Genomic DNA, 922,746 nt, shown 5'->3' on the forward strand with positions numbered 1-922,746 from the left:
GATCGTCCTTAATATCCAGCTTCATGAAGGTATGTACAGGAAAGAGGTTTTGGCTCATGTATTCGTCATCAATTCCTTCTGCGGGATACATATCCAGAAAATGATTGTCGCCGATTTTGGCCAGTTTGGATTTGAACTTGAGCGTGTCATCGCTTTCGATGATTTCCAGTAAGTAGCCTTTATCTGTCAGTACAGCCAGCTCTGGTGCCAATGACGTTTCCATCTCCTTTTCCCAATAAGCGGCCACTTGCTCTTTGTCTCGGATGGTATCCCCTTCTACTACGATAAATTCGTCATCTCCAGGTGTTACCGTGATGGACAGGTTTCCACCCAGTGCACCAAACTTAATCAGTGCACCTTCTCCATTTTCCCAGGAGCCTTCCAGGTCTTTTAGGTAAACCAGTGATTCTTTGGTGTAAATTGGAAAGAGTGAGTACACACATGACGACATGCCAAGGCACAAGGCCAGCAACAGGAGGTAATTTGTCTTTTTCATTTTCTTGTGGTTTTTAGATTCATTATTGAATCAAAACTGTAAGAAACACTCCAACCAAAATAGTTTAATCTTTGAACAAAAGATATTTCCGGGTGAACGAATGAAAATCTCGGGTTTCCCTAATCGGCAAAACGCAAGGTGAATTCGGTGCCATCGTTGATCACTGAACGCACAGCAATGTTGCCCCGGTGGTTGCGCATGATTTGTTTGGAGAGGCTGAGTCCGATACCCGAACCGCTTTTTTTGGTGGTAAAAAATGGGATAAAGATTTTTTTGAGAGCCTCTTCATCAATGCCCGGACCATTGTCGCGGATGGAGATGTAAGCTCCACCTTCAGGCTTGATGTGCGCTTTCAGCCACAGTTTTTTGTCTCCTTCATGCTCATCGTGCTCTGCCAGTGCCTGGATGGCATTCTTTACAATATTGATGATCACCTGCTCAATCTGCTGCTCATCTATTTGAATGCACATATCAGCCGGTATATCCTGCTCTACACTGATGTCGTTTTCTTGCACGTCATTCTTCAGCAGTACCATCACGTGATCCATTAGCTCCTTCACATTCACTGTGGAGATGTTGGGCAGTGTGATGCGCGTCATGTTACGGAAGTCACTCACAAACTTGATCAGGCTATCACTGCGGCGATGGATAGTATGCAGTGCCATGTGGAAATCTTCGATGGAGTCATTAGCAATCCGATTCACATCCTGACCATTACTGAGCCATTCTTCCATTTCGGATTCGAGCGTCCGTGCTAATGAGGAAATTGGCGTTACACTATTCATGATTTCATGGGTCAGCACCCTAATGAGGTTCTGCCAGGCTTCCATTTCTTTTTCTTCCAGCTCGCTTTGGATGTTTTGCAGTGATATCAGCTTAAACTCCTTACCTCTAAGTGATAACTCTATGGCATAAATGGCTAGTTGAATTTCACCTTCGTCATTGCTTCGTGAGATCTTTACAAGGTCACGTCCTCCTGTACGTAGGTTTTTCAGTGCACCAATCAGATCTTCACTGACCACTTTCAATTGACGGACATTTTTGATTTGCTTGATGCCTAAAAGTGTCTTGGCCGCTGAATTAATGATTTGAATTTCACCTTCCTTGTCAAATGTTATGATGCCTATAGCTACATGTTGCACAATGGTTTTTAAGTACTGATAGTGCGCTTCTTTCTCTGCTCGGATATCCCTGAATTTGCGCATCACGGCGTTGAATTCCATGTAAAGATTATCCATGCTACTACCGGTTTTCTTTTCCGGATAGGTATGCGAGAAGTCATCCCATTGGATACTTTGTAGGAAGCTGATGACCTCCCGATTGGATTTTTCCAGAAAGTAATACAGGTAAAAACTCTGAATGACTGCCAACGTGAAAATCAGCAGTTTAGTGAATGTATAACTCTCCGTGTAATACAAACTGGCCAATAAGAAAATGGTCAGTCCAAGAAGTATGATTCGGCCTGCTAGCTGATATTTGAACTTCTTATAGACCATACTTCTCCAGTCTTCTGTAAAGCGATGCACGTGTCAGTCCCAGTTCCTTGGCAGCCTGAGAGATGTTGCCGTTGTGCTTGTTGATAGCACGCTGGATCACATTTTTCTCTACTTCATCCAGGTTAAAGTTGTTGGCTTCCACTGAGACATTTCCTTCTGGTTTTTGCGACAAAAAGAAAAAATCATCAGGCTGCAATGACGAAGAATCACTCATGATGATAGCGCGTTCGATGGCGTGCTGCAGCTCGCGAATATTGCCAGGCCAGTTGTACTTCTGCAGTTTTTTGATAGTAGCTGCAGACATTCCGTCGATGTGCTTACGGTACTTTTGGTTGTACATTTTCACGAAATGATCGGCGAGTAGCGGTATGTCTGACAAGCGATCTCTCAGTGGAGGAAGGTGTATTTCTACGGTATTGATTCGATAAAGTAGATCCTGCCGAAAGGTGTTCTCATGCACCATTTCATCAATTGGCAAATTGGTCGCGCATATCAGCCGAATGTCTATCGGAGTGGATTGATTAGACCCAATACGGGTGACTTCTCGCTTTTGCAATGCTGTCAACAGTTTGGATTGCAATGGCATGCTCAGATTGCCAATTTCGTCAAGGAAAAGGGTGCCACTATTGGCTACTTCAAAGCGCCCTGGTCGGTCCTCCTTAGCATCAGTAAAGGATCCTTTTTTATGCCCAAATAATTCACTTTCAAACAGTGACTCAGTTATGGCTCCCATGTCCACACCGATGAACACATTGTCCTTTCTTAGGGACTTCTGATGCACGGCACGAGCGATTAATTCTTTACCCGTACCGTTCTCACCCAGTATCAGGATGTTGGCATCCGTACCCGCCACTTTATCAATGATTTTAAAGACTTCCTTGATTTCATCACTGTCACCAATGATGTTTTTGAAGGCCAGATTGCTGTCTTCCTGTAATTGCTTACTGGTTTGCTTAAGCTGTGTTACCTCTTTGTAGGATTCTTTGAGTTTGGCAGCACTGTTTAGCGTCGCGATGAGTTTTTCATTTTGCCATGGTTTCAAGACAAAGTCCGTAGCACCTGCTTTCAGCGCTTTTACCGCCATCTCCACATCTCCAAAAGCAGTGATTAGTATGACAACAGCCTGTGGATCTTTGTCAAGAATTTGCTCCAGCCAGTAAAATCCTTCCTTTCCGGAAGTAATGTCCTTGCTGAAGTTCATGTCCAGGAGTATCAGATCGTAGGTGTCATTGTTGAGTAGAAAGGGGATTTTCTTTGGATTCTTTTCGATGATGACTTCTTTGGCGTGCTTTTTCAGCAGCATCTTAGCTGCGAGCAACACATCTTCATCATCGTCTATTATGAGTATTTTTCCTAGTTCTTTGTCCACGGTGTTATTGTTTTGAGGTGTTGTGTCCATAATAATGCCAAATCCTAAAAACCGCCATTTAGGTAAGTTATGGTCTGTTTTAGGAAAGTAAAGTGTACGTAAATGTACACCTTTAGCTGGAAAGGTGTGCTTATTCGTACATATTTAAATAGGACAAATAGGGGAGTCCTGCCACATAGGGGAGTTCTGCTTTTAGTTTCTGATACGTAATCAGGACTTTCAAGTATTTGATTTGTGACTCGATAAACTTATCCTGCTGGATGTTTAGTTTGAACAGGTCACTTTCACCATTTTCAATATTGAAAATCTCCGCATCCAAAAGTCGCTGGTAGTTAGCAGCCAGGTCAGCATATTGGCTGGTTAGCTGCTGGCTTGCGGTAAGCTCTGCATGTACTGACTTGATTTGCGCTCCTATTTGCTGCTGGGTTTGTAGTAGCTCATATCCGAGGCTTTCTATTTGCAGCTTTGATTTTTGTAGCTTTCCACGTTCCTTTCTCAATAAAATAGGGAATGAAAAATCCACACCAAGCTTATAATTCTCTCCTAAATCTATTGGCTCAAGTCCGGATGTACTGAATGGCGCATCGATAAAACTGTAACTCAGATCAATCTGTGGTTTCAAACTCTCCCGATTCCACTGTTGTTCAATCTCATACTGTCCTTGTTTGGCGCTGACCTTTTGGATTTCTGGGTGATTCTCAAAAGCCCAGATCACCACTTTATCCAGCGTACTGTCTTCTGGGATGATCCATAGGGAGCTTTCGGGTGAAGGAGTCATGTTTTCGGGAAGTTCTAGAGGCAAGCCTTCTTCGGACCAAAGATGAATTGACATAGCCAGTCGCGAATTGTTGAGTTGAACACCTGCATTGATATAGTCTGCTCTTCTGTTTTGATAAGTAATCTTGGCCTGTACGGTGTCTACCACGGCAGCTTCACCATATTCATAATCCAGCTTTACCCGACGGAATATCTCATCAGCGATCTGCATGCTTTGCTCCATGAGTACAAATTGCTCATAAGCAAAGTACCATTCCCAGTAGGATTTCACTATGGTGAAAAGCATTTTATTGCTCAACTTAATTTTTTCGGCTTCAGCTATGTCACTATACAATTTTGCCTGCTTGATCAGTGCTCTACGTTCGTCTATGAACAGTCCCTTGCCTATGGGAACGCTCACTCCAGCGCTCACCTGCCAGTAATCCTCACCAGGTGCTATATAGTCTTCTCTATTCAGGTATTCTCCAGAGCTTCTGGCTGCTTCGATCTTTGGATCGATGGGAAACCAAACGGGAATTTTCAGCGCACTGTAGAATTTGTTCCAGTACTCAGTGTCTTTGTAGTCTTTGAGGTTGTACGTAGAGGTAATTTTAGGATCCAATGTCCCCTTAGCCGTTCGTATTTCAGCTTCGGCGAATTGATCCTGCAATCCAGCCTGTTTAATGATCGGATGGTTTTTTCGGGCGAGTTCTAACACGTCATTCAGGTTGATCAGCAATGAATCCTGAGCATGACTTGATATACCCAACAACACAAGTGCTACAATGATCAGTTTCCTCATTTTTTTTGCGATTGCATTTTCACCTCACCATTCTCATAAATACTTGGCGGGAACCCATTGAGTTGTCGCCATAGCTCATACCAGATTGGCACGTCATTCAGCATCACCCAGCCTTTGATGCCGGATCCCATTCGTAGCTGTTCTGGCCAGTCTTCCTGATCTGGGTCTGGGGTCACCAGTATTCTGAAATAACCTGGCTTGCTCTCCACTCGATCGATGACTGAGACAATGCCACCAAACGTTCCCACAGAAACATTGGGCCAACCAGAAAACTGTAATGCCGGCCATCCGTCAAACTGGATTCTTACTGGCCTACCTTGGCTGATAAAAGGCAGGTCCATCGCCTTTACGTACATCTCCGCAGCCTTATCATTGGTTTCAGGCATGATGGTAGCCACAGCTTCTCCTTCTTTGATTGTCTGGCCAATACCAGCTTTTAGGGCTTTGACCATATAGCCACTTTGTGGAGCAATGATCTGGTATTGCTGATTCCGTATTTCCATGTTGGAATACTCATTGCGCATTTTGGTTAGGTTGGCTTCAGAGTCGTAGATGTCTGCTATGGTGGCTGATAAGTCTGATTGGGATTTGCTGATTTTATCCTGATACTCGGCTTCAATAGCGGATAGGTTCACCCGTGCATTGATCAGCTCTGCCTGACTTTGTAGCCATTTGTTTTCTGCAGATATGACCTTGGCATTGTCTGCCTGATACTTGGACTCCATCTCCTGAAACTTGGTCAGGGAGATGTTGCCAGCTTCATATCGTTTTTTGTTCCGTTCAAAGATGTTGGTGGCATTTCGGTAGTTGACCTGCTCTGCTTCAAAGCCGATGCTATCACTTTGCAGTTTGAGAGTGGCTTGTTTGAGTTTGTTCTCTGCTTGCCGCAACTTCATGATCCTGCCTTGTTTCAAGGCGGCTACCTGATTTTCCAACGCTTCCTGTTTTGCTCGCTTGGCTTCCAGTCCACTTTCTTTTGCGGCAATCTGTGCTGCCAGGCGCTCCAGCAATTTCGGATCAAAGAATTTTTCTTTGACTTCTGCCAGAGTGAGTACGGTATCACCGAAGTTGACAAATTCACCTTCACGTTTATTCCAATTGATTATTCTTCCAGCGATGGCTGTTTCCACGGTCTGAGGTCTGTTCTTAGGATGAAAAGCGGTCAGGCTGCCTGTTCCTCTAATGTTTTGCTGCCATGGTAAAAACATGGCTAGAAATGAGATTCCACCAATGACCAAAAGCACTCTCGCCAGGAGCCTGCCCATTCCGGGCGTTTTCAAAGTACGCAATGAATAGAAGTCTCCTTCTTTCAGGAAATCTGCGTCTTTATTGTTAGAAATATTCAACATATCAATAAATCTTTTGGACAATAGATTCGTTTTTAATCACATTCTCGAAGCTGTCATCTGCTATTATTTCTCCCTCTTCCATATAAATGACACGATCTACCGCTGACATCACCAGTGGATCATTGGAAACAACAATCAAGGTCCATTTATTGGCAGGGTCAGTTAGCATCTTTATGAGATGTAAACGATCGAATTTTTGAAAATTCCCAAAGAAATCATTCAATATTAGGAGAGCTGGGTCCTTGGCCAGACATCTGGCTAAGATCATTTTGTTGATAAAAGAGCTGCTGAAACCTTTACCTCCACTGAGGATTTCGCTATTAAATCCATTTGGTAATTGATAGAGTTGATCAGTTAACCCTACTTTTTCAATGGCGGTGATCGCATCATCCATGCTGGCAAAAGGTTTTCCAACCAGGATATTATCTATTACCGAACCTTCAAAAATATCCTCTTGAGAGACATTTTTTCCAATTCGATCACGCAAATAGGTCATGTCCAGATCCCGAAGATTGTACCTGTTGTATTTCATGATCCCCTCGTATTCTGTGTGAATACCTGCTATGGCATTGGTCAGCGTGGTTTTACCTGAACCAATTCCTCCTGCAATGCAGATTCTCTCACCGGCCTCCATTTTTAAGTTAATGTTCTTCAGAGAGGGACGTGTGTTACCTGGATACTTATAACTAAGGTCTTTAATCTCAACAGATATTCCCGATTCTTTAATCTGGGATTTTGGAATGTCGATTCCTCCTGATGGCTCTAGCGGTAAGTCGGTGACATGCGCAATTTTATCTACTGCAGTCAGCATATCATACACTACATCCATGTACATGATGATTTTTTCGACGGAGTTCAGTATTAGAATGATGATGACCTCAGCTGCTACGAACTGTCCAAGGGTTATCTCTCTATTTACCACTAGAATAGTACCTATTATCAGCAAACCGCCAGTGACAACTGCTTTAAACAGGAGTACATAACTGTATTGTGTGATCAGTACTTTGAAGTGTTGGCTTCTGTTCTTTAGGTAGTTGTTGACATTGTAGTCCGTCTTCTTAATAGGTAAAGTAGTATTACCAGATAGTTTAAATGAGTAAAGTGTCCGCGCCATTTCTTCCAGCCAATACACCACCTTGTATTTGTATTTAGACTCTATGATGGAGGACCTTAAGCCCTTTGGGCCTGTCAGGTAAAAAATACCAAAGAGAATGGATAAGAGTACTATTCCAAAGAAAACGAAGAATGGGTGATAGAATGAAAGAAGAAGTAATCCAAAGAGAATCTGAATGGCACCGGTTGATAAATCAATAAGGAGTTTTGGCAGACCTTTTTGCAAGGTCAATACATCAAAGAACCTGTTCATCAATTCGGGTACATGGAGGTTCAAAACGGATTCCATTTTGATTCTGGGTACACGAAAAGCAAACTCGAAAGCTGCTTTGGTGAAGACTCTTCTTTGCAAATACTCGACAATGGTAATCTGAAATACCTGCAAAACACCAGTGCCAAGTACCGCCAGAATAACGAAGGCAATGAGAACATAGACTGAGCTGAATACAACTCCCCCACTAATCAGCTCTACTGCTGCCTGAATACCCAAAGGTAAGCTTAGACTCAGCAAGCCGATTAATGCAGCATAAACATAGACGTAGAAAATGTCTCTCTTTTCAGCTGAGAGTAATCTATAAAGTCTTTTCAGTGGGGAAATGTATTTGGCATATTCTTTAGTCGAATCCTGATCACTGACTAAAGATTGATAGTCAAACACAGATAAGAATATAACTTCCAGTTGATCAGTACACGCCAGGTCTAGCTCCTCCAGATTAGTTGCCAGCCAGCTCTCTGTTTCCTTGGTCCTGATTCGTCGGAGATCATATTTATTTCCTTTCCTGCTAATTAGAACTGGGGCTAGCTCGTCATCTTTTGCGAAAACAATGATAGGGGAGGCATGTACTTTCATGAACTCTTTGAAAGACTTTTCTGGCAAGTGTTTTTCCAGCATAATCATACCAGATTCACTACCTGCTTCTACCAAGTCTCGAATGAACTCCACCAATTCTTCATTTTCATAAATGCGATCGAGAGAATCAGTTCCAGTAAGAATAGCACTATCCGCATCTATATTCAGAACGGCGGAACACTCTTGAATAGTTTTGAGGATTTGTAGGTTATTCATGCTTCAATGGTTTTGAAGATTAAGTTCTTTAGAAAATGATAATTCGCTGAGTAGGGGTCCTCTAGCTCACTTAATTCGGTGAGTGATGGTAAGTGTTCGCCAAAGAAGATTTGTTGGTTGGATGCCTCCAGGGCTGTAGATGCCAACGCATGAGAAAAGTTAAAGTTGGGGTTGATTTTTAGAATCAATCCCGCTATTTGTTCACAGAGCGCCTTATAGCCTCTGAACAGCCCTCTTTGATTGTCTTTATCCACTTGTTTGGTCAAATAGGTCTTGTCAGATTCTGCGATCACAATTTTATTTAATGCCTCTTCATCTATATCAGGAAATGTGTCGTCAGGCACTTTTTTCTCGGTGATCAGGTGAATGATTTTGTCAAGTTTCTGATGTGCATCATGCAGGTGGTGAGTTTCATATTGGATTTTATACTCCAGCCAGGCCCAGTACCAGGAGATCAGGTAGACAAGTAAACGGTGCTTGTTATCAAAGTACCTATAGATAGATGCTTCAGTAGATTCAATGCGCTTGGATAACTTTTTGAAGGTGAATGCTTCAAAACCAAGCTCACTGATCATCTTGATGCTTTCCAGCACAATCTTCTTACCTAGTTCAGTTGATTGCGGATCTTTGCAGTACAAATTACCGCTCAGCTGAATTTGAATGGTTGACATGATACTATTACTTTCATTGATGATAGTAAAGCTATCAACTTTTTTCGGCAAAGAATGTTTGTTCGCTTTTATTTTTCATAAAAAAGGTTAATTTTGATATTCTATTAGTCCTTTTATTTTGAGTTTTTGATCTTTAGGTTCAATCCGGGAGCGGGTTGGACCTTTTTTTATGTCCGCTTGCGTACACATCCTGTTCCATTCTGTACAAACTCTATCTCAAAAGGTATACCCATAATTTTTTAAATAGCTGATAATCAGATCGATAACTTTATTGGCATTCAAATTGGCATAGGGTGGACAGACTTTACAAAAATTATGGACCGAAAGATTCAAAAGAAAAAATGGACGCTTAAGCGTATCGCGGCCTGGGGTGGAGCAGGCTTATTTGTAGCATTTGTTTTATACAGTTTCATCTTTGCAGAAGGTGGATCTCGCCTCAACGTGGAAAAGGAGAAGGTAAACATCGCCACAGTAGTGGAGGGAGAATTCCGCGAATTCATTCCCGTGGATGGAACAGTGCTACCAATCAAAACGATCCGACTAGATGCCATTGAAGGTGGTGTGGTTGAAAAAAAGTACTATGAAGGTGGTATCGTTGTAGATAAAGGAGATACCATACTCAAGTTGTCCAATAATGATTTACTTCAAAACTTCGTAAGGGAGGAAACACAAGCGTTTAGACTAGTAAACGAACTGGAGAATACAAAACTTAGCCTCAAACGAAATCAGTTTGATCTGAGAAGAAATCTCAATGAGCTGAAATACCAGATAGATGCCGCTAAAGATGCTTATGAGCGTGGTAAGAAACTTTATGATGAAGATAAAATCATCTCGGAGCAAGAATTCTTAAACCTGAAGAGAGAATATCAACGTCTGGTGGACAATCGTGAAATCCAGATCGAGTCGGCACGTTTTGATTCGCTAAACGCCCGATTGCAAATTGCTCAGGCAGAAGCTACGCTACAGCGTACTCGGGATAACCTTCAAATGATTAAGAAGAACCTGGATAATCTGTACATCAAAGCTCCAATCTCTGGTCGACTGAGTACGGTAAATGCCGAGGTAGGGGAGTCAATCTCCTCCGGTCAAAACATTGGACAGATAGATGATCTTAACGGTTTCAAGGTGCGCGCTTCTATTGATGAGCATTACATCGCTAGAATTTACGAAGGACTGAGAGGTTCCTTTCCATTTGCTGGGAATGACTATGCACTGGAAATTACTAAAGTGTACCCAGAGGTAGCCAACGGCTTATTTGCTGTGGATATGGCACTGACAGATACGATACCTCAGGGAATCAGACGTGGACAAACCCTCCAAATAAGGCTGCAGCTAAGTGAGAACATTACCGCTGTACAAATACCTAGAGGCAGCTTCTATCAAACTACAGGCGGTAACTGGATCTTCGTGCTAGACGATGGAGAAAGTGAAGCCGTGAGAAGAGATATTCGATTGGGCAGGCAGAACCCTCGTTTCTATGAAGTAATAGAAGGGTTGCAACCTGGGGAGAAAGTAGTAGTCTCTTCCTACGAAGGTTATGAAGATAAAGACAAACTGATATTAAAATAAACTCAAGTAATAGGATCATATACAACAACTAAACTTTAAACTAATGGAAAACGCAAAAGCTTTAATCAAAACAGTCGGACTGAAAAAGTTCTACTACACGGACGAAATAGAAACTACCGCACTAGCTGGTGTGAATCTGGAAGTGAAAACCGGTGAGTTTGTGGCCATCATGGGACCATCAGGTTGTGGTAAGTCTACCTTGCTAAACATCATCGGTCTTCTTGATAATCCATCTGAAGGTGAATTTCATTTTACCGACCAGGAAATCTCAACCTACTCTGAGAGAAAGCGCGCAGAATTAAGAAAAGCCAATATTGGTTTCGTATTCCAGAGCTTTAACCTGATCGATGAACTCACAGTTTATGAAAACATCGAATTGCCATTGATCTATTTAAAGTACTCTTCTTCGGAGAGAAAGAAACGAGTAGAGGAGGTAATGGAGCAGATGAAAATCATGCACAGAAGAAATCACTTCCCACAGCAGCTCTCAGGTGGTCAGCAGCAGCGTGTGGCGATCTCCAGAGCAGTAGTAGCTAAGCCTAAGCTAATCCTTGCCGATGAGCCTACTGGTAACCTGGATTCAGCCAATGGACAGGAAGTGATGAACCTGTTGACTGAGCTGAACGAGAATGGAACAACCGTGGTAATGGTAACGCACTCACCAATTGATGCAGAATATGCTCATAGAGTGATTCACTTGTTTGACGGACAGATTGTGTCTGAGAACATGAATGCAAAAGACAACGCATTAGTTTAATTACTGTTGTATGCTAGGGCCGACCGCTCCCGGGAGGCCCTTTTTTTACTTTCTTAAAAATCAAAAACTCGCGATGAGGACTTTCTTATTTGCCCTATGTACGGTCATTGCTGGTGCAGCATATTCTCAGGAGCAAGATGTAGTTGAACTGGGTCTGGATGACTGTATCAACACTGCTTTGGAGCGCAACATCACCCTGAAACAAACCCGAAATAATCAGTTGATAGCCGAATCAAACCGATTTCAATCAATCATGAATTTTTTTCCTACGCTATCTGCCGGCATTAATTATGATTATTTCTTTGGTAACTTTTTTGATACCAATGCAGCCCGGCAGGTTTCAGAGACCACCAATAGTTCCAACCCGAATCTTTCCTCCAGAGTGGTACTTTTCAATGGGTTCTCCAACCACTTCTTACTGAAACAAAGAAAGAATGAACTGGATGCCGCCATTCAAACTACTGAGAGTACTAAAAGAAATATTGAGAGTTTAATCCTAGGTTCTTATTTGACTGTCATTCTTGACAAGGAAAACATCAAGATTGCCAGAGAGCGAGTGGATCTTCTAGAGGCTCAGTTGGATCGTGAAAAGAAACGAGAGTCAGTTGGTGTGGGTAGTCTTGAGTCAGTGTACAACTTCCAAGGGCAACTAGCTAACCAAAAATTGACACTTAACAACTTGGAAAACACGCTCCAAAGAGACTTATTGACCCTATTTCAGGCGATGGCTTTGGATCCGAATGAAGAGTACGAAGTGCTCGCCTACCAGGTCAATGAGGAGGACCTATTATTGGATGTAGCCAGCTTTGATGAGGTGCTGGAGGAGTCACTTTCAAATAGCCCAGCTCTAATGGCGGCCCGATCCAGTTTCAATGCCTCCAAATACAGACTAAAGTCTGCCAGGGCACAGCGATTGCCTACCATTTCAGCTACTGGTGTTATAGGATCTAATTATTCATCAAATGGAGCTAGAAATCCATCTACAGGTGAAGTTGAAGCCAATGCAACATTCTTTGATCAAATGGATTACAACTCGTTCGAGTACCTCAATTTTTCCATGAATATTCCAATCTTTACAAGGTTCCAGACGACCAATGCGGTTCAAACTGCTAAGGTGAATATGATCAATGCTGAATTGGATGTAGCTCAGGCGCTTGTTAATGTGACCAATACGGTACAGTCAGTTTATCTGGATTTGGTAACTGCCCAACAAACTTACCGATCAGCTAAAGAAAACCTTGAAGCTACTTCTCAAACCTTCGAGTTTATGAAGAAGCGATTTGAAACGGGTAACACCGATTTTTATACCTATCTGGAAAGTCTTAACAATAAGAACAGAGCTGAGCTAGAGCTGGTCAACGCCAAATACAGTATTGTGTTCAGACAAAAAATATTAGAGCTCTACCGGAGCTCACAGTCTTCTGAAAACTAATATCTGACTTTTTTTGAAGAAATAGTAAGAACTATCACCTTTGACTAACCCATCAAAAGCTCCATCTGGAGCTTTTGTTGTTTCCGCATCATTGGGGTTAAACGGGTCCAATTTTATAATGCCTTCATCGCAGTGAAACAGCAGCTTTCCAGCATCAATTTGGAAATGGTTTACATTGGTGTATTCCAGCTCCGTTAGCAAGTTGCCAAACTGATCAAAAATGTAGATACCTTCCTCTCGATCACTGATGATCACCAGGTTCTGATAGGCACGGATATGTGTCACATTTTCCACATCAATATCAAGTGGGTTGGCAAATAATAGCCGCTTTGTTTGGAGGTTGTATTTACGCAACTCGTTATAACTGCTCGTTAGTACCCACAGACTGTTGTCTATTCCTGGTGTGCACTCGTAGACCAGCTCATCAGAGTACTCAGAAAGATCATACGAATTAGACACGGTATTGAAGCGGTCCAGATAATAGAATTCTTGAGGATTGCGATAGAATAAAAACACCTTCATTCTGTTCCAGGCTTCTACTGAAGTTAGTTTGAAGTTGGCTATTGCTGAGTAAAATTCGCTCTGGTCTTTTCCCTCATATCGGTACAGGTTACCCGAGATGGTACCTACGTACAGTTGATTTTGATTGTCGATGGAGTAGCTCGTCATACGTTCTTTCAGCGAAATAGTGTCCACCGCCTGCCATTCCTGGGCATTTGCATTAAATGCTAGAACTAAAATCACTAAGAAACCATATGCTTTATTCGTCATAGATTTTTGGAGTTACATCTGTGGCGCTGATTTCAATATAACGAGAATTTTGGAACCACTCTCCCAGATTGTAGTAGGTGGCATGTTCGCCGATAAGCATGTCAAGAATTAAATGCCGATGACCAAAGAGGTAATAGTCGTGATGATGATCTGACTCCACCTGCTTGCAATGGATAACCAATGGCTCATTTTCCCCTAAAAAGGGGTCTTCATACTGCTTGCTATGTCCAGACCATGCCTTGGCCAGTCGAATACCGATATCAGGATGAAGCCATCTAAAGGCCCATTGGGCCAGGGTGTTATTGAATATACTTTTAAAGAATTTGAATTTTCGGTCTCCTGGTCCTAGACCATCACCATGTCCAATTTGAATTTTGTTAGCACCAATCTCGAACGACACAGGCTCTTTATAGATAAGGATATCGAGTTCTTTTTCGAAGTAGTCAAACATCCATAGATCATGATTGCCAATGAAGAAAATGATGTCGATATCTAGTTGGCGCAGTTCTGCTAGCTTACCCATGAACCGGAGAAAACCTTTTGGAACCACTTCTTTGTATTCGAACCAAAAGTCAAAAATGTCACCAGCAAAGATGAATGCTTCGGCATCTCCTTTCACCGAATCGATCCAACGATTGATTTTCTCTTCACGTGATTGGCTAGCTTTCAAGTTGGGGCTGCCCAGGTGAAAATCACTTGCCACATAGATGCGTTTCTCCGGGCTTAGGTTTCTGTAGGTTTGATTCATAAAAAAAGGGAGCTGAATCCAGCTCCCCAATATAATCAATGTTAAGAATCGTATTACTTGTTATCCTCTTCTAGTTCTTCTTCTATTGAATCTTCACTAGCATCGGACTTGCGAGGTTTATCTTGTTGCTCGTCCTCTACTTCCGATCGGATATTTGCCTTGATCTTTTCGATATTATCCGCCTTCTTTTTGGCTTCTTTGGCTTCTTCCTCTTCACGCTCATCATTGATGTTTTTATTCTGCGTGAATTGCTCGTAAGTCGTTTGGTGTGCAAAAGGTCGCTTACCGATCAATTCTTCCAAATCCGCTTGGAAGATGATTTCTTTTTCGAGAAGCTTTTGAGCCACAACTTCCAACTCATTGCTTCTTTCTTTTAGCAACTTCTTGGTGTGGTCATATGCTTCATCTATCAGTTTTTTGACTTCCTTGTCGATCAGTTCAGCTGTAGCTTCAGAATACGGCTTCTGGAAGTTGTACTCCGACTGCTTACTGTCATAATAAGATACATTTCCAATCTTATCATTCATACCATAGATAGTCACAATGCTGTAAGCAACTTTCGTGATTCTTTCCAAATCACTTAGAGCTCCTGTGGAGATTTTTCCGAAGATCAACTCCTCTGCTGCTCTACCTCCCAGTGCCATGCACATCTCGTCAAACAACTGTTCCGTTTGATAAAGAAACTGCTCTTTTGGTAGATATTGGGCATATCCCAACGCAGCCACACCTCTGGGTACAATACTTACCTTCACCAATGGATCAGCATGCTCCAGGAACCAGCCAGCTACTGCGTGACCAGCTTCGTGGTAGGCTACAATCTTTTTCTCTTCTGGAGAGATGATTTTGTTTTTCTTTTCAAGACCACCTATTACCCGGTCGATAGCGTCTTGAAAATCCTGCATGTCCACGTGTTTCTTGTCTCTTCGTGCGGCAATCAATGCTGCCTCGTTACACACGTTGGCAATTTCTGCACCGGCGAATCCTGGCGTTTGAGCTGCCAATTTCTTAGCATCTACAGCTTCCTGAATTTTGATCGGTTTCAGGTGTACTTTGAAGATTGCTTCCCTACCTATGATATCCGGTTTGTCAATACTTATTTGTCTATCAAAGCGTCCAGGTCTCAAAAGAGCAGAATCCAGAACATCTGGTCGGTTAGTTGCTGCGAGGATGATAACTCCCGAATCGGTGGAGAATCCATCCATTTCTACCAGCAGCGAGTTCAATGTGTTTTCGCGTTCGTCGTTAGATCCAGGCATCTGACCTTTTCCTCTGGATCTACCAATGGCATCAATTTCATCGATGAAGACGATACATGGTGCTTTCTCCTTAGCTTGCTTGAATAAGTCTCTTACTCTGGCAGCACCCACACCCACAAACATCTCCACAAAGTCAGAACCAGATAGGGTGAAGAATGGAACCCCAGCTTCTCCAGCTACCGCTTTGGCAAGTAAGGTCTTACCTGTTCCCGGAGGGCCTACAAGCAAGGCGCCTTTAGGAATTTTACCACCCAGGTTCGTGAATTTGCCTGGGTTTTTCAAAAACTCCACGATCTCACGAATCTCTTCCTTAGCTTCCTCCAAACCTGCAGCGTCATTGAAAGTGATTTTCACTTTGTTTTCCGCATCAAACAGAGCCGCACGAGACTTGCCAATATTGAAGATTTGCCCACCTGGGCCACCACCTCCGGTCATTCTTCGCATAAGGAACCAGAATCCAAAGATGATTAGGAAGATGAATCCCCAATTCAAAAAGATGGAGGTAAAGTCCTGACGTTCGTCTGATTCAAGGCTAATCTGTTGGTCCTCAGGCAGCTGAGCCATGAGCTCTTCAAATTTCTTATCGAAAATCTCTGGACTAATCACTTTGAATTGATAATGAGGCCCCGTATTTCCAGATGAAAAAGGAGACTGCTCCTCCAGATCAATTTTGTATTTGGTGTTTTGCAGTGCCTCAGGTTTGAGAGTAACCTCTACCACATCCTGATTTTTGATTAGCACTACTCGCTTCACATCATTGGCCAATACCATGTCCTCAAATCGCTTCATTGGAATGGTCTTGGCAGAATTGCTTCTTGTGAAATATGAAAATCCAAACACGACCGTGATTAGTACTACGATAATCAGTAGCTGATAATTAGGTCTGTTTGGCTTACCGCCCATCATTGGCTTTTGTTGTCTCGGTTTATCCGCCATTACTTATATATCCTCAAATGTTTATTCCTACAACGCTCATCAGATAATTTAGTTCTCTGATTCAATATTAGTGATTTTAGCATCACCCCACAGCTCTTCCAAGCCGTAGAACGCACGCTTTTCTTTGTTGAATACGTGAGCCACTACATCCACGTAATCAATGATGATCCATTCATTGTTTTGTTTTCCTTCTCTTTTCCAGGGATTCTGTTTGGAGTTTTTGTGTACTTGTTCTTCCACAGAGTCGGAGATGGCATCAATCTGGGTGTCAGAATTACCAGAACAAAGTACAAAATAGTCGGCGATTGAATTTTTAACTTCTCTCAGGTCCATCACCACCACATCTGAAGCTTTCTTTTCTAACATCCCCTGCACTATCAACTCACTCAATTCATTAGAACTTATTGCTTCTTTCGTCTTTGCCTGCATTCATTAATAGTTTAAACTAATTTTAATCTCAAAAATACGAATATAAGTTGCATAAATACTTTGCCAAACCCTTATTTCTGGGCAAAAAGATTGAATTCCTGCCAGAATGTCACAGTACTAACGAAGAGCTCTTGACCAGGGTTAGAAATGGAGACGATCAAGAAGGGTTTATATTGTACACTGATCATCAAACCAAAGGAAAAGGTCAGCGTGGAAATGTTTGGCTCAGTGAGTCTGGACAGAATCTATTGTTTTCAGTGCTCCTGAGACCGAAAAAACTGCAAGTCAAACAATCTCATTTTCTGAACCTCATCGCTGGATTAGCGGTTTGTCATGTCTTGGAACAGCATTTTGATCTTCATGCCGAGCTCAAATGGCCTAATGATGTCTATGTGAATGATTTGAAAATTGCTGGTATTCTGGTGGAAACCATTCTGGAAGGTTCTTCGGTTGATGACGCCATAATTGGAATTGGACTCAATGTCAATCAAAGTCATTTTGCCCTGCCCACCGCCACTTCTATCAAACAACTGGTAGGAAAGCCTACCGACCGAGAGGAGTTATTGGAAACAATCATTTCTACTTTAGAGGCACAATACCTCTTTTTAAAATCCGAGGCATTTGATAAAATTCTTTCGGCCTACTACGGCAGAATGAGATGGAGAGGCGAAATACACCAATTTAGGGACTCTGAAGGGGTATTTGATGGTGAAATAATCGGGATTGATGATACGGGAAGATTGCTGGTAAAAACATCCCATGCACTCAAACGTTTTGATGTGAAACAAATCGAATTCTTACATTAAAACTTGAAATAGAATAATTGACTAATTTTGCGCTCCGAATAATTACAAAGACATGATCGAGGAAAAAGTAAACTACAAAGTAAAAGACATTAATCTGGCCGAATATGGTCGCAACGAGATCAGACTGGCAGAAGCAGAAATGCCTGGTTTGATGTCGCTTAGAGAGGAATTTGGACAAAGTAAACCGCTCAAAGGAGCTAGAATTGCTGGTTGCTTGCACATGACTATCCAGACTGCAGTGTTGATAGAAACTCTTGTGGAATTAGGTGCTGAAGTGACCTGGTCATCTTGTAATATTTTCTCCACTCAAGACCATGCAGCTGCAGCTATCGCTAAGGCGGGTATTCCTGTTTTCGCATGGAAGGGAATGAACGCGGAAGAGTTTGACTGGTGTATCGAGCAAACATTGCATGCATTCGAAGGTGGACAACCACTTAATATGATTTTGGACGATGGTGGAGACCTCACCAACATGGTTTTGGACAACTACCCTGAATTGGTTCCGAATATCAAAGGATTATCCGAGGAGACAACCACGGGCGTACATAGATTGTATGAGCGCATGAGAAAGGGAACGCTTCCAATGCCTGCTATCAACGTTAACGACTCGGTAACTAAGTCTAAATTCGATAACAAATACGGTTGTAAAGAATCTCTGGTGGATGCGATTAGAAGGGCTACGGATATCATGCTAGCGGGAAAAGTAGCTGTAGTAGCTGGATATGGTGATGTGGGTAAAGGATCCGCGGCATCATTGAGAGGAGCAGGTGTACGTGTCATCGTGACGGAAATTGACCCGATCTGTGCTTTGCAAGCAGCCATGGACGGATACGAAGTAAAGAAAATGGTCGATGCAGTGCCTAGGGCGGATATTATCGTAACCGCTACTGGAAACAAAGACATCATCAAAGGCGAGCATTTCAAATTGATGCATGACAAAACGATCGTTTGTAACATCGGACACTTTGACAATGAAATAGATGTAGCCTGGTTGAATACCAACTATGGCAACTCCAAAGTGGAAATCAAACCACAAGTGGATCTTTACAATGTGGATGGCAATGAGATCATTCTGCTGGCGGAAGGACGTTTGGTAAACCTTGGCTGTGCGACAGGTCACCCATCATTCGTGATGTCCAATTCATTTACCAATCAAACATTGGCGCAAATTGAACTGTGGACAAATTCTGGTAACTACGAGAATGCGGTGTATACTTTACCAAAGCATTTGGATGAGAAGGTAGCTGCACTTCACTTGGCTAAAATCGGTGTGGAGTTAGATACGCTGACTTCTGATCAAGCTGAATACATCGGAGTTACAGTAGAAGGTCCATTCAAACCTGAGCATTACAGATATTAATTCCATAATTGAATGCATAAGATCAAAGCTGCATCTGACTGGATGCGGCTTTTTTTATATCCTTGAGTTATGAACCTACTCTTTACCACGCATCAGGGAGAGCTTGCAGGATCTACCTTATCCATTTACTATCTGGCAAAAGGTCTGGCAGGAAAAGGACATCAGGTTCATGTGGCATGTAGGCAGGGGTGTTTGCTTTGGCAAAAACTCCAAGGAAGGAAAAATCTATCATTGCATCATTTAGATATTCGAAGCTATCTCGACTTAAGGGTCTGCACAGAATTAATGAGAATAGTTCGAGACCATGGCATCCAGTTAATCAATGCACAGGGAGGAAAAGATCGGAATCTCAGCATATTGGCAAAATGGCTTTTTAGACTGAATGTCAAATTGGTCTTTACCCGCAGGCAAAGGCCAAGAGATGAACCTTGGATTAAAAGATGGTTTCATACTGCAGGGACCGATAGGATGGTGATGATTAGTCATGGACTCAAGAAAATTTTTGAGGAAAAAGGATACACTGCCTCACATCTTCTGGTGATTCATAATGGCGTCTCAAAGGAGATTGCTCGAAAAGTAGATCCGGTTAAGGTAGAAGAATTGAGAAATCGGCTGAATCTCCATGGGAAAAAAGTAATCGGATGTGTCTCACGAAAGAAAAGTCAGGAGCAATTACTCGAAGCTTTGGCACTGTTGCCAGCTGACTATGTCGGCCTGATGGTTGGTATCAGAAAAGATGAAATAGACCGTAAGTACTTAGTCGGACTCCATGATCGTGTGCATTTCATTGGCATGGTCAATCACGATGAAGCACTGCATTATTTGAAACTAATGGCTATTAATGTGCTTCCCTCTTATTTGGATGGATTTGGTTTGGCTCTGGTAGAGTCCATGTTGCTAGAGGTGCCTGTCATCGGGTCGGATTTTGGAGGTATTTCAGATGTCATCAGGCATGGAAACAATGGGTATCTCTTTCAAAATGGAAATATCAATCAGTTAAAAGAGCAAATTGAAGAATTAACCACCAACCTGGAGTTGAGAAATGTATTTATCCAAAATGGTAGACAGATTGCATTACAAGAGTTTTCTGTTGATCGCATGGTCGAGGCATATGAGCATTTTTTTAAGAATTTGCTCCAATGATTCTATTATAAAGTTCTAGAGTTGCTTCAATTCCTTTGTTCGCATCTAGCTGTTGTGCTCTTTTCTTCCCCCCATTAATCACTCTTTCTCGGAGGTCAGCATCTTGAAGCAAACGTTCGGCGCCAACAGCCAGATCTTGAGGGCTTCTGTTGACCAAAAGTCCACTCTTTTCATCCTTTATCAATTCAGGAATCCCCCCCACATTCACCGCCAAAACAGGAACCTGGCAAACAAATGCTTCCAAAATCACATTGGGGATACCTTCATTTCTAGAGGTAAGAACCAACAAGTCCAAACTACTTATCGCAGAGATTGAATCAGATGTAAAGCCGACTAAAGTGACTGCACCTTCCAGCTCATATTTTCTGATCTCATTTTCCAAGACATCCACCAATGGCCCATTGCCAATTATGACAAATGAAAGATCATCCATGCTCTTATGAAGTGTTTTAACCATTTCCATAAACAAAAGAGGATCCTTCACTTCAGTGAGACGTCCCACAAATCCGATAACTTTTTTCGAATTCAAGTGAGGATATTTATCTGTTAAAAAATTCTGATCAATTTTCATCTCCGTGTCTGCAATAGAAATCCCACCATAAATAGATTGTAGCTTTTCCTTCGGTATGGCTAGAGAAAGGGTGGTCTTAACTCTGTCAGACACACAGATGATTTTTTGAATAGCAGGATGGTTGTATTTATGGCGACTAAACCAATTACCACTCACCCGATTATTCATGCGGCGTGTCAAGACTAGAGGAGGCATTCTAGAAAAAACGCTGGCCACAATAGCCAGGGTGTGTGCTTTGGAAGTATGGAGATGAATTAAATCAGGCTGGTATTGATTGATGAGCTTAATGAAGTGATAACAAGTGATTAATGAAATTCCTGAATCAATTCTCAGCGGTGATTTGTTAATTTTTTCTTGATCGCACTGCCTTTCCAACATTGACCCTTTTGGACAGATGAGGAGTTGCTCTACACCATGCTCTTTTAACCCCAGCACAAGCTGTAGCAGCTGTTTCTCTCCACCACCCCAATTTTTTTCAGAATGTAGATGGAGTATTCTCACTTAAGTTGCTTTTGAAGTTGGAGCAAGTACTTATACTTCAGGTATTTCGAGATGGCAGACAGCCTGGCAATGTGAAATCCCGTGATCCCATCTAAAAAACCGGCTTTTAAAAAATAGTCTCTCACAAACTTCCAAATTGCAGCGATTGGAGGATGAAGTGCTGTAGCTTGCTGACCAGACTCCAGTGAGGATTGCGCTCCTATTTTGGCATACTCTGGAATACGACGATCGTGATCTGCCATTGTGTCAAAAGCATAATGTAAAATGTGCCCTTTGAGTTTAATTGGTTTTTCGTTGGCTAGAAGTCTGACTAGATCATGCGGATTTTGTCCACCCCATATGGCACGATCCTTCTTCCATAACCTAAGCTTCCAGTCTGGATACCAGCCACCATGTTTCACCCATTTGCCTGCGTAGTTTGTCAGTCGGTTCATTAAAAATCCAGATTGATCAAAACCACTTGATTTTAATTCGTTGATTGACTCAATTAGTTCATCTGATAACTCTTCATCACCGTCTAGAGCTAGTATGATTTCATGTTTTGTCAAGCTGAGTGCGTAGTTTTTCTGCTCAATTTGACCAACATATTCGTGCTGTACCACTTTTACGCCCATGCTTTTGCAAATAGTAAGAGTGTCATCAGTTGAGTAGGAGTCTACCACAATGACCTCATCAGCTACTTTGAGCAGTGACCTCAGGCAACCCTCGATGTGCATCGATTCATTGTAAGTTATGACAAGGCCAGAGATTAGCATAATTTTTGATACAATCTAGTTAACTAGATGAGTCGTAGATAGATTTAGTACAAGTTTTAACGTTTCGGGAACTCCCTTTTGTTAAGGAGTTAAAATCTTAGTCGGTTAAGATAAACTATTGGATTGAACAAACGTAATATCATGTACATACATCAATTATGAACCAAACAATAAGGTGTTCATATGACTTTAAATAATAGCATGCAGGAGGTGAGTAAACATAAGATGACTAGCGAAACAAAACATAGGCGTGAGTACAGTGATCTGGAGCGGAAGACCATTTTTGATAATGAATTCCTTCCACATCTAGATGCTATGTACAATTTTGCCTACCGTCTGACATTCGATCAGGATGACGCAAAAGACCTTGTTCAGGATACCTTTATGAAGGCATACCGTTTTATCAATTCTTTTGAAAAAGGGACCAATGCCAAAGCATGGCTGTACCGCATTCTCAAGAATAGTTTCATTAATGACTTCAGGAAAAAAAGTAAAGAGCCAGGTAAGGTAGATTATCAGGAGGTAGAGAACTTCTACAACTCAGATAATGTTGATGAAAGCAAGACAGTTGACTTGCGAATCGACACAGTCAAAGATATGATGGGAGATGAAGTCACTAATGCACTCAATGCCTTGGCTGTAGACTTCAGAACCGTTATCATCTTGTGTGATCTGGAAGGATTTACCTACGAAGAGATGGCTAAAATCCTGGATATTCCTATCGGAACAGTCAGATCTAGATTGCACAGAGCAAGAAACCTGTTGAAGGAAAAACTAAAGTCCTACGCCGAATCAATGGGCTATAAATAACTTTTTATTTAGTTTGTGGAATAATTTAATCACCATGTCAGATAACCCTGAGAATAAAGGCAACAGCGGTTGTGCAGAGTTTAATAAATGTTTAGAAATCCTACATCTAATGTTGGATAATGAAGCTTCTGATGATCAGGAACAATACCTTCATGCGCACATTGAAAATTGCATGTTTTGTTTCGAGCAGTACGAAGTTGAAAAACAAATAAGAGAGCTCCTCAAAACCAAGTTAGCTAACCAGGTCGTTCCTTCTGGTTTGGCACAATCTATTCGTACCAAAGTTTTCCAATCAGCGTAATCCATGTCTCAGGGCAAGGCAGTTATTTTTTGTGCTCCCTCTGGAGCAGGCAAGACCACTATTGTAAAAGAGTTAGTTCAACGCATCCCAGAGCTTCGGTTTTCTATTTCGGCGACTACCAGATCCCCAAGAGAGGGAGAAGTGAATGGCCAAGACTATTATTTTCTGACTTTGGACCAGTTTAGCCAAAAGCGATCCGATGAGGAGTTGTTCGAATGGCAAGAAGTCTACCAGGGTACATTTTATGGTACGTTAACTTCCGAAGTAGAGCGAATCTGGCAATCTGGTAATCATGTGATTTTTGATATTGATGTGGTGGGAGGTGTTAACCTTAAGAAGAAATTGGGCAATCGGGCTCTGGCCATTTTTGTCAATGCTGAAAGTGTGGAGGTGCTCAAAGAGAGATTGACCAAAAGGAATACTGAGACACCTGCTTCACTTGCTAAGCGAATGGGTAAGGCCGTGCAAGAAATGGCATATGAACCCAATTTTGATTACACCTTGATCAATCGCGTCTTAGAAGATGCAGTTGATGAGGCTGAGAGAATTGTAAAGGAGTTTCTGAAATGAAAGTAGGGTTATTTTTTGGTTCGTTTAATCCCATCCACATTGGGCATTTGATTATTGCCAACATTGCCCAGCAGAATACCGACCTCAATGAGATTTGGTTCATAGTTTCCCCCCAAAACCCTTTTAAGCAGAATAAGAATCTTCTGCACGAATTTGACCGACTCGATCTGGTTCAGCTGGCCATCGCCGATGACTTTCATTTCAAAGTAAGTGATATAGAATTCGGCATGAACAGACCTAGTTACACTATTGATACACTAGCTGTGCTTAGAGAAAAGTATGATCATGACTTTAAGTTGATAATAGGGGAGGATAATCTGAAGTCATTTAAGAAATGGAAAAACCATCAAATCATTCTCGATGACTTTGGACTCGTGGTTTATCCAAGACCGCATGCAGAGGAGAGTGATTTGGTCAATCACCCACAGGTGGAAATGATAGAGGCACCAAAAATTGATATTTCTGCTACGTTGATTCGTAAGATGGTTCGAGCAGGAAAATCGATCAAATACTTGGTGCCTTTAGCTGTTGAGCAGCAGATAGCTGCCAGGAAATATTTTCTTGACTAGATGGTCATAATATCCTTCTCTTTGGCCACTAGCAGGTCATCAATTTTGTGAGTGTGGGTATCGGTGATTTTCTGAACTTCATCTTCAGCCCCTTTAATCGAATCCTCAGGAGCACCATCTTTTAGAAGTTTTTTCAGTCCATCCATGATCTCTTTTCTTGCATTTCGAATGCTGATTTTTCCGTTTTCTGTTTCAGACTTAGCTTGCTTTACCAGGGACAGCCTTCTTTCCTCTGTCAGAGGTGGTATATTGATTCGAATCAACTCACCATCATTTTGCGGATTGAAACCGAGGTTTGAATTGATGATCGCTTTCTCTATTTCCGGGATCATTTTCTTCTCCCAGGGCTTCACACTAATAGTTCTGGCATCAGGAGTTGTCACAGAAGCTACCTGATTTAGTGGAGTCATAGTGCCGTAGTAGTCCAGACTGATTCCATCAAGCATACTTGGCATTGCTTTTCCTGCTCTGATTTTGGTCAATTCATCATGAGTATGCTTGACAGCTTTGTCCATCATCTCATTCGCTTGCTCTAAATAAAAATCTATTTCTTCCATGATTCTATTATTGTGCTATTAGCTAATTAATGTTCCAACTTCCTTGCCATCTACTATGTTGAGGAGATTTCCAGATTTGTTCATATCAAAAACAATGATCGGGAGGTTATTTTCCATACACAGTGTAAAGGCCGTCATGTCCATTATGTTTAGTCCCTTTTCATAGGCTTCCTGGAAAGAAACCTCATTGTATTTTGTGGCAGTTGGATCTTTTTCAGGATCAGCAGTGTATACGCCATCTACTCGCGTTCCTTTTAGTACCACATCTGCTTCTATTTCAATTGCTCGCAAACTGGCCGTTGAATCTGTAGTAAAATAAGGATTTCCAATACCAGCACCAAAGATCACAATTCTTCCTTTTTCCAGATGTCGAATCGCCCGCCTTCTGATAAATGGCTCACACACCTGTTCCATTTTTAGTCCTGACATCAACCGGGTGTACATGCCGTGTTTTTCCAATGCGCTTTGCAATGCCATGGCATTAATAACTGTAGCAAGCATACCCATGTAGTCACCTTGTACTCTGTCTATACCAGATTTTTCTCCGTCTACACCTCTGAAGATATTACCGCCACCGATTACAATGGCTACTTCCAAACCTTTGTCATGTGCAGTTTTGATTTCTTGAGCATATTGTTCGAGCCTGTTGGAGTCGATTCCATGGTTTTTTTCACCCATCAGGGCCTCACCACTCAATTTGAGGAGTATCCGTTTGTATTTCATGAAAGGGATTTATCTGTTTCTTTTTCGGTTAAAATTTCACAAAAATATAAAGATTATGATACCTGAAACTTAGTGTGATCAAAAAGATATAAGAACTTGATTTTTTTCCACATTGGTGCCTTTTTGAACATGAAGCTTTTGAATGATACCATCGGTAGGGGATTTGATGATATTCTCCATTTTCATCGCCTCCAGGATAAGCAATGTATCTCCCTGCTTCACTTCAGCACCTTCCTTCACAGCGATCTCGATAATGGATCCAGGCATTGGCGCTACCAACTCATTAATTTCCTCTGATAAATCCATGTCCATGCCTAATTGCTCTAGAATTTGAGCAATATGATCCTTGACATTAACACTCACCTGATAACCATTGATATCTAAGGTCATATGATTACCATCCCGGTCCACAACAAATAAGATGTAGTTTCGATTGTCCACCTGAAGCAGGTATTGGTTCGATTTGATTCTGTTTAATAAATAGGCCTGTGGCTCACCATTAAATAACAAAGTGTCATTTTTGGTCTCCAGTTCGAATTCTGATGCTTCGTCGATCTCTATTTTTAATTTCATGGTGGGGTATTTTTTTATTGGTGCTATTATAATTAAAATCGCGCTTCCAAAGTTGGAAACATGGTTTTATTCAGAGAAAACGAACTGATTTTCCGAGGATTGAAAATGATTTTTAGATTTAGTTCTAAAAATTTGATAAAAATAAAAAAGCGTATAATTTTGCATTCCCTTTTTCGGGGACATCCTGAAGAAGAGAGTACTTTGATAGTTTAAAAAATCTAGTTGGGGGGATACCAAAGCGGCCAACTGGGACGGACTGTAAATCCGTTGACTTATGTCTTCGCAGGTTCGAATCCTGCTCCCCCCACAAGTTTTTAAAAGCGGGTGTAGCTCAGTTGGTAGAGCGACAGCCTTCCAAGCTGTAGGTCGCGGGTTCGAGCCTCGTCACCCGCTCAATAAACTATCAAATCTCTTTGATTCCCAGAAGCCGATGTAGCTCAGGGGTAGAGTGCTTCCTTGGTAAGGAAGAGGTCACGGGTTCAAATCCCGTCATTGGCTCAGATTCAATGACGGCCTTCCAGTCTCAAGTAGTCTGAGAGGTCACAGGGTTCTGCCGATAGGCATCCCTTTGGGAAAGTCCCGTCATTGGCTCTAATATTTATCAAAGGGAATCCATCAGTGATGGTGGAGTGTTTTTGTATTTATTTAGACACAACTTATACAATAATTTATTTTAGGAATTAAACCGAGGATTATCAGACATGGCTAAAGAAACCTTTGATCGTTCAAAACCGCACGTTAATATCGGTACTATTGGTCACGTTGACCATGGTAAGACCACATTAACTGCTGCAATCTCTTCTGTACTAGCTGCAAAAGGATTTGCTGAAATAAAAGACTTTTCTTCTATTGACAACGCTCCAGAAGAAAAAGAAAGAGGTATTACAATTAATACTTCTCACATTGAGTACCAAACTGAGAACAGACACTACGCTCACGTTGACTGTCCAGGTCACGCCGATTACGTTAAAAACATGGTAACTGGTGCTGCACAAATGGACGGAGCTATCATCGTAGTAGCTGCAACTGACGGACCAATGCCTCAAACAAGAGAGCACATCCTTCTTTCTCGTCAGGTAGGTGTTCCTGCTCTAGTAGTATTCATGAACAAAGTTGACTTGGTTGATGATCCAGAACTTCTTGAGCTAGTTGAAATGGAAATCAGAGAGCTTCTTTCTGATTACGATTTCCCAGGTGATGATATCCCTGTGATTCAAGGATCTGCTCTTGGTGCTCTTAACGGAGAAGCTAAGTGGGTAGAGAAAGTTGACGAGTTGATGGCTGCAGTGGATGAGTACATTCCTCTTCCAGAAAGAGCTGTTGATAAAGACTTCTTGATGCCAGTTGAGGACGTATTCTCAATCACAGGTCGTGGTACTGTTGCTACAGGTAGAATCGAAAGAGGTGTAATCAACTCTGGAGATCCTGTTGATATCATCGGTATGGGAGCTGAAGGTCTTAAGTCTACAATTACTGGAGTAGAGATGTTCCGTAAGATTTTGGACAGAGGTGAAGCTGGTGATAACGTAGGTCTTCTTCTTAGAGGTATCGAGAAATCTGAGATCAGAAGAGGTATGATCATCTGTAAGCCTGGATCTGTGAAGCCACATGCTCACTTTAAAGCTGAGGTTTACGTGTTGTCAAAAGAAGAAGGTGGACGTCACACTCCATTCTTCAACAAATACCGTCCACAGTTCTACCTTAGAACTACAGATGTAACTGGTGAGATCATGCTACCTGAAAACGTAGAAATGGTAATGCCAGGTGATAACGTGACAATCGAAGTTAAATTGATCAACCCAGTCGCTCTTGAGAAAGGACTTAGATTCGCGATCAGAGAGGGTGGTAGAACAGTAGGTTCAGGTCAGGTAACTGAGATTCTTGACTAAGATTTCATAAAAATGCGGCTTAAATTAATTTTTTAGTCGCATTTGTTTATAATAAATCATTCATCTAACTTTGCAGTCCTTTTTGGGCTGCTTGGTTTTTATACGGGTGTAGCTCAATTGGCAGAGTAGTGGTCTCCAAAACCATTGGTTGGGGGTTCGAGTCCCTCCTCCCGTGCAACTTGAATTAACGATGGATAAAGTAATTTCTTTCTTTAAGGAAGCGTACGATGAACTGTTACACAAAGTAACATGGCCGAAATATTCTGAGCTGCAAAACAGTAGTATTCTAGTGTTGGTGGCATCATTGATTTTCGCTCTAATGATTGGTCTTTTCGACTTAGGTTTCGAAAATGCCATGAAATGGTTTTATAACGAATTTTAAGAATGTCGGACTTCAAGTGGTATGTAGTGCGTGCCATAAGTGGGCGCGAAAAGAAGGTGAAGAATTACCTGGAGCAGGAGATATCCAGAAATGGTATCGATGAGCTTGTGCCTCAGGTACTTATTCCGTCAGAAAAAGTTTACGAAATGAGAAACGGTAAGAAGCGTGTACGTGAGCGCAACTTCTTTCCGGGTTACATTCTTATACAAGCTGATTTGAGCAATGGCGAAACTCAGCACATCATTACCAACACACCAGATGTGATTGGTTTCCTTGGTGAAGGCTCTACCAGTGCTTCCAAAGATCCCGTTCCGCTTCGACAAAATGAGGTGAATCGTATCTTAGGTAGAGTGGATGAAGCTGAGGAATACGAAGAAAAGTTGGATACTCCTTTTATCGTCGGAGAAACAATCAAAGTAATGGATGGTCCATTCTCTGGTTTCACTGGCACTGTAGAAGAGGTGTTCGAGGATCGTAAAAAGTTAAACGTTACAGTTAAAATTTTCGGAAGAAATACTCCTGTAGAGTTGAATTATATACAGGTAGAAAAACAAGAATAATCTAATGGCTAAAGAGATTACAGGTTATTTGAAACTCCAGGTGAGGGGTGGAGCGGCTAACCCGTCTCCTCCTGTAGGACCGGCACTTGGTGCTAAAGGTCTTAATATCATGGAGTTTTGTAAGCAGTTCAACGCTAGAACTCAGGAAAAGCAGGGTCAATTACTTCCAGTGGTAGTTACTATCTACTCTGATAAGTCTTTTGATTTTGTGATCAAAACACCACCAGCTCCTGTTTTAATTATGGAAGCTGCAAAGCTCAAGAAAGGCTCAGCTGAGCCTAATAGAGTGAAGGTGGGATCAATCTCCTGGGATCAAGTGAAGGCTATTGCAGAAACTAAAATGCCAGATCTTAACGCATTCAAAATTGAATCAGCGATGAGACAGGTAGCAGGTACTGCAAGAAGCATGGGCGTAAAGATTTCTGGAAAAGCACCTTGGGCTAACTAATATCAGTACAATGGGAAAGTTGACAAAAAATCAAAAGAAAACGAACGAACTGGTAGAGGCTAATAAGGAATACTCTATTGAAGAGGCGGCAGATCTGGTGAAGAAAATTACCTTCACAAAGTTCGATGCTTCTGTTGATATTGATATCCGATTAGGGGTTGACCCAAGAAAAGCAGACCAGATGGTTAGAGGTGTTGTAGCATTGCCAAACGGAATTGGTAAGGAAGTACGAGTACTTGTACTATGCACACCGGATAAAGAAGAAGAAGCGAAAGCAGCTGGCGCTGATCACGTAGGACTCGATGACTACATCACCAAAATTGAGGGTGGTTGGACTGATATCGATGTGATCATTACTATGCCAACTGTGATGGCAAAAGTAGGTAGACTAGGTAGAGTTTTAGGACCAAGAGGTTTGATGCCAAATCCTAAGTCTGGTACAGTAACAATGGATATCGCTCAGGCGGTCACTGATGTGAAGGCTGGTAAAATTGACTTTAAAGTTGATAAAACTGGCATCATTCACACCAGTATCGGTAAAGTTTCTTTTGATCCTAATAAGATCAAGGAGAACGCTGTGGAGATGATTCTTACAGTTGCTAAGCTGAAACCTGCTTCTGCAAAAGGAACATACTTTAAGTCAATCACTATCTCAAGTACAATGAGTAAGGGGATTGCAATTGATAAAAATAGCATAGCTGGACTATAATACGTTATGACTAGAGAAGAAAAAGCACAAGTAATAGCTGGTTTAACTGAAAAGTTCCAGCAAAATAGCCACTTCTATATCACTGATACTTCTGGACTTTCAGTAGCTCAGATTAATACATTCAGAGAGATGTGCTTCAACAAAGGCATCGAATACAAAGTGGTAAAAAATACTTTGATCAAGAAAGCACTTGACGGTTTGGAAGCAGATTTTTCTGCTTTGGATGACGTTTTAAAAGGGTTTTCGGGAATTATGTTCGTTCAGGAAAATGCGAACGTCCCTGCAAAAGTCATTAAAGACTTCAAAAAGCAGGATGCAGATCAAAGACCTAAGTTTAAGGCTGCTTCCATAGATACAGATATATTCATTGGTGAGGATCAATTAGACGCATTGAGCAATCTTAAGTCTAAAAATGAACTTATCGGTGAGGTTATCACATTACTTCAGTCACCTGCTAAAAACGTTATTTCTGCTCTTCAGAGCGGAGGCGATACTTTGGCCGGTCTGGTTAAAACACTTCAAGAGAGAGAATAAGATTATTAACAAAATTAATTGACGATTAAAATGGCAGATTTAAAAGAATTCGCTGAACAACTAGTAAACCTTTCAGTAAAAGAGGTAAACGAACTAGCTACAATCCTTAAGGATGAGTATGGTATCGAGCCTGCAGCTGCAGCAGCACCTGTAATGGTAGCTGGTGGTGGAGCCGAAGGTGGAGACGCTGCTGAAGAGAAATCTTCATTCGACGTAGTACTTAAGTCAGCTGGTTCAGCTAAGCTAGCAGTAGTTAAACTTGTAAAAGAACTTACTGGCCTTGGTCTGAAAGAAGCTAAAGAAATGGTAGATGGTGCTCCTAGCAATGTAAAAGAAGGAGTAGCAAAAGATGAAGCTGAAGCACTTAAAAAGCAGCTTGAAGAAGCTGGCGCTGAAGTAGAATTAAAATAATTCCTTCATCATATTAAGGTTTTAGGCCTGGCTCCCGATTTTTCGGGATCAGGTCTTTTGCTGTTTGTATCTACTACACATCGTTCTTGATACTTATTTTGAACTAAAACAAACAAAGCTTTGGCTAATAATACACCAGAGAGAATTAACTTCTCATCCATCAAATCTGTAATCGATTATCCTGATTTTCTGGACCTACAGCTTAAGTCATTTGTGGATTTTTTCCAATTGGATACTCCCTCTGAAAAAAGAAACTCAGAAGGTTTGTACAAGGTGTTCATGGAGAATTTTCCGATTTCCGACTCGAGAGAGAATTTCGTACTAGAATTTGTTGATTACACTGTTGATCCGCCAAAATACTCAGTAGATGAGAGTATCGAACGTGGATTGACTTATTCAGTGCCGCTCAAAGCCAAGCTTCGTCTTCTTTGCAATGATGAAGAAAATGAAGATTTTGAGACCATCGAGCAAGAGGTATTCTTAGGGAATATCCCTTACATGACCGAAAAAGGGTCATTCGTCATTAATGGTGCGGAGCGAGTAATCGTTTCTCAGCTCCATAGATCACCAGGTGTATTCTTCGCACAAAGTAAACACACTAACGGTACGCTACTTTATTCTGCACGGATCATCCCATTCAAAGGTTCTTGGATAGAGTTCGCTACGGATGTAAATAACGTAATGTATGCTTACATCGACCGTAAAAAGAAATTTCCAATCACTACTCTTCTCCGATCAATAGGCTATGGATCTGATAAGCAGATTCTTGATCTTTTTGGTCTGTCTGAAGAAGTAGATGCTACTGAGAAAGAACTTAAAAAAGTCGTAGGTAGAAGATTGGCAGCCAGGGTATTAAGAACCTGGACAGAAGATTTTGTGGATGAAGATACTGGAGAAGTCGTTTCCATTGACAGAAATGAAGTAATCTTAGAGCGAGATAGCATCGTATCTGAAGATGATATCGAGACAATTCTTGACTCAGGATCTAAGTCCATCATTCTTCATAGGAAAGATGTAAACATCACGGATTATAGCATCATTTATAACACGCTTCAAAAAGATAACTCTAACTCAGAGAAAGAAGCCGTGGAGCAAATCTATCGTCAATTAAGAAATACGGATGCTCCTGATGAACAAACAGCACGTGATATTATCCAAAATCTGTTCTTCTCAGATAAAAGATATGATCTGGGAGAAGTAGGTAGATATAGAATCAACAAGAAGTTAGGATTGGAACTTGGCTATGACAAGAGAACCTTAACTACTGAAGATATCATTCTTATCGTTAAATACTTGATTGGTCTCATCAACAGTAAAGCTGTGGTGGATGATATTGACCACTTAAGCAATAGACGTGTAAGAACTGTAGGAGAGCAATTATACTCACAGTTTGGTGTAGGACTTGCGAGAATGGCAAGAACTATTCGTGAAAGAATGAACGTAAGAGATAATGAGGATTTCAAGCCAGTAGATCTAATTAACGCTAGAACGCTTTCCTCTGTAATCAATTCGTTCTTTGGTACCAACCAGCTTTCACAGTTCATGGATCAGACAAACCCACTTGCTGAGATTACTCACAAGCGAAGAATGTCTGCGTTAGGACCTGGTGGACTTTCTCGTGAAAGAGCTGGGTTTGAGGTTCGTGATGTTCACTACACGCACTACGGAAGACTTTGTACTATTGAGACACCTGAAGGACCGAATATCGGTTTGATTTCATCGCTATGTGTTCATGCCAAAGTGAACCAAATGGGTTTCATTGAAACACCGTATAGAGATGTGGTTGAAGGAAAAGTAGACATGTCTCCTGATGTAAATTACTTAACGGCTGAGGAAGAAGATACACACAACATCGCTCAGGCTAATGCGCCGTTGGATGATGAAGGTAATTTCTTGAACGATAAGGTTAAAGCGCGTTTCGAAGGTGACTTCCCTGTGGTTGATCCAAAGGAATTGAAATACATGGATGTTGCTCCAAACCAGATTGTATCGGTGGCTGCCTCAATGATTCCTTTCCTGGAGCATGATGATGCGAACCGTGCGTTGATGGGATCAAACATGCAGCGACAGGCCGTGCCATTGTTAAGACCACAGGCGCCTATCGTAGGAACAGGTCTTGAAAAGCGAGTGGCAATTGACTCTCGCGCCTTGGTTGTAGCTGAAGGTCCAGGAGAGATCGAATACGTTGATGCTAAGAAAATTGTCGTTCGCTACGATCGTTCTGAAGAAGATCTATTGATTTCATTCAACAGTCCATCGGTTACTTATGAGCTTACTAAGTTTAGAAGAACCAACCAGGACACTTGTGTGAACCTTAGCCCGATCGTTAAGAAAGGCGATAAGGTCGAAAAAGGACAACCACTTTGCGAAGGATTTGCTACGGAAAAAGGAGAGCTTGCTCTGGGTAGAAACCTAATGGTGGCTTACATGCCGTGGCAAGGATACAACTTTGAGGATGCGATCGTCATCTCTGAGAAGGTGGTAAGAGAAGATATCTTTACTTCTATTCACATTGATGAGTATGACCTTGAAGTAAGAGATACCAAGCGAGGAGAAGAGGAACTGACTTCTGAAATTCCAAACGTAAGTGAGGAAGCTGTTAAGAACCTTGATGAAAATGGTATCATCAGAATTGGTGCTGAAATCAAAGAAGGTGACATCCTGATTGGTAAAATCACTCCAAAAGGTGAAACAGATCCTACGCCAGAAGAAAAACTTCTTAGGGCGATCTTCGGTGATAAGGCTGGTGACGTAAAAGATGCTTCATTGAAAGCTTCTCCTTCACTAAGAGGGGTAGTTATCGATACCAAACTTTTCTCCAGACCTAAGAAAGATAAAGATCTTAGAGCCAGAACGAAGAAAGAAGTTGAATTACTGAAAAGCAGATATAGCCAGGATCTTACTGACATAAGAAATCAGATGATCGACAAGTTGGCGACACTTCTAGAAGGTAAAACTTGTAAAGGCATCAAACACAAGTTTGGTGACGAAGTAATGTCTAAAGGCACCAAGTTCTCAAGAAAGAATATTGAAGCGAACTTATTCCCTGCTAAGAACATCTACAGAGATGAGAGTAACTACAATGTTCCTGAAGAGGCTAACTTGATTTCTGACCTCATCATTGAAGATTGGGTAGGTGATGCACATACGGATGCTTTGATCTTCAAAATGGTGAAGAACTACATCAATAAGCGAAACGAAGTTTCTGGAATCTTCAAACGAGAGCGATTCACTTTAGAAGTTGGAGATGAATTACCTGCAGGTATCGTTCAATTGGCTAAAGTTTATGTTGCTAAGAAACGTAAACTAAAAGTTGGAGATAAGATGGCAGGTCGTCACGGTAACAAAGGTGTTGTTGCGAAGATCGTTAGAGAAGAAGACATGCCATTCCAGGCCGATGGAACCCCAGTTGATATCGTGTTGAATCCACTTGGTGTACCATCTCGTATGAACATCGGACAGATCTATGAGACTGTTCTTGGTTGGGCTGGTCTGAAACTTGGCCGTAGATATGCGACACCAATTTTCGATGGAGCAACTGAGGATGAAGTTCAAGCAGAATTGAAAGAAGCCGGCCTTCCATCATTCGGTAGATCTTATCTATACGATGGTCTTACGGGTAAGCGATTCGATCAACCAGTCACTGTAGGTGTGGCTTACATGCTGAAACTTGGTCACTTGGTTGACGACAAGATGCACGCAAGAAGTATAGGACCTTACTCATTGATCACACAGCAACCTCTTGGTGGTAAAGCACAGTTTGGTGGTCAGCGTTTCGGTGAGATGGAGGTTTGGGCTCTTGAAGCATTCGGTGCAGCAAACGTTCTCCAGGAAATCCTAACTATTAAATCTGATGATGTAATAGGTAGAGCAAAAGCTTACGAAGCTATTGTGAAAGGAGAAAACATGCAGAAGCCGAACATTCCTGAATCGTTCAACGTTCTTGTTCACGAATTGCGTGGATTGGCTCTTGAAATTACCTTAGACTAATAATTGAATCAAAGTCCTCCGTAAGGGGGACTACTACATAGATCATTTAATTATGGCATTCAGAAAAAATAAAAAACTGACTAACGACTTCTCTAAAGTGACTATCAGCTTGGCTTCTCCAGAGTCAATACTTGAAAGCTCACATGGTGAGGTTACTCAGCCTGAAACAATCAACTATAGAACATACAAACCTGAAATGGGTGGGTTGTTCTGTGAAAGGATCTTCGGTCCTGTTAAAGACTGGGAATGTCATTGTGGAAAATATAAAAGAATCCGGTATAAAGGGATTATCTGTGACCGATGTGGTGTTGAAGTTACCGAGAAAAAGGTAAGAAGAGAGCGCATGGGACACATCGAATTGGTTGTGCCAGTTGCACATATTTGGTACTTCCGTTCATTGCCTAATAAAATTGGATACCTCCTTGGGCTTCCTACTAAGAAGCTTGACCAGATTATTTACTACGAGCGATATGTAGTAATCCAGTCTGGTATCAAAGAAGAAGATGGTATCAACGAAATGGATTTCTTAACGGAAGAGGAATATCTGGATATTTTGGATAAACTCCCTAGAGAGAACCAAATGCTAGATGATGACGATCCTCAGAAATTCATTGCTAAGATGGGTGCTGAGGCATTGGAGATGTTGCTTTCAAGAATCCAATTGGATGAATTGTCTTATCAGTTAAGACATCAGGCAGCTACTGATACTTCACAGCAACGTAAAGCGGAAGCGCTGAAGCGATTGAGAGTTGTTGAGGCCTTTAGAGATGCCAAAACAAGAATCGAGAACAAACCAGAATGGATGGTCATCAAAATGGTTCCGGTAATTCCACCGGAATTAAGACCACTCGTTCCATTGGATGGAGGTCGATTCGCTACGTCAGATTTGAATGATCTTTATAGACGGGTGATTATCCGAAACAATCGTCTAAAAAGATTGATCGATATTAAAGCTCCTGAAGTGATTCTTAGAAACGAGAAGAGAATGCTTCAAGAGGCAGTGGATTCACTTTTCGATAATTCGAGAAAAGTAAATGCTGTAAGATCCGATGGAAACAGAGCTTTGAAGTCTTTGAGTGATATGCTTAAAGGGAAGCAAGGTCGATTCCGTCAAAACTTATTGGGTAAAAGGGTTGACTACTCTGGTCGTTCGGTGATCGTGGTAGGTCCAGAATTGAAGATGCACGAATGTGGTCTTCCTAAGGACATGGCTGCTGAGCTTTTCAAACCGTTTATCATTCGAAAGCTGATCGAAAGAGGTATAGTAAAAACCGTTAAGTCAGCGAAGAAAATTGTAGATCGCAAGGATCCGGTTGTTTGGGATATTCTTGAAAATGTGTTGAAAGGACACCCTGTACTACTTAACCGTGCTCCTACACTTCATAGATTAGGTATTCAGGCATTCCAGCCAAAACTAATCGAAGGTAAGGCGATCCAACTGCACCCGTTGGTATGTACAGCATTCAACGCCGACTTTGACGGTGACCAGATGGCCGTTCACGTACCACTTGGACATGAAGCGATTCTAGAGGCATCGTTGCTGATGCTTTCATCTCACAACATTTTGAATCCGGCGAATGGTGCCCCAATTGCGGTACCGTCTCAGGATATGGTACTTGGATTGTACTATATCTCTAAAGGGCGTAAGCACACTGAAGAAGTGCCGGTTCCAGGTGAGGGACTTACTTTCTACAGTGCCGAAGAGGTGATCATCGCTTTAAACGAAGAGAAGATTTCTCAGCATGCTTACATCAAAGTAAGAACCAAGGTACGTAACGAAGATGGTACACTTGAGACCAAAGTGGTAGAGACTGTGGCAGGTAGAGTGCTATTCAATCAATACGTACCTGAAGAGGTAGGTTTTGTTGATGAGCTTTTGACCAAGAAAAAACTTCAGAAAATCATCTCCATGGTGTTCAAAATAACAGGAATGGCAAGAACTGCTCACTTCCTGGATGATATCAAGGAGCTTGGTTTCCAAATGGCATACAAAGGCGGACTTTCTATGGGACTGGATAACATTCAGATTCCGGAAGAAAAAGAAGGACTTGTCGCTCAGGCTAAAGAGGAAGTTGATGCCGTATGGAACAACTACTTAATGGGTCTGATTACAGACAATGAACGTTACAACCAGGTAATTGATATCTGGACAAGAACAAATACACTTCTTACTAACACGCTGATGCAGCAGTTAGAAGAGGATAACCAAGGATTTAACTCCATCTATATGATGATGCACTCAGGAGCAAGGGGTTCTAGAGAGCAGATTCGTCAGCTTGGAGGAATGAGAGGGTTGATGGCTAAACCTCAAAAGAACTTGCAAGGTTCCGTAGGTGAAATCATTGAAAACCCAATCCTTTCAAACTTTAAAGAAGGACTTGATGTAATTGAGTACTTCATTTCGACTCACGGTGCTAGAAAAGGTCTTGCAGATACGGCTTTGAAAACTGCAGATGCTGGATACTTGACTAGACGTTTGGTAGATGTGGCTCAGGACATGGTAATCAATGAAGATGACTGTGGCACCCTGAGAGGATTGAGGGTACAGGCATTGAAGGATAATGAAGAGATTGTGGAATCTCTTTCTGAAAGAATCCTTGGTAGGGTGTCCGTACATGATATCATTGATCCACTTTCTGACGAAGTGATCATCGAAGCTGGTGTAGAGATCACAGAAGAGGTCGCTGAGCGAATCGAGGAGACTAGTATTGAAGAAGTTGAGATTAGATCAGTACTCACTTGTGAAACCAAGCAAGGAGCGTGTGCAAAATGCTACGGGCGAAACCTTGCTACTGGTAACATGGCTCATATGGGCGAATCTGTGGGTGTAATAGCAGCACAGTCTATTGGTGAGCCTGGTACTCAGCTTACATTGCGTACATTCCACGTTGGTGGTACTGCATCAAACATTGCTGTTGATGCTAACATCAAGGCTAAATTCGATGGTATTGTTGAGTATGATGAGCTAAGAACTCTTGATACTGTTGATGATGAAGGCAACAAGATCAAGAAGGTGATGGGAAGATCTGGTGAATTGAGAATTCTTGATGCGAAGAAAGAAAGAGTTCTGATCACTAATCACATTCCTTACGGAGCTGTTCTGAAGGTAAACGATGGTGCTAAGATTTCAAAAGGAGATGAGATCTGTAACTGGGATCCATACAACGCAGTAATTATGGCCGAGTTTGATGGTAAAGCTGAATTCGATTCCATTATTGAAGGTGTTACTTACAAAGAGGAATCTGATGAGCAAACCGGACACAGAGAGAAGGTAATCATCGATACAAAAGATAAAACCAAAAACCCTGCGGTAGTGGTCGCTACTAAGGATGATTCCAAAGGCTATAACATCCCGGTTGGTGCTCACCTTGCGGTAGATGAAGGAGACGACATCAAAGCAGGACAGGTACTTGCTAAGATCCCAAGATCTACTGGTAAGTCTAGAGATATCACAGGGGGTCTACCGAGAGTAACTGAGCTTTTCGAGGCACGTAACCCGTCTAACCCGGCAGTGGTTAGTGAGATTGACGGTGTAGTTACTTATGGTGGCATCAAGCGAGGTAACAGAGAGATTTTTATTGAGTCCAAAGATGGTGTCAAGAAGAGATACCTGGTACCTCTTTCTAAGCACATTCTCGTACAGGATAATGACTTTGTGAGAGCTGGAGATGCGTTATCTGATGGGGCAATCACTCCAGCAGATATCTTGTCTATCAAAGGTCCAACTGCGGTTCAGGAATACCTGGTGAACGAGATTCAGGAAGTATACCGACTACAAGGTGTGAAAATCAATGATAAGCACATAGAAGTGATTGTGAGACAGATGATGCAAAAAGTGATTATCATCGATGCAGGTGATACGAGCTTTTTAACCAATCAGTCTGTTGATCGATTTGCTTTCATGGAAGAGAATGACAACATCCTTGATAAGAAGGTCGTGACGGACGCGGGTGATTCTGAAAGCTTGAAACCAGGAATGATAATCACAAGTCGTAAGTTGAGGGATGAAAACAGTAATCTGAAAAGACGTGATCTGAAGATTGTACAGGTGAGAAATGCTGAAGCAGCGGTATCAAAACCGATTCTACAAGGTATTACTCAGGCATCTTTGGGTACTGAGAGCTTTATTTCGGCAGCTTCATTCCAAGAAACCACTAAGGTTCTAAGTGAGGCGTCTATTAGAGGTAAGGCGGATTACTTGATGGGTCTGAAAGAAAATGTGATTGTTGGACATTTGATTCCTGCAGGTACTGGTAACAGGAAATTCCAAAACCATATCGTTACTTCTAACGAGGATTTGGATAACCTGGTAGCAGCTAAGGAGGAGTTTGCTAGATCCAAAGAATACGAATCTTAATATGGATCCTAAAGACGATAAGAAAGCCAACAAACAAGGCAATCAATTAAACATAGAGCTCTCGGAGGAAACTGCCGAGGGCATCTATTCTAATTTGGCAATGATCGCTCATTCGAGCAGCGAATTTGTTATTGATTTTATCAGACTGATGCCTGGGGTACCTAAGGCAAAAGTGAAGTCTAGAATAGTCATTACACCTGAACATGCCAAGCGATTACTTAAAGCGCTTGAAGAAAATGTTCATAAGTTTGAAAAGACTTATGGAGATATCAAAAGCGTCGAAGAAGCACCAAAATTTCCTATGAATTTCGGAGGGACAATGGGAGAGGCTTAATTTCTCCCATTTTATTTTCACTTATACATTGTGATATAAAATCAATATTCCTATCTTTGCGTCCCAATAATTTCGGGACCAATATATAATTGGATAATAAGAAATAAGATATAATGCCAACTATTCAGCAATTAGTAAGAAAAGGCAGAAAGAAGATGACTTCTAAGTCAAAGTCTCCGGCGTTGGACTCTTGTCCACAGAGACGTGGCGTATGCACGAGAGTATATACTACTACTCCTAAGAAGCCTAACTCTGCCATGAGAAAAGTAGCCAGGGTTAGATTGACAAACGGAAAAGAAGTGAACGCTTACATTCCTGGTGAAGGACACAACCTACAAGAACACTCGATTGTATTAATCAGAGGTGGAAGGGTAAAAGATTTGCCAGGTGTGAGATACCACATCATTCGTGGAGCTCTGGATACAGCTGGTGTAAATGGTAGACTACAGAGAAGATCTAAATACGGCGCTAAAAGGCCAAAAGATAAAAAGTAATCTGAAAAATGAGAAAAGCTAAGCCAAAGAAGAGATACATTCTTCCTGATCCTATTTATCAGGATACTATGGTAACCAAGTTTGTTAACAACTTGATGCTTCAGGGAAAGAAAAGCGTAGCCTACGGTATTTTCTATGATGCTGTGAAGTTAGTAGAAGATAAGACTAAGGAAAACGGCCTTGAAACGTGGAAAACTGCTATCAGCAATGTTTGTCCAGCTGTTGAGGTGAAAAGTAGAAGAGTAGGTGGAGCAACTTTCCAGGTACCTGTAGAAGTGAGACCAGAGAGAAAACTGGCTCTAGGAATGAAATGGATGATCAAATATGCTAGACTAAGAGGTGAAAAGACCATGATGGAACGTCTGGCTGCTGAGATTATTGCTGCATCCAAAGGAGAAGGAGCATCTATCAAGAAGAAAGACGATACTCACAGAATGGCTGAGGCTAACAAAGCATTTTCTCACTTTAGATTCTAAATAAAACCACTAATGGCTAGAGACTTAAGACTTACTCGAAATATTGGAATTGCAGCTCACATTGATGCGGGTAAAACCACTACAACCGAGCGAATTCTTTTTTATGCTGGAGTAAACCACAAGATCGGTGAAGTTCACGATGGTGGAGCGACCATGGACTGGATGGAGCAGGAGCAAGAGCGTGGTATTACCATTACTTCCGCTGCAACAACCGTATTCTGGAACTACAAAGACGAAAAGTACCATATCAACATCATTGATACACCCGGTCACGTTGACTTTACCGTAGAGGTAAACAGATCGCTTCGTGTATTGGATGGTTTGGTATTTTTGTTTAGTGCCGTTGATGGGGTAGAGCCACAATCAGAAACTAACTGGAGACTTGCTGACAACTATAAAGTAGCAAGAATTGGTTTTGTAAATAAAATGGATCGTCAAGGTGCTGACTTTCTTGCTGTATGTAAGCAGGTGAAAGAAATGTTGGGTACCAAAGCGGTTCCTCTTCAATTACCAATCGGTGCTGAAGAAAATTTCAGAGGAGTGGTTGACCTTGTTTCCAATATTGGTATGACTTGGAATGAGGATGACTTTGGAATGACTTGGGAAGAAGTACCTATTCCAGAAGACATGCAGGATGAAGTGAATCAATACAGAGAAGAATTGTTGGAGGCTGTGGCTGAATACGATGAGTCTCTGATGGAGAAATACTTCGAAGACCCTGAATCAATCACTGAGGAAGAAATCATTAAAGCATTACGTGCTGCTACAATTGATTTGGCTTTCGTGCCAATGACCTGCGGTACTGCATTTAAGAATAAAGGAGTTCAAACAATGTTGAACTACGTGATGGAGTTACTTCCTTCACCTCTTGACAGAGATAACATTGTTGGTACAGATCCGAACACTGAGCAGAAGATTACCAGAAAGCCCTCATCAAGCGAGCCTTTCTCAGCTTTGGCTTTCAAAATCGCAACGGACCCGTTCGTTGGTAGATTGTGTTTTGTTAGATCATACTCCGGTACTCTTGAGTCTGGTTCTTATGTCTACAATATGAGAACTGAGAAGAAAGAGCGTATATCTCGAATCTTCCAAATGCATGCCAACAAGCAAAACCAAATCGATCAGCTTCATTGTGGAGATATCGGGGCGGTAGTTGGTTTTAAAGATATCAAAACTGGAGATACGTTATGTGACGAGAATGGTCAAATCATTCTTGAGTCTATGGTATTCCCAGAGCCGGTTATCGGATATGCAATTGAGCCTAAGACTCAAGCTGACGTTGATAAACTAGGTATGGCTATTGCCAAGCTAGTAGAAGAGGATCCGACACTACAAGTTGAAACGGATCATGATACTGGTCAGACGATCCTTAGAGGAATGGGTGAGCTTCACCTGGATATTATCATTGATCGTTTAAAGAGAGAGTTTAAGGTTGAAATCAACCAAGGTGCTCCTCAGGTTGCTTACAAAGAAGCAGTTAATGCTGGAGTGGAGCACAAAGAGGTCTACAAGAAACAATCAGGTGGACGTGGTAAATTCGCGGACATTGTGTTTGAGCTAGGACCAGTAGATGAAGATTTCGAAGGTGAAGGACTTCAGTTTGTTAACCAAATCGTTGGTGGTGTAATTCCTAAAGAGTTTATCCCTGCTATCGAGAAAGGTTTCAAAGAAGCAATGAAAAACGGTCCTCTTGCAGGTTTCCCAATCGACTCGCTAAAAGTGAGATTGTTCCATGGATCATTCCACGATGTGGATTCAGATGCCTTGTCATTTGAATTAGCAGCTAAGATGGGATTCAGAGCTGCTGCCGCTAAGGCTAAGCCAGCGTTACTTGAGCCTGTCATGGCTGTTGACGTGGTGACTCCTGATGAATATACTGGTTCAATCACTGGTGACCTCAACAGAAGACGAGGTATTATGAAAGGTATGGACACAAAAGGTACATCAACAGTTGTTAAAGGTGATGTTCCTCTTTCAGAGCTGTTCGGATACGTAACAGACCTTAGAACGATGAGTTCTGGTAGAGCTACTGCCTCACTTACGTTCTCACATTACGATCAAGTACCTAACAATATTGCTGAGACTGTAATAGCAAAAACTAAAGGTGAAGCGGTTTAATAACGATAGATCATGAACCAAAAAATTAGAATAAAACTAAAGTCATACGATCATAACTTGGTAGACAAGTCATCCGAGAAGATCGTTAGAGCGGTTAAAACAACCGGAGCTGTGGTTAGTGGTCCTATTCCGCTACCTACTGTTAAAGAAAAATTTACTGTGCTTAGATCGCCGCACGTAAATAAGAAGTCAAGAGAGCAATTTCAGCTTTGCACTTATAAGAGATTGGTAGATATCTACTCTAATAGTGCCAAAACGGTTGATGCTTTGATGAAGCTTGAACTTCCTAGTGGCGTTGATGTAGAGATCAAGGTATAGTTAATAAACGTATATCGTGAAAAGAACCAATAACAGTGGCTTATTGGTTCTTTTTTTATGTCAAAAAGTAAAACAAATCTTTTGTTCGAATCAGGGAATTGCTATCTTTGCAGTCCTTTTTACGAAAAGTTTATCCGGAAACGGTAAAAGAATAAATATTAAGCAAAATGCCTGGAATAATTGGTAGAAAAATAGGGATGACCAGCATGTACAATGAGGACGGCAAAAATCTTGCCTGTACACTCATTGAAGCAGGTCCTTGTGTAGTTACACAAGTTAAGGACAAAGAGTCTGACGGATATCGTGCAGTCCAGTTGGCTTATGGAGAGCGTAAGGAAAAAAATACGCCTAAAGCCTTGAAAGGACATTTTGCGAAAGCTAAGACTACTCCTAAAAGTAAAGTTGTTGAGTTCAGAGACTTTAGAGCCGAATTCGAAGACAAAATCAAGATGGGAAATACAATCAAATTGGAAGATGTATTTGCTGAAAAGGATTTTGTTGATGTAATCGGTCAATCTAAAGGTAAAGGATTCCAGGGTGTAGTAAAGAGACATGGTTTTGGTGGTGTGGGTCAAGCTACACACGGTCAGCATAACCGACTGAGAGCACCAGGTTCTATTGGCGCTTGTTCATTCCCTTCTAGAGTCTTCAAAGGTTTGAAGATGGCAGGAAGAACTGGTGGAGATAGAGTGAAGGTGATCAACCTGAAGGTTGTGAAAATGTACCCAGAGAAAAATCTTGTATTGGTAAGTGGACCAGTGCCAGGTGCGAAAAATTCTTACGTAATTCTAGAGAAATAAAAATGAAACTTTCAGTTTTCAATATTAAAGGAGAAGAAACCGGTAGAGAGGTAAGCCTTGATAAGAAAGTTTTCGGTATCGAGCCTAATGAGCATGCGGTATACCTTGAGGTAAAGCAATATCTGGCAAATCAGAGACAAGGCACTCACAAGGTAAAAACCAGAAATGAAATCACTGGTTCAACGAAGAAGATAAAGAAACAAAAAGGTACTGGTACAGCGAGAGCTGGTAGTATTAAGTCTCCTGTGTTTAGAGGTGGAGGGACGGTTTTTGGACCCGCACCAAGAGACTACAGTTTCAAGCTGAATAAGAAAGTAAAGAAACTTGCTAAGAAGTCAGCACTTTCAGCTAAAGCTAAGGATAAGCTAATTAGAGTTCTAGAAGATTTTTCTTTTGACACTCCAAAAACCAAGGAATTCACAAGTATCCTTGCTAGTCTAGCTGTAAATGACAAGAAGTCATTGGTGATCCTGGGATCACACAATGAGAATCTTTACTTGTCCTCTAGAAATATCAAGAATACCAAGGTGGCTACAGCTGATGAGTTAAGCACCTATGATTTAGTAAATGCTGATCATTTGATCCTGGTAGAAAGTTCTGTTGACCTAATCCAAAAAAGACTAAACTAAGATGGGAGTACTTGTAAAACCTTTGGTAACCGAGAAAGCTTCTGCTCTTAATGAGCATGGTAAATATGGATTTGTTGTGAGCAGAAAAGCGAACAAGGTTCAGATAAAAAAAGAAGTTGAAAAGACTTACGGAGTGACTGTAGAAAGTGTCAACACATTGGTACAACCAGGTAAGTCAAAATCCAGATACACTAAGTCTGGAATGATTGAAGGAAGAACACCAGCTTACAAAAAAGCTATCGTAAAGGTGGCAGATGGTGATATCATTGATTTTTATAGCGGAATATAAAATAGACAGATAGATGGCTGTTAAGAAACTTAGACCCGTTACCCCAGGACAGAGATTTAGAGTAGCACCTGTATTCGATAAGATTACTAAGGATGCTCCTGAAAAATCTCTACTTGCCTCAAAGGGTAAAAGAGGTGGTAGGAATAACCAGGGTCGAATGACGATCAGAAACGTAGGAGGTGGTCATAAGCAAAAGTTGAGAATGATCGATTTCAAGAGAGATAAGCGTGGTGTACCTGCCACAGTGAAGGCTATTGAATACGATCCAGGAAGAACTGCTCGAATCGCTCTTCTGTACTATGCAGACGGTGAGAAAAGATACATCATTGCTCCTGCTAACTTAGAGGTGGGAACAGAAGTATTAGCCGGACCTGGTATTGCTCCTGAAGTTGGTAATGCGTTGCCTCTATCGGATATTCCTCTAGGTACAATCATACACAATATCGAATTGATGCCTGGCAAAGGTGGTGCCATGACTAGAAGTGCCGGATCTTATGCTCAATTAGTGGCAAGAGAAGGTAAATACTCTACGATCAAATTGCCATCGGGTGAAATGAGACTGGTGCTGAATACCTGCTATGCTACTGTGGGTACCGTGTCTAACAACGATCACATGAATGTGAGACTTGGCAAAGCTGGTAGAAACAGATGGAAAGGTAGAAGACCAAGAGTAAGAGGTGTTGTTATGAACCCTGTAGATCACCCAATGGGTGGTGGTGAAGGTAGATCCTCTGGAGGCCATCCACGATCTAGAAATGGTAGATACGCTAAAGGCGAGAAAACCAGAAAGCCAAATAAATATTCTGATAAGCTGATTATAACTAAGAGAAAATAATGGCAAGATCACTTAAAAAAGGACCTTACATTGACTTCAGAGTTGAGAAGAAAGTGGACGCAATGAATGAGTCTGGTAAGAAGTCTGTAATCAAGACCTGGTCTAGAAGATCAATGATCTCTCCGGATTTCGTAGGACACACCTTTGCTGTTCACAATGGCAACAAATTCATCCCTGTTTTTGTCACAGAAAACATGGTAGGTCATAAACTTGGTGAATTTGCACCTACGAGAAACTTCAGAGGCCATATTGCTAAAAAAGATAAAGGTAGAAGATAATAAAGATGGAAACTGCAGAAAAGAAATTGAAAAAATCAGTCAGGATTCGTCTTCAAAAAGAAGCGATCAAAAAACACAGAGAAGACAATGCTGGTAAGCTTGGCGCTGTGACTGCTTCTTTGAGAAATGTACCTACTGCTCCACGTAAGATGAGGCTAGTTGCCGACATGATTCGTGGACAGAGAGTCAACTTGGCTCTGAATATCTTAAAATTCGATGCGAAACATGCGTCTAATACTCTAGAGAAACTGTTAATGACTGCCATAGCAGATTGGCAAGCTCAAAATGAGGATGTGAACATCGAAGATGCTGATTTGATTGTGAAGGAAGTATTTGTGGATGGAGGAAGAATCCTTAAGAGATTACGTCCGGCTCCACAGGGTAGAGCTCACAGAATCAGAAAGAGATCTAACCACGTGACAATCACAGTGGCAGATGCCAATGAAAACAATGTACAGTCTGAAGAAAAAGAAAGTAAATAATGGGACAGAAGGTAAATCCAGTTGGTCTTAGATTAGGAATCGTTAAAGGTTGGGATTCTGCCTGGTTTGGTGGAAAAGACTTTTCTGATAAGATTGTTGAAGATCATAAAATCAGAAAATACATCCAGGCTCGTATTCCTAAAGGAGGAATCTCTAGAGTAGTGATCGAGAGAACACTTAAGAGAATTACTTTGACTATCCATACTGCACGTCCTGGAGTAGTAATTGGAAAAGGTGGTTCTGAAGTTGATAAGATCAAAGAAGAGTTGAAAAAACTTACTGGTAAAGATCTTCAGATTAACATCTTCGAAATTAAAAGACCAGAACTTGATGCTAAGTTGGTTGGGGAGTCTATTGCTCAGCAGCTGCAGGCACGTATCTCTTACAGAAGAGCTATGAAGCAAGCAATTGCTTCTGCGATCAGAGTAGGTGCTCAAGGAATCAAAGTGAAAGTTTCTGGTAGACTTGGTGGAGCTGAAATGGCTCGATCCGAGCAATATAAAGAAGGAAGAATTCCTTTGCATACACTTAGAGCAGATATCGATTATGCTATTTCCGAAGCAAATACAGTTTATGGAAAAATCGGTATCAAAGTTTGGATCTTCAAAGGTGAAGTTTTCGGTAAAAGGGATCTTTCGCCTAACGTAGGCCTTCAGAGTAATTCTGGCAACTCTAATCAGGGTGGCCCAAGAAGAAGAAGAGGCGGTGATGGTCCGAAAAGAAGACGTGATAGAAAATAATCTCAATAACGCTTAGGTAAGATGTTACAGCCAAAGAGAACAAAATTTAGAAAGAGACAAAAAGGAAGAGTTAAAGGTTTAGCTCAGAGAGGACATAGATTGGCATTCGGCAATTTTGGTATCAAATCATTAGAGCCAGGATGGATCACTTCCAGACAAATCGAAGCTTCCCGTATCGCTGTAACCAGAGCGATGAAGAGAGAAGGACAGGTTTGGATCAGAATCTTCCCTGACAAGCCAGTAACTAAGAAGCCTGCTGAAGTAAGAATGGGTAAGGGTAAAGGAGCACCTGAATATTGGGTAGCTACTATAAAGCCTGGCACTATCTTGTTCGAAGCATCTGGGGTGCCAGCAGAAACAGCTAAAGAGGCGTTGAGATTGGCTGCACAAAAGCTTCCAGTTAAAACTAAATTCGTTGTAAGAAGAGATTATACAGGAGAATGAAAAATTCAGAATTAAGAGGTCTAAGTCTCGATGAGCTACAAGGCAGGCTCACTGCGGAGCAAGAAAACTACAGTAAACTTAAGTCTGCTCATAGCATTACTCCTATCGAGAATCCTATGAAGATCAGAGAAACAAGAAAACTGATAGCTAGGATTCAAACTGAAATTAGAGCTAAAGAATTAAGTAAATAACGCGATGGAAAGAAACTTGCGAAAAGAGCGTATCGGACAAGTGGTGAGCAATAAAATGCAAAAGACCATTACCGTTACCGTAGATAGAAAGATGAAACACGCTATGTACGGTAAGTTTATCCGTAAAACGACAAAGTTTACAGCTCATGACGAAAACAATGATTGCAACATTGGAGACACTGTGCGCATCATGGAGACTCGTCCGCTGAGTAAAAACAAAAGGTGGAGATTAGTAGAAATAATCGAACGAGCTAAGTAAGATGATACAGCAGGAATCAAGGCTAAATGTAGCAGATAATAGTGGTGCAAAGGAAGTTCTTTGTATCAGAGTTTTAGGCGGTACGAAAAAGAGATACGCTTCAGTAGGTGATCAGATCGTGGTAACTGTGAAAACAGCACTTTCTTCTAGTAGCCTTAAAAAAGGTACGGTTTCTAAAGCTGTTATTGTTCGTACTAAGAAAGAAGTAAGAAGAAAAGACGGTTCTTATATCCGTTTTGAAGATAACGCTGCAGTTCTATTGAACACCAATGGCGAACCAAGAGGTACACGTATCTTCGGTCCAGTAGCCAGAGAGCTCAGAGAAAAGCAGTTCATGAAAATTGTTTCATTGGCACCAGAAGTACTTTAAGAAATGAGCAATCACAAAACAAATAAGTTTCACATCAGAAAAGGCGATACTGTAATGGTAGCTGCTGGAAACGATAAAGGTAAGACTGGAAAAGTGTTGGAAGTAATTCCAGACAAGTACAGAGCGATTGTAGAAGGTGCTAATATCATTACGAAGCACGTAAAGCCATCTGCAGCTAATCCTGAGGGAGGACGTGAAGAAACAGAGGCTCCTATTCATATGAGTAACCTGACCTTAGTAGATCCAGCTTCTGGAAAACCTACTAGAGTTGGAAGAAAACTCAATGATGACGGTAAACTACAGAGATATTCTAAAAAAACTGGAGAATTTATCACTAATGGCTAGACCAAGATTAAAAGAGACGTACATCAAGGAGATTGCTCCTGCTTTGAAAGAAAAGTTCCAGTACAAGTCAGTGATGGAAGTACCTAAGTTGGTAAAAATAAGTATCAACAAGGGTATTGGAGCAGCAGTTGCAGATAAAAAATTGATCGATGTGGGAGTAGAAGAATTGACTACAATCACTGGTCAAAAAGCTGTACCAACTAAAGCTAGAGTTTCTATCTCTAACTTCAAGTTGAGAGAAGACATGCCAATTGGTGCAAGGGTTACCCTCAGAGGAGATAGAATGTATGAATTCCTTGATAGATTGACTACTGTGGCTCTACCTCGTGTAAGAGACTTTAGAGGTATCAAAGAGAAGGGATTTGACGGCCGAGGTAATTACAGCCTTGGAATCGAGGAGCAAATCATTTTCCCAGAGATCAGTATTGACAAAGTGAACAAGATATCCGGTATGGACATCACTTTTGTAACTACAGCAAAAACTGACGAAGAAAGTTTAGCACTACTGAAAGCATTCGGAATGCCGTTTGTATCAGGCAAAAAATAATTAACATGGCTAGAGAAGCAGTAAAAGCAAGAGAGAGAAAAAGAGAAAAGCTAGTAGCTCGATATGCTGAGAAAAGAGCAGCATTGAAAGAAGCTGGTGATTACGAAGCATTAGATAAGCTTCCAAGAAACTCTTCAAAAGTAAGACTTCACAATAGATGTAAGCTTACTGGTAGACCTAAGGGATACATGAGGAAGTTTGGAATCTCAAGGGTTACGTTCAGAGAAATGGCCAATGAAGGCAAGATCCCTGGAGTAACAAAAGCAAGCTGGTAATCTTTATTTTTAATCTTAGCTTAGATATTTAAAAATATTCATTAATTTTGCACCCCGTTTTCGGGGTATTTAATTGTATAATAGAATGGTAACAGATCCGATTGCAGATTACTTGACTAGGGTTAGGAATGCGATAAAGGCAAATCATCGTATTTTGGAGATTCCTGCTTCTAATTTGAAGAAGGCGATGACCAAGGTATTGCATGACAAGGGATTCATCCAAAACTATAAGTTTGAGGATGATGACAAGCAGGGTATTATCAAGATCGCTTTGAAATACAACCCTCAAACCAAGCAGTCTGCGATTACTAGCTTGGAGAGAGTGAGTAAGCCAGGATTGAGAAAGTACGCTGATGCGGAAAATCTTCCAAGAGTATTAAACGGACTCGGTATTGCAATCTTGTCTACTTCAAAAGGAGTAATCTCTGATAAAGAAGCTAGAAAAGAGCATGTCGGAGGCGAAGTGCTGTGTTACGTATATTAAAATATTGATTGAGAAATGTCAAGGATAGGCAAAGCACCAATTTCATTACCTGCGGGCGTTACACTTACTGTGAATAAGGGAAGTGTAACTGTAAAAGGACCTAAAGGAGAGTTAGTTCAAGAGGTTCACCCAGATATTACCGTTAAGGTGGAGGGTGAGACCGTAACACTTGAGCGACCAACTGAGCAGAAAAGACATAAGGCAATGCATGGTTTGTATCGTGCGTTACTGAATAACATGGTACTTGGTGTAAGTGAAGGATTTAAAAAGGAACTTGAGCTTGTAGGGGTAGGATATAAAGCCTCCAATCAAGGTAACGTGCTTGAGCTAAACCTTGGATACTCTCACAACATCTTCTTTGCTGTACCAGAAGACCTAAAAGTGGCAACAGAAACAGCTAAAGGACAAAATCCTAAAGTAGTTGTGGAAGGTGCTGACAAACAACTGGTTGGTCAGGTAGCTGCAAAGATTAAGTCACTAAGAAAAGTGGAGCCTTACAAAGGAAAAGGTATCCGATTCATTGGTGAACAAGTAAGAAGAAAAGCTGGTAAAACCGCTGCTAAATAATTAAAAGATGGCTGTTACTAAATTACAGAGAAGAAAAAGAATCAAACTCGGGATCAGAAGAAAGATCACGGGTACTGGTACTAGACCAAGAGTTTCAGTTTTTAGAAGCAACAAGGCTATATATGCTCAATTAATCGACGATGATAAAGGAGTGACACTAGCATCTGTTTCTTCAAGAGAGCTAGGAAAAGAGCGTAACAACATCGAGGTTTCAAAAGAAACTGGGACCAAGCTTGCAGAAAAAGCAAAGGCAGCGGGTATCGAATCAGTCGTTTTTGATAGAAATGGGTATCCATACCACGGTAAAGTGAGAGCTTTTGCTGAAGGTGCTCGTGAAGGAGGTCTAAAATTTTAATTGAATATCATGTCACAAAGCAATATTAAAGCAGTAAAAGCCAGCGAAATAGACCTGAAAGAAAAGGTTGTAGCAATTAAGCGTGTAGCGAAAGTTGTGAAAGGTGGTCGTAGATTCAGTTTTTCGGCTATTGTAGTAGTTGGTGATGGTAATGGAGTAGTTGGATATGGTCTTGGTAAAGCGAATGAGGTAACTGATGCTATTACCAAAGGAGTGGATGATGCGAAGAAGAACCTTGTGCGTGTACCATTGTTCAAAACGACTGTACCACATGAAGCCATAGGTAAATTTGGTGGTGGATTGGTTCTATTGAAGCCAGCAGCACCAGGTACTGGAGTAATTGCTGGTGGTGCCATGCGTGCTGTATTGGAAAGTGCTGGTATTCACGACGTACTTGCAAAATCAAAAGGATCTTCTAACCCGCACAACGTGGTAAAAGCAACATTCGATGCTTTGAACAGAATGAGGGATCCATTTGCGGTAGCAAAACAAAGAGGAGTAGCGTTAGATAAAGTTTTTAACGGTTAAGAAAATGGCTAAGAAGGCGAAAGTGTTAATCACACAGACCAGAAGTACAATCAAGCGTACTCAGAGACAAAAGAAAACGATAGAGGCTTTAGGTCTTGGTAAGATCAACAAGAGTGTTGAGAAGGAGCTAACTCCTCAAATCTCTGGCATGATCACTAAAGTTCAACATTTAATCGACGTAAAAGAGCTTTAAGATGAAATTAGAATCATTGAAGCCGGCTAACGGTTCAACTAAAAATAAAAAGCGAATAGCTAGAGGTCAGGGTTCTGGCAAAGGAGGAACTGCTACAAGAGGTCATAAAGGTGCTCAATCAAGATCTGGTTATTCTAAGAAGATCGGTTTTGAAGGTGGACAGATGCCACTACAAAGACGAGTTCCTAAGTTTGGATTCAAAAACAACAACAAAGTTGTGATGAAGCCAATTAACCTGGATGACCTTCAAGCGTTGAGTGATGCCAAGAAGCTCACAGAAATTACTCCAGAGATCCTTCGTGAGAACGGTATGGCTGGTAAAGGGGATACTATAAAGGTATTGGGTAGAGGAGAGTTAAAAGCGAAGTTGACTGTAAAAGCACATAAATTTTCTAAGACTGCCCAAGAAGCTATTGAAAAAGCGGGTGGTTCTGCATCTGTAGAGGAATAATTGATGAAGAAGTTTATACAAACGATAAAGAATATATTCTCGATTGAGGAGCTTAGAATAAGAATCCTAAACACCATAGGATTTCTTATCATTTTCAGATTAGGCTCTTACGTGGTGTTGCCAGGAGTTGATGCAAATCAATTGACAGGTGATGCATCGGGAATTTTTGGACTACTAAACACCTTCTTAGGTGGTGCATTTAGTAGAGCTTCAGTATTTGGTCTAGGTATTATGCCTTACATCTCAGCATCGATCGTGCTGCAGTTGATGACAGTGGCCGTTCCTTACTTCCAGAAACTTCAGAAAGAAGGAGATAGTGGAAGGAAGAAGATCAACCAAATTACTCGAGTACTTACCATCTTTATCTGTTTGGCTCAGTCGATTGGTTACATTAATGCGACCATTCCTGCTGAGGCTGTAATTCTTCAAAATCAATTCTTATTCCAAACTTCTTCAATAGTAATTCTAACCGCAGGAACGATATTCTGTATGTGGTTAGGTGAGAAAATTACCGACAAAGGAATTGGAAATGGGATTTCAATGCTAATAATGATTGGGATCATATCTAGATTTCCAGGAAGCATTGTGGCTGAAGCTCTTTCTCGTGGAATGAACCAAGCGCTAATCTTCATACTTGAGCTTGTAGCTTTGTTCGTGGTGGTTATGGCTACTGTGGCTTTAGTACAGGCAGTAAGAAGAATACCGGTACAGTATGCCAAGCAAGTCGTGGGCAACAAAGTTTATGGCGGCCAAAGACAGTATATCCCACTGAAAGTGAATTCATCTGGTGTAATGCCGATCATCTTCGCTCAATCACTAATGTTCTTACCGGCTTTGATTGCAGGTATATGGGTGGATCAAAGTGATACAGCTCAATACATTAGTACAACATTCTCAGATATCCAATCATGGCAATACAATCTAGTATTCGCGATACTTATAATCTTATTTACATTCTTTTACACTGCCATCACTATCAATCCTAATCAGATAGCTGATGACATGAAACGAAATGGTGGATTCGTTCCTGGAATTAAACCAGGTAAACAAACATCAGATTTCATAGACAGTGTCTTAACAAGAATTACCTTGCCTGGATCCTTTTTCCTCGCTTTGATTGCAATACTACCAGCCTTTGCCATGATGGCAGGAGTTAGTACAGGTTTTGCACAGTTCTATGGTGGTACCTCGCTACTAATCATGGTAGGAGTGATACTGGATACCTTACAACAGATCGAAAGTTACCTTTTGATGAGACATTACGAGGGGATGATGAAGTCAGGCAGAGTGAAAGGTAGAACACAAAATACTGCAGTAGCATAATGGCTAAACAATCATCCATAGAACAAGACGGAACAATTGTAGAGGCGTTATCAAATGCGATGTTCAGAGTAGAGTTGGAAAATGGACATCAAGTGATCGCACATATTTCTGGTAAGATGCGCATGAACTATATCAAGATTTTACCTGGAGATAAAGTGAAGTTGGAGATGTCTCCATATGATTTAACAAAAGGAAGAATAGTATATCGCTATAAATAAGAAATTATGAAAGTTAAAGCATCCATAAAAAAGCGAAGTGCTGACTGTAAAGTGATCCGAAGAAAAGGAAAACTTTATGTGATCAACAAGAAGAACCCGAAGTTTAAACAAAGACAAGGATAAGAAATGGCTAGAATTGCAGGAGTTGATATTCCAGATAATAAAAGAGGCGAAATCGCCCTTACATACATCTTTGGAATTGGTAAAAGTTCAGCACAGAAGATTTTGGCTGAAGCTGGTGTAGATCTTAATAAGAAAGTTCAGGACTGGACGGAAGAAGAGTCTGGAGCAATCAGAACGATCATCAGCGAGCAACATAAGGTAGAGGGTGTTCTTAAGTCAGAGATCCAGTTGAGCATCAAGCGTCTGCTTGATATCGGATGCTATAGAGGTCTAAGACATAGAAAAGGTCTTCCTGTAAGAGGACAAAAGACTAAGAATAACGCAAGAACTCGTAAGGGTAAGCGTAAGACTGTAGCAAACAAGAAAAAAGCGACTAAGTAATAAATAGAGATGGCGCAAAAGAGAAAAGATAAGGCAAAAAAGAGAGTTGTAGCGGTAGATGCGCAAGGACAAGCGCATATCCAAGCTACATTCAACAATATCATCATTTCTTTGACGAATGGTCAGGGACAGGTGATCTCTTGGGCATCAGCTGGTAAGATGGGCTTTAAAGGTTCAAAAAAGAACACTCCATATGCAGCTCAGGTAGCAGCTCAGGATTGTGCAGCTAAAGCTTACGAGCAAGGATTGAGAAAAGTAGAGGTTTTCGTAAAAGGTCCTGGTGCTGGACGTGAGTCAGCAATCAGAACCATCCAAAATTCAGGTATCGAAGTTACAGTCATCAAAGACGTTACTCCACTACCACACAACGGATGCAGACCTCCAAAAAGAAGAAGAGTTTAATAGTAAATACTGTAGAATAAGATGGCAAGATATACAGGGCCTAAGACTAAAATTTCTAGAAAGTTCGGAGAACCTATCTTCGGGTCTAGCAAAGCACTGCAAAAGAAAAACTACCCTCCTGGACAACACGGTAGAGGTAGAAGAAGAAAGCAGTCTGAATACGCTATCCAGCTTGCTGAGAAGCAAAAGGCTAAATACACTTATGGTCTACTAGAGAAGCAATTCGCAAATATTTTTGACAAAGCTTCACGTAAAAGTGGTATCACTGGTGAGATTCTTTTGCAATTGCTAGAAGCTAGATTGGACAATACAGTATATAGATTGGGAATTGCGCCTACAAGAAGAGCTGCGAGGCAACTAGTCGGTCACAAGCACATTACTGTGAACGGTGAAATCGTAAATATCCCATCTTTTACATTGAAAGAAAATGATATAGTAGGTGTAAGAGAAAAATCAAAATCACTAGAGGCGATTACTGATAGCTTAGCGGCTAATGCTTCTAAGAAATTCTCTTGGTTAGAATGGGATTCAACTGATATGGTTGGTAAGTTCCTTAATTCTCCATCAAGAGAGGAAATACCAGAGAACATCAAGGAGCAACTGATCGTTGAATTGTACTCTAAGTAAGATTTTAACAAAAACTTTAAAGAAAATAATATGTCAATTCTAGCATTTCAGATGCCTGAGAAAGTGGTGATGGAGAAGGCAGACGACTTCCACGGTCTGTTTACTTTCAAGCCACTTGAAAAAGGCTACGGAGTTACTGTAGGTAATGCTCTTAGAAGAATTTTACTTTCTTCGCTAGAAGGATATGCCATCACCGCTATCAAAATACCTGGGGTATTGCATGAATTCTCTACCATCGAAGGTGTTCTTGAGGATGTAAGTGAAATTATCCTTAACCTCAAAATGGTGAGATTCAAGAAGATAGCTGATGTAGTAGATAATACCATTACTGTATCTGTTTCTAACAGTAGACAATTTACTGCTGGGGATATAGGTAAAGCTACCAACTCATTTGAAGTATTGAACCCGGATCAAGTGATCTGTAACCTTGATGAGTCTGCTCAATTCGAAATAGAATTGAACATTGAGAAAGGTAGAGGTTATGTGACTGCTGAAGAGAACAAGCCAGCAGATCAAAACTTTGGTTACATCGCTATTGATTCGATCTATACTCCAATTAAAAACGTGAAGTATAGCGTTGAGAACACTAGGGTTGAGCAAAAGACTGACTATGAACAGTTGATCATCGATATTGAAACAGATGGATCTATTCACCCGGAGAATGCTCTCAAAGGCGCGGCAAATATCTTAATCAAACACTTCATGCTGTTCTCGGATCAGAACATGATTCTTGAATCACAAGAGCAAGGTGAGCCAGAACAAGTCGATGAAGAGTTGCTTCACATGAGAAAGTTATTAAAGACTTCTCTTAATGATCTTGATCTTTCTGTGAGAGCTTACAACTGTTTGAAAGCTGCGGATGTACGAACTCTGGGAGATTTGGTAACTCTAGAAATCTCTGATATGATGAAGTTCAGAAATTTCGGTAAAAAGTCATTGGCTGAGTTGGAGCAACTTGTAGCTGACAAAGGTTTAACATTTGGAATGGATCTTTCAAAATATAAATTGGAGGAAGAATAATGAGACACGGTAAGAAATTTAATCATCTTGGAAGAACAGCATCTCACAGAAAAGCGATGCTTTCAAATATGGCTTCTTCCTTGATTCTTCATAAAAGAATCAATACAACTGTAGCAAAAGCCAAAGCATTGAGAAAGTACGTTGAGCCTTTGATTACTAAAGCAAAGACGGATACAACTCACTCTAGAAGAATTGCATTCTCTTATCTGCAGGATAAAGAATCAGTTACTGAATTGTTTGGCCCAATTGCTGAAAAGGTTTCAGCAAGACCTGGTGGTTACACAAGAATCATCAAGACAGGAGTAAGACTAGGTGATAATGCAGAGATGTGCATGGTTGAGTTAGTTGACTTCAACGAATTGTTACTGCAGGATGCTGGGGCTGCTAAGTCTAAGACTAGAAGATCTAGAAGAGGTGGTAAGAAGAAAGATTCAGTGGAGGAAACTCCTAAAGCAGAAGCTAAAGTAGAAGAAGCCACCGTAGTGGAGGAAACTCCTGCTGAAGAACCTAAAGCAGAGGAAGCTCCTGAGGCAAAAGCTGAGGAGACTCCAGCTGAGGATACTAAAGAAGAGTCTACTGATGATTCAAATGATGAAACAAAAAAAGGTGAATAATCTTTTTACAAAATAATTTTTCGAAAAGGGATTGGGTATTGACTCAATCCCTTTTTTTATGTCGTAATTCTGATAGATAATTTCTTATTTTTGCCTTCCATGAAGCAACCTGAGAGAAAAAAAGCACTGTTATTATTAGAAGATGGTACCACCTATGAAGGGTACTCTATAGGGAAATCTGGAACCAGCGGTGGTGAGATCTGTTTCAACACCGGTATGACTGGATATCAAGAGATCTACACAGATCCATCTTATTATGGTCAAATCATAGTCAACACGACGGCTCATATCGGAAACTATGGTGTGCATGTAGATGAGGACGAGTCTGAGCATCCAATGATCAAGGGTCTGGTGGTAAACGATTTTACACATCAGTATAGTAGGAACACAGCAACAGAAGGTCTGCATGAGTATCTGACTCGTCACAATACAGTTGGAATTGCGGGTCTTGACACCAGAAAATTGGTTAGGTATATTAGAACGAAGGGAGCGATGAATGCTATCATTACTTCTGAAATCTTTGACCTGGATCAATTGAAGGAGGAGTTGGCCAAGGTTCCTAAAATGGAGTCTTTGGAGTTGTCAAGTGTGGTTACAACCAAGGAGGTCTATGAGGTTGGAGCTGATAACACGGGATTGAAAATTGCTGTGCTTGATTTCGGGATTAAACGATCAATTCTCAAGAATTTTGAGAAGCGAAACTGCCATTGCAAAGTATACCCGGCAAAGACCTCTTTGAAGGAAATGGAAGATTGGTCTCCTGATGGCTACTTCCTTTCTAATGGACCCGGTGATCCGGCAGCAATGGACTATGCTGTGACTACAGTTAAAGATATTCTTGCGGCAAACAAGCCACTTTTTGGAATCTGTCTTGGTAATCAATTACTAGCCCGGGCAGTTGAGATTGAAACCTTCAAAATGCATCATGGTCATAGGGGATTGAATCACCCTGTCAAGAATTTACGATCCGGACGAAGTGAAGTAACATCTCAGAACCACGGGTTCTCGGTAAACATGGATTCACTAAAAAACTCAAAAGCAGCAGAATTAACCCATCTCGATTTAAATGATAATACTGTGGAAGGTTTGCGCTTAAATGACAAGCCAGCCTTCTCTGTGCAGTATCATCCGGAATCATCACCAGGCCCCCATGATTCCACCTATTTATTTGACGATTTTATACAACTAATTAATGATCAGAAATCATGAGTATTATTGAAAGTGTACACGCAAGACAAATTTTAGACTCCAGAGGAAATCCAACGATCGAGGTTGACGTAATCACTGAGAATGGCTTTTTGGGAAGAGCTGCTGTACCATCTGGTGCATCTACTGGTGAGCACGAGGCGGTAGAATTGAGAGATGGTGATAAATCAAAGTATCTCGGCAAAGGAGTATTGAAGGCCGTAGAAAACGTCAATGAAGTAATCGCTCCAGAGGTAGTAGGTCTATCAGTATTTGAGCAAAAGCTCATCGATGATACCATGATCGAGTTGGATGGTACTCCAAACAAAGCCAAGCTTGGAGCTAATGCGATACTTGGGGTATCTCTTGCTGTGGCAAAAGCGGCAGCTGATGAGTCTGCTCAACCACTATTCAGATATCTAGGAGGTGTGAATGCGCACGTGTTACCAGTGCCAATGATGAACATCATCAATGGAGGATCGCACTCTGACGCACCAATTGCTTTCCAGGAGTTCATGATTAGACCTGTTGGCGCACCTACGTTTAGCGAAGCACTTAGAATGGGTGCAGAAGTATTCCACAATCTTAAAAGTATCATCAAAGCCAAAGGCCTGAGTACTGCAGTAGGGGATGAAGGAGGATTCGCTCCAAATTTTTCAGGAGGAACTGAGGAAGCTTTGGACAGTGTCATCGAAGCAATTGAAAAAGCTGGATACAAACCAGGTTCTGACGTAACCATTGCTATGGACTGTGCATCATCTGAGTTCTTTGAAAATGGCAAATACAACTATGCCAAGTTTGAAGGCGAAGGAGGTTCAGTAAGATCTAGTGCTGAGCAAGTAGATTACCTTGCTTCTCTCATCGAAAAATATCCAATCGATAGCATCGAGGATGGATGTGATGAGAATGACTGGGAAGGGTGGAAGCTGCTCACCGAGAAAATTGGTAGCAAATGTCAGCTAGTAGGAGATGACCTGCTCGTAACCAATGTGAAATTCCTGGCAAAAGGTATCAAAGAAAAGGCAGCTAACTCTATCTTGATCAAGGTAAATCAGATTGGTACATTATCTGAAACGTTTGCGGCAATAGAGATGGCTCACAAAGCTGGCTGGACAGCTGTGGTATCACACAGATCTGGTGAGACAGAAGATAACACCATTGCTGATATCGCTGTAGCTTTGAATACTGGTCAGATTAAAACTGGATCAATGTCCAGATCCGATAGAATGGCAAAATACAATCAGCTACTAAGAATTGAGGAAGAGCTGGGAGATTCTGCAGTTTACCTCTCTGCCAAGTAATTAGGAAAGTGAAATGAAAATAGAAACCATACAGACAGTATCGTCTGTATGGTTTTTTGTTTTATAGCGGTAGATTCATCTTAGAATAATTATATTTCCTATCTTTAAGTCCATTATGAAGCACTTCTTTCAAAAAGTACCTCCAATTTTCAAGAACTTCTACTTCTTGTCTTCGTTATTCTTTTTGATTTGGATGCTGTTTTTCGATTCCAATGATCTGATCACTCAAATGAGACTGAGCAACAAGCAATCGGAGCTTGAGAGTGCGAAGGAGTTTTATGAGAGCAAGATTGTGGAGGTGAAAAATGATCGGGAAGCTCTGCTTAACAACGATGAGTTGTTAGAAAAGCTGGCTCGTGAAAAGTATCTGATGAAGAAAGAATCTGAAGATATCTATATCATAGAAGAAGAATGAAAATTAAACTTGTTTTGACTGTCGTACTGTTTGCAATAGGAGTACTGACAGCTGAAGCTCAATATCGGGCCCCACGTAGCAACTCCGGCAATAGTCTATCTGATAGGATATATTTCGGAGGTGGTGGTGGCTTCAGCGGAGGTAATCAATACGTAAATGTCGCCGTTTCACCATTAATTGGATACAAGTTTACAGAACAGTTTTCAGGAGGGCTCCAGATCACCTATCAGTATGTGAAATTCTTAGAAGCAACAGCTAGCAACTATGGGGGTGGGCCTTTTCTGCGATACAACTTCACTCAAAAATTTTTCGGGTACACGCAATATGAGTACTTAAATTATTTACCACTAGGGTCTACAAATAGCAGTGAAAACCGCTATCATTTCAATTCTTGGTTTGTTGGGATTGGCTATTCGGAACCTCTCGGAGATCGTGCTGCATTCAATATCATGGCTCTTTATAACCTCATGCACAAAGATGGTCGATCTCCATACCAGAGTCCGTTGCAGTTTAGGGTTGGATTTGCTGTAGGCTTATTCTAGTCAACAAATAGTCGTGCCAAGCGAATGGTTTCGTAATCGATTTGTCCATTTAGAGCTTTATGGATGTATCCGAGCTTTACCTTTCCATCCTTGTCGTAAAACTCTTCATTACCCTGTTGTTTGAGCTTCAATACTGCTTTTTCTACTTTTTCTAGACTATTCCGATCAGGTTTATAGTCGGACAAATCCAAGTGTACGTCTTTATTTTTCAATTCTTCCAGGTGATTAACAATAGTCCCTAGAGAAAGGTCACGCTCAAATGCTATCTCATCTAGACCTTTGCCCGCCTTGACAAGCTCAAGTGTTTTTTCATAGGTGCTGGTTTTTTTAGTCTTCGTATAGTACTGTTGCTCCCTTTCCTTATTTCCCTCAATGATCACTGGATCATTAGTCCCGCCACAGCGCGCAACGAATTGGTGAAAAAGGGATTTAAGGTCCTTTTCTGGATAGACATTGATCCAATCTTCACTTGCTTCAGATAGCTCCTGAAAGCGCTTATCGGCCTTTACAGCTAGAGGGTCCAGTTCCAGTGATATCCTGTTGATGCCGGTCAGGACTAAGCCTTCCCAGCTTTTAAGGCGGGAAAGAGCGACATATCCCTGACCTGCTTCAAATGTCTTGGAGAGATCCATTTCAGCTGCATCCAGCGTCATGCCTTGACTTTTGTGTACTGTAATTGCCCAGGCTAAACGCAATGGAATCTGCTTGTAAGATGCCAATATCGTTTCTTTTTCATCTGTAACCGTCCATTCTTCTGGTTTGGCGCGTATGATCCGACCTTCGTCAAGTTGTACCAAAGGATGATTCTCCTCATCGTCAAAGCCCGTGATAGTGCCCAGGGAACCGTTGAAATAGCCTTTTTCTGGGTTGTTTTTCACGAACATCACTCTGGCTTCTTTTTTTAATTCCAGGGCAGGGGCTGCAAGTACGGACTGTTTCAGGCCTTCAATCATTTTAGACTTCCCTTTGGTTTCAGCATAAAAGGTTCGAAGAGGGTACGTATTTGCTTTCAGTTTTTGGGCATTCATTGCATCTACATCCGCATTGTGGGTATAGAGCTTGATCGCTTCTTCGTTAGTAGCATCGTCTTCTAATTTTTCACGAATTCGATCTAGCGAATCATCTGATACATCCTGGGAACGAATTTCGGTCAGAATAAAACTCAGGGTATCTCTTCCTTGTCGGTACTGGTGGCTGAGATAGCAAATCTTTAGGTTAGCTTCCACCCAGACTGGAGCCATGAAAGCAAACTTTTCTCGGTTGCTCATGACTTCCTTAGAGACTGGTGGTAGCTGATAAAAGTCTCCTGATAAAATAACCTGAGCTCCTCCAAAAGCTTCTTGATTGCTTCGAAAGTGCTTCATTATGGTGCTGATTCCCGTCAGTACTTTGCCGGATAGCATGGAAATTTCATCGATGATCAATACGTGTGTCGATTTAATCCTGGACACCGTTTGCCTGTTTCTGCTGATTTGGTCCAGATCCTTCGTAGTGACCTGATCTCTAATCCCAATTCCAGACCAGGAGTGGATCGTTTGGCCACCTATATGAGTAGCCGCTATTCCTGTGGAAGCGGTAATAGCTACTGGAACCTCTCGTTGACGAAGGTATTCAATGTATTGATTAAGGAGGTATGTTTTACCAGTTCCGGCAGAACCTGTCAGGTATACATTCTGACCTGCTTTGAGAATAGATAGTGCCGTTTCCTGATCCATTTAACTATTTTATGTTGGGAAATCAATTTCAAATCTATCGGCCAGTGTTTTTAAATCGTCCACCACTGGATCTAGTAGTGGAATACCTTCTTTTTTACGTTCACTTTCCAATTTCCGCTCAGGGTCTCCTGGAATCAATACATCGTGCCCTTTCATGACTGGTTCTGCATTTCTAAAGCGCCCAATCCAGTTATCCATATGAGATTTAAATTCTCCAGCAGGACGGAATCCATCTATGCGCATCGCACCAAAAAAGTGACCGATGCCTTTACCAACTGGATCAGCGGCAGGCTCCATAAATGCTACAAAAGGAGGTACCCAGGGACCATAATTAGCTCCAGATAATACAGCAGAAAAGATGTCAACTACCGATGACAGACCGTAGCCTTTGTGCGATCCATGCTCTCGATCTCCACCCAACGGAAGCAAAGCTCCTCCGTTCTTTACGCCAAATGGGTCAGTGGTCACTTCACCGGTTTCGTCTTGTATCCAGCCCTTAGGGGCTTCTTTCCCTTTCCTTTGCAGGATTTCTAATTTACCATTAGCGGCAGTGGTTGTGGCCATATCCAGTACGAATGGTGGCTCTTTGTCCGCGGGAATTGCCACTGCTATTGGATTAGTTCCCAACAACCTTTCCTTGCTGAAAGTTGGAGCTACCAAAGGACTGGCGTTGGTCATGGAGATGCCAATACAGTCTTCTTGCAAAGCCAACATCGAATGATATCCAGCAATGCCAAAATGGTTGGAGTTGCGAACGGAGACCCATCCAGAACCTACCTTATTGGCTTTTTCTAATGCTATTTTCATCGCTTGGGGACCTACTACCAGTCCAAGTCCTGAATCGCCATCCAGTACTGCCGTACTTGGGGTTTCATGTATGATTCTAGTTTCTGGGGTTGTGTTTACTCGTCCATTATCGATCAGTCTAACATAGCCGACCAATCGAGCCACTCCGTGTGAGTCGACTCCACGAAGGTCAGCACTGATAAGGACCTCAGCGCCTAATCTGGCGTCTTTCTCAGGGCAGCCTGCTGCTTGTAAGATTGATTTTGTGAACTGGAATAGTTGATCGTGTGCTACTATCATTGTGGCAATGATTTAGTTCAAAGCTATTTAAAAGTCTGTAGACAGGGGGGCAAATAAGTGAAGAATAAATGAATTTGAGGGTATTCCTTTTGTGAAAGTTTTTCCTTAAGGGCCTAGAGCGTTTCCTGCTTTTTTAATGAATGTAAGGTGCTAAGAAGTACACCTTCTTTCAACGCATAACCCGAGACTCGAATGTTTTCGAGGCTAAGTTTGTGGATGATGAAGTCGACAAGCACACAGGCTACCACAATCATATCTACTCTAAGGGGAATCATACCTGGGATTTGCAGACGCTCCTCTTTGTTTTTGGTCACTAGCTCATTATATATTTCCCTAAAAGCATCTATGGTCAAAGGATATTCGGTAGCATCTTTTGCTCTATCTACTCCCGCTTTCAGTGAATAGATATCGCTCAGCGTATCAAAAGTACCGGAAGAACCAATCAGGGTTTTTGGCTGGATTTGTTCATGAGCATCGAAAAGTTCTACTAAGTTTTCCTCCAGGTATTCGACCAGCGCTTTCTTATCTTCTTCTCTTAGCGGGTCGTGCTTTTGGAATTTCTCCACCATTCGCTGACCCCCGATTTCAAAGCTTTGACACCACATGATCTCTTCACTGGTGCCTATGACGAATTCAATGCTGCCTCCGCCAATATCCATGATCAGCGCAGGTTTATTTCCTATGGGTAGGGCCTTCTTTACGCCATAATAAATATATTCGGCTTCTTGCAGGCCTGAGATAATTCTGGTTTGGATACCTGTCTCCTGCTTGATCAATGAAACTAGCTCTTTCCCGTTTTTGGCATTTCGTATGGCGCTAGTTGCAGTAGCAAACACCTGCTCTACATTCTCTTCTTCTATAACCTCTTTAAAGTGGTTGACCGCTTTTAAAGCACGATCAATTGCATCATCAGTAATCACACCATGATTGATGCCTTTTTCGCCAATTTTCACAGCGGTTTTTTCCCTGTAGATGATCTTAAAATCATCCTTTACCACTTCCACGATGATTAAGTGGAAAGTGTTGGTGCCCATATCAATTACCGCTACTTTCATGTCTTGCCGAATTTCAGGGCGCAAGATAGCATAAAGTCCAAAGAGTCACCCTGTTATTTATCATGTAACAAACATTTAATCCTCATGCTCTCACTGGAAAAACATTTTTTAAAGCAGATAGTCCTTTATTAACTTACCGATCGTTTCAAATCGACCTCTAAAACCCAAAATATGAGTTCAGAAAAGCCAAAAACAGCCTCTTTTATCAGAACCACCGATGAGAAAATAAAGGAGCTAGAACAAATGAATCAGGAAGCGCTCCTTGGCGGTGGTCAGGTGCGTATTGATAAACAGCATGAAAAAGGCAAGCTCACCGCACGAGAGCGAATAGACCTGTTGGTAGATCCTGGTTCTTTTCAGGAAATAGGAAAATTTGTGGTGCAGAGAGGTAAAGATTTTGGTTTAGATAAACAGCGGATTCTTGGAGATGGCGTGGTGACTGGTTACGGTACGGTCGATGGACGCCTGGTTTATATCTTTAGCCAAGATTTCACGGTGTTCGGAGGTTCACTCTCAGAGACAATGGCTGAGAAGATCGTAAAGATCATGGATATGGCCATGAAAAACGGTGCGCCGATCATCGGGTTGAATGACTCTGGAGGTGCACGTATCCAAGAAGGAGTGGTATCACTTGGTGGCTATGCAGACATTTTTTACCGAAATACCAGAGCCTCTGGTGTGGTTCCTCAGATTTCAGCTATTATGGGACCATGTGCTGGTGGAGCGGTTTATTCTCCTGCTATTACCGATTTCATCTTTATGGTGGAGAAGACCAGTTACATGTTTGTGACTGGTCCAAATGTGGTGAAAACAGTCACTCAAGAGGAAGTAACCTCAGAGGAGTTAGGTGGGGCGAGTGCACATAGCACTAAAAGTGGGGTGACCCATTTTACCTCCAAAAATGAAGCGGCTTGTATACTTGATATTAAGCGACTACTGAGTTACCTACCGAGCAATTGTGAAGAAGAGCCACCTATGCTTCCCTATGAAATCCAGGGAGATGAAGTTAGGATGGAATTGGATAAGATTTTACCTGACAACCCCAATCAGCCATATGACATTAAGGATGTAATCAATGGACTCTCTGACAAAGATTCATTCTTTGAAGTACATGAAAACTATGCTGACAACATCGTGGTGGGCTTTTGCCGAATCGCAGGCAGGAGTGTGGGTGTTGTGGCTAATCAACCTATGAGTCTTGCTGGAGTTTTAGACAATGAGAGTAGTAAAAAAGGCGCTCGATTTGTTCGATTCTGTGATGCCTACAATATACCACTTCTTGTGCTGGTGGATGTACCTGGTTTCCTGCCTGGTACCGACCAGGAATGGAATGGTATTATTTCCAATGGGGCCAAATTGCTTTATGCATTCAGTGAAGCTACTGTTCCGAGGATTTCTGTCATTACCAGAAAAGCCTATGGTGGAGCCTATGATGTGATGAACTCCAAGCATATTGGCTCTGATATGAACTTCGCATGGCCTACAGCCGAGATTGCTGTGATGGGTGCTCAGGGTGCGTCAGAGATCATTTTCAAACGAGAGATTGCCAAGTCTGATGATCCTTACGGCAAGCTCCAGGAGAAGATTGATGAGTACACTGAGATGTTTGCTAATCCTTACAAGGCTGCTGAGAGAGGTTTTATAGACGAAGTAATATTGCCTCATAATACTCGATCAAAACTGATCAAAGCATTCAAAATGCTTGAAAATAAGGTGGATAAAATGCCGAGAAGAAAGCATGGAAATATTCCTCTTTAAATGAAGAAAGTAGCAATTGTAACGGCAGCAAGCAAGGGTATGGGTCTGGCATGTGCTCAGAAGCTTCATGAGAAAGGCTATCATCTGGCCATTATGTCCAGAGGTGAAGGTATTCATCAGATCGGCAAGGAGTTAGGAGCATTGTCCATTCAGGGCTCCACTGCGAGCAACGATGACCTTTCTAAACTTGTGGAGATAGCCAGGGGTGAATACGGTAAAATAGATGTGGTAGTGAACAATACGGGGCATTCTGCTAAAGGCGACTTGACTGAACTCACCGATCAGCAATGGATGGAAGGGTTCGAGCTACTTCTGCTAAATGTCATTCGCATGAGTAACCTTGTAGCGCCGATAATGGAACGCTCAGGTGGAGGTAGTATCATTAATATTTCCACATTTGGCGCTAAGGAACCTTCATTGAACTTCCCAATTAGTTCTGTCCTTCGGTCAGGGTTGAGTAGCTATACCAAGCTTTTTTCTGATCGATATGCGAGTAGTCACATTCGGATGAATAATGTGTTGCCCGGCTTTATAGATAGCTATCCTGCCAGTGAGGATGTGATCAAATCTATCCCTATGATGAGGCAGGGAACTACCGGTGAGATTGCTAAGGTTGTGGCATTTTTAGCCGATACAGAATCCTCCTATATCACTGGTCAAAACATTATGGTGGATGGAGGACTTACAAAAAGTATATAGTCTAGATTTTATTACATATGGATTCGAAGAGTAAAGATTTTCTTTTTAAATATTTGAATAATGCATCTCCCACAGGATTTGAGTCTAGTGGTCAGGAGATCTGGTTGGATTATGTCAAACCCTACACGGATACATACTTTACTGATACCTATGGGTCAGCAGTAGCTGTGATCAATCCAGAAGCCAAGTATAAGGTGGTGATAGAAGCACATGCGGATGAAATCAGCTGGTTTGTTAATTATATCAATGATCAAGGCTATATCTATGTGGTGCGCAATGGAGGCTCTGATCATCAGATAGCTCCGTCCAAGCGGGTGAACATACACACTAAAAAAGGTGTGGTAAAAGGAATATTTGGATGGCCAGCTATACACGTGCGCGATAAGTCAAAAGAAGAAACTCCTTCCCTGAAAAACATCTTCATCGATGTGGGGGCCAGCTCTCGAGATGAAGTAGAGGCAATGGGTATCCATGTGGGTACCGTGATCACATTCGATGATGAGCTGATGGAACTCAATAATAAATACCTGGTAGGAAGAGCTCTGGACAATCGAATCGGCGGATATATGATTGCCGAGGTGGCCCGACGAATTAAGGAAAATAATATCGACCTACCCTTTGGGCTATATGTGGTCAATGCGGTACAGGAAGAAATCGGACTCCGTGGTGCAGAGATGATTGCCCACAGGATCAAACCTGACCTGGCCATCGTGACCGATGTGACGCATGACACCAACTCGCCGATGTATGACAAGATTACTAGCGGCGATATTAGCTTAGGAGATGGTCCTGCTGTGTGCTATGGTCCCGCCGTTCAAAACAATGTGTTGGATATGATTATTGGGGTGGCTGAATCCAAGAAGATCCCATTTCAGCGAAGAGCGGCATCCAGATCAACAGGCACAGATACCGATGCATTTGCTTATAGCAATGAAGGGGTTGCTTCAGCACTGATTTCTATCCCACTCAAGTATATGCACACCACCGTGGAGATGTGTGCTAAGGAAGATTTGGAGCAAACGATTCAATTGATTTACGAAACTGTGTGTCAGGTAAAGGACGGACAGGATTTTCGTTACCTCAAATGAGGAAGTTTATTGATCAAATGGGTAGGCAGGTTGAAATCAACCTGCCAGTGACCCGTGTCATTTCTTTGGTTCCTTCCATCACAGAGTATCTAGTGGACTTAGGTGTCAATGTAGTTGGGAGAACCAAGTTTTGTATTCACCCCAAGGGCAAAGTAGAGGATATCCCAGTTATTGGAGGAACCAAGCAGTTTCGTTTTGAAGAGATTGCAGACCTATCACCAGACCTAATTGTTGGTAACAAGGAGGAAAATTACCCGGAGGGGATCAATGAGTTAGATAAGGATCACTCGGTATGGATGTCTGACATTAAAAACCTGGAAGACGCAGAGCGAATGATGCTGATGCTCGGTCATTTACTAGATGAACCTGAGCGTGCTCAACATCTGGTGAGTCGGCTCAAAATGCGGTTATCAGGACTAAAGAATTCTCATGATGGTAGGGTTTTGTACCTGATCTGGCGAAATCCCTGGATGGCAGCAGGCACGGATACTTATATCCATCATTTTTTAACCTGGTTAGGTTACAAGAATGTCATTCTGGATAGTCGATATCCTGAGATTGCTACTCCCAAAAAGTTTCAGATTCTCAACCCACAGGAGGTGCTTCTTAGTTCAGAACCATTTCCTTTCAAAAAGGAACATGTGGAGGAACTTCGTCACCATTTACCAAATGCTCGAGTGCGGTTGGTAGATGGTGAAATCTACAGTTGGTATGGGACGAGGTTGTTGAATAAGGAATTAAAGCTTGGCGATAATTTCTAAGTGCTCGCCACTTGCTAAAAATGCTGCTGCTACTGCAGCTACAGCTACAACGACCAGTGTTAGGACTCTTTTTATTAATCTCTTGCTCATCGGGTTGGTGGTAATGTTAGACAATTGATTTAACCAAATATAAGAATTTGGGTAATCTTGGCATAATCTAGGCCTTCAGATCTCGACGAGTGAGGATAAAATGGATACCAACGAGGTATATGGTGAACCAACCGGTGCTGATAACTAAAGCTTTAGTCGGGATATTATCCACTATTTCCTGAAACATGTACTTAGGAAAGGGGATCGGTATCATGTCATTGAGGGCATGAATAGGCAAGAATGGAGCTAGATAGGGCCAAATACCATTTTTCATAAACGGAGCCTCGGTCATGATGACACCTGCTATTGGTTCAAACATTAAGGTATATAAGGTGAGTGCTATAATTACAAAACCCGCCTTTTTGATAACAAGTGAAAGCAGCATGGCTAGCGTACAAAAGATGACGATATCATACCAATAGGCAAAAAGGAACTCGAGCTCATCGAAAATATAGGTAACTCCACTTACATGGGAATACATCAATCCGTTGATTAACCCTGATATGAATAGGAATAGTGTACTAACCAGTGCCAGACTTCCAATCAACAGCAGTTTGCCCAGTATATATTCCTTTTTACTGATTCCATCAATGATATTTTGCCGTAGGGTATTGTATGATTGGTCATTGTTGACTGAGATGATGACAATGAAAGCCAGCAGTATTTTGAGAAAAGTACCCAGGTAAGTCATGTTTTGCCAGATATCAGGAAAATCGTAGATCGGTAGGATGGTCGGATCCAGACCTTCGAAATCAGCACCCAGTGATTTGAGGTATTCGAGCAGGAACATGCCTCCGAAGCATATAATCATCAATGCCAGGCAATACATACTCACTAATACCCAAAAAGTGCGGTAGTTACGGATTTTTAGCCATTCTAGTTTGAGTGCTCTGATCATTTCTCTTCGAGTATTTTGAGGAATTCCTGTTCTAGTGATTTGGTGCGGGCCAGGACTTTTTTAAGGGTGATCCCTTTTTCAAAACAGTATTTGTTGATTTGCTCGCTAGTGACACCTTCTTTGGTTTTAAGCACTAACTGACCATTTTCCCGCTCTATTGAGTCAAATGCATCATAGTTTTTCATGAGCTCTTCCAGATCATCCAGGTTGGAAGCGCTGACTTCTATTTCATTGGTTTCGCCCAGGATGTCAGTAACGGCACCTTCGTGGAGTTTCACTCCCTGGCGCAATACACAAAAGTGTGTGCATACTTTCTGAACCTCATCTAGCAGGTGACTGGCGAGCAAGATAGTTTTGCCATTTTTAGCGATCTCCCGGATCAAATTCCGAATCTCAGCGATTCCCTGTGGGTCCAGGCCATTAGTTGGTTCGTCCAAAATAAGCACCGGGGGATCTGCCAGCAGAGCTGCAGCTATAGATAGGCGTTGCTTCATTCCCAAACTATACGTTTTGAATTTGTCGTTTTTGCGATCTGATAACCCCACCTGTTGTAGGACCTCATCAATCCTAACAAAGGATGCTTCCTTGATATGTGCAGTGATCCTCAGGTTTTGGACTGCTGTGAGGTATGGGTAAAAACAGGGAGTTTCCAGGATAGCACCTATTCTCTTTCTGGCTGCTATCGGAGACATGTCTTCGAACCAGCTGTATGATCCACTAGTAGGTGCTACCACATCCAGAATCATTCCCAAAGTGGTGGTTTTTCCACTACCATTCGGACCCAGGATACCATAGACCTGACCCTGATCTATGTTCAGGTTTAGGTTGGATACGGCTTTGAGTTTTCCATAGTTTTTAGAAAGCCCTTTTATAGAAAGTATGCTACTCAAAATGTAAGTTCTTTAAAGTCAAACAGGTCCAGCATGTCCATTTCATTCATATTCTGGATGAGTGTTGGGATCTTTTGCCATGGGATATTACCACGCAGATAGAAGGCCACGACCATTTCACCCTTCTGATCAAAATAGCCCACATACTCCTGATATCCTGAGTACTCTTTCCCAACTATACTCATGTTGAGCTCCCCGCCAAAAATGGTCGCATACTCATCAAACCCAGCCTGGAGGTATTGATCTGAGATATTTCGATAGGATTTGTCTACGCGTGCAATACTGTCCAGCGTGTAGATGAGAAACTTATCTACTCCACTTACCAGTTCGTTGTAGGTTTCATTTTTTTTCAGGTTGATCATTCGTAAAGTACTCGGGTAAAAACAGTACTTACTATCCCTCTTGCTCTCAACCAGGTTTTTCAGGATAGACTCCTGCGCAAAAAGGGGCTCAATACTGAGCCCCAGGAAAAATGCAAAAACTACTACTAACTTAATGTCCTTCATTGAGTTTGCTTAGGTTATCCAATCCACCTACGTTCATCGATCTAGCGATTTTCGAGATGTTTTTAAGGTCTATTTCTCCATATAAGCTCAGCAAAACGAAACGTTTCTTTCCACCTACTACCATCAGTAATTCTTCAATTTTTCCTCCGGATTCCTTGATGGAAAACTTCATGTTCTCCTCAGCATCCTGTACGGACATTAACTCGTCGTAGCCTGCGGCATCCACATCTTTGAGAGCCTGATCGTACATCCTGGCTGCATTGCCTATCGAGTCAGAGGCAATTACTTTTAGGCCCTTTAGCTTGCTGATAGCTTTCAAAAACTCCTCTTCCGCTTCACTGCCGGCTTCCAGTTCGGTGAATAGAGAAAACATCTTACTACTAATGGATACTTTGGTGAACTGATCATTGTCTGCCAGTTGATTGAAGTATTTGTTGACAACAGTTCCTTGTGCCTGTGCTCCCATAGCACCTGCCAGTATGGTTATGATTGCTAGTATTCTTTTCATGATTTTACTCTTTACTTGTCTCAGTAATCTTTTCTTGTGCTTTGTTGATATTGGCTATTTCTTGCGAATAGATCTTGCCTTCATTCAGTCCTGATGAGACCATCATCAGTGCTTTGCGGGTGATCTCGTATGCCTCTTTTGGGTCTTCCACAGCAAATTCGTGCGGATTTCGTGCATCCTGTATGACCAGGATAGCCGCTATCAACCCTACCGTAATCGCAGCTGCTACGGACCACTTGGATTTCCAACTGGTCGTATTGGGGTGCTTCATTGCTGATGCAGGCGTTACTTTTTGCTTTTGGTCCAATGCGTTCCAGTAACGACCCTCTGCACTAAGTGAAGGGTTCTTCTTGAAATAGGCCTTCAATTCAGCTTCTTCGGCAAGGGAGGTTTCTCCTGCCCAATATTTAGCATGTAGCTTATTAATTCGCGATTCCATATGCTTCAATTTGTTCTATGGAAGATCTAATCTTCGTTCGAGCACGGTGTAAGTATACTTTCACCTCACTCAAACTCAGAGACAATGTGTCCGCAATGTCTTGGTAAGGAAGCTCTTCAACTTCCCGCAAGTGGTAAACTTCCCGTTGTTTATTAGGAAGTGTTTCCAGCACCTTCTCCAACCATTGGGTATGATCTGACAGAATCAGTTCATAATCTGTCTGGTCAGAGTGAGGTTGATTGCGTTCATTGTCAGATAAAACCGTAAATCGGTTCGTTTTCACCCAGTCATAACACTGGTTGCGGGTGATGCGCATCGCCCATGCCTCAGGACTCTGGATTTCAGAAAGTTTGTTTCTGTTTTTCCAGATCTTGACCAAACACTCCTGCACCACATCCTGTGCCGAATCGGTCTCTTTCAAAATCGATAGGGCAAACCGATACATTTTGTCTGCTACCGGAATAATCTGTGTTTCGAATAGGGTGTTTGGTGACATTTCAACAAGGAGACGACTCGAACTTGCGAAAGTTACAAGAGCCATTGAAATTAAATATATTTTAAGCCAAGTTGCGCTAGAAACTAAAAAAAAAGCCACTTCCTAAATAGAAAGTGGCCTAGCTGGTTGGGGTTCTAACACTCTTCGTTTTGCCCCAAGTATCAATAAAGGTTGACCAATTGATCTAGTTTGGTCTCCTTGTTCTGCTCTACTCGAACCCGCACCTCATATCCATCAAACTGAGATAGATCTACCTGACGTGCCATCATATCTGCTTTCGGTTCCCAATAGAATATTTTCAACAACTCGTCTTTCATATTAAATACCATGATGTTGGTCGGCACCATGTTGTATTTAGTGATATTCACTTTCAAGATCGGATATCCCTGCTCCAGTGTCACACTGCCTGATTTGATGTCTTTTTCCGAGCGAAGTGTAATGGGAAACTCATAATCTGCTCCATCCACTGAAACTAAAAACACATAGTCTCCAAGTTCCAAACTGGACAATCCATAGGGTTTTGAAAACCCCTTGCCCTTCATCTTCTCATCAATCAACTCATTGCCCCTGCGGTCTTCCAGCTTGATGCTTACCTCCCTGGATACAGTATCTCCAAAAAAAACCGTATAGATTTTTTCAAGATCATTCTTATATACTCGTATAATGGGGCTCGCACTCTCTTGAGCTTGAGTGCAGAAGCCAGCCAAAAACACGATGGTCGCCGCTAGTAGTTTTCTTGTCATGGATGCATTTCAGGCTGATGGGTTGCAAAAGAAATAAATGCGTACTTACTAAAGAAATAAAGTAGAGTTAACCTGAATTTATGCTTACTAACAGGAATTACAGATAGTGATCTGGAATTCACGTATTTGAAAAAAGTAAATCTTTTGTCTATAGGTTGCGTTACCGTTTAAACAAAATCGATTGTTCTTAATTGATTACTTTATATTTTTAAAGCAACCAAAAGACCACCTTGCCATGTCAACCGAAAATCTAAAAGTACTGATCGTTGAGGACAATCTGGTGAATCAGATGGTGCTCAGCAAAATCCTGAAGTCTAAGGGGTGTGTGACTGATTTGGCTCAAGACGGCATAGAGGCTGTGGAGAAAGCTCTGGAGCAAGAGCATGATCTGATCCTGATGGATGTACAAATGCCAGGAAAAAACGGAATAGAAGCTACGATGGAGATTCGGAAATCAAAGCCTGACAAGCCGATCATCATCGCACTGACGGCCTCAGCATTAGGTGAAGATAAGAACCAATGCCTCCAGGCAGGAATGAACGATTACCTCACCAAGCCGATAGCTAAAGATCAATTGGAAATGATGATGCAGAAGTGGTTCTAAAAAAAGAGCCTCACGAGGAGGCTCTGATTCAGAACTGAATTCGATACATCACGTCAGGAAAGAACCCAATCTGCTTTACTGAATTTACCTCATCGGTCACTTCATTGTATCTTCTGATGAATTCATTTTGTCTGTTGGTGACGTTCTGCAAGTCCACAAAGAATTGATGAGAGATATTTTTCTTCTTGCTGTTGAGGCGTACCCCAAATTTGACGTCCCATCGTACATAGTCTTCATAGCGTCTACTGTAAGCAATATCTTCTGACCGCACTTCTCTGCCACCGTTGGCACGTGTTGCGGTCAGGTCTACCGGTGTGAATGGTTTTCCACCACTGGTAGTGAATTTGGTGTCAAAAGTCCAGGCGTTTGCGTCATCCTTGCCAAATTTCCATTCCTTGCCAAATAGGATATTGGCCACATATCGGTTGTTAAAGGCTGTACTGCGGCTAATTCCATCGCTTCCTTTGTATGTCGATTCGTAAACAGAGCTAGTCAGGAGCAAGTAGTAGCTATTGCTAAAGAATTTTTCCAGGGTGAGCTCTATACCATAGTTGTTTCCTGTGCCTTCATTGACCAGATTACTTCGTTCGTCAAATACGAAATCAGCACCTTCATTGATGATGGCATAAGAGCTGCTGGTTTGCTCCACGGGAATATTGAATAACCGCTGATAATAGGTTTCCGCTTTCAATCGCCACTGTGCACCTAGATTTCGGTCATAACCCACTACAAAGTGGTGGCTTTTCATAAAATCCAGATCTTCATTGGTGCGTTCATACACTCCATTGGCATTGGCTGTTTCCAAAAAGAGGATCGGCGCAGGCAGCATCTGAGCATGAAGGCCGTATGCCACACTGATTCGTTGATTATCAGTCACCTGATAGCTCATGGCAGCTCTTGGTTCCAGACTCATGCGATCATTTAGATCCAGATATTGACTGTGAATACCGGCAGTAAAGCTCAGTTTATCCGAAGCATTGTACTCAGCCTGTCCAAATATCTGGTGTAACATGTACTGATCATCCATGTCAGTTACTGTAAGGAAGTAGTCAGGTACTCCATCTTCGTTTTCATCAGGTATGTCTGCCCGATTGTCTCTATCTACCGTGTTGAAGTTGGCATCATAGAGTTCTCCCAGGTAACCAGCTTTCATGTTCCATCGGGCATTGAATTTTTTGGTGAGAGCAGAGGTGAACGTATACCTGAATTCCTTGTTGTTTACTTCCGTGGCGCGGAACTTATCGATGATACGGTCTTGCTCATCTCTGATGAGGTTATCCTGTAAATAATCGTTCTGATTGGTAGATATACCAATGGATGACTTGATGAAGGTAGTCTTGTTTAATCGGAGTAAATGGTTGATGCCTCCGACTCCAAGCCCAAAATCTACATAAGCGTCTTCTGCTGGATTGGCAAAAAGGTCACCTTCTTCTGTTTCTTCACCTTTGAAATCGATATTACTAAGGCCACCAAGTCCAAACAGTTCAAATTTTCCAATCTTGGTTTCACCGAGATTGGCTTTGAAGGAAAAATCCTGGTAATAAGGAACGGCGCTGGTCCCAGTGGCCGCCAGGCTGGCAATGCCGTATCTGTAGGAAGCTACGAATGAAGATCCCTTTTTTCGGCTTATCGGCCCTTCGGCCATGAACTCCAGCCCGCTGTACGCACTCATCTGGCCAGTGAACTCGTATTTATCGGCATTCCCGTTCCGAAAGTTGATGTCAAATACAGCGGCATTGGCATTTCCATACTCAGCTGGGAAAGCTCCTGTGAGGAAATCAGAGGTTCTCAGGAGATTCGTATTCAACGCATTAACCGGACCTCCAGTCACACCCAAGGTAGCGAAGTGGTTGGTAGTTGCCACGGGAATCCCCTCTATTCTCCAGAGTAGACCAGTTGGTGAGTTGCCACGGACTACAATGTCGTTTCTGCTGTCGTTGGGCGCGCTCACTCCAGCAAATGAAGTAGCCAGACGTGCCACGTCATTTCTGCCACCAGAGAACCGGGTTGTTTCTTCCAGGTTGAACGTGCGAGCGCTTACCTTAGCCAGTTCGTTTATTGGTAGGTCTTTATTGGCATCAGCTGTCACCACCACAGCTTCCAGATTCTCTACGGACTCTTCCAGTTTGATATCGAGTACTACTTCTTTACCAGAAGTGACTAGCACATTTGGTAGTGCAATGCTCTTATATCCGATGTATTGAGCTGAAAAATTCTGGCGGCCTACAGGCACATTCTCTACTTTAAATCTGCCATCCATATCGGTAACAGATCCGATGATTGGGTCACTGCCAACAAGTAGGATAGTTGCGCCTATTAGCGGATATTCAGACTGAGCGTCCACGATCCTTCCTTTGACGGTCTGAGTCTGGGCCATTGTGGCCAGCGAAACGATGGCCAGGATAACTCCCAGAATTACTTTTAATACTGATAGGTTTTTTGATTGAGCTTTCATGGTTTTCCTTGTTGATGTATGATCGAAAGTACGTGGCTCTAATGGGCTGGTAAATGAAAACCAAAGCCAACCCTTGATTAATCAAGATGAACCTCCAAAGTCAGGATTTGAACCGGATGAGGACTGTTTTAGGCGTGATTTGGGGCTTGGCGGGTTGATATACCGGTTTCAGGTTGGCAAATCCGGCTTTCGTCAGAATTCATCATTTGCTCCAGCTAATTTTCACGTAGCTTTATCATCATATGAGATGGCTGAAGGAGAAATACATACGCTGGGTGGGCATTTGCATTGTCGCCATCATTGTCATGCAGTTTGACGATGATCACATGGTTGAGGAGCCGCTCTGGTACCAGTATTTGGTGTCATGGGTGTTCACAGCCGTTTATTGGAATGGGGCTTTCCTCATTTTCATGATGTTTCGCAAGCTGTACCCAGAGATAAATAAAACAGCCATCCGATTGAGTTGGACTTATGTAGTGCTGTTTATATGGATGTCTGTAGGTGGTGTTCCTGTGAAGCTGGCATTCGGTTTAATGGAGCTTTCAGACGTTTTTTCTGCGGCGGTTTATTTGGAGTTTTTAGCGATGAATCTAGTGATTGCATTGATTGTGGGGACTCTCTATGAGACGGTCTTCTTTTTTGAAAAGTGGAAGGAAGCCATCAAACTCAACGAAGAGTTGAAAAATCAGCAACTCCGCACCCAGTTTGAAGTGCTACAAAATCAAATGAGTCCTCATTTTTTGTTCAATAGTCTGAATACTTTGACCACCTTAATATCAGAAAATCAAGAAGTAGCTACTGAGTTTACCGTCAGGTTGGCGGACGTTTACAGGTACATTCTGCAGAACAAAGAACGAGATCTTGTGACTCTGGAGGAGGAAGTGCAGTTTGCCAAAGACTATGTGTATCTACTCAGTATGAGGTATCCCCAAAACCTTCACGTGTCATTCGAGATAAGTCCGCAGCAACTCAAAAGGCATATTGCACCACTCACGCTGCAGATGCTGATTGAAAACTGCATCAAACACAATGTGATTTCAAAAGCGAATCCATTGGTGGTAGAGGTGAAAGGCATGAACGCAGATTCTGTCATGGTAAAAAACAATCTGAAGGTAAAACAGGCCTTAGAGAAATCAACCAAAACGGGTTTGGAGAATATTAGAAAACGCTATGAATACTTTGGAGATCGGTCTATCGTGGTGGAGGAAACAGACGAAGCATTTTCAGTGACCGTTCCACTTATTGAAATCAGTCAAAACAAGAACTGACATGGGCATAAAAGTAGTAATCATCGAAGATGAAGCTCCGGCATTCAGGAGACTGCAGAAAATACTGGAAGAGGTGACGCCTGATGTGGAGCTCCTAGAGGTGCTTGACAGTGTGGAAAGTGCCGTGGAGTGGATTCGGGACAATCCAAAACCCGACTTGTTCTTTATGGACATCCAGCTAAGCGACGGTTTAAGCTTTGAGATCTTTGATCAGGTGGTGATTTCCAGTCCTGTCATTTTCACCACGGCTTTTGATGAGTACATGCTCAAGGCCTTTAAGGTGAATTCGGTGGACTACTTGCTCAAGCCTATCAAAAAAGAGGATCTGGCATTTAGTATGGAGAAGTACAAGCAGATGAGAAGTATGTTTACTTCTGGAGATATCAATCTCAATGAAATAGTCAAGCAGATCAGATTAGATGCCAGTGATTACAAATCGAGATTTTTGATCCGTCAAGGAGATAAAATGATTGCCGTGGAGGTAGATCAAATTGCGTACTTTCAAACTCGCAATGGTGTGGTCCATCTGACCACTCAAGGTGATCGCACATTTCTGATGGATCAGTCTCTGGATGAGCTAGAACAGTCTTTGAACCCGGTGAAGTTCTATCGAGCCAACCGCCAGTTTATCGTATCATTTGCTGCAATAGAGGCAATACATAAGTACCACAAAGGAAAGCTACTGGTGCAGGTACTTCCTGCATCAAAAGATGAAATCGTGGTGTCAGCAGAAAAGGCTACAAAATTTAAAAGCTGGATGGACTCTTAGTGATCGATGGGGACGTCAATAATGATGCAGGTACCACGTCCAGGAGATGATGAAATATCAGCCGAACCGGTCAATGATCCAGCCCTGCTTTTCATACTAGACAATCCAAAACCTACTTTAAGCTGGTCCATGCTGTCCAGATCAAACCCATCTCCGTCATCCTCAATTGTCATATAGATAGAGCTGGATGATTTGCGAATTTGGACGTTTACTTCGCTGGCATTGGCGTGCTTAATGATATTATTTACTGCTTCTTGAAATATTCGATACAAAGACACCTCCGTTTTTCTTCCCAGCCGTTCATTTTGCAAGTTTTGGTGAAGGTAGAAATTGGTTGGTGTATTAGTGTTGAGCTGATCCAGCACTTGTTCGATCGTTTCGATCAAACCAAAGTCTTCGATGGATTTGGGCATGATCGAATGTGCTATACTTCTTGTCTCTTCCACACCTGATTTTAGCGTTTTCAAAGCCATTTGGTATTGATCGATGATCTCTGGGGCTTTATCAGTTACCACATCCGTTAGATGCTGTAGTCCCATCAGTGCGGAGATCAGGGTTTGTTGTACTCCATCATGTATTTCTTCAGAAATTCGTTGGCGCTGGTTGTCTTCCGCTTGTAAGGCTGCCGAGATGACTCGTTCTTCGGTGTTTACCTGCTCAGTGATATCCACCAAAAATCCTTCTAATATATCCTCATCATTCTCATTTTTGGATAGTTGAGCCTTTATCCAGATCCACTTCTCACCGTCATTCTTTGATTTGATTCGAAAACTATTTTGATACTCTGTTTTTCCCTGATTCAAAGTTTTGATCAAGATGGAGCGGTGTGTGGCCTGATCGTTTTCATGAATGATATCTTCAAAGTGCACTTGACCTGTCGGGTAGAAGTCAGACGGGAGGTATCCGGATATCTGACTGATCTGATCACTTAAACGGATGACTGGTAGTCCTTTCTCGGGTGTGAAGGTAAAAACAGCACCTGGTGCTGACTTGATAATGTTACTCAGCCGTACGTTAGATCGGGTGATTTCCTCTTCATAGTTTTTACGATAAGTAATGTCCTGAAGTACGGCTACAATGCGAAACGGTTCATTGTTCTCATTAAACCATTTTTCAATCCTCTTTAAGTCAGGTTTATAAATGAGGGCATTCTTAAACGACTCAAAACCCGGAGTATACTCCTGAGGAGTTCTCCCAATTATTTCAAAATAGGTGTCATTGGCGGTAACTTCGTTGGTGGATAAGTTCCAGTCAAGGATGCCTAATTTGCCTCCATTAGTTGCCACGGATAGCCGCTCTTCATTTTCTCTTAGAGCCTCACTTAGGCGGTATTCATCCGTCCGATCCCATGTTACCGTCAAGATGTCGTTCGATACATTGTTTTGATCCAATAGTCTTTTTTTGATGACCGAATAGTATCTATCTTCCTTGTTGCTATTGGGAATCCACGTCTCGAATTTGCATTCTTGATCAGTCTTCAAGGCCTCCTTGTCCTTATCAGCCATCAGTTTGTTGAGGACTTCTCCATGGGAGGAAACTCGTTTTCCATCCGATCCAAAAGGAGAATCAACAGGATCACCAAGGATCGTTTGCTGAAAAGACTTATTAAAAAGCTTAAACCTACCAGTGTGGTCCTTTACGGTGATTTGAACCGGAAGCTGATCCAGAATCCGTTCATAAAAGGCCTTTTGATTCTGCAGACGCTCATCATGAGCACGTACCTCCGTTACATCTCGGCACACACCCAGAACCTTCTGGAGTTGTCCTTCTTCGTTCGTTATCGGTTTAATTGAACTTAGTAAGATAGCCTTTGAGCCATCCTGTTTGGTGATTCGTTCCTCAAACTGATATTCTTCCCCAGTTGCTGCATGACTGTACAGGCTGTCAACGAACTGTTTCTGATCTTTTTGATCCAGGTGACTCAGAAAAAAATCAAAAGATAGCTCCACTGAAAACGGTTCGTATCCATAAATCTTGAATAGCTGCCTTGACCATGTCAGGGTATCCGTCTCTGCATCCCATTGGAAACTACCGATATTGGCCAATTCTTCAATATCGATCAGCTGAGTCGCCTTATTTTCGTTGGCTTTGTTTTTCTGTACAGACATTGAGCGCTGATTCTTTATATGACATAAAATAATTAAATCTCCACTGTAAGTCGAGTTTTTTGGAAATTATCACAGTCAATATTCCGAGTGGCGGAAATAATTCTTTAGTCGGTGAATACTACAAATAGGAGATTGCAACTTTTTTTTATTATCTTCGTCAATACTACAAATAGGAGATTGAAATGAAGAAATACCAGTTAGGTGAATTTGAGGAGATTGTACTGTTGACAGTGGGGGTGCTTTATGATGAAGCGTATGGTGTAGCCATCAAGGATGAAATAGAAGAGCGATTGAAACGGAAGGTGAGTGTCGGGGCTCTGCAGTCAGCGCTGAGACGAATGGAGAAGAAGGGATTTTTAGACAGTCGGGCAGGAGATCCTACCGAGCAACGAGGAGGTAAGCCGAAGCGATTTTTCAGGATCACTTCTTTCGGAAAGAGTGCACTAGAATATTCGAAAGACGTTCGCACCGACTTATGGAATGCAATACCTGACGTGGCTCTTGACCTCAAAAAATCATGATCAAAAAGTTAGCAGATCGATTGCTCAGGTGGTATTGTCATCCGGACTACTATCCAGATATCGCAGGTGATTTGGAGGAGCTCTATCTGCGCAATCTGGACCATAGGATTTCCTACGTGCAGTGGCGTCATTTCATTCAGGTGATCTTGCTTTTCAGGCCCTCTTTACTCAAAGAATTAGGACAAAACTCATTACTAAAGGACACAGGTATGTTAAAGAATTACTTTAAAATCAGTTACCGAAATCTTATCCGTCATAAGTCATACACGGCGATCAATGTGATTGGACTTGCAGTAGGACTAGCCGCTTTTTTACTGATTAATCAGTACGTCGCTTATGAACGGAGCTATGATAGCTACCATCGTGATGCCGACCAGATTTATCGACTGACCACTGATCTGATAGTGGATGGTGAGGTAAAAACACGTGATGCTATGTCCTTCAATCCTACTGGTAAATTGCTAACTGAAGACTTTGAGGAGGTAGAAGCGTACACACTAACGTATGACAATGGAAATATCAATGTTCGTAAAGGCGAGACGCTGGTCACAGAAGATAATGTAAAGATGGCCGACGAGCATTTTGTCAATTTCTTTGGCTATGAAGTGTTGGCAGGTGACCCAGCGACCATGCTGAAGGAGCCTTATTCCCTAGTCCTGACCGAATCCAAGGCAAAGTTCTATTTTGGAGATGATAATCCTGTTGGTAAGACTTTACAGGTACATTCTGGGTTTGATCGGGAATTCCAAGTAACAGGGGTGTTAAAGGACACTCCATCAAATACTCACTTTAAGTTTAGCGTGTTGGTGTCTATCTCCACGGTGCAGGAGCGTTTGACCAATGAAGGTTGGAGAGCTTTTAACTACTATACTTACTTGCGGTTGAAAGAAGGCGCCAATAGTGAATCGCTGGAGCAACAGTTTATTTCGGTAAAAGAAACCAACCTTGGAGAAGATAGCCGTCTATTTTTTAATCTCCAACCTATTCAGGACATCCATTTATACTCAGAGATGACCTATGAGCCGGAAGCTCCGGGTAGCGCTTCATCTATGAATTTTCTAGAGGTCATTTCGGTTTTTATCTTGCTGATCGCTTGGGTCAACTACATCAATTTGTCTACTGCCAAGGCTGTGGAACGGGCCAAAGAAGTTGGATTACGCAAAGTAATCGGGGCAAGAAGAAGTCAGATTCGTAATCAATTTCTTTTAGAATCTTTTTTAATCAATTTGATGGGTGGGTTCCTTGCTCTGATCATTGCTCAGCTTGCCGTTCCATATTTCAATGATCTGGTAGGACAGGGACTATTGGAAGACCTGATTTTTAAACCAGACTTCATCTTAAAGTTGGTCTTGTTCACTGTGATAGGCACCTTGCTGTCGGGATTTTATCCATCTGTGTTTTTATCGGGGTTTGGTATTGTGAAAGTTTTGAAAGGCAAATTCAAAACGTCCAAAAGTGGAATCATGCTCAGAAAGACTTTGGTAGTGGGGCAATTCGCAGCTTCACTGATTCTGATATCAGGGACATTTATTGTCATTACACAGGTAGATTTCATGAGATCTGCTGATATGGGAATGAATATAGATCGGGTATTGGGGATTCGGAATCCGAGACTACCCGGAGATGATTATGTGGCACAGCGTGCTACAATGATTTCTTTTCAGAATGAACTCAAATCTAATCCACACGTGCTCCAGGTGGCTACTACCAATAGCATACCCGGTGGTCACAGCAATGATATCAGCTCTACTAGTGGGAAGTCACGAATCATCGGAGTAGCAGAACCAGTAGAGGCGACAACCTATATTCATTCCATCGATCACCAATATTTTGATTTACTGGATGTGCAATTTCTATATGGTAGAAATTTTAAAGAGAACATGGCGACAGATTCTACAGCAGTGATCATGAATGAAGCCTTTATCAAAAGATTTGGAATTCCCGTTAGCGAAGACTTGATTGGTCAAAAGCTAATGTTCGGTGATGACCCGGATAATCGAAAGTATTCGATCATTGGGATCATAAAAAATGCGAATAGAGGTTCCCTGAAAAATCAAATAGAGCCTACCTGTTATTTTTATGAACCTGTGATGAGTAGGACCCTGGTCAAATTATCAAAGGAATCCATGAAAGAGGGGCTTCAGCATGTAGAGCAGGTCTGGTCAGAGTTTTTCCCCAATTCAGCGTTTGAGTTCGCCTTTCTAGATGACAGGTTCAATGATTTATATGCCAATGACCGTCGTTTTGGAGCTGTTTTCGGAGCCTTTTCCGGATTTGCACTTTTGGTGGCTATTCTTGGGCTGTTTGGCCTCAGCTCTTTTATGGCTTCACAGCGGACCAAAGAAGTAGGCGTACGGAAGGTACTCGGTGCTTCCATTATGCATATCATTACGCTGTTTTACCGAGAGTTCATCCTTTTGCTGGGGTTGGCAGCCGTTATTGGTACACCGATAGTCTTTTTCAGTATGGATGGTTGGTTGGCTTCCTACGCCTATAGGATAGACTTTCCATGGCCAGTACTCATTGTGTCTATTGCCATCATCGTGATCAGTGCATTCATTACCGTCGGATACCAGGTCTGGAAAGTAGCTATTCTCAATCCAGCCAAAACACTGAAGTATGAATGATCATACACTTTGAAGTTCAGGGTTGGAGTCGGTAATCTGACTGTGTTTGCTGACTACCAAGAGAATGAGTGAAATCAACGTACATGCCACCATGGCTATGGCCATGGTAGGTGTGGAGTTGCCGTGCAATGCGCTGATCATTCCTGATGTCAATACTCCAGCGATCATCTGTATGCTACCCATCAAAGCAGCACTTCGTCCGGCTTCTTTTACAAATGGTCGTAGTGCCAGTGCTTGGGTGTTGGGGTTGAGGATTCCCAGCATAAACAAGTATAGAAAAGTGCTCATGAGCGTTAACCCGGGACCAGCCAGATGCATGTAGCTCAATACCAACAAACCAGTAGCCACAGCTAATTGTAAAAATACCGATCTCAGCGAGGCGGAAAGTTCGTTGTGGCGTTTGAGAATCAACCGATTGAGTTGGCTACCCAGTATGAATCCCGAAGCATTAAAAGCAAAAGCCCATCCATACTGGGTATCACTGAATCCCAGCCTTTCCATAAACTCAGCAGGAGAACCGGTCAGGTAGGCAAATAGGCCCGCATAGGCAAAACTTCCGGCTATTGCATAGAGTACAAAGCTTTTGTGTTTAAGTACTTTCTTATACTCCAGCCAGATATTTCTCGGTTTTAGAGATATGTCAGTGTCAGGTCCTTTGGTCTCAGGTAGCAGGAAGATGATCAGGGCGAGATTGGCCAGTGCTATGAGCACCATCATTCCAAATACCCATCTCCATCCCAACCAACTATTGATAAATCCACCAATGGTCGGGGCGATGATTGGAGCAACCCCCATGACCAGTACCAGCTGTGAAAAGGTCTTGGCGATTTCATTTCCAGAATAGACATCTCGGACAACTGCCCTGCTGATTACCATTCCAGAGCACCCACCTATAGCCATAAGCAGTCGGAACACCACCAGGGAATCCAGTGACCAGGCAAAAGCACACCCCAATGTGGCACCAACGTATATAAGATAGCCAATGATCAAGGGCTTTTTACGGCCGAATCGATCTATCAGAATGCCATAAAACATTTGTCCAATGAATAGACCGGCAAAGAAACTGGTAAGTGAATAGCCTACCCTGGCCGTATCCGTACCCAGCTCGTCTGCTATACTCTGAAACGCGGGAAGATACATGTCTATGGAAAATGGCCCGAGTGCCATAATGGAGCCCAGTATGATTAATAGTGATAATTTTTTGTGCTGCATAAATAGCTATTTGATCACAATAGAGTTCTGATCATTTTTGGATGCTGCGAAGGTACTTTGACTAATGGGGATTTGAACAATCAAGTGTAGTAAACACGATGAATCCTTCACAGGTTCATCATATGATGGTTTTATTTGGATGATTAGGTATCTTTAGTAATTATCATTCTACACTCCCATGAAAAAAATCTCCTCAAAAGACATTGATCCAGCAGTATTTAAACTCTATGATGACTATGCTCACAATCGCATGGAGCGCCGAGAGTTCATCGAGAAACTGGGCGTATATGCTGTAGGTGGTCTCACACTTACATCGCTGATGAGCTTCATCATGCCAGATTATCGAAAGATCCAGGTACCGCAAAACTCAGCGGAGTTAAATACGGAAACCATTGAGTATGCATCACCTGATGGAGGCGGGACTATTTCTGGTCAGTTGTCTCGTCCCAAGGAGGCTAAAGGGAAGTTGCCTGGAATCGTGGTGGTTCATGAAAACAGAGGCTTGAATCCGCACATAGCTGATGTGGGTAGACGAGCTGCGCGCGAAGGGTTCATTAGCTTGTCACCAGATGCATTGAGTCCACTTGGAGGCTATCCGGGCAATGACGATGACGGCAGGACAATGCAGCGCGAACGAGATCGCGGTGAGATGCTCAATGACTTCATTGCGGCATTTGATTACTTAAAGGACCATCCCGAATGCTCTGGAAATGTCGGTGTAGTTGGCTTTTGCTTTGGTGGCTGGGTGTCTAACATGATGGCCGTGAAAGTGCCTGACCTGAAGGCCGCAGTACCATTTTATGGAGGTCAACCCTCTGCAGAGGAGGTGCCTCAGATCAACGCTCCATTGCTGTTGCACTTTGGTGAATTGGATGAACGTGTGAATGCAGGCTGGCCGGCATATGAAGAAGCACTTAAGGCCAATGATAAAACATATGAAGCATACCTATATCCGGGAGTGAATCACGGTTTTCATAACGATACCACGGCAAGGTATGATCAAGAAGCCGCGGAATTGGCCTGGAGCCGAACCATCGATTTTTTCAAGAAGCATCTTAGCTAGATTATTCTAAAGTGATGGAGTCTGGACCTTCCAGCTTTTCTATATGACAGCAATCTTTGCCGATTACAAACTGTTGATCAGGAATAGGATTGCCTTCTACCCAGCTTTTGAATACTAAGGTGGTGCCATCGAAAGCAATTTGGTCTATTTCTGAATCAGTGATGACCACATTGGGATACTTAAATACGGGAGCTTCTGATCTGTATGATTCGGAGAATAGTAGTTGGCCATCTGAATAGGTTTTACCACTATCGAGTGTAACCTGATCACCATTGGAGTCCACCACATCCAGAGTGATCATGCGCAATTCTTTAGTGCAAACCTGATCACGATCGCATGTACGTTCATAACAGGAGGGTAGAAATGCACTTAAGCTGACTAAAATTCTTAAAGCTAATCTCATGTCCTAAGGACTCGTGGTTGTGAACTAAGGTTGGATTAGATCTCCAATTCTGCTGCTCTTAAAAGTTGCTTATACGCACCGAGCTCTTCGATTAGATCCAGCTGGCCAGCCAGACTATCCCTGAAGACTACATATCTGATATCTACATCCTCATCTTCCCACTTCATTTGAAACCGGTTGAATTTGTCATTCACCATATTGCCTTCTTTGGTTTTCAACACTATTTTTTCAGATCTTGATAGCTTGTAGGTAGTGTCATTGAGCGCGCGAAACCGGAACCCTCCATATGCCTTCATTAGTTCAGTGCTAATGTCCGAATCGAGTTCATACTTTTTCTTGCATAGAGTTCCATCAATGAAATACAGCGTAAGTCTGTTTACCTGAGAACTTGATATGTATAGCTCGGGGTTTTCCACGATGTAGAATTCCGCGCGATCATCAAAAAACTTACCGTATAAGTGCTCCTGATCAACGGAAACTTGTTCTTTGGTGGCACCAATTTCTACAGAAATAAGACCATAAGTGGCTGCTTTGTCCATATTGGCCACTTTGCCTTGTTCGGTGAGGCCTTTTCGTACGGGCTCTGAGGGAGAGTTTTTGGTGGAGCAGCCAATCAATGCAATGAACAGCGAACATAGTATGGAAGATGTGAAGAAAAGACTGATTCGTGATACCGGCTGGAAATGGTTCATGATGGTAGATTAGTTCGGGTAAGCGAAGAAAAACCGTTCTATTGAAGAAAACGGTTATTTCTTGGAATAATCATGTTATTATCTCAATATAACCTTATTTTGCATTAGAATGAAGACTGAGTGGGAATGAAAATTTCAGTGAGATACCTTATTTATGGAATGGCGTTTGGATTAGCTTTCCCGGCTTTTTCTTCTGTCATGCTCTGTGTAAATGATTTTGGTGAGGTCACACCAGCATGTTTCATGGCAGTTCAGTCTTCAAGTAAGTTGCTTTGGGTCATTGATACCGCTCCTTTGTTTCTTGGACTCTTTGCTTACTTCGTTGGCAAGAAGCAGGAAGATATCAATGCGATCAACGCTAGCTTGAGCCAGACCGTGGAAGAGCAAACCATAAGTCTCAAAAGAACCAATGAGTCGCTCTTACGCGAAATTCAGTTTCGGAAGGAGCGTGAGATAGAATTGATAGAAGCAAGAGAGGCTGCTGAGGAGGGAGCAAGAGCCAAAGATCAATTCCTTAGCAATATGAGTCATGAAATCAGGACACCGATGAATGGAATCCTGGGCATGTCCAATATTTTGCTCCATACCGATTTGGACGAGCACCAGTCCCGGTATCTCCAGGCCATAGATTACTCTGCTAAAAACTTATTGGTCATTATTAACGATATTTTAGATTTATCTAAAATCAATGCAGAGAAGCTAGAGCTGGATTATTCTAACTTCAAAGTGCAGGATGTATTCAAATCTGTAGAGCATACCTTGCGGTTTAAGGCACAAGAAAAGGGTGTTGGTTTTGAGATATCATTTGCTGAAAACCTCCCACACAAAGTATCAGGAGATCCGGTTCGTTTTGGGCAGATTCTACTAAATATCATTGGCAATGCTGTGAAGTTTACTGAGAGCGGTAAAGTGTCGGTGACCTGTCGGCTAGTCAATCAGCACTCACATGTTTACACGCTGGAGGTGGTCGTGACAGATACAGGCATTGGTATCTCTGATGAGGACATCAAAAAGATCTTTGAGAGCTTCACACAAGCGGGGACTCGAGTTGCCAGTAAGTTTGGAGGAACGGGTCTCGGACTGCCAATCTCAAAACGGCTCATTGAGCTATTCAATGGTCAGATTGAGGTCACTAGTGAATTGGGAGCTGGAAGCCGGTTTGCATTCACATTACAGTTAAGAGAACCGGAGGAGGAAGTTGCTCGTCAAGAAACCGCCGAGTTAGTATTTATGTCTCCTGAGAACCGATCAAAGGTGCGCATTCTGCTGGTGGAGGATAATCATATCAACCAAATGGTGGCGCAGAATTTACTGGTCAAATATGGTTTTCAGCTGGACATAGCCAATCATGGTTTGGAAGCTATTCAGCGAATGGAACGGCAGGACTATGACCTGGTGCTGATGGACGTCCAGATGCCTGAGATGAACGGACTGGAAGCAACCAAATATATTCGAAGTAAATTCACTCAGCCAAAGTGCGATGTGAAAATCATGGCGATGACAGCTTCAGTTCTCAAGCGTGAGATTGATATATGCCTGGAGGCCGGCATGGACGACTACATTCCAAAACCTTACGATCCAGATGAGCTCTTCCAAAAAATCATTCGTTTGGTTGGCTAGTTTACAATTGCTTCTAGTTCATCAGTAGATATTTTGGAAAGGAATACGCGTTTAAACCTACCAGAAACATAAGTGGTACCCAGTACCAAAAGATTGCCTTCACTGTCCATCTTGATGGATGCTAGCGTGTAAGGATTGATGTATCCAAGTTTATGCAGTCCAGCTAGCGTTCCGCTTGCAGTTTCATAAATGTAAAGGGCTATTTGTCTTGATTCGGTCTCTGCAGCAATAATGGTATACGATTGTGAGCTCGTTTGCCAGCGCACAATATCCGCATTGGATCGAGATATGAACTCAGAAATGGTTGATTCCAGATAGTTTACGCTAGATGTGGTTCCGGAAGTGTTTAATGTGGTATTGGCCACAATGAAGTTCTCGTTGAACTGGTAGCCAAATAGAGCAAATTCACTTCCTTGTATTGGCATGATGGAAACCAATCCGCCATCAATTCCTTGTCCCTGTACTACTCCCGTTGGGTCACCAAATCCCGTGAAAACCAATGACATGCTGTAGTTGTAGACTCCATTGAAGTAATAGGCATCCGTGCTCCACTCTCCACAGAAGAACGGAAGTTTGCCACGTTCTGGATCCGTGTAGTTTTTCAAAATATTGGCCTCAATGTCACTGCCTGGCCCGATGCTGTAGCCATTCGTTCTGATGATCGACCCATCAGTGGAGATTTCAGACAGTGTGGTTTCTTGTGCCTGCAAGTTATAGCTAAGCAGTAGCAACGAACCAGAAGAGGTAGCATTGGCTGCCAGCGGGTAATCCAGGCCCGCTATTTCCGTGGCTACATATGCCGAATCAGTAATGCGAAATAGCACAGGGTTCAGTGTGGTTGGCTCCATAGCGAAGAAATAACCAACGGAATCAATGGACACCATGTCACCAACCGGAACTACATAATCAGAAGTGAGGTCGTCCTCAAAAAGGAAATTACCTTCTTCGTCTAATCGGATGAGTTTCAGACCAAGGTAGTCTGAGTCATCCAATGTCTGACCTGTGAGTATGGTATATCCAGTACTGGTTTCAATAAGATCAATCGGGTAGTATCCATCACTGCCACGGCTGCTATCGTAGATTTTTGTAAATGCCGTACTAGGATCGAATTCTTCTTCCTGACACCCCAACAATGCCAACATCAGGATTATTGATAATAGTCTCTTCATCTTTTAGTAAGGTTGGAAGGTTTTGTCAATATATCTAAGTGGGAAAACAAAGCTTATCGCGGCATTGAGATTGTTGATTTTCAGTTGGTCATTCACATCCCCGATCCCTACCAGTTCATTTTCTGAGAACGGATTGCCATTGGCCGTAATGGGGCTCAGGCCGTATAGATAGGTGATCTCAATAACCGTCCGAATGTTGGCATAGTCCAGACTAGTACCTATTCCCCCCAGTGCTCCGAAGAAATTGCTCATCCGATCAGTATTGCCAATGCTGAAATCACCTCCGGAGTAAGTCTGAGGTACATCTGCCAGGTAGTCAGTGTGCATGACCTCTGCTTTTTTTTGTGCATTGATGACAAAGGATTGCTGAAGTCCCGCCAAAACAAACGGTCGAACTTTGCCACGTTTCAAGATTTCATACTTGACAATGAGCGGTACTTCGATTACCTGTATACTCTGTTCTACATTGACAGCCGTTTCTAACCGGTCTGCATCTCCTGAACCCAGCCACTCAAAATAATTGCTATAACTGTAGCGCATGATTTTGAAGGTGGGTTGTAAGCCGATGGAGATCCCTTTGTGATAGAAAGAAAGGTCCAGTCCAGCTTGTCCTCCTCCAAGGTTGAAGACGTCATAGGTTTTTTGGAGATTTTCAGCATCATAATCTAACGGGCTGAAGATGTAGTAATCTTCACTAGCTACTGGCTGGGTATAGTTTAATCCAAAGCGCAAGCCAAGCCACCACTGCGTATTGAGGAAACTCTCAAAAGTGGATGGTGGCGCTGACCGCTGGGCTACTGATACATTGGCAATCAGAAGTAATATGCCGACAATAAGCAATCTACTTCCTGATGATAAGACGTTTGGTGTCATTCAGTTTTTCTGATTTCGCTTTTACAAAATAAATTCCAGGGGGTGTTCTATCCAGCTGAAAAGTCAGCGTGTGTTTTCCAGGTTTTAAAGATCGTGTTTGCTGCTGCACTACGCGTCCGTTCACATCGATCAGTTCTAGCTGTACATCCTGGTAGTCATTAATGACTATGTTGGCTTGCGCATAGTTGCTTGCTGGATTGGGGTAGACTGATTGGATGTTAAATTTTGATTGCAAGAAATCATTGGCGCTCGTAATGGTTTCTTTGACCAAATCGAGAGGCTCATATGACCCTCCATTTGGATTTGGCCCGCTGATGAAATCTCTGAAAAAGATGTCGTTGGTAATGACTGATTGTTCTACCCCAAGCCATTCATTAAGGATGCCTGCGTAGAGCTGGCGGTAGTCAAACTGCATGTTCACGTTGCTGTTATCCAGATTCGGATTGGTGCCATAGATTCCAGGGTTCACACCTGCACCAAACATCATAACCGGTCCACCTGTGCCATGATCTGTACCATAACTTCCGTTTGAAGGGATTCTTCGTCCAAATTCAGACATGGATACGGTAAGTACCTTGTGATCGAGTCCGCGGTTGATCAGATCGGTATTGAATGCTTTCATAGCTGCACTGATGTGATACAGAAGAGCCGCGTGGTTACCCATGGTTGGGTCGTAAGACTCTGTCTGGCTGGCATGCGTATCAAATCCACCTATTTTCACTAAAAACACTTTGGTTTTGATTCCTCCCTCCAGGAGTCGTGCGACTAATTGAAGTTGCTGGCTAAGTGGATTTCCAGAGTTCTGTGATTGGAAGGGATATTTTTCAGGATATCTCGCTTTTGTTTCTGTGCTCTGATCATAAATCTCCACCAGTCGTTTGATGTATGTTTCTGACTTATCTTCCAGCCCCAAAATCCAGTCCATTTCTTTTCCATACGGTGAGCCATTGAGAAAGGATGGAGGCAAACCCCGAGGATCCACACCATCATCCGTATAGCCAGACAGCTGATCTATAAGTCCAGCAATCCCATTTGGACTGCCGCCAAGTGATATGGAGGTAGGGATATTGCCAGTTTGGTGAAATAAGAGTGAGACATCATTCCCCATTTCCAAAGCCAAAGGATCTGGCATGTCGTCATTGGGAAAATTCTGAGGGTATTGTAGGGGTGCATATTCCTGGTTGAGGTATCTACCTATCCAACCGGAAGAGTAGTAGTCATCTGCATCGCCCCCCATGAACCAAATATCCCTGCCACGGAAGTGAGATCCGTTATTCTTTTCGTAAGATACACCTTGAAATACAGCGGCCTTTCCACTATCATAAAGGTCTTTGAATCCTTGCATGTCTGGGTGTAGGCCCACTCTGTCTGCATCGGCCATCGTGCTGTCCAGTGGGATCAGGGTTCTGTTGCCCGACTTGTATGGAATAGCAATATTGGCTCTGCGGCTGTAGTACTGCTCATAGTTACCCAGTGGAATGAATGTGTTGAGCCCATCGTTTCCACCATGCATTTGCAGGATGATCAGTACATTTTCATTAGAACTTTGGGCTGCTAGTCGCTGCAGTGGTTTGTTGGAGGCTAATACCTGAAGAGGTACCCCCTGAAACGCAATCGGTACTCCCGCTGCGAAACCTAATTTTTGGATGAAATTTCTTCGCTTCATATCACATCAATTGATATTCGGGTGATTGCAACATTGCATTGAAGAGACTCACCGCCTGATTGGCCAGTGTCTCTGTGTCTTCATTATTGTCCCATCGAGTGGTCCAAGCGGCCTCCGGTTCAGCATCTATCTGAGGGCTGAACAGGAAAGCAGTCAGAAAATAGTTGAGCCGATCTGCGGTTAGTTCGCTGGTGTCTGCGTCAAATGACAGGTTGCCACTGACCGGAAGGAAATACTCTGCCAGAGCAATAATCAGAGACCTGGGATCTCGAGCTACTGAGGTGGGGATGTTATTTTGAATGAAACTGAGCACATCCACCTGTCCGGCTTGTATGGCTATGCCATTGGAGGTACGATCCTGAATGAAACTGTAGCGATTCGTCAAATAGTTCGTCGTGATCCAGCTTCTGTTATAGATCGGAAACTGGTGATATGCCTTATACCCGGCTACTTCATATGGATCGTAGAAGTCCATACCCTGAGTGCTGATCTGAGAAAGCATTGGCAGAGCAAAGTCTTCATAGTAGGAGGGGGTCATTGACTCATAAGTAGGTAATGCCAAATTTAGGTTTTTATGAAAGCCAATGACCAGGTCATACGGAGACTTAATCAATCCACCGAAATTATCATCCGTATAGCCTGCAGAGCCCTCATAGAAGTGTTCACTGGTAAACAGGGCCTCCAGTACATAATGGATTTTGTAATCATTAGCAGCCAAGACGGTGGCCATTTCCTGGATAATGTCGTTTTCCAATTCTGTGCTGACTTCATGATAAACGAAGAAACGATAGATTCTCCGGCAGATGTTGATAGCCGTCTGTTCTTGCGAGTAGATCATTTCTACCAGTTGACTGATCTCGTCTAATACGCTCTCTTCATTTGGCTGACCGCTGGTGAGCAGAGTAGGATCAGGAGAGATGGTTTGATCCCCCATTCTGGAACTAAACTGTTTGGAGCCATTGTCATGACTTCCTGCGATGGTTCCCCCGCCTCTAATCACACCTCTGGGCAGTCCAGTTTCTATATCGATGTTGATGAAATTTTGGTCATAATTAAACCCGGAGAGTACTCGTGCACCTTCCTGTACGTCTTGTTCTGTGTAATAGAAATAGTCTCCATCAAACTCTGGCTCTGGTACATTGCCCTCCAGTCCACGACCGATCGTGTAAAGTTCCAGCAACTCTCTAGCGTAATTCTCATTAGGACTTCCTTTCACATTCAGACGGCCATCCAAAAATACCAGCATGGCGTTATCCACTGAGACCTTTTTGGTGAGCTGCTTGATGTTGAAATAGATTGGAATATCTGGTAAGGGGATTTCTTCGGTGCTTTCTGGATCTGGACGCGTGCTATCGTCCCTGTCAAAGGCAAATTTTCTAAAAAGAGCCTGTTGGTAATAGATCGCTCTGGAGTTGTTAACAGAGGTATGCTTGGTAGTGAATAGCGTATGGTAAAAAAAGACCAACCGCTCTCTGAAGGACCATGCCGGCCGGATATCACTAGTTACGTCTGATCCCAATGCCTGACCTATCATCCAGGCATTCAGGTATCTGCTCAACTCAAAGTTTTCGCTATTGGCATCTGTGGTGCCAGAAATGACCCATTCTCTTCCTGTAGCTGGGTCTATTGGTAGAGGAGGATCTGGTAAATCGTCCACAATTAACCGGTCAAAGGCCTCTTGTGCAGTGAGTCCTGCAAAGAGTTCAATTTCGGCTATTGAACCTCCAAAACTAGTTCGTCGGAGTAGATGTGCGGCGCGTTTCTTACCGAGTACTCCGGTAAAATTTCCTAATGGCATTTCCCTTAAACTTTAAAGCTGGTAGTCCAAGATAACTATTAAAATTAAATAGTTATAATTAATCTTAGAATAATGAAATTAATTTCAATAATTCTCATTTAAAAATACAAAAAGAACCCGACGCTCAAGGAGGTCGGGTTCAAAAAACAAACCGAAAGACTGTACAAAAATTATAGAGGTTTGTTTATTAATCTCGCGATACGGAAGTAACCCCCGCTCGGCTAATTCGCACATTATTGGTTCCGCGGTAGCGCACTTTACTTACACCAGCCGCATCGATCTCTATTTCATCTTCACCATAGATTTCTGCTTTGGATGCTCCCACGGCATCTACACTTATACGCTTTGCAATAAATCCGAATCCCTGGAAATTAGATGCTCCAAGCAACTCGATAGTTGCTTCTTCTGCCGTACCACGTACTTCTACTTCTGCCGCACCGGTTAGTTCCATTTCCAGTTCTTTTGGATCCACATTCAGGTAAAGTTCAGATTCGCCCGTGATTTTGATCGTGATTTCTCTGTTATCAAATCCCACAATTTCTCCATCACAGTCTCCGGACATTTCGAGATACTCCAGAGAGGGCATGGTAATGATCAATGCTAGTTTTTCTTCGTCACGATCTCTCCACCAGCGCCAGTTATCCTCACGGTAGCGTACTTCCAGCTGATCTCCTACCTGGTTGACATATACTTCATCCAGGAATCTGTCTTTACCTCTCACAGAGATGCTATACTCATCACCCTTTCTGATATCTACGTCAAAATAGGAAGCCACTGTGACTTCATTGAAGTCTTCCATTGGGAAAGAGATGCTCTCTGACCCTTCATACTTTCTGGTTGTTTTGGAATCCCGGTCCAGTGCCCTGCGGTCATCATCTGATGAGTAGCTGCCATATGAGTTGGACCGGCGAGGGGAGCAGGTGATACATCTGATGCCATCTCGCTCAAATACCCAGTCATTGCTGCCCATCTGATAGCTCCTGTAGCCGTTGAGGTGGAGGGTGTTTTTTAGAATTTCTTCTAAATCCTGATCCATTCGGAATGTTTTGCCATAGGGTATGTAAAAGGTGATGTCTGCATTCTGGAATCTAAATTCAGCATCATCGGCAAAGGTCAGGTTAGAGTCAAAGTAAAAATCATTGCCTTCCTGAGTTACTTCATAGCGCACCTTTCGAGCATTTTCTTGGGCTTCTTGTCTGCTACTTCCTCTGCTTTCGATATTGATGATCACCTGATAGGTACTGTCTTCATGACCTCTAAGTCGTAGATCTACTAAATCAAAGTTGTCGAATCCCTTCTCTTTCAAGCGAAGTGTAGGAGTACCTTCTACCATTTCGAATTGTTTGTCTATGCGGATGTCATCCTCGGTGGCAAAGTCTCTTGCAAACCTTGGAATAGATAGCATAGATATGATCAACGCAATGATCCAAATACCAAAGAGTGACCAGCCTACGTAAGCATTGGCTACCCGTTTTTTGAGAATGACTACCAAACCCACCAATGAGATGGCCAATGCCGGAACAAACGCTACCAGGAAGGCAGAGAATATGGCCCAGTTGTTTAGCGATCTTCTAAACAAGTCTACCGGTAGGTCACCCCAGTGAACATAAGAATCCCAGGTTCCTACGCCTAGTATGGCTAGTACGGCAATCACCAGGCTGACCATAATGACAAATCCAACTACGCTGAGGAATACACCAAAGAGAATTCGAATGACCTGTACCAGAAATCCGAGAATTGGTCCCAGAGCTTTTGCTAGACCATTGATAACCAGGGCTATCAACCTAAACGGGAACAGTAGAATTTTCACAAAGGCATTTTCTTCACCCTCTCTCACGTTAAAGCCTTTCTTGACATTGGTCTCAATATTGGAGAGGGTAACTGGCTCCCCCTGCATTTGCATCTTTTCGGTGATGGTACGTGCCTCGGGGGTAATGATCCATAAAATGATATACAGTATGATGCCTGCCCCACCAAGGAATATGGATAGAACAAACAACAGGCGAATCACCGAAATGTCGGTACCAAAGTAAGCTGCTATACCACTGGCAACTCCACCGAGCACACGCTCGTCACTGTTTCTGAAAAGTTTCTTTACTTTTTTGTCTTCCTCAAGTGTATCACTCTGTGGCAGTACAATCCAAAGGATGATGTAGGCGAGGAAGACAGCTCCACTCAGCCCTCCAAAGAACACGTTGATAAAAAGCAACAAGATCAGCAATCTGATCCATAGTGGATCTATGCTAAAGTAGTGAGCAATTCCTGCTGCTACTCCTCCGAGTATTCGACGCTTCATGTCCCGGACCAGGCGCTTAGGAGATTCTGCGGTATCTTGCTCTGTCTTGGTGCTGGAAGTTTCCTTTTGCTCCTCTTGCTGTGAGCTTTGATCAGTTGGTTCTGACTCGAGTGTGGCATCAAAGTCCTTGATAGTACCCATGGTGGAAATGAGCTCTTCCACATCTTCGATAGTTACGGTCTGTCTACCGTCAGAAAGTTTGTCTAAAAATATCTCTGCGATTCGGCTCTCAATATCTGTGATGATCTCTCCATTGTCTTCGAAACTGGAGAAATATTTATTGACTGAATCCAGGTAGTTTTTGAGTTTATCATAGCCATCTTCTTCGATATGAAAGATGATGCCGCCGATATTAATGCTTACAGTCTTTTTCATGATTTTGATTTTGAGTTCTTTTTGACGGAAATGATTTTCTGAGTGGATGAAACCAGTTCATCCCAGGTTTCATCTAGACTGGATAGAAAGGTCTTTCCATCCTCGGTGAGGGTGTAGTACTTGCGAGGTGGCCCAGAGCTAGACTCCACCCACTTATAGTCAACCAGGCCAGCTTTTCTTAGCCGGGTCAGGAGCGGATAGAGGGTCCCTTCGACCACCATGATTTTTGCAGCTGTGAGTTCTATTATCATGTCCGAAGCGTAAACTTCACCTCTGGAAATAATATGTAGAATACAAAACTCAAGGATGCCCTTCCGCATTTGTACTTGTGTGTTTTCAATATTCATTAGTCCATGAGTTTAATTATTTATTTCATTCGTCCTACTTCCGTATACGAAAAGGTACTATGTATGGCCGAGTACCTAGCTAAAAATATTACTAGGTGATGTATATTCTTTGTATAGTCATATGATATATGTGTTTAGTTATATAAATCAGTCCTCTATCAGCTCACTTCGTGTCTTGATCGAAATTGATTTTTTAGATGAAGGGGTCTGATCTAAATTACATTCACAATTCACGGTTGATGATAAAAGGGATACTTACTTTATTGGCGTTGCTGGGCATACTGCTTACTGGCAATGCACAGGGAAATGCACCGAAGTACAGCAATGAGTTTTTGAATCTGGGGGTAGATGCCCGAGCTTTTGGGATGGGTATGAGCATGAGTTCTCACGTGGACGATGTGTCTGCGGGATATTGGAATCCTGCCGGTCTGAATAGTCTTAATGCTGACTACCAGCTAGAGTTGATGCATTCGGCATATTTCGGAGGTATTGCCAATTATGATTACGGAGCTTTTGCTGGTAAACTGAAGGATGAGTCAGTGTTGGCTATTTCTGCATTGAGGTTTGCAGTAGATGACATAGCCGATACCCGTTTGCTTTTTGATGCCAACGGAGGGGTCAATTATGATAATATTCAATTTTTCTCTGCAGCCGACTATGCATTTTTGGTCTCCTATGCCAGGAATGTATCCTTGTTTGGTGGGTTGAGTGTGGGTGGCAACCTCAAAGTGATTCGTCGAGTGGTCGGTGATTTTGCTGGTTCGTGGGGATTTGGACTTGATTTTGGCCTCCAGAAGACTTGGAAAAAATGGAATTTTGGAGTGGTAGGGCGTGATATTTTTGGAACATTCAATAGTTGGTCGATCAATGAGGACGAGCTGGCCACCATCTATCAGCAGACTGGAAACACTTTATATACCCAATCTTTAGAGATTACTTTACCCAGGGTAGTACTGGGTGCTAGTCGGGGATTTCAATTGGGTGAGCACTTTTCACTACTTGCTTCACTGGATCTGGTGGCTACAACTGACGGCCGACGTAATACACTGGTTAAGTCTGATTTGTTCTCTCTGGATCCAGCGGTTGGGTTCGAATTTGGGTTTAAGAGTCTTGCTTTCGTTAGGGGTGGAGTTGGTCAGTTCCAGGAGATAAAGGATTTTGATGGCAGTAAGAACTGGACGTTTCAACCAAACGTTGGGGTTGGGTTTAAAGTCCAGGAAGTAAGTATCGATTATGCCTTTACGGATATTGGTGATCAGGCTGCTGGATTGTATTCTCATGTGTTTTCTGTAAAAGTAGACTTCAATGTGGAGGATTAGGCTTCTTAGTTTGGTGGTATTTGGTTTGATGGCTTTGTCAGCTGTTTCACAGTCATATGGTAGTGAGTGGATTGATGCGGAGAAGGCTTACTATAAAATACAGGTGGCGGAAGACGGACTTTACCGAGTCACAGCTACTCAGCTGGTCAATGCCGGCGTTCCAGTAGGTTCAATTGCACGGTCCAGGTATCAGCTTTTTCACCACGGCAAGGAGGTTGCCATTCGTGTTCATGATGACAATGGAGATGGTCGGTTGGATTCGTTTGAGTTTTATGGTGAGAGAAATGACGGGCAGTTGGATACCGAACTCTACGTGGCACCAGCAGCGCAGCCCCATGATCGATACAGTTTGTTTTCTGATACATCTTCGTACTTTCTAACCTGGCATCTTAGTAGTCTTCAAGGGAAGCGCATGGCCGTGTCTTCCATAGATGATCCGCAAGGAAACCCTCCCAGCACTTATCATATATCAGAGTCCATGAGGTTACAGACTGGTAGCTACTCCTCTGGAAGGCGGTATGGCTCCAGCTATGACATTCAGTCCGCAGTGTACGACTATGGCGAAGGATGGACAGGTGCTAATATTTCTAAGAATAGCAGTCAGAATTTCTCCTTTACCCTGGAGAATTATGACAACACGGCTCCAAAGCCTCGGCTTGAGATTATACTACATGGGATCAGCAACTTTAGTCACGTCACTAACATATCGGTGGGTTCGAGCACTGCTAGTCTAAGGGACCTGGGACAGGCGACATTTGCTGGACGAGATAGTTACCGCTATAGTTCAGAGCTGGAGTGGTCTGATGTTGGTGCCTCGGGATCTCTGGCAGTGCGGGTTACTTCCGTAGGGGTGTCCGGGCAAACAGATGTGGTGGCTGTAGCCTATGTGAAGGTCGACTTCCCACAAAGTTTTCAACTCAATAACTCTACCAAGACTTTTAAGATCCCGGATTCGGACAATAATAGACAGCATGTTACTGTATCGAAAACTGTGAGTGAGGCCTTTGAGGTGTTTGATATTTCAGATGTCAATAATGTGGCTGTCCTAGGCGCTGTTCAGGATCAAGCTTCCAACACTTCACTGGAATTTGTCTACAGGGATACTACGTCCACGTCGCGTACATTTTTAGCTACCTCTGAAATCAAGTCTGTAGCATCAGTGAAACTAAGCGCAATTGGTACTATTAACACTGCTGCTGATTACCTGATCATCTCGCATCCAGCTCTCAATGAGCTGGTGGATGGTGCTCGACCCATCGATCAGTATGTGGCCTATCGTCAAAGTGAGGCCGGGGGTAATCATGCCGTTGCTCTCACCTACATGGATCAGCTATACGATCAGTTTTCGTACGGGCTTACTTCACCTTTGGCTATCAGAAACTACCTGTCGTACATGCGGTCCCAAGGCTCGGTAGAGCATGTGTTTCTCATAGGTAAAGGGACTACCGTCAATAATGACTATCATCGTAAAACGTCTACCTCACTGATCCATTATGTACCTACCTATGGTTACCCTGGGTCAGATGCGCTTTTCAGCCTAGATAATACCTCATCTCCAAATTATGATCTACCTATTGGTCGGATCAATGCATTTGCTGCCTCAGATGTGAAGAACTACCTGGACAAAGTAAAGGAGATGGAAGCTCTAGGGTATGATCGGCTTTGGCGAAAAAACTTATTACATCTAAGCGGAGGCCAAACTCCGGCGGAGCTTTCTGCATTTTCATTTTACATCCAAAACTTCAGCTCCATTGCTGAGGGAGATTTTTTAGGTGGTAGTGCCTCCAATGTCAACAAGAACAGCACCGATGATGTGAAAGTAATCAATGTAGCCGATGAAGTAAATGACGGTGTGAGCATGATCACGTTCTTCGGTCACTCCAGTGGAGTTGTGACTGACATAGAGATCGGGCGAGCCTCAGATCCGGCTGCAGGATATTCCAATCAGGGGAAATACCCAACCATACTGGTGAATGGCTGTAACGCCGGGGGGATCTTTGGGAACACTAGCCCATCCAATCTCACCTTTGGGGAAGACTGGATTCGAACTCCAAATGCTGGAGCACTTGCTTTCATTGCCAACTCAGACTTTGCCCTTTCTTCTAATCTCAAGCGCTATTCGGATATATTTTACCAAATTGGATTTGCAACGGATGAAACATTTGGGAGATCAGTAGGAGAAATCATGCGATTAGTAGCCGATCGCTACTTCCAGTTTTATGGTGACGATGATCTCAGTCAGTCTCAGGTATACCAAACAGTCCTTCAGGGAGATCCCGCTATTCATGTTTTTGGTGCTTCAAAGCCTGATTATGAGTTGCGAATCAATGATAGCTATGTCACCGGAAATAATCAGGAAAGAGTAGTAGCTAATGTGGACTCCTTTAAGCTGCAACTGGCCATTCGCAATTATGGGAGAACTCTTCCTGATTCCATTGATGTGGAGGTGGTCCGGACCTTTGCTGATGGTAAACAGCGAACTTATCAAGATCAGTTTGCTCGTGTCTTGTTACAAGATACACTCACCTTCAGTATATCTAATCAATCGGGTGACGCAGTAGCTGGCACCAATTCCTTCATGATTCGGATAGATCCAGAAAATACAATTCCTGAGCTCAACGAGGGGAATAATTCAGGAACCCTGGAGGTCTTCATTCCAAAAGGAAATACGATACCACTTTACCCAGTGCCATATAGCACGGTTAATGGGCAATCCACCACCTTGGTCTGGCAGTCGGCCAACATGCTGGAACGTGACCGGCTCTATTCGTTGCAGATAGATACATTACCAGATTACAGTAGCTCCTTTGCTTCACTGCAGTCTGTGCAAGGACAGTTTTTCAATGCATATGAGCTGGATTTGTCTGCTATTCCAGATAGTACCACCTTCTATTGGAGAACTCGTTTTGCAGAAGCGGTCGCTAATGAAGATACCAATTGGGTGGCCAGTTCTTTCACTGTGGTTGCCAATGAGCCGGAAGGGTGGGCTCAAATAGGCAATGGCCAGTTCAGCGCTAATGGATTTTCAGGGGTCACTTATGATGAAAATGGCAAAACGGTCACTTTCAATACCACCACTACACCAGTACAGCTAAACACGCACGGAGCCAACAGTACCCTGCAGTACGAAGATTACCAGGTAATAGTTGATGGATTGAATCTGCTACTGACTGATAATGCCGCTGATCCCACCTGTAAACGAAGGAATGCTATCAATGCTGTAGTTTTTGATCGGCAGACCGCTCAACCCTATCGGCCATTTGGTATTTCGGGTACTGACGTATTCAATGATCTGGTATGCGGTCGCTTACCTCAGATGATCCACAACTTCAATGAAAATGATGTGCTTGGACCAAATAGATACCTCGATGCATTAATTGAGGAAATGAACACGCGTGACATGATTTTGCTCTTTAGTTTTGGTACGGTAAACTATTCCAGTTGGGATGCTCAGCTCATTGCTTCTCTTAATGAATTGGGTATACAAAGCTCCACAATCACTAGCCTTCAAGATGGACAACCTGTCATTTTTCTGGCTAAGAAAGGAGATGCTCCTGGACAGGCCATCGAGATCACATCTAATGGCTCTACTATTCCAGTACAGGATCAGTCTTTAGAGCTGATGAATACAGTAACCGGACAGTTCAGCAGCGGTAGCATTAACTCCACCTTAATCGGGCCCGCTAGCAATTGGGACTCATTTCATTATCAGGTACGCTCAGAGACCAATGATGATTGGTTGGTGAATGTTCATGGGGTTGACCGGTCAGGGAACCGAAATCAGCTGTTTACTGGCAATAGAGTAGCCACCGCACCCTCTGAACTTGATCTGACAGGAGTTGATGCAGGCCAGTATCCATTTTTGCAGCTAGACTTTTTGTTCTCTGATTTGGCGGATCAGACCCCACCAGTTATGGACTCCTGGGGAGTGACCTACGAGCAGGTGCCAGAAGGAATTATCTCACCTGTGTCATACGAAACCAAACAGCTAAAAGAAGGCCAATTGTTTGAAACGAGCTTTTTGTTTGCCAACATTTCTGAGGTTGAGTATTCTGATTCTCTGGATGTCACAGTGGCCTACACACATGTGACGTCTGGTGACCGTGAGGTGGCTTCTTTCAAAGCAAAGGCTCCGGCAGTGGGCGATACCACGGTGATCGAACTATCCAGAGACACTCGTGGACTGGTTGGTGATAATAGCCTCACGATCTCTGTGATACCACCAGGTCTGGAAAACTACCTGACTAACAATACGCTGGTGTACACCTCTGCGTTTGCGGTGGAGGCAGATGAGGTCAATCCTGTATTGGATGTGACTATCGATGGTAGCTATATCCTAGATGGGGATATCGTATCACCACAACCAAATATTCGCATTCTATTAAAGGATGACAACCAATACCTCTTCAAGGAAGATACGGCAGGATTAATCATAGAAATGCGCAGGGCATGTGAGGAATGCGTTTTCGAGCGAGTCAATCTATCCGACCCTGCCGTTACTTACACTCCTTCATCAGAGGATCAGGATTTTGAGATCAACTATGCTGCCGGACCTTTGGAAGATGGCGAATATACACTAAGAGTGCAGGGTGCTGATGCTTCGGGCAATCCATCGGGTTTGGATGCCTATGAAGTTTCATTTGAAGTGATCAATGAGTCCACAATTACCCATTTCTATCCCTACCCAAACCCATTTGCGACCTCCACACGGTTTGTGTTTACACTCACAGGGAGTACTATTCCGGATCAGATAAAAATTCAAATTATGACCGTATCTGGTCGGGTAGTAAGGGAGATCACCCAAGATGAAATAGGACCACTGAAAATTGGAAATAATATCACGCAATATGCCTGGGATGGTAGAGATGAATATGGCGATCAGCTTGCAAATGGAGTATATCTCTACAAGGTTTTCATCCGGCAAAACGGTGAGTCTATGAAGCATCGGGTGACCAATGCCGATCGTGCGTTTAAAAATGGATTTGGCAAAATTTACCTGCTCAAATAATGAGACCCTGCGGTGTATTGATCTAGCCGCAGAGCCCGGGTTCTTTTTAAAAAAGTGAAGCTAGTTTCATGGCTACACCTTTGTCTCCATCTATCTTCATTTTTCCAGCCATAAATGCCATCATCGGGTTTAGATTGCCTGACATCAATTTCTCAAAGTTGGAGAGTGACATTTTGATGGTGCAGGCTGCATTCTTTTCTTCATTGCTTACGACAGTTGGAGTTACCGTATCGTCCAGGTGAATCACCCCCTCATCAAATTTGAAGTTGATGATCGCGTTTACTTTCCCTCCATTATTTTCGGCCATTCTAGCTACTTTCTGTGTTGCTTCGTCTAGATTCATTTGGGTTCTGTATTAATTATTTAGTTTAAATTTTACTTCAAATAGTTTGGGCCAGTTCTTGCCTGTCACAAAAATCTGATCTGTGTTTTGCTTGTAGGCGATCCCATTGAGCACTTCAGCTACATTAGAGTCAAAGTTGTCTCTTAGACCATTGAAATCAATTATTTCCAGCACTTTGCCAGTTGCAGGATCAATGGAGATAATGATCTCTTGCTGCCAAATGTTTGCATAGATCTTCCCGTTGAAATACTCCAGTTCGTTAAGTTTATTGACTAATCCTTCATGGTCATAGACTTCCAGCCTGCTTATTTCAGACATATCTCTAGGGTCCAGCAGGTGAAGGACTTCCTTACCGTCACTTATTATCAATGTGTCTCCCATGGTAGTCATTCCCCAGCCTTCATAGGTGTAGTTGAACTGACCGGTTTCTTCCAGGTTTAGGTTGTAGATAAACCCAATATTGTCTTGCCAGGTGAGGTAGTAGATTTGATCTTTCCATACGGTGCTACCTTCACCAAAGTAATTATCGGCAAGGCTGGTTGTCTTGTATACTTCCCCTGACTGCAGATTGATTTTGGAAATCCTGGAGGTTCCTTCCTGTCCGGTGCTTTCCACCAAAGTATCACCCAGGAAGAAGAGTCCCTGAATAAATGCTTCTTCATCATGCGGATATTCTCCGATTACTTCATAAGTCATGGTGGTTGGAGATACGTCAGACAGCACAATTAATCGGGCATAGTGTGTTTCTGAATCTTCTCCCGAGTAGACGGAAATCTTGACCTTTTGTCGGCCGGTTTTAATCCGAATGGGAGTCCACGTAAATTGCGTCTCGGTAAAGACTTTTTGCTCAGTTTCAAATGAAAGAAGAATGGAGTCCACTTGTTGAGAGGAGGTGATTTCAAAGTTTACAGGTTCACCCATGACAATTTCCTGATTGCTGGAAGGTGCACTCAGTTTGCTGAAATTTTTGATTCGTGGGCTAGTGGGTGTTTCAGAGTTGTCCTTTTCTCCACTGCACGAAAATATCAGTCCCAGAGAGCAAATGATAGATAACCTGTTGATGTAATTCATATTCATAGGACGGTAAAATTAGTAGAATTCGTACTAACTTAATCCAGAGTCTTAAACGAAGAAATGATGAAACGTTTTTTAGTTCCTACAGATTTTACTGATTCTTCCATTTTTGCGATTGGTTCAGCCGCTGGTTTGGCTGAAAAGTTTGGTGCACAGGTAATTCTCGTACACGTGGTGGACAAGCCCACTAAGTCCGATGAATTAGCTGCGGAGGTTGAGCGAGTACTGAAAATGGATGAATTGAAAAATGTCAACTATCACTATCAGCAAACTACAGGTGATGTGGTGGACAGTATTGTAGAGCAAGAAGCTGATCTCATCGTGATGGGCTCTGAGGGAGCTTCTGGGTTGGAGAGTTTTTTTGTGGGGACCAATGCGGAGAAAGTGGCGAAGAAAGCAAAATGCCCAGTGGTAGTTGTGAAAACACGAACAGATCTCACCAAGCTCAAAAGAATCGTGTTTCCTACCAACATGAATCGTGAGGATGATGAAATGATCGAGGAGTTAAAGTACCTTCAGAAGGAGTTTGGTAGTAAAGTACACATCATCAAGGCATTTGATGACACACTAATGACTGCCAGAGAAGTAGAAAAGCGATTGACAGATTTTGCTGAGTTTCATCAGATTGAGAATTATGCTGTTGCTGCTATTGCTGGTATTGACGAGGGAGAAATGATTATTAACTATGCTGAAAAGGTGATGGCAGACATCATTCTGCTGGCTACACACAACCGCAAAGGCATAGATAGGGTTTTTGCAGGTCATATCTCCAGTGAGGTGATCAATGAATCTCATATTCCTATTTGGACCAGATCCATAGAATTACCTAGTCTTTAGATCCGAAGCTTTTCATTAGTAATGGTACCGTCAGACCCTGATACAGCACGGAGCATACCACCACAATGTATGTCATAGTAATGATGATGTCTTTGCCATGAAACTCCGTCAGAGAAAGCGAAAGTGCGATTGGTAATCCTCCCCGCAGAGCTCCCCAGGTGAGTACCGGAATGGTATTGGGTTTGAAGCTTCGTTTGACAGACATCAGTTTGATGGGTACAAATACACTTAGCCACCTTCCAAACAATACAATATTCACTGCAAAAAAACCAGCAGCGAAGTAGTCAAACCTCCAGGGAATCACCAGCATCTCCAGGCCGATCAACACAAAAAGCATGGCTGCCAGGGATTCTTCCATCAGGTTCCAAAACTTAAAGACATAATCTCCAGCGGCACTCGTGACATATTCTCCCTTTCCTTCATTCCCAATCACCAGTCCCATGACTACAGCGGCTTGTTTGGAGGATACATGTACGAAATCTGCCAGAAACGAACCTACCATCACTACTGCCAAGGTGATCAGAATCTCTACCTCCACAGCATCGTTGTCTACGTATTTCAATAAGCGATAACCCAGATATCCCAGCATCAATCCTATAAAAATACCACCACCGATATCCGCTCCGATGATGTACACCGTTTCAAAAACAGAAAGCGGGTGATCTTCACCAGCGTGGGCAATGTCTAGTAGTGTTAGAGCCAAAACCACGGCCACACCATCATTGAAAAGCGATTCCCCCTGGATTTTTACTTCGAGCTCCTTGTCGAGGTTAAATTTCTTGATTGTTTTGGTAACAGCTATTGGATCAGTTGGTGATATCAACGCGCCGAATACCAGACAGTAGAGATAATGTAGTTCTATGCCCACCCAGTGCAGCATGTAATAAACCAGTGTGCCGATTACGAAAGTGGAAATCAACACACCAGTAGTCGCCAGTACCAGCACAGGTGTTCGTTCTTTGGATAGTTTCTTAAAGTCTATCTGGAGTGCTCCAGCGAAAAGCATGAAGGACAGTACTACGTGATAGAGCACTTCTGCATAGTCGTATTCTTCCAGCTCTTCCACGCCTAATTGCAGGTCCGGAAATATAAACCCAGCAATCAAAAGGATCAAAGACAAAACAATGGCCATGATCATCAGCCCTATGGAAGAAGGCAATTTGAGGAAGTAGGTATTGACGAATATGAAAAGACCCGCTAGAAAGATAAACAGGGCGATAATGTCGAAAACATGCATATATTATCTGCCGATTAAGGTTGTGGCTTGCACAAAATTATTCCAAGTTTTACTAATAAATAAACGGATCAGGTGTCTACAGTCTGACCCAGCCTGAAATAAAACAGGCTTCGGCTCTGGTGGTTTATCGACATTCGACGTGAAAGTCAGCACAATATACTTTTTTTTGCTCTTTATTGCAATAATTAAAGGTCTTGGGAAGTACCTGATAATCCTACAACTTTAACCCACCTAAAGCACACGAATGGAGCCAATACTTGAAAAGTACTTTAATTTAATGGAGCAAAACAAGCTGTTGTTTTGGCAGATGTTGGATGGCATATCCGATGAGCAGTTCCACTGGAAAAAGAATGCAACCACCTGGTCATTGGCACAGGTGTTGGATCATGTCATTTTTTCAGAGGCCAGTGCGCTTAGCTATTGCCAAAAAAAGCTCAAGGCTGGCGACCAGATGCCAGATGCTACCTTTTTTAATACACTCAAAATTCGATTGTACTTTTGGGCGCTACATTCCAGATTGCGCTTCAAAGCCCCAAAACTAATCAGCAATCCAGCCAATGACCGATCAATTGCAGACACCATGACCTATTGGGACCAAACAAGAGACGAGTATGAGCGTTTTTTAGAGGATTACCCGTCGCAGTATTTAGGGAAAGCGGTCTTTCGTCATCCATTAGCAGGTAGGATTAAGCTTGCTGAGATGCTGCATTTTCTCAATACTCACCTGATCCATCATCGGTACCAGGTAGATAGGATCAAAAGAGAAATGTAAATTTGGAAAGCTCAAATAGAACGACAGATAACCTCAAAATAGAAACCATTGATAGCTGTTAAGAATTTAACACACTCATTTTCAGACGGAACTGCACTCACCTTTCCAGACTGGCAGGTAGCCAAAGGAAGTTCTGCGCTCATCTTGGGAGCTTCTGGGTGTGGTAAAACCACTTTTCTGCACCTCCTCTCTGGTTTGCTCAAAGCACAAAGTGGGGAAATCAAAATCGAAGGGCAGAATATCTTGGAGCTAAACACTTCTCAGCTGGATCATTTTCGTGGAAAACATATTGGGTTTGTGTTTCAAAAGCCGCATCTGGTGCAGTCACTCTCAGTTTATGAAAATATTTTGCTAGCTCCATTTTTAGGTCAAAAAATGAGTCAGAAGAAAAGAATTGATCATGTAATGGCCGAGTTAGGAATAGGTGAGCTAAGAAATAAGCCTGTTAGTCAAATCAGTCAGGGGCAAGCCCAGCGAGTAGCTATTGCCAGAGCCGTGATCAATGAACCTGATGTCTTATTTGGTGATGAACCTACGGCAAGTTTGGACGATGAGAGCTGTCATTCGGTTATCCAGTTGTTGAAAAAGCAAGCACAGGAGTGCAATGCCACCCTGATCATAGCCACTCATGATAGTCGGGTGAAGTCGGAGTTTGAAAACCAGGTGCAGCTATGAATATTCTTTATCTCAGTTGTAAAAGCATCATTGCCAAACCGCTCAGTAGCCTTCTGAGCTGGTTGCTGCTCACTTTTGGAGTGACCATCGTGGTATTGATCTTACTGATTTCGGATCAGTTGAAAAATGAGATCACTAAAAACTCTACTGGAATTGACCTGGTCATTGGGGCAAAAGGAAGTCCCCTACAGCTGATTCTGGCCAACGTATTCCATGTGGATTTCCCTACAGGTAACATTGATCTGAAAGAAGCTGCAAAGGTGACCAAGAGCCGATACATTGGCTCTGTCATTCCTATGTCTCTCGGCGACAGCTATCAAAATAGCCGGATTGTGGGTACTACCAGGGCATATCCTGAGTTGTATGGTGGAGAGTTGTCTACAGGTGAATGGTTCGCAGATCACATGCAAGTGGTGCTCGGGGCTGAGGTGGCCCAAAAGCTATCAATGAAAGTGGGAGCTCAGTTTCAAAGCCAGCATGGGCTGTCAGAGGATGGTGAAGCTCATGAGGCACATCCGTTTGTGGTGGTAGGAATACTCAAGCCCACTAATACAGTCCTGGACAAGTTGATATTGACGAGTATTCAAAGCATCTGGGAGGTACATGGTCATGAGGAGGATCATGAAAACCAGCCTGATTCCCTCATAACAATCGACCATCTGGGAGTGACTGTAACTTTCGAGCAATTTGATAGCGAGCAAATCACCTCCATGCTAGTGAAGTATCGGTCACCAATGGGCGCTGTGATGCTACCCAGGACGATCAATGCTGAAAGCAGCTTGCAGGCAGCTTCTCCGGCTTTCGAGACTGCCCGACTTTTTAATATCATCGGAGTAGGCGTGAAAATTCTGAATCTGCTGGGACTTCTGATCATTGTGATCTCTGCGGTAAGTGTGTTCATTGCCCTTCTCAATTCGCTAAAAGACCGAAAATACGATATTGCCATTATGCGCTCTATGGGTGCCACTCAGATGCAGATATTCAACCACATTCTGATTGAGGGTCTTCTCATTACCTTTGTGGGCGGAGTTTCTGGTCTGACCATTGCACATGGCATGGTTTACTTGCTGGCGACATCCCTGGATGGAGTCAATCCGGAGGCATTTTATTTTCTCAATGAGGAATGGTTTGTCTTACTGGGTTGTTTTATCATTGGACTGTTTGCCTCGGTCATTCCGGCAGTGATGGCCTTTAAAACAGATATTTCAAAAACACTTTCAAAAGGATAACTATGAGATTATTAGTGGTGGTATTGACCTTAATGAGTTTATCAGCACTCGGGCAGGGCTCTGCAGAAAACTGGAAAACTCTGGGTACACTAGAATATGAAAAGACCAAGGATGAATATGGGGAGATCTTTGTACCTAAGTTTGGTGAGCAGATCAAATCACTTGAGGGAAAGGAGATCGAGCTGTCTGGGTATATCATTCCTTTTGAAGGAATGTTTGAGCCGGATCACTTGATCGTTTCTTCAGTGCCGGTAGCATCTTGTTTTTTCTGCGGAGGAGCTGGACCTGAGTCTGTGGCCGAAATCTACCTCACCGAGCCTGTGAAGTACACGGCCAAAAAAGTAACCTTCAAAGGAAAGCTCACTTTGAATGACTCTGATGTTGATCAGCTGATGTATATCTTGAAGGACGCTCGAATTGCAACCGATTAAATTTTAAAACCTAATGAAATATTTATCGCTTATTGTGCTGCTGGTCATCATGGCTAGTTGTTCATCACCCAAGAAAACAGACGAAGAATCACCCAGCCTGAAAGATGAGGTGATGAATGTGCATGACGAAGTAATGCCTAAAATGGGTGAACTTCGCAAAACGCAAAAAGAACTACTGGCATTGGCTGATTCCTCAGCTGCTGACTCTTTGGTGGCAGCTAAATACACCGAACTGGCCAGGGATATAGAGGCTGCTAACGAGTCCATGATGGCTTGGATGCGAAACTACGACCCCAACTATGAAGGGACTCCAGAAGATGTGAAGGAATATCTTCAGACGCAATTGAAGGACATTGAGAAGGTTAAAACCGACATGCTCCAATCCCTTGAAGAAGGTAAGAAAGCCCTTAAGGACTAGCTAGTTTTTACATTTCTTCAACCATTGACTGACGTCCCTGGTTGAAGAAATACCGGCTTCATTGCCCCAGGAGTTACTCACATAGGTTATGATTTCGGCGATTTCAATAGGCGTCAAGTCATTTGCAGGCATGGGTTGGTTAAACTCAATGTCATTTACTTTGATCTGACCATTCATTCCATACTTGACGATACAGGCTGCCCGTTCTAGATCTGTCATTAAGTAATCAGACTTGGCAAGAGGCGGATATAGTTTGGCTAACCCTGACCCATCTGTCTGGTGGCAATTAGCGCAATAAGTGGTATACAGTTTTTTCCCCTGCACCATGTACTGCTTCAATCGAATTCCTGTGCGGTGGTCCATTTCCGATTCATCTTCGCTGGTAGAGTTGTTTTTACTTCCACAAGAGACAAGGATTAATAAAGAAATAACACAGACAACTAACCTCATTTTTTCTTGGTTAAGCGTTTGATATCGTTGATGAGTACATCTACCTGCTCAGGAACAGTGCCATCATATACTTGTCGGATTCTTCCTTTCTGGTCTACCAGTAAGAATGCGCCACTGTGGATGTATCCTCCTGGTGCATTCTCATCTTCATTAGCCACTACCATGTAGCTGTTTTCACCGATATCGTAGATTTTGTCTTTGTCGCCAGTTACAAAGTGCCATTTGGATGACTCCACACCAAGCTTTTCGGCAAATGATTTTAACACAGCAACTGTGTCATGGGTTGGGTCTATGGTATGGCTAATGATAGCCACCTCCGGATCATTTTTGTAGGCTTCATAGACACGAAGCATCTGCTGTTTCATCACCGGACAGATGGTTGGACATGAAGTGAAAAAGAAATCAGCCACATACACCTGGTTGTTAAACGTAGCATTGGTAATGATTGCACTGTCCTGGTCTACAAATTCGAAGGGTGCTATGGTGTGGTAAAGTGTGTCAGTGACTGTTTCACCATTCACTTCCCGCTCCACATATTCCTTTCTGCCAAGTATGGGAAGTTCATAGGAAGATTTCACTTCGTTGCAGGCTGTGGCGGCTAGCGCAATCCCAGCGAGCAGGATAAATAATCGCATCATGATGCTTTTTCTCTTAAGCGTTTATAAATTTTTATTGACAGCATTAGGATGATTGCAAAAGCAAAAATCCCAATGGTTCCCCAGATCCAACTGAGGCTGTTTTTGAGTACAATTAGAAAAACGACCGCTACCAGTATTAGAGTAGCCACCTCGTTCCACATTCTCAATTGATTAGAAGTCCATTTGGTTTCACCTTTTTGGAGTTTTTTGAACAGCCAATGGCAAATGATGTGATAAACCATCAGCAGTAAAACAAACGTCAACTTGATGTGCATGAAGGGCATCTTCAGCCAGCTCGACTGGATGACGAGGAGCCACGGTCCGAAAATCATCGTGAGCACTGCTGAAGGCCAGGTGATAGCATACCATAGTCGTTTGGACATGATCCCTAATTGAGCGCTAAGAATACTGCGTTCTGGTTCTTCTTTTTCCAGTGCCTCTGTTTGGTATATAAATAGTCTAACGATGTAAAAGAGCCCTGCAAACCAGGTGACTACAAAGATGATATGTAGTGCTTTGACATTTAAATAGTCCATGAATGAGACATTTTAAGGAGAAATCTTGTTAGACTTACAATTGCCTCGTGAGGCGGTGCAAAATTGCACTTCCATTGGCGATTATTCAAACATTTTAGTCATTAGCCTAACTGAAGCTGGTCATTATGAGTGAAAGTAGTAAGCTCTGGTACTTTGAAAATGTAGATCTATTTGAGATTCTTTGTCCAAGAAAGACTCCTGGACTGGAGGAAAAGCACAATCCAAACGTGTACGGTAAAGATGAGTTCATCTATTTTCCAGATGAGCAGTCCATGAATATTTACATGATAGCTGATGGACGAGTGAAAATAGGTAGCTATGGTGATGATGGTAAAGAGATCGTCAAAGCGATTTTGAGTAAAGGCGAGATTTTTGGGGAGTTGGCTCTGGCCGGGGAAGAGAAGCGAAACGATTTTGCTCAGTCAATGAATGCAAGCACCAGAGTATGTCCCATGACCGTGGATAACCTCAAAGACCTGATGAAAGACAATCAGGAGTTGAGTTTGAAAATCTTTCGAATTTTGGGTTGGCGTCTTCGCAAGATGGAGCGCAGAATCGAGTCACTTGTCTTTAAGGATGCCAGAACGCGGATTGTTGAGTTTCTCCGGGAAATGGCTGAAGAAAAAGGTCAGAAAGTAGGGTTTGAAATGATGATCAAAAGCCATTTGACTCATAAAGATATAGCCAGCCTCACTGGCACTTCTCGTCAGACAGTGACTACTGTGATGAATGAGCTTCGTGAAGAGAACATTATCAACTTCGATCGCCGCAGGATTTTAATTCGAGACATGGCGAAGTTAGCTTAAAGTCAAAATGACTATATTGCCAAATCATCCCTGATTGAAGACATACCATACCGTGTAGTTCCGGTTAATTGTTCGTCATTTGGGGACAAAGAAGTCTTTAACCTTTGAATGATTTGGAAACACAACAACAAACAACCAACAATTTTTACATCATCCTCATTTCCCTGGTCGCCACATTGGGCGGTTTTCTTTTTGGGTTTGACAGTGGGGTGATCAACGGGACTGTGAAAGGTCTGGAATCGGCTTTTAACGCACAGGACATTGGTAGTGGATTCAACGTGGCCAGTATGCTATTGGGCTGTGCTGTAGGTGCATTTTTTGCTGGACGATTGGCAGATAGCTATGGGCGTAAGACCATGCTTTTAATGGCTTCTGTTTTCTTCATTGTTTCAGCTTGGGGTTCTGGTATTGCCACTTCATCTGGTGAGTTTATCATCTATCGTATTCTGGGAGGTCTGGCTGTTGGTGCGGCATCAGTGATGGCGCCGGCTTACATCAGTGAGATCGCTCCTGCCAAATACCGTGGTGCCCTGGCCACTGTCCAGCAGATTGCGATCATCGCAGGCTTGTTTTTCTCTTTTTTGAGCAATTATTTGCTGGCAAACGTATCTGGTTCTGCAGAAAATGTCCTTTGGATGGACTATGAAACCTGGAGGTGGATGTTCTGGATGGAATTGATTCCCGCTTTCACTTTTATGATCTCGCTGTTTTTCATACCAGAGAGCCCGCGGTATTTGGTGGCTGGAAGAAAGAAGGATCAAGCTTTGAAAGTGCTGAATCGTCTGTATGGTGAGGTCACTGCCGAGCAAAAGGTAAAAGATATTGATGAGTCGCTCTCCAAAGATCACCATCGGCCTAAGTTATCAGACTTGTATGATCAGGTCAAAGGTCGAGTGCGTCCCATTGTATGGATAGGTATTGGCTTAGCCACTTTCCAACAACTGGTAGGAATTAATGTGGTATTCTACTATGGTGCGGTTTTGTGGCAGGCAGTTGGATTTGGAGAAAGCGATGCCCTATTGATCAATGTGCTATCTGGTGCTCTAAGTATTTTGGCTGTTGTCGTATCACTCTTACTGGTGGACAAACTGGGCAGGAAACCAATTCTAGTTATTGGGTCAGTGGGTATGGCAATCACGCTGGCGCTGGTAGTCGTGGCATTTTCTTCTGGAACTCTGGATGCAAATGGCACTCTACAGATGAGTGATAATATGGGAGTTCTGGCTTTGATAGCTGCGAATGCCTATGTGGTATTTTTCAATTTCTCCTGGGGACCTGTGATGTGGGTGATGCTAGGAGAGATGTTTCCAAATCAGCTTCGTGGCTCAGGTCTGGCAGTTTCTGGTTTGGCTCAGTGGATTTCTAACTTCCTGGTGACATTAACATTCCCGATTTTGCTGGTGTCTGCTGGGCTGGCATTTGCGTATGGTATCTACACGGCATTTGCTTTCATATCGATATTTTTCGTGATCAAATACGTATACGAGACCAAAGGCAAGGAGCTGGAGGAAATGGAAGGGTAATCGGTGGAAGATTTATTTTAATGAGAGGGGGGTGCTTATTTTTAAGTGCCTCCTTTTTTTTTGCCCCAACCTTTTCGGCATGCCCTTTGTCTTAAGCTATACCGTACATAAACAATCAAAAACTTATGAAACGTTTAGGAACAATTTTTTTAGGGGCAGTGGTTGCCTTAGGTGTGATTTTGAGCAGTTGTAGTGAGGATTCTGAAAATCCAGGTAATCCACCAGAGCTACCACCTCGTGCGTCCATGTCTGTCAATCTGGGAAATTTTCCTCAAAATGAAGGTGGTCGGGTTGATAACACTGCTGCTAAAACCAACTTTGCATTTGCAGCATTGAATGTTGGATTTTGGCAGACTATTGTGGGAGCTACTATTGTGATCCCAGCAGCGGCTTTTGATGCAGCATTTGATCATTCATTTGAGTATCAGGAATCAGACGGAAGATGGAAATCTGAGTATACCGTAGGTCAGGGAGGTTCGCTCATCACTGCTGAACTTTTTGCTGAGACCACCGGTGAAACGGTCAAATGGGAAATGTACCTATCCCAGGAGGGGTCATATGATCAGTTTCTATGGTTTACCGGAGAGTCTAGAGTGGACAATAGTGGAGGAGAATGGACACTTTACGCAAGTCCACAATCACCCAGAGAAGTATTAACCATTGATTGGGATCGAGTGGAAGGTGATGCTGTTAATTCACTGTATACGCTCACAGATGAGACCTCTACTAAAACGGGTAGCTACATCGAGTATGGTGTAAGTGCAGAGTCAGATTATTCTCACTACTATGATGTGTCTGTGGTAGATACAGAGGATGATGACTATGATCTGAGTATCCTTTACCATGAAGAAACCAAAGTCGGTCGTGTCAAATCCAACGCCTATTTTGGAGATCCTGACTGGAGATGTTGGGACGAATCTTTTGATGATACTGCATGTGAATAACAGCTAATCAGGAGGCCAGACGGCCTCCTTTTTTATTCATATGCCCAGTAATCGTCCCTTTCGAGCGACTTTAGCATGAGTTTCCTTCCGTCGGTTGCTTCCATTCTCAACAGGTAGTTCGGATATTCTTTACCTATCCAAAACGTTAAATTAGCACCTTCATCCCGTGCTACATTGACTTGCCAGGCTGCTTGCACAAAGGTGCTGTCCAATGTTACTAAGTCTTCCTGATTAGCAGCCTCAACTGAAATCGTTGCTTGTTCAGCTTTGGGAATAGTAGCTTTACTGGTCACCTGCATCGGGTACAAATCCACCTCAAAAGATAATCCAGCTTTAAAATCCAATGTACGAAGCGTATAGCTCAGCTGATCTTCAAACCAGGGACCTTTATCTACTTTCACTAGTCCGTTTCCCTGGCCATCCCAGTAGCTCATGTACTGAAAGTCATACACAGCTCCGTTCTCCAAAAAAGACTTGGCTGTGTTGCCACACCACTCCTGACTCGTGTTGGTTAGTTTGTGAACCAAAGATGGGTTATTCCTATTGTAAAATACAGAAGTCAAGTAGTGATATGGATATTTCAACGTTTGTATGCGACAAAACTTATTGACCTTCATCACCTCATATAAGTCAGAGCGGTCATAATCATCCGTCTTCACTTTGTACTCCTGGTTGAAGGTCTCCTTCACCAATACATAGACATAGTCAAACTGGCGAGGTTCTCCATAAACGACACGCTCAGCATGGTAGATGGCCACTTCTGCCTTGCCATCATCCCACAGCTCATTCTTTGCCCAGTCGGGTCGAATGTGCTCTGGGATTGATGCTGGTTTTTGGGTACAGCTTATTAGCGTGGCTCCCAAAAAACCTGCAATCAGCAGTTGGTTAACCTTCATCATCGGGTTCTACAAATTCGAAATCAATGTCGGAATCCTTGAGATCCTGGAAGGTGTCGATATCACTTAATTCGGGTAGTAAATGGAATTCAGCATCCATCTGTCCAATTTCTGTCAATACATCTTTAAGGACATTGTCGTGGCTGTACTTTTTGTCATGAAACAGTCCCGGATATAGCTTATTCATTCCAATCAGGTAGTAGCCGCCATCAGTAGCCGGGCCAATGACCACATCATGGTCATCCAACTTATCAAAAGCTTCTTGCACCACCTCATCGCTCAGTTCCCAGCAATCTGTGCCAATGATTACAGCTTTTTCACATCCTTTGTCAAAGGCGTATTTGAAAGCATTGAGCATCCTATCTCCCAGGTCTGGGCCTTTCTGAACCAATAGCTTGTATTCATCGGTATCCCAGATGTCTTCTATTTCCACATATTCCGAATAGAATACTGCTTTCGAACAGTCCAGTTCTTTGGTAACTTCATAGGTGTGCTCTATCAGGTATTTATAGACATCCAGAGCACCATCAATACCAATGTCTTTGGCTAGACGTGTTTTTACATGTCCGGGAATCAGGTTTTTTACAAATACGATGAGTAGATCTTTCTTAGTCATAAACTTTTACGCCATTATGGAGCCACTGAGACCAGTTTTTATTGTAAGTATGGACACTGTCAGTGGGTTGTTGATTGATGTTAATTACGGTATTGCCTTGATTTTTCCAGTCAAAAATGCCTCCATATAAGTTACTGACTTTTTCGTAACCCATTTTTTGCATTTTTTCCCCGATGCGTTCACTGCGGTAGCCTACCGAGCAGTAGACCACCACTTCCGCGTCTTTCGGGATGTCGTTGATAAATTCTTTATTGAAAGTGTCATAGCCAATAAGTCTTGCTCCCGGTATGTGGCTCACTTTAAACTCTTCGGGCTCCCTCGCGTCCAGTAGAAACACCTGGCCTTGCAGCTGTAGAGTCTCCAGTTTCTCGGCCTTGATGATGGGCACAGTGTTTCTATACAGGCTCTTCATTTTTTCATCAAATGATTGTTGGCCGCAGGCAGGCATCCAGATCAACCCAATGATGAAGACTAAAAGGCTATGTATTTTTTGCATGATTCTTTTTATATACTTCAATTGCGAGGATACTTAGCACGGCTACATATTCCACAACTAGCCAGCCACTAGATAGTTCAAATCCAGTATTGGTATAGCCAAAGTAACTAACGAAAATGAACAAAGACCAGATGATTGGAAACCAATATCCACTTAGAATCCCCAAAAGAATAAGCGGTATGATGTACCAAGGATGAACTGTGGTGGCTAGTAAGAGATAACTGGTCAATGACCACATTAAGATAGTGCTCATTTGCCACGATTTTATCTTTCCGATGATGGCTATGAGCAGGATGGTGAAAAACGTAATGATAGAAAGCGAGGGACCAAGTGTGCCAATCACATTATATCCAACTAACCAGTACCCCACTTCCCGCAAGAGAAAATAGATACTCGCATTGAATTCAAATTTTTGGAAATAGAGTTCCAGGCTGGAAGTTATGGACTGAATTAGATGGGGATCAACTAGAATGATGAACGAGAAGACGATGACACTACTGATTGCAGTTGTGAGTAAAATCGCATGTTTTAGCTTGGACTTCAACAGGAGACCTGGTAGGTAAATAAGTGGAAGTAGTTTGGTGGCAACGGCCATGCCGATAGCCAGACCGGACCATCCCATTCTGGTCCGGTACCACTGCAGGAGGCCCAAAACGAGAAAAAAGCTCACGATTGCTTCAAAGTGTAAATTTCCAACACCCTCCATAATGAGCAGTGGGTTTAGAAAATACCAGTTAGCCAGTGTAGGGTTGTGATTTAGTTTGGTCAGTAGCTTTCTGAGCAATAAGAAGGTGCCAATGTCAGCTGATAGGAGCACAGTACGCATGATGTTGGCGGCAGTAAGCCAGCTATTTCCACTGATCCAGGTGCTGAACCAAAAGAGCATTTGATTGACTGGAGGGTAGATGGTAAAGTATTCTTTGGAATTGAGATGTTGGTACAGCTCCGCACTCAATCCGCCAGGGTAGACGCCTGATTTGGCTATATCTGCAGGTAGTTTCTCAAATGGACTCAGACCCTCATTGAGCAGTTGACCATCCCATATGAACCGATAGACATCATCTGATAAGAGGGGCATTCCTAGAAATAGGAGTAGTCGGAGCAGTACACCCACAGACAAAACAGCAGTCGATGAGGGGGGAAACTGACAGATCCAGAAGTAGGCAAAGAAAGCTGAAGAGTAAGCCAGTCCCAATGGTAGCGAATCGTGCCGGGGGATCAACAGACCCACAGCAGAAATGCCTGCAAACAATACAAAGATACTGGTGTAGACGGCAGTTTTATTCTGCTGCTCCATTGGGGATTTTTTTCAGCGAAAAGTAAAAAACCACACCGAAACCAATGGTTAGCATCAAGTGAAAGAAGATCAGTCCGTAATCTTTTAGGTAGAGCGCTGACCCAACCCCGAAAGCAAAATAGATGGCCATTAAACCTTCCAGTAGCGTCAAAAAAGAGAAGGGGTTGGTGAGGTAAGTATTGCCTTTCCAACTATCCGATTTACTCACAATGTTAAACTTCGGTGTCCTGATAAAAGGTGTTTTAACTCCCAGATACCCTTCCGCTACTGCGATGGCATTGTGAAGAGACATGCCCATGGAGAATGTCAAGAATAACGGAAAATTCTTAGCATAGTGGGCAAAGGAGAAATCTTTGGCAGTTGCTCGTGTAGCAATCCAGTAAAAAATAGCCATCCCGACAAATCCAATAATGAACACACTTGCCAGGTTGAAAAGCAGGCTAAACTCTGGAGTATCAGCCTTGATATAGAGCATAGGGATGGAAAGTACTGCCGCTATCACCAGAAAGATGAATACTGAGCTATTGAGTAAATGAAGGAGCGCATGCCACTTTACAGAGGTGCTGAGCTTGCTGAGTAGTATTTTGCCCAGGTTTTTACGAGCAGTCTCGGCAGCACCTTTGTTCCACCGATATTGCTGTGATTTAATAGCAGGCACCAATACTGGCAGTTCTGCAGGAGATGTAACATCTTCCAGGTACTTAAATTCCCAACCGTTGAGCTGAGCACGGTAGCTCAGGTCCAGGTCTTCGGTGAGCGTGTCATGCTGCCAGCCACCTGCATCTTCAATGCACTCCTTGCGCCATACTCCGGCCGTTCCGTTGAAGTTCATGAACTTGCCAGATGTGTTTCTGCCGAGCTGCTCCACTGAAAAGTGTGCATTCAACCCGAAAGCTTGCATCCTGGTAAAGATACTGTAGTCTTCATTGATGTGGCCCCAGCGGGTTTGGACCATCCCGATTTTATCGGAGAAGTGTGGCAGTGTCTTGATTAAAAAGTCTGGCTCTGGTAAAAAATCTGCGTCAAAAATGGCGATATATTCACCAGCGGCTTTGTGCAAGCCGTATTGGAGTGCACCTGCTTTGTAACCTACTCGCTCATCTCTTTGGATGTGTACAATGTTGATGTCTTCTTGTCGCCATTTTGCCACTTCTTTGGCTACTAGTGACACTGTTTCATCATCAGAGTCATCCAGCACTTGTATTTCCAGTTTTTCTCTGGGATAATCCAATTGACAAACTGATTGAATCAGACGAGAAACTACATATTTTTCGTTGTAGATTGGTAGCTGTACGGTTACAAGAGGAAAAGAAGATAGTTGTCTTGTTTCGCTCTGCTTCCGTTTGGCCCGGCGATAAAGAATGGCTAGATAGAGCTGTTCCAGGCTGAAGATGGTGATTACCGACAGTGCTAAAATGTATCCTATGACTATAACCCAGCTCATCCTTTTAGAGGTACTTAAAAATGGTCAAAATAATCTTATACCCGGCCATGATTGTCCCTTTTACGGTACCGGAAACCTTTGAAACACCAATTCGTTGGCGATAGTTTACTGGTACTTCCATAGTCTTCATTTTCAGTCGCGCAGCTTTCAATTGCATTTCTACAGTCCAGCCGTAGTTGGTGTCTTTCATATCTATCGCCAACAATGAATCGTAGCGAATGGCACGAAATGGGCCCAGATCGGTATATTTCTTACCATAGAGCCATTTGATGAGCCCTGTAGCCAACCAGTTGCCAAAGACCTGCTGAGGAGTCATGGAGCCTTTTTGTTTGGTGCCAAGAGCACGTGAACCGATAACCATATCCGCTTCTCCCTCCAGGATAGGCTGTACCAGCTCGGGTAGCTGCTCAGGATAGTCCGAATGATCTCCATCCAGAAACACGACAATTTCCGGTTGAGTGGGTGACTGAGCTATATGCGCCATCCCCTTCAGACACGCTTGTCCATATCCTCGTTTATTCTCTCGCAGCGCAGTTGCACCATGCTTTTGGGCTTTTGTGAAGGTGTCATCAAATGAACCATTATCCACCACAATTACTTCGCTTACCCAATCCGAAGGAATTTCGTCGATCACCATCCCTACGGCATTCTGTTCATTAAATGCTGGAATGATGACCCTGATGTCAGGAGTGTTATCCGGTTTCTTCACATTGGCTAATTTCAGCGGCAAATTTAGTCTTTACAATGACTTATGTCCTGTCACCAATCTGACAATTCTCTGAATTAGGAAACAAGAACAAAATGGAAACCACTTCCGTTGATTTGCTAAAACATCAACTCATGAAATACATTGGTTTAGTTTGGATTGTAATCATCAGCTATATGGCGGGTGCCCAGGTATACAGTACAGAAGTGGTTACAGATGAAGTCAACGTTCCGTGGGGAATTGATTGGTTGCCCAATGGTGACATGCTCATTACAGAAAGAGATGGACAGCTTTTTAGGCTCAGTGCTGGCAATCTGACCGAAATTAAAGGTACGCCTCAAGTGGTGGCTGAAGGTCAGGGTGGCCTTCTGGATGTGAAGGTCCATCCCGATTATGCCAGCAACGGATATGTCTATCTATCCTATTCCAAACCGATGGGTGGCAAGCTGGCTACTACAGCTGTAGTGCGTGGCAAACTGAGTAAAAATTCATTTGTGGAATCTGCTGAGGTGTTTCGTGCAGAGCCTGCCTCAACTACCAGGCACCATTATGGTTCCCGAATCATTTTTGACAAGGATGGATACCTCTATGTGTCGGTAGGAGACCGGGGCAATAGGGATGAAAATCCACAAGCGCTTAACAATCATTGTGGCAAAATCCATCGCATGAATGATGATGGAAGTGTACCAGCGGACAATCCATACAACGGTAACCCAATCGCTATGCAAACCATCTATTCCTATGGTCATAGAAACCCACAGGGATTGGCATTGAATCCATTTACGGGAGCTATTTGGGAACATGAGCACGGACCCAAAGGCGGGGATGAGGTCAACGTGATCCAACCAAAAAAGAATTATGGTTGGCCGGTAATTTCATATGGTGTCAACTACGACGGTACCTCATTCACTTCAATCACCGAAAAAGATGGAATGGAACAACCGATCAATTATTGGGTGCCATCAATCGCTCCTAGTGGGATGGATTTTGTGACCTCCGATAAGTATGGAGCTTTGAAAGGTGATTTGTTGGTCGGGTCCTTAAAGTTTGGATATCTGCACCGATGTGAACTGGAAGACAACAAAATAGTGAAAGAAGAAAAATTATTGGATGGAATCGGAAGAGTGCGTGTGGTGCGCCAGGGACCGGATGGATTTATTTATCTTGGCGTGGAAGGAAAAGGTGTTTTACGATTAGTTGCTAATTAACCTATGAAGAAAGTTTACCATTTGTCTACTTGCAATACGTGTCAGCGCATTATCAAAGAGCTTGGGATAGGAGATGATTTTACCTATCAGGACATTAAAACAGAAAAGATTACTCCGGCTCAGCTGGATGAAATGAAAGAGTTGACTGGATCATATGAAAGCTTGTTTTCCAGAGTCGCACGTAAGTACAAGGAGCTAGGCCTGAAAGATAAGAGTTTGGCCGAGGAGGATTATCGTCAGTACATACTGGATGAGTACACCTTTTTGAAGCGACCGGTATTTATCATTGATGGTCAGATCTTTGTTGGTAACAGTAAGAAGAATGTAGCTGCCGTGGCTGAGGCCATTGGATAATTTTTCGGAACATTGTAATGCTCTGATTGATTCGTATATTGGCTGAAATTCATTCAATATGCGACATACCTTTTATATTCTCACACCTATTATTTTAGTTTTTGTTGGAGTAGTGGGTTATTATTATGCCGGATGGTGGTGGTCATACACCGTCTTGGGACCGCTGGCTTTGATAGGCCTTTACAATAGGGTTCAGTCCAACCATACCATCCTAAGGAATTTTCCGCTGTTAGGCTACTTTCGTTATTTTTTCGAAACGATTAGTCCAGAGATTCAGCAATATTTTATTGAACGAAGCACCGATGGAAAACCCTTCAGTAGGAATCACCGAGCATTGGTTTATCGGCGAGCCAAGGGAGTTAATGACACCCATCCGTTTGGTACACAGCTGGAGATCAACAATGATCACTATGAAGCAATCCGGCATTCTATTTATGCCACTCCACCGGTCAAGGATTTTCCAAGAGTTACCATTGGCAATGGCTCATGCAGACAGCCCTATAGCGCCTCCATTCTCAACGTAAGTGCGATGAGCTATGGAGCTTTGAGTAAAAATGCGATTATGGCTCTGAATCAGGGAGCGAAAAAAGGAAATTTTTATCACAATACCGGTGAAGGTGCCATCTCTGACTATCACCTGCAAGGAGGTGACTTGGTGTGGCAGATTGGGACTGGTTATTTTGGCTGTCGGCGGGCTGATGGAGGTTTTGATCCAGATTTGTTTAAGGAAAAAGCAGCCTTGCCGGAAGTGAAGATGATCGAGATCAAGTTATCGCAGGGTGCTAAGCCGGGTCATGGTGGTGTACTTCCAGCGATCAAAAACAACGAGGAGATTGCTAAAATTCGGGGAGTGGAACCACATACTACGATCATCTCCCCACCGAGTCACCGCGACATTCACGGACCTGAGGATTTGTTGCACTTCATCCAGCAACTGCGCGACTTATCCGACGGCAAACCGATCGGTTTTAAACTGTGTGTAGGCCGTACAGAAGAGTTCATTGATCTGGTGGAGAAAATGATCACACTGCAGATATGGCCAGACTTCATTACTGTGGATGGAGCGGAAGGCGGTACTGGAGCGGCCCCACTAGAGTTTTCTGATTCCGTTGGGCTGCCTCTTGAACCCGCACTGATCTTTGTCCACCGTACCCTGGTTAAATACAATTTGCGTAAAGAAGTGAAAATTATCGCAAGTGGGAAAGTACTTACCGCCTTTTCTATATTGAGAATGCGTGCTCTTGGTGCGGATATATGCAATTCTGCTAGAGCATTTATGTTTTCAGTTGGTTGTATCCAGGCACTGCGCTGTAACAATAATACCTGCCCTACGGGTGTGGCTACCACCAATAAAATGCTCACCAAGGGGCTGGTGGTCGCGGACAAGGCTGAGCGAGCTTATAAGTTTCATCACAACACCATTCATGCCGTATTGGAGCTCCTCGGTGCGTGTGGCCTCTCCCATACGGAAGACATCACCATAGATATGTTTGTGAAAGGAGATGAAATGGTCGCATTAACGAATAAATACTTCCCGGATTCAGTTTTGAATAGAGTGGACTAACCTATTGTGAATCAGTTGATTAGGTGGATTGTGTGGTGAGGTTATAACAATTATGGTCATAATAGGCTTATAACACCATTATTTTAACCATCAACATTACCTTATGAAAGGGACAATTCATTTTTGCCTTGAAGAGACAATCAAGGCTAACCATGGAGATACCGCATGGGAAAAAGTGGCGAAAGCAGCGGGACATCAAGCTGATTTCAGCTATGGTACCAAAATCCGTGATGACATTGATGAAGTGCAGAGCATGGAGCTGTTCGTATTGGCTGCCAACACACTAGGTATTCAACTCTCGGAGCTATTTGATGAGTTTGGGGTGCATTGGTGCTGCGAGTATTCACCAAGAGTATACGGCGTGTTTTATCGAAATATGACCTCTACCAAAGAAGGAGTAACCAAGCTGGACCGACTCCATGAAACGGTCACCAATCACATAGAAAACTCGTATCCACCGAGGTTTTTGTACAACTGGCTTGGCGAAAACGAACTTGAGTTAACCTACAAGTCGGACCGCAACTTGATCGATTTATTCATTTCGTTGGTCAAAGGACTGAATAAAAAATTCAATGACCATACAGAGATCCAAAAGCTAAGTGAGCAAAAGGTCATTTTGAGGTTTTATGATGCGCCTCCATCAGGAAAAAGTCACCAGCAACCGGAGTATTCATCCGCTGCGTCTACTTTGTAGGAGGGGTGAAAATCTTGTTGCCATCATGGTCATACTCAAAAGAGACATTTGCTCCTTTCACTTCCATCGAATAAAACCCGGTGATGTTGGGGTAGTCCAGTTCGTCCATGATGTTGGTATGATCTACCTGCAGGAGTTCGATAGCTACTTGTTGGCCTGTCAGCAGGCGTATGTACACGTCATTTTCCGGTTGATCCAATCGATGCGATTGCTCTATTGGGAAATTGACCTGATACCATTTCTCTTGTTCACCTACATTTTCTGTAATCAGGCAAAAGAAGTTAGGTTTTAGCCTATCAGGCTGGGCACTTTCAAAAATCTGGATGTTATTGTTGTCCGGATCTTTCACGATGATCATGCGCGTGTTCAGGATCGAGTCCTTGACAACACTTCCGTGAAACCGAGCTCCATTGGATTTCAAATGATCTATGAGCTCGTCAAACTGGTTAGTAGCAAATCCAAACTTATGTATACCTGGAACAAAACGGATGTTATAGTCCTTTTTGAGTGAATCACGACGCTTGGCTTCCGGATTCTCGACCAGCTTGATCGTCAGATTGTCATGATACAGCAGCGAATAGTCTTTGCTATCCATAAAGCCGAAACTAGCGGCATACCAGTCGCTCATGATTTTGGCGTCTTTAGTCACTATGGTCAACTCGTCTATAGAAAACTTCTCCGACGGTTCACAGCTAAAAAGTAAGGCAGATACGATGGAAACTAAAGCGATTGTTGATCTCATGTTACTAAAATAGAGGATTAAGCAAACATTCAATCAAGGTGGCTTGATTATTGAGTTTTAATATCTGTAAAAACGTGACATCTTTGAATTCGTATTAAAAACAATGGGAAATATGATTAGACAGGTAGTAGGTGTAGTGGTGCTGGTTGGCATGGCATTCATGTCAATGGGACAAATTAATGAATCCAAAGTGGCGGAGTTTGCCCGACAGGTATCAGAGCGGAGCGATTATTCCCTGGAGGAGTTGACGGTGATTCTAAACAATGCCAAATACGATCAATCCATTGTAGACAAGATCAGTAAGCCAGCAGAGGGGACTATGACCTGGGAGCGCTACCGAAACATCTTCATGAAGGAGGAGCGAATTACTGCAGGTGTGAAGTTTTGGGATGAGTATGCTGAAGTGATCAAAGCTGTGAGTGAGGAATCTGGAGTAGCAGAAGAAGCCATCATTGGCATCATCGGTGTGGAAACTTATTTTGGCAGAATCAAGGGTTCTTATCGGGTGTTGGACGCGCTGTATACGCTTGCATTTGGTTACCCAAAACGATCCTCTTACTTCACCTCTGAGCTGGAGAAGTACCTGATCATAGCCAAAAAGGAGCATCTGGATGTGAATACCGTGAAGGGTTCATATGCCGGAGCGATGGGTTACTGCCAGTTCATGCCATCCAGCTACGAAGCATATGCCAAAAGCTATGATCAGGGGACAAGAGACTTGATGACTCCTGAAGATGCCATAGCCTCTGTGGCCAACTATCTGAAAGTGCATCGCTGGGAAACTGGCAATCAAGTAACCACACAGGTGGCAAGTCTGATCAACCCTCAGGAAGTGAGCACTAAATCAGTGAAACCATCCAACACACTGCGTTACTACAGTGACCTGGGCTATATGCCTTCTGGTAATATTTCTCCATCGGCCAAAGCGGCGTTGATTGAGCTGGATCATGAAGATGGTACGATGGAATACTGGTTTGGCTTCAATAATTTCTACGTAATCACCCGGTACAATCACAGTAAACTTTACGCTATGGCTGTTCATCAACTAGGACAAGCTGTAAAAGCCGCCAGAGAAGGGGCCTAGTGGTTTAGGATCCATTCATAAAATTCTGGGGATGAATAGGCCGCACTCCAGGCATCATGACCTTTTTTGGAGCATAAGGTAAAGAGCTTTTGGTTGGAGAGCTCATCCGTAGAGAGGCTCATGTTGTCTACTTTGAGAAAATCAATCTGATGGTTTTGAAACCACGAAACAACATCTTTGGAGTATTGCGAAGAGACTAAGTCATCCTCATCATTATGGATGATCCAGATGGGTTTGTCTATGAGTTGCTCACATCCACTTTCGCAATACACCTGTCCAGATATGGCAATAACTTTGTTGAATCTGTCGGGATGCTTTTTGATCACACTCCAGCATCCTCTGCCACCCTTACTAGGCCCCGTAATGGTTACCTTTTGTGAGTCTCCATTATACTGGCTGATTACCTGATCGACCAAATGGACTATTGCATCGGCATGTTGTCCCCACTGTCGTTCTGACCGTGGACCAGTGGTCATGTGAGGATTGATTATGATGAAGTTATCAAGAACCAGGTTGGAGAGCTGTTCATCTTTGCTTCCAACAGCATATCGAATAGGTCCCTCATTCTTTGCTGATCTTGGGTTAGGTCCAGAGGCCATATCCCCACCGACCAGATAGACCAAAACAGGCCATCTTTCTTCTTTTGAAAAGCTTTCTGGCAAATAGAGCCAATACCCGTCTAGTTCATTCACTAACCCATCGTCCACCCAAACCTGCCGACCAGGTCCGGGTGAAGAACAACTCCAAAGAAGCAAGCTGAGCAATGTGAATACCAAGATCCTCATTCGTCTCTTAGTACGTTAGCGGGGTTGACATGGACCACTTTGTATGATCTGATGGCAGCAGTAAATACGATTAGCGTGATAAGAAGTAACGCTGGTAGCATTAGGTAAACTGGCTGTAGTTCAATGGTGTAGGCAAAATTCTCCAGCCACCTGGTGAATACATAATAAGCTGCCGGAATGGCAAGGAATGCTGCCAGTAGTGAGAGATAACCAAACTCTTTGATCATTAAGGTTAATATTTGACTGGCGGAGGCACCATGTATTTTGCGAATACTCATTTCTTTTAGCCTTCGCTGCACCGTGTAGGTGGTTAACCCAAATAAGCCTGCTAAAGAAATGAAAATGATCAAGAAGGAAAAACCTGCAAATAGCTCTGCCTGTTTTTGATCTTTGTCATATTGCTGCTGAAATTGTTTGTCCAAAAACGCGAACTGAGCCTGCTCAGTTCCAGCAGTTTCCTGCCAGATTTGATCTATAGACCTCATCAGTTGCTGATAGTGCTGGCTTTTGGTTTTAACCATTAAATGACGACCGCCTACGATATGCCTAATGACCATGGGCTCGATCACATGATGTAAAGAGACCAAATGAAAGTCTTTGACCACACCAATGATTTTGTCTTCCCATGTGGTACCAGATTTGAGTGTTTGGCCAATAGCTTCTTCTGGGGTCCATCCACTTTCACGGGCAAAAGTTTCGTTGATGATTACTCCGATGCGTTTGCCATTGTAGCCTCGGTAATCTTCAAAGTTTTGACCGGCAACCAGGTTTAGTTGAAGCGTTTCCAGATAATGTTGATCTACCCAAATATGTGGACACACCATTTTTTTAACTCCGTCTTTAGTGGTGTATTCAAAGTTGTTGATAGGAGCCATTTCTCCTGGAGTGTGTTCTGCTGAGGATACTGATTCTACTTCAGGTAATTGCATCAGTTTATCGTGTATCACCCAGTAGTTTTTGTTGGCGTTATCATCCATTTTGGTTGTGATCACCTGCGTTTGATCAAATCCGAGATTTTGGGATGTCATGAACTCATATTGCTGATATACGATGGTGGTGCCGATGAGCACCAGGCAACTCAGAGCCATCTGAAATAACAGGAGAGCACTACTGAATTTGTTGGATTTAATTTTAAGTTCTTTCTGGAATGCCTTGATTCCTGAGAGCCTGAGAGCTGGGTAGATACTACTCAAGCCCAAAACAGTCACCAAGAGCAGTGTAATCAGCAGCACAGTTTTCCATTCAATGATTTGAAAGATACTCAACTCTATTCCTGCATAATTCTGAAATAAAGTTTGACTGCTTATAATGATCACTAAGGAAAAAATGGCCGACAAGCCAATCATTAAGGCCGATTCAAAAAAGAATTGTGCAATGATCTGAGGCCTCTGTGCGCCAAAGGTTCTGCGGACGCTTACCTCTTTTAGACGCTGGTAGGTCTGCGCAATGGTAAGATTCACATAGTTGATGATACTCATCGAAAGGATTAAGATGATCAAAATAGAAAAACCCTGGAGGTAGATTCTGTTGCCATCATTGGCTTCCATTTCAAACTTACGGTCAGTAATGAAATGAATGTCCGTCAGCTTTTCCTGTTGTATGAAGATTCTTCCGCGACCACTTCCGCCAGTGACTCCAAAGATTTCTGTACTGATGTCGGCAAGAGTTCTTGTGAATTTTACTTGATCAAACTGGTCAATGACCTTCACGTAAGTGACCCATCTCCAGGCGTCCATTTGGTTGACCACACTTGGATCTTCCAGCGAAATGAACGCTTCCGGATGGATATGTGAAGTGATTGGTGGATCTGCGATCACTCCAGTCACTGTGTATTGATCGTTATTATCTCTTGTAAGTATTTGCCCTATTGGGTTAGTGCTTGTCGATAACACTTTTTCAGACAGAGATTTGGTCAAGACGATGGAGTAAGGCCTTTGAAGTGCCGTTTGAGCATTTCCAGAGAGCCATTCGTAGTTGAGGATATCCTGGAGGCCAGCTTCCGTCTGATAGATGCGACTTGTTTTGATCAGGTCATTGTCTTTTTTGAATTGGATGTTGCTGTACCTTCTCAGCATCGCATATCCTTCCACCTGGCCTGACTTTTCGGTTACCACTTTACCAAATCCAGAAGGGGAGATGGCTAGTTTTGTCATATCATCCCCAAACTCCATATCTAGTGTTAGTCGGTAAATTCGATCATGATTTTCAAAGTGTCGATCATAGCTCCACTCCTGGTAAATGTATTGAGCTAGAAATCCGCACGCTGCGAGACCCAGTGTAAGACCTAGTAGGTTGACAAAGGAGGAAGTCTTGTTTTTTAGCGCACTTCTAACACTTATTTTCAGATAGTTTCCAATCATGGTAAATAGTTGATGTGTGATTGATTTTCGTTTGTTGATAAAGGCAACTCGGAAAAAACCAAGCGCTCTCCAGGTATATCTTCTTCTTGCCCTGGATACAGAATATCGGGTAGACTCTAATTCAAATAGCTCGAACAGGTCACCTTCTATACCTTCTATGAGATCCTCGGCACAGAATTTTTTCAGCCATTTCAGAATCCATTTAGGCTCCTGATTATTCATCCTTTAGGGTTTTTGCGGGATTGAGGTTGGCTGTGTAGTAGGTGTGATAGCTCACTGTGCCTATGGCTATGATAATCAGTACCAATGCTGGTACCAGAAATAGCCACGGCGACAAGGAGATTCGATTAGCAAAATTCTCCAACCAGTTGTTCATTAGCCACCAGCTAAGTGGAATGGAGATGACTATGGCAATACCCACCAGCTTCAGGAAATCTCCAGTCAACAGTATCAGTATTTTAGAGAATGAGGCACCAAGAACCTTTCGCACTCCCACTTCTTTGGTACGCAGGCTGGTCATGTAAGATGCCAGTCCAAATAGTCCCAGGCATGCGACTAAAATAGCCAGAGCAGAAAACAAACTGAAAATAGATCCAAACTTGAGTTCTCCCTTGTACTGTTCGTTGTAAAAATCATCCAGAAAGAAATATTCTAAGGGCTTGTCACCAAAGGCCGCCCGCCAGTGTTCCTCGATGCGATCTACAGATGAGCGCATGTTGCTGGAAGAGATTCCTACTGAATAGAGCCCGTTTGGCGAGCTGAAGTACCTAAATACCAATGCGTCATAATCTGATTTAGGGGACTCCTGTCTGTAGTTTTTCACTATACCGACGATCTTAAACGTATCGCCCCAGAAGTAAAAATCTTTGTTGAGGACATCTTCGGGTTCTGTAAATCCAACTCTTTTTACAGCCGCTTCATTGAGGATAATGCTGTTTTCTTCTGTGCCATACGAATCATCAAAGACACGCCCAGCTATAACCTCCAGATCATAAAAATCAAGGAAGTTCTTATCCATGCCGATCACCCGATATTGATTCGCTTCTGCCTCCGTTTGAGAAACCAGTCTCAGTCCTCCGGCATTCCAACCTGGTGTTCTACCGGGAACGAACGTGGAGTTGGTCACGCCTTCTACAAAGCTTTCGTTGTTGAGTAAGTTTTTAAAGACACTTTCGCGCACCTGGCGTACGGAGTCCTGGCTGTAGGATGGCGTTTCAATCACCAGGGTTCGTTGGGTGGTGAATCCCAGGTCCTGATTTTGTAAAAACTGCAGCTGTTCATAAACGATATAGGTGCCTGTGATTAGAATGATAGAAGCAAGAAACTGAAATACGACCAGTCCTTTGCGCATGAGATTGCCGCTACCACTTCCGCTAAACTTGCCCTTGAGCACTGTCGCAGGTTTGAAGTTGGCCAATACAATGGCTGGATAGAAGCCCGAAAGTAAGATGCCGACAAGGAAGAGCACGGACAATCCTACCCAAAACCAGCCCGCGTCCGGCCATGAATAGCTGGAAGGACGCCCAATGAAGTCATTGAAATAAGGAAAAGCTAAGAGAACGAAGACCACTGACCCAATGAATGCCAGGGTGTTGATAAAGGTGGATTCAAACAAAAACTGATGAACCAGCTGACTTTTGAAGCTGCCCATGACTTTGCGTATACCGACTTCTTTGGCTCGGTTGATCGATCGGGCTGTAGTAAGGTTAATGTAATTGATCCAAGCGATGACAAGCACGAACATCCCAATGATGAGCAAAAAGTATGTAGCAGTCTTATCTCCGGTAGGTTTGATCTCCCCACGATAGTTCGATATCAGGTGAATTTCTGTCAACGGCTGAAGAAAAAACTCCATTCCTGCATTGTACTGCTCCAGTTCCTCGCCTTCGCGCTGGATGATCCAGTCTGGGAATTTGGCTTCCAAAGATTTTGGGTCCGTACCATCCTGAAGCACCACATAGTTTAAAAAACCATCCCATTGCCATTCAGTGCGAGACTCTTCTCCAGAATAAACCACATAAGTGGCAAAGGAGTAGAGCACATCGAATTTCATGTGGCTTTTCTCAGGAAAATCCTCGAAAACAGCAGTCACTTGAAAGGCGTCATCATCATTGAGCTTCACTGTTTGGCCCATTGGGTCTTGATCACCGAAGAGTTTTTTGGCCATGGATTGACTGAGGGCAACTGTAAAGGGTTCATTTAATGCGGTCTCTCTGTTCCCTTGGATTACAGGAATAGAGAAGATCTTAAAGAAGTTTTTGCCTGCATAGTAGGCAAACTCCGGTTGGAAGTAATTCTTATCCCGTGAGATCATAGCGCCACTTTGATGAAGGTTGACAAAATCAATCACTTCAGGGAAATCCTCGTACATGTGCAGACCGGCGCCTGCACACCCTGCAGCCCACTGAGTAGATAGTTGCCCATTATTGTAGCGGTTGAGCTGGACGCGATAGATGTTTTCTTTGTTATCAAAAGACTGATCATAGGAAGTCTCATAGTACACGTACTGTAAGATGATGAAACCGGCCGCCATGCCGATGGCCAAGCCTAGCACATTGATGATGGAGTATGCTTTGTGCTTGCGCAGGTTACGCAGCGTGATGGTGAGGAAATTGTGCCACATAGCAATATTTAGTTTGAGTTGATTGATCTTTTTAGAGAAGGTGTGCCGAAAAAAGCCAGCTGCTCGCCACTGATAGTTTAGGTTGGCTCTTCTCAGTCCTATTTTGTCAATTTCGTAAGCCCGGAGTTCATAGAGATCTCCACGGATCCCTTCGTAGAGGTCCTCATTGCAGAAACGCCGCAACAAACGATCGATCCAAAATTCTGTTTTACTCACTTCTGTTAAAGGCAATGTCCGGGATGGCATTCCAGAGCCCATTTCTAATTTCACGAGAGTCTGCAAGGGCTTTTTCACCAGCTGACGTTACACGAAAGTGGTGTTTTCTCCGGCCGCCACGTTCTTTGGTAGCCCCATCATATCTAGAGTCACAATAGCCTTTTTCTTCCAGGCGCTTGAGTGCTGCATGTACCGTACTGATGGTGATTTTTCTACCTGTTCGTTGCTCCACTTCGTTCATGATCGCCACTCCGTAGGCGTCATCATATAGGGCACCTACTGTCAGCAAAATGATCTCTTCAAGCTCTCCGAGTTGTGTTCCTTTCATAATCTCTTACTAGTAATACTGTTGAATTACGCTAAAGTAACAGATTAGTTTCGTTTTTGTCGAAATTGAAATGGTATTAGTTTCGTTTTTGTCAAAAAACCCTCTAAAAGTAAATGGATGTAGGTTATTTGGTGAGGGAGTCCAGTTTGCTGCGATAGTCCTGGTAGCGATGGTGGTTTTTTCCCAGTACTTCCAAACTGATTTCAGTAGCTTTTTGGTAATGCTCGATGGCCTTCTGAGGGTTGGATGTATCTACGTAAAGTTCCCCCAGGAGCGAATGTGCAAAGCTTACTTTTTGATGTTGTTCTCCAAAGTTGGATACATAAATGTCAAGTGCTTTTTCGTAATAGTTTTTGGCTTGATCCCAGTTTTCTTTACTGTACTGGACATGTCCCAAGCTGATGTAATCACCAGCGATGTATGGATGATTTTCTCCAAGATTGGAGATGTCGGCCTTTAGCACTTGCTTGAAATACTTGTTAGCCTCATCGTGTTTGCCCTGGTTGTACTTGGAGTTTCCAAGGTTGTAAAGCGTCACAATGGTGTATTGGTTAGTAGCTCCATACTTCTTTTTGTACACCTCATAGGCCATCAAGGTGAGGGAGTCGGATTTTTGATAATCCTCCACTTTGTAATAAGCAGATCCCAGGTTAGCCAATGTGGTGAGTACATGTGGATTTTCCAAAGCATAACGCTCCAAGTCGGACTCCAGTTTTTGTTTCAGTAGTTCGATTTGCTGTTCGTAGTTACCTAGCCGATTGTGGGCCAATGCCATGTTATTTAAGGCCACGGAGACGGCACTGAAGTCTTCTGATACATAGGGTAATGCAAGTTGATGAGCTTTTTTTGCCGATTGTAGTGCCTGATCATATTGGGAGAGCTCCCTCTGATTCGAGCTGAGTCCATTATAGGCATGAGCCAGTTCAATTGGGGCAATCTTGGTGTATTCCTGATTTGGTTTTACATGTTCTTTCCTGGCTTTTTCTAATAGAGCAATAGCTTGCTGTGACAATGATACTCCTGCATCATAATCACCTTTCATAAATTTAACATAGCCTAAATCCTGGTAAGCACCAGCCAGCATGATCGGGTAGTCATCACCTATTGGTTCCATCAGGGATACTGCCAGGGTCATAGAAGAGTCCGCTTTTGCCAATTCAGATAGGTTGCGATAGTATCCGCCGAGATTATTGTGCAAATTGGCCAGCTCTATACCAGGTGGGTTCAGTGGCTCTAGTAACTCCAGAGCTTCTAGAAATAAAGGACCAGATTCTTTCCACAGGCCCAGTTCTGCATACAGTGTACCCAATAAGTTGAGACTGTAGGCTTTGATCTCCGGGTCTTCAATCTCCGCTATTTTGGTTTCGCTCTCTTGTAGCAGGTCTTTGGCAGACAATTCCTCTCCGTTGTTTTGAGTAGGATCATTAGCCGCAAAAATGTTGCGGAGAAACGTGTAGGACTGTTCAAGCTTCACTTTTTCTTGCCGTGTTTTGTTGATCTGCATTTGGTTGAAAATGGCAGAGCCAACCGAAATCACCACAATGATTGCTGTCAAAACAACTAGCGCGGTATTTCTTCTTGCAAAGAGCCATGTGGTCTGCCAGGGCCCATTTTTGCTTGCTGATGTAGGTTTCAGCTCCAAATATCGCTGCAAGTCCAGACTCAGTTCGGTAGCTGTTTGGTAGCGGTCTTCCGGTTTTTTTTGCAGGACTTTCTCCAACACTGGAGCAAGATTGCCTGGTGCGGAGGTAGGAGCCTGAAATGCCCAACTGGTTAAGCAACTGAAGACTTCTTCCCGATTGGTGTCGGGGATGGGATGCTCAAAAAGTAGTTCCATTAGGACCAACCCAATTTGAAACAAATCACTTGATATGCCAGGAGAAGCATTGGCCATGGCTTCAGGAGGCAAGTATCTCAGGGTTCCAGAGCTCATTCGTACTTCACTCGACTCGTCCAGTTGGCGGCCAATTCCAAAGTCAACAATTACCGGGTCACCCGACTCATTGATCAGAATGTTGGCTGGTTTTAAATCTCTGTGCAGGATGAACTGGTTATGCGCGTGTTGCAGGCCGGCAAGGACCTTGATCACAATCTGGATGATCTCTTTGGTGGTCAATTGCCTCTGGCTGACATATTCATCTATGGGCTGACCTGCCACGTATTCCATGACCAGGTAGTGAATGCCCTCTTTCAAAACACCTCCATCAAATATTTTGGCAATATTGGGATGATTCAAACTAGCCAGTAATTCGCGTTCTCGATTGAACTGATCTCGGTGGCTTGAGGTCATTTTATCGGCTGAGAGCAGCTTGATAGCTACCTGTTGATCAAATAACCCGTCGGAGCGCGCAGCAAGATATACATGCGCCATGCCTCCTTGTCCAATCTGGTGGGTGATTTGGTAATTTCCTATTTGAAAACCGGCTGGTAGGGACACATTCAGGCTTTCCTGGATTTCTCGCTCAATTTGGCCTATTAAGGAGTTGAAGTAGGTGTCTGCCTCTTTTTCTGCTTTGATGAGTGCATCTACTTGCTGCGATTCGCCTATGGCGGATAGGAAATCAGCCCATTCTTTTCTATGCTCCTGGTCGGGTTTCATAGGCTACGCCGGTACCGACACGAGTTGTTGATGCAGCCAGGTTTTAGCGATGTTCCACTGGCGTTTTACGGTACTTGGGCTTGAGCCAATGATGCTGGCCGTTTCCTCTATGGACAAGCCAGCAAAAAACCTGCATTCTACAATTTTGGTATAGGTGGGTTGTTTGATCTCTAACCTGCTAAGTGCTTCTTGTATGCTCAGTATGGCAGATTTGCTTTCTTCGGAGAGCATCAGTTGCTCCTCCAGGTCTTCAATTTGGTAGCGACTACCTTGGGGTCTTTTCTGAGCACTTCTCTTCTGACAAGCATTCACAAGAATTTGTCGGATGGCTTTAGCTGCCAGGTTCAAAAAATGGTTTTTGTTTTCCAGCGTGGAGAGGTTGGCCTGGGATAGCTTCAAATAGGCTTCATGGACCAGCGCCGTGGTGTTAAGCGTATCTTGTTGGTTGAACCTCAGTCGAATGAGATGGGCACTTTTTCTCAATTCCTGGTAAACAATAGGGAAGAGATGGTCTAGCGCTTTTTGATCTCCCTGATTGATCCGTTCAATAGTTTTTTGAAGTTCGGCTTCACTAATCATGACAACAGGCGTTTTAGGGCGAACTGGAAATTTACTAAAAATTAATGGATTAATCCTATTTGGCTTAGGGCTTTAAAAACCAAAATCCCGGCAGGAAATGCCGGGATTAGGAAACATACAAAGCATGTTAGACGAACTTCTGCCGCCCTAGAAGCTATTGCCATCTACATTGCTTGTGAATGTATTATTGGCTGTTGCACCAATAATGTTGTTAATTGTGCCGATTGAAAACACTCCGTACGAGCTGCTGTTGGAAATCGAGGAGTTGGTGATGGAGAGTTGTGCTCCGGCATTGACACCTACATTGGCGGCAAAGTTTGCTCCATCAAAATCGTGCTCAGATTTACCTCCATAGGATACTTCCACATAGTCTAGTTTATTTTGACTGTTGGCTGACTGGAAGAAGAATCCTTTCCAGTGAAGACCGCCATCTACATTGGAGGTGGTGAAGGTGATCCTATCGGTATCGGTACCTTCGGCGATGAATGCCCCAAATATTTCCAATTGTACATCTTCGTCCATTTCAAACGAAGCTCCTGGCGCCACAGTGACAGTTCCATTCAAATTCAGATTTCCTGTCACACGGTAAAAAGCATCTCCAGCAAGAGCATTCCAAATGACCGTTTTGGTGTCTGCCAGCGTGGATCCAAACACCTCCACCTCAGCAAAACTGTTGTTGGAGAACGTGGTATTGCCATCTATGGCATCTAGTTCGTCTGCCGGCAAACCAATTGCTTTGCTATTCCCAGAGAAGGAATTGTTCGCGAAGTTCTCGATCTGCCCTCCGTCATTGTCGATGTACAATCCATAGTCATCATTGTCACTAATGGACGAATTGGTGACGCTTACCTTTCCGCTACTTTCTATGCCTATGGCGGCTTTATGGTTGGTGCCGTCAAAATCCATCTCGGAATTTCCAGCATACGAGACATCTACATAGTCAAACTCATTGAGGTTGCTGGCAGAGCTGATGTAGATTCCTTTCCACAGCAATCCTCCACTTACATTGGATGAGGTGAAGACGATGTGGTCCGATGCGGTTCCTACAGCACTTATTGAACCTGACACGTCTATTATGACGTTTTCATCCAGTTCGAAGGAGGCTCCCGGATCTATGGTTACATCACCAACGATATATACATTGCCAGAGACTCTGTAAGTGGCATTTTCAGCAAGGTTTGGCCATGAAGTAGTCTTGTTTTCTTCATAAGTGGACGCAAATATTTCCACATCAGCGTTGGCGTTGTTAGTGAAAGTAGATGCTTCATCCAGAGCGTCTACCTCATTGGCCGGAAGTCCGACAGCTCGCATGTTGTCAGTGAAAGTGTTGGCAGTAAAGGTTTCCAGCTGACCACCATCATCATCTACATATACGGCATATCCTTGATTATTTGAGAATACACAGTTGGTTATGGACATTTTACCATTGGCATCCAGTCCCAATCCAGCCATGTGATTAACTCCTGAGAAGTCCATCTCTGAATTGCCAGCATAGCTAAATGCCACGTGATCCAGTTGGTTTCGGCCATCTGCAGAATTGACATAGATTCCTTTCCAAAGCAATCCCTGATTGACATCAGCGGTGGTGAATTCCACTTGGTTGGATTCGCTTCCCTGCGCGATAAGTGCTCCAGTCACGGAGATCATTACGTCTTCTTCCATCTGAAACCTGGCACCCTCGTTGATGGTCAAGGTTCCTTGAATAGCCAGATTGCCGGAGACCGTGTAAGCCGAACCGCTGCTGAGCCCATTCCAGGTAGTTTCTACAGATTCGTCTATGGTGGATGAGAAAATCTCCACATCCGAGGAGCTGTTGTTGACGAAGGTACTGGTGGCATCCAGCGCTTCTACTTCGTTGACCCAGATCGCTACACCGTTTTCGTTAGCTTCCAGGTGGTTGTTTGTGAATGAAGCGAGTTCGCCTCCATCATCATCAATGTAAACGGCGTACCCAGAGTTGTTCATGAACGAACTATTCTCGATAGCCACTTTGCCGCTGGATTCTACTCCTATACCAGCTTTGTAGTTGGTGCCTGAGAAATTTATCTCGGAGTTGCCAGCATAGTTAAGTTGAACATATTTCAAGCTATTCTCGCTGCTGGCAGAGGCAATGTAAAGGCCTTTCCAGTGTGTTTCGCCTGCTTCATTTGCAGAGGTAAAAATGATGGAGTCCGTTTCAGTACCTTCTGCTACGAGAGTTCCTGAGGAGGTGATACTGAGTGATCGATCTTCCTGAAAATGGATGTTCACACCCGGTTCTATTGTCAGGCGCGCAGATACATTCACATTTCCTATCACCAGGTAATCTACCAGGCTGGCGTCTTCTTCATTGATATTTTCCAACACTCTGTCTGAGTCGATCGCTCCACTCAGCTCCACATAGCCTCCGGGCATCACGGTGATCACCTGAGTTTCAGAGTCAGTGACTTCTCCATCATCAGTGGTGAGTGTTAGCATCACGGTGTATTCGCCCGTTTTATCTGGCGTAAAGTTGGTTTCAATGCTTGTAGCATTGGTCAGTGCTGATTCAGATTCCTCAGGTACCTCTGTCAGTTCCCACAAGATTTCAAAGCCCGTATTAGACGCATCGAAGGAGGCGTTAGCATCCAGGTTGATCTCATCTCCGATTTTCGGTGTTTCCGGGCTGAATGAGAAGGCAGCTTCCAGATTGATCTCATCTTCGTCATTTGGCTGAGGTTCATCTTCCAGACAACCGGCCAGTGTAATCAGTGTCAATAAGCCCATGATCACCATGAACTGCTTGAATAAAGTGAATTTGATTTTCATAGTTTCTTCATTTTATGTTTCCCTTTTACCAGTGCCTACAGGAAATATTCTGGAAGTGGGTCAAAAAAATGAAAAAAATATGTGTCCTCTGCAATGCTGGCCAGGAGGGTCAGGGACGGAAAGTCAATAATTTAATAGCAGGGGTTAGAACTCTCTGAAGGTCTAGACGGGAGATAAGGCAAGGCATTTGCACAAGAGTGTTCTACAAGAAAGGTAAGGTCTTTAGGCAGTCATGAATGGAAGCATCAACTCCCGCATTTCTTCTCGGGAGGTATCCTTATGACTGATGAGGTAAGCCACCACCTCCTGATCAAAACCAAGCTTGGAGGCCATCTGTCGGGCGAAGTACTCTTCAGAGGAGGTGATCATTTCATCAGCCAGCACCACCAACATGCAGTCCATCATGAAATCCATTTTATCCATCACGCTCATAGGCGCAAGACTTTCATTGTAGTCCGGTGAGTTAAAAATCTCTTGAAGTTCTTCTTCAGAAGCCCCGTATTTCTTGCTGATTTTGCGAATGACGTTTTTTTCTTGCTCGGCAAAGTCCTCATCTACCATGGCGATCTTGACCAGAATGCTGAGTTGCTTTTTCTGTTGGAAGTCTAACATACCTGTATTTTAAGAAAAAATCTCCATTTGTCCTTCATTCTAAAAATGAAATTTGATGAGAGGTTTTAAAAGGTAAATGGATGATTTTACTTTCTTTGAGCATGAATAAGTGCATTTTTTTGGATCGGGATGGGGTGATCAACAGGGACTATCCAGACTATGTCTATACTCTTGATCGCTTTGAGATATTACCAGGCGTAATAGAGGCGATTACCAGGATCAAAGAAGCAGGTTTTTTGGCCATCGTGGTAACGAATCAATCGGGCATTTCGAAAGGCATTTATACACGCTTTCAGATGCAAGAATGCCACGACTACATGCAGCAAGAGTTGGGTCATCAGATTGACAGAATCTATTATGCGCCCTGGCATCCCGATCAATCGGAATCACTCAGTCGGAAGCCCAGTACACTGATGTTTGAGCGAGCCATCGCTCGTTATGACATTGATGTGTCCCAGTCCTGGATGATTGGTGATAAGGAACGCGATTTGATTCCAGCTCAAAAACTTGGGATAAAAACCATACAGGTGGGTGGTCGAGAGGATCAACTGGCAACTTTTGTGGAAAAGGATTTACTGTCTGCCATCGCTAGAATCATCCCTTAAAGAAACTATTCACAAACCATGTATTCAGAATAGCTCACCCCAAGATCTTTGGCTTTTTTCCAGTCGGCTTCTGCACCTTCCACATCATTCATCATGCATTTGGCAGTGCCTCGGCTGACATACGCTTCCGCAAACTGGTCGTTGTATTTGATCACCTTGTCAAACTCCTTGATGGCCAGCTCAGCATTTTTATCAGCTAGAAAAATGTAGCCTTTTTCATAGTAAGCCTCAGCATAATCCTCGCGAAGTTCTGTGGCCTTGTTGAGGTCGTTCATGGCTGCTTTCTTTTCACCCATTGCAGATTTACAGACACCACGCAGGTAGTAGACTTCTGCATTTTCAGGCGCATAGGCTGCGGCTTTGTTGAAATCTAGAATGGCACCTTTGTAGTCTTCGTTTAGGTATTTGTCGTAACCTGCATTGAGGTACTTTTCTGCATCTTGTGAGGTCAGTAGGAAATGTATGCCGAGTATAAGTGTGAGTAGTTTCATTATTGCAAATCTATGTAACGCAGAACAACTGCCCATGTTGTCAGGTTGCTAAAGCATGAAAACAAAAATGCAATGGTTAGTTAGAGGAGGTTTGGGAGCCTCTTTGTCCGGGTTTGGAGCCTGTGCCATCGTAGAGTGTGGATTTCTCAAACACGAGGGAGCACCTTGGCTGGAATGGGTTGGTTTGGGGACCTTAAGTCTGATTGCATTCAATGCGGGCATCTGCCTGATAGCAGACGCTGTACGATTCCGAATCAAAATGGATGAATAATCAGCCTAAGGTTTTGTCCAGATTGTATGCCGCACTGATCAATGACAAGTGCGTGAATGCCTGTGGGAAATTGCCCAATGCTTCTCCTCTCGGTCCGGTTTCTTCTGCGTACAACCCTAGATGATTGGCATAGGTCAGCATTTGTTCAAACATGAGCCGCGCTTTTTCGAGCTTGTCTTTGTCTTGCTGACCCGCTCGGGTCAGTGCCTCCACCATCCAAAATGTGCACAGATTGAAAGTGCCTTCCTCACCGGTAATGCCATCGTTGGTTTCTTTGACATTGTATCGATACACGAGACTATCCATTAGTAGGCCTCCTTGTTCAGGACTTTTAAGTGTGGCATCTATGGTTTTAATGATGCGCGTATCCGAAGGAGATACGAAAAAGGTGAGCGGCATCATCAGGTTGGAAGCATCCAGCGTTTTACTGCCATAGCTTTGGACAAAAGACTGCAGTTCGTCATCCCAGCCTTTGGTCATGATCTCCTCATAGATCTTATCTCGTTCTTTCATCCAAATATCCCTGTCTGACGGGAACGAGCGCTTATCTGCCAGTCGGATTCCTCTATCCAGTGCTACCCAGCACATGAGTTTGGAGTAGACAAAATGCTGCCTTCCACCGCGCACTTCCCAGATGCCTTCATCTTTCAGGTGCCAGTTTTTAGCCACCCAGTTGATGAGCTTCCGCAGTTGTTTCCACAGATCGTAGGAAATCGGGCTGCCATATTTATTGAAGAGGTAAACGGAGTCCAGCAGCTCTCCATAAATGTCGAGTTGCAATTGATCGAATGCGCCATTGCCAATGCGCACAGGAGAGGAGCCCATGTATCCTTCCAGATGATCCAGTACTTTTTCTTCCAGTTCATGTCGGCCGTCGATACCATACATGATTTGGATGGAGCCGTCATCATTGAGTTCATAGCAGCGCTCTTCTATCCAGTGCATGAATTTTTCCGCTTCTTTGGTAAACCCAATACGCATCAAGCCATAGATGGTAAAGGCCGCATCTCGTATCCAGGTGTAGCGATAGTCCCAGTTACGCACTCCACCCAGTTCCTCAGGAAGGGCGCAGGTTGGTGCTGCCACAATCGCGCCGGTTGGTTCAAAGGTTAAGAGTTTTAAGGTGAGGGCGGACCGGATGACGATTTCCCTCCAGCGACCTTTGTAGGTGCACTGCTTCACCCAGTCGGTCCAATAGTCAATGGTGTTGATCAGGCCTTCATGGGCTACAGAATCTTCAAAGTATTGTTCGCCACCTTCCGTTTCTTTGATCACAAAATTGGCTGTTTCACCACCCTGAAGTTCTACTTCCGCACTGACGCCATTTTGAAAGTTTTGGAGGGGAACCGAGGTGGCTAAAGTGATGGATTGTTTTTTGGAACGGAAGACAGCTCCCTGTGGGCCCATGATGGTCTGATGGTCATCCTGCGCATAATTAAAAGCTGGGATGCATTCCATTCTCACTTTCATGCTTCCCCGGATCATCTTCACCCAGCGGACTAGTCTATTTTGTTGCTCACCGATTTTGGTTTTACCAACAGGCATGAAATCAATGACTTCACAAACCCCGTGCTGGGCCAGGAAGCGAGTGATCAGCACGTTGGTGTCGGGCCAGTAAAATTGCTTTTGGGTGACATCTGCATCAAGTGGCGTGATTTTGAAATACCCACCTTTTTGGTGATCGAGGATTCTACCAAAGATACTTGGTGAGTCAAAGTGTGGGTAACACATCCAGTCGATAGAGCCATCGATTCCCACCAGACAGCTGGTGCGCATGTTCCCTATAATCCCGTAATCCTCTATTTTTTTATAAGCCATAAGCAAGTTTACTTATCAGGTAAAAGGTGCTTTTGGGTTACATTGTTTGGATTGATTTGCAATTGCAAATAGGCGGGGTATTGATAAAGGTAATGCGAATGGACTAAACGAACATGCATACAGTGGTTCAGCCTTCCACTTTGATACTATCATTACCAATGAGTATTGGCTGACCGAACCGACCGTCCTCATCTCTGTTTTCCAGATTTAACACGCCGCGAGGGCATACTGCGGAACACACTCCGCAGCCCACGCAGCTGGCACGTACGATGTTCTGCCCACGCTGTGCATACCAGCGCACATCGATCCCCATTTCACAGTACGTGGAGCAATTGCCGCATGAAATGCACTGACCACCATTCGTGGTAATGCGGAATTTGGATTTGAATCGCTGGACGATACCGAGATAAGCCGCTAAGGGACAGCCAAAACGACACCAAACCCGATTGCCCATGAGTGGGTAAAAACCGGTGCCAATCACACCAGAGAATATGGAGCCGATCATAAACCCATAAGGTTTGCGCAGGTAGGTGTAAGTGTCCAGACCAAGTAAGGTATTGGATCCGGTGATGAAGGAATAAAGTACGCCAGCAGTCATGATCACGGCAAAAACCAGCACTCCATGCACCAGGTACCGTTCGATTTGCCATGCTTTAAGCGATTTGTCTGAAAGCTGACGAAACGAATCCCCAGCGGTCTCTGCCAGACCACCACAGCCACAGACCCAGGAGCAGTACCATCGCTTGCCAAAGAAGAACACAAAGACCGGAACACCAATAACAAAAAGCGTGATTCCCCAGGCAAACATGAAAATGCCCAATCCTCCGGCGGAGGTGAGTGTATTGATGTGCCACGCGTCGAAGAAGTCATAATCCAGCGGCCACATGTTTTTGAAATCAAAGTAAGGTTGATTTAGTCTTACCAGTATTTCGGGAAGTAAGAAAGCAATGGCCAGCTGAAAGAACATGACCGACAAAGTACGTACGATCTGGTACTTGCTATGGCGGTATTTGATGATCATCCTCACACCCATGACCACCACGGCAAACGTGTACAGGAACCCATATAGAAACCATTGACTGGAAGTGCCGTCAGGATTGATCCATTTCTGCAAAGGATCCACCAGGATGATCCAGTTCATGATGTAGGCATCGTAGAAATAAAGCAATATGTAGAAGACAATCAAAAGCCCACCGATGAGTATTCCGATCCAACCCCGATTATTGAGTGCGTGATGAAAAATACCATTGTTTTTAATGCCGGGAGGTCCAGTTAACCTGGTTTGCGGCAAAATAAACATGAGTGCTCCTAAAGTGCCCACCACGAATACCAATAGGAATAGTAGCAGGGTGTGTTCTTTGATCAGTCCGATAGTGGCTGCTCTCGTGAGTGAACTGGCATACTGATCATAGATGACTTTATCCCACTTTTGCTCAGCTCGCATCTGCGTATTGACTTCCTCTATGGCTCCATTGACGGCATTTACAAAAGGAATGCTCAAAGAATAGGTTTGGCCGATGATCGATTTGAATTTTGAATCCAACAACTCCTGATGCTCCTCCTTAACAATGCCGCGGTAATCTTCCTCAGATAAGCGGTAGGAAGACATCAAAAACAACCCCAGAAAAAGGAAGAAGGAAAAGAGGAAAAGGATGAGTCCGGTAGATCTAATTGCTTTCATTTCGTGTTTTTTTTACCTCAGGGAATACAAGTTGATTGGTACTATTATTTAATTCTCTGTTTGGCTCTGCTTTCTCTGTGGTTGATAAATATTAGCTGTGGTTATGAATTGAATAATCGTTGGAAGAATGATGGCTTTTCAACAGCTACCGATTCGCCAAACTGTTCATTGTAATGTCTCTGAATTTCCGGTTCATAGCGTTTGAAGAGCTCCGGATCGAAATTGGCTTTGGACAGATTTCCAATGACTTCACCGATCTTTTTTTGCTCCAGCAACCAGTTGTTCCACACCTCATGTCGCTGACGTATTCCAAATACGTTCATGCCCGCAACGATTTTATCTTCTTTGCTATAAACCAGGTGAATGCATTTCTTTCCATCCTCGCTTTCCCAGTAAAAGGAACCTTGATTTTGATCCAGACGTGCAGGTACGTTCCCATAGGTTTGGTACTCAATATCAAAGAACTTGGCAGAGTTGAACCAGATGCCTGGCATGTATTTACATGGATTGCCAGTAATCGAGCGAGCCACCGTTTCCCCCATCATTCTCCCGACATACCACACGGCTTCTATCGCTTTGCGGTGTGGTGGTGGGTTTTTCAACTGTGCACAGTCGCCGATTGCATAAACATCAGTGATATTGGTCTGCAGGAAGTCGTCTACCAAAATACCCCGATCAAGTTCGAGGTTGGTGTCTTTGAATAGACTGATATTGGGATGTACCCCCACGGTAAGCCCGACAAACTCACAGTCGATTTGCTCGCCGGATTTGATTTTGACACCTACTACCCTTCCAGAGCCACCATCCAAAATGGCCTCCAGTTCTGTTTCTGTTTGAAGGTCGATCCCGTGTGCTCTGAGATGCCGATCGATGAGAGTCGCTTCTTGCTCCGGCAATACATTTCCCCAAAAGTGAGCTTCCCGAATGAGATAAGTCACGTGAATTCCACGGCTATGGAGCATCTCAGCCATCTCCACACCAATCAATCCACCCCCGACAATGACCGCATGTTTAACTGCGGCTGTAGACCTTTCCATCAACTTGAGATCTTGTAGACTGTACAGACCTTGCACACCCTGCAGGTCCTGACCTGACCACCCAAATTTATTGGACTGGCTGCCCGTTGCCAGGATCAGCTTATCATAATTGATTTCTTCGCCGGAATCAATGATGAGTCGACGATGGTCAAAGTCTGCTTTTGTAACCCAGGCTTTTTTTAGGTCGATCCGATTCTTTTCCCAAAACCAATCCTCATACGGTTTGGTGTGTTCATATTTCATGTGTCCCATGTAGATGTACATGAGCGCTGTTCGGCTGAAGAAATGGTCAGACTCTCCACTGATGACCGTGATTTGATGATCACTCAGTTTTCGAATGTGACGAGCCGCAGTTATCCCGGCTATACCATTTCCTAGAATGACTATGTGTGACATGATGTAATCTTAGTAGGCTAAAAGTAGCTGGTTTATTTTCCAATATACCGAATGTCCATGGACAAGTTTGAGTAATGTCAAATCATTGACAAATGAACTTCTATCTACCAATTCGGGTTTAGAGTTTGTAGGATATGTGACATCCAAAAGGTAATTTCTTACGTATAGTAAATTACTGATTCACAATGCACTAAGTGTAATTCGAATGTGTGTTGTTATAAATGCCAAAGACATTCAAAATTTGGTGGGTTACTGATAAATAGGTTAGGTTAGGTTTGAAAATTCCCATCAATAGAAGCCCCGCCCGGATCAGCGGGGCTTTGCTTTTCCTCACATCCCAATAATCACCCGATCATTTAAAACCTTTTCGTCTTGCAGGTAAATTTTCTTAGCTTCTGCAATAAGAATCAAACCCATGTTACCTATGAAGAGGATTTTACTTTCGATTGCCATTACCATGGTAGTATTTACGCTATTTGCTCAGGGCACCAGGCTCTTGCGTGAGCCCACACTGTCTTCTGAGAGTGTAGTCTTTGTTTATGCCAACGATTTGTGGAAAGCGTCAGTGGAGGGAGGCGATGCGATTCGCCTAACGTCCAATGAAGGATATGAATCGTTACCTCATTTCTCTACCGATGAGCAATGGATTGCTTTTTCTGCAGAATATGATGGCAACACGGACGTATATGTCATCTCCGCCAACGGAGGATCTCCAAAAAGACTCACCTACCATCCTGGTGCAGATTATGTGCAAGGTTGGACGCCTGACGGCAAGGTGCTGTTTCGCTCGGCCCGAAACGCTCGGCCTACCCGGTTGAATCAATTGTTCACTGTAGGAATGGATGATGTGTTACCGAAGGCTGTAGACGTGCCGAGGGCTTCTTATGGTGAGATCTCACCAGATGGTCGATACATCGCTTACACACCCATCACTTTTTGGGATCCGGAGTGGCGCAATTATCGCGGTGGTCAGGCCATGCCAATCTGGATTGTCAATCTGGAGACCAAAGAACTGCAGCGCACCCCACAGCCGGATGATGAACGTCACCTCTATCCGGTTTGGATTGGTTCCAAAGTGTATTACCTCTCCGAACGCGATTATGCCAGCAATATTTGGAGCTATGATATCAACACCAAAGCAGAGGAGCAGATCACCTTTCACAAGCAATTTGATATCAAGAGCCTGGACGCAGCTGGGAATCAACTAGTCTACGAACAAGGAGGTTATCTCCATTTACTCAATCCACAAACGAAGGAATCCCAACAGCTCAACATCTCGGTAAAAGGAGATCTCAACTTCAGTAGAGAACACTGGGTGGATGTGACTGGCAATAATGTTTCTAATCCAAACCTTTCGCCGAAAGGCAAGCGTGCCATTTTCGAATACCGTGGAGACATTTTCACATTCCCGAAAGAGGAAGGAAGCTGGAGAAACCTAACGAAATCCAGTGGTGTAGCGGACCGATATCCTATTTGGTCGCCGAAAGGGGAGAAGGTGGCCTGGTTCTCAGATGCCACAGGTGAATATCAGCTAGTGGTGGCTGATCAGTATGGTCAGAACCAGAAGAGTTATCCGCTGAAAAACCCGACATTTTATTTTCAGCCCGACTGGTCTCCAGATGGCGAGAAGATCGTTTACACGGATACCGATTACAATATCTGGATGATCAACCTGACGACCGGTGCTGTGACCAAAGTAGATACGGATCGTTACGCTCACCCAAACAGAACCATGAACCCTGTGTGGTCACCCGATAGCCGGTATCTAACCTATGAAAAACAGCAGGATTCACATTTTAAGGCAATCTTTATCTATGACACACAAATTGCCAAAGCGTATCAGGTAACAGATGGAATTGCTGATGCAACTAGTCCGGTTTGGGATCAGTCTGGTGAGTATCTCTATTTTCTGGCCAGTACAGACTATGGGTTGAATTCCGGTTGGTTAGATATGAGTTCGTATGACCCTCAAATTACAAGAAGTCTTTATGCATTGGTACTGAAAAAGGATGGGAAAGCACCCAATCTGCCTAAGAGCGACGAGGAGAGTGCCGAGAAGCCAAAAGAGGAGGATAAAGGCAAAGACAAAAAGGATAAAGGCGGAGAGTCTGTCGAATCTGCTAAGCCTATCAGTATTGACTTTTCAGGGATTGTCAACCGAGCAGTAGCGATGGATTTGCCAGCCAGGAATTATCTGTTTTTAGCACCATCCGTGAAGAATAACCTGTTCGTAGCTGAAGCCATTCCCAATGAAAGAGGAGTGAAAGTACACAGCTATGACGTAGAGAAGCAAGAGGCTGAGGAGTATACCTCAGGTGTTTCCAGCATGGTCATCTCAGCCGATCGGGAATCCGCATTATTTCAGTCGGGCGGATCTTGGAGTATTTCAGGAACCAAGGGAAAACCCAAAGGAGAGGATAAGATCAGCGTTTCTGCACAAATGAAGGTGGTTCCAGAAGAGGAGTATACGCAGATATTCAAGGAAGGCTGGCGCTACATGCGAGACTTCTTGTATGTGGACAATGTGCACGGAGCGCCATGGGATCAGGTATGGGAGTGGTATTCACCATGGCTGAAAGATGTAAAACACCGCACCGACCTCAACTATCTGGTAGATATCCTGAGTGGAGAGGTGGCCGTAGGGCACTCGTACGTTTCTGGAGGAGACATGCCTGATGTAGATAATGTACCAATAGGCTTGCTAGGAGCTGATTACAGTATTGAAAATGGTGGCTATCGTATCGCTAAGATTTATTCGGGTGAGAATTGGAATCCAGGTTTAGAAGCTCCGTTGGGTCTACCAGGATTGGGTGTTAATGTGGGAGATTATTTAGTAGCTATCAATGGCACGCCATTAACTTCCAAAAACAGCATTTACGACCTTATGCAGCAAACTGCAGGTAGGACCATCACCATATCCGTCAACAGTCAGCCGGGAATGGCCGGAGCGAAAAGCGTGAATGTGAAGCCGGTGAGCAATGAATATCAGCTGCGGTATACTGACTGGGTAGATGGCAATCGTAGAAAAGTAGATGAGCTATCTGGTGGCAAGCTCGCGTATGTTTACATCCCCAACACTGGTGGCGGAGGTTTCACTAGTTTCAATCGCTACTATTTCTCACAGCAGGACAAAAAAGGTGTGGTGCTGGATGAGCGAAACAATGGCGGAGGCTCGGCTGCCGACTACATGATCGATATTTTGACCAGAGAGCCTGTGGGGTATTTCAACAGCAAAGCCAATGACAGACGTCCATGGACCAGCCCGATTTCCGGGATTTGGGGACCCAAGGTCATGCTGATCAATGAACGCTCCGGGTCAGGGGGTGATTTACTTCCTTACATGTTTAAGTTCAAGGATATTGGACCGTTGATTGGAACCAGAACGTGGGGAGGACTTGTCGGTACCTGGGATACACCTCGATTCATCGATGGAGGACGCATGGTGGCTCCTCGCGGAGGCTTCTATGATGTGAATGGCGAGTGGGCTGTAGAAGGTGAAGGAATTGCGCCGGACATTGAAGTCATACAGGATCCAAAATTAGTGCTGGAGGGCAAAGACCCACAACTGGAAAAAGCTGTGGAGGAGGCTCTGAAGTTGCTTAAAACACAAGAATTCAAGCTTCAGCAGGAGCCAGCTCCACCAGTTCGTTGGAAACGGCCAGAGGGCTGGGATCAGGAATAATTTCATCGTGCCATCTCAAAAGTGATGAAAAGTGTCAAGCTGAGGCACTCGAAGCCTATTTCCAAATGGAAATCCCATTAAGAGAACCCTGCCTAATCGGCAATGCTGGCTTAGTATGACACAGATTGATTCAACAGGGCTTTTGAGATGGCTTTTATTTTCTGATATGTAAGAGATGAAACCCAAGAAAGCCTCGACTGGGAACAGTTGAGGCTTTTTGTTGTTGACTGGTTAGATATGAAGCCTAAAAAACTTTTCCTCATCGATAGCGCCGGAGCAATTCTGTCTGCATTTATGCTAGGTGTAGTTCTGGTCAGGATGGAGCACATTTTTGGTATGCCTCCAGAAGTTCTCTATACCTTATCCGCAGTAGCTTCTTTGTTATTCTTGTATTCTTTTACTTGCTATTGGAAAGTTCGAGAGAACCCAAGGCCCTTCCTGCAGTTTATCGCCATTGCGAACTTTAGTTATTGCATCGCAACTCTCGTATTAGTCGTGCACTTCATTGGAGAACTTAGCAATTACGGCATTTTCTATTTTGCCGGAGAAGCACTCGTTGTTATGATTTTAACTCTGGTGGAGTTCAGAACAAGCTTATTGCTTAATAATGGATAATATATTATCTATTTAGGCTGAAAATAGGTATATTTGGATAATATATTATCCATCATGATGTTAAAACTACCATCAGAAGTCTTAGAGGAAATCGCTACACGAGCGAAGAAAAAGCGACAAGCGCAAAAGCTGTCACAGCAGGACCTTGCTGATAAGTCGGGAGTCTCGTTTGGAAGTGTTAAACGGTTCGAAACGACGGGCAAGATCTCTATGGAGTCACTTCTTCAAATTGCGGTGGTACTGGATAGTTTGGAAGACTTTGATCTGCTTTTCAAAGCTGATGCGACTCCACGTTCCCTGGATGACATCCTTAAATCCAGTAGGCGATGAAACTAAATCCAGTAAATACACTCAATGTAGCCATCCACCTGAGCGGAGAATCGATTCCGCTCGGAAGACTCGCCCTTTTTCGCGGAAAAATCTACTTTGAGTACGATCCTGAATTCCTTCGTCGAGGTTTAGCGATTTCTCCATTCAAGCTTCCCCTACGGACTGGAGCTCAGTCCACCGAGGATTTGGTGTTTGATGGACTGCATGGCGTGTTTAACGACTCATTGCCGGATGGCTGGGGTCGGTTGCTGCTCGACCGGGCCGTGCAGGCTAGAGGCGTGGCGCATCAAAGTCTCACACCTCTCGATCGGTTGGCGCATGTGGGAGTAAATGCCATGGGCGCATTGTCCTACACTCCTGACCATTCAGAGGTTAGCGGTCAGGGAGTACTCAACCTGTCAGTAATAGCGCAGGAGGTCCACAAGGTGATGGAAGGAGAGTCTACCGAACTGCTCAGTGAGCTGCTGGAGCTTGGGGGTAGCAGTGCCGGGGCACGCCCCAAAGTACTGGTGGGCTACCATCCGAAGGAAGAACGTATTATTCACGGCGTTGCGGATCTGCCGGCAGGCTATGAGCACTGGATGATCAAGTTTCCTTCATCCCTGGATCAAAAAGATATAGCCGCCATCGAATATGCCTATGCAATGATGGCTGGTGCTGCTGGTGTGGAGGTGCCAGAAACCCAATTGTTTGAGTCAGGAGGTCAGCGGTATTTTGGAGTGAAGCGATTTGACCGGGAGGGGAACCGGCGGGTGCACATGCACACGGCAGCAGGTTTGCTCCATGCGGATCATCGCGTGCCCAGCCTGGATTACGAAAACCTGATGCGCTGTGCGCTGGCCTTGACTAAAGACATGACGGAAGTTTCCAACGTTTTTCGATTGGCGGCTTTCAATGTCTTTGCCCACAACCGGGACGACCACAGCAAGAATTTCTCATTTCTTATGGATGAGGATGGAAACTGGACCTTTGCTCCGGCATATGACTTGACTTTTTCGTATGGTCCTGGTCGGGAGCATTCCTCCATGGTGATGGGTGAGGGCAGAAATCCAGGTACTGCACAGTTGAAAAATCTGGGAGCTAAATTCCAGATCAAGAAAGCAGCTGAAATCCTGGAGGAGGTTCGGGAAGGAGTGAGCCTGTGGGGCCAACTGGCTGATCGGGCAGGAGTGGGAGCAGAGTCCAAATCAATTATCCAGAATGCTTTAAATTCGATCCGATGAAACAGCCCGACAAGCCTTACCTGAAGCGATCATTTACCCCACCTGAGTTAATAGTGGGTGCAGTGATCTCCGCATTGGTGATCTTATTCTTTCTGGTTTACAAAGACATTCAGGGGTGGGAGTGGACCCCGCTGGGATATGCCTGGCGTATAGCAGCCATGATTCCCTATGGCTTTGGTGTCGTGGTAGGGGCACGGTTTTACTTCATGCTCATTGAAAAGATGGATGGTAACATGCTCCGCATTCCTTTGCTGATTTTTTATGTGCCGCTGGTTGCTTACAGTGGCTGGCTGCTTTTTCTAGTGAAGGGATATGCCGTGGTGACGCGGGAGGAGTAAGATGTGATGCCTCACATAGATCCTTTATAATGTAGGGAGTTATCTACAAAGCCCTATCTTACGCACTCAAACCATAATTTTTAAATTACATAATCTATGAAAAATTCGATTCGAATTGCATTGTCTTTATGTCTTGTAATGGTAGGTCTTACTGCTAGTGCGCAAGATTTTTTATCTCCATCTTTTGCCTTTTCACACAGTGAAACAGCTTATCTCACGCTCACCGATGGTAGTGAGTTGGAATGTACGGTGGATAAGATCAAGCGTAAAAAAGGACTGATCAAATACATCAGAGTGGAAGTGGACGGTGTGGAGCGCGAGTTGAGTCCGGCTGAAGTGAGCTCTATGTATCTGCCTCCAAACGCATTGGATCAAATGTCGAAGGCTGCGGACTTTTTGAGTGATGCTAACAAGTGGACCAATGAGAAATTAGACCAGGATTTGCTCAACCAGGGGTTGGTGTATTTCGAACAGGCCGAAGTACAAATCAAAAAGAAGAAAACAATGACCATGCTGATGCAGCTGCTCAACCCTTCATTTAGTGGTGGAGTGAAAGTGTATCATGACCCATTTGCCAAGGAATCTGCATCAGTAGGAGTAGGAGGTATAAAAGTGGCCGGTGGTAATGCAAAGTCGTACTTTGTGCTAAAAGGCGATGGTCCAGCGGTCAACTTTGAAAAGAAGAAATACAAGAAAGTATACGAAGAGTTTTGGTCGGACTGTGAGCCAGTATTGAATGCTGAGAGAACTGGATGGGGCAATTTCAACGAGCACGTGTTCCAGTATGATCAGGAGTGTGCGAAGTAATCCTCCAAAACGGATAGATTGAGAAAGCCCAGCCATTTGGTTGGGCTTTTTTACTGGGCATTATTGCTCTAAAACCTCAATCTTTTTAGTACTAATTCTATATTAGTAGTATTGTATGCTACTATTAGGTAAATTTTACTAAAGTGCGAGCCAGGGAATACATGTAAAAACATGAACGTATGAAGTTGAGACAAAATAAGCGCATCCAGAAAATAGTGTTTGCACTGACTTTTCTAACAGTTTTCTTAGTCTCATTGAAGTTGTTCAGTGATTGGGAGCACTTTAAAGCTGGAATTGTTGCTGCTGTTTTTTAGCCAACTCGGAGTAAAATGGAAAAGTTACCAAACATCCTTGTGAAGTATTATTTGAGGTGTTTTTAAAGCTGTTGTTTTGGGTATTCTGATGAAGCAGGTAGCCGTTTTATTTACATTATTAACTAATCTACTACTTTTTCCAAGTTGTTATTCTCAGGATGGGCTAGCAGAACCTTTGAATTCGTCAAACTATGAATATCTGATTTTTGGACAATACTCTAATGACCAAAATTCAAGATATAAACAACTGTATAGACTCGAGAATGATTCTGTTTATCTTCACTTTAAAGGAGGTCAGTATTATAACTGGAGTCAGAAAAAATGGGTCGATGGTAATAACTTAATTAACCTACCATTAACTGACTCAACACATTTGAGTGCTATCCCATTGATCAAGAGGGTTCCCAACCTAATTTTCCAACTCAATGATTCAATTGTTGGGAATGGAGATATTAATAGCAAGGGATTATTCATTGAAATCGGAAATGATAATGGAAAACGAATCTGGCGAATCAACAGGTTTGACCATTCGCTTACTGGAACAACCAAATCAATAGTGGATCTCCTGGATGAGGCGTTCAATATTTTCGACCCAGAGTGACACAAGATGCTGGAACTAACAGTGAATTGCGTAGGTCGATGAGCTGATTTCTCTGCTAATCCCCTCATAATCCTATTTTTTCACCGATCTCTCTTCCCCGCTTTTAGGGATTTAGATGACATGTACCGACATCCGTTGTGTGGTCAGGGGAAAAGGGGTATTTTGGGTAGAAGCTAAAAGACTTCAGGCGCATTAGTGTTCCGAAGCTTCGGAACGTTCTGTCCCATCATTACTCAAATACTACTCAGAACAGATTTCTTGCGATTTTCGTATCTTTGATCAATGAGCAGAGAAGAAGTAAAAACGGCCATTAACCAACTCTTAGATCAGACTCCTGAACATGTACTTCAAGAGGTATTTGATTATCTACAATCTGTTCAGGGCAAGTCTGAAGAGTCTTCAACGGCTCAGAATCTGAGAAAAATTCTATCAGAAGACAATGAGCTGCTTAAAAGGCTGGCTCAATGATCTCTAAGAAAGAAGTCTTAGCAATTCATTCAATACTTATAGAACAATTCGGAGGGTCCAATGGAGTAAGAGATCAAGGCCTATTAGAATCGGCAATTGAAAGACCCTTTCAAACCTTTGATGGGAAGGAATTGTATCCTGATTCCACTGAAAAAGCAGCTGCGATCTTAGAAAGTATCGTTAAAAATCACCCGTTTATTGATGGTAACAAACGAACAGGATATGTATTAGCGAGACTATTGCTTATGAACAACAATCGGGATATAGAGGCAACAGAAGATCAGAAGTATGAACTGGTCATTGGTATTTCAACCGGTGAGTTGGGCTACGAAGCAATTAAACAGTGGATTAAAAATCACTCAAGTTAATTGCCGCAGGTGGAGTCACCTGTCACATCAGAACCTCGGGAGAGAACATCAAATGTCTCCAAAAGCATTATCCCCACATAATCCTATTTTTTCACGGATTACTCTTCCCCTCTTTTAGGGATTTTGATGGCGTGCACCGATATCCGTTGTGTGGTTAGGGGAAATGGGGTATTTTAGAAAAGAAAGTGGTAGTTAGTACCGTTAATAATCGGTTATCGACTGATATAACGCTGATTATCAATAGTTTAATAAATAAATAAACTACAAGCTATAAATAGAATATGCGCATGAAGGTGCACATATCATGTTGTTGGGCACTATTCACTGCGTAAATCAAGAATATGAATTATATAGATTATGTAAAGATCGAAGGCTTTTGGGGAGACAAGACCATAGAAATTGATTTCGAAAGAGACATTAATTTCCTCATTGGTGTGAACGGTTCAGGAAAAACTACTTTCATAAATCTTGTCGCGGCAGCATTGAATCTTGACTTTCCTACGCTTGACAGATTTCAATACCAGAAAATCCACGTCCGTCTTCGAAGTTTTGAAGAGAAGAAATTTAAACCTTACATCGAAGTAGAAAAACTTAAGGATGAACGAACTCCGTATCCTAGGATAATTTTTCGAATCAAGACGAGTGCGAAAGATGGAATCAAAGAATATCCTTTGAATGAAATAGAAGAAGAAAACCTCTTTAGATATCAAGGAGATTTGGCTTACAGGCGGAGGGTTGGAAGAAGAAGAGATTATGATGAAGATATATTTCAACAGATTAGAGATCTAATAAATATTAGTTGGTTATCTATTCACAGGACAAACAGTCCGAACAGAAACCAAAGCCACGATAGCAGTTTTGAATCATCAGTTGATCAAAAGATAGATGAGCTTTCCAATTCTTTCCTAAGGTATTTTTCAGTATTACAAAGCAAAGCCGCAAATGAATCTGAATCATTCCAGCGGTATATTTTCTTGTCTCTTTTGGCAGATGAAAGTGAACAACAAATATTCAGCGTACTTCATACCATTAAATCAGATGATGAGAAAAAATATTTAAAGGAAATATTTTCAGAATTCAATCTTCCTGAGCGGATGTATCAAGACAAGCTTGAACATCACTTTAATTCATATGATTCCTCAATAGAGAAATTGAAACAAGAAAAGGCTTTGAACATCAATGATCTTTCATTTTTGATCGGAACTAGAAGAATTCATACTATTGTCCAAAAATGGTCCGAACTGATTACTAAGCAAAATGAAATTTTCAAATTCAGAGATACCTTCTTAGATGTTGTGAATAGTCTACTCAAAAGAAAACAGCTTGTTTTTTCTGATCGCAACGAACTACTCATTGAAACAGATAGTGGTAAGACCTTTGGTCTAAAAAAGCTATCATCCGGAGAAAAGCAATTAATTATAATACTTGGAGAGACTCTTTTACAACAAGCTTCGCCACATATCTATATAGCTGACGAACCAGAATTGTCATTACATGTAGATTGGCAAGAGAGATTGGTTGGCAGTTTGAAAAGTATAAATCCGAATTCTCAGATTCTTTTTGCCACTCATTCTCCTGACATTGTTAGCAGCTATACTCACTCAGTTATTAGAATAGAAGACCATATTAAATAATGAGTTTTTTAAGAACACCATCAGGCCTCAATAATCAACACGTTTTTTATAATGTAGATGCAGTTGTATATGTTGAAGGAGGGAAAACTAGCTGGAACAAATCAGATGTTTATGCAGGAAATCATAATGATGAATCAATTGACATTGTCTATTGGAGACAAATATTCGAAAAGTTTCGTAATGATTTAAACTTAAAGTTTAAAGCAGTTGGGTCTAAAAATACTGTAAGCTCTATTGCGCTGGACATCTCTCAACATAATCTTTCTAATGTTATTGCAGCAATGGATTCAGAGTTTGATCAAATCTTTAATAAGGTGACTTCTCATGATAATATCATTTACACTAAGGGATATAGCTGGGAAAATGATGCTTGGAACTCGAATATACTGGTAGAAATTATTAGAGATATTTCAGGTGAGCCAATAGATAACAACCTAGTGGAAAATGCCGTTGATCGTTTCTTCAAGGATGTTAAAATTGGGGTTTATGCAGATGCATACCTGTTTAAAAAAGGTAAATCGTTTTTTCCTAGACAAGGACATATGAAATGTGTTTGCTGTGACTTAACAGTAGTCCCAGAGGTTCAGAAGCCCTTTATTGGAACTTTAATAACTCAGAAAGGTCTAAGACGAGCAAACCTTTATTCATTTGGGTCGAGGTATAAAATAGAGCCAAATGAATTATGTTATGGACACCTTCTTAGCGATTATTTTTTTCATCTAGTCAGATACATTTCTCAAGTTGTACTTAAGATCAAGATTATTCATAAGGAACTTTTGGAACGATTTGCCATAACAAAATTTATTTCAAGGATGCCAACCAGCTATCGAACTTATTATGCGAACTGCTTAAACAACACAGTGCCCAACAAAAACTAAAATGAATATACGAACTGAGCCATCTGACATGACAATGCAAGTAGGAAATTTAGTTGCTTTTGGAGATGTCGTCATTAGGAAGATAAAAACTAAAATATCAAAATGGCTGATAACTTAAATGAACGCCCATTAAACAAAATATGGGCGTCTCCATACGAACTGAGCCTTGAATGTATCTAATTGTATGTCATGGAAAATAATGAACTGATCTTAATAGGAGCTTCTGTTCTAGCAGCACATAGAATTGAATTTCTAACACAGGGACTTGTTGCTCATTTTAAAAATCTTCCAGAACACAAACAATTCAAGAACCTTAATCCAAGAGTTTTCTTGGATGATACTGAGTCCAATAAAAAACTTAGAAGGCAAACTTTAGGACAAATCTTTCGGATATTGAGTGAAGAGTCGAGCTCTCTAACTTTGATAGATGAGTTGGATAAATACTTGCAGAAAAGGAACTTGCTAATACATGATTTCTGGAGAACATATTATCGCAATAACAATGACTATCTCATATCCTCTGAACCTGTAGAATTTTGTAAGACATTTTTAGAACACTCTGCCAAATTAGAAGATTTTTTTAAAGGGTTATTGTATCTAATAGCGAGTCACATAGCTAACTTGAATAATCACGATATTCCAAGAAGTATATCTTCCTACAAAAAGCATAGTAACTATTTCCGAATCTGCCTACAGCGGAAAAAGTTGATTTAATAAACATTGGCATGTCACACAAGCTGGAGAATGTTTATCCATTTCAGCAATTTGTCGCTTCAGAGATTCCACTCAAATAGGGTGATTTCTGGTTCAATAAAAAAAGCCGTCTCCCGACGGCTTCTTCATTTCTAATAAAATCCTGACAGATCGGAGGGACCTGCCAGGATTAGTTGACTAATGATGAAATCAACTTACAATCAGAGCAATTCGTATATTTGTAGTATGTCCAGTCAAGAAGAACTTTTGGAGCGTTTGCATGAATTGAAGGAGAGGCTAACCAGGACTTACCCCATTTCTTCTTTCGCACTTTTTGGTTCTTATGCCAGATCGGAGCAAACACCTGAGAGCGATATCGACTTATTGGTGGAGCTGAATGGAAAGATTGGTTCGGGATTCATCAATCTGGCGGAGGATCTTGAATCAGAGTTAGGACAAAAAGTAGATTTGGTTTCGAAGAAGGGGATCAAACCCCGATACCTAAAAGCAATAGAATCGGAACTGATATATGTCTAAGCGAGATAATCAACTTCTCATTCAGGACATGCTTGAAGCAGCAAATAAGATTGTTGATTACACTGACGTCCACTTTATGGTTGGCACCCCATCTAGCGTAAAGGTGTTCCTCTTGAGTTGCTTGGTGCTTTTGCAGGTAGATCAGGCTGTCCTTGCCATCACTTCCTTCTGCAATCACCCCCAATGATAGAACATGGATTAATATCCTTTCATACCGAACTCTTCTCAATAGGAATTCGTAAATTTGGTTATGGACATTCAAAGAACAGATAGTGAAATTCTCGTCAGGCTCCCGGCCAACGTTGATACGCTTGGGCTTCAGCGGATGATCGATTATCTCAAGTACAAAGAAGCAACCGCTGAGAGCAGGGTTGATCAGACCGAAATAGATAAACTGGCAAAAGAATCCAAGACAAATTGGTGGAAGGAAAACAGGCACCGATTTGTTAAATGAGGGTAGTTGTAGATACCAATATCGTATTTAGTGCCATCCTGAATTCAAATGGACTAATAGGAGAGCTTCTTTTTAATTCAGAAGATCAGTTTGAATTCTTCTCGTCGGAATTCATTATTGATGAACTGACAAAATACAAAACCAAACTTCAGGCTCTAACCAAAATGTCTGAGGTTAAGCTTGATGTTTCGATTGATCAGGTTATGAAGAAGATAGACCTCATTTCATCCGAAGCACTTTCTGAAATTCACTGGCATAGGGCTTATGAATTGGTAGCTGATGTGGATGAAAATGATACTCCATTTCTCGCAACAGCCATTAGTATAGAGGCAACCATTTGGACAGGTGATAAAAAACTGATCAACGGATTGAGAGCGAAAGGATTTCAAGACATTTACTCAACAGCAGAACTTTTCGAAATCAGAAAATAATTTGAAGAACCTCAAATGGCCTCCACATATTTTCTAGCGAGAACAAAAAAGCCGTCTCCCGACGGCTTCTTCATTTCTAGTAAAATCCTGACAGATCGGAGAGACCTGCCAGGATTCCTTTCTATATCGCTTCTTCTTCCTTCTCTGTAACGGTTTTCACGTTATCCTTCGGATTGCGGTCGATCAGCTTGTTGATCGGGTCAATGCCCGCTTTGGCTGGTTTCGCTCCCACAGTGATCGTGAAGGTATTTTCCTCCTGCGTGATTTGGTGCTTTTGCAAGTAGATCAGGCTGTCCTTGCCATCACTGCCTTCTGCAAACACTCCAATGTCGATCCAGTCTTTCAGCTCCTGTGCTTCTTCGTTCCCCTGGCTATCCGCCTGGTACTTGATCGTACTCACGGTTAAGTCCACGAGATACTCGTCATCAGACACTTTTTCGTACTCGGCCTCAGTGGTCTTGTTCTCAAACAAAGTGATCGTCTCAAACATGTCCGTGATGATGTACTGCAAGCTGTCAGGTGTTACCTCGCGGTAGTAGCTGATCAGGTCCTTACTCGTTGGGTACGGCGCATCTTTAAACGCCCAGTCCTGGTTGAAGCGCTTTAGTGCCGCATTCACACTGTCTTCTCCAATGTAGTCCTGGAGCGCATACATCACTAATGATCCTTTGCGGTAGTGAATGTAGCCCTGACCTTCCACCTGGTAGAGCGGCATTTCCTTCTTCTGCTCAAAGGTTCTTCCCATCAAGTAAGAATTCAGCTCGTGCTTTAAGAACTCCTTGATGATCTCCGGCTTGAAGTTTTTCTTCATCACCATCAGTGCCGAGTACTGCGAAAGCGTTTCGGAAAGCATCGCATTTCCTTTCACGCCTGCTTCGGTTACCTGATGTCCCCACCACTGGTGAGCTACCTCGTGAGCCGTCACGTAAAATGGCAGGTCCACATCGTTGGTCTTGATCTGCTGGATGAATCCAATGCCTTCGGAAAACGGAACCGTATTGGCAAACGACTGGGCAAATGAGCGGTACTTTGGAAACTCCATGATGCGCAGCTGACGAAACTGATACGGGCTGAAGTTGTTGGTGTAATACGTCAGCGCCTCCTTCATACCGTTCATCATTCGCTCGGTGTTGTACTCGTGGCCTTTGTTGTAGTAGATCTCCAGGTTCACTTCTGGCAAGGTATCCACTGGAGGTTGCCAGGTGTCTTTGATGACCTCATAGTCGGCCGAGACGATGGAGTAGAAGTTGACCATCGGCGTATCCATCTTGTAGTGGTAGTACACCCGGTCGCCTTCGTATCGCTTGTCCTGCAGGTATCCCGGAGCGATCGCAATCTGGCTGCTATCCGTACTGATCTTCACTTCGAAGCTGATCTTATCGGCATCATCCCCAAACAAGCTTTGTGCAATCCCACGCGGGTCGTCTGTTTCCATCATGCGCTCCTTCACTTCCAGGTCCTGTTCTTTGCGGTCGTCATCACTGCCCAGCTCAAAACCGCTGTTGTAGCCGATACTCGGGAAGTAAGACGTGTTGTTGAAGAACGTACCATTGTAAATCACATCGGTATTGGACCCGCTTTCTTTAAAACCAACCGTGGTAAATGTCACATCAAAATTCATTTTGACCGAATCACCCGGAGCAAGTGGATTGTCCAGATTGAAAATCACATACTTGAAATCATCATACGACGTATCCACGCTGAACCCACCTTCAAATGACAGGTTGGTTTCTAGTTGTCCATCTACACTTTTCTGAATGTGGATTTGATCGATGGTCTCGGTGCTCTTATTTTTCAACACATAGTATCCTGCCGCTTTAAAATCCCTGGTTTTGGGAAACAAGTCTACTTCCACATACGTGTCAATGATCTTCGGCTGGGCGATCCATTCATATTGATTGAGTGTACGTTCGTATCGTGCACGATCAGCCTTTCCGTCATCTGAATTCTGGTATTCGTTCAGTACGTTCGTATTGTAATAGATGAAAGCACCACTTCCGGCAAAGACGATCAGTGCACCCACGATGGTGATCAATGCATTTTTAGTCAATCGCTGCTTCCCAAGCTTTAGGCGAACGATGAAGCTCGAATCGATACCACGCACGGTAAATAGAATGGCCACTGCATAGAACACAGCCGCCAGACCAAACCAGTACAGGTTGAACCAGGAGAACGGAGTGAGGTAATGACCATATTGGTTCATCTCGGAGTAATTGCCCACAGAAGCCCGGCCGAAGTAGAACATCGCATGTTCGATTCCTACCTCACTCAGCACGATCATGGAGATGTAAAAGGCAAACATCAGCCCAAATCCAACGAATTTGTGATTGACCAATGCCTGGATGAATAGACCCAAAATCAGATACAAGATCATCAGCAGGAGGGTGTCTCCAAAAAGGTCCGTGAGGTACACGTTCCATTCGATCACCGGATAGCCTTTGATTAGCTGAATGAGGATTCCACAGGTCATCAGCATGATCAGAATGAAAATACTCATCAGCACCATGCCCAAAAACTTGCTAGCCATGCTCACATAGTTGGGGAAGGGTAGCGCATCGTAGATCAGGTTCATTTTTACATCGCGCTCTTTCCAGACGATCTCACCGGTGTAGAAGACGGTGATGATGATAAAGAACAGATTGAAGATGCCGATCATGTCCACAGCCCGGCTAGAGGTCATGTACAATTCAATGTCGTACGCACCCGTACCACCGACAAAGGCAATCACAAAGACAAATGCCACTCCGGCTAGAGCGATGGAGATAAAAGGGACTTGCTTCACGATCCATCGGAAATAGAACCATGATAGGCTGCGGATCTGGGTGATCTGGGCAGACAGTCCAAAGATCTGCTGCACCGCAGGTGTTTCGATGATCTGATCTTTCAGTTCTCTCTCTGCTCTGGAACCTTTTTTCTTTGTTTTCCTGCTGGCGTTACCAGCCAACTGGAAGTTGAATCGGATGAAAAGGAAGACCAAAGATGCGATACCCACTGCTCCCCAGATCAGTCGGTTATAGAGAATGAAATCAGAGAATGGAATAAACTGGCTGTTTTGCTCAGCCACGGTCCAGTACTGGGTAGTCACCGCCAGAGCCCCGAATCCAAATGGATCCAACAATGCGGCAAGGTTTTGGTTGTCCAATTCGGCAAGGAACGTTTGAGCCACCAGGTAGCCCATAAAGAGGATAATTCCCTGAGCGTAAACCACAGTCATCCGTTTGCCTAGTGATCCACCTAGAAAGAAGATGGCACTAAAGATGAATAGGTTGGGTAGGACAAAGACCACATAAGGATTCCAGTAGTACATGAAATTGAAAGCCATCAGGTTGTCCATATTGTCTTTCCACGGCCACTGGAATGCCTGGCCAAACATGGTTCCAAATAGCAATCCAGAAGAAATCAACAGGACAATGATGAACGAACCGATGAACTTGCCACTTAGGTACTGCCATTTGCTGACAGGCGTGGTGAAGACCATGGAGTCAGTTTTGTGTTCAAAGTCCCGCAGTACGGGTACGCCCATGACCGCTGAAGTAATGAAAATGGCGAAGATCATGATCGCCAGCATGAGTGCTGTGATGACCACAGGGGCGTTTTCCATCACCTTTCCGCCGCTGCCTCCTGCACGGACCACATCAGTGGCTGTAGCAAGGAAAGACATCAGGAAGACAATGAGAAAGTATATGTATGTCACCGGTCGGTTAAACCGGTAGTTAAGTTCAAATTTGATAAACTCTAGCATGATGAAGTTTAGGTTTAGTCTCTAATTAAAGAATTGATGGGCAGATTGGCTCTGCCAGTTATACCGCTGCTTCAGCAGTTTGAGTTGATTCTTTGATTCTGGAGAAGTAGACATCTTCCAGGTCCGCCACTTTCGGTTCGAATGAGTCGTCTGGTCGGCTATCGCTAAACACATGAATCTCGGGTTTTCCTGCTATGAGTCGCTCAGAGATGACATTGAATTTATCCTGATAGGATTCGAGTTCTTCTTTATTGATGGTCTTGCTCCAGATCTTACCGTCTACTTCTGCAATTGCTTCAAGCGGGTTGCCGGTTTGCAGTACTTCACCTTGATTGATGATGGCCATGTTGGTGCAAAGCTCTTTCACGTCATCCACAATGTGTGTAGAAAGGATTACTACGGTGTTTTCTCCAATCTCACTGAGTAGGTTGAGGAATCGGTTTCTCTCAGCCGGATCCAGACCGGCAGTTGGCTCATCCACTATGATCAGCTTGGGATCCGAGATCAGCGCTTGTGCAATGCCGAATCGTTGCTTCATCCCACCTGAGTAGCCTCCCAGGCTTTTCTTGCGGTGCTGCCAGAGGTTGGTTTTTTGTAGTAGCGACTTGACCAATTGAGTTCTCTCTTTGCCGTTGGTGATGCCTTTCAGTACCGCGATGTGGTCCAGAAGATCTACCGCGGATACTTTAGGGTACACACCAAACTCCTGCGGTAGGTATCCAAGCACTTTTCTTACTTCAGTCTTTTGGGTGAGCACGTTGAGGTCTCCTAGCTGGATGCTGCCAGTGTCAGGTTCCTGCAGGGTAGCGATTGTCCGCATGAGCGAGGACTTACCCGCTCCGTTTGGTCCGAGGAGTCCAAACATCCCAACAGGGATTTCTAGCGTTACGTCTTTTAGTGCCTGAACCCCATTTGGGTACGTTTTCGATAAATTCTGGATCGATAAATTCATAATGGTTAGCTTGATTTTTTTGGATTAGTTTCCTCCGTTTACTGAAAATTACAGGAAAGCGAACTTTTTTTTGACACTTAAATTACTAACTGTGAAAAACTTACATAATCGGTATTCTTTGTAGATGCCGGCGAAATGAGATTTTCATAATTGCAGGAAATAAGCGTAATACTGACATTAAAAAGTCATTACTTTCAATGAAATGGTGTAATAATTAAATAATATCTAATTATTTGACGTATTATTGAGAAAGTGATAGCTGTTCTCTTACTTTGTTGAAACAAAACTCAAAAGTAAAGAACATGGCTAATTCAAAATTCAGACTCTATTCGCTCCTTGACCTGAGCATCTCCATTCTCGGAATGATCCTATGTGCATTCACCATCTATTGGTTGTATCAAGGAGTAGTTTTCGAATTTTTATTGTTCTTGGGAACGCTTGGCGCTGTGATGACCGTATTGGGAACATCGCTTTTTGTGGATCTGTTGAAGTTCAGAGCCCGACTAAACAAACGAGGCATTTACATGACTCATTAGTTTTTTTGGGTGTCATGGCGTTATCTTGAAAAAAACACCACGCCATGAAAACTATCTTCAAAATAATTTTAGCCTTTGCCCTCATCGGGTTCGCCGTTGCAGCATTCGTATTCTCGCCTACACCAACCCCCCACTAAGTCTACCGTCGGTTATATTTTGGGCTATTATCTGGGATATTACTTCCTACAAGTGACACTGATGATTGCTGGTTTGGTGCTTCTTTACAAGGCTCATAAGACCTCTTCCCAAATCAGTTAACGAACCGACGAAGGAATATCTCCATTCCACAAGCCTGGAGCCAATAAGAAATTTGGATCTGGATTTCGCATGGCATTTAGGATACTCGATTTTATCTGAGGATTGTCTGCCTGAAGTTTGATCAGCAAGTCCTTAATATATTGCCGCTTCATTCCATCCTGTGATCCGCAGAGATTACACGGGACTATTGGCCATTCCATAGTTGCGGCATAGGCGGCGATGACCGATTCTTCGATGGCATAAAGAGGTCGGATGACGCTGATCCCTTCTTTGTCGGTTTGGTAATGAGGAGCCATAGAGGCCAGCTGCCCAGAGTAGAAAGCGTTCATCAAAAATGTCTCAATCAAATCATCCAAATGATGACCAAGTGCTAGTTTATTGCACCCAAATTTTTTGGCCAGATCATAAAGCACTCCTCGTCGTAATCTGCTGCAAAGCGAACAGTAGGTTTTACCTCCTTTGATTTTGTCTACCACCACTGAGTAAGTATCTCTAAACTCAATGTGATGGGGTACTTCCCAGGATTGGAACAATTCGGGCAGTATGTGATCGGGGAACCCGGGTTGGCCTTGATCCAGGTTGACCGCCAGTATCTCAAAGTTGACCGGAGCTTTTTGCTGAAATGCTTTCAGAAAATGCAGCATACATAGGCTGTCCTTGCCTCCGCTGACCGCAATCATGATTTTGTCGCCTTCTTCGATCATCTTAAACTCAGCGATCGCTTTCCCGATTTCAGAATTGATCCGGGAGTGAAGCTTTTTGATTTCGGGAGTGGTTACAGCTGTTTCCATATCAGCCGCAAATATCGCAGATAGTTTTTATTCCTGTTACCAATGGTCAATTAATGACGAGATGCACCCCTTTAGAACCGAATCTGATACTGTCCAATCAGCATTAGTTTGTGATCTGTGACTTTTACCTGATCGTTTGCCTCTGTCAGCACAGGTCTGCTCTGCGCAGAAATGCTCAGCTTGGACTGGTGCTTGTCCAAGTAGTAGCTGACCCCACCTTCTACCAAGACTATGTCATCTGCCACTAGTTCCAGGTTGGAGTATTGCATGGAAATGTTCGGTTGAATCATGTGGCTATTCTTTAACTGAATACCAAGTCCAAGTTGACTGAAAATGATTTGTCCAGAGCCGGTGATCGGGAAGCTATTGCCCCGACCATTGAGTGATCCAAGACCTGTGGAGCCATCAGCCGGATTGTTTGCCCCGACCATTCGGATAAACTTAGGTCCCAAATCGTGATTGAGGTACCCAATATATCCAGTCAGTGTTTTGTTATTCACCGGCAAGTCTACAAATACATCCACGGCCCAAGAGTTCATTGCATGCAGCACTGTATCGCTTAGTTGGATGGACTGAGTGGCATTGTCATGGTGATAAAACCCACCGCCAAGACTCACTATTTTCTTACTGCCCAGGTAGGACCATGGACTGAAGGCTGAGCTGAGGCTTTCATGATCAAAAAACTGATACTTGACATAGCCGCTGTAGATGAACCCGGAAGGCTCATTGACAAATGTTGCCTGATCTGTGAGACTTGGGTTAAGACTATTCGTAAATGGTTTAGCCACGATGGCCCGGTAATCCAACTGGCCAACTTGTCCATGAAGAGCAATGGCGATACGGCGGAAAAAATCGTCATGTACATTCAGCGAAGGAGTGGCTGAGTAGTTAATATCCGAGGAAATATTGCTGAAAGTAGAAGGAGCAGCATACCGAGATAGTCCTGTCCAGGCGTGTTTTCCGGCGGTCAGGTTGGTATGGTCATTGATATGCCAGGTAGCGTAGGCATCCAGTAGTTTGGGAGGTTGGTCTTTCTGAAACCTGCTCAGGTTGTTATTCCCCAACTGAAGATTAAAACTCAAGTAGTCATACGGATGGGCCTTGATACCGATGCGATACCTTCTGATACTGAAATCCAATGCATTTTCTGATTCGTTTGGACCAATGGTGGATCCCGGGTTCAAGTTGGTGTATCTACCCCAGATCTGCATCCCTCCATATATTTTCACACCTTCTTTAGGCTGTGCATGAGTTAACAGCAGGACAAGGAGTAATAGTACGCTTATTGCGTTTCTTTTATTAAGACAGTTCATTTCGAGTCGTTCACTAAAGTTCCACGATTATTCATCTGGAGGGTCAGGTTGTTTTTCTGAGGTTTTCGAATAGAGTGTTTCGATCAATCACATCTGAATACTGTTGGTAGTCGATGCCTTTGGAGAGAACAAATTTGGTAATTAGCACCCGGATGATCTGATGTAGACTTTCCTTTTTCCAGGGTTTCTCTACATAGTTGTCCAGATGAGCGGCATTGATGGCATCAATAGTATCCTGATGAGTAGCCAATCCCGTGAGCAATACCGTTCGTGTATCCTGAAATCGCGAGTCACTCTTGAGTTTTTTCAAAAGGTCCACCCCGGTGTTGGCCGGCATTACCTGATCGGTGATCAACACCGCCACATGGTCACCATTGGTGTCGATGGACTCCATCACATCCCAGGCTTCATTGACCGATTCGCACTCCTCGATCATCAGGGACGATTCAAAAGATTCCAGATCCTGAGTGAGTGCATTGAGCACTTCTCGCTGATCATCTACGCATATTACATAAAGCTTATCCATGATTAGAATTGATTAATGGGAGTTTAACGATGAATTCAGTATGGCCGGGCTCACTGCTGAGGTCTATTTGTCCGTCGTGTTCGGTGATGATTCGTTGGACGATGGACAGTCCCAGTCCCAACCCGAAAGAGAGTCCCCCAACCTTGGTAGTAAAACTGGGCTCGAATATCCTTTTGATGATTTTTTTTGGGATACCTGGTCCATTGTCTGATATACGCACCTCGATAGTCGAAGCGCTGGCACTCGATAGAATGTGTAGTTTAGGGTCTGAAGTTTCGCTGTGAATTAGGCTTTCTACGGCATTTTTAATGAGATTGATCCATACCTGTACCAGTTGGCCATGGCACGCCTCTGTGTGTGGTAGTGCTGGATCTAGCTCCACACTCGTATTGACTCTTTTCGTCAGGTTTTTAACAATGATCAGTGCTTCATCTACTGTGTCATTTACATTCACATCATTGGACCATTCGTGCTCGGTCACGCCTAGCTGCTTCACAGATCGGACCACATGAGTGGAATGGCGCGCAGCGACCTGCATATCATAGAGTGTACATCCGGTTTCCCACAGATCATAGATTTTATCGGCCACATCAGGTTTTTTTTGAATGATACCCTGGAGCACTTCTGGGTCAATGCCCGTCTTCGCCAAATGTCTCGCCTGAGAGGAAGACAATCCCTTGATCTTCTGCTCATATTCTTTGCGTTTGGCGCGGGCGTCTTCACTGGAGGTCACCTGACCTTTGCTGAGGCCAAGTTCAAAAAAGCTCTGCAAATGGGAGTCGTTGCATTCGCCTATGCAGGATTTGATGAATAGCTGTAAACGATCCAGACTTCCATCCAATACCCCGATGCTGTTGTTGAGTTCATGGGCCAGACCTGCTGCCATTTGTCCCAGAGTGGCCATCTTTTCGGCTTTGAGTAGGCGTTGCACATCGTGGTGCTTTTCCATGGCCATTTTTTTGGCAAAATGCTGCCTGGATACGAGCTCATTGGTCACTACAGAGATCAGAAATGGAGCCAAAGTTACCAGTTCTTCATTGGTGTGATCATAGAGCGGCTTGTCATAGTAGTACACTTCTGAGTCTTCCATGGCCATCACCCTGCTATAGCTCAGGTTGCCTTCAGCAAAGTAACTATACACACCAATGAACTTATCTTTGGTAGCTTCAAAGACCGGGTAGTTTTCAAGTTCTACTGCTTTCAAATACCCCTGGAATTTACCTTTGGTCACCAGGAATAATTTGTCGTTCTTCTGGTTGAACTCCAGGAGCGTTTCTCCGGCAGCAAGATTCAGCTTTTTATGCTCATCTGAGAAGAATCGCTCTTTGATCCAATGAAAGTTGATTTCCTCTTGCATGATTCATTCAGTTAAAAAAGCCTACTATTCCTAAAAGATACATCAAGAAATAATTAAGCAGTATGCCGATCAAGGCAATGATCACTCCGGGCTTAGCCATATTTTTGGATTCGATAGCCCCAGTCGCAAATGCCAATGCGTTGGGTGGAGTGCTAATCGGCAGTGCCATACCCATGGAGCATGATATGGTGACTGCAATGATGATCATTTGATTGCCACCAAAGGATTCCAGACTGGATAGAGAAACACCCAAAGCTGCTACCAGAGGCAAGAGCAGGTTGGCGGTTGCTGTATTGGACATAAAGTTGGCCATGACCATGGCTACTACAGTCACAGAGACAATGATTAGCACAGGTGAGAATGAGCCGAATGGGATAGTTTGCACAATGTGCTCAGCAAGACCGCTGGCTTCCAGGGCCAGACCCAGCGCGATACCTCCAGACACCAACCATAACACGTCCCAGCTGATGTTTTTAAGATCATTTTTGTTGATGATATCAAAAGCGGAGAAAACAGCCACAGGTACCATGGCTACTATGTAGGAGTTCATGCCATGGATAAAATCAGTCAGCCAGAGCAATATGGTCAGCGCAAAGGTGGCATAAACGATGTAGGCTTTGCGGTTTTTGAGCCAGCTGCCCTTTATGGTAAGTTGGATCTTTTCGGTCTGAATAGGATAGATGGCCAATAGTAACAACCAGGAGATCAGTAACAGGATAACCACATACGGCAGGGCCATTCCCATCCAGGATCCAAATGAGATGTAATCACTCCCTGTCAAATATTTGAGTGCCACGGCATTAGGAGGTGTACCAATTGGCGTACCTATACCACCTATGTTGGCAGCAAATGGGATGGCCAGCGTGAAGGCCATTCTACCTTTATCTCCTGGCAGGAAAACTGCCAGCACAGGCACCAAAATGGATAGCATCATGGCAGTGGTGGCTGTATTGCTCATAAACATGGAGAATAGTGCAGTGATGATCATCAGACCAAGCATGACCCATTTGGGATTCTCACCAAAAGGTCTCAAAAGAACTTTGGCCAGGTTTTGGTCCAGTCGGTATTTGGTGGCGGCCATCGCCAGGAAGAATCCACCAAGAAATAGGATGATGATCGGTGAGGCGAAGGTGTGCAGTATGTCTTTGTAGTTGACCAGTGAGCCCAGACGGTCTGGTTCGCTGGTGGTGACAAATGGCTTCAGACCTTTGGTAGATACCATGATCAGCTCCAGAAATATGATCAGCAGGGAGGTGGCATAGATGGGGATGGGTTCTAAAATCCAGAACAATGCGGCCATCAGGAAAATGGCAATGACACGTTGCTCCACAATGGTGAGGCCTTCAATCCCGAATGAAGTGGATGGAAGAAAGAGAACCAATAAGGGAAGTAGTATAGATAGAGCGAGTTTGATCCTTTGACTAGACATTTCTTGTGTTGATTTAACCGCGACAAAGGTAAGAGACCCGATTGGCCCTGAAGCTATAATTTGATCCTGCTTTGATTGACCTTTGTCAGAACGTTCCGTGCATTATATCAGATGGCCGGGTTTGTTAAATCAACAGTGATAGAGTTGAAATTATCAAGTTTTGATAATAGCGTATTGATTTTATTAATCAAATGTAAAACACCTCAAATCCGATCTTAAAAATACAAATCATCCAATAAGGGAGGGGATGGAGTACACAAGGTGATGTGAATGCAATCAATACCTAAAGCGACCTTTTGCATCGTTGAGCTCCCAATTGTAATCATAGGTTTCAATGGGATGTGCTTCTGGAATTCTGATGGAACGGAACTTGTTGATGTAGTCTTTCACATCCGTGCTGTCGCTGATAAAATCCGATTGATACCAGTCAAAGACCTTGGAAACAGCCGTTTTATTTTTACTTACTCGTACATACCAGTCGATGTTGAGTACGTCTTTGGTCTTGGCTTCCAAAGTAGACTCTAATGAATCTGGCGAGTACACATAATTGGCGATTGGTGGACAGCCGATTGCTGCGCAGACCAATACAAAATGAAGTCTTGGGTCGGGGAAGGCCGCAAAAAGGATTTCTTTTTCTAATTCATCCAGTGTGGCCATTCTACCTGCAATCTCAAATTCCTGGGTATCAAAAAAACCTTCTACATCCCATGGACTATCGATCGGGAAGTTCTCCACCACCTGGTAGATGACCAGAATGTTGTAAGCATTGGTATAAAATGCCTTTTGTACGGTGGGGTCTTTGCCAACTATTTGGTAGTTGGCTATTTGTGTTACTAGTTCGACGAGTTCATCGGGGTTTTTCTTGATGCTCTCATAATCTATCAGCCCCGCTTCAACATGGGTTTTGAGAAAAGTATGGGTCTTATTGAAAAAGGAGTTTTCTTGACAGAAGCTAAATGCAGGTATGAGTACCAGAGCTAAACATAAGAGCGATTTCATGCGACAGTTGGGTTAGTTGGCTTAAACAATTAAAAGGTGGAGATGCTAATTCCCTTCCTTAATTTCTGTCTTTCTCAGGTCGATAAGAAGCTCTTCGATACTTTCTGACTCAAATGTCTTTGTGCCAACACTTGTTTGCCAGTTATTTTCCATCACCTCTATGGTAATTGGTGCAGCGTCTGAGATTGAATAGCCACTTCGTTTTAAGGCTTGTTTGGTCCAAAATAATCGATCACCGGTGCCCGATAATTGGATTTCTTTACCTGTGCGGGTGATGTCCACAGTGCCATGGACCATATCATAGCCATATCCTTCCAAAAACAGGGTTTTTTCAAGGGTGCCATTCATGATGAGATCCTCAGGAGTACCTTGTTTCACAGGCTTATTGAAGTTGAATAACCACAACCGATCCGATAGCTGCGTGCTCACCTGCATGTCATGTGTGGAGATCAAAATGGCCTTGCCGGACTGGGCAATCTGCCTTAGTAGTACCATTACTTCTATTTTGTTATAAAGGTCCAGATGGGCCGCAGGTTCGTCTAGTAAGATGATGTTGGTCTCTTGTGCCAAAGCTCTGGCAATCATCACTTTTTGAAGTTGACCATCACTCAGTTCGTACAGCTTTTTATTGGCGAGGTAGTTGATGTGTGTTTCCGTAATGGCCCAGTCAATTACTTCTTTGTCATGGTCGGTGAGAGTACCCATCCAGCTGGAGTATGGATGCCTGCCGATCGCAATGAGCTCTAGTACGGATAAGTTTTGCGAGTAGGGTTTTTCCGTCAGTACCACACTGAGCTCCCTGGCCAGCTGTTGCGGACTCAATTGAGCTAACGGTATGTTGTTGTATAAGACTTCTCCAGACAGCTTTTCCAGCAATCCAGAGATGGTCTTAATGAAGGTGGTTTTTCCCACACCATTCTGACCCATCAGCGAGATGATCTGACCAGCCTTCAACGATAGATTGATGTCACTCTGGATTACTTTATCTCCTTTTTTGTCTGGATACCCTATCGACAGCTTATTTACCTCCAGTGCATTCATTTAGTAGCTATAGTTGAGGTTGCGTTTTCTAAGAAGGATGTAAATCACGAACGGAGCACCGAACAGGGCTGTTACCGCATTGATTGGTAAGGTGGTTTCTATGCCGGGAAGTTGAGCAATTAAATCAAATACCAGCATCAGGGAACCACCGAAAAGTATAACCAGCGGAGTTAAAAACAAGTGGTTGGAGGTGTTGAACAACATGCGAGTGAGGTGTGGTAGTGCAATGCCGAAGAAGGCAATTGGTCCACAAAATGCGGTAACTGTTCCGGCTAGTATAGCTGTGTTGATAATGATCAACAACCGTGTTCTTTTGAGATTCAGTCCGAGACTAATAGCATAGTTTTCACCTAACAAAAGAGTGTTCAAGGGCTTACTGAGCAAAACAGACATCATAAGACCCAGGAGAATGATCGGGATGAATACGGTAAGTTCTGTCCAACTCAAACTGCCAAGGCTTCCAAACGACCAGATGACATATGCCTGGATGTTTTCGGCTTGACTGAAGAACTGTAGAATACTGACAAACGCTCCGGCAGCAGCACCAAACATCAGCCCGATGATGAGCAGGGTAACACTGTCTTTGATTTTAGTAGCCGCCAGGGAGATGACCAGTAGGACAGAAAGTGATCCGAGCCCTGCTGCAGCTACTAGCAGCCAGCTTCTGCCGATTCCACTGAGTTCTAAGAACCCACCCAAATAGAATCCCAGAAAGATAGCAATAGCCACCCCGAGCCCTGCTCCTGAACTGATGCCGAGCACGTAAGGTCCAGCCAGTGGATTTCTAAATAGTGTTTGCATCTGCAAGCCACTTACGCTCAGCGCACTCCCGACAAGCAAGGCCGTAAGTGCTTTAGGTAGTCTGAAATTTAGCAGGATGAGGTCCCAGCTTTCATTTCCGGTGGTACCACTAAAAGTAAATGATAACAATGCATTCCAATCGATGGCTACTGACCCTAAAGCCAGATTACCTAATAGGCAAATAACCAGAACGATCAGAAGGGAAGATAAGACCTTAATCCATTTGTTTTTCGAAGTTTCCAGGTACTGATTGATCATGGTAGCCGCTCGTAATAGTACGTAGTATAGTTTGGGAGTAACTCTGGATGCAAAATCTTGATCATGTCTGCAAGTACCAGGTCTGGTCGGGCATATCCAGACTCAAAGAAATCGTAACTGCCGTAAGCATTGAGTCGCTTGCTGTAGTTGTAAACTTGATGCTCTTCAAATGCTTTGAAATCCTCATAGCGAGCATCTTGTCCTTTGAGCTCCTCTTTGGTATTAAAAGTACTTGTCCCAATCCAGAAATCAGCATTTCGAGCTTTATCAAATACGGATTCGAAACTCAATTCCAACCAGCCACTTGTTGGGTCATTGGCCCAGAGATAGTCTGCGCCAGCATCCTGAAAAAAACCTGACGCCCAGTTTTGACCACCGGGTAAATACCAAATATCGCCATATAACACTCCACTGAGGATTCTGGGCCGCTGATCAACCTCACTGGTCAACGTTTTCAAGGAGTCATAGACAGTAGCAATCTGGTTAAAAATGGAATCAGCTTCATTTTCCTTATGAAAGAATGCGCCAAAAAACTTAATCCATTCAGCACGACCAAGCGCTGAAGTTTCCAGATAGTCCGCATTGTAAATGACCGGTATACCCGCTTCGGCTAGTTTATCCAGTGAGGTGGACTCGCTGCCCATGTCAAAAGCAAATACGGCATCAGGTCGAAGGGACAGGACCAACTCAATATTGAGGTTGCCATCTGGACCCAGATCGGTTATTGCACCAGATTCTACATGCTTTCTGATTTGTTTAGAGTTAATGTATTGGGTGTTGGGAAAACCCACCAGGCGATCTACCAGGTTTAGAAGTTCCAGGTAGGGCAAATGCGTCGTAGAAGTAACGATGATTCTTTCTGGGACACTATTTACAGCATATTTTTTGGGCTTAACAGCACCTGGCCATGGCTTAGTGACGACCACTTGATTACTATCCACTTTGAATTTCTCTGCATAATGGATCGTTGTGTTTAGCTGATAAGTGTTTCCTTTTTCCTTTTCGGATTCAGATGATTGACAACCTAATATCCAAACACCTACACACAGAATAGCCCAATACTTCATATTTCAAAATTGAATAAAAAAAATTAGACCACTGGTATTTCAGTGACGAGTCGCTACCTTTGATCTCGATTATGGTTGCTGACGTTCCTTCGGAAGTCAGCATTAAAAGGGAATTCGGTGAGAACCCGAAGCTGTCCCCGCAACTGTAATTTCCAAACGATGATTTGTCTCATCAAAGCCACTGGACAGACGTGAGCGTCTACCCGGGAAGGCGGCAAATCAGGAAAAGCCAGGAGACCTGCCACAGTCATTAGTATTCCAAGCTTCGGGTTGAAAGCAAAGGAGATTGATAGCCTTTTTGGTTTACCATACTTCTGTACTTTTTCCGATGGCTTTGAAGTGAACTCATTCAGTTTGATTCATGGTCATACGATTGTTTTTATACGCATATGTTTTTGCAGTTGCCTTCGGTCTATCTGCTCAGGACGATACCGTACGGCTAGAACCTGTAGTGATTGATCGGGAGCCATTTGTGCGATTTACCATAGGGCAAGTCTCCAATATATCTTTAGCATCGGCCACTTCTCTTGAGGATGCTTTGTCTTCGCAAAGCAGTATCTATTTCAAATCTTATGGCAACCAGCAGTTGGCCTCCATATCCTTCAGAGGGACCTCTTCTAGTCAGACCAACGTGCTCTGGCATGGCATACCTGCCAACTATCCCACATTGGGCCAGATGGACTTCTCTCAGTGGCCAGCCTGGTTGATGAGCGAACTGAAACTGAGTGTCGGTTCTAATGGAGCCCTATTTGGTGCCGGAACGATTGGTGGATCAGTACTGATAGACTCTGATGTCCGGCCTATCTCCAACCAGGCCATCGGTCGGGTTGCTATTGGTAGTTTCGGACAGTTCAGCGCAGGTGTTAAGGGTGGTTGGTCCTGTGGTGGGTTTTCAGGAAAAACTAGTTTGTTTCACTCCTTCATTAGAAATGATTTTGATTACGAATATCAGGGTGTACAGGTCAATCAGCCCAATGCCTCGGTTCTAAATCAGGGTATTAGACAACAGCTGCAGTATCGTCCTTTTAGCAATGGTGTTCTATTTGCCGATTTTCAGTTCACCACCAATGACCGGGAAATACAACCAACTAAAAGTGCTCCTAATGCAGACGATCACTTATTGACAGATAATGTCAGAGTAGCTCTGGGATACAATCATGAGTACGATCAAAGTAGTCTTTCAACCACGTTGGCTTATTTACGAAACTCACAAATATTTAATGAGACGGATCAAACAGTTTCCGAGCAATACTCAGCTATAGCTTCTTATTGGTGGCAATTGACCAATTACCTGGAGGTTCGTTCTGGTGTAAATGTGAACCTATACCAGGCATTGTCAGATAATTTTTCTGGTGAGTTCACTGATATACAGACGGATGTTTTTTTATCGGTTCGGTCCTCCTGGACAAGTCGATGGGTGTCCGCATTGAGTCTGAGGCAGTCTTTCTATGACGCCAACGCACCATTTCTACCTGCACTGAGCAATCAATTGGTGCTCCTATCAAAGGACAGAAGTCAGCTGACTTTTCTGCAGAGTTTCGCCTTGGGCTATCGCTATCCCACGCTCAATGATCGGTATTGGTCACCAGGAGGAAATCCGGAGCTACAGCCGGAAAGCAGTCAGAACCTGACATTAGGAATGGATTTTACGAAACAGCTTGGTCAGATTTCAAATTTGGAGTTGAGTGCAGAAGTGTACCATACCTGGTCTGATGACTGGATCGTCTGGGTGCCAACCAGTGAAGGCTACTGGGCACCTCAAAACTTCCGTGATGTAACCATAAAGGGAATAGAATTAGAAGGAAAGCTTTCGGGCAAAATGATAGGCAACTACCAAATCTCTGCACAAACCACTTTCAATCAGTCCATCAATGAATCCGGTCAAAATGCCGGAAATCTACTGCCCTATACTCCTGAAGTCAATTATAGATTCCATTACCAGGAGCAGTTAGAAAGTGGATTCAATTATGGAGTTAGCGGTTCTTACACTGGTTTGCGATATACCACTCTAGACAATCAAGAAAATCAATCGGTAGCTCCATTTTTTCTTCTCGACCTAACTATAGGTCAGGAATTTGAGCTGCCGATCTTTTCACTGAATCTGACAGGGTCTATTAAAAATTTAGCTGATCAACCCTATGAAAACCTGATCAACCGGGCAATGCCAGGTAGAAATTACCAAATTCAATTAACAATCAATTACAACTAATTCTATGCGCACTTTTTTTCAATCATTACTAGTTACTGCAGTTGTTTCCATTGTCATCTCTTGCTCTAATGGAGCTCCAGAGCCACAAGTGATCGGTCAGTTCGATGGTGGCATTTTTGTGTCGAATGAAGGCAATTTTGGAGAAGGAGATGGGTCACTCAGCTTTATCAATGCTAGTGGTAATGTCACGAATCAGGTATTCAAAGAGGCTAATGGTTATCCACTCGGGGATGTGGTGCAATCAGTACACATAGATGATGACTTGCTTTTTATGGTGGTCAATAACTCCAACAAGATTGAAGTCGCAAGCCTTGAAGACAGCTTGTACTCCCAGTATAGTATTGAAGACTTGAGCCTTCCGAGATACATGACTTCTCATAATGGACTTGGGTATGTCACCGAATGGGTGAGTTTTACTGAAAAAGGTCGCGTAAGCATTTTTGATTTAGAAACAGGATCGATACAATCGTCTATTGAGGTGGGTTTTGGGCCAGAAGGGCTTATTCTGGCAGATGACTACTTATATGTGTCTAATAATTTCAGTACGAATGTAAGCGTGATTGATCTGGATATGGGTGAAGTCATCAACACAATAGAAGTAGGAAATGCTCCCTCGCAGATGGCGCTTGATGCTGAAGGTCATCTATGGGTGGCTTGTCAGGGAGGTTATGATGATAATTACGCACCGCTAGGTGATGGCAAACTGGTAGAGTTGGATGCAAGTACCGGAGATGTACTATCGAGTGTTGAGCTCCAGGTCAATTTCAATGGTAAAATTGATGTTTCTCCAGTGGGGGATAAGCTCTTCTTCACCACTGGAAATGAATTAAAATCAATTAATACTGATGGAGCAGGTACTGCCGAGTTAATTCATCAATTTGAATCTGTGACCTCTTTTTATGGTTTAGCGGTTTCAAAAGGAGGTGCTGTTTACCTGGCAGATGCAGGAAATTTCACTGAAAATGGGAAGGTTTATGTTATTCTGGGTGACATACTACTGAGCTATTCAGTAGGTAGAGGCCCCAATGGATTTGCATTTAATTAAAGAGTTGGGCGACTGCATGGCGGACAGATAGTTCGCCTGCTGTTACTTTTGCTCCAAGCTGTTGAAGTAGTGTTTTTTTGGCTGGGTCATTAAAGAATTCTGACTCTAGTCTTAGTTTAATGACCTCATGCATCCATTTTAAGTTCTGCTCGCGCCGCTGTTTATTGAAGTAATCGTTTTGCTGAGTGAGTGCCTTGTATTCTGTCACTATTTCCCAAATGCCTTCTATTCCTGTTTTTTCCAGTGCGGAGCAAAGAGAAACAGGAACTGTCCATCCACCTTCATGTGCTGGTAATAAGTGTAGCGCATTTTGATAGGCTTTTTGAGCATTTTTAGCAGCCTTCATATTGTCTGCTTCGGCTTTGTTGATCACGAGCGCATCGGCCATTTCCATAATGCCGCGCTTGATACCTTGTAGTTCGTCACCACCACCAGCGAGCATTAGCAACAAAAAGAAGTCGACCATATCATTTACGGCAGTTTCTGATTGTCCAACACCTACTGTTTCTACAATGATCACATCATATCCAGCCGCTTCGCATAGTATAATAGTTTCTCTGGTTTTTTGTGCCACACCTCCCAGTGAAGAACCCGAAGGTGACGGCCGGATGAAAGCATTAGGATTCTTCGACAATTCATTCATCCGGGTCTTATCGCCCAGTATGCTTCCTTTTGTGACGGAGCTACTAGGATCTATGGTCAGCACAGCCAGTTTTTTTCCTACGGAAGTAAGATACGTACCAAAGGCTTCAATAAAGGTGCTTTTACCTACTCCAGGGACTCCAGTAATACCAATGCGCACGCTATTACCGGATTTTGGAATGATCTGATCCAGCAATTCCGCTCCTTGAGCCTGATCTGATGCTAACTTACTCTCTATGATGGTGATAGCCCTGCTGAGCATCACCCGATTCGATTGATCGATACCATGGACCAGTTCGTCTAAAGAGGGTCTGTTAATTGGTCGATCTTTCATTGCTTTAATTAGAATTTGATTGAAAAATTGATTAATTTCAATAAAAAATTATATTTTACTTATATTGCATTTGAACTATGCATGAATGCTGGTTAATTGCGGGTAAAGTAAAATCTTTTTAATCACCCGCTAACACTAAAAACACATGTTTAGAAAATTCTGGCTTGATGTCATATTAGGTACAGCATTCATATTTGGCTTGATGGGACTGTTCAACAGTGTCACAGCCTTTAAGATCTTTGACGTATTTGACCCTATTGGAGAAGCTTTCGGTGACATGGAAATGACCGATATCGTGTTTTCTCAGCTTCGGGATGACCCTGTGGCAGAAGAACGAGTAGTGTTGGTCAACCTGAGTAACCTTCAGCGCGGCGAGATTGGAATGATGCTGCAAATCATCAGTAAATACAATCCTGCCTGTATCGGTATTGACTCCTTTTTCTATGATCCCAAGGAAGATACTCTTGGTGACATGATGCTGATGGAAGGTCTGGCAAGTGTTGATAACCTAATACTGGCTGAAAAACTCCTTCCGGATCCTGAAGACCCATCAAATGATACCATTCTGTATTCATGGGAGCCGTTCAATCAATTTGCTGCAAGTAATGCTTTTGTAAATCTGATTACGGATGCAGAGGTGCAGGAAGAGTTGAAAATGTGTCGTGAGTTTAATCCTACTTTTGATATCAAAGGTGATCAGCGACTGGCATTTGCCGTTCAGATGGCGGCTGCTTACGATTCCGCGGCTGCTGCGGATTTCATTGCAAGAAACAATGAAGTGGAAATCATCAACTATCGAGGGAACGTACTCGATTATGGTGCAACCAAATTTGGCAATAAATATTATGCCCTGGATGTGCCGGATGTATTTAATGAGAATTTCGTGCCGGACATGATCGAAGGCAAAATTGTTATGTTTTGCTATCTCGGTAAGTTCCTGGGAGACCGAGAGTCTCTGGAAGATAAGTTTTATACGCCATTGAATGAAAAGTACATCGGAAGAGCATTCCCAGACATGTATGGAGGAGTGGTTCATGCCAACATCATCACGATGATCCTGAATAGAGATTATATCAACGTGATGAGCGAGTATGCAGGAATTATTTTCGCGATTGTGCTGTGTTTTTTGAATGTGGCACTGTTTTCGCTGATCTATAAAAAGATACCTAAATGGTATGATGGAATCACCAAACTCTTCCAATTGACAGAAATTGCCATTTTGGTCTATGGGGTTATTTACGTATTGGAGCTTTACAGCTTCAAAGCTGACATTGCTCTAGCTACTTTTGCTGTAGGATTAGCTGGAGATTCATTAGAAGTTTACTACGGCGTAGTGAAAAACGCATTTACAAAAGAAGGGAGAAAATCTCTTTTTAAAGTTGATAAATTATAACTTTACAACACATTTACACAAACGCTTAATGATTATGAGAAAGTTTATTTCTTATGCTTTAGTTGCAGGTATGATACTAGTGAGTGGTGTGGTTTCTGCACAGGACTATGCATTCAGAGTATTGGCAAACAAAGGTGAAAACCAATTGAAGAAAGCAGGAAGCGCTCAGGCTGAAACGTTAAAGACTGGTGCTAAACTGAATTCTGGAGACGAAATCATTGCATCGGAAGGTGCATATATTGGTTTGATGCACAAGACTGGTAAGACCACCGAAATAAGAGGTGCGGGTACCAAGAAGATATCAGACATAGAGAAAAACATCAGCACAGGAAGCTCAAGTATTGCTAGTCGGTATGCTCAGTTCGTCATGAATAAGATGAACGAGGAAGAGAATACTGACTACAGATCAAGATTGAATGCCACTGGAGCTGTTTCGAGAGCTACTGGTTCAGCGGCTATCAATGTGATGGCACCATCTCAGGCTGATCTTTTAGGAAGCACTGCCATCCTTAGATGGGATGCTCCCGAGGGAATGGAAGAAGGAGATCTTTACATCGTGAAAATTGAAAACATTTTCAACGAGGTGATCTACTCTGAGGAGACTGCTAAAACATCTGTTGAGTTAGATTTTGCAGACGAGGCTCTTGCTTATGACATGGGTCTTTACCTGGTAAAAATCTACAAGAAAGGTGACGAGGAAATTGCTTCAAGCGAAATTGGAATCAAAAAAGTGAAGTCTAGTGACAAAGTGGAAGTGCAAGAAAGTCTTGCTAATCTGAAGAGTGAAGTTTCAGAAGACTCGCCACTAAACAAAATCATCTACGCTTCATTCTATGAAGAAAATGGATTGATCCTGGATGCATTGACCAAATACGAGGAAGCGATCAAGATGTCTCCTGAAATCGAGGATTTCCAGGAACTGTATCAAAACTTCCTGATCAAAAACGGTCTTGCAGAATAAACGTTGATAATAGCATTAAAATGAAAAACCCTGACAAAGCAAGCTTTGTCAGGGTTTTTTTATGCTTTTTCTTTTCTGCTATACCCCAATCAGTTTCTCTAAAATACTGATCGCTGCCTTAGCGATGACTGTACCAGGGCCAAAGATAAACGAGACCCCCTTATCATTCAGGAATTGATGATCGTTTTCCGGAATGATCCCTCCGGCAATTACCATAATATCTGATCGACCAAGCTTTTTAAGTTCACTTATCAGTTCTGGAACCAATGTTTTATGGCCACCAGCCAGTGATGATGCCCCCACGATGTGAACGTCATTTTCAGTTGCTTGAATGGCAACTTCTTCGGGTGTTTGAAACAATGGCCCGATATCAACATCAAATCCAAGATCGGCAAATGCTGTCGCTATTACTTTTGCACCACGGTCGTGTCCGTCCTGTCCCATTTTAGCTACGAGAATCCTCGGCCTGCGTCCTTCTAGCTCTTCGAATTGGTCAGATAAGGCTCTGGCTTTCTTGAAATGATCGTCTTGTTTGATTTCAGATGAGTACACGCCTGAGATGGTTTGGTTTTTTGCTTGATACCGCCCAAATACCTGCTCCATTGCATCGGAAATTTCACCAAGAGTGGCTCGGTTTCTAGCTGCATCTACGGCTAAATCTAGTAAATTTCCCTGGCCTGTTGCGCATGCTTCAGTTATAGCCTTCAGACTTTGATTCACCATATCTGCATTTCTTGAAGCTTTGATCTGGTCAAGCCTGGCAATTTGCTTGGTACGCACTTCATTATTGTCCACTTCTAAAAGCTCTATCTCCACTTTCTCCTCATATTCATATCGGTTTACCCCTACAATTACCTCTTTACCAGAGTCGATCTTCGCTTGTTTTCTGGCAGCCGCTTCTTCGATTTTCATTTTGGGATAACCAGATTCGATAGCCTTGGCCATACCACCCATGTTTTCTACTTCCTGAATGATCTCCCAGGCCTCATTGATGAGCTGAGCAGTTCTGCGCTCCACCTCTTCAGATCCACCCCACGGGTCTACGATTTGGGTGATGTTAATTTCGTTTTGAAGGTATTTCTGTGTCTCTCTAGCTATTGCAGCCGAGTAGTCAGTAGGGAGTGCAATTGCCTCATCCAGTGCATTGGTATGCAAAGATTGGGTATGGCCAAATGCGGCAGCCAATGCTTCAATTGCTGTTCGACCCACGTTATTGTAAGGATCCTGCGCAGTTAGACTATAGCCAGATGTTTGGCTATGTGTTCTAAGTGCCATGGATTTGGTGTTTTCCGGATTGAACTGTTTGACCAACTTGGCCCATAGAATCCTGCCAGCCCGCATTTTAGCAATTTCGGTGAAGAAGTCCATTCCAATCCCCCAAAAGAACGAAAGTCTTGGGGCAAAGGAGTCAATTGGAATACCTGCTTCCAAACCCGTTTTGATGTACTCTACACCATCTGCTAGCGTAAATGCCAACTCTAGTGCAGCTGTGGCGCCTGCTTCATGCATATGGTAACCGCTGATACTAATCGAGTTGAACCTTGGCATGTTCTGGGAGGTGTAGCGGAAAATGTCCGCTATGATCCGCATGGAAGGTTTTGGTGGGTAGATGTAGGTGTTGCGCACCATAAACTCCTTCAAAATGTCATTTTGGATCGTTCCGGTAAGTTGTTCTGGTGAGACGCCTTGCTCTTCCGCTGCAACTATATAAAAAGCCATGATAGGAATCACGGCTCCATTCATGGTCATGGAAACTGACATCTGTTCCAGCGGTATTTGATCAAAAAGGATCTTCATATCCTCCACAGAGTCAATGGCCACACCTGCTTTGCCAACATCGCCTGACACACGCGGGTGATCACTATCATACCCTCTATGAGTAGCTAAGTCAAATGCTACGGACAATCCCTTCTGTCCAGCAGCCAAATTTCTGCGGTAAAACGCATTGGACTCCTCTGCGGTAGAAAATCCCGCATATTGACGGATAGTCCAGGGCCTCACGGCGTACATGGTGGCATAGGGTCCTCTTAAATAGGGAGGGACACCTGCTGCGTAGCCCAAATGGGGGAAGTCAGATGCTGGATCAGCAACCAAATTTGTGTTGAATACCTCGGAGTAACTTTTGCCAAGTGTAACCTCACCCAGTTGGTTCCATACCATTTGAGCGAGTTTATCAGTCAGTACATCCACAAAATAGGATCCGTTGGCGGCAGTTTGTATAGACGTGAGTTTGGATTCATGTCTGATGAGGTTGCCAATGTTTCGACTGATTCTATGAGCCCCATGCGCTGCCCAGGATGCCTCGCCTGGGTGAAACGAAATGCTATCTACGCCAGCGATGATTGCTGCCAAACCGGAGGTAGTCTGTCTCAGTAGGTGGTCACCTTCGTTAGTGCCCGGTAGAGGTTCACCATGAATGCTTACGCGATAGTCTTGATTGTGAAGTTTAGCCAGACCTTTGGAGAGTAGTTGGATCACTCTGATTTTGGCCAGTTCATGAAAAAAATCAGCACCAATTGGGAGGATCAACGTACAGAAGAAACCATTCTGTGCGGCCGTGTTCACAGCCTCACTGACTTGATCAAGCAGACCTTTGTTATTAATGTAGAAGGCGTTGGTGAAGTCTTTGCTATCTGATACCACATTTAGACCAAAACCCCGAATGGTATCTTTTAATTGAAAACTGGAAGCCTCATTGTCAAAAGCGATGTGGCAATGTTCTGGCTCGATTCCATCTAATAATACACCTACACTATTCTGATCAATTTGCCCTTTGAAGAATACACCGGTGCATCCGCTCATTAGGGCATGTTTAGCGTGTTCGTTAGCTTCTTTTGGATGTTGTATCAGCACCCGCTCATACTGAGTCCATTCGCCTGGTGTAGGATCAGCAAGCCATTGCGAGATATAACCCGTGTTAGCTGAGTTAGAGGAATCGTAGTATGCCAGCAGATCTAGTCCCTGTACGGATGACCACTTTAATGCTTGATTGGGGTCTTCACCTTTGAGTAATTTTTTAGCAGCTTCTTCCCACTCAGAGTAGGGGGTAAGTGAGAATTCTGTAAAATTGGGGTTGTTGTTTTTCATGATAAGCAAATTTACAAATCATGCTTCAGCAGGAGTGAAAATTCGCTTGAAAAAATCTGTTTGTATTTTTCGAAGAAAAAAACTGGCAAACCCCTCATTTTTTAGAGAATAAAAGGATTATAAAAAGTCAAGGGTAAAAGTCATTTTTTTCTTAAATAATTTATCCACAATTTTGATGTCCCCCTCTTCTGAAAGGGTATCTTTTTTGGTCTAATTTCCAAATAAAATATAAATCGCCGATGCATGTAGAAACATGGGAAAAATGCCTCCTGTTCATCAAGGAGCGCATTCCTGCTCAGAGTTTTTCAACCTGGTTTGAGCCTATTCAACCTGTGAAACTTCACAACGAAGTGTTAACGATACAGGTGCCGAGCCAATTTTTTTATGAATGGTTGGAGGAAAACTACGTGCATTTACTTAAGCAGGCTATAAAGTCTCAAATAGGTGAAAATGGCAGATTGGAATATTCTGTTGTGGTTGACAGAGGTGATGACACTGTACAACCCACTACGGTTAATGTTTCGGGTGGTAGCAATAGCCACAACAAGAATCGGGTGAATGGCTATGATGCCTATAAAAATCCTGATTTTTATCAGGAGCTTAAGAATAATTCTAACCTGAATTCTTCTTACCGTTTCGAAAATTTCATAGAAGGTGATTGTAATAGATTGGCACGTTCGGCTGGTTTTGCAGTTGCTCAAAAACCAGGGATTACCTCCTTCAATCCATTGATGTTTTACGGTGGTGTAGGACTCGGCAAAACACACCTGGTCCAAGCGATCGGGAATGAGATTATTTCTACAGATAAGACCAAAAAGATCATTTATGTAGCTTCGGAGAAATTTACCAATCAATTCATTGAGGCACTTAGAAATAACAACCTCCAGGATTTTATCAACTACTATAAAGAAGTAGATGTATTGATTTTGGATGATGTACAGTTCCTCCGAGAGAAGGAGAAGACTCAAGAAATCTTCTTCCACATCTTCAATCACTTGCACCAGGGAGGCAAACAGATCATCATGACCTCTGACTGTGCTCCAAAAGACTTGAAAGGTTTGCAGGAACGACTGGTTTCACGATTCAAATGGGGATTGACTGCTGATCTGCAGGCTCCTGATTTTGAGACCAGAATGGCTATCATCCAGACCAAAATGCAAGCCGATGGAATCAGCATACCAGATGAGGTGATCGAATACATTGCCTATACAGTGGATACCAATATCCGCGAGCTCGAAGGGGTGGTTATCTCATTGATAGCTCATGCATCGCTCGCTAAATCTCAAATTGATCTGGAGCTGGCTAAGCAGATTCTGAAGAATATTGTTACTGATATTGATTCGGAAGTGGGTATAGACTATATTCAGAAGACAGTCTCTGATTACTTCAAAGTAAATCAGGATGATTTAAAGGCAAAGACCAGAAAGAAGGAAATTGTCATTGCTCGTCAGGTAGCTATGTACTTCTCAAAAGACTACACCAATCACAGTTTGAAATCGATTGGTTATCACTTCGGAGGTAGAGATCACTCTACCGTGATTCACGCGGTACAGTCCGTCAATGACATGATTGATACCAATGCAAAATTTAGATTTGCCATTGACGAACTGAAGAAAAAGTTAAAAATCCGTACGGCGGTTGCTTAAAATCGGTACGGATAGTAGACTTTTCTCCCACGCTTGTCTATCCCTGCTATAATGACTCGTCCTTGAATACGCTCGAGAATGTCCGCAAATTCTTTTGGTGATTCAATGGGAGTGTTGTTAATATTGGTGACGATGAAGCCCTCGGGTATACCGAGTTCTGCGAACGGTCCGGTTCGTTTGTAATCAACCACTTTGATGCCGTTTCGAATGCCCAAAAGGTCACGCTCTACTTTAGATACCGCCTCAAATCGAGCTCCGAGCCACTCGGAAGAGTAAATGGCCCGTTTGATGATTCCTGTGCCACCTTCTCTGTTCGTTAGTGTCAGTTTCTTCTGAATCGTTTTGCCATCACGTTCCACGGCCAAGTTGAGTTCGTCTCCAGGATAGAGGTTACCAATGTACTCTTCCAGATATGCCTTACTATCGATTGGTTTACCATTGATGGTGCGTATCACGTCTCCTTTTTCCAGATTACTCTTAGCCGCTGCACCATCTCGCTGCACATTGGCTACTATAACACCTGACAGGTTCTGGAGCTCCATTTTATCCGCTAACTCACTATTGATGTCAATGAACTCAGCTCCGGTAAAGGCTTTCTGTACCTCCCCATAGCGCTTGATGTCTTCATAGACTTTTTTCACAATGTTGGATGGCACCGCAAATCCATAACCGGCATACGTGCCAGTTCTAGAGAGAATCGCCGTATTGATGCCAACCAGCTTACCTTCCGTGTTTACAAGAGCACCGCCACTGTTTCCCGGGTTGATTGCAGCATCTGTCTGAATGAAGGACTCAATGGGAAATTTGTCTTTCAGAATGTTGATATTCCTTCCTTTGGCGCTGACTATACCTGCCGTTACGGTGGAGGTCAGGTTAAACGGGTTACCCACAGCTAGTACCCATTCGCCCACATTGACAGACTCTGAGTTGCCAAATGCAATCGGGGGTAATCCACTTACATTGACTTTGATGACCGCCAGGTCAGTACTAGGATCTGTACCAATTAATTCTGCGTCATAAGTTCGTTTTCCGTGTACAACCTGAATTCTGTCGGCATTGTCAATCACGTGGTTATTGGTGACTATGTATCCGTCTTCGGACAAAATAACACCTGATCCGCTACCGATTTGTTGTGAATTGCGTGGTTCGAAAAACCAATCCAACCAGCTGCCGGTCCTATACTCATATTCACTAAGAGTCTGAATGAATACCACACTCGACTGACTCCTGTTGGATGCCAATACAAAATCTTCACTAGCTGATAAATCCGGGAGGGTTCTCTTGGTGAGCTGGGGTGTGAATCCAGGTATCTCTGGATGTTCATTATTAATTGCTACCAACTCACTATCGGTCTCTGGAACCAATTTTTCACGCTGGATTAATTGTACAGTAAAATAGCTGGCAATTAGTGCTGAAAACAGGCTGGTGCCGAATATTAGTAATAAGGCTGATCTTTTCATAAGTTAATCTTCATTGGAATAAATGAAATTCACCATCTTATTATATGTGAAACAAGGAAAAATGTTATGTTAAATAGTGTAAAAAATTAAACCTCAAATACCAATTTGGGTTTGTTAGGAATTAGAGGTGTCATTTCGTTATTTTGAGCCCACACAAAAACGTTTATGGGATTTAGGTCAGTTCTAAGTAAACCGTTCGCAGCTTACATCAACAAGCAAACTCAAAAGTGGGCAGCTGATGCAAGTGGCTACCAACAGAAGGTATTTCAAGACATTGTTTCCAAAGCTTCTACTACCAGTTTTGGAATAGATCACGGTTTCGCTGACATTAAAACTTACGAGGATTTCAAAAGGCAGGTACCCATTAGGGATTATGAGGAGTTATCTCCTTACGTAAAAAAAATCTTAAACGGTGAATCAGATGTGCTTTGGCCAGGTAAACCGGCCTATTTTGCCAAAACATCTGGTACTACCAGCGGTACTAAATACATTCCTATTACAAAGGAGTCCATACCTAATCACATCAATAGCGCACGCAATGCACTGTTAGCCTATGTGCATGAAACGGGGAAGGCTAAATTTTTAGATGGGAAGCTCATCTTTTTGTCAGGTGCACCAACACTCGATCAGAAGGCAGGAGTCCATACCGGAAGATTATCCGGAATAGTTAATCATCATGTGCCGGGGTATTTGCGGACCAACCAAATGCCCAGTTACGAGACCAATTGTATTGAAGATTGGGAGAGGAAGGTGGACACCATTGTAGAAGAAACTTACAATCAGGATATGACACTCATCTCAGGCATTCCTCCCTGGGTGCAGATGTATTTTGATCGACTGGAAGAAAAGACGGGCAAGCCAATAAAAGATATATTCCCGAATTTCGACATGTTCGTTTATGGAGGGGTCAATTTCGAGCCATATAGAGCCAAGTTGTTCGAGACCATCGGCAAGACCATCCCTTCCATTGAAACATACCCGGCATCTGAAGGCTTCATCGCCTATCAGGATTCTCAGATCGAGCCTGGTCTGCTGCTCCTTGCCAACAGTGGAATCTTTTTTGAGTTTATTCCTGCAGATGAATATTTCAATGAAAACCCTACGCGACTCACTATCGATGAGGTGGAGCTTGGAGTGAATTATGCTCTGATCATTAATAGTAACGCCGGGCTTTGGGGGTATTCTATTGGAGATACTGTCAAGTTCATCAGCAAAGATCCCTACCGCTTGCTGGTTTCAGGCAGGATCAAACACTTTATCTCCGCTTTCGGAGAGCATGTGATCGGAGAAGAAGTGGAAAAAGCCATGAAAGCAACCTGTGAGAAGTTTCCGGAGACAGAACTGGTAGAATTCACTGTAGCACCGAATGTCACTCCAAAAGAAGGGTTGCCACTTCATGAATGGTACGTGTCCTTTGCTTCCGAGCCTACAGATATTGCGGCTTTTGAAAAAGAATTAGATTTGCAGCTTCGTGAGCGCAATACCTATTACGATGATTTGATTAGCGGGTCGATTTTGAGGCCTCTGGAAATCATCAAACTCCGCAAAGATGCTTTCATAGAGTACATGAGATCCATTGGCAAACTAGGAGGACAGAATAAAGTTCCCCGACTGTCAAACGACCGGAAAATCGCCGATGAGATCATTCAATTCAAATTATGACAACAACCCAAATACGTTAAATAGTTAATGGAGAAGATCAAGAATATTGCTATTCTGGGATCCACAGGTTCCATTGGTACACAGACACTGGAAGTAGTCGATCGGCACCCGGATCGTTTCGGTGTGGAGGTTCTGACTGCCCAAAACAACTGGGAACTTCTAGTGCAGCAAGCCATCAAGTACCAGCCCAATACGGTGGTCATAGTCAATGAAGATCACTACGACAAAGTATTTAATGCCTTGGATAGTCATGATATCAAAGTCTACGCTGGTGAGAACGCTTTGAGTCACGTGGTGCAAATGGAGGAAGTGGACATGGTTTTAACAGCACTGGTTGGATATTCGGGCTTATTACCAACAGTGAAAGCGATAGAGTGCGGCAAGGACATTGCTCTGGCTAATAAAGAAACGCTGGTGGTTGCTGGAGAATTAATTACTTCATTAGCCGCGGAGCACAAGTCGAATATTCTTCCGGTTGATTCTGAGCATTCGGCCATTTTTCAGTGCATCGTTGGGGAATACGCCAATCCCATTGAGAAGCTAATTTTGACGGCTTCCGGAGGGCCGTTTCGAGGAAAGAAACGAGACGATCTGCTGAAAATCACCAAGGAACAGGCACTCAAACATCCCAACTGGGACATGGGGGCGAAGATTACCATCGATTCTGCTACGTTGATGAACAAGGGGCTGGAGGTGATAGAAGCTAAGTGGCTTTTTGGTACCGATCAGGATCAAATAGAAGTGGTCGTTCACCCACAAAGCATCATACATAGCATGGTGCAGTTTGAGGACGGGTCTATAAAAGCGCAACTCGGATTACCGGATATGCGTTTGCCTATTCAGTATGCAATGACGTTTCCTGAACGATTCAAAGCAGATTATCCAAGATTTGATTTTGCTCAGTATCCCCAGCTGACATTTGAAAAGCCTGATACTGAGACATTTCGTAACTTGCAGCTCGCTTATGATGCCCTCGGCAAAGGAGGCAACCATCCATGCATACTCAATGCAGCGAATGAAATAGCCGTAAGTGAATTTTTAAAGGATAAGATTGGTTTTCTTGAAATATCAGACGTGATTGCAGACTGTTTGGCAAAGGTCTCTTATGTACAAGAACCAAGCCTGGAGGATTTTATTAGTACAGATAAAGAAACACGAATTAAAGCAATAGAATTAATAAAGTAGATGGAAGGATTGATCATGACAGCCCAGTTATTGCTGGGATTATCCATTTTGGTTGGGCTTCACGAGTTGGGGCATTTGTTGGCAGCCAAAGCCTTTGGCATGAGAGTGGAGAAGTATTCTATTGGTTTTCCACCCAAAATATGGGGTAAGCAAATAGGGGAAACCGAATATTCTATTGGAGCTATTCCTCTGGGAGGATTTGTGAAAATTACCGGGATGATTGATGAGTCACTTGACACCAAAACGTTGAGTGCTGAGCCAGAACCTTGGGAGTTCAGAGCCAAACCAGCGTGGCAGCGACTGATTGTGATGCTTGGTGGGATCATCGTCAATGTGATCACCGGAGTAATCATTTTCATCTTGTTGGTTTATGCTAGAGGTGAAAACTATATCTCCAAAGAAGAGCTCAACAAGCACGGAATTGTTGCTTACGACTTGGCTCAGCAGCTGGGATTGCGAACTGGCGACAAAATGATCAACATCAGCGGGAAGGATTTTGAGAAATATAGTGACCTGAGAAGTCCAGATGTACTTTTAAGTACCAATGGATACTACACGGTAGAGCGTAATGGCGAGCTGATTAAAATCCCTATTCCAAATGATCTGATTGATAAATTCTCAGACAAGAATGTAGAGTTTTTCGACTTTAGATATCCATTTGTGATCGGCAAGGTAACCGAGGGGAGCAATGCTGAAAAAGGAGGACTGAAAGATGGAGATAGAATCATGGCCGTCAATGGAAATGAGATTTCTTACTTCGACCAGTTTAGCAGCATGCTGGATACGCTAGCCGGAGCTACAGTAGATGCACTAGTCTTGCGTGAAGGTGATCAGGTCAATCTGAATTTGAAAGTGGCTGAGGATGGCACCCTTGGTTTTCGGGCGGCTTTGGATCAGGAGCGATTGAATTATTCGCATAGGGATTTTACACTTGGCGAAGCAATGGTAGATGGTACTGCACAGGCCTTTAATGTGGTTTTTTACAATATAAAAGCCTTCGGTAAGATGTTTTCAGGTGATGTGTCACCATCCAAGTCATTGTCTGGACCAATCGGTATTGCCCAGTTTTTTGGTGGACAGTGGGACTGGGCCAATTTCTGGAGAATAACTGGACTGCTATCAATGGTGCTGGCATTTATGAATTTGTTGCCTATCCCGGCACTTGATGGAGGTCACGTTATGTTCCTGACCTGGGAGATAGTGACTGGCAGAAAGCCTAGTGACAAGTTCTTGGAGAATGCTCAGAAAGTAGGGATGGTGTTGCTGTTAGGTCTGATGACCTATGCCATCTTCAACGACGTATACAAGCTATTCTAATGATATCTTGGAGGAAGTCATTAGTTGTCTTCCTCCTCTTCTAATTCCTTCTGGTAGCCTTCGCGGTAGATTTCAAACTCTACTCTCCTGTTGATTGCCTTGGCCTCTTCAGAATCCTCAGTAATAATCGGCCGGGTGCTGCCATAACCTTCCCAACTCACACGATTTGGTGCTACTCCGGCAAAATCAACAAAGTAATCTCTAATGTTCTTCGCACGTTCTTTTGAGAGTTGCAAGTTGAAATCACTAGATCCATACGAATCTGTATGTCCAGAAATCTTCAATTTGAAATCCGGATTATCGTACAGGAAGTTTACCACCTTGTTCAAGTCAGCATACATTTCTTTTTTGAGTGAAGATTTTCCATTGTCAAACTCGATGGATTCAAACTTGACCCGGCTAGCCAGTGGCTCGGTCACTTTTTTGAGCTCTTTAGGTCCATTGAGGAAGAAGGCATCTTCAATCCTAAAAAAGTCATCACCTTGGATTACCAGGAGGTAATTGCGCTCATTGATCAGGTCAAACTCAAAGCTGCCATCATCTTTGAGGTATTTGGGAGCTACTTCTATACCTTCATCCAAATCGATAATGGACACAATTCCTTTGAAAGGCTTTCCTGTGAGCGAGTCAGTGAGTGAGCCTGTCACACGAGTAGTAGCTAATGGCTGAGCAGACATTGGGAGCGGAAATGAATAAATGTCTTGCTTGTTCAAATCTCTGGAAATAGATCGGGCGTAGAATAGCAGTTCAGATTTGTTGTCGATCGTAAAGTAGTATTCACTTCCTTTTCCATTTACCAACGGACCAATATTGACAGGTTCAGACCAATAACCCTCCACAAGATGTGATTTGTAGATGTCGTATTCACCAAAGTTGTACAGTTGTCCATTCGAACCGAAATACAAGACGTCATACACTGGATGGTAAAAAGGACTCACGTCATTGTTTCGTGTATTGATCACAGGTCCCATGTTCTGAGCTCGTTGCCAGTTGCCATTTTTATCCTTGTAGGTAAAATAAATGTCCGATAGCCCGAATCCACCGAGCCGGTCAGAGGCAAAGTAGAGTGTGTCCTCCGTGTGGGACAGAGATGGGTGAGAGTCCCAGCTTAGGCTATTGACGTTAGTCCCCAGGTTTTTTAGGTCTCCCCAGGTACTATCTGCAGACAGCCTGGCTGAGAACAAGTCACAGTCACCAAAGCAATCAGAGCAATCGCATCTGGAGAAGTAGATGGTTTGCCCATCTCTGGTCAAAACTGCTGAGCCTTCCTTGTATCGGGAGTTTAGCTGCTCCAGCTCCCTGGCCATGGTCCAGTTTCCATAATCATCCTTAATGCTGAAAAACAGATCTTCATTGAAGGTTCTTCTGATAGACATATCTACCTCATTCCGCTGAGAGGTGAAAATGAGCACATTGTTTTGCACGTTCAGAGAGGGCGCGTAATCTGCCTTGTTGCTATTGATTTCTTTTCCCATATTGAGGAGGACACCACGTGGAGGGCGCAGCGTATCAATCAACTTGCGGTATTCGACCAGCTCATAGTAGTAATCCAGTGGCACGTAGAGATCTGCTTCTTGTTGATTGAGCGAATCATAGTATAGTTCGATTTCCTGAATGTTGATTCCGGTATAATGATGCCTCAGCACGAGTCTATATAAATGCTTAGCTTCCACCGGGTCCCCAAAGAGTTCGGTCAGTTTGGCAAGTCTCCAAATTAGTCTTGTGTCTTTGTAGAAGTTTTGAATGCCAAAATTGGCTACATACTGTTTCAGTTTATCATACAGCTCCTCCCAGTCCCGGGATTGCTCCAGTTTCTGAATTTGTTTGAGCTTATCTGCATCGTAGTAGTCGGCCTTCTTGTTGATATTCTGAAAGTCATAAATATTCAGAATGATGTTTTCCGGCAGGGAGTCAGTATTGATTTTTTGGGTGACAATTCGCTGTGCAGTCAGAGGCTGCAGTAGGAGGATGGTATATACGATGGTGAAAAATATTCGCATTTAGGCTTAGATCATCAAACATGCCGAATCGGCAGTTTTCAATAAATCTGGTTAAAGATAATACCATTTATGGCACAGTCGCTAATTTGGCACAGGGATTGACCATTATATGTTCATTCTTTTGTAAGTTGAATCAAGTGGCTAATTCTGCCATAATGACACGATATATATGTTTGATGACAAATCTAATGACCCCATTCTACTCACTGATTACATCGATGATGAATCTGGAGAGTTAATAGAATTGGTGGCTGAAGATGACGAGGAACCGCTAGGCGACGATGATTTGCCGGCCGAACTCCCCATTTTACCTATTAAAAATACTGTTCTTTTCCCAGGAGTGGTGATTCCAATTACGGTGAGTCGCAATAAATCCATCAAGCTGGTGAAAAAGGCCTATAAAGGTGATCGAATCATTGGAGTAGTTGCACAAAAAAATCACAAGAAGGAAGAGGCTTCTTTCGCAGATTTATACGAAGTGGGTACGGTAGCTCGGATACTCAAGATGTTGGTTTTACCTGATGGTAACACCACTATCATTATACAGGGTAGGCAACGGTTCAGAATGGGTAATCCGGTGCAGGAGGAACCATTCTTAAAAGCAAGTTTCAAGGTGATAGAGGAAGAAGAGAATATCACCGAAGATGAAATGAAGGCTATCACCAGCTCGTTGAAGGAAGCTGCGTACAAAGTGATGAAGCTCAACCCTGAGATCCCGAAGGAAGCTCAGGTGGCGTTGGAAAATATTCAGAGTTATACATTCCTTACCCATTTCCTGTCTTCCAATGTAAATGCGGATGTTTCTGATAAACAGAAACTGCTGGAAACAGATGATCCGAAGAGCCGAGCCGAATTGCTGCTGAAGTACATGCTCAAGGATATCCAAATGCTGGAGCTAAAGCAAGAGATAGCCAGCAAAGTGCACTCTGATATCGATCAGCAGCAGAAAGAATACTTTTTGCGACAGCAGATGAAAGTCTTGCAGGATGAGCTCGGTCAGGATGGACCAGATCAGGAAATCAATGCCCTTCGTCAAAAAGCCAAAGACAAAAAATGGCCAGATGAAGTAAAGCAGCATTTTGTGAAGGAGCTTGATAAGATCAGTCGGATGAATCCAGCTGCAGCCGAGTATCCCGTGGCTATGAGTTATGCTGAACTGCTGGTAGACTTACCATGGCAAGAAGGAACCGAGGATAATTTTGATCTAAAGCACGCTCGCAAAGTTTTGGATCGAGATCATTTCGGTTTGGAAAAAGTTAAAGAGCGGATTCTGGAATATTTAGCAGTTCGGAAACTGAAAAATGATCTGAAAGGGCCAATTCTCTGCTTATATGGACCTCCCGGCGTTGGTAAGACCTCTTTGGGTAAGTCTATTGCTGATGCATTGGGTAGAAAATATGTCCGTATGGCACTCGGTGGGGTGCATGACGAGGCTGAGATCAGAGGTCACCGAAAGACCTATATAGGTGCTATGCCGGGTAAGATCATCCAAAACATCAACAAGGCAAAAAGCTCTAATCCAGTGTTCATTCTCGATGAGATTGATAAGGTCAGCTCAGACTTCAGGGGAGATCCATCCAGTGCTTTGCTGGAGGTATTAGATCCAGAGCAAAACAGCACGTTCAAGGACAATTATCTGGAAGTAGATTATGACCTGTCTAAGGTGCTTTTTATCGCTACCGCCAACTCCCTGGATACCATTCAGCCTCCATTGAGGGACCGAATGGAAATCATTGATATAACTGGCTATACGCTAGAAGAGAAGGTAGAAATTGCCAAGAAGCACTTGATACCGAAACAGCGCGAAGAGCATGGGTTAAAGGCCAAGGACGTATCGTTCGACAAATCTGCCATCACGAAGCTTGTGAACGACTACACCCGTGAATCAGGAGTAAGAAGCCTGGAGCGCAAAGTGGCTGCAGTCATTCGTAATGTGGCCAAATCCATTGCTATGGAAGAGGAATATGAAACGAAGATTACTGCCGAGCAAGTCCGTAAAATTCTTGGAGCTGAAGACTTTGACAAAGAAGCTTACGAGGACAATAAGACTCCTGGAGTGGTCACCGGTTTGGCATGGACGCCTGCAGGAGGAGATATCCTTTTTATCGAAACGAGCTTAAGTAGGGGTAAAGGGAAACTAACCCTTTCTGGTCAGCTGGGTGATGTGATGAAGGAGTCAGCAATGACAGCATTGTCGTATTTGAAAACTCATGCGGCTTCATTGGATATTGACTACCGAGTATTTGAAAATTACGACCTGCATGTTCACGTTCCTGCAGGGGCGATCCCAAAAGATGGTCCAAGTGCCGGGATTACCATGTTAACTTCGCTTGCTTCGGTATACACTCAGCGCCTGGTGAAGAAAAAACTAGCCATGACGGGTGAGATCACCCTTAGAGGAAAAGTGCTTCCTGTGGGTGGTATTAAAGAAAAAATTCTTGCTGCGAGAAGAGCCGGTATTACAGAAATCATCATGTGTGAACGAAATAAAAAGGACATTGAAGAAGTTAATGAGAAGTACATCAAAGGGTTGACCATTCATTTCGTGGCAACTGTTGAGGATGTGCTAGACATTGCTTTACTAACACAGAAGGCGAAAGACCCAATGGAGTTCGTGCTTCCAGAGACCAAATGACCTTGAGATACCTATCTGCTATATTCATACTGCTGAGCTCTGTGGCTCATGCTCAATTCCATGCATACCAAAGTCTAAATGCATCTTTCGGCGCAAGAAATGCTGCCCTCGGAGGCCGAGTGGTATCATTGGCAGATGGTGACTTGATGCAGTTTGCCCATAATCCGGGAGTTTTGGATTCCGTGAGCAGCGGTGCAATCGCTTTGAATTACAGTCCATACTTTGCAGGGATCCATGGTTTTCAAGGAAGCTACTACCACACGTTTGATAAAATAGGCGGGTTGGCATTTGCGGTTTCCTATTTGGACTATGGCACTTTTACACAAACTGCGGATAATGGAGATGTAGAAGGTGAATTCACTGCGGATGACCTGATGGTTGTGGTAGGTAAAAGCCATCGGGTTGGTAGTTTCTCACTCGGAACAAATCTGAAATATGCTCGAAACGGGATAGCAGGTTATGGTTCCTCGATGATTTTGGGCGATCTGGGAGGAATATACCGAGCACCTGGCGTAGATTGGACCATTGGCTTGGTCTTTAAAAACTTTGGATTGGTTTTCGATCAGTATACCTCTGGAGATATGCAGGTGCCTTTTGATGTACAGATAGGCACTTCCATTAAGCCTGAACACATGCCGTTTCGGTTCAGTATCTCGGCTTACAATATCACCGAGCAGGATGTTTATTTTGCAGAAGCATCAGATGTGAGCACGTCCAGATCCGTGGAAATAGCGGATAAATTTCTACGGCACATTACCGTAGGGACTGAACTGATCATAAGTGATGGGTTGCAGTTTTTGATCGGATATAATCACCTCAGAAGGCAGGAGCTTAAGGTAAACGATAAAGGATATGGTGCAGGCTTTAGTTTTGGGATGAAGGTAGCGATCAAACAGTTTGAGATTCGCTACTCTCACGCAACGTATCATTCAGCAGGTGGTACAGATTTTTTTACGTTACAGACTAACATTAATTCCTTCAAAAAGGTATTGTAGATATGAACAAGAATTTGACACCACGGCAGATTGTCGCCGAATTGGATAAATACATCATTGGACAGAAAGATGCCAAGCGCAATGTGGCGATAGCTCTGCGTAACCGCTGGCGACGGATGAATGTAAAAGCGGAGATTCAGGGAGAAATAGTGCCTAATAACATTCTGATGATTGGTGCCACTGGTGTAGGTAAAACAGAAATCGCAAGACGTTTGGCTCATTTGGCTGATGCACCATTTACTAAAGTGGAAGCATCCAAATTTACCGAAGTAGGCTATGTGGGCAGAGATGTGGAAAGCATGATCCGTGATCTGGTAGAACAAGCCGTGGATATGGTGAAAACAGCTAAAAAAGCGGAAGTAGAGGAGAAGGCAAAGGAAATCGTGGAGGGTATTATCCTGGATGCGTTGATTCCACCACTCAAAGGTTCTCCTACCCCTCATGCATCTGGCATGGGTAAGGATCAGCCAGAGGACGAAAGAGAGCTGAATGAAAAAACTCGTGAGCGTTTCCGTGAAAAAATCCGAGATGGGGAAATGGACGATCGTAAGATCGAGATTGATGTGAAGCAAAACTCTACCCCGGGAATGGGAATGATAGGAGGAGGTATGGACGAGGCGTCTATGATCAATCTACAGGAAATGCTCGGTAATATGCTTCCGAAAAAGACCAAGAAAAGAAAGGTGACGATTGCCGAAGCACGCAAGATCTTACTAGAAGAGGAGTCTTCCAAGCTGATCGATATGGATGAGGTGAAGGAAGAGGCACTTAGGAAGGCTGAAAATACGGGTATCGTCTTTATAGATGAGGTCGATAAAATCGCTGGTAATTCACGAGGAGGTCAAGGAGGTCCAGACGTCAGTAGAGAAGGTGTACAACGAGATATGCTGCCAATTGTAGAAGGTAGCTCTGTAACTACCAAATACGGCATTGTTCATACAGATCACATTCTCTTCATCGCTGCTGGTGCTTTTCACTTCAGCAAACCTTCCGATCTGATACCGGAGCTTCAAGGACGCTTTCCGATTCGTGTAGAGTTGGACAACCTCACCAAAGGGGATTTCCTCAGCATTTTGAAGGAACCTAAGAACGCGCTTACCAAACAGTATATAGCCTTGATCAATTCTGAAGATGTGGATTTGACCTTTCAGGATGATGCCTTAGAGCGTCTGGCTGAGATTGCTTTTCAGATCAATGAGGAGGTGGAAAATATCGGGGCAAGAAGGCTCCATACGGTGATGAGTAAACTGCTCAATGATATACTCTTTGAGATCCCTGACACTATTGGGCCGAATGCCAAAATAGTGGTGGACAAGGCCCTGGTAGAGGAAAAACTGAGCGGTCTGGTGAAAGACAAGGATTTGAGTCAGTACATACTCTAAGCAATTAACCTTGTAAGCCGCTTTTTGCGGCTTTTTTTATGCACTTACTTCACGACGCATTGAAGGATTTGCCTGATATGTTGCTTCAATTTTCTCCTAAATTGTACGCTGAAATGTCAGGACAGATTTAACCCAAGTTATGAGTTAAACGCATAATTTGCCCTGCTGGGTCTGATGAATGGCTTGTCAGACCGTGACTGAAATGATAATCCAGGTTAAATGACACAACGGATAATATCATGCTTTACATCAACACGATATTTGTCATTTTTGCTTTTAATATAGTTGGTTAACTCCTCTAAAGTAGGGTAGTCTCTCTCTCCTGTGAAACACCTGGCATCATCGATTAAAAGAGTGTGTTCAAAGTCCTTATGGCTCAATATGGCATCTAACTCTTCAAGTATTGGGCAGTCTTTATCCCCCCTTGCCGTGACTCCTGCGGAATAGTGACCATCCAGCCAGAATATTGCAGGCTCATTTATCTTTGATAATAGATCGGGAAGAACTTTTCCGCTATCACCTTGTAGGATGGTGATGTTTTTATCTCTTTTAAATTTTTTCTGCGCCTTATCAAACAAATCCAGTCCTAGTTCTATGGAATATATTGCCTTAAAGTTCTTTTTCTGAGCTTTGACCATGGCACCATTATAAGTTCCCGTTTCTATGAAAACATCATATGAGTATTTCATTTGATATTCTTTAATGGTCAATTGTTTAACCAAGTGAGGAGGAGGAACCGGACATCCATTACTTTCCCATTCCATCAGAACCTGCTTTTCTTTTTTCGATTCCTTTTTTTGTTTCAGAGTATGCAGGATTTTCTGAATCATTTTTTTCATACACTTGGTTAATACTCGTCGTAGATTGAAGCTTACAAAATAAACTCGTGGCTAATCTAGTCCATATTTTGAAGTTCATGATGATCGTGTGATACTTCTTTTACTTGCTAAAAAGAATCCAGAGAATGCGCCTTTTGAGGAAATATTACTGATGTTTCAGAAAACCATCAGATGGGGTGTGAAGGTAGTATCGGCCAAACCTGGAGGAAGAAAACTCAGTGATACAGAAGGCCAAGTCCTCATTCAGTATCCCGCAAAAAAAACTAGGAAGTCGCTTGTGCCGCTTTTTTCATTTTGGTTGTGGCTGTTTCATAGTCTTCATCATAGTCAGCTCTAATGGTACCAAATAAGCGGTCCCACACCAAAGTGTAAAGGCCGTAATTTCCATGGAATTTTTTGTGGTGTTGGTTGTGAGCTACTGAGGTGTTTACATATTTGCCCAATCCCGTTTTGTGAAAACCTGCTGGAAAGAGCTCGTAGCCCAGGTGTCCGTACACGTTGTAGATGATTTGGAAGATCATGAATAGAACTATAATGAACGGGTGCGTAGGGACTGTAAAGACCAGGATAGGTATGATCAGGGTTTCAATAACGGCTTCAATCGGGTGAAAAGCGTAAGCTGTCCAGGGAGATGGATTTGTCGATAGGTGATGCACCTTGTGCACGGCTTTGAAAAGCTTAGGATGATGCATCAATCGATGTGCCCAATAGAAATAAAAGTCATGGATGATAAAAATAGGCACCACTGTCAATACCCAATACCAGTTTGGCTTAGCATCCCAGTCATAAAAGAGCACATTGTAATTTCTAAATGTTTTAAAGCTCAGGTGAGCAATTACTGTAAATATGGCTACCGTCAGCAGGGAATAAAGAAGATCTCTGCGATATTCAGCGTTCTTAGGAAAACGCTCCTGTATCTTTTTGAAAGGCAGTTTGTTTTTGAAGAGAATATAGAAAATCAGGAAGGCAATACCTGCGGCCAGTACATAGCGAATGCCTATGCGGTAATAAGTGTACGGAAAACTCGAAATAAACTCTTCCATCTCTGAAAGTTAACGGCTAAATCTAAAACAACGAAATGCCGAGTTTCGTTGTGAGCATCTCCAGAAAATATAGTGCTTTTCTCGGATTTCCTTTTCGGTTGAGTGGAGGACTATATACCGCAATGCTAAACTCCCCGGGAAGTACTGCCACCACACCACCACCAACTCCACTTTTTCCAGCAAGGCCAACTCTAAAGGCAAATTCACCTGCCTCATCATAGAATCCGCAGGTGAGCATCAGTGCATTGATGCGTTTGGTCAATCCCCGATCCAAAATCTGAGTATCTGTATAAATATTATGTCCATGATTGGCGAGGTAAAGAAATGACTTAGCCAGCTGGTAGCAATTCATTTCTATGGCGCAGTGATCGGTGTACACTTCCATGAGGTCGTCTACCTCGCGCTGAAGATTCCCATACGATTTCAGCATGTGGGCCACTGCGTAGTTTCTACTAGCGCAAGCTAATTCTGATCTCTTGACATTCTCGTTTACCACTATAGACTCTTCACCAGACACATTGGAGATAAATTGTTTAATTTCCTCTTTGGCATTTGGATAAAGGCTCATCACGGTATCTGTGGTGACCAATGCGCCAGAGTTGATGAAAGGGTTTCTGGGGATTCCGTTCTCATACTCCAACTGGGCCAGGTTATTGAAAGGGTTGCCGGAAGGCTCCACATTCACTCGTTTCCACAGGTCTACCCCAACTTGTGAATAGGCCAGTACAAGCGTATGTACTTTGGATATACTTTGGATGCTGAATGGTTGCAAGCTATCACCACATTGGAATTCTTCACCGTTTTTATCTACCAGGCAGACTCCAAACTGATTGGGATCTACCGATGCAAGCTCTGGAATATAATCCGCGAGCTTCCCTTTTACGGGCATTTGTAGCAGTTCATGGTATACCTCTTCGATGATCTCCTGATAGTCCATATGGCAAAGCTGTCAAATTTTACAGACTACCTGAAGCGATCCAAGTGGTATCTCGCAGATAGGATCACTTGGGGAGTCTTTTAGGGATCACCAGCAGTTTTCTGGATAGACTGCCTGGTTTGAGTTCTTTCCATGATTCGATATCCAAATCGAACCCACAAACTCCCCCTGTAGGAAGATTGTCGAGATATTCCGTGCCCAGGTCGTTTACCAGTTCGGTAAATCCTGGGTTGTGACCGAAAATGGCAATAGAATCTATGCTATCGTTTTGCTTGTGCAGCAAGTTGAGTATTTCTGAGGACCCGGTGTGGTAGAGCTGTGACGATAGTACAATCTCGTCTTCAGGGTAGCCCCACTCATCGGCTATGAGTAGTCCGGTGTAAAGAGCCCTACTGGCAGGACTTGAAATCATCAGATCCGGAGTTGGTTCATTGTCACTGAGGTATTTACCTACTCTGGGGGCATCTCGGCGGCCTCTGATGCCCAGCGGTCGATCCATGTCCTGCAGGTCAAACGCCCAGGAGGACTTGGCATGTCTGATGATGTATAAAGTCTTCATGTTGAGTTAATGGCTAATCTGGGATGTAAAAATCGAATTTAAGGTCCTTCATGCATTTGAAATGACCTTTGGGACACTTACCATATCCTAACTTGCTGCAGGGCCGACAGTTTAAATTTTTGTTCTCAAAAATGGTGAATTTGGTTCTATATGGATACATACCGAACTCAGGAACGGTGCTTCCCCAGATGGTAAACACATCTTTCTTAAACGCCGCTGCTATGTGCATCATGCCTGTGTCATGGCTAAATACCCAGCTAGCCTGTTTAACCAGTGAGGCAGATTGGTTGATGTTAAATTTTCCGCAGGCATTAAATACCACCGCCTTTTTCCCCAGTTCTTCCAGTCCTTTGTCGTAGATGGTCGGGTGATCATAACCTTTGAAGAAGGCTTCTGCCTGCTGACCTACATCGGCATCTTCTTTGCCACCTATTAATACAATAGGCTTGTTGATGCGATCACATAGTTCTATCAGCCGATCCTTAGGGAGTCGTTTGGTTTGGTATTTACCACCAATAGCCACTACTGCGTATCCTTGTTGATATCCTTCCGGTAACCAATCCAACTCTACTTCATCCTTTTCTGGGATGAAATAATCAAGTCCCAATTCATCCTGCATGATATCTAATGAGGCCAATGTGTCCATGTAGCGATCTACAATATGAACGTTTGGGAGCAAATTGATCTTGAAGTTAGTGAGCAGCCACTTTTTTACATTCAGCTTTTGGACTGTACGCGTCTTACCATGAACTAAAAGTTTGATCAAACTCGTTCTTAAATTGGCATGCAGGTCTACAATTAGATCATACTTTTCCTGGCGCAACCTCTTAGTGAATCTCAGGAGTGGTTCGTTAGGGTCCAATAGATGGAGTTGATCGATGTATGGGTTTTCCGTTAAGAGTGGTTCATACTCTTGTTTGGTGGCATAGTGTACTTCTGTGATTCTGGGGGCCGTTTTCAGGTTGCGGATGACCGGTGTAGTCAATACAATATCACCAATGGAAGAAAAACGAAGTATTAGTACTTTCATAGAAGCGGAAGATACGATGCGCCGGTTTTATTTACTAGATTTATAAGGATTAGCGGCGTTGATTGTTTGGAAAAATGATTGGAAACAAAAGCAAGCGATTAGCACTTCTACTAATAAGGTTGTTGTGATGTTACGGTGTCTTATGAAAGTGAAAATTATCTTTTTTTTCTTTTCCCTGCTACTGATCTTTAGCTCCTATGGCCAGCGCAAGAAGGATCAGGATACCAGTGCATTGATTGTTCAGCCAGGACGCGTGGAATTCAATATTTTTGAGTATTCCATGCAGTATGATATCATCAATGGCGAGGACAATGGCCTGTTGGTGTATTTGCAAACCGATGATCGAGTAGGTAACGCTTACAATTGGACATTCAATTTGTTGGATACTGCGCTCAATCAGGTATGGACGCGCATTTTCCCCATTTCTAATGAAACTAATCTGGCTGGTACCGAATATCACGACGGTAAGTATTATCTGCTGTTTAACGCATCTCGCTATCGAAATGAAGACCTGTTGCTCATTGAAATAGATGCAGTTGAGGGGTCTTTCCGAAGTATTGATATCAATACAGTTTTCCCAATCCAGTTAACTTTCTTTGAGGTCATAGACGATAATATTCTCCTATCTGGTTATACCAATTTTCGGCCAGTGTTACTCACCTTTAACTTAAATGCTCAAAAGCCGAGAGTAGTACCAGGGTTTTATGACAACAAGAGCGATATTATCGATATCATCATTGATGATGAGTCGCATGTCTTTACGGTGATACAGTCTGAGAAAATGCACAATAACCGGTTTACCATGCGTGCTAAAACCTTTACCTCACAAGGAGATCTGATCCAAAACAATGTGATAAGCCCCGGGGAGAAGAAGAGTTTGGTGGATGGAGCCAGCACCATTTTCTACGGAGGCTTTCAGTATCTGGCAGGCACCTATTCCAAAAAGGCCTCACAATACAGCAGAGGCCTCTATCTGGCCAAATTCGTCAATGGACGACAACAATTTATCAAATACCACGACTATGCTGATTTGACCAATTTCTTCGGATACATGAATGAACGGAGAGAACGAAGAATTCTGGACCGAATCGAGCGTAAGAAGGAAAAAGGTAAGAAGCCGAAGTTTAGCTACAGACTGCTGGTTCATGATATTATCCAAAGAGATGATGAATACCTCATGATTGCTGAGGCATATTACCCCAGATATTCCAGCTATACCTCGCCTAGTTCATTCGGGTCTTATAACTATGGCTACAATTCTTACAACCCTAGTTTCATGGGTTATAAATACACACATGCCATAGTGGTAGCATTTGACCGTAATGGAAATATTATCTGGGACAATAGTTTTGAAGTAAATGACATAGAAACCTATGCGCTAGAAGAATTTGTGGCAGTGAATCACGAAAAGGATAAAACCATTCTAATGTATTTGGAAGAAAACACCATCCGCTCAAAAATCATTAAAGGAAATGAGATATACGAAGGCAAAACCCTCAATCCGGTACGTCTTGCTTATGAACAAGATGAAGTAAAATCAAAAGATCCGGAGATAGAAGGTCTGAAACCCTGGTACGATAATGTGATGTACGCCTATGGTGAACAGCGTATCCAAAATGATATAGGCGAAGGTGGACGGAATACACGCAGAGTCTTTTACATCAACAAGATTACTTACAACATCGATCGGGAACCTAATTAGTCCGTGAAATTTGGATTGATCCTAGGCAGGTTCCATTAGATGGATTTATATTTGCGCCTGTCTGATCATGCAAAAACGACTCCTGTTCAACAGTAAGCTGCTCCAGATCACAATCAGCCGATTGTGTCAACACCTCATTGAAAATCATGGGAATTTCGAGCATACCGTCATTTTGGGCATGCAGCCTCGCGGTATTTATCTGGCCGAGCGAATCCGCAAGGAGTTAGAAAAAGTACTGGAGATCAAAATCAATCTTGGTTATCTGGATACCACTTTTCATCGAGATGATTTTCGACGTAGAGATCAGCCAATCACTCCCAATCAAACGAAAGTACCATTCCTTATAGAGGATAAAAATGTCATACTCATAGACGATGTGCTCTATACCGGTAGGTCGGTTCGCGCTGCACTTGACGCGATGACCATGTTTGGCAGGCCAGCAAAAGTGGAGCTGTTGGTGCTGATAGATAGAATGTATAGCCGGGATATTCCCGTGGCGGCAGACTACATCGGCCGGAAGGTGAATACCATGCCTTCCCAGCGTGTGCTGGTGGAGTTGGTAGAACAAGGGAAAAAAGACAATATTTGGTTAATGAACGAAGCTGAATGAGTCAGTTAAAAACAAAACATCTACTTGGGATTAAGAACCTCAGCAGTGAGGAGATCGAATTAATTTTTGAGACCGCCGACAATTTTAAAGATGTTTTGAACCGACCAATAAAAAAAGTACCATCGCTGCGAGATGTCACAGTGGCCAACGTCTTTTTCGAGAACTCTACACGCACCAGACTATCCTTTGAATTAGCAGAAAAGAGACTGTCAGCGGACGTGATCAACTTCTCCAGTGCAAGTTCGTCTGTGAAGAAAGGTGAAACCCTGCTAGATACAGTAAACAACATATTGGCCATGAAGGTGGATATGGTGGTGATGCGTCATAGCAGTCCAGGGGCACCACATTTCCTGGCCAAACACATAGATGCCAATATCATCAATGCTGGGGATGGGACTCACGAGCATCCTACCCAAGCTTTGTTGGATACCTTTTCCATTAGAGAGAAAACTGGCGGTGTGGCTGGTAAAAAAGTGGTTATTGTGGGTGATATTTTGCACTCTCGTGTGGCACTGTCCAACATCTTCGCACTACAAAAATTAGGAGCTGAGGTAATGGTTTGCGGTCCGGCCACATTGCTGCCAAAGCACATAGGTGAGCTTGGAGTGAAAGTAGAGTTGGATATCCGTAAGGCACTGGAGTGGTGCGATGTGGCCAACGTGCTCCGCATCCAGCTGGAGCGACAAAAGATGCGTTATTTTCCTTCATTGCGAGAGTATTCACTCTACTATGGGATCAATAAACAGCTCTTGGAGTCACTGAATAAAGAAATAGTGATCATGCATCCGGGACCAATTAACCGAGGAGTGGAGCTGTCCAGTGATGTGGCAGATTCTGATCATTCGATCATATTGGATCAGGTGGAGAATGGCGTGGCTGTGCGAATGGCGGTCTTGTACTTGCTTGCCGGAGTGCGTGCTTAATTACCGATATTGATTGGCTCGTATATTTTCTTGAGCTTTCTCAACAATCTCCTGAATGCGTTTCGTTCTTGTTTGCTCCTGTTTGGCATTAAACAGCCATTCCAGGATACCTCTCTTCACTGATTTTGGAAAGGCGTCAAAATTGGTGCTGGCATGCGAGTACTTTGCGAATTCGTTTTGGAGGTCTTCCGGGATCACGAGGTTTTCTACCTCATCTAGAGCACTCCAGGTACCAGACTTTTTAGCCAGCTCCACCATGGCGAGACCAGCCGCTTTCATTCGGTTTTCGCTGATCAGCCGTGAGACTTTTTCTTTGTTCACTTTGGACCAGTTGCTCTTTGGGTTTCGTGGTGAAAACCGAAGTTTGAACCGTTTATCGTCTAGCTTATTGGGCAAGCTGTCAATCCAGCCATAACAGAGAGCCGTTTCTATGACATCATTCACTTCTATAAAGGGTAAGCCGCTTTCTTTCTTGGAAAGTACGAGCCAGATGGAGGTGGACGATGAGTGGTTGCTTGATAGCCAGTCATCCCATTCTTTAAGTGATTTTGGTTCGAACGAATCCACCGCAGGGTTTATTTGCCAGTGTAATTAAATGGTGTGATTTTTCGCAGTTCATCTTTGATCGCATCCGAAATATCCAGTTCATCGATGAACACGTGCAGGGTTTCTTTAGTGATTTTATCACCGGTTCTGGTCAGGGCTTTCAGTGCCTCATATGGATTAGGGTAAGCTTCTCTTCTCAAGATCGTCTGAATAGCTTCGGCTACTACTGCCCAGTTGTCATCCAGGTCTTTTCGGATCGCTTCTTCATTTACTTCCAGCTTATTGATGCCTTTTTTCAAAGACGATAGTGCCAATAAAGTGTGTGCCACCGGTACGCCTACATTTCGCAGGACCGTAGAATCCGTCAAGTCTCTCTGCAGTCTTGAGATAGGCAGTTTAGCACTTAAGTGCTCAAATAAAGCGTTGGCTATGCCAAGGTTGCCTTCTGCATTCTCAAAATCAATAGGATTTACCTTGTGAGGCATAGCTGAAGACCCCACTTCATTGGGATTAATTTTCTGTTTGAAGTAGTTCATGGACACGTACTGCCACACATCCTTGCTGAAATCCAGTAAGATGGTATTGATTCGCTTGATCGCATCAAACAAAGCGGCAAAGTGGTCGTAATGCTCTATTTGGGTGGTGGGAAAACTACGTTTCAATCCTAGCTTTTCCGCAACGAATTGATCACCAAACGCATGCCAGTCATAGTTGGGATAAGCCACAAAATGCGCATTGAAGTTTCCTGTAGCACCTCCGAATTTGGCGGCATAAGCTGTGGTTTTTAGCAGGTCTATCTGATCAGAAAGGCGCTTAACGAAAACCTCCACTTCCTTACCTAGTCGGGTGGGAGAGGCAGGTTGCCCGTGAGTCTTTGCCAGCATGGGAATAGTGCTCCATTGCTTGGAGATGTTGGTGATTAGCGCCGTGATCTGATCCAAGTAAGGAATGAAAACCTCAACCAAAGCATCCTTGGTGGAGAGTGGGATGGAGGTGTTGTTGATATCCTGAGAAGTAAGCCCGAAGTGGATGAATTCTTTAAAGTCAGCCAGGCCAAGATTATCAAATTTTTCTTTGATAAAGTATTCAACAGCTTTTACGTCATGGTTGGTCACCTTTTCGATTTCTTTGATTTTCAAAGCATCAGCTTCGTCAAAGTTTTCATAGATCTCCATCAGTTTTGGGAATTTGGAGCTGTCTACTCCCTTTAGTTGTGGTAAAGGGATCTCACAAAGCGCAATAAAGTATAGCACTTCAACTTTTACACGGTACCTGATCAGGGCATATTCTGAAAAGTATGGAGCCAATGATTCTACCTTGTTTCTATATCGACCATCTATTGGTGAGATGGCTGTGAGATCGTTGAGTTGCATGAACGTGAAATTTTTGAAGGTGCAAAAATAGCTCATTCGCCTAACCAATAACGAACAAATGGATTAAAAGAGTGATATAATATCAGCCAATCCTGATTTCGTGTATTGGTAAATGATACAGCAGCAGGGCGGGTTAATCTGGGCGAAACTTGTCAGGCAAACCTTAGAGATTTAACTTTGCGGGACTTTAAAAAATCAGGAATTATGGCCTTTGGGTTTTTCAAGAAAAAAAAGAAAGAGAAGAAATCAGATAGCAGGTATCAAACCCTGACCATCAGAGAGGTGGTAAACATAGCTGAAGAGGCTGTGAACCTCGTATTTGAAAAACCGGAAGGACCTTTTTCGTATCAGCCGGGACAGTTCATAACCATTATAGAGGAGGTAGAAAGTAAAAAAGTACGAAGAGCTTATTCACTGTGTACTACGCCATTCATAGATGAGTTTCCTGCTGTTACTGTCAAAAGAGTCCCAGGAGGGATCATGTCCAACTACCTAAACGACTCGGTGAAGGCTGGAGATCAGCTAGAGATCATGGAGCCCATGGGTATGTTTACCACGGACTACTCGGATGCTAGTTCACGTCACGTCGTATTTCTCGGGGGCGGCAGTGGGATAACACCACTGTACTCTATCTTGAGATCAATTCTTTTGAAAGAGCCAAATAGTAAGGTTTCGTTGGTGTATGGTAACCGCACAGAAGGTCATATCATCTTCAAGGAGGCTCTGGCTAAACTGAAAGAAACACACGGGGATCGATTTGAATTGGTTCATATTCTTGAAGATAACAATGGATTTGCTCAGCATTCCGGTAGACCGACAGCCGAATCCATGCGAGATATTATAGATGGGCTCGGAGTAGATGGAGACACTGAGTTTTTCATCTGTGGTCCAGAACCTATGATGGATATCGCTTCGGAGGGGCTTCAACTTCTTGGAATTCAGAATGAAAAAATCCGAAAGGAAAGTTTTGATGCTGGAAAAACCTCGCCGGCCGTGGTGGTGGATGACTCCAAAGCCTCTACAGACGGCCTCAAAAGTGAAGTAACTATTGTCCTGGATGGAGAAGAGCATGTGATAGAGGTGGATGGTGACACACCGATTTTGGATGCCGGTCTGGATGCTGAATTGGACATGCCGTACTCTTGTCAGAGTGGACTATGTACCGCTTGCCGAGCCAAATGTCTGGAAGGAGAAGTGGATCAGGAAGACGCACATGGCATCAGCCAATCTGAAATGGATGAAGGTTATGTGCTGCTCTGTGTGGGCAAACCAAAATCACCCAGGATTAAAGTAGAGGTAGGTTAGTTCTTCTCATCTTTGTTTTTGGGTAATCTGCCAGCCTCCTTGAGTGCTTTGTGAATCATCCATTCCAGTTGACCATTGGTGCTTCTAAACTCATCAGCAGCCCATTTTTCAATTGCTTTGAAAGTGTTTTCATCTATTCTGAGGACAAATGGTTTCTTTTTGGCCATAATCTACCGCTCATTCCAGTTTTGCTGTAACGTATTGATTGCCTCTTTCAGTGCTTCAGCTTTTTGAGTGCCCAGCAAAAGTTTGTCACCATTCTGTAGCACGAGCTGCAAACCCCAATTTCCTTTGATATTAAGTGCTTTGCCATTGTTAAAGCTGATTCGATAGCCCCAACCGCCGTACTCTAGTATAGGTTTGTACTTGCGTACCTCCAGGGAGGTCAGGTCCTTTTTGGTCAGCGTTCTCTTACTGCGCACAAATGGAAAATACGAATAGTACAGGTTATTCTGGTCAATCTCGATTAACAGCGTCATCGAAGATAGTAACCATTGGACAGCTCCAAGGATGATGAAGGATATCAATGCCGTAATGATCAGTGCCGTATCGCTCATGGGCGTGTTGCCCCATTGCTCACCTCGTATGAGTTGCTTACTCACACCATACGCGAACATTCCGATGACTCCAAGGCTGATCATAGCCTGGAGCCACCAAAAGAAGGTGTTGCGAAATGTCTGTTTCTCAGAGTATATCAGTTTGCCTTTCATGATTAATGATGTAAAGTACCAGAATTAACCACGGGAGCCACGTCTTTATCGGCACAGAGTACTACCATCAGATTGCTGACCATAGCGGCTTTTTTCTCTTCATCTAGCTCAATCAGTTGCTTTTGACTGATTTGATCCAGTGCCATTTCTACCATACTCACGGCACCTTCTACTATTTTATGTCTTGCAGCTACGATAGCTGTAGCTTGTTGTCTTCTCAGCATGGCTCCAGCGATTTCTTCAGCATAGGCTAGATAACCAATTCGAGCTTCTTGAATTTGTATTCCAGCAATGGACAAACGCTCTTCAATTTCTCGCTCCAGATGCTCGTTTACTTCATCTAGCCCGGATCGCAAGGTGATCTCGGCCTGAGCATCATCAAAGTTGTCATAAGGATAGCTGCCTGCAAGCTTCCTTACTGCTGCATCCGTTTGGACACGTACGAAGTTCTCATAGTCATCTACTTCAAAAGCTGCGGCAAACGTATCCCGTACCTTCCAGACCAAGATGACGGAGATCAAAATTGGGTTGCCGATACTATCGTTCACTTTCACGCGCTCACTATCAAAGTTGCGAGCTCGCAATGATATTTTCTTCTTATAGTAGAATGGGTTCACCCAGAAGAACCCGTTTTCCTTGACTGTACCTATGTATTTCCCAAATAATACCAATACTCTGGATCCATTGGGGTTGACAAAGAAGAAACCTGGCACCATGATGAGTCCTATTAAAAAGGTAAATCCGAAAAATGCATTTTTGCTGACTACCAGGAGCGCAACGGATCCAAATAGAAGCATTAAACAAAAAAACAGAGCCACGTATCCTGACAAAGGCGAATGTGATTTTTCATGTGATTGCATGACTGTAAGGTTTAGTTTTTAAAATGATATCATATTGATATCAATCTAAATAACGCGAGATTTTCAAAAAGGTTGTGAAGCTAATTGTGTTTAGCTTTGAAGCTATTACACTTCATCCATTATGGCAGAGAAATACAATCGATGGGAGCGATTTTACAATAAGTTGAATTTGTGGTTCAATGGAGCAGTGGCCATCTCAATTATTCCATTTGCATTGATTTTTTTAGACACACAAAGCGAGTTTCCCGATCCACCCTTGGTTTCCGCCGAAGTGTCACCGGTCATTCAAGGTGTAGTTACTGTTTTGGTGGTTTTGATCGTCTGGTTTGGAATCCAATTTCCGGCCAGGCACCAGAGTGAGCTATCAGCGAAGAATACAATTGAGTCAAAATTGGACTTTTATCTGAAGATAAGAATGAAATCTTATTTAATCCTGGAAGTTGGGGCTATCCTGGTTTGTCTTGGCTTTTACCTCACCAAATCCCAGTTGTTTTCCGGGGTGTACTTAGCGGTCATGTTCGTATTTAGTATGATTAGACCCACATTTGAGAAAATAGCGCAGCACATTGGTGTGTCGCAAACAGATTTGGCCGATTGGGGCAAGCAATCAGTCACGTGAGATTTGCGATTCGTCAAATAAAATCGTTCCTTGCTAAACTTAAAACACCGTCTTGATGAAATACACCTATCTGTTTGTATTGCTTACCTTCATGCTAGGCCAATGCAAAAACAAGCCGTCCTCAAGTAAACCGGAGGAGACCGCACAACCGGAGGAAGTAAAAGTACCTGAGGTAAAGCCACCTGGAGTCAATCCTGATGATTGTCTGGTTTTGGCAACCGTTCTTTCTTCAGATGAAAGTACCACGAGTTTGCTCATTCGGGATGTAAAAGAAGTTGGGTTTAGCTTCAAACAAAAGATCGGAGCTGGAGACACTGTGAGCGTGCCAACCAAGCTAGATTTAGCTGATTCTATGTTTGTTCTGACCTATGCTCAAGGTCCTGGAGGAGGTAGCTACACTGCATCGAAATTTAAAGAAAAATAAAACACCACATGAATCGCCGAATTAACCTATTAGCACTGGCACTAACCCTATTGTGTTTGCCATTGCTGGCACAAAAGGAGTATCCACTGGGTAAATACCTCAGCAAAATGTCTACTACAGATCAAAAGGATGATCCTGAGGCAAGAACTGAGTTTATGAATCGTAAATACAAAGACCCTAAAACGGGTAAGATTCCAAGCTTGATCAGAGAAAAGGAATTGAGTTTTTATTCCAAGGAACTTCAGATAGATCAATCCTCTTCGCGGGTAGCACAGAACCTGTCCAACTGGACCAATAGGGGACCATTCAATGTGGGTGGTCGTACCAGGGCATTGGCGATTGATCAAAGTGATGAAAACATCATCCTGGCTGGTGGTGTGTCTGGAGGTGTCTGGAGGTCTACCAATGGCGGACAGTCCTGGTCCAAAACCACAGGAAGCAATGAACTACAAAGTGTAACTGCCATTGCGCAGGATGGAGGCACAGATACCTGGTACTATACCACTGGTGAGTATTCTGGTAATTCTGCTTCTGGAACAGGCGCTTTTTATATTGGAGATGGTATTTTCAAATCTACAGATAATGGAGTGAGCTGGACCAAACTTGCCAGTACTTCCACGGAGCATCCAGAGTCTTGGAATACCGCATTTGAAATTAACCACGAAATAGTAGTGGATCCTGAAAATGGAACGGTTATTCTGGCCAATTACTTTGGTTTGTATACGTCCACAGACGGTGGAACTTCATGGAATCATACCTATAATAATTCTTCCAATGGAGCCTGGGCAGATGTAGCTATAGGAACTGGTGGAGTAGCTTATGCATTCATTGCTACAGTCGGAGTGTTGAAATCAACAAACAGTGGTGCCAGTTGGACGGACATTTCCTCACCAAATTTCCCATCCTTAGCATCTGGTGATCGGGGTGAGCTGGCCATTGCTGCTTCCAATGAAGACATTGTCTACTTGCTTTTAGAAGATCCAGATCATGCCTCTGGGCATGGTTTATGGAAGTACGATAATTCCACAGGAAGCTGGACGGATTTGTCATCCAATATACCCCAAGAAGGTGGCCAGACTGGCGACTTTGATAGTCAGGGAGGATATGATTTGCTGATCAAGGTAAAGCCGGATGATGAAAATTTTGTCATCATTGGTGGTACCAACTTGTATCGATCGACAGATGGCTTTTCATCTACTAATAACACCAGTTGGATCGGTGGATATACGCCTAATAATAATTCCTATGCATTGTACAATGATCACCACCCGGATCAACACAGTTTTGTGTTTTATCCATCAGATCCAAACAAGGTGATATCTGGAAATGATGGAGGTCTTCAGTTTACCGCAGACATTAGAGCCACAGATAACGCTACTTTTCCTATCACCTGGACTCCATTAAACAATGGCTATTTAACCACTCAGGTTTACGCAGTAGCAGTAGGTCCGGATAATCAGATATTGGCTGGGCTACAGGATAATGGTACCTGGGAGACACTGACTACTTCACCTACAGCTTCCTGGGTGAGTCCTTTTGGTGGAGATGGGGCATATAGCGCTTATTCTAGTGATGCAACCAAAAGATTCATGTCATCACAAAATGCCAATATCTACCGAGTAGCTTATGCAGATGGCGCTGACTCATCTCCAAATGGATACACAGAGTTTACTCCATCGGGCTATGAGACCGATTTGTTTATCACGCCTTTTTACCTGGATACGGAGTCCGATGAGATTTTCTACCTGGGTGGTAATGCAGACTTATGGTTGAATACTCAGGCCAGCACCGGAAATACCTCTACAGGTTGGAAGAGTATTGATATTCCCGAGATAACTGGAGATAGGCACGTAATCTCTGAATTTGGTGTAGTAGGAAACGGTACCACCTATCTGGGAACCACCGAAGGACTGGTATTTAAAGTGGAATCAGCGAACACATCGAGCCCAACAGTTACCAATATTTCACCAACAGAGACTTCTGGTAGGTATGTTTCTGGTATTGGAGTAAATGAGGTCAATTCCAATGAAGTATTGCTTGTCGTATCCAACTACGGAGTAAAAAGTATATTTCATTCGACTGATGGTGGAACTAATTGGACGGATGTGAGCGGCAATCTGGAAGAAAACAGTGATGGCACTGGTAGTGGACCATCCATCAGAACTGCACGGATTTTGGGAGATGGAGCTACCTACATTGTAGGTACAAGCGTGGGGCTTTTTACTGCAACGAGCCTAAATGGAACAGGAACTACATGGCAACAGGAAGATATCGAAAACCTGGGTGCAGTGGTGGTAGAGCATGTCGTTACAAGAAATTCTGACAACCTTGTGGTAGTAGGTACTCACGGTAATGGTGTCTACTCAGCCACTCCCACGGCTACCTCGCTGGTGGATTTGGAATTGGTTTCTATAGATGCTCCATCATCAGGTATCCTTGGGACGGAATCAGTGGAAGTGACCGTAAGAAATAATGGATCTGAGTCGGCCAATTCTTACGAACTGTCTTATAGTGTGAATACTACGGTTCAGGCAACGGAAGTAATTAGTACTCCGATCCCAGCGGGGTCTAGTTTTTCATATACCTTCCCAACTTCTTTCGACTTTTCTGACGTGGGTGAGTACACCCTACAGGCTTCTGTAGAGCTCTTAGGTGATGAAAATACCTCCAATGACAGTAAGACGATTACCATTCAGAGTGAAGAAGAGCCTATTACTATTAGTTCTTTTCCTTACCTGGAAGGTTTTGAATCTGCCGATCATGGTTGGGCACTCAATGGCATCTGGGAGGTGGGCACACCAAATCAAACCAACCTATCAGCCGCATCGCAGGGAACAGGAGCACTGATGACAGATCTGGATAGTAATTATCCAGACAATGCATACGAGTCGGCGGTTTCTCCGGGCTTCAACTTAGCTGACCTTTTGGAACCTGAGGTAGCATTTGATCTGAAGTATGATTTGGAAGTTACTTATGACGGGGTAGTTTTGGCTTACCGAACAGCCAATAGTGGTAATTTTAGTATTGTCACTTCAGGCACGGCCAACTGGTATAATGATAATTTCGCCGCACTTGATGAAGATGGATGGACCGGATCAGGAGGTTATTCCAGGGCAGTTGCAGACCTGAGTTTCCTGGCTGGACAATCTTATGTTGAGTTCGCCTTTTTTCTGGTTAGTGACGGTTCGGTCACTGCAGAAGGCATCGCCATTGATCAGTTTGAAGTTTACGATGCTACGGATATTGGTTCTCTAGAGCTGACCAGCAATTCTGTTCCTGAAAACCAGGCTGCAGGATTTGCTGTGGGTACTTTAAGTTTGTCAAGTGGTCTCAGTGCCACCCATAGTTTGATTGCCGGAAATGGAGATACTAATAATAGTTCTTTTTCAATTGACGGAAATTCACTGGTTACTGCCTCAGGGCTCAATTTCGAGGAGGTTTCGGACTTGAGCATTCGTGTGGCAAGTGAAACGGCAGATGGAACAGTCGTCAACATCTTGATGATCAATGTAACAGATGAAAATGATGCTCCATCTGATCTGAGCCTAACTAATATGGAAATAGATGAAGAGCTAGAGGTAGGGAACCTTATTGGGATGCTAGATCCTGAGGATGAGGATGAAAATGACACTTACACATTTGAGTTGGTGTCAGGTGATGGAGACTCTGATAATGCTAGTTTCTCTATTGATGGAAGTGACTTGGTGAGTGCCGAGATTTTTGATTTTGAGAACAAATCAGGTTATTCAATTCGGATAAGAGCGACTGACTCTGGTGGTGAGTCTATAGAGAAGAGTTTTGCCATTGCTATTGCTGATGTGAATGAAGCCCCAGGCTCCATTTCATTGAGCAATCAGATAATTTCTTATTTTCAGACTGACGGGTATGAAGTTGGTGAATTCAGTGCCACTGATCCTGAAGAAGACGCCATAGAGTTTGTTTTGCAAAGTGAGGAGGACATGCCAGCGGATCAGGAATCTGATAACTCAAGCTTCACTATTTCCGGAACTATTCTACAGACTAACGGGCTGTCCATCTCAGGAATGGATGACTTGTTTACTATTTATGTGGATGCGCTAGACGCTAGAGGAGCTTTTACTAGTCAGATGTTTGAGCTGAGTGTGGAGCAGGTACTTGGCCTGGTATCTTTGGCCAAAGCTGGGATTTCTGCATATCCCAATCCTGTGCACGATTATCTGAATATCAAGATCGATAATAATCATCAAGGAGATGTTCACTTGGATATCTACAACATGGAGGGGAAAGCAGTTTATCGACATCATTGGGAGAAGAAAGAGGTGCAAAGCAAACACCGGATCAATCTTTCAGGTTTGAATCCCGGGGTATATGTGATCATTTTCGATATGGGAAGCTACTCTACCGAAGGGAAGTTGGTGATTCGATAATCACTTATTCTGATAGGAAAATTGAAAGTAAAAAGGGTGGCCTGTTGGCCACCCTTTTTGGTTGCATGCTGCTTGTTGATACAGTTATAGTGTGATGCCCACGGTGATTGCGTTCAGCCCATCACTACCTGCAGGTCCTCTGTCACCGGCAAAGACGTTATTCAGGTCATAAGTGGCGAACAAGTCCAATCCTTTGTAGCCTACCTGTGCTCTGATGCCATATCGGAAGTTCTCCAGATAGTAGTTGCCTTTGGTCTTATCCTTCTGCTTTTTGCCATCTTCTCTATAGACCACTTTAGTATTTCCTCCTATTCTATATCCGGCATACCCACCTACACCAAAGCGAATTCCTTGTTTCTTATATGTACGGAAACTTACGCTGCCTCGCTCAAGGTTTTTGACCTTTCTTCTTCCTTTGGCAAAGTCCAGCATTGGCACGAATGATACATTTACATAGGGTGCAGTAAGTCTACTTTTGATGCCACTGAAATTTGGATCAGCCAATGTAGCATCAATGAATTCTATGTTGTCGGGACCTTTTTGAACAACGATGTTAGGATCTTCCATTTTCCAGTTGTACCAGCTAAACCCAAACCCCCAGTCCAGAAAGAGAGGTCCGGACACCCAAGTACGATTGACGCTGTTTAGTCCAAAATACCAGCTTCCCCATGGCTTCACAGTGTATGGTTGACCTTCTGCATCAGGGAATTCACCACCATCCAACCAGTTGTTCATCCCTATGTCTACGTTGAAGTAGTGACGAGTTCGGTCTATTTTACGCTCTTCGTAATCATATCTTCTCACAGGTAGATCATCATCAAATTCGTCTTCCAGCTCGTCCCAGTCGTCGGCATCTACCATTAATTCCAGGTTACCGATTTTGATTTTGGTTTTGGCATCACCATCACCTAGGATCAACGTGGTATCTTTCATGTATTTGTTGCCGTTTTCATCTTGAAGCTCCACTTTTTCGATTTTTTTCGAGTTCAGTGCACTGTTCAAGTCCTGTATCATTTTATTCACATCATACTGCTCCAGGTCTTTTAAGGCTTCTTTATCGGTGGTATAGATTAAGATTTTGCTTTTATTGTTGAGCTCTATGATGACTGTGTCGCCCTCATTGCCTGAGGCTAGAGTTGCCTTCGGGATAGCCAGTATGGCTATGGCCAAAAGAGTTGTAACTATCGCTTTCATGATCCTTTTATTTTGAGTTTAGTTTCTGCTAAATATGTTATCCTTTGCATCTCTTATGTCCGCCAGTATTTCTATAGGAGATGCCTCTTTAGAAATGCTTGTAATGAATTCATTCAACTTGTTTTTCTTATCTGTCGGTTGATTATCAGCTATGTAGGTAATTTTCACTGTCGGTTTTTCTATTTCAAACTCTTTTAGTTCCTGACCAAACTTTGGTGCTGGTAATCCATTGATTTGGACCGTTTGTATAGAGGCTATCTGTATCAGCTCATACTTTGGAAGTTCTTCCATTACCTGCTGCGGCTTGGAAGCTGGTTTGTCCACTTTATTCATTTGTACTGTCATTGGCGCTACTTCTTGTTCTTCTGCTGGCACAAAGATTTTTGCTGGAAGTGCGGCCTGAGCAGGATGATCAATACCTGAGATCAACTGCCCATCAGATGGGGTGGTCCAGTTTATATTACGCAGTACCATAGTGCCCACCAGAAGTAGAGCAACTGCCGCCGCTGCACTCCACAGCCACATGCCACGTTTTTTATTGATGGCAATCTGACCTTGCACCTGCTTCCAGCTTTGTGCATTGGGTGTAACCTCATACTGGTCCAGTCCCTCTCTAAATAGTCTATCTAAGTTATTTGCCATGACTAGGTTCTTTTAATTCTTTCTCTTGCAATGCAGCCAGGTTTGCTTGCAATAGCTTTCTGGCTCTACTAAGCTGTGATTTGGACGTGTTTTCATTGATGCCCAGCGTCTCAGCTATTTCTTTGTGATTATAACCCTCTATCGCATACAGGTTAAAAACTGTTCGGTATCCCACTGGTAGTTCTGCAATCATACTTAGTAAGTCTGCTGCCTCCAGTGAGCTTTCCAGTGTCTGATAGTTAGGTTCAAATTCAGCCTGCTGCACATCTACTTCCAAAGACATGTTCTTGTTTTTGCGGATGTACATCAAGGATTCGTTGACCATTATTCGTCTTACCCAGCCTTCCAGGCTACCTTCACCTGAGTACTGATCCAGCTTATCAAACACTTTCACCATTCCTCCGATCATCACATGTTCAGCTTCTTCTCTGTCGTGAATGTACCGGATACAAACCCCCAACATTTTTGGTGCAAATCGCTCATAGAAGGACTGCTGTGCTGAAGACTTGCCTTTTCGGCAGTCTCTAAGCAAGTTCTCCTCTGAGTTTGATTTATTGATTCGCAACATTTTTAAGTTGGTTTTCATGAGGTAGATGCACGGTGATGTGCAGAAGTTGCGTGGGTCTTATATTTTTTTTGATTGATTTAGTAAAAGTAGCTAAAAACGCACTTTTTTGAGCCTCATGGCTTTTATCAGCCAATTTGGAAGCGGTTTCAGAGGAGATCTTTTTCGAAGATTAATGGACAATCCCAGCTTTTTGACAATTGGGACATAATGGGCTTCCACCATCTCTATCAATGTGCCATCGGGATCTTCCAGGTAGCCCCAGTGACCCTGAGCCTGCCCCATGGTGAAATCCGGGTTGGATAATACAGTAAATGGTGAAACCTGGTCAAAATGCATTACCCATGACTTGAGGTTGTACACGTCGAAGCAAAGGTGGATGTATCCGGGATCACCCCAAATGCGGTTATCATAGATTTTCTTTGGATTACCTTCAGTTCGCTCAAGCAACTGAATCTTACACTCCCCCAGGAAAGTGCCTAATCTACCGGTTGCACGGTTGGGACAGTTTAGGGTAGTGATATGAAGAGTTTTCTCCCGGTATTGGTTGGCTACTTCAAATCCAAATGATCGATAAAAGCTAATGGCCTTTTCAGTGTTCGAAATACCTACCAGGCACTCATGCACTCCGGTCAGCAGAATTTTGTCAGAAAGTGACTTCTCCGCAATTCGGATGGCATTGCCAAACGGATCGGTTATCTCTATGATTTTATCGTCGATGGTTTTGATTGGTACCTGGTGATGTCGAAAGTGCGCCTTCGCTTTTTCCAGGTGGGAGGTGTAAATCACCACACAGTTGATTCCCAAATCTCCTCGAGTAACCAGTGGTCCGCTGGTCGGTTTGTGCTCTGTATGCTGCCATAGTTCAAATCCCCCACCTCCGTGTTGGTTCATTAGGATAATAGCTGTTTTCTGCCTGGGTTGGTTTCCCATATATGGGGCCATGTATGTAGCAGGGTTACTATCTTCCAATACCTTGATATCAGCCAGAAGCACTGTTGCATACCACTTCACAGCCGCTTGAATATTGCTTACTCCAATGCCCACTTGCTGGAAGCCATAGAGGAATCTCTGGTCCATAATTACTGGTTCGGTTCTGATAATAAAAGTAGGTTATAATTGGCTAGTGGGCCAATGAAGAAAGATAATATCCAAATGGATTAGTCTGGAAGAGTCCAGTCATTAAATGATTGTCATGAATTAATCTAGAATTCGTTCTTTCAATCCAGCCAATTCAATTAATTTTCCGTCGTGGAAAGCTTCGTAGTATCAGCACGGAAATACCGACCCTTAGGATTTGAAGAAGTTGTGGGACAAGAGCACATCACCACTACTTTGAAGAATGCTATTGATAACAACCATCTCGCACAGGCGTTGCTGTTTTGTGGCCCGAGAGGTGTTGGGAAAACCACTTGTGCGAGGATCATGGCGCGTATGGTCAACGGTTTCGAAGCTGAAAATGGAGAGGCAGCTGCCAATAATTTCAACATCTATGAACTCGATGCAGCCTCCAATAACTCGGTGGATGATATTCGTAACCTGATAGATCAGGTAAGGTATCCGCCTCAGCAGGGAAAATACAAAGTGTATATCATAGATGAGGTGCACATGCTCTCCACACAGGCCTTCAATGCTTTTTTGAAGACATTGGAAGAGCCTCCTGCTTACGCCATTTTTATCTTAGCTACCACAGAAAAGCATAAAGTCATCCCGACCATTCTATCGAGATGTCAGATCTATGATTTCAATAGAATTGAGATCAATGACATGGTGGTTCAGTTGCAGAAAATTGCCGAGAAAGAAGGTGTAGATGCGGAGTCTGAAGCATTGCATCTGATCGCTCAGAAGGCAGATGGAGCCATGAGAGATGCGCTCTCTATTTTTGATTTGATTGTTACGTTCTCGTCAGACAGTAAAGTCACTTATCAAAATACGATCAAGAATCTCCACATTCTGGATTATGACTATTACTTCCGGTTGGGCGATTTCTTTGTGTCTGAAGACATGTCCGGAGCTTTGTTGTTGTTCGATGAAGTGTTGCGAAATGGTTTTGATGGGCACAACTTCCTGGTAGGGTTGGAGGAGCACTTCAGAAATCTACTCGTCTGCAAAAATCCAGATACTTTAAAGTTGATGGAGGTACCTGAGAACCTGCTGGATAAATACCAGCAACAGTCCAATGCATTGAGTGCTTCGTATTTACTCACAGGTCTTAACCTGATGAACCAGGTAGATCTAAACTACAAGCAGAGTAAGAATCAACGATTGCACGTGGAGCTTTGCTTGATGAAGCTTTCCCAGCTCAACAATGCGATCAAACTAGGCCAGGGTGGCAGCTCCGACAATGGAGCAAAAAAAAAAGTAGCGATGAATTAACAGACACTGAGGCGGATAGTGCCTCAGATCCAACTCCAGAAGCTACCGCTTTACCAAAACCCACATCACCAATAGTCTCATCCACTCCTAAGATAAAAGTGCCAACCACCGGATCTTCTGAAAGTAGAGAGACTCCAAGTTTGCTGCGCAGGGATCGGGATAAGTCTGCTGGAGAGGAGAAAAAAGAACCAACCAAGCCCGTGTTGGAAGATCGCTCTACGCCTTTTACTCCTGAGCAGGTCTCGGCAACCTGGGAGGCTTTCAAAGCAAGTAGGATATCCAATGGAGCTACTGATACCGAGAAATTGGTACTAGATAGAAAGCTGGAAAAATCAGGTGACACAACCATCAAAATATGGTTGGAGAGTCAGCTGGAAACCAGTATTCTAGACAAATTTGAGGGAGATCTGATTCGGTATTTTAAAAAGGAACTGGATAATACATTTATTAAATTAGAGAGAGAAGTGAGTGAACAGGAGAGTTCGCGTAATCTCTACACCTCAAGGGAGAAATATGAATACATGGCCAAGCTAAATCCTGCACTTAAAGAGATGAAAGAGCGACTTGGACTTGATTTCGAATACTAACAGCTGATTTCATGTCAGCAATCCACCTATTGAACCACATATCTGCTGGTTTAAACGATTAAAACTTGACCCTTTATCGAAGAGTTCCGAACTTACTTTCTTTTAAAGAACCTAGTATGAAGTTACGAGCTATATCTATTGACGATGATCCCACGTCAATCCTGATGGTCAAACAATTGGCCGAGAAAACCGATAATTTGGAGTTAGTGAATACCTATCAGGATGCTGTAAAAGGTGCTGCTGGTATCATTCTGGACAGACCTGATATTCTATTTTTGGATATCGAGATGCCTGAGTTCAATGGTATCGAAATCATGCGATCTCTTATCAAGCCCCCTAAAATCATAGTCATCTCTGGTAATCCAAACTTTAAGGACAAAGCCCTTGAACTGAATGCTGTTTCATTCATCTCTAAACCACCAGAAGAGACGGAATTCAAAAAAGCTGTAGACAAAGTGAGAGATATTTTCAATCAAGAGTTAGCCAACGCCTGATCACCAACCATTGGCAGTTGGCAACGATTGAAGAAGTCAGGTTGTATTGCAGCCTGACTTTTATTTTTTTACTCTCAGTTCCTGACCGACGGAAAGGCTGGATGAGCTCAGTTCGTTGAGTTTCATCAACTCATCTACGGTCATGCCGTATTCCTTAGCAATCTTGTATAGACTATCACCACCACGGACCGTGTAGGTTGTATCCGTAGCACCCGAAATCAATTTTAACTCCTGACCGGGTTTGATTGGATCATCCTCAGACAAGTTATTAAGTGAGCGAATCAAGCCTACTTCTATTGAATACTTCTGAGATATGGACCAGAGTGATTCACCGGCTGCTACTACATGGACTTGTTGGTTCTCAGGTTTGGTAGAGGTAGACTTCACCTCTTTGGTAGCGGAATCAACTTCTTTTGTGCTGCTCGCTTTCTGTGAATCTGATTTAGGAGGTGATTCTGGTCTGTTGCGATAAATGCTTATTTCCTGTCCGACGCTGAGAGTAGATTCATCAGTCATTCCATTCCATTCTTTGATATCACTTACTTCCACTTCGTATCTTTTGGATAGGTTCCAAAGGGTCTCCCCAGGCTGAATGACATGCAGTATTCTATCTCCCGAGGGTTTCACTGCTGGCTTCTTTTCTGGTTTGGGTTCTTCTTCGATCACCTGCTCCTGTGTAGGAGGTAGTTCTTCTTCTATCACTTCAGGTTTGGTTTCGACGGCAATTGGTTTTCGTGTGTTCACAGTTGGCTGTTCTTTTTTCACGTAGGTCTTTGGTCGCTCTAGCTCATGGTATTCTACGGCCACATCAGCAGGACGCTTCTTTCTGAGCCACATCAGTCTGCCTGGCTTCAATGATTCATTGGGCTCCATGCGGTTCTTTTTCTTCAGTTTATCCAATTTGATTCCGTACTTCTGAGCGATATCCCAGGTGCTTTCTCCATATTGTGCCACGTGGTAGAAAATGGAAGATCTGTTTTTCTTTTTGTGTACATAGTAGATCTCTCCGGATTCTATTGGAGCGGTACTCTTGAGATCATTGTAGGAGAGTAGTTTGTCGATTTCTATCCCGGCTTTTTTGGCTAAACTGGATGCGTCATCACCTTTGGAGGCCATCGTCGCATCTATTCCATTTACCTTTAGGAAGATGGTTTGGTTCTTGGTAATGATATCTCCAGCGATTCTATCTGGATACTTGGTCTTCTCCTCCGGTTTTTCTATTGACCTGGTGAGCGGTGGAGGTGAGTCGTCCCTGTCAGCAACCATTTTTGGCAACTTTCCTTTGGTCGGTACGATTACTGTATACACCTTATCATCTGGGATCTTGCCATGTCTGAGCCACTTGTTATAGTCAAGGGTCAATTCTTCATCAGCTTTCAGTTCTCGTGCCACCTGTTCAATTGACTTGCCTTCACCCTTAGTGTATTCGCCTAGTTTTAACCCCTCACTATGTGGCCTTCCGATTTCATCTTTGAATGCCACCACGTGTGCAATGTACTTCAGTACATACCAATGCGTGTTCTTGGTGATGGTGAGCTTATCTGACCCAAAGTTGGCTTTATCCACATAGCGCTTAGCTCCTCCAGGACCAGCCTGATAGGCACTTACTGCATAGATCCAGTTTTTAAAGAAGAAATTATTTCTCTTAAAGTACTTTGCGGCTCCTCTCGTGGCAGAGACAATATTCTTGCGTTCATCAATTTTTGAGTCTACCCGCAGGCCAACTTCTCTGGCAGTGAAATCTTTGAATTGCCAGTAGCCTACCGCATCAGAGGAGGATACGGCGTCTGAAATCAGTGCGCTTTCCTGAATAGCCAGGTATTTGATGTCCTCTGGGACACCTTCTTCTTTGAGCACTCGCTCTACTATTGGGAAATAGAGATTTACCCGATCAAGTTTTATCTGAAAGTATTTGTCGCTTGCTCTGAGTGCATTGACGTGTCGTTGGATTTCTTCCTGTGCGTCATTGGTGAGTTTCAGTTTCACTCCCGCGATTTCAATAGAGGAGGGAACCTGCGGTATATCTGCCTGTGCAGTATGAATAATGAACAAGCTAGCGAGGAAGCAATAGAATAATCTCATAGTTTTCTTAAGATCATTAAGCCATCTCTAATCGGAAATAACACATTTTGTACTTCTGAGTGATCATGAACCATTTGGTTGAACGCTCGCATGGACTCTGTTGCTTTATCTTTTTTGTCTGTCTCAGCCACTTTTCCACTCCAAAGTACATTATCTATGATGAGAAAGCCTCCCGATTTTAGGTTTGGTAGTGTAAGATCAAAGTAGGCACTATAGCTCGCTTTGTCAGCATCGATAAATACCATATCCCATTCATAACTCAAAGTAGGGATGATTTCTTGTGCGTTTCCAATGATAAATTCGATCTGATCTTTGAAGGGGGAGTCGGCGAAGTATCCGTTTACCTGATCTTCCAGTTCTTCATTGACATCAATCGTGATCAGATGACCATCGGGTAGCATACCTTCCGCCAGGCAGAGCGCTGAGTAACCAGTATAAGTACCTATTTCCAAAATATGTTTCGGCCGGATCATGTGACTGAGCATGGACAATACCCGACCCTGCAGATGCCCGGAAAGCATTCTCGGCTTAAGTACATTGAGATGCGTTTCTCTATTGATACGCCGGAGCAGATCGCTCTCTGGCTCGGAGTGAGACTCAACATATTGCTGCAGATGATCCGGTAGAAAATCCATACCGTAAAACTAATGGATTTTAGAGCTTCGGTCTAGTTTGGGATAAAAGTTAACTGAGACATTTGTTCCTTGTTAAAGTTCTCTCGAGCCAATTCCACCAAATGATCGGCCGTAGCTTGATCTATTTTCTCGAAGAGCTCATTGATATCGGGAATTCTATTGAGATCCAGCATGCTTTTAGCCATCATGAGCATCATGGCATTGTTATTCTCTTCAGACATAGCCAGTTGACCTTTGAGTTGCTGCTTTGCCTTGTGCAGCTGCATGTGGCCCATGGGCTTTTTCTTAAGCAGGTCAAATTCCTTGTCGATGAGCTTCAGGCTTTTCTTTAGGTTTTTTGGATCTGTGGCAAAGTAGATTCCGAGAGAGCCTGTTTCATAATAAGGTGTGTAGCTGGCATCTATCCCATAGACAAAACCGTGTTTCTCTCTGAGAGAGAGATTCAACCGTGAATTCATGCTTGGTCCGCCCAAAATATTGATGAGAAGGAAAAATGGAATCCTGTTTTCATCTCCAAGACTATAGCTGGTTCTACCAAGGGCTACGTGAGCTTGTGTAATTGGCTTTTCAACCGTTTGGACAATAGGCGATGTGGAAGTAAAGAAATTGCGCTTCGGGGTGTGATTTTTATGTGGTACATCGGCCAGGTATTTCTCCACCATTCGCTTCAGCTTTTTGATCGAATAATTACCAATGCTTGACAGTATAATCTGCTCTGTATTGAGGTTTCGCTGGAGGAATGATTTGAAATCTGATTGTTTGAATCTGCTGACGGTTGCTTCCGTACCAAGGATATTGCGTCCCAATGGGTGGTTGTTAAATACCAGCTCATCAAAATCATCCTGAATGGCATCTTCGGGAGTGTCGCGATACATCGCCATTTCTTCCAGAATGACCATGCGTTCCTTTTCGATTTCCTTTTCTGGAAAAACCGAATGGAAAGTTATGTCCGAAAGAAGCTCTACCGCTTTGTCCAAATGATTGTCCAGAACGGAGGCGTAAAAACAGATTTTTTCGCGTGTGGTGTAGGCATTTAGTTCACCTCCCAGAGAATCCAGCCTATTGATAATGTGAAAGGCCTTGCGCTTTTTGGTACCCTTAAAGGCCATGTGCTCCCAGAAATGTGCAATGCCCTGCTCTTCAGGTAACTCGTCGCGGCTCCCAATGTCGAGCATGATGCCTACATGGGCAATCTTGGTATTGCTTATCTGTTTATGAATAATCCGAATGCCATTCGGCAACTCAATCAGCTCATGATCCTCCATAGGGCCGCAAATTTACTAATTTTAAACCGCTCGAACATACTTTATGCAAATACTCATCATTCAAACTGCTTTTATAGGAGATGTGATTTTAGCTACGCCCGTGGCGGAGAGTTTGCATGCATCCTTTCCCACTGCACAGATTGACTTAGTGGTTCGAAAAGGTCATGAATCACTTTTTGATCAGCATCCTTTCATACATCGAGTGATGACCTTAGATAAACGTAAGAAATATGTAAGCTTGTGGGCATTACTGAAAGAAATTCGCTCTATCAGGTATGATTTAGTGGTCAACCTACACCGGTATCTTTCTAGTGGTTTATTAACTGTATGCTCGGGTGCTGACCAAACCATCGGCTTTACAACAAATCCATTGTCATTGTTCTTCTCTGATCGCAAGCCGCACATCATGGACGGAAGACACGAAGTGGAACGAAATCTTTCTCTTGTTCAGGATATTGTCAAAACAAGTCTGACCACTCCGCAGCTTTACATTGAACACATCGACTTACCGAAACTTTCACTCCCCTATATCACCATTGCACCTGGCTCCGTATGGCAAACCAAAAAAGTGCCACTGAGCAAATGGGTGGGGCTCATCAGCAGGCAGCCTCCAGAACTGTCTGTCTACATAATGGGTGGTAAATTAGATGTTGATGATGGGGAATGGATCAGAGACCAGTGTGATCATGATGTCAAGATTTTGGCAGGAAGTCTAAGCTTACTTGAGTCAGCAGCTGTAATGAAATACGCTCTCATGAACTACACCAATGACTCAGCACCCCTGCACCTGGCCTCAGCAGTGAACGCCCCGGTTACAGCGGTCTATTGCTCTACAGTACCGAGGTTCGGGTTTGGCCCATTGTCGGATCAGTCGGTGGTCATTGAGACACTAGAGCAGATGTCCTGTCGGCCGTGTGGAGTACATGGCAGGCACAGATGTCCGAAGGGGCACTTTCTATGCGCAACATCAATCAACCTCTAACCGCTTTATTTTGCGCTGATAAAACTCCCGATCCCGATCATTCGAGCATAGTTGAATGGCATTTTTTAGTGAGGCAATGGCTTGTTCTGTCTCACGCAGCTGCACATACAGTTCAGCTTCCGTGGCTGGTAGCAGATGGTTTGCTCGAAGCGATGTTTCAGTTTTTAGAGGTTGTAAGGCATTTAGAGCTTCTTCAGGACCGTGTACCATTGCTATTGGGTATATTCGATTCAAAGCTACGATTGGGTTGGGTGATATGCTGTAAAGATGGTTGTAGAGTGTCAGGATGTAACTCCAGTTGGTCGATTGATAATCATCGGCATCACAGTGAATGCCGTTAATAGCTGCCTGCACAAAATAGGTGTACCTTTCACCATTTTCAACAGAGCTCAAATACCTATTTCCCAGGTCAATGTGACGAGCATCCCATCGAGAGCGATCTTGATGTTCCAGGCTTATGCTGTTACCAAGTGCATCTACTCTGGCTTCAAATCGGGCAGATTGAAAGTGTATCAGCGCGATTAATGACCGAGCTGAATCCGTGTTAGTGAGCTCTTTCGCCAGGAGTAGTTGGTTGAGTCTGAGTGCTTCTTCACAGAGATCTTTCCGAATGAGTTGGTCTCCTTCAGAGGATTTATATCCTTCATTAAAAAGTAGGTAAATAACCTTGAGTACCGTATTTATACGATCTTTTATGTGATGCTCATTCGGTAACTCTAATCGAATATTCTCTGCTTTAAACTGTTTTTTGGCACGTGTGTATGCCTTGGCCACCGTTTCCTCTTTCTTCAAAAGTGCCAATGAGATCTCACGGATGGACAGCCCACCTAAGATTTTTAGGGTAAGAATGATTTGGTATTCCGTACTAAGCTTCGGGTTGCAGCAGGCAAACATCATTCGAATCATATCGTCAGTACCCTGATCATCTGCAGGAAGTGGGGTTTCGTAGGTTTCTTCAGGCACCTGTGTAGCATAAAATACCTTCTGACTCCTTCGTAGCTGGTCGATCATCTTGTTATTGGCTACACGAAAGATCCATCCTGAGGGATTTTCTGGTATTTTGCCCGTTCTCCAGCTATTCATCGCCTGGATCAGGGCCTCTTGTACAGAATCCTCGGCAAGTTCCAGGTGATGGGTTCCAAAACGAGCTGTTAGCAACGAGACGGTTTTTCCGAATTCATTACGAAAAAAATGATCTACCAGGCCAGATGGTTTATTTGAAGTCATAAGTCATGGTTGGAATGAAACCTTCTCATGATCTGTACTCGAATGCTTTCAGACAAATTTAGAGAAGGCTTCAAGTTGGGATTACATGGCCATAGCTTCTCTGACTTCTACGATCCCACCAAATTCAAAAATTGGACAGCCTTTGGACAAACTCACGGCATGATCCAGATCGTTTGCTTCTACCAGTACATAGCCACCTACTATTTCTTTTCCTTCCGCATATGGACCATCCGTGATGATCTCGCCATCCTTGCTCACCACTTTACCGTCATTGTTTAGGGGCAGACCTGGTACTGGTTCTTCTGTCTGGCTGATTTTGGTCATCCACTCAGTCCAGCGCGCCATATGCGCTTGCATTTCCTGTGGAGATTGATTGGCAAATCCTTCATCTCCTCCTCTAAAGAGGTACAAAAACTGTTTCATAGTTTTAATAATTGTCGTTTAAATTAATCGGTTTTGACCTATTGACGAACAGGTTAGAGAAAATGGACAATCCAGAAGATTTATTTCCAGAAAATCTCAACAATATCGTGGCCTAGCAGGACACTGGTTTGACTAACTCCTTCTGGGCGTTTGATTTTGACTTTTTTACCGGGTGACCGGAAGACTTCTTGTGACAGAACGATCCTGGAATCTCTCTTATGAAAGGCCACCACATATTTGGTCGATTTGGGTACCGGTATGATAGTGGTCTTTTTATGGACCTGTCGTGTTTCAGGTGAGTCTCGTGGCTCCTGATCATATACCTTCATCAGTTCCTTACATGTTGGCACTCCATAGCCCAGGTAGTTGTTGGGGTATGGATAGAAATTACCTGCTTTTTTAAACAGGTCTATGATTTCAAAATTAGTTAATGTGCTATCCATCTGCATCAGACAGGCAGCCATTCCAGTTACGATTGGGGCACTGTAGGAGGTGCCTAGCGTTGAATACACGGCAATGTCAGGTTTGATATAGTCGATATAATCAGGTCCAATGCTGCTATAATCCATTTTATCCCACACGTTGAGTTTGCTCGCGCCTACGGTCAGGGCATACTGAGCATCGCCTGGTGTGCTCAGAGTTTGCCACTCGAGGTTTCCTTCATTTCCAGCTGATACCACTACCAGTATTCCCTTTTTTTCTGCGGCGAAGTTCACAGCTTGAGCTAGTTTGGAGGTGCCATCCATTTCGGTAGGTTGGTAATTGTCTTCTATATTATTGAAACCGAGATTGTATCCTAGCGATATATTCACCAACCGGATATCCATACTGGCCATGCTCTCAAGTGCCTGGATGAGGTAGTCTTCTTCAATCTTTTTTTCATACCCACCATGATCTGTTCTGGCAAGGTAATACGTTGCCTCAGTAGCAAGCCCATACAAAATGTCTTTCGATGCGTTGTACCCACCTATCAGTTGCCAAACTTCCGTGCCATGGTTGTCATCCAATCCTGACAATCCTCCATACTCCACCAGGTTTGGGGTGATGTAGTCTTTGTAGTATCGTACCTGCTTTCGATCAAAAAACATCTTCAGAGCTTCGTTTTTATCCGCGCCAAGGTATCCACCGTCGATAATGCCTATTTTCACTCCTTTACCTGTAAGTCCCATTTCCAGAAACTTTTCAGCACCAACTTGTTCCAGCGCAAAACCGAGTGTTGGCTTCTTGAAGGGATGATATAAAGGTGCAAAGGTTAAGACTGGACTCACCTCAACACCCAATCTGGTCAGTGAGACAAGCTGTTCTTCACTTAGCTCATATGAACAGCTTTTCAACCATTTCGAGCATTTTATAGGGGATTGATTGAGTATTTGTGTGTGAAGGTTAGCCGCTTCATTACCAATCCAATATTTAGACTGACCACTCGAGATTGGAAGTATCGTAAGGAAGTAAACTCCAAATAAAACGTGCCGGATGCGCATGATCCAATTTTAATCAAAAGGAGTCTCAATCCCCTTTCGATTCTATGGTTTTAAATCAAGTATGGATGTTAATTGGGATATTTTCCTGAAAAAATTGAATTTTTCAAATCTACTTTGCAAGTGCACCTCGTAGGTTGTCCGAACTCAAATAGATAAATAGTTAAAAACCTATGAGAAAAATGACAATTAACGAATGGATAAAGAGATCTACATGGATGCTGCTGGTAATGGCAGTGGTGTTTGTAGGTTGTAATGATGACGATGACGACATGGAGCCAATGGACCCTAGTGGTTCGTTGATGGTGTCGGATCAGATGTTGACTGAGAATAACAGCATCATTGTGTCAAGTGTGACTATGGATGCTGATGGTTGGATTGTAGTACATGCATCCACCGAGGATGGTAGCGGTCCTGTCGTGCCAGATATTATCTCAGAACCCAAAATGGTATCAGCTGGTACTTCAGAAAATGTTGAAGTAATGCTCAATAGTGATGTGGACCTGGAAGATGGTGACATGGTTTGGGTGATGCTCCACACAGATGATGGTACCGTTGGTACTTATGAGTTTGATGGCTCTAATGGATTGGACGGACCAATCATAGATGAGGATGGAAACATTGTCATGACCAGCATTACCTTGAGTCTGGATGGAGACCCAACAGGTACTCTGACGGTGATGGATCAGACACTTTCTCAAAACATGGTACATGTTGGAAATGTAACTTTAGACAGAAGCGGTTGGGTAGTAGTACATGCCGCGGCTGAGTCTGGACCTCAGGTACCTGAGATTATTTCAGAGCCATTGCTACTTGAAGCGGGTAGTCATGAAGATGTAATGGTGGAGATTACAGACTTTACTGATCTCACTGACGGTGGTATGCTTTATGTAATGCTACATACTGATGATGGAGAAGCAGGAGCATATGAGTTTGATGGCTCTAGTGGCGTTGATAATCCGATTTTTGATGCCGATGGCAATATTGTGATGACAGGTATTACCGTGTCATCTGCCTCAATTACCTCTTCGGCTCAGGTGGTGAGTGAAAATATGGTCACTGTATCTGAGGTGAATGCAGCAGTGGATGGATGGTTAGTGATACACGCCGACAATGAAGGTGCGCCAGGTGAAGTGCTGGGACAAACCATGGTTAGTGTCGGTATGAATTCTGATGTGATGATTGACCTTGGAGATGCCGTATTTGCTGGAGGAGAAAAACTTTGGCCGATGCTGCATATCGAATCACCAGCGGATGGTGAGTATGGATTCCCGGACAATGGAGATGGACCTGAGGTATTTGGTGAAGATGTAGTGGTCGTGAGTTTTGATGTAGAGGCTCCTAGTGGATCCATCGCTGTTAGCGATCAGGTTTTACAAGGAAACATGCTTTCTGTTGGTGAAATCACCATGAATGCTACCGGTTGGGTAGTAGTGCATGCTAGCAATGCCAACAATGACGGGCCGGAAGTGCCGGGTATTATTTCCACCCCTGTTCAAGTGGAGGCAGGCACTACTACAGATGTGATGGTTACACTTACCGAAGCTGTAGCAACGGATGCTGTATTGTATGTGATGCTACACACAGACAATGGTGTAATCAGCGAATATGAGTTTGATGGTGCGAGCGGATTTGATGGTCCTATCACTACTGAGTCATTTACTGTAGGAGCACCTTCAGGATCATTCACTGCCGAGAACCAGGTGACATCTCAGGACAAGATCATGGTAGAAAGTATTACGGTTGATCAGCCATCTTGGGTGGTCATTCACAGAGATAATGGTGCCGGGTCATTTGTGGCGCCGGGCATCATCTCTGAGCCTGTGGCTTTAGAAGCCGGCACCACTACAGATGTAGAAATCTCACTGGCTGATGGTGAGGAGCTTACAGATGGCGAAACCCTCTGGATCATGCTGCACAACGATAACGGGACTGTTGGAGCATATGAATTTGATGGATCTAGCGGGTTTGATGCTCCAATCACATTCTCATCCATAGATGTGGAAGCACCTTCTGTAACTGCTTCAAATCAAGCAGTGTCGGCTACCAATACCGTTACTATTGATGAAGTGAAAGCAGGAGTAGATGGCTGGATTGTCATTCATGCAGACAATGGAAGTGGAGCTCCAGGTACCGTACTTGGTCAGACCATGGTCACTGCAGGCACAAATGCCAACGTAGTGGTTGATCTCGGTGATGCTTCTGTCAGTGCCGGAGATATGCTGTTCCCAATGCTTCATATTGAGTCTCCAGCAGACGGAGAGTACGGGTTCCCAGACAATGGTGATGGACCGGAAGTGTTCAATGGAGATGTGGTAGTGGTATCTTTCACTGCTCAGTAGTTCATTAATTGATGATTTAATTGATAAAAGGGAGGCTTTTGGTCTCCCTTTTTTTGCTTTATCAGCAGTATTGATATTTCATTTTTTTAGTCCATAGCTGATAAGTGCTACCTTTGAGATCTTACAAATAAGCACAAGATCCATGAGGTACAAACAAATAGACAACTCCCTATTCGTCGAGAACAGAAAAAGGCTCATTTCCCGTTTGAAGCCCAATTCCGTCGTTATTGTTCATTCCAACGACATCATGCCCACCAATGCCGATGGAACCATGAATTTCAAACAAAACTCCGACCTGTATTATCTCAGTGGAGTTGATCAGGAGGAGTCCATCCTTTTGCTGGCTCCCGATTTTCCAGACCCGAAACTTCGCGAGGTACTTTTCCTCCGAGAGACCAATGAGGAGATTGCTATCTGGGAAGGTCATAAACTCACCAAAGAGGAGGGAGAAGAGACCTCTGGTATCAAAAATATCAAATGGAGCCAGGATTTTGAAAAGGTTCTGTACACCATTTTGGCAGAAAGCGAACATATCTATCTGCCTAGCAATGAGCACATCCGAAATGCTTCATTGGTAGAGACAGCCAATGACCGATTCATCAAAAACTGCATGGCCAGGTTCCCACTGTACAAGTATGAGCGTTTGGCACCGATCATCTATGACCTGCGCACAATCAAGTCGGAACTCGAAGTGAAGACCATAGAACATGCCTGTCATATCACCGAGCAGGGCTTTAGAAGGATTCTTGAGACAGTGGAACCGGGAGTTTGGGAATACGAAGTAGAGGCAGAATACGCACATGTCTTTTTATCTAATAGGTCACGCGGCTTTGCTTACTCTCCGATAGTAGCTGGAGGATTCAATGCGTGTGTGCTTCACTACATTGAGAATAGTCAGCAATTGAAAGACGGTGACTTGCTGCTGATGGATGTAGGCGCGGAGTATGCCAACTACAATGCCGACATGACCCGTACGATTCCCGTAAATGGGAGATTTACGAAGCGTCAGCGACAGGTATATGACGCTGTATTACGTGTGAAAAACCAAGCAACAGAGCTTTTAAAGCCAGGTAGTGCAATACCTGAGTATCATGCGTCTGTAGGTGAGTTAATGACAGAAGAGCTGTTGGAACTGGGATTGTTGGACAAGACAGATATCAAAAACCAAAACCCGGAATGGCCTGCTTACAAGAAGTACTTCATGCACGGCACTTCGCATCATTTGGGTATAGATGTGCATGATGTGGCTTCTATTTATAAAAAGTTTGAGCCAGGAATGGTCTTCACTGTGGAGCCAGGTATTTACATCCGAGAAGAAAATATTGGTATACGACTGGAAGACGATATTTTGATCACCAAGGATGGTCACAAAAACCTAATGCGTAACATCCCGATTCATGCGGATGAAATCGAAGACTTAATGAATAAATAGGGACATGAGTATCATAGTGCGCTCCGGGAGTATTGACGAGGTGCTAGCAATACAGGAGCTGATACCAGAGTTTGATGACCCTTATTCCAAGTCTGAGTATCAACGGAGATTGGGCGCTTCTGAGCATCTCGTATTGATTGCTGAGCTGGATGGATTTCCCGTGGGATTCAAAGTAGGTTATGATCGGTTTCTGGACGGGGAGGTGTTTTACAGCTGGATGGGAGCGGTACTTCCAGAGCATCGCAGCAAAGGAATCGGTCGGTTGCTGCTGAAAAAAATGGAAGTCTGGTGCAAACTAAAAGGCTATCACTACCTGAAGTTCAAAACGATGAACAGACACCGAAACATGTTAAAATTTGCAATCAGTGAGGGTTTCAATGTTATCGATTTCCAGAAGCATCAAAATCCGAGATTATCAAAAATCTATTTTGAAAAGAAACTATGAGTGTATTTCAGTCAGATAAGGCTCCCGAGCCAGTAGGTTTATATCCGCATGCCAGGAGAGTTGGTGATATGCTGTTTTTATCTGGAGTAGGTCCCAGAAAAAAGGGAACTAAGGAAATCCCTGGTGTGACTCTGGATGCCGATGGTCAAATCGCAGCGTATGATATTGAAGCTCAGTGTCATTCGGTTTTTAACAATGTGAAAGACATTTTGGAAGCCTCTGAGGCGCAATGGTCTGATTTGGTGGATGTTACCGTTTTTTTAACCAACATGAAGGCTGATTTTAAGACCTTTAATTCCATCTATGCGGAGTATTTCAAAGACGTTCAGCCCTGTCGCACTACAGTGGAAGTCAATGCCTTACCCACCCCGATTGCGATCGAGTTGAAATGCATTGCTTATTTGAAATCGTAATTTCATCGAAATGAATCGGGCCTTCAATCGTTGGCATAATAGTATTTGGTTATTTTTGAGCAAAATCTAGAATATGAGTTTGGAATATAATACGGAGCGTCAGCAACTGACCCTGAGAGAATACGGTAGAAATGTGCAAAATCTGGTAGCGCACATCAAGACTATTGAAGATAAGGAGAAGCGTAATCGAATGGCAGCTACGTTGGTTGAGCTGATGAAAATGATCAACCCGGAGTTTAGCAAAGATGCTCAGGAGTACACCCAAAAAGTCTGGGATGATCTGTTCATAATTTCCAAGTTTGATTTGGATGTGGAAAGTCCTTTTCCTATTCCCGAGGCGACTATTCTGGAGCGCAAGCCGGACAGAATGAAGTATCAGTCCAATGAAATCAAATTCCGTCACTACGGCAGGAATATCGAAATCCTAATTCAAAATGCCATAGCAATGGAAGATCCTGCTGAGAAGGAAGGAGCCATTATTGCTATTGGTAAGCTGATGAAGTCTTTTTACCTGACGTGGAACAAAGACAATATAGAGGATGAGCAGGTGTTGAAAAACATCAAACAACTGTCAAAGGATCAGCTAGATATTGATATTGAAAAAGTGAAGGCCAACAATCTTTTTGATTCTGAAAAGAGGGGCAACGATAACAGCAACCGACACCATAATAGAAATCGCAACAAAGGCGGTGGCAAAAGAAATCACTCTAACAAAAGAAGAAGAAATAACAACTAATGGCTTCATTCCGAGTGCGAGGTGGCAAGCGCCTCAAGGGGAGCATCACTCCGCAGGGAGCAAAAAACGAAGCGCTCCAAATCATATCAGCTGTCTTACTTACAGCCGAACCAGTTCATATTCATAAGATTCCTGCAATTCGAGATGTGCTCAAATTGATCGATTTGCTGGCTGATTTGGGCGTACAGATCGAAAAGACTGATGAAGAGTCTTACCGATTTACAGCAAAAGATGTTAATCTAAAATTTCTGGATACCGAGGACTTTAAAGAGAAGGCAGCCTCACTGCGCGGTTCGATTATGATTCTTGGTCCATTGCTTGCTCGCTATGGAAAAGGCAAAATGCCAAAACCTGGTGGAGATAAAATTGGTCGAAGAAGGCTAGATACGCACTTCGTGGGCTTTCAGAAATTAGGAGCCAAATTTCACTACGACTCGGCCACCTCCTTTTACACAGTAGATGGTTCTAAACTAAAGGGTTGCTATATGCACCTTGATGAGGCATCGGTTACTGGTACCGCCAACATCATTATGGCGGCTGTTTTGGCCGAAGGTCTCACTACAATTTACAATGCAGCCTGTGAGCCATATATTCAGCAGCTATGCAATATGCTGGTGAGAATGGGGGCTAAAATTGAAGGAATTGGCAGTAACCTGCTCAAAATAGAGGGAGTAGAGGTGCTGGGAGGAACGGAACACACCATGCTTCCAGACATGATCGAGATTGGTAGTTTCATTGGTATGGCTGCTATGACACAGTCAGAAATTACCATTAAAGATGCCCGAATTGATATGCTGGGAATTATTCCAGATACTTTTAGGCGTTTGGGGATCAAGATGGAATTTCGGGGGGATGATATTTTTATTCCTGCCCAGGAGCACTACGAAATTGAAAGTTATATCGACGGATCTATTCTGACAGTGGCAGACGCCATCTGGCCTGGATTCACGCCCGATCTGTTGAGTGTGGCTTTGGTCACTGCTACACAGGCAAAAGGTACGGTACTCATTCATCAGAAGATGTTTGAGAGTCGTTTGTTCTTTGTAGATAAGTTGATAGATATGGGAGCACAGATCATCTTGTGTGATCCTCATAGAGCCACGGTGATTGGGTTGGACAGGGCATTTCCGCTAAGAGGCATCAGTATGACTTCTCCAGACATCAGAGCCGGGGTGAGTTTGTTGATTGCAGCACTGTCTGCAGAAGGGGACTCCACCATCCATAATATCGAGCAGATTGATCGAGGATATCAGTTTATAGATAAGCGACTGAAAGCCCTTGGGGCCGATATAGAGCGGTTTGCATAAAAAACGCCGTGATTACTCACGGCGCTCATCAACCAGCTTTAAGCAGTTTCCTAATAGAAACTGTCTTATATACGAAAGGTACAGATTAACTGGATTTCTCCAATCGGAAAAAAGTTAAATTATTTTTAAATAAAAAAAGCAGAGCTTCAACTCTGCTTTTCTTATTCTATTTAAATGGTTGTTTTTCAGTTAGTTATATAGCCTCTCCGTACACCTGCATAGTGCTCAATGTTGGGCTCTCAGCACCACCGGATTGTTCTACCGTCACGGCAAATGCATCTGCCTTAGCGATATTTTTCATGATTTGGAAGGTGCCTTCCTCAGCGTCAAAGACCCCAGCGTCCACTGGCGCACCATCGATGAGCGCCCACAATTGGTACTGCTGATTTTGAGGTAATGAAGCCAGGTTAGCCGAGTTGAGGTAGACCTCTTCTTGATTTGGGTTCCAGTAAATCACTGCCTTGGCTTGTTTGGCATTGTCTGTTCCATTGAGGATGATTCTGCTAAACTCAGGGCTGACTAACACTGCCAAATCCTGGCGTATGTCTGTCAGCTCTTGATTTACCGTATTGTAGCTTTCAGCCAATTCTATGTTTCTGGCAGTTAGCTGTGCCAGACGGTAATCCGTGGTTTGCCACTGATTCCAGAAGTAGAATGCGCTCATCAATGCAGTCAGAGCGATAATCACACTAGCGGCAAGTGCCAGTTTGTAACCACTACCAATAGCTTGTTCCTTAGCCGGCCAAGATATATGGCTCATCACTTCAGGAGTCTCCATTATGAAGCGTTTTACTGCCTGTGAAGGAGAAATAGCATATTCAAAAGCCAAATGCTCGATGGTCTTTTGTAAATCCAGGTACTCGTTCATGATCTCTGAGTCCTTAGCGAGAAACCTCTCCACTTCCCGGATATCTTCCTGTTGGAGTTCTTCTGTGATGTAGGCAGCCAGGTAGCCTTCGTTTATGATCTCTTCTTTAGTCAAAATCTCTACTTAATTTCTGTTTAATATCCTTCAAACAATTTCTAAGACGTGTTTTTACGGTTCCTAAAGGCATTTCTTCATTTTCTGAAATTTCCGCGTGAGAGTAGCCTTCAAAGAAATTGAGCTGGATGAGCTTTTTGCACATTTTGCCTATTTCGTTCAGGATGGTTGATAGCCCGATGTAGTCTTCCTTGTTGTCTGACGTTTCGAACATATCTACGAACCCGCTGATGTCATCGGATTTATCTGAGGATTTAAAATCCTTAGATCGCCTTGCGTCGATGGCTCGATTTCTGGCAATCCGATACATCCAGGTGAATAGTGTTCCTTTCGAAGAGTCGTAAGAATCTATTTGGTCCCAGATCTTTAGAAACACCTCGTGCAAGGTTTCTTCAGCAATTTCTTTGTGTTTGAGAGTTCGGAATATGATACCATAAAGTGCTTCCGAATAGTGATCGTACAAATAGTCCAGAGCTGTGGTGTCCCTTGCTCTTAGTCTTTTGATCAGTAAGGAATTAAAGTCTATTGTAGTTGTTGCCAAAACTTATTTTTGATTTAGCGTATAATTTATTTAAAATATGACTGCTATACCTAAGATATGAAGTTAATTCTCAGCTTTCTTTTTAGTTCGATCATTGTATTTGGAGCTTTGCTCTTAGGGGCTGATGGCACCTCAGTATCACACCCTGAGCGGATTAATGGAGTGAGTCTCGTTAATCCATTTCGTATAATTGATTCTCTGGAGATGTCTGAGGTCAAACGGGTAAATGGCTCATGGGTGGCGGTTATTCCATTCGGTTTTTCCAGGCAGGGAGTCCCAGAGGTTCACTTCAATCACGAACGTCAGTGGTGGGGGGAGCGGATTGATGGCTGCAAAGAGCTGATCCGATTGGCCCATCAAAATGAACTCAAGGTGATGATGAAACCTCATATTTGGATGCGAGAGGGATGGATTGGTGAGTTTGAATTGGGAAATGAACAGGATTGGCTAATCTGGGAGGAGCAGTACACGACATTCATACTGGAATTTGCGAAGCTGTCCGAAGAAATGAAGGTGGAGTTACTCTGTATTGGAACAGAATTGAAGCAGACTACTGGTAGTAGAGCAGCATTCTGGGAACAGCTCATTCCACAGGTTCGGGAGGTGTATTCTGGAAAGCTAACCTATGCTGCCAATTGGGATAATTACCAGGCAGTCAGTTTTTGGAATCAACTAGATTATATTGGTATAGATGCATATTTTCCACTGACTGACAGTGAGCAGCCGACTAGCCAGGAGCTAATGAACTCATGCAAGCAACTCAACAGGAGCTTAAGAAAATACTCTGAATCGATAGTACGTCCGATACTCTTTACAGAATATGGCTTTAGAAGTGCCAAAGGAGGTGCGGGGAATCACTGGGAGCTTACTCAAAATTCAGTCGTGGACTTAAATATTCAGGATCAGGCTTATGAGGCTTTGATGTCCAGCTTTTGGGACGAAGACTGGTTTGCAGGAGGCTTTCTTTGGAAATGGCATTTTCACAATGCAGCTGGTGGGCTATCTAACAATGATTTTACTCCTCAAAACAAACCTGTAGAAGCCACGATCAAGAAGTGGTATGAAAGGACTAGTTTATAGCTCTCAGTACCTGATCGAGTTTTGACTCTGGCACTATGCAGAGCGGTCCTTTATAGATCCCGGCATCACCACCAATATCAGATACCCGCACAGCAATTACATTTGGTTGCCCAGGTCTGACAATATTTTTGGGAATCGAATAGGTGCGTAGTTGTCTATAGGATTCAGACCACCCAAATGGTTTTCGGTCATTCGTTTTGCCGATCAGCACTCCGTTGAGGTATGTTTCATCAAAATCATCGATCCTACCCATTACAAGTAGTAAATTCTCTTCTGAGAGCATTTCTGTGGTGATGGTGATGGTTTTTCGATACCAGGCGGTTCCTTCGATGTTAGCTTTTTTCAGACTTCTCCACAGGCTGGGCACCATGATCTCTCTCCAATGGTCGTCTTCATAGTCTATTCGTGCCCAGGCGTCACTATCTCCTTCACGAAACTTCCAGTTGCCCTCCAGCGAGTAGCTCTCTTTAGGAATTTCTTTATTGGAATATATACCCACGTCGCCTTTGATGATGCCACCTTCCAGGATCGTATCGAATACGCGAATGGCTATTACATTTTTTCCATTGCGATTGATAAGTTCTTCAGGGATGTAGTATTTGCGATGAGCATTGTAAGCGGTATAAAAGTCAGGAGGAAAAGAGCCACTGAAACCAATGAGTTGGCCATTTAGGTAAACCTGATCCACATCATCAATGTATCCAAGCACCAGGTAAAGGTTTTTATCATTTACGTTGCGGAGGTCTACAGTGATTCGGTACCAGGCATATCCATCAAACCCACCAAAACCTTCATTTTCCCATGGGGAAGGAACGAATATTTTTTCCCAGCTCTGATCGTTGTAGTCTGGGCTGGACCATCTGGGATTATCCCCAATGGAAAACTTCCAGTAGCCTCTGAGATCCACTACTCGCTTGAGATCTTCTGCATTTGTCAGAAGGGGTAAGGTTACTAGTATCAACCAAATTAGTCGTTGCATTTTCATCATTTTCAGGTACTTCAATATTACGTACTTCAGCTGATTTGGCTGTCCGATTCAGGTAAATGATTGTCATGAATTGTCATGAAAAACAAAAACCTTCCCGAATCAGGAAGGCATTTGTAATAGTATAAAGAAGTATTTTAAAATATTGTTTCTTCTAGTTTTTCGCTAGAATAGTTGAAGCTTGTTTGGGCTGATCGTTGATCTGAACTTTCTCACGTTGATCTGAACTTTCTCAGATACTACTCCATACTTATCTCTAAGTTCTACGAAGTAGGTGCCTTCTTTTAGGCTGCTTAGATCATATCTCTGCATGAATCCTTCAGTGCTTTTGAACTTGTCGGCTCTGATTAGTTCACCTTGATCGTTCTTTATCTTGATGCGAACCACAGTAGGCTCATCATTTTGATAAAGGACTTTGTAAGTCACATCGTTTCCTGGAATAATGGCGGCTCTTTCTTTTTTTGATCCATTTCCAGAGGCCAAAGCAGTGGTCATAACTGTTACGATTACTGCTGCTGTTAGTGTTAATCTTTTCATGAGTTTTTGAGTTTTGATCTTTTCGATTATAGTTAGTTAAACGCAAGCCTTCGTGCTGGTTTGTCACCAGTGGGTAAAGGAATGTCACAAGATGTCACGGAGATCAAGAATGAGGTTTGCCTGGATGTGGTTTTAACTAATGAATCTTGAGTAGGGGGGTATAAAAAACAAAAACCTTCCTGAAACAAGAAGGCATTTGTAATAGTATAAAGAAGTATTTTAAAATATTGTTTCTTCTAGTTTTTGGCTAGAATAGTTGAAGCTTGTTTGAACTGATCGTTGATCTGAACTTTCTCAGATACTACTCCATACTTATCTCTAAGTTCTACGAAGTAGGTGCCTTCTTTTAGGCTGCTTAGATCATATCTCTGCATGAACCCTTCAATGCTTTTAAACTTGTCGGCTCTGATTAGTTCACCTTGATCGTTCTTTATCTTGATGCGAACCACAGTAGGTTCATCATTTTGATAAAGGACTTTGTAAGTCACATCGTTTCCTGGAATAATGGCGGCTCTTTCTTTTTTTGATCCATTTCCAGAGGCCAAAGCAGTGGTCATAACTGTTACGATTACTGCTGCTGTTAGTGTTAATCTTTTCATGAGTTTTGAGTTTTTAACCTTTAGATTCCTTTTGATTGTTTACTATACAATTTTACGAGGAACCTCATGCAGGTTTGTCACCCAGCAGTAAACGATTGTCACAAAATGTCACCGTTTTGTATGTAATGTTCAACAAAAGTATAAAACTATTGTAAAAATGAAATATGATAACGTTTGTATTTTTTAAAACAGGCCAAATTCCTGTTAAAACAACGTAAAACCGAATGAAGGGGATAAATCAGTTCTGAACCAACTCGATTGTTCCGCAGGCTACCTTGGCGTTGGTGTGGGTATGATTGTGTGTGTGGTTGGGATCACACTCACCTACGAAATCATCCAGAGTGTCATGAATCACCACGACTTTACCAACAATATCTCGATGATCGCCACTGCCTAGCTGCCACATATCAGTCTTTAGTGAAAAGTAGCCACTGCCATCATAACCTACACTTACATTACCTACATCTCCGGCACGTGGTTTGGCCCAGGGAATTCCAAGGCTTCTTTCATTGCAGAAGTAGGTGTCCATGCCAAAGCCCTGGTTCCAGTGCATTCCTGGCTGTTCGCAGCTGCCTGCATGTAGGTGCACCGAATGAATAGTGTTGGGGTTAAAGTTTTCAAGGAAAATTTCTACCTGAACGATACTGTCTAACTGGGTCAACTGCACCCTGCCATAGGGTTCTTCTCCGACAACATAGGTAGAATCTGTCTCGGAATAAATACCAGAAAGTATGGCAGTCGCCTCAATAGCCTGGTCAGGGGTGGGTTCGTTTTCTGTACAGTAGCTAAGCAGTATCAAAGAAAAGCAACCAAAAACCAGTAGGAGCTTATTCATCTTCATCACCATCATCACCAGAGTCGTCAGCGATGTAGTCACTCATATAGTCAAGGTCTGAATACTTGTTTTCATAATCATCCTTGATGTCGTCCTTCAGATTGCCATCTTCATCAAAATCATCATCATCAGCTACAATCGCTTTGGCTTCAGCTATAGTCATACGGACCATGTAGTATTTTTCATCTGTCTCAAAAGGTAAGGCAGATACTTTTTGACCTTCCTTATTGTAGAAGTGAATCAATGAATCATAAAACCCATAGGGATAGGCCAGTTTTATTTGCTCCTGAATCTGAGCATCTAACTTTTCAAAATCTTTAATTACTCGTGGCTTTGACGACTGCATAGCTGTATTTTTTTAGCGAAAGGTAATAGAGGTTTTATAAAATCAAAAGTTCCCCCAATAACAAATGACAATTTTTAATAAATGACTTTATAACCGGCACCATGTACAGTAATGATATGCTTCGGTGCGTTGGGGTTTTCTTCAATCTTCTGCCTCAGTTTAAGGATGAAATTATCAACGGTCCTGGTGGTTGGTTGGCTTTCATATCCCCAGACATCTTCCAGCAGTTGGTATCTACTGACCACTTCTCCTTTATGTTTGAGCAAGTAGAGCAAGACTTCATATTCCTTATGAGACATTTTTACTTCTCCATCTTTCTGATGATGCGCTGTATAGTGAGCAAAATCCACCTCCAGGGCACCGATCCTAATGGACTCAATTTCTTTCTCTGAAGACTGAGCGGTATTGCTGCTCTCTGTACGGCGAAGGATGGCCTTTACACGTGCGACCAGCTCACGGATGCTAAAGGGTTTGGTGATGTAATCATCTGCACCGAGCTCAAGCCCCAGTACCTTGTCGATCTCTTCTCCTTTGGCTGTAAGAAAGATAATAGGTGTGGTGATGCCATTTTTCCGAGCCGCTTTGCACACGTCAAAGCCACTCATTTTGGGCATCATCACATCCAGAACGATGAGGTCATATGCATTTGCCAGGATCATGTCCAATCCCTGCTGGCCATCTTTGGCTACTTCTACTTTGAATTGTTCGAATTCCAGATTGTCCTTGAGACCAATTTGCATGTTTGGCTCGTCCTCAACTACTAATATTTTAGCCATGATTGTCTAGATAAAACACTAATCTAAATTTACTTCCTTTTCCCGGAGTGCTTTCCACCTCAATATCTCCACCGTGCGAGTCTACAATGTGACTAACCAAAGCCAGTCCAAGACCTGCTCCTCGGGTGCTCTGCACATTTCCCTCTGTCACCCTGTAGAACTTATCAAAGATCATTTTGATCCGATCGGCTGGTATGCCTATTCCCTTATCAGCAACTTCTACCCAAACCGCATTTTCCTTATTCCCAGTGCTGATGTTGATGTTCTTTTCATTAGGGCTGTATTTGATGCTGTTATCTACCAGGTTGACAAGGGCTTCATACAGTGCCTCCCGATCTACATAAACTTGAGGAAGGTTCTCTGCCAGTTGCACCTCATAGGCAAATCCGTTTCTTTCGATGTGATACGCATAGTCATGTAGCAGTTCGTTGACCAAATCATTGATATGGATCAATTCCGGATTGTATACGCGTTTAGCAGCTTCAATCTGAGAGAAGTTCAGGATCTTATTGACAATATTAGTGAGTCGGTTAGTCTCCTTAAATATGATCTCTTCATATTCTTTTCGTTTTTCAGGACTATTGACTCGGTCCAGTAGTAGTGTTTCGGCAAACATGCTGATCAATGAAAGTGGTGTTCTCAGCTCATGCGACACATTGGATACAAAATCTGATTTGGTCTGTGCCAGATTGATCTCGTTTCGGATATTTCTGATGACCAGTGAAAAGCCAAAAACTAACAGCATGATCAATATAAAGGCAGCGGTTAGGTTGTACTGGGTACGTTCTTCCACCAGTTCAGATACTGTTTTGTTTGATGAGCTGATTCCTACATCCATGTCAGGGATGAGCCACATGCTTTTGGTCAGAATCACATCCTTGGACAGGGAATCAGTCTCGTAAATGTAATTTGCTGCATCTCGATATCCCAGGGTGATGATCAAGTCTCCTTCAGCAATCTGTTGCAGTTTAGGGGCCAGCACATTGTTGGCAAAACCATAGATACTCAAAAACGCCGTGATAAATATGGGGTGATCTTCGCGCTCCAGCACGGCATGTACGACTTGTAACCGGTCATTCATCCGCACGATCGTTCCTCGGGGCTCGATTTTACGGTAGCCACCTTCTTTGTATCTGATGAGTTGGGTCTTGAGGTTGTCATTGGCTCTTAAAATAGAATCCTGCAATCCCAGCCAGTCTACATGATCTATGCTATCGCCAATAATTCTGACCACTTTGGTTTGACCATTTTGCAGGTCTTCGAATACCAGTGTGTGGATATTGGAGTAGTCTAAGTAGGGTTCTGATTTGTTGAATCGAAGGTCAGGTCCAAGGCTGTTCTGAATTTTGTCAAAAAGCCCACTGATGTTGTCATTGGAGTATTGATTAATGGAAAAAATAATCGCATCGAGCTGATCTCTGTAGACCTTTTCGATCATTTCTTCATCTTCCTTGACCGATGAAATCTCGTACACGGAGTAGATGATCAGGGGAAGCAGAATAGTGCCGATGACCGTGGCAATTAATCGGTTAGTTGCGGATTTCATCATTTTGTTGGGATACTTAAGATACGAATGTATTTGCAGTTCGTTGGATTTCAATGATCAAATATTTAATTTCCTTCCAAACCAGAACAGAAGCGCAATGGCAAAAGATACTAAAGGTCAGGTAGAAGGAATCCTGGCAGAACTTGGAAAGAAAATTGATCAGCTGATTGTAGAAGCAAAAGGTGCAAGCAGTGAAGTTCGTGATGATATAGAGGATAAAATCAAGGAACTCAAAAAGAAAAAGGAGAAGATAGAGGATGACTTCAATGAGTACAAACACAAGAATGGAGACAAATGGCATGATGCCAAGGAACATCTGTCTGCAGCACTCAGTGAGCTGAAAAAAGCAGTGGAGTCTGTATTCAAGGACGATAAGTCCAAAGAAGCTTAGATCTTGTCAAGTACTTTTTTGATTAGGGAATCTATTACTTTGTTTGGGTCTTTGGAGAATTTGTTTCGCACTCTATTGGCGATGATGGCATTCAAACTGACCATTTCATGACCCAGGATTTTGGCTAGTCCGTAGTATCCGGCAGTTTCCATTTCCAGGTTGGTTAGCCAGAAATCCTCGTGATGAAAATAATTAAGCTTTTCTATCAGGTTAGGATATCTAATAGGTACTCTCAATGCGCGACCTTGCGGACCATAAAAACCATGGCAAGTGAGCGTATTTCCAAGGGTCATGTTGTCCTTGAATAGGTCGATTAACTCATCGGATCCTCTCACACAATAAGGGGGATAGGGTAGGTCAAGCGTGTCTTGCAGCTTCTGAGCAACAGATTTTTCATAATCACCCATTTCAAACTGGTAAAAATGAATCATTGGGTCGAGCCCAATGCCATACTCGCTGATCACATGGCTGCCTAGCCGCATGTCTTCCTGAATACTAGCAGAAGTGCCAATTCGAATGATTTTGAGTGATGTTCTGTCCTTTTTTACTTCCCGTGTTTTTAAATCGATGTTGAAGACCGCATCCAGCTCGTTCATGAGGATCTCCACATTGTCGGTACCCATACCCGTGCTGATCACAGTGAGTCGTTTTCCCTTGTAGGTGCCTGTGTGGGTGATGAACTCACGCTTGTTCATCTCGAATTCGATATGATCAAAGTGGCTGGAAATCCGATGTACACGACTCGGGTCACCTACAGTAATGATTTTTTCAGAAACGTGCTGTGGTTTGAGATTCAGGTGGTAAACACTCCCATCCGGGTTGATTATCAAGTCTGTTTCAGATAGCTTCGGCATGGGAGTATTTGTTTATTGCTTAATTGGTTACTTCCTTGTGCCGTTTCACTCCACGGTATGGGTTGTATCCATTCATTTCTTTTTGATAATATCCTGATCCGTCATACGGTCGTACATCTGGGTTTTTAGCGCATTCTTCAGAGCAACATCCGTTGTGCATTTTAGCTCCGTCTTCACTCATGGGAATGTGCTTGTTGCAATGCGGGTTGGCACAGTTCACCATCCTGTCAGAGGGTTGACCAGTCACATAACACCGTGAGATCACTTTTGGATTTACTTTATTGAGATCAGCTACAATACGATTGTCAAAGACATAGCATTTACCTTCAAAATCAGCTCCTTCGGCTTCCAGTCCATATTTGATAATACCGCCATGCAGCTGATGCACATCCTCAAAGCCTTGCTCTAGCAAATAGGCACTGGCTTTTTCACACTTGATACCACCTGTGCAGTAAGTGATTACCTTTTTATTCTTGAGGTGTTCTAGTTCTTTTACCTTTTCAGGGAAATCACGGAAGTTTTCAATATCCAGAGTGATGGCATTTTTAAACTTGCCTACGTTGTGCTCATAGTTGGACCTTACGTCCAGGATCACTGTTTCTTCGGGTTCCTCTTCCAGTATTTTTCTGAATTCGGCTGGCTCTACATAGCCACCCGTCTTTTTTCTGGGATCGATATTTGGCAAACTGGCATGAACGATCTCCGGCTTTACGCGCACATGAAGCTTGGAGAAGCAGTGCTCCGATACCTGATCTACCTTGAACTCAATGTCAGCAAACCTTGGATCTGCCTTCACTTCAGCCATGTATTGCTCACAGTCGGCATGCAAACCGGAAACGGTTCCGTTTAGACCTTCCTCAGCAATGATGATTCTTCCTTTTAGGTTGAGCTCAAGGCATCTAAGGTGATGCTGCTCACGAAATGTCTCCGGATCCTCGATCCTAGAGTAACAATAATAAAGTAGTACTGAATAATCCTTTTTCATAACCTTAGCCCTGATTCCAGCAGGGTGTTGTGAATTAGATACTGATTGTATTGAATGAGTCGTAATATACTGAACGACTCGCAAATGTTACTTAAGTCAAAAGTGGATTTCGATTACTTATCCACTTTTATCGCGGGGTTACCAAATACGGTTTCTCCGTCTTTTACATCGGCGATCACTACAGAGCCTGCTCCGATTCTCGCTTTCTTCCCAATTTTGACGCCAGCTATGATCGTAGCACCACTGCCTATGAATGCTTCATTGCCAATTTCCACGCTTGCATTGATGATAGATCCCGCACCCACTTGTACATAATCCCCAACTGTTACATTGTGTTCGATAATAGCCGAAGTATTGATAATGCAATGTTGTCCAAGCACTGAATCTGATCCAATAGTTGCTCTGGCGTTGATGAAGTTACCATGACCAATGGCCGCAGAATCCGAGATGTAAGCCTGCTGATGAACAGCGTTTGTTGGCATGACCTTTCTAGAGTCCATAAGCATCTTTACCTGCTTTTTGCGCAGTGCATTGTCATCTGTAGCCACAAATGCCTCGGTTTTCTGACCGATTAGTTTCAAAAATCCGTGATCATCTGTTTTTCCAAGTACTGAAACATCGTCGATTTCTGTACCGTGGATGGCTGAGTCATCATCGAGAAACCCGTAAACAACTATGCTGTTACTCTTGAAAATTTCTAATGCGGCTTTAGCTATGCCTTTTCCTCCGAAAATAATTACTGGTTTGTCCATATCTCGTTCTAAATCAGGGCGCAAAGTTAGCTAATCTGTTTGTTTTTGACGAACAATGTCAGATATGGGCCAATCAGCAAAATGAATAGGAGAAAGGGCATGAATACAGACTTATAACGAACAAGAGATCCAAGATTAGGAGAAACCATTGGCAGGAATGTGCTCAGAGAAATGATGAAAAAGACCGTCAGCACCCCCAGAAGGTTGACCTGATAGCGTTTGTATCCGATAGCCGCCTGTGGTAACAAAAGGTAGATGAACAAGGACTCTAACCCAAAAAAGATCATCCAGCCACTGGTTTGCCAGATGGCAGGTCTCCAAAGTCCTGTCACCAGAGCCATTGGTGCGCTTTTGATCAATGAAGCATAGGTGCCATCAAGGTTCAGCTGCACGATCTTATCTGGTTCAGAAATGCTTTTCATTCTTGAATAGTTGTCTGCCACGGCTTGAGGTAAATTGTCCAGGTTCATGTTCCAGTTCAGTAGGCTAGTCAATGCCATCAGTACTATCAACATAAAAACCAATGATACGTATCTCAGTGTCTTGCTGCTTATAAATGCTTTGGTGACTTTATCCCAAGCTAATATTCCCATGCAGATACCGGCCATGGCTGCCAGGTAGAACTTTAGGTAAAACAACATAACCAGACACACCAGAGCGATGGTTAGCTGTGAGAACTTGAAGGTGTATCCATAATAATAGCGAATGCAAATACCAGCCAGAAAAAAGATGCTACCATTGACCAAGGTGTCTTTGAGGATACCAGATGACCAGAAGAGAGATGTAGGCCATAGCAGAAATGCTATGAATGCAGGAATCACTAGTTGTGGGAAATAGCGCACAATGGACCTAAATAAAAACCAACTGCATAAGAATGAGAAAAATGCCAGGTAGAGTCCGCTTAGCCAGTAGTTTCCTTGAGTGGCCATGTATGGAAGGCTGAGGATTTTGACAAAAAAATCATTGCGACCCTCGGCCATAAATACCGGATGATGTCCAGTAAACAAGTAATTGATGTATTGATTGAACGATTCTTCAGATAGGTGGTATAGGTTTAACGCTTGCTGATGAAACATCACCGTATCCCCGGATTGTAAATGGATGAAATAATACCATCCGAAAGCCAGAGAAGCAGAAAACTTGGCAAGTAATCCCAACCAATAATGTTTGGTGGGGCCTTCTTCGGGTTGGAAACTCAAGGCTAGGGCTAGGAGTAAGATACTATTGAGTAGGGTCCAAATCATGGTGCCAATTTAGGGCTTAGGATGGAAATGCCGAGGTTGCATTGTAGACATTTCTTTTGTTTGCACAAATGATTGTACTGATGAATGAGAGCTTGAGACTCGGCACTATCGGTGGGATTTATAGACACTGCCTTCCATTTATTAATGATGTGGTTGCTCTCTGCAGGGAGGCTTTCAAGCAGCTCTTGTGCCGTTTCCAGGTATTTTACTTCATCGAGATATTTTGCGTAAGCTGCTAGTAATGGAGTAATGGAGTTGATAATGATGTTTTCAACGGCACTTTTTCCAAGTAAATAGCGTTTGTTGGTTTTCTTGCCAAAATCATAATGGTTCATCCAGTATGTTGGTAGCTGGTGTTTGACTAGTTTTCGACAATCCTCGATGCTCCTTACGGTAATTAACTGAGAGAATAACTGGCTAACATGGCTGTAGATACTAACCAGTTGGGCTAAGCGTACCGCCGGGAAATTTGCCGGTCGCATCCTAGAGTGCTTCCAATGATGGCGTTTCAGAGTTGTCTGTAGTTGGTGTTTATTCATCAAGTATTCAAACTCATGAGCCAGTTGTTGGCTGTGATCATCTTTGGCATCTTCTAGAAAGCCAGCCATACCAAATAAAAGGGCTTCTATAGCGTGTGTATCGGCTTGATACTTTCGTAAAATGCGGTATGGTAAAGAAGCTGCCAGTCGCATAAAAGCCTCCTGATTTACCTTAAACCCAAAGTTTTTGGCTAAGACCTGATAGGCAGTTTCTTCCCAGTCATTGTTGGAGGATTGTAGAATTTCTAACACTTGTGAACTTTTCTCTTTTAGACGGTCAGTAAGGGCTTTGTCCATCATAGAAATGACCTGTAATCGGCTTACAGACGGCAGTTGCTTCTGGCACCGAATCACCTCAGGTTGATTCATGTAGTGTTTGTAAGCGAGTTCCATGTTTTCCAACACATAATCTTTCATGACTAATGTTGGAAGTGGTTTTTTATGTACTGAAATTTCCTGATCATGTTTCCAGACTACATGCAAGACCACATTGTCATACGCACGATCATTCTGGTGTTGGTGGTGCAGCCAATCGGAGGATTTGTAATGAATTTCAACAGAGCCAGACCAAATCAGATCGTCTATTTTGATTTTTGCCTCCTTGAAATCCGGGCCTGAATCATGGTTTTGGAAACCAGCATCGTGCACCAAGAGCTTATCTCCGTTGGTGAGCTGGAGTTGCGTAGTATTGAATTTCTGGAACCTCCAGAGGTATTGTAAGAAATATTCATCCATAGCGGTCATCCAATTTACTGCTTGTTCCGCTAAGAATGAAATGATTAGTGCAAGTGTCTGAGGAGCTGAGCTGCCATGGTCACTTGTACATCTTTAGCGGCTTTAGCAGCCTTTTCTGCAAAGTCCTCACCGTCACCAGCATAGATGATCCCTCGGGATGAGTTGACCAGTAGTCCACACTGTTTGTTCATTCCGTATGCACACACTTTTTCCAGGCTTCCACCCTGAGCGCCTACACCTGGGATGAGTAGGAAATGTTCGGGTACTAATCTGCGGATACCTATTAAAGATTCTGCTCTTGTCGCGCCCACCACATACATCATGTTGTTTGGGTTGCTCCACTCGGCACTGCTTCGGATCACTCGCTCATACAGCTTCTCACCGGTTCCGTCCAGTAGCAGTTCCTGGAAGTCAAAAGACCCTTCATTGGAAGTGGCACCTAACAACACGGTCCATTTTCTGGGATACTCCAAATAGGGAGCAACCGAGTCTTTTCCCATGTAAGGAGCCACTGTAACCGCATCGAAATTCATGTTTTCAAAGAAGGCCCTGGCGTACATGTTGGAGGTGTTGCCAATGTCTCCGCGTTTGGCATCAGCGATGGTGAACACTCCTTCAGGAATGTACTCCATCGTCTTTTCCAGAGAAGCGAGACCTTTACTGCCATGTGCTTCGTAGAAGGCCAGATTGGGCTTGTAGGCTACAGCATAGGGGAGTGTTGCATCTATAATCTGCTTGTTAAACTCAAAGATCGGGTCTTCTGTATCTAGCAGATGTTTGGGGATTTTGCTGATATCAGTATCTAGACCAACGCATAGGAAGGATTCCTTCTGCTTGATTTTATCGAAGAGTTGCTGCCGAGTCATGAGGTTAGTGGTTTGCTATGCGAAAATAAGAAATTTTTAGAAGGGGTGATTTGAGAGATGTGCAAATAAAAAACCCAGCCGTTTGGACTGGGTTTGATACTCTGGGTTTCTTTGTCTTACCTAAAATCAATCACTTCTACATTCGGATACTTTTTGGTATCGAAGGTGAAGTAGCTGTCTGCCAGGCTCACTTCTTTGAAGTTTTTGATGTCGTAAACGTATTTATTGCCGGATCGCTCAAATACAGTGAATTTTTTCAGATCATCATTCTTGTCTATCACGAGTCTGATTTTGTGGTAGCTTTTGTCCTTGGATTCAGGATCTAACTCAACAATGCGGTCACCGTTTGACTGAGTAGACATTAGCACGTATTTATAACCTTCTTTGTACAGATCATAAATATTTCCCAGGGTGATTTCCTGCTCCTCAGCATCAAATGTGCTCACCGTTACTTCTTGTAGCTCTTCACTGTAGCTGTATACATCCACGCCGTTGTTGTAGATCTCCTGGCCGGCTACTTTCAGCACGTACATATCTCCTTTTACCGAGATTTCTCCTTTGATTGACTCATCAATTCCAGCACTCTCATTAATCATCTGTTGGGTAAAATTGGCTTCAAAAGCATCAATTTTTTTGTACTTGGCACTCATTGCGTCCAATACTGCCAAGGCTTCCGGATCATACTGGGAGTATGAAGAAAAAGCGATTAAAATGGTTGCAGCTGCAAAAATTACTTTTTTCATGTCTCTTTAATTCTTTGGTTCTAAACTGGTCGAACCCCTGTTTTGTTAATACTTCTGATCTATCTCATTCAATAACTGTTCCAAAGCGTATTCATCAGGAATTAAAACTTCACGAGCCTTACTTCCTTCGAACGGTCCCACGATCCCTGCGGCCTCTAGTTGGTCAATCAATCTACCTGCTCTGTTGTAGCCCAGTTTCATTTTGCGCTGGATCAGTGAGGTGCTTCCTTGCTGGTGCATGACAATGAGTTTTGCCGCATCTTCAAACAAAGCATCACGTTCTGAAAGATCCACTGCGCCTACTTCTGATGATCCATCATTGTCTCCTACAAACTCTGGTAGGAGATAGGCGTCATCATAGCCATGCTGCTCACCCACAAACTCGCAAATTCTATCCACTTCAGGTGTATCCACAAAAGCACACTGCAAACGGATCAGGTCCGATCCCATGGAAAGCAGCATATCTCCCTGTCCGATGAGCTGCTCGGCTCCACCAGTATCCAAGATGGTTCTGGAGTCAATTTTAGAAGTTACTCTGAAGGACAACCTAGCAGGGAAGTTGGCCTTGATGATACCGGTGATCACGTTGACTGATGGACGCTGTGTCGCCACGATCAGGTGAATACCAATAGCTCTTGCTAGCTGCGCCAATCGCGCAATTGGCGTTTCAATTTCTTTGCCTGCGGTCATCATCAAATCCGCCAACTCATCAATCACCAACACAATGTAGGGGAGGTAACGATGCCCCTTTTTCGGGTTGAGTCTCCTGGCAATGAACTTCTTGTTGTACTCTTTCAGATTACGACAAGCCGCGTCTTTTAGTAGGTCGTAGCGATTGTCCATCTCTATACAAAGCGAGTTGAGTGTATTCACCACCTTGCTGGTATCCGTGATGATAGGCTCTTCACTATCGGGCAGTTTGGCCAGGAAGTGTCTTTCCAGGTGGTTAAAAAGTGTCAACTCCACTTTCTTTGGATCGACCATCACAAACTTTAGCTGTGATGGGTGTTTTTTGTAAATCAGCGACGTAATGATCAGGTTCAATCCTACTGACTTACCCTGACCAGTGGCTCCAGCCATGAGCAGGTGAGGCATTTTGGCCAGATCGGTTGCAAATACTTCATTGGAGATAGTCTTACCGAGCACGATTGGCAAGTCCATGTCGCTCTTCATGAATTTTTCCGTGGTAATGACCGACTTTACGTCCACCATTTCACGGTTTTTATTGGGCACTTCGATACCGATGGTTCCTCGGCCTGGAATCGGAGCAATGATACGAATGCCCAGAGCTGCCAGACTTAGTGCAATGTCATCTTCCAGGTTTTTGATTTTAGAGATTTTCACACCTGCTTCAGGTACAATCTCATAAAGGGTCACCGTAGGACCAATTGTGGCTTTGATGCTGGAAATCCCAATTTTAAAATTGATCAGGGTCTCAACAATCTTGTCTTTGTTTTGCTCCAGCTCGTCTTTTGAAACCTGAACATCCTTTTTAGGGTAGTCTATGAGTAGTTCGGGTGTAGGGTATTTGTATTTAGGAAGATCCAGGGTGGGATCGTAGTTTTCCATTTGCTCTACGCGAACTTCTTCATCTTCAGGGATGTCGACTTCAATGCTAAAAGGCTTCTCTGGATCTTCACGTTCCTCTGTGCCATCAGGCTTTTCAATGGCGAGTTCCAGGTCGTCAGCAGGTTGTGCTTTGCGTGGCTTTGGTTTGCTGTCCAGAGTCCATTCCTCTTCCTCTATTTGCTCTTCAGTTTCCTCATCCTCATCTCCCAGATCAAAAGCTGGAGGTGTGCTAGAAGTTTTTACTGGAGCAGGTTGCTCGTCCTCTTCCTCCGGTGCAATATCTTCTTTCTCTACTTCTTCTTTTACTTGCTTGAGGATAAAATCCAGCGAATTATCCCTCTCATCGGACGGTTCTTCTTCATCATCCCCATCCTCCTCTGATTCGGAGTCTGCTGTTTCTGGCTTTGCAAGAATACTGCGAACCTTTTCTTTGAGTCCCAAGACTACTTCATCTACCACTGGTATCTGTGTGATATCAAAGAAGTACATATTAAACACCAGAAAAAGAAAGATCAAAAACAAAAGCGATCCCCAGCCCATGAGGCTTTCCATGATAATGGCTAGTTCGAATCCAACGCCACCACTTAGAAATCCCCATTCGGTTACCTCATCTGAGGTGATAAGGAAATAACCCATCACAATACTCGTCCACAGCAGGTAGAAGAAAGTGAATCCAAAGGCACGTGAAACGGAGAATACTCTACGTTTCCACACGATGCGATGACCAGCAAGAAATAGGAACGGTGGAATCAGAAGGGCTGCAATCCCAAACCACCTGAAGATAAAGTAGTGGGCTGTGATGGCTCCAATCGTACCAAACCAGTTTTGGACTTCTTGACCTGAGGCCTTGATGTCTGTCTGAGTGATTGCTTCTACCACACTCTGGTCTGCCTTTCCTGTAAGTAAGTAGGAGATGAATGATACAATGAGGAAAAATGCTGACATAAGGAAGAACATTCCAATAGCCAGGTGAAATTTTCGGTCATTGAAAAAGTCTACCTTAAACTTAAAAGAGCGGGAAGATGATTGCTTTGTTTTCTTGTAGGTGTTTTGTGCCATGTTGATCTTAACGAACAAAAATAAGGGAGATATACTCCACCATCAAGCATTTTCTAATATTGCCTTTTTGATCTCTTTAATAAGTGCCGGCCCTCGGTAGACCAGGCCGCTATATACTTGTACGAGGTTTGCCCCGGCTTTTAATTTGGCCACTGCATCGTCACCAGAGAGGATGCCTCCCACGGCAATGATAGGTATTTTAGCATTTTTAGAGCGTAGGTACTTAACCACCTCTGTGGAGCGTTTTAGTACCGGAGCACCACTTAAACCACCCGCGCCAATCTGTTCCAGACTTTCTTTTGATTCTTTAAGGCCGGATCTCTCGATGGTGGTATTAGTGGCGATAAGACCATCCAAACCGATAGTAGTGGCAATGTCTATGATGTCATCTAGTTGCGAGTTGGTCAGATCTGGAGCGATTTTCAGCAAGATCGGTTTCGGCTGAGCCTGCTTTTTATTTGCTTCCTGCAACGTTACCAGAAGCTTTTGTAGTGGTTCTTTTTCCTGAAGTTCTCTTAACCCGGGAGTATTGGGAGAGCTCACATTCACCACAAAGTAATCCACCACTGGATACAAGGTCTCAAAGCATTTGAGGTAATCGGCGGTTGCTTCTTCATTTGGTGTGACTTTATTCTTACCAATATTGCCACCAATTATAATACCTTCAGGTCGAGACTGCAGGTTTTGTAGGGCAGCCTCCATTCCGGCATTGTTGAAGCCCATGCGGTTGATCAACCCTTTGTCCTCCTTTAACCTAAAAAGCCTTGGCTGGGGATTGCCGGGCTGTGCTAAGGGGGTGACCGTGCCGATTTCAATAAACCCGAAACCCATAGCGGCAAATTCATGAATGAACTCAGCGTTTTTATCAAAACCAGCGGCCAGACCTACTGGATTTGGAAACTTGATCCCAAATAACTCTTGCTCCAGTCCTTTGTGTTTCCAATCATAGATGCTTTTGAAGATGGACTTTACACCAGGAATTTTAAAGGCCATCTTGAGTGCACCAGTGGTAAAGTGGTGAGCCTTCTCAGCGGGCATGGTAAAAAGAAAGGATTTGGCTAATTGATACATTCAGACTTGGATCGGTTAAATGCGCGACAAAAATAGAGCAATTAATACTGAGGTCAAGCAGAATTGGTCGCTGATTTCTTACTGTTTGATTTTTAGTGGATTGTGGGTTAAGTACTGAAAATTCCCACTCATCGGGTGAATCTTCCTACTCTTCGTTTTTGCTGTATCCAACAGTCAGATCTTCCGTAATATTGGGAAACTAAACTATGGGTCCTATGACAGCTTTAGACACCATCAAACAGCAAGTGAACCAATTACCTACAGAGGAATTGTACTCACTCAAATCGTATCTGAATCATGCCATTATCCAGGAGAAAATCATGGAGCTGCAAAAGCAGCAAGGTATGCAGCAAATCAGAGCGGCGCTCAAAAAAGGGTACCAGTTTTAATCATCATTTAGGTTTATAGAGATTCTCAGGCTATAGCACTTCGGTGCTTTAGCTCGAGGATTAATCCCCAAAAATTCCTGAGCTTCTTTTTTGATTGAAGGCAAGTCTCTAGTGACGATAGTCCACAGAATTTCATTTGAAACGGAATCATAGCCATGTATGATTCGGTTTCTAAAATCAACTATCTTTCTGGTATTAGAAACCGGGATTTCAGGATCAATCTTTAAAATACGAGACTTTGCTTCCCCAATCATCTCCGGGTTGCGTTCTATGGCTTGTTTAGCAGTTCTGTTAGTTTATCCATAGATGGCCACCTTGGACTTGTCGATTTCACTTTGAATGAATTCATTTCTCGAAGCACGAACTTCCAATAAGTCTATTCTACGATCTAGAAACCGTTCCAATTCACTCAATAACCCGTAGTAAAGATCAGTGTATTCGTATGGATCAGAGATGTCAATTTCGACAAGGAAATCAATATCGTTTTCTGGACTAAAAAAATCTCCTAAAATGCTGCCAAAAGCGTACAAATGTTTGACTCGATAATCCTTACAAATCGCCTTAATCCCTTTTATTTCTGATTCACTGAGGTGCATAATGGGTAAAAATATGAATTAAAGCAGATCTTGTTAGCTGCGAGGATGAAATTCATTGATCACCTGCTTGAGGTAATCCCGATCCAAATGCGTGTAAATCTCCGTGGTGGTGATAGATTCATGGCCTAGCATTTCCTGAACCGCACGTAAGTCAGCACCACCTTCTATCAGGTGTGTAGCAAATGAATGCCGAAAGGTGTGTGGACTGATACTTTTGGCAATGCCCGCCTTGAGAGCCAGGTCTTTAATGATGGTGAACACGCTGACTCGAGAGATCCTTGATCCACGTAAATTTAGGAATAGGTGATCTTCACTGCCTTTTTTTACCTCCTGATGAACCCGAACATGGTCTTTGTATAGCTTAATATATTTCAAAGCCGTTTTCCCCACTGGTACCAGACGCTCCTTGTTACCTTTTCCGATAATCCTGAGAAACCCGACATCATCGTAAATATTACTGATTTTTAACTCGATCAGTTCTGATACACGCAGACCAGAGCTGTAGAGCGTCTCTAGCATGGCTCTATTACGAGTGCCTGCGTCGGTGGATAAGTCAATCTCACCGAGAATCGCTTCTATTTCATGAAATTCTAGTGTATCAGGAAGTTTTCTTCCGATTTTGGGTGCTTCTAATAATTCTGACGGGTCTTTGTCGATGAGCTCTTCATAGACCAGAAATTTGTAAAATGATTTGATTCCCGAAAGAATCCTTGCCTGGGAGTATGGAGACATTCCCAGTTCGTTAATGAATTCCACGAAATTGATCAAATCACTCTGGGAAACTTTCAGAGGGCTTAACGTTAGATTTTTGATTTCGAAAAACTCCCTTAATTTCGTAATGTCATGGAGATACGCATCTATGGAGTTGTCAGCAAGTGAACGCTCCAGTTTTAGGTAATTGCGGTACTGCTTGATGTAAATGTCCCAGCTCACGAGAGCGAATTTACTTGAATTGAAACTATCGGCGCAAGCCACTATCATAACTATCATGAAGCTACTGATCATCAACGGGCCCAATTTGAACCTACTCGGCACAAGAGAAACGGATATTTACGGTTCTCAAAAGTTTGAAGATTACTTCGATGACTTGAAATCGAAATTTGCGAATGTGGACTTAGACTACTTTCAGTCCAACCACGAAGGAGCGCTCATCGATAAGTTGCATGAGGTAGGGTTTAGCTATGACGGCATAATCGTTAATCTGGCTGGCTATACACATACCTCGATAGCGCTGGCAGATGCCATAGCCGCTATTACCACTCCAGTAGTAGAAGTGCACATCTCCAATATTCATGCGCGAGAGCCATTTAGAACTCATACTTATACAGGTTCGAAAGCCAAGGGTATTATCTCAGGGCTAGGCCTGAAAGGGTATGAACTTGCTATCAATTACTTCCTGGATAAATGAATCAGGCCAACTTCTACCCGGGACCATCCAGAGTCTATTCCAATATCACTGAATACATCCTTGAGGCTTATAAGGATGGCATCATGTCCATCAATCATCGCAGCACTGAATTCATGGAGCTCATGCGTAAGGTCAAAGCCGAACTACGAGCTAAATTGCTAATCCCAGACGACTATGAGATAGTGTTTACCTCATCGGCTACTGAGTGCTGGGAGATTATCGCTCAATCACTCACCGTCAAGGGCAGCCAGCATTTCTTTAATGGCTCTTTTGGAGAGAAATGGGCAAGCTATGCCGCAGAACTCACCAATACCACCAACGTCCATTTTGGCATCAATGAGAAATTGCCAACTGGAGATATCGCGGATGGGGTGGATGTGCTCTGTGTTACTCACAATGAAACCTCTAACGCTACGATGGTGTCCATGGACAGTCTGAAGATGCTTCGGGTGGAAAATGAAGGTAAGCTCATTGCCGTGGATGTTACTTCTTCATTTGGTGGAGTGAAACTAGACTACACATTGGCGGATGTGTGGTATGGAAGCGTGCAGAAGTGCCTGGGCATTCCTGCTGGTATGGGATTCATGATTTTGTCACCTTCCGCTGTGAATACAGCCATGAATATTGGTGAAAACAAACATTACAATAGTCTGGTGCGAATATTGGAGAATGCCGCAAAAGATCAAACGTCCTATACGCCAAACGTGCTGGATATTTACTTGCTATACCGGACTCAGCAGGCTTCTAAAGGTATTGTTTACGTAGAAGAGAAGCTTAAAAACAGGTTGACCGCCTACAATGAACTGTTTGAGCGAACTGAAGGAATTGAGCACTTAGTGGAAAATGAGAAAGTTCGTTCAGCTACGGTGCTTGCTTTGACTACTTCTTCTCCTGAGGAGGTGAAAAATGAGGCACTGGAGCGTAGTATTGTTTTAGGTAGTGGCTATGGTCCGTGGAAGAAATCGACGTTTAGAATAGCCAACTTCCCGGCTATTAAAACCCGGGAAGTTGAGAAATTAATGGCTTTTTTAAGTCGATATTACTGACGTCTCTGGATCGTTACCGATTCATTGATCCAGCAATCAACAGTTATCTTTTGACCTTCTTCATAGTTTTCATTGAAGATCTCCTCAATGGAAGGGAACTGACCTCTGGCTGCTTCCATCTGCTTGGTGTTGCCTGCTTTTTCATACATTTCATAAGCCGCTAGGTAGACTCCACGATCTTTTACTCGGCTTTCGCCACCTTTGCATTCATCAGCACTTAAGAAATATAGGTTGCCAATTAGGTTGTAAGCTTCACTGGATCCAGGCTTGATACTTAGTGCTTCATAAGCGAGTGAACGTGACTTTCTCTTGTCTCCCTGCTTGAATGCCACTGAAGCCATTCCCATTTTAGCATCAAACTTTTGGTCTATATCCTCGGTGAGTTTCGCAGCCTCAGCGTAGTATGTATTGGCTTTAGCATATTCCTCAGATCGGTAGAACTTATCACCGAGCGCCTTGGCTAGTGAAAACGAAGGTTCTGATTTGAAGAAGACTTCTCCTGCTTTGGTGAAATAAGCCTGATCTGAGCATTTGGCTTTTAGTGAATAGGAGAAAATTTTCTTTGCGGTGTTGATGTCATCTGGGTTAGCATTCAGTTTGGGTACCAGATTTTCTTCAATAAACTCACAACTGATGATATCGCCAAGCGAGTTGAGAAAGGCATCTATCTTATCCTGCTCTTTAGATAACTTGTCTTTATCGCCCCCGCTACTAGTTTTTTCATCAATGACTGCCGTGATACGCGTGTGAATATCCAGTACGTCTGTTGCTGGCATTTCGTCAGGCTTGCTCTTATAATAATAAGTGGCCATCGTCATGTACGGTGTAATATTAAAATCGGATATATCTGCCGCATTATAGCTGTATAGTTTATCGTACAGTTCTCTTAGCAATGCATACTTCGCAGGCACCTTATAGTACATCTTGAACGCCGAGTACGCCTTTCGGTCCATAACGGAGGCTTCATCGTCCCAATACTTGATACGCATGTCATATGTCCATAGCAAAGAATCTCTCAGTCTACTTGCTCGTTTTTCAGAGATATCCATTTCTAGCAGGTTATCAATGATTTTAGGGCCATCCTGATAGATGGATTCGTGCAGGTCAGGCGTGTTGGCGTATAGCCATTGGACTGATTGCCAGCATTCCTCCCATTTGTCAGTGGACATGAGCAGTTTGTAGTAGGCTTGTTTTTCTTTGGCCATGTCGTGTTTTTCGCCTTCTTCCGGCCAGTTCCACCCAGGCTGAGCAGAAGCCATCAGCGTCATGGTGAGTGCAAACAGTAGTCCAATTAGTCTAAGCATTCTTGATCGAGTTATTTTTTAGCAATTTGGTTAAAAAAGATTCTTCTTGGCAAGCATCCCAATTAGCTTTGCGTTAAAATTTTACAAGGACGAGTGTTCAATTTTAAAGAAATTCTTTCGGTTTCACTGATTCTTTTTTCAGTAATCGACATTCTAGGTAGTGTCCCGATAATCATTGACTTACGTAAAAAAGCCGGACATGTTCAATCTGAGAAGGCTACCCTCGCTTCAGGGCTATTAATGATCTTGTTTCTATTTCTGGGCGAAGGCATCCTTAAGCTCTTTGGAATTGACGTTGGATCCTTCGCTATAGCTGGTGGATTGATCATGTTTTTTATCGGTCTGGAGATGGTTTTGGGGATACATTTTTTTCACTCAGATGCGGAAGATCTGTCTTCTTCATCCATTGTGCCGTTGGCATTTCCACTCATCGCAGGAGCAGGAACACTTACAACAATTATTTCATTAAAAGCAATCTACGCCACACCGAATATTCTTATTGGGGTAATACTGAACTTGCTTTTTGTCTATCTGGTACTGAAAACCTCCAGCTGGCTGGAAAAGAAGATTGGATCTGCCGGTTTCAATGTATTGAGAAAAGTATTTGGTATTATCTTGCTGTCCATCGCTATCAAGATTTTTAAAACGTACCTATTTCAGTAAATGATCACGATCTATACAGACGGAGCAGCAAAGGGCAATCCAGGACCAGGCGGATATGGAGCTATTTTGGATTATAAGGGGAAAAGAAAGGAGCTCTCTGAAGGCTTCAGAAAAACAACCAATAATCGCATGGAGCTGCTGGCTGTGATCAAAGCACTGGAGGCTATCAAAAAGCCAGGATGGAATGTCCTGGTTTACTCTGATTCTAAATATGTGGTAGATGCCGTAGAAAAGCGTTGGCTAGATGGCTGGGTCAAAAAAGGATTCAAAGGCAAGAAGAATCCAGACTTGTGGAAACGCTATTTGGAGGCGAGTAAACCGCATAATGTCAAATTTCAATGGGTAAAAGGACATGCAGGACATCCAGAGAATGAGCGCTGTGATGAGTTGGCTGTGCAAGCGGCTGAAGGATTGGACCTGAAAGTGGATGAGGTATTTGAAAGCGGACCAGATACTAACCCATTGTTTTAAATCCTGCAGATAGCGCCTCACTATACTTTTTGGATATAGGCAGTTTTTCTTTTTCAATAAAAACCGCAACCGGACTAAACGACGTTATCTTCTCTTTGTTGACCAGAAAAGATCTATGGATTCTTATGAAATCTGAAGCAGGTAGCTGCTGCTCAAAATCTTTGAGCGTAGACCGAATGATGTGTCTGTTACCATCTACATGGATTTCCAGGTAATTATCGTCTGATTTAATGTAGAGAATTTCCTTTAGGCTGATTTTGACATATTGGTAGTTTTCTTTCACAAAAAAGTAGTCTCTAGCTACAAAGCTCTGGTCCACGGAGGATTGTGAGAGTTCACTATATCTTTTCATGGCCACCTCTATGGCTCCATAGAGACTTTCCTTTTCTATTGGTTTGATGAGGTAGCCATAAGGTGATGTTTCAATAGCTAAATCAACCGTTTTTCGATCGCCGTATGATGTCAGGAAAATAAAAGGAAACTGCTGTAAACCCTTTAGTTGGTTGGCCAGCCAGATCCCATCCTCATCTCCTTTTAGATTGATATCAAAAAGGGCCAGATCTGGTGTGGATTGCTTTATTTTTTCAAGCGCACTGGTAGCTCTAATGCAGATATTGGTTACCTCATAGCCAAGATCTTCCAGCATGTCAGAGATGGACTCGGCTATGATCATCTCGTCTTCAACGATGAGCACTTTGAGGGTTTCTGACATCTGTCTTTTTATTTATAAATCAATTTACGCCTTAAAAATATCCCTTTGCAATCGTAAAGAAGGCCAGAAGAACCAAGCTCTTCTGGCCAGTTTGAATTACGGTGAATTGGATTACTAAAACTATTTTCAATTGGTTTAGGAACAAAAAATAAGTGGCGAATGCACGAATAAACGGGATGAAAGACTATACACGAAGGCTCATTTGGAAATGCGTACCATTATCAGGCTCCAATAGGTAGTCTGCTTCTAGCTGAATACAAAGCATCTTTACCAGTCGCAAACCCAATGATCTGGTTTTGTTGATGTTAAAGTCCTGGGGTATTCCTTTACCATTGTCATAAAAGTCTAATATGATTTTATCATCGACGTTTCGCATAGAAACCTGGAGTGTTCCTGCCTGGTATGGTTCGAAGGCGTATTTAAATGAATTGGTAGTGAGCTCATTGATGATCAGCCCAATGGGAATGGCAGTTTCTACATCAATCAAGATATCAGTACAGTCGATCTTAATGTCAACCGCTTTGGCGGATGCTCCAAATGACGAACGTATTTCTTGCAGTAGCTCAGGCAGGTACTCATCAAAAACGATGCTTTTTAAGTCTTCATTTTCGTAGAGTTTTTGGTGAATCAGCGCCATGGAGCGCACCCTGCCCTGGCCTTCCTGAAGTACCTGCTTGAAGTCCTCATTCTCAAACTTACCTGATTGCAGATAAAGTAGGCTGGCTATAATTTGCAGGTTGTTTTTCACTCTATGGTGGATTTCTTTTAGCAGAGCTTCTCGTTCCTTGAGTGATTGTTCTATTTTGTTTCTCTGCTTATTGATTATTTCAGTATCTAGAATTGCCTTTTCTTTTTGTAGCCGCAGTTCTTTTGTACGTTCCTGTACGGTTATTTCCAGTTTTTTACGCGAGTACTTTAAGTATCGATCACGTCCAAACATCATCAATACGAACAAAGCACCATAAATGATGTAAGCTATCCGGGAAGCATAGAATGGGGGTTTCACTACAATCCCCAGAGCGGTTGGTTGACCCCACCGTCCATCGTAGTTTCCAGCACGAACATCCAGGGTATATTTACCAGGTCTAAGGTCTGTCAATGTCACACTCCAGTCGTCAGTTTTGATCCAGCCCTTGGTACTGAATTCATCAATTTTGTATTCAAACTTTACCTTCTCAGAGCTGATGATTTCTGAACTAAAAAAGTGGACAGTCACATAGTCATCCTCATCGCTCAGTTCTATTGTATTTTTATTGCTGAGCGATTGGGAGATTACCCGATTGTCGTGCTGGAGCTTCACCTCGGTGAAATGAACTTCAGGCTTGGTCATGTCCAGTTGGATGGATTTAGGATCCCAGCTGTTGAATCCATTAGGTCCTCCGGCGTAGAGCGTTCCGCTGGAACCCAGATGAATACTACCAGGATTGAATTGGTCTCCCTGTAAACCATCAATGCGGTGGAAGTTGGTGAAAGTCTCGGATACAGGATCAAAAGATGAGAGCCCTTTGCTGGTAGTACACCAGATAGTGCCATCAGGGGTTACTACCACACCCATCACTGTCAAATGACTAAGTCCATCTTCCATGGTGTAAACCTTTGCTTGCCCTTCTTTATTGACTCTCACCAGTCCTTTATTGGTGCCAACCCACACATTCTCACTTGACTGTGCAATAGAAAAACTACTTAGCGAATCAAGTACCGTGTTGGTCTTTTCAACTTGGTTGGTCTGTGGGTCAAATAACCTTACGCCAAGGTTGGTAGCGCACCAAAGTAGATTGCCTGCATCCAACATCAAATCCTCAACAATTGGCAACTCGGAAGAGCTCATATTTTCAATCAAGTGGAAAGACTGAATTTGCTCTGTCTCCTGGTCGTAAATACTCAGGCCATTCTCAGTACCAATATAAATGAGGGTCCCCAAGGGTATGATAGAGGTGCAATAAGTGGATTTTGGGAAATCCGGAGCATTTAGGGTTCGGATGTGCTTAAAGGTATTTGATTCAGGGTTATAGACACTCACGCCCTCACTGTAAGTGCCCAACCAGATCTGGTCGTACTCATCTCCGGCTATTGTCAGCACCGTATAGTCCAAAACCGAATGTTCAGGGTCATCCAGGTTGAAGGGGAAATTATAAAACTCTCCGGTTTGAAGATTCATTTTACTCAAACCGAGTGTGTTAGTGGCGACCCATAAGTGGGTATCATCTTCATAAAATCCGTAAGTATCGTTCACCCCGATGGTCTTCTGGTCATATGGATTGTGATTAAAAAGCTGGAAGCGGTCATAGAACGGATGATACTGGTTGACACCTCCACCATCTGTACTGACCCAAAGGTTGTCATTTCGGTCTCTCATAATACCCCATACATCAATGTCGCTAATCGAGTTGGGGTCTTTGGGGTCATAGTTATAGTGAATAAAATGATCGTTTACCGCGTCGTACTGATAAAAACCACCACCATTTACACCAATAAAAATTCCTTGATCATCCTCATGTATAGCTAGTATAGTATAGAAAAAATCAAGCCCATTGTCGCCTATGGTATATCGCTTCAATTGTTTAGTGGTTGGGTTGTATCGGTTGATGGAAGGCTCGCTATCATCTTTGAAACTGCCAAACCACAGCTCTCCATCCGAACTAAAAATCATCTGATAAGTATAGATACCAGCCTCCTTAAAAACCGGATGTTTGTTGTTGTCTGGGTTAGTGAATTGCTGCGAGTTTTTGTTGAGGATATTTAGGCCATTTGGTGTAGCTGCATATAGCACAGAATCAACTACCAGTATACTGCGAACGATGTTATTACTTAAGCTATATGGGTCGCTTTCATTGGTGACATAGGATACTATGGAATCTCCGGTAAGATGAAACAACCCTTCGTAAGTGGCGATCCAGATAGAACTATCAATATCAAGCTTAATGTCATTGATTTTCCTATCGGTGAAGGTCGGGTCAGGATGATGCGTGATGGTACCACTTTCATATTGATAAATGAAAATGCCCGTCTCGGTACCCATCCATAGTTCGGACTTGTTTACCTGGAGAATGGTGGAGATATCTTCGTTAATAAATTCTGTCAAATTGGGCCCCTGTTGATCCAGGATAGTGATTACATGCCCATCGTACCGGTTGAGTCCAGACCTGGTGCCTATCCAAATAAAATCATAGCAGTCCTGATAGGTTAGCCTGACAGATGCATTACTAAGCCCGTTTGCTACTGTTAGTTTCCTGAAGTGGTCCATCTGCTGTCCTGAAACTTGCCATGCAAGCAGCAGAATAAGGGTCGTATGAATGAGGCGTGTGATCAGATTCATAAAATCAGACTGAATATAATGGGATTTGGAATAGCAGCCGAACAGTAATTAAATAAGAGGCCAAAAGTGTGACCTTAACTGGTAGGCCTTGCGAGAGGTCTCATGTCCAAAAATCTTATAAGACCGGACAGTAGCATGGCAAGTGGTTTTGTGTTTGAGTTTTGCATACTTCTTTTAGTATAAGTTAGGCGCTATAATATGAACTATTATTATCAATAGTGAGAATTTTTGTGGTGAATACAGTTCATTTTGTGGTGATATTCAGTGAATTAGGTGCATAAAGGAGTGCTATCTTAAAAAATAAGCCGGCAGTTAATCTGCCGGCTTTCATATGGTGGGATTCATTAATGGACTACCGCCTTAATCAAATAGTCCCAGATCATTAATGTAAATCCACCCATGCTCCATTTGCTCTTCCCTGAAATTTGTTGGTTGTCGTGTTGTAAATCATCAATCCATCAGCCGGGGAGGAAATGGCGTCTCTTTGTGTAGTGGTCATACGAGGCATCAGAAGTCCGCCAGTTGTAGAGCTTACTTCCAGAGCGGCGCTTGCGTCTGGCGTGCTTGTCCCAACTCCAACCTTGTAGTTATCATCGACTACTATACCCACTCTGGCACTTGGTTTTACAGTGGTAGAAAAGACTATGTCATAACCACTTACAGCGCTACCACCCTCATAGAACTGGCCACCTGAATAAGGGTCATTGAAATCATGTATCACGTCTAAGTTATAGGAAGGTGAGGTAACTCTGAGGGTGTAAACGCTTCCATCTGTTACTTGCACTGGTGTAGTAAGTGTGAACTCTTCCAAGGTGCCGTTACTTGTAGCTGTGACATTAATTGACTGGGTAGATAATACCGATCCCGCTACTCCTGCCCCCTCAAGAATATCAAGCGTTAGACCAGTCGCTGCAGAAGAAAAGTTCAGACCGATTTTTTCTAATACTCCCGTAGTTGTTGCTGTGAAAGACTGTGCGGCATTATCAGTGTTAAATGGACCCACTTCAAAACTTGTTTGACTTATGTCAACAACTGCGGCCTGCTCTTCTTCGGATATATCGAGGCTGGAAGAGGACGAGGCGGCCGCTACTTGAGTGTCTACATAGTTTTTGGTAGCGGCATCCTGGGCGCTAGAAGGATCAGCAAGATTTGTAATCGCCGAAGCACCAGCATCCGCACCAGCAGAGAGCACTTCGCTCAGTGTTTTGGATTCTCCAAGCCAATTACTTCCATCGTATTTATTGATTTCATCGTCATCTGTATTGTAGATGAGTAATCCAATGGCTGGAGAAGAGATTTCGTCACGCTCTGTAGCTGTCATTCTGGGGATTAGCAAGCCCTTCTCAGTAGAAGAGACTTCCAGAGCGGCGCTTGCGTCTGGCGTATCGGTTCCAATACCCAGGTTGGTTGAAGAACCTTGGGAAAGGACAGTTGCAGGATTCGAAATATATGAGGTAAACGTACAATCATATTGTGCAAACGAAGATTGGCTGCCACTTGCCCTGGTCTTGTATGAGGATCCTGTGATTTCATCATTACCAACTGGTATGGATAAGCCTTCCTGATCGTTGAAGTCCAGGAAGAATGTGTAGAAATTCCCACTATTGACCTCAATGTTATTTAGTTCAAAAGTGTTCAAAGAACCTGAATTAGGTGTAAAGTCAATTTCTGCTAATACAGTACCATTGAGACCGTCTCCCTCATATAGAAAGAACGTGCCAGAAGTAATAGGAGCACCTCCAGTAATGGTTGTTGTAATCTTTGTTAAATAGCCATCTTGTGTAGGCTGAAAAGACTGTCCGAAACCATCACCAGTTCCCAGTCCCGTTACGGTTACGGGTTGATCGATATCTACCTGCACATTCGGGTCTGTAACTTTGAAGTTGCCGCTGGTGGAGATATTGTCGACATATTTTTTGGTGGCTGCGTCCTGATCATTTGTGGGGTCAGCGAGATTGGTGATTGCTGCGGCATTGGCATCTGCTCCCTGGCTTAATACATCTGCAAGGTCTTGCTCATCGGTGTCTGTATCTACTGTTTCGCCCAACCAATTACTTCCATCAAATTTATTGATTTCATTGTCATCGGTATTGTAGATCAGAAGCCCGGTGGCTGGAGAGGCAATATTATCTCGCTGTGCAGCTGTCATTCTAGGAATCAATACTCCCTGGTTTGGGGAGGAAACTTCCAGTGCAGCACTGGCATCAGGGTTATTTGTGCCCACACCTACATTGCCTCCATCTGCTACAGTCAATGAGGTGATTTCGGCAGGATCTATATACACGGAGAAAAACAAATCATAAGTAGAAGAAGTAGAAGAACCTTCTACAAAACCAGCTCCATTGTCGTATGAGCCACTACTGCTGCCATTGACTTGGGTAACGCCACTTCCATTGGTCATTTCGAAGGTGACTGTGTAAGTGTTACCTGCTGATACGGCTACAGGAGTAGAGAAATTAAAGCTGCTAAGGGAGTGGGTGTTGGTACCTGATGCAGGTACTGTGAAGTCTTCACTTCCCAAAACAGATCCGGAGAATCCTTCACCTTCAATGATCTGTACGGTGACTGCTGTGCCTACTACGCCACCAATATCAATTGGGTCGCCCACCTTAGCATCTACCCTGGTGATAGATCCAGTAGTGGAGGGAATGAATGTCTGTCCTATTCCTGAGCCTTCTCCGGCAGTTAAAGCCGTACCATTTTCATCTGTATGCTCAACATCCAGGAGAAGAGATGCTTTGGATGAAAGCTCGAAATTTCCACTTTCGTTTAGCGTGCTAATTGCTGTGATCTCTGAATCTACATAGGCTTTAGTGGCTGCATCCTGATCATCAGTAGGGTCTGCTAGATTGGTGATGGCAAGTGCATTGGCATCTGCTCCCTCACCCAACACCTCTGCAAGGGTTTGCTCATCGGTATTGTCCATGAATCGATTCAGGTCCACTTGAGCGTCGACGTTAGTGATGGATAGCAGGTTACCAGGACTTAAAGCAAGTTCTTGATCATCCGAGTTATCCAGAAAAGTAGTAAGATCTACTGAACCTCCATCTTCCAGGGTCAAGATGGCTTCATCAAGTGTAAGTGCTTGATTATCTGTGTTGTCCATAAACCTGTTAAGATCAACATCTGCTCCACCATTCTGTATCGACAGCATGTTGTCTACATTCAGGTCTAGCGTTTGTGCATCAGTATTATCCAAATAACCAGATAAATCTACCGTGCCACCATCTTCCAATGTCAAGGTATTGTCTGTCAGTGAAATGGCTTGATCATCTGTTGCTGTAGTCAGGTAACCATTATTTGCTACGAAAGCATCTACTTGTTCTTCTGTAAGTTGAGTATCGGTGTTGTCCAAATAACTGGAGAGATCTACTGAACCACCATCTTCCAGTGTCAATGTATTGTCTGTTAATGATAGGGTTTGGTCATCGGTACCTGTACCGCTGCCCAGTGAAGAAAGGTCTACGCTGTTTCCTCCACTAATGCTCAGGTCGCTCCCAGTTAACGTAAGTTCCTGAGCGTCTGTACCCGTACCATCTTGTAATGCTGATAGGTCTACAGTGTTTCCATTAGAGATACTAAGTTCTGTGCCACTCACTGCAAGCGTTTGTTCATCAGTGTTGGCACCAAGTGGACCCAGGTCCACACTGTTTCCGCCACTTATTGATAACTCGCTGCCCGAAAGGCTCAATTCCTGCGCATCGGTATTGTCCAGATAAGTAGTTAAATCTACAGTTTCATCGGAGTTGCTTAGTGATAGTGTATTGGTTTCTAATGAAAGAGACTGGATTTCGTTGGTTGGGTCTGAGTCATCATCCTCACCATACAATGCGTAAGGAACAGATGATAATTCGGAGGTGCCAAAGTCTTCTAAGCCACTACCCAGGTCCAATTCCACTTTGATGAAATGTGAAGAGGCTCCCCAGGCAATATTTTCTAAGGATCCTGAAATGATCGATCCTATTCCTATTTTGGTTTGGATGAGACCATATGCATTGGAGGTAAGTGACTGTTCTTCTACGTAAACAGCCGATCCAGAACTAGATCCCTCGAGGATGCTAAACTGTGCGGTGACTGTTTCGTTGGCTAGAGGTTCGCCCTCTGAGTCCCGGAGTATCCCCTGATAGTCCAGTTGCTGTGGTGCCTGAGCCAAAAGGCTTATGGCTGTCAATACTGTAAGGCTTAGTAAAAGGTATTTCATGTTTTTAGGCAGTTAGTTCTTGATAATTTTATGTTGAGAAGTGTACTCTTCGGTTCGGATTGTCAGTAGGTAGATTCCATTGGACAGTTCCGAGAGATCCAGTGTCTTATTGTCTGTTGCTGAGATCAAAACTTTACCATTCAGGTCTGTCAGTGTAAGCGTCAGGCTTTCAGTACCTGTGGGCTCTACTTGCAGTAGATTCACCACTGGATTCGGGTAAACTCGAATGTTCGGGTTGATGGCTTTTAGTACTTCTAGCGTTTCTGTAACCAACTTTGGTTGGTGAATGCCCGCTACTAAACTGACGGTACCATTGGTTTGAGTGGTGGAAATGTTTTGACCGATCGTCCAGTCGAGAGATCGACCAGACTGACTTTTGGAGTTGCCAGCAGTGGCCAATATGCTCTGATCGATATCCTGAGCCCACAATGCGTGAGTTATCAGCGTCATGCTGATAATCAATAGATGTTTCATGCGATTATTTAGATGGTGTTAGTGAGGCTAAAGTGTGGATTTGAGATTCGATGTGAAGAATCAATGGGGTGAATGCCTCAATTCATGTGGAGTTTGAGTATTCCTTCGAATAGTGTTTCTCCTGCTCGTCGACTATTCATAGTTAATGAAAGTGCACCTGTTCCGTGTGGTACAGGTTTATGGAGAAAGAGATGCGATGGAAAACGAGCTAATTAAGACTCGGTATGAGGAAAGGATATTTGAAATCGCATACCATTGGTATTTTGAGCTACATAATGAGCCTCAAGTTGTGTACACAGCATCTTCACCAGGCGTAACCCCAGAGAAGTTGAATTATACGGATCAATATTGGATGACATGCCTTTACCATTATCGGCAACAGTTAAAATATAGTGGTCTTTGTCTAGGATTAAAGAAACTTCACATTGATCCCCTGGCTGATTCTGGAAGGCATGTTTAAACGCATTGGTTACCAACTCATTAACGATTAGTCCAAGAGGAATGGCCGTTTCTACGTCAAAATAGACATTTTCAGCATGTATGTTGACAGCCACATTGGTCACGGTCTTACCAAAGGTGGTTTTGATTTCATCAATTAGTTCTTGCAAATATTCAGCAAAGGGTAGGTGCTTCAGATCCTCATTTTCATATAGTTTTTGATGAATCAATGCCATGGATCGTACACGTCCCTGACCTTCTTCCAGTGTTTTTCGAGAGTTGATGTCTTGTACCTGTCCAGATTGCAGGTGTAGCAAGCTGGCAATTATCTGAAGATTGTTTTTGACGCGATGGTGGATTTCTTTCAGTAGAGCGTCCCGTTCTTCCAGCGATTTTTTGATGACTAAACTTTTAGTCTCTACCTCTTTTACTGCTTGCTTTTTTTGTCGGTAAAACGTGTAAACTAACCCCAGCATACCTAGAAGTATGATTAGGCTGACAAGAGAATAATTGAAAAGGGTACTCTTTTTATTCAGCTCCTGTTCATTTCGTTTGAGATTGCGACCGATCTCGTATATGGCCACTCGACTCGCTTCTCGTGTCGATTCATTTTGCTTTCTCGTTTCAGCATTTTGTGCCTCTAGTTGGTCGTAAGCGACATAATACCTGTAGGCAGAATCGTAATCAGAGAGTTGCTCAAAATTGTTAGCTTTTAACTTGAGCAGTTTGGCCTTGTGCTCATTGGCAAATGGATATTGGGTGTGTTCTATAACGGCCAGTTCCTTGTTGGTATACTGAAGAGAAGCCTGATACTGCTTGAGGGTGTAATATGTTTCAGCTATCATGACTCGATTGAAGTGAACATTTATCGAGTTGATTCGCTCGGTTATGCTGACCGCTTTTAACAGTGCTTCCAATGCTTCTTCATGATGTCCATTGGCATTGTACATCTGTCCTAAAGTCTGAAGGGCTATGGATTGCCAAACCTCGTCCAGGTTTTTGGAGAGTGCCACACTCTCTTTGGCCACCGCCATCTCCTCATCTATTGCTCCGTTTTGGTGAAGAATGAAGCCAATGGGTTCGTTAGTGGCAATGATGCTGCGGTAATCTTTGTTCTTTTCAAATATTGCTTTTGCCTTGTAGTGGTAATACAAGACTGAATCCATGCGGTCTAAATGAGTTAGCTCCATGGCCAGGAAGTTATAAAGATGTGCAAGTCTGTCCTGGTAACTGTTCTCAAAAAGAGCGATCGCTCGCCGATAGAGAGTAGCAGCATCTTCATGTTTCCCAATCATCGCATAGTCCTTGCCCAGCAGCTCATATAAGATTCCCTGATATAAGGGTAGCCCTGCATCCTCGGCATACTCCAAGGCTTGCAAAAACAAGCTGATACCTTCGGTTCGATCATCAGGCTGACCAGGAATACTAAGGCCTTGACAGACCTTGCTGATTATTTTTGCCTCCGGTCTTTTGTATTGTTGCCATATCAGATCGGCACGGTTTTTTAGTGCTTGTAGACTGTCAGCGTGGAGGTTGATGCCAAACGTGGTAAACTTAAATAGTCGTGATTGGAGTGCGTCTACTTCTTCCTGACCTTGCTGAGGAGTGGAGCGACAGCCTACCATGACCAACAGGACAGCAAGAGTACGAATAGCGGTGGTTAAATGCATGCTCAAGTATACGCCAATGGGATTTGATATCCTTGTGCCAATTCGACCAGCTACGTTGGTTGATCGTTTGACATGACTAATGATCGGAAATATTATCTATTGCATGAGCTGTTTTCATTCATGTTTGCCAGTTTTGCTTTCAGAGCTTAAAAGGTCATGCCAAATACCTATTTCCAGTTTAAACAATTCAGAGTGGAGCAGGGACAATCTGCCATGAAAGTGACTACCGATGCTTGCATACTTGGTGCCTGGGTTGCTCGCCACTCAGCTGCCGATCAGGTGTTAGATATCGGAGCGGGTACGGGCTTGCTGTCACTAATGGTAGCTCAGAGGATCGAAAACGCGAAGGTCACTGCTGTGGAAATGAACGATGCAGCAGCAGAGCAAGCGCAAGCCAATTTTGAAGCGAGCCGATGGACTGATCGGCTGACTGTAGAGAACTGTAAGGTGCAAGATTTGGAATTAGAGCAAAGGTTTGATCTGATCGTGTCTAATCCACCCTTTTTTAATCAGTCTTTGGCCTCACCTACTGCCAGTATCAATCAAGCCCGTCACGATTCCACGCTTTCTCAAAGTGATTTGCTCGAAGTACTGGTGCACCGACTTGCCGATCAGGGCAAGGCGTATGTACTGTATCCACCTAGGGAAGCCGCGGCATTTAAGGAGCTCGCCATTGAAAAAGAATTGTTTAGCCAGAGTGAACTCACTGTGTTTAACTCTCCCGGCTCTATGCCTTTCCGAAGCATCATCTCATTCGGACTTCAGAGAGTGGAACCCCAGAAATCAGTATTGGTCATCAAGGATCCAGCTGGTCAGTATACGGCAGATTTTGTAGAGTTGCTGAAGGATTATTATTTGCATTTGTGAGGCCACTCTGATAACAATCAACTTGAGTCGTGTCTAGAGCCAAACTACTCAAACACCCACTCCTCACAAATCTCCTTATCGGCACAGCCACCATCTTGTCGTAAGCAAATGGTGTATTCCACACCACGTTCCATTTCCACCAGGAAGTCATGGTCATCGTTGCTGCCAGCCTCTCGCACTTCTTCCTTTACAAGGGTATCACCGATGTAGGCATACCAGATGTAAGTCACCTGGTCTCGGAGCTCAAAATCTGCCGTAAACGTGTAGCCAAAAGTTTCCAGATCCCATGCATAGCTGAGTTCTTCCACACATTCCACATTAATCTCTTTGCAATACTCAGCACCTTCTGGACATTCGTCGGTGGTAGTTTTCAGGCAGACCGTATAGCGGCCCGGCTCAAATTGGTACTCAAACTGATGGTCAGAACTATCTCCCTGGATAGTGCCTTCCTCATCTTTTATTACGCCGTTGATGAGCCATTTGTAGGATTCTAAATCGAACATCCGTTCAAAATTGGCTTCAAAGAAATAGTGACCATAACTGCGCTCTTCATAATCGAAAAACAACGACGGACATGGGTCCTCTACTACGAATTCCAGACAGTATACTTCTCCTTCCACACAATCCTCAGAGAAGGCCTTGATACACACTTCGTGAAAGCCTGGTTCAAGTTTTTTGGTTAGCGTATTGCTATCTGGAGTGCCCGACTGGATAAACTGATTATCGATGAACCAGTCAAAAGCGTTGGCTTTATTGACGGAGGCAGTGAATTCAAAAAGTCCATCATTGCGCTTTACATAATCCATGAAAAGCTCTGGACACCCTGAGCAGGCGTTGATGACTTCATAGAGCTCAAAAGTATTATTCAGTGCTTTTTCCGCTTCTTCAGAAAAGACCTGTACAGAGACCGGGAATATAAAGCTCGGTTGATAGCTAGTCGGCTGATTGTTATAGTAGAATTGGATGTATTCCTCACGAGAATTCAGCGTAACTTCTATGCTGTTCTTATCCAGCATGGAGATCGGGTAGGCAAAGTCAAAGCACTGTTTATGGGTTCGTTCGAGGGCAGTTCTCAGGGTGGGGAGTTCGCAATTTTGCAAAAGCTCAAATAGCTCCTGCTCATTGTCAATGGAGTTTAGCTGATCGTTGACCGTGATAAGTAGAGGAAAACTAACTTCGCTGATATGGATGCCACTGTTTTGATCCTGGCTGATTTCTTTCAGGGAGGCTTTGGATGAGGCCTCTACGAGTACGCCGTTACTCAGCCGGAGATCGATGGGATAGACAAATGCAAAGCATGAAAAGTCTCCTCGGTCACTCAGTGTGTTGAGCAGCGAGATCATAGCTGTGCTGGGAGAAGTGACTATGCGGTCATCTTCTGGAAAATCAAGATTATCCTCCAGGCATGATGTAAGCATCATCAAGCTTGCAACAAACACAAATACCAACCTGTAGCTCTTCATGGATTCAATTGAGTCTTAAAAGTATCATTTCTTTAGCATAATAGCGTTGATCAAGGCGGTATCAGCAAGAAGTAATAAAAGAAAGGAAAGAGCCGATCCATCCAATCGGCTCTCTGATCTTGACCAGCGGACTAGTCGATCATGAATGTCTCACAAACAATGTTGTTTTCACATCCATCCTGCCTTAGACAAATCGTGTATTCTACACCTGGCTCAAACTCCCAGAAGAAGTCATGGTCAGCATCACTTCCAGCCTCCCGGACTTCTCCACCCTGATAGTCATCACCTTTGTAGACTTTCCAGATATAAGTCACTTCATCGCGTTCCTCAAAGTCAGCGGTGAAAATGTACCCGTTAGATTCTTCCTCAGGAGAGAATGATAGGTCCACACATTGCATCAGTGGGTCCACCAGAATGGTTTTACAGAAATAGACAGCTTCTGGACAGTCTGGTGTTTCGGTCACCAGACAAACTTCATGCTCTCCAGGTGCAGCAAATATGTAGCTGAGGAAATGGTCTCTGTTATCACCCGATTCTTCGTCTACTATAGAACCATCGACCTTCCAGGCGTACCATTCCAGATCATTCATGCCCTCAAACTCAGCAAAGAAGCTATAGGCGGTGCTATCCGTTTTTTCATATTCAAAATACATATCCGGGCAGCTAGATTCTCCTTCAAATTCTAGTTCCATGCAATACTCTGCATCATCACAACCATCGGTTTCTACCGTTTTCAGACAGATTCTGTACTCACCTGTGCCAAACTGCCAGTAGAGTTTATGGTCGGTATCATGACCTTCAAAATTCTCTTTATCCACGTATTCGCCATTGATATACCACTTGTATTGTAGCGAATCTTTCCCCTCAAAATCCGCATAAAACCAATAGGCATTTTCTCCATCAGCCTCTTTGTAGAAGGATACTTCCGGGCATGTAGGTGTCTCCACTATTATTTCCTGGCAGTACTCCAACTCACCACAGGTCTCATCTTGAGCCTTGATGCAAACGGTGTGGGTACCAGGTTCAAACTCATAGTCAAACTTATGGTGACGATCATCACTGAGTGGTTCTGATTCCACAGAATCACCATCTACATACCAGACATAAGCTATGGAATCCATGCCGCGAAATTCTGCTTTGAACAGATACTTGCTGTCGTGCATTCGTTCCTTTTCGAATTTCAGTTCTGGGCAGTCATCTGGGGTTTCATCATCGCCTCTTATCACCACCTCGGTACAGAAATCGATGGTTCCGCACTGTTCGGATTCAGCCTGTATACATACGGAGTAGACACCAGGTGCGAAAGAAAAATCAAAAGAAGTGCCGATAGAATCGCCGCTGGCGATCAGTTGATCATTGACAAACCACTCAAAGTCAATGTTGTCCAATCCCTGCAGATCAGCGATTAGCGTGTAGTTGGTAGAGTCACTGTTGGCTTCAGCCACAATGGTGATATCCTGACATTCCTGAGGAATATCTGATTCACAAGCAGTCATCATCCATAGCATTGCTGCCAGGGTGAAGAGGAGGTTGAAAAGTCTGTAAGATCTCATAATTAAATTCAGTTTTGTTAAGTATCATTTCGGCGGATCATACCCGCGATTCGGAGGTGAAACGCACGGACCGAAATGCTACCCCACCCCCAGGTTTAGGATTTTCATCATTTTTTTTAGAAACTTTGGGGGATCACCAACTGAAACCTACTTCTAACCACTTTGGAGAACGATCAGGACAAACCCGTATGTAAGCAATCAGTTTTTAATGCCTTGTTTGAAGAGCACGCCCGTGTGCTGCGAAACTTCATTTACTATAAGTTTGGGGATGAACATCAGGCAGATGATGCAGTACAAGAGGCTTTCGTAAAGCTGTGGAAGAATTGTGCCAAGGTGCCTCTGGAAAAAGCGAAAGGATTTCTCTACACGGTGGCAAGTAATTTCACCAAGAGTGTGAAGCGTCATGAAAAGGTGAAACTAAACTACGAGGTGAGTCACATGCACCTGAGCAAAGGCGTGGATCATGAGTCGCCTGAGTTTCTTTCTCTCGAAAAGGAGTTTATGGATAAACTCAATGCAGCAATCGGCTCTTTGCCCGAACGTCAGCGTGAAGCTTTTTTACTCAACCGTGTAGAAAAGAAGAAGTATAAGGAGGTGGCAGAGATCATGGATATCTCTGTGAAGGCGGTGGAAAAACTGATGCACAAAGCATTGTTGAAATTAAAAGATGAAATTGGAGACTTGTAGGGGTGGGGTAATCCAGTATAGCAGCGTTTTATGACGAGAAGATAAGCGAATGAATCCAAATGACGACACATTTTTAGCCAGATGGCTCAATGATGAACTCTCTGCCGAAGAGCGGAAGGAATTTGAGTCCAATCCGGAGTATGCAAGTTTTCGCAAGATCGTGGCAGGTGCGGATAGTTTGCAGCGACCAGAATTTGATGAAGCAGCTATCCGAAACCGAATTGAGCAGTCTAAGCATACTACAGGCAGCAATATGTGGTGGTATGCAGCCGCAGCATGTGCCTGTTTGATTTTAGCGGTTACTCTAGCCATCAATTGGACCACTACGCTGACTTCCGAATATGGAACTCAACTAGCTTACGATTTACCAGATGGATCTTCTGTACTACTCAATGCCAAATCTGAGCTTCGTCTGAAGAAATGGAATTGGGAGAGTGATCGAAGTGTCCGCCTAACCGGTGAAGCTTATTTTGATGTGGAGAAGGGGAAGACCTTCACCGTGGTGACTTATTTAGGTGAGGTCACAGTGTTGGGGACAGAGTTTAACGTGACCGTAGCAGAAGGCTTTATGGAAGTCACTTGCTACGAAGGTAGCGTGCGGGTGAATATTGGAGCGACTGAGTCCATCCTGGCTGAAGGAGATCGTGTCACCTGGCTGACTGATCGATTGACTCAAACAGCTGTAGATTGGAAAGTGCCAGATTGGAAAACAGGTATCAGCAGCTTTCAATCGATCCCTCTGAAGTATGTAGTTGCAGAGCTGGAGTCTCAGTATGGCATTGAGGTGAATAACTTGCAGCTATTGGATCTGACTCAGCCGTTTACCGGTCAGTTTCCACACGATGATGTGAAAGTTGCCTTATCGATAGTTTTTGAACCATTAAATTTAGCATACCAGCAAAAAGGTGATCAGGTGTACCTAGAACCTATGTAATGAGATCATTATTGTTCGCCACAGTATGCCTTTTTTCAGTTGTTCTTCACGCCCAGGAGCGCGTAGAGGAGGATTCTCTTGTCTCTATACTCCGGCAAGTGGAAGGACAATTTGGCGTGCGGTTTTCATATTCTGACGAACTCATTCAGGACAAACAAGTAACACTGCAAATCAATGAATCAACTGACCTGTATGAACTGCTGAATCAACTGCAGGAAGCTACCAATCTGCGGTTTAATCGTGTAGGGGAGGGATATGTAGTCATTCGCCAATTCGAAAATGACGATGAGTTGTCAGTATGTGGGTACTTACATGATGAGACCGGTAAACCAATGTTTGGGGTATTGATTCGGTCAGATTCGGGTGTAAGCACAGTTTCAGATTTGGAAGGCTATTTCCAATTGACGATGACTTACGGCGATGTGCTCAACTTCCAGTATTTGGGGTATCAAACGAAGAGGCGATCTGCACCCGAACTGATGCAAGCAGAATGTCCTGTATTGACCATGAATGAAGTAGTTTCTTATCTGGAAGCGGTAACTATTCAGAACTATACGGCCACAGGCGTTTACAAAGCGACCAATAAAGTTCAGATATATCCTGGAGAATTGACTGTTTTGCCCGGTCTGATCGAGCCGGATGTTTTAGAAAGTATCCAGCAGACACCAGGGGTTAATAGTCCCTATGAGACCGTTTCTGGATTGCATGTGCGTGGAGGCTCACCAGATCAAAATCTGGTGCTCTGGAATGGTATCACCACCTACAATCAGGGCCACTTTTTTGGGATGCTTTCTTCCTTCAACCCGTACATTACACAACGGGTGGATTTTGTGAAAAATGCCCCTAGTGCTGCCTATGGAGGGAGAGTCTCTGGCATAGTAGATATTCATACATCGAGTAAAGTGTCCAGTGATGTGACCGGTGGTGCCGGGTTTAACATGCTCTATGGTGATGCATTTGTTTCCACTCCCATTGTCAAGGAAAAGCTGTCCCTTACTTTGTCTGGCCGAAGATCCTACACGGATTGGCTGTCCACACCCACTTATCAGCAATATGCCAAGCGAGTATTTCAGAACACGAAAATTGGCGATGCAGACGATTCTCAGCGTGACAATGATTTTTTCTTTACAGATTACAATGCGTCTGTTGTTTTTGAGCCAACTCCTAACCAAACCATCCAATTCAGCTCGCTGTATTATAAAAACGACCTGACTTTCAACTCCAAGTCGGATATCGGAGAGTCATTTGAAGATGATCTGCTTACTCAAAATGAAGGCTACGGCATCTCCTGGGAGCTTAGAAAAAAGGGGCTTGAGGTTTCTCAAGGGTTAGAATACTCCAATTATCTATTATGGTATCAGTTTCAACATACGGAAAACGATACATTGACCATTTCTTCTAAGAAAAATCTCGTTTCAGACTTTGCTTACCATCTGGATGGGACCATGCGATTTTCTGATACCCATGAACTAACAATAGGCTACCAGTTCAATCGCAACCACACTCGCTATGCCTTTGAAGACCTGGGACCTGCTTACCAGCTTGTGCTGGATCAGGATGATAGATCACAGTTGGTCAATGCCCTATACTCGGAGTATGAATTGAAAACTGATCGATTTGCCGCTACTGTTGGGACTCGAGCTAATTACTACCACGATTTTAATAAGCTATTTCTGGAACCACGCCTCAATATTGCCTGGCAAATATTGGACCCACTGCATATTACTGCCTCAGGCGAGTACCGAACACAGTTTATTAGTCAGATCAAAGAATCGGTGGTGAGCGATTTGTCTTTGGAAAATCAGGTATGGAAACTGGCCTCTAAGGATCGTTTCCCGATCATTAAGAGCTATCAATTCACTGCTGGCTTCAATTTCTCCCAAAAAGGCTGGTTTTTTGAAGCTGAAGGTTATCGCAAACAAATTGATGGTGTCACTTCCTTGACCTTTGGATTTCTAAACCCTATTGACAATGCCTACCGCATTGGTGAAAGTGCCATTCACGGAGTGGATGTATTTCTCAAGAAAAACTGGGGAGCCTATAAGTCCTGGGTTTCTTATTCCTTTCTTCACACTCAGAATCGATTCACGGGCCTCAATAATGACAAAGCATTTCCGGGAAACTGGAATATCCGGCATCTGATGAATTGGTCGCACTTCTACTCGATCGGGAATCTGCACCTCTCAGCAGGATGGAAGTGGCATACTGGGAAAGCTTATACCAACGTGAGTGTTTCAGATACTAGCAATGGTCCTGTAACTATTGATTTTGACCAGATTAATGGTGAAAACCTTCCCGTTTATCACCGGCTTGATTTCTCAGCACTGTATGAGATCAAGCCAAACAATAAAAAAGTGTGGTACCGAGTGGGGGTTTCAGTGCTCAACGTTTACAACCGAAAGAACATCCTCAACCGGGAATTCAGGACCACACCTTCTCTTGACAATGAACTGATCGATACCAGGATCTATTCATTAGGGATCACTCCTAATGTGGTGTTTAGGGTATTTTATTAACTCTCCGTTACCTCCCGCTCGCTAAATTCAAAACCCATTTGCTCCAGCTCATCCAGAATGGGCTCATAGATCTCTTTGATGGTAGGGATGTGCACTCCGGGTGTTTTGAGTTTGCCCTGAAGTACCAGCTTGGAGGCAATGGCCAGTGGTAAGCCTACCGTTTTGGACATGGCAGTATTCACTGAATCATCACCAACAGCTACCATGTGGGACTGGATTTCCTTTGGTTTGCCATCAGCGATGTAGTTAAACTTGTGCCACATCACAATCATGTCTTTATCCTGCGGAGAAAGGGTCCATTTCTTCTTTAGGATGTGCTCAAGAATCTGTGCAGGGGATCCTTTGTCAAGTCCCACTAGCTCTTCACTGAACAGATCAAGCCATTGCATTTTGTACATTTCCTCTGATTCCAGACCGATGTTCATGTAGTGAGCCAGTTTCAGTTCTACCGAATCATGTGGGTTGTACTGCAAAAAGGAATTGATGAACTGACGGTGTGTCATCTCGGACACATTTTCCATCTGGTAGGTGTCATCCGTGGCCCCGAGTTGCACGAAGATGTTCCAGGCTTTGCAGAACCCAGGTCTGCGCAGTGTTCCTCTGTAAAGTGTTCTAATGCCACGGAGGTTGTACAGGTCCAGGTATTTGAGTGAATCTCTGTTGGCATACCCTTCAAAATACCCATGACCTGGAATGTGGATCACCTCTGTCCGTGTAAAGAGTCTATGGTAAGGTATGTACTTGTAGCGATCCTCCTGAATGAATTTGACGTTTCCCGTGCCGGCCATTACCACATTGCGGGGATTCCAGGTGAATTTGTACTTCCAGGGGTTGTCGGTTAGGTCATTGGCTGCTAAGAGCCCTCCAGTGAAGGTTTCAAATGCGGTAAGTCTATGTCCCTCAGATTTGATGCGATCGAGCACTTTCATGGCTGACATGTGATCGATACCAGGGTCAAGTCCCAGTTCCATAATGCATTGATTGCCTTTTTCGGCAAACTGATCCGATAGGGCTTTGATGTCGTCCGAGACATAAGAAGCGGTAAGCATATCCCTGCCAACCTCTGCACAGATCTTGGCCACATGCACGTGTAGACTTGCCGGAATCATGCTGATCACTAGATCGGCTTTCTCGATCTCAGCTTTTGCAGCCGTTTGGTTCATGATATCAAAATCGATCACACTTGCCTCAGGGAATTTCTTTTTGGCAAGGGCGGTATCTTGTTCACCAATGGTGATATTCCAGCCATTAGTCTGTGAGTGTTCCAGTAAATAATTGATCAGTGAGGTAGAGGAGCGCCCTGCTCCCAGGATCAAAACTTGCTTCATAAAAAATATAGACGTTAGGGTAATGTTGTTACCGCAAACCTAATTGAAGCAATTGCTTTTTCAAGGATGAACTTATTTAATATTAGCTTCTATTTTTTGATGCTCTATATTGTTGGTATACAGATCCCATATCGGGAAGGAAAGCTCAAAGTCATTCCAAACCAAATCTCCAAATTGAACAGAGAAAGAGGAAAAAAGATCTTTGTCCAAATATTTACGAGTCATTGGATTTTTAGATTTAGATAGGAAATCTTTGAAATCAATCTCATGATACGTATTGTCATCAAACGTGAGTCCAATTCTGTATTCTCCTAGATAAGTAGCTTGTGTTATTGAGACTCCCATAATCACAGTTATTTAAGTCTATTGTTAATTCTCTCTGGCTTTATTTCAACATTATAGACAAAGAAATCGATCCATTTACGCACAATATCTTCTTTATACAACTGGACTAATTTAACGAAATTCTTAAGCTCTTTTTTCGGCAATGGGTCCTTTCCTGCTACAGTTTTAATTACTATGTCAACATATTTACCGTTTTCAAGGATAATTTCTGCCTTCGATTCATAGCCCTGATATTTCCCATGGACATGAATTGGCTCATGTTCATTAGAATAGAACAGTACGATGAGGCCGAAATATTCATAAAGCTTAGGCACTACTATTTGGATTTATTCACCATCGTCGATGATGCCTGTGCCGCTGGAAAGACCAACATATCGGCAATGTTAACATGGGCCGGACGCGATAGGATGAATTCAATCGTCTCAGCAATGTCTTGGGCTTGCAAGGCATCAAACCCCTGATAGACTTTATCAGCTTTTTCTTTATCGCCTTTGAAGCGCACTTCTGAGAACTCGGTTTGAACCAATCCCGGTTTGATCTCACTGACTTTGATGTGGTGTGGATTCAGGTCCAGTCGCATGCCTTGGGTAATGGCGTTCACTCCAAATTTGGAGGCATTGTAAACATTGCCATTTGGGTAGGCTTCTATGCCGGCTACCGATCCGATATTGATCACATGTCCACGCTTGCGCTCTACCATGCCTGGGATCACTGCTTTACTTACATAAAGCAAACCTTTCACATTGATGTCGATCATCGCATCCCAGTCATCTACATTGCCTTCCTGGATTGGAGCAAGACCGTGTGCATTTCCAGCATTGTTGATCAGTACATCAATTTCTTTCCATTCTTTCGGTAAGTTCTCGATTGCCGTATTGACTGCCTGTCGGTCACGAACATCAAAGTGGAGTGTGTGGACTTCTGTCTCAAGCTCAGATTGTAATCGGTCTAATCGCTCTTTCCGTCTGCCAGTAATGATCAATCGATAGTTCGGTGCCAGAATCCTTGCTGTAGCTTCCCCAATGCCACTGGTAGCGCCAGTGATTAATGCTGTAGGTTTCATCGACGTTTCTTTCGTTTGTTATTCCTCAGATAAGATGGTCCTCCTTCAAAAGTGATGTAAAAGGTGATGTTTTGATAGGTGAGTTTTTTAATTGGAGCATCATAGTCATTTTCACCTGGAGTCAGCATGTTTCTCAAGCCCCATGAATAGCGCACTTCCGGCGAGAATTTGAAAAGTGGAAAATATAGATCAAAACCTACTCCAGCGTCTATCGAGAAGTTGATGTCTCTGAGCTGTAACCGCTGGCGCGTATCTAACTCGTCTCCTTTACCTGAGGCTTCAATAGACGGACTGAACCCACCTGTGACATACATGGCTACATTGCCGCGTCTTGCAGACTTGTACTTGAGCATTAGTGGTAGCTCCACCAGAGTGGCATCTTTCAGTTCCTTTAACTCCGTGCCATCAGTGTAGCGATAAGTCAAATTCTGCTCATAAAACCCTACTGTAGGTAAGGCTCGGAAACTTAGGTATTTCAGCAGAGCCATATCCACTACAAAACCCACCTTCCATCCTGGTAGTGCTCCCGGCACTACAGAGTGGACTGAGTCTAATTCTGGAGTAGCGTACCTGTCCGAGTATTGAATGCGGTATTTGGATTCATGAATCCCTAGTAAAAACCCATAGTGTATCCACTCCTGATCGTAATCCAACAGGTTTTCAGAGACATCATTTTGAGCTCTGGCAGGAGTTGCTAACGCGAAAAGTAGGCCAAGAGTGACTACTTGGTACCAACGTATATGGAGCTTATTCCTAGAGTTAATGGTTTGCATTTAGTGTTTTTAAAACCAACCTTTTCCAAAATCTGTAAGAAATTTTGTCCATCAGGAAATTCGCGAACTGATTCAGGTAAGTAGGTGTAGGCTGCTTGATCTTTTGAAATCGTATTACCTATTTTAGGTAATATCCATTTAAAATAAAAACTGTATAGCTGCTTGAAAGGAAACATTTTAGGTTTGGAAAACTCCAAAATGACTGTCTTTCCTCCGGGCTTCAACACCCGATGCATGTCCGACAGGCCTTTCTCCAGGTTTTCGAAATTTCTTACGCCAAAAGAAACGATCACAGCGTCAAACTTATTGTCCTCAAATTGTAACTGCTCAGAGTCTCCCGATAGCAATTCGATTTTGTCAGAAAGGTTGCGTTTTTTCATTTTCTCGCGACCTACAGCGAGCATCCCTTCAGAAATGTCCACACCGGTAACTTTGTCGGGGTTTAGTTTCAATGCTTCAATGGCGAAATCACCCGTGCCGGTAGCAATATCAAGGATTTGTTTAGGTTGATCCTTCTTCAATAGTTTGATGGCTTTCTTTCGCCAGGCGATATCTATGCCCATGCTCAGGAAATGATTGAGGAAGTCATATTTCCCGCTGATGTTATCAAACATGTTGGCAACCTGTTCCTTCTTGCTGCCCTGCTTATCTTTGTAAGGTACTACCGTCATAATTGCTTGCAATATTAACCCATTAACAGCGCGTTTTCCTTTATTGTTAAAAAATATTCCATGAGTACAATCAAATCTGCGGAGTTTGTCAAAAGTAGTTCCAGAGTGGAAGAATGCCCACCTGCGGATCGTCCGGAGTATGCCTTTATTGGTCGGTCCAACGTAGGAAAGTCATCCCTTATCAACCTTCTCACCAATAATGGAAAGCTGGCCAAAGTGTCTTCCAAGCCTGGAAAGACGCAGTTGATCAATCATTTTATCATCGATCATACGTGGTACCTGGTGGATTTGCCAGGCTATGGCTGGGCTAAAGTCAGCAAGACGAGCAAAGCACAATGGAAGAAAATGATCGATCGGTATTTCAAGGAAAGGGAAAACCTCACGTTGGTATTTGTTCTCATTGACTCCAGGCATGATCCACAGCAAATTGATCTCGATTTTGTCAATTCATTAGGTTTGGCAGGAATTCCCCTTGCTTTGGTCTTTACCAAAGCAGATAAAAATGGGGTGACCAAAGCACAGTCCAGTATGGCCAAGTTCAGAAAAGTATTGAAAAAGGAATGGGCAGAAGTTCCACCTTGTTTTCTTACTTCTACTGTCTCAGGTTATGGAAAGGATGATATTATCAATTATGTGCGAGAAGTGAACCAAAGTCTGGCTGAACATTGATTTTGCTATTAATGGCTTATGGCTATTTTTGCCACCACAAAACGTTATAGACTTACTGACTTATGGATTTTAGCGAAGTAGCTGCCGTTTCAGGCAAAGGTGGATTGTACCGCGTAGTTTCACCAACCAGAACTGGAGTGATCCTGGAAACACTGGATGACACCAAAAAGAAAATGATTGCCAACATGCAATCAAAGGTTTCCATCTTATCGGACATCTCTATTTACACCACTGATGAAGAAGGGGCGGTTCCTTTGAAAGAAGTGATGCTGAAGATCCATAAGGAATTCAACGGCGATACAGGCCTCACTTCTAGCTCGGATGGTGACGAGCTGAAGGCTTTTTTGAAATTTATCCTGCCAGAATACGATGAGTCTCGGGTCTACGTATCGGACATCAAAAAATTAGTGACCTGGTACAATGCGTTGGTGGTAAAATTGCCAGAGCTTTTCGAAGAACCGAAAAAAGAAGAGCGTAAAGAGGACCCTAAGGTGGAGAAAAAAGCGGAAGGAAAAAAGGAAAAACCAGCAGCAAAAAAGGCCGCTAAGCCTAAAAAGGAGGACGAATAATTGGAGCCATTTAAGCAAGAATTTCAGGTGATCTGGGCGGATCTGGATCCAAATGCGCACATGCGCCATACTGCGTATAATGACTATGCCGCTCAGGTAAGAGTCGGGTTGTTTGAAGAGCTGGATTTGCCACTAGCCAAGTTGGTAGCCTCTGGCTACGGACCCATCCTTTTTCATGAAGATACCACCTTCAAAAGCGAGGTGTTCATGAATGAAAAAATTACCGTGACTTGTGCTGCAGTTGCCTTTAGAAAAGATTTAAAGATTTGGAAGTTTCGCCAAAATGTGATCAAGCAAAATGGCACCGTAGCTTGCACGGTCATTGCTACTGGAGCTTTCATGAGCCTGAAAGAACGCAAGGTGGTAGTGCCACCTCAAGAGATTCTGGACATGCTGGAGCAAATTCCTAAGACTGATGATTTTTATTGGTTGGAGAAGGAGTCATGACCCGAAAGTCATGACTCTTTTTTCTTAAAACCGTACACCCACATTATAGCCTATCCAGAACTTAAGGTTTCGGCCAACACCTCTATAGGTTCTTTCCCAAAGTGGGGCCGGAGTAATGTCCGAGCCGATTACACCCGACTCAGGATCCACGTGCTCTGAGAGCATGGCGTTGAAGGTAGGGCCTGCAAATACCCCAAAACTGCCCACATGCAAGCTAGGAAGGAATCGAAACCTACTTAACAGGTTCAATTCAAAATCGCGGAAAGCTCCGTTTGGAAATTCCTGTTCCATGACGTAGTAAGTGATCAGGTCGGTGTTCAAACGAACGCCACCTTTGCCCCATTGACTACCAAATCCGTAACCATAAGCCCATCGGTTTTTATTGTCGGTTTCATAGGAGAAAGCAAAAATGTTGTGAAAATGAGGTGCTCCAATCTTAATGGCTGCATTGGCCTGGAAGTCATCCGAATAGTACATCTCAAAATCATAGTACCCGTTTCTTTTGGCCAGACAGAAAAGTCCGATAGGTGTTCCATGCATTTCATCACTGATATTGATGAGTCCAATTTGCACACCATGGACCCGTCCAGCCACATTCAGAAATGGTGCCACCTGCGCGCCTTTTACTTCTTTTGCTTTGTTCATGAATCCAGAAACCTGTGCACCTTGTATCTTGCCAGCTTTGTTCATAAAAGCAGAGACCTGGAGGCCATTTTGCTTGGAAGATATATTGAGGAGCCCAGCAGCCTGGATGCCGTCCACTTCCCAGGCTGAGTTCATTACTCCGGCTACCTGACCAAACCTGGATCGGCCGTAAGTGATGTTTGCTACTCCTGCACCTTGAAAACCACTCTCTCTGCCTCTTGCTACATTGGTGACTCCTGCTATCTGCGCTCCCAGATTGCGGTCATAGCTGACATTGGCGACACCTGCTAGCTGAAACCCTCTGGTATCGTACCAGGTGATATTGGTGACGCCAGCTATTTGGGCACCTGTAAATGATCCATTGACTATATTGGTGACACCAGACAGCTGCATGCCTTTGCCATCACCATGGATGACACTTGCCACCCCTGCAAATTCAAAGCCTTCCAGGCCGCCAGAGTAACCAGCCAATAAATGTAGTGAGATGTTGTTGTAGTAATCTCTGGCGTTGTAACTATTAGTGCTGAATGGGTAGAAAAGGCCGAAATGCCCAATTCTACGTTGCAACTGTCTCGTTTCGATTGCTATTTCTGATGAATCTTGTACACTTGTGGAGGTATCAAAATTTGTATCATCTTCATCTACAGAATTTCCTGATTTATAGGTGATCAGAACGCCTTGGCGGGGATTGTAACGCTCCACCGGTGCATTGACTATTGGCTGCTCAGGCTCTGAAGTTTGGACTTTAGCGTACTTGGTAGTGTCAGAGCTGTCAACAGAGACAAGGGAGGTGTTGGGTAGTGTGTCGGTAGTAGCCAGGCTTTCCTGCTTCACAGAGTCAATAGAGGTGAGCTCCTCATCGACTGTATCGATCGGCTCCATGACCAATGCTGGTTCAGCGTCTTGTAGATTGTTTGGAGTATTATCGGTACTGTCTGCCTGCACTTCCGGCTCTTGTAGTGGAGCAGCGACTTTCTTAATAATGATTTTACCAGACCTGGTTAGATGTTCCAAGCCAAATCCGTCCAGAAGATTGGAAAGCGCATGGTCCAGGCTGATGCCTTCAAAATCCACATCTACCTTGTTTTTTGGTAGTTCATTGTTCAGGTATGAAAAGGAGACATCATACTTTTTAGAAAGGGTCTTGAAGATCTCTTCTAAAGACTGGTTAGTTGCTTGAAGACTTACTTGTTGTTTCATATCCTGACCGAAGCTTGCTCCGGCCAGGAGTATGATTAGCAAAAATGTGAGTATTGAGTTTTTGATCATGATCTTTTGATTAGGCGTTAGTCACAGGTGTTACCGGATACCGCGTATCCTGATGATGTTTGTTTGATTGTTAGGTTTCCAGTTAGTTCCAGAATATCCAGCACTTCTTCGAGCTGCTGGTTTTCGAATGAGGTCGTGAACCTGCACTTATTGAGTTGTTCATCCACTTCAAAATTCGTTTGGTAGTAATCTGCCAGTGTATTAAAAAGCACCGAAATGGATGTATTGTCGAAGGTCAGCACTTTGGTCTGCCATGCTCTGTAGTTCTCGTTTGGTAGGTCGTTTGTCACGATTTTTTCACGCTTGGGTAAGTAGCGGGCTTGTTTGCCAGGAGTCAGGAAAACGGGTTCGGTGCTCTTTAGATCGCTAAAAGCTACTTTTCCCGTAGTGACCTGAATAGCTACTTGACCATCATCCCCACTTTCCAAATTGAACGATGTGCCTAAAACCTGAGTTTTGGTATTCGCTGTAAAGACTGTAAAGGGCTGCCCGCTGCGCTTGGCCACTTCAAAAAATGCTTTACCGGATAGTTGGATCTCTCTTTGGTTGATAAAATCTTCATTGTAGCTCACCGAGGTGCCTGGGCTCAACCAGATAGTGGACCCATCAGGTAGAGCCAATTGTTCCACACTGTTTTGAGCTATTCTGTAGAATTGGTCAGGTGTGGAGTTATTCAGCAGCCAAATACTGATTATTGCTGAAAGCAGCACAGCAACTACAGCCGCATATCTCCAATAGCCTTGTTTGGGCTGTTCTCTAAACTGGCGTTTTACTTGTACCCGTTTCAGAGCTCTGTCCACATTTGGTTCGAAATGCTTCGCATGCTCATCAGCTGATTTGATCCAAAGCTTTTGTGTGGCGACAAAAAGCTCCTTTTCTTCAGCACTCGCTTGGGCCAGCCACTTATTAAAAGCGGATTGCTCTTCAGATGGCATGTTGCCTGATAGGTAGCTGGCTATTCGCTGGTATGTCTGGTCAATTTTAGTCATCTCTACCTAACTAATCCGAAATCAGATGACGACCCTACCCTGAATGGATATATTTTTTACAAATTATTGAAAACGTTCATCAGCAGCAGGATGAGTAGATGTTCTTTTAGGGAGGATCGTAACAGTTGAAGGGCCTTACCCATGTGTTTTTCCACTGTTTTGATAGAGATGTCTAGCTGATGCGAGATCTCTTTATAAGAAAGCTCTTCAAATCTACTCAGTGTAAATACGATCTGGGTCTTCTCCGGTAAAGCAGCGATGGCTTGCTGGATTTTCAAATGGAGTTCATTGATAAGCAGGTCCTCATCCGTTGACTCTGTGGTTTGAATGTTTACTTGAGAATCAGTTTCGAGTTGATAGCTCTTGCTACTCAAAAATTTCAAGGCAGCGTGGTAGCACGAACGTTTGAGATAAAAGATAAACCGATCATCGATGGTGACGGCATCCTTCTTTTCCCATACTTTGATGAATACCTCCTGTACCAGATCCTCAGATAGCGATTCATCTTTCAAGAGACGATTCACACCATTGCAAAGCGAAACATACTGTTCTTTAAACAGTAGTTCGATTTTCTCATCTGGAGAAAGATTCCTGTGGATCGATGGAGCGTTCGTTGATGACATGAGGCGGAACTGTGACAAATCTAGTCATAAACAAAGTACTTCAAGTGGAGGCTTTTGTAGTTTTGCCATATGGATGATCAGCAATTAGCCAGAATAAGCCATCAGTTGATACTTAAGGATTTTGGACTGAGCGAAGAGGAAGTTACCAGTCCTGACATTCCCGAAGATTTGTTTGATAATCTTAGGCGGATAGTACAGCATCTCCTGGATCATGATTTTGAAAAGCTATTAAATGTCATGTACCGCATTGATTTGTCTGAACAAAAAGTAAAAAAGGTGCTCACTACAGAAAATCCGAAAAACCTCTCAAAGTGCATTTCCAGGATGATTTTGGAAAGGGAGCTGCAAAAAGCAAAAACAAGAATTAAATATTCCAAATAAATTATTAAAAAATCTTCTACCCAAAATTGGGTATTTTGATATGTAACTCTTACATTTGAGTATTAGTTAATCATTATGGCGGTGAATGCCCCGCGGCTGTCTTAGCTGTGGGGCTTCTTTTTTTTAGGCCCTTCTCCATTTTTTGCTTATTTGAATTAACTTGATACAACCATACCAATCTATTGGGTGTCACGTTATTATACTGCCAAAATATACTGCTATGACTCGCCTATACTTATCTTCTGCCATTATTGGCTTAATGACCCTCGCGGCATGTGAGGGTGATTTCGGAACCAAAACGGTTACCTATACTCGTGCCACGGCCATCTATGGTGATCTGGAGGAGTTACGCGCTACGCCACTACTCGGTACGGCGAAGGCCATTGTTGATCCTGGAAAAATATTTGTTTACCATGACCTACTCCTGGTAGGAGAAGAGGGACATGGAATCCACGTTATTGATAATGCTGATCCGGTCAATCCTGTGCCGCTTTCTTTTTTGAATATTCCTGGGAATCGCGAATTCTTCATTAGTGAAGACTTTCTCTATGCAGAAAGTCTCTATGATATGTTGAAAATCGATGTTAGCAATATCCAACAAGCTCAAATTGTTGAACGGGTCAACAATGCTTTTTTAGAGACACTTACGAATGATCGTGGAGAAGCAATCATTGGGTTTAATTACGAGGAAGTAACGCAAGAACTTAAAATTGACGACCCTATCTTCGACTATGAAGCGGATCATAACGTGTATTTCTACGATATAGACAACTCACTGATTCCACCATCAGCTGTACCAGCATCTTTTGCCGGGAACAGTGGAAGTGGAGTGGGATCAGTAAATCGCATAGTAGCTTACGATGGATATGTGTATGCAGTCAGTAAGGGCAAGATGAATGTTTTTGACTCACGAGCTGGATTTCAACAGGTATTGAGTGAATCCATGGGATGGAATATGGAAACGGTATTCCCGATGGGGGACAGGCTTTTTGTTGGCTCGAGTAGTTCAGTAGATATTTATGATATCAGCAATCGCGAACGGCCCAATTTCTTATCTTCTTACTGGCACATGACATCCTGTGATCCCGTGTTGCCTGTCAATGAGTCTACCGCTTATGTGACGTTGCGTACCGGTGACTTTTCAGAATGTCCAGGTGATGAAAACGAATTATTAGTGATTGATATTAGCTCCAATGAAATCATAGAGGAGATCCAGGAAATACTGATGGATAGTCCGTATGGGATAACACTGATAGGTGATAAGCTGTATGTAGGAGAGGGCAGCTTCGGCATGAGTGTTTTCGATGCATCCGATCGTCGTAACCTTCAATTGATCAAACGAGATCAAACGGTGGAAGCCTTTGATGTATTGGCACACCCTACCAGGTCTGATGTATTGCTCATGGCCAGTGCTGACGGTCTTGTCCAGTATCAATTGGACATCAACCAAAACCTACAGCTAATAAGTCATATTGAGTTTTGAGGTTAGTAGCAAGCATTCTTTTGCTTTTTGGGGCCAGCGTTGCTGCCAATGCACAATTCCAAGAGCCTCATCGCGCTTTGATCAATTACAGAGATGGGTCTTTTTTTATAGGCCATATATTGACTCGGGATCATCCAAGGTGGCAGTTTGAGCTGAGCACTGGGGACACGATCCACCTGGACCCAATGTTGATTGATCGCATTTTATCTGATGAAGATGTCTTTTTCTACAGAAACAATAAATATCATACTCAGCGTGGACTTTTTGTTAATTCTTCATTGATCTTTCATGCCGGATGGGAATCATCTGTACAGTGGGATGGTATTGTAGGCACGGCCTTGACGGATCGATGGGATGTCGGTATTGGTCTGGGTATTTCAGGTCATGATATGGATATGGGTGATAACTGGGTGTACAATGAGTTTGTAAATGGTTTTGGGTATGGTCGTTTTTTTCTCAATGACCATAGCATGAGGTTGTATCTTGATGGCAAGCTGGGGTATGGATTTCCATTTATCAATACCTGGGATGAAGAGCATAGTGGAGGTTTTTATCTTGAGCCTGGAATCGGGGTACTCTTTTCTTCCAAAAATGCTTTTAAGTGGCATATAGCTTTGTCTCAATACATCCTGAATACCCAAGGGACCACTACCACCTGGGGATTTAATGGAAACACGATACTGGTAGACTACAACATCTGGTACAATCGAACGGTACTTGAGTTTGGGGTGAGTGTTATGCTCACACCCAAGCAATTACGCGGTTTCGGTCTTTTTTGAAGTGACAAACTCAATTACTTTGTTCACCATGTTTTTAGAGCCGATGTAAAATGGTGTGCGTTGGTGAAAAGTGGTTGGCTGTATTTCAAGAATGCGACGTTCACCATCGGTAGCCATGCCTCCTGCTTGTTCTGCTATGAATGCGAGCGCATTGCACTCATAGAGTAGCCTCAATTTTCCGTTAGGAGCCTTGGTGGTATTGGGGTAGAGGTAAACTCCGCCTTTGAGCATGTTTCGGTGGTAATCTGCTACTAAAGAACCAATATAGCGGGCAGTCATTTCCTCCGCCTTGCACCAGTCGGTGTATTCTTGCATGGATTTATCAAACTGATGGTAGCTGCCTTCATTGATTGAGTAGATGCTGCCATCTTCTGGGCACACCATATTGGTATGAGACAGTACAAACTCTCCCAGGGATGGTTCCAGTGTAAAGCCATTTACGCCGTGTCCGGTGGTATATACCAGCATGGTGGAGGATCCATATAGGATATACCCGGCTGCCACCTGTTCTGTTCCAGGTTGTAAAATATCTTCTTCGTTTACCGGACCACCCACAGGCGATTTTCTCCGGTAAATGGAAAAGATGGTCCCAATAGAAACGTTCACATCGATATTGGAAGACCCATCCAGTGGATCTATGGCTACCACATACCTGCAGTGCGGGTTTAAGTGGACAATCTCCTCGTCTTCCTCGCTGACCACAGCACATACCTGGCCTCCATTTCGCAGTGCTCGGATGAACCTGATGTTGGCGATGACGTCCAGCTTTTGCTGATCTTCACCTTGCACATTTTTGGAACCGTATGCTCCAGCAATATCCAGTAGCCCAGACTTATTCACTTCCCTGTTAATGATCTTTCCTGCAAGTGCAATATCACGTAGCAATTGTGAGAGTTCACCTGTAGCAAATTCAAACTCATCCTGCTTTTTCTTGATAAAGCGGTCAAGGGTAGTGCCGATCGGAAGTCCTAGACTATTTTTGTTCATCTTTATGTGTTTATGAATAGTTTGAAAGTGCGAAAATAGCCCTTTTTATTGATTTAAATCGTTTGCAAGATGCGAATTTTCAAATTTGGTGGTGCTTCTGTGAAAGACGCAGATGGTGTGCGAAACCTGGCAAAAATTGTTTGCCAGTACCCAGATCAACCGTTGGTAGTGGTGGTGTCTGCCATGGGAAAAACGACTAACGCTCTGGAAATAATTGCCAAAAAGGCGTATGAAAGAAAACCGTACTCCATTGAATTGGATACGCTCATTGCCAACCATCAGACAATTTGCAATGAGTTGTTTGCAGAGCTGCCACAGGACATTGCCAACTGGTTTGTCCAATTGGAAGAATCCTTAAAAGCTCCCACCAAAAATTGGTTGCCCTTTTATGACCAGATCATTCCATATGGAGAGCTAATCTCTACCTCGATTGTTTATCACTACCTGAGCAAGGAGACTGAGGCTGAGTGGCTGGATGCGAGATCCTGTATTAAAACGAATAGCTTCTTCACTGAAGCTAATGTGGATTGGCAGTTGACTGAGCACTTCATTTCAAGAGATCTACCTGTGTTGTTAGAAAATGGTCCCGTCATCACCCAGGGCTTTATTGGTTCAGACCTTACCGGGAAGAATACAACGCTTGGTCGAGAAGGGTCAGATTTTACCGGAGCTATATTCGCCTATTGCCTCAAGGCAGAAAGCCTCACTGTTTGGAAAGATGTGCCTGGTCTACTGAATGCGGATCCGAAAAAGTTTGAAGAAGCAGAGTTGTTTGATGAACTATCCTACCAGGAGGTGACAGAGCTGACCTTTTATGGAGCGAAGGTCATTCACCCAAAAACCATTCGCCCTCTAGCTCAGCGAAACATCCCACTCTATGTGAAATCTTTTGTAAATCCTGATGGAAAGGGTACGGTCATACTGGAGAAGGACAAAATATCCACCAAACACTGTTTTGTCTTCAAGGAGAATCAGCTACTGGTCACTTTGCGTGTGAAAGACAGCAGTCTGATGGATGAGAAGAAGCTGGTAAAAATCTTTCAAGCCACATCACATGCCAACATTAAGATTAATCTCATGCACAATTCCGCATTGACTTTTACCTTGTGCATGGATGATAATCTGGACAAACTAATGCTTCTGAAGGATTATTTGCATGGGGACTTCCAGGTGTTGTACAATGAGGGACTGCATCTGGCCACTATCAAGAATTATTCGGATGAATCGTTTGCCATGCTTCCTCCACTTGGCGAGACCATTCTTGAGCAGAGAACGCGGAATAACTATCAGGTTCTATACAAGCCGTCTTAGAGATGTCTATTGAGGGTGCTATTGATTCCGGACAAATAGGAAGGGCCAAATAAGTTGACGTGTACCAGGAGTGGGTACAGGTTGTAAATGTCTATGCGCTCTCCAAAACCAGGCTCCAATGGATAGGCGTCATTGTAGCTTTGGTAGAACTGCTGGTCAAAACCACCAAATAGTCGTGTAAATGCCAGTTCCATTTCCCGACTGCCGTAGTATATGGCAGGATCAAAAATACAGGGCTTGGAAGCCGAATCGCACATAAAATTCCCGCTCCAAAGATCACCGTGAAGTAGTGAGGCTTTTTCCTCAGGAAATAGGCCAGGCAGTTTGGGATACATCAGTCTAAACCGATCGGCAAACTGATGGTCTACGTGTCCGTTGTATATGGCTAGTCCGAGCTGTAGTTCCAATCTATTTTCAATGAAGAAATCAATCCAAGTATCTCTCCAGCTGTTTTTCTGAGGGAGGCGACCGATGTAGTTGTCATGATCCAGCCCAAATTGCTTAGCCTGATTTTGATGCAATGAAGCCAATGATTGTCCAAACTCCTCCCAAAATGTGCCTTTTGGAGCTCCTTGTTCGATGAATTCCAAAAGGATGAAAGGTGTAGCTTTGTATACTCCTTCACCAATGACTGAGGGAATGGTCAACGCATTGGCTTGCTTCAAGATTTTCATTCCCATAGCCTCTTTTTCAAAGAGATCTCCTACTTCTGGAGTATTGATCTTGATGAAATAAGCAGAATCTCCTGCAGTCAGTTTATAGGCTTCATTGATATCACCACCTGATAGGACGGTTATTTTTTGTACGTTGATTTCCTTTCCCAGGCATTGGAATAATGCTCCTTCGAAAAACGATTCATCTGGAAATAGCATTACAAATGATTGGTTTCTATCACGAACTCCAGGAACTCTTCAATGGATCTATCCAAAATCTGATAGACATCTTCAAAACCATCTTTGCCTCCGTAGTACGGGTCTGGAACTTCCATACCTCTTCCTTGAGAGTCAAAATTTCTCATCAGATACAAGCCATCATGTTTGTAACCAAGCTCATGAATAATGTTGCGGTAATTAGACTCGTCCATGGCAAGAATGTACTGATAGTTGGTTCCGTCTGTATGGTGAAATTGCCGTCCTTTATGATCGATGGGGATATTGTGCTTCACCGCTACTTCAATACTTCGTGAGTCGGGTTCTTCTCCTATGTGGTAGTTAGCCGTTCCAGCAGAATCGCAGCTTATCTGGCCTTCAAGGCCTTTTTTCTTGATCTTATGTTGGCAGATAGCTTCTGCCAATGGAGACCTGCAGATGTTGCCAAGACATACAAAAATAATTTTTATCATTTTTTTATAAGCTAGCGGTTACCTTTTGTAAAGGTACTGTATATATAGATGCATAACACAAATTTTATATTCATACACCTGTTTGACATCTTTGAAGAGTCCCGGCTTTGTCGGGACTTTTCTTTTTATCTAAAAGCTGCGATCGTTGGCTTAAACCGAAAGATGTTGTTGAAGTTGATTGGCATGGTACTGGAAAGTGAGAACACCGTTGATTTCTCCAGATTCTGACCAGTAATAAAGTGTGTCACCCGCAACTCTAGTGTGCTGAACGCTAAACTCTCATTTCTGATTCTCAAGCCTCCACCCATCCCCTGGTAACCATGTGAAAAAGAACGATCTTCCCTGTAATCCCAGATTTCTCCCACATTGTAATACACGAAAGGAGCAAAGCGAAAACCATAGAAATACCAGGGAGTAAAAGTCACCTGTTCCACAGTGAAGGATATCGCACTATTGCCAGGAAAATTTGAATTTTGAAGATCCCTGATTCGATCTTCCAATGAGATGTTGCTAGAAACGGGCTGATCGATACCTTTAACAAAACTGAATTTGAAGAAATTGCGGAGGTAGTAGTTGCCCACGTCAAATAGTGGGCTGAAGTAATTGATGTTGGTTTTGAACACACCTCGATTGGCAGGTCCGTTTTGAAACGTACCGACCTCCTGATTCAACAGGATGTAGCCCCAGTTGACAAAATAGGTGCTGAAGAATATCTGAAATCCGATATAGTCCTGAGTATAAAACTCGTTGAAATCTTTTCCCCCAACTATGGAGAGCCGATAGCCCATTGGGATATCTTCAGAGATACCAAAAGAACTGATGTAGTTGGTTTTCATAAACTTCTGAGATGATATGCTTAGTTCAGTTAGCAACAGGTTTCGGCTGTAGTAGGAATTATTACTATCGGCGCTGACAAATGGTCTATTCATAAACTTTGATCTTAACCATCTGGCTGTCCATGTGATATTCTGACGTTGGTATTTTGTGGGTAGGGCTACAGATCGTCCTATCCATAAGTCCTGATAGTTCAGTCTGTAGTACCCCACATGTTCGCGGAGTCCATCAAACTGTAAGACAGAATCAGCAATGTTTCGGATATCTACGCCTCCACCGTATTTCGTTTCTGGGCTCACAAAAGGTTTGTCTAGTTCAGCTCCCCATTCTTTTCGGGTGTTGATGTTGGTATGATTCAGGCGAATGTTGGCGATCAGTTTTCCAATTTGCTGACCACCCGCCTGAAAGGAGTAACCATGCTTGTCTTCAGATCTACCATCATAGATGTACGATGCAGAAGCATATTTTCCTATTCCTGCGATGTTTCGATTGATGAGCCGTGATTCTATGCTGTTGATGGCATCCACATCAAATCGGAGACCATAGGAAAACCTATCCTGGACCACTACGGTGATGTCTGCTTCCTGATTGTCTGCAGATTGCTCTACATAGATGCGTGCATCCTGTATAAACTGCAGTCTGCGCAGCAAACGTTCACTATCTGCCACCGTGTAGGGGTTGAGTTGTTCGCCACTATGAATAGTTATCGTGTTGCGGATGATGCTGTTCCAGGTATTCATGTGGATGCGATTGGCCGCTTTGGCGTAATAAGCTGTGGCTCTGCGCAGGGTGTCATTGACATCACCCTGAAGGATATCTACGTGCCGGATCGTGATTTTCCCCACTCTCAAATCTTCATAGGGTAGGAATGGTTCAATTGAATTTCGACTTTCAGGGTTCTTGCCAAATTCTGATTGAGCACTTTCCTCTACATAGAGCAAGTCGAAAAGTCGAGCGGTAATTTTGTTCTTGCCGCTGATTTCGCGCATGCGGTCATAGAACTTTTGTGAGTTTTGGTAAGGATTTCCTTTGAGTTGGTAATCGAGATTTCTTACCACAATCTGCGTGTCTGCGGAGGGGGCGAAAATAGTGTCTTTGAGGATGAGCAGTTCTCCCTTACGTACCCTTACGGTGTCTGCTGGTGTGGCCAGTAAACTGAATTGTGAGCCTATAAAGAGAAGGAAAAGGATTTTCCGCATAGCTACGAAAAAACATAAAAAAAGCGGGATCAGCCCGCTTTTCAAAACATTTTAATGCGTTGGTCCTATCGGATGCTGATACCTACACCAGCAGAAAGGGTGTTGTATTTCTGTAGGGCATATTCAGCATGGAAAGTGAAAATCAATAACTTCAATCGTAAACCTGCGTTTGCTCTTAAACTGCCACTTTTATAAGATAGATCAACTGGGTCAGTGAAAGTTCCAGCTTCTGTTTCGTAAGTTCCGTTAAGATTGAAGTTAGTCTTGGTGGATATAAAACCAACTCCTGCATAAGCAGTCAATACTGACAGCTTTTTCGAAATGATACCTTGAAGAGTCGTACCAGACACGTTGAACTCACCTATTTGATCAGGATTGTCGGCATCAAAACTAAATTCATTAGTCATTTTAGTGTAGCCAAAAAAACCAGACAGATCGAAAGGTAAATTTTTAATCACAGGAATCCATTGCTTAACATCATGCATGACGCCAATTCCAAACATACCAGTGCTAAATTCTTCTCCAGGGTCACCGAAGGTTTGTTTTGGGATCAAGCGAAGCCTTAGTTCAGTTCCTTTGATGATTCCGATTCCCAATGAAGCTACTGGTACAGGTACTGCATTGAATCCAAATTCTTCATCCAAACCTAGTCCCGTTGGTGCTGTGATACTGATATCATCATTTGGATCACTATTGTTCTCATTGAATACCAGGTAAGGGATATCATCTGCTCCCAAATTAGGACCCATTATCGTTGGATATCGAGTCTGTCCATTTTCTGCTGGTGCAGTATTTAGGTTTTGGTAGTCACTAGGGTTGATGGTGTAAAACAGTGCATTGTCCGGTACATAAGCCATGTTGGTAGTTACTGTCAGGTCAAAACCCAATGTTTTGTGAGGTTTACCTGTGTTGTACCATCCACTATTCAACCCATAGCCAAACCCTTGAAAAATAGGTTCAAGGTAGCTTTCGAGTAATTGGTTTCCATCTTCCACACCACCTTCCAGGAAGTCTCCAAGGTCCTGAGAAAAGGCAGTGTTAGCCGATATAACAATGACTAATAGTATTAATGTTTTTTTCATGATTGCAAGTATTAGATTAGACTGGGTGAATTACAGGTCTCTGATTTTAGCGGTTACATCAAAATAGAGCACGAAATTAAAATTGACATCCTGATCAGGAATTTCTGCAAAATCAAAACTTACCGTTGATGTGATGTCCTCTCGCTGATCCAAAGCCTGCTCCAATTCTGCAAGTCCAGCAGTGTTAGATAATTCCGTTTTAGAAATGTTGGTCAGTGTAGGCGTAGAAATATCAATAAGTGCGATTCTATTTCCAAAAGGATCAGTCAACTCTATGGTGATATTATCAAGGTCGAATTCCTCATTGGCATCTACTTCTGTGATTTCGTAAGACAAGCCATTAACGATAACTTCTTCCAGCGCATCTAGATCCCCGCTGAACGCGTCAACATCAGAAAGGCTGTATTCGTCTTCTCTGGTAACAGGGCCAGGGTCGCCTGGTAATGAAATGGGTAGTGATCCACTTGGTAATTCAACAGGTATTTCCAATGGAAATTCTTTTTGTGCATTGAACCCAATCCCCTCTTCTCCACAAGAAGCCAGGAAAATGGCGGCTATACCGATCAATAAAGTTTGTTTCATTTGTTCGATGATTTGTGTATTCAACAAAAATAGCGATTCCTATCAATTGATGGACCTCTTACAAACTTATTTGGATATATGGGTGCTTACAATACCATGTATTCGGTATTCTGGAGGACGAATCTGGTATTTTTCAATAAATAATGGATTCAGCTACCTCACGCTAATACCAATGCCCATGTTGAATGTATTGTATCGCTGGAGTGTATAGGCTGCATGAATGGTCAGTATCGCCAGGTTAATTCGCCCACCAATGGTTGTTCTGGCACTTCCTGCTCCATCAAAAGAAAGTGATATCGGATCCTCAATTTCAGAACTGGAACCTGTGGTGGTGTTGTATCGATAGGTGCCGTTCACATCTAGTTGACTATTTACTGCATTAAATCCGATACCCAGGAAAGGTGTGAAGAATAACAATTTTTTAGAAATGATACCTTGAACAGTTGTGGCGCTGGTGCTGAATATAGCTGCCCCATTACCTTCAAAATTGCCTGTGTTCACATCTATACCGTATTCCAGGTTAAGTTTCGAGTATGCCACCAAAGCGGAAAGATCGAAAGGTAGTTTGGAAATACCTGGAATCCATTGTTTGATGTCGTGCTGTACACCGAACCCAAACATGGAAGCTTTGAAATCTCCGGCGGTAACTTCAGGAAGGATTCGAATTTTCACTTCCGTACCCTTGATAATCCCAATCCCAATGTTGTAGGTAGGGGCTGGGGTACCTTCTAAAGGGACATCCTTCAGGTTAATGACACCATCGGGTACGTCAAATCGCTGTTCCCCATCAAAGGTAATTCCTCCCGGGTAGGTAGCCTGGCCAGTGAAGACTAACTCAGAACCAGGTTCTGCATCTCCTCCAGCTAGTGTGGGGATAATCCCATCTTGATCTCCTTCCAGAGTAAGGTCTTGATAATCTGCAGGATTGAATTCAAAGGAGCGCTCGGAAGAAGGGATAAAAGCAAAACTCGGTGAGATGGTGAGGTTAAAGCCTAGGCTTTTGTGAGGTTTGGCAGTGTTGTACCAGCCGTTAGATAGTCCATTCCCAAAAGCATTGATTCCAGGAGCTGCATAATTTTCAAGGTACGTTTCAGCATTGTCTGCCCCCACGGCAAGAATATCCCCAAAGTTTTGACCATTCAATGTGGTGTTTAGAAGTACGGTAATCAAAAAGCTTAAAAAAGTGAATTTGAGTTTCATGTGATTTATGAATTAGATAATTAAAACTAATGAAGTAATAAGTCCTTATTAATGCCATTTGTTTGGTTCAGGCTGGAGAGATAGGTAATTTTGCCTCCGAATTAATAGGAGGTATTGTCTCGTTTAATAATTGCATCAAAACAATACGAACCTCATAACGAAACGAACATTTTTTTATAAATCATAAAACAAACTAATAATTATGTCATTAGTAGGAAAAAAAGCGCCAGTATTTAATGCTCCTGCAGTAATCAACGGAGAAGAGATCGTTGAGCAGTTCTCTTTGGAGGATTATGTTGGCAAGAAAGAAGTTATTTTCTTCTTCTACCCTAAGGATTTCACATTTGTTTGTCCAACTGAAATTCACGCATTTCAGGAAAAACTAGCTGAATTCGAGAAAAGAGGAGTACAGGTAGTGGGTGCTTCTTGCGATACAGAAGAGACCCACCTGGCTTGGTTGATGACTGAGAGAGATAAAGGAGGAATCGAAGGAGTGACCTACCCTTTGGTAGCTGATAGCTCTAAAACCGTAGCTAATAACTACGGCGTACTTGCTGGTGACTGGAGCTACAACGAAGAAGGTGAATTGGTATTTGATGGTGCTCCGGTAGCATACCGAGGTACATTCTTTATTGACAAAGAAGGAGTCGTAAGACACGAAACGATCAATGACCTTCCACTTGGAAGAAATATCGATGAAATGCTCCGTATTGTTGATGCGTGGCATCACGTAGAGAAGCATGGTGAAGTTTGCCCGGCCAACTGGGAAGAGGGTAAAGATGCAATGCAGGCTACTAGAGACGGAGTGTCTTCTTACCTGGCATCTCACTAAGCGATCCAGTAACTAGTCATTATCAGCAAAAGATGAAGCCGTCCGCTAGTCAGCAGGCGGCTTTTTTATTGATCAATTGGGTACATTGCCGTATGGTTTTATTGTACCGCCTCAGTTTGTGGATATATGGTCTGATTATTCGGACTCTGGCAGGATCTGTGCAAAAAGCGAGAGATTTTGTGAACGGCCGCAAAGGTATTTTTGAGCAGGTAGCTGTACAGCTGGAAGGCTCCGAGAAGGACATTGTTTGGGTGCACGCGGCTTCTGTGGGGGAGTATGAGCAAGGGAAGCCAATTATCGAAGCTCTGAAAAGGGAGCTTCCTCATTTGAGCATTTTGCTCACCTTCTTTTCTCCATCTGGATACAATAGCTACAAACAGTCTGCTCATGTGGATTATGTCTTCTATTTACCTATGGACTCTCCGTCCAATGCGAAGAGGTTTCTGGAGTTGGTCAATCCAAAAATTGCACTTTTTATAAAGTATGAATTTTGGTACTTCTACATGTTGGAACTGGCCAGGCGTGATATACCTCTGCTGCTGGTGTCTTCGGTATTTCGACCCAACCAAATGTTTTTCCAACGATTTGGCACATTTTACTTGCGTGCCTTGCAATCCACGAGTCACTTTTTAGTACAAGACGATGACTCGAAAACCTTGCTTCAATCCTATGGGATTGCTCAAGTGACTGTCTCAGGAGACACGCGCATTGATCAGATGCTACAAGTGCGGGAGGAAGCCTGGCCTTCTGAGGTACTCGCATCATTCACTAAGGATCATTTGGTGATTGTGTGTGGCAGCTTGTGGCCATCTGATTGGGATTTGATCCGGGAAGTGATTTCGAAAATGCCCGAGGTTCGTATCATCATCGCTCCACATGAGATTTCTGAGGATGAGTTGCAATCATATGAAGCTGCTGGGGCTCAACGAATTACTAAGTTTCAAGAAAATGATTCGTACCAGATACTGCTCGTGGACTACATTGGAGATTTGAAGCGAATGTATCGTTATGGTCACTTCGCATATGTGGGAGGTGCCTTTCGTGGTGCGGTACACAATGTCATCGAACCGGCCGTATATGGCTTGCCAATAGTCATTGGGGAGCATGCTAATAACGATAAGTTTGTGGAAGTGCGAGAGCTGAAATACCTGGGAGGAATCAAAGAAGCTGCTGACTCCCAACAACTATTCAGTATTTTTGAATCGTTGGTCTACGATCAGGAATTAAGAAAGAGTATGAGTGAAGTTTGCCAGGAATACGTACAGCAACATGCCGGGGCAACAGATAAAGTAATGAAAAAGATAAAAGAATTGCTATGAAGGGACTAGTGATCCGGTCTACAGGTTCCTGGTATAGTGTGTTGCTCGAAGATACGACCACCGTAGAGGCACGAATCCGGGGAAAGTTTAAGCTGGAGGATAAGAAAATTACCAATCCAATCGCCGTAGGTGATTATGTGGTTTTAGAGGAGATCAATGGGGAGTATATCATTGTGGAGATCGTCGATCGGGACAATTATATTATTCGCCAGTCTCCACGCAAAAAACACCACGACCATCTTATTGCTGCTAATGTTGATCAAGCGGTAGTGATTGCAACATTGAAAAAGCCGCGCACTTCCCTGGGATTTATCGATCGCTTTCTGGTGACATTAGAGGCCTTCCGCATTCCAGGGATCATTCTGTTTAACAAAACGGACCTACTCAATGAGGAAGAACTCGATGAAGTTGGTTACTTGTCATTTATCTATGAGCAAAAGGTCGGCTACAAATGCTACCAAACTTCCCTCACCAAAGAGGGGGTCTCAGATAAAATCCGCGAAATCTTCCAAGGGAAGAAAACGCTGGTTTCTGGTCATTCGGGAGCAGGTAAATCCACTTTGATCAATCTGCTGATCCCTGAAGTGGATCAAAAGGTGGCCGAAGTGTCCAATTTTGCCAATAAAGGTGTGCATACTACCACCTTCGCAGAGATGTTTTTCATGGATGAAGATTCAGCCATTATTGACACTCCGGGTATTAAGGAACTAGCCCTTTCGGAAATAGAAGGAGAGGAATTGGCACATTATTTTCCAGAAATGCGCGCGTTTCTAGGTGAGTGTAAATTTCATAATTGTCAGCACACCAATGAACCCGGTTGTCGGATTAAGGAAGCACTGGAAGAAGGAAAAATTACAGAGGAACGATACTATAGCTATTTATCCATGCTGGAGAGCGATGACAACCGACGTTGACTTTGCTTGATAAGTTTGCGGTATTTGGCTATTAATCCGAGGTTGAGTGTTTTTACGCACTGCTTGATTTCGTACCTGCATCGTTTGATCAGTGCCCGATACTCTTCTGCCGTGTTATTGAGGTCGTAGATTTTCCTGCACACTTTCAGCGTTGAGTCTAAATGCCTACTGCGTATGGTAAATTGCACTTTGCCTAAAGAGTTGGGCAATTCTCTTTTTTTTACCAATGGCGCAGGATTGAAGAGGTAGTGATAATATCTGGAAGAACGAATCCAAAAGTCAAAATCCTCATAACTCAACTGCTCGTCATAACCTGCCAGCTTTTTAAACACTTCACGTTTTGTCATCATGGTAGGAGCACAGATGAAGTACCTGGATATTAACTTCCTGTAGAGGTCTCCTTGAGGAACCTCTTCTGTGAGTTGACCATTTTCATTTCTAGGGTAAAAGGTATCCATCATTTCGCCAGCCGCATTAATCAAAAATGCATCAGAAAAATGTACCCCGGCCTCTGACGGTGCATTGATAAAATCATTGATTCCTTCTTCCACCCGTTTTGGTAGCAAGATGTCATCACCGGCCAGGTCTATGATAAAATCACCATTTGCCAAAGCCAGCCCACGATTGAAAGCAGCACAATTTCCAATAGTATCGTCCAAAGAAATGAAAGAGATATCCGTATTGGCCTTCAGAAGTTCTCTAATCACTTCCTGACTGCCATCCGTACTGCCATCATCCACCACGATGAGCTCTATGTTTTGGTAGGTTTGGGTAAAAACGGACTTGATGGCAGATTCTACAAAATCTTTTTGGTTATGACACAGGCAGATTATTGAGACAAGAGGAAGAGAATCCATAAATTTCCGTTTGATTATCAAAGATGAGAAGAAAAAAGTTAGTCAGGACATTGGAACTACTTTCGGATTTTTTACCGAGGAAGTTTCCGGTGCACAGCAAACAGTCATTGGAACGACCCTTTTTTATTTTTGGGTCCGGTCGCAATGGTAGTACCCTTCTCAATAGGATTCTCAATAGTCATTCTCAGCTCTTTCTGCCTTCGGAGCAGTATTTTTTGGGTAACTCCATCGCTAAGTTCAAAATCTATAACTGGCTCCTCTGGAGAGACCTGGTAAAGGTGATTGTGGGAGAGCTCATGCCGAGTACTGGGAGTCATACCTGGCAGTTTTCAGGTGATGAGGTCTTCCAGGGTATCAATCAATCCTCGGATAAAAGTCTGGAATGGCTTATCGACTACCTATTCAGATCTTATGGAGAACAAGAGAAAGCATTTAAGAGGTGGGGAGATACCACGCCAATGAATACTCACTATTTACCCGAAATCTGGAGTGTATTTCCTCATGCATCTTATGTTTTTCTGATTCGGGATGGGCGCGATGTGGCAGACTCTTATCAGCGGGGTGGAGCTGAGTTTTTAGGAGATTTGGCTCAGCCTGAAAAGGCCATAACTCATTGGCAGGAAAGCATAAAGGCCTATGATTGGCTTAGTAAGAAGACTACTGTACACCTGATCCAGTATGAGCAGATAGTTCGAGAGCCAAAACAAGCGCTGAGTGAACTGTGTGAATTTTTTGGGGTGTCGTTTGAAGAGCAGATGCTGAATTTCTATCAGCATCCTTCGTCGGCCACCTTATATCAGGAGCCACAGCATGCCAATCTGCAACATCCGATCAATGACCAGTCCATTAATAAATGGAAAGAACGATTTGATGAAGATGATTCTTTATTCAGCACAGTTCAAAAAGAACTGAAAAGGTTTGGTTACTTATGAAAGTACTGATCATCCCTTCCTGGTATCCATCGCCAACTCACCCTTCAACTGGTATATTTTTTTACGAGCAAGCAAGACTGATGGCCAGGCACCGTCCGGATTGGAGCATTGGCCTCAGTGTTTGGGGGTCACATGATCCCCGCCTTTGGTTGCATCGGTCACAGCCGCTCTCTAGTCTGCTCAAGTTTGGATCAAAGCCAATGGTCAAGCAGAAAGATGCCATTTTGGAGGGTAATTGTGTGGAATTCATGACGCCAGCCTTTACCTGGACCCGAAAGATCAAAGGCGGGAATATGAAAGGGATCTTACAAGCTAACGAGCAGAATCTGGAGCGCTTCATAGCATACTTTGGTAAACCAGACGTCATACACGCCCAAGTCACTTATCCTGCAGGTGTTATCGCTCAGCGGCTTTCTGAAAAATACAGCATTCCTTTTGTGATCACTGAGCATCAGAGTCCATTCCCTATGCCTTCTCTACGGGGAATTTTGCACAAGAATCTAATACCGACTTTAAAAGCAGCTAATCAGGTATTGGCGGTGAGTCAAGCACTTGTTCATGAGCTGGAGCACTATGGTATAGTAGCAGATAAGGCGACTAATTTCATAGATGATCAGTTATTCATTCCAGGGCAGGAGTCATCAGCCGATGTGAAGACCTTAATAGCCGTAGGGAGGTTAGAAACTCAAAAGAATTACGGTCTTTTGTTGGAAGCTGTGTCATTGCTTCAGAAAGAATGTCCGGTTCTCTTGAAAGTAGTGGGTTCAGGGTCGCTACGTCGGTCGTTGCAACGACGAGCCAAAACGCTTCAGTTGAATGTGGAATGGCTTGGTGAATGTACCCAGCATGAAGTGTTGATGCATTTACAGTCGGCACACGTCTTCGTTAACACTAGTACTCATGAAAATCAGCCTGCAGCCATTCTGGAAGCTCTCGCTTGTGGCTTATCTGTGATCAGTACACCATGGCAGGGAGCGGAAGAATTAATTGATTCCCAAGCAGGAGCTCTTGCTAAGGGTTGGGAAGCTGCTCAGCTACAGCAAACCATCTCTGAAGTATTGGATCAGCAACTGACTAAACACGCTGTGAGAGCTTACTTTGACCACCGATTCGGAACTCAACGGGTAGTGGATCAGCTAGAGAGTAAGTTTCAAGCAGTGATCACTCGATATTCAGAACCAGATTAGACCGTTCGGCATAGATTCCACCCATCCGCTCTTTGAAGTTGATCAGAGAATGCTGGGGCACACCATTAATAGATGACACTCCAAGATCCAGATAGGTAAACCCTCGTTTTCTGAGATCATCATATAGGTAAACCATCAGCGCCACCATGGGGCTTTTGGACCGATAGGTAGCACTACTTGCCGGTAGGAAGTAGTAAGCAATATCATCAGTAGGCAGACTAACGATGCACGTAGCAGCCAACTCCTCTAAATGGTAAGCTCCATAGATTAAGAATCTGTCTGGAAATGCTTCAAATTGTTTGCTAAGTGTATCCAGAGAAGTGTTGATGTGAATGCCTTGTTCTGCACGAGCATTCTCAATAAACTCATGAACACTCGGAAGTTGCTTCACAGGAAGCAATTGCAGATCAAAACTTGAGCTGTCCAGCTTCCTTTTTTGCATCAAGTGCAATTGGTCTGGCTCAAAGTTTATCAAATCCACGAAATGACTTATTTCCGAAAGTTTTTTTTGGAACCCATAGTCAATCAAATGATTAGTTGCTACCGAAGGATAGACATGAATGGGCTGTTTGATAAGGAGCTGCCGGACCTTGCCGGTTAATTCTTGCTTTGCCTGATCCAGAAACTGGAATAATTCCTGCTGATCTTCGTTGGTAGTAAAGATGCCGCCGAAAGGACTTTGAGGGAGACTGATTGCTGTTGTCTTTTCGATACTATAGGCTAGTTGAGCACTATCTGTCTGAATGAATTGAAAGTCAGTCAGTTGCTGAATAGCGGCATATTTTGAGTCAAACAAATAGCAATAAGGGAATGGCATGTCTTTAGGAATCCATCGTTTCTGTAAAACTATGGGTCTTGGTGTTAACCACCAACGTGTTTTTGATTGTGCATGTCAAAAGGTAACTTGCCATTTAGTTTTTCTAAAGAAATTCACAAGAACGACAATTTGAGAAAGGTTTTCATCGCCGTACTTTTTTCCATAAGTCTTACTGCTCACTCACAGTTGTTTGACAATCCGTCAAATGTGAAGCTTGTTAGGAAATGTGTGGATTACATTTACAATGTTCAGTCAGATTCAGCAGAAATACTGATTGCTCAAGTAGAGGAGCGGTTGCCCAATCACCCTGCAGTGCCTATGTTGCGAGGGCTAAATATCCTCTGGACCAATATCCCGGTGGTGACAATCGACTCTGTTTTCAATGATTTTAGTAGCCAGCTCAGAGAGACCATTCGACTGGCCAATCGATTAGATGGGGGCCGGCAGGAGCATCCTGAAGCTATATTCTTTGAAATGTCTGCTCGAGGATTACTGGCTGAATACTATGCTGACGATGGACACTACATGAAGGCTCTTTCAGAAGCAGGCAAGGCTTATGACCTGGTGAAAAGTGGTTTTCAATTGAGTGATGAAGTGCCAGATTTTCTAATGACTACAGGGGTATACAATTATTTTCGGGAGAAGTATCCAGAGAAGTATCCGGTATACAAACCTCTACTTTGGTTTTTTAGAGGAGGCGATATAGAACTTGGCTTACAGCAGCTGGAGGAAGCCACTCAGAAGGCCGTCCTTACCCGTGTGGAGGCATATGTGTACCTGGCATACATTTACTTGAGGTACGAATACAAACCGAAAAAAGCCCAAAAATACATGTGGTATCTCACAGAAACCTATCCGAACAATCTCTACATGAAGTCCAAGCTTTTGGAGTCATTGACAGCTGATGATGACTTTAAGAAAGCACCTTATTCAATCATTGAGGAGTTAATAGCCTCGGATAGGTCCTATTATACCATGGCGGGAAAGGCATTCCAGGGTTTGTATTTTGAGCGGGTGAGTGGTGATCTTGGCAAAGCAATTGTGGCCTACAAGAAGGGCATAGCTGCTGGGTCTGATATCACGGGACATGGCACCTACTACCGCAGCTTATCCTATTTAGGTCTTGGTCGAATTTATGCTGCCCGCGGACAAAAGAAAGATGCTATTTTTCATTTGGAAAAAGCCATAGAGATTTCCGAATCGGAGGCTATTGACGCAGAGGCAAACGCAATCTTAGATGACATTGAATGAGTTTTTTACCATTAGCAACTCGACAGAAGGGCTTTACAAAGAGAAGGGTAGTAAATTCATAGCCAGGGCTTACCCTGTTAGCACTGAGGAGGAGATCAAAGAACATTTGGATCAGCTCAGAAAAGAGTTTTATGACGCCAGGCATCATTGTTATGCCTACATAATAGGTTTAAAGGAGCAGGCTTTTCGTGCCAATGATGATGGTGAGCCCAATCACTCTGCTGGTGACCCGATTTTAGGTCAAATTCGATCAAAGAATTTAACCAACACCCTCGTAGTGGTGGTCCGTTATTTTGGAGGTACGAAACTGGGTGTAGGTGGACTCATTAATGCCTATAAGGTAGCGGCGGAAGAAGCGCTAAATCAAGCTGAAATTGAGACGGTCTATTCTCAAACTCCCTTTAGTATCCAGTTTGCTTACGATGTTACCTCGGAGGTGGAACGAGCACTTGGTGAGTTCGAAATTGACTACCTGAGCAAAGACTATACAGCCTCTTGTCACTTTACCGGCCTGATCAAAGATGAGGATGTGCCCAGGTTGCGCAAGAAGCTGGAGCTTACTCCTGATGTTAACTTGCGGTTTGAGGATGTAGATTAAATGTAGCCTTTCTTTTGCAGCATGCTGTAAATTTTTGTGCAGATCCAGGCGTCGGTGGCTGCATAGGATAACTGACCAGTAGTCAATTCCTTGCTTTCCCAATTGGATGTTTGCTGGCTTTTGCTGATTCTGGCCTTGAGGAAAATTCCAGCCAGACTTCTCATACCTATTTGGGTGATGCCAAGATCCGCAGCAATATCGTTGAGGTCAATAAAGCCACCAGGTCGGAATGGCCGCAGCTTTTTCAATTCTTTGAGATCATCACGAATACTGATTCCCACTTTTAGCAACTCCCGGTCTTCTAGGAGATTTTTCAGAGCGTTGCTAATTCCAAGATCCTTCACTCGAATGATGTAGGCATTGTCCATCGTAGCGAGTTGGATCAGAGCCGTTTGGTTGTATTCTCCCTTGTTAAATGTCGGTTTGGTTTCTGTGTCAAATCCAAGAAACGCCTGTCCTCTCATAGATTGGAGAGCTTCGTGCAATTCCTCTTCTGTGGTAATAAGGTGAATGGTGCCACTGAATTTCATCAGTGGGAGGTGTTTGATTTCTTCTTTGGGTATTTGACTGGGAAACATATGTGGGGTTACTCGGTGACTAATTTTTTGATTTTGAATCCTAAAAATCCGACCGTCATGGTCATCAAAGGGCTAATGAGGTTGAAGAAGCAGTACATCAGGTAATCTCCTGTGGCCACTCCGAGTACTTTGGAGTGATAGGCACCACAGGTGTTCCATGGTATGAGTACGGAGGTTACTGTACCAGAGTCCTCCAGCGTTCTACTGAGGTTTTCTGGTGCCAGTCCTTTTCGTTTATAGATATCGGCATACATTCTGCCTGGTACCACTATGGCCAGGTATTGATCCGAAGCGGTCACGTTGAAGAACCCACAGGTAAATACCGTCGAGGCGATCAGTGAACCCGTGGAGTTGACCAGGCTTAGGATCGCTTTCGCAATTCGTTTCAGCATGCCGGAGCTCTCCATCACACCACCAAAAATCATGGCAGAAAGTATCAACCAGATGGTTCCAAGCATTCCAGCCATACCACCACTGCTTAGTAGTTCATTGACCATTTCGTTGCTGGTAGTAATAGAAATATCTCCATACAATGAGGTCATTATCCCGCGAAACATGCCCGAAGGAGTGGCACTGCCACCTATACCTGCTACCAGATCCGGCTGAAAAATCAATGCAAATAGTGCCCCTAACAATGTTCCGGCCAGGAGGGCAGGGATTGCTGGTACTTTGCGTACGATCATCACCACCACGGCTATTGGTACGATGAACAACCAACCCGAAATGTGGAATTTGTCGCTGATAGCAAATAATATTTCTTCCGTGTTGACCACTGTGGCTGAAGTCCCTGAGGTAAAACCAAGAATCAGAAAAATGATCAATGTAATGCTGATACTAGGCACTGTGGTAATGGCCATGTATCGAATATGAGTAAATAGGTCTGTTCCTGCCATCGCCGGGGCGAGATTAGTGGTATCTGATAGTGGTGACATCTTATCACCAAAATAGGCACCAGACAAAATTGCTCCAGCAATCATGCCTTCAGAGATACCGAGTGCCTTGCCAATCCCAATGAGTGCAATGCCCACGGTGGCTGCTGTGGTCCATGAACTACCAGTTGCCACAGATACGATAGAGCAAACAATACACGCCGCGAAAAGGAAAATGGATGGGTTGAGGATTTGAAGACCGTAGTAGATCATGGCAGGTACGATACCACTCAGCAACCAGGTGCCAGCAAGCGACCCGATAAGCAGTAAGATCAACAAAGAGGTCATGGCGGAGCTAATGCTTTTGACAATACCATCTTGCAATTCATCCCATTGGAATCCTAACCTACTCGCTACCAACGCTGCAACTGCCGCTGACAAAATGAGCACAATCTGGTTGGATCCGGCAAGAGCGTCATCACCGAATATACCCACGTTGATAGATAGCAGGATGATTAGAAAGATGACTGGTATAAATGCTTCTAGAAGAGTAGGTTGTCGCTTAATCGCCATTCAATAGAGTTTTTGCAAACCGAAAAGTTAACACAAATTTCAAAAATGATCCTGAGAGATTTGAGTGGCCAGTTCCTCACCAACAAGGCTGCCGAGTGCCACACCCATTCCTCCGAGTCGGACCCCGAGGTATTGGCGTGGGGCTAACCGCTTCACTATCGGTGCCTTAGTGTCACCAAAGGCCATGATTCCGGACCATTTCATTTCCACTTTGAAGTGGGTTTCCGGTATGATCACTTCTTTTAGGTCCTGAATAAGTTTTTGTTCTATGATTTCGTTAATGCCAAATTCAGTAGTGGATTCCTGCTCCATAGCAAGATTTCGGCCACCACCGAAGATGATTTTATCATCGAAATCACGGAAGTAGTAGAATCCTTCATCGTAATGGAAAGTGCCACGGAATGAAAGGGGTTTATCTGGCTTTACCAGCAACACCATTCCTCGACCTGGTTGGATGTTCAGTTGTTCTGTGATAAGCTGAGGTGTGAAAGCGTTGGTGCAGATGGCTACCGATCTACCGAGAAATTCAAGTTGACCCGCCCGGATCACCGCATGTCCAGTCTCTTCTTCTATCTGCTCTACTTTGGTACCTGTGATGATCTGAATGCCAAGCTGTCCGCAATATCTCGATAGATTCTTCATGAGCTTTCCAGTATGCAACTGTGCTTCATGCGGATTGTAAACCAGATCAGAGGTGTTCCTAAAACCAAATTCATCGAGCTTTTCTGTTGCATGTTGGAAAACTGAACCTTGAAATAATGGATTCAGTAATTGATTGACTTGATCAATGGCATCTAAGTAGTAAGAAGTTTTAGGAGTGAGCAATTCATAACCTCCTTGCTTGAGTAGTCCGATGGACTCTTCACCCAATCGACTGATGGTTTTTTGTAACCCGGACCAGCGCCTTTGCACCAGAGATACCATACCCTCATCACCTAGAGTTTTACGGTCTTGTGCCAACTCAGAAATACTCCCAAAGCAGGCAAATCCGGCATTTCTGGTACTGGCCCCTAAAGGAAGTGTCCCTTGTTCAATGACGAGGACATCAGCAGCTGGGTGTTTTTCTTTAAACGAGGCGGCCGTAGAGAGTCCTGTGATTCCTGCACCAATCACAATTAAGTCATATTGAGCAAACGATTCCCGTTCCCAAAAGCTTTGCATAGAGGTTAAGTTGTTTTGCCACCAAAACTAAGGAAAGGCTACTATTTGGCGGCAGCCTTCTGGTAGCATTTCTCAGTGAGAGTAGTTGCTTTCTCCCAGGTTAGCTTTTTGGCTTCTTTGAGGCAATGTGAGGTGATGTATTCTCGGTAATGATCATCGGTCATCAGCCGCTCGATTAATTGTACGTAGGAGTAATGATCCCATCGCTCCACCTGTGGAATACTCGGGATAAACTCACCCAGCCCGATACCTCTGGCTGCTGCCACTGGGATACCCTTGAGGATTGCTTCAAGTGCCACCAACCCAAAGGGTTCGCTAGCAGAAGGTACCACTAGCAGATCGACTGTATTCAGTAGCTTGAGTAGTTCTGAGCGTTCCAAAAAACCTGTAAACCGCACTCGATTGGAAAAATTGGAAGCGATCACCCGGCTTTCTAAATCTCCTCTCAAATAACCATCTCCAATGATCGAATAGGTAAATTCATGTCCTTTAGAAGATAAGTCTCTGGCCAGATCGATGAAGATCGATGGGCTTTTCTGATGAGTCAATCGCCCAACGAAAGCAATGTGCTTTGGGTTTGTCGATGGGGATTTTGAACCCTTGATCCGTAGTACATTGGGGATGACTTCAATCCGGTCAGATGGAATGCCATAGGCTCCGACAATGGCATATTTTAGCTTCTGGCTTACTGCAATAATCCTATCGGCCTGCTCAAACCCAGTTTTTTCCTCAGACATCACGTGCTGCTGTGCATAGACACCATTTCTGTCCTGTTCGATGCTATGCGTATGAAGAATAACCGGAGTGCCAAACGTCTTTTTGATCAGTACCGCAGCTCTGAAAGTGATCCAATCATGAGCGTGAACCACATCTGGTTTAGTTTGCTGAGCTACCTGAACAGCTAGTAATGCATATTTAAGTATTTCGGCATGAAGGTTTCCCTCGTAGGTTCCCGTAAGCTCTATTTGTTCGAGCAGCTCAGACTCCTCGGTAGACTTCAATGCTACTCGTTTTCTAGTGACTTCTCGAACCTCTTCAAATACTTCTGGTGCTAAATAGGGCATCAATAATGTGCCAATGGAGGTCTCAGCAAGTGTTTCGGAATAGACTTTTTTCTCTTTCCAGAAATCAATGTCTGGTGTGAGCGCAGAGGCATCCACCAGTTGTACGTTTTGACTCACCTGGGTTTGATTCTTTTTGGGAAGTAGGAAGGTTACGTGATGGCCTTTGGCAGCCAATGCCTCAGCCAATCCTTGACTGGCTACTCCTAGTCCTCCTGAAATAGATGGTGGAAACTCCCACCCCAGCATGAGTATGTTCATAGGTTGTTGATTTGAGTCAATAAGATAATTCAGAATAATGACCTGAGAAATGATCCTACTCAGAAAAGCACCTGGAAACTTAATTCTCGTATTTCACCCGAAGGATATCCGCTTTGATTTTTTGCTCCTCGAAGAAGTCAATCCAAAATAATTGCTGCGCAGAAAGGTGATCATTCGGGGATTTGATTTCGTAAAAATGGTAAGTGCTATCGTTCCAGATAAATAAGTCTGGAAATCCGGTGCTGTTGTCTTTCACATTCTTGGCCATTTCCAACAGGACTGCTTTCAATCCTTTCAAAGGAACATGCTGTATGCAGGCCTGAAGTGTGCCTGGTAGAGATTCATGCCACCCGACAAGTGGGTTGTTGATTCCTTGTTTTGATTGGTGCATAGAATCCAAAAATGCCAAAAATTGCTTTCTACTTCTAAACTGCTTCAAGTGCTTTTCCAGATGCTTTTTGCGGTTGAGATAGAAATCCTCTGAGTGAAGGTCACTTGGCATACGCTGCAATGGATGATGGAAAGTGGCATGTTGCTTTCCAAACAATTCGTCCCAAAATATCAGTCCAAATAAACTTCGCCACAGGTAATTTTCCGAGTGTGTGCCCTGGTAACCCAAGGCATCATAGTAATGGAGAGCGTGCTGCTCTACCCGATGGCCGACTGGTTCTACTATGACTATCTCTGGACTAAGGTTGATTTTTGCAGTGGTACTGCGGTAGTTTCTTTTGGACTTTTTTTCCAGGTAGTCCTTTGCGAAAATCTTCTCGCTGGCGTTGAAGGGGGATTCAAAGGCGATTTCTGCTAACTCTTTCGCTGTGTCCAAATCATCAAGCTTCTCATGAATACGAATGCGTCGTTCGCGAGCCGGATGTTTCCGTGCCAGACTGTAATAGGTAAGTGCTTCTTCCAGTAGCCCGGTTTTCTCAAAATATTCTCCGAGCCGGAGCATGAACTTGTCACCAATCTTTCTGCTTTTCGGATGGTTCAGGTAAATGCTCCAGTTCACGGATCCGGTGAGCTCGCCAATTTCTTCTGGTAGTAGGACAGGGATGGCATGCTTGATGGTTCGGTCCCATTTATACAGCTCAAAAACACTTTTAGCTTCTTCGATGCTATCAAACCAGGGAGTGAAAGTGACGTCATCCATATTTTCCAACTTCACATTGCCAATGTCACGGATCACAAACTCAGTCATCATTCCATGAGCATGTCCAAAAAAGAGTAGTTTGAGGTACTCGATCTGTTCCTGTATCAACAGCTGTATGATGGTGTGCTTTTCTCTGAGCTCATCATAGTCTCCAGGGGCATTCGCTTCAGCCAACTCAATGAGGATGTCGTCCTTGTATTTTTTAGCGAAATCTCGACGGGGATAAAGCTGATTGAGCTCTGATTTAGTAAAGAGATGAAAAAGAAGAAAATCATTGGGCGGATCCAGGGAAACCAATTCAGCTTCGACCAATTCCTGGGCAGCCATCGGGATATTTCCTATTTCTTCATAGACCAACTTCTCCAGGCGGAAGTATTCACCTTTGCGGTTGAGCATGCGCACTAGTAAGCATTGGGCATCTTCACTGAGACTCTCAAAAAGAGCAATGAAGCTTTGATCGTCATCGGACAATAAGTGACCTGATCCTTCAGAGATGAACTCAAGGAGGTATTTGAAGTAGTCCAGATAATACCTGGGTGGTAATATGATCTTGTCCTGGTCAGCCATGGTTCAGCGCAATTTTACGAATCCTTCCATGATCTGATTGCGATAAACCGAATAAATTGCTGGAAGATATGTCACAGCTGGTCTCCGTAATCATTCCTACCTACAATCGTCCGGACCAACTCCACCAGGCAGTCAGCAGTGCTTTGAGCCAAACACATACTGAGGTGGAAGTGATTGTGGTGAATGATGGTGGAGCAATCGAGCCGTTAGGGGAGCTGTTCCATGAGTATCCGGAGATCGCTATCCATCATTTGGAATCTAAGGCTGGCGTATCTAAGGCTCGCAACGTGGGGATTGATCTAGCCAGGGGAGACTACCTGGTTTTTTTGGATGATGATGACCTGCTGGCTCCAGACTATTTGGCAAGTGCTGTTCAGGAGATCGGACAGGCGGATATACTCATCGCTGCTGGGTCAGTAGTAGGAGATCTGTCCAGTATTCATTTTCAGAGAGTTGCAGCCTATAACGATTGGCTTGATCAAACTTATGCACATCGGTTGACGAGCCACTGGGGATTTTTCCTGCAGTACATGCCGCCTATTTTCAGCATGCTTTTTAAGCGCTCAGTCTTTGATTCATCTCGATTCAATGAGCAAATGCACTATGGTGAGGATCGCGAACTGTTGCTGAGGTTGCGGAGTACAAAGACCTTTGAGAGATCGCCTCTTCATTCTGGCACTTACAACGTCAGGTCATCAGAGGAAGTGGCTCCTTTATTGGATTTCACAGAGGCCATTCGGTCATTGGTTGATAGCCGAAGAGGCCGGTCCTACATTAGCCTATTGGAGGCGTATTATTGGTTTAGCAGGCGTAAACGATGGAGAGCCGTTCGGTCCATTGTAACTTCACTCCAATCTCCATATGTAGTTGTGAAACAGTTTCTTCTGTTTTTACGTTTGAATTTGCTGCGGTGAACCGCAGACCAACCACTTGAAATAAGTAAAAGCGAATGAAGTATTATCTAATAGCATTAGCCTATGCTTGTTGCCATCTTGTAGAGGCACAGACCATCACTCTCCGTGATGTACATCCCCAATCATTAGAAGTGCGAGCATTTCAGGTAACCCAAAATACCAATCTGGAGATTAGTGGTACTGGTGGAGTATTTAGAGACGATTACAAACTCCTGATCTATTACGGATGGATTTTGGATAGCAAGACGCGCAGAGTAGTCTGGCATGCTTACGACGACATCAGAGATAGAGATGACCTGGAAGACGAACGCGGGAAATATGATATTTCGGAATCCATACAGCTAAGTCCGGGAACTTATGAGTTGTACTTTACAGGTGCCCATCATAGCTATGGTTGGGGTGGAGAATGGGGTATTGAGGACCTGGGAGATTTACTGGAAGAGATTTTTTCTACCAGGGAGCGTAATGATTTTCGTCGCTCAGTTCAAGAGGATTTATTTGTGCAGGTGAGAGGTGATGGAGTGAAAGAGGTAGAAATAGGTGATGCCCTGGGTTCAAACCTCAAAGATGCCATTGCCTATTTTGTAAGAGCAAAAGATGAGGAATTGTTTGAGCAAGGTTTTGCTTTGTCTGACGATACCAACTTGAGACTTTACGCTGTTGGTGAAGGCAGGAAAGATGCCATATTTGACTACATGTGGATCTATGACGCCAACACTCGTGAGCGAGTCTTTGAGATGAGCTATCGCAATACTAGGTATGCAGGAGGCGCAGAAAAGAATATCAAATTGGATGAAACCATTGAACTACCTGCTGGTGCTTATGTGATCAGTTACCGTACGGATGATTCACATGCTTATGGGAAGTGGAATGCACTACCACCTGATGATCCCCAATTCTGGGGAGTGGCGGTATATCCAGCCACCACTGCAGATAAAGCCAACATTATTCCTTACAAGGCTCCGAAGACCCTTGAGCCGGTTGTCGAATTGACGCGTGTGCGAAATTATGAGTTGGTCTCTAAAGGCTTTGATGTTAAAAAAGACATGGACTTGCGTATCCTTTGCATCGGTGAGAGAGGTCATGATGATGAGATGGCAGATTATGGATGGATTGTGGACGCTGATACTCGCGAAACCGTTTGGAAGATGCGCCCCTACCGATCTGAGCGAGCAGGTGGTGCAGAAAAAAACCGCCTGGTCAACGACAAAATCAAATTGCCGAAAGGCAAATATATCGCCTATTACCGCACAGATGGCTCTCATGCCTACAACTCCTGGAACAGTTCCAGACCAGATGATGAAGAGCACTGGGGCATCACACTCTGGGCGGTGGACGAGGCAGATCTCAGTGCAATTTCCTATTTTGATGAGGATTCGTACACAGCTTCCAATGTGGTGGTAGAAATCAACATGATCTCTGATAGGGATTATCGTAGAGAGCGATTCAGTCTGGAAAATACGACTAAAATTACCGTGATTGCTATGGGAGAGGGGTCAGACGGTCGCATGAATGATACCGCATGGATCAAAAATATGGATACCGGTCGAATAGTCTGGGAAATGGATTATTACGAAACAGAGCATGCAGGTGGTGCCCGCAAGAACAGACGGGTCACAGAGACCATTACGTTACCTTCAGGAGATTATAGCGTCTATTACGAATCGGATGGTTCACACAGTTTTTCCAGGTGGAATGCACCTCCACCTGACGACCCGCAGAGCTATGGAGTGAGAGTCCTGGTCTCCGAGTAAACTTTCCAAGAGGCTGTCTCAAAAGTAATTCCCGAATGTCAGGTTGAGCCTGTCGAAACCAATTATCGTGCTATTAAGTACATTTCGACAAGCTCAATGTGACAATTATCGAGATTGGTTCACTTTTGAGACAGCCTCTTTTTTTATTGGACCGGGTAGGGTTTTTTGACAGTTTGCCTTTTCACCAGTAAATCAACGAAAAACCAACATGTTAAAAATTTCTAGAAATTTATTCACGCCAGTGCTTTTAGTAGCATTTCTCCTTGCCTCGTGCGCTTCAGAAGGTGAAATGGGGGACGAAGTAACCAAGCAAGACGATAAAGATCAGACGGATGACGATCCAAACGATGATCAGAATAATGGAGACGATCAGGATGACAATGATGATGATAATGACGATAATGGTGATGGAGATCGAATCGATATCAGTATTCTGGTAGATAAGTTTTACAACGACGATGCGCTTGTCATATCAGTAGGTGATGAGTTTATCACCATAGAGTCAGCCAATCAGCCAGATCACAAGAGCATGTATTATGATGAGAGCAATGACTTGTATGAGGACTATGATGAACCCAATAATCCAGACTTCAAGAAGAATCCGAATTCAATAGAAATGCAGGATCATGTCTATAAAATCCCAAGATACCCTACTGAAGCCACGAATAAGGAGACCACTCCAATGGGGCCAATGGGTGTAGCTGTAAACAGTGTGGCATTCTTTAACCAGCAGGCAGCTCCTGGAGATGACATTTTGGAGGAATTAAATACGTTTGATCAATACGAGGGACATCCAGCTCAAGGTGGTGATTATCATTATCACATAGAACCTATTTGGTTGACAGAAGACGAATTAGACAAAGAGTCGTTTCTAGGTCTATTATTAGATGGATTCCCAGTGTATGGCCCAGAGGAAAATGGCCAGACTGTGACCAATGATGATTTGGATGATTACCACGGACATGTTTCGGCTACTGCAGAGTTTCCTGATGGTATCTACCATTACCACATCACAGAGGACTTGCCTTGGATCAATGGCGATGGATTCTACGGTGAGCCAGGCACAATCACTCAGTAATGCGATTCTTATTTATACTTACTACTTTTTTGCTCGTAGGATGTTCGAGGGTACCAGATACACAGGTATCCTCGAATAATCCTGCCTTGCATCACCAGAATGGTATTCTGTATTTGGCTGATGAACCTTTTTCAGGTTACCTGATTGATCGATATGCCACTGGCGCTGTTAATGAAAAAACGCCGTATCTGGATGGTCAGGAGCACGGCGAGAAAGTAAGTTATTACGCCGATGGTACCCTCAGGTATGTCCGTGGTTACCAATATGGAGAAAAGCATGGTACCCATCAGGGTTTTTATGAAGATGGATCTGACCGATTCAAGTATCAGTTTGAAAAGGGTTCGAACATCGGGACACACTATGATTGGTATGAAGGAGGTCAGCTCGCCAAACTGACCAACTTCAAAGATGGAAAGCCATTTGGAGTGCAGAAAATGTGGCGCTCAGATGGTAAGATAAGATCCAACTACGTGATCCGGGAAGATGGCAGACGATACGGTCTGGTCGGACTAAAAAGATGTAAAAATATCAATACGGACTCTGAGGAGATCCAGCCTTTAACCGCAGCAGTTTACAATGAAAAATAGTCTTCTACTTCTATTGCTAGTTTGGATAATTGGTGGGTGTACATCCGCCAACAACGAAATCAATCTACCGTACTACACTGAAGCCAATTTTACACCACAGTGGCTTGATCAGGAAAAAGTAGAAGGTATCCACCGGGTAGCTGATTTTACCCTGACTAATCAGGATGGCCAACAAATCTCCAATGGAGACCTGAAAGGGAAGATCTACGTGACCAACTTCTTCTTTACCATCTGTCCAACCATTTGTCCGAAGATGACTAATAACTTGCAGCGCATTCAGGAAGCCTTTCCAGAAGATGACGATGTGCTGCTGGTCTCTCACACGGTAATGCCGTGGGTAGATTCAGTTGCAGTGCTCAAAGAATTTGCTGAGCGCAATCAAATCAATAGTAACAAGTGGCACTTGCTCACGGGAGATAAGGATCTGATCTACTCACTAGGTCGCACCTCTTACTTTGCGGATGAGGGCTTTGGGAAGTCCGTCACTGATGAAAGCGATTTCCTACACACCGAAAACATCGTTTTAGTGGATGCAGATCAGCATATTCGTGGAGTTTATAACGGCACACTTCCACTCGAAATGACCAGGCTGATTGAAGATATTGGTCGGTTGAAGAAGGAATTGGGATCTTGATTGATACAAACCCATTATTTAGTATCTTTAATAGATGAGCAAGTATGAGTTCATCAAACTGAGTAGTTTTCTTGTATTATTTCTGGTCTTGTTGACTTCCTTTGGACAGTATCGGCCAAAATCGCTAGCAGAGATAAGTCGGGTTTTAGATACTTTGGAAGTTCAAAAACAACATCTTGTGCTTTTGAATTCTTGGTATGAGGATTCTATTGAAACCATTGTTCTGCAACATCCCATTCTTTATGATACACTTTACAATCAAAAGTTTTTGAGGGATAGTCTGTACATCCCTACTGCCGATGATGTCCGGAAGCAAAAGGAATTCATTCAAACAGCATCGCAAAATTGTTACTCCTATGCGCTACAAGAGAGTTATACTTACCATGGAATAGACCCTAAGGATGTTTTCAATAAGGATGTCTTCCTGACTTTAGATGGGTTTAAGCAGATAATTGACACTAATTTTAGACTAGAGAATAGTTTTAAAAGTAGGCCTAAACGGAATTTAAAATTTCAACCAAAAGACGGTAGTCTGATTGTTTTCTATGATCAGTTCAACACACCGAGCTATACCTTTTTCTTTCATGATAATGTGTTTTATTCAAAGAATGGAGGGTTTGCAGTCAAGCAATATGATTCGATGAAAGACATCTATCGTACCTATTACTACACACAGCGAGTGCATGTCTACTCCTTAAACCTAGACCTGAAATCTGACTAAACTTCTTCTACCACAGACTCGCCCACTTCTTCTTCGCCATCCCATTGCCACTTTTCGTGAAGCTTGATGCGCCCATCATCCAGCAACTCAGGTGTAGAGGTACACTTACCACTGCGAATGGAACCTTCCTCATTGACATGCTGGTAAGAGAACTCCAGAGATCCGTCTTCATTGACCAGACCGGTGATGGTGCCTAGTTTGATCTGAGAACCCTGATAAATGGCCCATAGCACATTGCCTTCCTGAGAGTAATGAAAAAGAGTCTGACTGTCCACCTCGCCTGATTCGCTATTGGACACGGCTTTAAATCGTTTCTTGTGGTAATTAATCTTCAATGATTCTGAGTTTTGCAAAGCTTAATAAAAGGGTTTTTTCGCCTACGTTTTCAAAGTCAACACGTGCTTTTCGGTTGGCACCATCTGCGTCGATCACAGTGACTGTACCAAATCCAAATTTCGGATGCTCTACTTTCATACCTTCAGCCAGAGTAGAAGTGTCACTTGGTTTGAAGTCCGGGCTTGGTTGATGCTGAGGTGCCGAGGCAAACTTTCGATTGGTTTTGTCTTTTTTGAGGTTATTGACAAAGTTTTTGGTTACATAACTCTCCGCTGAGCTCAGTGGTGCTGTGCTGGAGAATTTCTTGTTCACCTTGATGTATTGTGGATCTACTTCTTCCAGGAATCGACTGGGTTCGCAGGCCTTCAATCGGCCAAAACGATAGCGGTTAAGTGCATAGCTCAAGTGCAGCTTTTCTTTGGCTCTGGTGATGGCCACATAGAATAGTCGACGCTCTTCCTCCAGATCGGCTCTACTGCTGAGCATCATCTGGGAAGGAAATAGCTCTTCTTCCATTCCCACTATGTAGACATATTTAAACTCCAGACCTTTGGCCATGTGAATGGTCATGAGTGTAACCGCTTCCTCGGGATTTGCATTCCGATCTTCATCAGTGAGTAGGGTAACTTCCTGCAGAAATGCGGCAAGGCTCTTATCCTCACGCTCCTGGTCATCGGTAAATTCCTTGATCGCATTGAGTAATTCCTGTACGTTTTCATACCGGCTCATGCCTTCAATGCTCTTATCGGCATAGAGTTCCTTGAGCAAGCCGGAGTTCTTTGCTACCAATGCAGCTGTGTCGTAAGCATCCTTTTTCTCGGATGTCAGTCGGAAGCTTTTGATCAGGTTCACATACTCTTCTACCTGGTTACCGCCGCGCCCGCCAACATACTTCGTAGCTTGTGTCATGATCTCCCAGAGCGACTTGTTTTGTTCGGCAGAGGCAACGATTAGCTTTTCTACTGTTCCCGGACCAATTCCTCTCTTCGGCAGGTTGATGGACCGGCGCATCGCTTGCTCGTCATTAGGGTTGACGATAAAGCGCAGGTAGGCGATGATGTCTTTGATTTCTTTTCGTTGGTAGAAAGATAGTCCACCTACCACGCGGTACTTGAGGTTGTTGCGTCGGAGGGCTTCCTCCATCGCCCGAGACTGGCTGTTCGTTCGGTACAGAATCGCAAAGTCATTGTTGCTTGACTGAGTCTGCATCTTGGTTTCAAAGATGCTTGATGCAATTAGCTTGCCTTCCTCATTGTCAGAAGTGGCTTTGATCAGCTCAATGAGGTCACCGTCTTTGTTGTCAGTCCAGACATTTTTCTTGAGCTGTGCCTTATTCTTATTGATGACCGAGTTAGCAGCGTTCACAATGTTTTTTGTAGACCGGTAGTTCTGCTCCAGCTTGATGACTTTCAGGTCTGGATAGTCCCTTTCGAAATTCAGTATGTTTTGAATATCCGCGCCACGGAAGGCATAGATACTTTGTGCGTCATCACCCACCACAGCGATGTTTTCGCGAACCGCAGCTAGCTTCTTTGCGATCAGATATTGCGAAATGTTGGTGTCTTGAAACTCGTCGATGAGCAGGTAATGAAAACGCTGTTGATATTTATTGAGTGAGTCCGGATGCTCCTGAAAAAGCACATTGGTGTTGAACAGCAAGTCGTCAAAGTCCATCGCCCCGGCATTGAAGCAACGGGTCACATAGGTCTGGTACAGTTTGCCCATTTCCGGCCGCATATTCGAGGCATCGTCTTCCGCATAGATCGGATTGTTGATGTATTCCCTCCAGGAGACGAGTCGATTCTTAGCTGCCGAGATGCGGTTATAGACCACATTGGCTTTGTACAGCTTGTCGTCCAGCTTCATCTCCTTCACTATTTGCTTGATAAGCGTTTTGGAGTCATCTGTATCGTAGATGGTGAAATTACTCGGGTAACCAAGCTTGGATGCCTCAGACCGAAGGATTCGGGCAAAAACGGAGTGAAACGTGCCCATGTACAGGTTTTTGGCTTCATTCCCCACGATTCGTTCGATCCGATCGCGCATTTCCCGAGCAGCCTTGTTGGTAAAGGTCAGGGCCATGATATTGAACGGGTCCACATTGTGGTGTTTCATCAAATGAGCTATCCGATAGGTCAGTACCCGGGTTTTTCCCGATCCTGCACCGGCGATCAACATCGTAGGGCCTTCGGTATTGATTACTCCTTCACGCTGGGGAGGGTTCAGTTCATTGAGATAGTCTGCCTGCACTTCACTTGCCATCCCGCAAATCTAATAGGAACGACTTACTTCTGTCTGTGGTGTGACCGAAAATTGGCAACTCAAATCATTTTGGTTCACAGGTCGTTATACATTTCATGAAACCGTTTTTCAAACTCGTCTTTTCCATCTCATTCACGATGTATTTGGCTTCCGCTAATGCACAGTATTATTTTCTGGGCACAGCGGGTAACATGGCCAATGGTTGCATCCAGCTGACTCCTGATGAGCCCTATTCAGAAGGACTAGCCTACAATTACCAAAAACTCGACTTAACGCAGTTTTTCGAAATTCAATTCGATCTGTATTTGGGCGATAAAGACCTTGGGGCTGACGGGATCACATTTGTCATTCACAACGACGTTCGTGGTTATGAGGCTTTCGGCCAATGGGGTGAGTGCATGGGCTATGGGCGGTTCAATCCATTTCGTCCGGGCAATTCCATTGACCCGTCTGTAGCGGTAGAGTTTGATACGTACCAGAATGGATTTCAAAATGACCCTGCCTGTGATCATGTGGCCTATCTGGAAAATGGGGTCAGTAGGCATGAATCTTACTGGAATGATGGAAACGACACTTACAACATGGAGGATGACCGGTTACATGATTTCCGCTTTCGCTGGGATCCGCAAAGTCAGCTGGTGAAGGTATTCTGGGATGGTGTGCAGGTGGTAAAGATGAAGCGGGATCTGATCAAAGATATATTTGAAGGGGAGACTCAGGTGATCTGGGGATTTACAGCCAGCACCGGGAGAGCTCACAATCTGCAGTACTTCTGCTTGAGGAGGATGGTGTACTTGCCTACAGTAGGAAGTGATAGAAATGGTTGAGGACCACCAGTAGCAGGAAACCGAGCAACACGCCGATTTCCAAAGCCAGGATTACGTTTTTCCAGTTAGTCTTACTCTTTTTCACAAGATTCTCACTAGAGCTATACAATGGTTGAATGGTCAAATGGTTATTCAAGGGAATAGCGAAATTAAGTAATTATTAGCTAAACATTATCCGATTGTTACAAACAAAATGACGAGGGGTGGAAGCGTTTTGTTTGGGCTGCAAATAAACGAATCATTATCCTGGTATGAAAATAACACCTGAGTATTCAATAGAATATTTAGAGTATTCAAGCGAAATATTCTATTAAATATTGACGAAATAATTCTGAATTTCAGAATTATTTGTCAGGGTTACCGCAGCGGCGGACCGTCCTGACAATGCAAAGCATTCGTCAGCTGATGACGTTTCAGTTACGGTCTGATAGCTTTTCATCAGACTCAATTGGATAAATTGTGTTAACACATTATTTGGGGGTAAAGTGATTAGTTTAGCGAGATGTCGAAGCGAAAAAAGGTCTTTTTTCATGTGGGTTTAGGAAAGGTGGCTTCCACTTTTTTGCAGCATCAGCTTTTTCCCAAATTGCAAGGCATCTGCTACATCAAACCGTCTCAATATCGACGCTCCAAAACCATCATTGCACAAACTCAAGGTCAAAACGTGCTTGTTTCCAGGGAGTTTGATCAACAGCTGGAGGAGGAGCTGCGATGGTTCTGTGCGGATGTCTCCAATGTACATGTGATCCTTTGTGTGAGGCGGCAAGACGACTGGATCGCTTCCCAGTACCGCCGGCGAGTGAAGAATGGTTGGCTCATGGAGTTTAACCAATTCATTGATCTGAAGAATGATCAGGGTTTTTGGAAAAAGGAGGAGCTTTACTATCAGCCAAAAATGGAGATGATTCAGAAGATCACGGGAAATAAACCGCTGGTGATGGTTTATGATGAGTTGCAAGAAGCTCCAGAGGCGTTTGTCAAGAGACTGACGGACTACATAGGTCTGACTGCTCCGCGAATGAGTTTTCGAAAAGTACATGCGTCATTTGCTGACAAGCAGTTGGTCGTCTTGCAATGGTTTTGCCGGACTTTTATCAGACGAGTTCCAAAAGGCAGGTCAAATAAAGTGCTGCATTGGCTGCTTTACCGACCGGTGTGGGCTTTTTATCACTTGATATTATATGGAGCGGCACTGATACCTGGTGGGTGGATTAGGAGAAGGTTGATCGATCCAGAAGAACTGGAGGAGATCAGGGCTTTTTATGATGAAGACTGGTCCAATGTAGTGTCTCAATCATCCGGGGAGAAAGCCATGCACCAATAATCAGTGAGTTTGAATCGCCTCTTTTTGTCCTTTCCTAAAGGAAGTATGGTGGTCTCTTCGTATCTTAATAGACGATTAACTAATAAGCCATGACCGAGATTCAGGAACAAAAAATCGTGCATTTCTTCCGAGTGCTGGATCGAAATGACAACAGCATACTGGAGGAAGATGATTTCACACTGGTAGGAGAAGCACTTTCTGACGAGATTGGTCTGGATCGGCACTCCACGGCACGGTTGTCCATCAAAGTAAAATCGTACAGGCTCTTTTTTCAGATTTTAGAGGATCTGGGAAAGGAGACGGCATCTCTTACGAGAGTAGAATGGCTGGCATTTTTTCAGCAAAAGGTGGTGTCCGGACCGAATGAATACATTCATCAGACAGTGGATTATTTGTTTTCCTTGTTTGATCAGGATAAAAATGGGTTCATCGACCGAAAGGAGTACATGGACATGTTTCATGCGTATGGTCTGTACAAGGCCAACTCAGCTAAGGCGTTTGATTTAATCGATCTAGATGGCGATGGACTGATTAGCCGGGAGGAATTGATTCAGGCAGTAGACGAGTTCTTCCAATCGTCAGACCCGGGTGCTGCCGGCAACTGGATTTTTGGAAATTGGGTGGAGGGGCATTGATGCATTTTCTTGTGTATGAAAAAATAGCTGTACTTGCCGAGCCCACTTTATTCCGTTATTTTGGAGACTGAAAAATTGCTAGCTGTAACTAAACGTTTAATAAAATGGCTAGCGAGAATTATAAGGCGTATAGGTTTCACTGGTGAAACATATACGGATGTTGTAAGCCATATTGGAAATGAGAAAAAACATATTATTACTTGTAGTTCTTTTATTCAGTTGGACTTTGTCTAACGGACAAGATACATTCTGGAAACTATTATCTAAAGAGGAATATGCCGAAGCATCCAAAGAGGCAGAGAACTTAGCAAATGAAGAATTTGATTATTTGTACTTAGCCGCTATTTGTAGTCATTTAAATTATGATTATAACCGATATTACCAATTTTCGGATTATTACTTGAGTCAGGTTCAAGGTGAGTCTAAGAGATTAACGGAGATTTTGAAATCCAACTATGATGAATCAAGTTATATCATTAATAATTATGTTGGAGTAGTCAAACAGCTCAATCCCTCGGTTGAGTTAAATAGTCCGGAATACTATTTTACTCGATCACTTGACCTAAAAAAAACAAATCCAATTGCCCACAATTATATGTCAATGATATCTATCCAAAATGGACAGTTCAACAAGGGCATTGAACATGCTAAGAAGTCAATCAGTTTTGATACGGCATATCCCGAACCATACAACAATTTGGCCTTTGGACTATATAAGACTGGAGATAAGGAAGGCGCTGTTGATTACTTGCTCGAATGCCTAAAAAAATGCCCAAAAAACACGAACAGTACGTACATGAATTATATTCAACTGGCTTGTGAAGAAGTGGTATTAATGGTTGACAATTCAATGTTCGGAGCACCTGGGTTTACTAAGAATGAAGATCGAGAAGAATTAATTGAAGCTCTTAAGATTTATCCAGAAAATTATTTATCAATGGTAAATCAATTCCTTTCTTATAGCAGCTATACTGAGGCTGGTATATTACTAGAAAAATTTACCCCTTCCCAAGAAACAAATGATCGCTATTACTATTTGCTAGGCATTCTAGGAATTTATTCTAATTCTTCTAGCAAAGTCAATTCAGCAGTTGATAGTCTGATCAAGAATGATGCATTTGACAATGCATTGGAACTCGGAAACGAGTACTTTCAAAATCAACAATTTGAAGAAGCATCTAAAATTTACCTGAAAATTGTACCTATTGCAAGAACCTCAGACCAAAGAATGAAAGTTCATGCGAATCACGGGACAGCACTTCTTCAACTTCAAAAACATGATGAAGCAATTGAGGTATTTAAAAATGTTCTGGAATTTGCGCCTGAGGACGATATCACATTGACGAACATTGGAATTGTGTACGCACTTAAAGAAGACAAAGCAAAATCAAGAGAATACCTTGAATTAGCAAAAAAGCATTGCCAAAGTGATCAGCAAATGGCGGCAATCGATTTATGGATGGAAAAAGTAACTGAATAGACGGCTTACAACAAACACTAAAATGAATATGAGAACTGAGCATTTTGAAAGAATTTTGCGAAACAGATATTTCAGTGCCTCAAGCACCTGGGGCGCATACTCATTTTAGTTAGACGTTTCATGCCGTGACGTAGAAAAACGAGCTGCAAAAAAAAATTGTCACGAGTCACACATTCTTTAAATACAAGGCTCTTAAACCGTTATATTTAGGATATGAAAGAGCTTTTCACTTCTAATATTTTAACCAAATACTTGAGTAAGTTCAACTTACATCAAGACCCTAAAATTTCTGAAAAAAAGGAGATAGTTAAGAATTGGACTGAGATGTTATCAATTGGGAGGATTTCTGCAGAGAAAGAAGAATCAATAAGACCTCAATTTATAAATGATTTCTTTGGAGAAATCCTGGGTTACAATTATGGCAATTCCTCTTTCTACATGCTTCGACTTGAACAAAAATCTAATATTGACGCAACGAAGGCTGATGCAGCATTAGGTTTTTTCAGACTTATTGAGAAAGAGATTTCCCCAGAAGTACATGCCGTAGTTGAAATAAAAGGTTCGGATAAGGGATTGGATGAAAAACAAAATCGAGAAACATTCAAGAGTACCCCAATAGATCAAGCATTTAATTATGGTAGCAAAACGGGTCACTCGTGTAAATGGGTCATTGTAAGCAATTTTAAAGAAATAAGATTCTATCACTATCCATCTGGTCAAGGAAAGTATCAGTCATATCTGATTGAAGAGCTTATTGAAGAGAGGAAATTGAAAGAGCTAATCTTTCTATTTCATAAGGATCGTTTGATTAGTAAAAATGAATCGCAAACGGATAGACTTCTTCATAAAGTCAACAATCTAAAACTTGATTCAAATATATCTGAACATGTCTTGGACGAAATGTACCAAGCACTAAAGAAATTTGATCAATTCGGATTTGTAGACCCCAATTTGATCGCCAACATTCACCCATTTAACATTTTGGAAGAATATGTCTGGCATTATGAAAGGAACGAACTTTTTTCGATTAATCCGAAAATTTATAAACTGCTCAAAGAAATTGAAATAGATGGCACCAGAATCAAAATAGGTACGAATCTTGAAAGTGAATTAGAAGAGCTGGTCAGCGATTATTACCAAAAACTTGAATTTATATTTCGATTCCTAAATCATTCAATGATTTATAAAATATCTGCCGTCGAGGATTACAAAAAAATCGAAAAAAGAAATAAATCAACGATAGGTTTCGGCATCCGACACCAATTCCATTTTACAGATCAAGAAGGGTTTTGCAAGGACATTTTTATCATTTCAAATTCATCATGCAACTGCATAAGCTGTACATATCGCAAATTAGATATTGCTGATTTGCTTACTAGAGTAAAGTCTGCATTTAACAATCCTCTTTACGACACTTTTGAATTTGCTTATGGAAATTATATACTCGCTTCGGATAATTACAAAAAGACATATCAAATTCTCAGAAACATAGAAAAATCCTGCAAGAATAAATCGGGTTATGAAGTCGATTACTTCCTGTCGAAGTTAAACTTGAAGTATTTGCACAACTTAGTTCGTGATTATGATTTGGAAGACAGAGGAGAAATCTTAAAATACATAAGAGGAATTGATATTGATAAAGTAATCTCCAATGAAGTGGATATTCATGTAGATGGAGAGGTAAGGCAGTACCTTTTGGAAATAAAAGAAGGGAAACTCATTAGAGATGTTGAGAAGAAAGTTGCTGAAATTGTAAGTCAAATTAAAAGCACAAAAAATTTACTCGATAATGGTGGTTCTGGAGGTAGATCAGATGTAGAAGGTCTACATCATCAGTATATGCTTATTTACTCCTTTGTAAATAGAAATTTTCTTATCTACGATATTTTCACAGATTACAAGAATATTTTTAAACAGGTTTTTGAAGGATTAATATTTAGCTTTCTCACAAAAGGAGCTGGGCTCGAAAGGTTTAATTGTTTCTATTTAACAGAAGCAACTATTCATTTGTCCCATCAAGACTTACAAAAGTTACTTGAAAAAGTAGAATCAATAGATATTGATGAAGAGGGGCTAGAGGATTATTTGACAAGAGCAAATGGTTTTCTCAGTTCATTTTATTCTAAAGGAATTTTCAACGACCCTTATCGCCCTAACTTGATTCTGGAGAGTATGAGCAACTACAGCTATAAATGGAAAGTTTCTGATCTATTCGGAAACATATTATTGATCATCGGAAAACTAAATATCACGAAAACTCATATTCAAAAATTATTCCCGTCACTTATTGGTTATTTGAAAACTGAAGATGAGTTAGCTCATTGGTGTAACCTCCCCATTATTAGGACTGGGATCAAATAGACTAATTCTCTAAATATTTACAAAATTCATTCTGGTAGTTTTCATTCTTAGTTTGGTATTTCAGATACTGAACGGGAGATAGTTTGCTCAGGGAATCATGCCCTCTGACTAGGTTATAGTCTTCAGCAAATTCACTGGTCTTCTTCCTTACCGATTCAAGTGAATCAAATAAATAAGCATCCAGTATATCTCTTCTGTAAGTTCCATTAAACCTTTCTATATAGCTGTTCTGCATCGGTTTTCCAGGCTGGATATAAGCTAATTCAATATGCTTTTCCTGACACCAATTCTTCAGTGTGTTGGAAATGAACTCAGGGCCATTATCTGTTCGGATTCGTTGTGGTTTACCTCTCCAGAAAATAGTCTTTTCAAGGACTCTAATGATCCTTTCAGCAGGTAAAGAAGTATCGATTTCAATGGCCAGTATTTCACGGTTAAAATCATCAATGAGATTAAAAGCTCTAAACTTCCGTCCAGTAATCAAGCTATCGGAAACGAAATCTGCTGACCATGTATGGTTAGGTGATGCAGGAACTTCCAATGGTTGCTTAACTCTCGCTGGAAGCCTTCTTTTACGCTTTCGCTTCAAGTTCATTCCGATCGATTTATAGACTCGATATACACGTTTGTGATTCCAGGGGTGACCTTGTTTCCTAAGCCTGTCGAACAGCTGCCAAAACCCTTCTGTAGGGTGTTTGTCAGCTAATCGATTAAGGACATCAATCACCTCATGATCATCCTTTCTGCTCTGATAATAATACATTGATTTGGATAGGCTCAGTATCCTACAAGCCCTGCCAACACCAACAGTAAAACGTTCTCTGATGATGTCAGCCTTCTCCCTTTTAATGCAGGGCTTTAGATCTTTCCCGACAGTACGTCTTTCAGTATTTGATGGTCCAAACTTAAGTCGGCAAACATCTGTTTCAAGCGTCTGTTTTCCTCTTCCAACTCCTTGAGTTTCTTTAACTCATTGGCTTCCATACCTCCGTATTTCTTTTTCCAGTTATAGAGGGTAGACTTATGGATGCCATATTCACGGCAGATGCTCTCTTGATCTCTGCCTGATTCATGTTCCTTGAGCGCTTTGACTATCTGCGCCTCTGATATTCTTCGCTTTTTCATCTTGACTGTTTAAATGTACAATTTTTGTCGCCTTTCAAACAGTCCTATTTTTAGGGAAGCTTACAATCCCTTTGGGAGAAAGTCCGCCACGTCTGCGCGACCGAAGTTTTAAATCTATATCAAGGCCGGGCCGCGTAGGCGTGGCTATGTGCGAGACGAGAGGTTAGTGCTTTCTAATCCCCACTCATCATAGGTGCGTTGTGAGGAATATGTGCCAGTGGTAAAGGTATAGTGATTTGTCGTACCTTTGAATATGATCAAGTCAGCATATTTGGACACATCGGTTTTTGGAGGATACTTTGACGATGAGTTTTCGGATAACACCATTCCTTTTTTCGAGCGGATAATTGATGAACGAATCCAAATATTTGTCTCAAGACTTCTAATAGCCGAACTGGCAGGTGCTCCTGATGAGGTTAGGGAACTCCTTAATCAGATACCTCGTGAACAACAGGTATTTGTGGAACTCACAGAAGAGGCAAGAAAATTAGCCAATAAATACATAGATGAGAATGTTGTTGGACGAACGAGCAGAGCTGATTGTCAACACATTGCAATAGCGACACTTGCAAAAGCGGATGTTTTAGTGAGTTGGAACTTTAAACACATTGTGAACCTTGACCGAATACGTGGGTATAATGGAATTAACCTACTAATGGGCTACAACACGATTGAGATACGAACACCTAAAGAAATTGAGAGATATGATTAAGGAAAAAATCAAAACACAAAAAGGCATTGTGAAGAAGCTGAGAGCAATCAGGGATAAGTTCAACAAAGACATTCAAGATATGACCTTGGAGGAGGAGCAGAAATATCTTGAGAAAATGTCTGCTAAATGGAAGAACTCCCCACAACATTAGATCAAAATGAATTCGCTTACTTTCTTCGTAGATAGCGAGAAGCTATATAGATACTTATGATTCCTAGTAGAGTGCAGGCGCACTCATTTTAGTTAGACGTTATCTGTCATAATTGCAACCTGATGAAAGATTCAATAAAGAAAAACATTCAATTTTTTGTTCTCGAACTCATTATTATCATTCTAGGTCTAACTGTAACCTTTGCAATTGACGACTGGAAAGAAAATCGCGAACGAGAAGAAAAGAAAACAGAAATTCTAAACTCAATTTTAGATGATATTGAATGGGAGCGAAAAAGTTGGGCTTATACGGATTCCGTTTTTAATATACGGTTACAAACAATGGACTCCATCCTAAATGGGAATTTGGTTCAAGAAACCTCAATCGCCAATTTATTAAAATCAAGTGTACGCCTCGTTGACCAGAACTTGGAACTGATACATTTGTCAGATTGGCAAGTTCTAACAGGTAGCAACGAACCAGAAATGACTAAGATTAGAACGCTAATTAAGGATAAGTCTCTTCTTTTCTCAATAAGTCAATATTTGGTTGTATCAGCTTCTCAATTCGATTTTGAGCCTCCTAGTCAGGCAAAATTCATAGATATTTTAAATAAGGATATTTTGACCGACTTAAATAACAGTTGGAAAAATGACAATAAGAGATTTAAAGAAACTGGAGACTCATATGGCAACTTAGTAATGGGAGACTTCCCACTTGGTGAAAAATATCACGAACTAGTGAAAAATGAAGCATTTAAGAGATCTCTTCTAATGTATAGTATTTATGTACGTGAAAAACAGAGAGATATAATCCTTCTTAATTTGGTTCTTGACTCCCTAGAAGAGAAATTGAAAACTGAAATCAACGAGAGATAACAGTTGTAGCTGTTGCACAACTCCTTCAAATCATTAAGAAGACCCGTGAATCTGATCGAGAATATCAGGACGCTTAAGTCAGTAGAAATCTGTGTGACATCCTTTAAATCAATCCACAACGCCCATTGTCACTAACAACTCTTCAATCTGATCACTAATGATCAGTTCATCTCGTTGTGTTTTGGAGAGAAAGCCCTCACTGACAGAATGATCGATGAAGTCAAACAGTTTGTCGTAGTAGCCGCCCGTATTTAAGAAAGCACACGGTTTGTCATGATAGCCGATCTGGTGCCAGGTGAACACCTCGATGATCTCTTCCAGTGTGCCGATTCCTCCTGGCAGGGCGATGAATCCGTCGGATAGCTGAGCCATCATGGCTTTGCGTTCGTGCATCGTTTTCACCACATGGAGCTTGGTTACCCCGGTATGGCCCACTTCTGCAGTCATCAGTTTTTCAGGAATTACTCCGATCACTTTCCCGCCATGTTCCAGGCAGGCATCTGCTGCAGCTCCCATGAGGCCAATCTTTCCGCCCCCATAGACCAATTCTATTCCCCTTTCAGCCAGGAGTTTTCCTACCGCTTGTGCTTCGTGTTGGTAGAGGGTGTTGTGTCCTGTGCTGGATCCACAGAAGATGGCGAGGCGTTTGATCATGGGTTTTTTAGATTAATTCCTCAAAACTAGGGAATACTTTGTTTACCAGAACCACCAAACAATTATGCAGTTGCTAATATTGTATGAAGTAAACAGACAATGCAATGAAGTATAGAACCTTAGGACGAACCGGATTAGAGATTTCTGAGATTTCATTAGGCACCTGGCAGGTTGGTGGCGGCTGGGGCGGCGCTTTCGACCGAAAAGTGGCTGATCAGATCATCCAAACGGCGCTGGATCATGGTGTCAATTTTTTAGATACCGCAGATGTGTACGACGAGCAGCAAAGTGAGCGAGCGGTAGGTGAGTATGTAAAAGCAGATCGGGATAAGCTCTACATCGCCACGAAAATAGGGCGACGGATAAATCCCCATGTGGCAGAAAATTATACACCCGAAGTGTTGGAAGACTATGTCAATCAGGCGTTGAAAAACACCGGGCTGGATTACCTGGATTTGGTTCAGCTGCACTGTCCACCTACACCGGTTTACGAATACCAGGAGATCTTTCAGAAGCTAGAAGATATCCGCAGTTCGGGTAAGGTTCGTCACTTTGGAGTTAGTGTAGAAAAGGTAGAGGAGGCTGAGATGGCGGCCACCTATGAAGTAGTAGAGTCTATGCAGATTATCTTCAACATGTTTCGTCAAAAGCCTGCGGATTCTTTGCTGCCAATGCTGAAAGAACGCGGTATAGGGGTGATCGCTCGTGTACCATTGGCCAGTGGCCTACTGTCTGGTAAAATGACCTCTGACCGAACCTTTGCCCCCAACGATCACCGTCACTTCAATCGGAATGGTGAAGTATTTGACAAGGGAGAGACTTTTTCGGGCGTTCCATTGGACCTGGGTCTGAAGGCTGTGGATGAACTGAAAACCTTATTTGGAGATCGGGAGCTTTATAAATATGCTCTGAAGTGGATCTTAGCATTTGACTCGGTGAGTACGGTGATACCAGGAGCCAGCAAGCCGGAGCAGGTGATCTCCAATATCGAAGCGATCAATTTGCCAGACTTTAATGAGGATCAGATGAAATCGGTGAAGAAGATCTATGACGAATACATCAAGTCAGAGGTGCATCAACTGTGGTGATTCACGGACCTTTTATAAGCAAGTCAATTGGATTCTTTATGGGTTCAATTGATTTGATCTCTGTTAACCAGAAGTCCACAGTGGTATTCTGTGCAACATGATACCTTAGTCTGACGAAACCATAGGAGGGGTGATAATAGCTGGTTAGACGGTATGTTCCGAGTGAGCTTGTCGATTGAGATTCGGTCACTGTACATGTCAATTCTCCAAATGGAGTTTCAATGGATTTACTTTCAGTATTTTCATATTGAAAATCAAGCCTGATTTTTTCTTTGTTGTCAATGGAGTCTATCCAATGTCCACCAATAATCATCATATCTTGCCAATAATCAGTGGAATGTTTGAGATATGGGTAAGGATAAAGTTCAAGGATCTTAAAGATGCCAGTTCTTGGCGGATGAATCCATAGATTGGTTTCGTTTTCTACTATCCCTGTTTGTTCCAGACGATTCAGAGCATTGGAGAATGTAAAACCTATTTCAGTCTGTTTCTTTTCAGTTTTCTCTCTCTTTTTAAGGGATAAGACCGATAGGGTGACGATGATGGTGTCTTCAGGCTTCTGTGCAAAGACACAGTGGTAATAAATCTGTGTGCCCGGTTTGAAAATGAGGTTATCCTCATCCGTGTTTTTTGCTTTGTCCTGCAGTAGGTTAGGATAGGTTTGAGCACTGGATAGTAAGCTGTAGAGTAGGAGCGCTGGTAGAGTTAGAAGCTTTTTCATCTATTAATGAGCAAAAAAAAATTACGCGCCGGGTCGTATGGCGCGTAATCTGAAGAGGATTGAAGAAGTATGTGTGTACTCAATCGAATATAAAGGTCGGCAATTATTGCTACGAAAGCAATACCCCGAATTGGGTATTTTCACTCATTTCTTCAATTTGATGTTGTATAAATCCAATCTTCTGTCTTTAAGATTTCTCACACTGCCGAACTCGTGAAGCTCTTTGAGTAGTTCCAAATCCAGGTCTCCGATTACGGTCATTTCCGTGTTTGGAGTCGCTTCTGCTTTGATGGCATTGGTGGGGAAGGCAAAGTCCGAGGGGGTGAAAATCGCACTTTGTGCGTATTGGATGTCCATATTGTTGACCTTGGGTAAGTTACCCACGCATCCAGCTATAGCCACATAGCATTCATTCTCAATCGCCCGAGCCTGGGCACAGTATCGCACCCGGTTGAATCCATTTTGAGTATCTGTCAAAAACGGTACGAAGAGGATTTGCATCCCCTGCTCGGCATAGAGTCTGGAGATCTCAGGAAACTCCACGTCGTAGCAAATGGTAATACCTATCTTTCCAGCGTCGGTATCAAATACTTTTACTTTATCACCGCCAGTCATACCCCAGCTATTCTGCTCAGATGGAGTGATGTGGATTTTTTCGTAGCTGTCCCAGGAGCCATCTCTTCGGCACAAATAGGATACGTTGTAGAGTGTCTCATCGCGAATTTCGGGCATGGATCCAGCAATGATGTTGACATTGTAGGCTACTGCGAATTCGGTAAACTTTTCTCGCAATAACTGGGTGTACTTGGCTAGTCCACGGATAGCTTCTGGTTCGCCGAGGTGGTTGAACTCAGCCATGAGCGGCGCATTGAATAACTCTGGAAACAGGATGAAATCTGACTGGTAATCACCAAACGCATCAATGAAATACTCCATCTGTTCGACCAGGGCTTCAATGTTACGCAGCGGCCGCATTTGCCACTGTACAAGCCCTACGCGGATATACGTTCTGGGAGCATTGATCAGCTGCTCTTTTTCCTGATAGTAGATATTGTTCCACTCCAGTAGTGTGGCATAGTCCTTGGAGCGCGAGTCTCCCGGCAGGTAGTTTTTTAATATCTTCTTAACGTGAAAGTCGTTGCTAATCTGAAAGTTGAGAATGGGATCGTGAATTTCTCGAATCTTCACTGCATCAATGTACTGACGAGGAGTCATTTCATCGGCATAATCTGCATAGTTGGGGATCCTACCACCTGCCACGATGGACTTTAGGTTGAGATTTTCACAAAGCTCCTTCCTGCCGTCATATAGCCTACGCCCGAGGCGCATTCCCCTGTAGTCCGGGTGCACGAATACATCTATTCCATAGAGTACGTTCCCGTCAGGATCGTGGGTGCTAAACGACTCATTGCCGGTGATTTTGTTGTAGGTGTGGTTGTCTCCGAATTTGGAATAATCCACAATAATAGCCAACGCTGCGGCCACCATTTTGCCTTCCACTTCGATGCAGAGTTGACCTTCTGGAAAGACTTTTAGCAGTCGCTTGATGTCCATTTTTTCCCAGTAGGGATCTTCCACGCCTTCATAGACTCGCTCCATGATTTCACGGACCTGAGGATAGTCTGTCAGCTGCAGGTTCCTGAGATGCACATTTAGTTTTTTCGCTTTCGAGTTTTCACTAGATCTTTCCATATTCATTAGAGTTAACCGACTTCCGGCCAATTTGATTGGAAGATGTGGAAAAAGAATGCAATCCGGTGTGGGTGGTGCTGCTTTTCTTTAATTTTGCGCAAAATAAAATCAAACACTCGCATGCGTTATTACAATACCCTGATAGAAACCATTGGTGATACTCCTCTTGTAAAACTGAACAGCGTCAACAAAGGGATCAAAGGGACGATTCTGGTAAAGGTAGAATATTTCAATCCCGGCAACTCAGTGAAAGATCGGATCGCTTTGAAAATGATCGAAGATGCTGAAAAGGAAGGGGTTTTGAAGCCTGGTGGTACCATCATCGAAGGTACCTCTGGAAATACGGGAATGGGATTGGCGCTAGTGGCTCAGGCCAAAGGGTATAAATGCATTTTTACATTAGCTGACAAACAGTCTCAGGAAAAAATCGATATTCTACGTGCAGTGGGTGCGGAGGTGATCGTATGTCCCACCAACGTGCCACCTGAGGATCCGAGATCTTACTATTCGGTGGCTAAGCAGCTCAACAAAGACATTCCTAACTCCTTTTATCCCAATCAATACGATAACGTATCCAATACTGCTGCTCACTATGAGTCTACCGGACCCGAAATCTGGAGAGATACGGAGGGGAAAATAACGCATTATGCGGCGGGAATGGGTACTGGCGGAACCATCTGCGGTACGTCCAAATACCTCAAAGAACAAAACGCTGGGGTTGTTTCAGTGGCTATTGACTCGTACGGTTCTGTGTTCAAAAAGTACAAAGAAACGGGAGTCTTCGATGAGCAGGAGATCTATCCATACCTAACTGAGGGGATTGGTGAGGATATCCTTCCGAAAAATGTTGATTTCGACATGATCGATCACATAGTGAAAGTGACCGATAAGGACGGAGCAGTGATGGCCAGAAGGCTGGCCAGGGAAGAGGGACTTTTCATTGGGTGGTCGTGTGGCTCTGCAGTGCACGGTGCACTGGAGTTTGCCAAAGAAAACCTGAAAGAGGATGATGTGATGGTGATCTTGTTACCAGATCATGGCACACGCTACCTGGGCAAAGTATACAATGATAACTGGATGAAAGACCATGGATTTTTGGAGTCAAGAAAGTTTGCCACGGCTAAAGATATTATCCAGGGAAGAAATGGTTCTGGTGAACTCAAAACCATCCAGCAAGATGTGAAAGTAGGAGAGGCCATCCTGACGATGAATCAGAACGGTATCGATCAGGTGCCTGTAGTGGATGCAAAAGGTGATTTTGTAGGCAGTCTGAATGACACCAAAGTATTGAAGAGCCTGTTGGATAATCCTGACATCAAAAATGCTGCTGTGAGTGAGATCATGGAGCCCCCATTTCAGTTTGTAGGCATGGATAATACGGTGGATGTCCTTTCATCTCTTATTCGTAAGAATGCAAGTGCCTTACTGGTAAGAGATGAAGAAAACAAGGTGCATATCGTCACACAGAGTGACTTATTGATGGCGATTAGTGCAAATTAGGAAGTTTGCCCTCTGTCAATTACCTTTGAAATAGTACAAAACAAATCTTTAACTCTTTGCTTGCAAACCCTCTTCTGAACTCAGGAGAGGGTTTTTTTATAATACTTCATTGATGGCTTGCTCCAGAAAGGCTGCTGATTTGATTTCGGATTTGCTGATAAACTTGTCCACAGGGATTTGTACCGCATCCGTACCTTCGAGGTGTCCAGAGATGACGATTACTTTTGGTGGAGAGTCGAGTGTCTCCAGCGCTTCAATCCCATCCAGGTAAGGCATTTCGAGATCCAGGAGCAATACATCAGGACGTTCCTTGACACAAGCCATAATACCCTCCACAGGATTGGAATAAGTAGAAATTAACTCAGCGGAATTCATGTCTTCAAAGAAAACCTTGAGTAATTTCAAGAACAACACATCATCGTCTATAGCCAGGCATTTGATCATAACTTAATCTAGTCAAGTATTAAAGGTTTATCCAAACGTTAATAGGCGGGAGTGGTTACTAAATTACAATTAAAAATGAATTCAAGATGAAAGATATCATATTCGATAATAAAGATAAAATGGCAATGCTTGGTTTGGGCACCTGGAAGTCTGATCGGGGGTTGGTCTACAACGCTGTGCGCAGAGCCATAGAGGTGGGCTATCGACACATAGACTGTGCGGCCGTGTATGGGAATGAAGCTGAAATTGGAGAGGCGTTTGCTGATGCGTTCAGTGCAGGCGATGTGAAACGAGAAGAGCTGTGGGTAACTTCTAAGTTATGGAATACGGCGCATAAAAAGAATGCAGTGGTTCCGGCACTACAGAAAACCCTCTCAGATTTGAGGCTGGACTATGTGGATCTATACCTCATGCACTGGCCAATAGCCATGAAGGAAGGTGCAGGGTTTCCATCCAAAGCATCTGATTTTTATACTTTAGAAGAAGTGCCTCTGGAGGAAACCTGGGAAGCCATGCTCGACACCAAAGAGCGAAATTTGATCCGGCATATAGGGGTGAGTAATTTCAATAGCAGCAATTTGGAGGTTTTAGGTAGACTGGCATTTCCGGAGATGAATCAGGTAGAAATGCATCCATTCCTACCTCAACAGAAACTAGTGGACTACTGCAAGGCCAAGGGAATCAATATGACGGCCTATTCACCGCTGGGCTCTATGGATCGTCCTGCTCGGATCAAAGCGGACAATGAGCCGTTACTATTGGAACAACCGGTTATTGAGAAAATAGCAGAGGCCCATGACGCAACTCCAGCGCAAGTGCTCATAAGTTGGTCTATGCATCGGGGAATTGCTGTGATACCCAAGTCTACGAACGAAAAACGAATTGGCGAGAACCTGGAGGCTGCTAAGCTTCAATTAAGTGATCAGGAACTAGAACACATCAATGGTATTCAGTCAGGGCACCGCTTCATCGATGGATCCATCTGGGTGAACAATGGCTCGCCTTATTCCTATGAAGACTTGTGGGAAGGTCAGAGTTAGGTTTGTGAAAATCTAGAATTGATTATTTTGGCGAAAAAAAATTCCACCGGAATGATCATTCAAAAAGCAGCAAACAGGTTTCTTCAAACCAATACTTTCAGAAATGCGGTAGTATGGGCCATCATTTCCTGTTCCATTCTCCTGGGAATAGAAACCTATTATCCGGCCAGTAACAGACTATTTATTGGATTTGATGTCTTTTTCTCCATTTTCTTTTTGGTGGAGTTGCTCGTCAGGGTTCTTGCGACAGGTAATCTTTTTCGATTTTTTGGGCTTTTTAAGCGCGTCAAAAATGAAGATGGTGAGTATCAAATACGAGTGGATGAAGTCGGCTTCTGGAACTGGTTTGATTTTCTAATCGTGCTCTTTACCACCATCAGTTTGTTCAAGCACATTGTGGAACATCCAGAGTTTTTGATCGTGAGTCGTTTGTTTAGAATCCTCAGGATATTCCGTCTGCTAGAAGTCAGCAATGAGTTAAAGAATGTGGAGAAACGGATTATTAGCATCATTCCTACGGTATTCTCTTTTGTGTTGCTGCTAGGTATCCTGATTTACATCTACTCGATCATAGGTGTTTACTTGTTTGAGCACAAAGATTTTGGGATGGCAGATTTTTCCACTCTACCGGGGGCTTTGATGACTCTGTTTCAGTTGATGACCCTGGATGGGTGGACCGAAGTAATGAATGCGACCAGTTCCAATCTGTACCAGGCGTGGATGGTCAAAGGGTACTTTATCAGTTTTGTGATTTTTACCGCTATCATTAGTTTCAACATCTTCGTGGCGGTACTCACTTCACAGGTGCACGAGAAAATGATCGCTGAGACGGTTAAGCTAAAAGCTGATAAGAAACGTAAGAAAAAAGTCATGGCGGAAGGTGGCAATTCGTACAGCCAGGATCAGATGGATCTGGTCTTATCTGAGCTCCGGGCGTTGAGAGAGGAAGTTTCCAGCCTGAGAAAAAATCAATAAAAAACCCCGACATCTCTGCCAGGGTTATAAAATCCTGACATTGATCGTCAGGACTTCATTATAGGCGGCAAACGCCTGGTTGTTGGATTTAGAATCCTCCTTCGCTTTTAGAGGTTCTGAGTTGTTTGGCCATTGCCGCACCTATCAGACTCTCAAGAGGAGTGCCTCCACCATCATCACCACCGATGATCATGGTTTCTGGGAATTTGATTTTGGCGATCTCTGCAGCCACTTTTACATCCCGGTCTAGCTCCATTTTCAGTTTTACCTCTGGAGTGATACCAGCGGTTACTTTCTTAGCGATTTCATATGCATCAGCATCGGCTTGAACCTTTTTACGTTGTGCATTTAGGCGTTCCGTTTCCAGAGCTATGGCAGCTAGTTTCTTGTTAGTTTCTTCCTGCTTCAGCTTGGTCTCGATGGCAATCAGCGCTTTGACCTGCTCTTTTTCCTGAGCCACACGCTCTGCTGCTTTGTCACGCTCACCCTCGGCAATGATTCGCTGCTGTGCATCTTTAGCAGTCTCTACTTTTTGCTGCTCCAGCTGTCTTTTCGCTGATTCGTCACGTTGAGCTTCGAGTCGCTGCTTAAAGGTTGCTTCCAGTTCCACATTATCCACGATGACCTGCGAAACGATAATCGCATTTTCACTTAGCTCATGTTGGATACGCTTCGGGACACCATTTTCGAGGATCTTTTTCACTTCATAGGAGGTTTTAATCTCCTTGATGGCCCGATCTTCCAGGTTCGTTATTGGAGCGAAAACCGTATCCCGCTTTTCGATCTTCTCTACTGCATAGGCTCCACCTTTCAGTTGCTCTTCAAACGCTTGGCGGAAGCTCTGTGCCTCACCAGAGATGTAATCCTGTGCGGCAAACATGTACGCCGTGTTGATCAGTTGCTCCTTTACCGTAGGCACAATCGTGTTGTTTACCAAATTGCTCATGGTTCGGAACTTCACTGCCAGGTTGATGAAGCTTTCTTCATCGCGTGGCAACTCAAACCGTGTAGACACATATCCTGCAGCAGTCACCTGATCGATGAATCGCAGTGGAATGGGTTTCATCACTCCACTTACCTCAGATTCGTCTATTTCGATTCCCTGACCGACCACCTTCACATCGATGTACTTCTCCCACTTGTCGATTTTAGCAAATCCTCTCCACTTAATACCCTGCTCCATTACTGCGCTCATTTGCCCAGTAGGGTATACCAGCAGGTAGTTAAAACCTCTGTCTGCAAAGAAGAACAAGGAGTTCGTCAGCATCAGTAGCACTCCGATGAACATGAGTACAAATCCCTGAGCCTTTTTGAATTTCTTCATCCAGGCAAGTGCCGGGATGGAGATATCGATTCGTGAGATCAGGAAAACAGTAATTCCGGCCAATAAGGCCAATATTCCAAAAAAAGTCAGCATAGTTATGGCATTTAAAGGTTAAACAAGTAGACCTTGATCTCGTGCTTCTTTCTAATAAATCGGAAATCTCAAAAGCTGAGTAGCTTGAAGAAGTGATGATTGTATCTGTATATACGGTTATACGTGTAATCCTTTGTAAATGTTGCAATATTTACCGAAATAATTGAATTATACCATACAATAATTGGGTAATCTATATTTGTGAAAGCGAATAAACTATGTTCTCGTGGTTTAGTAATAGACTATTTGTATTTTAAGTTGGAATAAGAGTAGGCATCAAACATTAGTGATACAATTTTTATGGAAGTGAATGGTTATTAAGGTGTTAAATAAACCTTACCACCATGATTCACCTAAATGCCCATCACAAAGTGGGCTTAGGGGTAACTTTTTTGCTGTTCTTCCATTTTCAAGCTTATACTCAGCTCAAAGGATTGCCTTATCAGGAAAGTGTTTTTCAGCTTTCGTTTTTCCCTGGAGTTAGTACCAATGGATTGTCCTCTGCAATGTACTTTAACAAGTTTTCCATCAACTTGACGAGTGGACTTTCTGCAGGGAACCACTGGTTTGAAATAGCGTCCATTTCCAATACACATACACGATCAAGTGGAGGTATTCAGGTTGCCGGAATGGCCAATGTGGTGGGGAGTAACAGTTATGTGAACCTAACGCTTGGAGAAGAACAGCAGTACTATCGAGATGGTGAACGCTCCGATTTGAAAGGAATCCAACTGTCAGGCTTAATGAATTTTGTTCGTCATAACGTACAGGGATTTCAGTTGACCGGGGGTATGAATGTTAATAATGGCAATGCGCAAGTCTTTCAATTTGCAGGTTTCGCCAATTATGTCGGTCAGAGTTTTGGAGGTACACAAATAGCTGGCTTGGCCAATAATGTAAACTATGGTGCGCGAGGCTTGCAGCTGGCCCTAGGCTTTAATCGAGCAAAATGGGAAATGGATGGCCTTCAATTATCCTTGGTGAATAGTGCGGGTATGTTGTCAGGAGTCAATTCCGTACAGCCAACCTCCAGACGAGGTGTACAGGTTGGCTTGGTTAATCTAAGTAAGACCAATGATGGACTACAGCTTGGGTTGTTTAACAAAACAAAAGGTTTTCGTGGAGTTCAGGTAGGCTTGGTCAATTTTTACCACAGTAGTCCCTATCAAGGCGGTCAGGGAAATGGAAAGTACGGTGTGCCGATTGGGTTAATCAATATTGGGTCTACTGGTAATCATGTTCGTATTTATAACAACAGCCTCTTTTGGACTAATTTGGAGATCACTACGGGCAATTGCCGCAACTGCACCTGGACAGAGTCTAAAATGCCTATTAATAGTAAATTCCAGAAAATGAATCAGAATGCCTTGATTTTTGGGTACAACCAATGGGCATACGTTTCGCCTTACAAATGGACTATCGGTTATGGATTTGAGCAGGTACTTTACAACAAGTCATCCATGTCAGCAGCTGATCCAAACAATAAGCGTTTTTTTGTTAGTTACGGAGCCAGAGTGCAGCACCTAAATCGAGATAGACAGTTTGAAAAGCGACTTAATCTTTTGAGTGTACTGCATTCGGAAATTGGTCTCAAAGTTACCAGCAGTATGTATGTATTTGGTGGTTTGAATCTAAACAGCGAATGGATGAAAGAATTGGCAGAACCCACTGGTCTGGAAATGATCCTGGCAAGTGGTTCATTAGGTGCTCGGCAGTATAGACTGTGGACTTCTTATACCGTGGGGCTTCAGATGTGATTTTTCAGATGTTAGTACCTTTAAGTTATGCTACTAGAAATTCTCTTATACGCAGGTTTTGCAGGTATTACCGTGATCATTGGTGGCTTACTGGCCAACTTCTTTAATCATCACATGGAGGAGACTCCGGTAAAGTACGAGATCACTCATACCATGATGGCATTCGGTGGAGGCATTATCCTTTCGGCTGTGGGATTGGTCTTGGTTCCGAAGGGACTGGAGCAACTATCCCTTTGGCCGATGATCATTGCGTTTATAGCGGGTTCTATGCTCTTTTATTTTATTGATAAGAAACTAGCAGCCAAAGGGGGGCAAATGGCCACTTTGTTGGCCATGCTGATGGATTTTGTGCCCGAGTCCATTGCACTGGGAGCTATTTTTGCTACCGACCCTTCTACCGGTACTTTACTAGCTATTTTCATTGGTCTTCAAAACCTTCCCGAGGCATTTAATTCTTTCCGGGATATGGTTTTGAGTGGCTTTAGTGTCACTAAAACCCTGGTCATATTTGCATTTCTTAGTTTCTCTGGAGTATTGGGGGCGCTTTTAGGTCATTTTGTTCTCAGTGATTATCCAGAAATGACAGCCTACCTTATGGTCTTTGCCAGTGGTGGGATTCTCTACCTGATTTTTCAGGACATTGCACCAGAGAGTAAAATGGAAAAGAGTTTTGTGCCTTCATTAGGTGCTACTCTGGGTTTTTTGGTGGGGATGATTGGCGAAAAGGTCATTTGACAGATACATCATGGAGAAGTACTTACCTTTCCTCACTGGAACCTATTCTACCGCACCAGGTCTTAAAAGTCTTTCCAAATCCAAAGAGGCTCGAGATCATCTAATTTTTCAAATAGATGACACCTATGATCACTACCTGGCTAACAAGGCTATGTGCCGTCAGGAAGGCATTGAGAAATATTACCATCAGGCGAGTATTTCACCAGACACTATCAGGACGGTGAATGACTTTATCATTGAGCAACTCACCTCGGAATATCCAGGTCATTTTGAAAAAACTTCCGATAGACAGTTTATTAATCATAAAACCGGTCAATCATTTAAAATTCAGAATGGACAGATTATCAATGAAAGCCAATTTGAAGATCTGTTCGACGTGTTGTGTAGCCAAGTACAGGAAGATCTAGCAGTCTTTCAACTGACTGAAAATTCTGATTATTTAACGGCGGTTCACCTCTGTGCCCCCAATCACTGGTCCCCAGCCGACAAGATTGGAAAACCTTTTGATGCGATTCACCGGCCGGTGGCTGATATGGAAGAGACCATCAAACGCTATCCACCGATGCTGCAATCCATCGTCGGGTTTGGTGAGCCTTTTACGCGCTTCGCCTGGGGAATAGGCACGGATCAGCGGCTAAATCATCATCCTGAACCTCCCGAGGGAGTGGATCAAAGAGATTGGGAGGGACGTGCGGCGGTTTCCAAAGAAGGTCCGATTTATCTGCGAGTAGAGCGTCAAAATCTCATTGGTTTTAAAGAGGTCAATGCTTTTCTCTTTACCATCCGAACTTATCACTATTCGGTGGGTGATCTCAGTGCTTTTGAGAAGCAAAAGCTTTGGGAGTCTGTACAGAGTATGTCTCCGGCTACACTGGAGTATAAAGGCTTGAATGCTTTTTTACCGGAGTTGGAGCGGAGGCTAATCTTTAGTTTTTAGGTTTATAAAGAAATGATCTAAAGTGGATTTGAAATGACTAGATAATGGAGAGCTGTCTTCGGGGAAGATGTTATAGTATCTTTTTATGTTGTTAATATATCTGGCATAACGGACATTCATTAATTCTGTAAAAAAAACTCGGTCTTTAACTGAATCGTTCTTTAATATGTTTTCAATAGTGAATTGCAGTAAATTAACAAGAGGTCTTAACTTATTATAGGACATTTTAGCATGCGAAAGACTTTCTTCTAACCTTTTGATAGCAGTTGGATTCGTTGATTTTCCAGATTTCTCAACCAACGCGCTGTAGTTATTGATTGAACCGTTAATTGAGCCAAAGGCTTTATCCCCTTTTTCACTCCCATCACCTATTTTCTCTATTTCCGCGTCAATCATTTTTAGTAATTCATAAATATTGGATTGTTCTCGCTCACTTTGAAATAGCTTGTTCGCATCGATCTGCGCTTTGAAAGCTTTCCAGACAACGAAAGCACTAATTAGCCCAATAAACGGTGCAGTAATACCCCCTATTGTATCTCCAATTTGGCCTGAATTTGAAAAGTCCAATCCTTGAATTATAGCTCTTCCAGTGAGAACCCACGGCATTAATAAAATGACCAATGCAATGAGTACGGCAATGAGATCAATCTTTTCAATCTTCATTTTATCTTAAACTTGATTTTTTATCACCTAGCAGAAAGTTACTAAAACATGTTTTTAGTTTACGCTTTTGCTTCCCAAACCTTATTCAATATTCTTTTCCGTCGATGATTTAAATGGAGTGTCTAATATAAGTTGCTCCAAACACCCTTCTGCACTTTGTTTATCCCACCAAATCCGAACAATAGCAGGGTAGTTTTGCTTATTTTTGTGGTTACCCGAAATCAACATATATACCCCAAAAACTAAAACTTTACTTATGTCTCAAAGCATTGCCCCATACAAGCCGACCAATCACATTCGTATTGTTACTGCCGCGTCTCTTTTTGATGGTCATGATGCAGCCATCAATATCATGCGTCGGATCATTCAGTCCACAGGATGTGAGGTGATTCACCTTGGGCATAACCGGTCGGTACAAGAGATCGTGGACTGTGCCATCCAGGAAGATGCCCAGGCCATAGCCATTACTTCGTATCAGGGAGGTCACGTAGAGTACTTCAAGTACATGTATGACCTGCTGAAGGAGCGTGGAGCGGAGCAAATCCGCATCTTCGGTGGTGGCGGAGGTACGATCCTTCCGGAAGAAATCGAAGAACTTCATGCTTACGGAATTACCCGTATTTACAGCCCGGATGATGGACGTGAGATGGGTCTCCAAGGCATGATCAATGATTTGGTCAAAGGAGCTGATTTTGCGGTGGGTGAAAACCTCAATGGCCAGATGAAGCGACTGGACAAGCAAGAGGCTGGTGATATTGCACGAGTGATTTCTGCAGCCGAGAACTACCCGGAGCAGAACAAAGGCATGCTGGATGAAATCCGTAAGACCATCGAAGCAAAGAAAGTGGCTCCGGTTTTAGGAATCACCGGCACAGGTGGAGCTGGAAAGTCCTCGTTAGTGGATGAGTTGGTTAGAAGGTTCTTGTTGGATTTTTCAGACAAGAAAATAGCTGTGATTTCTGTGGATCCATCCAAAAGGAAAACGGGTGGAGCGCTGTTGGGCGATCGTATTCGCATGAATTCCATTTTTTCGGATCGCGTGTACATGCGGTCGTTGGCGACACGTCAGTCCAATCTTGCCCTTTCTCGCTATGTGAAAGATGCCGTAGACATTACCAAAGCAGCAGGGTTTGACCTGATCATACTGGAGACTTCTGGCATTGGTCAGTCCGACACAGAGATTACCGATCATTCAGACTTGTCTCTTTACGTGATGACTCCAGAATACGGAGCAGCTACTCAGCTAGAGAAGATCGATATGCTGGACTTTGCCGATGTGATTGCGCTTAACAAGTTTGATAAGCGTGGGGCACTGGATGCACTGCGTGATGTGAAGAAGCAATATAAGCGTAATCACCAGCTTTGGGAAACCAATGATGACGAATTGCCAGTATACGGCACCATCGCCAGTCAGTTCAACGATCCAGGTATGAATCAGCTGTACAAAGCGATCATGGACCTGTTAGTGGATAAAACAGATGCAGAGTTGAAATCCAATTTCCAGTCGACCAAGGAGATGTCGGAGAAAATCTACATCATCCCACCCAAGCGGACGAGGTACTTATCGGAGATCTCAGAAACCATTCGCGACTATAACGATACCGTAGAAAAGCAGAAAGAAGTAGCCCAAAAGCTTTACGGTCTGGATAAGTCACTGGAAGTGATGAAGGAGATGGATAAGGCTGAGGCGATAAAGGCCATAGAAGAAGCCAAAGCGCAACTCGAGCTTGATTTGGATCCACACAACAAGAAATTGTTAGAAGAGTGGGATGCCAAAAAAGCGAACTATGAAGGAGACACCTTCACTTACGAAGTTCGTGGCAAGAAAATAGAAGTGGAGACGCGTACAGAGACGCTTTCTCATACCATGATCCCAAAGGTGAGCTTGCCAAAATACGAGGCGTGGGGTGATGTGTTGAAATGGAGTTTGCAGGAGAACGTTCCCGGTGAGTTTCCTTACACTGCCGGTGTATTTCCTTTCAAACGAAAAGGCGAAGACCCGACGCGAATGTTTGCGGGTGAGGGTGGACCTGAACGAACCAATAAAAGATTCCATTATGTTTCGCACGGCTTGCCGGCAGCAAGACTATCCACCGCATTTGATTCGGTAACGCTCTACGGAGAAGATCCTGACCACCGACCGGATATCTATGGTAAGATTGGAAACTCTGGGGTGAGTATCTGCTGCCTGGATGATGCCAAAAAACTTTACTCAGGCTTCAATCTATGCGAGCCGACTACTTCGGTATCCATGACCATAAACGGCCCTGCCGCGACTATCGCAGCATTTTTTATGAATGCAGCAATCGACCAGCAGTGCGAGTTGTACATCAAGGAAAATGGTCTGGAAGCGGAAGTAGAAAAGAAAATTAAGAAGATCTACGACAAGCTGGGAAGCAAACGCCCGACCTACAATGCGGAATTGCCACAAGGTCATAACGGACTGGGACTCATGTTACTAGGAGTAACTGGTGACGATGTGCTGCCAGCAGATGTGTATAATGAAATCAAAGCAAGAACCTTGTCGTCTGTTCGCGGTACAGTGCAAGCAGATATTTTAAAAGAAGATCAGGCACAGAATACGTGTATTTTCTCTACTGAATTCTCTTTGAGGCTGATGGGTGACGTGCAGCAATACTTCATTGACAATCAGGTGCGCAACTTCTATTCCGTATCCATTTCAGGCTATCACATTGCGGAGGCTGGTGCCAACCCGATAACTCAATTGGCATTTACATTGGCGAATGGTTTCACGTTTGTGGAGTACTACCTCTCTCGAGGAATGGATATCAACAAGTTCGCGCCAAACCTTTCCTTCTTCTTCTCCAATGGAGTGGATGCTGAATATGCCGTGATTGGTCGAGTAGCGCGAAGGATCTGGGCCAAAGCCATGAAAGTCAAGTATGGTGCAGATGAGCGCTCACAAAAGCTGAAATACCACATTCAGACTTCAGGAAGATCACTTCACGCACAGGAGATTGACTTCAATGACATCCGTACCACGCTACAGGCACTTTACGCTATTTATGACAATTGTAACTCGCTGCACACTAATGCCTATGATGAGGCAATTACCACACCAACAGAGCATTCCGTTCGACGGGCCATGGCGATCCAGCTCATCATCAACAAAGAGCTTGGTCTGGCTAAAAATGAGAACCCAATGCAGGGATCATTCATTACAGAAGAGCTCACGGATCTGGTGGAAGAGGCAGTGATGATAGAATTTGATCGCATTACAGAACGTGGTGGTGTGCTTGGTGCTATGGAGAGTATGTATCAGCGTGGTAAGATTCAGGAGGAGTCACTCTACTACGAAACTAAGAAGCACAATGGCGAACTGCCGATTATTGGAGTGAATACTTTCTTATCATCTAAAGGCTCTCCTACGGTGATTCCTGATGAAGTGATTCGTGCGACTACTGAGGAGAAGGAAGATCAAATAAAGAATCTCAATGAATTGCATCACCGCAATGAAGCGCACATGGAAAACATGCTGAAGAAGCTTCAGGATGTAGCGCTGAACAATGGAAATACCTTTGAGCAATTGATGGAAACTTCTAAGTATTGTTCCCTCGGCCAGATCACCAATGCCATGTTTGAAGTAGGGGGGCAGTATAGAAGGAATATGTAACCAGTATTGAATCTGAACTAATTAAAAAAAAAGGCTGTGAGAAATCGCAGCCTTTTTTTGTTGGTGGACAACCATTTCATAAAGGCTACGTTTAGGACTTTAATATTAAAGCTACAAACAGGACTTTAACTATGGGTAAAAATTCAATTGGTGAATTTGAAGAAATCTTAATGTTGACTGTGGCGGTGCTCTATCGGCAGGCCTATGGGATTGCCATTAAGGAAGAAATAGAATCCAAGCTCAACCGAAAAGTAAGTGTAGGAGCTATGCGGACCGCACTTAAGCGTTTGGAAAAGAAAGGGTTGCTTAAGTCTGAGTTGGGAGAGGCTACGGCCATTCGCGGAGGCAAACGCAAGCGGTATTATCTGGTCACACCTCTTGGTCAGCGCGTATTGAAGGAAGTAATGGATACCCGCAAGCAACTCTGGGACTCCATTCCTGATGTAGCTTTTGATCTAAAACTCATATGAAAAAGTGGGAGATACCACCTCCAAAATGGCCACTGAAGTTTCTCAGGTGGTTTTGTGATCCAGAGATGTTGGAAGACATAGAGGGAGACTTAACCGAGCTTTTTGGTTTGAGAGCTCCGTCAAAACCCCATCTGGCAAAATTGATATTCTGGGTTGACGTGCTGCTAATGTTCCGACCAGGAGTCATAAGAAATTTCGAAATTCCTAAACTTAATAACTACGGTATGTTCAAGAATTATCTGATCGCCTCCTGGCGAAATCTGATGAAGAATAAGCGTTTTTCTGCGATCAATGTCTTCAGTTTGACGCTAGGTATTGCCGCTTGCATCATTATTTTTTTATTTGTGAAAGAGGAGCGATCATTCGATGCTTTTCATACACAAAAGGACAAGATCTACAGGTTGTGTGAGGTGCAGTCATTTCCTGGTACCAACACACAAAAGGTAGCTCTTTCTATGCCCGGTATGGGCCCAACGATGATTGAGGAATTTCCAGAAATCCAGTCCTTTACACGTTTTTGGGGATGGGGTAGCCAGTCCGTTCGCTTTGGAGACAAGCATTTTTTGGTAGACAAAGTACATGGCGTAGATAGTACGTTTTTGTCCATTTTTAATTTTCCGATTGTTGCCGGTGATCCATCTGGCAAAATGGACTTGCTGGAGACTTATCTCACCAGATCCACTGCGGAAAAGATCTTTGGGTCTATTGATGTGGTGGGCAATCAGCTAGAGCTTGATGGAGATCTACTCACGGTCATTGGGGTATTGGAGGATGTTCCAGATGGCTCGCACTTACAGTTTGATATGCTTTGTAATATATACCTTGGTGCTCAGAGAAATCCAGATTTTGATCACCAGTTTGGGAGTAATTATATGAATACTTACTTCGTCTTAAACGATCAGGCTGATCTGGACGACATGGCTAGCCGCTATCCTGATTACCTGTCAAGGCAGATGGATAGCGAGGACATCAACGATTATTACCAACTGTTTTTGCAGCCGCTTGCCGAAGTGCATCTGGCATCTAACGACATAGAACATGACTACAATAATCACCGCAAATTCAATGGCACTTACATTGATGTGTTTGTGCTGATTGGGGTTTTTATTTTGATTATCGCCTCCGTGAACTTCATGAATCTGACCACAGCCAGAGCCACTACACGAGCAAAAGAAGTCGGAGTACGAAAAACCATCGGGGCGCTAAGAAATCAGCTGTTTTTTCAGTTTATCCTGGAGTCTACTTTGATGGCGACTATTGCTTTTGTCTTGGCACTTGGGATTAACTTTCTAGCTACACCTTTTCTAAATGACCTGATCGATAGAAATTTCTCCATGTGGCAATTTTTGAATTCAGACTACTTACTGATGGCATTTGGGTTCACCCTGATTCTTGGGTTTATTACTGGCTTGTACCCGGCTATTTACCTGTCATCCTTTCGCCCGGTTACAGTACTCAAAGGGTTGGGTAGCGGTGATAAAAAATCATTGTTCAGGAGTTCGCTCATCGTACTCCAATTTGGACTGGCAGTAGGGTTGATTGTGTGTACGCTGGTCGTTGTGCAACAGCTGATGTATATGAAGAACAAAGACATTGGATATACTACAGATCATATCCTGCTCGTCAGCCTCAAGTACGATGCACACGATAATTACCCGCAGATCAAGGAAGAACTCTTGAAGCGATCCAACGTGCTTGGCGTAACGGCATCAGGCCAGCGAATAGGCAATAACTTCCATCAGTATGGATTCAAGGTCCAGCAGGACACGGGTATAGTTAGTTTCACTCCTTCCAATGTGGTGGTAGACTATGACTACTTGGATGTTTACAACATTCGGTTAAAAGAAGGTAGAAACTTTAGTAAAGAATATGCCAAAGATGATGGCCTTGCCTTTGTAGTCAATGAGGCCTTTGCTGAGGAGCTGGGTTTTGACGAGCCAATCGGCAAACGTGTGGGTCATGGCTGGTATCCTGATGATTCTTTGGGTACGATTATAGGAGTCACAGAAAATTTCAATTTTAATTCCCTTCATTATAAAGTCAATACCCTATCCATGGTGATTCATTCTGCTTGGGGATATAGTGAAATGTCCGTGAAACTTAATGGCAAGAACATTGCAGCGGGAATCAAGGATGTAGAAGAGGTTTACAATCAGTTCGTCACCAATTATCCATTTGAATACGAGTTTCTGGATGACCATTTCGCCGAGTTGTATAAATCGGACAGTCAGCTTGGATATGTAATCACTATCATAGCTGTTCTGGCTATCTTAATCGGATGTATGGGATTGTTTGGATTAGCGAGTATTTCAATCAATAGACGCATTAAGGAAATTGGTATTCGAAAGGTGCTTGGCGCCTCGATTAACGACTTGATATTCCTGCTGTCTAGGAATTTTGGCTTGCTCATTCTTATCTCATTTGTGGTAGCTATGCCATTTACCTGGCTTTATTTATCTGGTTGGCTGGATAGTTTTGCCTACCGGATTGATATCAATCCGTTAGTGTTTTTGGTCGGAGGCATAATGGCTTTAGTGGTAGCGATGCTCACCATTTCTATTCATGTATTCAAAGCAGCATATGCTAATCCAGTTAATTCCCTCAGATATGAGTAAATGTAAGTGGTTGATAATCAATGGCTAGTAGCTTTATTTTATTTTTGGCATTATAATTGGCTAATCTCTACATGAAACCAAATATGTAGAGTCATGAAAAGAGCAGTTTTACTTTCGATCGTTTTTGCCTTCCTATCGCTAACTAAAAGTAATGCGCAACAGTGGAGTTTTGTCACTTCATTCGGTGTGACTCAAAACTGGGCAATGCCTTATGATGTGGTACATGCCATCGAGCACGATTACTGGGGATATGACATAGTACATACTCGCAGAATCGTCCAGCACGGAAAGTTGTTTTATGACGTGGTGTTGCAAAGAGGTGACGTGTTTGTGACAGTAAGCATTGGTCGTTATGGGCGTATTTTTAACCGAGTGGTTGCTTACAATTATCCGTTTCACAATCACGTTTGTAACAACTTCTGCGGGTACCATTCCAACTTCTATCGAAGGAATGTAGTGGCATGTAGTGGAAATCATCATCATGGTCATAACCACGTCAGCTATGTGAGACGAAACTATTACAATCATCAGGGAAATGGTCACGGCTATGCTTATGGGCAGTATAAGTCTCAAGGGAATAAACACTATGGCAACTCTGCTAATCGCAAAGATTATAGGGATACCAATTCCTACAAGTCAAGACAGAATTCCCGCGATTATCCGCGAAGATCTGCAGGTAGCTATGCAGTTAGAAGCGATCATGATAACCAACCAAGTAGATCCAATACAGCAGCTGGCTCCACACGAGGATCTAGCAATAGAAGTACTGCCAGCACAAGAAGTGGCGAGGAGAGGTCGAGCAGCCGATCAACTGCATCTACAAGTAGTTCGGAAAGCAGAAGTGGGCGGAGTTACAGCTCCAGATCTAATTAAGAGATTGTTTACAGAGTAGTGAGTTTTGATCTAAATGGGTTCTCAATTGGGAACCCATTTTTTTATGATGTCCATTTAACACATTTAGGTTGATCCTGCTTCTTTAATTGCGTAGATTTCACATCCAAAAATGTAATAGTATATGAAGAAGATGTTCATTGGGATGCTAGGGTTGTTGGCATCCAATTTTTTAATGTCCCAAAACGATGGTTTCACTACCCTGGAGCTCAGGGATATGTCGGCTTTTCAGTCGCAAGCTGGCAACTGGCAGATTGTCGGTGGTGTGACCATGGATCCTACGGTGGATATCCACCATGAGAACGGTGAAGCTGAAAGCAAGAAGAAGAAAAAAAAGAATGCTGTAGAGCCTCGTGCAGTGACCACTACATCAGGTACGGGTGTGCTGGTAAACCTTCCTTCAGATGACAAAAAGAGTAACCTGCTAACCTCATGGGAGCATGGTGATATAGAGCTCGACCTGGAGCTCATGCTACCGAGAGGTTCCAATTCTGGACTGTACCTGCAGGGGCGTTATGAAGTACAGCTTTATGATAGCTATGGGGTGCAGCGGCCAAAGTTCTCAGATATAGGAGGGATCTACCGCAACTGGGAGAGTGATCCCGAAACGAGTTATATGGGTAAGGCCCCACTGACCAATGCGGCCAAAGCTCCTGGGTTGTGGCAGAGACTAACCATCAGTTTCAGGGCACCAAGGTTTGATGCGTCCGGGAAGAAAATTTCCAATGCCCAGATAGTAAAGGCAACTCTAAACGGTGTGGTAATCCATGAGAATGTTGAGATCCCTTTGCCAACAGGTGGACCGGTCCAAAATAACGAAGTTGCCAAAGGGCCCATAATGATACAGGGTGATCATGGAGCTGTTGCCATTCGCAACTTCAAGTACAAACTGATGCACGATCTAAATGCTGAACTCATGGACATCAATTACCAGGTGTTTCATGGAACTTATGACACCTATGAAGATGCTGAAGCAGCGACGGATGCAGTTGATCAGGGAACACAACAGGAGCTAACCTGGGAAGTGGCCAAACGTGAAAATGACTTTGTGTTGAAGTATCAGGCTGTGCTCAAAGTAGCCGAGTCGGCCAACTATACGTTTTCAGGATCTTTTGGTGGCCAGGCGAAGCTCAAAGTTGGAGGAGAAGAAGTGGCCAGAGGTTGGAGAAATTTCAGTGGCAGTAAACAACTAGACGCAGGTGAGTACCCAATAGAATTGCTCTACTTCAAAACCAGATCCTGGATAGATCCATTTTTGGGGCTTTCAGTCAAAACTCCAACAAGTCACGATAAGCCTCTTAACGCCTTTAGTTCTCATCCGTCAAGTGTTTCTGCTGTAGCACCAATATTGATTCAACCGGAAGGTAACAAACCTAGACTTCTACGGGCTTTTTTAGACTTTGAAGGTGACAGAGATCGCCGGATTACTCACTCCATTGGAGTAGGTGCTCCTACAGGTATTAACTATGTGTACGATTTAGGTAGAGGAAATCTCGCTTGTGTTTGGAAAGGAGATTTTGTGAATGCCACACCTATGTGGCACGACAGGGGCGACGGATCTTTCAAGCCATTGGGAATGATTCAGTATCTCTACATGGGCTCACCCATTAACGGCACCATCAAGTCCAATGGCTATGAAGTGGATGCACAGACTGGGTTTCCAACATTCAGCTACGATTCAGGTGGGAAGACAGTAACCGACAAAGTCTACGCAGAAGGCTCGAAAGTGATTCGTGAAGTGACCGTTGATGGACTGTCAGGAAGCTTTGAAGTAACAGAAGGCAGTAAAATTTCGAAAATGTCCAATGGGATGTATGTAGTAGGTGATAGCGAGTATTACATTGAAGTCCTATCTGGACAATCTGCTGAAATCAAGAATGAAGGTGGACAAGCAAAACTGCTGCTGACCATCGACTCTTCTCCTATTAAATATGCTATCATCTGGTAAACGACATTGTCTATGAAAACGATAAAATACCTAATTGCTTCTTGTCTTATACTGGTATCATGCCTTGTGATTGCACAACCGGTGGAAGATGATTATTATCAAATGGTCACCATTCCGGCTCCAGAGGGAGTTCTCCTGGAGGTTGGTGGAATGACCACCATGCCCGATGGACGAGTGGCACTATCCACACGCCGCGGTGATGTATGGGTGGTAGAAAATCCTTATATGCGAGGTGGTGAAGTGCCTCGATATACTCTTTTTGCATCAGGGCTACACGAGTCACTCGGTTTGGCCTATTATCAAAACTCCCTCTATACCGCTCAGCGTGGGGAACTCACGCGTTTAGAAGATACTGATGGCGATGGCATGGCCAATGTCTACGAAACGATTTTTGCCTGGCCACTTTCAGGACATTACCATGAATATTCGTTTGGGCCGAAAATCGATGCGGAAGGTAACATGTACGTGACGGCCAATGTGGCTTTTGGTGATGAAGAATGGTGGCGCGGTGAGAGCCGTGTTAAATGGAGAGGATGGACCATGAAGATTAGTCAGAATGGTGAAATGACTCCATGGGCTACAGGAATGCGGTCTCCTTGCGGTATCGGCCTGATAGATGGGGAGTTCTTCTATGATGACAACCAGGGCGACTGGATTGGTTCGGGTGCCATTTGGCATGTGAAGCAAGGTTCGTTTACCGGGCATCCGGCAGGCTTACGTTGGTCAGATGAGCCTAATGCTCCAGTGGAAGTGAATCAGGAAACGTTTTACAGCACCTTTGATGAGCGACGGATCAAAGAGAATGGTCGGATGATCAAGCCGGCAAATATTCCCAATGAAGAAGACCCATTAACCATGGTCAAGGCACGAGAGACCTTTCCGGAAATAACGCTACCTGCAGTTTGGCTGCCTCACGCCATCTTGGGAGTGTCTAACTCAGAGATACTGAAGGATGAAACTGGAGGAGGGTTTGGGCCATTTGCCGGACAGGTGTTTGTAGGCGATCAGGGACAGAGTAAAATCATGCGTGTGGACATGGAAAAGGTCAATGGAGAATACCAAGGTGTGGCATTTGATTTTCGCTCCAATTTCCAATCGGGAGTGTTGCGGATGACTTTTGGCAAAGATGGTTCCTTATTCGTTGGTGAGACCAACCGGGGTTGGGGATCAGCTGGACCTGCCAATTCTGGTTTTGAGCGATTGGTGTGGACAGGAAAAGTCCCGATGGAGATGAGGACTGTGCGAGCAATGCCGGATGGATTTGAGCTTGAGTTTACCAAACCTGTAGATATTGAATCAGCCAAAGATCCAAATAGCTATGTTGGACAGAGCTTTACCTACAAGTACCATTCCGTATATGGTAGCCCAACCATTCAAAATGAAGCATTGAAAATCCGGGGAGTAAAGGTATCTGACGATGGCTTAAAAGTTCGTTTGGTGGTGGATAACCTTCGTCAGTATTTCATACATGAGATCAATACACCAGGAATCAAATCTGCGGAAGGAGGATTGCCCGTACTTCACCCAAGAGCTTATTACACGTTGAATAATATACCGGAAGGCGAAAAACTGAAGGACTCGGATCTCTCGATGCGCAGTAAGAAGAGTCCATCTAAAGGGGTGGCGATCAAAGGACCAAAGCGCGAACCAATGCGAGCACAAGAAGTCCTCACTTACGAGGAGGTTGAGCCATTGCTACAAAAGAACACCTGCCTGGCTTGTCACAAGATGGATAATAAAGTGGTAGGGCCTCCATTCCTAGAGATTGCTAAGCGCAGGTACAGCAACAAGCGTATAGTGGAATTGATCTATTCTCCAGAACCTGAAAACTGGCCAAACTATGCCACTCCTATGGCTCCAATGCCGCAGGTACCCAAAGACGAGGCGGAGAAAATAGCCGCCTGGATCAACTCACTTCGGAGTGGAGACTGATTCTTTTGTAAGTTTCCAGCGTTTGTGAGTCCACAGCCAATATTCTGGAGCAGCAAGAATTTGCTGCTCCAATTTTTTGGTATGCCTTTCTGTGATTGATCCATCAGGTGTTTGAGTAGGGATGCTTTCCAGTATGTCAAATGTGAGTTCGTAATGTCCTCTTTTAGGTTTGGTGGCACTCCCATAGACCACTACATAATCATAGTCCTTGGCATAGCGTTCTGCTCCGAAATGCACGGCTGTTTCTTGTCCGAGGAAGTCGGTCCAGTAGACTTTCTGACGTTTTCTGGGGCATTGATCGACGGCAAAGGTAGTGACCGTGAGTTGATCCTTGTAAGCTTCAAAATATTCCCTGGTTTGTTTTTTAGGAACAAGTACCAACCCAAATTGGGATCGTGACTTGGAGAAAACATATTCCATGAAGTCGTTGGTGATCGGTGTATAGATACCTAGCAGCTTGTGGTGAATTTGCGGATCAGTAGCTACAGCAAAGTATTCCCAGTTCTGGTAATGACCACCAACCAGTATAACGCTCTTGTTGCTATTGGCTAGTTCCTGAAAGAGCTCTGGGTTGGTCACAGTAAAACGCGATATGATCTCTTTCTCAGAAATGCTGAAAAGCTTGATAGACTCTACGATCAAGTCGCAAAAGTGCTGATAAAATTTGCTTTGAATGCGCTTTCTTTCCTGAGGAGATTTATGAGGAAAGGCTTTGTCCAGGTTGGTTTTGACAACACTACCTCGATAAGGAACGAATCGCATGATCAGGTACAGCAGGTCTGATAGCAGGTACAGGGCGCTGAAGGGAAAGAGGGAAAGTGGTTTGATCAACAGGTAAAAAATGATTCTGCTCATGGGCAGCACAATCTAATAAAGATCGCTATTTTGCTACCTGTTTAGGATTCAATTAAATGTAATAGTATGAGAAGTATTTTTTCACTTTTGATGATTTTGATTGCAACAGTCGGTTGGGCGCAGCTTCCAGAGATCGACTGGGACGAATTAGGCAAAACACAGCCGTGGGCAGTGACGGAGCTTTACAAAGAAGTACCAGTAGTCACGCCGGGCGAAGGTGCCAAGGCACCATCTGATGCGATCGTGCTTTTTGATGGGGATGATCAGGAGATGTGGCAGAAAGCTCAATTTGGCTCGCCGGTTAATATGGAGGGATTCGAAGCGATGATTCCTTTGGTAGATCCTGATTATAAAGGTGAGGCCGCAGAGTGGACCATTAAAAACGGAGAACTGGAGGTGAATCCAGGGACCGGTTCTATCGCTACTAAAAAAGCTTTTGGAGATGTGCAGTTGCATGTGGAATGGACGGCACCTGTGATGCCGGCTGATAAGAAAGGACAAGCGGGCGGTAACAGTGGTGTAATTTTCATGGGCATGTATGAAGTACAGGTATTGAACTCTTACGAAAACCCAACGTACAGCAACGGACAAGCCACTTCCATCTATAAGCAGCACATTCCTTTGGTCAATGCCTCCAGAGCGCCAGAGTCATGGCAGGAATACGATATTATTTTCATGGCTCCTAAGTTCTCTGATGAGGGCAATGTAGTGAGTCCAGCGAGGGTTACAGTCATTCATAATGGTGTGCTGGTTCAGAATAATGTAGAGTTGCTAGGGCCAACTTGCTTTATTGGTACACCTTATTACATCGCGCATCCAGAAAAACTACCATTGGTACTGCAGGATCACAATGATAAAATGCGATTCAGAAATATCTGGATACGGGAATTGTAGTGAAATGCCACAAACCATTGGCATTGTAACACACGAAACGTATCTTTATAGAGTGTTCGCTCAGCCCTTTGGGCTGACAAAAGCTTCATTTACGGTGAATTGTAACCATCAGCCGATTTGAGGCATTAAAAAAAGCAATCCACATCGTGGATTGCTTTCTTATTTTATTCAGGTCTTAAACCTTCTTAGGCGGTTATCGCCATTTCTTTTCGGTAGTGCTTTCTTATTTCCCAAATCTGATTGATATCATCGATCAGCTTCTTGAGCACCTCTGGTGAGATGGATTGCTTTGGATCATCACCAATACCTTTTTTAGGGTCGCAGTGTGTCTCTACAATCACTCCATCAGCTCCATAAGCCATAGCCGCCATAGCTGCTGATGGCACGTATTTGGCTCTTCCAACCGAGTGCGAAGGATCTACGATCACCGGTGCCCACGTTTTTTCCTTAAGGAGTGGAGTGATGGATTCGTCCGGATAGTTTCTATAACCATCCATGGTAGGAGAGGTTCCTCTAGGGCATAGCATGATGTCCGGGTTTCCACCTGCTGCAATGTATTCACTTGCTGCAATGAACTCATTGATAGGACCCATTCCCATAGATCTTTTAAGAAGAACAGCGATTTGTTTGTCAGCTGTTTCCTGACCCACTTGCTTCAGCAAGGAATAGTTCAGGGCATTTCGAGCACCGATTTGAAGAATATCGACTCCTGCTTCCACAGCGATGGACAATTGGTGTTCGTCCATTACTTCGGTATCTACCGGAAGTCCGGTTTGTGCTTTTGCTTCCATCAATATTTTAATGGAGCTATCATCTCCCTGAAATGAATACGGCATAGTTCGCGGTTTCCATACACCACCTCTGATCGCTTTGGCTCCAGCTTCTTTTACCGCATGCGCCGACTCCAAAAACAAATTAGGGTTTTTGGGATCTATGGTACAATGGCCGGCAATGATAAATGGTGACTCGCCCACGATGTGATTGCCTATTTTGATGCGATGGTGCGAAAGCTCTGAATGCACATCCATTAGCTTAAACGGCGAATCAACAGCATCAAATCGATCTACATAGTCCAGACCGAGTATCCTGTTGACCATAATGGTTTCTCTCTCCTCACCGAGTACGGCATAGATGGTTCTATGGTGTCCTTCGATAGGTTGAATTCTGCAGCCATACTCCTCTACAATGGAAACTATTTCCTCAAACTGCTCATTTGTTAATTTTGGCTCCTTAGGAATTATCATAACCTAGTAAGTTTGCTTTGAACGAGCAAAAGTAGCGCACTTACGTTATTACCCAAGGGGAATTGTTGAAATGTGACTGAAAAATTCTGAATATTTAGATTTTTCAAAACAATCAAGGGGTTAAATTTAGAAATGCACAACTTTTTAAAATTTTATTACGATGAAGATCAAATTAGGCCATCTCGCAGATGAGGAATATTATGCGGTAACAGAACAAGGGATTCGTGTGGATATCGATATGTTGCCCTCCGATCAGAAAAAAGCCATGTCTCCCATGCAGCTACTGTTATCAGGTGTGATTTCATGTGCAGCAGTGGATTTGGTATCTATGGTGAAGAAGCGCAGAAAAACTTTGGTGGAGTTCTCTGGTGAGGCAGAGGGTGTTCGTAGAGATGAGATTCCTAAAAAGTTTACCGAAATACACATTGTCTTTACGTTTGTTTCGCCTGATCTGGGTGAGGAAGAGGCACAGAAACTCGTGGACCTTGCCGTGGAAAAATATTGCTCTGTAGCGGCATCATTGGATCCAGCCATCAAAATGAGTCATGGAGTGAAAATCGTCCGCCCTGAATGATATGAGTGACATGCTGAAAGTAGCTGTTGCGCAGATTGCCCCGGTTTGGTTGAATAGAGTGGCCACTCTGGAAAAAGTAGTTTCCAAAATTACAGAGGCGGGAGAGGAGAAGTGCCAGCTTGTGGTCTTCGGGGAAGCACTTGTGCCCGGATATCCCTTTTGGGTAGAACATACTGAAGGGGCTATTTTCGATAGCGACTTACAAAAAGACCTCTATGCACACTATGTAGATCAAGCGGTGGATGTAGTGCGAGGAGACCTGGATGCCGTTTGCAAGGCTGCTAAAGATGGACATATCGCTGTGTATTTAGGTATAGTAGAACGTGCTCAGGATCGCGCCGATAGTTTGTATTGTTCTTTGGTATACATTGATGCGCACGGTGAGATTCAGTCGGTCCATCGCAAGGTCATGCCCACCTACGAGGAGCGATTGGTTTGGAGCATAGGTGATGGCAACGGCTTGCAGGTACATGAGCTTGGTCCATTCAAAGTGGGAGGTCTGAACTGCTGGGAAAACTGGATGCCTATGGCTCGCGCATCGCTTTATGCTCAGGGTGAAAACCTCCATGTGGCTGTGTGGCCTGGCAATTACCGCAATGTTTATGATCTCATACCCGTGATAGCCAAAGAGTCCAGGTCTTATGTGATTGCAGCATCTGGTGTGTGGAACGCAGCGGATATACCCGATGATCTGCCACATGCAAACCTGTTAAAAGAACGAATGAAAGGTACACTGGCCAATGGTGGAAGTTGCGTGGCGAAGCCTGATGGTAGCTGGCTGATTGAACCTGTGACGGATAGAGAAGACCTGTTCTACACAGAGCTGGATCATCAAATGGTACGTAAAGAACGATTGCTCCTCAATGTATCGGGTCATTACAGCAGACCGGATGTTTTTCAGCTGGAGCTGAATCAGGAGCGACAAAATCCCCTGAAAAAGAAAAACCCTGACACTTAAGGTCAGGGTTCACTTTGATTAAAATACTTTCTATATGACTAATTAAGCAAGCTTAACATCAATTGCATTTAATCCACGTTTACCTTCTTTCAATTCGAAGGTTACATCATCATTTTGTCTGATCTCGTCGATCAAACCGGATACGTGTACAAAGTATTCTTTGTCAGTTCCGTCTTCTTTTATGAAACCATAACCTTTGGAATCATTAAAGAATTTTACTTTACCAGTGCTCATTAAAAAAGAAATATAATTTAAAATTACGCCAAAGGTACAGAAATATTCTTGTCACAAGATTAAAACTGGAACAATGTTTGGTAATACTATCTAAGAAACCAAAAAATCTTAGATATGAAAGCCTTATTTACCTCCGCACTATTAGCCAGCCTCATTGTATTTGTTTCATGCACAGAGACTTATGTGGGACCTCAAGGTCCGGTAGGTCCACAAGGTCCAATTGGTCCCGCCGGGGCTGACGGTGAAAACGCCTACGTGTTCGAGTGGGAAAATGTGGATTTTACCTCACCTGCTTACGAGGTGATCCTTCCATATCCAGACAATTTCGAAGGGCTCGCTTCTGATGTGGCGTTGGTTTACTTTCTGTGGGACACGTATGAAACCAATGATGGCGAGGTAGTAGAGGTTTGGAGACAGATTCCTCAGACCATACTGACCGATGATGGTGCATTACAGTACAACTATGATTTCTCCATGTATGATGTGCGGTTGTTCATGGATGCTGAGTTTCCGCTAGACATATTGGGTGCGATCGATACCGACGACTGGATTGTAAGAGTTGTGGTGGTTCCGGGTGATTTTTGGGACAGCGGTCGCGTGGATTTTTCAGATTATGATAAAGTAAAAGAACATTTCAATCTGCCAATTTTTAATAAGTCATATAGCCAACAGGTTCGCAGATAAGAATATTTCTTTAAATCAAATGATATAAGCTACTCTTGTTGGGTAGCTTTTTTTATGTAATTATTAACTAAAAGTTATCAATTGATAGTATATTCTAATGTAGATACATCAGATATAAGTGTTATCTTTACACTACAACCAATTTAGGCAGTTGTTCTTTAAGACCATTTACCATCAATAAAGACAAACTGTTTTGCTTAGAAAAATTACAGCGGGAGCGTTTATCGTTCTTGTCATCGTCACCATCGGAGCATTGTTCTGGTGGACAGAAGTACAATATCTACTACCAACTCCAGTGCCGGAAGGGTATCAGGAGGTGTATGTAAATGAGAAAGTGTATGTTGGTGACACCATCAGCTCCAAACTGGATCGTCCGGTTTTTTATCACTTTTTCACCACCAATTGTCCATGCTCCAGGTTCAATCTGAGTCATTTCAATTCACTTCGTAGAAACTACGGCGACAGTGTCGATTTTATAGTGGTGATCCCAGCGGAGGATGATATCGCTAAAGCGCGTCCTTATTTCGAGGGCAAGACCCGAATCATTCGTGATGTCAATCAGGAGTTTGCTGTCGCGTTGGGCGTGTACTCCACTCCGCAGGCGGTACTCATCACACCTGACCACAAACTTTACTTCAGAGGCAACTACAATAAGGCCCGATACTGCACAGATCCGTTGAGCAATTTTGCACAAATGGCACTTGATTCATTGCACAGTGGAGCTCATCCGCCAGACTTTGGACCCTTGTCATCCATAGCCTATGGCTGTGGCATTGATTACACACTAAGCATGTGATTAACTGAATTTATAACCATCATTTATACTATCTAGACAAATGCACACTTTACAACTATCCAAAGAGAATGAGGCCAAAGTAATGGTCGATCTGAACAAACGTTCAGACCAGTTTATTTTTAGGTTTCTTTCTATTTATTCCGTTTTCGGAATTTTTATTTCGTTTTACTATGACACCTGGCTGATTGGGCTGTCTACTGCTGCGCTGGCCATGGCTTCCTGGTTTGTTTTGAAAGCATTGCTGCCCAATGCAAGTTTGCACCGCTATGTAGCCAGCGGTTTTTTCGGTGTTTTTGTCGGGACATTCATTTACCAAATGCATGGTTTGTTTGAGATGCACTTCTTTGCTTTTATTGGAAGTGCCATCCTCATTGTGTACCAGGATTGGAAGTACCAGATTCCACTGATCACCTTTGTGGTGGTTCACCATGCAGTTTTCGCGTTTTTGCAGTACACCGGTGTTCCTGATATCTATTTCACTCAGCTGGAATACATGGATTTGCAGACGTTCATCTATCACGCTTCACTTGCACTGGCAGTGGTGATTGTGTGTGGCTACTGGGCACATCACTTTAGAGAGCTGACGATGAGCAATGCGATTCAATCCATCGAATTGAAGAAAAAGGTGAAAATGACCGCACAGCTAAACAAGCAGCTCAATGAAGCGAGTGCGAAACTGAAAACTAAAAATGCGGAGTTGGAAGATAACAAAGCCAAACTGCTATCGCTTACCGAAAAACAGGCGGCCATGTATCAAAAGCTACGTGAAGATGCAGAAACAAAGAAAGCATTCTAATATGTAAATGAGTTGAGCTGACGCTCACCTCTCTTTTTTTCTAGCAGTTACCTTCTATGTCGCAGCTATCTCCTTGAGTCGTCTGGAGTTTCGCTGGTTGATTTTCTGAAGCCCACTCTGAGTAGCTTTTTTCCAGCGTTTGTACAAAAGCATCCACATGCTGGGCACCTGATACACCGTACTTTCGGTTAAAGACAAAGAATGGGACTCCTTGAATTCTCAGCTGCTGTGCCTCATAGATGTCGTACCGCACGGCCTCCGCGTATTGATCAGATTCCAGTGACTTCTTTAACTCATTGGAATTGAGGCCCAGTTCTTCTCCCAGATTCATCAGTGTCTGGGTGTCATCGATGTTTTTACCTTCAGTAAAATAGGCTTTTAATAGCCGTTCCTTTGTTTCATTTTGCAGGCCGTGCTGTTTGGCAAAGTGAAGCATTTGATGTGCTTTGAAGGTGTTGGCTACTACCGCCCGATCAAAATCATAGGCCAATCCTACTTCCCTGGCCATTTCAGTTACCTGATCACTCATTTGTCTGGCGTGCTCCACAGGAATGCCTTTGTGAGTGGCCAGATTGTCGTAAACAGATATTTCGGTATTGGTTACAGTATTGGGATTTAGCTGAAAGCTCTTCCATTCAATCTCCAACTCATCCTGATGATCGAATACCTCGAGTGCTTGCTCGAATCTTCTTTTTCCTATAAAGCAGAAGGGGCACACAATGTCGCTCCAGATTTCAATTTTCATGTGTTCTATTTTTTCTGGTGGTCACATGGAATTCAAGTAAACCTGAAGCACTCTTATAGTGGAATCCAGGATATTTCAGGTTCACTCTCATTTCATGTATCTACATATTTTATTGCTGTAAGGATAATCAAAGTCGAGACCAATTGGTTCAGACGAATGGTACTATTCGTTTCTCAAGTTGACCGCAGGGTTCACTTTGGAGATTCGATTGGTTTGCCAGAGGATGGCTAATGCACCAAGACCTACGGTAACCAACACGCTGAGGATAATCTCCAAAGCACCGACTCCTTCTGTGAACTTGTTGTACATTCTTATCAAGGCAAAGTCATAAAACGCATAAGCAATAGGTACCCCTATAGCTATGGCGATGGCCCAGAGTTTGAAAAAGGTTCCTCCAAGGGCTCTGAGTAATTCCGCTTTGCTGGCACCCAGGATTTTGCGGATGGCCACTTCTTTGGTTCGGTTTTCAGTGGAGTAAATGACCATACCTAGTAGACCCAGGCATGAGATGGTGATGGCCAGAAATGCCAGGAAACCAAAAATTTTCAATGCCACCCGAAAGAAGTGATAGGCCTTTTCGATCTCCTGCGTCAGGAAGCTGGCCTCAAAAACCTGCTCTGGAAAAACCTGGTCCCAGGACTGCTCAATACTGCTAAGTGTATGCTGCAGGTCATTCGAAGCGATCGTAACGAGCGCATAAGGACAGGTCTCCGAATAGCTCAGCACCATGGGATAAATCCTCGAATTTAGGGGCTCGTGGTTGTAGTTCTTGACTACTCCACTAATTCTCGCTGGCCCGTTGGCGAGTTCTATTCGCAGGCTGTCTCCATCGGGCTGAATGACCCGGTAATCTTTCATAAACTCTTCATTGACCACCACATCTGGTATCAGGCTGTTTTCAGGGTTGGGGCTTTCACCCCAAAGCATCTGCAGCTTCATGTGATCGATGAAGTGATCATCTATTTTGACCGAGTAGAACCGCATGGAATCCTGCAACTCAGGAAAGTACACATATTCCCGATCGGCGAGATTGGTTCCCGGTAGGGAAGAGCTAAAGCTCACGGACTGCACATCCGGATTGCTGAGCAGCGTGTTTTTGAGCAGTTGCTGTTTGTCTCGTTTGATTGGGATGACGAGCACATTCTCTTTGCTAAACCCGAGGTTGTAGGTAAGTGAATACCGGTATTCGGAGAGTAGGGTGCCGATGCCAATCATGAATATCAGGGTGAGAGTAAACTGGGCCGTGAGAAGTCCTTTTCTCAGTCCGGATATGGATACTTTACCATCCGAGACATTGCTTTTTAGGGCGGTGAGTGGCGATATTTTGGCAAAATATAGCGCTGGAAAGATACCTGTAGCTACTCCCACTACGCCACCAAAGAGAAAGAAGACTACCAACATCTGCCAGGTAAGGTCTAGTGAAAGCGAACTTCCAGCGACCAACATGCTGGCGAATTCGTTTTTGATTAGCTGAAATATATAGATCGACAGTACCGTAGCGATCAAGGTGACGATGATGGTCTCCACCACAAACTGCTCAGTGATCTGCCTACGCTGACCTCCGATGACCTTTCTAATGCCGATTTCTTTTGCTCTTTTCAGCGCCCTGGCAATGGACATATTCGCATAATTGAAGCAGGCCGGCAGCATGATCAGCAGTGCTATACCAAAGAATAGTAGAAATCCGGTGTGCTCAAAAACTACTCCCAGATCATCTTCAATATCCAGATTGGGGTTGATGTCAACCAGGGCTTGAAGCGAGTAATTCACTTCTTTGTTTTCCTTACTAAAGTAAGCATCACCTTCTTTCGATAGCAGCTCTATTTGAGTCAACAGATCCTCTTCATTCCAGCCGGCAGGTAGTTTGGTGTAGAAGTAATTGCCATGATAGGAAACCCACTGTTCCTCAATGGAGGGAGAATTGAATGGGTCTATAGTCGCCGGACCCACCAGTGCGTCAAATAGTAAATGCGTGTGTTTGGGAAAAGGCTGAAGCACTCCACCTATTTTCATTGGTCCCCATTTTTTAGTTTGAATGATTTCTCCCAGTGCTTGGTCTGATCCGTATATTTTTTGCGCTAACTCATGAGTGATCACGAGCGTATTGGGTTCGTTCAATGCCAATCGGCTACCTGAAGCTAACGGGAAGTCAAATGTCTCCAGAAATGCAGGAGTGGTGACGTAGCCTTCCAGTTCCAGATCACTTTTATCGGTTTGTACCTGCGTGTAAAATCGATCATTGATCGGGATGGCTGTTTCAATCTGCGGTACCTGATCGGTGATCAGATTGGCAAGAGCCGGAGGACACGATGCATAGGTGGACACATCGCCATCTTCCTCTACGGTGGTGAGAATTCGGTAGATGCGGTCTGCATCCCGATGGTGTTCGTCAAATTCATTGAGATCTACATACATGGCCAGTGATAGGATCATGATGCTCATTCCCATGGCTAAACCAATGATGTTTAATACTGTGAAGGTCTTTTGCTTCTTTAAGTTGCGGACGGAAATCTTGAAATAATTGTGCAGCATGGTGAAGCGATGACCGTCATAGTGAGCTGAATAGGAAGCATCCTTTTTTCTTTTCTTCAATGCATAGGAGAAGCCAAGCGATAACACCTGATACCAATAGATCAAGATGGCTTTAAATCTGCCTTTACGGGTTTGATTGGTGTAGTAGAGTTCATCCAGGTCACCTCTCAGATCTTCTGCAAAGGCTGATCCACAGAGCCAGTCAAAAAGGCGTTGTGCTAGTTTGGGTGGTTGATGTTTCATTGGATGGAGAGGTTGATTTTAGCATTGGCCCAGAGTTCATCTCTGAGTGATTTCATGTCGTTGAGTGCTGAGATGGCTGATTGTGTGAGCTCAAAATGTCGTTTTCTGCGACCACCTCGTTCAGCGGTAGGTTCTCCAAGGTAGGAGGTGATGTACCCTTTTTCCTCCAGGCGGGTGAGCGTGGAGTGCAGTGCACCGATGCTCAGTTTTCGATTGGCTCGTTGGGTAATGTCTTCCAGGATGGCCACTCCATAAGCGTCTTTCTCCAGGTTAGCGATAGTGAGCAATACGAGTTCTTCAAACTCTCCGATGAATCCTTTCATGAGTATCTTTCTATTTTTAAGAATAAATAAAGATACGGAGTGGAAGCATATATGTTTCTGTTTTTAAGAAAAAATGGAATGAACCTTTGAAAGAGTGGGCTTGGAGCTTTCTGATAAACAAAAAAAAGCCAGACACGAAGCCTGGCTTTTGAGATGATGAAAGATGCTTTGTTAGCTTATTTCGAGGTGTCTATCTTGGTGTTGTCCTCGATCACGTTTCCTTTTTCATCCAGATAGATGATGTCATATCCAAGTCTGGCAAGACCCGCCTCAATGCTTGCTTTGTCACCTACCACCACAATGTTCATCTGCTCATATGGTAAGTTTTTCTTCGCCAGTTTATTGATGCGCTCAACAGTCATGTTATTGATGATCTTGTTTTGCTCCTTCACATAGTTGGTCGACAGATCATAGTGAACGATTCTTCTTAAGAATCCAGTTTTCTGCCATGGAGCTTCGTAAGATCTGGATTCACGCTGACCGATAGAATTTTTCATGAAAGTCAAGTCGCTCTCATCAATGCCATTATCCGCATAGTTTTGGATCTCGTACATGAATTCTGCAACAGCTGAATCCGTCACATTCGCACGAACCCCGGCACTTGCCGTGTAAGGTCCCGGATCATCATCACTGCTGAAGTAAGATCGGGCACCATAGGTATAACCTTTGTCTTCTCTCAGGTTCAGATTGATGCGGCTATTGAAAGCACCACCCAGGTTGTAGTTCATCAGGTAGTTTTCAAAATACTCACCAGTGGCATCATACGTCATGTCCGTCAGGTAGCCAATGCGGATTTCCGACTGTGGAGCTGCTTCCTTGTCAACCAGGAAGATCTTGGTTCTGTCGATTGCTGTCGATGCCTGAGCATCCGGAATGGTGACATCCTTTTGATCCCATTCTTTCAGGAAGTCCAGTTTAGGCATGATCTCATCTTGAGACACATCCCCCACAATCACCAATTCTGACACGTTAGGAGCGTAGTAGTTGTTATAGAACATCTTTACATCATCCAACGTGATGTTCGCTACCGTTTCCTCTATCCCTCCAGCTGGTACTGAATACACATTTTTATCGCCATAGATCAGACGTCTATACACGTTACTAGCGATGGAAGCTGGCTGCTTCTCCTGAGATTTAACACCTTCGAGCTGCTGTTTTTTCACACGCTCAAAATCGGCTTCTGTGAACGCAGGTCGTTTCAAGACTTCCTCGAATAGGGCAATGGTCGCATCCAGGTTTTTCACTAGGGAACGCACTGAGATGGTAGTGGTATTGTCATCGGCGTAGGCATTCACACTACTTCCTAGTTTTAACAATTCCTCAGAAAGCTGCTCAGCGGTATAGTTTTCTGTAGACTCAGTCAGCATAGAGGCTGTCATGGCCGCCAAACCGGACTTGTCCAGCATGTTGGCTTCCAGTTTGTGTCCACCATTGATGGTGAGCTCTATGGCTACAGTGGGTATTTCGTTGGATTCTGTTCCAATTACTTTTATTCCGTTTGCTGTTTCAGCAGTCCACACTTCGGGTACAGATACCAATGGGCTAGCACCTGGTTTAGGTCTGATGCTTCTGTCAAAACTGTCTTTTGCCTTGTTGTAAACCAATCCACTATAATCAGTAGTAGGGAATGGATTGTCACCTTCGGTTTGAGGGGTGAAATTGTCCGGCTTAGCGGGCTCTCCGTCCTCTGACGCCAACACGCTCTGAATCACTGCTGGCTGGCCTTTGATGTATTTGTTGTACACGCGCATGACATCCTCTTTGGTCACAGCGCGGTATTTCTCGAGCTCAGTTTGGATGTAATTCGGGTTACCTGCAAAGGTCTCATAAGCTGCCAACTGCGATACTTTTCCGCTCACAGTAGCCAGCCCGTTGATCGCTCTGGATTCGTAGCGTGCTTTGAATTTCTGGATGTCTTCATCCTTCACGCCGTTTTTCTCAAAATCTGCCAACGCAGCTCGCATTTCCGTTTCAAAATCACTTAGTGATCTTCCCGGGAACGGAAGAACGAACATGGTAAATTCTCCGGCTAGTTCGCTGGTGCTGTTAAACACACTGGCCTGAATGGCTTTCTGTGTTTCCACGAAAGACTTGTAGAAGTAACTGCTTCGTCCTACACCGATGATCTCAGAAAGACAGTCCAATGCTGGTTCATCAGGGTGATACTGCGGCACAGTTGGGAAGGTCATCAATAGCGCCGGGAAGCGAATGTTTTTATCGTAATAGGATACATAACGATCCTGATCGATGGTCACTGGCTCTAGTTTCAATGGCTCCACCTCTGGACCTCTTGGGATGCTACCGAAGTATTTTTCCGCCATGGCGATTACTTCGTCTACTTCTACATCTCCACCAACAGTTACCGTGGCATTGTTAGGGCCATACCATCTTAGGAAGAATTTCTTCAGATCCGTCACATCTACACGATCCAGGTCTTCCAGAATACCGATGGTCAACCACGAGTAAGGGTGACCATATGGATACAACGTGCGCGCATTGATCTCTCTGAACTGTCCGTACGGACTGTTATCATAGTTCTGGCCTTTTTCGTTTTTAACTGTTTCGCGTTGTACCTCAAATTTCTTTTGAGTCACTGCATCTAACAAGAATCCCATGCGGTCAGCTTCTAGCCAGAGGGCAGTTTCGAGCTGATTTTTTGGTACAGTTTCGAAATAATTGGTTCGATCACGGTTAGTCGTTCCATTGAGGGTACCTCCAGATTCACTCACGATTTTGAAGTGCTCTTCGTCAGCCACATTGTCGGATCCCTGGAACATCATGTGCTCGAAGAAGTGAGCAAAACCTGATTTCTTAAGTTCTTCTCGTGCAGAGCCTACGTGGTAGGTCACATCCACATGAACCAATGGATCAGAGTGGTCTTCATGGATGATGAGTGTTAGTCCGTTATCCAGTTCGTATTTCTCGTACGGGATAACAATTTCTCCTTCTTTCTGCTCAACTTTTTCAATCAGTTTGGTTTGCGCATTGGCAAACACAAAGACGACTGAAACCATCAAGCTGGTCATTAGTAGTTTTTTCATAAGCTTGTTTTTAGTTAGTCATTAAATGCCTTTTGGGGGATTTAATGGGTTCGTTTATTTGCAAACGCCAATTTAGCTCAAATGTTGAAAAAGGAACTAATTAATTAGTTTGATTGGAGTAGCTTGCGGCTCACCCCACGAGTAGGATGCTCACGGCAGCTGGGTGGCAAAAGTGGGCCTCTGTTTGAGATCTTCAGGACAGCACCTATAACCAATTTAATTGGATCCCCCGGTATTTCTCCCGAAGTGTCGGGTAGAAATCCGTGGGATGACGGCTTATTCTTTCAATGAGGGCAAGTAAGAACGGAAGAGCAATTCTTAAAGAACCCTTCCGACCATTCTCCTTCGCTGCGCTACCGAGAATGCCTAGTTCCCCTTTTTCAATGGGAGCGGATAAGGCTGCAAGTCATTATACTTTTTCACTCTTTGGCATTTTGATTGAAAAAGGAGTTCACTGACCATTCAGATCCCCCGGTATTTCTCCCCTGAAGTGTCGGGTAGAAATCCGTGGGATGACGCCTGCGCTTTTCGTCATACCGTGAATTTCTTTCTTGGCTTAGGTATCGTGTTGGAAATCGGTTGGATGACGGTTACTCTCCTTTCGTCATTCCACGACGCAACGAAGTGGAGATCGGGGTGCCCGACTAGGGGAATCTGATTAGTTATTGCATCTCTTCTATATCAGAATGAAGATCTTTCCAGGATGGGTTAAACTTTGTGATTAAGTCATCTTTCCATTGTCGATTCCATTTTTTTAATCGCTTCTCTCTTTGAATGGCATCTTCAATACGATCAAAAAACTCATAATACACAAGGTGTTTGCACTTGTATTTTGTAGTGAAATAAGAACCAAAGCCCTCTTTATGGTCATAAATGCGAGCGTACAAATTATTTGTCACGCCGACATAGAGCGTTGTTTTCGTTGGATTGGTAACTATATACACGTATCCTCCTTTAGATGCCATACTTCAAGAATAATACTTTTTGAATAGATCCCCCGGTATTTCTCCCGAAGTGACGGGTGTAGCGCAGCGGAAACCGGGGAATCTAACGCTGAAGTGAAAGACTCCAATAGAATCACAAATCATGAAATTTTAAAGAACAAAATAAATCACGTGATTCACGGGTGCCCGACGAGGGGCGCACTGACCATTCAGATCCCCCGGTATTTCTCCCGAGGTGTCGGGTGAAATCCGTGGGATGACGACTGCTTTTTTCAATGAGGGCAAGTAAGAGCGGAAGGGCAATTCTTAAAGAACCCTTCCGACCATTCTCCTTCGCTGCGCTACCGAGAATGCCCAGCTCCCCTTTTTCAATGGGAGCGGATAAGGCAGCAAGTCATTATACTTTTTCACTCTTTGGCATTTTGATTGAAAAAGGAGTTCACTGACCATTCAGATCCCCCGGTATTTCTCCCCCGAAGTGTCGGGTAGAAATCCGTGGGATGACGGTACTCTTTTCGTCATTCCACGACGCAACGAAGTGGAGAATGGGGAATCTGATTAGTTATTGCATCTCTTCTACATCAGAATGAAGATCTTTCCAGGATGGGTTAAACTTTGTGATTAAGTCATCTTTCCATTGTCTATTCCATTTTTTTAATCGCTTCTCTCTTTGAATGGCATCTTCAATACGATCAAAAAACTCATAATACACAAGGTGTTTGCACTTGTATTTTGTAGTGAAATAAGAACCAAAGCCCTCTTTATGGTCATAAATGCGAGCGTACAAATTACTCGTCACTCCTACATAGAGCGTTGTTTTCGTTGGATTGGTAACTATATACACGTATCCTCCTTTGGATGCCATGCTTCAAGAATAATACTTTTTGAATAGATCCCCCGGTATTTCTCCCGAAGTGACGGGTAGAAATCCGTGGGATGACGGCTGCTTCTACCGTCATTCCACGGTGTAGCGCAGCGGAAACCGGGGAATCTAACGCTGAAGTGAAAGACTTCAATAGAATCACAAATCATGAAATTTTAAAGAACAAAATAAATCACGTGATTCACGGGTGCCCGACGAGGGGCGCACTGACCATTCAGATCCCGGTATTTCTCCCTCGAAGTGTCGGGTAGAAATCCGTGGGATGACGCCTGCGCTTTTCGTCATACCGTGAATTTCTTTCTTGGCTTAGGTATCGTGTTGGAAATCGGTGGGATGACGGTTACTCTCCTTTCGTCATTCCACGACGCAACGAAGTGGAGATCGGGGAATCTGATTCGTTATTGCATCTCTTCTATATCAGAATGAAGATCTTTCCAGGATGGGTTAAACTTTGTGATTAAGTCATCTTTCCATTGTCGATTCCATTTTTTTAATCGCTTCTCTCTTTGAATGGCATCTTCAATACGATCAAAAAACTCATAATACACAAGGTGTTTGCACTTGTATTTTGTAGTGAAATAAGAACCAAAGCCCTCTTTATGGTCATAAATGCGAGCGTACAAATTATTTGTCACGCCGACATAGAGCGTTGTTTTCGTTGGATTGGTAACTATATACACGTATCCTCCTTTAGATGCCATACTTCAAGAATAATACTTTTTGAATAGATCCCCCGGTATTTCTCCCTCGAAGTGTCGGGTAGAAATCCGTGGGATGACGGTACTCTTTTCGTCATTCCACGACGCAACGAAGTGGAGAATGGGGTGCCCGACCAGGGGCGCCCGGCTAGGGGAATCTTCATGAAAGCAGCACTGCTCACAATCCATTTAATTTTCATGACTTGTACTTTATATCTTGAACAACTAGTACGACTGCATAACATCCTGTTTCAGATCCCCCGGTATTTCTCCCCCGAAGTATCGGGTTAGAAATCCGTGGGATGACGGCACATTCTGATTACTCATATTTCAAATTGTTCACCGGATTCTGCCGGGCGGCGCGGTAGGAGATGATGCTCACCGTGATCCATGCTAGCAACACCACCGCCAGAATGGGCAGCACGATCATCAGCACACTAATATCAGTGCGGTACACAAAGTTTTCCAGCCACTCAGACATCAGGTAGATGCCAATGGGCAAGGCGATCACCATCGAGACTACCAAAAGTTTGGTATAGCCAGATAGCTGTCTGATCATCAGGTGTGGAAGTGATGCACCCAGCACTTTGCGAATGCCCAACTCCTTCTTTCGCTGATCGGTCGTAAATGCCGCCAGTCCAAACAATCCGAGACAAGCAATGAAAATGGCCAGTCCAGAGAAGATGTTGAACAGGTTGCTAAGCTTCTGCTCCGACTTGTACTTGGCGGCAAACTGTTGGTCCATAAAGGTGTACTCGAAGGGTAGCGTTGGGTTAAACTCCTGCCAGAGGTCATCCAGATAAGCGATGAGCTCGGTGGTCTTACCCGCTTCAAATCTCATAGCGATGCTTCCGGTTGATTCCACATTCATCAGCACCATCGGGTCAATGTTTTCTTTGAACGAATCGTAGTGGAAGTTGTCAATCACACCGATGACCTTAAACTCCTTCATTCCATGTATATCATAACCACCCATGGACTTGAGTTTTTGCCCAACCGGATTTTCAAATCCAAACTTATCGACCGCTGCCTGATTCAAGATCACCGCATTGGAGTCGGTGGCCAGGTTCTTATCAAAATTGCGGCCTTCCTTCAATTTCATGTCCATGGTGGGAATGTAGTCCTCGTCTGTTTGCCAGATTTGGAGACTCACAAAGTCGTCGTTGGTGGTGGATTCTTTGGGAACCATCGGTGAGTCGGAGCGACTGTCACCTGTTGGTAAAAACCCCGAAACGGTGGCATTGACTACCGTAGGATGCTGACGAATCTCCTCCACAAACGCATTGATCTTGTCACCCATCATGTAGGTGTTATTGAGGATCAGCACCTGGTCCTTGTTAAATCCCAATGATTTGTTTTGGATGAAATCCAATTGGGAATTGATCACCACCGCCCCGAAGATCAGAATGACGGACACGCTAAACTGGACAATAACCAATGTGTTGCGCATCCAGCCACTTTTCACCCCAAGTCGCAGTTCGCCTTTCAGTACCTTGATCGGCTTGAAACTGGACAGGTAAAGCGCCGGGTAAACTCCAGCCAGCAGACCCACGATGAGTGTGCCACCGATCATCCACGGAAAGAGCATCAGCTCTCCAAAATATGGATCAGCAATGGACTTGTCCGTAAGATTGTTGAAAAAGGGAAGCAGCGTGTACATCAGCGCCGTGGCGATCAAGGCGGCAATCACCGCATTGAGTACCGACTCCAGCATGAACTGGTTAATGAGGTAACGTTTCAGCGATCCCAGCACTTTACGCATGCCCACTTCTTTGGCTCGTGTGGACGAGCGGGCAGTGGAGATGTTCATGAAGTTGATGCAGGCGATGATGAGGACGAAGAGTCCCGCAGCTCCAAACAGTACAATGTACTGAATGCTGCCATTGGGTTCGATTTCATAGGACAAATCAGAGTACAAATGGATGCTTTCCAGGGGCTGCAGCTGGTAGTCTACAAACGAACCACTCTCCAAAAACTGGTCCCAGTTAATGTCCGAAACGGCCGCCAACATGGGGGAAAAGTACTTTTCATAAACGGTGGCAAACTTGGCCTGCAGCTGCTCATAGTCTGCGCCTGGTTCCAGTAGGAAATACGTTCTGAAGTTGTTGCTGCCCCATTCCTTGTTTTTGCTGTTGGGCCAGTTTTCCATGGAAAACAGCAGCTCATAGTGAAAATGGCTATTCGTGGGGATGTCCTGGTACACGCCAGTGATTTTATAATTGGTTTCGTAGTGTTTGAAGCTTTTGCCGATGGCGTCTTCATCACCATAGAGTTTTTTCGCCGTGCTTTCGGAGATCACCACGGTGTTGGGCTCTGAGATGTCAAGGGTGCCATTAGCAGTCTTGATAGAGAAGATGCTAAATACTTCCTGGTCAGCGAAGGCAAACTGGTCCACCTTGATCATGCGCTGGTCCAGCTCCAGGATGGTGGAGCCCATGCTGCGAAACCGAGCAGCCTCTTCTATTTCCGGAAAGTCCTCTTTGAAAGCAGCCCACATGGGAGCAGGAGTGGTGGCCATTTCCCATTCATTGTCTGCAAACTTCAAGTGGCCTACCGCCCGGTAGATCCAGTCCTTGTTTTCCCAATGGCTGTCATAGCTCAGCTCATCCTTGATGAACATGCCGATAAACAGACAGGTAGCAATGCCAAGTGCCAGTCCGAAGATGTTGATGAACGAGTAAAACTTGTCGCGCTTCAGGCTGCGAACAGCGATTTTTAGATTCATGTTGAGCATAGTCCGAGTAGTTGATCGTTTAAAAGGAGTTTTGAGGGCATACAGCCGGATGAATTGTGCCGACTGGTACCAGTATTTGAGTGTTTTGAATTTGGCCTGGCGATGCTGAAGCTTTCCATAGTATTCTTCCAGGTCGCCGAGGATTTCCTCGGCGTAGCGCTCTTTGCACAGCCAGGTAATGAGCCTATCGGCCAAACGCGGTGTGGTATGGCCTAGCGCCATAGGAGGGTGGCTTTAAGTCCTTCCCAGCCAAACTCAGGGATTTGGTCCCAAAGGTTATTGCGCACGTCTTTGCTGGTTTGCAGGGCCTTCTTTCCAGCCAGGGTGACGGTGAAGAGGCGTTTTCGGCGGCCACCACGCTCGGCAGTGGCTTCTGCCAGCTGCGACTCCACAAATCCTTTTTCTTCTAGTCGGTTGAGGGCGGAGTGTACCGCGCCAATAGCTGCGGTGCGGCCGGTTTGCTCCTGGAAGCGCTCCTGTATGGCCAGGCCATAGGCGTCTTCTTGCATCACTGCAACGAGGAGGAGGATGATTTCTTCAAATTCACCGAGGTATGATCCTTTCATAAGTATAGCTTTTAGTATCAGCGAATAGCCACTTGGTTCGTTATGACCGGTAAAGGTTCTCAACCACTGGCCGTGCGTCTGACACTGGCCGTGTGCCTCACAATGGCTGAGTGCCTCACACTTATTTCGCTTTTGTAGAACAAGTATACGGAGGAGTTTGGGAAATGTTCTACAAAGGTGAAAAATGAATGTTCTGTTATCTTTTCGGATCGAATTTGAGTGTGAGTTATTTATAAAGATTCACTAATTTGAAATGGTATTTAACCATGGAATGAAATCAATAGCATTTTTAGATCTTGAAATTTCTGATCAGAACAATGGTGTTATTCTTGATGCGGGAGCAGTAAATCATGTTAACGAGAAAATACATTCGAAGAAGGCATCTGATTTAGGTCAATTTATAACAAATGCAGAGTATTGGGTTGGTCATAATATCTTTACTCACGACTTAAAATATTTGGATAAGGTGTTTCCTGATCTTGTTTCGAAAACAAAGGCAATTGACACTCTTCCGCTATCTGCTCTTCTTTTTCCTAAGCGTCCATATCATAAGTTGGTCAAAGATGACAAACTCCAGTCTGATGAATTAAACAACCCACTCAATGATGCGATAAAGGCAAGGGATTTGTTTTTTGAGGAAATCAATGCCTTTAAGGCTTTAGATACTTCATTTCAGGCCATTCTCTGTTCTTTATTGAAAGGCCACTTGCACTTTCAGTATTTTTTTGAATGGATGGAATTTGTACCAATTGAAGGAAATGTAATTGGTCTAATCAAAAGGAGATTTGATGGTCAATTATGCTCGGATTCTAACCTCGAACAAATCATTTTTAATCACCCAATAGAACTGGCCTATTGCTTAGTGTTAATAAATACACAAGATGAATTTTCTGTTTTCCCAAAATGGATTCTAAAAACATATCCAAAAGTCAATAATGTACTGTTTTTACTGAGAAATCAGCCTTGCTTGAAAGGTTGTAACTATTGCTATCAGCACTTGGATATTTTCCATGGTCTTAAATCATTCTTTAATTTCGATTCTTATCGACAATATGGAGGAGAAGCATTGCAAGAAAATGCTGTAAGAGCTGCAATTCAAAATAAATCCATTCTTGCAGTTTTTCCTACTGGAGGAGGAAAGTCAATAACCTTTCAAGTTCCTGCATTGATGAATGGGAAATCATTTAGGGGCTTGACAATCGTTATTTCTCCTCTTCAGTCCTTGATGAAGGATCAAATTGATAACCTTGAGCGTCAAGGAATAACTTCAGCTGTTACAATAAATGGACTTCTTGACCCTATCGAACGTTCCAAATCACTAGAACGAGTGGCAAATGGAACTGCACACTTACTCTACATCTCACCAGAATCTTTGAGATCCAAAACAATTGAAAATGTCATCTTGGGACGGACAATTGCTCGATTTGTCATCGATGAAGCACATTGCTTTTCATCATGGGGACAGGATTTTCGAGTCGACTACTTATACATAGGAGACTTCATCAAAGAGATTCAAGAAAAGAAAAACCTAACAGAGCCAATTCCAGTCTCTTGTTTTACAGCCACAGCTAAGCGTAAGGTTATAGAGGATATTTGCAAATACTTTCAGGATAAGCTTTCACTTGAGCTAAGCACATTGCAAGCTAAAGTTGGCCGTACCAATCTTCACTACAATGTACTGAGAAAAAGTAACGACGATGAAAAATATGTCGAAATCAGGAACCTTATTGAACAGCATAGTTGCCCTACTATTATCTATGTTTCTCGAACCAGGCGAGCTAGTGAACTGGCCCTAAGACTAACAAAAGACGGGTATCATTCCCTCGCTTATCACGGGAAAATGGAAGCAAAGGAAAAAACGATAAATCAACGCTCTTTCATTGAAGGTGACACAGATATAATGGTTGCCACTTCAGCCTTTGGTATGGGAGTAGATAAGAAAGATGTTGGCTTAGTTATACACTATGATATTTCCGACTCACTCGAAAATTACGTTCAGGAAGCGGGTAGGGCTGGTAGAGATGAAAATCTCCAAGCCGAGTGTTATGTATTGTACAATGAAGAGGATCTTAGCAAACATTTCACTCTACTTAATCAAACCAAGATTACTCTTAAAGAAATTAATCAGGTTTGGTCAGCTATTAAGAAGCTGAAAACAAAAATGTCAAGTTCGGCTCTTGAAATAGCCAGAAAAGCAGGCTGGGATGATAACGTCCTCGGAATTGAAAATCGGATTACAACGGCAATTGCGGCTCTAGAAGAGGCCGGATACTTGAAGAGAGGACAAAACTCACCAAGAATTTATGCCAGTAGTATTCAAACGTCAAATGCACAAGAAGCTATTGATAGAATAAATACTTCAGAAAGGTTTACTGAAAGACAAAGAGAACAAGCCATCCGAATTATCAAAAAACTTATTGCAACCAAAAGCAGGAAGCATTCAAATGAAGAGGAAGCAGAAGCCCGTGTGGACTATATATCCGATCACCTTGGAATTGTAAAGGAGGATGTAATACGCATTATTAACCTACTCAGGGAGGAAAAAATCCTTGCAAATAGTAAAGATTTGACTGCTTATATACAAAACTCGGTAAACATCAACAAGTCAAAATCTAGGCTAGAGGAGTTTGTGAAAATCGAAAACTACTTACTGACCGAACTAGATGAAACGGAGAGAGTAGTAAATATTAAAGAGCTTAATGAATCAATCGAAAATCAAGGCAACTATTTCGTTAGTCCTTCCAAGATTAAAACCATTTTCACATTTTGGGCAATAAAGAATTGGATCAAAAAAGAGCATCATCCCCGATCAGCTAATCATGTAAGGGTTGTAACCTGCCTGCCTATAAATGAACTACAGGAAAAGCAACACACCCGTCATGAGTTGGCCGAGTTCATTCTTCAATATCTCTTCCAAAAGGCAGACCCAGATGATCCCAATGTAGCTAAAGAAGAGAGCCTAGTAGAATTTTCGATTGTTGAACTTAAAGAAGCGTACGAATCTCACTCGGCTCTCTTCAAAAGGGTAATTGAACAGGAAGATGTAGAAAATGCTCTTTTTTATCTTTCCCGGATTGAAGCACTAAGAATAGAAGGGGGTTTTCTTGTTGTCCATAACCGGCTCACCCTTGAACGTTTGGAACTGGATAATAAAAGAAGGTTTAAGGTAGAAGACTACCAGCCTTTAAGGGATTTCTATTCAAATAAGGTAGAGCAAATCCATATAGTAGGAGAGTACGCAAGAAAAATGGTTGAGAACTATCAAGAAGCTTTAACATTTGTCGATGACTATTTTCAGCTCAACTTTTCTTCCTTTCTTAACAAGTATTTTAAAGGTAGTAGACGAGATGATTTACGCTTAAACATCACTCCAGAAAAGTTCCGACAGCTGTTTGGAGATCTAAGTCCGACCCAGATGAAAATTATTAAGGATTCAGAATCGAAGCATATTGCTGTGGCGGCTGGACCAGGCAGTGGCAAGACCAAAACGTTGGTGCATAAGCTTGCCTCCTTGCTTTTAATGGAAGATGTAAAGCATGAGCAACTTCTTATGTTGACATTCTCCAGGGCTGCTGCAACGGAGTTTAAACTTCGCCTCCTAAAGTTGGTCGGCAATGCCGGTTTGTTTGTTGAAATTAAGACATTTCATTCCTATTGTTTTGACATTCTCGGAAAAGTTGGATCAGTGCAAAAGTCTTCTAACATTATTCGTGAAGCCACTGTCAAGATTAATAATGGAGAAGTCGAACAAAAAGAGATAACACGGGTGGCTTTGGTTATTGATGAAGCCCAAGATATGAGTCCTGATGAATACGGGTTAATTGAAGCGTTGGTTGGGCAAAATGAACAAATGAGAGTTATTGCCGTCGGTGATGATGATCAAAATATTTATGAATTTCGAGGGTCTTCCTCGAAGTACTTTATAGACTTTATCAATCAGCAACAAGCCACTAAATATGATTTGTTAGAAAACTACAGGAGCAAATCCAATCTAGTAGAATTATCTAACCAATTAGCACAATCGATAAAGGAAAGAGTTAAGCAAATTCCCATACAAGCTGTTCAGGAAGATAGCGGTGAAATCAAGATTGTTTACTACCGAAGCTCTAACCTAGTACAGCCAATAATTAGCGATATTCTAAATGTTGATTTGAAAGGAACAACGGCTGTACTAACCAAAACCAATGAAGAAGCATTTCTGGTTGCACATGGACTAGTTAGTAATGGCGTTCATGCAAAATTGGTTAAGTCTCATGACGGATTTAATCTGAGCTCAATGGAAGAAATTCATTTTTTTCTTGAACAATTTGACTCTAAAAAAGTGAGCCATACTTTGACCAGTGATGTTTGGGAGGATACCAAAAAATCAGCAAAGGACAAATTTTTGAATAGCCATAACTATGAGGTTTTAGATAGGCTGGTCTCTGAGTTCGAGCACCTTTATCCAAAGACACGATTTAAGTCGGATTTTGAGCAGTTTGTTAACGAGTCAAAAATTGAAGATTTCGTATCATCCGATAGTGAAAGTATGCTGGTGACAACAATGCATAAGTCTAAAGGGAAGGAATTTGACAATGTTTTTATTCTGTTGAGAGGATTTCAAGTCAATACGGAGGAGAACAAAAGACTATTATACGTTGCGCTTACAAGAGCTAAAAGCCGATTACATATTCATTCTAATAGTAGGATTTTTGATAACATCCCGCTAGAAACCCTAGAAATTGTAGAAGACAATGGCAACTATGAAGGGTTAGATAAATTAGAACTCCATCTTGATATGCACGACGTAAACCTTGGGTACTTTGAGTATGTTCAGCATCGTGTAAAAAACCTACATGCTGGTCTTGAACTTAGTGTCAATGAGGAAGGGTGTACACTTAATGCCAATGATTTTGTCCTTAAGTTTTCAAAAGCGTTTAAGCAAAAGTTAAATGAGCATGGTTTAAGGAATTATAATATGGTAAATGCAACTATTAATTTTACATTGTATTGGTGGGTGGATGAAGAAAAAACTAAGGAGGTGAAAGTGCTACTTCCCAAAGTAACATTTAGTAAGTCAAATAACACGGACATGAAATGAAACAACATCAACAACCGTGGACACGCAATGAGTTAATCTTAGCTATCAACCTTTATTGCAAGCTGCCTTTTGGGAAAATGCATAAGGGTAATCGGGAAGTAATTGAACTTGCTAGATTAATTGGGCGCACGCCAAGCTCGGTTGGGTTGAAGCTGGGAAACTTCGCAAGCTTAGATCCCGGTCTTAAAGCAAGGGGAATCAAAGGAGCAGATCATACAAGCAAACTAGACAAGATAATCTGGGCAGAATTTTATAACAATTGGGAGGAAGCTGCATTTAAAAGTGAAATGCTCTTGCAGGCATTTCAAGATCAAGCTATTCCTACAGCAGAAAAGGATTTTGAGGAAGTCATAGGTAAGGAAAAGGAGAGAAATGTTAGAACTCGTGTTAATCAGTCTTTCTTCAGAAAAGCAATTCTAGCTTCTTACAATTACACTTGTTGTATTACGGGAATTTCACAACCAGAATTATTAATTGCTGGGCATATAATGCCTTGGAGTTTAGATGAAAAAAATAGAATGAATCCCTGCAATGGGCTGGCAATGAACGGACTTCACGATAAGGCTTTTGAAGTAGGATTGATCTCGATTAGCCCCGATTATAAAATTTTGATCTCTTCTGAGTTGAAGAAAAACAAAACGGAACCAGTTCAAACCTACTTCACCGAATATGAAGGTAGAGAAATCATCTTACCCTCAAAGTTTTTGCCTGACCCTGAGTTTCTGAAATATCATAATTATGAGCGTTTTCTTGGCTAGTCTCTACCCAAACCCCCACCTTTTCCTATGCCATTCCAGGTTCTCATGTGAGGGTCGATGGCGGTCATTGGTCGGTAGAATCAGCTTTTGGCCTTTGAACTGTGATAGGTTAAAAGGAGAGTCACTTTCCTTGAAATCATCGGATATCAAGATTCGGTAATCGTTATCTATGGATACCAGTCCACGATCAAAGGCTCGATGTAGGTTAGGACATAGTGAAATGCCATTACTCACGGTATCGTCGTGGCTTTCTGCCCAGGGCACAATGTGACACGCATCAATCATGGAGGCATTGGAAGTTGTATCTACTCTCAGTCCAGTTACAGCACAGGTGTTGTTGTAGAGCATTGGAATTTGCCGCTTGAAGGCGCCTTGTCGTATGAAAGATTCTTCTTCTATTTCGTCTTTGGATTGGTTTAATAGATTCTGAATGCGCTGGCGATAGCTTGCCGGGTCTTCAGCCACTATTTGATGTTCGATTTCTTCGAAGTACTGATAGGAGCTGGGACGAGATACAGCTTTGTAATTGGGGAAGTACTTTTCAGTAATCGCCGTTCTATACACTTGACGATTAATTGGGTCTGTCAGGAAATGAAATAATTCATCAGCCAGCTGTCCATACTGGACAAATTCGCGCAATGCTGATAAGCTTTTGATGGAGTTGGAGGCTGTAAGCGCTTTTTCAAAATTACGATAAGTCACCAGCTTCCATATTTGAGATTTTTCGTTGTGCAAATGGTAATAGGGCAGGGCAAAGTTGGGAGTATGTCCCGTAGTAACCAGTTGATTCCAGTTGCCTCTAAATAATCCAACCAACTCAGGTGTGATCTCAAACTTATTTTCTCTAGCAAATCCACGATCCATCATGTCTACAAGGGCCAGCATGAGTATGGGTTTATGCGGAGCTGGCCCGTATTTGGTAGTTCCTTGTTTGAAAGATATGTAACGTTTGAGATTCAAGTGATAAACTTACTAAACTCTTCTCACCAAACCTTCGAATCTACGCTCAGGAAGGAACTAGCATGTTTAGCTATAGCTAAGCCAACTGGTTCTACCTTCTTTTGTCCATAAAAATCCTCCTCCAAACGACGATTTCAACCACATATGCTATATTTCCTTTTTTAACCAATGATTAACTAATACTTAGCCAATGACTTTAGAGGAGAAACTACGCTTTTGCAGGGTTTGTACTAACCGCAAAATGAATCCTGCCGTGGGTATAGTGTGCTCACTTACGGACGAAAAGCCTCAGTTCGAGGAAAAATGCGAAGACTTTTTGATCGACGGACAGGAGCGTGATCGGCTCGACACCTTAGAGCAGGAAGCATCTGATTATGAAGAGGCCAATGGTGGAGGTTTCTTCGCTCCAGAGCAAAGGGGCATACAAAAAGGAGTCACCGGTGGTGTCGCCATGATAGCGATAGCCGTCGCCTGGTTTTTTATCGGTCTGCAAATGGGATATGTGTATTACTATCCGCCCATTCTGTTTTGTATCGGGCTGTATGCGCTGATCAAAGGGATTTTTAAGGGCAACCTATCTGGTAAGAAGAATTAATAAAAGGGGCTGTCTCAAAAGCGGTGCTCTTGTCATCCTGAACTGGTTCCGCATGGAATGTCAGGATCTAAAATGCATTGATATTCAACTACATAGATTCTGAAATAAACCTGTCTGCCGACAGGCAGGTTCAGAATGACACCAATTTCAGACTTGTGAGACAGCCCCTTCTCAACCTTCCTTTAATGATGCTCCTGTGTGACCAGTTCGGCGGGTACGAGGGCTCTTTTCTGCAGTACAGCGATGATCATGTCCGTGATCTCATCCACGCTGGTGCTCTCCATGTTAAAGATCAGGTCAAAGATGCTGGTGTCTATTGCTTTATCTATCAGGTGTTCGGCCCATAGTTTGCGGCTATGGTCTGTTTTGTGAATGAGCTTTTCTGCTTCAGTAGCACTGATCTTTTTCACCTCACTGACCACTTGTATGCGGTGCTCCAGGGGAGCGTTTAGTTTGATGTGCAGACTGTTGGGCAATTTGCGCGTCACCCCGATCCCGCCACGTCCCACGATGATCACATTGCCTTTTTTGGCATAGGTACAGATGATGTCTTTCACCTTATCGATGATCTTCTTGTCTGGCAGGTGATAGTGGTGGTTAAATACCGACAGCAGGTCGTTGACCACATCCGCATGATGCAGTTGGATCCGATGGTCTACATCCAGAGAGGTCATGCCCAGCTCATGGGCGGACTCTTCCAGGATTTCCTTGTCGATGTATCTCCACGGATGGGATTTGAACCCTCCACTTCCCAGTTTGTTGAGCTTTTGAATCAGCGATTTGATCACTGATTCCTCGTCGCATCCATAGCTGCGCGAGAGCGTGATGAAGGGTCCGGTTTCGGATTGATGAGCCATGAGACGCTCACGTTCTTCCAGATAGTTCTTAAGATTGATTTTCATATATTAACTGTTAATACCCGGTCCAGCGATGCTTTCATGAAGACATCCGTCCGACCCAGGTGAGTTGAGCATACCTAATTCATTGATCAGTTTTCAACGCTTAAATAAATGGTGCACTCTGAATTTTTTCTGGATTTTTGGATAATCCGTAATGGAATGCGGTGGAAGCGTGTTTCCGCTGTATGAATCCGTACAAACTGTCGACGATTGACTTATCTTTACTCCCAAGAAGTAGTTATAGACCATAGAAACGAATAGACATGAAATCAATCGCGATTACCTGGACGCTGTTATTGGGGAGCTTTGCCGTATTGGCGCAGACACCTATCGATAAGCTGCAGCAAACCAATAGTGATTACCTGAAGAAAATGGAGTCTGAGGGGTATGGTTTTCGCTCTCAGATCATCACCGAGTTCAACCCGGAAAATGCGGAGCAGAATGTCAATATCAAACTGAAGGCAGGACATACCTATCAGCTGGTGGCCATAAGTGATTCAGATGTGAAATCCCTCGATCTGGAGGTGAAATCCATGAAGACCCACTCCATTAAATCACTCGTGGTACCGGAAGTATCCGGAGCGGTCAAGGAGTTGAAAACGGAAAAATCGGGCAAGTTTAAGATCGTATTGAATGTGGCGGAGTTTTCCAACGCAGGTCAGGGCTTTGTGAGCTTTATGGTGCTGAGGAAGTAATCGGGCATTATACAGGCTTCTCATTTATTCAATGGAGCCGAAATTGCGATAAGCCTGACAGCAAGGATATCACATAAAAAAAGAGGCCGATCTTCAGATACGGCCTCTTAACACTTCAATCTATAAACAACTAATTACTTATTTGTCTGGCTGAGGAGTCATTCTGAGGTACGGTTTGATCACCGTGTGCCCTTTCGGGAATTTGCCCGGGATGTCTTCGTCTTTTACCGCCGGGGTGATCACCACGTCCTGACCTTGTACCCAGTCTGCTGGAGTCGCCACGCTGAAGTTGGCCGTTAGCTGTAGTGAATCAATCACTCTGAGAATCTCCGCAAAGTTTCTACCCGTACTAGCCGGATAGGTTAAGCTTGCTTTGATCTTTTTATCTGGCCCGATGAAAAATACGGAACGCACCGTAGCAGTAGCCGAAGCGTTTGGGTGAATCATGTCGTAGGCGGTAGCCACCACACGATCCGGGTCCGCGATGATCGGAAAGTTCACTTCACAGTTTTGTGTTTCGTTGATGTCTTTGACCCATCCCTGGTGAGACTCCAGATCGTCCACACTTACGGCCAGCACTTTGGTGTTGCGTTTGGCAAACTCTGGTGCGAGATGAGCTGTTCTTCCCAGCTCGGTGGTACATACGGGGGTATAGTCAGCAGGATGAGAGTAGAGGATGCCCCAGCTATCTCCCAACCATTCGTGAAAATCAATTTTACCTTCGGTAGTTTCTACCTGAAAGTTCGGTGCATCATCGCCTATTCGTAATGCCATTTTCGTTTGTTTTTAAGAGTTCAACATAGAATTCATCAGTGTTTAACGCAGTGCTTACAAGCGATGTTTACCAGAAACGGGAAGAAGTTTTGGAAAGTTTGGAATTCAGGTCCGATCTCCGCTGCGCTACACCGTGGAGTGACGTCTCCATTCTAAGGGAGCCTACTTTATAACAAGAGAACACCTTTATTCATGAAGATTCCCCTAGAATTCCAAAGTAAGTTGCGATGTGATCATAGGTTTCGAAATGGAATTCGGGGAATGACGTTTGTCATTAATGACAGACTATTACTGCATATCTTCAATTTGCTCAAATAGGTCCAAAAGATCTGGGTTGAATGATTTGATCATTTCATCTTTTTTAGCTCTGGTGTATTTCTTAATTCTCTTTTCCCGATGGATCGCATCTTCTATTGTTGGGTAAAACTCATAATAGACCAGGAAATGACAACTGTATCTAACTGTAAATGCCGAACCAAACCCATTTCTATGCTCCCAAATTCGCTTGTGGAGATTGTTGGTCATCCCCGTGTAGAGCACTGTTCTGGACTTATTCGAAACAACGTAAATATAACCTCCTTTTGAAGCCATAAAATATGTGTCGTATAATGTATCAAATAAGCAAATCATTTTTACAATATCACGTCACTCCCTGAATTACTTCTAAAGTTGCCATTATTATGAAGAGAATGAATTGTAATTCTAAGGGAGTCTTCGTTAAGATTGGATGGACCTCCTTACTTTAGAGATTTCCCTAGTCGGGCACCCCGGTTTCCGCTGTGCTACACCGTGGAATGACGAAAGGAGCAGCCGATCTATCGGGGTGGACCAACCTCAAAAAAAAAGCTGCCTTGAGAACGTCTTTCTCGTGGCACCTCTCACACCGTCAACATAAGATTTTTCAACCCGTGCGTAGGATTCGTGGAGAATCCCTTGCAGTGAAAAGAAATGGTGTGCCGGATCCGCCAAAATCCGACAACACCAAATCACCGCAACACATTTATCTTCATTGTCTAGCTGTGTGTTTGAGAAACGAACATCCAAGCCCTAATCGTATGTCCGCTTCTCACATAAAACGGAGAGTCTTTTACAAACCCTACTCGTTTTTCTTATTTATTTTCAAAAGGGTCTGACCATTGTGTAGCCGTGTACACATCAGTACCCGAGAGTGTATGGAGGAATGCCTCCAGTGAAGCGATTTCATCATCTGTCAGGTTCAGCTGCTGATTGCGTAGCCTACGGTCCAGATTGTCATTTTCGCGATTCATTTCTATTTCGTTGTAGTGAGCAATCACCTCTGACAGATCCATGTCTCCAGTGTGCATCATTGGTCCATTGAGCGTGCCCTCAGCATTGAACAGGTCTCTGAGAGAGGGAGCTCTCGTCACATCAGTGTCCACGTCACCAGATATGGAGTGGGTCACTCCATTGTTATCGGTGTTGGGGTCTATGTCAAACTCCGGTGCGTGATGACAGCCGCCACATCCAGCACCTCCACCTATGCGCACACCATTGGTGACTTCTGATCTTGCCAGAAAAAGCGTTTTGCCGGCATTTTCCTGATCCGTAAAATTGGGAAAGGGTTGGTTGTCATTGTTGACCTGTGCTCGTCCTTCATCGTATTTGCTATCAAAGGACTGGATGCTTCGGATGAACTGAGCTAGCGCGTTTTGCACCCGCTCTTCGGTGATTTCAGCATCACCATAAACCATCAGGAACAATTCCTGGTAGTAGTCAATTGCTGCTAATTTCTCGATGAGCCCATCAAAGCCTGGGTTGCCTTCTTGTCCACTAAAACCCATTTCTGTATGATCCTGGATCGGCATGGTGGTTTGCTCTTCCAGGCTAGAGGCCCTTTCGTCCCAGAAGAAATTTTCTTCATCAGCGAAACGAGAGTTGATCAGGCGCATGGAATGTCTCCCGGTACTACCATTGACTCCATCTGAGGCCTGTAGACCGTCACTAAAGGCAAATTCCTGTTGGTGACAAGATGCACAAGCAACCGAATTGTCAATGGAGAGGTTGACATCATAGAAGAGTACGCGTCCTAGTGTGGCTCCCTCATTGGTAATGGGATTGCCAGCCGTATTGTCTTTGTTGATATAATTCGGGATGGTCTGCCCTTCATAATCAAATAGATTGTTTGCATCGATTTGGTCTCCAAAAGTGGCTGTAATCACTTCCGAATCGATGGTGACATTGGCAGTGAATTCCTCAGCTTCCTGATTCATTTCCGTACACCCAAATAACAAACTGGTGATCACTAGAATCGCAAAATATTTCATAATCTATGGCTTTGGAGATAAAACGGGAAACTGGTGGAATACCCTCCACTAAATCGTAGCCTATTGATTCAGGCCTACTAAATGCGTATATTCATTGAGTTCAACCCATGGCACTATGAAACGCATTCATGTATTCGAATTCGAAGACTTTCAGTGGTTTCCCAAGTTTTTAAGGGTCTGCCTGACCAATTACATTGTCACTTTTCACCGACTGCTGGACTCGGCTGCTAATCTGACAATCCTGCTCACTGACCTTCTGAGTCGAACAAACAGCCGGAAAATTGTCGATTTATGCTCTGGAGGTGGAGGCCCAATGCTCTGGGTTTATGATCAGTTGAAAGCAGAGTTTCCTGATTTACAGCTCACCATGACGGATTTGTATCCCAATGCTACGGCCGTTAAACGAATCGGGCAGGAGGGTCCGGTGACTTACCAGCCAGAATCAGTGGATGCCGGTAATGTGTCTGAAAACCTGGATGGAATTCGCACGATGATCTGCAGTATGCATCACATGCGGCCTGAAGGGCTCAAGGACATACTGGCCAATGCCCAGGAAGCCAACCAGCCGTTTCTGGGGTACGAGATTAGTGACAACTCCTTTCCTAAAGCCATTTGGTGGATTGCCTTTCCAATTAACATCATCTCAGTATTATTGGTGACACCTTTGGTCAGACCCATGACCTGGCAGCAGCTCGTCTTTACTTACTTAATTCCAATCCTTCCGCTTTTGATTGCATGGGATGGAGCAGTGAGTAATGCACGCACGTACACCCTAAAGGACATGGACTTAATCCTGTCCGATTTGCCAAAGACCGGCTATCTGTGGGAAACGGGTGCGATGGAAGGAAAAGGAGGAAAGAAGCTTTATCTGAAAGGAATACCTTCTTAGCTCAGAAGGTATTCTTTAAATGCTTCGTAATCTCCAGGGATTTGAGTGGCCACTTTTTCTTTGGTCATCAGATCAGCTACAAAATCTGGTAAGTCGACCTGTTGGTCCAGAGCCTGCTCCACAGTGCTCAAAAACTTGCAGTAGTGAGCGGTTTCCAGGAAAACCCCTGTTTCTTTCTTCTGCAATTGCTCCTTCAAAGATTGATAGCCTATGGCTCCGTGTGGATCCAGAATGTATTGATTGCTGGCGTAACAGGATTTCATCACGTCCAAAGTCTGTTCGTCAGTTAGTGTGAACCCTTCCGTATGCTTGATGATGTCTTTGAAGTTCTTTTCGTGCAGTTCCAGCATGCGTGGATGGTTGCTCGGATCACTTACGTCCATCGCATTGGAGAGTGTTTGCACCGTTGGACGCACCTCGTATTGGCCATCTCTCAAGTATCTTGGTACTGTATCATTGGCATTGGAGGCTGCTATGAATCGGTGGATGTCCAGCCCCATTTTCTTGGCCAACATACCAGCAGTGATGTTCCCATAGTTACCGGACGGAACGGCGAATACCACTTTCTTTTTGTCTTTGAGCTGTTTGTAGGCTTCAAAGAAATAAATGGATTGCGGAAGCCAACGGGCAATGTTGATGGAGTTGGCCGAACTGAGATTCAATTTAGAATTAATGTCGCTATCCAAAAAAGCTTTCTTCACCATGGCCTGGCAGGCATCGAAATCTCCTTCCACTTCCAGGGCTTTAATGTTTCCACCCAGTGTGGTTAGTTGTTTTTCCTGTAGGTCACTCACTTTCCCATATGGGTAGAGGATCACCACATTCACTCCAGGTACGTTGTAAAAACCGGAGGCCACCGCTCCACCTGTATCCCCAGATGTAGCGACCAGGATCGTTACTTCTTTGCTTTCAGTTTCATTGAAATACCCCAGACATCTGGCCAGGAAACGGGCGCCCACGTCTTTGAAGGCATAGGTTGGACCATGAAAAAGCTCCAGGGTATGAATGTTCTTTTCTACTTCTTTGACCGGTATTTCAAAGTCTAATGCCTCATGCAGGATTTCTGAAAGCTTTTGTTCAGGGATGTCGTCTTTGGTAAACTGGCGCAGTACTTCCATTCCAATTTCCGGTAAGGAATAGTAGTCGAGCGTTTCCAGAAACAAGTAGTCCAGCTCGGGTATCTCCTCAGGAAAGTACAATCCCCGGTCCGAAGGTAAGCTTTTGATGACAGCCTCTTTGAATGAGACCGCTTCCGATTGTCCGTTTGTTGAATAAAATTTCATGGTGAATGATATCAAATGACCTGACAGCCAACTGGGTTGATTCGTGATAAATTGAGCATGACTGGAAGGTCAGCCTTTTGGTAAATTTTTTCTACTTCGATCATGCAGCCTTTAGCCGCTTTGGCACTTCTGAATAGTGCAAACATACTTGGGCCAGACCCAGAGATGTTGAATCCCACAGCGCCATGGTCCAGGGCGTATTGCTTCACTTGTCCATAGTGCGGGATCAGTTGCTTTCGCACGGGTTCGGCTATTCGGTCCGTGATGGCATGCCGCATGAGTTTGTAGTCGGCCGTATGCATGGCGTGGATGAGTGCACCTACATTTCCCCATTGTTCGCGCGCTTCTTTTACCGCCAGCTCTTTAGGGACCAGACCTTTTGCCTCAGAGGTCTTTACTTCCACATCAGGAAAGATGATCAGTACTCTCAGTTCCTCTGGAGTGGGGATTCGAAAGAGCTCCAGCGGTTCATAACTGCGTACGGCCTGAAATCCACCGAGTAGGGAAGGGGCCACATTGTCGGCATGGATCATGCCGGAGGCTAGCGCCTCACCTTCCAGTGCAAATTCCAACAATTGCTCATCGGTGTACGGACTGTCTAGAAGTTTGTTGGCGGCATATACTGCGCCAGCCGCACTGGAAGCACTGCTGCCCAGTCCACTTCCCGGTTTGAACAGCTTTTTGATATGGACATCAAATCCCTGCTGACTCTCCAGACTATCCAGCAATGCCTGGATGGCTACTGTAGCCACATTGTTTTTGGGATCCGTAGGAAGATCCGCACCGTCACTTTTGAGGATCTTCAGTTGGCTGTCCTCACGCTTGGTCAAGGTGAGTACGTCACCAAGATGCTCAATGGCAAACCCAAATGTGTCGTATCCCGGCCCAACATTCGCTACGGATGCCGGTGCAAATACTTGTATGCTCTCCATAGTTTAGATGTCTGATTGAGAGAGTCTGAGCACATCTGCAAAGATTCCTGAGGCGGTCACTTCTGCTCCCGCACCCGCTCCTTTGATCACCATTGGCTGATCGCTGTATCGATTGGTGTAGAACAGCACAATGTTGTCTTTGCCTTCCAGGTTGTAAAACGGATGAGCGGCATCTACTGCCTCAAGTCCTACAGAGCCATGTCCATTTTTATACTTAGCAACCACTTTCAATCTTGCTCCTTTAGCCTGGGCATCTTCATAGAGCTTTTTGAAATGTGCCTCTTCCGCTTCTACTTTGGAGTAGAAATCCTCCACACTGGAGCTTTCCATGCAGCTATCAGGTAAGAACGAGTTGAGCTCAATGTCATCATACTCGCAAGTGTACCCACTCTCACGAATGAGTATCAGGATCTTGCGTTTCACATCCGATCCAAATAGGTCCAGTCGTGGGTCTGGTTCGGTATAGCCTAGTTCTTTGGCTTTTTTGATCACGTCCACAAACTTGGTTTGGCCATTGTACTCGTTGAACAAGAATACCAGTGTTCCAGACAACACCGCCTCAATCTGGTGGATCTGGTCTCCGCTTCTCACCAGGTCATTGAGTGTAGAGAGCACTGGAAGTCCGGCACACACATTCGTTTCAAATAGAAAACGACTGCCATATTTTTTACTCATGGACTTCAGGTTGTGATAGTCCACCTGAGGTCCCGTGGCTGCAATCTTGTTAGGCGTCACTACCGAAATGCTCTTTTTCAAGATCTCCGGATAGGTAGCGGCTATTTCATCTGATGCGGTGATGTCGATGAAGATGCTATTGCGCAAGTTCATATCGTACATATGTCGCATGAAGTCTTTTTTATCAAACTTGGCACCGTTGGATAGCGTACTTTCCCACTTGGAAAGTGGTGTTCCATCTTTCTCAAAAATCATCTTTCGGGAATTCGCCAGCCCGATGATTTTGATGTTGAGCTGGTGGTTTTTCTTCAAGAAAGTAAACTGCTGCACCAGTTGGTTGATGAAAGCCTTACCCACATTGCCCGTGCCGATGATGAACAAATTGATGCGTTTGGTAGAGTAGAGGAAGAAGCTTTCATGGAGTACATTCAATGCCTTACTCAGGTCATCCTTCGAGATGACTGCTGAGATGTTTCGTTCGGAAGATCCCTGCGAAATGGCCTTGATGCTCACCCCATTTTTACCCAACACATTGAACATTTGTCCGCTGACACCTACCTGATCACGCATGTTGTTGCCCACCAGTGCGATGATGGATAAGTTCTTCTCAACGAGTATCGGGTCGATGCTGTGATTGGAGATAAGTTCCTTAAACTCTTCATTGAGAGCTCTTAAAGCCAGTTTGTCATCTTTCGCATCGATACCAACTGTGATCGAGTGCTCAGAGGAGGCCTGGGTGATCAAGATCACGTTGACCTGGGCGCTGGACAGGGCTCGGAAAAATCGATAAGAGAACTTCGGTATACCTACCATCCCACTACCACTTAAGGTAACCAACGCAATATCTTTGATGCTGGAAATCCCCCGGATCAACTGTTTACTGTCGTCCCATTCTTTGGTGATCAGTGTTCCTTTTTGGTCTGGCTTGAAGGTGTTTTTAATGGTCATTGGAATACCCTTCTCCAGCGCTGGCTGGATACTAGGAGGGTAGATCACTTTAGCGCCAAAGTGAGAGAGTTCAAGTGCCTCTTCGTACGATACGTGCTCGATGAAGTTGGCACGCTTCACCATACGCGGATCAGCAGTCATCAGCCCGTCCACATCCGTCCAGACTTCAAAGTGATCTGCTACTAACACGCCTGCCAGGATAGCTGCAGAGTAATCTGACCCACCTCTACCAAGTGTAGTGGTTTGGTTGTCCTCCGTAGAAGCGATGAATCCAGGGAATAGACTCACTTTGGAGAAGCTGTCTTTGGCTTCCAGGATGCGTTTGGTCGTTTCTTTAAAATTCACATTGGCATGCCCAAAATGATCATCTGTCACGATGTATTGACGGCTGTCAAATAGCGTGATGTCTATCCCTTCATTTCGGAAGAACTCAGAGATAATCAAAGAAGAAAGACGTTCACCGATGCTCAGAATATAATCAGAACTACGTGTGGTCAGCTCACGCAGCAAAAACACCCCTTTACAGATATCTTCGAACTCTTCAATGATCTTGTAGAACTTCTCATCCGGTTTGTTTTCAATCAGGTTATAGTAAAGCTGTTCGTGTTGCACTTTCACCACTTCGAAGTGAGAGATGTACACCCGATCACCAGATGCAGCGACCTCACCGATTTTCACCAACTGGTCGGTAACTCCACCAACCGCGGAGGTTACCAGCACAACCTGGTCTACCTGTGATTGAACAATCTTCGCTACTTGTCTGATGGCTTCTTCACTGCCTACAGATGTTCCTCCAAATTTTAATACTTTCATATTTGCTTTTGGCTTTTAGCTATTAGCCTTTTGCGATTTAAATTTTACTTGGGGTGCTGGCTCAAGGGCCAAAGGTCAAAGGTTGCTTAAATAATGTACCCGAACAAATCAGGTTTCTCATTAAGATACTCTCCTAAAAAATTTCGTTCTTTCATTCGAGTGAGCAAAGGTTGAAAATCCTCTTTTGTTTTCAGCTCAATCCCCACTAATGCCGGACCCTGCTCACGAGAGGTTTTCTTGGTGTACTCGAAATGAACAATATCATCATCTGGTCCCAGCACTTCAGCGACAAATTCTTTTAAGGCTCCAGCTCGCTGCGGAAATCGGATAATGAAGTAATGCATGAGTTCTTCATGAAGCAGCGAACGTTCCCTGATTTCCTCGGTACGGGTGATGTCGTTGTTGCTACCAGACAGCAGACAAACCACATTCTTTCCTTTGAGGTCGTTTTTGTACTGATCCAATACTGCTACCGAAAGGGCTCCAGCCGGCTCCAGTACGATACCACTTTCATTGTACATGCTGATTAGCGAAGAGCATAGCTTGCCTTCATCCACCAGAGCGATCTCATCCAGATTTTCTTTACACAGGGGAAAGGTCACATCACCCACTTTCTTGACAGCAGCTCCGTCAACAAACTTGTCGATTTTCTCTAAAGTGACGACTTTTTCTTGCTTGAATGACTCATACATGGCTGGAGCGCCTGCTGGTTCTACGCCGATGATTTTGGTCTTCGGACTTAAGAGTTTCATCACACTGCTCACGCCAGCAGAAAGTCCGCCACCACCCACAGGCAGGAACAGATAGTCGATTGTGAATTCGGCATCCCTGAAAAGCTCCAGGCCTACGGTAGCTTGTCCTTCTATGACCTTGGGATCATCAAAAGGATGCACGAATGTGCTGTCATTAGCTTCCCGGTACTCCATTGCCGCCTGATAGGCATCATCGAAGGTGTCACCTTTCAATACCACCTCTACCTGATCTTTACCAAACATTTTTACCTGCTGCACTTTTTGCTTGGGTGTAGGGGCAGGCATGAAGATTACGCCTTTCACTCCCAGCTTGAAGCATGAAAAGGCAACTCCCTGTGCGTGATTTCCAGCACTGGCACAAACCACTCCTTTGGATAGCTCTTCCTCGCTAAGACTGGTAATCTTGTTGTAGGCACCACGAATCTTGTAAGAGCGCACGATCTGTGTGTCTTCACGCTTCAGGTGAATGGACGCGCCATATCGCTCACTCAAGTTGAAACTGTACTGAAGTGGTGTCTGATAGATGACCTTGCTCAGGTTATTATGAGCTTTCTTGACATCTTCTATCTCCGGACGGAAAGTGGTTTTGACTGTCATATCAAATCATTGAGAATGGAAAATTGAGAATGGAAAATGGACAGACCTTAATTCTCCATTGTCAATTCTCCATTATTCATTTGTATTTAGTTGTTTTCCGGGCGTAGCTTTCTTACGGCTTTACCGGCCTGCCACATTTCCGACTCTTCCAACTCCTTAAGTTCAGCTTCCAGCTTCACTCGGTAGTCAGACTGAGAGTTTGCATCGATCGACTTCTGAGCTTCCACTCCATCGATTACAGACTTGTAGAGCTTCTCGAAAACTGGTTTAGTTGCTTCGTAGAATGGTCCCATCCAGTCGAGTGCGCCACGCTGTGCGGTAGTCGAGCAGTTGGCATACATCCAGTCCATGCCATTTTCAGCGATCAAAGGATACAATGACTGAGTTGCTTCTTCTACCGTTTCGTTGAATGCTTCAGATGGAGAGTGTCCATTGGCTCTTAGCACTTCATACTGCGCTCTGAATAGTCCCTGGATTGCACCCATCAAAGTACCTCTTTCACCAGTAAGGTCAGACGAAACTTCTTTGTAAAAGTCCGTTTCGAACAAGTACCCTGATCCTACAGCAATACCTAGTGCTACTACTCGGTCTTTTGCTTTACCTGTGGCATCCTGATGGATAGCAAAGCTAGAGTTGAGTCCTTTTCCTTCTACGAATAATCTTCTCAACGAAGTTCCAGAACCTTTAGGAGCTACCAGGATTACATCCACATCTTCTGGCGGAACGATACCTGTTTTCTCTTTGTAAGTCACCCCAAATCCGTGGGAGAAGTATAGTGCTTTTCCTGCGGTTAGGTGTTTTTTTACGGTTGGCCAAAGGGCAATCTGGCCAGCGTCTGACAGAAGAAACTGAAGAATAGTACCTCTTTCGCAAGCCTCTTCCAGTTCAAAAAGTGTTTCGCCTGGTACCCATCCGTCGGCTACAGCCTTATCCCAGGTCTTGGAATCTTTTCGCTGACCCACGATCACGTTGATACCATTGTCTTTCAGGTTGAGTGCCTGACCAGGACCTTGTACTCCGTAGCCCAAAACGGCTACTGTCTCGTCCTTCAGTACTTCCTGCGCTTTTGATAAAGGGAATTCTTCTCTTGTTACTACTTCCTCTTCTACGCCTCCAAAATTGATTTTTGCCATTGTTTTAATTGGTTTGAAAAATGTATTTTAAAATTCTTTTATGCTTAGTACGTTGGATTCTGCATCCTCTAGTTGCTTGATAAATGCCTCCGTTTTTCGCTTGGATTTCGAGATGGCCACCCGTCCCGACCGTACAAACTCCAGCAAGCCATGTGGCTCCAGTTTTTTGTACAAATCATGCGTGTCTTTCTTGTGGCCAGTCTTTTCGATGATGATGTGATCTTCTTCAATCACCAGGATTCTGGCGCCATTGTTTCGCACCAGGTCCTCGATCTTACTGCCATTGAGAAATACTTTCGTAGGCACTTTGTATAGCGCTATTTCCTGGTAGTAGATCTGGTCTTCGTCATAAACAAATGCTCCGAGCACGTCAATCAGCTTTCTGATTTGCTTAACGACTTTCTCTATCCGCTCTCGCGTACTGTTAAGCACTATGGTGAACCGAGAAACACCAGCCACCTCCGTAGTGGATACGTTCAGGCTGGTGATGTTGATCTTTCTTCTGGTGAAGATGATCGTGATATGATTCAGCAGTCCTGCTTTGTCTTCTGTAAGTACCGATAGGGTGAACTCTTTTTCTACCTTATCGGAATGGTCTTCGCTATATATAGTTGACATAATTTTTCCTTTAAAAGAGTTATTCCAATCGGATATCTGATACGGATGCACCTGATGGCACCATTGGGAATACATTTTCTTCTTTTTCCACGATCACTTCCAGGAGGGAAGGGCCATCCTCGGTTAGCCACTGATCGATTGCAGCGTCCAGGTCTGGTCGCTCAGTTATTTTATTCGTTTTGATCCCGTAGCCTTCAGCGATCTTCTGGAAGTTCGGATTGGTCAACTCGGTAAAGCTGTAGCGTTTCTCATGGAAAAGCTGCTGCCACTGGCGTACCATTCCCAGGAAGTTGTTGTTCAATACCAGGATCTTCACGGCAATGTTGCTCTGGAAAATGGTCCCTAGTTCCTGAATGGTCATCTGGAAACCACCATCACCGATCACGGCAACTACTGTTTTATCTTGCCTTCCCATTTTGGCTCCCATGGCAGCAGGAAGGGCAAAGCCCATGGTTCCCAATCCACCAGAAGTGACGTTGGCATCCGTATCTTCAAATTCATAATACCTGGAGGCTACCATCTGGTGCTGACCTACGTCGGTGACCAGAATCGCTTTGCCTTCTGTTTTGTCAGAGATTCTTCTGATAACCTCAGCCATAGTGATCTGTCCAGAAGTTGGGAACTTCTCGCTTTTAATCACTTTATCCTCTTCCATCTGATCGCAATCGCGGAATTCCTGCAGCCACTCCTTGTGACTGTTTTCAGCGGTCTGTTTGATCAGTGCAAGTAGTGCCTGCTTGGCATCTGCATTGATGGCCACCGTGGTTTTTACGTTTTTGTCAATCTCAGCAGGGTCAATCTCTACGTGGATCACTTTGGCTTGTTTGGCATATCGGTTCAGGTCACCAGTTACCCGGTCATCGAACCGCATTCCGATGGCGATTAATACATCGCATTCGTTGGTTTTGATGTTAGGTCCGTAGTTGCCGTGCATGCCCAAATAGCCAACGTAAAGCGGGTGACTTACCGGTACAGCAGAAAGGCCCATTAAAGTAGAAGCCATGGGAATGCCCGCTTTTTCTGCGAATGCAATTAACTCACGCTGTGCGCCAGACAACAAGATACCATGACCAACTAGCAGAAACGGCTTCTTTGCTTCGTTGATCAGCTTAGCGGCTTCCGATACTTTGTCTTCTTCCAGTTCAGGGTATGGATGATAGCTACGAATCTTCGTGCATTTTTCGTAGGTAAACTCAAATTCCTGGAACTGTGCATCTTTAGTGATGTCTATCAATACTGGACCTGGCCTGCCTGATCCAGCAATATAGAATGCTCTGGCCATGGCTTCCGGGATTTCTTCCGCTTTGGTTACCTGGTAGTTCCACTTGGTTACTGGCATGGAGATGCCGACTACATCGGTTTCCTGAAAGGCATCTGTGCCGAGTAGGTGAGAGGGTACCTGACCTGTCACTGCCACCATCGGAGTGGAGTCTATCTGAGCATCTGCCAAGCCCGTGATGAGGTTGGTGGCTCCTGGGCCGGACGTAGCAAAGCAGACACCTGTACGGCCGGTGACTCGCGCATATCCCTGTGCGGCGTGTGCAGCTCCCTGCTCATGCCTGGTGAGGATGTGCTCCAATCTGTCAGTGTAGCCATATAGTGCATCGTAGATCGGCATGATAGCGCCACCCGGATACCCGAATATGACGTCTACACCTTCCTCGATTAAGCATAGTAAGACAGCCTCCGCTCCCGATACCTTGATCGAAGCTTTCTTGGGCTTGTTTGCTACCTCTAGCGTGGGTGTGTTCATATTCTTATTCATCTGTTACGCAGCCCTCTGAGGCTGATTTTACTGAATTGATATACTTTTTCAATATTCCTTTGGTCGCTTTGTAAGGTGGTTGAACCCACTCTTTGCGACGTTTTTCCATTTCTTCATCAGAGATCAATACTTCCAGCTTGTTGCTGGTAGCATCAATGCGAATGATGTCACCGTTTTTGATCAGGCCTAGAGGTCCACCTTCTTGCGCCTCAGGAGTGATGTGTCCAACCACGAAACCATGAGATCCTCCTGAAAAGCGTCCGTCAGTGATTAGCGCCACGTCTTTACCCAGACCAGCACCCATTACCGCACCGGTTGGCTTGAGCATCTCTGGCATACCTGGAGCACCTTTTGGTCCTGACTGCCTGATCACGATCACTTCGCCTTTTTGTACTTCTTTGCCAATCCCATCTATTGCTGAGAACTCATCTTCGTAAATTCTGGCAGGACCTTCAAATACCTCACCTTCCTTGCCGGTAATTTTTGCTACTGCTCCCTCTGGGGCCAGGTTTCCATAGAGCACTTGTAAGTGACCAGTCTTTTTGATTGGCGTATCGAAGGAATAGATCATTCCTTTACCATCAGTCAGGTCTGGAACTGATTCCAGGTTTTCGGCAATGGTTTTGCCGGTGACTGTCATACAGTCTCCATGTAAGTAGCCATTGTTGAGCATGAGTTTCAGGACTCCGGGTACGCCTCCGATCTTGTGCAGATCTTCCATCAGGTACTTGCCTGAAGGTTTCAAGTCAGCCAGGAATGGTGTCTTGTCACTGATTCTTTGGAAGTCATCTAATGTGATATCCACGTCAGCTGCTTTGGCCATGGCAATCAAGTGCAATACGGCATTGGTAGAGCCACCCAGGATCATTACTGTAGAAATCGCATTTTCAAACGACTTCTTGGTCATGATGTCACTTGGCAGGATATTTTTCTCCATCAGGTTTCTGATGGCCGCACCTACATTCGCTATTTCTTTTTGTTTGGGGTCACCTTCAGCAGGATTGGACGAACTAAACGGCAAGCTCATCCCCATCGCTTCGATGGCAGAGGCCATGGTATTGGCGGTATACATGCCTCCACAAGCTCCAGGACCTGGGATAGCGTTTTTGATGATTCCTTTATAGTCTTCGTCAGAGATATTGCCACCAAGCTTGGCTCCGTACGCTTCGAAAGCAGAAACGATGTTGAGGTCTTCACCTTTCCATTTACCGGGCTTTACTGTTCCTCCATAAACCATGATAGATGGACGATTGAGACGTGCCATGCCCATGATGGAGCCGGGCATATTTTTATCACAACCTACTACCGCCACGATGGAGTCATAAAACTGAGCTTGCGCTACCGTTTCGATGGAATCGGCAATGATATCTCTGGATATCAGCGAATACTTCATTCCCGTGGTGCCATTGGACATGCCATCACTTACTCCAATAGTGTGATAGATCAAGCCGACAAGATCGGCTTCCTTTACGCTTTTCTTTACCTGGTGCGACAGAATATTCAGGTGCATGTTGCACGGGTTTCCTTCAAATCCGGTGCTAACAATTCCTACCTGAGCTTTTTTGAGGTCATCCTCTGATAGTCCCAGTGCATAGAGCTGCGCCAATGATCCGGCCTGACTTTCGTCTTGAGTGATTGTTTTACTGTACTTGTTCAGTTCGTTTGCCATCTTATACTATAGTGAGTCCGCGGTACTCGTCAAACATTACTTTTTGTTGGTAGACTTCCAGAAGGTTGTGTCCAATGGAGTCGTCCCATTTTTTCTTAAACTTTTCGCCATTTACGGAGCTGATATGGGTGATTTCTGTAGCTGTACCGCAGAAAAACGCATGGTCTGCCTGGTAAAATTCTTCAGGGGTAATGTCTTTTTCAGTCACCTTCACGTTTAGTTCATCACAGATTTCCATGATGGTACTGCGAGTGATTCCGGGTAGGATATTGCCCAATTTTGGGGTGAATAGTTCGCCATCTTTTTCATAGAATATGTTGCTACCAGGGCCTTCGGCGATGTGTCCATCATGATCGAGAAGGATTGCTTCATCAAACCCCAGCTTCTTCGCTTCTGCGGATGCCAATGTATTGGCTGAATAGTTGCCGATGATCTTGGCCTCTACAGGAGTAGACTTAGGGCTTGGCTTGAGGTACGATGAGATCATCGTATTCAGCGGTTCAAAACCCGGGTACTTGGCCCACTTCCATGCAGTCATGAAAAAGTGGGTTTCTTTTGCCGGTGCAAGAATCATGTTGGGGCCTGCATACACCAAGGGTCGGATGTAGGCATTGGTGAGGTTGTTTCTGTCGATCAGCTCATAGGCGATTTTGATCATGTCTTCTACTGAATAGGGTACTTTCAAGAAGACTTTTTCGGCGGAATCCTTCAGTCGCTGGAAATGATCTTGTGCTTTAAATATGTTGAATCCATTGCCATTGTTATAAGAGCGGATGCCATCAAAGACTCCGGTTCCATAATGGAGGGTCTGAGCAAAAAGGCTCGCCTTGGCGTCCTTGGCCTTGATCCAATCCCCATCCAGGAATACCTCTGTGCGATCGTCGTAATACATAGTGTTCGTTTGGGTTAAAAAAAAGCGCCATCCCGGTGGGAATGGCGCTTTGTATTTATTCTTTATATTCTGCTAAATACAGCCATTCCCCTTCTTGGTCACAGTAATGACTAGAATAATAATTGGTGTAATGACAATATTTACAAGGATTCTTTTCATTTCGGTTTCAAAGCTAATAGATAACCTTTCAAAAGAACAAGGGAGGAATATTAAATTTTGACAATAATGATGGTAAATACGATGCTTGAATGAATTGAAGGTCGGAAAACAAGCTATTTATAAATGATTGGATATTAATTGAGGTGTTTAATTACGATTTCTAAGAAGTGTTTAGATAGAAATCAAAACGTTATTGAATAGATCCCCCGGTATTTCCCCCGAGGTGTCGGGTGAAATCCGTGGGATGACGGTTGCTCCTTTCGTCAAGGCACTAATGCCTTTAGAATTCATATTCCTTAAGAATATTTAAATGGAATTCAAGGGGGATCTCATTACGGCTACTTTGATAGACTCCCTTAGAATTACAGTTCATCTTCTTCGTAATAATGGTAACTGTCAAAGTAATTTTGGGGATGACACCTGCTCTTATCGTCATTCCACGACGCAACGAAGTGGAGATCGGGGCGCCCGGCAAGGGGAATCTTATAAGTCCAATTCGTAAGCCAACCCCTTTTTTTCCTTGATAAAAGGATAGCGGTTTAGGGTTGAATGAGTCAATCATCTATTTCAGATCCCCCGGTATTTCCCCCGAAGTGTCGGGCTAGAAATCCGTGGGATGACGGCTGCTCCTTCCGTCATGGCACTAATTCAATTAAGAACTTGATTCGATTACACAGGAATATAATCGAGACTAGTGGAACCAGATAGACTCCCTTAGAATCGCAAATTGAATGCTAAAAATAAATAGATAAGTGAAGCCATTCAGGGGCGCTCAGCCTAGGGATGGGGTAGGTGAAAGCTGGTACTACCTGTTTCATGCGATTCCTGCCTTCGCAGGAATGACCGTTTGGAGCAAATAAAAAGGCCACCAAATGGCAGCCTTTCATTTATGTATTAGATGCTGAAATAAACCTGTCTCCCGACAAGCAGGTTCAGCATGCAGATCTCTTTAAGCCAAAACTTCTTTTACTCGTTCTGCGGCGTCTTTTAGTACTACTGCAGAGACCACTTTCAGACCAGACTCATCAATGATCTTAGCTCCTTCTTCAGCGTTGGTTCCCTGAAGTCTTACGATGATCGGTACATTGATTTCGCCAATGTTTTTGTAAGCCTCTACCACACCATTAGCTACACGATCGCATCTTACAATACCACCGAAGATGTTGATCAGAATCGCTTTTACATTCGGGTCTTTTAGGATGATTCGGAAACCAGCTTCTACTGTTTGTGCATTGGCTCCACCTCCCACGTCAAGAAAGTTAGCAGGCTCGCCACCAGATAATTTGATGATGTCCATAGTGGCCATGGCCAAACCAGCACCATTCACCATACAGCCTACGTTACCGTCTAGTTTCACGTAGTTCAATCCACTTTCACCAGCTTCTACTTCCAACGGATCCTCTTCAGAGATGTCTCTCATCTCGGCGATATCCTTGTGGCGGAACAATGCATTGTCATCCAAATTTACCTTGGCATCAACTGCCAAAATCTTGTTGTCTGACGTTTTCAAAACAGGGTTGATTTCAAACTGCGAGGAATCGGTAGCTTCATAAGCCTTATATAAAGAGAAGATGAATTTCACCATTCCTTTGAACGCTTCGCCTTCTAACCCAAGAGCAAACGCCACTTTTCTAGCCTGGAATCCCTGAAGCCCGACAGCAGGATCAATCCACTCTTTTACGATCTTTTCAGGAGTCTCCTCAGCAACTGTTTCAATGTCCATTCCACCTTCGGTAGATGCCATGATCACATTGCATCCTTTGGCTCTATCAAGCAAAATCGATAGGTAATATTCTTTTGGTTCAGACTCACCCGGGTAGTACACATCCTGAGCGATCAATACCTTATTGACTTTCTTTCCTTCAGCTCCTGTTTGGTGTGTTACCAAGGTGCCACCAAGAATTGCTTTGGATTTTGGACCAACTTCATCAAGGCTTTTGGCAAGAACTACGCCGTTAGAATCCGTTTCTTTTACCTTACCTTTACCACGACCACCCGCATGGATCTGTGCCTTTACTACGTACCATTCAGTACCAGTATCTTTGTTGAGTTGCTTTGCTGCTTCTATGGCTTTTTCAGGGGTGTCAGCTACGATACCTTCCTGGATGGTTACACCATAGCTTTTCAATATTCCTTTCGCTTGATATTCGTGGATGTTCATGCTGTCAAAATTTTTGTGCGAATCTACTGTAATTGGCTTGTTTTATCAACCTTTCACTATTAGAACTTCTTAACATTTGCGTGGATTCACGGTTTAATCAACTTCTAAATGTGGACTTCCATTTTGCACCTATATTTGCGCCATGCTAAAAGCCCAGGGAATTTTAAAAGCTTACGGCTCACTGCCAGTACTGAAAGGAATCGACTTGCATATCAAAGAAGCGGAAGTGGTCTCCATTGTAGGGGCATCCGGTGCTGGGAAAAGTACATTACTTCATGTACTAGGCACGTTGGATTATCCGGATCAGGGCGAGATCTTATTGAACGGAACGAGCATATTCAAATTGAGTCAACAGAAACTGGCTGCTTTTCGCAATCAGCAGATCGGGTTTATATTTCAATTTCACAATCTGCTGCCGGAGTTCAGTGCATTGGAGAATGTGATGATCCCAGGGCTGATCGGAGGACGGCCCGCTCAAGAAGTAAAGAAGCGAGCAATGGAACTCTTGCAAATGCTGGGCATGCTGGAGCGGAAGGAACATAAACCCTCCGAACTATCGGGAGGAGAACAACAACGCATCTCTGTAGCCAGAGCATTGATCAATGATCCGTCCATTGTGTTTGCTGACGAGCCAAGTGGTAACCTGGACTCCAAAAATGCCGACGAATTGCATGATCTTTTCTTTAAGCTAAGAGATGAACTCAAGCAGACGTTTGTCATTGTTACTCACAACAAAGAACTGGCCGAGATGGCTGACCGTAAACTGGAGATCGCTGATGGAGTGATTCTCACTGACTGATGTCTCGCGGTATTCAATACATGCTGTTGGCCACTTTCATGTTTACACTCATGAAAGTGAGCGTCAAGCTGATTCCCCACATTCCAGCAATTGAAATCATTCTGTTTCGCTCAGTGATCTCTCTGGTCATTAGTGTCTATTATCTCCAGAAGCAACGGGTAAGTGTCTGGGGTAATAATAAACCGATTCTTATCCTTCGAGGGGTAGCGGGAGCCATTGCTTTAGTAACGTATTTCAGTTTGTTGCAGCAGATCCCTCTCGCCACCATGTCTACGCTTCAGTACCTGGCGCCCATTTTTACGGCCATCTTGGGGATCTTCCTGGTCAAAGAGAAGGTGCGTCCGTGGCAGTGGGTGTTCTTTGCAGTAAGTTTTGCAGGGGTACTGGTGGTTCGTGGGTTTGATGATCGGATCTCATTACTGCATTTAGGTATGGGAGTTGGAGCTTCTTTGTTTATGGGGTTGGCTTACAACTTTATCCGTATGCTGAAAAACTCGGAGCATCCTTTGGTGATCATCTTCTATTTCCCGCTGGTGTTGATGCCGATAGCAGGTATTTGGTCTGCGATGGTGTGGGTTCAGCCGCAGGGATGGGATTGGTTGGTATTACTGGCGGTTGGTGTTTTCACTCAGATTGCCCAGTTTTTCATGACCAAGTCTTACCAGAGTGAGGAGCTTTCCAAAGTGTCTATACTTAACTATATCGGATTGATCTATGCGATTATCTTCGGGTGGGTCCTGTTTGATGAAACCTTCAATCTGATGACTTATGCCGGCATGGCGTTGGTGATCGTGGGAGTGGTGCTCAATGTAGTGTTCAAACGGAAGTAGACGGGAACAATTGGGCGGTTTTCTTCTTTACATGAAGTACACCAATTTGAATTCAATTCATGGCAGGACATAGCAAATGGGCAAACATCAAACGACGAAAAGGTGCACAAGATGCGAAGCGAGGTAAGGTTTTTACCAAGTTGATCCGAGAAATATGGGTTGCTGCAAAAGAAGGAGGACCCGACCCAGAGGCGAATCCCAGATTGCGATTGGCTATCCAAAATGCTAAGGGGCAGAATATGCCTAAGGAGAATATCCAGCGCGCAATAGAGAAAGGAACGGGGGGAGATGATGACGACTTTGAGTCCATTACTTACGAAGGCTACGCGGCCCATGGTGTTGCGATTTTTTTGGAATGCCTTACAGATAATCAAAACCGAACGGTAGCAACGATCCGAAACTTGTTTTCAAAAGCTGGCGGTAATCTTGCCAAAAATGGGTCTGTCGATTACTTATTTGATCGGAAGGGGATCTTTGAAGTAATACTACCTGAACCAGATGAGGATTTACTCCTACAGCTAATTGATGCAGGAGCAGAGGAGGCTGAGTTTCAGGATGGATACCTGCACATCACTTGTGCGATGGAGGATTTTGGCAATATGCAACATGAGGTAGATTCACTAAATCTGGAAGTGGAAAACGCAGAACTGCAGCGAATTCCTAAGACTACTATGGAACTGTCAGTTGATCAACGAGATTCGGTCCTGAAGTTAATTGATCAATTTGAAGATGAAGATGACGTACAGAAGGTTTTTCACAATCTGGAGTGGGGTGAAGAGCAGTTGGTTTAGTTTTAACCAGGACCTTTGGCGTATTTTGGTTATCAGGTTTTAATCGGATAGAGAATTACGTGTTTATTGGTAATGCTGTTTGCATTATCTTTTGGTTTAATATTTAAAGTATCTAACTCATGTCTCTATGAAAAAACGATGGACTTTATGGCAAAAGCTAAAGGCAGTTACTGCCCTGATAGTGGTTTTCTTGCTAGTGTTGGCTACTAACCTCATGGATAAGAAACATCTGGAAATGGTGGAAAATTCGCTTACCAGTGTGTACAAGGATCGATTGTTAGCCAAAGATTACCTGTACAAAATATCACGTCAGCTTCAGCAAAAGAGAAATGTACTTCGTCAGCAGGATTTAAATCAAATTGAAAGAACTATAGAAGCGGCTGATGACTCACTGCAGACGTTGATGAACTTGTATGAACAAACGAAGATGACAGGAGATGAGCATCAGCGATTATTGGAGCTTAAACACATAGAGGATAACCTCATCAGGAAGGAAAACCTCCTGTTCAACACTAAAGACCAGGTGGAAATGGAAGCTGTCAAGGAGGAAGTGATTCTGACCCATGAGGATATGATCCTGAAAATTGATCAATTGTTTGCCATCCAGATGAAAGAGGGTAAGCGTCAAATAGACAATTCCAATCGCGCCATTGACCGGAGCAACTTTATAGCTCAGCTGGAGATAGGCGCTTTGATAGTAATCGGATTAATCCTTCAGTTTTTGATCTTTTTCAAGCCAGCAAGTGATGACTGAGGGTAAATGAAAAAACCCTGACAAAGATTGCCAGGGTTTCTTAGGAATTTTACGAGGAGTAAAATATTAACCTTTAGAAGCGATGAACTCTAGAAGCTCAACCACTTTCGTAGAGTATCCCCACTCATTATCATACCAGGAAACTACTTTCACGAATGAAGGAGTCAGCTGGATACCAGCACCTGCATCGAAGATGGAAGTTCTTGAGTCACCGATGAAATCGTTAGATACTACCGCGTCTTCGGTGTAACCAAGCACACCTTTCAGCTCGCCTTCAGAGGCTTCTTTCATAGCAGCACAGATTTCTTCATATGAAGTTTCTTTTTTCAACTGAACTGTCAAGTCAACAACTGATACGTCCGGAGTTGGTACTCGGAATGCCATACCAGTCAACTTGCCATTCAATTCAGGAATTACTTTACCTACCGCTTTAGCAGCACCTGTAGATGAAGGGATGATGTTTTGACCAGCACCGCGTCCACCTCTCCAGTCTTTCATAGAAGGACCGTCTACTGTTTTCTGAGTAGCAGTAGTGGCGTGTACAGTGGTCATCAATCCGCTTTCGATACCGAATTTGTCATTCAATACTTTAGCAACCGGAGCCAGACAGTTGGTCGTACAAGATGCATTCGATACAAACTGCATGTCAGAGGTATACTTGTCCTGATTTACACCCATTACGAACATCGGCGTGTCATCTTTAGAAGGAGCAGACATGATCACTTTTTTAGCACCAGCGTCAATGTGACCTTGAGCTTTTTCTTTTGTCAAGAACAAACCAGTAGACTCTACCACGTACTCTGCACCTACATCACCCCATTTTAGGTCAGCAGGATTCTTTTCTGAAGTCACTCGGATCTCAGATCCATTCACTATTAGCTTACCATCTTTTACTTCCACAGTACCTTTGAACTGGCCATGAGTGGAGTCATACTTTAGCATGTAAGCGATGTATTCTACGTCTAGCAGGTCATTGATACCTACTACTTCAATATTTTCTTTTTCGGCAGCTACACGGAATACCAATCTTCCGATACGTCCGAATCCATTGATTCCGATTTTGACTTTTGACATGTTATTTGGTTTTTTACGGATTATTCAAAATAATTCTCTGCAAATCTATAACTAGATTTTTTGGAAGCAAATATGTTGTAGGTTTAGTTTAATCAGTGATTAAAAGATTTCACTATGACTTTGGTCATTGCCTGGTTGACAACACTTATGCTATCTACTTCCATTCATGTAAATGCGATTCTAATTCTTTTAATTCCGCACATTCTGGTTTTTATTTAATTTCAGGTTTGATTTCAAATAAACTCTATACAACTAATGAAAAACTTAAGATTTGTGATGGTGCTGTTGTCCGCACTGGTGCTCGCATCGTGCTCTTCCGGTACAACAGAGACTGAGGGCTCGAAGAAGCTTTCAGTTGATTTTGAAAAGTATCAGCTGTCTAATGGCCTGGATGTGGTGCTTCATGAAGATCATTCAGACCCGATTGTGGCGGTATCTATTGTGGTGCATGTGGGCTCTAACCGTGAGAAACCCGGCAGAACTGGTTTTGCACACTTTTTTGAGCACATGCTGTTCCAAAAGTCTGAAAATGTACCCGAAGGAGGATTCTTCAAAAACATCAATGAGTGGGGTGGTACTTTCAATGGAGGAACCTCCAATGATTTTACTATTTACTTTGAGACGGTGCCGAAAGATGCTTTGGAAAAAGTGCTTTGGATGGAGTCTGATAGAATGGGATATTTTATCAACGCAGTATCCTTGACGGACCTGGAAGGTGAGAAGCCGGTGGTGCAGAATGAAAAGCGTCAGCGAGTAGATAACCAACCGTATGGTCACACTGATTATGTGATCAGAAAAGCAATGTACCCTGAAGGCCATCCGTACAACTGGACGGTGATTGGCGAACTGGAGGACTTGCAAAATGCGACTATCGAAGATGTTAAAGAATTTTACGATAAGTGGTATGGACCAAATAATGCTACGTTGGTCATTGCCGGAGATTTCAACTCGGAAGAGGTAAAAGGTCAGGTTGAAAAATACTTTGGAGAGATTCCATCGCGTGGTGAAGATGTGCCTATGGAGCCAATGCCAGTTTCACTCGATGAGACCAAAGTTCTTTATTACGAAGACAATTTTGCTCAGCTGCCAGAGATGCGTCTGACATTCCCTACGGTGGAGCAGTATAATAAGGACCAATGGGCCTTGGATGCCTTGCAGGAAATCCTCACAGATGGAAAAAGAGCTCCATTATATAAGGTATTGGTAGAGCAAGCTGAGGTAGCTCCAGAGTCTGGCGTAAGCGCTTTCCATAGTGCCAACGAGCTGGCTGGTACGTTCACCATTAGAGTTCGAGCCAACAAAGGAGTGGATCTAGATACGGTGCGGACCCTTGTGTTTGATGCGTTGGATAAGTTCGAAACAGAAGGATTTTCTCAGAAAGATCTGGAACGAATCAAAGCCCGTCAGGAAACTAATTTCTACAATGGTATTTCTAGCGTGTTCAGCAAGTCATTGCAACTGGCCCTTTACAATGAGTATGCAGGCGATCCAGGGTACATTACGAATGATATAGAGAATATCAAAAGTGTGACCAAAGACGATGTAATGCGTGTTTACAAGCAATATATCAAAGGTAAGAACCACATCGTTACCAACTTTGTGCCTACCGGAGCAGCTAATCTGGCCATGAACAATGCGGTAGCCGCTGATGTGAAAGAAGAAGATCTGAACGAGTTTAAACCATCAGAAGTGATGGAGCAGGAAGGTGATTTCACTTACACCAAGACACCTTCTTCATTTGATCGAAGTGTGGAACCTGAGTTTGGTGAGGAGCCGTTGGTGTCTCCTCCGGCTATTTGGACTGCCAAAACTTCCAATGGAATAGATGTTTACGGAATCGAAAGCAATGAGCTGCCTTTGGTTCAGTTTAGTTTTAGAATCATGGGAGGTCTGTACGTGGACAATCCAGAGAAAGTAGGGGCTGCTAACCTCATCACTGATTTGATGATGGAAGGTACCGCCAATAAAACCCCAGAAGAGTTGGAAGATGCCATTGGTCAGCTCGGATCTTCTATTAACATGGGGACTTCTGATGAGTACATTACTATTTCAGGAAACTGTCTTGCCAGAAACTATGAAGCAACCATGGCTTTGGTGACCGAGATTCTGCTGGAGCCAAGATGGGATGCGGCTGAGTTTGAGCGTATCAAAAAGGGAACGATCAATACGATCCAACAGCGTGAAGCGAATCCAAATGCCGTGGCTAGTACGGTTCGTAACAAACTACTTTATGGGGAAGGTCATATTTTGTCTAATCCAACAATTGGCTACACCGAAACGGTGGAAGCTATTACTCTGGATGATGTGAAGGCTTATTATGAGAAAAACTTCTCACCCACGGTGACTAATTATCACGTTGCAGGTGCTGTGAGTCAGCAAGACGTGATGAATACGCTGAGCAAATTTGAAGGCTGGGAAGCTAAAGAGGTGGTCATTCCTTCGTTTGATGTTCCGGAAGTTCCAAGTGAGCCGCAGGTGTATTTTGTAGACATTCCGAATGCCAAGCAGTCCGTGATCAACATCGTGCGACTGACTGTACCTGGAGATGACCCTGCGTATAATCTCATCAACATTGCCAATGATCGATTGGGTGGAGGCTCTAGTGGACAATTGTTCCAGATTCTGCGCGAAGAGAAGCAATTCACCTACGGAGCTTACTCATTTGTATCCAGACAGGCTTTTGATCCGGGAATGTGGATGGCTGCCTCTAGTGTGCAATCAGCAGTGACTGCTCCGGCTATGGAGACCTTCAAGGAAGTGATAGGGAACTACGCAGCTAATTACACTGAAGAGGAGTTGCGCAAAACGCAGGTTTCGATGATCAAAGAAAATACACGAAGATTTGAAACCTTGTTTAGTTTGATTGGAATTCTTCAGAATATTAGCACCTATGATCTGCCGAAAGACTACCTGGATGTGGAGCAGCAGGCAGTGCGAGACATGACTGTTGAGAAAGTACGTGAGACGGTCAATCAGTACATGGACTTAAGCAACATGATTTACATCATCGTAGGGGATAAGGCTACCCAGTACGAGCCACTCAGAGTAGATGGGCCTGGTGATCCAGTAGTGGTAGATAAATATGGCGATCCAGTAGCTATGTAAAACGTCCAAAAAGGCTTGAAAAATGGGTTTCAGAAATGGAGCCCATTTTTTTATAGATTTTTTTTGATGGTGCATTTGCAAATATGAAAGGTGGTTTTATATTTGCACTCCCAAACACAGAGAAGCAGTTAAAATTGCCGATTTGTACTAAGAATTTGGTCCCTTCGTCTAGGGGTTATGGGCGGCCGGCTAGGCACGCCAGGTTTTCAGACTGAGATGAAAACATTTAGACGACAACTTTAAAAGTAAAGTTGAATAAAAACACTCGGTCCCTTCGTCTAGGGGTTAGGACGCCAGGTTTTCATCCTGGAAACAGGGGTTCGATTCCCCTAGGGACTGCACTAAAAACCCTGACAGGCAAACAGCTCGTCAGGGTTTTTTCGTTTGCGTTATTCCGTGACATTCTGCTTTCTTAGATCAGTAGGAGACTGGCCGGTCTTTTTCTTAAAGAGCCTGCTGAAGTAGTGAATCGAGTCGAATCCCAGCTTATAAGTAATCTCTTTAACTGGAATTTCAGTAGCCACTATCAATTCTTTAGCACGCATCATTTTTAGATCAAGAAAGAACTGATGCGGTGCCAAGCCAGTATACAACTTGAATACCTTTCTAAAATAGGAGTAGCTCACATTGTGCTGGCGGGAGAATTCGTGAAAATCTGCTTCGTGATTGACATTCTCCCACATGTAGTTTTTTGCTTCGTTGATTAATGCATCTACTTCTTTTCCTTCAAACTGTTGTGACTTTAAGAATGAGTCAATGTAACCAAATAGCTTTAATAGAAGTCCTGAACTGATTTTTTGATATTGCTTGATTCACTATCAGGAATTTGTGAGAACAATGTTGTGAATAGAATCCTCACATCACCAATTATAATTGTTTCATTATTAATATAATGCATGTTCTCTCGGACCTGTTTCCTGAATGAAGATAGTGCTGCAGCAATTGGGAATTGCTTTCCGTAGAATTCATGATTACCTGGAATCATATAGACCTTCTCAAAACCTTCAGATAATAGATCCAAGACCTTAGAGCTATTCACTGTATCATCTAGTAATATCGAATCTCCAGCGAGTAACAAAACCTTTGCGATAGGCTCAATGGGATTCTTAAGGAGATATTGTGGATTGGCAGGAAATTCAAGGTGAAGGTCTGAAGCGTACTGTATAGTCAATAGTCGAGAATTTAAAATAGGGTAGTTGTTCAAATATCGTAAATCAACTTATCAAATGTTGCGGATCATCAGCCAGTTTACGTTGAACTTGAGCCAAGATTTAAAATGGGTTTAATTTCTTCAGCCAAGCTGAACACCACCTCAGCTAGCTAGAGCTAATTTCAAGCCAAACTCAGCGAATCTTGATCTATGCAAAGCTAACATCAAGCCCTCAAAGTACTCCCATCCCTAAGTGCCACAGAAAAGGTTCGCCATAAAGCCTTCTCTTTGGCCCATGCTTGTTTATTGCGCTTCCTTTTGGTCATTGAGTTCTTGATGTAGGTGAGGCATAAATCATGTTTCACTTAATGCATATACCAATGTCACAAGAACAAATTATCCAACCATTCAAAAAATCAATCCAGGAAATTCAAATAGTGAAAGAACCAGATATTGAATTCGAACAGATCAAAATCCACTCCTCAAGAGACGTTGCTGAATTACTATGTTCAATCTGGCCGGTCGCTCTTAATTACCGGGAGGCATTCATTTCTCTCAACTTAGATCGTGGCAACAAACCATTATCATATGCCTTAATCAGCATAGGAGGTATATCATCTACTGTGGTTGATGTGAAGGTCATTATGCAGCATGCTTTAATGTCAAATGCGTCATCAATTATCATTGCCCACAATCATCCGTCAGGAAATCTCAAGGCGTCACAAGCTGACCTGAATGTAACCAAAAAGGTAAAGGCTGCTTGTGAGGTGATGGAAATATCACTCCTGGACCACATCATTGTTACCGATGAGAGTGGTAAGTATTACTCCTTTTCAGATGAGAGTATGATTTAATTGATTATTTACTTAATATCTTGAATAGAGTTCACCTCTAGGACAATCAATTAGTCTATCGAACAAAATGAGTATACCGAGCGTCTAATTCATTTCGTGGATTCGGAATAACCTACAAATCAGTACTCCCATTTCTTCCAGGATCTTAGGCCGGAAGCTTCCCTAATGATATTAGCATTACACTCAAATATGTTTGTTCTGAGTCTTTAGACCTAACGTCGCAGAAAACAGCTACCCTTGAGGAGTCGTTTAGGTCCATATAAAGGCATGGATAATAGACGAGTTTACATCTAACTGATTATTCCAATAATTTTTATTTTCTTTGCTTTATTAGTTAATCATTTTGGCTAGGTTGGGGTGGTACCCGACTGGAAAGGAGTTGTTTTAAGTAACGACTCCTTTTTTTGCACATATATGTTTGTGTTCAATGCAGCTTCAAGTTTTTCAAATTCCGGAATTAAATTGATGATCCACTTTAGTTGACTGAATATTAAACTGATGTCTGCTTCTGACATCCAGGAAGGGTGGAAGACTTCCGCTTTTTTGATTTGGCCAGTTCGTTTATCTACCACATGCAGTGTCTTGCCTGTAAAATTGTAAGCTTCCCTAAAAATGGGAAGGCTACAGTTGATATAAGAATAATCTAATTTAGTGATCAAAAAAATCAGTTGGATTTATCAGTATGGGAATTACTACTTCAAGAAAGGATATTGGAATATTTTGGAGTAGTATCAACACTAACAATGTCGAGAATTGTAATCAGTAGGTCGTTGGGCGGTTCGCCGCCTCGATCGAATCCGATTGGGAGCTCTCAATTGACTAAAAACCCATTTAGAATTTATTCTGAGTGATTTTTTATTTTCTATACATTCAAAGCCAAGTGCTCTCAATTGTCTATTTGGATTCAACCACCTTCAGCCTTTCTGAAAGCTGATTGTTTTGTTCCTTTAACTGCTTTATTTCCTTATTCTGCTCAATCAAATAAAGCGTCAACTCTTCAATCTTCTGAAGGAGTTTAGCATCCATTTCACCTAGGTTAATTCCGTTTTCCTTGACCTCTGCTTCACTTGGAATCTCTGGTAGGTGACCTTTCTCGTTTATGTGTTGCTCCACTTCACCAAGGGTTCGGAGATTATACTCAGAACTAAAGACGTAGTCTGGCCAGCCTGGACCTGCTTGTACTTGTACTTCCCTTGCTCCGATGGATCCCTCTACAGCGAGTTTGTGAGACCCGGTGGAGGTGGTGCCAATCCCTACATTTCCATTGCTAAGGATTCTCATTTTTTCAGTAAAGTATGGTGCTTCAATTGTTCCCCTGGTATAAAATAGCATATCTACATTGTTGGACCATTTACTCGCTGATTGTGCAAATATTCCTACCGATTTTTGATGTATTGAGTGAATATTGGAGCTGCCATCTAAGGTTATTGTCATACCTAAAATCCTGTTGTCGTTGGGTGTAGACGAACTTGAAGATCGTATTACAAAAGAGTTGGCCTCATGGGCAGCAAAGTATGGGGTCGATACCAGCTCAAGGTTAGTCTGGGGAGAGGTAGTTCCAAAGCCTACTTTTCCTGCAGCATACAAGTTGCCTTGAGAATTTAGACTAAATTTCAAGCCGTTCGCATCTGATGCTTCAATAAATTTAAAATGTCCATAATTGCCATCAGTAGTAGAGGTGAAATTAAGCATAGTCCCTTTATACTTTATTGAATTGGATATCCATGTATTGATATTTAATAGATCAGAAGTTTCTGCACCTGAATTAATCCTTGCTTTTCCATGAACCTGAAGGTTATAATCATTTGTACTTGTTGCACCAATACTAACCTGATCTGAGGTGGATAGGATATCAGTGGATTCAACCCATTGTGCGTGAATAGAACATGACAGTAAAATGATAAGGATGGTCAAAAATGACTTTTTCATTTATTGATTTGTTTAAGGGTTTCTTTAAGTATGGTTATCTCTTTTTGTTGTTTAACAAGCTTGGCGTTTTGAATTTCCAACTCTTTATTCTGCTCGATCAAATAAAGTGTCAATTCCTCAATCTTCTGAAGTAGTTTAGCATCCATCTCTCCAAGGTTGATGCCATTTTCAGCTACTTCAACTTCGTTTGGGATTTCAGGGAGATGACCTTTTTCATTTATGTGTTTTTCGACTTCTTCGAGTGTTCTGAGTTCGTAATCACTATCAAAAACAAAGTCTGACCAAGTGCCAGCTTCTACTTTGATTTCCCTTGCTCCAATAGAGCCTCCAACGGCTAACTTATGTGAGCCAGTTGAAGAAGTACCTATCGCCAAAGGAACATTTGGGATTTCAATAAGATCATGGTCAAAGTCAAAGTTTAGAAATACATTCCCAGAGGTCGGCGCGTCATATTTTAAGAATCTCAAATTATCTGTGTTTGAAGTTCCATAATCTAGGAGCCATCTTGGGTTTTCCTGATGCTTGAAGGATATTGCATTATATGGGTTTGATCCATTTGAGTTCAAGATGATGTTACCATCCACCCTATTATTACCTGCAACATGTAGCCTTTCATCAGGATCGTTATTTCCAATACCTAAATACCCATTGTTCATTAAAGACATTTTACTGCTTCCATCAATTTGAAAACCAATCCTAGAAGTCGAACCACCCCCTGTGTAATTGATATAGCTATTTCCGTCGCTGCTTGAATGTATGGATAAAAATCTATTTTGGTCAGTTGACATTCGCATCATTCCAAAAACATCAAGGGTCGAACTTGGTGAGTTTGTTCCTATTCCGATTTTTCCATTTTGGACGATGAAATCTCCCCCTGATTTGAATCGATAATTTACTGTTTCATCTTGCTTTATCTTTAAACCATCACTCTCGATTTGAAAATGATAAAATTGATTAGGAGAGTAACGAGTGTCCTTCAGCGTTAGTAAAGAACTTCTCCATGTATTTGTTTCAATTAGTAAACCTCCACTTTTGATTTGAGCACTTCCTGTGGGAGGAAAGGAGTTCGTCTGACTCCAACTTGAGAAGCTTATTAATGATAAAATTACTAACAGTAGATTCTTTTTCATGTTTTTAGGTTTGGCGTGGAATTGGCCATAACATCTGTTATGATCATGTTATTTTTTTTCTAGGCGTTGGATCTTGATTTTAAGTTCAGAGTTAAGAGTTTCAAGCTGTTCAACTCTTTCGTTCTGAGATTTCATTTGCTTGTTCATATCTATCATGTAAAGCGTCAGCTCCTCCACCTTCCTCAGCAAGAGCATGTTCATCTCGCCTAGGTTGATGCCGTTGGTTTCCATCTCCTTCGCGGAGGGTACTTCAGGTAAATGCTTGTTGACGGTGATGTACTCTTTTATTTCGTCCAAAGAGAGCAGATCATAGTCCTCTTCGAACACATAATCAGGTCCGGGAACATTAAGGTCTACCTTTACTTCTTCGGCGTGTATGTTTCCTTTTACGGTGAGTTTAGCGTCAGGGGAGGTGGTGCCAATACCGACATTGCCTACACTGTTTATTCTCATTCTTTCTACCAAGGAATTGGTAGTGCTACTAACAGAATTTGCCGTCCAAAACTTTAAATCAGCCGTTCCTTCTGCTTCCATTCCTCCGCCGTTTGAGGCATCGGTGTTTGCAATCGAACTTATTCGAGCTTGAGGTGTTCCATTTGTATTGTCATCTGTAAAAACAAAGTCGAAGTTAATTTCTGAATTAACATTGATGTCACTTTCGTTTTTCTCCAATACTAGCAATGTTTGAGAATCAGCAGCCTCTTTGAATAAGTGCATTCTGGCGTTTGGATTTGAAGTTCCAATTCCAACATTTCCATCACCTCTCCACGTCATTATATTTGGTTCATATCCAGAAATATTTGAACCAATAATTACAGAATTGCCAGAACCTCCAGCGCCGTGAAAATTCCCTTTGAATAGAAAAGACTCAGCATTGGCTTCTGAAAAGTCCAAAAGTTTGACACCATCTAAAGCGCCAACATTTCTTATGCTGAGTTTAGATGTAGGAGTACTAGTACCCAACCCAAGGTTTCCATTAGAGATATAGTGATCACCGGAGCCTAAAACCTGAAGATCGCTTTTTAATTTAAGTGGTCTCCACAGTACTATGTTTCCGGCAGTCCCATATAAGTTCAAATTGCCATCGTTATTGGATCTACTTTCTGGGGAGACATCAATTGTCCAATTCGCATTTGATTGAAGCCACTGTATTCCTTCATTAACACCTGGATCGTTGATGGTAATGTTATTTACATTGGTGATATTTTTATTTTGCATATCCAAATCTTCCTGAGCTGAAAGTTGATATGAAAATGAAATAAACAAAGTGAGAATTGAGGCAGAAGTATATTTGTAAATCATTTAGTTAGTATTTAGAATATATTTTTTTATTCGTATTAATTTAATTGACTCTGTACCATAAGTTATTATTTATAGCTATCTAGTCGATTCAATCTTCGATTTTAGAATTTCCATTTCTTGGTATTGGGCCTTGATAAGCTCACGATCCTCTTTTATAAGGCTCATTAATTCTATCTGATGCAACGTCAACTCTTCCACCTTCTTAAGTAAAAGCATATTCATCTCGCTCAGGTTGATGCCGTTGGTATCCATCTCCTTAGCAGACGGTACTTCAGGGAGATGTTTGTGGACGGTGATGTACTCTTTTAATTCGTCCAAGGAGAGCAGATCATAGTCTTCTTCGAACACATAGTCAGGTCCTGGAACATTCAGATCTACTTTCACCTCTTCAGCATGGATGTTGCCTTTTACGGTGAGTTTAGCATCAGGAGAGTTGGTGCCGATCGCTACTCGACCACTTCCATCTATGAGAAATTTGTTGCCACTTCTGTAAATCCTAAATCGGTCAGAACCGTCAATGCCCGCAAACCAATCAGCCCCATTTTTCGACTCATAAAATGAACCCGCCCCATTAATGTGTTCACCTAAGTACATTCGACCTTCCACATGGAGCTTCTCTCTTGGGTTGCTATTTCCAATTCCCACCTTGCCATCGTTTTTCACAAAAATACGATCCTGCCCAGCTGTCCTGAAATGCAAGTTGGTGGTGCCCTCGGCGTCCAGTACTGCGCCTCCTGAACCGACCCACAGCTGTGCACTCTTCGTATCCTCTGCATTGACAATTCTGAAACCATATGCTCCACTGGAATGGTCTTGTTTCAGGGTCATTTTGTAAGTGCCAAGATTGGTCGTACCAATCCCAATATTGCCGCCCTCCGACGGAAAGAAGAAGATGTTTCCTGTTCCAGTTCTGAACGCAAGATCCCGATTGTCATAAGTGAAAATAGTAAAGTCATTGCCATCTCCATAGGTAGGATGCGAGATGTTGTACATAAAGCCTGCGGTGAACTCCGAAGGTGTTCCAAACCTTATGAACTTATAGGTACCCGTGGATACGTGCTTTGGATTGAGGTATTGTACATCCACCGTTTGCCCAAAGGAGTGAAAGATGCTACTTAGGAATAACAGTAATGGAAGTAGTTTTTTCATGATGACGTTAGTTTTGATGATTAGCGATATTAGTAAATTTCGGTTAGGAATGATATAATTGTATTGTGTAAGTTCTCTTAAAATGGTTGGTTGTAGGAGAATATCCAGTAGTTCAAGAAGAAGCTTCAACTAGTTTTGTCCTTGATCGACTTTCCTTCTAGATTTACTAAAAAATTTCACCATGCGTAAAGACAAATTCAAACGACTCGACGCCTTCACACTATCGGAGTTATTAGTGGTTTTGGTTATTGTAGGGATACTCGTTTTATTGGCCTTGCCATCACTGATGCCGATGATTACCAAGGCACGATCGGTAGAGGCAAAACAGGCACTGAAACATGTGCATACTTTACAGAAAACCTACTACTATGAGTTCTCCAAGTTCAGTGACAACCTAGAGACTATTGGCTTTGAGCAAGAGGCCCTGGTGACTGATGAAACGGCTAATGGCAATGCAAATTACATGGTCGAAATGGTGGAAGCTACACCCACTACTTTTTTGGCCCGAGCTACCGCACAAGTAGATTTCGATGGAGATGGGGAGTTTAATGTGTGGGAGATAGATCAGGATGGAAATTTGCAGGAGGTGAAAAAGGATTGATGATCCTACTGAGTTGCCTAACATTTTCTGTACTGTCTATTCTGATTTGCTATCAGGATTACCAATCTCGATCCATTCATCTTTGGTTACTAAGTGCATTAGGTATACTTGGGATATTTTATTGGGTAATTAAAGAAATGTACTCAGTCCTAGATCTCCTACTGAATGGATGTTACTTGTTCTTGATGTTAGGACTTTCTTTCGCAGTAATGTATGTCAAAGGACATTCCCAATGGCGTAAAATTATTGGTATCGGAGATTTGTTTTATTTACTGATCATGGTATTTTACTTCGGCTTTCCTGCATTTCCGTTTTTAATTACACTATCATTTGTCATAACGCTTATATTGCATTTTGTTTTCAGTCAGTGCGTTGCAAAATACCGTCAATTAGCAAAGATCCCGCTGGCCGGATTTCAGTCACCAGTCCTGGCTTTAGCCCTGGTTTATGATAACTATGTCAGATCCATCAGTACATATTTCTACTAGTCTTAAGCAGCAGATTCCAGCTACTCTGGCGTGGAAGTATCGGATATTTCCAAAGGAGGAACTTGATGGTACTTTAATCCTTTTTTCGGATGCTGCAAACCCTGAGATGATTCGGAAACAATTGGGGGTCATTACTGGTAAAAAAGTGCAAATAGAAAGGGTCAGTTCTAGCTGGATCGAAGACCAACTTTCCAGACACTATTTGAGGTCTAAGGACAACCAGGTGAAGTCACTACATGTGGACTCGGACAATTTCATTAACGAGATGATCCGGGAAGCGAACGAACTCGGCTGCAGTGACATTCATATAGAAAAGTATCAGGACCGATCCAGGATACGGATGCGACTAGATGGGAAACTGGTGGAGCGGTACGAACTCCAAAAAGAACACTACCACGAGTACGTCAACAAAATTAAGATAATTAGTAACCTGGATATTGCAGAGAAACGGTTGCCACAGGATGGCAGGATTCTAATCAGGGAGCACGGTGCAAAATTTGACATTCGGGTGTCTGTGTTACCGACCTTATTTGGAGAAAAGGTCGTACTTAGACTACTGTCAAGTGATGCTTCTAACCTGGATATCAAAGATCTTGGAATGAATGAAGCACAACTTCAGACATTTCTGGATGCCATCTCTCACCCGCAGGGAATGGTTCTGATAAGTGGTCCAACGGGTTCGGGTAAGACCACTACATTGTATGGTGCACTCAAGCATTTGAACAAGCCAGTCACCAATATCCTTACTATCGAAGACCCCATTGAATATACACTGGAGGGGATTAACCAGGTGCAGTTGAATGAGAAAGTGGGTCTGGATTTTGTCGCCACGTTGAGAACGTTTCTACGTCAGGATCCCGACATCATTATGGTTGGCGAGATCAGGGATGTAGATACGGCACAGATCGCGATCAGAGCAGCGATGACTGGTCACCTGGTCATGTCCACTCTTCATACCAACTCTGCCTGGGGAATAATTTCACGAATGGTTGAGATGGGTATTCCCGAATACCTCATTGCTGATACTATGAACATTGCTGTTGCACAGCGCTTGCTGAGAAAGCTGTGCCCATCATGCAAACGCCAGGAGACAGATACAGCTTTGCTACCTGAGGTATTGAAAAGGCTTGATATACCTTACTATTTTCAGCCTGTTGGATGCGCTGAATGTCACCGAACGGGTTACAAAGGTCGGGTGGCGATATACGAAATGATCGCGATCAATGATTCCAACCGCAAGCTGATTTTGGATGGTAAGGACCCTGCCGATCAATACGACAAACTGCTTGATAGCGCAGTTAATAATTTTATAAAAGGGGAGACGTCCCTGGAAGAAATCTACAGTTATTTAATTTGAAAAATCTACGCCATATATTCGCCTTATTGGTACTGATCGGTCTAAATGCGCAAGGTCAGGAGTTGTCAATAGAACAGCAATTGGATTCTCTTGTTGAAGAAGTACCAGGGTTAACAGAAAAGGTTGATTTTACGTTGGTAGAAGCACCCATTTCAGAGTTTATCCGTGCAGTAGCCGAGACACATGAGCTAAACGTGAGCTTTAATTCCCTGCCGCAGATTGCGATTACCAATAATTTCACCAATGTGCTTGTCAAGGATCTGTTGGTTTTCCTATGTAAGGAATATGGACTTAAAATAAGGTTTACCAACAATATTTTTACTTTCTATGCCGACGAGCCAGAGCCCTTGAAAAGGGATTTGGTGGCTATGGAAAATGGATTGATTACCATAAATGCAAGAAACGATCGATTAGCTGATTTGGCTCAAGCCATTACATCCATTTCAGACTACAACCTGATCGTTAACCAAATGGTCACTGAGCAGCTAGTGAATGCATATATTGAGGAGTTGCCAATAGAAGAGGCCATCACCAATTTAGTGGAAGCAAATAACTTGAAACTAGAAAAAAAGACAGAAGGGGTTTATCAGGTCGTTGGCGCAGCTGGTTCTGGTGATTTTCAGCAGGGACAGAGACCAAGGTATAACAATAACTACCGATCGAATGGCGGTGATTTTTTATTAGAGACCTACACATTCAAAGGAGAGCATTTTGTCAGTCTTAATTGCAGCATGATACCAGCAGGCGAAATCATCAAGCAAGTAGGAGAGCGTTTGGATTTAAGTTTTTTTATGATAAACGAGCCTCAAGGCCAATTGAGCTGTCGCGTAGACTCCATTTCATTGACGTCATTTTTAGACATTGCATTGGAAACTTCCAATCAAACCTATACGCAATCAAAAGATGGCGTTTACATGATTGGGGAACTTCAGGGTAAGCTACTGAACAGTGCTGAAGTTTATTCCTTCAAGAACCGAACGGTAGAAGGTGTGGAAGAGTTGATACCGCAAACTTTACTTCAAAGCGTTGAGCTCAAGCTATTTAACGACCTCAACGCGCTGATCATCTCAGGAAGTGACCAGTCGATTGGTAGGGTAGTTTCTTTTTTAGGGAAAATCGACCGACCCGTCCCCAATGTGATGATCGAAGTAATGGTGATTGAGGTCCGAAAAATCTATCAATTGAATACAGGCATCAAAGCATTCCTGAGCGATTCGGTACCAGCTACTTCCGGACAGATCTTCTCAGGAGTGGATGTAACCTTGAGCTCACAATCCTTTAATCGCTTTTTGAACAACCTGGATGGACGAGGTATACTCAACCTTGGGCGAGTAACACCAAATTTTTATGCCACTATTGAAGCGATGGAGGAAAATAATGATCTAAACATTCGTAGCACACCGAAACTATCCACACTTAATGGTCATGAGGCCACCATGACTATTGGTCAGTCTGTTTATTACCTGGTAGAAACACAGAACGTAACAGGTGGGGTTACACCTGTGATTACTCGTACACCAAGGTATGAAAAGGTAGAAGCTAATCTGGATTTGAAAATCAACCCATTCGTAAGTGACTATGAGGATGTGACCATGAATATCGAAGCAGAGTTCAGCGATTTCATTCCACCGACAGTTCAGGGAGCACCCCCTGGTAATGCAACTCGAAAGTTCCTGTCCAAGATCCGCGTAAAGAATGAAGAAATGGTCGTTCTGGGAGGATTGGAAGAAGCCTCTGAGTCGAATGGTGGGAGTGGTATACCTGTTCTGTCCAGAATTCCTATACTCAAGTGGCTTTTCAGTTCCAGAAGTGAGGAGAAGTCTGATAACAAACTATTGATTTTCATCAAACCAACCATTGTTTACTAATGAAAGTAGTCAAACGGCTGATCGGTCAGCGGTGCCTGGGGATTGAAATAAATGCCCGAGGTGAACTCATGGGTCTACAAGTTTTGGTTGACAAAAAAGATAATGTAGTACTGGGTGAAGAGCTGACAGGAATGAATGAAATACAGGCATTCCTCGATGAACATCCACTGACTCCTATTGCTCTTTCGGTTTCCTCAGATGAGATCATCTACTCTCGTACGGATCAGCAGTTGGATGATCAGTCCATGAGTGACTTACTCCGGCAAGAAGTACCCAGTTTCGATCCTGAGGATTTCTTAATTTGTTATCTGGATGGATTTTATGGGTTTGCCAGAAAAGAAGCCATATCTGAGCATACCAGCGCATTGAGTGCTTATGCTGACCAGGTCGTTTTGCTGGGTTTTGGACCCATACCCGCTTATAACCTGGCTTTAACACTTCGTGAGGAGACTTCTGACCGACTGACTGTTGGTAGCTATCAATTTGATTTGAATGATACGGATGTGCAGGAAATTACACCTCAGGACCTGGAAGTTGGAGGGTTGACGGTGGCCGCTCACCAGGTACCTGCCTTTCTGGTTGCCATTGGTTATTTTCAGGGTGGTTTGGGTATGATGGGGTACCCCTTTGCGAAGAATGATGAAAACCTGTGGTATGGCATGTTGCTGAATAAGCTGTGGAAGCCCGTTCTATTCAGCATTCTAGCTTTGCTGATGGTGAATTCAGCGTTATTTCTCCATTTCAATTCGCTCAATCAGGAACTCAATGAACAATCGGTACTGATGCAAAACCTGAGTGATCGGAGAGCTACGCTGGCTTCTTATATCGAACAAAATCGCCAGATAGCTCGACTTGGGGAACGAGAGTCTGCATTTGCGATCATCAGTGATCAAATAGGTGCAACAGTGCCTGCGGCTGTTACAATGGAGCAGCTGGTATTGAGTCCTCAATCTGCAGACAGGAGAGCTGAAAGTGCTTATCAGAAGGAGAAAGTATTATTACAAGGAATTACCACAGATCTGAAAGCTTTTTCACTTTGGGTTAATCGTCTGGAAGGCATGCCTTGGGTGTCCAGGGTAGCCTCCCAAAAGCTGACCGAAACTAATGGAGTCACACGTTTTGAACTAGCACTCATCAGACATGTGGAAGAATCTTAGTTTCAAACAGCGCTTTCTGGTTTTTGCAGGAGCTACCGCGTTGCTGCTGGTGTTGGGATACGTTCTTGGAGTCAGTAAAACGATAGCGCTCTATCAGGAAAATAAGCAGCTTGCCTCATTGGTGAGTGTGGGAGAGGAACAGTTGGTCCGGTCTATTGGTAGGCTGTCAGAAGAAAAACAGCGGATCGATTCATTGAAACAGTTTTATTCTGGTGATGATTCGGATGCTTTTTTATTGCAACTACTGGTAAAAAAGGCAGATTATTACCAACTTGATGTCATAGCAGTGAATGAAGAAACCCAACGTACTGGGCTGATCTTTGTCTACACTCTGGAAGGGAAGTATCGAAATATGATTCGCTTTCTGAAGGATATCGAAGTAAGTATTCATTCGATGAATGTGGTGAGCGTGGCGTATCAACGAATGGAGGATCGACGAACCAAGACAGTTTCACTCAATATGAAACTGTACTTTAATAAACACAACCTATGAATAAAGAATACCTATTATTCATGATTATTCTAGTGCTGGCCGCATGTGGCGAGATCGTGGAAAAAGACATTAGCAATGACGAACTCCTGCTATTAGCTCCAGGAGATAGTGCTATGGTCAATGAAGATAGCGTTTCTCTGTGGTGGGAGTACCTGGATGGTGCCAGAAGTTATGAGGTCCATCTCGTGAGCCCATCATTCAATAATGCACAGGTTGTCTACCTGGACTCCGTAACCAATCGCAACCTCATCACCATGGCATTGAAACCAGGACAGTATCAGTGGGAAGTACGAGCCTTCAACGCGGGATATTCCACTGACTTCTTTTACCGCACCTTCACACTGGATACCGCAGGTGGGATCGATATCAGCGCCCAGGGAGTGACAATCATTTCTCCCCAGCCGGGAGCGACGGTTAATTCGTCAACTGTTTCGTTGTGGTGGGAGGAGGTCTCAGGGGCAGACGGCTATCAGCTTCGGCTTGCCTCTCCCTCGTTTTCCAATGCCACGTTTACCCTGGACAGTAGCCTCACTTCTAACAGATTGAACCTTAACTTGAATCAGGGCAATTACGAATGGCAGGTGCGTGCTGAAAACAACAATTCATTGACCACATATGCTACTTCTACATTTCTGATCGATACGTTGGGCGGTGTAAGTGATTTGTCTGCTGAAACGGTGGATATTGTTGCTCCGGCCAATGACTACACGACCAGTAGCACAGCGGTCACCTTATGGTGGGAGGAAGTGTTGGGGGCAACCAGCTACCAGGTCCAGGTGGCCTCTCCATCGTTTAGCAATCCTGTTTTTCTGCTGGATAACACCATTGATAGTACCCGGTTGGCACTGGAGGACCTGGCTGAAGGCAGTTACGAATGGCGGGTTCGAGCAAGAAATGTGGTGTCAAGTACCCCTTACAGCAATAGAGCCTTCACCATTGATCCATTATTTGGAGTAGAGGATTTGTCTACGACGACCGTTAGTTTGTTGGCTCCCGGTGATAGTTTGGTGATCAGTAACCAGACCCTGACATTTTGGTGGGATGAGGTCAATGGGGCTACCTCGTATGACTTGATCATCGTCACACCTTCCTTTGCAGCGACAGATCTACTGGTGGAGGAATTTAACCTAACAGAGGTCAAGATGGAGGTAACACTGGATAGTGGTACCTATGAATGGGGTGTTCGGGCGGTTAATGCGGCCAGTGAGTCACCATTGTCGATTCGTAAATTGATTATCGATCCCTAATGAGCGGAAAGACCAAAAAATATCTACTGCTAGCCCTGGTTGTGGCTATTTGGGGAGTGATTGGTTACCGATTTCTGTCACTGACCGAAAGCGATGAAGAGCGGATTGCACCGATCCGGATTCAGCCCATAGGTCTGGAGCAAAGTGAACAAAGCAGCTACCAGTTTCAGCTTAACTATACCGATCCCTTTTTGAAAACTGTGCCGGTAGAGGAGGTTCCGGTACAAACTTCCGTGCAACCAGAGCCAGTCCGAACATCCTTTGAGCGGATTCCAGAGATCCGTCTGAAAGGGATCGTCAGTAGCAGGCAGAACAAGGCGGCATTGGTACAGATCAATGGGCACAGCAACCACATGGTGACTAAAGGGCAGGAGTTTGAGGGGTTTAGGATGCTTGGATTCGGTGAAAATCAAATATCCATTTTGCACCTCTCTTCTGATAGTACTATGACTTTACAGGTCAGTAGGCAATAAATCACCGAACTGATGTTTTTAGCAAATAGAAAACTAACATTTCTATCTTCATAAGTAAAAACTGTATGCGTTACTTGTGAGACTGGAATCTAATGGTTTATTTAGAGTAACGTTTTACTAAATCATTTAGATTTACTATCGCCTTGTTGATATTAATGTCAAGATTTTTAACCTCACCTTTAATGAGAAAACTATTGTTAATATTCTTCACCTTGGGTCTGTTCACAGCGCATTCTCAAGGTCAGGAATCAGCCATTACACCACCAGCTCCTGAAGCTGCAATTTTCAATAAATTTATTGATAATCCAGTAAGTTATAGTACGGGGATTCCACAAATCAATGTACCGATTTATACTATAGAACTAAAGGATCTATCAATCCCAATTGCCTTATCATATCATGCAGGGGGTATTAAAGTTGATGATATAGCAACTAATGTAGGTTTAGGTTGGAAGTTGGAAGCAGGAGGCATTCTAAGTGCAACTGTACTTGGAGAGTTAGATGGTCTTAATCAAGCTTTACCACTACCAAGTAATCCCTACAGTTTCGATGCAAATATTTATTCTCCTAATTCTTCATCCGATTATCAATTCGCATCTAAAGTTGTTGATCAACAGATTGATTCAAAGAGAGATATTTATTCGTTTAGTTTTCTAGGGCGTTCTGGTAAATTCTATTATGATGCTAATGGAACACCAAGAACAATACCCCTTTCAAAACTAAAAATAGAAGGACCAGGTCGATTGCCTAATAAAATAACTGATGAGTTTGGTAATCAATATATTTTTGGTCAGAATACCTCCCAAACGTCAGAAGACGAGTGTTTGCGAAGTGCTCCCAGAAATTTTGTGTCTTTTGATCAGATGAGATACTTAACTCAAGTCATAACTGCAAGAGGAGAAATAGTCAACTTTTCTTATGTCTCTGATGGTGATTATGAGTATTACGCAGGTGTCAACCAGGTTGATTTCACTAAAAAACTATATCCAATATCAGGCTGTGGACCGCTGAAGCCATTAGATAACACTTGTAAGAAGTTGATCTCAGTAAGCAATACACGACTGTCATCGATTTTAGTTGATGGAGGTATCAGTGTCATATTCGGTTACAGCGATGTGGAAAGAGAAGATTTGCCTGGTGCTTATCGTCTCAAGGAAATATTAATTAATGATATAAACGGGAGTCTTGATAAGAAGTACGTACTGAATAATAATGATTACTTTAATGATGATGCCACCGGGGATCCAGTTGATTTTAAAAGACTGAAATTGAACAGTTTGGTTATTCAAGATGGGAGTTCGAATGAAGTAAGTAGATACTCGTTTTCATACAATGAAGGACTTCCAGAGAGACTCTCCACCTCACAAGATTATTGGGGTTTTGCTAATGGCAAAAACAACGGTCAAAACTATATTCCGTCCACACAAATTGCTGATTACGTAGGAGCTAACCGTACACCAGATATTAATCACACCGTAGCAGGCATTTTAACATCTATGCAATTACCTACTCGAGGAACTGTAACATATGATTATGAGGCAAATGAATATTTATATCACAAGACTGAAGAGATAAAGGTTGAAAATGAAGTTGTAAATGAAGTGGTTTCTCCTGGTAATATTTTGTTTGATACAGATGCATTTAGTGTAGCTCCAGGAGTTGAGTATCTTGAAGCGGAATTTTATATTGATGGGGCCAGAAGTTTGATAGAATTGATCAGACCTGATGGCTCCAAGATTAACTTTTTACCAAGTAGCTCGTCTCCTTTTGTAGAAGAAAATCCTCAGGCGGGAATGTATGATGTCAGAATACTGAATTCATTTTCCTCCGTAAATGCAACCTTGATAGTAAACACTATTGACTATCAATCTCAACTAGTCAGTGAACCACGAGCTGCGGCAGGTTTACGAATCCAGCATATTAATATCGATCCAGGAGATGGAACAGGTAGTATTCATCGTTATTTTGAATATTCTGAAGCATCCTTCCCTGGTCAACCGCTTTTTTATTCAGAGCATTCAGAATATGAAATGACTCAGGAGGATCTTTGTTATTATTGGAAGTTAACATCAGGAAATATCAATCAAAACGCGCTTATCAGATACAATGAAGTGACTGAACTACATGGAGATGTGAATGGAACAGGCGGTAAGGTAGTCTATAACTTTCTTCCGTCCCTTTGGTCTAATGTAGGTTTGAATTATCCAGGAGGACAAGTAACTGATTACTCCTGGTTGGGTGAACGATTAGAGTCCAAGGAGACTTATAAATATGATGGCAGTGGTAGCTTTGTTCTTGTTCAGGAGGAAACCAATTCCTACCAAATCAATCATGATACTGATCAATTTTGGGAGTTTGAACTAACTGGAGATTTTAGTGATTTAAAGGAACATAATCAATTGGGTCTGAATATTAGACAAATTGAACCTTCGTATTTTAAAGGAACCCTTTTTCATGCTGCCGTCTTTGAGTGGGAATGGTACAAGCTTGTATCTGCCTGGTATTATTTAGACTCCAAAACAGTCAAGAAATATGATGATACCGGACTTTACTTTAGCTCAACTACCAATTATTCATATGACAATCCTGATCATATTCAGTTAAGTAGAGAATCTATTCAGAAAGTTAATAGCCCAATTACTCAAGTCACTCATTATTTGTATCCTGAAGATTATGATTATGACGGGACGAACGATTTTGTAGAAGACCTAGCTGATAATCACATTCATGCCAAACCTATTGAAGTCATCAATTACTCCAAGGACAATGGTGGTAATGTAACAATTAATAATTCTACTGTTACCTACTATGACGAGTACGGACTGGTATCAAGTGTGTATGATCTCAACAATGAGTATGACATACCAATGAGTAGCAATCAGTTCAAGTTTACCAACCGGGATAATTACTCCGTTCCTCCTGCTGGGTCCGCTGCTGATTTCCCTACCTCTCTTAATGGGTATGGAACACCGCGAGTTGAGTACTTGTATAGTACGGATAACAATGTGATAGAGGTAAAAAAGGGTGATAAGTATACTTCCTATCTCTGGGGGTATAATGGCAAAAGAGTTATCGCTGAACTGAATAACTGTGTATACTCTGAGCTTCCATCGCTAGGTGCCTGGGGCCAGCAGCTCTCTTCAGCACAGAGAAACTTATTGAGAAGCTCCTTGCCAGATTCTCAAATAACTTTTTACGATTATGATAGCATGTTGAGGTTGACAGGAATAGTTGATATCAATGATCAACTGACTGAATATATCTATGATGATTTTGGTCGATTGCATAAGATCAAGGATCATGAAGGATATGTTCTGAAACAGTTTGAATACAATTATAAAAACTAAACGCGGCCTAACTGATGATACTAAGAACTACACTATTCATAATTACCATGTCAGTAACTCTCAGTATACTGGCACAGACTTCTGATAGGAACTTTATTACCACACATACAGCACGAATTAAAGTGCCAGCGAATGACCTGGCTGCTGTTAACAATCAGGACCAAGTGAACAGAAGCACGCAGTATTTTGATGGTCTTGGACGCCCTACACAATCTATTATCAACAAAGGAGCCCCTGATGACAAGGATGTCATTACACAAGTGACCTATGATGCGTTGGGTAGACAGACAAAAGTATACCTGCCATATACTAACGGAACCACAGGTAACTATAGATCCAGTTGGTTCAGCGAAATAGATGATTTTTATGATGGCACCTGGAGCAATGATGTAGTTGATGAGCCAACTTATTATTACAACGAAACTGTATACGAATCATCTCCTTTAAACCGACCTGTGAAGGCTTATGGGCCTGGAAATGTCTGGCGGTCAGCCGATAAGTTTATTCAGTACGGCTACACACCATATGATGCTTCCAATCCTGAACATGCACTTGTGCGATTTGGTGTGTCAAGAAATGCTGCACAGACGATTTCGCAACATGGGGCTTACACCGACGGAGATTTATGGGTAAAGGAAGTAACCGACGAGAATGGTAACAGCAGTCTGACGTTCACGGATAACCTGGGACAAATGATAGCCAAAAAGTCAGAGATTGGATCTTCCTACGCTACTACCTATTACCTGTATGATGATTTGGGTCAATTGACCTTTGTAATCCAGCCTGAAGGTGTAGCTGAGATTGGAGGAGGGTACAGCAGCCTGTTGAACACCTCCGAGTTTCGAAAAAAGTGGATGTTTCGTTACAAATACGATGGCAGAGGACGTATGACCGAGAAACAAGTGCCAGGAACTGAGCCCGTTTTTATGATCTATGATAGCCGTGATCGCCTGGTGCTGACTCAAGATGGCAATCAACGAGTAGAAGCTATTAGCAGTGGCAATGTGACCTTGCAGGGTTACAATGGCAAGTCGTACAAAGTAACAGGTAGTGGTTCGCTCACCTTAGAGGCGGGAGTTCATATACTACCTAGCACTACCACTCCCTTTGAAGCTTCTGCAACCGCTGCCAACCGCTATACCTTTACCAAATACGATGACCTGGATCGGCCAGTGATGACAGGGATCTGTAGTATTACAGACAACATCTCCACTATACGGGCAAATGCTGATGCTTATGGCGGTGGTGAAACCAGAAACTCAGGGAGTCATGGATATACGACAAGCAATACTTACCCAAATGCGAATAGTAGTACCATTACCTTTGATCAGGTTTTGTCAGTGACCTATTACGATGATTATAGCCATCACAACCAATCGTATTTTGATCTTAATAACTGGTCATATGTCGATACAGGAGCCGATTTTGAAGATAATGAGAACGTAGAGGTTAAAGGTTTAGTAACTGGTACCAAAACGAAAGTACTGGGCAGCAATGAGTATTTATTTGCATCTAGTTATTATGATGATCGCTACCGGACCATACAGAGCATCAGTACTAATATTCATGGAGGAACCGATCGCGTAAGTAATTCATACAACTTTACCGGGACCATAAAAAAGAGCATTAGAGAGCACGATGGGGATGAAGATGTAAACGTGACGGAAGGTTTTAACTATGATCATATGGATAGGTTGATTTCATCAACACATAAGGTAAATGGTCAATCCACGGTGACGATGCAGAACAACAGTTACAATGAACTGGGAGAACTCAAAGAAAAGAACATCGGTAATAATGTTCAGAGCATCGATTATAAGTACAATATAAGGGGGTGGCTAACTCATTTAAACAATGGAACAGCTTTTGATGATGCTTCTGATAAATTTGGAATGGAGCTTCAATATCAAAATACGCCAACGGCTCAATACAAACAATACAACGGAAATATTGGAAGAATACTTTGGAAGACTAGCGGAAATAGTAGAGGAAATCAAAACTATAGCTATGCCTATGATAAATTAAACAGATTATTAAAGGCGACGTACGGTAGCCAATATGGAAGTGGAGTATTTGATGTGTATAGCACCGTAGGAGGTAATATTCAGTATGATTTGAATGGTAATATACAGGACTTGGTCAGAACGGCACCCAGTACAGGCACTGAAGATGTACTACACTATGATTACAATGGTAACCAGCTGACTTCAGTTGGAGACAGTGGAACAAGTGCTTTGTTTGATGAGCAAAGCGACGGTAACGCAGCTAATGAGTATTTGTATGATCAAAATGGAAATATGATCAGCGATGCTAACAAAGCCATCACGAGCATATCGTACAATAATCTAAACCTGCCCGAATTTGTAAAAACACCTGTAGGAACTATTCAGTACATCTATGACGCAGCTGGGACTAAGCTTCGCAAGTACTATGACAAGAATAGTGGTGCTGATGAGACAACTGATTATCTGGGAGGCATCCATTACAAGGATGGCGCGTTGGATTTTATTCAGCATGCCGAGGGAAGAGCCAGGAAGAGTGGCAGCAGCTTTGCCTATGAATACAACCTAACCGATCACCTGGGTAATGTACGGGTCACCGTCAATAGCGCTGGAACTGTTGTCCAAAGGGATGACTATTATCCCTTCGGTGGGACTTTTAATTCCTATGTTTCTGGTCAGGAAAATCTCTACAAGTTCAATGGAATGGAGGAACAGAAGTCAACAGGATGGTACGATTTTGGTGCCAGAATGCAAGATCCTTGGTTAGGTAGATGGTTTGCTATTGATCCCATGGCGGAAAAATACCATGATTGGTCACCTTATAATTTCACAATGAATAATCCGATCTTATTCATTGATCCGACAGGAATGGAAGGGGAAAACAGCAATGATTCAACCGAAACAGAAAGCACAACTGAAATAATACCAACACCTTATGAAGATCCAAATGCGGTAGCTGAAAGCTTTAAGCAAGGCTTGCAGCAGGGGGCTACCAACGGGTTGTTTTTGTCGTCTGAGTCAGGTGACTATGTAATTGTTATTGGTGACGATGGAGTTGCTTATTATGTTCATGGAAGTTTAGTTTCAACAGATGCAAATGGCAATACAGTAGTTGATATGTCCAAAGCAGGTTTGGCATATGTTTCTGGCTTGCAAACAGGAGAGATATTTGGAGCATTTTTAGCTATTCCTGTTGGAGAAGGAGCTGGAATAACAGTTTCAGGTGCTCTTAAAGCACTCAATAAAGGATTAGCCAGTGCATATCTGCGAGCTACAGGACAAAGTGGAAACTTTGCATCAGTTGAAGGCTTTTCTTTAGGGACAGGAAACAATGGGTACATATATCATTCTTCGGAGGGTGCAGCGCGAAATGGTAGATGGGTAGCGGGGACTAGATATGGTAGTCCAACTGAAGCGACTGGAAACTTGGCATTAGATTATCCAGGATCAACTAATGGAGCTCAAAATGCTTATTCTACCAACCGTGTGGGACTATATGTAAAAGGAACGGCTGCAGGACAAATAAGATCAGCTGGCGGTGGTACTCAATATATGGGAGTAGGTAAAGTTTTTAAAAATGCTAAAATCATCCAGATTGGTTATTGAGATGAATCAAAAGGATTATAGCGTCAGCTGCCTAAATGGTTTTGTAGAGATAAATACAATATCTGCTGATGGTGAATATTACTATCAAATAACAAAACCCAAAGAGCATATGATGGGAAACTGGTCTTGTAGGATTAGATTTCTAAATCAAAAGAATGTTATCATATATGCCAATGAACGCAGGTTTGCTCATAGCTTGTTTGCAGAGAAATTTGAGGTAGTGAAATGGTCAAAATTTGGTTCTATTGCAATATTCTATGAGTACTTACGAAGTGAAGTTTATGATTTTGTCCTGCTAGATTTTGAAAACTCAATCATCCGGCGTTTACCTGTTGATAAACATGAGAAATCTGTGAAAGATATTATTACAAAGACAGCTTTTTTACGGAATGAGATAGTTGATTACTTCGACTCCAACAAAGCCGGAGAAGAGCCAATGGTTGAAAAAGGGCATTTAGAGAAATCTTTACTTAGTTCTTTTTTTAAAGATCGCTGGCTTCCAAAAATTAAAGGCTAAACGTCTTGAAGGACACTCGAAAGGGTGTCCTTTAGCTTTTTCTTGCCAATGAAGGCTTCCAGGATAGTAAAGATGGTTTTACGTTCCTCATCGGATAGCCCCTCCATCAAGCGTATTTTTTCCATTAGCGTTTTATCGTAAGAGTTTACTTCCTGGATTGTATCAGAGGTGAATAGCTCAGCCAGTTCCACGCCAAGCGCCTGAGCAACCCGTTCCAGTGTGCTGACGGATGGATCAGTCTTGCCGTTTTCAATACGGGAGTACCTTCCACCCTTTAGGGCTGGGGTAGAGAAGGTTTCTGCTTTGTTGTTCTTGTGGGTAACGGTGGATGTTGTTATATTCACTGTGTTAGATCTTGACGATCCTTTAACATTGTACAAAACTTCACTTAATATGAAAAAAGCCTTATATCCTGTTTTGTTTATTTATTTTTCATGGACGAATGCTCAAATATTAACCTCTGAAGTAAAAGTAGAGCCAACTGGAAATATTGAAATATTACTTCAATATCTGGGAATTTGGGCGTAGGAACTGAAGCTCCAACTCAAAAATTAGATGTTGATGGGAATATCAGGTGGGGGTTCACTCCGCATTCCAATTGGGGGCAAGGGTTACTTTCGCAAAATTCAGGATGGGCCTCTGGTAATTACCCAACATTAGGTAGTGACGGCAATAAAAGCTTGATCATGCTCCATAACCCTCACATACCATTTAGGTCAGATAATGTTGTTTCTAATTATATGGGTAAATCTGGAATAAAAATGGCCACAGACGTCAATGTCTCTAATTGGTGGGAAATGGGTTTGGGTGGCGATTTCTTTTACATCTATCGCAATAACTCACAAGAACTGATGAGGATTAAATCTAACGGTAATGTTGGAATTGGTACTTCCAACCCAGTGGAGAGAATGGATGTGTCTGGAAATCTCAAATGGGGAACCAACGGATCAGAGTCATGGGGAGTAGGTCTACTCACTATGGAGTCAGGTTGGTCCTCCAACAGATATCCCACCTTAGGTAGTATAAGTGGCAGCTCTGGAAGTTTAATAATGTTTCATAATCCCCATATTCCGTTCAGATCTGATAATTCAATTAGCGGATATGCTGGAAAAGCGGGTATTCGGATGGCAGCTGATCAAAATGTGTCTTCATGGTGGGACATGGGGTTAGCCGGGGATTTCTTTCATATTTACAGAAATGGGGTAGGGGAGCTGTTCCGAATTTCATCTTCAGGAAATGTTGGTATTGGGACACAAAATCCAAGTTACAGATTAGAAGTAGCTGGTACTGTAAGGGCAAATACCTTTAGTGCTGTTGCACCACCTTGGTCAGACTTTGTGTTTGAGCCGGAATATAAACTGCTAACACTCGAAGAAGTGGAACAGCACATCCAGGAGAAGGGTCATCTTCCGGAAATTCCTAGTGAGGCAGAAGTGACCGAAAACGGCATCAACCTAGGGGAGATGAATGCCAAGTTACTCCAGAAGGTTGAGGAATTGACGCTTTACTTAATTGAGCAGAATAAGCAAATTCAGGCTCAGCAAAAGCAATTACAGTCCCAATCTGCCCTCATCGAACAACTTCAATGGGAGGTTTCAGAGTTGAAGACTAAATAAGGACCTTGATAAGACTAACCTTTATTTGTGTAGACCTTTGCGAGTTCCTTAGTAAACACAACCTTTATTAATTATCTAGATTAGAGCTGTGATCTCTTGGTCAGAACCTATACATGATTTTTCGATTGAAAATGTAATTATGAAAAGAATTCTTTTAATAGTTGTTGCTGTGATGTTGAGCACTTTAATTCATGCCCAGTGGAGTGTAAATGGCAATAATGTTGAAACTGATAAAAATATCAAATTAATTAATACAGGAGGTTATTTTTTCTCAATCACAAATAATAACAATGCCGCTGAGCCTACAAAAATGTTCGTGTCTGGTAATGCTTATACCAGAGGTCTTCAAATTGGAAGGGATGATGGAAATCATCCAATAGTATTAACTGGAAAGGTGGGTATTGGCATATCGACTTCACTGACTTCTAAGTTTAACGTTTTTGGTCAAGATGCTGATTTCTATAGCGGTACTTTGGAAAACCGATTAAGAATGGGGCGAGATGTGAATCAAAATTTTACTTTCCATGTGAGTGATAATCACGGATTTATTGATTACCACCAAGATGAAGATGAAAATGGTGATCATGTACTTTGGATTAGAAATCTTGCCGATGGTACTTCTTCAAATAATGACATTAGATTTCAAACCGATGGCACGGATAGGATTACAATAAAGTCTAACGGAAATGTAGGGATTAATGATGTTACTCCATCATTTATGTTAGATGTCAATGGCACTGGAAGGTTTACTGATAACCTTCAAATAAATAACGCTAAATACATCTACATGGGATCGGTTAATGATAGAATAAAAGCGGAGAGTGGAAATATTGGAATATATCCCAACCAAAACATTTACTTGGGAGCTGTCACAGGGGGACAAGAAATAAGGCATGTCACAGTATTTGAAAATGGTCAAGTAGCTATTGGGTCAAGCTCCACTGGAACCCATAAACTAGCAGTTGAAGGTTCCATTGGCGCTAGAGAAGTCAAAGTAGAAGCCAGCGGCTGGTCAGATTTTGTCTTTGAGGCGGATTATGAACTGCTAACACTAGAAGAACTAGAGCAGCATATCCAGGAGAAGGGTCACCTTCCGGAGATTCCAAATGAGGCTGAGGTAATTGAAAATGGTATCAACCTTGGGGAGATGAATGCCAAGCTACTCCAGAAGATCGAGGAATTGACACTTTATCTCATAGAGCAGAACAAGGAGCTAAAGGAGGCCAAAGCCGAAATTCATGAACTTAGAAGTGAGGTTGCTACATTGAAAAACGAATACTAGTCATTGATGAAATGTACTTAATATGTTTTCTCGGATTATGGAAAAGCTCTAACAAGCACATCTATAAACTTCAGATCCACCAAGTAGCTGATACCTATCTCACATATCCGCGACCAAGCGGCTAGAATGTCTTGTGCTATCTCCCCGGTGTGGAAGAATTTAACCTGCCAGGAGCACTTGGTATGTAATACTTTGAATACACCGGCCAATAAGCTATTTTTATCATAATTAAAAAAGCTCGGACTCCGGCCCGCTTTGCCGGTAGGCAGGTGCACTATTTGGGCATTATGATCCAGTCACAATAAAACTAAATTCATGAAAAGCATATTACTAATAATTTCATTGGGATTGAGCTTATCTACGTATGCTCAAATTGTTGGGAGCTTTTACGGCTCAACTGATGGAACAGAAAGTACGGATATAAAGATCGGCAAGAAAACTTCAGGGAGTACCAATTTCACCATAAGAACATATGATACGGGAGGTTCATCATATCTCAGGTTTCACAGTTTACGATGGGGAGCTGGTTATACTTGGTCTAGAGAACATAGTGATGGTGTTGATCGCAACATTGCCTATCTCTTCGGATCTGGATCGGGTAATTATTTTCAATTATTTAAGGATAGTGATCAGGCAGTAACACTACAGTTGCACTCAAAAGGAGATTCATATTTCAACGGAGGAAATGTTGGGATTGGGACTTCCACTCCTACAAGTCTACTTCATTTGAAAAAAAATGCTGCCAGCAGTATTGGTCCTGTACTATACCTTCAAAACAATCAATATGATAATTCTGATGAGGCTGGTTCACGTATTGCATTTTTTGGTTACACCGAAAACAGAAAAATATCAATTGATGGCATTATGCGAAATTCTGGTAAGCCGCATAGGCTGGAGTTCAACTTTGAAGAAGATGGCGCTATAATAAATGCAATGACTATGAAGCATAATGGCGCCGTTGGGATAAACACCTCAGAAACGGGCTCTCACAAGCTAGCTGTTGAAGGCTCCATAGGTGCCAGAGAAGTGAAAGTAGAAGCCAGTGGTTGGTCTGACTTTGTCTTTGAACCGGATTATGAGCTACTGACGCTAGAGGAAGTAGAGCAGCACATCCAGGAAAAGGGTCACCTTCCGGAAATTCCTAATGCCGCAGAAGTAACGCAAAACGGTATCAACCTTGGGGAGATGAATGCCAAGCTACTACAGAAGATTGAGGAGCTGACACTTTATATGATAGAAATGAATAAGCGAATGAATCAAGTTGAAGCAGAGAACGCTGAACTTAAAAAAGAAGTTTCTATCTTGAAAAACGAGTAAAAGGCAATAATAAAACGCACTATATATGCTTCCTCAGTGCATGGACTAAGTTATTACATAGTCAATAATCACATTAAATGGAAATAGTTAGTATGGAAAGATTCTTTGGCATTTTCTTTTTCTTCTTGACAACATGTTTTAGCATTAAAGCACAGTTTATCCCTGTTGGAAGTAATCTAAAACACTCTGCTAATAGTACTACTCTAACTATAATCCCAGAGGGTAATTCTGAAGGGACTCATATAGCAAGTGGTCAAGGTCTTAATCTCATATTTAACGATAATAATATTGGAACCGACGTTTTCACAATACGAGGACATGGAAACGCTTTTAATTCGTCAACCGAATTTCTAAGGATTAATCACCTTGGGAATATAGGAATTGGAACGCCGAATCCTGAAGCATTACTCCATGTTCAGAGAGATGATCAGGGAGCTATATTTAAATCTCTTAGATATAATGATATTAAACCTATTTTTCAAGTAAGCGAATTTGATCCAAATGGTGGGGTAGTTGGCCAAACATGGGTCGGAAATCATAATAGAGATTTGCATATTGGTGCTGTTTTCGCTTCATCTGGAACGATTGATCAAACAAAGGATCATCTTACAATAACTTCCCTTGGATATGTAGGAATTGGGACTACTTCTCCTCAATCTAAACTGGCGGTTGAGGGGCAAATTCGAGCTAGAGAAGTAAAAGTACTCGTGGACATAGGCACTAGCCCCGACTATGTTTTTGAGCCTGATTATGAACTCCGAACACTACAAGAGACTAAAGAATATATCTCTGAAAACAAACACCTTCCGGAAATCCCATCAGCCAGCGAAATGGAAACCAAAGGAGTGGATTTGGGTGATATGAATATGCGCTTATTAAAGAAGATTGAAGAACTGACTCTGTATCAGATCGAACTGCTGGAAAAACTTGAACAACAGAATGAGCAACTGCAGGAACAACAAAAGCGGATTGACAAGCTTGAAAACAAATAATACGGATAATAGAGACTGAAATCAATATAGGATCAAAGGGCTTAAATATGATAAGCAAACAAGAAACTTTGGTGTATACTCCTTCTGACAGTCGCTACGATCATTCCATCTGTTTTAAACTTACTTGAAATGAAAAAAAATATAATAATTGCTATCTGTTTAGTCAAAAGCGGTTTCATTTATGGGCAACTAAGCATTAATAGTGATAACTATACTAATGCAAGAATATCTGTCGGAGCTCAATCATATTGGGCACCGATTACCATCTATTCAAGAGCCAACACTACCAAAAATGAGGGAGTTGCTCTTGCTTTGGAAGGGACGAACTTTCCCGATATAGGATTTCGATTTAGGGCCAATGGGTCGAATTACTATCAAGTATTATATGATGGATCTGCTATAAATTGGAAACACTATGAAGGAGGAAATTACATTCCGAAATTATCGCTAACAAACTCAGGTTTTTTAGGAGTTGGGATAACAAACCCAGACACCAAGTTACATATCGAAGGAACTACCTCTACTTACAGTAGGATAGCAAACAGCGGAGGAAATACAAGGCTTACACTTGGCGCTGTAACAGATAGAAATATTATTTATAGTCAAGATTATAACGGTGGTGCCCAAACACTCAAACTTCAAGTGAACAATGAAAATAATTTTGTAATCAGACCTGATGGGAAAATAGGAATAGGAACGGCTGATCCTTCAGCAGAACTTGAAGTAAAGTCAGACACTAATGACAATGCTGAAATTCATATTAATTCATCCACTAGCGGAAAACCTTCGATTCTCAGATTTCAAGATGCTGGGATAACTACCTGGGGTTTATTATCTCACTATCCAAATCCAGACAAACTAAGCATTTACAATTATCACAATAACACGAATGCAATGGTTTTTGATATTAACGGCAATGTAGGAATTGGAACGAATAATCCTAATTCTAACTATAAACTTTCCGTTAATGGATCTATAAGATCAAAAGAAGTGAAAGTTGAGGCTAATTGGTCAGACTTTGTGTTTGAGCCGGACTATGACCTACTTACGCTAGAGGAAGTAGAGCAGCACATCCAGGAGAAGGGTCACCTTCCAGAAATTCCAAACGAGGCTGATGTGACCGAAAATGGCTTCAACCTCGGTGAGATGAATGCCAAGCTACTCCAGAAGGTTGAGGAATTAACGCTTTATTTGATTGAGCAGAATAAGCAAAATCAGTCGCAACAGGCGAGAATAGAACAATTAGAGAAGAAACTGGCCCAACTAGAGGAACGGTGAGTAAAGTCTGAGCCATTCGATCAATAATCACTACTAATAACGGCCCAATCACCGCATTAAATTCATAACATTTTCCCTTTGGGTTCGTTATCTGTTTGTAAATCAGTAAAATAGCTTGCTATTTTCGGATTTTTCATTAAATTTCCGCATTCATTTTCAATTAAGAACTCATATGGCACTTACTACACTTGCTATTGTTGCCCTTCCTGTATCTTTTTTCTTCCTATACCTGTACATCAATGCCTCTGCGGAGGTGGTGCGTCATAAGGAGGCAGAAAATGCTACTCACGGTACAGGCGTTAAAAACGGTATGGTTTTTAACCGAAAGCATTCGCGTACTGATGCAGATCAGGCAGTGATGGATTAATCCACAGGAGGTAGTAGAGTTGCCATACACCGTCATGTATGGATACTAAATTCGAAAAGCTCTGCAGCTGGGCTGACTTTTTTGGTTGGGTCCCTAATGTAGAAGGCAGGGTGTTTTTTTCTCAAACACGTCCAAACGACTATGGATACATTGATAATCTGGTAGCCAACTTCGTAGACTACCAGGATGATCATTTATCCACACGTTACCTGATGGCGACTACCCGTGCCAACCTTCAGGACACTTTACGCAGGAGTGAGGAATACTCTCAGTTTTGTGGAGATTATCGGTTCATATTCACTGGCAAGGTAAATGATCCGGCCCTGATGGAAACCTTTGGTAAGCAGGCTAGTTGGTCGGATAATGACAAAAAATATGATTTGATCGGCCAGTTGGTGGTCATTCACAACGAGCATAACTACTTACCCGACCTGGAAGTACGTCTCATGCAGCACCTGGCTCTTCTGGAAGCTCACAATCAGGAACATTTACGAAGGATCAGACAAGCCATTCACTACGACTCCTTAGCAGCAGGGGTAAAGGCGCAGAAGTTGATCCATGAGGAAGTTGAGAACTACTTGAATGCATTGGTTAGCTCCGATCAGACTACAATAGAAGCTGAAATCAGAAAAGCCAAGAGCCTCCCAGAACAGGAGCCTGTCTTTTATCGAATTTATCAATGTGATGTTTATATCGATCGGAGTGGGTTTTTATTCATGAAGGATCGTACCCCACAGCATTTCAGACATGATATTGTGGGAAATGGCGATTCGGATTATTTGAAGAAGACATTCAATCCACGATTTTTCAAAATTGCACTCTCCTTTATCAAGCAGATTTTTCATGAAAATAAGAACCACCCAAGGAAGCATGATTCATTGATGGGCATAAGTATACTGAAAGGGCAGGATCCGGAGGAATTGCTTTTACACCAAATTAATTACCTGAAAAAGGATGTCAATCAGATCAGGCATAGGTCGTCCTATGCCATAGATGATTTAATCGGATACCTAACATTTGGTAAATCATTTATCCTCACCTGGCGTAGATTTGGAATGAATAAACGCTTGGTGAACGAACAGATGCTGATGCTGGACCATACCATTGACAGCCTTCAAAGCAAGCTTTTCAAAAATCGTTCAAGGATCAATGCCTTTTTGGATAAGTTCAGCTTACCATCCTTTCTTATTTTGCTAATACCAGCTCTCATATTAACTTCCAACCTCTTTGGGCAAGTCTACAAAGAAGAGGAGAAATCCATTGATCTCATACTGGTATGGGTGACGATCACCTTTACACTAGTGACACTGATTTATATGGGTAACATGACGATGAGGCATGGGAATGTCCTCAAGTGGATCAGGAAATCGAAAAATTACCCACTCAGGCTATTGCAAAGAATCGAAACCAAAATCTGTCGTTCGCGATCATTTGGTCAGGTCAAAATAAGATATGGTAGTTATGAGATCGAAAATTTGCCTGAAGTCAAACGAAGAATTGCAAATCAACGCATTGTCCTTCATCGGTGGCGACTGAAACTCAATACATTGACCTCCAAAATTATCTTGAAATATATCTTGGGGCTTTTATTCTTGGCATCGTTGATTTTTGCTATTGTCGTTCTGGTGACTTCTGTCCTTTATCAAAAAACTGGTGGTTAGGTCGGTTTGAATGTGATGACTTTGGTGTTAGTCAAGTACAATTCATTCCGTTTTGTTGGATGGTTTAAGAAAATTTCTCATTTTTATTTTTGAACCTAACCTAACCGTTATGAATCGTCGATTAACTATCGCATCGGCTCTATTTATGGCCGTTGTGTTTCATTTGCATGCTCAGTGGGATCATACTACCAATACTAACTATATAACCACACAGAATAAAGTGGGGATTGGGTTGAATATTTCTTCTCCAAAATCCCTTTTGTCAATAGGTACGGCTACCTCGAACATGCTTTCCAGTAATGGAATTACATTGGGCAACTCCGATAAATCTATCGAGCTACTTCATTCTCCATCAAGCAACGGCTATGGTTCCAGAATATATGGGGTGGATGAAGGCAGTGGATTGACGAGTTTTAGAATAGCAGTACGAGGAAATTCGTCCTCTTGGATAGATGCATTGTACATAAAAGCTGCAACAGGTAGTGTTGGGGGAACGGGAAACATTGGAGTTTATATGAATAATCCTAAGGAAAGACTGGATGTCAACGGGTCCATTAGAATTAAGGGTAGAAATCTGGATGGTAAAGATTTGACTTATTTGAGTAACTCAGGAGCTATGATAATTGGCTGGAATAGAAGCCAAGGGCATGGAGAAACCAATCTAATTAGCAATCGTGGTGCAGGTTCTGTAGGTGGATTCGAATTCAGGGATATTGACAATAATCAAGGTGAACAGGTTTTGATGAAGTTGAGAGGTGATGGAACTGTAGGAATAGGTACAAATAATCCCTCCGAAAAGCTAGAAGTGAATGGCACCATCCGCTCCAAAGAAATAAAAGTAGAAGCTGCTCCATGGCCAGATTACGTATTTGCCGAGGACTATGAGTTGATGTCTCTGACTCAAACCAGGGATTTCATCTCCAGGAATCATCATTTACCTGAAGTACCCTCAGCAGAGGAAGTTGAAGCCAATGGAATCGCGGTGGGAGAGATGAATGCCTTGCTGTTAAAAAAAATCGAAGAGTTGACGTTGCATCTTCTTGAGAAGGATGCGCAGATACAGAATCTTATCAAAAGAGTGGAAAAACTAGAATCAAATGAAGAATAAAGAATTACTAATAATCGCAGGGCTACTTCTGAGTGTTTATGCCCATGCACAAACCATTACCTACTCGGATAATTGGCACAAAGTACAAACTAGTTATGGCTACATCGACTTGGGACCACACAATGCTGATTGGGCTCATATCTATACGGATCGTCCGAAGTTCATTTTCAATAAGGATGTTTATTTACATAATGGTGTCTTAAGTTCTTACTCATCTTCCAATCTACAGTTGAGGACGAATGGAACTACAAGGGTGTTTGTCGATAATTCTACAGGTAATGTTGGAATTGGAACAACGGACCCTGATGAAAAGCTAGAAGTAAATGGTAATATTCTACTTCCGGGTTATAGAAAGCTAACTCAAAAAAGTGGTAGTTATTATTATTCCGAACTTTTAACGACAGGGCATGGTCAAGGAGCCGGATGGATGATAAATGCCAAGTACGATGAATCTGGTGATCCACCATCCAATGTAACATATGCGGTCAATCCTGGCAATTATAATACCGGAGCGGGCTACTTAGATTTTGATGGTAATGGTAAGAGATGGACTTTTTATACTGCACCAACATCAACAGGGGTAGGCCAAAGTGTTGCTTTTCGTGCGATTGCGATTTTTGATGATAGTCATGTGAGCTTGAGCGCTAGTGGTAATGCCCATGATTTTTTCTTGAATTCTTCTGCTAATTTAGGATTAGGGACATCTACTCCCTCCGAAAAGCTGGAAGTAAATGGCACCATCCGCTCCAAAGAAGTGAAGGTAGAAGCCTCACCATGGCCAGACTATGTCTTTGCAGAGGATTATGACCTGATGTCTCTTGCTGAAATCTCTCATTATATAGCTGATAACAAACATCTACCAGGAATGCCTTCAGCTGAGGAAGTAGCAAAAGAGGGTGTTGCTCTTGGCAAGATGAATGCTAAGTTATTGGAGAAGGTTGAGGAGTTGACACTACATGTTATTTCTTTACAGAACCAGTTGCATCAGCAACAACTGGAAATCGCATTACTAAAGAAATCTGAATAAAATGAGAAAGATTATTTTAACCATGTCCACTTGGGTGATTTTACTCACGGGCTATAGTCAAACCATTCATGAATCTGGCAGCAACGGGACTAGTGGTGATGCGGTTGTTAGAATTGAATCAGACAAGGACAATAACAATGAAGGCGATAATGCGCGAATTGAGTTGTATCAGGATGGTGGTAGTCTCGGAGCATTTATTGGATTCAATCAGGACTGGGGTGGTACATCAGATCAGCCAGATAACTTGTTTCGAATAGGAACCCGATACGGAGGCAATAATTATTATAACAATTTTGTCATCCGAGGAAATACTGATTTCATCGGAATGGGTACAGCTGACCCCATATCTTCTTTACATGTTTCTTCAGGTACATCAGGTTCGGCTATTTTGACATTGGAGGCCGACACAGATAATAATGAAGAATCAGATAATGCCAGAATTAACTTCATTCAGGATGGAGGGCTGGTAAATGCATTTGTTGGGTTTGAGGGCAACGCGGGAACTACAACCGCAGGAAGTTTATCTAATGCTTTACTGATTGCAAGCAAAGATGCAACTACCAGACCCATCCAGATTGTTACAGGGAATGAATTAAAAATGACCATTAATAAAACTGGTGTAGGTATTGGTATCAACCAACCATCAGAAAGTTTAGAAGTAAATGGCACCATCCGCTCCAAAGAAGTCAAAGTGGAAGCCTCACCATGGCCGGATTATGTCTTTTCTGAAGGTTATGACCTCATGTCCTTGGCTGAAATCTCTGATTACATAGCTGAAAACCAACACCTTCCTGGAATGCCTTCTGCTAAGCAAGTAGCAAAAGAGGGTGTTGCTCTGGGAGAGATGAACGCTAAGCTACTGGAGAAAGTGGAGGAATTGACGCTGTATGTTATTTCTCTTCAGAATCAGCTGCATCAGCAGCAGAGAGAAATCAATGAATTAAAAAAATGATGAGATATGAAAAAGAATCTGCTAACTCTATCTAGCTGCATACTCATGCTTGCTGGTTATGGACAAATCATTCATGAGTCAGCTAATAATGGCACAACGGGTGACGCGGTAGTGAGAATTGAATCAGATAAGGACAACAACGATGAAGGAGATAATGCCAGAATTGAATTATATCAGGATGGAGGCAGTCTTGGAGCATTTATCGGATTCAATCAAGATTGGGGTGGCACATCAAACCAACCAGATAATTTGTTTCGAATAGGAACCCGTTATAGTGGCAATAACTACTATAACAATTTAGTCATTAGAGCAAATACTGGTTTTATTGGTTTGGGTACGGCTGATCCAGTTTCCTCTTTACATATATCTTCCGGTACTTCTGGGTCTTCAATTTTAACGCTCGAAGCTGATACTGATAACAATAATGAACAGGATAATGCTCGGATCAATCTTGTTCAGGATGGAGGTTTAGTTAATACGTTTATTAGACTAGAGGGAAATCCAGGAGCTACAGCTTCTGGCACTATTGCCAATGCCATGTTGATAGGCAGTGAAGATGCGACAGCAAGACCCGTTCAGTTCATCGTAAAAGATCAGCTGCAAATGACTGTAGATAATAATGGAGTTGGTATTGGGGTCAATGAGCCATCTGATAAACTACATGTTGATGGCGATTTTCGGATGAATATCGGTGAAGGTTTTAAGCTTTATGGAGATGTTAATTACTTCAATCAATACCAGGATGGAATTGTTTTCCAAATGGAAGACACTAATCATACAAATGGTCAAACAGATGGTGGGTTTGTTTTTAGAGGATTCACTCCTACAGATGGCCAGTCTCAGGAATGGATGGTCATCAAAACCGGTGGCAGAGTAGGAATAGGTACGCCTTCACCTTCCGAGGAACTGGAAGTAAATGGCACTATCCGGTCCAAAGAAGTGAAAGTAGAAGCCTCCCCTTGGCCAGATTATGTCTTTGCTGACGGCTATCTGCTACCTTCACTTGCTGAGACTAAAGCTTATATCAGTGAAAATCACCATTTGCCTGATGTACCTTCTGCAGAGGAGGTAACAGCAAACGGTATTGCACTAGGGGAGATGAATGCCATCTTACTGAAAAAGATCGAAGAGTTAACGCTGCATGTTATTCGTCTGGAAGAGCAAAATGAGGAGCTTAAAAGGAATTATACCCTTGAACTTGAGCTCATTAAAAAACAACTAAAACAACTAACCGATGATTAATATGAAGCCATTATTTATACTACTTGCGCTATCTGGAAGCACCATTTTTTGCTTTGGTCAAAACATCAAGGTGGGCAATTATGAAGTAACCGATATTCAGGCCATCCATAAGTCACCAGATTTTACCCACCTGTTTTGGGATCGTAATCATGATGGACAGGGTAACTTTAGTTCAGCCTCCAGACCAATGTTTTTTTATTGGGACGATGATGATAGTGCTATTGGATTTTTGATAGATACCAGAAACATGCATTATTTGAAATCCAAGTTCTATTCGCTGGATGTCACCAACAATGCCGTGGTTGATGGGAAAGTAGGTATAGGTATGCAACCTACGTCCTCTATATTGTCCATTCAAGGTATTGACGATTTTAATACACACGAGGTAGTTATACATGGTAAAAGTGCCTTGATAAATCTAGGACCCAACGAAAGTGGTCCACATGGTTTGATATTTGGCGACTATAATGCGAATGAAGGTCTTCAATTGGTCTACAGATCCACCCCCAATGCATTAATAGTAGAGCGGGCCAATGACGGAGGTGATGGCGAGGATCTATTCAGTATAGACTATGATACCAAAGAAGCCTACTTCAAATACAATGTAGGAATAGGGGTACTAAATCCTTCTGAAAAATTGGAGGTAAATGGCACCATCCGCACAAAAGAGGTAAAAGTAGAAGCTTCTTCCTGGCCGGACTATGTCTTTGCGGAAGGCTATGATCTAATGACGCTGGGTGAGATCTCCGAATACATCGCAGAGAATCAGCACCTACCCGGACTCCCATCTGCTGAGGAAGTAGCCATAGAAGGGGTAGCGCTTGGGGAAATGAATGCAACGCTTCTGGAAAAGATCGAAGAGCTGACGCTTCATCAAATAGAGCAACATAAAGAGATCAACTATTTGAAAGCTGAAAATGAGCGACTAAAGAGCTTGGAGAAGCGACTATCCGACCTGGAATCTTTACTTCAGAAATAACAAATCAATCATGAAATCACTTTAACTATAATAATGATAGCATTACATCTGAGCATTTATGCGCAATGGGTGGGGCCATCAAACGGTGTATTGTCAACCGATGAAATTGTGAAAATTAATAAAGGTTCTGGCTATGCACCTCTTCAGCTCTATTCGGAAGGTGACGGCACGCATAACAACTCCCCAGTCAAAATATTTACTTATGGCTCTGGTGGTAGTCAAGATCTTATATTCAGAATACAAAACTGGAGTGGAAATTATTTTTTTAAATATGGAGCAACAGGCGGAGATTATAATGCTGTAAAAATTAGCCGTGGAGGAGGAGGAGGAAATGGTCCGTCATCAGGCTACGGAATATTTGATGTCTATGGAGAAAATCAGGATATTAATCTTCGCTTTCGGGGTAAAGGGAGTTCTTACTTCAACGCTGGGAATCTGGGGGTAGGCACAAATGCACCTTCACATAAGTTGGATGTTCACGGCGAAATCAGGTGGGGTGGTGTAAACAATTCTAACTGGGGAGATGGATTATTGACCATGAATTCTGGCTGGAATGGAGGCGATTACCCAACGCTCGGTAGTCTGGGAGCAGATGGGCGAAGTTTGATCATGCTGCATAATCCGCACATTCCTTATCGCACAGATAATTCAGCCTCTGGATATTCAGGTAAAGCAGGTATCCGAATGGCGACCGATGCCTCAACATCAAGTTGGTGGGATATGGGGTTAGCTGGTGATTTTTTCTATATCTACAGAAAGAATTCTGGAGAGTTTTTCCGAATTACAAGCAGTGGAAAAGTGGGAATAGGTACGACCTCACCTTCCGAGGAACTGGAAGTCAATGGTACCATCCGGTCCAAAGAAGTTAAAGTAGAAGCCTCCCCATGGCCAGATTACGTGTTTAACACAGATTATCAGTTGCCCTCTCTTGCTGAAACCAGGGCCTTTATTGATGCGAACCATCATTTGCCTGAAGTACCCTCAGCGGCAGATGTAGAGGCCAAGGGAATCGCACTTGGCGAAATGAATGCGATCCTGCTGAAAAAGATCGAAGAACTAACGCTACATGTAATCAATCAAAACCTACAGATGGAAGAACAGCAACAACGATTAGAAAAACTTGAAAAACTATTGGCGAACTGACCTAACCAAGCTTACACTACTAATGAAAAAAATACTCACCTTAACACTCACATTACTATTAATTTGGCTCACCGCATTTGCACAGGACAAATCGGGTAAAATTGTAGATAGCAACAACATATCCATAGAAGGCGTGGATCTGGGTGCGCTAAAAAATAGTGTCAACCTGTATACTGGAGAGGTAAAACTGCCAATTAAATTAATAAGTGCACCTGCTAAAAATAGTCTGGGAATAGATGTAAACATAAGTTACAATTCTGCGGTGCAGGTAGATGCCAGTACAATTAACGAAGAATCACCCACTGGCACATTGGGCTTGGGGTGGATGATGAAGTTTCCCGAAATAGTTATAGATCATAAAAATACGGGGAACCAACATGACGATCAGTACTACTTGCTTGATGGCTCAAAAACAGAATTGATTTACACGGGAACAGAATCGTACTACTCCAAGGACCTAAATACTACCTATACGGCGGAGATTTTTGAGTCTAAAAATTACACTAATTGGAAGATCAGGAGAGTATCTTCGCGGGAACGCTGGGAAATCACCAAAGAAGACGGGAAAGTCTACATATATGGAGACAGATATACATTTCCTTCTTCTATTCAATGGAGCGTACGATGGGGAAACTGGGTTGGAAACAGCAGTATTTCCACAGGGCAAAAACAAATGCCCAGGGCGTTGAGTATTTCCAAAGTAATTGATCGAAATGAAACAGATTACTTACTATACAATTATGATAAAGTTGAGAATAAGCTGGGAAGTAGTTCAGGTTTAAACCATACCGAAGCTAGTTACATCGAATCAATAGAAAATGCTCTTGGATACCGTGTGGAATTTAGCTTTACGGGTAAACAATCTTATGAATATTATGAACCACACAAAGAGCAAGCCGAACCAGACGCCTATCAGGAGATCTATGAAAAAGAGTACTTGAGCAGCGTTAGATTATACAATGGAAATGTTTTGGTGAAGTCCGTAAACTTAAACTATCACCCATTGACTTATCTAAGTACTGATAATGACTTAAAGAAAAGGTTGTTATCCAATATTAAATTCTCCGATAGGTATAGTGGATCTACGACAGAAGCGTCATTTGAATACTACACGGATAATACATATAAAGGAGCCCTAAAGTCCGTAACTTCCAAGTCTGGTGCCAAAGTGAACTATGTCTATACTTCGACGACTATAGGTGATTTGGATGATATCATCTACGCTCCTAACGGATATTCTGAACCACAAATCTGGCAGGGACCTGGTTATGTGGTTGTTTGCTGGCGTCAGTTGTCAGGGGGCAGTCATGACGATACTGATCGGCCAGTAAAAGTATACGCCTATACCTGGAATGGAAAATGGCAGGAACAGTACATTACCCAAATTAATCATGTGGATAAAGACGATCTCAATGATCGGTACAAGGAGTTTTTTGTAGAAACCCAAAAAGATTTTTTTGCCATTGCTACACCAGCTGAAAATAACAACTGTGAGTTATGGCTTGTAAGCAAAAATGACAATAGTGGACAATGGTCCTATTCAAAAAAAACGGTCAATATAGGAAGTCATAAGCCATCGTTGGTTTCGGGTGAGAGTTTTATAGGGTTGGGAAGAAGGCGAGAGGGAAGTAGTACTTCACCTAAATTGACGGTCTTCATTAAAAACAACAATTACAACTCCTGGCGATCTGAGGTAATTAATGATATTTCTAATACCAGAGATCCATTTCATTTGGGCAAACTCAATTACATATTTACAGCCTATGAAATCGGTGATAACAATTATCGAAGAATCAATTATTTGACAAGAGATAAAACGTTCTCCAGTAAAAGCACTTATGACGGGAATGATGGTTATGATGGGGATGTGGGTGTTAGCTCTAACAGTTTCGTTGCCTTAAAATATTCGAATGGAAGGGTAATGTCTTACAGATGGGATGAGTACTACAACCAGACATCTACCTTAATAGGAACTAATTTTAGCAATTTGATGCGATTGCAAACCGTCAATAACTCCATGCTTCAAGCAAGTGATTATTATCAGAACATTGTTAATGTATCAAGGTATACAGGTAATTCGTGGAATACTTACGTAGAGGGCACAGAGAATCATATATGGAGAAATTCACTGAATGATGATTTTTTTGTCTGGTCAGAAAGTAACGGTGGATGGGATGGATACCGAATTGAATTTAACCCTAATAGTACCAGTTGGAAAACCAGGGCCAAGTTACCAGAGCATCCGGATCACATAAACGGAGGACAGACGATAGGTTCTTTCTGGGGAAATTACTCGTATTACTGGCCTTACATACATAAACGGTCCAATACTGGAAGTTGGAGTACCTTTTATACCACCGAGCTGACGAATACCAATGGAGAATCGAGCTATGTTTACGGTAGCCCTAACTTTTTCTTCCATGAGCAAAGTAACGGTACAGGAGCTTATAAATACACCATCTATAATGGTGAAGTGAATAAACAATCAATAGATGCCGGTCGCACCACAGGTTTTTTTGCTAATGAAGCTGGGGGACTCGGTGTATTCATTACCTACAATTCATCCGATGAGTGGAGTGCTACTAACCTGAAATTGCATAAAGTAATAAGGCACTCAGTGGGAGGAGGGTTATCTGTAAAGCCAATCAGGTATATCTATACCCAAAATGGCTTTCATACCACTTACACTGCATATGATTTTAATACAAGTACTGCTACATTGTCAGATGACGGGAAACATGCTTATTTCAATGAGGCAACTGAGGTTAAGGGTTCATCCACTACCAGCTCAACCCCATACGGCAAGACAGTCAGTTATTTTTTTAATGGAGGTGTCATTGATAATGGCTACCTCACATCTGTTCAGAGTATGTCACCACTTGTAATGGGACTAAACTATAAACAGCTCATTTATGATAATAACGGAATAGAAGTCGCTAATCAAGAAACATACTATGTGAGAAAATATAGTAGCATTGAAAATTCAGCTAATCAGATTATTGGTACTTCTGACGTGATATTACCACGTGAACTTAGGTCGACTGTGGATGGTGTGGAAACAGTTACACAAAATACTTACAATACCTACAATCAGGTTAGTGAGCAGGTGAGCTACAATTACGGCTCTGATGGGACTAGCGATATACATAAAGAATCCAGAAAGTATTACTGGGAGGAATATGATCCAGACCGATCAGAAAATCTATATTCTCCCGTCATTCAAACGACTAATTATGTAGATAATATTAATAAGGCTTCCACTGTGATCACATGGAAAAATGGTATGCCTTACCGTAAGTATTCGAAGGTCAGCTCAGGATCAGATTTCAATGATTGGAGTAATACCGGCTCAGTTAACTCTAACTGGAAGAAAAACTCTGAAATGATTTATGATAGTGAAAGCAGACCTGTAGAAATAACTGATCTGACCGGTATCAAATCTTCTACTTTATATAGAGAGGACCGGGCAGTTCTCAAGGTTTATAATGCTGAATTGAATGAGATATGGTCCGAAGATTTTGACCATCAATCCTACAATGGCACGACTACATGGTCCGTTCCTTTGTCTTCCTCTGATTGGTCTGTAAGTTCTGGAACTGCTGTTTTCAACCATTCCGGTAATACCGGGATGATGTACACTACAATTGGATCAATACCATTTGGCTCAAATTATATCTTGGAGTTTGACTTCTATCTTGAATCAAATGCCACTAATGGTTATATAGCTCTTCACTTTGATAAACCTTCTTCTGGAAATGGATACCAATTGAATATCGAACCAGATGGAACGGTAAAACTCTATGAATCTGGTTCGTTGATTAAGACAGCATCCACTGACATGAACTTATTCAAGTGGCAGCCTTGTAGATTGGTTAAGGATGGGACAAATCTATATGTCTACATTGGTAATGAAAAGGTATTAAGGTCCGACGTTTCCGATATTAATGGAACACGCCTTGAACTGTGGAGTTCGTCTATAAAGTCGGCATTTGACAATTTGCGATTGTATCCAGAAGATGCCTACGCTGTGTCTAGTTCTTATAATCTATTAACCAACGAAGTTACTCAAATCAAGAAAGAGACTGGTTCAACCAATTACCTGGTGAATGACCAATATTATCATTCCTATGCCAAAGTCGATCATAATCTAATTACCCAAGGATCTAGTAGTACCTATTTACCTGCTAAATATAGTTTATCCACTAATTCAACGAACCCAGTGATCGGATTGCAAACCCAACCAATGGGAACTAGCGGCTATCATCATTCGATGGACTATAATATTGGAGAATGGACAGCTTCTGGTGGCACCTGGGATTTCCAGAATGGCTATCTATGGCACGAAAATAATGCAGGGGCCAATTCTTCGATTTCATTGGATTTACCAGAGACCCTCAGTGGTAGAGTGGGTGTTGAGTTCACGGTTAAAATGCCAGCCTATTTAAGTGGAAGTTCCAACACCTTCAATTTAGGATATGGGCTCGGTACAGATACGTGGAATGGATCAGAAGGTAGTAGCGGAAATATTATCTACAATAAATTCATGTATGATGGGTCAACTTTTGATTGTTCCTTGCCTACCGTTCGGCAAGTCAATATGAGAATGGGACAATCGTATAAGATTCTTTCTTTATTGGATTTCGAAAATCAACAGATTGATTTGTATGTTGATGGTAAGTTTATTTCATCCGAGAGTTTCCAAACAACAGCTGCTTCGCTTGGTAAGGTTACTTTCTTCAATAAAGGTGGATATGCCTATTCTACCAATTGGGTTATTGATAATTTATTGATTCACACTGACCCTGTTTTAACAGCACATATAGCGGATGGTTCAGGAAATATCCGACAAAACCAGACATCACTTCCAGCTAATAAACTAATGGTGAATGAACTCTTCTATGATGGGTTGAATAGGGCATATGTGAAGACCAGAGATTATCAGGTCTCAGGACCATTTGGATTTAAGGGCAGTTTTGCCGGTTTTGATTCTTCCACTAAGTTGTTGTCAGGCAGTGTATCGACAGCTTTTGGAGCGCAATCTTATTCTGGCACCATCTATGAAAAGTCACCGCTAGGAAGAGTGATTGAATCAAAAATTCCAGGGAACAGTTTTGTTTTAGGTGGAAGCCGAACCACCACGACCTCTTTTGGTAATAATGGGCAAACTGGATTAAACATTGAGGATGAGGTTGATCTAGGCGTGAGTTTACCAAGCAACAAGTACAATGTTCGAAAAACAACTAATGCAGACGGACTTGAGACATATGAGCTGAATAACATGATGGGTAATGCTGTTTTAAGCAAAACAGGAACTGTTAAAGGTACTTCATACAATAGGGAAAGCTATTTATTCGATAGTAATGGGATAGAAGTAGCCATTAATAGCCCTATTGCCCAGACCATCAACTATTATATTCTATCCAAAATTATTCAACCGTTAAACCAGTCTTCGAGCTATCCAGCTTTTATTATTTCATCTTCACCTGGAGGTAGTGGAGATATATTGGTTGATACTGATTTAGGTAATGGGACATTTACGGTTCCAGCGGGAACCTTCTATTTGAAATTTGAATATTCGTCTACCAACTATAGGGGATCCCTGGACATGGTAACATCAATAAATCAAAATGACGATATTTTCCTTTATTCTTATAGAGACTATGACCATACGACAAGCACCCTCTATCAATATCCTCCAAATTACTTTGATGTAGGGCTTTCTCAAGAAGATCGAAATTCATTTATCACGGAAACAAAATATGATTATCTGGGACAAGTAATTGAGTCGAAAACTCCAGAATCAGGTATTACTAAATACAAATACGATCAATTTGGTAGAATTCGTTTTATTGAAAATGCTGAGGGTCGAGAGTATGGATATTTTACATATCGGAAGTACAATAGTCTAGGAAAGGTAATTGAGGAAGGGTATGTTTACTCTAACTTTAGTACAGCAAACCCAAACAATCAATCATGGCCTACTTCTCCGGCTACATGGCGTAAAAAGTTCTACTATGGAGATCATGAAAAAACAACCTATGATCGTGGTGAAATTGTTCAGATAAAGGTGAACAATGATTCGGATAATGCGGTAGAAGTTACAGAATCGATTGAGTCTAATGATGGAGAGGGTTTCGAAAACACGGTTTATACCAGACTACATGGTGAAGCTGTACATATGCCTGCAATGACTTACTCGCGAAATAACATTGGTCAGGTTTCCGTGCTGAGCTACACACGTCCCGATCAGGAATCTATCGACGAGGTTATCACAGGTGAAGTAGATTTTCAGGCGGTTAATGTAGTCTTTGATGGTACTCAAATAGAAGCAACGGCTGATGTAATTGTATTGGCTAAAGCTAGTATAGTTCTAAAGCCCGGTTTTACAGCTAAATCTGGTAGTAGCTTTCTGGCTTCCACAGGATCGTCGTTAGTAGAGGATGATAAAATCCTGTACACTTATGATATCAGTGGGAGGTTGGTGACTATTGGCACTGAGTCAAATCCTGATTTCTATGCCCAATACACTTATGGTGCCAATGGCGCCATCACTCAGGAACGATTGAACAATCAAACGCTAAATACTAGTTATTCCTACTATGATGACAATGGGTGGTTACAGGAAATTGAGGTTCCCTCAAAATTCAAGGAGAGTATTGAGTATACTACTAATGCATATGGCACTACGTCTGGTTATTTTACAGGGTTGATTTCTAAAGTAAGCTATGATTACCCTGATGCGCTTTCTGTAGATGATTATAATGTGCGGTATAAGTATGATAAGTTAGGAAGGCTGCTTGTTGCAGATAATAGTCGATACCATGCGCAAGACATAGGTGTGGGAGGAATCATGCAATATGATCGTAATGGAAATATTCTTCGAAAAAGAGTTCAATCTAGTAATTGGAATTACACTTATGAAGCAGGAACTAATAAGGTGATTTCGTTAAATAGTTCTTCAGCCCTAGGCACTTATTCTTATGATAAAAAAGGAAATATCGTGAGTAATTCAACTGATGGTTTATCATCAATTACTTATGATAAAGGCATCGGGTTAACCTCTTCAATCGATTTAACGGGTGAAATGACCACATTTCAGTATGGGGCAAAAAATCAACGTCTAATTAAAGCCGATGAGGAAGGAAGTAATACTTATAAGACGTATTATGCCCATGGGCAAAGTGAGTTTCCAGTGCTGGAGATACATGATGATGGCTCTTCTCAGACCCGCATAAAATATATTCATGGCTTGAATGGTTTGATCGCTTATCATGATGGGTCGTGGAATTTTGTCGCTCGTGACCATCTTGGTAGCACCCGAGCTGTGTTTAATGCCTCGAATAGTCAGGTTGCTGGCTATAGTTATAGACCTTTCGGTATGAAGTTTAAGAAGGTTGGTTCAGAGGACATAAGCCCTCAATTTGCAGGGCAGGAATATGATTCGGAAACGGGACTGCATAATTTCAGGTCTCGACTGTATGACGAAGAACTTGGCAGGTTTCTATCAATGGATCCTCAGGGACAATTTGCTAGTCCATATGTGGCCATGAACAACAATCCGGTCATGTATGTAGATCCTAACGGGGAACTGGTTTTCGTTCCTATTTTAGTGGCGGCTGCTACGGGTGCCTTTAAAGGCGCTATGATTGGCGGCTCTTTTGCTACCTTGTTTAATGTTACTTACTTATTGGCAGGTGGTGATCCTGCGAATACTATTGACACAGGTGAGGCGATGAAGAAAGGAGCTATTAAGGGAGCAATTACTGGAGGCTTAGGCGAGGCATTTTCTCAAACTGGAGTAGAACATTTAGGAAAGTTAGACGGAGTTGGAGGCGGACTTGCCAAACTGGGCTATGAGGCAGCGACAACCACTGCTACCTCTGTTGTATCAAATGTTGTCGTAGGCGATGAACCGTTTTCACAACTCAACGTAGGAGTCGGTCCATTGACTGTACCTTTTAGAGATGGTAAGCTTTCAGCGAATCCAGTAGATTACTTAAATAACCTTCCAACACTCGTAACTTTTTCAAAAGGATTGTATTGGACTGCTAAAGGTGAATTCAATTTGAAATGGGACTGGGATAATTTCACACCTTATTTCGTTCAAAATAGCGATTATTCTTACTACCTCCATTATTTAGGAAAAAGTGACTTACATGAACCCTTAGGTCCTGGGGCAGCACTCGGCTACACCAAAAATGGTGTGCCATTTTTACGAGCTAGACTTGATACTGAGTTGACAACAGGAGATCTTTTTGGTGGAGATTCTTATTATGCTGTCCTATTTCATGAAGGAGTTCATGTTCAACAATTTAGGTTTGGTGGAGATGGTTATGCTAACTATACCACGAATGCGCTGGAACGAATTTATGGTGCTGACTATAATAAGTATCCATGGGAGTATGGTTCCTACGGCGCACATACAATTACTGATCTTTGGAAAAAATCAATCTTAAATGGTAACTAAATTAATTCTGGTAATCACTCTACTATCACCAGCTTTGAAAGTCAAAGTTTGCGATTACATGTCTATTGCAAGTAATGGGAAGCACAAGCTCATATTTGCCAAGAAGAATAGATTGGATATACAATTCTACTCCGATTCTGGTGGCTGGGGTGGAAGTGCGTGGGTTGGAGAATATGATTTTGAAGATTCGCTATTACATATTTTACCCGACAAGAAGTATGTTGATGTTCTTGAGACTACCTACTTATTAATAAATACAGACGATTATAGTGCCCTTGTTCCACTGTCTAAAAGGGTACTCTATACAGAGATAAATAACTCATTGCCTGAACGATATCAAAGTAATTCACAAGTAGTGGAAATTGATAGTCTGATAAAAATAGGAGCTTGGCCAGTGAGTTTTAACCCTGAAAAGGCTGCTGTAATTCATCAAGCATTCATTGATTCGGATATTTACATTAAAATCAATAACTGCCCGGATGGGAGATAGAATGAATAGTAAACTAATCTTAACGTGTTGTTTTTATTTGTGTTTCTTTTCAGGGATTTTTTGGACTGTAGGAGCACAAGGCCCAGATTATGGGAAGTGCTATAGCGGCAATGGAGGCTACTACTTTGACCTCACACAATTACTTCAAGCAACCGGTTATTTAGGTGGGTCAGAGCGTATAGAATTGGAAGTTTCAGGAGGTAATTATGCCGCTTATGGTAGGCATACTTACTTAATCCATTCACGAGGAGGGCTTACAGTAGAGGCTCTAGAAGTGGGTGGCCCTGTTAATGGCTATGAACTGAAGGTTTTCGATACAGGAGCAGCTTCTAACAGCTCTAATAAGTATCGAATTGGCGTGAAAGTAAATACAGGATGGGCAAGCATCTGTGTAAGAGCTAGAGAGCTACAATCAAGAGAATGGATGGTAATCAATACTGGAAGTTTATCCACGATCCCATCACTACCAGAAGTCTCTGTAAGCACTCGTTGGCTCTATAAGTCCCAAAATGAACTTTTCGAGGTAGGAGGGACCATCCGATCCAAAGAAATAAAAGTAGAGGCTTCCCCCTGGCCTGATTATGTATTTGCTGAGGATTATGACCTCATGTCACTTGCCGAAATAGCTGATTACATAACTGAAAACCAACATCTTCCCGGAATGCCTTCGGCTGAAGAAGTGGCAGACCAGGGAATATCACTAGGTGAGATGAATGTTAGACTTCTTGAGAAAATAGAGGAGCTTACCTTACATGTGATTCGGCTGGAGAAAGAACTAAATAAATTAAAAAATGAGTCAAATGAGAAATAACTGCTTGCACCTCATTGGACTATTGCTCACTAGCTTATATGTTGGGGCTCAAGGTGTGAATGATGTACTGCCGGATCGGATAGGTAGGGGTAGTCATTCTACCAATGTGAAGTCAATATCATCATTATTAGGTGTCTCACTGAGAAGTAACAATGAGCAAAACGTTTTAGCCTATAAAAATGTCGAGGACATTGAGTACTACAACGGGAGTAGTTGGGTGAATTATGCAACAGATGAATGGAAAGGTGCATTTGATAATAGTAACAGGACATCATGGATAATCAGTCATTCAGAAGTTAGATTCACCATAAACCTTGGAGGTACTTGGGTGTATCCTTCAGCCTATATAGTTGGTCAGGATTGGGCTAGTGGTGAACACCATAATTACTCTGTCGTAATCGAAAGTTCTGATTCAAAGTCTAGTTGGTCCACTTTATTGGCAGAGACCTCATCAGACAATCAAGCTGGTTTAAATACTTTCATGATTGATGGGAACCCCAGGAGATGATCGCTATATTCGGATTACTTTAAAATCAGGAGCAAGCTCATCAAACCCTTTTAAATTATATCAGCTTGCAGCCTTTACACAAAGGCCTAATGGAGTATTGGAGCCAATTGTTATCACTTGGAGTCAGGATGTCGGAATCGGCACCACCACTCCAGACGCCAAACTTACCGTCAAAGGGAACATCCATGCGGAGGAAGTGAAGGTAGACCTGAATGTGCCAGGGCCAGATTACGTGTTTGATGAGGAGTATGAGCTGGCAACACTGGATGAAATCAATGCATACATCAAGGCACATAGACACTTGCCGGAAGTGCCATCAGCTAAAGAAATGGAAGCAAACGGCATCAATCTAAGTGAGATGAACGTGCTTTTGCTGAAGAAGGTCGAGGAACTGACTTTGTTGTTAATCCAGGAAAGAAACGAACGAATTAAAGAGGTTAACGAACTCAAGGAAATTATTGAAACCATTAATCAATAAATGAATGAAAACCATATTTGGTATTATAATAGCTACCATTGTATTCTGCGATGTTAATGCACAGAATAACGAAACCATCAATGGTGTTCTAACGGTGAATACTAGTGGAGCAAACACCTTACGAGTGGAGAATGATGTGGCAGGAGAGGAAGCAAAAATTCGTTTTCGAAGTAAAGCATTGAATAACAATTTTCTGCATGCAGATATTGGTGTTTGGGCTACAAATAGTAATCAGGGTTTTCTCGGTTTCAAGGTGCCTCATTCTAATTCCTTCGGAATTGGTTATGATCTGGTAATAAATCACCTAGGTGAAGTGGGCATTGGAACAACCAACCCATCTCAACAGTTGCATCTCACCGAAAAGCTGAAGCTTAATTGGAATGATGCCAATACCGTTTCAACGGATGATTCTCCAACCATCTATGCTTCGGGGCAAGGTTCTTCTTACCCTTTCAGTGGTAGAGGAAATCTCATCTTACAAACAAGAGCGACTAATTCCAATGGTTTTGGAGACCTGGTGGTAATGACTGGCCAAACAGCAACTCCTAAATTTGTCGTTAAGGCCTTAGGTGATGTAGGAATAGGCACCACCACACCAGATTCTAAACTCACCGTCAAGGGCAACATCCATGCTGAAGAGGTGAAAGTCGATCTCAATGTACCAGGGCCGGATTATGTATTTGATGAGGAGTACGAGCTGGCATCACTGGATGAAATCAATGCATACATCAAGGCTCATAAACACCTGCCGGAAGTGCCCTCAGCTAAAGAAATGGAAGCCAATGGCATCAATCTAAGTGAGATGAACATGCTGCTGCTGAAGAAGGTCGAGGAACTGACTTTGTTACTTATTGAGCAGAATGATCGGATAAAAAAGCTTGAAGCGAATCAAAACAAAAATTAATTGGATATGAGAATTGCACTGACTTCTTTGTTCTTGTTTATTTGGAATATGGTTCTTTGTCAAGAATCGTATATTAATCAAACAAGCCCCTCTCCTGGTTCGGCACAGTTATACTTTTTTGATCGCTCCTACAATGGTAATACTGAAAGAAACTGGAAGATTGCCACACTTCCTGCAAGTACAGTTGCTACAGGAGATAAGCTGCTTATTGAAATCTTTGGAGGAAATTTTTCAGCATCAAGCGCTTTTCAACAAACTATTCATTTAGGTAATCGGAACGGCTTTAAGGCTTTCTCCAGGATTACATTGGGTAGCCCTGTATCTAACGTTAGAATAAGGGCATATACTAATTCTAGTGGTGGAGTGGACGTATATTTTACTCTTTTACCAGCGAGTTATAAAGGAGCGTTTGTTAGACTTTATGATGGTTCTGGTATTACGAATACTCCCTTGGTTATTCATGAAGACCCTATTGATGTGGGACCGTCCCCAGGCGGAACAATGGTCTATGATTCTTTTGAAGAAGTTTCTACTTTGATTGTTAATAATAACAATAACGTTGGTATAGGAACCAATTCCCCAGACGTCAAACTAACTGTCAAGGGCAATATCCATGCAGAAGAGGTGAAGGTAGATCTCAATGTACCAGGGCCAGATTACGTGTTTGATGAGGAGTATGAACTGGCTTCCTTGGATGAAATCAATGCATACATCAAGGCCAATAAACACCTACCGGAAGTACCTTCAGCTAAAGAAATGGAAATTAACGGCATCAATCTAAGTGAGATGAACATGCTGCTGCTGAGAAAAGTCGAAGAACTTACCCTACATTTGATCGAAAAAGACCAGGAAGTGGAGACGCTAACGCTATCCATCGAGGAACTAAATAAACGCCTTCAGGCTCTGGAAAACAAACAATGAGACCAAACCGGGCAAAGCATCGGTTAGAAGCAGGAGTGCTTTCATACGTCTTATCCATTGGCATACTGGTAAGCGTGGGGCTCTCCATGCTCATCTTGTATGTCTATTACAGTAGGATAGAGTACAAAACCTACGAACGCAAACTCCGGGTTAACCGAAATCTCCACTCGGCCATGCAGCTGACGCTCGGTGCGGCCTCCACTTTTGATTACCAAAAAAGCTACTATTTCGACCTGTACGATCAAGGTACCGATAGTGTACAAATCAATAAATACGCCTGGGGACTTCTTGACCTGTGGCATGTCATGGCCGTGAGCTATAGTGATACGGCATCCAGATGGTACACTCAGGCCAATACCCGAAAGGATATAACCCAGTCGGCCATCTTCCTGGTGGACGATGGAAGGCCCTTGTCACTGAGTGGCAAGGCCAAACTCGAGGGTGACTGTTACTTGCCAGTCTCTGGAGTCCAGAGTGCCTATATTGATCGGGTGGGGTATCAAAATGAAGAACTCGTGTATGGTGAACAACTTAAAAGCGATAAGGAATTACCAGACTTCACACTAGAAAGCTATTTTGACCGACTGGATGGCATCAATGGTCAGCCAATTACCTTGGAGCGAGACACCATTCGTAACTCCTTTGACCAACAACCGCTAGTCATCAGCAACCCAGCAGATACACTGATCAATGTTTTACTAGGCAACGTCCTGGTTAAGTCGCGAAAGCGTATTGTTTTTGATAGCCTCTCCTCCATCAACGAAGGTGCATTGGTGACCGGTTCGGTGATCGAACTAAGACCGGGCTTCCAGGGAAGTGGACAGTTTCTGGCTACTGATACACTCTTCATCAGGAAGGATGTAAAACTCACATACCCAACTATTCTGGCGGTCTTCAATGAAGATGAACCTGCTACTATTGTCATGGAAGAAGGTAGTGAGGTAAATGGCTGGTTACTGATTGATGGAGAAGAGGATGGGTTCCGACGAAGAGTGATTTACATAGAAGATGGTGCTAAGGTCATCGGAATGGTTTACTGCAATGGGTTACTGGAGTCGTACGGCACCGTGAATGGGCATGCCACCGTCAAACGATTTTTGGTTAACTCTATGGTTGGTGTTTATGAAAACTACATTCTCAATGCCACTTACAAGGGAGCTGTCCTGGACTCCGCTTTTCTAGGTTTTGAAAACTGGTTCACCACGGCCGAAGGACAAGTATTGGATTATCTTTACTGAATGAAGCTGGCCGCATATACGTTGATAGAGGGTATTGTCACGATGGTGATTTTGAGCATATTGCTCACGGCAATCAGCATCATTTCATTTAACGTGTACCGATCGTATCCATCTGGTAGCACGTTACTCTTGCAGAATCGGGTGAACGCTTCGCTGGATTCCATGATCCAGAAGAAGCACATGGATTTACGGCTCTGGAGTGCTGGCGGAATTGACTATACCTACCGTACCCGGAAGTATGATCGTTTCGAAACCATTTATCGGGCTCGACTCGTTGGTGTTGATTCTCTCGGGAAGGAATATGTCACAAGTGGAATTTTTTATGTGATGGATGATGAGGATTAAGGCATTTACCATTTGGGAATTATTGGTGTCCATGATCATTTCCTCTATATTGATCAGCCTGAGTTGGTACCTGGTGAGCATGACCAATACCTACCGGGCTCGGGTGGAGCACAAAGGTGAGGGACTGGCAGAGCTTAAGCGTGTGGAGTTCCTGCTGAACAAAGACCTCTTCAGGGCCGGTCGGTATCAGCTGACTACCCAGCAGCTGGACTTGTGGCTGCCCGATGATTCGGTTCAGTACCTAATTGGCGAGAGTTCTTTTTGTCGGTTGTATCATGGGCATCTTGATACAGTGGCCAAAAGGGTGCAAGTCAGTTTGTTCGAGCAAGCCGATGAAGATATTCTGGCTTCCATTAGTTTTGATGGTCAGCTATATGATTTTGAAATCCCGTGGACGGCCTCCAGCACCAGAAAAGTAAGATTAAAGCAAGATGAAACTACAGGATCTCTCAGCGAAGCAACGGAAGAATAGTGCATCCAGGCCCAAGGCGGCGGAGCGCACGTCCATTTTGGACAAGGAGATCAGCCTGTTTCCTTCCCGTATTTCCGATAAAGAAAAGGAGATCATCTACCGTCAGCTTTCAACCCTGCAAAAGTCAGGTGTGGACATTAAGTCCTCTTTTGAAATCCTGTTTGAGCAAGTAAGTAAAAATAATACGCGGGATAAACTCAGGCAAGTCCTGGACGAAGTGATCAAAGGGAGATCGCTTTCAGAAGCCATGGAGCAGCTAAAGGACTTTACGCCATACGAGGTGTTTTCCTTGAAGATTGGGGAGGAGACCGGAAGGCTAACACTGGTTATGGATAAACTGACCGAGTATTTTGAAAACAAGATCGCCCAGCGGAGACAAGTGGTCAGTACGTTATCCTATCCGGTGCTCATCATGCTCACCTCCTTTGGGGCGGTGTCTTTCATGATCTTCTTCATTATCCCGATGTTTCAGGAGGTGTTTGGTCGCTTTGGAAGTGACCTACCGACGCTGACTAAGACGGTCATTGCCTTCTCTGATGGTTTCCGGTCCAATGCACCCATATTATTTGGCCTGCTCACATTGTTAGTCGTAGGACTTTATCTGGTGAGGAAGGATCAACGGGTGAGGTATGCCCGGGAATGGCTTTGGCTGAAAATGCCATTGGGGGGAGAGATCTACCGTCAGATATATTTGGCTCGCTTTTGTGATGCAATGGGCCTGTTGATACAATCATCCGTGCCGATGGTCCATACACTGGATATGGTCCGGAAAATGATTGGTTTTCTGCACATTGAGCATGTTTTAGCAGAAATCAAGGAGGATTTGGTGCAGGGAGGGCAGATTTCTACTTCGTTTGCGAAGCATGCAATCTTCGACTCTCAGATGTTGGCACTAGTGAAAGTAGGAGAGGAAGTGAACCAACTAGGCCCTTTTTTCCAAAAGCTCTCGGTAGACTACACCAACAATGTAAAGCACAAAACTGCTCTGCTCGCTACCTTCCTGGAACCTTTCATGATCATCTTCCTGGGGCTGATCGTAGGGGTGATCCTCATCGCCATGTACCTACCGATGTTTGAGCTAAGTTCCAGTATGGGCTTCTAACCATTATAAAATAAGTCGTTGTTGGTGAAATAAGTGGATGCGTTACTTGGGAGATAGCCATAAAATGTTTTATTTAGACATTCCAAAGCCACTATTGATTAACCTTGACTATGTTTTGAGTTTAGTGGTATGTTCAAAGTTTAACCTAACCACTAATGAGGAAACTGTGTATTATCGCTTTCTTAATTACTTCTCAATGTCTTTTCGCTCAAAATGATCCCATCAGTAATAATAGCCCGATACCCCCTGCACCAAATGCAGCATCGTTAGGGGAGTATGTAGATATTCCGGTCAATCTTTATTCTGGCTTGACCTCAATTGACATACCCATTTATTCAATACGATTAAAAGATTTCCAATTACCCATATCAATTAACTATCACTCAGCAGGAATTAAAGTAGCAGAGGAGTCATCACCTGTTGGTTTAGGATGGGCTTTAATGGCAGGAGGTGTTATAAATCAAAATGTTAATGATTGGGATGATTTTGGAAGTTTCGGATATTTGAATTTGCCTCAGCCAGATGCTCCATCTAGCGGTAGCTATTTTTCAGATAGTCCTGTTTCTGGTTATGGAGAATATGTTTATGGAACTTACCCGGAATCACCAAATGCATGTTATGGTGATTTGGACTATCATTCAGCATTTTATTATTTATCAACGTTGGATGATGCAATTATGGTACCTGATTTGCCTTTCGATTGCACGGTTGAGGAAGTAGGTTATGAGTATTTCGTGGATAAATTGTATGATACTGATCCTGATATTTTCTCATTTAGGTTTGGAAAATATTCAGGGAAGTTTTTGTGGGATAGTGAAAGTGACCAGTTTGAGATCATCGATCGTCAAAATATCTTGGTAAATTATCTTGGCTCAGGAAATGGTTTTGAATTAATTACTCCAGATGGTATAAAATATACCTTTGGTCAAATCGAAATACATGATAGCCAAAGCGGAGTCCAAGGCGTATCGGGATCCCTAATAGATGGACCAAGTAATAGATCTTTTTATTTAACTGAAATAGAGACTGTTCATGGTGAATTAGTAACATTTAGTTACAGTGCAGGAGATAGGGTTTGTCAGTTGGTGAATAGATCTGATAACTTTAAATATGGTATTGGTTATAACGGATCTGGGATTGATTATGGAGATGAAACTATAACACTTTCTCAAGGAAGTTATATACCATTATGGTTGGACGAGATATCATTCCCATATGGAACGATTGAGTTTGAATACGCAAACAGGTTAGATATCCCTAATGGTAAGAGACTTTCAAATATTGCAATTAAGAATAGTTTAAATCAGCTAATTAAAACAGCTGATTTTGACAATGACCAATATTTTATTGGTCACACTTCAACAAGTTATGTGACACAGGCATTAGGTGGGCTTTATTGTAGTGGTAGCTACACGAATGATCAACTTTACAAGAGATTGAAATTAAATGGAGTTTCGATATCAGGTCAAGACAACCCTTATACGTTCGATTATAACGAAAGTATAAGCTTACCTTCTAAATTATCCTTTGCACAAGACTATTGGGGATATTACAATGGAAATGATTTTGAGAATTCGTTCTTGCCTGAGCCATCTTCACATTACGAACAAACAGCAGAAGTGCCTCCTTTGCCGAAATCTCAGGATAGAAGACCAAACAACAATGCATCTGCATGGATTCTTAAAAAAATAACTTATCCTACTGGGGGTTATTCTATTTTTGATTACGATCAAAATACCTTTTCCAATTGGAGTTTACCAGCTGACAACAATACTGATGAGGAATCGTCACATGTTGAACTGTTTTATTCTGACGTTTATAATAATACACAGAATTACAAGAATGAATTTACGCTATCTACAGCACAGGATATTTTAGTAAATTTAAGATTTGAGGCCGATATTGATGATAATACGGATTACCTGGTCAATAATATCTACTTCAGAATTAAGAATAAGTCCAATGGAGTAGTTGTTTGGTCAAAACAATTTTCTGATGCTGGTGGTGGCAATGGCTTTAGCTGTTCGAATCCGGAGATACCATTTTTTGTTTCACTTAATGCAGGCACCTACGAGATAACTATTACCAAGGATAATTTAACCAAGTTGTGTACACCTGGAGCCGGAAACTGGCTACGAGGATCTGTGTTTTATTCTCAGACTATTAATGCTAACGATTATTCCCTTGGTGGGGGACTCAGAATTTCTAGAATTACTCGGAGTGACGGAGTTGTTAAGGAATATGATTATCATAAAACTACGACTATTGGTGGCACATTAGTCACAAGTTCACATGGAGTTGCAATGAATATTCCTAGATATTACAGATCCTACTTTGTTTATGGAGGAGGTGGTTTTGGTAATTTTAGTTTCACCCAAATAAGGGAAATTTCTTCCAATCCTCACGGTGGATTCGCTAGTTCAGCTCAAGGGTCATTTATAGGTTATAGTAAGGTCGTTGAAAAGTACACAAATACCTCAGAAGAATTGCTCGGATCGAAAGAGTATATTTTCTTGAACCAATCAGAAATTATTCAGGAGGGAAATATAGGGCCAGGAGTTGGTTTTTTAGGGAATGGTTTGCCGAAATCAATAATTGCATATGATCAAGCAGGAACGGCTGTTCAAAAGGAAGAGTACAATTACTATCAACAGAAAAGAGATTTGATTAAGCTTTTTGGGATTAAATCAATTCCTGTATTTTATCCGAATACTTTACATCCAAATTCCACAACTAAATATTATCAACTTAACTTCTACCCAATACAAGGGTATCGATATGATCTTAAGGGAAAGAAAAGCATGTACTATGATAGTGAGCAAGATATCTGGATTAGCTCGAGTGAAGATTATACGTATAGTTCAAATGGCCTGTTAGAGTCAGTAACTCGTGGCAATAGTGATAATTCAACTTTGGTACAAAATTTTAAATATCCATTTGATTATAGTGGAAACTCTGTATTATCTGGTATGAAAAATAAGAATATGTTGGATTATGTAATTGAAGAGGTGACTACCAAGAACCCAGGAGACATACAGATAAGCAAAAAAAGAAACAACTATCAATCATTTAATAGTGGTAGTTTTTACGCTCTTTCCGGTATTGATATTGCTAATGCATCATCTCCTTATGAAAGTAGAATTGAATTTTCCGAGTATAATCAGAATGGTAATGTTTTGAAGGTCGTTAAAGATGATGGAACGCCTGTTTCCTATTTGTGGTCTTTCAATTATCCAAATCCTACCGCTGAGGTTGTTAATGCTAACCCTAATGAAATTGCTTATACAAGTTTTGAAAGCTATGATTTTGATGCCGGTTGGTCTTTCAGTGGTGCCTTAATATCTGCAGAAGCCATAACTGGAGATAGATATTTTCAAATGACGGGCACTCAAAGTATTTATTCCACGAACCAAATTCCAAGTGGAACTTACATTCTTGAATTCTTTTCTGATTCCCCAATATCGAGTGTAAGTGGTGGGGATGTCACAAATATGTATTCTTCTACTGCTGATGCGAATGGGTGGGTGAAATATGTAAAAGAGGTTTATTTATCATTGTCAGGTCAGCTATTCTTAAGTGGAAACTGTAAGATTGATGACTTAAGATTGTATCCCGTGGATGCTGAGATGACTTCCTATACCTATAAGCCATTGGTAGGAATAACTTCAAAAAATGGGCCTGATGGTAGTTCAATTGTTCATTATCAATATGATTCTAATAATCGACTTTACCAGATTGAAGATAGAGAAGGAAATGTATTAAAGGAATATAAGTACAACTACACTAATTAATAAGCAGTCTTATGATGAAACACATAATCGTTATACTTATAGTTCTTTTTCACATAGTAGTTGCAAGGGCTCAATCGAGTACGAAAAACTATGTAAAGGAGATCACAGCTCGTACTGAACAGACTGGTTCAATTGACTTCAGGAGTGAGGAACTTACTAAGGTTAAAGTGAGCTATTTCGATGGTTTCGGGAGACTAGATCAAACTGTGATGCGAGAAGCATCCCCAGGCAAAAAGGATATTGTTTCCGTATTAAAGTATGATCAATTTGGTCGTATGTATAGAGTTTATTTACCCTATGAGTCCGCGGGTATTTCAGGAGCTTATCGAAATAGTTGGTCTTCGGAATTATCTTCTTTCTATGGTGGCTTTATGCCTGATGATGACGAATACTATTATTCAGAGACATCTCTTGAATCCTCTCCGCTGAGTCGAGTAACTAAGGAGATGGCCCCTGGTGCAAGCTGGGTTGGGAGTTCCAGAGGGGTTTCAATTTCCTATGAAACGAATGAATCTTCCGAAGTTTTGCTTTTCCACGTTGATAATGATGGCTTTGTAAGTACTCTGGGAGATGGTTACTACGATGCAGGAGAGTTATATAAGGTTATTACCACTGATGAAGATCAAAAAAGTATGGTTGAGTTTTCTGATAAAAAAGGGCAAGTAGTATGTAAAAGAACTTATCCTGATGCCAGTAGCCAAGCTAGTACTTATTATCTGTACGACGACTTTGGCCTCCTTAGATATGTGATCCAACCTCAGGGGATATCTGAAATGGGTACCGATTGGACAGAGATGAACAATATAAGTTTCAGAGATCAATGGACTTTTCAATACCAGTATGATGACCGTCAACGAATGATCCTTAAAAAAGTCCCCGGGGCTGAGCCGGTATATATGGTATATGATCAGCGGGATCGAGTAGTGCTCACACAGGATGGTAATCAAAGAGGAGTGGACGTGAAATATGTTGGTAGCAATGATCACAAAACTAAACAATATGAATGGGTAAATTACCATATTGGGAGTGGAGGGTCAGTAACATTGGAAGCTGGCTTCAGTTTCTCAGCGAGTGAACATAGAGAATTTTACATTGGAGAGAATGCGCAAGCAGTAAATGGTGAATGGACATATACCAAGTATGATGTTCTTAATAGACCAGTCATGACAGGTATTGTATCTTTAAGCGGAAGTAGAGAGAGTATTCAAGAGGCGATTAATGCAAATTCAAGTCATTCTTTTACTGAATCCTATGAAGGTAATACCGCTGGAGATTTGTATGGCTATGACAATAATGGATATCCTTCAGGAGTAGGGTCAACCTCAGTACTCACCGTCACTTATTATGATGATTACAGATTTGTTTCTGATCTTGGCTGGGGAAGTAATTATATTAGTAGTGGCCACAATTATCAATTAAAAGGATTAGTTTCTGGTGGTTACACTAGGGTGTTAGGAAGCACAACATTGCTCAAGTCTGTCACTTACTATGATAGTCAATTGCGGCCAGAAAAAAGTATAACCCAAAGCTTATTAGGTAGAGAGATTATAGAAACTACATATAGGAATAAAGTAAGTCCGTTAGTTAGTAGTACTCTAAGAACTCATAAAAAAACTGGGTCAAGTGATTTAACTATCTCTGAAGTATTTACCTACGATCATATGGACCGATTGATCACTACGACGCACCAGATAGGATCTGGTCCTGTGGTGACCATACAAAGTAATAGCTACAATGAACTCGGTGAACTGAAGGAAAAAAACATTGGTAACAATGTTCAGAGCATTGATTTTGCTTATAACATTCGAGGATGGCTTGCTAATATCAATGGACCTTCAACATTGCCAGAAATCGATGTAAATCCTGATAAGTATTCTATGGAATTACTGTACCAGGATGCTCCAAGTGGTTATAAACAGTACAATGGTAATATCGGTCAGGTGAAGTGGAAATCCAGTGGAGGTGATCAGCTAAATTATAAATACACTTATGACAATCTTAATAGATTATCAAATGCTTATTATGAAAATGAAGATGATGCGTCAACGGATTTTCAGGCAGAGGCTGGTCCTTTCACTTACGATTTTAATGGGAATATAAGCTCCTTAAGCAGACATGGGCAACGACACTGGATAGATCTGGGTGGCGGAGCTGGGTTCAATACAACTATAATAGACCAGCTGACCTACCAATATGAAGGGAATCAGTTATTATCTGTTAGTGAGGCTTATGAGGATAACAATGTCTACGGATTTGATGATGGCAACACCTCTGGAGATGATTATGCCTATGATGCTAATGGAAATATGATCATAGATCTGAACAAAACCATCAGCAATATTTCCTATAACCACTTAAACTTGCCAGAAGCAGTATCCACTCCGGATGGCACGATCCATTATACCTATGACGCAGCTGGGACTAAGCTGCGCAAGTACTATGACAAGAATAGTGGTGCTGATGAGACAACTGATTATCTGGGAGGCATCCATTACAAGGATGGCACGTTGGATTTTATTCAGCATGCCGAGGGAAGAGCCAGGAAGAGTGGAAGCAGTTTCGCTTATGAGTATAACCTGACGGACCATTTAGGGAACGTTCGAGTGACCGTAAATAGCTCGGGCACAGTGATCCAAAGGGATGATTACTATCCTTTCGGTTTGACCTTCAATAGCTATACGAGCGGTACTGAGAATTTGTATAAGTATGCAGGAAACGAGGACCAAAAAGAGTGGTCGGTCTACGATTTTAATGCAAGAATGTATGATCCAGCACTAGGAAGGTTCAATTCAACTGATCCAATGTCTGATCAAAGGGATTGGTTAACTCCTTACAACTATGTTCAGAATAACCCTATGATGCGAGTTGATCCAAGCGGGATGCTTGACTGGATTCCAGAAGTAAATGAGGATGGATCAACCCAATATGTAGCTGAAGAAGGAGATAATATTGCAACATTTGCAGAACAGTATGGTCTATCAGTTGAGGAAGCACGTGAAGTCTTTTCTAAAGATGGGTATAAAACGGAGGCTTTGAGTAATGAAGGTAAAGATTTAAAAACAGGTGATGCTATTTCTGGAGAAAGTGTTGCTGAAGTAACAGGAAGTGAAGTTCTCAAAATGGATTGGCAGTCGGGTGTGGCGACAGACTCTAGAAGGATAGATCAGGTACTTTTTGCAATGGAATATTCAAAAGAATCAGGTTCCTTTTATACTTCTGATTTCTTCCAGAATGTACCGTATTTTCATGATGGACAAACCAATTCCTTTAGTAATGCTGCTGTATTAAATGGCACCACCTCTAAGTTAGATGGAAGTAATCAGCCCATTTCCATGACCTTTAATCATAGAACTAAATTGCCTATTAGAACCTACTCCAATGGACGTCAACAACAATATTTAGATACTTTTACTGGGACGTACTACTTTAATTTTGTAAACGCCAACGGAGCATCTCGTCCCATTCCTCAGGCGACAGTAAGGATCAAAGGTCAAAGTAATATGAAGGCATTTACTAGGCGGTTGGGATTTGAGTATCAGGGTTACACAAATACATGGTCTCCACTTAAAAAATAGAAATGAAATTTATAGGATTGCTAATAGTACTGTTGTTCAGTTGCTCGGAGCAAGAGGGAAATCTTATTGGGAAATGGAAGTATGAGAATCCTCAGGGAGCGTATTCCGAAGTTTGGTTTAATAAGAATCAAATAGTGTTAGTTGATGAGGAATTTTATTCTGTGACATTGGCTGACTATACCATTAAAAGAGATACGATCTTGATCTACTATGGGGAAGAACTTCAGAATAAATTGATCTATTCGATGAAGTCTGATAACGAGTTTGTAATTGGGCAGAATCAAGACATTTCAGTTACTCGGTTTGATTCAGAGATTTCTGAGAAGCTTGATTATTCAGATTCTACCATTTTAAGAATCCGACAGGAATTCGCGGATCGAGTTCAATAAGGTTTAAAAAGTTAATTAGTTGAAAGCCCTTGCTGCAATGTGAGGGTTTTTTTAATGTGCCAGTTGCTGTTGAAAGAAATCCTTCATCTTCTTTTTGGTAAGCAGTGAATCGATCATTTTAAAGACCATGCTTTTATCATCCGGGTCCAGCTCCTGGATCAGGCGGAGTTGTTCGGAAGTGGCTTTATCTTCAATCCTCACTTCTTCAGGGACATCAGATCCCAGATGTACAATATCATCAATAGACAGATTAAAGTAAGCAGCAATTTTATCCAGTGCTGTAATAGAAATCTCCCGTTGACCGCTCTCAATCTTGCTGTAATTAGAACGGTGCATCCCGATCAGATCCGCAATCTCTTGCTGTCTGATGCTACGTTGTTCCCTGATCCGTTTAATATTTTCCCCTACGCTCATAACCTTGATTAGTAATCGGCTAAAAGTAGTCAATAAAGCAACATTATTCAATATATGTGAGTTTTAGATAATTATTAGTTGTCAAAAAGGAACTTAATTGATACTATTGTACTGTATCAAATTGGCACTCAATAAATCAACTAATGAAAAGCAAACTCAACACCACCAACGCAGACCACATGACTTACAAGCATCCACCCCGCCTTTGTTGGTGTTATCACCAACAAACATGATATCGTCGGCTTGTAAGAATGTAGCATAGGTTGCTAGAAGTTTTCCCTTGCTTGCGCGTGCTTGTGGCTGGTGCCTGGTACGTAAAGAAAAAACGGAAAGCCTCTGCGTTGGTAAGCCTGGCAGGGGCTTTTTTACTCCGGTATCAACTTCAAAAGTTCCTTTAGTTCCTTGTCAGAAATGGTAGCCTGTTCGGACTTATCAAAAATGGAGAGAAGAAAAATACTTTCCTTTTCTACTTTGAAGCAGGTAATAACTCTGCCACCACCAGATTTACCTTTTCCCTTTGACTTGATAGCTAGACGGATTTTGAAACAGTCACTACCAAGCGGTGTTCCCTGGTCGGGTAGCTCCTTTAGTTTTTGGATAAGATCGTGAAGTTCATTTTTGAGGGAGGGGTATCTTTTGAGTAGCCGTTCGAATACGGTAATGGATTTTACCTCAAAGCTCATTGAGAAAATCTTCGGCGTTGCGGGCTTGCTTTTTACCTTCCTGGATAAGTTTCATCTCCTCAGCTGCTTCCCGGATCTCTTCGAGTAAAAGTGCTTTTTCCCCGGTAATCTGTTTAGTCCGCACATAAGGTAAGCTTTTGAGTACCTCCATTAAATGCAATGCCTTGTTGTCTTTTATGTCAAGTAATACCTTCATAGTCTGATCAAATTTAGGAAGCGTAAGCTTTTTTTACTGTGGAGTCTGTGGTATCTAAAGTTATGCTAAAATACATTAATTAACTTGTTTCATCCAAGATTGATGAGTATAAGCTATTTCAATGAGTTATCTTTAATTCATGAGCCGGAGTTATAAGTTTCACAATCCCGAAGGTATTTACTCCCCGCTACTGCGAGCATTATGCTCGTGGATTAGTTAAAGCGGTTCGTGGAGACTTGAAGAATAATTCAAAACTCTTTGCCTCGTTTAGTGTATCATGACGTTTACTTCGTGTGGCATTGACCGATAGATCCAACAAGCGAAAAGAAAGTAATCATATATAGGAAGCATTAAAGGACTGGTACGAAAGTTGCCCTACCATCTATACCACTCTGGCATCAACCGAAACGATCCCTACTTTCTCATTTCTCTTACTCCAAAACAGCAAAGACCGTTAGCTCACCTTACAAATAAGTGCACTTCACTCATTATAGGAGATGAGCAATCCAATCAACTCTATTGGTAAAACCGTCCATATTTCATCCAATGGGACCGTATGTGCTGCTCGAAGGAACCGTATGTGTCGGTCGGCAGAACCGTATGTGTGGTATTTCGGGACTATTTGCTTAAGGTGGGTGGGCATCATGCACTGAAATCGAGGTATAAATCGGTCTAAAAAAGGAGTTGAGCAACAAGGGAGACTGAGCAGAAGAAAATAACATGGCCTAAGTTGAATCCTTGCTATGGACATTCCTTACCTATCTATAATCAAAGAGAAGGACTGACTTCTGCCTCTGTTGGTGTTCACGTAGTTTACTTCTTGCGGATTTCAGTTCATTCCAGGTTTGTAGGTATCATTTGTCTTTTGTGGGGTATGGTTTGTTCACAATGGTTTCTGATAAGGATTCCGTTAGGTATATTCCAAGCGTACTTTTTACCTAACCAACTTAAGACTATTGTTTAGTGAATTGTTTAGATATGGTCTATCTATTTTCATTATTCGAGTCAGTCTAGAATCCATTAAACTATGAAGAGCAGATTATTAACCGTTCTAGTTTTTCTACAAATTTCTCTAGCGCAAGCTCAAATAGATCAAGTATTCCATACAGCTTATAAATCGAACAGTCCAGATAATGGTGGTTCTGATCCGATTGGAAGCGTACAAGATTATGTCAATTTGTACACTGGAGATTTAAATATGCCATTAAATGTGCTTACCCTGAATACTGAAATAGGTTTACCAATAAGTGTAAGTTTTACTTATAATTCCAATGTAGACTTAAGTGTTCTTAAATGGAATAAAGAGCAGGATGATGGCGTTTTAGGCCATGCTTGGTCATTTGACTATCCGAAAATAACTGTTGATGATCGATCTACAGGTACAAGAATTGACGATATATTCTATCTTGTTGATGGTGGTTCTAATGAATTGATATGTATCGATAAGGGAATTTCTTATCAGGTTGATGGTATTCCTACTAGTTTCCAGGCCAAAGCTTTTAAAACGAAGAATTTTAGTCCATATACTTTTTATTACATTGAAGATCTTGAAAGATGGGAGGTTTGGAGAGAAGGTAAAAAGTATATTTTTGGTGGGAAAACAGAATTTCCAACTGCAGTTCAATGGGGTGCTCATTGGGGCAACTGGATTGGAAGTAGCAATAACTCGACTGACATTGAAGAGATTGGAATTGTCTGGAACCTGGCTAAAATAGAAAATCAGGCTGGATTATGGCTTGAGTACAGCTATTTGAACAGGGAAGCGCAAATTACGACTTCTGGCTCTGAGACCAATACAGTTTCATCCTTATTGACAAAAATCGAGGCAAGCTCCGGCGAATATGTTGATTTATTGTATGAGTCTAAATCATCAAGTTGGGAATATTATGATCCTAATAGCCAAGCATCATATCAAGATCGTTTTACATCCGATTATTTATCAAGTATAGCAGCTTATGGCAAAAATGGGAATTTGAGACAGAAGGTGAACTTAGGATATTCAACTTACACTGGTCAATATGCTAAAAGACTTTTAGCAACAGTAACAAATGAAAATCAACATGGTCATGAATCACAACCATTGAAATTTGATTATTATTCATCTTCCGCTCGAATTAGTACTATAACAAGTCCTGATGGTGCGGTCAGGACAGTAACATATGGGAATACTACAATGGATCATTTAGTGCAGAGCTTTACAAGGCCATCAGGCTACGATCAACAAAAGGTTTGGAGCCTTGAAAATTATACCGTTGTTGCATATCGGAATGCTGTGAATATGAGCACTAAATTTTTTGTATACTGGTGGGATGGTCAATGGAAAAACCAAGAGCTTTTTGATATTGATGTGTATCATCAAAAAGTAACTGAGGAATCATACGGAATGATTGAATTGGATGATTTAGATATTAAATTTGAACAAGATCACTTTGCGTTCACTCATCACAAGTATGGTTCAAATAATTATTGGTTCGCACGGGCTTTTTTAGAAGCTAATGGAACGTGGCAAACACACATTGAGAACAACTATGCAGCCGATCTTCCGCAAGTGGTGACTGGTTTGAATTTTGCAGGAATTGTTCGTCGACTAGCATCTACAACGGCACGAATGTACACACGGGGGTTTGATTCAAACTGGACACTTTCTAGTATCAATATGTCAATTATTACTGGTAATCGTTCTGCTACAGGAATGAATAATTACTTCTTTGTTCATGCAAATAATGGTTCTGATATTGATCAGGTACAACTTTTTTATTTGGATGAAGAAAGAGTGTGGAATACAGACGGCTCTAAAGACATACCTTATACCGTTTCAGATGATTATTCTACCTTGTACGCTAGTCAGTCATTCATTTATTTGGTTATTTCTGATGATAGTTTTCAAGATCACGGTTTAAAAATTATCTCGTGGGATGAAGGGTTTAATTTGCCTATAAATTCATTAGGAAACTTGACTATTAGTAAATCAATTGGCGGGTATATTCAAGATGTCAAACTTTATGGTAATAAGTTGTTCTATTTACGCTATTATGACCCTGAATATAATCTGCAGTTTAAAGTTGGTAGGTTCAATGGAACGTCATGGATTGTAGAAGACAGAATAGTTAACTCATTTGGGGATGATGTTTATTATGCTGCCAATGGCTATTATGCTACTTACAGCCCTATATCCGAGTCCTGGACGTCAACAATAACCGACCCGCAAAACAATCCAAATCGTTTTGCAGGCATGTTACAGAATTCAATGTTTAGGCACTATACAATTGGATTGGACGATCACAACATGGTCTATTATTACCGTCAAAACGATGGCACTTATAGTACCTCAGGTTTGAACGGACCATCAGGAGATAGTTTTGATAATTATGCAGATGGCGGTTACCTATCAGGTCATACGAATTATTTTGTGAATGATGGAAAAATTACTTTTAAACAGAGCGGAACCTTTTACCAACAAGCAGTTGTACAGACTGATGCTGCATGGGCAGATCATGATGTAGAAGAATCCTATTATGGGCCTAATTCTTTTGTGACACATTCTGGCACGGCGGGAGATGACCTTGTATTCAATAAACTGATTAAAGGTTATTATGGTAAGCCAAGTGCTGGTTCAATGGTGGTTAAACCTGTAAGCGAGGTGTCCTTCAACGATGGTTTTAATACGGTAACGACTCAATTTACGTATGATGAAACTAATAAGCGTTATGATGAATATGGCCGGGCTGCGTTTGATCAAGTAACCGTGACGCATGGCTCAGGGAATGGATATACAGTTCATAAGTTTTTTAACGGAAACGTATCTTCTGGAGCTGGTTTTGGTAATGAGAGTACTTATTATTCCTTCTTAAAAGGACTTAAATATGAGACTTTGGCATATGATGATAACGACGTTGAAGTTTCTCGCAGCCAAACAGGCTATGAAGTGGTGGACTCCTACGCTCAAAAGATGGTGACTGTACCAAGAACAGATTTCCGGCAGGATAACATAAATATTAGTACCTATTATGAATACAATGAGAAGTTTCAAAAAAGTGAAACCCGATTCAGTAATTATGATTTTTCTTCTCCCGGTATTACACGCACATACACAACAGAGAACAAATACATTTGGGAGGACGTTGCCTATAATAGTGAGGACATTGGGTTATTTGGAGCAGTCATTCAGCAAAAAACGACTGTCACCCGAATGGGTCAAACATTTAAAGTCGGTGCCTCTGCTGTTAGATGGTCTGATTGGTCAGGTATATTAGCACCAGAAACTTCCTATCAATGGAATGGTGCAACCTCTTTGGATTTTACCGAGTTTAATAGTTCGATTGATCCAAGCGGATGGCAGAGGTCTGGCACAATTGTTAGCAGAGACGCTCTAGGTCGATCTACCCAAGTGGAAAATATAGATGGTATTGTATCTTCTGCCTATTACATGAGTAATTATTCAAGTCCTCACATGACGGTAATGAATGCAGAGCTTGATGAATCGTTTTTTGATGACTTTAATGATGAGGATGACTCAGATTGGTTTGGTGGATCTATGAGTGAGCAGTATGGGTACATGAGTCTACCCACAGGATCAAATAATATTTATCATTCACCACTATCAGCAGGATCAGTTTCTTCAAATGTAGAATTTAGCATGCGGTTTCCATCTGCCTCCTCAAGTACAAATGCTGGATATGTGTTCAATAAATCTACAGGTGGAAGCACTTATAATTCAGGCTCAAATATAAGTTTGAGAATTGATGCTTCCAGTTCTCAAGTGATCCTTAGGGTTTATAAAGGCACTAGTCTGTTGAAATCAGGTACTTTGGATAAACAGAATGTTCAAAATAAGTGGCATCAGTATCAAATCCGTTACTTTGATCATGCGACCAATCCATGGATAGATGTCTATGTAGATGGGGAGTTGGTTGTCGATAATGCTTATCTGGGTAGTGTAAATAGCGGGATTACTTATCGGTCTTTTTATAGTGAGTCTACGATTACAGAAATCGACCATTACCGCGTTTACCCGCATGATGCTTATGCTGTATCATCCAGCGTAAATGAAGATCGCGGCTATTTGGAGCAGACTATGGATGCCAGTGGACTAATGACATCTTTTCTTTATAATTCTTGGGGTGGAATGGTAGCTTCTGTAGATGTGTCTAATGGATTGCCGGTTACAACAACCCAGAGTGCAAGCAGTACAAAATATAATGAAACATTTAATGCGAGTGATCCTGGTCGAATATTGAGTACAAGCCCAACAGGTGAAGAGGGCTTTGTGGATGACTTTACTCATGATAATACGGAGTGGTTTGTTAATTCTTCATCAGCAAGCAGGTCTTCTTGGGCTGTTACCGCAGGGTCAGGAGTCTTGGAAAACAATATTACGGGAAACGGCCTAACTCCTTCTGGACATGGATATTTTATCAATTGGGGTAGTGAAATTAAGGGAAAAGTATCTTTTGAGTTTGATCTTTGGGCAGATGAGTTAATATCAGCCAAACAGCTTGGGTTTGCTGCAGGAGGCAATAGCTGGAATTATTCATCTACAGGTAGCGAAATAGGGGTGCTATCTTACATGGATGGTAGCGACTTCAAAACCAATAACGGAAGTATTAACACTCACATTAGCAATATTGATTATACGCAAAACTCTGTCCGCATAAAGTTAACAATCGATACTGAATCAGATCAGGTTTTGATCTACTTAGATGGTAAGCAGCTTGCATTAGAGTCTACTAAAAGTGCTGTTTCTGGAATACAAAAGTTTGGCTTTATAAACTATGGGTTGAATGGTTCATCCAATACATGGTTCATTGACAACTTCATTATGTATGTGGACGGCATAGAATCACAAGTGATGTTCGACGCTTCGGGTAAGACCTTGCAAGCTATCAGCCGTTCATTTGATGATCAGTTGATGATTACAGAAAATATCTATGATGCACTTGGTCGTAATACGGCATCTACAAAGGCGACTAAAATTAATAACAGCCTCATGACTTATAAGCCGGCTTTAGTAACTTCTTACAATTATGCAACAGGAGTTACTACCGGAGATGTAGCTACGATCAATGGGGAGTCTCACATCACTGCAAACACATTGTTCGACGATTCACCTCTAAGTCGAATTGTATCAGCTGGTAGTCCTGGATTGGAATATGATGCATTCTCTGCAAATGCTTCTACATTTGAGTATGGATCAAACACATTGAATACATCGTCTGATTTTTACATGGGTAGTGGAGTTGGTAGTGCCAACGTTTACAGAGCAAAAAAAGCCACAAACCCGGATGGCTGGAAGCAAGTGTCATTCTATGACCGAATGGGTAATCTCGTGATGACCAAAACAGATGAGGTGGAGGTGACAGATCAATCCGGAAACAACAATACGAGTAGGCTCACCACGGAATATGTTTACAATGATCAAGGACTGGTGTCTGAAATAAGACCTCCCAACTATTTTAATAACCCTGGAACTGGTCCAGTTGAGGATTGGGCTACCTACTTTAGTTATGATGCACTAGGACGAGTAACTAGTAAAAGTTCTCCTGATGAAGGTGTCATTACTTACGTATATGATCAAGCTGGCCGCGTGCTGTTTAGTCAAAATGATCGTGGATTTGCAGAAGGCTTTGTTAATTACTACCGCTATGACGAATTAGGTAGATCTTTAGAACAGGGATATTGGAATACAACCACTCCGATAAATAGCATGGATGAAAGCACGATCGTACCGACAAGTTTATCCACCTGGAGAGTAAGGTATTCTTATGAATGGCCAGGCCGCTTGGTTAAAAAAGAGGTTAACAATGATGAGAACATAGATGCTGACGCATCTGAGATTTATTCTCATGATAAGTATGGACGAATTGTAGAAGTCACTCAATATACTTATGACTATGATGCCACTCCACATACTATAAAATATGAGTATGATCAAATGGGCAGAACTGTTAAAATTCTTTATCCGGACACCTACGTTGGAAATCAAGTGGTTTCCGGTCAAGTCATTACAGAGGCCATAAATCTGTCAGGTGACGAAATAGAAATTAGTAACTCTTCTGTAGAATCTGGTGGTTCGCTCAATATTTCCGCGGGTACTTCTGTGATACTTAAGCCGGGTTTTTGGGCAAAAAGCGGATCAGTTTTTACTGCTAGTACAGGCAATGAGGGTGAGACTGCTGTTACCTATCATTATTATGATAATGGCAGTATTCAATCAGTTGGTACAGATACTGATGAAGACCGATTTGCTTCTTATGTTTATGATATTAACGGTGCACTTTCGGAGGAGAATTTGGATAATGATGTGATTAACCGCACATTCTCATATGATGTGGCTGGACATCTGACAAGTATTGAAGATCAATGGTTTGAAGAAACTCTTAATTATACCTCTGGAGGATATAGTGGGTTTCAATCTCATGCGGGCTTGATCTCAGGTACAAGCTTTTCCTTTAAGTCTGCCCAGTGGACAGGTGCTGCTAAACCAGCAAATTACAGTTATCAGTTTGATTATGACAAGAGAGGCCGGATGAAGAGTGCTAACCATACCGTTCAGAATAACTTTGACATGGGTGTTGGAACATCCATCAAATACGATGCGAACGGAAATTTCATAACACTTAAGAAAGGCTCATCTACTAAAAACTATGCCTATAACTCAGGTACCAACCAAGTAAATTCATTAAATGGAGGAGGTAGTACGCAGTATTTTTACGATGAGATTGGTAATATTACTCAGTCTGTTAATAAAGACCTTGACAATATTGAGTATGATGAACATATGAATCTGACCACAACCATTCAGAGATCCGTAGGTGGCGGAACGTATCTTACTCATCTGGCATACGGACCAGGAGGTCGAGTATATAAAAAGGATCAGGCACAGGGTGGTTCTAGTTATGTAGAAACCATGTATCAGCGTGGATTAAGCAGTAACCCGCTCATAGAACGGTATAAAGATCATACGGGTACTAAAAACACCGTGAAATACATCTATGGACCCACGGGGCTTATTGCCACCCATGATGGTTCTAACTACAACTTTGTGCTCAAGGATCATCTAGGGTCTACACGTGTTGTCTTGAGCGATGAGGGTAGTGTAAAATCTGTTTATAATTACTCACCATTTGGGGAGTTAATAACCAATACGGTTGGAGAGAATGGATCTCATAAGTTTACCGGACAGGAATATGATGAGGAAACAGGTCTTCATAACTTAAATGCACGACTGTATGATTCGGAGCTTGGCCGGTTTTATGCCAATGACCCCATGTCTACACTGCTTAGCTCCTGGAGTGGTTATCACTATGCTTACAATAGCCCCAATGTTTATTCAGATCGTAGCGGTATGTTTCCATGTCCGGCTTGGGATGCTGACTGTGATGGTATGGCTGATAGCCCACGATACAATGATCCAAATTGTGCAACTCCTGATTGTTCTCAAAGAAGAAACTCTTGGGATCCTGGTAGTATGTCTAGTACCCAATGGATTGCTAATTCAAGACCAGGTGGAGCCAGTGCTGTTGAGCGCATGGCATGGCAGCTTCAGGCAGAAACAGCTGCTGCTGTTGCCTCTATGAATGAACAAACGATTACTATAGATGGCAAAACATACAAGGGACAATTTACGGCTTTTGGTACACGATCATACCTTAATGGAGAGCTGATAAGTGAGAAGATTGATGGGTATACCTTTCAATCCTCGGGGGGGAATCCTCAAGTATTGTATGCAGGGTTTGCACCTGGAGAAGATCTTTGGAACACCGTTTCGAATTGGGACAATGGGTTAGGATTTGTTGTTGGAGGGGCTTCCGAAAGTCTTGGCAGATATCTGCATAGCAGAGCAAATCCACAGAATATGGTGGGTTGGAATAAGACCACTGGAACTAGTATAGAAACACTTCTAGTCAAAGGAGTCCCTGTTAATCGTTCATTCCTTAATGGAGCTGCTAAAACATTGAAAGTTGGAGGTGCGGCTTTGGGTTTTGTAGGTTTAGGAATGACGGGATATGAAATCTACACAGGACAAAAAAGTTTTATAGGTGAAGGAGGTTTAGACTTAATCATGGGAGGTGTTGCGTTTATTCCGGGAGGTGGTTGGATTGTATCAGGTGCTTATTTTGGTGGGAAAGCATTGTTAGAATATACAGGTAATGATTTCTGGAATGAACCTTAAAGTGAGTTTGAAATGACATGGTATTTTTATTTGAATTACAGGATATATAGGTTTTACGAGAGAAAGAGAGATAGCATTCCTGGTTTTTTCAGTTTTTCAGCGACAGTAGTTTTGGTGAGTTTTAATATCTTCTCACTAGTTGGATTAAGTGGATTTTTTTTGAACCCAGTTTATGATTTTATAGTATCACTTACTAAGTATTCAATTATTGGATTATATGCTTTGCTTGGATTATTTAACTACCTGACTCTTTATCGAGGGGAATATTATAAGGAGGTGTTTTCTGACTTTGATAAATATGAAGATAGATACAGGAGTTGGAAGAAATCAGTACCTATTTACATCATAAGCTCAATCGTATTTACTTTGATAGTGTTAGCCATAGCCGACTACCGCCATGATGGCCATTTTTAGAAATAGAATAATTAATAGATAGAAGCCTGGCGAGAGCCGGGCTTTTTACTTTGCGTAAGCCTTACGGGTTTTAGCATCCCTTAGAATGGCATCCAGGCTAAACAGTACACATCTTCTTTCTTCCTCGTCCAGATGATTAATGTCTTTTAGTCTCTGCAGCATGGTAGGGTCTTTAAAAGTATCCCCTTCCTCAACTTCCCCCCCCCACCCTGCTACCGCGAGCATTTTGCTCGTGGTATCTAATATGCTAAAATACATGACTTAATGTGTTTCCTCCAAGATTGATGAGTATAAGCTATTTCAATGGGTTATCTGTAATTCATGAGCCGGAATTATAAGTTTCACAATCCCGAAGGGATATACTTCGTGAGCTTTGCTACTATATATTGGATGGATGTTTTTGTCAGAGATATGTATTTCGATGTTTTGATGGAAAGTTTGAACTTTTGCAGAAGTAAACTGGGTATGCTAGTACATGCATACTGCTTCATGCCAAGTCACGTGCATCTAATTTTTGGTGCAGCAAACAATAATCATGGTGAATTATTGAAATCATTCATAACCTTTACTTCAAAAAAGATGCAAGCTATCATTGCTGATGATCCACAAGAAAGTAAAGAGTGGATGCTTTGGATGATGGAACACGCTGCCTCAAAAAACAGTAATGTCCGAAACAGGCAATTCTGGCAGCAACATAATCAACCAATTGAGTTATGGAGCAATCATGTGATTGATCAAAAAGTTGCTTATGTTCATGAAAACCCAGTGGAGGCCGGTTTTGTGCTCGAAGCAGAATACTGGAAATACAGTAGTGCGGTTGATTATTCAGGGAGCAAGGGTCTGCTGGAAATAGCGTTTCTGGATTAGTATGGCACGAGCTACCAGCTCGCTCCAGCTGGGGTTCAATAGCAAGAAATAGCCATGTTTTACCCCTCCCGATGACTATCGGGACTTAAGAGAGTTCTGGCTATTTGATATAACTGTTAGCCTCGCCATTTTGGAAGAACCCTTCCACCCTTTAGACCTGGGGCAGAGATGTATTTATAAATCTTAGTTCCATTCAATTTCTGACAGACAATCCATTCCGTTTTGTTGGATGGTTCACAATAATTGACCATTTTTAAACATTGTTTTTAACCTAACCGAATCCGATGAAACGATTAACTATTACACTGGCACTGCTGTGTCTGGTCACTTCTTTTGCTCAAGCTCAGTGGGATTCTACTACCAATACTAGTTATGTGACTACTCAGGATAAAGTAGGCGTTGGTATCAACGCACCTCTAGCTAAAGTACATATCGTACATTCAGGTACCTTAGGAGGGAAAGCTGATGCATCCAAGTCTTTTTTGACTATTTCTGATGGGAATAATCACATGTTTTTTGATGTTAACGAGATTACAGGGACAAACCAAATGTTAATAGGAGCTGCTGGTGACATCAGGTTTAGAAAGGTAATTTCTTCTGGTTATGATGAGCTTATGATAGTTAAGAATACAGGTAAAGTTGGTATTGGTACTATTGACCCTTATGATAAGTTCCATATCCAAAGAGATGCCGTTAGTGGCGCTCATTATCTGGAACGAGCCATTGTTTTTGAATCAGGTGAATCTCGGTTTCAAATTTTAGCATCTGATGCAGATAACGCCGCTTCTATGATCCATCTGACTAACGCTCCTGTTGGAGGAGGAGATAATAAGCACTGGGGCATACATCATACTGGAGCATCTAGAAATGATCGGTTAGAAATTGGGTACGGAACAAGCACTACCAGCGGAGATGCCAATGGATGGGATATACCAGCCAAACTAACAATTGAAACAGATGGTGATATAGGTATTGGTACCACCTCACCAGGATCCAGGCTCGATGTTCGCGGTGGAGATCTGATGGTCTACAAAAATGACATCAAACTTTTAGATGAGAGCAACGGAACCAATGATGGAATGGGTATTGGATTTATGGATAATGCCAAAATGAGCATCTATGCCGATGCAGAGATTCATTTTAAGGAAAGTGATCAGATGGCCACCAAGGTATGGATGGATTTGAATCAGGGAAAGATGGGAGTTCGAACCACCACAGTTCCTGGTGATTATGCCTTTGCAGTAGATGGCAAAGCCATCATGGAAGAAGTGAAAGTAGAACTATCTGGCTCCTGGCCGGACTATGTTTTTTCACCAGGATATCAGCTAAGATCTCTTGAAGAAACTAAGGCCTATATTGATCAAAATCACCACCTGCCCGACATGCCCTCGGCAAAAGAGGTGGCAGAAGAAGGCATCTCCTTAGGAGAGATGAATGCGAAGTTGCTGGAGAAGATCGAGGAGTTGACATTGCACGTAATTGAACTTAGCAAACAGAATGAGGCTCAGAATAGAGAGATTGAAAAATTAAAAGCAAAGATTAAATGAAACTATATTTTGGCATACTTCTAATACTTGTCGTTACAACTGGAGTAATTGGACAAGGCAACCAGGACATGACTTTTGATAACAGCCGCTATATTTATTTTGAAAATAACTCTGGACAAAATGATGGTGTGAGCATTGGTCGTTATGGAGGTAATGCTTTAAGGATTAAATATAAATTGGGTCCGATAGTCTTTGATGCACTGGACGATAAACCATTTCAAATTACCAACTCAGCCTCACAAACCAAGATACTATTCCATCCTGATGGTGATTCCTATTTAAACGGTGGCAATGTAGGAATCGGGACATCTCCCGAAGTAAAGCTTCATATTAAAGATGGAGCAGTTGACGTTGCTTCGTCAAACAACTTTGATTCCAACTTGATGATTCAGGCGACTTCATCTAGTAGGAGTATGTTGGAAGGAGCGTCCCTGGGATTTGCGGTTCCAGCCAATACGGATGGAGGGAATTCATGGCAACAAGGTCGAATTATTGTCACCCCGGATAATGAAACTAATGCAAGAGCCGAAGGGCGTATGCTTTTGCAAACCAGATACCTAAACTCCGGTTCCTGGCAATGGCGTGATAATTTGGTATTGCGGTCCAATGGGCGAGTTGGGGTGGGTGTTAAAGCACCTGAGTCCATGTTACATGTGGCAGGAGCAGGAAGTAGTTCTTCAGGATTGAAGCTCTCCAATGGCAATAATGCTCAATTTAACATGTATATGGTTGATAACTCGGGCACTTCTGATGTGATCCTCACTAGAGTTGGGACTGGGGGGGCTGAGATGCGCATGTTGCCAAATGGTGATGTTGTCTTAGCTGAGAAAGGAGGCGTGAGTGTTGGTACCCGAGACCTGCCTTCTGGATATAAACTGTCGGTAGATGGCAAAGCCATCATGGAAGAAGTGAAAGTAGAACTATCTGGCTCCTGGCCGGACTATGTTTTTTCACCAGGATATCAGCTAAGATCTCTTGAAGAAACGAAGGCTTTTATTGATCAAAATCATCGCCTACCGAATATGCCGTCGGCAAAAGAGGTGGCAGAGGAGGGGATCTCTTTAGGAGAGATGAATGCGAAGTTGCTGGAGAAAATTGAGGAGTTGACTTTGCTGCTGATCGAAGAACGTAAGTCAAGGTTGGCAAGAGAAGAAGAATTGACTAAACGTATCGAAGAATTAGAAAAACAGTAACGAAATGATTAATCATATTATCAAAGTATGGCTAGTAATCATGCTTATTCTCAGTTATCAAACAGCCTTAAGTCAAGGTACCTTACCTGAAATTACATCTACTGGATCCATGCCAACTGGAGTTTCTTATCAGGTGGGTCCTGGAGCTAACAATTCATCGTACAATTGGAGCTTTCCATACGGAACCAAGCTTTCAGTATGGGCCAATGGAGGGCGTAATTTTGAAATCATGAATACGCATAAAACGGCTTCAGCTACCCTTGCCTTTAGAACCTACGACGGTAACGCGAATGCATGGACAGCCTGGAGAAAATTCGTCTATGAGAATTCTGCAGGAAGAATTGGAATAGGAACAAGTTCCCCTGATTCCAAGCTTCATGTGAGTAATGGAAGTTCCGGTGCTGATCCTCATGGCTTTTCTGATTTGACGATAGAGGATGACGAACAGGGAATGATTAACCTCATTACGCCAAACAACCAGCATGCATATGTAGGCTTTGGTGATCCCGAAGACAATTATGTCGGAGGAATGCAGTACAATCACTCAACGGACCTTCTTGGGCTGCGTGCAGGCAACTCTGCAGAACCTACCTTGGTGGTCGCTTCAAATGGTTATGTGGGTGTGAATACAATAGATCCCCAAGCCAATCTTGATGTCACTGGTAAAATATATATGAATGGCGGCTTGTTGCAGTTTAGAAGGTCTTATGAGAGTTATGCCAATGTGCTGACGTTCCATTCGAAGGATAATAACCATCACGGTGACTATCGCTTTCAAACAGAAAAGACAGATGACGCCACTATCAGAACCATCATGTTTCTGGACGGTGGTCGTCAGGGGGTCGCAATTGGAAGTGAGAATGTTCCTGCTGGATACAAGTTTTCTGTAGATGGTAAAGCCATCATGGAAGAAGTGAAAGTGGAACTATCCGATTCTTGGCCGGATTATGTTTTTGCTCCAGGTTATGAACTAAAAAGTCTTGAAGAAACTGAAATATATATTGCAAAAAATCAGCACTTACCCAACATGCCTTCGGCTGAAGAAGTAGCAGAAAATGGAATTGCATTAGGAGAAATGAATGCGAAGCTGCTGGAGAAGATTGAAGAGCTGACTTTACATCAAATCGAAATGATGAAGCTAATCAAGCAGCAGCAATTGGAAATCAATCAGTTAAAAAGTAATAAGTGATGTTCTCGATCAGAATTAAATATTTTAGTGTTTGTATCCTATTGCTGTGTTCTCTACTAACTCATGGACAACAACAAGCTTCAGTGCCCCTCTCTAATGGAGATGGTTGGTATCGAGTGGTTACTGGATCTCACCCCTATGCAACTGGTAAAATTAAGTTATCGGGTGGTTTAGGTAATAATAAGATAACCTCAATAACCTTTTACGTATCCATGATGGGATATTCTCAGGGAGGGCAAATTAATATAGTCGAAAACCTTTTCTATAATCAAAATCATGTAGATGAGATACGCATTGGCTCAATTGGCTCTGGGTTGACTGCCGTAGACGTTCATTTTGTATATCTCGGGACTGGTCAAAGCGTACTTGTGGAGGTAGAAGGAAATAACCTTTCTATTGATACAAGTCCAGCTTATAATCCCACACAACCAACAGGGCCTGTGTCGATATCTGGAAGAGTTTTAGGAACTTCAAGTACAAGATGGCCAGTGAGTTTTGGTGACAAGGTAGGTGTCGGCACTTCTGTAATTCCAAATGGCTATAAACTCGCCGTTGGAGGAAAAGCCATCATGGAAGAAGTTAAGGTAGAAATGTCTGGCTCATGGCCTGATTATGTTTTTGCTCCAGATCATAAGCTGCATAGTCTGGTAGAAACAGAGGCATACATTGCTGAAAATCTACATTTACCCAATATGCCTTCGGCAGAAGAAGTAGCAGAAAATGGAATTGCATTAGGAGAAATGAATGCGAAGCTATTGGAGAAAATTGAGGAGTTGACTTTGCATATCATTGAATTAAATAAGCGGTTGGATGCTCAGGATAGCATCATTCAGAAATATATTTCACCATCTAAATGAGACGTATCATGAGAAGTTTAATTCTATCTTTTATTGCAAGCTGTATTTTTATTTCCTCAAGAGCCCAGGTAACACATAATTCACCTATAACAGTGACTAGAGGAGATCAAGTAATTATGAAAGTGGAGGACAATGGTGGTGACTATACCGGATACTGGACGATGAACGATGGTTATGGTAATATGGCTATTAAACTTGGTAATAACGAAGACGGTCAATATACGCTAACTGGTGATGGAGCATCTGAAGTGCTGTGGGGAGGTCATGGAGATCCTGGTTATATTAGTTTGAACGCCGCTCCGGTAGGTACATTGGGTGCAGGAGTTGTATATTCTATAGGCCTAATCGTCGATGCCTCAACAAATACCATTAGAGTTGGAAACCCAAATAATGGCAAAGGAATGTTGGAAGGTGAAGGAAATCAGATAGCGAATTCATCAGGTGATCTTATAACGAACTTGATTAAGAATAGAACATCTGGAGGAATGAATGTTGACCTTGGAACTAGTGGTGGAGATATCTTTCTTTATGATGGAGCTGGGACCAAGTTTATATTGGGTGACGAAGCAGATGATAATTCCAAAGGTATTGTACTACGTACTACCAATAATCCAATAGGTGGTGAGCCATTGTTTGTGGTAGAATCATCCGGATATTCAGAGCGTCTTCGCGTGGAGCATGCGGGAGCATTATATACCTCTAATTACCTGGAGGTGGATGGTACTGGTGATAGTTACATCAAAGGACGTCTCTCCGTTAATGGTACTGATGTCCCATCTGGTTATGACTTTGCTGTTGATGGTAAAGCCATCATGGAAGAAGTAAAGGTTGAAGTGTCGGGCTCATGGCCTGATTATGTTTTTACTCCTGACTACAAACTGAGAAGCCTAGGAGAAACTGAAACATATATTCAAGAAAATCAACACTTACCCAACGTGCCTTCGGCGAAAGAGGTAGCAGAAGAAGGAATTTCTTTAGGAGAGATGAATGCTAAACTATTGGAGAAAGTAGAGGAATTGACGTTGCATTTGATCAAAGTGAATAAAGAAAATGAGAAGCTGAGGTCTTCACAGGAAGAAATAAGGAACCTGGTTGACCGACTCACAGCCGAAATAGCTGAGTTAAAAAAGAATTAATAGCCTATCTTTCCTTTTTTCTAACGTGTTTGACTAAAGTTGTGATATGAGTCAGAAGCTTTCGGTATTTGTTTTGTTGATTATAGGATTTGGTTCGTGCAAATCAGATTATTTTCCGAGCAATGCTCAGTCACAAAAGGTCAATTATCCAGTTGGAGATAGTCTCATTTCATTTAGTTATTTAAACAGCAAGATTAAAACCAAGCCAGATCTTTCTTACCATTGGTTTAGTAATGGGGTGCTTGGCGAAACAAAGGGAACTTATATTGGAAGCCCCTTAATGGCGCTTACATCGTTTTTGATAAAAACAAGCAGCCATTGGTTATTGGTGAGTTTGTTGATGGACTGAAAGATAATACCTGGAGGTACCTGACGGGCGGAGCACTGACACAGGAGTTGACTTTTGAGAAAGGAGAACTTGAACTTAAAAAAGAGTTTGATAAAGGTAAAATTGGACTTGAAGAATCATATAACAAAGGGGAGCTAGTCAAGCGAATCAACTATGAGTCGAATGTCGTCATTCATGTGGAGGAGTACCAATCTAATGAGCCACATGGTACTTGGGAAAATCATTTGGGTGATTCGGTACAATACATAACTTTTAGGCGCGGAATTGCTATTGACACTTTATATAAATCTAAGTAGTTTCATTGTGCATTGTATGGGGGTTGATTACTTCTAAATTGATTTACAAAATGTTTTACATAAAAATCATGACTGATTAAATATCAATTGATAAACTAGTTCCCTAGGGTCTGCAACAAAAGCCTTCTAGTTAATTCTAGGAGGCTTTTTTTCATTTATCCCTAGTGGGGCCTACCCTGCAGGATCGGGATCAATCGGATCAATGGATCAATCTGTATTTCTGGGGGATTACAAGTTTCAAGCATAAATATTAGCTAGTCTAAACAGGAAGAATTCCACATTTCTAACGCCTCTAAATTGACTTCTAAATGCTTTGATCTTGGCATTAAAAGATTCAGCGGAAGCGTTGGTAGATCGGTTATCAAAGAAGTTCAATATGCTCAGGTAGTGGTTTTGGATAGTTTTTGCAACGGTACTGAATGATTTGAACCCTGCCTTTTCGACTTTATCATACCACTTGGCCAACCTTGTAATGCTACGCCTTTGAGTTTAGAGGTTTGATAAATGTGAGCCAGCTCTCTGGAGAGTTTATAAGCTTTTTCCAGGGTTGGATATTTGTTGAAGAGAATCTCGGCGCGATGCACTTGAGAAGGAGTCCAATTGTGTTCGTTTTTGAATAGCAAATACCTGCTTCTGGCGAGTAATTGTTTTTCGGTATCTCCATTTTTAACCTGTAGGGAACAAAGGGCTTTCCTAGCTCTCTGGCTAACTCTATTTCCTTGTTTTCCTGCTCGATGGCCTCCCAGCGATAAGCTATACGCATCTTGAAAAACTGCTTCCCCACGATTGGCTTTCACAATGTTGAAAAAGTAAATAGAGTAGATTCCTTTATCTAGATTTCCAGAAGGGCAGAAAGTTAAGAAAGCTTTAGCGGCCCAATAATCGGGATGTTTCTTATCAAGGTTTCTTGATTGATAAAGCGGAATAATGCGATCTATTAATGGCTTAAGTATTCTATTGGTCTCTTCCTAAGATTCAGTCATCACGTGCTTGTACAACCCTTTGTATCCTACTGTTTGGAATACATGAATCAAGTGATTTAATTCTTCCACTGCCTCTAAAGTCTTTAGTAGAAATGTTTTGAGTTTAAATAAAACCATGTAGCAACCAAAACTCGCCTAAAGCAACCATAATTTCTGGTTTATGGTTGTCGTCCTTATAATTTCTAAACGGTGCTGTCAGAGGGATTCCAGCTTCATTTTCTTTTGCAAATCCTTTTTCTGCTTCGAGCTTATTAGGATGAACCTGAATTGATAGCAAGTCATTCACATTCAGTACTTTGAATAAGAAAGGCAACCGACCAAACTTTTCAAAAGCAGTATCACCCAAAGTTGATTTAGGATCCTTTTTGATCCATTCATTCAATTTGGTGTTACTGTCTATGATCATAGCAGGCGCTTGATCATGAGCTCCCATCCAATATTCCGCAAACGGGGTTCCAGTAATTGGTTCGCCTATTAAATTGGGGATATAATCGGTGCCTCCCCAAGCATAATTTTATACGACACCTTTTATTATATTTATTGGCATGTTCTAACGTGAGTTTTATTTAACCAATTGCTTGAAATACTAATTGATTCTCAACTGTCAGATTAACGGTATATGGCGTTGAGTTGAGTTAGTGAATTTATTAATGCAATCTCGCAATAATTATGAAATGCGTAGTATTTATGTTATACTATTGATTTAAATGTAAATATGAATAATGAAATTGGTCTATATTTCAATAATTCATTATGTTTGAACAAATATACATAACAAAGTTAATTGCTTGGATTTAAGAGTAGACCATAGTAGCCCAATACCTCTTCACGTACAGGTAGAAAAATTATTGAGAGATCTTATTGATCAGCCCAATTATGCCAATGGAGCTTTCCTGCCGAAGGAGGTGGAGTTATCCAAGCTTCTGGGTGTTTCAAGAAATACGGTTAGGCAAGCCACCAATAAACTGGAATATGAAGGGTTGATTTTTCGGAAGAAAGGTGTGGGAACCAAGGTTGCCAAAAGGGAGATCAGTACCAATCTGGGCGAGTGGCACAGTTTTACACAAGAAATGAGTTCGAAAGGGATACCATTTAGAAACCTGGAACTCGATGTTAGCTGGGTGCAAGTGTCAGAGAAAATTGGCAACTTCTTGAATGTGGATCCAGGTGTAAAGGTTCTTAGGTTATCCAGACTCAAAGGAACTGAAGAACCACTCGTGTATTTTGAGAGTTATTTTCAACCCAGAATAGGTCTGACGGGTAATGAAGACTTTAGTCAACCACTCTATGACATACTGGAGCAGGACTATCATTCCATACCCGCCATTTCCAAAGAGAATATTAAAGCTGGATTGGCTGGTAGCAGAGCCATGAAATTGCAAATTGGGGAGAATGATCCAATCCTTATTAGAGAGCGATTTGTATCTGATCCGGGAAACAGACCATTGGAATACAACATTGGTTACTACCGGTCAGACATGTTTACATATACAATTGAAATCAGACGATAATGATGTATAGCATAGGAGTAGATATTGGCGGAAGTCATATAACATCTGGAATGTTCGAACATATGGACAAGAAACTGATCGATAAGAGTATTGTCACTCGCTCGGTAGATAATGGAGGGTCCAAATCGGAGATTTTATCTCATTGGAGCGAGGCAATTCAACGGACCATGGCGAGCTGTGATGTTTCGCAAATAGAAGGAGTCGGATTGGCCGTTCCCGGGCCATTTGATTATTACAATGGAATCTGTCTGATCAAAGGGGTACAAAAATTTGACTCTTTGTATGGTGTAAACATACGGGAAGAACTCGCATCCAGATTAAGCCTGCGTGTGGATCAAATACGATTCATCAATGATGCAGCGTCATTTTCAATCGGTGAGGCCAAATTTGGTGAAGCCTCCAATTTTAGTAGATGTGTCGCCATTACCCTGGGGACGGGTTTTGGCTCTTGTTTTTTGATCGATGGACAGCCGGTTGTATCGGGTGCGGAAGTGCCAGAGGAAGGTGTATTGTATGATAAGTTGTTCGATGGCCAATTGGCTGATGACCTGTTTTCCACAAGGGGGTTGGTCAATTCATTCAAGCAGCTAACAGGCAAGCAAGTTGATAGTGTGTTGGCTCTATGTGAACATGCGGAGCAAGCTGCAGAAGCCCGTGACGTGTTCCATGTCTTTGGAACACAGCTAGGTCAATTTTTGAAACCTCACCTTTCACTTTTTAATGCCGAGGTGTTGGTGTTGGGAGGAAATATTTCCAAAGCCTTTGAATACTTTGGGGAAACCCTACAGCAGCAATTACCTGAAATCAAGATAACCGTTTCAAAGCTAAATGAACATGCGGCTTTAATCGGAGCTGCAAGTCTTTTCGAGCAGGGCTTTTATTCCGAATTGTCAAACACACTCAAATTGATGAACTAATGAAAAGTCAATCAATCAAATTAATTGCACCTGTTCTGTTGTCCTATATCGTTATGGGATTTGTGGACATAGTGGGTGTTTCTACGGGTTATGCCCAGCGGGATTTTAACCTAACACCAGATATGGCGCAGTTGATTCCGTCCATGGTATTTGTGTGGTTTTTCGTGCTGTCCATTCCTGTTGGTGTGTTGCAAAGCCGATTTGGGAAAAAGAAAGTGTTAACCACTGGGATCATCCTTACGGCTATGGGAATGTTCCTGCCTTTCATTCATTATTCTTACCCAACCTTATTAATATCATTTCTCTTTCTTGGTGTAGGCAATACCATCATTCAGGTGGCATCAAATCCCCTACTTAAAGATGTGGTCGCGGAGGGCAAGTTTTCAAGCTTCATGAGCCTTTCTCAATTCATCAAAGCAATCAGTTCGTTGGTGGGACCTCTAATTGTGACAATGATGGTCACTCAGTTTGGGGACTGGAAAAACGTCTTTTTGGTGTATGGTGCTGTGTCCATTATCTCTGGGTTTTGGTTGTTGTCGGTAAACATTGAAGAAACCATTGCACAGCAAAAAGCGTCATTCGGATCCAGCATCCAATTGCTCCGAAATCCTCTGGTATTGGCAATGGTCGTATCCATTTTCCTCATCGTTGGGGTGGATGTTGGCATGAATACCAACATTCAAAACTTGCTGGTTCAAAAGTTTGATCTGACCCTTGAGAAAGCATCTCTTGGCATCAGTATTTACTTTTTTGCATTGATGGTTAGCCGGTTTGTTGGTGCCATATTGCTGGCAAGAGTGAACAACTTTTCATTCCTGGTTTGGTCAACTCTACTTACCTGTGCATTCATCATTTTGTTGATGGTTTCGACATCATCCGGACTGACTATTGTATCGATCGCACTAATTGGGTTGGTTTCAGGCAACCTGTTTCCACTCGTATTTTCTTTAACCATTAACAAACTACCCGAACGATCCAATGAAATATCTGCGCTGATGATCATGGCAGTAGTGGGAGGGGCAGTTATACCTCCGGTCATGGGATTTGTCAATAAGACTGCAGGAGCTTCATTGAGCTTTGTAGTGCTACTAATTTGTGCACTCTATGTATTTGGTTCTTCATTCATTTTAAAAAACACTAATACTGATGAAAAATAGTTTATATCTCTTACTGATTGTTGTGGCATTTGCGTGCCAATCTCCACAGCCGACAACTGAACAGGAAGAAACCGTACCAGTTCTCGATTATGTAGATCCGAATATTGGTACAGCCCACAGCCGATGGTTTTTTTATACACCTGCAGCAGTTCCTTTTGGGCTAGCCAAGTTAGGTCCTTCTACCGATGGAAGCTACGGTAACGAACAGGGATGGGAAGCGGTAGGCTATGACTCCCGCCACGAAAGCATTGAAGGCTTTGCGAACCTGCACGAATTTCAGGTTGGAGGATTTCTATTTGCCGCAATGACCGGTGAACTCAAAACCATTCCCGGTACACTTGAAAATCCTGATGGTGGATATCGCTCCCGGTTCGACCGGAAAGATGAAGAAGCCTCACCTGGATATTACCGGGTTTTACTGAAAGACTATGGCGTTACTGCCGAGCTTACCGCCACCAAAAGAGTTGGTTTTCAGCGATATACTTTTCCACAATCCGATGCGTCTTACATCCTGCTGGACATTGGTAACCAATTGGGGGAAAGTGGCAAAGTAAAGGATGCTTATGTGAAGTATCTCGGCAATAGTGAAGTAGAAGGATGGGTGATCACGTATCCAGAGTATGTCAAAAAATACCAGGCCGGAGGAGAAGTGAGAATGTATTTTTCAGGTATTTTGGATCAGGAACCGGACGGCATTGGCACCTTTCGTGGAGAAGAGACCTTTGAAGGAGAAACAAGTATTACAGGTGAAGGTGCTGGCTTATTCTTGAAGTATGAAACAGAGGAAGGTGAGACTGTTGGCATCAAAGCTGGATTTTCATTCACCTCCATTGAAAATGCGAGAGAAAATTTAGTAGCCGAAGCATCCGATCTGACATTTGATGGTGCCTTAGAGGCTGCTCAGCAAGTATGGAAAGAAGAACTTAATAAAATAAAGGTCTCTGGTTCCAATGAAGAAGATAAGGTCAAGTTTTACACAGGTCTGTACCATGCCTTATTGGGCCGGGGACTGGCAAGCGATGTAGATGGTAGCTTTCCACAGAATGATGGAACTATCGGACAGATCCCATTGGATGAAAACGGTCAACCAACATTCAATTTTTACAATACAGATGCGGTCTGGGGAGCCTATTGGAACCTGACACAATTATGGGCTTTGGCCTGGCCGGAATACTACAATGACTTTGTGCAAACACACTTGGCAGTTTATAAAAACTCAGGTTGGTTGGGAGATGGTATCGCCAATTCGAAATTTGTCTCAGGGGTTGGTACCAACCTTGTCAGTTTGGTCATTGCCTCCGCCTATCAGTGTGGTATCCGGGACTATGATGTAGAACTGGCCTTCGAGGCAGCCTACAAGAATGAGGTTGCTTATCAGAACCGCATCGAAGGGGCAGGCAAAACGGATTTGGAAGGATTTATCAAGAATGGCTATGTGGCCTACATCCCGGGTTGGAATACCATGCCTGAAGGATCAGGTTTCTCAGTGTCCCATTCCCTGGAGTATGCTTACAGTGCATACGCTGTGGCTCAGTTTGCCAAAGCACTTGGCAAGGACAAAGAATATCAAGAGTTAATGGCGCTGGCCGATAATTGGAAGAACTTTTATGATGATGAGATTGATTTTGTTCGACCAATCATGCCTTCCGGCGAATTCATTGAAGACTTTGACACCTTTGCTCCGTGGATAGGCTTTCAGGAAGGAAATGCCTGGCAGTACACTTTCTATGTTCCACATGCTCCGGAAGCACTCATTTCCAGAATGGGCGAACAGAAATTTGTGGACCGATTAGATTCCATCTTTACTGTATCTGAAAAGACAAAATTTGGTGGCGAAGAGATCGATGCGTTTGCTGGATTGACCTACCTGTACAATCAGGGGAACCAACCCAATCTGCATATTCCGTGGTTGTTTAACTATACCGATCATCCGTGGTTGACCCAAAAATGGGTACGAAGAATTTGCGAGGAGTTTTATGGAACAGGACCTGTTCATGGTTACGGTTATGGTCAGGATGAAGACCAGGGACAATTAGGTGCATGGTATGTCATGGCAGCAATGGGACTGTTTGACGTCAAAGGGCTGATCGAAACAGAACCTACCTTCCAGTTTGGAAGCCCGATTTTTGATAGGATTGAAATTGAGACGGATGATACAGAGAAGCTCATCATTGAAACAAAAAATAATGGGAAGGAGAACCTCTATATCCAATCTATCGAAGTGGATGGAACCTCTTACTCGGACAGTCAGATCTCATATCAGGAACTAAGAAATGGAGCCCATATTGTGATGCAATTGGGAGCTACTCCTCAGGAGGGACTTTACGGTGAAAATTAAAATAAAACAATATGTAGGTCTATTAAGGCCTACATATTATCATAATTACAATGAGAGGTCTTGCTATGTAAAATATTTTTACTACATTTGATATGTCTGAACATATGGACTTATTAAGTTCATGTGAGATTTAAAAAATCGGTTCAGAGAAAATCATGGATCAATAAAAACCAAAACCCATATGAGACACACCTACTTAATTTTACTCTTTTGCACATTCACGCTTTCGGCCTTTGGCCAGAATGGGGCGATTCAATTGAATGCTGGAAACACCGACAGTTATGTGGATGCCGGTTATCACGCAGAGTTCATCACAGAGGGCAGCTATACCTACCAGGCATGGATTTATCTGGAAGCTGCCAACACCAATGGGTACATCATGGCTACTGAGGATGATCAAAAAGGATTTGCCTTTCGCATGTCCACCAATGATGCTGTGGAGTTTGTTCATGGCATTCCTGGATGGCACACGATCAATAGCGGAGACGTAACAGTGCCAGTAAAAACCTGGACACATGTGGCGGTCACTTATGATGGGACGGATCTTGTTCTATTAATCAATGGGGATTCGATTACTTCCAATCAACCATCCGAGCCTATTACAGCATCGAGTCAGAATTTGATCATTGGAGAAGGTGCTGCCTGGAAAGAAAGACGATTTACAGGCATTATTGACAATGTACAGATTTGGTCAGAAGCCCGCACTGAAGCGGAAATTGAATCGACTTTATTTTCAGAGCCTGACGGTACCGCATCTGGTTTGGTGGCCGCCTGGCTGTTTAACGAAAGTTCTGGAAGCACCACTACCAGTGTGGACGAAACCTACACAGCTACATTAGGAGCAGCAGCAACGCGAGTATCCTTAAAGAATGATTATTCCTTAGAGTTTGACAAGACCCAGGCGAGCCTGGTGGATTTTGGTGTGAGTGAATCATTTTCACCGGCAGCTCCTATGACTATTGAAGCCATGGTATGCCCATTTGAAAGTACCAATGGATACATCGCATCAAGCGAAAACGGAACAGATGGTCCAAACGGTGTCACTTTAAGAATGTCTGGAACTTACGGTGTTGAATTTCAATTTGGAGGTGGCGGTAATTGGAATAGCGCCATTTCAGGAGACAATGCCCTGGATTCTGGTAAGTGGTCACATGTGGTAGGTACTTACAGCGAGGATACCATGAGGTTGTATGTCAATGGAGCAGAAGTTGCCAAAGCCTATAACACTAACGCTATTGGCGTATCCACAACTGCATTTACTGTAGGCGAAGGCTCTGAATATAGAAACCGGGGCTTAAGTGGCAAAATTGACAATGTAAGGTTGTGGAGCACAGCTATAGATTCAGCTGACGTTTACCTGCTCAGCGATACAGTGATAGAAGAAACTTCCACTACGCTGATTGCAGCGTGGGCTTTTAATGAAGGTGAGGGTAACTCAACAACAGATGTAGCGCAGCAATACACTGGTACGTTGAGCAATGTTAGCTGGGTTCAGGACGGCTATTATGTTACACAATCAGCTATTGCCGAGAATCAGGCACCGCAAGCCAGTGCGACTGTCGATATGGAGGCAGGAGTCGTTGGACAAGCATTTACTTTTGATGCTTCCGGCTCCTCTGATCCAGATGGCGATGCATTGACCTATGCTTGGGATTTTGGTGACGGAACGAGCGAAGATGGTGAATCAGTCAGTCATACTTATGATACCGACGGTGAGTATGAAGTTGTATTGACGGTTTCAGATGGTGAAAGCAGTGCTACTGCTGAGTTGTCAGTCACTGTTGCACTTAATCAGAATCCTGTAGCCGCCTTTACATCTTCCTCCACTTCAGGATTTTTGATCTTGACGGTTGATTTTGATGCTTCCACCAGTTCAGATCCTGAGGGTCATGAACTATCGTATACTTGGGATTTTGGAGATGGTACTACCGGAACAGGAGCTCAGGTCACACATAGCTTTGAGCAAGCAGGAAATTTCGAAGTTGAACTGACAGTGACCGATAGCTATGGCGGATCAGCCACTGAGAGTACTATGGTAGAGGTTATGGAAGAGGAAGTCATCTTATCCTCTGATGCACAAAAAAGTGTTCAGATATATCCGAATCCAGCAAATGACTTTGTAAAAGTGGCAGGACTGGAAGGAGTTTTTACTTGTAGCATCACCGGAATGGACGGCAAGGTTTATCTCCGTCAGGTGGATACAAAGCAATCCACTCTAAACATCTCACATCTTCCTAAAGGGATGTACTTGATTAAAATCTTCAATGATGAGGTCAGTATTTCACGAAAAATCCTAAAAAACTAAAACTCAATACAGATGATGAAGAATTGTTTAAAATTATTGTCATTGTTTCTTCTGGTGATGGTGAGCAGCACACAGTTGTTTGCTCAAAACCGGGTGATTAAGGGAGCCGTGACCAGTGAAGATGGTCCGTTGATCGGCGCATCAGTAGTCGAAAAAGGTACTTCCAATGGTACAATCACAGATGTGGATGGGAATTTCCAACTCACACTGGCCAGTGAAAACAAGCCTCTTATAGTATCCTATGTGGGTTACCAAACAAAAGAGGTGAGCTTAACTAGCGGTCAAACTCAAATAGAAGTGACCCTTGAAGTGGATTATGCATCCCTTGAAGAGGTAGTGGTGGTAGGTTATGGTACAAAGAAGAAGGTCAACCTGACGGGCTCCGTCAGTCAGGTGGATGATAAGGCCATCAAGGGGAAGCCTGTAACCAATTCATACCAGGCATTACAGGGAGAGGCTCCAGGGCTGATTATTCAGCAAGGAACGTCAGAGCCCGGTTCAATGCCTCAGATCAACATCAGAGGATTGAGTACCATTAATGGCAATACACCATTGATCGTGGTAGATGGAGTCATCAGCTCGCTCAACAATGTCAACCCCAACAACATAGAGAGTGTAAGCGTATTGAAAGATGCCGCATCAGCAGCAATCTATGGATCCAGAGCTGCAAATGGGGTGATATTGGTCACCACCAAGTCTGGTGAAAAGGGAAAACCAAAATTCAGCTACAGTGCAATGACAGGAATTCAGCAGCCGACCAATTTCCCTAAACCGGCTGATTCCTGGGAATATGCCACACTCCGAAATGAGGCTTTGGTCAACTCGGGTTTATCTCCGGCTTTTACACCAGAACAGATTTTAGGATTTAAAGAAAATGGCCCGAACACATTTCATTACAGAGAGATTTTTAAGGATCAGGCATCGCAAAGTAGTCACAACCTTTCCATGAGCGGTTCAGGTAATGGACTCGATTACTTCTTGTCTCTGGGGTACCTGGATCAAAATAGTTTATTCAAAGGACCTGACTTTGGCTACAAGCGATACAATTTTCGAATCAATCTCGCTAAAGAAATAAATGATAAACTAAAAGTATCCGGTAGAATGTCCTTCGCCAGAAATGACATCAAGGATCACGCCTGGTGGACAGAGTGGTTGATAGAGCCAACCGTGAGAATACCGACCATCTACGATATAGTGGATGAGAATGGAGATTACACGCTGGTGAGTGGTAGCAATGGGAATAGTCTGGCCAGATTAGAGCAGGGTGGCTCACGTACCAGTCAAAACGATGAAGCGTTGGGAAATGTAAGTCTTGAATATAAACCTATAGACGGTTTGACCTTGCGAGGAGTACTAGGTGGAAATATCACAAGTAATCAAACCCACCAATTCCGTAAAGCCATTCAATATGCCTATCCAGGAGGTGGAGATAATCAAAACTCAGTATCAGATCAGTACAGCAGATCGCTTTATCTGAATCCGTATGTTACCGCCAATTACCAATTGGATTTATTTGATAACCATGAGTTTGAGGTATTGGTAGGAGCTTCGTCTGAAAGCTTCCAAACCCAGTTTTTTGGTGTAACAGGCCTAGATGTGCCTGGTAATGAGTTTGGGGTCATTGGAAATACTTCTGAGATCCTTCAGAGTGAAACGTATGGATCGGCAAATGACTGGGCTATTAACTCATTCTTTGGCCGAGTAGGGTACACCGTCGCTGACAAATACATGTTTGAAGCCAATCTGAGATATGATGGCTCATCCAGATTTTCTGAGGAGAACCGATGGGGAACTTTCCCTTCTTTTTCACTTGGTTGGGTGGCCAGCAATGAGTCTTTCTTTGAGCCGTTATCATCCGTAATATCTTTTGCCAAGGTTCGCGCCTCCTGGGGTAAGCTAGGCAACCAGGACATTAATGATCTCTATGGCTATCAAAGTCTCGTCAGCGCCTCTCCAAACATTTATGCGTTTGGCAATGTAGGCGTACCGGGCTCATTCTATTCCGTATCCAATGCTTCCAGAACGTGGGAGACGTCTACAATGAAAAATATTGGTTTGGATCTTTCATTCCTGAAGGATCAACTGAATCTGTCGGTGGATGTGTTTGACAATCTTACAGAAGATATCCTGTTGCAACTCCCGGTGCCTGATGTTTATGGTTTGGGTCAGCCATTCCAAAATGCAGGTTCGGTTAGAAACCGCGGATGGGAAGTTGCTCTTGATTATCGCATGAGCAGCGGAGCAGTAAATCATTCCTTCAATGTTAATGTCTCCGATAACCTGAATGAAGTCGTTGATCTGAAAGGTCGTGAATTCATCACTGGTGGTGACGTTCAGACCATACTCAGAGAAGGTTTTCCGATGTATTCCTACTATGCTTTACGGTCTGATGGCTTCTTCAATTCTGAGGCAGAAATCGAAGGAAGTGCCACACCTATTTTTGCCACCAGTGTAAAACCTGGCGATATCAAGTACATCGACCGCAATGGTGATGATGAAATCAACTATGAAGATGATCGCTTCATTGTCGGCAACCCGTTTCCAAGGTACAACTTTGGTTTTACTTACCGTGCAGAGTGGAAAGGACTTGATTTTAGCTTGTTTATTCAGGGAGTAGGCAAAAGATCACAGTGGGTCAGAGGTGAAATCGTTGAAGCTTTTCACAACAGCAACGAAGGACCTGTTTTCAAGCAGCATCTGGACAGATGGACACCTGTCAATACTGATGCATCGTATCCGAGATTGACGATAGGATCCGAATCAGTCAATAATGCAGCCCGCTCAGACTTTTGGATTTTTGATGCAAAGTACCTGCGTATAAAGAATGTTCAGATTGGCTATACCCTTCCAGAATCGTGGACTGGAAAAATCGGTATGTCCAATGCCCGGTTTTATGTCTCAGGTTTCAACCTGTTCACATTCAGTCCATTTGATATCGGATTGGATCCGGAAGTCAACGGAAGCTTTAGTGGCGGAGGAGCACCATACAGTGGTAGAGTATATCCGGTGAGCAGAATTGTATCAGCAGGATTAGACATTAACTTTTAAAATAAACAGATCATGAAACGAATATTAATATTTCTAGTGGTGATCGCAGCAATCAACGGCTGTGCCGATTTAGATCTGGTTCCTAAAGATGCTCAGAGTGAGCTTAATTATTGGCAGACCGAGGAGGATGCAAGGATTTTCCTAAACTCTATGTATGCCGATTTGATGAATGCAGACACCTATTTACTATTGAATGCACTAAGTGATGATGCATATACCAGAGCTCAGGAAGGATACAGAAACATAGCCAATGGAAACTATGATGCATCCAATGGAGTGGTTCGTGGTATTTGGTCTTCGCGATACGCCAGTATACGCCGGTCCAATATTTTTCTGAATAACATAGAAGCAGTCATTGATATTGAAGAAGAAACACGAGCCACTTACACGGCAGAAGCGCGGTTTATCCGGGCATGGCATTACTTCTATCTGATTGAGCTATTTGGCGATGTACCATTCATCACTGACGAGATCAGCATTGAAGAGTCTTTGGAGGTCACTCGTAACGATGAAGCATTGATACTGGATTTTATCTATGATGAACTAGATCTGGCTATAGCAGATTTACCATCTTCTGTTCCAGGAGATCAGAGTGGAAGAATTACTAGCGGAGCGGCTATAGCTTTTAAATCCCGTGTACACTTATACAACAGAGAATTTTCAGAAGCTGCGTCATTAGCCGGACAGCTGATGGGCGAATATGCTTTGTTTCCAGATTACGGAGGGCTGTTTAAAATGGCCAATGAAGATAACGAAGAGGTGATCTTAAGTCTGCAATATGTGCCGGTAGATCGAGAGCATGGGATCCAGTACTATCTCATTCCACCGAGTTTGGGTGGTTATGCTAACTTTTCTCCGCTTCAGGAGTTGGTAGATAGCTATCCAATGGCAAATGGCCTGGCGATTGATGATCCATCGTCGGGGTATGATGAGTCCAATCCTTATCAAAATAGAGATCCCCGACTTTCTGCTACCATCATTCACGATGAGTATACGCTGACTGATTTCAGTGGCAATCAGGTGACCATAGACACTTCACCAGGTGCAGAACCAAATGGGTTGAACTTTTCTTCCAACTCCACTCCGACTGGCTACTACGTGTCGAAATTCTATGATCAGCAGGCTAGAAACGTATCTAATTCAGGATTAAACCTTATTGCGATCCGATATGCCGAAGTGTTGTTGAATTACGCAGAAGCCAAAATTGAATCAGGGACCTTTACTTCAGCCGATTGGAACAATACCATTCGTTTGATTCGCGAAAGAGCTGGATTGACAGGGGCTGCAGCATTGAATTACCCTGGTAATGACCAGGAGACACTTCGAGCTATCGTTCGTAATGAGCGACGACTGGAATTAGCATTCGAGGCAGGACACCGATTTTTTGACATCAGGAGGTGGCAAATAGCTGATGAGGTGCTCAATGGATGGATGCATGGCATTCAGACGAACGCGTCTCCAGACGATGATGGTTATGAAAGAGTGGATTTGAGAACCTTCGATGCTGACAAGCATTATCTCTGGCCTATTCCTCAAAGTGAGCGAGATATCAACGATAAATTATCACAAAACCCAAATTGGTAATGAAAAAGCTTAGAAAATATTCCGTTTTGGCAATGGCACTCGCCTTGCTGTTTTTCTCCTGCAGTCAGGAGGAGTTTGAGCTACAAAGTGATATAGCACAAGTGGGTTCTTTAGAAGGACCTGTCAATGATACCAACATTCAGATAGACCCTGAAAATGGAGAAAGTGTAACCTTTAGTTGGACGCCAGCACAAGCTGCAGATGGCGGACTGGTGCTTTATACGGTACTGTTTGATGTGGAGGGTGGCTCCTTTGAAGAACCCATCTATTCCATTCCCTCAGACAACAAAGGTGGAGGAACCACGCTAACACTGAGTCAGGTGTTCTTGAATATCATTGCCGCAAAAGCAGATATAGAACAGTTAACAACGGGTAAGGTGAAGTGGACTGTCAAGGCCTCTAGCGGCTATCAGTCCAAGGTGTTTGACCAAAGTCTTGGGCTCTCACTCACAAGACCGGAGGGATTGGCGATTTTTCCAAAATATATGTACATCCATGGGTCAGCGACAGAGGGTCAAGAGTTGTCCAGCGCAGTTGCTTTCAAAGAGATCGTAAACGAATTGCCTACAGATAATTTTAACCCAGGCGTATTCGAATCAATTACCAAACTGTCTCCAGGTGAATTCTATATTGTGGATTCGAACAATCCTGATTCTACGATTAATAGATACTATCTGAACAATGAAGGTAAGATTAGAAGTGGTGATCAGGCTACTAACTTCACCGGTGAAGAAGGGGTTTACAGAGTACGCATGAACCTATCAGCAGCTACCATCTCTTATGAAAAAATATCGGATCTGCAGCTATACATCTTTGCAAGTCAAGTGACTAAAGCGGAGTTGACTTATGTGGGCAATCACACCTTCGAATCTACTAGTGGCTATTTTGAGTTTCTTAATCCGGGAGACCCTGAAGCTCCAGATTGGTTAGGTTGGGAAGAAGAGCGGTATCGCTTCAGGTTCATGGTAGATGGCAATCAATCTTATATTGGCAGCTTTCACAATGAAGCCATGAATGCTTCACTTGTAGACGGGCAGAGTGCTTACAACGTTCGCCCCAATGGCGAGGAGCCAGCGAGTTATTACAATACTTACTTTCTTGGGGCTGACGCAGGTTACTGGCAGGGAGCTTGGAAGTTTGCTGATGATTATAACGGTGCCGACTTTACTGTCAGGGTAGTGTTTGATCCTAAAGCGGATCACTATTACCATGAATTCGAATTGAATTAGGATCACAAAATTTATATGAAATACACGGTTTTGAATCTTCTATTTATTTCAATTATCAGCTTAATTTCCTGCCAGGAACCTGTGGATGATCAGCTCATTGATCCATCGGAGCAAGACACTACGCGGGAGGAAGTATCCTATAAGGAGAAAGCTAAAGCAGTCTATGATTTTATTCAGAATAACTATAGAGCGGGTGACTTGTATAGAGAGAATTATCCTGTTCAGAGTGGAGATAACAAATACTGTTATCTCTGGCCCTACGTAGGAATGCTGACTGCCGGAAATGTGCTTCATGAACTGGGTTATGATAAATCGATCCATGATAGGGAGTTTAACGGGCTGGAATTGTTTTATGACGCACGAGAAGAACTTCCAGGGTATCAGGCATATCCTATTATAGAAGTTAAATCTGATCACTATTATGATGACAATTGTATTGTGGCAATGGAACTGATAGATGCTTACCGGTTGCTGGGAGAACAAAAGTTCCTGGACCGGGCGGTGGTGATTACGGAGTTTATCATGTCCGGAGAAGATTCGAGAATGGGAGGGGGACTCTATTGGCTCGAAGCGGTCGCTGAAGATTGTACCTCTGGTCCCAACTGTATAAAAGCTGCCAACACCACGGCGTATGCAGCGTTTGTGACCAGCGAACTATACAAGGAGACTGGAGAAGATCGGTACCTCGACTTTGCCAAAAGGACATATGAGTGGAATTACAACACCTTGCGAGATCCATCGGACGACTTGTATTGGAATGATGTTAATATAGGTACCAATCAAATCAATCCAGTAAAGTGGACATACAATGCCGCTATGATGATCATGTCTGGGGTGAATTTATATGAGATTACTGGCGAACAATCCTACCTGGATGAGTCAATTACCACTGCCAGGTCATCTTTTTCTAAGTTCACTGCAGTACGGGAGGATCAGCTTTTCTTTCCAGCGAATGATCCCTGGTTCAACACCGAACTGATGACCTCCTATATCAAGTTGTCAGCTCATGATGAGAAGTCAGAGGAATACATTGAGGTGTTTATCAAGAACGCTGATTACGCATGGGAAAATGCGCGCACCGAGGAGGGGCATTTTTATGAGGATTGGTCAGGAAACAACCAGGGGAGATACTACTGGCTTTTGCACCAGGCATGCATGATCGAAGTGTTTGGTAGAGCCGCAATATTTAGAGGAGAATAAAAACAAGAGCAAAAAAGCAAAAGCAAATGTCTGTAACACAGCGCGAGGAAATTAGAAAAACACAACAATACGAGTTACCGGTAAAGAAGGAGGATACACCTTCTTCATACGACATTTACCCAACTCATGAAATTGATGCAGGATTGATAGCAGAAGGCTATGAATCGCTAGCTGAGGAGTTAGCAGATCATTCTTGTATCATGATTGATGGCTATGTAGGAATAGTATTTGAAGACATCAGACAGCAGCTTGATGGTGCTTTTGAAAGTTTGGGCATTCGTCCCAAATGGGTAGATGTGAAGGATGCAATGCTTTCGGAGGAGGAAATCAATGCACAAATCGAGCCTTTTCTAGGTGGCGATGATCCTGTTTTTGGGAAGTTGACCAATCTGGAGTTGGCTGATTTCTTCAGCCAGGAACAATTAAGTGCTCTGGCATCTGAAAACACAGTGGAGCCGGTGATATTTTATGGAGTGGGAGCTTCTCTAGTCCCCATGAATGGACTGACTGTTTACTTTGAAATCAGTAAGAATGAAATTCAGTTCAGATCTCGGGCGGGAGCAGTGCTCAATTTAGGAGCTTCTAAACCGGCTAACCCGAAGGTGATGTACAAGCGGTTTTATTTCGTGGACTGGGTTGTACTCAACAAGCACAAACAGAAGATCAAAAATGAAGTTGACCTTTTGGTAGATGGGCAGCGCTCTGAGACTATAACATGGATTAAAGGAAATGATTGGAGGCAAACACTATCAAAGATTTTAGAGCAACCTATTCGGGTTAGACCATGGTTTGAGCCTGGTGCCTGGGGAGGTACCTGGATTAAGGATAAGATAGACGGTCTTGAAAAGGATGTGGTGAATTACGCCTGGTCTTTCGAACTGATTGTTCCTGAGAATGGGGTGATCATAGAGAGCTCAGGTTTAATGCTGGAGTATTCGTTTGATTTTCTGATGTTCATGGCTGGCCAAAAGATGCTTGGCTCCGATTATGACCAGTATGGTTTCGAGTTCCCTATCCGATTTGATTTTCTGGACACCTTTGATGGAGGCAATCTTTCCATTCAGTGCCATCCACAGCTGGATTACATGAAGGAGCATTTTGGCGAGAATATTACACAGGAGGAGACGTACTATATCCTTGACTGTCAAAAAGATGCTAAGGTTTACCTGGGCTTCCAGGAAGGGATTACACCGGAGGCATTCCAAGAGGCTTTAGTAACTAGTAAGGAGAAAAAAGAGGAGATCGAAATAGGCAACTACGTGCAGGTTTTTGATGCCGAGAAACATGGCCTGTACCTAATTCCTCCAGGAACGATTCATGGCTCTGGTACTGACAATCTGGTACTGGAGATCAGTTCTACACCGTACATCTACACCTTCAAAATGTATGATTGGCTTAGGCTTGACCTGGATGGTAATCCACGACCCTTGAATATCGAAAGAGGAATGGAGAATCTTGTGTTTGAACGATCCGGTGCCAGGGTAGCAGACGAACTGATCGCTAAACCTTATCTGCTGGAGGAAACAGAAAACTGGCAATGCTACCATTTACCTACTCATGAGAAGCATTTGTATGATGTCTACAGGTATGTGATTCAATCGGAAGTGACTCTCCAGACCAAGGACAAAGTGCACGTATTGAGCCTGGTAGAAGGGGAAGAAATACGCGTTACTACTAAGCACGGTTCCAAAATATTCAAGTACGCTGAGACATTTGTTATACCTGCCGCTACCGATGAATATGTAATTGAGAACTTATCTCAAAAACCCGCTATGGTTGTGAAGGCATTTATCAAATAAGCTAATATGAAACTAAGGCAGGCTTTCCATTCAATTGGAAGGTCAATTCCGGTCCCGGGGGGGCCGGATTTTTTTTTAAATCTGGAAACTAAGGTATTACCCCTTTCTTCTGAGAAATTGCTAATCAACCTAAAATGGCAAGCATGATACCAGCCAGACCAATGATTTCAGCCTGTTTGAACACTGTTCTGAACTCCTGCAACGCTAGTGTCAGATGAGCCTCTACAGTTTTCACTGTAATGCCCATTTGCTCGGCAATTTCTTTGTTGGATAGCCCTTTGTAGCGCGACATCTCAAAAACGAGCTTTCTCTTTTCAGGCAAGCTTCTAAGTGTCTTGGCGATGAGTTCTTCCAGCTCATTGTAAGCTACCGTTTCCTGGGTGTTGTATGAAGGTTGCAAGATGTGCAATTGATAGTCCTCAGCAGCCTTCCTTTTGATGCGATTTTTAAACTCGTCAAAAAGGGTATTGCGAGCGATGGTGTAGAGATAAGACTGAACGTTTTTGTTGGGATCAATTCCATCTCTGGAGTTCCAGAATTTAAGGAAAACTTCCTGGACAATTTCTTCAGAATCTTCCGTGCTTAGACCATTTTTAATACAGAAAAAGTACACTTTTTTGTGATACATGTCAAATAACTGATCAAAACCTTTTTGATCATTATTTATCATCTTTTGTATCGCTTTTTTTATGGTCATTTTTTGTAAATCCTTATGACTAATCTAGAGAAACCATCAAACAAATGATCGAATAGTCATTAAGAGTGTTGATGGTTTTCTACAAATCAAATTGTAAAAACAACAATTTTGAGTGGGTTATTTTTGAAAAATTAACAGTATTACCGATAAAATGTTGAATTAATTGAAAATCTCATATCCGTATATAGGGTAGGCATGCCCGCCGTAAGTATATGTATGTAAAAAGGAAGAAAATTTGAACACTGAATTAATACATAAGTTTTTTGCCGGAGAGTGTACCCCCAAAGAGGCACATGAGCTGTTGGTTTGGTTCAATACACCAGAAGGTGAAAAGGAGTTCAAGGAGCACTTTGAATCGTTTCAGCTTGATGCTTTTTCTTCCCAAAATGAAGAAGTACATAGCGATAGAATGCTTGTCCAAATTCATGACCGAATTAAAGAGCAGCATCTGGTGAAAGGTATTGTAGAGGAGGAAGAAACACCACAAGTTCATCTGACTTCCAGTTCTTCCTCAGGTTTCCCAATTACAAGAATCGCAGCGGTCATCACTTTGCTTATTGCGTTTTCTTCCATTGCTTACTTTTTGATCAGGAGTGATGTGACAGTAGTTACGGAATCACAGAATACAGCCATGTTGACCAAAAAGGCCGAACCCGGTCAGAAGCTAAGTATTCACCTCAGTGACGGATCGGTGGCTGTACTTAATTCAAATAGTTCAATTACTTACCCGAAAGAATTTGCAGGGGACATTCGACACATCCAGATGGAAGGAGAGGTATTCTTTGATGTAGCGCAAAATAAGGATAAACCATTTGTAGTCAGTACCTCGAAGCTCAATACCACTGCACTGGGTACTTCTTTCAATATCAATGCGAGAAGCGATACCCATCAGCAGGTCAGTTTGCTTACCGGTAAGGTAAAGGTGGAGATGATACAAGGCAGTACTACAAATTTTCTAGTGCCCGGAGAGGAAATCAGGTTTGAAAACGAAAAAATGGCGAAAACCAGTTTCGATACCAGGACAAAAACGCTCTGGAAAGATGGAATCATTTATTTCGATAACCAACCATTGGATGAGTGTTTCAAAACGCTTGAGCTCTGGTACGGTGTAACTCTATCAATCGAGGGCAAAGAACTTAGTGAAGGTAAGATGGTTTCCGGCCGATTTGATAATGACAATTTGAGAAACGTTTTAAATAGTATAAGCTATGCACACAATTTCGACTATAAGGTCAGCGAAGAGCGGGTTCACATAACGTTTACCCGATAAGAAAAAAGGCTCCCCCGATATGCGCCAACAGATCACAGAGAGCCTCTAATTCAATTTAGGTTTAACTAAATCCAATCAAATCTATGAAAAATAAACATTACTACTATTTGGTGATGCTTGGAAAGTACGCAATTTATACCTACGTCATATGTGCTTTTTTATTCACTGTAGCCATGGCTGGAACCAGCAATGCACAGGGAATAATCAGTGTGAAAAAGGCGACTATTTCCATTGATGTCACGGATGAGCACCTGACGGAGGTTTTCAAGCAGATAGAAGAGAAAACGAACTATGTCTTCATCTATGATCTTCAGCAATTGAAGAATTATGATCCGGTAACTGTGAAATCGAAAAAGAGCACAGTAGAACAGGTACTTCTGGATATATCTAAACAAACCAATATCGGTTTCCGGCAAGTAAATGATCGCATTAGTGTCAAAGTCAATGCAAACGGTCGGGATGATAAGAGCATCGAGGTGACCATCGAGCAAGATCGCGTGACTGGTCAGGTTCTGGATGAAAATGGTGAGCCACTTCCAGGAGCTACGGTTATGGAAAAAGGAACTACCAATGGAACCATCACTGATGTAGACGGAAATTTTACTCTAAATGTGACCAGCGGTTCCACACTGCTAGTCTCGTTCGTCGGGTATAAATCCAAGGAAGTAATCGTCAATGGACAAACGTCCATCAATGTAACCCTAGAGCTCGATTATGCCTCCTTAGATGAAGTGGTCGTCATGGGTTATGGAATTCAGCGCAAATCGAGTGTGGTTGGTTCTGTAGATCAGGTTACTGCTGATAAACTAGAGGGTCGGCCAAACGCCAACATGACTCAGGCGCTGCAGGGGGTATCTCCAAACCTTATCGTACAGCAGCCTAATCAGGAGCCAGGAGCTCAGATGAATATCAATATTCGTGGGATTAGCACATTGGGTAACAACAGTCCACTGATCGTAATCGACGGAATAGTAGGAGGAGACCTTAACCTGATCAATCCTTCAGATATCGAGAGTATTTCTGTGCTGAAAGATGCTGGTAGTGCGGCTATTTATGGTTCAAGAGCTAACAATGGCGTTATTTTGGTTACCACTAAAAAAGGTAAGAAAGGTGAAGCTATGAGCTTGACTTACAATGGACTGGCAGGGGTAAACACTCCTCATTTTTTCATGAAACCAGTTAGTGGTTATCAAAATGCTATCTTAAGAAACGAGTCCGCATACAATGCTGGCAAGAGCTCGGCGGTTTATACACCAGAGCAAATTCAAGGCTTTTATGAAAATGGAGACGAAGAGTGGTTTTCAGAAGAAATCGTCAAGCCAGCGTGGCAGCAAAACCATAACCTAAGCTTAACGGGAGGTAATGAGCAATCAACTTACTTCCTGTCATTAGGATATGTGGATCAGCGTAGCAACTTTGTTGGTCCTGACAAGGGACTCAAGAGATACAACTACCGATTGAACATGACCAATGAATTTGGTCGATTGAAGTTGACTTCCATGTTAAACTATGTCCGAAGAGAAATAACGGATCATTCCAGCAACACCAGTACCCTTATGGTAGATGCCAACAGGGTGCCTTTGATCTATAAGCAGAAAGACTCACTTGGACGGTACCTCACCAACGATGTACTGCAGCAGTTCAACTCGCTGGGAATTTTAGAGCAGGGTGGATTTAGAAGATACGACGATGACAATGTCTTTGGTAACCTTCAGGCAGAGTTGAGTATTACAGATGATTTCAAAATTCGAGGAGTTTTTGGCGGTGCCTTGTATTCCAACCATCAGTTTGGAAGAACACTTCAGGTAGATTTCTATCCAAAGGGAATCTATGGAGGCAATCGAAATACCTATGACGAGAGTCGGAAAAGCATCGATCTGAATACGCAGTTGATTGCTGAATATGGCAAAACTTTTGCGGAGCGTCATTCAGTGAATGTACTTGTCGGAGCTTCCAATGAAAACCATTCAGATAGAGGAACAGGTATTTATAAGACCCTTACCGATCCAGATTTAGGAACACCGATTACCGAAACGGTGGTAAGCCCGGATTCCTATACGTCCAATCAGAGTTCATCCGAAAACAGCTTAAACTCCTTGTTTGGTAGAGCGTCTTACTCGTTTGAAGACAAGTATTTCGCTGAGTTCAGCTTCAGGTATGACGGATCTTCCAAGTTTCAGGAAGGCAATCGTTGGGGATTTTTTCCGTCGGCTTCAGTGGGGTACCGTTTGACTCAGGAGTCATTCATGAGTGGTTATGAGTCTCGGGTAGGTGGAATCAAGGTGAGAGCGTCATATGGGGTGCTCGGTAACCAAAACGTTGGTAACTACCAGTATCAAACGACCTTCTTTACCTTTCCGAATGCTTATGGCTTTAACAACTCTGCCGTTGGAGGAACAGGGTACAATTTTGCGAATCCAAACCTAAAATGGGAACGTGCTGCTACCTTCAATGTAGGAGCTGATATGGATTTTCTAAATGGAGATCTGACCTTATCACTCGATTACTACAACAAATTAACATCGGACATTTTGGTTGCGCCTGCTGTGCCCGGAGTATTTGGTACCAGTCTGCCTGACTTCAACGCCGGTGAAGTGGCGAATCGAGGATGGGAAGTGTTGGTAGGATATGTGAAAAGAACCAACATGTTTACACACCAGTTCTCATTCAACCTGGCAGATTCTCAAAATGAAGTAGTGGATTTTCAGGGTAACGAACGTTTACAAGGACGTGAAGAACTTCAAATCTTATTGCGCGAAGGATTTCCTTACAATTCTTACGTCGGACTGAAGCGAGACGGATACTTCCAAAACCTGGAAGACGTGCAGAACAGTGCCAAGCCAGAGGGACTTACAAACTTGTTTCCTGGTGATAATAAGTATGTGGACCTGAATGATGACGGTGTGATCAATGACGATGACAAAGTGGTCTTTGGTAATCCATTTCCACGTTTGACTTATGGATTGACCTACAATGTACAATTCAAAGGCTTTGATCTGAACTTGTTCATCCAGGGTGTGGGTAAACGTACCATGATGCTGAGGGGTGAACTGGTAGAGCCTTATCACTTCAACTACGGTATGACTATGTACGAGCATCAGCTCGATTACTGGACACCAACCAACCCAGATGCTGCATATCCACGACTTGCCGATAATGGGAGCCAATCGAACACGAACAATTTCCGTAGAGGCTCAGACCTATACCTGTTTGATGCTGCTTATCTGAGAGTGAAAAACATTCAGCTGGGATACACTATTCCTACCAGTCTTTCTCAAAAAGTTGGGGCGAAGAAGGTCAGAGCATACGTTTCAGGTCAGAACTTATTCACGTTATCGAAGATCGATTTTGTGGATCCTGAGCTCTCAGAATTTGACAGCAACCTGAACAGTGGTGGAGCCAACAGTGGCCGGGCATATCCTACGATGATCTACTACGGATTTGGTTTAGATGTAACGCTTTAAAATAAGAGAACTAATGAAAAGAATATATACAATCGGATTAACAGTGCTCTTGACCATTGCTTTCACAGGATGTAAAGAGCTTGATCTAGCTCCGGAAAATACTTTTACGGATTTGACTTACTGGACTTCACAGTCCAAAGCACGAAGTGTACTGAACACGGCGTATTCGCAGATGATGTCGTCTGGGTATTTCTTCTACAACGAGGCCTTGTCAGACAATGCCTACAACGGACGAGGAGATAATCAGGGTGCCGCTTCTTTAGCTGCTGGTACTTACGATCCTTCTCTTGCGCGATTAAATCAGGAGTGGAACTTTCACTATACAGGAATTAAAACCTGTAATATCCTGTTGGCAAACATTGATCGGGTGCCGGATATCGATGAGGAAACGCTCAATGTGATGAAGGCGGAAGCAAGATTTCTGCGAGCATACCAGCATTTTCAGTTGATGACCTGGTGGGGTGATGTGCCTTTGCTAGATGAGGATATCGATATAGAAACGGCTTTGTCCATTGACCGAACACCAAAAGCTCAGGTACTTGACTTTATCTTGACTGAGTTGGATGCGGTAATCGATGTACTACCTACTAACACTGAGTATTCTGAAGAGGAGTTTGGAAGAATTACTAGTGGTGCAGCCGTGGCACTTAAAGCACGTGTGTTGCTTTATGAAGGTGACTGGGAAGGTGTGGTTGCAGAGTGTGAACGCCTGATCAATGGGACCGAGTTTGGTACCTATGCCCTACATCCTTCGTATGAACAGCTATTTCTGCCAGCGTATCAGTTAAACAATGAAGTGATTCTAAGCTTGCAGTATGTTCCTCAGTTTAGAACCTGGGCCGAGTTCTTTGACTTTGCTCCATTGTCAGCAGGTGCTCGACTAAACGCCATGGCACCAACTCAGGAGCTGGTAGATTCTTATCGAATGATCAATGGAAGCATGATTGATGAAGCTGGATCTGCATACGATGAAAGTGACCCTTACACCAATCGTGACCCACGGCTGACACATACCGTAGTTTATCATGGTTATGAATGGGTAGGCGTTGACGGAGAGACAAGTACCATTTACATTGAGCCAGGAACAGCTCCCGAAGGTCAGGACCTGGATGTGTATGTGTCTGGTTCTTCTTCTACCACTACGGGTTACTATTGGAGAAAGTATTTCGATCCAAACCACATGGACGGTTTTGCGTCAGGACTGAACCTGATTCTTTTTAGGTATGCGGATGTTTTATTGATGTACGCAGAGGCTAAAAATGAACAGGCCAAATTGAGTTCTGCGGATTGGGATTTGACCATCCGACCAATCAGAGCAAGAGCTGGATTCACTGATGCTGCTGCACTGGACTACAATGCCGCCTGGACTCAGGACGAACTTAGAGAAGTGATCCGAAACGAGCGAAGAGTAGAGCTAGCCATGGAAGGCCTCAGAATCTTCGATATCCGCAGGTGGAGAATTGCAGAAGAGGTGCTCAACGGATGGGCGCATGGTGCGCAATTCGGTCCTTCAGAAATAGATAATGGTTATATAAGAGTCAATGAAAGGACATTTGATCCTTCCAAGCACTATCTATGGCCAGTTCCTAGAGATGAACGAAACCTCAATCCAAATCTAGGCCAGAATCCAAATTGGAATTAAACATCCCATTTCTAACGACAAAATTGATTTAAGATGAAAACGATATATAATTTAATACTATTGATTTTGGCTGTATTTGTGGCAGCTAGCTGTGATGATGACGCGACTACTTTTTCGATCGGAGATGTAAGTCCTGTGACCGAGTTGTACACGCCTGAAAACGAAGCCTTTTTTGATTTGGAAGCATCCAACTCAGTGATATTTGAGTGGGCCGCAGCTCCAGCTTCTGACAATGGAGTGGTGCTTTATGAAGTGCGCTTTGATGTGGAGTCAGGAGATTTGTCCGCACCTATCTACAAGCTCGCCTCAGATGGCAATGGTCTTCAGCGCACGCTTACTTTGGCTTTTGCCGAATTGAACAAAATCGCAGGGTTAGCTAATATTGGTCGAGGAGCTTCTGGTAAACTCAAGTGGTCCGTAGTGGCGACACGAGGTATAGAAACCACGACGGTTCAAACCTCTCGATCGATTGAGGTAAAAAGACCTGCAGGGTTCCCAGTACCAAGTGAAGTATACCTCATTGGGTCAGCTACAGAAACTGGTGATAATTTAGCGGATGCTCGAGCATTTAAGAAAACAGGAGAATCTACTTTTGAGATTTTCACTACCCTCAATGCAGGCGAGTATTACATTGCAGATGATAATTCAGGAGAGCCTCAGACGTATTCGATAGTGGACGGTAAGATGCAAGAAGGTGGCGTAACCACCTCCAGCTATTCTGGTGAAACTGTACAGATGGTTTTGGATTTTTCCAATGGAAACATAACAGCAGATGTTATCAACAAGGTAGAACTATATTTCTCACCTACCGATGAGTATTTGTTTGAACTACCATATGTCGGCAGTGGCACCTGGATGGCTGAAGATCAGACCATCGAATTCAAACAGGAGTCCTGGGGAAGAGATGAACGGTACAAATTCAAGTTTACGATGAATACCGATGAGGTGCAGTGGTATGGTAGTGCCAATGCAGATAACTCAAGACCGGATAATGCTGGAGAGGAGTTTTGGTACATGTATCCAGTAAACGACGACAGATGGGCTTACACCTTCAAATTTGCTACAGCTGTTGACATGGCTGTGAATGATGTAGCCGTAATATTTAATGCTACCGTTCCTGAGTATACCCATACAGTCACTCCTCAGTAAAAGTCTTCATACGTTTATAGTTTGGTAATTGGTCATTTTAGGTAGTAGGGTATAGCCCTACTGCCAAAATGGTCGATCAAAAAAAAGTGATAGAGTGAAATGAAAATGATGAAACAAATGGTGGTCGTATGGTTGATGGCGATGGTCATGATGGTGACGGGCTGTGAAGATGATGAGTTGGGAGCACTGAATGATCCAAAGAAAAATGAGGAAATAGAATATACCTGGGCCGCCACTGCTGATTCCATGCAGGTGTCTACCGTCAATATTTATTTAACCTCTCAGGGCACCTATCGTGAAAACAATCAAGGAAATGAATTTTTCCATTACTGGAGGAATGCTCACATGGTAGATGTGTTGGTGGATGGATATTTACGGTCTGGAGACCAGGAGTATCTCACCCGAGCAAAAGCCCTGGTACTAGGAATCAAATCTCGAAACAATAACCAATATCCCAATGATTTCAATGATGACATGGCCTGGTTGGCCATTGCCTGTACACGAGCTTATGAATTGACAGATGATGCTCTTTACTTGGATGTATCCAAACTGCTGTGGGAGGAAATCTTGAACTATTGGTCGGATGTATTTGGCGGAGGTATTACCTGGAAGATCAATACTCCCAACCTTAAAAATGCCGTGTCCAATGCTCCTGTAGCCATCTTATCACTTCGTCTCTACGCCATAGAAAACGATGAAAAATACCTGGATTGGGCCAAGGATATCTACACCTGGCAAAAGAACAATTTGGTGGATCCCAATACTGGATTGGTATGGGATCATATGGAGCTAATCAATGGTGAGCCGGTTGTGAAAAAGGAGTGGGTATTCACCTACAACATTGGTACCTGGATTGGAGCATCTATGGAGCTCTATCAGGTGACAGGCGATCGATCTTATCTCAATGAAGCCATCAAAACGGCCAACTCCATGATGACTAGTCCACAACTTACCACTGAGGGACTGCTCAGAGATGAAGGTCAGGGTGATGGGGGATTATTCAAAGGAATATTGGTGAGGTACTTTACCAGACTGATAGAACTGTCCGACCTCAACGAGGACCGGAGAGAAGCATACATAGGATTTTTACGCTTCAATGGTGAGACGCTTTATGAAAAAGGAATCACCAGACCGTCGATGCTATGTGGACCCAATTGGAGGGTTGCTCCAACGGGGACGGTGGACTTCTCCACGCAGCTCAGCGGTATCATGTTAATAGAAGCGATGGCCAGATTGGAGGATGGGGATTTTTTATAATCCCTGAAACTAACGCCAATCGCAAATAGAAAAGATATACAAATGGAAAGAAGAACATTCATACAAAGTACAGCACTGTTTGGTGCTGCGTCATTCATCAACCCTTCCTCATTATTTGCTCAGCAAGGATTTCCAGTGGTTAGAATACCTGCATCGCAGCGCAATTTCTCGAGCGATTCCATCGAGCAGGCCATTAAGGAGTTTAAAAAGAATGTGAAAGACAAAGAGCTGGCCTGGTTGTTTGAAAACTGTTTTCCGAACACGTTGGATACCACGGTTACGCACAGTCAGAAGGACGGCAAGCCAGATACCTATGTGATCACTGGAGATATTGATGCCATGTGGCTCAGGGACAGTTCAGCACAGGTTTGGCCATACATGCAGTTTACAGATCAGGACAAAGACCTGAAAAAGTTGATTGCCGGCGTGATCAACCGTCAGACTCAATATGTGCTGAAAGATCCTTTCGCTAACGCATTTTATGACGATCCAAACAAACGGGGTGAATGGGCTACAGATTTGACGGACATGAAACCCGGAGTGCATGAGCGCAAATGGGAAATAGACTCACTATGCTATCCGATTCGTCTGGGTTATCACTATTGGAAAACCACAGGAGATACCACTCCATTTGGTTCAGAATGGAAGGGTGCTATGGCTGAAATCCTGCGGGTATTTAAAGACCAACAGCAGAAAGATGGGCGCGGATCTTACAAGTTTCAGCGTACGACACCAGTAGGTACCGACACCCGTTCGCTACATGGGTATGGGTATCCGGTTAACCCTGTAGGCTTGATTAGCTCAGCATTCCGACCTAGCGATGACTCAACGGTATTTTCATTTCTCATTCCTTCTAATTTCTTTGCTGTGGTAAGCTTGAAGCAAGCAGCTGAGATGTTGGAAACTTTGCACAATGAAACCGAGCTGGCGGGTGAGATGCGGGCCTTGAGCAAAGAGGTGGTAAAAGCGCTGGATCAATATGCAAAAGTCAACCATCCGAAGTATGGAGAGATTTATGCCTTTGAGATTGATGGATTTGGCAGTTATCTATTGATGGATGATGCCAATGTGCCAAGTTTACTTTCGCTACCTTATTTGGGTGCGATGGATGTCAATGATGCGGTATATCAGAATACCAGAAAATTTGTACTCTCCACGGATAATCCCTTCTTTTTTAAAGGAAAAGCCGGAGCAGGCATAGGTGGACCACATGTAGGAATGGACATGGTTTGGCCAATGGCTATTACGATGCAAGGGTTGACCAGCACAAATGATCAGGAGATTCGCTCCTGTATCAAGATGCTGAAAGCTACGCATGCCGGTACCGGATTTATGCATGAAACCTTCCATAAGGATGATCCCAAAAACTTCACGAGATCGTGGTTTGCCTGGGCTAATACCCTGTTTGGTGAATTTCTATGGAAAACGTATGAGGAAAACCCGAGTTTATTGGCTTGATCCGTTGGATTCGTCAACTCGGTACGTCCGAAACAACTTTAGGACAGCAGGTACCCAGATGACTACCTGCTGTTAAATCGATACTAATTTTAATTGTAGACACATGAAACTACTTAGACTTGCAATGTTCATTTGCATAGCTGGGATTGTTTTGCCTTCTTGTCAGGTTCAGACTGAAGTGGAGCAACCCAGGCAATTAACGGATTATGTCAATACTTTTTTGGGTACAGAGCCTTTAACCGATCCTGAGTTCATCGGTTATACGCCCCCGAAAGATTGGCGTGTTTGGGCTGGATTGACCTTTCCGGGTTCCTCACTACCCAATGCCATGGTGCAGCTAAGCCCCATTACAGAATATGGGAGCGGTGCAGGATACGAGTACGAAGACTCAGTGATTTATGGGTTTGCCCATACCAATAAGGGTCACTGGAACCTGTGCCACCTCCCTGTATTACCTGTCCACGGATCACCTAACATTGAAGAAACTTACGGTTCTAAATTTAACCACGAGAAAGAGTCTTCAGCACCAGGATACTACCAGGTTTATCTGGAGGATTTCGGTGTGGATGTGCGTTTAACTTCCACGCTCCGAGTAGGGTTTCATGAGTATACTTTTAACAAGCCAGAGGGCAGAAAGGTGCTCTTTGACCTGGCCCGGTCCAACCATCGAGTGCGCGACTGGACCATTGAAAAAGTAGATGCCACTCATCTGGCAGGTGTTCAGATAGTGGGTAGAGACAGTATTTTCTTTTATGCTGAGCTCAATACCAGCATGAGTAGTCTTGAGGTGACCAATGAAGGTTCCAGGGATGGGAATGCCATTGTGGATCTGGAGAATGGTCATGACCCGGTCACTCTCAAAATGGCTTTGTCATTTACAAGTATAGAAAATGCCAAAAGCAACCTGAAACTTGAAGTTGGAGACAAGTCTTTTGATACGATCAGGGATGAAGCGAATAGCACCTGGCAAAGCTTGCTTTCGGGTATTGAAGTAAGCGGTGGAACGGAACGACAAAAGGAACTATTTTACAGCTCGCTGTACCGATCGTTTTTGTGGCCTGCACTGCGCAGTGACCACAATGGGGATTTCAGAGATGTACGAGGCACTATCCAAAATAAAGGTCATCGATACTATACCATTCCTTCGTTGTGGGATACGTATAGAAACAAGCTAGTTTTACTCACGATGCTCTCGCCGGATGTTTCCCTGGATGTGATCAAGTCACTGCACAATATTGGCCAGATCACAGGATTCATCCCGACTTTCTTTCACGGAGATCATGCAGCCCCATACATCACAGGAGCTTATTTGCGCGGAGTGCGTGATTTTGAAATAGATTCGGTTTATCAGCTTTTGCTAAACAACGCTACCAAAGATGGAGGTACTCGACCGCATATTGTCGAGTACATGGAGAAAGGCTACATCTCTACACCGCAAGTGGACAGTCCGCATGTGGAGACCAAGGCCAAAGCTGGCGTCTCTAAAACTTTAGAATTTGCCTACGATGACTATTCCCTGGCATTGCTGGCTCGTGAGCTGGGTGATGAGACGACTTACCAGATCATGATGTCGCGTTCTGAAAATTTCAAGAACGTATTTGATCCTTCGGTCAACTTCATGCGAGGCAGACTGGTCGATGGCAGCTGGGTCCAGAATTTTGATCCTCAGTATCCTTATTATGAATACATGTATCGGGAGGCCAACGCGTGGCAGGTCTCATTTTTTGCACCGCACAACATGCCGATGTTGGTCGATCTCTATGGTGGAAGTGATGCATTCGAGGCAAAACTCGATTCCCTATTCACCGTGCCTTGGAATCCTGAACACATTGCTCGAAACGTTTCCAGCTTTATCGGTCAGTACTGTCATGGAAATCAGCCCGATCACGAGGCACCATTTTCCTATTACTTCATTAACAAACCTGAAAAATCCCAGCAGGTATTAGACAACATCCTCAACAATTACTACGGTGTGGGGACCTATGGCAATGCCCTGCCGGGGATGGATGACGCAGGAGAAATGTCTGCATGGTATGTATTCAGTGCTTCCGGTTTGTATCCGTTTTCAGCAGCGGATGATGAGTACCTGGTAACTGTGCCATTGTTTGATTCTGTGAAATGGACCATGCCAATGGGAAGGAAGTGACTATCACCAAGAGTGGTCAGTCCCGGGATTTGAAAGAGATCAAAGTCAACGATTCTCGGGTAGAGAATTACTTCATTTCACATGAACTATTCCAGAATGGAGGCAACGTGGAGGTAATAACTGAATGAACGACTGGTCAATGGCATTTGCAACGTTTTTAAGATAAAGGTCAAATAGGTTATGCAAAGAATGGACGTCAGGATTCTGACACCACTCTCTGACAAGAAATTCCATCGCGTCGGATGATTGAAAAATCATGTTTAATCAAAACCCTTTTAATGATGAAAACCATTTACATTACCCTGTTTGGCTTGTTAATGAGCCAGGCCTCTTTTAGCCAGTTTGAGAGCTATTCTACGCTTGCCAATCAGGCTCAGGACAAGCTTCACAATTCGTTCAGATCATCGAGCGGAAGCTACTACATCGAGAACAATGGCACTAGCAACACCTACTTTCACTATTGGTGGAATGCCCACGCTCTGGATGTACTAGTGGATGCCTACGAACGAACGAATGATTCCAAATACGTGACCCGCATCAATACGCTGGTCAATAACTGGAGTAACAACAACGGAGGATCGATCTATAAGGATTATTATGATGACATGGAGTGGTTTTCACTCTCACTATTCAGAGCCTGGAAAGCAACTGGGAACGGTACGTTTCTAAACATGTCCACGGATATTTGGGATGATATCAAGATTGGAGAAAACAGCAATCAAGGTGGCGGAATCGCCTGGAGAAAAAACCAGCTGGATTACAAAAATGTACCCGCAAATGCTCCGGCCATTATCTATGCATGCCGTAGACATCAGGAGTGGGGCCATAGTTGGGAGCTAGACCTGGCCACAGACCTCTATGACTGGCTAAAGGCCACACTGCGAGAATCTTCGGGAAGAATCAATGACGGGATCAACCGACAGGGCAATGGTCAGATCGATTACTGGCAGTTCACCTACAACCATGGAACCTTCATTGGTGCGGCACTAGAGATGTACCAGTCCACGAATAACTCCACTTATTTAAATGATGCCATTGCCACAGCTGACTATGCCATTCAATCGAATGATCTGGTGACCAATGGTATCTTGAGAAATGAAGGAACTGCGGATGCTGGTTTGTTCAAAGGAATTATGGTTCGGTACCTGGCACTATTGGCGCAGGAAAGTGCTGTGCCGAGTTCCAAGCGCAATGCCTACATCGCATTTCTCGAAGATCAGGCTGAATCCATTCACATAGATGGATTCAATAGGAATGATGATCTGATTGGAGTTGATTGGACGCAAGCGCCTGGTAGTTCTACGTGGATGTCGGCTCACCTCAGTGGCATGATGATGCTCGAAATTGCGGCGGACCTTGGGTTCACTGCTCCAGAGCCTCCGGTGGTGCTTTACGAGGATTGCAATGGAGGAGGGTATGCCGTTCCACTTGCGGTCGGTAGTTATTCCTTGGGAGATTTACAGGCATTAGGCGTGACTAATGATGACATTTCATCTGTAGATGTAACTAGCGGGTACTCGCTTACCCTGTATCGAGATTACGACTTTTCAGGTGGTTCGATTACCAAGACGGGCGATGATGCCTGTTTGGTGGATGATGGTTTTAACGATGACGTCAGTTCCGTGGTGGTATCGCAAAGTGGAGCAAGAGTGGCTGGCCCCGTAGAGGAAATGGAAGCTAACCAAAAAGTGACGATTTATCCGAACCCAGTGGTACCAGGATCGAATTTAACAATTGGTGGATGGAAAACTGTCAGGACGATTGATGTGCTCAATCTAAATGGTCAACTGGTTAGAAAACTCGAACTGACTGAAAATACGATTTCCACTAATGGATTGTCAAAGGGTGTTTACGTGATGCGGATCACAACGGAAAAAGGAGTGGACTACCAAAAACTGCTTGTTGAATAAAAACAGCTAAGGTTCTATGCTCATTAAGTGAGTGTAGAATCTTAATTATAAAACGAATAGATTTAAAAGATGATGATATTTAGAAACTTACTTTTAGTGATGTTAAGTCTTCTTCTGGTCAGATGTGATGCACCAAAAGAAATTTCTCATAGCAAAACCATACTTCGGGCTCCGGCCTATCCCCTGATCACCATAGATCCTTACACGAGTGTCTGGTCAATGACGGACCAGTTATATGATCAGCCAGTCAAACACTGGACCGGTAAGGTGCAATCACTGATTGGGGTCATCAAAGTTGATGGTACTCCATACAGGTTTTTGGGAAAGGAAGAAATCCTGTTGAAAGGACTGGTTCCGATGGCCAAAGATGAGCATTGGACAGGTCAATATGTTCATGAAAAGCCAAGCACTGGATGGGAGCGACCAGAATTTGATGATCAGTCATGGGCTACAGGAAAGGCGGCTTTTGGATCCGATGGGATGAAAGCAATCGGGACGATCTGGGAGGATGGAGAGATCTGGGTGCGCAGGGAGTTTAATTACAACAGAACCGATCAGAAACTTTACCTGATGTATTCTCACGACGATGATTTTGAGCTTTACCTCAATGGGACAGAGGTGATCAATACCGGCAATTCAGCCCGACACGAGCAAATGATTGAACTGGACCCAGATTTGCTAAATGAGGGTGAGAATACCTTCGCGGCACACTGCTGGGACAGAGGCGGTCTGGCTTATGTTGATTTTGGTATCTACACAGACAGTGATCAGCAGGAGCTATTCACACAAACAGCCAACCAAACCAAAGTGGCTCTATCTGCTACACAAACCCTGTACACGTTTGAACCAGGTCCTGTATCATTGAATGTAACCTTCACAGCTCCATTGCTCATGGATGATTTGGAGTTGCTATCTCGGCCGGTCAATTACATTGATTATGACGTGAAGTCCCTGGATGGCAAAGATCATGAGGTGGAAATTTATTTCGAAATGACGCCACAATGGGCCGTAAATGAAGACAATCAGGAAGTGATCGTGGAATCAGGCACAACTGGGAAGGTTGACTACTTAAAATCTGGTACCACAGCTCAGTCCATCCTGGAGAAAAAAGGAGACAATGTTCGCATTGATTGGGGCTATGCGTATTTGGCTTCAGCCGAAGAAGGATCTAGCCTGGCCATTTCCGATTACCTCACAGCCAAGGAAGCGTTTCTTACGCAGAGCGTCGTTCCCAACACCGGAAAGGTTACTGGCAGGATGCCAAAAACACGCCCGGTTATGACTTTCACACAATCGCTGAACACCAGCGACAGCTCCTCCGGATACCTGATGATTGGGTATGATGATCGCTATTCGATCCAATACTTTGGTGAAAACCTGAAAGCATTTTGGACTCAGGATAGTACCACCATCGAGCAGGCTTTGGCTAGTGCTGCTACTAACCATGAAGACCTTTTACAGCGATGTATCGGATTTGACAATCAGCTGTGGGACGAGGCAGTAAATGCCGGAGGGAAGAACTATGCCGACCTCTGCGTACTTGCCTATCGCCAGTCCATTGCCGCTCACAAGCTCACCCAAGATGATCAGGGAAATTTGCTCTTTCTGTCCAAAGAAAACTTCAGCAATGGTTCGATTGGGACCGTGGATGTGACCTACCCTTCAGCTCCTTTGTTTTTAAAGTACAATCCCGACCTGCTCAAGGGCATGCTCAACCCGATTTTTTACTACACTGAAAGTGGGAAATGGACCAAGCCTTTTGCGGCACATGATGTAGGCACTTACCCGAAGGCCAACGGCCAGACTTATGGAGGTGACATGCCTGTTGAGGAAAGCGGAAACATGCTGATCCTCACTGCCGCAATCGCCGAGCAAGAAGGAAACGCCGACTATGCACAGGCTCATTGGGAGGCATTGACTACCTGGGCCAAATACCTGATGCAAAATGGGTTGGATCCTGAGAATCAACTTTGCACAGATGATTTTGCAGGTCATTTTGCACACAATGCCAACCTGAGCATCAAGGCGATCATGGGTATTGCCAGTTATGGCCGGTTGGCTAGTCTCTTAGGTAAAGACGACATAGCCGAAAAGTATTTGTCTGAAGCTAAAAAGATGGCGGTGCAGTGGGAAGAGATGGCCAATGACGGAGATCATTACAAACTCACCTTTGATAAGGCAGGAACCTGGAGTCAGAAGTACAATCTGGTTTGGGACAAGTTGTTGGGATTTAACATATTTCCTCCAGAGATTGTCAGTCAAGAGATTCCGTATTATTTGTCTGTACAAAACAGGTACGGTTTGCCTCTTGACAACCGTCGGACATACACCAAATCTGACTGGATCGTGTGGACTGCTACTTTGGCCGACGATCAGGAAACGTTTCAAAAATTCATCGATCCATTGCATGACTATGTCACGAGTACGCCGGATAGAGTACCCATGTCGGATTGGTACGAGACACCAGATGCAACTCAGGTAGGGTTTCAGGCCAGATCGGTTGTAGGAGGTTATTTCATCAAGATGCTGGAAAATTCATCAGAACTATAGCAACAACCCTAAACAAACAGGTACATCTTCACCAAAGTAAACTTCAACTGAACGGATGAATAGAAAATTAATCAATGCCTCCATCACCGCCTCTTTGGCTGGATTTTTATTTGGTTTTGACACGGTAGTCATCTCCGGGGCCAACCTGCCCATCAAGGAATTGTGGAATACCTCCGAATGGTTTCACGGTACCTTCATCATGTCCATGGCCCTCTGGGGAACAGTCGTGGGGGCTTTGCTAGCCGGTATTCCTACGGACAAATTGGGTCGAAAAACCACCTTGATCTGGATAGGCGTGCTCTATTTTGTGTCAGCAGTTGGTAGTGGATTAGCGCCGGATCCTTATTCGTTTTCCTTTTTCAGGTTTATTGGAGGCCTAGGAGTGGGGGTTTCCTCCATTGCAGCGCCTACCTATATTTCAGAAATATCGTCAGCCAGCAACCGTGGACGACTGGGTATTCTCTATCAGTTCAACCTCGTGTTTGGTATTTTGATCGCTTTCATTTCCAATTACCTGTTGCAAGGTGTAGGAGGAGATAATGACTGGCGCTGGATGCTGGGAATCGAGTCGTTTCCTGCCCTCATTTATACCCTGATGGTTCTTGGGGTGCCGAAAAGTCCGCGTTGGTTGATTATCCACAAAAATGATCTGGAGCAAGCCCGGAAAGTGCTCAATGACTTGACAAACTCTCCTGCGGAAGCTGAGGCGATGCTCAATGCCGTAGAGGAGGATCATCAAAAGACCAGACACGATACCTCATCTGTGTTTTCAGCTAAATACAAGCGTTCTTTGATCCTGGCTTTTTTAATTGCTTTTTTCAATCAACTTTCGGGCATCAACTTCATTCTCTATTACGCGCCAGAAATTCTTCAAAAGGCCGGTTTCGGTTCCTCAGATTCTTTGTTGAGCTCGATTTCTATTGGTATTGTCAACCTAGCTTTCACCTTCGTAGGCATGACTTTGATTGATCGCTTGGGTCGTAAACAGCTCATGTACATTGGTTCAATCGGCTACATCGTCAGCTTGTTTATGGTTGCCTATGGTTTTTATGTGGAGTCAAGTGCGCTGTTCAAACTGATCTTCATCCTTACGTTCATAGCTTCTCACGCCATCGGTCAGGGCTCAGTGATCTGGATATTCATTTCTGAAATTTTCCCCAACAGGGTTCGCGCCTACGGTCAGGCCTGGGGTAGCGGTACACATTGGGTGTTTGCCGCCTTGATCACGCTGTTCGGAGCTATACTGATCAACGCCTTTTCACCGTGGGTAGCTTTCGTGTTCTTCGGTTGTTTCATGGTGCTCCAATTGTTGTACACGCATTTCATGATGCCAGAAACCAAAGGGAAATCACTGGAGGAGTTGGAAGAGGAACTGGTAGGATAATACAATGTCTACCATATTTAGTCCAATGATAGAATAGAGAATTACATTAAGTAACCATGATAGAACATCAAAGTCATCTCTGGGGTATCGATCTGGGAGGTACTAAGATTGAGTGTGCCGTATTAACATCTGAAGCTGATCCGGCGGTGCTGCATCGACTCAGGGTGCCAACGGAGGCTGATCAAGGCTATGAGCATGTGCTCCAACAAGTGGCTAAGGCCATTGACCTGATGGAAGACCACCTTGGATACCGTCCTAAAAAATTGGGCATTGGGACTCCAGGTACCATAGTGCCTGCAACCGGACTTATGAAAAACAGTAACGCGCTTTGTCTGAATGGAAAACCCATGCAGAGTGATTTAAGTAAGCTGTTAGGCATGCAGGTTGGTATGGCCAATGATGCCAATTGTTTTGCCCTGGCAGAAACGCGTTTGGGGATTGTTCGGGCAAAGTACCCGGATGCCCGGGTAGTTTTTGGAGTGATACTCGGAACTGGCGTGGGTGGAGGGTTAGTCGTGAATGGACAAATCCTTGGTGGATATCACGGAATAGGAGGAGAGTGGGGCCATAATTATTTGCATGGCTTTGAGGGCAGGGAGTGCTATTGCGGGAAGCAGGGTTGTAACGAAAGTGTGCTATCTGGCCCTTCTCTGGAGTGGTATTATGAGCGGGAATCAGGGAAGTACAAAGGGTTGAAGGAAATCGTAGATCTGGCTCGATCTGGCGAAGATGAGGTTGCCAAAGCCACCATGAGGAGACTCACAGATGGTGTGGCGATGGCTCTCAGTGTGCTGGGGAATATTATCGATCCGGATGTGATTGTGTTGGGAGGTGGAGTAAGTACCGTAGAGGAGATTTATTCTGATGGGGTACCCAAAATTGCCGACCACATCTTCGATCATGAGTTCGAAACGCCTGTGGTCAAACCGCTATTGGGAGATAGCGCCGGAGTGTTTGGTGCTGCATTTTTAGTTGTATAGTAGCTTAAATTATAGCGTGCTAATGATTTACAAAATGTTTTACATAAAAAGTGTAAATATCTGATAATCATATATAAAGATGGTCCCCTAGGGACTGCTACTAAAAACCCTGACAGACAAATAGTTCGTCAGGGTTTTTTCGTTTGCGTTATTCCGTGACATTCTGCTTTCTTAGATCAGTGGGAGACTGGCCGGTCTTTTTCTTAAAGAGCCTGCTGAAGTAGTGAATCGAGTCGAATCCCAGCTTATAGGTAATCTCTTTAACTGGAATTTCAGTAGCTACGATCAATTCTTTTGCACGCATCATTTTTAAATCAAGAAAGAACTGATGCGGTGCCAAGCCGGTATACAACTTGAATACCTTTCTAAAATAGGAATAGCTCACATTGTGCTGGCGTGAGAATTCATGAAAATCCGCTTCGTGGTTGACATTCTCCCACATGTAATTCTTTGCTTCGTTGATTAATGCATCTACTTCTTTTCCTTCAAACTGTTGTGACTTTAAGAATGAGTCGATGTAGCCAAACAGTTTCAACAGCAGACCTGAACTGATTTTTTGATAGGACGGCTTCTGATCGAGTACTAGCTCATAGATTTTGTGGTAGCTATCGAGAAATTCAAGCTGACTTCCGCAGTGAATAAGAGGCTTTGTTTTTAATTCATCAAGTGTCTTTTGCATAAAATGATCTGCCAAATGCCCTTTGAAACCAATGTAGTTTTCGGTCCATCCAACTTCAGGGTCTGGCTTGTAGCGGTGCTTCATTCCCGGCTGTATGACCATGATTGATCCAGGCTTAATTTCGTATTCATCATCGTTGGTTTGAAGAATGCCGCTACCCTCTGTGATGTAGTTAATCTGGTATTCATCTAGTACACGGCCATGTTCCCATTCAAAGTAATAACCTGATGGGTGCGACCGCTTTGGGTATGCTGAATGTGGGTGTGAAGTGTATCTGCCAGTTACCGTTAAGAATAGTCCCCAGTCTTTGTCTTCCTGGCTAGATGTTAGGTAATTAAAAAAGTCCTCCATGTTGTAATATCAAAATGTGCAAATACAATGTCATATGATGCAAGTTGTTTGTATTATATCAATATAAATTCGTTTTATTGAAAATAATAAAATATCAAAATAAATAAAATATTATGAATTTCACTATTTCTAATTCCATCAAGAAGGAGGACTTTAAATATGTGGATTATCTATGGGAGCATTCTGATGCCGAGAAGTTGGGCGATGATCAGGTATCCCTATTCCTATATAGATCAAACATTCTTGGAGCAGACCTGAGGGTTACAAATTATGGTGGGGGCAATACTTCATGTAAGACCATGGAGAAAGATCCATTGACTGGAGAAGAAAGAGAAGTGCTATGGGTGAAGGGCTCTGGTGGAGATATTGGAACCTTGAAAAGAGACGGTATCGCGGGTCTGTATGTTGATAAGTTAAGAGACCTTAAAAAGGCTTACCGAGGTATCGAATTTGAAGATGAAATCGTACCTTTATACTATCACTGTTTGCACGATTTGGATAGCCGTGCACCTTCTATTGACACACCTCTTCATGGATTGCTTCCATTCAAACATATTGACCATTTACATCCAGATGCTTTGATTGCAGTAGCAGCAGCTAAGGATAGTGAAGCTATTACCAAAGAGATTTGGGGAGATAGCATGGGCTGGGTACCGTGGCAGAGGCCTGGTTTTGACTTAGGACTCCAATTAGAGAAGTGTCTTGAGGAAAATCCGGGCATCCGAGGTATTGTACTTGGAAGTCACGGGGTATTTACCTGGGGAGAGACAAGCTATGAATGTTATGTAAACAGTCTACAAGTAATTGAAGACGCTTCCAAATACATCGCTGAGCGTGAAGGTAAGGATGGAGCTGTTTTTGGCGGTAGCAAGATAGAAAGCTTGGAAGCTGAAGAAAGAAAAGAGCAAGCTTCTCTTTTAGCACCGGTACTTAGAGGCCTTTGCTCAAGCCATAATAAGATGATTGGTCACTTTACGGATGATGAGCGAGTATTACAATTTGTCAATAGCAATGATCTAGCTCGATTGGCTCCGATGGGTACCTCGTGTCCAGATCATTTCTTGAGAACCAAGATCCAACCATTGGTACTTTCACTAGCTCCGGATGCTGGCCTTACAGATCCAATGGCTGTGAAGGAGCAGATTATTCCTGCATTTGAGCAATACCGAAAAGAATACGAAGAATACTACGAGACTTGTAAAAGAGATAATAGTCCCGCAATGCGTGATCCAAACCCTGTGGTAATCCTTTATCCAGGTGTGGGTATGTTCACCTTTGCTAAGAATAAGCAGACGGCACGAGTAGCTTCAGAATTCTACATCAATGCGATCAACGTGATGAGAGGAGCTGAGGCTATTTCTGAATACACCTCCTTGCCACGTCAAGAGGCATTTGATATTGAATATTGGCTGCTCGAAGAAGACAAACTAAAGCGTATGCCTCCTGAGAAGCCGTTATCGCGTCGAGTGGCAATCGTCACCGGAGCTGGTGGAGGTATCGGTAAAGCCATAGCTGACAAACTAGCTGCTGAGGGTGCGAATGTCGTAATTACAGACATTGATGAAGCGCGAGCAAAAGAGGCTTACGCAACATATAAGCGTGATATTGCTAGCTATACAGTGTGTGATGTGACGAAGGAAGAATCAGTGGAGAAGGCTTATAAAGCTGCATCACTAGAATTCGGTGGAGTGGATATTGTTGTTCATTCAGCTGGTCTGGCGATTTCTAAACCACTTGCAGAGACCTCTCAGCAAGACTGGGATTTATTGCAAGAAGTGTTAGTTGCAGGTCAATTCAGAATGGCTAAGGCTGGTACTGCCATCATGAGAACTCAAGGGTTTGGTGGAGATATTGTGAACATAGCCAGTAAAAATGGATTGGTGGCCGGTAAGAACAATGTCGCTTATGGTACAGCCAAAGCTGCACAACAGCACATGACCAGATTGCTAGCTGCAGAGCTAGGCCCAGAAAAGATCAGAGTCAACACCGTCAACCCAGATGGGGTGATCATAGGTAGTAAGATTTGGGAAGGTAAATGGGCTGAAGGTCGGGCAAAAGCCTATGGCATCACTGTAGAGGAGCTGCCGGCATTTTACGCCAAGCGAAACCTACTCAATGAGATCATTCGTCCGGAAGATATCGCAAATGGTGTGTTTGCTGTAGTTGGTATTTTGGATAAGTCTACTGGCAACATTATCAACGTAGATGGTGGAATGGCTGAGGCCTTTGTTAGATAATTAACTGAAGGACTCATGAAGATTACATCAGAAAATATTCAAACAGTCAATCAGAAGCGGTTGACAGATGCAGCGGCCAAGCACGATGCGCTTGCTGCCGATTTAGAGCTAGCTGGTAAGGATGTAGCTGGAATCTTACAGAAGCTAACTGATTATCAGGTGGCTATTCCAAGCTGGGCCTTAGGAGCTGGAGGAACACGTTTTGGTAGATTTTCAATGGGCGGGGAACCTCGCTCTTTGGAAGAGAAATTAGACGATGTGGGTGTTTTACATGCACTCACAGGTTCTGCAGGAGCAGTGAGTTTACACATTCCATGGGATATTCCTACAGATCCGGCTGGTATTCGAGAGCAAGCTGATTTATTGGGAGTAAAGTTTGATGCGGTTAATTCCAATACCTTTCAGGATCATGATGGCCAGCAAAGTACCTACAAGTATGGTTCACTGAGCAGCAATCAAAAACTAGCTCGCGATGAGGCCATTGCTCATAACCTGGAGGTGATCAAATATGGAGATCAACTGGGTAGCAAGGCATTGACTATATGGCTGGCAGATGGTGCTTCTTTTCCTGGGCAGGCTAATTTTCGGAAATCCTTTAAGAATACGCAGCACTCACTGGCTGAGATTTACGATCAGCTCCCAGTTGACTGGAACATGCTGATCGAGTACAAACCGTATGAGCCTTATTTCTATTCTACTGTTATACAGGATTGGGGAACATCACTCATGCTGGCAGAAGGTTGTGGCGAGCGTGCACACACCTTGGTTGACCTAGGGCATCATCTACCCAATACTAACATAGAACAAATCGTAGCTACTCTTCTGATGAGGGGAAGACTTGGAGGATTCCATTTCAATGACAGTAAATATGGTGATGACGACCTTACCTGTGGAAGCATCAAACCCTACCAGCTTTTCTTGATTTTCAATGAGTTGGTATATGGAATGAATAACAATACTTCTGGTAATCCAGAACTAGCCTGGATGATTGATGCCAGTCACAATGTGAAGGATCCACTGGAGGATCTCATCCAGTCGTTAGAGGCAATATTAATCGCTTATGCACAGGCATTGTTGGTAGATCATCAACAGCTGGCTCAAGCCCAGGAAGAAAACGATGTGGCGTTATGCCAGGAGATTCTACAGAGCGCATACCGTACGGATGTACGCCCATTGTTGTGGAAGTCAAGGTTGATGGCCGGAGCTGCCATCGATCCGCTTGCAGCATATCGCGAACTGAAGATACGAGAAACATTGATCAACGATAGAGGGGTGAATGTTTCCGCAACCGGACTTTAGTCATGGAAGTTTCCGCAATCTTTGATATTGGTAAGACGAATAAGAAATTTTTTCTTCTGGATTCGGACTTTAAAGAGGTGTACCGCGAGTACACGCGATTTGAAGAGATCACCGATGACGATGGTTTTCCATGTGAGGACCTGGATAACCTCATCGATTGGATGACAAAAGTCTATTTTAAGATGGCTAATCATCCTGAGTATCAAATCAAAAGTTTGAATTTCTCTACCTACGGTGCTTCTTTAGTCCATTTGGATGCTCAGGGTAATAGGGTAGCACCATTTTACAATTACCTCAAGCCATTCCCCGAGGAGCTGAAAGAGCGATTTGTTAAGGATCATGGTGAAAAGCATGCTTTTGAGTTGACAACTGCAAGTCCCTTTATGGGCATGCTCAACTCCGGACTGCAACTTTATTATCTGAAATATACCAAACCTGAGCTGTTTAGCAAGATCAAGCGATCAGTTCATTTCCCCCAATACCTGAGCGCTCTTTTTACGAATGAGTACGTAACTGACTTCACGAGTTTGGGATGTCACACAGGTCTGTGGGATATGGCCAATAACAAATATGCTCAGTGGGTGATAGATGAGGGATTGGAAGATTTGATGTGTCCGGTAGTTCCTTCAGATACCAATTTCTTGAAGAATGGAGTGCGAATCGGCGTAGGTATTCACGATAGTTCATCGGCACTGGTGCCTTATTACAATGCGAATCATCACCCATTCACGTTGATTTCAACCGGGACCTGGAGCATCTGCATGAACATGTACAACCAGAGTGTACTAACTCCAGAAGAGCTGAATGCTGATTGCTTGAACTTCCTTAACCCTAAAGGACTTTCGGTCAAAGCTTCTCGACTTTTCCTAGGTAAGCACCTGAGCAATACGGCTCGTGAGGTATCCGAATACTTCGGCGTGGATTATCAGGCCTATAAGTCACTAAAGAAATCTGGATTATTTGTTTCCAAAAGGATGGAGGAGACAAAGCTTCTTTTTGATCATTCGGTGTTGAAGCCCGAGCGATATGGTTATGAGAACGATCCAGCTCCCGATTTCAGCATTTTTGATAGCTATGAAGATGCCATGAGTCAATTTTTTGATGAGATCACTGACTTACAAATTCAATCCTTGCGACTTACTCTTGGACAGTCGGAGGTCAAAAATATTTATGTGGATGGAGGCTTTAGTTCAAGTGAAATATTCGTGCAGTTTTTGGCAGATAAGCTTCCTGAATACCACGTTTATTCATCATCCTTCCCGCTAGGTTCAGCATTGGGGGCAGCAGTGGTTGTGAACCATCGCAACTTACCTGAAGGATTTCTTGAAAAGGTATACAATGTCAAATTAACCGAAGCTGTGTTATGAATCTAGAACTTTTGCATCCGCGAAACAGAATTGCCATGATCATGGATTTGATCTATACCAATGGCATGACCACCACCTCTGGTGGAAACATCTCCATAAGAGATGAAGAAGGTAATATCTGGGTAACTCCTGGAGGGTATGACAAAGGGAACCTGACACCAAAAGACATAGTGTGCGTTCGCAAGGATGGAACTTTCGAGGGTATTCATCAGCCGTCATCAGAGTTTCCGTTTCACAAGGCGATCTATGAGTTGAGACCGGACTTGAATGCGGTCATTCATGCCCATCCACCAGCACTGGTATCTTTTAGCATCGTACGTCAGATTCCAGATACGAACATCATACCCCAGACCAAAAAGTTTTGCGGACCTGTAGGATACGCACCCTATAAGTTGCCGGGGAGTGATGAGCTGGGGAAAAGTATTTCGGACATTTTCGAAAAAGGCTATAACTCCGTCATCATGGAAAATCATGGGACCGTGGTTGGGGGATCTAATTTATTTAGGGCTTTTCAGCGATTTGAGACACTTGAGTTCTGTGCGCGATCCATTATTAACTCCCAGAAATTGGGCGGTTACCAATCCCTCACGGATGAGCAAATCGCAGCATTTGAAAGTCAGGATGTGGATTTGCCTGAGTCTGAGGAGGTGGTTCACACCACAGATGAAAAGGAATTGAGGCATGAAATCTACTCCTTTGTAAAGCGTGCCTGTAAACAGAATCTAATGATCAGCAGTCACGGTACGGTGTCCATGCGGTGGAGGGGTAATGATTTCTTGATTACTCCCACCAGTCTGAACAGACGATTTATTGGGCATTCGGATATTGTACAGATAAAAGATGGCCGCCGTGAAAAGGGAAAATTCCCAAGTAAAGCGGTGAAACTTCATCAGGCTATTTACGAGCAAAACCCTGATATTCATTGCATTATCAATACTCAGCCACCAGGAGTAATGGCTTTTGGAATTTCACATAAGGTTTTTGAAACTAGAACAATTCCTGAGAGCTACATCTTGTTGAAGGACATTCCATTTATTGAATTTGGTGATCACCTCAATGGATTGGACGCAGTGCCGCAGGCAGTTTCCAAAGAAACACCTATAGCAATTATTAAAAATGATAGCGTGCTGGTTACCGGTAAAACCATGCTAGAAACATTTGATCGATTGGAGGTAGCGGAATTTAGTGCGCAATCGTTGATTGAAAGTACCATGCTGGGCGATTTAGTGGCTATTGGTGAAGAAGAAATTGATGATCTTGTCAACAAATTTTTAAAGTAAACAAGATCATGGAAGAGTACATCAATCCGAATTATGCCGAAATAGAAATGCTGCGCCAGCGTGCTAAAAAACGAATCCCACGTTTTGCATTTGAGTACCTGGATGGAGGTTGCAACTCCGAAATCAACATTAAAAGAAATACGGATGAGATCCGTGATCTTCAGTTGAAACCCTACTATCTGGATAAATATGTTACTCCGGATTTAGGCGTAGAGGTATTGGGGCAGAAGTATGATTTGCCTTTTGGGATTTCACCAATAGGTCTGCAAGGAATGATGTGGCCAGGAGCTTCCGAAATATTGGCCAAAGCCGCAGGAGATTACAATATCCCTTTCATTCTCAGTACGGTAGGAACGGCTACTATTGAGAAAGTGGGGGAGTTAGCCCAGGGTAATGCTTGGTTTCAACTATACAATCCCAAAGAGGAATCATTGAGAGATGATTTGTTGAAAAGAGCTGAAGCGGCAGGTTATCCGGTATTGGTAATATTGGCGGATGTCCCAACATTTGGTTATCGATCCAAAGAAATAAAAAATGGATTGGCGATTCCGCCCAAGATGACCTTGAGTAATATGCTACAGGTGATGTCCCGGCCTAATTGGGCGGTGAGTACCTTGTTTCATGGTATTCCCGAATTCAAAACGCTGAAACCTTACATACCAAAAGGGCTTAACCTGAAGCATCTAGGGATGTTTATGGATAAGACTTTTGATGGACGTCTCAGTCTAGAGAAAGTCAAGGAGTTGCGTGATAAGTGGAAGGGGAAACTAGTCATCAAAGGACTCACCACCACCGAAGATGTGGAGAAAGCCATATCCATTGGCTTGGATGGCGTGATGGTTTCCAATCATGGTGGGCGTCAACTTGATAATGGTGAGTCTACCATTAAGTCCTTAAATCCCATAGTCGAAAAATATAAAAATGACATCACCATTCTTATGGATAGCGGTGTGCGAACTGGCCCTGATATCGCTTGTACGTTAGCTTCTGGTGCTGAGATGGCTTTTTTGGGTAGATCCTTCATGTATGGAGTATCTGCACTCGGCAAGAATGGAGGGAAGCATACCGTATCAGTGCTGCGAAAGCAGTTGACTCAGGTATTTAATCAGGTATGCTGCCCCAACGTGTCTTCATTATCCAACCATTTGATTCAAGAAAATTAAGTAACCAAAATAGATGAGCGAAACAACACAAACTGAATTTGAAAGATCTCCGATACCTTCATCAAACCTTAAAGGCTGGAAAAGCTTTTTGGGGATGTACGCTGGAGAACATGCCGCTGGGACAGAGTTTGTTATTGGTCCGTTATTTTTAACAGCAGGGGTTAGTGCGTTCGATCTCATCGTTGGTTTACTTTTAGGAAATTTTTTAGCGGTATTGTCCTGGCGATTTTTGACTGCTGAAATAGCGGTCAAGCATCGTTTGACGCTTTATTACCAGCTTGAGAAAATCTGTGGACGCAAATTGGTGACGGTCTACAATCTCGCTAACGGAGTGCTTTTTTGCTTCTTAGCTGGTTCCATGGTGACCGTTTCGGCTACAGCAGTTGGTGTGCCCTTTGAAATGGAAATGCCCAAATTAACGGATACCATGCCTAATGGGGTCACCTGGATTGTTATTGTACTGGCCATTGGAACCGTAATCTCAGTTATTGCGGCTAGAGGCTACGATACGGTGAGCAAGGCGGCCAACTGGATGTCGCCATTTATTGTTTTGGCATTCGTAGTTTGTGGTTTTGTGGCCATAAACCAGCTTGGTGTAGTCAGCTTCAGTGATTTCTGGAATATTTGGGGCGAAGGTTCTGAGCCTTTCCCGGGTCAAATCAAATACACGTTTTGGCATGTGGTGGTGTGGTCATGGTTTGCAAATGCAGCCATGAACATTGGGATGTCTGATTTATCGGTATTCCGTTTTGCTAAATCTCCATCAGCAGGCTGGACCACAGCAGCAGGGATGTACGTGGGTCATTACATGGCCTGGATTGCCGCTGCACTATTGTATGCGGTTTACCTGAGATCACCTGAAGCACAAAGTATGTTGTCTTTAGGCATTGCTCCGACGGTGGCTCCAGGGCCTTTGGCTTACAATGCAATTGGAGTGTTTGGGATCATAGCCGTAATTATCGCTGGATGGACCACTGCCAACCCGACCATTTACAGGGCAGGCCTGGCTTTTCAAGCCATTATTCCTAAAGCATCGAGATTTTGGGTAACCATTTTCGCAGGAGCTCTGGCCACTATTGCTGGTTTGTTTCCGGCATTCGCTATGAAGTTATTGGATTTCGTTGCGCTATATGGGTTCATTCTGGCACCAATGGGTGCGATCATTGTTTTCGATCATTTTGCTGGAATCACAGAACGTTCTGGAGATTATCCTTCCGATGGATTTAATTGGAAAGTCCTAATTGCCTGGGCAGTTTCCCCTGTTTTGTTCTATGCCATTTCGCAATCATTTGACATCTTCTTGTCTTTTTTGATATTGCCTGCATGGGTTCTGAGTGGTCTGCTTTATTTCTTTTTTTCAAGGAAGTAAATTTCTTTCTGGTAGGCATCACTTATTCTAATTGAAATTGTTGTAACGAATTCGTTAAAATCTAATGATTTTCACAGCCCGTTTAAGGTTTTGTTAGATGGATATCTAAGTGCATCGATTGCACGATTTGCAAACGATTTCAGCGGTATCAAAAAGTGCAAATCATATGTCATATCGTACAATAGTTTGTTGAAATAGCATTATAACTTAGTTTTATTGAAAAAATATTAATATCAAATCAAGTAAAATCTACCAGATGTTAAAATTTTCAAACGACTACTTAAATAGAAAGAACTGGTTTGAATTGATATGGATTCACCCGAGCAGGTTAGTGCTCACAAACTCAAAGATGAAAGAGAATTAATTTACTAACACAACTAACTGATTTGTTATCTAAAGTATTAACATTATGAAGCATTTATACGCTGGCAAATGCAGTAAAGCATTTGTGCTGTTTAGTATGTTCTTGATGAGCTGTTTGACCGTTTTGGCACAAGGCGGTGAGATGGTTTCGGGAAAGGTTACTGGAGATGGAGAGCCACTTCCAGGTGCCACGGTGATGGAGAAAGGTACTACTAATGGTACTGTGACTGACATTGATGGAAACTTCAGACTTGAAGTTACTAATGATGCGGTATTGGTTGTTTCGTTTGTAGGTTATCAGAGCCTTGAGCGTTCTGTGGATGGACAAACGGAAATAACTTTTTCACTTCAGCCAGACGTAAGTAGTCTGGAAGAGGTAGTAGTAGTAGCTTACGGTGAGCAGAGCAAGCAAAAAATGACTGGCTCAGTTCAAAAAGTGAGTTCTGAAGAACTTCAGGAACTTCCTGTTGCACAAGTGACCCAAAAGCTACAAGGTAAATTGGCTGGTGTTCAAATCAATCAAACTACTGGTACTCCTGGCGGAGGAATGTCAGTGAGAATTAGAGGTCAGGCTTCTATTTCTGCGGGTAGTGATCCACTTTATGTAGTGGATGGTTTCCCTATCACTGGAGACATTTCTAACATGAACCCAGACGAAATTGAAAGTATCACAGTTCTAAAAGATGCTTCTTCTACATCACTATATGGTAGTAGAGCGGCTAACGGAGTGGTTATCGTAACGACTAAAAGAGCAAAAGGTAGAGATACAGAGATCTCTTTCAGTTCTTACTACGGTATCCAGCAGATTCCGGAGAAAGGTAGACCTGACATGATGAATGCGCAGGAGTATGGTCAGTTCAAGAAAGAGTACTATGAACAAAATGGTCAGCCAGTTCCGGAATTATTCCAAAATCCTGAAGAGCTTGGAGAAGGAACCAATTGGTTTGACCTAATCACAAGAGATGCACCAATCGAAAACTACAGCTTATCAATCAAAGGTTCTACAGGTAATCTGAGAACGTCAGTAGTAGCTGGTTACTTCAAGCAGAAAGGTGTGTTGCTGAATTCAGAGTTCGAGAGAATCTCTTTACGTGCCAACATGGACTACAGTGTTAATGATAGAGTTCGTGTGGGAGCAAACATAGCGCCAACATTCACTAATCGGAAGTCTCCACAAACTGACGGAGTATGGTACGTTTCAGGAGGTATTTTGCAAGGTGCTATTCTTACACCTGCGATCTTCCCTCACGTAAATGAGGACGGAACTGTTCCTTATTCTGCTGGTACTTGGGGCGATTTCGGAACTATTGGTACGATTCCAATGCCAAACTGGTACCACCAGGTACAAGCTGTGAAAAACACTTCCAAAAATACTGGGCTACTTTCTAACCTATTCCTTGAAGCTGAAGTACTTCCAGGTTTGACTTACAAAGTAATGGCTGGTGTTGACGTTGGAAATTCCGTAGGGAATGGCTTCACACCATCTACCGCAGGTGGAGTATTCAACCCAGGTAACCCGGATGATCCAAATAGAATTTCAGGTTACCATAACAATAGTTTTGGCTATTCTTGGATGTTAGAGAACACTTTGAAATATGCTAAATCCGTAGGAGATCATGATTTCGATGTGCTTGTAGGATATACCACCCAAGCAGCTCGTGGCGAGTCTGCTTCAATGAGTGGTGCAGGTTTCCCAGACAATAGAGTACAAACACTTAATGCAGCTACAACTATTACAGGGACCACAGATATTCAGGAGTGGAGTCTTGCTTCCGTAGTTGGACGCGTTAACTACAGCTTCCAAAACAAATACTTGGTTTCTGCAGCTTTGAGAGCGGACGGGTCTTCCAAATTTGGAGCACAAAACCGATGGGGTAATTTCCCATCCATTTCAGCAGGCTGGGTGATTTCAGAGGAATCGTTCATGGCTGATTTGCCAACCGTTTCTTTCTTGAAATTAAGAGCTAGTTACGGTATCACAGGTAACAATAACGTGGGTAACTACACGCAGTATGCTTCTGTAGTTTCTACTAACAACCCATTCAATGACGTACTTTATGGTGGAAAGAGCCTTGCTGGTTTGAACAACGAAGGTCTTGGTTGGGAGCGCACAGCACAAACAGATATCGGAGTAGAAGTTGGGCTGTTCAACGATCGTGTGTCATTTAGCTACGACTACTACAGCAAGATGACTACTGACCTGCTTTACACAGTGGAGATTCCAATCTCTTCAGGATTTTACAACTTCGCTACTAACGTAGGAGATTTCAAATTCTGGGGACATGAGTTCGTTTTGAGTACAAAAAACCTAACAGGTCCTGTTACTTGGAATACAGATTTCAACATCGCATTCAACAAAAATGAAGCATTAAAGCTTGGTACAGAAGATGCTCCATTGATCATCGGTGGTCCTGCAGGCTTTGTTAGAAACCTCACACAAGTAGGACAGCCTATTGGACAACTATATGGATTGCAAGCTGATGGCTTGTTCATCAACCAGAGTGAATACGATGCAGGTCCACTGCACAACGGAGCTGGCGTAGGAAGTATTCGATTCGTAGATCAAGATGGTGACGGAACAGTAACCAATGACGAAAGGGACTGGACCATCATCGGTAACACAGCACCTAAATTCATCTATGGATTTACCAACACATTTGCTTACAAAAACTTTGATCTGACAGTTGTTGCTCAGGGAGCAGTAGGCCACAAAGTGGTAAATACTATCGATCGATTTGCAGCAAACCTTGACGGTAACTTCAACGTGGTTAGCGCTTTGGACAACAGATGGAGATCAGAAAGTGATCCTGGTGACGGACGTTACGGTACAGTGACTCCTGGTACTACAGGTCCTGAAAGAGACTGGTTCCATTCCAAATTTGTATACGACGCTTCTTACCTGACCATCCAAAATATCACCTTGGGATACAATCTTCCAGTTGACAATATGGACTTCATCGGTAAGGCTAGAGTCTACACAAGTATTCAGAGAGCTTTTGTTCTGACGGACTATCCAGGTGGTAACCCTGAAGTATCAGCAGCTGGCGGAGTTAGCGCCGGGGCAGATAACACCACTTATCCAGTTCCTAGAACTTACTCATTGGGTGTGAACCTTACGTTTTAATTGATCACTCTAAAAGAAAGAATCATGAAATCTAAAATATTCGCAATCGTTCTGTTGAGTGTAATTTTCTCAGCGTGTGAGGACGACTTTTTGACCAAATTGCCGGAGACAGTGGTTTCTTCCGGAGACTTTTACAAGACTGAAGAAGACTTTCAACAAGCTACGGTTGGAATGTACCAACCTTTGAGAGAATTCTTTGGCACTGGCCTGGGTAACGATGATTTTGGCGCCTGGACAATCGGTGAAATGAGATCAGACAATACTTGTTTCATTTACAACACTAATAGAGGTTTTGCTGGACTTGAGCTTATCGATCAGTTCATCAATGATGCCAATGGTGGTGGTACAGCTGTGAAGTATATTAATGCGTACATCATGATTGGCCGTGCCAATCAGATTCTAGCAGCAATTGATGAAGCAGATATCAGCGACGCAGCAAGAGATAATTACAAAGGTCAAGCCTTGTTTATTCGATCTTTCGCATACTTCGACCTAGTTCAAAACTATGGCGATGTGCCATTGGTGCTAGACCCTCCGACATCTTACGAGGACACAGGAAGCCCTCGAGTAGCTAGTGAGGACGTTTATCAGCAAATTATCTCGGATGTAGAGTTGGCTGCAACGATCCTTCCTGAAAGAGCTGATCAAGAGGTAGGTTTCGTATCGAAGGGAGCTGCTTACACTTTGCTAGGTAACATTCACCTGGTGCGTGAAGAGTGGGCTGCAGCAGAAACTGCATTGCTACAAGTGTCAGGATATTCACTAGTTGATGACTATGCATCAATTTTCTTCCCGTCTAACAAGAACAATTCAGAGTCTATTTTTGAAGTTCAGTACTGGGATGATCAAGCAGCTGGAACGGCAAGCAACTTTGCTTACCAATTCTTGCCTTCACTATCCAATACCGGTGTAGTTCCAGGTTTTCCAAATGGCTATGCGAACGGTGCTGGTGGATGGAACACTCCTACTCCTGAGTTGATCGCAGCATATGAGGCGGGAGATCTTAGACTAGATGCTTCTATAGGATTTTTAACGGCAGATAGCTATGTGGATGTGCCATATGTGAAAAAGTTTGTTCATGGCTCAAACCTTGCACCAAACACCAATAACAACTGGCCAGTGTACCGATACGCTGAAGTGTTGTTGATGATAGCTGAGGCAAAAAATGAGCAAGGAAAAGCTGATGCACTTAACTACTACAACATGGTGCATGCGCATCCAAGAACCGGTCTTTCTGCAGTTGGTTCAGCAGGTCAGGCGCAATTGAGAGACTTGATCATGCAAGAGCGTAGAGTGGAGCTAGCTTTTGAAAACAAGAGATGGTATGACCTTGTGAGAACTGGTAGCGCTATAGAGGTGATGAACGCTCAGGGTCAGAACATTTTGAACAATCCGCAGACATACTATTACCCTGCAGGAGTAAATCCTCCAACAGGAGCATATCAGGTGACTTCAGAAGATCTTTTGTTGCCTATTCCACAAAGAGAAATCAGGGTTAATCCTGGCATCAGCCAGTCTGACCAGAACCCTGGATATTAATACACACTTAGAATTACTTTTTCATACGTAGACAAGCATCGGAACCTTCGGTTCCGGTGCCTGTTTTAAAAAACTACAATCAAGCTATGTTCAATAGATTACTAGTTTTATTGTGCCTAAACTCTTGCCTTTCGGTTGGCGCACAGCAATCTACCATACCTTCTACAGAAAAACTTATTGATCAATTGACGCTCGAGGAGAAGGAGCGTATAGTGGTTGGGTCTGAAATGGAGATACCATGGTCCGAAGCTAAAATGCTAGGCGTAGGGATGACCAAAGATGACGTGCCGGGAGCAGCGGGTACCAGTTTGCCGAATGAACGTCTCAATATTCCGAAAGTGGTATTTGCGGATGGTCCGGCTGGAGTTCGAATCAGTCCGGAGCGCGCTGAAGAACCAGGTAAGACTTATTATGCTACTGCATTTCCAGTGGCTACTATGCTCGCATCTTCATTTAATGTGGAGTTAATGGAAGAAGTGGGACATGCCTTTGGCCATGAAGCCAAGGAGTACGGAGTAGATGTATTACTGGCTCCGGCATTAAACATTCATAGAAACCCGCTAGGAGGTAGAAACTTCGAATATTACTCGGAAGATCCTTTGCTCTCAGGTAAAATGGCTGCCGCTTTTTCGAATGGCGTGCAAGCAGAGGGTGTGGGTGTCTGTATCAAACACTTTGTGGCTAATAACCACGAAACCAACCGACAGACAGTAGATGTGATCGTCAGCGAGCGAGCATTGAGAGAAATTTATCTTAAAGGATTTGAAATAGCGGTAAAAGAATCCAACCCATGGTCGGCCATGTCCGCATTCAATAAAATTAATGGAGAATATGCTTCTGAAAGCAAAGAGCTCTTAAGAACGATTCTTCGAGAAGAATGGGGCTTTGATGGGTTCGTAATGACCGACTGGTTTGGGGGTGAAGATGTGCCCAAACAGTTGATCGCAGGAAACGACCTGTTGATGCCCGGCACTCCAGCGCATAAGGGAAGAATCGTCAAAGCTGTAGAGTCTGGTGAAATGACAGAAGCAGACCTCAATAGAAATGTCAAGGCAATCCTTGACACTTACCAAAAGACATTAGAATTCAAAGGCTATCAAAATAGCAACCAACCAGATCTAGACAAGAGTAAAGAAGTAGCGCTAAAAGCTGCCGAGGAAGGAATTGTCTTATTGAAGAATGAAGGAAGTGCATTGCCATTGAAGCCGGCCAGTAAAGTAGCACTGTTTGGTGTGGCTTCTTACGAAACCATTGCAGGAGGAACGGGTAGCGGTGATGTCAACAAAGCTTACAGTGTGTCGCTACTCGAAGGTCTTAAAAACAATAACGTAGTTGTTAACCAGGAATTAACGACAGCTTACCAGGCTTTCATAAAAAGTGAGAAAGATAAGCGACCTCCGAAAGAATGGTCGTTTGGTCCTGATGAGATCCTTCCTGAAAAGGAATGGATCAAGGAGGAGCTCGATAGTATTGCTCAGTTAACTGATGTGGGTGTGTTTACCATCAATCGTACGTCTGGAGAGTTTTATGACCGGGAGCAAGGACATGATTTTTACTTATCCAAAACAGAGCAAAAGTTGGTGAATCAGCTGTCAGAGGCTTACCGCGCTCAAGAAAAGAAATTTATAGTTGTATTGAATATTGGTGGGGTGATAGAAACTGCCAGCTGGAAAGAAAAAGCAGATGCGATTGTGCTCATGTGGCAAGCCGGACAGGAAGGTGGAAACGCATTTGCCAATATGTTGTCTGGAAAAGTTAACCCTTCAGGAAAGCTACCGATGACCTTCCCCGTCTACTACATGGACCATTATTCATCAAAGAATTTTCCAGGTGAAGAGTTGGTAGACAATCCGTACCCAAGTCCTTTCAATCCAGTAGCTGCTGAGGTGGTTTACGAAGAGGATATCTATGTTGGGTATAGATACTTCGAAAGCTTTGATGTTGCGGTATCTTACCCGTTTGGTTTTGGACTTTCCTATACAGATTTTGAGGTCTCTGCCGTCAAGGCCAAACTTGATAAGCAGGGAAATATCGCGGTTTATTGTAATGTAAAAAACACTGGTAGTGTAGCCGGTAAGGAGGTCGTGCAAGTATACGTTTCAGCTCCCAATGGTAAGCTTGAAAAACCAGAAATAGAGCTTAGAGCTTTTGCAAAATCAAATCTTTTAGCTCCTGGAGAGGAGCAAAACCTTTCATTTACGATCGATCCCGCTACCTACGCTTCCTTCGATTCTGAAGTATCCAAGTGGGTATTGGAGCCAGGGCAGTACGACATTGCTGTCGGTACTTCATCTAAAGATATCGCTGGCAAGTCTGATGTAAATGTGGCCAAAACAATAGAGGTACTTACAACAACTAAGAGCCTCGTTCCTCAAAAAGAATTTTACCAATTAAGAAAAGAAGAGTCGCTTAAATAATTCAAATGCAGTCTTTAAAGAACATGTTTTTCGGCCTCCTGAGCCTTGTATTACTTCACCAATCAGCTAACGCACAATTCACAGATGCCGACTTTTTAAAAGCAAATGGTACGGTATTGAGAAATGAACATGGTGAAGGTGATACCGTGGTGCTTCGGGGAACCAATCTTGGTTCCTGGTTGAGCATGGAGTATTGGATGATGCCTTTGGGTACTGGCTCTATTGGCAGAGACAATTGGACTGCAAGTGTAGCTGGCTCGGATGCAAGCGACTTTTCTACGGTATTTGATAGAAACCTGGCTACAGGTTGGACCAGTGCTGCAAGTCAACAAGGAGGCGAAGTGTTTCTGGTTGATATGGGTAAGAATGAGGTATTTAATCGCATATCCTTTGAAGTAGGAGAATTCTCGGATAACTATCCCACCCAGTTTAAGATAGAAGTTTCTGAAACGCAAGCGACCTGGACCAGTGTCACATCGGGCTCAGGCTCCAGTGATGGTATATTCTTACAACTGCCCAATATCTATGAAGCACGATATATCCGAATTACTCAGACAGGCAGTTCTTCCAATCCCTGGTCGATCGCTGAATTCAATACCTACATGGAGGATGATTTTCATGTAAGAAATTCACTTGCCAATCGGTTTGGAGAAGACGGGATGGACACCATTCTCAATCACTTTCAGCATACCTGGATACAGGAAAAGGACCTGGATAATGTAAAGGACATGGGGATGAACCTGGTACGGGTACCATTTTATTGGATGGAGATAATGTACAATGATGGAAAGATCAAGCCTCATGGATTTGATCAGCTAGACTGGGTGATCGAGCAATGTACGGAACGAGAAATTTATGTGATCCTTGATATGCATGGGGGGCCTGGTGGCTGGAATGGGTTTATCACTTCAGGTCAGGCGTATACCAATGATTTATGGACAGATGAAGAGTCTCAGCTCAGAACTGTGAAAATATGGGAAGCTCTCTCAGAGCGATATAAAGGTAACCCAACAGTAGCGATGTACGACCTCATGAATGAGCCATTGAGTTCAAACCAATCGCTTTATCCAATTCATGAAGTCTACGATCTGTTGTATGACGCAGTTCGGGCTATTGACCAGGAACATGTGATTTCAATAGGTGCATTTCCGGTATTCTCATTTGTTGTCGGGCCGGAATATTATGGTTGGGAAAATGTCCTTTACCAGGCGCATCATTACAACGAGGACAAACAAAACTACTCATCGCAAAAAGGTTTCATCGAATGGGCAATCCGGGATATGGCTAGCTACCAACATCATTGGAATGTACCCATTTTAGCTGGTGAGTTCAATTTTTGGGATTTTCCTGATTTATGGAAACAGTACCTAAGTGGGTGCAATGGATTGAATATTTCCTGGTCCAACTGGGCTTACAAAAATAGCAGGGTGGATCAGCCGGTGGAGAATTGGGCTTTCTACGATAACAATACACGTCCAAAGCCTAACATTCATTACGATACTCCTGAGGAAATCATTGCTAAATGGAGCGAGTTTGGAACGGAAAATTTTAGAGAGAATACTGAATTAATTGAAACGGTATCGTCTCAGACAGGTGGTGATGCCGTGACAGCTCCTGTTGGGCAAATGATTAGGTTCAAAGTGTACAATGGAAACTACCTCAGCGTACCCGCTGATGGAGTGATGAACATCACTAATGGCCGAAAAGATGCCACCAATAGATTCGAAGTGGTAGATGCCGGCCAGGGAAGAATTGCACTAAAAGGTAGCAATGATCAGTACTTAAGTGTCTCTTCCGATCGCAACACGTTGACCTGCACAGCTACTGAAATAGGTGAGAACGAAACGTTCACCTATATACCATTGGGAGGTAACCGAATTGCGCTTGAGGGGCCTGATGATCTTTTTGTTTCTGCTGAGAACGGCTCTATTCCTGTGGCCTCAAATAGGACTTACATTGATGGGTATGAAATTTTTCAACTCGAATTGGTCAATCTACTGACCAAGACACCTTCTGGAAACCTGCCAGAGCTCTACCCTAACCCTGCAGATTCCTATTTTTCTATAGGTGGAACATTTGCTTCTGGTCAAGTAGTGATCTATAAACTGAATGGAAAGGTAGTTAAGCAATATGATCAGGTACAGCCAAACGAACCATTAAGTACTGAAGAGCTCGCGCCAGGCTTGTATCAGGTACAGTTGCAAGTGGGCAAAAAGACCCTAAATAAGAAACTCATCGTCCGATAATGAAACGATATATAAACAAGTGTATGATAGAATTTGTGTGATGCTTTTAACCTAAACCCAACAATGATGAAAAGAAGTATTACAATGTCAGTAATCGTGTTGATGCTGGCTTTGGTGACAACCACCAATGGCCAGATGACATCAGCAGATTTCTTAAAAGCAAGCGGTACGGTGCTGAGAAACAACTCAGGCACCGGAGATACAATTAACCTTAGAGGAACGAATTTAGGTTCCTGGCTCAGTATGGAATATTGGATGGGGCCTGTCGGCAAAGGCTCATTGAATAGGAGTCAGTGGGTAGGGACAGGATCTACAACCCAAAATGGCACCAATCCTCAGAATGTATTTGATCGAAATCTGGGTACACGATGGTCCAACGGACAGAAGCAAAAACCCAATGGAAGTCAGTATTTCATAGTGGACATGCAGGATACAGTACTGTTCAATCGTGTATCATTTGAGGCCGGTGACTTTACCAATGAATATCCCGATAGCTATGATATTGAGGTGTCCAATGATGGTTCTACCTGGGAGCTTGTAGCTTCTGGAGCGGGTGAGCCAGGAGGTTCCTTCGTTCAGCTGCCTAACATCTATTCCAAACGATATGTGAAAATTACCCAAACCGGACGAAGTAATCAAAACTGGTCCATTGCGGAATTCAACCTATACATGGAGGATGACTTCAGGGTACGAAATTCATTGATCCTTCGCTTTGGCGAAGATGGAATGGACTCTCTATTGGACTATTTCCAAAATGCCTGGATTACTGAAACGGATTTGGACACCATTCAGGCCATGGGAATGAATATGGTACGTGTTCCTTTCTTCTGGATGGAAATCATGTACAATGACGGCACCATTAAGCCGCATGGTTTTGACCAGCTTGACTGGGTGATTTCTGAATGTGCTGAGCGTAACATGTACGTTATCCTGGATTTGCATGGAGCTCCTGGTGGATTGAATGGATTCATCACCAGTGGGCAAGCGGTAACGAACGACTTGTGGACCGATCCCGTAGCTCAGCAACGAACGATAGATATTTGGAAAGCTCTTGCTGCTAGATACAAGGACAATCCAACAGTGGCAGGTTATGACTTAATGAACGAGCCACTGAGCTCTGATCAGCAGACTTATCCGATTCATGGATTTTACGATGTGCTATATGATGAAGTTCGTGCCATCGACCCAGATCATTTGATCATCATTGGCGCTTTTCCTGGCTTCAACCAGGTAGTGGACCCTGCCTATTATGGCTGGACCAACGTAATGTATCAAGTACATCATTACAACGAAGACAAAACGAATTATGCCTCCCAGAATGGTTTCATTGAGGCAGTGCATAGAGATGTAGCGACCCATATGTACAAGTGGAATGTTCCTGTTTATGCAGGAGAGTTTAACTTCTGGGATTTTCCAGATTTATGGGAGAAATACATTACCGGACTTAACTACATGAACGTTTCCTGGTCCAATTGGGCCTATAAGGTCAAGCGCATTGATCAGCCTAAGGAGAATTGGGGCTATTACGACAGCATTCCATTGCCTATTCCAGATATTCATTACGATTCATTTGATAGTATTGCCTACAAGTGGAGTCAGTTCACCACCGACAATGCAAGAGAAAATACAGAGCTGAAGTCCATCATACGGCCATTGACCGATGTTCCGGTTACGGGATCGCCAGTGGGTGAGGTGATATGGCTGCAGGGTAGCAATGGCAAATATGTGAGTTCTGAAGGTAACACCAACCCAATGACGTGCAACCGGGACAATTATGACGGTTGGGAGCTTTTTGAAGTAGTGGATGCTGGAAATGGCAAAGTTGCCCTTCTCGGATCTAATAATTACTATGTGAATTCACAGAATGGCCAAAATGCGATGATGTGTAATACAACTGCCATTGGTGATTGGGAAAAGTTCTCGTTTATTCGCTTGAGCGAATCGAAAGTGGCTCTCTTCGGTAATAATGAACGCTTCGTTAGCTCTGAAGACGGTCTGACTCCAATGAACTGTAATCGTGAATCCATCGGGGGCTGGGAAATTTTTAGCTGGGGTGTTAATCAGTCGGGTAGCCGTGTGGCTGAGATTGAAAGTGTAACCAAGGAACCTGAGGTAGCTGTTTTTCCAAACCCTACAGCCAATTTACTTACGATTCAAATGAATACAGAAGGGTTTGAAATGGAGATTATCGACACTTCGGGTAGAAGTCTTTTGCGTCAGCGAGTGGATGGATCTACAAATCAGGTAAATGTATCATCATTGCAGCCAGGTTTGTATTTCATAAAGCTAAGAACTGAAGAACAGGAACTAACCAAAAGGTTAGTGATAAAAGAATAATAAATAACTAAAGATTGAAAGGATGAAAAGATTTATCTGGCTCACCATGATTCTGCTGACTTCTTTGACAAGTTGCCAGCAGCGTCAAATTGAAATCAACGAATTGACTGTTGAATACATGGATCGCCCTCTGGGAATTGATGAGGCGAAACCCAGATTTAGTTGGCAGATGCAAGCGCTTGCCGGTGCGAGTGGCATATACCAAAAGGCTTATCAGCTTGAGGTTAGCACCAATGACGGCAATGAAGTTTGGAACAGTCAGAAAGTTGAGTCAGATGAATCTTTGAATATTGTCTATGCTGGTGATGCCTTGCAGCCACAGACCCGATATACCTGGACAGTGACTGTGTGGGATCAAGATGGAAAGGAGCATAGTGCCAAATCGTGGTTCGAGACAGGTATTATGGATGCCAGTCCGGCATTGGCTGGATGGGATGGTGCTACCTGGATCGGTGGAGATGCGAATAGTCTGGTATTCAATGCACAAGCAACTACCGTTTTTAAAGGTCGTTTTGAAGTGAAATTGGATAAAGAGAGCCAGTCAACAAAGGCCAGTTTCGTATTTGGAGCGAACGATCGAAGACTTCAAAATCAATACTTGAATATTCTGGGTGTAGAAAATGGCCACAATGAAAGCTATCTCGCCTTAGAGCTGAACACAGAAAAGCTTGGTTCGGGTACTGCTTACCTGAATGTTTACCGGGCCGGATATAGTCCTGAGGATAATCCGGAAACTCCGATCTACAGCTATGTTATTCCTAAAGCCCTGGTCAATGCTTCTAATCAGTACGATTGGCACGAGGTGTCCATGGAAATGAACTTCGGAAAATGCATGGTTTATGTGGATGGGAAAGCTGTTAATGAAGACCCTAATCTGCCACCTTGGGTGGATGTGCCCGGTGATTCTTTCAATCCTTTGGGCGATAATGGTGGAGACCTGATTGTCTATCCGGTGGTTGGAGATATTGGGTTTAAACTAGAAGCTGGACAGAAAGCAGCGTTTCGAGACATTGAAATCAACAATTTCAGGGCACCTTCCAATGCGTTATTTGAGGAAGAGCTTACTGATGATTACCAAGGTATATTCAAAGGAAAAGTACAAGTGCAAGATGGAGCTTATCTTCTTGGCTCAGATGAGAGCGTCCTGGTAACAGCTGATCCTAGCCGAAATGCTACCCCAATGCTCAGGAGTGAGTTCACACTAAACAAGCAAGTAGCAGCTGCGAGACTTTATGTTACAGCGAGAGGCATTTACGAAGCATATGTCAATGGTACTCGTGTTAGTGATGATTACTTCAATCCAGGTTTGACACAGTACAACAAAACCCACATGTACCAGACCTATGATGTCACGGAATTAGTTAGTTCTGGAGAAAATGCCATCGGAGCGATGCTCAGCGAAGGCTGGTGGAGTGGAAACATTACCTACCGAGGTTACAACTGGAACTATTTCGGTGATAGACAGTCGCTTCTTGCCAAGCTGGTTGTGATCTATGATGACGGCACCACCGAAGTGATTACGACCAATCCAGAAAAGTGGAAATATTACAATGATGGACCAATCAGGTATAGCAGCTTCTTTCAAGGGGAGCTATACGATGCTCGCAAAGAAGAATTAATCCAAGGCTGGAGTACTACGGCTTACGATGATGCAGCTTGGGAACCTGCAGTGGAGGTGCCCCTGGATAAGAGCACTGCTTTCATTACCGAAGAGTTTAACTACGAAGATCAGCAACTCATTGGGCAAATCGGAGAGAACGCCGGCATTGTGAAAACATTGACTGCCCAATCAGTAGAAGAAGTTCGGCCGGGAGTTTTTGTCTATGACATGGGCCAGAACATGGTGGGAGTTCCGCAGGTGAATTTAACTGGAGATGCTGGGGATACCATCACGATGCGCTTTGCAGAGGTGAATTACCCAGACCTTCCGGAGCACGAAGGGTATGTGGGCATGATCATGATGGAAAACATCCGTGCAGCTCGGGCTACAGATAGATGGATTTTAAAGGGTGGAGAGGAAGTCATTCAGCCGAGATTTACTTTCCATGGATTCCGATTCATGGAAATCACCGGTATCGAGGAGGCATTACCATTAGAGTCCGTCAAAGGGCTGGTAATTAGCAGCATCGATAAGCTGGCGTCCAAATATGAGACCTCCAATGAGTTGGTCAACAAACTTTGGGAGAACATTACCTGGTCGTTTAGAGGGAACTTCTTGTCCATTCCTACGGATACTCCGGCACGAAACGAACGCATGGGATGGAATGGAGATATCAACGTCTTTTCTAAGACCGCAACGTTCATGGGTGATGTAGATCCATTTTTAAGAAGACACTTATTAGCGAATAGAGAGCTACAAACACCAGATGGTCGCTTCCCGGATATTGCGCCGATTGGAACAGGTTTTGGAGGAACCCTTTGGGGGAGTGCTGGCGTGATCATCCCATGGGAGATGTATCAGCAATATGGTGACTTGAGAGTTTTAGAAGAGCATTATGAGGCGATGAAAGCTTATCTGGACTTTCTTAAAACCAAGCAAAACGAAAAAGGTATTTTGCATGAAGGCCCATTGGGTGATTGGCTTAGTCCGGAAGGTTATAAAAACGATAATTCGTTAATCTGGACGGCCTATCAAGTTCGTGGTTTAGAGATCGTGTATAAAAGTGCTGAGCTCCTTGGATACACTGAAGATGTTGCCAAATACAAGCAACAATATGATGAGCGAAAGGCCTTTTTCAATGATACATACGTCAATGAAAAGGGACAAACCATCTACTCTAGCTATGATGGTGGTACCTGGGCTTCCATGCCTGCTGAAGGCTATGAGGTAGCAGAAGGTAAACTCGTAGATTCTCAGGTTTCCTATGCAGTTCCATTAGCCTTCAATGTTTTCAATGATACCAATCGTCCAAAAGCCGAAAAGCAATTTGCAGCTACGATCAGTAGAGAAAACATGGACAACCTGAGTCAAATGCGACCTGAAAAGACGCTGATGACCGGATTTATCGGTACGGCAGCTATCAATCCGGCGCTATCAGATGCTGGACGATCTGATCTGGCTTACTCGGTGCTACAACAGACGAAGTATCCGTCCTGGTTGTATTCGGTAGAGAATGGAGCCACCACCATTTGGGAACGCCTTAATTCGTATACCGTTGAGAAAGGATTTGATGGAAACAACAGCATGAACTCTTTCAATCACTACTCTTTTGGTGCAGTTGGTTCATGGATGTACAACTATTCACTTGGCATCCAACGCGGCGAACCTGGCTTCAAGTCTTTTGTTTTAGCACCAACCCCGGACCCAACAGGCCAAATGACTTTTGCAAAGGGTTACTACGACTCGATGTATGGAAGAATTTCGAGTGAGTGGAAAGTCGAGGGAGCCACTACAACTTATCGATTCACAGTTCCAGCAAACACGAACGCACAAATTAAAATCTTGATTGGTGAAAATGCTGGTATTACCGCCAAAGGCCCATTAGGAAACCTTGAGACTTCTCAAACTGAGGGCTCTCGTCAGGTGTACGAAGTTGGATCGGGTCAATATCAAATTACAGTAACAGGACGATGATGGTGAAACCAAACATTTTTTACCTCCTGACTGCATGGATGCTGCTTGTTATTTCTTGTACTCCTGATAAAGGCAAGAAATCTGTTAAGGATGTTTTTGCCGCTAATCCTAATGTGATGGTATTTGAGCCTGGAAATGATGCAAAAGTGCAGCAGGTAATCGATTCAGTTTTTGACATACAAGGGCATCCCAGAAATAGCGAGTTCACGGAGCGACGAGTTGCTTTTTTATTCACACCTGGTCGATATGAGTTGGATGTGAAAGTTGGGTACTACACGCAGGTGTTAGGTCTGGGCAGTCATCCTGATGATGTGACCATCGTGGGTTCAATGAAAGCGTTGGCTCCACCAGATTTCAACGGAAGCGTGCTGATCAACTTTTGGAGAGGTGTTGAGAATTTATCGGTCATTCCTGTCGATTCTACCAATGTTTGGGCAGTCTCACAAGCTGCTCCGATGCGGAGAGTTCATATTCAGGGGGATCTACAGGTGCACGATATGGGTCCAGCAAGTGGTGGTTTTCTGGCCAACTCAAAAGTAGACGGAACCATCTTTTTCGGTCCGCAGCAACAATGGTTTACTAGAAACTCCAATTGGAGCGAAGCTGATGGTGGTATTTGGAATATTATGACTGTGGGAGTGCCAGGCGCCAAGCATAATTGGCCCGAAGGTTCTTACCATACCATTGACAAAACGCGAAAAGTTAGAGAGAAGCCTTATTTACAGTTGGTAGATGATGAACTTGTGGTCGTACTACCTGCGATTCACGAAAATTCTGAAGGAGTAAGGTGGACTGAAGAAGGACAAATTATTGGTCTTGATCAATTCTACATTGCATACCCAGACCAGGATGATTCGAAATCCATCAATGAAGCCTTAAAAGCAGGTAAGCATTTATTGATGACTCCTGGTGTTTATTGGTTAGAAGAAAACTTACACGTTTCCAATCCAAACACCATTCTACATGGAATTGGGCTACCGACGCTCATTCCGACGAATGGTACCTCAGCGATTGAAATAGCAGATGTCGATGGAATCACTTTGAGCGGTATTGTGGTTGATGCCGGATTAGAAAAGTCTGAAAGGCTGGTGGAGTTTGGGCCTAGCGAATCTTCGGCCAATCATGCAGAAAACCCATCACTGATTACTGACCTGTTCGTTCGAGTGGGGGGGTATCATGCTGGGATGGTGGATCATGCGGTCGTGATTAACAGTTCTGATGTCATCCTGGACCATGCGTGGATATGGAGAGCTGATCACGGTGAAGGTGTTGGTTGGGACGTGAATCGCGCAAAGAACGGCTTGATAGTGAATGGAGACCGGGTTATTTCCTATGGGCTATTCAACGAGCATTTTCAGGAATACCAAACCATCTGGAATGGAGAAGATGGTGATGTTTATTTCTATCAAAACGAAATGCCCTACTATGTGCCGGACCCAGAAGCCTGGAAGCATGGCGATACCTATGGGTATGCTTCTTACAAGGTGGGTGACCATGTGAAATCCCATCGAGCAACTGGATTAGGTATTTACAATGTGTTTTTTAAATCGGGAGCCATTTCAGACAATGCGATAGAAACACCTGAAGCGGTGGAAGCGGACATTCAGAGAATAGTTACCATCTGGCTGGGTGGTAATGAAGAAAGTGAAGTGAGAAGTGTGATTAATGGTAAAGGCGAAGGGGTGAATAAAGATCACCGCAAGACTGTTTATTGATTTACAAAATGTTTTACATAAAACATGTAAATAACTGATAATCAGATATAAAAATGGTTCCCTAGGGACTGCACTAAAAACCCTGACAAGCATATAGCTCGTCAGGGTTTTTTCGTTTATCACAAGTGGAGTCATCCTGCGGGCTGGCTCCTCATGGAGGATCCTCAATCTGTATTTCTGGGGGATTGCATTAAAACCATTTAGTGGATGGTTGCATGACGCTTGGTTCTCCTGAGGATGATCCATAACTGGGATCAAGCAAATATCTGTGGGGAGATTTACTAAGCATTTACATGAAGGCCTGCATCCCAAATGCAAAAATTTCATCGACAGTTGGGGTCAATTGGGGCAAGCTTTTAACTTTATCTATTTAACACTACCAAAAAGTATCATGCCCACTTTCAAATCCACTGTAAGACTCATTGCATTGCTAACTCTCTTCGCTTCTACTGAGACAGCCTGGGGACAACTCGTGCCTGAATGGGAGAATCCAGAGATTTTTCAAATTAATCGGGAGGAGCCTCACGCGACTATCTACCGACATACGAGTGAGGCCTCCGCGCTGGCCAGTGAATCCTGGGAAGGGTCTCCTTATTATCAGTCGTTGAATGGTACCTGGAAGTTCTTTTGGGTAAAAAAGCCAGTGGATCGTCCGACATACTTTTATCGCAATGACTTTTCAGTGAAAGATTGGAAGGACATAGCGGTTCCTGGAGACTGGGAACTGCAAGGGTTTGGCATCCCGATTTACACCAATATCGCTTACCCATTCCCGGCCAATCCGCCATTTATTGATCACAATTACAATCCTGTTGGGAGCTATAAAAGAACTTTTACCGTTCCAGAAAATTGGTCAGACAAGGAAGTCTATGTTCATTTTGCAGGAGTCAGTGGGGCCATGTACATCTGGGTCAATGGACAATTTGTTGGCTACAATGAAGGCAGTAAAACCCCTGCTGAGTTTAAGCTTTCCAAATACCTACAGGCCGGTGAAAATACAATTGCTGTACAAGTTTATCGTTGGTCTGATGCCAGCTACATGGAGGATCAGGATTTTTGGCGCTTGAGTGGAATTGACCGGGATGTGTACCTCTATGCCACACCTAAACTCACCATGTCGGACTATAGGGTTACCGCCTCATTAGATGATAGCTACCAGACGGGTTTACTTGATTTGGAGATTGAATACCGAAATACCAACAAAAAAGTCACCAAAGGAACTACAGAAGTCAAATTACTGAGGGGAGATCAGGTCGTTTTTGAGCAATCCAAAGAATTGCAGGTATCTGCTGAAAGTAATACCAGCATATCCTTTGATCAGCAAGTCCCTGATGTGGAGAAGTGGTCTGCCGAGACACCGAATTTGTACACCTTATTGATCACATTGCGTGATGCTGCAGGAAATGTGTTGGAAGCTAGCAGTTCCAAAATTGGTTTTCGTCGGATTGAAATCAAAGACAGTCAATTCCTGGTGAATGGTGTGCCTGTTTACATCAAAGGAGTCAACCTTCACGATCATGACATGATCACAGGACATGCGGTTACTCCCGAGTTGACAATTAGGGACCTGACGCTCATGAAGCAATTCAATCTGAATGCCATTCGTTGCAGCCACTATCCGAAGAATGAGTTTTTCTACCGGCTATGTGATCAATACGGGTTTTATGTCATCGATGAGGCCAACATCGAAACGCATGGTATGGGCGCTACCAATCAGGGGCTAGATGGCAATCTGGAAAAGCAGAAAAATCACCCAGCCTACCAACCGGAGTGGAAGGAAATGCACCTGGACCGAACCATCCGCATGTTTGAAACGCATAAGAATTATACCAGCATAGTCACCTGGTCGCTTGGTAATGAGGCCGGTAATGGCGATAACTTTTTCGCAACCTATGACTGGCTCAAAGCCAATGATTCCACAAGGCCTGTCCAGTACGAAGGTGCCAAGAACTACACCAATACGGACATCTACGCACCCATGTACGAGCACATTCCGCACATGCTTGCTTATGTGAATTCGAACCCTACCAAACCGTATATCCAGTGTGAGTATGCGCACGCAATGGGCAATAGTGTGGGGAATTTGCAAGACTACTGGGATGTGATAGAGCAGCATGATGTCCTCCAGGGAGGATTTATCTGGGACTGGGTAGATCAAGGTCTTCTGACTCAAACACCTGACGGTGAGCCCTATTTTGCGTATGGAGGAGATCTGGGAGGCCAGTCACTTCAGAATGACGGTAATTTTTGCCTGAATGGACTCATTAGTCCTGACCGCAAACCCAACCCCCATTTATATGAGGTAGGGAAAGTCTACCAATATATCAAGTTTCGAGACTTTGATGTGGAGAAAGGGGAATTGACCCTATACAATGGCTATGATTTCAAAGATTTGAGTGATTACGAGATCAGTTGGGTCTTGCTAGAAAATGGCCAGGAAGTAGCCAATGGTACCTTGCCCAAAACTAATCTAAAAGCTAGAAGCGAGCAGAAAATAAAGGTTGCCTTACCAACACTGAAAGATGGCTCTTACCACCTCAACTTCTTCGCCAAATTAGCAACCGACGATGGACTGCTGACCAAAGGTCATGTGGTAGCCAAAGAACAGTTTGAGTTAACAGAGTATTCGTTTTCAGAGTTTAATGGTACTTCTAAAGCCAAACTCACAGTAGAATCCGATGGGGATGACACACGTGTAAAAGGGGTAAACTTTGAAGTGTTATTCGATACCAAAACAGGTCAGCTCATTGGACTTGACTATGGAGACGGTAATTTACTTGCAGGCCCAATCAAGCCCAATTTCTGGAGGCCAGTGACCGATAATGACTTTGGATTTGGTGCACCTCGAAAACTCAAATCCTGGAGGTTGGCCGGTGAAAATCAGCAGCTCTTGAGTTTCGAAGTGCAAAAACCCGCAAGGGCTAGCAGGATGGTCACTGTAACGTCTTCTTACTCATTGTCGGATGTAAATGGAACGGTGACTGTGACCTACCAGATCAATGGCAATGGAGATATTGCCGTACAAAATGAATTGAAACTTTCGGGCAACGAACTTCCAATGATCCCTCGATTAGGGAATAACTTGATTCTGAAAAAGGAACTCAATCAGGTAGAATGGTACGGTCGAGGGGAGCATGAAAACTACTGGGACCGAAAGACCAGTGCTTTTGTAGGAAGATATTCCGCGGACGTGGCGGAACTAAAGTATGACTACATCAGACCACAGGAAAATGGTCTGAGAAGTGATGTCAGAACAGTCTCATTTACTGATAACGAAGGTGATGGAATTCAGATTCTTTCTCATAAGGCCTACTTCCAATTCAGTGCACATCATCAGCTCAATGAAGATTTTGATGCAGGTGATAAAAAGATACAGCGCCACACTATAGACGTTCCCATTCGTGAACTGGTCAATGTCAACATCGATTATCGGCAGATGGGAGTAGGCGGAGACACTAGCTGGGGAGCTTTGCCTCTAGAGCAATACCAGATTCCAGCGGGTGATTATACGTATTCGTTTGTTATAAAGCCTGTTAGGTAACGGGAAAATGAGGTTTGCATAAACACTTTAATTGCTGGATAATTAAAATAATCTACTGGTGGAGCCTCAGAACAGACTAATGTCAGTATCTAAGGGACAGTGTCGTGTCAATCCGCCACATTCAGCTTTCTGAGATCAGTGGGTAACTGACCTACTTTCTTTTTAAAAAGCCTGCTGATGTAGAAAGATCGGAATTCATTTTAGCTGATTGAAAAGTTATAAGACAGGGTTACATTCGTTCAAAATGATTTAAAGCTCATCCATCATTTTACCTTCCGTACGATCCTTTGCCTTAATCTGGATGATTGTTCCTGATCGTATCGTCCAATTTCGGGTAGTTTTACACCCAAAAAGCGAATAAAATGAAACAACTTTTTGGGCACTTATTGGTGCTAGGTTTGCTGGTAAATGGCGAAGTATTACTTGCGCAGGAAACCATAGCAATTGCAGACCGGGAGACTATTCTATTGGATGGAAAATGGAGATATATCGTGGATCCAATGGAAAATGGATACTACAACTACAGGTACAAAATCAACCCTAATGGTTTCTTTAAGGATCAGAAAATGTCCAATGAAAGCGATTTGGTGGAGTACAATTTTGATACCTCTGATCAGCTCAACGTACCCGGTGACTGGAATACACAGGAAGATGATATGTTTTTCTACGAAGGCACCATCTGGTACAAGAAGTCATTCCTTTATACCAAAACAAATAAGCGAACCTTTCTGTATTTTGGAGCGGTAAACTATGATGCTAAAGTGTACCTGAATGGTGAGAAGTTGGGTGAGCATCAGGGTGGCTTTACCCCGTTCAATTTTGAGGTATCAGACAAGGTAAAGGCTGGGGAGAACTTTGTAGTGGTCAAGGTGGACAATACAAGAAAGCTGGAGCAGATCCCTACCGTGAATAGTGACTGGTACAATTTCGGTGGGATTACCCGCTCGGTGAAGCTGATAGAAGTACCACAAACCTTCGTACAGGATTATTCCCTGCAGCTTAAAAAAGGAACCCATGATCAGGTAGAAGGCTGGGTGAAGCTTGAAGGGGACTCGCCTAAAACAATTAGGGTGGAAATTCCGGAGGCCAAAGTGTCTGTAAGTACGCAGCCAGATGCCAATGGACTGGCGAAAGTGAGCTTTAAGAGTAAGCTGAAGCTTTGGTCTGATACCGATCCAAAGCTTTATGAAGTAAAGATATCGGCGGGTAATGATGTGGTGACTGACAAGATTGGCTTTCGGAGCATAGAGGTAAAAGGGCAGGACATTTTGCTTAATGGTAAGTCGGTATTCCTGAAAGGGATTTCGATCCATGAGGTGGCACCTTTCACAGCAGGCAGGGTGGTGGCACCTGAGCAGTGTCGGACACTCCTCGGCTGGGCTAAGGAACTGGGCTGTAACTTTGTGAGGTTGGCACATTACCCGCACAATGAAGATATGGTACGCATTGCCGACGAAATGGGCCTGATGGTATGGTCTGAGATTCCGGTGTACTGGACCATAGACTGGGAAAATGACCGGGTGTTAGCCAATGCGCAAAAGCAGCTGGTAGACATGATCATCAGGGATAAAAACCGAGCTGCGGTGATTATGTGGTCTGTTGCCAACGAAACACCAATCAGTGAGCCCAGAACTGACTTTCTGAAGAGGCTCACCGAAACGGCCAGAGCAACGGATAACACCCGGTTGCTCACTGGTGCACTGGAGGCACACTCTGTAGATGGCTATCGCATGCTAGACGACCCTTTTGGCCAATACCTGGATGTCATAGGTGTGAACAACTACTGTGGTTGGTATGGGGGCACGCCTGAGTCATGTGCTGATCTGGGCTGGAAGATGACCTACGACAAGCCTCTGGTGATTAGTGAGTTTGGTGGTGGAGCACTGCAGGGTATGCATGGCAAAGCAACAGAGCGCTGGACGGAAGAGTATCAGGAAGCGGTTTATGAAAATAACATCCAGATGCTGAAGAAAATCCCGTTTTTGCGGGGCACTACGCCATGGATTCTGATGGATTTCTTCTCTGCGAGACGCCCACTTCCAGACATACAGGATTACTGGAACCGCAAAGGGCTGATTTCGGATCAAGGCATAAGGAAGCAAGCTTTTTTCACCCTGCAGGAATACTATCAGGAGAAGCCTGTGCAATTGGGAAGATGAATAAAAAAAAGAGGCCGTCTCAAAAGTCTGAAATTAGTGTCATTCTGAACCTGCCTGTCGGCAGACAGGTTTATTTCAGAATCTATGTAGTTGAATATCAATGCATTTTAGATCCTGACATTCCATGCGGAACCAGTTCAGGATGACAAGAGCACCGCTTTTGAGACAGCCCCTTTAACCTAAACAACAATCAATTGGTCTTATGAGGAATCATAATTGATATTTGATGTGCGAGCACGTCCCATGATACGCTGCTCTTTTGCCAAGGATCGTGTCCTCACAATCCATTGTATTACTCACCTGAAACCCTCTTCCCGGGATCTCATTTTTTAACGAGCTTCCACGATTTTGAACCTGCTTCATTACTCGCTTTTACAATGTATAACCCTTTTCTGAGGTGTCTCACGTCCACACTATTGGATTCTTTTAGGTTGTGAATTAAGACTACCCGGCCCAGCATATCTACTACTGTTATCCGCTCATATCCTTGAGCGTTGACAGTTAGTTGATCAAAAACAGGATTGGGGTATAGGGATAGGTCATTGTCTTGGGTGTTCAGCACGGTGTACTCGGTTAGCTCCATATAGTTGAGGTTAAACCCTCCACCAAAGCTCAATTTGAGTGTATCGGTGCCAGCCTTAAGGTAAAAGGAAGTGCTTTCCTGGGTAGCCCAATCCTGCCATCCGGCAGTGGTAGGCACTTCCACATCTCCACTCACCTGCTGTTGCAAAAAATTAAAGTGGATATTGCCGGATTCCTCACTGGCAGTACGAAAGCTCAGTGTGTAGTTTCCTGATTCTTCCACATTCACTATGTATTTTAGAAACTCCTCATCAGCGATCCACCCTACGTTGTAGCCACCTTCAGAGCAGCTTTGTACATCCACAGGTTCATTGGGGCGGTAGTCACCGCCATTGTTGGTTTGATCCGTGTCGAAGTAGGAAAGTCCATTTCGGCCTTTGTTGAAGTATTCGGCTTCAATCTTTCCGGGTAGGTTAAAAGGTGCACCATAGTAGCTTACTTCACAGCCAAGGCCTATTATTAGGTCGAATGTAACCTTATTGGATGGAGTGCCTGATTGGGCGAATGCTTGCACGGTAACCTCATAGCAATCATCACTGAGGCTTGTCCAGGTGTACTCAAATGGGGCTTCGTTTACTTTTGCCAGTACCACTTCGTTGGCGGTATACACAACCCGTGCTACATCAGATTCACTCGTAGTGAAAGCAATGTCAAACGACACCTCCTCAGCAAAGAGTTGCTCCCCTGTGGTTGGGGAAAGAACCTGGATCACCGGGGCATCCCACCCCGTGCTGTCGATGGCAGTCATGCCATGCAGACGTCTATTGAGCTGATCCTGGTACAGAGAAGACGGATGCAGGGAGGCTCCTTCCGCCTCGCCTTCCAGATGATCGATTGGCTCAGTGTTGTTGCCAGTGGGGAGAGAAACCCCTGTAGCATTGCCCTGCGTACCGATTACATAACCGTAACCGTACTGGCCAGATGCAATGATGCGATTGCTGTTGCCGTGGTATTGCTCTCCGTAGGTATTCCAAAATACTGATTGGGTAGAAGAGTGACCGTGTTCGATTGTTCCGTATGGACGGTAAACAGCCTCCAGAAAATCATTATCCACCGTGTGGTTGTCAAACAGGTTACTCATGCTCAGATGCATATGAAAGTCCGTGGCATACTTGGAGTCTTTGCTTAGGCTTTTGTAAATCACATTTCCGTTGCTATATGCTTTCTTGAAATCGTAATTGTGACGTGAATGAATGGCCTGGCAGTGGGTGATCAGGCAGTCGTTTCCACGAAGGGTAAACATGTAGCCATTTCCACCACCTCCTTCATATTGAGGTTTTTGAAGGATGCAATTGTAAACCGTGATCAACCGTGACTGGTAGAGTTCCAGGGCATTGGACTGCACATGAAAATCACCTTTATTGGCTGCTGGTTTGAAGGTGTTGACGTTTTGCATCCAGCAGTTTTCTGAGTATTTAAATTTGATGGCATGTGCTGCATGCACTTCATACGCACCTGTACCACCGCTGTTATAGTCATTTTCGCCATAGCCACTTTTAGGGTTTTCGATCATGCCTATAGACAGGTTTTCCAGTCCGCACTCCTTTAGTTGATGACGGATACGGTAGGCCCGGGCATTGTCCCTTGTTTTTAGGTAGTACCTGATTGGAATGTCCACCTCAATCGTGTTGCTGGCGGCATCAATAGACACAATGCGCCTGGTAAAGGCGGTTCCATCGACGGAGGTATTCCACTTGCCTGTCATGTGATGTTCTTCTATGAATTCATTGGTAAAGTCTGAGGTCAATACGACAAGGTCGCCTACTTCGAAGTAGCTGGCATCACTTACGTGGAATACCGTGTCGTGCTCAGTTGCATCCACTGTAAAGTCAATAGTTTGTCCGTTGGGACTATACCAGCTATTATTTCCAGGACTAAATTCAATGACAGTTTTGCTCCGCATGTTAGTTTCAGTATTGAGAATAAAGGTCTTATCAGTGCCGGCTCCACGGATAATAGTGCTATCGTGACTTACCATTAGTGCGTTGGAGCTCACAGGGCTCACCGCATAGGTGCCTTCTGGTAGATACACCACACCAGAGCCGAGCTTGGCTACACTGTCTATAGCTGCCTGGATGGCCGCAGTAGCATCATTAGCCCCGGTGTTGTCCGCATGGAAGGGAGCCTGGGTTACGTTTAGTATGTTTTGTTGCACGTTTGGGAGAGCTAATTCGCCTTTGTGATACCCGGCAAATGAAAAGTCGTGCAAGAACTTGCCGTTGACTTCATAGCCCTTTTGCCAACTGAACGGGTATAGCTCGCTTCGCCAGGGCTGATCCTGGGCATTGAGTTGAAGAGCTGAGAACAATATAGCTGCTAGAATTATTATCCAGCCACGAAAGCGTGATTTTAAGGTCATAGAAAGGTGTGTTAGTTACGTTGATGCTACCTACCAAAGCTGTCCAGGAATTGTCAGGTGATAGGAGCATAATCGTACAATAGGGGTATCCTAAAAGTCCCGACGTGTTTTTGAAGTAGGTGTTACTCACTTAAAGCGTCGACGATTGTCTCTTTACCGTCATCACCTACTGCCCTGGCTGGAGTGATCTTACACGTTGGGGTATGGCGTATATAATGAAAATCATAACATTATGTACTATATGAGTACTTATTGTGGATTTTTGAAAATATCATAGGGGTCATATTGCGAATAGTGTAAAAAATCGCAATATGAACTCCTTAAGAACCCTTCTCATTCCATTCTTATGTCTTTGGCTCCTTGGTGCATGCGCCACTAAGCAAGAGCAGGCCTTCATTCCCAATCAAACAGTTAAGCAATATCTCGATCAGGTGTATAATGCTTATCCATTGCCTGGCCTGGCGGTAGTCGTGGTTAGTGGTGATCAAGTTTATTCTTATACCAATGGCTATCGGCAGATGAAAGACTCCTTGCCTTTTAATCAGGAGACCATGTTTTTTGCAGGAGAGTTATCTGAAGTCATGGTGGCCGCCGCAGCAGTGCAATTTGAGCGTCAGGGTAAGTTGCAACTTTCGGATCAGGTCTCATTGCATATTCCTTACTTTCAAATGGATGGAGATTATAAGGGTATAACGCTCCATCATTTGCTTACGCACACTTCGGGTATCCCTAATTTCAGTCCGGCGTGGGATATGCCTGCTTTTGATGAAGAAGCACTGGCAGCCACCACACAGAGCATCGTGTATCAGCCGATGGAGTTTGAGGCGGGCACCAGAGTTAAGCGGTCTCCATACAACATCGATATTGCAGCGGATTTACTTCAGCATGTTGGTCAGTTACCTTTTGAGCAGGTCATGCAGGAGCATTACTTAAACCCGCTTAGGCTTGGTCGTTCTACTTTTGACTTTCGTCAATTGGATAGCACCAATCTGGCAATGCCCCACCATATAGGACATTGGCTCACTTATGAGCAGCGTGTCAATGAGATTTATCCCTACACTCGTGAGAATGTCGGTAGCTATGGTTTTCATACATCCGTCAATGATCTGCAGAAGTGGATGCAGTGGATACTGAATAATCAACCAGCAGGTCTCTTGGATGCACATTACAAAACCGGAAAGGACACCTACAAGGGTTATGGTTGGGACATCTTCCGTAGCGACGGTGACTTCATCTATAATAGTCATTGGGGAGCAGGAGGGTTTAGCGCAGATATGAGCCTGGTTCCTGAAAAACAGCTTGGGGTTTTCGTGTGGACCAATACGATGGATGACTTCAATCCGGCGCTAATCTCTAGCCGGCTGATAGGGTTGCTCAGAGGGAAGGAGTTGACGCCAGTGAAGCCACCAGTTCACATAGCCATGAGCAAAATGCTTGCTGAAGGAAGATGTATGGAAGAGGTGCTCGCCTGGTTTGAAACGGAATCAGAAAAGACTGGATCACTTTATGAAATGAACCCCACTTTGCTGGGACAACTGGGAGTGAATTTACTCCACAGGTTGCAAATGCAGGAGCAGGCCATGCAGGTTTTTGAATTGGCTGTCGCCAAATATCCTGACTCTCCCCAGGCATACCTCAACCTCGCTGAAGGGCTGTTGATCTCTGGAGAAATACAGCAAGCCAAAGAAGTTTTTGATCGGGCCATTGCTATGAATGCCCCGCCTTCTGCATATGTCACTTTCCTCGGGGAGCGAATTGCTGTGGAAATCGAAAATCAGAAGAACACATAAATCCATATCAAAGAAACCACCTGATTTGATTGATCAGTTTTATTTTTTCTAACCTTAATTATTATTCATTATGAGTAACATTTATCAACAATGGAAGGGATGGACCCTATCCATTATTGCAGGCGCAGGCTTACTGTTTAGTGGATGTCAGGAAGATCTAGCCACTCCAGAGATTATCGATGAAGATGCTACGGAGGCACGGGCGATTTATTCCAGCCGCAACGTTTACTTTACACAGTCCAATGGTCAGTTTTCTTCATCCGATGCATCATCCGCTTTTGGAAACATCTCTGGGTGGGATGCAGGGTCTACCTACATTTCGTCAAACACGCTTCGCATCACACTAGCAGCCAATGTAGTTGGTACTTCTGGAGGTATGGAGAGTAGAATTGATGTGTCCGACGGTACGGAGTATTGGCTGGAGTATACGGTGAGGTTTCATAGCCAGTTTGACTGGAGCCGTGGAGGCAAAGTAGGCTGGGGCTTCCAGGTAGGTGATGGAGTCACTGGCTGCAGAGCCAGCGATGCACAGGCAGGTCAGGGCGGTAGCATGCGGGCCATGTGGTACTCTCCAAACTCCAATCCCAGCCGGGTTTATTTCCAGCCATACCTCTATCATCAGGGCATGACCAGTAACTGTGGTGAGTCTTTCGGGGCTACGTATCCAAGCTCTGGGGCGCTATCTCGTGGTACGTGGTATACCATAGGATTTTACATGAAGTCCAATACCGGCAGCTCCTACAATGGTACCGCTGAGATGAAGGTCAATGGCTCCACAGTCCTCAGAAGGGACAACATCAAGTGGGCCTCATCAGACTCCAAGCGTAAGGTGAAAGGCCTTTACTACTCAGTATTCCGAGGTGGGAGCCAAAGCTACTGGGGGTCAGGTAGTGTTGGCTACATCTACTTTGATGATCTCAAGTGGGTGAAAATGAGTAGCTAAAATGAGTTAGACCGGATGCCTGCAATCCAGATGAATGTCTACTCAACCACAACGTGACACCAAAAATGATGGATGGGTTAGATGGAGTGTCAGGCTCCGGTTTTTCCAAAGATGAAAACACTAATGATTTTCATATCGCTGCTTTTGCCTTCTTGGTTGTGGTCTCAAAAGGCCGACATCAGCCTGGAGGCTGTCACTTCCATGGAGAGTCTCAGTTGGTCTATTGCCGGAAACCTGAATGGAGAAAACCCCAATATCTATTCCGAACTGAACTGGCAGGGAGTATCTGGAATAGGATTGAAAACCGATGGTCATTTATCTATTCATCGGAGATTCAGAATTGGGCTAAAGGCTGGCATGATTTGGTTCGTAGCTGGTGAAGTGACCGATACTGATTACCAGCAAGACAATCGGACCAATCAGGTGTTTTATGCACGTGAGCAAGCCAATGATGGGTTTTCAAGATTGATTGCACCAATGTTGATTTGCCAGACGGTGGATCGGGTGAGGTTTCGACTGTCAGCTGGTCTGGGCTATCAATGGATCAGCAAAAAGTTCTATTTGCTGAATGAACACACAGGACTCCATAGCTCTTACCGCGCTGCTTGGATGGGTATGAGTGGACATATCTCCGCTCAGTATCAAGCGGGGCCAATAAGTGTTAGGGTGACTACTGAATATATCCAGGTGGCCTATGATGCTAGGGCCAATTGGAACCTGATTGATGAGTTTGAGCACCCAGTGAGTTTCAGGCATGAAGCCAAAGGGTTTGTTTGGAGCAATGAAGTGGCTACTTCATATCCGATAAAGTCCAACTTTCACCTCAAAGCATCAGTCATTCATACATATTCCTCCACAGGAAAGGGAATCGATACACTCTACAAAACAGATGGCTCAAAACCTCAAACCCGTCTTAATGATGTAACCAATCAGGTATTTAACATCAGTGTTGGGGTAGTGAAAACGTTAGGTCAGTGATTTTCTCTAATCACCCGATCATCCATTCCATCACCTGGTTGGTTCGTGCCCCGGATATTCCGGTGCTCACACAATTCCCCGTTCCTAGCAGATCACTTACTACTTGCTTGATGAGGGGATACTGGATGTGTTTTGGCATTTCGAATGCAAACCTCTGTTCACCTTCAGCATCAGTTTTTAATGTGATTTCGTTACTGCCAAAGGATGCATAACTGATCTCACCCTCCGATCCGATAATGGTGGTTGAGTCTTTGTCGCTGGTTTCACCAGTAGAGAAGCACCAGCTGCCTGTTCCCAATACTCCAGACTCGAACTGAAAGCTGCTTACCACAATGTCTTCTGCAGGATAGAGCCTGGCCTGATTGGCTTTCGTGCCACTTGCTTTCACAATAGGTCCGAACAGATAGTCCAGAAAATCCAACTGATGGCTGGCCAGGTCATAGAAGTAGCCTCCGCCAGCTATTTCGGGATCAACTCGCCAATGATTTTTTTGATGAGTAATGATGTTAGGTTCCAAAGGTTTGGCCATTCGTACTTCCACCATTCGTATCTCCCCAATCGCTCCGGAATCCACCAGTTCCTTTACTTTCAGGAAGTTGGGCAATGCCCTGCGATAATAGGCAGTGTAGAGAGGGACACCAGCTTCGTCACATGCAGTGATCATTTGCTTACACTCGGCATAAGTCCTGGCCATTGGTTTTTCTACATACACGGGCTTGCCTGCTGAGGCTGCTTGAATAGTGTATTGCAGATGAGCTACAGGGGGTGTTGCTATGTAGATGGCGTTTACTTCATGGTCGTTGATAAGCTGATCCGCATCGCTGTACCACTTACCAATGCCGTGCCTGATTGCATAGTCTTCAGCCTTTGCCGCATCACGTCGCATCACAGCTTCGATCTTGCTGTTAGTAATCTGGTTCATTGCCGGGGCGCTTTTCACTTCGCATACATCACCCACACCGATGATACCCCATTTTACGGTGTTGCCTTCTATCTTTTTTTTCATCTGGATTGTTTTGAATGATTTTGGCGATCCGGCGAAATTAGAAATAAATACCTCAAATAAGCGAATATGGGAGGTTTTGGACGATTGTACTACCAGTTTCGAACTGTCGGTGGCCCATTCCAATCTAAGTTTAGGGTTGCTTTTGCACATTATACAATCAGTACATGAACCGTTTCAATCGATTGATCCTTAGACACCTTTTCATATCCTGTTTACTTGGCTGGCAGGGCCTCCATGGTCAGGGAACTACCGTAACCACTATATCCGCAGATGGCCCTGGAGGTACTTATGCCCTGCTGGAAAATGCCCTTGGAGGCTCACCACTAGAAGTGCCTGATTGCGATCATGAGGAAACGTTTCAGCACATAGAGGAAGTGTATGATGAAGTGCTGGATCGTTATGTATTCAATTTTTATATTCATAAAGACATAGATACTGATAGGTGTGAAACCAATGTGGACCGCCAGCGAAATGAGATTAAAGCTTATGATCCATCACCTGATTATCTGAAAGCCATCCAGCGGGAGATAGTCACCTATGAGTGGTATTTCAGGATTGACGAAGGTTTCCAGCCCTCTTCCAATTTCACCCACTTGTTTCAGCTGAAAGTAGTAGGTGGGAATGATTCTGCCAACCCGCTACTGACCATCACTCCCCGCAAAGGTGATCCGGACAAGCTGCAGCTCATTCATGGACGTGGGAACAACAACTATACAGCCCTTAAGGATGCTGATTTATCTTTGATCAAGGGACAGTGGGCAAAGGCATTCTGCAAGGCCGAGTTCGCAGAAGACACCGGCAAGCTTGATTTTCGCCTGGAACTATTGGATGGTACTGAGGTGCTGACATACACCAGCGAATCGATTGATATGTGGCGTGTCGGTGCTTCTTTTGTGCGCCCCAAGTGGGGGATATACCGCAGCCTAAATGATATCGCTTCGCTGAGGGATGAGGAGGTGTTTTTTGCTGATTTTCAGGTTACAGAAATAGGTGCGTGTCCTATATGGTACGAGGATGCCGATGGGGACGGACTGGGTGACCCGAACTCCTTTGTGTATGAATGTGAGCGTCCGGAGGGATACGTCCAGAACAATGTAGATACCTGCCTAGACTGGTATGAGGACAAGGATGAAGATGGTCTAGGGAACCCCGATGTGAAGTTATATGCTTGTGAGCAGCCCGCCGGATATGTAGACAATAGCGAGGATGACAATGACCTGGTGAGCAATATCCTGGCAATTTCTGAAAAGGTACAATTGGCTATTTACCCAAATCCAGTGCTGTCTATTCTGAAGATTAGAGGTTTGAAAGGGCAGAGCTATTCCGTCCATAATTTAAGCGGTCAGCAGGTGATGGTTTCGAATGAAGCTGAGGTCTCAGTTGCACAGCTTCGAGCTGGGATTTACTTCGTGAAGACTAGGAGTGGTGAAATACTAAGGTTTGTGAAAAAATGATGAAGAGAGTACTAACGATATGTTTTGTTGGTTTGGTATTTATAGCGGAAGCGCAGTTACCAAAAGTGTTGAGTGACGAATCTGTATACCTGCCGGATTTCTCCTATGCCGGCTACCATAATGGCGAGCGGGCACTTCCAGAGCCAGTAGGCCGAGTCTTGCAAGCTATCGACTTTGGGGTGGTGAGCAATGATGGACTGGATGATAGTCAGGCTCTTCTGGAGGTGATGAGAAAAGCTCACGAAATGAAAGAAGCTGTGGTAGTGCAGCTTCCTGCAGGAAAGATCATATTAAGCGAGATCATCTACATAGAGCGAAGCAACCTGGTGCTGCGTGGAGCTGGGAGCGGGACCGGCGGTACAGAAATATTTGTGCCAAGACCAATGAGTTATTTTGATGACCCTCCAGCACTTGCAGAGCTGAGGGAGTATCTGGTAGCGCTCGATAAACGTCAGCGGGAAAAAGAAAACAACATTGACTTGCCCTTTTCACAGTATGCCTGGTCTGGTGGGGTGATATGGACACGAAAGGCTGGAGTGCGTACCAAAGCCTACCTGGAAAAGTATGATCAACCACCCTCTATTTTGGCCAGTCTTGAGCGAGGAAAAAGAGGAGAGAAAGTTATTTCTACCACATCTATTAATGGACTTAAAGTCGGTGATGTGGTGCAGATAGAGTGGTATAACCAAGAAGGTGAAAACGGCTCTTTGATCCAGGAAATGTATGGTGAGAATGGGTTTAAGATCGGATCTCATCATTGGAGTTATCCGGAGCATGCTTTGGTTCAGCAGCAAACGACGGTTACCAAAATAGCTGGTAAGACCGTTACAATTAAGGATCCATTGCTCCTGGATATCAAACAAGCATGGACGCCTAAAATGGTGGAGTGGCAGTATCTGGAAGAGGTGGGAATAGAACATCTCAAAATCACCTTCCCAATGGCTCCAAACATAGCCCATCATGTGGAGGAAGGATACAATGGCATTTACCTCACAAGGCTGTTCAATGGCTGGGTGAAGGATGTGAAAATCGAAAATGCAGACAGTGGCATTCTCACAGAGGAAACGGCTAATGTAACCATTCAGCATATAGAAACATCTGGTGAAAAAGTGGCCCACTACTCGGTATCGATGAGTGGCGTTCACAATGTATTGGTAAAGAACCTGAGTGTAAAGAATCGGGTGCGCCATCCATTGAGTTTCAATACCTTCTCCACCAAGAGTGTCTACACCAGCTGCCAGGTAGATCAGGAGCCCATTCTAGATCAGCATTCTGGGGCCAACCATCAGAATTTATTTGATAACATCACAGTAAAGGTTACTTTGAACGAGGATAGGGCCTATGGATTGTTTGAAGGTGGTGGCGCTGGGTATTGGAAACCATCTCATGGAGCCTACACCACCATGTGGAACATCCGGGTTGATTTTCAAAACGGGTTTGATTCTACACAACCAGCGGTACTGAATGGTATGTCCGATGGGCCAGGTGCAAGGCTCATAGGTATACATGGAAATCTGCCAATTGAGATTAAATATGAACCAAACCCCTATATCGAAATGACCAATAAAGAATTGGTTGAAACTCCTTCATTATACCATTATCAGCTAAGAAAGAGAACCGTAAAATGATCCCTGTTTGATGTGATGATTATGTTATCTTAGAAATCCCAACCCCAATAAATGATGAAGAAGAGAGGATTTGCCGGATCCAAACCATGGTGGATGTTGCTTTGGGCCATCAGTTTTAGCTCTGTCACAGCCCAGCAACGCTTTCATTTTCGTCACCTATCCACTGGTGATGGACTGTCCCAGGGGTCGGTTATTTCCATGGCTCAGGATGATAAGGGGCTGCTGTGGTTTGGCACCCGGGACGGACTAAACATCTATGATGGTAAGAATTTTACTGTTTACAGAAACGACCCAAAGGATTCCACCACTATTTCTAATAATGATGTGCTGGATGTATTGGTGGATGATCAGGGGGATTTGTGGATTGGTACCTACAATGGATTAAACCGCTACTGCTACAGCGAGGGGAGATTTTATCAATTTTTTAATAGCAAAAATGACCCTAAGTCTCTGGCCAACAATAGCGTTTGGACACTCTGTCAGACGACCAATGGGGAGCTTTGGGTAGGTACTGGTGGAGGGGTGAACGTCTATAAAGACGGTCAGTTTCAGCGGATTGTCAATAACCCCAATGATCCTGAAAGCCTTAGTAAAAACTATGCTGTGGAGGTGTTTCAGGATAGTGGGGGCCAAATATGGGTCGGGACTTCCAACGGACTCAATAGGCTTATTTCCCGTGGCGAAGATGGCTTTAAGTTTGAGCGGTACTATGCCGAGGTGGATAATCCTAACGCTTTACACAACAATTTTGTGCAAGTGATCAACGAAGATGAACAAGGCAATCTCTGGCTTGGTACCAGAGGAGGGCTGCACAAGTATGATCAGGAGGCCAATCGCTTCACCAGGTTTCTCCATGGTGAGGCCAATGAAAGCACTATCAGTCACAATGATGTCCGGTCGCTTACTTTTGACCAGGATGGGACACTTTGGGTAGGGACTTACAACGGCCTCAACAAAATGAGTATAGAAGGGGAGTTTACTCGCATTACCAACGATCCCAATATCCCACATAGTCTGAGTAAAAATACGATTAAGTCTACTTTCATGGACAGGAAGGGCACATTGTGGGTAGGGGTTTACTATGGCGGCATCAATATGCTGGATGAAACCAACGGGAATTTCACCAACTACGAACACCGACCTTCTGGCAATGGGTTGAGCTATGATGTGGTGAGCTCTGTGGTGGAGGGTAGTAATGGGCAGGTTTATATTGGTACTGAAGGGGGTGGTATTAATTTTTTAAACCCCTCAACCGGAAAAGTATCATCCCTTAGCACTGATAATAGCGGCCTTTCCAATAACAACATTAAGGCACTATTTCTGGATCATCAGGATTTGTGGGTAGGCACTTTGAGTCGAGGTATTGACATTTATAATACCCGGACAGGTAAGTTCACCACACACTACAGCACACAAAACGGTTTAGTTCACAATAGTGTCTACGCCATATTAAGAGAAAACGACTCCCTTATGTGGATAGGGACTTTTGGAGGAGGCCTTCATCTATTCAATCAGAACACGCAGCAGTTAAGAATCTTTCAGCATGACATCAATGAGCCCACCGGCATTAGTGACAATCAGGTACGTCTGATCTGCAGAGATGGACAGGGCAATCTTTGGGTAGGAACCCAATATGGTTTGAATCTGCTTCATGCCGAGGATATCAGTAACGGAAATTATGAATTTGAGCGGTATTTCTATGATGATCAGAAAAAGTCAGGAGAGGATATTTTAGTGATATATGAGGACGGACAGGAGCGCATTTGGGTGGGTACCTATGAGTCTGGATTGAGCTTGTATGACCCCATGGAACGCAAGTTTGTCAGCTATCAGTTGTTTGATGCCAGCCAAGGAGTGAGCAACGTGGTGCATGGAATTTTAGAAGATGAGGACCACAACTTGTGGGTCAGCTCTAATCATGGCATAACTCGGGTCAATCTCACTGATAGTTCCAAACTGACCTTTGACCAGTCTGATGGACTGGTCTCCAATGAGTTTAACAATAACTCCAGCTACAAAAGCAGCGACGGGAGGATGTACTTTGGAGGACCGCAAGGGCTTACAGCCTTCTATCCACAAAATATTAAGACCAACCACTATGCCCCCAATACAGTCATTACCGATTTCAAAGTGTACAACCAATCAGTGAAAGTAGGCGCAGAAGATGGTATTTTGAGCAAATCGATCATTGAGACTGACCGGTTAACCCTGGACTATGATCAGGCCATTTTTTCGATAGAGTTTGCCATCCCCAACTTTATCAACCCCGACAAAAATCGCTATCAATATCGGCTTTCTGGTTTGGAGGATCATTGGAATATCACGTCAAAGACTACTGCCACCTACACTATCCAGCGACCGGGCACCTACACATTTGAAGTCAAGGGTGCCAACAATGACGGTATCTGGTCAGACGAAATCACCAGCCTACAGATCACTGTAAACCCCGCGCCATGGCGTACCTGGTGGGCGTTTGTTATCTACATGGTTATTGTTATTGTCTCACTTTATCTGTTGACCTCTATTATCCTCAGCCGTTCCAGGCTGCGTCATCAGTTGGAACTGGAGCACCTGGAGCATGAGCGCCAGCAGTCTATTCACCAGATGAAGTTGCGGTTTTTTACCAACATTTCGCACGAGTTTAGGACTCCTCTTACTTTGATCCTGGGGCCACTAGAGCAGATCCTGCAGGAGTATAGGGGCAGCAATAAAGTCTACAAACAGCTGAAAGTAATGGAGAAAAACTCCGTACGGTTGCTGAAACTTGTCAACCAGCTACTGGACTTCCGCAAGTTTGAAAACCAGCATGAGAAGCTGCAGGCAGGCGAAGGCAATGTGGTAAAGTTTGTGGAAGAGATTTTTCTTTCATTTAAGCAGTATGCTAAGATTCACAACATTACCTATGAACTGGAGAAAGTTGATGAATCGATAGTCGTGTGGTATGATCGGGATAAAATGGAGCGTGTGTTTTACAACCTCATCTCCAACGCCTTTAAATACACCCCGGAAAGTGGGGAGATAAGGGTGAAGGTATGGCAGGAAGCTGGTCAGATGAAATGCACCATCTCCGATACGGGTATTGGACTGGATCAGGAACACATCGACCGGATATTTGATCGGTTCTATGAAGTGCAAGACACAATGGCTAGCCCCAAACATAAGCATCAGAAGGGGACAGGTATCGGGCTGGCCATTGCCAGGAGCGTGGTAGAAATGCACTCAGGGAGCATCGCTGTGGAAAGCAAAAAGGGAATTGGCACCACATTTACGATTTGTTTGCCTCAAGGAGACGCACACCTGACGGATGATCAGCGCATTAGAGACTTTAAAGATAGTGAAGATCTGTCTACCTACCATGAAATCAATCGGCCTGAGATGGAGGAATCTGAGAAAGACCAAACTCAACTAGCGATGGCCGACGAAAGCTTACCGTGTATTCTCGTGGTTGAAGACAATGATCCCGTGCGTAAGTTTATCGTGGATGTATTCAGGGATAGCTATAGGGTAGAGGAGGCTGCAAATGGCATGGAGGGCTTCAAAAAGGCTGTTCAGATTGTTCCCGATCTGGTAATCAGTGATGTGATGATGCCAAAAATGGACGGTATTGAGTTCTGCTATCAGGCCAAATCCAACTTGAAAACCTCCCACATCCCCTTCATTTTACTGACAGCCCGCACCTCTCTCATCTTTAAATTCGAAGGGTTGGAGTCCGGTGCTGACGAGTACATCAATAAGCCCTTCAATGTAAAGGAACTGAAGCTGAAAGCTCGAAACCTGATCAATACCTTTCATAAGATGCGTGACAAGTTTTCGGATGAATCCATTGTGAAGCCGGCAGAGATCACCGTTTCTTCTATAGATGAGAAATTGCTGAAACGCGCGTTAGCGATTGTAGAGGAAAATATCTCCAATGAGTTTTTCAATATCCAGCTATTCAGTTCAGAGCTCGGGGTAAGTCGTACCATGCTTTTTACCAAGGTGAAAGCCTGGACTAATTTGACCCCCAATGAATTTATCCACTCCATGCGTATGAAGCGGGCAGCACAGATACTGGAGCAGAACAAAGTAACCATCTCAGAAGTGAGCTATCAGGTGGGGTTCAACAATCCCAAGTACTTCAGCAAGTGCTTTCAGAAGTATCATGGGAGTACACCTTCTGAATATGCCGGAAAATTTTCCATAGTTGAGGACTAAAATTCCCCTAAACATGCCTTTATAAGGCGCATTCTCACTTTTTAGTACTTCTGTATACCCACTTCTGGATTATTGTAACGGGCCATGTCCGTAAGATTGACCTTGAGTTTAATGACATGAAAATTGTGAAACAAAAAGTCAGTTTTATTGAAGTAGCCCTGGGACTGGTTATAGTCTTTATGGTGCTACTGATGATATACCTATTCTAACAAAAACCAAAAAATGATGAAAATGAATTTTACACAGACTAAATACTATCGGACTCTGATGTTCATGGTATTGATGTTGGTTACTTTCTGGGCTCTCGGGCAGGGCAAGACAGTGACGGGTACGGTCACCTCTTCAGAAGACGGAGAGGGCTTGCCTGGAGTATCGGTGCTGATTGAGGGATCTCAGCAGGGGACCATTACCGATATGAATGGCAACTTCAGTTTGTCTGTCCCATCTAGTGATGCAGTGTTGGTCTTTAGCTTCATTGGCTTCACTCAGAAAAAAGTAAGTGTAGGTAGCCAAACCACGCTGCGTGTGGCCATGGATGTGGACATCCAGTCTTTGGAAGAAGTGGTAGTAGTGGGCTATGGTGCCATGAAAAAAAGCGACCTTACAGGTTCAGTAGCTTCTATTAAGGCAGAGGATATCGATGCATTTCCAGCTCTTTCGGCAGTGCAAACGCTGCAAGGTAGGGCTGCGGGTGTACAAATTTCCGCTAATAACGGAGGTCAGCCTGGGGTCAACTATAGCATTAGGGTGCGGGGTACCAACTCCATTAATTCATCTTCAGAGCCGATCAGGGTGGTAGATGGGTTTGTAGGGGCTGAGATGCCACCGCCACAGGATATCGAGTCAATAGAGATACTCAAGGATGCTTCAGCTACAGCCATTTATGGGTCCAGGGGTTCTAATGGTGTTATTCTCATCACCACCAAAAAAGGTAAGAGCGGCCAGATGAAGGTAGACTTCAATAGCTCCTACTCTGTACAGAACACGACCAACAAACTAGACCTTCTCAATGGTCAGGAGTTTGCCACTTATATTCAGAACTTCTCTCCAAACTATCAGTATCTGGGGGCCAATACCGACTGGCAGGATGAGATTTACCGTCAGGGTTTTATTTCAAATAACCAGTTGTCTTTAAGTGGGGGTACAGATGCCGTTCGCTTTTACATCTCCGGTACACTTTTCGATCAGGACGGGGTGGTGATAGGCTCAGATTATAAGCGGTATTCGTTCAACTCCAACGTGGACATTAAAGCTACTGACTACCTGAAAGTGGGTGTGAATCTCTATGGTAGAAGAAGTACCGAGTCAGGTATCAGAACACAGGAAGGAAGCGGTGGATCAGGCCAGGCAGGTGTGGTAGGTGCTGCTATGCGCTTCAATCCGGACCTGGGTATATATAATGAGGATGGGTCATTTACAGTAGCACAGGTGGGTGACCAGATAGATAACCCCTTTGCCATGGCCACCGAGTATGACCGTGAACGGGTCACCGATCGGTTTCAGACCAATACCTTTGCCGAACTGAGTATAACCGACTGGTTGTCTTTCAAAACCACACTTGGTATAGGTATCACTAACTCACGAGATGGTGAGTTCTGGCCTACTACGCTCATCCGGGGAGCTGGTTCCAATGGTTTTGCCAGTCTTAGTTCTGATAAATCTACTTCACTCTTAAGTGAAAACTACTTCACCATCAGCAAGACTTTCGGTATTCACAATTTCGTTTGGGTAAATGGATACTCTTACCAGAAAAATGCAGGTGAAGGCTGGTCCACTTCGTCATCTGGTTTCATCAATGATGCCGGCAGGTTCTGGGCCCTGGTGCAGGGTTCTGAACCGGGTACGCCATCATCAGGCTATGGTCAGTCAATTATCAAATCGTACTATACCCGCTTCAATTATTCGTTGATGGATCGCTATAACTTCACTTTCACGGCTAGGCAGGATGGTGCGTCCAATTTCTCGAAGAACAACAAATGGGCATTTTTCCCATCAGGGGCCTTCGCCTGGAATGTGAAGGAAGAGAGCTTTATGCAAGGTGTGAGTGCCATAGATCAGTTGAAACTACGGGTGAGCTACGGAGAGGTAGGAAATCAGGCCATCGGGTCCTATCAGTCTTTAGCAAGGCTGTCGCCATTCAACCCACCTACAGCAGGATTGAACGCCTTGGGGCCAACGGAGCTCTCCAATAGCTATCTCACATGGGAAACTACCTCACAGTTCAACATAGGTACAGACATTGGGTTGATCAAAGGTAGGGTCAATATCACCATGGATTATTACAAAAAAACCACCAACGATCTATTATTTAGACGTGAGTTGCCTAGTTACATAGGTGTGGATGATCAATACCAGAACGTTGGTGCGATTGAGAACAAGGGATTTGAATTTTCGCTGAACTCCAATAACCTGGTAGGCGATTTTAAATGGGAGACCAACTTTAATATCTCTGCCAACAGGAACAGGATTCTGGAACTACCAGACTCAGTAGAGTACCGCAGCAATGGTCCAGGGCACATGCTTTTGGGAATTACCAATGTGTTAGTTGAAGGGCAGCCCATTGGGGCATTCTACGGCTACCAGTACGATGGCATCTACCAGGTAGGTGATGAGATACTGCCAGGCTCTGGTTTTGAGCAGGTTCCTGGCGGGGAGAAGTTTAAAGATGTAAGTGGAGCCGATGGAGGGCCAGATGGTGAGTTGAGCAATGAAGATCGTGTGATCATTGGAGACCCAAATCCGGATTTTATCTGGGCACTAAACAACACCTTCAAGTACAAAGGATTTGATCTGAATGTTTTCTTTCAGGGCTCTCACGGCAATGACATGATGAGCTTCACTCAGATGGAGCTGGAAACTCTTTCGGGCAAGGCAAATGCATCAAGAGTAGCACTGCGTGCTTGGACGCCCGAGAATCCTAATACGGACATCCCAATGGCATCTAGTGGGCGTACCTACAAGGTATCTTCCAGATGGGTGTATGATGGCAGCTATGTGAGGTTGAAAAACATCGTGTTGGGCTATACCTTCCCCGGAAATTTCCTGGACAAGGTACATATCAGGTCTTTAAGAGTATATGCCAGTGCCCAGAACCTATTGACAATTACAGATTACCCTGGTTTGGATCCTGAAGTAAGCTATCGCAATGGCAGCTCAACGAGCGGTCTTGATTATGCTGGATATCCAAACGTACGCACATTCACTTTCGGACTTAACCTCGGACTGTAATGAAACAATCTAAAAGAAATATCATGAATCGATCATATTTACTATCAACACTTTTTGCAATGTGCATGCTGTTCAGCATGTCATGTGAAGACCTGGAAGAGGATCCGGTAGGTCTGCTATCTCCAGAGGGATTCTTTAAAACCCCCGATGATGTGCTTATAGGCGTTTATGGAGCGTATTCTTCCATTGAGCATGAAGCATTTTGGGGAAGAAAACTGAGCCTGAGTTTGATGCTTAGGAGTGATATGGTGAGCATAGGTGACCAGACAACTGCAGCACGCAGGATAGAGGTGGATCAGATGAATATGTCCTCCAACAACGGCATGGTTAGTGAATTCTGGCCCAAAGGGTACCAGGCACTTGCAGCCATCAACTACGCGCTGGAAGGCGCTCAAAATGTAGACGCCAAACCAGAAGACCTGAACCCTGTTGTGGCCGAAGGTCGTTTTTTGAGGGCATTTATTCACTATTATTTTGTGAGGTTGTTTGGTGAAATACCTTACATTGATGAGGCTTTCTCTAACCCAGAACTAGCCTATTCCTTGCCACAAAATCCCGTAGAGGATAGCTATGCCGGAATCATCGAAGATCTCGAGTTTGCCAGACAGTGGCTGCCAGATGTGCCTTCAGCACGCTGGAGGCCAGGTAAAGGTACTGCGGCAGGTTTTCTGGCTTCTGTTCATCTCACACTGGGCAACTATCAGGAGTCATATGACCAGGCTAAGTACGTGATTGACAATGCAGGAACATTTCAGTATGCATTGGAGGGAGAGTTTGCGGATCTGTTTGACCCGTCTATTGTCGAGAGCTCACGTGAAGTGCTTTTTGAAGTGGACTTTTCGGGCAATGATGCGGCCACAGCCATTGGCGGTAGCAATCCCTCTACAGATTACCTGGCATCTGTGACAGGCCCCAGAAAGGATGAACGATTTGCTTTTGGAGAAGGCTGGAGTGTGGCGGTTCCTACCATTGCCGTTTATAACACCTGGGATGCACGGGACTATAGAAAAAGTGTGAGCTTCGATACTCTGATGACGTATTTGGGTGAAGATACGCCATATACCGAGTGGGGAGATATTCCCCTCAATGTAGCCAGGCCACACATTGCTAAGTTTTTCAGAGCGTTGGGCCAGTCAGGGGCAGCTTCAGGGTTGAACGGCAGAGACTCTGAGATTGACTTTCCGGTGATGCGGTATGCGGAAGTGCTACTCACAGCCGCCGAGGCACTCAATGAAGTGAATGGTGGCCCTAATGCTGAGGCTGAAGGATATGTGAATGACGTGAGGAGAAGAGCCAGAAGAGAGCTGGATGCAGACCCTGCAAATGACCGAACATTCCCTGCTAATGTTACAGCGGGTATGAGTCAGAGTGACTTCAGGGATATGGTTTTGGATGATAGAAGGTTGGAGCTGGCATTCGAGGGTGTGCGATGGTTCGATATCAAAAGAAGAGAGTTGGGAGTGGAGGCCTTTGGCGCTTCAGGATTGGAGCAGCAGGCATTTGACCCCTCAAGAGATTACTTGTTTCCTAAGTTCCAAAATGATGTAGACAGAAACGACAATTTGGATCAAAATTCACATTACTAAATTCTAAATGAGACAACTACTAGTAGCCTTGATGGCTATTGCTACATTGGCCTGCCAGCAGCAGGAAAAGACGGAGGATGCACCTGATGCATCCTCCAAATTACTGGAAAGTCAAGAACTCAGTGAACGAGTAGAATCCATGCTGCGCTATCCCATGGATGCTGGTCTGCCACGCTGCCTGGAGCCTGATGGTACGGTGCGTGAGGTGAAAACCCGTGACTGGACCAGTGGCTTTTTCCCAGGTTCACTTTGGTATATTTATGAACTGTCGGGTGACGAGCGGTTCAAAAACGCTGCGGAGCAGTGGACCGTAAAGCTGGAGCCTGAGCAGTATGATGACCATACACACGATACAGGTTTTAAGATCAACTGTAGCTATGGCCATGCCTTGGAGCACACTGGCAATGATGCCTATAAAGCAGTAATGATCCACACAGCCAGGACCCTTAGTGGTCGCTTTGATCCTGAGGTTGGCTGTACACGATCATGGGATTTCAATCAGGATATTTGGGATTTTCCTGTCATTATTGACAACATGATGAATCTGGAATTGCTGTTCAAAGCCACGCAGCTATCCGGTGATTCTACTTTTCATAACATGGCGTATACACATGCTATGACCACTTTAGAGAATCATTTTAGAGAGGACAATAGCTCCTACCATGTACTGGACTACAACCCAGATACAGGCGAGGTAGGGGGTAAATACACGCATCAGGGGTACACTGATGAGTCATCATGGGCACGTGGACAGGCATGGGGATTGTACGGGTTCACTATGTCTTATCGGTTTACAGGCGAGCAAAAATTCCTGGATCAGGCTGTGAAAATTTATGACTACATCTTTAGCGAACTGCCTGAGGATGACCTGATTCCTGCATGGGATTATCATGATCCGAATCCTGATAAGCCAAAGGATGCATCTGCTGCGGCTATCACTGCGTCTGCATTGTATGAGCTGGCTGAGTATACTAAGGATAGGGAGATGATTGATAAGGCCGATCAGATATTGAGCACACTACAGACGAGCTACCTGCATGATCAGGTCGGTGATAGAGACGTGTTTATTTTAGATCATAGCACGGGCAATAGGCCAAAGGATGATGAGATAGATGTCCCGATCAGCTATGCTGATTACTATTTTTTAGAAGCACTCGTAAGACAAAAGGAAAATAAATAACATGAGAAAAGCGATTGGAAGATCATACTGGCTGGTGGTGTGCCTGATGCTGTTACAGGTATTAAGCGGACAGTCACAGGAGCGGTTGATAAATATCAATGAGTCATGGCAGTACCTTGAAAAGGATTACATTCATCCTGACGGGGCATTGTCTGACGAGGGGTGGATAAACGTAGATCTTCCTCACACCTGGAATGCTCAGGACGCCACAGATGTAGTACCTGGTTACCGAAGAAACGCCAGCTGGTATCGCAAGTCAGTTAGCATTCAACAAACAGAGGGTAAGCGCTATTTCTTATACTTCGAAGGCTCCAATATGGTCACAAAAGTCTATGTCAATGGTCAGGAAGCAGGAGGGCATGTCGGTGGCTATGTTGGCTTTGAAATAGAAATTACCGATCAGGCCAGAAAAGGTGCAAATGACATCCTCATCCGTGTAGACAACAGCTACAATAAACAACTCATTCCGTCAAACCAGTCGGATTTTTTCCTCTTTGGAGGGATCACACGAGACCTTTGGTTAAAGACCGTTTCCAGTACATTTATTGAAGATGTGACTATCTCCACTCCTGAGGTGAGTGCTTCAGAGGGCAAAACCCGGGTCCTGGTGGAGCTGGATGGAATCAGTGCCAGGTCACATAGTGTAAGCCTGCGGGTACAAGATCCGTCCGGGAAGGTGGTGTTTTCCAAAGCAGTGGCTGTAGAAGACGGGCAAGCCACTTTTAACTTTACAGAAGACAATCCTGCACTTTGGGATGTAAATAACCCACAATTGTACGCAGTGCAGGTAGCTTTATTGGATGGGAAAAAAGTGAAAGATCAGGTGTCTGACCGATATGGCTATCGTTGGATTGAGTTCAAAAAACATGGCCCATTTTACCTCAATGGCCGACGTTTATTGCTTAGAGGCACACATCGGCACGAAGAGTTTGCAGGTCTTGGTGCAGCGTTGCCTAATAAGATGCATTGGGCAGACATGAAGGCGATTAAAGATATGGGTGCCAATTTTGTGCGCTTGGGACACTACCCACAAGACCCGGAGGTTTACAAGGCCTGTGATGAGCTCGGTATCCTCGTATGGGACGAACTGCCCTGGTGCCGGGGCGGCGTTGGTGATGAGGTGTGGAAGGCCAACACCAAGCGGCTGTTAACAGAGATGATTGATCAGGACTACAACCATCCTAGTGTGATCTTGTGGTCACTAGGCAATGAAGTATACTGGTTGCCAGAGTTTGAAAATGGGGACGACCCTGAGCGGATCAATGAATTTCTCACAGAGCTGAATGACCTTGCGCACGAGCTTGATCCTTACAGAAAGACTTCTATCCGTAAGTATTACGAAGGAGCAGGTATTGTCGACGTGTTTAGCCCATCTATCTGGTCAGGATGGTACTCTGGGACCTACAAAAATTATGAGAAGGCGCTCAACAAATCTCTGGATAAATACGACCATTTCATTCATATGGAATACGGCGGGTCGTCCCATGTCGGGCGTCATACAGAAAGCCCTATCACAGGAGATGGAGAGCTTAACCCCAACGAGTGGGAAGAGCCAATCAACCAAGTAGCAGTGGCTAATATTGCACAAAATGGAGATTGGAGTGAAAATTACATCGTAGATCTATTTGATTGGCACTTGCGTATCTCAGAGCGTCACCCTGATTTTATTGGCAATGCACAGTGGGCTTTTCGGGATTTTGGCACACCATTAAGACCAGAAAACGACATTCCATATATGAACCAAAAAGGGCTTCAAGACCGTGCTGGAAACCCAAAAGATGCCTACTATGTCTTTAAGAGTTACTGGTCAGATCAGCCGTTTGTCTACATTGAGTCGCACACCTGGACAGAGCGCTCCGGCCCGGAGGAATTGGCCAGGAATGTAAGTGTTTACAGCAATGCCGCTGCTGCGGAGCTCTACCTCAATGGTCAAAGTCTTGGTAGGAAGCAGCGCAGCTTGGAGCAGTTTCCAGCCTGTGGGCTCAACTGGGATGTCTATTTTATAGAGGGAGCCAATAAGCTAAAAGTAACGGGCTATGATAAAGAGGGAAATGAAGTGGCACAAGACCAGCTCACAGTGAACTATACCTACTCCAAAGCCGGAAGTCCGGAAGAGCTATCTCTGAGCTACCAGCTGCTGGATAATGGTCACTATTTGGTATCGGCTACAGCACTGGATGCGAATAAGCAGCGGGTTTTAGACTATGAAGAAAAGGTATATTTCCAGTGCCTGGCAGGTGGGAAACTGATCGAGAACCAGGGTACACCGAACGGTAGCTCAGTGATAGCGATGGCCAATGGTCAAGCATCCATAGAAGTGGTGCCCGCAGAGGGGGCCAGCAAGCTTTCCATCACAGTATTCAATCAAAGTTTCAAAGGCACGTTTCTGGAAATAAGGCTAAACACCACACCTTAAAAGATAATACATATACTTCTTCATATATCATGAAAGCCGGCCCTTGATAGGGTCGGTTTTTTTTGCGTCCTGGTTTCAGTTTGTAACTGAAACCGTCAAATAAGTGGTTGTTTGTAACATGCTGCAGTAGGTTTAATGGTCAAAGGTTATAAACTACTATTATCCCACTAGAACTTAAATCTGTATATAATATGCGTTTAAAAGCATGGGAAAAACCATTTTTCTGGATTTGTCTAAACCTGCTATACTCCAAAGAGAATTGAAAGTTGTGATTATAAAGAGGAAAGGAGATGTTTTGAAACTGAACGGTCATTTTAAAAAAAATCTTTCCAGGACGCTTACCAGAAACTCCTATTCAATATTAGATTCAGTTACAAACTGAATCTAGACCGAAACATGCGTAAATAAGGAGAACCAGGCACAACCAATCTGAAGAAGAACTTGAACACAAAAAAAGCAGGACATTGCTGCCCCGCCTTTCTACTTTGGAAAAAGCCAATGATCAATAACTGTAAGGTCCACCGACGGTGAGTATTACGTTATCTATGCTTTGAGAATAGAATACACCGCCATCAGCTTCGGTTACCTGTGCGCCAGCAGTACCACCAGAGCCGTAGTTTCTTCGCACAGCCACACCTATTCTTTGCATGTCCGTGAAGGCGAAAGTGCCAAGCGCTGCATCATCATCGAATAGCGCTGCAGGGATGGAGAGGTTCCACCAGCCGTTTTCATCAGGTGAAAAGCCCAGGTCTGTTAGTTCGGTTGGTGTCGGGACAAACTCATAATCGTCACCATCAAACCTGATCCTTAAACCAAATAAAGCATCATCATAATCAGCAGGAAGCTCGCCTACATGAATTTGTATATTGAAATAGATGTCGTTTTCAGATGCCCCAGCTAGAAACTCTGCATAGGTCCCTGCCGGCAGTGCAGAGGAGTTCTGAACGATGGTGGCATAGTTTCCTGAAATGTCCGCTGTGCTGTAGCCTTCAAACTGAAAGAAGTTGCCATCTATAGCCGTAGGAAGCGCCTGGGCTTCAGACTGTACGGTAGCGTCATCAGATGTGCCATAAATCGTTGATTCTTCCGGGTCTGGTGATCCGGTGAAAATCCCCGTTTGCTCTCCATCAAAAGTCATGATAAGGTCAGCATTGGTTTTAAATACATAAAACGCCACAGCATCTGTAGAAGTAGTCGTAGTGCCACCTTCATTGACGATGGTGAGGGTGCTCGCACCCACTTCTGCACCATCAGGGATGGTAAACTCTACTGTCTCAGCCGTGGTTCCTACTATGGTTGCCTCTACGTCCCCTACTTTTAGGGAGGATACAGTAGCCATGTCAGTTCCGGTGATAGTGATGTTATCACCTACTTGTCCAGAGACAGGCGATACCGCTGAAACGGACACCGCACCTACTACGATCACCGTGAAATCATTGGTACTTTGTCCCAAACCACCCTCTGTTCGAACAGATACCTTGCCGGTAGAAGCCCCTTCAGGTACTGTGGCTACTACTTCAGTGGACGAGTTAGAAACGATGGTAGCTTCTGCATCACCTATCGTTACCGCAGTGGCTCCATCCAGATCGGTACCGGTGATGGTTACATTATCGCCCGGTTCTCCACTTTCAGGACTGAATGAAAGGACTACAGGAATGCGTGGTTCATTCCCACCTTCATCTTCACTGCACCCTATCAGGTTAGCAGCCAGAAAGACCATTAGGCAGATGAGGCCTACACTGTGTTTTAGTTTTGATGTTTGCATGTTCATTTTTGTTAGTTGTATAATCGTGACACTGCATAGTTAGGCACATTAACCACCCTGATTATCCGGCAGTGGGGTAAGGGAGTACAATTGAAAATGTGAGGTTTCTAGAGATTAATGGATCATTTTAGACAAGGTGAAAAATCGTACGGATTAGGTGGACAATTGTGTTAAAGAGTATGTTTTTAGCTAAAGTGTGTATATATTACACAGAATAATTTCAAACAATTAAACAGCGATGAAGACATCTAATCACATCATACTAACTATAGGTGCTGTGGTAGCACTTGCCTCCTGCCAGCCAAAAGAAGTGGCATTGGTCATCACCAGTAATGAGGCCTTTGACGTTTCAGCAAAGCGTGTAATACTATCCAGAGAGGATATTGCTTCAACAGAGGGTCAGTACTTCAAGCTACTCTATGAAGGAAGGGAAGTGCCGGTTCAGTTTGATGACCTGGATGACGATGGCCAGTGGGATGAAGTGGTCTTTGAAGTGGATATTGCTCCGAATTCTGCTACTCATTTGAAAATGGAGATGACTGATGCCAAGCCTGAGTATGAACAGAAAACCCAAGTTTACCTGGGTGTAAGCCCGGAGAGGAATGGGCAGTTTTCCGAACAGGATCAGGCCTTACGGCCGGAAGGTCACGTAGCTCAGAGTCTACCATACTTATACCAATACGAGGGACCTGGATGGGAGAGTGATTTGGTGGCATTTCGTAGCTATTTCGATAGCAGAAATGGGAAGGACATTTTTGGTAAAACCAAAACTCAGCTTTATGCAGATCAAATTGGCTTGTCTGAGAACTATCATGAGCTAGATGACTGGGGAATGGACGTGCTCAAAGTAGGTAATTCTCTTGGTTCAGGTGCCTTGGCTATCCTGAAAAATGATACATTATTTCGGTTAGGAGAGACTGGTACCGCATCATACAGCGTGATTGCTGAAGGACCGGTGAGGTCGGTTTTTGAGTTAAGGTACTCTGGTTGGGATATCTCTGGAGCGAGCTATGACGTGACAGAGCAGATTTCTATTTGGGCAGGAAAACGATCATTTCAGTCCACGGTGAAGCTGTCTTCCAGCGGAGGTGATACGTTGGTTACGGGTATTGTGAACCTTAAAAAGCTGATGAAGAAAGAGAGCCGGGAAGGAGACTATCAGATACTATACACCCATGGTGTGCAGAGTGAAAACAACGATGTGCTGGGAATGGGCCTTCTGGTGTCAGAAGAACACTTTATCGGCTTTGATAATGCTGATAGCATGAACGGTGGAGATGTTTCAGATACTTATACTGCGTTGTTGCAGACTGATGAAACGGGTCAGTATAAGTTTCATTTTGTAGCAGGCTGGGAGCTTGAAAATGCCAAGTTCAAAAATGAGGAGGCGTTTTTAGCTGCTCTGAAGCAAGAAGCTCAAGAATTGAGTACAGATATTTTCATTTCGATTCAGTAAAAAACTTACATTATAAATTGGGATTTCCAGAAAAGACCTAATTATGAATACAATGACGAATAAAGTAGCAGTAGTTACTGGCGGAGGGGGTATCCTCTGTGGGGAGTTGGCTAAGACATTAGCCAAAAATGGAGCGAAAGTCGCCGTGCTGGATTTGAAGAAAGAAGCAGCTGATAACCTGGCTGCTGAAATCAATTCTGCAGGAGGAACTGCTATCGGTGTGGCTGCTAATGTTTTAGATAAAGAAGCCCTGGAGGCGGCGCATCGAGAGGTACTCAAGGAGTTAGGGCCTTGTGAAATCTTAATCAATGGTGCTGGTGGTAACCATCCCAAAGGCACCACTTCCATGGAGCATTTTAGTCCTGACCAGCTTGATAAAGCAGATTTAACGTCCTTTTTCGATTTAGATCATGAGGGGGTTGAGTTTGTTTTCAATCTGAATTTCCTTGGTACGCTCATACCTACTCAGGTCTTTAGCAAAGACATGATTGGTAAAGATGACTGCTCGATTATTAATATCTCCTCCATGAATGCTTTTACCCCTTTGACCAAAATTCCGGCATACAGTGGGGCTAAAGCTGCTGTGAGTAATTTCACTCAATGGTTGGCCGTACACTTCGCCAAGGTAGGAATCAGAGTAAATGCACTGGCTCCCGGGTTTTTTCTCACGGATCAAAATCGCAGCTTATTGACTAAAGAAGATGGTTCCATGACGGAAAGAGGGAATAAAATTATCAGTCAAACGCCGATGGGTAGATATGGAAAGCCCGAAGATCTCAATAGCACCTTACTTTGGCTTTGTGATCCTGCAACTTCATTCGTAACTGGAATCGTAGTTCCAATAGATGGAGGATTTAGTGCGTATAGCGGTGTATAATTAACGGGGTAAAAATGGGATTAGAGCAAACATGGAGATGGTATGGACCGAAGGATCCAGTACCTCTGGCACACATCCGAATGGCTGGTGCAACAGGGATTGTCACTGCACTGCATCATGTGCCAAATGGAGAAATCTGGTCAGTAGAGGAAATCAACAAACGAAAAGCAGAGGTTGAAGCTGCTGGGCTGACCTGGAGCGTAGTGGAAAGCATTCCGGTGCATGAGGATATAAAGAAACGGTCTGGCAACTACTGGAAGTACATAGAAAACTACAAAGAGAGCATTCGCAATCTGGGGAAATGCGGCATAGATACGGTTTGCTACAACTTCATGCCCGTATTGGACTGGACACGAACTGATCTGGCCTACGAACTCTCAGATGGATCCAAGGCTTTGAGGTTCGATGCTGCACAGTTTGCAGTCTTTGAGCTATTTCTGTTGAAACGCCCGGGAGCGGCTGAAGCATATAGTCAAGACCAACTCTCACAGGCAGAGCGCGTTTTCAAGTCCATGAGTAGCGACCAAAAGGACTTATTGGTTAGCAACATCATAGCTGGATTACCAGGAGCCGAAGAAGGCTATACCCTAGAGCAGTTTCAGACGGTGTTGGACACTTATGGCGAGGTAGGCGACAAGGGTTTGCGGGAAAATTTGTATGCTTTTCTAAAAGCGATCATCCCAACAGCGGAAGAGGCTGGGGTATTGATGACTATTCATCCGGACGACCCACCGTTTCCTATTTTAGGATTGCCTCGGGTAGTGAGCACAGAAGCTGATGCCATGAAGCTGCTCAAAAGCTATGACAGCTTTCATAATGGATTGTGTTTCTGTACGGGTTCGTATGGAGTAAGGGCAGACAATGACCTGGTAGGTATGGTACAACGATTGGGACATAAAGTGAACTTTATCCACTTACGTGCTACCAAAAGAGATGCCAGTGGTAATTTCTACGAAGCTGATCACCTCGATGGAGATGTGGACATGTATGGCGTAATGAAAGCACTTGTTGAGGAGCAGGAGCGAAGAGTAAGGAAGGGAATTATTCATAAAATGCCGATGCGTCCGGATCATGGACACCAGATGCTGGATGATTTGGACAAGCAGACCAACCCGGGCTATTCGGCTATTGGCCGCTTGAGGGGCCTGGCTGAATTGAGGGGTCTGGAGTTAGGGATCCGAAGGTCAGCAAATTTTGATAGTTAAAAACAAGGGGAGGGTCAGAGCCCTCCGTTTTGTCAGTTTAGCTCACTCATCAACTCCTCTACATGCTTTTTATACAACATGCCCAAATCTTCTCTCAGGCAATTTGCCGCTCCGCAGGCAGCACCTAGGTTTGAGACTTGTTGCAATTCCATATTTTGAACTAAGCCAGCTACTACACCCGCAGTAAGGCAGTCTCCTGAGCCGATTGTGCTTATTACCTTATCGATTTTTGCCAGGCTGTGGTAGGTGTGTTGCCCTGATAATAGCTGTAGTCCTTTTGAGCCATCGGTAATGGCAGCTATCTCACAGTTGCTCAGGATGCGCTTCCCAGCACTTTCAAAATCAGTCTGGTAAAACTCGGTAATCTCTTTCCGGTTTAGGTGAACGGCAGTAGGCCGCATGTCTAGCGCATTGGACAGCTGCACACCGGTACAATCCAGCATAGTCGGCACATCGGCTTCCTGGCACAGGCCTATAACCTCGGCATAACCTTTTTCCGGTGCTCCTTTTGGCCAGGAGCCGGATAATGCGGCATATTGTACTTCGGGTAATGCTTTCCCGATGGCTTCCAGAAACAGTTCATAATCGCTTTTCGAGATGACCGGCCCTGTTCCCAGTATTTCAGTATCGTCAAAGTCTCCGGCCGATTTAAAGGTATAACAGCTTCGTGTCCACTCTTCCAGCTCAGGGCCAATGAATTTAATGTTCGGATAATAGTGGTTGGCCTTTTTTTGAATCCACTGTCCAGTTTCACCACCCCAAAAACCAGCTATAGTCACGTCAAAACCAAGTTCGGCCAGAGCCATACCCACGTGTAGTCCTTTGCCTCCAGGATAGCGTTTTTCTTCACTAATTCTATTGGGTACACCTACTTCAAATTGGGGCATATAGGCATAAATGTCTACTGCCGGGTTTGGGCAGACTACTAAAATGTGGTGGTCCATATTTTTAACTCAGTTTAGGCCATAGTTTCATTAAAGCAACCACAGACAGGGCTGCTACGATCATCAAGATGGAGGCATTTAGCGTTTGGCCGTATATAAAGAGGCCCGTGCCCATAAGGAAGGAGTAAATGCCGATGGTGCCGGCAATCATGCACAGGATTCCCACAGGTACTTTCCACGATGCTTGTTTTGCGGTAAGCTCATAACCCTGTGATTTTGCCTGATTGATAATGGATTTCCAGCCAGGTCCGCCAGGATTTACCTGGTTGATGAATTTTACCATGGTGTCCATACTGGTAGGTGAGGTCACGTAACTCACCGTTATCCAAGTAATGGTAGTAATGCCCACGCCGATCACCAGTTGCATCCAGTCAGCCATCGGCTCAAAGCCCAGTGGTTCGTGTACCAGTCCAAAATATATAGCGACTAAAAAGCTGATGATCATTGCTGCTAGCTCGCTGGCTGCGTTGATCCGCCACCAAAACCATCTTAAAATAAAAATCAGTCCGGTTCCCGCACCAATTTGAAGCAAGATCTGAAATGCCCCAAGTGCATTGTCTAGTAGTAGTGCAAAGATCATGGTGAAAACCATCAGTACCACAGTAATTACCCTCCCTACGGTGAGCATTTCTTTTTGTGAAGCTTCCGGTTTCATAAACCTTTTGTAGAAATCATTCACAATGTACGATGCGCCCCAGTTGAGGTGGGTAGAGATGGTAGACATATAGGCGGCAATGAGGGAAGTGACCACTAGCCCCAGTAAGCCAGAGGGAATGAACGTAAGCATGGCTGGATAACCCAGGTCATGATTGATGATGTTTCCGGCATCAGGGAAGGCCGTTCTAAAGCTGTCCAGATCAGGAAATACAATAAGGGAAGCAAGTGCTACAATGATCCATGGCCATGGTCTGAGGGCGTAGTGCGCTGCATTGAAGAACAGCACGGCCTTGATGGAATGGTCCTCATTTTTGGCCGCAAACATCCGCTGAGCGATGTATCCGCCACCACCAGGTTCTGCACCCGGGTACCAAACAGACCACCACTGCACCAGCAGTGGGATCAGGAAAATCATGATAAAAACCTGAGGGTCGGATGGAGAGGGGAACAAGTCCAGCTTATCCACCACGTTTTCGTGGGTTAGCAGGTTGTTGAGGCCGTTTACTTTAGGGTGGTTAATGGCCACATAAGCTGCGATAAACGCGCCACCTATCGATAGGAAAAACTGAAGGAAATCAGTAATTAAAACACCCTTCAGGCCTCCCAGTGAGCTATAAATAACGGTGACGGTACCTGCTATGAGTACCGTTTGTAAAGGTGTGAGGCCTAGAAGCACACCACCAATCTTGATGGCCGCCAGTGATACAGTAGCCATGATCATTACATTAAATAGTAGGCCAAGATAGATTGCCCTGAATCCCCGCAGGAAACGTGCTATTTTTCCACTGTATCTAAGTTCGTAAAATTCTACATCAGTGACTACTCCGGATTTTTTCCATAGCCTGGCATAGACAAATACAGTGAGCATTCCGGTCAGTAGGAAAGCCCACCAGGCCCAGTTACCAGATACTCCATTTTGACGAACTATGTCTGTCACCAGATTGGGAGTGTCTGTAGAAAATGTGGTCGCTACCATGGACACACCAAGGAGCCACCAAGGCATTTTTCCACTAGCTGTGAAATAATCATCTGCATCTTTGTTGCCTGATCTGGCTGTCCAGATGCCAATCCCCAGAGAGATGATGAAAAAACCGATCACAAATGACCAATCAAGGGCAGATAGTATCATATTTAAGTAATGTAACGAAAGTAATTATTTAGCAAAACGAAGGTATAAAATTATAATAATAATTTCATTTGCTTTGTTTTTATTTCTTAAGACTTTAATTTCAAGGCTCTATAGATAATTATCCAAGGTATACTCAAATGAAATGTTTTGCAATAATTACGTGTTTGATGATTCCATTGGCTGGAATGTCTCAATTCACAAAAGGTGGTTTTTTAGTAAGCGGAGATCTCAGCTTTAATGCAACTGATGCATATACTTCATATTCTGTGACACCCTCAGTCGGATTCTTTGTAGGTGATGGATTAGCTCTTGGTCTATCTGGTGGTGTTGGGGGTTATGATGAGAAGGATACAGACAACTCATCTTCACAATTAGCAATAGGGCCTATGGTGGAAAAATTCATTGAAATAAACGAAAGGGTTTCTTTTTCTCTGAAAGGCCAGGTGCTTTATCGTCATATTTCAGAACCGACCGAGCTTACTATATGGGAATCCTCCATCAGTCCATCTCTATTATTCTTCGCCACAGATAAGCTTGCTATTACGGCAAACATGGGGATGGTCCGGTATTCAAAATCTGATGATTCCGGCTCAAGTGGTATCTCCATAGGTTATGGCAATTTGGGGTTTGGGTTATCATGGTTTTTAGGGTAAAGTGAATGAAGAATTAACGATAGATAATGGATAGAAGAGATTTTGTATTAAAAACAGCAGCAGGGGTGACATTAGCAATGGCTAGCCCTTCTTTTACATTTGGAATTGGAAAATCAGTGGATAAAATCCGCATTGGGTTTATAGGTGTAGGAGCAAGAGGTACTGGTCAGCTTGGTTTAACATTAAGGAGAAAGGATATTATCGTAACTGCAGTTTGTGATATTGATCAGGAGCGATTGTCCAATGCGGCCCAGATGGTTCAGGATGCTGGTATGAAGAAACCGGCAATGTTTGGGTCAGGACCATACGCCTACCAGGAATTGCTTAGGAGAGATGATGTAGATGCTGTGATCATTTCCACTCCATGGGTTTGGCACACACCTATGGCTATTGATGCCATGGAGGCTAAGAAAGCCGTGGGTTTAGAAGTGGCAGGAGCATTTGACATACAGGAGTGTTGGGCGCTGGTAAATGCCTATGAAAAAACAGGCACCCCATTTATGATTTTAGAAAATGTGGCCTATCGTAGGGATGTAATGGCTGTGTTGAATATGGTAAGGCAGGATTTGTTTGGAGAGCTTATTCACCTGCAAGGAGGATATCAACACGATCTGCGCCAGGTGAAGTTTAATAACGGCCAGCAGTTATATGGCGGAGGGGTAGAGTTCGGAGAGAAAGCTTACAGTGAGGCTAAGTGGCGCACAGGGCACTCTGTTAATAGAAATGGAGACCTGTATCCAACACATGGTTTAGGTCCTGTGGCTAATTACATCAACAATAATCGGGGAAACCGATTTGTTTACCTGACTTCAACAGCATCGAAATCAAGAGGTCTTCATGATTACATTATCAATCATCCGCAGGGAGGTAAAGGACATCCAAATGCAGATGTGGAGTTCAAACTTGGAGATGTGGTAACGACGGTCATCAAATGTGCGCAGGGAGAAACGATCGTGCTGACTCATGATACCAATCTACCACGTCCATATTCGCTTGGTTTCAGGGTGCAGGGAACCAAGGGTGTTTGGATGGATGTAAATGATGGTATCCACATAGAAGGGAAAAGTCCAGCTCATGAGTGGGAAAGTGATGTAGAATATATGAAGAGATACGACCATCCACTTTGGAAGAAATATGAATCAGATACTGAAGGAGCTGGTCATGGTGGTATGGATTTCTTTGTGATTCACGCTTTTGTGGAAGCACTAAAGAGAAATGAACCTATGCCAATGGATGTCTACGACGCAGCATCCTGGGCAGCGGTAACCTGCCTTTCTGAGCAGTCAATAGCTGATGGTAGTGAGCCAGTGCAGTTTCCGGATTTCACTAGAGGTAGATGGATGAGTCGAGAACCGATATTCGGGTTTGATGACAGGTATTGATTGATTTTAATTCTTACAGCTATGGATTGGAGTATAGTTTTCATTGGATTGATCCTTTTACTAGGAGGAGCTGGATTAGTTTTTCGATTGGTTAGAACATTGAGCATCACCTTTAGAGTGATGCTTTTTTGTTGGTGGCTCGTATTGATTTGCTGCTTTGTAGGTATGGATATGGGATGGGTTTCAGCGGCAGTAGGTCTGTTGGTAATAGGAGTTTCTCTGCTGATAGGGGTCAACTATATGATCTTACATCCTGTAGCGTCCTCATCTGCCTTGCACGGATTGTTATCGGGTGATGGTAGCACAGCTGTTGAAGAGCGATCACTAAGTGAGTCGGATAGGAACATTTGGCTGATGTGGATGAAACAACTAGAATCCCGGACTAGAGTTGAAAATGAACATGATCAGTATCTCAATGATATTGTTGAGGAGTTGCTGGAAGTGTTGGCAGAAGCACGCATCAATGGCATGCTGGATCGTCGGGTAACGCTGGATGGTAAGGATGGTCAGTGGGGCCAATTGGCGCATTCAGTAAATGAGTTGCTGGATTCTTATGGGCAGTCCATTAAGCCACTTAATCATATTGTCAATGCCATGGCCAATGGGGATTTAACTCAGCGATATACGGAGGATACAGGTGGATCCATCTTTCACATGTCACAGAATCTCAACAGAGCATTGGATAACATAGATGGGCTATTGGCTCAGGTAGCTCTCAATGCTCATACCATCGATGACTCAGCCACAGAGATGAATAACACCGTCCAGGAAATGACATCAAGCACCAATGAGATTGCTACGTCAATTGGGCAGATGAGCAATGGAGCACGTGATCAGGTGCTTAAAATAGATGAAGCTTCTGCTCTGATAGATCAAATACGAACAGCTGTGATCCAAATGGGTGAGCATTCCGAATCGATTCACAAAGCAGCCAAAGAAGGTGTTTCTATCAGTGAGAAAGGTTTGGAGGATATGCAGGATATGGTTGCCAGTACAAGTGACATTTCGACTTATGCTGCCAAGACAAGTAACTCCATAGAGGTGCTGGATAAGCGAGCCAAGCAGATTGCTGGTGTTCTTAATCTGATAAGAGAAATAGCCGTACAAACAAATCTTCTGGCACTCAACGCGGCAATAGAGGCGGCACAAGCAGGAGATGCCGGAAGGGGCTTTGCAGTAGTGGCCGAGGAGATACGTAAGTTGGCCGATGACTCCAAAAAATCAGTTAAAGAAATAGAGGAGCTGGTAAAAGATGTGCAATCGGATACTGCCCTTGCCCTGGAGGCCATGAACCAAATGAGCTCTAGTGTCAGCAAGGGACAGGATAAAGTGGTTTTAGCATCCACTTCTTTTCAATCCATTTCTGAATCGTCCAAAGAAACACTCAAGCTGTCACAGGAAATCTTAAACGCGACCCACCATCAAATGACCAATATGGAAAGTTTGGTGGTGGTAACAGAGGGGATTGTGGTCATTGCCGAGCAGACTGCTGCCGGAGCGGAGCAGGTAGCAGCATCCGCAGATGAGCTGTCTTCTGGCATGACCGTATATCAGGATAAGGTAGGTGGATTAACTTCCATTGCCGAACAGTTTAAAGATGGTGTGAGCATGTTGAAACTATCCGATAAGAGTATCGAGAATAAAGTCATTTTTAAAATGAAAGACGCTTTCGAAAAGGAGAAGGCATTGCTCGATTCATTACTGGAGAATATGCCGGACTACATCTATTTTAAGGATCTTAAAGGGCGGTTTACTCGTGTAAGTAGCTCCATGAACGAGTTGTTTCATCAAGAGTCTGTCGAACAGCTGATTGGTAAGACAGAAGCGGAGTTGAAGGGAGTATCAAATACTGCGGCAGACCAGCAGGAAAAAGCAATCATTAGTACCGGTGAGGCACTGCTCAATCGAGTTGAGGAGGACAGGCAGGGTGATGGTACGGTGCGCTATTTGTTGATAAACAAACTGCCGCTGAGAGATTCGCAGGGTGCAATTGTAGGTACATTCGGTATATCCAGGGATATCACGGATATCAAGAACGCCGAAAGGGTTAATCAGGAACAACGCGATAAAATGCGAGCAAATGAGCGTGAAGCGGCGGATAAAGCTTTGAACAATGCCAAGGAGCAGAATAGATTGTTCGGGATGATATTGAATGAGCTTAAGGACAAGGTGGAGGTTAAAGCTCCTAATGGGGTATTCTATCTGGTCAATGATTCGGTGGCAAAGGATTATGGAGTGAAAGTTGAGGAGATTCTTGGTAAGGATGATTTTGCATTTTTTGATAGGGACACGGCTGCTAAGTATTGGGATGCAGAGCTAGAGATTATTAAAAATCAGAAGCCCGCAATTAGTCTGGAAAAAGTCACCATGAAAGGAAGTGACCGTTACTGGTTTATCAGAAAAATACCACTGATGATTCCTGAGTTCAATGATTGGGGATTGCTTGGCATCCAGAGTGAGGTGAAGGAATCTGAAGCGAAGGATGAACATTTTATCTCCGAGCTCAGAAAGGAGTACTCAGAGATTACTATTGATATATAGTCGGGTTTTTTACCTACGTTTTTTTAATGCCTGAGTAAGAAATTGCTCAGGCATTTTTTATTTAAAGCAAATGAAAGAAAATATGCTGTATAACATCACTTAATACTTTAAAAGAAACTAAACGAAAGTAATTACAAAATATTATTTCTTTCTTTTTTATTATTAAAATTATATATACTTTCGATACATTACTTTTACCAAACTATAACACTATGAAACTTAAAAATTTACTTTCGTTTAGTTTTTTATATGTCTTCGTTGCAATGGTTACACTAAGTGCGCAAGACAGAACTACCCTCTATGTAGATGGTAATTACACTGGAGGCTCTTCTGATGGATCAGAATCTGCTCCTTTTACAACGATCCGAGCCGCATTGGATTACAGAGGAAACACATTGGGGCTGTCCAATATGGAATCAGACGAGCGCATTTTGGTCAAATCAGGCAACTATGCTCCAGATTCTACGGAAATGATCTTTTTAACAGGAACCAACGGAGGAAAAGACAATTACTGGTTCACACTGGAAGCAGAGGACAGTGTCTATCTTGATGGATCTAACCTTTATAATAAAAAATTCGCTGCATTAATCGCTGTAACAGCAGGAGCAAAAAATGTACGTGTAAAAGGGTTTAAGCTGTATGGAATGCGAAACAATCAGAGCCTGGCTGATACGGTGGATGGCGTATATGTAAAAGATGGGAAATTCGGGATACAGGTAGCCAACACAGCTACCAATGTGGAGATTGTAGGTAATGAGATCTACGATTTCTCCTGGACAATCAATGTCGATCCAATGGATGGCCGTTTGGGGTTTTCTGGTGCCGATATTACCGAGATAAAGTCTGCAGATCCTGGCGATAACTCAGGAGCGATCAACGTGGTAGGAACTGATACCATTCCGATTACCGGATTGGTCATCAGAAATAACTATGTGCACCATGTGATCCCTGGTTGGACAGAAGGAATACAGGTAAATGGAAACGTTGATGGTTTTGAAATATCAAACAATATCATAGAGGAAGTTCAAAACATTGGGATTGTCGCTGCAGGGCACTACAACTGGGTTACAGAAATCCAGGGAGCTACTGTCACAGCTGCCGATAATTATGCCAGGAATGGTGTGATTAGAAACAATAAAGTAACCAGCTGTAGATCACCAATAGCAGCCGCAGCTGGGATTTACTGTGATGGCTCTTACAATGTGTTAATTGAGAATAATGAGACTTCTGATGGTCAGGTAGGTTTTTCTATTGGTAATGAAAATAGTAATGTGAGCTCTGGTGGACATACCTTAAGAAATAACATTACCTATGACAATGCATGGACAGGTATTATCGCAGGTGTCCCATATGCGGCCTCTGGCAGTACGATTGATTCAGTCACTATCACAGGTAATACGGTTTTCAGAAATGGTGGAGTTGCAGATACTTATCTGGGTAACATGGGAGCTTCTGAGCTTATCGTTCTTAAGCAAATCAAAAACCTGACAATCGAGAACAATATTGTATATGCTGCTGATCACGATAAGTTAGTGACCTTTGCCCTACCGTTTGACTCAACGTCTTTTATTGGGACAATATCTTTCGACTACAATATTTACTACACCAATTCTACTGCTACTCCTGCTTTGGGAGTGTTTGACTGGTCTCAGTTAGGGGCTGGTTACGATTATTACGGAACATTTGCCTGGTACCGTACTAACAGAACCAATCAAGATGCTAATTCTTCTTTTGCCGATCCGCAGTTTGAGAGTACTGCCACAGGTGACGTAGATCTAAGGTTACAAAGTGGGTCAGCGGCTATAGATGCGGGAGATCCTGGATATAGTGTTGCCGCGGGGGAGACTGACTTTTTTGGTAACGACCGAATAGCCAATAGTGTACTAGATGCCGGCGCATTTGAGTCAAGTAGTAGTGCTGCAGGTGATGAGGCTGCAACCATAGATGGGATAAAAAGTACTAGTGAAAACTATGTGACTTTACAAACTGGAGTCACAGAAGGAGTTTTTAGCAGTATTTACGGATATGAGGACAATAACTTTGTGTATGTATACGCAGAGTACTCCGGATCAATGGCAGAGTATTCGGTGTTTGTAAATACGAACGGATCTACCGGATATCAGGAAGTTTGGACGGATAAATCAGACTATTACGTAGATGGAAACCTTGATTTATTTAATTATTACACTGGTACAGGTTCTTGGCCATTTGATGCTGACAACTCAGTGATGACTGTGAAATTTATCAAGACCGATTCCACCATAGAAGGAAGAATACCAAAGTATGCATTGGGTATCGGGGAAACGGGAACTATCGGTCTGGGAATAGAAGGTTATTCGACCAATTGGGCATCAAGTGTTGGGTCCATTCCAGTAGAAGATGATCCGATGGTTTATTTGACTTTAGATGGCGGCTCAGAAGCAGGAAGTTTTTCTATCGATGGTATCAAAAGCCCTGTTGAAGATTATGCTGCTCTAATCACTGGAGTATCAGGCAGTGCATTTAGCAATATGTATGGATTTGTTGATGCAGAATATATCTACGTCTATGCAGAAATAGCAAATGACAGTTTGCGTGAGTATGATGTCTATGTGAATACGAATAGCAGCACTGGTGAAGCATACTTTTGGACAGATAAGTCCAACTACTACATTGATGGAAACTATAATCAGCTAAACGAGTACACAGGTTCAGGTGGTTGGCCATTTGAAGAGTCTACAAACTCTACCGGAATTGAGTTTGTAATGACTCCTACGGCAGTAGAAGGGAAAATTCTAAAATCATTGATTGGTGTAGGTAGCTCTGGTACAATAGGTTTGGGTATAGAGGGGCACACGAAAGGTTGGAACACTAGTCTCGGCGGTGCTCCTACTTCTGGAAACAGTATGGTTTACTTATCATTAGCCTACTCAGGGTCTCGAGTTGCGACTCAATCCGGTGAAGTTGAGATTGAAGCGTCAATACCAACTGTTGCAGTGTATCCAAACCCTGTGGTGGAGACATTAAGCATCCAGCACTTTATGGAGTCTGAAGGGGCTGTAGAGTTAAGCATACACGGGGTAGATGGCAAGCTATATCATCAATGGTCAGGGGTGCTGACATCTGGGAATCATGTGCAGAAAATCGCAGCAGACAAGCTACCTAAAGGGATGGCGATCGTTCGCTTTATGGTTAATGGGGAAATAAATACTCATAAAATTTTCATTAAGTAAATAGTTCATAAGCTAAGTTAATTCGAAAACCATTCGGGCTCTGCCTGAATGGTTTTTTAACCCTCAATTTATAATGCAACTCAACCAATCATCCTTAGACACTTATTTGCTGGAGGTACAGTCGTTATCTCTATCGGAACATGGTCTATATATCCAGTGTATTTCAAAAATATTAATACACCACCTGAGAAATACGCATGTCACTAATGTTGATGCGGTGAACTTGAGGATAGCCGCTCTTAAGAAAATGCTCAAGGCACACGAAGACGTGCTTTCATCTAAGCGCTTGTCGTCTCACTTATTTTCTTAAATGATTGTGCTGATCCCGCAAATCTACATGCGTACTGCCTGATTCAATGTTGGATATGGATGGAGCCAATCTCGCCCTGGAGATCATGGGCCATCAAACGAATTGATAACTTACCATCTTTATATGACCAGCCCTTGATTTGAATGCCTGGATTGTTAGATTCAATTTCTTCTGGCTCTCTGTTGGTCAGGACGTTGAGCTCCTGATCTCCATACCAGCAGATATCCACCTTTGTCTTGTCTGAGGTATTGGTTACTTCCAGGATGTTACCTGTCGAATCATGCCATACCAGCCCTTTAGGTAGGTTAGTGCCTACCTCATATTTAAGTATGTATTTTTTTGGAAGCAATGACGGTAGGAAAAGAAAGGCGTATCCCTGATCTTCATAGTAAGCTGGAATGATGGCTTCATCCAATGTAGCAGCGGAGATGTGTTGGTTTGCGTCTATTTTAACCTTCAGTACCATATTGGCAGGAAAGTGCCCACGATACACCTCATCTGGCATACTAGTGTTATCGATCTCAACCAACCCTGGTTGAGTTTCATTGATTACGGTGTATTTGTTATATAGCCATTGAGAATGCATCTGTGCAGTGTTTTTTGCACAATATCTGTCTTTACTTGCTTGGACTTGTTTGTAATATTTCACCCATTTAGCTGTAACAGCTTCCTGGGATTCCGTGTCATTGAATAACAAGTTTGGCCAGTGTGTTTCTATGTAATCAGTGGGTTGCTCTGCTAGCGCTGTTTCTGGAAGCTTACCTGGAGAGTCCCATTCATTGCCATAGTTGTAGCGATTCATTACATGCACTTGGTGGTCGAACCCGCCTCCATTGTGTTCTGTTGGAGGGTTGCATGCAGGTATCTGACTAAAGTCTGTATTGGCATACTTTACTCCGTATTCTCCGAGTACAGATCCGAGGCTGTAAGCGCCATTGGGATTCCAATAGTAACTATAAGCACAAGGAACGAAGCTCTCCGGGAATGAATGGCCGTTCTCCACTGAAATGCCGTATTGATTCATAATTCGAATGAAACATTTCACATGATTTCGAATTTCCTCTTCCGGCCAGGGATGCTGATCGTCTGTATTGTACCATTCGGCTCTATTGCGCTTCCCATCTTCTGGCCAGAATTCATGCCCTACGCCATGTAGGCCAAACTCCAGGTGGCTGCTTACGGACTTCACATATTCCATCATTTCTATTTGTAAATCAGAAATGTTATCAGAATTGTCGAAATCTGCTCTCATCTGTGTGGTAGAGGGGAAGTCTCCAAGGAAATTTTCCCGATCCATTTCACCTAGGATGAACAGCCCTTGCAAACGCACACCTACCTTTTGAGCCAGGTCTACCACAGCTTTGTAATCTTCCAAAGTCATATTCCTGTCCAGTCCAGTACGATAGGGGCCATACCCATCTTCTCCCTCATTGTGACCTTGCATCCAGCCCAGGTCATCAATAGCTATGGCAAACGGTCTGGGAAATGATAATTCATTCATTGGGTATCGATTGTGCGCGTTCAACAAGTTATTTTGGATATACTTCGGTTAGGAGGGATTGTTCAAAGGTAATGGCCAATTGATTGTTTTGTTTGGAGACTTCACCAATTACCTCATTAGTGACATAGTCACGTACTTCATATGTTAAGTCACTCAGACCTCTGAACTCTACCTGGCCATCCCAGTTTTCGGCATAAAATGCATAATGAATGGTATCCCCTTTCTGTATCACATGGGTTTCAGGCTTATCATAGCCAATGTCATAAAGGTCACCAAGATATGGTTCCTTTGACAACATTTTTTTGTGGTAAAGATCGAACCACTTTTTCCATGTTTTTTCATCTTCTTTTGTCAGAGCTGGAATTGCTTCATCAGACACTTCATTGGCTTTTGGCCATACAAATTTGGTACCCAGCACTGCACCAACACCAAATGAGCTGGCAAAGTCATTGCCATTGTCACTGAGCTCTACATGGTCACCATAATAGGCAGTCTGAGGGATGAGTGCTTTGTAGGTCTTGCCCTTGTGGCGGATTTGCCATGAAGACATTGGGTCTGAAGATACAGCCTGATTCATGTAGGGCATGTTGAAAAAGCTCATGCAGGTACCACATGGACAGTTTTCTACTACGGCATGTGGCTTGATTTTAAGAGTTTCGTCATAGATCAGTTTGAAGAATTCTGGTAGTCTTTCAGGTGCATGTACAGGATCTTCCAATCCACTTTTGGGATTATGATCAGGAGCTACGGCATTCATGTGTTGTCCATCAAGTTTCAACCCGTCAAATCCCCATTCATTGATAAACATATTTACGACTTCTTTTGTGTGATCGATCGTGATGGGGTTTGTTGGACCCAGGTAGTATGCGTCCCACCAGGTGATATACTGAGGTGACCAGTCTTCAAGGTAGAGTCTCGCTTCCGGGTGCTCTTGTAGCAAGTTGCTTGTAGGGTCTGCAGCCAGCGGCGCCCACCAGAGTTTAGCTTTTAAGCCTGCCTCATGAATTTTATCTACAAACTCTTTCATCTGTTTATCTCCTCCGGGAAATGCCTTTTTGTTCGTCTTCCAATCTCCCTCTGCTATCTGGAAACCATCATCTAGTACAGCCCACTGAATGCCAAATTCCTTGACCTTTGGTAAGGTAGATAACACTTCCTGAATATTGAATTTACGACCGTATCCCCAGGCACACCAAACAGACTCATAGGCGGCTGGTTCAGAAGCAGGGAGAATGATACCCTTTTGCTGCATGTATGCTGAGTACTTGCTGAGTGCGTTGTAGTAATCACCCTCATGTATGGTAACGAATGTTTCCAATGATTCTATAGACTCACCAGGCTGGAGATAATACGGGTAGTCGTATTTGTCTGAAACGCCCACACTGACATCACGATCATATTTTTTCAGTTCGGTCGGTAGGGAGATAAGCTTTGGTGTGAGTTCGGTATGGCCTACCGCAATGCCTAAATCTTTCCTCCATATGTCAGTGACAGGAATGCCTCCGCCATAATCAGAATTGTTCATTCCCATGTAGTTCTCCTGATAAAAGCCATCTGTTACAGGTTTTATCCAGTCAGCTCTTTCTGCACTAGAACTCCCCTGAAATGCCCAAAATGGAGGTTCGTCCTGCTGCGAAAGTACCTGGTAGCCATTAACGATCATTTCTTTAATAAGCACTTCCTTTTCTGATGAATTGGTAAATGAGACGTTGAAAAAAGCCATCTCCGGGAAGTCATCATATACACTGATGGTAAGCGTTTTTTCGATCCCCGTATCGTTATTCACACCTGTAAATGTGTATGAAGTGCCATCTCCGGATTGATCAGAGATGGCTTTGGAATCTGATGAGGTAATTTGGTAATCACTGATTAGCTGTTCGTCACCCACGAGGTATTCGGTGGCTGCATTGTTGGTTAAAGGTTTACTCTCGTCAACGGAAGAATTGACAGAAGTATGTAGGTTGTCATCAACTTGAATTTCTAAGTAGCCGCTCTGGATAGTAGCGATTGGTTTGTGGTTCGGATTGGAGCAGCCAATTATTGAGAGCACGATTACTCCATTAATCCAGTATTTTTTTAGCGTTTTCATAGTAAACCTTTTTTAATATCTCGTCAGAAAGACCAAATCCATGAAGTGGCCAATGATAGTTAAAGTAATCTTGCTGGTAGAAGTGCTCGTCTTCTGTTTCAAGTATTCTGAAGACCACTTGGTACATGATAGGTTCATAACCCATGTCTGTACCAAAAAGCAACCGATCCTGATACCTGCTGTAAAACTCCTTCATGTATCTTGGGATAGGCGCAGTTTCACCATATCTGGCAGAAATGTCCGCATAAAAATTTGGATACTTGTCCAGTAAGTCGCCCACAATGCTCAAGTCATAACTGCAATTAGCAAAGTGACAGGCAATGAAAGTGGTTCCTGGATTTTGCTCTACGGCATTTTCCAGCGTTTGTATGAGTTCTTGATGATCGAGTATGTTCGGTTCTGTTAGATCAATTCTCCATTTGTATCCGTTCATCAAGCCATCATTGGTAGAATCCTGCTTATTGTACATCCATATTGGCTCTGCTACATGAATATTGATGGGCATGCCCAGTTCACCACATTTTTCAATGAGTGGGCGCATTCGGCTATCATCTATGTGCATGTCAGGAGCGGGAGATGGGTGCGAATATTTGAGTCCGGTGCCTTTATCGCCAAGTTCACCTACACCTCGAGCACCTACCTTGAAGCATCTTTCAAGTTCTTTGACTGCTTTTTGTGACCAGCCTTTTTCATGGTAGCCGGAGTAGTCAAATCCACACCACACTTCAAATCGATCGCTGTATTGGTTGTAGACTTGATATAGGCTATCAAAGCGATCACCTGTTGCATAAGTGAGTATGATGGTTTTCTCAATGTTGTACTGATTCATGATTCTCACCCATCGTTCCAACTCGTCTACTGAAGGAGCATATGGGTGAGAGTGCATGTCAATCACAGGAAACTTCGCTTTTGTGATTTTGGTTGTTGGTATCTTATAGACCGAAGCAGGTCGGTAGTTTGAGAGAAGAATACTATCTGGCGTCTGAGCCAAAAGTGTATGGCTCAGAAGAACGAGTATTCCGGTGATCAGGTCCTTTCTCATTTGAAATTGATCATTCTCAACTTTTCAGTGACGAGGGCTTTTGCCTCATCAGTGGCTTTTGGAAACACCTTTCTAAGGTCTATTTCATCACTATCCGCCAATACTGTCTGTAGCTTTTTCATGAAGATGTTCTTAATCTCAGTGGCAAGATTCACTTTGGTGATTCCTCTTTTAATGGCCTCTTGTACTTGATCATGCGGTATACCAGAGCTACCATGGAGTACTAGGGCAGCTGTTGTTGCTTCATTGATTTCCTGGATGAGATCTAGCTGAAGTTCTGGTGTTTTGGTGTAGAATCCATGAGCCGAACCCACAGCTACAGCAAGGGCGTTGATGCCTGTTTGCTCTACAAATGCCTTTGCCTCATTTGGCTGAGTGTAGACCATTTTTTGGTCTTGACCTAGTTTAGCTACATAACCTAATTCTGCTTCTACATTGGCACCAAACTGCTCCGCGTATCTGACTATTTCACTGGTGATTTTGACGTTTTCTTCAAACGGCTTTTCGCTGGCGTCAATCATAACCGAGTCAAACCCCGCATCCAAACATTTTTTTACCAGGTTCACATCACTTCCATGATCCATGTGAAGCCATGCCTGTACGCCAAACTGTTCTATAGCTGCTTTGGCAAGTTTGCTCGCAATGTCAACTCCCATATAGCTAAGAGAGCTTTCGGACAGCTGTAGAATCAGTGCAGAGTTTTCCTCTTTTGCAGCGCCTAATACTGCTGCCAGGGTCTCAAAATTATAGAAGTTTGTAGCCAGCAACGCCTGACCATCTTTCTTATTCAGAGATAGTTTTTCTTGTAATGTCATGGTATTGTTCAGATAGTATAAGCGAATCGCGATTGGGCGATTTCTTTGATTTTTTCTATGCTTTCAAAAGCGGTAGTACCACCAGCCTCTGTTGTATTGATTGCGCCTGTTAGGTTGCCAAATCTCAAACATTCCTCCAGTGGGAGGTTCTGTATGTATTTGTGAATAAACCCTGCGTCAAAGCTGTCTCCGGCACCAATGGCGTCTATGGCCTCATGGTTAATAAATGCCGGTAGTTTATGAATGTTTCCATTGCGAAAAAGACATGCTCCATTGGTGCCGTCTTTTACCACTATGATATTGGCGTATTCTTTGATCTGATCGATTCCCGCCTCTATGGTATCGGCACCCGTGAGGTGTAACAGTTCGGTAGTGTTTGGTAGAAATACATCCACCAGCGGCAAAAGCGCTTTGAGATTAACGTCCCATTCTTCTTTTGGGTCCCATTGTGGATCAATAGAGGTGGTTAGCCCAAATTCTTTGGCTCTTTGGAATAGATCGGTTAGGCCTGGTTTCAGGGCGGGTTGCATAAATATGCTACTTACATGCAAGTGTTTAGCTTCTGTAAGAATATCATCACGAACTTCTTTTGCAGATAGGTGGTTCATGGCACCAGGGAAAGTCACATTGGCCCGATCCATGTCGTAGTTCATTACAATGGTGGAGCCGGTTTTGAACTCCTTACTTCGAATAATAAAATCCGTTTCTACACCTTTGGTCTTCAATGATTCTTCGATAATATCAGCAAAGTGATCATTGCCTATTTTTCCAAGAAATGAAACTCGAGAACCCAGAGAAGATAGATTGCTCGCAAAAATAGCCGAGCTGCTTCCCAGTGTTACAGTCATTTGATTGGCCAGGATTTCCTTTCCAACTTCTGGGAACCCATCTATCTGATTGAGGATAATGTCTACATTAAGTTCTCCTACTACTAGTACGTCTAGCATATCTTGATTTATGGTAGATTGTAAATATTCACTCCTTGAACCACTCGGGAAATTGCCCCACTGGAAGATGGTTCATCTGGCATCAAATGTTCGTTTAGTGATTTGAAAAATCCTAAAATTTGTCCTGGAAGTACTCCTGGGAGACATAAAAAGTCCTCGTCAATGCTTTCATCATTACTGCTGTAAGTAATGGTGTAGTCCACTGGGAGGTTATAGCCTATCCCTTCCCCAATGGCTAGTTGTACGAGGGCTTTTTTCCCTTTTTCCATGGCGAAAATAAGATCATTCTCATATTTACTTACGTATTGATTATTTGAGAGTAAGTGCACTATGAGGGTTTCGGTATCTACCACCGCTTTAGGGCCATGTCGAAATCCTAGAAAGGAATCATGCTTACATACTGTGCCGCCATCCGTTAGTTCCTGTACTTTTAAGTGAGACTCATTGGCGGTGCCCAGTAGGGGGCCGGATCCAAGAAATACCGCTCTTTTGAAAGGTAATCCGGCTATGTTCTTGAGTAATCCCAACTGGTTGTCTAGTATTTCTTTGCCATATGCAGCGGCCAGATTCACCTGGGCTTCCATATCTTCAATTCGGTCCATGTGAGCCATTAACAATCCTGCAAGGAGCATGCAGGAGTAGCTGCTGGTCATGGCCAGGCTTTGATCATTGGTTTCTTCTGGCAAAAGAAAAACGTACTTTCCATTTTTGGTTTCATAATTAGCCAGATCTCCATCCTTGTTGCAGGTGATGATTAGGTGGGTGCACTTGCCACAGAGCTTATCAGCCAGCTCCACAGCTCCCTTGCTTTCAGGACTGTTTCCAGACCGGGCAAAGGAGATAAGCAGTGTCTCCTGATCATTAGAAAGGTAATCATAAGGATGTGAAACTAAATTAGTTGTTGGAACCGCCTTGGTACAGTTGTTGAAGTTTCGGTAGTAAGATCCAATCAACGACTCGCCGATAAATGCACTTGTGCCAGCGCCTGTAAGTATGACCTGGTCTACATTTTTAGCTTTTGTTAAAAATGTAGTTAATTCATTTTTCTGCCTCAAAACCATTTTAAACACCTTTTTCCAGGTGTCTGGCTGTTGGGCAATCTCTTGTGCAGTGTGAAGTCCGCCTAAGGATTTAAGGTCCTTCTCATCAACTCCCAAATATTGCATATGTTATGTAATTATAAAGTCTTGTATAAGCTTTTGAAACATCAATAAATCAAAAATATAAAAATATTAGAAACTTTCAATAACTTTCTTTGATTCATTTTAAACTTATGAAAAGTTTCATTTTGAAATTATGTTTGGTTGATTACACGATATTTATTTTTTTGCTACTAAATTTCAATCACAATGCCGGTAAATAGCAGAAACTCCACAGTAGCTCGCCGAGATGAGATACTAAATATGATCAATAGCGATGGTCAGGTCTATGTAGATGAACTCAGTACCAAGTTTGGGGTGAGTGAGGTGACTATAAGAAATGATCTTGATCAGCTGGAGCAAAAAAGCCTGCTGATCAGGGCTCGAGGTGGAGCAATGCGCATAGAAGGGCGCGTGGGTATTGACTATAACATTTCGGAAAAGGACAAGATCAACTATGCTGAGAAAGTCCGAATCGGTAAGGCAGCAGCTGACATGATCAAGAGTTCTGAAATTGTGCTGATCGACTCTGGGACGACCACTGTAGAAATGGTCAAAAACCTAAATGGTGTAGAGGATTTAACGGTCATTACCAATGCATTGAATATCGCCTCTGTGCTGATCAACAATCCCAATGTGAATCTCACCATTCCAGGAGGCTATTTACGCAAGAACTCACAATCACTTGTAGGTCCTATGGCTGAGCGAAGCTTGAGGAATTTCTACGTAGATAAGGCTTTTCTTGGAGTGGATGGTTTTGATACCAAAACTGGCCTTTACACTCCTAACATAGAAGAAGCTCATCTAAATGAACTGATGATAGAAATAGCCAATGAGGTTATCCTACTGGCTGATAGCAGTAAGTTCAAAAAGAAAAGCTTCGCATTTATCTGCACAGTAGATAAAATCAATGTGGTGATTACCGATGATAAAATCTCCGAGGACGACCACAGAAGGCTTCAGGAGGCAGGTGTAAGGGTGATCATTGCCTGATCACCCGGTAACTATTTTCCTTATTTGCTGATCTGGCTTTGATGATATAGATACCCATTGGTAGGTTTTCCATTGATATTTGCTGTGTATTATGCTTTTTCATCACTACTGAACCACTCATGCCAATAACCTGGATCTCGTCTTTGGGTTCATCGAAATAAAGAAGGTTGCTAGTTGGGTTGGGATAAACGGTGATTTTACTACTAATGACGGAGAACAGCGCTGTAGGTGTCATACTTACCACATCCGAATAATTCGACTGGCCTAATTCATTGAATGAACTCATTCTGTAGTACTGCATTACAGGCTCCAGATCAAAGTCGCGGAAGTTGGTGCGCGTACTGTTATATTCCTTTATCAACTCAAATCCAGAGGTTTCACTAGTGCTTCTTTCTATGTAATAGCCGTCACAGTTTTCACATTCCTGCCATGTCAGTTCTATAGAATATGGCGTTACTTCATCAGGCCCGATGGTGATGTTTTGTGGGATATCTGGAGGTAATGTTCTGAAAATCTGGATACTTCCACCATCTTCGTCGGTCAACTGTTCAGCATCCACCTCACCGACCAGTTCTAATTCGATGGCTCCAGCAGCTAAAGGTATATTTGTAAGTGAGGTGCTGAACTCTACATTTGTTGCATTCTGAGCTTCCACAAGACTACCTGCTGTTGTCCAGTTTTCATTATCAAATACGAATAGCTCTCCATCGTGGAAGCGATAGTCCATTCCATTTTGATCTCCGGTTTCGGTCGAATTATCGGCATTTAAGAATATAGTGTAGGAAGTGCAGTTGGACAGATAAAAGTATACTTCTTGGGACCCAAAAAAGACATTGAGTGTACTAAGCGCTTTCGAATAAGCATAGCCCACGGGAGGTAAATCATACCATTCATCTGTCTCTCCATCTACATTGATTTCGGTTAGTTTTTCTTCAGAAATGGTGACTTCTACGGTATCTGAATAGTCCGTTTGCGACTCGTTATCTGATAGATAATAGCGATAGTAATAGGTGGTGCCTGGTGTGACATTGACATCTTTGAATGACAAAGATTTTCCTCCCATAGAGGCAATAGTCACAAACGAACTTCCATCTTCTGATCGCTGTAGCACTCTGTTCAAACTCGAATTTTGTGGAGGCCAGACAAGCAATGCGTTGGAATTTCCGGTACGGATGGATAATTCGGAGGAACCTTCTACCTCAATCAAGTCAGCCATTCCTATCATTTCAAAAAAGAGGTCGTCAGTATAATCTGAAAGGTTAGCATCATCAATGACGGTCAGGTCAAGGTCAAGTTCATTGTATCCTGTTTCACTTTGCCATGTGCCTTCATTGGCCAATCGAACGGAATAGGCAGGGTTATCGCGTAGTGACTCATAACTATCAGGCATCCAGAGATTTACCTCATATTCGCCTAGTGGTATGGATTCTGGGATCCCTAAACTAGCATTAATGGAAAACGCTTCATTCAAAGGCCATAGTCTCGGGTTTGTATCCAGCTTTACCTGGTATTTTTCTCCTGTTTCTGTATGAATCAAAATGGCATACAAGTCTCTAGGGTTGTAAAGGTTGGCATAGCCATCATTGATGAGGTTGATGTTGAGTTGCATCATTCCACCGGGCTTTGCCTGATTGCTAACGGACGCTTCGATTAATCGGAGGCGATAGCCAAGACTTAATTCGATATCTTCATAGCATCCTTGCTCTTTCCACTCTGATAACACACTCGTGTTATAGTCCACATTGAGGTACGACCAGTGAAAGCGCTGCAATTCCGACAGGCTATTTTCACAATCTGATATTGGTGGAGACACATTGCAGGTCTCACCACCCATTGGTGTGAACAGCGTCTCTTGTTCCAGGTATGGTTTTTCTACGTCAGGATTGACATAAGTACCATAGTCGCTAGATGAAGCAACGAAGCAATCATTGTGATGTCCTACGCGGCTAATATTGGAACCATCAAAAGCATCCGATTCTGTAAGAGCTTCCTCTGTATCAAAAAGGTTCATTTTATACCCTGGAGTGCGTATTTGTATCATTCGGTTATCTGGTAAGGCATCCAGTAGACTTTCCACTACTTCCAGTCTATTCTGCCAATCCTCAGCTGTTAGCTGACCAGGTGACTGAGCAAAATGATCTGTGTAATACCACTCACCCCAGGTGCCAATGAATCCAGCTTGCATAACTTGTATAACATCTGCGTTTTCACGGAGAATGGGTTTGAGTTGACCGATATGTGTTTGCACTATTTCTGGTGTGGCATCATTATACGGTGCCGAGGTTCCCGTGGAGTAGGCGAATCGCACAATGCACTTAATGCCCGCATTTCGGATTGCTGAAAAATCTTTTCTTACATTATCCAAATAGCTTTGAGAGATGGCTTTATCTCTATATTTCTCCAGATAGAACACTCTCAATACTTGTGTGATTGATTCACTTTCTCGATAAGACTTAAGGGTTTCGGAATTTAGGTTTACATAATTTTCGGAATGTGCTTCGGTGTGGTGGTATAGTCCTCGCTCGGGATTAGCAATCACTGTTTCATCTGCATTGTAGGTTTGGTTAATCATTTCCTGACTCCAGCATATACTTGCTACCAATACCATTAAAAACACATGTATAAATTTCATATTAGCTGATGGGTTTAATTCACTCAAACAATGTCAATCTAGTGAAGAGTAAATTTAAAAAGAAAGAATAAGTAAGTAGTAATTTAAGCAAAGAAAGAATATGAAAGATTAAATTGTTTACCTATTTTGCTAATTCTTATTAATCAAGTATAAAAGAGAATCAATTCTTATGAAGAGCAATTACTGGCTTACTTATGCTATTTTGACAACCGTATTTTGGGGTGTTTGGGGTGCCTTTATTGGGTTGCCTGCCGAGAACGGCTTCCCGGAAACACTTTCATACTCAGTTTGGGCGATAACCATGCTCTTGCCAGCTGTAGTTTCTCTTAAGGGAGGTGGATGGAAGGTACAAACGGATACCAGGTCTATTATCTATGGTTCCACTATTGGATTTCTAGGGGCAGGAGGGCAGATGGTTCTCTTTTATGCTGTCAACCATGGTCCAGCCTATTTGATATTTCCTATTATCTCGCTTTCGCCTATCATTACCATAACACTGTCCTTTATATTCCTGAAAGAGCGAGCCACCAAGCGTGGGATTTTGGGGATACTATTGGCAATAATTGCATTGCCATTATTTGAATATTCCCAAGGAGAGGCCACTAGTGATTCCGGAATCTTGTGGTTCATTCTGGCCATACTGGTATTGGCAGCATGGGGATTTCAGGCCTTTTTCATGAAGCTTTCTCAACACACCATGACAGGAGAAAGTGTGTTTTTCTACATGACATTGACGGGTTTGTTGCTGATACCCGTGGCTATCTACATGACCGACTTTAATCAACCTATTAACTGGAATGCTGATGGTCCATTATTGGCTGCCGGGATACAGCTACTCAACTCCATAGGTGCTCTCTGCCTTGTTTTTGCGTTTAGGTATGGCAAGGCCATTGTGGTATCTCCTATGACTAATGCTGGGGCGCCATTGATCACAGCAGTGATTTCGATGATTGTACTTGGGTTTGTGCCCGGACCGGTTAAGATTGCTGGAATCATTTGTGCTGTGCTGGCAGCCGTATTGCTGGCTATGGAGCCTGAAAAGTGAGGTGAGGCTGGCATACTGGCGCTAAAGAGATGCCTTTAGCCGGCCCCTCTTCCATCACTCAACCAGGAATTTCGCCACTGCCTTGCTATTTACTCGTATGAGATAAACCCCAGGGGAGAGATGGTCGGTGCTGATGGTGTTGTGGTTTATTAAGGTTGGAGTGATCTTCTCTTTTCCAAATATGTCAAACAGCTCTACTAGTTGCAGATTATCCATCCCACCAATATGGATTTCACGGCCTTTATGAACGGGATTTGGGTATAGGTAAAGAGAGGTTTCTGGCTCTCCAGTTTGATTCACAATAGCGGAATTACTAAAATACTTCAGGGCTAAATCGAATACTTCCGTGGCTATTTCAGCGCCAATGATACGGCCAGGTATATCGTCTGCCGGCGGGTGTATTCCTCCCCATATTCTCGATAGACTGCATTGGTCCGATGCATCGCGGTAGGAAGCCCATTGGAGTACTAAGTCTGTGCTTGGTCCCTCTTCGAATACCAGGAACTCATTTTTCTTGGCGACAAATTCTCCCAGCCCTCCTGGAAAGTATGGAGATCCAGTAAGCTGAGTCAAGATGTCTGCTGCCGCCCGGCTGTATGTGCTGTGTCCAGATACATATCCGGCAAAAGGTGGAGTGATGAAGGTGGGGCGCTGGTATGGCCACCAGTTCTCTGCTAGTATCCAACCAACTTTAGCTTCATCCGTCTCTGGGTCAGTGATGAAATCAGGCCCTTTCCATGCCTTGATCTTTATTTTTCCAATGTTTTCACCTTCGAGTCCAGCAAGTGGATCTCCGGGTTCCACCACTTCACAGAAATCCTCTATTAGCTTGAGGCCTGCCGGATGATAGCTATCAAGGCTCTCATCAGAGCTCTGACCAAGGTCGGCCATATAACGTATGGCAGAAACTGGCCTAATGTAATCATACCAACCCTTTATTGCCCATGAGGTGATGGCAACATCGTGCATTGCAGCTCCCAGTGCAAAGTATGCCTTGCTCTCGTACTCAAAAGGGTCGTTGATCAATTTGGTTCCCTGAAACATTGGTTCGAATGCCTCGTGATCCATCACATAGTTGAGGATGGTAAACCAATGACCAGGCGGTGTTTCTGAGTCTGGGCCATCAGCCCAAAACTCCGCCAGGACCCTGGCATAGTCTCCTCTTGGCACGATTTGTATTTCATAGGGTTCATTAGTGACTGGGTTCATGTCGTATCCTTTTCCCCAGTCACCACCTGCTGAGTCGTAGAATTCTTTGTATTCCTGTAGGTTCTGTGGTAGTTGATCTATGTTGCCTATTGTATTTGGTGAGATATCCCACATGACACTATCTGCAGGGTCCAAATGTGCGGACCATCTAGCTACCAACCCAAAGTTCCACTGGTAACCATCATTCTCAGGAGTATCTGAAATCCTTGGTGGACTTCCCGGATCGTGATAGACAACATACTCCCCATCATCTCTGGTACGGTGCTCGCCAGTTGATGGAGCTATCGAAAAGCCCATTACATCACCCCATTCAGGACTCAAAAAATCAGGAATACTACCAGGAATCACATTACCACTTTGATCAATATAAAGATCGAAGGCTAGAGGCTGCCATCGATTTGGTGAAGTAATTGTGGGATTGCCAGGTTGTGCTACCACTAGTGGATCATTTGCAGGTTTGTAGTGCCTGTTTTTAAATCCGTTTTGTTCATTTGAACCATCCTGAAGGCCGTATCTGATGATTTCTGAGGCGATGTAATTGCCAATGGACGAAGGCGAGCCATCGGTATAGTCTATGGATAACCTATTGAGTGGGTAGCCAAAGTTATTCATTAGTGAATCAAAGTAAGTCTGGATCTTTTTCTGTCCAGGTGCATTCTGAAACCTGAATGAGGCAAGTCTGTAAATGGCATAAGAGGCTATTTCGTTCCTGGCTGATTCAATGTCCTCTTTAGGGATATACTCAAAATCAAACTCAGAGCGAAAATCTCCTACTCTACGTCCGAGGAGATACGTAGAGGCATCCGCATCAAACAAGGCATAGGCATCGTAAAGAGCGATTGAGGTATGAAAGAGGTTTCTCGCATGCACTGTTGGTCTGGCATAATCATTTCTAATAGCATGGAGAATGGCCTCATTCCACATCCTGGGTACATGATGATCCTGACCATGAGCATGGATGATTGCTGCAAATAATGGGATTATATAAACTAACTTTCTCAATGGATGATCTTTAGTTTTTGATAATGGATACTGTTCTGGTCATTTAATTGTAATAGATATGTTCCAGGGTTGAATTGTCTAATATCTATCATTGCCTTGCCAGTTGTAACAGTTTGTAAGATTTTTTTACCGCTCATATTGATAATGGTAAGCATTATGGGTTCATGTGCGTCCATTGTTAATTGGATGTAATCACTTGCCGGATTTGGGTAGGCTATTACTGGTTTGTTGGCAATGCTTGTCAGTGGTTTTGGCTCTATTTTTACCTTGAACTCCACGGTATTGGATAGACATCCGTCGGCATCAGATTCTACTACTGAGAGTTTACCGTTTGGCTGAGTGTTATGCCAAAATACCTGGATCTGATTGTGGCCCTGACCGAAGGCAATGGATCCGTTAGTGATTGACCATTCATATGAACTTCCTTCGTTGAATGGGTAGGTATAGCTTTCCGGTTGGAAAGGGTAGACGGTCTCTGCGCCCGAAATTTCAAATGATGATAGATACTCGCAAGATCCGTCCTCTTCGGTGGCAAGAGGGTTATACGAGCAGGAATATTTATCCGTACAGCCATATACCTCTAACTCATCACATACTCCATCCTTGTCTGCATCCTGGTTGCAGGCCAGACAGGTCATGTATTCAGTAGGATATCTGCAGGTGCCATTATCTTGGGTAGCATTTGGATTATAGTTGCAGGCACTGTTATCCAGGCAACCATATGTAGGTTCAGTAAGGTTTAATACTTGATTCGGCTCAATATTTAAGGCTACTGTTTTATTGCCATTGGGCCAATCGATGATAAGACTATCAGCAAAAGTAGCCTGGCCCATACCAAAATGCTGTGTGTAAGAATGTTGAGAGGAAAAGCTTTCACCCACGGCAATTCTTCGAATGAGTCGTTGCCCATTTGTGTGCAATGTCAGTCGGCTACCAACAGCAAACCTATTGGAGACGGTGCCCGTGAGCTGTACTTTTAGGAAATTGTTTGTGGTTAGATTATTCTGGTAAAAAGTGTTTTTGCTAGTAACGTGATCTTCCAGAGTCACAGAGTTTCTTACCAAATCAAGTGCTCCATTGTTGTCATAGTCCCCAAGAGCCAGTCCATTGTTGAAGTCTTTGTCTTTAGTAAATCCCCACTCTTGATCCACTCTAATAAAAGCATCCCCGGGACGGAGATTCTCAAATAGATAATTGCTTTGAAACCCAACGACCTGTAATTCCAAATCTCCATCACTATCTGCATCAAAGAACGCCGATCCAAAAGTTAATGCCCTGATGTTTACATTCATTACAGCCGACACGTCAGTGAATGTACCATTTCTATTGTTTTTCAGCAGGATATTGCCTTCTACAGTGTTACTCACATAAATATCCATCCATCCGTCCATGTTGTAATCTCCGACAGTGGCCGTCATGGAATTCATCCGCTGGTTTACATTGGCTTGATCAGAAACATCTTTGAAGGTGCCATTCCCATTATTTTCGAGGAGTTGATTGCCCTGTTCCCAGTCCTGGGCCAGGAATAAATCGATGTGTCCATCATTGTTGTAATCAAAGGATGTCATGGCCAATACGCTGTTGCCTTTTTGATACAAGCCAGCTTCCTCAGTCATGTCTTCAAAGGTCTCATTGCCCAAATTGCGATACAGAGTGACCGCTCCGGTGGTGTCTTTTGTTCTGTAGGTACTGAACAAATCCAGGTATCCATCCTGGTCATAATCAAACCAGGTAGCGGTGTAGGAGATCTCCACTGGATCGTTGAGTCCAGCAGTGTTTGTGATATCTTCAAATGTATACCCTCCCAGGTTCTTATAAAGCGTGTTTTTCCCACTACCCGAAAGGTACAAATCCAGCAAGCCATCGTTATTAAAGTCCACCCAAAGCACTTGCTTTATTTCTTCGGTATTATCAAAAGGTGTGGTGAGTAGCTGAAATCCGGAACCGGTATTTTGATGTATTCTAATAGGTAGACCTAAATTTGTCGCAAATGTAAGATCATCATAGCCATCCTGATCAAAGTCTACGAAACTAACGCCACCACCGTACTCATTAGTAGCAAAGTCATAATCAATACCAATAGAAGCACCTATTTCAGTGAAGTTTTGTGCATCTAAGTTGGATATGCTTAGTATACAAAACAAGACTATTGTGTGTGTAGTGAGTGTCTTCAAATCTGGGCCCAATAAAAAAAGGAGCCAGCAAAACTGCTAGCTCCTTCCGAATTAATAAATGATGAACTTACTTAAATTCATATAGGTACAACGCCGCATCAGGGTTGTCATTTTCATTGTAAAGTGCTGGAATAGCTCCAACTGAACTCCATGTTTCGAGTGAGATATCCAAAACTGCAACACCGATTGCCTCTGAAGAAATAGTTTTTCCAAGTGCAGTCAAGTCAATAGCTAGTTCATAGGCCATTCCACCAGATACACTTTTGATCTCTGAAGCCTCGATAAAGTCAGCGATTACATCAGTTACGGGATCTGCAGACCAATTCCAGTTGCCAGGATTCGACCCATCGCATGGTTCGCATGGGATTACAGAACCATATTGTTCTTCACTCATTGCTAAATTACCTTCGATGAGTATGTCTTCACCTGAGGTGGCATAATACCAATCTATGAAAGCTCCTGTAGTAAGGTCATTGTCCGTATTCAGGAAAATCTGAGCCAAAGGAGTTAATTCTGTTCCTTCCACATAGATGTAGAGCTTGTTATTCTCCAGGTTTTCAATTTTCATGCTGGTTACTGTTCCTCCTCCACCAGTAACTGCCTGGACATCAGCCCAATCATCAAAAGATCCGTCAATGGATATATTGATGATTTCAAATACTTCTTGCTTAGAGTCTTCTCCTGACTCGTTAGTTACTGTAAGCTTTACTACATAACTGCCATTAGCCTCATAAGTATGTGATGTAGACATTTCTGTAGATGTTTCTCCATCACCAAATTCCCAAAGGTAGCTTTCTGCGTCTGTGGAAGCATCTGTAAACGTTACTGTCTTGCCGTCAACAACACTGGTAAAGTCAGCAGTTGGTACCGGTACAGTTTCTCCATCATCTCCACATGATGTCATCGTTACTAAGCCGCCCAAAAGGATTGGAAGCGACCATTTAAAAATTAGTTTGCTTGTCTTCATAATAGTCAATTACACGTAAGATTTCGATTGAGTAATAATTAATAAACGAAAGTTAATAAACTTACGAAACCAAACCAAATAAAAGTTAAAAATTTCATAACCAAATTAATGCCTTTCATTCATTCAAGTCTTCTTAAAGCGGTTGTTATATATAATAATAGGTGTGCCTTAATAAGTTGTTTGATGCTGTTTGTCAGTCAATACATATTCACTCTTCATGTTTGATCAGCTAAAGAAATAATAGGACATCCTGTTATTAAGGGCCATAGGATTTAACAGAAACAAAATTCTGTCGATAACAAAAAAAGCCAAAACAAAATATATATCTATATTAAGAAAGTAAAATAAATTTTATTACCTTGCTAAATATTATTTTAACTTTCGTTTCATTGTTTATAAGCATTAAATATTTACTTTATGCTGCTTAAGGATTTTACAAAACTCATACTCAGTGCATCCTTAATCTTGCTCTTAACTGTGAGCAAGATATTTGCACAGCAGACTATTACCGGGCATGTAGTGTCTGAGGAAGATAACGAACCTTTACCAGGAGTGACCGTGCTGATAAAAGGCACCACAACTGGTGTGATTACCGACCTTGATGGCGATTTTAGGATTGCAGCAAGTGAAGGTGATGTGCTAATGTTTTCTTTCGTTGGCTTTCAAAGTACTGAAGTGACAGTAGGCAGTCAGACTCAGCTAAATGTCAGCCTTCCACTAGATATACAATCTCTATCCGAAGTGGTTGTACTTGGGTATACCTCGAAATCACAGAAAGAACTAGGAGCATCAGTAGTGTCTCTGGATGCTAAGGAACTTCAAAACGTAACCGCTCCAAATATTGAAACGATGCTTCAAGGGAAGGTTCCTGGGTTAACAGTTTCAAGCCCAAGTGGACAACCAGGTGTTCCTGCAGATATTCGTATACGAGGGGTTACTTCTATCAATATTGACAGACCTCCTTTAATAGTGGTAGATGGAATGATCGGAGGAAATTACGTGCCCTCCGATGTGGAAAACATTACTGTTCTAAAAGATGCGGCTGCTATTGGTTTATACGGGTCCGCAGGAGCGGCTGGGGTGATCATTGTCACTACAAAAGCGGGTTCATCCTCAGCGGAACCTACATTCACAGTGAATAGCAGGGTAGGATTTAAGGAAGCAGTCACTGGTAATTTTCAAATGATGAACTCCGCTCAGCTATATGATGCGCAAGAGCAAATGTGGGGTGAAGATAATGTCATCAGCTTTTTGAATAACAGACCCGAGGATCTTTTGGATCAGGATTTTGACTGGATGGACGCTGGCTTTCAGCGAGCCATGCTGCAAAACCACAGCATCGGAATGCGAGGTGCTAATTATGGATTCAATGTGGATTATTATGATGAGGAAGGGACGTTCATCAACACCAACTATCAGCGTCTTAATCTAAGAGGATATTTGAAAATGGATATCACTGACCGTTTTCGAGTGGTAACCGATGTGAACGGGCAATTGACCAGTGATCGGGGAAATCACTACAGCTGGTTTGAAGACGTGTTTTGGAATGTTCCGTGGGATCAGCCTACTCATATGGAAGACGGTGTGGAGGTGACAAGTGGACCTCAATACGTCACCAATTCAGCCAATGGATGGATAGGGCAGTTCAAAAGAAACTTCCTGCATTCTACCAAATACAATACTTTGGGCTCCACTGGAAACGACCTGACCTGGAGCGTGAGAGCAAGTTATGAGCTCACTGACTGGTTGAGTATTGAGACAAGAACCCGGTTAAACACCTACAGATCCAAATACAAGGAGTATTACGCGCCTAACACCGATCAGGGGATAGCTATGAATGGTATTGTCAATACTACTCAAAATGAAGGTTGGGGAGTGTTATCTACCCATTTTTTGAGGTTCTCCAAGGCGTTTGGAAAGCACGATTTCAGTGCGTTTGTGGCGCATGAAGGAGGATACAGCACTACAAATAACCTGTATCTTTCAGTAAGTAATCTTTCATCACAGAACATTAGTGTACCAGATGGTGGTAGTAATGCGCTGGACTGGGGAGGAAATAGAATCGAAACTTCAGGATACTCTTATATCTCAGAGGTTTCTTATGGTTATGATGGCAAATACTTCTTGACAGGATACTGGAGAGCAGATGCTAGCTCTGTATTTGCAAAAGATACTCGTGTGGGTTACTTCCCAGGTGGTAGTATTGCCTGGTTGATTTCTGAAGAAGACGTAATGTCAAGTCCGTTGATCGATCAGCTTAAGCTCCGTGCTAGTTACGGATTGGTGGGTAATAGCAATATACAGCCGTTTTTGTCCTTGCCTACTTACAATATCACCAGACAGTATAATGGCAACCCAGGTGGTGAGCCGGACAATCCAGAAAACAATGAGTTGTCCTGGGAAACAACACGAATGGCCAATATTGGTATTGACTTTGTCATGTCAAATGGTGTATTCACCAACATTGATGTTTACCATAAGTCGGTGGAGAATATGTTGTTCTATAATCCGCAGGCTTTTTCTTCTGGATACGAGCGTAAGTGGGAGAATACCGGAGATATGTACAATCGTGGAATTGAAGCTGTATTGGGATATTCTGGTTCAGTAGGTGACTTGCAGGTAAATGCTAGTTTTAATGTGGCGGTCAATCAAAATGAAGTAACAAGAATAAGTTCAACCTCTGATGAGCAACCCCTTATTGCCGGAAATATTCAACAAATAAATATCGTCGGGTCACCTGCATTTACGTGGTACATGCCAAAATGGCGAGGTGTGAACCCAGATGACGGTACACCACAGTGGGAGGTAATTAATTACGATGTTGATGGAAATGAAACAGGCAGATCAGTTACTAGCAATTACAATCAAGCAACTTTCCAGCCAATAGCGTCAGCACTGCCAAAGATGAATGGTGGGTTTAATGCATCACTTGGCTACAAAGGGTTTAATTTGTCCTTCCTTATCACTTACCAAACTGGGAATAGCATTTATCACTACACAAGAGAGTTTGTTGACTCAGATGGAGCCAATATAGGAATCAATCTGATGCAGCTACAAGATGGATGGAGTAGATGGGAAGCTCCAGGCGACCAGGCGACACACCCTGGCTTAGAGCGTGGAGGTAATAACGGTGCGCATTTCACCTCATCTAGATATATTGAAGATGGAGACTTTTTGAGGTTGAGAAATGTGAATCTATCCTATAACCTGCCAGTTAGGCTGCTTAAGTGGTCTGGAATGAAAGCTGCTACCGTTTCTGTCAGTGCCGATAACTTAATTACGCTTACTAATTTCTCAGGAATGGATCCTGACATAGGACTTCAGGTGCAGGACTATTCATTGCCGGGGATGTCTTATTTGAAATACCCGATTAGTAAACAAATTGTACTTGGATTAAACTTAAATTTCTAATTCTATGAAATTTCTGAAAATATTAACCATAGCCTCGCTGTTGATAACCACGTCATGTGACCTGGAAATACAGCCGGAGAATAAGTCCACCATTGACAACCTGCTAGCAGAAGATGGAGGTATAGAAACTGCAACCAATGGAAATTATGCTTTACTGAAAGACGTATTGGCTTTTGGTGGTGCTGGCCCTAATAGCAACAATGACTATACTCGACATTTATATCAGATGTCTGAATTTGCGGCAGATAATGTCATGTACACGCAGTTTTCATCTGATCCTCTCTATCTCGTGTTTACACGTGAGCATGTGCCGGGTCAGCTGAATAGCGCCTATTTTTGGTTCATTGCATATCGAATGATATTGGGTACCAACCTCATCATCAACAATGCTGAAGAGGGTGTAGATGGAAGGACAGATCAGTTGATTGGAGAAAATTACTTCTTACGAGCAATGGCTTCATTTGATCTCCTTCGGTTTTTTGCCAAATCATACAATCAAGGTAGAGATAACCCGGGAATAGTGCTTCGCACTACTGCCAGCGAACCAACTCTGGAGGCGAGAGCTACGGTTGGGGAGAGCTATGATCAGGTGGTTGCCGATTTGCTCAAAGCGGAAGCGTTAATGACAGAAGACAATGATAGAGGAGTGGAGTATGCTTCTAAACTTGCCGCTCAGGCATTGCTTTGTAGAGTGTACTTGTATATGGAAAATTACGAGAAGGTAATTGAATACGCAGACAAAGTGGAAGCTTCTGGTATCCGCTTGGCTACCAACTCCGAGTACCTGGATAATTTTGCCAATACGCCATCTTCAGCAGAGTCAATTTTTGTAATCAAATGGACACTACAGGATCACAGAGGTAAAAATGGATCAATTGGTTCCATGTACTACGATGATGGCAACAACAATGGATGGGGAGAGGTTTTTGCCTCTCAGACTTTCAGAGACCTCATTGAGACGCATCCTGAAGACATTAGAAATGATTTGATCGTTTCTCCTGGCGGCACCAAAAATGGATACCCCATCCACTACATTATCAAGTTTAGTGGTCAGGATGGAGTGGTCAACCTTTGTTCCCCACAGTACCTGAGATATTCAGAGGTGGTGCTGAATAGAGCTGAAGCCAATGCTCATTTGAGCAATGATGCAGCTGCAATTGCCGACGTGAACGATATCAGAGTGAGGGCCGGGCTCAGTGGAGCTGCTCTTTATGATGAAACCGATTTGGGAGGTAAGACAGTGCTTGATGTGGTGTTAGAAGAACGCAGACTAGAGCTGGCTTATGAAGGTCATAGAGGTTTTGATCTAGTTCGTAATCAAAGAGATTTGGTGCGGAATTACGAGGGGATTCACCAGGAGAATGGTGATACCAGAGTAAGCATCCCTTATGATGACGATCGCTGGATCTTCTACATTCCACTTCAGGAATTAACAATCAATAGCTTGGTTAGACAGAATCCATAAACTATAACTGATACTTCTTCATACTTCTATATATCAAAGAATTGCCAGTTTGACTGGCAATTCTTGTATTATAACTGAGGCTTCTGGATACGTTGCCTCACAGAAACTAAACTTTATGTTCAAAATGAGATTATTGCTTTCTTTACTGCCAATGGTAATGCTTGTTTCCTGTAAGACAGGATCAGATGTAAGTCCACCTTCTTTAGACTACACATTGAAAACCTATGTGGAATCAAGTGAGGACTTTGTTAATCCAGAACGGGGTTTTTATCGCTATACTGACACCAGAGCCAGTAATTACAATGACCTGTCGTTGTTCACACTTCAGCGGTATAGGGGAGAAACGGGTAGTTCGGGGGCGGATTACAGAACCTATAATTCGCTTATATTTCGCTACTACATTCTTGATGACTTTGTAGACGGTCCGCTTGATGATGCTTTTCTTGCCAACATGCAGAAAGATTTTGATGTAGCAAGAGAGGCTGGAGTAAAACTTATTCCCAGATTTACCTATACAACTAGCGCCAATGATGGTGATTGTCCAGAAGGGTTTATCTGTCCGCCTTATGGAGATGCACCTAAGGAGATAGTTCTGAATCACATAAGTCAGGTAGGACCAGTATTATCAGCAAATGTAGACGTACTCTTCACCGTTCAGATGGGTTTTATTGGTACGTGGGGTGAAAACTACTACACCGACTATTTTGGAGATGCTTCGCCTAACGCTGATCAAGGAAAACTACTTGATGAAAATTGGCAAGACCGGATAGACGTGTTGAAAGCGCTCCTTGATGCCACTCCTGAGGAACTGCAAATACAGGTAAGATATCCACAGATGAAACAGCGAGCGGTTTACGGCATTGATGCAGCTACTAATGTGGCAGCTCTTACCAAATCCGAAGCTTTTGATGGTTCTGACAAATCACGAATCGCTTTTCATAACGATTGCTTGTTTGCCAGTGCGGCGGATTTTGGCACCTATGAAGACTATGGGAACTCTTCCAGCCCTAGAAGAACTGACGTGCCTAATCTTAAGAGTTATTTTGCTGAGGATAGTAAATATGTGATCGTAGGTGGAGAGACCTGTTCGGATGGGTATAGCCCTCAGAATGATTGTGCTCCGGCGGGTATGGCAGACGAGGATCTCAGATATTTGCATTATACCTATCTAAATGCAGATTACAATAATGATGTGAACAATGATTGGGTCGAAGGAGGATGTATGGAGGCCATTAAAAGGAATCTGGGTTACCGCATAGTACTGGATAGTGCTTATCTGGAAGAGAAAGTAGCTGTTGGAGGGAGTATGGATCTGAGTTTGTTTATCAGAAACGTAGGTTATGCCGCTCCTATGAGTGATAGACCTGTTGTTCTTATTCTATTCAATCAGGATACTGAAGAGTCTTTTAAATTTGAATTTAATACAGATGTAAGGTTTTGGCTTGAAAGCGTGAGCCTGGAGGATTCTTTTGATTTGTCCAATGTGCCTGCTGGTGTTTATAATCTCTACCTATCACTGCCGGATGGTCACGAATCCATTGAAGATAGACCGGAGTATGCCATTCGATTGGCCAATGAAGATATGTGGGAGGAAGAGTCAGGTTGGAATAATCTGGATTTTCAAGTTACGGTTGAATAATAAGTAAGAAATGAAATTACTAAAAAATACGATTCTGCTCTTAATGGGCATGTTCGCACTATGTTTTGAGATTACTGCACAGCAAGTAACCCAGGAATTATTCGTGCCTGTTTTGGAAGGAGAATATTGGTGGGGTGGTGTAGTACGTGATGGGCACCTAATGCCATTTCAGGATGCCTACTCGTTTAACCAATATGTTGAAAATAAAGGGAATCAGGTGCAGCCGCTATTGCTATCAAGTAAGGGTAGACTGATATGGTCGGAGAGTCCGTTGGCCTTCAAAATTGGTGAGCAGGGAGTGAATGTTGAGTCATTTGGTGGTGATATCGTTTTGGAGTCACCTGGCAAAACCTTGCGTTCTGCGTTCTTGTATGCATCAGCAAAATTCTTTCCACCATCTGGTAGTAAGCCTGATGAGCTGCTTTTTACAGCACCTCAGTACAATACCTGGATAGAGCTGATTTACAATCAAAATGAACAGGATATTTTAACCTACGCTAATGGTATAATAGCAAATGGATTCAAGCCAGGAGTGTTGATGATCGATGACAACTGGCAGGAAGATTACGGGAAATGGACCTTTCATCCCGGACGTTTTGATAACCCTGTGAAAATGGTTGACTCTCTTCACAGCATGGGTTTCAAAGTAATGATGTGGATTTGTCCCTTCATCAGTCCAGACTGTGACGTATATCGGGAGTTGGAAAAGAAAGAATACCTAATAAAAGAAAAGAGCTCAGGCGATCCATATATGGTTCGCTGGTGGAATGGAGTGAGTGGTGTGCTGGACTTTACCAATCCGGGTGCTGTAGCCTGGTTTGATAGTCAACTACAGAGGCTTGTTGATTCGGTAGGAGTGGACGGTTTCAAGTTTGATGCCGGTGATACTTATTTCTACAATGACCAGATGGCTTCATTTGATCCTACTGCCACACCCACTGATCATACCTACGCATTTCAAAAGTTTGGTTTGAAATACCCATTAAATGAGTATAGAGCTACATGGAAAATGGGTGGTCAGCCATTGGCAGAGCGCCTACATGATAAAGGCCACAACTGGAATGATTTGCAAATGCTGATCCCCCAGATAGGACTGCAGGGCATAATGGGTTATCCTTTTAATTGTCCTGATATGATTGGTGGTGGAGATTACGGTTCATTTATCAATTTGGAAAATGTAGATCAAGAGTTGATTGTAAGGTCTGCGCAACTCCATGCGTTGATGCCAATGATGCAATTTTCTGTGGCTCCATGGCGAGTACTGGATGAGACACATCAGGCAGCAGTAATGAAGGCGGTGAAGTTTCGAGAGCAATATCTGGATGTAATACTGGGCCTTGTTGATGAAGCTACCAAAACTGGAGAGCCAGTGGTCAGGCTAATGGATTACGAGTTTCCTGGTCAGGGATACGAAACGGTAAAAGACCAGTTTATGCTAGGCAGCGATATTTTGGTAGCGCCGGTTTTGGCCAGCAAAACTTCTGACCGAGATGTGCTACTGCCTAATGGAAAGTGGGAATACAAAGGCAAGACGTACAAAGGGGGTAAATCCGTGACCATCCCAGTGACTCTGGATGACCTGCCGGTATTTGAGAAGAAGTAATAAGATTTTTGTTTCGTTTATACGGAGGGCTACCAACGCTAAGTTGGTGGCCCTTACTTTTTTAGAGCTATAGGCGCCATGTTCGTTTTAGGTTAAAAGAAACAAAACGTAAGTTAAATGAGCACACCAGCATTTTTCAAATTCGTCTATTCCGAATATTAAGTGTCTGTTATACAGTAATATAAACTATTGGTTTATATAAACGTAAAAAGTACGTATTTAATTTGGAAATAAAACGAAATATAATAACTTTATTATATACTAGTATTTGTAAGATTATACTTACGTAAGGTTAATTAAGTTTAAATATAAGTTTCATAAGATTTGTTTTCCACCCTCTTCAGAATCTCATGAGTATCTTTTTTATTAACCATAAACTTTCCAGAAATGAGAAAACCATTTTTACTTATTCTACTATTAGTGACATGGGTTTTTGCTGCCCAAGCAGCGGATCATCATGTTTACTCTGGGCAGTCGATACAGTCTGCCATTAATGGGGCATCATCAGGTGATCAGGTGATTGTCCATGCAGGTACTTACAACCAAAACCCGAAAATTGACAGCAAATCCAATCTTGTTTTGACTAGTGCTGGGGATGGAGAGGTGATTATACAGGGTAATGGCACCACAGTGGATGTGATTGAGATAGTCAACTCTTCCAATATCACAGTATCCAACTTTACGATTAAGAATACCCGAAAGGTGGAGTGGTCTACGGGTATATATGTCCATGGTGCAGGTAATGACATTGATATCCTGAACAATAACATAACGGACATAGCTTATCATTCAGGTTCATGGGATGCTGGTGATGAGCCACAGCAGATTGTGGGTGTCAACCCGTTGATGGTGTCCGGAGACAATGCGTCAACAGCACTTACCGACATTACCGTGGCAGGAAACACGGTTTCTTACTGCATGACCGGCTGGAATGAATCGATTACTATCAAAGCCAATGTGGATGGTTTCGTCGTTGAGAATAATACGGTGCACCATGTAACCAATATCGCCATAGATGCCTACGGTCTGGGTAGCTGGCCCAATGCTGCACAGGCCAGGAATGGTGCAATAAGGAGTAATTTGGTCTACAATGCCATCTGTAACTATACTGACAATGGCGGTATCTATGTGGATGGGGGTAAGGATATTGTGATAGAGAACAATATCGTATACAACAGCCTGTATGGCTACACGCTTGGTTGTGAAAATCAGGGCAATGTGACTGGTGGAACCACCTCTAACATAAAACTGCTCAACAACATTGCTTACAATAATGCAAGGGCGGCTGTGATGATCGGTACCGGAGGTGATGATGATGGTGAACAGGGAGAAGTGGTAGATTGTCTACTCTCAGGGAATACATTTTTGAAAAATTCTACCTCGAGCCAATGGGGTAGTGAATTGGTGTTGCAAAATTGTTCGAACATCGAGTTGTACAATAATATCGTCAGTGGACTGTGGCAGCAGATGGTTTCCGAAGGCCCAGGGGTTGGTACTTATACTTCGGGATACAACATCTTTTACAACCCTGTAGGCTCTCCGCTGACTGCTCAGGAGGTCAATAACTGGGCTACTATCAATTTTTCAACCTGGAAGGGCCAGGTAAGTGACAATACTTCATCTTACACAGATCCCTTGCTGGTAAGTGCTTCTCCCACTTCGCCAGATTTTCATTTGCAGTCTTCCTCTCCTGCCATCAATGCGGGTGATCCTAGCTACACACTTACAGGTAGTGAGGAGGATCTAGATGGTCATGCCCGTATCCAAAACTCACGAATCGATATTGGGGTGGATGAGAGTGGAACAGGCGGCGTATCTGTGACCGGTGTGAGTGTGTCACCAGCCAGTGCTTCTATAGCTGTGAGTGGTACTCAGCAGCTCTCGGCCACTGTAGCACCGACCAACGCATCTAATCAGAATGTTACCTGGAGCTCCAGTAACTCTTCGGTGGCTACAGTAAACTCCAGTGGTTTGGTGACAGGCGTGACTGCCGGGTCGGCCACTATCACTGCTACTACTGTGGATGGCAGCTTTACTGATAATGCGAGTATCACCGTGACAGGTTCCGGTGGGGGCTCAGGTATCACCATAGATGGTAGTTTGTCTGACTGGTCGGCGATTTCAGCCATTGCTACGGCCAGTGGTCAGTCTGCTCTAAGTTTAAAAGTTCATGATGATGGCACTAACCTGTACTTCGGAGTGTCAGGATCTGGGTTGGGAGCCAACTATCAAGTGCTTTTGGATATAGACAACAATCCCTCTACCGGTTTGCAGCACTGGAGCTTTGGTACTTCCGGGGCTGACCTGTATATCGAAAATGGGACAGTGGCTACCTATACAGGTGACGGGACTTCCTGGAGTTGGAGTACGGTGGGTTCGGCTACTGCGTCCAAAAGCAGTAGTGTATGTGAGGTGCAGGTAGCCAAGTCTTTGCTTGGAAGTCTTGCCAGTTCTATCAATGTGGCATATGCTGATATCAATAGCAGTTGGTCGGTGGTGTCTACCCTGGGTTTTGCGTCATTTACCCTGCCAGTTTCAGCTAGCATTACTATTGATGGAAGTCTGTCAGACTGGTCTTCTGTTTCAGCTATTGACAATGCCAGTGGACAGTCCGCCTTGAGCCTAAAGGCATATGATGATGGCACTTACTTGTATTTTGGGGTGTCAGGATCAGGTTTAGGAGCTCACTATCAGGTTTACCTAAATACCGACAACAATAGCTCTTCTGGCTTGCAGCATTGGGATTTCGGTTCTTCCGGCGCTGACTACTACATAGAGGATGGCAATGTAGCCGAGTACACTGGTGATGGCTCTACATGGAGCTGGTCCAATGTCGGGAGTGCGACCCACTACATGTCGGGCTCTACAGTCCGAGAGGTCAGGGTAGCAAAATCACTGTTGGGGAGTTTGAGCAGTACCATTACGGTTGGCTTTACAGATATTAACAGTAGCTGGTCAGTAGTTTCTACTCTTGGTTTTTCCTCATTCTCTACTTCTGGTTCAAGACTGGGAGCCGCTGGTGATGAAATATTGCTTATGCAACCAGAAGTGAAGATTTACCCCAATCCGGTAGAAGAACGACTGTTGGTTGATTTGCAGGGGATTTCAGGGTTAGCAGAAATCACGGTCCATTCAATGGACGGAAGGCTGTTATTCACACAAGTGGCTAAAGGAGGTGTAACACATATTTCCAGAGATCAGATTAAAGGCCAGGGGTTGATGGTGCTTACCATCAGGGCTTCCGGTTTTGAACAGTCCTATAAAGTGCGGTTGAAATAACCCGTAAGGTTACTATTAACAAAGCCACCAGTCGATTCGACTGGTGGCTTTGTTGTTTCAGATGCGATGTATAGACCGTTTTAATGATTTGTATAGAACTTAGGTTTACTTTATTCTCACTTTGGTAGTTCCCAGGTTGGTCTTAATGATGTAAATCCCAGCTGGCCACTGAGCAGGAATATCTACTCTTGTCGTTTGCTCTGGTAATGAATCTCTAATCAAAAGCCGCTGGCCGGAAAGATTATGTAATGATACGTACTGCAGGGAGGTGTTTTTACTTCTTACTGAGAAGTTGTTGCTTTTGTAAATGATTTTTACTTCTTGATTTTTACCAATTGAGAGGACTTTCTCTTCCACATCTTGTGGTATGTAGCTATAAGGTTCGTTGATCGTGCCATAGTATTGAATGGTTTGACTATCTAGTATGCGGTCGCTTTCTATAGTGAGGACTGGTGCTGCAGACCCGGCAGGTATTTCGCATGTGAGTGTTTCGCCGGGCGACAGGTAGATCAGGCTTTCAACAGCCCGAACACCATTTACTGCGACATAGGCATCATAGTATATTGGAGCAACTCCTACGTTTTCTATGTTTACGATAGAACTACCATCCATGGACTGGAAAGAGTTAATCTTGAATCGGTAGCCCATATACATACTCGCTTCTTTTATCCGGTCCATAGATTGATATCGGGGTTGGTCGTTACCATTGATGTAGGACATGTGAAAGTTTTCCACGAAAGTTTCAAAAGCGATACCATGTGCACCAACGTGTTCGTTGAGGACATTTTGTTGGTCATAGTCGGTGTAATAGCTAAACTCACCGCCTGCTGGCGCCCACTTATATCTCTCCCTATCGAAAAAGTTCCAGTTGGAAGTGTTGTAGCCGCTATGGTTTCGATGCATGAAAGAGTCATCAAATAAGCCAAAACCTATTTCTTTCAATTCGGGTTGTGCTTGGAATGGGGAGTAAGTATCACTGGCGGCATCTATGGATATACTCCAGTGGGTGTTGGTGAATATGGTGTCTAGATGCTGGAAAAACCCAGCTTGAAAATCCTTACTCGGAAAGGTCTCTCCCAAAACAAAAGGTCCGTCATATATGTGATACTCTGCCCATAGGCCAAACCCCGTTTGCACAAAAGCAAGACGCTTATCATTGTCGTACTTTTCCGCATACTTTTCATAAAACTCCAGTGTAAACCGTTTTAACTCAGGGTGTGTCCAATCCGGAAACCACGTCTCTCTTCCTTCTGACTCTCCTTCTGTTTCGTGGTAGTCGTCCAGGGCTTTGATGTAGTCTGGTACTGACGTTTCACGGCCTGGATAGCTGAACCGAAAGCGCAATACCGCCTGGTGATTCCTTGAAGCCATTTCATCTAGTAATTCTTCTACAGGTGTCCAATCATAAACCCCTTTTTCAGAAACAATGTCATTATATAGCATGTAGGAGAATTCGAGTGAGATAGCGTCCGTTTCTATTCTACTATTACCTGGCCAAAAGACAATCCCGGTCATTGGTTGAACCATAGTGATCTCGCTATCCAATTCAATTGTTTGATAATCCTGTGCTTTGGACTCAATCACCAATGTAACGATGATTAGTAAAAGTAAAATCAATCTCATTCCTGTGATTTTATGATAAATAAAAATTAAACGAAAGTTAATAAAGTTTCTTATACTTTCATATTATGTAGTCAAGGGATTTTATATCCTTTTACCAGCGGAATCCTATGGTTTGTTTTAACCAACCCGGGATACACAGCAATAGGTCTACAAAGAGGTTTGGAAGAGCATAGGGGCCTGGAGTTAGCAATCCGGAGAGTACTAGTCATCTAAACAACCAAGTGAATTGCCATCCATATGATCTAATGGTCGGTTTACAAAGGACCACTTCCATTTAAGGCTTTACCCAATTAACTTTAGCGAAGTTGATACCTAAACCAACTTCTATGAAGCGATCGATTTTACTATGCTTTTATTGTTTTCTTGTCAGTTCGGTATTTGCACAAACTGCTGAAGACTACTTTCAACCTCTCAAATACCGAAATGTCGGGCCCTTCCGTGGCGGTCGGTCAGTTACAGCTTCTGGAGTGGTGGGTGATCCCCTGACCTATTATATGGGAACCACTGGAGGCGGCCTCTGGAAGACAGATGATGCTGGAGCTCATTGGGAAAATATTTCCGATGGCTTTTTTAAAACGGGTTCAGTTGGAGCAGTGGCAGTGTCTGAATCCAATCCGAATATCGTTTACTGTGGAATGGGCGAACATGCCATTCGGGGAGTGATGACTTCCTATGGTGATGGGGTTTATAAATCTACCGATGCAGGCAAATCATGGAAGAAAGTTGGTCTGGATAAGACTCAGCAGATTTCTCGAATTGAAATTCACCCGACCAATCCGGATATTGTCTTTGTAGCAGCACAAGGGGCAGCTCATGGGGCTACGACAGATCGTGGGATTTATAAATCTACTGACGGTGGCCAAACGTGGAGAAAAGTTCTGTATGTCAATGACTGGACGGGCTGTGTAGAGCTGAGTATGGACATGAATTATCCTGAAGTCATGTACGCAGCGATGTGGCACCATCAGCGGAAACCATGGAAAGTGATTAGTGGAGGAGAAGGCAGCGGACTGTATAAAAGTACTGATGGAGGTGAAACCTGGGTGAAAATAGAAGAGGGGCTTCCAGACGAATTGGGAAAAATGGCGATAGTTGTCAGCCGTGCTAATTCTGACAAGGTCTATGCGTTGATAGAAAGTGATTCGGAAAAGGATCTCGGAGGTTTGTTTGTCTCGAACAATGCCGGAGAAAGTTGGAAAAGAGTAAGTGATGACAATCGGCTCACTCAGCGAGCGTGGTACTACACCGAAGTTTTTGCAGATCCAAAGGATGAACACACAGTCTACGTATTAAGTGCCCCGGCTCTCCGATCCATCGATGGAGGAAAAACCTGGGAGCGAATTACCGGTACACACGGGGATTACCATGACCTTTGGATCAATCCCAACAACTCTAAAAACATGGTCATCGCCAATGATGGCGGTGCTGCTATCTCATTTGATCAGGGAGAAAGTTGGACTTCTCAGGGCATCATGCCTACAGGGCAGTTTTACCGGATCAATACAGATAACCTGTTTCCATACAATATCTACGGAGGTCAGCAAGACAATACCTCTGTCAAAATTGCTAGTCTGTCTCTCGGTCGATGGAGCATCTCTGAGCAGGATTGGACCTATGCTGCAGGTGGTGAGAGTGCCTTTCTCGCTTTCGATCCTGATGATCCTAAGTATGTCATGGGAGGTAGTTACCTGGGGACGATCGAAGTACTGGACATGGACGCTAAGGCAAGCACCAGTATCATGCCAGCACCTATTCAATATTTGGGTCGTGAGGCCCGCGATATGAAGTACCTGTATAATTGGAATGCTCCAATAATATGGTCTAAGCATGAACCTGGAACTTTCTACCATTGTGCACAGCTGGTACTGCGCACTAGAGATATGGGAGTGACCTGGGAGGAGATCTCACCAGACCTGACCAGAAACATCGACGAAAAGCAAGGCAATGGAGGAGGTCCCTACACCAATGAAGCGGTGGGAGCAGAAAACTATGGCACAATTGCTTACATGATCGAATCTCCACATGAAAAAGGAGTATTCTATACGGGAAGCGACGATGGATTAGTGCATGTTACACGAGATGGAGGGGAGAACTGGAACAATGTGACCCCAAAAGGACTGCAGGAATGCCTGATCAATGCCATTGAAGTGTCTCCGCACGATCCGGCTACTGCGTACATCGCTACCACCCGATACAAGTTTGATGATAAGACCCCTGCGATTTACAAAACCACTAACTACGGCAAAACCTGGACCAACATCAGCTCAGGTATTCCTTATGGAGCTTTTACCCGTGTGGTGAGAGAAGATGCAGATCGAAAGGATCTGCTCTACGCGGGGACTGAGCTTGGTATGTACATCTCCTGGAACGGTGGACAGACCTGGGAGCCGTTCCAGTTGAACTTGCCGGTGACTCCAATACTGGATTTAAAAGTGCATCAGGGAGACTTGATTGTTGCTACTTCTGGACGCGCATTTTGGATTTTGGATGACTTAAAAGCGTTACAGCAATACGATATGGCTAAGGGAACTAAACTGTTCCAGCCAGAGTCGACTTATTTTGGAAGTTGGGGAAGCCCTCTTAGTGGAAACGCCGATGATTTTGATGGAACTATGGAATCAGCAGGGGTCAACCCTGCAAACGGTGTGGTTATCTACTACGAGTTGCCTGAGCTATCTGATAGTGTACATATACAATTAGGAATCTCAGATGCAAAAGGAAAGGTCATTAGAACGCTTTCATCCAAGTCTGATGAATCTTTCCAGCGATATGCCGGTGGTCCATCAGCTGATCCTGTTCTTCCAAAAAAGCAAGGGCTCAATCGGTTTGTGTGGGACATGAATCACTCAACCATGCCTGGAATTCCTACGGCCTACATAGAGGCGAGCTACCGGGGACACCAGGTTGGTCCAGGAACTTATCAACTCAAATTGACTGTGGGTAAAGATAGCTACACAACCCAGGCAACGATACTTCCAAATCCACTTCTCGAGATCAGTAAGGAGCAGTTTGCTGAATACGATCAGTTCATGACAGAAATGGAGAACAAACTCACAGAAATGCATGATTTAACGAATCGACTGTTTAAGATTAATGGTCAACTGAGGGAGGCCGTGACAAAACTGGAAAAAGGTCAGTTGAAAGAAGAAGGAAATCAGCTGGTGGATGCTCTTGATGCCTGGGACAAGGAAATGGTTCAGCGCAAATCCAAGGCGTATGATGACGTGGAGAACTTCCCCAATAAGTTCACTGCGGAGTATTTATTCCTGATCAATCAAACCAACAGTAGTATTCCTCGCGTTAATCAGCCCAACAGGGACCGAAAGCAAGAGCTAGATGCTCAATGGGATGAATTGAAAACGAAAGCTGATGAACTCCTCCAAACCAAGTTGCCGGCCTATAACCAAAAGCTGTGGGATGCAGGTGTAGGTGCTTTGAATGTTAAATAACTAATACGAATGTGTACTCAATAAGCCCCCTGAAATGCATCATTTCGGGTGGCTTATTGTATACGTCTGCGAATGGATGAATTTTACCGAGTATGCTGTGAAAGGGTTGCTGATGTCAGCATAATAAAAAACCTCATAGTGCAAATAATGAGGTCAATGAAAATTCAGTGAGCTTGGAGTCGAGAGGACTAAATGACGCTTCAGTCAATGTTACTTAAGATTATCAACCGCTTCCTGGCCTACCTGTTCTCTCCACTCCAACCAAAATTTGGTGATCATCCTTACACCAGCTCCTCGAGCAGTAAATCTGGAGCCGTCAGATTGTACATCGGTGATGCTGCATTTTCGGCCAAAGGACCACTTGCTGTCCAACAGGAAGTTAATGGCAGTTTCTTCGGATTGCTCATAAGCCTGTTCGAACGCCTCTAGATATTTGGCATTTCCTTTAATTAAGAAAGTAGCATTGTTCAATTCTACAGTTACCCATTGATTAGCCGCAAGCGACTTCATAGGCATGGACAATCCAAACAAACCGATCAATATGATCATGAGTGATTTTTTCATAACTAGACCAGATTAATAAAGTAAAAGATAACGTAATTAATATAATCTAATCAGGACAGAAATGGTCCTAACGAGGTGAAATTTATTCCTGATGGATCGGACGAACAGTTACAACCAGATACTTTGGAGAACGGAGGTGAGTGCTTTGAATTTAAAATAGGAGAAAGGCAATGAAATATAAATACCTTCCAAAATGCGCTGTTTTGGGAGTCTTTTCATTTTTCACTAGAGAGCAGCTTAGAGAGAATTAGTTTTAGGTCTCTTTGAAATATGATTTGTGCAATTCACAAGCCTACAGTCTATGCATTTTTACCGATTTCTCAATTTCTATTTGGAAATGCAAGTTAGATATACCATCTTCGAGTAAATTGTACAATCGATTGCACATATGAAAAAGATACTTGCTCTCTCGTTGATCGTTCTTACATTTTCAGCATGCGTTGCTCAGGAAGATGAACAGTCTCTATATGCTGGGGTGGAGTTTGACATGCCCGAAGTGGTTATCCCAACTTTTCCTGATTATCAGGTTAGTATTGCTGATTTTGGTGCCATTGCTGATGGGAAGACGAAAAACACTAGAGCAATAGCGGATGCCATAGCGGATGTGGTCAGCAAAGGTGGTGGTACAGTAGTGGTGCCACGAGGGATTTGGATGACTGGACCAATAACTCTGAAAAGTAATATCAATCTCATGCTGTCCGATGGAGCACTGCTGCTTTTCACTGCAGATAAGGATGATTACCCTCTGGTTAGTACCAGTTTTGAAGGGCTGGATACCTATCGCTGTATTTCTCCGATCAATGGCAATAACCTGGAAAATGTCGCCATTACCGGAAGTGGAACAATCGATGGGAATGGTGATGCCTGGAGAGGTGTGAAAAAGAGTAAAATGTCTGAAAGTCAATGGAAGCAACTAGTGAAAAGTGGTGGTCTGTTGAGTGAAGATGGCAGTAAATGGTACCCATCAGAGAGCTACCGCAAAGGTGCAGAAGCCACATCAGGTTTCTTCAATGTGCCGAAAACCACTTCCAAGGCAGATTTTGAGGAATTCAAGGATTTTCTGCGTCCGGTCATGATCAGCATCGTCAACTCTAAAAATGTGCTCCTGGATGGACCAACCTTTCAGAACTCTCCAGCATGGAACATACATCCGCTGATGTGTGAAAATGTGACCATTCGAAACATCAATGTTCGCAATCCCTGGTACTCACAAAACGGAGATGGTCTGGATCTGGAATCTTGTAAGAATGCGCTTATCTACAACAACACCTTTGATGTGGGAGATGATGCTATATGTATCAAGTCAGGCAAGAACGAGGACGGACGTAAACGGGGGATGCCCACAGAAAATGTGATCATTAAGAACAACATTGTTTATCACGGGCATGGTGGGTTTGTGGTAGGGAGCGAAATGTCAGGCGGAGTGAAAAACATTCACGTCTCTAAGTGCACTTTCATGGGTACGGATACCGGATTGCGCTTTAAAAGTACTAGAGGTAGAGGTGGAGTGGTTGAGAATATCTACATCTCAGATATCGACATGATCAATATTCCCACAGAGCCTATTCGCTTCAATTTGTTTTATGGGGGGCAGTCACCAGTTCTGGAGGACGATCAGGAAGCTGCCGTGGTAGATGAGGAAGCAGTACCAGTGACCGAGGAAACACCTTCCTTCAAGGACATCTACATGACGAACATTCGCGCTGTGGGATGTGAAACGGCAGGGTATTTTCAAGGTCTGCCGGAGATGAATCTGAAAAACATCAACATCACCAATTCGACTTTAGGCGCCAAGAAAGGGATTAGCTTATTTGACGCTGATGGGGTGACTTTCGATCATGTGACCGTAAATGTTGCTAAGGGATATCCATTGACTATTTACAATGGGAAAAACATTAAACTGAATCAATTTTCTGGAGCGAGTGAGTCAGGCGAACAACCTGCCAGAGTTATGGGCGCCAAAAGTGAAAATGTTCAACTATCAGGCATGAACAAGGATCAGGTGGTGGTTTCGGAAAACGTTTCTAAGAAAGCTGTCAAATTCAAATAGCATGCGATTAGCGGCCATTTTGTGTTTATTACTACTCGTGATTTCCTGGAATAGCGTCCCGGAGGATACTCCTGTAATTTACTTGATAGGAGACTCCACTTGTGCCATCAAGAGTGATGATGCATTTCCTGAAATGGGTTGGGGAGTGCCATTCATCACTTTCTTTAATGATTCTATCCGTGTGGAGAATCATGCGGTGAATGGACGGAGTACGAAATCATTTAAAGAAGAAGGTCGATGGGACCGGATAAAAGGAACGTTGAAAGCCGGTGATTGGGTATTCATTCAGTTTGGGCATAATGATGAGGTGCCTAGTAAGGTTGGGCGATATACCACACCAGACGAGTTTCAAGACAATCTGATGCAATATGTTAAGGAGACAAGAGCAGTCGGAGCTAATCCAGTCCTATTGACACCAGTGACCAGAAGGTCTTTTGAGAATGGTGTATTGGTAGATACACACGAACAGTATGCACGGCTGGTAAGAGATGTTGCTGTCGACTTAAATGTGCCATTAATTGATATGACTAAAAAGTCAATGGGTTTGGTTAATCAATTTGGGGAAGAAAAGTCAGTCCTGTTGTATCACCACTTGGCTACTGGCGAACATCCCAATTACCCGAATGGCAAGGAAGATAACACCCATTTTAATGAACTGGGAGCACGGAAAATGGCACAGTTGGTGCTGGATGGAATCGAGGAACTGGAGCTGGGTTTGAATCTATATGTTGTAAAAGGTACTCGCTGATGAATCGATTAATCATTCATTTATTCTTTATCCTGGCTTTATTCGGGTGTCGTCAAGAAGTTAATGAAGTGGTCGCTATCTACCTAATTGGAGATTCTACCATGGCTGACTATTCGGACAATTATGAACCAGGCAAAGACTACCTGAAAACCCGCTATCCGATCACCGGATGGGGACAGGTTTTTCAGTCAAGCTTTGATACAGCCGATTTGACTCAGTTTACACTTTTATTTGAAGCAGATTCAGTACGAGTGGATGATCACGCCAGAGGAGGGAGAAGTACACGTACCTTTTTTCAGGAAGGTCGGTGGCGATCCGTTTACAATGTGCTGAAACCTGGAGATGTGGTGATCATGCAGTTTGGTCATAACGATGCTGCGGAAAGCAAAACGGAACGCTATGTGGATGTAGAGGGCTATCAGGAGTTTTTGAGGCTGTATGTGATCCAAACCAGAGATAAGGGTGCTACACCTATCATATTGACTCCTGTGGCACGTAACTACCCCTGGGTAGATGGATATTTGGAAAATGTACACGGTGATTATCCCGACGCTGCTAAAGCTGTAGCGGAGGAGCTGGGAGTCAATTTGGTTGACCTTAATCAGTTATCTATGGATCATTTTTCAAATGTTGGTAGAGATTATGTCACCAAAAACTACTTTATGAATCTGGACTCGGGTGTCTATGAAGCCTATCCGAATGGTCTGAGTGACAATACCCATTTCCAACCTGAAGGTGCCAGAGCTGTGGCTAGACTGGTTTTTGAAGACTTGAAAACATTGAATAAATGAGATGGGCATTACTTTTAGTTTTCTTGTTGGTTACAACTTCGTGTATTGCTCAGGAAGGATCAATACCACGAGCATATGATTTTGTGGTGGCTGCTGATGGAACGGGTGATTTTACTACCGTTCAGTCGGCCATCGATGCTGTACCTCATTTGCGGAAAAAGCGCACCTATATCTTAATCAAACCGGGCGTGTACAAGGAGAAGTTGTCTTTAGCGTCTACCAAAACAAACATCAGCTTCATTGGTGAGGATGTGGAGAGCACCATCCTGACTTATGATGACTATGCGAGCAAGCTCAATACATTCGGAGAAGAAATAGGAACGTCCGGATCTTCATCATTTTTCGTAGATGGAGATGGTTTTGAAGCAGAAAACATTACGTTCGAGAACAGTTCAGGCCCGGTTGGACAGGCCGTGGCTATGAGAGTAGATGGTGATCGGGTGAAGTTTACGAATTGCCGGTTTTTGGGCTTTCAGGATACGCTTTATCCCCACGGAAAAGGGAGCAGGCAGTATTATAAAAACTGCTACATCGAAGGAACGGTGGACTTTATATTTGGGTGGTCTACTGCTGTTTTTGAAGGGTGTGAGATCTTCTGCAAGCGATCTGCATACATTACTGCAGCGTCTACCGAGGAAGGAACCGACTATGGATTTGTGTTTAAGAATTGTCAAATCACCGGAACGGCAGAGGCTCACAGCATGTACCTGGGAAGGCCCTGGAGACCTTATGCCAAAACCGTTTTTATGAATTGTGATTTAGGAAATCTGATCCAGCCGGAAGGTTGGCACAACTGGAACTCAGAAGAAAAAGAGAAGACCGCTTTTTATGCGGAGTATAATAATGCTGGAGCTAGTTATACTCCCACAGAGCGAGTGAGTTGGAGCCATCAGCTCACTGATGAAGAAGCTAAGGAGTACACGCTAGAAAAGATTTTTGGAGACTGGGACCCAGCAGAGTAATTGAAGAAACCCCATTTCATATTTCCAGACACCCTGCTTGAGAGAGCGGGGTGTTTTCATAGATTTTTTATCGAGCTTAACCAGATTTGCAATAAAAAGACTGGTAAGTATGCTAATACTGCATTCAGTAGTGCTAATCCATAACTGAACTTTTGCGCTTTGGAAATTCCAATGATAATTATGCGTATGTTGAGAATCCATATAATATATGATAATAAGGCATGATAAGGATTTTCCGAGCCTTCAAGGTCTAAAGCAATCAATATTAATTGGTATACCAATTCGAGTGTATAAGGAATAATTGCCATGGCATGGACCGTGCCTAATTGATTAATTGATGCTTTTCCTTCCCAAAGTTTCCCAATTTTTTGAATGATCCATGGATATATTTTTCCAAGTACTAGTAAAAAAACACCAGTATTGAAGAGGGTAATGAATATAGTAGCGCCTAGCCTTGTTACAGGGGAAGGGTCTCTGTCAAATAAAAGTGCCACATCCTTGCCGATCGCAATTGCCGTGTAAATTCCATATATCAAGAAAGGCCAACCATATAAACTATCACCATTTCTTGCTTGAAAAAAGTGATCAAAAGTCCATCTCGGTTTAGTCCAAATGGACAGAAATGGATTAGGTCTAGATGAAACCTTGGTCATGAATAGTTAAGCATTATCGTCTAAATTGGGAATTTACTAGATTTCTTAATAAGTCTAGGTAACGAAAAAAAACACCCCACACATTTCGTGAGGGGTGCAGAATTAACCAAACTTATGGAATATGAGAAACAATTTATTCTTCCATTAGAAGAGCTGCCATGATAAATGGGCCTACGCCTTTAGGGTCATTGTCGCGAATAATCTCGTTGACATAATAGTCGTAGGTACCGTCTCGATAGGGGTCGCCACCCAACCCTGCAACTCCACATACCTTGATCAGACTGACAGTTCCGTCCTCGTTTTGACGAATGAATTCCTTTAAAATCCCTTGATAACCTGTCTCAGCTACTTTCTGGTAGGAGGGATCGATGTAGCCGTTTTTCAGTGCCTTGGCCAGGAAATACACAAACATGCTGGAGCAAGAAGCTTCCAAATAATTACCATCCTCATTTCCCTTATCCAACACCTGGTACCACACACCGGATTCAGCATCCTGACGTCTTTTGATACCTGCCGCTACTTTTTGTGCGATGTGAATAAGCGTATCTCTTTTAGGATGATCCACTGGAAAATAATCCAGCGCATCCACCACCGCCATAGCTAACCAGCCCATGGCCCGCCCCCAAAACTCTGGGGAAAGGCCCGTTTCCGGGTCGGCCCACTGTTGAGACTTGCTCTCATCCCATCCATGATAGTACAGTTGCTTTTGTGGATTATAAGCGTATTTGTCGATTAGCTCGAACTGTTTGACCACATCATCAAAGAGCTCGGGTTCATCATAAGTAGCCGCATATTGAGCCAGGAATGGACTACCCATATACAAGCCATCAAGCCACATCTGGTGTTCATAGCGTTTCTTGTGCCAAAATCCACCTTCGGACGTTCGTGGATGGTTTATCATTTGCCTTCTTAACGTCTGAATGGCAGAATCATACTTTGGCTTTGGGTCCACTTGATTCAACAGAATGAGGAATTTTCCAGGATTGACCCGGTCAATATTGTAGTCCGTAAGTTTATAGGTTTTGATCTGGCCATCCGCAGTGATCATGGAGTCCATATAGGCTTTCCCATAATCAAGAAATCGTTCCTCACCAGTCTCTTTCCAAACCTTGTAAAACGAGAGGAGGATCAACCCATTGGTGTACTCCCATTTCGGTTTGTCACGAAAATCGAGCAACCTGGGGTCTGGCGTCCTCTTCATCTCAGAATCAGCCATTTGTACATAAATAGGTGCCTCTGAAGCACTTTTTTGTTCTTCTCTCTTTTGTTGGCTACAGCCAGCCAGTATTACTACTGCAATGGTTAAAGTGATGATTTTTCGGATCATGTTGCTATTGGTTTTCATCAGAGCGAAACTCCTCTCTTCCATGGTATGAAGTCGTATTGCTCCAGATCCATGGCCTTGGAGGTTTTTCTGCCACTAGCTATCTCTATGATAAAGTCCAGGATTTCTGCACCCATTTGCTCGATGGATTTTTCTCCCCGGATGACAGCTCCAGTATCGATATCAATGATATCAGGCATCTTTTCGGCAAGTTTACTATTGGAGCTCACTTTCAGAACAGGCGTGACTGGATTGCCTGTTGGTGTACCCAATCCGGTGGTGAATAAGATGATATTCGCACCAGAGCCAGCAAGTCCTGTTGTGGATTCTACATCATTACCCGGTGTACATAATAAGTTCAAGCCCGGTCTATTCGCATATTCGGTATAGTCCAAAACATCAGTTACCGGTGAAGTTCCACCTTTTTTAGCTGCTCCCGCTGATTTCATGGCATCTGTAATCAATCCGTCTTTGATATTACCGGGAGATGGGTTCATATCAAACCCAGAGCCTGCCTCTACAGCGGATTGCTCATAGCGTCGCATGATGTCAACAAACTTCTCGGCTTTTTTGCTGTCTTCCATGCGGTTGATGAGCTCTTGCTCCACACCGCACAGCTCTGGAAACTCTGACAGGATAGCTTTACCGCCCAATGCTACCACCAGATCGCTAGTATATCCGATTGATGGATTGGCCGAAATCCCGGAGAAGCCATCAGAACCTCCACATTCCAGCCCAATGGTCAGCTTGCTGAGCGGTGCAGGCTGGCGTGTTTGCTGATTGGCTTCCACCAGTGCCACAAAGGTTTTAGTGATAGACGCTTTGACCAGATCTTTTTCGGTGCCCATTTCCTGCTGGTCCAGGATGATAACTGGTTTGTCCATGTTCGGATTCACCGAATTCATGGCATCCTTAAACATCTGGATCTGTGCATTTTGACAACCCAAACTCAGTACAGTGGCTCCTGCCACGTTGGGATTGTTGATATAACCGGAGAGCAGTCTACAGAGCACTTCTGCATCCTGTCGGGTACCTCCACATCCACCCTGGTGAGTGAGGAACCTTAAGCCATCTATGTTTTCGAACACACGAGGCTTACTTTTAGTCTCAGTTGCAGACTCTACGGTGAATGACGTGCCATCTTTTAGCTCGCCAGTTTCATACTGAGATACCAGATCATTGACCAGGTGAACATATGGGTCTTCTTTTTCAAAACCCAGAGCTTTGTTAAAGGCCTTTTTGATCGTTTCGATGTTTCTGTTTTCACAGAACACAAGAGGAAACACCAGCCAGTAGTTGGCGGTGCCCACCTGTCCATCTTTGCGATGGTATCCGTCAAAAGTCAACTCTTGCCAGCGACCGATATCTGGAGCTTGCCATTGATAGTCACTGTTTTTATCTGCACTAAATGATTCCGACTTGTGCCCTAGGTTGGCCGTAGTAATGGCCTCTCCAGTGGTTATGCGGCTCTTTGCCTGCCCTACCACCACACCGTACATGTGTACTTCATCGTTTTCTTCAAAGTCCTTTAAGGCAAACTTGTGCTTGGCTGTGATGGAATGCTTGAGTTCAATGGTCCGACCATTTACTTCTACAGTGGTTCCTTCGGGTAAATCTGCAAGAGCCACAGCTAAATCATCACCATCATTTATGGTTATTACTTGTCGCATCATAAGTTAAATGTTGTATATCGCTTCCTTCATGGCGGAGGAAGAGATGGATTCGAAATGTTCGATCACCTGCTCGGTTAATCCCTCAATAGACGTCAGATCCTCACCCCATAATTCAGAGTTGGAGAGTGCCTTTTGTACGAGGGTATCCGTATTTAATACCTTGATGGTGTCGAAGAAGTTTAGAATGTTCTGATCATCCTTCAAGTCAAACTGACCAGAGGTATACAGTTTAAGCAAACAGGCCAGGGAGAAGGTCATTCGTTTGGGAAGTTCACCTGTATGTTTCAGGTAATCTTTAAATGTTGGCAATACTCTCACTTTGAATTTGGATATTGAATTGAGAGAGATGCTGATCAATTCATGCCGGATAAAAGGGTTCTGAAACCTATTGATTACTGCATCGGCAAATTCTTTTGGGTCTTCTCCCGGAATGGAGATGGTTGGAACGATTTCATCATATATCAATTCATTGATCAATTTGCCAGTTTCCGGATCATCGATGGTTTCACTGACGGTTTCTAAACCGTAAAGCAATCCTATCGGTACCATAGAGGTATGTGCACCGTTCAGAATGCGCACCTTTTGAGTCCGATAGGGTGTGATATCTGATACATATTTAACATTTAGACCATGTTGATGCGCAGGGAAAAGCTCTTTCACATAGTCTTCTGCCTGTATCACAAAAAGGTGAAAGGCTTCTGACTTAACCACTAATTTATCTAGCTCACCTATACGGTCCAGTAGTGTTTCAATTTCCTCTTTGGGATAACCCGGTACAATACGGTCTACCAGGGTATTGGCAAACGAACAGGAGTTATCTACCCAGTTTTGAAATGCTCCACCTAATCCCCACAATTGAATATATTGGTTGACACACTGCTTCAGTTTGGTTCCATTTTGTTCAATAAGCTCACATGGAACAACAGCCAGACCTTTGGATTCATCTGCATTAAAATGGTCGAATCGCTGCTTTAGTAGCTGGGTAAGTTTGCCAGGGAAAGATGAGGCTATCTGGCCATCAGTAGGTTGATCCTTTTCGTCAAAGACAATGCCTGCTTCAGTGGTATTGGAGAATACTAGCTGAACTTCCGGAGCCTCTGCTAGCTCAAAATATGAACGTGTGTCTTTGTAAGGGTTAACTGCTTTGGAGATGGAGGTGATCTTTCTGATTTCATCAATTTTCTGACCTCCTTCCAGTCCTTGTCTCACATGATGGTAGTGGCAGTTTTGTTCAGCTAGCATTTGTACCAATCCATTTTCCAGTGGTTGAACAACAGCTACACTTCCATTAAAAGCATTTTTTTCGTTCAGTATATCAATCATCCAGTCCACAAAGGCTCTCAGGAAGTTTCCTTCACCAAATTGAATCACCTTTGTTGGAAACTCTTGCTTTGTCATTTTCATTCATTTTTAGGTACACATTCACGGGGCTGATAGTGAATGTAAACAATTTTGCGTAAACGATTGCGCAATTCTACCGAAAATTTCTGGAATTACTTTTCAAAGCCAAAAATTATACCGCTGCTTTTTTTAAAGGTTGTTTTTGAGAAGACGCCCGGATAATCAACTGCGGTGAGAGGAGCACCTTACGATGCACCGAGTTTTTACCTTCCAGCTGTTCTAAAAAGACCTGTGCTGCGGTAATTCCCATGTCTTTACTTTTCTGATCTACAGAGGTCATGGTGGGCTCCAGGTACTGCGTGAACGGGTCATTACCAAATCCAATCACCCCGACATCTCCAGGTACTGAATAGTTGTTTTCTGTTAGCCATTTGATGGCGCCGAGTGCTGAAAAGTCTGATGACGAAAAGATAGCATCCGGTGGATTCGGAAGCTTCATGAGTTCTTCGGTGACGGCTTTTCCTTGCTCCACATCACTAGGTACTTCGATGATGTATTCTTCAGGTACTGGTAAGTTGTGATCACGCATGGCTGCCTGATAGCCTCTGAAACGCTCTCTGAAAATACTCACTTTTTTATTGCCAGAGAAAAAGGCGATTCGTCTGTAGCCATTGTCAATTAGGTGGTTTACAGAGGAATAGGCGCCTTGAAAGTCATCTATTGCTACGGAGGAGGTATTGAGTGCTTCTGATGTTCTGTCAAAAAGAACAAGGGGCTTTTCCTTGCTCATTACTTTTTTTAGGTGGTCGTATTGGTTGGTTTCTCTGGAGATAGAAATGATAACACCTGCGACCTGAGCTGCCATCAGTGCGTTCACATCATCAATTTCGTTTTCCAGTTTCTCATAGGATTGACAGATGATGACGTTGTACCCGGATTTCTTTACTTCCTCTTCAATGCCGCGGATCACAGAGGAGAAAAATATCCGATCGGCATACGGTACTATGATTCCAATTATTTTTGAATGCCCTCTTCGCAATGAGGCAGCCATGGTATTGGGCTCATAGCCTAGCTTCTGAGCCATCTTGATGACTTTGTTTCGAGTGTCTTCGCTTATTCTCGGGTTATTATTCAATGCCCGAGACACTGTAGAGGCAGTTGTATTCAGTGCTTTGGCGATCTCATGTATGGTGGTTTTTTTACCTTTCAAGCTTCTGTAGTTTGTGCAATAATGGTGAAGATACGAACTAAATTTAGTCCATTTTGCGTAATGGATTGCTCAAATTATGTAGAGAAGTAGGTGACTTGTTCTGATTCATTCGCAATAGATGCGCCTATATTAGTCAATAATTTGTGAAAAAAGCAAATTCCTGTCATTCCTTTTGATATTTAAATAAGTGTAAACGATTGCGCATTTGTTATGAAACCACTAAATTCCCAAGGAAATTGATATGTTTCCATTCACTAACCCTTGAAACCATGAAACGCGAACTACTTCCCATCTACTTTCTAATCGTCTGTGCGGTTGCCTGCACCTCAGATAGAAGTCAGACCATGACTGTCACCAATTTATCTGATATACCTAGACACGAAGTGGTTGAACTGGATTGGGAGACACCAGTGAGCGATAACCTTACGGTTTCACTTGAAGGCGAACCGTTACCATCAGAATGGGTAGATATCGATAAGGATGGTAAAGCAGAAAGGCTACGTGTTTTAGTGAGTTTAAATGCCAACGAGGCAAAAGAACTTTTGATTGGTATTAACGAGAAACAAGTGAAAGATAAGCTGACACAGGCGGAATTATCCATAAAGGTAGGAGGGCAATGGACCAACAAAGAATATGAAGGTGGTGAATTTAAAAATGTGGACTATTTGAGAGTGCCTGAGCAGCACACTGATCATACCTATTACATTCGTTATGAAGGACCCGGCTGGGAATCGGATAAAATGGCCTATCGGTTTTACCTGGATTGGCGAAATGGAATGGATGTTTTTGGGAAATTAACACCAGAGCCGGTGCTTCAGCAAGTTGGTCAGGATGGTTTTGACTCTTACCACGAGTTAGGTGACTGGGGAATGGACTTGCTCAAAGTAGGTAGCACACTCGGCGTTGGTTCTATTGGGAGATATGCCAATGATACGCTTTACAGATTCAAGCAGACTGATTCTGTGACGTGTGCCATTACAGAAAATGGATTATTAAAATCGGAGATTACTACTAGATACTATGGATGGAGTGATGGTGGTACTCCTACAGACCTTGCCTCAGTCATTGGTATAGAAGCAGGTTCCGCGCTTACGTCTCACAAGCTCACGTTTAGCAATCCAATCGATAACTTTTGTACGGGTATAGTAGCCAATAAAGGTGAGGACTATATAGATGAGGTGGTGGGTGACTATCGAATACTGGCTAGCTTTGGCAATTTTAGTTTGAACAATGACAACATGGGCCTTGCGGTAATCCTCGAGAATAATTCTTTAAAGGATGTCAAAGACGGAGCGGGTAGTCATGTGGCACTATTCCGGCCAGATAAAGAGGTGGTTTATCACTTCATGGCTGTTTGGGAAAAAGGTACCAGCGCGATCAAGTCAATGGATGAATTCATGGTTCTATTGAGAGCGGAAGCCAATAAGTTGAATCAACCACTAGAGGTAACAGTATCAAATTAATCAGGGATCCAGTTTCCAAAAATGTTGCTTAGTGTATAGCTGGCTGCTTCCTTTTTGGTCAAGGTACGAGACCATTTGACCCGATCCGAATCTTTCGCTCCCGGACCTTTGGAGCCGTACTCTATGTAAGTTACAGTAGCTTCTTTTTCGACGGACCCCCAGTTATCCCAACCTGCCGGAGCAATATGGTCATCCAGATAGCAATTGATAAAGGCTGTTTTAGCGTAACTGCGCCAGGGCCGTCCAAGGTACACTTGATCGACCATATTCGGTTGAAACTCTAACTTTATGATATCACAATTCATGAACACCAGGCCAAATGGGCTGGTTTTTGGAGTGCTTGCTGCGGTCACATATGAATTGGACTTGGAGACAATGATGCATGAATCGAAAACGGCTGTAGCCGCTCCGAAAATAAAATCAGTAGTGCCTGATATGCTACATCCTTTAAAATACTGTCTGAGCCCTTCACCGGCTACATACAGTGTGTCTTGATTACCATGAATTTGACAGTTAAGTACCTTGATTCGATCTCCGGTCAGATGCAATGCTACCGCCTGACCCACCGGGCCAGCATCATTGGTGATGGTTAGGTTTTTGAGTGTCACATCATTGGCTTCCACCTTTAAGGTATAGGTGTGAAAGGTACTGTTCCTACCCAGGTTAATTTGACTGAAGTGATCATCCCAGATGATTTTAGTCCCAAGCTTGCTTTCGCCAATCAATGAAAGACGATTATTCCAGGCATAAATAGTGACTTTTTCTCGATAGGTGCCGTTTTTGATATAGATGGTGATGTCCTTTTCGGGAAAGGCTTTAGTGGCATTGATCGCCTCTTGTATGGAGGTAAAGTCTCCATGTCCTGATTGGTCCACAGTAATCTGTGTGGCATACTGAGCGGATAAACTACTACTACATATTATGGTTAGAATTATGAGTGCGTGCTTTTTCATTTAGCTAAATTATCTACAGTAAACCAATCGTATAATGCATAGCCACTCGTTCCGGTTTCTTTATCCTTGAGGGCATACAACCCACTTTTAGCACCAACCCACTTACCTTCTCGAGCTACAAATTCCTTTCCGATTTTGGTGAATTTTTGACCATCCAGGCTGTAATGGAAGGTAGTCATGCCTCCCTCTCTGGTTTCTGATCGAAGGTACACAGTGGGTGAGGTCAAACTCATCGATTTATTAACCGCTTCAGGCAGATTCTTATCTGCATTCGAGCTAACACGCTGCTCTAGATAATATCCTTTAGTGGATTTTTTCACCACTAGAGAGGCGTAATCTCTACCAAAAATGATTAGTCCAGTTTCTTCACCGGCTTTAAGATTGAAAGCATCTAGTTTCACCGTGTTACGAAAAGCGGGTGCCGGGAATTTCTGTAAAATCAAATTAGGCTGCATCCAGAGGTTAGTGGCTTGATCTGGAGCAGACTTGGCGTTTAGTCTTAAAAATCCATTGTTCGATTTCAGGTCATACCAGCCCGGCTGTGGATTGGCATTCCACTGCCATTGAAGTCCCAGGTTTGGTTCGTTAAATTCGTCAGTTTCCACCGGGTTGGTGGTTTTGGATTTTGGCAGGCCGGGTTTTTGATAAGTAATGACTGGTTCTCCTGTGCCATCTCCATCCGGATCTCTACCCATGACAGGCCAATTGTCAATCCACTTAACAGGCTCCAGGTGGACCACTCTTCCATAGGCCTCTTTATCTTGAAAATGCACAAACCAGGTTTCACCATTATCTAGCTCCACCATGCCGCCTTGATGTGGACCATTGATGTCCGTATTGCCCTGCGCCAGTACGATCTTTTCTTCATATGGACCATAAACATCTCTAGATCGCAGGATCAGTTGCCATCCCGTAGGCACACCACCTGCCGGAGCGAATATGTAATAGTATCCGTTGCGTTTATAAAATTTAGGTCCCTCTATGGTTTCATGATTGGCATGCCCGTCAAACACAATGACTCCTTTATCCAATATCTCATCACCTTCGGGAGTGAGCTCCACCACCTGCAGGGTGCTCTTAATCCCAGCTCTGCTGTGTGCAAAGGCATGTACCATGTACACCTTACCATCATCATCCCACAACGGGCTCGGATCAATATTGCCATAAGCTTTCTTGACCAGTACTGGAACAGACCATTCACCTGCAGGGTCTTGTGTTTTCACCATGTATATGCCTCTGTCAGGATCTCCCCAATAGATATAGAATGTGCCCTCGTGATATCTAAGACAGGGGGCCCAAACACCATTGCCGTGCTGAGGTGTGTCATAATAGCTGCCAGGGAATGAAGGCACAGCGTAGTTGATGATTTCCCAATTCACCAGATCTGTGGAGTGTAGAATCGGTAATCCAGGTACAGAGTTAAAAGATGAAGAAGTCATGTAGAAATCATCACCTGATCTGCAAATGTCTGGATCAGAGTAATCAGCATGAATGATCGGATTGGTATAAGTGCCGTCACCATTGTCTGGAGACCAGACAGCAGAAGTTTGGCCGGATAGGGTTAATCCTGTGGCCACCAAAGCTATCATAAAGGAATATCTAGTTGTCTTCATTTAGGAGTTACTTGCATGAAAGGAATATTGTGCAAAGGATAGCACAAAATCAAAGATTATAAAAGAAGAATTGGCTAAAACGTGTCTAACTCCTGGTCTCAAAACTGATCATTCAGCAGGAAAAGACAGTCGAGGGTGTCATGCTCTGTCCTGTAATAGAAAAAAAATGATTGCAACGTTTCGTTTGAATTGCGTTGTCTGTTTTAATTGATTTCATAAATGATTGATAAAATTACAATGAAATCGATTGTATGATGATGATTAGCTAATTTATTAATAGCCGAAATAAGATTTCATTGCATAATTTGTAATTGAATTATTCGGATTTATCAGGATAATTGATTTGTTTAGAGAAACTTTTTTGACATAAAATGATGAAGACTATGATGAACTTTGACCCTTCGAAACAAAAAAATGGACTTACCGAGAGTGAGGAGAGCATTTTTTATGTAGCAGAGTGCAATCGATTACACATAAACTGTGCTTCGAGTCAAATCTCATTGACTTATAATTAAGATCGACTAACCTATAACAAGATGAATTATGTGTACTAAAATCAGTATTCGCGAATTATGGTTGCAGGGGCTATTTGCTGTAGTAATGGGTCTTGTCACTATAACCAGCGCCATGGCACAAAGTGCTGTGACCGGGACTGTCACTGATAAAGCAACCGGAGAAGGTTTACCCGGGGTGAGCGTAGTAGTGGCAGGAACTTCAGAGGGTACCATTACCGATATAGACGGTTCCTACCGGGTGAATGTCCCGGATGGTGCGAGTTTAATATTCAGTTTCGTTGGCTATGCTACCCAAACCATACCAGTGGCTGGTAAGTCAACCATCAACGTTCCAATGGAGGTAGATGTTCAGGCTCTAGATGAGGTAGTGGTGGTAGGGTATGGTACCCAAAAGAAATCCAACCTAACAGGATCAGTGGTTTCCGTAACTGGAGACGCACTGAAGAAAGTGCCTGTATCTACCGTAGCAGAGTCACTAACTGGCCGATTGGCTGGTGTTCAGATCACCACTACAGAAGGTTCTCCCGATGCAGAGGTGAGAATAAGAGTACGAGGGGGAGCTTCATTGACACAGAGTAGCTCACCGCTATTCATTGTGGACGGATTTCCAGTCAATACCATTTCCGACCTGTCACCTTCAGATATTAAATCAATTGATGTATTGAAAGATGCCTCTTCTACTGCCATCTATGGTTCCAGAGGGGCTAATGGAGTCGTGATCATAACCACCAAGAGTGGATCAGAAGGAAAGGTTTCGGTTAATTACAATTCCTTTTTCGCTGTAAAGAAAATTGCTAAAACGCTAGATGTACTCGATCCACAGGATTACGTGAGATGGCAATACGAATATGCCGTTTTAGACTCGGATGGAGAAAATGAAGATGGTACTCCAGATTTGTCGTCTTATGAAGACTATTTCGGATTATTCAGTGACATAGACCTTTATGCAGGACAGCCAGCCAATGACTGGCAGAGACAAATCTATGGTCGTACAGGTACCTCATTTAGCAATGACCTGAGTATTCGTGGAGGTAGTGAGAAATTCAACTATTCTGCCAACTTCGCCAGGTTTGACGATAAGGCAATCATGATTGGTTCCAATTATGTGAGAAACAACATTACCTTAAAGTTTAATAACAAGCCGAATGATAAGATAGATCTTAATTTCTCGCTTAGATACTCAGATACAGAGATTAATGGTGGTGGTGCCAACGAGCAAAACGAAGTATCTTCAGCAGATTCCAGGTTGAAGCACGCGGTTGCTTATGCTCCTATTCCTATTTCTGGTGTCAGTTTGTCCACTAATACGGATCAGCAAACCGCAGGTGATTTGGTTAACCCTATCCGTGCTACCTGGGACAATAACCGGTTGCAGAAACGCAAAAACTATAACATCAATGGAAGCTTTGCATGGCAGATCATTGACCCTTTACAGTTTACTACATCCTTTACAGTAGATAATTACTACTACCAGGACAATCGATTCTATGGTGTAACAACCTACAAAGCTCGGGATCGATCTCCTGCATTTCCTAATCAGCCCTCGGCGGTTTTTAGAGATCGAAAAGAGGTGCGACTTAGAAGCACCAACCTGTTGAATTATGACATCCTGGAAACTAGCAATCAGAGTCTGAAACTTATGCTGGGACAGGAAGTACTCTTCAGTCAGTCAGGACAACTGGAATATGAAATTCAAGGCTATCCTGTACTCTTTGGGTCTGATGAAGCTTTTAAACTGACTACCCAGGGAACTTCTATTTATGCGGATAATTTCCAAAATGCAGACGATAAGCTTTTGTCCTTCTTTACGCGGTTGAACTATGATCTGAATGACAAGTACTTATTTTCTGCTGTATACCGGGCTGATGGCTCCAGTAGATTCCTCGGAGACAATGTTTGGGGCTTTTTTCCATCAGTTTCTGCCGGTTGGAAGATCACTGAAGAAAGCTTCATGTCAGGCACTTCCAGTTGGATGAACCTATTGAAGTTACGAGCTAGCTACGGTATAGCAGGTAACAACAACATCCCAACCGCACAAACCGTGCAGGCTTACTTCTCTAGTTCGACCAATTATATCAACAATATAAACAGCTACTGGGCACCTTCTTCCACTTTGGCTAATCCTGATTTGAGATGGGAGACCACCGAAACCAAGAATATCGGTGTGGACTTTGGTCTGATCGAGGGAAGGGTGAATGGTACGGTAGAGCTTTACCAAAACAATACCGGAGACCTGTTGGTACGTTTTCCAATTGGATCTGGGGGTTACGAAGATCAGTATAGAAACATCGGTGAGACCGAAAATAAAGGAGTGGAGCTTTCTTTAGGCTTGATTCCTTTGGATAAGAAAGACTATGGAGTGAATGTGAATTTCAATATTGCGTTCAATCAAAACACGATCAAGTCTCTTGGTAGCCTGGATATGATAGAAGGACAATCTGTTACCACTAACTGGGCTTCTACCCAGATTCCAAGTGATTATGTAGCTCGCGTAGGAGATCCTGTAGGTCTGATGTATGGATATGTGTCTGATGGTCGCTACGAAGTAGATGATTTTGAGCGATATGATGCCGCCTCAGGCGAGTGGATCCTCAAAGAAGGAGTGGTTACTTCTGAGGGTATTTTAACTCCTAGACCCGGTATGATGAAGCTGAGAGATCTCGACGGAAATGACACCATCAGTCTGGAAGATCGAAAAGTGATTGGTAATGCGAATCCGGTTCATACTGGAGGTTTCGTGATTAACGGATATGCCTATGGGTTTGACCTGACAGCTGCCTTTAACTGGAGCTATGGCAATGACATTTACAATGCGAACAAGATCGAGTTTACTTCCGCCAATCAAAACAACCAGTACCGTAACCTGATCGATATTCAAGAAGGTGGTGAGCGATGGACCAATATCGATTGGAACACTGGTAGGTTGATCACGGACCCAGCTCAGTTGGCAGCAGTAAATGCCAATACCACCATGTGGAGTCCATTTATGGATCGCTACGTATTTAGCGACTGGGCAGTAGAGGATGGGTCATTCCTTAGACTCAATACGTTGACTTTGGGCTACAGTCTACCGAAGAATTTGGTGGAGCGGGCACGAATCGAGAATCTAAGATTCTATGTGACAGGGTATAACCTGTTTATTCTTACAGACTACTCTGGTTATGATCCGGAGGTTTCTACTAGAAGACGTACTCCATTGACTCCCGGAGTTGATTATTCTGCCTACCCGAGAAGTAGACAGTTTACCGTGGGTATGAATCTTACTTTTTAATCCAAACTGATCGAACAAAATGAAAAAGATATTTAACATAGCTTTAGCGGGAGTTTTAGTGCTCCTAAGTGCTTCATCCTGTGAGGATTACCTGGAGGCTCCAGCCAAGTCTACTCTGGATGAATCCAAGATATTTTCGGTCTATGCTCTTGCCAAGGGTGCCGTAGACGGAATCAAAGAACCAATGGGCCAGACGAATTCATACCGTGGACGATTCTTACCCTGGTATGGAATGAATACGGATATCGAGTGGAATAATAACTCCAACAATGCCGATGATAATTACGACTTGGTGAAATACAACGCCAAGCCCAACAACGACCAAATGAACACCACCAACAATGCGTATGCCATGATGTATACTGGTATTGAGCGTGCCAACCTGTGTATCAGAGGTCTGAGAAACTTCGGAGACATTGAAAACAACGAGGACATGGCTTATCTATTGGGAGAAGCCCTCACCCTTCGAGCTGTTTACTATGCTGATTTGATCAAATCCTGGGGAGATGTGCCGGCTAGATTTGAGCCTACCACTCCAGAGACCATTTATTTACCAAGATCTAGTCGTGACGACATCTATAAACAGCTATTGGCAGATTTGGATGAAGCAGCCAATTACGTCCCGTGGCCAAATGAAAGTGCTTTAACAACGACAGTTGAGCAGGTTAATAAAGCCTTTGTAAAAGGTTTGAGAGCGAGACTTGCATTGGCTGCCGGAGGTTTTTCACAATATGCCGATGGAGTACGCTTGAGTGATGATCCAGATTTGGCAAGAGCCGACATGTACGCAATAGCCTTGCAGGAATGTAAAGATGTAATTGCAAGCGGATCTGCTCGTTTGGAGTCCTCTTTCGAAGATCTGTGGAGGAAGTTTAATCGGGATGAGGTGGCTGCCGGAGGAGAGTCGCTTTGGGAAATTCCTTTCGCATCTGGTAGAGGACGTTGGTTATTCACTTTTGCCGTGCGCCATTTGAGCAATGACAAATACACCGGACAGGCGAGAGGTGGACAAGGTGGCCCATTACCATTTGTTTTCTATGACTATGATGCCGCGGATTTGAGAAGAGATGTTACCTGTGTTCCTTATCGATGGAAAGATGTGAGCCCAGCAGAAGACATTGCAGAGCAGGAGCCAACTGGCCTGGATGAGTGGATGTTTGGTAAGTATCGATACGAATGGAAAGACGTACGTGTGACCGCATCCAACGATGACGGAACCAACTTCATGTACATGCGCTATGCTGAGATCCTCTTGATGGCAGCTGAAGCAGCCTACGAACTGGAAGGTGCAGAAGCTGCAAAACCTTACCTGAGACAAATACGTCAACGGGCTTTTGATAATGCGGATTGGCCTACCAAGGTTGATGCCTATCTGAACGGATTATCAGGAGAAGCAGTATTCGATGCGATCGTGGAAGAGCATAAGCTAGAGCTTTGTGGTGAAATGCAACGGAAACAAGCCTTGATCAGATGGAACTTACTGAAAACGAAGCTGGATGAGGCTAAACAGAAAATGTACGACCTCAGAAGTCAGTCTGGTGCTTACAGTAACGTGCCATCTACCCTTTATTATCGATTGGCAGATGACAATGAGACACTCGAATTCTATGGTTTGGAGCGCGGCGAAACTGAGAACAAATCAGGAGAATACAGTGACAACATCGACTGGGCCCTTCCTGATGAGTTGGACGATGAAAAAATCGAAACGCTTTATGTAGGCGATCCGAATCAAAATCAATTCTGGCCAATCTGGCAAGTATTCATTGATGGCAGCAATGGACAGTTAACCAATGAATTACTGAACTAAAAAGAGATGATCATGTATAACAAAATCAAAAAACTCACAGGAATATTGCTATGCGTGCTGTCTTTGGTGCCCGTGGCTTGTGAAGATGACATAGATCCGGTAATAGAGGAGTTATCTACCTCCAGGACTTTTGCTCCGGTAGGACTTGAAGCGCGCGTTCGCAATCAAGTAGATATCGAATTGAGCTGGACTGCAGAGGACGATGTGGATCAATACATTGTCGAGTTCTTTCAGGATAGTTTGCGTTTTTCCGGGGACCCGATAACTACTGCAGTGGTGGATGACTTTGCGGCTGAAGGTACTGTGACGTACACCGAATCTTTTTCGGGAGAGACCGTCTATTCAGCTAGAGTTAGAGCGGTACGCGAGGGTTTGGAAGAGTCCAACTGGGCGACAGTAGCCGTACGTACCGATGCTGAGCAGATTTTTCAGCCGATAATTGGGGAAAACATCCAGGATACCTACGCCACAGTGCAGTGGACTGCAGGTAGCGATGTGACTCACTTGCTGATAGTACCGGGAAATACTTTGGTGCAAATCTCTGACGCACAGAGGTCTGCCGGAGAGGCAACTATTCAGGGTCTTGCTGGCGCCACTGACTACATCGTCACCCTGTACAATGGCACCAAGAAGCGTGGTACGATCTCGTTTTCTACTCTGAAGGAAGCTAATCTTACAGCCAATGATGACTTGAGTGCAGCAATAGATGCAGCTGCTGAAGGCGCCACACTCGTATTGGCAGCAGGCACCTATCAGCTAGGAGGTAAAACGCTCACTAAGTCCATTACGATCGAAGGTCAGAAGTTTTACGATATGCCGGTCATTGTGGGGCAGTTTGCATGTGAGTCTGCGGTGAGCTCTGTGACGTTGCGCTACCTCGATATGCGCGGTGAAGGTGATTATGGTCAAATGTTCAATGCAGCCTCATCCGCATGTAATCTTGGGGCTCTGACCATAGAAGGAAGTGAGATCAGTGGCTATGACAACAACATCATTTATAGCAATAGCGATGGAACCTATGGGGATATTACCATTCTGGATACTTACATCCACGATATTCCTGGTGGCGGTGGTGATGGCTTTGACTTCCGTGGTGGAGCAGTTGGTTCATTGACAGTCGAGAATTCCACTATTGCTAACGGAATCCGGACGTTGTTGAGAATGCAGGTACCTGCAGATGTAGCATTTAAGAACTGTACATTTTACAGAGCATGTATTGCTGATAACAGCAACAACCGCGGATTTTTCAGAATGTCTGGTGGAGGTAATTCATTGGAAGTAAGTAAATGTCTGTTTGTAGAGACAGGTGTGGAAGGCAGTGGAGGCGCTATTTATGGAAACTGGTCTCGTGCAGGCGATATCAGTGAAGAGGTGGCGCTAACCTACAGAGATAATTATTACTTCAATACCATCGGGCTATGGGAGGGTGAATACTTAGATCCTTCTGAAGTGGACGCATCGGAGGCTGATCCCGGTTTAGTAGATCCGGCCAGTGGCGATTTCACCATCACCAATCAAAACCTGATCGATGATGCGGTAGGACCAGCGCGTTGGAGACAATAATGCTCTGCAGCGCGGTGATATTCACTTGACACAAAAAATTGAATGAAATTATGAAACTGTTATCCAATATATTATCCATTTTGATGCTCTGCGCCTTGTTTACAGAGGCCATGGCTCAAGATGATCCAAGCCAGCCAGCTCTTGGCGAATGGACCATTTACAACGCCAACGAACTACCAGATGCTGCAGATCCTGCATGGAGTGCAAGTAACGGATCAGGTACCACCTGGTCCATCGAGTCTGATCCAATAAGGGTAGGGAATAACCTACTAGCACTTGATGGAGCGGATGCCTCCGGAATGTACAAAACGGCCGATTTCGATCCTGTACCCACTGGAGTGACAGTGGTTATGAGGGTTAAGGCCAAAGATCCCTCAGCGGATCGTCTGACGGATATCGATATGCACATCAATGGCTTTAGAGACCAACTCAATATCCGCTCCAATGGAGAGCTGACCTTACAGCGTTCAGGAGCATCCGTTGATCTATCAGGACTGTTGAATGTCTCCAAATGGAATGTCTATCGCATGACGATTGATGCCAGCAGTGGCACAGAAGGAATCGTGCGTATTTATTTGAATGAAAATCCGTACCCAGTGCTGACAGCCACTACCACCACCACTACCGGTTCTAATTATTTCCGTTTTGGAGATGGTAATAGTAGTCCGACCTATTCTGCGTATGTAGATTATGTAGCCTATGATGTGACCGGTGCTTATTCTCCTGCAAGGACTCGTTTGCCAAATGAGGTAACCAAACCACCAGTTGGTGAATGGACTACCTATCAGGCCAATGAACTGCCAGATGCTGCTGATCCTGCCTGGAGTGCCAGCAATGGATCTGGTACTACCTGGGCCATTGAGTCAGACCCTGTGAGAGTAGGTAACAATTTGCTGGCTTTTGATGGAGCAGATGCATCCGGGATGTATAAGACGGCTGATTTCGATCCGGTTCCTGAAGCGGTGACAGTGGTGATGAGAGTGAAGGCGAAAGATCCCACTGCCGACCGATTGACAGATATAGACATGCACATAAACGGTTTTAGAGATCAACTCAATATCCGGTCTACAGGAGAGCTTTCTCTGCAGCGATCCGGTGCTTCAGTAGACTTGTCAGATGCGCTGAATGTCAACCAATGGAATACTTACCGAATGACTATCGATGCAAGTAGTGGTACAGAGGGGATTGTCAAGATCTATCTAAATGAAAATCCATACCCGGTATTAACCGCCACGACTACTACAACCACAGGCTCCAATTATTTTCGATTTGGGGATGGCAACAGCAGCCCTACCTATTCGGCGTATGTAGACTTTATCAGCTATGACGTGACAGGTGCCTATTCGCCTGAGCAGACTCGTCTTTCTAATGATGTAGTGAAACCGCCAGTAGGGGAATGGACCGTTTATAATGCCAATGAACTACCAGATGCTGCTGATCCGGCATGGAGTGCCAGCAATGGTTCGGGTACTACCTGGGCGATTGAGTCAGATCCAGTCGTTGTTGGCAACAATCTTTTAGCTCTAGATGGTGCTGATGCCTCTGGTATGTACAAGACAGCTGATTTTGATCCGGTACCCACTGCAGTGACTGTGGCAATGCGAGTAAAAGCAAAAGACCTGGCTGCAGATCGCTTGACTGATATTGATATGCATATCAATGGCTTTAGGGATCAATTGAACATTCGATCAAATGGTGAGCTGACATTGCAACGATCAGGAGCATCTGTTGATTTGTCTGAGGTGCTAAACGTTTCTCAGTGGAATGTTTTCAGAATGACGGTAGATGCGAGTAGCGGTACAGAAGGCATTGTGAAAATTTATGTTAACGAGAGTCCATTGCCAGTGTTGACTGCTACCACCACAACTACCACGGGTTCCAATTATTATCGCTTTGGAGATGGAAACAGCAGTCCTACGTACTCAGCTTACATTGACTACATCGTACATGATGTGACCGGAGCATACTCTCCAGCACAAACCAGATTGCCTGCATCGTTTACAGGAGATGACGAAGGAGCTGTTCCAACCATAGTGGCACCATCTTCATTGGTGGGCTTTTTACAGCATTTGGGTACACCTACTTCTGCCAGTTCATTCACCATGTCTGGTCAAAATCTAATCGAAGACATTACGATCACGCCTCCATCTGGTTATGAGGTATCAGTGAATAGTAGTACAGGGTTTTCAGCTGATCCGATTGTGATTGCGCAGACCGACGGAAGTGTGCCAGATACAACCATTTACGTGCGTTTGAACGCTACAGCAGTTGGCGAATACAATGCTAATCTTTCGTTGAGTAGTGGAGATGCTGCCAAGGTTTTGGCCTTGGAGGGAATGACAGTGGTTCCTGAAATCTCTGTAACGGGCGAGTTAGCACCGTTCAAAGAAAGTGTGAGTTCGTCTTCGGAAGCTCAGAGCTATACGGTATCAGCAACCTATCTGGTATCGGACCTGGCAGTGACTGCCCCGACTAATTTTGAGGTATCACTAGATGGAAGTGCGTGGGGTAGTTCAGTAAGCTTATCTCCTGATGCTGAAGGTACATTGGAAAATACGTCCGTTCAGGTGAGGCTAAATGCCACCGAAACTGGAGACTACTCAGGAAACATCGTGCATTCAGCTACAGATGCTACATCAGTAAATCTTGCGGTTACAGGAGAAACAATTCCAGATCCGGGGATTTCTGTAACAGGTGAATTGACTTCATTTAGTCAGTCTTTAGGTAGACCATCTGACGCCCAGAGCTATCAAGTATCTGGTTCCAATCTTGCTGGTAACCTGGTGATCAGCGTGCCTGCCAATTATGAGATTTCTTTCAATGAGACCTTGTGGCTGCAGGAACTTTCTTTGGCTCCTTTGGATGGGAATGTGGCTGCAACTACGTTATTCATAAGACTCAACAGTCAAAGTGCAGGTAGCCATAATGGCCAGCTGAATCACAGTAGTGTAGGATTATCAGCTGTTACTTTAGCGGTGTCAGGTTCTACTGGAGGTACAGTTTTGGGAAGTGAGGACTTACAAAAAGGCTTCAAGCTTTGGCCCAACCCAGCTTCTGACAAGATTCTAATCGAGGGTGGAATGCTCGATGGTTTAGTGATTTACTCGATAGATGGTACTAAAGTGTTGGAGCCATCATCGGTCACTAGCGGTCAGCAACTAGAACTTGATATTACCAGTCTGGCGAAAGGAGTTTATGTGCTGGAATACCTCCAGGAAGGTCAGAAATTCTCTCACAAGTTTGTGAAGCAGTAAATCAAAACGATTTAATTCCGGTAGGGATAGAATGTTTATTAGTTTCTATCCCTACCAGAAAATGGTTTATCAAAGAGTAATCGATTGAGGAGTAAGCATGATTAGAGCCGTTTGGTTAAGTATTCTTTTGATGATTGTTCCACTTATCATATGGTCTCAGGAACTGGCATTTCCTGGCGCAGAAGGATACGGACGCTTTGCTAGTGGTGGTAGAGGAGGACAGGTAATTATAGTCTCCAATCTTCATGATTCTGGCCCTGGAAGTCTAAGGGCAGCATTGAGAGAAGACTTTTCCCGTATAATCGTTTTCAACGTATCTGGTTATATCGAACTAGAGTCAGATCTGGATATCAATGATGGCAATGTGACCATCGCTGGTCAGAGTGCACCTGGTGATGGTATTACACTCAAAAACTACCCGCTAAAAGTAAAAGGTGACAATGTAATTATCAGATACATCAGGTCAAGAATGGGAGATGAGCGACAAGTACAAGATGACGCCATTAGTGCCAAAGACAATCGAGACCTGATCATAGATCATTGCAGCTTTAGTTGGAGCACGGATGAGAGTGCATCGGTATACGATAATGAGTTCTCCACTGTGCAGTATTGTATGATAACCGAAAGTTTAAATAATTCGGTGCACAAGAAGGGGTCTCATGGCTATGGAGGCATTTGGGGTGGAAGGAAGGCTTCATTTCATCATAACTTATTTGCCCACCATAAGAGTAGAAGTCCGAGATTTCAAGGGGCTAGATACCACAAAAAACCTGCAGAGGAAATTGCCGATTTTCGAAACAATGTGATTTACAATTGGCAATCTAATAACAGCTATGCAGGTGAAGAGGGAAATTACAACATGATCAATAATACCTACAAGGCAGGTCCGGCCACACAATCGAAAAAGGATAAGATAATAGACCCCTATAAGCCTTATGGTAAGTTTTACCTTAGTGGCAATGTATTAATCGGAGAAGAGGAAGTTACTTCCGATAATTGGGAAGGAGTAGCAGTAGATGAGCGTGATAAAGCAGAAATCAAACTGACTGAGCCACTAGAAGTAGCTCCTGTTACTACCCAGTCTGCTGCAGAATCTTATGAGTTGGTACTGGCAAAAGCAGGTGCTTCATACATTAGAGATGCAGTAGATCGGCGAGTGATCCAGGAAGTTTGCGATGGGACTTACACCTATGGGGATCATGGGATCATCGATACTCCCGGAGACGTAGGAGGTTACCCTGTGTTGAAGTCTAAAAAAGCACCGCGGGATACTGATCAGGATGGCATGCCAGACAAATGGGAGAAAAAGAAGGGCCTAAATCCAGAACAGAATGATTCTGCAGAAGTCGGTTTGCAGGACCATTATACCAACATAGAAGTGTATCTCAATGAACTGGTGGAAGACTAACATGATGCTAATGTTTTGCATGACTGCTGCAATGGGAGAAGCTCAGGTGCTGAGAGATACCTCCTATACATTGGCCAGTACACTAGCGAAATATCAGCGGAATTATCCAGACCTTCAGATTGAAGGTGTATATCCCTCTAATCCAAAAAATGTGCATATACAGGTTCGCAATTACAAAAGCATGGGTGAAAGGAAGTTACAAGCTAATTTATTTGTTCCTGACGTGAAGGAACAAATCCCTACAGTCATGCTCGTGCATGGAGGCGGATGGCGTGCTGGTTCACCAGAATTGATGACTCCAATCGCCGAACGTCTTGCACTGGCAGGTTTCCTGGTCATGGTGCCTGAGTATCGGTTATCATTGGAGGCAGCCTATCCAGCAGGAGTCGATGACTTAAAAGATGCGCTGAATTGGCTGAAAGCAAATGCGATCGAGCTGTCGATAGATACAACAAAACTGGCAGTGGTGGGATTTTCGGCCGGCGGACAATTGGCTGCTTTGATTGGTACTACCTATCCAGTGCAGGCCATAGTGGATGTGGATGGAATATTGGTTTTTCATCATCCAGATTCGAAAGAAGGCGCGATGGCTGCTCAGTGGTTGGGAGGTACGTATGAGGAAGTTCCTCTGACATGGGAAGAGGCTTCAGCACTGACTCATGTCAATGATAAAACACCACCTACACTATTTCTGGCCAGTAAATACCCGAGATTTTTGGCTGGCTATCAATCGTACATGGAGGTGCTGGATGAGGCGGGTACCTACTCGGAATACCACGCTTTTGATGATGCCCCACATTCATTTTGGTTAGTGTCGCCGTGGTTCGAACCAACGGTGACCAGGATCATTGAGTTTTTAAATCGAGTAATTAACAAAACCAACCAGCAATTATCCGATGAATAGTAAGTGCAAATATTGGCTTCAACAGGTTATTCTCCTATTTCTAGTAGTAGGGATGGTAATCTTCATTTCTTGTAATGAGGAGGAGCCAACGCCTGAAAATGTACTAATCAGCAGGATTTCTATCAAAGGAGATTTTATCACAGATGGAGGAACCAGTCAATTGAGTGCCGAAATCACACCAGAGGACGCCACCAACCAACAAGTAGATTGGTCCGTTTCCAATGCACAAGTAGCCACTATCAATGAGACCGGCTTACTAACGGCTGTATCCAATGGGGTGGTAACAGTCACAGCAGCAGCAACAGACGGATCTGGAGTAACCGCACAAAAGTCCTTTAATGTATCAGGCGTGGCAGGTCCGGTAACACTCGTTTCTCAGATTACCATCCAAGGTATCAATGTTACGGATGGTAGAGACCAACAACTCTCAGTTACCGTATCGCCAACAAATGCTACAAACAAGGAGGTGCAATGGTCTGTTTCCAATGACGAAATAGCCGAGATTTCCTCCACAGGATTATTGAGCCCGCTTGCCAATGGGTCCGTAACTGTTTATGCAAAGGCCACTGACGGATCAGGGGTACAAGGAGAGTTAGTTGTTAATATCTCAGGAGTATTTGACCCAGAAGATGGATTAGTGGTAGCCACTAAAGACGAGTTGGTAGCTGCTCTTGGGGCGGTTGAGCCTGGTGACAAAATATACCTTAGAGGAGGTACTTATTCTTTTTCTTCGACTATTCGATTGAGTAAGGACGGCTCTGCTTCCCAGCTCATCTCCTTGCTGGCATATCCAGATGAACGTCCGATAATTGATTTCTCCCCCATGTCCGAAAACTCTAGTAATCGAGGAATTCAGGTGTCAGGTGATTACTGGCATGTGAAAGGATTGGATGTTTATGGAGCTGGTGACAATGGTATGTTTATCAGCGGGCATCACAACTTGATAGAGTTTTGTTCTTTCTATGAAAATGCAGACTCAGGATTGCAAATAGGCAATGGTGCCAGCAACAATACCGTGTTGAATTGTGACTCTTACTACAATGCCGATTCATCCATCGAAAATGCGGATGGGTTTGCCTGTAAACTGGATGCTGGTGATGGCAACAAGTTTATTGGATGCCGAGCCTGGCAAAACCTGGACGATGGCTGGGATGGTTACCTGAGAGGTGCGGACAACATCACCACTACCTACGAGAATTGCTGGGCGTTCCTAAACGGTAGACTCAAGGATGGGACTGTTGGCGGTGGAGATGGAAATGGTTTCAAAACAGGAGGAAGTGATGATAAACTGTTAAAGCACAATGGAATATTTACTAATTGCATTGCTACAGGAAATGTAGTAGATGGTTTTGATCACAATAGCAACAGGGGAGATGTCACGTTATACAACTGTGCGGCACATGATAATGGTCGCAATATAAATTTTGGATCTGGCAACATCGCTAATTCTCTGACCATTAAAAATACGATATCCATCGGTGGAGGAGGGGATTCCTATCAGGCAACAACCACCGACATCACGAACAATTCCTGGCAAAATGGGCAATCAGCCACAGCTTCAGATTTCATTAGTTTGGATTATGAACTGCTCAAGCAATCTCGAAAGGCCGATGGAAGCTTGCCAGACATAGACTATCTCCAGTTGGTGTCAGGAAGTGATTTGATTGATGCCGGAGTGGATGTGGGACTAGACTTTCAGGGCTCTGCTCCCGACATTGGTGTATTTGAATACGATAACTAACATACTAAGGCAGACTGATCTTATCTAAGGTTAGTCAATCCCGGCCCCAAGGGGGCCGGGTTTTACTAGATCAAATACCGATATTCTATGTAAATTGTACATGGAATTTGTAGTTAACTAATAGACATTGAATTGGAAGCAAAATCCGATAAGCAAATAGACACCTTAATCACCACAGTAAACCCTTCATCTTACGAGTGCACCATCACCGTCGACTGTGCCATTTTTGGTTTTCAGGATAATGAACTCAAAATCTTGCTTGTCAAGCGCTCAGTGGAGCCATTCAAGAATTACTGGATGCTGCCGGGTGGTATGATGAGCGAGGGCTTCACCATGGAAGAGTCAGTGAGCAAAGTCCTCTATGGGTTGACGGGTATTCACAATGTGCATCAAGAACAGGTGAAGTGCTACAGTGATGTGGATCGGCATCCAATCAAACGTGTAGTTACGGTATGTTTTTATGCACTTGTCAAGCCAGAAAATCATCCAGTCATTGCCAAAAATTATGTTTCTGATGTGGTGTGGCACTCTGTGAGCGATCTTCCTGAGCTGGGTTTTGATCATAACAGGCTAGCAGTAGATGCTCTGGCCAAACTTAGGCAGAACCTTAAGGAGAACTTGATTTTTGGTGAGTTGTTGCCAGAGAAATTTACGCTGAAAGAGTTGCAGGATTTATATGAGAGCATTCTTGACGAAACTCTGGATAGACGAAATTTTCGAAAGAAGATTTTACAGATGGAATTGCTCCACCCCACTAATGAGAAAAAAGTAGGTGTGAAAGGTGGGCCAGAACTTTATTCCATTAAGAAAAAGTAAAGCCGAAGAGATAATAATATGATAATTTAAAATAGGCAGATAAAGTAGCTTAAAGAATTGTGAATCTAGTAAACTGTGTATAAATTACACAGTAAATAAAATGAGTTTTTGTTACTTGCATAAGTGCTTGTCTCATTGTGATTTAGAACCTCTTAAATGAAAGACCAAAATGAGCGAAATACGATATTCTCTAAGTCCAGAAGCATTCAAATCCTACACCACCGAAGACATTCGCAAGGAATTTTTGATTCCTGAGGTCATGCAGAAAGGTAAGATTACAGCTGTATATTCTATGTATGATCGCATGGTCACTATGGGAGTGGTTCCCGCCAGTGGAAGTATTGATTTGCCAGTGTTTGAAGACTTGACTAAGGCGGAGTTCTTTCTGCAGCGTCGGGAGATGGGGATCATCAATGTAGGTGGTTCTGGTAAGGTCAGCGTAGATGGAGTGGATTATGACCTGGCCAACAAAGAGTGCTTGTATATTGGCCGTGGGGCAAAGAATATTGCGTTTTCCAGTGCTTATGCTGACTCACCAGCAGAGTTTTTTATCAATTCATGCCCGGCACACAAAGAATATCCGACTACAAAAGCTGTTTTGGCAGACGCCAATGAAGTGAATTTGGGTAGCAAGGAAAACTGCAACGAACGAACTATCTATCAGTTTATTCATGAAGGGGGTATCAAGAGTTGTCAGTTGGTGATGGGATTCACCACACTTGCTCCAGGTAGTATCTGGAACACCTTTCCACCACATACACACCTTCGCAGGATGGAAGTTTACTTCTATTTCGATCTGGCGGATGACCAAATAGTGTTGCATTTTATGGGAGATCCTCAGGAGACGCGTCATCTGGCCATTCACAACAAGCAAGCGGTGATCTCTCCAGAGTGGTCCATTCACTCGGGAGCAGGTACATCTAACTATTCCTTTATATGGGCTATGGCGGGAGAGAATCAGGCATTCACTGATATGGATGGACAAGAACTAAAGAGTATTCGCTGATGCGATTCGAGCATTTTGCGATCAATGTGAAAGCCCCAGTGAAAATGGCTGAGTGGTATTGCGAGCATTTGGGCTTGCATCTGGTCTATGAGCAGGAAGAGCCTCCGTTCATGCGTTTTCTTGCAGACGAAGCGGATCAGGTGGTCATGGAGCTTTACCAGAATCCAAACGCTCCGATCACCGATCATTCCAAAAATCACCCGCTGGTTTTTCACATGGCTTTTGAGTCAGCAGATGCTCAATTGGATAAGGAACGACTGGTAGCTGCAGGGGCGTCTTTTATTGAGGAGAAGATACCTGAGCAAGGTACACACCTCGTCATGATGCGTGACCCATGGGGAATACCCTTGCAGGTTGTCCAGCGAAATAAACGACTTAACAAAGACTGAATTATGGTATTGGATGAATTCAAATTAGAAGGTAAAACGGCACTGGTCACCGGCTGTAAGCGAGGCATCGGCAAAGCCATGGCTGAGGCATTGGCTGAAGCTGGAGCCGATATCATTGGTGTTTCTGCATCTCTGGAGACAACCGGCAGTGATGTAGAAAAATCCGTTACCTCACTTGGAAGAAAATTCTCTGCTTATCAGGCTGATTTTAGTGATCGAAAGTCACTTTATGCTTTCATTGACCAGGTGAAAAAGGAGCATCCGGTGGTAGATATTTTGGTGAACAATGCAGGAACAATTCTGCGGAAGCCAGCTGCTGAACATCCAGATGAATACTGGGACAAGGTCATTGAAGTCAATCAAAACTCTCAGTTTATTCTCACACGAGAGTTTGGTAAGGAAATGATCAAAAAGGGGAGTGGCAAAGTAATATTTACGGCTTCATTGCTGACATTCCAGGGTGGAATTACCGTGCCGGGTTATGCTGCCAGCAAAGGAGCTATCGGTCAACTGACCATGGCGTTTTCCAATGAATGGGCAAGTAAAGGAGTCAATGTAAACGCAATAGCTCCGGGATACATCGCCACGGACAATACAGAAGCACTCAGAAATGACCCTGATCGCAGTGAGGCGATACTCAGTCGCATTCCCCAGGGAAGATGGGGTACACCGGAGGATTTCAAAGCACCAGTCGTGTTTTTGGCCAGTAATGCGGCTAGTTATATGAACGGATCCATTTTGACGGTTGATGGAGGCTGGATGGGTAGATAATATTTATAGGCAAGGTAGTAGTATCGGAGATTCTGATTTCTTCTTCATACTTATTAACTCTCCGTTACTACCTGCCTTCCTTTTTTAATTGACTTGTATTATGAAAGATTTTTTAACAGAGGATTTTTTACTCGAAAACGACACGGCAAAGAAACTGTATGCTGATCATGCAGCTAAAATGCCCATTATAGATTACCACTGTCACCTGTCACCAAAAGACATAGCTGAGGATAGGGTGTTTAAAAACATCACAGAGGCGTGGCTGGAGGGAGATCATTACAAATGGCGTGCTATGCGCACCAACGGAGTGGATGAAGAATACGTGACTGGCGGTAAATCAGATGAAGAAAAGTTTATGAAATGGGCAGAAACCGTACCTGATACGCTTCGAAATCCCCTGTATCACTGGACGCACCTGGAGCTTCAGCGGTATTTTGATATTCCTGATATACTGAATGGTGAAACTGCAAAATCAATCTATCAGGAATCCTCTGAAAAGTTGAAGTCTACTCCTTTTAGCTGTAGAGGTTTGTTGCGAAAGATGAAGGTGGAAGTAGTCTGTACCACAGATGATCCCATAGATGATCTAAAATACCATCAGCAGCTTCGGCAGGAAGGCTTTGAAGTAAAGATTCTCCCTACATTCAGACCTGACAAACTCTATGCGGTAGAGGATGCAACTGCCTATCAGGCTTATGTCAAAAAACTGGGGGAAGTGACAGGTATGAACATTACTAGTCTGGCCGAGCTGCTCCAGGCTGCTAAGAGTCGCGTGGATTACTTCCACGAGATGGGAGGCAGACTGTCCGATCATGGGTTAGAGCAGCTGTATGATGTAGACTTCTCAAGTAAACTGGCAGCAGCATCATTTGAGAAGGTGATGAAAGGAACTGCCTTGTCAACTGCCGAGGTTCAGCAATTTAAAATGGTACTCCTGGTAGAGTTGAGTAAGATGTACCATGCCAAAGGGTGGACACAGCAGTATCATCTGGGGGCCATCCGAAACAACAACAGCCGAATGATGCGCATACTCGGGCCAGATACAGGGTTCGATTCCATCGGAGATTTCTCCCAGGTTAGGGCACTCAGTAAGTTTTTAAATGAGCTGGATACTTCAGATCAATTAGCAAAGACCATCCTGTACAACCTCAATCCAGCAGATAATGAAGCCATGGCGACTATGATTGGCAATTTTAATGATGGATCCATAGCCGGAAAACTGCAGTATGGTTCAGCATGGTGGTTTTTGGATCAAAAGGATGGAATGGAGAAGCAGATCAATGCTCTGTCCAACATGGGAATGCTCAGCCGATTTGTAGGAATGCTTACAGACAGTCGTTCCTTTTTGTCCTACCCAAGACACGAGTATTTCAGAAGAATACTCTGCAACCTCATCGGAAGAGATGTGGAAAATGGGGAGTTACCCAATGATTTGAACTGGCTCGGTAAGCAAGTGGAAAACATCTGCTATTACAATGCCAGAGGTTATTTTGGATTTTACGAATAAAGAAAACATAAGAAAATGAATAAGAAAGTTGTAACATTCGGAGAGATCATGCTCAGGTTAGCACCAGAGGGATTTCTTCGTTTTTCACAGGCTACCTCTTTCGATGTGGTCTATGGTGGAGGAGAGTCAAATGTGGCTGTTTCCCTGGCCAACTACGGTGTACCGGTTGATTTTGTGACCCGGCTTCCTCAAAACGATATCGGGCAGTGTGCCATGATGGAAATGAGAAAACGTGGCGTTGGTGTGGATAAGATCGTGTGGGGTGGAGACCGTCTGGGCATTTACTTTTTAGAAACCGGAGCAGTCTCCAGAGGAAGTAAGGTTGTGTACGACAGAGCCCACTCGGCTATGGCTGAGATCCAGCCAGGTATGGTTGATTGGAAAAAAGTATTTGACGGAGTGGATTGGTTTCACTGGACAGGCATCACACCGGCCATATCTCAAGGAGCTGCAGACGCATGTCTGGAAGCTGTAAAGACTGCAAGTGAGATGGGTGTCACCATTTCTACCGACCTGAACTATCGTGCTAAACTTTGGAAGTATGGTGGGGATAGAGAAGCTATCATGACGGAGCTCACCAGCTACTGTGATATCATTTTGGGCAACGAAGAAGATGCAGAGATGCATTTCGGAATCAAACCAGAAGGAGTAAATGTGCAAACGGAAGGTCACAATGTGAAGGCGGAGGCGTTTCTTTCAGTATGTCAGCAAATGATGAAGAAATTCCCTAGAGCCAAGAAAGTGATCACCACACTTAGAGGGTCTATTTCTGCTTCCCATAATACCTGGGCAGGAGTCCTTTTTAATGGCGAAAAAATGTTTGAATCTCGACAGTATCAGATCACAGACATTGTGGATCGTGTAGGTGGTGGTGACTCATTCATGGGAGGCCTGATCTACGGCTTGCTCAAGTATCCAGAAGATGATCAGAATGCCCTTGACTTTGCCGTGGCTGCTTCTTGTCTGAAACACACCATTAAAGGAGATGCTAACCTGGTGACTGTGCCAGAAGTGGAGAAACTCATGGGTGGAGATGCGTCCGGTAGAGTAGCTAGATAATCGAATTTGGCCGGTTCAAAAGAATTCAGCAAAGTAATAGTCCCTGAATTATCGGTTTTTCAAAAGAGCATGAACCGGCCATTTTTACACCACCAATTGATTGGTTTTTAAGCAATGAAGAAAGTAGTCACGTTCGGAGAAGTCATGATGAGGCTTTCACCTCCAGGGTTTGCCAAGTTTTCGCAAGCCAACACCCTTGATGTGGTATATGGAGGAGGGGAAGCCAACGTGGCTATTTCTCTAGCCTATCTGGGGCTGAACGCTTCGCATGTCACCCGTTTTCCAGACAACCTAATTGGCTACTCCGCTGCACAGTTTTTGAGACATCATTGGCTGGATAGCTCGTGGATTCTTTACGGTGACCAGTTGATGGGCAAGTACTTTCTTGAAAAGGGTGCCGTTCATCGGCCCAGTCAAGTGGTATATGAGCGCGAAGGTTCGGCGTTTTCTAGAATAGAGCCAGGAATGGTGGATTGGCGTGCCGTCTTTCGGGATGCAGATTGGTTTCACTGGACGGGTATCACGCCAGCCATATCAGCTGGAGCGGCCGCATGTACTCTAGAGGCTATCAAAACAGCAAATGAAATGGGAGTGAGCGTATCTGCAGACATCCATTCACGCAAAAACCTATGGAATTTTGGAAAAACTGAAAAAGAAATTATGCCTGAACTCATAGCTGGATGCGATGTGGTCATTGGCAGTTACAAGGATATTAGCAGCATTTTTGATATGGATACCGAGGGCGATGAAACCGAACGATTCATTTCAGCTGCTAGCCAATTAATGAATCTGCACCCGCGCATCCAAAAGGTGTTTGACAAGGACCGCAAAACGGTGAGCGCCTCACACAATAGCATACGTGGCAAAATGTGGAATGGCAAGCGATTTCATAAAACCAACAAACTAGAAGTGACACACATTGTGGACCGGGTAGGTACTGGAGATGCTTATGCGGCAGGCTTGATTTATGGGCTGCTACATTATACAGACGACCTGGAGGCACTCAAGTTTGCCACGGCAGCTTGTGCACTGAAGCACACCGTGGAAGGAGATGCCAACATGGTGGCTCTGGACAGTGTGCTGGAATTAATGAATGGAAATACATCAGGAAAAATTATTAGATAAAAAGATTATGGCAAGATTCTCAAGAATTGATGTTGCAATACAAATGAAAGAAACAGGTATGGTACCTGTGTTCTACCACAAAGACATAGAGCTTTGTAAAAACGTAATAGAGGCCTGTTATAAAGGAGGTGTGCGCGTTTTCGAATTTACGAACAGGGGTGATTTTGCTCACGAAGTTTTCGGTGAGTTGGTCAAGTGGTCCGAATCAGCCTGTCCGGAGATGATCATGGGCGTTGGGTCGGTGATAGATGCCTCTACCACAGCTTTGTACCTGCAACTGGGAGCCAACTTTATAGTGTCACCAATCATGGATGAAGAGATGGCCCGCATCTGCAATAAACGCAAAGTGGCCTGGAGTCCTGGTTGCGGATCAGTTACCGAAATTGTCAAAGCCCACGAGTTGGGTTCGGAAGTGGTGAAAATATTTCCTGGTTCACAGGTAGGGGGTCCTGCATTTGTGAAAGGAGTGAAGGGTCCATTTCCATATGCCAGCATCATGCCGACTGGCGGTGTGGCACCAACAGAAGAAAACCTAAAAGGCTGGATAGAAGCTGGTGTACACTGCGTAGGGATGGGTTCACAGCTCTTCCCCAAAGAAGTGCTAGCCGAAAAGAACTTCGATTTCATTACCAATAAATGTGAAGAAGCAATTTCCATCATCAAGAAATACAGATCCTGATTTTGAAACACATTAACCCAATTATACTTTTCTTACTCCTGCTGACCTTTGGATGCAGTAGCAAAACTGAAGTGAAAGAACTAAAGCTTGCCCACGGTCTGGATGTGAGCCATCCGGTACACACCGGTATGGTCTATATGGCTGACCGATTGGCGGAGATCTCCGATGGTCAGATGACCATAAAGATTTATCCATCAGGCCAGCTAGGCAATGAGCGGGAGTGCCTTGAGTTGCTTCAGATCGGAAGTCTTTCTCTTACCAAAGTTTCCGCTGCTATTGTTGAGAATTTTGCACCTAAGTTTCGAGTTCTTGGTTTGCCCTATTTATTCGAAAGCAAGGAACACATGTTCTCCGTTTTGGATGGGCCAATTGGCGAGGGCTTGCTGGAGGAGGGTGAAAAGTATCGTTTTCGTGGACTATGTTACTACGATGCGGGTTCCAGGAGTTTCTATACCAAAGATCGCCCTGTTCAAACCCCTGATGATCTCAGCGGGTTGAAAATCCGGGTAATGAAAAGCAACACGGCCATGAACATGGTCAGTCAGCTAGGTGGCTCTCCAACTCCAATCTCCTTTGGTGAGTTGTATACCGCCTTACAACAAGGCGTGGTAGATGGTGCGGAAAACAATCCCCCAAGTTTCTATTCCAGCAGACACTATGAAGTCTGCAAGTATTATTCTCTGGATGAGCATACCAGTGTTCCTGACGTGCTGCTGGTGAGTCTGGAATGGTGGAACAATATGACTCCACAGGAGCAGCAGTGGCTGAAGCAAGCAGCTTTGGAGTCTGTTCCTTTCCAGCGCAAGGAATGGGAAAAATCTGTAAAAGAAAGTCTTGCTGCTGTGGAAGAAGCAGGAGTGGAGATCATTCGGCCAGACAAATCCAGGTTTTCCTCCATGGTAGGTCCAATCTACGATTCTTACAAGGATCAGACGGAGCTATATGAGCTGATTTTGAAAATTAAAGAGCAAGCCCAATGAGACAGAAAATTGATCGATTCTTAGGAGCTATGGTAGCCTTGCTGATGGGGCTGATGGTGATCAATGTGTTGTGGCAGGTGGCATCACGATACTTACTGGGGTCTCCTAGTGTTTTCACCGATGAGTTGGCCAACTATCTACTGATCTGGGTAGGGCTATTGGGAGCTGCTTATGCCACAGGCAAGAAAATGCATCTGGCTATCGACTTGCTTCCAAACAAGCTTGAGGGATCCAAAAAACGACAACTGAATCTCGTTATCACCTTTTTTGTAATTGTTTTTGCACTTACTGTGATGATCATCGGGGGTGTACGATTGGTGTATTTGACATTGTTGTTGGAACAGCTTTCTCCCAGTCTACAGATTCCTCTTGGTTATATCTATCTGGTGATACCTGTTAGCGGATTGTTTATTATTTATTATTCCATCTCAAACTACCTGACTGATAATGGCACTAACTGAAGTATTAATTCTTGTACTAAGTTTTCTTGTATTGCTGGCCATTGGAGTGCCGGTGGCTTACTCGATCGGATTATCATCAGTTTTGACATTGATCATTTCTATGCCATCCATCACAGCATATACTACACTCGCTCAGCGCATGGCTACTGGCTTGGACAGTTTTGCACTGTTAGCCATCCCTTTCTTTGTACTGTCGGGGCAATTAATGAATCGGGGAGGAATAGCCAGGCGTTTGGTAGATTTTGCCAAGGTGTTGGTGGGACCATTGCCGGGAGGGTTGGCTTTTGTTAATATCCTGGCTTGCATGCTGTTTGGTGCTATCTCAGGTTCAGCAGCTGCCGCAGCTTCTGCTATCGGTGGCTTTATGGGACCCAGGATGGAAAAGGAAGGCTACAACAAGGAGTTTAGTGCGGCCATCAATATTACTAGCTCTACTACGGGCTTAATCATTCCACCTAGTAACATTCTGATCGTTTATTCATTAGCTAGCGGGGGAGTGTCTATTGCTGCACTGTTCATGGCTGGGTATATTCCAGGTATTTTGGTGGGGTTGGCACTGATGAGTGTCGCGGCAGTTTATTCAATCCGGAAGGGCTATAAAGGAGATTCCAGAGAGTCCCTATCTGGAGCTATTAAGAAGTTTTTCAACGCCTTTCCGAGCTTATTGCTATTGATTATTGTGATCGGAGGTATTGTGGCCGGGATTTTTACAGCCACAGAAGCTTCAGCCATCGCTGTACTTTACACCCTGGTACTGGCCATGCTTTACAAAGAAGTCACCTGGAGGGATTTGCCGAAGATTCTGGAGGAGTCGGTGCTGACTACCGCTATAGTCATGCTGCTGATTGGGACATCAATGGGTATGTCCTGGGTGATGTCTTATGAAAATATCCCACAGGAAGTAAGCAATCTATTAATCGGGTTATCGGACAACCCAATCATCATTCTGGTGATCATCAACCTGATTTTGTTGTTTGTGGGAATATTCATGGATATGACCCCAGCGGTCTTGATTTTCACACCTATTTTTCTACCTGTAGTGACCAAACTAGGGATGGATCCTATTCATTTTGGTATTGTGATGGTACTCAATCTTTGTATTGGTCTGTGTACTCCACCAGTTGGTAGTGTCCTTTTTATTGGTTGTAGTGTGGCAGGTATTAAGATCGAGAAGGTTTTGAAACCTTTGATTCCACTGTTCATCACCATGATTGCCGTGTTGATGCTGGTGACTTATTGGCCGGATCTGACCCTTTGGTTGCCCCGAGTTTTTGGGTTTTAATAACAAGTAATAGATAGTAAAAGTATCATTCTACTGCCGACCCACTTGGTGTAAATCTCCCCTCTAATGATGAACACATCAACAATGAGTTGGAAGCGAGTTGTCAGCTATGATGCTAGCAGGGAAGATGTCCAGCTCACGAGGGTCCCTGTGGGGAGCCTGCAGGAGTATCCATGATTGCATTGAATGAATACTTACGTAAAACGGAATAATTGAGTGAGTTTGTCTCGCACCATCAAATTCATTTAATTTTGCTTCTATCTCCGTCGTAGAAGTAAATGAAGCCAGCAACACAATACACCAAAAGTGGCCGTATCAACATTGCCTATCAGGTATTTGGTACCGGTTCGACAGATCTCGTTTACATACCGGGTTGGGTTTCTAACATTGATCTCATGTGGGATTGTCCAGATCTTGTTGGCTTTCTTACTGAGTTAGGTAAAATCTGCAGAGTCATTCTGTTTGATAAAAGAGGAACCGGACTGTCCGATCGGGTCGTGGAACTCTCTACTCTGGAGGAGCGCATGGATGATGTGCGTGCAGTAATGGATGCAGTTCATTCAGAGAAGGCTATACTTTTTGGGCATTCTGAAGGAGGATCAGTTTCTGCTTTGTTCGCGGCTACTTATCCCAATCGAGTGGTTTCACTCATCACTTTTGGCGTCTTTGCTAAAAGGCGGTATTCTGAGGATTATCCCTGGGCACCAACCGATGCGGAAAGAAAGAAAGTTTACGACATGATCGAGCAAAGTTGGGGTAGTGGAGAAATGAATCTGGAGTCTCTGGCTCCTTCTAAGGCGAATGATCGGGAGTTCATGGATTGGCTGGCTACCTATTTTCGATCTGGAGCAAGTCCAAGTGCGGCGCTGGTTTTGACTAAAATGAATACCGAAGTAGATATCATTGATATACTTGGTTCCATTCAGGTACCAACGCTAATGATGCAACGGAGAGATGATATAGATGTGAAAATAGAGGAGGGTCACTTCATTGCTCAGCGTATCAAGAATTCGAAGTTCGTAGAGTTTGATGGGGACGACCATCTTTTTTGGGCAGGCAATACAGCGGAGGTTCTCGATGTAATGAAAGCCTTCATCCTGGAGGAAAAACCGCCTGTTGTCTACGAGGAGAAACTTTTCACCATTTTGGCAGCTCGGGTTGAGGCAGATTCCAATGTTTCTTTCAGGAATGCAATTGACCGTATTGTCAGGCAATATCGAGGCAATATTGTGCAATATCGTGGAGATTCATTTATAGCAACCTTCGATGGTCCCAGCAAGTCAGTACACTGTGCTCTTAACTTGCAGGAAGTGATCAACGGACTCCAGGGCAAATTGGCGGTAGGTATTCATATCAAAGAAGCAGCTGTGAATGAAGCTCATTTCATCAGTGGTCAGACTCAGGGTTTCGTGGAGATGGTTTTGAAGCAAGCTCTTCCAGATCAAATCCTTATCACCCAGACCGTGAAGCATTTACTTTCCGGAGCGGGACTTTCTTATGCTCAGTCCAAAACCATTTATGAGGCCAGTTTAGGAGAGTCCTTATTGCTGTACTCAGTGACCGATCAGCTAAATGAAGGAGATGTAATAGGGACATTTAACAGGGAGCAGTTGCCCCTTGGAGGCTCATTTTTGGATAATGTGCTGCAGTGCATAGATGCCAATCTAGATAATGAGCTCTTTGGTGTAGAGAAGCTATGTAGAGAAGTGGGTATCAGTGAGAGACAGCTTCAGCGAAAACTAAAAGCGGTTACAAATAAGTCTCCTAATCAGCTAATTACCTCGGTACGGTTACATCGTGCCAAAGAGCTGATTCAAAGTCATCGGGGTAATATTGCTGAAGTATCGTTCAAGACTGGATTTTCCAATCCGTCTTATTTTTCGAAATGCTTCAAGAAGGAATTTGGCCTGTCCCCATCCGAGCTAGTGGTGTCTTAATGTCTGTCGGAAATGTAGTAGTATTTGACGGGTTTGTATGGAATCACATCTAGACACTCCGCTACCTTTGTCATAGAAATAGCCTGGTATGTTTCGTCTAGAATTATCTGCTTTTTCTTCGATTACATCAAGTTTAGTGGCATTTCAGTTTGAATTAGGTGAAATGTTAGTACACAGGGGGTGACAGTAAGTGTCACCCTTTTTTGATAAGTCTATGAAGTAAGCAAAGGTCGGAAATGAGTTGGTTTTTGTCGGAAATGAGCGCGTATGTCCCCCTGTGCCCCTCTTAAATTTGCCAGCCATAACCAAACACGACTACTGCCTTTTCAATAATGAAAAATCTCAGATTTAGAACCTTGACAATTGCGGCTCTGTTCGCAATCAATGCCTGTACCACAGAGCAACTTGAGCCAAGTGTAGACTGCTCAGCCTCTAATATTGCGCTGGAGGTAATGGAAACTGTTGATACAGGGTGTGGAGCAGCTCTTGGAAGCTTCACAGTTCAGGCTACCGGAGGGATGGCACCTTACACCTATTCCGTTGGTACTGTGCAATCAGATGGAACTTTTGATAACCTGAATGCTGGTAATTACTCTGCAATTGCTACTGATGCTAATGGGTGTACTGGACAGATTGATGTGACCATTACGAATCTCGATGGTGTAAATCTGGAGACAGTAGAGGTGACAGAGGCTGGATGCAATTCTGAAAGTGGAAGCATCCAAATCACTGCCTCTGGAGGTGTAACTCCCTATAGCTATTCTATCAACGATGGTGAAGCTCAGGAGAGTAACGTATTTGCAGACCTGGCCAGCGGATCACATACCGTAAGGGTAACAGATCAGCTCGGCTGTGAAGTAACTGAGACGGTAGATATTCTCTCCGGGATTAGCTATGAGGCTTCCGTCAAGGAGATCATTGAAAACAGCTGTGCGATTTCTGGCTGTCACAATGGAAGCGTCTCACCAAATTTCACATCATTCAGTACGATTCAGAACAGCGCTGATCGCATCAAAACTCGCACTGGAAACAAGTCCATGCCAAAAGGCTCTACTCTTTCTCAGTCCCAAATCGACCTGATTGCCTGTTGGGTAGAGGATGGAGCAAAGAACAATTAACGATCAAACAAAATCACTGATAATTAAAAATAACACCCAGTAAAATGAAGTATATAATAACACTCACAATTTTTGGGATAGTAGCGTTTAATCAGCTCATCGCCCAGCCGTTAATCGATCGGAAAGGAAAAGCATCGTTCTACTCAGAAGCTCCCTTGGAGGATATTGAGGCATGGAATGAAGAGGTATTAGGAGCCATTGACTTGGAAAAAGGAACGATTGCTGTTTCTATGTTTATTAAAGGTTTTCATTTTGACAATAGCCTGATGGAGGAGCACTTCAATGAAAACTATCTGGAATCAGAGAAATACCCAAAGGCTACTTTTCAGGTACTCTGCGCAACTTGGACCAACTGGATTTTAGATCCAATGACCCTTTTCGAGCCGAAGCAGAAGGAACAGTGGAGATTCATGGAGTTAAGCGACCATTAATAGCCACTGTAGAGTTTGCTAACTCCCGTGGAGTGCTGGAAGCCATGACCTCTTTTGACTTGTCGGTGGCAGATTTTGATATCGATGTACCAAAACTCGTCATTAAGAACATTGCTGAAGTAGTGCAGGTAAAGTCTTCATTCCAATTCAAAAAGTAAGAAGATGCTTTATCGATTTATAATAATTGTACTACTAGGTCTAATTACAGCACCGGTTGTGGCACAAGATGATCTACTGGCAGCACTGGAATCTCAGCAGGTGGAAGAACAAAGTCTCGTGGAAGCTACATTCAAAGGTACCCGGTTGATTAACGGTCACTCGATAGAAACACGAAAGAATGGTGTGATGGACTTTATCATTGCTCACCGGTTTGGTACCATCGATGGTGGCGGATATGAACTATTTGGTTTGGACAATGCCACTATCAGAATTGGACTGGAGTATGCGTTGACTGACAGGTTGTACTTCGGTTTGGGACGTAGTTCGTTTGAAAAGACCTACGATGGTTTTGTGAAGTATCGCCTCATACGCCAGTCTCGAGGTAAAGGAGCCGTGCCTATTTCTGTGACCTGGCTGAGTTCTATGTCGCTGAAGACACTCAAAGATCCCGAGTATGAATTAAGCGCGGTTGATAGACTTGCCTATACCCATCAAGTATTACTAGCTAGCAAGGTGACGAGTGCTTTCTCTATCCAGCTAATGCCGTCATGGGTTCATCGTAATGTCATCCGACCTGAAGAATTGAACAACGATATTTTCGCTTTGGGAATGGGAGGTCGCCTGAAGATCAATCAGCGCTTGGCCATTTGTGTAGAATACTACCATCAGTTCCAACAGCTAAGTGAGGATTCTAGAAATGCCCTGGCTATTGGGTTTGATCTGGAAACTGGTGGGCACGTTTTCCAACTTCAGTTTACAAACGCCACTTCCATGGTACCTAAAGGGTTCATCACTGAAACGAACAATAACTTCTTTGATGGTGAAATTCATTTTGGATTCAATATCTCCAGAACATTTCAGGTGAACTAAAATCTGGGGCGACAACCAGTTGCGTGGATGTCGTAGGTTGGTCCTTCGGGGCCAGCCTTTGTTTTTGTTTCTTCGCGGTGGTATCCGCTAGTGACAGCTCCATCGTCTTGGAAAACATTCCTCCGAAGCTACTTACAAAAGTAGGCGATCTTAAATGTATGGTGTCAGGCCACCTAATCTTCGGGAGCTACTCGAAGCATTTTTTTCTGTGAGGGAAATCCAATTTCAATAACCCCATGATGAAGAGCTTTGATTCAACCATACTTTTAAGACAAACTCTTTTTCTTTCAAGAAGAATTACCGGACCTATTCGGCCCGTATTAGACGCATCAATGTCGGATTTGTGGCATAGATGGCCACTAGCTCCAGCAGGTGACGGAATTGTACATCCATTTGACGCAATCGTGCTATTAATATTGTACTATCTGAGCATAATTTTGCACTTATATAATAACAGCTAAGTCTTAATAACCGCTAGATAATGTTGACAAAAAGTAATATTCTGTTTCCAGACGGAAACTTATTTAGTAACCGTGGGCGTAAGAATTTCTTCAACGAGCTCACTCATGAGGGATTCTTCAACCAACTGTTTAAAGAGGAGTTTGAGCGTCTCGATGAAAAAGGGGATGTCTATCTCGATTATGCAGAATCTTCTGTTTTTCCATTTTCCATTGTACAGAAGCATTTTAACCTGTTACAAAACAGTACTTTCAATACACCGGGTTCCGCCACAGGAAGTTCTGGATTGCTGGAGCGTACCAGAGTAGCGATACTGAATCACTTCAAAGCACATGAGTATCATTGCGTGTTTACACACAATCTGTCTGACGCTATGGATATAGTTGGGCAAAACTATCCGTTTGGTCAGTTGCTATTGCTGGCGGATAATCATCACAGCTACAATCAATTGAGCTTTCGGTGCGAATGCCAACAAGGCCAGGTAGATTATGCTTTGTTAAACCAGGACTTATCCATCAACTCGGCTGAACTCCGAAACTCCCTCCAATCATTTAATCAGGAAAACAAGCTATTTGTCTTTTCGGCTCAATCTGATGTATCGGGCATCAAACATGATCTGGATTGGGTGCAGGAAGCAACAGCACAGGGCTGGGATGTTCTGCTGGATGTGGACTCCTTTGCACAAGCCAGTAATTTGAATTTAAGCAAAACGCAGCCTGCATTTGTGGCTTTGTCTTTTCATAAAATGTTTGGATACCCTGCTGGTGTAAGCTGTTTGTTGGTTCATAAGGACCAAATACACCGCTTGATATCTGGAGGTCAGCAAAAAAGCATTGTTTCACGAGCAGAGTATCATTTGGTCTGTGATCATTCCCGGTTTGAGGACAAAAGCATTGATTACTTATCCATTCCTGCTGTGAAGTTTGGCCTGGATTTTCATAAAGAAATAGGAATAATGCGCTTGGAAAGCCGAGTCCAATCCATGGGAGCTTATCTCCTCAGAAACCTGAAACGAATTAAACACAGCTCTGGCATTCCGGTAGTGCGGTTGATAGGTCCTAATGAAAGAAGTGTGGTGGAAGGCACAGTTCTGATGAAGTTTCAGGATGCTGTAGGAAAGCATATTTTGAGTGTAGAAGTGAAGAGGATGGCAAGTGATCGCTACATCACCATCGGCGCTGGAAATTTCGTCAACCCAGGGGTGTTGCAAAGCATTCAAGCATACGCATCAACTGAAGAGCATTTGGTACCGAATAGCTACAACGAGTTGGTAGCACAGTACAACAACCTGCGAGATGTCGTCAGGGTGTCTGTAGGTGTTTCTACACGCAAAAAGGATCTGGATGTGTTTCTAGACTTTGTCAGATCTATGAAAGACTCGGTCGTCTAAGAAGAATACGCATAAGTAGGAGAGTCAAGGTCAGGTTAACAGATGTTTCAATTGTGAATGGCTTGACCACACCTCTCTTTCAGGATCATTAATCAATCATAAATAGGGCGAGACATTTCGCATCAGCGGAATGTCTGGGGTGGCTTTTGGCGGGGCCACCCCTTATTTAAGTAGTCAAAAGATGAAAGAACTAGTGATGAAGATGTACATAGTGTTGGTCATGTTGTTTTCTGTCGGTTCAGTAAAGGAATCCGATGGTCAGCAACCTCTCCAAGCACCAGCTAATAAGAGTGTAAAGCCATGGAATCTTGACTTGGAACATCAAGTAACGGAAGGCTTTACGGAAATATTCAAGGGTTTGCAGGCAAAATACAGACATCCTCCCAATAGCAAGAGAGTTAGAGGACTTGTTAGAAATCAAAAAACGAATTAGTGTAAAGTAGTTTCCTCAGCCCCGGATAGATGTTCGGGGCTTTTATTTACAGCAAATGTTTTGTTCAGATCAACTCTTAGCAACGATTTTTTTTATAAAATGCGCTCGGAAACGATTGATAAATAAATGAGTGAGAATAAACCAACATTGGTAGTGCTTGCTGCAGGTATGGGTAGCAGATATGGAGGGCTCAAGCAAATGGATGGCTTTGGTCCCAATGGAGAAACCATCATAGATTATACCCTGTTTGATGCCATTCAGGTGGGTTTCGAAAAAGTTGTGTTCGTGATTCGCAAGAGCTTTGCTGATAAGTTTGAGCCTTCGTTCAAGGAAAAGCTGAAAGGAAAAGTGGAAGTTTCCTTTGTTTATCAGGAACTGGATAAGCTACCTGAGGGATTCGAAATTCCGGAAGGAAGGGAAAAGCCTTGGGGTACAGGACATGCAGTTTTGGTTGCCAAAGATGAAGTAGATGGCCCATTTGCCATCGTCAATGCAGATGATTTTTATGGCCGCAACTCGTTAAAACTCATGCTCCAAGAGTTGATGCGAATGGACAATCAGTCTATTGGTGGATGTATGGTTGGTTTTGTGTTGGAGAAGACACTTTCGGCTAATGGCCGGGTATCCAGAGGAATTTGTGAGATTAAAGACGGAGTACTTCTGGGAATTACCGAACGCACTCATATTTTCCCTAAAAATGAGGGAGGCGCATACTTTGAGGAGGATGGCCAACAACATGACCTCACTGGTCAGGAAGTAGTTTCAATGAATCTGATGGGGTTTACAGCTGGTACGTTTTCATTGATGGAGCAGATGTTTGTGGACTTCATGAAGGCACAGGGGAATGAGCTGAAGTCGGAGTTTTACATACCGTCAGTTTTAGATACCGTGAGAAAAGCCCACAGCAGTGTTCCTGTGGTTATGTCAGCGGATCAATGGTATGGTGTCACTTATGCGGAAGACAAATCGGTAGTTGCGAATAAATTCAAGGAGTTGGTTGAAAATGGTACTTACCCAGCCAATCTCTGGTTTTAAACGTTTTATTTACGTTTATTTTTAATGTTTGTATGTTAGCCTTCAAAGAATCATTAGATTTGTATTGATCAAACGACAAGCAGATGAAAATACTAGTCACTGGAGGTACAGGTTACATAGGTTCACATACAGCTGTCAAGCTGCTGGAAGAGGGCTACGAAGTAGTCATTGTGGATGATCTGTCAAACTCAGAATTGAGTGTGTTGGATGCCATAGAAGAGATTACGGGCAAGCGCCCCGAATTTCATGAGTTTGATCTATGTGATGCGGATAAGGTGACGGCCTTTTTTCAGGAACAATCAGACATAGAAGCGATCATCCATTTTGCGGCAAGCAAAGCAGTAGGTGAGTCGGTGCAAAATCCACTCAAATACTATCGAAACAATCTGGATTCGTTGATCAACCTGTTGGAAGAGATGAAACAGCATCAAATAGCCAATATGGTATTTTCCTCATCCTGTACCGTCTATGGTCAGCCTGACAAGTTACCAGTGACCGAACAGACCCCTTTCAAACCAGCAGAATCTCCATATGGAAATACCAAGCAGATCTGTGAGGAGATATTGCTGGATGCTACTAAAGCACACCCTGAATTGAAAGCCATAGCATTACGCTATTTCAATCCAGTAGGTGCGCATGAGTCTGCTTTGATTGGTGAGTTGCCAAAAGGAGTGCCTAATAACCTGGTACCATTCATAACACAAACAGCGGCCGGCGAACGAGAGCAATTAAGCATTTTTGGAAGTGACTACAATACCCCGGATGGCACTGCGGTGAGGGATTACATTCACGTGGTAGATCTGGCAGAAGCTCACGTAATAGCAGTAAAGCGTATGACTGAGAATAAGCAAAAGTCATCCTTTGAGTTTTTTAACTTGGGTACCGGTCAGGGTAACTCTGTGTTGGAAACTGTCAAAAAATTCGAAGAAGTATCTGGTGTGAAGCTTAACTACAAGCTGGTAGACCGACGACCTGGCGATGTGGAAAAAACCTATGCAGATACGACCTATGCCAACAAGGAGCTTGGCTGGAAAGCCAAACTTGGTTTGGGCGACATGATGCGTTCTGCCTGGAATTGGCAAAAACGTGTGTCGAAGATCGACTAGCAGCTACTTGTCAAAAGCAGTGGCGATGTACACCCGATTGTATTTCGCCTCCCATTTTTCGTAAAAATCAAACATGTACGGAAGTTTTTGATTCATCCACTCCCAGTCTCTTTTATCCTGATTGGTCCAGGCTACTTCAGATAGGAGGGCCATTCGAGGAAACATCCTGATTTCGGCAACTTCATTGGAGACAACATATTCTGTCCACAGATTGCCCTGTACCCCGATGACATTGTCATGGAACTCTGGTGCTAGGTCCGGAGGAATGGGGTTGTAGTTGTAGGTCTTGTGGAGTGGAGTTACTGCAGGAAAAGCGAGCGGCTCATACCGATCTTTATCTACTGACACATAATGATCAAAGTAGTTGCGGTTATTGAGGCAAGATACCACCCGGTTGCCTCTGCTGGCTCCCACTACAGTCATGTCTTCTTTGGTCCAAAAGCGCCAATTGTACACTACGGCCGTTTCACTCATATCTCCTTCCAGTATTTCATCCCAACCAGCCATGGATTTACCGTTCTCCATCAAGACTTTCTCTATTTCTTTCATGAACCAGGACTGTAGTTCTTCTTCATTTTTCAGTCCCAGATCCTTGATCATTTTTTGGCATGAGGGACTATTTTTCCATTGGTCTTTGGGGCATTCGTCACCTCCCAGATGGATCATTGAATAAGGAAAAAGTTCACAAAGTTCAAGAACCACATCTTTAGCAAACTGAAGGGTTTTTGGGTTAGAGACGTCCAGCACATCGTGAGCTACTCCCCAGTACTGACGCACTTCATAGTCTTTGTTCTCTCCCAGTTCAGGATAGGCGTGAAGGGCTGCCATCATATGTCCTGGCATGTCTATTTCGGGAATCACGTCTATTCCAAGATTGCTGGCATAGGCTACTATTTCTTTGATATCTTGTTGTGTATAAAAACCACCATAAGCAGTAGAGTCCGTAGGCAGATCCAAATAGTTGGGCTGCCAGCCAACCTGAGTCCCTTTTCTGACAGACCCTTTCTCGGTAAGTAACGGATACTTTTTGATCTCAACTCGCCAGCCCTGATCATCCGAAAGATGCCAATGAAACTTATTGAGCTTATGAAAAGCCATTCGATCCAGGGTTTTTTTGACAAACTCCTTTCCCTGGAAGTGACGTGCTTCATCAAGCATAAAGCCCCGGTAGCTGAATCGAGGTTGGTCATCAATTTGGACGATAGGAATAAAGCGGCCGTGATCATCCTCCTGTTTCAGCTGTTCCAGGGTAGCCAAAGCGTACTGTTTACTGACATCACTGGAGTGGGTTATTGTCACGCCATCTGTGGTGACTTTCAGGAGATATTGGTCAGGGCTCAAACCCTTGTCTTGAGAAAAGATGATGCTGGGGTCTTGATCGTAATCGTACCTTCCAGGCAGCACGGTCATTTTATTCGGTTCAGGAACGACATGGGGTGTGTAGACGATACCAGGCGCAGTGTTACAACTAAACAAATGCATCGCCATCAGGCCAAGGATCAGTACTCTAGACATATCAGGTTATTGATGTAAATTGTTAAGATAGTACTTTTAAAAATCTTTGAGCGCGGTATTCTTGCTCAAAACCAGATTTAATCCAAAGGAATTATGTCTACTATGGATAAGCCAATCAATGACTTGATCAAGAACCTACCTCAAACGGGAATTGTCCACTGGATCGGTATTCGGCCAGAACGGAAACAACCTCTTCAGGAGGTAAATACCGTGGAAGTGACTGAGGAAAAAGGACTGGTTGGAGATCATTACTCAGCTCGTAGCAACAAACGACAGGTGACTTTGATCCAGCAAGTGCACCTCGATGCGGTGTCTTCTTTTATGGATACGGATGTGACTCCATTTATGACCAGGAGGAACATCGTGGTGAAGGGCATCAATTTATTTGCTCTGAGAGATGTGCAGTTTCAGATAGGTGAAGTAGTGCTGGAAGGGACCGGTTACTGTCACCCATGCTCCAGAATGGAGGAAAATTTGGGGCCCGGAGGCTATAATGCGATGCGCGGGCACGGTGGGATAACAGCACGGGTGGTGATCGGCGGTAAGATAAAGGTTGGTGATGAGATTCGATTGAAATAAATATTCATATCCTCACTCCCAAACCATGCAGCAGGACTAGCCTTAACCCGACATACGTAACTAGTACAGCGGTTAACACGCCCAAAAATCTTAGATTGAATCGCTTATTGGACAAATAGGAGCCGAGACATCCACCCAGAATAACTGCGATCACTAGTTGCAAAATGAGTTTTTCATTTAGTTGGAAGGTGCCAGCCACGGTCAAGCCTACAAGACCTGCTAAGGAGTTGACTAAAATAAAAAAAGAAGCTAATGCAGCGACCATGCGAGTGTTGCTCCAATTGAGTAGGTTGAGCACTGGTGATAAAAAGATACCACCACCTATGCCAGATACGCCTGCTAAAAAGCCAATTGATCCACCCAGGCTTAGTTTTTTAGGTAGACTGAATTGGCGAGACTCCATTTTTGCTTTTAGATAGCGTAGCAGTAAAAAAAGCCCGGAGAGGATTAGCGAAGAACCGAGAATGAGAAAAAAAGTGGTTTCTGACAGTCTCAGCTGTGCCCCCAAATAAGCCAGTGGAATACTGGAGATCAAAAAGGGCCAAAACTGCCTCAGATTAAAGACCCGATTTTTCACAAATACAAAGGTGCCAATACTCACCACACAGATATTGAGGATGAGGGCCATGGAGCGGATTTCATAAAACTCTGTAAGAAACAGGCTCAGAATAGCCAGGTAACTGGAGCCACCTCCAAATCCCACCGAGCTGTAAAACAAGGCTATCAGGAAAAAGATAATTGGTAGGTAATCGGTGGTCATTTATGCTGGTTAGAGTATTACACATTCTACCAATTGTCCAGGAGCATAGGTTCCTGGTTCTTTCAAATACACCAGAGCGTTGGCTAATGCCATGGAGTGGATCATGGACGAACTCTGCCCATCAAGTATAGTGACCTCATTTTTTGTTAATCGGGCTTTTAGAAACGCTGGCCGCGTACCTTTCAGTTCAAAACTGTTGTCTAATGGAGCATCGAGTCTTGGCAGCTGTCTGTGCTCTGCTCCGTTCAACAGATTGAGCAATGGGAGTACGTAGATGTAAAAGCAAGTAAGAGACGAAGCGGGGTTCCCGGGGAGTGCAAACACGAACTTATCTTCCTTCCTGCCAAAGTAGAGTGGTTTTCCTGGTTTCTGAGCCACTTTATAGAACACTTCTTGTACTCCATTTTCTTCCAGGGCTTTTTTGACATAATCATAATTACCAACGGATATTCCTCCAGATAACAGCAATACATCTGATTTGTCCAGATAGCCGGCAATTGCATCTTTGGTCTTTTGATAGTCATCTTCTACCTGTTGCTTCTCCGTGCATTCAAAACCGTATTTAGCCAATGCTGAAGCAATCGCGAAACTATTGGATTCATAGATTTGTCCAGGTTGTAGCGATTGTCCAGGTGGAATCAACTCGTTTCCTGTGGAGATCAGGCGGATCTCTGGCTTGTCAAAAACAGACACTATTGAATAGCCTAGCGAACCAATCAAACCAACAGTTGCTGGTGTAATGTAATGGCCGGGCTCAAATACCTGTTGTCCTTTACCAAGCTCGCTACCTTGTTTTCTGATGTTTTGATTAGCCTTGATTTCAGCAAGTACCTGAACTTTAGAATTGGATGCTTCTGTTTGTTCCTGCATGACTACAGCAGTTGTATTGGATGGTACTTTTCCGCCAGTAAAGATCCGCATGGCTTCACCAGTCTTTAAGGATTTGTGGGAGGTATCTCCGGCAGCCACTTCGTCTACCATGGTATAGGACTCCTGCAGACCACAAAGTGCATAACCGTCCATTGCCGAGTTGTCAAATGCTGGTAGATCAAACGGAGCTACAATGCTTGCTGCCAAGGCATATCCCAGAGATTCACCTAGCGGAACTTGCTTCGTTTTGGGTGGTACCGTCTGATTTAAGATTAATTGTAGTGCGTTTTCTATCGATATCATTTAGCCACCTATTGACGTCATGGAACGGTTGTTTTCATACTGGTCAGCATCCATTTTCAGGTCCATTCCATCTCGTGAATATTTTTTTTGCTGAATGGTTTGTAGTATTAGTGGTTTGAGTTCTTCGCCACTTCTGAAGGGAGTGAGTAGGTCAGTTTCTGAATTGGCAAACAGACAGTTTTTCATCTTTCCATCAGCTGTTAGTCGGATGCGGTTGCAGTCCGCACAGAAAGGGTTCGTAATGGTGCTGACTATACCGAATGTACCCTGATGATGGGCTACTTTAAAATTGACGGAGGTGCTGTGTTTTGGATTGTCAATCGGTTCTACTTTACCGAATTTCGATCGAACTGTCTTGAGGATTTCTTCCTGGCTAACTCCTTTGCTCCAGTCCCATTTGTTGCCCTTGAACGGCATGAACTCAATGAATTTGATGTCCAGCTTTTGGTTTTTGGTCAGTGCAATGAAGTCATTGATTTCAGCATCATTGACTCCTTTGATCAGGACTACATTTAGTTTGATGGAAAAACCACGACTCACAGCTTCCTGAATATTGGTCATGATCTGATCGTAATAGTCTCTCTTGGTGATGAAGACCGACCTGGCCTTGTCCAGCGTATCCAGACTGATATTGATCCTTTTAAGCCCAACCTCCTCGAATAAATCCAGGTACCGATCCAATAGGATGGCATTAGTAGTGAGCTTGAGTGTTACTCCAAGATCGGCTAGTGACCGGATGAGGTATTCAAAATTTTTACGGATAAGCGGTTCGCCTCCAGTCAGCCGTACGGTATTTACACCAAGCTCTTTGAACGTTTTGGTGATGGAGATAATCTCTTCCAGAGTCATGATGCTGGGTTTTTCCATCAGATCTATTCCATCTTCTGGCATGCAGTAGAAGCACCGAAGGTTACAGCGGTCCGTAAGCGAAATCCTCAAATAGGTGTGAGGTCTGCCAAATCGATCTATTATCTGAGAGTTGCTCATCAGTCGTGTCTTTTGCCTTTTAAAACGTGAAATACGTGAAGGATATGGGGGAAGATGGCGTCCATGCATTCCCGAGCGCCGTTACTTGAGCCTGGTAGTGCCAGAATTACTTTCCCATCTCGTATGCCCGCTACAGACCTGGAGAGCATGGCGTAGGGCATCCTGTCTTGTCCATATCTGCGCATCTGCTCCTCCACACCTAGCAGTGTAGTTTGCAGCAATGGACGTACCGTATCTGGAGTATTGTCACGTGGGCCAGCCCCAGTACCACCTGTAAATATGAGCAGATCATCTAGTTGGTCAAGCACCAGTTCTTCTATTTGCTTTGGTTCATCTGGAATGATGCTATAATTGGTAGTTACTCCCAATTCTTCAAGCTTCGATACGATGATCTTTCCGGCCCGATCTTCTTTTTCACCTTTAGAGATAGAGTCAGAACAAACAACCACATTAGCTGAAAGTCCTTTCCCTTTAGCTCCAAATGATGATTTTCCGCCCTTCTTTTTAAGTAGTTTGATGGTAGTGATTTCTACCCCTTTATCCACCGGTTTGAGCATGTCATACATCGTGAGAGCCACCACGCTGGCTCCGTGCATGGCTTCAACTTCCACACCAGTTTTGTATATGGTTTTCACAGTCATTTGGATGATGATATTCAGCCCATCAATCTCATAATCTATACCTGTAAATTCGATTGGCAGAGGATGACAGTCGGGTAGGAGGTCTGGAGTTTTTTTCACACCTAGTAGCCCAGCCGCTTTCGCCATTTCAAACACATTTCCTTTCGGAATCTCATTGCGTTTGATTTTGTCAATCGTTTCCTGGCTGCTCGTTTTCACGATGGCTTGTGCCGTTGCTTCTCGTAGTGTATTGGTTTTATGTGTGATATCGATCATTGTTCAGTATTCGGTAATCGGTGTTTTGGTGACGAGTTGATTGGTGATTGGTCTTTAGTGATTAGAAGTCTAGTCACTAATCACTCTTGAACCAGTCACTTAGAATTAACTTTCCACTGATGGGTTTCGTCTTCAAATACTTCTTTCCCAAAAATGGGCACATTCGCCTTGATCGCTTCCACTAGATAGCTACAGGCTTCAGTTGCTTCCTTGCGGTGTGCAGAAGAAGTGAATACAAACAGGCAAATCTCACCAGCTTTCACTAGCCCTAGACTGTGATAAATGTGCATGCAAGTCAGATCGAATTGATCAAAGGCAGATTCTCTGATTTCGTGGAATGCTTTTTCAGCCATCTCTTCATAAGCCGAGTAGTCAATAGCGGTGACGGTTTTACTCGCTACCTCATCTGCGCGAACCTGACCCAGAAAGATACTGTGAGCGCCAATATTGGTTTTGCTTTGATGGTTAGCAATAGAGGTAGCGATCTTTTCTGGGCTGATAGCACCCTGTACGAACACTTTTTTAGGTTTCTTTTTTTCACTCATCTAAGTACGTTTTGTATTCCTCCTTCTACATTAATTAAGTTATCGAACCCAAGTTCACTTAGCATTAAAATCGCTTGTTGGCTCCTTTTACCAGATTGACAATAAACCTGAACTTCTCGATTTTTTGGGATCTCTGAGTAGCGCATGTTTAGCTGACTCATAGGGATCTTAAGCACGTTTTGGTTTGTGGGTTGAGGTTGTTCGGTTGGCTCACGAACATCTAAATAGACGCTATGAGAATCCTTTAATTCACATGCCAGCTTTTCTAGTGACAAGGCTTTCTGTTTGGTTTGCTGAATTTCCTGCTCATCCCGACTAAATGAGATCAACTGCTCTTGCATTGTGAGCGTATGGATCACTTTGAGTGTGCCACTCAGCGGATTGCCAATCTCTAGAATCACTTTGAGTGCTTCGGCAGCCTGGTAGGTACCGAGGATTCCAGGAAGTACACCAAGCACACCTGTTGCCTCACAGCTAATGTCTTCTTTAGGGACTTTTGGAAACAGACATCTGTAGGAAGGACCGTCCTGATAGTTAAAAACAGAAAGCTGTCCTTCATATTTGTAAATGGAGGCATAGACCCATGGTTTATCTGCTTTGATGCAGGCATCATTGATGAGGTATTTGGTTTGGAAATTATCCGTACCATCAATGATCAGATCATACTGAGAGATGATTTCTAATGCGTTGGATAAATGAAGTCCCCGGGTGTAAGTGTTGAAAGTTACCTTATCGTTCAGGCGGCTGAGTGCTGCTTGAGCAGCATTGGCTTTCGGCTGGCCAATATCTTCTGGCCCATAAAGAATCTGACGATGAAGGTTGGTCTCATCGACCAGGTCATGATCTACCAGCCCCAAAGTGCCCACACCGGCTGCTGTCAGGTACTGGGCTGCCGGGCAGCCAAGTCCACCCATCCCAATGATCAATACACTGCTTTGTTGGAGCTTTTGCTGTCCATGAAGACCTATTTCAGGTAATTGAACTTGTCGGCTATATCGTCGGTTATTCTCCTCCATGGCACATTATCCACCTGCAAAGGGCGGCAAGAAAGCAATTTCATCTCCATTTTCTAATGATCTCTGCAATCCCAGTTGCTGATTGATAGCAATTTGCATGGATCCATCGTCCTTCAATCCATACTTACGGATGCAATGTGATTTCAAATCCGCAAGCTCCATTCCGATTTGAGCCAGATCCACCACTTCTTCCATGGTGCCTGTCTGCTCGGCCAGTGCTCCAAAGTATTTTACAGTTACTTTCATGAATGCTGCTTCAGTTTTTCCACGTCTTCTTCTGTGTCTATGTCAAATGTACCTAGCTCAAAGTCTACCGCCGCTGTACGTTCCAAGTGTTTCTGGATAATTGATTTGGCTCCAACATCACCATTTAGCTCCATCAGTTCTTCGAAATAGTCTTTACTGAAAATTGCCGGAACACCACGTTGACCTGCATATCTACAAGTGGTAATTTTCTTGTTTCTTTTGTGAACGGAAATCAGCTCACAAATCAATTCTGTGGATACAAATGGCTGATCTGAGAGCAGGATCAATAGATGTTGAATTTCCGGATTGGATTGGGCCACATGTACCGCTTTTTTTATACTACTTGCTATTCCATGGACCCACTCCTTGTTGGTCAGCACCTGAAAGTCTCCAAGATCAATTAAAGGAATTATTTCGGTAGCATTGGCTCCTAGTACTAGCCACTGCTTGGAAAGAGCTATGTCCCCAACAGCTTCCATAGTTCTTTGCAGCAGGGTAGTTTCTTTAAATTCCACCAGTTGTTTGGGCCGACCCAACCGACTGGAGTTGCCTGCCGCAAGAATAGCTACACCTATGGATTCTGAAAAGCTCATAGACTGGTGGCTTTAATGCCATTGATTGGTTTTTCGTGGATAGGGCCATCTTTGTCCCGAAGCCTTTGGCTATCAGTATTGGTGAGTTCAGCCTGGATTTCTGCCAGAATGGAAAGAGCGATTTCAGCTGGAGTATCTGCTCCAATATTTAACCCTACAGGCGCATGGATTCTTTTGGACTGTGCCTCTGTAAACTCTATGCCTATCACTTCTAAATCACCCAACATTCGGTTGTATTTTGCTTTTGGACCCAGAATACCGATGTAAGGAACCTCCAGTTTGTCATAAAGCAGTTTGAGTACTTCCAGATCGTACTGATAATTATGACTAATCAGGACAAAAAAGGTACGTTCGTCCAGTGCTACTTCTTCCAGTACATGCTCCGGTTTGGAGACGATTACCTGGCAGGAGTTTGAAAACCGGGACGCATTAGCGTGCGAGGGTCTGCCGTCAGTCACTGTTACTTTCCAGCCCAGTTGCTCAGCCATTGAGGCCAATATCTGAGTGTCATTTCCAGCTCCCACCAATACCAAATGTGGAGGCGGATGGTGCAGTTGGAAAAAGATGGTTTGCTGACCGTCATCAGTTGGGAAGGCTCCGTAATGTGAATGTTGCTGATGAAAAACCAAGGACGTTTCAGCTAACATCCACTGTTTTAATGCGTCATTTTTGAGGTTGCCAATGCACTTTATGGATTGATCTATCACCAATTTGGTACCTATCTGTGAATTGGACTTGTTCAGATCAAAAAGTGAAATGATTACTTGCTGTTCAGTGGAATGAATGACTTGCCGCAGTAGTTCAATGGGATTGTCACTATCGGTGGGATCGATCGGCTCAAAGAGGACCTCAATTACGCCATTGCACCCCAGCTGCGCGCCAATTACTGCATCACTTTCATCGCTGGTATCATAGGTGATAAGTTTGTTTTTTCTTTGATGCAGCGCATGCAAGGCCTTTCTTAGCGCATCACCCTCCAGACACCCACCACTTATCGCACCAGTCATTTGTCCATACTCATCGATGAGCATGCGCGCTCCGGCCTTGCGGTAAGAGGAACCTTCCACATGCACCACAGTAGCCAGCACACAGTCTATTTGTGACGCTCGTGCATGGTCAAACGCAAGTACTATGGCATCCAGTTCTCTCATGTGGATGTGAGTTTAAGTTGTTCAATCCCTTCAGTTATTTCGAGGATGGCTTTTTTGACCTCCGTCTCTGTGGTAAACCTTCCCAACCCAATGCGCAATGAAGACAATCCTAACTCATCAGTCAGCCCGAGGGCTTTTAGTACATGTGAAGGCTTAGAAGTGTTGGATGTGCATGCGGAGCCCTGAGAAACCGCCAGATTTTTGAGTGTTCGGACCAGGCGTGTTCCATCAATATTAGTTACCGAAATGCTAGTCATGTGAGGTAGACGAAGCTGCTGATTGCCGTTGATTTGAACACCTTCAATTTCCTCTAGTTCGCATTCAATTTGTTCGATAAATCGAGATAGTCTTTTGGCATCCTGATCCATTTCCAGTTTACAGAGTTCGGCAGCTTTTCCGAACCCAACGATTCCAGGTACATTCAACGTGCCAGGTCGAATCTCTTTTTCTTGTCCGCCACCAAATAGTATCGGGTCAATCATGGAGTCACTATTCACATAAAGTGCACCAACTCCTTTTGGGCCGTACATTTTATGTGCTGAAAATGCCGCCATGTCTACACCGGAGGCCTTCACATCTATGGGGATTTTCCCAACAGATTGGGTAGCATCTGTGATCAAAAGTACACCTTTTGACTGGGTGATTTTCGAGATTTTGGCCAGTGGGTGGATCGTTCCAATTTCATTGTTGGCATGCATCAGACATACGGCAATAGTTGATGGTCTGAAGGCGCCTTGTAGTTGATCCAAATCAATGTTGCCACACGGGTCAACAGGTAAATAGGTAATATCTATTCCATGCAGCTCTAAATATTTGCAAGTGTCTAGAACCGCTCGGTGCTCGGTTTGGCAGGTGATGAGGTGATTTCCTCGATTGCTGTAAGCCTTACAAACGCCCTGAAGTGCCAGGTTCATTGCTTCAGTGGCCCCTGATGTAAAATAGATTTCTTTTGTTTTGGCTTTGATGAGCTTGGCTACCTGATCTCGGGCTAGTTCCACACCTTCTTCTGCATCCCAACCAAAAGCATGACTGATGCTGGAGGCATTTCCGAATTTGGCCGTGAAATACGGAAGCATTTCGGTCAATACTCGCTGATCAACTGGGGTAGTTGCATTATAGTCCAGATAGATTTTACTGTTCAAGAGCGTGTGAGCGTTATGTATTCACGTATATATCGTAAGTTATTCATTCTATCCGACTAGAGAAAGAGACGCAGGATCAAAGTTGATTGATTAAGTGCTGGTCAGACTCGATGACAGATTCCAATTTATGCACCAGGTTTTGATAAGCAGCCACCACTTCCTTGCCTTTTGTGGTAAGCTCTGCACCACCTCCCTTTTGTCCGCCTTTTTGTGAGACGACATAGGGTGAGCTGCCTTTAGTGTTGAGGTTGTGAATCAGATCCCATGCTTTTTTATAGGACATACCCATTTTTTTTGCAGCTCTGGCAATGGAGCCTTCTTCCTCAATCATAAGTAGCAACCGGGCTGGCCCAGGACCAAAGAACTTTTCTCCATTGATATCAACCCAGCAGCGAAGGCGTATTTCTTTCATGATCAAAAGGAATCTTAGTTGGATTTCAAGTTACCATTTCTGATAGGCATTTACTAACTGCCAGAAAGTTTAGGGCCGCTTTCGATTATATCGTTAGATTTAAAGAACCCTATTTATCTGAGAATGAACAAAAGACTAATCACAGCTTCCATTACAGCTTCTCTGGCTGGTTTTCTTTTTGGTTTTGATACCGTAGTAATTTCTGGTGCTAACCTTCCGATCAAAGAACTGTGGAATACCACCGAGTGGTTTCATGGCACGTTTATCATGTCTATGGCATTGTGGGGGACTGTGGTTGGTGCTTTGTTTGCTGGCATTCCGACCAATAATCTTGGACGCAAAACTACTCTGATCTGGATCGGAGTTTTCTATTTTGTGTCGGCAGTAGGCTCAGGATTGGCCCCAGATCCGTATTCATTTTCCTTTTTCAGATTTATCGGAGGGCTGGGCGTAGGTGTATCGTCTATTGCAGCACCGACTTACATTTCGGAGATCTCTCCTGCGAGTAATCGTGGACGGTTAGGGATCATGTATCAGTTCAATATCGTTTTTGGCATATTGATCGCTTATATCTCCAACTATGCTTTGGAAGGAGTGGGAGGTGACAATGATTGGCGCATTATGTTGGGAATCGAGGCTGTTCCGGCTTTGCTTTATACAGTGATGGTATTTCGAGTGCCGAAAAGCCCAAGATGGTTGATCATACATCAAGATGATCAGGTTCAGGCACAAACGGTGTTGTCACAGCTTACCAATAGTAAAGACGAGGCTGACACCATGCTCCGAACCATCGAGGAGGATCATCAGAAAACCAAAGGGGATACCTCTTCGGTGTTTTCAGCCAAGTACAAACGGTCTTTGTTACTGGCATTTTTAATTGCCTTTTTTAATCAGCTCTCTGGGATCAACTTCATCCTATATTATGCTCCTGAAATCTTGCAAAAAGCTGGTTTTGGATCTTCTGATTCTTTGTTGAGCTCCATATCTATAGGAATCGTGAATTTGATTTTTACATTTCTTGGTATGGCATTAATAGATAAAGCTGGTCGGAAACAACTCATGTACATTGGCTCTGCTGGCTATATAATCAGTTTGTTTATGGTAGCCTTTGGGTTTTACACCGAATCGGGTCCGATATTTAAATTGATCTTTATTTTGATGTTTATAGCGTCACATGCAGTAGGGCAAGGGTCAGTAATCTGGATATTCATTTCTGAGATATTCCCCAATCGGGTCAGAGCTTATGGTCAGGCCTGGGGTAGTGGTACACACTGGGTTTTTGCTGCTTTGATTACACTTTTTGGTGCAGTTTTGATCAATGCTTTTGCTCCATGGGTAGCTTTTGTATTCTTCGGTAGTTTTATGGTTTTACAGTTGCTCTATACGCATTTTATGATGCCCGAGACCAAAGGCAAGTCTTTAGAAGAACTCGAAGAAGAACTAGTTGGATGATATGAAAAATAAGCTGTTTTATTTCTGGTTAACCCTGTTTTTCACTGGCACTGGATGTCATGATCCGAAATATTCAGGAAACCCAATTCTTGAGGGCTGGTATGCTGACCCGGAGGGAGTGATTTTTAACGATCAATACTGGATATATCCTACCTATTCGGATAGCTACAGTAAGCAAGTATTCATGGACGCATTCTCTTCCAAAGATCTGATTGCATGGGAAAAGCATGAACGAATCATTGACACAGCAGCTATCAGTTGGGCAGATAGTGCGATGTGGGCTCCAGCAATTGTTGAGAATGGAGGTATGTATTTCTTGTTTTTTGCTGCCAATGACATTCAAAACAATCAGTCAGTAGGAGGAATTGGGGTGGCAGTGTCCGAGACTCCCTCAGGGCCTTATCGTGATTACCTGGGCCAGCCACTCCTGGACACAATCGTGAATGGAGCACAACCCATCGATCAATTCATCTTTAAAGACACTGACGGTCAATATTACATGATTTATGGAGGATGGAGACACTGCAACATCGTCAGGCTCAGTGATGACTTTACCAAAATCTTACCATATGATGACGGCTCATCTTTCAAAGAAATCACACCTGATCAGTATGTAGAGGGGCCGTTCATGTTCATCCGAAATGGACGCTATTACTTCATGTGGTCCGAAGGCGGATGGGGTGGCCCAAATTACAAAGTGGCTTACGCCATCGCTGATTCGCCATTCGGTCCCTGGGAGCGGGTAGGGGTAGTGCTTGAGCAGGATCCCGAGGTGGCTACCGGTGCAGGTCATCATTCATTGATCAATGTGCCAGACACGGATGATTGGTATATCATTTACCACAGACGGCCATTGTCTGAAACCCATCATAATCATCGCGTAACTTGCATCGATCGATTGGAGTTTGATGATGAGGGTTTTATCAAACCGGTGAAGATTACCTTTCAAGGTGTGGAGGAAAACCGACTTTAACCGTTTGGCACCAGTCAGACTACATCAGACATGAGTAACCAGGGGTGTCAGATAGCCCTGGTTTTTTTTTATTGTGTTTTCACTTAGTTGTTTAGAGTCTCGTATTCAGCACATTATTAAAAATGGAACCAAAAGTATAGCTCATTCCGAAACCAAGATTTAGCTTGCTGGTGGTCGCAAGTGCCCGTTGTTGGAGGATGATGTCCTCTAGTGAAGCTTCCCCTTTTGGAAGGTTGATTTGGTCTTTGATCACCTGAAAATCTGCATTTACCCGAACTGAAAATCCTTTAAAGAGCCTGACAGACGCATAGTTGTTGATCGATAGACGGTTTTTGTGCGGATCATCAATGAAATGAGAAGCACGTACACTTGAGTAGAGACTACCCCAGTTTTTACGATACCTCAAATTCATCGATACTGACTGGCTATAGAAGGACTCCTCCATTTTGTCGAAGATGGTCGCCTCCAGATAGTCCTGGTGGTTGTAGTTGAATTGGTAAGCAAAAGTAATCTCGCGTGTGAGCACTTCTTGATAATCATAAATAGAATATTCAATGGCTGGAGCTACCGCAGACCGCAGCTTAAAGTTGTCAACCGTGTTGGAGCCGATATTCCCGAAAACTCCCGCAGACCAGTGGTTGCCCAGACTTTTCACGATGCTCCCACCCAGAAATTTACGATCACGTATACTGGTAAACGAGCTGTTGTCAGATTCAGTGATTTTAAGGATGTTTCGGTTGTAATTACCATCGAGACGCACTCTCCAGTGCTCAGTTACTTTGTCACCGTCAAAGCCCACATTATAATTGAATTCCTCCCGAGTGTCCTGATGCTCCATGTCCATGTTGCCGCGGACAGAAAATATCCAATTGTTCCAGGGATCTTCGATCTTATCCGTAGAGGTTTCTGCAATTTCATTCATCACCACATCCAGGCTCTTAGATAAGTCCGTATGCAGCAAGTATGGTACAAAACCTTTCTTCAGAGTCTCTAGAAGAAGGTCTCTTATCTCATTGCCGGTCAGTGTACGGGAAAAGTCAACGGTAAACTTGTTATTAATCCCATCAAATCTTTCTTTGCCCAGATATTCTATTTCATAAATGATAGAAGATGGATTGCCAGAAGTATTCACTAATACATAGATTTCAGCCATTTCCTGATCACGGACATGATCTAAAAAGTCAATATTCTGTCGCATGTAGTTGTCATCGCAACCACGACAATCAATTTGGGCTTTGATTCGTGATGGCGTATCAGTGGCTTGAGCCAATGACATATAGGAAACCAATAGACAAAAAAGGTAGGTTGTGTGTTTCAATTTCATTAATCGTACGAGTTACGTTAATCACACAAATGAATGAAATCTCACCTTCATAGCCTAAAGAAGACTCATGAACAGGAATATAGTGGTATGAATGGTGATTACTCTTGGTAAAATTCTATTAAAGAACGGGCATATATGTTTTTCCAACCATCGGTGATATCGGCAAAAGCATCCTCAGGAATGTTTATTTGGCTCACTTCTAATGAGGTCCCTTTTTTATGTGGGTGTAATTTAATGGTTACCGGAGAGGAGTGATTCTCACCAAAGTACCATTCCTGACGAATTTCTTTTCCTTCCACAAAAAGGACATTTTTGCCAACGATGCTTTCATCCCAGAGTGAGAACTCACTATTGGGTTTTTTCTCGAAAACAGCCGGAGCACCGGTCCAAAGTTCAATGGTCGGCTTGAACGTAAGTGCAGCAAACACCTCTTCTGGTTCGGCTGGTATGATGAAGTATTCTTTGTAATCCATAATCTGTTAGTTAAAGATAGCCACTGCTCTGACAGGTGAGCCCGTTCCACCTTTGATTTTTAAGGGTAACCCAATGAACTGAAATGCACCTTTGTTGACTAGTTGATGTAGATTGATGAGGTTTTCATAATGTGTAAATCCTAGCTCACCACATATTTTATGTACTGCTCTGTTGGTTTTTCCTTTCACTCCGGGAGCCATGGACTCCACTCCAAAAGCAGCTACTTTTTGTACTCCGAGCCAAATGGCTGCCTCTTCATCCAGTCCCGGATTGTTGGACCATTCTTCGGTCTGAAAATGCCGACGGTAATGATCGGTGTAGAGCAGTACGGTATCTCCCTGATGAATGGGGTGCTCATAACTCGCTTCTATAAGGTCTTGTTTGGTGATTACGTCACCAGGGTTTTTGAATGACAGATTCAGGCAGATTCCTCTGGTAATAAAGGTGGAGAGCGGCATGCGGTCGATAGTGACATTGCTAAACTCCTTTCCCATATGAGAGATAGCATCCACATGCGTGCCAGCATGTTCGCTGAGATGCAGTTGATTGACAGCTGGTGTTTTCCATTTTTTCTCAGGCTCTCCATTCCACTCTTCATGCGTGGCGTGTACAGTTACCTGTACGGCTGGCTGAGTGTGGTGCACTGCCATGCCATCAGTGATTTCCTGACTGAGATCTATTATTTTCATGACAATAAAAAACCCTTCCTATGGCTATAGGAAGGGTTGGTGTTTAAGTCTTATGTATATTAATGGCTTTTCTCTTCCTCGTCATCATCAGCAAATTTGAGCGCTGCTGCATGTCCGTGTTTGTAGCTGTGAGTGATTTTCTCTGTTTGAGCCAATAGTAAAGCAGATACGATGAATACCATGTGAATTACAATCTCAATGATGATACCTTCTGAACCCGCTTTTTGCTCAGCTTCTCGGTAATCAATGAATGTTTTCAAAAGTTGTACCCCAGAGATGGAAGCAAGAGACGTAGCAAGTTTAATTTTCAACTGGCCTGCATCCAGATCTTCTAACCACAGCGGTTTGTCTTCGTGACTATCCACGTCGATTCTACTGGTGAAAATGGAATAACCACCAATGGTCACCATTACTACCAGGTTCATAACCATAGAGATGTCTACCAGTCCAAGGATTCGGAGCATCATGTCCGTTTCACCAAGTATGGTGGTTTGTTCCCAGGTGTGATAAAGCTCCTGGAAGAATTTAACCAGGTATAAAAATGATCCGAAAATCAGTCCAGTGTATAATGGTGCTTGTACCCATCTAGACCAGAACATGAATCCCTCGAAGAAATTCTCAAACTTTTTTAAGCCAGACTCTTGTGCCATTTTGATTTGTCTTATTTACTAAAAGGAAATATACAATTTTCTGATTGGTTGACCTTCCGGATCAATCGAAAATTCAATCACCGCTCGAAATTATCACAAAAGTACGGGATAGCATGTCATGAAGTCCTTTTTTTTGAGGGTTTAGTTCAATTACTGCAAAACCAACAAAGAAGGTGCAAACACTGAGTAATTTTACGCAGCTCCTCAGTAGAGCATGAGTCGGTGTTAAAAAATGTCCCTGCTTATCGACAACTTTTATTTTAGCCATGCGTTTGCCTACCGTGCCACCTTTTAATGTAGTCATCACTATCTCATAGATGAGAGATAGTGCCAGACACAAAATGACTAACAGCGTGTTAGATGAAATGAAAAAGCTAATCAGGTAGTACCCTGGCAATAAAATAAGAAGGTCTATGTTGTGAGCCATCAGACGGGGCCATAAGCCAGCATGCACCATCGAATATTCCTTTTTTTCTACTATATTGATCAAACAATAACAAGATTCCAACCATGCGCGCAATAAAGATTATTGCCATCATTTTGATCTTACTTGTTCTAGGCGTTTTCGGACTGATTTATGGGTTGCCGAGCAAGACACACATGGAGAGAAAAGTGACCATCGCAGCACCAGCTCATAAGATCTATCAGGAGCTGATTACCTACAGGAATTTTAACAAGTGGTCGCCCTGGGCCATAAAAGACCCTAACGCAGCTTATTCGTATACCGGACCGCAATTTGGCGTGGGTTCAACTATCTCCTGGTCTAGTGACAATCCAGACCTGGGCAATGGCTCTTTGGAAATCTTACTGACTGAACGAGACAAGCGTGTGGTTTGGGAGATGCGATTTGATGGGTATCAAAGCACGCCTACTGCATCTTTTCTGCTGAGCCAAAAGAGTGCTAATGAAACCGAAGTGATCTGGGCGTATGATGAAGAAGGAGTGGAGGGATTTTCAAAGATTTTCATGCTGGGTATTGATGGGTTCCTGGGAGGGGATTTTGAGCTTGGGTTGGAGCAGCTGAAGCAGCGCGTGGAGAGTTTGCCCAATTTTAATACACGAATTGCACCACAGCAGGTTAATGGATTCTACTATTTGGGCATACAGGACTCGACTCTCAACGAACCATCCCTGGTCGACACACGAATGGCGATTGACTTTGGTGAGCTCACTACCTACATCAATCAATATGACCTGTCTACGACTGGGAGTCCGCTGGCCACTGTGACTGCTTCAGGCACGTTCGATTTGAAATTCATTTGTGGAATACCGGTCATGCGACAAGATACGGTGTACAACGAGCGCATTCAGATGTACTATCAGGATACCACACAAGCACTGGTGGGCGAATATTATGGGTCTTATAGTGGCCTGGAAGTAGTACATGAGGAAATTGAGAAATTCGCCAGTTATTACAACTATGATCTGGTGGGAGACTCCTGGGAAAGCTACGTTACCGACCCGGAACAGCAGTCTGATACTAGTCAGTGGCTCACCAAAATCCATTATCCTATCCAATAACCTTGTGATTTTTTAAGGATTAAGACTTTTGTTCGCTTGAGATATTCATTAAGCGAATATTAACCCCTCTTTGTTGTGAATATTGAAATTTTTATAGGATTGATATAAATAATTCAATAAAGGCAGTATTTCTCACATGATAAAGTGGAGGTTTCTAATCGTACATCGATTTCATTAGATGAGATGTAAAAAATTCCCGTTTACTACATATTTCATCTAATAAAAACACACAATACTTGCGAATGTGATCAGTGTTTGTCCAACTTTGTATCATAATTCATAACGAAACATGAATAAAATTATGAGACATTCTATCAAACACCTACTGGCACTATTAATAGTTTTTGGTGCTACAACAACTTTTGCCGTAGACTCAGCTTACATGGCGACTGTTTGTAAGATCATCGCAGAACAAGAGAAGATGTATCGTGTAATGTTCTATGCTCCTACTGAAGAGAAAGTGTCTGTTCAGATCAAAAATGAAGATCAGCAGATTGTATATACAGAGTCTTTGAAATCATCCGAATTTGTGAAAAAGTACGACTTATCATACTTGCCTAAAGGTCAGTATGAACTGGAAGTGAAGTCCCAGGGATATGTATTCAAAGAAGCATTCGAATTGGGTAGCTTGAAAGGCTTCAATTTTGATTTCGCTCAGCTGGAAGACAAGTCGATCTCCCTGGTAGGCTCGCAAGCACAAGGCAAAGAAGTAAATCTTTACATTCTTGATGCCAACCAGGACGTGGTTTACAAAGAAGGATTCGAAGATACCAAGCAGGTACATAAGAAGTACAACTTGCAAAAGCTTCAATCTCAGAAAGTTACCTTCCTATTGTATCACAACGATCAATTGGTGAAAAAGCAAGCTTTCGATTTTTAAATCGAGGTAAACCTAAAGACAGATCACTCAAAATGAAGGATGTCAATTTTGACATCCTTTTTTTGTTGTAATAATTGAATCAATCATATACTTTTGCCATCCGTTTATCGGCGGGGAGATGTGAAATCCCTGAACTAGAAGCCTCCCGAAATTTCGGGAGTGGCGGTCCTTAGATCCCGATAGTTATCGGGATGGGAGGTAGACGCTTAACGCAAGATGCCTGAGTGGCGGAACTGGTAGACGCGCACGACTCAAACTCGTGTTCCGCAAGGAGTGCCGGTTCGATTCCGGCCTCAGGTACTGAAACCCTTTTCAACTTTGTTGGAAAGGGTTTTTTGCTTTAAGTTCCACAAGAAGTGTCGGTTCCCCCGAAGCTTCGGGGCGGCCTCAGGTACTTAGACCTTCCTCGATTAGAGGAAGGTTTTTTTGTTATTAGGGTGTTCCTCAAGAAGTGCGGCTTGACCGAATCGTTGGACCGTCTGGCCTCAGGTTTCTTCATTTAAGAAGAATTGATGCAAGGAGCGCCGGTCCGACCAAACGTTGGCCCGATTTTTTGTTTATAGTGTGTTCCGCAAAGATTGCTGGCTTGACCGAATCGTCGTATCTCAGTCGCAATTCTATAGACTACACCTTTAATGCTAATTTACATTTACTAATATTGAATGTTATGATTATTTGGTTTTACCTACATTACTTTGAACTTGTGATTGTTTTCTAATCCAAATCAATGAGGAACTTAGCTTTTTTCTTTCTGATATGTATCTCTTGTAAAGAGAGTTGCAATTCCATTTATCTTGAGCCAAGATTGATGAATTCAATCAGTTACCTTTCAGATTCAACCTTCGTTAGTAAGGTTTATGATATTTCCATTGGGCCAGAAGGTATATATCTTTCTGACTATGTGAGAGGACAGGTCATTGCATTGGATGGAGAGACTTATGATGTTAGAAGGACTTATGGAGTCCCAGGTGAAGGTCCAGGTGAAATTCAAGGGTTATCTGCTTTTTACCTCTCAAGTGATAGTATTTACGCAATCAATCAGGCAAGAAAGGAAGTAGTTATCTTTCACAAAAATAGTTCAATTCCCAAAAGATGGTTCTCAATAGATAGAAGTATATCCTCATCAGAGTTTGACCTTAGTTTCTTCGTTGAAGATGAGGTGGTTTTCGCCTCGGCACCTAAAAATGGAGCTCCATTAGTTTCAGTTAAAGTAAGTGATGGGTTGCTTTTAAAGAAGTTTGGAAAAGAATTTAAATACGGACACCCAACTCAAAATTTAATTAGAAATGGACGTCATTTATTTGGTTTTGAAAATAAGATCATTTCCGTCTCGGATAATATGCCCGTATTGGAGATCTACAGCAATCAAGGCGAACTATTGGTGTCGGATGACATATCAGATAATTGTGATGTTAATGAGAGACTAGAATTTATCAAAGATCAAAATGATATTGCTCCTAATAGTTACTATAATATGTTTAGAGATGTTTATTATGATGATCAGAAATTATACTTACTGACTATTTCTGGCAGAGATAAACCTAGGGTGAATAAAATTTTGGTTTATCAGGTTGATGACAATGGGTTCACATATGACAGAACGCTTCAACTTCCTGGTATTTGGTACACCGCTTTAGCATGTCACAATGATTCTCAACTTGTCATTTTTGAAAATGGAACTGAATCCCTTCATGATTTTAATTTTTAAAGGCTAGACCCTTACATTGGTCAGAGGTTCAGAAATCAGCACAGATAGAAATCTGGATAGCAGAATTGAAGCAATCGGTAGAATGTGTAGCTATTTCATGAGATCACACAACAGTTGCAAAACCCAAACCAACTTCCTACCTTCGTTTTACATTTCTAGCGACCTCCGCCCGAGGAAGTCCTCCTAATCATCTGAAATCTTAATTTTATTTTTTGCCATGAAAAAGTGGAAGAAGCTATCTCAGGAAGAGATCAAGCATCGTGTATTTGCTGCTCTGTCAGAGAACGTAGACTATTACCATCAAAACATCCTGGGTGTTCCCGCCTCACACCTGGATGATCGCGTATTTTATCAAAATGCGCCCTTTCTAGAAGATGCGCCATTTTTAAGCACGCTTATTCACAATCCCAATCACATCGGATGCCATACGCTTGGCTCATCTGAGAGCTTTTTTAAAGGGACGCAACAAATCGAAAAGGAGGTGATCTCTATCTGTGCAGAAGACATCCTCAAAGGTGAAGGTGATTTTGATGGGTATGTGGCCTCAGGAGGTACTGAAGCCAATCTACAGGCCGCCTGGATATATCGTAACTATTACCTGCAGGAGCGTGATGCAAAACAGGAAGAAATCGCATTGATCACTTCTGCTGATGCACACTATTCTTCAGCAAAAGCCTCGAATGTACTGCAAATTGACTTTTATAAGGTAGCTGTAGATGAGGAAGATCGTTCCATCAGCCAAGAGAGCGTAAAGGTGGCGATAGAAGCAGCCCAGCAAGATGGAAAGAAGTACTTCATTGTGATGGCCAACATGATGACTACCATGTTTGGCTCCGTAGATGACATCCATTGCTATACGCATGTGCTTATCGAGCTTAACGTGGAGTTTAAATTGCATATAGATGGAGCTTACGGTGGGTTTTTCTATCCCTTTGCCAGGCAGGAAAACGAACTGAATTTTAGCAACCCTCATGTAAACTCAGTGACACTGGACGCACACAAAATGCTTCAGGCTCCCTACGGAACGGGTATTTTCCTAATCAGAAAGGGTTGGATGCATTATGCCAATACCGAAGAAGCCAGCTATGTGGAAGGTCAGGACTTTACCTTGATTGGGTCCAGATCAGGGGCCAATGCCATCGCTATCTGGATGATTCTGATGAACTATGGACCACACGGTTGGTTTGAAAAAACGCTGGTGCTCAATCACCGGACCACATGGCTTTGTGAACAACTTGAGAAGAGAAATGTGTCCTTTTTCAGATATCCAGAAGCAAATATCGTGACCATCAAATCTCATCACTTATATCCTGATCTTTGTAAGAAGTATGGATTGGTGCCAGACAATCATCAGCAGCCATCGTGGTACAAGATCGTGGTGATGGATCATGTGACGGTAGAGAAGCTGGAGCGTTTTCTGGAGGACTATGATGCAATGAACTGATTGCCTTAGATTTACACCATGCCAAAATCAGGAACACAACGAAAAGACGTGGAAATAGGAGCAGAGGTTGAGATTGTGGAAAAACACAATCAGCGCACTGGTGAACTGACCTCAGGTTTTGTGGAGAAGCTACTCACCAAATCCTCCTTTCATCCACATGGAATCAAGGTGCTATTGGAAACTGGTGAGGTCGGTCGAGTGAAGCATATTCTGGAAGATTAGGTATTACCTAAAATCCTCTTCCTTTATAATCCCTTCTTCCAACAAACTGGAGATAACCAGTTCGGTCATTTCACTCTTAAAAACGAACTCGCTTCGGATATCCATCACGTAGGCCTTGAGTCGCATTTTTAGATAAGACCTGCGCTCTTTTACCTCGTTGAAGAAAAGCACCGCGATTGGTTTGTTGAGGTATACGTATTTCGATACCTGAGCTGCTTGCATAGCGATCTCACGTACCCGCACTGTATCAACACTTAGCGGTAACCAAATCTCTGCTACCACCTGGCAGTTGGCCTCACCTGAGTTGGCGTTGGACACCGAGCCATTCATGATGGTGCTATTGGGAATGGCTACTAATGAATCGTCTGGAGTGACGATCCGCGTCGACCGCAGACCTATTTGAGTTACTTCACCATAAAAGGACCCCACCTCGATTTTATCTCCCACCTGAAAGGGTCGATCAAACAGGATCATCACCCCGCCAAAGATGTTTTTAAGAATGTCTTGAGCGGCAAACCCAACAGCCACTCCAACCGATGCAGACAGTGCCAGTACAGTGGCCATCGGTGGCTGGAAGATTCCTGTAATGATGGTAATAATCACCAAAATCCATCCAATGATCCGAACTACAGGGATCAAACCTTTTAGCGTGATTCGATAACGGGTGCTGCGTTCGGCCAGCACCTCCAGAATGCGACTAAACAGTTTGATCAATATCCAGCCGGCAACAACGAGCACAAGCGACCAAAAGAGCTTTGGAATGGAGAATATCTCACTGAGTTTAGGAGCTTGTTTTTTCAAGTCATCTACAGCCTTGTCTTGAGCCAATGCAGCCATGGAGATCAAGAGCAATAGTGCGGAGGTAGCGAATTTCCGGATCATTAGTAAATGAGGTTTTTGGATTTTAACAAGCTGATGACACTTCGATAGACCAGGGTATTGACCAGGTACTGGTTGTCTTTTTTTATCAATATTCCGTCCTCCAGCATCATAGATAGCTGCAGGAAAGCTGCCTGGGTTTTACAGTTCATGACCTGAGCAAACTGCTCCACTGTAAGCCCATCATGCAAAATCAGGGCATGCAATGCCAGCACCTTGTCCATTTTTAATATCCCCAGAAAGCTGAGGTCTGGCTTTTGGAATGAATTGATAACGATTTGGTTCTGATCCACGGATTTGGTGGACAGCAACCAGAACATGAGAGACATGCTCACATTACTTTCTGAAAAGTCGATGAGGTTCTTGAAAAATTTCTTTCGAAGGTGCTCCTGTTGCTCTTCAGAGCTCATTTTACCAAAGCGTTTACTTGATCGGGTGTCCTCATCAGCTTCGAAGAGAATTTTGTAACCACTTATTCGATTTCTTTTTTGTATGATGTTGCTCAGATCTTCTTCACTCGGTTTTTGTAGTCCAATCGGATAGCTGAAGATTTCATGAATGCTCAGCGTCTTTTTAAAATACTCCCAGGTATAAACAGTGCATGAGGTAAGCCAAAACACGTTGCTGGAAGTGTTGCTGATCATCGTTAGTAGTGATTTGACCACATCGAAACCACCCGTTTTTCTGAGGTACAAGTTTTGAATGTCTTCCAGGATGACGATGCGTTTTGGGCCGCTATTGAGGTGTTCTTGTGTGATGTTATATTCGGCCACTTCTTCAGTGTTCAGAATCTTACGCAAGATATGCTGAAATTGACCTTTGCTATCAAGCGATGTTTCACATTTGATTCGTGTGATGGGGTGCTTTAGTGAGCCTGAAGTTTGCAAGTAGTTCAATAAAGATGTCATGCCACTCCACTTTTCACCAAACAGGATGGCTGATCCCATTTTACCTGCCATCCAGTTGGAGTAGGCCTCAGTTATTTGATTAAGTTCTCGTTCGCGACCAACAAATAGCTCCAGATCAGCAAGGGGCTCTATTTTGTAGAGATTTTTATAGATAACCGGTAGGGAATTGATGCGCTCCTGCGAAGTAGATAGAAAATCAGAAACAGCTCTGGATGCTGACTCCTTTTTAGAAGTAAGGAAAAATTGCTGTCGGAAGTTGTGTAGCACTGACCGGGTGCTCTTGTACTGATCAGAAAAGGCACTTTGAATATTGGTCAGGTACCTGATGGTACGTTCCCTAAGCTCAGTCCTGTATGCTTTGGTTTGTTGGATTGCCTTGGCTTTGGCTATTCTCAGACGCATCTCGCGTATGTTTTCATTCACCATTAGCGCTTCCAGTTCCTTGTTATACGTACTAGTGGCTGTTGATAGCTCTTCATGTGTTTTGTCAAAAAGCACGCCTAATGCTTCTTTTATTTCCAGTACCCGCTCTTCAGTTCGTTGGAGGGTCTCCAGTGCCACTTGTTCGGCCGACTCTGAGTTGGTTTGCTCTTGAAGCTGCTGGATGGCCGTGGACAGTCCAAACGTGATCATATGGTCCAGATCTCCTGCCAGAGTTACTTCCTGGTTTAGTTCAGCAATCAACCGACCTTTTATCTTATCTAGTTGCGCGAATAGGGAAGGAGCTATTTCGAAAGTGATCAGCTCTGCCAGTGAAATGGTGGCAATATTGCTGGTGGGAATAGGACCCTCGTACTGCGTAGCTACCTTGGATAGCTTAAGGTCAATGCTCATGGATTTCAAACCCTGATTGATGGTGTTTTCCAAACGGGCTACCGCATTGATAGTGTTTTTGCTGGTGAGAACCTCCAGAAGCCTCGGGATGGTCTCTTCATCCAAATGCTTTTGGGCTTTGTAGTTGCTCTTCTTTAGGATTTGAGAGAGTTCTTCTGTTTGATCAATTTCAGCTCTCGTTTCCTGAATGAAATCAAGGATTTTATCTAGTTCAGGACAGATGGATTGCTCAAAAGTCTTTGCTTGGGATTGATGATAAGTGACCAGTGCGTCGTTTGCTTGCTCTATCAACTTGCGCAACTCCAGGTCCGAACTCCACTCTTCAAATAACAGGAGCAAGGTATTGTTCCATTCTTTACTTTCTTGTTGCCATTTGTTCTCGCATTCTTCTAACTGTGCGGCGAGTCTTTTGCTGGCATAGGTAGATGATCTCAACTCAATCGTATCCACCAGTTCCACATTCTTATTGAGCAACTCCAGCTCAGCTTCAAGCAGTTCGAGGAGTTCTTTCTTCAGTTTGTTTCTGGCAGTATTGAGAGCGGATTGCAGGTTTTTGGACTCATAAAGAGTTGTTTTCTGATCCACACTATCTATCAGCAATTGTGTATAAGCCTTAGTGATATGTTGAAGATACCTGCCTCTAAGTCCAATGCAAGACCTGGTGAAGTTCACTGTCAGATGTTTGTGGACCATGGACCGCAGCGGTACTTTGTGATTCCAGTAGGTCTTTTTTATTGGTAATTTCCTGAATGTATTGGCAAACCTTCTTGGGAGATCTGAAAAAGCGAAAAACATTTTTTTCACCATTTTGCGCATCTTGAGTACGCGTGAGTCATTGGGCTGTCCAATGAATCGATTTTGGTGCTGTTCTACTTCTACAAACTCTGGTAGGTCATTGATGATTTCATGCAAGTGAACGTGAAATTCTTTGGCAAACTCTTGTGGAGTATCTCCTGGACCATCAAAGTGAGTGTAATGAAGCAGCTGATGGATGGCATCCGAAACCTCCTCTGGTTTCATGGTCCTTTGCATCACTTCAGCTATTTCCTCGCGTAGTTTGTTAAATTGGGCGTAGTGCTTTCTGATATCCGACTTGTATACAGAATAGAGTTCTGTCTCTACAAGCTGAGTGAGGGTGGTTTTTAGCGATTCAAGATGCTTATACATTCAAATACTATTAAGGCAATCAACATACGTATATGCTGATGATTTGTTAATCTTAGGTAATAATAAATCTTTTCAAAGCTTTCGTTGTTATCTTTAAAATGAAAATAAAATCCTGAAGAAGATGAAGCGTTTTCCCTATTTCGTGTTGTTAGTTTGGATACTCGCCAGCTGCCAATCCAGCAGCGAACCGGAGTTGCGTAATAGTGAGTATTTGATTCACCGAGCTAACTATAACCCTGTACAGGGAAGAGTGGTTGTAACCGAGCTGGGGCCTGGAAAACTAGAGTTTCGTATCAATCTGAAAAATACGGCAGAGGGAGGTAGTCATCCGGCTCATTTGCACTTTGGTGATGTAAGCCAGGTAGGGGATTTGGCTCTTCGGCTCAATGATGTGGATGGAGCTACAGGTGAGAGTGTCACTATAGTAGAAAATGTTGAGCTCTCAGACGGTCAACAGCTTACCTATGATCTGTTTTTGCAACTAGATGGAAGTATCAAGATTCATATGAATGATAACTTCTTCAAGCACATGGTGCTGGCCTTTGGAAACGTGGGCAAAAATGAGGATTATCTTTTCGATGGTGTGGCTGTTTGCACCGGACACTAATTTAGCCCAGGATTCAAGACTAATCAGAAAACTTTTAAGTTGAAGTTGGTACAAAAAAGAGATCCCTCGTAAGGGAAAAACGAGGGACCACAACCAGCTATGTCTATGACCCTTTCGGGCTAGATTCATGTACAAATCTATGCGTTCCGGTGAATCAGCAAACTTTTGTTCGTCTAACCGCCTGATTTTGTCGGTAAATTCCTTAAAAGGTATGCCTAAAACAAAATTTAAGGAAGCTCTACCAGCTGTTCCAGAGAGTAAGCTTTCGGTTTGTCTGCGAAGAGCGCTTTGGTTTTGGCCCAGGTAGATTCAAATAATTCAGAGTCTCTGTAAGCGTCCAGGTCAGCTTGAGAATCCCATTTGCTTACTGTGTAGTAAGTACTAGGGTAGTGGTGGTCACGGTGCAAAGACAGGTACTGACATCCCTGCCGCGCACGTATTTTCTCTTTACTGGATTCAAATATGGCCTCAAAAGATTCGGTCTTATCCTCCTGAAAGACCATTCGTACGATTCTAGTGATCATAATTCAAAATTGATTAGTACCGGCGCATCTAACACTAGCCCTAGCAGTTCAGATGCATTGCCCTTATTGATTCCAATTTGTAGATAACCCGAACTGTTAAACAATACATAAAACTCGCCCGATTCTACTTCGCTGAAGGATGTATTGATTTTTCGGGTTCGTTCACGACCAAAACAGACCTCAAATGGTTTGTTGCCGTTGATTTTGGTAATAGTGTCAAATTCCGATTTTATGATGTTCGTAATCAGGTTGCCGTAAGTATCTACGCGGATAATATTGCCTGAGATTTCACGCTTGGTTACTTTCAGTTGTCTGCTGTAGAGTACTTTGAGTTGATCTAAAGCAGGACCCATCTCATGGATGTTTTTACCACTAGCCAGAGCACTGGCGATAGGGGCCAGGATGTCTTTTGCTTCGAAGGTTGTGTTGACAGGTTTGAGTTTGTTGATGTCGATGATTGCTGATGGTCGCTGCTGACTAAGCAGGCTAAACAATCCGCTATCCGGCCCAACAAAGTAGTGCTCTTCCAGTTTAATAGCTATCATACTGGACGGCTCTCGAGAATTGAGGTCTACCGCACACAGATGCACAGTATTGGCTGGAAAGTCTCGAAATACATTTTTCAGCACGTACGATGCATGACCGATATCTGACGGATAAATGTCATGACTAATGTCCACGATTTGGATGGATGGGTTGCCCTTCAGGATGGCTGCTTTTACCGCTGCTACGTAGTGGTCTTCAGTACCAAAATCTGACATAAATGTGACTAGCGCCATACAAGCAACGGAAATATTTTTTTAACTTGAGACAAAAATATAAATTCTAAAAGCAAGAAAAATTAAACCCACATAAATCGAACATTCATTTGCTAGAAAAGGTAATTACGCTCGAAAATATCTCTCTTGTAGACTTCCTGGGAATACAAAACCAAAACATTAAAGAAATAGCCTCAGCATTCCCAGAGAGTAAAATTATATCACGAGGAAATGAGATCCGGATACAAGGGACCGCACCACAGATTCTGAAGATCAACGACATTCTCAACTCCCTTCAGAACCATTACAACAAGTACGGTAAAGTCACCCATGAAAATGTGGTGTCATACATCAACGATGAGCAGCACAGTTCGGCTCATACCAATGCTGATGATGTGCTGGTTTTTGGTACTCGAGGATTTAAGATTACTCCCAAAACTAAAAATCAAAAGAGCCTGGTACAGGCGGTTGAGAAAAATGACCTAATCTTTGCTATTGGTCCTGCTGGTACTGGTAAAACGTATATTTCAGTGGCACTGGCTGTGAGAGCTCTGAAGAATAAGGATGTGAAGAAGATCATCATCACGAGACCGGCAGTGGAAGCTGGGGAGAATCTGGGATTTTTACCTGGAGACCTCAAAGAAAAGATCGACCCTTATTTGCGGCCAATCTATGATGCCCTAAACGACATGATTCCTTCAGAAAAACTCAGATATTACCGTGAAAATGGTGTGATTGAGATTGCTCCGTTGGCTTATATGCGTGGGCGTACGTTAAATAACGCCTACATTCTGTTGGATGAGGCCCAGAATACCACTCCGATGCAGATCAAGATGTTTCTCACTCGTATGGGACCCGATTCTAAGGTGATCATTACCGGAGATCGTTCACAGATTGACTTACCTAGAAATCAAAAGTCTGGATTGATAGAAGCTTTACATGTATTAAAGGATATCAAAGGGATAGGGTTTGTCACACTGGATGAGAAGGATGTGGTGCGTCACAAATTGGTGAAGGATATTGTCAGAGCTTACAATGATCATCAGGAAAACGATAAGCATGAAGGTTCTAAAAGCTGATACTAAGGAATTACAGGATAAGGCGTTTGCTATCCGTAGAGAAGTATTCGTGGTGGAGCAGGAAGTATCCACGGAGGAGGAGTTTGATGAGTTTGAAACAATCAGCACACACTTTGTGGCCCTGGATGATGACGGTCAGCCAGTAGGTGCTGCGCGTTGGCGGGAAACAGATAAAGGCATCAAGCTCGAGCGCTTTGCAGTGAAGAAGAGTTGGCGTGGAAAAGGTGTAGGAACGAAGCTGGTAGAAGTGGTTATCTCGGATATCCAGCAGCAGAAAGGTACTGGGCACTATCTATACCTTCATGCTCAGCTACCAGCAGTACCACTCTATGAGAAGTATGGGTTTCAGAAAAAAGGAGACCAGTTTTCCGAGTGCGATATCCTGCATTACTTAATGCATCGCAAATCTTAATCAATCGTTGTATGTGTTGGATTTATTGGTGATATTAAGTCGCTATTACCAATCTAACCGTCATTTATGTTTAAATGGTCCGCCTTTCCATTTATACGTCTTTCTATTGCCTTGTCTGTTGGGATAGTTCTGTCTGAATCATCCTCAGTAGCTAATTTCCTATTAGACTTTTGGTGGATTCTACCTATCATAGCACTGTTGATGTATGCGGTTGGCCGAACCATTCAGATGAAAGGTCTTGTGTGGTTGTTTCTGATGGCAGTGATTGGCGGGTGTCTCGGCTATTTGCAAGTGGAGAGTCGGTTTGATCAGCATTATACTCATTTCGAGCAGCCAGATCGCTATGTAGGTGTCGTCAAATCATACCCTAACGAACGCAAACGACATTTCAGGTATGAAGTAGACGTCTTCCAATTGGAGTATGCTGAGAAGTCCCATTCAACTTACGGTACGGTACATCTCTACATAGAAAAGTCCGCTGGAGCCCAGCTCACTTATGGAGATGTGGTGATGGTGGATAAAGGATACTTCGATGTATCAGCTCCGAAAAATCCAGAAGAGTTTAACTACCAGGCCTATCTCGCCCATCAGAATATATATGCGCATGCCTTTGTAGACGCATCAGAGGTCACTGTGCTGGATCATATGGACCTGAATCCACTGCTGGCTTGGGCCTTTGAGATACGAGCAGATGCACAGGCAATGATTCATGATTATGTGCCCGGAGAACAGGAGCAAGCTATAGTTTCTGCTCTACTTCTGGGGATAAAAGACCATCTGGATAACGAGATCAGAGAAGCGTATAGTTCTGCCGGTGCTATGCATGTGTTGGCAGTTTCCGGACTTCATGTAGGAATCATCTTTATGATATTGAACATCCTATGTAAACCATGGAAGGAGCACCATTATGGACGCTTTTTGTTCATGGTATTAGCCCTAAGTCTTATCTGGATGTATGCTTTGGTGACTGGGTTTTCCCCTTCGGTAATGCGTGCTGCCACCATGTTTAGTGTGGTTATTATCAGCACCGCTTTCAACAAAAGGGCCAATGTATACAACTCGCTGGGGATTGCTGCCTTTGTATTGATATTGATGGACCCATTTGTGATCTATTCGGTAGGTTTTCAATTGTCATTTGTAGCTGTTTTTGGTATTCTGATGTTTCATCCATTGATCTATCATAAGCTGCATGTTCATTCTAAAGTTGGTGATTACTTATGGTCTATTATCTGCGTTTCTCTTGCGGCTCAAATTGCCACTTTTCCACTTACCCTTTACTATTTTCATCAGTTTCCTACTTACTTTCTTGTATCCAATCTATTAGTCATTCCTGCAGCATTCGTTATGTTATCTGCCGGCTTGGTCTTGTTGCTTTTTGGGGCGGTGATGCCGATGGTTGCTTCCGTTTTTGGGGTGCTTTTTGGTCATTTTGTATGGTTGGTCAATCAGTGTGTGATGTTGCTGCAGTACTTGCCATTTCCTTTGTTTGATTGGTTGTATGTAGACCGCATTGATGTAATTAGTATTTACCTGATCATACTGCTGATTTATACTGGTGTGACCACTTACAGTTATCACAGTTTGCGTTTTGCTGGCTATTGCTTTTTACTTCTAAACGGTTGGGTGATGTGGAAAAGCTGGTCAACAGATCAGTTGAACCAAGTAGTCTTCTATGAGATTAATGGTATCAATGCGATAGATATCATTCATGAAGGAAATGCCACACTATTGTTAGACTCTTTGCCCGACAGCCGGAGGGAAGAGGTGTTTTACCAGGTAAATCCCTATCGATTGGCGCAAGGACTACCGAAAGCTGAGGATAGTTGGGGCCTATTGACCCAGTCAGGTTTGGTACGAGGATCTGAAGGTTATACTTATTTCATGATTGAAGGTTTGCAGATTCTGATGATTCAGAATTTGGACGATTTGGAAATGGTGAATCCGGTGGATGCTAACGTAGTATTGATAAATGATGAGATTAATGCTTTGCCAGATCAGTTGTCTTATGATTTGCTGGTGTTTGGTAACCGGCTGCACAGCTATCAGACCAGAGAGATCCGAAAACAATGTGAGGATAATAGGTACTCTTATCACTCATTAAAAGATGATGGATATTTGGTGTTAGACCTAAATGAATTAGTTTTTCGCAATAATAAAAACCAGCTAAGTCACCTGGACAATCTTTGAATAAACCACTAGATATATTAAAGCAATACTGGGGATATCCTGCTTTCAGGTCACTGCAGTCTGAGATCATTGGAGCTGTACTGGATAAACAACCAGTGCTTGCACTGTTGCCTACTGGAGGCGGAAAATCAGTCTGTTTTCAGGTTCCTGCGTTGTGTTTGGATGGTGTCTGTATAGTGGTGTCACCGCTCATTGCTCTGATGAAAGATCAAGTGGAGCAATTGCGAAAGCGCAATATCAAAGCTGCAGCGATCTACTCTGGAATGTCTAAGAAGGAAATTGACATTATTCTGGATAATTGCATCTATGGGGAGATCAAGTTTCTCTATTTGTCTCCTGAGCGTCTAAAGACTGAGCTGTTCATAGAGCGTGCCCGGCGAATGGATATCAGCCTGGTGGCTGTAGACGAGGCTCATTGCGTATCTCAATGGGGGTATGATTTTAGGCCGCCTTATTTGGAAATTGCTCAGTTTCTGGAAGTAATTCAAGTATCAAGAGTCATTGCCTTGACTGCCTCAGCTACACGAGAGGTAAAGTTTGATATTCTGGATAAGCTGGAAATGAAGGAAGCCAGTATTTTTCAAAAGAGTTTTGCCAGACCTAACCTTTCTTATTCTGTTTTCCAACTGGAGAACAAAGAACAGAAAATCCTGGAAGTCTTGAATCGGGTGCCTGGGAGTAGTGTGGTGTATGTGCGAAGTAGGAAGCAAACAAGAGAGATTGCTGAGTTTCTATACCATCACAACATATCCAGTGACTACTATCACGCCGGAGTGCCCGGATCAGTACGTGCCGAAAAACAAGACAAATGGGTGGCAGGTAGCACCAGGGTAATGGTAGCGACCAATGCGTTTGGGATGGGAATAGACAAGGCGAATGTGCGCACGGTCATTCACTATGATTTGCCAGATTCACTCGAGGCTTATTATCAGGAGGCTGGTAGAGCTGGAAGAGATGAGAAAAAAGCCTATGCCATACAGTTGTTTTCCAAGAGCGATATAGACAATTTGAAATCCCGAACAGAGCAAGCGGCTGTTTCAGTAGATCAGATCAAGCGCGTCTACCAGGCATTGGCCAACTATTTCAAACTGGCAGTAGGAAGCAATGCCATGTCAAGCTTTGAGTTTGACTACCAGGCATTTGCCAAAAACTTTGATCTACCACTAATAGAGACCTTTCATTGCCTCAATAAACTAGCAGATGAAGGTTTAATTGCTTTAAATGAACCTTTCAAGGAGACGTCCAAGGCGATTTTCACAGTGGAACAGTCCGAGCTATACAAATTTCAAGTCGCGAATAGAGCCATGGATCCAGTGATTAAGGTGTTGATGCGATTGTATGGAGGAGAGATGTTTTCGGATTATGTGAAAATCAAGGAAAAGGACATAGCAGCCTTAATGGGAGAGTCTGTCAAGAAAGCGGTAACTCAGCTTCATTACCTGCATCAGGCGGACATCATCGAATACCAGAAGGCCAGCGACGTGCCACGGATCACATTCCTCACACCTCGATATGACGCTAATAATCTGCCACTTGATCAGGATCGAATCAAGTGGCGCCGGGATGTTACCATAGGTAAGGCCAGTTCTGTGATTAACTATGTGACTGATACCAGGAAGTGCCGTTCACGAGTCATTCAGCAATACTTTGATGAGATCAGCTATGAAGACTGTGGGGTGTGTGATGTATGCATAGCTAAAACGAAACACACCGCCACAATTCCTCTACAGGAAATCTTATCCTTCCTCCAGACTGGTGCGAAATCGGAAGATCAATTGATCCAGCAGTTTAGTGCTATGGACTTTGATGATCTGGTGACCAGTTTGCGAGTACTTATGGATCGCAAGAATGTCTACCTAACCAAATCAGAGCTTTTTGCTTTGCAACCTGATTAACTAGATTTCTTGGTAGTTCCGGCTGGTTTTACGTGTTTCCAGGAGTCACCTCGTTTGATGCTGAAAATGGTCCCTACAGAGACTCCAAACTGCTTTGCAATGATTTTCACCCTGGTCTTTCGGTTTGGATCGGCCATCATTTTCTTGATGATAGCTACCTGAGTCCTTGTCAGCTTGTTATTGGGTGTAAACTCCTTGTCATAGGTGTATGCCGATTTGTGGAATTTACTCATGTGGTGCTTAAAGGACTCTTTGTCCACCCATTTCAGGTTGTCAGCAGCAGGGTTTCCTTTGTTTTCATCTAGAAATATCAGATGATCCAGCTTGTTTGGGTTAGGCACAAAGAGTTCGGCCACTACTTTGTGAACGTAAATGAGTGTATTTTTTCCATCGGTCTTCCTGGTAGGAATGGCCCGATATCCCATGTTTTTGTAATGCTTCAAAAGCTTGGGAGGATTGAAATACAATGATTTTACTTCACCATAGTTGCTTACCAGGAATTTGTTCCTGATATCTTCATGTTCCCATGTTTTCCATTCTTCCATATGCGAAAAGAAAGGCGGCGTGTAATTCAAAAATACGCTAAATTTTTGATAATCAAACACATAAAAAAAGAGCGAATTGTTAAATCCGCTCTTTATTTTGACTTTTGTTAGCTTTTGTTATTCGGCTTCCTCTTCCAGAGCGGCCACTCCAGGGAGTACCTTGCCTTCCATATACTCCAGCAAAGCGCCACCTCCAGTACTGACATAGGATACCTTATCTCCAAAGCCTAGATTGTTGATGGCTGATGCAGAATCTCCACCACCGATCAGTGAAAAGCCACCATTGTCAGTTGCTTTTACCACCGATTTAGCAATAGCTTCTGTACCTACAGCAAAGGCTGGGAACTCAAACACGCCCATTGGGCCATTCCATAGAATGGTTTTGGATTTTTCGATCGTTTCTGAGAACAACTTAACCGTCTCAGGACCTATATCCAATCCCTGCCAGTCGTCAGGTATATTGCCAGCAGCAACTGTTTCTTTCTTGGCGTCTTTGTTGAAATCGTCCGCAATCACCGTATCCACTGGTAGAATGAGGTTAACTCCTTTTTCTTTTGCCTTGGCCTCCAGCTGTTTGGTAAGCTCCATTTTGTCAGCTTCCAGTAGCGATTGACCAATATTACCTCCTTTGGCCTTGGAGAAGGTGTAGGACATTCCTCCACCTATGATTAGGTTGTCTGCCACATCGAGTAATCGTTCGATGATGAGTATCTTGTCTGAAACCTTAGCTCCACCCATGATAGCAGTGAAAGGTCTTTGCGGTTCACCTAATACTTTTTTGGCATTTTCAAGCTCCTGTTGCATCACATACCCGCAGCATTTGTCATTAAATGATTTTGCCACGATCGTTGTGGAGGCGTGTGCTCGGTGAGCAGTACCAAAAGCATCGTTGACGTAGATGTCACCCAGCTTGGCAAGGTTGGAAGCGAAGGCTTCATCACCTTTAGTTTCCTCTGTGTAGAAACGTACATTTTCTAGCAAAAGCACCTGGCCAGCACCAAGGTTTTTACTCTTTTCCAATGCTTCTTCTCCCACACAATCGTTAGCAAACTGAACATTCACGCCCAGTTTTTCACTCAAATCTGGAATGATGTGTTTAAGAGAAAATTTCTCTTCAGGACCAGTTTTAGGTCTTCCAAGATGACTCATCAAAATCGCGCTACCACCTTCATCTATAATTTTTTTGATCGTAGGAATAGCCGCTTTGAGACGAGTGTCATCTGTTACATTAAAATGCTCATCCAAGGGCACATTGAAATCCACACGGATCAGTGCTTTCCTGTTTCTAAAATTAAAATCATCTATGGTTCTCATATCCACTTAGTTTATAGTGCTAAATTGTTCTATCTGATAATAAAAGCAAAGGTTTATTGCAGTTTATCTCGATGCGGCCCGTTTTAGCCGATCGTTAATCGCCTGTCCTATACCTTGATCTGGGAACCGCTCCGTTAGAATCAGGTCTATGTTTTTCTGATCCATAGTACGTAAGGCACCAAAAAGATGCCTGGCCGCTTCATCCAGGTCTTTAGATGGGGATAGGACTAGTTGATTTTCAGGGGGAATTTCGTCAAATGTATCATGAAAACTGATTACGCCAAGTTTTCTATTTTGAAATCTTTTTATGAGCATATCGAGTTTGCCGATCACAATTCGTTTGGATGGGGCGTAGTGGGTTTTAAGCATGCCAGGGGCCATCGGGTCACTGGAGTGAATGATTTTCAGCTTGACTTTGCCGACTACCCGCTCGATATCCTCTACTTTTTTGCCTCCCAGTCGGTAGATCACTGGTTTGGACTCTTCATTAAATCCGATGATCGTAGACTCGATACCAATGGAGCACGGTCCACCGTCTAGAATATACGGGATTTTATCTCCTAGCTGATCTTGCACATGCTGTGCTGTGGTAGGAGATACATAGCCGAAGGGATTGGCACTTGGTGCCGCAAGCGGAAAATCGAGCATCTTCAACAGCTCTTGCGTCAGCCTGTGATGAGGCATGCGGATAGCCACAGTTGGTAAACCCGAGGTAAGCAGATCAGGGAGGTGCTTTTGTTTCTCAAGGAGTATGGTAAGCGGACCTGGCCAAAAAACATCTGCCAGTTTCATTGCCTGCTCTGGAATATGAGTCACGTAGCTCTTTACTTTGTCCAAACTATCCGTATGTGCGATCAATGGGTCAAACTTCGGTCGTTTTTTAACCTTGAAGATTTCGAGGATTGCGTCTTCATTGAGCGCATTACCGGCAAGGCCATATACGGTCTCCGTGGGAATAGCTACTAATTCGCCTTCAGAAAGGAGCTGTGCTGCACGTTCTATGTCTGTCCCAAATACTGCCATGACTGAAATACTCCACAATTATCCTAATTTTTTTTGATAATCACTGATATATTTACCACTGAAACATGATACCTAATTAGCTATGAATAAAAGCACCAGAAATACCTTAAGACTGATCTCTGTAATTCTTGTTTTAGCATTGGTTTTAATGGAGCTCAACATCATTCCTAACTTGCTCAACTATAAGTTTTGGTTCATGGTGGCGGCCTATGCGCTGGCATTGGTAACTTATCGCTAAAGCGGCAACCGGATGATCCGCTGCGTTCTTTTCTCGCCTGCATAATAAAGGGTGCAGAAATAGATGCCCGGTTTCACAGGTATGCCAGCATTGTTGAGGCCATCCCATTCGATTTTGTTATCACCCGCGTACTGTGGTGCAAAGATCAAGTTGCGTACGAGTCTTCCCCCGGCATCAAACAAGTCAATAACTACTTCGTGACTTTGTGGTAGTGAATAGGAGAGAGTAGTCTTGTCCTGAAAAGGATTAGGATATGATAGAAAGCTGAGGTCTGCCGTTATATCTGGAGTGGGGTCAAAATACTGTACATTCTCCAGGTACTTCTCAAATGTGCCATTGCCATGCGTGGCTACCACCATTCTTCCGTCCAAGGTTCGGTAATCCATCATTACTACCACCGAATTGCCGATTTCATCTGGACTATTTTGAAACCATATGGTATTGCCTCCGGCACTGACCGATGTGGAATAGAGACCTATGCTTGTGCCCACATAATATTCATATCCAGATGTAGTAGGAACGATCTGTGCCCATCGTACACTTGGCCCGTTACCGCCACCATCAGGATATTGCTCCAGGTTACCACTGATATCTATGAATGTATTTCCCCCATCCAAACTTTCAAAAATGGAAGGGGAGTTGTAGTTGGATAAAGTGACTAAAATGTGATCAGAATTGGTAGGGTGGATGGCGATGGAAGATAAGTGAGCACCAGATGGAAACAGCATGGAATCCTGAACAATGGATGCTGCCATCATTTGATCATTGCTCGCATTTGTGATTTTTGATAGTCCGGGTTGTAAACCGGATATTCCTGCATAGACCACATCGTCGCTAGAGGAGATGGTTAAGCAGGAATAGTAATTTGCCTGGAGGAGTTTGGAGCTGGCTATCCTTGACCACCCGACCGAGGTGCTTTTCTGAACTCCTCCAGGGATTTGTGCCAAATTGTGATTACGCCAAAGGTGATTTCCTCCTGTCAGAAACATGATATTGCCATTTTTGGGGTCCAGTTGATAGGGGTTGATGAAAAGGTAAGGCTCTTCGGTACCACCTCCGATTGGGTCCACCCGGGCAAAAGCTTTCAATTTGTAATCATCTCCAATACTCACTCGGTAGATTTGACTGTTTTGAAACGATACATATCGGTAGTCCGCATTGGGAGATACAGCGGCATACCCACCATCACCGCCAAGTACACGGTTCCATGAGGGGTTTTCACCAGGAGCATCTCTGAACCAACTCCCATTGTCTTGCATTCCTCCTATGATTTCGTTGGTGGTAGCATCTTGTCTTTGATTGATGCTGTAAAACTGCGAAGTGACAAAACCATTGTTTAAACTATGCCATTCCACTGTATCTCTCAGGTTGTTATTGGACTTAATCAGACCTCCATCAGATGCAGACAACATCTCATTGGGGTTATTCGGATAAAAAAGAAGAAGGTGTTGATCTGCGTGATGGCCTTCGTACTGGGAGGCGTTATTGGCAGGGCTATATCCGCCAATCCAATCTGTTCGGTTTGGTGAATTGAAACCGTCGGTAGAGCGGTACAGGTTAGTGCCTCCTACAAACACCACATTGTTTTGCTCAGGATGCACTGCCACCAACATGTTATAGCTGTCTTGAGAATTGTAGTCTCCATATTCTCCACCCAACTTTGGGATTCCATAGGGCAGACTTTTCCAGTTGCCTTGTATAGTCTCATCAGAACGAGAAATAACCTCGAATTTCAACAACGAAGGAAGTTCACCGGATGTAAGAAAATAGATTTCATCTCCAGAGGCATTGCTACCAATAACTGTTCGGTCATATTGCTCAGGCAGGAATGCTGGTGTAATATTCACCCAGTCTGTGCCATTCAGACTATAATAAACCCCAGCATTGGTATAATACGCTTCTTCGCAGGCACCATTCCTACTGGCAGAAGTAGCACTGCTAAGCGTAGCAAACAGTATACCGCTTGCCGTCTGATGGACATTGGTAAAAAAAGGGGCTACCGAACAGTTAAGGTCAGTCACATCCAGGCCAAACAGTTGCTCACCTAGTATGGTGTTCCAGCTCTCACCACCATCCGTGGACCTCAGGATGCCACCAAATGCTGCTGCAAGTAGTTCCTCCTGTTCGTTATTGTTCTCATTGATCTCCAGATTCCAGATGTACTGAAACATGCTGGTAAAGTTATCAGGTGTTGCATTATCGATAGTGGAAGTCAGTAAGGTCCAGTTTTGTCCATTGTCAGTGGACTTGTAAATGCCACCTCCTCGGAATGGCGACACCACACTTCTGGCGCTATTACCCACGAGTTCCCCAGTGCCAAAATACCAGGTGTTTTCATGCTGAGGTCGGGTATCTTGAACTAGCGCCGTGACGCTATTTCTAAGTTTTGGGTCGGAGGTACGAGTCCAGGTTATTCCTTCATTGGTCGTGCGCCATATACCACCAGAAACTCCTCCAGCCAGTATGGTTTGATCGTTTCGGATGTCAAACGCTACTGCGCGAGTTCTCCCACCAATATTGAATGGGCCTGCTTTTCTAAATTCGTCTACTTCGGTGCGTAGTTGGCTGCTTGAGCCGTTTTCCTTTCTAGGAAGGGTCTGTGCAAAGGCCAGTTCTTTTGCTCTAATATTTGTGGGAATCTGACCTGTTTGTGGATCCGCGGTTAAGAGTACTTCATAGTCAGCTCTTGCTTTCGGATCTTCGGAGGTAGCGATAGAGGGCTCCGAAGGAGGTGTAATGAAATAATCCGGGCCACTGTAAGGGGTCCGGATTATGCTAAAAAGTGATATTAGAACTATGTAATGAAGGAGTTTTCTCACTCAATCACCGTATTTACTTTGTTCAGTTTGCCTTCATCTAATGGTGCAGTGACTACACCCTCACCGTCATTATTCATGTCATCTTTGGTGGCGTAGATGTAATAGGCGATTGGCTTCAGTTCCTTAAATGTTACTCTTCCTTTGCTGTCTGAAAGTGCAGTTGCTACAGCGTTTTCACCTGCCCGGTAGTCTTTTTCATTTTCGAAAATGGAGACTTTAGCTCCTTCAGTCTGGTTGCCAAGTCCGTCGATGACGGTAATTCTTAATTTGGTAGGCAACAGCTGGTTGTTTGTGCTCTTGAATGAGAATAGGCCTGCCAAAAGAATGGCTGAAAGAACGAATAAGATGTATTTCATAGTTTTCATTGTTTCGAGTTTATTTACTTATTGAACAAAAACTCAGCCAGTTTTTCAAACTGATCTGCTTTTTTGTATTTACTGTCATTGTAGTTATTGGCTACCAATCGAATGTAACTGGGACTGTCATCCACCAGAATATGTTCAACCAATATATTTCCAAATTGCTGATCTAAACGTTGTTCGGGGTTGCTTAGATTCACTTTGGGTTTAAAATAGTATTTGGAGACACTTTCCACCTGATCTCCCTTAGCAGTAATTGTAGTATCTGCATTGGCTCGTTTGTAATCCAATTCCTTCACTTTTTCACCAAGCCAGTCAAACAGGAATTGAAAAGCCTCTTTTCCTATAGATGACGAATAACTTACAGCAAATCCGTTGGATGATGGTGTGTTGAGTAGATGGACATCAGGCTCCCCAATGAGGCCCTGCTGTTTCATGGTGTAGGAGCTTTCAATGGCTTTTATAAGCTCCAGTCGCTCAAACGACCGAGACCAGAGGTCATATGATTCCTGATAGCTTTCAGACCGCTTGATCGGTTCATGCACCAGGATTTCATTGGCGGTTGATTTTTTCGGGAATAGTTGGTCTACGATCTGATCAAAAAAAGTCATCTATTTTACAACTGTTACCGATCCATACTGTTCGAGAGTGCCTTGCTCTGGCTCAAGCGTGCTGGTAAATAGCATGCGATAGGCGTAAGTCCCTTGAGGTACGAACCGTCCTTCGAATGTTCCATCCCAGCGGAAGTTTTTGTTCGTAGAATAGTAAACCAAATCACCCCATCTGTTAAATACGTACACTTGAAACTGGTCTACAAACTCATTAGGAAATGCAAACCATTCTTCATTCTGACCATTTCCGTTTGGACTAAATGCATTCGGTACAAAGATGGTCCTGTAGCATTCTCTTGATACGGAAAGAGTGACAGTGTCTGTCTGAATACAATTTGGAGGGGACACATCCCTAACTTCCACATAGTAGGTGCCACTGTCCAGATCACTCACGCTGTAGGAGCTACTCCTTAACTCTTCGGTGCCAGTAAATACCGAGGTTCCGGTTTGATTGAATACGTTGATTTCTACCATAGCAGGAATTTGACGACTAAAGTTGATCTGAATGTCACCCGTTCGTACGCATTCATTCTGAGCAATCGCGTCCATCTCAAAACCAGCATTATCTTCTAACTGGAATACTTCCGTGCGGGTACAGCCTGTCACCGAATTGGTGATGCTGGCTGTATAACTACCAGATGACAAGCCTGTAAAAGGAGGGGTCTCTCCTGGTCCGTCAAAAGTAAATGGTCCAGCAGCTACTGGTCCAGATAGCTGATAGGAAAAGCTCCCATTTTCATCTATTTGCAAGGCGAATTGTCCATTGGCCTGACTGCACTCCGGATTGATTACATTGGCCTGACTGGCCGTTGGGGCTGGCTGCACAGTGATGACAAGTGTGTCACGGTAGATACAGCCAGTAAAATCATTGATAACTTCTACTGCATAGGAGAAATCACCGGCTGTGGATGCAATTACCTGTTGAGTTCGCTGATCACCGATTTCCACACCATTTTCCGTCCAGGTGAAGAACGGTCCCGGATCATTGGCATCTAACAGCAATGTATCAAACTGACAGATAGTTTGGTCAGGTCCCAGATCTACAAAAGATTCACCATCTCCTATGAAGACGGTAAGTGTGTCAGAGCTACAGCCAAAATCACTAATAATGGCCACATCCACTACGGTAGGGGAGTCGAAAGTTACCTGACGAGTAGTATCTCCTGACGACCAGTAATAGTTAAGATCTGATCGGTCCACATTCCAGGCAGAAAGCGTCACAGATCCTCCGCATAGTGCTGTATCTGTAGGGACAAGTGGTTCTTCGGGTATGGTGAATACTGTGACAGTGTCTGTAAGTACACTATCTACATCACATCTATTGCTCAGAGTCAAGGTAACCACGTAGGTACTATCCACCGTGTACACATGTGATGTGTCCGGATTTTGAAGGTTTGCGATCACAGTACCATCTCCAAAATCCCAGGTGTAGAATTCGATGCTGCTATCGCGCCCTTGTCCGGAGAAGAGTGTTTCCTGTCCCGCACAAGCTACAGTGGTGGAGATGTTTGGTAGCTGTGGTGATTCGGTCACTTGCTGTGTGAAGTTGGGGAGTCCTAACCGGGAAGTCCTACCCAGTAAGTCCACACCAGATTCGAGGAATGAAGCTCCTGCATCATCGCCAGAAGGGTTGCTAATGGTAGCTAGCTGGGTAGTACCATCTATGGCAATATAGATCACTCCATCAGGTCCTGTCTGCATGGCACCATAAGTGTTCAAGGTCGTGGCATAGCCATCGAATTTTGTGGCCATGATGTCTGTGGCCGGATTTTGACTGTTGATGCTATCCAGATCGTATTGAATCACTTTGCTGGAGGTGGTCACGTAAAGTCTGGAAACGTCAGGGGCAAATTCCAATCCATAGATCCTTGCTCCAGGCTCTTCAATATCGATTAGTCTGGAGTTGCTCACTTCTCCGTTGGTCAGGTCATAATTCAATAAATCTACATAGTTGGTAGCACCTGGTATGACTACAGCCACAAAATTACCTCCGGGGGCAAAGCGCATGTACCCGGTGGCTCGTGGTTCTTCTTCAAAGATATGTTCCTCTCCTGCGGAGGAGTGCAATGGACCCACTACTCCGTTTGTGTTGATCTGATAAGACCGAAAGTTATTGTTGCCATATTCATGTGCCAACAGATACGGAGTTCCTGTAAATCCTGATGCGGTAACGCGCTCAGAGCTACATTCTACAATAGGTATATTCTTCACCATGACCGCTCCACGAGCGGTGTCTTTTTTCATGTCGACGATCGACATTTTCAGATTGAAAGTGAAATCCCCATAGACCTCTTCGGTAGTGAACACATAGAACATTGTCATTTCTTCGTTGAATGGAAGGATCATGGCCGACTGTGCAGCCGTACTGTCTCCACCTATATTGGTGCCATTGACCATAATATCATGTTCTTTGTTCCAGACCGTGGAACCGTTCGTGTAGAAGAGCAATTGACCACTTTCGTCAGAAATAGTGGCACATCCTTCGGGTGAAAACATCTGGTTGGCATCCACCAGAGCTGTGGGTGGGGTAGTGTTAAAATCCAAGCCGGCCATTTCACCAAAGTACCATTGATTGAAGCGCTGAGACTGCACACCATACTCAGTTACCTCTATTTCATCATAGGCAGAACAACCCGAGGCGTAGAACTTTTCCACCCAGTAGGTGCCGGCTGTATCTACCGTAATGACCGAATCGGTCTCTCCTGTACTCCAGATATATCTGACTCCGTCATTTCCCGCACTCAAGTCCAGCGTTTCATCCACACATATAGTCGTATCATTACCCAGGTCCAGACTATCCACTGTTACAATTTCTATGAATTTAGAAACTGTCTGAGTAAAACCATCCAGCTCCACGGTAAGTGAAACCATCGGACCTCCCGCACTAGGATATTCATGGTTTACTGCTGGTCCAAAGGCAAACCCACCATCTCCAAAATTCCAGAAATAATTGTCGGGAAGAGGGTCCACCACGGCTATGAACTTGGCGATTCGATGCTCACATGTATCCAGAGTAATGAAATCCAGAGTGGTGAAGTATGGTCTGGGAAAATAGGATGGTGCAAACTCTGGGAATTGTGTACCAGCAAAATCAAGATCAAAAACCAGGTTGTTGTAAATGATACCTGAGGCTACGGTAGAGTCAGCGCGGTTGATACTGCCTAGTTGAAATGGAGATGCACTACTTGCGTCTTGATACAAATGATAGATTCTACCGTCAGGAGCGCGTTTGAGTCCATAGCTTCGAAATACGGTATTACTTAAGGCAGGAACCACAGGCGGTAGAGTGGCTGTAGAATCCGTAAAGTCTACCTGGTAGATGTTTCCACCATTGGTATCATCCCCTGTTCTGGAATAGTACAGTTTAGATCCATCTTCGGACCACTCCAGGTCGTAAATGACAGTTGCTCCTGTATCAGTGTACCCAGTGTTCAATAGCTGTTGTTGAAAGGATGGTGTACCTGTAGCAGGGTCAAAGTCCAGCAGCACGATGTTTCGATTGATTCTTTTTGGCGAGATTGCCAAAGTTGTTGCTCCCAAAGAGTCTGTCTTGATGGCAAGTGCCGTGGCCTCAAAAGCCGCAATGGAGTCTGGAAACACATCATAAGTTGCTGGTGTACCCAGTCCTGCAGCCGTTATTTCGGTAACGATCAAATCAAGCGTAGTAACATCTTGTGTGACCAGCCAGAAACTTTGGCCATTGGTACTCTCCAGGATTTTCAGAAGTTCACCGGTATTGGTGATCCCGGTGCTTTGATTGATAGCGCCTTCTATATCTCCTCTCGGAAATTCGTTCACGGTAGAATTGCCGGTAAGTGAGGCATCCACAGTTGTTACTTCAATAGCTGATCCAGAATTGGTGAAAATGAGGTAGCGGGTGGAGTCACCGGGTAGAGGCGTGGAGACTACAGGTTGAATTTTGGTGAGGTCCGCGTTAAGCCGGTCAGCGCCTAAACCCGGCAAAATTTGGTGTTGGTTATCATAAATGACTTCCCCGTCAGAATAAAAAAGTAAGTTTCCTTTCTGTTTATCGGCAATAACCGTGGATCCGTTCGTTCCAAAAGGAGTAGCCTGATGGTCTACTTCTGTAGCCGTACGGGCGCCTTTGTCGTAAACAAAAGCATTTTGGTTCGCTCCAAAGTACCAATGCCTTTCGGTAATGTTCTGAGCATGAACCCATTGAGCCGAAAATATTAGGATCAAAACAACTGATTGTAGAAACTTATGCATGCACAAATTAAGGGTTAAATCTTCGGGACCTGTCCCATGAATACAACACTATGTAAATTTAGTACAAAATACTAACGCTAAACTTTACGTTACATTACCTAGTTTAGCAACTTTAACAAGAATCATTCGAAGTGTCTTCTAGTGGTTCAGGTTAATCAAAGTATCTTAGTCATTATCGATTTGATTAGAACGCACACATATCGGCCTATTATCAGTTTTGGTACCTTATCGGTGCTGATGCTGGTCCTTTTTCTTCCTAACAGTTCACAAGCCCAAGACCCGCAGTTTTCACAGTATTATGCGGCTCCTCTTTACCTGAATCCAGGACTGACAGGAATTAATCAAAAAGGTAGGGCTGGAGTCAACTACCGAAACCAGTGGCCTTCTATAGATGCCAACTACGTGACCTATTCTGCATATGTTGATTATTTTTTCGAAGAGCAGTATAGTGCTTTGGGACTAATCGTTAATCGAGATCAGGAAGGTCTCGCTGGTCTCAGATCGACAAATGTAGGGTTACAATATGCCTACCAGCTCAATCTGAACTACAACTGGACCTTTCGGCCAGGGGTGGAAGCTTCTTATTATTGGCGTGATCTGAATTTCAGTGCACTTACATTCGGGGATCAATTTGATGAAACTGGACAAGTAAGACCAGTAACAGGTGAACCTTTCACTGGGCAAAACGCCAGGTTTTTTGATCTGGCGTTTGGTGGAATTCTCTACAGTGGCAATCTGTGGTTTGGGGCTGCGATGCACCATGTGCTGGAGCCAAACCAGGCGGTAGCAGGTGGTGATGACCCACTTTCCAGAAAGTTTTCACTACATGGCGGATACAAAATTCCATTTTCAAAGCTGAGTAATAAATCACGGCCCAATCCAGACCAACGGGAGCGAAGCATGACCCCAACGATCAACTACAAACAGCAGGGCCCATTCAAGCAGCTGGATGTGGGATTGTATCTTACATTAGAGCCGGTGTTGGTGGGACTTTGGTACCGCGGGTTACCAATAGAGGGCTTTAATAATACCAAAAATAGTGAAGCGTTCATTACGATGATTGGCTTCAATACGGGCAGTACCACCATTGGTTACAGCTTTGACTATACCATATCTGATCTGGGTATTGGCAGTGGTGGCGCTCATGAGATTTCCATTACCTATGCCTTTAGCCTGGCTGATCCTCGCAAGCCATCAAGAGAGGTGAGGGAGTTGAGGTGTCCGGTGCCATTCATTTTTTAGGGTTTTACAACCTAATTCAATTAGAGGCTGTCATTTTTACTTAGCTTGTAATTCATAGTATATCTTCGGGTTGAGTTATGTCTCGGATTGTTTCATGTTTCATTCTCATTTTTTTTGCCACTTGGACCTGGGCTCAAGAGCGCATGGTTCTACGTGTCGTTGGGGATGCTGATGAACCACTAGTAGGAGCTACGGTGAGCACTGACTCTGGAGACTTTTTTGTGGCAGATGAAAGGGGTGAGGTAATGATTGCCTGTGCCTGTGATAGTTTGGGTATTCTGGTCCAGTATGTTGGTTATCTTGACTACCAGAGGACTGTCCGTGTTGAAGGCAATCGTGAGATTCGCATGACCTTGTCTGATAAAGTAATGGATGAAGTAGTCGTGAGCGGACGATCAGACCAACAGCTACTGCAACAGTCTTCAAGTGCCTTGTCCTTTTCCATAGAATCAAAATCACATTTACCTTTTCTGCTGGGTGAGCGAGATCCTATCAAGTACCTTCAAACTCAGGCTGGCGTATCCACCGGTACCGATGGAAATAATGGCTATTACGTTCGTGGTGGTGGAATAGATCAAAATGCTATCGAGCTAGATCAAATGGAGTTTTACAACACGAATCATCTTTTTGGTTTTTTTTCTATGTTTAGTGCGGAGGCTGTTGATCGGGCAGACTTTATGAAAGGTGGGTATCCTGCGTACATCGGTGGGAGACTTTCATCCACATTGAGCATGCATACGGTAGATCCGGATGTTACAAAGTTTAAAGGGCATGTTGGTGTCGGACTATTGGCGGCCAAAATCAATTTACAAACTCCCGTGATCTCAAATCGGTCTGGGGTGATGCTTTCATACCGACGTTCCTATTTTGATTTGATAACACAGAATGTATTACCTGAAGAATCTGAAATAAGAAGGAGTACCGATTATCGGTTCAAGGACTTGATCGTGAAGTACAAGCATCAGATAAATGCTAAGAACAGTGTGTCTGTGGTCGGTTTTACAGGCGGGGATTTTAATGACTTCCAGAGCAGCAGAACTTTTTCTAATAAGATAGACTGGCAAACATGGAATGCCGGATTGACATGGAATACACTCCTAACCGATAAAAGTGACCTGGAGTTTTACTTGAATGGTGGGCATTTCAATCAAAGTTTTCAAGCGACAATAAGTTCATTCGGTATAGATCTCAACTCTGAAATAAGGAATCTCAAGACTGGGTTCCGACTCTTTCAAAATATAGGTTCTCACGAACTCACCTATGCTGCTCAATGGGTCAATCGCAGGTTTAGACCGAGCCAGGTAGATATCAATACAGGTAAAGATAGTTTTGAACTGGATGAAGCTGAATACATCTACACCTCAGAGTGGTCTGGATCTTTGGATGATTACTGGGTGATCAACGATCGAATCAGGGTTGGTGTGGGGTTGCGTATTAGTGGCTTTATGCACTGGGGGCCTTTTGACCGATATAGGACACAGAATGGAGAAGTAACAGATACACTGACCTACAGCCGTGGACAAGTTGCCCAGTATTACTCGGGGTTGGAGCCACGCTTTCGCATCAATTACCTGCTGGATGCAGCCACATCCTTGAAGCTGTCCTACGACAGGACTTTCCAGTACATTCACTTATCGCCTTTAAGTTCGGTCTCCTTGCCAACCGATCTATGGGTGCCCTCTACAGCTCAGGTGGCACCACAAAATGCACATCAGTTATCCTTAGGGTATTTTAAGATGATGTCCAATCTGGGCTTGAATTATTCGGTAGAAATGTTTGGGAAATGGCTAAATAATCAGATGGAGTGGCGTAACGGAACGATTGCTGGATATTCCAATAGTCCTAATTTTGACGATGATTTCATTTTCGGGAAGGGGTATTCTTATGGGGTGGAGTTTTCTGTCAATCACTCCACTGCGATTTTCAAAGGAGAGTTAAACTATACCTTGAGCAGAACCTTTCGGGAATTCTCTGAGGTGAATCAAGGGGTTCGATTCCCTGCGAAATATGACCGAATTCATGATGTGAATTTGGTAGGATCGGCCTTCCTGGGAAAATGGACTTTGTCAGGCATGTTTAAACTTGCCAGTGGTACAGCCTTGACCCTTCCTACTGCCAAGTATTTGATTGGTGAGCGAGTTATAAGTGAATATTCCAGTAGGAATGGATTTAGAATGCCTGTGTATCACCGAATGGATGTCTCTGCCACCCTTGTCCCGGAGGACCACCCAAATGTGAAATGGGTTTTTTCCGTTTACAATATTTACAATAGGGCGAATCCATATTTCATTTATTTTGATGTGCAGGGTAGTGTGGACAATTATTCACTCGACGTAGATCTGGAAGAAGTGTCTTTGTTCCCTGTTTTGCCTTCTATTAGTTACCAGTTAAGCTTTTGACACATGAAGTTTGTGCTACCTAGTATTGTTTGTTTTTTGCTTTACGCATGTTCGGGTTTGGATGATGGTGATTTTTCCAGGGTCCGAAAGGTGGTGATTGAAGGTTCCATTGAGCAAGGTGAATACCCTATAGTCTACCTGACTTATAGTTCTGGTTTTTATGAGCCGGTGGATTCTGCCAGTTTGCAAGAGTTAGTTTTGGCTACAGCAAGGGTAGAAGTGAGTGACGGGGAGCAGTCAGAAGTGCTAACACTCTTTAGAAATGCTAAAGTGTACCCACCTTTCTATTATCGCGGAACGGAGCTTAGAGGAGAAGCTGGAAAAACCTACACACTGGATGTAAGAAGTGGAGGCGAGAATTACTTCTCTGAGACCACCATACCTTCTGTAACTCCACTAGATAGTATTTGGGTAGAGCCCGAAGCTGAAAGGGATAGCCTGGGAAACCTGTGGATTCGATTTCAGGATGTTGCTGGTCAGGATAATTATTACCGAAATTTCGTTCGCTTAAAGGGAAAAGAAGAAAAATATCATCCGGCCTATCAATCAACTATATCGGATCGTGCATTTGATGGTCAATTGTATGAGCATCCAGTCCTTAATCTGCCCGAATCTTTTATTGAAATTGGAGATGACGTATTATTCCAAAGAGGAGATACCATAGAGCTAAAGTTCTGTACGATTGACGTCCACCACTTCGATTTTTGGAGAACCCTGGAGCGAGAGCTTTATTTAGTAGGCAACCCATTTGGGTCAACGGGAAATGAGGTTATTTCCAATATCCAAGGGAGTAAACCGGCTCTTGGTGTTTGGGGTGGATATGGAGTTACTCACAAAACCATCATTTTTCAATAAAAAACAAAGAGACCGTCTCAAAAGTGAACCAATCTCGATAATTGTCACATTGAGCTTGTCGAAATGTACTTAATAGCACGATAATTGGTTTCGACAGGCTCAACCTGACATTCGGGAATTACTTTTGAGACAGCCTCTTATAAATACATTCCTAGATAGTATTATCCCAGGTCGGAGAAGTCAATATAGTCAATCCAATCATCCTCATCCAGATCGTCATTTATTTGATCAACTAGATCGTTGATGGCACTTTCCAGTCCATCGAAACCTGACTCAAGGAAGTCTTCCACATCAACTTTGCTTTCATCTTCAAAGACCATTCTTGCACCCAGTTCAATGTATTCCTCAGAGTAATCACCATCCTGATAATCATCAATAAAGGTATAGAACTCCACGTCTGCGGCAGATTTGCCTGTAGAAATATAGGTGGCTTTCAAAACCCCGTGTTCGTTCAGGGCATCTTCTATTGCCGTAGCATTGCCTTCCAGATCTGGTCTTGGATCCTCATCGTATGAATCATGGTAAGTATCCAGATCACCAATTTCGTTCCACAATGAAGCAAAATCAATCTCAGCATCAAACTTCAAGTCCATAAGCGTAAAGGAGAACGTGCCGTCAGTTACAACCTCCGTTGGATCTTCTGACTCATCAGCGGCATCAATTGCGCTATCAGAGAAGTCACCGTTTATTTCAGTAGAAGAAGCAATCAGTGTCTTAGAACCATTGTTGAAGCTGACACTAGCACCCACTTTCGAAGTGGTGTTGGTGAGTCCAACTGTCAGGCTAAACGAGCCCAAAGTCATCTCTGTATCAATGGATTCAGGAACACCTTCGCTATTGTAATCAATTTCAAATCCATAAGTCATGCTGGATGATCCATCTACCTCCAGGCTCACATCAAGTGAAGTAGGTAAATCGCCATCATAGTCTTCGTCCAATGGATTGCCAATGGTAACACTACTGTAGTTACTCAAAGTCAGCGTAGCATCATTGGTAGTACCGTTAACTTCTGATGGAAACTCGAAGATCACTTCATCCGTACTGTTGTCTTCGAAATCATATTCTTCGGTATCGAAGTTCCAGGTATAAGTCCCAGTGTTTTCATCAAAGAGCTCTTGAAGTGACGTGAAGTCATCCTCATCGTCTTGTGCGATGCGGGCGGCAGCATAGCCAAACTCCACTGCTGAGGCTTTTTGATAGGTAAACCCAAGGATGGACTTAGCCATAGTGATGACGCTTGACTGGTTGATTCTTCCTCCTTCGTCATCTTCGTATTGGTTGGCATGTAGTCCAAATGAGGTTAAAGCTTTTACGCCTGGTTCTTGTTGCATAGCGGCCATTTCATTGACGAAATCAACCCCTATTTGCTGCATGAGTTCTTTGTTTTGTTCTACTGTTAATGGCTCTGTGATTTCATCGTCGCCACCATTTTCTTTGTCCTTTTCGCATCCTGCAAAAAGGAGAGCACTTCCTAATGCTAATAGTAATAAGAGTTTTTTCATTTTATAATTTAGTTTGCGGTTATGAATCTTTAGACACATACTATGTATGAATGGTTGTGGGGTCTAAAAATTTATCAAAAGTACCGTGACGTAGCTTATTCGCGCAATACCCAGTTTGGTGTATTTTTAGAATTGTCAAACTATTAACCAATGAATGAAGGCCTGATATTCTCCCTATTACTTGTAATCATTACTGCTGACTTTTTCTTAGAGCGACTACTTGGTTATCTCAATACCAAGAGTGCCAAAAAACTTATTCCAGAAGAACTCAGTGGTATTTATGATGAAGAGCAGTATGCCAAGTCTCAAGCGTATCATCGGGCTACTTCCAAGTTTGGAATGCTGACTGCCACCTTTTCATTCGTGCTTCTTTTCTGTGCGATCTATTTTGGTTGGTTTGGGATGCTGGATAAGTGGCTCCGGGAGTTTTCTCCTTTTGGTCCGGTTACTACCCTGCTCTTTTTTGGAGTCCTGTTTATAATCTCTGATGTGATAGGAACTCCCTTTGGTTGGTATCAGACCTTTGTAATCGAGGAGCGTTTTGGGTTTAACAAAATGACACAGAAGACTTTTTGGTTGGATAAGCTAAAGAGTTACTTGCTTACCATCATCATTGGAGGCTTGCTGTTGGCAGCTTTAATTTATTTGGTCATGGAAATGGGAAGTGGCTTCTGGATATATTTTTGGGCCATTATCACCGTATTCATTCTCTTCCTCAACGTATTTTACACATCCATCTTACTTCCATTGTTCAACAAGCTAACGCCCATGGAAGATGGATCGCTCAAGCAAGCCATTGAGGATTACAGCAATAAGGTCAAATTTCCGCTCAAAAACATTTTTGTGATGGATGGCTCCAAACGTTCTAGTAAAGGAAATGCATTTTTCTCAGGTCTGGGAAGGAGCAAAAAGGTTGTACTATTTGATACATTAGTTGCCAAGCACACGACTGAGGAACTCACTGCAGTATTTGCTCATGAAGTGGGTCATTTCAAGAAAAAACACATCATTTATGGCACGGTCATCAGCATTTTATCCATAGGAGTAATGCTGTACTTGCTGTCTCTGATGATTTACAATAGTGAAGTGAGCTGGGCTATGGGAGGTGATATCACGGCTATACATCTGAATATTCTGGCTTTTGGCATTCTCTACACGCCAATTTCCAGGGTCCTTGGTGTTTTTGGTAACCTGTTTAGTAGGAAAAATGAGTTTGAGGCGGATGCATATGCTGTGAAGACGTATGACGGTCAACCGCTGATCGAAGGGTTGAAAAAGATGAGTAGCGATCACCTTTCCAATCTAACACCACATCCAGCTTACGTTTTTGTTCACTACTCACACCCACCATTGCTAGAGCGCATTCGTGCCATGAAGAAAAGTATGAATGGATGATGAAGTGGCGCTATCTGCTATATGGAGTTTCTGCAGGTCTCTTACTGATTGTCCTGCAAGTATTTCACTACCGAGCCATGATTCATGATATTGAGTTGGAGCTTTTTGGGGTAATTGTTGCCATCTTATTTATGGCTCTGGGGGTGTTTGTGGGGCTACGATTTGTCGGCAAGGAAAAATTCCATTCAGTGAACAAATCCAAAGCAAGCAAACTGAAGCTAAGCGACCGGGAGTTGGAAGTGCTTCATTTGTTGTCCGAAGGGTTGAGCAATCAAGAAATAGCCGACAAGTTGTTTGTATCCTTGAATACGACAAAAACTCATCTGTCTAATCTCTACATGAAACTCAACGTGAGTAGGAGGACCCAAGCCGTGCAAAAGGCACGTGAATTAGGCGTTTTGTCCTCACCCTAAAGGACTATTGTGCCAAAATCACCCAAAAGTATGAGCTGAATGCCGCACATTTTCGCTTTCATTGAACCTGAAAAACAACAATGAACAAATGAATTCAATGAAGGGAAATCCGGTAGTGCGTTTTGAAATTGGTTGTGAAAACTCTGAAAAAACCCAGAGCTTTTACCAGGAGGTTTTTGGGTGGGGAATGTCCCCTTCGGAGCACACGGTTAATGTATCTACAGGAAGTAATCGAGGCATTTCCGGAGCTATTACCAGTCTGGGACATGAGCCTCACCAATACGTCATGTTTTATGTGGAAGTGGACAGTGTTACTGAAACCCTCAAATCGATCCTGGCCAATGGAGGGACTAATTTAGTGGGGCCACTACCAACAGGTACCGGGCAGTATTTTGCCTGGGTAAAGGACCCAGAGGGAAATCAAATAGGAATAGTATCAATAAAGAAATAGCAAAATGAAAACATCACTGAATTACGCACTGAAATATGGTGCTGTTGCCGGAGTAATAATGATTGTTAGTTGGTTTGTAAGCCACCAACTCTTCACCTCCGAAGATGGATCTTTTGACTCATCAATGGGTGAATTTTTGGGATATGCGGCCATGATCTTAGCCTTTACGATGGTCTTTCTGGGAGTCAAAAACTATCGAGACAGAGAAGGAGCAGGACATATCACTTTTGGAAAGGCTTTCTTGATTGGATTATACATTGTGCTGGTCACCTCTGTTATTTACGTGGTTGGGTGGATGATTTACTATCCTAATTTCATGGCAGACTTCCCTGACCAGTACTTGCAGAGCCAACTTGCTCAACTAAAAGAATCCGGTTTGTCAGAGACAGAGATCCAAACAAAGAAAGAAGAGTTAATTGGTTGGATGGAATGGTACAAAGAACCTCAGAACATGGCAGCAATGACCTTTATGGAAATATTTCCGGTTGGGCTAATTGTGACGGTGATTTCTGCTTTTATTTGGAAAAAGAAGTGATTTGCAAAGTCTCCCAACTACTGGAATTTAAATGCATTCCAGTAGTTGGGAGACAAATAGGTTGCCTAGAACTCTACAATTTCGAATTCCGTACGTCGGTTTTTGGCTCTTCCTTCTTCTGTGCTGTTATCAGCAATTGGCACTGTCTCGCCATACCCTTTGGACCTCACACGTTCCTCTTCTATTCCTGCCAGGATCATGTATTTACGAACCGCCTCTGCACGTTTTTCTGACAGGCTCAGGTTTAATGCGTCTGAGCCGACATTGTCCGTATGTCCACCAATTTCGATGACCATCGTGGAATTGTCTTTCAGTAAATCAACAGCTTTGTTGAGCTCCACGTAGCTAATGGGTTTGAGCTCAGCCCTTCCACTCTCGAAGAAAATGTTATTTAAAACCACTTTTGTGCCTTTTTCAATTGGCTCCAGGGCTATGTCGTTGGTAATCTCAGCATAGCTCGTATCCGCTGGCAGTTCAAAACTTTGAGAATAGAAAAAGAACCCTTTGCTGCTGGCAGATACACTGTAATTTCTACCAGCTGGGAGTACCACCAGGTATTCTCCACTGGATGAGTTGCTTTTGTTGACACTGATGAGTTCACCAGAGTTGATATCTTCTATAAGCACCACAGCTCCGATTGGTTCCTGGGTTTTTGAATTGGAGACAATGCCCTGCACTACCACTGTTGGTTTCGGTTTCAGCTCATCTGGTAACTCTATCTGGAAAATCTCAAAATTAGATCCATCCAGTCTGGAGGAGGAGAAATAGCCCATTCCTTCAGCCGAAATACTGAAGTTGGTGTCATCACCACGAGAATTTAGGGGAGCCCCTAGATTTTTTGGTTTCGACCACTTGCCATTTTCAAACAAGCAGTAGAAAATATCCATTCCACCATAGCCTGGGTGTCCATTAGATGCAAAGTAGAGAGTTTTACCGTCTGGTGCTAAATAGGGGCTATTCTCATTAAATGGAGAGTTGACTATACCTCCCAGGTTTTGTGGGATACCCCATTCTCCCAATTGATTTTTTTCGACCATATATAGGTCAGAGCCACCATACCCTCCGGTTCTTGCGGAAGTGTAGATGATTCGGTTTCCATCCGAACTGATGGTTGGCTGTGAGTCCCACTCCTCAGAGTTGACCACATTGCCCATGTTCATAGGTTTGGACCATTCAGTACCTACCAGTTGAGTGATATACAAGTCACAATTGCCTATACCTTCGGGAGTTTCACATTTGACATAGACCATCACCTGACCATCACCGGTGAAGGCCGACCCAAAGTCATCTCCCATGGAGTTGAGCGGTTCGGGGAGTAGCTGAGGAGTACTCCAAGCATCATTGGTCAATGAGGAGAAGTAAAGGTCCTCTCCAAAATCAGTTGGGTTGCTAGCATCAGGATCATCAAAACCTCCCTGACGAACACTGGTGAAATACAGTCTGGTACCCGTGGGGCTTACTTGTGGCATATAGTCACCAGATGCGCTATTGATCGCGGCAATCGGCTGAGGCGCACTCATAGTAGGAGCAGAACTCCTGATTTTGGAGCTCTCTTTGGCGTAATTCAGTCGATACACTCCCTGATGTCTTGACATCATGTTATTTGGCGTGTCTTCTAGTTTTTCCAGGAACAAGTTGGCTGCATTTTGTGCATCGTCCAGTTTGTCTAACTCGATCAGTGCTTTGCAAGCTTCATAATACATCCAGGGATTGTAGTTTGGATTTATTGACTTCAGTCTACTCATGGAATAAACCGCGTTTTCATAATCCTTGGCATAGTTGAAGGTGATCCCGAGATAGTACCAGGCATCCTGGTAATCATTTTTGAGATTTACAGCTTCTTTGAACTTACCAATCGCCTTGTTGAAATCACCTGAGTTTAGCACTCTGATGCCGTCATTGTAGAGCTCTCTTGGTTCTTGTGCATGTGCTAATAGGGTTAGTCCGATGAAAAATAGGACTAGTACTGGTTGGATAATCTTCTTCATAGGTGTAAAAATATAGAAGAAAGTAAAGAAATTATATAATAAAAAAAAGCCTTGACGTTTTTCGTCAAGGCTTTACTCAATCAATATATAAACAACTTAATATAAATAATCCAAGGCAATTTTGTCGTTGGATGTGAAAGGGCGGTCTCCTTCAGGGCTGCCGCATGCAAGCATCCATGAGTTAGCGTCGGGGTTTGTAGGGGTTCCAGAGATGTGGTTAGCACCTACTCCTCCATCACCCTCATTATCAGTTGCTCCACCACAGCTGTAGCTTCGATCCATGTAATCAGTATGTCTGAACCCAATGCAGTGTCCCATTTCATGAGCTATGGTGGTTGCAAGTCCATTGATGTTGCTTACCCCATCATAGTAGGCGCGGGTCATTAGGATTTGGTTGTGTGGATCACCACCAGCTGTAGGAAATCCGGCAGAACCTAGTATTCCGAAGAAATAATAATACCATGGTGATGCCTTGATGGTAATATCAGCACTGGAAGAGCTGGATACTTGCTGGAAGGTTAGATTCAAACTCTCGGAGTTGTAGCGACTAATGGCAATTGCAGTGGCATCTTTATATCTCTGTGGCATATTTACATAGACATTGATGGTTCTCGGAGTACCGTTGACCAGATTGTCCGTGTGGTAGTGTTCTTCCACAGGTAGTCCATTGTCTGGCTTTAGCCGATCCAGCTCAGCTAGAGAGATGGCAATATCACCCTCAATAAATAAAGTACCGTCATAAAGCTTTACCTCGTTGGAGTTGAACCCCAACGCATCAATTTTATCCAGAATTTCATTAGGTACATCATCCAGTTGTGGAGTGGCTGGCTCAGACTGCTGCTGACAAGAATATGCAGTGATGACCATTAGAAGTACGAGAAAAACATTGGTTTGTAGTCTGTAATTTTTCATAGTGATTTTGAATTTAGGTTTCACTAAATATAATTAAATTATATACAACGTCAAAATACACAAATGGACTGACGCATTGGAGTGAAAGTCGAATGTTATGTCTACATGATCACTTATGGACTTCCAGGGGTAATATTTCTGGTCATTCTTCCTGGTCGAAGAAAGGGTCTTGTTGGGTTTGCTCCAAAGAGTAATTAGGTGGATCTTACACGAGATGGATTATAGCCGTCACTTCAATGCTTTGAGTAATGCTTTCTCCAGACCGGCAGCTTTGACATGTGTACTGGTGGCCGCAAGTTCGTATGGAGTGTATTCACTTTGATATACCTTCATTTTGGCTTGTTTATCAGCTCCTGCGTCAATCAAAACATTTACCACTTCTACCAGATTCTGAGGTACCCGTTGGCGTTCTGTTTCCACTCCATTGTTGGCGCAGTAGTGCAGCAAAGTAGCTTGGTGGGGATAAGCCGATTGTTGGTGAACCAGCTTGGGATCTGCCCGGAGTAGTTGCGTCAACCCATCCATATCTCCGACTACCAGCAAATCGACCGCCTCTTCGAAGGTCTTATCAAGTTGTTTGGTTGGGTAGTTCTCCACCTCATCCCAGGAGTTGAACCGGTGTAGCCTACTCACCGTTTGGAGTGCATTGAGTCTGGAGAGGTCATATTTAAAGACTTCATCTACACTCTTGCCAAGTAGTGGTGGGAATCCATTGGTGATTTCTACATAAGCTCCATACTTACGGATTCTGTGACCATTAAAAATTCTCTCGGCCTTTTCAGATAGGAGGTTCTGAATCTCGGTGGTCCAAGTCAAATCTTTATACAGTTCGATAACCGCCAAAACATCCTCATGTGTATAAACCGAGAGCATGATGGAATATCGTTAATTATTTGGCATCAACCAACTGATTACCAGCCGGATTTCAATCCTTTTTCGATTGCTTGATGATACTTTTTTTGATCAAATTTATAGAGAATCGGTGCCTTATGAGCACCTCCTTTTCGACGCTCGTCGGTTTGTATGAGTATGTCGTAGGCGAGCATTTTGCGCCTGAAATTTCTTCTGTCCAATTCTTTTTCAAGTACTGTTTCATATAGAGCCTGAAGCTCTGGCATGGTAAACTTCTCGGGCAAAAGGTTCAAGCCAATCGGCTGGTAGTTGAGCTCCTTTTTTAAGATCTGGTGGGCTTGATGGATAATTTCTTGATGATCCATGATGAGTTCTGGTAAGTCCTTCAGAGGTATCCATTCACACTTTTCTGAAATCGCATCAGGTTTAGGTTCTTGTACATTGGCATATTCTACCAATGCGTAATACCCCACCGTAATAAAGCGCTGATCAAACCACTTTTTATCTTCAGCTTCTATTACTCCTTTATTGAGGAGGTTTTGAGCATGGCTGGGATTGTTGCGAGCTACATTGCCAAACAAGTGAAACTGATGAAGAAAAATATCTTCTAATCCCGTACGCCGCCTTAATACATTGTTTGCCTCTACGTCAACGTCCTTGTCCTTATCAACAAATCCTCCAGGAAGCGCCCATTTTTCCATGTGCCGCATTTTCAGCATGAGTACTTTGAGCTCATTTTCATGAAACCCAAATATCACACAGTCCACAGAGAGACCAGGCTGTAAGTTGTTTGTCTCTATCACGATACCAGCTTTTGAGACAAAGGTGATAAAAAATTCTATTATTTGGTTATGTTTGTGTCAGTAAGACACAATGAATCTGAAAATGAAATACTTCTTTTATCAAATTGTACTGGGTGCCCTAATGGTAGCTTGCGCAGCGCCAACCCAAGATGAGTCCTATCGAGATTTGAATCAAAATGGGCAAATGGATATTTACGAAGATATCAATGCATCTCTGGAAGAACGTGCTGCTGATGCCGTCTCTAAAATGACTTTAGAGGAGAAAGTAGGATTGGTTGTCGGTATGGGAATGAACCTTCCAGGACCGGACATGCCTATCGGTCAAACAAAGGAAAAGGTACCTGGAGCGGCAGGTAGTACATTCGCAATTGAGTCACTGGGCATCCCGTCCATTGTACTTGCTGACGGGCCTGCGGGATTGCGTATTTCTCCAATGCGGGATTCTGTAGATCAGACTTTTTATTGTACTGCATTTCCAATCGAGACCTTGATCGCTAGCTCGTGGGATGTGGATCTGGCCAGGTCTATCGGTCAGGCAATGGGCAGTGAAGTGAAAGACTATGGTGTGGATGTATTGCTTGCTCCCGCTCAGAACATCCACCGGAATCCACTCGCCGGAAGGAATTTTGAGTATTTGTCAGAAGATCCACTCTTGAGTGGTAAGATGGCGGCAGCTCTGGTCAATGGAGTAGAATCTAATGGAGTTGGTACTTCAGTAAAGCATTTTGCAGCTAACAACCAGGAGACTAATAGAATGCTGGTGAACACTATAGTAAGTGAAAGGGCTCTGCGTGAAATCTATTTACGTGGATTTGAAATCACAGTGAAGGAATCCCAGCCCTGGACAGTGATGAGCGCTTACAATAAGCTGAACGGGACGTATGCCTCTCAAAACAAAGATTTATTGACAACTATACTTCGTGATGATTGGGGTTTTGAAGGATTGGTGGTTACTGACTGGTTTGCAGGAAACGACGCCCCAGCTCAGATGGCAGCAGGTAATGATCTAATCATGCCAGGTCGTCCTGATCAAAGTGCGGCCATAATGGAGGCAGTCGCCAATGGTAGTTTAGCTGAATCAGTGTTGGATGCCAACGTAGCTCGCATATTGAAGATAGTATTTCAATCTCCCGCATTTGCAGGATATGCTTACTCTGATAGACCCGACTTGAAACGCAATGCAGAGATAGCTCGTAAGGCCGCTGCTGAAGGGATAGTTTTATTGAAAAATGACCAGGTACTGCCTGTTAGCGGACCACAGTCAGTGGCTGCTTTTGGAGTTGGTTCTTATGAGTTTATCGCCGGAGGAACTGGTAGTGGAGATGTGAATGAAGCCTACACCGTATCATTGGTTCAGGGTTTGGAGAATGCTTCTTACACAGTGGATGAAGAGTTAAAGCAAACTTATGAGAGTTATATCGCTGATGAGAAAGAAAAGCAACCAGAAAAACAGTTTTTCTTCGAACTATTGCCACCAATAGCGGAGAAGCCACTGACGAAAGCGGAAGTTGTGGCTAAAGCTAGGACTAGTGACATTGCCTTCATTACCCTCGGTAGAAACTCCGGAGAATTCCAAGATCGCCAGTTGGCCGGAGACTTTTACCTGACACAAGCGGAGCAAGACATGATTACCAGAGTAAGTGATGCGTTTCATGCAGAGGGCAAAAAAGTGGTGATGATGCTTAATGTGGGAAATGTCATGGAAACGGCTAGTTGGAAAGATAAAGTAGATGCGATTGTGTTGGCATGGCAGGGCGGTCAGGAAGCAGGTAATGCTTTGACAGATGTCTTGATTGGCAAAGTGAACCCTTCAGGTAAACTGCCTACCACATTTCCAATTGCATATGAAGATGTGAAAAGCGCTGAGAACTTTCCTGGTAAGAATCTACCTGATGCAGAAGAGGTGAAAATGGGCCCAATTTCCATGGGGTTCCCATCAGAGGTAATCTACGAGGAAGGTATCTATGTAGGGTATCGCTACTTCAATACTTTTGATGTGGCTACTTCTTATCCTTTTGGTTATGGTATGTCTTACACTACCTATGATTACTCCAGCGCTAGTTTGAGCTCTGAGACTTTTGATGAGTCCATCGATGTTTCCGTCACTGTGACCAATTCTGGCAACACGGCAGGTAAAGAAGTGGTTCAGGTCTATCTAAGTGCCCCAGGAGAGTCTATGGACAAACCATCCATGGAGCTAAAGGCATTTGATAAGACCTGGTTGTTGCAAGCTGGATCTAGTGAAAAGCTGACTTTGAGTTTGAGCGGTAAGGATTTGGCTTCTTTTGATACGGACAGATCTGCCTGGGTGGTAGAACCAGGTACTTATCAAGTCTCAATTGGTGCATCTAGTGAAGATATCCGTGAAGTGCTTTCGTTTGAAGTAGCAGAGGAAATGGTGGTGGAAACTGTCAATAAAGCGCTTGCTCCAGGGAGAGAAATTAACGAGCTTACTTCCAAATAATTCGTTTATGAAAAATTGGTTTTTTGGACTTCTATCATTGATGCTCACTTCGGTCAGCGCGCAGGAATTAAATGACTACTCAGTAGCTGAGAATGTACTGTGGGCAAGTCCTGATGGTTTTGACCTAACCATGGATATATACACGCCGGATACTGGTCGTGATGCTTACCCGGTACTGGTCATTTTTCATGGTGGTGGCTGGTTGATCAACAATAAGTCGATCATGAACGATATGGCCAAATATGCCGTAGAGCATGGTGAATATGTGGTTTGCAACGTTAATTACCGTTTGCTGGTGGATCAAAACAATACAGTGACCATGGATCAAATAGTGGAGGATGTATTGGGAGCAGTACTCTGGGTGCAAACCAACATAGGGGCATACAAAGGGGACCCGACAAAGGTTGCGGTAACCGGAGATAGTGCCGGAGGACATCTTGCTGAGATGGTTTTGATTGGTGGTAGCCAATTGAGTTCAACAGGTTTTGATGAGCAACCCCTCGGGTTTAGACCTTCATACCTTCCGGATGGCGTCACTTGTGATCAGCTTATGAAAAGGGGTGGTATCGAAGTGCAGGGAGCGGTGATCAGTTATGGCGCGTTTGACCTATATGCCAGCGCGAAAGGAGGATTTGAAGAACCTTCCAATGTCTTCTGGCAGATGGGGGGAGCTAAGCCCCGAGGCATCTTCGGTGCAGGTAAAAATGTGACTAGTCATCCAACACTATATCAACTGGTTAGTCCAATTTACAATGTGCCATTGTCCTACGAGCGCAAACTTCCACCGCAGTTATTCACTGTGGGTAGTAAGGATAATCTGACTACTCCAGAGCTTGTGAGTGCTTATGTAGAGACTTTGCGAGAAGCAGGTCAGGATGTAACCTATTGGGTGCATGAAGGACGACCACATGCTTTCATGGATTCTGGTAAGAATGATTTTTTAGGCATCAGTTGGGAGCAGGACGGAGTTCCTGCTATGAAAAAAGTCATGCAATTCTTAGATGAAATTTTCTATTGAGTTTGGTTAGTATAGATTGTTGTTTAGCAGAAGGGGCCTCCATATGGAGGTCTTTTCTTTTTTTATGCGATGTATGACTAACTTGCCCGTTCAATTTTTTTTAGCATGAAATACCTAATCTCTTTATCACTGTTAGTATTGCTTATGGCCTCATGTAACACTGATCCGCAGCAACATTCTACACTCCAGCTTTTGATCGGCACTTATACAGGCTCTGGTAGTGAAGGAATCTATCAGGTCTCATTTGAGACATCCACAGGTTCATTGTCCGGTCTTCAGCTGATCGCAAGCACCTCCAATCCCTCATATCTGGCCGTTTCCGAGGATGGTAGCAATGTGTATAGTGTTGGTGAAGATGAGAGCGGTACTTTATCGTCGTGGCAGTGGAGTACTGACGGACAGCTTCAGTTGATCAATCAAGTGTCCTCGTATGGAGTGCATCCGTGTTATATAGATGTCCAGAAGGGTTTGTTGGCAGTGGCTAATTATAGCTCTGGTAATGGAGGAGTATTTCAGTTGAGTACCAATGGAGGATTGAAGAAGGCCTTTAGTGAGTTCCAGCATCACGGAAGTGGGGCTAACATGGAGCGTCAGGAATCTCCACATGCACATTTCTCCCAGTTTTCAGCTGATGGTAGATTTCTATACGTAATCGATTTAGGTATTGATCAGGTGCTGGCCTATCCGATGACTGAGGGTAAGCTAGGTGTGGCTGTCACAGCTTTATCTCTAGAGCCGGGTGATGGTCCAAGACATTTGGAGTTTCATCCCAATAAGAACCAGGTATTTATTGTCAACGAGCTATCCAATACAGTGGTGTCTGCTGCTGTAGATCCAGTGACTGGTACGTTTTCGGTGATCGACCGGTTGAGTACTCTTCCTGAGGAATTTACTGATCATAGTCAGTGTGCCGATATCCATTTGAGCAATGATGGTAAGTTTTTGTATGCCTCCAATCGAGGACATCAAAGTATAGCGATGTATCAAGTCGCCGATAGTGGAGAACTTGCCTTTCTGGGTACAGAAGCTACTAGAGGAGATTGGCCTAGAAATTTCCTCATTAGTCCTGATGATCAGTTTTTATTGGTTGCCAATCAGGAATCAGACAACATCGTGGTGTTCAGCAGAGATAAAGTATCGGGGTTGCTTGAATATACTGGAACCAAGATTGAACTGTCCAAGCCTGTCTGTCTGAAGGTGATACCCGAAGTTAAACCAGTAGAGTAAATCCGATAAAAGCCAGACTACTTGCCATGAGCAGAATCAAGAGTTTCCATCTTGTGATTCGTTCATTGTCAGCAAGCATTTGATTTCTTATACTCATAATCAAATCTGCATTGGCTTCTTTATAGGTAAAGGGTTTTTTGATTTTGGGTCTGGCCAGATAGGCTTCCAGATCAAAGCTATTGAATGTGCCTGTTTCATTACCAATGAGTAGAGACCTGTTGAGGTTAGTCGTCTTTACCATGTCCCGAAGTATTCCTGAAGCTTTCATACTTAAATTAACAGTGAATCGATTAGGATAGATGTGCCCGGAGGACTGAACTTATTCTATTGTGCTACTGATTTTTGTCAATTTCCGAATTGTTCAAAGCATCAGCAAAAGTACTGTTAGTAATCCTGCGACACTTAAAATGGTTGTGAAGAGAACAATCCTTTTTGTTTTGGTTGATCGGTTATTGTCAATCTTCATTTGAGCTCTTATGCGCTCTAAGACTTCCGGACTGGCTTTTTTGAAGGAAGGAACCTTTCCAGGCTTAGCTGTGTAGGACTTGGAATCGAAACTATTATAAGTGCCAGAATCGCCACCTTTTAACAGTGATCGATTTCTTCGACTTGAATCTGCCATGTCTTTCATGAAACCAGCACCCATCATAGTTTTTATATAATCGTAAAAGTTGGTTGTCAGGTTGCCAGATGCGCTTCTACTCAATGAAATAGTTCTGTTTCATCAATGATAAATATCATTTGATTCCTTAGTATCCTCGTCCTGATTTGCGGTATGGAGAACAAGTTTTATCAAATACCGGAGCACCTGCGCCCAAAAAATGAAGGCACAGATGAGCTTTTCAAGAGCGGTTTGCTGGAGAAGTTAACTCGTACTCATATTTCGGTGCCTGTCACCATGCATTCAATTATAGTTGGAGTATTTTGTTATTTCTCCTTTCAGCAACTCCCATGGTCGTGGGTGGTTGGTTTATTTGTAGCAGGGTGGCTCACCTGGACACTAGCCGAATACTGGGTGCACAGATATGTATACCATGTCAAGACTGACAAGAAGTGGCTACTCAAGATTCAGCACATGGGTCATGGCATCCATCATCAATATCCCAAGGATCCAACTCGATTAGCTATGCCTCCAGTGCCAGCCTTAATACTACTATCCCTATTTTTTGGACTTTTTTGGCTGTTGCTTGGAGATTTGGCCATTGCTTTTTTTCCTGGTTTTGTATTTGGCTACCTGCTCTATATCTCCATTCATTATGCGCAGCATCGATTCAAAACTCCAAAGTTTGCTCCTTTCAAAAGGTTATGGAAATACCATGCTATGCATCATTACAAGTATCCTGAAGACAAAGCCTTTGGTGTGAGTACACTACTGTGGGATGTGATTTTTGGTACTTTGCCCAAAGACCAGAACTAAGGCATGAATTGGCGCGACTTAGGTGATTGGTAAAAATACACCTACTATCAAACTCTTTACCACGGTGTGCGTTGTGCAAGTTGTTATTGATCACAAAATCAAACAATATTGCAAACGAACAGGAATATGGATAATCTCAAAGGTAAAGTAGCGATTGTAACAGGAGTGAGTAAAGGCATCGGTCTGGAAGTAGCTAAGCAGCTATTGGAGGCAGGTGTGAAAGTAGCTGGTTGGAGTCGTTCACAACCTGACTTAGTTCATGATGACTTTTATTTCATAGAAACCAATGTGGCTGATTATGATTCGGTAAATAGTGCCTACAGAGAAACCGCCAATCGGTTTGGAGATGACATTCACATACTTGTCAATAATGCCGGATATGGAGTGGCTGGTGCTGTGGATGAATTGGATCTAGAAGATTGGAAAGGGATGTTTGATGTCAACGTGCATGGGTTAATGTACTGCACTCGTGCGGTGGTACCTCAGATGAAAAAAATGGATGAGGGCCATATTGTGAACATCAGCTCCATTGCTGGTCTCAACCCTGTCAAGAATATGTCTGGCTATGCGGCTACCAAGCATGCAGTGACTGGATTTGGTCACTCATTGTTTATGGAATTGCGTGATTGGGGAATCAAAGTCACCAATGTTTATCCGGGAAGTGTGAAAACTAACTTCTTTGATGATATTGATGGATATGATGCTCATGACAATATGATGCGTCCAGAAGACGTTGCCAAATCGGTAATTGATCTTTTGAACACACATCCTAATTATCTTCCTGTAGATTTGGAGATCAGACCACTAAGACCTAAAGGCAAGCAATAATATATGTCCGTATCGATCCAGCAGCTAACTAAGGTATTTGGAGAGCAAAAAGCCGTAGATGGCATCTCTTTTGAAGCAGAGCCCGGTAAGATTACCGGGTTTCTCGGACCAAATGGGGCTGGCAAATCCACTACCATGAAAATGGCCACTGGATACATTAGACCTACTTCGGGCCGGGTAGTTGTGGCAGGACTAGACGTGGAGGAAAACCCGATTCCTGCCAAGCGGATCACTGGCTATTTACCTGAGCATAACCCGCTGTATCTCGATATGTACATCAGGGAATTTTTAAGATTCATCGCCAGTGCATATGGGTTGAACAATTCGAAGAAACGTGTGGAAGAAATGATAGAGCTGGTAGGTCTGGAAAGAGAGCGGTCCAAAAAGCTATCGGCTCTGTCTAAGGGCTATCGTCAGCGTGTGGGTCTGGCGAAGGCACTTATTCATGATCCGAAGGTGCTTATTTTGGATGAGCCCACTTCTGGGTTAGATCCCAATCAGATTCTGGAGATTCGTCAGGTTATTAAAGATATCAGTGCTGATAAAACAGTGATTCTGTCTACTCATATCATGCAAGAAGTGGAAGCCATCTGTGATCAGGTAGTGATTATTGATCGGGGCACTTTGGTGGCTAATGATGAATTGTCTTCGTTGAAAGCTGGCTTGGGTAATACGACGGGAATTATCATGGAATTTGAGAAGCCTGTGAACAAGGAAGTGTTTGAAGAGGCCGGATTCGAACTGAAAGATGCGGGTAAGAATTCTTATTTGATAGCCTCAGATCGATCAGACCTACGAGCGGAATTGCTGCGAATAACCTCGGAGCATGATTTACCGCTTTCGAGTTTAACAAAGGCACAGAATTCCCTCGAAGAGATTTTTCATCGATTAACCCAGGGTAAAGAAGCATGATCAGTATTTTTCTGAAGGAGGTCAACGAGTTTTTAAATTCCCTGATTGCTTATGTGGTAATCGGTGTATTTCTGGTGGGAATCGGCTTGCTAATGTGGGTTTTTCCCGATACCAATGTGTTGGACTATGGGTATGCTACTCTCGAACCACTTTTTAGTTTCGGGCCTTATGTATTTATGTTTTTGATCCCAGCGATCACCATGAAGTCTTTTGCAGAGGAGAAGCGCTCCGGTACCATTGAGTTACTGCAGACGTTGCCTTTCAGAGATTCACAGATCATTCTGGGTAAATTCTTCGCCGGGTTTTTTCTAGTCTTCTTTTCTGTCTTACCAACACTGATTTACTATTTCTCCATCAGTCGGTTGGGTAATCCTGTCGATAATCTGGATACGCCTGGCATCATTGGGTCTTATATAGGGTTGGTGCTTCTTGGAGGTGTTTTTACAGCCATTGGCATTTTAGCATCAGCACTTACCGGCAATCAAATCGTCTCTTTTATTCTGGCAGCATTTTTATGCTTTTTCTTCTATGCGGGAATCGACTCCATTGCCTCCATTAATGTCTGGTCTGATTGGTCATATTTCATCGCTGAGTTAGGGATTTTAGCACACTATACTTCCATCAGTCGGGGACTACTGGACTTTACAGACCTTGTGTATTTCTTCAGTTTGATCGCTCTTATGTTAATGCTTACACAACTAATAATTGGATCACGCAAATGAGTCGAACAAATCATCAAATGGCTTTGCTACTAAGGTTTGGAATTGGCTTGATGCTGATTTGGCTGGTTTATCAAGTTGCCGAACGATACCAGTTCCGAATAGACATGACTGAAGAGAAGCGATACAGCATTTCAGAACCAACCCGTACTCTTTTGAATCGATTGGAAAGTGATGTGGTGGTGGAAGTGTACCTGGCTGGGGATTTACCTTCCAATTTTGTTCGTTTTCAAAAATCCATTCGAGAGTTGCTAGAAGAGTTTGCCATTCATTCCCCAGGCAATTTCGATATTCGCTTTGTAGATCCGGCTCAGGCTAAAAGCGCACAGGCTCGTAATCAGTTTTTTCAGGGATTGATCAATCAAGGCATCCAGCCGACGAATCTGACATACTCCAAAGATGGCCAGAACACCCAAAAAATGATTTTTCCGGGAGCCGTGGTGAGCTATCAGGGACAGGAGCAAGCAGTGAATCTTCTCAAAGGAAACCGTGCTGGAGGTTCTGAACAAATCATTAACCAATCCATAGAAGGTTTGGAGTACGAGTTTGCCAACACTCTGCAGCAGCTCGCAGGATCTGGCAGAAAACGCATTGGTTTGGTCACCGGTCATGACGAGCCAGACTCGACCTTTTTAGGTGGATTGACCAATTTAATCCTCACCAAATACGATTTGTTTCGAGTTAATCTCCCGGAAAAGTCTACTCCCATAGTAGGTTATGATCTGTTGTTGATCACTAAGCCTTCTCAAGAATTCACCGATCAGGAGAAGTTTCTATTGGATCAATACGTAATGAAGGGCGGAAGACTAGCCTTTTTTATGGATGTACTCAGCATCAACATAGACAGTGCGCTATCCAGTAGTTCGGTGGCGATTCCTGTCAAGACCAATTTAGAGGATTTACTGTTCAAATATGGAGTGAGGATCAATCAGAATTACGTAGCAGACCTGAATGCAGGAACACTTCCAGTGATCACGGGAAATATTGGTGACCAGCCTCAAATCACCATGCTGGACTGGCCGTATTTTCCAGTCATTACCAACTACGGTAGTCATCCTATCGTGCGCAACATGGATGCAGTGATGTTAAAGATGGTTTCATCCATCGATACCGTAAAGGCAGAGGGCATTTCCAAGTATCCACTTTTCTCCAGTTCTGCCAATACCAAAATAGTGGGTTATCCTGTGGAGGTTAGTCTCAATGATTTGCGAGGGACTTTAAGTCCTGACAGGTTTCAGGCCGGCCCGCAGGTTTTGGCTTATCTATTGGAGGGCAGCTTCACGTCGCTTTACCATAATAGGTTTGCCCCTCCAGGCTATCGTAAAACTGATAAAATAGACCATGGAGCACCCAGCAAAATTGTGGTGGTGGCAGACGGCAACTTAATTACCAATGAATTGAGTCCTGAAACTGGGCAACCGCTCCCGTTGGGTTCGGAACCATATAGTCAGAATAATTTTGGGAATAGTGCATTGGTGATGAATATCATTGATTATTTGGTTGACGAAGATGGATTGATCGAAACTCGGTCCAAGGAAGTGAAAATCCGTCCTCTAAATAAGGTGAAGGTGCGATCAGAAAGAGTGAAATGGCAAATGATCAACCTGGTATTGCCTATAGCACTTTTAGTTCTTTTTGGCGTGGTGAAGATTTATTTAAGAAAACGATCAAACAACTACTGAAATGAAGGGTAAGACTAAGCGGCTATTGATCTTTTTTATTGCACTATTGGTTGCTAATCTGCTGTTTTTCTTTTTTGGCGGTAAGTCGGTTGGTGTGTCATTTAACGAGGAGAAGTTTATGATCAGAGACACAGCGAGCGTTGCAGCTGTGAGGATCAATGACCTCATGCTTGAACGATCCGGTGGATGGATGATCAACGCGGAGTATTCCGTAGACCAATCTTTGCGAGCTCTTTTGTTTTCTATTCTGAATAGGGTTCGGGTGCAGAAACCGGTAGACTTGCCACTGGAATCAGGTATTCAGGTACAAATCATCGGAGAAAATCCAATGGAGTTCACCGTCTGGGGAAATCCTACCAAGACAAGAACTTATTTTTCCATGAAAGATGAAGAGCAGGTTTATCAGGTGCAGATTCCAGGGTATAATGAGTACTTAGGTGCAATCTTTGAACTGAAAAAGGACCAGTGGAGAGACCGATTAGTGCTTAACGAGAGCTGGCGGACTATTCAAAAACTGGAACTCGATTACCAAGATGATCTCAAGGAAGATCTTGTCATTGCTTTCAATAAAGATTTCTTTAATGTAGAGGGTATTCAGCAGTTGGATTCCAATAAGGTGATCAATTATTTGAATCAGTTTCAATATTTTCAAGCTAACGAATGGGTAAGTAGGGGACGGTTTCAGAAGTACGACAGTCTTTCCACCATGCCTGCTCTCGCCACTTTGACCATCGAATCGATTAATTCAGACCTGCCATATCTTTTAGAAATCTACCCTCAGTTGCCTGGAGACCGTATTTATTTGGTTATGACCTATGATGAATCGCTCTTTGTGGTAGATGAGTCCCGAATGTCTGAAATCCTTTTACAGAATAAAGATTTTGAGCTATCAGACTGAGTTGAAAGGATATCTCCAAATCTCAATTTTTGTTCTTAAATTTGACGCCCAATTGAAATCTCGACGCGAATGAAATTTATAGTATCATCATCCTATCTACTTAAGCAACTTTCAGCAATCAATGGAGTAATCACCACTAATCCTGTGGTACCGATCCTTGAGAATTTCTTGTTTGAAATCAGTGATGGGACTTTGACGATCACGGCTTCTGACCTTCAGACCAGTATGATTACCGAACTGGAAGTGGAAGCTAAAGAAGATGGAAGCATAGCTATTCCTGCCAAAATCTTGTTGGAGACGTTGAGAAACCTGCCTGAGCAGCCAGTTACCTTTTCTATCGATGCAGACACTTATAGCATTGAGATCAATTCGGATAACGGTAGATACAAGCTCTCTGGTGAGAACGCCACAGATTTCCCGAAGATACCAACAGTAGCAGATGGCTACTCAGTGAATATGTCTTCTGGTGTGCTGGCACAGGCAATCAACAGTACCATCTATGCCACAAGTAATGATGAGCTGAGACCAGCCATGACTGGGGTTTACATCAAATTGGATGAGACGAATACGACATTCGTGGCTACAGACAGTCACCGATTGATTCGCTACAGAAGAGTGGATATCGCTTCAGATATGGCTCATAGCATGATCATTCCTAGAAAGGCATTGACACTGCTGAAAGCTACTTTGCCTTCTGAAAATACCAATGTAAATGTGGAATTCAATGCTTCTAATGCATTCTTCAGCTTCAATAATGTGAAGATGATCTGTCGCTTGATCGATGAGCGATTCCCAGATTACGAAAATGTAATTCCATCGGACAATGAGAACGCAATGAACATCAATAAAGCAGAACTGCTTAGTTCATTGAAACGTATCGCTATCTATGCTAACAAAACCACCCATCAGGTTCGTTTGAAAATCACCGGGAGTGAATTGATGATCTCGGCGGAGGATTTGGACTTTTCTAATGAAGCAAATGAAAGATTGTCATGCGAGCATGATGGAGAAGATATAGAAATTGGATTCAACGCGAAGTTTTTAATCGAAATGCTGACTAATCTTGATGCTCAAGAGATCACGCTTAAACTCAATGCGCCAAACAGAGCTGGGATCATCTTGCCAGTAGAGCAAGATGAAAATGAAGACATCTTATTGCTGGTAATGCCAGTTATGCTCAATAACTACGTATAAGACAACTGAAGCCGACCCATTTGGTCGGTTTTCTTTTCCGGGTAAAGATGACTAAATTTGTCATGAATAAATTAGTCAATCTATATGCTAGCTGATATACTTAAAGATGCCAGGGTCTTCAGTGGAATGAAAGCCCGTGAAATTGCTGTAAAGCTGGATGTGGATGCCACATTGATCAGTCGCTTTGAGAGTGGGGACAGAATGCCCACAGAGAGTCAGTTAGAAGAGCTCATTGCACTTTTGAATCTGGATTCAGAGAAGGTCAGGGCTGAATGGTTGGCTGACAAGGTGGTCAAACTGGTGCGGTATCAACCAGTGGCACGAGAGGCTTTGATGCTGGCTGAGAGCCGCATTGAATATCTCAAAGCATCCAAGGTTCACGAATTGCCTCAAATCAGCAATCATCTGCAACAACGCATTGTCTATGCAGATGGATTGAAATCCGAATGGCAATCCAAAAGACCTCTGAATATCACACAGCTCTACAAGATGAAGGAGTACTTTCAAATAGAAAATACGTTTGAAAGTAACCGCATAGAAGGCAACACGCTGACACTGCAGGAGACTCAACTGGTGGTAAATGAAGGACTGACCATAAGTGGAAAGTCTATGCGTGAACACCTGGAAGCTGTAAATCATGCAGATGCGCTTCAATTCCTGGAAGAGCTCGTGAGTAATCAAGGTGCGCTCAATCGGCGCAATGTTCTATCGCTGCATCAACTGATACTGAAGAGTGTAGATACTCAAAATGCAGGTGTCTATCGGTCGGTACCGGTCCGGATATCTGGTAGTCGTCATGAACCGCCGCAGGTTTATATGATTGATAAGTTAATGGAGGATTTCTTTGCATATTTTAAAACACATCGACGCAAAATCCACCCTTTGATCATGGCAGCAGAGGTACATGAGCGATTGGTGAGTATTCATCCCTTTATAGATGGCAATGGACGGACCTCTAGGTTACTTATGAATCTAGTGCTGTTACAAAATGGCTATACACTGAGTCATATTAAAGGAGATAATGAAAATCGTCTGGCGTATTACAATGCTTTGGAGCGAGTACAGTTGGATAACAATCCGGAGCCATTCTACCGACTGGTAGTGGAGGCTGCCATTCATTCATTGGAGGAACACCTCAAGCTTGTTTGAGGTGTTCTATTCTGAAAATTGACGGACAAGTCTTTTCAGACGTTTGATTTTGCGACCGTATATCAAATGAATGAGTAACGTGAAAAACAGTCCGACGATAATGATCATTATCCCAGAGACAACGATTACTGAAAGCATGAAATAAGGTGCTTCCAGTTGCTCAGGAGGTACCTGATTAGGAACATCTTCAACTATAGCTTTGATCATGCCGATCAAAAGTGATATCCAGATTACCACTTTATAATGCAGTAGGAAAAAACTCAGGTACCTGTAAAGTTTCTTTAAGCTGGTTTTGACATTTTCTTCGAAACTAAACCGTTTGATCTGTTTGATCAGAAACTGATAGTACACCAGGTAGATCAATGTGACGATCACGGCCAATGTACCCCACAGGTAGTCTTTATCAATGATCAAAAGATAATATACGAAGACCGGTAATGCAGCTACATTGATCCAAAATTCGATCGTTAGAATCACTCTGATCCAGAAAAGTGTCCCTTTAGATCTGGAGGAGATGGCTTTATCAATATCTAATTCAGGATTGGCATTAAGCTCTTTTCCTTTATCCCAAAGCGCTATGATATCAATCTCCTCAGCCATTGATCATCACCTTTAATTTGTCCTTAAGTCTGTTCACTTTCACTCCAACATTCGATACAGTTATCCCAAGAATATCACTTATTTCCTGGTAGCTTTTTTTCTCTAGATACAGAAGGATAATGGCTCGGTCACTTTCATTGAGCTGGCGAATCGCTTTGTAAAGCATTTCCACCTGCTCTCGCTCGGTATGGTCCACATCATCTTCTACATCCACATTTCTGATGGGTTCGGTATCAATCCTTTTTTTACGGTTGATAGCCAGGCATACATTGAGCGAAACACGGTATACCCAGGTAGATATTTTCGAGTTTCCTTTGAACTTCTGATGTGATTTCCAAAGCTGAATGGTCACCTCCTGTATCAGGTCCTTCAATTCTTCTTCATTCGCTGCATATGCTCTGCAGATATGGGTTATAATTCCCATATTTTCGGTCACGAATGATTTGAAGAAGGGTTCGGACACAACAGTAGGTTAGGTGATGGTAAGTGCGAGTTTCTTACAAAATATTTGCTATTTTTTTGCTTTTCGTTTGAAACCGCCTCTTTTCTTTTCTGGAGTCTTCTCGGCAAGTTCCTTACATTCCTCAAATGTCAAGTCTTCTGGTTTTTTATCTTTTGGGATTTTGACATTCTTCTTGCCAAACTTTATGTAAGGTCCATAGCGCCCATTAAGTACAAAGACCGAATCATCTTCATCGAAGGTTTTGATGTACTTGTTAGCATCCTGTTCCCGCTTTTCTAGTATCAATGCGATAGCTTCATCTTCTTTGATGCTCAACGGATCCTGCTCTGGTTTCAGCGAAACAAATTTACCCGCATGCCTAATGTAGGGGCCGTATCTTCCAACTGCAGCTGTCATCATTTCGCCTTCAAATTCTGCAATTTCTCTCGGTAGCTTAAAAAGCTCCAGTGCCTCTTCCAGGGTGATACTCTCGATTAATTGACCATGACGAAGACTCGCAAATTTTGGTTTCTCGCCACCGTTTTCTTCGTCTTCCATTTCACCTAGCTGCACGTAAGCACCGTATTTGCCTAGCTTGGCAATTACAGGTTTGCCTGTTTTGGGATCAGTGCCCAATTCGCGTCCAGCTTTGACTTCCGAGCGTTTGAGCTGTTCGGTGTCTTCAATTTTGCTATGAAATCCGCCATAGAAGGTCTTGATCATATCTCTCCAGCTAATCTTACCGTGAGCGATCTCATCAAATTCCTGTTCTACCTTGGCGGTAAAGGAGAAATCAATAACGTTGGGAAAATGCTCTACCAGGAAGTCATTGACTACCATGGCTGTATTGGTCGGGAAGAGTTTGTTCTTTTCCGCTCCTGTTATTTCAGTATTAGTTACCGTGTTGATCTCTCCACTCTGTAGCAGGACTTCACGGTATTTACGTTCGTGACCATCTCTATTCTCCTTCGCGATGTAGTTACGTTTGATCACAGTGGATATGGTAGGCGCATAGGTAGATGGTCGACCAATACCCATTTCTTCCAGTTTCTTCACCAGGCTAGCTTCAGTATATCTTGGTGGGTGTCTTGTGAAACCTTCTTTGGCTAGCATGCTCTTAAGGTCCAGAACTTGTCCTACATTAAGTGGAGGGAGCATTCCTGCTTGCTCTTCATCGTCCTCATCATCAGTAGACTCGATATACACTTTGAGAAATCCCTCGAATTTCACTACTTCCCCTCGAGCTACCAGCTTCTCCTCGTTGGTACTGATACCGATTGTTGCTGTTGTTTTTTCCAGTTGAGCTTCAGCCATCTGTGAAGCAATCGCACGTTTCCAGATTAGCTCATAGAGCCTGCTTTCTTTGTCATCTTTGCCAGCACTTAGTACTCCAAAGTTTGTAGGACGTATTGCTTCGTGAGCTTCCTGGGCTCCCTGACTTTTCGTTTTGAAGTGTCTTTCTTTGAAGAATTCTTCACCATAGGCTTTGGTAATTTCACCTTTTGCACTAGCTATGGCATCATTGGACAGGTTTACAGAGTCTGTTCTCATATAGGAGATTTTACCTGCTTCATATAGTTTCTGTGCTACAGACATTGTAAGTGCCACTGGAAAGCTGAGCTTTCTGCTGGCTTCTTGCTGGAGCGTAGAGGTGGTAAACGGTGGAGCTGGAGACTTCTTGGCTGGTTTGGTCTCCAGGTTTTCAATATTGAACTCAGCAGCTTTGCAGCTTTCTAAAAATGTTGTTGCTTCCTCTTCCGTGCTAAATTTCTTTGGTAATTCTGCTTTTAGGACTTTACCATTGCCCAGATCAAAGAGGGCTGTGATTTTGAAGCTAGAAGTAGCGGTGAACTGATCAATTTCTCTTTCCCTTTCTACCACCAGGCGAACGGCCACCGACTGTACTCTACCTGCTGATAGTCCAGCTTGAATCTTCTTCCATAGCACCGGAGATAGCTCGTATCCAACCAGCCTATCCAGAATTCTTCTCGCTTGCTGAGCATTGACAAGATCCTGATCTATACCTCTGGGATTTTGAATAGCGTTTTGAATAGCGTTTTTAGTGATCTCTCTAAAAACGATGCGTCTGGTTTTGGTGTCATCAAGCTCCAGCGCATGGTGTAAGTGCCAGGAAATGGCCTCTCCTTCACGGTCATCATCCGATGCAAGGAAGATTGTTTCAGACTCTTTGGCCAGTTTTTTCAATTCCTTGATGACGTCCTTCTTGTCAGAGGAAACTTTGTAGGTAGGTTCGAACCCATTTTCGATATCAATCGCAAAATCATCTTTAGGAAGATCTCTCACATGACCGTAAGATGATTTTACCTGGTAATCCTTACCCAAATATCCTTCAATCGTTTTTGCTTTCGCCGGAGACTCTACTATAACCAGGTTTTTTGCCATGTTCTAAAATTTTTAAGGCGGTAAATATCTTTAAATTTTATTAATTAACTAAAGAAATTGGACGGTCTACCTTGTGAAGGTATATTTAAGGATACCGTATTCGCTTAACACAATACTATTAAAATGGTTAAGAAACTTTTTCTGCTACGGCACGGTCATGCGGCTAGTGGATACAATATGAAAGACATGGAAAGACCGCTGACTGAGGTGGGAATAGAAGGGGTTACGTTACTTTCTGATAAACTAAACTCCATCAACTTTCAAGTGGATGAGTCCTTAATCAGCCCGTCCAGAAGGACCAGACAAACTGCTGACCTACTCCTGAAAAAGGTGGATTTAGGATCTGTGGAGTATGTAGACGGCATTTATGAGGCAAGCACTCAGAATTTGTTTGATATCCTTTGTACGGTCAAACCCTCTAGGCAGTCATTACTAATGATCGGTCACAATCCAGGATTTAGTTATTTGGTGGAATACTTAATTGACAGACGCTTTGCTGGTATGTCTCCGGGAGATATGGTGCAGATTCATTTTGATGTGGAAGGATGGAATGAAATCACTAAGGGTAGTGGTACCATAAAACCACTTTTCGAATGAAGGTCCTGATATGTCCCAACGCTTTTAAAGAATCACTTAGTGCTGAGGAGGCTGCTGAGGCCATCCAGAGAGGACTAAGAGAAGCCTCTGTGAGCATAGAAACTGCGCTTGTACCTATTGCGGATGGTGGAGATGGTTCTCTTGGAGTAATAGTCCGCTACCTGGGAGCAGAACTATACACTAGAAGTGTGGATGGTCCTTTGGAGCAAGAAGTGAGTGCCAGCTATGGATGGCATGATGAAGGAAAATTTGCCATCATCGAATTAGCGGAAGCTTCGGGTATCCGGCTTATCGATGAGCTGGACCCCTACAATGCCACCACTTATGGTACTGGGCAGCTGATTCAGTCAGCACTTTCACGAGGAGCCACACAGATATACCTAACTATTGGAGGGAGTGCTTCAGTGGATGGGGCATTAGGTATTTTGGCTGCTCTTGGGGTCAAATTTTATGATGGGAATGAACCTATTCAAAATCCAAAACCTTCAGATCTGCAGCGAATAGATCGTATGGATGCTGGAGTGGTTACAGAGATAGTGGATCAATGTAAGATTACTATTCTCTGTGATGTAACCAATCCTCTGATCGGTGAGAAGGGAGCTGCAGCGGTATTTGGTCCTCAAAAGGGCTGTGAAGAACGAGATGTGTATTGGTTCAATGATGCATTGAAAAACCTGGCGGATCTGGTAGAAGAATCGACCGGAAGGCATGTACATGACGTGAAGCATGGAGGTGCGGCAGGAGGTGTTGCTGCCATCCTACATGGACTTCTGCAAGCCGAACTCATTCCTGGTGCAGAAAAAATACTGGAATGGGCAGGGTTTGACAAAGAGCTGGGTACTTCCGATGTGCTCATTACTGGTGAAGGGCGAATAGATCAGCAGACCAATTATGGCAAAGGTCCCGGACTAGTGGCACGACTAGGTAAAGAAGCGGGTCTCAAGGTGATTGGACTTTCTGGTGGAGTGAATGCCGAGGTGGACCCAATCGAACATTTTGATGTAATCCTTCCTATCACAAACGGTCCTGTGACTCTGGAAGAGGCCATGAAGTTTACTTATCAGAATCTGGAACGAACTGCTTTTCAGTTGGGGAAACTACTGGTTGTTGACTGATTTAGTTGGTCCAGCAAAGACCGGAAACTCTCTGTATCATACTTGGCCATGCCATGGTTCTCTACCACCAGTTTCCCTGAGGGGGCAATCACATAAGTGGTCGGAATAGAATGGGTATCATAACTTTTTGGTAGTGATGATTCCAGAAAATAGACTGGCATTTCATAGCCTTTTCGCATGATAAAGTCTTTGGCTTTCTCTCTACTCTGATCCATGGAGATCATTACGAACGTTACTTCATTTCCCTTTTTCTGGTAGAGATCTTCTATGTCTGGCATTTCTGCAATACACGGCGGACACCAGGTAGCCCAGAAATTCAAAAATACGGTTTGACCTTCAAATTCCTCAAATACAACCTGTTCTCCTTTGATGTTGCTAAGATAAAAGCCATAATCCGCATATCGCTCTTCAGTTATTTTATCTGGCTGGATGATTCCTGTGGCTAGCAGACCTCTTTGCACCAGACCTATTGCTTCGGTATGTAATCCGGTGAAGTAAAGCGTGAGGCCTACGGTCACAAGAATCAGCCACTCAGTGAGTTCTCTTCGATAAGTCTTTTTCGCCATGATTCTTTATGAAAATTTATTCTTAGATTCCTAACGTAATCCTTTCTGATAAAATCCCAGAAATGATATTTTTGGCGCCCAATTGAAATCCATATGACAAATTACACAGCTAAGATAGCCCAAGAATTTTCGTTACAACCTCGCTTTGTTGATGCCACGATCAAACTTTTAGATGATGGGGCAACGGTTCCATTCATTTCTAGATATCGTAAGGAACTCACTGGCTCGATGGACGAAGTGGAAGTGGCCAATGTACGAGATCGATTGGCTCAGCTCAGAGATCTGGACAAACGAAGAGAGGCTATTCTAAAATCAATAGATGAGCAGGAAAAGTTAACTCCTGAACTGAAAGCGAAAATAGATGCGGCTGAAACGATGGCTGTGTTGGAGGATTTGTACTTGCCATATAAGCCCAAAAGAAAAACCAGAGCATCTGTGGCCAAGGAAAAAGGTCTGGAGCCACTGGCTAAGGTACTTTGGGAGCAAGGAGGAGTTCTTCCAGAGCAAGAAGCGGAGCAGTTCATTAGTGAAGAGAAGGGTGTGGAAGATGTCAATGCAGCGCTGCAAGGTGCGCGGGATATCATCGCTGAATGGATCAGTGAAGATGCGGATGCCAGAAAGAAGATTCGTGGATTGTTCAAATCTGAGGGAGTTGTCTCATCCAGAGTACTCAAGGGCAAAGAACAAGAGGGACATAAATACAAAGATTACTTTGAATGGGAGGAGAGTCTGAAAGACATTCCATCCCATCGTTTGCTAGCAATTAGACGTGGTGAGCGGGAAGGAATTCTTATGATGGACACTTCCATTCCGGAGGATATGGCATTTGATACCCTGGGACGGATGTTCGTACAAGGGCAAAACGCTGCCTCAGAGCAGGTGGAGATAGCTATGAAGGATTCTTACAAGCGCCTGATCAAACCAAGTATAGAAACAGAAGCTAGACTGGATAGTAAGAAAAGTGCTGATCTGGAGGCTATTTCTGTGTTTGCTGAGAACCTGAAGCAACTACTAATGGCAGCTCCCCTTGGTCAAAAGTCTGTAATGGCTATTGATCCTGGGTTTAGAACAGGATGTAAGCTGGTTTGCCTGGACCGCCAGGGCAAGCTTTTGGAGCATACGGCTATCTATCCGAACGAACCTAAAAAAGATATTCACACAGCTGGAGCAGTGGTGATGGCACTGGCTCAGAAGCACAATATCGAAGCAATAGCAATCGGAAATGGTACTGCCAGTCGTGAAACGGAGCAATTCGTAAAGAGCCTGGGATTGCCAAGAAACATCATTATTGCCATGGTCAATGAAAGCGGAGCTTCTATCTACTCAGCTTCAGAGGTAGCACGCGAGGAGTTTAAAGAATATGATGTCACAGTGAGAGGAGCTGTTTCTATCGGCAGAAGAATGATGGATCCTTTGGCTGAGCTAGTAAAAATAGACGCCAAATCTATTGGTGTTGGTCAGTACCAACATGATGTGGATCAGAATGAATTGAAGCACTCTCTCGACGATGTGGTAATGAGTTGTGTAAACGGTGTAGGTGTGGAGCTGAACACTGCAAGCAAGCAATTACTTACCTATGTTTCTGGTCTTGGTCCTCAGCTTGCAGAGAATATAGTGAAGCACAGAAATGAAAATGGTGCTTTTAAAAGTAGAGATGAGCTAAAGGCAATTCCTCGTTTGGGAGATAAGGCTTTTGAGCAAGCGGCTGGTTTCTTAAGAATCAAGGGAGCTGCGAATGTGTTGGATGAAAGCGCCGTGCACCCTGAGCGTTACGAGACGGTCAGTACCATGGCAAAAGATCTGGGCTGCTCAGTTGAAGACTTGGTGAAGGACAAGAACTTGAGAAGTCGCATCGACTTAAAGAAATATGTGACTGAAACTGTGGGACTGCCTACACTTAAAGATATTTTGGATGAGTTGGCCAAGCCAGGACGTGATCCACGTGAGCAATTTGAGGCATTTGCCTTCGCGGACAATGTACACGAAATCAGTGATTTAAGTGTAGGGATGAAACTTCCGGGGATTATTACCAATATCACAAAGTTTGGAGCGTTTGTAGATGTGGGGGTTCATCAAGACGGACTGGTTCATGTCAGCCATCTTTCAGATAGCTTTGTTTCAGATCCTGCGGCTGCTGTGAAGCTCCAACAGAAAGTAACAGTAACGGTGCTGGAAGTGGATGTGCCAAGAAAGCGAATATCACTTTCGATGAAGTCTGATCCATTTGGTAAACCAGCTCCAAAAAAGAAGAGAAGAGAAGAAAGAGAACCTGAAGGTGATCTACAAGCCAAGCTGGCAATGTTGAAAGGTAAATTCAATAACTAATTTGAAAAAAGGGATACTACATGTGATTGTGGTCATGGCGCTTCTTGCTGCTTGTGAAGATGAATACTTTCCGGAGGGGTTTCTTCCATATCAGGTAGAGTATATGCTTACCAATGACAGTAGTAGAACCTGGCTCGTCACAGGCTGGGAAGTGAACGGAGATCCAGTGGCCATGGCTTCTTGTTCTGACAGCCTTAGACTTGGTTTTGAAGTAATTACGAATGACTCCATCGCTTCCTATGAGCTACGCTACAATGCAGATTGCAGCCAGTTTGACACCACATCTATAGGAGCTCTTACGGCTTCAGGAAGCAATTCATTCACTGATTCGTTGTATTTTGAAAGGAGCAACGGCACTATCAGATCCATGTATGTGAAAGAACTGACATCTAGCAGACTTTCAGTTACTTATTCTCTAAATGGGAGTCTTGTTGATCAGTATCTAGTGCCCGAGAATTGATCAATAACCGGGCTTAGTGTGACATTTTGGGGTGATTAGTTAGCTCATACGGGGTGTTCATCGGTTTTTTTTGATTTTGTCAAGAGAAATAGGAACATTTGGGTATTAATTTTGTACCCTTAAGGCACAGATCAACCTCACACACATGCTTCGCAAACCGTCAACTCTAGCAGTTTTACTGCTTTTCACACTAACTATAGTCTATTCTCAGACCGGACCGGCCGGTGTAGGAAATAGCACCAACAATATTCTCTGGTTGGATGCACAAAATCCAAGCTCATTGTCGGCTGCTTTAGTCAATGATGACCCAGTGACCACATGGAGTGATTTATCAGGCAATGGGAATGATTTTCTGCAACAGGCAGCTGATCCAGTTCCTCTTTTTCGAAATGATGGTCTGGATGCCGGTACGTTTAATGTGGTTCAGTTTGATGGTACAGAGCGCTATCTGACTTTAGCAGATAACGATGATCTTGATCTGAACCTGGATGAACTGACCATTATTGGAGTCTACAATCGAGTAGCCACAGATGCAAGTGCGCGGGGTATTTTGTCAAAAAGGACTTCCTTTGGGTCGCAGATGTCATACTACATCTACACTTATACGGGAAATGACCTTCACTTTGCAGTCAATACCTCTGGTAATACTGTACTCAATTCCAATAACCCTACCGTTTCCGGTGACAACTTATTTACTGTAGCCTATAATGGCTCACAACAACAGATTTTTCTTGGATCTGATGATGAAGGATCCAACAGCAAGACCGGTACAGTGAACAACTCCACTTCCAACTTCATAATGGGAGCTTTGAATAATGATTATGGCACTTACTTCAACGGTGAGTTGGCAGAAGTCATCATGTTTAGGACAGCGCTCAACGGAGCAGAACGCCTTATTATAGAAAACTATCTAGCCGACAAATATGGCCTGACTATCACCAATGATTTCTTTGGTAATTATACTGATTATGATGCCGCGTATGACGATGACTTACGGGCTATCGGTACAGCCAATGGTACAGACCTTCATGACATTTCAGGCTATAGCAGTGGGCTGCAATTGGAGGCCACTGCTCAGCTCGATGCAACCAATGAATTTGCTTTTTTTGCTCATGATGCAGGCACGGCTCATGCCACGGGAGCAGTTACTAACATAGATGGAGTGAATGTAACTGAGCGATGGGCAAAGGATTATTACATAGAGACTAGTCAAAACGGCCTGACCGATGCAGCGAGTATAGAAACGAAATTCCGCTTTGATTTTTCAGAAGCTGGTCTCACACTGAGTGGCGCTTCTACTGATTTTGTTTTGCTTTACAGAAGCACGACAGCTGATGATTTTACCAGGGTTTTTGCCAACTCATATGCTATTGAAAGTACGGATCAAGTGGTGGTTTCCATACCATCCAGCCGATTAAGATCTGGATATTATACTCTTGGTAAGGGAACACAGATTACTTCAAGAACATGGTATGTGCTTCAAAACGGTGATTGGTCTGATTCGGATACCTGGACACTTGATGCAGGGTCCGCACCAATACCTAACAACCCCTTAGATGAAGTGCCAGGAATAGAGGATGATGTCATCATAAGAAATGGAAAAACGGTGACCATTCAATCCACTACAAACAATCTGACTGTGGCTAGTGTGACAGTAGATGGAACTCTTGATATGACCACATCATCGGGCCATGACTTTAATATCATTAATGGTCAGGGAATTATCCGTATCAGCGGTAATGGAGGAGTGAGTAATTTCCCAGATGGCAACACGATCACCTCCAATGGTTTTGGAAATCCAGCGAATGGAGGGCTCTTGCAAGTTCGTGGTACTGGATTCACATTTGATCAGGATGAGGTGTTCAAGGATGTAAGGATCAGGTTGGATAATAATACTGATGTTATTGAACTTGGCGCTGATTTGACTGTCAATGGAGACTTTGATGTGAGGTTTGGTACCTTCCAGTTTGGTGACGGATCGGGTACTAGCAGGACACTCACCGTGCTTGGTGACTTTTCTGTAGAAAACAATGGCTCTACTCAAGATGGACGAGTGACTACAGCCAATGTGCCCGCTAGCAGCGCAAGACACCAGTTTAATTTGTATGGGAACTTTCTAAATGAAGGTACCGCCCAGTTTTCGGATCGTACCGCAGTTAACTATGCTGCCGAGTCAACAAATGGCGTGGTGGATATAAATTTGGTTTCTACCAATTCCGATCAGCAGATAGACTGCAATGGCTTAACGTATTTCTATAGATTAGAAATTGTAAAAGGATCTGTAGACTTCACGGCTAATATCCAGGCAGATGATCCAGGTAATTTTATTCTCACTGGCTATGCCAATGACAATGTGGATGGTGATGTAGATGCACCTAATGACAATGACAATGCATTTGCCTTGATTACAGGTACGGCGAGTTTAGGTACGAACGTAAGTGTGAGGTTGAATACCACCGGGAATTACTCTATTGGAGCCAATGCAAAGCTATTAGTGAATGGAGCCAATGTAACCAAAACGGGAGGAGCGGCTGTTACACCATATGGAGTACTGGAAGTAGCTGCGGGTATATTGGAGGTGCCATCTGGCAGTGGAATCACCACCAGAGATGCTGGTCAGATTAATGTGTCAGGTGGACAGGTCTGGGTGAGTCAGATCAGAACGTCTATTCAGGGGAGTGTGGCGCAAGGTGGGTTCCAGCAGACTGGAGGTACTGTGAATGTTTGGGATTATTCTGCTGGGGAAAGTCCGATATTGGGACAAGCGGCAGGATCGGCAAATGCGGATTATGCACGTTTTGCACTGACTTATGAAGGTAATGCATTTACCATGACCGGAGGTACCCTCAATATCAAAGATGCCACAGGCTCAGGGTTATTGTTTATCAATTCTGATCCGGACAATATAAGCGTGACAGGAGGTACGGTCAATCTGTATTCTTCAATAACAGGAAACTCAATCGTTTCTTCCGAAGCACCTTTTTGGAATTTGAATATTTACAATTCGAATGCTGCTACTTCTGCCAAAATTACTATTGACTCACTCACAAATGGTCCCGGAGGAGTAAATGATCGAAAAATCACTGACTCTGATTTGGTCGTTTATAATGACCTCAGAATTAAAACCAGCACCACCCGAACATCCGGCTCTAACACTTACGGAGCTTATTTGGATTTGTGTCCACTCAATAATTGTTCTAACCTGGAAGTAGGTGGTGATTTGTATATAGAAGATAGTGGTGTGCTGGATGTATGGGCATGGGATGGTAGTGATAATGACGGCAGTGCCACGGTGACCATGAATGGAGGCGAGAATGCAGTATTGTATGTGGGCGATATTACCACTTACACCAATTCGCTGGTAGAGTTTGAATATCCTGACGCCGGTCCCTGGCCTTCAGGATTTGGATCTGGAGATGAGACTTACGGAGTCTACACCTTGCCTTTTTACAACTGGGTAATCGACAAAGATGATGCTGTCCTGTATTTGGCGGCTAAGTCACCTGGTAAGGGTGATGGTAGCCCTGGAAGCAATGCCAGTTTGTACAAAACCTCTGGTGGAGGTAAAAACCTTAGTAGATATGCAGTTCGTCTCGTAGTGGTGACGAATGAGTTCCAGTTACTCAGTGGTACGCTGAATCAAAATGATCCGTTTAGTACCTTGCAGTTGACTGAAAGTGACGGAACTGCGTTTGGTACGGTGGGTGATCCTGTAGGCTACGGCATGTACTTATTAGGATCAATTACCAATCAGGGCCAATGCTTTGTGTATGAAGATGGTACCACCCGAAAAGAAGGAACGGTCAATATTCGGGCTGGAGGCGATGTGACCATTAACTCCACAGAAGGTTCGGGGTTTGGTAATCTGGAAATAAACAATGCAGGTTTTGATATTACCTTGACCAGTGACCTATCCGTGGGCAGGTTGCAATATGCTGCTGGTGTAATTGATATTGGGACCAATAATCTGAAAGTAGATGTCTTTGAATTTCTGGACTTGTCATCAAGCGGGTTCATTCCGGCTGTAGGTGGTCAGGGAGTTTATTCCACATCTGATTACATCCGCATGGCTGGTAATGCTTCAGATGGAGGTCTTTCCATCAAGATGCCTAGATCATTGACTTTATATGAAAGTGCCACACCATCCTTCCCAGATGCAAACTATACGGAGGAATACAATATTGTAGATCGGGCTACTTATTATGTAGATGGTCAGGTTTACAACACACCTGATAGACTGTGGTTCCCTATAGGTACAGCTGCCAACTCAACCGAGCGCTACACACCAGCAGTCATGCATGTGGTAGATGATGCGGGCGTTACCTATGATGGAGATGAGTATGTCACCGTGAGAGTAGTGGACAAAGAACTCCAAACGACGGACTTGACAGGAGGGGACATCCTGTCCTATTACTGGAAAGTGAGCACAGAAGGGTTTGATGCCGGACTCCCTGAAATTTCATGGATTTTCCAATACGATGATAGCGATATAGACGGTGGAGATGAAACCAACTATGTACCCGGTAAGGTAGAGTCTAGTGGTTCATACCTCAGATCCAATGATGGTACAGATCAAGCGGTGAAGGATGGTGGAGCAGCGGGTAATTCTGGTAATATCGTTGGAACGAACCCAGGTAACATCATCATGTTCAATGGTACCAATGTAGATGCCGTGGGTGATGACGCAAATGATGAGATAGACTCTGGTACAGCAGATGGTGTTTACGATCAGGGAAATGTCGATAACAACTGGACCACACCTTGGCCAGGAACTGGATTCACGCTGGAGGAAGCCAATTACACTGCTGGTGAGTCTGCCAGATTTGTAGGGGCCCCGGAGATCTTTTATACCAGAAAAACTAGTAATGGAGATCAAAATTGGAATACGCAGAGTACATGGTCCACTGTTGGGGTTCAGGGTGCTACCGCATCCTCACTCCCAGGGGCTGGAGATGTCGTTATTCTTGGAGCTCATAATGGACCATCGATCAATGGGTCATGGACGCAAGTGCCAATCAGACTCGATGTGAATATCAACACTACTGTGGCTGAAATTCAGTTTGAAGAAGCGGGTGCTGGTGAAGAGAGAGCTAGACTTTTTCCACAGTCAGGTACAGATCATGATTGGGGTAGAGTCATCGGAAATGGAGAAATTCAGTTGTTTTTTAGCAATTCAGGAAACGTGCCAACATTTGATGCGACAAATGATTTTGGTGATTTTCTGAACAATGAGAATAGTACCTGGAACCTCGCACATCAAGGAGGCGCTGGGACAGGTAATGCTGTGGTAATGCCAACTTTCCCTTCTGAATTTCCGACACTTAGAATCACAGCCACAGGAGGTAGCAATGGTGGTACTGATGGTTGGGGGAATCAGCGCATTGTTACATTTACCAATCCCATACAGGTCAATTCACAACTGCAGGTTGCTAACCGAGCGGCTTTGTGGGTACAAGATGACATTACTGTCAATGGAGATGCTGAAGTTGGAGTCGGTTATGGTCATGGCAGGATTAGGTTCGACAATGGAACCGTGTCGCATACCTTGTCTATTGGGGGTGATTTAAGGATCAATGGAAACAACACGTTTGGAGCGGATAGTTATTTGGATATTGAATCTGGTGGTGGAAATGGAGTTAATCATGAACTTAAAGTTGGTGGAGATATTTCTCTCACGCAGGATGATGCCTCAGACGATGCCTTCTTAGATTTGTTTACCACCTCCGCCGACAACAATGTCATATTAGAGCTGCAGGGCGAAGGAGATCATTCGTTGACGAACACCACCGCCTCAGTACCTGATTTGTATCAATTGGTACTCAACAAAGGTTCAGATACTACTAACTCTTTTACGATCTCTGCTGAAATTTCCCTTACAGAACCGACAGATATCGGAGCTCAGTCAATTGAAATAGTTAATGGACTACTCATTCTTGACGACCCTGCCATCGACGTAGTACTTGCTGATGGTACTCAGGGGAGTTTTTATCTTCCTAATGCATTCAATGACGATGCTTCTTCAGGATCTGGAGGTTTGGAAATAGCTCAAGGTAATGCCACTATCTCTGGCGACAATATCGGGTTGATTTTGGATGGTCTGTTGAGAATATCTGGAGGCACGTTGGATATGTCAGTAACAGGAGATAATGGCAATAACTTTATTGAATATGGATCTTCTGACAATGCTACTATAGATGTTTCAGCCGGATCATTGCTGGTGGGATCTCAGGTCCGCAGGAAACTAACGGCTGTTACCGGTTTGCTTAACTACTCCCAGAGTGGAGGTATTGCCCGCTTTGGTATAGAAGCTGCTCCAGCAGCTACACGTGGAGTATTTGAAGTAATCAACAGTGGCAGTGAGTTTACATTGACTGGTGGCGAGTTTACCATTGTTCGTGAAAACGGGTCATCTACCGTCGGGTCATTGATCATTAAGCCTGATGTTGATGATGTAGATGTTACTGGGTCCACGATTACTATCGGGAGTGCAGATACACCAGCCAATCAAGATGATATTGGTATTGATTCAAACGTTGGTCTGAGTAGTCTTCTAATCACTGGAAACAACAACCCAACCGCCAAGATCTACAATACAGATTTGGAAGTAAACGCGGTGACTATTGAGTCAGGAGGAACTTTTGATGCCAATGGATACGATTTTACAGTAAATGGTGACTTTGATAATGATGGATTCTTTGTCAACGGAGGCACCGATATCAATCAGCAAACTACTTATTTCCCATCTAATTCGGCTCAAGATATTCTTGGCTCAGGTACCACAGAGTTTTTCAATCTAGAAAAGAGCGGCTCAGGGACATTGACCGTGAGTAATAGTTTCACGGTGGCAAATGATTTAAGTGTTTTGGGTGGTACGCTCAGCACCGGGACATCTGCTGTTTATCTGGAAGGGGATATGGTACATGACGCTATTCATACAAGTGCTTCAGCTGGGCCGGGGATCGTTTTTAGTGGTGGTGATGGTCAGAATCTGGATACCTCAGTCGATACCGGCGAATTTGGCGTTTTGACTATTGATAATTCCAATGGTGTGGAAATACCAGGTGACGGAAAGACCTTCCAGATTAATGACAAGATCATACTCAGCTCTGGTGTGCTTAATATTGGTGGAAACCTGTTGATTATGAATGAAAGTGCCATTTTCGAAAATGGAAGTGGCGGCACATCTAGAACGGACTTCAATACCAACAGCATGGTGACAGTAAATGCTAGTATTACCGATAATGGTGTTCGAAAAATCTACAATGACGCCTTTGTGGGTACTTATTTATATCCGATCGGGCTAAACTACTACACACCAGCAGAGATCAATGTGACCTCTCTGACAGGAGGTAATGCCGGTGAAATTACCATCAAGCCGATTGAAGATATTGCAGGAGGTATCCCTGATGATTCTGATGAAACATGTTTCGGAGACAACAGTGATTATGTAGATCTGGATAACATTCTACAATTCTACTGGCTGTTGAGATCAAATAATATTACTGATTTTGATGGGTCTATTTTTCTCTATCACGTTGATAATCTTGAGGCAGTTGATAATACTCAGGGACTGGATCTGACCAATTATGCTCCGGCTCGCCTATTGGACAATACTTCTTCCTGGGACAAAAACTACAGTGAGACCCTTTTTGATGAGGTGGCCAATGTGTCGATGTTCCAGGCAAGCTCGGTGGCAGACTATGCAAACCTGACCAGTGATGACCTGTCCGGTACCTACACTGCCGGGATTACCAGAGATGATAGTGACGCTGCATTATGCGGAGGGGCTATTCCAGATGTGGTCCCAGAATATGTGACTGAGGTGACGGGAAGCGGAGATGTGGATGATATATTATCTTATGCTACACTACCAGGAGGAACTGCTCCAGGACTTGGAGAATCACCCGATTTACGTATTGCAGGAGATTTTACGCTGACCCTGACAAATGAGTTCTGGAGATTCCGGAAAGTAACCATTGAGTCTGGTGCAACGCTGAATATATCGGGTGCTGGTGTGAATCTTGGAACCCTCACAGGAGACGGAACCCTTCGGTTGACCAATACCAATTCCTTACCTGCTGGTGAATACACCTCCTTTGAAGCTGACGCAGGATGTACCACGGGTGGTGGTTTTGAACTCAACGTTACCACAGGAAATAATGTCGATTTGGCACTTCCTTTCGATCGATTGAGACGCCTGATTCTCTCTGGTGATGGGGACAAAGTCCTTACGAATGGTTCATCTTTTGATATCTGTGAGAATTTGGAAATACTTGATGCAGGCTCACTTACACTGGGAGACAATACTACACTGAATATCAAAGGAAATATCATTAAAGATCCTACAGCATCCTTTGATGGAGATTTCAATAACGCTTTGATCATCATGGATGGTTCATCACAGCAAACTATCGATGGAGATTTTACCGGCGCTGAGGCTTTGCAAAGTTTGGAGGTCGACAATAGTGCGGGACTTACTATCGACAATGCGGCAGATGACAATGTGGAGGTAGAAGATCTCATCATGACGAACGGTAGGATTACAACGAATGCAGATAACTCGTTGATCATACTCAACACAGGAAGTATCACTGGTAATTTTGGATCATCCACATTTGTTGATGGACCACTGTTGAGAAGACTGGAGACCAGTACAGATGTGCAGTTTTTCCCTGTTGGGGATGGCACTGTTTACCTTCCTTTCTCTGTGAGCAACACCCAGGGCTATGGAGGGACTAAGGACTGGATGGTCCAGTATCATGACAGAAACCCAACTACTGCTAGCTCTCTAATCACCAATGTGAATGCTACCTATGATTTCTCCACCTGGAGCAGTGAGGTCAATGATGCTAAATCCAAAATATTCAAGCAGGACTTGTTTGAAGTATCGGTGGCATCACCAGCTACAGCGGATGTAAGACCTTACTGGGATGGAGACTCCAATGTAGGTTCTGGACAAAGCACCTGGCAGTATCTGCGTGTCATGGTTTGGGATGCTGTGGATCAGACCTGGGAAAGCTACGGCAATGGTAATCTTACCTACTCGGGCATGTCGGCTTCCAGTGGTTCCGTGATTTCTGATACCGATTTGAGTTTCAGTACCAATTTCGTCACACTTGGGTCCAATGAACCTGTTCCTTTACCAGTAGACCTGGTAGAATTCAAGGCTACTGCTAAAGATGGAGTGGTCATCCTCGACTGGCAGACTGCCTCAGAGAAAAGTAATGATCGATTTGAAGTAGAACGGATCAATCAGGATGGCGAGTTTGAAATAATAGGAATAGTCAAGGGATCTGGTGATTCGAATGAGCTATTGGCTTATCAGTTTACAGACCAGCAGCCGTACCGAGGCATTAATTACTACCGCTTGCGACAGGTAGATTTTGACGGACAGTACGAGTACAGTGGCATTGTTGCAGCGAATAACGATAGTTTCTTTAGTGGGATGGATGTATCTATATATCCTAATCCGATAGTAGGTCCGGAGGTGAATGTAAGAATCACTACTGGTGACGAGTTGAGTGAAATTCAGTTTGTTTTAATGGACGCTTCAGGAAGGGTCCTTAATAAGCAGCAGGTAAAACCTACTTTGGGGATGGCGGATTATTTGGTAGAATTCAGTGAGGAGATAGGATCAGGAGTCTTTTACCTGGTAGTAGTCCAGGGAGACAACAAACGTGTGGTAAGAATGGTTGCTCACTAGTATCGATTAATAGTATTAACAAAATGGCTGGCCATAAGGCCGGCCGTTTCTGTTCTTAAGACACTTTTTCCAAGACTTATTTTTCTGAAACCGGATGCCACCGCCGATTTGGACTCCTCTTGGGTGAAATCCCCTTCAGGACCTATTAGTGTAAGGACATTCCTGTCTTGTTGCAGTACTTCAGCATAATAGGGGAGGTTTTCCTCCACAACCGCAATGAATTTTAAATCAGATGGTGTCTGCGAAAGGAATTGATCAAGTTTGACCAACTCATTTATCTTGGTCAGGTAACCGCTTTTTGATTGCTTCAAAGCACTTACAGCCTTCTTTTCCAACCGATCAATGCGCAGTTTGTCCCGTTCAGAGTTTTTGGTGAGCAAAAAGCTGATTTCATCCACTCCCAATTCACAGGCTTTTTCCACGAACCACTCTATTCGATCCATGTTTTTAGTGGGTGCTATAGCTATATGGTTATAAAACGATTTCCGTACCAATTGACGGGATTCAACGATCTCAAACTTGGTCTGCTTCTTGGATACTTCGGTGAGCAGGACTTTGTACATGCCGCCCACACCGTCAAATATTCCCACTTCGTCACCAGATGTTTTCCTCAAAACTCTTGTGCAATGCTGGTGCTCATCTTCAGGCAGCTCATGAATGCCTTTAGCAATATCCGGTTGGTAGAAGTAGATCATTCCTTCGAAGATAAACAACGATTGTCAAGCCTGATTAAAATATTGTCTGGGAGTGCATCCTTTGATCTTTTTAAACACCCTGTTAAAAGTGGGCTTGGAGTTAAAACCTACCGACAGGGCCGCTTCCAGGTAGGAGTCTTGTGGGCTTTTCTCCACTCTCTGCACAAAGGCATTGATGCGGTAGGTATTGATGAGCTCAGTGAAGTTTTGGTCAAACTGCTCATTGACCACTCTGGAGAGCGTATGGGTGGCTGTTGGAATTTTATGGGCCACATACTCAAGCGTCAAATCCGGTTTAAGATAAATCCGCTCCTCCATTAGCATACGCATGAGCTTTGCTTTGACGATGGTCACCTCATCCTCATTGAGCCTGGAATCTTGATACTTTCTGCGTTCACGCAATACCTCTGGGTGCTTTACAGCATAATAGGCCAAAGCAAAAATGATGAGTGAAAAAAGCAACCACAATAGATCTATTAGGTATTCTGACAAGTAGAGTAAGTGTAACTCTGTAAACTCGCCCACCAGGTATATGACCACAGCGGTTGCCCACAGTGAGAGATAAACTGCTTTGATATTGAGTACTCCATCAAGGAAACGTACGTACTTTTTCTGCTTGTCAGAGAGATGGTCTTGACTGGAATAGGACTTGATCAATCCACGGCATTTTAGCCAGTAAAAACAGTTAAACAATAAGGCCAATAACCCTGTGGTGGCAAAATATGGAAAGAGGTCTTTATCGATGATACGGTAGATCAGTGTTTGTTCCTCCATCATCAGGAATGGAATATAAAGTGCCATTTGGACTGTGGCCGGGGCAAACTGAAACCAAATAGGTTCTTTGCGATCCATGCCCAGCAGCTTTTGAATATAGAGGTAAAAGATCGGTCCGTAGGTAAACAAGATAAGCTCTGGTACGAAAATCAACTTGGGTTGCCAGGTGAACACATCAGGATCAAACGTGGATGCTCTTCCCAGCAGGGATATGGTGATCAGTGTTAAGAGTATGGATAAGATCGAATTGGCTCGTTTGTTTTGGTTGCGAATGGTATTAATGGCAATGACCAATAGAAAACCCTGGATAGACATGATCAACAAGAAAAACATGTGAATTCTATAAGTACCGATGGAGATGTCTTCCCATGCTTCCACTGCTACTAAGACCTGTTCAGTTGGACTGCTGATTATAACCTGTCTGTTTGGTCGAGCACGACCATTTTCCCGGGCTTCTACAGCGTCCCAATTGCCGCGTGTGATCTTGAAAGAGAAAGTGTCTTGATTGTGGTTTACCACGAGCTTGTATTTGCCAGTAGGCGTCCTCTCAAATTTCCGAGACTCCAGGTCAGGAATCCACCCATCAAGGTCTGTGGCCAGGTAGAGCGAAGCATCATGGGGGGTGTTATTGGGCAGTTGGTCTACTACAATAGTAGTCTGATTGGTAGAGTCTATTTGGGTATGACCCCATAGACTTACACATAATAACATTATGCATAATGTTCCCTTAATGTTCACCGCTGCTAATTCGACTAATTATGAATTCCTCAAAAATAATTCAATCTAAAAGTTAGTTAATGGTGGATTTATAATAATACATCTACCTAATTATAAAAGTATCAATTTATAAAATGAGGCGAAACATGTGTTAGAATGGGTGAAATTCAGCATCATCTTGATAAAACTATTATGATAAACCTAATTCCAAATTGATGATGAAAAAACAACTACTTACAATTTGTTTAGCTGTCATGACCCTGTGGGTCACGGCACAAGTACCCAATGATGACCGGGTTCTTTTACAGGGATTCTACTGGGAAGCCTCACATGACTACACAGAAGACTGGTATGAGTATGTAGAAGCTAAAGCTGCAGACATGGACGCAGCAGGCATAGATATGATCTGGTTGCCACCACCCAGCAATGCCGGTTCACTGGAAGGGTATCTACCAAGAGAACTCAATAACTTTGCTAACAACTACGGAACGCTCAGTGAGCACCAAAGTCTCCTGTCTACCCTAGACGGACTTGGTATCGAAGCGATTGCAGACATTGTAATCAACCACCGAGTGGGTTCGACCAATTGGGTGGACTTTACAAACCCTACCTGGGGGACCAACGCCATCACTGCCGATGATGAAGTGTGGAGTCAGCCGGCGTATAGCTCTATTGGCTTGAGAGGTAATAATGACACGGGGACTCCTTATGCTGCGGCGCGTGATGTGGATCATACCCAGACATTTGTTCAGAATGACATCAAGGCTTTTTTGGACAACCTGAAAGCTATTGGGTATGATGGCTGGCGTTATGATTTTGTTCACGGATTTGATCCGTACTACTTCACCGTTTATAACGGGCACACCAATCCTACATTCTCTGTGGGAGAAAACTGGAATCAGGACAAGCAAGTGGTGCAGGACTGGATTGACGACACTGGATCTACTGCGTTTGACTTCTCTACTTATTATTCACTGAAAGGTGTGATCAGGGATAATAACTATTCCTACCTTGCCTATCAGGGAAGTCCTGCAGGTGGTATTGGTTGGGACCCTAAGAACTACACCACATTCATTGAGAATCATGACACTCCTGACTATGATCCCAATAACAATGTGCTAAATGGAACCAATGTAGGTCAAGCCTATGCTTATCTGCTCACGCATCCAGGAGTGCCGTGTATTTACTGGAACCACCTCTACGAATGGGGTAGTACAGTGACTAACGAAATTAAAGCACTCATCCAGGTTAGAAAAGAGGCCGGAATTCACAGCCAAAGTCCCGTGACCATCCATCGCAGTGAAAATGGACTGTATGTTGCTTCTATAGATGGCGATAATTTTACCGTCTTCATAAAAATGGGCTACTCCAACTGGGGAGATCCTGCCAATGAGGGTATGGGTGGTGTCTGGCAAGTAGCAGCTTCTGGTAATAACTATGCTATCTGGAAGGAAGGTAATGGAACAGGTGGAGGTGGCGGTACTACAATGACCGTCTATGCACAAAACTATACACATGCATATGCTTGGGACAACAATCAAAATCCACTGCTCGGTAGCTGGCCGGGAACTGCAATGACTTCAGGAGCAAATGGGTGGAATGAAATCACTATCAACGCTGAATGTGCCAATGTTATTTTCAGCTATAATGGAGGGAGTCAGACAGCAGACTTAAATACTTGTGATGATACACCTTATTTCTACAATGGTCAATGGTATGGATCGGACCCTTTGGGAGGAGGAAGTAATACACTCACGGTTTATGCACAGGGATATACTCATTGCTATGCATGGGATAGCAACGGTCCGCTGCTAGGAGGCTGGCCAGGTTCAGCTATGTCCAGCACGGGCAATGGATGGAATAGCATAACTATTCAGGCGAATTGCTCTAATGTGATCTTCAGTTACAATGGCGGGGGACAGACTGCAGACTTATATACATGTGGACCGGAAGCATATTGGCAGAATGGGAGCTGGTCTAGTAGCGCACGAGTCGCATTTTTTCAAGAATCATTTGAGATGTATCCCAATCCATTTTTTGGAGAGGCGAGTATTTCATTTCGACTGGAGGAGGAATCTGGCGTACAGCTTGATGTGTTCAATGCATCAGGGCAGAGTGTCCAGCTCCTTCACAAGAGAGTAGCAAAAGGTGATCACCAGGTCGCTTTGTATGCTGATCAACTTCCGCCATCCAAAGCCATGTATATCGTGCGATTGACTGTGAATGGAGAAGTATTTACCAAAAAACTCATCGTCAAATAGTGCACTTCCTGCTGTAATGATTTATGAAAAAAATGATAAATCAAACCCTAATTCAAAATGATGAAACCACAATTTAAAAACTCACTATCCAAGCTTTGGAGCTCATTGCTGGCTTTTACACTTATTGCCATTGGTTGGTCTTGTGAGGACAACTCACCAGAAAATGACTTGCTCGATGCTCAGAAGGAGATCAAAGTAGTCGATGTTACCACTCATGATGGACGCCCTTTTTCCACCCAGCCTAATTCAAGTGATGCACGCTTCACTGCCGGTCCGGGTGGTGGTGTAATGATGCAAGGATTTTATTGGGATGTGCCTGCCGGAGGTACCTGGTGGGAAGTAGTTGAGTCCAAAACCGATGATTGGTCCAGTGCTGGAATTGGCGCAATCTGGCTACCGCCGGCCTCTAAAGCACAGAATGGCCCTTATTCCATGGGTTATGACCCCACAGATTACTATGATTTTGGGGATTACAACCAAAATGGAACAGTAGAAACCCGCTTTGGGTCAAGATCAGAGTTGGAGGACCTCATTGCAGCAGCTCATAGTGAAAACATGGAAGTCTATGCGGATATTGTACTGAATCATAACAGTGGAGGAGCTTTGGAAGCCAATCAATATACAGGCACTAACACCTACACCGATTATAGTGGTGTGGCTTCTGGCAAATTTCCGAGAACTCAGCACGATTTCCACCCCAACTGGGTGCACGGCAATGACGAAGGCGTTTTTGGAGGCTTTGCAGATTTATGCCATGAAGTGCCACACGTTCAGGATTGGCTGTGGGGACGATCTGATGCGGTTGGTAAATACTATAAAAATGTAATGGGCTTTGATGGCTGGAGGTTCGATTATGTAAAAGGATTTGGTCCTTGGGTGATCAATAGCTGGAACAGCAACATTGGCGGCTTCTCTGTGGGAGAGCTGTGGGATGCTAACGTGGACTATCTGAACTGGTGGGCCAATGCAGCCAATAGTTCAGTATTTGATTTTGCCGCTTATTACAAGATGAACGACGCCTTTGATGGAGGCAATCTCAATGTCCTAAATGATGACATGATGTGGAAACGCAACTCCTACAGGGCTGTGACTTTCGTGACCAATCATGATACGGATGAAATATGGAACAAAACCCTGGCGTATGCTTACATTCTCACGCATGAAGGGTATCCATGCATATTTTATCAAGACTATGAGGCTTGGTTGGATAAGAACAAGTTGAATAACCTTATCTGGATTCATAATAACAAGGCCACTGGGAACACCAGCATCCTTTACACGGATAACGATGAGTACATTGCGCGCAGAAATGGATATGGCGGTAACCCAGGACTGATTGTTTACCTAAACAACTCCAGCAGCTGGGTAGAAAGATGGGTGCCAACCAACTGGAATAGCACACAGATCAAAGATTTTACGGGTAACTCTGGCTGGTATCCTACCACACAGAGTGGCGGATGGGTGAAGATCCAATGCCCGCCAAACAGCTATAGTGTTTGGTCACCGAACATCTAGTCTAGTCATTTAAAGTTGTTCACACAGATCAGGAATCATCTTAGAAAAAGCTGCTTGCAGTTGCGCTCTAAGTTTGATTCCTGATTTATTTTCTATGAGTCTACCGTCTATTTCATTGACAGGCGTTAGCTCTCCCATAGTGCCAGTGGCAAACACTTCATCAGCATTGTAAAACTCCACCAGGCTTAGGTTCCTTTCGTGTATTTCTAGATTCAATTTTCTGGCCAGATCAATGACTAAACCTCTGGTGATGCCATGCAGGCAGGCATCTGCAAACGGAGTGTAGAGTACACCATTTTTGGCCATGAACAAGTTCGTATCATTGAGCTCTGCTACAAACCCTAGATGGTCAAGCTGAATCGCCGCATCTACTCCAGCAAAGTTGGCCTGGATTTTAGCCAGAATATTATTTAGCAAGTTGTTGTGATGGATTTTACTATCCAGGAATTGTGGATTGTTGCGCCGTTGGGTGCTTGTAATAACTCGAATCCCGTTTTCATTGTCATAGACCAAGGGTTTCCACTCTGCCAGCACAATGAGGCATGGTCCGGACTGGTTTAGTCTTGGATCCATGCCTGAAGTGACTTTTTCGCCACGGGTGAGTGTGAGGCGAATGTGGGTATCATGGGTCATTTCATTTGCCAGCAAGGTCTCTTTAATTGCCTTCTTGATGAATGACCGCTCTGGAACGGTAGTAAACGCTAGCGCCTTAGCTGATTCATAGAGTCGGTCAAGGTGATGGTCCAAACAGAATAGTCCTTCCTTGTATCTGCGCAATCCCTCCCATACTGCATCGCCGCCTTGTACTGACGAGTCAAAAACCGATACCTTGGCATCTTTTCTGGGCACCAGACCATTACCTACCCATACATGGATACGTTCATTTTTAGGATTAAATTCTTGGAGCATTAGGATTCTGTTTTGGAAACAAACTGAAAATTATGAGAAATTCAATACATCTCCGCAAATTGCTGATCTTCTTTGCCCTGCACTGTTCCTTAAATTGCATTTAATAGCTTATTGGCAATTGCAGTTCGGTATTGAAAACACGATCACCTAGACCCCATTTTAGAGCCTGATATGCTTAATGATTCGCAATCAGTCCATAAGACTCGATGATTGTTTGCGCTTCAGTTGTCTCCAGATAATGAATGAATTGGTTTACAGCTTCATTGTTAGAGTTTCTATAGTATACTCTTAGTCCTCGTTTCAATGGATAAGAATTGTTTTGAAGGTTCCTTTTGGTGGGAGAACGATATCCGTTAGAATCTTCAGTGGCCAGCTTCAGTTCGTGTACACCCTGGGTGAAGTAAGCAAAACCAATGAAGCCTATCGCGTTGATATTGCCCTGGACTCGGTTCAAGATATCTTTGTTTTCGTCAGACACCACTGCTGTGCTGGATAGCTTTTCTATGGCAAAATGATCTGTAAAGAATCGTTGTGTACCGGAGTTTTCATCTCGGGTGATTGGGATGATGTTTCCGGGATTACCACCAAGTTGCCCCCAATCGTATATGGAGCCCTCATAGATTCGTTCTATTTGGTCGTCGGTTAGCGAGTCCAGCGGATTGTGCTCATTCGTGATTAGAACAATGCCGTCAAAAGCCACTGTCTTTTCCAGTATGCCATGATTTGTGCCCAGCTCCCTTTCTAAATCGAAGGCAAACGACGATAGTCCAATGTCCGCTTGATTTTCTTTGATAGCTTCTAGACCCGTTCTACTACCTCCACCTTCTATTTCCAACTGGATGTGCGGTTGGCTTTTTTCAAAATTCTCCTTAAGATCCATGAATACAGAATGCATGGATTCACTGCCTTTTAATTTTAGTTTTTGGTTAGGTGACTTCTCGGGGTTGCAACCCCATATCGTGAGGACAAGTGCAAAAAAAGGAAGAACTGATTTCATGGTTGGTTTTTTTCACGAAACTAGATGTCCGTACTGTTGATTGATAATTAATTGCCATTATGAAATGACTAACTATCTGTTAAGCTTATTTAATCAGCTTTGATTGCTTTTTGATGTAGCTGAGAGTAATAGGGCATGGATTCTTCCAGGAGTGCTAAGCAGTGCTTTGGAAATGCCGGATTGGACGTAATCTTTTTTGAAAAACCACTGGACTGGTGGACACTGTCATACCAGTATTTGGCCCATACTCCATCCTCTGCAATGGCTCCAGGCTCCCATTGCATCATAGTCGCGGAGAATGGGATTTCCAGATTGTCAAACAACTTTTTGAGGACATTCTCTGGGTTTTTTAGCACTTCATTGGAGTCCAGCACAATGCACTTTTCCCCAAGAAACTGATAGATCTCATATTGCCGTTTCACACCAATATCGCTCATCTTAGGGTTGGGGATCACTTTGGCAAAGGAGGTGATCAGCTGCTTTGGGTCGCGTATAAGTAGCACGTTGGTATAGTCCTGAAGAAAGTTCAAATCCATATCAATCAAGTGATGTGCCATGTTTTTGATGAACAAGTGTTGATTGAGCTTTTGTGAGTCGTGAATCCACTCGAGCACCCCTTGGACAGAGGTGGGTTGACTCTGAATGATCTCCTCTTTGCCGGGATGATCTGCTCCTGTGAGCTGCAGGTAATAGGCATAAAATGGCTCATCCATCACTTTGAAAGCGCCATGATTGGCAAAAGCATACATGGTCGCGGTGGAGATATTTCTTGGAGAAGAGATGAGGTTGACAATCATAACGTGCGTTTATCCGGGTAGCCAAAATAAACTAAAAGGATGAAAGTTCGTTTTTGATTCTGATGATGCGTTCACTTGTACCTTTGATTTTCATGGCTTTGACTTCTAGCTGTATAGACTTTTCAATGGACCCGTCTGAAATAAACGAAGCGTTTGCAGAAGCCACCTACAAACCAGAATCAGGTATCGTAACATTGGATTCCAATCACTTACACTATGTATATGTCGATAATGACCGTTCAGGTTTGGTCGTTTTTGTTCATGGATCACCGGGATCTTGGAGTGCCTTCATGGACTACTTCAAGAATGATTCCTTGCTGCAATCTTTTGACATGGTTTCCGTGGATCGTCCGGGATATGGTCTTTCGGACCGTGGTAGGCCCATGTCCAGCATGGAAGCACAAGCAGCAATTATCTCTGAAGTCATCCGACATTTTGAGCATGAACGGGTCATACTGGTTGGTCATTCACTAGGAGGTCCTGTAATTGCGCGAATCGCTATGGATTACCCAGAGTTAGTAGATGGGTTAGTTATGGTGGCGCCTTCTATAGATCCCGAACAAGAAAAGTACGAATGGTACAGGAGTTGGATAGATACTAAAGTAGGAGGGTGGTTCACCCCGACAGACTTTTGGGTGAGTAATGAGGAAATCTTACCACTAAAAGATGAGCTTCAACTCATGCTTCCACTGTGGGATCAAATAAGAGTCCCAACGATAGTGGTGCAGGGAACAAAAGATATGCTGGTACCAAAAGAAAACGCCGAGTTTGCTCATAGAATGATATCAGACTCACTTGTAGAAGTAAGGTATTTGGAAGGAGCGAATCATTTTATACCCTGGAGTCATCCTGAAGCTATCAATCGCGCTATTGTGGATATATTCGCTAGGTGAGATGCTTATTATCCATTTTTCTTCTTTTTTGTCTATCGACAGTTTATGGTCAGAGAGTTGCTGTAAAGGATTCTGCAGGTAATCCGGTACAGTTCTGTCATGTGTGTGATAAAACGCTGGACGAGTGTACGATAACTGATGTTGAAGGGGAGTTTGATCTATCTTCGTTTATTCAAATCACCGACACTATTATCCTCAAGCATGTAGGCATGCAAATGCTCGTACTTTCTGTGGATTCTATCAGCCACGTCATAGTGATGCCTGAGAAGATAGAGCAGCTCCAAAATGTGTATGTGACAGATATAGGACCAAAAGAGGTTTTTAAAAAAGCAATAATCAATACACATAAGCTGGCTCTTCGCACTAGCTACTATGTGAGCAAAGGTTATCAGCAGGTAGTTGAGAAAGACCTGGTCATAGACTCTCTGGTTTTTCAGGATAGTACATTGCAGCAGCGTGCTAAGGATGATGTTTACAAATTTTTAGGCCTGACACACGGAGCAACAGACCTTGATTATTTGGATGACTATTTTTATGACTTGATTGGGTTTTATTCTAATGGAATGGTAATCGAGCAGCGGATGAAAGGATTGCCTGACCGCTTTCATTTCAAGTATTTTATCAATGACGATTTTCAAATAGAACAATTGTACTTCCAGTACGATTTTGATGTAAACAAACGCTACGATTTCTACACTGAGGTGATGGAAAAGTATTTATGGAAAGGAAACGTCCAATTTGAGATTGATCGCAAAGTCATCAGGCCGGTACAGCTTCTGCTTGAGGAACACTATGTCTATAAACCGGAGAGTAGCAGCAAAAAAAGTAATCGGTATCAGATCAGTTTTTTACAGATGCAGCAACCATGAGCAGATTAGTAATCCACCGTTTCGATCAGTTTGCCACGGTTGTTAAAAAACCTCCAGGTTCCAGTCATCTCACCTGCCGTATAGGCTCCTTCGGCAATAATTCTGCCTTTGTCGTTGTACTCTTGCCAGGTTCCAGTCTTCTGGTCATTGAGGTATCTACCTGTCGCCTGTAGGGTGCCATCTTCAAAATAGTACTTGGCATCACCATTCAGTTGACCATTTCTGTAGGTTTCATCTGAGGCTACCGTACCATCATCGTGATACATGAATAGTTTACCATTACCTTTTGTTAGACCACCACTTTCCAGTTCTTCACCGCGTGATGTGTAGAAAGGGCTCACCTCCAGGAGAGCTCCGAGCTTCCACATTTGCTCCATCTGGAGTTGTTCATTTTCATAAAACAACCCCCAAAGACCATCTTTTTCATCCAGCACATAGCTACCGATCATCCTTGGTTTGCCAGAGTCGTGATAGTAGATCCATTGACCCTCTTTGAGCCCATTCTTGAATTTTCCTTCATAATCCAGTGCACCATTTGGTTTGAAGTATTTCCAGTGACCAGTCTTGAGGTCATTCACATAGTCACCAATGGAGTAGAGCTTCTCTGGCTCCACAAAGCTCAGCCATTTACCAGACTTCAAGCCTAGTTTGTAGGTGCCTTCCACACTTACAGCTCCAGACTCAAAATACTCCTTATATGCTCCGTCAAGTAGGCCGTTTTTAAAACTAAACTGTTTCTTGAGTCGCTTATTTGGAAAATATTCTTTCCATGTACCGGTTTTGATTCCGATTGTGTAGTATTCCTCTGCACTAACCCGGCCAAAGGAATAAGTATAGGTCCACTTACCGTCTGGTTTGCCCAGTTTGAATTCTTTGATGTAGTTCACATCGCCTTCAGGTGAGTATTCGATCCATGTACTGTCCTTTTTGCCAGAAGAGTAGTGCCCTTTCAAGGCCAGGGTACCATCTTCATAGAATTCCACATATGGACCGTCCAGGATATTGTTTTTATAATTAGCTTCATTGATGATTACGCCATACTTGTCTAGTTTCCGACTCAATCCTTCGCGTTTGCTATCCTTGAAGGAGATCATCTCTCGTAAGGTGCCGTTGGGGTAGTAGTATTTCCAAACTCCTTGTTTTTGGCCATTTTCTACTTTGCCCACATAGAGTATGGTGCCGTCGGGGTATCGCGACACGTAACCACCATCTGCCATGGTATCTGCTGCGAAGAATCTCTCGTCAGCGGTTTCCAGTTCGTCTTGTGCATGAAGGCCGGAGATTACCGTTAGGCTTATGGCAAGTGTAAGTAGTTTCCTCATAGTGTATGAATGCACTTCAAAAATCGGGCAAAACTGGTCAAAGTGAATGAATAAAATTCATCCCACTTATCTACAGGGATAAAACTACTCAATTTGATGAATCCGTTAATGTCAATTTGATAGAGAATATCTGTCAATGCTAAATCCTTGATTTGAAGGTAATTACTGGATTCATAGTGATAGTCCCAGGGTTGATCGTTCACGCAGAAATAAACATCATTTTGGCTCAATAAGTTTTTAGCGATTGCTTCTTTTTGTCTTTTGAGTAGGGGTCCTTGTAGGTGCAGGGTGCAGCTATAGTGGTGGCCCCACCACAGCATATTCCTGAATGCAAAGACTTCTTTTTGAGTAAACAGGCGTGGGTAATCCAGAATGAAATAAGGAAGTCCACGGTACTGCTCACCCTTCGATATTTTTCCTGCTTTCAGGAAGGTACCTTCAGGCCACTGAAAGTCAGCTAGCTTGATTTCCTGATGAAGAGCTCGCTCGATTTCTGCCAGGTATGCTATGATTTTTTCAGATACCTCATTTTTCAACCTTAAAAAACGATCATTCTTAAGAATTGCAAGCTCTTCATCTGTAGGTTTCATGTGTCTCGTTTTTTATTCTGATGGTCACATGTCATTCAGGTTATCATTCGCTAACCTCTTATTTAAAGGAATGTTCCTATGCTCATTTCCTGTTACCACTTGATCAGGGCTGAAGCCCAGGTAAAGCCACTACCAAAAGCGGCCATACATACCAGGTCTCCGTCTTTGATTTTGCCTTCCAGGTGTGCTTCGCTGAGTGCGATCGGTATGGATGCTGCAGTGGTGTTTCCATACCTCATGATATTGTTATATACCTGATCATCACTAAGACGCATTTGCTTCTGGATAAACTGACTGATACGAAGATTGGCCTGGTGAGGGATCAGCATGCTGATATCCTCTGGCTTGTAGCCGTTGGTTATTAGTGCTTCATGTATTACTTCACTGAATCGAGTCACGGCATGTTTGAATACGAAGTTTCCGTTCATATACGGATAGTAGCTCGTGTCTTCCGGGTCGTTTTCGTCCATGATTTTATCCACCCACCGATTGGTAGCAGGCCCAATCAACGCCAGTTCTTTGGCATGTTTCCCTTCAGAATGGAGGTGAGTAGACAAGATGCCCTTTTGGTCATCTTCAGAACGCGACAGTACTACTGCACCTGCACCGTCACCAAAAATGACCGTTACCCCACGGCCCCTGGTTGATTTTTCCAATCCTCCAGAGTGGTATTCGCTACCGATCACCAGTACGTTTTTATACATGCCTGTTTTGACAAATTGATCGGCCACTGATAGTCCGTAGATAAAGCCACTACATTGATTGCGTACATCCAGTGCACCGATTTCTTTGATGCCTAGCTGTTCCTGAACCTGTACGCCGGGTCCTGGGAAATAGTAATCAGGGCTGAGCGTAGCAAAAACTATGAAGTCAATATCGTCAGGAGTGAGTCCGGCATTTTTAATGGCTATTCTGGCGGCTTTGGTTCCCATGGTAGATGGCATATCATCCGTTTTGGGGTCGATCCAGCGTCTTTCCTGGATGCCTGTGCGTTCTTGAATCCACTCATCAGAGGTCTCCATAAACTGCTCCAAATCCTTATTAGTCACTACGTTATCGGGGACGTAGTGGCCTATTCCTGTAATGCGTGAGGTATACATGTTGTTTAGCGTTTATTCTCGCTAATATAACCCACCTCTGCAAAATCGGTTACTCCAACACCCGGATTTCTATCCTCCTGTTCAGTTCACGACCATTTATCTCGTCATCATTGCTGGCCAGTGGAGTGGTTTCTCCATAACCAACCGCCTTTAGTCTGCCAGGATCTATTCCCTGATCAATTAGGTAGATTCTCACTGCATTGGCTCGTTCCTGGGAGAGTTGCATATTGTATTCATGAGTGCCGATATTATCGGTGTGTCCTCCAATTTCCACAGTCAGGTCTGGCGATCGTAGTAGTGTCTCATAGATTTTACTCAACACTTCACGCGATTCGGGTTTGATTCGGGATGATTGAAAATCAAAGTAAATGTTATTGATGATTGCTTTACGTCCACCTCTAAATTTGCTTCCCAGCATTTCCAAATCGACATTGCTGTCTTCTTTTTCTCCTTGATAAAGTGTAGCATAGTTGGTCTTTGCCTTCAGATGTGCCGGTACTTGTACTTCAAAGTTCTTGGTCAGATCAGGTCTATCCGTAGGGATATAACTCTCAAATGTACCCCGATGCAGTACTTCTCCTTGGATGCTAACTTGCGTTTCGAATTTCTCCCTATTGAAGACAGGAATAACAAATTCACCTTTGCTATTAGTTACAGCGCGGAATACCTCATCTTCATACACGATGGGTAAAAAGCGAACCTCCACTCCAGAGGCAGGTCTTCCCGTGTTGGTATCTGTGACCACTCCTCGTACGCGTATTTTATCCTCTTTGTGAAAGTAATAAATGTCGTATTCGCCGAGTGAGTGCAGTCGGTCCGAACTTAAGTAGCCGCTTTGATCACTTGGTGTTACCTCAAAGTTGATGTCATTGTCTATCGTGTTGATAGGAAAGCCCATATTGATTGCATCTCCCCAACCCATGATGGTGCTATCAAACTCTGCGCGGAATACGTCAAATCCACCCATGGATTCTGATCTGTTGGAGCTGAAAAAGAGTGTGGTGCCAGAGTGAGAGAGAAAAGGACTTTCTTCTTCATAGATGGAATTGATTCTGCCAGGAATTGGCCTTGGTTCTGTCCATCCATTGTTCAGTTTTCGGGTTTCCCAAATGTCTTTGTCCTTAACGAAAAGAATGTAGTCCTCCTGGTCGTTGATGAAGAAATGAGACTCCACATGTCTGTTTTTTAGTTTGGTATCAAACACTTTGGGTAAGCTCCAGGAGTTGTCTTTAAAGTCACTGTACATAATGTTGCCACCATCTTCAGGGCTGTAGAGATACAGGCGATTGTCCCTGTTGATTACTTCTACCTTGGCATTTTCATAGCTAAAACTTCCCAATGAAATCAAAGGGGCTGGGTCTGACCAGATTCTGCCTTTTTTCTCAGAGTGGTAAATGGTATAATAGTCTGCTTCATGATAGGAGTCTTTTGGGTTCCTGTTGGAAGCAAAGATCAGCTCATCATGGCCATTGAAGAATGCCGGTGAGATTTCAGAGTATAGGGTATTGATCCCGTCAGGAAGTCTTTCCAGTTCATACTCATCGGGCTCGTTGTAGTATGGAATGGCCTTGTTGATCATGTCCAGCATATCAGTCGTTTCCTTGAGAATGATCGGCGACTTGTACACATCCAATTCCAAAAATGCTTGCAAATGCTCCTTGGCGTCCTCGAATTCATACCTACTGAGGTGGATTCTGCCAAGCCAATAGTTGTAGAACTTGTCGGTTTTTCCCTTACTCGCTTCAAATTCTAGCAAACGATTGATATCTCCACCACGATCGAAGGTGAGCATTTCAGCAATGTATTTGTAGTAAAGGTGATCCGTTTCCTCAGGAAATTCCTTTTCGAACTGGACACACATATCCAGTATTTCTTTGAAATCCTCCTGGTAAAAAATAGTGCCCATTTTTTTGAGTTGTTGTCTCTTGGATTGGGCTTGAACCAGCATTAGGATACTAAATGCTGCAATGAATGCAATTGACCTCTTCATGATATTGATTCTTTATGCACTACGCAATCATTGGCGGATGTAGCTGGGTTTTTTATCGCACTGCAAAATCCTTGATGTGAGTAGTAGGCTCTCCAGATGTATCATGGATCTCAAACTTCTCTTCATGGATCACTTGTCCGTCCAGTAATATTTCTACTTTAAAAATCTCGTCCGATATGATTTTGGTGCTATATCTTCCTGTTTGATCGATTTTGGAAACAAAGTATTCATCCAGGTATTGGCTTGGGTGAAATCTGATTTCCGCATTGGTTAATGGGCCATTCACCTGGTTGTCGAAAATACGTCCCTGTATCTTTACTTTTTCCACTTCCCAGAAGAAGTATATGTCGTAATCTCCCTTGGTATGTAGCCGGTTTGAGACAAAATACCCGGAGGTCTGGTCAGCGTTCATTTTAAAATGAAACTCATCGTTCGGTGAGTTAATTGGCCAGCCCATGTTTTCTGGCTCCGACCAGCTATAGTCATCAGGATTGTAGGTGGACTTGTAGACATCAAATCCACCGATTCCTCCCGGTCTGTCCGAGCAGAAGTACAGTGTCTGCTCGTCTGGTGACAGGTAAGGACTGTCTTCGTTGAATTCAGAATTGATCGAGGAATAGAATGCACTTGGGCGACTCCACTTACCATTGGCAGGGTCTCTGAACGATTCATATATGTCCAGTCCATCGTCTCCTTCGTCTGAAGCGAAGATGATTCGGTCTTCGTGTTCGTTGATGAAAAAATGCGAGGCTATATGATTGTTAGAAACACGCGCATCAAACTCTACTGGAGTAGTCCACTTGGCGCCTGAAGCCTGGCTGTAGTACAAGTCTCCACCATTGTCATCCCGAAAGAGGAACAGTTTTCCATCTTCGTTGACCACTTCTATATTAGCATTTTTCCTGCCAAATGAACCAAGGTTAGCCAGTTCTACGGGTGCTTCCCATCCATTTGGTCCGCTTTTGGAATAGTAAATTACAAAAGGGGTTTCGCCAGACTTTCCACGATTAGACGCAAACAACAGTTCGTTTTCATCTTCGAAGTATACCGGACTTAATTCCGCTGAAGCCGAATTGATCGGACTTTCTAGTTGGTGTATGGAGTAATTGTCTGGATTGTCAAAAAAAGCTTTGAGTTGCTGGGCATGAGCAATCTTTTCAGCAGACTCATCCTTATCTGCACCACCTGTGTAGCTTACTTTCTGTTGAAACTTCTCGAATGCTTTATTGGCTTCTTCCAGACTGTACCTGCGGAGATAAATTTGCCCCAACCAGTAATAGTAATGATCATCTGTAGACCCATAAGTGTTTTCAAATTGCTGAAAATCAGCTAAGCCATCGTCATCTTTGGCACCTGACAGGTAAGAGCAAATAGATATCTTGTAGTCCACATCACCAAAGCCCGGACTGATCTCCTGTACTTCCTGGTAGTACTCAAGAGCTTCAGTGTATTGATGATCGCTTAATTGTTCCTCGGCCTTGTCATATAGTCGGACTTCCTTTTGACTGAAAACAGAAAAAGAACTCGTCAATATCAGTAATAATACAATAGGTCGTAGCTGATAGTTTGGTTGTGAATTGTTCATCCCTTAAACACATTTTGAAGACAAGTTATTTAAAAATATGCTTGGTCTGAAGTAGCGAGAGATGAAAATCTCAATTCACCACCAGAACCTCTATCCTCCGATTAAGGGAGCGACCGTTGATTTCATCGTCATTAGATGCCATGGGCTTTTTAGAACCATAACCAACTGCAGCAATCCTGCTGCTAGCTATGCCATTTTCCACTAGCCATCTTTTAGCTGCCAGAGCCCGGTTTTTAGAGATGATCTGGTTCATACGCTCGTTCCCGATGTTGTCGGTATGTCCGGCTATCTCTATTTCATTGCCCGGATTGCTCACCAGAAAATCCAAAATCTCGTTGAGTCGGGGAAGGGAAGCCTCGGTAATGGTACTGGTACCAAACTCAAAATAAATATTACCAACGAAGAGTGGTTTACCATATGAGTCTGCGGATTCAGTATCTGGTTTTGGAGATGTTACCTTGGCAGTAACTGATTCTTTGGGTTTTTGAGACTCATCTTCCACTTCGGTATTTGCAGCCACTGTCATGTCTGTCTGAATGATCTCTGGCTTGCTTTTATACTTTTTTTCCAGTGCCAGTCTTTCTTCATCAGACAGATCTTTTGGTATCACATAGAAGTCTTTGTAATGAGTGATTGATTCCCCTTTGGAGTCATGGATCTCAAAACTCTCTGTCATTAGCGTATCAATTTGGCTAATCACCTCTACCCGAAAGTTTTCATTAGAAATGATGTCCGTGCCATATCTTCCTGAGCTATCCAATGGAGATCTGAAGTATTCATCTAGATACTGTGATGGATGAAAGCGAATTTCACCTTCAGTCACAGGTTCTTGAGTGAGTGCATTGATCACGCGTCCTCTGATTTTTGTTTTCTCAATCGACCAGAAAAAGAAGATGTCATAGTCTCCTTTGGAGTGTATACGATTAGAACTAAAGTAGCCCGAGCTGCCATCGGCATTCATTTTGAAGTGCATCTCATCATCTGGTGAGTTGATTGGCCAGCCCATGTTCACCGGATCGGTCCATAGGTTAGTAGCTTGATCAAGAGTGGAGACATAGACGTCATATCCACCCACACCTCCGGGCCGATCAGAAAGAAAATAGAACTTGGTTTCGTCGTGGGAGAGAAAGGGACTATCCTCGTTAAATTCGCTATTGATGGTTAAGCCAAACGGGTGAGGTTTTTCCCATTCACCTGTTTCTGCATTTCTGAAAGATTCCATTAAGTCAAGACCTGTATTTTTATTGCGCGTAGCAAAGATGATCCGGTCTTCATGCTCGTTGATGTAGAAGTGAGATTCTAGATGTGTGGATGTTATCTCACTGTCAAACTCTACGGGTTGGTTCCATCCAGTTCGGGATGGCTCACTGTAAAAGAGATCTCCCTTATGTACATCTCTGAAGATAAAGAGCTTACCGTCCTCGTTGACTACTTCCACGTTGGCTTCATTCCGATCAAAAGTGCCTAATACATCAAGTGAAGTTGGGGCTGACCAGCCATGGTCGTTTCCTTCTGCATGATAGATCTTGAACTGGTCATCTTTGGTATTCTCTCGGTTGGAAGCAAATAGAAGTTCGTCTTTCTCCTCGGAATATACCGGAGTAAGCTCAGCATATTCTGTATTAATAGGTCCGTCTAGCTGATGGATTTCATAGTTGTCTGGATTGTCAAAATAGGACACTAATTCCGCTGCTTTTGCGATGTACTGGTTCGTTTCACTGACGATCTCATCACTCTTATAACCAGATCGATTAAGGAATTTATTCCATGCCTCTACTGCCTCTGGAAACATGTATCTGTTGGCGTATATTCGACCTATCCAGTAATAGAAGAATTTATCAGATTTAGGTTTAAACTCATAAAACTTGATCATCTTATCCAATGACCTTTCACGGTATTTTGGTTGGATCAGGTTAGCGATCTCCAGTCGATATTCTGAGTCTTTGTACGATCTTCCTGTATTTTCAATTTCTTGAAAAAAGACGCTTGCGGCCTCAAAATCCTCTTTATAAAAGGCTTCAATTCCTCGTTTATAGAGCTTCGCTGGGTTTTGGGCGGTGGTAATGTTAGACGTTAACAAAAGAATCAACGTCATGAAGGATGCCAGTTTCATCATAATTCATTCTTTTTCTTATTACAATGATATGGGTTAACCTTCTTAAATACAGCTAGTTGAGAGTAGACGAGGATTAAATCCAGATGAACGAGAAAAAAGAGTTCAGTTATCGATGAACGGCGCTTTTTAAGTCATCAACAGGTCATTAGCCTCATCTTTCACTCATCTCTCAGTGTTTTAGCGGGATTTGTTCTGGATGCTTTGACTGTTTGCGCCAGTACAATCAGGCAGCCAATGATCAGTATTGGGACTGCACCAATGATCAACTCCAGAGGGTTGAGATCCATTTTGTGCACCATACTTTCAGTGAGATCCAGATAGAGGTAATAGCTTGCTGGGATGGCCACTATGGTAGCTATCAGGAATATCCAGCTGAAATTTCTGGAAATAATAACTATCAGGTTTTTTAGTTCAGCACCGAGCACTTTACGGATCGTTAGTTCTTTCATTTTTAATTCAGTGGTGTAGACTACCATGCCCAGCATCCCCAATAAAGATATCGATATGGCTATGAAGGCGAGCATTCCATACATCTTGGTTTTGGCTTGGAGGTGTTGGTAATAGTCCTGAATCTGCTGGTCATAAAAACGTGCCTCCAGTTCGTGATTTGAATCGATATCTCGCCAGATCGCATCTATTTTATCCAATGTTGATACCATGTCAGTACTTTGAATTTTAAGATTGAGATGCCACGGAGTACGGTCTGCATGGTAAAGGAATGCAAACGGGTCAATCTTGTTATATATGGTGCCATAGTTGAAGTCTCTGACTACTCCAATGATCGTTTTGTTAGCGCTGTAGTAGTGCACCCGCTTACCGATGGCGTCTTCTGGGTTGTTGATGCCAAATTTTTTTACGAAGTGTTCATTTACAATCATTTGATCATTGGGACCACCAGGCGTAAAATTGGTCCCGGCTACCAGCTGATGCCCCAGGTTGTCCAGGTAGGTCGGATCAACATAGTTGCTGTAGGTAGGGAAGCTATCCGGTTGGTCTAGCAGTCTGGCATGATCAGAGTTGGTATTGCCAATACTGGGGATAACCGATGACTCAGATATAGCACTAACTTCTGGCAATTGACTCAAAGCACTTTTCAGTAATTTGGCATCATTGCCTTGTACTTCAATGTTTAGGATGTTTTCTGTGTTAAAACCCAGGTCATAATTCAGTGCGAACTGGTACTGCTTTTCGGTGAGATATACCAGAGTCGCCAGTCCAATGGATAGAATGAACTGGACAGCCACCATCACCTTGCGCAGGCTCATTCCTCTGTCACCTTTGATGGAGATTCCTTTTAAAATGGACACTGGTTTAAAGCGGGCCATGATGCTGGAAGGAATCATGCCTGCCAGGATACCAATTACCACTGCAAATGCTACAAAGTAAGCAACCACTTCTGGCGTTAGCGCAAGTGTGGCAGTACGTCGGGTAGAGTAGGTGAGATCAATAAAGTAAGGACGTATGATCACAAAAAGACCAACGGCTATGACGAGGGAGAAGAGAGAAACTAACACTGCTTCCAGGATAAACTGATTGAATAGCTGTCTTTTTCGTGCACCGATCACTTTTCTGATGCCAATCTCTTTGGCTCTCTTGAGTGATCTGGCAATGCTGAGATTGGCATAGTTGAAGCAAGCGGAAAACAATACGATGATGGATAATAACACGATTTGTTGGATGTAAGATCGTGTCATGGTGATACCAATTTCATTGAATTTGCCATCTCCGGGAAAGATGTCGGCCATTGATTCCAGGTTCAAGTGCATCGAAAAGGTGGACACCTTATCATTTTCTTCCTTGCTGATGGCGTCCAAGTGGGACTGAACAGTTTCTATCTTAATATCTTCGGGAAATAACAGGTAGATGTAACTGCTCCACATGGTGTTCCATTCCCAGTGATACGCCGTTTCTTTGTCATTTTGTAGGGTACTGAGCGACGCAAGCGCGTCGAACTGAATGTGAGATGCCTTTGGGAGGTTTCTTATCACCGCTGTGATGGTGTAAGTCTCCTCTTTAAACTTGAGGGTTTGACCTATCACATCTACTGTCCCAAAGATTTTGTCTGCCAGGTCTTCTGTGAGCAGGATAGTGTTTGGTTCTTTTAAAGCCGTTTCTGGATTACCAGCAATCAGAGGAAAGGAGAATACACTCAAGTAATTAGATGAAACATAATGGCCGGAGATTTTGTACATTTTTTCATCGTGCTCCAGATCACCCCACATGCCTTTATTGATCTGGACGATTTCTTCCACACCGCCATAATCGTCTGCTAGTTTTTCACCCACCAGTAGGGATGTAGAGGCATATTCGTTGCTCTGGTCCAGGTGATTAGTTCTTGTGGTCGTGACTCGGTAGATTCTGTCGGCCTTTTCATGAAAGGAATCGTAGTTTTCCATTTCTGTAATAAAAGAAATGGTGATAAGGCCCACGGCCATGCTGATCGCCAACCCAATCACATTGATAGCTGAGAAGAGCTTCTGTCGCTTAATATTTCTTAAAGCTACGATCAGGTAGTTTTGTAAAATGCTGAAATGGTTCATGGGGAGCGGTATTTTAGGTGATTTGATAACGGATGGGCGAAGGAGTTTGATCATCTCCATATTGTAACGCCTTCTTGCATTTTTAAGTCCTTTACTCTTGATGTCTCTGAAGAAGCGTTCCTCCAGGTCTCCCTGCAGCTCTTCGTAAAACTGATCTTTACAGAGAGACCGAAGTATTTTGGTAAGGAACTGTGGTGGTCGGTGATTCATTGTCCTTGAGGAATTAAGCTCCAGAGTTCGTCACGAATGGATTTTGCTTCGTTTAAGGCTTCTCGACCCAGATTGGTCACCTGATAGAATCGTTTTCTACGACCGCCTCTTTCCGCCGTTGCACCTCCATACTCAGATCGGATAAAGCCTTTTTCCTCTAATCGCATCAGGGCAGTATGCAAAGCTCCTCTGCTGACTGAGCGTTTTGTTCGCTCTTCTATTTCATCCTGAATGGAAACCCCATAGGCGTTTTCGGCCAGTACGATGATGGTCAACAACACAATCTCCTGAAACTCGCCCAGATACGTTCCTTTCATATTTAGTTTCTTAAATGAAGACCAAATATAGAATAATTTAATTCTTAAATGAAGACTAAATGTTTGAACGGTAGATTTTTAACTGAAAAGGGTATAATTACCGAATTGATCGGAAGGAGCTGCGGCCTGGATCAGGGACTGGTCGTTATTTTCCAATTCGGTTATTCTGGGGCTTACAGCATGCATGAAGAGCTTTTCATCGGTGACTTGATCGAGTAGTTCGCTAACATCGTCCAGCGTGAGTTCTTCATTCAGCCATTTTTCACTCATTTGTTTGTTGAGGATAGCTGGCATGTCTTCACTGTAGCTCCCTAGCCTGGCTTGTGCAGGTACAGTGATCATGTTGAACGTATGTGATAAGTTGCCATCCAGATCTTCAAACTCCTCATAGATTCCTGCTATTCCGAAAGGAGTGTGGTGCTGCTGATAGCAGAAATATGGCGCCTTTTGTTTTTTACTAAGCTGCTTCCAGACGTAAAAGCCATTTGCAGCAATCAGGCACCTGGACTTTTCAATGGCTTTTTTGTAAGCCGGACGCTGAAATGCACTGTCTTTGGTCAGGTTGAACAGACGTGGTGAAAGCGCTTTGTTATTGGCCATCTGCTGAGTTTGTCCCCAGTGAAAGAACTGAATCATGTCTTGGCGGTTGAGGGCAACCACTGGTAGGGGTTGGGTAGGGCCGGCGTTGTAGCTCACAAATGTGTCCACAGGAAGTTCAGCGTTCATGAACTTCTCCAGTTCTGGCTTTTCACAGAATATGGTGTATCTATCGTACATTAAACGGAAAGATAGCAATGCTCGAGGTGCATTTCTATAGTTGCTGGAAAAATTCCAGAGCCTTTTGTTCTGACCAGTAAACTTTCTGAGGGTTGATGCTGATAAAGCCCACATGGCCACCATGTGCGGTGGTCTCTAGTGTCACGTTGGGTAAGTTTTCGGTCAGTGAATGATCCAGACTCTCCGGGGTGAGGAATGGATCGTTTTTCGCATTAAGTATGAGAGTAGGTACCTCTATTCCATTTAAGAAATACTTACTGCTACACTGACGGTAATAATCTGTGGCATCTTTATATCCGTGCAGTTTGGAAGTAAACGCATCATCAAATTCCCGGATTGTTTTCACATCATTCAGAGTTGATACATCAATTTTCCCAGGCATTGCTGCGGCTTTGTCTTTTACTTTTTGAATCAGTGTTCTCAAAAACCTACGTTCATATATTTTACCTCTGAGCGAACTCAGGTTGTTCGATCCTTTGTCCAGATCGAGGGGAGTACTTACCGCTACAGCCCCTTTTATTTTTGGACTCCTGGAGGATTCTCCCAGGTATTTCAGGGTCATGTTTCCTCCCAAACTGAAACCTACCAAAAAGACTTTTTTGTAATCGGGAATGGCATGTTGGACTACTTCATCCAGATCATCAGTGGCTCCACTATGGTAAAAACGCACGGCTTTGTTCATCTCACCACTACACCCTCTGAAGTTCCAGGCCAGCACATCATAGCCATTTTCAGTGAAGTGCTTGGCCATACCAAGTACATAGGGACGATCACTGCCTCCTTCCAACCCATGCTGCACGATGACCAGTCGGTCACTGCCTTGTTTGCGCCAATCCAGGTCCACGAAATCCCCGTCGGATAAGGTGAGTCGCTCACGATCAGGAGCTTTAAGTCCTTTTACCTTTCTAAACAAGGCAGGATAGATCGTTTCCAGATGTCCAGAGATAAAACGTTTGGGTCTTTTGTAGCTGGAGTTGTCAGATGCCGGCATTTTGGAATTTTAAAAACTTTATCCTCGTTTTTGCATTTATTTTAAAAACCAAATTAAAAGATTCAGATGTGTTGGAGAAAAACACACATGGATTAACTTTGGATTTGATTTGTTAGGGTAAAAATAACGCTTATAAAATGGCTGAAGTAATCAGAATGCCAAAGATGAGTGACACCATGGAAGAAGGAGTCATCGCATCTTGGATAAAAAAAGAAGGAGACGAAGTAGAATCTGGGGATGTACTGGCTGAAGTAGAAACTGATAAAGCCACCATGGAGCTGGAATCTTACCAGGATGGTGTGCTACTACATATAGGAGTAAAAGAACAAGAAGCGGTGCCAGTGGATGGTGTGATCGCTATTATTGGAGAAAAAGGAGAGGATATATCTAGTTTGCTCAAAGATCTGGAAAGCGGATCAAATGGAGCAGCTAGCGGAGATGATGCGAAAGAGGAAGAGTCCTCTGATGAGCCTGCGGGTGAAGAAGTAGACACATCTGATATCAATGCTTCGGTCATTCGAATGCCAAAAATGAGTGATACCATGGAAGAGGGTGTCATCGCTCAATGGCTGAAAAAAGAAGGTGACGAAGTTTCCTCAGGTGATATATTAGCCGAGGTAGAAACGGATAAGGCCACTATGGAGCTGGAAGCCTACGAAGATGGTACATTGCTTCATATTGCAATAGAAGACGGTGGATCAGTTCCTATTGATGGTGTCATTGCCATTATTGGTGAAAAAGATGCCGACTGGAAGTCATTGCTCAAAGCTGAGTCTGGTGGAGGGTCCAAAAAATCTGAGAAAAAAGAAGAGCCTAAGCAAGAAGCTAAAAAAGAAAGCACCTCGGCATCCTCTTCGGCACCAACTGCACAGCCTACACAAGATACTACTACTGATGGTGGAAGAATCAAAGCTTCACCATTGGCGAAGAAGATTGCTGCAGAAAAGGGTTACGATCTGAGTCAAATCCCAGGATCAGGGGATGGAGGAAGAATTGTGAAAAAAGATGTAGAAGAGTTTACACCTTCACAAGCTCCGGCTTCAGCACCTGTAGCAGACAGTAAAGGAAAAGAAGGAGCACCGGTGGTGAACCTACCGAAGGTAGTAGGAGAAGAAAGCTATACGGATGTGCCGGCTTCTCAAATGAGAAAGGCGATCGCCAAAGGATTGATGAACAGTCAGTTCGGAGCACCACACTTCTACCTGACCATGGATATCGATATGGACAAAACCATTGAAGCTCGCGCAGCGATCAATGAATTGTCTCCAGTGAAGATTTCCTTCAACGATATTGTAATCAAAGCGGTGGCTGCTGCTTTGAGGCAACACCCTAATGTTAATACCTATTGGCTGGACGAGTCCAAGACCATTCGTAAGAACGACCACATTCATGTAGGTGTAGCAATGGCCATTGAAGATGGACTCATCGTGCCGGTTGTGAAATTTGCGGATAGCAAGAGCCTCGCGCACATTTCTACTGAGGTGAAGGAATTTGCTCAGAAAGCAAAAGCAAAGAAGATCACTCCAGACGAAATGCAGGGGAATACCTTCACGGTCTCCAACCTGGGAATGTTCGGAATCGAAGAGTTTACATCGATCATCAATGCACCGGAGTCTTGTATCCTCGCTGTAGGGGCGATCAGTCAGGTGCCTGTGGTAAAAGATGGTCAAATCGTGCCGGGTAATCGCATGAAAGTAACCCTAACCTGTGATCACCGGACGGTAGATGGAGCCACTGGAGCAGCCTTCCTGAAAACACTGAAAGGCTATATCGAGAATCCTGTGGCGATTTTGATCTAGAAAGTAACAAACCATAAATGAAATGTCCCGTTAGGAAATGACGGGACATTTTTATTTAGACTAAGACAGAAATGGAAAAAATCAAATCGACAACCGTCGTAGCTATAAAACACAATGGTCAGATCGCTATCGGAGCAGATGGTCAGGCCACCATGGGCAATACCGTGGCGAAAAGCAACGTCAAAAAAATCCGAAAGCTTCAGGATGGCAAGATCGTTACTGGGTTTGCAGGATCCACGGCGGATGCGTTTACCTTGCTGGAGAGGCTTGATGAAAAGCTGGCCACTTACACCGGCAATATGAAGCGGGCCGCAGTAGAGCTGGCCAAGGACTGGCGAACTGATCGCTACCTCCGAAGATTGGAGGCCATGATGATTGTGGCGGATAAAAACGAAATTTTGGTGATCTCAGGTACTGGAGATGTGCTGGAGCCGGATGATGACATTGCGTCGATTGGGTCTGGTAGCATGTATGCTCGCTCAGCAGCGATGGGTTTGAAGCGTCACGCCACTGATCTGACAGCAGAAGAAATGGTTCGAGAAAGCCTCAACATAGCCGCAGATATTTGCATCTACACTAATCATAATCTGGTGGTGGAGACGTTGTGACATTCGAATAGTAAGGAATCAAAAGGTCATGCTGGATTACTGGTGTGACCTTTTTCGTTTAAAAATACTCCAATCGAGGTATTGAGTATTGTCTGGAGATATGGCTATTTTGAATTCTGGTATTAGTTCAGGTCAATTTAGTTCATGAAAAAGGTCTTCATAAGTGTTTTCTGTACATTCTTCTGGATGATTGGGTTTTGCGCTCAGAGATCTCTGGATGTGCGAGATTGTGAAGATGACGAAAGGTTGTTTCTGAACCAATACATGGACGTGCTAAAGACGGATTCCATGATTCCTTTTGAGTTGGTTAGAAGTGAGCGGTATGACACCCTGTTCACACCATTAGGTACCAGCCCTGTGTTGCAAGTGGGATACAACGACGATTTTTACTGGTTTCGATTTCAGGTGTCCAATCCGCTTTCTCGTTCGGTGCAACTAAAAATGTTGCTTGGGCAAATTGGCATATTAGAGGGGGAGTTGTTTCAATCTTCCAACGCTGGATGGAGATCATTGGGGAAGATAGGTTATCAATACCCATTTGAGTCTCGACCCTATAATTACACCCATTATGTTTTCCCTATAGAAATATCCCCACAGACCACGGATACTTTTTACTTGTTTACTGATGAGCGACATGCTTTTCGGGTGATTGCCACTGCACTTTTGAACAATAGGGAAATGCAAGCTGCAACTATGGAGTTCTATACTTTCTTTGGTTTTATCACTGGGGTACTTGGCTTGTTTTTGTTGCTAAACATTTACTTGTACTTCACTACCAAAGATCAAATTCACGCCTGGTATGCGCTTTATATTTTTTTAGAAATAGCCTTTCTCTTTAAGCATGATGGACTTGATTCCCAGTTTCTGGGGATGGATTCGTTTCACGGGTATCGCTTGTTCGGAATGGCAGGTGTTTCGGCATTGTTGGTGGCGTGTTTGGTACATGTCATTCAGTTATTTCTTGGCAATATCGAGCGGCAGTCATGGGTGTTTCGGTTGACCAGTTTTTTGAAGTATGCCATCGTGGTTTTTGGTTTGGCTCACTTCGTGATATTCTATGTGAGAGGTGATACCTGGCTCGAAACACTCATTTTAGAGCTCACCACCAAATCCATGATTGTGGGACTGCTACTGGTGTTTGTCAATACAGTTATCAGCATCTATCGTGGATATAAGAGTGCATGGCTGGTGCTGGTTGGTTTGTCTGTCTTTTTGATCGGGGGAATGGAGCGCACGCTGATGGCCGAGACTGTAACTTATATTTTTCCACCTAATCTCTTTCAGGTTGGTATGTTGATCGAGACTACTGTTATTTCATTTGGTTTAATGTATCGATATCGGTTGTTTCAAAAGGAAAAGGAACAGATTGCTCAAGAGCTGCAAAGCGAAAAAGAAACCAAAGCTGGAGAGATCATAGGCGCACAGGAAAATGAACGAAAGCGTATCGCAGAAGATCTTCATGATGATCTGGGTAGTAACCTGGCCGTTATTCAGCTTAACCTGCAAACGCTCAAGTCAGAAGATCATCGAAAGTCTGAAATAATGAGTTTGCTTGAAGATACATCAGCTAGGGTACGTCAGATTTCTCACAACCTGATGCCACCACAGTTTAGTGAGGTAGCACTGGAAGATGTGATTAATGCATATTTTGAACAGCTCAATGAAGAATCGACAATCGGGTTTACTTTTCATCTGGTAGGTAGTAGTGAGCATTTTGATAAGTCGGAGGAGTTGATCATCTATCGGATTATTATGGAGCTGACCAGCAATGTGCTACGTCATTCTCAGGCTAGCGAGTCCACTGTTCAGCTTTTCTTTCAACAGGGAGGATGTGAGCTAATAGTAGAAGACAATGGAGTCGGTTTCCAGAGCACTGAAGGTGGTATTGGTTTGCGAAATGTCAGGTCTAGGGTAGATTATCTGCATGGCACTTTTTCTATTGATTCAGGCAATAAGGGTACTACGGTGATTGTAGAAATTCCACATACTAAAGGAAATGGCGCAAAAAAATAAAATAATCATCGCAGATGATCATGTCTTATTTATTGAAGGCTTAAAGGTCTTGCTGGCTGATCATCCGGAGTTTGAGATCATTGCCACGGCCAACACGGGGAAAGTACTGCTCAGTTGCCTGGCTGACTTTAAACCTGATCTGATTCTACTGGATATCAATATGCCCGATCTCAATGGTCTGGAAGCGCTAAAGAAGCTTCATGCTATCTACCCATATATTAAGGTGGTGATGCTCTCCACTTACAATGAGCAATACCTCATAGACCTGGCCAGAAAATCTGGTGCAAAGGGTTATCTCATTAAGACGACACCCAAGGAAAAGTTAGTCGAAGCAATAGCAAAAGTATGTGCTGGAGGAGAGTTTTATCCAGAAGGCAAGAAGGAGCAAGTCAAATCTGAAATGGATAAGAATGATGGGTTCCTGAAGCAGTTTAACCTAACCAAAAGAGAATTGGAGATCATGCAACTGGTCAAAGAAGGAATGACCTCACAGGAGATTGCAGATCAATTGGTTTTAAGTGTGCTGACAGTACGCACGCATCGCAAAAACCTGATGCAAAAGCTCAACCTCAGCACTCCTGGAGCCCTGGTTAAATTCATGATGGATCATAATTTGTAATTCAGAATACCTCCTATTCGGTATTGCACCCCATTGGAGTGCCTTCTAACTTTATCATACAGTTAAGCTAGAAGTGCAATTAGACGAATTGACACGGAATAGCACGTTGCGTTAAGGCTACTTGATAACCTATCAGGTGGCCTTTTTTGATAATTATACCTCCAATTAGGTATTGTGATCGGGTAGAGCGACCCGTAGCTTTGATTACAAACCAACATAATATATACTGTAATGAAGAAAATACTACTACCGCTGATTTTAATGGCCTTTTTGGTAGCGTGTACGGAAGATCCGGCTGAAGATGTAACCAAAGACGACCAGGAGCAAAACGATGATACAAATGATGACAACACTGACGATGATACTGACGACAGTGATGATGACACGTCAGATGATGGTGACTGCCATATAGAGACCATAGTGATAGAATGGGATACTGATGATAAGTCTACCACTACCTTTGAATATGACGCTGATGGCAACATTGTCAAGATTACCGATCTGGAAGAGTGGGTAGAAGATGGAGTCGCTCAGTCTGACACCGACGTAGTGACCGGAGAGTATGAGGATGGTAAATTGGTAAGTGCTGAAGAGTCTGAAGATGGTCAGGTGTATGAGACGTATGAAATCATCTATGATGGAGATAAGATAGTGAAGTACATAGAGGAAGAAACCGAAGATGGTTCCATCGATGAATATCGATTCACTTATGAAGGTGATCAGGTCGTAAGAGTGGAAAACTGGGACAATTACAGTGGAGATACTCAAGGAGAGTTTGTACTCTATTCTTTTGATGAGTTCACATATACCAATGGAAACATAACCAGCATTGTTGGGGAAGATGTATTAGAGGAGAATGGTGAAAGTTACTCAGTAGATATTACCTATGATGGTAAAAAGAACCCATTAAAAGGGAATCTGCTTTGGATGCTTTGGGAAGGTGATATTACTGACTACATAAGCACGAATAATGCACTAACATATGATGAGGAGTACACCTATGATGGAGAGACAGAGCAGTGGAATACCACCATTACCTATGAGTACAATGATGCGGAACTACCGACGAAGATTACTTACAGCGACTCAGAAGGTGATACCTGGAGTTATGATCTGGGATACACCTGTGATGAAGATTAATCAGATTTAAAGAATAAATTGAAGCCATCTGCCAGTTAAGTAGATGGCTTTTTTTATTTACGCTTATGCATCCAGGTGCTCGTAATCAGCAATCAAGGTATATAGGAACTTGACATCTGGCAGATCGGTAGTCACCTGTAGCATTTCCTTTATTTTCTCTGTCAGTTGGCCAATAGCCGCATAGTTGAGTCCGTCAGCTCCATGCTCCAGCGATTTTCTAATCAATTCTATTTGCTTGTCGCTAAGCCTTTTTACCTGGGGAAATTGAATCTGGTAATTCGGATCCTTTTTGAGTGTTTTGATGCTGTCGATCGACTTCCTCTTTTTGACTTTGATGACTGTAGTACCTGCAGCCAGATCGCCCAGCCGTTGACCATTCTTAGTAACAATGATCGATATGATAGCGACCGCTCCGTAAAATGGGATATCCAATAGTCTTAAAATCCAGCGTAGAAGGTAGTTACCAAACCCAGGAGCTCCTCCATCCAGTTTGACCACTTTGATATCTCTGACATGCTTACCCGGCGACTGTCCCTGCATGAAGTATTCGAACGCGAGTGAATAGAAAAGAGGTGGAATAAAAAATATGCCTATGAAAATTTCATTGCCACCTAATCCCGAGATAATGATCACTGCCAAAAAGAAATAGGAGCCAAGGATTAACAAATCAATAATAGTGGCAATGATCCGATCTCCCAGACTGGCTAATTCGAGGTTGATTTCAATGTTTTGGTTGGTAATAAATTTTGCCATAACTGAAAGGCTTGCTATTTTGTCGCACTCGTTGAATGCATTCATTCAGAAAACGCTAAAGATATGCGGCAGGGACTATTCGTGAAAGTAAATGAGGATAAATGGCTCAAGTTTGAGAAGAAACTGGAGCAGATAGAGCACCTCTCAGCAGATGAGCTCTCGGAAATTTACGTTCACCTTACGGAAGATCTGGCCTTTGCACGAGCTAAATATGCGGATTCAGATTTAGTGGTTTATCTCAACGGGCTCACGCTGAAAGTGCACAATGTTATTTACCGAAACAAGCCCGAAAAGACCAATCGGCTGGTAACATTCTGGACAATGGATCTGCCAGAAGTGCTGCACTCCTCTAGAAAATACCTTGTTTATGCACTGCTGATTTTCTCCGTAGGTATCGCCATTGGCGCTTTGTCAGCAGCCAATGATCAGACCTTTGTTAGGCTGATACTCGGTGATCAATATGTCAATATGACTTTGAAGAATATCGAAAACGGAGATCCTATGGCCGTATACAAACAAGCTTCAGAGGGCGTCATGTTTTTGGGTATCACCGTCAATAATATCAAGGTTTCTCTCTTGGCCTTTGCTATGGGGATCTTTTTTTCTCTGGGTACCGGCTATATATTGTTTACCAATGGTGTGATGGTCGGAGCTTTCCATTATCTATTTGTTCAAAACGGCTTGTTTGATGAAACGATCATGACCATCTGGGTACACGGTACGCTAGAGTTGAGTGCTATTGTCTTTGCAGGTGGTGCTGGTTTGGTTATGGGCCATAGTCTATTATTTCCAGGTACTTATCCGAGAGGATATAGCTTCCGAAAGGGAGCGAAAGAGGGCTTGAAAATTGTGTTGAGCCTTGTTCCTTTTTTCATTGTAGCCGGATTCCTGGAAGGTTTTGCTACCCGACATACGGAGTGGCCGTTTTTTTTAAAATTATTGATCATTGCCATATCGGCCTTAGTGGTTGTTTTTTATACCTTCGTTTTGCCTAACCTACATAAATATGTCAGAAAAGAACATAGTGCTGTACAAGCAGCGTGATTTTGGTCAAAAGCTCAACATCACTATCGAGTACATTCGATACAATTTTGCTCCATTGATGAAAATGCTGTTGATCATTGTGATCCCGATGGGAATTTTGTCTTCGTTTTTCCTGGGCAACTATTTCAGCATTTTCGGTGGATTGGTTAGTAATCCTGACGCCACATCAGCCGATGCTGTAGGCTTTATGGGGCAGATTGCATTCACTTACCTGGGGATTATTGTTGCCTATATGATCACATACTCCTTCATGGTGGCTGCCGTATTTACTTACATGAAGGCTAAATCTGAGCAGGGTTCCGTGGATTACATGGATGCACTCAAGGATTCATTCAAGTACGTGCCTGGACTGATTGGGTTGAGTATCCTTGTTGGGATTATTTCGTTTATTGGCTTTTTCATTTTCATTATACCGGGTATTTACTTCATGGTAGTTTTCTCCATTTCATTGCCCATATACATGTTTGAGCAGCAGGGTGTAGGTCATGCTTTCAGTAAGTGTTTTAAACTGATCCGGGATAAATGGTGGAGCACGTTTGGTCTAATGATGATCTCTTCCATTATCGCTGGCGTGGCTAGCTATATATTTATCATTCCGACCTATGTATTGATGTTAGGAGATATGTTTAGGAATGCAGAAAATCTGGAAGCCGATCCGGGTTCTTTTTTTGCCATGTTTGATAGCTGGACAGCCACAGCCGGGATGGCTTTTTCGATGATCGGAACGTATCTAACCTACTGCATACCCATCATTGCCATAGGGTTTCAGTATTTTAACCTTTCTGAGCGAATGGAAGGAACCGGATTGAAGAGCCAAATAGAAAACTTTGAGAACCTTAGTTAGTAGCGCGTTATTTCTATTCATTGCATTTTGGTCCTCTGGTTTTGAGCTTGCTGGTGATCAGGACCTGAGACATTTTGACCAGGAGCAGATCACCGTGTATAAGGCAGATCCTGCTTTTGATTATTCTACTGATTATGCCAAATCCGGCTCACTGATCAATTTGTTTTTTATCTACATTCTGGACATGCTGGGCTCCATTTTCAGAGCAAGTGGATTCAGCCAGTTATGGCCGTTTATATTCCGCATATTGATTGTGGTGGTCATCCTGGCTGTTCTTTATTATATTCTCAAAAACCGCTACGGATCGGTGATTGAGACCAGATCCAGAAATTTTGTACCAATGGGTGTGTCAGTGGTGACTGATCAGCACCTGGATTACGATCAGTTGATCCGAGAAAGCAGGGAATCAGGAGATTATAAACTAGCCATTCGATACCTTTTCTTGAAATGCCTGAATGACCTCAATCAGTCCAATCAAATAAAAATCACCACCTGGAAAGCCCCTTTGGACTATGTGGACGAGTTGCCATCAGGCAAACAGCAGCCGTTCGCTGACCTGGTTAAGCTCTTCGAGTTGACCTGGTATGGGGATTATGCGGCTGATTCACAGGAGTTTGATCAGGGTGTGCAATTTGTAAAAAGGCTGGAGCAATGACCAAAAGAGAAAAACGGCTATATGCACTTCTGGCAATACTCTTCATACTGTTTGTGGTGGTGGAGCAGTACAAACCTGAACCATTGGTATGGATCCCTACCTTCGCACAAAACGACAAGCAACCATATGGCGGATATGTGTTGTATGATCGGCTAGAAGATTTTTTTGAAAGCAAGCGGCTTTCATTTGAGACGATTTATGAGCTGGGGGATTCTGTCAATGCCAACCTGATGATCCTCTCATCAGAGTTTTCACCGGCTAAGGAAGATTACGAGGTGCTAATGAGTTGGCTCAATAGGGGCAATGATGTCATCATTTCATCCAGCATCTACTCGGAAAACTTTCTTGATACATTAGGTTTAGCACTGACAGAAGAGTTCAAGCCTTCCACGCTCAATCCAGACGATTCTCTCGCTATACAGCTCAATGAATCCAGTGTGTTTTATCCATCCAGCATGTTGGTGACTGCTTTTGATTTGAAAGATAGTTCGGGCTGGGAAGTGGGGGTGCAGGCTCAGGAACCCGTTTTGATCTATAAGCGATTTGGTGAAGGTCGATTGATCCTCAGTACATTTCCACTGGCATATACCAACTTTGGCTTGCTCAGACCGAATGGATTGGATTTTCCTGAGTATTCACTGAACCTCATGAGTGAAGCCAAGCTAATTTATAATCGCTACTATCACAGTGGTCGTATGGAATCAAAGACACCTTTTCGTTACTTGATTTCGCAACCACCGCTCCGTTGGGCTCTGAACTTAACCCTCTTGGGTATATTGGTTTTGATCATCATCGGCAGTCAACGCAAACAAGGCGTCATCCCGATACTTGACCCTAATACGAACACCACCCTTAGATTTATCAAAACGATGGGTGGTCTGTACCATCGAGAAGGCAGGCATGCCAGTGCAGCTCAGAAGCTAATAAGTCATTTTATTAAATCGCTGCAAGAGAAATATTACATCACCCAGTTATTTGAAGAAGAGACGTATCGGTCATTGGCCGGAAGAACTGGCCTAAAGAAATCTGAAGTGATCCAAACGTTTGAGATGATTCAGCATGTACGAAGTGGTCAGCCTGTATCGGAGCAGTTGCTGACCGAACTCAATCAAAAAATCGAAAAATTTAATATCAAATAGATGTCAGAATTTACCAATAGAATTGACTTAAAGGCCTTTTCAGAAAAGATAGCTCAGCTTAAGGAGGAGGCACATAAAGCACTTGTGGGGCAGGAGCAGATGCTTGATTTATTGCTCACGGCATTTTTTACTGGCGGACATGTTCTCATTGAAGGAGTGCCAGGAGTAGCGAAAACGCTCTCTGCTAGATTGTTGGCCACCATGACCAAAGCTGATTTTAAACGAATCCAATTTACACCGGACTTGATGCCATCCGACATTCTTGGGACATCCGTTTTTAACCCTAAGAGTACTTCGTTTGAGTTTAAAGCTGGACCTGTTTTCTCAAATTTGGTCCTCATTGATGAGATCAACCGGGCTCCAGCCAAGACTCAGTCGGCCCTTTTTGAAGTGATGGAAGAAGGACAAGTGACCAATGATGGTACGGTCTACCCCATGGAGGAACTCTTCATGGTGATGGCCACACAGAACCCAATAGAGCAGGAGGGAACTTACCGGTTGCCCGAAGCACAGCTCGATCGTTTTCTTTTCAAAATCAATGTGGGTTATCCCAGTACTAGTGACGAAACCAAAATACTGGCTTTACAAAATCAGACGGCTGGATTTAAGAAGCTGGCATTCATCGAGGAAGTTATCTCCAAAGAGGAGGCAATAGCCTTGAAAAAGAATCTGAAAGACATCCTTGTTAAGGATTCGTTGCTACAGTACATAGCTGAGCTCATCGCTCAAACACGAAATCACCCTTCACTTTATTTGGGTGCATCCCCGAGAGCTTCCATTGATCTGCTCAACGCTTCCAAAGCCTATGCTGCCATGAAGGGAAGAGATTTTGTCACTCCGGACGATATTCAGTTTTTACTAAGGCCCATCATCGAACACAGAATTCAGCTAACACCAGAGGCAGAGCTTCAGGGCATTAGCATGGAAGAAATCAGTCAGCAGATTGTACAACAGGTAGAAGTCCCAAACTAAGTGAAGATTTTCGTTACCAATCGCTTTTACTATCTGCTGGTCACTCTGATCGTTGCCTTCATTTTTGGGCAGTATTTTGGTCTGGTGTACCTGCTGGCAAAGATCGCATCTGGAGCCATTGGAGCGGCTTTGCTGATGGATGTGTATCTGCTTTTTGTCAGAGGACGAGTAGTGGCTCATCGATTGGTGAACGAACGATTATCCAATGGGGATGAAAATGAGGTTCTCATCGAGTTGGAAAGTCATTATGACCTGAATGTTTCTGTGGAGGTTCGCGATGAGGCACCAGAGCAATTTCAATTGCGGGACTTCCAGGTCAACACCACACTGCAGAAGTTGAGTAAAAAGGCTATTAATTATAGTCTGCGCCCTACCAAACGTGGCGTTTATCATTTTGGACACACTATCCTTTTGGTCAATACATCGATAGGACTGATCCAGAGAAAAATTAAAGCAGGATCTCCAGAAGATGTCAAAGTCTACCCATCATTCATTCGCATGCATCAGTATGAGCTCATGGCCATTTCTCAAAACCTGACCATGCAAGGGCAAAAGCTCATCAGAAGGGTAGGTAACAGTAAAGAATTTGATACCATCAAGGACTATGTGATGGGAGATGATCCCAGAAACATCAACTGGGCAGCAACTGCGCGTAGAGGCCACCTGATGACCAATCATTACATCGACGAGCGCGCTCAGAATGTGTACTGCGTCATTGACAAGAGTCGGGCCATGAAGATGCCGTTTGAGCAAATGACACTGCTCGATTACTCTATTAACGCTTCGCTGGTGATATCGGATATTGCTTTGAAAAAGGGGGATCAAGCCGGTTTGGTGACTTTTGAGCATCAGGTGGATACGACAGTGAAAGCCAATCATCGGGGCGCACAGATTTACCAGATCATGGAGGCACTCTATCATCAGAAAACCTCTTTCAACGAACCTGATATTGCTTCTGTGTACACCCATGCAGTGAAGACTATCAATCAGCGAAGTTTGCTGCTGCTGTTTACCAATTTTGAGTCGATCCATAGCCTGCACAGACAGCTTCCTTATTTGAGATTGATCAACCGAAAACATCTGCTGTTGGTGATTTACTTTAGAAACACGGAAGTAGATAAGCTTCTGGTAAACCCTGCAAAGTCTACACGCGAAATCTACAATCAGGCCATCGGACGACAAATGCTGGAAGAAAAACTGCTCATCCGAGATGAATTGCAGAAAGCAGGTATCCTTTCACTTTACACTACCCCGCAGAATCTAAATGTAGATGTGATCAATAAATACATAGAGGTGAAAGCTAAGAGGATGCTGTGATCAGTCGGGAAGCTTCGACTCAACAAATCTTGTGAAGTCCTGGTAAAGTGTAATTAAATAGGCTGTTGATTGATGTAAAAGGTTCAATGCCTCAAGTTGTTCCAGTTTTTCATCAGGATATTCATGGGCTATTTGATTTCTTAACTCTCTCAACTCTAACCAATCTTGCTTGCTATTGATAATCTTAAGCTTTTCAAGCAGATTCAGATTATCAATCATGGTGAGGCTTTCCACTGATTCCCCTAAAAGATTTAGGCCTGATGGTATCAGCTTTTTACCCATGGTGTCTTGTAGTTTGCTGAATCTAAAAATTAGTTGATCAATAAAAGCAACTTGATCTGCGGTTAATTGATCAAATGTTTTATGGTCTAAAGGGAATAAATCGTTTGTTCTATTGATGGCGTGTTGAAGTCTCTGAATGTGATTATCACATTCTGTTTTTGCACTTCGATATTTCTGCTTAGCCAAGGACATTATAGTTTTTCACCTGACAAGGCGTTGAGATAAATCAAATCATTTTGTGCAGGTTGTTCTTCTGAACGAATAATAACGTCAATTTTTTGATCACCCAAAGTAGCTTTTAGCCTTGCTAGAAACTGGATTTTTAGCTTAAGCTTATTCTGATGATGGGAAGTACGTATGAGTAGGTCAATATCTCCTCCATTAGCTGTTTCTGAAACTCTAGAACCAAAGAGGTAAACTTCAGCATCCTTCCCAAAGGTGATTTCTGTTACCTTCTTGATGTGTTCTATTTCTTTTGCGGAAAGTCTCATGGCATAAAGATACTTTAAGTTGTTTTTAAAGCAAGTGTATGGCGATACCCCACTATGTACCTCACCAATCCGGATCAATGGTTAAGCGATCCAATACACGGCCTTCGTTGACTACTACCATGGAGTTGACCGGTATGGACTCCCATCCCGGATCATTGCTGAGGGGCTCTGAGCTAATGATTACCGCTTTTTCATTTTCTCCTGGATCTATCATGGAGCAGACTCCTTCTTCACAGACATATTTCCGACCGATATTTAGATAAAGCGAATCAGCTTCCTCTGGTTGGTCAGTAGTGAAGCGCACGGCTACTGCCAGGTGACCATTGGTCAATACCGCATTGATGTAACTGTGTTCATTCACCTGCATGGAAGTGCACAGGTTCATCACCTTTCGTATGGTGGCCATCAGCGAACTACTCATCCGATCGTGCATGTCTAAGGTGTCTCGTTTAGTCAGTTCATCTTGCAGTATGGCAAAAAAGTGCTCGGAATCTGTGGAGCCTTTGATTTGATTGAAGGCCTCATCAGACAGTGATTCCAGTAGTTTACGTCGGATTCTGGAGAAACCTCCAATGTCTCCATTGTGCATGAAGGCATATTGTTTGAACGTAAATGGATGGCAGTTGGACTCGGCTACCTGCAGTCCCTGAGTAGCCGCTCTGACATGTGCCAGGATGCAGGTAGATTCTGTGATTCTGGATAGTTGCAGCAGGTTGCGGTTGTTCCATGCGGGTGTGACGGATTTGAAGGTGGCTGGTTCGTCAGAAATCTGATGGTTGTACCAGCCAAGTCCGAAACCATCTCCATTGAGTGGTTCGTCACGTTCCTGCGCATTAAAACTTTGGTTGATCAGCGAGTGATCGGGTTCGGTGATCAGGGAACCAATCCTGATTGGTCTGCCCTGGTAAAAAGTAAAGCGGCACATGGCCTGTTTTGGGTAGTTGTTTGGATAAAAGGTACGCCAATTATCCATTTGATGCAATATTGAATTTAGATCTATTTGTCTTTCCTCAACTCCCTAACCTCCTCTGTCAACTCATCAATTTTCATCAACAGCTCACGCATCACTGGATTGGAGCTGGACGAATTCCTGAGCTCTTCCTCTCTGAAACCAAATACCGTATCCAATCTCCCAATGATCAGAGATAATCCGATAAATAAAACAAAAAGAATAGGCGTGGAAATAATAAGGTTGTCGAAAATGAGTTGGCCTAGCTGAGTGTCTTTGTAGGCTTCCAGTAGCACAAAACCGATCATTAGAAACTGGATGTAGCCTATGTACATTCTGGCTCGGTCGATGTAGACCTTCCATCGAATGAGGGTACGCTTGTTTGCTTTTATTTTATTCATGTTTCATCGTATTTGACATAAAAAAGCCCTCACATTTTCTTGTCAGGGCTTCAATTGTTGTTAATTCATTTAAACTAAAACTGCACCTCTGGAGCCTTTTCGGCACCTTCTTCAGCTTCGAAGAGTGGCTTTCGCTCAAAACCTCCCCAGCCAGCAATAATGCTGTTAGGAAATACCCGAATGTAGGTATTGTAGTCCTGTGTGGTTTCATTGAACCTTCTACGTGCTACGGCTATTCGATTCTCAGTTCCTTCCAACTGGGCTTGTAGCTCGAGAAAGTTTTGATTTGATTTTAGCTCAGGGTAGCGCTCCACAGTCACCAAAAGTCTGCTCAAGGCGGAATTCAATTGGCCCTGAGCCGCCTGGAATTGCTGCAGGTTTTCGGGTGTCAGGTTGCCCGCATCGATATTCATGCTGGATGCTTTGGCTCTTGCTTCTGTCACGCCTGTCAGTACTTCTTTCTCCTGCTCTGCAAACCCTTTTACGGTGTTTACCAGATTAGGTATGAGGTCATTTCTTCGCTGGTACTGGGTTTCTACATCTGACCAGGCAGTATTCACCGCTTCATCTTTAGTGACCATGCTGTTGTATTTTCCCGAAAAGAAATTGTAAATGAGGAAAACGGCCACAACAACAATGATTATGGTAATCCACTTTTTATTCATAATTCTACTTTATTAGTTTTAGCTTGCTGTATAAATACAAGGATACGAGAACTAACGATATTGTGAAAATTCGGATACTTTTTCCACTAATAATATTTCTGATTTCCTGGTCTGTTGTGGCACAGGATGTTCAAATTCCCGAACTGGAAGGTTATGTGACTGATCAAACCAGTACACTTAGTTCTGGGGAGAAAAACGCGCTGGAACGCAAGCTTTATGAGTTTCAGCAAGCCAAAGGAAGCCAGGTACGCGTAGTGATCATCTCCACCACCGGTGAGGAAACCATTGAGCAGTTCACGATACGTCTGGCCGAGCAATGGAAGATTGGTCGGGGAGGTGTGGATGATGGTGTGATTTTACTCTTCGTAATGAGTGATCGCAAGATGCGAATAGAGGTGGGGTACGGACTAGAAGGAGCGCTCACTGATGCGTTAAGTAAACGCATCATTAGCAATGTGATTACCCCGGAATTTCGGTCTGGACATTTCTATCAGGGAATCGACAGTGGAGTAGACGTGGTGCTGAGCGCTATCAACGGAGAGGAACTACCTCCAGCTGTGAGTAAACAAAGGACTTCTGAAAATGATGGTGGTGGTGGTAATTGGGCACTCGCCATTATTGTATTTGCTTTTTTTGGGGCAGCCATTTTGAAAGCGATACTTCACAAAGCACTTGGTAAAAAGAAATCTGTGGGAATTGTATCCGTGATTGTCTTCATCATTGGATGGCTGATCGCTGGGTTCTTTGCCAGTTTATTTATCACAGCTGTAGTAGCCATCTTCATGTCTGTACCGTCAGGCGGTGGACGTGGAGGCCGCGGTGGCGGTGGCATGTACTGGAGCGGAGGCTTTGGTGGTAGTAGCGGCGGAGGATTCTCTGGAGGTGGAGGCTTTGGCGGCTTCTCCGGAGGCGGAGGCGGTTTTGGAGGCGGCGGAGCATCCGGAGGTTGGTAATTAAAAGATTCAGATTAATGGCTAGATATACATTTTCAGATACAGAGAAAGAGCAAGTAAAACAGGCAGTGAAAGATCTGGAAACCGTTTCTTGCGGGGAGATCGTGCCTTACTTTGTCAATTCCAGCGATGACTATGCAGAGGCATCCTGGTATACTGCTGGAGTATTCGGTGGGGTGACTTCCGTTTTGATAGCGATCCTTTCCTACTTGTGGTTGTTGCCCTGGAGGCTTACTCCATTGGAGGTAAGTCTGATTATATTCGGTGCATTTTTAGTGGGATTTTTGATCCCATTAATCCTGCCCAAAGCCAAGCGATGGATCATTTCAAGTGATCGGCAGCAAGAGCGTGTCAATCAACGAGCCCTGCAGGCCTTCATGAACGAAAAGGTTTTCGAGACTGAAGAGCGAGTGGGCATATTGATCTTCATTAGTCGGTTGGAGCACCAGGTGCTGGTACTTGGCGATGAAGGCATCAGTCAGAAAGTAAAGCCTGAAGATTGGCAGCATGTAGTGAATGAAGTTATCAATGGCATCAAAGCCAATCAAATAGGGACTGGATTGGTCAAAGCCATTTCGCTATGCAAGGATTTGCTGCTGGACAATGGCTTTGTCAGGAAGTCTACTGACTTTAATGAACTGGATGATAGTTTGCGAATAGAAGATTAACCTTTCCTGTGATAGAGCATTTTTACCAATCCAGAGTCGAATTCCTCAATATCCTGGATTTGAAACCAACTCTCCGCACTTCTGGTGAAAAGTGGAATACCACTTCCAAGGATTACAGGCATTTTAAACAGCCATAGTTCATCAATCAATTGAGTTTCTAGTAGCAGGGTATTGATTTCAGCACCACCTACCAGCCAGATGTCTTTGCCTTTTTCCTCCTTGAGCCGCTTTACACAACCAGGGATGTCATGATGGATGAAAGTTATCTCATCCGTTGATTCTGCTTTCAGGTCATGTGTAAACACGATACTCCGCTTGGTGCTGTATGGCCAGTCGCCAAATCCCAACACCTGTCGATACGTTTTCCCACCCATCAGTACTGTATCAATGGTATTTAGGAAGTCTTTGTAGCCATAGTCCTGATCGGTGTACAGCCAATCTACATCGCCATTTTCTCGGGCAATATAACCATCGAGGCTGGTCGCAATGAATAGTTTTACCTTTCTCATAACTCACAGATATTTTTAGCTTCTTCCACAAGATGACGAATTTTGGATGGTTCCAACCCAATGTGCTGAAGTATGTCTGGCTGAGTAGCGAGACTGCTTGCAAGCACGATCTCCTGGCGAAAAAGTTGTTCTTTGATGTTTTTTGATAATCCGGGGATGGTGGTGACAGGGTAGAGCATGTACTTGGTTACAAGACTTTTCAAACTATTGGTGGGATGATCCCAGCTCATCATGTGGAGTCCGGTACATCGCCCAAAATCAGCTGCATCACTCGTAAATCTGGCGTTGGTTACTACCCAGCCTTCGTGTTTTCTGGCATTAAACTCCTTGTTGGAGGACCAAACCGCTGAGAGATCTTCAAATCGCGACTTGATGTACATTGGCACTTTTACATCCGTCTTGTAGCCAAGTCTGTTGTGAAACTTACATTCCATCATTCGTACCGCATGATCGTTCACCGCAAGTACGTCCACTTCATGAGTTACACATTTTCCCTGCATGGTTTGTCCAACCTGCACCTGGTAGCCTTCTTTTTTCATTAGTTCACCTATGAACAGCTCAAAAGGATATCCAGTAGGTCCAAGTTGTAACAGGGCTTTCTTTAATCCATATCTGGAGGCCTTCTCTTTCGCCCTGTTTTTGAGCAGGCGGTGTGCTTTTTGGTAAATCTGCTTAGTGCTGATCCCATTGTAAAGTCCAGACCTTATTGTTTGTGTGATCTTGTCAGCTTGGCTGGTGGTTGCACCGGCTTCTGTCAAGCTTTTTAAGAGTTTTTCAGGATCAAACGTATCGGTTTCACCTGAGAATTTTCGAATGGTAATGGGGTTACTGCTCACTTTGGGAAGTTAACTCTGCCAACTCAATTTTTCCAATTAGGAATAGTGAAATATCACTCGGATCAGAAGTAGTATACCACTTAACACCATGAAGCCGATGGCCCATTGACGAAACCGTAGGTCAGTGATCTGGCTAAGTAACCTTTTACCAAAGAGATTGCCCACAGCTATGCCTAGCCCCAAAGCGATGGCTAATGTCCATTCAGTGGAATCCAACAAGCCGAAGACGGTATAGGAGCCAAGTTGAGCAAGACCCATGATGAAGCTATTGGCCGTTTTGGTGGCGATTAGCTCCTCCTTTGAAATATTTAGATTGAGGTAGAATGGGTTTAATACAGGACCAGCTCCTCCGATTAGAGTGCCAATAACGGAGATGAGCAATCCCAATGGAGCGAGCAAGGGATAACTCATCGGGAAAGAGGCTTTCTTTTTGCCCCATCTATATTGAAAGAGTGTGGAGATAAGAAATAGCCCAACAATCACCTGGAGAATAGGGATTTCAGCTTTTTTGAAAAAGGCAGCTGCCACCAAGGAACCTAGCATGGCAGATGGAGCGTACCACCCGACGGCTTTCCATACGATGGATTTCCAGAAAAGTACGAGTCGAGTGGGTCTTCCGAATAAGTTGGCTGCATTCAGCACTGGAGCTGTTGCTGTCACCCCGATGAGTAAATTCAGAATAGGTATGAGCATCAGTGCTCCACCACCAGCTGTCAGTGTGGAGATACTAAAAGCAACTACACCACAAGCAAACAGTAGGAGTAGAAGCTGCCATTCAGCCATGACAAGATCATTTTTGAATTATACGCTTGCCTTACCTCTAAAGGTACGAAGCACCAAAATGATGCATATGATCGTCCAGACTATCACCAGAGTGGCTTTCCACCAACCTTGACCAGACATGGCCTCACCATTAATTTTGATTTCAATAGTGGTGGAAGTAGTATCGGCTGCAGCAGTTGCTGTTTCCTGAGCAAAAGCGACAAGGGAGAAAAAAAGCGCAGATAGTGCAGCGAAGACTCTTTTCATAGTAGCATTAGGAAATTTATCGTATGCTAAGGTAAGCGAAGTTTGGGTTTTAGACAATTCGAGAAATATTTTGTGGGCAAGAATAGTTTTGATGTGTCATTTGCCTCACTATATTTGCAATCCTTTTGAGGAAATGCACTCGTAGTTCAACTGGCGGTCCGCCGTTGCGGTAGAATATCAGTATGTCGGCATTCCATAAAGGGAAACAATAGCACTCGTAGTTCAACTGGACGGTTCGCCGCTGCGATAGAATACCAGATTTCGGTTCGGCCGGAAAGGATCTGGGGGTTGAGGGGCGGTTCGCCGCTGCGATCGAATCCTTCCGAGTGCAACAAGCACCCATAGCTCAACTGGATAGAGCGCTGGATTTCGGCTCCAGAGGTTGAGGGTTCGACTCCTTCTGGGTGTACAATAAAAAAGCTTCTTGATTTATTTCAAGGAGCTTTTTTTGTTTAGAGATAACATTTTGTTAGTTCAACTGGCGGTGCGTCGATAACGCTAGCCCGATGGAAAATCGGTGAGGTTTAGCGATTCACCTAAAAGGCAAACAGCACTCGTAGTTTAACTGGTCGGTTCGCCGCTGTGATGCGATCGGCTAGATGCAATCGGCTAGATGCGATCGGCTAGATGCGATCGACCAGATCGACTCTATGTATTGCCAGCAGGCATATTTTGGTTGTACTTTATTGATTTCTCATTTTTTGGTAAGCCTTTTTTGTTAGGTTGATCCTTCCACTTTCAGGATATATCCCTGTCCGTGGACATTGGCTATTCTGATACGTGGATCATGCTGAAGGTACTTTCTTAGTTTGGAAATCACCACATCCATACTTCGCCTTTTAAAATAGCCCGCATCACCCCACAATTGACGCAGCATGATATCACGATTGACAAGACGGCCTAAGTCGTTGCACAGAAGCTCCAGTACTTGGTTTTCCTTTTGAGTTAGGTGTTGGACTTCTCCATTAATCGAAAGTTCATGATTCTGGATGTCGTACTGATAACTACCGATAGCGACCTGAGAAGTACGACTAATTGCATCTGGACTACTGCGGCGGAGCACGGCATGAATCCGTGCAATAAGTTCCTCTTCATCTACTGGCTTGACGATGTAGTCGTCAGCACCAAGTTTAAAGCCTTTGAGTTTATCAACTTTAAGAGATTTGGAAGTGAGGAAGATAATGGGCAAAGATGGACTGTTCTGTTTCAATCCGGCAGCAAGTGTAAACCCATCTTTTTTAGGCATCATCACATCCAGAATGCATAAATCATACGCCTGTTGTGCAGCTTGTCGCTCACCTGATTCTCCATCCATTGTCCAGTCTACAGAAAAGCCATTCATTTCCAGGTATTCTCTTAAAATGTACCCAAGGTTTTTATCATCTTCTACCAGTAGGATTTTATTCATGGTTTTCGGGGTAATTTGAGCGTAAATGTGGTTCCCTGGTTTGGTGTGCTTGTTAAACTGATTTCACCTTGATGTAGGCTTACAATTCGCTTTACATAGCTTAGTCCAAGCCCAAATCCTTTGACTGTGTGCGTGTTGCCCTTCTCGGCTCTAAAGAACTGATCAAAAATCAGTTTCTGGTGGACAGAATTAATACCAATACCATTATCGGTAATGCTAAAAGTCAAGTGGGAAGAGTTGTCCGATGTTACTAGCCGGATGATAGGTGTGTGCTTCGTGTATTTGATGGAATTGTCCACCAGATTGAAGAGAACATTTTTGAGGTGAACTTCATCACCGGTTACAATCGGATTGCTAGCCTTCAGGTCCAATTCTATTTGACCTTCATTTTCTTCCAGAATAACACAGTAGCTGCTAACAACTTCATGGATCAGTTCATGGAAGTCAATGAGTGTCGGATCCATGGTGAAGTTGCCAGAGTCAATCACTGCCATTTGTAAGATTTTGTCTACTTGTGATTGAAGTCTTTTGGATTCTGAATCGATCACGTGTACGTAGGATTTGAGTTTTTCTGAGGTCGCTATTTCTTGCTTTTTGATCAGAGATTTAGCGGCTAGTGAAATGGAGAAAATAGGTGTTTTGAATTCATGAGTGAGGTTGTTGATAAAATCTCTTTTGAGGTCCGAAAGCTTCTTTTGCTTATTGATGGTATAGATAGTGTAAGCAAAGGCGACCATTACAATGATGATCAGCAGGAAACTCTGACGAATTATTTGAAACGACTCACCAATGATTACCTCCTCTTTATTGGTATAGGTCATGGCAATATCTAGTGTATTGCTCAAAATCATGCAAAAGCACAAATGGTTTTCAGCCTTCAGCACATTCATGGCTTTGGGCAGTTCCGGCCTATGATTGCGATGGATCATGCACCCAAATTCATCTGAGACAAAACCATCTACCCGATACTCGAGCTTGGGGTAGTTTAGGGCGAGTACTTCATCGATGCCTTTGCGGAGTGCTACCTGCAGAGAATCTGAGAGCTCAGAATCGCTGGAGAAGGAAAAGTCTTCTGTTCCTTGAAATTCTCCAACCAAATGACCCAGTGTCTGATTGAACATCATGTGGTCATATAGATCTGAAAGGATTCTGGGAATGGTGAGTTCCATCATACGACGATTTGTTTCCAAATCATTTTTCAATATTCGGTATTGATTATAAAGTAGGCTACCCAGGGCTAGGATCACCAGCACCAACAGTGATACAATGATGTATTTACTCCATTTCATTCATTGAAAATTTAACCAGATTCTATCGATCTGTTCTGATTTTAACCTTTCATTAACACTTTTAACTTTTCAATAAGTCTCTTTAACCGTTCCATAACTACCTCGAAGGATTAATTGGCGTAAACTGCACAAACAACTTAAATGATATGCGAAATCTCCAATTAACAGCCTTACTACTCTTGTTCTATTTATCTTCAAATGCCCAGCGACAGGACATTCTCGTGGATGTAGACTGGTTAAAAAACCGGATGCTTCGTGACGACCTGGTGCTTCTACACATTGGTTATGAAGAAGCCTACCTGAAAGAGCATATTCCTGGGGCTATTTACATTAACTCAAAGGAGTACACGTTTTCGGACAGTACACACAATTTTGATCTTCCAGAGGTAAGCAAATTGGAGGCAATGCTCCAGCAGAAAGGAATCAGTAATCATACAGATGTGGTGATCTATACTGGTGAAAACTGGGTGCCACTGGTCACTCGATTGTACTTCACACTGGACTACCTGGGGCATGGTGAGCGTACCCGAATTCTGGACGGGGGCATGATGACCTGGAAGAGCTTGGGCAATACGGTTACAGATGAGGTATATACACCTGCTACGGGTAATTTTAAAGCAAAACCTAAAGATCAATTGTTGGCTGATACCAACTACATGTTACAGTCAATTGATAATACTCAAAACAGCATTGTCGATTGCCGGGCATCTGTTTATTACACAGGAATAGAAGCTAGTCATAACGCAAGAAATGGACGGATACCTGGAGCAAAGACTATTCCTTATACTTCATTGTATCAAGAAAATGCGCAAGGTGCCTATGAGTTTCTGAGAGATGTAAATATCACATCGATTTTCTCGGATGAAGGACTACAGCCAAGCACTCCTTTGGTACTGTACTGTCACATTGGGATGCAACTGACTGTGGTCTATACGGCTGCAAAAATGCTGGGCTATCAGGATGTTAAAATTTATGATGGTAGTTTCTATGAATGGGGGCCAGATGATTCATTACCAATTGAGTTGGACTAATATGAAAGCATCAAAATCATATTGGAACCCTTACTTCTGCGGAATCGGGTTGGGTCTGGTTCTTCTACTGACATTTGTGGTGATGGGAAGAGGAATCGGAGCTTCTGGAGCGATGACCAGTGTAGTGGTGACGGGTGTCCACTCCGTCTCTAAGACACATGCTGAAGCCAATATCTTCTACCAGGGTTACCTTGGTGATGGCACCGTGCATCCATTAAAGGATTGGTTGGTATTTGAAGTTCTAGGGGTGCTCGTTGGCGGATTAATTTCTGGCGTGTTAGCCGGCCGGTTGTACTGGAAGGTGGAAAGAGGACCTGGCTTGAAAATAGCCGCTCGATTTGGCTTTGCCTTCTTAGGTGGAGTGATCATGGCATTTGGAACCAAGCTTGCGAGGGGATGCACGAGTGGTCAGGCACTGACAGGCGGGGCTATGATGAATGTAGGTAGCTGGGTATTTATGCTTGCTCTGTTTGCAGGCGCTTATGCAATGGCAGGGGTTGTTAAAAAACTGTGGTTATGAACGGACCATTTTTAGCTTATGGCTGGATCGGGGAGGAAGCCAGTTTGATGTTTGCGTTGGCAATCGGTTTGGCGTTTGGTTTTTTTCTTGAGCGTGCTGGACTTGGTAGCGCTCAGAAGCTCACAGGTCAGTTTTATTTTCGGGATCTTACGGTTTTCAAAATGATGTTTACAGCCATTATCACCGCCATGCTAGGGGTGTTTTGGTTGCATTGGTTGGGTATGTTGCAAGCAGATTTGATTTATCTCACGCCGACATATATTTGGCCTCAGTTAATCGGAGGACTCATTTTTGGTGTGGGCTTTATAGTGGGTGGATACTGTCCGGGTACTTCCTGTGTTGCCTCCAGTACCGGAAGCCTTGATGGAATGTGGAATGTCATGGGACTGCTGTCGGGGATATTTTTGTTTGGGGAGCTATACCCCTACCTGGAGCCGTTCTATATGTCTGGATCGATGGGACAAATCACCCTTTGGCAAGAGCTGAGACTGCCAATGGGAATAAGTGCCGCTATCATCACTCTCATAGCATTACTGGCATTTTGGGGAGCAGAACTACTGGAAAAAAAGAATGCGACAAAATGAACAACAGAACTTTAGGGATTGGAGCGCTGGTCATTGTATTAGCAACATTTTTGGCATCTTTCCTTCACCGTGACGGACTTCATTCCCATCCTCAATTCATTAGTGTATTTACTTTGGCCAAAGCCATAAAAAGTAGGGAAAGAATCGTTTTGGTAGATCTTCGTTCGGATTCGGTTTATCTTCAATTGCATATTCCTACAGCGAAAAACGTGACACTCTCCCGTTTGGATTCACTGGTGCTTCCACCTGATTATCTACTCATCATTTACTCTGGAGAAGACATGCTCGCTAGACAGGCATGGAATGCCATATCGGAGGATCAACGTAGTGTAACAAAAGTAGTCTATGGGGGTATGGGCGATTGGTACCATTACATCCTGTACCCCACACTTCCACTTCATCCTGAAGTACAACATCTGGAGTTGATCCGACAAGTGAAAGAGCTGAGTAGCTTTTATGGAGGCCAGCCCGAATTCACCAATCAGCGAGTGCAAATGGAAGGTTACTACGTAGATCCTGACCAATCCGAGTGGCCTGAAATAATGGCAGATCATGCATTCGTTAGAAAAGGCTGTTAGCCACTAAAAGCAAATCTTAAGTTAAATTGAGCGGTAAAAACAGATCAATTAAAAACTTATAGTTAAATTGACTATAACTTAAAATTTGTCCTTCGATGAAAGATTCCAGAAGATCCTTTTTAGCCAAAGCAGCAGCACTAGGGTTAGCCAGTGCGGTTCCATTTCAGATCAAATCCAAATCCAAATCCAGACCTTTGCCATCACTGCAGGGCCGCAATGTGCTTTTTGTCTATGGCGGATGGGATGGTCACGAACCCCTCAAGTATAAGGACTACATGGGGGCGTGGTTGGAAGAAGAAGGTGCGAATGTAACCTTCTCAGCCTCTCTAGATGCCTATTTGGATAAGAACTTAATGGCCAAGACGGATTTGATACTTCAGATCTACACTATGTCACAAATTACCAATGAGCAGGAGAAGGCACTGCTGGAAGCCGTTAAAAATGGAGTGGGGATTGCTGGCTGGCATGGTGGTTTGTGTGATGCATTCCGAACCAATGTAGAGTATCAGTTCATGACTGGAGGGCAGTGGGTAGCTCACCCTGGTGGAGTGATTGACTACACGGTGCGAGTGCTGGATACGGGAGATGAGCTCACTGCCGGGCTCAATGATTTTCCGATGACCAGTGAGCAGTATTACATGCATGTAGATCCTAACGTAAAGGTATTGGCCACCACACGGTTTGGTTCGGAGATCAATGACTGGATAGAAGGATGTGTGATCCCAGTAGCCTGGAAAAAGGGCTATGGAAAAGGGCGTGTTTTTTATACTTCTCTAGGTCATAACCTGGCTCATATCACCGAAGTGCCAGATGCCATAGAGCTGCTCAAGCGTGGGATCAAATGGGCAAGTGCCAGCAAATATGAACCAATGGAAAAATGGGTGCAGCCAATGTATTAAGCTCTATCCATCTATGTTGATATTTTTTTCATAGAATCGGGACATGATCCGAACTATTGGATGTGATGAGTGATCCCCATCGAATAGCTGCTGTAAAAGCGTGATGTCTTCACTGATTAGGTCGTTCTTTTCATTGACTTTTTCATAACCCATCGACCAGTTTTTGAAAATCCTCGATTGGATTGGTCCTTCAAATACAACGGTGGGACTATGGTGTCTTTTGTCTTTCTGTATTTTGGCATATAGTTTTTGCACTGATTCTTTAGGACCTTCCAGTACCTGAATAAACCGATCATTATAGTGAAGTAGCAGACCTGAGATATCATTGGACTTATTGTAGTGTCTGGCTACATGTAGCAGTTGTTCCATAGCTGCATCATTTAGTTCCCGGGCCGAATAGCTGACATAAACTAAGAAATATAGATTCTGATTCATATTGCTATACCCACAAAAGTGATGTCGTCATACTGAATGTTATCGCCCTTCCATTTATTGATCTCATTCATGTAGTATTTTGCATCAAAGTTTTCTTCTCTTTCAATCATTTGCAACACACCTCTTCTACCCAGTTTCTTTCGATCGTTGCTGTCAAACTGATCCGTCAGTCCATCAGTGAAACCATATATACCGGTCACTCCATCCATTTCAAATGTGGTTTGAGAGATGGAATCAGCCATGTTATCGTATTGAATTGCTTTCTTGGATTTCAAAAGCTCCATTCCGTCCGTTTTTCTTATAAACGCTGAGATACCGGTAGAGCAGAAAGTAATTTGGGATCGCGAATGATTGAAAGCAAACAGTCCAATTTCTGCACCAATACCGTAATCCAGGATGTCTGAAGTGGTTTTGTTGTATTTGGATAACTGGCTGTAAAATTTCATCAGGACTGCATCAGGGTTTTCCCCTTGAAATACATCCAAAGATTGGTTCAGTAAAGAGTTACAAACCATGGAGGTCATAGCTCCCTCCACACTATGTCCAGTACAGTCGACTATTGCAAAAAGGACCGTATCATCCTTTTTAGCATACCAATAAAAGTCTCCCCCTACCAGATCTTGCTGCTGATACACCACAAAGAAATTCTTAAACTCCTTTTTGATATCCTCGATATTCGGAATTATCAACTTCTGGATCCTAACTGCATCGAGCATTTTGGGATCGTTCAAGATCTCTTCATGCCTGGAAATAGACTCCTCCAGAACAGGCGCATTCTCTTTGTAATCGTCCAGGCTTAGGATAAAATTGTAGAGTAGCGTCTTGTTTTCAGACTTATTGTGGACGACCAAAAAGGAGGAGCTACTAATGCACTTAATAAGCAACTGACTCTCATCAATTAGCTCAATATTCAACGTCTCCATTTCAATGTTGGTCTTATTAATCCAGCTAAGCCAGGGACTTACCAGATCATTTTTATCGATTTCGTCTGTAGAGAAATGATCTTTTTGGATCACTAAGCAGGATTCTAATTCCTGAAAGTTATCCTTTATTATCTGTACAAGTTGAGACATAGCGCTTGATTTGGATTATGTTGTCTCAAGCCGCTTGACAAGTTCCTTAGCCTTCATCATAAATAGGGCCCTATTAAAAACAGCTTTACTGGTTAATTGTAATCCGGCCAAAAGGAAATCACCTTTTAACTGGAACATTTTTTTCTTAGTCGAGGAAAAGAAAATCGATTGAGTGGTCTGAAGGCATTTACCGTTATCAAGGTCTATAATTAGTTTTTTAACATTCTCACCTTCCAGAAACTCGAATTTATTCAAGCAGGTATTGTAAATTGATATTTCATTTACAATACCAAACTCTCGTTTAAATTCAATTAATAACTCCTGCATGAGTTAAGCATTCTACAGTTTTGATTGAATCTCTTTTTTACCCTTAGCAACTACCGCTCTCAATAGTGCCAGATTGGCTTTCTTTTTATCAGCAGCCAGGTAAATCATGTGTGTACCTTTTTCGGTGCAGTTAATCAGGTGATATTGCGTATCCAGCGTGATCAATATGTCATCGATGCTATCTTTTAGTCCAAGTGCCTCTATAGCCTTAAGTTTGGATTTAACCACCTCTACATTATAGGCACTAGCTACGTCCGGATCCAGTTTGCCATCTGAAAACGATCCAAGAGACATCCCGGATGCAATTTAAACTACAGTAATTGCATGGATTCCGTCTGAACTTTCCTTTGCTGATTCAATAAATTGGTTGATGAAGTCATTTTTAGCCATCGTAATATGTTTTATTAGAATTGAATTAATACAATAGCTGATTCTGTTCTAGCAATATATGAAAGACCTACTAATAGTACCTAGGTAAATTACTTATAATTCGATGAACTTTGGTTAACCCTTGATCAACTTTGTGTGGATTAACATGGTATTGCCTGAGATTCATATTTAATTTTGCCGCATGACGATTGAAGAGGTACATACACTGTTGCAAGAAAGGCGATCGGTTTATCCAGACCAGTATTTGCCAAAAATGATTCCTGATCAGCTAATTAAAAATATTTTGGAAAACGCCAACTGGGCACCAACTCATAAGCTGACTCAGCCGTGGCGATTCAAAGTGCTGAAGGGAGAGATGCAAAAGAAGTTTGGCGTCTTCATGGCGGAGAAGTATCGCTCCATAAATCAGCTGGAGTCATTTTCGGTGGCAAAATATGAGAAGCTCAAAATGAATCCTCAGAAAGCTGGTGCCATCATAGCTATCTGCATGCAGCGAGATCAACGAAACCGTGTGCCCGAGTGGGAGGAGGTGGCGTCTGTGGCTATGGCTGTCCAAAACATGTGGATCACCGCTAGCGCATATGGTATTGGTGCTTATTGGAGCACACCTGATTTGCTGGAGTATTTTGGCGAGTTTGAGGCTCTGGCTGAGGGTGAAAAATGCATCGGTTTGTTTTACATGGGATATGCCAATGTTCCCAATAAACGTCCTCCAAGAACGCCTATAGAAGACAAAGTGAAATGGCTTTGATCACCATTCGAATGTAATCATTAGGTTGGGCGCAAACCCAATGGCATTCCGGTCAATGATATTAGGATCTCTTGGGTTACTCCCTGTACGGACCACTCTGTCAGTCAGGTTTTCCTGATTGTACACATTGATTACTGATAAACCAAAAGTTGACGACCACTTGCGGTCATCGGTTTTAGGGATTTTGTAAGAAATCGAGGCGTCTAAAAAATGTACCATCGGAAACCGACTATCAAAGGCACTTATAGCGTCGGGGTTGCCATTGCCATTTGTGTTGTTTTCATAAGATGCCAGGAAGTTGGCGGACTCTATGCTATTGCCGTCCAGCCCGGAGGAGAGTCGCCAGCCAATGGAGGTTTTGAAGTTGTTTTTGTGGAAAGATATGCCAGTATTCAGACTATGCGGTTGGCTATACCTACCATCATAAGTTAGCGTATCGGTGTGTACTAGCAGCTGACTGTAGGAGTATCCCAGCCATGACTCGATGTAGTCACCAAACTTGCGCCGAATGAATAAGTCCACTCCATAGGCTTCATGATCAGCTCTAAAAAAAGTAGCGTTTTGCAGTAATTTAGTCGCACTGTAGTAGGTCACATTGTTGGCCGTTTTGTAATAAGCCTCGACATCTATGACCCATTTGTTGAGGTCCCAAACACCACCAAGCATACTTTGTGAGCCATGAATGGAGTAGGTGGTATTGTTATCAGCTAGCTGCCAGAGTTCATTGTCAAAACCACCACTGCTAAACTCCAGCACTTTCACCTGGCTGATGTATTGATTGTAAAATCCAGCAGAGCCTTTCAATGTGAAGTTCTTGCTGGCGAACCAGTTGGCGAAAACCCTCGGTGCAAAATCTACTTCGTTTGTCTTACTGAAATAATTTAATCTACCACCCAATTGTACAAACCAGTTTTTCCACTGGTTGATGGCATAACTAGCATATGGACTGATGGTGGATGCTGACTCTTCGTTTAATCTGGTGTAATCCGGGTTATTGTTTGGCGTAGGACCTTTATAGTTGTCATATACATCCTGATAACGGTACTCTATCCCAAGATCCAGTTTATTCTCTTTAGTGGTCATTATTTGAATTTCCTCTGAAATACTCAAGTCCTGAATGCTATTGATCGAGTAGGCTCCATTGACCGTAGGTATGGGTTCATTATCAAGTGCATCACCGGCTCTAAACTGTGATCGATAGGCACTCAAGCTAATGGTAAAATCCGATTGTACTCTGTTATTGATTTTTGATGTCCACTGACCGCTCGATCCCAGGTTAAAACCATCAAATTGTTCCGGGAACCGACCTCCTTGTGGTGAGTTGATGCTGTAATCAATCTTAGAAAACGTATAGATGTTAGATAAGTGTATTCTGTTTTTAGGGTTAGGTTGGTAGGTTAACCCAAGTTGATAATCTTCAAATATGACATTGACATCTTCCAGCACTTCTCCTGTGGCGTTATCTGTTATGGCGGATCCGGCATAAACCATTTCAGTAATGGCTTCTAGCTTCGGAGAGATAAATGAAGTCGGGAAGGAACGTCGAGCTCCGAAATTGATACCCACCTTGTTTTTAGCAAGCGGCGCTTTCACATAGGCCATGGCAAAGAGTGTGTTAGCACCCACGCCTCCACTGACAGTTCCGTTTTCCTTGGGTTCTGTCTTTATTTCTACAGCTCCTCCCACACGGCCTCCACGTCTGGGATGAAAGCCATTGCGGTGTACTTCCACTTCATCAATCACTTTTGGGTTATATGGTGAGATCGTGCCAAAGTAGTGTCCTTTGCTATAGATGGGAATGTTATCCAGCATGACGTAAGACTGATCCGTTGAGCTCCCTCTAATGTACAGATTGCCCGCCCGGTTGTCTGGTGTGGTAATTCCAGGCAAAGCAGATAGCGACGCGAACAAATCTCCGTCGGTTTCACCTGGAAGCAGCGGCAGGGCACTTACGTCAATGTCTATACTTTGATTAGCAGGATCCAGATTGATGCCTTCAGTGAGATAGTCTCGGATCACCAGGTCTTCCAATTCAATGAATTGAGGATTTAGAATGACTTCAAAGGAGCGTCGGTTTAGGAGTGTGCTGAATTTCAGCTGCTCATTGGCAAATCCTGGAGTGTATATCTGTATGGTATCGCGGAGCGAGGGCTTGAGCGAAAAACGAAGCTGATTATCCTTTACTGTCAATGGGATGGGACTTCCATTGACCAGGACCGAAGAGAGCTCTGGTATAATCTCGGTACTTCCCAGGGAATCTTGCAGGGAAATATGGTATTCACTCTCCGACAGGACAACATAGTAATAACTACTGTCTACTTGCTCTACCTTCAATGGGTAGTTGTTTTGAAGATAATCGATCAGGTCAGTGGGAGATAGATTATCCAAAGACTTTGGCTCAGTGATCAGTCCCAGTAGTTCAGCATCAAAAGAGATTTTAATTTCCTTTAGCTGCTGAAAGGCGGACAGACGATCTCCCAATGTCATCGAACCTTGACACACGGCTATCATTGCCCAGGCGATGGCGAATACAGTCAGTGTTGCTCTCATGTAAGGTGGTCTAGTTGTTTGCCAGGTAGACGGTCTTTCCCTTGATTTCGTAATTGATGTTTAGCGGATCGAAGACAATTTTTAGGGCCTTGCTGAGATTGTCAGTAGGGAAAGAACCAGTGAACCTTCGGTTTTTCGCTACACCATTGATTTCGATAGTGATATCATACTCTTTCTCCAGGGCTTTGATGACCTGATCCAGGGGCGCATTGGTGTAGGAGAGCTCGTTTTGTAACCAGGAAGGACCACTGCCAGTGACAGGGATCATGTCTTCCCATTGTCCCTGGTGGAATAGGTAACTTTCCCCTCCAGGTACTTCCACCTGACCTACCGGAGTGGTAGCCCGGACTCTTCCTTCAAAGCAAGCTACTTGCATCGATTGATCAAAAATATCTACCGTAAAAGTGGTCCCCAAAACGGCTACTTCTCCTACGTCAGTAGTTACAGTAAAGGGATCACCCGGCTCCACATCAAATAGTGCTTTTCCAGACAGTTTTACTGGTCTGCGTCCTTTTTTCCAGTCACCTCTTCTCACTGTCAGAGAACTTGCAGCAGCCAGTGTTACTTTGGATTGACCGTCAGGTAGAGTGATCTCCAATGTCTCGCCAGCATCTGCATAGTAGGTAGTGGTGTCACTATTGAAAAATAGCAACCAAACGCTGACTGTGAGAATCAAAGCAATGGAAGCGGCGATTGATAGAGGTTTCCACCAATTCAATGATCTGGTGATCGTTTTTGGTTTGTTTAGTATTTCATTAAGATCTACTCGATATTCTTCGCTCAATGAAGGCTCCCATTGATCTATTTCGGAGGTGATTTGCTTATACTTTCGCAAATCAGTTGCTCCAATGATCTTAGAGAGCTCTTCGTCTGAGAGCTCTCCATTTAGCCATTTGATGATTTGGTTTTCTTGATTTGCCATTTTTCCTGTCCTTTAAAAATACAACGACATGTGCTTCCAAAACCCTACTTATATTTTAAATCCAGATAATTCATCCAGGTTTTCTTTCAGAGATTTGAGGGCAGAGGTAATGTGTTTTTCCACGGTTTTGATGGATAGGTCAAGAGCTTCTGCGATTTCTTTGTTCTTCATCTTGTCTATTCTGCTCATGAGAAATACGCTTCGTTGCTTTTCTGGCAAACTAGACACGGCTTCTTCCAGCCGGGTTTTAAATTCACCTTCCTGGTAGACATACTCTGGGTTACGTTCCATTTGTGATTCGGAAATACTCTGGCGGTATTGAAATTTTAATACCACTTTCTGATGATCTACATCGTCTAGAAAGAGTCTGTTAGCCACAGTAAACAAGTAGCTCTTGGCCTTTTCAAATGGCACCTTACTGCAGTTGTTCCACAGCTTGATGAACGCATCCTGTGTAAAGTCCCTTGCTTTCTCCAAGTCCCCAAACTTATAGAACAGGAAATTTCGGAGTGGCTTTTCATGTGTGCGGTGAACTTCTTGAAATGTCTGCTCTTCACAGACAGTGCTTAAGTTCATAAGTGAGTTGTTGCGTTGGTTTTGATTGCCAAAAGTAGTCAATCGAACCAATTAAGGAATAGAAGGGTGCTGTAAATAATCAATAAGGCCAAACTCATTCAGTTAAGAAATATTCCGTTTCATTCGAGGTATGGGTGGATTCATTCGTTTGGGTGAGTATTCTTAAAATAATTTACTATATTCACCTCCCCAGACCAAATTTTTTAATTACCAGCTTAGTTTATTATGAAAACAGCAAAGATTATTACCACCATCATTCTTATTGGCTTGATCGTATTTGGCGTTTTAGGCGGCACTACTATCTGATTATCACTAGCAAGATTGTAACCAATGCAGGCAGCGCCTGAACGATCAGGATTTTTCGAGAAGCAGTCAAACCACCATAGATTCCAGCTACAGCCACACAGGATAGGAAGAAGAGTCTTACATTTTCAGACCAGACTGGATCCTCTATGAGGAACGACCAGATCAGTCCGGCAGCAAGAAATCCATTGTACAGTCCCTGATTAGCAGCCAGCGTTTTCGTCTTTGGAAATAGCTCTGTGGGGAAGGCTTTACTCCCAAACACTTTTACTCCGCGAGTAGTCCATGCAAACATCTCCAACCATAAAATGTAAACATGGAAGAGAGCGATTACTGCGGTTAGTATCTGAATTGCTAGGTTCATGTCATTTGGGATTAAAACCTGAAGATAACGCATTCTTCACAAAAAAAGCCTCAAGCAAATGCTCGAGGCTTCATCCTGGTTAGGGCTGGCGGTGATTACTTTTTATCCGTCGTGAGTAGTGACCATGATTCTTACCTCCCCATTTTGGGAGTGTTATTGTAAGTTTACTTTAGCAATGTATTACTCAAATATTTTACTCTTCCTACTTGTCTTGGTTATTGCGCTTTCTTGCACAACCTCGTCATTAGAAACTACTGCGGAGTTGATTTCAATCGATATTGAAAATGGTCCAAAAACTGATAATCCTGAGTATGAAGTGGATTTAGTAAGGATTATTCCCCTTGAAACAACGGATGAATCAATTTTTGGGGTGGTGAATAGAATCGAAGTTGTGGATGGAAGAATATATATACTAGACATACAGCAGGGCAAAGGAATTTATGTGTTCCATGAAAATGGAGATTTTATTGGCCGGACAAAAAATGGTAAAGGCCCAGGCGAAATGCTTAACCCATTTGCATTTTACGTAGATCATGTTGAAAATAGACTAGTGGTTTGGGATCAGTCTTTAAGCTCATTGTTTGAATTCGATTACAACTTTGTTCTGAAAAATAAGATTAGATCAGAATTATTTATTGATGATATCAACAGTGTGCAGGGTGGCAAATTAGTTCACTTTGAGGATGAGAAAAAGGGAGCCAATACCTTTGCTTTATTCTCAGATGAGTTAGAAAAACTAATCTATTTTCAGGATTTTTCTTATGATTCCAAACATGGAAGTCAATACCTGGATAGATCCATTAGCGTTGGCAGTGAAACCTTATTAATTACACCAAATCACTACTTCATATATGGGTATGATGAGAAGGTAATAAAGCCTAAATATGAAATAGACTTTAAAGAAAAATCTCTAAGAGAAGAGGATTTGAAAGAGGGTGTAGAACAGATATGGGAGAGGATACTGGGTAAAGAAAAGGTTTCATTTCCCTTAAGTGTTTTTGAAAGTCATCGCTTCATAGGATTTAATGTGATGTATGGTCATGAGTACTCTACTTTTTTGATCAATAAGTCAACCAATGAATTGATTCAGTTAGCAGACTTTATTGGGTCACCTAAACTCCCAAAATGCAGAATTCTTGGATCAATGGGACAAGCCAAGGACCTCTTCTATGGGTTGATCGAGCCGAGAGATCTGATTAAATTTCACGAAGAAAATAGAGATGTGGAATTAATGCCTAAGGACTCAGTACCACAACCGAACGATAATCCATTGCTCATTCTTTTAGATATTAAGTAGAGCCTCCAGAAATTATATGAATCCTGTCATGTTGTTGTAAACAAAAAAAACCTCAAGCAAAATGCTCGAGGCTTTGTCCTGGATAGGGTTGGCGGTGATTACTTTTTGTCCAGCATGAGTAACTCATTCATGTTGATCTCTGTGATGTATTTCTTCTCGCCATTGCTTTCGTAGCTGCGGTTGACCAGTTTGCCTTGTACACCTACTTCGCTTCCTTTTTTCAGGTAGTTCTCTACAATATCTACTTTCTTACCCCACACAACGATGTTGTGCCATTGGGTATCCTCTACCTGCTCGCCTTTGTTGTTGCGGTATTTCTCATTTGTTGCCAGTGAGAAGGTGGCCATTTTCTTTCCACTATCAAAAGTCTTGATTTGTGGGTCGTTACCTAATCTGCCGATTAATTGTACGTTGTTTCTTAAAGTTGTCATGATGTAAAAATTTAAGTGTTTAAAAATGAAGTCTCTGATTGGCAGATGACTTGTGTCGATTTGACGAGAGCAAAGTAAGAGGAGTGGAAAAGGGATAGTCGGAGATTATTCGGCTACATCCGTTTATACCCGTATGTAACCGGTTACAAACGGATAATGTGCATAAAATCAGTTAGTTAACAATAAATGATTACGAGTTAAAAATTATCCGTTTAACCGTTTAAGTAGTTGGTCAGTGGTTAATATCTCAGCAAATTCGTCTCTGAGATTAGCTAGCTCTACTTGATGAACGAGCTCTGCATCGATCACCTGGCCGTCTGGTAGAAACTTTTGAAAGGCTGCTGTGGCATCCTCAATTAGGATGGTTTTGAATCCAAGATTTGCGGACATCCGTACGGAAGTGGAGATACAGTGCTCAGTGGTAAGTCCGATCGCAATGACTTGTTCTATACTGTGAGCATGGAGCCAATCTTCGAGCTTTGTACCAATGAAAGCGCTGTTGACATTTTTGTGATAAACTGTCTCATCTGTGTTGGGTTTCACTTCTTCTTTAATCGCATGACCTGGTTTGTCGGGGTGTAATGGAGATGCCGGGTTGGTAGAGTCATGTTGGATAAATATCCTCGGTAGATCGTGCTTGCGGAAGTGGCTTAGAAGAAGGGCGCAGTTATTTTCAGCAACGGGGTTGTTTCGCTGGCCTCCATAAAAAGCCAATTCATCCAGTCCCTGTTGAATATCGATCAGTACCAGTGCAGTTTTCATCCATTGAAAATAGACTGAATTGAGCCAATCTCAAAATGTGAAGAATAAGAAAATAGGTTGCATCAAAGGATGTCACATTGAGCCCGCCTGACACTGCAGAAACAAGTTTGATACAACCCCCTGAATCTATGACTTGAAAGTGATGTCCAATGCTATCGGAACTGCTTTTAATGCCTTGGATATAGGGCATCCTTCTTTTGCACCCTGAGCGTATTCTTTGAACTGATCTTCGGAGATACCGTGGACCTTACCAGTTAAGTCTAGCTTGATGGAGCCAATCTCGAATCCACCTTCTACCTGATCCAGGCTTACTGTGGCGGTTACGTCCAGTTCTTCAGCTTTATGGCCATCTTGCTGCAAGCCAAAGCTCAGAGCCATGGCAAAGCATCCTGCGTGAGCTGCACCAATGAGCTCTTCCGGATTGGTGCCTGCTTTCCCATCTTCATCCTCAAATCGGGCCTTGAAGGTGTAAGCCGTTCGATCCAGTACGCCACTTGGAGTGGTGAGTGTTCCTTTTCCGTCTTGTCCGGTTCCTTTCCAGACTGCATGTGCTTTTCTTTTCATAATATCTTTTTTATCGGTTCATCTATCTAAGAGGTCAGACTATGATTATGTTTGTTTTTCCTCATAATTGATAGCTGTCCATGAAATGCCTATTTAATGATCAACTCAAAAACCTGAAAGAAGTCAGCCTTCCCATTCAAGACATTGCTCTGCTGAGGGGTTATGGGATTTTTGATTTTTTTAGGTTGTCGGATGGGGTGCCACTTTTTATGGAGGATCACCTGGATCGGTTTTATCGTGGAGCTGAAAAAGTACGTCTGGAGGTTCCAGTGGACAAGCAGACACTAATTGGGAAGCTGCAGGTGTTGTTTGCTGAAAACAATATGCCCGTATCTGGAGTGCGGCTGATACTTACCGGCGGCACAGGCAACGGCGCTTTCGCCATAGGTCAACCTAACCTGATCGTCACACAGGAGCCCATTTCTTTCCCAACTTCAGAGATGTTTGTCAAGGGAGTGAAGCTGATCACTCATGAATACCTACGAGATCTTCCAGATGTCAAAACGATCAATTACATGACGGGGATCTGGCTGCAGGACGAAGTACAAAGACAAGGGGCTTTTGATGTGCTATATCACCATCAGGGTTTGATGCATGAACTAACCAGAAGCAATATTTTCATAGTCGACTCCAGTGGAAAAATTATAACACCTGCTGAGCGGGTGCTTCATGGTGTGACCAGGAAGTATTTAATACAAACACTGGGAAATGTGGAGCAGCGAGCCATTTCCATGCAAGAATTATTTGAGGCCCGGGAAGTATTTATCACCGGTACAACTAAGAAAGTACTGCCAATTGTGCAAATAGACGATCATCAGGTGTCAGAAGGTCCTGGACCAATTACTCAAATGATCATGAATACTTTTACCAATGTGGAGAAATCGTATGTGGATTCATTCAAGCAACAATGGGTCTGACTAGTTCCAGGTCATTACTCCGATGAGGTCGTGCATGAAAAGGTAACCAGAAGCCGTCACATGTAAGAAACTCACTGCCATCAGGTACCAATAAGCTTTTTTGTTGACTCTGAGTTTATAGGCTTTCAGAAGATACACCACTGACCAGAGGCTAATGGCTGCATAAGCAATAGTCAGCACAAACAGAGATACAGAGACAAAAGAAGGAGCGCCAAACAGCTCGAATGGGTCCATCGCTCCGGCCATACCTAGGATGAAACAAGCCACTACGATCGCACTGGAGAAGAGGGGCCAAATACGCATCCACAAATTTGGACCTTTTTTGAGTTTGTGATTTAGCAATTGGATGAGCCAAACGAAGAATAATATGCCACTACTAATGATGGCTAATATCCACAAACCCATGATCGTATAATTACCAAACACAATAAATGCCGATACAGGTTCATAGACCGTGGTTCCAAGATATACTACTTGTCCAGCCAAAGGATCATCAGTGCTGACAAAAGCCACTCTACCAGTTTCGGGACCTATGAATTGATTGGAGGCTATTGGTAGGAATGAGCTCTCAGTACCTCCAAACAATGGTTTTCTTTTCAGTGTGTCTGAGTCTTGCCAGAATCTGTTTACTTCTGTTAGTTTGGAGATAAAATAAAACAGCTGAATCCGCGGGTTGATCTGACGGTAGTATCCTTCCATGTTGGACAAGTCCGCATCGCCTAAGGTAGCTCGTTGCGGTTTGGTGGGTTGAAGGTTACGCGTTTGATAACTGCGAATGAGATCAGAGATCGCACTATAGCCACTTCCACCAGCCGTATTGATCATAAAGGCATATCCCAAGCTATGTTCAGGCAGGTAAGCTAACTCACTCGATCCACCATTCACACCACCATTATGACCCTGATAAACAAATCCATCATAATTGGAAGTGTAGTTTGATAAGCCATAACCAATTTCCAAACCTGCTTTTGATCCCAGGTTGCTAGTTGGAGTTTCCATTCGTTGTAAGGAAGAGAAACTAATAAGTTGCAAACTGTCAACCCAACCACGCTTGACGAAAAAGCGAACGAACTTCCCCATGTCTTTTGGAGTAGCATTGATTGATCCTGATGGTCGCATGATGATGTTCCAGTAGGGTTGAGGTTGATTGCCTTCGTAAAGTGTGGCCCCTTTCAGTTGGTAGTCAGTGCTTTCGAAATAGGTCATGTTTTCCATACCCATGGGGTCGAAGAAGTTTTGCTGTACATAGTCCTCGAAGCTCATCCCTGATATTTTTTCAACAATGTACGCAGCTACAGGTGGTCCCGAGTTGCAGTAGGAAAACCGTGTGCCGGGTACCCAGCGTGATATTCTAGAGTGCGGATGGTAATCAAGACCTTCTTTTAAGGTCATATCTTTGGCATCCAGGGCATACTCTGTGATGTGAATGTCATCCCATCCGGTAGTGTGTTCCAATAAATGCTGGACGAGGATGGGGTTGGTTTCAGACCATTGATTTTTAAACGCAATTTCCGGGACCAATTCACTCACTGGATCCAACAGACTGACTTTACCTTCGTCTTGTAATTTTAAGATGGATAAGGAAACGAACATCTTGGATATGGAACCAATCCGAAACATCGTTTGCCCATCTGCTGGGATGCTATCGGCTTTGTTTGCCAGCCCCAGTCCATCTGACCAAATGATGCTGTCTCCTTCAACCAATGTTACACCCAGTGCCGGAACACCATGATAGTCCATGAGCCTTTCGAGTTCCTTTTTGAGCTCTGGGATGGATTTTGGAGTCTCCTTGTGAGAATTGTGCTGACCAAAAGCGGTTTGAGCGATCAAAAGTATTCCGACTGTTAAAACTCCAGAAAAAATGGATTGGATAGATTTCATCGAAGGTTGATTGAATGAATCTATGAATTTAAGAAAATTGTATTAAATCATGGAGTAGAAAGCGATGATGCCACCACAGTTTTAGGCCACTTTTCTTAGCCTCGGGAAAGGTCTATAAGCATAATAGCTCAAGACGATCTCTATCGCCTCAGCCATCGCTTCATTAATTGGCATGATCTGATTTCCCAAATGGAAATCAATCTGCATCAGCTTCTTGTAATAATCCGAAAATATGGGGACGTAGTTTCCTTGCTTGATATGCTCTACAGCGTGCAGGTAATCGGCTGCTTGCTGTTCCTTGATGATTTTGCAAGTGACCAGTCTTAGTTCACCAAACTTATCTCGACTGGCTCCATAGCCAAATAGTCTGCAAATGAGTCCCCGATGTGGGTAAAGCGTGCAGCTTCCCTGCGTCAGGTTTTCTAGAGAGAGTGGCGAGTAGACATGGCAGATAGGGGTATCGCTGTTGCGGATCTGTTCCAGTTTTGACTCGGCTTCATGGTGAATGAACCAATGAAATGCCAAAGGCAAAAACTCCAAAGGACTAGCTTCAATATCTGGCTTGTTACAGCACTTGCCACAACCGGACACACAATGGATTTTAGTAGTATCTCGGAATGCAGCAATTTCCTTATCGAGGTGGCCGAACAACCGCTCAACCGCTCTCACTTTACGCACGATGGACATAGAACGAGGCGCAAAATTAATTGGAATCAAGGCATATTTTCACATGTGATTGGGCTATTTATTTTAAGTACTCTTGTCCGTCGTTTAGAATTTGTAGGTAATAGCGCCTTTTGCAAAGAAAGGCGTGCCAGGGGTGAAATGTATTTCTTCCACAGGCTCCGTTTCATTTGCCAGCCGTGATTCGGTTGCAAACTGCGTTTCGTTCCATTCTTGATTGAAGAGGTTTTGAATGCTGATGCTGAAATCCAGGTTTTTCCATTGATATCCGGCATTTACGTCAATAATTGAGTAGCCCTTAGCTACAATGGAATTATCTTCATTTGCAGGTCTATGGTCTACAAATCTCAGCCTTGCTCCTCCATAGACGCCAGAAGGGTGGATAACGTTGGCCCCGGACATAATGGTGAAGTCAGGTGCCAGTGGAATGAAGTTATTTCCCTCTGGCTCTTCCATCGCTCTGGCAATGGTGTGGTTGATGTCTACATCCCAGTAAAACCATGAGATTGGCTGATGTCTCAGACTGAAGTCAACTCCCATTCTCCGAGATTTTCCACTTGGCTCCACAATGCCCGCATCACCTACATAGACAAACTCTTGCTCCGAATAGAGGTGCCAAACGGCCATGTTAACTACCGTCGCACGAGTTGGCTTAGCGATTAGTCCCAGATCATTTCCCCAGGCTGCAGGTAGGATGTTATTGCGGACATTGCCAGTAATCAATCTGGTGTCATTGGAGTGGAACCCTTTCCCAGATTTCAAATAGAGCTGTAGTCTGTTGGATGTGTTGTAGAGGATATTGAATTTGGGTGAAAGAATTGCCTTTTGAGTCTCCTGAGTCGCATAGGGTAGTAGAAAATCAGTATAGTTAAAGTCAAAGCGATCCAGTCTCAATCCTGGGTTGAACACCCATTTACCGAGTTCCAAACTCAAGTTGGTGTAAGTGAATACGTTGGTTTCCTGAATATCTCCCAGCTGAATGGTATCAAGTGTGGTCGATCGGTTTTTGGTATGCGATAGTTCATTGGAATAGCTCATATCACTTCTGAATCCAACTGCTGAAGTGATATTGCCATCAAAAACTCCCAGATGAAATGAGTGATTGAACTCTGACTTGAGCCCAAAGAGGTTTCGGTTTTCCTTTTGTTTGATTTGATCTCCATTGACAGGGTCCTCGAGAAAGAATGTAAAATTAGAATACAACTCAAATTCATAATGTGAATAGTAAAACCGATTGGAGATGAAGGTGAGTGGCTTCAAAGTACGTGTATATGCCAAGGTGAAATTACTTCTACTGGTTTGTCCACCTTCAGCGTCATCAATTGCTCCAAAGCGATCAATCAGACCATTGTCAATAGCACGTTGCGGTATTTGACCGGAGGCGTTCCATGTGCTGGTAAAATGTGAACCAGAGATTTCCAGATACTCAGACGCACTCAGTTGCCCACTGTACTTTGTCATTACATTCAGTCTGTTAAAATTTTGCGGACTATCAAATGGGCCGTCAGTAAGTTGGTATTCTGTTGCCAGATAGGCTTTGTGCTTTTCCTGATTGAGGACTTGAAGCATTCCAAGAAACCTCTGCGAGTCGAATTGGCCGACCTCCAGTTTCATCAAGTTGTTTTTGAGCTGATTTTTAGTTTTTAACGCCACAAACCCTGCAGTGGCAAAATTTCCCTGATCTGCGTAGTAAGGTCCTTTGCCAAAATTGAGGTTGTCAATTGTTTCTGGGATTACAAAATGCAAATCGGCATAACCCTGACCATGTGCATGAGAGACCATATTTACCGGCATCCCATCTACGGTGATGTTGATGTCTGTACCATGGTCAATATCAAAACCTCTGAGGAATATCTGCTCAGCTTTACCGCCTCCGGCATGCTGACCAATTACCAAGCCGGGTACTTTTCTCAAGATTTCCTGAGAAGAATTCACTGGGTTGGTCATGATATTGATGGAGGTGAGAATGTCCAGTGCGTCCATACGCGGAGAAACCACTACTTCATCCAGATTCAATATAGCTTCTTGGAGAATAATTGTGACAGATCCCTCATCTGAAACATTGTATGCAGAACTAGTGTACCCAATGTGACTAGCAAACAACGTGTCTCCTTCAGTCATGGGAAGTTGAAACCCACCAAGCTTGTTGGTATGTGCATGTTCCCCAGTAGATTGATTGAGAACATGTACGCCATTCAGGGGCTCACCTTTTTCAGAATGCACGGTATTCATGCTTTGTGAGAAAGTGAAAATGCTATAAGTCAGAAAAAGTATTTGAAGCAGGAATTTTACGGTGTTCATTTTAAATATGGTTTGAAAAATGAACGGTGAGATATGATTCAACCCTACCGGGCTATTCGGTAATAATCGGAAACTCAACGAAGAATTGAGATCCCTTTTCAAATTCACTTTCACACCAGATGCGACCATCCAGTGCCTCCACATACTTCTTGACTATGGCCAGACCGAGCCCTGTAGACTCTTCACCATCGGTAGGTTTGGAGCTCAGTGGCTGGAATTTGCTGAACAGCAATTTCTGCTCTCTCTTGGATATTCCCTGTCCATTGTCAGCTATTTCTATTTGATAGTAATCTCCATCATGAGTTAGCATAAGTCTAACCTCAACCCGACCATTTTTCTGAGTGTACTTGATGGCATTGGTGAGCAGGTTGCTGATGATTTGGTTAAAATACCCTTTATCTGTTTTGCTGATGAGTGTGTCTACCTTCGTGTCGATGGAGAGGGCGATTTCTTTTTTGTCAGCCATTGCCTGTACAGCTTGCACTTCCGTTTGCAGCAGTTTTGCCACATCATGTTCATGCAAATTGAGATGTACATTGCCGGAGTTGATCGCGCTGACATTCAGAATACGAGAGATGAAACTCTCCATCCGGTCTGAGGATTCGATCACATGTCCTAAAAACTCCTCTATCTTCTCATCACTTTTTTCGCGAAGTACCAGATTGGTATATCCTTTAATCAACTGTAAAGGGTTTCTTAGGTCGTGAGATACCACACTGATGAGAAAGTCTTTCTCTTCATTGAGATCTGTGAGCTGCTTGTTTTGGCGATTTAGCGTTTCTTTTTGCTTTTCTATTTCTTTGGTACGTTCCACCACTTTTTGCTCCAGTGTATCATAGAGCATGGCATTGTGTACGGTGATGGCGATCTGTCCAGAGAGGAGTGATAGTAAGTCAGTTCGTTCAGTATTGAAGCTTCCTTTGGTGAGTCTATTCTCCAAATAGATCATCCCAATCAGATTTTGCTGGTGAATAATCGGGAGACAAAGTAAGCTTGCGATGTTGATTTTGGATAGATACGGGTCTTTCTGGAAACGCTCATCTTTGGATGGTTCATCGAGCAGCACGGTGTCTTTGGTTCGAAGCACATATTGCATTACTGAGACCGGAAGAGATTCATCTTCCGTGATGGGTTTTGGTGAGATCATCCGTGCACCTTCCTCGGGCGTGGTGACCGCATGTAGGTTTGCCTGACCATTCTCTATGAGGATGAAAGCACCAGATTGCGCACCGGCATTTTCCACCACTATGTCCAGAAGAGTAGGTATGGCCTTGCTCAGCTGAATCTCACTGGAAATAGTGCTGGCAGCTTTCAGAACTGAGGCCAGATCTAGCAGGTTATTGCCACTCATAGAGCCAAATGAGAAGGAACCCTCCGTAAAACTAGTTTGAATATCTCGTTTTCGCTCTTCGATAATAAACGGAAACTCTTGTTTTAATGCATCCACCTTGCTCATGGCGCCCCACTTGCGGTAGCTCTGCAAGGCTTTGGTGAGATAGTAGGTTTGTAGTGCCTCATCGTTCTTGCCAAAGAAGTATCTCCCAGCCAACTCATAAACCAGTGCTAGCTCCTGGAGATATTCATTTTCCTGTGCTTTGACTATTGCTTTGTCATAGAGCTCTTTGGTCTCCTGGGTACTTTTGGAGGTAAGTGTTGCCAGCTCAGCTTCAACAGTCAAATACTTGTGGGCAAAGTTCATTGGAGCACTTGCAGCCCATTTTTTCATTTTCTTTTGATTGGCCTTAGCTCGCTTGATCAGTTTACGTTTAGCCTTAGGGTCTTTACTTGCCAGTCGGATACAGTTGAGCGAGTCATAGAAATAGGCCACTGGCACATAAGCTGTACTCAAAACTACGTCCAGTCTGGATATGCACTCATCAGCGGCTTGCAGTGCCTCCTTATTTCTACCAAACAGGTAGTTTAAGTACAATTTGTTGTATGCTATGTGGAAGTGAGCGGTGCCATCCTGAGCCAGTTCACCGCCAGAGCTCAGCAATTGACGTTCACTGAACGTATCACCTTCCAGCATCCACGGTTGGTTGTTTTCCAGAGCAATCAAGTTGGCAATCCCCTGGTAGACAATCTTCTGATAAAGGAAATAGCCTTTTTGATTGAGCGTTTCCATTTTGTCCAGAAACAACTCCATTTCCTGGGTCACTTCAGTGAGGTTGTTGCCTAGCAGGTAGCTGGTGTAAGACTTCTGAAATGCCGAAGTAGCTGCATACTGGTTATCACCGATTTCTAGTGAGACCAGATAGGCTTCTTCGGTTGGTTGCTGACTTTCCTTGAGGTGATATTTCCAATGGTTGATGAACGTGTGGTAAATGATCAGCGTTTTGGGTACCACTGCTTTGTTATTGCCAGATCGCTCCAGCAGTCTCAGGGAGAGCTGACCAAACTCAAGTCCTCTATCAAACTCACCTAATACACCACAAAGTATAGTTCCGTAGGCTCCATAAAATGGAATGGAATCCATCGAGTTGCCATACTTCAAGGACAGCTGCATGGATTTAAAAATCATTAGAGGAAATAGCTTGGGGAAGCTGTGATAGGAAGCGGTGCTGATGCTGGTCATCATGTTGATAGCAAGTGCCATACTCTCATCTTCCATTTCAGGTAATCGTTCGAAGTATTCAGAGGCCTTTCCTCTGATCAATAGCTTGGTAGTAATGAGGCCTTTTAGGATATGGGAATCCTTGGGAGTAGAGGGCAATTTGATTCCGGCCATTCTGAGAATGGACAGCCCAAAATTGATCAGTTCTTTGTGTTTGCCTTGAGCGATGTATGACTGAATAAAGATGTTGTAGGTCTGCAGTTTTTCGATTTTGGCGGATGCCTTATCCAAAAGGATATTTCCAATCGACTCCATTTGGTCGTAGTTGCCCAGCAGGTAATTGCTCTCCATGGTGGATAAGAATATGGAGAAACACAGGTCGTGATTGCTGGACCAATGCGTGTCTTGTAAGTGTTGCTGTGCAATCTGGAAATAATTCAGAGCTGAGTCGTTGGCGGTAGCATCGGCTGCCTTCTGGCCGGCATCAGCATTTAGTCTGGCTAGCGTGAGTAGATACTGCTCGTCATTTTTTGGAACTCCCAGATTAAGTTGGTCCACCACATCGAATACCCGATCCGGATCTGCATCCAGATCTATCCGGTCCAGAAGCAATTCTCCTATTTGTTGGTGTACTTTTGACTTTTCCTGTTCAGGGATAAGTTCGTAGGCCGCCTGGCGTATTCGATCATGAGCAAATCGATACACCATGCTGGATTGGGTATCCAACGGATTCATGCTTTTCATGAGAGCGATATCGTTCTCGCTTTCTTCGACTACCAGTAACTGTTCGATCACGGCTTGCCATAGGTCTTCCAGCAATTCCGTAGATTCTTCCTGGATGTAATTAAGCGTCTGAAGATCAAAACGGTCCCCCACACAAGCCCCAAGTGTCAGTTGCTTTTGTACGCCAGGTTCCATTTTTCTGAGCTTCTCAATCATGAATTCCACCACATTATCGGTAAAGTTGGTGGACTCCAGACCTTTGGTATTCCATGTCCATTCACCGCTCTTTGAGTCAAACCAAACCAGTTGGTTCTCGTAGATCGACTTCAAAAACTGGTTGACAAAGAAGGGGTTTCCGGCAGTTTTGCCATAGACAATGTTGGACAGTACCCTGGATTTAGACTCGGATGTTTTGAAGGTGTCCTGTATCATTTGTAGCACATGCTCAAACTCAAGGTCATTCAAATGAATTTCCTGAATAGCAACCCCTTGCCGGGGTAGTTCCTTAAAAACCAGGTTGGCTGGATGTGAAGGATACAATTCATTATCCCGGTATGCTCCGATAAAATAAAAATAGTCGAGCTCTTGGTGAGTGACCAGATGTCGGATCAGTTTCAGAGAGGCATTGTCTGCCCACTGGAGATCATCTATGAACAAAACCAGAGGATGCTCAGCGTTTGCCAGTGCTTTTATGAATTGACTAAATAGGTAGAAAAATCGATTTTGAGCTTCATTGATGCCCAGGACCGGGAGTTTCTCTTGTTTACCAATGATCAGCTCCAGATTTGGGATCAAGTCGGTAATGAGTTTGCCCTGGTCACCGAGAGCATGGGAAATTGTGTCTTTCCAGTTGTTAAGCCGTTCCTCATTCTCAGAAAGGAGAAGTGTCACAAAACTGGATAGTGCTTGAGTAATGGCCTGGTACGGTCGGTCTTTTTGATATTGCTGATGTTTTCCTTTGATGAAATAACCTTTCTTATAAGTGATCGGTTTGTAGATCTCGTAAATCAGGGATGTTTTACCGGTGCCCGACTTACCAGAAACCATGGTGACCTGTCGTGAACCCTGACCTATAGCGCTAATGCTAGATACGAGTGACTGGATTTCAGTTTCTCGTCCATAGATTTTGCTAGGTACCCGAAACTGACCAGATTCGTCATTTTCGGCCAGGTCAAATTTCTCAATCTGAACTTTCATGGCCAATTGATCCATGCATTTTTGCAGGTCATTGAAGAGCCCCTTGGCCGACTGGTAGCGATTTTCGACGTTTTTCTCCAGTAGTTTAGCTAGTATGTCAGCGAATACTTCTGGTATTTGAGCATTGATGGAGGAGGCTCTTGGAGCAGTCATGGCCAGGTGTGCGTGAATGAGCTCCAGTGGATCCGTTTGGGTAAAAGGCAGCTGTCCTGTAAATAACTCAAACAGTACCACACCTAGCGAATACAAATCCGAACGATAGTCCACAGCATGGTTTACTCGTCCAGTTTGCTCTGGAGAGATGTAGGGTAATGTGCCCAGAAGCTGATCACTCATGCCCTTGACATTCAGTTTGATATCCACATTAATCGCCAGGCCGAAATCAATTAACCGGATGTCGCGGTTATAGTCAATCAAAATATTATGAGAACTGATGTCTCTGTGGATCAGCTTGTGCTGGCTGTGTACTTCATTTAGACTTTCAGCCACCTTCAGAGCTATTTGTAAGCATTCGAGGAACGAAGGAGTGTTGTTTTTTCGCCATTCCTTGAGTGATTTGCCATCAAAATATTCCAGTACGAGGATTGGAGTTTGTTGGTCTTCTATCAGATCCAGAGAAGCTCTGATTCCTTTGGTTTTGATATTTCGAAGGAACTTGTCCTCGTTGTAAAGCTGAGAGGAGTGAGGGTGATAGTTGTAGTCCTCTTTCATGACCTTCAAGATCACCTCCTGCCCATAGGTATCATCACTCAACTGGTAGATTGAGGAATTAAACCCTTCTGCTATTTTCGATGCCTTGTCTAGTAGGTTCATGAATTGCTGATTAGCCGCCTATCCAAAAGGACAGTACAGCACTCAAATATATCCAGACCCCACAGATCAACCCATAAATTGAAGCATGTAATGGTCCCTTATTCGATGAACGGGTGAGTAAAAACGGTAAGGATAGAGAAATCAAACCTTCGCATATAATCACGTAAACTGGCGCATTGAAGATCATCGGTACATTTTGATGATACCACCACCAGCCGGCATCTTTGGCCAGGTGCTCATACAATGGGATGTACATACCGCCAGCCACTCCCAATATGATTGAAGCTAGTCCCCAGCCTTTCCAGTTACTCAAGAGGATGCCGTAGTAGCCAAGTTGTATCAACACATTGGCCCAGGCAAAGGGCATATATGCTGGTGATGACCAGATCATGGCTTCTTTTCCCGGGTAAACCAGGTTATTGATGGTATCTACCAGGTAATGGTCCGTGAACAACTCCAGGATGCCAGCGATGGTACCGAGCAGGAGCAGCTTGATCATGGTGGGGTGTCGGGTGATCAAAGTATAGATCACATAAATAGCGAATAAGGAATAGGTGATAATAGCTGCAGATAATGGCCCAGCTTCCAGTACACTGCTTCCTATAGACCAGCTCATCAATAGTCCTTGAGTGATTACGATAAACCAGGTTAGGTGTTTGTCTGTTGGGTTGTTCATGGATCGGTTAGTTAGAATTGATTAATACCCCAGTTTTCAGTCAGCGAAGGCGGAATCAGGAATCTCACCTGTTTGCCCTCGTTGTAATGCCGGATGTATCCCTGGAGCATCAGTTTGTTAAACTCCCCAGTGACTTTTTGGATGATGACATGGTGTTCGGCTTTTGATATCCTGCCCGTGATGATCTGTGATAGTTTTAAGAACAGGTGATCTTTTAGGGTGGAATGGTCTGAAATACCAATCATTTCTGAGAGCCCCAGACCGGTAGCTTTCTCAATGTCCTGAAAGAAGTACCAGATCATGTACTCCGGTACTTCATCAAAGAGATTTCCAGGTATCATGTGCTTGATAAAAGCCTTACAAGAGTTTGTGAGCGCTTCTCCTGGCTCTGACTTGGCCGCTTGGTGCTTTAGAATCGCACAAGCCAGCTCCCAGTTGTCTTCAAACGTGTCTGCCAGTAAGTCCTCATGAAGTCCGATCAGGTGACCTATCACTTTCCAGCAGTGTGTGTAGGCATTGATTTGTTCATCGCTCAGTTGAATGCCCAGTTGTCCGAGTCCACTAAGTATGACAGGAGAAAAAGACATGAGTGTGCCGGCCAGATCTTCTTGATTGATTGGTTCTCCCAGCTTATTGCTGTCCCAACCTTTGGGATTGTATTTTGGGGTCTTCAGGAAGTGCCTAATGGACGCATGGATTAATCGTACTTTTTGTACGGTGATGATTCCTGAGCCATTTGGTTCTAACCCGCCGGGCTGCAAGACATTCACTACCATCTGGGCCGTTTCCATGAGCCGGCGAACCAGTGGGTCTACCTTTCCATTATGCTCCAGGAGTCTGCCGGTATCAAAAAGTACCGTTGCACCATTAGCACAGGTGTAGCACATGGGGAGTGATTTTACATTCAGCAGCATAAACACCTCTGGTCCATATTCGCTAAATACTTGCTGTCCTTTGGCAATGAGCTGTTGATCAGCCCAGGCAGGAAGTTTTCCGGATTCGTCGAAATAGTTGGTAATGAGTTCTTGAATTCGTGGAGGAAAATGATCTAGAAGTGATGAATGAAAACTCTGATTGCGATGGAGTGTGGCGAAGATTTCATTGATGCGTTCTTCGAATCCTTCATCTATGATCGCGGCGACAGTCTGATCTGCTAGAGGGTCGGTTATTCCCCGGTATTTTTGAAGATTTTCCAGGGTTAGGTTAGTCTTTGAAAACATGTAAGCTTGTCTATGGTCAGCTTCTAAAATACAGTGAAATTAGAATCTAACTTTCAGCTTTGGGAAAGAATTTCTCATCGATAGTATTTTTCCCAGACAGTTTTGGATCGTAAAGAGCGGAACTGTTCAGCAGGGTTCGCAATCTTCTTCCTCAGTTTCAAACTCAATGGTGGCGTGATCTATGTGTTCTTCTTTCAAGAGGTCTTTTGCTTGCTGCTTGATGTCTGACAGGTCATCCAGCGATTTATATGGCTCCACCACCAGATGTATGGACAGGATGTTGTAGTTGCCATCCATAGTCCATGTGTGGCAATCGTGCGTGCTTTTTACTCCTTCCAGGCTTTCAAGCTTGTCATGGATTCGTTTTAGGTCTACCTTGTAGGGCGTGCCTTGCATGATAATTCTTACGGCCTCTTTCAGGTTTTTCACCACATTGTACAGGATAAATGTGGCAATACCCATTGCCAGGATTGGGTCAACTCTTGGAAAATCGAAATAATAAAGGGTGATGGCCGCTATCAGTGTAGCCACCCAACCAAGTACATCTTCCAGCAGGTGCAGGTATACGGCTTTTTGATTAATGGAGCTGCCACCATGTAGTTTCCAGGCAGCCAGACCATTCGCTGCTATTCCACCAATGGCGAAATAGATCATACCCTCTGCATCAGGTTGCTGTGGATTGATGAGCCGGGGTATCGCTTCTGAAAGGATGATAGTGGATCCCACTATTAGAATAATGGAATTGATCAATGCACCCAAAACCGAAAACCTTCTGTATCCATAGCTGAACTTCCTGTCACGACCTTTCATGGATAGTTTTTGGAAGTACCAGGCAGCACCAAGTGATAAACTGTCCCCCAGATCATGGAGTGCATCTGATATGATGGCAACACTGTTGGTATACAAGCCTCCCACCAATTCAATAGCCGAAAAAACAAGATTAATGAAAAAGGCAATCTTAATCTTGCTCAGCGAACCATCGTCTGGCAAATCATTGTGATCATGATGGTGGTGATGTGCCATATCTAGGTAAAGCTAATGCCTGAAAAATTGTTCTGAAATCACTTAGGATAATTTAATTCTGGTAGGGTTTTCACTCCTCTGGCCTTTCATTAATCAAATCCAACAATACTTTTTTATGCACATACCAGTTAAACTTTCTTTAGTTGCAGTGGCTTTGACGCTGCTCATCAGTTGTACGGAAGAAGAACCTGAAGTTCAGAATCAAACGCCAATTGTCTCCAGCCCAATAGCCGACCAATCGCTGGAAGAGGGTTTTCTGTCTACTTCCATTGATCTGATGGATGTTTTTTCAGACCCCGATAATGATGACCTTTCGCTCACATTTACGCAATCAAATGAGCAGGTAGTGGGACTGGCAATACAGGACTTTACCTTGACAATTACTGAAAAGGGCACAGGGACCACCTCGGTAACCATAACAGCTGATGATGGTAATGGTGAAACAGTTTCTGATTCGTTTATGCTGGCGGTAAATGAACAAGAAAACAATGCGCCTACTGTCGCATCTACACTTTCAGACCTGTCTTTAGAGTCGGGCTTTCAATCTGAAAGGATAGAACTAGCAGATGTATTTACCGACGAGGATGGTGATGAGCTTACTTTTGAGGCTAACAGTAACAATCCGCAGGTGGTCACCGTGAGAATAGAATCGACCACATTAATCGTAAGAGAACAGGGTGCAGGATCGGCCGTTGTGCAGGTCACTGCGACTGATGGCAGGGGAGGGATGATCTCCGACTCCTTTGGAGTAGAGGTTGCTGCTGGCAATTCTGACCCTACAGTAGCAAGCGAATTGGCAGATTTGACCTATTCTGTGGGTTTCGGATCGGATGATCAGGATATCGCACAGGTATTTGATGATCCGGATGGTGATGATTTGACTTACACTGTCGCTAATGGAGATGAGTCAGTAGTGACTGTGTCAATAGATCATACCACACTTTCCATTACAGAAGTTGGGGTAGGCTCGACCGAAATTTCAGTTACAGCAGATGACGGGAATGGAGGGGCTGTTTCCGAGTCGTTTATGGTAACTGTCAGTGAAGGTTCTGATGAAACGATTACCATAGATTTTGGTTCGAGTTCTGGGAATAGTGTTTTGATATCTACCTGGACTTCTGTTACCAATGCCACCGGTTATGTAGTGGTGATTAGTGATGATAGCAACATCTCTGATCTCACAGATGGTGATGACTCACCCGGCAGTACCACGTATTATGGCGTTGGGCAGCAGCGAGTGTATATAGGCACGGCTATTACATCACTGGAGATTACATTGCTCCAAGACTCTAAGTCTTATTCATTCAAAGTCTTTCCATACTCGGGGGATTATGTTTTTGATAACTCCCAAAGCATTTTTGAAATGAGCACTGAGTCATGTGAGATCACCAGTACCACTGAAAATCAGGTTTGTTTTGAGATTTCTAATGATAATCGAGTGATCTCTTCAAATCAGTATCCGAGTCATGCCACTGGAAACTTCCCAAATGCAGACCCTACAGCTACGCAAGTGACTAGAAATTTGACTCTATCTCCATCACAAGCCAATTCAGTAACTTATGTCTACAGTGAGACAAGTGGTCCCTCACCTCAAAATCGTGATTTTTATCAGTTTGGTATCGCTATCAATGGGGTGGAGTTTCACCCGATGGGTTTGAAGCCCTGGACCAACCCGGATACTGGAGAAGAAAACTGGAAGTGGCAGGAACAAGTCACCGAAGAAGGTCAGACAGACTTGGATGCTTATGGAGCGCACGTCACATCTAAAGGTAATTATCACTATCATGGCGATATAGTAGGGTTAGCTGCTGAGGAAGATGGATCACGACACTCTCTGATCTATGGCTTTGCTGGCGATGGATTCCCCATTTACTACAAGTACGGATATGTGGATGCCTCTGACCGGACCAGTGGGATCATGGAGTTAGAGTCCAGCTATCAGTTAAAATCCGGCACCAGATCTGGCACAGGCATAGCTGGTGAGGACTATCCAGACGGCAGTTATGATGGTACCTACATACAGGATTTTGAATTTGTAGCTGGACTGGGCCATTTGGATGAATGCAATGGTCGCTACGGAGTTACACCAGAATATCCAGATGGCACTTACTATTATGTTATTACTGCAGAGTTTCCAGTTACGCCTAATTGTTTTGCTGGTACGCCTGATGCAGACTGGCAGATTGGTCAATGATAGAAACTAAAAAAGCAGCCCTGGAATGTCCAGGACTGCTTTTTTATTGAGCGGGTAGCCATAAGTTAGAGTTCTTGCGCTCAGAGTAATTCACCAGACTTGATGGATAGTTGATCCAATCAACTTGTTTGGTGATGTGTTTGGTATCATCAAAGGTGAGAAGTGTAGTAAAGTGCATGGGCTCGAACGCTGTATCTCCCCATTTGAATTTCTTGAAATAACCCTTTATGGCTGCATTACCCTCTTCAATGATGATGGTTTCAATCACCAGGAGAGAATTATCCAATTGTTGAAAATTGGGGTTATCCCAATCCAAAAATTCTCTCAGAGCATTTTTTCCTTCGATTCGGTCACCGGTTATAATATCCTCAAAAACAACATTGGGAGCATAATAGGTCAGCATCTTTTCTACATCAGCTCGCTCGTTGTAAGTATGGTAGTAGTCACTGACGGTTTTGCTGAGGTCACTTTTGGTATTAGTGGTGCATGAAGCAACCAACATTCCGATCATCAGAAGGGATTGAATCTGTCTCATTAATTTGTTCTGTAGATGTTATTTAAATAAAACCGATATCCATGTGACCTCAACAATCAGCCGCCATATTTATCACAGCAGCAGGGTATTTCCAGAAGTCCTCGTTTTATCAGCAAACCAACATAAAAATCAATGCTGATATCTGCTTTACTTATCTATCTGGGTATTGTCTGCAATCCAATTCACTCAGAAGTGGTCGCAGAAGTTCGAATAGATAACTACGAAAATGAAGTATTTGTGGAGGTGGCGTTGGACAAGCGACTGCTCACTACCGCACTGATCATGGAGGCTGATTGCTCTCCTCAAACGATGCTTTCGGTCTGTGGTGGTGAGTATCTCTCAGCGCATTTGGCACTTACCGTCAACGATAGCTTGATGAAACTTCATTCTCCTACGTTTGAGATGTTCCAGAAGCAGGTGCTTTTTCGCTATTACCTGGGAGATATGGGTAGGCCAGTCAGGAAACTGACTGTGGAGTCAGATTACATGTTTGACTATCACAAGTACTCCATCGTGAAAGTGAAAGTTGGGGTAGACAATACCACCAAGTCTTACAATATCACCAATGAGCGCAGAAAAATTCAAGCCATCATTCAATAGAAATCTGTCAACCATGAAATACATATTATTGATCTTATCGCCTTTCCTAACATATAGTTTATATGCACAGTGCACCTCATCTGATGTGTATAATGTGGAAGATGCTAATGCTTACTGTTTTGAGATAGATGGTAATGTGAGACATATCTATGCCAATAATTATCCGGATCATGAAGATGATTACAATCAACAGCAGTTCACCTTGGCAGCTGGTGATTATGAGTATTTCATGTGTGCCTATCCTGAGCAGGCAGCCGAGTTTACACCTCTTTACGAAGAAGAGGAGACCACCGTGGGGTGTGAGTACAATTACCAGTTTGGTGTCTCCATTAATGGAGTTAGATATGATCCCAGCTCGGCAGTTACTTTTGAAAACTCTGATGGCAGCAATAACCTGGACTGGCATGTGGAAGCAACTGCGGCTACCAATGATATTGGTATCAATATGGGTGAAATGAACGGCGGTCACCTCAACCCAAGTGGAGAATATCATTACCATGCTGTGCCGTACGATTATTTCACTAGTGACCTGGGAATCGATGGGTCTGAGCATTCGCCGATTGTGGGGTATGCTGCAGATGGGTTTCCAATCTATTATAAATATGTCTACACCGATTCGGAAGATGCACTCAGTGCGATTACCACCGTATCTTCTGGATATACCCTAAAATCAGGTGATAGACCCGGAGATGGGTTCACAGCTCCTGATCAAACCTACGATGGCAACTATTACGAAGATTATGAATACAGTTCTACCAGTACGATCTTAGACGAATGCAATGGGCGATATGCTGTTACACCGGATTATCCATACGGTACATATTACTATGTCATCACCGATGAGTATCCATATATCCCGCGTTGTTTTAAGGGAACCCACGCTGATGACTCTTTTCGTGTAGGGCCTACGGCTGCCTGTTCGCCTTCTTCAGAGACCACTTCGGCAGCATGTGCTTCAGAGATCAGTGGATGCATGGATCCATTTTCGGATAATTACAACCCCAACGCCACAGTGGATGATGGTACCTGCACCTATTCTGCAGTCACCTGGAATGATACCTGGAGCAATACGTCCGGCCCTGGAGATGGCAATAACGTGGTGATTGCTACCGATTATGTATTTTCATCTGATGGTCAGTTCTCTTGCACCAACCTGACGGTATCGACCGGTGCCACGCTCACAGTTGACACGGAGGAAGCACTGGTGGTATTCGGTGATTTGGTCAATAATGGAAGCATCGTGGTGGCCTCCGGTGGATCTTTGATTACGTATAGTGATGAGAGCATGAGTGGCAATGACATTACAATCAAGCGAAATACGAGATATGCCGATGGTAAGTACAGTTTTGTGGGAACACCTATGAATCAATCCAGCTCGATCACTGGTGCTGATCTGGGCTCCTTCGTTTATAAGTACAATGAGACCACCGGATTTGCAGATCAGGGCTTGAATCGGTGGGAGGATGCTTCTACTGATCAGTTGGTTCCAGGCAAAGGTTATACACAGGCATTTCAGCAGGAGATTAGCTTTGTGGGGATACCCAATAGCGGAGATATATCTATAGAGGGCACCTTCACCGATCGTACCAATGACAATGTGGAGGGCTGGGTGTTCGTTTCCAATCCATATCCGGCAGCCATCAGCGTGCAGCGATTTATCAATGGAAATACCAATCTCACGGGTAGCGTTTATTTCTGGGATGATAATAACTCTCAATCAGCGAGAGGTTCTAACGCGGATTATATAGTCGCAAATGGTATGGCCACCACTCAGAGCTCTTCAGCTGGTAACCAGGATCGCTACAACCAACACATTGGATCTGCTCAGGGTTTTTTTGTGAAATTGCTGGATGAAACTAACCTTACCGTCAACTTCACCGAGGAAATGAGGGTAAGTGATAGCAATGCCGATGATCATTATTTCAGGACAGCTGATGTTTCATTGCTGCGCATCAATTTGGCTGATGCTACCGGATTATTCAAACAAGCTGTAGTCGGTTGGGTGCCTGGTATTGCGGACGGAGAGGTGAATCGATTGTACGATGCACCTGCACTTAATTATTTCGGTGATAATGCCATCTATTCAATGAAGCTGGATAGGGCATGGTCCATTCAGGGTATCTCCAACAGCCGCGAGGAGGTCCTTTTGGGGTACAATGTAGATAGCTCCGGTGATTATCAATTGACGTTGGAGGGTGAGGGATCTGTGGATCAATCCGTGTACGTGTTGGATCAGATGACCGGTGATGAAATCAGTTTAGATAGTCCATATTCGTTTTATTCACAGGCAGGGTCATTTACTGATCGGTTTGTTCTGGTCACTAATAGGTCCGTATTGGGAGCAGCAGAGACGGAAGGTTTGATTTACAGCTATCAAAAGCAATTGTATGTTCGTTTGAAAGAAGGAATGTCCTCCGTAATTAGGGTCTATTCGTTGACCGGGCAGCAGGTATTAGAAAAGTCAGTAGGAAGCTCCTCGCAGATTGATTTGAGTCATTTGAGCAATGGAGTTTATCTGGTAAGTGATGGTCTAAACATGGTTAAAATAGCATTGAAATGAAGGTAAAGAGATTGTTAATCCTGATGATTGGTTTAATGGCATTTGCTTTGGAAGCACATGACTTGAAAATTGCGCTGTTCGATGTTCGCTATGAAGGCGGTCAGATGTCCTGCTTTGTACGTGTGGATCGAGTGGAGTTTTTCAAAGCACTGGACAACACGGTTACCAATCAATCCATTCAGAGCTATGTGGCAAACCATTTCACCATGCAATTTGACGAAAAGAAGGCATCCCTGGCCGTGCTGGACTATGAGTTGCTTCCTGATTTTATAGAGATCGAACTGGAAGTGTCTGATTACATCGTCCGGCCAAAGCAAATCAAAGTGATCAACACCTTTTTGCTGGACCAGATGGAGGAACAGGAGAACGTGGTAAGGTTCAACTTAAATGATAAGACAAGATCATTTCGGTTGAATAACGAGCGGAAAGAAACACTGGTGAAATACTAATTCAATAACCAGCCCAGCTCAATAAAAAAAAGCGACCCTGGAGTCGCTTTTTTTGTGTCATCAGCTATGTGCTAGACCGTACGATCTTTATCAAATTGCTCGAGGTAATCAGCTACACGTCTCACAAACATTCCTCCAAGAGCACCGTCTACCACACGGTGATCATAACTGTGAGAAAGGAACATTTTATGACGAATGCCAATGAAATCACCTTGAGGTGTTTCTACCACGGATGGCTTTTTCTGAATCGCACCGAGTGCCAAAATACCGACTTGTGGCTGCATGATGATCGGAGTTCCCATCACATTTCCGAAAGACCCAACGTTAGACACGGTATACGTTCCGCCCTGCAGATCATCCGGTTTCAATTTGTTGTCTCGTGCTCTTCTGGACAGGTCATTTACTTTTTCGGTAAGACCAACCAGGTTGAGCTGATCTGCACGATGGATTACTGGCACAATCAAGTTACCTGTTGGTAAAGCCACCGCCATACCGATATTGATTTCACCTTTGCGCACGATCTTGTTGCCGTCTACCTGCACATTGATCATAGGATAGTCACGGATGGCTTTCACCACCGCCTCAATCATGATCGGAGTGAAGGTAAGCGCCTGACCTCTTTCTTTAAACTCGTTTTTCATCCGATTTCTCCAGTTGACCATTACAGTCACATCTGCCTCCACAAAAGAAGTGACGTGTGGAGAAATCTGCTTAGAGGCCACCATGCGATCAGCAATCATCTTGCGCATGCGATCCATCTCTATGATTTCGTCTTCACCACTGACGGTCACCGGCATTGGCTGAGGAGCTGGTCTGGATGCAGGAGTACTAGCCGCTGGTGCTGGAGCACTGGTAGAGGATCCGTTTTGACGATCTTTCACATACGCCAGGATATCTTTTTTAGTTACTCTGCCGTCTTGACCGCTTCCATCGATCTTTTCCAATTCACCTAATGAAATACCTTCTTCCTTAGCGATGTTTCTGACTAGTGGAGAGAAAAATTTATCACCAGACTTGGACGGTATCGGGTCGGATGCCACAGCTGAGGAGGCTGTTTCCATAATTTTTTCGGCTGTTTCTACAGCTTCTTTCTCCTCTGGAGCTGGTGTTTCTGCTGGGGTGCTGGCAGCTTCACCATCCGTTTCTATGATGGCAATTGGTTTGCCTACTTCAATTACATCACCTTCCTGAGCCAGGATTTCTTTCAAAACTCCTGCATGAGTGGATGGGATTTCCGTGTCCACCTTGTCGGTAGCTACCTCCAGGATGGATTCATCTTCCTCTATTGAATCGCCAATATTTTTAAGCCAGGAAAGCACAGTTCCTTCCATTACGCTTTCGCCCATTTTGGGCATGACCATTTCTACTTGAGCCATAGAATATTTTGTTTGTTGTTTATTTTCGGGTTCTACAAAGATAAATAATTTCGTCAATTGCTGGAAAAGTGAATTCTGAACATGTTTAGGGCGGCTAACGCACTAAATTTTATATTGAGAATTCTATCCTTAGAAAAATTAAATTTCTTAGCTACAGTTTTTTCCTTGTCTGAATAGGCTATCCATACAGTTCCGACAGGTTTTTCTTCGGTACCACCTCCTGGCCCGGCAACACCACTTATGGACAGTCCTATGTCTGCATGGAGCTTCTCACGAACAGCTCTAGCCATTTGTAAAACGACCTCTTCACTGACGGCTCCCTTTTCTTCCATTTCTGCTTTATTCACATCAAGTGAATTGACTTTTACATCATAATCATATGAAATGATCGATCCTTTGAAATAAGCAGAACTGCCAGGAATTGAAGTGATCATGTGTGAGAGGTATCCACCCGTACAGCTTTCCGCAAAGGCAATGGATTTTCCAGCCTTCAGCAACGTATCGCCTACCACTTTTTCCAATTCATCGTTACCAAAACCGTAGACGTACTTCTCTATGAGTGGAAGTGCCTGCGCCACCTGTTCGTCTATCGATTGCTGAAGTGCCGACTGATCATCACCAATAGCCGTTAGCCGGAGCTTTACCTGACCCATACTGGGTAGGTATGCTAGTTTGAGCTGAGGTGGGAGGTTTTTTTCCCAGTCTACTAGTTTCTCCGCCAAAGTAGATTCCGGAATTCCTACAGTTCGAATAATGTGATGCAAGATGATGCCACCAAAAAAACGTTCTTTTAGTCGTGGGAGTACCTGAGATGTCATGATTTCCTTCATCTCATAAGGTACCCCTGGCATGGATACAAAAATCGTTTGCCGTTCATCAAACCACATTCCAGGGGCTGTACCCATTTTATTGGTCAACTTGGTGCAGTTTTCTGGTAAGTCGGCCTGTTGTTTGTTTGCTCCAGATAGTTCACGTCCCTTGCTTTCAAATAGTGCTGTGATTTCTGCCAGAGCCTCTTCATTACGTTTCAAACCAACGTTAAAGTATTTCGCCAAAAGAGGTTTGGTCAGGTCATCATTAGTGGGGCCAAGGCCTCCAGTTATCAGGATGATATCGGCTCGTTGCTCAGCTTCCCTTAGGGTGGAGAGGATTTCTTCTTCCACATCTCCGATGGTGGTTCTGCGCCTTACTTTGATCCCAATTAAGTCTAACTGACTACTGATCCAATGGGAATTGGTATCAAGTGTTTGTCCATATAAAAGTTCGTCGCCTATGGAAATGATTTCGGCTGTTGTGGGCATGAGCAATCTGCTTTATTCTATATAGTTTTAAGGAACGCAAATTATATAATCTTTGAAGTATGAGACTTGTTTTATTTTCACTCTGCCTGATTTTTTTATTCACTGGTTGTACTGTGCAGCAAATTCAGCAAACACTCGGTGATTACATGGAGTCAGAGGAGCTGACCACTGATCAGGTGATCGCCGGATTGAAAGAGGCACTGGTGAAAGGAGCTGAATCAAGTACGGCAGATGCTTCCAGGGTCAATGGTTTTCTAGGCAACCCCAAAATCAAGATACCCTTTCCGCCGGAGGTGCAACGTGTGGAGGACAAGCTTCGGGAAATAGGCCTGGGAAATCAGGTAGATCGATTTGTGGAAACACTCAATCATGGTGCTGAAGAAGCTGCAAAGGAGGCAAAACCGATTTTTGTCAGTGCCATCAAAGGAATGACGGTACAGGATGCCTGGGGGATTCTGAAAGGACAGGACAATGCAGCTACCCAGTACCTACAAGATAAAACGTCTGCACAGCTGAAGAACAAGTTTCAACCAGTGATCAAAAAAGCCCTGGATCAAACAAGTGCCACCAAGTATTACAGCGACCTGGTCAATACTTACAACAAGATCCCTTTTGTAGACAAGGTAAACCCTAATCTGGATGAATATGCTACCGAGAGGGCACTGGCAGGCCTGTTTACGTTGGTAGCAGATGAAGAAAAGAAGATTCGGGACAATCCAGCCGCTAGAACCACTGAGTTATTGAAGAAAGTATTTGCCAAACAGGATTAATTAATGCTTACAGAACTGCAGCATAGTAAACTCACGCATTATTTCAATGTGCTCGACTTTGACAAAAGTCAAACCCTCGAAAAAAATGATTTCATCAGCATTGGGCAAAACCTAAGCACACTTTGGGGATTTAAGGTGGGAAGTCCAGAGTATCAGGCGAGTATCCAGCGGTGTACTCAGATATGGAAGGATTTCCATCAATTCATCGGTAAAGGAGATAGTGAACACGCCACATTGGAGGAATGGCTCCAGTTTGCGGATCAGCACATCGTCAATGGTGCCGAAGATCTGTACGAACGTCACATCCATCAAGTAGCCGTTGAGATCATTGACTTGTTCGATACGAATGGTGATGGCTATTTGAGTTTAAACGAATACCTGGATTTATTCATGGCTTATCGTATTGAAATCAAACATTCTACCAGGGCTTTCAACCAAATGGATAAAAACAAAGACGATCTGATCAGCCGAGACGAATTGTTAGAGGCGATTCGAGAGTTTTTCCGAAGTGACAGTGAGGATGCCGCTGGCAACTGGCTCTTTGGCTTTTGGGAAAACGCTCGTTGGGTTTAAAAGGAAATTGGTTCCCCTTCCTCTGGGATGACGAATTGCTTTTGCTCAATACCACTTTTTTCAAGACCAAGGATTAAATCTTCTTCAGCCTTGCCCTGACCTTCATCGGCCAACGGAAAGGTGCCAAAATGCATAGCGATGCTTTTTTTGGACTTAACATCGCGATGAATTTGAATGGCTTGATCAGGTGATACATGTATGGGAGACATGAACCACTTGGGCTGGTAAGCACCAATGGGGATTAGCGATACGTCCATGGGACCTGCCTTTTTACCGATTTCTTTAAAGAAGTCTCCATAGCCACTATCACCAGCGAAATACAGCTTTTGCTCACCATTAGTGAGTGTATATCCACACCACAGTGTTTTGTCCCGGTCTAGCATACCTCGGCTGCTAAAGTGTTGAGCTGGAGTTGCCATGATATCCAGCCCTATGGAGGTGGACTGCCACCAGTCCAGTGACACGCACTTAGTGATGTCATGTTGTGCCAGGTAGCGCTCCACACCCAGAGGTACGATAAATACCGGGTCATCCTGTTGATGGATACGTTTGAGGGTGGTGATATCCAGGTGGTCGTAATGATTATGGCTTAGCAGTATAGCATCGATAGGTGGGAGGTCTTCGAATCGAATGCCCGGAGGTCGCATTCTTCTGGGACCCGCAAAGGAGTAAGGGCTACATCGCTCACTCCATACAGGATCTGTCAGGAGATTGAGGTTGTTCCACTGGATTAGAAAGGTGCTGTGATTCACAAAAGTGACCACTAAGTCAGTGCTGGAATCTACAGGTTTAGGACCGATGGATGTTTCATAATTATACTTCCATGCCCCTTGATCCCGACTAAACATCCACCGGAGGACATCTGAAAAGCCTTTGGCTTTAATACCGCCTGGGTTGATGAACTGAGTGCCATTAAAATGATCCGTCTTAGGACCTTTGTGACCAGGCGCACTAAGACTGATTCCAACCAGAAATGGAAAAGCAACGATTACTAGAGCGATGACTGCATATATCATGCTCCAAAATAAAGCTTTTGAGGATTAATTAGTCAATGATCAGCCGCTGATTCCTGGTAAGTCCGTTAAATTCTATTTTTAACAGGTATATTCCCTTAGTCAGGCTTGCTGGCAATTGCATGGAATCAGAAGACGTCTCATAGTTGCCAAGTTTTTGTCCGTTTATGTCGAAGATGGTGATTTTGTATTGGCCTCCGGGTATATCAAAGCGAATCTGACTTTGAGCCGGAGCTGGGTTGGGGTAGGCACGAAAGGACACGTCTTTTGGCTCAAACATCACTACAATTGGTGCGAACTCCTCAAAAGATCCATCCAGATCATGAGCTACTAGCTGATAGAAATTTACTCCTACAAGAGGTCGCTCATCTGACCAGAAATAGTCTGTTGGGCTGTTGGTTGTTCCTTGTGCATTTAATCTACCCATTGATTGGAATACCCCATCCGCATCACCTCTTCTGACTTCAAAGTATTCGAAATCCTTTTCGGCTAGAGTGGTCCAGTGTAGTTCAATGGTTCTCTGCTGGGTCAGCGATGTAAAAGATCCTAATGTAACTGGCAAAGGAACCGCTCCTCCAGAATCAATGAATTCAATAATGTCGGTTAAGGATCCATCAGTATTGTCGGTGGTTAAATCTCCGATGGTCTGTTGCTGGTCACCGTCAGTTCCGGTATCTCCAGGGAAGTATGAGTCTGCTCCAGAGTCATAACCACCCGCATAGACTGTTCCTGTGCCTGAGTAAGAGCCAGTACCACCATTTTTGTCGATTGTACCAGTCACCACTAAGGTGCCACCAGAGTTGATATCCGTCTTATTTTCCAGTGTTAGGTTACCAATGACTATCATGCAGTTATTGATGACCAAATCCATGGAGTTGGAAGAGAAGGTTACATTTCCATAAATGATCAATGTGTCATTAACCGTAAGAATGTATGGACCACCTCCTCCTCCGGAAGTACTAAAAGTCAAACCAGAATAAGTGCCAGTCCCTGCATAAACCTTGTGGTCTACGGTGATGGTTCTTCGGTTGATGTTTGTTATTCCCGGTGAAGCCGTGTTCCAGGTAGCATTACTTTCCCAGGTTCCATCAGTGATGGATGTCTGTGCAAATGCAGATGAAGTGGCTATAAAAACACTTAAAATCAATAAAAAATGTTTAATCATCAAAGTGATTGGTTAATGTCTATTTCTGGTTTCGGTTAGCGATAGGCAAAAGTATATCAAAGATTTATGCTTCAATAAGCCTTTTCGATTATTAAAACGTGGATATTCATCAATACCCTACTTTACTCGATGATCAACTTACGATGAATGGTAGTGGATTGGATTTCGATCTCTACAAAATAGGTCCCTTTTGGTAGATTGAGGTCCATATATGGAGTACCTATCATATGAATCAGCTCCTTGCCAGTAAGATCTAAAATCCGAATAAAGAAGTCTCCTGTCAGGTCAATATTGATGGCTCCATGGGTTGGGTTGGGGTAAATCAGCTCACTGTTCTGAGCACTCGATAGTGGTGTAGTCGGTCTGCTGTTATATACTGGATAGTTGAGTGTATCACTATTTGTACAGGCATCAGGGTCTGTGACGTAGAGTATCAATTCATAGTTCCGCGCCTGATCAAAGAATGCAATGATCGATGCGCTGTTGTCATAATAGGTACCATCACGATACCACTCAGTGCTATGAATGGTTTCACCCTGAGCAGTAAATGTTACCGTATGTTGTTCATCCAGATAGAGTGTATCAGGCGCTGCAGAAATGCTCACATCAGGTTTTTGTGGAGTCAGGTTAAGCTCCACAGGAGCAGAAGGAAGTATGCTGTCCAAACCAGTGATATATAGGGTAGATTCAGTTACAAGGCTATCTATAGTAAATGCGGATCCTTTGTGTAGCAGGTTTGAAAGTGAGCTTTCAGCATAAAATGCAAAAACATTTCCATTAGCTGGACTGATGGTAATGTCTGTTCCATAACAAGTAACCATTTCCGCAATAGTTGGTAATGGAGATGGGACAAAAGAAATCACCTCTGATGAGGTAGCAATGCAACCCAAAGTAGAGGTAGCGGTCAGCGAAACATCCAGAGTACTTCCTGTTATTGGGATACTGATACGATCATTGGTACCAGCATTGTCTCCTTCAATGATCCAGTTGGACGATTGTAAATCGGGCGAGGTGTTGATCAGCAGCACGGCTGTTTCGACGGTAGAAGTATCTGGAATTACCTGAAAACTAGCCTCATACGTTTGCACGATGATGTTGACCTCCTTTTTGAGGCTTTCGAACTCACCGGCAAGGTTGGTCAAGTACAAAGTGGTATCATGTTGTAGGTTCTGTATTTCCAGAGTATTGACTATCAATGAAGGAGATTCATCAGTCTCATAAAGGTATACTGCCAAACTATCGGTATTAGTGGCCTCTAGCATGAGATCTTCCCCCGCACAAATCCAGGTGTCCTGGACATCTGGCTTTGGTGATCTGGATGCCACGAGTAGTTCTTGAGAAAATGTTTCCGAGCACCCCAACTCATTGCTGACAGTTAGGGAAATCTGATAGGTTCCCTCTTCTGAAAAACTCACAGTTGGGTTTTGAACGGTGGCTTGAGTCCCATTATCAAAGTCCCAATGCCAGGAGGTTGGTCGGAAGCTTTGATCAGTGAAGGTTACATTGTTTACTGGCAGGTCGAGCAACAAGGTATCTGTAGACATCTGAAATTGAGCTACCTGACTTACCAGTTTGACATCAAACCGAAAGAGATCGCTGGGATACAATCCGTCGAGATTTCGGGCGTAAAATGAAGTATCTTGAGAGATAGGACCGGTTTGCAAGGTGTCACCTGTTGCAATTTGATTGTTGCCCAGAGGATCACTAAAAAACGCAAATTCGTCACCAGAGTCCAGGTCGATAGCGAGAGCGGCTCCTTCACAGCTGACAAACTCCTCCATTAGAATTGGGTTGCTGAGGTAGGACTCATAAACACTTCGTGCTGAATCAAGTGAGGCAACCACATCATCATAGGTAGCTCCGAATGCAATGAGATAGGCAGCTTTGGAAGAGCCTCCTGCAGCCAATGAGATGGAGTCATCTGCCATTAGCGAAGCAATGTCATTCCCAGCATTGAGCCATCCGGCAGAATCAAATTGACTCTGGGTAGCCAATGAAAAGATGAGACTATCGGTCCACTCTCCTTCAACATCCGGAGAATTGTTGTTCCATGAGTCCTGGTCCAGACTTTGGTGGATAGGCAGCGTATCATAGTAGGAAGTAATGCCAACGAAAAGACTACTGTCACTACTAAAACTAATTATTGCATGAATACTATCTTGATAGAAGCTTCGGTTATCTCTGGCTGCACCCAGTCCCCAGTCTATATACATTCCATTGCTCAGCAGATAGTTGGTGGCTGACCAGTTGCCAATATAGTATTCCTGTATTAGATAATCTACCTGAAGGTTTGTAATGGTCTGTTGAGTGATCTGCAGATTTCCCGGCGAGGAGGCTGAGTCATCCGAAAACGTGCTGATGGCGAGGAAGTCTACCGCCTCATGAGCAATGAGTTTTGACGGGCGGTTCACGATAAAGTCTTTCTTTCTGCTGGTGCCGAGGACTTCAGCGTAGAAATTATCTGAAACTTGCTGAGAGTCCAGTGCCACGAAAAAGTTGATACGATTGGCGAGGGTTTCACCTTGCCAGATGAGGCCTGATCCTCCCAGAAAATTGTCATTGGTATAGCCCAGATCTCCATCTCCACCGACTGTCAAGGTAAGGTTTCCATTATCCAGACGTACCTGATCCGGTTCGGTCTGGATCTCGATGTATTCAAAATCCTGGTAATTTCCATCCTCAAAAGTGACGCGGATTGGAATGGTTAGGTCAGTTGGTGTTTCATCTGACAGTCGACATCTCTTGATCGTGATGGATAAGGTGTCCAGAGTACCGAGAGTTGGTAACTGCACAGAGGATTCATCATCCACAATGAAGTACTCTGACGAGGAGGAAAGTGAAACTCGTGCATTGGAAGTGCCCAGGTAGTTGATCAGTTTTAAAGTAATCTCAATTGAGTCTCCATAGTACAGTTTATTTGTGTGTCCATTGCTGTACGAGTATTCAGCAATGCGAATGGATTTTAAGGTGTCGCCCGAGGCTTCTAGCGCACGCTTAATGTTCAGGCGGCCATACCCAAGTTTGTCTACGAACTGGGAATTGGAAGAGACGTTATAAATCTTGTCTGAGGTTACACGGAGACGTTCCAGTACCTGTCTGGCTCGTAAGTTGGGTTCCAGGTTTCTGAGTAGACCAGCAGCGCCAGCTACCATTGGAGAGCTGTAGGAGGTGCCATTGTCAGATCCATAGGAGTTGTTAGCATCTGTAGAGTAAATGGCGTTACCCGGAGCGGTAATGTCTACATTGTAATGATATGAAGAGAAGGATGCCTTGGCGTCATTGAGATTGGTTGCGGCAACAGAGAGTACATTGTCATAGCTGGCAGGATAATAAGGTACATCAGTAGAAGTATTTCCGGCAGCAGCTATTATGACCACATCATTTTCCACGGCAGCATAGTTGATAATATCCTGAGCAGCCGGATTATAGGTGTTGGCCGAACCCCATGATAGGTTGATCACATCATAGCCATTGTCTGCTGCATAGATGATGGATTCGTAAGCATTGGTTGATGTGTTTTCATCATTTTTGAAGATTTTTAGCGAACTGATCTTGCACTGATAGCCCACTCCAGCGATGCCTATGCCATTGTTGGTATTGGCTCCGGCAATACCAGCTACCCTGGATCCATGCTGACTGGTTTCGGCTAGTGCCAGACTATCACTATCAGCAAAATCATACCCCTGATAATCATCTATGTATCCATTGTTGTCATCATCGATCCCATTGTAAGGGTCATTGTGGTTGGTGTAGATCTTATCCCGTAAGTCATCATGGTTGAGGTTGATTCCTGTGTCACTTATACCAATGACAATGGTGCTATCACCTGTGTCAATATCCCATGCATCAAATGCCTGAATGACGTCCAGATAGCCTTGTGACCCAGCGGTGATGGCAGGGTCGTTGGGTATGAACAGGAGCTCTTCTAAATAAATGGGTTGAGCGTAAATGACGTTGGCATATCTGCTCAGCTCATCACACAAGCTTTGTATATCTGTGTTCTGATCCACCTCTACTTTGTATAATCCATCGAGCACTGAAGGGGCTTGCCGCTTGGTCTTAGAAAGCTTTCTCATTGGTTCATACCCAGTGAGGTTAGGGATGTCGGTTAAATGGAGGTTATTGGTTGCTCTGTGGGTCGATTCTGCCTTCAGTTTAAGGTATAGCTGTCCCTTTACAATTTCAGCTTGCTGGCCAAAAGCCGGTAAACTGAGAATGCACCATAGTAAAAGGACGTATGTATACAGTTTGGTCAATGGCTATCAGGTTACAGCAGCTTTTCTCACGATTTTCGAGAAAAGCTTGGGGAACAATCTTTTCACATAGATTCCAGCCACTTCTTTGAAGCCGCCTATGTAGACCTCCTCCTTGTTTTTTTCAATAGAAGAAATGATTTTTTGTGCGCATTCTTCAGGAGTCAATCCCTGATCTTGTGCATTGTCCATTTTGTTTTGTTTGGAGCCATCACCCATCAGGGCATTGACACTGATCTGAGTCTTTACAAAACCCGGCAAGATGATGCTTACTTTGATGCCATCCGCATGATGTTCAGCACGCAATGCATCGTAGAAGCCGTGTAGCGCATGCTTTGAAGCCGAATAGGCAGACCGAAAAGGTGTACTGATGATTCCAACTGCGGATGTGATAATCACCTGGTGACCTGACTTTCTTTTAACCATTTTTGGTAGTAACGCCTTAGTCAGAGCTATCGTCCCAAAGTAGTTGACCTCCATGATTTTGCGGTCTACTTCGAGATTTGTATTGATCGCTTTGTCGCGCTGGCTGATCCCGCCACAGTTAATCAGGATATCTATGTGTCCGTAGATAGACTCTGCTTCTTTGGCTTTTTGACCTATGGCAAAGCTGTCTGCAAGATCTAAAGTGAGTACATGAATATCTTCTTGATTGGGGCAGTTTTGTTTGACACGCTCCAGCTCTTCTCTGCGCCTTGCAGAGATGATTAGTTTAGCGCCCATTTGGGACATCTGATAGGTGAGGGCCTCACCTATGCCTGAAGAAGCCCCAGTAATCATCACTACCTGATCTTTAATTTTCGTCATTTTCTGGTTTGCTAGACTGCACGTAAACGTAAATGGTGTAAATGCCCAAAGCGGTTCCCAATGGAATACTTAATAAGGACAAACATCCCGAAATCATCATCACTGTTAATCCCCAGCTTTTACCTCTCAGCTGCGCAATTCCCCCTACAATTGATGGAAGTGGGAATAGGATAATTAGGATGAAAAACAGCGAATGAATAAACATAAACACCGTTTTGACGATCATTAGTTCATTGCTGTCACCCTCCAGTTCATTTTCGATAAATGGTAGGACCGTTTCCAGTACCAAATGGACTATGAGAAAGAAGAGTAAATTGAGTGAGCCGTATACAATGTGTAGTATGCTCAGGAGTCTTTTATGTGCATCCATGGTTAGTGTTTTTTATAAACTACGAAATCAAATGAGAATTGATGTCTGTCATCCGCGGGGTGGTGTTGGCGGCTGGTTTCTTGCCAAATGGTTTTATCAAATTCAGGGAAATGTGTATCTCCTTCGAAACTGCCATTGATTTCGGTGAGATAAATAGTGTCAGCCAAATCGAGTCCAAGTTGGTAGATTTCTCCACCACCGATGATGAAGGCTTCCGTTTCATCCTTCATTTTGGCTTTTTCGATTGCCTGCTCCAGGCTGTTGACCACCACAGCACCTTCTGCCTGATACTGCTTGTTCCTTGTAATTACCACATTTGGCCGATCAGGCAAGGGTTTGAACCGCGGAGGGAGTGATTCAAAGTTTTTTCTACCCATTAGCACGTAATGTCCCTTGGTGGTGTTCTTGAAGTATTGAAAGTCATCAGGTAAGTGCCACGGAATGTCATTATCCTTTCCGATTACTCTGTTTTGACCCATAGCTGCGATCATGGATATTTTCATAAAACCTTGGAATTCAATTAATCGTATTCAAAGAAAAAGAAATACCATGTTAATAGCACTTCTTGCTGTTTGTTTTATCTCGGTTACCGGAAATATCATTCTGGCCAACAAGCAAAAACAAGATCCATATGAATGGGTGCTGCTGTCATTGCTGATAGGCCCGCTTTCACTTCCTATCCAATACTTTAGTGCTCGTCCTTCCAATGGTAACCCCTGAGAAACTCCTCCGTTGACATCCTTCGCTTGCCTTGTAGTTGGACATCCGTTAGTGCAAGCGCCCCATCCTTAGTTTTCACATCCAGGTAGGTCTTGCCGTCAGATTGGAATGAACCAACTGGAGCATTGTATGTCCTTGGGCTCAGTTCTGCCAGGTATATTTTGAAAGTGAGGTTGTCTAGAGTAGTCCATGCCGCCGGATAGGGGCTAAGTCCGCGAATAAAGTTTCGGATAATCTCAGAGGGTTGTTCCCAGTTTATTTCACAGTCCTCTCTAAAAATCTTAGGAGCATGTTTATCTTCAGAAACCTCGGGCTGAGGTTTTAGCTCATAATGCCCACTTTGAATCATTTTGACGGACTTTACTACGAGTTCTGCACCTTTTAGCATCAAGCGCTCATACACCGAGCCTACTGTATCGTCATAGTGGATGGGTTCTTTGTGCTGAAGCAAAATATTTCCCGTGTCAATCTCGTGTTTCAGTTTGAAGGTGGTTACACCGGTCTCTTTTTCTCCATTGATGATGGCCCAGTTGATAGGGGCTGCGCCTCTGTAGTCAGGCAAAAGTGATCCATGCAAGTTGAAGGAGCCCAGAGGAGGCATGTTCCATACAGCTTCAGGTAGCATTCGGAAAGCTACCACTACCTGCAAGTCTGCTTTGTAGGATTTCAGCTCATCTTGAAATTCGGGGCTTTTAAGGTTAGTCGGTTGCAAAACAGGGATCCCGACCTCTAATGCGTAATCTTTCACTGGAGAAGTGCCCAGTTTCTTTCCACGTCCTTTCGGTTTATCCGGTGCAGTGACCACTGCTACCACATTCATATGATTTTCTACCAGCTTTTGCAGGGATGCTACCGCAAATTCTGGAGTCCCCATAAACACTATTCTCAGATTATTCATGTGGGGCAAAGCTAGTGATCATCAATAAAATATTTTACTAAGAATTTTGATACATCATAAATCTATGTATATTTGTCCTATGTATTCAAAAGAACTGTTAAAAGGAACGATCGGGGTAATGGTTTTGAAGCTCCTGGAAGAGAACGAGAAAATGTATGGTTATGAGATTTCTCAGCGGGTGAAGGAACTAACCGATGGTAAGATCTTGCTGAAGGATGGGTCATTGTACCCTGCTTTGCACAAGCTTTTGAATGATGGGATACTTGGATATGAAGAGCAAAGCATCGGGAAGCGTGTCCGCAAGTACTATTTTCTAACCAAAAAGGGTAAGAAAGAAAAAGATACGCAGATGGCGGAATTGAAAGATTTTCTTGAGACCATCCAAAAAGTGATTTTCAATGATCTAAATAGCATGCCAGCGATATGATTACTGATGAACAAGTTGATTTTATTGAAAAACAGATTGTAGCTGCAGATGTGAAGAGCAAGTCGCTGCGGGATGACTTGCTGGATCACATGTGCTGTCTAATAGAAATGGAAACAAAAAAAGGCCTGTCTTTCGATCAGGCCTATCAAAAAGCATTTCTTCAAACCTCACCAAACGGGTACGGTGAGATCCAAAATGAAACTCTTTTTTTACTTAACTATAACAAAATTATGAACATGAAACGAATGACCTACATTTCCGGGTTTATTTTTTCCGTAACTCTTAGTGTCGGTGCTCTATTTAAGATATTGCATTGGCCCGGAGCTAACCTGCAGCTGATGATCGGAACATTTGGTTTAGCCTTTATTTTCGTACCATTGATTCTTATCAATAAATACAAGTCTCTGGTTCAGGAAGTGCTTTCAGAACGGATGAAATGGATTTTTGGAATCTTGAGTTTGTTACTTTTCTTAGCAAGTAGCTTATTCAAGTTAAATCATTTGATGGGAGCCAATATCTTGTTGATGTCCTCATTTCTGATTTTTGGTTTTGGCTATTTACCATTTCTGTTTTTCAGAATGTATAAATCCTCCGTTGAGGAGATGTAAGAAACAAATTAACGGGTTTGAAAAGTCCTGACCATGCGGTTAGGACTTTTTCTCATTTATAGAGTTGGTACTTTTTTCTTATCTCATGATACTCGGTTAGATCATTCTCCCAACTCGACTTGATCTCCAACTCGCTTTTTCCGTCTTCTATTTGTTTTCGGAGTTTCTTAGTTCCGGCGAGCTTGGTGAGGTAATCATTAAAAAACACATCCACTTCCGTGTTTCTATAAAACCGCATAAGTAATTCGATATTCAGGGAGTAGCTGGGCTTCTGCCCAATATAACTCACGCCAACGCAGAGCTGATCTTCGAGTGGAGGGTATTTAGATCCTTCATTTGGATGCGGAGTAAAACCAAAACTGCCTCCTGCAAACTGTGGATGGCCTACCACCTGAAACGGATAGTCCGTGCCACGGCCTACCGAAGCAACAGTCCCTTCAAATAAAACGAGTGAGGGATAAAGGGAAACTGCCAGATCATTTGGGAGATTGGGAGAGGGAGGCACAGGTAGTGAATAAGGCATCTCATGAGTCCAGCCCATCACAGGGATCACCTGTAAGTCACAGGTCAATCCATCCTTAAGCCAGCCTTCACCATTGATCATTTGTGCCAGCTCACCAAGCGTCAGTCCATGCACCAGCGGTATCGGGTGCAGCCCTACAATTGATTCGTAGGTTTCATCCAATACAGGCCCATCTACGTAGCTCCCATTAGGGTTGGGGCGATCCAGCACAATTACCGGTACTCGGGCTTCAGCACAGGCTTCCATCATCCAGGTCATGGTGCTGGCATAGGTATAACATCTCACACCCACATCCTGCATGTCTATGATCATTACTTGCAGTCCGTTCAGTTGCTCTACAGTAGGTTTTTTGGAATCGCCATAGAGCGATATTAGCTCAAAGCGAGAAGAAGTCTCATCGGTGATTTTTTCTCCATCTGGCTTGTTGCCTTTGAAGCCATGCTCTGGACTGAATACTTTTGGGATGGCAATACCCAACGACAGCAGGGTGTCTGTAAGATGCGTTTGACCTACCAGGGAAGTATGATTAACAAGTAACCCGACTCTTTTATCCTTGATTAGGGGTAGGTAGGCATCCAGACGTTCTGCACCGGTCTGGATAGTCTGGGACCGACTGGGCAACGTGCTCACCAAAAAGATCAGCAATAGAAAGGGCTTCAATATAGATATCTTGTAATATTGCATCTGTCAAAAGTACAAATCTTGAATCTACCGTATTTCATATCCAAAAGAATTACCAAAAATGATACCGGATCGTTCTCTACGGTGATCAATAAGATTGCTGTGGTGAGCATAGCGGTGGCGTTGGCAGCACTCATTTGTGCATTCATGATTCTGAAGGGGTTTGAGAATACCATCAAGGAGAAAATCTATAGTTTCAGTGGACACCTGACAGTCAGTAAGTACACGCTCTCCACATCCTTTGAGCAGACCTCCATTATCGCTAGTGATTCTTTGGTGACCAAACTTACCAGCCTGCCTGGAGTGGATTATCTCCAGACTTATGCTTTCATGGCTGGATTACTTAAAACGAGCGATGAAGTACAAGGGGTTATTATCAAAGGGCTTGATAATCAATTTGATACGGCTTCATTCTCCAAGCACATGGTGGCTGGGTCATTTCCTCAATTTCCCGAAGAAGGCTATGGTACGGAGGTGGCAATCAGTGCCAAGATTGCCAACTACCTTCAACTGGGAGTAGGTGATGAGGTGTTGGCTTTTTTTGCACAGAACCGTCCCAGATATCGCAACCTACAGATCACCGGGATTTATGAAACAGGTCTGGAAGATTTTGATGAGAAAGTAGTGCTGGGTGATATCAACCTGGTACGCCGACTCAATAATTGGGGTGATCATACAGTTGGCGGTATTGAAATATTCCTGGACGATCCTTCCAAAATGGATGAGGCGGAAACCCTGGTCTTTGAGAATACCGATACTGATCTGTATGTAGATAAAGTCAGTGACAAATACATGCAGATTTTTGACTGGCTCCGATTGCTAGACCGGAATGTGGTCATCTTTTTTACACTGGTGCTGTTCGTTGCTGCTTTTAACATGGTGAGTATCTTGCTCATCCTCATTATGGAGCGTACCCAAATGGTGGGTGTGTTGAAGTCACTTGGAGCGGCTAATGGATTGATTAGGCGCATCTTCTTTTTCAATGGACTGAACCTGATCCTCAAAGGTCTATTCTGGGGAAATCTGTTCAGTCTGGTATTCTGCTGGGCTCAGTTACAGTTTCAATTGATTCCTTTAGATCCAGAGAATTACTACATGAGCCATGTGCCTATCAAGTTTGACATGATGGCCGTTCTTTGGATCAACGCTTTTGTGGTGGGGATTACCGCTCTCGCCTTGTTTATCCCATTGAGAGTGATCTCCAGGATCAAACCGATCAAAGCTATTCGATTCGATTGATTATTGTGCCAGGTGATGTGGCTGGTATTTCCTAAATAGGCTTTTAATTTTCATTTGGATCACCCCGAAGACTGCCTCTTTAAAGATTCCACGAGACATTTTACTATTTCCCTTGGCTCGCTCGGTGAAAATAATGGGTACCTCCACAATATTGAACCCATGCTTCCACGCATTGAACTTCATCTCTATTTGGAACGCATAACCTATGAACTGGATCTTGTCGGGATCGATGGTTTGGAGTACACTCCTATGGTAGCACTTGAAACCCGCTGTGCTGTCCTTAATGGGTAGTCCTGTCACCAGCTGCACATAGATACTAGCGAAATAGGACATAAGTACTCTCCCCATCGGCCAGTTGACCACATTGACCCCTTTGATGTATCGTGAACCGATGGCCATATCAGCACCACCATTTGCACATGCTTCATACAAGGCTACCAGGTCGTTGGGGTTATGTGAAAAGTCGGCATCCATCTCATAGATGTAATCATAGCCATTCTCTATTGCGAATCGAAAGCCCCTGATGTAAGCTGTTCCCAATCCCAGCTTGCCCTCGCGCTGGATCAGGTGGATCCGACCCTCATGTTCTGTTTGTAGTTCTTTTACAATATCAGCGGTACCGTCAGGTGAGCCATCATCTATTATCAACAATTCAAACGGTATAGGAAGAGTCATTACTGCTAGGGTAATGTCCCGGATATTTTCTTTCTCGTTATACGTTGGTATGATGACTAGATTCCTATGCACTTTTCCTTTTACCTCGTGAATTTATGATTTACCATAACCCAATATTTTCATCATTTGTTCGCTATCCTGCTCAGGTGCAAACAATCTAGACTGAATGTTTCCATCCTCGTCTTTGCTAATGATGATATGCTTTGGAGCGGGTATCAGACAGTGCTGAATCCCACCATAACCGCCAAGCGACTCTTGATAGGCACCGGTGTGGAAGAATCCGAAGTATAGCGTTTCGTCTTCATCAGTTCGCGGTAAGAAGACTTCACCAATGTGTGCCTCCGAATCATAATAATCCTGGGAGTCGCACGTGAGGCCACCAATGTTGACTCGGTGGAATGGATTATCCCAGTGGTTTACAGGAAGCATAATGAACTTCTCGTTGAGTCCCCAGACATCTGGCATATGAGTAATAAATGAACCATCCATCATGTACCAGAGCTCCTTGTCGTTTTGTAGTTTTTGGTTCAATACTGAGTAGATCGTGGCGCCGCTTTCACCCACAGTGAATGAGCCAAATTCTGTGATGATGTTTGGTACTGGTACGTGGTTTTTCTGACAGATCCATTTGATATTCGACACAATCTGGTCCGCCATGTAAGCGTAATCAAACTCAAAACCCAGAGAGTTTTTAATAGGAAATCCTCCACCAATATCTACCGTATCCAGATCTGGACAGATCTTCTTTAGCTCACAGTACTTGTAAATAAAGCGGCTCAGTTCACTCCAGTAATAAGCAGAATCTTTGATGCCGGTATTGATGAAAAAGTGGAGTAATTTCAGCTTGGCTTTGGTACCAGCGATCATTTCTTTGTAATGCGGTACAATGTCTCCGTATCGTATACCGAGGCGCGAAGTATAAAACGCAAAGTTTGGCTCCTCATCTGCCGCAATTCTGATCCCCACTTTAAACTCCCCTTTTACATGATCATGGTAGTGAGCGATTTCGTTGAGGTTGTCGAGTACCGGAATGGTATTCTTGAAGCCATCATTGATCAGGTTGGCGATATTTTCCAGATAAAGTGGTCGCTTAAATCCATTACAAACCACCATGCGGTCCTTGCTGAAGTGCCCGGTTTCATTCAGTCTACGAATGATCGGGATGTCATACGCCGAACTGGTCTCTATATGAATGTCGTTTTTCAGACCTTCTTCTAATACGAAATGGAAATGGGACGACTTGGTGCAGTAGCAATAAGTGTATTTCCCATCGTATTTGTTCTTCGCAATAGCCTCGTTGAAGATTTTCTTGGCGTATTGTATGTTTTCACTGATTTTTGGTAAGTAACTCAGTTTCAGTGGAGTTCCATACTCTTTAATGATGTCCATGAGGTTTACATCATGAAACAATAGCTGGTTGTTCTCTACGCGAAACTCTTTGGTAGGGAAGTAAAAGGTTTGTTCTATTAAGTCTGAGTAGCTTTTCATCGGGGAAAGGCGTTAGCGTTTCAAAGTCTAAAATGCGGCACAATAATCACAAAAAAATCGCAAAACACTGCGCAGCTAATATTAATATTTGATCAGACCCAAATATGTTTTCAATGATTTAGTTTTGCGGTCTGATTTTTTCAAAAATACCCAAATGATCAAGCTAAACATAAAAGACGAAACATCACCCCTTGAGGCTGTAGTACTTGGTACAGCCAAAAGTTTCGGCGGCACTCCTAAGCTGGAAGATGCATATGACCCCAAATCTGCCGAGCACATCAAAGCAGGTACATATCCTGTGGAGGAAGATATGGTGAATGAAATGGAGTCGTTTAATGCGGTTTTTGAGAAACATGGTGTGAAGGTATACCGACCAGAATTGATCAGCGACCTCAATCAAATATTTGCCAGGGATATTGCTTTTGTCATCGATGATTATTTCTTCAAGTCCAATATCCTGCCCGATAGAGTGCCCGAATTAGAAGCCATTGATTACGTGATTCAGCAAATTGATGCTGACAAAGTGATCACTCCACCTGAGGAAGTGCACGTGGAAGGTGGAGATGTGATGATACATGGGGATCACTTGTTTGTAGGTACTTACAAGGGAGCTGACTATCCAGATTACATTACGGCCAGAACCAATCGTGAAGGAGTTGAATTCCTGAAGGAGTTTTTCCCTAATAAGATTGTAAGGGATTTTAACTTAAGTAAATCGAACACCATAGCAGAGGACAATGCCTTGCATTTGGATTGTTGTTTTCAGCCCGTTGGCAAAGACAAAGCCATCATTCACAAAGAAGGTTTTTTGGATGAAGCTGATTATCAGTATTTGGTGGATCTTTTTGGGATGGACAACTTGTTTCATATCACCAAGCGCGAGATGTACCACATGATGAGCAATATTTTTTCGATTGCACCGGATGTAGTGGTTTCTGAGAAGGGCTTTACTCGTCTCAATGAATGGCTGAGAAGTCATGAGATCACTGTGGAAGAGATTCCTTATGCTGAGATTGCCAAACAGGAAGGACTGCTGAGATGTTCCACCTTACCACTTAGAAGGAAATGAATCGACAAATAACCGATACACTGATGATGATCCGCCCTGTGTCGTTCTATATGAATGAGCAGACGGCTGTGAATAACTATTACCAAAAGAAGCTTGATGGATTAACAAACCAGGAAGTGCAGCAAAAAGCACTTGATGAGTTTGATAAGTTCGTGGCTAAGCTTAAGAAAAAGGGCATTACGGTGGAGGTGTTTGAAGATACACCAAATCCTTCTACTCCTGATTCTATTTTCCCAAATAACTGGGTGAGTTTTCACGACGATGGACAGATCTGGCTATATCCGATGTATGCGGAGAATAGACGATTAGAGCGGAGAGATGATTTGCTACAAAAATTAGGTGAGCGTTATGAAATCTCTGGTATAGACGGTTTCACTGATTGGGAGAAGAAGAATAAGTTTCTGGAAGGTACCGGTAGTTTGATTCTGGATCGCGTGAATGAAATTGCTTATGCTGCTATTTCAGAGCGAACCAATCCAGATGTCCTGGAGGATTTTACTGAAAAAACAGGATTTGAAGTTGTCTCATTCACAGCTAATCAAACGGTAAATGGCCAGCGGTTGCCCATTTATCATACCAATGTAATGATGTGCCTGGGCGATACATTCGCGGTGTTGTGTGCCGATAGTATTGATGATCAAGAGGAGAGAAAAAAGGTGATCGATACACTGGAAAAGACCAATAAGGAAGTAGTGCTCATTACCGAAGAACAAAAAGGCCGATTTGCAGGAAATATGCTCCAACTCGGAACCACCGCGGGTGCAAAGTTTGTAGTGATGTCCAAAGCAGCTTTCACGTCGCTGACTGACGAGCAGAAGAAGCAATTGTCTGCTCATGGAGAGTTGGTTTATAGCAATTTGGACACCATAGAGGCACTCGGTGGTGGCAGTGCAAGATGTATGATGGCAGAGGTGTTTTTGCCAAAGAAATAGATAGTCAATGAATTTGATCGATAAGCAGTTAAAAACAGCTATTGTTGAAGCGTTTCAGGCGCTTTTTGATTTTAAATTAGATGTCAGTGATTTTGAACTTCAGCCTACCCGCAAGGAGTTTGAAGGAACGCACACGCTAGTGGTTTTCTCTTATTTGAGGCATACCAAAAAAGGTCCAGAACAGTCCGGAGAAGCCATTGGTGACTATTTGAAAACCAATACCAGCATCGTTTCTGATTACAATGTGGTCAAAGGGTTTCTGAACCTGTCGATTTCTGAAAAAGCCTGGATTTCCGTGCTTGAGAAGATATCTGGAGATGCTGCTTACGGCACTTTTGAAGCCACAGGTGAGAAAGTAATGGTGGAGTTCAGCTCTCCCAATACCAACAAACCACTGCACCTGGGACACTTAAGAAATAACTTCCTCGGAGACTCCGTATCAAGAATTTTGGCTGCTCGTGGACATGAGGTGATGAAAGTGAACCTCGTCAACGACCGTGGAATTCATATTTGTAAATCCATGCTAGCGTATGAGAAGTTTGGAGCAGGAGAGACTCCTGACTCTACCGGTATCAAGGGAGACAAGCTCATTGGTAACTACTACGTGCGGTTTGATCAGGAATACAAGAAAGAAATAGAAGGGCTGATCCATCAGGGAATGGATCCTGAAGAAGCTAAAAAGCAAGCTCCGCTGATGCTAGAAGCTCAGGAGATGCTGAAGAAGTGGGAGCAGGGCGATGAAGCCACGGTTGCACTCTGGAAGCAAATGAATGGCTGGGTGTTTGACGGATTTGACATCTCATACGAGACCATGGGTATCGTATTTGACAAGGTCTATTATGAATCTGATACCTATTTATTGGGAAAAGACATCATTCAGGAAGGGCTGGATAATGGTGTGTTTTTCAAGAAGGAAGACAACTCAGTATGGGTGGATCTTACGGCAGACAAGCTGGATGAGAAGCTGGTGCTTCGCGGAGATGGCACTTCGGTTTATATGACTCAGGATATTGGTACTTGTGACCTGAAGCATAAAGATTTTCCTTTTAACCGATCAGTCTATGTAGTGGGTAACGAACAGGATTATCACTTCAAGGTATTGTTCACGATTATGGATAAGCTTGGCCGTGACTATGCAAACGGTCTGTACCACTTGTCTTATGGCATGGTGGATCTGCCGACAGGTAAGATGAAATCCAGGGAAGGTACGGTTGTAGATGCCGATGACCTGATGCAGGAGATGTTTGATACAGCTCAAAAGCAAACGGAAGAGTTGGGTAAAATTGAAGGGTTGACTGCTGAAGAAGCGGAGGAACTTTTCAGAACTTTAGGACTAGGTGCACTTAAATACTTCTTGCTCAAAGTGGATCCAAAGAAGCGAATGCTTTTTAATCCACAGGAGTCTATCGAGTTTCAGGGCAATACAGGACCTTTTATTCAATATACACATGCTCGGATTTCAGCAATTTTGAGACGTGCTTCATCTTTGGAGATTGGGCAGGATTTTGATCCGGCTAAGGTTGAATCGATTCATCCCAGAGTGCTCGATTTGATTCACAAGCTTACTGAGTATCCAAAAGTAATTGATGGAGCTGCTAAAGATTACTCTCCGGCCCTCGTGGCTCAGTATGTATATGAGCTGGCTAAGACCTACAATGGGTTTTACCAGGATGTGCCTATTTTCAATGAGGACAATCAGGAAGTGGTAAAGTTCCGAATTGCTCTTTCCGCTTCGGTGGCAAAGGTGATTAAGTCAGCTATGAGCATGCTGGGAATAGGTGTACCGGAAAGAATGTAAGTATGAAGATCAAAGCGTGGATACAAGCCTTTAGATTGCGGACATTGCCTTTGGCATTCTCCTGTATTTTCATGGGTGCTTTTACCGCTGGGATTGACGGGTATTTTCAAGCTGATATACTTACCTGGAGCTTGATTACCACATTGTTTTTACAGATTCTGTCCAATCTCGCCAATGACTATGGTGACGCGTCTTCGGGAGTAGATGGAGATCATCGCACCGGTCCTAAACGCACGGTCTCTTCCGGGCTGATTACCAAGGGGCAAATGAAGAATGCTCTGATCACTTTTTCATTGTTGTCACTTGGTTCTGGACTATATCTGGTTTGGTTGTCTTTTGGCGATCAATGGGCTAAAGTTTTGGTATTCATTGCTCTTGGGCTTGGCGCCATTGCCGCCGCTATCAAATACACAGTAGGTAGCAGACCTTATGGCTATGCAGGTCTGGGAGACTTTTTCGTATTAGTATTTTTTGGACTTGTAGGTGTAGGAGGTAACTATTTTTTGTACACCAGCACATTGGATGCCTGGGTGCTGCTGCCAGCATTGTCCTGCGGTTTTTTAGCAGTAGGGGTGCTCAATGTCAACAATATCCGGGATATAGAGTCCGACAAGGCATCTGGCAAATACAGCATACCTGTTCGCATTGGTAGGAAAAATGCAGTTTATTACCACTGGTTTTTAATAGGTGGTGCCATAGCCGCAATGCTCGGCTTTTGCTTGTTAAAAGACTTGGGAGCTGGAGCCTACTTGTTCTTGCTGGTTACTCCCATACTGTTTTTCAATGCGCGTGCTGTAAAAATTAAACAAACCTCAGAAGGGCTGGACCCTTATCTGAAGCAACTGGCATTGACTACTCTATTGTTTGTATTACTTTTTGGCTTTGGTGAGCAATTATTCTGAGCAGAATCAAAATTGGTTTAAACGTAGATTTGATTAACTTAGACTTATATAAAAGTACAAGAACGTCAAACAAAGAACAATGAATAAAATACTCGTTCCCTACGATTTTTCGGAGCTGGCAAAGCATGCCTTAGATTTTGCTGCCCAGATTGCGAGAAAGGCAAATTCAGAAACAGTTACCCTTATCAATATCATCGAACAGCCCACCCCATCTGATTTTAAAACCATGGGAGTGTCTGCTGCTGACCCGATGGAAAATATCTGGATCAAGAAAATGATCGAGAAAGCAGAGGCTAACATGGAAGATGTTATGGCTGATGAATCCTTCAAGGATATCACACTGAAGTACAAGATTGTGCTGGGTAATCCATTTCAAGAGCTTGCTGAGGAGATCAAGACTCAAGGAGTGGAGTTGGTGGTCATGGGAACCTCTGGAGCTTCGGGAGCTGAAGAGTTTTTTGTTGGCTCCAATGCAGAGCGTATGGTTAGGTATTCCAAAGCTCCGGTAATTACAGTGAGCGGCCCGGCAAGTCTAGATGGTGTTAACGATATCGTGTTTGCCTCTAACTTTCATGAGGTGTCGGGTGATTTTATCGCTCATGTTAAGAAACTACAGGCCATGTTTGGTGCTAAACTGCGATTGGTGAAAATCAATACTCCAGCAAGCTTTACAACTACCAGACATGACAAGAAGCAGATGGAGGATTTTATAAAAGAACATAATCTTGATAACTGTACCTACGAGACTTACAACTTCTCCAATGAAGAGGATGGAGTGCTAGCCTACTCAGAAGATATCGGAGCAGATCTCATAGCTATCGGTACCAAGCAGCGAAAAGGAATTGGACACTTCCTGGCAGGTAGCATCGCAGAGGATGTCGTCAACCACTCCAAAGTTCCGGTTTGGACTTTCGGTTTGGAAAATGGATAATAAAAACTTAACCCCGGAATTTCCGGGGTTTTTTGTTTCTTGCTTGACTTTCTAAATTTTTCAGGTTTACATTTGCTCCTATGAATTACACAGTGAGACAACATCATCACCATCACCATCATTGCGCGTAAGCAGTGACACCCCTTCGTGCATCAGCACAAACAGCAGTAATTCATCAAACAATCTTCTTAATTACATATTTTCTTACTCATGGCATTACTTAAAGTAGCTGTCCAAAAGTCAGGCAGGTTGAGCGAAGACTCATTGAAGCTCTTCAGAGAGTGTGGTATCAAGTTTAACAACGGAGCGAAGAAGCTCAAAGCGCAATCGCATAATTTCCCAATTGAATTCTTGTTTTTGCGAGACGATGACATTCCCGGATATGTGGAAGATGGAATCGCCGATATTGGGATTGTAGGGCAAAATGTGCATGACGAATACCAGAAAAATGTGGAAGTGGTGAAGACATTAGGGTTCTCAAAGTGCCGCTTGTCACTCGCTGTTCCCAGAGAGGAGGAGTATACTGATGTGGCTTACTTTGAAGGTAAAAACATCGCAACTTCTTATCCGAATATCTTGAAGAACTACCTGGATTCTAAAGGGGTAAGTGCAGAAATTCACGAGATCAGTGGATCTGTGGAGATTGCTCCTGGTATTGGCCTGGCAGAGGGTATCTGTGATATCGTTAGTTCTGGGAGTACCCTGCTCAGCAATGGTCTCAAAGAAGTAGAAACAGTTATGAAGTCTGAGGCCGTGATGGTGGCTAGTAAGAGCTTGTCCACAGAGCAGCAGCAGTTACTCGATCAGCTCATTTTCAGAATCAATTCGGTTTTGGAAGGTAAGAATAATAAGTACGTACTGCTCAATGCACCCAATGACTCATTGGATAGAATTATTGAACTGTTGCCTGGTATGCGTAGCCCCACAGTGCTGCCGCTGGCGGACAAAGGCTGGAGTAGTATCCACTCGGTCATTAATGAAGATACCTTTTGGGAAAACATAGAGCAGTTGCGAGAAGCCGGGGCAGAAGGTATATTGGTAGTCCCAATTGAAAAAATGATCCGATGATAGCTATATACGAGAATCCCACTGCTAATGAGCTGGACCGAATCCTTCAGCGACCGTCGTATAATTTTTCTAAAATCGAAAAGGTAGTAGCGCCTATACTGGACAAGGTAAAACGTGGAGGTGATAAAGCGCTCAGAAAACTAGCACTGGAATACGATCATGTAGAGTTAGATGATCTGTGGGTGACCGAAGAGGAGTTTGCAGAGGTGGAGGACCAGGTGCAAGACACGCTAAAGGAAGCAATCCAGATGGCTCATGCTAACGTGAAGAAGTTTCACGAGGCACAGAAGCAGTCTCAGCTGGTGATGGAGGTGATGCCGGGTGTTGTTTGTAGTAGACGATCAGTACCTATCCAGAAGGTAGGTCTCTATGTGCCAGGAGGCTCTGCACCATTGTTTTCTACCGTGTTGATGCTGGCAGTACCCGCCATCATTGCGGGCTGTGAGGAGGTCATTATCTCGTCACCCACCAATCGATTGGGTAAGATCAATCCTACTGTGTTGTACACAGCAAAGTTGGTAGGTGTGAAACGAGTCTTGAAACTCGGAGGAGCTCAGGCCATTGCCGCGTTGGGATATGGAACCGATACAGTGCCTAAAGTAGATAAGATTTTTGGTCCTGGTAACCAATATGTAACGGTAGCCAAACAAATGTTGGCCAAGCAGGATGTGGCCATTGACATGCCTGCTGGACCTTCAGAGGTTTTAGTAGCTGTAGACAAGCATAGTAACGCAGCATATGCCGCATCAGATTTACTGGCACAGGCTGAGCATGGACCGGATAGCCAGGTGGTCTTGGTTTCTACCAGCAAGAAAAAAGCTGCCGAAGTGAACGAGGAAGTGGTCAAGCAATTGAGTCACTTAAGTAGGAAGAAAATAGCAGAGAAGGCATTGGCACAGAGTGCCATGATCGTGGTGGAAGGAAGAAAAGAAATGTTGCAGATCATCAATGATTATGGTCCAGAGCATTTGATTATCAGTACAGATAAACCCGAAAAGCTAGCTGAAAAAGTCATTAATGCAGGTTCGGTATTTGTAGGGGAGTTAACTCCAGAATCTGCTGGAGATTATGCTTCTGGTACCAATCACACGTTGCCTACCAATGGTTGGGCCAGATCCTTCAGTGGTGTTTCTTTGGATTCATTTGTGAAAAAAATCACTTATCAGCGGATCACCGAAGAAGGCTTGATGCTACTAGGACCAACAGTGGAGCGAATGGCAGAGGCTGAAATGCTCGATGCTCACAAAAATGCAGTAACAGTACGACTCAATAAACTAAGAGAAGATGGTATCTCCGGAAAGTCTCGTAAGGAATCACCTGAAAGCGGTGAAAGCTTACTCTTCGGCAAGGGATGAGTTTGAAGGGGAAGCGGAGGTTTTTTTGGATGCAAATGAAAACTCTATAGGTTCCGCAACGGAAGGGTTTTATAATCGCTATCCAGACCCACATCACAAGGCGTTAAAAGAAAAGTGGTCAACTATCAAAGGCGTAAGTGCCGATCGGATCTTCTTTGGTAATGGTAGTGATGAACCCATTGATTTACTCATCAGGTTGTTTTGCGAGCCTGGCCTTGACCACATCATCACCTTGCCACCAACGTATGGCATGTATGGCGTCAGTTCAGCTATCAACGCCGTGGAAAATGTGCAAGTACCATTGACAAGAGCCTTTCAATTGGATGTGCCTGAACTCAAATCAAAATGGACCACTAACGCCAAACTCCTCTTTCTTTGTTCTCCGAACAATCCGACAGGCAATCTGCTCGGCAGAGAAGATATGTTAAAGGTTATTCAAGAGTTTCCTGGAATAGTGGTAGTGGATGAAGCCTACATTGATTTCTCTTCCGAGCCTAGCTGGATAGAGGAATTATCGAACTATAGGAATCTGGTAGTACTTCAGACCTTAAGCAAAGCATGGGGAATGGCCGGTATTCGTGTGGGTGTAGCGATGGCTGATCCGTACATCATCTCCATGTTAGAGAAGATCAAACCACCCTATAACCTCAGTCAGGCCAACCAGGAGTTAGCGCTGCAAGCTTTGCAAAATGAAAATAAGAAGAAGCAACAGGTTGAACTGTTACTTACCGAAAGGGAAAAGCTGATTCCAGTCCTTCAGGAAATGAAACAGGTTAATGAAGTGATACCGAGCGCTGCTAATTTTCTGTTGGTTCGCTTTGAGCGTGCTCAGGAATTGTTTGAGTATTTGATAGCCAACAAGGTAATTGTAAGAAACAGAACGTCCAATTTGAATTGTGAAAATGGATTGCGATTGACCATCGGGATGCCCAGAGAAAACGAACGATTGGTTGAATTAATCAAGCAGTTTTATAGGGATAGAGCTTGATGGGGATGTGCCGTTGATAAAGCTCAAAATCTTTGTCCAGGGTGAAGATTTCTAATTGATTGTTATCAGCAACAGCGCAAAGAAGTAAATCTACTGTACTGCCTTGAATGCCGTTTTGTCGGCAAACCGTATGATAGCGTGCTGCTTTTTCATAATCTGACACTGTGATGGGATAATTGTCAAAATTTCTCAGTTGCCTCTGAAGTTGTTCAAACTGATGAATTTCTTTGAAACCAGTAAGCAATTCCTGCCTAATAGGACCGATTAGAATAGCCTGATTTAGCGTAATCAACTTTCTGAGTGTAGAGGTTACCTCTGAGTCCAATTGCTTTTTTCTTCTAAGCACGACAGACCATACGTTGGTGTCAACCAATACGCTCATTCTGATTTCGGAATCCTTTTATTTCCTCTTTTTCTTTCGGCTTTATAATCGTATGATTCATCCCAATCCAAAGTCCCAAACAACTCGATGATACCCAGTTGTTTTTTCTTTTGGACATACTCTGCCAATGCTTCATTCACTGCCGATTTTTTAGTCTTGTGATTGCCATACTTTACGGCCTCCTCAAGTAATTTCTGATCAATATCCAGGTTGGTAGCCATTTTCACACAATTTGTTACACATAAAGCTACACAATATCTTGTGTGAAAGTTCATTTTATTCAAAATAGTATCTTATCTACAATCTGCTTTTCTCTTTTCTAACTCATCAAAGTAGGATAATTTGCACTGAAATTTGAATCCATGAGACCAATCCTATTCATCGACCGAGACGGCACTATTAACCACGAAACGGAGGACGAACAAATCGACCACATCGACAAGGTCAGTTTTCTGAGTGATGTGTTTTTCTATCTGCGAAAAATACAGGCTGAGTCCAATTACCTGCTGGTAATGGTCACGAATCAAGATGGCCTTGGAACGGATTCGTTTCCTGAAGATGCCTTTTGGCCGGCGCACAACTTAATTATGAGAACACTGGAAAGTCAGGGTATCCACTTTGATGCAGTACATATCGATGAACACTTTCCAGCAGATAACCATCCGAATCGAAAGCCTGGAACAGGTATGCTCACTGAATACATGAACGGAGATTATGATATCAAGAATAGCTATGTCATTGGTGATCGTACTACGGATATTCAGCTAGCGGACAATCTGAGTTGTAAGGGAATACACATTGCTAATGGAGCCACTACCAATGCGGCCTTGACTACCGATAGCTGGAAAGATATTTACGAGTTTCTTATTCTGAAGCCAAGGAAAGCATCTGTACAACGTACGACGAAGGAGACTGACATTCACATAGAAGTGAATCTGGACGGATCGGGTAAGACCGAAATAGCGACAGGACTTGGATTTTTTGATCACATGCTGGACCAGCTAGGCAAGCATGGAGGAATTGATCTGAAGGTACGGGTGAAGGGCGATATACACATCGATGAGCACCATACCATAGAGGATACAGCGTTGGCTCTTGGGGAGTGTTTCTTGAAAGCGCTTGGAGATAAGAAAGGCATTACTCGCTATGGCTTTCTATTACCGATGGATGATGTGCTAGCACAGGTAGCGGTTGATTTTGGAGGCAGGCCCTGGTTGGTTTGGGAGGCTGATTTCAAACGCGAAAAAATAGGAGAGATGCCTACCGAAATGTTCATGCACTTTTTTAAATCCTTCTCAGATACCTCCAAATCTAACCTCAATATCAAGGCCGAAGGCGAGAACGAACACCATAAGATTGAAGGTATTTTCAAAGCCTGGGCCAAGGCGATCAAGATGGCCATCCACCGTAACCCTGATGAGATGAGTAGTCTGCCAAGTACCAAAGGAGTGTTGTAGCAATAGTAGGATTTTGATATCTTTAGTGACCTTCAAAATCTATCCAAATGAATAATCCCGTAGGTTGGTTCGAAATCCCTGTCAATGACATGGATCGGGCAAAGAAATTCTACGATGCAGTTTTTAGCATTGACATCAATATCCAGGACTTTGGCAATCTGCTCATGGGCTGGTTTCCATCTGATTTGGAAAGTCATGGCTCATCGGGGACACTTGTGAAAGCAGAATCTTATGTGCCATCTCATGAAGGCACCATGGTGTACTTTTCGGTAGAGGAGATTGACGAGGTATTGCCAGGAATTGAACCGGCTGGTGGAAAGATCATTAATAAGAAGCAGAGCATTGGCGAATATGGCTTTGTTGCCCACTTTGAAGATTGCGAGGGCAATCGGGTAGCATTGCATCAACGACCAAAAATGTAGAACTTACTCAGACGTGTCTGACTATCATCAATGTAAGCCGAATATTACTTGTTTCCTTTGGGTGAAACATGTTTACAGTTTTTGAAATCCTATCAATCAACGATGTATTTGAAGTCCTTAATCCTTCTTTTATTCTGTAGTCAAATAGCATATGCTCAGGACAAAAAGACTCAGCGTTTCATTGAAGACTACCTTCAGGTGGCATTTTGGGAGGTTCAGGGAGCTAACCGCCCGCTGATCAAATGGGCCCAGGAAAAGCAGCAAATCACCTACAGAATCGTTGGTGAACACGCCTACTTAAACGATAAGTCGTGGAAGGAATTTATTACTGAGTTAGAGAAGCTAACGGGTAAGGACATTATTGACACTCAGGAAGCTGATTACGATATTTTGATCTTTTTAGGGGAACTGAATGAGTATGCTCGCATCACTGGTAGTATGATTCCTCCAGGAGCAAGTATTCGCTTTAACAACTGGAGCAACCGAACCTGGAATACTCAATACCAGTTGCAGAAAGCCAGTTATTGTCTTGTACCTTCCAAAATCAATACAACCTATGAAGGAGTCTACCATCTGAAACGCGGTTTTCTGAAGTCTTTGGGTATTCTGGGTGAAATCGATGACCAATACAGCATTTTCTACAAGTATCCTTCCTCATCCAGCAAGGACCTGTCACGACTGGATAAGCGGTTGATCAAACTGCATTATCATGATCAAGTGGTTGTAGGGAGTGATCATTCTACCATAGAGAAGCGTTTGTATGATTTGCCAAATATCGAAGACCTAGCCAGAGAAAAACTTTGATCGATTACCTGTTAAGGATTGTTTTCCACTCGCGATAAGCAGGCCTTTCCTGATCCGACCCGTTGATCAATCCCGTGTCTCTCCACAACCGGGCAAGAGGTTTAGTATCATCTGGAAGTGCGTCGTATAGCTCATCATAGTCTTTGTGTGCCCACCAAATCACGAATTGGTAGTCGTGTTCCTGCGCATTGGACAGGAGCAGCTGAGCATAGTCTTTTTGCGTACACTCGTCTGCAGTAAGGGTAAACTCCTGCAATTCAAGGTCTTCAGCGATCTGTGTTGTTTCCACAAAAGCGATGGGTGCAGTGATATTTTCATGAAGAAAATCAAAATCAGCCTGAATATCCATATCTGAAAATACACCGTGCATGAAAGGGTAGTAACTCACAGCTACAAAATCCATGGTATTGACATATGAGAAGATTTCATTTACATATTCGGCATCCTCAGAATCAACTAGACTATGTAAGCTGATAGATTCCGAAATCAACAGGTCCGGATAGAGTTCATAGACTCTTGGCTTTAGATTGCTCATCAGCGTCTTGTACCCTTCCCATTTATCCGGTTGCTTCAGATAAAACTCATTGACTTCCATGGCGATAACCAGATACTTGACATTGCTGAAGTCTTTCAGAACGGCTGTCAGAAAGTTGAAATAAGCATCTTCAATCTGCTGATCGGAAAGGCTGCCATACATGGGTGTTTGATTATTATACGCCGTGATCAAGTCATTGCGTTCTGGATTGAAAAGACTCACGGATACGACCAATTCATTGTCCGCGATCTGATTTTCTACCCGGGTATTGATGTCTCGGCCGGCATCTTCTGGAAGTGGACGGCCATCAAACAGGCCAAACCATGGAATGTGGTTATCAAACTGTTCGGAATAGATGTCACCATTTTCACCTATAAACTCATAAGTATTGGTGCGGGCTTCAGGTGATTGGGCGTAGGTCCAGGTGCTAAAGCCCATGTTGAAAGTCCTATTGTTGATGATAAGGGTATCATTGGGTTCATAGCACTCCATCAGCGGCGTTGTGGGTGTGGAAGGATCCTCAAAATCTGGTGCTTCTTTGCATGAAATAATCAGGCAGAACAAGCCTATCAATAAAGCAAAAAGTAGTTTCAAATGTGTTTGCTGGTTTGGTCAATAAGAGCAAAGATAGTGCTCCTGTGGTTTTAATCAAGGCAGAGAATATCAAGGAGGTATTGGATGGGTTAATTCCTGAGGTGGAACAGTAATCAGTTGCCGCGCATCTCTGCCTGGCGCATGGGCATAGAATCAATGATGGAGAACAGTTTGCTTGCTTTGAATAAGCCAAATTCGCGTTGCTTGATACTTCCATCTAAGCCCACCAACACCACTTCATATGCTTTACCAGAGGAGTATTTTGCGAAAGCGGAATTGGGCTGCCATTTTTTGTCATCGAGCTGTAATTGGTAGCGTTCTGGGGTGATCAGGTAAGTCAATAACCTACGCTCTTCCACACCTTGACGATTTTCATGCAGTTCATCAAGTTGCTTCTGAACTAATGGGTGATTTTGCTCTACGGTGAGGATGAGCAACAATCTGTTTTCCCACCGGTGTTGACTCAAATCCTGTGAACAGAGCGTCATTGGTAACAGTAGTAAAGCAGCGATCATCCATTTCATATGCTAAATAACCATTCATATAGATACATGTTTGAGAATAAGTCGGAGCGATTACCTTTGAAGACATGAATTCCAAACGAATACACTTCATCATAGCAGGTCTTTTTATCGTCTTTGCTGCAGTACAGTACAACGACCCGGACCCATGGCTTTGGATCCTGATTTACGGGGCTGTTGCCTTAGTGGCAATCGTTAAGGTCTACTTTTCTCAGGTGAATTTCACTCCATTGATTTTGACATTGCTACTGATTTTACTTTTCTACACCTTCACTTTCATTCCGAGTGTGCTAGACTTTTTTGAAAGCAGTAACAAGTCGGATCTGGTAGGCAAAATGAAGGCGGAGGACCCATGGATCGAGGGAACTCGCGAGTTTGGCGGGTTACTGATTGCGATCATTGCATTAAACTATTTGAAAAGAAGTAAAATAAACTAGAATGAAGAAGCTATTAATCATCGCTATCCTGCTGGTAGGAGTTACCCAGATGTATGCCCAGCAGACTACTTTCATTTTGATGCGTCATGCAGAAAAAGTGGCGGATGGCACCAAGGATCCTGGCTTGACTGAGGAGGGAACAGCACGATCAATGAGACTCAAAGAGATGCTGTCAGAGCAGCCTGTTGCTGCCATCTTTAGTACTCCTTACCAGCGGACGAAACTCACCGTGACGCCACTCGCAGAAGCTAAGGGAGTTTCTCTGCAAGTATACCAGCCATTTCAGGAGGGGTTTTTAGAGCAGTTAATGGCCGCTTATCCAGGACAGACCGTGGTGGTCTCCGGACATTCCAATACCATTCCGATGTTGGTTAATAAGCTTATTGGTGAAGAGAAATACGAACAACTGGACGAGAGCGATTACAATGATTTGTATATCGTGACCGTTGATCAGCTAGGTGAAGGAACGGATGTTCACATCAATTACTAATCCTTATTGCGAACATAGATCAGCTTGTATTTGCCACCTCGTTGGTTTTCTCTTTGCTCCACTTCGAACTTGTTGATTGAGCTAATCATTGGTGTGAGCTTCTGGAATCCATAATTTCTGGAGTCGAAGTTGGGTTGTTTTTTCTGTAGCAAGCTCCCCACATCACCTAGAAAAGCCCAGCCGTCTTCGTCCGCACAATCATTGATGGTGGCACTGATCAGTTTGATTACTTTATTGGTGATTTTCTCATCGTCAGACTTTCTGGTTTTGGCGGTCTTATTAGACGATTCCTTCTCTTCGGCTTGCTTTAGGATTTCGATGTAGATAAATCGATCACATGCTACGATGAAAGGCTCTGGTGTTTTCTTCTCACCGATCCCGATCACTTTCATACCCGCTTCACGCAATCTGGTAGCCAGTCTGGTAAAATCACTATCGCTTGATACGAGACAGAAGCCTTCCACTTTACCTGAGTAGAGGATGTCCATCGCGTCGATGATCATGGCTGAGTCTGTGGCATTTTTACCGGAGGTATAAGCGTATTGCTGCACGGGAGTGATGGCATTTTCCAGCAGCATGTTTTTCCATTTGGAGAGGTTGGGCTTGGTCCAGTCACCATAGATCCTGCGGATAGATGGGTTGCCATATTTGGCGATTTCCTCCATCATTTCTTTCACATAGGCAGAAGGGATGTTGTCACCGTCTATGAGTACGGCCAGATTCAGGTCTTTGTCCATGGGGTTAAAGGTAGGGTTTCTTGCCGTCTTCGGTGAGTTGATAAAGACTTTCTGGTTACTGATATTAACCTTGCATAGTGGAGATATCTTCACCATGACCTACAAACGTCTAATTGCAAACCTTGTTTGGAGGAAGATGAACAAATACAGTGTCAGAAAAAACTATCTCAATGGGAGAAGTACGAAGATTGACTGGAGCCGACTGGACGTGACTGGAGAGCGACTGGAGCCGACTGGAGGATGACTGGGAAATGACTGGAGGAGCACACCTGAAAAAGGTGCCGAAATACCAGAATTGCGGTATTTCTTCTGAACCGGAAAACATAGATCTTGTGAAGCAATATTCTAAATGCCCGGCCTCTACCAAAACAAATACCGCAGCGATTCTGCACGTCATCCTACGTGGGATTATTCGTCCCAGGCTGCCTATTTTGTGACGGTCTGCACCAAGAATAGAATTTGTTGGTTTGGAGACGTGATCGATGGGGAAATGCATTTGTCACCGATCGGCGTATTGGTCCAAACCGAATGGATGAAAACACCCGACATGCGTCCAGGTATGAATTTAGAATTGGGTGCGTTTCAGGTGATGCCCAATCATTTTCATGGCATTTTAATTATTGGTGGGGCCAATGATAATGATAACGTCGGGGATAGGGACACAACGCATTGCGTCCCTATCCCACAATTTCCATCGTCATCCAAACGTTGGCCCAACCAATTCGGTCCGCAATCCAACAATCTGGCGTCCATTATCCGAGGTGTCAAATCCGCCGTAACCACACAGGTGCGAAAAATGGATGATCGTTCAACATCTGATTTTGCCTGGCAATCACGGTTTCATGACCATATCATCCGGGATGAAGCGTCCTGCCAGCGCATTTCCAATTACATCATACAAAACCCCTCGAATTGGAAATCGGATAAATTTCACCAATAAGGAATAAAAGAAACATGCCGGTCCACATTTGTAGATCACCTCATTAAGAATGTGAAACCACTGCCCCCTTCATCAACTGATACCCACTAAATAGCACCCACACAGAATTCACCACCACGAAGGGAAAAATCCCATTCATGTAAGCATTGTAAAGGAGCATGGCGGAGGAGACCAGATTCAATAGCAGATAGATTCTGGATTTCGCAGTAATGACATGAAAGACGTTGAGCGAAAAGCCCAAGAGGAGTAAAGCTGCTCCACACCAGCCGATGATTTCTATTGAGTTCATATTGAAAAAATTGGTTTTGACATATAAAGTCTGCAATCAGGCGAATTTATCAACTGGAGGGGTGAGAAGTTAAATGATTATGAGTACCATTAGGTACATTAACTGTTCTTCACAAAAATCTTACCTCTGCTTGGGTAGTACTTTTCAAACAGGTAATAGTTGATACCATCTTTCAGACCTACATCTGGCACCATCATGTTTTTGGCACCGGCAGCCATCATCGCATGCACGTAAATCTCCGAAGCTGGCACGATCACATCCGCCCGGTCAGGGTTCAGTTGCAGTCTGTTGAGGAGCTCATCCATGGTCAGGTTGCGCAAGTAGTCTTGCACACGCATGATGTTTTCCAGACTGATCTTTCGTTTGGAAGCTCGGGGAGAGAGTTCATAGATTTTATTGATATTTCCTCCCGTACCTATGGCAGTTACCTTCTCTTTATGTCCTTTCAGTTCATCTTTTACCCATTTTTCTATTTCATTCCAGACCTTGGGTGAATCATAATGTTCCATTCGGCGCACAGATCCGATCTTGAAGGACTTGGAAGCTACCTTTTTTTGCTTGTAGTAAAAATTCAGCTCAGTGCTACCACCACCCACGTCAACATGCAGGTAGATTTTGTCATCCAGATCCAGGCTGATCACCGAGTTGATCATCTCGGCTTCTTTCATTCCTGAGATAATATTGATTTTTAGTCCTAGCTCATCTTGTGCGCGCTGGGCGAGTTCTTTTCCATTTTTGGATTCTCGCATCGCAGAGGTGGCACAGCCATAGTAGTGATCTACCTGGTAGAGCTCCAATAGCGTTTTGTAGGCACTCATCAGCTTAAGGAAACGCTCCTGATTGTAGGTGCTGATTTGTTTGTTGGCAAACACATCCTGTCCCAGTCTCAAAGGAAAACGAACATATTGAAGCTTCTTAAAAGTGATGAGCTTTTCGTATTCGATCACTTTGGTGATCTGAAGGCGGATGGCGTTGGAACCAATGTCGATAGCAGCGAGTCTCATTTCAGGTAAAATTAATTTTTTACAGACAGGGGAACTGACAAAAGAGGATTTTTATTCTATTATTTGGCGTGTATATTTGCATCCACATTTATCGAGAAAGGCTGAGGGATTGGGCCCTTTGAAGCCTTGGCAACCTTTTCTGACCATGTCAGGATTTCGGTGCCACTTCCCAGTGAGACCTAGAGTCTTACAGAGATAAGTGATCCACACTACTGATACCTTTCTCCCTTAAATGTGCTTAAACGACAAACGAATGAGCAAGCTATTAGACATAGCCAGGGAAAGAGTGTTGATACTGGATGGTGCCATGGGTACCATGATTCAGCGCCACAAACTGGAAGAAGACGATTTTCGTGATGATGAACTCAAGGATCATCCATCTCCGCTAAAGGGGAATAATGATTTGCTTTCATTTACCCGTCCCAAAATTATCAAAGAAATACACGCGCAGTATTTTGCTGCTGGTGCTGATATAGTAGAGACTAACACCTTCAGTGGTACCACCATAGCCCAGGCAGACTATGGACTAAATACCGACTATTGGGTGCATAAAATCAACTTTGAGGCAGCGAAGATAGCTAAGGAAGTTGCTGTGGAATTTACAGCTAAAGAACCCCATAAACCAAGATTTGTGGCTGGCTCCATTGGACCAACCAATCGGACTGCATCTCTGTCTCCAGATGTGAATGACCCTGGTTACAGAGCGGTGACATTTGACGGATTAAAACAAGCCTATAGCACACAAGTCAGAGCGTTGATAGAAGGTGGGTCGGACATACTTTTGGTAGAGACTGTATTTGATACGCTCAACGCAAAAGCTGCGCTGATGGCTATAGATGAGGTTTGTGCGGAGTTGGGGGTGCAAGTACCAGTGATGGTTTCCGGTACAATCACCGACGCATCAGGCCGAACACTTTCTGGCCAAACAACAGAGGCTTTCCTAATCTCCATTTCTCACATGCCGCTATTAAGTGTGGGTCTCAACTGCGCGCTAGGTGCCAGTCAGTTGAGACCGTATTTGCAGACCCTATCTGAAAAAGCAAACTTCCTGGTAAGCGCACACCCTAATGCAGGTTTACCGAATGAGTTTGGAGAATATGACCAGACTCCAGAAGAAATGGGAGACCAGGTAGAGGAGTATCTGAAAGAGAACTATATAAACATACTTGGTGGATGCTGTGGAACTACCCCTGAGCATATAAAAGTAATAGCGGAGCGTGCTCGGCGGTATTCGCCTCGGCAGCTTTCGGTGATCAGTGAACAGTTATCAGAAATCAACTAAGAAGAATGTCATTTCAATTTGAGAATTTAACAATATGGCAAAAGTCTCTGGACTTATCAATTAAAGTCAGTGAGCTGGTTAAGTCATTTCCTAAGGAAGAACTATATGTATTAAGTAGTCAAATGAAAAGAGCTGCTGATTCAGTGGTTTTAAATATAGCTGAAGGTTCTACAGGACAATCGAAGAAAGAATTTAATCGATTTTTAGGAATTTCATTGAGGTCAGTAATTGAAGTAGTGAGTTGCTTGTATTTGGCCAAAAGTAGGCAGTTAATAAATGATGAGCAGTTTAAAGTACATTATGATGAGTCTTTGATTATCACCAAAATGATACAGTCATTTCGTAAAACGTTAACAACAATCTGATGACTGAATACAGGAAACAGAATACTGACTACACCCTGAAACTCTCGGGTCTGGAGCCGCTTGTCGTTACCGCTGAAACGAACTTCGTGAATGTAGGTGAGCGAACCAACGTGACCGGTTCCGCCAGGTTCAAACGATTAATCCTCGAAGATCAATACGACACGGCGTTGGAAGTGGCATTGGATCAGGTGCGTAGTGGTGCACAGATCCTGGATGTTAACATGGACGAAGGTATGCTGGACGGTAAGGCTGCGATGGTCAAGTTTCTGAATTTGATTGCGTCAGAGCCAGAGATTGCCAGGATTCCGATCATGATTGATTCCTCCAAATGGGAAATCATAGAGGCGGGTCTGCAATGCATCCAGGGAAAAGGTGTCGTGAATTCGATCTCCCTCAAAGAAGGAGAAGAGCCTTTTCTCTATCAAGCCAATAAGATTCGACAGTACGGTGCAGCAGTGGTGGTGATGGCCTTTGATGAAGACGGTCAGGCGGATACCTATGAACGGAGAATTAGCATCTGCAAAAGGTCTTATGATTTATTGGTTGATAAGGTCGGATTTAACCCGGCAGATATCATCTTCGACCCAAATATTTTTCCAGTTGCGACGGGAATTGATGATCATAACAACTATGCAGTAGATTTTTTCAAGGCGACCAAATGGATTAAGGAGAACTTGCCTGGAGCGAAGGTGAGTGGAGGAGTTAGTAATGTGTCTTTTTCCTTCAGAGGAAATAATGCAGTAAGGGAGGCCATGCACTCAGCGTTTCTATATCATGGCATCCAGGCTGGAATGGACATGGGCATAGTCAATGCCGGGATGATAGAGGTGTATGATGAGATTCCAAAAGACTTACTGGAGCATGTAGAAGACGTGCTGCTTAACCGTAGATCAGATGCGACCGAAAGATTACTCGCTTTCGCTGAAAAAGTAAAAGGCACCGGGAAAGTAAAGCAGGAAGATAATGAGTGGCGAAAGGGAACGGTCGAAGAGCGATTGAAGCATGCCCTGGTCAAAGGAATTGTGGATCACATCGAAGAAGATACTGAAGAAGCTCGTCAGCAATATGACCGACCTCTTCATGTCATAGAAGGGCCATTAATGGATGGAATGAACGTGGTAGGTGACCTGTTCGGGTCTGGTAAGATGTTCCTGCCACAAGTTGTGAAAAGTGCCCGGGTGATGAAAAAATCAGTGGCTTACCTCATTCCATTTTTGGAAGAAGAAAAGAGACTTTCTGGGGAGGAGAAGAGTAGCAAAGGAAAGATACTACTGGCCACGGTGAAGGGTGATGTTCATGATATTGGTAAAAACATAGTGGGAGTAGTGCTCGCGTGCAATAATTACGACATTGTTGATCTGGGAGTGATGGTGCCAGCCGATAAGATATTGGATGAGGCTGCTAAAGTCGGCGCAGACATTATTGGTTTGAGTGGGTTGATCACGCCTTCACTGGACGAGATGGTACATGTGGCAGAGGAAATGGAGCGCAGAAAGCTGAAGCTTCCACTGCTGATAGGTGGAGCGACTACTAGTAGAGTTCACACAGCGGTGAAAATCGCACCAAAATATTCGGGTCCCGTCATCCATGTATTGGACGCTTCCAAAAGTGTAGGGGTCTCTTCGGACTTACTCGGATCTAAGAAAGAGGCACTAATCAGCCGTACACAGGATGAGTATCAGGAACTTCGCATTGGTCACGAAAGCCGACAATCAGAAAAGGCGCATGTGAGTTTTGAAGCAGCCAAGGCCAATAAAACAAGTATAGATTGGGCGAGCTATACTCCTCCGAAACCGGTGAAAACAGGCACTCAGGTATTTGATGATATTTCTTTGGATGAGCTTCGCTCATTCATTGATTGGACCCCTTTCTTTTCTACCTGGATGCTCAAGGGAAAATTTCCACAAATCCTCGAAAACCCAACGGTCGGTGCGGAAGCTAAAAAACTTTACGATGAAGCCAACGCTATGATCGATGCGCTGATAGCTGGGAACAAGTTACAGGCTAAAGCAGTGATAGGAGTCTGGCCCGCAAATAGTGTTGGTGAGGATGTCCAACTTGCCAATGGTACAAAATTCTGTTTTCTGAGGCAGCAGGGCAAAAAGGGTAGTAATCTCCCAAATATTAGTTTATCGGATTTTATTGCACCATCAGATTCTGGTAAAGAAGACTATCTTGGAGGGTTTGCTGTCACCATATTTGGAGCTCAGGAGTTGGCCAAATCCTATGAGGACCAACATGATGACTACAACGCTATTCTGATCAAAGCAATTGCCGATCGGTTTGCCGAAGCTCTTGCCGAAATGATGCACATGAAAGTTCGTAAGGAAGTCTGGGGTTATGCTCGTGATGAATCGATGGATAATGAGTCCCTGATTAAGGAAAAATATCAAGGAATACGACCTGCGCCAGGCTATCCGGCTTGTCCAGATCATACGGAGAAGCCTATTTTGTTCCAATTGCTTGATGCGGAAAATAATATTGGTATTAAACTCACGGAAAGTATGGCTATGTACCCCGCGGCCTCTGTAAGTGGGTTTTATTTCTCTCATCCAGAGTCGAAGTATTTTGGACTGGGTAAAGTCTATAAAGATCAGATAGCTGACTATGCCGCCAGAAAGCAAATGGAAGTGGCTGAAATTGAAAAATGGTTAGCGCCTAATTTGGGCTATTGATTGACACGAAACAACGAACCCATCCTACGTATATCAAATAAATTGAAATGAAAGTAACAGAGCATATAGCAACATCGGGTGGTAAGACCCTCTTTTCGCTGGAAATCATTCCTCCCAAAAAAGGGGATAGTATCGATTCATTATTTGGGCATATTGACCCTTTGATGGAGTTTAAGCCACCTTTTATTGATGTGACCTATCATCGTGAAGAGTACGTATACAAGAATCGTGGAAATGGATTATTGGAGAAAAAGACCATAAGAAAACGACCAGGAACGGTTGGTATATGTGCGGCTATTAAAAACAGGTATGATGTCGACCCTGTTCCTCATATAATCTGCGGTGGATTCACCAGGGAAGAGACTGAAAATGCACTGATTGATTTGAATTTCCTTGGTATCGATAATGTATTGGTGCTCCGTGGGGACAATATGCAAGAGGAAAAAACTTTCAGACCTGAACCTGATGGAAACGCCTACGCAATCGAATTGGTAGATCAGGTGATGGGTATGAATGAGGGCACTTACCTGGACGAGGAACTCCAAAATGCGGTCCCTACTAATTTCTGTATTGGTGTAGCGGGCTATCCAGAAAAACATTTTGAAGCACCAAATCTAAAGTCAGATCTGAAATATCTGAAGCAGAAAGTAGATCGAGGAGCGGAATACATCGTTACTCAGATGTTCTTCGATAACTCCAAATACTTTGAGTTTGTAGATAAGTGCAAAGAGGCTGACATCAATGTGCCGATCATTCCTGGCTTGAAGCCTATAACCACGAAAAATCACATGACTATCTTACCTAGTATTTTTCACATTGATATTCCTGATGAGCTTTATATGGAGATAGAGAAGTGCAAGGATAACAAGGCAGTGAAAGAAGTGGGGATTGAGTGGGGGATCAAGCAGTCCAAAGAACTGATGGATGCTGGAGTTCCGGTGTTGCATTATTACTCGATGGGAAAATCAGATTCTGTACAGCGCATAGCCAAAGCGCTTTTCTGATATCTTTGGGCCAAACATTACCCTATGAAGATTATTGAATGCCCAAGAGATGCCATGCAAGGTCTGCATGACTTTGTGCCAACTGAGCTGAAGATAGAATATATCAACCAGCTGTTGAAAGTTGGTTTTGATACGATCGACTTTGGAAGTTTTGTTTCGCCCAAGGCTATCCCCCAGATGCGTGATACGGCGGAGGTGCTGGAGGGTTTGGAGCTTGGGGGTACCAAATCCAAATTGCTGGCGATAGTAGCCAATGTAAAAGGAGCTGAAATGGCTTCTGATTTTGAAGAGATTCAGTATTTGGGTTATCCGCTATCACTTTCAGAAACTTTCCAGCAGAGAAATACCAATCGGTCTATTGATATGGCTTTTGATAATTTGGCTGAAATTCAAGACATCTGCCAGTCAGATGATAAAACACTGGTGGTTTATTTGTCTATGGGTTTTGGTAATCCTTATGGAGATCCTTACGAGATTGATTATGTAGGGCAGTTTGTGGACAGACTAGATGAGATGGAGATCGATGTGGTCTCGTTGGCGGATACCATTGGAGTTTCAACTCCCGACATCATCCAGCCATTGTTTCAGACTTTGATCCCAAAGTTTCCGCATATCGAATTTGGGGCACATCTTCATTCTCATCCAAATTCAGCTTTTGAAAAAATAAAAGCCACGATAGCTGGTGGTTGTAGAAGGATTGATGGAGCGATTAGAGGATTTGGCGGCTGTCCCATGGCTAAAGATGATCTGGTGGGTAATATGGCGACAGAGACTATTATTAAAACTCTTGATCAGGAAACAGTGGCTTATGATATGAATCAGGACGCATTCGAATCTGCACTTGCACTTTCTAACAAAATATTTTTAAACTAATGACAGCAGACCAAATCATTGTATTGGCGGTGATTGTAGGAGCATTGATCCTATTTGCTACTGAGTGGCTGTCCATTGATTTGGTAGGAATCTTGATATTGGTTTCTCTGACTGCCACTGGAGTGATTACGCCTGAAGAGGGACTTTCTGGATTTAGTAATCCGGCGGCAATTACGGTTGCTTTTATGTTTGTGCTCAGTTACTCACTGCTCAAAACGGGATCACTGCAGCGCATAGGCCCTTATCTAGGTCCTATTTTCAAGAAAAACTTCAACCTGGGTATTCTGATCATGATGATTTTCATCGGATTGGTCTCCGCTTTTATCAACAATACACCGATAGTGGCGATGTTTATTCCCGTAATGGTCAGTGTAGCGAACCTCTCAGGATATAGTCCTTCCAAGTTGTTAATCCCTCTGTCATACGCGTCCATTTTTGGAGGAATGTGTACAATGATCGGTACTTCTACTAATATGCTAGTGAGTGGAATAGCTGTGGAGAATGGGATAGAAGCATTTCCCATGTTTTTGAGTGCTCCGATTGGTTTGGTGTTCGTGGTAGTTGGTGCAGTGTATATATTTCTTTTTGGCAAGAGACTTCTTCCAGACCGGATCTCTACAGAAGATCTTAGTCAGAAATTTGGAATGCGTGATTACTTGTCAGAAATCGAAATTCTTGATGAATCTGAGTTCGTCGGCCAACGGATCATGGATTCTATTCTAGCTTCGGAGTTGTCCATTGATGTGATTGAAGTGCGCAGGAATGGAAACTTGTTCACTTTACCCCCAGGTGATTTTGTGATTCAATCTGGCGATGTGCTCAAGCTCCAATGCGATGTAGAGAAAATCAAAGCACTCAGAGACCGCCTAAAAGTTAACTTTAATACTGACGCCGTTCGGCTCAATCAAAGCGAGATCCAAAAAGGTGATACTTCCATTCTCGAGTTGATCATTACATCTGGGTCAGAATTTGAAGGTAAAAGTCTTCGAGAGATGGACTTTAGGCGGCGTTACCGCGCGGTTCCATTGGCCATCTTGCACCATGAGAAGGTAGTGCACGATGATTTGCATAAGGTAGAGCTCAAAGCTGGAGACATTATACTTACAGAAATTAAGACCCACCGACTGAATAATATCAAGCGTCAGGAGATGAGTCAAAAGAGCCCGTTTATTGTGCTGTCGGAGCAAGGTGTCATTGACTTCAATCGAAAGAAATTCCTGACGGTGCTCTCAGTTATCGCTGGAGTGGTGCTCATTTCTTCACTCAACCTAATGTCTATACCAATAGCCACTTTACTTGGTGCTGTAGTCTTGGTGCTAAGCAAAACCATAAGCATGCGTGAGGTTCATGAGTCTATTGAGTGGAAGATCATTTTTTTATTGGCTGGAGCATTGAGTTTGGGTATTGCCATGAATAGTAGCGGTTTGGCAGCTATCATAGCAGATGGTTTGTTGGCAAATCTGGGCACCTATGGCCCTGTTGTTATTTTGTCTGGTCTATACTTAATGACCTCTCTGCTGACAGAAGTGATGAGTAATAATGCCTCCGCAGCTCTTCTGTCTCCTATTGCTATAACTACTGCAACAGAAATGCAGTTGAGTCCGTATCCATTCATGATAGCGGTAATGGTGGCAGCATCTGCGAGTTTCATGACCCCAATAGGATATCAGACTAACACGATGGTCTACAGTGCAGGGCAGTACAAATTTGGTGACTTCTTTAAAATTGGAGTTGGACTGAATTTGCTCTTTTGGATACTCGCTACGTTGCTTATACCAGTCTTTTACCCTTTCTAAACCAATTTGTATTTCTTACCAGGAAGGGATTTGACCAGTCCTTGAAATTCAAGATTGAGTAAGTTTCCAGCTAATTGATTCACCGGAATTTGAGTTCGCCAGGACAATTCATCAATAGGAATACCATTTTTGTATTCGGAGAGAATACCAGCAATCTTCTGATCTTCGGGAGGTAGTGTGGTGAAATCTGGTTTGCTAGCAGCAGGTGAGTGCTCATCATCCCAGTTGAGATGATACTTGAGGTCATTTACCCCTGTGTACAATAGGGCTTTCTGATTTCTAATGAGATAATTACAGCCCTCAGAATACTTATTACTCAAGTCACCTGGTACGGCAAATACTGTCTTATTGTAGGAGTCTGCAATGTTGGCCGTGATCAGTGCACCACCCTTTTTGGCAGCTTCTACCACTATCACCGCATCACTCATGCCCGCGATAATTCTGTTTCGGGCAGGAAAGAAATGGGCCTCTGGCTTGGTTCCAGGAGGATTTTCAGATATCAATCCACCTGTTTCTATCATTTCTTCAGCTTGCTTCTTGTGCAATGAGGGATAGATTTTGTCCAGACCTCCGGCTAAGACTCCTATGGTGGGTATGTTATTTTTGAGTGCAGCCCGGTGAGCAGTGATGTCTATGCCATATGCAAGTCCACTAACGATTACCGCATTCAAGCTACGGCTATCTTCTACAATTTTGCTGGTAACAGCCTCGCCATATTCGGTAGAGTTGCGAGTACCAACAATTGCCAAAACCCGACTCCATTTATTGACATCTCCTTTCGCATAGATGATATTGGGTGCATCTATTGCTTGTTTAAGCTTGGAAGGGTAAGTAGAGTCAGTAAAGTGATGAATGTCAATATTCTTCTTCTGACAATCATTAATAATCTTCTCTGATTCATTTAAATAAGTGGAGGACTTGAGCGTTTCAATCCGCTCAGGACCAATGCCGGGAATTTTATTGAGTTGGCTTTTCGTGGATTTAAAAATAGCCGAAGCTGAGCCGCAGTAGGCGATAAGGTTTTTGGCATTTACATCACCAATGCCGGGGATCAATTCCAGCGCAAGCTGATAAAGCTTTTCGTTCATTTATCAGTGTAGCTCTTTCTTTAGCGTTTCTAGAAACGTTCGTACCTTCTTTAACGATTCAATCAATTCTACCTTATTGGTGGCTGCGTCCACATCGTTTTTGATGAAATCTCTGGCACCTTGTAGCGTGAAGCCTTTTTCCTTTACCAAATAATAGATGAGCTTGACATTTTTAATGTCTTCTTTCGTGAATTGCCTATTTCCTTTGCGGTTTTTCTTTGGCTTGATGATATCAAATTCACCCTCCCAAAAACGAATAAGAGACGTAGCAACTCCCAACTCATCTGCAACTTCACCAATGGTGAAGTACTTTTTTTCTATTTCTTTCTCTTTATAAGGCACGGTGAAAAATTTCAGTTTTGAATATAGGTAATAATCCCTTTATCATCAATGATTATCGGGTTTTCAGGGAAATCTTCCTCTGTTAATTTTTTGATTGATCGCAAAGCACGTTTCTGACCATCCAATTCAGGTCCCATGGAGTAGCTCTGATAGAAAGAATGTATGCTTCCTTTCAGAAAATTTCCATCAGCGTCCATTTTGATCTCTAGTATTGGTGCTTCACCACTCACACCTCTCAGGTTGAAACGACCATAAGTAAGAAAATTGCCAAGTGAGTAAGCAATTAGTTTGTTTTGATAAACTTCTATACCACGCACTACATGCGGTCCATGTCCTATGATAACATCTGCACCTTCGTCAATCAGTCGATGACTAAAGGAATAAATATTTCCTCGATCTTCACCATAGTAGAACTCGCGTTCACGAGTCACATGCATGTTTTTGGACCCCTCAGCACCACCATGGATGGATACAACTACAAAGTCACTGAGACTGTCTAGGTGCTTAATGATGCCGATTGCTCTTTCCTCATCAAAAAAGGTTAGTGTTCCTCTATTAGGTGCAAAAGCAACAAACCCCACTTTTAAATGACCAAGTTTGGCAATTGTAAAAGGGCGCTCCACTGAACCAGCATACGCTAGGCCAAGGGAGTCAAGAACAGACTGAGTGCTCAACCTACCAGGCTTTCCGAAATCATTTGCATGGTTATTGGCTACTGAGATCAAGTCAAAGCCTGCTTCTAATAAGTTGCTCGTGAGACGACTTGGCATTTTGAACAGGTAGCAGGCATTGGGGTTGGAGCAGGTTTTTTGGTCTCCTTCACCATCCAAAACAGTCCCTTCCAAATTGCCAAAGGTGATGTCTGCAGTTGATAGTAGGTCACGGGTGTCATCCCACAAGTATTCTCCATTTCCACCCGGTAGATAGCTTTTGTTAGGGAATTTCGTGCCCATCATGATATCACCAACAGCCATTAGTGAAATGGTATCTGGAAGAAGGCGTGATATGGATATTTCCACTGACTGAAACAACGAATCAAGAGTGTCACCTTTTTGTGTGATGAGGTATTCAACTGGTTCCGGCAAGGTGTCCAACTGGATCGTATCTCTTCCATCATTTTGATCGCTCGAGGTGATTACCTGAGAGGTCTTACAATTTGTAAGTATCAGTATGAGGGTTGTCCAGACAAGACCGTGGTTGATGTATCGCATGCGATTCAAATAAGCCCTCAAAAATACAGTTATCGGGCTTACTTGCCTTTTGAGTTTTCCACAACTTTTAGACAATCTGATCTTTCACCACAAAAAAAGGCCGGACAATCGCGCGGCCTTTCTATTGATTAGCTTGAAGTCTTCTAGTAAGAACCCATTGCCTGGTTCTCTTGAGATGCGAGACGAAGCACTTCTTCGTATTCTTCTGCGTTGATGTCTTTGTAGAAATAGTGAACTGGGTTTTGCGCAACGCCATCTACCTTCACTTCATAGTGTAAGTGTGGAGCAGTTGACTTACCCGAGTTACCCGAGTAACCGATCAATTCACCTCTTTTTACTTTCTGGCCAGTTTTTACTTTAAACTCACTCATGTGAGCATACTTAGTCACGTATCCAAATCCATGGTCGATTTCAATTTGATTGCCATATCCTGCCAGACTTTTTCTAGTGAATTTAATGGTACCGTCACCAGTTGCATAGATTGGAGTGCCTTTAGGTAGTGACCAATCTACTCCATGATGCGGTCGTCGCACCTTAAGGATTGGATCAATTCGCGGACCAAAACCACTTGATAGTCTCCTAATGTGCTCTTTAGCCACTGGCTGAATCGCCGGAAGGGAAGCTAGCATTTCTTCTTTATTCAGTGCGAGTTTGGTGATTTCGTCATATGATTTCGTCTGGATGTACATCTGCTTCTTCAGCTGATCAATGCGCTGATAGTTTTCCATCACAAGCTCCTCACGCTCAAGTCCTTTGTCCAATAAATCCTTGTAACGATTAGCGCCCCCAAAACCGGCTTTTCTGATTTCTTCCGGAATAGGCTCTGCACCCATGATGACTCGATAGATGTTATCATCACGTTCTTGCAGGTTTGCTAACATGCTGTTAGCATTCTCCACTTCTTTGCCGAGTAGCTCATAGTACATTTTAAGCTCCTCATTTTCTTTCCTCAAAAGAGCTTCTTCAGGAGATTCGAAATACTTAATGTAAACGAATACTATACCTGATGCTAGCAATAAAGCTAAGGTTAAGAATCCTAGCGAATTCCATATGATATCCCATGTGGAAACCCTTATTCGCTCGTATCTACATGACTCAGTGTCATAATAATACTTAATTCTGGCCATAGGTCGATGTTAATATTATTTTCAACTAGTTTTGCTTGGCTGGTCAACCAAAACTAACCAGCAAATTACGGTTTTTAATTGATTAAAACCAAATTATAGATCACAACTCATTAGTTATCAGTTAGTTACATGGATTCAAAGGTCATCAGAGCCAAATTTCTAGAGTTTTTTAATTCCAAAGCACATAAAATAGTTCCATCAGCGTCCATAGTGGTGCAAAATGATCCTACCCTGATGTTTACGAATGCGGGGATGAATCAGTTTAAGGACTATTTTTTGGGTAACAAGACTCCTGAGGCCAGTAGAGTAGCTGATACTCAGAAGTGTCTGAGGGTTTCTGGTAAGCACAATGACCTGGAAGAGGTGGGTCTAGATACTTATCACCACACCATGTTTGAGATGCTAGGCAACTGGTCTTTTGGCGATTATTTCAAAAAAGAGGCCATAGAGTGGGCATGGGAGTTTTTGACGGAAGTGTGTGAACTGCCAGCAGATAGAATGTATGCCACCGTGTTTGAGGGAGATGACAGTGAAGGGCTGGATGCAGATGAAGAGGCACGAGGTTTCTGGAAGGAATTGATTCCTGCTGACAGAATTCTCAATGGTAATAAGAAAGATAATTTTTGGGAAATGGGTGACACTGGGCCATGTGGTCCGTGTTCTGAAATCCATATAGACCTGAGATCTGAAGAAGAAGTGGCCAAAAAGTCTGGTCGAGATCTGGTTAATCAAGATCACCCATTGGTAGTGGAGATCTGGAATCTGGTTTTCATGCAGTTCAATCGACTGGCTGATGGTTCGTTGAAAAACCTGCCGCAGCAGCATGTCGATACTGGTATGGGCTTTGAGCGATTGGCAATGGCTGTGCAGAAAAAGCAGTCTAACTATGATACAGACGTGTTTCAGCCTACCATCCAATTTATCGCCAATAAGGCAGGTGTATCATATGGGAAGGATGAGAAAATTGATATTGCCATCCGTGTAATCTCTGATCATATTCGCGCAATTTCATTCACTATAGCTGATGGACAGTTACCGGGCAATGCCAAAGCTGGTTATGTCATCAGAAGAATTCTGAGAAGGGCAGTTCGATACGGATATACATTTCTTGACTTCAAAGAACCATTTCTTACAGAGTTAGTGCCCCTTTTGGCTGATCAGTTCAAAGAGGTGTTCCCGGAGTTGGACTCTCAGAGAGATTTTGTGGCTAAGGTAATCCGCGAGGAAGAAGTTGCCTTCTTGAGAACCCTCGACAAAGGACTGAAACTATTCGAAACCATCAAATCCGAGACTTCAGGAAAAGTTATAGATGGAAGGGTTGTTTTCGAATTGTACGATACCTATGGTTTTCCACTAGATCTCACCTGCTTAATTGCTCGTGAAAATGGTCTTTCTGTTGATGAAAGTGGATTTCAGGAGGAAATGTCCAAGCAGAAGGAGCGATCCAAAAGTGCTGCCCAGCAGTCTACTGGAGATTGGGTAGTCGTGCAGGAGTCTGAAGACCTGCCTGTTTTTCTGGGATACGAACATCTGGAAGCTGAAGCCAAAGTAACCAGATATCGTGAGGTGAAGCAGAAGAATAAATCGTTCTATCAGATCGTATTGGACCAAACGCCATTTTATGCCGAGAGTGGAGGACAAGTAGGTGATACAGGGATTTTGGTTGGTGACGGTGAGCAAGTGGCCATTTTCGATACTAAAAAAGAGAATGATCTGATCGTTCATTATGCAAATGATTTGCCAAAAAATCTAGAAAAACCCTTCACCGCTAAGGTGAATGAATCCAAGCGCTTGCTAACTGAAAACAATCATTCAGCTACACATTTGCTGCATGCCGCGTTGCGAGAGGTGCTCGGTGACCATGTGCAGCAGAAGGGATCTTTGGTCAACGAAAAAGTGTTGCGATTTGACTTTTCACATTTTGCCAAGGTCACAGATGAAGAAGTGGCAAAAGTAGAGGCCATCGTAAACCGAAAGATTCGTGAAAATATCAAATTGGATGAGCAGCGAAATGTGCCGATAGAGCAGGCCAAGTCAATGGGAGCCATGGCACTATTTGGAGAGAAATATGGTGAGTTCGTACGGGTAATTACTTTTGATAGGGATTATTCGGTAGAGCTCTGTGGAGGTACTCACGTGCCGGCGACCGGGCATATCGGCCTTTTGAAAATTGTAAGTGAGACCTCTGTAGCTGCTGGAGTGCGTAGGATTGAAGCCATTACGGCAGACCGAGCTGAGCAGTATGTAGATCAGGAGTTGGAACTACTCTCGCAGATCAAGGAATTACTCAAAAGCCCTAAGGACCCGAAAAAGGCGATTCAATCGTTGATTGATGAAAAGAACGAATTACAAAAGAAAATAGATGAGCTGAATCAGCAACAGGGCAGTGCTCTTAAGGCTGATTTGATCAAAGCAGCTCAGGAGAATAATGGTATCAAGGCGATCACCCAGATAATCAATGTGCCTGATGCCAATGTACTTAAGCAACTGTCATTTGAACTCAAAAATGAAGTTCCTAACCTCATTGCGGTTTTAGCCGCCAACATGAACGAAAAACCAATGCTTAGTGTCATAATGGACGATGAGTTGGTTAAAACTCATGGATTAAACGCCGGAGAAATGGTTCGTGCGATGGCTAAAGAGATCCAGGGAGGTGGAGGTGGACAGCCTTTTTACGCCACTGCAGGTGGTAAAAATGTGGCTGGCTTACCAAAGGCCCTAGAGGTTGGGAAACAACTATTGAAGGAAAAACTGAACATTGAGATTAAATGATTTCACCAGAAGTGAAAAGTAAGTACCAGCTGGTTGTTGGTTTGGAGGTGCATGCCCAGTTGCACACAGAAACAAAGATTTTTTCAGGAGATAGCAATTCTTTTGGTGACTCACCGAATACCAATGTGAGCGTGATTTCTCTGGGCCACCCTGGTGTCATGCCCAAGCTGAACAGAAAGGCAGTAGAGTATGCGATTCGAATGGGGTTGGCTTGTAATTGCCAGATTAGCGAATACCAGTTTTTTGATCGTAAGAATTACTTCTATCCTGATTTACCAAAGGGATACCAGATTACCCAGGACAAAACACCGATTTGTGTAGGAGGGGAAGTTCCGGTCTATTATGGCGATGGTATTCACTCGAAAGTGGTGCTAAACCGGATACATCTGGAAGAAGATGCTGGTAAGTCGATTCACCTGGATGGAGAAAAAGATACCCTAATCGATTTGAATAGAGCTGGGGTGCCACTTATAGAAATTGTGACAGAGCCGGTCATTCATACTGCTGAGGAAGCTGGAGCATTTTTGGCTGAGGTACGTAGGATCGTTCGATACCTGGGTATCTGTGATGGGAATATGGAGGAAGGTTCTCTTCGCTGTGATGCGAATGTGTCGGTGAGACCGGTTGATTCTGCTGAATTGGGAAAAAAGGTGGAATTAAAAAACATGAATTCCATCAAAAGTGTGATTCGAGCCATCGAGCATGAGATGGAACGTCAAATAGATCTGATAGAAGATGGGGAAGAAATCTTATCCGAGACAAGAACTTTTGATGTAAACACTGGTAGGTCTTCGGGTATGCGGACCAAAGAGGAGCTTAACGATTATCGCTACTTTCCCGAGCCAGACTTGAGTCCAATCCATGTGACAGAAGCCTGGCTTCATGAGATTAGGGACACTCAACCTACTTTACCATCAGAATTTCGTGAGAAATTCCAAACCGATTTTGGTTTGAGTCTTTACGATGCAGAAGTACTCACTGACAGAAAGGAGCTGGCCTATTTTTTTGATTCATTTTGCGAAAAAACTACCAATTACAAGGCTGCAGCTAATTGGACGATGGGACCCATTAAATCTTACCTCAATGAACACGGAAAGGAGATAGACGAACTGGAGATCGGAGTAAGTCGTCTGGCTGAGGTCATCGATCTGGTAGATCAGAATGTAGTGAGCTTTTCTGCTGCCAGTCAGCAGTTATTACCTTATTTGTTTAAGCATCCACACGTTCAGGCGAAAGAAGCCGCACATGCATTGAATATCATCCAGGAGTCCGACTCAGACTCCATTCAGCCAATGATAGACGAGGTGCTGGCTGCTAATCCTGATAAGGTAAAAGCCTATCAAAATGGCAAAAAAGGATTGATAGGAATGTTCATGGGAGAGCTCATGAAGAAGACTCAGGGCAAAGTTGATCCTAAAGTTGCTAACAAGCTATTAAGAGATTCATTAGAATTGTAATATGAAATTAATAAGAAACACTATCTCAGTTTTAGTCATTGCACTCTTAGGTGTGTCATGCACCGAATCTTCGAATGACAAAGGAGTACAAGTGACTGGCAAAGTAGAAAACCCTATTGATGGAGAATTGGTCGTACTCAATGAGTTTACCCCTGAGGGATTGAAGCCAATAGATACCATTGATGTAGAGAAATCGGGCGAATTTCGGTTCAAAGTTCCTGTGGAATATCCCTCATTTTTCCGCTTAAACTTTTACAACCGACAGCAGCTCAACCTTGTTCTTGATGGTAAGGAAAAGGAAGTAGAAATCATGCTGGAAGGCGATAACCCACAAGGAGAGGTCTCCATAGCTGGTTCAAGGCATACCAATTATGTCAAGCAGCTGGAAGGGATGATGAGAGATCAGCAGTCAGACATACAGGACTTGCAACAGCAGGCCATGGAGGCCAGAACCAATAGTGATCAAGCAGCAATGGAGCGAATTACCGAAGAGTATTATGACCTCATGACCGTAGCTCAATCTGACATGAAAGAGTACTTGTGGAGTATTACCCCTTCCTTGGCGGTTATCTACGGGTTGGAGTCTTTGCCGATTGACGAACATTATACCTTTTATGATAGCATTGCTCAGAAGATGCAAACGGATAGTGCACTCGCTCAAAACTTTTTCGTAGAAGACTTGATCGGTAAAGTGCAAGGCGCAAAGAAATTGGCGATTGGTGCTGATGCCCCAGAGATCTCATTACCAAATCCTGATGGGGAGGTGATTACCTTGTCATCACTGAAAGGTAAATACGTATTGATTGACTTTTGGGCTGCCTGGTGTAAACCTTGTAGAGCTGAAAATCCAAACGTGGTGAGAGTTTACAATGAATATGCCGGCGAGAACTTTGAGATTCTAGGCGTATCACTTGATAGAAATAAGAAGGATTGGGTAAAAGCCATTGAACAGGATGGACTACCATGGAAACACGTAAGTGACTTGCAGTATTTCAACTCTGAAGCTGCTCAGACTTATCAGATTTCTGCTATCCCTGCGACTTACCTGATAGGACCAGATGGCAAGATATTGGCCAAAGGTCTGCGAGGACCAAGTTTGGAAGCTAAGCTGAAGGAAATCTTCGGTTAAACCAGATAGATTATAAGAACATTTTTTGAAGCGCCTCCCACAGGCGCTTTTTTTGTGTTGCATCGCCGTGCAGTTCCGCAGGAGCAACACTAACTAGTATTTGCTGTGCAGCATGATCTGAAGGTTGGTAAAGACTCAATGACTGACCAATCTTGAGTTCCAACTCCTTTTGATAGCCAAAGCACAGTAGTTTCTGATAGTGCGGAGAATAGCTGGAAATCCCTTCCATTACATGAGCTGAGTGAAAATCTTCCTTGATCGCCTGAAGGATTTTAATTAAAAGTGTTTTGTCCTCATTGGTAAGCGGTGGCGTCCAGATGGCTAGTTCGTGAATTTTCTGTTCTTCCTGCTTGGGTTCTGGAGCTGGAGGAATCGGTTTCACTATCGGCTCTTCAGCTTTTGAATCAGTACCAGCTGGTGTTTGGACATCTTTAGCAGGTGCGTTGCCTGACTGCTGGGTCTCTTTGACGATGAACACGTCCTCCGTAATGAATAAAGGTAAATAGTCGTTATCCATTACATTAGTCCATCTTGAAAATTGACTTCAATTCCACGGCATCTTCGGGTTTCATGCGCTTTCCTAAGACTAACCTCAATTGTCTTCTTCTCAAAGCACCTTCAAAAAGCTCTACTTCTTCATCACTTTCCGGTTCTACCTCTGGTACATCAATTGGTCTTCCCGTTTGATCTACTGCCACAAAGGTGAAAAATGCACGATTAGACTCGGTTTTCTTTCCAGATGGAATGTCTTCCGCTGTTACTTTGATGAACACTTCCATGGATGAATTGAAAGACCGGGTGACATAAGCAGTGAGCGTTACCACATTGCCTAGCTGGATGGGTTTGGAAAAAGAAATGTTATCCACTGATGCCGTAACCACGATTCGGTTACTGTGACGCTGCGCAGCGATGGCCGACACGATATCCATCCAGTGCATCAGGCGTCCTCCCATTAGGTTGTTGAGCGGATTGGTGTCATTGGGTAGAACCAGTTCGGTCATGGTAACGAACGATTCCCTACATTTTTTTACTTTCTTAGGCATGTTATTTCCATCCTTTTTCACCGCGCAAAGGTACAAAGCTGAAGTTGTTAAATGCTTTTTTGGATATTTTGTTTTCGTCTATCTTCTTCAGTCGATACATCACTTGAGTCTTGTCATTACCGACTGGAATGATGAGTTTGCCGCCTACTTTGAGTTGCTTTACCAGATCCTGTGGGAGGGTAGGAGCTCCGGCTGTCACAATGATACCGTCATAGGGTGCATGCTGAGGCAGTCCTTTAGACCCATCGCCATGAAAGAATTTTGGTCGATACCCAAGGTTTGGTAGAAAGGATTTGGTTTTTTTATAGAGTACTTCGTTGTACTCTATGGTGTAAACATCAGCACCCAACTCCATCAATATCGCAGCTTGATATCCGGATCCCGTGCCGATCTCCAGGATTTTATCACCAGGTTGTATTTCAAGAAGTTCCGTTTGAAAGGCGACGGTATAAGGTTGAGAGATGGTTTGGCCCTGACCGATAGGAAAGGCCTTGTCTTCATAGGCGTGGGATACAAAAATATCATCAAAGAAAAAATGCCTGGGAAGCTTCATCATCGCATCCAATATCCTGCGGTCTTTTATGCCCTTAGCCACTATCTCTTTAATCAGTAGCTTGCGCATGCCTTTATGCTTATAGGTGTCTTTCAATTATCTTCGATTAACTATTATTGCATTAAGTAATAACCCAGCCATCGAATCTGACAAAAATCAATGTTTACTGGTATCGTAGAATCACTCGGCAATCTTACTCAAACAAAAAGAGAAGGCACGAACTTACATCTCGAAATTTACTCCTCAATCAGTCATGAGTTGAAGGTAGATCAAAGTGTAAGTCACAATGGAGTGTGCCTCACAGTGACGAAAGTAGGGGATGATAGTCATTGGGTGACTGCCGTAGATGAGACGTTGCAGAAGTCAAACATTGGTCAGTTGGTGGTAGGTGATTCAATCAATTTGGAGAGGTGTCTACAGATGAATGGCCGCTTGGATGGGCACATTGTTCAAGGCCATGTAGATACCACGGCGGAGGTACTGAGCGTGGACGATGTGGATGGTTCCTGGGTGTTTGTTTTTCAGCTTAGGCAACCTGGCTTGATGGTAGAGAAAGGTAGTGTATGCTTGAATGGTACCAGCTTGACGTGCTTTGATGTAAAGGAAAATACCTTCAAGGTTGCAATTATTCCCTACACTTTTGAGCACACAAATTTTAAAAATCTCCAAAAAAGTAGTATTGTTAATGTTGAATTCGATATTGTAGGTAAATACATACAAAAATTAACCAGTCTTAATACAGCTAGTCCACTATGATCCTTAACTGTATGATTGTTGACGATGACGAAATGTCCCGTCTACTCGTAAGTAAATTTGTTGAGCAAACGGATTTTTTGAACCTAACTCATGTGTTGGATAACACTATTGAAGCGTCTAATATTCTGATCGATGAGAAGAATAATGATGTGGATTTGGTTTTCCTGGACGTGGAGATGCCTGAAATGACCGGGCTTGATCTGGCCAAGTCTCTTAAAAATACCTATCCAATTATCTTCATCACTTCTAAAAAAGAGTACGCCATAGAGGCGTTTGAAGATAATGTGCTGGATTATTTGGTCAAGCCATTCGAATATACCCGATTCCTGAAGTCAGCTGTAAAAGCAAAAGAACAACGGGAAAAAGAGCTTAAATACGCGGAGAAAGAAGATCACCTGTTCGTTAAGTCAGGTTCGAAGTTTGTTCGAATCCCCTATGATGAACTCTATTTTGTCGAAGCTCTGGCGGATTATGTGATTTTCAACACGGTGAAGGGTAAGTACATTGTACATCACACCATGAAGGGTATCGAAAAACGGCTACCGGTTAGTATTTTTAGCAGAGTGCATCGCTCTTACATTGTCAATAGAAATCGAATTAACCATATTGAGGATTTCAATATTGCGATTAGCGACAAGGTGATTCCGATTGGTGCCTCTTATAAGGAAGCATTCCTAGAGAAAGTGAATATGCTCTGATTTGGCAGCTACTCTTTTATAGAGAGTCACCCAAATGAAGCTAAAAAACAAGCCAATACCTGCTCCAACCAACACATCGCCTGGGTAGTGAACGCCCAGGTAAACTCTACTGTAGGCCACTATTGAGGACCAGATTAGTAAGGCTATCCCTTTTTTGGATCGTTCACTGAAGTAAAAGAATCCGGCCAACCCAAAAGTGTTAGCAGCATGGCCTGATGCAAATCCATACAACCCACGACATTTGTCTATGATGTGTACCAGTCCGTCCATCTCAGGGTCTTTGCAGGGTCGAAAACGCTCAAAGAAGGGCTTCATGATAGAGGAAGTCGTTTGGTCAGTACAGAGCAAAACAAGTCCAATCACCAATAGGGGTTGATATACGGTCCAGGTATATTTTTTTGCAAGGAAGAATATAAGAAGCAGGTAAAGCGGTATCCAGACATGCTTCTCAGACATGAAGATCATAAAGCCGTCCAGCAATGGACTACCTAATCCGTTTAATGCGAGAAATATTTCTTTGTCTAGCTGTTCTAATCGATCAAGCATCAGCTAACCAGTTGATGTCTTTCTTGAGCCATTTTAGCGATTCAGCTTCTGGAGTGCCAGCAGCAGGCTGATGATCATAGACCCAATCAGCTTGAGGTGGCATACTCATGAGGATGGATTCGGTGCGGCCATTAGTGTCCAGCCCAAACTTGGTGCCTCGATCCCAAACCAGGTTAAACTCTACATACCTACCTCTTCTCAGACGCTGCCAGTCCAAATGTTCTTTCGAGTACGGCTTATCCCTGTTTGTATTGGCGTAATGAGCATAGATCGGAATGAATGCTTTTCCGACATTCTGGTGAAATTCCCACAGATCTTCGAATGAATGTGATTCCTTTTCTTCGTTTAAGTGGTCGTAGAAGATACCACCAACTCCACGCGTTTCCTCTCTATGTTTGATATAGAAGTAGTTGTCTGCCCACTTTTTAAATCTGGAGTAATAGGATGGATCGGTTTTGTCACATGCTTCTTTTAACCGCTGGTGGATATAATGTCCCGAGGTTGCATTTACATAATGAGGAGTAAGGTCAATACCCCCACCAAACCAATAGGTAGATTGGTGATCTTTTAAACTCTCAGTTTCAAAGTACCTCACATTCATGTGAATGATGGGTACCCAGGGATTGACAGGGTGAAGTACAATAGAGACACCTGTAGCATAAAACGTGGATGGACCAAATCCCAACGCATTTTGAATCTTTTCGGGTAGATCTCCATGTACTGCCGAAAAGTTCACTCCACCTTTCTCAATTAGGCTTCCGTTAGTAATAACTCTGGATCGACCTCCACCGCCAGCATTTGGTCGTTCCCAATGATCTTCTTTAAAGGATGCCAGACCATCCAGGGTTTCCAGGCTCTGGCAGATGTTGTCTTGTAAATCTTTGAACCAATTAGTTATATCTTCTTTGTTTCTCATGTCAAAATGGATATCCGATACCAATGTTTAGTGTAGCATGGTTTCTAAAATCCCACAAATCATTGAACTGATAGTCGTTAAGCAAAAAGCGCTGGCCTTTAGGATAAGCTGGATCCACTACTTTGTAAGCCAGATCCAGTCTAAGTACTAAAAATGAAAAGTCAAAACGAAGCCCGAATCCAGCCCCAACTGCTAATTCATTGGTGAATTGATCGAAGCGAAATTTTCCATTGTCATTTGAGTCACCGTCGCTTTCAGGGTTGACGTTTTCACTTTCCCAAAGCCACATATTTCCCATATCCACAAATAAGGCGTAATCAATGAAACCGACCAAACTAGACCTAAACTCAGCGCTTGTTTCCAGTAAAATGTCTCCAGCTCGCTCGGTGAGGTAATCTACCTTGACTTCACCATCAGTAGCCGCGGAATCATATGGTGCATACGCTCCTGGACCAAGCCTACGTGGCTGCCAGGCACGAATGCTATTACTACCTCCTGCGAAGAAATATTTTTCATACGGAAGACCGTTATTAGCTCCATAAGCATAGGCAGCTCCTACATTTATCTTATAGGCAAAAGATGAACGAGAGGTTAGCCGGATGTTTTGACGGAACTCAAATGCGGCTTTTAAATATTTATAGTTTTCCAGACTATCGAACGCTTTCAGTCCATTAAAAGCGTTTAGCATGTTGCCACCAGATTCCAGTGATGCTTGAATGAAGTGACTATTACTGTTCCCAACTCCGTAGTTTCCTTTATTAATCCGAGCAGCAACCGCTGAAAAAACAAAGAATGATGGGTTGAATGCGGCAATGATGGATTGATTACCTTCATTTTCAAGTTCTTGATTGAATTGATCGGTCTTTTCTGAAAAGATGTAGCTAGCATCAAAAGGAGTAAAGGTAAACTGGTATTGATCACCTACCTGCCAGATATAAGACATGCTGGTATTGACTGTATTTCTTTTGTACTCACCAATCCGATCTTCAAAATTGACCCCTGCAGACAGCTTTGTTCTGGGATTAAACTTTCCAATAAAGTTTCTCTGCCGCTCACCTATCGGAAACAGGAATTGTGGAAAGGTAAATGATAACTTACCGCCGTATTGAAGTCTGGAATAGTTGAAGTTTTGTGTACTTACATTTTCATCGGCAGTAACCGACTGAAGTCCCTGAATGCTGACATTTCCTTCTAGTTGAACAATTTCCAAACCGCCAAAGATGTTTCTACCTTTTACGTTGAGGTTGAAGAACGGTCCTGGATACCCTTGGGCATCAAAAATACTCAGTCCTGTTTCAGTAGATGTCTGATACTTTTTGAGTGGGCTTGTGAAAATATTAGCGATGAATTTGCCTCCTGTGGTATCATAATTGACATTGACAAACTTGAAAATATCCAGGTATGATAGCTGACGCTGAGTCTCAAAAGTCAATTGCTTGCTGTACAAGCTGTCTTCTCTCAGGAAAATACGCCGACTGATGAGTTTTTCAGAATATCTGCTACCTCGAAAATTGTACGTCACATTGTTGTATTCTACTGGTTTTAGATAGCGGTTTACTCCCGCCAAATCGGCAGAGAAGGTCACCGAGTCTAACCGGTAGGGCTGATGACTACTCTTATCAGGAGGATTCACGATCGTTTCGCGCACCACCAGTCGATGACTGTTTAGTATTGTAGAATCTACCTCAAAAAGAACGTACTGCCTTTTGAAGTTAAAATAACCATTGTTACTCATTAGGTCATATACTCGATTTCGTTCATTGCCGAATAGATCCTGGTCGTATTGTTCATCCTGAAGCAGCTGCTCATCCAGATGCTCCATAAATAGCTGTTTGACCTTGTCGTCAGCTATTACGTAGATCATCGAATCTATGGTATAGGCTTTTTGTTCACCTATTGTATAGTGGATTGTAGTTTTTTTGTTGTCAGTTTCTATTTTAGTCTCCACCGTAGCGTTGAAATAGCCATGGGCAAAGAGGTAATTCTGTAGGTTATTAACCGAGCCAGAGATCTTACTACTATCGAATACAGCTAGTGATTCACCCCAGCGCATTAGCTGGTTTCCTTCTTTTAACTTTTTATCCTTCTTTTCGAGTTTTTGGACACGTTTGGTATTCAGCTTGGATTTGCGCTTGGATGATTTGGCCTTATTGATTTTGCTACGGTATTTATTGTCAATTTTAGTGCGTTTTTCAGCGGTCCTTGCTGAATCATAAAATGACTCCCCGAGCTTTTTGATATGAAATAAATGAGCAATAGGAAAGAATGCCAGTCGTGTGTTTGGAGATTGGGTTAGTTGTTCTCTTAATACATCTTTAGACACCTCACCAGACGTGTTTATTTTCTGGTTTTTAAGAACCGATTCATCCTTTTTTAGGTATTTTGTGCCCAAACACGACGTTAGGATAACTGGTAATAGTAAAAGTACGGTTCTTACGCTCAAATCCTGCTCACCTTATGGTTTCAAACAAACAGTCAAAATTCATTAAATCACTGAAGATAAAAAAATACCGCTCAAAGGAAATGTGTTTCCTGGCGGAAGGACGCAAAAATGTCCTGGAAGGGATCATGAATGGGCTGAGCTTACGGTATCTTTTGGCAACTTCTCAATTTATAAAGGATAACGAAGAAGCACTGGCGATTGTTGAGTCTAAAGTCTTAGAAACTACAGCCGATGTGCTTACAGATCTGGGAACTTTTACCACCAATAATGATTGCCTGGCAGTATTTGAAATGCCTGCAATCAACACGTCTATGGACTTCAGTGAGCATGTATTGGTTCTTGATGGAATAAGTGATCCTGGTAACCTGGGGACAATCATTCGCACCATGGACTGGTTTGGGATGAAGCAGCTCATATGCTCCGAAAATACGGCAGATTTTTATAACCCTAAAGTTGTTAATGCAACCATGGGTTCCTACTCACGGATTAATGTGCGATATATGGATTTGCCTGCACTGCTTCGTCAGTCACCAATACCTGCATATGGAGCAGATCTGGATGGAAAAGCTATGAATCAATGGAAATCTGCAGGCCCTGTGGTGTTGGTAATGGGAAGCGAGTCTCACGGTATTTCCCCAGAAGTAATTCCATTACTCACTGGCAAAGTAACCATTCCTAGAATAGGGGAGGCAGAGTCTCTTAACGTGGGGGTTGCTACCGGGATACTCTGCCACCACCTTTGTTTTAACCTTTCCTGAACTGCTTATACGTGTTGATCAGACCCGATGTAGAGGCATCATGATCATTTACTTTTTCTTCTGAGGCCAGTTTTGGTAATATTCTTTTGGCAAGCTGCTTTCCTAACTCCACTCCCCACTGATCAAAGCTGAAGATGTTCCAGATCACTCCCTGCACAAAAATCTTGTGCTCATACATGGCAATCAACGATCCGAGGGCCCTTGGTGTCAGCTTTTTGAATAAAATACTATTAGTAGGTCTGTTACCTTCAAATACTTTAAAAGGTGCTAGCAAGTCAATTTGATCCTGTGGGACACCAGCTGCTTTAAATTCTTGCTCTACTTCCGTCTGGGTCTTTCCCATCATCAGAGCTTCTGTTTGAGCAAAGAAGTTGGCTAGAAGTTTTTCATGGTGATCACCTACCGGATTTTGACTGATAGCAGGCGCCAGAAAGTCACATGGTATCAGTTTTGTTCCCTGATGAATCAGTTGATAGAAGGCATGCTGGCCATTGGTGCCAGGCTCACCCCAGATAATTGGTCCGGTCTGGTAGCTTACTTTTTCACCAGAGCGACTCACATACTTTCCATTGCTCTCCATGTCACCTTGCTGGAAGTATGGAGCGAATGCATGCATGTATTGGTCATAGGGGAGAATGGCTTGTGTCTCAGCCCCAAAGAAGTTGTTGTACCATACGCCGAGCAATGCTAGAATGGTCGGTAAGTTCTGAGCTGATGGTTGAGATAGGAAGTGCTGATCCATAGCTTCTGCACCAGATAGCAGTTCTTCAAAGCGGTCATAGCCTATAGTGCAGGCGATAGACATACCAATAGCTGACCATAGTGAGTATCTACCACCTACCCAGTCCCAAAACTCAAACATGTTATTGGTGTCAATCCCAAACTCAGCAACTGCTGACTGATTGGTGGACAAGGCTATAAAATGGTTTTTTACATAGGACTCATCATCTGCCGATTTTAGGAACCATTCCTTTGCTGTATTAGCATTAGTCATGGTTTCCTGAGTAGTAAAGGTTTTAGAAGCAATGATGAATAGCGTAGTTTCTGGATTCACTTTAGAGAGTGTCTCCACGATATGAGTACCATCTACATTGGAAACAAAGTGAGGCGTGACACCCTCTACCCAATAGGGTTTCAGACACTCCGTAACCATGAATGGCCCCAGGTCAGATCCGCCGATCCCTATATTTACTATGTCCGTGATTTTTTTACCTGTATATCCCTTGAGCTGCCCTGAGTGGAGGTTGCCAACAAAGGCTTGCATCCGCTGCAAAACCCCTTTGACATCTTCAGTAACATCCTTGCCATCGTCAGTGAACGTCTTGCCAGACATATTGCGTAGAGCCACGTGGAGGACCGCTCGATCTTCAGTAAGATTGATATGAGAGCCACCAAACAATTGTTTTTTGGCCTCATCCAATTGTACTTCATTAGCCAGCTCGCATAGGAGGTCCAGTGTCGTCTGGTCTATTCTATTTTTAGAAAAGTCGAGTAGAATGTCTTCAAATTGGGTAGAAAACCGATTGAATCGGTCGCTATCAGCATCAAAGAGGGTTTTCATTTCCACCTCTTTGATCGACTGATAATGATCTTCAAGTCGTTTCCAGGCCTTTGTTTCTGTAGGATTTATAGTTGGTAGCATCAATATCTAGTTTTGATGCAAACATTGTAATAAACTCTAAGATTTACAATAAACCCTGAGACCTAAAGTACGCTTTTGTTGAAAGTTTAGAAGAAGATGCCGTATCCTAGTCCTTCTCTCTCAAAGAGGACATACATGTAGAAAACAAATCCAAACAAGTAAATAAATCCTTCGGATCGATCGAGCTTGTATTTAGCGAAAGTGAACATGAACAGGAACAACATGAAGGTACCACCCATCACGAAATACAAATCCAGGTTTAGGGAAGGAGGGAAGCCAAGTGGTGCGTGCACCAATCCCGTAGCTCCAATGACCAGCAATAGATTAAAGATGTTGGACCCAACGATGTTACCAACCGCAAGGTCTGATTTTTTCTGAAAAGCAGCCACTGCTGAGGTAGCAAGCTCAGGTAATGAGGTACCTGCCGCTAGTATGGTCAAACCGATTAGTTTTTCGCTCACGTCAAAAATCTTGGCTATTTCTACAGCATTTTCTACAATCATCTGCCCACCGAATATAAGTCCGGCTATACCCAGTACAATCATTACTGTGGTTTTCACACTACTATACACCACTATGTCTTCTACCAGGTCCGTTTCCTCAGGATTTCTGGTGAGGTTCATGAATATATAGGTCAGAAATCCACAGAACATAACGATGAGAATAATCGCATCCAGAGTGCTTAGTTGGTTGGTGTCAGACCCTAGAAACATCACATCATTGACCAGGAAGAAAAAGATAAATGTGGCAATCAGTGAATAAGGGATTTCTTTCCACAGTGCATTGCGCTGTACTGTAAGTGGGTAAATAACACTGGAGACACCCAGAATCAAGAAAATATTGAAGATGTTAGAGCCGATTATATTTCCAAATACTATGTCGTGAGTCATCACTCCATCTGGACCTTCATTTGGTACTGAACCTGAGATAATGTTGACCACAAGTTCTGGCGCAGACGTACCCATGGCAACCACCGTTAACCCGATGGCAATGTCTGAGACATTAAATCTCTTGGCCAATGAGCTCGCACCATTCACCAAAAAATCGGCTCCTTTGATGAGAAGGACAAAGCCTACTATAACTAATACTATATTGATAAATACTGTCAAGGCGGTTCCAGGTTAGATCGGTTGTGAAAATATAAATATAAGCAGAACGTATTTCAAAATTCCTTGCAAGATAATTAGATCAAAAGATTTAAGCAACAAGGTGTAAAAAGTTATAAACCAAGCTCTTCCATGATTTTTTTTGTCTTTTCATTCAAAGAAGCAATCGTTTGGTCATACTGCTGCAACTCAGCCAGCTTGGTATTTACTGAAAAATAGAACTTTATTTTCGGTTCTGTACCAGAGGGACGTACCGAAATTTTGCTACCATCGGCTGTCATAAATTGCAATACATTCGATGATGGAAAGTCAATTTTACTCGATTTCCCACTTTTCAGATCTTTTTGTTCACCTAGTTTATAATCAATTAATGTTATAACCTCTGATCCACCTAAGGTAGCCGGAGGTGATTGTCTGAACTGTACCATCATCTCATTGATCTCTTCTGCACCAGACTTACCTTTTTTGGTGAGGGATTTCAGCGATTCCTGATACAATCCAAATTGTAAATGGATCTGCTGGAGGAGTTCATAAAGGTTGGTGCCTTCAGACTTTGCCCAGGCGGCCATTTCGGCTATCATGGCACAGGAAGCGATGGCATCTTTGTCACGAACTGAGTCACCAATAAGGTAACCATAGCTTTCTTCACCTCCGCCGATAAACTTTTCTTTACCTTCCAAATCACGGATTACTTCCGCTATGTATTTGAAGCCTGTCAGTGTATTGTAAAGCGTCACTCCGTAGTGCTTGGCTATAGCACTGATCAGGTCAGTAGTTACTATGGTCTTCACTACATATTCCTTTCCGGTCAATTTACCATTGTCCTTCCATTTGCGGAGTAGGTAATAAAGCAGTAAAGAACCTGTCTGATTTCCATTCATCAATTGAAATGCACCTTTGTCATTTTTCACAGCTATTCCCACTCTATCTGAGTCTGGGTCAGTAGCCATTACCAGGTCGGCATCTATTGACTCGGCTTTTTTCAAGGCAAGGCTAAGTGCCTCTGCTTCTTCCGGGTTAGGATAGACCACTGTTGGGAAGTTGCCATCGGGCTTAATTTGCTCTTCTACTTGATTGACATTTTCAAAGCCAAACTTTTTCAGAATTGATGGGACCAACGTAGAACCCGTGCCATGTATACCACTGAAAACTATCTTTAAATCTTTTTCTCTGGCGATCGCATCTGGAGATAGTGAAAGTGACTTGATCATATCCAGGTATGCATCATCTATCTCTTTGCCTATTGGAGCAATTAATTCTTGGTTGGCGTCAAATTTCACCTCATCTATAGACTGGATGTTGCTTACTTCCGTAATGACATTTTTGTCATGTGGAGGTACAATTTGTGCACCATCATCCCAGTAAGCCTTGTATCCATTGTATTCTTTGGGGTTGTGAGAAGCGGTAAGCACCACACCACTTTTACATCCCAGGTGTCGGATAGCAAATGAAAGCTCCGGAGTAGGTCTCAACTCTTCAAATAAGTAAACTTTGATACCGTTGGCAGAAAAAACTGCAGCAGTAGTCTCGGCAAAGAACCGACTGTTGTTTCTGCTATCATGAGCTATGGCAACACTGATTTCTTCGCCAGCAAAGTTTTTGTTGAGGTAGTTGGCAAGTCCTTGTGTGGCCATTCCTACCGTGTATTTGTTCATTCGGTTGGAACCGTAGCCCATGATGCCACGTAGCCCACCCGTGCCAAATTCAAGGTCTTTATAAAAGCACTCTGTTAATTCACCAGGATCAGAAGAATCAATCATTGATTGAATTGCGTTTTTAGTCTCCTGATCCACTTTTTGGCTTGATAACCACTTTTTCGCTTTGTCTACTACTTCCATCTTCAAATTAAGAGTTTGGCAATATTAAGGTCTTTTTAATCCTCCTTAATTGAATATTAATAATTTATTATGGTATTTATTTATAATATCTTAAAATTTGCAGCGTAATAAGTCACAAAAGTGACAGCTAAACTCTAAGAGGGTATGAATATAAGTAATCTTAATCAGGCATTCATTGAAATTGCAGAAAAGAAAAACCAGCTATTTCACTGTAAAAAAACGGATAAAATGTATGAATCTCTAAATGAGGAGATTGCAAAATTGGAGGAGGATTTTCAGTATGCCTATGGAGCATATATAGAGGAGGCACTGTTCAATGTGCATGACGAGTTTTGTCCAGACAATGAAGTGATGAAGCCTAAATC

At 43.4% G+C, this 922,746-nt stretch carries 780 protein-coding genes, 8 tRNA genes, 3 pseudogenes and 2 riboswitches (2 of these 793 running past the window's edge); of the genes and pseudogenes, 447 read left to right on the forward strand and 344 right to left on the reverse strand.

Annotated elements, in window-relative coordinates; genetic code table 11:
* From ACO067_RS15675 to ACO067_RS15705, 7 genes are all read right to left on the reverse strand, one after another.
* Positions 1–496, reverse strand: partial view of a hypothetical protein gene (locus tag ACO067_RS15675; protein WP_421875655.1) — the 5' portion only. It extends 200 nt beyond the left edge of the window; the window shows 496 of its 696 coding nt (coding positions 1–496); it begins with the start codon at positions 494–496; the stop codon falls past the left edge of the window.
* A 119-nt stretch (positions 497–615) separates the two neighbouring features.
* On the reverse strand, positions 616–2,022 hold the full coding sequence (locus ACO067_RS15680; protein ID WP_421875657.1) for a sensor histidine kinase: 1,407 nt from the start codon (positions 2,020–2,022) through the stop codon (positions 616–618).
* Complete coding sequence (locus ACO067_RS15685) at positions 1,982–3,391, reverse strand: sigma-54-dependent transcriptional regulator (RefSeq protein WP_421875659.1); 1,410 nt, start codon at positions 3,389–3,391, stop codon at positions 1,982–1,984. Before ACO067_RS15685 ends, ACO067_RS15680 begins: the two co-directional genes overlap by 41 nt.
* 100 nt (positions 3,392–3,491) lie before the next feature.
* Positions 3,492–4,919, reverse strand: a complete 1,428-nt coding sequence (locus ACO067_RS15690; RefSeq protein ID WP_421875661.1) for a TolC family protein — start codon at positions 4,917–4,919, stop codon at positions 3,492–3,494.
* Complete coding sequence (locus ACO067_RS15695; RefSeq protein WP_421875663.1) at positions 4,916–6,268, reverse strand: HlyD family secretion protein; 1,353 nt, start codon at positions 6,266–6,268, stop codon at positions 4,916–4,918. Before ACO067_RS15695 ends, ACO067_RS15690 begins: the two co-directional genes overlap by 4 nt.
* A 1-nt stretch (position 6,269) precedes the next feature.
* Positions 6,270–8,447, reverse strand: a complete 2,178-nt coding sequence (locus tag ACO067_RS15700) for a peptidase domain-containing ABC transporter (protein ID WP_421875665.1) — start codon at positions 8,445–8,447, stop codon at positions 6,270–6,272.
* Entirely contained in the window at positions 8,444–9,118 is a 675-nt protein-coding gene (locus ACO067_RS15705; protein WP_421875667.1) for a TetR/AcrR family transcriptional regulator, read from the reverse strand. The genes ACO067_RS15700 and ACO067_RS15705 overlap by 4 nt, the downstream gene beginning before the upstream one ends.
* 315 nt (positions 9,119–9,433) lie before the next feature.
* Here ACO067_RS15705 and ACO067_RS15710 point away from each other — a divergent pair, with 315 nt between their 5' ends.
* The 3 genes from ACO067_RS15710 (at position 9,434) to ACO067_RS15720 (ending at position 12,876) form a co-directional block, all read left to right on the forward strand.
* Complete coding sequence (locus ACO067_RS15710) at positions 9,434–10,687, forward strand: efflux RND transporter periplasmic adaptor subunit (protein ID WP_421875670.1); 1,254 nt, start codon at positions 9,434–9,436, stop codon at positions 10,685–10,687.
* Positions 10,688–10,730: 43 nt separating this feature from the next.
* Complete coding sequence (locus ACO067_RS15715; protein ID WP_421875672.1) at positions 10,731–11,444, forward strand: ABC transporter ATP-binding protein; 714 nt, start codon at positions 10,731–10,733, stop codon at positions 11,442–11,444.
* 73 nt (positions 11,445–11,517) lie between these two features.
* Complete coding sequence (locus ACO067_RS15720; RefSeq protein ID WP_421875674.1) at positions 11,518–12,876, forward strand: TolC family protein; 1,359 nt, start codon at positions 11,518–11,520, stop codon at positions 12,874–12,876.
* Here the strand turns inward: ACO067_RS15720 and ACO067_RS15725 are convergent.
* The 4 genes from ACO067_RS15725 to rsfS are packed head-to-tail and all read right to left on the reverse strand — an operon-like array spanning position 12,856 to position 17,016.
* Positions 12,856–13,647 carry a hypothetical protein gene (locus tag ACO067_RS15725; RefSeq protein ID WP_421875676.1) on the reverse strand — a complete coding sequence of 264 codons (792 nt, stop codon included), beginning with the start codon at positions 13,645–13,647 and terminating at the stop codon, positions 12,856–12,858. The genes ACO067_RS15720 and ACO067_RS15725 overlap by 21 nt on opposite strands.
* Complete coding sequence (locus tag ACO067_RS15730) at positions 13,637–14,395, reverse strand: UDP-2,3-diacylglucosamine diphosphatase (RefSeq protein ID WP_421875678.1); 759 nt, start codon at positions 14,393–14,395, stop codon at positions 13,637–13,639. The genes ACO067_RS15725 and ACO067_RS15730 overlap by 11 nt, the downstream gene beginning before the upstream one ends.
* 53 nt (positions 14,396–14,448) lie before the next feature.
* Positions 14,449–16,587: an ATP-dependent zinc metalloprotease FtsH gene (ftsH, locus tag ACO067_RS15735; protein ID WP_421875680.1), complete on the reverse strand. Its 2,139-nt coding sequence runs from the start codon at positions 16,585–16,587 to the stop codon at positions 14,449–14,451.
* Positions 16,588–16,635: 48 nt separating this feature from the next.
* Positions 16,636–17,016, reverse strand: a complete 381-nt coding sequence (gene rsfS, locus ACO067_RS15740; RefSeq protein WP_421875682.1) for a ribosome silencing factor — start codon at positions 17,014–17,016, stop codon at positions 16,636–16,638.
* Between the two features lie 47 nt (positions 17,017–17,063).
* Between rsfS and ACO067_RS15745 the strand changes: the two genes are divergently transcribed.
* The 3 genes from ACO067_RS15745 (at position 17,064) to ACO067_RS15755 (ending at position 20,325) form a co-directional block, all read left to right on the forward strand.
* Positions 17,064–17,822, forward strand: a complete 759-nt coding sequence (locus ACO067_RS15745; protein WP_421875684.1) for a biotin--[acetyl-CoA-carboxylase] ligase — start codon at positions 17,064–17,066, stop codon at positions 17,820–17,822.
* Positions 17,823–17,874: 52 nt separating this feature from the next.
* Positions 17,875–19,182, forward strand: coding sequence for an adenosylhomocysteinase (gene ahcY / locus ACO067_RS15750; protein ID WP_421875686.1), 1,308 nt, complete (start codon positions 17,875–17,877; stop codon positions 19,180–19,182).
* A 69-nt stretch (positions 19,183–19,251) separates the two neighbouring features.
* Positions 19,252–20,325: a glycosyltransferase family 4 protein gene (locus tag ACO067_RS15755; protein WP_421875688.1), complete on the forward strand. Its 1,074-nt coding sequence runs from the start codon at positions 19,252–19,254 to the stop codon at positions 20,323–20,325.
* On the opposite strand, the gene ACO067_RS15760 is transcribed toward ACO067_RS15755, so the two are convergent.
* Positions 20,306–21,397: a glycosyltransferase gene (locus tag ACO067_RS15760; protein ID WP_421875690.1), complete on the reverse strand. Its 1,092-nt coding sequence runs from the start codon at positions 21,395–21,397 to the stop codon at positions 20,306–20,308. The two genes, ACO067_RS15755 and ACO067_RS15760, sit on opposite strands and share 20 nt — an antisense overlap.
* Positions 21,394–22,152: a glycosyltransferase family 2 protein gene (locus ACO067_RS15765; protein ID WP_421875692.1), complete on the reverse strand. Its 759-nt coding sequence runs from the start codon at positions 22,150–22,152 to the stop codon at positions 21,394–21,396. The genes ACO067_RS15760 and ACO067_RS15765 overlap by 4 nt, the downstream gene beginning before the upstream one ends.
* A 225-nt stretch (positions 22,153–22,377) precedes the next feature.
* Here ACO067_RS15765 and ACO067_RS15770 point away from each other — a divergent pair, with 225 nt between their 5' ends.
* From ACO067_RS15770 to nadD, 4 genes are read left to right on the forward strand one after another with little or no spacing between them, the layout of a single operon-like run.
* Entirely contained in the window at positions 22,378–22,962 is a 585-nt protein-coding gene (locus tag ACO067_RS15770; RefSeq protein WP_421878320.1) for a sigma-70 family RNA polymerase sigma factor, read from the forward strand.
* A 34-nt stretch (positions 22,963–22,996) separates the two neighbouring features.
* Complete coding sequence (locus ACO067_RS15775) at positions 22,997–23,263, forward strand: anti-sigma factor (RefSeq protein ID WP_421875694.1); 267 nt, start codon at positions 22,997–22,999, stop codon at positions 23,261–23,263.
* 3 nt (positions 23,264–23,266) lie between these two features.
* Positions 23,267–23,833: a guanylate kinase gene (gene gmk, locus ACO067_RS15780; protein WP_421875696.1), complete on the forward strand. Its 567-nt coding sequence runs from the start codon at positions 23,267–23,269 to the stop codon at positions 23,831–23,833.
* Entirely contained in the window at positions 23,830–24,402 is a 573-nt protein-coding gene (gene nadD, locus ACO067_RS15785; RefSeq protein ID WP_421875698.1) for a nicotinate (nicotinamide) nucleotide adenylyltransferase, read from the forward strand. The genes gmk and nadD overlap by 4 nt, the downstream gene beginning before the upstream one ends.
* On the opposite strand, the gene frr is transcribed toward nadD, so the two are convergent.
* The 3 genes from frr to ACO067_RS15800 form a co-directional block, all read right to left on the reverse strand.
* Complete coding sequence (frr, locus tag ACO067_RS15790; RefSeq protein ID WP_421875701.1) at positions 24,399–24,959, reverse strand: ribosome recycling factor; 561 nt, start codon at positions 24,957–24,959, stop codon at positions 24,399–24,401. The genes nadD and frr overlap by 4 nt on opposite strands.
* 18 nt (positions 24,960–24,977) lie before the next feature.
* Positions 24,978–25,682, reverse strand: a complete 705-nt coding sequence (pyrH, locus tag ACO067_RS15795; RefSeq protein WP_421875703.1) for a UMP kinase — start codon at positions 25,680–25,682, stop codon at positions 24,978–24,980.
* Positions 25,683–25,760: 78 nt separating this feature from the next.
* On the reverse strand, positions 25,761–26,255 hold the full coding sequence (locus ACO067_RS15800) for a biotin/lipoyl-containing protein (protein WP_421875705.1): 495 nt from the start codon (positions 26,253–26,255) through the stop codon (positions 25,761–25,763).
* 224 nt (positions 26,256–26,479) lie between these two features.
* On the opposite strand from ACO067_RS15800, the gene ACO067_RS15805 reads away from it, so the two are divergent.
* The 50 genes from ACO067_RS15805 (at position 26,480) to ACO067_RS16050 (ending at position 60,488) form a co-directional block, all read left to right on the forward strand.
* A tRNA-Tyr gene (locus ACO067_RS15805) sits at positions 26,480–26,562 on the forward strand.
* A 13-nt stretch (positions 26,563–26,575) separates the two neighbouring features.
* A tRNA-Gly gene (locus ACO067_RS15810) sits at positions 26,576–26,648 on the forward strand.
* 33 nt (positions 26,649–26,681) lie between these two features.
* Positions 26,682–26,753, forward strand: a tRNA-Thr gene (locus tag ACO067_RS15815).
* Between the two features lie 203 nt (positions 26,754–26,956).
* Complete coding sequence (gene tuf / locus ACO067_RS15820) at positions 26,957–28,144, forward strand: elongation factor Tu (RefSeq protein WP_421875707.1); 1,188 nt, start codon at positions 26,957–26,959, stop codon at positions 28,142–28,144.
* Positions 28,145–28,246: 102 nt separating this feature from the next.
* Positions 28,247–28,319, forward strand: a tRNA-Trp gene (locus tag ACO067_RS15825).
* 15 nt (positions 28,320–28,334) lie between these two features.
* Positions 28,335–28,526, forward strand: a complete 192-nt coding sequence (gene secE, locus ACO067_RS15830) for a preprotein translocase subunit SecE (RefSeq protein ID WP_421875709.1) — start codon at positions 28,335–28,337, stop codon at positions 28,524–28,526.
* A 2-nt stretch (positions 28,527–28,528) separates the two neighbouring features.
* Complete coding sequence (gene nusG / locus ACO067_RS15835) at positions 28,529–29,086, forward strand: transcription termination/antitermination protein NusG (RefSeq protein WP_421875711.1); 558 nt, start codon at positions 28,529–28,531, stop codon at positions 29,084–29,086.
* Positions 29,087–29,090: 4 nt separating this feature from the next.
* Positions 29,091–29,534, forward strand: coding sequence for a 50S ribosomal protein L11 (rplK, locus tag ACO067_RS15840; RefSeq protein ID WP_421875713.1), 444 nt, complete (start codon positions 29,091–29,093; stop codon positions 29,532–29,534).
* A gap of 10 nt (positions 29,535–29,544) precedes the next feature.
* Positions 29,545–30,243: a 50S ribosomal protein L1 gene (rplA, locus tag ACO067_RS15845; protein WP_421875715.1), complete on the forward strand. Its 699-nt coding sequence runs from the start codon at positions 29,545–29,547 to the stop codon at positions 30,241–30,243.
* 6 nt (positions 30,244–30,249) lie between these two features.
* Positions 30,250–30,777 (forward strand): 50S ribosomal protein L10, encoded by a 528-nt coding sequence (rplJ, locus tag ACO067_RS15850; protein ID WP_421875717.1) that lies wholly within the window; start codon positions 30,250–30,252, stop codon positions 30,775–30,777.
* A 30-nt stretch (positions 30,778–30,807) separates the two neighbouring features.
* Complete coding sequence (rplL, locus tag ACO067_RS15855; protein WP_421875719.1) at positions 30,808–31,188, forward strand: 50S ribosomal protein L7/L12; 381 nt, start codon at positions 30,808–30,810, stop codon at positions 31,186–31,188.
* A 120-nt stretch (positions 31,189–31,308) separates the two neighbouring features.
* Positions 31,309–35,178, forward strand: coding sequence for a DNA-directed RNA polymerase subunit beta (gene rpoB, locus ACO067_RS15860; RefSeq protein ID WP_421875721.1), 3,870 nt, complete (start codon positions 31,309–31,311; stop codon positions 35,176–35,178).
* A 52-nt stretch (positions 35,179–35,230) separates the two neighbouring features.
* On the forward strand, positions 35,231–39,535 hold the full coding sequence (gene rpoC / locus ACO067_RS15865) for a DNA-directed RNA polymerase subunit beta' (protein ID WP_421875723.1): 4,305 nt from the start codon (positions 35,231–35,233) through the stop codon (positions 39,533–39,535).
* A 1-nt stretch (position 39,536) separates the two neighbouring features.
* Positions 39,537–39,869, forward strand: a complete 333-nt coding sequence (locus tag ACO067_RS15870) for a DUF3467 domain-containing protein (RefSeq protein ID WP_421875725.1) — start codon at positions 39,537–39,539, stop codon at positions 39,867–39,869.
* A gap of 113 nt (positions 39,870–39,982) precedes the next feature.
* Entirely contained in the window at positions 39,983–40,363 is a 381-nt protein-coding gene (rpsL, locus tag ACO067_RS15875) for a 30S ribosomal protein S12 (protein ID WP_421875727.1), read from the forward strand.
* A gap of 8 nt (positions 40,364–40,371) precedes the next feature.
* Positions 40,372–40,839 (forward strand): 30S ribosomal protein S7, encoded by a 468-nt coding sequence (gene rpsG / locus ACO067_RS15880; RefSeq protein WP_421875729.1) that lies wholly within the window; start codon positions 40,372–40,374, stop codon positions 40,837–40,839.
* 12 nt (positions 40,840–40,851) lie between these two features.
* Positions 40,852–42,957, forward strand: coding sequence for an elongation factor G (fusA, locus tag ACO067_RS15885; RefSeq protein ID WP_421875731.1), 2,106 nt, complete (start codon positions 40,852–40,854; stop codon positions 42,955–42,957).
* A 12-nt stretch (positions 42,958–42,969) separates the two neighbouring features.
* Complete coding sequence (gene rpsJ / locus ACO067_RS15890) at positions 42,970–43,275, forward strand: 30S ribosomal protein S10 (protein ID WP_115868028.1); 306 nt, start codon at positions 42,970–42,972, stop codon at positions 43,273–43,275.
* Between the two features lie 167 nt (positions 43,276–43,442).
* Positions 43,443–44,075: a 50S ribosomal protein L3 gene (gene rplC, locus ACO067_RS15895; RefSeq protein WP_421875733.1), complete on the forward strand. Its 633-nt coding sequence runs from the start codon at positions 43,443–43,445 to the stop codon at positions 44,073–44,075.
* A 2-nt stretch (positions 44,076–44,077) separates the two neighbouring features.
* A complete protein-coding gene (gene rplD / locus ACO067_RS15900; RefSeq protein ID WP_421875735.1) occupies positions 44,078–44,704 on the forward strand; it encodes a 50S ribosomal protein L4 in 627 nt (208 codons plus the stop codon).
* Position 44,705: 1 nt separating this feature from the next.
* A complete protein-coding gene (gene rplW / locus ACO067_RS15905) occupies positions 44,706–44,993 on the forward strand; it encodes a 50S ribosomal protein L23 (protein ID WP_421875737.1) in 288 nt (95 codons plus the stop codon).
* A 13-nt stretch (positions 44,994–45,006) separates the two neighbouring features.
* The gene (rplB, locus tag ACO067_RS15910) at positions 45,007–45,828 is read left to right on the forward strand and encodes a 50S ribosomal protein L2 (RefSeq protein ID WP_421875739.1); all 822 of its coding nucleotides are present in this window, start codon (positions 45,007–45,009) and stop codon (positions 45,826–45,828) included.
* Positions 45,828–46,106: a 30S ribosomal protein S19 gene (rpsS, locus tag ACO067_RS15915; protein ID WP_421875741.1), complete on the forward strand. Its 279-nt coding sequence runs from the start codon at positions 45,828–45,830 to the stop codon at positions 46,104–46,106. The genes rplB and rpsS overlap by 1 nt, the downstream gene beginning before the upstream one ends.
* A 5-nt stretch (positions 46,107–46,111) precedes the next feature.
* Complete coding sequence (gene rplV, locus ACO067_RS15920) at positions 46,112–46,588, forward strand: 50S ribosomal protein L22 (protein WP_421875743.1); 477 nt, start codon at positions 46,112–46,114, stop codon at positions 46,586–46,588.
* On the forward strand, positions 46,588–47,328 hold the full coding sequence (gene rpsC, locus ACO067_RS15925) for a 30S ribosomal protein S3 (protein WP_421875746.1): 741 nt from the start codon (positions 46,588–46,590) through the stop codon (positions 47,326–47,328). The genes rplV and rpsC overlap by 1 nt, the downstream gene beginning before the upstream one ends.
* Before the next feature lie 21 nt (positions 47,329–47,349).
* The gene (gene rplP, locus ACO067_RS15930; protein WP_421875748.1) at positions 47,350–47,772 is read left to right on the forward strand and encodes a 50S ribosomal protein L16; all 423 of its coding nucleotides are present in this window, start codon (positions 47,350–47,352) and stop codon (positions 47,770–47,772) included.
* Complete coding sequence (gene rpmC / locus ACO067_RS15935) at positions 47,769–47,963, forward strand: 50S ribosomal protein L29 (RefSeq protein WP_421875750.1); 195 nt, start codon at positions 47,769–47,771, stop codon at positions 47,961–47,963. Before rplP ends, rpmC begins: the two co-directional genes overlap by 4 nt.
* A 4-nt stretch (positions 47,964–47,967) precedes the next feature.
* Positions 47,968–48,222, forward strand: a complete 255-nt coding sequence (gene rpsQ, locus ACO067_RS15940; RefSeq protein ID WP_421875752.1) for a 30S ribosomal protein S17 — start codon at positions 47,968–47,970, stop codon at positions 48,220–48,222.
* Between the two features lies 1 nt (position 48,223).
* A complete protein-coding gene (rplN, locus tag ACO067_RS15945; RefSeq protein WP_421875754.1) occupies positions 48,224–48,592 on the forward strand; it encodes a 50S ribosomal protein L14 in 369 nt (122 codons plus the stop codon).
* 3 nt (positions 48,593–48,595) lie between these two features.
* The gene (gene rplX / locus ACO067_RS15950) at positions 48,596–48,937 is read left to right on the forward strand and encodes a 50S ribosomal protein L24 (RefSeq protein WP_421875764.1); all 342 of its coding nucleotides are present in this window, start codon (positions 48,596–48,598) and stop codon (positions 48,935–48,937) included.
* Positions 48,930–49,484 (forward strand): 50S ribosomal protein L5, encoded by a 555-nt coding sequence (gene rplE, locus ACO067_RS15955; RefSeq protein ID WP_421875766.1) that lies wholly within the window; start codon positions 48,930–48,932, stop codon positions 49,482–49,484. The genes rplX and rplE overlap by 8 nt, the downstream gene beginning before the upstream one ends.
* 5 nt (positions 49,485–49,489) lie before the next feature.
* Positions 49,490–49,759, forward strand: a complete 270-nt coding sequence (gene rpsN, locus ACO067_RS15960) for a 30S ribosomal protein S14 (RefSeq protein WP_421875768.1) — start codon at positions 49,490–49,492, stop codon at positions 49,757–49,759.
* 85 nt (positions 49,760–49,844) lie between these two features.
* Positions 49,845–50,243, forward strand: coding sequence for a 30S ribosomal protein S8 (gene rpsH / locus ACO067_RS15965; protein WP_421875770.1), 399 nt, complete (start codon positions 49,845–49,847; stop codon positions 50,241–50,243).
* Between the two features lie 15 nt (positions 50,244–50,258).
* Complete coding sequence (gene rplF / locus ACO067_RS15970) at positions 50,259–50,810, forward strand: 50S ribosomal protein L6 (protein WP_421875772.1); 552 nt, start codon at positions 50,259–50,261, stop codon at positions 50,808–50,810.
* A gap of 7 nt (positions 50,811–50,817) precedes the next feature.
* Complete coding sequence (gene rplR, locus ACO067_RS15975; RefSeq protein WP_421875774.1) at positions 50,818–51,165, forward strand: 50S ribosomal protein L18; 348 nt, start codon at positions 50,818–50,820, stop codon at positions 51,163–51,165.
* A 9-nt stretch (positions 51,166–51,174) separates the two neighbouring features.
* Positions 51,175–51,693, forward strand: a complete 519-nt coding sequence (gene rpsE / locus ACO067_RS15980) for a 30S ribosomal protein S5 (RefSeq protein ID WP_421875776.1) — start codon at positions 51,175–51,177, stop codon at positions 51,691–51,693.
* Between the two features lie 4 nt (positions 51,694–51,697).
* Complete coding sequence (gene rpmD, locus ACO067_RS15985) at positions 51,698–51,886, forward strand: 50S ribosomal protein L30 (protein WP_421875778.1); 189 nt, start codon at positions 51,698–51,700, stop codon at positions 51,884–51,886.
* A 1-nt stretch (position 51,887) separates the two neighbouring features.
* A complete protein-coding gene (gene rplO / locus ACO067_RS15990; RefSeq protein ID WP_421875781.1) occupies positions 51,888–52,337 on the forward strand; it encodes a 50S ribosomal protein L15 in 450 nt (149 codons plus the stop codon).
* Positions 52,338–52,340: 3 nt separating this feature from the next.
* Complete coding sequence (gene secY, locus ACO067_RS15995; RefSeq protein ID WP_421875783.1) at positions 52,341–53,660, forward strand: preprotein translocase subunit SecY; 1,320 nt, start codon at positions 52,341–52,343, stop codon at positions 53,658–53,660.
* The gene (gene infA / locus ACO067_RS16000) at positions 53,660–53,878 is read left to right on the forward strand and encodes a translation initiation factor IF-1 (RefSeq protein ID WP_092102289.1); all 219 of its coding nucleotides are present in this window, start codon (positions 53,660–53,662) and stop codon (positions 53,876–53,878) included. The genes secY and infA overlap by 1 nt, the downstream gene beginning before the upstream one ends.
* 6 nt (positions 53,879–53,884) lie before the next feature.
* The gene (ykgO, locus tag ACO067_RS16005) at positions 53,885–54,001 is read left to right on the forward strand and encodes a type B 50S ribosomal protein L36 (protein ID WP_009053196.1); all 117 of its coding nucleotides are present in this window, start codon (positions 53,885–53,887) and stop codon (positions 53,999–54,001) included.
* Between the two features lie 3 nt (positions 54,002–54,004).
* Positions 54,005–54,382 (forward strand): 30S ribosomal protein S13, encoded by a 378-nt coding sequence (gene rpsM, locus ACO067_RS16010; protein ID WP_421875786.1) that lies wholly within the window; start codon positions 54,005–54,007, stop codon positions 54,380–54,382.
* Between the two features lie 9 nt (positions 54,383–54,391).
* Complete coding sequence (gene rpsK, locus ACO067_RS16015) at positions 54,392–54,784, forward strand: 30S ribosomal protein S11 (protein WP_421875788.1); 393 nt, start codon at positions 54,392–54,394, stop codon at positions 54,782–54,784.
* A gap of 21 nt (positions 54,785–54,805) precedes the next feature.
* Positions 54,806–55,411 (forward strand): 30S ribosomal protein S4, encoded by a 606-nt coding sequence (gene rpsD / locus ACO067_RS16020; RefSeq protein ID WP_421875790.1) that lies wholly within the window; start codon positions 54,806–54,808, stop codon positions 55,409–55,411.
* Between the two features lie 30 nt (positions 55,412–55,441).
* Positions 55,442–56,431, forward strand: coding sequence for a DNA-directed RNA polymerase subunit alpha (locus ACO067_RS16025; RefSeq protein ID WP_421875792.1), 990 nt, complete (start codon positions 55,442–55,444; stop codon positions 56,429–56,431).
* On the forward strand, positions 56,431–57,045 hold the full coding sequence (gene rplQ / locus ACO067_RS16030; protein WP_421875794.1) for a 50S ribosomal protein L17: 615 nt from the start codon (positions 56,431–56,433) through the stop codon (positions 57,043–57,045). Before ACO067_RS16025 ends, rplQ begins: the two co-directional genes overlap by 1 nt.
* Before the next feature lie 99 nt (positions 57,046–57,144).
* A complete protein-coding gene (gene carA, locus ACO067_RS16035) occupies positions 57,145–58,254 on the forward strand; it encodes a glutamine-hydrolyzing carbamoyl-phosphate synthase small subunit (RefSeq protein WP_421875796.1) in 1,110 nt (369 codons plus the stop codon).
* Entirely contained in the window at positions 58,251–59,531 is a 1,281-nt protein-coding gene (gene eno, locus ACO067_RS16040) for a phosphopyruvate hydratase (protein WP_421875798.1), read from the forward strand. The genes carA and eno overlap by 4 nt, the downstream gene beginning before the upstream one ends.
* Before the next feature lie 115 nt (positions 59,532–59,646).
* Complete coding sequence (locus tag ACO067_RS16045; protein WP_421875800.1) at positions 59,647–59,946, forward strand: FtsB family cell division protein; 300 nt, start codon at positions 59,647–59,649, stop codon at positions 59,944–59,946.
* Positions 59,943–60,488 carry a hypothetical protein gene (locus ACO067_RS16050; RefSeq protein ID WP_421875803.1) on the forward strand — a complete coding sequence of 182 codons (546 nt, stop codon included), beginning with the start codon at positions 59,943–59,945 and terminating at the stop codon, positions 60,486–60,488. Before ACO067_RS16045 ends, ACO067_RS16050 begins: the two co-directional genes overlap by 4 nt.
* Here ACO067_RS16050 and ACO067_RS16055 read toward each other — a convergent pair.
* The 3 genes from ACO067_RS16055 to ACO067_RS16065 all read right to left on the reverse strand — a co-directional run bounded on the left by ACO067_RS16055 (position 60,485) and on the right by ACO067_RS16065 (position 64,344).
* Positions 60,485–62,203 (reverse strand): helix-turn-helix domain-containing protein, encoded by a 1,719-nt coding sequence (locus tag ACO067_RS16055; protein ID WP_421875806.1) that lies wholly within the window; start codon positions 62,201–62,203, stop codon positions 60,485–60,487. The genes ACO067_RS16050 and ACO067_RS16055 overlap by 4 nt on opposite strands.
* 9 nt (positions 62,204–62,212) lie before the next feature.
* Positions 62,213–63,289, reverse strand: a complete 1,077-nt coding sequence (locus ACO067_RS16060; RefSeq protein ID WP_421875808.1) for an Ldh family oxidoreductase — start codon at positions 63,287–63,289, stop codon at positions 62,213–62,215.
* Between the two features lie 113 nt (positions 63,290–63,402).
* Positions 63,403–64,344 carry an exopolyphosphatase gene (locus ACO067_RS16065; RefSeq protein ID WP_421875811.1) on the reverse strand — a complete coding sequence of 314 codons (942 nt, stop codon included), beginning with the start codon at positions 64,342–64,344 and terminating at the stop codon, positions 63,403–63,405.
* Between the two features lie 243 nt (positions 64,345–64,587).
* On the opposite strand from ACO067_RS16065, the gene ACO067_RS16070 reads away from it, so the two are divergent.
* The 4 genes from ACO067_RS16070 to ACO067_RS16085 are packed head-to-tail and all read left to right on the forward strand — an operon-like array spanning position 64,588 to position 68,650.
* Positions 64,588–66,102 (forward strand): acyl-CoA carboxylase subunit beta, encoded by a 1,515-nt coding sequence (locus ACO067_RS16070; RefSeq protein ID WP_421878322.1) that lies wholly within the window; start codon positions 64,588–64,590, stop codon positions 66,100–66,102.
* Positions 66,103–66,801, forward strand: coding sequence for an SDR family oxidoreductase (locus tag ACO067_RS16075; RefSeq protein ID WP_421875813.1), 699 nt, complete (start codon positions 66,103–66,105; stop codon positions 66,799–66,801).
* Positions 66,802–66,818: 17 nt separating this feature from the next.
* Positions 66,819–67,889 (forward strand): M42 family metallopeptidase, encoded by a 1,071-nt coding sequence (locus ACO067_RS16080; RefSeq protein WP_421875815.1) that lies wholly within the window; start codon positions 66,819–66,821, stop codon positions 67,887–67,889.
* Positions 67,886–68,650, forward strand: a complete 765-nt coding sequence (locus ACO067_RS16085; RefSeq protein WP_421875817.1) for an ABC transporter substrate-binding protein — start codon at positions 67,886–67,888, stop codon at positions 68,648–68,650. Before ACO067_RS16080 ends, ACO067_RS16085 begins: the two co-directional genes overlap by 4 nt.
* Positions 68,651–68,807: 157 nt before the next feature.
* On the opposite strand, the gene ACO067_RS16090 is transcribed toward ACO067_RS16085, so the two are convergent.
* The 7 genes from ACO067_RS16090 to ACO067_RS16120 form a co-directional block, all read right to left on the reverse strand.
* Entirely contained in the window at positions 68,808–69,638 is an 831-nt protein-coding gene (locus ACO067_RS16090) for an ABC transporter permease subunit (protein ID WP_421875819.1), read from the reverse strand.
* Entirely contained in the window at positions 69,635–70,528 is an 894-nt protein-coding gene (locus ACO067_RS16095) for an ABC transporter ATP-binding protein (protein WP_421875821.1), read from the reverse strand. The genes ACO067_RS16090 and ACO067_RS16095 overlap by 4 nt, the downstream gene beginning before the upstream one ends.
* Positions 70,525–71,034 (reverse strand): hypothetical protein, encoded by a 510-nt coding sequence (locus ACO067_RS16100; RefSeq protein ID WP_421875823.1) that lies wholly within the window; start codon positions 71,032–71,034, stop codon positions 70,525–70,527. Before ACO067_RS16100 ends, ACO067_RS16095 begins: the two co-directional genes overlap by 4 nt.
* The gene (locus ACO067_RS16105) at positions 71,021–71,542 is read right to left on the reverse strand and encodes a DUF4252 domain-containing protein (RefSeq protein WP_421875825.1); all 522 of its coding nucleotides are present in this window, start codon (positions 71,540–71,542) and stop codon (positions 71,021–71,023) included. The genes ACO067_RS16100 and ACO067_RS16105 overlap by 14 nt, the downstream gene beginning before the upstream one ends.
* Before the next feature lie 4 nt (positions 71,543–71,546).
* A complete protein-coding gene (locus tag ACO067_RS16110; protein WP_421875827.1) occupies positions 71,547–71,981 on the reverse strand; it encodes a hypothetical protein in 435 nt (144 codons plus the stop codon).
* Positions 71,965–72,477: an RNA polymerase sigma factor gene (locus tag ACO067_RS16115; RefSeq protein ID WP_421875829.1), complete on the reverse strand. Its 513-nt coding sequence runs from the start codon at positions 72,475–72,477 to the stop codon at positions 71,965–71,967. Before ACO067_RS16115 ends, ACO067_RS16110 begins: the two co-directional genes overlap by 17 nt.
* A gap of 161 nt (positions 72,478–72,638) precedes the next feature.
* Complete coding sequence (locus tag ACO067_RS16120) at positions 72,639–73,220, reverse strand: hypothetical protein (RefSeq protein ID WP_421875831.1); 582 nt, start codon at positions 73,218–73,220, stop codon at positions 72,639–72,641.
* A 235-nt stretch (positions 73,221–73,455) separates the two neighbouring features.
* Here ACO067_RS16120 and ACO067_RS16125 point away from each other — a divergent pair, with 235 nt between their 5' ends.
* On the forward strand, positions 73,456–73,824 hold the full coding sequence (locus tag ACO067_RS16125; RefSeq protein ID WP_421875833.1) for a response regulator: 369 nt from the start codon (positions 73,456–73,458) through the stop codon (positions 73,822–73,824).
* 28 nt (positions 73,825–73,852) lie between these two features.
* Here the strand turns inward: ACO067_RS16125 and ACO067_RS16130 are convergent, their stop codons facing one another.
* Positions 73,853–76,279 (reverse strand): TonB-dependent receptor, encoded by a 2,427-nt coding sequence (locus ACO067_RS16130; protein WP_421875835.1) that lies wholly within the window; start codon positions 76,277–76,279, stop codon positions 73,853–73,855.
* 242 nt (positions 76,280–76,521) lie between these two features.
* Here ACO067_RS16130 and ACO067_RS16135 point away from each other — a divergent pair, with 242 nt between their 5' ends.
* Together ACO067_RS16135 and ACO067_RS16140 are read left to right on the forward strand one after the other, a co-directional pair.
* Complete coding sequence (locus tag ACO067_RS16135) at positions 76,522–77,547, forward strand: sensor histidine kinase (protein WP_421875837.1); 1,026 nt, start codon at positions 76,522–76,524, stop codon at positions 77,545–77,547.
* A 1-nt stretch (position 77,548) separates the two neighbouring features.
* On the forward strand, positions 77,549–78,316 hold the full coding sequence (locus ACO067_RS16140; protein ID WP_421875839.1) for a LytR/AlgR family response regulator transcription factor: 768 nt from the start codon (positions 77,549–77,551) through the stop codon (positions 78,314–78,316).
* Here ACO067_RS16140 and ACO067_RS16145 read toward each other — a convergent pair.
* Positions 78,313–80,424 carry a PAS domain-containing protein gene (locus ACO067_RS16145; RefSeq protein ID WP_421875841.1) on the reverse strand — a complete coding sequence of 704 codons (2,112 nt, stop codon included), beginning with the start codon at positions 80,422–80,424 and terminating at the stop codon, positions 78,313–78,315. The two genes, ACO067_RS16140 and ACO067_RS16145, sit on opposite strands and share 4 nt — an antisense overlap.
* 182 nt (positions 80,425–80,606) lie before the next feature.
* Here ACO067_RS16145 and ACO067_RS16150 point away from each other — a divergent pair, with 182 nt between their 5' ends.
* Together ACO067_RS16150 and ACO067_RS16155 are read left to right on the forward strand one after the other, a co-directional pair.
* On the forward strand, positions 80,607–80,945 hold the full coding sequence (locus ACO067_RS16150; protein WP_421875843.1) for a PadR family transcriptional regulator: 339 nt from the start codon (positions 80,607–80,609) through the stop codon (positions 80,943–80,945).
* A complete protein-coding gene (locus tag ACO067_RS16155; RefSeq protein ID WP_421875845.1) occupies positions 80,942–83,572 on the forward strand; it encodes an ABC transporter permease in 2,631 nt (876 codons plus the stop codon). Before ACO067_RS16150 ends, ACO067_RS16155 begins: the two co-directional genes overlap by 4 nt.
* On the opposite strand, the gene ACO067_RS16160 is transcribed toward ACO067_RS16155, so the two are convergent.
* Complete coding sequence (locus tag ACO067_RS16160) at positions 83,573–84,784, reverse strand: multidrug effflux MFS transporter (RefSeq protein ID WP_421875847.1); 1,212 nt, start codon at positions 84,782–84,784, stop codon at positions 83,573–83,575. It abuts the gene before it with no gap.
* Positions 84,785–84,962: 178 nt separating this feature from the next.
* Between ACO067_RS16160 and ACO067_RS16165 the strand changes: the two genes are divergently transcribed.
* Positions 84,963–85,847, forward strand: a complete 885-nt coding sequence (locus tag ACO067_RS16165; RefSeq protein WP_421875849.1) for a dienelactone hydrolase family protein — start codon at positions 84,963–84,965, stop codon at positions 85,845–85,847.
* 1 nt (position 85,848) lies between these two features.
* Here ACO067_RS16165 and ACO067_RS16170 read toward each other — a convergent pair whose 3' ends face one another.
* Together ACO067_RS16170 and ACO067_RS16175 are read right to left on the reverse strand one after the other, a co-directional pair.
* Complete coding sequence (locus ACO067_RS16170) at positions 85,849–86,148, reverse strand: hypothetical protein (protein ID WP_421875851.1); 300 nt, start codon at positions 86,146–86,148, stop codon at positions 85,849–85,851.
* A 137-nt stretch (positions 86,149–86,285) separates the two neighbouring features.
* Positions 86,286–86,942, reverse strand: a complete 657-nt coding sequence (locus ACO067_RS16175; protein ID WP_421875853.1) for a hypothetical protein — start codon at positions 86,940–86,942, stop codon at positions 86,286–86,288.
* A gap of 126 nt (positions 86,943–87,068) precedes the next feature.
* Here ACO067_RS16175 and ACO067_RS16180 point away from each other — a divergent pair, with 126 nt between their 5' ends.
* On the forward strand, positions 87,069–88,562 hold the full coding sequence (locus tag ACO067_RS16180) for an ATP-binding protein (RefSeq protein ID WP_421875855.1): 1,494 nt from the start codon (positions 87,069–87,071) through the stop codon (positions 88,560–88,562).
* Here the strand turns inward: ACO067_RS16180 and ACO067_RS16185 are convergent.
* The 6 genes from ACO067_RS16185 to ACO067_RS16210 form a co-directional block, all read right to left on the reverse strand.
* On the reverse strand, positions 88,559–89,731 hold the full coding sequence (locus tag ACO067_RS16185) for a hypothetical protein (RefSeq protein WP_421875857.1): 1,173 nt from the start codon (positions 89,729–89,731) through the stop codon (positions 88,559–88,561). The genes ACO067_RS16180 and ACO067_RS16185 overlap by 4 nt on opposite strands.
* 3 nt (positions 89,732–89,734) lie before the next feature.
* A complete protein-coding gene (locus ACO067_RS16190) occupies positions 89,735–90,604 on the reverse strand; it encodes an outer membrane beta-barrel protein (protein ID WP_421875859.1) in 870 nt (289 codons plus the stop codon).
* Entirely contained in the window at positions 90,573–92,270 is a 1,698-nt protein-coding gene (locus tag ACO067_RS16195; RefSeq protein WP_421875861.1) for a DUF1501 domain-containing protein, read from the reverse strand. Before ACO067_RS16195 ends, ACO067_RS16190 begins: the two co-directional genes overlap by 32 nt.
* Before the next feature lies 1 nt (position 92,271).
* Complete coding sequence (locus tag ACO067_RS16200; RefSeq protein WP_421875863.1) at positions 92,272–94,068, reverse strand: DUF1800 domain-containing protein; 1,797 nt, start codon at positions 94,066–94,068, stop codon at positions 92,272–92,274.
* A gap of 187 nt (positions 94,069–94,255) precedes the next feature.
* Positions 94,256–96,739 (reverse strand): PspC domain-containing protein, encoded by a 2,484-nt coding sequence (locus ACO067_RS16205; protein WP_421875865.1) that lies wholly within the window; start codon positions 96,737–96,739, stop codon positions 94,256–94,258.
* Positions 96,736–97,086 carry a PadR family transcriptional regulator gene (locus ACO067_RS16210; RefSeq protein ID WP_421875867.1) on the reverse strand — a complete coding sequence of 117 codons (351 nt, stop codon included), beginning with the start codon at positions 97,084–97,086 and terminating at the stop codon, positions 96,736–96,738. The genes ACO067_RS16205 and ACO067_RS16210 overlap by 4 nt, the downstream gene beginning before the upstream one ends.
* Before the next feature lie 239 nt (positions 97,087–97,325).
* On the opposite strand from ACO067_RS16210, the gene ACO067_RS16215 reads away from it, so the two are divergent.
* Entirely contained in the window at positions 97,326–98,405 is a 1,080-nt protein-coding gene (locus ACO067_RS16215; protein WP_421875869.1) for a hypothetical protein, read from the forward strand.
* Positions 98,392–103,413, forward strand: a complete 5,022-nt coding sequence (locus ACO067_RS16220) for a C25 family cysteine peptidase (RefSeq protein WP_421875871.1) — start codon at positions 98,392–98,394, stop codon at positions 103,411–103,413. The genes ACO067_RS16215 and ACO067_RS16220 overlap by 14 nt, the downstream gene beginning before the upstream one ends.
* A 46-nt stretch (positions 103,414–103,459) precedes the next feature.
* Here the strand turns inward: ACO067_RS16220 and ACO067_RS16225 are convergent, their stop codons facing one another.
* Positions 103,460–103,756 (reverse strand): SCP2 sterol-binding domain-containing protein, encoded by a 297-nt coding sequence (locus ACO067_RS16225; protein ID WP_421875874.1) that lies wholly within the window; start codon positions 103,754–103,756, stop codon positions 103,460–103,462.
* Positions 103,757–103,768: 12 nt separating this feature from the next.
* Complete coding sequence (locus ACO067_RS16230) at positions 103,769–104,833, reverse strand: glutaminyl-peptide cyclotransferase (RefSeq protein WP_421875876.1); 1,065 nt, start codon at positions 104,831–104,833, stop codon at positions 103,769–103,771.
* Between the two features lie 57 nt (positions 104,834–104,890).
* On the opposite strand from ACO067_RS16230, the gene ACO067_RS16235 reads away from it, so the two are divergent.
* Entirely contained in the window at positions 104,891–105,667 is a 777-nt protein-coding gene (locus ACO067_RS16235; RefSeq protein WP_421875878.1) for a universal stress protein, read from the forward strand.
* On the opposite strand, the gene ACO067_RS16240 is transcribed toward ACO067_RS16235, so the two are convergent.
* The gene (locus ACO067_RS16240; protein ID WP_421875881.1) at positions 105,657–106,904 is read right to left on the reverse strand and encodes a cation:proton antiporter; all 1,248 of its coding nucleotides are present in this window, start codon (positions 106,902–106,904) and stop codon (positions 105,657–105,659) included. The two genes, ACO067_RS16235 and ACO067_RS16240, sit on opposite strands and share 11 nt — an antisense overlap.
* Before the next feature lie 244 nt (positions 106,905–107,148).
* Between ACO067_RS16240 and ACO067_RS16245 the strand changes: the two genes are divergently transcribed.
* From ACO067_RS16245 to ACO067_RS16265, 5 genes are read left to right on the forward strand one after another with little or no spacing between them, the layout of a single operon-like run.
* Positions 107,149–107,676, forward strand: a complete 528-nt coding sequence (locus ACO067_RS16245; protein WP_421875884.1) for a DinB family protein — start codon at positions 107,149–107,151, stop codon at positions 107,674–107,676.
* A 48-nt stretch (positions 107,677–107,724) separates the two neighbouring features.
* Positions 107,725–108,351 (forward strand): ABC transporter ATP-binding protein, encoded by a 627-nt coding sequence (locus ACO067_RS16250; protein WP_421875886.1) that lies wholly within the window; start codon positions 107,725–107,727, stop codon positions 108,349–108,351.
* Positions 108,348–109,580, forward strand: a complete 1,233-nt coding sequence (locus ACO067_RS16255; protein WP_421875888.1) for an ABC transporter permease — start codon at positions 108,348–108,350, stop codon at positions 109,578–109,580. Before ACO067_RS16250 ends, ACO067_RS16255 begins: the two co-directional genes overlap by 4 nt.
* Before the next feature lie 2 nt (positions 109,581–109,582).
* Positions 109,583–110,011 (forward strand): hypothetical protein, encoded by a 429-nt coding sequence (locus ACO067_RS16260; RefSeq protein WP_421875890.1) that lies wholly within the window; start codon positions 109,583–109,585, stop codon positions 110,009–110,011.
* A 13-nt stretch (positions 110,012–110,024) separates the two neighbouring features.
* Positions 110,025–110,429 (forward strand): hypothetical protein, encoded by a 405-nt coding sequence (locus ACO067_RS16265; protein WP_421875892.1) that lies wholly within the window; start codon positions 110,025–110,027, stop codon positions 110,427–110,429.
* Here the strand turns inward: ACO067_RS16265 and ACO067_RS16270 are convergent, their stop codons facing one another.
* The 3 genes from ACO067_RS16270 to ACO067_RS16280 are packed head-to-tail and all read right to left on the reverse strand — an operon-like array spanning position 110,430 to position 112,053.
* The gene (locus tag ACO067_RS16270) at positions 110,430–110,879 is read right to left on the reverse strand and encodes a c-type cytochrome (RefSeq protein ID WP_421875894.1); all 450 of its coding nucleotides are present in this window, start codon (positions 110,877–110,879) and stop codon (positions 110,430–110,432) included.
* Entirely contained in the window at positions 110,876–111,517 is a 642-nt protein-coding gene (locus ACO067_RS16275) for an SCO family protein (RefSeq protein WP_421875896.1), read from the reverse strand. Before ACO067_RS16275 ends, ACO067_RS16270 begins: the two co-directional genes overlap by 4 nt.
* A complete protein-coding gene (locus ACO067_RS16280; RefSeq protein WP_421875898.1) occupies positions 111,514–112,053 on the reverse strand; it encodes a CopD family protein in 540 nt (179 codons plus the stop codon). The genes ACO067_RS16275 and ACO067_RS16280 overlap by 4 nt, the downstream gene beginning before the upstream one ends.
* Before the next feature lie 125 nt (positions 112,054–112,178).
* Between ACO067_RS16280 and ACO067_RS16285 the strand changes: the two genes are divergently transcribed.
* The 3 genes from ACO067_RS16285 to ACO067_RS16295 all read left to right on the forward strand — a co-directional run bounded on the left by ACO067_RS16285 (position 112,179) and on the right by ACO067_RS16295 (position 115,326).
* A complete protein-coding gene (locus ACO067_RS16285) occupies positions 112,179–112,859 on the forward strand; it encodes a Crp/Fnr family transcriptional regulator (RefSeq protein ID WP_421875900.1) in 681 nt (226 codons plus the stop codon).
* Positions 112,860–112,972: 113 nt separating this feature from the next.
* Positions 112,973–114,382: a sugar porter family MFS transporter gene (locus ACO067_RS16290; protein ID WP_421875902.1), complete on the forward strand. Its 1,410-nt coding sequence runs from the start codon at positions 112,973–112,975 to the stop codon at positions 114,380–114,382.
* Positions 114,383–114,507: 125 nt separating this feature from the next.
* A complete protein-coding gene (locus tag ACO067_RS16295; RefSeq protein ID WP_421875904.1) occupies positions 114,508–115,326 on the forward strand; it encodes a hypothetical protein in 819 nt (272 codons plus the stop codon).
* 32 nt (positions 115,327–115,358) lie between these two features.
* On the opposite strand, the gene ACO067_RS16300 is transcribed toward ACO067_RS16295, so the two are convergent.
* The 6 genes from ACO067_RS16300 to ACO067_RS16325 are packed head-to-tail and all read right to left on the reverse strand — an operon-like array spanning position 115,359 to position 120,805.
* The gene (locus ACO067_RS16300; protein ID WP_421875906.1) at positions 115,359–116,225 is read right to left on the reverse strand and encodes a hypothetical protein; all 867 of its coding nucleotides are present in this window, start codon (positions 116,223–116,225) and stop codon (positions 115,359–115,361) included.
* The gene (locus ACO067_RS16305; protein WP_421875908.1) at positions 116,212–116,838 is read right to left on the reverse strand and encodes a TIGR04282 family arsenosugar biosynthesis glycosyltransferase; all 627 of its coding nucleotides are present in this window, start codon (positions 116,836–116,838) and stop codon (positions 116,212–116,214) included. Before ACO067_RS16305 ends, ACO067_RS16300 begins: the two co-directional genes overlap by 14 nt.
* Complete coding sequence (locus tag ACO067_RS16310) at positions 116,831–117,334, reverse strand: rhodanese-like domain-containing protein (RefSeq protein ID WP_421875910.1); 504 nt, start codon at positions 117,332–117,334, stop codon at positions 116,831–116,833. Before ACO067_RS16310 ends, ACO067_RS16305 begins: the two co-directional genes overlap by 8 nt.
* Entirely contained in the window at positions 117,318–118,631 is a 1,314-nt protein-coding gene (locus ACO067_RS16315) for a glycosyltransferase 87 family protein (protein WP_421875912.1), read from the reverse strand. The genes ACO067_RS16310 and ACO067_RS16315 overlap by 17 nt, the downstream gene beginning before the upstream one ends.
* Positions 118,615–120,075: a glycosyltransferase gene (locus ACO067_RS16320; RefSeq protein WP_421875914.1), complete on the reverse strand. Its 1,461-nt coding sequence runs from the start codon at positions 120,073–120,075 to the stop codon at positions 118,615–118,617. The genes ACO067_RS16315 and ACO067_RS16320 overlap by 17 nt, the downstream gene beginning before the upstream one ends.
* Positions 120,076–120,079: 4 nt before the next feature.
* Positions 120,080–120,805 (reverse strand): glycosyltransferase family 2 protein, encoded by a 726-nt coding sequence (locus ACO067_RS16325; protein ID WP_421875916.1) that lies wholly within the window; start codon positions 120,803–120,805, stop codon positions 120,080–120,082.
* A gap of 110 nt (positions 120,806–120,915) precedes the next feature.
* On the opposite strand from ACO067_RS16325, the gene ACO067_RS16330 reads away from it, so the two are divergent.
* The 4 genes from ACO067_RS16330 (at position 120,916) to ACO067_RS16345 (ending at position 124,601) form a co-directional block, all read left to right on the forward strand.
* A complete protein-coding gene (locus tag ACO067_RS16330) occupies positions 120,916–121,989 on the forward strand; it encodes a PQQ-dependent sugar dehydrogenase (protein ID WP_421875918.1) in 1,074 nt (357 codons plus the stop codon).
* Positions 121,990–121,992: 3 nt separating this feature from the next.
* The gene (locus tag ACO067_RS16335; RefSeq protein ID WP_421875920.1) at positions 121,993–122,343 is read left to right on the forward strand and encodes an arsenate reductase family protein; all 351 of its coding nucleotides are present in this window, start codon (positions 121,993–121,995) and stop codon (positions 122,341–122,343) included.
* A gap of 58 nt (positions 122,344–122,401) precedes the next feature.
* Positions 122,402–123,907: an FMN-binding glutamate synthase family protein gene (locus ACO067_RS16340; protein ID WP_421875922.1), complete on the forward strand. Its 1,506-nt coding sequence runs from the start codon at positions 122,402–122,404 to the stop codon at positions 123,905–123,907.
* Between the two features lie 103 nt (positions 123,908–124,010).
* A complete protein-coding gene (locus ACO067_RS16345; protein WP_421875924.1) occupies positions 124,011–124,601 on the forward strand; it encodes a heme NO-binding domain-containing protein in 591 nt (196 codons plus the stop codon).
* Here the strand turns inward: ACO067_RS16345 and ACO067_RS16350 are convergent.
* A complete protein-coding gene (locus ACO067_RS16350; protein ID WP_421875926.1) occupies positions 124,591–125,343 on the reverse strand; it encodes a VOC family protein in 753 nt (250 codons plus the stop codon). The two genes, ACO067_RS16345 and ACO067_RS16350, sit on opposite strands and share 11 nt — an antisense overlap.
* Before the next feature lie 112 nt (positions 125,344–125,455).
* Between ACO067_RS16350 and mltB the strand changes: the two genes are divergently transcribed.
* On the forward strand, positions 125,456–126,427 hold the full coding sequence (gene mltB, locus ACO067_RS16355) for a lytic murein transglycosylase B (RefSeq protein ID WP_421875928.1): 972 nt from the start codon (positions 125,456–125,458) through the stop codon (positions 126,425–126,427).
* On the opposite strand, the gene ACO067_RS16360 is transcribed toward mltB, so the two are convergent.
* From ACO067_RS16360 to ACO067_RS16395, 8 genes are all read right to left on the reverse strand, one after another.
* Entirely contained in the window at positions 126,424–127,212 is a 789-nt protein-coding gene (locus ACO067_RS16360; protein ID WP_421875930.1) for an alpha/beta hydrolase-fold protein, read from the reverse strand. The two genes, mltB and ACO067_RS16360, sit on opposite strands and share 4 nt — an antisense overlap.
* Entirely contained in the window at positions 127,209–129,794 is a 2,586-nt protein-coding gene (locus ACO067_RS16365) for an FtsX-like permease family protein (protein WP_421875932.1), read from the reverse strand. The genes ACO067_RS16360 and ACO067_RS16365 overlap by 4 nt, the downstream gene beginning before the upstream one ends.
* Entirely contained in the window at positions 129,787–132,411 is a 2,625-nt protein-coding gene (locus ACO067_RS16370; RefSeq protein WP_421875934.1) for an ABC transporter permease, read from the reverse strand. Before ACO067_RS16370 ends, ACO067_RS16365 begins: the two co-directional genes overlap by 8 nt.
* Entirely contained in the window at positions 132,404–132,739 is a 336-nt protein-coding gene (locus ACO067_RS16375) for a PadR family transcriptional regulator (protein ID WP_421875937.1), read from the reverse strand. The genes ACO067_RS16370 and ACO067_RS16375 overlap by 8 nt, the downstream gene beginning before the upstream one ends.
* A gap of 124 nt (positions 132,740–132,863) precedes the next feature.
* Positions 132,864–135,338, reverse strand: coding sequence for a tetratricopeptide repeat protein (locus ACO067_RS16380; RefSeq protein WP_421875939.1), 2,475 nt, complete (start codon positions 135,336–135,338; stop codon positions 132,864–132,866).
* A gap of 3 nt (positions 135,339–135,341) precedes the next feature.
* A complete protein-coding gene (locus ACO067_RS16385) occupies positions 135,342–135,917 on the reverse strand; it encodes an ECF-type sigma factor (protein ID WP_421875941.1) in 576 nt (191 codons plus the stop codon).
* Positions 135,918–136,064: 147 nt separating this feature from the next.
* Entirely contained in the window at positions 136,065–138,704 is a 2,640-nt protein-coding gene (locus ACO067_RS16390) for a right-handed parallel beta-helix repeat-containing protein (RefSeq protein ID WP_421875943.1), read from the reverse strand.
* A gap of 222 nt (positions 138,705–138,926) precedes the next feature.
* The gene (locus ACO067_RS16395; RefSeq protein WP_421875945.1) at positions 138,927–139,316 is read right to left on the reverse strand and encodes a hypothetical protein; all 390 of its coding nucleotides are present in this window, start codon (positions 139,314–139,316) and stop codon (positions 138,927–138,929) included.
* 101 nt (positions 139,317–139,417) lie between these two features.
* On the opposite strand from ACO067_RS16395, the gene ACO067_RS16400 reads away from it, so the two are divergent.
* On the forward strand, positions 139,418–139,921 hold the full coding sequence (locus ACO067_RS16400; RefSeq protein WP_421875947.1) for a D-glycero-alpha-D-manno-heptose-1,7-bisphosphate 7-phosphatase: 504 nt from the start codon (positions 139,418–139,420) through the stop codon (positions 139,919–139,921).
* A 5-nt stretch (positions 139,922–139,926) separates the two neighbouring features.
* Here the strand turns inward: ACO067_RS16400 and ACO067_RS16405 are convergent, their stop codons facing one another.
* Positions 139,927–140,412: a tetratricopeptide repeat protein gene (locus ACO067_RS16405; RefSeq protein WP_421875949.1), complete on the reverse strand. Its 486-nt coding sequence runs from the start codon at positions 140,410–140,412 to the stop codon at positions 139,927–139,929.
* 55 nt (positions 140,413–140,467) lie between these two features.
* On the opposite strand from ACO067_RS16405, the gene ACO067_RS16410 reads away from it, so the two are divergent.
* Positions 140,468–140,683: a hypothetical protein gene (locus ACO067_RS16410; protein ID WP_421875951.1), complete on the forward strand. Its 216-nt coding sequence runs from the start codon at positions 140,468–140,470 to the stop codon at positions 140,681–140,683.
* On the opposite strand, the gene ACO067_RS16415 is transcribed toward ACO067_RS16410, so the two are convergent.
* The 3 genes from ACO067_RS16415 to ACO067_RS16425 form a co-directional block, all read right to left on the reverse strand.
* Positions 140,684–142,501 carry a glycoside hydrolase family 15 protein gene (locus tag ACO067_RS16415; protein ID WP_421875953.1) on the reverse strand — a complete coding sequence of 606 codons (1,818 nt, stop codon included), beginning with the start codon at positions 142,499–142,501 and terminating at the stop codon, positions 140,684–140,686.
* A gap of 127 nt (positions 142,502–142,628) precedes the next feature.
* Complete coding sequence (locus tag ACO067_RS16420; protein WP_421875955.1) at positions 142,629–144,182, reverse strand: 4Fe-4S binding protein; 1,554 nt, start codon at positions 144,180–144,182, stop codon at positions 142,629–142,631.
* Between the two features lie 101 nt (positions 144,183–144,283).
* Complete coding sequence (locus ACO067_RS16425; RefSeq protein ID WP_421875957.1) at positions 144,284–145,615, reverse strand: NAD(P)/FAD-dependent oxidoreductase; 1,332 nt, start codon at positions 145,613–145,615, stop codon at positions 144,284–144,286.
* 424 nt (positions 145,616–146,039) lie between these two features.
* Between ACO067_RS16425 and ACO067_RS16430 the strand changes: the two genes are divergently transcribed.
* From ACO067_RS16430 to ACO067_RS16500, 15 genes are all read left to right on the forward strand, one after another.
* Positions 146,040–149,297 carry a S41 family peptidase gene (locus ACO067_RS16430; protein ID WP_421875959.1) on the forward strand — a complete coding sequence of 1,086 codons (3,258 nt, stop codon included), beginning with the start codon at positions 146,040–146,042 and terminating at the stop codon, positions 149,295–149,297.
* A gap of 237 nt (positions 149,298–149,534) precedes the next feature.
* On the forward strand, positions 149,535–149,912 hold the full coding sequence (locus tag ACO067_RS16435; protein WP_421875961.1) for a hypothetical protein: 378 nt from the start codon (positions 149,535–149,537) through the stop codon (positions 149,910–149,912).
* 54 nt (positions 149,913–149,966) lie between these two features.
* Complete coding sequence (locus tag ACO067_RS16440) at positions 149,967–150,242, forward strand: helix-turn-helix domain-containing protein (RefSeq protein ID WP_421875964.1); 276 nt, start codon at positions 149,967–149,969, stop codon at positions 150,240–150,242.
* Positions 150,239–151,465, forward strand: a complete 1,227-nt coding sequence (locus ACO067_RS16445; protein WP_421875966.1) for a type II toxin-antitoxin system HipA family toxin — start codon at positions 150,239–150,241, stop codon at positions 151,463–151,465. The genes ACO067_RS16440 and ACO067_RS16445 overlap by 4 nt, the downstream gene beginning before the upstream one ends.
* Positions 151,462–151,803: a hypothetical protein gene (locus tag ACO067_RS16450; RefSeq protein ID WP_421875968.1), complete on the forward strand. Its 342-nt coding sequence runs from the start codon at positions 151,462–151,464 to the stop codon at positions 151,801–151,803. Before ACO067_RS16445 ends, ACO067_RS16450 begins: the two co-directional genes overlap by 4 nt.
* A 96-nt stretch (positions 151,804–151,899) precedes the next feature.
* On the forward strand, positions 151,900–152,610 hold the full coding sequence (locus ACO067_RS16455) for a hypothetical protein (protein WP_421875970.1): 711 nt from the start codon (positions 151,900–151,902) through the stop codon (positions 152,608–152,610).
* Between the two features lie 687 nt (positions 152,611–153,297).
* A complete protein-coding gene (locus ACO067_RS16460; protein ID WP_421875972.1) occupies positions 153,298–153,525 on the forward strand; it encodes a hypothetical protein in 228 nt (75 codons plus the stop codon).
* Positions 153,526–153,807: 282 nt separating this feature from the next.
* Entirely contained in the window at positions 153,808–153,993 is a 186-nt protein-coding gene (locus ACO067_RS16465) for a hypothetical protein (protein ID WP_421875974.1), read from the forward strand.
* Positions 153,990–154,361 (forward strand): type II toxin-antitoxin system death-on-curing family toxin, encoded by a 372-nt coding sequence (locus tag ACO067_RS16470; protein WP_421875976.1) that lies wholly within the window; start codon positions 153,990–153,992, stop codon positions 154,359–154,361. Before ACO067_RS16465 ends, ACO067_RS16470 begins: the two co-directional genes overlap by 4 nt.
* A gap of 341 nt (positions 154,362–154,702) precedes the next feature.
* Complete coding sequence (locus ACO067_RS16475; protein ID WP_421875978.1) at positions 154,703–155,995, forward strand: AAA family ATPase; 1,293 nt, start codon at positions 154,703–154,705, stop codon at positions 155,993–155,995.
* Positions 155,995–156,873 carry a DUF4435 domain-containing protein gene (locus tag ACO067_RS16480; RefSeq protein ID WP_421875980.1) on the forward strand — a complete coding sequence of 293 codons (879 nt, stop codon included), beginning with the start codon at positions 155,995–155,997 and terminating at the stop codon, positions 156,871–156,873. The genes ACO067_RS16475 and ACO067_RS16480 overlap by 1 nt, the downstream gene beginning before the upstream one ends.
* A 189-nt stretch (positions 156,874–157,062) precedes the next feature.
* Entirely contained in the window at positions 157,063–157,587 is a 525-nt protein-coding gene (locus ACO067_RS16485; protein WP_421875982.1) for a hypothetical protein, read from the forward strand.
* A 180-nt stretch (positions 157,588–157,767) separates the two neighbouring features.
* Positions 157,768–158,103: a nucleotidyltransferase family protein gene (locus ACO067_RS16490; RefSeq protein ID WP_421875984.1), complete on the forward strand. Its 336-nt coding sequence runs from the start codon at positions 157,768–157,770 to the stop codon at positions 158,101–158,103.
* A gap of 250 nt (positions 158,104–158,353) precedes the next feature.
* Entirely contained in the window at positions 158,354–158,557 is a 204-nt protein-coding gene (locus ACO067_RS16495) for a hypothetical protein (RefSeq protein ID WP_421875986.1), read from the forward strand.
* Positions 158,554–158,988, forward strand: coding sequence for a putative toxin-antitoxin system toxin component, PIN family (locus ACO067_RS16500; RefSeq protein ID WP_421875988.1), 435 nt, complete (start codon positions 158,554–158,556; stop codon positions 158,986–158,988). Before ACO067_RS16495 ends, ACO067_RS16500 begins: the two co-directional genes overlap by 4 nt.
* A 121-nt stretch (positions 158,989–159,109) precedes the next feature.
* Here the strand turns inward: ACO067_RS16500 and ACO067_RS16505 are convergent, their stop codons facing one another.
* Entirely contained in the window at positions 159,110–162,730 is a 3,621-nt protein-coding gene (locus tag ACO067_RS16505) for an ABC transporter permease/M1 family aminopeptidase (protein ID WP_421875991.1), read from the reverse strand.
* Positions 162,731–162,788: 58 nt separating this feature from the next.
* Entirely contained in the window at positions 162,789–163,682 is an 894-nt protein-coding gene (locus ACO067_RS16510; protein ID WP_421875994.1) for an ABC transporter ATP-binding protein, read from the reverse strand.
* 302 nt (positions 163,683–163,984) lie between these two features.
* Between ACO067_RS16510 and ACO067_RS16515 the strand changes: the two genes are divergently transcribed.
* Entirely contained in the window at positions 163,985–164,218 is a 234-nt protein-coding gene (locus tag ACO067_RS16515) for a hypothetical protein (protein WP_421875996.1), read from the forward strand.
* Between the two features lie 254 nt (positions 164,219–164,472).
* Here ACO067_RS16515 and ttcA read toward each other — a convergent pair whose 3' ends face one another.
* The 9 genes from ttcA to ACO067_RS16560 form a co-directional block, all read right to left on the reverse strand.
* Positions 164,473–165,267: a tRNA 2-thiocytidine(32) synthetase TtcA gene (ttcA, locus tag ACO067_RS16520; protein WP_421875998.1), complete on the reverse strand. Its 795-nt coding sequence runs from the start codon at positions 165,265–165,267 to the stop codon at positions 164,473–164,475.
* A gap of 71 nt (positions 165,268–165,338) precedes the next feature.
* A complete protein-coding gene (locus tag ACO067_RS16525; RefSeq protein WP_421876000.1) occupies positions 165,339–166,580 on the reverse strand; it encodes a porin in 1,242 nt (413 codons plus the stop codon).
* Between the two features lie 43 nt (positions 166,581–166,623).
* Positions 166,624–167,106, reverse strand: coding sequence for a response regulator (locus tag ACO067_RS16530; protein WP_421876002.1), 483 nt, complete (start codon positions 167,104–167,106; stop codon positions 166,624–166,626).
* Positions 167,099–168,463 (reverse strand): ATP-binding protein, encoded by a 1,365-nt coding sequence (locus tag ACO067_RS16535; protein ID WP_421876004.1) that lies wholly within the window; start codon positions 168,461–168,463, stop codon positions 167,099–167,101. The genes ACO067_RS16530 and ACO067_RS16535 overlap by 8 nt, the downstream gene beginning before the upstream one ends.
* 7 nt (positions 168,464–168,470) lie before the next feature.
* Positions 168,471–169,892: an SLC13 family permease gene (locus tag ACO067_RS16540; RefSeq protein WP_421876006.1), complete on the reverse strand. Its 1,422-nt coding sequence runs from the start codon at positions 169,890–169,892 to the stop codon at positions 168,471–168,473.
* 276 nt (positions 169,893–170,168) lie between these two features.
* A complete protein-coding gene (locus ACO067_RS16545; RefSeq protein ID WP_421876008.1) occupies positions 170,169–170,891 on the reverse strand; it encodes a DUF547 domain-containing protein in 723 nt (240 codons plus the stop codon).
* A gap of 45 nt (positions 170,892–170,936) precedes the next feature.
* Complete coding sequence (locus tag ACO067_RS16550) at positions 170,937–171,932, reverse strand: ABC transporter ATP-binding protein (RefSeq protein WP_421876010.1); 996 nt, start codon at positions 171,930–171,932, stop codon at positions 170,937–170,939.
* Positions 171,933–172,991: an iron chelate uptake ABC transporter family permease subunit gene (locus ACO067_RS16555; RefSeq protein WP_421876012.1), complete on the reverse strand. Its 1,059-nt coding sequence runs from the start codon at positions 172,989–172,991 to the stop codon at positions 171,933–171,935.
* Positions 172,988–174,058, reverse strand: a complete 1,071-nt coding sequence (locus tag ACO067_RS16560) for an ABC transporter substrate-binding protein (protein WP_421876014.1) — start codon at positions 174,056–174,058, stop codon at positions 172,988–172,990. Before ACO067_RS16560 ends, ACO067_RS16555 begins: the two co-directional genes overlap by 4 nt.
* 55 nt (positions 174,059–174,113) lie before the next feature.
* Positions 174,114–174,318, forward strand: a riboswitch (cobalamin riboswitch).
* Between the two features lie 101 nt (positions 174,319–174,419).
* On the opposite strand from ACO067_RS16560, the gene ACO067_RS16565 reads away from it, so the two are divergent.
* A complete protein-coding gene (locus ACO067_RS16565) occupies positions 174,420–176,267 on the forward strand; it encodes a TonB-dependent receptor plug domain-containing protein (protein WP_421876016.1) in 1,848 nt (615 codons plus the stop codon).
* A 4-nt stretch (positions 176,268–176,271) separates the two neighbouring features.
* Positions 176,272–177,312, forward strand: coding sequence for a DUF5074 domain-containing protein (locus tag ACO067_RS16570; protein ID WP_421876018.1), 1,041 nt, complete (start codon positions 176,272–176,274; stop codon positions 177,310–177,312).
* Here the strand turns inward: ACO067_RS16570 and meaB are convergent.
* Positions 177,305–178,288, reverse strand: a complete 984-nt coding sequence (gene meaB, locus ACO067_RS16575) for a methylmalonyl Co-A mutase-associated GTPase MeaB (RefSeq protein ID WP_421876020.1) — start codon at positions 178,286–178,288, stop codon at positions 177,305–177,307. The genes ACO067_RS16570 and meaB overlap by 8 nt on opposite strands.
* A gap of 145 nt (positions 178,289–178,433) precedes the next feature.
* On the opposite strand from meaB, the gene ACO067_RS16580 reads away from it, so the two are divergent.
* Positions 178,434–179,681, forward strand: a complete 1,248-nt coding sequence (locus ACO067_RS16580) for a CHASE2 domain-containing protein (RefSeq protein WP_421876022.1) — start codon at positions 178,434–178,436, stop codon at positions 179,679–179,681.
* A gap of 34 nt (positions 179,682–179,715) precedes the next feature.
* Positions 179,716–180,642 carry a hypothetical protein gene (locus tag ACO067_RS16585; protein WP_421876024.1) on the forward strand — a complete coding sequence of 309 codons (927 nt, stop codon included), beginning with the start codon at positions 179,716–179,718 and terminating at the stop codon, positions 180,640–180,642.
* A gap of 78 nt (positions 180,643–180,720) precedes the next feature.
* Here ACO067_RS16585 and scpA read toward each other — a convergent pair.
* Positions 180,721–183,159 (reverse strand): annotated as a pseudogene (scpA, locus tag ACO067_RS16590) (methylmalonyl-CoA mutase); the annotation flags it as partial.
* Between the two features lie 809 nt (positions 183,160–183,968).
* On the opposite strand from scpA, the gene dnaA reads away from it, so the two are divergent.
* Positions 183,969–185,375: a chromosomal replication initiator protein DnaA gene (gene dnaA, locus ACO067_RS16595; protein ID WP_421876026.1), complete on the forward strand. Its 1,407-nt coding sequence runs from the start codon at positions 183,969–183,971 to the stop codon at positions 185,373–185,375.
* On the opposite strand, the gene ACO067_RS16600 is transcribed toward dnaA, so the two are convergent.
* Positions 185,372–186,835 carry a trypsin-like peptidase domain-containing protein gene (locus ACO067_RS16600; protein ID WP_421876028.1) on the reverse strand — a complete coding sequence of 488 codons (1,464 nt, stop codon included), beginning with the start codon at positions 186,833–186,835 and terminating at the stop codon, positions 185,372–185,374. The genes dnaA and ACO067_RS16600 overlap by 4 nt on opposite strands.
* Before the next feature lie 165 nt (positions 186,836–187,000).
* Between ACO067_RS16600 and ACO067_RS16605 the strand changes: the two genes are divergently transcribed.
* The 3 genes from ACO067_RS16605 to rseP are packed head-to-tail and all read left to right on the forward strand — an operon-like array spanning position 187,001 to position 190,999.
* Entirely contained in the window at positions 187,001–188,497 is a 1,497-nt protein-coding gene (locus tag ACO067_RS16605; RefSeq protein WP_421876030.1) for a GH3 auxin-responsive promoter family protein, read from the forward strand.
* Positions 188,498–188,524: 27 nt separating this feature from the next.
* On the forward strand, positions 188,525–189,682 hold the full coding sequence (locus ACO067_RS16610) for a 1-deoxy-D-xylulose-5-phosphate reductoisomerase (RefSeq protein ID WP_421876032.1): 1,158 nt from the start codon (positions 188,525–188,527) through the stop codon (positions 189,680–189,682).
* Entirely contained in the window at positions 189,683–190,999 is a 1,317-nt protein-coding gene (rseP, locus tag ACO067_RS16615) for an RIP metalloprotease RseP (protein WP_421876034.1), read from the forward strand.
* A 20-nt stretch (positions 191,000–191,019) separates the two neighbouring features.
* Here the strand turns inward: rseP and ACO067_RS16620 are convergent, their stop codons facing one another.
* Entirely contained in the window at positions 191,020–192,999 is a 1,980-nt protein-coding gene (locus ACO067_RS16620; protein WP_421876036.1) for an OmpA family protein, read from the reverse strand.
* A 169-nt stretch (positions 193,000–193,168) separates the two neighbouring features.
* Here ACO067_RS16620 and lon point away from each other — a divergent pair, with 169 nt between their 5' ends.
* Genes lon through hslU form a run of 3 tightly spaced genes read left to right on the forward strand, consistent with a single transcriptional unit; the run spans position 193,169 to position 198,011 of the window.
* The gene (lon, locus tag ACO067_RS16625; RefSeq protein ID WP_421876038.1) at positions 193,169–195,634 is read left to right on the forward strand and encodes an endopeptidase La; all 2,466 of its coding nucleotides are present in this window, start codon (positions 193,169–193,171) and stop codon (positions 195,632–195,634) included.
* 2 nt (positions 195,635–195,636) lie between these two features.
* Entirely contained in the window at positions 195,637–196,629 is a 993-nt protein-coding gene (gene porQ, locus ACO067_RS16630) for a type IX secretion system protein PorQ (protein ID WP_421876040.1), read from the forward strand.
* 2 nt (positions 196,630–196,631) lie between these two features.
* Entirely contained in the window at positions 196,632–198,011 is a 1,380-nt protein-coding gene (gene hslU, locus ACO067_RS16635; RefSeq protein WP_421876042.1) for an ATP-dependent protease ATPase subunit HslU, read from the forward strand.
* Between the two features lie 215 nt (positions 198,012–198,226).
* Here the strand turns inward: hslU and ACO067_RS16640 are convergent, their stop codons facing one another.
* The 5 genes from ACO067_RS16640 to ACO067_RS16660 form a co-directional block, all read right to left on the reverse strand.
* On the reverse strand, positions 198,227–198,850 hold the full coding sequence (locus tag ACO067_RS16640; RefSeq protein ID WP_421876044.1) for a hypothetical protein: 624 nt from the start codon (positions 198,848–198,850) through the stop codon (positions 198,227–198,229).
* Between the two features lie 263 nt (positions 198,851–199,113).
* Positions 199,114–199,893 carry a sterol desaturase family protein gene (locus tag ACO067_RS16645; RefSeq protein ID WP_421876046.1) on the reverse strand — a complete coding sequence of 260 codons (780 nt, stop codon included), beginning with the start codon at positions 199,891–199,893 and terminating at the stop codon, positions 199,114–199,116.
* A 22-nt stretch (positions 199,894–199,915) separates the two neighbouring features.
* Positions 199,916–200,830 (reverse strand): glutaminase, encoded by a 915-nt coding sequence (locus ACO067_RS16650; protein ID WP_421876048.1) that lies wholly within the window; start codon positions 200,828–200,830, stop codon positions 199,916–199,918.
* Between the two features lie 64 nt (positions 200,831–200,894).
* Entirely contained in the window at positions 200,895–201,389 is a 495-nt protein-coding gene (locus tag ACO067_RS16655) for a SixA phosphatase family protein (RefSeq protein WP_421876050.1), read from the reverse strand.
* Positions 201,390–201,402: 13 nt separating this feature from the next.
* The gene (locus ACO067_RS16660; RefSeq protein ID WP_421876052.1) at positions 201,403–202,419 is read right to left on the reverse strand and encodes a glycosyltransferase family 9 protein; all 1,017 of its coding nucleotides are present in this window, start codon (positions 202,417–202,419) and stop codon (positions 201,403–201,405) included.
* Between the two features lie 142 nt (positions 202,420–202,561).
* Between ACO067_RS16660 and ACO067_RS16665 the strand changes: the two genes are divergently transcribed.
* From ACO067_RS16665 to ACO067_RS16675, 3 genes are all read left to right on the forward strand, one after another.
* On the forward strand, positions 202,562–204,121 hold the full coding sequence (locus tag ACO067_RS16665; protein WP_421876054.1) for a hypothetical protein: 1,560 nt from the start codon (positions 202,562–202,564) through the stop codon (positions 204,119–204,121).
* Positions 204,122–204,188: 67 nt separating this feature from the next.
* Entirely contained in the window at positions 204,189–204,731 is a 543-nt protein-coding gene (pyrR, locus tag ACO067_RS16670; RefSeq protein ID WP_421876056.1) for a bifunctional pyr operon transcriptional regulator/uracil phosphoribosyltransferase PyrR, read from the forward strand.
* Complete coding sequence (locus tag ACO067_RS16675) at positions 204,728–205,654, forward strand: aspartate carbamoyltransferase catalytic subunit (protein WP_421876058.1); 927 nt, start codon at positions 204,728–204,730, stop codon at positions 205,652–205,654. The genes pyrR and ACO067_RS16675 overlap by 4 nt, the downstream gene beginning before the upstream one ends.
* Here the strand turns inward: ACO067_RS16675 and ACO067_RS16680 are convergent, their stop codons facing one another.
* Together ACO067_RS16680 and purB are read right to left on the reverse strand one after the other, a co-directional pair.
* The gene (locus ACO067_RS16680; RefSeq protein WP_421876060.1) at positions 205,655–206,221 is read right to left on the reverse strand and encodes a YdeI/OmpD-associated family protein; all 567 of its coding nucleotides are present in this window, start codon (positions 206,219–206,221) and stop codon (positions 205,655–205,657) included. It abuts the gene before it with no gap.
* An 8-nt stretch (positions 206,222–206,229) separates the two neighbouring features.
* Positions 206,230–207,573, reverse strand: a complete 1,344-nt coding sequence (gene purB, locus ACO067_RS16685; protein WP_421876062.1) for an adenylosuccinate lyase — start codon at positions 207,571–207,573, stop codon at positions 206,230–206,232.
* Positions 207,574–207,777: 204 nt separating this feature from the next.
* Between purB and ACO067_RS16690 the strand changes: the two genes are divergently transcribed.
* The gene (locus ACO067_RS16690) at positions 207,778–208,878 is read left to right on the forward strand and encodes a 2Fe-2S iron-sulfur cluster-binding protein (RefSeq protein ID WP_421876064.1); all 1,101 of its coding nucleotides are present in this window, start codon (positions 207,778–207,780) and stop codon (positions 208,876–208,878) included.
* Here the strand turns inward: ACO067_RS16690 and ACO067_RS16695 are convergent.
* From ACO067_RS16695 to ACO067_RS16705, 3 genes are read right to left on the reverse strand one after another with little or no spacing between them, the layout of a single operon-like run.
* Positions 208,875–209,045 carry an Arc family DNA binding domain-containing protein gene (locus ACO067_RS16695; RefSeq protein WP_421876066.1) on the reverse strand — a complete coding sequence of 57 codons (171 nt, stop codon included), beginning with the start codon at positions 209,043–209,045 and terminating at the stop codon, positions 208,875–208,877. The two genes, ACO067_RS16690 and ACO067_RS16695, sit on opposite strands and share 4 nt — an antisense overlap.
* 3 nt (positions 209,046–209,048) lie before the next feature.
* Positions 209,049–209,588 carry a hypothetical protein gene (locus tag ACO067_RS16700; protein WP_421876068.1) on the reverse strand — a complete coding sequence of 180 codons (540 nt, stop codon included), beginning with the start codon at positions 209,586–209,588 and terminating at the stop codon, positions 209,049–209,051.
* A 2-nt stretch (positions 209,589–209,590) separates the two neighbouring features.
* Complete coding sequence (locus tag ACO067_RS16705) at positions 209,591–210,448, reverse strand: SPFH domain-containing protein (RefSeq protein WP_421876070.1); 858 nt, start codon at positions 210,446–210,448, stop codon at positions 209,591–209,593.
* A 121-nt stretch (positions 210,449–210,569) separates the two neighbouring features.
* Here ACO067_RS16705 and ACO067_RS16710 point away from each other — a divergent pair, with 121 nt between their 5' ends.
* Genes ACO067_RS16710 through ACO067_RS16720 form a run of 3 tightly spaced genes read left to right on the forward strand, consistent with a single transcriptional unit; the run spans position 210,570 to position 215,897 of the window.
* Positions 210,570–211,067: a hypothetical protein gene (locus ACO067_RS16710; protein ID WP_421876072.1), complete on the forward strand. Its 498-nt coding sequence runs from the start codon at positions 210,570–210,572 to the stop codon at positions 211,065–211,067.
* A gap of 55 nt (positions 211,068–211,122) precedes the next feature.
* Positions 211,123–211,491: a hypothetical protein gene (locus tag ACO067_RS16715; protein WP_421876074.1), complete on the forward strand. Its 369-nt coding sequence runs from the start codon at positions 211,123–211,125 to the stop codon at positions 211,489–211,491.
* An 8-nt stretch (positions 211,492–211,499) separates the two neighbouring features.
* On the forward strand, positions 211,500–215,897 hold the full coding sequence (locus ACO067_RS16720) for a T9SS type A sorting domain-containing protein (RefSeq protein WP_421876076.1): 4,398 nt from the start codon (positions 211,500–211,502) through the stop codon (positions 215,895–215,897).
* 84 nt (positions 215,898–215,981) lie between these two features.
* Here ACO067_RS16720 and ACO067_RS16725 read toward each other — a convergent pair whose 3' ends face one another.
* From ACO067_RS16725 to ACO067_RS16740, 4 genes are all read right to left on the reverse strand, one after another.
* On the reverse strand, positions 215,982–217,091 hold the full coding sequence (locus ACO067_RS16725; RefSeq protein ID WP_421876078.1) for a hypothetical protein: 1,110 nt from the start codon (positions 217,089–217,091) through the stop codon (positions 215,982–215,984).
* An 18-nt stretch (positions 217,092–217,109) separates the two neighbouring features.
* The gene (locus ACO067_RS16730; protein ID WP_421876081.1) at positions 217,110–217,733 is read right to left on the reverse strand and encodes a hypothetical protein; all 624 of its coding nucleotides are present in this window, start codon (positions 217,731–217,733) and stop codon (positions 217,110–217,112) included.
* Entirely contained in the window at positions 217,723–218,319 is a 597-nt protein-coding gene (locus ACO067_RS16735) for an RNA polymerase sigma factor (RefSeq protein ID WP_421876083.1), read from the reverse strand. The genes ACO067_RS16730 and ACO067_RS16735 overlap by 11 nt, the downstream gene beginning before the upstream one ends.
* Positions 218,320–218,391: 72 nt before the next feature.
* Positions 218,392–219,378, reverse strand: a complete 987-nt coding sequence (locus tag ACO067_RS16740; protein ID WP_421876085.1) for a VOC family protein — start codon at positions 219,376–219,378, stop codon at positions 218,392–218,394.
* A gap of 171 nt (positions 219,379–219,549) precedes the next feature.
* Here ACO067_RS16740 and dnaX point away from each other — a divergent pair, with 171 nt between their 5' ends.
* The 3 genes from dnaX (at position 219,550) to ACO067_RS16755 (ending at position 221,755) form a co-directional block, all read left to right on the forward strand.
* A complete protein-coding gene (gene dnaX / locus ACO067_RS16745; protein WP_421876087.1) occupies positions 219,550–220,674 on the forward strand; it encodes a DNA polymerase III subunit gamma/tau in 1,125 nt (374 codons plus the stop codon).
* Between the two features lie 98 nt (positions 220,675–220,772).
* Positions 220,773–221,261, forward strand: a complete 489-nt coding sequence (locus ACO067_RS16750) for a hypothetical protein (RefSeq protein ID WP_421876089.1) — start codon at positions 220,773–220,775, stop codon at positions 221,259–221,261.
* 116 nt (positions 221,262–221,377) lie between these two features.
* Positions 221,378–221,755, forward strand: coding sequence for a LytR/AlgR family response regulator transcription factor (locus ACO067_RS16755; RefSeq protein ID WP_421876091.1), 378 nt, complete (start codon positions 221,378–221,380; stop codon positions 221,753–221,755).
* Between the two features lie 60 nt (positions 221,756–221,815).
* On the opposite strand, the gene ACO067_RS16760 is transcribed toward ACO067_RS16755, so the two are convergent.
* Genes ACO067_RS16760 through ACO067_RS16770 form a run of 3 tightly spaced genes read right to left on the reverse strand, consistent with a single transcriptional unit; the run spans position 221,816 to position 225,737 of the window.
* Complete coding sequence (locus ACO067_RS16760; RefSeq protein WP_421876093.1) at positions 221,816–223,837, reverse strand: LysM peptidoglycan-binding domain-containing protein; 2,022 nt, start codon at positions 223,835–223,837, stop codon at positions 221,816–221,818.
* On the reverse strand, positions 223,834–224,472 hold the full coding sequence (locus ACO067_RS16765; RefSeq protein ID WP_421876095.1) for an O-methyltransferase: 639 nt from the start codon (positions 224,470–224,472) through the stop codon (positions 223,834–223,836). The genes ACO067_RS16760 and ACO067_RS16765 overlap by 4 nt, the downstream gene beginning before the upstream one ends.
* 32 nt (positions 224,473–224,504) lie before the next feature.
* Complete coding sequence (locus tag ACO067_RS16770) at positions 224,505–225,737, reverse strand: M16 family metallopeptidase (RefSeq protein WP_421876097.1); 1,233 nt, start codon at positions 225,735–225,737, stop codon at positions 224,505–224,507.
* 43 nt (positions 225,738–225,780) lie between these two features.
* Here ACO067_RS16770 and ACO067_RS16775 point away from each other — a divergent pair, with 43 nt between their 5' ends.
* Positions 225,781–226,719, forward strand: coding sequence for a glycosyltransferase family 9 protein (locus ACO067_RS16775; protein WP_421876099.1), 939 nt, complete (start codon positions 225,781–225,783; stop codon positions 226,717–226,719).
* Here the strand turns inward: ACO067_RS16775 and ACO067_RS16780 are convergent.
* The 3 genes from ACO067_RS16780 to ACO067_RS16790 all read right to left on the reverse strand — a co-directional run bounded on the left by ACO067_RS16780 (position 226,705) and on the right by ACO067_RS16790 (position 229,850).
* On the reverse strand, positions 226,705–227,946 hold the full coding sequence (locus ACO067_RS16780) for an RNA polymerase sigma factor (protein ID WP_421876101.1): 1,242 nt from the start codon (positions 227,944–227,946) through the stop codon (positions 226,705–226,707). The genes ACO067_RS16775 and ACO067_RS16780 overlap by 15 nt on opposite strands.
* An 81-nt stretch (positions 227,947–228,027) precedes the next feature.
* Entirely contained in the window at positions 228,028–228,369 is a 342-nt protein-coding gene (locus tag ACO067_RS16785) for a YciI family protein (RefSeq protein ID WP_421876103.1), read from the reverse strand.
* 80 nt (positions 228,370–228,449) lie between these two features.
* Positions 228,450–229,850 carry a S8 family serine peptidase gene (locus ACO067_RS16790; RefSeq protein ID WP_421876105.1) on the reverse strand — a complete coding sequence of 467 codons (1,401 nt, stop codon included), beginning with the start codon at positions 229,848–229,850 and terminating at the stop codon, positions 228,450–228,452.
* Between the two features lie 170 nt (positions 229,851–230,020).
* On the opposite strand from ACO067_RS16790, the gene ACO067_RS16795 reads away from it, so the two are divergent.
* From ACO067_RS16795 to murA, 6 genes are all read left to right on the forward strand, one after another.
* The gene (locus ACO067_RS16795; protein WP_421876107.1) at positions 230,021–232,189 is read left to right on the forward strand and encodes a DUF7282 domain-containing protein; all 2,169 of its coding nucleotides are present in this window, start codon (positions 230,021–230,023) and stop codon (positions 232,187–232,189) included.
* Between the two features lie 142 nt (positions 232,190–232,331).
* Positions 232,332–233,621 carry an aminopeptidase P N-terminal domain-containing protein gene (locus ACO067_RS16800; RefSeq protein ID WP_421876109.1) on the forward strand — a complete coding sequence of 430 codons (1,290 nt, stop codon included), beginning with the start codon at positions 232,332–232,334 and terminating at the stop codon, positions 233,619–233,621.
* A 4-nt stretch (positions 233,622–233,625) separates the two neighbouring features.
* Positions 233,626–234,066: a GNAT family N-acetyltransferase gene (locus ACO067_RS16805; protein WP_421876111.1), complete on the forward strand. Its 441-nt coding sequence runs from the start codon at positions 233,626–233,628 to the stop codon at positions 234,064–234,066.
* On the forward strand, positions 234,063–234,479 hold the full coding sequence (locus ACO067_RS16810) for a RidA family protein (RefSeq protein WP_421876114.1): 417 nt from the start codon (positions 234,063–234,065) through the stop codon (positions 234,477–234,479). Before ACO067_RS16805 ends, ACO067_RS16810 begins: the two co-directional genes overlap by 4 nt.
* Before the next feature lie 73 nt (positions 234,480–234,552).
* Positions 234,553–235,215 (forward strand): DUF4290 domain-containing protein, encoded by a 663-nt coding sequence (locus ACO067_RS16815; RefSeq protein WP_421876116.1) that lies wholly within the window; start codon positions 234,553–234,555, stop codon positions 235,213–235,215.
* Positions 235,215–236,522 (forward strand): UDP-N-acetylglucosamine 1-carboxyvinyltransferase, encoded by a 1,308-nt coding sequence (gene murA / locus ACO067_RS16820; RefSeq protein ID WP_421876118.1) that lies wholly within the window; start codon positions 235,215–235,217, stop codon positions 236,520–236,522. The genes ACO067_RS16815 and murA overlap by 1 nt, the downstream gene beginning before the upstream one ends.
* Before the next feature lie 193 nt (positions 236,523–236,715).
* On the opposite strand, the gene ACO067_RS16825 is transcribed toward murA, so the two are convergent.
* Together ACO067_RS16825 and ACO067_RS16830 are read right to left on the reverse strand one after the other, a co-directional pair.
* Entirely contained in the window at positions 236,716–237,504 is a 789-nt protein-coding gene (locus tag ACO067_RS16825) for an anti-sigma factor (protein WP_421876120.1), read from the reverse strand.
* Positions 237,497–238,045, reverse strand: a complete 549-nt coding sequence (locus ACO067_RS16830) for an RNA polymerase sigma factor (protein ID WP_421876124.1) — start codon at positions 238,043–238,045, stop codon at positions 237,497–237,499. Before ACO067_RS16830 ends, ACO067_RS16825 begins: the two co-directional genes overlap by 8 nt.
* A 57-nt stretch (positions 238,046–238,102) precedes the next feature.
* Between ACO067_RS16830 and ACO067_RS16835 the strand changes: the two genes are divergently transcribed.
* On the forward strand, positions 238,103–239,125 hold the full coding sequence (locus ACO067_RS16835) for a glycoside hydrolase family 113 (RefSeq protein ID WP_421876127.1): 1,023 nt from the start codon (positions 238,103–238,105) through the stop codon (positions 239,123–239,125).
* Here the strand turns inward: ACO067_RS16835 and ACO067_RS16840 are convergent.
* The 7 genes from ACO067_RS16840 to ACO067_RS16870 form a co-directional block, all read right to left on the reverse strand.
* The gene (locus ACO067_RS16840) at positions 239,115–240,104 is read right to left on the reverse strand and encodes a beta galactosidase jelly roll domain-containing protein (protein WP_421876130.1); all 990 of its coding nucleotides are present in this window, start codon (positions 240,102–240,104) and stop codon (positions 239,115–239,117) included. The two genes, ACO067_RS16835 and ACO067_RS16840, sit on opposite strands and share 11 nt — an antisense overlap.
* Positions 240,105–240,275: 171 nt before the next feature.
* Positions 240,276–240,647 (reverse strand): hypothetical protein, encoded by a 372-nt coding sequence (locus ACO067_RS16845; RefSeq protein WP_421876132.1) that lies wholly within the window; start codon positions 240,645–240,647, stop codon positions 240,276–240,278.
* A 236-nt stretch (positions 240,648–240,883) separates the two neighbouring features.
* Entirely contained in the window at positions 240,884–241,246 is a 363-nt protein-coding gene (locus ACO067_RS16850; protein WP_421876134.1) for a hypothetical protein, read from the reverse strand.
* A gap of 238 nt (positions 241,247–241,484) precedes the next feature.
* Positions 241,485–242,081, reverse strand: coding sequence for a superoxide dismutase family protein (locus ACO067_RS16855; RefSeq protein ID WP_421876136.1), 597 nt, complete (start codon positions 242,079–242,081; stop codon positions 241,485–241,487).
* Positions 242,074–242,427, reverse strand: coding sequence for a hypothetical protein (locus tag ACO067_RS16860; protein WP_421876138.1), 354 nt, complete (start codon positions 242,425–242,427; stop codon positions 242,074–242,076). Before ACO067_RS16860 ends, ACO067_RS16855 begins: the two co-directional genes overlap by 8 nt.
* A 74-nt stretch (positions 242,428–242,501) precedes the next feature.
* Positions 242,502–243,203 (reverse strand): response regulator transcription factor, encoded by a 702-nt coding sequence (locus ACO067_RS16865; protein WP_421876140.1) that lies wholly within the window; start codon positions 243,201–243,203, stop codon positions 242,502–242,504.
* Positions 243,196–244,752, reverse strand: a complete 1,557-nt coding sequence (locus ACO067_RS16870; RefSeq protein ID WP_421876142.1) for a sensor histidine kinase — start codon at positions 244,750–244,752, stop codon at positions 243,196–243,198. Before ACO067_RS16870 ends, ACO067_RS16865 begins: the two co-directional genes overlap by 8 nt.
* 94 nt (positions 244,753–244,846) lie before the next feature.
* On the opposite strand from ACO067_RS16870, the gene ACO067_RS16875 reads away from it, so the two are divergent.
* A complete protein-coding gene (locus ACO067_RS16875) occupies positions 244,847–245,140 on the forward strand; it encodes a hypothetical protein (RefSeq protein ID WP_421876144.1) in 294 nt (97 codons plus the stop codon).
* On the opposite strand, the gene ACO067_RS16880 is transcribed toward ACO067_RS16875, so the two are convergent.
* The 9 genes from ACO067_RS16880 to ACO067_RS16920 all read right to left on the reverse strand — a co-directional run bounded on the left by ACO067_RS16880 (position 245,137) and on the right by ACO067_RS16920 (position 255,557).
* On the reverse strand, positions 245,137–245,994 hold the full coding sequence (locus ACO067_RS16880) for a nucleoside phosphorylase (protein WP_421876146.1): 858 nt from the start codon (positions 245,992–245,994) through the stop codon (positions 245,137–245,139). The two genes, ACO067_RS16875 and ACO067_RS16880, sit on opposite strands and share 4 nt — an antisense overlap.
* Before the next feature lie 19 nt (positions 245,995–246,013).
* Entirely contained in the window at positions 246,014–246,979 is a 966-nt protein-coding gene (locus tag ACO067_RS16885; RefSeq protein WP_421876148.1) for a rhodanese-related sulfurtransferase, read from the reverse strand.
* A gap of 113 nt (positions 246,980–247,092) precedes the next feature.
* Positions 247,093–247,731 carry an acetyltransferase gene (locus ACO067_RS16890; protein WP_421876150.1) on the reverse strand — a complete coding sequence of 213 codons (639 nt, stop codon included), beginning with the start codon at positions 247,729–247,731 and terminating at the stop codon, positions 247,093–247,095.
* Positions 247,732–247,757: 26 nt separating this feature from the next.
* Positions 247,758–248,975, reverse strand: a complete 1,218-nt coding sequence (locus ACO067_RS16895; protein WP_421876152.1) for a hypothetical protein — start codon at positions 248,973–248,975, stop codon at positions 247,758–247,760.
* Positions 248,972–250,249, reverse strand: coding sequence for a DUF2851 family protein (locus ACO067_RS16900; protein ID WP_421876154.1), 1,278 nt, complete (start codon positions 250,247–250,249; stop codon positions 248,972–248,974). Before ACO067_RS16900 ends, ACO067_RS16895 begins: the two co-directional genes overlap by 4 nt.
* A gap of 44 nt (positions 250,250–250,293) precedes the next feature.
* Positions 250,294–251,115 carry an orotidine-5'-phosphate decarboxylase gene (gene pyrF / locus ACO067_RS16905; protein ID WP_421876156.1) on the reverse strand — a complete coding sequence of 274 codons (822 nt, stop codon included), beginning with the start codon at positions 251,113–251,115 and terminating at the stop codon, positions 250,294–250,296.
* Between the two features lie 116 nt (positions 251,116–251,231).
* Positions 251,232–251,858: a LolA family protein gene (locus tag ACO067_RS16910; RefSeq protein ID WP_421876158.1), complete on the reverse strand. Its 627-nt coding sequence runs from the start codon at positions 251,856–251,858 to the stop codon at positions 251,232–251,234.
* A gap of 45 nt (positions 251,859–251,903) precedes the next feature.
* Positions 251,904–254,486, reverse strand: a complete 2,583-nt coding sequence (locus ACO067_RS16915) for a DNA translocase FtsK 4TM domain-containing protein (protein WP_421876160.1) — start codon at positions 254,484–254,486, stop codon at positions 251,904–251,906.
* A 42-nt stretch (positions 254,487–254,528) separates the two neighbouring features.
* Positions 254,529–255,557: a quinone-dependent dihydroorotate dehydrogenase gene (locus ACO067_RS16920; RefSeq protein ID WP_421876162.1), complete on the reverse strand. Its 1,029-nt coding sequence runs from the start codon at positions 255,555–255,557 to the stop codon at positions 254,529–254,531.
* Between the two features lie 215 nt (positions 255,558–255,772).
* Here ACO067_RS16920 and ACO067_RS16925 point away from each other — a divergent pair, with 215 nt between their 5' ends.
* Positions 255,773–255,946 (forward strand): hypothetical protein, encoded by a 174-nt coding sequence (locus ACO067_RS16925; RefSeq protein WP_421876164.1) that lies wholly within the window; start codon positions 255,773–255,775, stop codon positions 255,944–255,946.
* On the opposite strand, the pseudogene ACO067_RS16930 reads toward ACO067_RS16925, so the two are convergent.
* From ACO067_RS16930 to xerD, 3 genes and pseudogenes are all read right to left on the reverse strand, one after another.
* A pseudogene (locus ACO067_RS16930) lies at positions 255,943–256,227 on the reverse strand (DUF86 domain-containing protein); the annotation flags it as partial. The gene ACO067_RS16925 and the pseudogene ACO067_RS16930 overlap by 4 nt on opposite strands.
* Positions 256,228–256,242: 15 nt before the next feature.
* Positions 256,243–256,542 carry a nucleotidyltransferase family protein gene (locus ACO067_RS16935; RefSeq protein WP_421876166.1) on the reverse strand — a complete coding sequence of 100 codons (300 nt, stop codon included), beginning with the start codon at positions 256,540–256,542 and terminating at the stop codon, positions 256,243–256,245.
* Between the two features lie 33 nt (positions 256,543–256,575).
* Complete coding sequence (gene xerD / locus ACO067_RS16940) at positions 256,576–257,475, reverse strand: site-specific tyrosine recombinase XerD (protein WP_421876168.1); 900 nt, start codon at positions 257,473–257,475, stop codon at positions 256,576–256,578.
* Positions 257,476–257,530: 55 nt separating this feature from the next.
* Between xerD and aroQ the strand changes: the two genes are divergently transcribed.
* Positions 257,531–257,950, forward strand: a complete 420-nt coding sequence (gene aroQ / locus ACO067_RS16945; RefSeq protein WP_421876170.1) for a type II 3-dehydroquinate dehydratase — start codon at positions 257,531–257,533, stop codon at positions 257,948–257,950.
* Entirely contained in the window at positions 257,947–258,996 is a 1,050-nt protein-coding gene (locus ACO067_RS16950; RefSeq protein ID WP_421876172.1) for an aminotransferase class V-fold PLP-dependent enzyme, read from the forward strand. The genes aroQ and ACO067_RS16950 overlap by 4 nt, the downstream gene beginning before the upstream one ends.
* Here ACO067_RS16950 and ACO067_RS16955 read toward each other — a convergent pair.
* The gene (locus ACO067_RS16955; RefSeq protein ID WP_421876173.1) at positions 258,990–260,300 is read right to left on the reverse strand and encodes a tetratricopeptide repeat protein; all 1,311 of its coding nucleotides are present in this window, start codon (positions 260,298–260,300) and stop codon (positions 258,990–258,992) included. The two genes, ACO067_RS16950 and ACO067_RS16955, sit on opposite strands and share 7 nt — an antisense overlap.
* 93 nt (positions 260,301–260,393) lie before the next feature.
* Here ACO067_RS16955 and ACO067_RS16960 point away from each other — a divergent pair, with 93 nt between their 5' ends.
* Together ACO067_RS16960 and rnhA are read left to right on the forward strand one after the other, a co-directional pair.
* Positions 260,394–260,963, forward strand: a complete 570-nt coding sequence (locus ACO067_RS16960) for a MarC family protein (RefSeq protein WP_421876175.1) — start codon at positions 260,394–260,396, stop codon at positions 260,961–260,963.
* Positions 260,964–261,434, forward strand: a complete 471-nt coding sequence (rnhA, locus tag ACO067_RS16965; protein WP_421876177.1) for a ribonuclease HI — start codon at positions 260,964–260,966, stop codon at positions 261,432–261,434.
* Here the strand turns inward: rnhA and ACO067_RS16970 are convergent.
* The 5 genes from ACO067_RS16970 to ACO067_RS16990 all read right to left on the reverse strand — a co-directional run bounded on the left by ACO067_RS16970 (position 261,418) and on the right by ACO067_RS16990 (position 272,245).
* Complete coding sequence (locus ACO067_RS16970) at positions 261,418–262,146, reverse strand: LytR/AlgR family response regulator transcription factor (protein ID WP_421876179.1); 729 nt, start codon at positions 262,144–262,146, stop codon at positions 261,418–261,420. The two genes, rnhA and ACO067_RS16970, sit on opposite strands and share 17 nt — an antisense overlap.
* A 184-nt stretch (positions 262,147–262,330) precedes the next feature.
* Positions 262,331–265,462 (reverse strand): histidine kinase dimerization/phosphoacceptor domain -containing protein, encoded by a 3,132-nt coding sequence (locus tag ACO067_RS16975; RefSeq protein WP_421876182.1) that lies wholly within the window; start codon positions 265,460–265,462, stop codon positions 262,331–262,333.
* A gap of 382 nt (positions 265,463–265,844) precedes the next feature.
* Positions 265,845–269,663: a beta strand repeat-containing protein gene (locus ACO067_RS16980; RefSeq protein ID WP_421876185.1), complete on the reverse strand. Its 3,819-nt coding sequence runs from the start codon at positions 269,661–269,663 to the stop codon at positions 265,845–265,847.
* A 12-nt stretch (positions 269,664–269,675) separates the two neighbouring features.
* Positions 269,676–270,137: a T9SS type A sorting domain-containing protein gene (locus ACO067_RS16985; RefSeq protein ID WP_421876187.1), complete on the reverse strand. Its 462-nt coding sequence runs from the start codon at positions 270,135–270,137 to the stop codon at positions 269,676–269,678.
* A gap of 212 nt (positions 270,138–270,349) precedes the next feature.
* Positions 270,350–272,245, reverse strand: a complete 1,896-nt coding sequence (locus ACO067_RS16990; protein ID WP_421876189.1) for a histidine kinase dimerization/phosphoacceptor domain -containing protein — start codon at positions 272,243–272,245, stop codon at positions 270,350–270,352.
* Positions 272,246–272,401: 156 nt separating this feature from the next.
* Between ACO067_RS16990 and ACO067_RS16995 the strand changes: the two genes are divergently transcribed.
* Positions 272,402–273,112 (forward strand): tRNA1(Val) (adenine(37)-N6)-methyltransferase, encoded by a 711-nt coding sequence (locus tag ACO067_RS16995; RefSeq protein ID WP_421876191.1) that lies wholly within the window; start codon positions 272,402–272,404, stop codon positions 273,110–273,112.
* Between the two features lie 44 nt (positions 273,113–273,156).
* Here ACO067_RS16995 and ACO067_RS17000 read toward each other — a convergent pair whose 3' ends face one another.
* Together ACO067_RS17000 and ACO067_RS17005 are read right to left on the reverse strand one after the other, a co-directional pair.
* Positions 273,157–274,575, reverse strand: coding sequence for a hypothetical protein (locus ACO067_RS17000; RefSeq protein WP_421876193.1), 1,419 nt, complete (start codon positions 274,573–274,575; stop codon positions 273,157–273,159).
* Positions 274,576–274,706: 131 nt separating this feature from the next.
* On the reverse strand, positions 274,707–276,128 hold the full coding sequence (locus ACO067_RS17005; RefSeq protein ID WP_421876195.1) for a hypothetical protein: 1,422 nt from the start codon (positions 276,126–276,128) through the stop codon (positions 274,707–274,709).
* 162 nt (positions 276,129–276,290) lie between these two features.
* Here ACO067_RS17005 and ACO067_RS17010 point away from each other — a divergent pair, with 162 nt between their 5' ends.
* From ACO067_RS17010 to ACO067_RS17020, 3 genes are read left to right on the forward strand one after another with little or no spacing between them, the layout of a single operon-like run.
* Positions 276,291–276,815 carry an RNA polymerase sigma factor gene (locus ACO067_RS17010; protein WP_421876197.1) on the forward strand — a complete coding sequence of 175 codons (525 nt, stop codon included), beginning with the start codon at positions 276,291–276,293 and terminating at the stop codon, positions 276,813–276,815.
* 49 nt (positions 276,816–276,864) lie between these two features.
* On the forward strand, positions 276,865–277,749 hold the full coding sequence (locus ACO067_RS17015; protein WP_421876199.1) for a FecR family protein: 885 nt from the start codon (positions 276,865–276,867) through the stop codon (positions 277,747–277,749).
* A complete protein-coding gene (locus ACO067_RS17020; protein ID WP_421876201.1) occupies positions 277,749–280,265 on the forward strand; it encodes a TonB-dependent receptor plug domain-containing protein in 2,517 nt (838 codons plus the stop codon). Before ACO067_RS17015 ends, ACO067_RS17020 begins: the two co-directional genes overlap by 1 nt.
* Here the strand turns inward: ACO067_RS17020 and ACO067_RS17025 are convergent.
* The 6 genes from ACO067_RS17025 to ubiE form a co-directional block, all read right to left on the reverse strand.
* On the reverse strand, positions 280,262–281,593 hold the full coding sequence (locus tag ACO067_RS17025; protein WP_421876203.1) for a saccharopine dehydrogenase family protein: 1,332 nt from the start codon (positions 281,591–281,593) through the stop codon (positions 280,262–280,264). The genes ACO067_RS17020 and ACO067_RS17025 overlap by 4 nt on opposite strands.
* Positions 281,594–281,665: 72 nt before the next feature.
* Positions 281,666–281,938, reverse strand: a complete 273-nt coding sequence (locus ACO067_RS17030; protein WP_421876205.1) for a DUF2442 domain-containing protein — start codon at positions 281,936–281,938, stop codon at positions 281,666–281,668.
* A gap of 8 nt (positions 281,939–281,946) precedes the next feature.
* Positions 281,947–282,252, reverse strand: coding sequence for a DUF4160 domain-containing protein (locus ACO067_RS17035; protein ID WP_421876207.1), 306 nt, complete (start codon positions 282,250–282,252; stop codon positions 281,947–281,949).
* Positions 282,253–282,254: 2 nt separating this feature from the next.
* The gene (locus tag ACO067_RS17040; RefSeq protein WP_421876208.1) at positions 282,255–283,001 is read right to left on the reverse strand and encodes an SDR family NAD(P)-dependent oxidoreductase; all 747 of its coding nucleotides are present in this window, start codon (positions 282,999–283,001) and stop codon (positions 282,255–282,257) included.
* The gene (locus tag ACO067_RS17045) at positions 282,998–283,774 is read right to left on the reverse strand and encodes a porin family protein (protein ID WP_421876210.1); all 777 of its coding nucleotides are present in this window, start codon (positions 283,772–283,774) and stop codon (positions 282,998–283,000) included. Before ACO067_RS17045 ends, ACO067_RS17040 begins: the two co-directional genes overlap by 4 nt.
* On the reverse strand, positions 283,723–284,445 hold the full coding sequence (gene ubiE, locus ACO067_RS17050; protein WP_421876214.1) for a bifunctional demethylmenaquinone methyltransferase/2-methoxy-6-polyprenyl-1,4-benzoquinol methylase UbiE: 723 nt from the start codon (positions 284,443–284,445) through the stop codon (positions 283,723–283,725). The genes ACO067_RS17045 and ubiE overlap by 52 nt, the downstream gene beginning before the upstream one ends.
* A 60-nt stretch (positions 284,446–284,505) precedes the next feature.
* On the opposite strand from ubiE, the gene yihA reads away from it, so the two are divergent.
* The 3 genes from yihA to ACO067_RS17065 all read left to right on the forward strand — a co-directional run bounded on the left by yihA (position 284,506) and on the right by ACO067_RS17065 (position 286,130).
* On the forward strand, positions 284,506–285,114 hold the full coding sequence (gene yihA, locus ACO067_RS17055; protein WP_421876216.1) for a ribosome biogenesis GTP-binding protein YihA/YsxC: 609 nt from the start codon (positions 284,506–284,508) through the stop codon (positions 285,112–285,114).
* Between the two features lie 62 nt (positions 285,115–285,176).
* Entirely contained in the window at positions 285,177–285,683 is a 507-nt protein-coding gene (locus ACO067_RS17060; RefSeq protein WP_421876218.1) for a DUF5606 domain-containing protein, read from the forward strand.
* Positions 285,684–286,130, forward strand: coding sequence for an acyl-CoA thioesterase (locus ACO067_RS17065; RefSeq protein ID WP_421876220.1), 447 nt, complete (start codon positions 285,684–285,686; stop codon positions 286,128–286,130).
* A gap of 24 nt (positions 286,131–286,154) precedes the next feature.
* Here ACO067_RS17065 and ACO067_RS17070 read toward each other — a convergent pair whose 3' ends face one another.
* The 3 genes from ACO067_RS17070 to ACO067_RS17080 are packed head-to-tail and all read right to left on the reverse strand — an operon-like array spanning position 286,155 to position 289,656.
* Positions 286,155–288,044 (reverse strand): DUF4974 domain-containing protein, encoded by a 1,890-nt coding sequence (locus ACO067_RS17070; RefSeq protein ID WP_421876222.1) that lies wholly within the window; start codon positions 288,042–288,044, stop codon positions 286,155–286,157.
* 17 nt (positions 288,045–288,061) lie between these two features.
* Positions 288,062–289,033 (reverse strand): FecR family protein, encoded by a 972-nt coding sequence (locus tag ACO067_RS17075; protein ID WP_421876224.1) that lies wholly within the window; start codon positions 289,031–289,033, stop codon positions 288,062–288,064.
* 56 nt (positions 289,034–289,089) lie between these two features.
* Positions 289,090–289,656 (reverse strand): RNA polymerase sigma-70 factor, encoded by a 567-nt coding sequence (locus ACO067_RS17080; protein ID WP_421876226.1) that lies wholly within the window; start codon positions 289,654–289,656, stop codon positions 289,090–289,092.
* Between the two features lie 69 nt (positions 289,657–289,725).
* Here ACO067_RS17080 and ACO067_RS17085 point away from each other — a divergent pair, with 69 nt between their 5' ends.
* The 3 genes from ACO067_RS17085 (at position 289,726) to ACO067_RS17095 (ending at position 292,299) form a co-directional block, all read left to right on the forward strand.
* Complete coding sequence (locus tag ACO067_RS17085) at positions 289,726–290,037, forward strand: hypothetical protein (RefSeq protein ID WP_421876229.1); 312 nt, start codon at positions 289,726–289,728, stop codon at positions 290,035–290,037.
* A 220-nt stretch (positions 290,038–290,257) separates the two neighbouring features.
* Positions 290,258–291,520: a hypothetical protein gene (locus ACO067_RS17090; RefSeq protein WP_421876231.1), complete on the forward strand. Its 1,263-nt coding sequence runs from the start codon at positions 290,258–290,260 to the stop codon at positions 291,518–291,520.
* Positions 291,517–292,299, forward strand: a complete 783-nt coding sequence (locus tag ACO067_RS17095; RefSeq protein ID WP_421876233.1) for a hypothetical protein — start codon at positions 291,517–291,519, stop codon at positions 292,297–292,299. The genes ACO067_RS17090 and ACO067_RS17095 overlap by 4 nt, the downstream gene beginning before the upstream one ends.
* Here ACO067_RS17095 and fbp read toward each other — a convergent pair.
* Positions 292,276–293,286 (reverse strand): class 1 fructose-bisphosphatase, encoded by a 1,011-nt coding sequence (gene fbp / locus ACO067_RS17100; protein WP_421876235.1) that lies wholly within the window; start codon positions 293,284–293,286, stop codon positions 292,276–292,278. The two genes, ACO067_RS17095 and fbp, sit on opposite strands and share 24 nt — an antisense overlap.
* A 69-nt stretch (positions 293,287–293,355) precedes the next feature.
* On the opposite strand from fbp, the gene ACO067_RS17105 reads away from it, so the two are divergent.
* Positions 293,356–294,597, forward strand: a complete 1,242-nt coding sequence (locus ACO067_RS17105) for an aspartate kinase (RefSeq protein WP_421876237.1) — start codon at positions 293,356–293,358, stop codon at positions 294,595–294,597.
* On the opposite strand, the gene ACO067_RS17110 is transcribed toward ACO067_RS17105, so the two are convergent.
* The 6 genes from ACO067_RS17110 to ACO067_RS17135 form a co-directional block, all read right to left on the reverse strand.
* The gene (locus ACO067_RS17110; protein ID WP_421876239.1) at positions 294,594–295,469 is read right to left on the reverse strand and encodes a fructosamine kinase family protein; all 876 of its coding nucleotides are present in this window, start codon (positions 295,467–295,469) and stop codon (positions 294,594–294,596) included. The genes ACO067_RS17105 and ACO067_RS17110 overlap by 4 nt on opposite strands.
* Positions 295,469–295,939 carry a low molecular weight protein-tyrosine-phosphatase gene (locus ACO067_RS17115; RefSeq protein WP_421876241.1) on the reverse strand — a complete coding sequence of 157 codons (471 nt, stop codon included), beginning with the start codon at positions 295,937–295,939 and terminating at the stop codon, positions 295,469–295,471. The genes ACO067_RS17110 and ACO067_RS17115 overlap by 1 nt, the downstream gene beginning before the upstream one ends.
* Before the next feature lie 125 nt (positions 295,940–296,064).
* Positions 296,065–297,972 carry a hypothetical protein gene (locus ACO067_RS17120; RefSeq protein WP_421876243.1) on the reverse strand — a complete coding sequence of 636 codons (1,908 nt, stop codon included), beginning with the start codon at positions 297,970–297,972 and terminating at the stop codon, positions 296,065–296,067.
* A 65-nt stretch (positions 297,973–298,037) separates the two neighbouring features.
* Positions 298,038–299,054 carry a DUF6588 family protein gene (locus ACO067_RS17125; RefSeq protein ID WP_421876245.1) on the reverse strand — a complete coding sequence of 339 codons (1,017 nt, stop codon included), beginning with the start codon at positions 299,052–299,054 and terminating at the stop codon, positions 298,038–298,040.
* A gap of 30 nt (positions 299,055–299,084) precedes the next feature.
* The gene (locus ACO067_RS17130; protein ID WP_421876247.1) at positions 299,085–299,636 is read right to left on the reverse strand and encodes a hypothetical protein; all 552 of its coding nucleotides are present in this window, start codon (positions 299,634–299,636) and stop codon (positions 299,085–299,087) included.
* A gap of 153 nt (positions 299,637–299,789) precedes the next feature.
* A complete protein-coding gene (locus tag ACO067_RS17135) occupies positions 299,790–300,836 on the reverse strand; it encodes a DUF6588 family protein (protein ID WP_421876250.1) in 1,047 nt (348 codons plus the stop codon).
* A 202-nt stretch (positions 300,837–301,038) separates the two neighbouring features.
* On the opposite strand from ACO067_RS17135, the gene ACO067_RS17140 reads away from it, so the two are divergent.
* Genes ACO067_RS17140 through rsgA form a run of 3 tightly spaced genes read left to right on the forward strand, consistent with a single transcriptional unit; the run spans position 301,039 to position 303,901 of the window.
* The gene (locus ACO067_RS17140) at positions 301,039–301,668 is read left to right on the forward strand and encodes a peroxiredoxin (protein WP_421876252.1); all 630 of its coding nucleotides are present in this window, start codon (positions 301,039–301,041) and stop codon (positions 301,666–301,668) included.
* Between the two features lie 32 nt (positions 301,669–301,700).
* A complete protein-coding gene (locus ACO067_RS17145; RefSeq protein ID WP_421876254.1) occupies positions 301,701–302,987 on the forward strand; it encodes a 3-deoxy-D-manno-octulosonic acid transferase in 1,287 nt (428 codons plus the stop codon).
* A complete protein-coding gene (gene rsgA / locus ACO067_RS17150; protein ID WP_421876256.1) occupies positions 302,984–303,901 on the forward strand; it encodes a ribosome small subunit-dependent GTPase A in 918 nt (305 codons plus the stop codon). The genes ACO067_RS17145 and rsgA overlap by 4 nt, the downstream gene beginning before the upstream one ends.
* Here rsgA and ACO067_RS17155 read toward each other — a convergent pair.
* Positions 303,862–304,758 (reverse strand): glycosyltransferase, encoded by an 897-nt coding sequence (locus tag ACO067_RS17155; protein WP_421876258.1) that lies wholly within the window; start codon positions 304,756–304,758, stop codon positions 303,862–303,864. The two genes, rsgA and ACO067_RS17155, sit on opposite strands and share 40 nt — an antisense overlap.
* A 23-nt stretch (positions 304,759–304,781) precedes the next feature.
* Between ACO067_RS17155 and ACO067_RS17160 the strand changes: the two genes are divergently transcribed.
* Entirely contained in the window at positions 304,782–305,690 is a 909-nt protein-coding gene (locus ACO067_RS17160) for a sulfotransferase family protein (RefSeq protein ID WP_421876262.1), read from the forward strand.
* A complete protein-coding gene (locus ACO067_RS17165) occupies positions 305,687–306,877 on the forward strand; it encodes a glycosyltransferase (RefSeq protein WP_421876264.1) in 1,191 nt (396 codons plus the stop codon). Before ACO067_RS17160 ends, ACO067_RS17165 begins: the two co-directional genes overlap by 4 nt.
* Here ACO067_RS17165 and ACO067_RS17170 read toward each other — a convergent pair.
* Positions 306,852–307,694 (reverse strand): hypothetical protein, encoded by an 843-nt coding sequence (locus ACO067_RS17170; RefSeq protein ID WP_421876266.1) that lies wholly within the window; start codon positions 307,692–307,694, stop codon positions 306,852–306,854. The two genes, ACO067_RS17165 and ACO067_RS17170, sit on opposite strands and share 26 nt — an antisense overlap.
* A 72-nt stretch (positions 307,695–307,766) precedes the next feature.
* Between ACO067_RS17170 and ACO067_RS17175 the strand changes: the two genes are divergently transcribed.
* Both ACO067_RS17175 and ACO067_RS17180 read left to right on the forward strand, forming a co-directional pair.
* Positions 307,767–308,945 (forward strand): tetratricopeptide repeat protein, encoded by a 1,179-nt coding sequence (locus ACO067_RS17175; RefSeq protein WP_421876268.1) that lies wholly within the window; start codon positions 307,767–307,769, stop codon positions 308,943–308,945.
* Positions 308,932–309,543, forward strand: a complete 612-nt coding sequence (locus ACO067_RS17180) for an IMPACT family protein (RefSeq protein ID WP_421876270.1) — start codon at positions 308,932–308,934, stop codon at positions 309,541–309,543. Before ACO067_RS17175 ends, ACO067_RS17180 begins: the two co-directional genes overlap by 14 nt.
* Here ACO067_RS17180 and ACO067_RS17185 read toward each other — a convergent pair.
* The 5 genes from ACO067_RS17185 to ACO067_RS17205 form a co-directional block, all read right to left on the reverse strand.
* Positions 309,540–310,121 (reverse strand): 3'-5' exonuclease, encoded by a 582-nt coding sequence (locus tag ACO067_RS17185; RefSeq protein ID WP_421876272.1) that lies wholly within the window; start codon positions 310,119–310,121, stop codon positions 309,540–309,542. The two genes, ACO067_RS17180 and ACO067_RS17185, sit on opposite strands and share 4 nt — an antisense overlap.
* Positions 310,122–310,129: 8 nt before the next feature.
* The gene (nhaC, locus tag ACO067_RS17190) at positions 310,130–311,563 is read right to left on the reverse strand and encodes a Na+/H+ antiporter NhaC (RefSeq protein ID WP_421876274.1); all 1,434 of its coding nucleotides are present in this window, start codon (positions 311,561–311,563) and stop codon (positions 310,130–310,132) included.
* Positions 311,564–311,602: 39 nt separating this feature from the next.
* Entirely contained in the window at positions 311,603–312,724 is a 1,122-nt protein-coding gene (locus tag ACO067_RS17195) for an NAD(P)/FAD-dependent oxidoreductase (protein ID WP_421876276.1), read from the reverse strand.
* Positions 312,725–312,765: 41 nt separating this feature from the next.
* Entirely contained in the window at positions 312,766–314,046 is a 1,281-nt protein-coding gene (locus ACO067_RS17200; RefSeq protein ID WP_421876278.1) for a glycosyltransferase family 4 protein, read from the reverse strand.
* A 79-nt stretch (positions 314,047–314,125) separates the two neighbouring features.
* Positions 314,126–315,763, reverse strand: coding sequence for a VRR-NUC domain-containing protein (locus tag ACO067_RS17205; protein ID WP_421876280.1), 1,638 nt, complete (start codon positions 315,761–315,763; stop codon positions 314,126–314,128).
* A 68-nt stretch (positions 315,764–315,831) separates the two neighbouring features.
* On the opposite strand from ACO067_RS17205, the gene ACO067_RS17210 reads away from it, so the two are divergent.
* The 6 genes from ACO067_RS17210 (at position 315,832) to ACO067_RS17235 (ending at position 321,451) form a co-directional block, all read left to right on the forward strand.
* Positions 315,832–316,677: a glycosyltransferase family 2 protein gene (locus tag ACO067_RS17210; protein WP_421876282.1), complete on the forward strand. Its 846-nt coding sequence runs from the start codon at positions 315,832–315,834 to the stop codon at positions 316,675–316,677.
* A 35-nt stretch (positions 316,678–316,712) separates the two neighbouring features.
* On the forward strand, positions 316,713–318,431 hold the full coding sequence (locus ACO067_RS17215) for a hypothetical protein (RefSeq protein ID WP_421876284.1): 1,719 nt from the start codon (positions 316,713–316,715) through the stop codon (positions 318,429–318,431).
* 208 nt (positions 318,432–318,639) lie between these two features.
* Entirely contained in the window at positions 318,640–319,509 is an 870-nt protein-coding gene (locus ACO067_RS17220; protein WP_421876288.1) for a YHYH protein, read from the forward strand.
* Positions 319,509–320,096 carry a toxin-antitoxin system YwqK family antitoxin gene (locus tag ACO067_RS17225; protein WP_421876290.1) on the forward strand — a complete coding sequence of 196 codons (588 nt, stop codon included), beginning with the start codon at positions 319,509–319,511 and terminating at the stop codon, positions 320,094–320,096. The genes ACO067_RS17220 and ACO067_RS17225 overlap by 1 nt, the downstream gene beginning before the upstream one ends.
* A complete protein-coding gene (locus ACO067_RS17230) occupies positions 320,086–320,730 on the forward strand; it encodes an SCO family protein (RefSeq protein WP_421876293.1) in 645 nt (214 codons plus the stop codon). The genes ACO067_RS17225 and ACO067_RS17230 overlap by 11 nt, the downstream gene beginning before the upstream one ends.
* Before the next feature lie 34 nt (positions 320,731–320,764).
* A complete protein-coding gene (locus tag ACO067_RS17235) occupies positions 320,765–321,451 on the forward strand; it encodes a hypothetical protein (RefSeq protein ID WP_421876295.1) in 687 nt (228 codons plus the stop codon).
* Here ACO067_RS17235 and ACO067_RS17240 read toward each other — a convergent pair.
* Complete coding sequence (locus ACO067_RS17240) at positions 321,448–321,786, reverse strand: n-acetylglutamate synthase (RefSeq protein WP_421876297.1); 339 nt, start codon at positions 321,784–321,786, stop codon at positions 321,448–321,450. The genes ACO067_RS17235 and ACO067_RS17240 overlap by 4 nt on opposite strands.
* Positions 321,776–324,049 (reverse strand): ATP-dependent helicase, encoded by a 2,274-nt coding sequence (locus ACO067_RS17245; RefSeq protein WP_421876299.1) that lies wholly within the window; start codon positions 324,047–324,049, stop codon positions 321,776–321,778. Before ACO067_RS17245 ends, ACO067_RS17240 begins: the two co-directional genes overlap by 11 nt.
* 95 nt (positions 324,050–324,144) lie before the next feature.
* On the opposite strand from ACO067_RS17245, the gene ACO067_RS17250 reads away from it, so the two are divergent.
* The 5 genes from ACO067_RS17250 to ACO067_RS17270 all read left to right on the forward strand — a co-directional run bounded on the left by ACO067_RS17250 (position 324,145) and on the right by ACO067_RS17270 (position 330,676).
* Positions 324,145–324,876 (forward strand): L-type lectin-domain containing protein, encoded by a 732-nt coding sequence (locus ACO067_RS17250; protein WP_421876301.1) that lies wholly within the window; start codon positions 324,145–324,147, stop codon positions 324,874–324,876.
* 502 nt (positions 324,877–325,378) lie between these two features.
* Positions 325,379–326,200 (forward strand): hypothetical protein, encoded by an 822-nt coding sequence (locus ACO067_RS17255; RefSeq protein ID WP_421876303.1) that lies wholly within the window; start codon positions 325,379–325,381, stop codon positions 326,198–326,200.
* Between the two features lie 89 nt (positions 326,201–326,289).
* Complete coding sequence (locus tag ACO067_RS17260; RefSeq protein ID WP_421876305.1) at positions 326,290–326,835, forward strand: EF-hand domain-containing protein; 546 nt, start codon at positions 326,290–326,292, stop codon at positions 326,833–326,835.
* 178 nt (positions 326,836–327,013) lie between these two features.
* Complete coding sequence (locus tag ACO067_RS17265; protein WP_421876307.1) at positions 327,014–328,315, forward strand: tetratricopeptide repeat protein; 1,302 nt, start codon at positions 327,014–327,016, stop codon at positions 328,313–328,315.
* 213 nt (positions 328,316–328,528) lie between these two features.
* Positions 328,529–330,676: a hypothetical protein gene (locus ACO067_RS17270; RefSeq protein WP_421876309.1), complete on the forward strand. Its 2,148-nt coding sequence runs from the start codon at positions 328,529–328,531 to the stop codon at positions 330,674–330,676.
* 1 nt (position 330,677) lies between these two features.
* Here the strand turns inward: ACO067_RS17270 and ACO067_RS17275 are convergent.
* Positions 330,678–331,801, reverse strand: a protein-coding gene (locus tag ACO067_RS17275) for an IS3 family transposase (protein ID WP_421869815.1) whose coding sequence is annotated in 2 segments (ribosomal slippage) — positions 330,678–331,546 and positions 331,546–331,801 — 1,125 coding nt in all. Because the reading frame shifts where the segments join, the coding sequence is not laid out codon by codon here.
* A 253-nt stretch (positions 331,802–332,054) separates the two neighbouring features.
* On the opposite strand from ACO067_RS17275, the gene ACO067_RS17280 reads away from it, so the two are divergent.
* The 3 genes from ACO067_RS17280 (at position 332,055) to ACO067_RS17290 (ending at position 333,542) form a co-directional block, all read left to right on the forward strand.
* Positions 332,055–332,513 (forward strand): hypothetical protein, encoded by a 459-nt coding sequence (locus ACO067_RS17280; RefSeq protein WP_421876310.1) that lies wholly within the window; start codon positions 332,055–332,057, stop codon positions 332,511–332,513.
* Complete coding sequence (locus ACO067_RS17285) at positions 332,506–332,664, forward strand: hypothetical protein (RefSeq protein WP_421876312.1); 159 nt, start codon at positions 332,506–332,508, stop codon at positions 332,662–332,664. The genes ACO067_RS17280 and ACO067_RS17285 overlap by 8 nt, the downstream gene beginning before the upstream one ends.
* A 122-nt stretch (positions 332,665–332,786) precedes the next feature.
* On the forward strand, positions 332,787–333,542 hold the full coding sequence (locus ACO067_RS17290) for a hypothetical protein (RefSeq protein WP_421876314.1): 756 nt from the start codon (positions 332,787–332,789) through the stop codon (positions 333,540–333,542).
* Positions 333,543–333,650: 108 nt separating this feature from the next.
* On the opposite strand, the gene ACO067_RS17295 is transcribed toward ACO067_RS17290, so the two are convergent.
* The gene (locus ACO067_RS17295) at positions 333,651–334,196 is read right to left on the reverse strand and encodes a TIGR00730 family Rossman fold protein (protein ID WP_421876316.1); all 546 of its coding nucleotides are present in this window, start codon (positions 334,194–334,196) and stop codon (positions 333,651–333,653) included.
* A gap of 104 nt (positions 334,197–334,300) precedes the next feature.
* Here ACO067_RS17295 and ACO067_RS17300 point away from each other — a divergent pair, with 104 nt between their 5' ends.
* Positions 334,301–335,284: an aldo/keto reductase gene (locus ACO067_RS17300; RefSeq protein WP_421876318.1), complete on the forward strand. Its 984-nt coding sequence runs from the start codon at positions 334,301–334,303 to the stop codon at positions 335,282–335,284.
* Between the two features lies 1 nt (position 335,285).
* Here the strand turns inward: ACO067_RS17300 and ACO067_RS17305 are convergent, their stop codons facing one another.
* Both ACO067_RS17305 and ACO067_RS17310 read right to left on the reverse strand, forming a co-directional pair.
* The gene (locus tag ACO067_RS17305; RefSeq protein ID WP_421876320.1) at positions 335,286–336,005 is read right to left on the reverse strand and encodes a hypothetical protein; all 720 of its coding nucleotides are present in this window, start codon (positions 336,003–336,005) and stop codon (positions 335,286–335,288) included.
* A gap of 144 nt (positions 336,006–336,149) precedes the next feature.
* Positions 336,150–337,697, reverse strand: coding sequence for a GNAT family N-acetyltransferase (locus tag ACO067_RS17310; protein ID WP_421876322.1), 1,548 nt, complete (start codon positions 337,695–337,697; stop codon positions 336,150–336,152).
* Positions 337,698–337,817: 120 nt separating this feature from the next.
* Here ACO067_RS17310 and ACO067_RS17315 point away from each other — a divergent pair, with 120 nt between their 5' ends.
* On the forward strand, positions 337,818–339,197 hold the full coding sequence (locus ACO067_RS17315; RefSeq protein WP_421876324.1) for a cystathionine beta-synthase: 1,380 nt from the start codon (positions 337,818–337,820) through the stop codon (positions 339,195–339,197).
* A gap of 96 nt (positions 339,198–339,293) precedes the next feature.
* On the opposite strand, the gene ACO067_RS17320 is transcribed toward ACO067_RS17315, so the two are convergent.
* Entirely contained in the window at positions 339,294–339,641 is a 348-nt protein-coding gene (locus tag ACO067_RS17320; protein WP_421876326.1) for a LytR/AlgR family response regulator transcription factor, read from the reverse strand.
* Positions 339,642–339,727: 86 nt separating this feature from the next.
* Here ACO067_RS17320 and ACO067_RS17325 point away from each other — a divergent pair, with 86 nt between their 5' ends.
* Both ACO067_RS17325 and ACO067_RS17330 read left to right on the forward strand, forming a co-directional pair.
* Entirely contained in the window at positions 339,728–340,681 is a 954-nt protein-coding gene (locus ACO067_RS17325) for an aldo/keto reductase (RefSeq protein WP_421876328.1), read from the forward strand.
* Positions 340,682–340,732: 51 nt separating this feature from the next.
* Entirely contained in the window at positions 340,733–341,656 is a 924-nt protein-coding gene (locus tag ACO067_RS17330; RefSeq protein ID WP_421876330.1) for an ion transporter, read from the forward strand.
* A gap of 88 nt (positions 341,657–341,744) precedes the next feature.
* Here the strand turns inward: ACO067_RS17330 and ACO067_RS17335 are convergent, their stop codons facing one another.
* On the reverse strand, positions 341,745–343,073 hold the full coding sequence (locus tag ACO067_RS17335; RefSeq protein WP_421876332.1) for a hypothetical protein: 1,329 nt from the start codon (positions 343,071–343,073) through the stop codon (positions 341,745–341,747).
* A gap of 344 nt (positions 343,074–343,417) precedes the next feature.
* On the opposite strand from ACO067_RS17335, the gene ACO067_RS17340 reads away from it, so the two are divergent.
* Genes ACO067_RS17340 through ACO067_RS17350 form a run of 3 tightly spaced genes read left to right on the forward strand, consistent with a single transcriptional unit; the run spans position 343,418 to position 346,502 of the window.
* Positions 343,418–344,830 (forward strand): LA_2272 family surface repeat-containing protein, encoded by a 1,413-nt coding sequence (locus ACO067_RS17340; protein WP_421876334.1) that lies wholly within the window; start codon positions 343,418–343,420, stop codon positions 344,828–344,830.
* Positions 344,831–344,857: 27 nt separating this feature from the next.
* Positions 344,858–345,565 (forward strand): ZIP family metal transporter, encoded by a 708-nt coding sequence (locus ACO067_RS17345; protein ID WP_421876336.1) that lies wholly within the window; start codon positions 344,858–344,860, stop codon positions 345,563–345,565.
* Between the two features lie 10 nt (positions 345,566–345,575).
* Positions 345,576–346,502, forward strand: coding sequence for a heme-dependent oxidative N-demethylase family protein (locus ACO067_RS17350; protein WP_421876338.1), 927 nt, complete (start codon positions 345,576–345,578; stop codon positions 346,500–346,502).
* Here the strand turns inward: ACO067_RS17350 and ACO067_RS17355 are convergent.
* Entirely contained in the window at positions 346,485–347,165 is a 681-nt protein-coding gene (locus ACO067_RS17355; protein ID WP_421876340.1) for a hypothetical protein, read from the reverse strand. The two genes, ACO067_RS17350 and ACO067_RS17355, sit on opposite strands and share 18 nt — an antisense overlap.
* Before the next feature lie 256 nt (positions 347,166–347,421).
* Between ACO067_RS17355 and ACO067_RS17360 the strand changes: the two genes are divergently transcribed.
* The 6 genes from ACO067_RS17360 to ACO067_RS17385 all read left to right on the forward strand — a co-directional run bounded on the left by ACO067_RS17360 (position 347,422) and on the right by ACO067_RS17385 (position 358,655).
* The gene (locus tag ACO067_RS17360; RefSeq protein WP_421876342.1) at positions 347,422–350,799 is read left to right on the forward strand and encodes a methylmalonyl-CoA mutase family protein; all 3,378 of its coding nucleotides are present in this window, start codon (positions 347,422–347,424) and stop codon (positions 350,797–350,799) included.
* Positions 350,800–350,930: 131 nt separating this feature from the next.
* The gene (locus tag ACO067_RS17365; protein WP_421876344.1) at positions 350,931–351,269 is read left to right on the forward strand and encodes a PadR family transcriptional regulator; all 339 of its coding nucleotides are present in this window, start codon (positions 350,931–350,933) and stop codon (positions 351,267–351,269) included.
* Positions 351,266–353,884, forward strand: coding sequence for an ABC transporter permease (locus tag ACO067_RS17370; protein WP_421876346.1), 2,619 nt, complete (start codon positions 351,266–351,268; stop codon positions 353,882–353,884). Before ACO067_RS17365 ends, ACO067_RS17370 begins: the two co-directional genes overlap by 4 nt.
* Positions 353,885–353,977: 93 nt before the next feature.
* Complete coding sequence (locus ACO067_RS17375) at positions 353,978–354,757, forward strand: hypothetical protein (protein ID WP_421876349.1); 780 nt, start codon at positions 353,978–353,980, stop codon at positions 354,755–354,757.
* 142 nt (positions 354,758–354,899) lie between these two features.
* Complete coding sequence (locus ACO067_RS17380) at positions 354,900–356,723, forward strand: 3-keto-disaccharide hydrolase (protein WP_421876351.1); 1,824 nt, start codon at positions 354,900–354,902, stop codon at positions 356,721–356,723.
* Between the two features lie 12 nt (positions 356,724–356,735).
* Positions 356,736–358,655 carry a hypothetical protein gene (locus tag ACO067_RS17385; protein WP_421876353.1) on the forward strand — a complete coding sequence of 640 codons (1,920 nt, stop codon included), beginning with the start codon at positions 356,736–356,738 and terminating at the stop codon, positions 358,653–358,655.
* On the opposite strand, the gene ACO067_RS17390 is transcribed toward ACO067_RS17385, so the two are convergent.
* The gene (locus ACO067_RS17390; protein ID WP_421876355.1) at positions 358,635–359,510 is read right to left on the reverse strand and encodes a lysophospholipid acyltransferase family protein; all 876 of its coding nucleotides are present in this window, start codon (positions 359,508–359,510) and stop codon (positions 358,635–358,637) included. The two genes, ACO067_RS17385 and ACO067_RS17390, sit on opposite strands and share 21 nt — an antisense overlap.
* Before the next feature lie 66 nt (positions 359,511–359,576).
* On the opposite strand from ACO067_RS17390, the gene ACO067_RS17395 reads away from it, so the two are divergent.
* Positions 359,577–360,404: a 3-keto-disaccharide hydrolase gene (locus tag ACO067_RS17395; RefSeq protein WP_421876357.1), complete on the forward strand. Its 828-nt coding sequence runs from the start codon at positions 359,577–359,579 to the stop codon at positions 360,402–360,404.
* Positions 360,405–360,589: 185 nt separating this feature from the next.
* Here ACO067_RS17395 and ACO067_RS17400 read toward each other — a convergent pair whose 3' ends face one another.
* On the reverse strand, positions 360,590–361,648 hold the full coding sequence (locus tag ACO067_RS17400) for a hypothetical protein (protein ID WP_421876359.1): 1,059 nt from the start codon (positions 361,646–361,648) through the stop codon (positions 360,590–360,592).
* Between the two features lie 160 nt (positions 361,649–361,808).
* Between ACO067_RS17400 and ACO067_RS17405 the strand changes: the two genes are divergently transcribed.
* Entirely contained in the window at positions 361,809–362,222 is a 414-nt protein-coding gene (locus tag ACO067_RS17405; RefSeq protein ID WP_421876361.1) for an OsmC family protein, read from the forward strand.
* Positions 362,223–362,232: 10 nt separating this feature from the next.
* Positions 362,233–363,180, forward strand: coding sequence for a carbon-nitrogen hydrolase family protein (locus tag ACO067_RS17410; protein WP_421876363.1), 948 nt, complete (start codon positions 362,233–362,235; stop codon positions 363,178–363,180).
* Between the two features lie 42 nt (positions 363,181–363,222).
* On the opposite strand, the gene ACO067_RS17415 is transcribed toward ACO067_RS17410, so the two are convergent.
* On the reverse strand, positions 363,223–363,414 hold the full coding sequence (locus tag ACO067_RS17415; protein WP_421876365.1) for a cold-shock protein: 192 nt from the start codon (positions 363,412–363,414) through the stop codon (positions 363,223–363,225).
* A 114-nt stretch (positions 363,415–363,528) separates the two neighbouring features.
* Between ACO067_RS17415 and ACO067_RS17420 the strand changes: the two genes are divergently transcribed.
* The 3 genes from ACO067_RS17420 (at position 363,529) to ACO067_RS17430 (ending at position 365,690) form a co-directional block, all read left to right on the forward strand.
* A complete protein-coding gene (locus tag ACO067_RS17420) occupies positions 363,529–364,098 on the forward strand; it encodes a collagen-like triple helix repeat-containing protein (protein ID WP_421876367.1) in 570 nt (189 codons plus the stop codon).
* 193 nt (positions 364,099–364,291) lie between these two features.
* Positions 364,292–364,894 carry a TlpA family protein disulfide reductase gene (locus ACO067_RS17425; RefSeq protein WP_421876369.1) on the forward strand — a complete coding sequence of 201 codons (603 nt, stop codon included), beginning with the start codon at positions 364,292–364,294 and terminating at the stop codon, positions 364,892–364,894.
* 40 nt (positions 364,895–364,934) lie between these two features.
* Positions 364,935–365,690: a cell envelope integrity protein TolA gene (locus ACO067_RS17430; RefSeq protein WP_421876371.1), complete on the forward strand. Its 756-nt coding sequence runs from the start codon at positions 364,935–364,937 to the stop codon at positions 365,688–365,690.
* Positions 365,691–365,730: 40 nt separating this feature from the next.
* Here the strand turns inward: ACO067_RS17430 and ACO067_RS17435 are convergent, their stop codons facing one another.
* The 9 genes from ACO067_RS17435 to ACO067_RS17475 all read right to left on the reverse strand — a co-directional run bounded on the left by ACO067_RS17435 (position 365,731) and on the right by ACO067_RS17475 (position 378,399).
* Positions 365,731–366,435 carry a DsbA family oxidoreductase gene (locus tag ACO067_RS17435; RefSeq protein ID WP_421876373.1) on the reverse strand — a complete coding sequence of 235 codons (705 nt, stop codon included), beginning with the start codon at positions 366,433–366,435 and terminating at the stop codon, positions 365,731–365,733.
* A 162-nt stretch (positions 366,436–366,597) separates the two neighbouring features.
* On the reverse strand, positions 366,598–369,210 hold the full coding sequence (locus tag ACO067_RS17440) for an ABC transporter permease (RefSeq protein ID WP_421876375.1): 2,613 nt from the start codon (positions 369,208–369,210) through the stop codon (positions 366,598–366,600).
* Positions 369,207–369,533 (reverse strand): PadR family transcriptional regulator, encoded by a 327-nt coding sequence (locus tag ACO067_RS17445; RefSeq protein ID WP_421876377.1) that lies wholly within the window; start codon positions 369,531–369,533, stop codon positions 369,207–369,209. The genes ACO067_RS17440 and ACO067_RS17445 overlap by 4 nt, the downstream gene beginning before the upstream one ends.
* A 176-nt stretch (positions 369,534–369,709) precedes the next feature.
* A complete protein-coding gene (locus ACO067_RS17450) occupies positions 369,710–372,574 on the reverse strand; it encodes a M16 family metallopeptidase (RefSeq protein WP_421876379.1) in 2,865 nt (954 codons plus the stop codon).
* Positions 372,575–373,236: 662 nt separating this feature from the next.
* Complete coding sequence (locus tag ACO067_RS17455) at positions 373,237–373,539, reverse strand: GIY-YIG nuclease family protein (protein ID WP_421876381.1); 303 nt, start codon at positions 373,537–373,539, stop codon at positions 373,237–373,239.
* Between the two features lie 541 nt (positions 373,540–374,080).
* Positions 374,081–374,383, reverse strand: coding sequence for a GIY-YIG nuclease family protein (locus ACO067_RS17460; RefSeq protein WP_421876383.1), 303 nt, complete (start codon positions 374,381–374,383; stop codon positions 374,081–374,083).
* 416 nt (positions 374,384–374,799) lie between these two features.
* Positions 374,800–375,102, reverse strand: coding sequence for a GIY-YIG nuclease family protein (locus ACO067_RS17465; protein WP_421876381.1), 303 nt, complete (start codon positions 375,100–375,102; stop codon positions 374,800–374,802).
* A gap of 316 nt (positions 375,103–375,418) precedes the next feature.
* The gene (locus ACO067_RS17470) at positions 375,419–378,055 is read right to left on the reverse strand and encodes an ABC transporter permease (protein WP_421876385.1); all 2,637 of its coding nucleotides are present in this window, start codon (positions 378,053–378,055) and stop codon (positions 375,419–375,421) included.
* Complete coding sequence (locus tag ACO067_RS17475) at positions 378,046–378,399, reverse strand: PadR family transcriptional regulator (protein ID WP_421876387.1); 354 nt, start codon at positions 378,397–378,399, stop codon at positions 378,046–378,048. The genes ACO067_RS17470 and ACO067_RS17475 overlap by 10 nt, the downstream gene beginning before the upstream one ends.
* A 271-nt stretch (positions 378,400–378,670) precedes the next feature.
* Here ACO067_RS17475 and ACO067_RS17480 point away from each other — a divergent pair, with 271 nt between their 5' ends.
* Positions 378,671–383,479 carry a RecQ family ATP-dependent DNA helicase gene (locus ACO067_RS17480; RefSeq protein ID WP_421876389.1) on the forward strand — a complete coding sequence of 1,603 codons (4,809 nt, stop codon included), beginning with the start codon at positions 378,671–378,673 and terminating at the stop codon, positions 383,477–383,479.
* The gene (locus ACO067_RS17485) at positions 383,476–384,237 is read left to right on the forward strand and encodes an HNH endonuclease (RefSeq protein ID WP_421876390.1); all 762 of its coding nucleotides are present in this window, start codon (positions 383,476–383,478) and stop codon (positions 384,235–384,237) included. Before ACO067_RS17480 ends, ACO067_RS17485 begins: the two co-directional genes overlap by 4 nt.
* A gap of 3 nt (positions 384,238–384,240) precedes the next feature.
* On the opposite strand, the gene ACO067_RS17490 is transcribed toward ACO067_RS17485, so the two are convergent.
* Positions 384,241–385,122 carry an HNH endonuclease gene (locus tag ACO067_RS17490; RefSeq protein WP_421876392.1) on the reverse strand — a complete coding sequence of 294 codons (882 nt, stop codon included), beginning with the start codon at positions 385,120–385,122 and terminating at the stop codon, positions 384,241–384,243.
* A 265-nt stretch (positions 385,123–385,387) separates the two neighbouring features.
* Here ACO067_RS17490 and ACO067_RS17495 point away from each other — a divergent pair, with 265 nt between their 5' ends.
* Entirely contained in the window at positions 385,388–385,792 is a 405-nt protein-coding gene (locus tag ACO067_RS17495) for a hypothetical protein (RefSeq protein ID WP_421876394.1), read from the forward strand.
* Positions 385,793–385,974: 182 nt separating this feature from the next.
* Here the strand turns inward: ACO067_RS17495 and ACO067_RS17500 are convergent, their stop codons facing one another.
* Positions 385,975–386,694, reverse strand: coding sequence for an AAA family ATPase (locus tag ACO067_RS17500; protein WP_421876396.1), 720 nt, complete (start codon positions 386,692–386,694; stop codon positions 385,975–385,977).
* Between the two features lie 260 nt (positions 386,695–386,954).
* Between ACO067_RS17500 and ACO067_RS17505 the strand changes: the two genes are divergently transcribed.
* Positions 386,955–387,386, forward strand: coding sequence for a hypothetical protein (locus tag ACO067_RS17505; RefSeq protein WP_421876398.1), 432 nt, complete (start codon positions 386,955–386,957; stop codon positions 387,384–387,386).
* 138 nt (positions 387,387–387,524) lie between these two features.
* Here the strand turns inward: ACO067_RS17505 and ACO067_RS17510 are convergent, their stop codons facing one another.
* The 3 genes from ACO067_RS17510 to ACO067_RS17520 all read right to left on the reverse strand — a co-directional run bounded on the left by ACO067_RS17510 (position 387,525) and on the right by ACO067_RS17520 (position 390,445).
* Positions 387,525–388,160: a peroxiredoxin gene (locus tag ACO067_RS17510; RefSeq protein ID WP_421876400.1), complete on the reverse strand. Its 636-nt coding sequence runs from the start codon at positions 388,158–388,160 to the stop codon at positions 387,525–387,527.
* A 288-nt stretch (positions 388,161–388,448) separates the two neighbouring features.
* Positions 388,449–388,751: a GIY-YIG nuclease family protein gene (locus ACO067_RS17515; protein ID WP_421876402.1), complete on the reverse strand. Its 303-nt coding sequence runs from the start codon at positions 388,749–388,751 to the stop codon at positions 388,449–388,451.
* A gap of 518 nt (positions 388,752–389,269) precedes the next feature.
* On the reverse strand, positions 389,270–390,445 hold the full coding sequence (locus ACO067_RS17520) for a cytochrome-c peroxidase (protein ID WP_421876404.1): 1,176 nt from the start codon (positions 390,443–390,445) through the stop codon (positions 389,270–389,272).
* A 115-nt stretch (positions 390,446–390,560) separates the two neighbouring features.
* On the opposite strand from ACO067_RS17520, the gene ACO067_RS17525 reads away from it, so the two are divergent.
* Positions 390,561–391,334, forward strand: coding sequence for a hypothetical protein (locus ACO067_RS17525; protein ID WP_421876406.1), 774 nt, complete (start codon positions 390,561–390,563; stop codon positions 391,332–391,334).
* Here the strand turns inward: ACO067_RS17525 and thrC are convergent.
* The 10 genes from thrC to sucC all read right to left on the reverse strand — a co-directional run bounded on the left by thrC (position 391,331) and on the right by sucC (position 405,731).
* The gene (gene thrC, locus ACO067_RS17530) at positions 391,331–392,617 is read right to left on the reverse strand and encodes a threonine synthase (protein ID WP_421876408.1); all 1,287 of its coding nucleotides are present in this window, start codon (positions 392,615–392,617) and stop codon (positions 391,331–391,333) included. The genes ACO067_RS17525 and thrC overlap by 4 nt on opposite strands.
* Positions 392,618–392,628: 11 nt before the next feature.
* Positions 392,629–393,549 (reverse strand): homoserine kinase, encoded by a 921-nt coding sequence (locus ACO067_RS17535; protein ID WP_421876410.1) that lies wholly within the window; start codon positions 393,547–393,549, stop codon positions 392,629–392,631.
* 3 nt (positions 393,550–393,552) lie between these two features.
* Positions 393,553–395,985: a bifunctional aspartate kinase/homoserine dehydrogenase I gene (gene thrA / locus ACO067_RS17540; RefSeq protein ID WP_421876412.1), complete on the reverse strand. Its 2,433-nt coding sequence runs from the start codon at positions 395,983–395,985 to the stop codon at positions 393,553–393,555.
* An 86-nt stretch (positions 395,986–396,071) separates the two neighbouring features.
* Positions 396,072–397,334, reverse strand: coding sequence for a threonine ammonia-lyase IlvA (ilvA, locus tag ACO067_RS17545; protein WP_421876414.1), 1,263 nt, complete (start codon positions 397,332–397,334; stop codon positions 396,072–396,074).
* Between the two features lie 86 nt (positions 397,335–397,420).
* Entirely contained in the window at positions 397,421–398,467 is a 1,047-nt protein-coding gene (gene ilvC, locus ACO067_RS17550; RefSeq protein WP_421876416.1) for a ketol-acid reductoisomerase, read from the reverse strand.
* 27 nt (positions 398,468–398,494) lie between these two features.
* Complete coding sequence (ilvN, locus tag ACO067_RS17555) at positions 398,495–399,085, reverse strand: acetolactate synthase small subunit (RefSeq protein WP_421876418.1); 591 nt, start codon at positions 399,083–399,085, stop codon at positions 398,495–398,497.
* 19 nt (positions 399,086–399,104) lie between these two features.
* On the reverse strand, positions 399,105–400,838 hold the full coding sequence (ilvB, locus tag ACO067_RS17560; protein ID WP_421878324.1) for a biosynthetic-type acetolactate synthase large subunit: 1,734 nt from the start codon (positions 400,836–400,838) through the stop codon (positions 399,105–399,107).
* 4 nt (positions 400,839–400,842) lie between these two features.
* Positions 400,843–402,519 carry a dihydroxy-acid dehydratase gene (gene ilvD / locus ACO067_RS17565; protein ID WP_421876420.1) on the reverse strand — a complete coding sequence of 559 codons (1,677 nt, stop codon included), beginning with the start codon at positions 402,517–402,519 and terminating at the stop codon, positions 400,843–400,845.
* A gap of 1 nt (position 402,520) precedes the next feature.
* Positions 402,521–403,411, reverse strand: a complete 891-nt coding sequence (locus tag ACO067_RS17570) for a branched-chain amino acid transaminase (RefSeq protein WP_421876422.1) — start codon at positions 403,409–403,411, stop codon at positions 402,521–402,523.
* A gap of 1,108 nt (positions 403,412–404,519) precedes the next feature.
* Positions 404,520–405,731 (reverse strand): ADP-forming succinate--CoA ligase subunit beta, encoded by a 1,212-nt coding sequence (gene sucC / locus ACO067_RS17575; RefSeq protein ID WP_421876424.1) that lies wholly within the window; start codon positions 405,729–405,731, stop codon positions 404,520–404,522.
* A gap of 142 nt (positions 405,732–405,873) precedes the next feature.
* Here sucC and ACO067_RS17580 point away from each other — a divergent pair, with 142 nt between their 5' ends.
* The 4 genes from ACO067_RS17580 to ACO067_RS17595 all read left to right on the forward strand — a co-directional run bounded on the left by ACO067_RS17580 (position 405,874) and on the right by ACO067_RS17595 (position 408,905).
* On the forward strand, positions 405,874–406,530 hold the full coding sequence (locus tag ACO067_RS17580; RefSeq protein WP_421876426.1) for an ABC transporter ATP-binding protein: 657 nt from the start codon (positions 405,874–405,876) through the stop codon (positions 406,528–406,530).
* Positions 406,530–407,360: a DMT family transporter gene (locus ACO067_RS17585; RefSeq protein WP_421876428.1), complete on the forward strand. Its 831-nt coding sequence runs from the start codon at positions 406,530–406,532 to the stop codon at positions 407,358–407,360. The genes ACO067_RS17580 and ACO067_RS17585 overlap by 1 nt, the downstream gene beginning before the upstream one ends.
* A gap of 59 nt (positions 407,361–407,419) precedes the next feature.
* Positions 407,420–408,151, forward strand: a complete 732-nt coding sequence (locus ACO067_RS17590) for a YebC/PmpR family DNA-binding transcriptional regulator (RefSeq protein ID WP_421876430.1) — start codon at positions 407,420–407,422, stop codon at positions 408,149–408,151.
* A 127-nt stretch (positions 408,152–408,278) separates the two neighbouring features.
* Positions 408,279–408,905, forward strand: coding sequence for an MCP four helix bundle domain-containing protein (locus tag ACO067_RS17595; protein ID WP_421876432.1), 627 nt, complete (start codon positions 408,279–408,281; stop codon positions 408,903–408,905).
* Between the two features lie 66 nt (positions 408,906–408,971).
* Here ACO067_RS17595 and gap read toward each other — a convergent pair whose 3' ends face one another.
* On the reverse strand, positions 408,972–409,979 hold the full coding sequence (gene gap / locus ACO067_RS17600; RefSeq protein WP_421876434.1) for a type I glyceraldehyde-3-phosphate dehydrogenase: 1,008 nt from the start codon (positions 409,977–409,979) through the stop codon (positions 408,972–408,974).
* A gap of 255 nt (positions 409,980–410,234) precedes the next feature.
* Between gap and ACO067_RS17605 the strand changes: the two genes are divergently transcribed.
* Both ACO067_RS17605 and ACO067_RS17610 read left to right on the forward strand, forming a co-directional pair.
* A complete protein-coding gene (locus tag ACO067_RS17605) occupies positions 410,235–413,084 on the forward strand; it encodes a M16 family metallopeptidase (RefSeq protein WP_421876436.1) in 2,850 nt (949 codons plus the stop codon).
* Between the two features lie 267 nt (positions 413,085–413,351).
* Positions 413,352–413,423, forward strand: a tRNA-Glu gene (locus ACO067_RS17610).
* Positions 413,424–413,473: 50 nt separating this feature from the next.
* Here ACO067_RS17610 and ACO067_RS17615 read toward each other — a convergent pair.
* Entirely contained in the window at positions 413,474–413,767 is a 294-nt protein-coding gene (locus ACO067_RS17615; protein ID WP_421876438.1) for a helix-turn-helix domain-containing protein, read from the reverse strand.
* 89 nt (positions 413,768–413,856) lie between these two features.
* Entirely contained in the window at positions 413,857–414,255 is a 399-nt protein-coding gene (locus ACO067_RS17620) for a metallophosphoesterase (protein WP_421876440.1), read from the reverse strand.
* Positions 414,256–414,614: 359 nt separating this feature from the next.
* Here ACO067_RS17620 and ACO067_RS17625 point away from each other — a divergent pair, with 359 nt between their 5' ends.
* Positions 414,615–415,088 carry a JAB domain-containing protein gene (locus ACO067_RS17625; RefSeq protein ID WP_421876442.1) on the forward strand — a complete coding sequence of 158 codons (474 nt, stop codon included), beginning with the start codon at positions 414,615–414,617 and terminating at the stop codon, positions 415,086–415,088.
* 347 nt (positions 415,089–415,435) lie between these two features.
* Here the strand turns inward: ACO067_RS17625 and ACO067_RS17630 are convergent, their stop codons facing one another.
* The 5 genes from ACO067_RS17630 to ACO067_RS17650 all read right to left on the reverse strand — a co-directional run bounded on the left by ACO067_RS17630 (position 415,436) and on the right by ACO067_RS17650 (position 420,598).
* The gene (locus ACO067_RS17630) at positions 415,436–415,747 is read right to left on the reverse strand and encodes a hypothetical protein (RefSeq protein ID WP_421876443.1); all 312 of its coding nucleotides are present in this window, start codon (positions 415,745–415,747) and stop codon (positions 415,436–415,438) included.
* Positions 415,748–415,982: 235 nt separating this feature from the next.
* Positions 415,983–417,017, reverse strand: coding sequence for a hypothetical protein (locus ACO067_RS17635; RefSeq protein WP_421876444.1), 1,035 nt, complete (start codon positions 417,015–417,017; stop codon positions 415,983–415,985).
* Positions 417,014–418,147, reverse strand: coding sequence for a hypothetical protein (locus ACO067_RS17640; RefSeq protein ID WP_421876445.1), 1,134 nt, complete (start codon positions 418,145–418,147; stop codon positions 417,014–417,016). Before ACO067_RS17640 ends, ACO067_RS17635 begins: the two co-directional genes overlap by 4 nt.
* Before the next feature lie 48 nt (positions 418,148–418,195).
* Entirely contained in the window at positions 418,196–419,449 is a 1,254-nt protein-coding gene (locus ACO067_RS17645; protein ID WP_421876447.1) for a hypothetical protein, read from the reverse strand.
* A gap of 75 nt (positions 419,450–419,524) precedes the next feature.
* Positions 419,525–420,598, reverse strand: coding sequence for a hypothetical protein (locus ACO067_RS17650; protein ID WP_421876449.1), 1,074 nt, complete (start codon positions 420,596–420,598; stop codon positions 419,525–419,527).
* 181 nt (positions 420,599–420,779) lie between these two features.
* On the opposite strand from ACO067_RS17650, the gene ACO067_RS17655 reads away from it, so the two are divergent.
* The 10 genes from ACO067_RS17655 (at position 420,780) to ACO067_RS17700 (ending at position 435,754) form a co-directional block, all read left to right on the forward strand.
* Positions 420,780–421,199 (forward strand): prepilin-type N-terminal cleavage/methylation domain-containing protein, encoded by a 420-nt coding sequence (locus ACO067_RS17655; RefSeq protein WP_421876451.1) that lies wholly within the window; start codon positions 420,780–420,782, stop codon positions 421,197–421,199.
* 456 nt (positions 421,200–421,655) lie between these two features.
* Positions 421,656–423,044 carry a GspE/PulE family protein gene (locus ACO067_RS17660; protein ID WP_421876454.1) on the forward strand — a complete coding sequence of 463 codons (1,389 nt, stop codon included), beginning with the start codon at positions 421,656–421,658 and terminating at the stop codon, positions 423,042–423,044.
* A complete protein-coding gene (locus ACO067_RS17665; RefSeq protein ID WP_421876456.1) occupies positions 423,041–424,912 on the forward strand; it encodes a type II secretion system protein GspD in 1,872 nt (623 codons plus the stop codon). The genes ACO067_RS17660 and ACO067_RS17665 overlap by 4 nt, the downstream gene beginning before the upstream one ends.
* On the forward strand, positions 424,912–426,069 hold the full coding sequence (locus tag ACO067_RS17670; RefSeq protein ID WP_421876458.1) for a hypothetical protein: 1,158 nt from the start codon (positions 424,912–424,914) through the stop codon (positions 426,067–426,069). Before ACO067_RS17665 ends, ACO067_RS17670 begins: the two co-directional genes overlap by 1 nt.
* On the forward strand, positions 426,053–426,562 hold the full coding sequence (locus ACO067_RS17675; protein ID WP_421876460.1) for a hypothetical protein: 510 nt from the start codon (positions 426,053–426,055) through the stop codon (positions 426,560–426,562). The genes ACO067_RS17670 and ACO067_RS17675 overlap by 17 nt, the downstream gene beginning before the upstream one ends.
* Positions 426,559–427,809: a hypothetical protein gene (locus ACO067_RS17680; RefSeq protein ID WP_421876462.1), complete on the forward strand. Its 1,251-nt coding sequence runs from the start codon at positions 426,559–426,561 to the stop codon at positions 427,807–427,809. The genes ACO067_RS17675 and ACO067_RS17680 overlap by 4 nt, the downstream gene beginning before the upstream one ends.
* Positions 427,809–428,282: a hypothetical protein gene (locus tag ACO067_RS17685; protein WP_421876464.1), complete on the forward strand. Its 474-nt coding sequence runs from the start codon at positions 427,809–427,811 to the stop codon at positions 428,280–428,282. The genes ACO067_RS17680 and ACO067_RS17685 overlap by 1 nt, the downstream gene beginning before the upstream one ends.
* A 182-nt stretch (positions 428,283–428,464) precedes the next feature.
* Entirely contained in the window at positions 428,465–431,629 is a 3,165-nt protein-coding gene (locus ACO067_RS17690; RefSeq protein ID WP_421876467.1) for a hypothetical protein, read from the forward strand.
* 47 nt (positions 431,630–431,676) lie between these two features.
* Positions 431,677–435,237, forward strand: a complete 3,561-nt coding sequence (locus tag ACO067_RS17695; RefSeq protein WP_421876469.1) for a DUF6443 domain-containing protein — start codon at positions 431,677–431,679, stop codon at positions 435,235–435,237.
* Position 435,238: 1 nt separating this feature from the next.
* Positions 435,239–435,754 (forward strand): hypothetical protein, encoded by a 516-nt coding sequence (locus ACO067_RS17700; protein ID WP_421876471.1) that lies wholly within the window; start codon positions 435,239–435,241, stop codon positions 435,752–435,754.
* On the opposite strand, the gene ACO067_RS17705 is transcribed toward ACO067_RS17700, so the two are convergent.
* On the reverse strand, positions 435,751–436,098 hold the full coding sequence (locus ACO067_RS17705) for a helix-turn-helix domain-containing protein (RefSeq protein WP_421876473.1): 348 nt from the start codon (positions 436,096–436,098) through the stop codon (positions 435,751–435,753). The two genes, ACO067_RS17700 and ACO067_RS17705, sit on opposite strands and share 4 nt — an antisense overlap.
* Positions 436,099–436,147: 49 nt before the next feature.
* Here ACO067_RS17705 and ACO067_RS17710 point away from each other — a divergent pair, with 49 nt between their 5' ends.
* From ACO067_RS17710 to ACO067_RS17845, 28 genes are all read left to right on the forward strand, one after another.
* Positions 436,148–436,282 carry a hypothetical protein gene (locus ACO067_RS17710; protein WP_421876475.1) on the forward strand — a complete coding sequence of 45 codons (135 nt, stop codon included), beginning with the start codon at positions 436,148–436,150 and terminating at the stop codon, positions 436,280–436,282.
* Positions 436,283–436,515: 233 nt separating this feature from the next.
* Complete coding sequence (locus ACO067_RS17715) at positions 436,516–437,370, forward strand: hypothetical protein (protein ID WP_421876477.1); 855 nt, start codon at positions 436,516–436,518, stop codon at positions 437,368–437,370.
* Between the two features lie 139 nt (positions 437,371–437,509).
* A complete protein-coding gene (locus ACO067_RS17720) occupies positions 437,510–438,652 on the forward strand; it encodes a hypothetical protein (RefSeq protein WP_421876480.1) in 1,143 nt (380 codons plus the stop codon).
* 315 nt (positions 438,653–438,967) lie between these two features.
* On the forward strand, positions 438,968–439,969 hold the full coding sequence (locus ACO067_RS17725; protein ID WP_421876483.1) for a hypothetical protein: 1,002 nt from the start codon (positions 438,968–438,970) through the stop codon (positions 439,967–439,969).
* Between the two features lie 77 nt (positions 439,970–440,046).
* Entirely contained in the window at positions 440,047–440,961 is a 915-nt protein-coding gene (locus tag ACO067_RS17730; RefSeq protein ID WP_421876485.1) for a hypothetical protein, read from the forward strand.
* 129 nt (positions 440,962–441,090) lie between these two features.
* Positions 441,091–442,239, forward strand: a complete 1,149-nt coding sequence (locus tag ACO067_RS17735; protein WP_421876487.1) for a hypothetical protein — start codon at positions 441,091–441,093, stop codon at positions 442,237–442,239.
* Between the two features lie 172 nt (positions 442,240–442,411).
* The gene (locus tag ACO067_RS17740) at positions 442,412–442,606 is read left to right on the forward strand and encodes a hypothetical protein (RefSeq protein WP_421876489.1); all 195 of its coding nucleotides are present in this window, start codon (positions 442,412–442,414) and stop codon (positions 442,604–442,606) included.
* Between the two features lie 38 nt (positions 442,607–442,644).
* Positions 442,645–444,267: a hypothetical protein gene (locus ACO067_RS17745; RefSeq protein ID WP_421876491.1), complete on the forward strand. Its 1,623-nt coding sequence runs from the start codon at positions 442,645–442,647 to the stop codon at positions 444,265–444,267.
* A gap of 109 nt (positions 444,268–444,376) precedes the next feature.
* Positions 444,377–445,375, forward strand: a complete 999-nt coding sequence (locus ACO067_RS17750; protein WP_421876493.1) for a hypothetical protein — start codon at positions 444,377–444,379, stop codon at positions 445,373–445,375.
* Positions 445,365–446,402 (forward strand): hypothetical protein, encoded by a 1,038-nt coding sequence (locus ACO067_RS17755; RefSeq protein ID WP_421876495.1) that lies wholly within the window; start codon positions 445,365–445,367, stop codon positions 446,400–446,402. Before ACO067_RS17750 ends, ACO067_RS17755 begins: the two co-directional genes overlap by 11 nt.
* 1 nt (position 446,403) lies before the next feature.
* Positions 446,404–447,354 carry a hypothetical protein gene (locus ACO067_RS17760; RefSeq protein WP_421876497.1) on the forward strand — a complete coding sequence of 317 codons (951 nt, stop codon included), beginning with the start codon at positions 446,404–446,406 and terminating at the stop codon, positions 447,352–447,354.
* A 6-nt stretch (positions 447,355–447,360) separates the two neighbouring features.
* Complete coding sequence (locus ACO067_RS17765) at positions 447,361–448,596, forward strand: hypothetical protein (RefSeq protein ID WP_421876499.1); 1,236 nt, start codon at positions 447,361–447,363, stop codon at positions 448,594–448,596.
* Position 448,597: 1 nt separating this feature from the next.
* Positions 448,598–449,575 (forward strand): hypothetical protein, encoded by a 978-nt coding sequence (locus ACO067_RS17770; protein ID WP_421876502.1) that lies wholly within the window; start codon positions 448,598–448,600, stop codon positions 449,573–449,575.
* Between the two features lie 108 nt (positions 449,576–449,683).
* The gene (locus tag ACO067_RS17775; protein WP_421876504.1) at positions 449,684–450,718 is read left to right on the forward strand and encodes a hypothetical protein; all 1,035 of its coding nucleotides are present in this window, start codon (positions 449,684–449,686) and stop codon (positions 450,716–450,718) included.
* Positions 450,719–450,740: 22 nt separating this feature from the next.
* A complete protein-coding gene (locus ACO067_RS17780) occupies positions 450,741–459,185 on the forward strand; it encodes an RHS repeat domain-containing protein (protein WP_421876506.1) in 8,445 nt (2,814 codons plus the stop codon).
* The gene (locus tag ACO067_RS17785; RefSeq protein ID WP_421876509.1) at positions 459,175–459,675 is read left to right on the forward strand and encodes a hypothetical protein; all 501 of its coding nucleotides are present in this window, start codon (positions 459,175–459,177) and stop codon (positions 459,673–459,675) included. The genes ACO067_RS17780 and ACO067_RS17785 overlap by 11 nt, the downstream gene beginning before the upstream one ends.
* 1 nt (position 459,676) lies before the next feature.
* Complete coding sequence (locus tag ACO067_RS17790; RefSeq protein ID WP_421876511.1) at positions 459,677–460,486, forward strand: hypothetical protein; 810 nt, start codon at positions 459,677–459,679, stop codon at positions 460,484–460,486.
* Positions 460,476–460,994, forward strand: a complete 519-nt coding sequence (locus tag ACO067_RS17795; RefSeq protein WP_421876513.1) for a hypothetical protein — start codon at positions 460,476–460,478, stop codon at positions 460,992–460,994. Before ACO067_RS17790 ends, ACO067_RS17795 begins: the two co-directional genes overlap by 11 nt.
* Positions 460,972–461,472, forward strand: a complete 501-nt coding sequence (locus ACO067_RS17800; protein WP_421876515.1) for a hypothetical protein — start codon at positions 460,972–460,974, stop codon at positions 461,470–461,472. The genes ACO067_RS17795 and ACO067_RS17800 overlap by 23 nt, the downstream gene beginning before the upstream one ends.
* A 4-nt stretch (positions 461,473–461,476) precedes the next feature.
* Positions 461,477–462,376 carry a hypothetical protein gene (locus ACO067_RS17805; RefSeq protein WP_421876517.1) on the forward strand — a complete coding sequence of 300 codons (900 nt, stop codon included), beginning with the start codon at positions 461,477–461,479 and terminating at the stop codon, positions 462,374–462,376.
* Between the two features lie 6 nt (positions 462,377–462,382).
* Entirely contained in the window at positions 462,383–463,297 is a 915-nt protein-coding gene (locus ACO067_RS17810) for a hypothetical protein (protein ID WP_421876519.1), read from the forward strand.
* Complete coding sequence (locus ACO067_RS17815) at positions 463,294–464,535, forward strand: hypothetical protein (protein WP_421876521.1); 1,242 nt, start codon at positions 463,294–463,296, stop codon at positions 464,533–464,535. Before ACO067_RS17810 ends, ACO067_RS17815 begins: the two co-directional genes overlap by 4 nt.
* The gene (locus ACO067_RS17820; RefSeq protein ID WP_421876523.1) at positions 464,536–464,880 is read left to right on the forward strand and encodes a hypothetical protein; all 345 of its coding nucleotides are present in this window, start codon (positions 464,536–464,538) and stop codon (positions 464,878–464,880) included.
* On the forward strand, positions 464,867–465,352 hold the full coding sequence (locus tag ACO067_RS17825; RefSeq protein WP_421876525.1) for a hypothetical protein: 486 nt from the start codon (positions 464,867–464,869) through the stop codon (positions 465,350–465,352). The genes ACO067_RS17820 and ACO067_RS17825 overlap by 14 nt, the downstream gene beginning before the upstream one ends.
* A complete protein-coding gene (locus ACO067_RS17830) occupies positions 465,312–466,454 on the forward strand; it encodes a type II secretion system F family protein (RefSeq protein ID WP_421876527.1) in 1,143 nt (380 codons plus the stop codon). The genes ACO067_RS17825 and ACO067_RS17830 overlap by 41 nt, the downstream gene beginning before the upstream one ends.
* Before the next feature lie 155 nt (positions 466,455–466,609).
* Complete coding sequence (locus tag ACO067_RS17835) at positions 466,610–470,245, forward strand: hypothetical protein (RefSeq protein WP_421876529.1); 3,636 nt, start codon at positions 466,610–466,612, stop codon at positions 470,243–470,245.
* Positions 470,246–470,256: 11 nt separating this feature from the next.
* On the forward strand, positions 470,257–473,820 hold the full coding sequence (locus ACO067_RS17840) for a DUF6443 domain-containing protein (protein WP_421876531.1): 3,564 nt from the start codon (positions 470,257–470,259) through the stop codon (positions 473,818–473,820).
* Positions 473,821–473,822: 2 nt separating this feature from the next.
* On the forward strand, positions 473,823–474,209 hold the full coding sequence (locus tag ACO067_RS17845; RefSeq protein WP_421876533.1) for a hypothetical protein: 387 nt from the start codon (positions 473,823–473,825) through the stop codon (positions 474,207–474,209).
* A 51-nt stretch (positions 474,210–474,260) separates the two neighbouring features.
* On the opposite strand, the gene ACO067_RS17850 is transcribed toward ACO067_RS17845, so the two are convergent.
* The 3 genes from ACO067_RS17850 to ACO067_RS17860 all read right to left on the reverse strand — a co-directional run bounded on the left by ACO067_RS17850 (position 474,261) and on the right by ACO067_RS17860 (position 475,502).
* Entirely contained in the window at positions 474,261–474,623 is a 363-nt protein-coding gene (locus ACO067_RS17850; protein WP_421876535.1) for a helix-turn-helix domain-containing protein, read from the reverse strand.
* Positions 474,624–474,988: 365 nt separating this feature from the next.
* Complete coding sequence (locus tag ACO067_RS17855; protein WP_421876537.1) at positions 474,989–475,306, reverse strand: type II toxin-antitoxin system RelE/ParE family toxin; 318 nt, start codon at positions 475,304–475,306, stop codon at positions 474,989–474,991.
* On the reverse strand, positions 475,296–475,502 hold the full coding sequence (locus ACO067_RS17860) for a hypothetical protein (protein ID WP_421876539.1): 207 nt from the start codon (positions 475,500–475,502) through the stop codon (positions 475,296–475,298). Before ACO067_RS17860 ends, ACO067_RS17855 begins: the two co-directional genes overlap by 11 nt.
* A gap of 1,027 nt (positions 475,503–476,529) precedes the next feature.
* Here ACO067_RS17860 and ACO067_RS17865 point away from each other — a divergent pair.
* Positions 476,530–484,674, forward strand: coding sequence for an RHS repeat domain-containing protein (locus ACO067_RS17865; RefSeq protein ID WP_421876541.1), 8,145 nt, complete (start codon positions 476,530–476,532; stop codon positions 484,672–484,674).
* Between the two features lie 459 nt (positions 484,675–485,133).
* Here ACO067_RS17865 and ACO067_RS17870 read toward each other — a convergent pair whose 3' ends face one another.
* A complete protein-coding gene (locus ACO067_RS17870; RefSeq protein ID WP_421876543.1) occupies positions 485,134–485,346 on the reverse strand; it encodes a hypothetical protein in 213 nt (70 codons plus the stop codon).
* Between the two features lie 132 nt (positions 485,347–485,478).
* On the opposite strand from ACO067_RS17870, the gene ACO067_RS17875 reads away from it, so the two are divergent.
* From ACO067_RS17875 to ACO067_RS17910, 8 genes are all read left to right on the forward strand, one after another.
* Entirely contained in the window at positions 485,479–485,955 is a 477-nt protein-coding gene (locus ACO067_RS17875) for a transposase (protein WP_421876545.1), read from the forward strand.
* Positions 485,956–486,239: 284 nt separating this feature from the next.
* The gene (locus ACO067_RS17880; protein ID WP_421876547.1) at positions 486,240–487,502 is read left to right on the forward strand and encodes a hypothetical protein; all 1,263 of its coding nucleotides are present in this window, start codon (positions 486,240–486,242) and stop codon (positions 487,500–487,502) included.
* Complete coding sequence (locus ACO067_RS17885) at positions 487,499–488,695, forward strand: hypothetical protein (protein ID WP_421876549.1); 1,197 nt, start codon at positions 487,499–487,501, stop codon at positions 488,693–488,695. The genes ACO067_RS17880 and ACO067_RS17885 overlap by 4 nt, the downstream gene beginning before the upstream one ends.
* Before the next feature lie 4 nt (positions 488,696–488,699).
* Entirely contained in the window at positions 488,700–489,884 is a 1,185-nt protein-coding gene (locus ACO067_RS17890) for a hypothetical protein (protein WP_421876551.1), read from the forward strand.
* The gene (locus ACO067_RS17895) at positions 489,884–490,741 is read left to right on the forward strand and encodes a hypothetical protein (protein WP_421876553.1); all 858 of its coding nucleotides are present in this window, start codon (positions 489,884–489,886) and stop codon (positions 490,739–490,741) included. The genes ACO067_RS17890 and ACO067_RS17895 overlap by 1 nt, the downstream gene beginning before the upstream one ends.
* Before the next feature lie 8 nt (positions 490,742–490,749).
* Positions 490,750–491,877, forward strand: coding sequence for a hypothetical protein (locus ACO067_RS17900; RefSeq protein WP_421876555.1), 1,128 nt, complete (start codon positions 490,750–490,752; stop codon positions 491,875–491,877).
* Positions 491,878–491,923: 46 nt separating this feature from the next.
* Positions 491,924–492,226: a hypothetical protein gene (locus tag ACO067_RS17905; RefSeq protein WP_421876557.1), complete on the forward strand. Its 303-nt coding sequence runs from the start codon at positions 491,924–491,926 to the stop codon at positions 492,224–492,226.
* Complete coding sequence (locus ACO067_RS17910; protein ID WP_421876559.1) at positions 492,196–492,522, forward strand: hypothetical protein; 327 nt, start codon at positions 492,196–492,198, stop codon at positions 492,520–492,522. The genes ACO067_RS17905 and ACO067_RS17910 overlap by 31 nt, the downstream gene beginning before the upstream one ends.
* A 237-nt stretch (positions 492,523–492,759) precedes the next feature.
* Here ACO067_RS17910 and ACO067_RS17915 read toward each other — a convergent pair whose 3' ends face one another.
* The 3 genes and pseudogenes from ACO067_RS17915 to manA all read right to left on the reverse strand — a co-directional run.
* Positions 492,760–492,987, reverse strand: coding sequence for a transposase (locus tag ACO067_RS17915; RefSeq protein WP_421876561.1), 228 nt, complete (start codon positions 492,985–492,987; stop codon positions 492,760–492,762).
* Positions 492,903–493,319, reverse strand: coding sequence for a transposase (locus ACO067_RS17920; protein ID WP_421876563.1), 417 nt, complete (start codon positions 493,317–493,319; stop codon positions 492,903–492,905). Before ACO067_RS17920 ends, ACO067_RS17915 begins: the two co-directional genes overlap by 85 nt.
* Before the next feature lie 289 nt (positions 493,320–493,608).
* A pseudogene (manA, locus tag ACO067_RS17925) lies at positions 493,609–494,007 on the reverse strand (mannose-6-phosphate isomerase, class I); the annotation flags it as partial.
* A gap of 286 nt (positions 494,008–494,293) precedes the next feature.
* On the opposite strand from manA, the gene ACO067_RS17930 reads away from it, so the two are divergent.
* The 10 genes from ACO067_RS17930 (at position 494,294) to ACO067_RS17975 (ending at position 510,593) form a co-directional block, all read left to right on the forward strand.
* Positions 494,294–495,016 (forward strand): GntR family transcriptional regulator, encoded by a 723-nt coding sequence (locus ACO067_RS17930; protein WP_421876565.1) that lies wholly within the window; start codon positions 494,294–494,296, stop codon positions 495,014–495,016.
* Entirely contained in the window at positions 495,016–495,933 is a 918-nt protein-coding gene (locus ACO067_RS17935) for an ROK family protein (RefSeq protein ID WP_421876567.1), read from the forward strand. Before ACO067_RS17930 ends, ACO067_RS17935 begins: the two co-directional genes overlap by 1 nt.
* Positions 495,933–497,090 (forward strand): MFS transporter, encoded by a 1,158-nt coding sequence (locus ACO067_RS17940; protein WP_421876569.1) that lies wholly within the window; start codon positions 495,933–495,935, stop codon positions 497,088–497,090. The genes ACO067_RS17935 and ACO067_RS17940 overlap by 1 nt, the downstream gene beginning before the upstream one ends.
* Positions 497,080–499,428, forward strand: coding sequence for a GH92 family glycosyl hydrolase (locus ACO067_RS17945; protein ID WP_421876571.1), 2,349 nt, complete (start codon positions 497,080–497,082; stop codon positions 499,426–499,428). Before ACO067_RS17940 ends, ACO067_RS17945 begins: the two co-directional genes overlap by 11 nt.
* Positions 499,429–499,609: 181 nt before the next feature.
* Positions 499,610–501,733, forward strand: coding sequence for a LamG-like jellyroll fold domain-containing protein (locus ACO067_RS17950; protein ID WP_421876573.1), 2,124 nt, complete (start codon positions 499,610–499,612; stop codon positions 501,731–501,733).
* A 12-nt stretch (positions 501,734–501,745) separates the two neighbouring features.
* Positions 501,746–504,781, forward strand: coding sequence for a SusC/RagA family TonB-linked outer membrane protein (locus tag ACO067_RS17955; protein ID WP_421876575.1), 3,036 nt, complete (start codon positions 501,746–501,748; stop codon positions 504,779–504,781).
* Between the two features lie 12 nt (positions 504,782–504,793).
* On the forward strand, positions 504,794–506,365 hold the full coding sequence (locus tag ACO067_RS17960; RefSeq protein WP_421876577.1) for a RagB/SusD family nutrient uptake outer membrane protein: 1,572 nt from the start codon (positions 504,794–504,796) through the stop codon (positions 506,363–506,365).
* A complete protein-coding gene (locus ACO067_RS17965; protein WP_421876579.1) occupies positions 506,365–507,594 on the forward strand; it encodes a SusE domain-containing protein in 1,230 nt (409 codons plus the stop codon). Before ACO067_RS17960 ends, ACO067_RS17965 begins: the two co-directional genes overlap by 1 nt.
* 15 nt (positions 507,595–507,609) lie before the next feature.
* The gene (locus ACO067_RS17970; protein ID WP_421876581.1) at positions 507,610–508,794 is read left to right on the forward strand and encodes a glycoside hydrolase family 76 protein; all 1,185 of its coding nucleotides are present in this window, start codon (positions 507,610–507,612) and stop codon (positions 508,792–508,794) included.
* Positions 508,795–508,820: 26 nt separating this feature from the next.
* Positions 508,821–510,593 carry a class I mannose-6-phosphate isomerase gene (locus ACO067_RS17975; RefSeq protein ID WP_421876583.1) on the forward strand — a complete coding sequence of 591 codons (1,773 nt, stop codon included), beginning with the start codon at positions 508,821–508,823 and terminating at the stop codon, positions 510,591–510,593.
* Between the two features lie 124 nt (positions 510,594–510,717).
* On the opposite strand, the gene ACO067_RS17980 is transcribed toward ACO067_RS17975, so the two are convergent.
* On the reverse strand, positions 510,718–511,263 hold the full coding sequence (locus ACO067_RS17980) for an RNA polymerase sigma-70 factor (RefSeq protein WP_421876585.1): 546 nt from the start codon (positions 511,261–511,263) through the stop codon (positions 510,718–510,720).
* 262 nt (positions 511,264–511,525) lie between these two features.
* Here ACO067_RS17980 and ACO067_RS17985 point away from each other — a divergent pair, with 262 nt between their 5' ends.
* The 12 genes from ACO067_RS17985 to ACO067_RS18040 all read left to right on the forward strand — a co-directional run bounded on the left by ACO067_RS17985 (position 511,526) and on the right by ACO067_RS18040 (position 530,500).
* On the forward strand, positions 511,526–512,560 hold the full coding sequence (locus ACO067_RS17985; protein ID WP_421876588.1) for a FecR family protein: 1,035 nt from the start codon (positions 511,526–511,528) through the stop codon (positions 512,558–512,560).
* A gap of 83 nt (positions 512,561–512,643) precedes the next feature.
* Positions 512,644–516,024 carry a TonB-dependent receptor gene (locus tag ACO067_RS17990; RefSeq protein ID WP_421876590.1) on the forward strand — a complete coding sequence of 1,127 codons (3,381 nt, stop codon included), beginning with the start codon at positions 512,644–512,646 and terminating at the stop codon, positions 516,022–516,024.
* A gap of 13 nt (positions 516,025–516,037) precedes the next feature.
* Positions 516,038–517,666, forward strand: a complete 1,629-nt coding sequence (locus tag ACO067_RS17995) for a RagB/SusD family nutrient uptake outer membrane protein (protein WP_421876593.1) — start codon at positions 516,038–516,040, stop codon at positions 517,664–517,666.
* A gap of 33 nt (positions 517,667–517,699) precedes the next feature.
* Complete coding sequence (locus ACO067_RS18000; protein WP_421876595.1) at positions 517,700–518,815, forward strand: SusE domain-containing protein; 1,116 nt, start codon at positions 517,700–517,702, stop codon at positions 518,813–518,815.
* A 105-nt stretch (positions 518,816–518,920) separates the two neighbouring features.
* Positions 518,921–520,072 (forward strand): glycoside hydrolase family 76 protein, encoded by a 1,152-nt coding sequence (locus ACO067_RS18005; RefSeq protein ID WP_421876597.1) that lies wholly within the window; start codon positions 518,921–518,923, stop codon positions 520,070–520,072.
* A gap of 42 nt (positions 520,073–520,114) precedes the next feature.
* The gene (locus ACO067_RS18010) at positions 520,115–521,530 is read left to right on the forward strand and encodes a glycoside hydrolase family 125 protein (RefSeq protein WP_421876599.1); all 1,416 of its coding nucleotides are present in this window, start codon (positions 520,115–520,117) and stop codon (positions 521,528–521,530) included.
* Between the two features lie 103 nt (positions 521,531–521,633).
* Positions 521,634–523,676, forward strand: a complete 2,043-nt coding sequence (locus tag ACO067_RS18015) for a GH92 family glycosyl hydrolase (protein ID WP_421876601.1) — start codon at positions 521,634–521,636, stop codon at positions 523,674–523,676.
* The gene (locus ACO067_RS18020) at positions 523,649–523,804 is read left to right on the forward strand and encodes a hypothetical protein (RefSeq protein WP_421876603.1); all 156 of its coding nucleotides are present in this window, start codon (positions 523,649–523,651) and stop codon (positions 523,802–523,804) included. Before ACO067_RS18015 ends, ACO067_RS18020 begins: the two co-directional genes overlap by 28 nt.
* A gap of 150 nt (positions 523,805–523,954) precedes the next feature.
* Complete coding sequence (locus tag ACO067_RS18025; protein ID WP_421876605.1) at positions 523,955–525,586, forward strand: glycoside hydrolase family 76 protein; 1,632 nt, start codon at positions 523,955–523,957, stop codon at positions 525,584–525,586.
* A gap of 99 nt (positions 525,587–525,685) precedes the next feature.
* Positions 525,686–528,136 carry a glutaminase domain-containing protein gene (locus ACO067_RS18030; RefSeq protein WP_421876607.1) on the forward strand — a complete coding sequence of 817 codons (2,451 nt, stop codon included), beginning with the start codon at positions 525,686–525,688 and terminating at the stop codon, positions 528,134–528,136.
* Positions 528,137–528,191: 55 nt separating this feature from the next.
* Positions 528,192–529,520 carry a sugar porter family MFS transporter gene (locus ACO067_RS18035; protein WP_421876609.1) on the forward strand — a complete coding sequence of 443 codons (1,329 nt, stop codon included), beginning with the start codon at positions 528,192–528,194 and terminating at the stop codon, positions 529,518–529,520.
* A gap of 56 nt (positions 529,521–529,576) precedes the next feature.
* Entirely contained in the window at positions 529,577–530,500 is a 924-nt protein-coding gene (locus ACO067_RS18040; RefSeq protein WP_421876611.1) for an ROK family protein, read from the forward strand.
* Between the two features lie 148 nt (positions 530,501–530,648).
* Here ACO067_RS18040 and ACO067_RS18045 read toward each other — a convergent pair whose 3' ends face one another.
* Positions 530,649–531,530 carry an AraC family transcriptional regulator gene (locus tag ACO067_RS18045; protein WP_421876613.1) on the reverse strand — a complete coding sequence of 294 codons (882 nt, stop codon included), beginning with the start codon at positions 531,528–531,530 and terminating at the stop codon, positions 530,649–530,651.
* Between the two features lie 113 nt (positions 531,531–531,643).
* On the opposite strand from ACO067_RS18045, the gene ACO067_RS18050 reads away from it, so the two are divergent.
* From ACO067_RS18050 to ACO067_RS18120, 15 genes are all read left to right on the forward strand, one after another.
* A complete protein-coding gene (locus ACO067_RS18050) occupies positions 531,644–533,767 on the forward strand; it encodes a bifunctional aldolase/short-chain dehydrogenase (RefSeq protein ID WP_421876615.1) in 2,124 nt (707 codons plus the stop codon).
* A gap of 15 nt (positions 533,768–533,782) precedes the next feature.
* Positions 533,783–535,066 carry a sugar isomerase gene (locus ACO067_RS18055; protein WP_421876617.1) on the forward strand — a complete coding sequence of 428 codons (1,284 nt, stop codon included), beginning with the start codon at positions 533,783–533,785 and terminating at the stop codon, positions 535,064–535,066.
* 2 nt (positions 535,067–535,068) lie between these two features.
* Entirely contained in the window at positions 535,069–536,433 is a 1,365-nt protein-coding gene (locus tag ACO067_RS18060) for an FGGY family carbohydrate kinase (protein WP_421876620.1), read from the forward strand.
* The gene (locus tag ACO067_RS18065; RefSeq protein ID WP_421876622.1) at positions 536,430–537,713 is read left to right on the forward strand and encodes a class II aldolase/adducin family protein; all 1,284 of its coding nucleotides are present in this window, start codon (positions 536,430–536,432) and stop codon (positions 537,711–537,713) included. Before ACO067_RS18060 ends, ACO067_RS18065 begins: the two co-directional genes overlap by 4 nt.
* Before the next feature lie 8 nt (positions 537,714–537,721).
* Complete coding sequence (locus ACO067_RS18070) at positions 537,722–538,876, forward strand: alpha-hydroxy acid oxidase (protein ID WP_421876624.1); 1,155 nt, start codon at positions 537,722–537,724, stop codon at positions 538,874–538,876.
* A gap of 13 nt (positions 538,877–538,889) precedes the next feature.
* Positions 538,890–540,245, forward strand: coding sequence for a purine-cytosine permease family protein (locus ACO067_RS18075; RefSeq protein ID WP_421876626.1), 1,356 nt, complete (start codon positions 538,890–538,892; stop codon positions 540,243–540,245).
* 409 nt (positions 540,246–540,654) lie between these two features.
* Positions 540,655–543,732, forward strand: coding sequence for a SusC/RagA family TonB-linked outer membrane protein (locus ACO067_RS18080; RefSeq protein WP_421876628.1), 3,078 nt, complete (start codon positions 540,655–540,657; stop codon positions 543,730–543,732).
* A gap of 24 nt (positions 543,733–543,756) precedes the next feature.
* Positions 543,757–545,271, forward strand: a complete 1,515-nt coding sequence (locus tag ACO067_RS18085) for a RagB/SusD family nutrient uptake outer membrane protein (protein ID WP_421876630.1) — start codon at positions 543,757–543,759, stop codon at positions 545,269–545,271.
* An 86-nt stretch (positions 545,272–545,357) separates the two neighbouring features.
* Entirely contained in the window at positions 545,358–547,688 is a 2,331-nt protein-coding gene (locus ACO067_RS18090) for a beta-glucosidase family protein (protein WP_421876632.1), read from the forward strand.
* Positions 547,689–547,693: 5 nt separating this feature from the next.
* Positions 547,694–549,934, forward strand: a complete 2,241-nt coding sequence (locus tag ACO067_RS18095; RefSeq protein ID WP_421876634.1) for a cellulase family glycosylhydrolase — start codon at positions 547,694–547,696, stop codon at positions 549,932–549,934.
* A gap of 63 nt (positions 549,935–549,997) precedes the next feature.
* The gene (locus tag ACO067_RS18100) at positions 549,998–552,271 is read left to right on the forward strand and encodes a cellulase family glycosylhydrolase (RefSeq protein WP_421876636.1); all 2,274 of its coding nucleotides are present in this window, start codon (positions 549,998–550,000) and stop codon (positions 552,269–552,271) included.
* 22 nt (positions 552,272–552,293) lie between these two features.
* Positions 552,294–555,845 (forward strand): family 78 glycoside hydrolase catalytic domain, encoded by a 3,552-nt coding sequence (locus ACO067_RS18105; protein WP_421876638.1) that lies wholly within the window; start codon positions 552,294–552,296, stop codon positions 555,843–555,845.
* A complete protein-coding gene (locus ACO067_RS18110) occupies positions 555,842–557,560 on the forward strand; it encodes an adenylyl cyclase (protein WP_421876640.1) in 1,719 nt (572 codons plus the stop codon). Before ACO067_RS18105 ends, ACO067_RS18110 begins: the two co-directional genes overlap by 4 nt.
* 391 nt (positions 557,561–557,951) lie before the next feature.
* Entirely contained in the window at positions 557,952–561,101 is a 3,150-nt protein-coding gene (locus ACO067_RS18115; protein WP_421876642.1) for a glycoside hydrolase family 2 TIM barrel-domain containing protein, read from the forward strand.
* Between the two features lie 362 nt (positions 561,102–561,463).
* On the forward strand, positions 561,464–563,260 hold the full coding sequence (locus ACO067_RS18120) for a glycoside hydrolase family 2 protein (RefSeq protein WP_421876645.1): 1,797 nt from the start codon (positions 561,464–561,466) through the stop codon (positions 563,258–563,260).
* Positions 563,261–563,582: 322 nt separating this feature from the next.
* Here the strand turns inward: ACO067_RS18120 and ACO067_RS18125 are convergent, their stop codons facing one another.
* A complete protein-coding gene (locus ACO067_RS18125; protein ID WP_421876647.1) occupies positions 563,583–566,201 on the reverse strand; it encodes a carbohydrate-binding protein in 2,619 nt (872 codons plus the stop codon).
* A 311-nt stretch (positions 566,202–566,512) separates the two neighbouring features.
* Here ACO067_RS18125 and ACO067_RS18130 point away from each other — a divergent pair, with 311 nt between their 5' ends.
* The 3 genes from ACO067_RS18130 to ACO067_RS18140 all read left to right on the forward strand — a co-directional run bounded on the left by ACO067_RS18130 (position 566,513) and on the right by ACO067_RS18140 (position 569,912).
* Positions 566,513–567,991 carry a serine hydrolase gene (locus tag ACO067_RS18130; RefSeq protein ID WP_421876650.1) on the forward strand — a complete coding sequence of 493 codons (1,479 nt, stop codon included), beginning with the start codon at positions 566,513–566,515 and terminating at the stop codon, positions 567,989–567,991.
* Positions 567,992–568,061: 70 nt separating this feature from the next.
* Positions 568,062–568,934, forward strand: a complete 873-nt coding sequence (locus ACO067_RS18135; protein WP_421876652.1) for a polysaccharide lyase — start codon at positions 568,062–568,064, stop codon at positions 568,932–568,934.
* Between the two features lie 111 nt (positions 568,935–569,045).
* Positions 569,046–569,912 (forward strand): hypothetical protein, encoded by an 867-nt coding sequence (locus ACO067_RS18140; protein ID WP_421876654.1) that lies wholly within the window; start codon positions 569,046–569,048, stop codon positions 569,910–569,912.
* 10 nt (positions 569,913–569,922) lie between these two features.
* Here ACO067_RS18140 and ACO067_RS18145 read toward each other — a convergent pair whose 3' ends face one another.
* Positions 569,923–570,918 (reverse strand): Gfo/Idh/MocA family protein, encoded by a 996-nt coding sequence (locus ACO067_RS18145; protein ID WP_421876656.1) that lies wholly within the window; start codon positions 570,916–570,918, stop codon positions 569,923–569,925.
* 164 nt (positions 570,919–571,082) lie between these two features.
* On the opposite strand from ACO067_RS18145, the gene ACO067_RS18150 reads away from it, so the two are divergent.
* The 7 genes from ACO067_RS18150 to ACO067_RS18180 all read left to right on the forward strand — a co-directional run bounded on the left by ACO067_RS18150 (position 571,083) and on the right by ACO067_RS18180 (position 586,604).
* Positions 571,083–572,372: a T9SS type A sorting domain-containing protein gene (locus tag ACO067_RS18150; RefSeq protein ID WP_421876658.1), complete on the forward strand. Its 1,290-nt coding sequence runs from the start codon at positions 571,083–571,085 to the stop codon at positions 572,370–572,372.
* Positions 572,369–574,000, forward strand: a complete 1,632-nt coding sequence (locus tag ACO067_RS18155; RefSeq protein ID WP_421876660.1) for a hypothetical protein — start codon at positions 572,369–572,371, stop codon at positions 573,998–574,000. The genes ACO067_RS18150 and ACO067_RS18155 overlap by 4 nt, the downstream gene beginning before the upstream one ends.
* Before the next feature lie 51 nt (positions 574,001–574,051).
* Positions 574,052–578,194, forward strand: coding sequence for a two-component regulator propeller domain-containing protein (locus tag ACO067_RS18160; RefSeq protein ID WP_421876662.1), 4,143 nt, complete (start codon positions 574,052–574,054; stop codon positions 578,192–578,194).
* A gap of 231 nt (positions 578,195–578,425) precedes the next feature.
* Entirely contained in the window at positions 578,426–581,422 is a 2,997-nt protein-coding gene (locus tag ACO067_RS18165) for a SusC/RagA family TonB-linked outer membrane protein (protein ID WP_421876664.1), read from the forward strand.
* A complete protein-coding gene (locus ACO067_RS18170; RefSeq protein WP_421876666.1) occupies positions 581,422–583,008 on the forward strand; it encodes a RagB/SusD family nutrient uptake outer membrane protein in 1,587 nt (528 codons plus the stop codon). The genes ACO067_RS18165 and ACO067_RS18170 overlap by 1 nt, the downstream gene beginning before the upstream one ends.
* A gap of 7 nt (positions 583,009–583,015) precedes the next feature.
* The gene (locus tag ACO067_RS18175; protein ID WP_421876668.1) at positions 583,016–584,188 is read left to right on the forward strand and encodes a glycoside hydrolase family 88 protein; all 1,173 of its coding nucleotides are present in this window, start codon (positions 583,016–583,018) and stop codon (positions 584,186–584,188) included.
* A gap of 1 nt (position 584,189) precedes the next feature.
* On the forward strand, positions 584,190–586,604 hold the full coding sequence (locus ACO067_RS18180; RefSeq protein ID WP_421876670.1) for a glycoside hydrolase family 2 protein: 2,415 nt from the start codon (positions 584,190–584,192) through the stop codon (positions 586,602–586,604).
* A gap of 502 nt (positions 586,605–587,106) precedes the next feature.
* On the opposite strand, the gene ACO067_RS18185 is transcribed toward ACO067_RS18180, so the two are convergent.
* Positions 587,107–588,369 (reverse strand): IPT/TIG domain-containing protein, encoded by a 1,263-nt coding sequence (locus ACO067_RS18185; RefSeq protein WP_421876672.1) that lies wholly within the window; start codon positions 588,367–588,369, stop codon positions 587,107–587,109.
* A 238-nt stretch (positions 588,370–588,607) separates the two neighbouring features.
* On the opposite strand from ACO067_RS18185, the gene ACO067_RS18190 reads away from it, so the two are divergent.
* From ACO067_RS18190 to uxuA, 3 genes are read left to right on the forward strand one after another with little or no spacing between them, the layout of a single operon-like run.
* Positions 588,608–589,825: a DUF4861 domain-containing protein gene (locus ACO067_RS18190; RefSeq protein WP_421876674.1), complete on the forward strand. Its 1,218-nt coding sequence runs from the start codon at positions 588,608–588,610 to the stop codon at positions 589,823–589,825.
* Between the two features lie 52 nt (positions 589,826–589,877).
* Positions 589,878–590,702 carry an SDR family oxidoreductase gene (locus ACO067_RS18195; RefSeq protein ID WP_421876676.1) on the forward strand — a complete coding sequence of 275 codons (825 nt, stop codon included), beginning with the start codon at positions 589,878–589,880 and terminating at the stop codon, positions 590,700–590,702.
* A 14-nt stretch (positions 590,703–590,716) separates the two neighbouring features.
* Positions 590,717–591,907, forward strand: coding sequence for a mannonate dehydratase (gene uxuA, locus ACO067_RS18200; protein WP_421876678.1), 1,191 nt, complete (start codon positions 590,717–590,719; stop codon positions 591,905–591,907).
* A gap of 32 nt (positions 591,908–591,939) precedes the next feature.
* Here uxuA and ACO067_RS18205 read toward each other — a convergent pair whose 3' ends face one another.
* Positions 591,940–592,851 carry a 1-phosphofructokinase family hexose kinase gene (locus ACO067_RS18205; RefSeq protein ID WP_421876681.1) on the reverse strand — a complete coding sequence of 304 codons (912 nt, stop codon included), beginning with the start codon at positions 592,849–592,851 and terminating at the stop codon, positions 591,940–591,942.
* 4 nt (positions 592,852–592,855) lie between these two features.
* Complete coding sequence (locus ACO067_RS18210; protein ID WP_421876683.1) at positions 592,856–594,637, reverse strand: sodium:solute symporter family protein; 1,782 nt, start codon at positions 594,635–594,637, stop codon at positions 592,856–592,858.
* Between the two features lie 167 nt (positions 594,638–594,804).
* Here ACO067_RS18210 and ACO067_RS18215 point away from each other — a divergent pair, with 167 nt between their 5' ends.
* The 4 genes from ACO067_RS18215 (at position 594,805) to ACO067_RS18230 (ending at position 602,425) form a co-directional block, all read left to right on the forward strand.
* Positions 594,805–595,290, forward strand: a complete 486-nt coding sequence (locus tag ACO067_RS18215; RefSeq protein WP_421876685.1) for a hypothetical protein — start codon at positions 594,805–594,807, stop codon at positions 595,288–595,290.
* 26 nt (positions 595,291–595,316) lie between these two features.
* The gene (locus ACO067_RS18220) at positions 595,317–596,672 is read left to right on the forward strand and encodes a Gfo/Idh/MocA family protein (protein ID WP_421876687.1); all 1,356 of its coding nucleotides are present in this window, start codon (positions 595,317–595,319) and stop codon (positions 596,670–596,672) included.
* A gap of 21 nt (positions 596,673–596,693) precedes the next feature.
* Complete coding sequence (locus ACO067_RS18225; RefSeq protein WP_421876689.1) at positions 596,694–599,213, forward strand: methyl-accepting chemotaxis protein; 2,520 nt, start codon at positions 596,694–596,696, stop codon at positions 599,211–599,213.
* Positions 599,214–599,425: 212 nt separating this feature from the next.
* A complete protein-coding gene (locus ACO067_RS18230) occupies positions 599,426–602,425 on the forward strand; it encodes a choice-of-anchor Q domain-containing protein (protein ID WP_421876691.1) in 3,000 nt (999 codons plus the stop codon).
* Between the two features lie 353 nt (positions 602,426–602,778).
* Here ACO067_RS18230 and ACO067_RS18235 read toward each other — a convergent pair whose 3' ends face one another.
* Genes ACO067_RS18235 through ACO067_RS18260 form a run of 6 tightly spaced genes read right to left on the reverse strand, consistent with a single transcriptional unit; the run spans position 602,779 to position 610,295 of the window.
* On the reverse strand, positions 602,779–604,236 hold the full coding sequence (locus ACO067_RS18235; protein WP_421876693.1) for a hypothetical protein: 1,458 nt from the start codon (positions 604,234–604,236) through the stop codon (positions 602,779–602,781).
* Positions 604,237–604,264: 28 nt separating this feature from the next.
* Positions 604,265–606,325, reverse strand: a complete 2,061-nt coding sequence (locus ACO067_RS18240) for a glycoside hydrolase family 36 protein (RefSeq protein ID WP_421876696.1) — start codon at positions 606,323–606,325, stop codon at positions 604,265–604,267.
* Complete coding sequence (locus tag ACO067_RS18245; protein ID WP_421876698.1) at positions 606,297–607,367, reverse strand: amidohydrolase family protein; 1,071 nt, start codon at positions 607,365–607,367, stop codon at positions 606,297–606,299. Before ACO067_RS18245 ends, ACO067_RS18240 begins: the two co-directional genes overlap by 29 nt.
* Complete coding sequence (locus tag ACO067_RS18250) at positions 607,364–608,182, reverse strand: class II fructose-bisphosphate aldolase (protein WP_421876700.1); 819 nt, start codon at positions 608,180–608,182, stop codon at positions 607,364–607,366. Before ACO067_RS18250 ends, ACO067_RS18245 begins: the two co-directional genes overlap by 4 nt.
* Before the next feature lie 8 nt (positions 608,183–608,190).
* Positions 608,191–609,129, reverse strand: a complete 939-nt coding sequence (locus tag ACO067_RS18255) for a carbohydrate kinase family protein (RefSeq protein WP_421876702.1) — start codon at positions 609,127–609,129, stop codon at positions 608,191–608,193.
* 8 nt (positions 609,130–609,137) lie between these two features.
* Positions 609,138–610,295 carry an SIS domain-containing protein gene (locus ACO067_RS18260; RefSeq protein ID WP_421876704.1) on the reverse strand — a complete coding sequence of 386 codons (1,158 nt, stop codon included), beginning with the start codon at positions 610,293–610,295 and terminating at the stop codon, positions 609,138–609,140.
* A gap of 183 nt (positions 610,296–610,478) precedes the next feature.
* Here ACO067_RS18260 and agaR point away from each other — a divergent pair, with 183 nt between their 5' ends.
* Entirely contained in the window at positions 610,479–611,261 is a 783-nt protein-coding gene (gene agaR / locus ACO067_RS18265) for a transcriptional repressor AgaR (protein ID WP_421876706.1), read from the forward strand.
* Here the strand turns inward: agaR and ACO067_RS18270 are convergent.
* On the reverse strand, positions 611,251–613,893 hold the full coding sequence (locus tag ACO067_RS18270; RefSeq protein WP_421876708.1) for a DUF4832 domain-containing protein: 2,643 nt from the start codon (positions 613,891–613,893) through the stop codon (positions 611,251–611,253). The genes agaR and ACO067_RS18270 overlap by 11 nt on opposite strands.
* 169 nt (positions 613,894–614,062) lie before the next feature.
* On the opposite strand from ACO067_RS18270, the gene ACO067_RS18275 reads away from it, so the two are divergent.
* On the forward strand, positions 614,063–614,938 hold the full coding sequence (locus ACO067_RS18275; RefSeq protein ID WP_421876710.1) for a DMT family transporter: 876 nt from the start codon (positions 614,063–614,065) through the stop codon (positions 614,936–614,938).
* 54 nt (positions 614,939–614,992) lie between these two features.
* On the opposite strand, the gene ACO067_RS18280 is transcribed toward ACO067_RS18275, so the two are convergent.
* From ACO067_RS18280 to ACO067_RS18290, 3 genes are all read right to left on the reverse strand, one after another.
* Positions 614,993–617,149: a T9SS type A sorting domain-containing protein gene (locus ACO067_RS18280; RefSeq protein WP_421876712.1), complete on the reverse strand. Its 2,157-nt coding sequence runs from the start codon at positions 617,147–617,149 to the stop codon at positions 614,993–614,995.
* Positions 617,146–619,323, reverse strand: coding sequence for an FG-GAP-like repeat-containing protein (locus ACO067_RS18285; RefSeq protein ID WP_421876714.1), 2,178 nt, complete (start codon positions 619,321–619,323; stop codon positions 617,146–617,148). The genes ACO067_RS18280 and ACO067_RS18285 overlap by 4 nt, the downstream gene beginning before the upstream one ends.
* Positions 619,324–619,390: 67 nt before the next feature.
* Positions 619,391–620,290: a PKD domain-containing protein gene (locus tag ACO067_RS18290; protein WP_421876716.1), complete on the reverse strand. Its 900-nt coding sequence runs from the start codon at positions 620,288–620,290 to the stop codon at positions 619,391–619,393.
* A gap of 477 nt (positions 620,291–620,767) precedes the next feature.
* Between ACO067_RS18290 and ACO067_RS18295 the strand changes: the two genes are divergently transcribed.
* From ACO067_RS18295 to ACO067_RS18315, 5 genes are all read left to right on the forward strand, one after another.
* Positions 620,768–623,701 carry a SusC/RagA family TonB-linked outer membrane protein gene (locus ACO067_RS18295; protein ID WP_421876718.1) on the forward strand — a complete coding sequence of 978 codons (2,934 nt, stop codon included), beginning with the start codon at positions 620,768–620,770 and terminating at the stop codon, positions 623,699–623,701.
* Positions 623,702–623,705: 4 nt separating this feature from the next.
* Complete coding sequence (locus ACO067_RS18300; protein ID WP_421876720.1) at positions 623,706–625,166, forward strand: RagB/SusD family nutrient uptake outer membrane protein; 1,461 nt, start codon at positions 623,706–623,708, stop codon at positions 625,164–625,166.
* Between the two features lie 124 nt (positions 625,167–625,290).
* Positions 625,291–626,805: a DUF4832 domain-containing protein gene (locus ACO067_RS18305; protein ID WP_421876722.1), complete on the forward strand. Its 1,515-nt coding sequence runs from the start codon at positions 625,291–625,293 to the stop codon at positions 626,803–626,805.
* A 10-nt stretch (positions 626,806–626,815) separates the two neighbouring features.
* Positions 626,816–628,408: a glycoside hydrolase family 31 protein gene (locus ACO067_RS18310; protein ID WP_421876724.1), complete on the forward strand. Its 1,593-nt coding sequence runs from the start codon at positions 626,816–626,818 to the stop codon at positions 628,406–628,408.
* Between the two features lie 387 nt (positions 628,409–628,795).
* On the forward strand, positions 628,796–631,687 hold the full coding sequence (locus tag ACO067_RS18315) for an Ig-like domain-containing protein (RefSeq protein WP_421876726.1): 2,892 nt from the start codon (positions 628,796–628,798) through the stop codon (positions 631,685–631,687).
* 105 nt (positions 631,688–631,792) lie between these two features.
* On the opposite strand, the gene ACO067_RS18320 is transcribed toward ACO067_RS18315, so the two are convergent.
* The gene (locus tag ACO067_RS18320; protein WP_421876728.1) at positions 631,793–633,310 is read right to left on the reverse strand and encodes a hypothetical protein; all 1,518 of its coding nucleotides are present in this window, start codon (positions 633,308–633,310) and stop codon (positions 631,793–631,795) included.
* 326 nt (positions 633,311–633,636) lie between these two features.
* On the opposite strand from ACO067_RS18320, the gene ACO067_RS18325 reads away from it, so the two are divergent.
* Positions 633,637–636,759 (forward strand): VPS10 domain-containing protein, encoded by a 3,123-nt coding sequence (locus ACO067_RS18325; protein ID WP_421876730.1) that lies wholly within the window; start codon positions 633,637–633,639, stop codon positions 636,757–636,759.
* A gap of 210 nt (positions 636,760–636,969) precedes the next feature.
* On the opposite strand, the gene ACO067_RS18330 is transcribed toward ACO067_RS18325, so the two are convergent.
* Positions 636,970–637,323 (reverse strand): hypothetical protein, encoded by a 354-nt coding sequence (locus tag ACO067_RS18330; protein ID WP_421876732.1) that lies wholly within the window; start codon positions 637,321–637,323, stop codon positions 636,970–636,972.
* A 388-nt stretch (positions 637,324–637,711) separates the two neighbouring features.
* Here ACO067_RS18330 and ACO067_RS18335 point away from each other — a divergent pair, with 388 nt between their 5' ends.
* The 4 genes from ACO067_RS18335 to ACO067_RS18350 are packed head-to-tail and all read left to right on the forward strand — an operon-like array spanning position 637,712 to position 641,874.
* Complete coding sequence (locus ACO067_RS18335) at positions 637,712–639,373, forward strand: glycoside hydrolase family 28 protein (RefSeq protein WP_421876735.1); 1,662 nt, start codon at positions 637,712–637,714, stop codon at positions 639,371–639,373.
* 1 nt (position 639,374) lies between these two features.
* A complete protein-coding gene (locus tag ACO067_RS18340; RefSeq protein ID WP_421876737.1) occupies positions 639,375–640,121 on the forward strand; it encodes a rhamnogalacturonan acetylesterase in 747 nt (248 codons plus the stop codon).
* A complete protein-coding gene (locus tag ACO067_RS18345) occupies positions 640,121–640,912 on the forward strand; it encodes a rhamnogalacturonan acetylesterase (RefSeq protein ID WP_421876739.1) in 792 nt (263 codons plus the stop codon). Before ACO067_RS18340 ends, ACO067_RS18345 begins: the two co-directional genes overlap by 1 nt.
* Complete coding sequence (locus tag ACO067_RS18350) at positions 640,909–641,874, forward strand: pectinesterase family protein (protein WP_421876741.1); 966 nt, start codon at positions 640,909–640,911, stop codon at positions 641,872–641,874. Before ACO067_RS18345 ends, ACO067_RS18350 begins: the two co-directional genes overlap by 4 nt.
* Before the next feature lie 56 nt (positions 641,875–641,930).
* Here ACO067_RS18350 and ACO067_RS18355 read toward each other — a convergent pair whose 3' ends face one another.
* The 5 genes from ACO067_RS18355 to ACO067_RS18375 form a co-directional block, all read right to left on the reverse strand.
* On the reverse strand, positions 641,931–642,527 hold the full coding sequence (locus ACO067_RS18355) for a hypothetical protein (RefSeq protein ID WP_421876743.1): 597 nt from the start codon (positions 642,525–642,527) through the stop codon (positions 641,931–641,933).
* Between the two features lie 133 nt (positions 642,528–642,660).
* Positions 642,661–643,854, reverse strand: a complete 1,194-nt coding sequence (locus tag ACO067_RS18360) for a glycoside hydrolase family 88/105 protein (RefSeq protein ID WP_421876745.1) — start codon at positions 643,852–643,854, stop codon at positions 642,661–642,663.
* A gap of 17 nt (positions 643,855–643,871) precedes the next feature.
* On the reverse strand, positions 643,872–645,524 hold the full coding sequence (locus tag ACO067_RS18365; protein WP_421876748.1) for a UxaA family hydrolase: 1,653 nt from the start codon (positions 645,522–645,524) through the stop codon (positions 643,872–643,874).
* 3 nt (positions 645,525–645,527) lie between these two features.
* Entirely contained in the window at positions 645,528–646,922 is a 1,395-nt protein-coding gene (locus tag ACO067_RS18370; protein WP_421876750.1) for a tagaturonate reductase, read from the reverse strand.
* A gap of 115 nt (positions 646,923–647,037) precedes the next feature.
* The gene (locus ACO067_RS18375; protein WP_421876753.1) at positions 647,038–648,075 is read right to left on the reverse strand and encodes a LacI family DNA-binding transcriptional regulator; all 1,038 of its coding nucleotides are present in this window, start codon (positions 648,073–648,075) and stop codon (positions 647,038–647,040) included.
* A gap of 269 nt (positions 648,076–648,344) precedes the next feature.
* On the opposite strand from ACO067_RS18375, the gene ACO067_RS18380 reads away from it, so the two are divergent.
* Positions 648,345–649,538, forward strand: coding sequence for a DUF4861 family protein (locus ACO067_RS18380; protein WP_421876756.1), 1,194 nt, complete (start codon positions 648,345–648,347; stop codon positions 649,536–649,538).
* On the opposite strand, the gene ACO067_RS18385 is transcribed toward ACO067_RS18380, so the two are convergent.
* Both ACO067_RS18385 and ACO067_RS18390 read right to left on the reverse strand, forming a co-directional pair.
* Positions 649,535–650,491, reverse strand: coding sequence for a pectinesterase family protein (locus ACO067_RS18385; RefSeq protein WP_421876759.1), 957 nt, complete (start codon positions 650,489–650,491; stop codon positions 649,535–649,537). The genes ACO067_RS18380 and ACO067_RS18385 overlap by 4 nt on opposite strands.
* A complete protein-coding gene (locus ACO067_RS18390) occupies positions 650,488–652,104 on the reverse strand; it encodes a glycoside hydrolase 43 family protein (RefSeq protein WP_421876762.1) in 1,617 nt (538 codons plus the stop codon). The genes ACO067_RS18385 and ACO067_RS18390 overlap by 4 nt, the downstream gene beginning before the upstream one ends.
* Before the next feature lie 543 nt (positions 652,105–652,647).
* Between ACO067_RS18390 and ACO067_RS18395 the strand changes: the two genes are divergently transcribed.
* The 27 genes from ACO067_RS18395 (at position 652,648) to galE (ending at position 685,580) form a co-directional block, all read left to right on the forward strand.
* Complete coding sequence (locus ACO067_RS18395; protein WP_421876765.1) at positions 652,648–655,890, forward strand: SusC/RagA family TonB-linked outer membrane protein; 3,243 nt, start codon at positions 652,648–652,650, stop codon at positions 655,888–655,890.
* A gap of 19 nt (positions 655,891–655,909) precedes the next feature.
* Complete coding sequence (locus ACO067_RS18400; RefSeq protein WP_421876768.1) at positions 655,910–657,697, forward strand: RagB/SusD family nutrient uptake outer membrane protein; 1,788 nt, start codon at positions 655,910–655,912, stop codon at positions 657,695–657,697.
* 12 nt (positions 657,698–657,709) lie between these two features.
* Positions 657,710–659,260, forward strand: coding sequence for a DUF5123 domain-containing protein (locus ACO067_RS18405; protein WP_421876772.1), 1,551 nt, complete (start codon positions 657,710–657,712; stop codon positions 659,258–659,260).
* Positions 659,261–659,310: 50 nt separating this feature from the next.
* Positions 659,311–662,514 carry a T9SS type A sorting domain-containing protein gene (locus ACO067_RS18410; RefSeq protein ID WP_421876776.1) on the forward strand — a complete coding sequence of 1,068 codons (3,204 nt, stop codon included), beginning with the start codon at positions 659,311–659,313 and terminating at the stop codon, positions 662,512–662,514.
* Positions 662,515–662,644: 130 nt separating this feature from the next.
* A complete protein-coding gene (locus ACO067_RS18415; protein WP_421876779.1) occupies positions 662,645–663,922 on the forward strand; it encodes a pectate lyase family protein in 1,278 nt (425 codons plus the stop codon).
* Positions 663,903–664,826 carry an alpha/beta hydrolase gene (locus tag ACO067_RS18420; protein WP_421876782.1) on the forward strand — a complete coding sequence of 308 codons (924 nt, stop codon included), beginning with the start codon at positions 663,903–663,905 and terminating at the stop codon, positions 664,824–664,826. The genes ACO067_RS18415 and ACO067_RS18420 overlap by 20 nt, the downstream gene beginning before the upstream one ends.
* Positions 664,819–666,567 (forward strand): Ig-like domain-containing protein, encoded by a 1,749-nt coding sequence (locus ACO067_RS18425; protein ID WP_421876786.1) that lies wholly within the window; start codon positions 664,819–664,821, stop codon positions 666,565–666,567. Before ACO067_RS18420 ends, ACO067_RS18425 begins: the two co-directional genes overlap by 8 nt.
* 132 nt (positions 666,568–666,699) lie before the next feature.
* Positions 666,700–667,383, forward strand: a complete 684-nt coding sequence (locus tag ACO067_RS18430; protein ID WP_421876789.1) for an NUDIX hydrolase — start codon at positions 666,700–666,702, stop codon at positions 667,381–667,383.
* A 169-nt stretch (positions 667,384–667,552) separates the two neighbouring features.
* Entirely contained in the window at positions 667,553–668,389 is an 837-nt protein-coding gene (kduI, locus tag ACO067_RS18435) for a 5-dehydro-4-deoxy-D-glucuronate isomerase (RefSeq protein WP_421876792.1), read from the forward strand.
* A complete protein-coding gene (locus ACO067_RS18440; protein ID WP_421876794.1) occupies positions 668,389–668,778 on the forward strand; it encodes a VOC family protein in 390 nt (129 codons plus the stop codon). The genes kduI and ACO067_RS18440 overlap by 1 nt, the downstream gene beginning before the upstream one ends.
* A 3-nt stretch (positions 668,779–668,781) precedes the next feature.
* Complete coding sequence (locus tag ACO067_RS18445; RefSeq protein WP_421876796.1) at positions 668,782–669,549, forward strand: SDR family oxidoreductase; 768 nt, start codon at positions 668,782–668,784, stop codon at positions 669,547–669,549.
* Positions 669,550–669,649: 100 nt separating this feature from the next.
* On the forward strand, positions 669,650–671,056 hold the full coding sequence (gene uxaC, locus ACO067_RS18450) for a glucuronate isomerase (protein WP_421876798.1): 1,407 nt from the start codon (positions 669,650–669,652) through the stop codon (positions 671,054–671,056).
* Positions 671,057–671,071: 15 nt separating this feature from the next.
* Positions 671,072–672,115 carry a PfkB family carbohydrate kinase gene (locus ACO067_RS18455; protein WP_421876800.1) on the forward strand — a complete coding sequence of 348 codons (1,044 nt, stop codon included), beginning with the start codon at positions 671,072–671,074 and terminating at the stop codon, positions 672,113–672,115.
* A 114-nt stretch (positions 672,116–672,229) separates the two neighbouring features.
* Positions 672,230–673,240: a sugar kinase gene (locus ACO067_RS18460; RefSeq protein WP_421876802.1), complete on the forward strand. Its 1,011-nt coding sequence runs from the start codon at positions 672,230–672,232 to the stop codon at positions 673,238–673,240.
* Between the two features lie 7 nt (positions 673,241–673,247).
* A complete protein-coding gene (locus ACO067_RS18465) occupies positions 673,248–673,919 on the forward strand; it encodes a bifunctional 4-hydroxy-2-oxoglutarate aldolase/2-dehydro-3-deoxy-phosphogluconate aldolase (RefSeq protein ID WP_421876804.1) in 672 nt (223 codons plus the stop codon).
* 71 nt (positions 673,920–673,990) lie between these two features.
* Positions 673,991–674,899, forward strand: a complete 909-nt coding sequence (locus ACO067_RS18470) for a TRAP transporter substrate-binding protein (RefSeq protein WP_421876806.1) — start codon at positions 673,991–673,993, stop codon at positions 674,897–674,899.
* Positions 674,896–675,360, forward strand: a complete 465-nt coding sequence (locus ACO067_RS18475; protein WP_421876808.1) for a TRAP transporter small permease — start codon at positions 674,896–674,898, stop codon at positions 675,358–675,360. The genes ACO067_RS18470 and ACO067_RS18475 overlap by 4 nt, the downstream gene beginning before the upstream one ends.
* Positions 675,347–676,642, forward strand: a complete 1,296-nt coding sequence (locus tag ACO067_RS18480; protein WP_421876810.1) for a TRAP transporter large permease — start codon at positions 675,347–675,349, stop codon at positions 676,640–676,642. Before ACO067_RS18475 ends, ACO067_RS18480 begins: the two co-directional genes overlap by 14 nt.
* A gap of 278 nt (positions 676,643–676,920) precedes the next feature.
* Positions 676,921–678,579 carry an alpha/beta fold hydrolase gene (locus ACO067_RS18485; RefSeq protein ID WP_421876812.1) on the forward strand — a complete coding sequence of 553 codons (1,659 nt, stop codon included), beginning with the start codon at positions 676,921–676,923 and terminating at the stop codon, positions 678,577–678,579.
* 332 nt (positions 678,580–678,911) lie between these two features.
* Positions 678,912–679,697, forward strand: a complete 786-nt coding sequence (locus ACO067_RS18490; protein ID WP_421876814.1) for a SprB repeat-containing protein — start codon at positions 678,912–678,914, stop codon at positions 679,695–679,697.
* Between the two features lie 44 nt (positions 679,698–679,741).
* Complete coding sequence (locus ACO067_RS18495) at positions 679,742–680,128, forward strand: hypothetical protein (protein ID WP_421876816.1); 387 nt, start codon at positions 679,742–679,744, stop codon at positions 680,126–680,128.
* Positions 680,098–680,286, forward strand: coding sequence for a hypothetical protein (locus ACO067_RS18500; RefSeq protein ID WP_421876818.1), 189 nt, complete (start codon positions 680,098–680,100; stop codon positions 680,284–680,286). The genes ACO067_RS18495 and ACO067_RS18500 overlap by 31 nt, the downstream gene beginning before the upstream one ends.
* Positions 680,287–680,344: 58 nt before the next feature.
* The gene (locus ACO067_RS18505; protein WP_421876821.1) at positions 680,345–681,157 is read left to right on the forward strand and encodes a DUF5777 family beta-barrel protein; all 813 of its coding nucleotides are present in this window, start codon (positions 680,345–680,347) and stop codon (positions 681,155–681,157) included.
* A 481-nt stretch (positions 681,158–681,638) separates the two neighbouring features.
* Entirely contained in the window at positions 681,639–683,006 is a 1,368-nt protein-coding gene (locus ACO067_RS18510) for an aminotransferase class V-fold PLP-dependent enzyme (protein WP_421876823.1), read from the forward strand.
* A 181-nt stretch (positions 683,007–683,187) separates the two neighbouring features.
* Positions 683,188–683,439, forward strand: coding sequence for a hypothetical protein (locus ACO067_RS18515; RefSeq protein WP_421876826.1), 252 nt, complete (start codon positions 683,188–683,190; stop codon positions 683,437–683,439).
* A gap of 126 nt (positions 683,440–683,565) precedes the next feature.
* On the forward strand, positions 683,566–684,474 hold the full coding sequence (locus ACO067_RS18520) for a sugar phosphate nucleotidyltransferase (protein WP_421876829.1): 909 nt from the start codon (positions 683,566–683,568) through the stop codon (positions 684,472–684,474).
* Between the two features lie 83 nt (positions 684,475–684,557).
* Positions 684,558–685,580 carry a UDP-glucose 4-epimerase GalE gene (galE, locus tag ACO067_RS18525; RefSeq protein ID WP_421876831.1) on the forward strand — a complete coding sequence of 341 codons (1,023 nt, stop codon included), beginning with the start codon at positions 684,558–684,560 and terminating at the stop codon, positions 685,578–685,580.
* Between the two features lie 3 nt (positions 685,581–685,583).
* Here the strand turns inward: galE and ACO067_RS18530 are convergent, their stop codons facing one another.
* Complete coding sequence (locus tag ACO067_RS18530; protein WP_421876833.1) at positions 685,584–687,095, reverse strand: beta-N-acetylhexosaminidase; 1,512 nt, start codon at positions 687,093–687,095, stop codon at positions 685,584–685,586.
* A 93-nt stretch (positions 687,096–687,188) separates the two neighbouring features.
* On the opposite strand from ACO067_RS18530, the gene ACO067_RS18535 reads away from it, so the two are divergent.
* Positions 687,189–687,674, forward strand: coding sequence for an MOSC domain-containing protein (locus tag ACO067_RS18535; RefSeq protein WP_421876835.1), 486 nt, complete (start codon positions 687,189–687,191; stop codon positions 687,672–687,674).
* Between the two features lie 4 nt (positions 687,675–687,678).
* Here the strand turns inward: ACO067_RS18535 and ACO067_RS18540 are convergent, their stop codons facing one another.
* From ACO067_RS18540 to ACO067_RS18590, 11 genes are all read right to left on the reverse strand, one after another.
* Complete coding sequence (locus ACO067_RS18540) at positions 687,679–688,434, reverse strand: sulfite exporter TauE/SafE family protein (RefSeq protein ID WP_421876837.1); 756 nt, start codon at positions 688,432–688,434, stop codon at positions 687,679–687,681.
* A gap of 9 nt (positions 688,435–688,443) precedes the next feature.
* Positions 688,444–689,607 (reverse strand): gephyrin-like molybdotransferase Glp, encoded by a 1,164-nt coding sequence (gene glp, locus ACO067_RS18545; RefSeq protein ID WP_421876839.1) that lies wholly within the window; start codon positions 689,605–689,607, stop codon positions 688,444–688,446.
* Positions 689,608–690,594, reverse strand: coding sequence for a GTP 3',8-cyclase MoaA (gene moaA, locus ACO067_RS18550; protein WP_421876842.1), 987 nt, complete (start codon positions 690,592–690,594; stop codon positions 689,608–689,610).
* Positions 690,594–691,490 carry a bifunctional molybdenum cofactor biosynthesis protein MoaC/MoaB gene (gene moaCB / locus ACO067_RS18555; RefSeq protein WP_421876844.1) on the reverse strand — a complete coding sequence of 299 codons (897 nt, stop codon included), beginning with the start codon at positions 691,488–691,490 and terminating at the stop codon, positions 690,594–690,596. Before moaCB ends, moaA begins: the two co-directional genes overlap by 1 nt.
* Positions 691,491–691,585: 95 nt before the next feature.
* A complete protein-coding gene (locus tag ACO067_RS18560) occupies positions 691,586–692,035 on the reverse strand; it encodes a molybdenum cofactor biosynthesis protein MoaE (RefSeq protein WP_421876846.1) in 450 nt (149 codons plus the stop codon).
* Positions 692,032–693,051: a ThiF family adenylyltransferase gene (locus ACO067_RS18565; RefSeq protein ID WP_421876850.1), complete on the reverse strand. Its 1,020-nt coding sequence runs from the start codon at positions 693,049–693,051 to the stop codon at positions 692,032–692,034. Before ACO067_RS18565 ends, ACO067_RS18560 begins: the two co-directional genes overlap by 4 nt.
* 6 nt (positions 693,052–693,057) lie before the next feature.
* Complete coding sequence (locus ACO067_RS18570) at positions 693,058–693,297, reverse strand: MoaD/ThiS family protein (protein WP_421876854.1); 240 nt, start codon at positions 693,295–693,297, stop codon at positions 693,058–693,060.
* Positions 693,294–693,890, reverse strand: coding sequence for a nucleotidyltransferase family protein (locus tag ACO067_RS18575; protein ID WP_421876856.1), 597 nt, complete (start codon positions 693,888–693,890; stop codon positions 693,294–693,296). The genes ACO067_RS18570 and ACO067_RS18575 overlap by 4 nt, the downstream gene beginning before the upstream one ends.
* Positions 693,887–695,041 (reverse strand): XdhC family protein, encoded by a 1,155-nt coding sequence (locus tag ACO067_RS18580; protein ID WP_421876859.1) that lies wholly within the window; start codon positions 695,039–695,041, stop codon positions 693,887–693,889. The genes ACO067_RS18575 and ACO067_RS18580 overlap by 4 nt, the downstream gene beginning before the upstream one ends.
* Positions 695,038–696,183: a cysteine desulfurase family protein gene (locus tag ACO067_RS18585; protein ID WP_421876861.1), complete on the reverse strand. Its 1,146-nt coding sequence runs from the start codon at positions 696,181–696,183 to the stop codon at positions 695,038–695,040. Before ACO067_RS18585 ends, ACO067_RS18580 begins: the two co-directional genes overlap by 4 nt.
* A gap of 76 nt (positions 696,184–696,259) precedes the next feature.
* Positions 696,260–696,595, reverse strand: coding sequence for a winged helix-turn-helix domain-containing protein (locus ACO067_RS18590; protein WP_421876863.1), 336 nt, complete (start codon positions 696,593–696,595; stop codon positions 696,260–696,262).
* A gap of 123 nt (positions 696,596–696,718) precedes the next feature.
* On the opposite strand from ACO067_RS18590, the gene ACO067_RS18595 reads away from it, so the two are divergent.
* Both ACO067_RS18595 and ACO067_RS18600 read left to right on the forward strand, forming a co-directional pair.
* The gene (locus ACO067_RS18595) at positions 696,719–698,047 is read left to right on the forward strand and encodes a sugar porter family MFS transporter (RefSeq protein WP_421876866.1); all 1,329 of its coding nucleotides are present in this window, start codon (positions 696,719–696,721) and stop codon (positions 698,045–698,047) included.
* A gap of 1 nt (position 698,048) precedes the next feature.
* Positions 698,049–699,020, forward strand: a complete 972-nt coding sequence (locus ACO067_RS18600; protein ID WP_421876868.1) for a glycoside hydrolase family 43 protein — start codon at positions 698,049–698,051, stop codon at positions 699,018–699,020.
* Positions 699,021–699,111: 91 nt separating this feature from the next.
* Here ACO067_RS18600 and ACO067_RS18605 read toward each other — a convergent pair whose 3' ends face one another.
* The 5 genes from ACO067_RS18605 to ACO067_RS18625 all read right to left on the reverse strand — a co-directional run bounded on the left by ACO067_RS18605 (position 699,112) and on the right by ACO067_RS18625 (position 702,647).
* The gene (locus ACO067_RS18605) at positions 699,112–700,344 is read right to left on the reverse strand and encodes a hypothetical protein (protein WP_421876870.1); all 1,233 of its coding nucleotides are present in this window, start codon (positions 700,342–700,344) and stop codon (positions 699,112–699,114) included.
* A gap of 98 nt (positions 700,345–700,442) precedes the next feature.
* The gene (locus tag ACO067_RS18610) at positions 700,443–700,817 is read right to left on the reverse strand and encodes an SRPBCC domain-containing protein (protein ID WP_421876872.1); all 375 of its coding nucleotides are present in this window, start codon (positions 700,815–700,817) and stop codon (positions 700,443–700,445) included.
* 6 nt (positions 700,818–700,823) lie between these two features.
* Positions 700,824–701,507: a cyclase family protein gene (locus tag ACO067_RS18615; protein ID WP_421876874.1), complete on the reverse strand. Its 684-nt coding sequence runs from the start codon at positions 701,505–701,507 to the stop codon at positions 700,824–700,826.
* Between the two features lie 59 nt (positions 701,508–701,566).
* Entirely contained in the window at positions 701,567–702,157 is a 591-nt protein-coding gene (locus ACO067_RS18620; RefSeq protein WP_421876876.1) for a TIGR00645 family protein, read from the reverse strand.
* Between the two features lie 73 nt (positions 702,158–702,230).
* Positions 702,231–702,647, reverse strand: a complete 417-nt coding sequence (locus tag ACO067_RS18625; RefSeq protein WP_421876878.1) for an RDD family protein — start codon at positions 702,645–702,647, stop codon at positions 702,231–702,233.
* A gap of 20 nt (positions 702,648–702,667) precedes the next feature.
* Here ACO067_RS18625 and ACO067_RS18630 point away from each other — a divergent pair, with 20 nt between their 5' ends.
* From ACO067_RS18630 to ACO067_RS18655, 6 genes are all read left to right on the forward strand, one after another.
* A complete protein-coding gene (locus ACO067_RS18630; protein WP_421876880.1) occupies positions 702,668–703,678 on the forward strand; it encodes an SRPBCC family protein in 1,011 nt (336 codons plus the stop codon).
* 301 nt (positions 703,679–703,979) lie between these two features.
* Positions 703,980–704,558, forward strand: a complete 579-nt coding sequence (locus ACO067_RS18635; RefSeq protein WP_421876882.1) for a hypothetical protein — start codon at positions 703,980–703,982, stop codon at positions 704,556–704,558.
* Positions 704,559–704,776: 218 nt separating this feature from the next.
* A tRNA-Leu gene (locus ACO067_RS18640) sits at positions 704,777–704,858 on the forward strand.
* Positions 704,859–705,366: 508 nt separating this feature from the next.
* On the forward strand, positions 705,367–706,266 hold the full coding sequence (locus ACO067_RS18645) for a hypothetical protein (RefSeq protein ID WP_421876884.1): 900 nt from the start codon (positions 705,367–705,369) through the stop codon (positions 706,264–706,266).
* 217 nt (positions 706,267–706,483) lie between these two features.
* A complete protein-coding gene (locus ACO067_RS18650; protein WP_421876886.1) occupies positions 706,484–707,710 on the forward strand; it encodes a pyridoxal phosphate-dependent decarboxylase family protein in 1,227 nt (408 codons plus the stop codon).
* Between the two features lie 18 nt (positions 707,711–707,728).
* Complete coding sequence (locus ACO067_RS18655) at positions 707,729–707,932, forward strand: YwbE family protein (protein ID WP_421876888.1); 204 nt, start codon at positions 707,729–707,731, stop codon at positions 707,930–707,932.
* A gap of 3 nt (positions 707,933–707,935) precedes the next feature.
* Here the strand turns inward: ACO067_RS18655 and ACO067_RS18660 are convergent, their stop codons facing one another.
* A complete protein-coding gene (locus ACO067_RS18660) occupies positions 707,936–708,814 on the reverse strand; it encodes a mechanosensitive ion channel family protein (RefSeq protein ID WP_421876890.1) in 879 nt (292 codons plus the stop codon).
* Complete coding sequence (locus ACO067_RS18665) at positions 708,814–711,720, reverse strand: hypothetical protein (protein WP_421876892.1); 2,907 nt, start codon at positions 711,718–711,720, stop codon at positions 708,814–708,816. The genes ACO067_RS18660 and ACO067_RS18665 overlap by 1 nt, the downstream gene beginning before the upstream one ends.
* 121 nt (positions 711,721–711,841) lie before the next feature.
* Here ACO067_RS18665 and ACO067_RS18670 point away from each other — a divergent pair, with 121 nt between their 5' ends.
* Positions 711,842–712,327 carry a hypothetical protein gene (locus tag ACO067_RS18670; protein ID WP_421876894.1) on the forward strand — a complete coding sequence of 162 codons (486 nt, stop codon included), beginning with the start codon at positions 711,842–711,844 and terminating at the stop codon, positions 712,325–712,327.
* A 227-nt stretch (positions 712,328–712,554) separates the two neighbouring features.
* Here the strand turns inward: ACO067_RS18670 and ACO067_RS18675 are convergent, their stop codons facing one another.
* Both ACO067_RS18675 and ACO067_RS18680 read right to left on the reverse strand, forming a co-directional pair.
* Positions 712,555–712,851 (reverse strand): putative quinol monooxygenase, encoded by a 297-nt coding sequence (locus tag ACO067_RS18675; RefSeq protein WP_421876896.1) that lies wholly within the window; start codon positions 712,849–712,851, stop codon positions 712,555–712,557.
* Positions 712,848–713,612 carry an SAM hydrolase/SAM-dependent halogenase family protein gene (locus tag ACO067_RS18680; RefSeq protein WP_421876898.1) on the reverse strand — a complete coding sequence of 255 codons (765 nt, stop codon included), beginning with the start codon at positions 713,610–713,612 and terminating at the stop codon, positions 712,848–712,850. The genes ACO067_RS18675 and ACO067_RS18680 overlap by 4 nt, the downstream gene beginning before the upstream one ends.
* 107 nt (positions 713,613–713,719) lie before the next feature.
* On the opposite strand from ACO067_RS18680, the gene ACO067_RS18685 reads away from it, so the two are divergent.
* The 4 genes from ACO067_RS18685 to ACO067_RS18700 all read left to right on the forward strand — a co-directional run bounded on the left by ACO067_RS18685 (position 713,720) and on the right by ACO067_RS18700 (position 719,182).
* Positions 713,720–714,688, forward strand: a complete 969-nt coding sequence (locus ACO067_RS18685; protein ID WP_421876900.1) for a PhoH family protein — start codon at positions 713,720–713,722, stop codon at positions 714,686–714,688.
* Positions 714,669–715,100, forward strand: a complete 432-nt coding sequence (locus ACO067_RS18690; RefSeq protein WP_421876902.1) for a GNAT family N-acetyltransferase — start codon at positions 714,669–714,671, stop codon at positions 715,098–715,100. Before ACO067_RS18685 ends, ACO067_RS18690 begins: the two co-directional genes overlap by 20 nt.
* Before the next feature lie 66 nt (positions 715,101–715,166).
* On the forward strand, positions 715,167–717,287 hold the full coding sequence (locus tag ACO067_RS18695) for a ComEC/Rec2 family competence protein (RefSeq protein ID WP_421876904.1): 2,121 nt from the start codon (positions 715,167–715,169) through the stop codon (positions 717,285–717,287).
* A complete protein-coding gene (locus ACO067_RS18700) occupies positions 717,284–719,182 on the forward strand; it encodes a RecQ family ATP-dependent DNA helicase (protein WP_421876906.1) in 1,899 nt (632 codons plus the stop codon). The genes ACO067_RS18695 and ACO067_RS18700 overlap by 4 nt, the downstream gene beginning before the upstream one ends.
* On the opposite strand, the gene ACO067_RS18705 is transcribed toward ACO067_RS18700, so the two are convergent.
* The 3 genes from ACO067_RS18705 to ACO067_RS18715 form a co-directional block, all read right to left on the reverse strand.
* A complete protein-coding gene (locus ACO067_RS18705) occupies positions 719,179–719,727 on the reverse strand; it encodes a hypothetical protein (RefSeq protein WP_421876908.1) in 549 nt (182 codons plus the stop codon). The two genes, ACO067_RS18700 and ACO067_RS18705, sit on opposite strands and share 4 nt — an antisense overlap.
* Positions 719,728–719,844: 117 nt before the next feature.
* A complete protein-coding gene (locus tag ACO067_RS18710; protein WP_421876910.1) occupies positions 719,845–721,041 on the reverse strand; it encodes a phosphoglycerate kinase in 1,197 nt (398 codons plus the stop codon).
* Positions 721,042–721,104: 63 nt separating this feature from the next.
* Positions 721,105–722,082 carry an L-threonylcarbamoyladenylate synthase gene (locus ACO067_RS18715; protein WP_421876912.1) on the reverse strand — a complete coding sequence of 326 codons (978 nt, stop codon included), beginning with the start codon at positions 722,080–722,082 and terminating at the stop codon, positions 721,105–721,107.
* A gap of 64 nt (positions 722,083–722,146) precedes the next feature.
* Between ACO067_RS18715 and ACO067_RS18720 the strand changes: the two genes are divergently transcribed.
* Entirely contained in the window at positions 722,147–722,302 is a 156-nt protein-coding gene (locus ACO067_RS18720) for a hypothetical protein (RefSeq protein WP_421876914.1), read from the forward strand.
* Here the strand turns inward: ACO067_RS18720 and ACO067_RS18725 are convergent.
* The 4 genes from ACO067_RS18725 to ACO067_RS18740 are packed head-to-tail and all read right to left on the reverse strand — an operon-like array spanning position 722,299 to position 730,321.
* Positions 722,299–725,121, reverse strand: coding sequence for a FlgD immunoglobulin-like domain containing protein (locus ACO067_RS18725; protein ID WP_421876916.1), 2,823 nt, complete (start codon positions 725,119–725,121; stop codon positions 722,299–722,301). The genes ACO067_RS18720 and ACO067_RS18725 overlap by 4 nt on opposite strands.
* The gene (locus ACO067_RS18730; protein WP_421876918.1) at positions 725,118–725,477 is read right to left on the reverse strand and encodes a carboxypeptidase regulatory-like domain-containing protein; all 360 of its coding nucleotides are present in this window, start codon (positions 725,475–725,477) and stop codon (positions 725,118–725,120) included. The genes ACO067_RS18725 and ACO067_RS18730 overlap by 4 nt, the downstream gene beginning before the upstream one ends.
* A gap of 23 nt (positions 725,478–725,500) precedes the next feature.
* On the reverse strand, positions 725,501–726,091 hold the full coding sequence (locus ACO067_RS18735; RefSeq protein ID WP_421876920.1) for a hypothetical protein: 591 nt from the start codon (positions 726,089–726,091) through the stop codon (positions 725,501–725,503).
* Entirely contained in the window at positions 726,092–730,321 is a 4,230-nt protein-coding gene (locus ACO067_RS18740; protein ID WP_421876922.1) for a gliding motility-associated C-terminal domain-containing protein, read from the reverse strand.
* Positions 730,322–730,501: 180 nt separating this feature from the next.
* Between ACO067_RS18740 and ACO067_RS18745 the strand changes: the two genes are divergently transcribed.
* The 3 genes from ACO067_RS18745 (at position 730,502) to ACO067_RS18755 (ending at position 734,817) form a co-directional block, all read left to right on the forward strand.
* Positions 730,502–731,563, forward strand: a complete 1,062-nt coding sequence (locus tag ACO067_RS18745; protein WP_421876924.1) for a type IX secretion system membrane protein PorP/SprF — start codon at positions 730,502–730,504, stop codon at positions 731,561–731,563.
* 143 nt (positions 731,564–731,706) lie between these two features.
* Entirely contained in the window at positions 731,707–733,962 is a 2,256-nt protein-coding gene (locus tag ACO067_RS18750; protein WP_421876926.1) for a TonB-dependent receptor, read from the forward strand.
* A 3-nt stretch (positions 733,963–733,965) separates the two neighbouring features.
* Positions 733,966–734,817, forward strand: coding sequence for a DUF4249 domain-containing protein (locus tag ACO067_RS18755; protein ID WP_421876928.1), 852 nt, complete (start codon positions 733,966–733,968; stop codon positions 734,815–734,817).
* 161 nt (positions 734,818–734,978) lie between these two features.
* Here the strand turns inward: ACO067_RS18755 and ACO067_RS18760 are convergent, their stop codons facing one another.
* Complete coding sequence (locus tag ACO067_RS18760; RefSeq protein ID WP_421876930.1) at positions 734,979–736,319, reverse strand: hypothetical protein; 1,341 nt, start codon at positions 736,317–736,319, stop codon at positions 734,979–734,981.
* 150 nt (positions 736,320–736,469) lie between these two features.
* Here ACO067_RS18760 and ACO067_RS18765 point away from each other — a divergent pair, with 150 nt between their 5' ends.
* The 4 genes from ACO067_RS18765 to ACO067_RS18780 all read left to right on the forward strand — a co-directional run bounded on the left by ACO067_RS18765 (position 736,470) and on the right by ACO067_RS18780 (position 739,113).
* On the forward strand, positions 736,470–737,714 hold the full coding sequence (locus tag ACO067_RS18765) for a M48 family metallopeptidase (RefSeq protein ID WP_421876932.1): 1,245 nt from the start codon (positions 736,470–736,472) through the stop codon (positions 737,712–737,714).
* Positions 737,711–738,127 (forward strand): response regulator transcription factor, encoded by a 417-nt coding sequence (locus ACO067_RS18770; protein WP_421876934.1) that lies wholly within the window; start codon positions 737,711–737,713, stop codon positions 738,125–738,127. Before ACO067_RS18765 ends, ACO067_RS18770 begins: the two co-directional genes overlap by 4 nt.
* An 88-nt stretch (positions 738,128–738,215) precedes the next feature.
* A complete protein-coding gene (locus tag ACO067_RS18775; protein WP_421876937.1) occupies positions 738,216–738,578 on the forward strand; it encodes a VOC family protein in 363 nt (120 codons plus the stop codon).
* Positions 738,579–738,582: 4 nt separating this feature from the next.
* Positions 738,583–739,113 (forward strand): DUF4199 domain-containing protein, encoded by a 531-nt coding sequence (locus tag ACO067_RS18780; protein WP_421876939.1) that lies wholly within the window; start codon positions 738,583–738,585, stop codon positions 739,111–739,113.
* Between the two features lie 65 nt (positions 739,114–739,178).
* Here the strand turns inward: ACO067_RS18780 and ACO067_RS18785 are convergent, their stop codons facing one another.
* From ACO067_RS18785 to ACO067_RS18800, 4 genes are all read right to left on the reverse strand, one after another.
* Positions 739,179–741,101, reverse strand: coding sequence for an OmpA family protein (locus ACO067_RS18785; protein ID WP_421876941.1), 1,923 nt, complete (start codon positions 741,099–741,101; stop codon positions 739,179–739,181).
* Between the two features lie 96 nt (positions 741,102–741,197).
* Positions 741,198–742,013, reverse strand: a complete 816-nt coding sequence (locus tag ACO067_RS18790; RefSeq protein ID WP_421876943.1) for a M57 family metalloprotease — start codon at positions 742,011–742,013, stop codon at positions 741,198–741,200.
* A gap of 228 nt (positions 742,014–742,241) precedes the next feature.
* Positions 742,242–742,886: a hypothetical protein gene (locus tag ACO067_RS18795; RefSeq protein WP_421876945.1), complete on the reverse strand. Its 645-nt coding sequence runs from the start codon at positions 742,884–742,886 to the stop codon at positions 742,242–742,244.
* Positions 742,887–742,924: 38 nt separating this feature from the next.
* The gene (locus ACO067_RS18800) at positions 742,925–743,668 is read right to left on the reverse strand and encodes an NUDIX hydrolase (RefSeq protein ID WP_421876947.1); all 744 of its coding nucleotides are present in this window, start codon (positions 743,666–743,668) and stop codon (positions 742,925–742,927) included.
* Positions 743,669–743,750: 82 nt separating this feature from the next.
* On the opposite strand from ACO067_RS18800, the gene ACO067_RS18805 reads away from it, so the two are divergent.
* From ACO067_RS18805 to ACO067_RS18815, 3 genes are all read left to right on the forward strand, one after another.
* Positions 743,751–746,132: a glycoside hydrolase family 3 N-terminal domain-containing protein gene (locus tag ACO067_RS18805; protein WP_421876949.1), complete on the forward strand. Its 2,382-nt coding sequence runs from the start codon at positions 743,751–743,753 to the stop codon at positions 746,130–746,132.
* Positions 746,133–746,139: 7 nt separating this feature from the next.
* A complete protein-coding gene (locus ACO067_RS18810) occupies positions 746,140–747,150 on the forward strand; it encodes an alpha/beta hydrolase (RefSeq protein WP_421876951.1) in 1,011 nt (336 codons plus the stop codon).
* 105 nt (positions 747,151–747,255) lie between these two features.
* Positions 747,256–748,377 (forward strand): lactonase family protein, encoded by a 1,122-nt coding sequence (locus tag ACO067_RS18815; protein WP_421876954.1) that lies wholly within the window; start codon positions 747,256–747,258, stop codon positions 748,375–748,377.
* Here ACO067_RS18815 and ACO067_RS18820 read toward each other — a convergent pair.
* Positions 748,361–748,645: a hypothetical protein gene (locus ACO067_RS18820; protein ID WP_421876955.1), complete on the reverse strand. Its 285-nt coding sequence runs from the start codon at positions 748,643–748,645 to the stop codon at positions 748,361–748,363. The genes ACO067_RS18815 and ACO067_RS18820 overlap by 17 nt on opposite strands.
* 93 nt (positions 748,646–748,738) lie before the next feature.
* Positions 748,739–749,083 carry a hypothetical protein gene (locus tag ACO067_RS18825; RefSeq protein WP_421876957.1) on the reverse strand — a complete coding sequence of 115 codons (345 nt, stop codon included), beginning with the start codon at positions 749,081–749,083 and terminating at the stop codon, positions 748,739–748,741.
* Positions 749,084–749,152: 69 nt separating this feature from the next.
* Between ACO067_RS18825 and ACO067_RS18830 the strand changes: the two genes are divergently transcribed.
* The 8 genes from ACO067_RS18830 (at position 749,153) to ACO067_RS18865 (ending at position 757,176) form a co-directional block, all read left to right on the forward strand.
* Positions 749,153–749,794 (forward strand): sterol desaturase family protein, encoded by a 642-nt coding sequence (locus ACO067_RS18830; protein WP_421876961.1) that lies wholly within the window; start codon positions 749,153–749,155, stop codon positions 749,792–749,794.
* Between the two features lie 126 nt (positions 749,795–749,920).
* The gene (locus ACO067_RS18835) at positions 749,921–750,622 is read left to right on the forward strand and encodes an SDR family oxidoreductase (RefSeq protein ID WP_421876964.1); all 702 of its coding nucleotides are present in this window, start codon (positions 749,921–749,923) and stop codon (positions 750,620–750,622) included.
* Between the two features lie 3 nt (positions 750,623–750,625).
* Positions 750,626–751,534: a gliding motility-associated ABC transporter ATP-binding subunit GldA gene (gene gldA / locus ACO067_RS18840; protein ID WP_421876966.1), complete on the forward strand. Its 909-nt coding sequence runs from the start codon at positions 750,626–750,628 to the stop codon at positions 751,532–751,534.
* A complete protein-coding gene (gene gldF, locus ACO067_RS18845; protein WP_421876968.1) occupies positions 751,531–752,256 on the forward strand; it encodes a gliding motility-associated ABC transporter permease subunit GldF in 726 nt (241 codons plus the stop codon). Before gldA ends, gldF begins: the two co-directional genes overlap by 4 nt.
* Positions 752,253–753,935, forward strand: a complete 1,683-nt coding sequence (gene gldG / locus ACO067_RS18850; protein ID WP_421876970.1) for a gliding motility-associated ABC transporter substrate-binding protein GldG — start codon at positions 752,253–752,255, stop codon at positions 753,933–753,935. The genes gldF and gldG overlap by 4 nt, the downstream gene beginning before the upstream one ends.
* Before the next feature lies 1 nt (position 753,936).
* The gene (locus tag ACO067_RS18855) at positions 753,937–754,833 is read left to right on the forward strand and encodes a hypothetical protein (RefSeq protein WP_421876972.1); all 897 of its coding nucleotides are present in this window, start codon (positions 753,937–753,939) and stop codon (positions 754,831–754,833) included.
* Between the two features lie 69 nt (positions 754,834–754,902).
* Entirely contained in the window at positions 754,903–756,027 is a 1,125-nt protein-coding gene (dnaN, locus tag ACO067_RS18860) for a DNA polymerase III subunit beta (protein WP_421876974.1), read from the forward strand.
* An 84-nt stretch (positions 756,028–756,111) separates the two neighbouring features.
* A complete protein-coding gene (locus ACO067_RS18865; RefSeq protein ID WP_421876976.1) occupies positions 756,112–757,176 on the forward strand; it encodes a Fic family protein in 1,065 nt (354 codons plus the stop codon).
* Positions 757,177–757,182: 6 nt separating this feature from the next.
* Here the strand turns inward: ACO067_RS18865 and ACO067_RS18870 are convergent, their stop codons facing one another.
* From ACO067_RS18870 to topA, 3 genes are read right to left on the reverse strand one after another with little or no spacing between them, the layout of a single operon-like run.
* On the reverse strand, positions 757,183–757,776 hold the full coding sequence (locus ACO067_RS18870) for a hypothetical protein (protein WP_421876978.1): 594 nt from the start codon (positions 757,774–757,776) through the stop codon (positions 757,183–757,185).
* Positions 757,769–758,239 carry a sigma-70 family RNA polymerase sigma factor gene (locus tag ACO067_RS18875; protein WP_421876980.1) on the reverse strand — a complete coding sequence of 157 codons (471 nt, stop codon included), beginning with the start codon at positions 758,237–758,239 and terminating at the stop codon, positions 757,769–757,771. The genes ACO067_RS18870 and ACO067_RS18875 overlap by 8 nt, the downstream gene beginning before the upstream one ends.
* A gap of 48 nt (positions 758,240–758,287) precedes the next feature.
* Positions 758,288–760,621 carry a type I DNA topoisomerase gene (gene topA, locus ACO067_RS18880; protein ID WP_421876984.1) on the reverse strand — a complete coding sequence of 778 codons (2,334 nt, stop codon included), beginning with the start codon at positions 760,619–760,621 and terminating at the stop codon, positions 758,288–758,290.
* A gap of 123 nt (positions 760,622–760,744) precedes the next feature.
* Between topA and ACO067_RS18885 the strand changes: the two genes are divergently transcribed.
* Together ACO067_RS18885 and ACO067_RS18890 are read left to right on the forward strand one after the other, a co-directional pair.
* Positions 760,745–761,218: a SixA phosphatase family protein gene (locus ACO067_RS18885; RefSeq protein WP_421876987.1), complete on the forward strand. Its 474-nt coding sequence runs from the start codon at positions 760,745–760,747 to the stop codon at positions 761,216–761,218.
* Positions 761,215–762,333, forward strand: a complete 1,119-nt coding sequence (locus tag ACO067_RS18890; protein ID WP_421876989.1) for a glycerate kinase — start codon at positions 761,215–761,217, stop codon at positions 762,331–762,333. Before ACO067_RS18885 ends, ACO067_RS18890 begins: the two co-directional genes overlap by 4 nt.
* Here ACO067_RS18890 and ACO067_RS18895 read toward each other — a convergent pair.
* Positions 762,303–762,899 carry a TlpA family protein disulfide reductase gene (locus ACO067_RS18895; RefSeq protein WP_421876991.1) on the reverse strand — a complete coding sequence of 199 codons (597 nt, stop codon included), beginning with the start codon at positions 762,897–762,899 and terminating at the stop codon, positions 762,303–762,305. The genes ACO067_RS18890 and ACO067_RS18895 overlap by 31 nt on opposite strands.
* 93 nt (positions 762,900–762,992) lie before the next feature.
* Between ACO067_RS18895 and ACO067_RS18900 the strand changes: the two genes are divergently transcribed.
* From ACO067_RS18900 to ACO067_RS18910, 3 genes are all read left to right on the forward strand, one after another.
* The gene (locus ACO067_RS18900) at positions 762,993–765,224 is read left to right on the forward strand and encodes a Tex family protein (protein WP_421876993.1); all 2,232 of its coding nucleotides are present in this window, start codon (positions 762,993–762,995) and stop codon (positions 765,222–765,224) included.
* Between the two features lies 1 nt (position 765,225).
* Entirely contained in the window at positions 765,226–765,684 is a 459-nt protein-coding gene (locus tag ACO067_RS18905; RefSeq protein WP_421876995.1) for a lipocalin family protein, read from the forward strand.
* Between the two features lie 145 nt (positions 765,685–765,829).
* The gene (locus tag ACO067_RS18910; protein ID WP_421876997.1) at positions 765,830–775,387 is read left to right on the forward strand and encodes a beta strand repeat-containing protein; all 9,558 of its coding nucleotides are present in this window, start codon (positions 765,830–765,832) and stop codon (positions 775,385–775,387) included.
* On the opposite strand, the gene ACO067_RS18915 is transcribed toward ACO067_RS18910, so the two are convergent.
* Together ACO067_RS18915 and ACO067_RS18920 are read right to left on the reverse strand one after the other, a co-directional pair.
* On the reverse strand, positions 775,384–776,082 hold the full coding sequence (locus ACO067_RS18915; RefSeq protein WP_421876999.1) for an RsmE family RNA methyltransferase: 699 nt from the start codon (positions 776,080–776,082) through the stop codon (positions 775,384–775,386). The genes ACO067_RS18910 and ACO067_RS18915 overlap by 4 nt on opposite strands.
* Positions 776,083–776,106: 24 nt before the next feature.
* A complete protein-coding gene (locus ACO067_RS18920; protein ID WP_421877001.1) occupies positions 776,107–777,567 on the reverse strand; it encodes a helix-turn-helix domain-containing protein in 1,461 nt (486 codons plus the stop codon).
* Positions 777,568–777,788: 221 nt separating this feature from the next.
* On the opposite strand from ACO067_RS18920, the gene ACO067_RS18925 reads away from it, so the two are divergent.
* Complete coding sequence (locus tag ACO067_RS18925) at positions 777,789–779,834, forward strand: glucan 1,4-alpha-maltotetraohydrolase domain-containing protein (RefSeq protein ID WP_421877004.1); 2,046 nt, start codon at positions 777,789–777,791, stop codon at positions 779,832–779,834.
* Positions 779,835–779,891: 57 nt separating this feature from the next.
* Complete coding sequence (locus ACO067_RS18930; protein ID WP_421877006.1) at positions 779,892–781,349, forward strand: alpha-amylase; 1,458 nt, start codon at positions 779,892–779,894, stop codon at positions 781,347–781,349.
* Positions 781,350–781,358: 9 nt separating this feature from the next.
* On the opposite strand, the gene ACO067_RS18935 is transcribed toward ACO067_RS18930, so the two are convergent.
* The 3 genes from ACO067_RS18935 to ACO067_RS18945 form a co-directional block, all read right to left on the reverse strand.
* On the reverse strand, positions 781,359–782,258 hold the full coding sequence (locus ACO067_RS18935; RefSeq protein ID WP_421877008.1) for an aminotransferase class IV: 900 nt from the start codon (positions 782,256–782,258) through the stop codon (positions 781,359–781,361).
* Positions 782,259–782,433: 175 nt separating this feature from the next.
* Positions 782,434–783,255 (reverse strand): phosphate ABC transporter substrate-binding protein, encoded by an 822-nt coding sequence (locus tag ACO067_RS18940; RefSeq protein WP_421877010.1) that lies wholly within the window; start codon positions 783,253–783,255, stop codon positions 782,434–782,436.
* 89 nt (positions 783,256–783,344) lie between these two features.
* Positions 783,345–784,052, reverse strand: coding sequence for a sulfotransferase family protein (locus tag ACO067_RS18945; RefSeq protein WP_421877012.1), 708 nt, complete (start codon positions 784,050–784,052; stop codon positions 783,345–783,347).
* Between the two features lie 62 nt (positions 784,053–784,114).
* Between ACO067_RS18945 and ACO067_RS18950 the strand changes: the two genes are divergently transcribed.
* Positions 784,115–784,945, forward strand: coding sequence for an alpha/beta fold hydrolase (locus tag ACO067_RS18950; protein WP_421877014.1), 831 nt, complete (start codon positions 784,115–784,117; stop codon positions 784,943–784,945).
* Positions 784,942–785,814 carry a hypothetical protein gene (locus ACO067_RS18955; protein ID WP_421877016.1) on the forward strand — a complete coding sequence of 291 codons (873 nt, stop codon included), beginning with the start codon at positions 784,942–784,944 and terminating at the stop codon, positions 785,812–785,814. The genes ACO067_RS18950 and ACO067_RS18955 overlap by 4 nt, the downstream gene beginning before the upstream one ends.
* Positions 785,815–785,819: 5 nt before the next feature.
* Here the strand turns inward: ACO067_RS18955 and ACO067_RS18960 are convergent, their stop codons facing one another.
* From ACO067_RS18960 to ACO067_RS19005, 10 genes are all read right to left on the reverse strand, one after another.
* Positions 785,820–787,136, reverse strand: coding sequence for a toxin-antitoxin system YwqK family antitoxin (locus ACO067_RS18960; RefSeq protein WP_421877018.1), 1,317 nt, complete (start codon positions 787,134–787,136; stop codon positions 785,820–785,822).
* The gene (locus tag ACO067_RS18965; RefSeq protein WP_421877020.1) at positions 787,133–787,726 is read right to left on the reverse strand and encodes a hypothetical protein; all 594 of its coding nucleotides are present in this window, start codon (positions 787,724–787,726) and stop codon (positions 787,133–787,135) included. The genes ACO067_RS18960 and ACO067_RS18965 overlap by 4 nt, the downstream gene beginning before the upstream one ends.
* 92 nt (positions 787,727–787,818) lie before the next feature.
* A complete protein-coding gene (locus tag ACO067_RS18970; protein ID WP_421877022.1) occupies positions 787,819–788,826 on the reverse strand; it encodes a 3-oxoacyl-ACP synthase III family protein in 1,008 nt (335 codons plus the stop codon).
* Between the two features lie 49 nt (positions 788,827–788,875).
* Entirely contained in the window at positions 788,876–790,816 is a 1,941-nt protein-coding gene (locus tag ACO067_RS18975) for an OmpA family protein (RefSeq protein WP_421877024.1), read from the reverse strand.
* Positions 790,817–790,868: 52 nt separating this feature from the next.
* Positions 790,869–792,401, reverse strand: a complete 1,533-nt coding sequence (locus ACO067_RS18980; protein WP_421877026.1) for a hypothetical protein — start codon at positions 792,399–792,401, stop codon at positions 790,869–790,871.
* Positions 792,402–792,471: 70 nt separating this feature from the next.
* Positions 792,472–794,517: an OmpA family protein gene (locus ACO067_RS18985; RefSeq protein WP_421877028.1), complete on the reverse strand. Its 2,046-nt coding sequence runs from the start codon at positions 794,515–794,517 to the stop codon at positions 792,472–792,474.
* 158 nt (positions 794,518–794,675) lie between these two features.
* Entirely contained in the window at positions 794,676–797,267 is a 2,592-nt protein-coding gene (locus ACO067_RS18990) for an ABC transporter permease (RefSeq protein WP_421877030.1), read from the reverse strand.
* Positions 797,264–797,584 (reverse strand): PadR family transcriptional regulator, encoded by a 321-nt coding sequence (locus ACO067_RS18995; protein WP_421877032.1) that lies wholly within the window; start codon positions 797,582–797,584, stop codon positions 797,264–797,266. The genes ACO067_RS18990 and ACO067_RS18995 overlap by 4 nt, the downstream gene beginning before the upstream one ends.
* A gap of 78 nt (positions 797,585–797,662) precedes the next feature.
* The gene (locus ACO067_RS19000; RefSeq protein WP_421877034.1) at positions 797,663–798,361 is read right to left on the reverse strand and encodes an SOS response-associated peptidase; all 699 of its coding nucleotides are present in this window, start codon (positions 798,359–798,361) and stop codon (positions 797,663–797,665) included.
* A gap of 34 nt (positions 798,362–798,395) precedes the next feature.
* Positions 798,396–799,352 (reverse strand): YheT family hydrolase, encoded by a 957-nt coding sequence (locus tag ACO067_RS19005; RefSeq protein WP_421877036.1) that lies wholly within the window; start codon positions 799,350–799,352, stop codon positions 798,396–798,398.
* A 137-nt stretch (positions 799,353–799,489) separates the two neighbouring features.
* Here ACO067_RS19005 and ACO067_RS19010 point away from each other — a divergent pair, with 137 nt between their 5' ends.
* The 5 genes from ACO067_RS19010 to ACO067_RS19030 all read left to right on the forward strand — a co-directional run bounded on the left by ACO067_RS19010 (position 799,490) and on the right by ACO067_RS19030 (position 805,531).
* Positions 799,490–801,151: a pyruvate dehydrogenase complex dihydrolipoamide acetyltransferase gene (locus ACO067_RS19010; RefSeq protein ID WP_421877038.1), complete on the forward strand. Its 1,662-nt coding sequence runs from the start codon at positions 799,490–799,492 to the stop codon at positions 801,149–801,151.
* Positions 801,152–801,222: 71 nt separating this feature from the next.
* The gene (gene hslV / locus ACO067_RS19015; protein ID WP_421877040.1) at positions 801,223–801,759 is read left to right on the forward strand and encodes an ATP-dependent protease subunit HslV; all 537 of its coding nucleotides are present in this window, start codon (positions 801,223–801,225) and stop codon (positions 801,757–801,759) included.
* Between the two features lie 144 nt (positions 801,760–801,903).
* Entirely contained in the window at positions 801,904–803,772 is a 1,869-nt protein-coding gene (locus ACO067_RS19020; RefSeq protein ID WP_421877043.1) for a sensor histidine kinase, read from the forward strand.
* Positions 803,756–804,391 (forward strand): response regulator, encoded by a 636-nt coding sequence (locus tag ACO067_RS19025; protein ID WP_421877045.1) that lies wholly within the window; start codon positions 803,756–803,758, stop codon positions 804,389–804,391. The genes ACO067_RS19020 and ACO067_RS19025 overlap by 17 nt, the downstream gene beginning before the upstream one ends.
* Positions 804,392–804,622: 231 nt before the next feature.
* Positions 804,623–805,531 (forward strand): hypothetical protein, encoded by a 909-nt coding sequence (locus ACO067_RS19030; RefSeq protein ID WP_421877047.1) that lies wholly within the window; start codon positions 804,623–804,625, stop codon positions 805,529–805,531.
* 63 nt (positions 805,532–805,594) lie between these two features.
* Here ACO067_RS19030 and ACO067_RS19035 read toward each other — a convergent pair whose 3' ends face one another.
* Positions 805,595–806,284: an RDD family protein gene (locus ACO067_RS19035; protein ID WP_421877049.1), complete on the reverse strand. Its 690-nt coding sequence runs from the start codon at positions 806,282–806,284 to the stop codon at positions 805,595–805,597.
* A gap of 63 nt (positions 806,285–806,347) precedes the next feature.
* On the opposite strand from ACO067_RS19035, the gene ACO067_RS19040 reads away from it, so the two are divergent.
* The 6 genes from ACO067_RS19040 to ACO067_RS19065 are packed head-to-tail and all read left to right on the forward strand — an operon-like array spanning position 806,348 to position 812,255.
* Positions 806,348–807,328 carry a stage II sporulation protein M gene (locus ACO067_RS19040; RefSeq protein ID WP_421877051.1) on the forward strand — a complete coding sequence of 327 codons (981 nt, stop codon included), beginning with the start codon at positions 806,348–806,350 and terminating at the stop codon, positions 807,326–807,328.
* Positions 807,291–808,172 carry a YciC family protein gene (locus ACO067_RS19045; RefSeq protein ID WP_421877054.1) on the forward strand — a complete coding sequence of 294 codons (882 nt, stop codon included), beginning with the start codon at positions 807,291–807,293 and terminating at the stop codon, positions 808,170–808,172. The genes ACO067_RS19040 and ACO067_RS19045 overlap by 38 nt, the downstream gene beginning before the upstream one ends.
* Complete coding sequence (locus ACO067_RS19050) at positions 808,156–808,827, forward strand: hypothetical protein (RefSeq protein WP_421877057.1); 672 nt, start codon at positions 808,156–808,158, stop codon at positions 808,825–808,827. Before ACO067_RS19045 ends, ACO067_RS19050 begins: the two co-directional genes overlap by 17 nt.
* Positions 808,824–809,966, forward strand: coding sequence for a DUF4350 domain-containing protein (locus ACO067_RS19055; RefSeq protein ID WP_421877059.1), 1,143 nt, complete (start codon positions 808,824–808,826; stop codon positions 809,964–809,966). The genes ACO067_RS19050 and ACO067_RS19055 overlap by 4 nt, the downstream gene beginning before the upstream one ends.
* Positions 809,967–810,938 carry an AAA family ATPase gene (locus tag ACO067_RS19060; protein WP_421877061.1) on the forward strand — a complete coding sequence of 324 codons (972 nt, stop codon included), beginning with the start codon at positions 809,967–809,969 and terminating at the stop codon, positions 810,936–810,938. It begins immediately after the preceding gene.
* Complete coding sequence (locus ACO067_RS19065) at positions 810,939–812,255, forward strand: DUF58 domain-containing protein (RefSeq protein WP_421877063.1); 1,317 nt, start codon at positions 810,939–810,941, stop codon at positions 812,253–812,255. It begins immediately after the preceding gene.
* Here the strand turns inward: ACO067_RS19065 and ACO067_RS19070 are convergent, their stop codons facing one another.
* The 5 genes from ACO067_RS19070 to ACO067_RS19090 all read right to left on the reverse strand — a co-directional run bounded on the left by ACO067_RS19070 (position 812,256) and on the right by ACO067_RS19090 (position 815,043).
* Positions 812,256–812,723, reverse strand: coding sequence for a hypothetical protein (locus ACO067_RS19070; RefSeq protein WP_421877065.1), 468 nt, complete (start codon positions 812,721–812,723; stop codon positions 812,256–812,258).
* Between the two features lie 5 nt (positions 812,724–812,728).
* A complete protein-coding gene (locus ACO067_RS19075) occupies positions 812,729–813,028 on the reverse strand; it encodes a nucleotidyltransferase domain-containing protein (protein WP_421877067.1) in 300 nt (99 codons plus the stop codon).
* Between the two features lie 61 nt (positions 813,029–813,089).
* On the reverse strand, positions 813,090–814,001 hold the full coding sequence (locus tag ACO067_RS19080) for a class II glutamine amidotransferase (RefSeq protein ID WP_421877071.1): 912 nt from the start codon (positions 813,999–814,001) through the stop codon (positions 813,090–813,092).
* A gap of 23 nt (positions 814,002–814,024) precedes the next feature.
* Positions 814,025–814,378, reverse strand: a complete 354-nt coding sequence (locus ACO067_RS19085; RefSeq protein WP_421877073.1) for a hypothetical protein — start codon at positions 814,376–814,378, stop codon at positions 814,025–814,027.
* A gap of 74 nt (positions 814,379–814,452) precedes the next feature.
* The gene (locus ACO067_RS19090) at positions 814,453–815,043 is read right to left on the reverse strand and encodes a LemA family protein (RefSeq protein ID WP_421877075.1); all 591 of its coding nucleotides are present in this window, start codon (positions 815,041–815,043) and stop codon (positions 814,453–814,455) included.
* 116 nt (positions 815,044–815,159) lie between these two features.
* On the opposite strand from ACO067_RS19090, the gene ACO067_RS19095 reads away from it, so the two are divergent.
* Positions 815,160–815,996, forward strand: coding sequence for a TPM domain-containing protein (locus ACO067_RS19095; RefSeq protein ID WP_421877077.1), 837 nt, complete (start codon positions 815,160–815,162; stop codon positions 815,994–815,996).
* A 17-nt stretch (positions 815,997–816,013) separates the two neighbouring features.
* A complete protein-coding gene (locus ACO067_RS19100; RefSeq protein WP_421877079.1) occupies positions 816,014–816,664 on the forward strand; it encodes a TPM domain-containing protein in 651 nt (216 codons plus the stop codon).
* Here ACO067_RS19100 and ACO067_RS19105 read toward each other — a convergent pair.
* Genes ACO067_RS19105 through ACO067_RS19120 form a run of 4 tightly spaced genes read right to left on the reverse strand, consistent with a single transcriptional unit; the run spans position 816,661 to position 819,038 of the window.
* Positions 816,661–817,173, reverse strand: coding sequence for a dihydrofolate reductase family protein (locus ACO067_RS19105; RefSeq protein ID WP_421877081.1), 513 nt, complete (start codon positions 817,171–817,173; stop codon positions 816,661–816,663). The genes ACO067_RS19100 and ACO067_RS19105 overlap by 4 nt on opposite strands.
* Positions 817,170–818,009, reverse strand: a complete 840-nt coding sequence (locus ACO067_RS19110; protein ID WP_421877083.1) for an ATP cone domain-containing protein — start codon at positions 818,007–818,009, stop codon at positions 817,170–817,172. The genes ACO067_RS19105 and ACO067_RS19110 overlap by 4 nt, the downstream gene beginning before the upstream one ends.
* A 36-nt stretch (positions 818,010–818,045) precedes the next feature.
* Complete coding sequence (locus ACO067_RS19115) at positions 818,046–818,792, reverse strand: sulfite exporter TauE/SafE family protein (protein ID WP_421877085.1); 747 nt, start codon at positions 818,790–818,792, stop codon at positions 818,046–818,048.
* An 18-nt stretch (positions 818,793–818,810) separates the two neighbouring features.
* A complete protein-coding gene (locus ACO067_RS19120; protein ID WP_421877087.1) occupies positions 818,811–819,038 on the reverse strand; it encodes a hypothetical protein in 228 nt (75 codons plus the stop codon).
* Positions 819,039–819,249: 211 nt separating this feature from the next.
* Between ACO067_RS19120 and ACO067_RS19125 the strand changes: the two genes are divergently transcribed.
* Both ACO067_RS19125 and ACO067_RS19130 read left to right on the forward strand, forming a co-directional pair.
* A tRNA-OTHER gene (locus ACO067_RS19125) sits at positions 819,250–819,369 on the forward strand.
* 4 nt (positions 819,370–819,373) lie between these two features.
* A tRNA-Arg gene (locus ACO067_RS19130) sits at positions 819,374–819,447 on the forward strand.
* 309 nt (positions 819,448–819,756) lie between these two features.
* On the opposite strand, the gene ACO067_RS19135 is transcribed toward ACO067_RS19130, so the two are convergent.
* A complete protein-coding gene (locus tag ACO067_RS19135; protein WP_421877089.1) occupies positions 819,757–820,446 on the reverse strand; it encodes a response regulator transcription factor in 690 nt (229 codons plus the stop codon).
* Entirely contained in the window at positions 820,443–821,735 is a 1,293-nt protein-coding gene (locus ACO067_RS19140) for a sensor histidine kinase (RefSeq protein ID WP_421877091.1), read from the reverse strand. The genes ACO067_RS19135 and ACO067_RS19140 overlap by 4 nt, the downstream gene beginning before the upstream one ends.
* 146 nt (positions 821,736–821,881) lie before the next feature.
* Here ACO067_RS19140 and ACO067_RS19145 point away from each other — a divergent pair, with 146 nt between their 5' ends.
* The 5 genes from ACO067_RS19145 (at position 821,882) to ACO067_RS19165 (ending at position 825,347) form a co-directional block, all read left to right on the forward strand.
* Positions 821,882–822,766: a sulfurtransferase gene (locus ACO067_RS19145; protein ID WP_421877093.1), complete on the forward strand. Its 885-nt coding sequence runs from the start codon at positions 821,882–821,884 to the stop codon at positions 822,764–822,766.
* A 1-nt stretch (position 822,767) separates the two neighbouring features.
* On the forward strand, positions 822,768–823,286 hold the full coding sequence (locus ACO067_RS19150) for a YeeE/YedE thiosulfate transporter family protein (RefSeq protein WP_421877095.1): 519 nt from the start codon (positions 822,768–822,770) through the stop codon (positions 823,284–823,286).
* A complete protein-coding gene (locus ACO067_RS19155) occupies positions 823,283–823,870 on the forward strand; it encodes a YeeE/YedE thiosulfate transporter family protein (RefSeq protein WP_421877097.1) in 588 nt (195 codons plus the stop codon). The genes ACO067_RS19150 and ACO067_RS19155 overlap by 4 nt, the downstream gene beginning before the upstream one ends.
* Positions 823,867–824,448 (forward strand): rhodanese-like domain-containing protein, encoded by a 582-nt coding sequence (locus tag ACO067_RS19160; protein ID WP_421877099.1) that lies wholly within the window; start codon positions 823,867–823,869, stop codon positions 824,446–824,448. Before ACO067_RS19155 ends, ACO067_RS19160 begins: the two co-directional genes overlap by 4 nt.
* A gap of 95 nt (positions 824,449–824,543) precedes the next feature.
* The gene (locus ACO067_RS19165) at positions 824,544–825,347 is read left to right on the forward strand and encodes a ThuA domain-containing protein (RefSeq protein ID WP_421877101.1); all 804 of its coding nucleotides are present in this window, start codon (positions 824,544–824,546) and stop codon (positions 825,345–825,347) included.
* Positions 825,348–825,350: 3 nt separating this feature from the next.
* Here the strand turns inward: ACO067_RS19165 and ACO067_RS19170 are convergent, their stop codons facing one another.
* Genes ACO067_RS19170 through ACO067_RS19185 form a run of 4 tightly spaced genes read right to left on the reverse strand, consistent with a single transcriptional unit; the run spans position 825,351 to position 827,476 of the window.
* A complete protein-coding gene (locus ACO067_RS19170; RefSeq protein ID WP_421877103.1) occupies positions 825,351–825,782 on the reverse strand; it encodes a BLUF domain-containing protein in 432 nt (143 codons plus the stop codon).
* The gene (locus tag ACO067_RS19175; protein ID WP_421877105.1) at positions 825,779–826,855 is read right to left on the reverse strand and encodes a PP2C family protein-serine/threonine phosphatase; all 1,077 of its coding nucleotides are present in this window, start codon (positions 826,853–826,855) and stop codon (positions 825,779–825,781) included. Before ACO067_RS19175 ends, ACO067_RS19170 begins: the two co-directional genes overlap by 4 nt.
* Before the next feature lie 15 nt (positions 826,856–826,870).
* Complete coding sequence (locus ACO067_RS19180) at positions 826,871–827,182, reverse strand: hypothetical protein (RefSeq protein WP_421877107.1); 312 nt, start codon at positions 827,180–827,182, stop codon at positions 826,871–826,873.
* A 12-nt stretch (positions 827,183–827,194) separates the two neighbouring features.
* Positions 827,195–827,476 (reverse strand): roadblock/LC7 domain-containing protein, encoded by a 282-nt coding sequence (locus tag ACO067_RS19185; RefSeq protein WP_421877109.1) that lies wholly within the window; start codon positions 827,474–827,476, stop codon positions 827,195–827,197.
* Positions 827,477–827,753: 277 nt separating this feature from the next.
* Between ACO067_RS19185 and ACO067_RS19190 the strand changes: the two genes are divergently transcribed.
* Positions 827,754–828,323 (forward strand): nitroreductase family protein, encoded by a 570-nt coding sequence (locus ACO067_RS19190; protein WP_421877111.1) that lies wholly within the window; start codon positions 827,754–827,756, stop codon positions 828,321–828,323.
* Here the strand turns inward: ACO067_RS19190 and ACO067_RS19195 are convergent, their stop codons facing one another.
* From ACO067_RS19195 to ACO067_RS19210, 4 genes are all read right to left on the reverse strand, one after another.
* Positions 828,324–830,873, reverse strand: coding sequence for a TonB-dependent receptor plug domain-containing protein (locus tag ACO067_RS19195; protein ID WP_421877113.1), 2,550 nt, complete (start codon positions 830,871–830,873; stop codon positions 828,324–828,326). It abuts the gene before it with no gap.
* 10 nt (positions 830,874–830,883) lie between these two features.
* A complete protein-coding gene (locus tag ACO067_RS19200; RefSeq protein WP_421877115.1) occupies positions 830,884–831,795 on the reverse strand; it encodes a FecR family protein in 912 nt (303 codons plus the stop codon).
* Between the two features lie 48 nt (positions 831,796–831,843).
* On the reverse strand, positions 831,844–832,371 hold the full coding sequence (locus ACO067_RS19205) for an RNA polymerase sigma factor (RefSeq protein ID WP_421877117.1): 528 nt from the start codon (positions 832,369–832,371) through the stop codon (positions 831,844–831,846).
* Positions 832,372–832,669: 298 nt separating this feature from the next.
* Positions 832,670–833,038 carry a DUF1304 domain-containing protein gene (locus ACO067_RS19210; protein WP_421877119.1) on the reverse strand — a complete coding sequence of 123 codons (369 nt, stop codon included), beginning with the start codon at positions 833,036–833,038 and terminating at the stop codon, positions 832,670–832,672.
* Between the two features lie 175 nt (positions 833,039–833,213).
* Between ACO067_RS19210 and ACO067_RS19215 the strand changes: the two genes are divergently transcribed.
* Positions 833,214–834,335 (forward strand): 6-bladed beta-propeller, encoded by a 1,122-nt coding sequence (locus ACO067_RS19215; RefSeq protein ID WP_421877121.1) that lies wholly within the window; start codon positions 833,214–833,216, stop codon positions 834,333–834,335.
* 98 nt (positions 834,336–834,433) lie between these two features.
* Here ACO067_RS19215 and ACO067_RS19220 read toward each other — a convergent pair whose 3' ends face one another.
* From ACO067_RS19220 to ACO067_RS19230, 3 genes are all read right to left on the reverse strand, one after another.
* The gene (locus ACO067_RS19220; protein WP_421877123.1) at positions 834,434–834,766 is read right to left on the reverse strand and encodes a single-stranded DNA-binding protein; all 333 of its coding nucleotides are present in this window, start codon (positions 834,764–834,766) and stop codon (positions 834,434–834,436) included.
* Between the two features lie 204 nt (positions 834,767–834,970).
* Positions 834,971–835,528 (reverse strand): isochorismatase family protein, encoded by a 558-nt coding sequence (locus tag ACO067_RS19225; RefSeq protein ID WP_421877125.1) that lies wholly within the window; start codon positions 835,526–835,528, stop codon positions 834,971–834,973.
* Between the two features lie 126 nt (positions 835,529–835,654).
* The gene (locus tag ACO067_RS19230; RefSeq protein ID WP_421877126.1) at positions 835,655–836,092 is read right to left on the reverse strand and encodes an OsmC family protein; all 438 of its coding nucleotides are present in this window, start codon (positions 836,090–836,092) and stop codon (positions 835,655–835,657) included.
* Positions 836,093–836,172: 80 nt separating this feature from the next.
* On the opposite strand from ACO067_RS19230, the gene ACO067_RS19235 reads away from it, so the two are divergent.
* Positions 836,173–837,009, forward strand: coding sequence for an aminotransferase class IV (locus tag ACO067_RS19235; RefSeq protein ID WP_421877128.1), 837 nt, complete (start codon positions 836,173–836,175; stop codon positions 837,007–837,009).
* Here ACO067_RS19235 and ACO067_RS19240 read toward each other — a convergent pair whose 3' ends face one another.
* From ACO067_RS19240 to ACO067_RS19270, 7 genes are all read right to left on the reverse strand, one after another.
* On the reverse strand, positions 837,010–838,890 hold the full coding sequence (locus tag ACO067_RS19240; protein ID WP_421877130.1) for a serine hydrolase domain-containing protein: 1,881 nt from the start codon (positions 838,888–838,890) through the stop codon (positions 837,010–837,012).
* Positions 838,891–838,971: 81 nt separating this feature from the next.
* On the reverse strand, positions 838,972–839,577 hold the full coding sequence (locus ACO067_RS19245) for a YkgJ family cysteine cluster protein (RefSeq protein WP_421877132.1): 606 nt from the start codon (positions 839,575–839,577) through the stop codon (positions 838,972–838,974).
* Positions 839,578–839,661: 84 nt separating this feature from the next.
* Positions 839,662–841,875 (reverse strand): TonB-dependent receptor, encoded by a 2,214-nt coding sequence (locus ACO067_RS19250; protein ID WP_421877134.1) that lies wholly within the window; start codon positions 841,873–841,875, stop codon positions 839,662–839,664.
* A gap of 52 nt (positions 841,876–841,927) precedes the next feature.
* Complete coding sequence (locus ACO067_RS19255) at positions 841,928–847,162, reverse strand: protein kinase domain-containing protein (RefSeq protein WP_421877136.1); 5,235 nt, start codon at positions 847,160–847,162, stop codon at positions 841,928–841,930.
* A 10-nt stretch (positions 847,163–847,172) separates the two neighbouring features.
* Positions 847,173–847,838 carry a DUF6989 domain-containing protein gene (locus tag ACO067_RS19260; protein WP_421877138.1) on the reverse strand — a complete coding sequence of 222 codons (666 nt, stop codon included), beginning with the start codon at positions 847,836–847,838 and terminating at the stop codon, positions 847,173–847,175.
* 11 nt (positions 847,839–847,849) lie between these two features.
* Entirely contained in the window at positions 847,850–849,058 is a 1,209-nt protein-coding gene (locus tag ACO067_RS19265; protein ID WP_421877141.1) for an oxygenase MpaB family protein, read from the reverse strand.
* A gap of 126 nt (positions 849,059–849,184) precedes the next feature.
* Entirely contained in the window at positions 849,185–850,081 is an 897-nt protein-coding gene (locus ACO067_RS19270; protein ID WP_421877143.1) for a cation diffusion facilitator family transporter, read from the reverse strand.
* A 115-nt stretch (positions 850,082–850,196) separates the two neighbouring features.
* On the opposite strand from ACO067_RS19270, the gene ACO067_RS19275 reads away from it, so the two are divergent.
* The gene (locus ACO067_RS19275) at positions 850,197–852,275 is read left to right on the forward strand and encodes a YHYH protein (RefSeq protein WP_421877146.1); all 2,079 of its coding nucleotides are present in this window, start codon (positions 850,197–850,199) and stop codon (positions 852,273–852,275) included.
* Positions 852,276–852,318: 43 nt separating this feature from the next.
* On the opposite strand, the gene ACO067_RS19280 is transcribed toward ACO067_RS19275, so the two are convergent.
* Positions 852,319–852,810, reverse strand: a complete 492-nt coding sequence (locus ACO067_RS19280; protein ID WP_421877148.1) for a nuclear transport factor 2 family protein — start codon at positions 852,808–852,810, stop codon at positions 852,319–852,321.
* A gap of 132 nt (positions 852,811–852,942) precedes the next feature.
* Between ACO067_RS19280 and ACO067_RS19285 the strand changes: the two genes are divergently transcribed.
* From ACO067_RS19285 to ACO067_RS19295, 3 genes are read left to right on the forward strand one after another with little or no spacing between them, the layout of a single operon-like run.
* On the forward strand, positions 852,943–853,410 hold the full coding sequence (locus ACO067_RS19285; RefSeq protein ID WP_421877151.1) for a hypothetical protein: 468 nt from the start codon (positions 852,943–852,945) through the stop codon (positions 853,408–853,410).
* A 13-nt stretch (positions 853,411–853,423) separates the two neighbouring features.
* Positions 853,424–855,970, forward strand: coding sequence for a YHYH protein (locus tag ACO067_RS19290; protein ID WP_421877154.1), 2,547 nt, complete (start codon positions 853,424–853,426; stop codon positions 855,968–855,970).
* The gene (locus tag ACO067_RS19295) at positions 855,967–856,419 is read left to right on the forward strand and encodes a DUF6702 family protein (RefSeq protein WP_421877158.1); all 453 of its coding nucleotides are present in this window, start codon (positions 855,967–855,969) and stop codon (positions 856,417–856,419) included. The genes ACO067_RS19290 and ACO067_RS19295 overlap by 4 nt, the downstream gene beginning before the upstream one ends.
* A 71-nt stretch (positions 856,420–856,490) precedes the next feature.
* Here ACO067_RS19295 and ACO067_RS19300 read toward each other — a convergent pair whose 3' ends face one another.
* The gene (locus ACO067_RS19300; protein ID WP_421877160.1) at positions 856,491–857,795 is read right to left on the reverse strand and encodes a dihydrolipoamide acetyltransferase family protein; all 1,305 of its coding nucleotides are present in this window, start codon (positions 857,793–857,795) and stop codon (positions 856,491–856,493) included.
* A gap of 53 nt (positions 857,796–857,848) precedes the next feature.
* Complete coding sequence (locus tag ACO067_RS19305) at positions 857,849–859,096, reverse strand: competence/damage-inducible protein A (RefSeq protein ID WP_421877162.1); 1,248 nt, start codon at positions 859,094–859,096, stop codon at positions 857,849–857,851.
* Between the two features lie 59 nt (positions 859,097–859,155).
* On the opposite strand from ACO067_RS19305, the gene ACO067_RS19310 reads away from it, so the two are divergent.
* Both ACO067_RS19310 and ACO067_RS19315 read left to right on the forward strand, forming a co-directional pair.
* The gene (locus ACO067_RS19310) at positions 859,156–859,866 is read left to right on the forward strand and encodes a DUF4197 domain-containing protein (RefSeq protein ID WP_421877164.1); all 711 of its coding nucleotides are present in this window, start codon (positions 859,156–859,158) and stop codon (positions 859,864–859,866) included.
* Between the two features lie 3 nt (positions 859,867–859,869).
* Entirely contained in the window at positions 859,870–860,439 is a 570-nt protein-coding gene (locus ACO067_RS19315; RefSeq protein ID WP_421877166.1) for an EF-hand domain-containing protein, read from the forward strand.
* Here the strand turns inward: ACO067_RS19315 and ACO067_RS19320 are convergent.
* The 6 genes from ACO067_RS19320 to ACO067_RS19345 form a co-directional block, all read right to left on the reverse strand.
* Positions 860,436–861,455, reverse strand: coding sequence for an MBL fold metallo-hydrolase (locus ACO067_RS19320; RefSeq protein WP_421877168.1), 1,020 nt, complete (start codon positions 861,453–861,455; stop codon positions 860,436–860,438). The two genes, ACO067_RS19315 and ACO067_RS19320, sit on opposite strands and share 4 nt — an antisense overlap.
* Positions 861,456–861,483: 28 nt before the next feature.
* Positions 861,484–862,617 carry a T9SS type A sorting domain-containing protein gene (locus ACO067_RS19325; protein WP_421877170.1) on the reverse strand — a complete coding sequence of 378 codons (1,134 nt, stop codon included), beginning with the start codon at positions 862,615–862,617 and terminating at the stop codon, positions 861,484–861,486.
* A gap of 122 nt (positions 862,618–862,739) precedes the next feature.
* The gene (locus tag ACO067_RS19330; protein WP_421877172.1) at positions 862,740–866,873 is read right to left on the reverse strand and encodes a S8 family serine peptidase; all 4,134 of its coding nucleotides are present in this window, start codon (positions 866,871–866,873) and stop codon (positions 862,740–862,742) included.
* Positions 866,874–866,879: 6 nt separating this feature from the next.
* Entirely contained in the window at positions 866,880–867,677 is a 798-nt protein-coding gene (locus tag ACO067_RS19335; protein WP_421877174.1) for an SDR family oxidoreductase, read from the reverse strand.
* Positions 867,664–868,047 carry a hypothetical protein gene (locus ACO067_RS19340; protein ID WP_421877176.1) on the reverse strand — a complete coding sequence of 128 codons (384 nt, stop codon included), beginning with the start codon at positions 868,045–868,047 and terminating at the stop codon, positions 867,664–867,666. Before ACO067_RS19340 ends, ACO067_RS19335 begins: the two co-directional genes overlap by 14 nt.
* Positions 868,048–868,049: 2 nt before the next feature.
* Entirely contained in the window at positions 868,050–868,550 is a 501-nt protein-coding gene (locus ACO067_RS19345; protein ID WP_421877178.1) for a dihydrofolate reductase, read from the reverse strand.
* Between the two features lie 46 nt (positions 868,551–868,596).
* On the opposite strand from ACO067_RS19345, the gene ACO067_RS19350 reads away from it, so the two are divergent.
* The gene (locus ACO067_RS19350; RefSeq protein ID WP_421877180.1) at positions 868,597–868,767 is read left to right on the forward strand and encodes a hypothetical protein; all 171 of its coding nucleotides are present in this window, start codon (positions 868,597–868,599) and stop codon (positions 868,765–868,767) included.
* Here ACO067_RS19350 and fmt read toward each other — a convergent pair.
* Positions 868,736–869,665: a methionyl-tRNA formyltransferase gene (fmt, locus tag ACO067_RS19355; protein WP_421877182.1), complete on the reverse strand. Its 930-nt coding sequence runs from the start codon at positions 869,663–869,665 to the stop codon at positions 868,736–868,738. The two genes, ACO067_RS19350 and fmt, sit on opposite strands and share 32 nt — an antisense overlap.
* 79 nt (positions 869,666–869,744) lie before the next feature.
* On the opposite strand from fmt, the gene ACO067_RS19360 reads away from it, so the two are divergent.
* Both ACO067_RS19360 and ACO067_RS19365 read left to right on the forward strand, forming a co-directional pair.
* Positions 869,745–870,092 (forward strand): PadR family transcriptional regulator, encoded by a 348-nt coding sequence (locus ACO067_RS19360; RefSeq protein ID WP_421877184.1) that lies wholly within the window; start codon positions 869,745–869,747, stop codon positions 870,090–870,092.
* The gene (locus ACO067_RS19365; protein WP_421877187.1) at positions 870,089–870,700 is read left to right on the forward strand and encodes a GldL-related protein; all 612 of its coding nucleotides are present in this window, start codon (positions 870,089–870,091) and stop codon (positions 870,698–870,700) included. The genes ACO067_RS19360 and ACO067_RS19365 overlap by 4 nt, the downstream gene beginning before the upstream one ends.
* Positions 870,701–870,752: 52 nt before the next feature.
* On the opposite strand, the gene ACO067_RS19370 is transcribed toward ACO067_RS19365, so the two are convergent.
* A complete protein-coding gene (locus tag ACO067_RS19370; protein ID WP_421877189.1) occupies positions 870,753–871,883 on the reverse strand; it encodes an exo-beta-N-acetylmuramidase NamZ family protein in 1,131 nt (376 codons plus the stop codon).
* A 42-nt stretch (positions 871,884–871,925) separates the two neighbouring features.
* On the opposite strand from ACO067_RS19370, the gene ACO067_RS19375 reads away from it, so the two are divergent.
* The gene (locus ACO067_RS19375; protein ID WP_421877191.1) at positions 871,926–873,143 is read left to right on the forward strand and encodes an ABC transporter permease; all 1,218 of its coding nucleotides are present in this window, start codon (positions 871,926–871,928) and stop codon (positions 873,141–873,143) included.
* On the opposite strand, the gene ACO067_RS19380 is transcribed toward ACO067_RS19375, so the two are convergent.
* Together ACO067_RS19380 and ACO067_RS19385 are read right to left on the reverse strand one after the other, a co-directional pair.
* The gene (locus ACO067_RS19380) at positions 873,144–873,890 is read right to left on the reverse strand and encodes a polyprenol monophosphomannose synthase (protein WP_421877193.1); all 747 of its coding nucleotides are present in this window, start codon (positions 873,888–873,890) and stop codon (positions 873,144–873,146) included.
* A gap of 21 nt (positions 873,891–873,911) precedes the next feature.
* On the reverse strand, positions 873,912–875,306 hold the full coding sequence (locus ACO067_RS19385) for an arginine decarboxylase (protein ID WP_421877195.1): 1,395 nt from the start codon (positions 875,304–875,306) through the stop codon (positions 873,912–873,914).
* A 154-nt stretch (positions 875,307–875,460) separates the two neighbouring features.
* Here ACO067_RS19385 and ACO067_RS19390 point away from each other — a divergent pair, with 154 nt between their 5' ends.
* The 8 genes from ACO067_RS19390 (at position 875,461) to hisC (ending at position 884,349) form a co-directional block, all read left to right on the forward strand.
* Positions 875,461–876,375 carry a dimethylarginine dimethylaminohydrolase family protein gene (locus tag ACO067_RS19390; protein WP_421877197.1) on the forward strand — a complete coding sequence of 305 codons (915 nt, stop codon included), beginning with the start codon at positions 875,461–875,463 and terminating at the stop codon, positions 876,373–876,375.
* Entirely contained in the window at positions 876,372–877,307 is a 936-nt protein-coding gene (gene ctlX, locus ACO067_RS19395) for a citrulline utilization hydrolase CtlX (protein ID WP_421877199.1), read from the forward strand. Before ACO067_RS19390 ends, ctlX begins: the two co-directional genes overlap by 4 nt.
* A 7-nt stretch (positions 877,308–877,314) precedes the next feature.
* Positions 877,315–879,105: an arginine--tRNA ligase gene (gene argS, locus ACO067_RS19400; protein WP_421877201.1), complete on the forward strand. Its 1,791-nt coding sequence runs from the start codon at positions 877,315–877,317 to the stop codon at positions 879,103–879,105.
* Between the two features lie 2 nt (positions 879,106–879,107).
* Entirely contained in the window at positions 879,108–880,007 is a 900-nt protein-coding gene (locus ACO067_RS19405; protein WP_421877203.1) for a 1,4-dihydroxy-2-naphthoate polyprenyltransferase, read from the forward strand.
* Between the two features lie 79 nt (positions 880,008–880,086).
* Entirely contained in the window at positions 880,087–880,938 is an 852-nt protein-coding gene (locus ACO067_RS19410) for a universal stress protein (protein ID WP_421877206.1), read from the forward strand.
* A gap of 210 nt (positions 880,939–881,148) precedes the next feature.
* On the forward strand, positions 881,149–882,006 hold the full coding sequence (gene hisG, locus ACO067_RS19415; protein ID WP_421877209.1) for an ATP phosphoribosyltransferase: 858 nt from the start codon (positions 881,149–881,151) through the stop codon (positions 882,004–882,006).
* Positions 882,006–883,361 carry a histidinol dehydrogenase gene (gene hisD, locus ACO067_RS19420; RefSeq protein WP_421878326.1) on the forward strand — a complete coding sequence of 452 codons (1,356 nt, stop codon included), beginning with the start codon at positions 882,006–882,008 and terminating at the stop codon, positions 883,359–883,361. Before hisG ends, hisD begins: the two co-directional genes overlap by 1 nt.
* Entirely contained in the window at positions 883,333–884,349 is a 1,017-nt protein-coding gene (gene hisC / locus ACO067_RS19425; RefSeq protein WP_421877211.1) for a histidinol-phosphate transaminase, read from the forward strand. The genes hisD and hisC overlap by 29 nt, the downstream gene beginning before the upstream one ends.
* On the opposite strand, the gene vapC is transcribed toward hisC, so the two are convergent.
* Both vapC and ACO067_RS19435 read right to left on the reverse strand, forming a co-directional pair.
* On the reverse strand, positions 884,321–884,731 hold the full coding sequence (gene vapC / locus ACO067_RS19430) for a type II toxin-antitoxin system VapC family toxin (RefSeq protein ID WP_421877213.1): 411 nt from the start codon (positions 884,729–884,731) through the stop codon (positions 884,321–884,323). The genes hisC and vapC overlap by 29 nt on opposite strands.
* The gene (locus tag ACO067_RS19435; RefSeq protein ID WP_421877215.1) at positions 884,728–884,952 is read right to left on the reverse strand and encodes a type II toxin-antitoxin system VapB family antitoxin; all 225 of its coding nucleotides are present in this window, start codon (positions 884,950–884,952) and stop codon (positions 884,728–884,730) included. The genes vapC and ACO067_RS19435 overlap by 4 nt, the downstream gene beginning before the upstream one ends.
* A gap of 141 nt (positions 884,953–885,093) precedes the next feature.
* On the opposite strand from ACO067_RS19435, the gene hisB reads away from it, so the two are divergent.
* The 3 genes from hisB to ACO067_RS19450 all read left to right on the forward strand — a co-directional run bounded on the left by hisB (position 885,094) and on the right by ACO067_RS19450 (position 887,414).
* A complete protein-coding gene (gene hisB / locus ACO067_RS19440) occupies positions 885,094–886,188 on the forward strand; it encodes a bifunctional histidinol-phosphatase/imidazoleglycerol-phosphate dehydratase HisB (RefSeq protein ID WP_421877217.1) in 1,095 nt (364 codons plus the stop codon).
* A gap of 47 nt (positions 886,189–886,235) precedes the next feature.
* On the forward strand, positions 886,236–886,610 hold the full coding sequence (locus ACO067_RS19445; RefSeq protein WP_421877219.1) for a VOC family protein: 375 nt from the start codon (positions 886,236–886,238) through the stop codon (positions 886,608–886,610).
* Between the two features lie 108 nt (positions 886,611–886,718).
* Positions 886,719–887,414: a hypothetical protein gene (locus ACO067_RS19450; protein ID WP_421877221.1), complete on the forward strand. Its 696-nt coding sequence runs from the start codon at positions 886,719–886,721 to the stop codon at positions 887,412–887,414.
* A gap of 4 nt (positions 887,415–887,418) precedes the next feature.
* Here ACO067_RS19450 and ACO067_RS19455 read toward each other — a convergent pair whose 3' ends face one another.
* On the reverse strand, positions 887,419–888,543 hold the full coding sequence (locus ACO067_RS19455) for a hypothetical protein (protein ID WP_421877223.1): 1,125 nt from the start codon (positions 888,541–888,543) through the stop codon (positions 887,419–887,421).
* 113 nt (positions 888,544–888,656) lie between these two features.
* Positions 888,657–889,067: a DUF4174 domain-containing protein gene (locus tag ACO067_RS19460; RefSeq protein ID WP_421877226.1), complete on the reverse strand. Its 411-nt coding sequence runs from the start codon at positions 889,065–889,067 to the stop codon at positions 888,657–888,659.
* 65 nt (positions 889,068–889,132) lie between these two features.
* Here ACO067_RS19460 and ACO067_RS19465 point away from each other — a divergent pair, with 65 nt between their 5' ends.
* On the forward strand, positions 889,133–889,501 hold the full coding sequence (locus tag ACO067_RS19465) for a transmembrane 220 family protein (RefSeq protein WP_421877228.1): 369 nt from the start codon (positions 889,133–889,135) through the stop codon (positions 889,499–889,501).
* 1 nt (position 889,502) lies between these two features.
* A complete protein-coding gene (locus ACO067_RS19470) occupies positions 889,503–889,991 on the forward strand; it encodes a histidine phosphatase family protein (RefSeq protein WP_421877231.1) in 489 nt (162 codons plus the stop codon).
* Here the strand turns inward: ACO067_RS19470 and ACO067_RS19475 are convergent.
* Positions 889,988–890,728: an NYN domain-containing protein gene (locus ACO067_RS19475; protein ID WP_421877234.1), complete on the reverse strand. Its 741-nt coding sequence runs from the start codon at positions 890,726–890,728 to the stop codon at positions 889,988–889,990. The genes ACO067_RS19470 and ACO067_RS19475 overlap by 4 nt on opposite strands.
* Between ACO067_RS19475 and ACO067_RS19480 the strand changes: the two genes are divergently transcribed.
* A complete protein-coding gene (locus ACO067_RS19480) occupies positions 890,727–890,972 on the forward strand; it encodes a hypothetical protein (protein ID WP_421877236.1) in 246 nt (81 codons plus the stop codon). The two genes, ACO067_RS19475 and ACO067_RS19480, sit on opposite strands and share 2 nt — an antisense overlap.
* A gap of 105 nt (positions 890,973–891,077) precedes the next feature.
* A complete protein-coding gene (locus ACO067_RS19485) occupies positions 891,078–891,668 on the forward strand; it encodes a transposase (RefSeq protein WP_421877239.1) in 591 nt (196 codons plus the stop codon).
* A 43-nt stretch (positions 891,669–891,711) separates the two neighbouring features.
* Here the strand turns inward: ACO067_RS19485 and ACO067_RS19490 are convergent, their stop codons facing one another.
* Together ACO067_RS19490 and ACO067_RS19495 are read right to left on the reverse strand one after the other, a co-directional pair.
* Positions 891,712–891,957, reverse strand: coding sequence for a CBU_0592 family membrane protein (locus ACO067_RS19490; protein WP_421877241.1), 246 nt, complete (start codon positions 891,955–891,957; stop codon positions 891,712–891,714).
* A 98-nt stretch (positions 891,958–892,055) separates the two neighbouring features.
* The gene (locus tag ACO067_RS19495; RefSeq protein WP_421877243.1) at positions 892,056–892,961 is read right to left on the reverse strand and encodes a Ppx/GppA phosphatase family protein; all 906 of its coding nucleotides are present in this window, start codon (positions 892,959–892,961) and stop codon (positions 892,056–892,058) included.
* A gap of 85 nt (positions 892,962–893,046) precedes the next feature.
* Positions 893,047–893,163, forward strand: a riboswitch (SAM riboswitch).
* A 51-nt stretch (positions 893,164–893,214) separates the two neighbouring features.
* Between ACO067_RS19495 and ACO067_RS19500 the strand changes: the two genes are divergently transcribed.
* The 6 genes from ACO067_RS19500 to ACO067_RS19525 are packed head-to-tail and all read left to right on the forward strand — an operon-like array spanning position 893,215 to position 900,956.
* Positions 893,215–894,243, forward strand: coding sequence for a homocysteine S-methyltransferase family protein (locus tag ACO067_RS19500; RefSeq protein WP_421877246.1), 1,029 nt, complete (start codon positions 893,215–893,217; stop codon positions 894,241–894,243).
* Between the two features lie 5 nt (positions 894,244–894,248).
* Entirely contained in the window at positions 894,249–894,608 is a 360-nt protein-coding gene (locus ACO067_RS19505; protein WP_421877248.1) for a four helix bundle protein, read from the forward strand.
* Complete coding sequence (metH, locus tag ACO067_RS19510; RefSeq protein ID WP_421877251.1) at positions 894,608–897,283, forward strand: methionine synthase; 2,676 nt, start codon at positions 894,608–894,610, stop codon at positions 897,281–897,283. The genes ACO067_RS19505 and metH overlap by 1 nt, the downstream gene beginning before the upstream one ends.
* A gap of 47 nt (positions 897,284–897,330) precedes the next feature.
* Positions 897,331–898,287 carry a methylenetetrahydrofolate reductase [NAD(P)H] gene (metF, locus tag ACO067_RS19515; RefSeq protein WP_421877253.1) on the forward strand — a complete coding sequence of 319 codons (957 nt, stop codon included), beginning with the start codon at positions 897,331–897,333 and terminating at the stop codon, positions 898,285–898,287.
* Between the two features lie 24 nt (positions 898,288–898,311).
* A complete protein-coding gene (locus tag ACO067_RS19520) occupies positions 898,312–899,160 on the forward strand; it encodes a hydroxymethylglutaryl-CoA lyase (protein WP_421877255.1) in 849 nt (282 codons plus the stop codon).
* Positions 899,160–900,956 (forward strand): SLC13 family permease, encoded by a 1,797-nt coding sequence (locus ACO067_RS19525; protein WP_421877257.1) that lies wholly within the window; start codon positions 899,160–899,162, stop codon positions 900,954–900,956. The genes ACO067_RS19520 and ACO067_RS19525 overlap by 1 nt, the downstream gene beginning before the upstream one ends.
* Here ACO067_RS19525 and dprA read toward each other — a convergent pair.
* The 4 genes from dprA to ACO067_RS19545 all read right to left on the reverse strand — a co-directional run bounded on the left by dprA (position 900,953) and on the right by ACO067_RS19545 (position 904,724).
* Positions 900,953–902,044 carry a DNA-processing protein DprA gene (gene dprA / locus ACO067_RS19530; RefSeq protein ID WP_421877259.1) on the reverse strand — a complete coding sequence of 364 codons (1,092 nt, stop codon included), beginning with the start codon at positions 902,042–902,044 and terminating at the stop codon, positions 900,953–900,955. The two genes, ACO067_RS19525 and dprA, sit on opposite strands and share 4 nt — an antisense overlap.
* A gap of 3 nt (positions 902,045–902,047) precedes the next feature.
* A complete protein-coding gene (locus ACO067_RS19535; protein ID WP_421877261.1) occupies positions 902,048–902,386 on the reverse strand; it encodes a MerR family transcriptional regulator in 339 nt (112 codons plus the stop codon).
* Positions 902,387–902,397: 11 nt separating this feature from the next.
* Positions 902,398–903,597, reverse strand: coding sequence for a CapA family protein (locus ACO067_RS19540; protein WP_421877263.1), 1,200 nt, complete (start codon positions 903,595–903,597; stop codon positions 902,398–902,400).
* 143 nt (positions 903,598–903,740) lie between these two features.
* On the reverse strand, positions 903,741–904,724 hold the full coding sequence (locus ACO067_RS19545) for a M23 family metallopeptidase (RefSeq protein ID WP_421877266.1): 984 nt from the start codon (positions 904,722–904,724) through the stop codon (positions 903,741–903,743).
* 129 nt (positions 904,725–904,853) lie between these two features.
* On the opposite strand from ACO067_RS19545, the gene alaS reads away from it, so the two are divergent.
* Genes alaS through ACO067_RS19560 form a run of 3 tightly spaced genes read left to right on the forward strand, consistent with a single transcriptional unit; the run spans position 904,854 to position 910,082 of the window.
* Positions 904,854–907,496: an alanine--tRNA ligase gene (gene alaS, locus ACO067_RS19550; RefSeq protein WP_421877269.1), complete on the forward strand. Its 2,643-nt coding sequence runs from the start codon at positions 904,854–904,856 to the stop codon at positions 907,494–907,496.
* Positions 907,493–908,953: an Asp-tRNA(Asn)/Glu-tRNA(Gln) amidotransferase subunit GatB gene (gene gatB, locus ACO067_RS19555; RefSeq protein WP_421877271.1), complete on the forward strand. Its 1,461-nt coding sequence runs from the start codon at positions 907,493–907,495 to the stop codon at positions 908,951–908,953. Before alaS ends, gatB begins: the two co-directional genes overlap by 4 nt.
* A 1-nt stretch (position 908,954) precedes the next feature.
* Positions 908,955–910,082, forward strand: coding sequence for a redoxin domain-containing protein (locus ACO067_RS19560; RefSeq protein ID WP_421877274.1), 1,128 nt, complete (start codon positions 908,955–908,957; stop codon positions 910,080–910,082).
* A gap of 10 nt (positions 910,083–910,092) precedes the next feature.
* On the opposite strand, the gene ACO067_RS19565 is transcribed toward ACO067_RS19560, so the two are convergent.
* Genes ACO067_RS19565 through ACO067_RS19575 form a run of 3 tightly spaced genes read right to left on the reverse strand, consistent with a single transcriptional unit; the run spans position 910,093 to position 911,747 of the window.
* Complete coding sequence (locus ACO067_RS19565) at positions 910,093–910,599, reverse strand: hypothetical protein (RefSeq protein WP_421877277.1); 507 nt, start codon at positions 910,597–910,599, stop codon at positions 910,093–910,095.
* Between the two features lie 4 nt (positions 910,600–910,603).
* A complete protein-coding gene (locus ACO067_RS19570) occupies positions 910,604–911,125 on the reverse strand; it encodes an acyl-CoA thioesterase (protein ID WP_421877279.1) in 522 nt (173 codons plus the stop codon).
* A gap of 1 nt (position 911,126) precedes the next feature.
* On the reverse strand, positions 911,127–911,747 hold the full coding sequence (locus tag ACO067_RS19575; protein WP_421878328.1) for a protein-L-isoaspartate(D-aspartate) O-methyltransferase: 621 nt from the start codon (positions 911,745–911,747) through the stop codon (positions 911,127–911,129).
* Positions 911,748–911,837: 90 nt separating this feature from the next.
* On the opposite strand from ACO067_RS19575, the gene ACO067_RS19580 reads away from it, so the two are divergent.
* Both ACO067_RS19580 and ACO067_RS19585 read left to right on the forward strand, forming a co-directional pair.
* A complete protein-coding gene (locus ACO067_RS19580) occupies positions 911,838–912,434 on the forward strand; it encodes a riboflavin synthase (RefSeq protein WP_421877281.1) in 597 nt (198 codons plus the stop codon).
* Between the two features lie 11 nt (positions 912,435–912,445).
* On the forward strand, positions 912,446–913,132 hold the full coding sequence (locus ACO067_RS19585) for a LytR/AlgR family response regulator transcription factor (protein WP_421877284.1): 687 nt from the start codon (positions 912,446–912,448) through the stop codon (positions 913,130–913,132).
* Here the strand turns inward: ACO067_RS19585 and ACO067_RS19590 are convergent.
* Genes ACO067_RS19590 through ACO067_RS19600 form a run of 3 tightly spaced genes read right to left on the reverse strand, consistent with a single transcriptional unit; the run spans position 913,109 to position 916,917 of the window.
* A complete protein-coding gene (locus ACO067_RS19590) occupies positions 913,109–913,678 on the reverse strand; it encodes a phosphatase PAP2 family protein (RefSeq protein WP_421877287.1) in 570 nt (189 codons plus the stop codon). The two genes, ACO067_RS19585 and ACO067_RS19590, sit on opposite strands and share 24 nt — an antisense overlap.
* Positions 913,671–914,594, reverse strand: a complete 924-nt coding sequence (hemF, locus tag ACO067_RS19595; protein ID WP_421877289.1) for an oxygen-dependent coproporphyrinogen oxidase — start codon at positions 914,592–914,594, stop codon at positions 913,671–913,673. Before hemF ends, ACO067_RS19590 begins: the two co-directional genes overlap by 8 nt.
* 1 nt (position 914,595) lies before the next feature.
* Positions 914,596–916,917, reverse strand: coding sequence for a BamA/TamA family outer membrane protein (locus tag ACO067_RS19600; RefSeq protein ID WP_421877292.1), 2,322 nt, complete (start codon positions 916,915–916,917; stop codon positions 914,596–914,598).
* Between the two features lie 134 nt (positions 916,918–917,051).
* Here ACO067_RS19600 and ACO067_RS19605 point away from each other — a divergent pair, with 134 nt between their 5' ends.
* Positions 917,052–917,795 carry a TrmH family RNA methyltransferase gene (locus tag ACO067_RS19605; protein WP_421877295.1) on the forward strand — a complete coding sequence of 248 codons (744 nt, stop codon included), beginning with the start codon at positions 917,052–917,054 and terminating at the stop codon, positions 917,793–917,795.
* Here ACO067_RS19605 and pgi read toward each other — a convergent pair.
* The 3 genes from pgi to ACO067_RS19620 all read right to left on the reverse strand — a co-directional run bounded on the left by pgi (position 917,782) and on the right by ACO067_RS19620 (position 922,381).
* Complete coding sequence (gene pgi / locus ACO067_RS19610) at positions 917,782–919,437, reverse strand: glucose-6-phosphate isomerase (protein ID WP_421877297.1); 1,656 nt, start codon at positions 919,435–919,437, stop codon at positions 917,782–917,784. The genes ACO067_RS19605 and pgi overlap by 14 nt on opposite strands.
* 86 nt (positions 919,438–919,523) lie before the next feature.
* Entirely contained in the window at positions 919,524–920,546 is a 1,023-nt protein-coding gene (locus ACO067_RS19615; protein WP_421877299.1) for a calcium/sodium antiporter, read from the reverse strand.
* A gap of 110 nt (positions 920,547–920,656) precedes the next feature.
* Positions 920,657–922,381: a phospho-sugar mutase gene (locus ACO067_RS19620; RefSeq protein ID WP_421877302.1), complete on the reverse strand. Its 1,725-nt coding sequence runs from the start codon at positions 922,379–922,381 to the stop codon at positions 920,657–920,659.
* Positions 922,382–922,525: 144 nt separating this feature from the next.
* Between ACO067_RS19620 and ACO067_RS19625 the strand changes: the two genes are divergently transcribed.
* Positions 922,526–922,746 carry the 5' portion of a hypothetical protein gene (locus ACO067_RS19625; RefSeq protein WP_421877304.1) on the forward strand. Its footprint extends 199 nt past the window's final position, so 221 of the gene's 420 nt are visible here — the first part of the coding sequence; it begins with the start codon at positions 922,526–922,528; its stop codon lies beyond the right edge, outside the window.

Source organism: Marinoscillum sp. (assembly GCF_965229915.1).
GTDB lineage: Bacteria > Bacteroidota > Bacteroidia > Cytophagales > Cyclobacteriaceae > Marinoscillum.

Coding starts and splice junctions, on each gene's coding strand:
- ACO067_RS15685 (WP_421875659.1), bottom strand. CDS start 3,391: ATGGACACAACACCTCAAAACAATAACACCGTGGACAAAGAACTAGGA.
- ACO067_RS15690 (WP_421875661.1), bottom strand. CDS start 4,919: ATGAGGAAACTGATCATTGTAGCACTTGTGTTGTTGGGTATATCAAGT.
- ACO067_RS15695 (WP_421875663.1), bottom strand. CDS start 6,268: ATGTTGAATATTTCTAACAATAAAGACGCAGATTTCCTGAAAGAAGGA.
- ACO067_RS15700 (WP_421875665.1), bottom strand. CDS start 8,447: ATGAATAACCTACAAATCCTCAAAACTATTCAAGAGTGTTCCGCCGTT.
- ACO067_RS15705 (WP_421875667.1), bottom strand. CDS start 9,118: ATGTCAACCATTCAAATTCAGCTGAGCGGTAATTTGTACTGCAAAGAT.
- ACO067_RS15710 (WP_421875670.1), top strand. CDS start 9,434: ATGGACCGAAAGATTCAAAAGAAAAAATGGACGCTTAAGCGTATCGCG.
- ACO067_RS15715 (WP_421875672.1), top strand. CDS start 10,731: ATGGAAAACGCAAAAGCTTTAATCAAAACAGTCGGACTGAAAAAGTTC.
- ACO067_RS15720 (WP_421875674.1), top strand. CDS start 11,518: ATGAGGACTTTCTTATTTGCCCTATGTACGGTCATTGCTGGTGCAGCA.
- ACO067_RS15725 (WP_421875676.1), bottom strand. CDS start 13,647: ATGACGAATAAAGCATATGGTTTCTTAGTGATTTTAGTTCTAGCATTT.
- ACO067_RS15730 (WP_421875678.1), bottom strand. CDS start 14,395: ATGAATCAAACCTACAGAAACCTAAGCCCGGAGAAACGCATCTATGTG.
- ftsH (WP_421875680.1), bottom strand. CDS start 16,587: ATGGCGGATAAACCGAGACAACAAAAGCCAATGATGGGCGGTAAGCCA.
- rsfS (WP_421875682.1), bottom strand. CDS start 17,016: ATGCAGGCAAAGACGAAAGAAGCAATAAGTTCTAATGAATTGAGTGAG.
- ahcY (WP_421875686.1), top strand. CDS start 17,875: ATGATCGAGGAAAAAGTAAACTACAAAGTAAAAGACATTAATCTGGCC.
- ACO067_RS15755 (WP_421875688.1), top strand. CDS start 19,252: ATGAACCTACTCTTTACCACGCATCAGGGAGAGCTTGCAGGATCTACC.
- ACO067_RS15765 (WP_421875692.1), bottom strand. CDS start 22,152: ATGCTAATCTCTGGCCTTGTCATAACTTACAATGAATCGATGCACATC.
- ACO067_RS15770 (WP_421878320.1), top strand. CDS start 22,378: ATGACTAGCGAAACAAAACATAGGCGTGAGTACAGTGATCTGGAGCGG.
- ACO067_RS15775 (WP_421875694.1), top strand. CDS start 22,997: ATGTCAGATAACCCTGAGAATAAAGGCAACAGCGGTTGTGCAGAGTTT.
- gmk (WP_421875696.1), top strand. CDS start 23,267: ATGTCTCAGGGCAAGGCAGTTATTTTTTGTGCTCCCTCTGGAGCAGGC.
- nadD (WP_421875698.1), top strand. CDS start 23,830: ATGAAAGTAGGGTTATTTTTTGGTTCGTTTAATCCCATCCACATTGGG.
- frr (WP_421875701.1), bottom strand. CDS start 24,959: ATGGAAGAAATAGATTTTTATTTAGAGCAAGCGAATGAGATGATGGAC.
- pyrH (WP_421875703.1), bottom strand. CDS start 25,682: ATGAAATACAAACGGATACTCCTCAAATTGAGTGGTGAGGCCCTGATG.
- ACO067_RS15800 (WP_421875705.1), bottom strand. CDS start 26,255: ATGAAATTAAAAATAGAGATCGACGAAGCATCAGAATTCGAACTGGAG.
- tuf (WP_421875707.1), top strand. CDS start 26,957: ATGGCTAAAGAAACCTTTGATCGTTCAAAACCGCACGTTAATATCGGT.
- secE (WP_421875709.1), top strand. CDS start 28,335: ATGGATAAAGTAATTTCTTTCTTTAAGGAAGCGTACGATGAACTGTTA.
- nusG (WP_421875711.1), top strand. CDS start 28,529: ATGTCGGACTTCAAGTGGTATGTAGTGCGTGCCATAAGTGGGCGCGAA.
- rplK (WP_421875713.1), top strand. CDS start 29,091: ATGGCTAAAGAGATTACAGGTTATTTGAAACTCCAGGTGAGGGGTGGA.
- rplA (WP_421875715.1), top strand. CDS start 29,545: ATGGGAAAGTTGACAAAAAATCAAAAGAAAACGAACGAACTGGTAGAG.
- rplJ (WP_421875717.1), top strand. CDS start 30,250: ATGACTAGAGAAGAAAAAGCACAAGTAATAGCTGGTTTAACTGAAAAG.
- rplL (WP_421875719.1), top strand. CDS start 30,808: ATGGCAGATTTAAAAGAATTCGCTGAACAACTAGTAAACCTTTCAGTA.
- rpoC (WP_421875723.1), top strand. CDS start 35,231: ATGGCATTCAGAAAAAATAAAAAACTGACTAACGACTTCTCTAAAGTG.
- ACO067_RS15870 (WP_421875725.1), top strand. CDS start 39,537: ATGGATCCTAAAGACGATAAGAAAGCCAACAAACAAGGCAATCAATTA.
- rpsL (WP_421875727.1), top strand. CDS start 39,983: ATGCCAACTATTCAGCAATTAGTAAGAAAAGGCAGAAAGAAGATGACT.
- rpsG (WP_421875729.1), top strand. CDS start 40,372: ATGAGAAAAGCTAAGCCAAAGAAGAGATACATTCTTCCTGATCCTATT.
- fusA (WP_421875731.1), top strand. CDS start 40,852: ATGGCTAGAGACTTAAGACTTACTCGAAATATTGGAATTGCAGCTCAC.
- rpsJ (WP_115868028.1), top strand. CDS start 42,970: ATGAACCAAAAAATTAGAATAAAACTAAAGTCATACGATCATAACTTG.
- rplC (WP_421875733.1), top strand. CDS start 43,443: ATGCCTGGAATAATTGGTAGAAAAATAGGGATGACCAGCATGTACAAT.
- rplD (WP_421875735.1), top strand. CDS start 44,078: ATGAAACTTTCAGTTTTCAATATTAAAGGAGAAGAAACCGGTAGAGAG.
- rplW (WP_421875737.1), top strand. CDS start 44,706: ATGGGAGTACTTGTAAAACCTTTGGTAACCGAGAAAGCTTCTGCTCTT.
- rplB (WP_421875739.1), top strand. CDS start 45,007: ATGGCTGTTAAGAAACTTAGACCCGTTACCCCAGGACAGAGATTTAGA.
- rpsS (WP_421875741.1), top strand. CDS start 45,828: ATGGCAAGATCACTTAAAAAAGGACCTTACATTGACTTCAGAGTTGAG.
- rplV (WP_421875743.1), top strand. CDS start 46,112: ATGGAAACTGCAGAAAAGAAATTGAAAAAATCAGTCAGGATTCGTCTT.
- rpsC (WP_421875746.1), top strand. CDS start 46,588: ATGGGACAGAAGGTAAATCCAGTTGGTCTTAGATTAGGAATCGTTAAA.
- rplP (WP_421875748.1), top strand. CDS start 47,350: ATGTTACAGCCAAAGAGAACAAAATTTAGAAAGAGACAAAAAGGAAGA.
- rpmC (WP_421875750.1), top strand. CDS start 47,769: ATGAAAAATTCAGAATTAAGAGGTCTAAGTCTCGATGAGCTACAAGGC.
- rpsQ (WP_421875752.1), top strand. CDS start 47,968: ATGGAAAGAAACTTGCGAAAAGAGCGTATCGGACAAGTGGTGAGCAAT.
- rplN (WP_421875754.1), top strand. CDS start 48,224: ATGATACAGCAGGAATCAAGGCTAAATGTAGCAGATAATAGTGGTGCA.
- rplX (WP_421875764.1), top strand. CDS start 48,596: ATGAGCAATCACAAAACAAATAAGTTTCACATCAGAAAAGGCGATACT.
- rplE (WP_421875766.1), top strand. CDS start 48,930: ATGGCTAGACCAAGATTAAAAGAGACGTACATCAAGGAGATTGCTCCT.
- rpsN (WP_421875768.1), top strand. CDS start 49,490: ATGGCTAGAGAAGCAGTAAAAGCAAGAGAGAGAAAAAGAGAAAAGCTA.
- rpsH (WP_421875770.1), top strand. CDS start 49,845: ATGGTAACAGATCCGATTGCAGATTACTTGACTAGGGTTAGGAATGCG.
- rplF (WP_421875772.1), top strand. CDS start 50,259: ATGTCAAGGATAGGCAAAGCACCAATTTCATTACCTGCGGGCGTTACA.
- rplR (WP_421875774.1), top strand. CDS start 50,818: ATGGCTGTTACTAAATTACAGAGAAGAAAAAGAATCAAACTCGGGATC.
- rpsE (WP_421875776.1), top strand. CDS start 51,175: ATGTCACAAAGCAATATTAAAGCAGTAAAAGCCAGCGAAATAGACCTG.
- rpmD (WP_421875778.1), top strand. CDS start 51,698: ATGGCTAAGAAGGCGAAAGTGTTAATCACACAGACCAGAAGTACAATC.
- rplO (WP_421875781.1), top strand. CDS start 51,888: ATGAAATTAGAATCATTGAAGCCGGCTAACGGTTCAACTAAAAATAAA.
- secY (WP_421875783.1), top strand. CDS start 52,341: ATGAAGAAGTTTATACAAACGATAAAGAATATATTCTCGATTGAGGAG.
- infA (WP_092102289.1), top strand. CDS start 53,660: ATGGCTAAACAATCATCCATAGAACAAGACGGAACAATTGTAGAGGCG.
- ykgO (WP_009053196.1), top strand. CDS start 53,885: ATGAAAGTTAAAGCATCCATAAAAAAGCGAAGTGCTGACTGTAAAGTG.
- rpsM (WP_421875786.1), top strand. CDS start 54,005: ATGGCTAGAATTGCAGGAGTTGATATTCCAGATAATAAAAGAGGCGAA.
- rpsK (WP_421875788.1), top strand. CDS start 54,392: ATGGCGCAAAAGAGAAAAGATAAGGCAAAAAAGAGAGTTGTAGCGGTA.
- rpsD (WP_421875790.1), top strand. CDS start 54,806: ATGGCAAGATATACAGGGCCTAAGACTAAAATTTCTAGAAAGTTCGGA.
- ACO067_RS16025 (WP_421875792.1), top strand. CDS start 55,442: ATGTCAATTCTAGCATTTCAGATGCCTGAGAAAGTGGTGATGGAGAAG.
- rplQ (WP_421875794.1), top strand. CDS start 56,431: ATGAGACACGGTAAGAAATTTAATCATCTTGGAAGAACAGCATCTCAC.
- carA (WP_421875796.1), top strand. CDS start 57,145: ATGAAGCAACCTGAGAGAAAAAAAGCACTGTTATTATTAGAAGATGGT.
- eno (WP_421875798.1), top strand. CDS start 58,251: ATGAGTATTATTGAAAGTGTACACGCAAGACAAATTTTAGACTCCAGA.
- ACO067_RS16045 (WP_421875800.1), top strand. CDS start 59,647: ATGAAGCACTTCTTTCAAAAAGTACCTCCAATTTTCAAGAACTTCTAC.
- ACO067_RS16050 (WP_421875803.1), top strand. CDS start 59,943: ATGAAAATTAAACTTGTTTTGACTGTCGTACTGTTTGCAATAGGAGTA.
- ACO067_RS16055 (WP_421875806.1), bottom strand. CDS start 62,203: ATGGATCAGGAAACGGCACTATCTATTCTCAAAGCAGGTCAGAATGTA.
- ACO067_RS16060 (WP_421875808.1), bottom strand. CDS start 63,289: ATGATAGTAGCACACGATCAACTATTCCAGTTCACAAAATCAATCTTA.
- ACO067_RS16065 (WP_421875811.1), bottom strand. CDS start 64,344: ATGAAAGTAGCGGTAATTGATATGGGCACCAACACTTTCCACTTAATC.
- ACO067_RS16070 (WP_421878322.1), top strand. CDS start 64,588: ATGAATCAGGAAGCGCTCCTTGGCGGTGGTCAGGTGCGTATTGATAAA.
- ACO067_RS16075 (WP_421875813.1), top strand. CDS start 66,103: ATGAAGAAAGTAGCAATTGTAACGGCAGCAAGCAAGGGTATGGGTCTG.
- ACO067_RS16080 (WP_421875815.1), top strand. CDS start 66,819: ATGGATTCGAAGAGTAAAGATTTTCTTTTTAAATATTTGAATAATGCA.
- ACO067_RS16085 (WP_421875817.1), top strand. CDS start 67,886: ATGAGGAAGTTTATTGATCAAATGGGTAGGCAGGTTGAAATCAACCTG.
- ACO067_RS16090 (WP_421875819.1), bottom strand. CDS start 69,638: ATGATCAGAGCACTCAAACTAGAATGGCTAAAAATCCGTAACTACCGC.
- ACO067_RS16100 (WP_421875823.1), bottom strand. CDS start 71,034: ATGAAGGACATTAAGTTAGTAGTAGTTTTTGCATTTTTCCTGGGGCTC.
- ACO067_RS16105 (WP_421875825.1), bottom strand. CDS start 71,542: ATGAAAAGAATACTAGCAATCATAACCATACTGGCAGGTGCTATGGGA.
- ACO067_RS16110 (WP_421875827.1), bottom strand. CDS start 71,981: ATGGAATCGCGAATTAATAAGCTACATGCTAAATATTGGGCAGGAGAA.
- ACO067_RS16115 (WP_421875829.1), bottom strand. CDS start 72,477: ATGTCACCAAACACCCTATTCGAAACACAGATTATTCCGGTAGCAGAC.
- ACO067_RS16120 (WP_421875831.1), bottom strand. CDS start 73,220: ATGACAAGAAAACTACTAGCGGCGACCATCGTGTTTTTGGCTGGCTTC.
- ACO067_RS16125 (WP_421875833.1), top strand. CDS start 73,456: ATGTCAACCGAAAATCTAAAAGTACTGATCGTTGAGGACAATCTGGTG.
- ACO067_RS16130 (WP_421875835.1), bottom strand. CDS start 76,279: ATGAAAGCTCAATCAAAAAACCTATCAGTATTAAAAGTAATTCTGGGA.
- ACO067_RS16135 (WP_421875837.1), top strand. CDS start 76,522: ATGAGATGGCTGAAGGAGAAATACATACGCTGGGTGGGCATTTGCATT.
- ACO067_RS16140 (WP_421875839.1), top strand. CDS start 77,549: ATGGGCATAAAAGTAGTAATCATCGAAGATGAAGCTCCGGCATTCAGG.
- ACO067_RS16145 (WP_421875841.1), bottom strand. CDS start 80,424: ATGTCTGTACAGAAAAACAAAGCCAACGAAAATAAGGCGACTCAGCTG.
- ACO067_RS16150 (WP_421875843.1), top strand. CDS start 80,607: ATGAAGAAATACCAGTTAGGTGAATTTGAGGAGATTGTACTGTTGACA.
- ACO067_RS16155 (WP_421875845.1), top strand. CDS start 80,942: ATGATCAAAAAGTTAGCAGATCGATTGCTCAGGTGGTATTGTCATCCG.
- ACO067_RS16160 (WP_421875847.1), bottom strand. CDS start 84,784: ATGCAGCACAAAAAATTATCACTATTAATCATACTGGGCTCCATTATG.
- ACO067_RS16165 (WP_421875849.1), top strand. CDS start 84,963: ATGAAAAAAATCTCCTCAAAAGACATTGATCCAGCAGTATTTAAACTC.
- ACO067_RS16170 (WP_421875851.1), bottom strand. CDS start 86,148: ATGATCACTCTGGATGTGGTGGACTCCAATGGTGATCAGGTTACACTC.
- ACO067_RS16175 (WP_421875853.1), bottom strand. CDS start 86,942: ATGAACCATTTCCAGCCGGTATCACGAATCAGTCTTTTCTTCACATCT.
- ACO067_RS16180 (WP_421875855.1), top strand. CDS start 87,069: ATGAAAATTTCAGTGAGATACCTTATTTATGGAATGGCGTTTGGATTA.
- ACO067_RS16185 (WP_421875857.1), bottom strand. CDS start 89,731: ATGAAGAGACTATTATCAATAATCCTGATGTTGGCATTGTTGGGGTGT.
- ACO067_RS16190 (WP_421875859.1), bottom strand. CDS start 90,604: ATGACACCAAACGTCTTATCATCAGGAAGTAGATTGCTTATTGTCGGC.
- ACO067_RS16195 (WP_421875861.1), bottom strand. CDS start 92,270: ATGAAGCGAAGAAATTTCATCCAAAAATTAGGTTTCGCAGCGGGAGTA.
- ACO067_RS16200 (WP_421875863.1), bottom strand. CDS start 94,068: ATGCCATTAGGAAATTTTACCGGAGTACTCGGTAAGAAACGCGCCGCA.
- ACO067_RS16205 (WP_421875865.1), bottom strand. CDS start 96,739: ATGAAAAAGACTGTAAGCATTAATATCGGCGGCATCATCTTTCATATC.
- ACO067_RS16210 (WP_421875867.1), bottom strand. CDS start 97,086: ATGAATATTGAAAACACACAAGTACAAATGCGGAAGGGCATCCTTGAG.
- ACO067_RS16215 (WP_421875869.1), top strand. CDS start 97,326: ATGATAAAAGGGATACTTACTTTATTGGCGTTGCTGGGCATACTGCTT.
- ACO067_RS16220 (WP_421875871.1), top strand. CDS start 98,392: ATGTGGAGGATTAGGCTTCTTAGTTTGGTGGTATTTGGTTTGATGGCT.
- ACO067_RS16225 (WP_421875874.1), bottom strand. CDS start 103,756: ATGAATCTAGACGAAGCAACACAGAAAGTAGCTAGAATGGCCGAAAAT.
- ACO067_RS16230 (WP_421875876.1), bottom strand. CDS start 104,833: ATGAATATGAATTACATCAACAGGTTATCTATCATTTGCTCTCTGGGA.
- ACO067_RS16235 (WP_421875878.1), top strand. CDS start 104,891: ATGATGAAACGTTTTTTAGTTCCTACAGATTTTACTGATTCTTCCATT.
- ACO067_RS16240 (WP_421875881.1), bottom strand. CDS start 106,904: ATGCATGTTTTCGACATTATCGCCCTGTTTATCTTTCTAGCGGGTCTT.
- ACO067_RS16245 (WP_421875884.1), top strand. CDS start 107,149: ATGGAGCCAATACTTGAAAAGTACTTTAATTTAATGGAGCAAAACAAG.
- ACO067_RS16255 (WP_421875888.1), top strand. CDS start 108,348: ATGAATATTCTTTATCTCAGTTGTAAAAGCATCATTGCCAAACCGCTC.
- ACO067_RS16260 (WP_421875890.1), top strand. CDS start 109,583: ATGAGATTATTAGTGGTGGTATTGACCTTAATGAGTTTATCAGCACTC.
- ACO067_RS16265 (WP_421875892.1), top strand. CDS start 110,025: ATGAAATATTTATCGCTTATTGTGCTGCTGGTCATCATGGCTAGTTGT.
- ACO067_RS16270 (WP_421875894.1), bottom strand. CDS start 110,879: ATGAGGTTAGTTGTCTGTGTTATTTCTTTATTAATCCTTGTCTCTTGT.
- ACO067_RS16275 (WP_421875896.1), bottom strand. CDS start 111,517: ATGATGCGATTATTTATCCTGCTCGCTGGGATTGCGCTAGCCGCCACA.
- ACO067_RS16280 (WP_421875898.1), bottom strand. CDS start 112,053: ATGGACTATTTAAATGTCAAAGCACTACATATCATCTTTGTAGTCACC.
- ACO067_RS16285 (WP_421875900.1), top strand. CDS start 112,179: ATGAGTGAAAGTAGTAAGCTCTGGTACTTTGAAAATGTAGATCTATTT.
- ACO067_RS16295 (WP_421875904.1), top strand. CDS start 114,508: ATGAAACGTTTAGGAACAATTTTTTTAGGGGCAGTGGTTGCCTTAGGT.
- ACO067_RS16300 (WP_421875906.1), bottom strand. CDS start 116,225: ATGATGAAGGTTAACCAACTGCTGATTGCAGGTTTTTTGGGAGCCACG.
- ACO067_RS16305 (WP_421875908.1), bottom strand. CDS start 116,838: ATGACTAAGAAAGATCTACTCATCGTATTTGTAAAAAACCTGATTCCC.
- ACO067_RS16310 (WP_421875910.1), bottom strand. CDS start 117,334: ATGCAAAAAATACATAGCCTTTTAGTCTTCATCATTGGGTTGATCTGG.
- ACO067_RS16315 (WP_421875912.1), bottom strand. CDS start 118,631: ATGGAGCAGCAGAATAAAACTGCCGTCTACACCAGTATCTTTGTATTG.
- ACO067_RS16320 (WP_421875914.1), bottom strand. CDS start 120,075: ATGAGCTGGGTTATAGTCATAGGATACATTTTAGCACTGTCGGTAATC.
- ACO067_RS16330 (WP_421875918.1), top strand. CDS start 120,916: ATGAAATACATTGGTTTAGTTTGGATTGTAATCATCAGCTATATGGCG.
- ACO067_RS16335 (WP_421875920.1), top strand. CDS start 121,993: ATGAAGAAAGTTTACCATTTGTCTACTTGCAATACGTGTCAGCGCATT.
- ACO067_RS16340 (WP_421875922.1), top strand. CDS start 122,402: ATGCGACATACCTTTTATATTCTCACACCTATTATTTTAGTTTTTGTT.
- ACO067_RS16345 (WP_421875924.1), top strand. CDS start 124,011: ATGAAAGGGACAATTCATTTTTGCCTTGAAGAGACAATCAAGGCTAAC.
- ACO067_RS16350 (WP_421875926.1), bottom strand. CDS start 125,343: ATGAGATCAACAATCGCTTTAGTTTCCATCGTATCTGCCTTACTTTTT.
- mltB (WP_421875928.1), top strand. CDS start 125,456: ATGATTAGACAGGTAGTAGGTGTAGTGGTGCTGGTTGGCATGGCATTC.
- ACO067_RS16360 (WP_421875930.1), bottom strand. CDS start 127,212: ATGAGGATCTTGGTATTCACATTGCTCAGCTTGCTTCTTTGGAGTTGT.
- ACO067_RS16365 (WP_421875932.1), bottom strand. CDS start 129,794: ATGAATAATCAGGAGCCTAAATGGATTCTGAAATGGCTGAAAAAATTC.
- ACO067_RS16375 (WP_421875937.1), bottom strand. CDS start 132,739: ATGAAAGGAACACAACTCGGAGAGCTTGAAGAGATCATTTTGCTGACA.
- ACO067_RS16380 (WP_421875939.1), bottom strand. CDS start 135,338: ATGAAACCCGACCAGGAGCATAGAAAAGAATGGGCTGATTTCCTATCC.
- ACO067_RS16385 (WP_421875941.1), bottom strand. CDS start 135,917: ATGATTAGTGAAGCCGAACTTCAAAAAACTATTGAACGGATCAATCAG.
- ACO067_RS16390 (WP_421875943.1), bottom strand. CDS start 138,704: ATGAAAATCAAATTCACTTTATTCAAGCAGTTCATGGTGATCATGGGC.
- ACO067_RS16395 (WP_421875945.1), bottom strand. CDS start 139,316: ATGTTAGACTTCCAACAGAAAAAGCAACTCAGCATTCTGGTCAAGATC.
- ACO067_RS16400 (WP_421875947.1), top strand. CDS start 139,418: ATGAATAAGTGCATTTTTTTGGATCGGGATGGGGTGATCAACAGGGAC.
- ACO067_RS16405 (WP_421875949.1), bottom strand. CDS start 140,412: ATGAAACTACTCACACTTATACTCGGCATACATTTCCTACTGACCTCA.
- ACO067_RS16410 (WP_421875951.1), top strand. CDS start 140,468: ATGAAAACAAAAATGCAATGGTTAGTTAGAGGAGGTTTGGGAGCCTCT.
- ACO067_RS16415 (WP_421875953.1), bottom strand. CDS start 142,501: ATGGCTTATAAAAAAATAGAGGATTACGGGATTATAGGGAACATGCGC.
- ACO067_RS16420 (WP_421875955.1), bottom strand. CDS start 144,182: ATGAAAGCAATTAGATCTACCGGACTCATCCTTTTCCTCTTTTCCTTC.
- ACO067_RS16425 (WP_421875957.1), bottom strand. CDS start 145,615: ATGTCACACATAGTCATTCTAGGAAATGGTATAGCCGGGATAACTGCG.
- ACO067_RS16430 (WP_421875959.1), top strand. CDS start 146,040: ATGAAGAGGATTTTACTTTCGATTGCCATTACCATGGTAGTATTTACG.
- ACO067_RS16435 (WP_421875961.1), top strand. CDS start 149,535: ATGAAGCCTAAAAAACTTTTCCTCATCGATAGCGCCGGAGCAATTCTG.
- ACO067_RS16440 (WP_421875964.1), top strand. CDS start 149,967: ATGATGTTAAAACTACCATCAGAAGTCTTAGAGGAAATCGCTACACGA.
- ACO067_RS16445 (WP_421875966.1), top strand. CDS start 150,239: ATGAAACTAAATCCAGTAAATACACTCAATGTAGCCATCCACCTGAGC.
- ACO067_RS16450 (WP_421875968.1), top strand. CDS start 151,462: ATGAAACAGCCCGACAAGCCTTACCTGAAGCGATCATTTACCCCACCT.
- ACO067_RS16455 (WP_421875970.1), top strand. CDS start 151,900: ATGAAAAATTCGATTCGAATTGCATTGTCTTTATGTCTTGTAATGGTA.
- ACO067_RS16465 (WP_421875974.1), top strand. CDS start 153,808: ATGAGCAGAGAAGAAGTAAAAACGGCCATTAACCAACTCTTAGATCAG.
- ACO067_RS16470 (WP_421875976.1), top strand. CDS start 153,990: ATGATCTCTAAGAAAGAAGTCTTAGCAATTCATTCAATACTTATAGAA.
- ACO067_RS16475 (WP_421875978.1), top strand. CDS start 154,703: ATGAATTATATAGATTATGTAAAGATCGAAGGCTTTTGGGGAGACAAG.
- ACO067_RS16480 (WP_421875980.1), top strand. CDS start 155,995: ATGAGTTTTTTAAGAACACCATCAGGCCTCAATAATCAACACGTTTTT.
- ACO067_RS16485 (WP_421875982.1), top strand. CDS start 157,063: ATGGAAAATAATGAACTGATCTTAATAGGAGCTTCTGTTCTAGCAGCA.
- ACO067_RS16490 (WP_421875984.1), top strand. CDS start 157,768: ATGATGAAATCAACTTACAATCAGAGCAATTCGTATATTTGTAGTATG.
- ACO067_RS16495 (WP_421875986.1), top strand. CDS start 158,354: ATGGACATTCAAAGAACAGATAGTGAAATTCTCGTCAGGCTCCCGGCC.
- ACO067_RS16500 (WP_421875988.1), top strand. CDS start 158,554: ATGAGGGTAGTTGTAGATACCAATATCGTATTTAGTGCCATCCTGAAT.
- ACO067_RS16505 (WP_421875991.1), bottom strand. CDS start 162,730: ATGCTAGAGTTTATCAAATTTGAACTTAACTACCGGTTTAACCGACCG.
- ACO067_RS16510 (WP_421875994.1), bottom strand. CDS start 163,682: ATGAATTTATCGATCCAGAATTTATCGAAAACGTACCCAAATGGGGTT.
- ACO067_RS16515 (WP_421875996.1), top strand. CDS start 163,985: ATGGCTAATTCAAAATTCAGACTCTATTCGCTCCTTGACCTGAGCATC.
- ttcA (WP_421875998.1), bottom strand. CDS start 165,267: ATGGAAACAGCTGTAACCACTCCCGAAATCAAAAAGCTTCACTCCCGG.
- ACO067_RS16525 (WP_421876000.1), bottom strand. CDS start 166,580: ATGAACTGTCTTAATAAAAGAAACGCAATAAGCGTACTATTACTCCTT.
- ACO067_RS16530 (WP_421876002.1), bottom strand. CDS start 167,106: ATGGATAAGCTTTATGTAATATGCGTAGATGATCAGCGAGAAGTGCTC.
- ACO067_RS16535 (WP_421876004.1), bottom strand. CDS start 168,463: ATGCAAGAGGAAATCAACTTTCATTGGATCAAAGAGCGATTCTTCTCA.
- ACO067_RS16540 (WP_421876006.1), bottom strand. CDS start 169,892: ATGTCTAGTCAAAGGATCAAACTCGCTCTATCTATACTACTTCCCTTA.
- ACO067_RS16545 (WP_421876008.1), bottom strand. CDS start 170,891: ATGAAATCGCTCTTATGTTTAGCTCTGGTACTCATACCTGCATTTAGC.
- ACO067_RS16550 (WP_421876010.1), bottom strand. CDS start 171,932: ATGAATGCACTGGAGGTAAATAAGCTGTCGATAGGGTATCCAGACAAA.
- ACO067_RS16555 (WP_421876012.1), bottom strand. CDS start 172,991: ATGATCAATCAGTACCTGGAAACTTCGAAAAACAAATGGATTAAGGTC.
- ACO067_RS16560 (WP_421876014.1), bottom strand. CDS start 174,058: ATGAAGTATTGGGCTATTCTGTGTGTAGGTGTTTGGATATTAGGTTGT.
- ACO067_RS16565 (WP_421876016.1), top strand. CDS start 174,420: ATGGTCATACGATTGTTTTTATACGCATATGTTTTTGCAGTTGCCTTC.
- ACO067_RS16570 (WP_421876018.1), top strand. CDS start 176,272: ATGCGCACTTTTTTTCAATCATTACTAGTTACTGCAGTTGTTTCCATT.
- meaB (WP_421876020.1), bottom strand. CDS start 178,288: ATGAAAGATCGACCAATTAACAGACCCTCTTTAGACGAACTGGTCCAT.
- ACO067_RS16580 (WP_421876022.1), top strand. CDS start 178,434: ATGTTTAGAAAATTCTGGCTTGATGTCATATTAGGTACAGCATTCATA.
- ACO067_RS16585 (WP_421876024.1), top strand. CDS start 179,716: ATGAGAAAGTTTATTTCTTATGCTTTAGTTGCAGGTATGATACTAGTG.
- dnaA (WP_421876026.1), top strand. CDS start 183,969: ATGCATGTAGAAACATGGGAAAAATGCCTCCTGTTCATCAAGGAGCGC.
- ACO067_RS16600 (WP_421876028.1), bottom strand. CDS start 186,835: ATGAAAAGATCAGCCTTATTACTAATATTCGGCACCAGCCTGTTTTCA.
- ACO067_RS16605 (WP_421876030.1), top strand. CDS start 187,001: ATGGGATTTAGGTCAGTTCTAAGTAAACCGTTCGCAGCTTACATCAAC.
- ACO067_RS16610 (WP_421876032.1), top strand. CDS start 188,525: ATGGAGAAGATCAAGAATATTGCTATTCTGGGATCCACAGGTTCCATT.
- rseP (WP_421876034.1), top strand. CDS start 189,683: ATGGAAGGATTGATCATGACAGCCCAGTTATTGCTGGGATTATCCATT.
- ACO067_RS16620 (WP_421876036.1), bottom strand. CDS start 192,999: ATGCGAATATTTTTCACCATCGTATATACCATCCTCCTACTGCAGCCT.
- lon (WP_421876038.1), top strand. CDS start 193,169: ATGTTTGATGACAAATCTAATGACCCCATTCTACTCACTGATTACATC.
- hslU (WP_421876042.1), top strand. CDS start 196,632: ATGAACAAGAATTTGACACCACGGCAGATTGTCGCCGAATTGGATAAA.
- ACO067_RS16640 (WP_421876044.1), bottom strand. CDS start 198,850: ATGAAAAAAATGATTCAGAAAATCCTGCATACTCTGAAACAAAAAAAG.
- ACO067_RS16645 (WP_421876046.1), bottom strand. CDS start 199,893: ATGGAAGAGTTTATTTCGAGTTTTCCGTACACTTATTACCGCATAGGC.
- ACO067_RS16650 (WP_421876048.1), bottom strand. CDS start 200,830: ATGGACTATCAGGAGATCATCGAAGAGGTATACCATGAACTGCTACAA.
- ACO067_RS16655 (WP_421876050.1), bottom strand. CDS start 201,389: ATGAAGACTTTATACATCATCAGACATGCCAAGTCCTCCTGGGCGTTT.
- ACO067_RS16660 (WP_421876052.1), bottom strand. CDS start 202,419: ATGAAAGTACTAATACTTCGTTTTTCTTCCATTGGTGATATTGTATTG.
- ACO067_RS16665 (WP_421876054.1), top strand. CDS start 202,562: ATGAAAGTGAAAATTATCTTTTTTTTCTTTTCCCTGCTACTGATCTTT.
- pyrR (WP_421876056.1), top strand. CDS start 204,189: ATGCAAAAACGACTCCTGTTCAACAGTAAGCTGCTCCAGATCACAATC.
- ACO067_RS16675 (WP_421876058.1), top strand. CDS start 204,728: ATGAGTCAGTTAAAAACAAAACATCTACTTGGGATTAAGAACCTCAGC.
- purB (WP_421876062.1), bottom strand. CDS start 207,573: ATGCAACTCAACGATCTCACAGCCATCTCACCAATAGATGGTCGATAT.
- ACO067_RS16690 (WP_421876064.1), top strand. CDS start 207,778: ATGGCCTTTGGGTTTTTCAAGAAAAAAAAGAAAGAGAAGAAATCAGAT.
- ACO067_RS16695 (WP_421876066.1), bottom strand. CDS start 209,045: ATGGCCAAAAAGAAACCATTTGTCCTCAGAATAGATGAAAACACTTTC.
- ACO067_RS16700 (WP_421876068.1), bottom strand. CDS start 209,588: ATGAAAGGCAAACTGATATACTCTGAGAAACAGACATTTCGCAACACC.
- ACO067_RS16705 (WP_421876070.1), bottom strand. CDS start 210,448: ATGCAATCACATGAAAAATCACATTCGCCTTTGTCAGGATACGTGGCT.
- ACO067_RS16710 (WP_421876072.1), top strand. CDS start 210,570: ATGGCAGAGAAATACAATCGATGGGAGCGATTTTACAATAAGTTGAAT.
- ACO067_RS16715 (WP_421876074.1), top strand. CDS start 211,123: ATGAAATACACCTATCTGTTTGTATTGCTTACCTTCATGCTAGGCCAA.
- ACO067_RS16720 (WP_421876076.1), top strand. CDS start 211,500: ATGAATCGCCGAATTAACCTATTAGCACTGGCACTAACCCTATTGTGT.
- ACO067_RS16725 (WP_421876078.1), bottom strand. CDS start 217,091: ATGAAAGCGATAGTTACAACTCTTTTGGCCATAGCCATACTGGCTATC.
- ACO067_RS16730 (WP_421876081.1), bottom strand. CDS start 217,733: ATGGCAAATAACTTAGATAGACTATTTAGAGAGGGACTGGACCAGTAT.
- ACO067_RS16735 (WP_421876083.1), bottom strand. CDS start 218,319: ATGAAAACCAACTTAAAAATGTTGCGAATCAATAAATCAAACTCAGAG.
- ACO067_RS16740 (WP_421876085.1), bottom strand. CDS start 219,378: ATGGACCAGAGATTCCTCTATGGCTTCCAGCAAGTGGGCATTGGAGTA.
- ACO067_RS16755 (WP_421876091.1), top strand. CDS start 221,378: ATGAAGTTACGAGCTATATCTATTGACGATGATCCCACGTCAATCCTG.
- ACO067_RS16760 (WP_421876093.1), bottom strand. CDS start 223,837: ATGAGATTATTCTATTGCTTCCTCGCTAGCTTGTTCATTATTCATACT.
- ACO067_RS16765 (WP_421876095.1), bottom strand. CDS start 224,472: ATGGATTTTCTACCGGATCATCTGCAGCAATATGTTGAGTCTCACTCC.
- ACO067_RS16770 (WP_421876097.1), bottom strand. CDS start 225,737: ATGGAGGATCATGAGCTGATTGAGTTGCCGAATGGCATTCGGATTATT.
- ACO067_RS16775 (WP_421876099.1), top strand. CDS start 225,781: ATGCAAATACTCATCATTCAAACTGCTTTTATAGGAGATGTGATTTTA.
- ACO067_RS16780 (WP_421876101.1), bottom strand. CDS start 227,946: ATGACTTCAAATAAACCATCTGGCCTGGTAGATCATTTTTTTCGTAAT.
- ACO067_RS16785 (WP_421876103.1), bottom strand. CDS start 228,369: ATGAAACAGTTTTTGTACCTCTTTAGAGGAGGAGATGAAGGATTTGCC.
- ACO067_RS16790 (WP_421876105.1), bottom strand. CDS start 229,850: ATGCGCATCCGGCACGTTTTATTTGGAGTTTACTTCCTTACGATACTT.
- ACO067_RS16795 (WP_421876107.1), top strand. CDS start 230,021: ATGAGAAAAATGACAATTAACGAATGGATAAAGAGATCTACATGGATG.
- ACO067_RS16800 (WP_421876109.1), top strand. CDS start 232,332: ATGAGGTACAAACAAATAGACAACTCCCTATTCGTCGAGAACAGAAAA.
- ACO067_RS16805 (WP_421876111.1), top strand. CDS start 233,626: ATGAGTATCATAGTGCGCTCCGGGAGTATTGACGAGGTGCTAGCAATA.
- ACO067_RS16810 (WP_421876114.1), top strand. CDS start 234,063: ATGAGTGTATTTCAGTCAGATAAGGCTCCCGAGCCAGTAGGTTTATAT.
- ACO067_RS16815 (WP_421876116.1), top strand. CDS start 234,553: ATGAGTTTGGAATATAATACGGAGCGTCAGCAACTGACCCTGAGAGAA.
- murA (WP_421876118.1), top strand. CDS start 235,215: ATGGCTTCATTCCGAGTGCGAGGTGGCAAGCGCCTCAAGGGGAGCATC.
- ACO067_RS16835 (WP_421876127.1), top strand. CDS start 238,103: ATGAAGTTAATTCTCAGCTTTCTTTTTAGTTCGATCATTGTATTTGGA.
- ACO067_RS16840 (WP_421876130.1), bottom strand. CDS start 240,104: ATGCAACGACTAATTTGGTTGATACTAGTAACCTTACCCCTTCTGACA.
- ACO067_RS16845 (WP_421876132.1), bottom strand. CDS start 240,647: ATGAAAAGATTAACACTAACAGCAGCAGTAATCGTAACAGTTATGACC.
- ACO067_RS16850 (WP_421876134.1), bottom strand. CDS start 241,246: ATGAAAAGATTAACACTAACAGCAGCAGTAATCGTAACAGTTATGACC.
- ACO067_RS16855 (WP_421876136.1), bottom strand. CDS start 242,081: ATGAATAAGCTCCTACTGGTTTTTGGTTGCTTTTCTTTGATACTGCTT.
- ACO067_RS16860 (WP_421876138.1), bottom strand. CDS start 242,427: ATGCAGTCGTCAAAGCCACGAGTAATTAAAGATTTTGAAAAGTTAGAT.
- ACO067_RS16865 (WP_421876140.1), bottom strand. CDS start 243,203: ATGGCTAAAATATTAGTAGTTGAGGACGAGCCAAACATGCAAATTGGT.
- ACO067_RS16870 (WP_421876142.1), bottom strand. CDS start 244,752: ATGATGAAATCCGCAACTAACCGATTAATTGCCACGGTCATCGGCACT.
- ACO067_RS16875 (WP_421876144.1), top strand. CDS start 244,847: ATGGCAAAAGATACTAAAGGTCAGGTAGAAGGAATCCTGGCAGAACTT.
- ACO067_RS16880 (WP_421876146.1), bottom strand. CDS start 245,994: ATGCCGAAGCTATCTGAAACAGACTTGATAATCAACCCGGATGGGAGT.
- ACO067_RS16885 (WP_421876148.1), bottom strand. CDS start 246,979: ATGAAAAAGGATTATTCAGTACTACTTTATTATTGTTACTCTAGGATC.
- ACO067_RS16890 (WP_421876150.1), bottom strand. CDS start 247,731: ATGGACAAACCAGTAATTATTTTCGGAGGAAAAGGCATAGCTAAAGCC.
- ACO067_RS16895 (WP_421876152.1), bottom strand. CDS start 248,975: ATGATTTGGACCCTACTCAATAGTATCTTACTCCTAGCCCTAGCCTTG.
- ACO067_RS16900 (WP_421876154.1), bottom strand. CDS start 250,249: ATGGATGAATATTTCTTACAATACCTCTGGAGGTTCCAGAAATTCAAT.
- pyrF (WP_421876156.1), bottom strand. CDS start 251,115: ATGACTCGGCAGCAACTCTTCGATAAAATCAAGCAGAAGGAATCCTTC.
- ACO067_RS16910 (WP_421876158.1), bottom strand. CDS start 251,858: ATGAAAAAAGTAATTTTTGCAGCTGCAACCATTTTAATCGCTTTTTCT.
- ACO067_RS16915 (WP_421876160.1), bottom strand. CDS start 254,486: ATGGCACAAAACACCTACAAGAAAACAAAGCAATCATCTTCCCGCTCT.
- ACO067_RS16920 (WP_421876162.1), bottom strand. CDS start 255,557: ATGTATCAATTAGCCAAATCCTTTCTTTTTACCATGCCCGCTGAGAAG.
- ACO067_RS16925 (WP_421876164.1), top strand. CDS start 255,773: ATGACAGCTTTAGACACCATCAAACAGCAAGTGAACCAATTACCTACA.
- ACO067_RS16935 (WP_421876166.1), bottom strand. CDS start 256,542: ATGCACCTCAGTGAATCAGAAATAAAAGGGATTAAGGCGATTTGTAAG.
- aroQ (WP_421876170.1), top strand. CDS start 257,531: ATGAAGCTACTGATCATCAACGGGCCCAATTTGAACCTACTCGGCACA.
- ACO067_RS16950 (WP_421876172.1), top strand. CDS start 257,947: ATGAATCAGGCCAACTTCTACCCGGGACCATCCAGAGTCTATTCCAAT.
- ACO067_RS16955 (WP_421876173.1), bottom strand. CDS start 260,300: ATGCTTAGACTAATTGGACTACTGTTTGCACTCACCATGACGCTGATG.
- rnhA (WP_421876177.1), top strand. CDS start 260,964: ATGATCACGATCTATACAGACGGAGCAGCAAAGGGCAATCCAGGACCA.
- ACO067_RS16970 (WP_421876179.1), bottom strand. CDS start 262,146: ATGTCAGAAACCCTCAAAGTGCTCATCGTTGAAGACGAGATGATCATA.
- ACO067_RS16975 (WP_421876182.1), bottom strand. CDS start 265,462: ATGAATCTGATCACACGCCTCATTCATACGACCCTTATTCTGCTGCTT.
- ACO067_RS16980 (WP_421876185.1), bottom strand. CDS start 269,663: ATGAAATACCTTTTACTAAGCCTTACAGTATTGACAGCCATAAGCCTT.
- ACO067_RS16985 (WP_421876187.1), bottom strand. CDS start 270,137: ATGAAACATCTATTGATTATCAGCATGACGCTGATAACTCACGCATTG.
- ACO067_RS16990 (WP_421876189.1), bottom strand. CDS start 272,245: ATGCATTTAACCACCGCTATTCGTACTCTTGCTGTCCTGTTGGTCATG.
- ACO067_RS16995 (WP_421876191.1), top strand. CDS start 272,402: ATGCCAAATACCTATTTCCAGTTTAAACAATTCAGAGTGGAGCAGGGA.
- ACO067_RS17000 (WP_421876193.1), bottom strand. CDS start 274,575: ATGAAGAGCTACAGGTTGGTATTTGTGTTTGTTGCAAGCTTGATGATG.
- ACO067_RS17005 (WP_421876195.1), bottom strand. CDS start 276,128: ATGAGATCTTACAGACTTTTCAACCTCCTCTTCACCCTGGCAGCAATG.
- ACO067_RS17015 (WP_421876199.1), top strand. CDS start 276,865: ATGAATCCAAATGACGACACATTTTTAGCCAGATGGCTCAATGATGAA.
- ACO067_RS17020 (WP_421876201.1), top strand. CDS start 277,749: ATGAGATCATTATTGTTCGCCACAGTATGCCTTTTTTCAGTTGTTCTT.
- ACO067_RS17025 (WP_421876203.1), bottom strand. CDS start 281,593: ATGAAGCAAGTTTTGATCCTGGGAGCAGGGCGCTCCTCTACCTCACTG.
- ACO067_RS17030 (WP_421876205.1), bottom strand. CDS start 281,938: ATGGGAGTCTCAATAACACAAGCTACTTATCTAGGAGAATACAGAATT.
- ACO067_RS17040 (WP_421876208.1), bottom strand. CDS start 283,001: ATGAAACCTACAGCATTAATCACTGGCGCTACCAGTGGCATTGGGGAA.
- ACO067_RS17045 (WP_421876210.1), bottom strand. CDS start 283,774: ATGCAAACCATTAACTCTAGGAATAAGCTCCATATACGTTGGTACCAA.
- ubiE (WP_421876214.1), bottom strand. CDS start 284,445: ATGACGGTAGTACCTTACAAAGATAAGCAGGGCAGCAAGAAGGAACAG.
- yihA (WP_421876216.1), top strand. CDS start 284,506: ATGAGTACAATCAAATCTGCGGAGTTTGTCAAAAGTAGTTCCAGAGTG.
- ACO067_RS17060 (WP_421876218.1), top strand. CDS start 285,177: ATGGATTTTAGCGAAGTAGCTGCCGTTTCAGGCAAAGGTGGATTGTAC.
- ACO067_RS17070 (WP_421876222.1), bottom strand. CDS start 288,044: ATGATCAAAAACTCAATACTCACATTTTTGCTAATCATACTCCTGGCC.
- ACO067_RS17075 (WP_421876224.1), bottom strand. CDS start 289,033: ATGACTAAAATTGACCAGACATACCAGCGAATAGCCAGCTACCTATCA.
- ACO067_RS17080 (WP_421876226.1), bottom strand. CDS start 289,656: ATGTCATCAACGAACGCTCCATCGATCCACAGGAATCTTTCTCCAGAT.
- ACO067_RS17085 (WP_421876229.1), top strand. CDS start 289,726: ATGGATGATCAGCAATTAGCCAGAATAAGCCATCAGTTGATACTTAAG.
- ACO067_RS17090 (WP_421876231.1), top strand. CDS start 290,258: ATGACTCGCCTATACTTATCTTCTGCCATTATTGGCTTAATGACCCTC.
- fbp (WP_421876235.1), bottom strand. CDS start 293,286: ATGAACAAAAATAGTCTAGGACTTCCGATCGGCACTACCCTTGACCGC.
- ACO067_RS17105 (WP_421876237.1), top strand. CDS start 293,356: ATGCGAATTTTCAAATTTGGTGGTGCTTCTGTGAAAGACGCAGATGGT.
- ACO067_RS17110 (WP_421876239.1), bottom strand. CDS start 295,469: ATGCTATTTCCAGATGAATCGTTTTTCGAAGGAGCATTATTCCAATGC.
- ACO067_RS17115 (WP_421876241.1), bottom strand. CDS start 295,939: ATGATAAAAATTATTTTTGTATGTCTTGGCAACATCTGCAGGTCTCCA.
- ACO067_RS17120 (WP_421876243.1), bottom strand. CDS start 297,972: ATGCGGAAAATCCTTTTCCTTCTCTTTATAGGCTCACAATTCAGTTTA.
- ACO067_RS17125 (WP_421876245.1), bottom strand. CDS start 299,054: ATGAAAAAAACATTAATACTATTAGTCATTGTTATATCGGCTAACACT.
- ACO067_RS17130 (WP_421876247.1), bottom strand. CDS start 299,636: ATGAAACAAACTTTATTGATCGGTATAGCCGCCATTTTCCTGGCTTCT.
- ACO067_RS17135 (WP_421876250.1), bottom strand. CDS start 300,836: ATGAAACTCAAATTCACTTTTTTAAGCTTTTTGATTACCGTACTTCTA.
- ACO067_RS17140 (WP_421876252.1), top strand. CDS start 301,039: ATGTCATTAGTAGGAAAAAAAGCGCCAGTATTTAATGCTCCTGCAGTA.
- ACO067_RS17145 (WP_421876254.1), top strand. CDS start 301,701: ATGAAGCCGTCCGCTAGTCAGCAGGCGGCTTTTTTATTGATCAATTGG.
- rsgA (WP_421876256.1), top strand. CDS start 302,984: ATGAAGGGACTAGTGATCCGGTCTACAGGTTCCTGGTATAGTGTGTTG.
- ACO067_RS17155 (WP_421876258.1), bottom strand. CDS start 304,758: ATGGATTCTCTTCCTCTTGTCTCAATAATCTGCCTGTGTCATAACCAA.
- ACO067_RS17160 (WP_421876262.1), top strand. CDS start 304,782: ATGAGAAGAAAAAAGTTAGTCAGGACATTGGAACTACTTTCGGATTTT.
- ACO067_RS17165 (WP_421876264.1), top strand. CDS start 305,687: ATGAAAGTACTGATCATCCCTTCCTGGTATCCATCGCCAACTCACCCT.
- ACO067_RS17170 (WP_421876266.1), bottom strand. CDS start 307,694: ATGCCATTCCCTTATTGCTATTTGTTTGACTCAAAATATGCCGCTATT.
- ACO067_RS17175 (WP_421876268.1), top strand. CDS start 307,767: ATGTCAAAAGGTAACTTGCCATTTAGTTTTTCTAAAGAAATTCACAAG.
- ACO067_RS17180 (WP_421876270.1), top strand. CDS start 308,932: ATGACATTGAATGAGTTTTTTACCATTAGCAACTCGACAGAAGGGCTT.
- ACO067_RS17185 (WP_421876272.1), bottom strand. CDS start 310,121: ATGTTTCCCAGTCAAATACCCAAAGAAGAAATCAAACACCTCCCACTG.
- nhaC (WP_421876274.1), bottom strand. CDS start 311,563: ATGGCGATTAAGCGACAACCTACTCTTCTAGAAGCATTTATACCAGTC.
- ACO067_RS17195 (WP_421876276.1), bottom strand. CDS start 312,724: ATGCAAAGCTTTTGGGAACGGGAATCGTTTGCTCAATATGACTTAATT.
- ACO067_RS17200 (WP_421876278.1), bottom strand. CDS start 314,046: ATGAACATACTCATGCTGGGGTGGGAGTTTCCACCATCTATTTCAGGA.
- ACO067_RS17205 (WP_421876280.1), bottom strand. CDS start 315,763: ATGGCTGACCAGGACAAGATCATATTACCACCCAGGTATTATCTGGAC.
- ACO067_RS17210 (WP_421876282.1), top strand. CDS start 315,832: ATGTCACAGCTGGTCTCCGTAATCATTCCTACCTACAATCGTCCGGAC.
- ACO067_RS17215 (WP_421876284.1), top strand. CDS start 316,713: ATGAAGTATTATCTAATAGCATTAGCCTATGCTTGTTGCCATCTTGTA.
- ACO067_RS17220 (WP_421876288.1), top strand. CDS start 318,640: ATGTTAAAAATTTCTAGAAATTTATTCACGCCAGTGCTTTTAGTAGCA.
- ACO067_RS17225 (WP_421876290.1), top strand. CDS start 319,509: ATGCGATTCTTATTTATACTTACTACTTTTTTGCTCGTAGGATGTTCG.
- ACO067_RS17230 (WP_421876293.1), top strand. CDS start 320,086: ATGAAAAATAGTCTTCTACTTCTATTGCTAGTTTGGATAATTGGTGGG.
- ACO067_RS17235 (WP_421876295.1), top strand. CDS start 320,765: ATGAGCAAGTATGAGTTCATCAAACTGAGTAGTTTTCTTGTATTATTT.
- ACO067_RS17245 (WP_421876299.1), bottom strand. CDS start 324,049: ATGGCAAGTGAAGTGCAGGCAGACTATCTCAATGAACTGAACCCTCCC.
- ACO067_RS17250 (WP_421876301.1), top strand. CDS start 324,145: ATGAAACCGTTTTTCAAACTCGTCTTTTCCATCTCATTCACGATGTAT.
- ACO067_RS17255 (WP_421876303.1), top strand. CDS start 325,379: ATGTCGAAGCGAAAAAAGGTCTTTTTTCATGTGGGTTTAGGAAAGGTG.
- ACO067_RS17260 (WP_421876305.1), top strand. CDS start 326,290: ATGACCGAGATTCAGGAACAAAAAATCGTGCATTTCTTCCGAGTGCTG.
- ACO067_RS17265 (WP_421876307.1), top strand. CDS start 327,014: ATGAGAAAAAACATATTATTACTTGTAGTTCTTTTATTCAGTTGGACT.
- ACO067_RS17270 (WP_421876309.1), top strand. CDS start 328,529: ATGAAAGAGCTTTTCACTTCTAATATTTTAACCAAATACTTGAGTAAG.
- ACO067_RS17280 (WP_421876310.1), top strand. CDS start 332,055: ATGATCAAGTCAGCATATTTGGACACATCGGTTTTTGGAGGATACTTT.
- ACO067_RS17285 (WP_421876312.1), top strand. CDS start 332,506: ATGATTAAGGAAAAAATCAAAACACAAAAAGGCATTGTGAAGAAGCTG.
- ACO067_RS17290 (WP_421876314.1), top strand. CDS start 332,787: ATGAAAGATTCAATAAAGAAAAACATTCAATTTTTTGTTCTCGAACTC.
- ACO067_RS17295 (WP_421876316.1), bottom strand. CDS start 334,196: ATGATCAAACGCCTCGCCATCTTCTGTGGATCCAGCACAGGACACAAC.
- ACO067_RS17300 (WP_421876318.1), top strand. CDS start 334,301: ATGAAGTATAGAACCTTAGGACGAACCGGATTAGAGATTTCTGAGATT.
- ACO067_RS17305 (WP_421876320.1), bottom strand. CDS start 336,005: ATGAAAAAGCTTCTAACTCTACCAGCGCTCCTACTCTACAGCTTACTA.
- ACO067_RS17310 (WP_421876322.1), bottom strand. CDS start 337,697: ATGGAAAGATCTAGTGAAAACTCGAAAGCGAAAAAACTAAATGTGCAT.
- ACO067_RS17315 (WP_421876324.1), top strand. CDS start 337,818: ATGCGTTATTACAATACCCTGATAGAAACCATTGGTGATACTCCTCTT.
- ACO067_RS17320 (WP_421876326.1), bottom strand. CDS start 339,641: ATGATCAAATGCCTGGCTATAGACGATGATGTGTTGTTCTTGAAATTA.
- ACO067_RS17325 (WP_421876328.1), top strand. CDS start 339,728: ATGAAAGATATCATATTCGATAATAAAGATAAAATGGCAATGCTTGGT.
- ACO067_RS17330 (WP_421876330.1), top strand. CDS start 340,733: ATGATCATTCAAAAAGCAGCAAACAGGTTTCTTCAAACCAATACTTTC.
- ACO067_RS17335 (WP_421876332.1), bottom strand. CDS start 343,073: ATGCTGACTTTTTTTGGAATATTGGCCTTATTGGCCGGAATTACTGTT.
- ACO067_RS17340 (WP_421876334.1), top strand. CDS start 343,418: ATGATTCACCTAAATGCCCATCACAAAGTGGGCTTAGGGGTAACTTTT.
- ACO067_RS17345 (WP_421876336.1), top strand. CDS start 344,858: ATGCTACTAGAAATTCTCTTATACGCAGGTTTTGCAGGTATTACCGTG.
- ACO067_RS17350 (WP_421876338.1), top strand. CDS start 345,576: ATGGAGAAGTACTTACCTTTCCTCACTGGAACCTATTCTACCGCACCA.
- ACO067_RS17355 (WP_421876340.1), bottom strand. CDS start 347,165: ATGAAGATTGAAAAGATTGATCTCATTGCCGTACTCATTGCATTGGTC.
- ACO067_RS17360 (WP_421876342.1), top strand. CDS start 347,422: ATGTCTCAAAGCATTGCCCCATACAAGCCGACCAATCACATTCGTATT.
- ACO067_RS17365 (WP_421876344.1), top strand. CDS start 350,931: ATGGGTAAAAATTCAATTGGTGAATTTGAAGAAATCTTAATGTTGACT.
- ACO067_RS17370 (WP_421876346.1), top strand. CDS start 351,266: ATGAAAAAGTGGGAGATACCACCTCCAAAATGGCCACTGAAGTTTCTC.
- ACO067_RS17375 (WP_421876349.1), top strand. CDS start 353,978: ATGAAAAGAGCAGTTTTACTTTCGATCGTTTTTGCCTTCCTATCGCTA.
- ACO067_RS17380 (WP_421876351.1), top strand. CDS start 354,900: ATGAAGAAGATGTTCATTGGGATGCTAGGGTTGTTGGCATCCAATTTT.
- ACO067_RS17385 (WP_421876353.1), top strand. CDS start 356,736: ATGAAAACGATAAAATACCTAATTGCTTCTTGTCTTATACTGGTATCA.
- ACO067_RS17390 (WP_421876355.1), bottom strand. CDS start 359,510: ATGAGCAGAATCATTTTTTACCTGTTGATCAAACCACTTTCCCTCTTT.
- ACO067_RS17395 (WP_421876357.1), top strand. CDS start 359,577: ATGAGAAGTATTTTTTCACTTTTGATGATTTTGATTGCAACAGTCGGT.
- ACO067_RS17400 (WP_421876359.1), bottom strand. CDS start 361,648: ATGATAATTCCTAAGGAGCCAAAATTAACAAATGAGCAGTTTGAGGAA.
- ACO067_RS17405 (WP_421876361.1), top strand. CDS start 361,809: ATGAAGATCAAATTAGGCCATCTCGCAGATGAGGAATATTATGCGGTA.
- ACO067_RS17410 (WP_421876363.1), top strand. CDS start 362,233: ATGCTGAAAGTAGCTGTTGCGCAGATTGCCCCGGTTTGGTTGAATAGA.
- ACO067_RS17415 (WP_421876365.1), bottom strand. CDS start 363,414: ATGAGCACTGGTAAAGTAAAATTCTTTAATGATTCCAAAGGTTATGGT.
- ACO067_RS17420 (WP_421876367.1), top strand. CDS start 363,529: ATGAAAGCCTTATTTACCTCCGCACTATTAGCCAGCCTCATTGTATTT.
- ACO067_RS17430 (WP_421876371.1), top strand. CDS start 364,935: ATGCACACTTTACAACTATCCAAAGAGAATGAGGCCAAAGTAATGGTC.
- ACO067_RS17435 (WP_421876373.1), bottom strand. CDS start 366,435: ATGAAAATTGAAATCTGGAGCGACATTGTGTGCCCCTTCTGCTTTATA.
- ACO067_RS17440 (WP_421876375.1), bottom strand. CDS start 369,210: ATGAAACATCAACCACCCAAACTAGCACAACGCCTTTTTGACTGGCTC.
- ACO067_RS17445 (WP_421876377.1), bottom strand. CDS start 369,533: ATGAAAGGATTCATCGGAGAGTTTGAAGAACTCGTATTGCTCACTATC.
- ACO067_RS17450 (WP_421876379.1), bottom strand. CDS start 372,574: ATGAAAAAACTACTAATGACCAGCTTGATGGTTTCAGTCGTCTTTGTG.
- ACO067_RS17455 (WP_421876381.1), bottom strand. CDS start 373,539: ATGGCATCTAAAGGAGGATACGTGTATATAGTTACCAATCCAACGAAA.
- ACO067_RS17460 (WP_421876383.1), bottom strand. CDS start 374,383: ATGGCATCCAAAGGAGGATACGTGTATATAGTTACCAATCCAACGAAA.
- ACO067_RS17465 (WP_421876381.1), bottom strand. CDS start 375,102: ATGGCATCTAAAGGAGGATACGTGTATATAGTTACCAATCCAACGAAA.
- ACO067_RS17470 (WP_421876385.1), bottom strand. CDS start 378,055: ATGGCGCTAGGCCATACCACACCGCGTTTGGCCGATAGGCTCATTACC.
- ACO067_RS17475 (WP_421876387.1), bottom strand. CDS start 378,399: ATGAAAGGATCATACCTCGGTGAATTTGAAGAAATCATCCTCCTCCTC.
- ACO067_RS17480 (WP_421876389.1), top strand. CDS start 378,671: ATGAAATCAATAGCATTTTTAGATCTTGAAATTTCTGATCAGAACAAT.
- ACO067_RS17485 (WP_421876390.1), top strand. CDS start 383,476: ATGAAACAACATCAACAACCGTGGACACGCAATGAGTTAATCTTAGCT.
- ACO067_RS17490 (WP_421876392.1), bottom strand. CDS start 385,122: ATGCTGGCCCTTGTAGACATGATGGATCGTGGATTTGCTAGAGAAAAT.
- ACO067_RS17495 (WP_421876394.1), top strand. CDS start 385,388: ATGACTTTAGAGGAGAAACTACGCTTTTGCAGGGTTTGTACTAACCGC.
- ACO067_RS17500 (WP_421876396.1), bottom strand. CDS start 386,694: ATGAAAATCAATCTTAAGAACTATCTGGAAGAACGTGAGCGTCTCATG.
- ACO067_RS17505 (WP_421876398.1), top strand. CDS start 386,955: ATGAAATCAATCGCGATTACCTGGACGCTGTTATTGGGGAGCTTTGCC.
- ACO067_RS17510 (WP_421876400.1), bottom strand. CDS start 388,160: ATGGCATTACGAATAGGCGATGATGCACCGAACTTTCAGGTAGAAACT.
- ACO067_RS17515 (WP_421876402.1), bottom strand. CDS start 388,751: ATGGCTTCAAAAGGAGGTTATATTTACGTTGTTTCGAATAAGTCCAGA.
- ACO067_RS17520 (WP_421876404.1), bottom strand. CDS start 390,445: ATGAAATATTTTGCGATTCTAGTGATCACCAGTTTGTTATTTGGGTGT.
- ACO067_RS17525 (WP_421876406.1), top strand. CDS start 390,561: ATGAAACGCATTCATGTATTCGAATTCGAAGACTTTCAGTGGTTTCCC.
- thrC (WP_421876408.1), bottom strand. CDS start 392,617: ATGAAATTTTATTCAACAAACGGACAATCGGAAGCGGTCTCATTCAAA.
- ACO067_RS17535 (WP_421876410.1), bottom strand. CDS start 393,549: ATGGAGAGCATACAAGTATTTGCACCGGCATCCGTAGCGAATGTTGGG.
- thrA (WP_421876412.1), bottom strand. CDS start 395,985: ATGAAAGTATTAAAATTTGGAGGAACATCTGTAGGCAGTGAAGAAGCC.
- ilvA (WP_421876414.1), bottom strand. CDS start 397,334: ATGACAGTCAAAACCACTTTCCGTCCGGAGATAGAAGATGTCAAGAAA.
- ilvC (WP_421876416.1), bottom strand. CDS start 398,467: ATGGCAAAAATCAATTTTGGAGGCGTAGAAGAGGAAGTAGTAACAAGA.
- ilvN (WP_421876418.1), bottom strand. CDS start 399,085: ATGTCAACTATATATAGCGAAGACCATTCCGATAAGGTAGAAAAAGAG.
- ilvB (WP_421878324.1), bottom strand. CDS start 400,838: ATGAACACACCCACGCTAGAGGTAGCAAACAAGCCCAAGAAAGCTTCG.
- ilvD (WP_421876420.1), bottom strand. CDS start 402,519: ATGGCAAACGAACTGAACAAGTACAGTAAAACAATCACTCAAGACGAA.
- ACO067_RS17570 (WP_421876422.1), bottom strand. CDS start 403,411: ATGTATTACGACGATCGCACAGAGGTATTCCTGGATGGGGATTGGATC.
- sucC (WP_421876424.1), bottom strand. CDS start 405,731: ATGAACATCCACGAATATCAAGCGAAAGGAATATTGAAAAGCTATGGT.
- ACO067_RS17580 (WP_421876426.1), top strand. CDS start 405,874: ATGCTAAAAGCCCAGGGAATTTTAAAAGCTTACGGCTCACTGCCAGTA.
- ACO067_RS17585 (WP_421876428.1), top strand. CDS start 406,530: ATGTCTCGCGGTATTCAATACATGCTGTTGGCCACTTTCATGTTTACA.
- ACO067_RS17590 (WP_421876430.1), top strand. CDS start 407,420: ATGGCAGGACATAGCAAATGGGCAAACATCAAACGACGAAAAGGTGCA.
- ACO067_RS17595 (WP_421876432.1), top strand. CDS start 408,279: ATGAAAAAACGATGGACTTTATGGCAAAAGCTAAAGGCAGTTACTGCC.
- gap (WP_421876434.1), bottom strand. CDS start 409,979: ATGTCAAAAGTCAAAATCGGAATCAATGGATTCGGACGTATCGGAAGA.
- ACO067_RS17605 (WP_421876436.1), top strand. CDS start 410,235: ATGAAAAACTTAAGATTTGTGATGGTGCTGTTGTCCGCACTGGTGCTC.
- ACO067_RS17615 (WP_421876438.1), bottom strand. CDS start 413,767: ATGTGGGAGAATGTCAATCACGAAGCAGATTTTCACGAATTCTCCCGC.
- ACO067_RS17625 (WP_421876442.1), top strand. CDS start 414,615: ATGTCACAAGAACAAATTATCCAACCATTCAAAAAATCAATCCAGGAA.
- ACO067_RS17635 (WP_421876444.1), bottom strand. CDS start 417,017: ATGAAAAAGTCATTTTTGACCATCCTTATCATTTTACTGTCATGTTCT.
- ACO067_RS17640 (WP_421876445.1), bottom strand. CDS start 418,147: ATGAAAAAGAATCTACTGTTAGTAATTTTATCATTAATAAGCTTCTCA.
- ACO067_RS17645 (WP_421876447.1), bottom strand. CDS start 419,449: ATGATTTACAAATATACTTCTGCCTCAATTCTCACTTTGTTTATTTCA.
- ACO067_RS17650 (WP_421876449.1), bottom strand. CDS start 420,598: ATGAAAAAACTACTTCCATTACTGTTATTCCTAAGTAGCATCTTTCAC.
- ACO067_RS17655 (WP_421876451.1), top strand. CDS start 420,780: ATGCGTAAAGACAAATTCAAACGACTCGACGCCTTCACACTATCGGAG.
- ACO067_RS17660 (WP_421876454.1), top strand. CDS start 421,656: ATGTCAGATCCATCAGTACATATTTCTACTAGTCTTAAGCAGCAGATT.
- ACO067_RS17670 (WP_421876458.1), top strand. CDS start 424,912: ATGAAAGTAGTCAAACGGCTGATCGGTCAGCGGTGCCTGGGGATTGAA.
- ACO067_RS17675 (WP_421876460.1), top strand. CDS start 426,053: ATGTGGAAGAATCTTAGTTTCAAACAGCGCTTTCTGGTTTTTGCAGGA.
- ACO067_RS17680 (WP_421876462.1), top strand. CDS start 426,559: ATGAATAAAGAATACCTATTATTCATGATTATTCTAGTGCTGGCCGCA.
- ACO067_RS17685 (WP_421876464.1), top strand. CDS start 427,809: ATGAGCGGAAAGACCAAAAAATATCTACTGCTAGCCCTGGTTGTGGCT.
- ACO067_RS17690 (WP_421876467.1), top strand. CDS start 428,465: ATGAGAAAACTATTGTTAATATTCTTCACCTTGGGTCTGTTCACAGCG.
- ACO067_RS17695 (WP_421876469.1), top strand. CDS start 431,677: ATGTCAGTAACTCTCAGTATACTGGCACAGACTTCTGATAGGAACTTT.
- ACO067_RS17700 (WP_421876471.1), top strand. CDS start 435,239: ATGAATCAAAAGGATTATAGCGTCAGCTGCCTAAATGGTTTTGTAGAG.
- ACO067_RS17710 (WP_421876475.1), top strand. CDS start 436,148: ATGAAAAAAGCCTTATATCCTGTTTTGTTTATTTATTTTTCATGGACG.
- ACO067_RS17715 (WP_421876477.1), top strand. CDS start 436,516: ATGGCCACAGACGTCAATGTCTCTAATTGGTGGGAAATGGGTTTGGGT.
- ACO067_RS17720 (WP_421876480.1), top strand. CDS start 437,510: ATGAAAAGAATTCTTTTAATAGTTGTTGCTGTGATGTTGAGCACTTTA.
- ACO067_RS17725 (WP_421876483.1), top strand. CDS start 438,968: ATGAAAAGCATATTACTAATAATTTCATTGGGATTGAGCTTATCTACG.
- ACO067_RS17730 (WP_421876485.1), top strand. CDS start 440,047: ATGGAAATAGTTAGTATGGAAAGATTCTTTGGCATTTTCTTTTTCTTC.
- ACO067_RS17735 (WP_421876487.1), top strand. CDS start 441,091: ATGAAAAAAAATATAATAATTGCTATCTGTTTAGTCAAAAGCGGTTTC.
- ACO067_RS17740 (WP_421876489.1), top strand. CDS start 442,412: ATGGCACTTACTACACTTGCTATTGTTGCCCTTCCTGTATCTTTTTTC.
- ACO067_RS17745 (WP_421876491.1), top strand. CDS start 442,645: ATGGATACTAAATTCGAAAAGCTCTGCAGCTGGGCTGACTTTTTTGGT.
- ACO067_RS17750 (WP_421876493.1), top strand. CDS start 444,377: ATGAATCGTCGATTAACTATCGCATCGGCTCTATTTATGGCCGTTGTG.
- ACO067_RS17755 (WP_421876495.1), top strand. CDS start 445,365: ATGAAGAATAAAGAATTACTAATAATCGCAGGGCTACTTCTGAGTGTT.
- ACO067_RS17760 (WP_421876497.1), top strand. CDS start 446,404: ATGAGAAAGATTATTTTAACCATGTCCACTTGGGTGATTTTACTCACG.
- ACO067_RS17765 (WP_421876499.1), top strand. CDS start 447,361: ATGAAAAAGAATCTGCTAACTCTATCTAGCTGCATACTCATGCTTGCT.
- ACO067_RS17770 (WP_421876502.1), top strand. CDS start 448,598: ATGAAGCCATTATTTATACTACTTGCGCTATCTGGAAGCACCATTTTT.
- ACO067_RS17780 (WP_421876506.1), top strand. CDS start 450,741: ATGAAAAAAATACTCACCTTAACACTCACATTACTATTAATTTGGCTC.
- ACO067_RS17785 (WP_421876509.1), top strand. CDS start 459,175: ATGGTAACTAAATTAATTCTGGTAATCACTCTACTATCACCAGCTTTG.
- ACO067_RS17790 (WP_421876511.1), top strand. CDS start 459,677: ATGAATAGTAAACTAATCTTAACGTGTTGTTTTTATTTGTGTTTCTTT.
- ACO067_RS17795 (WP_421876513.1), top strand. CDS start 460,476: ATGAGAAATAACTGCTTGCACCTCATTGGACTATTGCTCACTAGCTTA.
- ACO067_RS17805 (WP_421876517.1), top strand. CDS start 461,477: ATGAAAACCATATTTGGTATTATAATAGCTACCATTGTATTCTGCGAT.
- ACO067_RS17810 (WP_421876519.1), top strand. CDS start 462,383: ATGAGAATTGCACTGACTTCTTTGTTCTTGTTTATTTGGAATATGGTT.
- ACO067_RS17815 (WP_421876521.1), top strand. CDS start 463,294: ATGAGACCAAACCGGGCAAAGCATCGGTTAGAAGCAGGAGTGCTTTCA.
- ACO067_RS17820 (WP_421876523.1), top strand. CDS start 464,536: ATGAAGCTGGCCGCATATACGTTGATAGAGGGTATTGTCACGATGGTG.
- ACO067_RS17825 (WP_421876525.1), top strand. CDS start 464,867: ATGATGAGGATTAAGGCATTTACCATTTGGGAATTATTGGTGTCCATG.
- ACO067_RS17830 (WP_421876527.1), top strand. CDS start 465,312: ATGAAACTACAGGATCTCTCAGCGAAGCAACGGAAGAATAGTGCATCC.
- ACO067_RS17835 (WP_421876529.1), top strand. CDS start 466,610: ATGAGGAAACTGTGTATTATCGCTTTCTTAATTACTTCTCAATGTCTT.
- ACO067_RS17840 (WP_421876531.1), top strand. CDS start 470,257: ATGATGAAACACATAATCGTTATACTTATAGTTCTTTTTCACATAGTA.
- ACO067_RS17845 (WP_421876533.1), top strand. CDS start 473,823: ATGAAATTTATAGGATTGCTAATAGTACTGTTGTTCAGTTGCTCGGAG.
- ACO067_RS17850 (WP_421876535.1), bottom strand. CDS start 474,623: ATGAGCGTAGGGGAAAATATTAAACGGATCAGGGAACAACGTAGCATC.
- ACO067_RS17855 (WP_421876537.1), bottom strand. CDS start 475,306: ATGAGCTTTGAGGTAAAATCCATTACCGTATTCGAACGGCTACTCAAA.
- ACO067_RS17860 (WP_421876539.1), bottom strand. CDS start 475,502: ATGAAGGTATTACTTGACATAAAAGACAACAAGGCATTGCATTTAATG.
- ACO067_RS17865 (WP_421876541.1), top strand. CDS start 476,530: ATGAAGAGCAGATTATTAACCGTTCTAGTTTTTCTACAAATTTCTCTA.
- ACO067_RS17870 (WP_421876543.1), bottom strand. CDS start 485,346: ATGTATTTTAGCATATTAGATACCACGAGCAAAATGCTCGCGGTAGCA.
- ACO067_RS17875 (WP_421876545.1), top strand. CDS start 485,479: ATGGATGTTTTTGTCAGAGATATGTATTTCGATGTTTTGATGGAAAGT.
- ACO067_RS17880 (WP_421876547.1), top strand. CDS start 486,240: ATGAAACGATTAACTATTACACTGGCACTGCTGTGTCTGGTCACTTCT.
- ACO067_RS17885 (WP_421876549.1), top strand. CDS start 487,499: ATGAAACTATATTTTGGCATACTTCTAATACTTGTCGTTACAACTGGA.
- ACO067_RS17890 (WP_421876551.1), top strand. CDS start 488,700: ATGATTAATCATATTATCAAAGTATGGCTAGTAATCATGCTTATTCTC.
- ACO067_RS17895 (WP_421876553.1), top strand. CDS start 489,884: ATGTTCTCGATCAGAATTAAATATTTTAGTGTTTGTATCCTATTGCTG.
- ACO067_RS17900 (WP_421876555.1), top strand. CDS start 490,750: ATGAGAAGTTTAATTCTATCTTTTATTGCAAGCTGTATTTTTATTTCC.
- ACO067_RS17905 (WP_421876557.1), top strand. CDS start 491,924: ATGAGTCAGAAGCTTTCGGTATTTGTTTTGTTGATTATAGGATTTGGT.
- ACO067_RS17935 (WP_421876567.1), top strand. CDS start 495,016: ATGATGTATAGCATAGGAGTAGATATTGGCGGAAGTCATATAACATCT.
- ACO067_RS17940 (WP_421876569.1), top strand. CDS start 495,933: ATGAAAAGTCAATCAATCAAATTAATTGCACCTGTTCTGTTGTCCTAT.
- ACO067_RS17945 (WP_421876571.1), top strand. CDS start 497,080: ATGAAAAATAGTTTATATCTCTTACTGATTGTTGTGGCATTTGCGTGC.
- ACO067_RS17950 (WP_421876573.1), top strand. CDS start 499,610: ATGAGACACACCTACTTAATTTTACTCTTTTGCACATTCACGCTTTCG.
- ACO067_RS17955 (WP_421876575.1), top strand. CDS start 501,746: ATGATGAAGAATTGTTTAAAATTATTGTCATTGTTTCTTCTGGTGATG.
- ACO067_RS17960 (WP_421876577.1), top strand. CDS start 504,794: ATGAAACGAATATTAATATTTCTAGTGGTGATCGCAGCAATCAACGGC.
- ACO067_RS17965 (WP_421876579.1), top strand. CDS start 506,365: ATGAAAAAGCTTAGAAAATATTCCGTTTTGGCAATGGCACTCGCCTTG.
- ACO067_RS17970 (WP_421876581.1), top strand. CDS start 507,610: ATGAAATACACGGTTTTGAATCTTCTATTTATTTCAATTATCAGCTTA.
- ACO067_RS17975 (WP_421876583.1), top strand. CDS start 508,821: ATGTCTGTAACACAGCGCGAGGAAATTAGAAAAACACAACAATACGAG.
- ACO067_RS17980 (WP_421876585.1), bottom strand. CDS start 511,263: ATGATAAATAATGATCAAAAAGGTTTTGATCAGTTATTTGACATGTAT.
- ACO067_RS17990 (WP_421876590.1), top strand. CDS start 512,644: ATGAAAAATAAACATTACTACTATTTGGTGATGCTTGGAAAGTACGCA.
- ACO067_RS17995 (WP_421876593.1), top strand. CDS start 516,038: ATGAAAAGAATATATACAATCGGATTAACAGTGCTCTTGACCATTGCT.
- ACO067_RS18000 (WP_421876595.1), top strand. CDS start 517,700: ATGAAAACGATATATAATTTAATACTATTGATTTTGGCTGTATTTGTG.
- ACO067_RS18005 (WP_421876597.1), top strand. CDS start 518,921: ATGATGAAACAAATGGTGGTCGTATGGTTGATGGCGATGGTCATGATG.
- ACO067_RS18010 (WP_421876599.1), top strand. CDS start 520,115: ATGGAAAGAAGAACATTCATACAAAGTACAGCACTGTTTGGTGCTGCG.
- ACO067_RS18015 (WP_421876601.1), top strand. CDS start 521,634: ATGAAACTACTTAGACTTGCAATGTTCATTTGCATAGCTGGGATTGTT.
- ACO067_RS18020 (WP_421876603.1), top strand. CDS start 523,649: ATGGACCATGCCAATGGGAAGGAAGTGACTATCACCAAGAGTGGTCAG.
- ACO067_RS18025 (WP_421876605.1), top strand. CDS start 523,955: ATGATGAAAACCATTTACATTACCCTGTTTGGCTTGTTAATGAGCCAG.
- ACO067_RS18030 (WP_421876607.1), top strand. CDS start 525,686: ATGTTAAGTCTTCTTCTGGTCAGATGTGATGCACCAAAAGAAATTTCT.
- ACO067_RS18035 (WP_421876609.1), top strand. CDS start 528,192: ATGAATAGAAAATTAATCAATGCCTCCATCACCGCCTCTTTGGCTGGA.
- ACO067_RS18040 (WP_421876611.1), top strand. CDS start 529,577: ATGATAGAACATCAAAGTCATCTCTGGGGTATCGATCTGGGAGGTACT.
- ACO067_RS18045 (WP_421876613.1), bottom strand. CDS start 531,530: ATGGAGGACTTTTTTAATTACCTAACATCTAGCCAGGAAGACAAAGAC.
- ACO067_RS18050 (WP_421876615.1), top strand. CDS start 531,644: ATGAATTTCACTATTTCTAATTCCATCAAGAAGGAGGACTTTAAATAT.
- ACO067_RS18055 (WP_421876617.1), top strand. CDS start 533,783: ATGAAGATTACATCAGAAAATATTCAAACAGTCAATCAGAAGCGGTTG.
- ACO067_RS18060 (WP_421876620.1), top strand. CDS start 535,069: ATGGAAGTTTCCGCAATCTTTGATATTGGTAAGACGAATAAGAAATTT.
- ACO067_RS18065 (WP_421876622.1), top strand. CDS start 536,430: ATGAATCTAGAACTTTTGCATCCGCGAAACAGAATTGCCATGATCATG.
- ACO067_RS18070 (WP_421876624.1), top strand. CDS start 537,722: ATGGAAGAGTACATCAATCCGAATTATGCCGAAATAGAAATGCTGCGC.
- ACO067_RS18075 (WP_421876626.1), top strand. CDS start 538,890: ATGAGCGAAACAACACAAACTGAATTTGAAAGATCTCCGATACCTTCA.
- ACO067_RS18080 (WP_421876628.1), top strand. CDS start 540,655: ATGAAGCATTTATACGCTGGCAAATGCAGTAAAGCATTTGTGCTGTTT.
- ACO067_RS18085 (WP_421876630.1), top strand. CDS start 543,757: ATGAAATCTAAAATATTCGCAATCGTTCTGTTGAGTGTAATTTTCTCA.
- ACO067_RS18090 (WP_421876632.1), top strand. CDS start 545,358: ATGTTCAATAGATTACTAGTTTTATTGTGCCTAAACTCTTGCCTTTCG.
- ACO067_RS18095 (WP_421876634.1), top strand. CDS start 547,694: ATGCAGTCTTTAAAGAACATGTTTTTCGGCCTCCTGAGCCTTGTATTA.
- ACO067_RS18100 (WP_421876636.1), top strand. CDS start 549,998: ATGATGAAAAGAAGTATTACAATGTCAGTAATCGTGTTGATGCTGGCT.
- ACO067_RS18105 (WP_421876638.1), top strand. CDS start 552,294: ATGAAAAGATTTATCTGGCTCACCATGATTCTGCTGACTTCTTTGACA.
- ACO067_RS18110 (WP_421876640.1), top strand. CDS start 555,842: ATGATGGTGAAACCAAACATTTTTTACCTCCTGACTGCATGGATGCTG.
- ACO067_RS18115 (WP_421876642.1), top strand. CDS start 557,952: ATGCCCACTTTCAAATCCACTGTAAGACTCATTGCATTGCTAACTCTC.
- ACO067_RS18120 (WP_421876645.1), top strand. CDS start 561,464: ATGAAACAACTTTTTGGGCACTTATTGGTGCTAGGTTTGCTGGTAAAT.
- ACO067_RS18125 (WP_421876647.1), bottom strand. CDS start 566,201: ATGACCTTAAAATCACGCTTTCGTGGCTGGATAATAATTCTAGCAGCT.
- ACO067_RS18130 (WP_421876650.1), top strand. CDS start 566,513: ATGAACTCCTTAAGAACCCTTCTCATTCCATTCTTATGTCTTTGGCTC.
- ACO067_RS18135 (WP_421876652.1), top strand. CDS start 568,062: ATGAGTAACATTTATCAACAATGGAAGGGATGGACCCTATCCATTATT.
- ACO067_RS18140 (WP_421876654.1), top strand. CDS start 569,046: ATGAAAACACTAATGATTTTCATATCGCTGCTTTTGCCTTCTTGGTTG.
- ACO067_RS18145 (WP_421876656.1), bottom strand. CDS start 570,918: ATGAAAAAAAAGATAGAAGGCAACACCGTAAAATGGGGTATCATCGGT.
- ACO067_RS18150 (WP_421876658.1), top strand. CDS start 571,083: ATGAACCGTTTCAATCGATTGATCCTTAGACACCTTTTCATATCCTGT.
- ACO067_RS18155 (WP_421876660.1), top strand. CDS start 572,369: ATGATGAAGAGAGTACTAACGATATGTTTTGTTGGTTTGGTATTTATA.
- ACO067_RS18160 (WP_421876662.1), top strand. CDS start 574,052: ATGATGAAGAAGAGAGGATTTGCCGGATCCAAACCATGGTGGATGTTG.
- ACO067_RS18165 (WP_421876664.1), top strand. CDS start 578,426: ATGAATTTTACACAGACTAAATACTATCGGACTCTGATGTTCATGGTA.
- ACO067_RS18170 (WP_421876666.1), top strand. CDS start 581,422: ATGAAACAATCTAAAAGAAATATCATGAATCGATCATATTTACTATCA.
- ACO067_RS18175 (WP_421876668.1), top strand. CDS start 583,016: ATGAGACAACTACTAGTAGCCTTGATGGCTATTGCTACATTGGCCTGC.
- ACO067_RS18180 (WP_421876670.1), top strand. CDS start 584,190: ATGAGAAAAGCGATTGGAAGATCATACTGGCTGGTGGTGTGCCTGATG.
- ACO067_RS18185 (WP_421876672.1), bottom strand. CDS start 588,369: ATGCAAACATCAAAACTAAAACACAGTGTAGGCCTCATCTGCCTAATG.
- ACO067_RS18190 (WP_421876674.1), top strand. CDS start 588,608: ATGAAGACATCTAATCACATCATACTAACTATAGGTGCTGTGGTAGCA.
- ACO067_RS18195 (WP_421876676.1), top strand. CDS start 589,878: ATGACGAATAAAGTAGCAGTAGTTACTGGCGGAGGGGGTATCCTCTGT.
- uxuA (WP_421876678.1), top strand. CDS start 590,717: ATGGGATTAGAGCAAACATGGAGATGGTATGGACCGAAGGATCCAGTA.
- ACO067_RS18205 (WP_421876681.1), bottom strand. CDS start 592,851: ATGGACCACCACATTTTAGTAGTCTGCCCAAACCCGGCAGTAGACATT.
- ACO067_RS18210 (WP_421876683.1), bottom strand. CDS start 594,637: ATGATACTATCTGCCCTTGATTGGTCATTTGTGATCGGTTTTTTCATC.
- ACO067_RS18215 (WP_421876685.1), top strand. CDS start 594,805: ATGATTCCATTGGCTGGAATGTCTCAATTCACAAAAGGTGGTTTTTTA.
- ACO067_RS18220 (WP_421876687.1), top strand. CDS start 595,317: ATGGATAGAAGAGATTTTGTATTAAAAACAGCAGCAGGGGTGACATTA.
- ACO067_RS18225 (WP_421876689.1), top strand. CDS start 596,694: ATGGATTGGAGTATAGTTTTCATTGGATTGATCCTTTTACTAGGAGGA.
- ACO067_RS18230 (WP_421876691.1), top strand. CDS start 599,426: ATGAAACTTAAAAATTTACTTTCGTTTAGTTTTTTATATGTCTTCGTT.
- ACO067_RS18235 (WP_421876693.1), bottom strand. CDS start 604,236: ATGAATGAATTATCATTTCCCAGACCGTTTGCCATAGCTATTGATGAC.
- ACO067_RS18240 (WP_421876696.1), bottom strand. CDS start 606,325: ATGAAAACGCTAAAAAAATACTGGATTAATGGAGTAATCGTGCTCTCA.
- ACO067_RS18245 (WP_421876698.1), bottom strand. CDS start 607,367: ATGAGAAAGGACCTGATCACCGGAATACTCGTTCTTCTGAGCCATACA.
- ACO067_RS18250 (WP_421876700.1), bottom strand. CDS start 608,182: ATGACATTACAAGAAAAACTATCTCTGAATAAGAAAGATGGTCAGGCG.
- ACO067_RS18255 (WP_421876702.1), bottom strand. CDS start 609,129: ATGCTAGACGTACTAGTAGTAGGAGAACTTAATGTAGACATTATCCTC.
- ACO067_RS18260 (WP_421876704.1), bottom strand. CDS start 610,295: ATGCAATATTTGGGAGTTGATGAGAAGGACCTTAAATCCTTAGGCGGA.
- agaR (WP_421876706.1), top strand. CDS start 610,479: ATGCCGGTAAATAGCAGAAACTCCACAGTAGCTCGCCGAGATGAGATA.
- ACO067_RS18270 (WP_421876708.1), bottom strand. CDS start 613,893: ATGAAATTTATACATGTGTTTTTAATGGTATTGGTAGCAAGTATATGC.
- ACO067_RS18275 (WP_421876710.1), top strand. CDS start 614,063: ATGAAGAGCAATTACTGGCTTACTTATGCTATTTTGACAACCGTATTT.
- ACO067_RS18290 (WP_421876716.1), bottom strand. CDS start 620,290: ATGAAGACAAGCAAACTAATTTTTAAATGGTCGCTTCCAATCCTTTTG.
- ACO067_RS18300 (WP_421876720.1), top strand. CDS start 623,706: ATGAAATTTCTGAAAATATTAACCATAGCCTCGCTGTTGATAACCACG.
- ACO067_RS18305 (WP_421876722.1), top strand. CDS start 625,291: ATGAGATTATTGCTTTCTTTACTGCCAATGGTAATGCTTGTTTCCTGT.
- ACO067_RS18310 (WP_421876724.1), top strand. CDS start 626,816: ATGAAATTACTAAAAAATACGATTCTGCTCTTAATGGGCATGTTCGCA.
- ACO067_RS18315 (WP_421876726.1), top strand. CDS start 628,796: ATGAGAAAACCATTTTTACTTATTCTACTATTAGTGACATGGGTTTTT.
- ACO067_RS18320 (WP_421876728.1), bottom strand. CDS start 633,310: ATGAGATTGATTTTACTTTTACTAATCATCGTTACATTGGTGATTGAG.
- ACO067_RS18325 (WP_421876730.1), top strand. CDS start 633,637: ATGAAGCGATCGATTTTACTATGCTTTTATTGTTTTCTTGTCAGTTCG.
- ACO067_RS18330 (WP_421876732.1), bottom strand. CDS start 637,323: ATGAAAAAATCACTCATGATCATATTGATCGGTTTGTTTGGATTGTCC.
- ACO067_RS18335 (WP_421876735.1), top strand. CDS start 637,712: ATGAAAAAGATACTTGCTCTCTCGTTGATCGTTCTTACATTTTCAGCA.
- ACO067_RS18340 (WP_421876737.1), top strand. CDS start 639,375: ATGCGATTAGCGGCCATTTTGTGTTTATTACTACTCGTGATTTCCTGG.
- ACO067_RS18345 (WP_421876739.1), top strand. CDS start 640,121: ATGAATCGATTAATCATTCATTTATTCTTTATCCTGGCTTTATTCGGG.
- ACO067_RS18350 (WP_421876741.1), top strand. CDS start 640,909: ATGAGATGGGCATTACTTTTAGTTTTCTTGTTGGTTACAACTTCGTGT.
- ACO067_RS18355 (WP_421876743.1), bottom strand. CDS start 642,527: ATGACCAAGGTTTCATCTAGACCTAATCCATTTCTGTCCATTTGGACT.
- ACO067_RS18360 (WP_421876745.1), bottom strand. CDS start 643,854: ATGATCCGAAAAATCATCACTTTAACCATTGCAGTAGTAATACTGGCT.
- ACO067_RS18365 (WP_421876748.1), bottom strand. CDS start 645,524: ATGATGCGACAAGTAATAACCATAAATGATGGTGATGATTTAGCTGTG.
- ACO067_RS18370 (WP_421876750.1), bottom strand. CDS start 646,922: ATGACAAAGCAAGAGTTTCCAACAAAGGTGATTCAATTTGGTGAAGGA.
- ACO067_RS18380 (WP_421876756.1), top strand. CDS start 648,345: ATGAAACGCGAACTACTTCCCATCTACTTTCTAATCGTCTGTGCGGTT.
- ACO067_RS18385 (WP_421876759.1), bottom strand. CDS start 650,491: ATGAAAAAGCACGCACTCATAATTCTAACCATAATATGTAGTAGTAGT.
- ACO067_RS18390 (WP_421876762.1), bottom strand. CDS start 652,104: ATGAAGACAACTAGATATTCCTTTATGATAGCTTTGGTGGCCACAGGA.
- ACO067_RS18395 (WP_421876765.1), top strand. CDS start 652,648: ATGTGTACTAAAATCAGTATTCGCGAATTATGGTTGCAGGGGCTATTT.
- ACO067_RS18400 (WP_421876768.1), top strand. CDS start 655,910: ATGAAAAAGATATTTAACATAGCTTTAGCGGGAGTTTTAGTGCTCCTA.
- ACO067_RS18405 (WP_421876772.1), top strand. CDS start 657,710: ATGTATAACAAAATCAAAAAACTCACAGGAATATTGCTATGCGTGCTG.
- ACO067_RS18410 (WP_421876776.1), top strand. CDS start 659,311: ATGAAACTGTTATCCAATATATTATCCATTTTGATGCTCTGCGCCTTG.
- ACO067_RS18415 (WP_421876779.1), top strand. CDS start 662,645: ATGATTGTTCCACTTATCATATGGTCTCAGGAACTGGCATTTCCTGGC.
- ACO067_RS18420 (WP_421876782.1), top strand. CDS start 663,903: ATGAACTGGTGGAAGACTAACATGATGCTAATGTTTTGCATGACTGCT.
- ACO067_RS18425 (WP_421876786.1), top strand. CDS start 664,819: ATGAATAGTAAGTGCAAATATTGGCTTCAACAGGTTATTCTCCTATTT.
- kduI (WP_421876792.1), top strand. CDS start 667,553: ATGAGCGAAATACGATATTCTCTAAGTCCAGAAGCATTCAAATCCTAC.
- ACO067_RS18440 (WP_421876794.1), top strand. CDS start 668,389: ATGCGATTCGAGCATTTTGCGATCAATGTGAAAGCCCCAGTGAAAATG.
- ACO067_RS18445 (WP_421876796.1), top strand. CDS start 668,782: ATGGTATTGGATGAATTCAAATTAGAAGGTAAAACGGCACTGGTCACC.
- uxaC (WP_421876798.1), top strand. CDS start 669,650: ATGAAAGATTTTTTAACAGAGGATTTTTTACTCGAAAACGACACGGCA.
- ACO067_RS18455 (WP_421876800.1), top strand. CDS start 671,072: ATGAATAAGAAAGTTGTAACATTCGGAGAGATCATGCTCAGGTTAGCA.
- ACO067_RS18460 (WP_421876802.1), top strand. CDS start 672,230: ATGAAGAAAGTAGTCACGTTCGGAGAAGTCATGATGAGGCTTTCACCT.
- ACO067_RS18465 (WP_421876804.1), top strand. CDS start 673,248: ATGGCAAGATTCTCAAGAATTGATGTTGCAATACAAATGAAAGAAACA.
- ACO067_RS18475 (WP_421876808.1), top strand. CDS start 674,896: ATGAGACAGAAAATTGATCGATTCTTAGGAGCTATGGTAGCCTTGCTG.
- ACO067_RS18480 (WP_421876810.1), top strand. CDS start 675,347: ATGGCACTAACTGAAGTATTAATTCTTGTACTAAGTTTTCTTGTATTG.
- ACO067_RS18485 (WP_421876812.1), top strand. CDS start 676,921: ATGAAGCCAGCAACACAATACACCAAAAGTGGCCGTATCAACATTGCC.
- ACO067_RS18490 (WP_421876814.1), top strand. CDS start 678,912: ATGAAAAATCTCAGATTTAGAACCTTGACAATTGCGGCTCTGTTCGCA.
- ACO067_RS18495 (WP_421876816.1), top strand. CDS start 679,742: ATGAAGTATATAATAACACTCACAATTTTTGGGATAGTAGCGTTTAAT.
- ACO067_RS18510 (WP_421876823.1), top strand. CDS start 681,639: ATGTTGACAAAAAGTAATATTCTGTTTCCAGACGGAAACTTATTTAGT.
- ACO067_RS18515 (WP_421876826.1), top strand. CDS start 683,188: ATGAAAGAACTAGTGATGAAGATGTACATAGTGTTGGTCATGTTGTTT.
- ACO067_RS18520 (WP_421876829.1), top strand. CDS start 683,566: ATGAGTGAGAATAAACCAACATTGGTAGTGCTTGCTGCAGGTATGGGT.
- galE (WP_421876831.1), top strand. CDS start 684,558: ATGAAAATACTAGTCACTGGAGGTACAGGTTACATAGGTTCACATACA.
- ACO067_RS18530 (WP_421876833.1), bottom strand. CDS start 687,095: ATGTCTAGAGTACTGATCCTTGGCCTGATGGCGATGCATTTGTTTAGT.
- ACO067_RS18535 (WP_421876835.1), top strand. CDS start 687,189: ATGTCTACTATGGATAAGCCAATCAATGACTTGATCAAGAACCTACCT.
- ACO067_RS18540 (WP_421876837.1), bottom strand. CDS start 688,434: ATGACCACCGATTACCTACCAATTATCTTTTTCCTGATAGCCTTGTTT.
- glp (WP_421876839.1), bottom strand. CDS start 689,607: ATGATATCGATAGAAAACGCACTACAATTAATCTTAAATCAGACGGTA.
- moaA (WP_421876842.1), bottom strand. CDS start 690,594: ATGAGCAACTCTCAGATAATAGATCGATTTGGCAGACCTCACACCTAT.
- moaCB (WP_421876844.1), bottom strand. CDS start 691,490: ATGATCGATATCACACATAAAACCAATACACTACGAGAAGCAACGGCA.
- ACO067_RS18560 (WP_421876846.1), bottom strand. CDS start 692,035: ATGAGTGAAAAAAAGAAACCTAAAAAAGTGTTCGTACAGGGTGCTATC.
- ACO067_RS18565 (WP_421876850.1), bottom strand. CDS start 693,051: ATGGAGGAGAATAACCGACGATATAGCCGACAAGTTCAATTACCTGAA.
- ACO067_RS18570 (WP_421876854.1), bottom strand. CDS start 693,297: ATGAAAGTAACTGTAAAATACTTTGGAGCACTGGCCGAGCAGACAGGC.
- ACO067_RS18575 (WP_421876856.1), bottom strand. CDS start 693,890: ATGAGCTTTTCAGAATCCATAGGTGTAGCTATTCTTGCGGCAGGCAAC.
- ACO067_RS18580 (WP_421876859.1), bottom strand. CDS start 695,041: ATGAGAGAACTGGATGCCATAGTACTTGCGTTTGACCATGCACGAGCG.
- ACO067_RS18590 (WP_421876863.1), bottom strand. CDS start 696,595: ATGAAAGAAATACGCCTTCGCTGCTGGGTTGATATCAATGGAGAAAAG.
- ACO067_RS18595 (WP_421876866.1), top strand. CDS start 696,719: ATGAACAAAAGACTAATCACAGCTTCCATTACAGCTTCTCTGGCTGGT.
- ACO067_RS18600 (WP_421876868.1), top strand. CDS start 698,049: ATGAAAAATAAGCTGTTTTATTTCTGGTTAACCCTGTTTTTCACTGGC.
- ACO067_RS18605 (WP_421876870.1), bottom strand. CDS start 700,344: ATGAAATTGAAACACACAACCTACCTTTTTTGTCTATTGGTTTCCTAT.
- ACO067_RS18610 (WP_421876872.1), bottom strand. CDS start 700,817: ATGGATTACAAAGAATACTTCATCATACCAGCCGAACCAGAAGAGGTG.
- ACO067_RS18615 (WP_421876874.1), bottom strand. CDS start 701,507: ATGAAAATAATAGATCTCAGTCAGGAAATCACTGATGGCATGGCAGTG.
- ACO067_RS18620 (WP_421876876.1), bottom strand. CDS start 702,157: ATGGCACAAGAGTCTGGCTTAAAAAAGTTTGAGAATTTCTTCGAGGGA.
- ACO067_RS18630 (WP_421876880.1), top strand. CDS start 702,668: ATGCGCGCAATAAAGATTATTGCCATCATTTTGATCTTACTTGTTCTA.
- ACO067_RS18635 (WP_421876882.1), top strand. CDS start 703,980: ATGAGACATTCTATCAAACACCTACTGGCACTATTAATAGTTTTTGGT.
- ACO067_RS18645 (WP_421876884.1), top strand. CDS start 705,367: ATGAATTCAATCAGTTACCTTTCAGATTCAACCTTCGTTAGTAAGGTT.
- ACO067_RS18650 (WP_421876886.1), top strand. CDS start 706,484: ATGAAAAAGTGGAAGAAGCTATCTCAGGAAGAGATCAAGCATCGTGTA.
- ACO067_RS18655 (WP_421876888.1), top strand. CDS start 707,729: ATGCCAAAATCAGGAACACAACGAAAAGACGTGGAAATAGGAGCAGAG.
- ACO067_RS18660 (WP_421876890.1), bottom strand. CDS start 708,814: ATGATCCGGAAATTCGCTACCTCCGCACTATTGCTCTTGATCTCCATG.
- ACO067_RS18665 (WP_421876892.1), bottom strand. CDS start 711,720: ATGTATAAGCATCTTGAATCGCTAAAAACCACCCTCACTCAGCTTGTA.
- ACO067_RS18670 (WP_421876894.1), top strand. CDS start 711,842: ATGAAGCGTTTTCCCTATTTCGTGTTGTTAGTTTGGATACTCGCCAGC.
- ACO067_RS18675 (WP_421876896.1), bottom strand. CDS start 712,851: ATGATCACTAGAATCGTACGAATGGTCTTTCAGGAGGATAAGACCGAA.
- ACO067_RS18680 (WP_421876898.1), bottom strand. CDS start 713,612: ATGTCAGATTTTGGTACTGAAGACCACTACGTAGCAGCGGTAAAAGCA.
- ACO067_RS18690 (WP_421876902.1), top strand. CDS start 714,669: ATGAAGGTTCTAAAAGCTGATACTAAGGAATTACAGGATAAGGCGTTT.
- ACO067_RS18695 (WP_421876904.1), top strand. CDS start 715,167: ATGTTTAAATGGTCCGCCTTTCCATTTATACGTCTTTCTATTGCCTTG.
- ACO067_RS18705 (WP_421876908.1), bottom strand. CDS start 719,727: ATGGAAGAATGGAAAACATGGGAACATGAAGATATCAGGAACAAATTC.
- ACO067_RS18710 (WP_421876910.1), bottom strand. CDS start 721,041: ATGAGAACCATAGATGATTTTAATTTTAGAAACAGGAAAGCACTGATC.
- ACO067_RS18720 (WP_421876914.1), top strand. CDS start 722,147: ATGAATAAAAGCACCAGAAATACCTTAAGACTGATCTCTGTAATTCTT.
- ACO067_RS18730 (WP_421876918.1), bottom strand. CDS start 725,477: ATGAAATACATCTTATTCGTTCTTTCAGCCATTCTTTTGGCAGGCCTA.
- ACO067_RS18735 (WP_421876920.1), bottom strand. CDS start 726,091: ATGACTTTTTTTGATCAGATCGTAGACCAACTATTCCCGAAAAAATCA.
- ACO067_RS18740 (WP_421876922.1), bottom strand. CDS start 730,321: ATGCATAAGTTTCTACAATCAGTTGTTTTGATCCTAATATTTTCGGCT.
- ACO067_RS18750 (WP_421876926.1), top strand. CDS start 731,707: ATGGTTCTACGTGTCGTTGGGGATGCTGATGAACCACTAGTAGGAGCT.
- ACO067_RS18755 (WP_421876928.1), top strand. CDS start 733,966: ATGAAGTTTGTGCTACCTAGTATTGTTTGTTTTTTGCTTTACGCATGT.
- ACO067_RS18760 (WP_421876930.1), bottom strand. CDS start 736,319: ATGAAAAAACTCTTATTACTATTAGCATTAGGAAGTGCTCTCCTTTTT.
- ACO067_RS18765 (WP_421876932.1), top strand. CDS start 736,470: ATGAATGAAGGCCTGATATTCTCCCTATTACTTGTAATCATTACTGCT.
- ACO067_RS18770 (WP_421876934.1), top strand. CDS start 737,711: ATGATGAAGTGGCGCTATCTGCTATATGGAGTTTCTGCAGGTCTCTTA.
- ACO067_RS18775 (WP_421876937.1), top strand. CDS start 738,216: ATGAATTCAATGAAGGGAAATCCGGTAGTGCGTTTTGAAATTGGTTGT.
- ACO067_RS18780 (WP_421876939.1), top strand. CDS start 738,583: ATGAAAACATCACTGAATTACGCACTGAAATATGGTGCTGTTGCCGGA.
- ACO067_RS18785 (WP_421876941.1), bottom strand. CDS start 741,101: ATGAAGAAGATTATCCAACCAGTACTAGTCCTATTTTTCATCGGACTA.
- ACO067_RS18790 (WP_421876943.1), bottom strand. CDS start 742,013: ATGAAAAATTACAGACTACAAACCAATGTTTTTCTCGTACTTCTAATG.
- ACO067_RS18795 (WP_421876945.1), bottom strand. CDS start 742,886: ATGCTCTCGGTTTATACACATGAGGATGTTTTGGCGGTTATCGAACTG.
- ACO067_RS18805 (WP_421876949.1), top strand. CDS start 743,751: ATGAAATACTTCTTTTATCAAATTGTACTGGGTGCCCTAATGGTAGCT.
- ACO067_RS18810 (WP_421876951.1), top strand. CDS start 746,140: ATGAAAAATTGGTTTTTTGGACTTCTATCATTGATGCTCACTTCGGTC.
- ACO067_RS18815 (WP_421876954.1), top strand. CDS start 747,256: ATGAAATACCTAATCTCTTTATCACTGTTAGTATTGCTTATGGCCTCA.
- ACO067_RS18820 (WP_421876955.1), bottom strand. CDS start 748,645: ATGAAAGCTTCAGGAATACTTCGGGACATGGTAAAGACGACTAACCTC.
- ACO067_RS18830 (WP_421876961.1), top strand. CDS start 749,153: ATGGAGAACAAGTTTTATCAAATACCGGAGCACCTGCGCCCAAAAAAT.
- ACO067_RS18835 (WP_421876964.1), top strand. CDS start 749,921: ATGGATAATCTCAAAGGTAAAGTAGCGATTGTAACAGGAGTGAGTAAA.
- gldA (WP_421876966.1), top strand. CDS start 750,626: ATGTCCGTATCGATCCAGCAGCTAACTAAGGTATTTGGAGAGCAAAAA.
- gldF (WP_421876968.1), top strand. CDS start 751,531: ATGATCAGTATTTTTCTGAAGGAGGTCAACGAGTTTTTAAATTCCCTG.
- gldG (WP_421876970.1), top strand. CDS start 752,253: ATGAGTCGAACAAATCATCAAATGGCTTTGCTACTAAGGTTTGGAATT.
- ACO067_RS18855 (WP_421876972.1), top strand. CDS start 753,937: ATGAAGGGTAAGACTAAGCGGCTATTGATCTTTTTTATTGCACTATTG.
- dnaN (WP_421876974.1), top strand. CDS start 754,903: ATGAAATTTATAGTATCATCATCCTATCTACTTAAGCAACTTTCAGCA.
- ACO067_RS18865 (WP_421876976.1), top strand. CDS start 756,112: ATGCTAGCTGATATACTTAAAGATGCCAGGGTCTTCAGTGGAATGAAA.
- ACO067_RS18870 (WP_421876978.1), bottom strand. CDS start 757,776: ATGGCTGAGGAGATTGATATCATAGCGCTTTGGGATAAAGGAAAAGAG.
- topA (WP_421876984.1), bottom strand. CDS start 760,621: ATGGCAAAAAACCTGGTTATAGTAGAGTCTCCGGCGAAAGCAAAAACG.
- ACO067_RS18885 (WP_421876987.1), top strand. CDS start 760,745: ATGGTTAAGAAACTTTTTCTGCTACGGCACGGTCATGCGGCTAGTGGA.
- ACO067_RS18890 (WP_421876989.1), top strand. CDS start 761,215: ATGAAGGTCCTGATATGTCCCAACGCTTTTAAAGAATCACTTAGTGCT.
- ACO067_RS18895 (WP_421876991.1), bottom strand. CDS start 762,899: ATGGCGAAAAAGACTTATCGAAGAGAACTCACTGAGTGGCTGATTCTT.
- ACO067_RS18900 (WP_421876993.1), top strand. CDS start 762,993: ATGACAAATTACACAGCTAAGATAGCCCAAGAATTTTCGTTACAACCT.
- ACO067_RS18910 (WP_421876997.1), top strand. CDS start 765,830: ATGCTTCGCAAACCGTCAACTCTAGCAGTTTTACTGCTTTTCACACTA.
- ACO067_RS18915 (WP_421876999.1), bottom strand. CDS start 776,082: ATGATCTACTTCTACCAACCGGATATTGCTAAAGGCATTCATGAGCTG.
- ACO067_RS18920 (WP_421877001.1), bottom strand. CDS start 777,567: ATGTTATTATGTGTAAGTCTATGGGGTCATACCCAAATAGACTCTACC.
- ACO067_RS18925 (WP_421877004.1), top strand. CDS start 777,789: ATGATGAAAAAACAACTACTTACAATTTGTTTAGCTGTCATGACCCTG.
- ACO067_RS18930 (WP_421877006.1), top strand. CDS start 779,892: ATGATGAAACCACAATTTAAAAACTCACTATCCAAGCTTTGGAGCTCA.
- ACO067_RS18935 (WP_421877008.1), bottom strand. CDS start 782,258: ATGCTCCAAGAATTTAATCCTAAAAATGAACGTATCCATGTATGGGTA.
- ACO067_RS18940 (WP_421877010.1), bottom strand. CDS start 783,255: ATGAAATCAGTTCTTCCTTTTTTTGCACTTGTCCTCACGATATGGGGT.
- ACO067_RS18945 (WP_421877012.1), bottom strand. CDS start 784,052: ATGATTGTCAACCTCATCTCTTCTCCAAGAAATATCTCCACCGCGACC.
- ACO067_RS18950 (WP_421877014.1), top strand. CDS start 784,115: ATGATGCGTTCACTTGTACCTTTGATTTTCATGGCTTTGACTTCTAGC.
- ACO067_RS18960 (WP_421877018.1), bottom strand. CDS start 787,136: ATGAGGAAACTACTTACACTTGCCATAAGCCTAACGGTAATCTCCGGC.
- ACO067_RS18965 (WP_421877020.1), bottom strand. CDS start 787,726: ATGAAACCTACAGATGAAGAGCTTGCAATTCTTAAGAATGATCGTTTT.
- ACO067_RS18970 (WP_421877022.1), bottom strand. CDS start 788,826: ATGTATACCTCACGCATTACAGGAATAGGCCACTACGTCCCCGATAAC.
- ACO067_RS18975 (WP_421877024.1), bottom strand. CDS start 790,816: ATGAAGAGGTCAATTGCATTCATTGCAGCATTTAGTATCCTAATGCTG.
- ACO067_RS18980 (WP_421877026.1), bottom strand. CDS start 792,401: ATGAACAATTCACAACCAAACTATCAGCTACGACCTATTGTATTATTA.
- ACO067_RS18985 (WP_421877028.1), bottom strand. CDS start 794,517: ATGATGAAACTGGCATCCTTCATGACGTTGATTCTTTTGTTAACGTCT.
- ACO067_RS18990 (WP_421877030.1), bottom strand. CDS start 797,267: ATGAATCACCGACCACCACAGTTCCTTACCAAAATACTTCGGTCTCTC.
- ACO067_RS18995 (WP_421877032.1), bottom strand. CDS start 797,584: ATGAAAGGAACGTATCTGGGCGAGTTTCAGGAGATTGTGTTGTTGACC.
- ACO067_RS19000 (WP_421877034.1), bottom strand. CDS start 798,361: ATGTACGATAGATACACCATATTCTGTGAAAAGCCAGAACTGGAGAAG.
- ACO067_RS19005 (WP_421877036.1), bottom strand. CDS start 799,352: ATGCCGGCATCTGACAACTCCAGCTACAAAAGACCCAAACGTTTTATC.
- ACO067_RS19010 (WP_421877038.1), top strand. CDS start 799,490: ATGGCTGAAGTAATCAGAATGCCAAAGATGAGTGACACCATGGAAGAA.
- hslV (WP_421877040.1), top strand. CDS start 801,223: ATGGAAAAAATCAAATCGACAACCGTCGTAGCTATAAAACACAATGGT.
- ACO067_RS19020 (WP_421877043.1), top strand. CDS start 801,904: ATGAAAAAGGTCTTCATAAGTGTTTTCTGTACATTCTTCTGGATGATT.
- ACO067_RS19025 (WP_421877045.1), top strand. CDS start 803,756: ATGGCGCAAAAAAATAAAATAATCATCGCAGATGATCATGTCTTATTT.
- ACO067_RS19030 (WP_421877047.1), top strand. CDS start 804,623: ATGAAGAAAATACTACTACCGCTGATTTTAATGGCCTTTTTGGTAGCG.
- ACO067_RS19035 (WP_421877049.1), bottom strand. CDS start 806,284: ATGGCAAAATTTATTACCAACCAAAACATTGAAATCAACCTCGAATTA.
- ACO067_RS19040 (WP_421877051.1), top strand. CDS start 806,348: ATGCGGCAGGGACTATTCGTGAAAGTAAATGAGGATAAATGGCTCAAG.
- ACO067_RS19045 (WP_421877054.1), top strand. CDS start 807,291: ATGTCAGAAAAGAACATAGTGCTGTACAAGCAGCGTGATTTTGGTCAA.
- ACO067_RS19055 (WP_421877059.1), top strand. CDS start 808,824: ATGACCAAAAGAGAAAAACGGCTATATGCACTTCTGGCAATACTCTTC.
- ACO067_RS19060 (WP_421877061.1), top strand. CDS start 809,967: ATGTCAGAATTTACCAATAGAATTGACTTAAAGGCCTTTTCAGAAAAG.
- ACO067_RS19075 (WP_421877067.1), bottom strand. CDS start 813,028: ATGAGACTTTCCGCAAAAGAAATAGAACACATCAAGAAGGTAACAGAA.
- ACO067_RS19080 (WP_421877071.1), bottom strand. CDS start 814,001: ATGGATAATTGGCGTACCTTTTATCCAAACAACTACCCAAAACAGGCC.
- ACO067_RS19085 (WP_421877073.1), bottom strand. CDS start 814,378: ATGAATAAAATAAAAGCAAACAAGCGTACCCTCATTCGATGGAAGGTC.
- ACO067_RS19090 (WP_421877075.1), bottom strand. CDS start 815,043: ATGAATAAAAAGTGGATTACCATAATCATTGTTGTTGTGGCCGTTTTC.
- ACO067_RS19100 (WP_421877079.1), top strand. CDS start 816,014: ATGGCTAGATATACATTTTCAGATACAGAGAAAGAGCAAGTAAAACAG.
- ACO067_RS19105 (WP_421877081.1), bottom strand. CDS start 817,173: ATGAGAAAGGTAAAACTATTCATTGCGACCAGCCTCGATGGTTATATT.
- ACO067_RS19115 (WP_421877085.1), bottom strand. CDS start 818,792: ATGGCTGAATGGCAGCTTCTACTCCTACTGTTTGCTTGTGGTGTAGTT.
- ACO067_RS19120 (WP_421877087.1), bottom strand. CDS start 819,038: ATGAAAAGAGTCTTCGCTGCACTATCTGCGCTTTTTTTCTCCCTTGTC.
- ACO067_RS19135 (WP_421877089.1), bottom strand. CDS start 820,446: ATGAATAAAATCCTACTGGTAGAAGATGATAAAAACCTTGGGTACATT.
- ACO067_RS19140 (WP_421877091.1), bottom strand. CDS start 821,735: ATGAAATGGAGTAAATACATCATTGTATCACTGTTGGTGCTGGTGATC.
- ACO067_RS19145 (WP_421877093.1), top strand. CDS start 821,882: ATGCGAAATCTCCAATTAACAGCCTTACTACTCTTGTTCTATTTATCT.
- ACO067_RS19150 (WP_421877095.1), top strand. CDS start 822,768: ATGAAAGCATCAAAATCATATTGGAACCCTTACTTCTGCGGAATCGGG.
- ACO067_RS19155 (WP_421877097.1), top strand. CDS start 823,283: ATGAACGGACCATTTTTAGCTTATGGCTGGATCGGGGAGGAAGCCAGT.
- ACO067_RS19160 (WP_421877099.1), top strand. CDS start 823,867: ATGAACAACAGAACTTTAGGGATTGGAGCGCTGGTCATTGTATTAGCA.
- ACO067_RS19165 (WP_421877101.1), top strand. CDS start 824,544: ATGAAAGATTCCAGAAGATCCTTTTTAGCCAAAGCAGCAGCACTAGGG.
- ACO067_RS19170 (WP_421877103.1), bottom strand. CDS start 825,782: ATGAATCAGAATCTATATTTCTTAGTTTATGTCAGCTATTCGGCCCGG.
- ACO067_RS19175 (WP_421877105.1), bottom strand. CDS start 826,855: ATGTCTCAACTTGTACAGATAATAAAGGATAACTTTCAGGAATTAGAA.
- ACO067_RS19180 (WP_421877107.1), bottom strand. CDS start 827,182: ATGCAGGAGTTATTAATTGAATTTAAACGAGAGTTTGGTATTGTAAAT.
- ACO067_RS19185 (WP_421877109.1), bottom strand. CDS start 827,476: ATGTCTCTTGGATCGTTTTCAGATGGCAAACTGGATCCGGACGTAGCT.
- ACO067_RS19190 (WP_421877111.1), top strand. CDS start 827,754: ATGACGATTGAAGAGGTACATACACTGTTGCAAGAAAGGCGATCGGTT.
- ACO067_RS19195 (WP_421877113.1), bottom strand. CDS start 830,873: ATGAGAGCAACACTGACTGTATTCGCCATCGCCTGGGCAATGATAGCC.
- ACO067_RS19200 (WP_421877115.1), bottom strand. CDS start 831,795: ATGGCAAATCAAGAAAACCAAATCATCAAATGGCTAAATGGAGAGCTC.
- ACO067_RS19205 (WP_421877117.1), bottom strand. CDS start 832,371: ATGAACTTAAGCACTGTCTGTGAAGAGCAGACATTTCAAGAAGTTCAC.
- ACO067_RS19210 (WP_421877119.1), bottom strand. CDS start 833,038: ATGAACCTAGCAATTCAGATACTAACCGCAGTAATCGCTCTCTTCCAT.
- ACO067_RS19215 (WP_421877121.1), top strand. CDS start 833,214: ATGTATTACTCAAATATTTTACTCTTCCTACTTGTCTTGGTTATTGCG.
- ACO067_RS19220 (WP_421877123.1), bottom strand. CDS start 834,766: ATGACAACTTTAAGAAACAACGTACAATTAATCGGCAGATTAGGTAAC.
- ACO067_RS19225 (WP_421877125.1), bottom strand. CDS start 835,528: ATGAAAACTGCACTGGTACTGATCGATATTCAACAGGGACTGGATGAA.
- ACO067_RS19230 (WP_421877126.1), bottom strand. CDS start 836,092: ATGAAAAGAAAAGCACATGCAGTCTGGAAAGGAACCGGACAAGACGGA.
- ACO067_RS19235 (WP_421877128.1), top strand. CDS start 836,173: ATGAAATGCCTATTTAATGATCAACTCAAAAACCTGAAAGAAGTCAGC.
- ACO067_RS19240 (WP_421877130.1), bottom strand. CDS start 838,890: ATGAAATCTATCCAATCCATTTTTTCTGGAGTTTTAACAGTCGGAATA.
- ACO067_RS19245 (WP_421877132.1), bottom strand. CDS start 839,577: ATGTCCATCGTGCGTAAAGTGAGAGCGGTTGAGCGGTTGTTCGGCCAC.
- ACO067_RS19250 (WP_421877134.1), bottom strand. CDS start 841,875: ATGAACACCGTAAAATTCCTGCTTCAAATACTTTTTCTGACTTATAGC.
- ACO067_RS19255 (WP_421877136.1), bottom strand. CDS start 847,162: ATGAACCTACTAGACAAGGCATCGAAAATAGCAGAAGGGTTTAATTCC.
- ACO067_RS19260 (WP_421877138.1), bottom strand. CDS start 847,838: ATGAACAACCCAACAGACAAACACCTAACCTGGTTTATCGTAATCACT.
- ACO067_RS19265 (WP_421877141.1), bottom strand. CDS start 849,058: ATGTTTTCAAAGACTAACCTAACCCTGGAAAATCTTCAAAAATACCGG.
- ACO067_RS19270 (WP_421877143.1), bottom strand. CDS start 850,081: ATGGCACATCACCACCATCATGATCACAATGATTTGCCAGACGATGGT.
- ACO067_RS19275 (WP_421877146.1), top strand. CDS start 850,197: ATGCACATACCAGTTAAACTTTCTTTAGTTGCAGTGGCTTTGACGCTG.
- ACO067_RS19280 (WP_421877148.1), bottom strand. CDS start 852,810: ATGAGACAGATTCAATCCCTTCTGATGATCGGAATGTTGGTTGCTTCA.
- ACO067_RS19285 (WP_421877151.1), top strand. CDS start 852,943: ATGCTGATATCTGCTTTACTTATCTATCTGGGTATTGTCTGCAATCCA.
- ACO067_RS19290 (WP_421877154.1), top strand. CDS start 853,424: ATGAAATACATATTATTGATCTTATCGCCTTTCCTAACATATAGTTTA.
- ACO067_RS19295 (WP_421877158.1), top strand. CDS start 855,967: ATGAAGGTAAAGAGATTGTTAATCCTGATGATTGGTTTAATGGCATTT.
- ACO067_RS19300 (WP_421877160.1), bottom strand. CDS start 857,795: ATGGCTCAAGTAGAAATGGTCATGCCCAAAATGGGCGAAAGCGTAATG.
- ACO067_RS19305 (WP_421877162.1), bottom strand. CDS start 859,096: ATGCCCACAACAGCCGAAATCATTTCCATAGGCGACGAACTTTTATAT.
- ACO067_RS19310 (WP_421877164.1), top strand. CDS start 859,156: ATGAGACTTGTTTTATTTTCACTCTGCCTGATTTTTTTATTCACTGGT.
- ACO067_RS19315 (WP_421877166.1), top strand. CDS start 859,870: ATGCTTACAGAACTGCAGCATAGTAAACTCACGCATTATTTCAATGTG.
- ACO067_RS19320 (WP_421877168.1), bottom strand. CDS start 861,455: ATGATATATGCAGTCATCGCTCTAGTAATCGTTGCTTTTCCATTTCTG.
- ACO067_RS19325 (WP_421877170.1), bottom strand. CDS start 862,617: ATGATTAAACATTTTTTATTGATTTTAAGTGTTTTTATAGCCACTTCA.
- ACO067_RS19335 (WP_421877174.1), bottom strand. CDS start 867,677: ATGACGAAAATTAAAGATCAGGTAGTGATGATTACTGGGGCTTCTTCA.
- ACO067_RS19340 (WP_421877176.1), bottom strand. CDS start 868,047: ATGGATGCACATAAAAGACTCCTGAGCATACTACACATTGTATACGGC.
- ACO067_RS19345 (WP_421877178.1), bottom strand. CDS start 868,550: ATGAAAATATCCATGATCGCAGCTATGGGTCAAAACAGAGTAATCGGA.
- ACO067_RS19350 (WP_421877180.1), top strand. CDS start 868,597: ATGTTAATAGCACTTCTTGCTGTTTGTTTTATCTCGGTTACCGGAAAT.
- fmt (WP_421877182.1), bottom strand. CDS start 869,665: ATGAATAATCTGAGAATAGTGTTTATGGGGACTCCAGAATTTGCGGTA.
- ACO067_RS19360 (WP_421877184.1), top strand. CDS start 869,745: ATGTATTCAAAAGAACTGTTAAAAGGAACGATCGGGGTAATGGTTTTG.
- ACO067_RS19365 (WP_421877187.1), top strand. CDS start 870,089: ATGATTACTGATGAACAAGTTGATTTTATTGAAAAACAGATTGTAGCT.
- ACO067_RS19385 (WP_421877195.1), bottom strand. CDS start 875,306: ATGAAAAGCTACTCAGACTTAATAGAACAAACCTTTTACTTCCCTACC.
- ACO067_RS19390 (WP_421877197.1), top strand. CDS start 875,461: ATGATCAAGCTAAACATAAAAGACGAAACATCACCCCTTGAGGCTGTA.
- ctlX (WP_421877199.1), top strand. CDS start 876,372: ATGAATCGACAAATAACCGATACACTGATGATGATCCGCCCTGTGTCG.
- argS (WP_421877201.1), top strand. CDS start 877,315: ATGAATTTGATCGATAAGCAGTTAAAAACAGCTATTGTTGAAGCGTTT.
- ACO067_RS19405 (WP_421877203.1), top strand. CDS start 879,108: ATGAAGATCAAAGCGTGGATACAAGCCTTTAGATTGCGGACATTGCCT.
- ACO067_RS19410 (WP_421877206.1), top strand. CDS start 880,087: ATGAATAAAATACTCGTTCCCTACGATTTTTCGGAGCTGGCAAAGCAT.
- hisG (WP_421877209.1), top strand. CDS start 881,149: ATGGCATTACTTAAAGTAGCTGTCCAAAAGTCAGGCAGGTTGAGCGAA.
- vapC (WP_421877213.1), bottom strand. CDS start 884,731: ATGAGCGTATTGGTTGACACCAACGTATGGTCTGTCGTGCTTAGAAGA.
- ACO067_RS19435 (WP_421877215.1), bottom strand. CDS start 884,952: ATGGCTACCAACCTGGATATTGATCAGAAATTACTTGAGGAGGCCGTA.
- hisB (WP_421877217.1), top strand. CDS start 885,094: ATGAGACCAATCCTATTCATCGACCGAGACGGCACTATTAACCACGAA.
- ACO067_RS19445 (WP_421877219.1), top strand. CDS start 886,236: ATGAATAATCCCGTAGGTTGGTTCGAAATCCCTGTCAATGACATGGAT.
- ACO067_RS19460 (WP_421877226.1), bottom strand. CDS start 889,067: ATGAAATGGATGATCGCTGCTTTACTACTGTTACCAATGACGCTCTGT.
- ACO067_RS19465 (WP_421877228.1), top strand. CDS start 889,133: ATGAATTCCAAACGAATACACTTCATCATAGCAGGTCTTTTTATCGTC.
- ACO067_RS19470 (WP_421877231.1), top strand. CDS start 889,503: ATGAAGAAGCTATTAATCATCGCTATCCTGCTGGTAGGAGTTACCCAG.
- ACO067_RS19480 (WP_421877236.1), top strand. CDS start 890,727: ATGGGGTTAAAGGTAGGGTTTCTTGCCGTCTTCGGTGAGTTGATAAAG.
- ACO067_RS19475 (WP_421877234.1), bottom strand. CDS start 890,728: ATGGACAAAGACCTGAATCTGGCCGTACTCATAGACGGTGACAACATC.
- ACO067_RS19485 (WP_421877239.1), top strand. CDS start 891,078: ATGCCCGGCCTCTACCAAAACAAATACCGCAGCGATTCTGCACGTCAT.
- ACO067_RS19490 (WP_421877241.1), bottom strand. CDS start 891,957: ATGAACTCAATAGAAATCATCGGCTGGTGTGGAGCAGCTTTACTCCTC.
- ACO067_RS19495 (WP_421877243.1), bottom strand. CDS start 892,961: ATGAGACTCGCTGCTATCGACATTGGTTCCAACGCCATCCGCCTTCAG.
- ACO067_RS19500 (WP_421877246.1), top strand. CDS start 893,215: ATGAGCAAGCTATTAGACATAGCCAGGGAAAGAGTGTTGATACTGGAT.
- ACO067_RS19505 (WP_421877248.1), top strand. CDS start 894,249: ATGTCATTTCAATTTGAGAATTTAACAATATGGCAAAAGTCTCTGGAC.
- metH (WP_421877251.1), top strand. CDS start 894,608: ATGACTGAATACAGGAAACAGAATACTGACTACACCCTGAAACTCTCG.
- metF (WP_421877253.1), top strand. CDS start 897,331: ATGAAAGTAACAGAGCATATAGCAACATCGGGTGGTAAGACCCTCTTT.
- ACO067_RS19520 (WP_421877255.1), top strand. CDS start 898,312: ATGAAGATTATTGAATGCCCAAGAGATGCCATGCAAGGTCTGCATGAC.
- ACO067_RS19525 (WP_421877257.1), top strand. CDS start 899,160: ATGACAGCAGACCAAATCATTGTATTGGCGGTGATTGTAGGAGCATTG.
- dprA (WP_421877259.1), bottom strand. CDS start 902,044: ATGAACGAAAAGCTTTATCAGCTTGCGCTGGAATTGATCCCCGGCATT.
- ACO067_RS19540 (WP_421877263.1), bottom strand. CDS start 903,597: ATGCGATACATCAACCACGGTCTTGTCTGGACAACCCTCATACTGATA.
- ACO067_RS19545 (WP_421877266.1), bottom strand. CDS start 904,724: ATGGCCAGAATTAAGTATTATTATGACACTGAGTCATGTAGATACGAG.
- alaS (WP_421877269.1), top strand. CDS start 904,854: ATGGATTCAAAGGTCATCAGAGCCAAATTTCTAGAGTTTTTTAATTCC.
- gatB (WP_421877271.1), top strand. CDS start 907,493: ATGATTTCACCAGAAGTGAAAAGTAAGTACCAGCTGGTTGTTGGTTTG.
- ACO067_RS19560 (WP_421877274.1), top strand. CDS start 908,955: ATGAAATTAATAAGAAACACTATCTCAGTTTTAGTCATTGCACTCTTA.
- ACO067_RS19565 (WP_421877277.1), bottom strand. CDS start 910,599: ATGGATAACGACTATTTACCTTTATTCATTACGGAGGACGTGTTCATC.
- ACO067_RS19570 (WP_421877279.1), bottom strand. CDS start 911,125: ATGCCTAAGAAAGTAAAAAAATGTAGGGAATCGTTCGTTACCATGACC.
- ACO067_RS19575 (WP_421878328.1), bottom strand. CDS start 911,747: ATGCGCAAGCTACTGATTAAAGAGATAGTGGCTAAGGGCATAAAAGAC.
- ACO067_RS19580 (WP_421877281.1), top strand. CDS start 911,838: ATGTTTACTGGTATCGTAGAATCACTCGGCAATCTTACTCAAACAAAA.
- ACO067_RS19585 (WP_421877284.1), top strand. CDS start 912,446: ATGATTGTTGACGATGACGAAATGTCCCGTCTACTCGTAAGTAAATTT.
- ACO067_RS19590 (WP_421877287.1), bottom strand. CDS start 913,678: ATGCTTGATCGATTAGAACAGCTAGACAAAGAAATATTTCTCGCATTA.
- hemF (WP_421877289.1), bottom strand. CDS start 914,594: ATGAGAAACAAAGAAGATATAACTAATTGGTTCAAAGATTTACAAGAC.
- ACO067_RS19605 (WP_421877295.1), top strand. CDS start 917,052: ATGGTTTCAAACAAACAGTCAAAATTCATTAAATCACTGAAGATAAAA.
- pgi (WP_421877297.1), bottom strand. CDS start 919,437: ATGCTACCAACTATAAATCCTACAGAAACAAAGGCCTGGAAACGACTT.
- ACO067_RS19620 (WP_421877302.1), bottom strand. CDS start 922,381: ATGGAAGTAGTAGACAAAGCGAAAAAGTGGTTATCAAGCCAAAAAGTG.